This is a genomic window from Cryobacterium sp. CG_9.6 (assembly GCF_029893365.1).
GTDB lineage: Bacteria > Actinomycetota > Actinomycetes > Actinomycetales > Microbacteriaceae > Cryobacterium.
Genome location: NZ_JARXUZ010000001.1, coordinates 2012913 through 2935658, shown reverse-complemented (window position 1 = coordinate 2935658; position 922746 = coordinate 2012913). Strand labels below are relative to the sequence as shown.

Below are 922746 nucleotides of genomic sequence, written 5' to 3'. Positions count from 1 at the left end.
GTAGCCGGTGGTGGCCATGGAGCGTTTGAGAGCCCCAATAAGGTTGGCCGTTCCGTCGGCTGCCGGAGCCGGTCCGTAGAGGATCTCTTCGAGCGGCGCTACGGTGCCCACCTCGACGCGCTTGCCGCGCGGAAGCTGGGGGTGGTGCGCCTCGGCGCCCCAGTGGAATCCGCCACCGGGGGCATCCGTTGCGCGCGCCAGAGCGGTACCGAGCATGACGGCGTCGGCGCCGCACGCGATGGCCTTGACGATGTCGCCGGAAGTACCCAGACCACCGTCGGCGATGACGTGCACATAGCGGCCACCGGACTCGTCCATGTAGTCGCGGCGGGCACCGGCCACGTCGGCAACAGCGGTGGCCATGGGGGCGTGGATGCCGAGGGTCGCGCGGGTGGTGGAGGCTGCGCCGCCACCGAAGCCCACGAGTACACCGGCCGCGCCGGTGCGCATGAGGTGCAGCGCGGCGGTGTAGGTGGCAGCGCCACCCACGATCACCGGAACGTCGAGTTCGTAGATGAATTTCTTGAGGTTGAGCGGTTCCTGGTTCTGAGACACGTGTTCGGCGGAGACCGTGGTGCCACGAATCACAAAGAGGTCGACACCGGCGGCGACAACGGTTTCGTAGAGTTCCTGGGTGCGCTGCGGCGACAGGGCGCCGGCCACGGTGACCCCACCGGCGCGAATTTCGGCCAGGCGTGCGGTCACGAGCTCGGGCTTGATCGGGGCGGAGTACATCTCCTGCAGGCGGGCGGTGGCCTTGGCCTCCGGGAGCTTGCGGATCTCAGCCAGTAGCGGCTCGGGGTCGTCGTGACGGGTCCAGAGGCCTTCGAGGTCGAGAACACCCACGCCACCGAGCTGACCCATCATGATGGCCGTCGTGGGGGATACCACGGAGTCCATTGGTGCGGCCAGCACGGGAATAGCAAACTGGTACGCATCGATCGACCAGGAGACGGAGACGTCTTCCGGGTCTCGGGTGCGCCGACTAGGCACCACCGCAATGTCGTCGAAGGCGTACACGCGGCGGGCGCGCTTGGAACGGCCGATCTCGATTTCCATACTCACACAATCAGTTTAGGTGCAGCCACCGACACGTGGTGCCCCGCCCGAGCTATTGATACGACTCGGGCGGGGCACCAGCGAAACCGGCTTAGCGTCGGTAGTTCGGGGCTTCCACCACGATTTGCACGTCGTGCGGGTGAGACTCCTTGAGCCCGGCAGACGTGATGCGCACAAACTTGCCCTGCTGCTTCAATTCGGCAATCGTGCGGGCACCCACGTAGAACATCGACTGGCGCAGGCCACCGATGAGCTGGTATGCCACCGCCGACAGGGATCCGCGATACGGAACCTGCCCCTCAATACCCTCAGGAATGAGCTTGTCGTCGGTGGGAACGTCGGACTGAAAGTAGCGGTCCTTCGAGTACGAGGTCTTCGACCCGCGAGTCTGCAGGGCACCGAGGGACCCCATGCCGCGGTAGGCCTTGAACTGTTTGCCGTTGACAAACACGAGGTCGCCCGGGCTTTCGTCACAGCCGGCCAGGAGGGAACCGAGCATGACGGTGTCGGCGCCGGCCACCAGAGCCTTGGCAATGTCACCCGAGTACTGCAGTCCACCGTCAGCGATCACCGGCACGCCGGTCTCCCGGGCGGCGAGGGACGCCTGGTAAACGGCCGTGATCTGCGGCACGCCCACGCCGGCCACGATGCGGGTGGTGCAAATCGAGCCGGGGCCCACGCCCACCTTGATCGCGTCGGCACCAGCGTCGATGAGTGCCTGAGCGCCCGAACGTGTGGCCACGTTTCCGCCGATCACGTCGACATCGGCAAAGGCCTTGTCACTCTTCAGGCGGCGGATGATCTCCAGCACGCCGGCACTATCGCCGTTAGCGGTATCGACAACGAGAACATCGACACCCGCCTCGAGCAGTGCGGTTGCCCGCTGCCACGCGTCACCGAAGAATCCAATGGCCGCACCCACGCGCAGACGCCCGGTGTCGTCCTTGGTGGCGAGGGGGTATTCCTCGCTCTTGTCAAAGTCTTTCACCGTGATGAGCCCGGTGAGCTTGCCCGCGGCATCCACGAGGGGAAGTTTTTCGATCTTGTGCTTGGCGAAGATGGCCAATGCGTCTTCGGGCGGCATGCCCACTTTGCCGGTGATGAGTGTGGAGGTGGTCATGACGTCGCGCACCCGTGTGGTGTGCTTGTCGGCCTTGGGCACAAACCGCATGTCGCGGTTGGTGATGATGCCTACCAGCACGCCCTCGTCGTTGATGACCGGCAGTCCACTCACGCGGAACTGCCCGCAGAGGGCGTCAACCTCGGCAACGGTGGCATCGGGCGAAGTTGTTACCGGATTGGTAATCATGCCGGATTCGCTGCGCTTGACGAGGTCAACCTGTTCGGCCTGGTCTGCAATGGACAGGTTGCGGTGCAGAATACCGAGCCCACCCTCCCGGGCCATGGCGATGGCCATGCGGGTCTCGGTGACGGTGTCCATGGCGCTTGACAGCAGGGGAGTGGCAACGTTGATTCGCTTCGTGAGACGCGACATTGTCACTGCCTCACTGGGAATCACGTCGGTATGGCCCGGCAGGAGCAGAACGTCGTCGTAGGTAAGCCCGATGAATCCGAACGGATCTGGCTGATCCATAAAACCCCTTACTCGTGTGTACACGTATTACTCGTAGCGAAAATGACCCCGCCGGCACGCGGCACTGGGCTTAAAGCGGTCCTTCAATGTTAAGCGAGATTGGGCGTCGCGCATTCCGTTTGGGGCGGTCTCGAAATAAACTTGGTGTGCCGGTGATTAGTTACGAAACATATAGGACATAATCGGCAAGTACTGTCAACAACGGTGTTGGCCGTTAGGCCCGGCGCCCGCCCCTCATAACGCAGCGGGTGTCACCATGGAGGTCCAGTGAAGCCCATAGCTACGGCTCGCCAACGCATACCCAGAATGATCATCATTCTGTTCAGTTTGCTTTTCGCAGCCCTCAGTCTGTCCACACTCTCAGCGAGTCCCGCACATGCAGATGAGGTGGGAACAGAGTACGACTACAAGATCTCCGGCAACGTGAAATACAACGGTGATCCGCTCGACGGCGTGAGTATCAGCGTCAAGGGTGGTGGATACACCGCCGATGTGGAAACGGGTGCCGACGGCAAGTGGTCGATCGGCGTTCCCGAAGCGGACACGTACGAGGTCACCCTCGACGAATCCACCCTCCCCGACGGTGTCATCGTCGCCGAGGGCGGTAACGTGCTCGAGACCACATTCGGCGCCACCAAGGTGAAGTCGGTCAACTTCTTCCTCGGTCAGGGGGAACGCGTCACAGTGAGCTTCCTCGACCAGTTCATCAACCGGTTCGTGAATGGGCTCAACTTCGGTCTGCTGCTTGCCCTCGCGGCGATCGGGCTGTCGCTCATCTTCGGAACCACGGGCCTGAGCAACTTCGCCCACGCGGAAATGATCACCTTTGGTGCCTTGATGACCCTCGTGTTCGGAGTCAACTTCGGGCTTCCCATTTGGCTGGCCATCCTCATCGCCATCGCGTTGAGTGCTGGCCTGGGGTACAGCCTCGATGCGGTCATCTGGAAACCGCTGCGCCGCAAGGGTGTGGCGCTGGTTCCACTGATGATTGTGAGCATCGGGCTCTCGCTGGCGTTGCGCTACCTGTACCAATTCTTCTTTGGTGGCAGCACGATGCAGCTTCCCGGAGCTGGCATGGCGAAGATGCGCTTCGGTCCGATCGCGCTGTCGCCCATCGACCTCGCGAGCATGGGCATCAGCATCGTTGTTCTCCTCGCTGTGGCCTACTTCCTGTTGCGCACCCGCATCGGTAAGGCCACCCGAGCGGTGTCTGACAACCCGAGCCTGGCATCGGCGAGTGGTATCGATGTGGACAACGTCATCCGCATCGTTTGGGTCGCCGGTGGCGCATTGGCCGGACTGAGCGGGATCCTCTGGGCCTACTTCCGCCCCGGCGTGAGCTGGGACATGGGGTTCCAGATGCTGCTCCTCGTTTTCGCAGCCGTCACCCTCGGTGGCCTCGGTACCGCGTTCGGCGCTCTGATCGGTTCGATCATCGTTGGCCTCTTCGTTGAACTGTCAACGCTGTGGCTTCCTTCCGACATGAAATATGTCGGTGCACTTGTCGTTTTGATCCTGGTACTGCTGCTTCGGCCGCAGGGCATCATGGGTCGCAAAGAGAGAATTGGCTAGGGGCGACCATGATCGACTGGGGAGCAATCTTTAGTAACGCAGCCGTCGAGCTCATTAGCCCGACCACCGCGGCCTATGCCCTTGCGGCACTGGGCCTCGCGGTTCACTTCGGTTACACCGGACTTTTGAACTTCGGCCAAGCCGGATTCATGGCGCTCGGCGCCTACGGGTACGCCATCTCCATCCTCACGTTTGGGTTCCCCGTGTGGGGCGCCTTCCTCGTGGGTGTCGGGGCATCCGTTGTCTTCGCTCTGATCCTGGGCATTCCTACCCTGCGCTTGCGGGCGGATTACCTGGCCATTGTGACGATCGCGGCGGCCGAAATTGTGCGACTGCTGTTCACAACGAACACCTTTGCCGCGGTCACCGGATCGGCCAACGGGCTGAGCGGCTACAAGAACGAGTTCGCGGCGCTCAACCCGATTCCGCCGGGAACCTACGGCTTCGGTCCGTTCACCAACAATGAGTACGACTGGTGGCTGCGCATTGTGGCCTGGTCGATCGTGATTCTCGCTTGCCTGCTCATATGGAGCATCATGCGCAGCCCCTGGGGCCGCGTCATCAAGGGAATCCGTGAAGACGAGGATGCCGTGCGTGCGCTCGGCAAGAACGTGTACGCGTACAAGATGCAGTCACTTATTCTCGGTGGCGTGTTCGGCACGATTGCCGGAATGATTTTCGCGCTTCCGCGGGCCGTGGTGCCGTCGAACTACATGACGACACTCACCTTCTTCATCTACGCCATTCTGTTGCTCGGTGGCGCCGCGACGATTCTTGGACCGGTCATCGGTTCGATGATCTTCTGGGTGCTGCTGTCGTTCTTCAGTGGATTCATTGCCCGTGCGGTGGAAGCGGGATGGTTCCCGTTTATGACCAGCATTCAAGCTGGCCAGGTGCGTTTCATCCTGGTAGGAGTCGCGATTATGCTCATAGTCATATTTAGACCGCAGGGCATCTTCGGAAACAAGAAGGAGTTGGCCTTTGTCCAGTAGCGAAAGCCTCAACATTCCGGCCGGATCCGCCGCACCAGCTGCACCGGTCGTTCCGACTGGGAAGCCGATCAAGAGCGTTGATCTGCATATCGGAGCTGCAGAACCCGGTTGCAAGAAGCGCGACCCGATTCTGGTTGTCGACAAGGTGAGTCGCACCTTCGGCGGTCTCACCGCCGTTGACGTGGATCACATCGAGATTCCCCGCGGCGCAATCACGGCTCTGATCGGGCCCAACGGTGCCGGCAAGACGACGCTGTTCAACCTGCTCACCGGCTTCGATAAGCCCGACACGGGCAAGTGGACCTTTGACGGTCGTCCCGTGGCCGGGGTTCCGGCCTACCGGGTGGCACGGATGGGACAGATTCGCACGTTCCAGCTCACGAAGGCTCTCGGGCTGCTCACGGTGATGGACAACATGCTGCTCGGTGCCAAGGGTCAGATCGGCGAGAACATGCTTCGCGCCATGGTTCCCTTCCTCTGGCGTAAGCAGGAGATCGAGAACGAGGCAAAGGCTCTCGATCTCCTCACCCGGTTCAAACTCGACGCCAAGAAAGACGACTACGCCGCCAGCCTGTCCGGCGGACAGCGCAAGCTGCTCGAAATGGCACGGGCGCTGATGAGTGACCCCACGCTCGTGATGCTTGACGAGCCGATGGCCGGGGTCAACCCCGCTCTGACACAGTCGCTTCTCGATCACGTGCTGGGCCTCAAGGAGCAGGGCATGACCGTGCTGTTCGTGGAGCACGATATGCACATGGTGCGTCACATCGCCGACTGGGTGATCGTGATGGCCGAGGGTCGTGTGGTCGCCGAGGGTGACCCGCACGAGGTCATGCGCAACCCCGCTGTGATCGACGCCTATCTGGGCCAGCACCACGATGAAGACCTCGGCGAGGACCTCTCGGCCGAGACAGAGCATGTTTCAGCGATCAAGGAGTTGCTCGATGACGAACGCTAGCCCCCTCGCCGAGCCGGTGGCGGTTCCCACCCGGGAGGCCGTCGTCGAGGTGAAGAACGTCACCGCCGGGTACGTCCCCGGGGTGAACATTCTGAACTCCTGCTCCCTCACCGCCTATGATGGCGAACTGATCGGAATTATCGGTCCGAACGGCGCCGGCAAGTCGACGCTGCTGAAGTCGATCTTCGGGCAGGTCAAGGTTCGCGACGGTGAGATTCTGCTCCGTGGCGCCAACATCACGAACCTCAAGGCCAACAAGCTGGTCTCACAGGGCGTCGGTTTTGTTCCGCAGAACAACAACGTGTTCCCCACGCTGACTATTCGGGAGAACCTCGAAATGGGGATCTTCCAGAAGCCCAAGGGGCTTGTGGAGCGGCTCGAGTTCGTCACGGAGATCTTCCCGGAGTTGGCCAAGCGGATGTCTCAGCGTGCCGGTTCGCTCTCCGGTGGGGAACGCCAGATGGTGGCCATGAGCCGGGCCCTGATGATGGGCCCGCACGTGCTCCTGCTCGATGAGCCGTCTGCAGGACTGTCCCCGGTGCGGCAGGACGAAGCGTTCCTGCGCGTGAAGGAGATCAACAAGGCGGGTGTGACCACGATCATGGTGGAGCAGAACGCCCGTCGCTGCCTGCAGATTTGTGACCGCGGATATGTGCTCGACCAGGGACGGGACGCCTACACGGGTACCGGCCGCGAGCTGCTGAATGACCCCAAGGTCATCGGCCTGTACCTGGGAACGCTCGGTCAGGACTAACGACCGTTGGCCTGTCGAGGCCTGCACAGAAGCGGCGTCCGGCCTCAAGCCGGGCGCCGCTTCTGCGTCCCTGCTCCGCCGCGCCCGCGCCCGAAACGGGCCGGGGCTACGGTACCCGGCCGCCGCCGCCACTCAAATGGGAGCGCGCTAAGGTAACCGGCGTAGCGGTCACCGAAACCGGGTGCGCCCACGCCGTCAGCGGGCCCGGGGGACACCCTCGGCGTGCAGGAAGGCCCCGAAAGCGGTCAGATCTCGGGCCAGCGGCCAGTCCCAGCGGCTGAAGGTTGGACCGCACGCTCGGATTCGGTCCTCGCGGCGCTTCTCGTTCATCACGATTTCTGCGATCGACAGCCCCTGGGTGAACTCCTCTTTCAGGTACTTGCCCAGTCCATCGAACTCACCCGCCCGGTTGATGCGCCGCCAAAAGAAGTCCACGAACCCGATCAGCCCGTGCGCGTCGTCGAACCGCACCTGTAGTTCCGGGGCCATGAAGCCCAGAAGAAAAATGTGCGCACGGCTCACAGATTCTCCACCTGAATCGGACTGTGTGCAGGCGAACTCAGCGGCTCGCTGGGCTTTTGTGCGGCCCACAAGGCGCCGCGGACCCCGGAGAGCGTCGAGCGCGCACTCGAGGTCGTCGCGTGTCGTGAGGGCTGGCCCGCGACGCGGTACGTGAATGGATTTATCCATCATGGCCACAGCATCGGGGAAGGAGAGGATTCTGGCCATGGCGACAGCGGTGTGTGCCACCGGCGTCACCTGGAGTCCCTCGTGGGTCACGATGGTGCCCGGCGTGGCGGAAGGGTGACGCACGATGCCGTGGCGAGAACGACCGCCGGGTGCTGCCGGAGTCTGCACGTGGACATCTGCTGGCCAGGTGGACGGTCGAGGCAGGCCCCAAATGGCTGCCGCCGAGTAGTGGGAGAAGACAGGAGGCGCGGCGCTCACCGCGGCGAAGGCGCGAATTCGGCAGAGGTAACGGGCGTCAAGGTCGAGGTCCGCCCACTCGCGCGCATTCATGTACACGCCGTGACGCAGCCGGATGATGCGCTTCTGGTCGAAGGCTGTGCGCAGCTCCTGCTCGAGGCCCAGAGCGGCGGCTTCCGATCGTAGGAGGAGGCCGTCGGGGCGCCGGAGCGCCTGGACGAAGGTGTTATCGGGTGCCGGTGGTGAGATCATGCAGTGAGGATGTCACCGCCCGGCCTTCAGAAACGTCCCGGGGAACGATCGGTGGATAACTTTTCGGGCAGCAGGCGCTGAGCGCGCCCCATATTGGTGGGCGCTACGGGAAACGCGCGCCGCCGCCACTCAAATGGGAGCGCGCCACGGTAACCGGCGTAGCGGTCACCGAAAGCGGGCGCGGCGACAGGCGCGCACCAGCAGAGGTGGCCGTGCCGCGCAGCAGGCCCGATCGCGGGCGGCGTTCAGGCGCGCGCCGATAGAATAGCAACACCATCTTTTAGCCTCAGGAGTCGTGACAATGGTTGATGTTCGACGGGTCAAACTTCCCGGCGTCGGTGTGCTGCACACCTTCATCACGGATGACGGCGGCAAGGTGGGCGTCATTGCCCACCGCTCCGGTCACAGTGATCTCATCACCTTCGCGGACGATGAGGGCGGCCCCGATGCCGACAAGGTCTCGCTGCGCCTCAGTGAAGACGAAGCGCACACCCTGGCCGAACTGCTCGGTGGCACGCAGATCACTGAATCACTCAGTGCGCTCGACCAGATTCCCGGCCTGAGCATCGACTGGTTCTCGGTCGACTACGAAGACCATATCGCCGGGCAGCCCCTCGGGAACCCCGCCGATCGCGGTATCGCCGGACTCACCGTCGTGGCCGTCGTGCGCGGAGAATCAGCCAATCCGGCACCCGCTGCCGACTTCAAGGTCTTCCCCGGCGACACCCTCGTCGTGGCCGGTTCACCGGAGAAGGTTGCGAAGGCCTTCGCCTTTTTCCGTACCGGAGAGGTCGCATCCAGGACCGTCACCGCCCCGCCCGGAGGCTAGCCAATGCACCTGGGCGAAGACCTCATCACTCTCGGCATTCTGCTCGTCGTTGCATACATCTTTGGTCGGCTGGGCAAACTCATTGGCCTGCCTTCGATCCCGATTTACATGATCGTCGGGCTGCTCGCGAGCCCCTACAGTAACTTCTTCCCGCTTGACTTTGAATCCGGCGACATTGAGCTCATCGCCGTCTTTGGACTGATCCTGCTCCTGTTCAGCCTAGGCCTCGAGTTCGACCAGGAGGAGTTCTTCGGCAACGCCAAGACCCTGCTGATTTCGGGTGGTTCGTGGGTGCTCATCAACATGGGAGCCGGGTACGTCTTCGGCCTGCTCGTGGGGTGGGGGCCACGGGAGGCCCTAGTGATTGCCGGCATGACCGGCACGTCCTCCAGCGCAATCATTACGAAGCTCTTGATTGAGCTGCGCCGCCTGGCCAACAAGGAAACGCCGATGATCCTCGGCGTGACCGTGGTGGGTGACATCTTCATCGCCGTGTACCTCTCTATCGTCTCGGTAGTACTCAGCGGCAAGACCGAGGTCTGGCCCATCGTGCTCCAGTTGTCGATCGCCTTCCTCTTTCTCGTGGTCATGTTCTCGCTGGCGCGCTGGGGTGGACGGGTCGTGTCCCGGCTGGTGCGAACCAAAGACGACGAACTGTTCACAATTTTGTTCTTCGGCCTCGTTATTCTCTTCGCCGGCATTGGTGAGATTATCGGGGTAACGGATGCCATCGGTGCGTTCCTCATCGGCGTCGTGCTCGGTGCCAGCAGTTACCGCTCCAAGATTGAGCGTGTTGCCGTCCCGCTCCGGGATATCTTCGCCGCCTTCTTTTTTCTCAACTTCGGACTTGCGCTCAACGTGGCCGAGTTCGGCTCGGTCCTGCAGATCGTGGTCATCGCGGTGATCATGACCTTCGTGCTGAGTCTCGGTTCCGGAGCCCTGCTGGCCTGGCTGCACAAGATGGGCGTGCGGGAAGGAGTGAACACGGCGGCGATCTTCGTGAACCGCGGTGAGTTCACGCTGATTCTGGCGACCCTCAGCGTGAGCGCCGGACTCGATCCGCGCCTCCAGCCCTTCGCCGGGCTGTACGTACTCACCATGGCTATTTTGGGTCCGTTGTTTGCGGCCAACTCGGAGAAGATCGGCGCACTGCTGAGCCGGAAACTGCCGGGGAGGCCCAAACGGCCGCACGATGCCATGCTGAATGAGGAGATTGCGCTCGTTGAGGCGGCGACCAAAGAACAGGCCGCGGAAGCGCACGAGCGTGGACGTCGGCGTGCGTCCGACGACACCGCGACTACGGTGGCCAAGTACGCAGGTGCCACGGGCCGCACCGCCAAGCCGGGTGCGCGCGACGACGACACCGCGGGAGGCACGGGCACTCAAGCCGGCTCAGCGGGTGAGCAGGCGAAGACGCGCGGTGCCGACGAGGCCGAGGCCGAGGCATCCGCCCCCAACGCCGTGGACGCGGCAATGATCGCCATGCTCGAGTTCGCGAAGGACCGGCCGGACCCTCGTCGATCGCCGCCAAAACGGCCTGCGCCCGACCCGGATTCAGACAAACCTGCACCAAAACCACGAACGGGTGACTACACGTGATTGAGATGATGAGACGCCCACGGTGGGTGCTCGCGCTACTGCTCGCACTGGCGATTGCCGCGGCCTTCGCCGTGTTGGGGCATTGGCAGCTGGCGCGGGCCATTGAATCCGGCGTCGTCGTGGAGCGCTCGACCGAGGTGGTGCTGCCCCTCACCGACATTGCCCAGCCCGACGTTCCGTCGACCCAGATCGCGACCGGGCAGATGGTGAGCTTCGCGGCCACGGTTGTGCCCGGCGACGAGCAGATGATCAGCCAGCGGTTCAACGGGGGAATCCTCGGGTTCTGGGTGGTGAGTCACTACATCACGGATGAGGGTGCACACATTGCGGTGGCGCGCGGCTGGTCGGCCGACGAGGCCGGGGCGCGTGCCGTGATGGACGATCTCGCACAGGATGCCGCCGCGCCCGTGACCATAACCGGTCGCTTTCTGCCGGGTGAGGCCCCGGAGCTGCCCGATGAGGACGGCCCCTCCACCGTGCAGACGACGGTCGCGCCGTCCGCGCTCATCAACCTGTGGGCTAATTTCACCGACCAGTCCGTGTTCACCGGCTACATTGTCGATGGCGTGGCTCCGGCCGGCCTCGATGTCATTGACTCCCCGATTCCCGAGATCGGTGCCTCGCTCAACTGGCTCAATATCTTCTACGCCATCGAGTGGGTCGTTTTCGCGGGATTCGCCGTGTTCCTCTGGTATCGCCTCGTGCGCGACGCCGTGGAGCGTGAGGCGGAAGACGCCGAGCAGGCCGAGAAAGCGGCTGCGGACGCTCTCACCTCCGGCAGTTAGAATTAGCGCATGACCCGTTTACCCAAGCCCGCCGATATTCCCAAAATTCCCGGTGCGCTCCGGCTTTACCAGGTGTCGTCCATCATTACGGGTGTGTTCCTGCTCCTCCTGTGCGCCGAGGTGGTGGCCAAGTTCATCTACGGCTACGAGGTCGAGATGAACGGCACGAACGGTTTTCTCGCGCTCGTTCCCACCGGAACGGTGGCCGCGATCAACGTGAGCACCGCCATCCTCATCATGCACGGCTGGTTCTACGTGCTTTACCTGTTCGCTGACTTCCGCCTGTGGAGCATGATGCGCTGGCCCATCCCGCATTTCGCCCTCATCGCCCTCGGCGGAATCATCCCCACTCTGTCGTTCTTCCTGGAAGGCCCGTACACCCGCAAGGTTCGCCGCTTCCTCGCCGAGAATGACGCAAAGACCGCGGCCGCAGCTGCCGAGAAGGCCGAGGCTGCTTCGTGAGCACCCAGAAGAACGTGACAGCGGATGCCGCGGTGCCGGTCAACCCGTCGGGCATCGACCGTCCCGTGCTCGTGGTGGACTTCGGTGCGCAGTACGCGCAGCTGATCGCTCGTCGCGTGCGTGAGGCATCCGTTTACTCGGAGATCGTGGCACACACCATCACGGCGGCCGAGATCAAGGCAAAGAACCCGCTGGGCATTGTGCTGAGCGGTGGCCCGTCCAGTGTGTACGCCGAGGGTGCTCCCGCCTTCGATGCCGAGATCTTCGACCTCGGCATTCCCGTGCTCGGAATTTGCTACGGCTTCCAGGTGATGGCAACCGCTCTCGGCGGCACCGTGGCTCACACCGGTGCCCGGGAATACGGCTCCACCCCGGTGAGCGTAAGCGACCCCGACAACGTGCTGCTCGCTAACCAGCCCTTCGACCAGACGGTGTGGATGAGCCACGGCGACTCGGTCGCCACGGCCCCCGCCGGCTTCACGGTGCTCGCGTCGTCAAGCTCGACACCCGTGGCCGCGTTCGCAAATGACGAACGCCGGCTGTACGGGGTGCAGTGGCACCCCGAGGTGAAGCACTCCGAAAATGGCCAGCACGTGCTCGAGAATTTCCTGCATCGTGCCGCCGGAATTCCCGCCGACTGGAACAGTGGCAACGTCATTGCCGAGCAGGTGGCCAAGATCCGCGCCCAGGTGGGTACCGGAAAGGTGATCTGCGGCCTCTCCGGCGGAGTCGACTCCGCTGTGGCCGCGGCGCTCGTGCACAAGGCCATCGGCGACCAGCTCGTGTGCGTGTTCGTTGACCACGGTCTGCTGCGCGAAGATGAGCGTCGCCAAGTGGAGGAAGACTACGTCAAGGCCACCGGCATCCGCCTGGTCACCGTCGACGTGCGCGAGCAGTTCCTCACCGCGCTCGAGGGCGTGAGTGACCCGGAAACGAAGCGCAAGATCATTGGCCGCGAATTCATTCGCACCTTCGAGCAGGCTCAGGCCGAGCTCATCAAGGAATCCGCCGAGATCGATGGCGACCCGATTCGTTTCCTCGTGCAGGGCACCCTCTACCCCGACGTCGTCGAGTCGGGTGGCGGCAGCGGTACGGCCAACATTAAGAGCCACCACAACGTGGGCGGGCTGCCGGACGACCTGCAGTTCGAGCTCGTGGAACCGCTGCGTACCCTGTTCAAGGACGAGGTCCGCGCCATTGGTGCGGAGCTGGGTTTGCCGCCGGAAATCGTGCAGCGTCAGCCGTTCCCAGGACCCGGCCTCGGCATCCGCATTGTGGGTTCGATCAACCAGGAGCGTCTCGACCTGCTTCGCCAAGCGGATGCGATCGTGCGCTTCGAGCTCACGGCCGCCGGTCTTGACCGCGAGATTTGGCAGTGCCCGGTGGTTCTGCTGGCCGACGTGCGCTCGGTGGGCGTGCAGGGTGACGGACGCACCTACGGTCACCCGATCGTGCTGCGACCGGTATCGAGCGAGGACGCCATGACGGCCGACTGGACTCGCCTGCCGTACGATCTGCTCGCCAAGATCTCGAACCGCATCACTAACGAAGTGGATGGTGTGAACCGCGTCGTTCTCGACGTCACGTCGAAGCCGCCGGGCACGATCGAGTGGGAGTAGCACCGCGCTGACGCGCCCCTGGGCGCGACCACTTGCTGGTCGCGCCCGAGTGACGGTCGTGGCACGTGTTTGCGCGGCTGGCACTCCTTTTCCCGAGTGCCGTGCGCTCAAACGAGTGCCGCGCAGCCGGGAATGGGCGAGCTGGCCTCGCGGTCGTGCCGACTCACGGGTGCGCCTCAGTCGCTGGTTGAGCCCCTGTGACGGGCGTGGCACGTGTTTGCTCGGGTGGCACGTGTCGCAACGAGTGCCGTGCGCTCAAACGAGTGCCGCGAGCCGCAGCAGAGGCAGCGCGCGAGGGCGAGGGCGCGAGAGCGAGCTAGTCCTTGGGCGCCTTGAAGTAGCGACGCAGGGCAATGAAGACGATGCCGGCGAGAGCCGCCAGGGTGACAACGGCGCTGACGACATAACCGACGGTGCCCGTGCTGGGCCCCTCGGCGAGGAGAAGTGCGGGGAGTTCCATGAAGCTCATACCTCTATTTCACCACCGTTCGTCGTCGGCGCGACACCACGGGCGCATCCGGCGCACACAAAAGGCCGGCCCCGAAGGACCGGCCGATGCGTCAACGCCGAGGTTTAGTCGCCGCGCAGGATAGAGAAGATGCGCAGGAGCTCGATGTAGAGCCAGACAACGGTGAGGATGATGCCGAACGCGGCGCTCCAGCCATACTTGCTCGGGATGCCATTGTTGACGCCCTTCTGCACGAAGTCGAAGTCGAGCACCAGCGAGTAGGCGGCCATCACGACGGCGAGCAGGCCGATCGCGACACCGACCCAGCCGCTGCGCATCGTGTCGGCGCCGGTGAAGACCACCAGACCGAGGTTAATCAGCTGGAAGACGCCGTAGCCCACCATGGCGATGATGAAGATCTTGGTGGCTTTCTTGGAGGCCCGAATCTTGCCGCTGCGGAACAGGGCCAGGGTGACGCCGACAACCACAAGCGTGGCCAGCACGGCCTGCACGACAATACCTTCGGACTGGGTGTTGAAGATGTTCGAGATGCCACCGACGAAGAGTCCCTGGGCGGCCGCGAACAGCAGAATGAGCGGAGCGGACGGCTCCTTCTTGAACGTGTTGACCAGGCCCAGAACGAGGCCGGCAACGACACCTGGAATTATAAGGATGGGGAACATCCAGCCGATGGCGGCCGTCACGAGCAGCACGGCGAAGCCGATGCCGGTCTTGGTGATGGTGTCTTCGTAGGTCATGCGATCGGTGTTCTTCGAGCCGGCCGAAGGCTGGTCGTACATCGCCTGAAGTTCGGTGTTGGAAAGAGCCTTCGACGACGCTACTGCGCCCGGAGCGCCGAAAGCGGCGTTGCGGGAGAAAGCGGGGTTGGAGGTTGCCATGGGGTGAGCACTCGCAATCAGCTGTTGTGTGTAAGCGGCCCCGGAAGGGGATGTGCATTAAAGCTATCCGAAAGCAGCATGGAATGTGCTGAGGATCAGCGGCTTTACGCTGTGACCACCCGCGCCGTGGCGCGATCGTGCAGCAAGAGCTGACCCCACGCCGCCAGCCACGCTCCGGCAACGGTGGCGATCGTGCCGATGACGAGCGCCAGCAGGTTTTGCTCATAGTTTCCGAGCAGGATCTTCACGCCCACACTGGCCGCGATGGGCAGCAGCAGAACGACATACGTCAGGGTGGGTCGGCCCCGCACCAGCAGCCATCCGGCGAGCAGCACGGCGAAGGCACCTACAAACTCCACGCCACTCAGCAGGACCACTCCGGCTAACAGGCAGGGAAGAAGCACCACCAGACGACGCCACAACGCGCTGGGCAGCATCAGCCAGCCAATTCCCTGCAGCAGAGGGCCGATTGCCAGAAACCACAGGCTGTAGGTGCTGGACAGGCTTGTTGCGCCCACGCCCACGCACACCACGAGCAGCCCGATCGACAGCCGTTCCGGCGCGCGACGCCAGCCGTACCGCGGCGGTATGAGGGTATCGGTGGCTAGGTTCACGCACTGAGTCTGACAGGTGCGGTTAGCCTTGAGTCATGCAGACGTTGGTCATCGGGCATCGCGGGGCCAGTGGCTACCGTCCCGAACACACTCGGGCGGCGTACGACCTCGCGTTTCGGCTTGGTGCCGACGCCGTGGAACCTGACATCGTCGCCACCCGGGATGGGGTGCTGGTGGTGCGCCACGAGAATGAGATCTCGGGCACAACGGATGTCGCCTCCCGGCCCGAATTTACCGGTCGCCGCACCACAAAACTCATCGACGGCGCCCACCTCACCGGCTGGTTCACCGAAGACTTCACGTGGGAGGAACTGCGCACCCTGCGCACGCGGGAGCGGATGCCGAAGACGCGGCAGGCCAACACCACTTTCGATGGTGCGCAGCCGATGCTCCGTCTGCGTGATGTGTTTGCGCTGGTGGATGACGCCGCCGACGCCGCGCCGGGCACACGCGCCGGACGTCCGCTCGGGGTCGTCGCGGAGATTAAACATGCCACCTACTTCGCCTCGATCGGGCTGCCCCTCGACGAACTGTTCGCCGCCGAGGTACAGGCCGCCGGGTGGAATGACGGCCGGCTCGTGACGGAGAGTTTCGAGCTCGGGGTGCTGAGCCAGCTGGCCGCGCGCGGCATCCGCGGTGACCGTGTCTTTCTGCTCGAGAACGAGGGCCAGCCGCACGATGAAATTGCCCGCCACGGCACGGCGGCCGCCCATTTCACGCAGTACCTCACGCCCGCGGGGCTGGCCGCGCTCGCCGGGGTGGTGCAGGGAGTCAGCGTGCACAAGTCACGCATTGTGAAAACGGATGCCTCCGGTACCGTCGTGGGGTCCACGACCCTGGTTGACGAGGTTCATGCGGCGGGGCTGACCGCTTTCTGCTGGACCCTGCGGCCCGAGAACCGTTTTCTGGAGCCAAGCCTGCGGCGTGGTCGGCACGCGCCGCACTGGGGCCACTGGCAAAAGGAGTTCCGCACGATTCTCGCGAGCGGCATCGACGGTGTGTTCGCCGATCATCCGGACCTCGCCGTGCACCTCCGAGACACGCCCCTCGCGGCACAGGGCTGAGCGCGGGTCGTCACGCATCAGGCGCCCATTCCGGCGTCGCGTCGGGGGCATCGCCTAGAATTACAACTGATATGACGACGCCTTCCCCGATCCCCACGCCTTCGTCCACGCCGATCATCGTGGGCGGCCCCGGCCACCCCGCGCTGCGCGACGGTGACGGTGCGGAACGCACCAGCCCCCTGCTCGATGGGCTCAACCCCGAGCAGCGCGAGGCCGTGGAATTCCGGGGGCAGGCCCTGCTCATCATTGCCGGTGCCGGTTCCGGCAAAACGAGCGTGCTCACCCGCCGCGTGGCGAGCCTGCTCGAAACCCGCGACGCGTGGCCGAGCCAGATTCTGGCCATCACCTTCACGAACAAGGCTGCCGCCGAAATGCGCGAACGGGTGCAGGCCATTCTGGGTCAGGGCTCCGAGGGCATGTGGATCTCCACGTTCCACTCCTCCTGCGTGCGCATTCTGCGCCGCGAAGCCGAGAGCGTAGGCCTGTCGAAGACCTTCAGCATCTACGACTCCGCCGACACCAAGGTGACGCTCAAGCGCATCATCAAGTCGCTGAACGCCGACACCCTCGGCTTCACCCCCGGCAACGCCTCCGCCAAGATCTCCAAGTATAAAAACGAGTTAGCGGATGCCGACTCCTACGCCCGCAACGCCAACATGAGCGACCCGCAAGAGGTCATGTTCGTGGAGATCTTTCGGCAGTACACCAGCCGGCTGCGGGCCGCGAGCGCGCTGGACTTCGATGATCTCATCGGCGAGACCGTGTTTTTGTTCCGGGCCTTCCCTAAGGTTGCCGCGCTCTACCGGCGCCGGTTTCGGCATCTGCTCGTGGACGAGTACCAGGACACGAACCACGCCCAGTACGCGCTTATTCGCGAGCTCACCCGCCCGGTGAACTCCGAGCTGGCCGAGGAAATGGACCGCGACGGCGTGCACGTGCGTGGTCTGCGCGACGCGACCGGCGGCATCCCGGGGGCATCGCTTACCGTCGTGGGTGACTCCGACCAGTCCATCTACGCCTTCCGCGGCGCGGACACCCGCAACATCAGCGGCTTCGAACAGGACTTTCCCGGCGCCAAGGTGATTTTGCTGGAGCAGAACTACCGCTCCACGCAGAACATTCTGAGCGCGGCGAACGCCGTCATTGGCCACAACTTCGACCGCAAGGAGAAGAAACTGTGGAGCGCCGGCGGTGACGGCGAGAAGATCACCGGCTACACCGCGTATTCCGGGCACGACGAAGCCCAGTTTGTGTCGGATGAGATCGAGGCGCTGCACTCGGCCGGCATGGCGTACCGTGACATGGCCGTGTTCTACCGCACCAATGCGCAGACCCGCGCGCTGGAAGAAATTCTCGTGCGCTCGGCCACCCCGTACCGGGTGGTGGGTGGAACCAAGTTCTACGAACGAGCCGAGATTAAAGACGCCCTCGCGTACCTCATCTCGGTGGCGAACCCGGTGGACGAGCTGGCCCTGCGCCGCATTCTCAACACTCCCAAGCGCGGGATTGGCCCGGCCACCGAAACGGCCATCGCCAGCTTTGCCGAGGACAACAGCCTCACCTTCCGTCAGGCCATGCGCAACTGCAGCGCGCTGGGCCTGGGCCCCAAGGTGACGAACGCCATTCTGCAGCTGTCGGAACTGCTCGACTCCGCCGCGCTCACCCTCGATCCCGAGAACCCCGCCGGTCAGTCGAACGTGTCCGAGGTGCTGGAGTTTCTGCTCGAGGGCAGCGGGCTGCTGTCGGTGCTGCGCCAGAGCCGGGATCCCCAAGACGAAGCGCGCGCCGAAAACGTGGAGGAGCTCGTGGCCCAGACCAAGGACTTCAACAAGGAGAACCCCGACGGCGGACTCGTGGACTTTCTCACCCAGGTGTCGCTGGTGGCGGCCGCCGATGACCTCGACGACGTGTCGGGAACCGTGTCCCTGATGACCCTGCACACGGCGAAGGGCCTCGAATACGACGCGGTGTTCCTCACCGGCGTCGAGGAGGGGCTGCTGCCGCACCAGATGTCCGCCAACGAGCCGGGAGGCCCGGCCGAAGAACGCCGGCTCTTCTACGTGGGCATCACCCGTGCCCGTAAACGCCTCTACCTGTCCCTCGCCATGACGCGCGCGCAGTTCGGTGACATCAACGTGGCGATGCCGAGTCGGTACCTGCAGGAGATCCCGGCCGAACTCATCGACTGGAAGCAGTCCCCGGGCATGGCCAACAGCCGCGGCGGTACCCAGCCCCGCGCGCTCAACGCCCGCCGCGACGGCTACGGCGGAGGCTTCGGGGGTCGAAGCAAGGAACAGGCCGGTCTTCCGCCGGCCCCTCCCAAGCCGAAGACCGCCTGGCCCAATGGGATCGCGACCGTGCGCGACAACGGTGGCCTGGAGCTGGCCGCGGGCGACCGCATCCGTCACCATGACTTTGGTGAGGGGCGCGTGAATCAGGTCACCGGCGAGGGTACCAAGCGCATCGCCCACGTACAGTTCGACACCGCAGGGGCAAAGAAGCTGCTGATCAAGATCGCGCCCATCGAGAAGATCTAGGCGTGCACCCGGTTGCGCCTCCGGACGGCGACAGCGCGCAGCGCTCGGCCCCGGAGACCCTCGCCCAGTGGGCCCGGTCGCTGCGCGCGTTTCACTTTGAGGTGGCATCGCGTGCGGCGCTCGCCGTGGCACTGCCGCTGATCATCCTGTTGCTCACGGACCATCTTGACTGGGCCGCCTACGCCGCGTTCGGTGCGATGACCTCCCTTTTTGGTCGCAACGAACCCTACCGAGTGCGGATGCGCACGGTCACGGTGGCCGCCCTGCTGATGCTGGCCTTCATCATGTGCGGTCTCGTGCTGGCGGTCGTTCAGGCGTCGCTCGTGGGGCTCACGGTGGGCCTCGTCATCGTGCTCGCGGTCAGCATGGTCATGGCGTCAACGGCCGGCCTGTTTCCGGCGACGCCGGTGTTCTTCGTCTTTGGCTACGCCGTGGTGGCGCAGCTGCCCACTCCGGAGGCGGAGCTCTGGCCGCGTTTTTTCGTGGCGGTGGCCGCGGCGGGTTTCGCGTGGGCGCTGACAATGTCGGGCTGGCTGCTCCGTCGCCTCGCGGGGGAGCGGTCCGACGCGCTGTTCAAGAACCTGTTGCGCGGGGCTCTCGTGCGGCCCACCGCCTACCGGGACCGGCAGGTGTGGTTTTCTGTGCTGCAGAACGTGCTGGGTGCCCTCGTGGCCGGCGGCCTGGCCATGGTGGCCGGCATCGGGCATCCGTATTGGGCCGTGGTGAGTGTCGTGGCCGTGTTGCCGCCGCCGGGAGCCGCGCACTCCGTATCGCGAGCGTTCCATCGCATCATCGGCACCGCGGTGGGTGTGGTGATCGCCGCTGTCGTGCTCCTGCCCGGGCCGCCGGTGGTCGTGCTCATTCTGGTGATCGCCATCTGTCAGTTTGGAGCCGAAATGCTCATTGGGCGCCACTACGGTGCTGCGCTCCTGTTCGTCACCCCGCTGGCACTCACCGTGGTGCATCTCACGAGTCCGGTAGCGGTGAACACGCTGCTCGTCGATCGCGTGATTGAGACCACCCTCGGCGCCGGAATCGCCTTGGTCATTGTTCTTCTCGTGCAGGCTGGGGCCCGCCGCCGAGAGCTGCGCGCGCTGCAATTCTGAGTTTTTCGGTCGTCGACACCACACTGTTCTGCACATCCGAAAAGCCCCTTGTCTACGGGCAACGGCCGGGGTAGCGTAGCCCGCGCGAGGGTGGCTCGCGGCGGAGGAGGTACGACGGTGAGTGATCACGACGCATTCTGGAGTGACGACGATCGCGTTGTCGATGACATGGGAGCGGCGGTGGATGATCTCGAGTTCACCGTTGTCGACCTCGATGAGGAGGGCTTCGACGCCGACGAACGTGAAGTGGGCCTCGAGCCCGACGCTGACGAGTACTAGCGTTCTCGCGACGACGACGACGACGTACGTGCGTCAGTCGAGGCCGAGCAGGTGGTGATCAGGGTCGAGGGTGCTCAGCATGCGAGAGCAGATGTCGCTGAGTTGCACAACCTGGTCGGCCGTGAGCGGGTCGAATACCACCGATCGCACCTCCTCGACGTGACCGGGCGCACTGGCAACCACTTTGGCCCACCCGGTCTCGGTGAGGGTGGCCACGGAGGCACGGGCATCCGTCGCTGACGCCGAACGGGCGAGAAAGCCCTGGTGTTCGAGGCGGGCCAATACGTGGGAGAGGCGGGATAGCGACGCGTTCGTGCGTGCGGCCAGTGCGGTGAGGGGGAGCGATCGGGCGACGTTCTCGGAGATCATGGCCAGCACGTAGTACTCAAAGTGGCTGAGGCCCGCATCACGCTTGAGTTCTGATTCCAACCGGTTCGGCAAGAGCATGGTCACGGCGATCAGACGCAACCAGGCGGTGCGCTCATCGTCGGTCAACCAGCGGGGTTCGGCGGCAGAAGCGTCGGGCATGACTGCAATCTACCATTTAACTTGACGATTCAAGTAAGACGCTGGAAGTGGCTCAGACCGTCTGCGCGCGTGACCGCGAGCGCTGCACGAGGGCAGCGACGGCTCGCCAGCCGAGCAGGAACACCCCGAGCACAATCGTCGTCACGATCATAAAGCTCAGCTGCACTCCCTGACCGCTCGCCACCCGAAGCAGCAGGCCGATCACGACCGTTGACACCCAAATGCCGAGGCCGGTGAAGCGGATGCGTTGCGGGCTGCGCCACGCGCGCAGCCCCAGCCAACCGAGAACGAGTCCGGCGAGGAACGGCCAGTAGGTGATGAGGGTGCCGAGCACGCCCTCGTTGTGGCTGGCCCGCCCAATGATGACAAAGAGCAGGACAAGGAGGGCGTCGACGAGGAAGGTCAGGGTGGAGCGACGTGTCAGCATCCGCTTAGCCTAAACGGTGCCGCCGATGAGGGCGCCGATGACGTACGTTACCGCGAGGGCGAGAATGCCACCGATAACGATGCGTGCAATGGCGCGGGGCTTCGGGCTATTGCCGAGATAGGCGCTGAGCCAGCCCGTGATGACGAGGGCCACGAAGACGGCGAAGAAGGTGGCCGCGATCCGCATGCTCGACGGGGTCAACAGCACCGCTAACAGGGGAAGTGCCGCACCGACAGTGAACGCGATCGCGGAGGCGTAGGCCGCATGCCACGGGTTCGACACGTCTTCGGCGGTGATGTGCAGTTCAACTTCGAGGTGCGCCGCGAGGGCGTCGTGCTGCGTGAGCTCAATGGCCACGCGCTCCGCGGTTGCCGCGGACAAACCCTTGGCCTGGTAAAATCCGGCGAGTTCGGCGAGCTCCTCCTCGGGCTGGTTCTCAAGCTCCCACGTTTCCTTGGCGATCAGGGCACGCTCGGAGTCGCGCTGGCTGCTGACCGACACGTACTCACCCAGTGCCATTGAGATGGCGCCGGCAAGAAGGCTGGCGACACCGGCAATCAGGATCACGTGCGCATCGGTGGTGGCGGCGGCGACACCGACCACGAGGGCGGCGACCGAGACGATGCCGTCATTGGCGCCCAAAACACCGGCGCGCAGCCAGTTGAGTCGGGAGGCCAGTCCGGCCGCGTGGGGCTCCACCCCTTGATGCAGATTAGTCATAGGAATAGATAAGCACGCACGGGCGTCGCTAGCCAGCAAGGTGTGGCTAGCCTTTCACCGATTCTTCTCCCGGACCAACGTATGCAGGGGAGGGGGTGGGAGTCGTCGCCGAGACGCGATAGAGTTTCAGATGGTCAGTATGTCTTGATGTCGAGCTACTTTGCGACGGACTGCTGTCACCATCACCCTCAACACCAGCGTGATTGCTGAGACGCGGATTGGAAGAGCAGCGTGGATCTTTACGAATACCAAGCCAGAGACCTCTTTGAGGAATATGGTGTGCCGGTTCTGCCGGGCATCATTGCGGACACCCCCGCAGAAGTCCGCGCAGCGGCCGAGAAGCTGGGCGGCGTTGTTGTCGTCAAGGCTCAGGTAAAGGTAGGTGGCCGCGGTAAGGCCGGCGGCGTCAAGGTTGCCAAGACCCCCGATGACGCTGAGGCTGCTGGCCGCGACATCCTGGGCCTCGACATCAAGGGCCACACCGTGGGGCGCGTCATGGTCGCCGGTGGCGCCCGCATCAAGCAGGAGTTCTACTTCTCCGTGCTGCTCGACCGCTCGAACCGGTCGTACCTCTCCCTCGCCAGCTACGAGGGCGGCGTGGAGATCGAAGTTCTCGCCGTAGAAAAGCCCGAAGCGCTCGCCTACACGGCCGTTGACCCCGCCGTCGGAATCACCCTCGCGGTCGCGACGCAGATCGCCATCGACGCTAAGTTCCCCGCCGAGCTCGTCGACAAGGTGGCCCCGGTCTTCGTCAAGCTTTACAACGTCTTTACGGGTGAGGACGCCACCCTCGTGGAGGTCAACCCACTCGTGCTCACCGAAGAGGGCGACATTATCGCCCTGGACGGCAAGGTCACGATCGACGAGAACGCCGACTTCCGTCACCCCAACCACGCGCTGCTCGAAGATGCCGCCGCGGCCGACCCGCTCGAGGCCAAGGCCAAGCTGGCCGGCCTCAACTACGTGAAGCTCGACGGCGAAGTGGGCATCATCGGAAACGGTGCCGGCCTGGTCATGTCGACGCTCGATGTTGTCGCCTACGCCGGCGAAAACTTCGGCAATGTGAAGCCGGCCAACTTCCTCGACATTGGAGGCGGAGCATCCGCTGAGGTTATGGCCGCCGGGCTCGACGTCATTCTGGGCGACCCTCAGGTGAAATCGGTGTTCGTCAACGTGTTCGGTGGCATCACCGCGTGTGACGCCGTCGCCACCGGCATCGTGGGTGCGCTCGACGCACTCGGCGCCTCCGCCAACAAGCCTCTCGTCGTTCGCCTCGATGGCAACAACGTTGACGAGGGCCGTCGCATTCTGGCTGAGGCCAACCACCCGCTCGTCACCCTGGCCGCCACGATGGACGAGGGTGCCGCCAAGGCTGCCGAACTCGCCCACGCCGCCGTCTAATCGCGGTCGAGAAGAAGGACTAGAACACAATGTCAATTTTCCTCAACAAGGACTCCAAGGTCATCGTTCAGGGCATCACCGGAGGTGAGGGCACCAAGCACACCGCCCTCATGCTCAAGGCCGGTACCCAGGTTGTCGGTGGCGTCAACGCACGCAAGGCCGGAACCACGGTCGTGCACGGCGATGTCGAGCTGCCCGTTTTTGGAACGGTCGCCGAGGCCGTCGCCCAGACCGGCGCCGACGTATCGATCATCTTCGTGCCGCCGGTGTTCACCAAGGACGCCGTCATCGAAGCGATCGACGCCGAGATTCCCCTCCTCGTCATCATCACCGAGGGCGTTCCCGTGCAGGACTCGGCTGAGTTCTGGGCCTACGCCAAGGCCAAGGGCAACAAGACCCGCATCATCGGTCCGAACTGCCCCGGCATCATCACGCCCGGCGAAGCACTCGTGGGCATCACCCCCGCGAACATCACGGTGAAGGGACCGGTCGGCCTCGTATCGAAGTCGGGCACCCTCACGTACCAGATGATGTACGAGCTGCGCGACCTGGGCTTCTCCACCGCGATCGGCATTGGTGGCGACCCCATCATCGGGACCACGCACATCGACGCCCTGGCCGCGTTCGAGGCTGACCCCGAAACCCTCGCGATCGTCATGATCGGCGAGATCGGTGGCGACGCCGAGGAGAAGGCCGCCGAGTACATCAAGGCGCACGTCACGAAGCCGGTCATCGGTTACGTGGCCGGCTTCACGGCCCCCGAGGGTAAGACCATGGGCCACGCCGGCGCCATCGTCTCCGACGGAGCCGGAACCGCCCAGGGCAAGAAGGAGGCCCTCGAGGCCGCCGGAGTGCAGGTTGGCAAGACGCCCAGCGAGGCGGCAACCCTGTTGCGCAAGGCGCTCGCCGAGCTCACCGTCTCCGCCTAGGACACCGTTTCGCAGGGAGGACCCGTCGCAGTCGCGGCGGGTCCTCCCGTGTAAGCGGATGCCCGCCGCTCTTCGCGCCCCGGATCGGTGGGCGCTACGGTAACCGGCGTAGCGGCCACCGATCTGGGGTGCGCCCACAGCGCGGGGGCGGTTTTTCACCCGGGGGTGAGGCGCGGCCATGATGCGGGGGCGTGGGAAGGTAGGCTCGAAAACCGGATGAACCGTTCAACTACTGCCCTGCTCGCGGCCCTTGAGGCTCTACTGGTCGTGGCCATCGGCGTGAGCATTGCCCTCGTGCCCCTGACCGTGCTGTGGGCTGCCCATTTCGGGTTGTCCATTGAATGGTTCGTGTTCTGGCGCGCCGCCGTCGACATCTGGTTGCTCGGCAATGGTGTGAATCTCAGCGTGCAGCTCAGCCCCGAGATGGTTGCCACGCTGGGTCTTCCCGGAGCGGATGTCCCGTTCCTCCTCACCCTGGCACCCCTCGGATTCGCGGTGGTCACCGTGCTCTTCGGAATCCTCACCGGGCGGCGCGCCGCCGAGACCCCGCACCGCTGGACCGGCGTGATCTCGGCCGTGCTGGTCTACGGGCTGATGGCCACCATTGTGACTCTCTCTGCCGCCAACGACACGGTGCTGCCCTCCACTATTCAGGGGATGCTGTTTCCCACCCTCGTGTACGCCGCCGGTGTGGTTTTCGGCGCGGAGGGCGCGCGCCTCCGCAGTAGCCGGGTGGCCAAGACCGCGGCACGAGTGGATGCCGGCGCGCTCACGGCGCGGGGTGCCGGCTCGACCACGGGGGCGACGAAAGACCGCCTCGATCCGGTGAGCCGGGGCATCCGTGATCGATATCGACGGTTGCATCAGACCGAGCGTGCCGTGATCTCGGGTGCCCTGCGCGGGGGAGCGGCTGCGAGCGCCGCTGTCATCATGGTGTCGGCCCTCACGTTTTTCGTGCTCATCGTCGTGAACTACGCCACCATCATTGGCCTCTATGAGGCGATTCAGGCCGGGATCGTGGGCGGTGCCACCATCACCCTCGCGCAAATTGCGTTCATTCCGAACCTTGTGATCTGGACCATGGCCTGGTTTGTGGGGCCGGGAATTGCGGTCGGTGTGGGCAGCAACATTTCGCCCGCCGGAACCCTCCTGGGCCCCGTTCCCGGCCTGCCCATTCTGGGGGTGCTCCCGCAGGGATCGCTCGCCTGGGGTTTTCTGGGGCTGCTCGTGCCCATCCTGATCGGGTTCGTCTGCGCGGTCATTGTGCGCCAGCGCCTCGACGGCGAGAAAGTGCCCGAGCGCACCGTCTGGCAGCACGTGCTCAGCGGACTGGGCATGGGCGTCATTGCCGGCCTCATTTTGGGGCTGCTGGCCTGGTGGTCGTCAGGGTCGATCGGCCCGGGCCGGCTGTCGGAGGTGGGCCCGAATCCGCTGCTCGTGGGTGCGCTCGCGGCCGCCGAGATTGGCGTCGCGGCGGTGCTCGGCCTGCTGGTGGGTGCCCGCGTGCGAATCCCGCGCGTGCGGGTTCCGCGGGTGCGAGTACCCCGCGTTGCGCTACCACGCCTTCGTCGCAAGCCCGGTGTCTGAGCCTTCGGAGAACGGAGGCCCGCAGCTCGTGGCCCACAGCAGCGCGCCCGGCGCGCCCAAACGGTAGGATCGAGCCTGTGCTGTCATTGGTCGTATTGATCTCCGGCGGGGGATCCAACCTGCGTTCCCTGCTCGAGGTGTCAAAGGACGCTGAATATCCGGCGAGGATCGTGGCCATTGGTGCCGATCGCGACGCCGATGGGCTTGACCTCGGCGAGGAATTCGGCATTCCCACCTTCTCCGTTCCGTTCACCTCCTTCCCTGATCGCGCGGCCTGGGGTGATGAGCTGCTGGCTCAGATTCAGCAGTGGAACCCCGACCTCGTGGTGCTCAGCGGCCTGATGCGCCTGCTGCCACCACGTGTGGTCGCCGCGCTGTCCCCGAATCTGATCAACACGCATCCGGCTTACCTCCCCGAGTTTCCCGGAGCCCATGGCGTGCGTGACGCACTTGCCGCCGGGGTCACGCAAACCGGTGCGAGCATCATTGTGGTTGACAACGGTGTCGACGACGGACCGATCATTGCGCAGGAACGGGTCGCGGTTCACCCCGGCGACACGGAAGGTGCCCTGCACGATCGCATCAAAATCGTCGAGCGGCGCCTGCTGGTGCAAGCGGTGCTCGATATCGCTAATGGACACGTCAACCTCAAGGAGCACCCCACAGCATGAGCGGCCACACCGATAAGAGCAACCACGCGGCATCCGCTGAGAGCCTGTACCGCGAACGTGATCAGATCACCGTTCAGCGTGCGCTCATCTCCGTGAGTGACAAGACCGGCCTGCTGGAATTGGCGGCCACCCTCGTCGCCTCCGGCGTGGAGATTGTCTCCACCGGCTCCACCGCCGCCACCATTCGCGAGGCCGGCCACGCCGTCACCGACGTCTCCACTGTCACCGGGTTCCCCGAGTCCCTCGACGGCCGCGTGAAGACCCTGCACCCGGGCGTGCACGCCGGCATCCTCGCCGACCTGCGTCTCGAATCACACGAGGCGCAGCTGAACGACCTGGGCATTGCCGCGTTCCAGCTTGTGGTTGTGAACCTCTACCCGTTCGTGGAGACGGTGGAATCGGGCGCCAAGCCGGCCGACGTCATTGAGCAGATCGACATTGGCGGCCCCGCACTCGTGCGTGCCGCGGCGAAGAACCACGCCAACGTGGCCATTGTGGTGGACCCTACCAACTACGCCGAACTCATCGCTGCGGTGGAAGCCGGCGGCACCACCCTCACCCTGCGGCAGAAGTTCGCCTCGCTCGCCTTCGAGCACACGGCCGACTATGACCTCAGCGTCTCCGCTTGGTTCACCGACAACGTGTACGACCAGTGGCAGGACGACACCGAGTTCCTCGATGGCGACCCGCTTGACGACGACGCCAGCGACGAGCCCGAGGACGACGAAATCCTCGACTCGCCCTTCCCCGATGGGGTCTTCATCGAGGCCGAGCGCAACGCCATCCTCCGCTACGGCGAGAACTCGCACCAGGCTGCCGCGCTCTACGTGGGCGAGGGCGGTCAGGGTATTGCCCAGGCCCTGCAGTTGCACGGCAAAGAGATGTCGTACAACAACTACGTCGACGCGGATGCCGCGGTGCGCGCCGCGTATGACTTCACCGAGCCGGCCGTGGCCATCGTCAAACACTCCAACCCCTGTGGCATTGCCATCGCCGGAGCGAAGACGCCCGATTCCATCGCCTCGGCGCACCGCCGCGCGCACGACTGCGACCCCATGAGTGCATTCGGCGGCGTCATTGCCGCGAACCGCACGGTGACCCTGGCCATGGCCGAAACGGTCAGCCACATCTTCACCGAGGTGCTCGTTGCCCCCGGATTTGAGCCCGAGGCTCTGGCCGTACTCACGGCCAAGAAAAACATCCGATTGCTTGAGCTTCCGGCCGATTACGAACGGTCGTCGCTGGAGTTGAGGCAGATCTCGGGCGGCCTGCTCGTGCAGGAGACCGACACCTTCGAGGAGTTCAGCTCCGAGGGGTGGACGCTCGTGGCCGGCCCCGAAGCGGATGCCGCCACCCGCGCCGACCTCGAATTCGCGTGGAAAGCCTGCCGTTCCGTGAAATCGAACGCAATTCTGCTGGCGCACGCCGGGGCATCCGTGGGCGTGGGAATGGGACAGGTGAACCGCGTGGACTCGTGCCACCTCGCCGTCAACCGGGCTGGCGAGCGTGCCGCGGGTTCGGTGGCCGCCTCGGACGCGTTCTTCCCGTTCGCGGATGGACTGCAGGTTCTGCTCGACGCCGGGGTAACTGCCGTGGTGCAGCCCGGTGGATCGGTTCGTGACGAAGAGGTCATCGCCGCGGCGGCCGCGGCTGGCGTCTCGATGTACTTCACCGGCGAGCGTCACTTCTTCCACTAGGTCTGGGTCTCCAGACGCCGGGTGACTGGCGTCAATCGCACCTTCCCCCGCGCGGGGAGGGTGCGATTGGCGCCACCCCGGGTTCGTGAACGGATGCCGCCAGCGGCATAGCCGGACCCGCCTGTGGAACGTGCTACCTCTTCGCCGCACCCGGCGTTAGTCTTGTCGTTGCGCGCAACACACCTGCGTGCACCGCAACCGGCTCACAAGGCCCGGTCTCAAGGAGAACCACAGATGACACTCACGCACCCATCATCGTCGCTGGAAGCGCTTGCCAGTATTCCGTTTACCCATGAGCGAGTGCTCATCACCACCGGACAACGCTCCGGCCTCGTGATCACGGTTGCCGTGCACTCCACCAAGCTGGGCCAGGCTCTCGGTGGCGCGCGCATGTGGCAGTACCCCGACTGGACCGACGCTGTCGCCGATGCGCTGCGCCTCTCCTCGGCCATGACGCTGAAGAACGCGGCCGCCGGCCTGAACCGCGGAGGCGGCAAGGCCGTCATTCAGCTGCCACTCGGAGTCGTGTTGACCGACGCGGAGAAGCGCGATGCCATGCTCGACCTGGGTGACGCCGTCGAAAGCCTCAACGGCGCGTACATGACCGCCGAAGACGTGGGCACGAGCGCCGACCTCATGGCCATCGTCAACGAGCGCACCAACCATGTTTGTGGGCTCCCGGCCTCGAGCGGCGGCGTGGGCGAACCCGCCGATGCCACGGCGGCCGGCGTCTACGCGAGCATCCTCGCCACCCTCGACGCCCTGTACGGCAGCCGCGACGTCACCGGCCGTCACCTCGTCATCTCCGGCCTCGGCCAGGTGGGGGGTCGCCTCGCAATCGCCCTCGCTGCCGCCGGTGCCACCCTCACGGTCACCGACATCAACCCGGCCAAGCGTGAACTCGCCGACGAGCTCGGTGCCGAGTGGGTTCCGGTGGCTGGTGCCCACCGCATTCAGGCCGACCTGTTCGTACCCTGTGGCCTCGGCGGCGTGCTCACCTCCACCGTAATCGGCGAGCTCAACGTGCTCGGTGTAGTGGGTGCCGCCAATAACCAGCTCGAAAATCCGGCCGGAGCCGCCGAACTCGACGCTCGCGGTATTTTGTGGGCCCCCGATTTCGTCGTGAACGCCGGCGGTGTGGTCTACCTGTCCATGGCCAGCGAGCCCGACGCCGATCTGGCAAGCATCACCACTCGCGTCGATGCCATCTCCGATGTGGTGACAAAGATCTTCGCGGATGCCCATGAGCAGTCGATCACCACCCTCGCCGCTGCCGAAATGCTGGCCGCGGCCCGCCTCAACGCCGCCCGCTAACCCCGTCTCCGCGCCGCGTGCGTGCCACCTGCTGTGTGGTCTCGTGCGGGTGGTGTCGCTAGTTCAGGAGATCCGGCCGGATGCCGCTGCTCGCCCGCGTGTTTCCGGGGTGGCCGGGTGCTGCGGTGACGGATCTCCTGAAGTAGCAACGGCGAGCCGGCGTGGCGAGGCTTGGTCGGTGCCGCTTCGTCGCAACGCAGCCCGGTAGCCAGCCGGCCTGCCGTGTGGCGTGGTCTCGTGCGGGTGGTGTCGCTAGTTCAGGAGATCCGGCCGGATGTCGCTGCTCGCCCGCGTGTTTCCGGGGCTGCCGGGTGCTGCGGTGACGGATCTCCTGAAGTAGCAACGGCCAGGGGTGTAGACCGCTCGTGCGGGCCTCGGATCCGGTCGCCCGGCAGCCGACCCCGTAGGCTGGGCGCGACGAGGAGGTCGTATGCACAATCGTGAACACCTGGTGCGCGCACTGTGGACGCTGTTCGAGCCCATCCATGCCGTTACCTATTTCGCCCCGCAGGCCCGCGAACACTTCGCGGCCGTGGGCTTCCCGCGCTACTGGGACGGCTACTTCGCCGGCCGCGCGGCTCCGCTTGGGGCCGTTACGGCGGCTCCCGTGACTGCCCTGTTCAGCGGCTTCGCCCCGGCCCTCGTTGAGCGAGCGCTGCCAGCCGCGTGGTCGGTCGCGTCGCCCGAGCGTGTGCTGGAGGCGCGCTCACTCGGTGCATCCCAGACCCTGCGAGACCTGATGCCCGACGAGCTGGTCGTAGCGGATGCCGCGGCCGCCCTCACCCCCATCGCCAACGCTGTTGATACCACCGGTCGTCCGCTCGCTGCGGCTAACCGCGCGCTTCCCGACGAAGCCGACCCTTATCGTCAGCTGTGGCAGGCCGCCGCAACCCTGCGCGAACACCGTGGGGACGGCCATGTGCTGGCACTCGTGGCAGAGAATATTGCGGGACTGTCCACCATCGTGCTGCGCAGTGCCCTCGACCTTGACCCGGTTGCTATGAAGCGCGGCCGCGGCTGGACCGAGGAACAGTGGGGTGCCGAGGAGGAACGGCTGCGGGAGCGTGGACTGTTGACTGCCGACGGGGCGCTGAGCCTCTTGGGTGCTGCGGCGCTGAACCGCGCCGAGGATCTCACCAACAGGTTGGCCCTTCAGCCGTGGAGCCACCTCGATGAGACTGCCGTGTGCGACGTGGCCCGGCTACTCGCGCCTGTTGCGGTCGCCTGCGGTGCCGTCTTCCCCTTCCCGAACCCGATTGGTATGCCACAGCCGTGGGATCCGACGGCGGATCCACGGGCATCCGCGATACCCGTGGCACTGGTCTGAGCGCATGTGGCGCCGACTCGCCCAGTACGGCCGGAATGACGCGGCGGCCCGGTGCTGGGCCAATGTGGCGCGCTCTTGTGCGGGTGGTGTCGCTAGTTCAGGAGATGCGGCAGAAAGTGGCCGGGAGCCCGCGTGTTTCCGGGGCGGGCCGGTGCTGCGGGGACGGATCTCCTGAACTAGCAACGGCGGGGCCGGGCGGCGCGGGGCAGCTCGAGGCCGGAGCGCGGCGCGGGGTGTCACGCCGATGTTGTGTGGTGTCGCGCCCAGATTGCGCGCTCTCGTGCGGGTGGTGTCGCTAGTTCAGGAGATGCGGCAGGAAGCGGCCGGGAGCCCGCGTGTTTACGGGGCGTGCCGGTGCTGCGGGCGCGGATCTCCTGAAGTAGCAACAGAGGACGGCGGAGAACGCCCCGAGTGCGGGCCTGCGCGCGGGCGGTGCCTACTCGCGCAGTTCGGCCGGGATGACAGCGGCGGGCACGGGAGCCTGGCCACGTGACTTGCGGCTGGCCAGTGCGGCCTTCGCGAGCTCGGTGAGGATGGGGAGGCCCGACAGCAGGATGATCCCGATGATGAAGTACTCGGAGTAAGCGGCAACGAACGCGATCTGCCCGAGGAAGAAGCCCACGAGCGTGAGGCCAACGCCCCACGCGAACGCGCCGATCACGTTGAAGGTGACGAACGTGGTGTATTTCATCTTGCCCACACCGGCTGCAACCGGAACGAAGGCGCGGAATACCGGAAGGAAGCGGGCCATGATGATGGCCTTGCCGCCGTGCTTCTCGAAGAACGCGTTGGTGCGCGCCACATTTTTGGGGTTGAAGAACCGGTTCTGCTCGCGGGAAAACACGGCTGGGCCGGCCTTGCGCCCGATGTAATAGGCGAGCTGGTCGCCGGCAAACGCCGCGATGAACACCACGAGGCACGTGATCCAGATGGGGAACGGCACCGCCCCCGTTGCCGTGAGCAGGCCCACGGTGAACAGCAGGGAGTCACCCGGCAGGAACGACAACACGATGAAACCGGTTTCGACGAAGACTACGGTGGCCACACCGATCAGCACGAACGACCCAAACCAGCCAATCAGCCACTCGGAGTCGAGAAAGCTGATGCCAAAAAGCATGGGATGCATGACGGTCCTTCCGTTGAGCCGGCAGACGCGCCAGAACCCGCCTCCCAGAGTAGTTCACGCGCCTTAACGGTTCGTGCAGGGCTCACTCACACAGCGGATGCCCCGCCTCGCACCTTCCACCGGCCCGCCTCAAAGAAATGCTTGCGTTCTGCCCAGAGCCTCCCGTATTCTGGAAGGCTGCCTGATCAGGGGGGCACCACGTAGTACCACGCGCTCAGGAGGCCGACATGACCACGACAGCCCAATTCACGCTCGCACGCGTTGCGACCTGGGGCACCCTGGCCGTCTTCACCCCTGATGCCGGCCGTGCGCAGCCGGTGCGGTAGCGCCCGGGCACATCGACCAGAGCTGTTCGACCCAGAGCTGTTCGACCAGAGCTGTTCGACCCAGAGCTGTTCGACCCAGATCGTTCGGCCCCGAGCCGCTCGATCCCGACCGGTGGCGCACCTCAGCCGTCGCCTCGCCGCCGAGACGGACGCCACCACGCCTCGTCCCCACCGTTCACAGCCGGCGCGTCGTTCCCTAACGTCAGCGCCGACACCCACGAGAAGTGACTCGACTTCCCGCATCCGTCGACCTCGGTCGATCAGTATTCGCAGCACCGCGGCACAGCAGTCGCGATAACCAGGACTCACGATGACCACAACTTCTTCTCCGCCCCCATCACCTCTTCAGCACACGACCCGCACGAGTACGTTCGGCTCGCTGCGCCGGCTCTACCCCTATGCCAAGCCCGCGCTGCCGCGCATCGGGCTCGGCATGGTTGCCGCCCTGCTGGCCGGCCTCGTTGCGCTGGCGATCCCGCAGGTTCTGCAACGGCTCGTCGACGGCCCGCTGTCGAACCGTGACCCCAGCCAAATCTGGCCGGCGGTCTCCATTGTGCTCGCACTCGGCGTTCTTGAAGCCATCATGATTGCGCTGCGTCGCTGGTTCGTGCTCACCCCGGGCACGCACATTGAGGCGCGGATGCGTAACGGCCTCTACGCCCGGTTGCAGGATCTGCCGGTCACCTTCCATGACCGTTGGCCGAGCGGGCAGCTTTTGTCGCGCGCGGTGAGTGACCTGAACCTCATTCGACGCTGGGTGTCGTTCGGGCTCGTGCTGATCGTGGTCAACCTGCTCACCATTGTTATCGGTGTGGTCATTCTCGTGTCGATGAGCTGGATCCTCGGCGTGATCTTCGTGGTGTGCTCGATTCCGCTGTTCATCTACGGCTACGTGTTCGAGAACAAGTACTCCTCCATCGCCCGGCGCAGCCAGGACCAAGCCGGAGACCTCGCCACCGCGGTTGAGGAATCCGTGCACGGTATTCGCGTGCTCAAGGCTTTCGGCCGCGGCAGCTTCGCGCTCAAAAACTTCACCACCCAGGCGGAAACGCTGCGCGGCACCGAGATCGCGAAGGCCCGGGCCATTGCGGGCATCTGGCTGTGGTTGCTCCTCATTCCCGATGTAGCCTTTGCGCTTGGCCTCGTGGCCGGCGTCTGGCTCACCAGCCAGGGGCAGCTGAGCGCCGGGGAACTCGTGGCGTTCTTCGCTACGGCAACCGTGCTGCGGTTCCCGGTGGAATCGATCGGCTTCCTGCTTTCCATGACCTTCGATGCCCGCACCGCCACCGATCGGTTCTTCGACGTGATGGACTCCCCGAACTCCATCACCGACCCGGACGAACCGGTGTCTCTCGAGGCACCCCAGGGCCGTCTGGTCTTCGACGACGTGCACTTTCGCTACCCCGATTCGCCCGAGCGGTTCCCCGACCTGCTCAACGGTGTCAATCTCACGTTGGAGCCGGGGGAGACCATGGCTCTGGTGGGTCTCACCGGCTCGGGCAAGTCCACACTGACGGCGCTCACCACGCGCCTCTATGACGTCACCGGCGGTCGGGTCACCCTCGACGGTGTCGACGTGCGCGATCTGTCCCGGCAGGGCTTGCGCCGCCACCTCGCGATGGCCTTCGAAGATGCCACGCTGTTTTCGGCATCCGTTCGAGACAACGTTTTGCTGGGTCGAAACGACGGTGACGAGTCGCCCGAAAGAGCGGATGCCGCCCTCGAGCAAGCCCTGCAAATCGCGCAGGCCGGTTTTGTGCACGACCTGCCCGAGGGTGTGGACACGCTCGTGGGCGAGGAGGGGATGAGCCTGTCCGGTGGCCAGCGCCAGCGGGTGGCGCTGGCGCGGGCCGTCGCGGCCAAACCCGCCGTGCTCATTCTCGACGACCCGCTCTCCGCGCTCGACGTGAACACGGAGTCTCTCGTGGAGACGGCGCTGCGGGAGGTGCTGGTGTCAACAACCGCGCTGATCGTGGCGCACCGGCCGTCCACGGTGATGCTCGCCGACCGCGTGGCGCTGCTCGAAGACGGGCGTATCACGGCCGTGGGAACACACGCTGAGCTGCTGCGGACCAGCCCGCACTACACCTTCGTCATCTCCAGCCTGGAAGACGAAGAACGACGAGAGACTAAGAGAGCGGAAGCACTACTGTGAGCGTAAGCGGTGTGGCGGGAGAAGAACGCCACGATTTCACCAAGGCCGAAAGCACACGTTTGCGGCGGCGTTCGCTGCGGCTGCTCGGCTCTTTGCTGTTTCCGGTCCGCGGCCAGGTGGTGCTCGCGATGCTCGTGGTCGTCATCTCCACGGCGTCCCAGGTGGCCGGTCCGGCGCTCATCGCCTACGGCATCGATAAGGGCCTCCCGGCGGTTCTCGACGAGAACTGGGTGCCGCTGGGTGTGACCGGAGCCATTTACCTGATCACAGGCATTCTGGGCGCGGTCCTTATCGCCTGGTACACCATTCTGTCGGCGCGGGTGAGTCAGGCCGTGCTCATCGACCTGCGCAAGCGGGTGTTCCTGCACACGCAGAAGCTCAGCCTCGAGTTTCATGAGTCCTACACCTCGGGTCGCATTATTTCGAGGCAGACGAGCGACCTGGATGCCATTCGGGAGCTGCTCGATTCGGGCATCAACCAGCTCGTGCAGGGTCTGCTCTACATGACCTTCACGGCGGTGGCACTGTTTCTGCTCGACGGCACGAGCGGCCTCGTGCTCTTTGGCGCCCTGGTGCCGCTGGCCCTGCTCACACGCTGGTTCCAGGTGCGCTCGCAGACTCTGTTCCGCCAGTCACGCACCGCGTCGGCGACCCTCATCGTGCAGTTTGTGGAGACGATGACCGGCATTCGCGCCGTGAAGGCGTTCCGCAAGGAGAAGCGCAACGAGGAGCAGTTTGGTGGCCTCGTGGAGCAGTATCGCTCCGTGAACGCGCGCGTCATTCAGCTCTTCGGTGTGTTCGACCCGGGGCTCGTGCTCATCGGTAACGTCACGGTGGCCGCCGTTCTTCTGGTCGGCGGCTTTCGGGTGGTCGACGGCAGCCTGGCCATCGGTGCGCTCCTCGCGACGCTGCTCTACACGCGGCGCTTCTTCGACCCGATGGAGGAGATGGCGATGTTCTACAACTCCTATCAGTCGGCCGCCGCGGCCCTGGAGAAGATCTCCGGCGTGCTCGAGGAACGCCCGGGTGTGCCCGACCCCATCTCGCCGATCGATCTGCGCGAGGCATCCGGTCAGGTGCACTTCGATGGGGTGACGTTTGCGTACAAGAGCGACCGGGTGATTCTGCCGCGGTTCGACCTGCAGATTCCGGCGGGACAGACCATCGCGCTCGTGGGCTCCACGGGCGCCGGCAAATCCACGCTCGCCAAGCTGATGAGTCGCTTTTACGACCCGAGCGAGGGTCGGGTGCTGCTCGACGGCATCGACCTGCGCAACCTGCATCCGAAAGATCTGCGCCGGGCCATTGTCATGGTCACTCAGGAGGCCTATCTCTTCAGCGGTTCGGTCGCCGACAACATCGCCATTGGCAAACCGGATGCGTCCCCCAGCGAAATCGCCGCCGCGGCGCAGGCCGTGGGCGCTCACGACTTCATCGAGTCGCTGCCCAACGGCTACGACACCGATGTGAATAAGCGTGGCGGGCGGGTATCGGCGGGGCAGCGGCAGCTCATCTCCTTCGCGCGCGCGTTTTTGGCCAACCCGGCCGTGCTCATTCTGGACGAGGCCACCTCGAGCCTGGATATCCCCAGCGAACGCCTGGTGCAGGAGGCGCTGCAGACGCTGCTGAGTGACCGCACGGCCGTGATCATTGCGCACCGCCTGTCGACGGTGGCTATCGCCGATCGGGTGCTCGTGATGGAGCACGGAATCATCGTGGAGGACGGCACTCCCGCTGACCTCATTTCGGGCACAGGCCGTTTCGCCCGGCTGCACGCGGCCTGGCGCGAGTCGCTCGTGTAGAGCTGCCCGCCGGCCGCGCTCGCCGCGCCCCATATCGGTGGCCGCTACGGTAACCGCTCGTGGCCGCGCCCCAGCTCGGTGGCCGCTACGGTAATCGGCGTAGCGGCCACCGATTTACGTGGCGCGAACACCTCAGGCCCAGCGGATGTCGGGGGGCCGGGTCGCGCTCTAGGCGGGCGACCACCGGGCGGCCGCGTAGTCAACCCGGTAGGTCTGCACGCCGGCCCGGGACACCAGGGGCGTGCCCTCGGCGAGGTAGTGCTCCCGCGCCTCGTCTTCGTGCGCGGTGGGTGGATGCCCGCCGGCGCGAATCACCCGCCACCACGGTAGGTCTGAGCCGTAGTGCGCCATGATCTGGCCCACCCCGCGGGCGGCTCGAGACCCGAGCACGGCCGCGACATCGCCGTAGGTCATGACCCGGCCCGGCGGAATGGCCTCGACGATGCTGAGCACGTGGGACACAAAGTCGTCACTGTCCGCAAAGCCGGAGGACACGGGAATCTGACCGCGATAATTACAGCTTGAGCGCGCCGATAACCTCGCCGTACTGGGTCTGGCCAATGTCGGTGAAGCCGAGGCGGTGGAAGAACGCCTCGGGGCCCTCTTGGCCGGACTCCCAGATCACCGTGATGTGCTCGAAGCCGCGGCCGCGAGCCTCCTCGGCCAGTGCGTCGGCGGCGAACTTGCCTACCCCCTGACCCTGCGCGTTGGCGTCAACGTTGATGCGCCAGATGCAGGCCCGAAACTCTTCGTGCTCCGACTCCGGGTCGAAATTGCCGTGAATAAACCCGGCAACCTGGCCGTCGAGCAGAACAACGCGCTGCCACGATGTGGCCGGATTGATAACGGATGCCCCCGCGGAGTACGACACGGGCGCAATGAATTGCTCCTGGCCGGGCTTCAGGCTCAGATTATTAGCCGCAACGATATTGCGTGCGGACAGTTCTTCCAGTCTTAACTCACCCATGTGATCAGGCTAACGTCTGTGCGACACCTCTGGTAGACGCCCGATGAAATGTGGGGGTATTCCAGACGTGTGCGCGGCGCCAATATATCTCGATGTCAAGATAATTGCTGGAATCTACTAAGCTGGTCGATGGCCATCATGGCCACCGATTTTTCAAGGGAGAGTTAATTGTCGAAGATCAAGGTTGAGGGAACTGTTGTCGAGCTTGACGGCGACGAGATGACCCGCATCATCTGGCACGCCATCAAGGACACGCTCATTCACCCGTACCTCGATATTGACCTCGAGTACTACGACCTGTCGATCCAGAAGCGCGACGAGACGAACGACCAGATCACGATTGACGCGGCCCACGCCATCCAGAAGCACGGTGTTGGTGTCAAGTGCGCCACCATCACGCCCGACGAGGCACGCGTTGAGGAATTTGGCCTCAAGAAGATGTGGCTCTCGCCCAACGGAACCATCCGCAACATTCTGGGCGGCACGATCTTCCGCGAGCCGATCGTCATCTCCAACATCCCGCGCCTCGTGCCGGGCTGGAACAAGCCGATCATCATCAGCCGCCACGCCTACGGCGACCAGTACAAGGCCACCAACTTCCGCTTCAAGGGCAAGGGCACGCTCAGCATGACCTTCACCCCGGAAGATGGCAGTGAGCCGTCAACGTTCGAGGTGTTCGAGGCTCCCGGCGACGGTGTTGCCATGGGTATGTACAACCTCGACTCGTCGATCACCGACTTTGCCCGTGCCACGCTGGCCTACGGCCTCGAGCGCAACGTGCCGGTCTACCTGTCGACCAAGAACACCATCCTGAAGGCCTACGACGGTCGCTTCAAGGACATCTTCCAGGACATCTTTGACACCGAGTTCAAGACCGCGTACGAAGCGGCCGGACTCACCTACGAGCACCGCCTGATTGACGACATGGTCGCATCCGCTATGAAGTGGGAGGGCGGCTACCTCTGGGCCTGCAAGAACTACGACGGTGACGTTCAGTCCGACACAGTGGCCCAGGGCTTCGGCTCGCTCGGCCTGATGACCAGCGTGCTCTCCACCCCCGATGGCAAGATCGTCGAGGCGGAAGCTGCTCACGGTACCGTGACCCGTCACTACCGCCAGCACCAGCTGGGTAAGCCCACCTCCACCAACCCGATCGCGTCGATCTACGCGTGGACCCGTGGCCTGTCACACCGTGCCAAGCTCGACAACAACCCGGCCCTGGCCGAGTTCGCGTTGACCCTCGAAGACGTGGTCATCAAGACCGTTGAGAGCGGCAAGATGACCAAGGACCTCGCCCTGCTCGTGGGCCCGGACCAGGGTTACCAGACCACCGAAGAGTTCCTGGCGTCGCTGGCCGAGAACCTCCAGACCCGCCTGGCGTAACTCACACACCGAACGGCCCCGACCTGCTGGTCGGGGCCGTTTGTGCATCAGGCAGAAGGTGACGCCGCGCTGGCGCTCAGGGCCGTTCAGCGCCAGAATCTGAGCATGAAGAGCATCCTGGCGTCGTCTCGCCGCTACCCCCTCGTGATCGCGACGGTTGTGGTCGGCGTGCTGGGCGCGGCCCTGTGGTGGGGCGGGGCCGCTCAGTCCGTGCAGTGGCTTTTCAGCGCATTCGGTCTCGTCGTTGCCGGAATCTCCCTCGCGGGAATGATTCGCAAACTCCGCCACGGGGCCGTGGGTCTCGATCTTCTCGCCATCATGGCCATCCTCGCCACAATTGCGGTGGGGGAGTACGTGGCCACGCTCATCATTGTGCTCATGCTCAGCGGCGGCGCGGCCCTCGAAGATTATGCGGCCGGGCGCGCCACCCGCGAACTCAACGCTCTGCTCGAGCGTGCCCCGCAAATCGCGCACCGCCTGAGCAGTATCGAAGCGGATGTCGCAGACATTCCGGCCACCGAGGTGGTGGTGAACGACCTGCTGCTCGTGCGACCGGCCGAGATCGTGCCCGTTGATGGCGTGTTGCAATCGGCGGAGGCCTCCTTTGACGAGTCGTCCCTCACCGGTGAGAGCCTCCCGGTTGAGCGGCACGCCGGCGAGAGTGTGCTGAGCGGTTCGGTCAATGGACAGGAGGCCATCACGCTGCGGGCCACTGCGAATGCCGCAGACAGTCAATACCAACGCATCATCGCGCTCGTGGAGGAGGCTGCAGGCAGCAAGGCCCCGGTGGTCAGGCTCGCCGACCGCTACGCCGTGCCGTTCACCGTGCTGTCACTGGGTCTTGCCGGTGTCGCCTGGGCGCTCTCCGGTGACCCGGTGCGATTCGCCGAGGTGCTCGTGGTGGCCACACCGTGCCCGCTGCTCCTGGCGGCACCGGTTGCCTTTCTGGGGGGCATGAGCCGGGCTGCCCGCAACGGGATCATCGTGAAGGGAGCGGGGGTGCTCGAGACCCTGGCGCGGGCCCGCACGGTGGTCTTCGACAAGACCGGAACTCTCACTCAGGGCACCCCCGTGATTGCCGAGGTTCGGCCCCAGCCCGGTGTCGATGAGGGCGAGTTGCTGGCCCTCGCGGCGTCGGCTGAGCAATACTCGTCCCACGTGCTCGCGGCATCCGTTGTCAGTGCGGCGCACAGCCGCCAGTTAGCGCTCACCGTGGCCGACTCGGCACGCGAGGTGGCCACCCACGGCGTGACCGCGCAGTTTGGTACCCGCGAGGTGATCGTGGGCAAGCTCTCCTTCGTGCGCGACCATGCACGAGATGCCGTGCCCGCAAGGCTGCGCGGCGGCGAGCTGGCCATGTACGTGTCGATCGGTGGGCGTTTTGCGGGCACGCTCGTGGCGCGCGACGTTGTGCGGGACAACGCCCGACACACCATTGAACGGCTGGCGCAGCTGGGCGTGAGCGAGACGCTCATGCTCACGGGTGATGCGCCGGAGACCGCCGACCACATCGCCTCGCAGGTAGGGATCACGCGGGTGCAGGCCGACTGTCTGCCCAGCGACAAGGTACAGGCGGTGCGCACCCTCACGGCGCGGCCGGTGATCATGGTGGGCGACGGCGTCAACGACGCACCGGTTCTAGCGGCGGCCGACGTGGGCATCGCCATGGGGGCGCGCGGTTCCACGGCCGCGAGCGAGTCCGCCGACGTGGTCATTCTGCTCGATGACATATCGCGCACCGCTCGCGCCGTCGCCATCGGTCAGTACACGGTACGGGTGGCCCTGCAGAGCATTTGGCTGGGAATGGGGCTGAGCATCATCCTGATGGTGATCGCCGCGTTCGGCGTGATCCCGGCCACGGTCGGGGCGCTCAGCCAGGAAGTTGTGGACCTCGTCACGATCCTCAACGCACTGCGTGCCATCGGTGGGCGAGCGGATGCGGCGGTGCGCGGCCCCGCGCGAACGGCGGCGGTTACGCAGTTTTCTCCCTCCTGAACCTCCGTTAGCGCCACCCCTCGAAGACGGGGCGACAGGAATGTTCAGTGCATCCCCGATATGCGGACACCAGCCGGTCTGTCCCCCCTTTCACATTAAAATGTCTGGTCAGATGCCAAATCTTGCGATACGTTCGAAGAACGTTGTGTCCCGTGTCGGGACGTGACCGTCCGCGCAAGCTATTGATTGGACACCCTCGTGAGCTCTCGTTTTTGGCCACCCACGTCTCACCCCACCCCGGGCAGACGTCTTCGCGGCATCACCGCGGTCGGCCTCACTGCCGTACTCGTTTCTGCGGCATCGCTGGTCGCCGCCGGCGGCGCCGTCGCCGTTCCCCTGCAATCCGCACTCGGGGCGAAAGTGGGCGCCGGGCTTTCCCAGCCCATCACCGACCTCACCGCCGGTCGCTACATTGTTACTCTGGCCGACGACGCGGTGGCCACGTATGACGGTGGCGTCGATGGGTTCTCGGCAACGAAGCCGGACACCGGAAAGAAGTTGAACACGCAAAGTCGCGCGTCACAGTCGTATGCGCAATACCTCGGGGGTAAGCAGAAGGATGCCGCGGCATCCGTTGACGCCGATATCGCGTACTCCTACACGCTGGCCCTCAACGGTTTTGCGGCTGATCTGAGTGCGGAGCAGGCGGTGAAGCTGTCGGCCGAGAAAAACGTGGTGTCGATGACTCGTGACGAGCTACGTCAGATCACGGCCACCTCCTCCACTGATTTTCTGGGGTTGAGCGGCGACAACGGCGTCTGGAACAGCATCGGCGGTGCCGACCAGGCCGGACAGGGTGTTGTGGTGGGTATCCTCGACACTGGTATTGCACCGGAAAACCCCTCGTTCGCCGGTTCCGCCCTCGGAACCACAGCAGGCACCGACCCCTACCTTGACGGCAGCACCATTCGCTTCGACAAGGCCGATGGCGGCGTCTTCACAGGCTCCTGTATCACCGGCATTCAGTTCACCGCCACAGACTGCAACACCAAGGTTGTGAGCGCGCGCTATTTCGTGGACGGTTTCGGTGCCTCCCGCATCGGCAGCACCTCCGTGGGCGAATATCTCTCTCCCCGTGACGGCGATGGTCACGGTTCGCACACCGCGAGCACGGCGGCCGGTAACTACAACGTTCCCGTTGCGATCAACGGACTCGACTACGGAGTCATCTCCGGAGTGGCACCGGCGGCCAAAGTTGCCGCCTACAAGGTGTGCTGGTCCGGCCCCGATGCCGTGGGCTCGGGTGACGACGGATGTGCGACCTCCGACATGATCGCCGCCATCGATCAGTCGGTAGCCGACGGCGTTGACGTGCTGAACTTCTCGATCGGTGGCGGCGCAGCCACCACCACGGTCTCACCCACCGACGTGGCGTTCCTCGGAGCGGCCTCGGCCGGTATCTTCGTGGCCGCCTCGGCGGGTAACTCCGGCCCCGGTTCCTCCACACTCGACAACGCATCACCGTGGATCACTACTGTTGCCGCGAGCACCATCCCCGGTTACGAGGCCACGGCCACGTTCGGTGATGGACAGGCTTACGCCGGAGCATCCATCAGCGTCGACCGCACCGTGGGGGCAACGCCGGTGAGCGGACCCCTCGTGCGCGCCGACCTCGTGGCGGCTGCCGGCCAGCCGGCCGCCGATGCGCTCCTGTGTGCACCGAACTCGCTCGATCCCGCCAAGGTGGCGGGCACGATCGTGTTCTGCCAGCGTGGGGTGTACGACCGTGTCGCCAAGTCGGCCGAGGTTCTGCGCGCCGGTGGTATCGGCATGCTCCTCGTGAACCGCACGTCAAGTTCCATTGACTCCGACGCACACTCCGTTCCCACCGTGCACCTCGATGGACCGTACTGGGATGCCAGCTACGCCTATGCGGCCACCGCCGGTGCCACGGTCACGTTCACGCCGGATAACTCCACCAGCTACACCCCGCCCACCCCGGTGGTTGCCGGATTCTCCTCACGGGGACCGGTTCTCGCCGACGGCAGTGACATTCTGAAGCCCGACATCAGCGCACCCGGCGTTGCCATTCTCGCCGACGGTGCGAACCCGGCTGGGGGAGCGCCCACCTGGCAGTTCCTCTCGGGAACCTCCATGTCCTCGCCGCACATTGCCGGCCTTGCCGCTCTGTACCTAGGGGAACGCCCTCTCGCCTCTCCGGCCGAGATCAAGTCCGCCATGATGACGAGTGCCTACAACACGGTCGATTCCGCGGGTAACCCCGTGACCGACCCGTTCACGCAGGGTGCAGGACACGTGGATCCCACGAAGTTCTTCGACCCGGGGCTGCTCTACCTCAGCGGAACTGCCGATTGGTACGGTTTCATTCAGGGCATCGGCTATGACGTGGGTGTGCCCGCGATTGATCCGAGCAACCTCAACCTCCCCTCGATTGCCATCGGTGCCCTCACCGCACCGGAGACCATCACCCGCACGGTCACGTCCACGCGCGGTGGCGAGTTCACGGCTCAGCCCGTGTCACTCCCCGGTATGGACGCGGTTGTCTCACCCTCGACGCTGTCCTTCGGCGCAGCCGGAGAGACGCAGAGCTACACGGTGACCTTCAGCCGAACGGATGCCCCGCTCGACCAGTTCTCCACCGGCTCGCTTGATTGGGTCACGGGTTCGGGAACCGACCGCGTTGTGGTTCACACCCCGATCGCCGTTCAGCCCATCACACTGAGTGCTCCGGCCACCGCCGAGGGCACCGGAATCGACGGGTCCACCGACGTGACGATCACGCCCGGGTCCACCGGCGATCTCGCGTTGAACCTCAGCGGACTCGCTGCCGGCCTTCGTCAGCCGAATGTGACCGACCCCACGAGTGCCAACACGGGCTCGGGAGCGGCGGGCGACGAGTTCAGCTACGAAGTTCAGGTACCGGAAGGCACCCAGCTGGCTCGGTTTGACCTCGATGCGATCGACAACACGAGCGACCTAGATCTCGTGGTCTACCGCCTCGATGGCCCCGGCGGCGTGCCGGTGGCTGGCTGGCAGTCGGCAACCGGTGCGGCCGATGAGCGAGTGGATCTGGCTAACCCCAGCGCCGGCTCTTATCAGGTGCTCGCCATCGTTTATTCCGGAACCACTGCGTTTGACGTCACCACGTTCTCGGTGCTCGCCGGTGCCGGAGACGGTGGCTTCGCGGCTGCGCCCCCGGTTGTTCCTGGTGAGCAGGGCGTTCCGGTGAGCTACACGCTTTCCTGGGCCGGCCTGACGCCTGACACGAGCTACCTCGGCCTCGTGGGCTACGGCGACACGGCGGTCACCACCGCCCTGTCGGTGAAGTCCGGTGCGGCCCCGGTGGCGAACAGTCCTGTGAACACGGTGTTGCCCTCCATTACGGGTAACCCCACTGCGGGTTCCACGCTGAGCGCCGAGCACGGTGACTGGACCCCGGACGGCCTGACGTACACCTACCAGTGGCAGGCCGACGGAGCCGACATTCGCAAGGCCACCTCGGCCGAGTACAAGGTTGGCAAGAAGGACGTAGGCAAGACGCTCACCGTGGTGGTGACGGCAGCTGCGACGGGACTCGACTCTGCTTCGGCCACCTCGGCCGGAGTTGTTGTGAAGGGCACGTCATCGACGAAACTCTCACTTGAGAAGTCCAGCATCCGCTCCTCGCAGAGCGTGGGATTGTCCGTTGAAGTGACGACCGACGGTGCCGCTGCTGACATGGTGACGGTGACAGTGGGTACCACCACGTACCCGGTGACGCTTGATCAGAAGGGCAAGGGGCAGCTCACGCTGTCCGGCCTGAAGCCGGGTAGCTATGAGATCTCGGCGGCGTATGCCGGCACCGATCTTGTGGCCGGGTCAACGAGTAAGACGGCGTCCCTGCGGGTAACCCGCTAGGCCCCGCTCTCTGCGCCCCGCGCCCCAATCTCGCGGGGTCTCGCTCGGTTGTCGAGCCTGCCGAGACACGACCAGCGGGATGGGGCCGTACCCGAGTTCAGGTCACGACCACCCCTTCCGCTGGTCGAGCAGTGCCCGCTAGGGCGCGTGTCGAGACCTCGTGAGACGACCTGCGGAGCTCACCTCGGTGGATTGTCTCGCGGGGTCTCGACAGGCTCGACCAGCGGAGGGGGGCACGACCAGCGGAATGGGGGCGTACCCGAGATCAAGTCACGACCACCCCCCAATCTCGCTGGTCGAGCAGTGCCCGCTAGGGCGCGTGTCGAGACCTCGTGAGACGACCTGTGGAGCTCACCTCGGTGGATTGTCTCGCGGGGTCTCGACAGGCTCGACCAGCGGAAGGGGGCTGGACCAGCGGGATGGGGGCGTACCCGAGATCAGGTCCGACCACCCCCTTCCGCTGGTCGAGCAGTGCCCGCTAGGGCGCGTGTCGAGACCCGGTGAGACGACCTGTGGAGCTCACCTCGGTGGATTGTCTCGCGGGGTCTCGACAGGCACGACCAGCGGAGAGGGGCACGACCAGCGGAGAGGGGCTCGACCAGCGGAGGGGGGCTCGACCAGCGGAGGGAGAGGCCCGAGGAGCGGGCGGGGGCGTTTGCGGACGTCACCGGTATTACGCTTGAAGGATGCGACCGGGCCGTTTGACACGTGGCGCCCAGGATGCTGGTGCGCTGCCTCGCCCTCGACTCTCCCGCGATGTGATTGTGCTCGGCGTCATCGCCTTCTTCGTGATGGTGGGCTTCGGTGTTGTCGTCCCCGTGCTCCCCGTCTACGTGCGCAGCTTCGGCGTGAACTACGTGGCTGTGGGTGCCGTCGTCTCCGCGTTCGCGCTGATGCGTCTCGTCACGAGCCCGTTCTGCGGTCGGCTTATCGACTGGGCGGGTGAACGCACCATCCTTTCCGTGGGCATCGGCATCGTGGCCGTGTCGAGCGGCCTCGTGGGTATCGCCGACAGCTATCCCCAACTCCTCCTGCTTCGCGGCCTGGGCGGTGTCGGATCCGCTCTCTTCTCCGTCTCGGCCATGACGCTGCTGCTCGGCTCCACCCCCGCGCCTATCCGCGCGCGAGCCATCGGCTTCTACCAGGGTGGTTTTCTCATCGGCGGCATGGCGGGACCCGCCATCGGTGGCCTCCTCTCCACCATCTCCCTCACGGCGCCGTTCTTCTTCTACGCCGGCACCCTCGGCGTGGCCGGTGTCATCGGTATCGTGCTGCTTCGCTCCACGACACCCAACGCAGCGGATGCCGCAGCCGAGACCGCCCAGCGCACCCCGTTTCGCGTCGTGCTGCGTGACACCCGGTTTCGGGCCGCCTGCCTCGCGAACTTTGCGCAGGGCTGGACCTCGCTGGGTATTCGCGGAGCTCTCGTGCCCGTCCTCGTCGTCGAGGTGTTGCGCGGACCCACGAGCTGGACCGGCATTGCGTTTGCCTGCGCGGCCGTGGCCCAGACGCTCACTCTCGCCCCGGCCGCCCGCTTCATCGACACGGTCGGGCGTCGGCCAGCGATCATCGGGGCGTTCGCGCTCGCCGCGGTAACCATCATGGCCGTGCCGTTCGCGCCGAACATCTGGGTGCTCGGCGCCCTACTGTGCCTCTACGGTGTGGCTGCGGCGTTCATGGGAACTGCCCCGGCGGCCGCTCTCGGCGATGCGGCGGGCGCCAAGGGTGGGCGACCCGTGGCCGTGTTCTCCATGTTCTCCGACGCCGGCGCTATTGCGGGTCCACTCGTGGCCGGACTGCTCGTGGACTTGGTGTCGCTCCCGGTCGCGTTCCTGGTGGGTGCCCTGTTCCTGCTGGCGACATCCGCTTACGCGTTCCGGATGCCGCGCACCAGCATCACCGCGTAGGTCGCGCGATACGCGGCTCGCGGCATCCGCTGGCTGGGGCGATCTAGTCGGCGAGTTCCTTGCGACCCGAAATGACGCCACTGATGGTGGCGAGAATGGCGAAGACCACCGTGATGATGGGCTGGCCAAGGTCCCACCAGGTGATCGCGGCCGCGCCGAAGACGCAAATCTCGATAAAGGCCTTACCGAACGGGTCAAGCTTGAAGACGGCCTTGGGGGAGCGGAAGAGCGCCCACAGCAAGATGGCGAAGGCGGGTGCGCCGATGCCGATCAGGACGCCCGGCCACGGGAGGGGCCAGGCGACAAAACCCCAGATTCCGAGGGTGACGAAGGCGAAGAGTTCGAGTACGAGGCGGAGAATATCGTTGGGGCCAGCCGTGGGCTGGGCGGGAGAATCTGACACTCCTCAAGTGTACCGGCGGCCCCTGTGCGCGGTGCCGCCGCCGTTACCGGAAGATGATGGTTCGAGCGCCGTCGAGCAGCACGCGATTCTCGGCAAACCACTTCACCGCCTGGGTGAGGGTGCGGCTCTCCTCGTCCTGGCCGATCGCCACGAGTTCGGCAGGGGTGCGCGAATGGTCCACGCGCACCACGTTCTGTTCAATGATCGGACCCTCATCGAGGTCGCCGGTCACGAAGTGAGCGGTGGCTCCGATCAGCTTCACGCCGCGTGCGTGCGCCTGACGGTAGGGATTCGCCCCCTTGAAGCCGGGCAGGAACGAGTGGTGAATGTTGATCATGCGCCCGGCCAACCGCTCACAGAGCTCGGGGGAGAGAATCTGCATGTAGCGGGCGAGCACGACCAGCTCGATGTCGAGTTCGTCGACCGCCTCGATCACCCGGGCCTCAAAGGCGGCTTTGCTGGCGGCATCCGTAATGGGTCGGGACTCGAACGGCACACCGTAAAAACCCACGAGGTCCCGCAGCGTGCCGTGATTGCTGAGCACGAGGGGGATCTCCACCGGAACCTGGCCACCACGCTGTCGAAAGAGCAGGTCATTCACGCAGTGCGCGGCCGACGACGCCAGCACGAGCGTGCGCAGCGGGCGACCGACCACATCAATAACGGATGCCATGGCGTAGCGTGCAATCACCGGTGCCAGTGCCGCATCAAAATCTGCGCGTTCGGCGTTCGACTCCACCTGCAGGCGCATGAAGAAGCGGCCGGTGTCATCGCTCGTGAACTGCTGGCTCTCCACAATGTTGCCGTGGGCCTCCACGATGGCCCCGCTGACCGCGTGCACAATGCCGGGCTGGTCGGCGCAGACGAGGGTGATCACCCAGTGGTTGGCGGGGGCGCGGTGCGGAGCGTGCTCCGGCACGAGTGAAGAGGTCATTCGACCAGATTACCGGCGCGACTGGCCATGCACCGACGCGTCGGCTAGCCTTACGGTGGTCGCGTTCACACTCGCGGCCCCGGGCGCGCACGTCGGCGCGCAGCCGTTCTGCTCTGTCATGCTCATCTCTTCACCGCGGTTTCCCCGCCCATGACCGGTAGTTCCGCCGCTTGTCGATTGCAGACTCATGTCACTTACCGCGCCCATTCCCATCCAACGTGCCGAAGATCCGCCCACCGGCGTGATTCCCCTGAGCCAACCGTTCCCCTGGGTCGGGCTCATCGTTCTCGGCGCCGCAGTGTTCCTGTCGATCACCTCGGAGATGATGCCCGTGGGGCTGCTTCCCGGGATGAGCGCCTCACTCGGAGTCGAACAGTCGCAGATCGGCCTGCTCGTGAGCTGGTTTGCCTTCACGGTGGTGCTCACCAGCACGAGCCTGGCGCACCTCACCCGCCGCATCTCTCGGCACACCCTCGTTGTGGCCGTTCTCGTGATCTTTGCCATCAGCAACGTGCTCACCGCAATCGCGCCAACCTACGAATTTGTGATTGCTTCTCGTGTGCTGGGCGGGATGGCGCACGGAATCTTCTGGTCCGTGGTGGGGGCCTATGCCGGGCACCTTGTTCCCAAGGAGCAGATCGGTCGAGCCGTCTCCATCACGGTTGCGGGCGGAACGCTGGCGTTCATCTTTGGTGTTCCGGTGGCCACCATGGCGGGCCTGCTTATCGGCTGGCGTCCCACGTTCCTCCTTTTGGCGGCTCTCATGCTCGTGGGCGCGGTTTTGGTGTGGCGCTTCGTGCCGCGGGTGACGCACCACGCCGGCCGCCACCCGCGCGTTCCGAAGGGAGCCGCGGCATCCTCTGCCGTGAAGAAGGGTCGCGATCCCACGACGGCCGCCGTCGCCCTCATCTGTGCCATCACCGCCCTCACCATGGTGGGGCACTACACGTTCTATACCTATGTCACACCGTTCCTCATCGGGGGGCTCGGCGTGACCGTAGCCGATGTCCCCGCTCTGCTCTTCGCGTTCGGCATCGCGGGGGCTGTGGGTCTGCTGCTCGTGGGAACCGTCTTCGGCCCCCGTCCGCAGCTGGGCCTTCTGGTGGGACTGACCACGAGTGCCGTCTCGGTGACGGTGCTCGCCGTTACGCTGCTACCCGGCAGCGTCGTGACTCTGCCGGTTGCCATCGGCGCGTTCATGCTGTGGGGCCTCGCGTTCGGCACGTTGCCTCCGCTGCTTCAGACGCGGATGCTGCACACCGCGTCCGCGCGCATCCGCGACACCGCGAGTGCTTTTTACACCACCGCGTTCAATGCCGGAATCGGTGGCGGAGCTCTCCTTGGCGCGCTGCTGCTGGAGACCGTGGGCATGAACTCCATCCCGTGGATTTACCTGGGCCTGCTCGCGCTGGCTCTTCTCCTCGTGATCGTCACCGACCGCCTGTCCCGCCGCCGCGCCTGACCCTGCTGGCGCGCTCGGTGTGGCGGCTCTTTCCTTCGCATGAAAGTCGCATAATTCACCGGTAATGTCGGCTACTCAGCCACCCAAGGAGAGACACATTATGAAGTGCCCCACCGACTCAGCAACCCTCGTCATGAGCGAACGCGGCGGCGTTGAAATTGACTACTGCCCGGAATGCCGCGGCATTTGGCTTGATCGCGGAGAGCTCGACAAGATCATCACTCGGGCCGAGGCAGAATTCTCTGCCTCGACGCCCGCCGCACCGGCCGCACCCGTTGTCACGAACACGCCGCCGCAGCAGTATCAGGACCCGCGCTCACGTGCACCGCAGTATGGCAACCGCGACGACGATCGCAATCGCGGCTACGGCGATCGTGACGACGACCGTCGCTACGACGGCCGCGGCAAGAAGCGGGAAAGCTGGCTCGGAGCCCTCTTCGACTGAGTCCGCAGCGCGCGGGCATCCTGACCGACACCGGTCGCATCTCGAGAGCGGATGCCGCCGCGGCGCCCCGTTTCGGTGGCCGCTACGCCCGTTACCGTAGCGGTCACCGCTTCGAGGCGCGCCGAGGCGATTTCGGAACGCGCGAGCCTCCGGGTGGCGGCGTCCGCAGGCATCTGCTCCGGCCGCTGCCAACCGGAGGGTACACCCCTACGGACTGTTAGACTGAGACCCTCAGCCCCCGCATGATGAGACTGGAGGCCGCGTGGCGACTTTCCTGCTCGCATTCAGTGTTCTGTCAGTGCTGACTCCCTGGCTCACTCGCCGTCTCGGTACCCGAGTGTTCTACCTGATCGCGCTGCTGCCGGCCGGTGCCTTCGCGTACACGCTCACGCAGACGGCCACGGTCACCGCCGGTGGCGCCGTCACCCAAAACATCCCCTGGATTCCCGCCCTCGGCATCAGCCTCTCCTTTCGCGTGGACACTCTGGCGTGGCTCCTCGCCCTGGTCGTCACGGGCATCGGTGCCCTCGTGCTCATCTACTGCGCGCGGTACTTCACCCCGGAGGAGCCGGGCCTCGGCCGCTTCGCCGCCCTGCTCCTTGCGTTCGCGGGCACCATGTATGGGCTCGTCACGGCCGACGACCTCATTGTGATGTTCATGTTCTGGGAGATCACGAGTGTGCTCTCCTACCTGCTGATCGGCCACTACACGAGCAAGCGCGAGAGTCGTGGTGCAGCGCTGCAGGCGCTCCTTGTGACCACATTCGGCGGGCTCGTGATGCTCGTGGGTGTCATCATGATCTCGGTGGGTGCCGGAACCACCTCGCTCGCGGTCATCGTTGCCGACCCGGTCACCGGGCCGCTCGGCACCTGGGGTGTGCTCCTGATTCTGGTGGGGGCGCTGTCCAAGTCCGCCCTGGTGCCCTTCCACTTCTGGCTCCCCGCGGCCATGGCGGCGCCCACCCCGGTGAGCGCGTACCTGCACGCTGCCGCCATGGTGAAGGCCGGAATCTACATTGTCGCCCGACTCGCTCCCGGCTACGCCGACAGCGAGGGCTGGCTGCCCGTGCTCGTGACTCTGGGCGTGTGGACCATGCTCGTGGGTGCCTGGCGCTCGCTGCGCCAGTACGACCTCAAGCTGCTGCTCGCCTACGGCACGGTGAGTCAGCTCGGATTTCTGATGATCGCGGTGGGCTTCAACACCCGCGACACGGCGCTCGCCGGTGCCGCACTGCTGCTGGCCCACGCGCTCTACAAGGCGACGCTGTTTCTTGTGGTCGGTGTCATCGACCATCGGGCCGGCACCCGAGACTGGCGCGGGCTCTCCGGCGTGGGCCGGCAGAGTCCCGCGCTCGCCGTGATTGCGCTCATTGCGGTGGCGTCCATGGCCGGTATCCCCCCGCTCTTCGGCTTCGTGGCGAAGGAAGCGGTGTTCACCTCGCTCATCGACGCGGGGGCGAGCGGCAACCCCTGGGGCTGGATCGCCCTGGTGGGAACGGCAATCGGGTCCGTGCTCACGGTGGCCTACAGCATCCGCTTCTTCTGGGGTGCGTTCGCCACCCGCCCGGCCGTGCCCACCACCACGCTGAAGGCGAGCCCGTGGGACACGCTGCTGGCGCCGGCGGTTCTCACCGTGGGCACCGTGGCGTTCGGACTCTTCGCCTCGGCGCTCGATCCGCTGCTCGCACCGTATGCCGACACCGTTCCGGGCGATGGCACAGCGAGAGACCCGTACTACCTCGCTCTGTGGCACGGGTTCGAGCCCGCTCTGTTCCTCAGCGCTTTCGTGATCATCCTGGGAGCGCTGCTCTTTCGCTGGCGCCGGCGGGTGGCCAAGCTGCAGGCCACCGTGCCGCCATGGATCGACGCCGGTCTCGGTTACGGACTTACCGTGCGTGCCGTCGACCGCATCGCAGCCCGCCTCACCCACTTCGGGCAGCGTGGCGGCCTGCCGCAATACCTCGGCACCATTCTCACCGTTTTCGTGCTGGCCCTCGGTTTCGCCGCCGCCATCAACCGCAGTTGGCCCGAAAACATTGTGCTCTGGGACTACCCGGGGCAGGTTTTCATCGCGCTCATCATGGGGATTGCCGCCGTGATGGCTGCACGCGTGGGGCAGCGGATAACGGCGGTGCTGTTGGCGGGTGTCACCGGCTTTGGTCTCGTGACCCTGTTCGCCTTCCACGGCGCCCCGGACCTTGCGCTCACCCAGGCCCTGGTGGAAACGATCACGCTCGTGGTCTTCGTGCTCGTGCTGCGCCGACTTCCCACCACGATCGGTCAGCACAATCGATCGAAAAACCGCAAACGCCGCGCCCTCATCGGTGGCCTCGTGGGTATCGTCATGGGCACCATCGGGGTGATCGCCCTCGGCGCACGTCAGGACCCGAGCATCGCCACCGAGTTGCCGCGCCTTGCCGTTGTGGAAGGCCACGGCAAGAACATCGTGAACGTGATGCTCGTGGACATCCGCGCCTGGGACACCATGGGCGAACTTGCCGTGCTCATTGTGGTTGCCACCGGTGTGGCGAGCCTGCTCTTCGTCTCCGGGCGGAACGCCGTCGTGCCTCGCGTCAAGGATTCCCGCCAGCTGCGCCTTGGCCGCAATCGTCGCCGCGTCATCGCGGACCCGGCGGTCTCCAGCGAGGGCCACGCTGTCACCCGTCAAGCCTTCCTGCTCGCCGGGCGCAAGATTCCCGCGCAGCACCGCTCCATCCTCATTGAGGTTCTCGTGCGGCTGCTCTTCCATCCCGCGATCATCGTCTCCCTTTACCTGCTCTTCGCCGGCCACAACGAGCCCGGCGGCGGATTCGCCGGGGGCCTCATTGCGGGCCTCGCGCTCGTGATGCGCTACCTCGCGGGTGGGCGCTACGAACTGGGTGAAGCCGCCCCGATCGACCCGGGCAAGATCCTGGGTCTGGGCATCATCCTCGCCGTGGGTATGAGCATCGTCTCGCTCTTCTTCGGTGGCATTCCGCTTGAATCGGCCTACGTCACCGCCGAGGTGCCGGTGCTGGGCTCCCTGTCGTTTGGAACATCCACACTCTTCGACATTGGGGTGTACCTCGTGGTGATTGGGCTCGTCTACGACATTCTGCGCAGTCTCGGCAGCGAGATCGACCGGCAAAGCGAGGCCGATGAGCGTGGGTCGCAGCCAGAGTCAGCCATTGCCGGCTCGATTCTCGTTGACACGTTGTTGCCAGCGGATGCCGCCCCCGCGTCCACCGAGGGAGGCCGACCGTGAGCGCGTCCCTCACCCTCGTGGTGCTGATGGCCGTGATGTACGCCTGCGGCGTGTACGTGATGCTCGAGCGCAGCCTCACCCGGGTGCTGATCGGATTTCTGCTGGTGGGTAACGCCACCAACCTGCTCATTTTCATCATGAGTGGCCGGCCGGGCAGCTCGCCGATTGTCACCGGAACGAGCGCCGACGAGTCGATGGTCGACCCGGTTCCGCAGGTGCTCATGCTCACGGCCATCGTCATCAACTTTGGGATCACCGCCTTGCTCCTCGCCCTCATCTACCGATCGTGGTGGCTGGCTCGTCTCGGCGACGAGGGTGACAATGTGGGCGACGAGCACGGCGACGGAACCGCTGATGAGCGCGAGGCGGCTCTTCTGTCGGCTTCCGAGGACGAGGATGCCGTGCAGGACTCGCTCGACGAACTCGAACGCGGTACCGATGACTCCGGCGCGCGCGTCTCCTCCGCCGAGGCATCCGATTCCCAGGGGGACGTCCGATGAACGTGCTCGTACCGCTGATCGTCACGTTGCCGCTGCTCGGGGCTGCTCTTGCTCTTGTTCTTGGCAAGCGGCGCCGCCCGCAGATTCTGGTGAGCGTCGTCTCGCTCACCGCGGTCGCCGTGATCAGCGCCGTTCTCCTTGTGCAGGTCGACAGCGTCGGCCCGGCCGTGGTGCATGTGGGCGACTGGCAGGCACCCTGGGGCATCGTTCTGGTGGTCGACCGGCTGAGCGCCATCATGCTGATCGTCTCGGCCCTCATGCTGCTCGGCGTGCTGCTCTTCGCCGTGGGGCAGGGACTGCTCGACGGAAACGCGGAGGCTCCCGTTTCCATCTTCCACCCCACCTACCTCGTGTTGTCGGCCGGCCTCTTCAACGCGTTTATTGCCGGCGACCTGTTCAACATGTATGTGGGATTCGAGATGTTGCTCTCGGCAAGTTACGTCTTGCTGACCCTCGGGGGCACGGGAGCGCGCATCCGCGTGGGTATCACCTACATTGTGGTGAGCCTCATGTCGTCGCTGCTGTTCCTGAGCGCGATCGCTCTGATTTACGGTGCCACCGGCACGGTGACACTCGCGCTCGTCGCCGAGAGGCTGCCCAACCTGCCGGGGGATGTGCAGCTCATCCTGGGTCTGCTGCTGTTACTGGCATTCAGCGTGAAGGCAGCCGTTTTTCCGCTCTCGTTCTGGCTTCCCGACTCGTACCCCACGGCCCCGGCTCCCGTCACGGCGGTCTTCGCCGGGCTGCTCACCAAGGTGGGTGTCTACGCCATTCTGCGCACCCAGACGCTGCTCTTTCCTGATCACCAATTCTCAGTACCCCTCATGGTGGTGGCTGGGCTCACCATGCTGGTGGGAATTCTGGGCGCGCTCGCCCAGGCCGACATCAAGCGTCTACTCTCGTTCACGCTGGTGAGCCATATTGGGTACATGCTCTTCGGTATTGCGATCGGCACGCCGCTGGCCATCGCCGCGACCATCTTCTACGTGGTGCATCACATCACCGTGCAGACCACGCTGTTTCTCTGTGCCGGCCTGATTGAGCGGGTCGGTGGCACCACCTCGCTTTCTCGGCTCGGCGGGCTGTTGAAGGCCTCACCGTTCGTGGCCATCCTGTTTTTCCTGGGTGCGCTGAACCTGGGGGGAATCCCGCCCTTCTCCGGGTTCCTCGGCAAGGTGGCACTATTCCAGGCTGGCGCCCGTGAGGGTGATCCGCTCATCTGGGTGCTCATCGCCGCCGGTGCGGCCACGTCGCTACTCACCCTCTACGCCCTTACGCGAACCTGGAACATGGCTTTTTGGCGACCCAAGAAAGACGTGCGCAACTACGATTCGGCCACCCTGGCAGCCCTTCAGGAAGACCCGGAAGACGAGGGGATCGTGCTCAAAAAAACCGTGTCACCCCTCATGGTCGGCACGACCACGACCATGCTTCTGCTCACCCTCAGCCTCACCGTCTTCGCCGGACCGATCTTCGACCTGAGTATTCGCGCGGCCGCGAACATCACCGACCCGTCCACCTACATTGACGCCGTCTTTCCGAACGGCACACCATGACAACCGGTAAAGAGCGCCTGGTCAGCGTCGCCAACCAGCTGCCGCCCATCGGCGGGCTGGCCGTGCTGTGGATGCTGCTGTGGGGATCCGCCTCGTGGCTCAACTTCGTCACCGGCATCGGCTTCGCCATTCTGGTGAGCGTTGCGTTCTATCTCGTTCCGGTGCAGCTGAGCGACCGGGCCAATGTCTGGTTCATCCTGTCGTTCTTCGTGCGGTTGATCGTGGACATTGTGCGGGCATCCGTGAGCGTGGCCGCGCTGGCGCTCTCGCCACGACTCGTCACGAGTAACGCCATTGTGGCCGTGCACCTGCGCACCCGGAGCGACCTCATCCTCACCTGGACTGCGGTGGCCACCTCGATTGTGCCGGGGTCAATCGTGGTGGAGATTGACCGGGAGCACTCCACCCTCTACCTCCACGTGCTCAACATCCGCAGCGCCGGTGACCTGGAACGGTTCCGGCGGAGCGTGCTCGACACCGAACGGCGCATCATTCGCGCGGTGGGGTCGCGGCAAGACGTGGAGCGGTTGCGCGGTATTGTGCCGCCCACAGCGGATGCCTCCACCACACCGAAAGGACCCGCCTCATGATGGCAATTGTGGCGATCATCGCCGGAATATTGTTTGCGCTCAGCGGTCTGTTCTCGGTGTATCGCATCGTGCGCGGCCCGTCGGTTCTTGACCGCGTGATCGCCTCCGACGTGCTCGTGGCTACGGTTATCTGTGCGCTCGGAGCCGAGATGGCACTCAATAGACACACCGACAACCTGCCGGTTCTCCTCGTGCTGGCACTCTTTGCTGTCCTCGGCTCCCTCAGCGTGGCCCGGTTTCTCCCAGCGAGGGACAGCGCATGAGCGACACGCTGCACGACGTTCTCACGGCTGTTCTGGTGCTCGCCGGCGCGCTGATGTGCTTCGCGGCCGGGGTTGGACTCCTGCGCTTCCCCGACGTGTTCAGTCGCATTCACGCAGCGACGAAGCCGCAGATCTTTGGTCTCATGGCGATCACAGCCGATGTCGCCGTCAACAACTTCACGGTGGGTACGGTCACGCTGATCGTGGCCATTGTTGCCTTCCAGGCGTTGACGGCGCCCATGGCTGCCCACCTCGTGGCCCGAGCGGCCTATGGCACCGCGCACCTTCATCCCGATCTGCTTATTGTGGACGAGCTGGCCTACCGGGGTACCCGGGACACCCCCGAGCGAAGCGCCGGGCCCCACACGCCACCAGTCTGAGTGACACCCATCCGATTCCCGCCCGGTGCTGATATGCTCACCTTGTCGCAACTGGCGTAGCACGAAGATGGGTCACCATCGGGGAGCGACTGACACGGTTAGTGGCCGCACGCCTGGGCCACCCATCCACTGATTAAGGAGAACTCCGTGCCTGATTCCGCTTCTTCCGCCGTGATGACGTCCACTTTCAACGCACCGCTTGAGGTCGTTGACCCGGAGATTGCTGCCGTACTCGAGCAGGAGCTCGGCCGCCAGCGCGACTACCTTGAGATGATCGCGAGCGAGAACTTCGTTCCCCGGTCCATTCTGCAGTCGCAGGGATCTGTTCTCACCAACAAGTACGCCGAGGGTTACCCGGGACGCCGCTACTACGGCGGCTGCGAGTACGTCGACGTTGCGGAGCAGCTGGCGATCGATCGTGCCAAGAGCCTCTTCGGAGCTGCCTACGCCAACGTTCAGCCGCACTCCGGTGCCACCGCGAACGCCGCCGTACTTTCGGCCATCGTCACGCCGGGCGACACCATCCTCGGACTCGAACTCGCGCATGGTGGACACCTCACTCACGGCATGAAGCTCAACTTCTCGGGCAAGCTGTACAACCCGGTTGCCTACGGCGTTGACAAGGACACGTTCCTCATTGACATGGACTCGGTGCGCGACGCCGCCATCGTACACAAGCCCAAGGTGATCATCGCCGGCTGGTCTGCGTACCCCCGCCACCTTGACTTTGCCGCCTTCCGCGCCATCGCCGACGAGGTCGGCGCACTGCTCTGGGTCGACATGGCGCACTTCGCTGGTCTCGTTGCCGCTGGCGTGCACCCCTCACCCATTCCGTTCGCCGACGTGGTGTCGACGACCGTCCACAAGACCCTTGCCGGTCCGCGTTCGGGCCTCATCCTGTCGCGCGACATGGCGCTGGCGAAGAAGCTCAACTCCAACGTGTTCCCCGGCCAACAGGGCGGACCGCTCATGCACGTGATCGCCGGAAAGGCCACCGCGTTCAAGCTGGCCGCCGAGCCCGAGTTCAAGGAGCGCCAGGAGCGCACCTTGCGTGGAGCCAGCATCCTCGCGGCTCGCCTGATGGCCGATGACACCCGCGCCGACGGCATCGACGTGCTCACCGGTGGCACCGATGTGCACCTCGTACTGGCCGACCTGCGCAAGTCGGAGATCAACGGCCAGCAGGCCGAAGACGCGCTGCACGAGGTGGGCATCACCGTGAACCGTAACTCGGTTCCGTTCGACCCACGTCCGCCCATGGTTACCAGCGGACTGCGCATCGGCACTCCCGCTCTGGCCACCCGTGGCTTTGACGACGTGGAGTTCACCGAGGTTGCCGACATCATTGCCGAGGCACTCAAGCCCGGCGCCGACACCGCCAGCCTGCGTGCACGCGTTCGCGTACTCACGGAGGCGTTCCCGCTGTACTCCGGCCTGCAGCAGTAAGACCGCTGTAGAGAACGACGGAGATTTTGGTGTACCTGGTCTGACGGCATCCGTTTGCCACGGTGAAGCCAAGATCTTCGTCGTGTCCGTAGCGACACAAAATGCACGTGAACAGAGGAACCAAGATGGTCGCCATCACTCTTGACGGGGTTAAAACCGCGTCGCAGATTAAGTCCGAGCTTGTGGAACGCATCGCCGTGCTGCGCTCACACGGCGTTGTTCCGGGGCTCGCCACCCTGCTGGTGGGCAACGACCCCGGCTCGGAGACGTACGTGGCGGGCAAGCATCGCGACTGTGCCGAGGTGGGCATCGAGTCGTTGCGCATCGACCTGCCCGGTTCGGCGACATCAGCGGATGTGCGCGCGGCGATCAAGGACCTCAACGCGAGCCGCGAGGTCACCGGGTACATCATTCAGTTGCCGCTGCCCGTGGGGCACAACGAGAACGCCATGCTCGAACTGATCGACCCTGCCAAGGATGCCGACGGGCTGCATCCCACTAACCTCGGACGTCTCGTGCTCGGCATCGAGGGCACGCTGCGGTCCCCACTTCCGTGCACCCCGGCCGGAATCGTGGAGCTCCTGCGTCGCTATGACGTGCCGATCGTGGGTAAGAAGGTTGTTGTCGTGGGACGCGGTCTCACAGTGGGGCGGCCGCTCGGCCTGCTCTTCACCCGCAAGGGACTTGACGCCACCGTGACGCTCACGCACTCCCGCACCGTTGACCTGGCCGGCGAGGTTCGCCGCGCAGACATCGTGGTGGCCGCCGTGGGCGTGCCGCACCTGATTCAGGCCGACTGGATCAAGCCCGGCGCAGCCGTGCTCGATGTGGGAATCACCCGCGTGCAGGACGAGGTCACCGGCAAGGGGCGTCTCACCGGAGACGTGCACCCCGACGTGGCGAACGTGGCCGGGCACCTGTCGCCGAACCCGCGCGGTGTGGGTCCGATGACGCGTGCCATGCTCCTCAGCAACGTGGTCAAGGCCGCCGAGGAGTCCCTGCTCCCGTAGCCCCCGGGCGCCCGTCCCGCTGGTCGCTCCCGCCCGCTGGTCGCGCCCCTCACTCGCTGGTCGTGCCCCTTCCCGCTGGTCGCGCCCCTCACTCGCTGGTCGTGCCCCTTCCCGCTGGTCGAGCCTGTCGAGACCCCGCGAGCCGATCTGTCGTCGCCCCATCCCGCTGGTCGAGCCTGTCGAGACCTCGTGGGTCGATCTCGGGTCCGCCCCCCTCGCTGGTCGTGTCTCTGCAGGCTCGACAACCGAGCGAGACCCCATGGGCGATCTCGGGTGGCTCCCATAGGTTGTCTCGCGGGGTCTCGACACGCGCCCTGGCGGGCACTGCTCGACCAGCGGAAGGGGGATGGTCGTGCCCTAACCTCGGGTGCGTCCCATCTCGCTGGTCGAGCCTGTCGAGACCTCGTGAGGTGATCTCGGGTGCGGGCCCATCTTGTTGGTCGTGTCTCGGCAGGCTCGACAATCGAGCGAGACCCCGTGAGGCGATCTCTGGGTCGCGTCCATGGGTTGTCTCGCGGGGTCTCGACACGCGCCCTGGCGGGCACTGCTCGACCAGCGAAATTGGGGGAGGTCGTGTTCCAATCTCGGCTCGCGCCCATCCCGCTGGTCGAGCCTGTCGAGACCCCGTGAGGCGATCTCGGGTGCGGGCCCATCTTGTTGGTCGTGTCTCGGCAGGCTCGACAATCGAGCGAGACCCCGTGAGGCGATCTCTGGGTCGCGTCCATGGGTTGTCTCGCGGGGTCTCGACACGCGCCCTGGCGGGCACTGCTCGACCAGCGAAAGGGGAGGTCGTGTTCCAATCTCGGGTGCGCCCCCATCCCGCTGGTCGAGCCTGTCGAGACCTCGTGAGTCGATTTCGGGTGCGCGCCCCGTCCCGCTGGTCGAGCCTGTCGAGACCCCGTGAGGCGATCTCGGGTGCGGGCCCATCTTGTTGGTTGTGTCTCGGCAGGCTCGACAATCGAGCGAGACCCCATGGGTGATCTCGGGTCGCTCCCATAGGTCGACTCGCGGGGTCTCGACACGCGCCCTGGCGGGCACTGCTCGACCAGCGGAAGGGGGTGGTCATGCCTCAACCTCGGGTGCGCCCCCATCCCGCTGGTCGAGCCTGTCGAGACCCCGTGAGGCGATCTCGGGTGCGGGCCCCGTCCCGTTGGTTGTGTCTCGGCAAGCTCGACAATCGAGCGAGACCCATGGGTGATCTCGGGTCGCTCCCATAGGTCGACTCGCGGGGTCTCGACACGCGCCCTGGCGGGCACTGCTCGACCAGAGGAAGGGGCTGGCGGGCACGGCTCGACCAGCGGAAGGGGCTGGCGGGCACTGCTCGACCAGCGGAAGGGGAGGGGGGATCGCAGCGCCGCGCGGCGCGCGAGGGCGGGCTAGAGGGCGAGGGCTGCGCGGTGCAGAGCTACGTGTTCCAGGTAGTTTTCGGCGTTGTGGAGTAGGCCGGCAATCTCCTCGTCGCTGAGAGCACGACGAACCTTCGCCGGAACACCGGCCACCAGTGACCCTGGCGGAATGATCGCGCCTTCCAGCACCACCGCGCCCCCGGCAACCAGAGAGCCTGCACCGATAACGGCGCCGTTCAGGACCGTGGCCGACATACCCACCAGAACACCATCTTCCAGGGTGCAACCGTGCAGCACGGCGCCGTGCCCGACCGACACGTTGCGACCGACGGTCAGCGGAAAGCCGGTGTCCACGTGACAGGACACGTTGTCCTGCAGGTTTGACCCCACGCCGATGGTGATGGGCTCCAACTCAGCGCGCAACACCGCGTTGTACCAAACGCTCGCGTTGTCTTCGAGGGTGACATTGCCCACGAGCACGGCTCCGGGCGCTACGAAGGCGGTGTCGGCCACCCGGGGTGCGGGCGCGTGAGGAAGGGTGATGAAGCGTGCGGCGGGATCGGCAGTCATAGGCGCCAGCCTATCGGTGCGTTCTCCCGGCGCAACGGGTGATTCGGGCCGGAGCAGCCTCCGGGACGCCCGCGCTCTCAGGTATCGCTGTCGCGCTCTGCCCATGCGCGCCCACGTTCTCCAGCGCCGGTGTCGCGCCACGGCGGGCCCACGGTGTTAGGCGGCGGTGTCGCGCCTCGCCCCGTCGGAGGCGCGAACGACGAACATGTCGGGAGCGACATATCCAGCACTGGCGAAGGCCTCGGAGACGGCGGACCGCACCGCGGGGATCAGCTCGCGGGGCGTGAGGGCGATGGCCGCCCCGCCAAAGCCGCCCCCGGTCATCCGCGCCCCAATCGCTCCGGCTTCGCGGGAGGTGACCACGGCGAGGTCGAGCTGCGGCACGGAGATCTCAAAGTCGTCCCGCATCGACACGTGAGAGGTGTCGAGTAGCGCACCGATAGCGGTGGGCCCGAGGTCGCGCAGCGTGCGCACGGTGTCAAGCACGCGCTGGTTCTCGGTGACGATGTGCCGCACGCGGCGGAAGGTCTCGTCGTCGAGAAGGGTGGCGGCCCGCGGCAGATCTGCTTCCGACAGATCGCGCAGTGAGCCCACACCGAGCGCGGCGGCGCCCGCCTCGCAGGAGGCCCGGCGGTCGGCGTACCCGCCGGTGGCATGGTCGTGGCTCACATTCGTGTCGATGATGAGCAGGTCCAGTCCGGCAGCGTCAAAGCCCAGTGGAATGATCTCGGCGTCGAGGGTGCGGCAATCGAGGAACACGGCGGCATCCGCTTCACCGAGCAACGACGCGGACTGGTCCATGATGCCCGTGGGAGCGCCGACGGCACGGTTCTCGGCGAGCTGACCCACCCGGGCCAGCGTGGGGCGGTCGAGATCAAGGCCCCACACCTCGTTGAGCGCCACGGCGACAGCGCTTTCAATGGCGGCCGAGGAGGAGAGTCCCGCGCCGATCGGAACGTCGGAATCGATGAAGACCTCAAAACCCGGCACGTGGGTGAGGTCGGCACCGAATTCGCCGAGCGCCCACGCCACACCGAGCGGGTAGGCCGACCAGCCGTGCAGGTTCTCGGGCACAAGGTGATCAAGCGAGAGCTCAACGGCGTCCTCGGCAAACGAGCTGGCCACGCGAATGAGCCGGTCGCTGCGGAGGCGCAGTGCCACAACGGTGCGCCGATCAATGGCGAACGGAAACACGAAGCCGTCGTTGTAGTCGGTGTGTTCGCCAATGAGGTTCACCCGGCCGGGAGCGGACCAGAGACCATCCGGTGCGTGCGCGAATCGACTCTTAAAGCCGGCGGCCGTGGCCTGCTGCAGATCGGTCATGTCAGGCCTCCAGAGCGTCGGCGCGGTCAATGGCGGCGCGGATGGTCTGGGCGGCGTTCTCGGGGGTGACGTCGCCGATCCACGCACCCATGGCGGCTTCGGAGCCAGCCAGATACTTGAGCTTGTCCGCGGCGCGGCGCGGGCTGGTCACCTGCAGCATGAGGCGAATCTCGTCTCGGTGGGTGCTAATCGGGGCCTGATGCCAGGCCGCGATATAGGGCGTGGGGGTGTCGTAAATGGCATCGATCCCGCGCAGCAGTCGGCGGTACAACACCGCAAGTTCGTCTCGCTCCGCCAGCGTGGTGGCGGCGAAATCGGGGAGCTGGCGATTCGGGAGCATGTGCACCTCGATGGGCCAGCGCGCCGCGAACGGAACGAAGGCGGTCCAGTGTTCGCCCTGCAAAATAACGCGGTCCGAGGCCTGTTCGCTGGCCAAAATGTCGGCGAACAGCGTGGGTCCGTAGCGTTCGAGGGAGTCGATCACGCGCAGCGTGCGGGGCGTGACATAGGGGTAACTATAAATCTGACCGTGCGGATGCCGCAGGGTGACGCCAATGGCCTCCCCGCGGTTTTCAAACGGGAAGACCTGCTCAATGCCGGGCATGCTCGAAAGTGCATACGTTCGTTCTGCCCAGGCTTCGATCACCGTGCGCGCCCGTGTGACCGACAGGCTCGCGAACGACCCCTCATTTTCAGGGCTGAAACACACCACCTCACACCGGCCGACGGACGTGCGGCTGCGACCCAGCCCGATGGAGGCGAGGTCGTCAAGGCCAGCGGGAGCGTCGGCATCCGTCAGAAGAGGGCCGAACGAGGGCGACTTGTTCTCGAACACCGCCACGTCATAGTTGCTCGGAATTTCGGAGGGGTTCTCGGGGGTCGCGGGGGCGAGCGGGTCGAGGTGGGCCGGCGGAAGGAACACGCGGTTCTGTCGGTTCGAGGCAATGGAGACCCACTCTCCGGTGAGCGGGTCCTGGCGCATGCGCGCGGTCTGCGGGCGAGATTCCGGGGCGCGCGTGTCGATCGATCGCTCGGGCGACAGGGTGGTGTCGGGATCATCGAAGTAGATCAGGTCGCGGCCGTCGGCGAGGGAATGCGGGTGACGGGCGATGGTCTCGTCGGCAACGAACGGTGTTGCGGGTATGGGGTTTGTCATGGCCCTGCCACGTTATCAAATTTGCTCAAACGAAACCAGTGGTTTCGTATTGAAAAGCAATGACAAGTGAGTGAAGATAGGTGCATGACCACTCGCGAGCCCATTCCCGCCCACCGGCGCCGCGAGCAGATTGTCACGATGCTCGCGGAGCGCGGCTTCGTGCGGGTGAGTGAACTGCGGGCAGCTTTTGCTGTGTCCGGGGTGACGGCACGAGCCGACCTCGACGCGCTCGTGGTCACGGGGTTGGCGCGGCGGGTGCACGGCGGCGCGGTGCCAGCGCACGCGGCGGGCGCCGGAGCGGTGGGACGGCCCGAGCGTGAGTTTTCTTTTGAGGAGGCGCTTGCGGCATCCGTGGTGCCCAAGCACGAGATTGGTCGACTGGCCGCGGCGCTCGTGCAGAACGGCCAGAGCGTGATTCTCGACGTGGGCACGACCACCCTTGCCATCGCGAAAGCACTGCGGGAGCGCGTCGACCTGCGCGACGTCGTGGTCATCACCAACGGACTCAGCATCGCCTTGGAGCTGGAGCCGGCCATTCCCCGGTTCACGGTGATCGTCACGGGCGGGTCGCTGCGGCCGCTGCAACACTCGCTCGTGGAGCCGCTCGCCGGAACAGTGCTCAGCCAAATGCACGCGGATCTTGCCTTCATCGGCTGTAACGGGGTGGATGTGCAGCGCGGCGTGACGAACATTAACCTGCCCGAGGCTGGCGTGAAGGCCCTCATGCTCGCCGCAGCCGAGCGCTCCATCGTTGTGGCTGACGGATCTAAGCTCGGCCAGGTACATCTGGGCCTTGTGGGAGAGCTCGGCGCCTTCGATACCCTCATCACCGACGCTGCCGCAGACCCGGCCGCGCTCCACGAGCTTCGGGAGACCGGCCTCACGGTGCTGCAGCCGGAATAGGCTAGGAGTATGCGAGCAGCAACAGGAACCCAATTCGAACTCATGGCCGACGGCCCCGGCGGGCGGGCGCGGGCCACCATCACCGAGGTTGCCGCCGGCATCCGTTCGTATGCCCTCAACGGCATAGATCTGGTGGAACACTTTCCGGCGGATGTGCAGCCGCCGATGGGCGCGGGAATTGTGCTCATGCCCTGGCCCAATCGCATCAGGGACGGCGTCTGGACGCAAAATGGTGTGCGTCACCAGCTCGCCCTCACAGAGCCCGCCCGGTCCAACGCGATCCACGGCCTGCTGCGTTTCGCTCCGTATCGTCTGGTGTCGCGCACGAGTTCGTCGGTCACGCTCGGGGCCCCGGTTTTTGCGCAGTCCGGTTACCCCTTCCAGCTGCAGACCGAGGTCACCTATGCCCTCGTCGATGACGGGCTTGACGTGACGCACACGGTGCAGAACACCGGTGCAGCGGATGCCCCGGTGGCGGTCGGTGCGCACCCCTACCTCAAGATCGGTGACGTTCCTACCGAAGACCTCGTGCTGCGCGTCTCTGCCGAGACTCATCTGGACGTGGATGATCGCCTGAATCCCGTGGGGGAGTCGCCCGTGCACGCTACGCCGTTCGACCTGCGGACGGGCGTTCGAGTCGGTGACCTGGATCTCGATGACGGCTTCGGTGCCGTGCCCAGTCCGGATGGTCGCGGTGAGCACTCGCTTACGGCCCCCGACGGCCGCGCGCTCACCCTCTGGGGCGACGAGAGCATGCGCTACGTGCAGGTGTTCACCCCGCGAATCTTCCCCACCCGCAGCGGCAGCCACACCGACGGCAGCGACGCCCCCGTTCCGGGTCAGGCCGTGGCCATCGAACCGATGACCGCACCCGCCGATGCCTTCAACTCCGGTGCGGGCCTGCGCTGGCTCGTGCCGGGGGAAACGTTCACCGTGCGCTGGGGCATCCGTCACTCGGGTTTCACGGCCTGAGTCGGTTGATGACCACCACGCACACGCGGGCAGCGGATGCCGCGGCCCTCTCACCCCAAGACGCCGAACGCGGCCGTGCGCTCACCGGTATGAAGCGGCTCGCGGCCGGACTGCTCGTGCTAATGGCCGTCATTTTCACGGTGTCGTTCGCCCTGCAGGACCGATACCCGTGGCTCGCCTTCGTGCGGGCGGCGGCCGAGGGCGGCATGGTGGGTGCCCTGGCCGACTGGTTCGCCGTCACGGCCCTGTTTCGGTATCCGTTGGGGCTGCGCATTCCGCACACGAACATCATCGCCACGCGCAAGAACGAGATTGGTGCGAGCCTCGGTGAGTTTGTGGAAGCTAATTTTCTCGCCGAGTCTGTGGTGCGCGGCAAACTGGAGTCCGTGGGAATTTCCCGCCGTGTGGGCCACTGGCTGGCCGTGCCCCACAACGCCGAGCGTCTCAGCACCGAACTATCGAGTGGCGCTCGCGGAGTGGTGGAGCTGCTGGATGACGACGCGATTAGGAGTTTGATTGAGTCGCTGGCACGGGAACACCTCGTGGCGCCGGAGTGGGGCCCGAGCATCGGCCGGGTGGGGGAGCGTCTCGTGTCCAACGGTCAGCAGCATGCAGGTGTCGACCTGCTTCTAGACCGTGCCGACGGGTGGCTGCGTGCTCACCCGGAGGCCTTCGGCCGAGCGGTGTCGGCCCGATTGCCCAGCTGGATGCCCGGATTTGTCGACAAACTGGTGGACGACAGGGCCTACCGGGAGGTGATTGCCTTCGTGGAGGGTGTTCGCGCCCAGCCGACGCATCCCGTGCGACAGGCGATTGACCGCTACCTCGGTGAGGTCATGGACGACCTGCAACACGAGCCCATCATGATTCAACGTGTGGAATCTCTCAAAGCGGGGCTGCTCGACAGTCCGCGGCTGCGCGAGTTCGCGGGGGAAACCTGGGAGTCCGTGAAGGCATCGTTCGTTACGGCTCTCGACGACCCGCAGAGTGCGGTGCGCCGTGGCATCCGCGACACCCTGACGGACTTCGGCACGCGGTTGGAGCAGGACACTGCCCTGGGCGCTCGCCTCGACCGGTGGCTCGTGGATTCGGTGACGACGCTCGTGCAGAACTACGGGCACGAAATTGCCGGAGTGATCACCGAGACGGTGGAGCGTTGGGACTCGGCGGAGACATCGGCCAAAATCGAGCTCCAGGTGGGGAGGGACCTCCAGTTCATCCGCATCAACGGCACCATCGTGGGTTCGCTGGCCGGTCTCACCATTTACGCCGTGGCCCAGGGCGTCTCCAGCCTGTTCTAAACGATCGTCTGCTCGGATTCCACGCTGGCGCTGGCGAAGCGGGCGATAGCTTCGTTCCGCATGTCGATCTTGCGAATCTTGCCCGATACGGTGAGCGGAAACGCCTCTCGAACGTCGGTGTACCGCGGCACCTTGAAGTGCGCCAGGCGCCCGTGGCAGAACGCGGCGAGGTCTTCGGCGGTTACCGTGTCGACGCCCGGCTTCAGGATGATGCAGGCCATCAGCTCCTCGCCGTACTTCTCGTCGGGCACACCAATCACCTGCACGTCGTGGATTGACGGGTGGCGGTAAAGGAATTCCTCAATCTCGCGGGGATAGATGTTTTCGCCCCCGCGAATCACCATGTCCTTGATGCGTCCTTCCACGGTGATGTACCCCTCGGCATCCATGCTGGCGAGGTCACCCGTGTGAATCCAACTCTCCTCGTCAATGGCTTCCCGGGTCTTGTCTGGCTCGTTCCAGTAGCCCGAGATCACGCTGTACCCCCGGGTGCACAGCTCACCGATTTCGTCCCGCTCCACGGTGTCGCCGGTCAGGGGATTAACAATCTTGTTCTCCAGATGCGGCATCGTGCGCCCCACGGTCGAGGTGCGGCGTGCAACCGTATCGTCGCTGCGCGTCATCGTCGACACCGGCGAGGTCTCGGTCATCCCATAACAGATGGCCACATCCACCATATTCATCTCCTTGATCACACGCGTCATGACGGCGACCGGGCAGGTTGATCCTGCCATCACACCCGTGCGCAGTGTCGACAGGTCGTAGTCGGCAAAGTCGGGCAGTGCCAGCTCGGCCATGAACATGGTGGGGACCCCATACAGCGAGGTTCCACCGTGATCCTGAACCGCTTGCAGCGCAGCGGATGCCGTGAAGCCGCGCCCCGGAATGATCGCGGCAGCCCCATGCGAATACACATTGAGGTTACCGATGACCATTCCAAAGCAGTGATAAAACGGCACCGGAAGGACGACCCGGTCTTTTTCGGTGTACTGGAGAAGCTCGCCAATAAAGTAGCCGTTGTTCAGAATGTTGCGGTGGGTGAGTGTGGCGCCCTTCGGAAACCCGGTCGTTCCCGATGTGTACTGCAGATTGATCGGGTCACTCGAACTCAGCTCGTCCATGCGGTCTCGCAGGTCGAGTGGTGAAATAGCCTGTCCGGCGGTCACCACTGCGTCATAGCTGAACTCGCCCGGCTGGCCGGCTCCGCCATCATCGGACAGGAAAACGAGTTCCCGCAGTTCGCTGCAGCTGGCGAGTGCGTCGCGGGCCATGCTCGGGTAGTCACTGTTTTTGTCGGACGGTGCGGAGATGAGCATGCGCATGCCGCACTGCCGAATGACATATTCCAGCTCTGTCAGGCGGAAGGCGGGGTTCACGTTCACCAGGATCGCGCCGATCTTGGCAGTCGCATACTGAACGATTGTCCACTCGGCGCAGTTGGGTGACCAGATCCCCACCCGATCGCCGCGCTTCAGCCCCAATGCCAGGAGGCCACGGGCGCACTCATCGACGGCGGCGTTCAACTCCGTGTAGGTCCACTGCCTGTCGGTGGCAACCTCAATCAGGGCATCCCGATGCGGAAACCGCGCCACGGTCTGTTCAAAGTGATCGCCGATGGTCGATTCGAGAAGTGGCTGGCTTGACAGGGTCTGCGAGTACGACAGCATGTGCGGGATCTCCCTTGATCACCGTGGACAGCCGTGCCGCCGCCACACGTGCACCGTACCAACTTCTGCTGCGCCACATGCGCATATTTCATTTGTGGGCCCCGTCGGGCTCGAACCGACGACCCAAGGATTAAAAGAACGTGCGGGAACATTACCCAGACAAACCACCGTGGCCCGAGGTCGACCGAGATAAACCGAATTCCCCAGTGATTTCGCGCGCTAATGGTGGTTGAGGAGCCATTCCGTGGGGGGCTTCGGAGTAAGGCGGAACCCCGCGGCGGAGCGCGGTCGGAGGGGTTATCGGAGGGGTTGCCTTCGACTGCGATTACCAGCGGCGAGGCTCGGGATCGTGGATCACATACGGCCGCACGACGTGCGCCACACGGCGGCCAGTTTGTGGCTGGCAGCCGGGTTCAAGCCTTACGAGGTGAGCCGCTGGCTCGGGCACGCGAACCTCGTCACGACCGACACCGTCCATGGATACCTCTCTCCGCCTGACTACTCCAGCGCGATCGAGCGCTTCGAGTTGTTCGTGTCAGAGGGCGCTGCCACTATGTAGGCGTAGACCAAGGAGACATCATGCCGTTCCACTTAGGACCGATGGACGAGACGTTCGCCCCGGCACGTTGGTCTGCGCCCGACTACGCGCGGGAGGGCGAAGTCTCGCGCGCTTGGCTCCCGCCGGAGATAATCGTTGGGCATCTCGTCATCCAGGACGAGTCAGCCCTCGTCTGGTTGTCCGCAGCCGGTCCGGACAAACCAGAGGCGTATGCGGCTCGCATCATTGTCCAGGACATCCTCCGAGAGGCGTTGGCGGAAGGTTTGTCGGCTCGTGAAACGGTGGAGATGGCACGAGCCGCGATCCTCTTCGAGGCTCCAGACATCGTCAAGCTTCCGGAGCTGATGGCCGATCTTCGGAAGCAATGGGGGCGGTAGTTCGATGTTGCCCACCGGGACCGACCATTACTGCAGCATCGCGAAGGCTCGTCTACGACCGAAGACGCGGGGTTTTTCGCGGGGATCGCAAGGGCGTTAGAGCAGTTGTCCCGCGTCCACGCCCAGCGCGTCAGCAAAGCGATAAATGTTGTCGAGGCTGACGTTACGTTCGCCGCGTTCAACGCTGCCCATGTAGGTGCGGTGAACTCCGGCCAACTCTGCCAGCGCTTCTTGGCTGAGCCCGAGTTGCAGCCGTAGCTCTCTGATGCGGTGCCCAAACGCGACGCGGCGGTCGTTTTGTATCGGGGCTACGGCAGGCACTATCCAAGCGTCGGCGTGTGCACACTATGGGTCTACAGACTATGAGTAGCATTTGACTATGCATCTCGACGCGCCACGCGGCTTCCGTAATCCTGACCGCGTTGCGGACCGACTAGCGATGCTCGAAACCGCGCCGAGCGCTCAACCCTTGCGCGATTGGGCTGACGACCTCGCTGCGCGGCGGAAAGTCGTAGTTCCGCACTTTGACCCCGCAGAGGCCGGTGTGGATGCTCGCGTCCTGATGCTGCTTGAAGCGCCGGGGCCGATGGCCAACGAGCACGGTGGGCGGCCTGGCTCAGGCTTCATTTCAGTTGACAATGACGACCCGACGGCCCAGAACATCTGGACTACGCGTAACGATGTTGGCCTGCATGACGGAGTGCTCGTTTGGAATATCGTGCCGTGGTACCTCGGACCCGCGAGCATCCATCCCACTGTGAGTGTGATGGCGCAAGGCGCTATGGAGCTTAGACGGCTCTTGCCGCTATTGCAGAACGTTTCCGCAATTGTCCTTTCGGGGCGCTACGCACAAAGCGGCTGGAAAAAGCACGTTGCACCCTTCGTCGGAAGTGCGCTGACCGTGTTCGAGACGTGGCATCCGTCCGCATTGTCGTTCAATCAGCCGGGACATAGCGACGATTTCAAGCGCGCTCTTGAACGGGCTGTCCGTTACGCCTAGATTCGCGCGTAAAGCCACAAGAGCTTGGCCATGCGCTGACGAACCGCCACGATAGCTCCCCGGCGTAGGGGTCGGATCGTTATCAAGCCGTGACATCACCGCCGGTGACCGCGATGCACCGTCGCGCGCCGTCGCAACGGACAGCTGCGGTCTCCATCCTGCCGGGGCTGTAGGTTGACGGTGCCTCGCGGTCAATTCCGGCTGTTTGCCTTGCCACCCGCTCGACGTACAACCTTGGGTAAACCGCGCCAACGCGGCCCAACCGAGAGGCAACGAAATGAGTAAATTTACTGGCGTCCCTATGAGCGAGATAGTCGCCGACAGCGAGATAGTCTCCGACCATGTCGCGATGGTAGGGGGCGAACTGTACACGATGATTGTGCAGTACTGGAGGGCGATGGACGGGCGTCCACCCCTCTATGAGTTCGCGCTGGACGTTTCCGAGCACTTCGCGATGCTGATGGGCGACGAGGTTATGCTGCGGGAACTGGGTAGCGACAGTGCGCCATTCGCATAGGAGCTTGCGTTCTAATCGCTATGCGCCAATCTCATGGCAGGACGGGGCGGAATGGTCCGAGTGCCCGTCTCCGCCCCGTTCGTCATCTCCTGCCACACACAGCCACGACTAGGTGCGATGCGCGTGGCTAGTCCCGACGGAAGCCGGGTGTGAGCTGAGTCGAGCCGGGGTTTGGGTTGGTGGCGGGGTCGTAGTTCCCGGACTGCGGGATGAACGGCGAGCCGGGGCGCATTCCCTCCCGACGCAGCAACCTTGCGCGCTCGCTCACTGACAGGCCGCGCGGAGTGCCGTCGGGTCTGGGGTACTGCGGACCGGCCTGGCCTTGGAACTCGCTGCGGTCGGTGAACTTGGGCATGGTTTCCTCCTTGTTTACCTTCAAGTCTCCCTCGCGGTGAACCCTCTCCGCTTTACCGTGCGCAATCAGAAAGTGCACTTCATCAGCTATTTAATTCTGGAGACGAGTTGCCATTTGGCCTGCCGGTGGAGTTAAGTTACTCCCGTCACAAACCGGCAAGCAACGGAGGAATCGATGGCCAGACCATCCCAAGGCATCGCTCAAGGGGTGCGAATCGAGACGATGGTGCCCGCCGAAGTCAGCGCGGCGATCGACTCGCTCGTGGCTCTGTCAGGCGGCACCAGCAAGGCGACCTTCGTCCGGCAGGCGCTACTCGCCGGGTTGCAGCCGTACGGTCTCGTGTATCCCGAGGTCGCCGCAGCGCTCGCCACCACCAAACAAGCAGGACCGACCAACCGAGAGAGGAAATGAACAAGGCCCGGACCCCACCACCAGAGGACCTGGAGCCCTACACCGAGCTTCATCGGCAAACTCGACCCGCGAACAGGGCTGCCTGAGTATCCGCGCGACGGACGCAGCCAGTTTCTGGAGAAGGCCCTCACGCAGACGGCAGGGGACTTCCAGTCAGCGACCAACACGCTCGCTGATCGGCTGGACACCGTAGCCGATGAGTTTGCCGAGGTCTTCGAGGCCGAGGACAAACGCCGTGCGACCGTCGCCCGCATCCAGAACACCGCCAACCCCGAGGCAGTCCGCCTCGACCGCGCTCGCAAGAACCGAATCGGCTAAGGAGACCACATCATGAGCAACATTCCTGGAGTGAAGAAAGTTGAAAGCCCCGAAGGCGGCGAGCTCGACCAGACGCCCTCTGTTCAGCCGAGCGGCTACTTCCCGACATACGTTTCCGACGAAGCCCTCGACCAGCCACGTATCGCTGCGCGCAATGCGACGTACCCGAATTCCGAGGTCGAACGTCGGACCGTGGCCGCAGTCGATGAGGAGGTGTTCGACCGGGTCCGGCCCATGGAGCAGATAATCACGGCGCAGGCAGAGAGCCACGTAGCCCGAGGCAAGGCTTCCGTCGAAGCCGCATTCTCGCTCCTGCAAGAGTTGGAGGCCGTCCGGGACGATCTGCGGCGTGGCAAGGACACCTCCGAACTCACTCGCCGATACACCAAGCTCTGCCGGGAGGTCGAGAGGGTGCGCGGCCTCCAACAGAGCTACAGCCGGAGCGCAGATAGCCTGCGCGCCAAGGTGGCCGACCCAATTGCGGCAACGCAGCGGACACTGTCGATGATGCCGCGCGACAACTTCCGGCCCATCAACACGCAGCAGCGCCTGCAGTAACAAAACAATCCCGGCAGTCGCGCCTGAGGTCCGGAGCGCAACCGCCGGGGTCGATCATCCCGAACAGAAATCAGGAGGAAACCAAATGTCTGTATCAACTATTGTACCGTCTGCGGCGTTCGTGCCGCTTGTCAGCCCGTTCGAGACTTACCATTCCGTATTTTGGGAGGTGGAGGATGAGCCCGACCTGGCGCTTACATCGAAGACGCGCATGCTGGCGCTCCCGGCAATTGCGTTGGCCACGCTTCGGTACGTCGCAGCTCCCGCCGAGTGCATGCACCCGCAGACGCGGGGCATCGTGACCGAGGCGAGCATGCGGCTCGCGGTCTGGAAGGATCGCGGCGCGCGCATGTCCGCCTGGACCGTCGCGCGGAGCTTTCAGGGTCTGTTCTTCGGGGGCGACTTGGCATGGAGCAGACGCGTCCCGCTGAAGGGTCTCGACCTCATCCGCGCGACCGACGAACTCGGCTGCGAAGCGCTTGAGTGGTACTGCGATGTGCCGAGCGATATTGACCCGTACGCCTTCCAGACGGTGCGCCTCCACAAGGCTCTGGAACGCTACGCACCAACTGTCGAACCGCTGAGAAAATCAGGGCCGTCCGACGCTCACCAGCGGCGACCGACCCGTTTCAGGTAAACTCGGAACTAGACCGGCGCAGACCGGAATACGAAACCAAGACATAGCCCAGCAGGGCATCAACATCGAGCAGTACCTCTATGCAGGATCGCTCTTGCGAGGCACGTCGTCTTCCGCACTACGGAGAAAGCGGACGACTGGACGACGAAAGCTTCAACAGTAGCGAGTAGGCAGAACGGCATTCACCCGGTCCAAGGGACTTAGGGCGTACGAGACGAGAGGCTTCCAACTCATCACCGATGGGTTGCAGCCCCGTACGTGCGCCTTTACGCATTTAAGGCGCGAACTCCCCGGAGGAATTCGCAATGTCCGTTCAGAACCCCCGCGCTCGCCGCTGGTTAGACACAGCAGAAGCTGCCCAGTACCTTGGCCTGTCCGAGCGACAGGTCGTCCGCGCTCGCCAGTCCGGCAGGCTCGGCTACACGAGGCTCGGCGGCCTCCACGCTCGCTACACGCAGGAGCAACTCGACACCTACATCGAAGCCTGCACCGTCACGCCGCGCAGCGACGCGAAGTAGACCACCGTGGCAACGAATCGGGCGAATGCGTCCGAGATACCCCCACCCTTGCAACGGGTTATCGGTCTTCTGGATGGAGTGAGAAACTCCGGAGACACCCAGTATCAGGCGCTCTGCCCGCAACACGACGATCGTGAGGCCTCGCTGTCTATCTCTTGGGGCGATAGAGGCAAAGTGCTCCTCGACTGCAAAGCAGGATGCGACACGGCAGACGTCATCGCAATTCTCGGGTTGAAGTGGTCTGAACTCTCGGAAGCGAGCGTCGAGGAAGCGGTTTACTCATACTGCGACGAGGACAACAACCTCCGATACGAGGTCGTGCGCAAGTCAGGTAAGCAGTTCCGCCAGCGCCGACCAGACCCCGCGCGCAAGGGCAAGTGGGTCTACAACCTAGACGGTGTCGAGCTGCTGCCGTACCGGTTGCCGGAACTGGCCGAGGCGCTGAACACCGGTGTTGATGTCATCGTTGTAGAGGGCGAGGCGGATGCCGAGGCCGCGCGACAGGCATACGACATTGTCGCGACTTGCAACTCTGGCGGCGCGAATAAATGGACGGCTGTGCACGCCAGGCACTTCCGCGATACCGCGAGCTTCATCAGCATCGTTGCCGACCGCGACGCACCGGGCTACAGACACGCGCTTTCGGTCTACCAGTCGTTGCTGAAGGAAGGGGTCAAAGCCGAGCAGATGGAGATCGTGCATGCAGCGGTGGGAAAGGACCTCCGCGATCACTGTTCCGACTATGGCCTCGAGGAGCTAATTCGCATTGAACCGGAGGACATCCCGGCGCTGGTTGGAGAGGCTGCAAAGTCGACGCCCGACGCGCCACCCCAGAGTCGCGTTGTCGTGCAGGCCGCTTCGCTGATCCGGTCCCGGCGACAACGCTTCCTCTGGGAGAACCGCCTGCCCATTGGCACCCTCACGCTATTTGCGGGACGCGGTGGAGTCGGCAAATCCACCTTCGCAATCTGGGCTGCGGTGGAAGCGCAATTCGGGCGACTCCCGGGCGACTTCCAAGACGAGCGCAGCACGGTTCTGTATGTCAGCGTGGAGGACGACTGGGAGACTCAGATGAAGCCTCGGCTTACCGCTGCCGGAGCCGACATGGACAGCTTCTACAGACTCGGCATTGAACACACCGAAGACGCACAAACCGGTGAGCGAATTCCAAATTTTCCTGAGGACATCCCGCTAATTGCGCAGGCCATCAGGGATACCAAGGCGCGGCTCGTCATTCTTGACCCGATCACGTCTACGATCCAGGGCGACGACCACAAGGTGCAAGACGTGAGAGCAGTGTTGGACCCGCTCGCACGTCTCGCGTCCGAAACCGACACCGTCATTCTCGGGATTATGCACTTCAACAAGGGTGCCGGGCACGTTTCGGACAAGCTCTCCGGTAGTCACGCGTACCGGGATGCAGCCCGCTCGGTCATCTTGTTCGCCCACGACGAGGACAACGATTCTGTCGTGCTGTCTCAGGACAAGGGCAACTACTCGCGGATGGAAGCGGGGTCTCTGGCCTACCGCCTGGTGGACACCTTGGTCGAGCTAGACGACGGCGAGAGCGCTCACGTCGCTCAGGTGGAGATGCTTGGTGCCACGTCCGTTTCTGTCTCAGAAATCATCAACCGCCCATCCGACGTGGACGAAGTCGTGCGCTGGTTGCAGACGTTCATGGCTGAAAGCAACGGGCGCGTCGATGCCTCCGAGGGGTTGACGGTGGGCCTGGGCGAGGGTTTCAGCAAAAGCCAAATCGGGCGCGCCAGGAATCGGTGCCGGCCAAAGGTCATCTCTAAGAAGGGCGGCATGGACGGCGGGTGGGAGTGGGTGTCCGAAGAATCCGGCCAAGAACCTGTTAGCGGGCAGAGCGGGTTCTTCCGCAAATACAAGCTCTCGGAGCGGGTTCTTCACGAGCCGGATTCGGTCGCACAAGACGACGCGTTCTTCAGCGCCGACGAAGAACCCGCATCACCTGAAGAACCCGCTAAAGACCTCAGTAAATCAAGAAGAACCCGCTCTAGGAGCACACAGAGCACTTCGGCGGGTTCTTCGGGAACCAACCCCAAGAAGAAGATCAACCGAGAACCAACTACAGAGATGGAGAGATGAAATGAGCGGCAAGAGCTTGAACCCTATACAAAGCGTGACCCTATGCAAGGCACGGAGGCGCAACGGACAGCCGTGTGGAAATCGACCGATCAACGGGGCGACGGTCTGTCGCATGCACGGAGGCGCGGCTCCGCAGGTGCGCGCTGCGGCGCAGGTGCGATTGCTTATGCGTGCAGACGACCTAATGTCCGCGCTGCTGAGGATCGCCCTGGACGACAAGCTGCCTCTGCAGCACCGCCTAGTCGCCATCCGCGACGGCCTCGACCGGGCGAACCTCGCAGGCAAGCAGGAGATCGAGATCGGTGTCACAACGAACAGCACATTCGACGACGTGCTGGAAGGCGTGTTGATTGACGTTGCCGAGGAGGACCTCAACGTGATCGATGCAGTTGTGGTGGACGAGGAGGATGCGGTGCAGAGCCGTCGAGATGTCTCGGTGTTCCGAGAGGTCGAACGCCAAAAGCGTCAGCGGCGAGCGGCGACCAACGCAGAGCGCGCAGAGCAGGAGCGGGAGCTATTCGCGCAGGCTCCGCCCGAACCGGAGACTCGAGCGTCCAAGCTCACCCGAGCGCAGTACCTGTTGGCAAGGGAGGGCGGCGCGAACTTCTCCAGCCGGGGTCTCGGCGTGGACGCAGCCGAAGCCGGGGACGGACGGCGCAAGGCGCGCTCAAGCCGGGCGGACCTCGGCTGAGATGCAGCAGAGGCCCACGAGGATGGGCGGTCCCACACGCACTGAGCAAGAGCGCACACCGGGCTGAGTTGCCTCATTCCGACCACGTAAATGGCCAGCAAAAAGAGTTGTTGCCTTATGCAACAAAAGCAAGTTTAACTTCCTCGGAGCGGTGACGAGGATCACCGCTCGGAAATGAACAAGGAGAAACCACGATGTCGAACACCAAGAAAACCCCGGCCCTCGCTGTCTACGCAGACAAGGAAGTAACCCCGGTCATCGCCGCCTACGCCGCATGGCTGGAGGAGCAGACCGGCTACAAGGTAGACCCGCTGTCCGTCTACCTCAGCTCGGCCCTCCGCGGCACGTTCCAGAAGAGCGAGGGCAACCAGACACGCATCGCGACCCGAGCCGCCGAGCTTGAAGCGGAGGCCAGGGCCAAGGCCGCACGCAGGCTCGCCGCCGAGGCCGCCTACGCCAAGGCCACCGCTCCCAAAGCCGAGCCGAAGGCCAAGGCTCAGACCACCGAGCCTGCGACCAAGACCGCGATTCGCCATCGTCCAGTGAAGGCCGCTCCGGCCACGACCACCGAGCCGGTTCAGGCATGACCAAGCGCATGCTCGGCTATCTGCGCATCAGCCGCGCCGACAGGAGCCGCGACACCTCGCTCGGCATCGAGGCGCAGCGTGAAGCGATCCTGTCCACGGCGACTGTCAAGGGCTGGGAGATCGTCGGGTGGAACGTGGACGACGGCGTATCCGGCAAGGACACCGACCGTCCCGGCCTGCAGGCCGCGCTCGCCGTTTTGCGGAATCGGAAGCGTCGCACTGCCGACGGCCTCGTCGCAGCCAAGCTCGACCGCCTATCTCGGTCGGTCATCGACTTCGGCGACCTGCTTGCCACCTCACACCGGCAGCGTTGGGCCATCGCCGTGCTGGACTTTGACCTCGACACCGGCAACGCAACAGGCCGCTTCATCGCCGGGGTACTGATGCAGGTGGCGCAGTTCGAGCGGGAGCTGATCGGCGAGCGCACGTCAGCCGCCTTGGCAGCGCTGAAGGCGGAGGGCGTTCAACTCGGTAAGCCCTCGCAGGTCACGCCGGAGGTGCAAGCTGCCATCCTGCAGCACCGCGCGGCAGGGTTGAGTCTTTCCGCCATCGCCCGGCGGCTCAACATCGACGGTATACCCACACAGAGCGGTGCCGGCCAATGGTCACACACCGTCGTCGGCGGCGTCGTCCGTCGTTCTGCAGAAAAGGTCGCAGCATGAGTTTCGAGCCGCACACAGTCGAGGACGGCGGATACTGATGGCCCATGTGCGCGAGGTGCAACGCAAGACCGGAATCGCCTATGAGGTCCGCTGGCGATCCGGCTCCTCCTTCAAGCAGCGTTCATTCAAGGTCAAGCGCGAGGCCGAGAGGTTCGCACTCCGGGTGGAGAACGACCTTGCGGAGGGCACCAGCACTGAACCGTTGGTGAAGAATTCCAAGACCCTCGGCGACGTTGTGACAGCGTCTCTGGCGGCTAGCAAACCGGCGCTCAAGCCGCTGTCCTACAGAAGCTCAGAATCGGTCTATCGGAACCATGTCCTGCCTGCGTTCGGCAGTCGGCGCATCTCCACGATCACGCGGGCGGAGGTCCAAACCTGGATTGTCGCGCTCACTGGCAAGGGGTTAGCTCCGGCGACGGTGCACCACTGCTTCGTTGGGCTGAGCAAGGCGTTCAAATTCGCTGCGGCCGACAGGCTCATTACCTACAATCCATGTGACGGCGTGCGCCTTCCGAAGCCACAGACTGCCGACGCGTTCGCTCCAGCCTTCCTCACAGCGGCAGACGTAGAGCGCGTCGGTGCAGCACTGGACGGCTCTGCACCGGGCGGGCTTCTGGTCCGGTTCGCTGCATTTACTGGCCTACGGGCAGGCGAGCTGATGGGGCTCCGGGTCGGTGACGTGGACCTCGCAGCGGGACATATTCGAGTGCGCCAGACCCTGCACAAGATCGCGGGGGAGTGGGTCATCGGCACGCCGAAGTCCAAGCGTTCAACCCGCGACGTTCCGCTCATGCACAGCGGACTCATTGCCGAGCTACGCAGATACAAGATGCTGCACCCGCACTCTGGCGATCCGGGAGCGTTGTTCTGGCCGGGCCGCGCTGTCGGCACTCACGCGGTGGACTTCGAGCGCGTTCTCGATGTTGGCAGTTTCCGGCGGAACTACTTCCGGTACGCGCTCCGCGCAGTCGGCCTCCCAGAGATGCGCGTGCATGACCTACGCCACACGGCGGCCAGTTTGTGGCTGGCAGCCGGGTTCAAGCCCTACGAGGTGAGCCGCTGGCTCGGGCACGCCAGTGTCACCACGACCGACAGCATTTACGCGCACCTGTACCCCAGCGACTACACCGAGCATGTGGCTCGATTCGACGCATTTGTTGATTCCGCGCGTTCCACTGTCTAGCGTCGCCCTTGAGTGCCAATAGGCTGGGGTGAATTTCGACACTGGGGTGATATGTGACGGTTCCCGTCTTAGACAGCCGAACTGGGTTTCTTCCGCTCGGTCGGTTCAATGCAAATCTTGACGAAGTCAAGGCTACGTACGTTGATGGAGCGGGGTATTCAACTTCGAGCACACGAAGCAAGATCTGGTCCGACTTCGAATCAGCGACGAATGAACTTAGGCGAATCGTGCCTGTTGCATGGGTGTGGATCGGCGGTAGCTTTATCAGCAACAAGTCCGACCCTGATGATCTAGATGTTGTCTACTGGTGCGAGGACCGTCTTGTCGACCAGGTGTCAGACCCTAATGACAAACTGGTTCTACAGCTTTTCGCAACAAACCAGGTGCGGGAGGTGACGGGGCTGAGAGTGGATACCCGATATTGCCGATGGCATGTTCGTCCTGAAGCCGGTGTTCAAAACACAATTGAGCACCATCAATACACAATGGAACGAGGGTTCTGGGATGACTTCTGGCTTCGGAAGCGTACTGGTGAAAAAAATGCTCCAGCGGTGCGCGAGGATGCGCTCCCGCGTCGTGGGTACCTAGAAGTAATGTTGGATGGACCCGATGTCATTTGATTGGATGGGCTATCGCGCACGGTTGGATCTGGAGCGACCAGAGTTGCTTTGGGAAGATGCTGCGGACCTCAGCAGGCTTAGCCTGAGCTCTTTCTTCGCCGAACTGAGTCCTGTGCGGCGCGATGTTTCGCTCGGGTTTCTCAGACTTACTGGTGACGGGGTGGATGGTCATTCGGCGGCCGTCGACGACGTCGCCGAAGTCATGCGCCACTTCCAGCGCCTTGTTCTCGCGTCCGGACTCTCGCTGACGGGACGAACCTCCTTGAGAGGCCAGTTGCCTGGCGATATCGTCTCGAAGACCAGGCTCAATCTGGATGGGTCCGCGATTCCGGGCAGCCTCGTTCTCCAGCTCGTGCCCGCGATGCTACCGCGCGACGAAGTGCTGCCAAGCGGCCAGGCCGAGTTCCTAAATGATGGCGAAGAGCAACTGGTGGATGCTGCGCTAGCTCGATCCATTGACCTGTTGAACATGAGTAAGGATTCAGGGCCAAACGCTGACGACTCCGAGTTTGTAGCGTCTTTGCGTGAAGCTGGTCCACGGGTGGCAACGACTCTTCGAGATTTCGCGGGGGCACTAGTCGATGCCAATTTTGAAACGGAAGTCGCATGGATGCAACCGCGGCGCAAGCGGTTGGGCTCGCGCATGAGCACTGCGGAGCTGACGCACCTTGGAAAATTGGTTGAGTCGCGAGAGCTGGCGAGGGAACCGGTGCTTCTCAAAGGCACATTGCGTACCGTGAGTGATATTGGCCCGCTGAAGATCGACATTGGTGACGGAGAAATTGAGACGGTGGATGCAAAACACCTCCCAGAGTCGGACATCAAACAGCTTCTTGTCGGTATGTCGGTCGAAATTCACGCGTCGGCGACAGAAGAAGTCGGGGCCGCTGGAGATTCCAAGACAAAGTACTCCGCCACAGCCATAAGGCTTATTCGCTAAAGCGACGGTTTTGGAGGGGTTTTGGAGGGGTTGATGCGCTTCCGCTAGGGAAGGCGACAACCCCTCTCCCAAACAAACACTTGTGGGCCCCGTCGGGCTCGAACCGACGACCCAAGGATTAAAAGTCCTTTGCTCTACCAACTGAGCTAGAGGCCCGCACACACCAATGTACCGTGGATTTGTGGCGCGCTTTTCTGGGTAGCGTTGAGAGCAACCGAAATCGACTGATTTCGTCCCGTTTTCGCGGGGCAGCCAACGCACTGAGATATCGCCATAATACGAGTTCAGAGAGACGGGAGAACCCCCTTGTCCGACAACTTTCATAAACCCACCCAGTTCTCCAGCAACAAGTTTGAGGCGTTCAAGGGTGGGGAAGATCCCGAGGCGATCAGCCGTGTCGCCCACGAGACCGCCCTGGCGCTGCTCAGTCGGGTGCGGGCGGACCCGGACCCGGCAACGGTCGAACGGTTGGTGGCCTACACCGATGAGAACGGCATCGATGCGGTTGCTGAACTGTGGTCGCGTGCCACGCCGCGGAGCCTCCCCGGGGCGCTGTGGCGCATTTACCTCATTCGACTGCTGATTCGTCAGGACCCGGAAGGCACCGCGTATCTGTACCAGCGCGGAATCGAGCTGGAGCGAACGATTGACCATGTGGTTGCGGGCGCTGCGGTGCCCACCGGTCCGATCGAGATTATTGCGCTCGCCGACGAAATTCTTCGCGGCCTCTTCACCGGTGATTTTGCGGTTGCTCTCGAACGTGCCGCCGCGTACTGTCGTGTCACCGCCACCGGTTGCACCAGTGTTGCCGACGATCTTGAGCAGACCGAACCGGCACGATCCTCCGAGCTCACCACGCGTGCCCTGCGCTTTTCGACGACGGCGGCCGAGTTTACGTCCTGTGCCAGGCTGTGGCGGAGCGAGTCGCTCGAGTAGTTCGCGCGACCGACCTGCAACCTGAACGGGAGCTGTCGGTGCCCGCCTGAGCACGTGCGGCGGGGAGCATTTCGCGTAGACTGAGAGCTGGTCGGGCCGCAGTAATCCCGGGTTCCATTATTTGCCGCTTCGAGCGGCCTCGCGCCGAGAGGTGCTCTGCGGCCCGGCCTCACCTATTTTTTTTGCAACATTTTGCAGTCAGAACCAATCCATCTGGGACTTCGCACCGAACCCTCTCCATGGAAAGGGATTGAACCTGACATGCTTGGTCTTATGACTACTGATTTAAACCTCGACGACTCGTCGGTGGAACCTCTCTCCAAAGAGGAACTGCTGGCACGGGTAGCCCGTGGCGACGAATTGGCATTCGGAGAGCTGTATGACGCGATCGCCCCTCGGGTGCTTGGCCTGGTCAAGCGGCTCCTGGTAGACCATGCGCAGTCCGAAGAAGTGTCCCAGGAGATTTTTCTGGAGATTTGGCAAACGGCGTCGCGGTACGAGGCAACGCGTGGCGGCGCATCCACGTGGATTATGACCATGGCGCACCGACGTGCGGTCGACCGAATTCGGTCCTCGCAGGCCGGCCGCGACAGAGATTCAAAGATTGGTATCCGCGACCTCGCGGTAGCCTACGATCACGTTGCCGAAACCGTTGAGGTTCGGATGGAACACGAAAGGGTGGAGAAGGCAATGCTGAGACTGACGCAACTGCAACGACAGGCGGTCAGTCTGGCGTACTACGGCGGTTACACCCACAGCGAAGTTGCTGGCATGCTCAAGATCCCCCTCGGCACAGTGAAGACACGACTCCGCGATGGCTTGATTCGTCTGCGCGACGAACTGGGCGTGGCCTCATGACCGATAAGCGCGACAAGCGTGACGGTGAGAGCGTCGCAGAACTTGCCGGTGCCTACGCACTGGATGCGCTCAGCGACGCCGAACGAGCCGACTTTCAGGCCTACCTCTCTACGTCGGGGGCAGCGCGTGCGGAGGCAGCCGAGTTGAGTGACACCGCCGTGGCCCTGGGCCTCGCTGCCGCACCGGTGACGCCGTCGGCAGCGCTCCGCAGCAACCTTATGGCCATGATCGCGTCGACACCACAGCTGGCCCCGCTGAGTGCGACGCCGGTCATCCCCACCGCTGTGAACACCCACGCCTCAGCTCCGACCGCTCCGGTCGACGATCTCGTGGTGCCCGTGACCACTGCGGGGTCGGGCGCCGCGTCGGTGCGCGCCCAGCAACGCTGGTTTCAGCGTCCGGCTCAACTGCTGTTGGCGGCCGCGGCCGCTGTCGTGCTGTTCGTGGGTGGCACCTTCGCGGGTCAGGCCGTGAACAACAACCAGTTTGTCGAGCAACAGGCAGCCGGTATGGTTCAGATCACGGCAGCGTCAGACTCCGAGCGTGCGGTGACGACAACCGCCGACGGCCACGACGCCACGCTCGTGTGGTCCAACGCGCTCGGACTGTCAGCGGTTCTTCTCGATGACCTTCCGAGCCTCGGCAGTGACAGGGATTACCAGCTCTGGTACATCAACGCTGCGGGAGCGGCCTCGGCCGGAACGTTCGACTCCACCGGCTCGGGAACGTCGTGGCGCGTGCTTGACGGCGCCATGCACACGGGCGACACGGTAGGGATCACCGTTGAACCGCGCGGTGGCTCGGAACAGCCCACAACCGCCCCCATCGTGGCCTTTCAAAGTACCTAGGCAACGGCCGATTACCTCGGAAGATCAGCAGGCGGATTAGGCTCACAGCATGAGTCTTCCCTTCACCCTGCTGATCGATCCGGTTTCCGTGGACTCGGAGCGCATTTCCTTCGATGACACGTTCCACGAGATGGATTCGGCGGCCCCCGCCCTGCGGGTGGGGGAGCTCAGTGCCCAGCGTGGCGACGGCATCTTTGAAACGCTCAGCGTGGTGAACGGGCATCCGCAGGAGGTTGAGCCGCACATTGCCCGGCTGCGCGACTCCGCGGAGATCTGCGACCTGCCGGTGCCCAATCCGGCCCAGTGGCGTGCAGCGATCGCCTACGCCGTGGCCCGGCTTCCTCAGCAGGGGGAACTGGCCCTCAAATTTGTGCTGAGTCGCGGTGTGGAGTCCGGCCCGGCACCCACGGCGTGGCTGCATGCCACTCGGGCTGCAGATTTTGGTGCCGTGCGGGCCACGGGCGTGCGTGTGGTCACTCTGGACCGCGGGTACCCGCGCGGGGTGGCTGAGCGAGCACCGTGGCTGCTGATGGGTGCTAAAACACTCAGCTACGCCATCAACATGGCGGCCCTGCGGGAGGCGACACGTCGCGGTGCCGACGACACGATCTTTGTCACCACCGACGGCTATGTCATGGAGGGCCCCACGTCGAGCGTCATTGTGCGTATCGACGGTGTGTACGTGACGCCCGCGCCGAACGGCGCCATTCTGCACGGCACCACGCAGCAGAGCCTGTTCGAATACCTTCGTGCGCAGGGTGTGCCGGTGGAGTATCGCGATGTGACGCTCAGCGAACTACGTGAAGCGGATGCCTCCTGGCTCGTCTCCAGCGTACGTCTCGCCGTGTCCGTCACAACGCTGGACGGCGCGCCGATGCGCACGGACTTCGCCGTGTCGAATGAGTTCAACAGCTACCTGCTGGGTCGCACGGACAACTAAGGGCCCCGGCGGCGCCCCCTCGCTCGCTGGTCGGCGTCTCGAGATCGTCTCACGGGGTCTCGACTGCTCGTGACCTCGCGCTCGACCAGCGGAGGGGGGCGCGACCCTCCCGCTGGTCGAGGAGCGCGCATGCTCTTCGCGCGCGTCTCGAGACCTCGCAACCGAGTCTCGGGATCGTCTCGCGGGGTCTCGACTGCTCGTGCCCTCGCGCTCGACCAGCGGAGGGGGGTCGCGACGGTCTCGCTGGTCGAGGAGCGCGCATGCTTTTCGCGCGCGTCTCGACGCTTCTATGGGAGTTGTCAAGCTGTTGAGGTCTTTTTTGATGATGTTTCGTGAGTCGTGTGGCGTGTTTTTGGGCGCGTGAGGGTGGCGGGCGGGCCGTCGAAGATGGCCTGTCCGCTGGGCGGTGGTGTCGTTTTAGGTGGTGTGGTTATCGAGGACGCGGAACAGGTGCCGGGCGATGTAGCGTTTCAGGACGCGTTGGATCTCTTTGGGTGTCTTGCCTTCCTTCGTCCGTTTCTCGACGTAGGCGGCGGTCGCCGGGTCGTGGTGGTAGCGGTAGAACGTGGTGACCCAGATGGCGGTGTTGAGCGCCCGGTCGCCACCGCGGTGCAGACGGTAGCGGATGGTGTTGCCCGATGACGCGGGGATGGGCGCGATGCCCGCGAAGCGGGCGAACGCGGCCTCGGAGCGGATGCGTCCCTGGTGCGACCACGACACGATCAGCTGCGCGGCGACGATCGCGCCGACGCCGTGCTCAAGCAGCAGGTAGGGGGCGAGGGCTTTCACGTGCTTGAGGAGGCCCTTCTCGTTCGCCGTGAGCTCGGCTTGACGGCTGAGGATCTCTCGCGCTTCGCGGGCAGCCTCGGCGCGGATGGTGACCATGCCGACGTCATCGTTTCGATGGGCGCGCCAGGCTGCGACGACTTTGATTTGCTCGGCTGTGAGGGCCAGGCGAACGTCCAGGCCGAAGCCGTACCCGCGCAGCAGCGCTGTGAGGCGGTTGTTGGAGGCGCTGTGGGCCTTCTTGAGGGCGGCGCGCGCGGTCAGTAGCACCGTCAAGGCTGCGTGGTGCCCAGCGTGGTTGCGGGGCGTGATGAGGTGCTCCATTGGCAGGGTGAGGGCGTAGCGGGCGGCGTGCTCTGCGTCGATGGGGTCGGTTTTGCCGGCCCGGCGAACGCCGCGCTTGGGCGGCCTGGTTTCGGTGACGCGCACGCCGGCGGCCGTCAGGAGGTCGCAGAACTGGGCTCCGTAGGACCCGGTGCCCTCCATGGCCACCAAAACCGGCCCTGTTGTTTCGCGTTCGATCCACGCCTGAGCCCGTTTGAGTCCGGGCGGAGTTGTCGGGAATGTTTGCGCGGTGCCGTGTTTCCCGCCCAGATGGTCGAGGGCGACCAGCGTGTGTGTCTTGGCATGGGTATCCACCCCGATGACATAACTGAACTGCTGTGAGACCATGGTCACGATAACTCCTTCGATGGGTGTTATGTCGTGCCGGTCTGGGGTTCCTCGGAGAACATCTCTGTAATGAGTCACGACCCTGTTGGGGGTACGGACAGGCTTCTAATCAAGTCACTCTGAGGGTCACAGGCCGGCCTGATTCGATGCGTGGAGCGGACATGTCGAGACGAAGACACCTCCGTGAAGAGAGTCAGAGACCAAAAGAGTCACGCAACCCACACGAATCAAGACCAGCCTGCCAGCTGATAACCAGACCAGCTATAACCATTACAGAGACCTCGTGACCGAGTCTCGAGTTCGTCTCGCGGGGTCTCGACTCGGTTGTCGAGCTTGTCGAGACACGACCAGCGGAGGGGGCGCGACCGGCGGAGCGCGACCAGCGGAGGGGGCTCGACCGGCGGAGCGGAGCGGAGGGGGCGCGACCGGCGGAGCGGAGCGAAGGGCGAGCGCAGGGGGACGGCGGGCGGGCGGTTTAGCCGAAGCGACCGGAGACGTAGTCTTCGGTCGACTGCTCCGTGGGGTTGGAGAAGATCGTCGTGGTGTCGTTGTACTCGATGAGCTTGCCCGGCTTGCCGGTGCCAGCGATGTTGAAGAACGCCGTGCGGTCAGACACGCGGGAGGCCTGCTGCATGTTGTGTGTGACGATGACGATCGTGTACTGCGCCTTCATCTCCTCGATCAGGTCCTCAATGGCGAGGGTGGATATCGGGTCGAGAGCCGAGCAGGGCTCGTCCATCAAGATCACGTCGGGGGCCACGGCAATGGCGCGTGCGATGCACAGACGCTGCTGCTGGCCGCCGGAGAGACCCGAACCGGGACGGTCCAGGCGGTCCTTGACCTCGTTCCAGAGGTTGGCGCCGCGCAGTGACTGCTCGGTGAGCGCGTCGGCATCGCTCTTGCTCATGCGACGGTTATTGAGCTTCACGCCGGCCAGAACGTTGTCCTGAATCGACATGGTGGGGAACGGGTTGGGGCGCTGAAACACCATCCCGACCTGGCGGCGCACAAGCACCGGGTCGACGCCCGGACCGTACAGGTTGTTTCCGTCGATCAGAACCTCACCCTCCACGCGCGCGCCGGGAATAACCTCGTGCATGCGGTTGAGGGTGCGAATGAACGTGGACTTACCGCAACCGCTGGGACCGATCAGGGCCGTCACCGTGCGCGGCTCAATGACGAGAGAGACTCCCTCGACCGCCAAAAACTTGCTGTAATAAACGTTTAGGTCGTTGACCTCAATGCGCTTGGACATCAGTCCCTTTCACGGGTTGGTACAGAAAAAAGTTAGCGGCTGAATTTGGGGGAGAAGATTTTGGCAATCAGACGCGCGAGGCCGTTCAGCACCATCACAATGGCAATCAGCGTCAGTGCGCCGGCCCACGCGCGGTCAACGTAAGCCTGAAAATCGGCTCCCTGGTTCATGTATTGCGTGTACACGAACACCGGCAGGGTCATCATCCGTTCGCTGAAAAGATCGTAGTTCATGCTCGAGGTGAACCCCGCAATAATCAACAGCGGGGCGGTTTCACCAATCACGCGAGCAATGGACAGCATGATTCCGGTGACGATTCCCGCAATAGATGTGGGCAGCACCACCTTGAGAACGGTTAGCCACTTCGGCACCCCGAGCGCATACGCGGCCTCACGCAGCTCGTTGGGCACCAGCTTGAGCATTTCCTCGCTCGAGCGCACGACCACCGGAAGCATCAGCACGGTGAGCGCAATGGCACCACCGAAGCCAAAACGGATGCCGGGGTCGTCGAAGAGCAGAGCAAACAGTGCAAAGGCGAAAAGACCCGCAACGATCGACGGGATGCCTGTCATCACGTCGACGAAGAATGTGATGCCCTTGGCGAGTCGGCCGCGACCGTACTCAACCAGGTAGATGGCGGCGAGCAGCCCGATGGGTACCGAAATCAAAGTGGCTGTGCCCGTGATGAGGAGCGTTCCCATGACGGCGTGCAGGGCACCGCCACCCTCGCCGACAACGTTGCGCTGTGACGACGTGAAGAAGGTGGGTGTCAGTGCGCCGGGGAGGCCGTTGATCACCGTGGTACCCACGAGGGATATCAGCGGGATCAGGGCAATGATGAACGCGCCGGTGACGAGTGCCGTCACGAGGCGGTCGGTGGCCTTACGGCTGCCCTCAACCGCCCTTGAGAAGATGTACACGGCGATGCAGAAGAGCACGGCACCGAAGATGAGGGTGCCCACAAAATTGAAACCGTCGGTGGCGCCCGACACGTTGAGCACCACGAAGAATGACCCGGTCACAGCCCAACTGGCAAGCAACAGCCACAGCGGGGAATTCTTGGGCAGCTTGCCCGCTGTGAGCGAGTTGCTGAGGGGGCGGGCAGTGGTGGTGCTCATCAGTTCGCTCCGGAGAAGGCCTTGCGGCGGTTGATGACGACGCGAGCCGCCATGTTCACGATGAGGGTGACCACAAAAAGTACGAGGCCGGTGGCGAGCAGAATATTCACACCGATGCCGTTCGATTCGGGAAAGTTCAGCGCAATGTTCGCGGCGATGGTGGTGGGGTTCTGGGAAGTGAGCAGCTGAAAAATCACTTGAGGGCTCGGGGAGAGCACCATGGCCACGGCCATTGTCTCTCCGAGGGCCCGGCCAAGACCGAGCATGGCAGCCGAGATGATGCCGGCGCGACCGAACGGGAGCACAGCCATCCTGATCATTTCCCAGCGCGTGGCGCCGAGGGCCAGTGCGGCCTCCTCGTGCAGGAGCGGTGTTTGCAGAAAGATTTCGCGGCAGATGGCGGTGATGATGGGCAGAATCATCACGGCGAGCACGATGGCCACGGTGAAAATGGTGCGTCCGGTTCCGGAGACCGGACCCTCAAAGAACACCATCCAGCCAAACCAGTCCACAAGAGTGCCGTAGAAGGGCTGGAGGAGGGGGGCCAGGACACCGATACCCCAGAGGCCAAACACCACCGACGGCACGGCGGCGAGCAGGTCAATGATGTACCCGAGGCCCTGAGCGAGCCGGCGCGGGGCATAGTGCGAGATGAAAAGGGCGATTCCAATCGCGATCGGAATGGCCATCAGTAGGGCCAGTGCGGCCGACCAAAGCGTTCCGAAGACGAAGGGGCCCACATACGACCAGAAGTTGGTGATGTCCCCGCCGAATTCGTCCGCCGGAGCGGTAAAGGCGGGGATGCTTTCCGCCAGCAGAAAGATGGCGACCAGGGCCAGCACGGCGAGAATGAGGCTTCCCGCCACGACGGTGGCTCCGGAGAAGATTCGATCGCCCGGCCGCTGTCTGGCCTTGATTGTTGTTGCGGCAACTTCGGTCGTCATGCCGGGCATCTCCCTGAATCTGTGGTGGAACCTGTCGAAGAGGTGCGGCTGAGAAAATGGCCGATAACCTCAGTTTGCCCGGTCGACCCTCGCATACAAAATGCGAAGTCCGACCGGGCAGCTGTGTGGAATGTATTTTTACTTGATGGTTTCGATAACGGCGGTGACCTTGTCCTGGAGTTCGGTGGACAGCGGCGCGGCACCAGCATTGTCGGCGGCCTCGGCCTGTCCTTCAGCACTGGCCATGAAGCCAACGTAGGCCTTCACGAGTTCGGCCGAGGCAGCGTCAGCATACTCGGTGCACACAACGGCGTAGCTCACGAGCACGAGGGGGTACTCTGCCGGGTTGGTGGTGGTGCGGTTGAGGTCCAGCGCGAGGTCGTTGGCTTCGCGGCCTTCAACGGCCGGTGAACCGGCAACGACCTCGGCGGCGGCTTCGGCGGTGTACTGCACGAACTCGTCACCGACCTTGAGCTTGGCGACTCCGAGATCGCCGGCCTGCGACGCGTCGGCGTAACCGATGGTGCCCACGCCGTTGGTGACAGCGGCAACAACACCGGAGGTGCCCTGAGCGCCCTCACCGGACTGGTACGGGAACGGGTCGGCGGCCTTTTCGGTCCACACATCGGGGGCGTTCTGGTTGAGGTAGTCCGTGAAGTTCTTCGTGGTACCCGAGTCATCTGAGCGGTGCACAGCCGCGATCGCCGTGGACGGCAGGGTGGCGTCGGGGTTCAGCGCCACGATTGCGGCGTCGTCCCACGTGGTGATGTCGCCCTTGAAGATCTGCGCAAGAGTGGTGGCATCCACGTTAAGGTCGGTGACACCCTCAACGTTGAAGATCACGGCGATCGGCGAGATGTAGACGGGAAGGTTGACTCCCTTGGTGCCCGTGGCACAGGAGCCGAAGTCTCCGGCGAGTTCTTCCTCGCTGAGGTAGGAGTCAGAACCGGCGAATGCGGAGCCGCCGGCAATGAAGGCTTCGCGACCGGCGCCGGAGCCGGAGGGGTCATAGTTGATCGTGACGCCGGAGTTGGCCGTCTGGAACGAGGCGATCCAGGCTTCCTGCGCGGCCTGCTGCGACGAGGCGCCACCGGCATTCAGTGTGCCGGTCAGTCCGCTGTCGGAGGCGGTGTCGGATGAACCGGTTCCGCCTTCGTTTGCTGCGCAGGATGACAGGGCGAGTGCTGCAACGATGGCGATGACCGCGGGCCGGCCAAGACGCTTAAAATTCACGATGTTCCCTTTCAGGGCAGTTCGGGTGCAAAACAGAACAGTGCTGGGTGCGGGTCGGTGACGACCCACAGCCGAATATAGGCACGTAGATTAACGGGACACCCTCGCGAAGATGAACGGCAGGTGAACGGGTGACACCTACAAGTGGGGTATGTGGTGCTCGATGGCAATGATGCCGGCGCTCGGATTCTCGCTGGAGAGATGCACGATCGAGAACGCCCCCGTCTCCAGGGCCGCCGCATCCGCCAGTTCCGCGTTCATTGTGCTGCCGGTGGCGAGCCCAATTTCGCGCAGAATTTCGGGTAGCACGGGGCCGTGACTGCAGAGGACGGCGGTCTTGCGGGAGCGCACCCGCTTACCGATCACGGCACGCACATCCGCTTCACCGCATTCGAGGGCGTCCTGGCTAATGAGATCGGTCTGTTTGATGGTGATGCCGGTGGCCGCGGCCAGCGGCGCGACCGTGGTGACACAGCGTGTAGCCGTGCTGGAGATGATGCGGAGCGGGTTCCAGGCCGTGATGATGTCGACGACGCTGGCGGCCTGGCGCACTCCACGTTCCGTAAGCGGACGCTTGCTGTCGGGACCCAGGCCGGTGCGGGGGACCGCTTTGCCGTGCCGAAGAGCGATGAGTGCGAAGGTACGGGTGATGCCGGCGTCCACGAGCGCGGAAAATGTCTCGAGAATATCCACGTCGGCCGGGTAGCTCAGATAGGTGCGGGCCTTCTTGATGGTGACCCACTCAATGGCGGCCACCTCGCCGTTAGGAACAAAGGTGGATCGCTGAATTGCTTCGGGGGTGATCTCGGCGGCCCAATAGTGCACAATCTTGGTGCGGCCGTCAGGCATGTCGTAGTTGGAGATGCCGAGCGGAACTCCGAGCGCCACGTCGAGCCCCGTCTCCTCCTGCACCTCACGCACCGCCGTGCGTGGCAGTGACTCGCCGGGATCAACCTTGCCCTTGGGGATGGTGACATCCCCGTGCACCGTGCGATGAATGAGCAGCACGTGCATGCGTCCGTCGATGAGACGCCAGCACACGGCGCCGGCAGCATAGATTGCCGTTCCGCTCATCGACGCGTGCCCGGACGCTTGCGCTGGCTGATCTGCTGCATGAGGCGGTTTTGCATGTCGTCGAGGGGGGCGCCGGCAGCGTCCCGGTCGTGCCTTGTCCAGTGACCTGTTTCATCCAGCCACCACGATGAGGTTCGTTCGTTCAGTGCCCGTTCGAACAGCCCCTCGATCTCCTGAAGGTGTTCCGGGTCCACGAGACGCACCAGCGCTTCCACCCGTCGGTCGAGGTTGCGATGCATCATGTCGGCGCTGCCGATATATACCTGCGTGTCGCCGAGGTTGTGGAAGGAGAAAATGCGCGAGTGTTCAAGGTAGCGACCCAGAATGGAGCGCACGCGAATGTTCTCGCTCATGCCGGGAACGTTGGGCTTCAGGCTGCAAATACCGCGCACCCACACGTCCACATGCACACCGGCCTGGCTCGCACGGTAAAGAGCATCGATGATGTCCTCGTCAACCATGGAGTTCACCTTGATGCGGATGCCGCTGGTTGCGCCGGCCAGAGCGTTCGCGGTCTCGGTGGCGATGTGCTTGAGCAGCCCGCGGCGCAGGTGCAGCGGAGCCACGAGGAGCCGCTTAAACTTCTTCTCGATGGCATAGCCTGACAGCTCGTTGAAGAGCCGGGTGAGGTCTTTGCCCACCTGAGGGTCGGCCGTGAGCAGACCGAGGTCTTCGTAGATGCGGCTGGTCTTCGGGTTGTAATTACCGGTACCAATGTGGCTGTAGTGACGCAGAACACCCTTTTCGTAGCGCACTACGAGGGCAAGCTTGCAGTGCGTCTTGAGTCCCACGAGACCGTACACCACGTGCACGCCGGCCTTTTCGAGCTTGCGCGCCCAGGTGATGTTGGCCTGTTCGTCAAAGCGGGCCTTGATCTCGACTAGAGCGAGGACCTGCTTGCCCGCATCCGCAGCGGCAATGAGGGCCTCCACGATGGGGCTGTCGCCCGAGGTGCGATACAGGGTCTGTTTGATGGCCAGTACGTTCGGGTCGGCCGCGGCCTGCTCCAGGAACGCCTGCACGCTCGTGGCGAAAGACTCGTACGGGTGGTGCAGCAGCACATCGGCATGAGCGATCGCGCTGAAGATGTCGGGATCGGCGCTGGACTCGGCGGGCAGCAGTGCGGCCGCTGTCGTGGGCACATGCTTGGCGAAGTGCAGGTCCGGACGGTCGATGCGCAGGTCAAAGAGGCCGCCCAGGTCGAGCGGTGCCGGGAGGTGGTACACCTCCTGCTCGGTGACATCGAGTTCACGCACGAGCAACCCGAGGGTGACGTCGTCCATGTCTTCGGTGACCTCAAGACGAATGGGCGGGCCAAAGCGGCGTCGCAGCAGTTCCTTCTCGAGCGCCTTGATGAGGTTCTCGGTTTCGTCCTCGTCGATCTCCACGTCCTCATTGCGGGTGACCCGAAAGACGTGGTGCTCGAGAATTTCCATGCCGGGGAACAGATCGCCGAGCTGGTTGGCGATCAGATCTTCCAGGGCGATGAAACGCAGACTATTCACGGACTCGCTGCGGTCGACGCGCACAAAACGCGGCAGCATGGGCGGTACTTTCAGCCGGGCAAATTCCTGCTTGCCGGTCTTCGAGTTGCGCACCCGCACGGCGAGATTGAGAGAGAGCCCGGAGATGTAGGGGAACGGATGCGCCGGGTCGACCGCCAGGGGCATCAAGACCGGGAAGATCTGGTTGGAGAAATACGTGCGCAGGGAGCGTCGATCGTCGTCGCCGAGACTCTGCCAGTCCACCACGTCGATGCCGGACTCGGCGAGAGCAGGACGCACCAGCTCCTGAAAAGCGAGGGCGTGCCGAGCCTGTAGAGCATGCGCCTGGGTGGAAATGTCACTCAGCACGTCGGTGGCCGCGCGACCCACATTGGTGGGCACGGCGAGGCCGGTGAGAATGCGACGTTTGAGGCCGGCGACGCGCACCATGAAAAACTCGTCGAGGTTGCTGGCAAAAATGGCGAGAAAGTTGGCCCGTTCCAGAACCGGAAGGGACGGATCCTCCGCCAGCTCGAGCACCCGCTGGTTGAAGGCCAGCCAACTGAGCTCCCGATCAAGGTAGCGGTCGCTGGGGAGCGCCGGATCTGTCTTGCCAAAGAGCGGGTCGAAGTCGTCGTCAAAATCATTGCCGAGACCGGAATCCGCCTGAGTTATTTCGCCGTCCATTTGACTATCCTTCCAGCTTCCACCCCGACCGGTCGACGATCTGAGTGAACATCTTCTTAAACAGGCAGGCGGCGGTATTGCACGTCCACGGTGTGATCGCTGAAGCCCAGCGATCGATACAGGTGAACGGGCCCCGCGCTATCGGCTTCAACGTAGAGCGACGCGGTGATGCAGCCTCGGTGAGCGAGGCGTGCGAGACCGGCCTGCATCAGTGTTCGGCCTAGGCCCGCACCCGCTGTGGCGGGGTGAACGCCCAGAACATAGATCTCGCCCACATCGCCCTCCACCTTGAGCCAGTTATACCCCACCATCTGAGAATGCAGGTCGCGGGCGATCAGAAAGTCGTCGGCCACAAACCAGTCCTCCGCCTGCCGGTCGCGCAGGTCGGCCTCGGTGACCCCGCCCTGTTCCGGGTGCCCGGCAAACACAAGGGCGTTCAGTCTTACCCACTCGGCCGCGTCACGCTGGGGCTGAAACGCGTCGATCACAAAGCCGTCAGGCAGCGGATGCGCCGACTGCGGCCCCAGGGGCATGCGAAGTTCGAGGAGCGTACGAACAGCCTCGAACCCGCTGTGTGCGGCAAGCGCGCGTGCTCCCGGGTGGTCTCCGTGCGACCACGCGGTCAGATCGCCCTCAAGATCCCCCAGCAGCGTGTCGAGGGCGGCTCGTCCGTAACCGTTTTGCCGGGCGTCCGGCGCCACCACGAGGTCGATCTCGCCGCCGCCGCCCACTGCCGCGCCAACCGGAGTGTCGGCGTTCAGCAGGAGATACCCGGTGCGCTTCTTCGCCCGCAGGTCGAACAGGGTCTGTTCATTGAACGGTTCATAACCGTCGAAGACATGAGCGGCGGCCGCAATCGCCTGGAACGCCGCGAGAGCCGCGGCATCCGCTGGATCAAATTTTTGAAGGTGCATTCACCTATGCTCGCACCGAGTTGGGCACACGTTCGTCATCGGTCTCGTGCACATTAAAGCGATACCCCACGTTGCGCACGGTGCCAATGAGGGATTCCTGATCGCCGAGCTTCGCACGCAGCCGGCGCACGTGCACGTCTACGGTGCGCGTGCCACCGAAGTAGTCGTAGCCCCACACCTCACTGAGCAGCTGTTCGCGGGTGAAAACACGCGACGGGTGAGCTGCGAGAAAGCGCAGCAGCTCGAACTCCTTATAGGTAAGGTCGAGCGGTTTGCCGTGTACCTTGGCCGAATAACTCGCCTCATCAATGACGACCCCGGCCGCGCGGATTGTGGGGGAGGGTTCGTTGCGAGACACGCGCCCGGCATTCAGTCGAATGCGCGCGTCAACTTCGGCCGGACCGGCTGTCTCGAGCACCACGTCATCGACACCCCAGTCGGGACTCACCGCGGCGAGTCCCCCTTCCGTGATGACAAGAAGCAGCGGAACGGTCAGTCCCATGGTGCGCAGAATCTGGCAGAGCGACTTGGCACCAGCCAGGTTGGTGCGGGCGTCGACAACAAGAACGTCCGAATCCGGGGCGCTGATGAGTTGGTCAGCGGACGCAGGAATGACACGCGTGCTGTGGGAAAGTAGCGCCAGGGCAGGGAGAACATCCGTGTTGACCGCCGAGGTCAGGATCAACAACTGCAATCGGGGCCTCCAGGTATCTTGAGCGTTATCCTACAGTGCGCCGCAATTGCTCGGCGGCAGGGCACAATAGAACGGTGAGTGGGCACTGGAGATCTATTGCGGCAGTCTGGGTACTGGCCGTTATCGGCGCTACCCTCACCGGGTTGACGGCACCAGCGGGCGAAACGCTCGCCTGGGTGGGGCTCACCATGGTGGGTTGCACCCTCATCACACTCTTCCTGCAACTGGCTACCGGTCAGAAAGAGGGCTACGTGGTTCGCGTCACCGCGAGCATCGTGGGCGCCGTCATCGTGCTGAGTGTTGCGACCCTGGTGTTTGCGCTCCTTCACCTCTCGTAGACCGCTGTCCTGGGGGTACCCGCTCGCACGGTGGGCGGTGAGATCGACCGCTAGACTGTGGGCATGTCGCTGCTCGCAATTGAAATCTTCTTTCTGGGTCTTCTCGGCCTGGCCAGCTTGGCTATCTTCTGGGTCTCTGGCCTGGTTGTCTTCAAACTCTTCCGGGGGCAGCGGTAGCCTTCGTGCGTGAGCTTCCGGTTGGCTTGCCCTCCGAACTCGTTCCCCTGTCGTGGCTCTTGGGCGTCTGGGAAGGTTCCGGCGTGCTGGAATACCAGATCGGTGATCAGTCCGTGAGCCGTACCTTCGGCCATCGCATCAGTTTCAGCCACGACGGGCTTCCGTACCTGAACTACAACTCGTATACCTGGCTCGAACCGGAACCCGGCGCCGAGAGCACGGAGAAGACGCCGCTCGCCACCGAAACCGGCTACTGGCGACTCAGCCGCCCTCAGCTCGCGGCCGATCCCGGCCCCGGGCTTCTGCCGGGCCTCGATGATCGGCCATACTCCACGACGAATGCCGTCGAATCTCTGCGGAACGCCGCCGGTGGCTTCGATATTGAGGTTGTTCTCGTGCACCCGGGTGGTGTGGCAGAGCTGTATCTCGGCCAGGTAAAGGGTCCACGTATCGACCTGGCAACGGATGCCGTTGTACGCACCGCGGGTGCCAAGGCCTATTCGGCTGCCACGCGCATGTACGGCCTTGTTGACAATCACCTGCTCTGGGCTTGGGATATCGCTGCTCTTGGGCAGAAACTGCGCACCCATGCCTCCGGACGCCTCGGCCGGGCTGAATAACCACGCACTCGTGCACCCGTCGGTGCACTCGAATTCATCAGCTGCATGCACCGGGTCGACGGGACCCGGGCAGAATTGAGTCTCATGACCAGCCCAGTGCTTTCCCCCCTGCTCAGCCTTGACGGAGCCGTTCAGGCCGAAGGTATCGACGCCGGCGTTGCAGCCCACTATGGCAACCCCATGATTGAACAGCGCTCGCTTCTGGCCGGGCGAGCACTCGTCGATTTGTCCCATCACGGTGTCTTGGCGGTGTCGGGACCGGACCGCCTCACCTGGCTGAACTCCATCGCGAGTCAGGAACTGCGCAGCCTCGCCCCGGGGGAGTCCACCGAGACACTGCTGCTCGATCCGAGCGGTCGGCTCGAGTACGCCATTCGGGTTCTGGATGACGGCGTGCAGGCGTGGCTTCTGGTCGAAGCCGACGAACTCCCGGGGCTCCAGGCCTTCCTCGACAAGATGAAGTTCACCCTGCGCGTGCAGATTGTGGACTTCACCCTCAGCTACGCCGCGATCGGTACCATGGCAACCGACCCGGCTGAGGTGCTAGGCGCCTTGGGAGCGCCGGTCACCGCTCCAAACGGGTCCCCACTGCTCTGGACCGACCCCTGGGTGAGCGTGGCCCGGGGCGGGTACCAATACGCCGAAACCCCTGAGCACCCCGGAGCATCGTGGCACTGGGCGGAGGCCCTGGTGCCGCGGTCGTCTCTGCCCGCGCTCGCCGTAAGCCTGGCGGCGCAGCCCGCCACCGGAACCGTACCCGCCGGTTTGATTGCGCTCGAAGCCCTGCGCATCGCCGCCTGGCGCCCGCGTCGCGCCATGGAGGTTGACGATAAGACCCTCCCGCACGAGCTGGATTGGCTGCGCACGGCCGTTCACCTCAACAAGGGGTGCTACCGCGGGCAGGAAACCGTTGCCAAGGTGCACAACCTCGGTCATCCGCCACGCCGCCTGGTGATGCTGCACCTGGACGGGTCGGAGGGCGTGCTGCCCGTGCACGGTGATCCGGTGCAGGCCGACCGCCGTCGACCGACCGCGCTCACGAGTACGCCGTCGGTCTCCGACGACGCCGGCGTCCCCGCGCCTTCTGCCGAGCCGGCCGGCGACACCGAGCGCGTCACCGTGGGCACCATTACCTCGAGCGCCATCCACTATGAACTCGGCCCGATCGCGCTCGCCGTGGTGAAGCGAACGATACCGGCAGCATCCACTCTGTATGTATCGTCGCAGGATGTGTCTATTTCGGCGGCGCAGGAGATTATTGTGCCGCAATCGGCGGGATCCGTCGCGGAGATTCCGCGGTTGCCTCGCCTCGGCGTGCGCACACCCCGGCCCTGATTCGGGTTGCTGCCCCTACTCGGTAGAGTGGGGGCATGAGCGCCCCCTATACCCTCGTCCTTCTCCGTCACGGTCAAAGCACCTGGAATCAGCAGAACCTGTTCACCGGTTGGGTCGACGTTCGACTCAGCGAGCAGGGTGTCACGGAAGCCAAGCGCGCCGGTCAGCTGCTGGCCCAGGCCAACCTGCTCCCCGATGTGCAGCACACCAGTCTGCTCAGCCGCGCGATTCAGACCGCTAACCTCGCTCTGGAAGAGGCCGACCGTCTCTGGATTCCGGTGAAGCGGTCGTGGCGCCTGAACGAGCGCCACTATGGTGCGCTGCAGGGCCTCGACAAGGCCGAGACGCTCACCAAGTATGGTCAGGAGCAGTTCATGCTCTGGCGCCGCTCTTTCGACACCCCGCCGCCGGTTCTCGCCGACGATAACGAGTGGTCTCAGGCTGGCGACCCGCGCTATGCCGGCATCACCGACGAGTTGCCGCGCACCGAATGCCTGAAAGACGTTGTTGAGCGGATGCTTCCCTACTGGGAATCCGACATCTCCAACGACCTGCGCACCGGCCAGACCGTGCTCGTGACCGCGCACGGAAACTCCCTGCGCGCCCTCGTGAAGCACCTGGATGGAATCAGCGACGCCGATATTGCCGAACTCAACATCCCGACGGGCATTCCGCTGGTGTACCGACTCGGCGAAGACCTGATGCCGCTCGGCCCGGGCGAGTACCTCGACCCGGCCGCAGCCGCAGCCGGTGCCGCCGCCGTCGCCGCGCAAGGAAAGAAGTAGGGTCCGCTGCACAGACATAACGAAGGCCCCGTCACCAGGTGACGGGGCCTTCGTTATGTATCGCTGTTAGGACGCGTGGATGTCCTCGTGCCAGGCACCGGTGCCGAGGTACTGCACCTTTTTGGCGATAGACACGGCGTGGTCTGCAAAACGCTCGTGATACCGGCTGGCGAGAGTCGCGTCGACGGTGTCGGCGGCGAGACCCTTCCAGCTGTCGCTGAGTACGGCCTCGAAAACGCTCAGGTGCAGAGCGTCAACCTTGTCGTCTTCATTGCGGATCGCTTCGGCGAGCTTCAGGTCCTCCGTGGTGAGGAGTTCCGCCAGCATCTTGGAGATGATGACGTCGTGTGCGCCCATGGCCGCGAACGTGCTCCGCAGCCCCTTGGGAATGACCTTGTCTGGAAAGCGGTACCGGGCGAGCTGCGCGATGTGGGTGGACAGGTCGCCCATGCGCTCCAGAGAGGCGCTGATGCGCAGGGCGCTCACCACGATGCGCAGGTCACGGGCTACCGGCTGCTGGCGGGCAAGAATGGTGATGGCGAGCTCATCGAGCTCAGCAGTGAGCTCATCGATCTTCTCGTCCTCGGTAATGGCCTCTTCGGCCAGGCTCACGTCGGACTCGTTGAACGAGCGGGTGGCTTTGTCGATGGAGATGACGACAAGCCGAGCGATCTCCACGAGGCGCGACTGCACCTCGGCAAGTTCCGATTGAAATACTTCACGCATAGATTTGGTCCTTTCTCAGGCGCCGGGCGCCGTGGGCATCAGACCTGTACTGGACCCCGACGTAGTGTGCCTCACTCAAGTGAACAACAGGTGCCGGGCACTTGAACTTCTCCTAAAGTACAGGGTCTAGGCACGGAGTGCTGCGTTTATGACGCCGGAGACCCCGGTAATCTGGCTATATGCAATCGACATGGCTGGTGCTGGTGTCACTGGCGCTCGGGCTCGGAGTCGGTGCCGGGTTCATGGCCCTTCTGCAGGTGGCCGAACATCACGGTCGCCGCGCGGCCGATGTGGTGAACGCCGTGGTTCCCGACGGAATAGACCAGATGCTCGACGCACTCGAATCAGCCGGCATTGTGCTCGACCCGTCAAATAACGTGATCAAGACATCTGCTGCGGCCCTCACCATGGGCCTCGTGTTCAAGTCGCAGCTCGTGCACGCGGAGCTCGTGGAGTTGGCTCAGCTCGTGCGCCGAACTGGTGAACCCATCTCCAAGGACCTGGTGCTCTCGCGCGGTCCTTTCAGCGATGGGAGCCTGCGGTATCGCGTGCGCCTGGCCCGCCTCGGCACCCGCTATGTTTTGATCCTGGCCGAGGATCGCACCGAGTCCTTCCGGCTGGATGAAGTACGCCGGGACTTTGTGGCCAACATCAGCCACGAACTCAAGACCCCCATTGCCTCGGTCGGCCTTCTCGCGGAGGCGCTCAATCAGGCAGCCGATGAACCGGCTCAGGTGCGCCGATTTGCGAACCGGCTCACGACCGAATCGGCGCGGCTCGGCCGGCTCACTCAGGAGATTATTGAGCTCTCCCGGCTTCAGGCGAAGGACGCCCTGGCAACGCCGGAGTACCTCAACGTTGACGAGATTGTCGCCGCAGCCGTAGACCAGAGCCGGGTGGTGGCCGAGGCCGAGCACATCACTATTGCCGTGGGCAAAAAGTCCGGCGCACACGTGTACGGAGACGAGAAGCTGCTGATCGTTGCGGTGCACAACCTCGTCTCCAATGCGGTCAACTACTCGCAACCGGGGTCTCGGGTGGGAGTGGGCGTGCGCAAACACAAGCATGTCATCGAGATCGTCGTGACCGATCAGGGCATCGGCATCGCCCCGAACGATATTGATCGGGTCTTCGAACGGTTCTTCCGAGTTGACCAAGCACGCTCGCGGCACACCGGTGGCACCGGTCTGGGCCTATCCATCGTGAAGCACGTGGTGCAAAACCACGGCGGCGACATTCGCCTCTGGTCCCAGCCGGGGCAGGGCTCCACGTTCACCATCCGACTTCCCGAGGCCGCGAAACCGAGCGCCGTTTCGGGCGCCCCTGCGGCGAACACCCAGCGTTAGAACCCACCCAGCGTTAGAACCCACCCAGTGATAGGACAGACCCAGTGATACGCATCCTTTTGGTCGAAGACGAGAGCGCGCTCAGTGAGCCGCTGAGCTTCCTGCTGGAACGCGAGGGCTACGAGATCACCGTGGCTGAAGATGGGCCCAGTGCGATCGCGGAATTTGATCGCAACGGAACTGACCTCATTCTGCTTGACCTCATGTTGCCCGGGATTCCGGGCACGGAGGTGTGCCGTGAGATTCGCGTTCGCTCCGCGGTTCCCATCATTATGGTGACGGCCAAAGACTCCGAAGTCGACGTCGTGGTGGGCCTCGAACTGGGTGCCGACGACTACGTGACCAAGCCGTACTCCAGCCGTGAGCTGCTGGCGCGCATCCGTGCCGTCCTGCGCCGGCACACGGAGCAGGACGACGAGAGCGATGACTCTGTGCTCGAAGCGGGCACGGTGCGAATGGACCTCGAGCGCCACAGCGTCTCCGTATCGGGCGATGTCGTGAACATGCCCCTCAAGGAATTTGAACTATTGGAGTTCCTGCTGCGTAACGCTGGGCGCGTACTCACCCGCGGTCAGCTCATCGACCGGGTCTGGGGCACCGACTACTTTGGTGACACGAAAACGCTCGACGTGCATATCAAGCGCATCCGGTCTCGCATCGAGGTGATTCCCTCGAACCCCACGATGTTGGTGACCGTGCGCGGCCTGGGCTACCGCTTTGAGGCCTGACCAGCGCACCTATCTGGGCAGGAGCGCAATCCAGTTCTGACCGTAGTCGGCGCTGGCCATCACGCCTCGGTCATCGCTGACCAGAATCCACGGGGACTGCCCGCCAACGACGGTAAGCGCTTCCACGATGCCCTGCGTTGTTCCGCCGGAGATCCACGGGCCCTCCGCTGTGGAATGCCAGACGTTGCCCTGGGTGTCCACCCCGACGATGTCGGTTTCGGTTGATGCTGTCGCCGCGTCGACGAGGTAGAGGGCGGGCGCTCCGATAGCCGGAGCGAACGTCTGTGCGGCGTCGTCGCTCACCATGAGTCCCGCAGCCGTTGTCGCGAACACCCGTGCGGGATTGCCGGGATCGGTCGTGAGGTCCCGCATCTGCAGCGCCGCACCGTCGATCCAGGTCGTGCCTGACGTATCGCTCACCCGAATGGTGCCACGCTCGGCGTCGTAACCGTAGATCCGCAGTTCCCCCGACGGCAGGGGGGCGGCGGCGAGGTCATGGAAGTCCGTCTCGCCGCGCAGCGACACGGTATCCCATGTTTCAGCGCCGTCGGTGCTGCTGATCAAACCAAGGTTGGCGGGGCTCAGGCTCGGTTCCTCGGCGGGATCGGGATGGCCTGAGCCCAGTAGCAGGCCTGTCTCTGTCACGAGGAAACCCATGGTGTCCTGGGCACGGCCCGCAATGGGCTGTGTCTCCTCCCCGCCGCTCGTGTCGGGCGTACCGTTTCCATAGGTGTCGGGGAGTTCTTCTGTCGACAGGAGCCAGACACCATGGTGAGTTGCCGCGTAGGTGCGGCCGGTGGTCGGATCATAACCCAGCCCGTGCACGTGCTCAAAGGTAGCTCCAGCGTTGGTGGCGGGCGATGTGGCCGCCGCCGAGCATCCGCTCAGGAGAAGCGCAAGACTCGCAGCACCCGCGGCCAGGCGCCAGCGCGGTCGAAACGCGGGCGAGCTAACCAAGGAGAACCCCCCGCAGAGTCATGAATGACACCGGATCGACCTGCGTGTCGTTGATCCGAGTTTCGAAGTGCACGTGGCAGCCGCTCGAGGCTCCCGTACTACCGACCACGGCGATTTTCTCGCCCGCCGTGACGGTTTGCCCCTTACTCACCAGGACTCTGCTGTTGTGGGCATATCCGGTCTGGATTCCGTCTCCATGGTCGATGAGAACCCAGTTGCCATAGGAACCCAAGTACCCGGCCTGCACGACGGTGCCGGACGTCACGGCGGACACCGGCTTTCCGCACGTGGCCGCGATGTCGGTGCCGTTGTGGAAATCACCCACCCCCGAAACCGGCTTGTTCGGCCGGGCGCCATAGGGCGACGAGATGCCACCGACCACGGGAAATGTCCAGCCTTGGCTGCTGAGTCGATTTGTCGTCACGCTGGTGGGCGCGACGAATTGTGGCGTTTCGGTCACCGTATAGCCATCGCGCTGCGGTGACTTCGTTGCGCTCGCGCTGATCGTGACCGACTGAGTCGCCAGCGATTCGTCAGCGGATGTTGGTGGCGTGGCAAATGAGGACGTCGATGTAGCCGCCATGGCCGAATTTGCAGCTACCGCCGGCAGGGCCGTTGCCACCGTGAGAAACCCCACTGCGGTCATGGCCGTGACAGCAAAGATTCGCCGACCCACGGGCGGCCGGCCACGTCGCGGGGAAACTGTACGTTCCGCCCGCGCCGGGCGAACTGAAGGCCGAGCTGCCGAAGCGCTCTGCCGTTCCGATTCACGAACGGCCCGTCTCGTGAGTGGCGCCGTCTGGGGTTGTGTGTCGTTGTTCGTCACCGGGTCACGCACGAGTCTCTGGCCGAGAGCGAAACGTGGGGATGAGGGAGGTGTGGGGCATTGAACTTTCCAAGATGGTTGCAGGCGCACGGGCCGGTCTCACCCGCAGGGGGGTGAGACCCGGCAGGTGCGCGGGATGCGTTTGAGTCAGATGGTGTGGTTAGAGGGACGCCAGGAGTTCCTTCATGACCGCGATCTCGTCGGTCTGCGTCTTGATGATGGCGGTGGCCATCTCTTTCGCATCCACGTTTGTGCCGTCGTCGAGTTCGAGCTGAGCCATCTGGATCGCGCCCTCGTGGTGCATCGTCATCTGCTCCAGGAAGAGCGTTCCCGCCTCGGTGCCGGTAGCGGAGTCGAGGGCATCCATATCGTCCTGCGACATCATGCCGCTCATTCCCTCATCCATGCCGCTCATTCCCGACATGTCCGATGATGAGCTTGTGCTCTCGGCTCCCCACGTGCTCAGCCACTCGGTCAACTGGGCAATTTCCGGCTCCTGTGCAGCCTTGATCTGGGTGGCCAGATCGAGCACCTGCTGATCGATGCCGTCCTTGGCAAGGAGGACGTCACTCATCTCGACGGCCTGTTCGTGGTGGGGGAGCATTCCCTGCGCAAACGACACGTCCGCATCGTTGAAGGAAGCGGATGCGCTGGTGCTTGGTGCGTCCGCGCCCGAGGGCGATGCGGTGGAGCAGGCGCTGAGCGTTGCGGCGGCGGCAATAGCGACGCCGATAAGCAGGTATTTACGTGATGCGAACATGATTCTTCCATTCATTGTCAAAGTGCACTTCTGGACCGGGCGCCACGACTGTGGCGCGCGCGCGAACGGGCCGCGCGGTGCGGTCGGTTTAGGTGCGACTGACGCAGAGAACCGTGAGAGACGGCAGGTAGATGTGATGACGCAGTTCCGCAAGCCGCTGCACAACACGTTGGCCCCGGTGCAGAACGCGAGAACGTCGTGTCGGAGACCGCGCCACAAGGGTGAGCGTGATGACCACGGCGAGAATCAGGCAGGTGAGCGCCATCAGGCAGTGCTCGGCTGCACACTGGGCACCACACTGCAGCAGGGGAGCCGCGTGGCTGCCGGCAATCGTGGCTATCCCGACGCCCGTGGCTGTGGCGGCGCTCGCGACACTGTCATGCAGATGGTGACCAGACACCATGGTGGAGGTCAGCGAAGCATCGGGGGAGTCTGACATGGAATGAATAGCCAGCAGACCCATCAGCACGGCGCCGACGGCGACAATCACGATCAGCAATCGCCGCAGTGGCAATGTTCGTGGGGAGGGTGTGGTGTTCTGAAGCGCATTCACGACCGACTCATCCTCCACTCCCTCGACATACTTTTTAACAGTACAACTCTCATCTTGTGTGTTCCATGGAGGGCGGCGCGGGACGCTACCGGCCGGACACCGGGTTTCGGTGTGCGTGGGGCACGGTGTGAGCCGTGTCGACGGCAATGACACACCCGAGAACAACCAGGGAGAGAGCAACGGATGCCGCAGCATCCGTTGTCCAGTGGTAGCCCAGGTAGAGGCGGCTGATGGCCGCCGCGACGATGCCGAGTCCAGCAACGGAGAACGAGATCCCGGCGCCACGGAAGGCGCTGCGACGGGAGATTACGAGATAGGTGGTGATCAGGAGAAAATCTGAAGCGCCGAGCACGTGGCCGGAGGGGAAGGAGAACGACGGATCGGCGCCGAAGAGCATGAGGGCTTGCGGGGGACGATCGCGGTGCACGAGACGCAAAATGATTTGGGAAACGATGACGCCACTCAGCATGCCGCCGGCTAGGAGCAGCGGGCGCCACGCCTGTTTTGTCACAACACCCCATGTCGCCGCCACGATGAGGACGATCGCCGGCAGAACGATTGGGCCGAAAAGAATGGCGAAGGTGATCATGACCACGGTGAGCTCGGGGGTGCGCACGCTCAGCAACCACGCTCGGATCGGCTCATCGACGGCAGTGATCCCGGTGTGCTGGAGCACTGCGACCACCAGAATCGTGACGGAACCGCTGCCAACAATAATGAGCGCACGAGCAATACCGTTTAGTTTTCGGCGCATGGCCGGCTCGACAACATCCGCTTTTCCGATGCTCACCATGGGGCAATAATAAATCGATGACGACAGAAATGTCTTCCTGAGGTGGGCCAGCCGGGCTGTAAATGTCACCATGGTTTTCCGCCGGGGTGAGCGAGAGAATTACTTGGGGACGAGAAATTGAGGTGGGAGTATGACGGCCAACCAAGCGCGCGGACTGGCCCGTGAGGCGAAGAACAGCACCGTCCTGCACGTCCTGGCCCGAGTGGGTTTTGCCGTGAATGGCGTCGTGCATGCTCTCATTGGCCTGATTGCACTGGGTATCGCGCGCGGTGGCGGTGGGACGGCCGACCAATCGGGGGCATTTGCTCAACTGGCGGCGACGCCCGGGGGCGTCTTCATCTTGTGGGCCATCGTCGTGGGAATGGCGGCCCTGGCTCTCTGGCTCTTTCTGAGCTCCGTGCTTGTTTCCAGACGGGAACCCGCGAAGCGGCTCGCTCACTTTGCTCAGGAATTCGGCAAGGCCCTTGCCTACTCCGTTTTGGCCGGAACGGCGCTCATATTTGCGCTGGGCGGATCCACCGATTCAGCCAGCAGCACGAGCGAGGCCAGTTCAAACCTGCTCGCGACCCCAGGTGGAACCGTCGCCGCCGTAGCGGTGGCAGTCCTGATCGTTGGAATTGGTGTGTATTTCATCGTGAAGGGCGCCAGACAGGGCTTCACGAACGACATCGTTGTTCCAGCCGGACCGGCAGGAAAAGCCACCGTTGCTCTTGGCGTTTTCGGCTATATCGCAAAGGGCGTGGTGCTCTTTGTGGTGGGTGTTCTCTTTGCCGTAGCCGCCTTCACCGTTGACCCGGCGAAAGCGACCGGTCTGGATGGCGCCCTGAAGTCGCTGGCCACGCTGCCGTTTGGCGTCGTTATCTTGTCGCTCATCGGGGTAGGCCTGATCGCCTACGGCGCCTACTGCCTGGTCAGGGCTTTTGTCGCGCGACTATAAAAATGCTCGCTACGCGGCGGGCGTTTCCGTGGGGGTGGGGGTTGCCGTCGGTTCCGGAATTGCCGTGGGTGTGGGGGTTGCTGTGGGCAACAGGCCGGCGTACTCGGGCTGCTGACCGGTGAGGATGGGGAGCAGCAGTTCCACACCGGTGTTCTCACCGTATTGGAAGTACACGGGCAGGAGAGCGCCTGGAGGGGTTCCGATGTTCTCCAGCGTCACACTGGGCTCGCCCTCGGCGCCGATGGTGGTGCTGGAGTTGGCGCGCAGTGTCACGAGCTCGGTGACCTTCTCACCGTTTGCCTGGTACTGCACGGTGAGGCTCTGCGCGGTGTCACCCACGTTGACGGCGGTTACGAGCAGGCTGCCGAGTTCGCCGTCTGCGGAGAGCACCATCGCATTGCGAAGGGCCACGTCTCCGACGTCGCCGCTGACTCCGTCGCTGGGGTCGTACTTGATGAGCGTTGCTTGTGGGGCGCCAAAGCCGCACGCACTGGTTCCGATCAGGATCCCGGCCGCTAGAACAATGGATGCAACGATGCGTGCACTCACAAGACCTCCACACTGGGGCAACGACCGCGCGCGAGGGCGTGGTGTTGCGCATTTCTCTGTACCACCAGCTTAGCGGCGTGGGCGTCCAGGTCGGTACGAGCACGGCAGTAGTTCGAGAAAAGGATCGCACCCTACCACTATCTCGTGTGGTAACCTAGACGTCGCTGAAGGGATGCACATCGATGCTTTTTGAAGTTGGCGAAACCGTTGTATATCCCCACCACGGCGCGGCAACTATCACCGAGCTCAAGACGCGCATCATCAAAGGTGAGGAAAAGCTGTACCTCAAGCTCAACGTGACTCAAGGCAATCTCACCATCGAGGTTCCGGCAGAAAATGTTGATTTGGTCGGGGTTCGTGATGTGATCGGTCGTGAAGGCCTCGACAAGGTGTTCGAGGTGCTGCGTGCTCCGTTCACCGAAGAGCCCACGAACTGGTCCCGCCGTTACAAGGCCAACCTTGAAAAGCTCGCTTCTGGCGATGTGATCAAGGTGTCCGAGGTGGTGCGAGACCTGTGGCGCCGCGATCAGGATCGCGGTCTCTCGGCCGGTGAGAAGCGCATGCTCGCCAAGGCCCGTCAGATTCTGATCAGCGAGCTGGCCCTGGCCGAGAAAACCGATGAAGAGAAAGCCTCCATCGTTCTCGATGAGGTTCTCGCGTCGTAACGAAAGTCCCCATAGTTTTTCCTGTGAAAGGCGGTGCCGCCAGGTGCCGCCTTTCGCCTGTGCTCCCGCATTCCCAAACCTGTAGCGTCACCGTCCACCCCAACAGATAGCCTCCAGACATGACTGAAACATCCGCTCCCGTGGTCGCGGTTATTGTCGTCGCTGCTGGCAGCGGCGCGAGGCTGGGCCATTCGGAGCCGAAGGCTTTTGTGCACCTGCAGGGTCGAACGCTGCTGGAGCACGCCCTGCACGGGATCTTCGGTATGGCTGAGCCTGCTCAGGTGATTGTGGTGGTACCCGAGGATCGCATCGGTGCGGCGAATGCCATTGTGCGTGCATCATCTGCCAGCCCTGCTGCGCGTGGTTCCGTTACCGTTGTGGCCGGTGGAAGCACTCGTCAGCAGTCGGTGAGCCGCGGTCTCGCCGTTCTCGGCTCCCAGATCGAGATCGTCCTCGTGCACGACGCCGCACGCGCTCTCACGCCCTCCGACCTCTGCGACCGCGTCGTGACAGCGGTGCGTGCCACCGGGGACGGGGTTATTCCCGGGCTCGCGGTGGTCGACACGATTAAGCGCGTGGACGCATCCGCTGTCATTCTGGGCACCGTGGACCGGGCTGAACTCTCGGCCGTGCAAACCCCCCAGGGCTTTGTGCGGGCGATTCTGGTGGCTGCCCACGACACGAGTGTGCACGAGGCAACCGATGACGCGGCGCTCGTGGCCGCAACCGGCCACCCGGTGCGCGTCATTGAAGGATCACCGCTCGCCTTCAAAATCACGACACCGGTCGACCTCGAGCGCGCCGAGTCCGTGCTGAACCCGGCACCCGGAAATGTCGTGCTGCCGCGGATCGGAACCGGTCTCGACGTGCACGCCTTCAGTGACAGTGCCGAACTTTGGCTTGCGGGCCTGCACTGGCCGGGGGAGCGCGGACTCTCCGGCCACAGTGATGGTGACGTGGCCGTGCACGCGGTGTGCGATGCGCTGCTCGGTGCCGCCGGTCTCGGCGACATTGGTGGCATATTCGGCACGAGCGACGCCCGGTTCGCGGGTGCCCACGGCGACGTGTTTCTCACCGAAACCCTGCGCCTGGTAACCGAAGCCGGGTTCGCCGTGAGCAATGTATCGCTACAGATCATTGGTAATCGCCCCCGATTCGCGCCGCGCCGCGCCGAGGCGGAAGCCCTGCTCGGCCGTCTGATACACGCCCCGGTGAACATTGCCGCCACCACCACGGACACCCTGGGCTTCACCGGTCGCGGCGAGGGCATTGCTGCCACGGCCACAGCCCTGCTTGTGCCGGCCGCTCGGCCAGCCGCCCAGCACCCTGTTCTAAGCTTGGACGTGTGACCATGCGACTCTACGATTCCCAGGCCCAGGCCTTCCGCGATTTTGTTCCCCTTCAGCCGGGCAAGGTCGGAATCTACGTGTGTGGACCCACCGTGCAGTCGAGCCCGCACATTGGGCACCTCCGCAGCGCTCTCGTCTACGACCAGTTGCGCCGCTGGCTCACCTATCGCGGTCTTGACGTCACCTTCATTCGCAACGTGACCGACATCGACGACAAGATTCTGGTGAATGCTCAGGGGTCGAGCGAGCAATGGTGGGCACTCGCGTACCGCTACGAGCTGGAGTTCACCGCCGGCTACCAGCGCCTCGGCATTTTGGCGCCCACGTACGAGCCGCGCGCCACGGCCAGTATCCAGGAGATGCAGACCCTCATTGCCCGGCTCATTGAGCGCGGCCACGCCTACCCGGCGCCCGATGAGTCCGGTGACGTGTACTTTGACACCTCCAGCTGGCCTTCCTATGGTGCCCTCACCCGTCAGGGCAACGGCGATATGGAAGCGGCAGCGGATGCTGACGCTCGCGCCAAGCGCGACCCTCGTGACTTTGCGCTGTGGAAGGGCCGCAAGGCCGACGAGCCCGACTCCGCCTCGTGGGACTCCCCCTGGGGAGTCGGCCGGCCCGGTTGGCACATTGAGTGCTCGGCCATGGCCGTTCGTTACCTCGGTGCCGCATTCGATATTCACGGTGGAGGCCTTGATCTGCGGTTTCCGCACCACGAGAATGAGCTGGCCCAGTCCACCGCGGCCGGTGACCCGTTTGCCAGTCACTGGATGCACAACGGTCTCGTGCACGTGAACGGGCAGAAGATGAGCAAGTCGCTCGGCAACTCCATTTACGCCGCAGAACTTCTCGATCAGGCGCGCGCCATTGTTGTGCGTTACTACCTCGGTGCTGCTCACTATCGCTCCACGATCGATTATCACGACGGTGCCCTGCTTGAGGCCGAGGCCGCGCTCGAACGCGTGGAGAGCTTTCTGGATCGGGCCGACCGCCGCCTCGCCGAGACGCGTTTCGAAGGTTCCGGTGCGCTCGTGGTTCCTGCCGAATTCGCGGTGGCCATGGATGACGACCTCGCCGTTCCCCAGGCGTTGGGGGTGCTGCACGACACCGTGCGCGCCGGCAATGCGGCGCTCGACGCCGAAGACCTGCACGCGGCGGCTTCCGCCCGTGGTGAAGTGCTCGCCATGAGCGAAGTTCTTGGAATCAACCCGCTGTCGACCGGATGGTCGGTAGCAACGGATGAGCCCGCCATGGTTGCTCTCACCGCCCTCGTTGAGCGTTTGCTCAAGGATCGTGAAACCGCCAGGGAAACCCGCGACTATAACGCCGCAGACCGTATCCGGGACGAACTCGTCGCCGCCGGAATAACCATCGAAGACACACCCTCGGGTGCCCATTGGAGTTTTGACTGATGAAGAACACAGACCGCAAGGCACGCACCGGGTCCGTGCGCAAGGGCAGCCGCGGCGGCCAGGTTGGTTCCGGCGGCCAGGGCCGTCAGGCCCTCGAGGGCAAGAAGCCCACGCCCAAGGCCGAAGACCGTCCGTACCACCCCGCCGGGAAGAAGAAAGCCGCCAAAGAGCGTTTCGTCGCGGCCGGTGGCTTCGCCTCGCGCCCGAGCAAGGATGCCGCGGGCGATGCTCCCCGCGGTGGTGCCCGTGGTGGGAGCCGCGGCGCGTCACAGGGTGCACGCGGGGCATCGCAGCCCGGTCAGCGCAGCACCGGAAACTCCGGCGGTGGCGGTGCGTCCACTCGTCGTGCCAAGCAGGTGGACGAGCACGAAATCGTCACCGGGCGCAACTCGGTCGTTGAAGCGCTCCGCGCCAAGATTCCAGCCACCACGCTCTACATTGCATCACGCATCGAAATGGATGAGCGGGTTAAAGAGGTTCTCCTCATGGCTACGAGCCGCAACATCCCCATTCTTGAGGTCATGCGTCCCGAGCTTGACCGCCTCGCGGGGCGCGACTCGGTGCACCAGGGCCTCGCCCTCAAGGTTCCCGCGTACGAGTACGCGCACCCGATGGAACTGCTGCAGCTCACGATCAGCCGCGGCCATAAGCCGTTGTTCGTGGCCCTCGACGGCATCACCGACCCGCGCAACCTGGGTGCCATCATCCGTTCGACGGCTGCATTCGGTGGACACGGCGTGATCGTGCCGCAGCGTCGTTCGGTGGGCGTCACCGCCTCGGCCTGGAAGACCTCGGCTGGTGCCGCGGCCCGCACCCCGGTGGCCATGGCCAGCAACCTCACCCAGACGCTGAAAGCCCTCAAGGAGCAGGGCGTGTTCGTGCTGGGCCTGGACGGCGACGGAGACGTTCAGCTGCCCGAGCTGGGCCAGGGCTTTGCCGAGCGCCCGATCGTGATCGTTGTCGGGAGCGAGGGCAAGGGCCTGTCCCGCCTCGTCACCGAAACCTGCGATGCCATCGTGTCCATCCCGATCAGCGCGTCGACAGAGTCGCTCAACGCGGGTATCGCTGTGGGCGTCACGCTCTACGAGGTCTCGCGCCTCCGCGCCGCGATCAAGGCGGCCAAGAAGGCGTAAGCGCCTTTCGTTCGTGAGAGTAGGGGGTAACGGATGCCGCGGCATCCGTTACCCCCTCCTCTCATGTGAGGCACGACGCGTCTGGCCGGAAAGGGCCGACGGAGGGCTAAACCTTCAGGGTCCAGTCGACCGCATCGTCGGGGTCGGTGCCGGCGTTTTCGCCGCCGTCGTCCGAGCGAACCGTGTTCACCGGCAGGGTAATCGACCCCGTGGGCGGGTCCATCATGGTGGCCTCGTCGCGGCGGTGCCGCAGCACGTCTTGCACATAGGAACTCACCGCCTCGGCGAGCGGAATGTCGCGGGACTGATTCTGGGCCATGAACCAGCGGTGGTCGAGCATCTGGTGAAAGACTTCGGCGCGTTCTAGCTTGCCGCGCAGCTCAATCGGGATGGCTCGAACTACGGGTTCAAACACGCGCACAAGCCACTCGTGCGCAACCATGTCTTCATCGGCGTCAACCTTGCCGTAGGCGGCGCGATACGAATCCAGGTCGTTGAGGAGGCGGCGTGCCTGGTTCTCCTCGGCGTCAAGCCCGGTGAGACGCAGCAGTCGACGCTGATGATGACCGGCGTCGACAACCTTGGGCTGGATGCGCACCTTGGTGCCATCGCTGTCGGTTTTTATCGTGAGTTCTTCAATATCGAAACCGAGGTCGTTGAGGCGCTCCACGCGCTGGATGATGCGCCAGCGCTCGGAGCTGGCAAAGGATTCCGATCCCGTGAGCTCCGTCCAGAGCGAACGGTAGGCCGCCACGATCCCATTGCTCACCCGGATGGGGTCGAGTTCGTCGGCGACGCGCCCGCCGGCTTCCAGGTCCATCAACTCGCCGGCGATATTGACGCGGGCGATCTCGAGGTCATTCTCACGTTGACCGTTGGACAGGCCACCGGAGTAGAGCTGACCGGTTTCGGCATCCACGAGGTACGCGGCGAAAGCGCCGGCATCACGGCGAAAAAGGGTATTAGAAAGGGACACATCGCCCCAGAAGAACCCCACCATGTGCACACGAACCAGCAGCACGGCCAGAGCGTCGACGAGGCGGGTGGCCGTATCGGGGCGCAGTGTGTGTGAGTACAGAGCACGGTAAGGAAGAGAAAACTTGAGATGCCGGGTCACGAGCACCGAATTCAGCGGTTGGCCGTCCTCATCCGTTCGATTGGTAATCACCGCGACCGGCTCGACACAGGGGATTTCGAGGTTCTGCAGGTTGCGGAGCATGTCATACTCGCCGCGAGCCATGTCGCTCGTGGTCTCTTTGATAGCCACAACGCGCCCACTGAGGTGGGCAAAGCGCACGAGGTGTCGGGACAGCCCCTTCGGGAGCGACGCGATGGCGTCGTTGGGCCAGGCATCCAGCGGCAGCTGCCAGGGCAGATCGAGAAGGGCCGGATCGGCGATGGCTGAGGTGATGTTGAGGGAACCGCTCATGAAACGAGCCTAACGTTGAGGGGATAAAAATGGCCTCGGCAGGATGGGCCGCGCAGTTTCGCGCGCTCATCCTGCCGAGACCGACGTACTGGTCGAGCGTGGTGGAACCCTAGTCGGTGACGGCGCCACCGAGGCGAAGCCCGGTCTCGGCGTCGAACACGTGCAGGTGGTTCGGCGTGGCCGTGAGGTACACGGTTTCGCCGGCCGAGGGGTGCGAGCGTCCGTCAACGCGGGCAACGATGTCGGTGCGCTTGCCCTCGATGGTGGAGTGTCCGTAGAGGTAACCGTCGGCACCGAGTTCTTCCACGAGGTCAACATCGATCTTCAAGCCGTCGCCCGCGGTGGTGGACATTTGGATGTCCTCGGGGCGAACTCCCACGGTGACCTTCTTGCCGGCCACGCTGGCCAGCGTGTCGCGCTGAACCGGAATCGTTGACGTGCCGAACTTGATGCCGCCGTCGACGGTATCGGCGAGAAACAGGTTCATGGCCGGGCTGCCGATGAAGCCGGCAACGAACACGTTTTGCGGCTTGGCGTAAAGGTCGCGCGGCGTACCCACCTGCTGCAGGATGCCGTCCTTCAGCACGGCGATGCGGTCGCCCATGGTGAGCGCCTCGGTCTGGTCGTGCGTGACGTAGACCGTGGTGACGCCGAGTCGACGCTGCAGGCTCGCGATCTGCGTGCGGGTCTGAACGCGCAGCTTGGCGTCGAGGTTGGAGAGCGGCTCGTCCATGAGGAAGACCTGAGGCTGACGCACAATGGCACGGCCCATGGCCACGCGCTGACGCTGGCCACCCGAGAGTGCCTTCGGCTTACGGCTCAGGTACGGCTCCAGGTCGAGAAGCTTCGCGGCTTCGAGAACGCGGGCGGCACGCTCGTCCTTGTTAATGCCGGCGATCTTGAGTGCAAAGCCCATGTTCTCGGCCACGGTCATGTGCGGGTAGAGAGCGTAGTTCTGAAAAACCATGGCGATGTCGCGGTCTTTCGGCGGGACATCTGTTACGTTGCGCTCGCCGATGAAGATGTTGCCATCGTTGACCTCTTCGAGGCCGGCGAGCATGCGCAGGGACGTGGACTTTCCGCAACCGGAGGGACCCACGAGAACAAGAAACTCACCGTCAGCGACCTGAAGGTCAAGCTGATCAACAGCGGGGCGAGTGGAACCCGGGTAGAGGCGGGTTGCCTTATCAAACGTGACTGAAGCCATGGTTTTAATCTCCTTCACCGGCAGGAACGTGCCGGACGATCCGTTGTGAATAGGATTTTGTCCGTATGGCGGCATTCAAAAAAGGACCGCCGAACCTTTTTAGTATGGCATAGGCGGGCTGGAGGCTGGCCGTACCGTCATTTTCAGGGGGCATAGGGACCGCCCCGGTGTGGGTATTCCCAGTGCGGGGACGTATTCTGAAAGAGCACCAGTTCTGAAACTGTGCCTACGTTGACCCTGCGGAGCGAATATTCATGACAACTGGCGGACCGAGCAACGACCGTCCCTCTAAAAACCGACGACGCGACGCGGCCAGAGATAAGGCTAAGCAGCTGCGCGTCGAGCAGAAGAAGAAGGACCGTCGCAACAAGATTTTCCTGCAGGGTGGCGTGGGCATCGTGGCCCTCGGAATCGTGGTGGTGGTGGCTCTGGTCATCATGAACTCCATTCGACCGGCCGTACCGGGCCCGGCAAACATGGCCAGTGATGGAATCCTGCTGGGCGAAGGCCTGACCGCCGTGACGACAAGCGCGTTGCAGCCCGACGCGACACCGGTGGCATCGAAGCCGGATGCGACGGGCACGGTGGCTAACATTCGAGTGTACGTCGACTACCTCTGCCCGTTCTGTGGCGAGTTTGAAACGACCAACAGCGAACAGATCGCCAAGTGGGTGACATCCGGTGCTGCCACGGTAGAAATTCACCCGATCGCCATTCTCACCGGTCGTTCGGCGGGTAGCCAGTACTCTCTGCGAGCGGCAAACGCGGCCGCGTGTGTGGCGAACTATTCTCCCGATGACTTCTACGCCTTTAACGCGGCGCTTTTTGTTGACCAGCCGGAAGAGAACACCGTGGGACGGAGCGACGCCGAGCTGCAAGACGTTGTGAAGGCATCCGGTGTCACGACCTCGCTGTCGCAGATCAACACGTGCATCACCGATGAAACCTATAAGTCCTGGGTGATTGCGGCAACCGACCGGGCGACGGCCGGACCGATCCCGAACTCCACGCTCCCGGCCATTGAATCCACTCCCACGGTTCTTGTTGACGGCAAGAAGTATCAGGGCAGTATTCAGGACCCGAAGGAATTCGCGGCTTTTGTACTTCAGTCCGTTGGTGCCAGCTACTCCACGTCGACGCCCACGCCCACGACGCCCGCCGGCTAACTTGCGGTAGCTGGTGGGACCCCACTGACGGTGAGGCTAGGATGGAATCTTGAGGCAGAGATGCCTCATGCCGGCCTGGCGCAATTGGTAGCGCACCACTCTTGTAAAGTGGGGGTTACGGGTTCAAGTCCCGTGGCCGGCCCCATATGTTTGCTTTAAAGGGCACGCACGTTCGTAACCCACGCCACCGCTGTGGTGAGGTTGTGGCTTGACGGCAGGTATTTTACGTCAAACTCGTATCATTCGCTCCCGGCCTGCCGATAGTGATGGATGCGACCGATGGGTCTGTACAGACCACATGCGCGATCATTGAGGGCGAGAAACCAGAGTGACTGAACCGCGGGAGACCTCGAGCGCCACCACAGCGCTGCTCCTCGGCTACGTTCGACAGCACGGCGGCGATGAGGCTGTGCGTGAGGTGTGGGAGCGCGGGCAGGTTGGCCTGACAATCGAGCAGATGCAGGCGCACCCCACCTGGATCGGCTACGACAGCCGCATTCGTCTTTTTGAGGCCACAACAGCGGTGCTGAATGATCCACATGCCATGTTTGAACTGGGCGCGACAGCATCCACGGGCGAGGCGCCACCCGTTCTCGTGGAGTTGCTCACGGCATTCGCCACTCCGGGTGCGGTGTATCGCCGCCTGCCGCGGATGGTTCCTAAATTCACCACGACGTCCACCATGCAGATTCTCGAGTCCGACGTATCGGCCATGAGCTTTCGGTACCGGTTGCACGAGGGTTACGAACACTCCCGGCTGGACTGCGATTATGCCCGCGGTCTGCTCGCCGCGGTTCCAACGCTTTTCGGGCTTGGCCGGGCCACGGTCGCTCATCATCAGTGCCAGTCGGATGGCTACGACGCGTGTACGTATGAGGTGACCTGGTCGCCGCGGATTCGTTGGTGGCGCAAGCCGGGCCAGCACAAACTCACACCGCAGCAGTCGGTGGCCGCGCTGCGCCAAAAGGTGAAAGAAGTGCAACTCGCGGCGGCAGACCTCGTGAGTAGCGAGGACCTCGATGAGATGCTCAACCGCATCGTGGACCGCGCGGACTCCGTGCTCTACGCTCCCGCGCATCTTCTCGTGATTCAGACGGCGGCCGGGCAGTCTCTCATCCGTTCGACCGGGTTGGAACCCGAGGAGGCTGAGCGGGTTGCCGGTCAAATTCAGCGGGGTGAGAACCTTGGCGACGCCGTGGTGGTCGTGCCCATCGAATCGACGCGCTCCCTGCATGGGTACCTGGCTGCTCTGTTCGTGCCGGGCCATGGAGCGATGGAGGGGGAGCAGGAGCTGTTGGAGGCCTACGCCGGACATGCCGCCGCCGCTCTCGACCTGTTCACTGCGCTCGATGACAGTAAGCGCGAGTCACGTCGAACATCTGCTCTGTTGGGCCTCGCCCACAAACTTGCCGTCGTGGACAGCGCTCAAGACGTGTCGGAAGCGATCGCGACGGCCCTTCCTGAGATTGCAGGCTGCGATTTCTCGGCGGTGCTGATGTGGGATCCGACCCTCGGCGTCCTGGAAACCGTGGCGACTGCGCACTTTGGTGAACAGGCACGGGAGATTCTTCTCACCACCACGATCCGCGCATCGGAAACCCCGGAACTCGTGCACCTTCTCGCCCACCACGAACCGATGCTGCTCGGCATCGACGATGCGAGCCCTCAGCTCACGATGCTGATGGTGGGCATCGGCGTGCCGAGCATGATTGCCGTGCCGCTCCTTGCGGGCGACAAGCTCATGGGCGTTGCCGTAGCAGCGTGGTGTAACCCTGTTGCCCTAGACCGTGAGGGTGGCTTGCTGGCCCGGATCGAGGGCGTTAGTCAACAGGGGGCAAAGGCACTGGAGAACGCGCACCTACTTGCGACCGTTCGGGAGCAATCCCTGCACGATTCCTTAACCGGACTACCAAACCGCACCATGTTCACCGGCGCGCTCGACACCGCGCTCGCGGAATGCGGGGTGGCGTCCACCACGGCGGTACTTTTTTGTGACCTCGACAACTTCAAGCGGGTGAACGATGAATTCGGCCACGGTAGTGGGGATGAACTCCTGCGGCAATTGGCTGAGCGCCTTCGGGCTGAGGTCGGAGACAGCGGAACAATCGGCCGGTTGAGCGGTGACGAGTTCGCCATCGTTCTCCCCGATGGTCAGGGTCAAGCACAGGCAGTGGACCAGGCACGGCGCATTGTGGATAGCCTCAACGTGCCCTTCCCCGTGGATGGTCGAGGTCTCCGAATTACCGCGAGCGTGGGTGTCGCCTTGCACACCGGAACAAACGGTCGGGGTGGGCCACTTCTGGCTGCCGCCGACGCCGCCATGTACGACGCCAAGCGCCTCGGTCGTAACCAGGTGTGTGTATCGAATGAGCTCTCCGCTCAAGGTCCCCTTCCACTGCTGCAGCAGGAGCTCGCTGGCGCCCTGAAACGCGACGAACTGCGACTTCACTTTCAGCCGATTGTCGACATGTCGATGTCGGACGTAGGCGAGGTTGTGGGAGTCGAGGCGCTCATGCGCTGGGCCCATCCGCGTCTCGGGCTCCTTGCTCCCGCCGCATTCTTGCCGCTGGCGGAAGAGACGGGCCTGATCGCCGAACTCGACCTCTGGGCAATTGGAATCGCCTGTGAGGCGGTGGCGAACTGGCCGGAGAATGGAAGCCGCCCCAAGCACGTAGCGGTGAATCTTTCCAGCACCACCCTCGTCGATGAGCGCCTTCTTCCCACTGTGCGTGCGGCACTTCGCCGGTATGCTCTGTCACCCGAACGGTTGATTCTCGAGGTGATCGAGAGCCGTGCCCTGGTCGACGTTCCCAGCACCATTGAACGACTCACCGAACTCAGGCAGTTCGGCGTGCGCATTTCTCTGGACGACTTTGGAACGGGATTTTCCACCTTGGCCTGGCTCAAGGCGCTTCCGGTTGACCAGATCAAGATTGACCGCTCCTTTATTAAGGACCTGCCGGATGAGGCATCTGTCGCTCTCGTTCAGGCGCTGCTGGCGCTGGCCCAGAAACTGAATATCGGTGTCATCGCTGAGGGGGTGGAGACGCTGGACCAGCTCCACGTGCTGCGTGATGCCGGGTGTTCCCTCGTTCAGGGCTACCTGCTCGGCCGACCGGCGCCAGCGCTCACCATCGTGCCCGCGCTCGCCGCACAGAGTCTGTAGGTCGGCTACACCAGAACGGAGCTGAGAAGCAGGCTGGTCTCGCTGTTCACGATGCCTTCCACCGAGCGGATGCGCCCCAGCAAGCTATCAAAATTGCCCAGCGTGTCGGTGCGCAGCTCGGCCACGAGGTCCCAGCCGCCATTGGTGGTGTGCAGCGCGTGCACTTCAGAGAAACCTCGAAGCTTTCGAATGACGGCATCGGTGCTTCGACCCTCGACCTCGAGCAGCATGATCGCGCGGATGGATGACGGGTCCCGGTCCTCGCGAACGCGCACGGAGAACCCGATGACCGTTCCGGTGTGCTGAAGTCGTTCGAGGCGTGCGGTCACCGTGGACCGCGTGACATCGAGGTGACGCGCCAAGCTCGCCACGGATTCCCGGGCGTTGACGCGAAGGAGGGCCAGAAGACGGCGATCGAGATCATCGAGGGGGGACACAAGGCTAAGTGTATAAGACAACTATGCATACTGCTTAGTGAGCTGGACAGAATAATGCTGATTCGGCATGGTGGCTGCACATCGCCCACTTGTAGCCTTGGTTCAACGATGAAAGGAGGCGCAGATGGTGCGCTTCGTAGATGTGGCAAACATGACCAAGTGGATCGCTCAAGAGGGTGTTGAGTCGATCATTACCGGAATGGTCGACTACCTCGAGCAGGACTTTCTTCGGTGGGAACTCTTCGACAAGACCTCGCGGATTCCCAGCCACTCCGAGAGTGGCGTGATCGAGCTCATGCCCGCGAGCGACGGTGACACCTACGCCTTCAAGTACGTCAATGGTCACCCGCTCAACCCCACCCGCGGATTCCAAACCGTGACCGCGTTCGGTGTTCTGGCCAATGTCTCCAACGGCTACCCCACCTTCTGGTCCGAGATGACGCTGCTCACCGCCCTCCGCACCGGTGCCACGAGTGCCATGGTGGCCAAGCTCCTCGCACGTGCCGATTCCACGACGATGGCGCTGATTGGTGCCGGCACGCAGTCCGAATTTCAGGCCCTGGCTTTTCGGGCCATTCTGGGTATTACGCAGATTCGGGTGTGGGACACCGATGCCGCAGCGATGACGAAGTTTGTGCGCAACATGGAGCCGCTCGGCTTCGATATTGTCGTCGCCACGAGCGCCCGTGATGCGGTTCGCGGAGCCGATATCGTCACCACCTGCACGGCCGACAAGGCCAATGCCACCATTGTGACCAACGACATGATCGAACCCGGCATGCACCTGAATGCCATTGGGGGCGACTGCCCCGGCAAGACCGAGCTGGACGCCGAGATTCTGCGCCGGGCGAGCGTGTTCGTCGAATATCCGCCGCAGACCCGCGTGGAGGGTGAAATTCAGCAGCTGGAGGCTGATTCGCCGATCACAGAACTGTGGCAGGTGCTCGCCGGACGGACTGCAGGCCGCACGTCTGCCGAGCAGGTGACCGTCTTTGATTCCGTCGGGTTTGCAATCGAAGATTTCTCGGCACTCCGCTATGTGCGTGATGCTGTCGACGGAACCCGGTTCTACGAGGAGGTTGACCTCATCGCCAACCCGGCGAACCCCAAGGACCTCTTCGGCCTCGTGGCCGCCGCTGTTCCCGCTCTCGTCTAGGTAGCCCACAATGTCAGCGCAGGCACCGAGCGCAGCCGTTCTCGTTCGTCCGCACCATTTTCACCCGAACCCGCAGACCCAAGCCGATAATTCGTTTCAAAGTGCCGCCGTGCCGGGGACAGACGTGTCCCTGGCGGGGCGGGCCTACGACGAGGTGTCGCTTGTGGCCACGACGCTTCAGAACCATGGCGTCACCGTGCACCTCTTCGACGACGCTCACGACGCCTCGCCCGATAGCGTGTTTCCCAACAACTGGTTCTCCACCCACGCGGGTGGGCACGTGGCGCTGTACCCCATGTACGCACCGAACCGTCGGAGTGAACGACGGTCCGACATCATCGAAATGCTCAAAGAGCGCTACCGGGTGCAAGATGTGATCGACTATTCCGGGCTCGAGCAGGATGATATCTACCTGGAAGGCACCGGAGCAATGGTGCTTGACCACGTAAGCCGCGTTGCCTATGTGGCCCGATCGCATCGTGCAGACCCCATCGCGCTCGAGCGATTCTGCACAAACTTCGGCTACGAACCGCTGGTCTTCGACGCCGTCGATGAGGCGGGGGTTGCCTGTTATCACACCAACGTCATGATGTGCATCGGCACTGATTTCGCGCTGATCGGTCTGGATATGATCACCTCCCCACGGCGGCGTCAGGAGATTGAGGAGCGCCTTGCGGCACACGGACGCACGGTTATCGGTCTCAGCCACGCTCAGATTCGCGAGTTCGTGGGCAACGCCATCGAGCTCCGTGGTTCGGAGGGACGTGTACTCGCCCTGTCGAGTCGAGCCCTTCGCTCGTTGACCACAGGGCAGATCGCCACCATCGAACAGTCGGCTCAGATCGTGGCGCTCGATGTGCCCACCATCGAGCTCGCGGGCGGATCGGTGCGCTGCATGATTGCCGGCATTCATTTAGAGCCGCGCTCGGTCACTCCCGCGGTCTTTGGCGCTCCGGCAGCGCGCATCCTCAGCGTCTGACACCATACGCACTGCCTGCGGCCGGGCGGCATCCGTGGGGCGCTTAGGCTTATCCTGTGACAGAACTTAGGGCCCAGCCCGTACCCGGAGATCCTGTTTCGGCGACCCGATCGGTGCTGCCCGTGTGGCTGGCTGTTATCTTCTCGGTGCTCATTGGTTCGCTCTATGCGCTGCAGTCCCGAGTGAACGGGGAACTCGGGGTACAGATTGGTGACGGGTTCGCCGCCGCAGTGATCTCCTTCGGTTCCGGACTCGTGATTCTCTGTGTGGGTCTGCTGCTCTGGCCCACTGGGCGGCGTGGGCTCACGCGGGTGCGCGAGGCCGTACGGTCGGGGAGCCTCTCGTGGTGGCACCTGTGTGGCGGGGTATCGGGAGCGTTCTTCGTGCTCTCGCAGGGCCTCGCAGCATCGATGCTCGGGATCGCCCTGTTCACGGTGGCGGTCGTGGCCGGTCAGACCGTGAGCGGGCTGCTCATGGATCGTTTCGGCATTGGTCCCGGCGGGCGGCGCCCACTCACAGCCACCAAGATTGTTGGAGTTGTGGTGGCGCTGGTGGCCGTGCTCTGGACCGTCTCCGGCCAGCTGACCAGCGATGTGCCGCTGTGGTTACTGTGGCTGCCCCTGGTCGCGGGTGTTGGTCAGGGCTGGCAGCAGGCCGTGAATGGGCGAGTGCGTATCCTCGCCAACAGTGCTCTCACCGCCACGTTCCTGAATTTCGCGACCGGCACCATCGCCCTCGTGATTGCAGCCGTTGTGCACGGTCTCAGCGCCGGTTTTCCCACGTCACTGCCCACGGCGCCGTGGCTGTACCTGGGCGGCGTGATCGGCTGCATCTTCATTGCGGGTGCGGCCGTGGTGGTGAGAACCACGGGCGTACTGCTGCTCGGACTCTCCATTGTGGCGGGTCAGCTGCTCTGCGCGCTGGCGATTGATGTGATCGCGCCAACGTCGGGGCATCCGCTTACCCTGACCACCGTGGGTGGATCGGCGCTCGCGCTCGCCGCCGTAGTGATTGTGGGCTTTCGCTGGCGGCTCTTGGGGCGGCGACGCCGCGGCTGACCTAGATGGTACGTGCTGTTAGAGCACGCTCAGGTACGTGGTTGCGTCCACCACGGTGCGAGGAACCGGCCGGCAATCTGCGGGGATGGCACCCACGTAGAGCCAGCCGAGCAACTGCTCATGGTCAGCGAGGTGGTGCATCCGCCGCACGGCCGCGGATCGAGTCTGCGGGCCGCTGCGCCACATCACGCCCCACCCGGCCTCACTGAGCAGCAGGGTGAGCAGATGTGCCACGCCTGCGGCCGCCGCATCCTGCTCCCACTCGTCGACCTTGTCGCTCGGCTGGCGGCAGGCCACGATCGCAATGAGGAGTGCTGCCCGCAGGGGCTTGGCGGCCTGCTTGAGCGCCGCCTCACCCGTGAGCCCTGCCGCCTCCACGCACGCGTCGCCGAGACGGTTGCGAGCCTCGCCCCGAAGCTCGATCAGGCGCCACGGTCGGAGGGACGCATGGTCCGCAGCGCGGGCAGCCGCGGACACCAGAGGCAGCAGGTCGTCGTGGCTGGGTGCGCTCTGGGTGACCCGCGAGTGTGACCGCCGGTTATGCACGGCGTCGAGCACGGGGAGAGTGATGTCCCCGTGGGTCACCAGAGTGGGCTCGACGGCGGGCACGATTAGTCGGCGGGAGTGAAGTTGAGCGAGATGGAATTCATGCAGTATCGGTCACCGGTGGGAGTGCCGAAACCATCGTCAAACACGTGTCCCAGGTGCGACCCGCACGCAGCGCAGCGAACCTCGGTGCGAACGGTACCCAGCGAACGATCTTCCAGGAGCTCAACCGCCTCGGGGCGCACAGACTCGTAGAAGCTCGGCCAACCGCATCCGGAGTCGAACTTGGTACCGCTCTTGAAGAGCTCGGCGTTGCAGGCGCCACAGGTATAGACGCCTGACCGGCCCTCGTCGAGCAGCTCACCGGTCCAGGCGCGCTCGGTTCCGGCTTCGCGAAGCACGGCGTACTTCTCGGGGGTGAGTTCTTCGCGCCACTGGGCGTCGGACTTCGTGACCTTGGGGTCCATGGTGATTCCCTTCGTTGCCTGAGGCGCCTGCCGGCGTCCCGTGCCTAAAAACTAAGCTGTCTCAAGACTAAACTCAGCGACCTCTGCCAGCATTCCGCATTCAGGCAGGTTACGGCGAATTTTCAGCCGAATTACCAACCTGCCGCGCCACCTCGGGTAACAGCCAGAGGGGGTGAATAGGATGACACGTGTCGCACGCAACAGTGCTACACAGCTAGGCGCGGAGGTGACACGTGGAGGGTGCGCTCGATTCGACCCCCAACGCCGGTGGACTCACCGAACGCGACCATGCGATCCTCGCTCATGAGAAGCGCTGGTGGAGAAGCCCCGGAGCTAAAGAAGAAGCCATCCGCACGGAATTTGCCATCTCAGCTGCCCGGTACTATCAACTTTTGGCCGCATTGATCGATTCACCCCTGGCGCTTGCCTATGATCCACTCTTGGTGAAGCGACTACAGCGGATGCGAGAGGCTCGCGCTCGTGCGCGAGCGGGCCGCGGCCTCAACACCTACTATCAGTAATCAGCACCCCAACCAAGGACCGAACCAGACCCCAATGCCCACTCATCACGCACACGACCGCTTTGACCACGTTCCGCACGACCTTGCGCGAGTGGGCGCTCATCGGGCTCCGGGCCGGTCGGGGCGGGGTTGGGTGGCGTTCTGGTGGGCGCTGGCCGTCACCATCGTGCTGATTGGTGCTGGGGTTGTCGGAATTCTCTCGCTGAATAACCGCCTGGATATCGCTATTCCCGGCATCTCTCCGTCGGCGACACCCGCCGAGACAGCCGCTCCGTCTGCGGTGCCGACTCCGACGGCCACGGTGGCCCCCGACCTCTCGGTGACCGTGCTCAATGGTTCGTCGTCGAACGGGGTGGCGGCATCCGCTGGCCAGACACTCACGGATGCAGGGTGGACCGTGGGTGCCACGAGTAACGCCAGCTCTCAAGATCAGCCCACGACCATTGTGTATTACGCGGATGCAGCGCTCGAAGGAGCGGCTCTGGGACTCGCGCAATCGCTCCCCGGCGCGGAGATTCTACTTGCCACGGATTTCGTCGATTCAGGTGCCGACTTGACCGTGGTTATTGGTAATGATTACGTCGTTCCGTAGGGTGCAGAACGATCGTTCTACTAGCGGCCGTATTTCGTCGCGTCAACCCCCTTTTCTTCCAGCGCTGCTTCGCTAAAGTCTGAGTTGGTCAAACGTTTTGCTTGAATACACGGCGTGGGAACGTGCATGTGTGCGGGCAAAATGATCGCAGGTTCTGCGGCAGGCCCGGTACGGCCAATGGGCAGTTGCCGACGCAATTACAGCACCAAGGAGTAACACATGGCGAACGGAACCGTGAAGTGGTTCAACGCTGAAAAGGGCTTCGGCTTCATCACTGTCGACGGTGGAGGACAAGACGTTTTCGTCCACTACTCTGCCATCGACATGAGCGGATACAAGGTACTCGAAGAGGGCCAGCAGGTTATCTTCGAGGTCGGCGCCGGGGCAAAAGGGCCTCAAGCCGAGTCGGTTCGTCCGGCCTGAAGATCCAATTTTAAGGCACACCCCCTTCTAACGCCGCCCGCTGCAACGGGCGGCGTTAGTGTGTCGAGGTGAACACAACAAAAACTTGGGTTGCCCATCCGCGTCGATTCGTGCACATTGTTGCGGTGATTGTTCCGGCACTGCTCCTGACTGCCTGCACGGGCGCAGCCCCAGTGGCCACTTCCAGCCCCACGGCGGGGGGCTGGGAGTCAACGTATGCAGAGCCAGCCCCGGTTGTGCTTGCTCCCCTGCGAGGAACAGAGGTGGCGGCTGGAGCGCTGACGAACCCGTCCTTGGCCGCCAAGATCGATAACCACGAAGCGGCGCGACCCCAGATCGGTCTCGACCGAACCGACATCGTGTTTGAAGAACTGGTTGAGGGTGGCCTCACCCGGTACGTGGCCGTGTGGCACTCTGACGTTCCAGAAGAGATTGGCCCGGTGCGATCCATCCGTCCAATGGACCCCGACATCATGTCGCCGTTCGGGGGGATTGCCGCCTATTCGGGTGGAGCGCAGAGCTTTCTCGATCTGATCCGGGCCGCACCTGTTTTTAACGTGAGCTTCGACGAGGACACGACAGGCCTTTTTTCGCGCATCAGCAGCAAGTCTGCACCGCACAACGTTGTGCTGAAGGCGAGTGAACTCGTCAGTCGTCACATGGATCTGCCGGCACCCGCCCAACAATTTGCTTATGCGCCATCCATGGCGGCGTCATCGGCAATGGTGGACGGCACCCCTATCAGCGCCATCAACACGCGCTTTTCCACTGTGCGGTGGCCGAGCTGGAGTTGGGACGCGACCGCTCAGTCGTACCTTCGGTCCCAAGAGGGCGGTGCCGACCTCGACAGCAACGGTGCACAGCTGAAATCCACCAACGTGGTCACAATGCGCGTGGCGATTGACACGAAGTACGGCGCTGTGCCCAAAACCACCATGATCGGCTCAGGGGAGGCCTCCGTGTCAACGGGGGGCCAGACGATCAGTGCCACGTGGGTGAAAGACTCGCAGACCGATCCGATTCGCCTCGTGGACGCCAACGGTGCCACCATTCGCCTAGCGCCGGGAAACACCTGGATCGAGCTTGTGCCCACTGGCCAAGGGTCCGTCGAGCTTGTGCCGTGAGCTGAGCCCACGTCACCGGGTGTTCGCTTGCACTCTCGACCCTAGAGTGCCAGAATCGACTTAGCACTCTGCGGTTTTGAGTGCTAACCCATCATCGTTTTTGGAACGTCCGGGAGGGACGAGTTACACATATGGCAAAAATCATTGCATTCAATGAAGAGGCCCGTCGTGGGCTTGAGCGCGGCCTGAACATTCTCGCCGACACCGTCAAGGTCACCCTCGGCCCGCGCGGCCGTAACGTTGTTCTGGAGAAGAAGTGGGGCGCACCCACGATCACCAACGACGGTGTCTCCATCGCCAAGGAGATCGAGCTCGACGACCCGTACGAGAAGATCGGTGCGGAGCTCGTCAAAGAGGTCGCCAAGAAGACTGACGACGTAGCCGGCGACGGTACCACCACGGCAACCGTGCTCGCTCAGGCACTCGTCCGCGAAGGCCTGCGTAACGTCGCAGCCGGCGCCGACCCGATCAGCCTCAAGCGCGGTATCGAGAAGGCTACCGCCGCCGTTATCGCCGAGCTCATCGCCAACGCAAAAGAGGTCGAGACCAAGGAAGAGATCGCGGCAACCGCTTCCATCTCTGCTGGCGACGCCGAGATCGGCGCCATCATCGCCGAGGCGATCGACAAGGTCGGTAAGGAAGGTGTTGTCACCGTTGAGGAGTCGAACACGTTCGGCACCGAGCTCGAGCTCACCGAGGGCATGCGTTTTGACAAGGGCTTCCTGTCCGCGTACTTCGTGACCGATCCCGACCGTCAGGAAGCGGTCTTCGAAGACCCCTACATCCTGATCGTCAACTCCAAGGTCTCGAACATCAAGGACCTGCTCCCCATCGTGGACAAGGTCATCCAGACCGGCAAGCAGCTCCTCATCATTGCCGAGGACGTCGACGGCGAGGCTCTGGCCACGCTCGTTGTGAACAAGATCCGTGGCATCTTCAAGTCGGTCGCCGTCAAGGCCCCCGGCTTCGGAGACCGTCGCAAGGCCCAGCTTCAGGACATCGCCATCCTCACCGGTGGACAGGTCATCTCTGAAGAGGTCGGCCTCAAGCTCGAGAACGTTACGCTCGACCTGCTTGGTAACGCCCGTAAGGTCGTCATCACCAAGGACGAGACCACGATCGTTGAGGGTGCCGGAGACGTCGAGGCAATTGCCGGACGCGTTCAGCAGATCCGCAACGAGATCGAGAACACCGACAGCGACTACGACCGCGAGAAGCTCCAGGAGCGCCTGGCGAAGCTTGCTGGTGGAGTTGCTGTCATCAAGGCCGGCGCCGCAACGGAGGTTGAGCTCAAGGAGCGCAAGCACCGCATCGAGGACGCCGTTCGTAACGCGAAGGCAGCCGTCGAAGAGGGCATCGTCGCCGGTGGTGGCGTTGCGCTCATCCAGGCCGGCAAGACCGCCTTCGAGAGCAAGGCCGTTCTTGACCTCCTCGGCGACGAGGCAACGGGTGCGAACATCGTGCGCGTCGCCATCGACGCACCGCTCAAGCAGATTGCCCTCAACGCCGGCATGGAGCCTGGCGTTGTCGCCGACAAGGTACGCAACCTGCCTGTTGGATGGGGCCTCAACGCCGCCACCGGCGAATACGTTGACATGCTTGCTGCCGGAATCAATGACCCGGTGAAGGTCACCCGCTCCGCGCTGCTCAACGCAGCGTCGATCGCGGGCCTGTTCCTCACCACCGAGGCCGTTGTCGCCGACAAGCCCGAGAAGAACTCGGCTCCGGCCGGCGACCCCTCAGGTGGCATGGACTTCTAAGTCCGCCGCAACAGCACTCTAAATGGGCGCCTCCCTTCCGGAGGCGCCCATTTTTTTGTGCCTGCCCGCATGCCCCGTGCAGCCCTGCCCGCCGAGCGTTTAGTGAGCTGGAGCGCCTGAAGTGATCGCGCGGTAGCGAGCCGAGGGGCGACCGGCGGTCGTGTAGTCAAGGGATCGAACTGCTCGCTGAGTGAGCACGAGATGTTCGAGGTAGCGCCGGGTGCTCACCCGCGAGATCCCGGCAATCCCACCCAGATCACTCGCCGTGGAGTCGGGAGCGGTGTTCAGCGCGGCTGCCACAGCGTCGAGGGTCTCCAGGCTCAGCCCCTTCGGCAACGACGCTGTACGACGGATGCTGCCGGTCATGATCGAATCAATCGAGCTTTGTTCAAGCCCCGCGCCCGGAGCCGTGACAGCCAGAAGGCTGCGGTCGGTGACGATCTCGTCGAGTCGCACACGCAGGTCGGCGGCGCTGAACGGCTTCACGAGGTAATGCCTTACCCCGGCGACCCGCGCTCGGCGCACGCTGTCGGCATCCCGAGCCGCGGTGACGGCAATGAACTCGGGCTGCTGGTGGGACCGTGAGCGGATGTCGCGGAGCACGTCCAGCCCGGAGAGCCCCGGCAGGTAAAAGTCGAGAAGGACGAGATCTGGGGTGTGATCGAGAATCGCCCGCACGGCGCCCGGCCCGCTGTGGGCTGTCGCGACGACCTGAAAGGCCGGGTGCGACTCGACGAACTTGACGTGCAAATCCACGACCGCAGTATCGTCGTCCACGATCACGGTGCGGAGGCGCCGGGCGCCACCCCCGGATTGCACCACACCTGTGGGCGGAGGCTCGGTCATCACCGTGATCCCTTCGCACAGGAGTCGATGCTAGCCAGGGGCAGGCGCACGGTAAAGACGGCCCCGCCGAGACTGCCACGGCCGGCCGAGACTTCACCATTATGACGATGGGCTACGCGGCGAACCAGGGCCAAGCCGATGCCCCGACGGTGAAGTCGTTGACTCGCGTCGTCTGGTCCCGGTGCCGTTTTCGAGCTGACCCCCTCGATAAAGAGTGTTGGCAACAGGTGGGGTGCAATGCCGGGGCCGTTATCCTCCACCGCCACCACCAGCTCCTCGTTGTTTGTGGCCAGAGTGAGCACGATGCGATCGCCGGCAGAACAAGCTTCCAGGGCGTTATCCACGAGGTTGCCGATGACCGTGACGAGGTCCCCCGAGAAGGAGGCGGCATCCACCGTACTGAAATTGCTCAGTTCAGCCGTTTCCAACCGAATACCCAGTTCGCGGGCTTGACTGGATTTGACCATCAGGAGTGCGCCGAGTTCTGGGTTGTTCATGACGGTGTCGGTGCCACGCAGGCCGAGCGGTCCGCCTCGGCCGACCCGCTCGATGAATGAGCGTGCCTCCACGACACTGCCCAACTCCAGCAGGCCCGAGACCACGTGCAGGGTGTTGGCAAACTCGTGCGCCTGCGCGCGGAGGCCATCGGTGAGCGACTGGGCGCCATCCATTTGACGCAGCAGCGAGTGCAACTCCGTGTGGTCGCGAATGAGAAGCGCAGCGCCCACGGTGTGGCCGTCAAGTTCGAGGCTGGCACTGCGCGCCACCAGAATCCGCTCACCCGCCAGCACCAGCTGCCCCTCGGGCTCGCCGCGCTCGAGAACGGCGAGGAGGGAGGGGCTCAACGCTTCTCGTGCGGGCAACCCGGCGAGCAGGACGCCGTCGAGGCCGAGGAGGGACACCGCCGCATCGTTGGCCAGGGTGATCTTGCCCGCCGCATCGACGTTGATGATGCCCTCGCTCAGCCCATGCAGCATGGTGTCGCGCGATTCAACAAGCGAGGCGATGTCGCGCGGCTCCAGTCGATAAATGCGGCGGCGGATGATCGACGTGACCCAGGCCGAACCGAACAGTCCCAGTATTACCGAGCCGCCGAGGGCCATGAGCAGCCAATTAAGCTCGCCCACAAACTCGTCGTGCAGGGCCGATTCGAGGATACCCACCGAAACTGTGCCCATGACGGCACCGTCAGCGCTGAAAACGGGTACCTTCACCCGCCAGGACTCACCGAGTGTGCCGGTCTGGGTGCCCACCCACATCTCACCCGACAATGGAACGGAGGGGTCCGTGGAGACGAGAGCCCCCACCAAACGTGCGTTGGGATGGGAATAGCGGATGCCGTTCACATCCGTCACCACCACGTAGGTCACATTCGACGCCACCCGGATGACCTCGGCAATCGGCTGGATCTCCTCGGCGGGATTCGTCAGCTCAAAGGCCGCGAGTATGGTCGGCAGCCGAGCCACGGACTGGGCTACACCCACCATGCGATCAAGGTAGGAATCGCGCAGGTGACGTTCCTGCAGTGCGCCCGCCACTAGTCCGGTCCCCACGACGATGGCGCAGATGATCAACGCTTGCAGCAGTAACAGCTGAAGACGCAGCGACATTGACTGGATCACCTCACCATTGTGCCCGATTGCGCTGCAGGCAAGCGACAGGTGAAGCCCGCTGCTGCGGCCAATACTTACTAAAGCCTGCCCGGGTGCGGCGCCGACCCTAACGTGAAGACACAGCATGTTCGTCTGCAACGCGGCAGACGCTCAAAGAGGAGTAGATATGCGTTCCCCCCTTGGTTTCATCGTTCTCGCCGCCACAGTGGCCCTGACCCTCAGTTCGTGCAGTGCCACCACTGAAACGGATGCCGTCCCCGATGCGGGTACCGCCGCTGCTGTTTCCGAAGTGCAGATTGTCGTTCCCGCCGAGCCGGGGGGTGGCTGGGACCAGACCGGTCGCGCCGTTTCTCAGATTCTGACCGCAGATGGCATCGTGAACACCGCACCGGTCGTCAATATTGGCGGAGCCGGTGGGACCGTCGGCCTCGCCTCTCTGGCGAACGAAACCAACCCAAACACCCTGCTGGTTACCGGACTGGTCATGGTTGGTGCGGTTGAAACCAATGCAGCAGCGAACCGCATGGAGGACACCACCCCCATCGCCCGGTTGACCGAGGAAGCCCTCGTCGTTGTTGTTCCGGCCGAAAGCAAATACGTCACGCTCGAGGACCTCGTGGCGGACATCGTCGAAAACGGCCAAGACGTTACCCTGACCGGTGGTTCAGCGGGCGGTGCCGACCATATTCTGGCCGGCTTACTGCTTGAAGAAGCTGGTGTTGACGGGGCTGAAATTCCGATGCTGCTCAACTACATCCCGAACTCGGGTGGTGGCGAAGCGGTGTCGCTTATTCTCGGCAACAACGTCTCGGCTGGGATCTCGGGAGTGGGTGAGTTTGTCGAACACATTGAGGCTGGCACGATGCGCGCCCTCGCCGTTTCGTCCGATGTGCCTGTCAAGTTGCTCCCGGACACCCCCACCATTACCGACGCCGGCTATGACATCGTGCTGACCAACTGGCGCGGGCTCCTTGCCCCGGGCGACATCAGCGACGCTGAACGCGCCGCCCTTGTGGAGGTGGCCACCGCGCTGCACGCATCGGAAGCCTGGATCAGCGAATTGGACACCAGGGGCTGGACTGATGCCTTCCTGCCCGGTGACGAGTTCAGCGATTACCTCGGGCAGAACATAACCGAGGTAACCGGAACCCTGCGCAACATCGGGCTGGTTGACTGACCTTGCCTGACACCGATGGATCCGAGCGATCCGGGCGCGTGCTGCCCGGGTCGCTCGGGGTGACTGAGGCGGCCGGCGTCGACGCCGGTGTTGCCGCATCCGCTGTTGAAGCGAACCCGGCCGACCGAGTCCGTGCGCTTCGAACGCAACGCATGGCCGAATTCGTGTTCGCCGGGTTCGCCCTGGCGATCGGAATCTTTGTGCTGATCGGTGCGAACTCTATTCGCGCCACCGGTGCGGGCGTGCAGGTTGGACCGAAGGTATTTCCCTACCTGGTCAGCGGAATCCTGATCGTTTCGGCGTTCATGGTACTCATCGATATCTGGCGAGGCCGCCTCGGGCCCCAGGAAGAAGCCGAAGATGCCGATTCCACCGCAAAAACAGATTGGCTGACCCTTGCCAAGCTCACCGCCTTCGTGGTTGCCCACCTCGCCCTGATCAACGTTATCGGCTGGCCTCTGGCTGCCGCCCTGTTGTTCGGCGGCGTTGCGTGGACGCTCGGGGCGAAGAAATGGTGGATGGGTGTGCTCATCGGCCTGGGCCTGGGTCTCACCGTGCAGGTCGTCTTCGGCGGCCTCCTCGGGCTGTCGCTTCCACTCGGGCCCCTGCTGGGCTGGCTCGAACCACTCTTCTTAGTGCTCAAGGGCTGACATGGACAACATTCAACTGCTACTGGAGGGCTTCTCCACGGCGCTGAGGTGGGAATACCTCATTTATGCTTTTCTCGGCGTTCTCGTCGGTACCGCTGTGGGTGTGCTGCCGGGCATTGGCCCGGCTATGACGGTGGCACTTCTGCTACCACTGACCTATACCCTCGACCCGACCGCAGCCCTGATCACCTTCGCCGGCATCTACTACGGCGGTATGTACGGCGGTTCGACCACCAGCATTCTGCTCAACACCCCCGGTGAGTCGGCCTCGATCGTCACGGCGATCGAGGGCAACAAGATGGCTAAACTGGGCCGCGGAGCTGCCGCGTTGGCCACGGCTGCAATCGGCTCGTTCATCGCTGGCACGGTCGCCACCATTGGTCTCACACTGCTCGCGCCGACAATCGCCGCCCTCGCCGTGAATCTCGCCCCGGCCGACTATGTCGCCCTCATGGTGATCGCGTTCATCACCGTCGGCGCACTGTTGGGTTCCTCGGTGTGGCGCGGTCTCACCTCGCTGGGGATTGGATTGTTTTTGGGTCTGATTGGCACCGAGGTGTTGTCGGGCCAGCAGCGCTACACGTTTGGCCTGCTGCCCCTGGCTGACGGTATCGATGTGGTGCTTGTCGCGGTTGGGTTGTTCGCGGTCGGCGAGACCTTCTACGTTGCCTCCAAGCTGCGTCATGGCAAGGTGCAACTGATTCCGATTACCAAGGGCTGGCGGCACTGGATGACTAGGGAGGATTGGCGTCGTTCGTGGAAGCCGTGGCTGCGCGGAACGGCGATCGGTTTCCCCATCGGAACGATTCCCGCCGGCGGAGCGGATGTGGCAACCTTTCTCTCCTACGCGGCTGAGAAGAAGCTCAGCAAGCATAAAAATGAGTTCGGTCGCGGAGCGATCGAAGGCGTTGCGGGCCCCGAGTCTGCCAACAACGCGGCGGCGGCCGGTGTGCTCGTGCCGTTGCTGACTCTGGGACTGCCGACCACGGCAACGGCCGCGATCATTCTCTCCGCGTTTCAGTCCTACGGCATTCAGCCGGGACCACAGCTGTTTACCAATCAGCCGGGGCTCGTGTGGGCGCTGATTGCGAGCCTGTATATCGGCAACGTGATGCTGCTCGTGCTGAACCTGCCGTTGGTGGGTATTTGGGTGAAGCTCCTGCAGATTCCCCGACCGTACCTCTACGCCGGTATTCTCACCTTTGCCGCGCTCGGCGCTTTTGCGGTGAATTTCTCGACCATTGACATCATCATTTTGCTGGTCATCGGCGTGCTCGGCTATTTCCTGCGTCGGTTTGGTTACCCCATTGCGCCGCTCGTGATCGGCATGATTCTCGGGCCGATGGCCGAAGCCCAGTTGCGTCGTGCCCTCCAGCTGAGTCAGGGCGACCTGACCGCGCTGGTTACGCGGCCATTCGCGCTCGTGTGTTACATCGCGCTCGCCGTGATCATTGTGGCCGGGCTGTGGCTGCGCCGCCGCCAGAGCAGCTTCGAGCGTGCGATGGAGTCGGCGCTGCAGGTGGAGACCTCGGTCGCTGCTGCGGTAGATCACATGTGGAAACCCGGTGATCGCCCCACCGACGTTCTCACCCGTGACATCAAGCTGCCCGATCGCCCGGCAGATGCCGCCGCGCGCTCTCGTCGTAACCAGAAACCCCGGTAGCGGCCCGACCAGGTGCCGAGACGCCCCGTTTGTGTCGAGAGCCCGGATCAAAAAGGGGCATCTACGTGCAGACGGGGCACCTCGGTGCCAGTCGCGGCGTTAGCGGGTGAAGAGCGCCATGTTGGCCTGCTCAATCTCACCGTATTGCTGACCCGCCATACCGAGGGCCGCCGTGATGTCGGCCAGGGACTGTTCGACCTGCAGTTGTACGGCCTTCCAATGGGCGACGGCAACTTGAAATGCCGATGATGCGGAGCCGGACCACACGGCCTCCACACCCACGAGCTGGCCGTGGAGGCCCACGACATCCGCTTCAATGCGCGAGATCGTGCCGCGGGTCGCGCTCGCGAGGGTGATGAGCGCGTCGCTGTCTACCTGGTAGCTGGTCATGAGAGGCCCTTCCGTCGAGGTGTTTGCCTCGAGAGTACGAGCACACGCCGCCCGGTGCCAAAGCGCCTGCCCTTCTGTGAAGAGTCGATGGCCGCACCAGATGGGGGAGGGCGCGGCGTCAGGCCGACCCGCCACCGTCACCGCGCCCGTATTCGGTGGGCGCTACGCCGGTTACCGTAGCGGCCAGCGATTTCTGTGGCGGCGGTGGTGTTGGCAGCGGCAGTCGGGCCTAGGGGATGACCGTCTCGGCGCGTTGCGGGGCGCTGGGGCTCCCGGCGAGGGGGAGGGACACGCGGAACGTGGCGCCACCGCCCGGAGTCTCGACGACGTCGACCGTGCCGTTGTGCGAGGCCACGATGGCCGCCACGATAGCGAGGCCGAGGCCGCTTCCGCCGGTTTCCCGCGCGCGTGAGGAGTCCGCACGCCAAAAACGCTGGAAAATCTTCTCGCGGATCTGCGGGGGGATCCCCTCACCGTGGTCGATGACCGCAATGGACGCCCGCTGCTGCGAGGGATCGACGCACACCTCCAGCTCGATCGGGCTGTCGGCAGCGGTGAAGCGCAGTGCGTTGCCCATCAGGTTGGTGATCACCTGACGGATCTTGTTCTCCTCGGCCATGACGGTGGCCGGAAGATTCGTCGGTACCGTCTGAATGGGTTCCTCGGGGGCTGGGACCGCGGCATCAGATCGGCGCGGTATACGTGTGCGTAGTCGGGCCAACGTGGAGGCGAAGGAGAGCGTTCCCGTCGGAGTGTGGCCGTCAGTCTCTGTCTCGGACGCGTCGCTATCTGTGCCGTCAGCGGATGCCGGAGGCGCGAACACGATCGGCGCCGGTGTCAGAACGGTCACCTGTCGTGCCGGTGAGGAGGCCATGGTGTCCAGAGCCGCATCGCGCGCGAGGGGGACAAGGTCTACTTCGGTGAGGGCGAGCGGCTTGGTCTCGTCGAGCCGCGCGAGTTCGAGGAGGTCTTCGACCAGTCCGCCCATGCGGATGGCTTCCTTTTCGATCCGCTGCATGGCCTGGGCCACGTCGTCGGGTGTTTGGAGCGCACCCATGCGGTAGAGCTCGGCGTATCCGCGCACGGACACGAGGGGAGTGCGCAGTTCATGGCTGGCGTCGCCAACGAAGCGGCGCATCTGGTCGATCGTGCGGGCGCGGTCTTTGAACGCCCGGTCGATGCGGTTCAACATGGTGTTGAGGGAGCGATTGAGACGGCCCACCTCGGTGTTGGGCGTGGCTCCGCCAAGCCGCTGGCTGAAGTCACCCTCGGCGATTTCGGCGGCCGTGCGTTCCACTTGCCGCAGCGGCGCGAAGGTGGTTGTCACGAGCAATCGGGTGAGCATGGCCCCAATCAGCACCACGCCGGCACCGAAGCCGAGAAAGATGGTGAGGTAGGTGGCCATCGTGTTCTCGGTGGGTCGCAGGGACACCGCCATGAGCAGCGTGCCGTAGGTTCCGCTGGGGGAGATCACCACGGGCACGGCTACGGCAAGAAAGGCCGTGTCGTGAGCCGCGTCGTACAGGGTCTGCGTGCGCCCATCGAGCTGGGCGGCTTGGGCCAAGTCCAGAGGCATGCCCACGATCGGCAGTTCGGCGTGGTCGTGATCGCGCCAAGTGCGGGTGATCAAACCACCATCGGCGTCATACAGGGCGGCGTAGTAGTTGGACGGCACACCCTCGGCGCCGCCCGTAGAGAGCGCCGCCGAGGTTGATGCGCTGAGCGTGGTCTGAATTTCGGCACGTAACTGCGTGTCCACCTGAGCGACCACATACTGCTTGAGCATGGCCATGGTTCCGATGCCCGATACGAGCAGACCCAGCGTGAGCATAAGAACGGTCACGCCAGTGATCTTGGAACGCAGAGAAATGCTGCTCCACCATTGAGTCAGGGACTGATGCATGAGAGCTCCAGTCTAGGCACCTAAGTCTGGGACTACGCCTTAGCTGCCTTGAGCATGTACCCAAAACCACGCTTGGTCTGAATCAGCGGCTCACTGGAGTGCACGTCCACCTTGCGGCGGAGGTACGAAATGTAGGACTCCACAATCCCCGCGTCGCCGTTGAAGTCGTATTCCCACACGTGGTCGAGAATTTGCGCCTTGGACAGAACCCGGTTGGGGTTGAGCATGAGGTAGCGCAGCAGCTTGAACTCCGTGGGGCTCAGCTCGATGGGCTCGCTGCCCACGAGAACTTCGTGGGTGTCTTGGTCCATGGTGAGCTCACCGGCACGAATGACGGCGTCTTCATCGGCGTGCATGGTGCGGCGCAGAATCGCCTTGATGCGTGCCACGATCTCATCGAGGCTGAACGGCTTTGTCACGTAGTCGTCGCCACCCACCGTGAGGCCTGTGATCTTGTCTTCGGTGTCGTCCTTGGCGGTGAGGAAAAGGATGGGAGCGGTGTACCCCGCGCTACGCAAACGCTTCGTCACGCCGAACCCGTTCATGTCGGGCAGCATGACATCGAGAATGATGAGGTCGGGTTCTTCCTCAAGTACGGCAGAAATCGCCTGGGCGCCGTTACCGACGGCCCGCACGGCGAAGCCGGCGAAACGCAGGCTGGTCGTGAGCAGGTCGCGGATGTTCGGTTCGTCGTCAACAATAAGAATACGAGGGCCATCAGTCATGACTCCATTCTCTGCGCGTTAGCTGAAAGATTCCTGAAAGGAGGCGGTGTACGGGTCGCCTCGGTACAGTGAGACCCGGCGCACGACCACGTGCGATCGACACTGGAGGTCATCCCATGAGCAACGATGTCACCGCAAGCGGAATACACCTGCCGACGATCGATCAGCCCCAGCGGCTCCTGAACGGGCGTCTCTTCGACTTTTCGCGTGAGGTGGCGGTGATGGCGGTCATCAATCGCACTCCCGATTCGTTCTACGACCGGGGGGCAACGTTCGCACTGGATGCATCCGTGTCGGCGGCGCAGCAAGCGATTGCTGACGGGGCCGACTGGGTGGACATTGGCGGAGCCAAGTTTGCGCCCGGCCCCGCAGTGCCTGTGGCCGAGGAGATCAATCGGGTGATTCCCGTTGTGGAGGCGTTGCAGGGTTCTGGAGCGGTCATTTCCGTCGACACGTTCCATCCTGAGGTCGCTTTCGCGGCGATCCGGGCCGGCGCGCACGTGATCAACGACACCACCGGCGTGCATGATCCGGAGATGGCCCGCGTCGTGGCGGAGAGCGACGCAACCCTCGTGATCACCCACAGCCTGGCAGCACCGCGGATGCCCTACCCGTCACCCACGTACGGTGATGTGGTGCGTGAGGTGGTGGACTTTTTGAACGAGCGGGTTGAACGGGCGGTGCAGCACGGGGTTCCGCGAGAACGACTCGTGATCGACCCGGGGCACGACCTCAATAAGAACACCCTGCACTCGCTGGAAATGACGCGGCGGTTGTCGGAAATCACGTCGCTCGGGCTGCCCACGCTCGTGGCCGTATCCAACAAGGACTTTGTCGGCGAAACCCTCAACCGTGAACGCGGCGAGCGGGTTGAGGGATCCCTCGCCGCGATGGTGGCCTGCATCCTGCAGGGTGCACGCATCGTGCGCATGCACAACGTCGTCCAGGCAGTGGATGCCGCGCACATGACCGAGGCCATCCTCGGGTTTCGCCAGCCCGCCTATCTGAAGCACAACCAGTGATGCTCTCCCGCCCGGAGCTCATTCAACGCCACCGGGTTGCCGATCGTACCGTGCCTCTGGTGCGCATGAACTTCATCTCCAGCGTCGATGGCGCATCCACTCACGACGGCCTGAGCGGCGGCCTCAACAACGCCGACGACAAACTCGTTTTCGATACCCTGCGCATGCTCACCGACGTGATCCTGGTGGGTGCGGGCACCATTCGAGCCGAGGGCTACGGTGGCGTGCGTGTGTCGGCAGCGGATGCCCAGTGGCGCGTTGAGCATGGAATCCCGCCGCAACCTCCGCTCGCGATTGTGTCGGGGCGGCTCGATCTGGACCCAGGGCATCCGGTGTTCACCGACGCCGTCGTTCGCCCGCTGATCGTGACGCACGCACAGTCGCCCACCGCCAAGCGCGACGCGCTCAGCCTCGTTGCCGACGTGATTGTGTGCGGTGAGGACGCCGTGGACCCGGTGGCTATGGTGCTCGCCCTCGCGCTGCGTGGCTACCCCCAGATTTTGTGCGAGGGCGGACCGAGCCTGTTCGGCGCGCTGCTCGAGGCCAACTGCGTGGATGAGGTGTGTCTGAGCGTCAGCCCCGTGTTGGAGGGCGGTTCGGCCGGCCGCATCTCACAGGGCCACGCGCAGGCCACGTGTGCGATGACCCTCTGGCATGTGTTCACCGGCGGCGACATGGTGTTTTTGCGCTACGTGCGCCGCCACCGACCGGTTCCGCCGCCCCAGTAAGCGCCGCGTGGCGCCGACTGAGAAAGCGGATGCCTCGGTCGGGTTTACGCGGCGGCTTCGAGGCTCTGCGAGTCGAGAATCGTGTAGCTGTAACCCTGCTCGGCGAGGAATCGCTGACGGTTCTGCGCAAAGTCCTGGTCCACGGTGTCGCGGGCCACAAGGGTGTAGAAGTTAGCCGACAGGCCCGATTCCTTGGGGCGCAGCAGACGCCCGAGGCGCTGAGCCTCCTCCTGACGGGACCCGTAGGACCCCGACACCTGAATGGCCACCGTGGCCTCCGGCAGGTCCACGGAGAAGTTGGCCACCTTCGATACCACGAGAACCTTCACCTCACCCACTCGGAACGCCTGGTAAAGCCGTTCGCGCTCGTCGATCGGGGTGGCCCCGGTGAGCTGCGGGGCATTCAAGACCTCAGCGAGCTCATCGATCTGGTCCAGGTACTGCCCAATCACCAGGATGCGCTCGCCCTCGTGCTTCTTGATGAGCGACTGCACCACTCCGAGCTTGGCGGGCGCGGTCGCGGCCAGGCGGTAACGCTCATCGTCCGCTGCCGCGGCGTAGGTGAGCCGCTCGGACTGCGGGAGGTCGATCCGCACCTCGTAGCAGGAGGCGGGGGAGATGAAGCCCTGAGCCTCGATCTCCTTCCACGGAGCGTCGAACCGCTTGGGCCCGATGAGGGAGAACACATCGCCCTCGCGGCCGTCCTCGCGCACCAGGGTGGCGGTGAGGCCGAGTCGGCGGCGAGCCTGCAGCTCAGCGGTGAGCTTGAACACGGGTGCCGGCAGCAGGTGCACCTCGTCGTAGATCACGAGGCCCCAATCCATGGCATCGAGCAGTTCGAGGTGGGCGTACTCGCCCTTCCGCTTGGCGGTCAGAATCTGGTACGTGGCAATGGTGACCGGTTTGACTTCTTTCACCTGCCCCGAGTACTCGCCAATCTCATCCGCTGTCAGGGTGGTGCGCTTGAGGAGCTCGTCACGCCACTGGCGGGCCGAGACCGTGTTGGTCACGAGGATGAGCGTGTTGGTCTTGGCGGTTGCCATCGCCCCGGCGCCCACGAGGGTTTTGCCAGCGCCGCAGGGGAGAACGACCACACCGGAGCCACCGTCGAAGAAACTGGAGACGGCTTTGTTCTGATAGTCGCGCAGCGCCCAGCCGTCTTCACGGAGGGCGATCTCGTGCGGCGTGCCCGGCGTGTACCCGGCCAGGTCCTCGGCCGGCCAGCCGAGTTTTACGAGTTCCTGCTTGAGCTGTCCGCGAGCCCACGGTTCCACCAGATACGAGTCGGGTGACGGACGCCCGATCAGCAGCGGAGCGATGCGCTTGGCGCCGGCAATCTCGGTGAGCACGGCCTGGTCGCTACTACGCAGCACCAGGCTGCCCTCGGCATCGCGTTCAATGACGAGGCGTCCGTAGCGTCCGACCGTTTCGGTGATGTCCACCGACACGGTCTGCGGGATGGCGAACTTGGAATATTTCTCGAGCGTGGCCAGCATGTCCGACGCCGCGTGTCCGGCGGCGCGAGCATTCCACAGGCCCAGCCTGGTGATGCGGTAGGTGTGAATGTGCTCGGGAGCGCGTTCAAGCTCGGCGAACACAGCCAGATCGTGCCGCGCATCCTCGGCGAGAGGGTGCGCAACTTCGAGTAAAACAGTGCGGTCACTTTGGACAATCAGCGGGCCATCAGACATAGCCAGCAAGCCTACGCCCGTTGGGTAGACAACAGGTACAGCTACGGCGCCGGGGTGATGCTGAGGATGCTCGAAATCGGCAACGTTCGCTCAATGTCGGCACGGCGGTCGCGCGCCCGAAAGCGTCCGCCACCCACGCTGGCCGGTTCGAGCAGGTAATCCACCACCACACCTCCGGGCATGCTAATACTCACCATGACCGTTGCTTTTGAGCGGATGGCGCTGTCCAGCTGGCGGGCCAGCCAGGCATCCGCTGCCATCACTTCGCTCCCGTCGCTCGCACGCAGCTTGTCGACCAGGGTCTGCGCCGGGTCAACCGGCGTGGGGGGGATCACCCGCGCCACCTGATGGCGGCGCAGGTGCACGATCTCGTGGGCGGAGTCTTCGGCCGCTACGGGATAGCGGGCGTCGCTGAGCGCCCAGAACACGAGATCAGAGGCGAAACGAGTGATCAGTTGGTGATCATGGCGTTCAAGACCCAGCGCGGACAGGGTCTGATCGACGGCAATGGTGCCGAGCAACTCGGCGTCGTCAGATCGCACGTAACTCTGATTGGGGGCTGAGCCAGCCGGCAGGCTGCCAACCCGGATGCGCCCATAGCGCGACGCTGATTCCTCGATGAGGTACTGCACGGGCTGAGGAATGCCGGTGAGGGAGATCGCACCGAGGAACGCCAGCATGGTGTCCGCGTTCTCGCCCGCAGCGAGCGCACGATTCACGGATGCCGCAGTGATGCGATAACTCGAGGCCAGCTCGCGGCCTTCGACGTCGGCCAGGCTGCGCAGTCGCGCATCAATGGAGGGAGCCAGCGGACCCGGCGCCACGATCGACAGATCGTGCTGCAGGTATACCGCGCCCACCTCCGTGGGCAGAGAATCGGTCATGGTGGCTTGGGCTGCCTCGGGGTCGCCGCTCAGCAACTGAGCACCCGCCACGCTCGTGGTCTCCTGCGCGGTGATGCCCAGAATCTCGGCGCTGCGGGCGAATTCGGCCACCTGAGCGGCCATCCACTCTCCGCCCGCGGGGTACATCCAGTCCACAAAGCCCTGCAGACCGGAACCCCAGACGATGCCGGGCTCCTGCGGAAGAATGTCGCGCACCGATCTCGGCACGTCTGCGTGCCAGGCCTCAGCCAGCGTGGCCCAGCGCTCGGGGGTGGGGTGGAGTAGCCAGGCTTCGCCCGTCTCGGTTTCCATCCAATAGCCCTCGGAGTGCGCGATCAGCTCGGCGCGGGCGGCAATGGCCACCAGCACGGCCACGCTGTCGACCTCCACCCCCATGACGAGTGCGAGGCGCTTCGTGTCGGGCAAACCGAGGCCGCCGCGGCTGAGTTCTCGGGCGGGATCGCGGGCAAGTTCACTCACCAGTTCGGCGATGGACGACACGCTCGCGAAGGCACGCTCTGCGGCGAGTCGGTTCGTGAAGGTGATGTCGAACTCGGATGCCGGTGCGAGGGCGTCGGGGGCGGCCAGGGTGGCCAGCTCGGTGGTACTTGGGAGACCCTGGGCCGGCCAGGTGGCGAGTTGGGCGGAGACGGCGTCGTAGGGGCTGAGCTGGCCGTCGGCGAGCAGACACAGCAGAACCGAATCCAGCTCGGCAGCGTGCGCCGCAACGTGCTCGGTGGTGACCTCCACGCCACTGACCGAGCTCAGGTGCTCGGCGATATCGGTGAGCGTGGGCACGGCGGGGGCGAGCGGGGTGGACGCTGCCGGGTCGAGAGCGTTCAGTCGAGCAGCCTCGGCTGCCACGCTGCGAATGAGCTCGCCGGCAGTGGCGAGAACGGAGAGCGACGCTCGGTCCAGATGGGTGAGTGTCTTCTGAACCGCGCTCGGCTCGAGCAGAGCGTCGGCCAGGTCAAAAAAATCCTTGATGCCGGTGGGCGCAACCATGCGCGCTTCGAGGGCAGCGCGGAGGGTGGCGTCATCGAGAGCGCGCAGTCGCGTGGCGAGGGACAGCATCCGGTTACTCGTTTGCCTTGGTCTCGCGGCGACGGCGGATGCCGACGTAGACGATGAGACCGATCGTGAGGGCAAAGGCCAACGGCAGACCATAGAGCGGGAGCACGAAGACGAGCGGCCAGAGGCCCTTGCTGAAGCCGTCGTTGGCCGCAGCACCCAGGGCGGTGCCCGCGATGACAGCAATGAACGAGAGCACAGAGAGTCCCACCACGCCCGCAACCATGTACGCCAGGATGCGCTCGAGCCGGCCAGTGGAGGGTGAATTTTGATTGGTCACAGGTCAAGGATACGGGGCGGGACCAGCTCGAACGGAATATGCTGTACCCGCACGTAACGCTCTGTCGTGCGCCCCACACACCCCTAACCCCAGCGAGGTCGAGATGCCCACCGGCAAGGTCAAGTTCTATGACGAGGGCAAGGGTTTTGGTTTTATCACCTCCGACGACGGCCACGAAGTCTTTCTGCATGCGTCCGCGCTGCCCGCGGGCGTGACCGTAAAAGCCGGCTCGAAACTAGAATTCGGTATCGCCGACGGAAAGCGTGGCGCGCAGGCCCTCTCCGTTCGCGTGATTGAAGCGCCCCCGAGCCTGTCCAAAATTAATCGCAAGACGGCTGATGACATGGCCATCATTGTGGAAGATCTCGTGAAGCTGCTCGATGGGATCGGCGCGAACCTGCGTCGTGGTCGCTATCCGGAAAGCTCGCACAGTCACAAAATTGCAGCAATGCTGCGGAAAGTCGCAGAAGAACTGGATGCCTGACGCCGACACCACCCCGCCCACAGTGAGTGAACTCGATGAATCCGAGACGGTGAGCGTTCTCGCCGACGTGGTTGTTCTGGCCGCGGTCGATCTGGCGCGCACGGCGCTTGAAGAGATCACTCCGGCCGAGTCCATTGGCGACCTGCTGGGGCATGAGGTTGAGGGGGAGCGTGTTGTTTCGCTGCTTTTCGACTGCCTGCTGAGCGGCTATCCGGGCTGGCACTGGACCGTGACGCTCGCGCGCACCGACGAGAATGCGGTCCCCACCGTTTTGGAGACCGAGTTGATGCCCGGGGAATATGCCTTGACCGCCCCCGATTGGGTGCCGTGGTCTGACCGGCTGATGGACGGCGAAGGCGACTCGGACGACGAGCACGACGATGAGCATGATGACGACGATGAGCATGATGACGACGAGCAGGACTCGGATGATGATCACCACGATGGTGACGAGTACGACGAGTCAGATCACCGTTAGCGTCGTCTGAGCTGCACCCACAGCAGCCCCACGACCCCGAGGCCCACACCGATCAGGGCGCACCAGATCCACCAGCCCACGCCGGTCGCCGCCGCTTCGTCGCGCCAAATCACAGCGGCCACGAGAGCAATTGTCCACGCGATGGTGCCCGCCAGTAGTGCGGCGCGGGCATCCGCTCGAACGGGTGCGGGATCAGGCCGACGCTCGCTGTCTTTCAACCACAATCGCATCGGCCCGTCCTGTTTCGCTAGTTGGCGCCGAGGTGACCGACGACGTGTTCAATCGACTGCACGAGGCGGCGCACGTCGTTGGGGTCGATTGCCGTAAAGGTGGCGACACGAAGCTGATTGCGACCGAGCTTGCGGTACGGCTCCGTGTCAAGGATTCCGTTGGCGCGCAGAATGCGGCTGATCGCTGCGGCATCCACTGAGTCCACAAAGTCGATCGTGGATACGACCTGAGAGCGGTGTGCCGGGTTGGTCACGAACGGTGTGGCGTAGTCCACGCTGTCGGCCCAGTCGTAGAGAACGGATGAGGATTCCTGGGTTCGCGCGGAGGCCCACGACAGGCCGCCGCTCGTGTTGATCCAGTCAATCTGGCTCTCGAGCAGCAGGAGCGTCGTGAGCGCCGGCGTGTTGAGTGTCTGGTTGAGCCGCGAGTTGTCGATGGCGTTCTTGAGGCTCAGGAACTCGGGGATGTAGCGTCCACTTGCGTGGATGCGCTCAACCCGCTCAATGGCCGCGGGAGAGAAGAGGGCCAGCCAGAGGCCACCGTCGGAGGCGAGGTTCTTTTGCGGGGCAAAGTAGTAGACATCTGCTTGGTCGGCAGCAAAGTCGATGCCGGCGGCCGCGCTCGTGGCGTCGATCACGGTGAGCGCACCCTCGTCGCCCACGACGCGGGTGACGGGTGCCATGACTCCGGTGGATGTCTCGTTCTGGGGCCACGCGTACACGTCGATGCCCTCGCGAGCAACAAATTCGCTGCGCGAACCCGTGGGGGCGCTCACCACGTCGGGAGCCTCGAGGAACGGGGCAGCGGCGGCCTTGGCGAACTTTCCACCGAATTCGCCGAATACTAGGTGCTGACTGCGCTTCTCAATCAGCGAGAAGACCGCGGCATCCCAGAACGCCGTGGAGCCGCCGTTTCCGAGCACAACCTCGTAACCGTCGGGAATGTCAAAGAGGTCAGCAAGACCGGCACGCACGCGGCCCACCAGGTCTTTCACGGGCGGCTGACGGTGGCTGGTACCGAGAATTCCGGTGGCGAATCCGATCAGGTGATCGAGTTGTTCGCGGCGAATTTTCGATGGGCCGCAGCCGAATCGTCCGTCAATGGGCAGCAGTTCGGTAGGAATCATCAGGTCCGGCATACGCCGATTCTAGTTGCCACTCCGGCGGCGAGTAGTCTTATTACGTCGAATGCAAGGCCGTGCAGCGGCCCAGAGAGAGGCTGCGGATGACTGATTTGATTGATACCACCGAGATGTACCTCCGCACCATTCTGGACTTGGAGGAGGAGCAGATCGTGCCTCTTCGCGCCCGCATCTCTGAGCGCCTTGGTCATTCCGGACCCACCGTCTCCCAGACTGTTGCCCGAATGGAACGTGACGGACTCGTCGTCGTTTCTGGTGATCGCCACCTTGAACTCACCGTCGAGGGCCGGAGCAAAGCGGTGCACGTGATGCGCAAGCACCGCCTCGCCGAGCGTTTGTTAAGCGACGTGATCGGCCTCGAATGGGAGTTCGTGCACGACGAAGCCTGTCGCTGGGAACACGTGATGAGCGAGCAGGTGGAACGGAAGATCCTCGAAATACTCGGTCACCCGACCGAATCCCCGTATGGCAATCCGATCCCTGGGCTCGACGAGTTCGGTGATTCACCGGCCGTGGCCTTCATGGCCGGGGTCACCAACCTGCTGACCCTCGTGGCGGGTTCGCCGGAGCCCGTGAGTGCCGTCATCCGTCGTCTGGGTGAGCCCGTGCAGTTTGACCCCGAACTCCTTCTTCAGCTGAAGCAGTCGGGTGTTATTCCGGGATCAACAGGCCTGTTTTCGGCCGTTGGATCTTACGTTCTGGTTAAGGTTGAGGGTTTTGGGAATGGCCTCGAATTGCCCAACGATGTTGCCAGTCACATCTTCGTCGCCACCCCGGGTACTTCCGCGTAATTACGGCGATTTGCGACGTATCTGCACAGCGCGAATGTGGCGCGTCGCGCGTCTCCGTCGCCTGTTCGTACCGCATGACCCGTTACCAATTCGTTAGAAAAGTGCCTTTCAGGGTGACAAACCGACCGCTGTCACGTAGCCTCTAACCTGTCCCACCGACCAGACAAAGGTCGAAGGACCCTCGGCAAGACGCCAGATTTACCCGTCTCTTGCTGCGGTACACACCCGCGACTAGCGAAGTGGACGGGGCAACTACCTAGTGTTGTCAGGGCGTCGGAGGATAACTTTGGCCGCATTAGGAATGAGAAGGTCCCGTCGTGGGACGACACCCGAATCCGTGCAGAAAACTGAATTAGCGGTCAGTCGTCACTCAACCGGCCGTCGTGCCACACCGACGCCCAAGCGACGCAGCGGGATCAGCAACATCGTCATCATGACGCTCGCTACCGGTTTGGTGGCCACCATGGCCCTTCCGGCCTATGCCTTCGCTCCCGGTTCACGGGATGCCACCTTCGAGTCGACTGCGTCAACGCAGGCCACGAAGTCCGGCGCACAGGCCGTCGAGGTCGATGCTGCGGCCAACACCGTCACCGTTGCCCGCGAAAGCTTCTCAGCCACCACGCCCGAGGAGATTGCGGCAGCCGCAGCAGCCGTCGCGGCGGAGGCTCGTCGGGTGCAGGTTGCCTCGCAGCGCTCCAGCTATGCCAGCGCCTATACCGGTCCGTCAGCTGCTGATTACCTGGCCAACCCGAGTCACCCGGCATTCGATCTGCAGGCCGTGTTCAACAAGGCCGCGGAGTATCAGGGTGTTCCCTACGTTTATGGCGGAGCCACTCCGGCCGGCTTCGACTGCTCGGGCTTCATCATGTACGTGTACGCCCAGTTCGGTGTGAGCCTGCCCCACTCGTCTACGGGTCAGGGTGCCAGTGGAACACGTATTTCCATTGAGGACGCTGTTCCTGGCGATCTCGTGATCATGCCGGGCCACGACGGCTTCTATGCTGGCAACGGCAACATCCTGCACGCCCCGTACACCGGCCAGAACGTGCGCATTCAGCCCATCTGGACCAGCGATTACTACATCGTTAGGATCGGGATCTAAATTCCGCACATCGTCGCCGAAGTTTGCTCGATGAACATTGTGTAACAGCTAGCACAAAGTGGCGTCTCGTCTTTCGCGAGGTGCCACTTGTGGGTTAACCTAGGAATCTGTCGTTTACGGGTTAGGGAGAGCCGAATGCACCGAGTACGCACAATCCACACCATGGATGAGCGTGTACATGCTGTGCGTCGTCATAGTTGTCAAACAGTAGTGAGCCACTTCGTGGCGTGATGGGCGTTGTCATTCGTGACAGCGTCCTTTTTTGTTTGATCGCTCGTTTCCTCCTGCGTTCGTCAGAAAAGCAGTTCGAATGGCTGGAAGCCGTCCAGTCTCCTTCGAAAGGGAGCGCATGCGAACATTGGTCCTCAACGCGGGGTACGAGCCCCTCGCCGTGGTTACGTACAAACGAGCGATGATTCTGGTGATGAACCAGAAGGCCACCATCGTGCAGTCAGATCAGGGGCATCCCGTTTTTGCCGCCTCTGGAGTGTGGGAGCGGCCGAGCGTCATTCTGCTCTCGCGTTACGTACGGTTGCCGCGGGGGAGGATTGTTCCCGTGAGCCGGCGAGGTGTGTTGCGGCGTGATGACCACCGCTGCTGCTACTGCGGCAAGTCGGCGGCCACCATCGACCACGTGCTACCACGGTCACGCGGCGGGCGCGATACCTGGGACAACCTGGCTGCGTGCTGTCTCAAGTGCAACAACTCAAAGAGCGACCACACGCCGGCCGAGATGGGCTGGAGTTTGCGCTTCATCCCGCGCATGCCCTCTGGCGCCACATGGGTCGTGCGTGGGGTGGAGCATCCGCTCTCCCAATGGGACGCCTACCTGGCGCCTGCGGCCGCCGCCTGACCCTCGCGGTGGCACGGGCGGCCATGTGTCGGGTCGCGACCGGGTAAACTTGCGGAACCAGCCTCTGTAGCTCAACGGAAGAGCAGTTCCGTCCTAAGGAAACGGTTGGGGGTTCGAATCCCTCCAGGGGCACATAAAACAAGGGGATCGGCCGGGAGATTCCTTACGAAATCCCGGCACGTCCCTTGTTTACTCCTTGCATTGCTCGCTATGAGGCCTTCTCAACCGCGCGACGTTCCCCTTGCGGATTTGAATTCAGCGTTTGGTCCAGCGCTGAGTCGACGGGTCCCACGTGTCAACGTCGCCCACGGTACCGATGAAAACCGGATCTATGAATTGGATCACGTTGGCCAGTTGGCTGTCGAATGATTCGAGGCAGATGTCGGTGAGGGCGAGTTTGCGACGCCAGGCTGCCCATTTTGTTTGAGCGACCACTGGCCAGCTTGTCGTGGCGACAGAGGCTGAGGTCAGCGGCACTTGGCGGAAATCGGCCACGCGCTGAGCCGCACCGCGAAGCTCACTCGCGCTGAAGTCGTGGGTCAGCGAGAAATTTCGCAGGTCGACGATGTCGCGCCATCGTGTGCTTGTCGTTCCACGGGTCAGCATCGTGACCGCCTTTTCTGCAACAACCATCACCAGCGGATAGCCGAGCATCTCAATTTCGCCACCGAGGATACGCGGGACAGCCACCGAACGCGGGGCCGGCCAGATCGGGTCACCGGTGCTGATGTCCAGATGGAACGACAGCGCGCTCGTGTATACGTGTGCAAATATCTTGACTCGGAGCCCGGAGTAGTCGTCACCCTCGCGGATGGCGCGGACCTCGGTGCGTGCCGGGTCAATTGCCAGGGCTTCGTCGACGGATACGGCCGCAACTGCCTCCACTACAGCGAGCAAATGGGCGGCATCCACCTGAAAGTTGACTGCTTCCATATCGATGTCGCTCGTCGGACGGCGGAGGCGATACGCAGCAAGAAGCACTCCGCCTTTCAGTACGAAGTCATCCTTGTAGATTGTCTGAGCGAGTCTGCTCAGGAAAGCCTCCATGGCGTAGAGGGTGACCGTCTCTGAGACTGCCCGGCCCGACGTTCGGGCATACCGTGAGAGCGCGGCATAGAGTTGCGACGGCTGACTCACGAGAGCAACTCCAGGGCATGACGCAACGGACCGCTCGCTCGGGGCAGCTGCCGGGCGATGTTCATCAGTGCGGAAGGGTGAGACCCACGTCGGCGCAGCCAGTTCTTCAGCGCTTCCGGGGCGATCTCGTACCCCTCCGACCCGCGCAATCGATAGGCATCGACGATGGAACGTTCCGGCGAATACAGGCCGATCGTCGCGTCGGATCCGTCGATGGCCAGCTCGGTGCGCTCGAGCACGAACGTTGCGACGTCGAAATGATGCCAGGAAACCGGAGTATCAGTGCGAGGGATTCGAGCACCCCGCGGAAGGGCAATATCGATTCGGGCGGGGATGACGTCAACGAGGCCGTGGTGCGCCAAAGCACTCGACAGGCACATTGTTGCGTCGGGCTTCCGCGCCACGATCTCAATTAGGTCCAGGTTGGCTGGCGGCAGATCGGCACGGCGGTAAAGCCCTCGGGCGATTCGGTCGATGGTTCCGTTATCGCTGAGCCGACGCAGGTCTCGTGCCCCCACCCCAGCATCGGTGGCCATGGCGGTGGTGAAGGCGGCAGCAGGCAGGCTGTCAATCGAATGCATCCCAACCCCCTTCTACGTGTATTGAAGTGTACACACGTAACTTTAGCTGCAAACACTTTCGTACACCAAGGAATCAAAGCTGCCCTGACCCCCCCCTGCGTGCCCACATTTTGCCCACACGTGAAAAAATCTGGGTGAATCTGGACGCCTCACTGTGACCCAAAAACGTTGAAATCACGCGGTTTTTGACCACGTCGGCGACGCTGGCCGGTCGATTATTGGGGTTCGAATCCCTCCAGGGGCACATAAAACAAGTGGATCAGCCGGGAGATTCTTTACGAAATCCCGGCCGATCCATTGTTTACTCATCGTTTTGCTCGCTCTGAGGCCTTCTCAACCGCTCGAAGCTCGCCAAACGATCCCAGTTCGTTAGGTGCGGAGCGGACGTCAGGGCCCGCGACTTCGAGTACTCCTACAAAGTGCGTGCGTGTGACCTCGGCGCTGTTGGGATCGACGATCACCGACGCAACCTCGTGACCAAAAACGGAGTTGACCTTCGTGAGAGCAGAGTGTCATTGCGGCTCTGGAAAAGCAGACCACTCTCTCGTCCTTAACACGCCCGGTCATCGGGCAGTTTCTCGGGACACCTAAACGGCGTTCCGCCGACCAGCAGTGAGCTTCGAGGGCCGCAGTGGCAGGACCTCACACGCTGGCGGGCGCGACTGCAGTTCGTGTGGGATTGATCTGCACCAGGAGGCGAAGCACCAGGAAGTACCCGTACCCCGTAACCAGGCCACCGATCGCACCCAAAAGAGCTCCAAGGAGAATCCAGGCTGGGTGCCCCAGGCCGCTCACCACCGGGTATCCGGAACGATCGAGACCAACCACCGCCATAGTGGCCAGCAGCAGGAGACTAATTCCAATGCTTTGGGCGCACACCCCTCCGCCGATGAGGAGCGGTCCGACTCGGCGTTGTCTACCAGTGACCGTTGCTTCCTGCATCATGCTTATTTCCCCCTCGTTGCGGCAGTGCGTGTTCCGACGCCTTGGGTGATGAACACCCACGCCCGTGTTCAAGAACTTCTTATAACTTCTCAGTGAATCCAACATGTGTCAATAAGTGACTCTGTGGTCGACCGGACACATATCCCGCAGTCCGTTCCGCTTGCGCGCCGGTGCTCTGCCGAAATCGGTCTCTCTTGCGCTCGACAGTGCTATATTTGTATAGCATCCGGAGGAGAATTTCATGCCGCAAATCAATATCCGCGTTGACGATGAAACGGAGCGTCGTTTGCAGTACCTGTCTGCGCGTACTGGCCGGTCGAAAACTTTTTATGCGACCGAGGCATTGACGCAGTATCTGGACGAGAACGAAGATTACCTTCTGGCAAAAGATGCGCTGGAGGAATTCACTCAGTCCAACGACGATGCGATCGATCTTGCTGACGTGGTCTGGCCTGCGTGAGCTACGCGATCAGATTCACGCCGAAGGCAGCGAAGCAGGTTACACAACTTGATCCCACAGCAGCGAAACGCATCCGAGGATTTCTTGAGCAAAAACTCGCTCGCCTCGACAATCCGCGCATGCTCGGCAAGAAGCTCGTGAACGAGGAGTTCTGGCGTTATCGAGTTGGTGATTACCGCATCCTCACAACTATCGACGACGATCAGATTCTCATCCTCATCGTTGAGGATGCACACCGTCGCGAGGTTTACAACAGGCTCTGAACACAGCAGCACTTTAGGAAGGCGCCAAGACAAGCAGTTCTGTCGCGCAAGCCGTTCCCCGTGCAGGACAGTCCGTCCTGCAACGCGATCTCGGCGGCTAGGTATTGCCTCGGTCTTGGCGCTGGATGGTTCGGTAGATTGTGGAGCGGGCGACATTGAACAGTTCAGCAAGCTCGGCCGTTGTGTGAGTGCCAGCGTTGTAGACCTCCATCAGGTGCTTCTGCTGCGCCGGGGACAGCTTCGGTGAATTGCCGCGCAACCGTCCCTTCGCTTTCGCCACTTGCATGCCCTCTTTCGTTCGAGGGCGGATGAGATCGGACTCGAATTCCGCGACCATGGCGAGGACGTTGAAGAGGAGCCAGCCAACTGGATCATTCGGGTCATGCACGGAGCCGCCGATGCTGAGCTTCATTCCCTTGGCGGTCAGCTCATCGACGATGTCTTGCGCATCGCGGAGCGACCTGGCCAGACGATCGAGTTTGGCCACCACGAGCGTGTCACCGCTCCTGCAGGCAGCAAGCGCTTCGCGCAATCCTGGCCTCGCACGGTTGGTTCCCGTGAGGCCATGATCGGTGTAGATCAGGTTCGATCTAACGCCCAGTCGTTCCAAGGCGTTTTGTTGGACGGTGAGGTCTTGCTCATTTGTGGATACGTGCGCGTACCCGATCAGTAGTTCATCCATGACGGCACAATTCACCTCGACTTGCAGGGCCGTCAACATTCTCCAGCCCTTCATTGGATCGGGATTGGTATGCTTTTACTACTTAGTAAAAAGTGGTGATTGAGATGACAGCAGGTGTTCTTGCTCGTTCCGCCAGGGCTGCGAGCGGACTCACGCAAAGCCAGCTCGCACTTCGCTCAGGGATCGCCGGCTCATCGCTCTCCCTGATTGAACACGGCAAGCGCGAACCGACAGTCGCCACACTCGAGGCACTGTTGCGAGCGACCCGCCACACGATTGTGACAGTCCCGACGGTACGCAGCGATGCCGCCCGCATCGCATCCGAGATCGGCGAAGCAATCACCAGATCGGATGAAGTCGCGGCATTCCGGCGATTCCTCCAACTCGCCGACAACCTCGCTTCAGAACGCGGAGCCACCCGAGTCGGCCTCGCGTTGAGCGAGCCGTCCTCCACCGGGTCCGACCGATGGGACGCCGCCATCGCCGCTCTTTGCGAATACCGGCTCAAAGCAGAGGCCCTGCCCGTTCCGGACTGGGTCACCAAACAAGTAGGACTCCCTGACAGCCCGTGGGCACCCCGCACAAGTGACTACGACATCCCGGCAGACCCGGCGCGAGTACCCGTCGAGTTCCTCCGCCGCGGCATCCTGATTGAAGCCGAAACCCTAGAAAGTGTCTAATGCCCGGAGATCAACTCGACCGCGATGACCTCATCCGAGGCATCAACGCGGTCATCGCCAAACTCCGCGTGGCCGGCCAGCCTGCAGTCATCCGAATCGTTGGAGGCGCTGCACTCGCTCTTCGGTACTTCGACCGCCGAACAACCGCAGATGTCGATGCGCACCTGCAGCCCGAGCAACCAATCCTGAAGGCTGCAGTTGAAGTAGCCGACGAGAACGGCTGGCCACAGGACTGGCTCAACAGCAACGCCACGATGTTTCTACCGTCCTATGGGGCTGACCCTGGCTGGGAGGTCCTCTACGCGAACGAGGACATCACAGTGGAAGTTGCCTCACCCCGGGCGCTGCTAGCCATGAAGCTCAACGCATCGCGCCCGGGACGCGACGTGCAGGACATCGCCAACCTGCTCGCGATCTGCGATGTTCGTGAACTCAGTGCGGCCGAGGAATTGCTGAATGACTTTTTCCCGGGAGACGGGCTCCCCGACAAAGCACTGCGCCTCCTCGAACCCATCTTCAAACAGGGAATCCCCGCAGTCCCAGCATCGCCGCCCCCTCCCTTCCTGGGTGCCCGCACATAACACCGAGCACCTCAACAACAGTCCGGCCCCGCAGGATAGGGAAGCTCCACGGTTCCCAAATGGCGTCCAGCTTCCCAACGCCGGCTCGAAGCCATAGCGACCAATTCTGGGCCCCATGAGGGTCCGACTCACGGGACTGCGGATGAGCCCCGCGTTTTTTGAAATACTCTATGTTGCAATGCCCTTCAAGTGCGCCGGTGAAGCGATCCGCAAGATGGTCTCAATGGCGCCCCGCCAGCGATCCGGTTCGGTGCCCTCTTGGTGACGAAAGGTCGCCCTGCCAGCCGGAGAACAGCGAGGTCTGGGCGTTGGTCGGCCGGGGTGGTGTGACTCATCACCCGCGGGGATGCCGCGGTCGTGCTCGCTCGCTGCCCGGGGCCGGGGCCCATTTGCTGGCGTGCCGAACTCGCTGGTCGAGGCCACGTGGCGCTCGCGGCATGTGTTTGCGCGGGTCGCACTTGTTTTCCCGAGTGCCGCGCGCTCAAACGAGTGCCGCGAACCGGCGGATGTGCGAGCTGGCCTCGCGGTCGTGCCCGCTCGCTTGCTGAGCCCTCCCGCTGGGTGAGGCCCCGTGACGCTCGCGGCACGTGTTTGCGCGGCGAGCACTCCTTTTCCCGAGTGCCGTCCACTCAAACGAGTGCCGCGAACCTGGGGATGCGAGAACTCGCCCCGCGGTCGTGCCCGTTTGTGGGTGCGCCCCAGTCGCTGATTGAGGCCGAACGACGCGCTGACAGCCAAGGCCAGTACATCGGCGGAAAGTTGAATCCCGAACACCGGGTGCACCAGACGCCCTGCCGACAGCAGGAGAACGACGAGAGCCCCAAGGGCTAAAGCCAGAGACGTCATCCCGACGTTGATTCTCACCGAGCCTGCCGACCTGTAAGAACCAAAGAGGCCGCTCGCCCCGACCCGCCAGCAGATGACCACGAAGAACAGCAGCTCGTCGCTCCACGTGAGCAATACCTCTCCGCGTTGAACCCACGCTGGTATCGCCGTCGCGTCGGATGGCACGCTAGGCAAGAACGTCAGGAGGAGGAGGAGGAGGAGGAGGAGGAGGAGGAGGAGGAGGAGGAGGAGGAGGAGGAGGAGGAGGAGGAGGAGGAGAGAGATTGGGGTGAGAATCGCTCCGACTGCCATCAACCAGCGGGAGAGCCGCGCTGAAGCCACGGCGCGTGTCCTCGTTGCCTCTATATGCATTTGCGCCGCTTTTCAGAATTCTGAAGCATTGGTCATCCCCTGAGCGGGATCCGCACACCGCTCAGTCACCGATCGTTGAGTTTCAGGTGCGATCTCCGACCAAAACGCTGATTGCTTGACGGGAATATGACCATAGGATTGCTTGACGGTGATAAGACCGTCAGGTAACATGAAGGCAATAAGACCGTCAGGAGGGAACTGTCATGGCAGCACGCGGAGAAGTGAGAAGCGCCGAGGCTCTTGGTCGGATGCTGCAGCAGGGTCGCCTTGTCAGCGGACTGACGCAGCGCGGCCTCGCCGACAGGCTCGAGACTGACCAGAAATACATCTGGGCTGTGGAGTCCGGCAAGAACACGATCATCCTCGAACGCATTTTCGCGATTATGCGGGAGACCGGCGTAAGGATGTACATGGAGATCGCTGACTCATCGGATGAGACCGGTCACGACATCGTGGAAGAATCCAATGGCTGACTTGCGCGTGGAGCTCTACGGCGAGCTGGTGGGGCACTTGGTCGGCGCCGACCGTCGCACTTTCGATTTCATCGCGACTAAGAATGCCATCGAGAGATTTGGGCTCGGGAGCACGATTCTCTCCGAGTCGGTTCCATTCGACCTCATGGCCAACCGCAGCAGGGCCGCGCGCGCCGCAACTTCTTCGCCGAGCTGCTTCCCGAGGGCGCCGCTCTCGACAATCTCGCCGCCGAGATCAGAGTCTCCACCGATGACGTGATCCCGCTGCTCGCCCAGTTTGGCCGAGACGTCGCTGGTGCCGTTCAGATCTATGACCCGGAGGCGCCGGGCGAGCCACGCAAGCCTGACTTGGCCCCGGTCGACGCGGCCGAGGTCGGCCGAATGCTCGGCAACACTCAGGCCGCCCCTCTCGGAAACCGGCCGAAGTCCGGCCGGACCTCGCTGGCCGGAGTGCAGGACAAGATCGTTCTAGCGCACAAGGAGAATAACTGGTTTCAGGTTCTCGAGGGCTATCCGTCCACCCACATTATCAAGCCGCCGTCCGTCCGCTACCCGACCATCACGTTTGACGAGGAGTACGGCTTTCGTGTGGCCAGAGCTGCTGGCCTCACCACATTGGAGGCATGGATCGAAGACTTCGGCGGGGCTCGCGGCCTCGTCATCGAGCGGTACGACAGGTCGCCGGACGCGCCGCAGGGACGCATCCACCAGGAAGACATGAACCAAGCCCTGGGCGCATCGAAGAACGAGAAATACCAGGAGTTCGGCGGGAAAGTCTCACTCAAGCGAGTAGCAGAGGTCCTGGGGCGCAACGGCGACCGGACCTCAGTCGACCAACTCCTCAGACTCCTCACCGTCTCGCAGGCTGTGGGCAACCTCGACATGCACGGCAAGAACATCAGCATGCTCCATCTGCATGACGGGAGCACAAGAATTACACCGGCCTACGATGTTGTGCCACAAACTCACCTCGATAGCGATGGAAAAATGGCGTTGGCCATTAACCGGAAGTATGCGCACGCCGCAATCACCATCGACGACCTCATCGAGGAAGGCCTGTCATGGAAAGTGCGCGCACCTCGCGCGATCATCACCTCAGCGCTCGAGGCGGTGGACATGTTTGTCCGGTCGGAGAGCCTCGTCGAGAACGCCTACGCCGGGCTTCAGGACGACATTGCTATGTTCACCAGAAACCTGCTTGACGGGCGCCCCACCAGCACGAATTAGGTGTGCTCCGCCAGGACGGCAGGGCCCCGGCTTCAGTACTGCCCCACGCGCTGACGCGGAGGGAACCGGCACCAATTGTGCCGTGACGCCCCGTTGGGGCCCGCGGGCTGCCAGCATGGGAGTATCCACGCACGTGCGTGCACTCTGAGGAGCAAACATGTTCACCCTGGCAGGCCTGCGAATTCCCGTGATAGCGGCGCCGATGGCTGGGGGCGCATCCACCCCGCATCTTGTTGTCGCGGTGGGCGAACAGGGCGGCCTCGGCTTTCTCGCTGCGGGTTACAAGACGCCGGAGGTGCTCGAACGCCAAATATCAGCGGTACGCGGCACCACCACGCATCCGTTTGGTGTCAACGTGTTCCTGCCGCAGGCTCCGGCCAGCGACTTGGCTGGCGTGGAGCGGTACCGCCGTGCGCTCGAACCCCAGGCGTTGGCCCGCGGCGTGACACTGCCGCCCAGCCGGAGTGATGACGACTGGTTTGCGGAGAAGATTGACCTGCTGGTCGCCCTGCGGGTGGCCGTGGTGTCGTTCACGTTCGGCTTGCCCTCAGTGGATGTTGTCGCCCGGCTGCACCAGGTGGGCACCAGTGTGGTCGCCACGGTCACCTCGGTGGAGGAGGCCCGGCAGGCCGAGAGCCGCGGCGTCGACGCGCTCTGTGTGCAGGGACCCGACGCCGGCGGACACCGCGGCACGTTTCACACGGCGGACCGTCCGCAGAACATTCCGCTGCCGGAGCTCCTGGCTGCGGTTCTTAGCAGCGTGGGGCTACCCGTGGTTGCGGCCGGGGGCATCCGTTCGGGATCGCAGATCTCGGCGCTGCTCGACGGCGGAGCGACCGCCGTGCAGCTCGGCACGGCATTTTTGCGTACCGATGAGTCCGGTGCGCCGCAGGCCCATAAGAATGCGCTCGCCGACCCGAGGTTTACCCAGACCGTGATTACCCGGGCGTTCTCCGGCCGTGCCGCCCGCGGGCTACTCAACGCGTTCATCACCGAGCACGACGCGGGCGCGCCGTGGGCGTACCCCCAGGCGCACCAGCTCACGGCTGCTCTGCGAGCGGATGCCGGCCGTCGCGGTGACGCCGACGGCCTCGCTCTCTGGGCCGGTACCGGTTACCGCGACGCTACCGCCGAGCCGGCAGCAGATGTGTTCACCCGCCTCTGGCAGGACGCGTGCGTCCGAGTCGCCACGTGACCCTGATGCTCTAGCGCACACGCCGAGCGCGTGGAAGTACGCACCGGTCACGCGGTCACGCTTCGGGCGCAGCGGAAGCCGATGTGGGTCGTCGCCGTGTCCTCGGCCTGGGGAGACCGAGCAGCGGGGCGGTAACGCAAACAGTATTCGGGCGCACACAGGTGCGAGCCGCCTTTCAGTACCCGGCGGGGAATCGATGATCCCGATTCAGCGCTGGCCAGGAGGCTGTGTCGGCCGCCCGCGTCGACCGGACTCGTGGTGCTCGGCGGAACGTGTTGGAACGAGTAATAGTCGCTTGTCCACTCCCACACGTTGCCGATCATGTCCACGAGTCCGAAGGGATTCGGGGCAAAAGTGCCGACTGGCGACGTGCCGAACCAGCCTGAAGCACCCGTGTTGCGATACGGGAAATCGCCCTGCCAGTGATTGCCGCGGAGCGTGTCGGTGTCTGGGTGATCACCCCAGGCAAACCGCGCACCGTCGAGTCCGCCTCGTGCCGCGAACTCCCATTCGGCCTCGGTCGGCAGACGCTTGCCGACCCACGCTGCGTAGTTGGTCGCATCCTCGAACGCGATCTGAACAACAGGATGCTGCGGCCGATCGTTGACGCTCGAGCCCGGTCCGGCGGGTGCCTTCCAGCAGGCGTCGGGGACCCAGTCCCACCATTGCCGCCAATCACGTAAATCCACGGGGCCGTTCGTTGGTCGAAAGACGAGGGCGCCGGGGACGAGATCTGCGATGTCGGCGTGCGGGTAGTCAGCAGGATCGAGGAGGCGTTCAGCGATGGTCACGTACCCGGTCGTATTCACGAATGCTGCGAACTCGAGGTTGGTGACCGGTGCGACATCGATTTCAAACGCGGCAACATGACGGGAATGAACAGGGCGCTCGTCTGGGTAGTACTTATTACTGCCCATCAGAAAATCTCCGCTGGCGATGCGTTGCATGTCGGCAGTCCCTTCCAAGAAAAATAGCCCGTCACCGAATCAGTATGGCCAGCTCTGTACTTGTTCTGGCAGTCGGTTTTGCGATTCTGCAGGTCCTTGTCGCGCCTCTGCACTCGGGCTAATGTCGCACCAGCTGGTGAACGACGCGAGCCACGGACTTCTTGCATGGTTCGGGGTTACGCATTGCACGGTATCCACCGGATGCCGGGCTTCGTCGAGTCAGGGGTCGCGCAGGCCAACCTTGTGAGGCGAGATGGGGAAAACGAAGGAGACCCACATGAACGCTGCACCCCGCACCGTCATCGGCAGCCCGTTGCCGCCAACACGAACGTTGCCGTTCCCGCCGAAGCCGTCGGGAAGCACCGCCGGCCGAACATTGGCCGATTCGACGTATTCGCCGTTGCCACCCGAGCACCACCTGCCACAGGATGCACCAAACGTGCTGATTATTCTCATCGACGACGCCGGGCCGGCCCTCCCGTCTACATTCGGTGGTGCGATCACGACAACGACACTCGACCGCGTGCGCGCGGAGGGAATCGGGTATAACCGTTTCCACACCACAGCGATGTGCTCTCCCACTCGAGCGTCCTTGCTGACTGGTCGCAATCACCATCGGGTGGGTGCGGGCCAAATCGCTGAACTCGCGAACGACTGGGACGGATACTCCGGCCACATCCCCAAAAGCAGCGCCACGATAGCGGAGGTGCTTCGCAACTACGGGTACTCAACGGGCGCGTGGGGTAAGTGGCACAACACTCCCGCCGAGGAGACGACGAAAGCGGGCCCGTTCGATCGGTGGCCCACCGGCTGCGGGTTTGAGTACTTCTACGGTTTCCTGGCGGGTGAGGCCTCCCAGTACGAGCCCAACCTCGTGCGCAACACCACGTCAGTGCTGCCGCCCAAGTCACCCGAGGAGGGTTACCACCTCAGTGCGGACATCGCCGACGACGCCGTCGGATGGCTGCGTGACCATAAGGCGATCAGCCCCGACAAGCCGTTCTTCATGTACTGGGCGACGGGGTGTCTGCACGGACCGCACCACATCATGAAGGAGTGGGCGGACAAATACGCGGGCGCTTTCGACGACGGGTGGGACGCTTATCGCGTGAAGGCGCTCGAAGGGGCGAAGTCGGCAGGCTGGGTTCCGCAGGATGCCGAGTTGACTCCGCGACCGGACTCGCTGGCGGCGTGGGATGACATTCCCGACGACCAGAAGCCGTTTCAGGCTCGGTTGATGGAGATTGCGGCGGGATTCGGTGAGCACGCCGATGTGCAGGCGGGTCGGCTACTCGACGAGGTGGAACGTCTCGGCTACAAGGACAACACGATCGTCATGTATATCTGGGGAGATAACGGATCTTCTGGTGAGGGGCAAAACGGCACAATCAGCGAGCTCCTCGCGCAGAACGGTATCCCCTCCACAATTGAACAGCACCTCAACGCGCTCGACGAATTGGGTGGGCTGGACGCGTTGGGCACACCGGCAACCGACAATCAGTATCATGCCGCGTGGGCCTGGGCGGGTTCGTCGCCCTACCAAGGAATGAAGCTGATGGCTTCTCACCTCGGCGGCACCCGTAACCCGATGGTCGTGAGCTGGCCCAAACGCATTGAGCCTGATCCAGTTCCACGAACTCAGTTCCATCACGTGATCGACATTGTGCCAACCATTTATGACATCCTCGGAATCTCTCATCCCGACACGGTTAACGGCATCCCGCAGGACCCGATTGACGGGATCAGTCTGGCGTATTCGATCGACAAGCCTGCCGCCGCAGGCCGCCGCCGCACGCAGTATTTCGAGATCATGGCCAGCCGTAGCATTTATTGTGATGGCTGGATGGCCTCCACGGCGGGACCACGCCTCCCCTGGCTGCAAGGGCTACCGCCGGGCATCAAGAAGTGGACGCCCGATAATGACCGCTGGGAGCTTTACGATCTCGACCGAGACTGGAGCCAGGCGCACGACCTCGCTGCTGACAACCCAGCGAAGCTAGCCGCCATGAAGGAGATCTTCGCGATCGAAGCGGCGCGCAACGATGTTCTGCCCATTGGTGCGGGGCTCTGGGTTCCGGTGATGCACCCGGAAGACCGTATCCTCCCTCCGTACACAGAGTGGGAGATGACCGGAGATACTGTGCGAGTGCCCGAGTTCTGCGCGCCAGCTCTCGGTAACCGGCCCAATACGGTGAAGATCCAACTCGACGCCCCCGAGCGAGCGAACGGCGTGCTCTACAAGCTCGGCGGCGCCGGCGGGGGCCTCACCTGCTTTTTCATGGAGGGGGTGCTTGTCTACGAGTACAACCTGTTCCTGATCCAGCGGACGAAGATCTCATCGGCTTCCCCCGTTGAGGCTGGCGTCCACACCGTCGAGATCGAGACCGATTACGTGGAGCGGCGACCCGGCGGTCCGCTGCACGTGACCCTGCGGGTCGATGGCGTGGAGGTCGGATCCGGTCAGGTTCCGGTGAGCGCTCCACTGCTGTTCTCAGGTAATGACTGCCTCGACATTGGGCGCGCCTACGGTGGAGCAGTCTCGAGAGCATACGTTGACCGGATGCCCTTTGCCTTCGACGGACAGATCGACACCGTGGGTGTCGCATATACCGTGCCACAGCGCGCTCGAGCTGATGCCCGACCCAAGAGCCAAACGATCGACACAAACTAGCGAGGAGTAGCATTCCTGTACCCTCCGGTCGCCCTCGGAATGAGGGCGACCGGGGGTTATCTCTGTGTTCGCCCCCAGAACACCCGCAACGCTGTCTCAGGTGCATGCCAGTAGTAGCATCGAAACCATCCAGATCCCAACACCTCAGTGGGTCACAGTCTGAGAAATCATCTGTTCCGCCTCCGTGGATGTTGTGTGTTAGATGCTTTTCCGTTGGGCCGGCCTCGGTGCCGTCCCCTCCCCACATTGGACAAAGATGTCACTCCGAATCAAACCGGGCACCACCTGGGCCGAGGTCTCCGCCCGCAGCCAAGCCGTCGCGCCCGAGGCGTTCCAAGCCACTGGACTGCGTAACCTCATCGGTGGTGAGTGGGTGAATCTCGGCGATCAGGGCATCCACCAGTCGCCGATCGATGGGACCGTCATCGCCGGACCGCCGCGCGTCGACCATTCCGTAGCGATGGACGCGGTGCGCCTGGCAGCCGAAGAGCATATTCGCTGGTTCATTGTTCCTCTGGCCGAGCGAATTGAGCGCGTGCGGGCCGCTGTTGACCTCATTGAAATGGAGCGAGAGCTGCTCGCCCTGATGCTGGTGTGGGAGATCGGCAAGCCGTGGCGGATCGCGCTGGCCGACGTGGACCGGTGCGTTGACGGAGTGCGCTGGTATCTCGAGAACATCAGTCGTCAGCTTCTTGCGGGCACGCCCGACGAGAGAACGGCGCTGTCCGGCCCGGTGTCGAACATTGCGTCCTGGAACTACCCCCTGAGCGTGCAGGTGCACGCCGAGCTCGTGCAAGCGCTTGCAGGTAATGCCGTGATCGCCAAGACACCCTCGCAGGGCGGCTTCCATGCGCTCACGCTCGCGCATGCACTCATGCGCCGCGCGGGAGTACCCGTCACCCTCATCTCTGGAGTGGGGTCGCATCTGGGCGAGATCTTGATTCAGTCACCCGAGATCGGTGCCCTCGCCTTCGTCGGAGGACGCTCGAACGGTCGCAAGGCCGCGGTCAGTCTGGCCGACACGGGTCGGCGGCACATTCTGGAGCAGGAAGGGCTGAATGCGTGGGGTATCTGGGACTTCTCCCAGTGGGATCAGCTGGCGCCACAGCTGCAGAAAGGGTTTGAGTACGCCAAGCAACGATGCACCGCCTACCCGCGCTATGTTGTGCAGCGCCGCCTGCTCCCGCAGTTTCTCGACTGCTATCTGCCGGTTGTGCGCGGACTTCGGTTCGGGCACCCGTTGGCGGTGGCCGCAGACGATGATCCGCTGCCCGAACTCGACTTTGGTCCCGTTATTCACGCTACGAAGGCCGTGGCGCTGTATGAGCAGTTCGAGGAGGCCCTGGATAAGGGCGCCGCGCCCCTGTACCGCGGTGACCTCACCGCGGGAACATTCCTTGACGGGCAGGACCGAAGCGCCTACATTGCCCCGGCAACGGTGCTGGACCCCTCACGGTCCTGGTCTCTGCACCACGCGGAACCGTTTGGGCCGTTGGACTCGATCGTGTTGGTCGACACCGAGGCCGAACTTTTGGCGGCGATGAATGTCAGCAACGGTAACCTCGTGGCATCCATTGCCACCGACGACCTCGACCTCGCCGCCCGGATGTCCGAAGAGTTGCGGGCATTCAAGGTGGGCATCAATAAGACACGGAGTCGAGGCGACCGGGAGGAGGTTTTTGGGGGGCTTGGCGCCTCGTGGAAGGGAGCATTTGTAGGCGGCGATCTGCTCGTGCGCGCCGTCACTCAGGGGCTCACCGGATCAGAGGAACGCCTCTTCGGCAACTTTCCCGACTACTCACACCTGCCGGCCCGACGATGACCGGGTGCGGCGCCTGAGGAGGTCAGCTCACCAGTGCGGCGCTCGGGACGACGGTGGCAAAGCTGCCGTGCAGGGCGGCCATGAAGGACGCATGCACCGTGGCGCCCGGAATGACCGTGTGCCCGAAGGTCAGATCCGGCGCGGCGCACGCATCGTGCACGACGGTCACAGTGAAACCGTGTTCGGCGGCGGCGCGGACGGTTGAATCCACGCACATGCTGCTCATCATGCCGACGACGACCAGTTCGTCGGCACCGGTGTTGGCCAGCACGTTCGCGAGGTCGGTACCGATGAAACTGTTGGGTTGGTGCTTCTCCAGGACGATCTCACCGTCGAGGGGTGTGACGAGAGGGTGGATTTCGATACCGGGAGTTCCGGGCAGGAAGAACGTAGCTGCCGGGTCCGTGGCCACGTGAAAGATATGCACCACCGGTTCGCCAGAGGCGCGGAATGATTCAAGAACAGCATGCGCAGCTGTGGCCGCGGCATCCGGTTCGACCAGCGGTAACGCACCGCCGGCAAAATAGTCACGCTGAATATCAATGATGATGAGTGCACGAGTCATGTGGTCAGTATGACAAGTGCAGCTGAAAAGTGGGCTGCCTGCCACGAGCGGTGCTGGCTGAGGCGACCGGTCACACCAGTGCGGCCGATTCGTCCCACAGCTGTTCGGCAAGGCGCGCGTCGTTCTGCGCTGCATTTACCCGTGTGGCCAGCTTTCGGGACTCGTAGTAACCTCCGGGTTCGAAGGTGACTCCCGGGGTGCCCTCAGCCAGCCACACCAGCTGGTCGGCTCCGGCTGTTGGGGTGAGGGTGAGCAGCCGCTTCAGCGGGCCGTGGTACAGCCGGCGCATAATGTGGGTCGTGTCGCTGGCAAAGTTGGTGCCCACCACGCCGGGATGGAATGCGACCGCCGCGATTCCCCGCCCGGAGTACCGGCGCTGCAGTTCTTTCGTGAAAAGAATGTTCGCGAGCTTGGCATTTCCGTAGGCTGTCTGCGGTGCGTAACCGTGCGCGTTCTGGAGATCGTGGATGTCAAACTTTCCATACAAACGCGCAGCCCTGCTGGACGTCTGAATAACGGTGGCTCCGCCCGCCTCAAGACTGGGCAGCAGCAGGGTCGTAAGCAGAAACGTCGCCAGGTGGTTGACCTGGAACGTCTTTTCGTAGCCGTCGACGGTGAGGGTGCGTTCGCCCATGATGCCGCCGGCGTTGTCTGCGAGCACATCAATTGACGGATAGGCCGCCAGAAGTTGATCCGCGAGTCGTCGAACCTGAGACAGCTCGGCGAAGTCGGCAACAAAGTATTCCGCCCCGATCTCCGTTGCAACCGCAGCCGTTTTGGCTGCGGAGCGACCCACAACCACGACGCGATGGCCGTTGGCCGAGAGCTGCCGGGCGGCTGCGGCGCCAATACCGTCGCTGGCACCGGTAATGATGATGGTCTTCGTCATAGTCAGTCTTCCTGCGCTGCTCGGTTCTGGCCTAAGCCCACGGCTTCGCTGTCCTATTCTGCACGACGCCAGTGTGAGGAGACCCGATCGAGACGTTTCAGCGACAGAGTTTTCGCACGACCGGCCGCACCTCCCCGTTCGTTCTGCAAGCGGTTGACGTGGCGGGTCGAGGGCACTACTCTCATGCTGAGAGCGCTCTCACGCGCGGAATCCTTCTTCAGAAAGCAGGCCAGCAATGTCGCTGACACATGTCACGTCTTCCGCTCCTCCTGAACGACGCCGGTTGTTTGCCCTGGTGGCGGCCAGCGCACTGGTCGCAGCACTCGCGTTCACCAGCGCATCGCCCGCCCTGGCGGTTCCGGCCAATGCACCGAGCGCCGGTCAACCGAGCGCCGGTCAACCGGATTTTGGGCCCAACGTACGAATCTTCGACCCGAGCATGTCCACCAGCCAGATTCAGGCCGAAGTCGATGCGATCAAAGATCAGCAGATCAATGACGAAATGGGCACGAATCGGTACGCGCTGCTCTTCAAGCCCGGAAGTTACGGCAGCGCTGAGCAACCGCTGTTGATCCAGGTCGGGTACTACACCGAGGTGGCGGGCCTAGGTCAAAACCCCACCGATGTCACCATCAACGGCCATGTGGATGTCTATAACCGGTGCCGTCCCGAATCCGGATGCATCGCGTTGGATAACTTCTGGCGCTCGATGTCGAACCTCACCATCAACGTCATGGGCGGTGAGGGGTGCCGGTCGTCAGCAAACTTCTGGGCCGCATCGCAGGCATCGCCGATGCGCCGGGTGAACATCACCGGCGGCAACCTCTCGCTGATGGACTACTGCAGCGACGGTCCGCAGTATGCCAGTGGCGGTTTCATTGCCGATTCGAAGACCGGCTTTGTCATTAACGGGTCCCAGCAGCAGTACATCGTGCGCAACAGCAGTATCGGTGGCTGGTCGAACGGGGTGTGGAACCAGGTGTTCTCCGGCGTCACCGGCGCGCCGGCGGAGTGTTTTCCGGCCGTCACCGACGTGTGTGGTCCGTACACGACGCTCGACCAGACCCCGGCGAGCAAAGAAAAGCCCTACCTCTATATCGATGCTGATGGCACCTATAACGTGTTCGTTCCGGCTGCCGGCATCAACACCACCGGGACAACGTGGGAGAACGGGCCCACGCCGGGCCGCAGTATTCCGCTGTCCCAGTTCTACGTGGCACAGCCCACCGATTCGGTTCAGACCATCAACAAGCAGCTGAGAAAAGGTCAGAACCTGCTCTTCACACCGGGTGTGTATCCCATCGACAAGACGATCGAGGTAAAAACGGCCGACACCGTTGTGCTGGGTATGGGTATTGCCACACTGACCGCGATGAAGGGTGCAGTCGTCATGACGGTCCCGGATGTCCCGGGTGTGGACATCGCCGGAATAACGTTTGATGCGGGTACAAAGAATTCCCCGGTGCTGCTGCAGATCGGCAGCAGCAAGACGTCGAAGGAGAAGAAGTCGACCACCAGTGCGGCCAACCCGACCGCCCTGCAGGATGTGTTCTTCCGGATCGGCGGACCGAATGTTGGTAAGGCCGACGTCAGTTTGCAGGTCAATAGTGACCACGTCATCCTCGATGACATCTGGGCCTGGCGCGCAGACCACGGCATTGCCGGCACGGTGGGCTGGACCATCAATACCGCCAAGAACGGCGTGATCGTCAACGGCGACAATGTGACCGCTACCGGACTCTTCGTGGAGCATTACCAGGAGCACAACGTGATCTGGAAAGGCAACGGCGGCGAGATTGTCTTCTTCCAGAACGAGTTGGCCTATGACCCGCCGAGCCAGGAATCGTGGATGCAGGCGCCAGACGTTCTTGGCTGGTCCGCGTTGAAGGTTGCAGACTCTGTCACCACGTTCACGGCATCCGCGCTTGGCAGTTACAGCTTCTTCAACCAGGGCGTCGACATCTTCGCGGCAAATGCGTTCGAGGTGCCGGAGACCCTGGCCCCCGGGAGCCTCCACAATATGACCACGATCTTCCTCGATCCCAACCGGGGTGCGGGCGGCATCTCCAACGTCGTCAACGGTGTGGGAGGCTCATCGAATATCGGCAACACCAGCACTCCGGTGACCGTCTCGGATTATCCGGCGCTGCCAGCCGTGGGGTAACCGAAGCGGTCTCACATTGCAGCAGATCAACAGAATCGCCCGCGCCACTGGCGCGGGCGATTTGGCCGTGGGGTCAGCGATCGCCGTCGTGTGCTGTCCAGCGGATGGCGAGCAGGCCGGACCGCGTGGCGTGGGTGTCGGTGTGGCCGGTTTGCCGCCGACACTCCACGAGGTCTTCGGACGGGGTGATGTGCGGGTCGCGGCAGGAGTCGTGGTAGCTCGTGTAATCGGCTTCACGGAGAAGATCATCGTCGGTCATGAGTGCGCATTTTCTCGCTCTCCCGGCTGTGTTGCCCCCGCCGGTGTGCCGGCGAGCAACGGGGTGAACGTTCAGGTGCTGGTTCAGTGTCTGACGGGCTGCTTTCAACGGGCAGCTGGTCACTCCGCTCAAGCCTGGGGACCACCTCTGAACCGGAGCGGCTGTTCAGCTGATTTTCGAGACTACCTGATATTTGCTCACTTCTCACCCATTTGGGGTACATTCCCGCACGGCGCCGGCCGACACCGGGTGGCAGCGGCGGGGTCAGTCGCGGTGGCGCGACACGAGCGCATCCACCAGCGCCGCCGCGAGCAGCACGATCGAAGTCGACCCGAGAGCGACCCCGGCGCTCGCCGTACTGATCAAGCCCACCGAAGCGGATGCCTGCAGTGGCGCGGTCAGATACCCGAGTGCCAGGATTCCGCTCACGAGACCCACCACGCCGACCCCGATCTGCCGGATGAAGCCGGCCAGCAACCGGCGGTCGTCCGGATGGGCGAGGAGCCGAACATTGACACCGAGCTTGCCTGTTTCCAGCGCGAGCCCGATTTGATCGAAGCGACGCGGCAATCGGCGGATGCTTGGCAGCAGAGCAAGCAGCTCGGTGGTTCCCACTTCCCGCAGGTTGGCGGGGGCCATTTGGTCGCGAATCTGGCCCGCGGCCAGCCCGCGCGCTTCTTCCAACAGATCAAAGTCGGGCAACGTGGAACGCAGGGTTCCCTCGAGAATGACGAGGGCGCGCGCGGCCGCGATGAATTCCGTGGGGATGGCCATCGAATACTGCACCAGGATCGCGACCATCGAGTCGACGGTGGTCACATCAATCCGCGCTCCCGGTCCGAGCTCAAGCGTGATGAAGGCACTCAGGTCCCGGCGAAATCCGCGCTCATCGGAGCCCGCGGTGAGCGGTGCCAGCTGGAGGAGACCATCCGCAATCAGCTGGGTGTCGGATTGCAGAAAGGCGATGAGCAGTTCCTGAACCGATTCGCGCAGCTGGAGGTCCAGTCGGCCCACCGACCCGAAGTCCACGAGAGCCGGCTGGCCGTTGGCGAGCAGCATGATGTTTCCGGGGTGCAGGTCTGCGTGATACACCCCGTCAAAAACGATCTGCCGCACAAAAGCGCTCAGGATCACCCGCATCGCCGCGGTCAGGGCGGCTGGCGCCGCATCCGCTCTCTCGTTCAGGGCAGCAAAGGTGTCACCCTCTAGAAACTCCATCAGAATGACGCGATCGGTTGACAGCGATTCGATGAGTTCCGGCAGGCGAATCTCTTCGGCGTGGGGGCCACGAGCCTGCAGCGCCCGAAGCGCCAGCAGGTTGCGGGCCTCGAGGCGAAAGTCGAGTTGGCGAATGAGATCGGCGCCGTACTGGGCGGCGGCGGGTCTGATGCCCAGCGCCCGCGCCTGAGGCGACGACAGGCTGAGCACATTCACCATGCGCAGGGCGATGTCCACGTCGCGCTTCACCTCGGGAACAATTCCGGGTCGCTGCACCTTCACGGCCACCACTTGGCCCGATTTCAATGTGGCACGGTGAACCTGGCCAATGGATGCCGCGGCCACGGGTTCGCGGTCAAACGAGGAGAACAGACTCTCCAGTGGGGCTCCGAACTCCGTCACGAGGAGCGGTTCAACATCGTCCCACGGTGCCGGTTCGACGGAATGTTGCAGTTGGGAGAGAGCCGACACGAACTCCTCGGGGAGCACATCCGTTCGGGTGGACATGAGTTGGCCGATTTTCACGAAGGCTCCGCCGGCCTCCTCCAGTGCACGGCGCAGTCCCTCGGCCTGCACCAGGCGCGTGGCTGCCCCGCTCGGCGCCGAGCCAAAGTCGAGTTTGCGCAGGGGAAAGAGGCCATTTTTTTTGGCGATCCCCATGAGTTGGGCGAATCGTCGACCTCGACCCAGCACGGACACGGTGCGGTCCGCGGAGCCCTGATTGGTAAACGACGACAGTCGAGGGACGGAGATACCGAGTGTCTCATTCGCCATAACAGCTCTTTTCCTGCCCGGCGTAACGGGCGCATATTGTTCCATGAAACCACGATTGTCTGGGCGTGAACCGGGATGGGCGGGCGGGACGACCACACCGGTCGTGTGTTCCTGGTGAGGCCCCCAGTGCCCCGTTCGAGGGTAAATCAGGCACTCTTTTCGGCTCTGTCCGAAGCCGGACCGTGGTTTTCTTCTCAATCGCAGAAGAAACGGCAAAGTTCTGTGAAGAAGTCTGATCGCAACCCCGCTCGCAGGGAGGAGTCTGTAACCAGCAGCCGATACCGGGTCGCCACATTTTTCGTCCAGGCTCCACAACTCTCCCGTCGAAGGAATGACAATGACTCTCTACGAAGACGACATCACGTCCGTTCAAGCGCTGAAGAAGCAGGTTGGCAGCAGCTGGGATGCGATCAACCCCGAGTCGGTGGCCCGCATGCGTGCGCAGAATCGCTTCAAGACCGGCCTCGAGATCGCCCAGTACACCGCCGATATCATGCGCAAGGACATGCTCGAGTACGACGGAGACTCCTCTATTTACACGCAGTCACTCGGGGTGTGGCACGGCTTCATCGGCCAGCAGAAAATGATCTCCATCAAGAAGCACCTCAAGACCACGAACAAGCGCTACCTCTACCTGTCCGGCTGGATGGTAGCCGCGCTTCGCAGCGAGTTCGGTCCGCTCCCCGACCAGTCCATGCACGAGAAAACGGCAGTCCCCGCGCTGGTCGAAGAGCTGTACACCTTCCTTCGGCAAGCGGATGCCCGCGAACTCGACCTGCTCTTCACCGGCCTCGACAACGCCCGGATCGTGGGCGACGACGCCACGATCGCGGCGCTTCAGACGCAGATCAACAACTTCGAGACCCACGTGGTGCCGATCATCGCCGACATCGATGCTGGATTCGGAAACCCCGAGGCCACGTACCTCCTCGCCAAGAAGATGATTGAGGCGGGTGCCTGCGCCATCCAGATTGAGAATCAGGTGTCGGACGAGAAGCAGTGTGGCCACCAGGACGGCAAGGTCACGGTTCCGCACGAGGACTTCATTGCCAAGATCAACGCCGTGCGATACGCGTTCCTGGAGCTCGGCATCGAGAACGGCATCATCGTCTCCCGCACCGACTCGCTCGGGGCCGGCCTCACCCAGAAGCTCGCCGTGACAACGGCACCTGGTGACCTCGGTGACCAGTACAACTCCTTCCTCGACGTGGACGAGATCACCGAAGCTGACCTGGGCAACGGCGATGTTGTCATCAAGCGCGACGGCAAGCTGCTGCGACCGAAGCGTCTGGCCAGCAATCTGTTCCAGTTCCGTGCCGGAACCGGTGAGGCACGCTGCGTGCTCGACAGCATCACCTCGCTGCGCAATGGCGCCGACCTGCTCTGGATTGAAACCGAAAAGCCGCACATCGGCCAGATCGCCGCGATGATGAACGAAGTGCGCAAGGAGATCCCGAACGCCAAGCTTGTTTACAACAACAGCCCATCGTTCAACTGGACCCTCAACTTCCGTCAGCAGGCCTACGACGCGCTGCTCGCCGAGGGCAAGGACGTGTCGTCGTACGACCGCGCCAAGCTCATGAGCGTGGACTACGACGAGACCGAGCTGGCTCAAAACGCCGACGAAAAGATTCGTACGTTCCAGCGCGACAGCTCGGCCGAAGCCGGTATCTTCCACCACCTCATCACCCTGCCTACGTACCACACGGCAGCCCTCTCTACCGATGATCTGGCCAAGGGCTACTTCGCCGGTCAGGGCATGCTCGCCTATGTGAAGGGCGTGCAGCGCCGCGAGATCCGCGAGGGAATCGCCACGGTCAAGCACCAGAACATGTCGGGCTCCGACCTGGGCGATAACCACAAGGAGTACTTCGCCGGCGACGCCGCCCTCAAGGCCGGCGGCGTGAACAACACCAGCAACCAGTTCGACGAGCCGGTGCTCACCACCCACTAAAACGGCTGCAGCCGCTCGAGGCACACAGAAGCCCCCGCCTCATGGCGGGGGCTTCTGTGTGCCTCCCGTTTGCGCACCGTGGAAGAATGAGGCATGACCACGCGGGGTTCCATTGTGCTGATCGTGATCGCCGCGGTGTGTTTTGGCACCACGGGCACGGCCCAGGCGCTGGGCGGCAGCGAGGCGTCGGCAACCTCCCTCGGCGCGGCCCGCATCGTGGGCGGCGGCGTGTTACTCGCCCTGGTCGCCGCATTCGCGGAACGGGCACGGCGCAGGCCAGGAGTGCAACGGGTGCGGTGGCCGGCAGGGCGGAGCAGCATGAGCGCCGGTGTTCTCGTTCTTCTGGGAGCGTGCGGTGTGGCCGGGTATCAGCCCACGTTCTTCACCGGCACGGCGCAGAACGGTGTGGCCGTGGGTACTCTGGTGGCGCTGGGCTGTGCGCCGGTGCTCACCGGCCTGCTCGAGTGGGCGGTGCGCGGACGCGCTCCCGGCATCCGCTGGGCCATCGCCACGTCCGTGGCTGCGCTCGGCATTGCGGTTCTGTCGGGGCTCGGCACCGGGGGAGCAATGACGCTCACCCTGCCGGGACTCGCCGCCTCGCTTGGCGCCGCCGGTTGCTACGCCGTGTACACGGTCACCACGAAGCTACTCCTTGACCGTGGCTGGTCGCCGGCGCTTGCCATGGGAACCACCTTCGGGGTGGCCGCCGCCCTCTCGCTTCCCGTGCTGCTCAGCACCAATCTCGAGTGGATGTCTCGGCCCGCCGGCCTGGTCACAGTAGCGTGGCTCGCCGTGGTCACCACGGCTCTGGCCTACACGCTCTTTGGCCGGGGCCTCCGCGCGCTCCCCGCCGCCCAGGTGGCTACGCTCACACTTCTGGAACCCGTCACGGCCACTCTGCTGGGCGTGCTGGTGCTGCAGGAGGTGTTCACCCTCTCCACGGCTGCCGGAGTGCTGCTCCTGGTGGCGGGCCTTGTCATTCTGACCGCCCGCGTTCCGCGTGTCGGCCGACCGGCCATGACCTGACGACCCGACTGTTACGAATAGATTTCCGCGCCCACGTGGGGTGTACCACGTGTCTAGGGTAGAGAGATGACCTCTTCGACCGAGCCGAATCCTATTTATCTGCAGAAGCTTCAGGAGGAGACCACCCGGCGCATGAGCGCCTTCGTGGCGGTGCCGTCGCCATTCGCGGGAGCGCCGGAACAGCTCGTGGCCACCGTGGACGCTCATGTTGACGCGCTCGCCGGGGAGCTCAACGGCATTGTGCACACCCTGCACGCCGACCCCGAAACTGCCTTCGCCGAGCATCGCAGCGCCGCCTACCTCGTGGAGGTACTGACCCGACACGGGATCGACGCCCAGCTGGGTGTTCATGGCGTGGCCACCGGCATCCGCGCTGAAATCGGGTCGGGGGACGGACCGGCAATCGCGATTTTGAGTGAGTACGATGCCCTGCCGGACGTGGGTCACGGCTGTGGGCACAATGTTATTGCCGCCACCGGGGTAGGGGCGTTCCTCGCTCTGGCCGCGACGCTTATGGAGGACCCCGAGGCTTTCCCCGGGCGGGTTGTCTTTCTGGGAACGCCGGCGGAGGAAGGGTTCTCCGGCAAGGAGGTGATGGCTCGGCAGGGTGCCTTCGACGGCCTCGACGCCGCCATCATGGTGCACCCCTACGGTTACGACCTCGCCGACCAGGTGTGGCTCGGCCGCCGCGTGCTCACCGTCACCTATACCGGTGTGGCGGCCCACGCGTCCGCGCAGCCCTTCATGGGCCGCAATGCCCTCGACGCTGCCACGCTGGCCTATCAGGCGATCGGTCTGTTGCGCCAGCAGCTTCCCCCCGTTGACCGCGTGCACGCCATCATCTCCGAGGGGGGAACACGGCCGAGCATCATCCCCGAACGGACTGTGCTCAAACTGTACGCTCGCTCCAAGTTCGCCGACACGCTGAAGGATCTGAGCGATCGCCTCGAGGGAATCGCCGAGGGCGCCGCCCTGATGACCGGAACGACGGTGCAGATTGACTGGGACGAACACGCTCCCTCCCTTCCCGTGCGCACAAACGAGGTGCTCACCGGGCGCTGGGTCACCGCGCAGCAGCGCCGCGGCCGCCACCCGCTGCCGCTCGGCGTGGTCTCCGAAACCATTGCCGCCTCCACCGACTTCGGCAATGTGAGTTTTCGCATTCCGGGTATTCATCCCCTCATCAAAATCGCTGCGCCGCACGTGGCGCTGCACACGCGCGAGTTCGCCCATGCCGCCCAAACGGATGCCGCCGAGCTCGGCGCGCTCGACGGCGCCAGTGGCCTGGCTCTCACCGCCCTTGATTTTCTCTGTGACCCGGCCCTACGGGCGAGCGTGGCCGCGGAGTTTGCCGCCCAGGGCGGGGCGATCGACGTGCCGCACTTCTTTGACTGACGCTTCCGCTCCGCATCCACACCTTCCGCACCGCTTCCTGGGGGATTTATGACCACCGCACCGCCTCTCACCGGCCGTCGAACCGTCATCATCGATCGCGTGCTCACCGGCATCGAACGGGTGGGCAACAAACTGCCCGACCCCTTCATGCTTTTTCTCATTCTGTTCGGCATCACGGCCGTGGCCTCCACCCTGATGGCCTGGGGTAACGTCTCGGTGCAGGTGCCCGGCAGCGACGAGGTCACCGTCATCCAGGGCTTCTTCACTGCAGAGGGACTCACCTGGTTCACGCAGAACATTGGCGCCAACTATCTCGGTTTCCCGCCACTGGCGACCGTGCTGCCCATCCTGCTCGCGGTCGGTGTGGCCGAGAAGTCGGGCCTGCTCTCCGCCCTCATTCGCAAGGCATTTGGCTCCGCACCCCGCTGGTCGTTGCCCTACGCCGTGGCATTTGTCGGCGTGCTCGGCTCCATCATGTCCGATGCGGCTTTTGTCGTGATTCCCCCGCTGGCGGCGCTGGTGTTCAAGGCCGCGGGACGGCATCCGGTTGCGGGGCTGCTCGGAGGTTTCGCCGCGGTGGGAGCCGGGTACTCCACCTCAATGCTCGTCACGAGCCTTGATGCTCTTTTCGCCGGTATCACCACGGCCGTCACCGTCAACCTGCCCAACGCCGGTTCGGTCGTGACGCCCATCTCCAACTACTTCTTCAATGTGGTCTCGTCGGTGGTGCTCATCGCGATTGCCGGCTTCATCATTGACAAGGTGCTGGAGCCCCGGCTTGGACGCCAGAGCGTCTCGCGCACCGAGCTGGTCGACGACGATTTGACGACCCCGGTGACCCTGAGCTCCACGCTCACCGCCACGGAAAACCGCGGGCTGCGCTGGTCGTTCATTGTGGGGCTGTTCGTGACGGCGCTCATCGTGGTTGCAGCGGTGCTGCCCGATTCCCCCTGGCGCAACGAGGACGGCGGGTTCTTGCCGCGGTCGCCGCTACTGAGCTCCATCGTCTTCATCGTGTTCGCGCTCTTCGTTGTGCCCGGTCTCGTGTACGGCAAAATCACCGGAACCATCTCCACGGGAAGTGACGTTCCACGCGTGATGGGGCAGGCCATCAAAGACATGAGCGGCTTCCTCGTGCTGGCTTTCATCCTCGGTCAGTTCGTGGCCCTGTTCAACTACTCGGGGATTGGCAGCTGGATTGCCGTTGCCGGTGCCGGCGGGCTCCAGGCCATTGGCCTCACCGGGTTCCCGGCCATTCTCGCGTTCGTGCTGCTGGCATCCATTCTGAATCTGTTCATCATCTCGGGATCGGCAATGTGGACGCTGATGGCCGCCGTGTTCGTGCCGCTGTTCGTGCTGCTCGGGTACGAACCCGCCTTCATTCAGGGCGCATTTCGGGTGGGAGACTCGGCCACCCAGGTACTCACCCCCCTGAATCCGTACCTGATCGTGCTGCTCACCATGCTGCGCAAATATGAGCCGCAGGCCGGCCTCGGCACCATCATTGCGCGCATGCTGCCTTTCGCGGTGACGTTCTGGGTGGGCTGGGTGGCCGTACTCAGCGTGTTCTTCTTCTTCGACCTGCCGATGGGTCCGGGCAACGGCATCATGATCCCGCAGTAAAGCGCCCCGGAATACTGCCCCGCTCACCCGCCTTGTGTCTGAGGCACCCCCGTTTTCGAAAGGATCTGCCATGAGTTCCAGCCAGCCCACGATCTATGCCCTGCACGAAAACCCGGAATGGTTCCCGCCCTTTGCTCGCGCCTTTGAAGCCGAAGGAATGCATGTAAAGGAGTGGCTGCTCACCGACGGGGTCCTCGACCTGGATTCGGTACCGCCGGAAGGTATTTTCTGGTCGCGCATCAGCGCATCCGCTCACACTCGCGATCACGGAATGTCGAAGGACTACGCCCGCGCGGTTCTGGCCTGGCTGGAAGCGCACGGTCGTCGCACCGTGAACGGTCGCCGGGTGCTTGAACTCGAAATGAGCAAGGTTGAGCAGCTCGTGGCGCTGAAGGCCTCCGGAATCGATACTCCGCGCACCGTTGCCGCCGTGGGTCGGTCACAGATTCTCGACGCGGCTCGCGGCTTCACGGCACCGTTCATCATCAAGCACAACCAGGGCGGCAAGGGCCTCGGGGTGCGTAAGATCGACAGCCATGAGGAGCTCGCCGAGTACGTGAACGGCCCCGACTTTGAACAGTCGCAAGACGGCATCACGCTCGTGCAGGAATACATCCGGGCGGCAGAGCCCTTCATCACGCGGGCCGAAATTGTGGGCGGTGAATTCATCTACGCGGTGAAGGCCGATACCGCGCGCGGCGGTTTTCAGCTGTGCCCCGCGGATGCCTGTGCCATCGACCCGATCACCCGCGAACTGATCATGCCGCACGGAGCCACGATTGCCCCCGTGGCCGGGCAACAGCTGTTCAGCGTGCGCGACGACTTCGATCATTCCATCATCGAGAAGTATCTGGAGTTCGGTCGCCGGGCCGGGCTCGAAGTGTTCGGCATCGAGTTCATCGAGGCGGAGGACGGCCGCGTGCTCACCTACGACGTGAACACGAACACCAACTACAACGCGGTGGTCGAAGCGGAAGCGCCTCGCTCCGCACCGCAGGCTCTCGCGCGGTACCTCAAGGGTCTCGCCGCGTAGCCGTGCGCGGAGCAGTCACTCCGGGGGGAGTGCAGTCGATTCTAGGCGATGGCGGACGACTCACTCAACTGGTGCCACGTGCGGTTGTGGTACACCAGTGCGTCGGAACCAGCGCCGTCGTTGGACACGTGCGATTCCAGGGCGTGCACGGCAATCACGGTGGAGCTTCCGGCCGCCATCTGATTGATCACCCGCCCACGAATCCACGCGTGGGCCGAGGGAAAATAGGGTTCTCCCGAGGCGAGGCGGTCCCAGATTTCCGTGTCCGCGAAGCGGTCGATGCCGCTCGTGGCGCAGAGCTGGGCGATGGACAGCTGGTCGGCACCGAGGAGGTGCACCACCACGGTGTCGGCCCGCCCGATGGTGGGTGCGCTGGACGATTGGTCGGAGAGCGAGAACACCAGCAGCGGCGGCTCCGCACTGACCGAAAACACCGAGGTTGCGGTGAGCCCCACTGGGCCGTCGCCCGCATCCGCGGTGATCACGGCGACACCGGCCGGGTGATTGCGAAACGCCAGTTTGAAATCTTCGGGGCTGAGCCCGCCGAACGGCTGGGGGGTGGGCATCTCGCCCAGGTCTCCAGTTTCGATCCGTCGCGCGTTGTTGTGAGTGCTCATCGGTCTCCCCTCGAGAATCATGTGGTGAACCTCATCATCGACCGGTGTACCCCGAAGATCCAAGTAGGGTTACGCCGCGTTGCAGAAGCGGATGCCGACCGTGCCGTCAGCGCGACACCTCCGACCTCTAAACTAAGCCCGTGCACGGCCGAAAAGGCCGCGTAATAAAGGGAGCGCCGTGAACGTCAGCACACTAGATGAGAACCAGCGGCACGTGCATCCGCAGCGCGTGCTCGAGGCCGGATCACGCGTCACCCCGGCGCGCACCCTCGCCGACATTCTGGCCGCGACGGCGCAGCTGCACCCGGAGGCGCTCGCCCTGGAAGACGCGGCCGGCGCCATCAGCTACCGTGGCCTGCTGCGGCTGGTGAACGACCAGGCCACGAGGCTCAGCCGCAGCGGAGTGCGGCGCGGGGACAACGTGGGGATTCGCATCCCCTCGGGAACCCGCGACCTCTACGTGTCCATTCTCGCCACCCTGCTGGTTGGCGCGGCCTACGTGCCCGTCGACGCCGACGACCCCGAGGAACGCGCCCGGCTCGTTTTCACCGAGGCGCAGGTTGTGGGCATCATCGGCACGGGGGCCGTCTTTGCCGTGCGTGACAGCGTTGACGGTGCCGCGCTCGCCGCGCGTGGCTTGCCCGCGAACGAAGACCCGGGCCTGGTCTTTCCCACCGGCGTCATTCCCACGCCCGAGGACGACGCCTGGGTGATCTTCACCTCGGGATCTACCGGGGTGCCCAAAGGCGTGGCTGTCACGCACCGCTCCGCCGCAGCCTTCGTTGATGCCGAGGCCGGCCTCTTTCTGCGCGATGAACCGATTGGCACGGGCGACCGCGTGCTCGCCGGCCTCTCCGTTGCCTTCGACGCCAGCTGCGAAGAGATGTGGTTAGCCTGGCGCAACGGCGCCTGCCTGGTTCCCGCCCCCCGGTCACTCGTGCGCTCCGGGGCAGACCTCGGCCCCTGGCTCATTGCGCACGGCATCACCGTGGTCTCCACCGTGCCCACGCTCGCGGCGCTCTGGCCGCAGGACGCCCTCGAACGGGTGCGCCTCGTGATCTTCGGCGGCGAGGCCTGTCCGCCCGACCTCGTGGCCCGCATCACCGACCGCGATCGTGAGGTGTGGAACACCTACGGACCCACCGAGGCCACCGTAGTGTCGTGCGGCGCGTTGCTTGGTACCGAGAGCCTCGTGCGCATCGGCTTGCCCCTCGACGGCTGGAACCTGGCCGTGGTCGACGCGGCCGGCCAGCGCGTGGCCGAGGGCGAGACGGGGGAGCTCATCATTGGTGGCGTGGGGCTCGCCCGCTACCTGGATCCCGCCAAAGACGCCGAAAAGTATGCCCCGCATGCCGAACTCGGCTGGGACCGTGCCTACCGGAGCGGCGACCTCGTGCGCTTCGAAGCCGCCGGCCTCGTGTTCGTGGGCCGCGCCGACGACCAGGTGAAACTCGGCGGACGCCGTATCGAACTCGGGGAGGTCGACGCCGCCCTGCAGTCCCTCGCCGGGGTTGCCGGCGGCGCTGCCGTGGTGCAGACCACTCCGGCTGGTAACCACGTGCTCGTCGGCTACATTGCGCTCACCACCGCCGGGCAAGCGGATGCCCCCCACGGCTTCGACCGCGCCGTCGCCATGGACCGGCTCCGCGAAGAACTGCCCGCCGCACTCGTTCCGCTGCTTGCCGTTGTTGCCGAACTTCCCACCCGTACCTCCGGCAAGGTGGACCGCGCGGCACTGCCGTGGCCCCTGCCGGCCACCGGCGAGGAGGGTGCCGCCACCGAGCTGAGCCCCACAGCCACGTGGCTGGCCGAAAAGTGGGCCGCGATCCTCGGCGTTCCCGTGTCCGGCCCGGATGATGATTTCTTCGCCCATGGCGGTGGGTCGCTCTCCGCCGCACAGTTTGTCTCCGCCGTGCGGGAGCGCTTCGCCGAAACCACCGTGGCCGACATCTACGATTACCCGCGCATCGGCTCCCTCGCCGACGAGCTCGACGCCCGCACTCCCGACATCCCCGTGGTCACCCGTCGTGTTCTGCCCACACCGCGCGGCAGCCAGTTCGCCCAGACGCTGCTCGGCATTCCGCTCCACGTTCTGGTCGGCGCCCGCTGGCTGGTGTATCTGGCGGTGGCGAACAACCTGCTCGCGGCCTGGGGCGCATCCACTTTTGTCCCCACACTCTCGTGGTGGGCCGTGGTGACGGGCTTCCTGCTCTTCGTCACCCCGGTGGGCAAAATGACGATCTCCGTTGTAGCCGCACGGCTGCTGCTGCGCGGCCTGAAACCCGGCAACTATCCCCGCGGCGGTTCCGTTCATCTGCGACTCTGGCTCGCGGAACAGGTTGCCCTTCTGGTTGACGCGCACAGTCTGGCCGGTGCACCGTGGATCAGCTACTACGCCCGCGCACTGGGTGCCCAGATCGGCCGCGACGTTGACCTGCACACCCTGCCCCCGGTCACGGGGATGCTCTCGATCGGCTCGCAGGCGGCCATTGAACCGGAGTGCGACCTTGCCGGGTTCTGGGTGGACGGAGATATTCTGCGCATCGGTCACGTGCACATCGGTGCCGACGCGAAGATCGGCTCCCGCAGTACCCTGCTCGGCGGCGCCCACATTGGAAACGGCGCCCAGATTGAACCGGGAGCCGCAGTGAGTGATGCGGTGCCGGCCGGTGAACGCTGGGCCGGGTCCCCGGCCCGCCGCGTCGGCTCGGCCAAGTCGTCGTGGCCCGCCGATCGCCCGCCCGCCGGTCGCCGCTGGCTCGCCCTCTTTGCGGCCGGATCGATTGCGCTCACCGGAATTCCGGCACTCGCGATCGCTCTGGGAGCCCTGCTGCTCGGCCTTGCTATCGGCGACGCCGACTCGCTCGGCTCCGCCCTGCTGCGCGCCGCAGCGATGATGCCGCTCGCCGTTCTTGTGGGCGGAGTGTTCTACGCCCTGCTCGTGATCGGGGCGGTGCGGGTCCTCAGCATGGGACTGCGGGAGGGCTACTACCCGGTGCGGAGCCGCATCGGCTGGCAAGCGTGGATGACCGAACGCTTGCTCGATGGCACCCGCGACGTTTTGTTTCCCCTCTTCGCGAGCCTGTTCACGCCCGTGTGGCTGCGGCTGCTCGGGGCCAAGGTGGGCTCCGGCGTGGAGGCCAGCACGGTTCTACTCATCCCGTCTCTCACCACCATCGCGCCGGACGCCTTCCTCGCCGATGACACCATGGTGGCCTGTTACGAACTGGGTGGAGGCTGGCTGCACATTGGCCCGGCCAAGGTGGGGCGTCGCGCGTTCCTCGGCAACAGCGGCATGGCGGGGCCCGGCCGAACCGTGCCCCGCAATGGTCTCGTGGCCGTGCTCTCGTCCACCCCGCGCAAAGCTAAGCGGGGTTCCAGCTGGCTGGGCAACCCGGCAGCGCGGCTGCGTCGAACCATAACGGATGCCGACGAGGCGCGAACATTCGACCCGCCCACGCAGCTGAAGGTGGCCCGGGCACTGTGGGAGATTCTGCGCCTGGTGCCCGCGATCGTGAGTGCGCTGGTGGCCCTCGGCGTGCTGGGCGGCCTCGAATGGCTCTGGCTCACCGTGGGTCTCGGCTTTGCGATTGCCCTCTCCGGCGTGGTGCTGCTGGCGGCGGGAGCGCTCGCCGCAGTGGTGACCAGTGCGGCCAAGTGGCTGCTGGTGGGGCGCATCGCGGCCACGGAGCATCCGCTCTGGTCATCGTTCATCTGGCGCAACGACGTGTCGGATAGCTTTGTGGAGATTGTGGCGCGGCCGTGGTTCGCGGCGAAGGCGGCCGGAACACCCGCCCTGGCCGTGTGGCTGCGTAGCCTGGGTGCCACGGTGGGCCGGGGAGTGTGGTGCGAGTCGTACTGGCTACCCGAAGCCGACCTCGTGAACCTCGGTGACGGCGTTACCGTGAACCGCGGCTGCGTTGTGCAAACGCACCTTTTTCACGACCGTATTATGCAGCTCGACACGGTGGTGATGGCCGCCGGATCGACGCTGGGCCCGCACAGCGTGATCCTGCCCGCGGCGTCGGTCGATGAGGGATCGACCGTGGGACCGGCCTCGCTCGTGATGCGCGGCGAACGGGTTCCTACCGGATCGATCTGGTCGGGAAACCCCATCTCGCCGTGGCACGCCCCGCCATGGCCGGTTCCGGTGGCTGATGTGCAGCCGGTCATGAAATAGTGGGAGGTCTGATGCCCTCTCTTCCCACTCTCCACTCCGGCTCCGCAACCGCTGGTGATCCCTACATTCCCACCAGCGGAAATGGCGGGTATCTCGCGGAGCACTACGACCTCGCCCTTGACTACCGCGTGGCCACGAACCGGCTGAACGCCACGGCGATCATCACCGCACGGGCCACCGGCCGGCTTGATCGTTTCAGTCTTGACTGCGCCGGTTTGTCCGTGGACAAGGTGACCGTGAACGGGGTGGCGGCGCGCAAATTCACCCACACGGCGCGCAAACTCGTGGTGACCGCGGCCACGACGCTGCAGGCGGGGGTGTCGTTCGAGATTCTGGTGCGCTACCGCGGTGCGCCGCATCCGGTGCGCAGCGCCTGGGGCGAGGTGGGGTGGGAAGAGCTCGACGACGGTGTGCTGGTGTCGGGGCAACCTATTGGCGCACAAACCTGGTTTCCGTGTAACGACCATCCGAGCAACAAGGCCACCTATCGCATCAGCGTGAGCTGCGAATCGGGCTACACCGTTATTTCCAATGGCACGCTCGTGTCGCAGTCGGCACGGTCGGGCCGCACGAGCTGGACATTTTATGTGCGCGAGCCCGTGGCCACGTATCTCGCCACCGTGGCGATCGGCCGCTACCGCAGGCGGGATCTGGCGGCGTCCCCGGTGGCGCAGAGCCTGTTCTTCCCCGCCGACCACTCGAGCGAGGTGGCGACGGACTTCGGGCGGCTGGGCGAAATGATCACGTTCTTTTCCGACCGGTTTGGGCCCTACCCGTTCTCGTCGTACTCAGTCGTGGTGACCGACGACGAGCTGGAGATTCCGCTGGAGGCGCACGGTCTGGCGGTGTTCGGGCGCAATCACGCCGACGGAGTGCATGGCAGCGACCGGCTGATCGCCCACGAACTGGCCCACCAGTGGTACGGAAACAGCCTCACGGTCTCAAGGTGGCAAGACATCTGGTTACACGAGGGCTTTGCCTGCTACGCCGAGTGGTTATGGGAGGAACAGAGCGGCGGGCGGAGCGCAGATCAGAGTGCCCGCGCGTTTCGTAACGAGCTCAACAAGCTACCCAAAGACCTCGTTGTGGGCGACCCGGGGCCGCGCGACATGTTTGACGATCGCGTCTACAAGCGCGGCGCGCTGACCCTGCACGCCATTCGGGTGTCCCTCGGGGACGAGGCGTTCTTCTCCGCGCTGAGCGCCTACACGCAAGCGTTTCGCCACGGCCACGTGACAACGGATGCCTTCATCACCTTCTTTGCCCAGCACACCGGAAGCCGCGTCATCGGCACCTTCATCGATCGCTGGATTTTCTCGGCCAGTCTTCCGAGCCTCTAACCTGCTGCACGAGGGTTCCGACGAGGGTGGCGTCGCCCACACGTACCGGGTCGATGTGTACCGGGCTGATTTGCACCGTGGTCATGTCCAGTGGTGCACGGGGCCAGAGGAGCGGGGCACTCTCCCAGAGTGAGGCGGTGAGCTCTCGCGGGTCAACCCGCAGGCCGTCTCCGGTGAGTTTCAGCAGGGCTTCTTTGCGGGTCCAGAACACGGCACGCGCGTGATCGGCGGCGGCGGTATCGAGCAGGGCCAGTTCGGCCCTTTCAGTGGGGTTGAAGGCCACATCATCAAATCCGGCACGGCGCACGGCAGAGATCTCCTCCAGATCGATTCCCACAGGCCCGGTGCGCGACACGGCCAGTGCCAGCCAGGTGCCGGCGCGACTCAGGCTCACGTGCACCGTTCCGGCGAGGTGGAGGGGAGCGGCCACATACGGCTGGCCGTGCCGGGACGACCCGCAGTGGGAGCAGCGGTGGGCGATTTCGATCTCGGACACGTGCACAACGTGCCCCCGGCGGAAGCCGGTCGACGGCTCGCTCGCGAGTCGAGCAGCCACGAGGGCAGCCAGCGCGGCGTGATCAGTGGCGGTGGTGGTGGCGCGGGCGCGAACTCGCACCGAGACATCCGCTGACCGAGTACCGTGCACAGCGATGAGCCTAGGCGAGTGGAGGAGGCCTGTCGCGTGATATCGGGGCATAAACCCACGAAACCCCGGCCGCTTCACCACGATTATCATGTTGGGCAATTAGGGTGGCCCTGTGTGGCACTTGGATAGAAAACAAGATGACGACGACGATGTGCTCTCGAAGTACGCGGACGTCTCTTCACCTGACCCGCAAAACTCCACCAGCCCGCATGCGTTGAGCCTGGGCGACCCCTCGCTGGTGGCCGGCAACATTGCTGAGCCCGAGTGGAAGCGGTGGCGCGACGAAATCGGGCAGCTGGGTGGTCGCTCTCCGCTGCTGCACTTCAGCGACAGCCCGCGCACGCGCATTGAGCTGAGCGCCACCCATCCCGGTGGTCTGCCGCAGTTCATTTCCGGAAAAACCACGCTGCTGTCCAATTTGATTCGCGATGAACTGGCGCTGCGCAATGCCCGCCTGGCCGCGAACGAGATCACCCAGAAGGGCATCGAGCTTCGATCGATGCGCGGCATTGAGTCCGTCAACCTGGGTATCGGTCTGGCGGAATGGCGCTTCAACGACGTGGACTTTCTCGCGCCGGTGCTGCTGCGACCGCTTGCCATTCGTCGTTACGGTCGCGATTACGAGCTCAAGCTCAAGGGGCAACCGTTTCTCAACCCCGAACTCGCTCGGGCCCTGCACGACCAGTTTCAGATCACCCTCGACGCCGACGCGTTCGTGGCCCTCGCCGTCACGAACGGGGCCTTCAAGCCGCAGCCGGTGATTGACCGACTGCGTGGCCTCACCTCGCACCTTCCCTGGTTTCAGGTTGTTCCCCGACTGGTGGTGTCGTCGTTCGCCGATGTGGGCCGTGCGCTGGCCGCCGATGCCCACAAGTTGGAGCATCCGCTTCTCGACGCGATTGCCGGCAACCGTCATGCCCGGCAGAACATTGAAACGGCCTACAACCCGGTGGTGCCCATCGGGCAAGACGCCCGCCCGCCGGCCACGGACGTGCTGCTGCTTGACGCGGACCCCGAGCAGGAGAACGTGGTGGCGCAAATTGCCGCGGGCAACTCGCTTGTGGTGAAGACGCTCCCGGGCACCGGCGGCACGCAAACCATCGTGAACGCCATCGGTTCCCTCATCGCACAGCACAAGCGGGTGCTCGTGGTGAGTGCGCGCCGCTCGAGCCTCGACGGCATTGCGCATCGCCTCGTGCAGGTGGGTCTGCCGGGCGTGGCCGTCACCCCGCGCAGCCTCAAGCGCGACCTGATTCAGTCGATCACGCGCAACGAGAAGGCCACCCAGCCGCGCGTGGGGGACGTGGATGACGCCCTCGTGCGCCTGCGCAAGGTGCTGCTCGACTACCGCTCCGCGCTGACGCGACGCGACTCGGCTCTTGGCGTATCGGTGCTCGACGCCCTCGGTGAACTCGCCCGTCTGGCCCAGCTGTCGCCGCCGCCATCCACCACCGCGCGCCTCGACCGCCATGCGCTTGAGCTGCTCGCCTACTCGCGGCCCGCCGCTGCCGCGACGCTCATCAAGGCCGCAGCGCTCGGCGAATTCCGCTACGGACCCGGTGACTCGCCCTGGTATGGCGCCTCGTTCACCTCCACAGCGGATGCCTCCAACACGCATCAGCTAGCCAAGCGTATTAACAAGACCGAACTTCCGCGCCTCTTGGAGCGTGCCGCCGGACTGGTCGGTCAGACGCGGTTGCGTCCGTTCGAAACCGTGTCGGAGCTCGGCGTGTACCTGCGGTTGCTGCTCGATATTCGGGAGACCCTCGACAAGTTTCAGCCGGCCGTTTACGACCGATCCCTCACCGAGCTGATTGCGGCCACGTCATCGCGCCGAGAATCGACGGAGATGACATCGGCCAACCGTCGCCGACTGCGCAAGTTGGCCGACGAGTATTTGCGTCCCGGAGTTCGGGTCACCGACATGAACGAGAGCCTGCGGCGCATTCAGCAGCAGCGCACCCTGTGGCAGCGCTACGCCGCGGCGGGCGTCACTCCGGAGGTTCCGGTGGGCATCAACGACGTGCATGTCGCCTATCAGCGGGTTTCCGAAGACCTGAGCCTCCTCGATGTTCCGCTCGGCGCAGCCGGCACAACACGTGCCCTGGTGTCCCGTCCGATCAAGGAACTGATTTACACGATTGCCGGCCTTGCCGCCGAGAGCGAGGTGCTGGCCAACCTGCACGAGCGTACGGCGCTGCTCGCCACCCTGCGCGAGAACAACCTCGACCCACTGATGATGGACCTGTCTCAGCGACACGTGTCGGAGCAGAACGTGGCCGCCGAGCTGGAACTCGCGTGGTGGCAGTCGGTGCTCGAAACCATGCTCTCGGGAGACCGCGCGCTGCTGAACGCGAACACCGGCGTTCTGGACCGCCTCGAAGCCGATTTCAAACTCGTGGACGAGGCGCACGCATCCGCTACCGGCCAGCTTCTGGCGTGGCTGCTGGCCGAGACGTGGAAGATCGGCGTGGTGGACTGGCCCGACGAGGCCGATCAGCTGCGGCGACTGCTGCGCGCCGATCGCGCGACCCCGGCACGGTTGAACGACGTGGCGCCGCACCTCGGCCGCGTGCTCGCGCCCGTGTGGCTCGCGTCGCCCTATGAGATGGCCGGCATCTCGGATCGCATCAGCTTCGATACCGTGCTGCTCGTGGATGCCGGGGCCACCACCCTCGCCGAAAACGTGGGGGCCATTCGCCGCGGTCGGCAGATTGTGGCCTTCGGCGACCCCGTCACCCAGACACCGTCGTCATTTGAAACCGGCATTCGGGACGCTGCGGAACCGGGCACCGAACCCACCGTCACCGTCGACGCGATGCACGCCGACTCCGCGCTCGCTCGGCTGGGCGAGTTGCTGCCCACGCTCACCCTCACCCGCAGCTACCGGGCCGGGGGAGAAGACCTCGCGGAGCTCGTGAATCACCGCTTCTACGGCGGACGCATCGACTCGCTGCCGTGGGCGGGAAGTTATTTGGGGCACGGGAGCCTCAGCATCAACTACGTGGCCGGCGGACGCGGAATGCCCGACGCCGACAGCGGCGCCATTGAGAGCGTCGACGCCGAAGTTGTCAAGGTCGTGGAACTGGTGATCGACCACGCGATGAAGCGTCCCCGCGAATCGCTCATGGTCATCACCGCCAGTGCCCGGCACTCGGTGCGCGTGCACCAGGCCGTGCTTGCCGCGTTCGCCAAACGCACCGACCTCTCCGACTTCATTTTGAAGGATCGCGCCGAGCCGTTCACCGTTCTCACCCTGGAGCAGGCCGTGGCACAGAGCCGCGACCGGGTCATCTTCTCCATCGGTTACGGGCGCACGCCCCACGGACGCCTGCTGTCCAACTTCGGGTCGCTGGGCGAACCGGGCGGCGAACGCCTGCTCGCAATCGGAATGACGCGCGCCCGTCGGTCAATGGACATCGTGTCGTGCTTCCGCCCCTCCGACATCGAGGTGGACCGCCAGCGCCACGGCATACTTGCCCTCGCGCAGGTGCTCAGCGAAACCGAGGCCCGCAGCGTTGAGGTTCAGGTGCCCGATGCGAGCGAGGCCATGCTCGTTGATCTGGCGGGTCGCCTGGAACGCCTTGGGCTCACGGTGACCCTCGGGCATCGCGGCAAGCTGGCTCTCGCGGCATCGCACCTGGGTCGTGCCATCGTGGTGGAAACGGATGCCGTGGTGGGCCGGGCGAGCCTGCGCGAGTCCCTCAGGCTTCGCCCCGAGGTGCTTCGTCGTCTGGGCTGGCACTACCTGCGCGTGCACAGCTTCGAATTGTTCAGCAACCCCGACGCCGTCGCCGCTCGCGTGGCGTCAATCGTTGGTGTCGAACGCCCGGGCATCGGCTCTGCCGGTCAGGGTGACCCGGTACGGCCGCTGTCCTGATGGACCCGGTTTCGAAGCGGGGCACCGAGCGCCAGCCGATTGTGCGGGCGGCGGGCACCGCACGCCGCGCCAAACTGCTCCCGGCCCCCGGGACTGATCCCAACCCGCATCCGCCCGTATTGCGCGAAGAGGGGGGTGTTGCCCACGGTGGCGCGACCCCGAGCGCGAACGACGCGCGGCTGCGTCAGGACCGGCCGCCGCACTGGTAACCACCATTGTGGGTCTGCCGGGGCGTATTCTGGGGGAATCGGTCCAAAAGACCGGCGAAGGCGCGAAGCGAGCGCACCGGCCTTCCGCGCTCGTCCTCCCCACCATCCGCGCCCGTGCCCAGGAGCCCAGTTCACCATGTCACGACTCACCGCTGCCCCCATGTTGCCCAGAACCCGTCGCGGCCTGATCGGCCTGCTTGTCGCCGCCGCCACGGTTCCCCTCCTGCTGAGCGGATGCACCCCCACGGCGGCACCCACGTCCGCGGCTGAGTCGAGCGAGCGTACGTTCGCTCTGGTGGTGCACTCCGTGCCGGGGGACCCCTTCTGGGACGTGGTGAAGTCGGGGGCAGAAGCCGCTGCCGAGGTCTACGGGGCCACGATCACGTACCAGGGTGACCCGGACCCGCAGAAGCAGAGTCAGCTCATTGAGACCGCCATCGCCGCTGACGTCGACGGCATTATTGTGTCCATGGCCAACCCTGATGGTGTCAAGGGCGCCATTGCCGATGCCGTGGCCGCCAAGATTCCGGTCATCACCATTAACTCGGGTGCCGAAGAGTCGGCGGCGTTCGGTGCGATGACCCACGTGGGTCAGAGCGAATTCCCCGCAGGGCAGGGTGCGGGTCAGCAGTTCACCGACGCCGGGGCCACCAATGTGATCTGCATTGTTCATGAGGCCGGCAACAAGGGCCTCGAGGATCGGTGCGCCGGTGCCGCGGACACCTTCGGCGGTGCGATCAAAAACGTGCAGGTTGACGTGGCCAATATCGCCGATGCGCAGAACACCATCACGAGCGCGTTGCTGGCTGACCCGAGCATTGACGCCGTACTCACTCTCAACCCCGCCATTGCGGTGGCGGCGGCGCAGGCCGTTGAGGAGGCTGCGAGTTCGGCTCAGGTGGGCACATTTGATGTGTCCAGCGATGTCACGAAGCTCATCCAGGACGACAAGATTCTTTTTGCGATCGATCAGCAGCCGTATCTGCAGGGCTATCTCCCGGTGACGTTCTTTGAGCTGTACTGGAGCAACGGAAACATCGTGGGCGGTGGCGCGCCCGTGTACTCCGGTCCGGGCTACATCACCAAGGAGAATGCGTCGCAGGTGGCGGAATACGCCGGAAACGGCACCCGCTAACTCGACCGATGCTCTCACCCACCCGAACGGACGCTCATGAGTAGGACCCCCGCTGCATCGGTCAGGGAGGTGACGGAAGAACGTGTGGTTTCCACCCGGCCGGTCGTGCTGCTCCTGCGGCGTCCCGAGATTGGCGCCCTCGTGGCCGCGCTCGGGATCTTTGTGTTCTTCTCCCTGATCACGGACGCGTTTTTGTCGCCGGCTGGCGTGGCAACCTGGCTGTTCTCCGCGTCATTGTTTGGAATCATGGCCGTGGCGGTGGCCATGCTGATGATCGGCGGCGAATTCGATCTGTCGGCGGGCGCCATGACGGGAACAACCGGGCTTCTGGTGGGTGCGTTCACCACGCAATATGGCATGAATATTTGGGTTGCCATGCTTGTGGCGCTGGGGGTCGCGCTGTCGGTAGGCGCGTTCAACGGTTTTGTTGTCATGAAAACCGGGCTGCCCAGCTTCATCGTCACGCTGGGAACATTCTTCATCTTGCAGGGTGTCAACCTCGCCGGAACCAAGCTGGTGACCGGGCAGGTTGCCATTCAGGGCATGGCCGCCGTTCCCGGGTTCGATGTCGTCGCGGGCTTTTTCGGATCGACGCTCCCCATCCTCGGTCTCAACCTGAAGATCTCTGTGGTGTGGTGGTTGGTGATCACGGTCGTGGCCACCTGGATACTGTTGCGCACCACCTACGGAAACTGGATCTTTGCCGTGGGCGGGCAGCAGCAAAGCGCCCGCCAGACCGGGGTTCCGGTGGTCAAAACGAAGATTGGCCTGTTCATGGGAACAGCGGGGGCAGGCTGGCTGGTGGGAATGCTCTCCCTCTTTGACGTGTCCACGGTGCAGGCCACCACCGGAATCGGCCAGGAGTTTATCTACATCATCTGTGCCGTGGTGGGCGGATGCCTCCTCACCGGAGGCTTCGGCTCGGCTATTGGTGCCGCCATCGGCGCACTCATCTACGGTATGACCCTGCAGGGGATCGTCTTCGCCCAGTGGGACAACAACTGGCTGAAAGCATTTCTGGGCGGCATGCTTCTGCTGGCCGTGCTGGTCAACCTGTATGTGCGTCGACAGGCCGGAGTCCGAGAATGAACACCGACACAGGCACACCACCGATTCTCGAGGTGCGGCACCTCGGCAAAAGCTACGGCTCGATCATTGCCCTCACCGACATTTCCACTGCGGTGGATGCGGGTCAGGTTTTGTGTGTACTGGGTGACAACGGCGCCGGCAAGTCCACGTTCATCAAGATTCTCGCCGGTGCCCACGCCCACGACTCCGGTTCTCTGCTTCTGAACGGAACCGAAAAGCGATTCACGGGGCCGCGAGACGCCCTCGACTCCGGGATCGCCACGGTCTACCAGGACCTTGCCGTCGTCCCCCTGATGCCCGTGTGGCGCAACTTCTTTTTGGGTGCGGAGCTGTCGACCGGTGTCGGGCCGTTCAGCAGTCTCAAGGTGCGAGAGATGAAGGCCATCACGAAGCACGAGCTGGCGCGCATGGGCATCGACCTGCGCGACGTGACCCAGCCCATCGGCACACTGTCCGGGGGCGAGCGCCAATCCGTGGCCATTGCCCGCGCTGTGCACTTCGGGGCCAAGGTGGTCATCCTCGATGAACCCACGTCCGCGCTGGGAGTGAAGCAGGCCGGAATCGTGCTGCGCTACATCGCACAGGCACGCGACAGCGGCCTCGGCCTCGTGTTCATCACCCACAACCCGCACCACGCCTACCCGGTGGGGGACCGGTTCCTGCTGCTCAATCGCGGGGCGAGCCTCGGCGAGTTCGCCAAGGCAGACATCGAGATTGCCGAGCTCACCCGGCTCATGGCCGGCGGTGCCGAGCTTGATGCGCTCGCGCACGAGATCGCCCGCGACTAGAGCCGCCAACGCCCCCTGGACGGCCCTTCTGGTTGCTACTTCAGGAGATACTCGCCTGGGCCGCGGGGCCGCCGCGGAATGACGGGGGCGCGCGCGTGCCGCGGTGCGGATCTCCTGAACTAGCGACACCGGGAGCGGTAGCCGCGGCGGTGCTGCGCGCGGTGCGGATAGCCGGACCTCGCCGCCGTGCGGTGCCCCTGCTTGGCCTGCTGGGCGGGCCGTGTGGTTGCTAGTTCAGGAGATAGTCGCCTGGGCCGCGGGGTCGCCGCGGAATGACGGGGGCGAGCGGGTGCCGCGGTGCGGATCTCCTGAAGTAGCGACACCGGGAGCGGTAGCCGCGGTGCTGCGCGCGGTGCGGATAGCCGGACCTCGCCGCCGTGCGGTGCCCCTGCTTGGCCAGCTGGACGGGCCTTGTGGTTGCTACTTCAGGAGATAGTCGCCTGGGCCGCGGGGTCGCCGCGGAATGACGGGGGCGAGCGGATGCCGCGGTGCGGATCTCCTGAACTAGCGACACCGGGAGCGGTAGCCGCGGTGCTGCGCGCGGTGCGGGGACGCTAGTGCTTCGGTGGCTCAACTGCGGACGAAGCCGCGTTCTTGGCGAGCAGGTCGCGGATCTCGGTGAGCAGGTCGAGTTCGGTGGTGGGCTGCGCAACAACGGCGACGGGAACACCCGCGTTCCGACGGCGGTCCTGAGACTCCTTGAGCTTGTTCAGCGGCAGCACGAAGACAAAATAGACCACCGCGGCGATCAGCACAAAGTTGATCAGCGCGGCGAGCACGGCGCCGAGAGCCAGCTCGGGCGGGTTATTGCCGGCACGCAGCGGGATCCGCAGCGCCTCGCTGAGGGTCTCCGAGTTGAAGATCGCGGCGATCAACGGATTGAAGACGCTGGTCACAATCGCGGTGACAACGGCCGTGAACGCCGTGCCTATGACCACGGCCACGGCAAGATCGATCACGTTTCCGCGCATGATGAACTCTTTGAATCCACTTAGCAAAGGGTGCTCCAGACGAAGTACTTGGGTGACAACGCCACGTGACATGCCTCAGGAGGCCTTGGCTGCGGACGTGGATGAACTGGAAGACGACGACGATGACGACGACGACGCGGGAGCACTGTCCTTCTTGGCCGGCGTGCTGGGCGGTGCAGACGGCGTAGACGATGACGTCGAGTCTGATTTACTGTCGGACTTCTCGCTCGGCTTGCGGTCGAGGTTGGGGTTAGAGCGTTTGGAATCGCTCTTCGAGTCGTTGCTGTAGAAGCCCGATCCGCTGAAGGTCACGCCGATGGACGAGAAGACCTTGCGGAGCTTTCCCTGGCAGGTGGGACACACCGTGAGCGAGTGGTCGGTGAAGGCCTGCTGGATGTCGAAGGCGGTGTCACACTCGGTGCAACGGTAAGAATAGGTAGGCACTGAATCTCCAGCTGGTAAGGCGCGGTACGCGTTTGCGTGCCGGGTAAAACTAGAACGCGATAATTCGCGTGGGGGTGACGAGGCCGTTGACGGGCTGGTCGTGAACCTCGCGGGGCACATCGTCCACGTACTCACTGTCAAAAACGAGGGCATACACCGGAGGACATTTTTCCATGGAACCCAGTGTTTTGTCGAAATACCCGCGGCCCCAGCCCATCCGCAACCCCGTCGCATCCACTGCTGCGGCCGGCACGATGATGAGATCAACGTTGTTGATGGCAATGGGGCCGAGGAGTTCACCCACCGCCTCCGGCACACCGGCGATACCCTCGAATTCTGACTCGTTGTCGCCCACGGTCCAGTCGAGCAAACCGTCCTCCCTCGAAATGGGGAGGAGGACGGTGAGACCCTGGTCGTGCGCCCAGTTAAGAAAGGGCCGAGTGTTGGGTTCATTCGTCGCTGACAGGTAACACGACAGTGAACGAGCGGAAAGATCGATAACGAGGCTCTGCAAGTTGGCGGTGAAACCGGCCGTCGCGGCCTCGCGCTCGCGCGAAGTGAGGTTGCGGCGGCGTTCCCGTAACTCAGCGCGGAGCGCTCGCTTGCGGTGAGCGATGTCTGAGTCCATACGTCACATTCTAGATGCCGCTAACGTAGGGGCCATGGGAACCCAAATTACAAAGGCCGTCATTCCGGCAGCAGGACTCGGCACGCGCTTTCTGCCTGCCACCAAGGCAATGCCGAAGGAAATGCTGCCGGTCGTTGACAAGCCGGCCATTCAGTACGTCGTCGAAGAGGCCGTGGCCTCGGGTCTGAGTGACATTCTCATGGTCACGGGCCGCAACAAAAACGCACTCGAAAACCACTTCGACCGCATGACGGAGCTCGAGGCCATGCTGGAGCGCAAGGGCGACCACGCCCGTCTCGCCCGGGTGCGCGAGTCGAACGAGCTGGCCGACATTCACTACGTGCGTCAGGGTGACCCGCGCGGCCTCGGTCACGCCGTGCTCCGCGCCCGCATGCACATCAACCACGAGCCCTTCGCCGTACTGCTCGGTGACGACATCATCGATGCCCGCGACCCGTTGCTCACACAGATGATCGACGAGCAGATGAAGCGCAACACCAGCATTGTTGCCCTCATGGAGGTCGACCCCTCGCAGATCCACATGTACGGTGCCGCCGCGATCGAGCCCACCGACGACCCGGACGTGGTGCGCATCACCGGTCTGGTCGAAAAGCCGAGCGCGGAGGAAGCTCCCTCCAACCTGGCCATCATCGGTCGCTACGTGCTGCGCCCCGAGGTCTTCGACATTCTGGAGCACACCGCACCGGGCAAGGGTAATGAGATCCAGCTCACCGACGCGCTGCAGGAGATGGCCGCCAACCCCGATGAGACCGGCGGCGTGTACGGCGTCATCTTCCGCGGCCGGCGTTATGACACCGGCGACCGCCTCGACTACATCAAGGCCATTGTGCAGCTCGCCGTCGACAGGGAAGACCTTGGTGTTGACCTCAAGCCGTGGCTGCACGAATTCGTGAAGCAGATGGACTAAGGCAGACTAGAACCAGAAAGTTCCACCACGCAGTTGCGATCGCTGGGCCTTGTGGCCCGCCCGCGCCCCCGAACAGACAGGTCACCCGTGCCACTCGCCATTCCCACCCTCAGGGAGGGCCTTGTTACGTTGCGCCCGGTGCGCCTGCGGGACTCCAAGGTGCTCGAGGGCGAACTTCTGGACAATCGGTCGTGGCTGCGCAAGTGGGAGGCGACCAATCCCTACGCGCCCATGTCTTTTGACTCGCGGGCCAGCATTCGCGGGTTGCTGTCACATTCTCGTGCCGGGAGTGGCCTCCCGTTCATCGTGGAGTATGACGGCCAGCTTGCCGGTCAGTTGAACGTGTCGTCCATCACGTGGGGTTCACTCTCGTCGGCAACCGTGGGGTACTGGGTTGGCGAGCGTTTTGCCGGAAAATCTGTGACGCCCACCGCGGTGGCCCTCGCCACGGACTACTGCTTTTACCAGCTGGGGCTGCACCGCATGGAGATCTGCATTCGCCCGGAGAACGCTCCCTCCCTTCGCGTCGTGCAGAAGCTCGGATTTCGCTATGAGGGACTTCGGCGCCGATTCATTCATATCAACGGTGACTGGCGTGATCATTTCTGTTTCGGACTGGTGGCGGAAGAACTCGACCAGGGCGTCTTGCGCCGCTGGAAGGACGGCCGCGTGCCGGAGGATGCCGCACAGGTGACGGCCGCCGATCGTGAGGCGGCAGCGCATCCGCTGCCCACGAAGACTCGATAACCGCTGCCGGATTACAAAATAGTGACAATTTTGATGAACACACCTTCCGTAATCATGCGCGGACGCGCCGCAGACTCTTACCGTAGACAACATGACTGGTGACGCACTGGGTGGGGGAGTGATGGTAGCGGTGGCTGCTGTGCTCTGGGTCGCGTACTTGATGCCCACCTGGTCGCGTCGCCGCCAGTACCTGGCCACCGAACGTAACGCCGTTCGATTGCAGCAGACGCTGCGTATTCTTGCCGAAACCGCCGAGATCCCCGCGCAGGTGCGCCTCGAGGCCAACGCGCGCACGGTGGCAGAACAACAAAAGATTCTTGCTCAGAGTGAAAAGACGGCTCGGGCGGCCGCGAGCGCCGCAGCGAAGGAGCAGGCAAAAATGAAGGTTGCAGCAGACCAGGCCGAGGCAGATGCCGCCGCGGCGGCCCGCGGGGTGACAGCCGCTATCGAGGCGGCCAACCGGGTTCCCATTCCGGTGTCTCCGGCCCAGACGCTGCGCCGCCTGCGCCGCGGGCGCGCCCTCAGCTCCGTTGTGCTCCTCACCGGTCTCCTGTGCCTTCTGGGCGGGATTGCGCCCATCGTGGTGGCAGGCTCCTGGGGACTGTTCGTCATGGGTATCGTCACCATCGCTGCCGCCTTCTTCACCCTCACCCGACTGGCCCGGGTGGCTCGCACGGCTCGTGTCGTGCACGTCGTCACACCCGAACGCGCCCGGCTCACCGGGCAGCCGTTCGAGCCCGTTCAGCTGGAGACCACCCCCGTGGTCGCTCCCACGTGGACGCCGCAGCCGCTGCCACGCCCCCTGCACCTCTCCCGCGGCTCGATCGCCCAGACAGCCATGGCCTCAGTGGATGCCGCGGCTCAGCTTCGCCGCGCCGCTCAGGAAGCGGAGATCGAGCGTCGTGCGTCGCAGATCACCCCGTCCGTTCCGGCTCCGCGATCGCTCCCCGTGGCCACCCCTGTGCCTATCCCCGCAGCCATCCCCGTGGCCGCCCCCGCCGCCGACAATCGCTTCGCCGCGATGGGGATCTTGGGCGATACTGAACCGGGCATGACCGACCTCGACGCCGTGCTGCGACTGCGTCGCGCGGTGGGCTAAACCCCGAAATGGGCGTGCCCGTGCACTCGGGCCTCTCCCGCGCGTGATATTCTGCATAAGCAGTAAGGGGCTATGGCGCAGTTGGTAGCGCGTCTCGTTCGCAATGAGAAGGTCAGGAGTTCGAATCTCCTTAGCTCCACTGAGGCGGTTTCAGGACATCTCACGAGATGTTCTGGGAAATCGCAACGAAGCAGCCGGCTTCAGGGTTCAACCTGAAAGCCGGCTGCTTTTTTCTTGCCCTGGCAGCGCCCGGGCGGGTGCGCGGAACTGGTCGCCGGAATAATCAACTGAGAGTGAGGCTATGCGACGACGGTTGGCTCAGCGGCTCTGCACTGTGGTTATTTGACCTGCCCGCGAATCTCACCGCCGGGGAAAGCCGGGGTGTGTACGTTGACGTAATAGTCGCGGGGGTTGGCCGCGATGTTTGCGAGCAGCGCCTCGCTTGCGGCCACGCAGGTCTGGACGGTCCAATCCGTCCCTGCGCCGATCGTCAGTGGGATGACGACGGGCCCCGCCGCATTTCGTGCTCCCACGTGGATGTGCCCGGCGACAGCCGGCTGGGAGAGATTGCGTACCTCGAGCGTGTAGCAAAATTCCGTGCCCGACACGTCGTAACTCAGAAAACCACTCGCCCCCGTGTCGACCATTCCGGTTTCCTGCTCGTTGTTGAGGGGAATTGCGGGCACACCACCCGGTTTGGCGTTCGCAATTCCACCGCCCGCAAGAGTGAGCGCGGCAACGGTCATGGCAACCGCGAGTAGTCGGGAAGTAGAGCGGGTGATCATGTTCACAGCAGCCTCAATTGGCGTCATTGACAGACCATCAGGCCAGGGCGCAGCAGCGCGGGTCGAAAGCCCCCGTTCTTGCTGAAGCGGTCGTGCGTACCTTGTCAACTCCAGAGCGCCACGTGCACGCGTGATCCCCTGCGGGCCAGGCCTCGTGACCCGCCGGGTGCGAGCATGGCTGCTGTCGCTTCGGCCGTGGTGACGAAGCGTTGCAGGGTGCGCGCTGCCGGGCTGGCCCGCTCCCCATCCAGCGTCGTGGCCCACCACAGCCCGGGCACGGGCAGGCCGGGCACCGGCAGGCTCGCCAATGAGTGGTCCGCCACCTCTTGCCGCACGATATGCGCGAGCGCGAGCATGATGCCCTCGCCGGCGCGAACGGCGGCGAGGGCATCCGTCTCACTGCTGAGCGCAACCAGGTCCGGTAGTTCGGGGAGCGCTGCAAGCCAGTCGCCCTCGGAGGTGAACTCCTCCACCCCGATCGGGCCGGTAAACCACGGGGCCGCGGGCAGCCGGCTGAGCGGAACAGGCCCGTTGAGCTGAGCAAGCGGATGCCCGGGCGCTGCCACCAGCACGCGGTGGTAGCGCAGAAAAGGAACCGAACTGAGGTTCATGCCGCCGCCCCGAATCGGTATCCGACTCCCGAGCGCCACGTCGTAGGCGTGCTCCTGCAGAAGCGCCGAGACGTCGTGGGCGGACTCAACCACCATCTCCACATCGACGGACAGCCCGGGCGCGCGCCGGGAGAAGGCATCCAGCAGACGCCCGGCCGCATGCTCGCCGAAAGCCCCCGTGACAAGCACCCGCAGACCCGGTGCCGATGTCTCGGCATGGCTGACCTCCCAGCGAATCTGGTCGGCCAGTCCTACGATTTCCTGCGCATGACCGGCCAGCGCCCGACCTCCCGGGGTGAGCGCGATACCGGCGCCCGAGCGCAAAAAAAGCTGGTCACCAAGGTCGAGGCGGAGCGACGCGATGGCCGATGACACGGCCGGTTCGCTGATGCCCAGGGACTCCGCAGCGGCGCGCAGCGAGCCCAGTTTGGCCACCAGCGCGAATGCCCGCAGCTGCTTCATCGTCATCGACACGGCTCATAACCTTTCGCTTAGGACGATATTGACAGCCTTGGAGCCGGGGAGCAAGCTATCGAACACAACAGCGTCCGGCACCGTGGCCGGCCACTCTCAGTGAGGAGAGACCTGTGCAGATTCCCGCTCCATTCGACTATGTGCGTGCCAGTTCGGTCGAGAATGCCCTGGCCCTGCTTGATCGCCACGGCCCGGAATCCCGGGTTGTCGCGGGTGGCCACAGCCTCCTGCCCATGATGAAACTGCGCCTGGCGCGACCCGAATGGCTCGTTGACATCAACGACCTGTTTGAGCTGGACTTCATGTTGGTGGACAAGGGTTTTCTGCGCATCGGTGCCATGACCCGGCACACCGCCCTGTTTGAATCCGCGGACGTGGCCCGCCTGTTCCCGATCATCGTCGATGCCGAGAAGGTCATCGCCGACCCGATCGTGCGTAACCGAGGAACCATCGGTGGCTCCCTCTGCCAGGCCGACCCGGCCGAAGACCTGTCCACCGTGTGTCACGTGCTCGGTGCGATCGCCGTCGTTCGAGGGCCGTCCGGGGAGCGGATGTTGTCGATGACCGACTTCCATCGCGGTCCGTATGAGACCGCCGTGGCCCAGAACGAACTGCTCTGCGAGGTGCGCTTGCCTATTCGCGCGCACTCCGGCAGCGCCTACGAGAAAGTCGAGCGCCGGGTAGGCGACTGGGCTGTGGCAGCCGCCGGTGCCTCGGTCACCCTGGCGACCAACGGCACCATCGAGTCCGTCGCCGTGGGACTCACCGCGGTGGGGCTCGAGCGCAACGTCACAGAGGTGGAAGCGGTGCTCATCGGCCAGGTACCCACCGAAGCCCTGTTCGAGGAGTCTGGCCGACTGGCCGCGTTGGCCTCTGACCCCCTCGCCGACCAGCGCGGCCCGGTGGACTACAAACGACACCTCGCCGACGAACTCACTCGCCGCGTGCTGCGGAAAGCCTCCGCCCGCGCAGCCTCCACCCTCACCATCGACAGTACGGAAGGTTGAAGACGATGCAGATCAGCATGACCATCAACGGCAATGACGTCACCCGCGAGATCGAACCTCGGGTTCTGCTCGTGCACTTCATCCGTGACGACCTGCGCCTCACGGGAACGCACTGGGGCTGCGACACCTCGAACTGCGGCACCTGCGTGGTGCTCATGGACGGTCAACCGGTCAAATCCTGCACGGTGCTCGCCGCTATGGCCGACGGGCATGCCATCACCACGGTGGAAGGCCTGGCCAACGGGGCCACGCTCGACCCCGTCCAGCAGGGCTTCATGGAGGAACACGGCCTGCAGTGCGGTTTCTGCACCCCCGGCATGATGCTCACCGCCCGCGCCCTGCTCGACGCCAACCCCCACCCGGAGGAGCTGGAGATTCGCGAAGCCATTTCGGGACAGATCTGCCGGTGCACCGGTTATGCCACGATCGTGCGGTCGGTGCAGTGGGCCGCCGAGCATCCGAACGGCCGAGAGGCGGCATCCGTTGACTCGGGCACCACCGGTGCGAGTACCGAGGAGGTGCGCGCATGACCATTCTCGATGAGCGCGGGCCCAACCCGGCAGCCGGCGACGCCAACCGTCCAGTGGGGCATGGCCGCATGCAGCGCAAGGAAGACCCCCGCTTCGTGCGGGGCAAGGGACGCTACGTCGACGACATCGTGCTGCCCGGTATGCTCCACGGCGCCATTTTGCGGGCACCGGTCGCGCACGCCCGCCTGGTCTCCATCGACACCACCGAGGCGCTGGCACACCCCAAAGTTGTAGCCGTCATCACCGGCGCCGACCTGCAGGAGCTCGGCCTGGCCTGGGCGCCCACCCTGTCCATGGACGTGCAGGCGGTTTTGGTCACCGACAAGGTGCGCTTTCAGGGGCAGGAGGTTGCCTTTGTGGTGGCCGAAGACCGCTACGCCGCCCGCGATGCACTCGAGCTGATTCAGGTTGAGTACGACGTGTTGACCCCCGTCGTTGATGCCCGGAAGGCGCTCGACCCCGGTGCGCCGGTCATCCGCGACGATCTTGAGGGTCGAACCGACAACCATATCTTCGACTGGGAGGCGGGCAACAAGGCCGAAACGGATGCCGTCTTCGCGGCCGCAGACGTGGTCGTGTCGCAGGAGCTCATTTACCCCCGCGTGCACCCGGCTCCGATGGAGACCTGCGGGGCGGTTGCCGACTTCGACGCCGTCGACGGCCGGTTGACCCTGTACGAGACCACGCAGGCTCCGCACGCTCACCGCACACTCTTCGCCATGGTTTCCGGCATTCCCGAGCACAAGATTCGGGTCATCTCGCCCGACATCGGCGGCGGTTTCGGCAACAAGGTGGGCATCTACCCCGGCTACATTCTGGCTGTCGTCGGGTCCATGGTCACCGGCAAGCCGGTGAAATGGGTGGAGGACCGCTCGGAAAACCTGATGAGCACCTCGTTTGCCCGCGACTACATCATGCAGGGCGAGATTGCAGCGACCAAGGACGGCAAGATCCTGGGCCTTCGCACCAACGTTCTCGCCGACCATGGGGCGTTCAACGCCACTGCGCAGCCCACCAAGTACCCGGCCGGCTTCTTCCATATCTTCACCGGAAGCTACGACCTGGCCGCGGCACACTGCTCCGTCACCGGTGTCTATACCAACAAGGCGCCGGGAGGAGTGGCGTACGCCTGCTCGTTCCGCGTCACCGAGGCGGTGTACCTGGTGGAACGCATGGTGGACATTCTCGCCCAAAAACTCGAAATGGACCCGGCGGAACTGCGACTGAAAAACTTCATCAAGCCGGAGCAGTTTCCCTACTTCAACAAGACCGGCTGGGAATACGACTCGGGCGACTACGAGCCCACCATGAGGCTGTCCATGGAGATGGCCGGCTACGACGAACTGCGCCGCGAGCAGAAGGAGAAGCGTGAGCGCGGGGAGCTGATGGGAATCGGTATCTCCTTCTTCACCGAGACCGTCGGCGCGGGGCCGCGCAAGGACATGGACATTCTCGGCCTGGGTATGGCAGACGGTGCCGAACTGCGCATTCACCCCACCGGCAAAGCCGTGGTGCGAATCTCGGTGCAGAGTCAGGGTCAGGGTCACGAGACCACGTTTGCGCAGATCGTGGCTGAAGAGATCGGTATCCCGCCGGAAGACATCGACGTCGTGCACGGGGACACCGACCAGACCCCGTTCGGGCTCGGCACCTACGGCAGCCGTTCCACTCCGGTGAGTGGTGCCGCGGTGGTGCTTGTTGCCCGCAAGGTGAAGGAGAAGGCCAAGTTCATTGCCGCGGCGATGCTGGAGACGCGACCTGAAGACCTGGAATGGGAGAAGGGGCGCTGGTTTGTGAAGGGTGACCCGAGCATGGGCAAAACCATGGCCGAGATCGCCATGGGAGCCCACGGAACCGTCGCACTGCCGGAAGGAATCGACGGTAATCTCGACGCCGAGGTGAACTATGACCCGCCGAACCTCACCTTCCCCTTTGGCGCCTACATCTGCGTTGTCGACATCGACCCGGGTACCGGGCACGTAAAGGTGCGCCGCTTCATCGCCGTGGACGATTGCGGCACGCGGATCAACCCGATGATCATCGAGGGTCAGGTGCACGGCGGGCTCACCGACGGCGTGGGAATGGCCCTGATGGAGTTCATCGAGTTCGACGAGGAGGGTAACTGCCTCGGCGGGTCGTTCATGGACTACCTCATTCCCACTGCCATGGAGGTGCCGGACTGGGAGACCGGATTCACCGTGACGCCCTCACCGCACCACCCCATTGGTGCCAAGGGCATCGGAGAATCGGCCACGGTCGGGTCCCCGCCGGCGGTCGTGAACGCGGTGGTGGATGCCCTGGCTCCGTTCGGCGTGACCCACATGGACATGCCCTGCACTCCCGCTCGAGTCTGGGAAGCAATGCAGGGCCGGACCCGGTCACCGATTTAATGAGTGACGTACTGCACACCTGGGGTGGGGATGGCTCGACCTCACCGGCAGCGACGCAGCAGACCCGTCCCGTCGGCACGCTACAAGAGCGTGCCGACGGGCTGTCCGCCCGGCGCGAACCCTACGTGCGGGCCACCGTGGTTCGCGCGCAGAGACCAACCAGTGCCCATGCGGGCGACACCGCCCTGGTGCTTTCCGATGGGGCGATCGACGGATTCGTCGGCGGCACGTGCGTGGAGGCATCCGTTCGCCGCTTTGGCTTGAAAGTTCTCGGGGACCGCCGGCCGTTGTTGTTACGGGTGGTGCCCGGCGTGCCGTCGAGCGCGTTCGAGGAGGGGGCCGTGGAGGTGGCCAACCCCTGTCTGAGCAATGGGGCTATAGAAATATTTTTAGAGCCGGTGCTGCCGTTGCCCCGGGTGCTGGTGGTGGGCGGCACGCCCGTTGCGTTGGCGCTCGCCGATCTCGGACCCCACCTCGACCTGCAGATTGTGCTCTCGGACGGTGCTGCTGCGCGGCCGAGCGAGAGTGACGACGCACTGATTGTGGCCTCGCATGGCCGCGACGAAGAACCCGCACTCACCGCCGCGCTCCAGGCGGGCGTGCCGTATGTGGCGCTGGTGGCCAGCTTCTCCCGGGGAGCCGCGGTGCTCCGCTCGTTGGATGTGACCCCCGAGCAGCGGGCGAGCGTCTTCAGCCCGGCCGGACTCGACCTGGGGGCGCGCACACCCGGTGAGATTGCCCTGTCGATCCTGGCGCAACTCGTGCAGCAGCGTGCCACCCGGGCGGCTCCGGTGATCGACGACGCCGTGCCCGACACGGCAGAGCTCGACAAGGCAGAGAGCGATACGGTCGGGCTCGATGCTGTCGACCCGGTGTGTGGCATGTCCGTGCCGGCGGTGGCCGAGTCGCTCCACGTTGTGCACGAGGGCCAGCCCGTCTATTTTTGCGCGCCGGGCTGTCGCCGCGCCTTCATTGCCGACCCGGCAGCATATGCTTTCGCGAGCTGAGCGACCCGGCGTCGCCGCGGGTTTGCCCGCCGCTGACGAGGCTCCCCGTGCCCACGCCGGGGCTGCTCGCGCGGGCGCGGAACCGGGGATCGTTGACCTCGTTCCCAGTGTGGAGGCGCTCCGTCGGTCGCTTGATTCCGGCGATTACCTCGCCGACGAGGGGCTCGTGACCGCACTGTTCCTCGCGATGCGCATGCCGCAGCCGTTGCTTCTTGAAGGTGAACCCGGGGTGGGGAAGACCGAGATCGCCAAGGTACTGGCGACCCTGCTCGACACCCCTCTCTACCGGCTGCAGTGCTACGAAGGGATCTCCTCCGGTGAGGCCCTGTATGAGTGGAACTACCCGCGTCAGCTGCTGGGTATTCGCTTGGCCGAGGCGCAGGGCCTGGACCTGACCGAAAGCGGTCTGTACGGACCGGACTACCTGCTGCGTCGCCCGCTGCTGCAGGCGATCCAACATCCCGGACCCAGGCCGGCCATTCTTCTCCTCGACGAGATCGACCGGGCCGACGCGGAGTTTGAGGCGCTCACGTTCGAGTTGCTCGCCGAGGCCAGTGTCACGGTGCCAGAGCTGGGAACGGTACGTGCCTCGCATCCGCCCATCGTCATCCTCACCAGTAACCGCACGCGCGATCTGCACGACGCCCTCACCCGGCGCTGCCTCTACCACTGGATCGACTATCCGGGTGCGGAGCGGATTGCCGAGATTGTGCGGCGGCGGGTGCCGACCAGCTTGGAGCCGATCGCCCGGGACGCCGCAACCGCCATCGGTCGGCTGCGTTCTCTCGATCTGGTGAAGCCGCCCGGTATCGCGGAAGCCATCGACTGGGTGAGCGCCCTCACCGTGCTGGGTGTTCCGCGGTTGACGCAGCGCGCAGTGGAACAGACCTGGGGGTCCGTGCTGAAGAACCGCGATGACCAGCAGACCGCTCTGGCGCGCGGAACTGAGTGGCTGCTGGAGGATGTCCATGGCTGAGACGGCCTGGCCCGTCGCCGTTGAGGGCGCTGCTTTCGCCGCCGGCTTCGGGACCGCACTGCACCGGGCAGGGTTGAGCGTATCGCCCGACAGGGCCATGCGGTTCGCCGAGGCGCTGCGGCTGGTTCCGCCCACCGACCGGCCGGCGTTGTACTGGACCGCCCGCGTTGTCTTCGTGTCTTCACTCACTCAGCTGCCGCGCTTCGACGCGGTGTTCAGCGCCGTCTTCGACGGACAACTTGACCCGGCAGACCGGCGCGGTGAGCAAAACGCCCCGCCAGCGGTGGGCTCCGAGCCGCAGGAGCGGCCCGCGCCGCCGGCGAACCGGCCAGCCGATGGCGGCGACCCCCCGTCCGCGCCCCGCGCGCCCGCGCCGCTCCCCGGTGCCGACTCCGATTCAGCTGCCTCCAACGCCCCGGAACGTGAGTCCGTTCTGCTGCTGACCTCGGCCGAGGAACACCTGCACAACATGGCTTTTGCCGACCTGGGTCCTGACGAACGGGAGCGAGTGCGCCTGCTGGTGCGCAGCATCCGGTTACAAACTCCCACCCGGCTCAGCCGGCGCACCGTGGCGTCTCGACACCGCCGCGACCGCCTCGACCTGGCCCGCACCGTTCGCGCCGCGCAGCGAACCGGCGGCGACCCGACCCGGCTGGTGCATCAACGCCGCCGCTCGACGGCCCGTCGGCTCGTGCTGCTCTGCGACGTTTCCGGGTCGATGGAGCCCTACACTCGCGTGTTCCTGTCCCTGTTACAGGGAGCGGCGAGCGGGGCACGCGCGGAAGCGTTCGTTTTCTCCACCCACCTGACCCGGCTCACCCGTCAGCTCGCCCTGCATGACCCCGACCTCGCGCTTGCACGAGCAGCGGCCACGGCCACGGACTGGGCCGGGGGGACGAGGCTCGCCGCGGGCATCCGCTGTTTCATCGACGCGTACGGCCGGCGCGGACTGGCCCGCGGCGCTGTGGTGGTGGTGTTATCGGATGGCTGGTCGCAGGACGCTCCGGAGGACGTGGCTGCGCAAATGGAGCGGCTGCGTCGCCTCGCTCACCGCATCATCTGGGTAAATCCCCGCAAGGTTGCCCGCGACTACCAGCCGCTTGTGGGCGGCATGGCGGCGGCGCTGCCCTTCTGTGACGCGTTTCTGAGCGGGCATAGCTATGCAGCTCTCACCGACTTGGCGGCCGTGATCGGCGCCGACCAACCATCCCGGGCACCGACGCCCAGGACGCCGACTCTTAACGAGCAGAGGACAACCTAATGCAACTCGACAGCACCTTCTCCGTCACCGCCCCGGTGCAGACCGTGTGGGATACCCTGATGGATTTCGAGCGGGTGGCGGGGTGTGTGCCCGGCGCCCAAATTTTGAACAGGCTCTCCGACGATGCCTACCAGGTGGGAATGAAGGTAAAACTGGGGCCGGTGACCATGCAATACCGCGGTCAGATGAACGTGGACGAGCGCGATGAACCCGCCCACCGCGCCGTCTTCTCCGGCAAAGCGCAGGAGACCCGCGGACAGGGAACCGCCCAGGCCACCGTGACGCTTATTCTCACCGAGAGCGGTGGAATCACCAGTGGCACGGTCAGCGCGGACATGGCCCTCTCCGGGAAGGCCGCGGCCATGGGCAAGGGCGTCATCAGCAGTGTCACCGACCAGATGATGCGCTTATTCGCCGACAACCTTCAGGAACTGGTCGAGGAGGGTCCCGGGTCGGCCCCGGCACCGGTTAGTGACACGGCACCGCAACCAGTCGTTGCGGCCTCCTCTGCCGGGCCGGAGGTCATTCTGGCCCGGAGTGACGCGGTTTCTCCGCCCGTAGCGAGCGCCCCGGTCGCGCGGCCGACGACGCAGTCTGCGCGCAGCACCGCCCCGGCCGAGACCAGCCTGAACGCCATGACCCTCGCCCGCGGTATGGTCACGGACCAGCTCAGCAAGCCCTGCACGGTTGTGGGTCTGCTGGCGGCGGTAGCGTTAATCGCATACCAGATTGGCCGTCGCGTGGCTGGACGATAGTCAGCCACGCGAGGGGCATACGACGACACGGCGACACGACCGAAAGGAACAGGATGCGCGAGATCCTCGCCGACATTATGACGGGGTGGTGCGGCGGAACGACGGCCGGGCTGGCAACAGTCGTGCGCACGTTCAAATCAGCGCCCCGCCCGCCTGGTGCGACCATGCTCGTGGGCGCCGACGGCACCGTCGTCGGGTCGGTCTCGGGAGGGTGCGTCGAGGGCGCGGTCTACGATCTCGCCACTCAGGTGGTGGAGGACGGTCAGGCGCAGCTGGTGCGGTATGGCATCAGCGATGATGACGCTTTTTCTGTGGGGCTGACCTGCGGCGGGATTCTCGACATCTTCGTCGAACCGCTTTCCCGGGACACGTTTGCGCTTCTCGAGGGGGTACAGCAGGATATCGATGCCGGTCGCGCCGTGGGAGTGGTGACCGTGATCGAGCATCCCGACCCGGCGTGGCTCGGCCGTCACCTGGTGGTGCGCTCGACCGGCGTGGAAGGGGATCTGGGGTCCGAGCGTGCCAACCATGCCGTCGGTGACGACGTACTCGGTCTCCTCGCGGCCGGCCGCACCACCACACTCGGCTACGGGCCGGACGGCGAACGCCGCGGTGAGGGGCTTCGCGTGTTCGTGAGCAGCTACGCGCCAAGGCCACGGATGCTGGTCTTCGGCGCTATTGACTTTGCGGCAGCTCTGGCCCAGGCCGGGTCCTTCCTCGGCTATCGCGTGACCGTGTGCGACGCGCGCGCCCTGTTCGCCACGTCGTCCCGGTTTCCGGGAGCCGACGAGGTGGTGGTGGACTGGCCGCACCGGTATCTCGCCGCCGAAGTGGCAGCAGGTCGCATCGACGGCCGCACCGTGATCTGCGTGCTCACCCACGATCCCAAATTCGACGTCCCCGTGCTGGAGGTGGCCCTGGCCGGCCCGACCGTCGCCTATATCGGGGCGATGGGGTCCCGGCGCACCCACCTCGACCGCATGGCCCGGTTGCGGGAAGCCGGCGTCGACGAAACGGCCCTGGCCACGCTGCACAGCCCGATCGGGCTGGACCTTGGCTCCCGCACCCCCGAGGAGACCGCCATCTCGATCGTGGCCGAAATTATCAGCACCCAGTGGGGTGGCAGCGGTCTGCCGCTCGGTCGACTCGCCGACCCCATTCACCACGACAAGCAGCCGTCCCTGGAGGCGCTCCCGAACGACTCCCGGGTGGGCGTGAACGGGTAGCGTGGGAGCAGCCGCACCCACCAAGGAGACCCATGAACTCGACGGACCTGCTTATCGAAGCCTATGGACGCATTCAGTTTGCTGTTCATGGGGCCGTTGACGGGGCATCCGTTGACACTCTCACGTTCCGAGCGGATGCCGATGCCAACACGGTGGCTTGGCTCGTCTGGCATCTCGCCCGCGTGCAAGACGACCATGTAGCCGAGCTGGCCGGCCGAGAGCAGACCTGGACCGAAGGCGGCTGGGAGCAGAAGTTTGGTCTGCCCTTCGAAGCGTCGGCCACTGGTTACGGGCACTCAAGCGATGAGGTTGCCGCGGTGCGCGTGGATGCCGAGTTGCTCCGTGGTTACTACGACGCCGTGCATGCCACGACGCTTGCCTACCTGTCGACTCTGACCGAAGCCGACCTCGACGACGTGATTGATCGCCGGTGGACCCCGGCCGTGACTCGCGGTGTTCGGCTGGTGAGCGTGATCGGAGACGACTTGGAGCACGCCGGACAGGCCGCGCTTCTGCGTGGGATCGCCGAGCGTCTGGGCTAGCGGCACGGATAAGACCGATCCCGGCGCTGCCGCAGCCCACCACGATCACGACCTGAGTGCCTCCGGTTCCTCGGCACCCTGATCGAGACGAAAGGGCGGGTATTCGTCGCGGAACAGAGCCGTGTAGGTGAGTACGCGCAGCACCCAGCGGTCAAGGCCCAGGATCAGATCGAAGAGCGGTTGCTGATACCGACCGCTGAAGAGCAGGATCACGGCCGCAATGATCACCAACGCTCCGATCAGGGAGAATCCAGCCGCAGCACCCGAGGGTACGCTCCCGGTCGTAGGCCAGTCGCCTCCCCAGGTTCCACTCGTGGCGGCGCCCGTGAAGACGGCCACGATGAGCAGGTGCGGGAGGGCGAGCAGCCAAGATTTCACGAAGATGAGCCCGCGAGAGAGACGGTCGGGGTAGTCCACATCGAAGTCGGCCGGATAGTCCGTCCTCTCCAGCGTGAAGGGCGGATACCTGTCGGTGCCGAGGGCGGAGTACGAGTAATACGCCACTCGCCACCCCCACCGGATGACCCCCACGTTGAAGGTGAACAGTGCCCGCGGGTAGCGAGCCGTGAAGAGGATGGCGAAAAACGCGACAACAGTGACCACCGCGAAGGCGAAATACAGAAAAACAAGAATGATCAGGTGCGGAATGATGAGAACCCACTTCACCAGCCACAGTCCGCGGGACACCTGCGGGTCAAGTTCCCCGCGCACCCTCGACGGGTAGAGCGATGTGGGCGGCGTATCCACAGCGGATGCCCCGGCTAGCGCCTGGCCGCGCCCGAGCGAAATCGCCCCCACCAGAACAAGGGCGCTCCCCACGAGCAGGGCGAGCAGTCCCGCAACGATGAGAACGGCTCCCAGCGGCCCGAGCAGGGTCAGACGCGCACCGGCGGACACCTGAGCGCTCACACCGGGGCTGGCGTCCACGTTCATCATGACGACGGTCCACTGGCCCCGCGGTATCTCCGTGCCATCCCGCACGGCGAAGACCAGCTCCTGCGTGCCGGTACCCGAGGTTGAGGCGGCCCAGAAGTCCTGCGTGCCGGGCGGTGCGGGCTGCTCGGTGCCGGGCAGTTCGCGAAACCTGGCCGTGAAGGGTGAGTTGTCCATCCCGGTTATTTCGGAGTGTGCCGAGGAGGCGAGGTAGCGTTCCACGTCGGCTGTGGGAGCGACACCGAGAAACAGCGGTCGTCGGGACGTGGCCTGCAGCCGAATACTGCCCACGTTTGTGGTCATCACGGTGGTTCCCGACGGGGTGCCCAGATCGATGGCCGGGGAGGTGACCGCGTAGGTGTCCACAGCCAGTGTTCGCGTGGGGGTGCTGAAGAACCCGGCTGACCCCTGCTGGGCACCGGCCCAGGCCACCACCGATCCGCCCACAATGGACCCGATTCCGGAGGAGGCGATGAGGGCGCCAAGAATGACGAGAATGAGAAAGACCGCCCGCAGGCCGCCGCCGGGACGGGCCGGTGGAGTTGCAGATGTGGCTGCCGCTGTGCTCATGCAGTACCTCAGGCATTCTCGAAGAGTGATCAGCAGATGATTCCAACGATGATGCACCGAAATGGGCTGGAGCAGGGCCACAAGTCCCGAATTAGCGACCGCGCTGTAACTTCTGCGTGATCTTGTGCGCCTCGTCGAGCAGCATCTGCCCCAGATAGGGTTGCCGTCCGGCGCGAAAGCGCGGCTCTATCCCGGTGAGCGAGAGGGCCCAGGTGGGCCGGCCCACGTGATCGAAAATGGCCGCGCCCATGCCCCAGCTCCCCTCCAGAATCAGCTCGGGATTCAGTGCGTAACCCGTGGCCCGCGTCTGCTCGAGGTGAACGCGAATGGCGGCGGGGGAGTGCTGCTCTCCCCACCGCTCCCGGAAGGCATCGTCCTGCACGAGTAACCGGTCCACCTCGTCGGTGGGCAGATATGCCAGTATCGCCAGGCCAGCGGATGCGACGCCCAGCGGAAACCGCACCCCCTCATGCAACACAAATGAGCGAATGGGGAAACTACCCTCCTCGCGGAGGAGGCACACGGTTTCACCGCCGCGCCGAATGGAGAGAAAGGCGCTCTCCCCGGTTTCCTCGGCAAGACGATGCAAACTCGGGCGGGCCAGATCTTCGATGCGATACGACTGCGCCGCAATGGCGCCCATGACAAAGATTTCCGGCCCCAATCGCCACGTGCCGGTGGCCGGGTCGTGATCGAGTAGCCCCTCGCTGAGGAGGGAACTCAGCAGTCGGTGCACGGTGGGCCGGGTCAGCCTGCTCTGCCGCACAATCTGGCCGAAGGGGAGACCCCCGGGGTCCTGCCCCACGAGCCGCAGCAGGAGGGCCACCCGGCTCACCACCTGCGTGCCCGGCACGGGTGTCGGTGCGCGGCTCGTGCCGTTCTCTGGCATGACGACTCGATTCTCCTCAGGGCCGAATGATGTCCATTATATGGACATGATGGCAGCACCTGACCACGGCGTGGAGGATTGTCGGGATTGTCGGGGCCGACTGTTGACATCTGCTGGACAAACGCGATTGGCTAAGGGGAGACGATCTGTCCACAACGTGGACATGGTGAATCGGCAGTCCACTCAACGAGGAGATTCAGTGACCAAGGTGCAGACAAGTGCGGCCGATGCTCTCGGCGACGTGCTCAGGGACGGCATGACCCTCGCCGTCGGAGGCTTCGGTCTCAGCGGTATTCCCGCCGACCTCATTGACGCGGTTCGGGCATCCGGTGTAAAAAACCTCACCGTGGTGTCCAACAACATGGGCATCGATGGCAAGGGCCTGGGTGTTCTGCTGGAGGCCGGGCAGGTGGGCAAGGTGATTGCCTCCTATGTGGGTGAGAACAAGCTGTTCGCCGAGCAGTTTCTGGCCGGCGCCCTCGAGGTGGAGTTCAGCCCGCAGGGAACCCTCGCGGAACGCCTGCGTGCTGGGGGAGCGGGAATCCCCGCGTTCTACACGAAGACCGGCGTGGGCACGCTCATTGCCGAGGGCAAGCCGCTCGCCGACTTCGACGGGGTCACCTACCTGCAGGAGCGCGGGATTGTGGCGGATGTGTCGTTGGTGAAGGCGCACATTGCCGATACCGGGGGAAACCTCGTGTATCGCTACACGGCGCGAAACTTCAACCCCGTGGTGGCCACGGCGGGCCTCGTGACGATCGTCGAGGCCGAGCACATTGTGCAGCCGGGCGAGATCGAGCCCGATCACGTGGTGACCCCCGGGGTCTACGTGCAGCGGATTGTGCAGTCGCGCAACCGTCCCCAAGACATTGAACAGCGAACCGTGCGCCCCCGCACCGTCGCCGCCTGATTTCGAGACTTTGAAGGAGAAGACACATGACCTGGACACGCGATGAAATGGCCGCGATCGCGGCCGAAGAGCTGGCTGACGGTGATTACGTGAACCTTGGCATCGGAATCCCGACGCTGGTGGCCAACAACCTACCGGCGGGAATCTCGGTAACCCTGCAGAGCGAAAATGGCCTGCTCGGGATGGGGCCCTTCCCCTACGAGGGTGAAGAGGATGGTGACCTGATCAACGCGGGTAAGCAAACCGTGACCGTGCTGCCGGGCGGTTCCATCTTCGACTCCGCCACGTCGTTCGGCATGATTCGGGGCGGGCACGTGAAGGTGGCCATCCTCGGCGCCATGCAGGTGGCTGGCAACGGCGACCTCGCCAACTGGACCATCCCGGGAAAAATGGTGAAGGGCATGGGCGGGGCGATGGACCTCGTGGCGGGCACCCCGCGCGTGGTCGTGCTCACCGAGCACGTGGCCCGCGACGGTTCGGCCAAAATCGTGACGGAGTGCACGTTGCCGCTCACCGGACTGGCGGTGGTGGACCGCATTATTTCCGACCTCGCCGTCTTCGACGTGACCCCCGACGGCCTCCTGCTGCAGCGTCTGGCACCGGGGGTGACGGTGGCCGAAATTCGTGAGAAGACCGAGGCCACCTTCCAGGTAGCTCCCGAGCTTGCGGAGGAACTCGTATGAGCCTCCAGGAACAGTTTGGCCGGGACGTGCTCCTCACCGGTTGGGGCCACAGTCGCTTCGGAAAACTCGTCGACGACACGCTGGAAACCCTCATCGTGCAGGTGGCGACCGAGGCGCTGGCCCACGCCGGCATCGATGCGAGCCAGGTTGACGAGATCTTCGTCGGTCAGTTCAATTCGGGCCTCACGCCGCTCGCTTTTCCCTCGTCACTGGCATTGCAAACGGATGCCGGCCTGCTGCACGTTCCCTCCACCCGCGTGGAGAACGCCTGCGCGTCCGGCTCCGCCGCGGTGCAACAGGGCGTGAAATCGATCCTCGCCGGGACCGCGCGCACTGTGCTCGTGATCGGTGCCGAGAAGATGACGCATGCCCCGGCCGAGCTCGTGGGGTCGGCTCTGCTCGGCGCCGACTACGACATGGCCGGAAAGGTATCGACGACGGGATTCACCGGACTCTTCGCCACCGTGGCGCAGGCCTACGCGGCCCGCTACGGCGCCATCGATGACGTGCTCGGTTCCATCGCCGCGAAGAATCACCGCAATGGTGTGGCAAACCCCTACGCGCAGTTGCGGAAGGATCTCGGTGAGGAGTTCTGCCGCACCGTCTCCGACCGGAATCCGATCGTGGCCGCGCCCCTGCGCCGCACGGACTGCTCACCCGTGTCCGACGGTGCCGCGGCTCTGATTCTCACCACCGAGCCCTATCGCTCCGCCACCGCGGCAACCCCGCCGGTGCGGCTTGCCGGGTTCGGCCAGGCCAATGACTTTCTGCCGGCGGCGCGTCGCGACCCCACCGAGTTCGCCTCCGCCCGCGTGTCGTTTCAGCGCGCGATGTCGATGGCGGGGGTGGCACTCGATGACCTGGACTTCGTGGAGGTGCACGACTGCTTCACGATTGCCGAACTGATCATGTATGAGGTGATTGGGCTCACCGAGCGCGGCGAGGGACGCCGTGCCATTGAGGAGGGCTGGGCCTACGTGGGCGGTAAACTCCCCATCAACGTGTCGGGCGGACTCAAGGCCAAGGGCCACCCGGTGGGGGCCACCGGGGTGTCGCAGCACGTGATCTCGGCGATGCAGCTCACCGGAACGGCGGGCGACATGCAACTGCCTCGCGCCTGTCGCGCCGCGGTGCAGAACATGGGCGGCGTGGGAGTGGCCAACTACGTGAGCGTGCTCGAGGCCGTGTAGCCACGGCGCCGATCACGACTGATATTCGGCTGATTGTTGAACAATTCAGGCAAGTAGGGCAGTCTAGAGGGAACAAATTTCTCGAGACGGGACACCGATGCCCAGCATTGATCTGAACAGCGACGTCGGGGAATCCTTCGGCATCTACTCCTTCGGTGACGACGCGGCCATCATCGCGTCGGTGTCGAGCATCAACGTGGCCTGCGGGTTTCATGCGGGTGACCCGAGCACCATCCGGGCCACCTGCACGTCCGCGGCGGCAGCCGGCGTGACCGTGGGGGCTCACCCGGGCTACCGGGATCTGGCCGGGTTCGGTCGACGCTTTATCGACATGAATCCCACCGAGCTCAGCAACGACGTGGTGTACCAGATCGGTGCCGTGCAAGCGCTTGCTCGCGTGTCCGGCACCGCGGTGCGCTACGTGAAGCCGCACGGGGCGCTGTACAACTCGATCGTGCATCACCCCGCCCAGGCTCGCGCGGTCGTCGAGGCTGTGCTCGCCGTTGACGCGACGCTGCCGATCATGGTGCTCCCGCATTCCGAGATCGAGCGGGCAGCCCGCGCGGCCGGCCTGCGCACCGTCGCTGAGGGTTTTGCCGACCGCGCCTATAACCCCGACGGCACTCTGGTGTCACGGGCGCTTCCCGGAGCCGTGCTGCACTCGGTGGCAGCCGTCACCGAACAGGTGCTGCGCCTGGCCGGCGACCATCAGGTGCTCGCCATCGACGGCAAGCTTATTGACGTGGAGGTTGAGAGCATCTGCTTGCACGGCGATACCCCCGATTCCGTGGTCTTGGCTGCAGCCGTGCGCGCCGCACTGGTGGGCTCCGGCATCACGATCGACAGCTTTATCTAGCGGATGCCGTCCATCATCAGATCCATCCGGCCCGTGGGTGACCGCTCTGTTCTGGTGCAACTCGCCACGCTCAGCGAGGTGCTGAGTCTGTACGAGACCCTTGCGGAGCATCCGCTCGAGGGTCAGGTGGATCTGGTGGCCGCCGCCGAGACCGTGCTCGTGAGCGCGAACACCGCCGCAGCCGCCCAGCGGATGCCCGCCGTGCTGCGGGCTCTCGACGCCAGCGTGACCTCGGCCGCGGATGACACGCTCGTGACGATCGACGTGGTCTACGACGGCGAGGACCTCGACGAGGTGGCCGAGCTCACCGGGCTCGGCCGGGAGGGCGTAATTGCCGCCCATACCGCGGGGCCATGGACCGCAGCCTTCGGCGGCTTCGCCCCGGGGTTTGCCTACCTGGTGGGCGACAACCAGCTGCTCGTGCCACGGCGCACGACGCCGCGGCACATCGTTCCCGCCGGATCCGTTGCGCTCGCCGACTCCTACTCCGCCGTGTATCCGCGAGTCTCGCCGGGCGGGTGGCAACTGATCGGTCGCACGGATTCCGTGATGTGGAGTCTCGACCGCGACCAGCCCGCCCTCGTGCAGCCGGGAAATCGGGTGCAGTTTCGAGCCGTGCGTGAGTTCGTGAGCGCCGCCGGAAGAGTGCGTTCGGAGGCTGTCACGGAGCCCGTCGGCGTGGCAGATGTTCGCGTCGTGCAGCCCGGGTTGCAGACCACCGTGCAGGACCTCGGCCGTGCTGGCCTCGCCAACATGGGCGTGGCCGGTGCGGGAGCGCTCGATCGTGGCGCTCTGCGCCGGGCCAATCGACTCGCCGGTAACCCCGCGTCAGCGGCGGTGCTGGAGAATACCCTCGGCGGCCTTGTGCTGGAGGCCCGCAGCGACCACGTGTTTGCGGTCACCGGCGCCGGCGTGCCGGTCGAGATCTCGGGCATCGCACCGGTCCCGCGCCGGGTACCCACCGATGCTCCCTTTGCCCTGAAGACGGGCGAACGACTGACTCTGGGTGCACCGGAGTGGGGAGTGCGTAGCTATGTTGCGGTACGCGGCGGCTTTGACGTGCCGCCGGTTCTGGGGAGTAGGTCCACCGACTCCATGTCCGGGCTCGGACCGGCGCCCCTGCAGGTCGACACGGAACTTCGGGTTGCATTCGCACCCCCCACTAGCGTTGTCGGGGCCCCGGAACCCACACCGGCGCCACCGAGCGAGGTGACGGAGCTGCGCTTTGTGTTCGGGCCGCGTGACGACTGGTTCAGCCCGCGCACGCTCGCCGACTTCACCGACGGCACCTACACCGTGACGGCGCAATCCAACCGCATCGGACTGCGCCTCGACGGAGCGGCCCTCACCCGGTCTCGAGACGGGGAGCTACCCAGCGAGGGCACCGTATCCGGCGCCATCCAGCTTCCCGTATCCGGCCTTCCGGTGCTTTTTCTCGCCGACCATCCGGTGACCGGCGGTTACCCCGTGCTCGGTGTTGTGCTGCACGCCGATCTTGATCTCGCCGCCCAGCTGGGCACCGGAGCACGGATTCGCTTCGTGCCCGTTATGCTTCCCGCCACCGCGGAATCCGCTACCCCAACCCCGAACGAGAGCTGACCCGTGCAGAAAGTTTTGATCGCAAACCGGGGCGAGATCGCCGTGCGTATTATTCGGGCCTGTGACGACGCCGGCCTCACCTCCGTGGCCGTCTACGCCGACGTTGACGCTGATGCCCTGCACGTGGGCCTGGCCACGGAGGCCTACTCCCTGGGCGGCAACAGCCCCGCCGACACGTACCTCAATGTGGAGAAACTGCTCGCCATCGCCGTGCGTGCCGGGGCCGATGCCCTGCACCCGGGGTATGGCTTCCTCTCGGAAAACGCCGACTTCGCGCAGGCCGTAGTGGATGCCGGGCTGATCTGGATCGGACCGACCCCCGAGAGCATCCGCGTGCTGGGCAACAAGGTGTCGGCACGCGAGATTGCCGTGCGGGTGGGCGCACCGCTGGTGGCCGGGTCGGAAGGTCATCTGGAGACCGCCGCCGAGGTGCGCGCTTTTGCCGAGGAGCACGGACTGCCCGTCGCCATCAAGGCGGCGTTTGGCGGTGGCGGACGCGGCATGAAGGTCGTGTGGGAAATGGATGCGATCGAGGAGGCCTTCGACGCGGCGGTGCGCGAGAGCGTGGCCGCGTTCGGCCGCGGCGAATGTTACGTGGAGCGTTTTCTGCACCGGCCCCGGCACGTGGAGGCGCAGATCCTCGCCGACGGACACGGCACCGTTATCGTCGTGGGCACCCGCGACTGCTCGCTGCAGCGCCGCAATCAGAAACTTGTCGAGGAGGCACCGGCCCCGTTCCTCACGTCTGCGCAGCGGGAGCAGATCTACGCCTCGGCGAAAGCCATCTGCATCGAGGCTCAGTACGTGGGCGCCGGCACGGTGGAATATCTGCTGGCCGACGACGGCACCATTTCCTTCCTCGAGGTGAACACCCGCCTGCAGGTGGAGCATCCCATTACGGAAGAGACCTCCGGTGTTGACCTCGTGCTCGCGCAGTTGCAGATTGCCGTGGGCGGTCCGCTGCCCGTGCTCGAAGACCCGGTGCCCACGGGCCACGCCTTCGAGTTCCGTATCAATGCCGAAGACCCGGGGCGCGGTTTTTTGCCCGCGCCCGGATCTGTGGCGACGTTCGTGGTGCCGAGCGGACCGGGCATCCGCGTGGATGCCGGTGTTCGGGCCGGAGACGCGGTGCCGCCGCAGTTCGACTCCCTGCTGGCCAAGCTCATCGTGACCGGTGCCGACCGGCCGCAGGCCCTTCGCCGGGCCCGCCGGGCCCTGGCCGAATTCGAGATCACGGGGCTGCCCACTGTGCTGCCCTTTCACCGCGCCGTCGTGAGTACACCCGCGTTCACTGGCGTGGAGGCGCTGGGCGTGCACACCAACTGGATCGAAACCGAGTTCGCCGAGCAGCTGGCCATCGACCCCGGCTTCATGCCGCACGAGGAGTCCGCTGCCCGTCGCACCGTCACCATCGAGATCGACGGCAAGCGCGTGGCTCTGGGGCTGCCCGAGAACCTCCTGGCCGGAATCGGTGGCGCTGCTGCGGCATCCGCTGTCTCGGACCCCGAGGTCAACCCCGGTGATGTGCGGTCCACAATGGCGGGAACGGTCGTGAAATGGCTGGCCGACGACGGGGCGAGCGTGACCGAGGGCGACCCGCTCCTCATTCTGGAGGCCATGAAAATGGAGTCGTCGGTTCTCGCCCACCGCACCGGAACGCTCTCCGGACGCCGCGTCACACCGGGCGACACCGTGGCGCTTCACTCCATCGTCGCCGCCATCGACGACTGAGTGGATACTGTGGGGCTATGACTCTCGACGAGATCCTTCCTCACCTGCGCCGGGAGACCGCGGACAGTAGACATGCCGAAACGGGAATATGGGCCGCGTCGGTGCTCCGCGAGCGCATTTCGGCGGGGCAGCTGGCCCCCGGTGCCAAGCTCGCGGAGCACATCCTGTGCGATGTGCTCGGGGTCTCCCGCAACACGCTCCGCGAGGCCTTTGCCACCCTCGCCGGCGAACACGTGGTCACCCGCATTCCCAACCGTGGTGTGTTCGTCACCCTGCCCACGGCCGACGACATTCGAGAGATCTACCGGGTGCGTCGTTTTCTCGAGTCGGCCGCCCTCACGTGGTCAACCGATGTCACAACGGATGCCCTCCACGCGGCGATCGCCCGCGGTCGCGCCGCACGCACCCAGGGTTCGGTGCTCGAGATGGCAAGTGCGAATCAGGCCTTCCACGCGGGCGTCGTCGCCCTGGCGGGGAGCGACCGGCTCAACCTGCAGATGAGTCAGGTGCTCGCGGAGATGCGGCTCGTGTTTCACTCCATGGTTGCCGATCCGTCTTTCCACGCTCCGTATATCGAAGAGAACGCTCGTATCCTCGAACGTTTCGACGCGGGGGACCGCGCAGAGTCGGCGGCGCTGATGGGCGTGTACCTGGTGCGCGCCGAAGCCGAGTTGCTGGCCGCCCGCGCGCGGTCCTGAGGCCGCGGGCGAGGCGCCGCGCTGCGCGGTGGTGGCGTTCGCGCCTTCCGGCCGCCCGGGAACGTGCAAAGGCCGCTGTCCTGAGGCCCGGGCCGAGGCATCCGCCCGTCATCGGTGGCGTTCGCGCCTTCCGGGCGCCTGGGAACGTGCGAAGGCTGCTACCCGGGGGCCGGACTTCGGTGCCGGGCGGCGCGGTGGTGGCGTTCGCACCTTCCGGCCGCCCGGCAACGTGTGAATGGCGCAACCCGGGGCCGTGGCGACTCGGCACCCATCGCTCCTCCCGGCCGGCCGGGAACGAGTGGTGGCTGTTCCCCGCGTGCCGCTTCGCGGCGTCCCCTGGCTCGATGGAAGTGTTCGCATCTTCCGGGTGCCTGGGAACGTGCGACTACCGTAACCCGAGGCCCGGGCCGAGGCATCCACTCGGCGCTTGATCGGCATCGGCGGCATCCGCACCTTCGGGGCGGCTGGGAAGGTGTGATTGGCGTCATCCCAAGGCCGGGTCGAGGCTACGTGGCGGTGTTTGCACCCTCGGGACGGCCGGGAAGGTGTGATTGGCGCCACCCGGGAGTCGGGCCGCGGTGCCGCGCGGCTCGGTGGTGGCGTTTGCACCTTCGGGGCGGCTGGGAAGGTGTGATTGGCGCTAAGGGAGAGCCGCGCCGCGGTGCCGCGCGGAGAGGTGGTGGCGTTCGCACCTTCGGGGCGGCCGGAAGGGTGTGATTGGCGCTAAGGGAGGACCGGACCGCGGTGCCGCGCGGGGAGGTGGCGGTGTTTGCACCTTCGGGGCGGCCGGAAGGGTGTGATTGGCGCTACCCGGGCGGCGGGCTAGGCCACGAGGTAGTCGGAGTCGCGCGCGTCGGTGATCAGCATGTGACCGGGGGCGTGGCCGATCGCCAGGGGAGGACGGGACTCCATCACCGCAGCCTGCGGTGTGACACCGCACGCCCAGAACACCGGCACGTACCCTGGGGGTACCGTCACGGCCTCCCCAAAGTCGGGGGTGCACAGGTCGCGAATTCCCAGAGCGCCCGGGTCGCCCACGTGCACGGGAGCACCGTGAACCGCGGGGTACTGCGCGGTGATGCGCACGGCATCCGCTACCCGATCTGCCGCGATGGGCCGCATGGAGACGACAAGCGGACCCGCCATGTCACCGGCCGGAGCGCACCGCACGTTGGTGCGATACATGGGCACGTTCCGACCCTGCTCGATATGGGCGATGGGGATGCCGGCGCGCTGCAGAGCCGCCTCGAACGTGAAACTGCAGCCCACGATGAACGTGACCAGGTCGGGGCGCCACCACTCGCGCAGGTCGGTCGGTTCGGCAACCAAGACGCCGTTCTCGTACACCGTGTATCGACCCACATCGGTGCGGATGTCCCCACCCACCAGCAGGGGACCGCTCGTGACGCCCGCCTCCAGTACCCCGAGGATGGGGCAGGGCTTGGGATTGCGCTGGGCGAACAGGAGCACATCGAAGGCCTGTTCGCGCGGCACGATGATGAGGTTTGCCTGAGTGAATCCACTCGACCACCCGGCGGTGGGCGTGGCCAGTCCGGTGCGGAAGAGCGCTCGCGCCGCGGCCGGGGAGAGCGCGGCGCGCTCGGCCGGGGTGAGGACCCCGGCGTGCGCGGGGCTGGTGGCCGGGGTGATCACGGTGGCTACACCCAGAGCTTCGCGATGCCGCCGAGAGACTGGTAGCCAAGGAAGAGCGTGAGCAGCCAGGCCAGAACGCCGATGAGGAGGAGCCATTTCGGGTAGACGTAGCCACCGAGAAGATCCCGCCGACGCCAGGCCACCCAGAGGATGACCGCGAAGCCCACGGGCAGGATCAGGCCGTTGATCGCACCGGCCATGATGAGCAGGGTTGCGGGTGCCTGACCGATGAAGGAGAAGACAATGGTGGAGACGGCAATAAACACGCAGGTGGCAATGCTGCGTATTCGCGGTGATGTTTTCGGTGTGGTGACGAAGGAGATCGACGTATACGCGGCACCGATAACCGAGGTGATTGATGCTGCCCACAGGATGATGCCAAAGAGCCGGAAGCCGAACTCACCCGCGGCGGACTGGAACGCCTCGGCCGCGAGGTTGTCGCTCGTGAGTGCCACACCGCCGGCGACAACGCCCAGGATGGCGAGAAAGAGGAGAACGCGAATGATGCCCGTGATGATGATGCCCAGAACGGAACTGCGCGTAATTTCGCGAACATTCCCCTTTCCGGATACGCCGGCGTCGATCATGCGGTGCGCGCCGGCGTAGGTGATGTACCCGCCGATCGTGCCACCGATGAGGGTGGTGATGATGAGAAAGTCGATGTTCTCGGGAATGACCGCGTTGCGGATGGCATCACCGAGCGGCGGCTCCGACACAATGGCCACGTAGCCGATCAGAATAATCATGATGGCGCCGAGCACCACGACGATCTTGTCGAGGGCAAGGCCGGCGCGCTTGCTGAGGAAGATAGCGATGGCCACCACGGCCGAGAGGATGCCGCCGAGGCGCGCGTCAATGCCGAACAGCACGTTGAGGCCGAGTCCCGTACCGGCGATATTGCCCACGTTGAAGACAAGTCCGCCCAGAAAGATGAGTGCGGCAAGGAACCAGCCGGCACCCGGCAGTACCGTGTTGGCCAACTCCTGCGCGCGTTTGCCACTGACACCAATGACGCGCCACACATTCAGCTGCACCGCAATGTCCACAAGGATCGACACCAGGATGGCGAAGGCGAAGGCTGCGCCCAGCTGAACCGTGAAGTTTGTGGTTTGCACAATGAAACCGGGCCCCACGGCGCTCGTGGCCATGAGGAACATTGCTCCCAGGAGAGCGCCGCGATGTTGACTGCGGGGCTTGCGTCGCTTCTTCTGAACAGGGGAAACCGTGGTGACCATGTGCTGCGCTCGCTTCGTTGGGGCTTGCCGCAGCGCCGGAGGTCACTGGGTTTGTGAAAGCCTACGATTGTTGAACAATCATCGCAAGGACAAAGGTGCGATTGGGGTGAATCAGCCGAAAACGTAACGTGCCCGTCACATAGCGGTCGCTGCGGGGGCAGTTAACGGGCGGGACGGCCGTCTGGGTGAGGGAGAAGACGCGCCTCGGTGCCGGGAACGACGCCCTCCTCCGTGGCCGTGGGAGCGGCATCCGCTGGAAAACCCTCAGTCATCGACAGTGGCATACGCGCGTTCACGTAGACATTTGCGGGCCCCGGGGAGGGCCGCCAGAACGCGGGCGCGCGATCGGGTACCGCGGGGAGAAAGGCGCCGGTTATGACTTCCACGCGCAGGCCGCCAGGGTCTCGAACGTAGAGAAAATTCTGCTCACCGAGCACGTGGATGCTGGGGCCGTATTCGAGATGCGTCGTCGGGCCGTGCTCGACGCGCACGCCGGCGGCCGCGAGCCGGGGAGCGGCGGCGAGAAGCTCGCTCCGATCGTCGATGCGGAACGCCACATGGTTCAGCCGACCGGTTCGGAGCGAGCTGTCGAGAACGACACCCAACTCGGGTGACGTGGCGTTGGCCCCGAGAACGGCGTACACGGTGGTGCCGGATTGCTCCAGAAGGGTCTGGGGCACCACCTGAAGACCGAGCACATCGCCGTGCCAGGTGAGGAAAGCTGCCACATCGCTGGTTGCGAGTGTTACGTGGTCGAGAGCCTGCGCCTGCGTGGTTGTTGCCGCGTCTTCGTCATCGTCGGGTTGGTGAAACTTGTCGGTCTGGGCAACGAGTTCCATGGTGTGTCCCCAGGGCCCCGTGAACAGGAAAGACCGGGTTCGCCCGAATGACCGCGCCCGCCACTGGCCAGCAATTCCCGCCGCGGCCACCCGCTCGGCCGCTTCGCGCAGCGCCGCCTCAGACACCGCCTGCCACGCCAGACTCACCAACGCCGCTTCCGGCCCCTGCTCCAGTGCCAGGCTGAAGAGATGGTAGTCGTCGGGTGTGCGGAGGTAGACGGAGGTGTCGTCGCGATGCACCTCGCGCAGCCCGAGATGCTCCGTGTAAAAGCGGGCAGACGCCTCACGATCCGGCGCCGCCAGCCTCACGTGCGACAGATGGGACAGCAGCTTGATCATGAGCGAGACAGCCAAACGTTGAGAGAGCGCGATGCGGTGCTTCCAGCCGAACGCCCACACTGCCCGGGCCGGCCCTCCTAGGACCGTATCAGCCACAGGTCGGAGAGGAGCGGATGCTGATCTAGGGTTAATAAATGAATGATGTGGGTTTTCGATCCAAGCGTGGTCCCATCCTGATTTCCCTCATGGTGACAACCGGTCTCGTGGCCATCGACTCCACAATTCTTGCCACGGCGGTGCCCACGATCGTGAATGATCTGGGTGGGTTTGCCCAGTTCCCCTGGCTCTTCTCGATCTACCTCTTGGCGCAGGCGGTGTCGGTGCCGGTGTACGCCAAACTCTCCGACACCGTGGGCCGCAAGCCGATCATTCTCATTGGCATCGGGCTGTTCCTGCTCGGATCGATTCTGTGTGCCTTCGCCTGGAGCATGCCCGCACTCATCGCTTTTCGTGCGGTGCAGGGGCTCGGTGCTGGAGCGGTGCAGCCGATGGCGGTTACCATCGCCGGCGACATCTACTCGGTGGCCGAACGTGCCCGGGTTCAGGGGTATCTCGCAAGCGTCTGGGCGATCTCCGCCGTGGTCGGACCCACCCTCGGCGGCGTATTCTCGGAGTTCCTCTCCTGGCGGTGGATCTTTCTGGTGAACATCCCGCTGTGCGTGCTCGCTGGCTGGCTGATCACGCGCACGTTCCACGAAACCGTCGTGCGCCGCCGCCACCGGGTGGACTATCTGGGTGCCAGCCTGCTCACGGCCTCTCTCACGCTTCTCATTCTCGCCGTGCTCGAGGGCGGGCAGTCCTGGGCCTGGAACTCGCCGCAGAGCATCGGAGCATTCGTTCTGGGTGGCATCCTTTTGGCCGGCTTCGTGTGGGCCGAATCGCGGGCATCCGAACCCGTGCTGCCGCTCTGGGTGGTCTCGCGACGCCTGCTCCTCTCCACCTCGTTGATCGGACTGGGCGTCGGCGCCATCCTGATCGGCCTCACCTCCTACGTGCCCACGTATCTGCAGGGCGCGCTCAGCATCTCGCCGCTCGTGGCCGGGCTTGCCCTCGCCACCCTCACCATCGGCTGGCCCATCTCCGCCACGATTTCCGGCCGGGTCTACCTGCGTTTCGGTTTTCGCACCACCGTGCTCTGCGGCATGGTCCTCGTGATCGGGGGCACGAGTCTGCTGGCCGCCTTTGGAGGCCGCCCCAGCCTGGTGATCGTTGCTCTCAGCTGCTTCACGGTGGGACTTGGACTTGGCTTCGTCGCCACCCCGAGCCTCGTTGCGGCGCAGGCGAGTGTGCCGTGGAACGAGCGCGGCGTGGTGACCGGTACGAGCCTGTTTGCCCGGTCGATCGGCAGTGCGGTGGGGGTGGCCATCTTCGGTGCTGTTGCCAACGCCATTCTCGCCGCCGAGGCATCCGGTCGCATGGGACCGGCAACACCGGCCGCCATCGAGGCCGCCTCCACGAGCGTTTTTATCGCCATCGTGATTGCAGCTTTCGCGGTGCTCGGTGCGACCCTCTGGATGCCCGATGTGCGTGCACCAATCCAAAAACCCGTGCCGTCGCCCGCCAGTCCCGACGCGGCCACCCAGCCCTAGACCGTCACAGCGGATGCCTCCGGCACGTTCGCGAGGCTGGCGCTGGCACACGGTGGTCGCCGGCCGCGGCGCCTACTAACCGACGGTCGTCACCATGGTGAGAACATCCGTGCCGGCAACGTCGGTGACGGAGAGCGCCACCCGCAGCGCGCCGAGCTGGCCGAGCGCGGTCACATGCGTGCCCCCGCAGGGGATGCGGGCCGGCTGACCGGGCAGGTCGCAGGCCCAGTAGCGACGGTCGGTGAGACGGTCGCCATCGCGGTCGATGTGCACCGCGGCATCCGTTGTCACCCAGCCGGCCAGGGTCGCGGTGATGGCACTCTCGAGTGCGGGCAGGGCCTCGTGGATGCCCTCGGTGATGAAACCCTTTTTGCGTAGGGACTTGCCGAGCCGGTAGGTGTCGGTCGACGCATTCTCGGTGATGAGGGACGCGTCAATGGCAGTGCCGTCGAAGTCGGGTGTGCCGAGCGCGTCGGCGCGAGGCTGCTTCTTCCAGCGGTCGGCAACGGCGAGGTTGAGAGCGAGGGACGCGAGGTGGCAGGCGGTATGCCCGGCCGAAGTTCGAGAGCGGATGCCGGCATCGACGCGGGTAATGACCTGGTCACCGCTTGCCAGAGTGGAATCACCGGCGATAACGTGCACCACCACGAAGGCCCAGCCGACGGTTCCCTTGCTCACTGGGATGTCGCGTCCGAGAAAGAGGGCCGTACCGTCGGTGGCGGCCACGATGCAGTCCAGGACGGGAAGCTCCGTGTCCCCGCTCACGAGCACCGCGTTGTCGGCGGCCTGGTCCGGCCAGCCGGCATCCACGGGGTGCACGCTGGTGACGTCAAGAAGCACTGCGCGGCGTCCGTCCGCCAGTTCGTGCACGTGCAGTACCGTTGCGGTGGTCTGCAGGGCACCCAAGGGATAGGTGACGAGCGTGTCTTCAGCGGGGAGCATGAGGGCCTTTCGCGGGCGTAACGACAAAAAAGTGCCGCCACACGAGTGGCGACACCTTCGATGCTATGTCAGGGAGAAGAAACCTAGCTCTTGCGAGCGCGCGACGCCGTCTCTTCAGACTTGGCCTTCTTGTCGGCCCTCTTCTCCTTCAACGACTTGTCGGCGACCTTTTTGGTCGCATCCTTCTTCGGTGATTTGTCAGCCATGTGTACTCCTTCGCCGTGAGCCTTGCGGCCCCATCAGTTGAAGAATACGCGGAAAAGGGTGATCAAGCACCACCCCACCCCACAGAAAGTACTGATGAAAGGCCCGCAAGTTCAGATTGACGGCACAGGACCCCTGTGCTTCTGGGCGGTGCCGCCGTATGCTAGCGGTGCACGCGGCGCCCCCTGAACGGCAGGGGGTGCATGACCGGGATGAGGGATCATGACGTCCACCTACAAAGCTGTTCTCTACGGTCCGAACCCCATGGCGGGTGGGATGGAACTCGACCTCGAATACGTCGAGGGTAACTACCAAGACATGGTTGTGCTCGAAGCCGTTGAAGAAGACACCGTGATCGTGCGCAGCTACCGGCGCGGACCAGAAACCGAGGAGCCTGTTCCGTACCGGTTTTATGAGGAGGTTGATGACGAGGTGGGTGGAGAGCCCGATGTGCAGAACTGAGCAGATGCGCAGTCTCACACGCACGCAGTCACACACACTCTGAGTTTTGCTAGATGCGCTTGTCGCCCGTGCGGCCCAAGCGCACAGGCAGCGCCATGAGTGGTCCAACGAAGCGGCGCTGGAGGCGACGAGCGGGGCCCCACACGTACTGAACGACGTACTGGGCCAAGATAGCCCCGGCAGCGAGGGCAAGGGCAACCGCGGTGGCGGTCAGGAGACTCAACAGTCCATTAATGTCACCGTTTGAGAGCTGCAGGAGGCCCCGAAAAAGAGTCAGCCCCGGCACGAGCGGAACCAGCGCGGTGACAACGATCACCAACGGCGGGGTGCGCACCACCCGAGCGGCGACCGACGCCGCGAGACCCACACCGATGGCGCTTGCTCCGGAGGCCCACACCAATCCGAAACCCGCAAAAATACCCAGCATGTAGAGCAGCTCACCGAGCGCCCCGAACAGGCACACCACCCAGAGAGCCCGCCACGGAACCTGAACGGCCAGCGAAAAACCGATCACAATGACAACGGCGGCCGCGAGCAGCAACGGGAGATCGAGAAAGGTTGGCGCCCACCGTGTTTCCGCGCTGAGGTCCAGCCCAAATCGACTTACCAGGAGTGATGCCCCGGCCACACCGGTCACGAGCCCCCCGGTAATGAGCACGGCCTCCACCATTCGTGCGGTCCCCGTGAGGTAGAAACCCGAGAGTGTGTCATGCACGGCACCGAACGTTGTGACACCGGCAAGAAGCATGATGATGGTGGCCACCACCACCAGTGACGAATTGGCGGTGGGGTCAAAGGTGTGCACCACGGCCGCTGACAGCGGACCGATAGCACCGCCCACCACGGTTTGATAAAACAGCGGCACCTGACGGTGAGCGAGCGCGGAGGTGATGTAATCAATAAGGTACGTCGCAATGAAGGCCGCGATCATCACAACCGGACCACCTCCGATGAGCACGGCAGCGCCGGCTCCCACGAGGCTCCAGCCCAGGCGACGAAAACGCACGGTGACCTGTGGCTTCGAACTCACGATGATGGCGAGACGCTTGCGAGCCTCGGCAATGTCAACGGGATGCTCAATCAGTTCGGCGATCAGCTCAGACGTGCGGGTGAGCTTCGTGTAGTCAAGCGTGCGGTACTTCACGTTTCGGCTTCGCGTGATGGACTCGTGAGTGGACTGGTCCTCCATCGTGAGCGTGATGATGGTGTGCGTGATATTCGCGTCGGTGCCTTTGAGGCCGTAGGCACGGGTCAACGCTTCCATCGCTGCGGTCGCGTCTTCCGCTCCCGCACCGGCCGTGAAGATCACCTCGGCCAGGCGCATCGTGATATCGAGAACGGCTCGGGTATACGCGGCGTGGTCGAGCGGAATTGCTCCGGTGAGGTCGTTCATCGGCCGTAACCAATACTGCTCACAGCGGCAGCAGACTTCGCAAAATTAGTGTGCCAGCGACTCGCCGCAGACAGGGGGATAACAAAGAAAAACTCGAACACTAGTCAAGCCTATGCAGCCTTGCGCCTCCGCGTGAACAACCGCACGATCAACACCACAATCAGGGCCAGAAAAGCGAGTGTGACAATCCACGGCAGCGCCACACCAACGGCCACCACAACGGCCCCGACGGTGGCCATCAGGGCCGTCCACCCCACAACGACACCACCCCAAAAGTCGCCGGGGGCGCTGGGAGCCACGGTTCCATCCTCGAGGAGATCGAGTGTGATGGTGGCGTAATCAATCTGGTCGGACAAGAGGTTACGCTGCGACACGAGGCTTTCCAGCTCCGCCTGACGACTCGACAGCGCCCCCTCGATTGAGATGAGGTCTGCCGTGTCGCTCGCGGTGCTCATCAGGGTCAGCAACCGGTCCACGGAGGTTTGCAGGGCTGTGATCCGCGCGTCGAGGTCAGTGCTCTGCTGCGTCACATCCGTGCCGTTGATGGACACGAAGTTCACTGTGCCCAGCGCCTTCAGTTCGGTGAGCGTGCGCTCGAGCTCATCCGAGGGAATGCGCAGGGTCAGGCTGGCGCTGGCGGCTTGATTATCGGTGGCGGGGTTTTCGCTGCGGGAATCCACGCGGCCCCCGGCCCGCTCGGTGAGTGTCACGGCAGATTGCGCTGTCGTGATGGGGTCGGCCACCGTGACGGACATCGATCCGCTGGTGACGACATCCCGACTGGCGGTATTGACCTCACTCGTGGTGCCGCCATCAGCAAGACCCGTGTCACCCACACCAGGTTCCGGCGCGCCCTGCACCGGCACGGTCCCGGACGTACTGGACGACTCGTTCCCCGCCGTGCAGCCTGCGAGCAGCAGCGCACACAGGATCGCCGCGGTGACCGCGGGAGCGAGTGCGAACGAACGTCTCATGGTCACAGTATTGTCCGCGCCCGCTTCAATGTCTGCCTGTTTTCTGTGAGACGCATCACAATTCAGACTCAATTGACTGACTCGACGTATTGTCGTGTCGTTGGGATGCTCACGCTCCGACACACGCACAAGAATCCACTGCAACTCGTATATCTGGAGGAAGACATGGGAATCGTAGACGATGCCAAGGACGCGCTCGATGCGACCGGCAAGAAGATCAGCCGCGCGGTCGACGATGCACGCGACAAGGTTGCGGACAAGACCGACGAGGCCAAGGCCGATGCCAAGGTGAAGCACGCAGAAGCCGAGCGGGATGCCACGAAGGCCAAGAATGACTACAAAGAAGGTCTTCGCGACGATACTTGATGCATGAAACGGTGGACGGCGGGACCTCGCACGCGAGACCCCGCCGTCTCTTCTTACCCGCGTGCCGCGGCATCTGTTGCATTATCCGCGTCTGCGGGGCCTACGTCTGAGTCAGGCGGCAACAGGGCTGGGGAAGGTCACGCCCGTGAGGTGCTCGGAGGCCCGCCACAGGCGCTCCGCATCGGCATCGCTGAGCGCACGCGACGGAAAACGGGCCGGAGCCGAGCCGCCTGTCAGCTCACCAAAGCCGGCCGGCCCGTAGAAACCGCCACCAGCCGCGTTCGCGTTGGTTGCGGCGTAGAGGGCGGGCAGGATGCCCTCGGGAATCTGCTGCCAGAGCCAGCTGATACCGCTGGTGGCCTTGATGAGACTCTGAGCTACGCGCGCTGATTGGCCCCCGTGGGTTGGTCCGGTGACCTGCAGGTTGGTGAGCGTGGCTCCGGGGTGGGCGGCAATGCTGCGGATGCCCCAGCCTGCGGCGACACTGCGGCGGTTGAGTTCGCGTGCAAACATGAGGGTGGCGAGTTTGGACAGCCCGTAGGCGCGCGTCGGGGAATATTTGATTCCCTGCAGATCATCGAAGTTGAGGCGGCCGGCGCGGGCAGCGAGGCTCGAGAGGCTCACGACTCGGCTTGTTCCCGCGGCGCGAAGCAGCGGCATCAGCTCGGCGGTCAACGCAAAATGGCCGAGATGATTGGTGCCAAACTGCAGCTCAAAGCCGTCTGCTGTCGTATCGCGCTTCGGTGTCATCATGATGCCGGCGTTGTTGATAAGCACGTTGACCGCGCGGCCCTCCCTGTTTAACCGAGCGCTGAAATCCGTGACGCTCGAGAGGCTGGCCAGGTCCAGGTGACGTACGCTGAGTGCCGCTGTCGGCGTCTGCGCTCGAATGCGAGCGGCAGCAGCGTCGCCCTTCTCGAGGTTACGAACCGCGAGAATCACCTCACTGCCGGCCGCCGCAAATCGTGAGGTAAGTCCGAAGCCCAGCCCGCTATTTGCTCCGGTGATCACGGTGAGGGTGCCGCCCAGATCGGGCACCGTCACCGTGGGTTCGACGTGTGCCATGGATGCTCCTTCAATAATTGTTGTTCCCATCTAACCCGCTTGTCTTCCTGAAATCTCCGAGGCGAGCCAAGCCGGAGCAGATTGGGGGTTGAGGGAGGCAGTCATCAGACAAAGGCGGGCGGTGCCCGTGCGTCCGCCTCTTGTGGCATTACACCGGTGCCACCGTAAACTGGGGCGATGGACACACGAATTCTGGGACGAACTGGCCGCGACGTATCTGTCATGGGCCTCGGTACATGGCAGCTGGGCGGGGACTGGGGTTCGGTAACGGATGCCGATGCTCTCGGTGTGCTCTCGGCATCCGCTGACGCTGGCGTCACCTTTTTCGACACCGCCGATGTGTATGGTGACGGTCGCAGTGAACGCCTTATCGGGCAGTTTCTGGCCACCGCGCCCTCGGACCACGGGATTACCGTCGCCACCAAGATGGGCCGCCGTGTTGATCAGGTGCCCGAGAACTATGTGCTTTCCCACTTTCGGGAGTGGACGGATCGCTCGAGGCGCAACCTGGGCACCGAAACGCTCGACCTCGTGCAGCTGCACTGCCCGCCGTCGGCCGTGGTGGAATCCGATGAGGTCTATCACGCTCTCGACACGCTCGTGGCCGAACAGGTTATTGCGGCCTATGGCCTGAGCGTCGAGACCTGCGAGCAAGCGCTTGCAGCCATCGCTCGGCCCGGTGAGGCCACCGTTCAGATCATCTTCAACGCGTTTCGCCTCAAGCCTCTCGACGCCGTGATACCGGCCGCGCGGGCTGCTGGTGTGGGCGTCATTGCGCGGGTGCCGCTGGCCAGCGGACTCCTCACCGGCAAGTACACGCGGGACACGGTGTTCCCCGAGTCTGACCACCGCAACTTCAACCGTGACGGCAGCCACTTCGACGTGGGGGAGACCTTCTCGGGCGTGGACTTTGAGGTGGGACTGCAGGCGGCAACGGAGTTCGCGGCGCTGGTCCCGGCCGGCGTAAGCACGGCGCAGGCCGCCCTCGCGTGGGTTGCCCAGGTGGACGGCGTGAGCGCCGTCATCCCGGGTGCGCGTTCGGTCGCACAGGCCCAGGGAAATGCCGCAGCCGGTTCCCTCGACGAGCTGTCCTACGAGTTCAACGTGGGCGTGCAGGACATTTACGACCGCCTGCTGCGGGACGCCATTCACCCCCGCTGGTAGCCTTTGGGCGACATGGCGCGTGCCGGCTAGTCCAGCAGGTCGGGATCCTTGCCGGTGCGTTCACCCGAATCGAAGGCGGCGATTGCACTGAGGTCGTCGGCGTCAAGGGCGAAGTCGAACACATTGAGGTTGTCGCGAATGCGGTGAGGCGTCACCGACTTGGGAATCACCACGTTGCCGAGCTCCAGGTGCCACCGAATCACGACCTGCGCAGCCGACTTGCCGTATTTCGCGCCGATGTCGTCGAGGGTGTCGTTGCCGATGGCGCGTCCGCGGGCAAGCGGTGACCACGCCTCCGTGAGGATGCCGTGGGCTGCGTCGTACGCCCGCACGCCACTCTGCGGGAGCCACGGGTGCAGTTCCACCTGATTCAGCACCGGAACGACGTCGGTTTCGGCGAGCAAGCGGTCGAGGTGGTGGGTGTGGAAGTTGGAGACGCCAATGGAGCGGGCGCGACCGTCGGCGCGGATCTTCTCGAGGGCGCGGTAGGTGTCAATGTAGCGGTCCTGCGTGGGTGCCGGCCAGTGAATCAGGTAGAGGTCGACGTAGTCGAGGCCGAGCTTGGTCAGGCTCTCGTCGAAGGCGCGCAGGGTCGCGTCGTAGCCGTGGTGATCATTCCAGACCTTGGTGGTGACGAACACGTCCTCCCGGCCCACACCGGAACGTGCCAGGCCCTGCCCCACACCCACCTCGTTCTCGTACAGGGCGGCCGTGTCCACGTGGCGGTATCCGGCTTCGAGGGCAACCTGAACGGTATCGGCCGCGATGTCGTCAGCGACTTTGTACACCCCGAGTCCCAGCTGGGGGATGGTGTGGCCGTCATTGAGGAGCAGGAGCGGGGAGGAGGTCATGCTCTATCGTCGCAGGTCGCCGAAGAAGAAGGGCTACGAGACCTGCACGTTGATGGGTTCGGTATCGGGAATCGGACTCGGGTCTTTGCCGCGCAGATCGGGGTGCCAGCGGCGTCCGAGCGTGGGGATGATGCATCCGAGCCCGGCGAAACCCGCGGCCAGGAAGATGGCCGAGGCTGCTCCCGAGTGATCAATCGCGAAGCCGGCAAACGCCGATCCCATGGCCGCACCGATCAGCTGGCCGGTGCCGATCCAGCCGTAGGCTTCTGCGGTGTCGCTGAATTTGACGCTGGCTGAGACGATTCCAAACAGCACCGCGAAGGCGGGCGCCACGCCGATTCCGGCCAGAAGAAGGGTGCCCGCGAGCCAGCCGAAGTTCAGCCACAGGCCGGCCAGGCCGATGCCGATGGTCACGATGAGCATGCGGCTGGCCAGTGCCCACGGGCCGATGGGCAGGTGCCCGAGGGCAAGACCGCCAATGAGGGAACCCACAGCGAAGATACCCAGGATCCACCCGGAGTTGGCGCTGCCGTGTCCGAACGCGGCCACGACACCGGCTTCGAGTGCAGCGCAGGCGGCAACGAGCATGAATCCCACAACGGTGCTCAGCAAAACGGCCGGTCGCTTCAGAACAACACCGAGCTTGCGGCGGCTGAGGGGGATGCGCACCCGTCCGACCTCGGGTAGAACAACGAACCAGATTCCCCCACCAATGAGAAAGGCGGCCGCGAGCAGAATGCCGGCAACGGTACTTACCTGAATGGCCACGAAGGTGGCGATCACCGGACCGAGCACCCAGATGATTTCCTGCGCTGAGGCGTCGAGGGAGAACAGCGGGGTGAGTTGGCGGGAGTTGACGATTTTGGGATAAATGGTGCGCACGGCCGGTTGAATGGGTGGCGTCGCCAGCCCGGCCACGAGGCCCACGATCATGAGGGCGGGGATTCCCATCGGAACCAGTGCCATGGAAATGATCGAGATGGCGCACACGATGAGCGTGACGATGATCACCGGGCGAATACCCCAACGGCCCATGAGGCGGCTCGTCAACGGGCCGGCAACGGCCTGGCCGATGCTCATCGCTCCCAGCACGAGGCCAGCAGCCGCATAGGAGTCAAATAAACGCTCAATATGAATGAGAAACGCGAGGGACAGCATGCCGAAGGGGAACCGTGCGGTCAACTGTGCGCCGATCAGACGGGCCACACCCGGCGTTTTCAGAAGACTTATGTAGCTGCTCACTACCTGAGTCTAGGCGCGTGAGGTTCTGGTCGGGGAGTTCAGTGGGGACCTAGCTCCCAGCGCTCAAGTAAGGCATGCCATACTTAGGCAATGCTAACCTCACTTGCGAGCACGACGGTGGTTGAACGGATGCCCGACGACCGGCCCGCCTACCGTCCGTATGCCGCGTCAGTGGCTGGCATTCGACGCCTCGGCGAACACTCCGTGCGCGTCACGTTTGCGGGTGCCGACTTCGACACCTTCGGCACGGCGGGGCTCGACCAGCGCATCAAGATCGTTTTTCCACTGCCCGGAATCGGTGTGAGCGAAATTGGGGCAACCGATCAGGCCACCATCGACGAGGGCACCTGGTACAGCCGCTGGCGCGCCCTCCCCGACGCCGTCCGCAACCCCTTTCGCACCTACACGATTCGAGCGGCACGACCCGAGGTTCGGGAAATCGATGTCGATTTCGTTGCGCACGACAACACCACCGGCCATGCTGGCCCGGCCGCCCGTTGGCTCAGTGGGGTCGCTCTCGGCGACACACTCGTCATTGTTGGCCCAGACGCCCGCAGCGCGCAGGCAGCCACCGGTTTCGACTGGCACCCCGGGTGCGCAACGGTCTTGCTCCTCGCCGGTGATGAGACCGCAGCCCCGGCCATCTGCGCCATTCTCGAGAGCCTGCCGGCAACCAGCCGCGCACATGCGTTTCTCGAGGTCGTTGGTACGCCTGACGCCACGGATGCCGCTACTCGCAGCCTGTCGCCGGGGTGCCAGATCACCTGGCTGCCGCGTGGCACCGCGCCGCAGGGAGTGCTCTTGGATGCGGCCGTCCGAGCGTGGGTCGCCGGTAACCGGGACAGTATCACGGTGTTGCCCACCGCGCAGGTGCTCGAGGATATTGATGTTGACCGCGACCTGCTCTGGGAATCACCGGCCGCTGCGCCCGACAGCGACTTTTACGCCTGGCTGGCTGGTGAGGCGAGCGTTATTAAAAAGCTTCGGCGCTTTCTGGTGAGCGAGACCGGCATCGACCGTACACGTGTGGCTTTCATGGGCTATTGGCGGCACGGTCGGGCCGAAGCCCAGTGAGCCTCACCGCGTCGGTGACACCACAACGCGCCAGCGTTCGCCGGCGTAGCGGGACGGGTTCTTCTCGACTCGTCGCCGGGTTCGGTGTGGCGATTGCACTCCTCGTGCTTGCAGTCGCGGCCTCTTTCATGATCGGTACCCGGGACGTTCAGATCGGCACGGTGATCGAGGCGCTTCTGCGCCCCGATCGCACGCTCACCGATCATGTCGTGGTTCTCGACCTGCGCGTTCCTCGCACCGTTGTGGGGCTACTCGCCGGGCTCGCTCTCGGCCTGGCCGGTGGACTCATGCAGGGAGTCACCCGCAACCCGCTCGCCGATCCAGGGCTGCTCGGCGTCAACGCGGGTGCGTCTCTTTTCGTCGTGGCCGGGATCGCGTGGTTTGGGGTCACGTCTGCCCTTGGCTATGTGTGGTTCGCCTTTGCCGGGGCAGCGGTGGCCTCGACCGTCGTCTACCTGATTGGGTCTCTCGGACGCGACGGTGCCACCCCGGTGAAGCTGGCCCTGGCCGGTACGGCCCTCACCGCCGCGCTTACCTCGCTCATCACCATTATTCTGCTGAGCGACGGTGATGCCTTCGACCGCTTTCGGTTCTGGGCGGCTGGTTCTCTCGTTGCGCGCGGACTTGACTCCAGCCTGCCGCTGGTGCCCTTCATCATCGTTGGTACCGTGTTGGCCGTGGTGGCCGCTCGCATGCTCAACGCCCTTGCCCTCGGCGATGATCTTGCCCGTGGCCTCGGCCAGAACCTCGTGGTGGCGCGCATCGTGTGCGCCGTGGCCATTGTGTTGTTGTGCGGTTCGGCCACGGCGATAGCGGGGCCCATCGTGTTCGTGGGACTCGCAGTACCGCACATTGCCCGCTGGTTCACGGGGCCCGACTATCGGCTCATCCTGGCATTCTCCGCTCTTCTGGGCCCGGCGCTCCTCCTCGGAGCGGATGTGCTCGGTCGCGTGATCGCGCAGCCGGGGGAGATCGAGGCGGGCCTCGTAGTGGCCTTTCTCGGCGCCCCCGTGCTCATCGCGCTCGTGCGTCGCGTCAAGTTGGCCGGGCTATGACTCGCCTCGCCTCGGTGCACCGAGAGGCGCCCGTCCTCGCAGTGGTCGACAGCCGGGCGGCCGGTCGGCAACGAGAGCGCCGGGTGGTGACGGCGCTCTCCCTGGGAGTGCTCGTGGTTGCGGCCGCGAGTCTCACACTGGGCGCCTACCACCTGAGCATTCCTGATCTTGTCGGGACGCTCGTGGGCGCAGGTTCTCCGAGCGAAAAGTTCATCGTTCTCACGCTCCGATTGCCGCGGCTTGTGCTGGCCCTGCTGGTGGGCGTGGCCTTTGCGCTGTCGGGCGCAGTGTTCCAAACCGTGCTGCGAAACCCTCTGGCGAGCCCCGACGTTATTGGTGTCACCGGTGGGGCGAGCGCCGCGGCCGTTGGTGGAATGCTCCTTTTGGGCTTCGGGTCGCTGGCTACATCTCTCGCAGCCTTCGGTGGTGCCGTGCTTGTCGCCGCAGCAATCTACCTGCTCGCGTGGCGTGGGGGAGTCGTGGGGTACCGATTCGTGCTGATCGGTGTGGGCGTGGCCTTCATGGTTCAGGGGCTCCTCAGCTATCTACTGTCTCGGGCCGATCTGCGTGCCGCCCAAGACGCCCTGGTCTGGTTGGTGGGTAGTGTGAGCGGCGCGCGCTGGAGTGATATCGGCGTAGTCACTGCTCTTCTCGCCCTGCTGGTGCCCGCGCTCGGGGTGCTGTCCGGCCGGATGCGTGCTCTGCAATTGGGAGACGATACGGCCACAAGCCTTGGAGTGCGAACGGAACGCTCTCGCCTGGTGCTCCTCGCTGTGGGTGTGGCTTTCGCCGCCGTCGGCACGGCTGCCGTGGGGCCGCTGGCATTCGTGGCGTTCGTGTCGGCGCCGATCGCGCGTCGACTCTGCCACGCCGGAGGGCTTCACCTCGTTCCTGCGGCCTTGGTGGGGGCGCTCATCACCGCGGTGGCTGATCTGACCGCGCAGCACCTTCTGCCGGGTGACCTGCAACTCCCGGCCGGAATTATTACCGGCGTGATCGGGGCGCCGTACCTGCTCTGGCTGCTCGCTAGCTCGAACAAATCTGGAAAGGGAGCCTGATGCCTCGCTCTGCCGTTCTGTCTGCCGCCGACCCCCAGCTGGCGGGTGCTCACGACTTTCGTGCGGAGGGGCTGACCCTCGGCTACGAGAAGACGACCATCGTGCCCAACCTTTCTCTGGAGATCATTGCGGGGGCCATGACTGTCATTGTGGGTGCAAACGCGTCGGGTAAGTCCACCGTGCTGCGCGACATGGCGCGCCTCCTCCGGCCCGAAGCCGGGCACGTGCTGCTCGATGGGCGCGACATTAGACACCGGCGCAGCGTGGAGGTGGCAACCGTGGTGGGACTTCTGCCCCAGCAGCCGGTGGCCCCTGAGGGCATTACGGTGGCGGACCTCGTGGGGCGCGGTCGCTACCCGCACCAAGGGTGGTTTCGCACCTGGACAAGTACCGACGACGAGATTGTGGCCGAGGCGTTGTCGACCACGGGAACCCTCGAACTCGCGGCCCGACGGTTGGAAGACCTCTCCGGCGGTCAGCGTCAGCGCGTGTGGATCGCGATGGCGTTGGCGCAGAACACCGACATCCTGTTGCTCGACGAACCCACGACCTTTCTTGACATTGCCCACCAGATTGATGTGCTCGATCTCCTCCTCGAACTCAACCGCACCTGCGGCACAACCGTGGTCATGGTGCTACACGATCTCAACCTGGCCGCCCGGTACGCGGATCACCTTGTCGTGTTGAAGGGAGGCCGCATTCACGCCATGGGCTCGCCCGCCGAGACGCTCACGAGCGCCACCATTGCGGAAGCGTTCGATCTCTCGGCGACGATCAGCACCGACCCGGTCAGTGGCTCACCCATGGTGATACCACGGGGGCGTTTCCATAGCCCCGAGGCATCCGGTATATTAGGCAAGGCTAACCTAACTAATTAGTTAGCAACTCGACCTACGAAAGCGACAAAACCGTGCATCGACGCCTCATTCTTTCCCTTGCCGCCACTGCGGCCGCGCTGGCCCTCGCCCTGAGCGGCTGCACGGCGTCTGCCGTTGACGAAGCGGATGCCCCGGTGTCCGGTAGTTTCCCCGTGACCATGGAGCACGCCTTTGGCGAAACAACCATTGAGGCCCAGCCCGAACGTGTGGTGACCTGGGGCTGGGGGAGTGCCGACGACGCGATTGCTCTCGGAGTGGTCCCGGTGGCAATCCCCTTCCAGGCTTACGGTGGCGACGACGATGGTGTGCTGCCCTGGATTGCCGAGGCGCTTGCAGCCTCCGGCGACGAGACGCCCACCATTCTTCCGGATTCGGAAGAACCGCCGTATGAAGACATTGCCGCTGCTGCCCCCGATGTCATTCTCGCCGCCTATTCGGGCATCACCGAGGAGCAGTACGATCTGCTCAGCGAGATCGCCCCCGTCGTGGCCTACCCCGGCGAGCCATGGGCAACAGACTGGCGTGATCTGATTACGATAACCGGCACGGCACTCGGCAAGGACGCGGAAGCCACCGCGCTGCTCGGTGACATTGACGGCGAGATTGCGGAACAGGCGGCGGCGCATCCCGAATTCGCAGGTAAGAGCATCGCACTCACCAGCGACAGCGCCGGTACGTTCTACGTGTATAAGAAGGAAGACCCTCGTGCGGCGTTCACTCTTGACCTCGGCTTCGTCAGCGCGCCGAGTGTTGACGAGCTCGCCACCGACGAGTCGAGTTTCTACTACACGCTGAGTTACGAGCAGCTGGACAAGCTATCGAGCGACGTTCTTGTTAACTTCGGATCGACCAGGGAGCAGTCTGATGGGTTTCTCCAAGCCGGTTACTCGCAGGTGATGCCGCAGGTTCAAGACGGCAGCGTTGCCTCTCCGGTGGGTGAGGCGTTCATCGCCTCGGTCTCACCGCCCACGGGCCTGTCGCTCTCGTGGGGGCTTCAGGACTACGTTAATCTGCTGGCGGCGGCTGCCGCGCGTTAGATGGTGACGGGGCTCTCGGACGGTGGCGGAAAACGCCACGTTACCGTCATATTCGGCTGGTCGAGGCCCGTTTCATCACAACCTCTGTCGTTATCGGAGGGGTAAGTGAGAACAGGTGTAGAAAAGGTGCAAAAATAGTGCGTCGTGGTGTGTAACTGTTACGTGGGTCCATTCGCCGCTTTTCAATGGGTGCTGAGATTCGCCACCACACCATTTCGCGCTCAAAGTTGCGCACTGCATTCGTCATGACGCTCAAAAGTGGGTGTAAATCCGCTCTCGACGCATGAAATTGCCGTACGGCGGTGATATAGGCTCATGCCTGTCGCATCTCGTTTACGGCTTCAATGACGAACCCACCTCCAGATCACAACGAAGGACCCCTCATGCGCGCCAGATATGTTCTCCCGGCTTTTGCGGCCGTGGCCGCCCTCCTGCTCACCGGTTGTGTCGACAACTCCACGCCCGATGCCGGCGGCGCAACGGAGGCCGCAACCATCGCCCCCGATTCCGCAGCCGTGGCACTGCTGCCGGCCGACATCAAGTCAACCGGAACACTTCTGATCGGAACCGACGCGGCGTACCCGCCGAACGAGTTCAAGGACGACGCCGGGGCGCCGATCGGCTGGGGTATCGAGCTCGCCAACGGTATAGCCGCAAAGCTGGGCCTGACGCCCACGTACCAGATCGCCGACTTCGATAACATCATCCCGAACATCACGGGGGGCACCGTCGACATCGGTGAGTCGTCGTTCACCGACAACATCGAGCGTCAGAAGCAGGTTGATTTCGTCAACTACTTCAACGCCGGAATCCTCTGGGCTGCCCAGGCGGGCAGCTCCATCGATCCGAATAATGCCTGCGGCCTCACCGTAGCCGTGCAGTCCAACACTGTTCAGGACACCGACGAGCTCCCGGCCAAGAACGCGGCCTGCGCCGCGGCTGGTCAGTCGGCCATCGAGGTCTTGAAGTACACCTCTCAGGACGAAGCAACCAACGCTGTTGTGCTCGGTAAAGCGGATGCGCTCAGCGCCGACTCCCCGGTCGCTCTTTACGCCATCTCAAAGACCGAGGGCAAGCTGGAAGCAGCCGGAGAGAGCTTCGATGTTGCCCCTTATGGCATCGTGGTCAACAAGGGTTCGGACCTGACCAAGGCCGTGCAGGCCGCACTGCAGTCCATGGTGGACGATGGCTCCTACGCCGCGATCCTCGACACCTGGGGTGTCACCGACGGCGGCATCGACACCATCACGATCAATGCCGGCGCAAACGGCTAACGGATGGCTGACACAGTTGTAAACCGTTCGGCGGGCGCAAGCCCGCCGAACGGTTCGGATCGCGCTCCCGGAATCAAGGCGATTCGCCTCCGTCACCCGTGGCGGAATGTTTTTGCCGTGGTGCTCGTGCTCGTCCTCACACTCTTTGTGCTGGATGCGGCTCAGCGCCCCGCCTATGACTGGCCGTCGGTAGGCAAGTTTCTCTTTGACCAGCGCATCTCACAGGCCGCTTTCGTCACCCTTCAGCTCACCGTATATAGCATGGTGATCGCCATTATTTTGGGCGTGGTCCTCGCCGTGATGCGGCTCTCCCCGAACCCCGTGGTGAACAGCATCGCCTGGGTGTACCTGTGGATCTTCCGCGGGACGCCGGTCTATGTGCAGTTGGCCTTCTGGGGCCTGGTGGCAGTGATCTACCAGACCATCGACATCGGTCTTCCCTTCACGGAGCCCTGGGTATCCGTTCCTACCAAGGTGGCACTGAGCGCCTTCGTGCTTGCTGTCATCGGGTTGGCTCTGAACGAAGCCGCCTACATGGCGGAGATTGTGCGAGCCGGACTGCTCTCGGTGGACAGCGGTCAGGAAGAGGCAGCGACCGCGCTCGGCATGAGCTGGTCCCAAACCATGATGCGCGTCATCATTCCCCAGTCGATGCGCGTAATCATTCCGCCAGCCGGCAACGAGGTGATCTCGATGCTGAAGACCACCTCGCTGGTGACAGCGATTCCCTTCACCCTCGAGCTTTACACCCGGTCGAGAGACATCTCGGCCGTCATTTTCAACCCGGTTCCCCTGCTTCTGGTTGCGTCTATCTGGTATCTCTTCTTCACGTCGATTCTGATGGTGGGGCAGTATTTTCTGGAGAAGCGCTTTGCGCGGGGGATCGGTGATCGGCGGCCCAACCGTAAGGCCGACGACGCCACCGGTGCCTTCACCGGAATCGTGCCGGTAGCTGGTGACGGACAGAGCCCGCCCCCCACAACCAACGGAGAACCCCGATGACCGCCACGGTAGGTTCACGCGCAACCGCAGATGTTCCCATGGTGTCTGCCGAGGCTGTCTCGAAGAGCTTTGGCTCCAACGAGGTGCTGAAGAGCATCTCGCTCGAGGTGAAGCGCGGCGAGGTGATGTGCCTGGTGGGGCCCAGTGGGTCGGGCAAATCCACGTTCCTCCGCTGCATTAACCACCTCGAGGTGGTCTCAGCGGGCCGACTGAGTGTCGACGGTGAACTGATCGGCTACACCGAGCGCAAGGGCAAGCTCTACGAGATGAATCCCAAGGCTGCGGCGCTCCAGCGACGCAACATTGGCATGGTTTTTCAGCGCTTCAACCTGTTTCCGCACATGACCGCCCTGCAAAACGTGATGGAAGCCCCGATTCGAGTAAAGGGTCTGAACAAGGCCGCCGTTGAAACCAATGCGCGTGCCCTGCTGGCCCGGGTGGGTCTCGCCAACCGTGCCGACTACTACCCGGCTCACCTGTCGGGTGGGCAGCAGCAGCGGGTGGCTATTGCGCGGGCACTCGCCATGGAGCCCAAGCTGATGTTGTTCGACGAGCCCACGAGTGCGCTCGATCCCGAACTGGTGGGTGAGGTGCTCGACGTGATGCAGAACCTCGCGCGCGAGGGTATGACGATGATCGTGGTGACCCACGAGATGGGTTTTGCCAAGGAGGTCGCCGATTCGCTCGTCTTCATGGACGGCGGAGTGGTGGTGGAATCCGGGGACCCCACCGAGGTGCTCAAGAACCCCCAGCACGCCCGCACGCAGGCGTTCCTCTCCAAGGTTCTCTGACCCCTCCTCCCGGGGCGCTGAACCTAGGGCTGAGGCTGCTGGATAGACGCGTTGCTCTGTCGGCGACGTGCCGCCAGCAGGGTGACGGCGAACCCGAGCAGTAAGAGACCACCTGCGAGGGGCGCTGCGGTCAGTGTTGGTGTTCCCGTTTCGGCGAGGGCAGGGGCCGTGCTGGATACCTGGATCAATTGGCCGGCGGTACCGATCAGGAACCACGTGGCGGATTCCACGGGTGTGTTCGCCGCGCTGGTTCCTGCAAGGGTGAGAGAGTGCCACCCGGCTGTCAGCCCGGCGGGGATAACGGCGGAACCGGCCAAGCGTCCGCCGGGGGCAACGATGCCCGATGCAATGATCTGGGATGTTGGGCGCTCGGTGAGGGTCCAGGGTGACCCCGGCAGCAGGCCGGTGGCGGTGTAGTCAACGGTCGTGCCGGCCACCACATCACCGATGCGGGCGTTAAGCAGGATGCTCAGAACGGTCGCCTCGGTGACCGCGGGTGGCTCCGTGGGAACCGGAACCTCGGTGGGCTCAGGAGTGGGGACGGGCTTGTCCCACAGTTCAAGGGTGGCGGCACCGTCGTCGGCGATGGTGAGCACGTATTCGCCCTTGAGAATCCGTGGCGTCACCTGGTCAAGAACAACGAAGGCAACGGCGTAGCGGCCGGCAGGAGTCGTGATCGGATCGAAGGCAGGCGTACTGGCCACAGTGCCGTCCGCGTCAGACGTCAGGCTGAAGATATTCAGGAGGCCGGCCTGTTCCTGCACAGCTGACCACACGGCGGTCCCCGGGTCCGGGTAACCGCCCAAATTCGCGAGAATACCGGTTATAGCGAGGTTGGCGGGAAGCCCGAAACCGGTGATGGAGCCCGGAGTTTCCGGGTCCAGAGCGAGCGTCCCGGTGAGGGAAGCCCGTGCCCCGCGCATTGTTGCGAAGGAATAGCCGGCTTCGCACGTGGCCACCCACACCAGGGGAATCAACGTGTAAGCCAGGTCAGTCTGGGAGTTGGGATCGTCGCTCAGGAGCTGGCTCACGGTGCCGGACAGCGACACGTTTCCGTCCGCATCCACGGTGGTGTCGAGAGGGGTCGCGATCACCGGGAGAGTCTGCCCGATGAGACCATCGGCGGGATCGGCATCCTGGCCCAGAATGGAATACCAGCGGTTATCGATGAGGAGGCCCGGGGCGGCGCCCAGGGAAATGATCTCGGTCGGCTGTGCACCGGTTAAGGACAGCGTCAGATTCTGCCCAATCAGGGGCGTGTTTGGGTCCACCGTGAGCACACCGCAGTCGGTTCCCGACGAGGTGAGTGGTTCCCCTGAACCATTCACAGCACCAGCGGGACCGGCGACCGCCAGAATCAGACCGATCGAGACCAGAAGGGAGCCTGCGGCTCGAAAAGGAAGATTCACGTGCACAGCATAGCCGAGCGTGAGTAATTGTCACCAGCACTTTTGTTTGCCCCCGAATGGGGGTGCTAGCTCAGGTTAACTGGCGAGAACCTTCTGAATGCGCTGGAGCGATACTGACTCCGCGGCCTTGAGTTCCTGGGCGAACAGGCTGATGCGCAGCTCCTCGATCATCCACCGGGCGCGCACAAGGCGCGCCGCGGCATCCGCTGTGAGGGGCATGGTGCCGCCCGCATTCTCGAATCGGGTGGTGGCGGCCTGGGCCTCGTTCATCCACACCCGGTCACGCCCGGGGTTGTCCACGAGCTTGGGGATGCGTGCGCTGATACCACCGAGGTAGCGGGGCAGATGACGCAGTTGCGCAAGCCCGGTCGTGCTCACGAAACCCGGGTAGACGAGCGCAGCGAGCTGCCCACGGGCGTCGCTGATCCCCGGCAGGAGCGCCATGCTCGTTGCGGCCTTGAGGGCTTTGTCGGCAGTGCGACTGGCGGCAAGTACACGGGCCACGAGGCCCACGGTCTCAAACATCGAATCCATCACAACTCCGGACACACGGTCACGAATGTTTGTGAACTCGGCCTTCATGAAGACCTGGCCATCGGGTCGAACCCGATAGAGCACATCATCGATTGCGGCGGCAAGGCAGTCCTCGAACAGTGCCGGCGTGTTCTTGTACGGACTGGTGGCGAGGCTGAGTTTTTCAGCGGATGTGAGGTGCTGTTGCACATAGGCGGACGGTGACGGTGTCGCGAGCAGGAGCAGGCGCCGCACTCCCCGGGGAAGGGCTCTGGCCTGCTCGATCTCGGTGCTCATCATCTGAATCGACACGGAATCGCCATCGTCGATGAGCGTCGGGTAGCCACGAATGGTGTTGTCACCCTGCTTCGTGTCGAGGAATCGGGGGAGTTCCGCAAAGTCCCAGGTGGTGAGGCCTCGGCGTTCTATGGCATTCGCTGGTGTGGCCGCACTCGTTGCCTTGGCAACGCTCTCGCGAACGCGGGTGACGAGTCGGCGCTGGAGATCGAGGAGATCCTTGTCCGCCGCAACGGTCTTGCCGCGCTCGTCAACGACCGAAAAGGTGACGCGCAGGTGTGAGGGAAGACGGGAGAGATCGAAGTCCGGTGCACTGACGGGCACATACGTGAGCTTCTGAATCAGGGCCGCGAGCGTGGCGGCAAAGGTGGTGTCGGGAACGGTCGTGGGGAGCGTCTGCACGATTCCGGGCTCGGGCGGCAGCTCGGCGAGCAGACGGGCCGCCCAGTCCGCCGCGGGAACCACATTGCGACGGATGTTTTTGGGCAGCGATTTGATCAAAGCCGTCACCAACTCGGCGCGTAGGCCCGGCACCTGCCAGTCGAAGCCGTTCGGTGACAGACGCGCCAGCAGTGCCAGCGGAACACGCACGGTGACGCCGTCGTCTTCGGCACCGGGTTCAAAGCGATAGCCGAGCGAGAGGCGTTGGTCGCCCTGTTGCCAGCTCGGCGGAAAGACGGCCTCGTCAATGTCGGGGGAGTCGTCGGCCACGAGTGCATCCGCAGTCATGGTCAAGAGACTGGGGGTGTCGAAGCGCGCTTTGCGCCACCAGCCCTCAAAACTGCGCGTGGAGAAGACATCCGCTGGAATTCGGCGCTGGTAAAACTCGAACACGGCCTCGTCATCGAACAGAATGTCGCGTCGCCGCGTGCGCTCTTCGAGCTCGGCAAGTTCAGCGCGCAACTGTGCGTTGGCGCGCTCGAAGGCCCACATTCCCGGGTCTCCGGTCTGCCCGGGGCGTCCTCCCCGACTGGCTGCCGTGCCCGGCCCGCTCGAGCCTCCTCGTCCGCCAGAGGCAGCCCCGCCGTCAACGGCAATGCCCACCCGCTCGTTGCGCGACCCGTTGCCCCCGGCCTGCGCGGTGGACACAGAACCGGGTCCGGATGATCGGTCCCACTCGCCCTCCACCAGCGCATGCCGAATGAACAGCTCCCGCGCGTAGGCCGGGTCGATCCGGGAGAACTGCACGCGCCGCCGTGCCACGATCGGAACGCCATACAGGGTCACCCGCTCGTACACCACAGCGGCACCCTGCTTCTGCTCCCAGTGCGGCTCGGAATAGCTGCGCTTGCAGAGGGCACCCGCCAGCGGCTCCGCCCACGCGGGATCAACGACGGCGTTCATGCGCGCAAACAAACGGCTCGTCTCCACAAGCTCGGCGCTCATCACGGCCTCCGGCTGCTTCTTCGCGAGCGTTGAACCCGGGAACAGCACGAAGCGCTGCTGCCTCGCGCCCACGTAGTCGCGCTTTGCCGTGTCTTTGAGTCCGATGTGCGAGAGCAGTCCGGCCAGGAGGGACCGGTGCACGCCATCGGGATTCACGGCCGGTTCGCCGAGGTGCAGTCCCAGCGGCTTGGCGAGTTGGCGCAGCTGTCGCAGCACGTCCTGCCACTCGCGCACCCGCAAATAGTTGAGGTACTCGTTCTTGCACAGGCGGCGGAATGCGCTGGAGCCCAGCTCGTTCTGCTGCTTCTCGAGGTAGTTCCAGAGGTTGAGCAGGGTCAAGAAGTCGCTCGTGGGGTCGGCGAAACGCGCATGCAGCGAGTCTGCCTGGGCCCGGCGTTCCAGCGGGCGCTCCCGCGGGTCCTGAATGGTGAGGCCGGCCACGATCGCCATCACCTCGCGGCTTGTGCCCTGCGCCTTCGACTCGATCACCATCCGTCCAAAACGTGGGTCAATGGGCAACTGGGCCAGCTGCTGTCCCACGCGCGTGAGCCTCGGACCAGCGCCCGCTGCGGGGCGGCCATTCCGGGCGCGGGACGGGTCTTCCGTGGGGGTGGACTCCGCTGGCTCGTCGGTCGGGGTCGTTTGCGCGCCGCGGCCCTTTCCCTTGGTCGACCCGGCGGGCTCGAGGGCGCCCAGTTCGGCCAGCAGATCGAGGCCGTCCTTAATATTGCGGGAGTCCGGCGGTGTCAGAAAGGGGAACGAGGCGATGTCACCCAGGCCGAGCGAGATCATCTGCAAAATAACGGCCGCGAGGTTGGTACGCAGAATCTCCGGTTCGGTATATTCCGGGCGGCGGGAGAAGTCTTCCTCGGAGTACAACCGAATGGCAATACCGTCACTCGTGCGCCCACTGCGCCCGGACCGCTGGTTCCCCGACGCCTGGGAGATCGCTTCAATCGGCAGTCGTTGCACCTTGGAGCGCACGCTGTACCGGCTGATGCGGGCGGTTCCGGCATCGATCACGTAGCGGATGCCGGGAACCGTGAGGCTCGTCTCCGCCACGTTCGTGGCGAGCACGATGCGGCGCCGTACGCCGGCCACCGTGGAGGGCTGAAACACTTTGTGCTGGTCCGCGGAGGACAGGCGGCCGTAGAGCGGCAAAATCTCGGTGGGGTTGCTGCTCGCCGTCGACGCATATTTGCCCTGCAGAGCATCGGCAGCGTCGCGAATCTCGGTTTCTCCGCTGAGGAAGACGAGCACGTCACCGTTCGACTCACGCTCCAGCTCATCGAGGGCCGCGGTGATGCCCTCGATGTAGTCGCGGTCCACGCTGGGGGACGCATCCGTTGTGTCGTCATCGTCGTCAATGCCAGGCTCGGCCACGAGGGGTCGGTAGCGAATCTCCACCGGGTAGGTACGCCCGGAGACCTCGACGACGGGCGCCGGCGTGCCATCGGCGGCGGCAAAGTGCTTCGCAAAGCTGGCCGGGTCGATGGTGGCCGAGGTGATGATGAGCTTGAGATCGGGGCGCTTGGGTAACAGCTGGCGCAGGTAACCCAGCAGAAAGTCGATGTTGAGGCTGCGCTCGTGCGCCTCATCGATGATGATCGTGTCGTACTTACGCAGTAGGCGGTCCCGGTGAATCTCGTTGAGGAGAATTCCATCGGTCATGAGCTTGATCCGCGTGTCGGGGCCCACTCGATCGGTGAAGCGCACCTGGTAACCCACGATGCCGCCCACCTCCTGACCGAGTTCCTTGGCGATACGCTCGGCAATGGTGCGTGCAGCGAGGCGGCGCGGTTGGGTGTGACCGATGTTCGTGCGGCCGAGTTCGAGGCAAATCTTCGGCAGCTGGGTGGTCTTGCCCGAGCCCGTGGCACCGGCCACAATCACCACCTGGTTGTCGCGAATGGCGGCGGCGATGTCATCGCGGCGCTGGCTGACCGGCAGTTCGGGTGGGAAGGTGATCTGAACGTTGTCCATGGATCTTCTATCGTACGTCGCGTAGGTGTGGCCTTCGGATGTACTGCCGGACGAGCCCGGGTGTGTTCGGGTACAGAGAGTGAACAGCCCTCGCCCCTAGGGTGGGGGGATGACGAAGCCTGTACCCACCCTGACTCTTAATGACGGCCACACCATTCCCCAGCTCGGATTTGGTGTGTTCAAGGTTGATCCGGACGAGACCACACGCATCGTGCGGGACGCCCTCGACGTGGGTTACCGCCACATCGACACGGCCGCCATCTACGGCAACGAAGCGGGCGTGGGCACGGCGCTCGCCGAGTCCGGTATCGCCCGCGATGAGCTCTTCATCACCACCAAGCTCTGGAACGATCGCCAGGGCACCGAAACGGCCTTTGCCGCATTCGATGAGAGCCTCGACAAGCTGGGCCTCGACTACGTGGATCTCTACCTGATTCACTGGCCCACCCCGGCGAAAGACACCTATGTCGAGAGCTGGAAGGCGTTGGAAAAGATTCGGGAGAGTGGCCGGGCCCGTTCCATTGGCGTCTCCAACTTTTTGGTTCCGCACCTTCAGCGTTTGCTGCAGGAAACAGACATCGTGCCGGCTGTCAACCAGATTGAGTTGCACCCTGCTCACCAGCAGCTCGACGTGACCGCACTGGCGCGTGAAAACGGCGTGCAGATTGAGGCCTGGGGACCCCTCGGCCAGGGCAAGTACCCGCTCTTTGAGACGCAGGTGATCGTGGCCGCCGCCGAGCAGCACGGGAAGACGCCCGCCCAGGTTGTCATTCGCTGGCACCTGCAGACGGGCAACATTGTGTTCCCCAAGTCGAACCGGCGTGAGCGCATGATCGAGAATTTTGACGTGCTGGACTTCGAGCTCACACCCACCGAGGTCACCATGATCTCGGCACTGGAGCGTGCCGGTCGCGTCGGCGGACACCCGAACGACATCAACTAACCCACGGCGGCAGCGGGAGGGCATATCTCCACACTCGGCGGCCTGACGTAGCCCGAACTTCCCGAGGCGAGCACAATGGAGTATGCCCAACCGCCTCGTGGATGCCATCAGCCCGTACCTACGCTCGCACGCCGATAACCCGGTGGACTGGCAGGGGTGGGGGGCGCAGGCCTTCGAGGAGGCCCGCGCCCGGGACGTTCCGGTGCTGGTGTCGATCGGTTACTCCACCTGCCACTGGTGTCACGTCATGGCCCGGGAGAGTTTCAGTGACCCTCGTCTCGCCGCCTACCTGAACGACAACTTCGTCAGCATCAAGGTGGACCGTGAAGAGCACCCCGACGTAGATGCGAGCTATCTCGCTGCCGCAAGCGCGTTCGTACAGGGACTCGGCTGGCCGCTCAACGTGTTCGTCACACCCGACGGCCGGGCTTTTCACGCCGGAACGTACTTCCCGCCGCGGCCCACCCAGGGTGCCCCCTCGTTCCGTCAGGTGCTGGAAGCCGTGACGGATGCCTGGACTACCCGCCGCCCTGAGGTGGAGGCCGGCGCTGCTCGGGTGGCTGATGCCCTCGCCGAGTCGTCCCTCCAACTGCGCACGCAGGACGCGCTGCCGGACACCGACACCCTGGAGTTGACGGTTGCCGAGTTGGTTGCGCAGGAGGACACCCTCTTCGGCGGATTTGGCGGTGCACCGAAGTTTCCGGTGGCACCGGTGCTCGGTTTTCTTCTGGGCCGCACCGACGGCCAGCAACTGGCCCTGCGTACCCTCAAACGCATGGGAGCTTCGCCGCTGCGCGACCCGATCGAAGGCGGATTCTTTCGGTACGCCGTGAACCGGGACTGGAGTGAGCCGCACTACGAGCGCATGCTCTACGACAACGCGCAGCTGCTCGAGCACTACACGCAGGCGTGGAAGCTCACGGGCGAGTCGTGGACACGGGTGGTGGCCGAGGGGATCGGCAACTTTCTCGTGGAGGTTATGCAACTGCCCGGGGGCGGCTTCGCCAGCGCCCAGGATTCCGAGAGCACCGTCGGTGGCGAGCGGGTTGAGGGTGGTTACTATGCACTGGATGACCAGGCACGCCGCAGCGAGACCCCACCGGCTCTGGACGAGAAGGTGCTCACGGGGTGGAACGGTCTGGCGATCGGTGCCCTGGCGCGCGCCGGGTTTGCCTGGGGTCACAGCGGCCGACCGTTGCTCGAGGCCGCGCGCCGCGGTGCCGACTATCTGCTTCGCCGGCACGTTCGCGAGGACGGAACCCTCCTGCGGGCTTCGATTGGTGAACGCACCTCGTCGGCCGAGGCCACCCTGGAGGATTACGGGATGTTCGCGCTCGGTCTTCTGGAACTCGCGCTGGCCACTGGTGAGGTGACCTACGCTGTGGCTGCCCGCGCACTCATTGACGGCACACTGCAGGGCCCCGTCGATGCGCCTGTCGACGGGGCCAGCGACTCGGGGGGCAGGCTCCACACCGAGGTGTTCCGTGCTCCGAACGGAGCAGATCCAGTGCTCACCGCTCAGGGCCTCGCCATCGCCCTCGACCCCGCGGAAGGTGCGTATCCCTCCGGGCTCACCGCCACGGCAACGGCCGCGAATATGCTGTACCTCCTCACCGGGGACTCGGTGTACCGCGCCGGTGCGGAAGCAGCCCTGAGCCCGGTTGCGGCCCCCGCTCGTGACCGGCCGCTCGCTTTTGGTGCCACCCTGCGCCTGTTTACGGCGTTGTCCGAGGCCGCAGAACAGCTCGTCGTGGTTTCACCCACGGAGACGACGGCCACGACACCCGCCGAATTGGTGGAGGTGGCCCGGCGCCACCCGGCCGCACTGGTGGCATGCGTCACGGAACAGCAAGCAGCGGCCTTCGCGGCTGCCGGGTTCGAGCTGTTTGCGGGTCGCTCGGCACTCGGGCCGCTGCCGCGAGCCTACCTGTGCCTCGACTTCGTGTGTCTGCTCCCGGTCACGGCCGCCGCAGATCTGGGTGGTGCGGTGGCGCTCTGACCCCACCGGGCTGGTCGCGGTCAACCCAGTAGAATCAAGGTAACGCCACCGCGTTCGACCCGCCGCTTCACACTCGACGCCTGTTACCAGGTTGCCGAGCGGGCCACTATTTCGGACGTACTCTTCGAGGCCACCGTCGCTCGCCTCGCTGGAGTTGTCCACCCCAAGGAGGACCCATGCCGACATTTGATATTCCGGGCTCAGAGCCGCGGGGCACCCTTCTGAACAACGACCACATCGGCACCGAAACCAGCTTGATCCCGGCCCCCCTGCTCAGCACGGAGCCGGAACTCGTGCTCGTCACGCCGGATGCCCGCACGCGCCGTTTCGACCGCGACGACCTGGTTGTGCGCAAGGGCGAAATAGCGCTCATCAACGGACACTTCACTCCGCATGAGTCCATGGTGAAAGACCTCGTGGCGGTGTATGACGCGCTCAAAGCAGCCGACATCGACTTTCTTCTCGTTCGCGGTGATCATGAACGCCCGGTCATCGCGGTTGACCGCAAGCGTCGCAAGGAAATCACGCGAGTGCTGGCGGCGGCCTTCGCCAACGAACCCTTCTATGCAAAGCCGCTCAACGGCAACCAGACGATGCCCCTGTTGCTCGCCGACGGTGTGCTGTCCACGATGCGCAAGTCCTCCGTTTTTCGGGTTTATCGGCCGCGGATCGAGCCGATCGGTCGACTGAGGTACGGAGCCGAAACAGCCTTTCAGCTGGAACTCTGGCGGTTCGGCGATGAGGAAATCATCGCACCGGTGGAGAACGCGCTCATGCGCACCCGGTTACTCCGTTCGGAGGCCCGCGAGACCACGATCGAACTCTACGGACGCACCTGGCTCACCCTGCAGAACATGTTCGATGACCTCGCCAGTGATGTGAGTTTCGATATTGACCTCGTCTTCTCCTGGGTGGACGGCTCCTCCGATGAATTTCAGCGCGAGCGCGCTAAGCGGATGCAGTCCTACGTGGTCGGGGAGGGGGACGACTCCGACGCCCGTTTTCGGCAGATTGACGAACTGAAGTACGCGCTGCGCAGCGTGTACATGTTCGCGCCGTGGATCCGCCGCATCTTCATCGCCACGGACTCCCCGGCACCCGTGTGGCTCGCCGACCACCCCCGCGTGACGATCATGCGCAGCGAAGACTTCTTCGTGGACACCAGTGTGTTGCCGGTCCACAACTCGCACGCCGTTGAAAGCCAGTTGCATCACATTCCAGGCCTGGCCGAGCACTTTTTGTATTCCAACGACGACATGTTCTTTGGCCGGCCCGTTGGTCCGGAGATGTTCTTCTCTCCGGGTGGCATCACGAAGTTTGTGGAGGCCGCCACCCGGATTGGGCTGGGCGAGAATGACCCCACGCGCAGCGGCTTTGAGAACGCGGCACGAGTGAACCGGGCGCTGCTGCACGAGCGCTTCGGCAAGGTGACCACGCGACACCTGGAGCACACCCCAGCGCCGATGCGGAAGAGCGTTCTGTTCGAGCTGGAGAAAGAGTTTCCGGAGGACTTCGCGCGCACCGCGGCCAGCCGCTTCCGCTCGGCAACGGATATCTCCGTCACCAACTCGCTCTACCACTACTACTCGCTGATGACCGGGCGTGCCGTCGAGCAGACGCAGGCCCGTTCGCTGTACATCGAGACGACACTGCGGGTTGCGCTGCGGCAGATGAACCGCCTGCGCAAGCGCCGCGACCAGGACATGTTCTGTCTCAATGACGGCAGCAATCCCGAGATCACCCCCGACGTGCGCCGGGCTGCAGTCACGGTCTTTCTCGACCGCTACTTTCCCATTGTGGCTCCGTGGGAGCGGTCGTCGTCGCTTACGAGCGCAGAACCGGGATCGGAGTGGTCATTGGCGGCTCGGGCCATGCAGGCAAAGTTCCCGACGGGCTAATTTCGATCTCAGACGCCTCGAGTCGACGGGTGGTCTCGGCCGCATCAATATGGTCGAGCGTGGGGAAAGTGCCGAGCGGCACAACCGAGTGCAGCACCGTGTCCGGGAACACATGAATCAGATTGAATGCCCGTGCACCGTCACGACCCAGGGTGCCACCCACAGGAACATTCAGATCTTGGGTATAGCAGGTAGCGGATGCCACGGATACGGGAATTCCGGCGAAGGTTGCGGTTGACGAGTAGTGCAGGTGACCGGCAATGATGCTGCGCACGTCGGTGCCTCGAAGTACCTGGGCCAGTGGCTGCTGGTCACGCAACTCGACGGCTACGGCGAGGTCCAGCACGCTCGGTATGGGCGGATGATGCATGGCCAAGATGGTGCCATCGGGAGCGGGCACGCTCAGCTCATGGGCCAGCCAGTCCAGCTGTTCCGGTGACACCTCGCCGTAGTGATGACCGGGGACAGTACTGTCGAGGGTGATCAGCCGTAAACCGTTCAGCTCGTAGACCCGATCAACGGGAGCTTCAAAGTCACTTCCATTGGGCGCCGTGTTGAACAGGCCGTGACGAAAAGCTCTCCGGTCGTCGTGATTGCCCATGACCCAGATGACGCGGGCCCCCAGACGTTCCGCGACAGGTTCCACGATTTCTCGAAGACGCGCGTAGGCGCCAGGTTCACCCTTGTCGGCGAGATCGCCGGTGAAGACGATGGCCTCGGGCCGTGCACCGGAGGCTTCCACCTCGCGGAACAATTCGGTGAGATGTGCTTCTACGTCCACACTGCCGTAGAGGCGACGACCCCCGGCAAGCAGGTGGGTATCGCTCAGGTGTAACAGGAAATGGTCCGGCCGAGGGTATTCAGCCGTTCGAATGCTCACGGAGCTTCCATTCGTTCTGAGGTACGCACTCTGCACGCGCGAACATCGGTACTGTGCCTATTCGATCAGACTCAGGTGACTGTCGAGTGTACGCCACGCAACTCGTCAACATCTGCGGGGCGTTCTCCACGCTCATTCTTGCGACGCCTGCAGCTGACTGTGGCATGCTTAACCGTGCGTTCCACCCTCCCTCTCGCTTCCGCGCGATATGTGGGCGGCGCAGCGCTCGTGACAGTGGCCTTTATCGGTCTCTACCTGTTCTTTGTCGCCTCGCTTACTGGTCAGAGTGCCGACCAGCTCTCCTACGACGGCGCGGAGTTCGGGCGCCGGAGTGTGACGCCCTTCACCCGTGGACTACTTGATCTGGTGCCCACTGTGAGCGTGATTGTGGCACTGGTCGTGACGGGTGTGATCTCCTTAATCAGGCGCAACTGGCGCACCCTCCTTATTGCCCTCGGTGCGGCCGCTGCCGCAGTGATTTCCGCGCAACTGCTCAAGTACGGCATTCTGAATCGGCCGGACCTGGGAGTGCTGGGATACGCGGGCAACTCATTCCCGTCAGGGCATACGACCGTCGCTGCGGCGGCTGCTCTGGTGGTTTTTCTCGTGGCAGGTCCGCGACTGCGGCCCCTGATGGCGGTGGCGGGAACGGCCTTCGCCGTGCTCGCTGGTGTGGCCACGCTCGCCAATCAGTGGCACCGGCCAAGCGATGTGATCGCTTCCCTGCTCGTGGTGGCTTTCTGGGGCTGCGTGGGTGGCGCCATCCTCACCTGGCCGAGGCGCGATGGATCGACGGGAGCAGCTGCGGTTGTCGAGACGACGCGGGTGCGGCTGCCCGAGGCATCCACTGTTGTTCGCCTTCTCCGGGTGCTGCTGGTGCCCTTTGCGGCCCTCGCCGTGCTGGCCTTTGCCGCCACGTTCCTCGGAGAATTCGGGGCATCCGTCGACCTCCTCGTGGCCTATCTGGGTGGAGTCACCGCAATTGTCACCACGGGGCTCATCCTGGCGCTGACGGGAATTCGGATGTTCTCCCGGCTGCCGTGATAGCGCGCGCCGGTCGACGTGCAGAAAAAAACGGGTTCGCGTGCCACACTGTCGTATGGCCGTCACGCTGAGATCTCTCCAGACTGCAGTTCCTCCCACCGTTTTGTACCAGGAACAGGTTCGCGATGTCTTCGCGTCCCAACCCGGACTCAGTCGGTTGGGTCAACGCCTCGTGAACACGTCGTTCAACGTGTCAGGAATCGACACGCGGCACACGGTCATTGAAGAGCTCACCCTTGATGCCGCCGGAGAGACGCCGCAGTTCTTCGACCCGGTTGAGCAGCGCCTGCTCATTCCGGGAACACGCGTGCGCAACGAGCTGTACATCGTTGAGGCCACCAAGCTGTTCGTTGAAGCCGGGCGTCGTGCCCTCGAGGCGTGCCCGGGAATCGAGGCCGCCGACATCACCCATGTGATCACCGTCTCCTGCACCGGGTTCTTCGCTCCCGGACCGGACTACATGCTCGTGCGTGAACTCGGCCTGAGCCCGGCCACCCAGCGTTACCACCTCGGTTTCATGGGGTGCTACGCCGCAATGCCGGCGCTGCGCACCGCCAAACAGTTCGTGGAGGCCGACCCGAATGCGGTGGTGCTGGTGGTGAGCGCAGAGCTGTGCTCGTTGCACCTGCGCACCTCCAACGACCCCGACACCATCGTGGCCTCGTCACTGTTCTCCGACGGTGCTGCCGCGGGCATCGTCAGCTCCCGTGCGCCGCTTCCCGGGGAGAAAGCCCTCAACCTCGACCTGTTTGAGACCGTGATCACTCCAGTGGGTGAGGGGGACATGGCCTGGAAGATTGGCGACGAGGGCTTCGAAATGGTGCTCAGCACCTACGTGCCCCACATCATTGACCAGCACATTGCGGGGGCGCTCGCACCACTCATGGCCCGCGATGCCGAGCTCAGCTCGCTGCTCACCGACGACGGCCTGGGTTTCGCCGCGCTCACCCCGATCGAGTCGGCAGACGGTGCCGACTGGCAAACCGCGCCCGCCGGCTCGGTGGCCACCCTCGTGGCACCAGCTCCCAGCACCGCCATCGCGCACTGGGCTATTCACCCGGGCGGACGCAGCATCCTCGACAAGACCGAGGCCAAGCTGGGCCTCAGCGAAGCGCAGCTGCATGCGTCTCGCGAGACGCTGCGCGAGCACGGAAACATGAGCAGTGCCACCATCCTGTTCGTGATGAAGGCCATTCTCGAGGCCCCCACGAGCGCAGACGGCGAGCGCCTGTGCGCCATGGCGTTTGGGCCCGGTCTCACCGTGGAGTCTGGGCTCATGACCGTCAGCATCGGCTGAGGGTTGATTCCGTCGCTGCGCGAGCGAGCGGATGACGCCGTCGAGATCATGGACGGCGACTGCGACCCCGCGATGCTCACCAGAACCTATGCAAACTTTCGCCTGATCAATGCCGTCGTCTCGGGCTGGGGCACCGTATACCGCCGCGATATTCGCCCGGCCCTGTCTACCACGCGGCTCACGACCCTGCTGGACATCGGCTCCGGTGGTGGAGACGTGTCCCGTGCGCTCGCGCGCTGGGCGGTGCGGGACGGCCTGCGCCTGAACGTCACCGGTATTGACCCGGATGCGCGGGCACACGCGTTCTGCCTCGCGCAGCCGGAGCAGCGAGGGCTCACCTTTCGGCGTGCATTCAGTTCCGAGCTGGTGGCAGAGGGCGCGCGGTTCGACTTCGTGGTCTCCAACCACATGCTGCACCACCTCGGGGCGGCTGAGCTGGGAGCGTTGCTCGTGGACTCCGAACAGCTCGCCACCCGCCGTGTTCTGCACGCCGACATTGAGCGCAGTCGCTTCGGGTACCTGGGGTTCGCCCTCGGAACCTGGCCGTTCTTTCGGCGTTCCTACATTCGCCCCGATGGCCTGACCTCCATTCGCCGCAGTTTCACCGGCCCCGAGCTAGCCGGAGTCACCCCACCGGGCTGGCGGGTGGTGCGAGCGCTTCCGTCGCGCCTTGTGCTCGAATGGAATGCCCGGGGTGGCGCCCATGCGTGATGTTGTGATCGTGGGAGGCGGACCGGTGGGCATGATGCTCGCCTGCGTTCTCGCGGTGCGTGGACTGGACGTGCAGGTGCTGGAACAGCGCACGGAGCCGTCCCTGCGGTCACGCGCCATTGGCATTCACCCTCCGCTGCTCAACGTGCTGGATGAGATTGGCGTGGGCCGGGATATTGTGAGCCGGGCCACGCACGTTCAGGACGGCAGCGTGCGCTGTGACGGCCGAGACCTCGGCACCATGTCGTTTGCGGAGCTGCCCACTCGTTACCCCTTCGTCGCCACGCTTCCGCAGTATGACACCGAGTCCCTGCTGCGCAATCGGTTTGAACAGGTGCGCCCCGACGGCGTTTGCGGAGGCGTCACGGTCACCGGAGTGCGGGAGCGAACCGATCACCTGGAGGTGCTCACCGACACCGGTGACAGCATCCAGGCGAGGTTCGTGGTGGGTGCCGACGGCGCACGCAGCCGGGTTCGGGAAGCCATGCGCATCGGGTGGACGTCACTCGGCCGAAGCGGAACCTACGTCATGGGCGACTACGCCGACACCGGCACCCTCGGCGACACGGCCATGCTCTACTTCGAACGGGGCGGAGTCGTGGAGTCGTTCCCGCTGCCCGGCGAACACCGCCGGTGGGTGGCCATGACCGACTATCTGGCCACCGAGGCCACCAGCAGTGACCTGGCCGACATCATCCGTCACCGCACCGGTGCCGAGGTGGGGGAAGCTCGCGGGGAGGCGAGCGCCTTCGGGGTGCAGCAGCATCTCGCCGCGCGCATGTCGTCCGGGCGAGTGGCACTCGTGGGCGACGCTGCGCACCAGATCAGCCCCATTGGCGGGCAGGGCATGAACCTGGGCTGGCTCGACGCCGTGGCGCTCGCACCGGCGATCGAGCAGGGTCTTAGTTCTCCCCAGCACGCGGTAGCAGCACTGTCGGCCTACGGTAGGCGGCGACGGCGCACCGCCGTCATCGCCGCGCAGCAGGCCGGATTCAATATGAACATGGGTCGTCCCGCCACCGGGCTGCGGCTCAGTGCGCGCAACGCGCTGGTACGAACCCTGGCGCAGCCGCCGGCCAACGCCCTCGTGGCTCGGGCCTTCACCATGCGCTGGCTCTAGGCGGTTACCGTCGTCGGGTTTAATAGACCAGTGACTTCCGCTCTGATTGACCAGCTCCGCGCCGACCTGACCGCCGCCCACTACTCGGTGAGCGCACTGACGGGACTGTGGGGTATCCAAGCGGATGCCGCGCTGCGCCGCAACCAGCGGGTGCCGGCCCGCCGCGCCCTCGTGGCGCTGCGCGAACGTCTGTCCCGGCCGGAACCGACCGCCACCCTCGCGCAACTGTTCGTACTGGGGCTGCCCGTCCCGACCGGCGACCTGCGCGCCGCCTTGCCGGCGCTCGGCATCGAGGGCGCGACTGCCCTCGGGCTGGTCGCGGAGCACGGCACGGACATGCGCCCGCTCGTTGATCTTCGCCCATATTCCTTCATTGATGCGGCCGGAGCCGGCAGCTGGTGGATCATCTCCGACCTCGGTGAACTCGCGCTGGGGCATCCGCTGGGGGAGAACCATGTTCTGGGCGTGGGTGGGGCATCGCGCACGCTCAGCTCGCTCATCATGCCGATTCAGGTGGAGTCGGTGCTTGACCTCGGCACGGGGTGCGGCATTCAGGCGCTGCACGCGGCCCGCCATGCGTCGCGGGTCGTCGCAACCGACATCTCCGAGCGAGCCCTTGACCTTGCCGCGCTGAACGCGCGCCTCAATGGCATCGACAACATCGAGTTTCGACTCGGAAGTCTCTTTGATCCCGTGGCCGGGGAACAGTTCGACCACATTATTTCCAACCCCCCGTTCGTGATCACGCCCCGGGTTCCGGGGGTGCCGAGCTACGAATACCGCGACGGTGGCATGGTGGGCGATGCACTGGTGGAGGCCGTGGTGCGGGGTGCTGCTGCCCACCTCACACCGAACGGGGTGGCGCAGCTCCTCGGCAATTGGGAGTATCGGGGCGATACCGACGCCTTTGACCGCCTCGGCGACTGGCTCGAATCCGGAGACCAGCCGCGCCTCGATGCCTGGATCATCGAGCGTGAGGTACAGCAGCCCACGGAGTACGCCGAAACGTGGATCCGTGACGGCGGGACCCGGCCCGACACACCGGATTTCGACCGGCTCTACGCGGCCTGGCTCGATGATTTTGAGGCGCGCGATGTTCGTCAGGTGGGTTTTGGCTACCTCATGCTGCGACGCCCGGCCCGCGGAGAACCCACCCTGCGCCGGCTTGAGCGGTTGCCGGAAGCACTCGGCCACAACGCCGCGGGCATCGGGGCCCACCTCGCCGATTGTCTGCTGGCCCACGACTGGCAGGCGAGCACGAGCGATGCGGATTTGCTCCGGGCAACGCTCACGGTGGCGCCCGACGTCACCGAGGAACGCCACTACTGGCCCGGTCAGGACGACCCCACCCTGCTCACCCTCCACCAGGGCAGCGGATTCGGGCGGTCCGTACCCCTGAGCACGGCGCTCGCCGGGCTCGTGGGTGCGTGTGACGGCGAGCTGAACATTGGCGCCATCGTAGGTGCTCTCGCCCAGCTGCTCAGCGCCGATGAGAACGAGCTGAGTGAGGAACTGCTGGGGCAGGTGCGCCAGCTGCTCGCCGACGGTTTTCTGCAGATTCCTGGTCGCTGACGCGTTACCTATCCCGCGTCTCCGCGGTGAAGTCGGCCCGCTGCGGTAGTTTGGTTCTATGAGCTGCGCCGGATTGGATACGTGCACATCGTCCACGACTGAGACGTTCGCACGGTGATGAAGCGCCGTCAGTTTTTGATCGGAACGGCATCGGGGCTGTCGGTCCTGGTGCTCGCGGCCTGTGGTGCGCCGTCGCCCCAGCCCACGGCATCCGTTGTTCCCACCGCACTGCCCTCGGTGGTGCCGAACCCCCAGGGCATGGCGCGTACCTCGTGGTCGACCGACCCCTTTGCTCGTGGTTCGTTCAGTTTTTCCGCTGTGGGCGCGGCGCCGGAAGACCGACTGGCTCTCGCCCAGCCCCTCCTGAACCGGGTGTTCTTTGCCGGTGAAGCAACCGCGGCCACGGAACCGGGAACGGTGCAGGGCGCCCGCGAGTCGGGTCTGCGGGCAGCGACGCAGGTGCAGGCCAGTGGCCAGGTCAGCGACCGCGTCACCGTCATTGGCGCCGGCATCGCGGGCTTGGCGGCAGCCACTCAGCTGCGCGAAGCCGGATATGCGGTGAGCGTTGTCGAGGCCCGCGAGCGGGTGGGCGGTCGCATTGACACGGTCACGCAGGGATGGCCGACCCCGATCGAGCTCGGGGCGTCTTTTGTGCGCAACGCCGCGTCGAACACTCTGAACGATGAGTTCGCGGCGTTGGGCGTGAGCACCCTGCCGTTCTCGCGCGAGCCGGAGGTGCGCACCCGGACGGGCGAGGTTGTGCCGCTTTCGCCGCTCGGCGCCGATGCCGTGGCTGCGGCGCTGGTCTGGGCCGCGTCACAGCTGCAGGACGTCTCCGTGGAACGCGCCATCGTGGACTCGGGAGAATCCGATCAGTCTGCGTCCCTCGACGCCGCGGGGCTCTCAGATGCCGACTGGTTGCACTATGAGATCACCACCCAGCTCAAAATGGACTCCGGCGCCCTCCCCAGCGACCAATCCGCGTGGTACACCGCCGCCGCACCCACGAGCGATGACGACTATATCGTCGTGGGCGGTTATGCCAACCTGCTCAGCAGCGACGCTGCCGCTCTTGATGTCACCCTGGCCAGTGTGGTGACGCTCATTGCGTACACCGAGGAGGGTGTGAGTCTGCGACTCGGTGCCGGCGAGGCGCTCTCCGTGGACCGCGTGATTGTCACCGTTCCACTCGGTGTTCTCAAAGACGGGGCCGTGGAGTTCTCACCGGAGTTACCGTTCGCGCACCGGAGTGCGATTGCCGCGATGGGCGTGGGTGTGGTCGACAAGGTGTGGCTGCGCTATGACGTACCCTTCTGGGATACCGCTGCGCCAGTGTGGACCACCGTTGGATTGGATGCCGACTTCCCGGTGTGGGTCAACATGATGCCGATCACGGGAGAACCGGTGTTGATGGGCATGGTGGCTGCGGAGAACGCGCTGCGCCTAGCGGAGTCGAGCGACGCAGATTTTCTGGCTGCGGCGCTGAAATCACTGGAGCCGTTCCTCGCCGAGGCCTAAGCTCACGCGCTTGTTCGCTGCAGCCGACCCCTGTCGGGCCGAGTCGGCTCGGGCTTGGGCTCGTGCTTGGATTCGTTGAGGGGCGGGCTGCCGATCACCTGCATGCGCGGGGCCTGCGGGAACACGGCGAGCTGCGGCATCCGCGTGATTCTGGTGAGAGCTACGAGGAGGGCGGCGATGCCGGTGATGATCCCCACGATGATGGCACAGTAGAACACCGTTTCGGTCGGGCCACTCACCTGCCGCGCATCGAGGAAGAAGTAGGGATACCAGCCCATCCGGTCACCACGAATGAGGGTGAACACGAGCCAGGTAATGGGAAAAACGATCACCCAGGGCAGATACCGCCACGGAACGCGCGCCTTGAACGGGTCCACGATCCAGTCCAGGAGCGCCAGGGCGGGGATCCAGAAGTGCAACACCTGACTGGACCAGGGCACCGCGATGGCGTAGTTAGCACCCGAGGCCTGCAGGACGATGAGCGCGTAGACCACACCGGACACCAAAATATAGGTCGTAATCATGGCCCGAGCCATATCAAGCCAGGCCGGGTCCCGGGGACGCCGCAGAGCGATGAGGGCCGCCAGACCCAGCACCAGGATGGCGGCTATAGCGCTCTGAACGGTGAAATAACTAAAAAAGTTGCTCAGTGCAAAACTGGCGACGCCCAGCGTATAAATGAAATAGCCGGTCAGAGCGATGAATCCGAGGGTCGCCAACAGAAGTCGGGCAATGCCAAACCTTCTGCGCATCGCGTCTCCTGTCGAAAAAAACCGTGTGCGTGCACACAGCAATGCACCAACGCTACGCCTGCTTGCACCCTGCGGCGTCGACTATTCCATTTCTTCCCGCATTCGACGGCGCTGCACCACGAGAGGCTCTGCCCTACTCTGGAGGAATTGAGCACGTGACAATACTTTCGTGGAAGGATTCCCATGACACTGGTGACCGCTGATTTGTACGACGAGCACGAAGAAGCACTGCAGTCCGTTTCGCTGCAGTTTCAAAATCTGGGCGGTCGCGCCCGTTTCAGCGGTGCGATCCGCACCGTGACCTGCTTCGAAGACAATGCCTTGATCAAGTCGATTCTGGCCGCCCCGGGCGAGGGATCAGTGCTCGTTGTCGATGGGGCGGGCTCGCTCAATTCCGCGCTCATGGGTGACATGATTGCCGAATCAGCGGTAGCCAATGGCTGGGCGGGTGTTGTCATCAACGGGGCCATTCGCGACCGTGTTGCTCTCTCGCACCTCGACCTGGGAGTGAAGGCGCTGGGCAGCAACCCGCGCAAGAGTTCAAAAACGGGCAGCGGTGAAGCAGATACGGTGGTCGCTTTTGCCGGGGTGACGTTCACTCCGGGACGCACCATCTACTGCGACGAGGACGGAATTCTCGTCGAGCGCTGACGCAGGGGCGCTACTGAACCGCGTCGTCGATGGTGGTGACGGTGAAGGCTGCGTCGAGTTCAACGTCAACGTCGCGGCCGTCCGGGAGGGTGATCTCAACCTCATAGCGGTGGTCGGAGTCGTCACTGCGGTCGAACTCGGTGACCGTTCCGCTGCCCACGGCGGCGAGGGCAGCAGCCTCAGCGTTGGCCTGATCGTCGGCCTGATCGTCGGCGGGTCCGGCCGTTGCGGTCGGCGCAACAGACGTGCTGGGCTCGGAAGTACCACCCGAAGTTGATTCGTTTCGGTCGAGGTTACCGGTCCACACCACCTGGAACGCGCTGTCCAACTCCACATCGATCTCGTCGCCATTGTCGAGACGAACCTCGAGGTCGTATTCCGGCCCGCCGTCGTCCGTGCGCTCGGCGCTCGTTACCGTACCCGGGCCCACCTCGGCCAGAGCGGCATTGCTGGCACGCTCGAGCGTCTCTCCGCTCAGGGTGTCGTCTCCCATCTCGCTCACGGCGACGGCAACGCCAGCTCCGGCGAGTCCCACGACGATGGCCGCACCAGCGGCGATCAGGACGAATTTCTTCTTCATGTGTGGTGCATCCTCAATGTGGGGTCCCCGAACTGTCCCTCAGACAGGGTACAGATTGTCATCAACTTTATCCCGCGGATGTGTGGTGACCCGGCGGCCGCAGGTTTCCCACAAGTGGGGCTTGAGGGCATCGCCCCCCGTGGTTAACGTCAAGTGAGGGTTGAGGAGACCAGTGTGCCTAACGCCCCGACAATGCGAGAACGCCGTGCCGCTCACTCGGTCATCGAAGTCCTGCTCCTCGAGCAGAGTCTCGTCCCGCGGCGGTCTCGGATCAGTCGATTGTTCGGGCGTTCCCCGCTTGGACCGGCGAGCCTGGTCTGGTACCGCGGAGCGAAAGCCGAAATTGCTGTGGGCAGGATTCTGGCCGAACTCCCCGCCGGATGGATCATATTTCATGCGTTGCCGGCCGGCAACGAGGGAACAGACATCGACCACCTGGTTGTGGGGCCCGCTGGTGTCTTCACGATCCACACCACCCGGCATCGCCATAAAAAGGTCCGGGTGGCTGGCCGCACCGTTATTGTCGACGGCGAACGCCTGCCCTACATTCGAAAGGCCGAGGTTGAGTCGGCTCGTGTGACGGCGCTCCTCCAAAAGCGGATGCTGTTGCGCGCGGCGGTGAGCCCCGTCGTTGCCATCGTTGACGCGAGGCAAATTACCGTGTACCAGCCGCCCGCGCGGGTGAAGGTGATCGATGCGGACGAGCTCAGGCCCTGGCTCCTCACTCGCCCGCACATCTTCACTCTGCCTGAACGTGTGGCGGCCTCCGACATTATTGACAGCCCGGAAACCTGGGACGCGGTCCTCGGGGTTGAACCCTCCAGCCTGACCGAGCAGTTCACGCAACTTGAACGATCTGTGCACTCCGCTCGCATCCGGCGTTTCGTCTGGGTGCCCGGCATTTCTGCAGCCGTCATTCTCTTCGCGGCGGTCATTCACCGCATCGTCCCCGCGCTGATGGGATTCTGAGCGGCACACTGATCGTTCCACTGCCCCTACTGGGGCTCTCGGACAACCTGGCATCCTCGCTAACTTTGAACCACTCGAGGAGGAATTCCCGTGACCGTCGACATACCCGCTATGCGCACTCGACTCGCGGCCCACACGGTCATTGAAGATCTGGTGGATCAGCGTGGCGCAACCATCCGTTCACCCTTCGATCGTTTGCTGGGACGTTCCCCGTTGCAGGGGGAGTGCCTCGTCTGGTATCACGGAGCCCAGGGGGATATCGGGCTGGGCGCAGCCCTAGCCAAGCTGCCGGCTGGCTGGACCGTCTTTCATTCCCTCCCGGTGGGCGCGGTGCGGTCAGAGATTGCACACTTCGTGGTGGGTCCGGGGGGAGTCTTCAGCATCACGACACAGACCCCGCACGGTAAGAGCATTTGGGTTTTCAAGCGTCTGCTGCTCGTTGCGGGGTACCCCACCTCGTACCTCCACGACGCCGAATATGAAGCGGAACGAGCAACTCGAGTACTTCGAAAGCGGATGCCGCATCACGGTGTCGTGCGACCGGTTATCGCGCTCGTCGATCCGGGCGAGGTCGTGATCCGGGAGAAGCCCGGTGAGGTGAAGGTGCTGAACGCCCGTCACCTGAATAGCTGGCTGCTGCGGTTGCCACACATTCTGAACCCGCGTGAGCTCATGCAAATTGTGACGCTCGTGGATGATCCAGGCACCTGGGGAGCGATGCCGCAGCTGAACTCTCGTGACGTGATGGCTCGCTTTGCCGCGCTGGAGGCGGCCATGACCGTGTCGCGCCGCCGGCGGGTGTCGTGGATATCTGCTGGGGCCGCCATTGTGCTTGCCACGGTTGGTGTGGAAACGCTCATCGTGGTGCACCTGGTGTCCGCCATGCTCGCAACTGTTCCCCGACCCTTTTGATCGGAGCCGGCACCTGATCGGAGCCGGCACACAGCGGCGGCCCCGCTGACGCGGGACCGCCGTGACGAGGCGTGTGATTACGAGCTTGTCCCACCCTGCTCGGAGGGGGCATCGGTGGGCGAGACATCGGGAGCGTCCGTGGGTGGGGTCGGGCGGTCTCCCCGGTCTCCTCTGTCTCCCTTGGAACCAGGGCCGGCGCCGTCCATGGGGCCTGCCGGCGCCGTCGTGATCGTGGTGGCGTCGAGGCTCGTGCCGTTGGAATTGACGGTGCCGGCGGCATGAATCTCGGTGCCGGTGGCCAGGTCGGCGCTCAGCCCGTCGGCATACTCGGTGTCACCCGAGGTGAGGATGGTGCGGGTGAAGCCGTCCCTGTCCGTCACCGTAATGGTGCTGCCGTTCACCGACACCACCGTTCCGTGAATGTGGGGTTCGTGAACCGGTCGCGAGAGGGGAGCAGATGACGAGGCGTCCGTGGAATCCGACGTCGAATCCGCGGCAAATGCGGCGCCCGCTCCGCCCAGGACGAGTGCGGCGGCCGCCACAGCACCAATGATGAGGGGTGCACGGCGACGTGTCACTGGTTTGCTGCTCAGCGAGGTGATGCTTTGTGCTTCGGTGAGGCGTTTCATGATGCTCCTGACGAGTTGGTGTTCGATTGCGTTCTTTTTTCATCGTCAGCGGTGAATCTGAAGACCCCCTGAATCTTTCGAGCGGTCGATCTTCGCTCAGAAAATCGTCAGTATTTGTTCAGGTTCACGCAGGAGTCTGGGGTCATGCCTTCCGCTTCTGCCCGCATCCTCGTTGTTGAAGACGAGGAACCGCTTCGTGATGCCATCGGTCAGGCTCTCTCCCACGCGGGTTTCGTGGTGGAGACCGCCGCAGACGGCACCGACTTCGTGGCGCGCATCACCCTCTTTCGACCGGATGCCGCGGTGCTCGACATCTCGTTGCCGGGGGAGAACGGACTGCACCTCGCGCAGCGGCTGCGCACCATGGGCAACACACCCGTGCTTTTTGTTACCGCCCGCGACGGTGTCGATGATCGTCTGGCAGCCTTCGGCGCCGGAGCTGATGACTACATCATCAAACCGTTCATCCTCGCGGAACTTGTCGCTCGCGTGACGGCCGTGCTCCGACGAACCGGCACGCTCGTGTCGCCCACCGTGCAGGTCGGCGATCTCGTGCTCGATGAGGTCGCGGCAACCGCTACTCGCGGGGGACACATGATTGACCTCACCGCCACCGAGCGACGGCTGCTGACCTACCTGGTTCATAACCGCGGCCGAACCATGTCTAAGACGCAGATTCTCACGCAGGTGTGGGGATACGATGACTACGATCCCAACCTCGTGGAGGCCTATGTGAGCGCACTGCGCCGCAAACTCGAGGTGCACGGTCCGCGGCTGATCGAGACCGTGCGCGGCATCGGCTACCGGTTGCAGGGCTGATGCGCACGACGTCCCTGCGCCTCCGAGTGGTTGCTGCCGTGCTCGCTGTCCTCGCCGTGGTGCTCCTTGTCGTTGGCGTTCTGACCCATGTTGTGCTCGGGGAACAGCTGCGGGCGAACCTGCAGGAGCGACTCCTGGATCGGGCCGGGTACGCCCAGATTCTCGCGGATCAGGGGTTGGCGGCGCAGAGCTTGGCGGACCAACTCACCGGCGACAACATCAGCGTGGCCTTTTCGCGTGAGGGCGACACTGTTTATGGTCGGGCAGACCCGGCCCCGCGCTCCGGCAAACGACCCGGGCCACCGGGATCGCCGCCACCCGATGCGCTGATCACTCAGAGCGGTACCGAGGTCACAGTGACGCAAACCGTGGCCGGGGGGACCCTCTCCCTGAGCGCGAGTGAGGCCGGAATCGATGAAACGCTGGCCCAGCTCCGCACGATCGAGATCATTGCGGCAACGATTGCGCTCGTCGTGACCGGACTGTTGCTCACCGGGGTGGTGGGCGTCGCCCTCCGCCCGCTCACCCGCATGACCGAGGTCTTCACGGGAATCACAAACGGTGACCGCGGGGGGCGACTGCGCCCGAGTAATCCCGGCACCGACATCGGTCAGACCGCTCGTGCCATTGACGACATGCTGCAGACGCTCGAGACGGCCGAAACCACCGCTCGATGCGCTGAACAGGCCGCAACTCGTGCCGAAGAACGGATGCGACACCTGCTGGCCGATGTGTCGCACGAGCTGCGCACCCCGATTGCCGGGCTGCAGGCCAGCGCCGAAACACTCCTCCGCGCGAACCCGGCACGGGCCGAACGGGAGCGCCTCACGGTGGGAATGATTCAGCAGACCCAGCGCGCTGCTCGACTCGTGGGTGACCTTGTGCTCATGACGCGACTAGACCAGGGCGGGGATGGGGACGCGCGCCTGCCCGAGGCGGTCAACCCTGCAGCCCTTCTGACGCGGGTGGTCGCAGATCAACGACTGCTCGCGGCCGATCGAACGATCGAACTGCGCATCGACACCGAGCTGTGGGTGCGCGGCGATGTCGAACGATTGCGCCAGATCGTGACGAACCTTCTGGACAACGCACGTCATGCAACGGCGCCGGGCGGACTCATTGTGGTGACCCTCTGCAGCACCGTGGACGAGACGGGGGTTCAGGTTCGAGTCAGCGACTCCGGACCAGGAGTCGCACCGGCAGACCGGCAGCGAATCTTCGACCGGTTCGTGCGTCTTGACGAATCGCGGAAGAATCACCAGGAGGGGTCAGGGCTCGGCCTACCGATTGCGCGCGCCCTCGCGCACGCCCACGGAGGAACCCTCGACTACGTGTCGACGAGCACGGGTGAGGCCCACGCAGCGGATGCGTTCGTGCTCACTCTGCCCGCAGTGGCCCCGAACGCGGCGGTCACCACAGCAGTAGGGCCGGCACCGCGTCCGTGATCACAGCGAACGCAGCGAACAGCACCCCGTAGACCACGTACAGAGTGACTGGAATCAGCAGCACCCACTCTCGCGCCGAACCGGCATTGCCCAGAACAGGAAGGGCAAGGTAGCCGCCGGAGGTCCATAGGTGGCGGAGTGGGGTTTTCCGCCAGAGCCGTGGCGGCTTCGGAACCCACGGCCAGTAGAGCGGAAGCCCACCCACGGTGAGAAAATCGCCGAGCAGGTGAACCGCGTAGCCGAGCGCGACGCAGATGACAAACCATGCTTGCTGCTCGGGAGCGTAGAGGGCGATGAATGCGGCCACGGCGAGGCCGATGAGCCACGCACAGGGCCACCGCCGGGCAAGACGCAGCGCCTTTGCCGCGAAGGCCACGGTTGCCGCCGTCATGATGGCCGGACCCACACTGATCGGCTCGGTCCAGCCAGCCGGTTGCCACACGACAAGCCCCAGACCCGTGGCCAGAATCCAGACGCAGGCAATCGCGAGCAGGCTGTGGAGCCCGTGGCGATGCCCCCCGGATGCGCGCGAGATCGTGGATGTGACGAACTTTCCGAGGACCGGAACCGACTGGGCGATCGTGGCCGACCCGTGGTCGGCATCGGGTAGCAATGCCGCGCCAGCGCAGAGGAGGACGCCCGCCAGCGTACCGGTGGGGGTCACGGGAAAAAGGCCCAGGCCGTGTCCGGCCGTTGCTGTGACGGCGATCCAGGCGGCGGCGCCCGACATCGCGTGATGTGCACCCATCATGAGGTGGCCTCCTGTTGTGTGCGGGCGAATGAATCTCCACCGCTCACCACTGTAAAGGCCACCTCCGACACTGCAGGTACGCAGACTCCCGCTCGTGCTGCGGGACGTGCTCGCTTAGGTGCGGGGACGCACCACGAGCACCGGGCACGACGCGTGGCGTACACACTGGTCACTCACCGAGCCCAGAAGCATGCCCGCGAAGCCGCCGTGTCCGCGAGAGCCGACCACAAGCATCCGTGCTGCGTGTGACAGCTCGATCAGACCCTTCGCTGCGCCCGAGTGGACGACCCGGTAGTCCACCGTGACATCCAAGAACTTGTTCACCTGCGCCTCGATGTCGCGCACGAGGTTGTCGTGCACGGCGGCGGCATACTGGGCGAACGACGACACGTAGCCGAATTCCCAGTCGGCGGGGCGCGGGGCGGTGTCGATGGTCCAGGTGCGCACCACGACGACGGGGGCTGCGAGCTGCACCGCGAGCTCGAGTGCCTCGGTGAGTGCGCGGTCGGCATAATCCGAACCGTCGTGACCCACGACGATACTTCCGGCGGGAACAGCTGCCGGTGTGGCTGACGTATCAGTGTTGCCGAGAGTGCCGTCGGTGTTCATGGTTTGTGCTCCTCGATTGATCGGGTTGAGCGACTCTTCTGTCTCACTACCTATTGTGGGGCTTCTCGGCCCCGGGCGCATCCGCGTCGCTGGTCGAGGAGCCGGCGTGCTGCTCGCTGGCATCTCGCGGGGGTCGCCACTTTCGCTGGTCGAGGAGCCGGCATGCTTTTGGCCGGCGTCTCGAGACCTCGTGAGCGGTTCTGCGGATTGTCTCACCAGGTTTCGACTGCTCGCAAGCTCGCGCTCAACCAGCGAGGGGGGTTGGCTCGCGGCCTTCGCTGGTCGAGGAGCCGGCATGTTCTTCGCCGGCGTCTCGAGACCTGGTGACTGGTTCTGCGGGTCGTCTCGCCGGGTTTGGGCTGCGCGGCGAGGGTCGCGGCCTTCGCTGGTCGAGGAGCCGGCGTGTTTTTGGCCGGCGTCTCGAGACCTGGTGACTCGGTCTGCAGGCTGTCTTACAGGGTTTCGACTGCTCGCAAGCTCGCGCTCAACCAGCGAGGACCTCGAGACCTGGTGACTCGGTCTGCAGGCTGTCTTACGGGGTTTCGACTGCTCGCAAGCTCGCGCTCAACCAGCGAGGGGGGTTGGCTCCGCGGCCCTCGCTGGTCGAGGAGCCGGCATGTTCTTCGCCGGCGTCTCGAGACCTGGTGACCGGTTCTGCAGGTCGGCTCACGGGGTTTCGACTGCTCGCAAGCTCGCGCTCAACCAGCGAGGAGGGAACCTGTCGCAAGCTCGCGCTCAACCAGCGAGGAGGGAACCTGTCGCACGCCGGCGCCCAACCAGCGGGCGGACGGCGCGACATCCTCCGTCGGGGGGTATTGCTTTTTACCGCCGAAATGGCAAGATGTGTACTCCGGCGAGGAGTACACCATGAACCAAGCACCCTCAGGACGGCGTCACACTGAGACGTTGACCCCCACCGACCCGCGCCCAGCGCGCTACCTCACCGCCCTCGGGGAGCAGGCGCTCGAGGCGCTGCTGCACGAGCCGCCCACCGGCTGGGCCGTCTTTGACGCGGAGTCTGCCCGTTCTGTCTCCGAGCACCTGATTGTGGGTCCAGGCGGTATTTTCACCGTTCATACCCGGCACTCCGACGGTGAATGGGTGTGGGTTGACAAGGACACCATCCGGGTTTCCGGTCGTCGCATGTCCTACAGTCGAGACGCCATCGTGGAAGCGAATCTGGTGACAAGCCGACTGCGCGCGCGTATTCCACTGCGTACCCCGGTTCGGCCCGTCGTTGCGCTCTTCGGTGCGCGATTTATACTTCTGCGCGGTAAGCCGGGCGATATCACGGTCGTCGACGCCCGTGACCTGCGGGCCTGGCTGGAGAAGCTCCCCCCGGTGCTGCGCCCGATTGAACGTATGGAGCTCGCTGCTGTGATCGACAACCCGGTGACCTGGGGGTCTCGTTCATCGATGCAGGGTTTCGCTGACCCCACAGCAGCCTGAGATAACGCCCGAACTCTTTGGCCGTTATCTCAGGCGGATCAGATCAGACGAGGGCGAGCTCGATCGCGACGACGAGATCCGTCCAGCTGGCCTGTTCGAGGCCGAGGGCCACGCTCACCGAACGGTTTGCCACCTTGCCGGCCGCAATGTTGAGGCCGCCGGCAAGGGCCGCATCGCGCTCGAAAGCGGCGCGCACGCCGCGGTCAGCGATGGAGAGGGCGTACGGCAGAGTGACGTTGGTCAGCGCGTTGGTGGACGTGCGCGGCACCGCGCCGGGCATGTTGGCGACGCAGTAGAAGATCGAGCCGTGCACGGCGAAGGTGGGGTCCTCGTGCGTGGTGGCGTGTGAGTCAGCGAAGCAACCACCCTGGTCAACGGCAATGTCCACCAGCACGCTGCCCGGCTTCATGCGAGAGACGAGCTCGTTGGTGACAAGCTTGGGGGCCTTGGCGCCGGGGATCAACACGGAACCGATCACCAGGTCGGCCTCGACAACGGCGCGGTCGATCTCGAACGCGTTGGAGGCAACGGTTTTGAGACGGCCAGCGTACTGGGCATCGAGTTCACGCAGACGGTCGATGTTGATGTCGAGAATGGTGACGTCCGCGCCGAGGCCGAGGGCCATGGCCGCGGCGTTGGTTCCGGCCACGCCGGCACCAATGACGGTGACCTTGGCGGCACGAACTCCGGGAACGCCGCCCATCAGAATGCCGGGACCACCGGCCGGGCGGGTCATCGACTGCGCGCCCACCTGAACGGCGAGGCGTCCCGCAACCTCGCTCATGGGGGCGAGCAGGGGGAGGGAACGGTCCGCCTTCTGCACGGTCTCATAGGCGATGGCGGTGACGCCGGATTCCAGCAGGGCGGTGGCGAGCTCGGGCTCGGCGGCCAGGTGCAGGTAGGTGAAGAGGATCAGGCCGGTACGGAAGTACACGTACTCGGCGGTGACGGGCTCCTTAACCTTCAGAACCATGTCGGCGCTGGACCAGACCTCGAAAGCGCTCTCCACGATGGTGGCGCCGGCCGCCTCGTAGTCAGCGTCGGTGTAGCCGGAGGCGATTCCCGCTCCGGCCTGCACGAGCACGGTGTGGCCGTGCAATTTGGCTTCGTGCACTCCGGCGGCGGTAATGGCCACGCGGAATTCGTTGTTCTTGACTTCTGTGGGAACACCAATAATCACGGGACACTCCAGCTCGTTGTCGTGCGGCGCCGATCATGGGGCCAGCAGGAAAACGATATGTCAGGGTTTGCGCCTCTCCTCGGGTGCACGGCGATGAGGAGCGGATGCCGCGGATCGGCATCCGCTGTGGCCGTGGGGTTCGAATGGGTTGTGATACCCGTGTTTACCCGGATGTGTGGCTGGTACGGCAGTGACGGCGGTGCGGCCCCGGTGGGCCCGGCCCGAGCGCGGCCTCGACATTTGTAGCATGAAACCGCGTCGATTGTCGCCTGACGTTCACTCGCTTCTCTAGACTGGAGGCTATGAAAGCGGCCGATATTGACCAGGCGGTGGCGATTATTGCCGCGAAACTTGGCCGCGCACTCTCGCTGGAAGACCTTGACGGGCTGCTGCTGGCGTACAGCGCGCATCAGGCCACGGCAGACCGGGTGCGGACGAACTTTCTGCTGAGCAAGGTCGTTCCCCCCGACGTGAGTTCCTGGCAGCTGAGCCACGGCATTGCCAGCTCGGTGAAACCGGTGGCCATTCCGGCAAATGCCGACCTCGGCATGCTGGGCCGAGTGTGTGTGCCGTTGCTCGCCCGTGGGTTCCGGGTGGGGTACCTGTGGGTGCTGCAGTTGGATGACGAGCGCTCACCCGACGCGATTTTGCAGGAGTTGCGGGTGATCCGCCCCGAAATGGATGTGCTTGCCGAGATGCTGCTGAGTCGCACGAGCGCGGATTCCGATGGGCGCCGTGTGCGGGAGGCCCAGTTTCTCGCGGCTTGTCTCGGTGACCGCGAGGCATTGGTGGCGGTGGGGGGCTGGCCTGGAGTGCATGGGCGCGGGCCGTGGCGGCTCGCGACGCTGCTGGAGCGTGGTGAAAGCCCCGCCGACCCGGTGGAAAGTAGTCTGCTGCAGCGGCTGTCAGCCCTGCATGCCACGCTCGGCATCAATACCGTGCTGTTTTCTGCTGGGACCGAGACCCACGCCGTGCTGCTGCTGCAGGATGCCATTGATGGCATCGATGAGGCGGAAATTCTGCGTCGCTTCGGACTCGAAGTCTCTCGCCGAGGTGGGCAGCCGGCATCTCCCGCGCTGCTCGGGTTGAGCGAACCCTTTGCCGACCTGCGTCGCCTGCCGGGTGCGTATGCCCAGGCACGCAGTGCGGTACAGGCGGCGTGGGTGGATGCTCAGCTGGGAGCACTCGTGTCGTTTCGCACCATCGGCGTGTACCAATTTCTGGCCGTCGATGGCCGCGACGTGTCGTCCGGTGAATCCACTCTCTTCTCGGAGCTTCGGGAGCTTGATCGGAATGGTGAGTTATTGCCCGTGCTCGAACTGCTCTACGACACCGACGGCTCTGTTGCCGAGGTGGCGGCGCAACTGCATTTGCACCGCACCAGTATTTACAACCGGCTGGGACGCATCCGCTCCCTCATCGGTGTGGATCCCCTGGGCGGGAAGGCGCGTCTCGAACTGCACCTCGCCCTCAAGGCGGAACGCTGGGCGGGCCGGCCCCGGCTCTGAGCGGATGCGTGTGACCCGGTGCGTCAGTCGGGGGTGGTGTTGCGGTACACGCGGGGCACGCGGGGGCTGATGCGGGTGACAACCTCATAATTGATGGTTCCGGCAGCGGCAGCCCACTCGTCAACGGATGCCTCCCCATCGTCGCCCGGGCCGAAGAGAAGAGCCTCCGTGCCGATGACGCTCCCGTCGGTGGCCGCACCCTCGGCATAGCCGAGGTCGATAACCATCTGGTCCATGGCAATGCGTCCGACCACGGGATACGTGACCCCGTTGACGCGCACCGGGCCGCCAGTCGCGATGCGGGGAATACCATCTGCGTAGCCGAGGGGAACGAGGCCGAGTGTCGACGCCGATGCGGTCCGATAGTCGAGCCCATACGAGACTCCCTGGCCGGCCGGCACGTCTTTGCAGAGTGAGATCACGGTGCGCAGCGTCATCACCGGACGCAGGCCCAAGCTCTCTGATGTGCGGCCGGCGAACGGTGACAGTCCGTACAGGGCCAGCCCGGGTCGCACGAGGTTGAAGTGGGTATCGGCGCGGGAGAGTACCCCGGCACTGTTAGCGATGTGTCGCAGGCTGGGACGCAGTCCCGCCGCCTCGGCCTGAGCATTGGCCGTGGCGAACGCAGCAAGTTGCTCAGCGGTTTCGGGACGGTCAGGCTCGTCGGCCACCGCAAGGTGCGAGAAAATACCCACCACTGTGACCGTCCCCGCTAACTCGGCCTGTCGCGCCCGGCGCACGAACTCGTCCCAGTCCGCCGGAGTGCAGCCGTTGCGCCCCAGACCGGTGTCGATCTTCAGGTGAATGCGGGCGGTCGTCCTCAGCGCCTCCGCGGCAGCGACGATGTACGGGAGTTCCCAGCCGGAGCATCCCAGATCGATATTGGCAGCCACTGCGGCGGCAAAATCACTGTCAATCGTGTGGAGCCACGCCAGCATGGGGGAGTCGATGCCCGCTGCGCGAAGCGGGAGAGCCTCGCAGATGTGTGCCAGGCCCAGCCAGCTCGCTCCGGCTTCGAGGGCGGCTCGGGCCACCGGGAGAGCGCCGTGACCGTAGGCATCGGCCTTGACCACGGCCATGACGTCGGCGCCAGCGGCGAGTGCGACCAGGTGTCGAACGTTGTGCCGCACGGCGGCGAGATCGATGATCGCCGCGCGCTCGGGAAGGCGCTCAGCAAGGGTGGCGGGGACGGCAGATTTCACACCGTGTAGCCTAGCGTCGCTGGCTGGAATGTGATGAGCGGATGCCGGGCTGAGCACGAAACTGGCGCCTCTGTGGCTGGACGATGTCACAAGATGACACCTAAGTCGGCAATGACCCGTTCTGTCGCTCCCGCATGATTATGATGTCACTGGGTCAAATGTGGACCAAGCGGAGACCAGAGGCGGTTCGCCAGCGGGTTCACGGGGAATTTCAGAGAGCTGGGGGGCTGCATCATGATGGACACCGAGATCTGTCCGCCGGAGTGTCTCGGTGCCGGCATTGACAACCTTCTGGCCGACAGCGAACGATCGAGCACGAAGGGTGAACATCGCCTCGGTGCCGAACAGGCGGAAGCTGCCTTGACTGCCGACGGCGCGAACCCGGCGCAGCAGGCGAAAGCGCGTCAGCTTCTCACCCTGCACCGGCTGCGGCTCGGCGATTATCAGGCGTCGGTGAAGCACGGTCTCCTTGCGCTGGAGTATTTCGAGGCGACGGGGGACCTCCTCGCCCAATCCACGGTGCACTGCACTCTGGCGCTGGCCTTCACCGATACGGCGCTGAATGAAACAGCCGTGCGGCACGTGTTGGGGGCGCTTGAGGCGGCGCGCGCCTGCGGTAACCCGACGGCAGAATTCTGGGCACTGAGCCGGTTCTCACTCGTGCACGGGGCGATGGGAGATGGTCAGCGATCTATTGATTTAGGCCGGCAGGCCCTCGCCGTTGCGCAACGGTTGGAGGACGCGGAAACGAGTTTTGTTGCGGTGAACAATCTGGGTGATACCTACCTGGTGATCGCACGGGAGCTCCTGGCGGGCGGCGAGGACGCCACGCCGGCTTTCACGACTGGATTAGCTCTGATGAGAGAGGCTGTTGCGCTCGCCGAGGCGCAGGGTAATCCCTTCAACGAGACGCTGGCAAGAACCAATCTGGTGAGCTTCTTGGTGGGGTTAAGGCAGCACGATGAGGCCCGTGAACAGGGCCGGCGCGGCAAAGCGCTGAGCCGGACGCACGGCTACCGAAGCCTGGAGATTGACATTGACGCCCAGCTGGCTGAGCTGGCGCGCGAGGCGGGCCATGTTGACGTGGCTGCCGCCATGATGGAAGACCAACTCGCGAATCCCGATGTGTGCGGTGAGCCGAAGCTGCTTGCCAAACTCCACCGCGCATTGTTTGAGATCTACAAAGCGGATGGGCGCTTTGATCTGGCTCTGGCCCACTATGAGAAGCTGCACGCCGTCACGCTGCTGATGACGGTGCAGACGGCCGGGCTGCAGTCTCAAATGCTCATCAACACAATTGAGATCGAGCAGGCTCGCCATGAAATGGAAAAGTCACGGCTGCAGCTGCGTGTCGAAAAGATTCGCGCGGAAGAGCTCAACGATCAGGCGCACACCGACCCACTCACCCAACTTTCCAACCGCCGTGCGCTGGACCGGGAACTGCCGTGGATGATTGCGCGTGCGCAACGCCGAAATAGACCCCTCTGCGCGGCCATGATCGATCTGGACAACTTCAAGCTCGTCAACGACGACCATGGACACACCACCGGTGATGAGGTGCTCACCGTGGTGGCTGGAATGCTCCGCACGATCACGCGTGGCACCGACCTCGCGGTTCGTGTGGGCGGTGAAGAGTTCTTACTGATCTTCGCCGAAACCAGTGAGCGCGAGGCGGCAATCGCGTGCGAGCGGCTGCTCGCATCGGTGCGCGGCTACGACTGGGAGGCCGTGGCGCCGGGTCTTCGCTGTACCGTGAGCGCGGGTCTTGCGCAGCTGGAACGAGACGGCAGTATTCCAGACTGGCTGGCGCGAGCGGATCGCGCCCTGTACGACGCAAAACGTGCCGGTCGGGACCAGATTGTGATCGCGCGGGCCATGGGTGGCACCGAGAAGCCCTGACCCGATCTGCTCTGACCCCACCAGCGACTTTTTCCTCGTCGTCAGCCGAGCAATTCCAGAAGACCGCGTCCCACGGTGAGGACGGAACCCACGTAGGCCACGATCACGAGCAGACGACGTGCCGCCGGGGCTTCGACGACTCGGGCGAGGCCCTCACCAAGACCCAATCCGGCCAGACAAGCGACACCCACGGCAACCCACGCCCAGATTGGCAGATCTGGGAGTCCCGCCGACCCGGTGGCCAGCTTCGCCGCGACGGATGCCAGGGCGAGGGTCAGAAAATACGGTTGCATGGTCGCCGCGAACGAGCGATGGGGCCACAGGGTGGCAATGGCGTAAACGCTCACCGCCGGCCCGCCCACGCCGGCGGTCGCATTCATAAACCCACTGGCAAGCCCGGCGACGGCCCGATTCCTCCGGCTGTCGCGCAGCGTCGCGCGTTTGAGGTTGATGGACACGGTGAGCGCCGCCGCCACCAGGACACCAATACAAATCTCCAGCCACGCCACGGACACAAATTGCAAAACAAACGCGCCCGGAAGAATACCCAGCAGCGCAAAGCCCACGAGGCCGCGGTACCGATGCCAGTCAATGTGCGTGCGCACCCGCAGCAAAATAGCGGATGCCGTGACAGCCGCACAGATGTTCACCAGCATGACGCCCTCAACCGGTCCGAGAAGGAGCACCATGAAGGGGGCGGCCACGAGGCCAAAGCCCATTCCCGTAATGCGCTGCAGGCTGGAGCCGATAAACACAGCCGCCAAGACCAGACCCGTCGTCAGCACGGGTCGCACCCGAAACGGGGGAGCGGCAGCGCAGGCATCATTGCTCCAGCCTACGACCGTCGACCGGCTCTGCCTCCCGAGGTGCGCTCCGTGCCACACGGGCGTTCGCGCGACAGTCAGTTGAGGCTGAACCACTCCGGCCGAACGATGACGGTCATGGTCGATGAGGTCGCACCGAGTATTCCGCGAATGCGAGTGGCGGCTGGCTCGTCAGGCACCGCGATCGAGGTAATCCGCCGAAGAGGAAAGAAGCCCTGCACGAGAAACTCGGCTTCTCGTGACTCCGCAACGTGCTCGTGCGCCGTGGCCGGGCTGAACAGCACCCGCACGAGCGATGCCAGCTGGTCCCGTGTGCGGCCGAACTGGGTGTTCGGTGCAGCAGCATCGGCGTTGGTGAACAGCATTTTGGGCACGTGGGCCCGGTGCGCGGTCGCCTGCCAGTCGAGCACGGTCGCTATCGTGCTCATCAGCAGGATAAGGCCGGAGCGGTCGGACAGGCTGCACAGCTGGTGTGAATCCGGGCGCAGGGAGAAGGGAACGAAGTCCGCCACCACGGAGTCACCGTGATGGCCCGTATGTCGGTCGCGACGAGTGATCCGAGTGTGTGCGGACGACAGGTCCACGACCGGACGCTCGTCCCAGTCGGGGCTGGCATCGGCCAAGAGCTGCTTCTCGGCCAGGATCGACGCCAGATTGTGCTCGTGGGTCAGGTGGAAGATCTGCTGTTCGTCCACCCGCACCCACGGTTCCACCGCAACGCTCACCTTTGCCGAACCACGCGACAACACCTCGCGCTGACCGATGCGGGAGCGACGGATCGGAGCCGAGCGTCGCACCGGGGCAGGGTTCTCCTCCAGCGGGTCGATGAAGTGAACCACGGGAATCCTCCTTTTCTCACCTTCGGTGCGTTGAACTTTTCCTCGTGACGGGAAGAAAAGATCTAGCTAAACCCTTCCTGGGCGTGGGGCGTGTAGTGCTCCTCCAGCTGGGTGATCTCGCTTGCGGACAGTGACAGATCCAACGCAGCGACAGCGTCATCCAGGTGATGGCGCTTTGTGGCACCAACAATGGGGGAGGACACCACGCCGCGCTGCATCACCCAGGCCAATGCCACCTGAGCGCGAGAAACCCCGCGCGCTGCGGCGATGCTCGTCACGGCCTCCACGATCTTGCGATCCTCCGCTTCCGCCTGCCGGTACAGGATCTGGCTGAATTTGTCGGTCGCCACACGAGCGGTGGTGCTGTCCCAGTCGCGGGTCAACTTGCCGCGGGCAAGGGGGCTCCAGGGCAGCAGACCAACACCCTGGTCCACGCTGAGTGGGTGCAGCTCACGTTCGTCCTCACGAGTGAGGAGGTTGTACTGGCTCTGCATCGAGATGAAGGGAGTCCAGCCATTCCTCTCAGCCACATACTGTGCTTTCGAGAACTGCCACGCGTGCATGGATGACGCGCCGATGTAGCGAGCCTTACCGGCCTTCACGATGTCGTGCAGCGCTTCCAGGGTCTCTTCGATGGGAACAGTGGGGTCCCAGCGATGAATCTGGTATAGGTCGACGTAGTCGGTGCCCAGGCGGCGCAGACTGGCATCAATTTCATGCATGATGTGCGCCCGAGATAATCCGCCACCGTTGGGTCCTGGACGCATGACACCGTGCACCTTTGTTGCCAGGGTGATTTCGTCCCGACGTGCGAAGTCTGCCAGCGCCCGGCCCACGATCTCCTCGCTGTGACCGAGCGAGTAGATGTTTGCCGTGTCGAACATGGTGATGCCCAGTTCAAGAGCGTCCCGAATGAACGGACGGCTCTGCTCTTCGGGCATGGTCCACCCGTGCGCGCCCCGTCCCGGATCGCCGTAGCTCATGCATCCCAGAGAAACTGCCGAGATTTCTAAACCGCTCGTTCCAAGTTTTACGTACTTCATGGTTTCTCGCTTCCGACGCTGACTGACCTTCCACCTTACGGTCGCCAGCGGCTACCTCACCGCAACAAAAAAGGACCGCGGGTTGGTTTACTGAGGTTTTATCCAGAAACCTGTGGCACGTTAGACGTTTCGCCTGCGTCGCATTGGAGTGCGCGGGCCCGATGCTCAGTGAGCTGACGCTCTCCGAGCGATCAGGCCCATGCAATTTGGTAGGTTATGCACCCCTCAATACCCGGTACCACCCCAGACACATCCAGCACCACAGCCCGTTCCCACCCGAAACACCTCAAACGTTTCATCATCGGCTCTGTAGCCGTTCTCTCCATCACCGGACTCGTGGCCGGTGGTGCGTTCGCCGTTCAGTCAGCGGCCGACAGCCGCGAGAGGGTAGCCGCCACGAGGGCGCTGACCGACAGCACCGGTTTGCAGCGTGACCAGCTCGGTGCCTATGCGGGCATCGCCGAGGCACACACCGACAAGACCGCGTCCTCCACGCTCGCCGAAGCCAACCAGGTCCTCGCCAGCACGGAGGGCAAAGCGGATGCGTCCGCCCTCACCGCTGTGTCCAGCTCACTCGCAAGCTTCGAGAGTATGCCGATCGACCTTGTCGTTGAGTTGACCATCGAGACCCAGACGGAAACGGCCGCGTTGAGCGCTGCCGCCGCCGAGGCTGATCGCGTTGCCGCCGAGGCCGCAGCCGAGGCCGCCGCTGCCGCCGAGGCCGCGCGCCAGGCGACGCTCGCCACCACAAACACGCCCGCGGGCGCGAAGGCCTTTGCGCAGTCGCTTGCGTCCTCGAACTATGGCTGGGGTAGTGACCAGTTTTCGTGCCTGAACCAGCTGTGGCAGAAAGAATCCAACTGGAACTATCAGGCGTACAACTCAAGCGGTGCCACCGGCATCCCGCAGGCTCTGCCCGGGAGCAAAATGGCCTCCGCTGGAAACGACTGGGCCACCAACGCCGCAACCCAGGTGACCTGGGGTCTGGGATACATCAAGGAATCCCGTTATGGAACGCCGTGTGCGGCGTGGGCTCACTCTCAGGCCAACAACTGGTACTAACTCGAGTCGGTCAGGTGCCGGTGGTGAGTGCGAGAAAGACCATCACGTTCACCGCCACGGTTCCCCAGAAGGCGCGCCGAAAGCTGACCTTCTGGGTTTTGTGGCGCAGGAGCTGCTGAGCCATGATTGCGCCCGGCCAGCCGCCGAGCATACCGAGCAGTAAGAGGTTTCGTTCCGATACCCGCCGACGGTGCACCCGTGCCGCGGACTTGTCCACGGCGTAGGTGATGAAGGCCGTGACGCTGGCCACCAGATAGACCGCGGGCACCCAAACGGGGACCGGCCAGAACAGGTTGATGCTGAGAGCGAGGCCGGCAAAGACGGCAATAGCGAGGTAGCTCAACGTTCGGGGCCGGTCGGTCCGAGCGGATGCGACCTTCGTGATGCGTCGTGGTGCAGAAGCCATGGTGTGAGCGTAGCGGCCCGAGAGGCACCAATCTTCGCAGACCCGGCACATTCCCCTCGGTTTTCACGGCGGAAGTTGGCTAACCTGTAAGGGCAGTGCAATTTTCTTGCACGGTCTGATCGGTGCCTGCCGGGAATCTCCGTGGAGTGAGTGGCATCGATGCGCGAATGTGATGGAGGAGTTTCTACAATGACGTCTGAGCCCACTGCAACCGATGACTCTCCGGTAGAGCGGTCGTTCATAGCCGACTATTACGAGCATTTGATCGACGACGATGCTCAGAACTACACGGATGAGCTGCTGAGAGACCGTGCGTTGGCACACTGGCAGGTGGCGCTGCATCGCACTCCAAAAACCGCCAACGTGGGTATTCGCACCGAGGCTGGCCGCAGCGTTGTCTTCATCGTCACCGATGACATGCCGTTCCTCGTGGACTCGGTTATCGCCGAGCTCGTGCGGCAACAGTCCGCCATTCACCTCGTGGTGCATCCGCTTCTGATTGTGGCTCGCAGCCGCGAAACCAACGAGCTCGTGAGTATTGCGCGGATGCCGGCCAGCGTGGGGGTATCCAGTGGTGACACATCAGCGATGCCGAACATTTCGCACTTGATCGCCACCGGTGGTAACGCGTCGCACCTTGAATCCTGGATCGCCATCGAAATTGAGAGTGCGAGCGATCAGACGCAGCAGAACCTTATCGACGGGCTGTCGTCTGTTTTGGCCGATGTGCGTTCTGCCGTTGACGACTGGCCGCTGATGCGCAGCAAGGCGGTGCAGATCGCAGACGACCTTGATCGGGTGGTGCACGGCGAACAGATCCACGACCTGAGGCAGACCCAGGACCTGCTTCGCTGGCTGAACAGCGACAACTTCACGTTCTTGGGTTACCGCGAGTACGACCTCGAAACTCTGGGCGGCGAAGACGTGCTGTCCATTCGGGATGGCAGCGGGCTCGGACTGCTCCGCTCCGCTGAGGACCGGCACCAGATTCAACACCTCACCGAGGCGGGTCGTACCAAGGCGCGGGAGCGCACCGCCCTGGTGATCACGAAGGCGAACTCTCGGTCAACCGTGCACCGCCCCGCCTACTTCGACTACATCGGCATCAAGAGTTTCGACGAGAACGGGTTGGTGCGCGGTGAGCAGCGTTTCATCGGACTGTTCGCGGCGAGCGCGTACACGAGTTCCGTGGAGGTCGTGCCCATCCTGCGAGAAAAAGTCGCCACGGTCATGACCGAGATCGGGTTTCCGCCCGGATCGCACAGTGGCAAAGACCTGCTCGGCATCCTGGAGACCTACCCGCGCGACGAGCTCTTCCAGATCGAGATTCCCGCGCTCGTCACTGCCGCCCTCGCCATCCAACGGTTGCAGGAACGCCGCCGCACGCGACTCTTCCTGCGTCCGGATGTGTACGGACGCTTCATGTCTGCGCTCGTCTATCTTCCCCGGGACCGGTACAACACTGCTGTACGGTTGCGCATTGAAAAGGAGCTGCGCGACACGTTCCAGGCGGAGTCTCTCGATTTTGAGGCCCGCATGACCGAGTCGGCACTGGCGCGTCTGTTCTACCGCATCCGCTTGCCTCAGCCCAATGCCGTGGCGGATGTCGACGGCCTTGCTCTCGAGCGGCGGCTCACCATGGCCGTGCGGTCCTGGCCCGAGGGCATCACCGATGAGCTGCGCGAGACGCACACGCTCGAGGAAGCGAACCGTCTGTCCGGATTCTGGGCCGAGGCCTTTCCTGACAGCTACCGGGTGGACTACGAGGTGGACGATGCCCTGGCGGACATCGCCCGGTTCGAGACCTGTGCCACGGATGCCGCCCGCGCGGAAGCAACGGGAACGGCACCAGCGCGCCCGGGCCTCTACGTGTACATTCCGAAGGACAGCGATTCCGCTCCGGTTCGCGTGAAGCTCTACATGATGGAGTCCCAGAGCCTCAGCCAGATTCTGCCATACTTTCAGAACCTGGGCATCGAGGTGCTCGATGAGGTGCCGTTCGCCATTCAGACCTCCGACGGCCGGGACTTCTTCCTCTACGATCTGGGGCTGGTCTACCCGGAGGGTGTGGACCCGCTCGCCACCGGCGACCTGCTGGCCGATTCCTTCGGTGCCGCGGTCACCGGTGCCATTGAGTCCGATGGCCTCGACCGCCTGGTGCTGCGCGAGGGCATGGCGTGGCAGCGTGTCGTCATTCTCCGCAGCTACGCCAAATACCTGCGCCAGATCGGCAACACCAACTCCTATGAGTTCGTCGCAGATACCCTGCTGGAGAACCCGGTGGTCACGAGCCGCCTCGTGGCGCTCTTCGAGGCACGTTTTGACCCTGACCTGAGCGCTGACGAGCGGATGCCGCGGGTTGATCAGGTACGCGCCGACCTCACCGCAGCCATGGAACAGGTTGCCACTCTCGACGCCGACCGCGTGTTGCGCACGCTCATCAACCTGATCGAAGCGTCGCTGCGCACCAACTTCTTTCAGAACAAGCCGTATTTGAGCATTAAGCTCGAGCCGACCGAGATTGCCCTGCTGCCGTTTCCACGACCGAAGTATGAGATCTGGGTGTACTCTCCGAGCGTCGAGGGTGTACACCTGCGTTTTGGCAAGGTCGCTCGTGGCGGACTGCGTTGGTCGGACCGCCGGGAGGACTTCCGCACCGAGGTGCTCGGCCTCGTGAAGGCACAAACGGTGAAGAACGCCGTGATCGTGCCCACGGGTGCGAAGGGCGGGTTCTTCGCTAAGAAGCTACCGAACCCCGCCGTGGACCGCGCTGCGTGGATGGCGGAGGGAATCGAAAGCTACAAGACCTTTATTCGTGGACTGCTCGACCTGACTGACAACCTGGTGACGACGCCCGATGAGGGTGAGCGGATGGTGCCCCCTGCCCGCGTGGTGAGCCACGATGACGCAGATACCTATCTCGTTGTTGCCGCCGACAAGGGAACGGCATCGTTCTCCGACATCGCTAACAGCCTCGCTGCCGAGTACGGCTTCTGGCTGGGTGATGCGTTCGCGTCGGGCGGATCGGTGGGTTACGACCACAAGAAAATGGGCATCACGGCCCGCGGTGCGTGGGAATCGGTGAAGCGACACTTCAGCGAGCTGGGAGTGGACGCGCAGAGCGAGGATTTCACTGTTGTGGGCATCGGCGATATGTCGGGCGACGTCTTCGGTAACGGCATGCTGCTCTCCGAGCACACCAAACTTGTGGCAGCCTTCGACCATCGGCACATTTTTCTGGACCCCAATCCCGACCCGGCCGTCTCCTTCGTCGAACGCGCACGTCTCTTCGAACTGCCGCGCTCTTCGTGGGCGGATTATTCCACCGACCTCATCAGTGCGGGCGGTGGGGTGTTCCCCCGGCAGGCCAAGTCCGTGCCCATTTCGGCCGAGGTGCAACGAGTGCTCGGTCTCGCTGAGACCACAACACGGTTAAGCCCACCAGAGCTGCTGCGAGCCATTTTGATGGCCCCAGCTGATCTGCTCTACAACGGCGGCATCGGAACGTACGTGAAGGCGAGCAGCGAATCGGCCGCGCAGGTGGGCGATAAGGCGAACGACGGCATCCGCGTGGACGGCAAGGATCTGCGGGTCAAGGTGGTGGGAGAGGGCGGAAATCTCGGACTCACCCAGCTGGGCCGCATTGAGGCGGCGCTGAATGGCGTCATTTTGAACACCGACGCGATTGACAACTCGGCCGGTGTGGACTGCTCCGATCACGAGGTGAACATCAAGATATTTGTTGACCGCATGGTCGCCGCCGGCAAGCTTGACCCGGCCGAGCGTGCTGAATTCCTGGCCGAGATGACCGACGAGGTGGGTCGGTTGGTCTTGCAAGACAATGTCGATCAGAATATTCTCCTACTCAACGATCGAGTACTCGTCAACAACTGGAGCCCGAGCTACGAGCGGCTGATGAACTGGCTGGAATCGTCGGGGGATCTGCAGCGCGATCTGGAGGCCTTGCCGACCACGGCCACGTTGCGAGAGCGGCTCGATCAGGGGCAGGGTCTCACCTCGCCCGAACTGTCGGTTCTGGCCGCCTATGCCAAGATCGAACTCGCCAACGCCCTGCGCGACAGCGACCTCGCCGACGATCCGTGGTTCGGTCGTACCCTGCGCCGGTACTTCCCGAGCCACCTCGCCGATCGATTCGACGCCGAGCTGGACACGCATCCGCTTCGCCGAGAAATCATCGCCACGGTGGTGGCCAACGACATGATCAACCTCGGCGGCATCACCTCGGCATTCCGCACCATCGAAGAGACGTCGGCGAGTCAAGCCACGGTGGCACGGGCGTTCGTGGCGCTCCGCGAGGTGTTCGACCTCGACAGCATGATGGACGCACTCAACGCGCTGCCCTCGTCGTTCCCCACTGAGCACTGGACGGAGATGCACCTCGACATTCGGCGTCTGCTCGACCGCGCGGTGCGGTGGCAGGTGAACCAGGGTGACACTCGCACCGTCGCCCAGGTGGTGGATAAGTACAAGCCGCAGGTGCAGCGGCTGCGCTCGCATCTGAGCCAGTACCTGCAGGGTTCGGACCTCACGCGTTTACAGACGCAGCTGCAGAAGGCCGGGGACTGGGGTGTCCCGGTCGCCCTCGGGCGTCAGTGGGCCGAACTTTTTGAGGCATTCGCCCTGCTCGATGTTGCTCGTGTGTCAGCGCGTACGGGGGAGCCGGTGGAAGATGTGGCGGCCGTGTATTACATGGTGTACGACCGTTTTCGTGTTGACGACATTCTTGTGCGCATCACGGGACTCCCGCGCAAGGATCGCTGGCAGGCGCTTGCTCGTGCGGCCCTGCGTGACGACCTGTATTCCACCGTTGCCGACATGGCAAGGGCAGTGCTTGAAGCAACGGATGTTGGTGAGGCCAAGGCCCGCCTTGCCGCCTGGGAAGCCCTCAACGTGGAACAACTCGAACGTGCACGGAGTGTGTTTGAAGAGGTCAACGCACTCGGCCAAGACGATATGGCCTCCCTCTCGGTTGCCCTGCGCTTGCTGCGTTCGATCGTTCGCCGTTAGCAGGCCGTCAATACGCGTACCGCGACATACCGGGCTAAGAAGAGGAAATTCCTTTCTGGGGGGCAGAACTGAGGTTTACCAGGCGCTCCGACCCGCCATTTCAACGGATTTCACCGCTGGGGACAACTCCTCGTCTGTCCACCCAGTGAACTCAGTGAGTTTCGGCCACCCAAATAATTAGTGCCGACGTGAATCCGCTGCTAGGTTCAGGATTAGCGGAGGTAATCTGGTGGTGAGCAAGTGACCGAAAACGATGTGATGACGGAGACGACGCAGTACGACGACGGTTCGACGGGGGCCGTACGACCGTCGTGGGGCGCGGGTTCTGTTCAGGTTGAGGCGGTGCACGCTCAGCTGCCGAACGCGATGACAATCGACGCCAAACTGGCCGAGTGTGAACGCCTCGGAACCGCGGGACAACACCGCGCGGGGGCCGAACTGGCCGAGAGTGTGTTGGCTTCCCCCGGCGTGACCCGTGACCAGCAGGCGCACGCCCGGGAAATGCTGTCCCTGCACTACTTGCGGCTGGGCGATTGCGGAGCCTCCGTTCGGCACGGGCTGCTCGCGATGGAATTCCTCACGGTGAGTGGCGATTTGCTTCGTCAGTCCAAGCTGCACTGCACCCTCGCTCTGGCCTACCACGAGACGGCGCTGAAAGAACCGGCTCTGCGCCACGTGCTGGCTGCGCTGGAGGCAGCCCGCGCCTGTGGAAGTCACACCGCCGAATTCTGGGCCGTCAGCCGCTCGGCAATGGTGCACGAGGCCATGGGCGACGCGCAGCGCGGGGTGGAGCTGGGTCGTCAGGCTCTGGAGATCGCGGCGACTCTGGATGATCCGGAGGCAGCCTTCGCTGCCAGTAACAACCTCTGCGACACCTTTCTCGAAGTGGCCAAAGCCAACCGGCTCGCCGGGCTTGATGCGGTCGCGCCACTCACCGAAGGTCTCTCACACGCCCGGCAGGCCGTGGCGCTGTCGGAAGCCCAGGGGCACTCTTTCTACGAATCCATCGCCCGGACAAACCTGGTGAGTACCCTGATTGAGCTGGGCCAGAATGTTGAAGCTCGAGAGCAGGTTGGTCGAGCAAAAGCCATTGCCCACGCCAACGGTTTTCGCAATCTTGAGATCAACAATGACGCGCAGCTGGCTACAATTTTTCGCGCCGAGGGTAACCTCGACGAGGCAACCGCCATGATGGATGCTCAGCTGCAGGACCCGTCGTCGGGAGAGGATTTGGTGCTTCTCACCGCACTGCACCGTGGGCTCTTCGAAATGCACAAGGCGAGTGGTCGGTACCAGGAGGCCCTGCACCACTTTGAACAACTGCACGACCTCACCTTTCGCATGGCGGCACAGACCGCCGGCCTGCAATCCAAAATGCTGATCAACACCATCGAGATCGAACAGGCGCGGCACGAAGCAGAGCGTGCTCGGTTGGAAGCGCAGGTGGAGCGCATCCGCGCCGAGGAATTCAACACCGCAGCGCAGACCGATCCGCTGACCCAGCTCCCCAATCGCCGGGCTCTGGACCGCGCACTGCCGATCATGGTCGCCCACGCCCGTGAGGCTGACGAGTCCCTCTGCGCCGCAATGATCGATTTTGACCACTTCAAACGCGTCAACGATACCTTTGGTCACGCGGTGGGCGATCAGGTTCTCGTCGTCATGTCGGCGCTGCTTCGCGAGGTTACTCGGGAGACCGATCTTGCGGTTCGGATGGGCGGCGAAGAATTCCTACTGGTTTTTGCTGATACCCGGCGGGATCAGGCCGAGCAGGCCTGTCAGCGCCTGTTGGCGGCGGTGCGCGGATACCCGTGGAACACGCTGAAGCAGGGACTTTCCTGCTCGGTCAGCGCCGGTGTTGCAAAGTGGCAGCCGGGCGAGACGAGCGCCCACTGGCTCGCCCGGGCCGACTCGGTGTTGTTTGCCGCGAAGCGCGCCGGGCGAGACCAGGTGATCGCGGACGCAGCCTAGATTCGTGCCGGCTGCGGACCGCAGGGTTCAGTGGCCGCGAGTAATCCATTTCTCACGGTCGCCCGCTTCGGCTCCAATCGTGGTGGAGTCACCGTGTCCGGGGAGCACCACCGTTTCGGCCGGCAGGAGCAATAGTCGGTTGGTGATCGATTCGATGATGGTCGGGAAGTCGCTGTAGGAGCGACCGGTGGCTCCGGGGCCGCCATGAAACAGGGTGTCCCCGCTGAAGACGGTGCCGAGCGCGGCAGCGTACACGCAGACGGCACCGGGCGAATGACCGGGGGTGTGGATAACCTCAAGTTCAATGCCCGCCACCGATAGACGTTGGCCGTCTTTCAGGGTCTCATACGGGGCATCCGGGTAGACCGTGCGCCACAGCATGTCCTCGTCGGGGTGCAGGAAGACGGGTGCGCCCGTAACAGCCTGAACGCCGGCTACCGCGCCGATGTGATCGTTGTGGGCATGGGTGCAGTAGATGCCGCGCAGGGTGCGCTCCCAATCGCCTTTAGAATCGCGTCGGCGTCGTGTGCGGCGTCGAAAACGATGCACTCCGTGTCGTCGCCGATGATCCACACGTTGTTTTCCACGTCCCAGGTGCCGCCATCCAGGCTGAAGGTGCCGGCGGTGATGAGCTGGTCAATGCGCGCAACCATCAGAGCACCACAACCGAGCGCAGCACGTCGCCGCGGGCCATCTTGTCGAATGCCGCATCGATCTCGGTGATGCCAATCTTTTCACTGACAAAGTCGTCGAGGGGGAGGCGACCCTGCAGGTACAGGTCGGTGAGCATGGGGAAATCCCGTTCGGGGAGGCAGTCGCCGTACCAGGACGATTTGAGTGAGCCGCCGCGGCCGAACACATCCAGCAGCGGAATTTCGAGCATCATCTCCGGTGTGGGTACGCCCACGAGCACCACGGTGCCGGCGAGGTCGCGAGCGTAGAACGCCTGGCGCCAGGTTTCGGGGCGCCCAACGGCGTCAATGACTACGTCTGCTCCGAAGCCGCCGGTTAGCGCCTGCACGACGGCAACCACCCCGGCCTCGTCGAGGTCCGACGAGTCAATCCGGTGGGTGGCACCGAGGTCTAGGGCCTTGGCGAGCTTTTTCGGGTCGCGATCGATGGCGATGATGACGGATGCCCCGGCGAGCTTCGATCCGACAACCGCCGCATTACCTACCCCGCCGCACCCGATCACGGCGACCGAGTCACCGTGTGTCACGTTGCCGGTGTTCATGGCGGCGCCGATGCCAGCCATGATGCCGCAGCCGAGCAGTCCGACCGCCGCGGGGTCGGCATCCGCATTCACCTTGGTGCACTGTTTCTCGTGCACGAGGGTTTTATCGGCGAAGGCGCCGATTCCGAGCGCGGGGCTGAGCGGTGTGCCATCGGTGAGGGTCATCTTCTGCGTGGCGTTGAAGGTGTTGAAGCAGTACCAGGGCTCGGCGCGCTTGCACGCGCGGCAGTCGCCGCACACCGCACGCCAATTGAGCACAACAAAGTCACCGACCGCCACATGGGTGACGCCGGCGCCAATGACGCTCACCCGCCCAGCGGCCTCATGTCCCAGCAGAAAGGGGAAGTCATCACTGATGCCGCCCTCCTTGTAGTGGAAGTCGGTGTGGCACACGCCGCAGGTTTCGATGTCAACGATCACCTCGCCGGGACCGGGATCAGGGATGACGATCTCGGTGAGCTCCACCGGGGCGCCCTTCGAACGAACGATGACGCCGTGAACGGTGATGGGCATGGAACTCCTCAAAGCAGGGTGGACGGGCCGTTTACCCTAGCAAGTGGAACCCCGCGAGTCAGGCGGTGGGAGCAAACTCCGCCAGCTTGGCGCGCAGATCAGCATCTGTGGGTTCGACGACGTGCGTGTTGTCGGGGAACACGATGACCGGGATCTTGGAGAGCCCGCTGATGGCCTTGGCCCGGTCGGCACCGTCTTCGACGCTCTCCAGATCGACGTAGTCGTAGTCCACGCCCAGGCCATCGAGTACCTTCTTCGACCGGCGGCAATCGCCGCACCATTCAGCGCCGAACATGGTGATGCGCGACGCGGTGGACTCCGTGGACGTTGCTGTGTCAGTCATGCAATAAGTCTAAACGCGGCACATCCATTGACCCTGAATGCGGATTTTATAGTGGTCTGTCGTCCGCGTCATCTGTTGTTTACCTGGGAACGCCCTCTGCAACATGGTGGAAATAATACGTCGCCGAACGCGTAACACAGTCCTGTCAGAGTCTGAATACCCGACGCGAACCGCTGCGTCACTGCAGAGAGGTTTTTCACATGGATCAAGGCAATACCGCGTTCTTGCTCATCTGCGCAGCATTCGTGCTGTTGATGACACCCGGACTCGCATTCTTCTACGGCGGACTGGTCAAGGCCAAGAGCGTCATCAGCATGATGATGATGAGCTTCGGCGCATTAGGACTCATCGGCGTGCTCTGGGTGGTCTACGGCTATGCGATCGCCTTCCCCGGATCCGAGGGCACGGTGGCACCCTGGTCGATTGACTGGTCCAACATCGGGCTCACGGCAGCCCTGGAAACGCCGGAGGGTGCGGCCTACCCACCGCTTGCCTTCGTTGCCTTCCAGGCTACGTTCGCCATTCTCACCGTCGCGCTCATCTCGGGCGCAATCGCAGACCGCGCTAAGTTCGGCTCCTGGATGATCTTCGCTGGAATCTGGGCGACCGTCGTGTACTTCCCCGTGGCCAGCTGGGTCTTCAACTTTGGTCTGGCCGAAGACGGTAGCTTCGCCTACGGCGGCTGGATTACCTACGGCCTGCAGTCGGTCTTCGGCCTCGGAACCATCGACTTCGCGGGTGGTACGGCCGTGCACATCTGTGCCGGAGCCGCTGCTCTCGCACTCGCTCTGGTGCTGGGCAAGCGTGTCGGCTTCCAGAAGGGCGTCGACGTGGCCCACAACCCTCCCTTCGTGCTCCTCGGAGCTGGACTGCTGTGGTTCGGCTGGTTTGGATTCAATGCGGGCTCGGAATTGGCCGCAGACGCAACGGCAGCACTGGCCTTCGTGAACACGATTGCGGCACCCTCGGCCGCACTGCTGGCCTGGCTTGTGGTGGAAAAGATCCGTGACGGTAAGCCCACGTCGATTGGTGCCGCATCCGGTGCTGTTGCCGGACTGGTTGCCATCACCCCGGCGTGTGCGTCGCTGCACCCGATCTGGGCCATCGTGCTCGGTGTCCTGGCGGGCGCGGTTTGCTCCATGGCTGTCAACTTGAAATTCAAGCTCGGATTCGATGACTCGCTTGACGTTGTGGGAATCCACCTCGTGGGTGGCCTCATCGGTACCCTCTACCTGGGCTTCTTCGCCAACGGAACCGGCCTCTTCATGGGCGGCGACGGCACGCAGCTTCTCGTTCAGGCGATTGCCGCATTCTCTGTCCTCATCTACTCCTTCGTCCTTGCCTTCGTCATCGCCTTCATCATCGAGAAGACGATTGGCTTCCGCGTGAAGAACGAAGACGAAATCGCCGGCATCGACTCTGTGATGCACGGCGAGGAAGGCTACGTTCTCGCCGACATCAAGGCCTAACTGAGCACACCCCGCCCGTGACTCGAGATGTGCTGGATGGTTGATTTGCGAACCATCCAGCACATCGCTGTGTCGTGTAACGCCAGTAGGGACAGAGCATGAGCACGATCGCAGGAGACACTGGCGGTGTCAATGCTCACCGTGTTCCTCCGCGCACGATCCGTTTCTCCGACATTCCTCGCCAGGCTCTCGATGAGGGCCGGGGCACAGCCCGAGAGATTTGGGCAGACCTTGACGACGATTTGTCTTTGCGCTGGCAGCTTCGCGTGGTGGAGCTGCAGGATTCTCTCGGCCTCCTGGTGGGGCCTGCCGGGACCCACCACTTCGTCATCGGGCTTGCCGGACCGCAGGTTGCGGTTCGCACTGCCGGCTCGAGCCGTGTGCTCCGGCGTGATGAGGTTCTGGCCGTGATGAACTCCACCGTGTACTTCGAACGATCCAAACTGCGACCTCCCGGGGCGAGCACTGTTATCGTGCTCACGTTCTCGGGTACCTCCGCCGCGCCCGCCTGCATTGCAGGTCCGGTGAATCCAAGTGGTGATCTTCCTGGGGGCGCACAGCTCCTCGTTGCCCTCCGAGGCAGCGTCACTGTGAACGGGGCCGAGTTAGGCCAGGGAGCAGCGCTCCTGCTGGACCCTCGTCAGACCTATCGTGCGGGCAGGTCGACCGCGCACGTGCTGACGATACAGGGCCCCACGTTGAGAGAGGCGCGGGACGGTTATCACTGAGACAAGAAAGGCGGTGGTGTCAACGAGAGGGCTCTCGTCGACACCACCGCCTGGTGGATCAGCAGCGTCGAATCAGCGGGCGGCAGCCGCAACCAGCGCGGTGCTCACGAGCAACTCGTAGGCGGGCTGGGTGAGAAAGTCCGTGAACTCCTCGCTCAAGCAGATCTCCGCGACGAGATCACCGGCCGGGGCGTAGAAGCTGGTGAACAGCTCGTCGTCGACCTCCGTGCGCAGGCGGGCCGTCTCCTCCGCGAGGATGCGTGTCACCAGCTCGCGTGTCACGGTGGCACCGGTGTCGCTCAGCGTTACCCCGTTCCGAATCTGCTGCCACACCTGTGAGCGGGAGATCTCGGCCGTTGCCGCGTCCTCCATCAGGTTGTGAATAGCGACGGCGCCGTTACCCGAGAGCCACACGGCAATGTAGGCGACGGCCACATACAGGTTCGAGCGCAGGCCCACCTCGGTGGCTCGGCCGGGAGCGCTCGTGACGTCGAGAAGATCGGCTGCCGTCACCTCGACCTCGGGGCGCTGACGATCGATCTGGTTTGCACGCTCGCCGAGCACGGAGTCAAAGACCTCACGGCACACGGGCACCAGGTCGGGGTGGGCGACCCATGAACCGTCGAAGCCGTCGCCCGCCTCACGGGTTTTGTCGGCACGAACCTTGTCGAACGCCTGCGCGGTGATGAGAGGTTCACGACGGTTGGGGATGACGGCTGCCATTCCGCCCATGGCGAAGGCGCCACGTCGGTGGCAGGTTTTGACGAGCAGTTCGGTGTACGCGCGCATAAACGGCGCGGTCATCGAAATGTCGGCCCGGTCGGGCAAAGAGAAGGCCACGCCCGCGTCGCGGAAATACTTGATCATGCTGAACAGGTAATCCCAGCGCCCCGCGTTCAGGCCGGAGGCGTGGTCCCGAAGTTCGTAGAGAATCTCGTCCATCTCGAACGCGGCGGGAATCGTTTCAATCAGCACGGTGGCGCGGATCGAGCCCTGGGCGATGCCGAGCTCGTTCTGCGCGAACACGAAGATGTCGTTCCACAGCCGGGCCTCCAGGTGGCTCTCGAGCTTGGGCAGATAGTAATAGGGACCACTTCCGCTGTGCAGAAGCGTTGCGGCGTTGTGAAAGAAGTGCAAACCGAAGTCCACGAGGGCGCCGATGCCCGGGGCGCCGTCAACAGTGATGTTGGACTCATTCAGGTGCCAACCACGAGGGCGCATCACGACGACCGAGAGAGGCGCATCCGTTCGAAGCGAATATTCCTTGCCCTCGGGAGAGGTGTACGAGAGGGTGCCCCGAGTGGCATCGAGGAGCGAGAGCTGGGAATCCACCACGTTGTGCCACGTGGGCGTGCTCGCGTCTTCGAAGTCGGCGAGCCAGACCTTGGCACCGGAGTTGAGCGCATTGATTGCCATTTTGGCCGGTGAGGCCGGGCCAGTCATCTCCACACGACGATCCTGGAGCGGCAACGGTGCAGGAGCGACCTGCCAGTCACCGGAGCGGATGTGCGCCGTTTCGGTCAGAAAATCCAGAGTGCCCGTGCGTGCTACCGCGGCGCGTCGCGTTGCCCTGGCAGTGAGGCGCTCGCTGCGGGTGGCGGCGAACTTCTGGTGCAACTTCTCCAGGAACGCGAGTGCCTCCGGCGTGAGAATTTCGTCGGCTCGTTCTACGGGGTGGGGCGGTGTGACTGTTATCGACATCTGTCAATCCTCTGCTTCACGTGCGCGGTGTTTCCGTATAATGGACTTTACATTCTGAATCGTGACAAATAATTTCTTTCTGACCCCTGTTGGAGGGTAAACATGGCTGAACCTGCAGCCTCCGGCGGTGTGCAGTCCGTTGAGCGCGTCTTCGAACTCCTCGAAATTCTCGCGGCCACGGGGGGAGACGTGATGCTCAGCGAACTCGCCACGTCCACGTCGCTGCCTCTGCCCACGGTGCACCGACTGTTGCGCACGCTGGTGGCCAAGGGTTACGTTCGCCAACTCGCGAATCGGCGCTATGTGCTCGGTCCCGGGCTTATTCGGCTCGGTGAGGGTGCCAGCCAGCAGCTGGGAGTTCTCGTTCGCCCGCGGCTGAAATCGCTCGTGGACCAGCTGGGAGAGACCGCGAACATGGCGGTGCGCGAGTCCGACATGGTGCTCTACATTGCGCAGGTGCCGTCCCAGCACTCGATGCGGATGTTCACCGAGGTGGGGCGTCGGGCACACCTGCACGACACGGGAGTGGGAAAAGCTATCCTGGCTCAGATGAAGGACGACGTGGTGCGCGCTCTCGTCGCCAGAACCGGACTGCCGATGGCCACGGCTTCGAGCATCAGCAGCGTGGAGGACCTCTTGGCCGATCTGGCGCTCATTCGCGAGCGCGGGTACGCCATCGACGATGGTGAGCAGGAAACCGGCGTGCGCTGCTTCGCCATTGGTGTTCCCAACTCTCCAACGCTCACCGCGATCTCCGTCTCGGGGCCGCTGTCGCGCGTCGATGACTCGTTTGCGGAACGAGCAGTCCCGCTCCTGCGAGCCGCTGCCGAGGCGCTATCCGCCGACCTGAACCTGCAGGCGGTTGAGAGCTAAACCCTAAAGTACCGGGTCCATGGAGCTGAGGTGGCAGGCATCATTCCAGCCCTGCAGCACGCGGTTCTCGCGCTCCCAGCCCAGTGTCGACACCGTGGCGGTCCCGAGGCCGAGGCTCTGGCCCGAGAGGGCCGGGAGTCCGATCCACCGAGCCGCCATCACGCGCAGAAAGTGGCCGTGGGCGAAGACCGCCACGCGGCCCTCGGCCGAGAGGCACTGCTCGATGGCGAGGTCGGCCCGGGCGCCCACCGCATCGACGGTCTCACCACCGGGGATCGGGTCGGTCCAGACCGACCAACCGGGGATGGTCGTGCGGATATCGTCGGTGCGTCGCCCCTCATAGACCCCGTAATCCCACTCGAGAACGTTCGTGTTGACCTCGCCCTGAGCGCCGTAACCGGCTCGTTCCATCGTCTCCCAGGCTCGAACCAGTGGGCTCGAGAGCACGCGATCGAAGTGCTCGCCGTCGAGCATGCCGCCCAAAGCATCCGCTTGCTGGCGACCGAAATCGGTGAGTGGTACATCCGTACGGCCCGTGTGCTGGCCGGTAATGCTCCATTCGGTCTGTCCGTGTCGGATCAAGACGATTTCGTTCTGTGTCATGGTGTTACGTTCCTCACGGCTTCTGGCCTTGGCCTCCCTCAGTCTAGGAGCGCGGTAACCTGCGGCAAAAAGACGCCTGATACGTTTATGACGTCAGTGCAGACAGCCTGAAGCAATGCCAGCTCGGCACATCAAGAGGATCATCAATGTCGATAGTGAGCGAAAAGCGCGCCAACGGGCCGGTTGCGGCCTTCATGAGGCCGATCAATTCGCTCGTGGAGCGCTACATTCCGAGTGCCCTCGTCTTTGTGATCGTGCTCACCATTGTGGTGGCGATCCTTGCGCTTGCCCTCACCGATGTCGGCCCGGTCGACGTGATCCGCAGTTGGGGCGATGGCCTCGCTGGCCTGCTCGCCTTCATGACCCAGATGGCACTGGTCCTGCTGCTCGGACATGCGCTCGCCAACACCAGCCCCGTTCACCGGCTGCTCACGAAGCTGGGCGCTATTCCTCGAACGCCCCTCCAGGCCTATGTGTTTGTCTTCGTCGTTGCCGCCCTCGCCTGCCTCATCACGTGGGGCCTTGGGCTGGTGGTGGGAGGCCTGTTGGCCAAGGAAGTTGCCGCGCAACTGCGCGCTCGGGGAGTGAAGCTGCACTTTCCTCTGCTGGTGGCTGCCGGATATTCCGGATTCGTGGTGTGGCATATGGGCTACTCGGGATCGGGACCGCTCACCGCTGCCACCGAAGGTTCATTCCTCGCGGAGCAGCTGGGGCGCACCATCCCTCTCAGCGACACAACGTTCTCGCCCTGGAACATCGCCGCTGCTGGCGCCACCATCGTGGTCGTGGCTCTTGCGCTGGCCATCGTGGCGCCGAAACGCAACGCACCGATCTTTGAACTCGAATTCGATGCCCGCGAGAAGCAGGTCGAGGAGGAGAAGGTCGTGACGCCCGCGGACCGGCTCGACGCCAGCCGAATTCTCACTCTGCTCGTGGGGCTCGCCCTCGTGGCCTACCTCGCTGTGCACTTCGTTGAGGGCGGTACGCTCACCCTTGATATTGTGAACTGGTCTTTTCTGGCACTGATCTTTCTGCTGGTGCGCAATCCGTTCGAACTGGTGCGTCTCGTGCGTAATGCGGCGGCCAACGTGGGAGATATTCTGCTGCAGTTTCCGCTGTATGCGGGAATTCTGGGCATGATGGTGGGTTCCGGACTGATCGGCGTCTTCTCGGACTTTTTTGTCAATATCTCGACGCCGCAGACCTTCGGGCTGATGGCGCTGCTCTCTGCCGGGCTGGTGAACTTCTTCGTTCCGTCCGGTGGTGGTCAGTTCGCCGTGCAGGGTCCGATCATGCTCGATGCCGCCAATCGACTGGGCGTCGACCCGTCGGTGGCCATCATGGCGGTCTCCTACGGTGACCAGTGGACGAACATGATCCAGCCGTTTTGGGCGCTGCCGCTGCTCGCCATTGCGGGACTCAAGATGCGAGACATTTTGGGTTACACCACCATCACCTTCCTTGCAGCAGGTCTGGTCTTCGCTGCCACGCTCCTCATCGTGGGCGCCGGCTAAAGCGCATTACGGTGCAAACTCACGGGTGAGGGATCGTAGGCTGGGGTAATTCAACTTGAGTTTGAGGCAGGTCTTCCATGAAGGTCATTAGTTACAATCTCCGAAAGAATCGGGCCAGCGGTGAACTCGTCGCGCTGGTGGAGCGCTACGATCCCGACATTCTCTGTCTGCAGGAGTGCGACACCGAAGAGCTACCCGCCGAGGTGGGTTTGCTGCACCTGGCGGATTCGACGGTGCGTAACCGGCTCGGTCTGGCGATCTATTATCGACGCGACCGGTTTCGTGCGCTGGAAACAAAAACGTTCGCGCTCAAAAAGTCCCTGCATGACCGCGTGCTCACGCCGGCACACGAAAGACTGATCGGTACACGCCTGGTTGATCTGGCCGAGCAGCGCGAGATTGTGGTGGCCTCGTTCCATGCCGCACCACTGACCGCGCTGAATTCCCTGCGCCGCAACCAGATTCGTTCGGCACACGACGAGCTGCACGAGCTCGGCCCCGGACTGCCCACGCTCATGGTGGGCGATTACAACTACCCCATCTTCAAGCAGAAACTGAGTGCCCGGGTGAACGAGTCCGGGTATGACCTGACCCTGAGCGACACGGTCACCTACACCCGTTACAAGTTCTTCCACGGGCACTTCGACTTGGCCACCTCGGTGGGTCTCAGCATCGACAACGTAGAAACCTTGCCGAGTGGCACGTCGGATCACATGCCCATCTTGGTGACGTCCTCGTACAGTGCGTCTAAGCCGATGCGCCCGCTCACGGACGCGGTCGCATCCCGCGGGGCAGACTTCGAGATCTGAGCCTGACCTCGACCGGTGGGCGTCCCCTCATCGTGAAGCACCGCTCGAAAGGAACCAGATGCCCGTCGCCGCTACCACCCCCGTTACCGCGACAATAGTGCTCGGGCGAACATTTCACGGCGTTCTGTTCGATATGGATGGCACACTGATCGACTCCACCCCCGCCGTGAACCGATCCTGGCTGCGCTGGGCTGCCGAGCGCGGCATCGATGAGGCTTTCCGCTCGGGTAACCACGGTATGCCCGCACGGCAGATCGTGGAATCGCTCGTGCCGGCCGCCGAGGTGGAGGAGGCCCTCGCTCACGTCCTTGCTTTGGAAACCGCGGACACCCATGACATCACGGTTTTGCCCGGGGCAGCAGACCTGCTGGGCAGCATCCCCGAAGCCCGCCGTGCCATCGTCACCTCGTGCGCGCGCACCCTTGCCTCAGCCAGAATTGCGGCGTCCGGGCTCGTTGCGCCGAGCGTGATCGTGACGATCGACGACACGCCGCGCGGCAAACCCAACCCGGAACCGTTCCTGGTCGGGGCAGAGCGACTCGGGCTTGATCCGGCGCAGTGCATCGTCGTGGAAGACGCGCCCGCCGGCCTGGCTGCAGCCCGCGCCGCGGGGTGCACGACCATTGGCGTGGTGGGAACCCACACCGCCGAGGAGCTGGTGGCGGACCTGGTGGTGCCGGGCCTGGACCGTCTCCGGGTGACGGTCACCGAAACGGGTGTGGTCTTCAGCCTGCGTCCCTAGTCGGCACGACGCGAGCCGTGCTTACGTCGGGAAGAATCAGGGCGAATGGCAGCAGGCTCGGCAAAATAAACGTAACGTTGGTTGGTGGTGTTCTTTCCCACGCCCACGAAAGGTTTTGACTTGAGCGACGAATGCATTCACGGACTCGATGGCGGGCTGTGCGCCATCTGCTTTCCCAAGGCTGCACCGGAGGTCGTTCCCGTAGCCACCGTCCGGAAGCGGTCGAGCAGCGCTAAACCCCCGTCTCTCACCGGGCCGCGGCGCGTCACGCCGGTCGCTGCCCCCCGGAAGACGGCCGCCGCCAAGCGGGCCGTTGACAACGTGGGCGAACAGCGTCTGTACCACGTGACCCACATCAGCAACCTCGCAGCCATTCTGGCCGACGGGGGACTGCTGGCCGATGCGAGCGAGTCGATGGAGGTGCGACCAACCGTTGACGTGTCCGCGCCCGCTGTGCGTGACGCCCGCCGCACGGTTCTTCTTCCCGGTGATGACGACCTCACCGTGGCCAACTATGTGCCCTTCTTTCTCTCCCCGGACGCGAGTGTGTGGGATGCCATCCGCGCCCGCACCGGGGATCCGCGTCTCGTGCTCAACGCGCACGGGTCTGACGCCTACGACTTCGTGATTATCGTGAGCACGGTCAAGACCGTCGTTGACGCGCACGTGGCCACCAACGAAGATTTCCCCGCGGGTGTGGCGCTCGCCGACGGTGATGCCGGGGCTGCCGGTACCCGCATTGTTGCGACGAGCGACGGTGTCGAGCGGATGCTGGTTCGCCTGCGTTCCGATCCCGAGTCAGATGTGCTGCGGCACGCGGAACTGCTGGTCATGGACTCGTTCCCGCTCGAGCTGGTCACCCTCTTGGGCGTGGCGAACGACCGCGTTCGAGACGTGGTGCGCGCGATCCTGAAGCAGTCCGGTTATAGCCCCAAGGTTGCCGTGTACCCGCCGTGGTTCCAGCCCAGCGAAGAGATTGACGTCGAGGAGTAGAGGCCGCGTCCGGCAGGTGACGCGGGATCAGACGACGACGAGCGGGCGCTGTTCGCCCACGGGCAGCTGCACGCGAATCGTGTCGCCGGGCCGAACCGTGCCGCTCCGGGTGACCAATCCCATGACGCCGGCCCGGCGCATGGGGTGACCCTGTGCATCCGGTGGCATGAGGGTTTTCATCAGCGAGCGTTGAAAACCGTTGATGCTGGAGCACGGGCTACGCATGCCGGTGAGGCGCACGACCGCGTCGTCGCCGAGAGAGAGCAGGGTGCCCTCCGGCAGGGTCATCAGGTCAATGCCCGCTGTCGTCACGTTTTCACCGAGGTCGCCGGGCGCCACGCTGAAACCGGCGGGTGCGAGGTCGCTGAAGAGTTCTGAACCAATGAGGTGCACCTGCGTGAGGTTGGGCCGGGTGGGGTCTTTCTTCAGCAGGTAGCGATGCTGGGTGGTGGCGCCCGCGTGCGCGTCACCCTCAATGCCGAATCCCTCGCGCAGCACAATCTCGGTGACGGGCGGTTTGCTGAATCGGTGTCGATCGTCACGGCTCACCGAGACGACCGTGGATGGGGGCGCAAAGTTCATGCGGCCATTCTCGCATCCTGCCGGTATCAACTGCCTTCCGAGCGGATGCCGTGGCAGTATCAAGAGGGTGACCTACATTCCCGCAGAAGACCGCTACGAATCCATGCCGTACCGACGCGCGGGACGGAGCGGCCTGAAGCTGCCCTCGATCTCGCTCGGGCTCTGGCAGAATTTTGGCGATGACAAGCCCATTGAGACCCAGCGCGCCATCCTGCGCCGAGCCTTCGATCTCGGCATCACGCACTTTGACCTCGCGAACAACTATGGGCCGCCGGCCGGAAGTGCCGAAACGAACTTTGGCAAGATCTTTGCGGAAGACTTCGCGGCACACCGTGACGAGATGGTCATCTCCAGCAAGGCCGGCTACGACATGTGGCCGGGGCCGTATGGTAACTTCGGTTCGCGCAAGTACCTGCTGGCGAGCCTGGACCAGTCCCTCGGCCGAATGGGCGTGGACTATGTCGACATCTTCTACTCCCACCGCGCCGACCCGGATACCCCGCTGGAAGAGACCATGGGAGCCCTGCACACGGCCGTGACGAGCGGTCGGGCCCTCTACGCCGGGATCTCGTCGTATTCGCCGGCCCGCACGCGTGAGGCCGCCGCAATTCTCGCCGAGATGGGCACCCCGCTGCTCATTCACCAGCCGTCGTACTCGCTGTTCAACCGATGGGTGGAGGACGACCTGCTCGACACCCTCGACGACATCGGCGCCGGCTGCATCGCGTTTTCCCCCCTCGCCCAGGGGCTCCTCACCGACCGCTACCTCGCGGGTATCCCAGCGGATTCCCGCGTGGCACGGGACGGTTCGGCGAATAAGTCCATGGTGAACCAGGCGACGCTTGCGAGCATCCGCTCACTGACCGACATTGCGCAGTCTCGCGGCCAGTCACTCGCGCAGATGGCGCTCGCCTGGGTGCTGCGCAATACCGCCGTCACCTCGGCGCTCATCGGCGCGTCGTCGGTGGCTCAGCTCGAGACCAACGTTGCCGCACTTGATGCCCTGTCCTTCAGCGTTGATGAGCTTGCTGCAATCGATGAGCACGCCACCGACCAGGGCATCAACCTGTGGGCGGGGTCCAGCGCGGTGTAGTTGTCGCGGAGGGCGCCGCTGTTACAGGGCGACCGTGGTGCTGAACTTGGTCAGCGTGGGTGCGTCGGCCAGGATCGTCCCGAGGTCGCTCTGCCCCTCCTCCGTGGCACGCCACTCGCGGTAGGCCACGTCGCTCTCGAGCGAATCCCACAGTTCGACGACCACAACATGTGTCTCGTCGTCGGTGTCCACCAGCACGTCGACGCCGGCGTTTCCGGCGAACGCGCGGGTCTGGGTCAGAACCCGGCTGATCAGTGCGGCAGAAATGGCGAGAGATTCGGGCTTGATACGGAGGTCGAGCATTGCGGTGATCATAGATCGAGTCTGACGTACCTTCGGCTCGGTGGCAAACGCACAGCCGGAGGTGTCACTTCACGTGACGTCCCTTGTGCCCGCCGGAAGTTCGAACAGTGAGCGGATGTCGTCGGCGGTGAGTGATTCGCTGAAATCCGCATCGTCCCCCAGTACGGCGTCGAAGAGTGCGGCCTTCCGCTGCTTCAGCGCCATCACCTTCTCTTCGATCGTGCCGGTGGCCACCATGCGATAAACCATCACGTTGCGGGTCTGGCCGATGCGATGGGTGCGGTCGATCGCCTGCGCTTCACTCGCCGGGTTCCACCACGGGTCCAGGAGAAAAACGTAGTCCGCTTCCGTGAGGTTGAGCCCAAACCCGCCGGCCTTCAGACTAATCAGGAAGACCGGTGCGAGGCCGGTCTTGAACCGATCAATGACCTCCGAACGCGCGAGCGTCGACCCGTCCAGGTAGCAGTACGGCGTGCCGAGTGCGTCGAGCCGCGCTGCGGCCAACCGCAAGAACGACGTGAACTGACTGAAGATCAGCGCGCGATGCCCCTCGGCCACCACGTCTTCCAGTTGTTCCAGGAGCACGTCCAGTTTGCTCGACGAAACGTCGCGGTAGGCCTCGTCCACGAGCGTTGCGTCGAGGCTGAGCAGGCGCAGCAGCGTGATCGAGCGAAAGATGATGAACCTGTTCTTGTCCATGTCGTCGATGAGGCCCAGCAGCTTCTGTCGCTCGCGCTGGAGGAACGTGTCGTAGATCACGCGGTGCTCGGGGTTCAGCTCGATTGCCAGCACCTGCTCCTGCTTGGGCGGTAGCTCCGGTGCCACCACCTCCTTGGTGCGCCGTAGCAACACCGGGCGGATGCGTCGGCGCAGCTGTGCAAAGAGTGCGGCGTTTGTCTGGAGCTCCAGCGGACGAACATAGGTTTCCGTGAATAACCGTGCCGACGCGAAGAGTCCGGGAGCCACAATGCTGAGCAGTGACCAGAGGTCGAGCAGCGTGTTTTCCATCGGGGTGCCGGTAATGGCCAGCTTGAACGGTGTGCGTAGGTCGCGTGCGCAGAGGTACGCCTGCGAGGTACGATTCTTCACGAACTGCGCCTCGTCGAGCACGAGTCCGGCCCAGCCGTGGGCCTGGTAGGCGTCAAAGTCGAGCCGGAAGAGGGCGTACGACGTGACGATCACATCGGCGTCTGCCGCGGCATCCGCTATGGAGGTTCGGCTTGCGCCCTCGGTGGCGGTGATCGCGCGTACCCGGAGCCCCGGGGTGAAGCGAGCGGCCTCGGTCACCCAGTTCGACACAACGGATGTGGGTGCCACCACCACAAACGGACGGCGGTGCTCTGCGGTGCCAACGGTGCCAACGGTGCTAACGGTGCCAACGGCGGCGACTCGGGTCGCGTGTTCCATCAGCGCCAGGGCCTGCAGGGTCTTGCCAAGGCCCATGTCGTCCGCCAGGATCCCGCCGAGGCGGTGCGTGTAGAGGAACGCGAGCCACTGGAAGCCCTGTAACTGGTACGGGCGGAGGGTTGCGGTCACTCCCGGTGGGAGGGGTGTGGGCTCGATTGCGGTCACGTTGAGCAGCCCGCCCACGGCGGCCCGCCAGGACACCGCCTGCTCGGTCTCGTCGGCGAGGTCTTCGAAGTCGGCCCAGAGGCTGGCCTGGTGGCGGCTGATGCGGAGGCCCGTTTCCCACTCGGAGAGCTCGCGGGCCTCCTCGATGAGTTCGCGCAGCCGGTCAAACACGGGCTGCCGCAGCGACAGGTAGCTGTTGTCCACCAGCAGCAGGCGTGCCTGCCCCTTCGACAATGCCGTGAAGAGTGGTGCGAACGGCACGCTGCGGCCGTCGACCCGCACGAGCACGCCGAGGTCAAACCAGTCGCGCTGCGTGCTCTCCACCGTGGTGAAGGTGAGCTCGGGAGTGGCGGTGAGTTCCCGGTAGTTTGGCTCGTCGCCGACCACATCCACGCGCACGCCGGGCAGGGCGCGAAGCTGGTTGAGAACCGTGGCGGTGAACCGTGCCGCGTCGATGCCGCGCAGCGTGTCGCCCAGCGCTGCGGGTGGGGGACCCTCGTCGTCGGTCCGGGCATCCGACGGGTTCAGCACGTCAGCCACCCGGCCCCGCAGCTCGGCTTCCGCATCCCCATCGCGAGGATCGGTGTCGTCGGCACGTGGTTCCAACGCAAGGTGGGTGACCAGCGTGCCTTCCCGGTACTCGAATTCACCGTCCAGCCGGAGGGTCTGCTGGGCCTCGAACCGGGCGGTGACCACGAGCACGGGGGGAGGGGGCGCGTCGAAGATCACCGAGGCATCCGTGCTGGTGGTGGGCAGCGTGCGGCGAAGTGCTGGGTAGTATTCGGTCAGAAACTCGGTGACATCTGACTCCGGAACGACCGCGGCGGAGGCCTTTCCCATCAGCGCACGCTGGGCTGTCGTCAGCGTCTGGCTGGTGGGAGCGAGGGTGAAGGTGGCGTGCGGGGTGAACGCATACGTGTAGACGCCGTGGGTGCCGATCGCCCCGGCCTGTTCGGCGGGGTAGGGCCGGTCATCGAGGGTGAGCACGGCTGCAAGGTTCAGGGCGCCCTGGGCCTGCGTCACATCAAGACTCACGGACGCAGTGTCGGCAACGCTGACGCTCACGTTCTTCTGCGTGCCCACAAACGCGATCCCGAGCACGGTTGCCTGCTCGAAAAAATGCCACAGGAGCGGGCTGCTGAACTCATCGAGATAGATCCAATCGGCCTCTTGGCTCGAATACACCAGACGCACGGCCCGGTACAGGGCGATCAGCTCCGAAAACCACCGATGCTGCGTAGGGTCAAGGTTCAGCTCCCGCACCTGAAACGTGAGGTTGTTCCACGCCAGGCTGGCCCGAACCCAGTTTCCGTTGTCGTTGTGCACAACGGGCCGCACACCGAGACGAAAGTCGCCGTGGCCGGGCGTCAGCTTCTTCACCGGTTGGGCTGTTGGCCCGCGCCAGCGATCGCTCGTGCGCGGCGTCTGTTCGCGCAGCTCGAACTGCAGACCCATCCGGGTGGCGGGGCGGTCGTGTGCCGCGACCGGTTGGCTGCCCACGCGCCCGGAATGGCGCAGAACGGATGCGTCGGCTGCGGCAATCGGAGCGGCCAGTAGCGCCTTCCACGCCGGGATCCCACCCGGTGCGACCGACGGAGGTCGTGGCGCCCGTGGAGTCATGACCTAATATTCTCACGTTCACACCCAAGAGCACTGCTGGTCGGTTCGGCTAGCGGCCGCTGAGGCTACACGCGCACTTCGTTGCTGATGACCTTTTCGGCGCTCTCGTGCATGGACTCGTTGTGCGCACGGGCGTAGGTGCGCAGGCGGTTGAAGGCATCGTTCATATTCAGTTGGCTGCGCTGGGCAATGACCCCCTTGGCCTGCTCGATCAGAACCCGACTGTTGAGAGCCCGCTGCAGTTGTTCGGTGACGGCGGCATTTTCGCGCACGGTGCGCTCCTGCAAAATGCTGATGGTGGCGACATCCGCCAGAGCCTGGCCAATTGCGGCGTCTTCCTCGCTCAACGCTCCGGTTTGGATTCGGAAGAGATTCAGTGCCCCGATGGTGTTGGGGCGTAATCGCATGGGAATGGCGTGCACCGAACGAAAGCCCTGGGACAGAGCGGCTGCTTGAAAGTCGGGGTAGCGGTCACCCTCGACAGAGGCGATGTCATCGATCGTCACCACGACTCCGGTGCGGAAAGCATCGACGCACGGACCCACACCAGCTTCGCTTTGCAGGATCTCCACCAGCTGGCTCTCTTCGCTGGTGGACGCAAGAACCTGCAGGATGCCGTCTTGGTCTGCAATCAGTAGCCCGGCCGCCTCAGCGTCAAGAAGCTCAACCGACTGCTCCACCAGAGTATGCAAGACGTCAACAACGTCGTACTCGCCCACCAGGGCATCAGCCAATTTTACGAACGCCCCGCTCACCAGCGATGCGCGACTTACCGTGCTCATAGTGACATCATAAAACCAAAATTGCTGGGAAGGAACTCCTAATCTTGGGCGAAAACCAGAGTGCGGGCCACGACTTCCTGGGCGACGTTCCGCACGGACATGCCGTGGAGAAAAGCGTGCGCACGCAGACGAAGCAACGCCTCGGTGGCGGTTGACCCCAACTGCACGAGAACCATTCCGGTGGCCTGATGGATTTCCCGGCGACCGACAGGCGATAGCGCCTGGGGGGTCTTCTGATCCTGCTCATTCCAGGTGAGCACAACGTTCAAGAGGGACCACGCCGCCTGATCAACCAGCGCGGTGGCGGTGGTGATGTCCTTCGCGCTCAGCATGCTGGGTTCTGTGCTGTGAAGCTCCACCACCCCCACGTCAATGGCACCGATGATGAGAGGAAAAACGAAGAGGGCCTGAACATCGAGGAGCATAATGGCTTTGCCGTAGACCGGCCACAGCGTGTGGGGGTGGCTTCGGAGGGAGGGAACAAAAACGGGCCGTCTGGTGCGCACGGCTTCCCAGCGCGGACCCTCGCCCAGATCAAACTGGAGTTCCTCAAGCTCAGCCGCTCGTGAATTGCTGGAACAGATAGAGGTTTCCGGGAGCGCTGTACCAAATACGGAAACGCCAGCACCGGAGATTGGGAGCGCCTTCACGAATTGGGCGCACACAGAGCCGTCGTAGCCAGGGTTTGAGAAAAACCCATGATGTGGCATGCTCGACCGGCCTCTCTGGCCCTCGTAGTCTGTGCCACTACAGGATACGACCCTCGGTGCTCCCGCGTGAAGGGGCCAGCAGTAATCCGACCGAGAATCGTGGGGAGCACGCCGATCAGTCGACGGCGGTGAGTCCTTCTCCGGTCGGATGCGCGCCGGCCACGTCGATGACCCAGGCATAGTTGAAGGCCCGCTCCCGCCACGCGCTGTACCGGCCCGACACGCCGCCGTGGCCGGCTGACATTTCGGTCTTAAGGAGGGCATCCGCTCCCACCTCGCGAAGACGGGCCACCCACTTAGCCGGCTCAACATACAAGACCCTCGTGTCGTTGAGGCTGGTGACCGCGAGAATGCGTGGATAGTGCGTCTGGCGCACATTCTCCACGGGTGAGTACGACTTCATGTAGGCGTAGACCTCGGGGTTGTGCAGGGGGTCTCCCCACTCGTCCCACTCGATTACCGTGAGCGGCAGCGACGGGTCGAGAATCGAGGTGAGGGCATCGACGAAAGGCACCACAGCGAGAATTCCCGCAAAGAGCTCCGGTGCCATGTTGGCCACCGCACCCACGAGGAGGCCGCCGGCACTTCCCCCCTCGGCCACGAGGCGATCGGGCGTGGTGTAACCCTCGTCGATCAGGTGCTCGGCGCAGGCGATGAAATCGGTGAAGGTGTTGCGCTTCTGGTGTGTCTTTCCCTGCTCGTACCAGGTGCGGCCCAGCTCGCCACCCCCACGAACGTGCGCAATAGCGAAGATCATGCCCCGATCAAGGAGGCTGAGACGAGGAATACCGAAGCCCGGATCGATACTGTGCTCGTAGGAACCATAGCCGTAGAGCAGGGTGGGCGCGGGGGTCCCGGGAGTCACGAGGTCGCGCCGAAAAACGAGGGAGAGGGGGATGCGGGTGCCGTCGGCGGCAGTGGCCCACTCCCGGCGCTGCTCGAACAGGGACGGATCGTACCCACCCAGCACCGGCTGTTGCTTGAGCATGCGGAGCTCACCCGTATCGACGACGTAGTCATAGACCGTTCCCGGGGTGACAAAGCTCGTATAACCCAGACGCACGGTGGGCTGGGTCCATTCCGGGTTGCCGGAACTCCCCACGGTGAACAGGGCTTCGTCGAAGGTGATCTCGGTGAGCACTCCGCCGGGGCGGTCGACCGCCACCCGTGTCAGGCCGTCTCGGCGGTACTCCACCACGATGAAGTCGCGAAACGCGTCAACGCTTTCGAGACGAATGTCTGGGTTGTGGGCCAGAAGCATGCGCTTGTCACCGAGCGGGTCGGCGGCCAGAACGCTCACGAGTTCGAAATTGATCGCCTGATGGTTATGCACAATAAGAAGGCGGTCTTCTCCGTCGATCACGGCGTGTTCCACGTCATACTCGACGCCCTCGTGTCGGGGCCACACCACGGTGAACTCGCCGGTGGGGTCGGCGCTATCCAGCAGGTGTGTCTCCGTGGTCACGCTGGACCCGGCCTCAATCATGAGGTACTTACGGCTCCGTGTGAGTCCAACGCCCACCCAGAAGCGTTCGTCGGGTTCGGTGAACACCTGCACGTCAGCGGATGCCGCGGCACCGATTTCGTGACGCCACACGGTGTCCGGCCGCCACGCCTCGTCGACCGTTGTGTAGAACAGGTACTGGCCACTCGGGTCGAACAGGGCGCCCGCGCTGGTGTTGGAAATCTCATCGGGCAGGTTGTCACCCGTGGCGATGGTGCGCACGCGGATCGTGTACCGCTCGTCGCCCTCCACATCGATGGCGTACAGCAGCATGCTGCCGTCGGCGCTCAGGTCGAAGCTACCCAGAGAGTAGAAGTCGTGGTCGGCCGCCTCCAGATTGTCGTCGAGCAGAACCTGCTCACCGGGCAGCGTGCCGCCAACACCCGGGTGCAGAACGGGTGGAACCCAGTCGCCCGGCGCGGTGATCGGTGCGCGGCAGTGAATGCCGTACTCGTGGCCCTCGACGGTGCGGGTGTAGTACCACCAGTCGCCGCGGCGCACTGGAACACTCAGGTCAGTCTCCTGGGTGCGACCCTTGATCTCTTCGAAAAGTTGTTCCTGCAGAAGCTCAAGATGATTCGTGCGCACGGCGGTGTAGGCGTTTTCAGCCTCGAGATGACCGATCACCTCGGGGTTTTCCTTGTTCCGCAACCACTCGTAGTTATCGACAACGACATCGTCGTGATGGATACGCTGCTGCGGTTTTTGCGCCGCCAGGGGAGGAGTGCTCATGCTCAAGAGTACGTCCGCAGACCGGCCTAACGTGTCGTGCTGACGCTCTTTCGTCGTGCGGAAATCTTCGGAGGCACGGGAATGATGGTGCGTGAACCGGGGCAGTCCTCGGTGGAGCTCTCTCTCGAGTGATAAGTGGCGAAGCGCGTATCCGACGTGATCCAGACCAGTTGGTTGCACTCTGGGCATTCAATCTGTAGCATCTTCACGAGAATCCTTCCCATCGCCGAATCGTGGTGATTCATCCGACACTTCCACCATACGTCGGTCTGGGCCACGCGGTCTTCTCCCGCTTGGGGGATAGCGGTAGAGCATCTGACGACACTAGACTGCCGGTTTTATGCCTGGCCGAATCTGCTCAGATAACCCACGCGGGCACGACACACGTGCGTGGCCATGAGCTGCTTGGCCCGGTCCGAATCTCCGGCGTCGATGGCGGCCATGATCGGTCGATGATCGTCCCACAGTCGCTTGCCCCGAGAGTGGATGTCGGCCGCGTAGAGCCATTCAATCTTGCGTGAGATCTGACGAAGCAACAGGGTCAACGATGCACTCGCGCTGAGTTCAGCCAGTCCCAGATGAAACTGTCCGTTCAGCTCCGGCAGCGTTTCGAGAGAATCGGTGGCTACCGCCCTGTCGCCGGCATCGAGAATGCCAGCAAGGCGGCGGCGGGTCGGCGCCCAGTCCGAAAACGGTGCTGCGGCGGAGAACTGCGCGCGCGACCGTTCTGCCGCCCGCCGAGAGATGGCGGATTCGAGGACCTCGCGAATGGCAAAGAGGTCGTCGGCGTCGGCCACCGGAATCTCGCAGACTCGCGAGCCCACGTAGGGCGTGGACTCGACGAACCCTTCCGCCTCGAGGGCGTGCAGGGCTTCACGCACCGGAACCCGCGAGGTGCCGTAGGCCGTGGCCAGTGCGGTCTCCGTGATGCGACTTCCCGGTGCAAGGGTACCGAGAACAATGTCGGCGCGAATGGCGTCCTGCACGCGAAACGGCGGGAGGGAAATGGGGTCAGTGGGCGAAGGCAGCACCGGGTATTGCTCCTAGGAGTTCGTGGGTATAGGCGTCGTCGGGTGCCAGGAAGATCTGGTTCACGTCACCGTTCTCCACCACTTTGCCCGACTTCATCACCACCACATTATGCGCAATCTGCCGCACCACGGCGAGATCGTGTGTGATGAAGAGATAGCTGAGGCCGAGGCGCTGCTGCAGGTCCTGGAGCAGGGACAGAATCTGCTCCTGCACCAGAACGTCCAGGGCCGAGACGGCCTCATCGCAAATGAGCACCTGCGGTTCGAGCGCGAGAGCGCGCGCAATGGCGACCCGCTGTCGCTGCCCGCCGGAGAGTTCGTTCGGTCGACGCTGCGCCACCGCACGCGAGAGAGCCACCTGATCAAGCAGCTCGGCCACCCGCGCACGCCTGCTGGCCCGGTCGCCCACGTGAAAAATGCGCAGGGGCTCATCGATCAACCGCTCGATACTGTACGTGGGATCAAGCGACGCGTAGGGGTCCTGGAACACGGGCTGCACCATGCGGCGGAGCGCCTTGCGGTCCCGGGCATGACTGGCCGAGATGCCGCGGCCAGCCACGAGGGCTGTACCGCTGGTGGCGCTTTCCAGGCCGAGGATGATGCGGGCAATGGTCGTTTTCCCTGACCCCGATTCGCCCACGATCGCCGTGGTGGTTCCCCGCTGCACCGAGAAGGACACATCATCGACGGCGCGCACCAGGGAACCGCGCTGTCCGCGCAAAGCGAACTCCTTCACCAGGTTCGCCACGGCAAGAATGGGCGGTGAGTCAGCCACCGGAGGCGCGGCGAACTGGTCGCGCGCCACCACGGATGCGACGCTCAGCGGCCCGGAGTCGGGCGGCGTTCCGAGCGTCGGTGCCGCGGCGACGAGGCGCTTCGTATAGTCCTGCTGGGGGGAGAGCAGGATTTCCCGGGGTGTGCCCACCTCAACGATCCGTCCCTCCGACATAACGATGATGCGGTCCGTTCTGTCGGCGGCCAAACCCAGGTCGTGGGTCACAAACAGCAGCGTCGTGCCCCGCGCATCAACCAGGGTCTGCAAATGATTGAGAATCTGTCGTTGCACGGTCACATCAAGAGCCGAGGTGGGTTCGTCAGCGATGAGCAGCTCGGGTTCGCCGGCCAGCGCGATAGCAATCAGCATGCGTTGGCGCATTCCGCCAGAAAACTCATGCGGGTACTGTTTGGCCCGTCGCGCGGCGTCGGGAATACCGGCCTCGGTCATCAGCTCGATCACCCGTTCCGTGCGAGCAGCGCGGGTGCGTAGCCCGTTACGTTCACCGTTGCTCGCGAGAGCATCGCTGATCTGAGCCCCCACCTTCATGGACGGATTCAGATTTGCGGCCGGGTCTTGCGGCACGAGAGCCACTCGACGCCCACGGATGCCGCGCATCCGCTTCTCGGTCGCCGACGAAATTTCAATCCCCTCAACGTGGGAACCGAGGTGAATGTGCCCGTGGGTGATCTGGCCGTCCCCGGGCAACAGACGCAGGAGGGCGCCCACGATCGTGGACTTGCCGCTACCGGACTGGCCCACAATGGCCACGCGCTCGCCGCGACGCAGCTGGAAGCTGACGCGGTGCACCACGGGTCGAGGGTCGGCGCCGAAGGACACTTCGAGGTCCTGAACGTCCAGCAGCACCGTTCCGGGGCCGGTCGTGGTCTCGTCGGTGGTCGCGGTCGAAGTGCTGGCGGTGGTTCTAGCGTCCTGCGGCATAGCCCTGTGCTCCTCGGGGGTTCGCGGCGGCCTGAAGCAGGCCGGTCTCGGGGTCACTCGTCACCGACGAGAGCCGACCGAGTGACCAGTCACCCGCTCGGGTAATCAGGTGGCCGTGCTGTTCAAGGTTGGCAATCACGGCCTCGCCGAGGCGGTCCTCCACCACGGCGCCACCCGGTGTCCAGGTGCGGGGCCAGAACGAGCCGGGAAACGATGTCGTGTGGAAGGCCGGCGCATCGATCGCCTGCTGTGGGGTGTAGCCCCCCACAATGGTGCGCAGTAGATAAAGCAGTTGCCACTGGTCCTGCTGGTCGCCGCCGGGGGAGCCGAGGGCCGCCACGGGGACGCCGTCCTTGAGCACGAGCGTGGGCGTCAGCGTGGTGCGCGGGCGCTTCCCGGGTGTGAGCGTGGAGGGTGATCCCGATTCGAGCCAGGTCATCTGCAGCCGTGAACCCAGGCAGAATCCCAGTTCTGACATGGTGGGGGAGGACTGGAGCCAGCCGCCGGACGGTGTCACCGAGACCATGTTGCCCCACTGGTCCACCACATCAATGTGGCACGTGTCGCCGCGCATCTCTCCGGTGGGCATGGTGATGGCTTCGCCAGCGGATGCCGCGGCCGGCGCTGCGACCGTGGGCTCGCCCACTCCGGCAAAGGTCACGTCTCCGCCGAGGTGAACGAGCGCGGGGGGAAGATACTCGGTGCGCATCGGCGGAGTGAAGGAAGTATGCCCCGCCAGCACCCCGGGGCGCCACTCGTGGGAGGCCTGATCGGTGATGAGCGCTCGTCGAACGGTGGCATAGCTGCTCGAGAGCAGTACGTCGAGGGGAACATCGCCGTCACCGTAGTACGCATCGCGATCCGCGAGTGCGAGCTTTTCGGCCTCGATGATCGTGTGCACGCCGAGCGCCGTGGAGGGGTCAAGATGGTCGTCATCGAAGCCCTCCAAAATGGTGAGCATCTGCAACAAAACCGGTCCCTGGCCCCAGGCTCCGGTCTTGGCGATCGTGTGGCCGCGGAAGGTGACGGTGGTGGCGGGTTCAACGGATGCCTGAAAGGCTGCGATGTCTGCAGCGGTCATCACCCCGGCGTGGTCTGTGCCGGTGGAGTGGCGGTGCGGAGTCTGGTTGAACTCGGCGATGGCCGTGGCAACGAAGCCGTCACGCCACTGCTCGCGGGCCGCATCGATGCGATCCTCGCGGCGGGGTCCGGCCGCCTGGGCGGTTTCGATCAACCGGCTCAGGGTTCTGGCCCACGGCTCATTGGTCACGAGCTCGCCGGCGAGGGGAACGCGACCGTTCGGCATCCACTGCGCCGCCGAGGTGGGCCAGTGCTCGGTGAACAGCTCGGAGACCGTGGCGATGGTGTCGCAGACCCGGCCGAGGATCGGGTGGCCGGCGCGGGCATAGCCGAGGGCGAAGGCGAGCACGGCGTCGAGTTCCCAAGTGCCGTAGTCGCGCAGGAGCAGCAGCCAGGCATCGACTGCTCCGGGAACGGCCGCCGCGAGGGCCCCGGATCCGGGGACCAGCTCAAGTCCCTCGTTGCGGTAGTGGGCCACGGTGGCGGCGAGCGGCGCCGGTCCCTGACCCATGAGCACGAGGGGAACGCTCGGCTCGGCTGCGGTGGCGAAGACTCCCGTGAGATCGCCGCCCGGTCCGTTGAGGTGCGGCTCGACCACCTGCAGAACGAACCCGCCCGCGACGGCAGCGTCAAAGGCATTCCCGCCGCGTTCGAGCACGGCCTGCGCCGTGGCCGTCGCAATCCAGTGGGTGGATGCGCTCATGCCGAAGGTGCCCTGCAGTGTGGGACGCGTGGTGAAGGTGGTGGGGGTGGTGAAGGTCACGGCGGCTACTTTCGGCTTGCGTTGGTGGGGTCGAGGGCGTCGCGCAGAGCGTCGCCCACAAGATTGAAACCGAGGCAGATCACGGCGATGGCGACACCGGGAAAAATTGCGGCGGTGGGCGATCGAAAGATGTACTGCTGGGCATCGGACAGCATAATGCCGAGGCTGGCCGTTGGCGGCTGGATTCCGAGCCCGAGGAACGACAGCAGCGCCTCACCGATCACGGCGACGGGCATAATGACGGAGGCCTGCACGATGATGGCCGAGGCGCAGTTGGGCAGTACATGCTGGAAGATGACCCGCAGCCCCGAGGCGTTCATGGTGCGGGCACCGAGAACAAAATCGGTCTCCTTGATGCGCAGCGTTTCGCCACGCACCACTCGGATCATGGTGGGAACCTGGGCAACGCCGAGGGCGATTGCTGCATTGGTGAGGCTCGGGCCGCTGATAGCGGAGAGGCCAACAGCAATGATCAGAAAGGGGAAGGCGAGCGTCACGTCGGTGAGGCGGGAGATGATGCCGTCGAGCCAGTTCCAATACCCGGCGAGGAGCCCGAGGGGGGTTCCGATCACCACGGCGAGGGCTACGGAGAGCACGCCCACCTGGAGCGACACGCGAATCCCGAACAGCATGCGGGAGAAGATGTCGCGGCCCAGGTCATCCGTTCCCATCAGGTAGCCCACGGTGCCCGGCTGCTGGAAGGGTGCGTTGAAGTTCACCTCACTGGGTCCGTGGGGCGCGATGAGTGGGGCGAGAAGGGCGGCGAGCACCACGACGGCGAGCATGATTCCGCCGGCCATTCCGAGCGGGTTTCGTCGCAGCGAGCGCCAGAGTCGACCACGATCGCTGCCCAGGTCGTGGGTTGCGAGGGTGATGGTGTTTGTGCTGGTCACGAGGTTCTTCCTCCCACTCGGATGCGTGGATTGACCACGGAATACAGGATGTCGACGGCGAGGTTGATGAGGATGTATCCAACGGTGATGATGAGCACAACCGCCTGGATCACCGGGTAGTCCCGTGTGAACACGGCGTCGAGGGTGAGCTTGCCGAACCCGGGGAGCGCGAAGATGCGCTCGGTCACGACCGCGCCGGAAATCAGGCCGCCGAGCTGCAGCCCCACAATCGTCACCACCACGATGAGCGAATTGCGGAGGCCGTATCTCACCAGTACGCGACTGCCGCTCAGTCCCTTTGCCTTGGCCGTGCGCACGTAGTCGGTCTTCATCGTTTCGATCATGGAGGCTCGGGTCTGCCGCATGATTACAGCCGCAAGCCCGGTGCCCAGAATGATGGCCGGCAGTGTGAGGTGATAGATGGCGGTGAGCGGATTCTCGGTCATAGGGACATATCCCGAGGCCGGGAACCAGCCGAGCGTCACCGACAGGTAGAGGATGGCGAGAATCCCCAGCCAGAAATTGGGTACCGACAGTCCCACGAGGGCTAAACCGTTGGCGATCCATTCGGGCCATCGTCCGCGATACCGCTCGGCGATGACGCCGAGGATGACGCCCACGATCACGGCCACGATAATGGCATACGTGGCCAGCCACAGCGTCACCGGCAACGTCGTGGCGATGAGATCGGCCACCGGTGCACCGGTGCGGGTGGAGTTGCCGAGTTCACCGCGAGCCATGTTGCCGAGAAAGGTGAGGTACTGCGTGATGAGAGGTTCGTTGAGGCCGAGTTGAACCCGGATGGCCTCGACGCGTTCCGGAGTCGCTTCTTCTCCCGCCATGGCGAGGGCCGGATCACCCGGCAGCTGGCGCACCCCCACGAAGACCACGAGCGACGCCAGAATGAGCGTGATCGCGGACTGCCAGAGCCGAGTGATCAGGTAGTGGATCATTCTGCGCTACTGGCCTTCCACGAACGCGACGTCGCTCAGGTGCACCACGCCGTCGGCGAAGGTTTCAATTCCGGCAATGCTGGTGGAGTACGCGGTGAGACTGCGCTGGCGGTAGAGGTACACCACGGGGTTGTCGTCCTGAACCTGGGCCACCGCCTCGCCGTAAAGCGCGGCGCGATCCGAGACGTCGGTGGTGGCGGAGGCATCCGTGAGAAGGGTATCCACGTTGGCGTTGCTGTAGCCGGAATAGTTGTTGCTGCCGCCGGTGGAGAGAAAGTTGAACATGTTGCCGTGCGGGTCAACCCGGCCCGACCAGCCCAGCTGCAGGGCGTCAAAGTCTCCCCGGGTCTGAACGTCAAGAAGAGTGGAGTACTCCACGGGGGAGATGGTCAGTTCAAAGCCGCCATCGGCAACGGATGCCTGCAGCGCCTGAGCGAATCGCAGGGTATCGGGGTTGTTGCTCACGAGCATGTCGATCGCGTAGGGCTGTTCGACTCCGGCGGCAGCTAGGAGTGCCTTGGCGCCCTCCGGGTCGTAGGCGGGGCAGGCCTCGCTTGCGTTTGAGGTGAACGGGCTTGCCGGGGAGACCGGGGAGCAGGCGGGCTCGTACCAGTCGTTGAAGACGCTACTGACGAGGGCCTCACGGTCCACCGACATGGAGAGTGCCTCGCGGATGGTGGCGTCCTGCGCCAGGGGTGTGTCAATCGTGCCGGGCGTGGTGCCGATGCCGTCGGTGTTACCGATGTTGACGGTGATGCCCTGGTAGCCAAGCGAACCAACCTGGAGGATTCCCACTCCCGGTTCGGTCATCAGCGCATCGACGTCTTGGGGTGAGATGGAGTCGGCAGCCTGCACGTCACCGGAACGCAGGTTTGCGGCACGAATATTCGAGTCGGTCATGATGCGGTAGGTGATCGTGTCGAGGTGAACGTTGCCGGCGTCGTAGTACAGGGGATCGCGTTCAACGGTGATCGAGGTCTGCGGCACCCGCTCCACGAACTTGAACGGCCCGACGCACACGGGGCTGTCACCGAAGGCGTCGCCGGTGGTGGCGAGTGCCTGCGGGGACATGATCATGCCGGCTCGGTCGGCCAGGGCGGCCGTGATCGGGGCAAACGGTTCGGAGTAGGTGATCTGCACGCTGTCGTCGTCGATGGCGGCGACGTTGGTGATGGGGCCAAGTTCGCTCCGGCGGGAGGAGGCGGGCAGCGCGAGGTTGCGTTCGAGGGTGGTGGCCACGGCCTCCGCGTTGAAGGCGGTGCCGTCAGCGAAGACCGCGTCACTGCGCACGGGGATGGTGACCGTGAGACCGTCGGCGGAGAACTCCGGCAGCTCGGTGGCGAGCTGCGGCACAATATCGCCGGTGGCATCGATGTCGTAGAGCTTCTGGCACACGGTCTGCATCACATACCGGGTGTACAGCGACGACGACGTTGTGGGGTCGAGACGGTCGGGTTCGGCAGACAGGGCCATGACGAAATCGCCGCCCTCAATGATGGTCTGGTCGCCGATTGGGGCGCTGGTGACGTCCTGGCGTGATGACGAATCGGGTGCTGCCTGCAACTGCTGGGCCTGGCACGCCGTTGTGGCGAGCACGAGACCCGCTGCGAGCGCGGGGAGCCAGAGGCGACGCGCGGAACGGGGGAGGGAGGGAGACATGAACATCCAATGATCGGCGAATCACAGCTTTGTTAGATTGAATACAATCATTCACATATTTCATCGTTTGTATACCTTTGTTACGATCTTGTTAACCGATCGTGGGAATCGATCCGGTGTGTGGAGCGGTGGTGTCGGTGGTGTTCGGTAGCCTCGCAAGCGCGGGGTAATTCGTCCGCGCCCGACGCAAGGAGACCGCGTGTACCTGCTCGACCCCACGACCGTTGTGTACTCGGCCAGTGACCTGAGCGCGGCGGCGCAGTGCGAATGGGCGCTTATGCGCAGCCTTGACGCTCGTCTGGGGCGTATCGATGCAGTGGTCGGAACCGAGGACGCCATGCTGCGCCGTACGGCCGAGCTTGGCGACGAGCATGAGCTGCGCATGCTCGCGCGGTTGCGTGCCACGCACCGGGTTGTGGACATTTCTCGGCCCGCACGCGGTGACGATCCCCTGCACGCCGTGCACGAGAGCGACGCGGCACTGCAGAGCGGTGCCGAGGTGGTCTACCAGGCCGCCTTCTTCGATGGGCGCTTTCTCGGCTACGCCGACTTCATCATTCGCGGCGACGACGGCACGTATGAGGTCTATGACACCAAGCTGGCCCGAACGGCGAAGGTCACCGCCCTGCTGCAGCTGGCGGCGTACAGCGACCAGTTGCTGAGGCGGGGACTGGCCGTGGGAGACCGGGTGCACGTTGTGCTCGGCGATGGTCGCACGAGTTCGCACCGCCTGCAGGACATCCTGCCCGTCTACCGACAGCGCCGAGAGCGCCTGGAACGTCTGATCGACGAGCGCGTCGCCGCGAACGGACCCACCGAGTGGAACGACCCCCGCTACAGTGCGTGCGGTCGCTGCCAGGCCTGTGACGAGCAGGTCACGCTGCAGCGCGATGTCTTACTCGTGGCCAACCTGCGGTTAGGTCAGCGTGCGCACCTGCGGGCCGCCGGCATCACCACCATCGAGCAGCTGGCCGGGCGCACCGCGTCCGTGGATGGAATGTCCGACAGCGCCCTCACTGCTCTGCGAGAACAGGCCCGAGTGCAGATCGAGAAGCCCACGGGTGGGCAACCCATCGTCTGGGAGGTGGTGAATCCCGCGGCGCTCGCAGGGCTCCCCGAACCCGATGCCGGTGATATCTTCTTCGATTTCGAGGGCGACCCGCTCTACTCAGAGATCGCCCTCGGTGATTCGGCTGCCACGGAAAACATCGACAACGCGGGGAGTGCGTGGGGCTTGGACTACCTGTTCGGACTCGTTGAGCCCGACGACTCGTTCCATGCGTTCTGGGCGCACTCCTATGCCCAGGAGCGGATGGCGCTCCTCCAGTTTCTCGAGTGGGTCGAGGCGCGCCGCGCTCGGCACCCCGGCATGCATATCTACCACTACGCGCCCTATGAACGCACCCACCTCCTCACGCTCGCGGCGCGCCATGGGGTTGGCGAGCAGATCGTGGACGATCTGCTGCGCAATCGGGTTCTGATCGACCTTTATCCGGTGGTGCGTCAGGGACTCCGTGTGGGCAGCCGTAGCTACTCGCTGAAAAAACTTGAGCCCCTGTATATGGGTGTTGATGAGCGCGAGGGCGTGGCTAACGCGGCCGACTCCATTGCCGAATACGTTCGCTTTCGGGCGCTAACGGCGGCGGGAGACACGGCTGCCGCGGCCGTCGTTCTCGCGGACATTGCGCGGTACAACGCCTACGATTGCCGCTCCACACTGCGCCTGCGTGATTGGCTGCTTGCTCGGGCTCGCGAGAACAACGTGCCGCTGGCAACCGCCCGCGACCTCACCCTGGACGTGGTGTTGCGCGAGCCTGACCCGGTGTACCTCGAACTGACGGCTCTGCTCGGGGATGTGTCACCGCGGGAGCGCACGCCCCACCAGACCGCGTTGGCGCTGGCCTCAGCGGCCATTGATTACCACCGCCGGGAGCAGAAATCGTTCTGGTGGGATCACTATTTTCGCCTCAGTTCACCGGCCGACGAGTGGGCCGACACGCGTGACGTTCTCATCATCGAGTCGGCCAGCGTTGCCGTGGGGTGGCATCGAGAGGGTCGCCAGAAGCTCGATCGGCGGTTGCTGCGCGTGTCGGGAACCCTCGCTCCGGGCAGCTCGCTCAAACCGGGGGACCAGCCATTTCTCCTCTACGACGCGCCGTACCCGAACATCCCTCGCGGCAGTGACCCGCGCGCGCGCGCGGCGCACAACAAAGCAACGATCGTGGAGGTTACCGACGCGTTCGACTACCTCATCGAAGAGGTCCTGCACGCGGATGCCCCGCAGCACGACGAGCTGCCCGTCGCGCTGACGCCGGGAACGCCACCGCCGGCTGGCACTCAGGTTGACGCGATCTCCCACTGGGGCCGCACCGTGCTTGAGGCACACCCGGAGCCCCTGGCCGATGCCGCATTCGACATACTGCGTCGCTCGGCACCGCGCACGGGCGCACTTGCGCCGGTTATCGACGGTGATGTGCAGACCGCTATTCGCACCAGTCTGCTTCGAATCGACCGCTCCTACCTCGCCGTGCAGGGTCCGCCCGGAACCGGGAAGACCTACGTGGGCTCGCGGGTCATTGCCGATCTCGTGCTGAATCACGGCTGGACAGTGGGTGTTGTTGCTCAGTCACATGCCACGGTGGAAAACATGCTCAAGGCGGTATTGGCAGCTGGCGTTGACGCGGATCGGGTGGGGAAGAAACCGAGAAAGGGCGAGGAAAAGCTGCCCGTGCCGTGGACCGCTCTTGACGCCGCCGGCTTCGTGCGGTTCACCGGGCAACAGGGTGGTTATGTCGTGGGTGGCACGGCCTGGGATTTCAGCAACGCCACCCGAATCCCGCGGGGATCTCTCGACCTGCTCGTCATTGATGAAGCCGGTCAGTATTCCCTCGCGAGCACCATCGCGGCGGCGGTGTCGGCCCAGCGCCTGTTGCTGCTGGGCGATCCGCAACAGCTCCCTCAGGTGAGCCAGGGCACGCACCCCGAACCGGTGGATACGTCGGCCCTCGGCTGGCTCTCCGACGGCCACAACGTGCTGCCGAGCGAGTTCGGTTATTTTCTGGCCACCAGTTGGCGCATGCACCCGGCCGTCTGCGCGCCGGTTTCCGTGCTCTCCTACGAGGGCAAGCTGCGCTCGCATGACTCGGACCGGTCGCTCGCGGGAGTGGCTGCGGGCCTCCATCCGGTGCCCATCGAGCACCGCTCCAATTCAACGTCGTCTCCGCAGGAAGCGGCGGCCGTGGTGACCCTCGTTGGCGACCTTGTGGGCCGAGCCTGGACATCCGCTGGTCGCACCGCGCCGCTGGAACAGCGCAACGTCATCGTTGTTGCGCCCTATAACGCGCAGGTGGAACTGCTGCGGGCAGCGCTCGGCGTGGCCGGCTTTGCCGGTGTTGCCGTGGGCACGGTCGATAAGTTTCAGGGGCGGGAGGCGGCCGTGGCCATCGTGTCGCTCGCGGCGTCCTCAGCCGAGGAGGTGCCACGCGGTCTGGAGTTTCTCCTCCTGGCCAACCGGCTGAACGTCGCCATCTCGCGGGCGCAGTGGGCGGCGTACGTCGTCTACTCGCCCGCGCTCACGGACTACCTACCGCGAACCCCGGCGGCCCTGGCTCAGCTGAGCGCATTCATTACGCTGGTGAGCCCGAACGCAGAATGAGTGAAGCGGATGCCCGCCATGGGCATCCGCTTCACTCAGCACCTACTTGCCGCGAGGGCGCGGGGCCTGAGTCTTCTGTACGGCAAATTCTCCGCCCACGCGTCCGCCAAAGGGGCGGCCGTGGTCGGCGAATTCTTCCCGGAAGTAGCCCATGCGCCACGGGCCCATTTCGATCCGTGAGCCGGTGCGCAGAACCTGACCATCGCTTCCACCGCGGCCATCTTCTTTCGGCCGTGAGCTGCCGGAGACGTCACCGACGGCAAACAGTCGGTACTCGTCGTGCTCGTCATGACGGATTTCGGCGTGGATTGCCTTCAATCCGGGCAGCTGCAAGTCGGCCTGGGGAGAGGAACCGATGGTGGTCACTCCCGGGAGCAGGTCGAACTCCCGAGGCATCTGTCCGTTCCAGTTTTCTGATCCCACGACGAAAATCAGTCGAGGACGACCGCTTCCGTGCGAGTAGTGGGTGGTGGTGACCCCACGCCGGCGGTGCCGATCGAAGGTAGGCGCGATCGGGAGCACCGTTGCCGGCGGAAGCGGGATCGCCACGGACATGCGTGACTTTCCGCGCATTCGCGCCTGCACCAGTGGCGCGAGGGCGTTGGGTGCACCGAGAACAATGTTGGGGGACCGGGTCACCAAACGCTGTGTCACGGATGCCTGAACGTCGCCGAGGCGAGCAATGACGCCCACGGGGCCCGTGATCGATACCGTCAGACCGCGGGACGCCAGTTCGGCGGCCACGGTGCGGAGCGGTTCTAAGCTGAGGGCCCGACCCTGAACAAACAATTCGGGGTTGCTCGTGAAGACCGTGATTTCCGATCCATTGGCGGTCACCGTACCGCTCATCACGTCGGCGGCACCGAAGGAGTCGCCGAACTCTGCACCGGTCGATTCACTGCTCTCCACCGGCGTGGGCGTGGGCTCAGCGAGGGAAAAGGCGAGATCAATATGCAGCTTGATGCCGGATTTCGTCGCCTTTGAACTTTTCGGTGCTGAGCCCGCTGAGGAGCTCATGATCAGTTCCGGTAAGGGTCAGCGCCAGCGGACTGTTCGTCACTCGTGGTGACCCGCAACGTGCCGTTGAGCTTCCACACCGCGCGCGGGGCATCGGGGCCAATGTCACGGGGAACTTCAACCATCATGTCGATGAAGCTGTAGTTGATGGCTGCGCCCTTGCCCGTCAGGTACGACCACATTTCCTGACCCAGATCGGTCCAGTCCTTGATGGTGCGTTCTTCTGGCTCCGGGGTGCTTTCCACATTGCCCAGGTATGTCTGTCGTTCAGTCACGGTAGGTCCTTTTCGCTCGCAATAAGGTAGTGCCCGTTCCGGCAATTGCACCGGCCTCCCCGCACACAGTCATGCCGGGGAGTTTTATCTAGCTTAGCTACCTAGTTAGGTGTGTTCAAGACAGCTCAGGAGATGACGAGGCTACTAGTCGGCGTCGAGATCCGTCTCAAGAATGGTGACGAGCGAGGCGAGCGCCTCATCGGCGCCGTCACCCTCCGCACGAAGTACAACAGTGTCGCCGTTGCTGGCACCGAGACTCATGATTGACAGGATGCTTGAGGCATCCATGGCGTCATCGGCGGGCTCCCCTTGCAGGGAAATGGTGACCTCCAGTTCAAGCGCGCTCACGGCGGCGACGAAGATTCCGGCTGGACGGGCATGGAGGCCTACGCGGCTGGCAATGACGGCGGTGCGTTCAGACATGGTTTTCTCCTGAAATGTTTGATGTGAATGTGGTGGCAGAAAAGCGGGGCTCTAGAGGCCCAAATCGTGCAGAATCGGCAGGTGGGCGCGCACAGCCGCACGAGCCTCCGTTGCGCTCGACGCCGCCAGGGCGAGCGCGGCCAGGCTCTGCGCCTCAGCCAGCGTGACCGAGGCCAGCACGGCGGCTACGGCCGAGAGCGCACGTGCCGTCATCGAGAGGGTCGAGACCCCCAGGCCCACGAGCACCACGGCGAGGGCCGGATCTGCGGCGGCCTCACCACATACCCCGACGGGCTTGTTCTCCCCTTCGGCCACGGCGCCGGCGACGGTGAGTCGAACAAGCTGCAAGACGGCGGGTTGCCAGGGGGTGTTGAGCGCAGCGAGGGGGCCGAGCTGGCGGTCGGCGGCCATGGCGTACTGCGTGAGGTCGTTGGTTCCGAGGCTCACGAACTCCACGTGCCGAAGGATCGCCTCGGTGGTCAGGGCCGCGGACGGCACCTCCACCATCACTCCCGGAGTCGTCAAGCCAGCAGCCGTGCAGAGCGCCGCAAAGTCTCCGGCCTCCTCAGCGGTGGAAATCATGGGTGCCATGACCCACACGTCGGCGGCCGAGTCCTCGGCAGCCAGCGCGACGGCGCTGAGCTGGCGCTGGAGCACGCCGGGTGAGGTGAGGTCTGTGCGGTAACCACGCACACCGAGGGCGGGGTTCGGCTCCGAGGCATCCGTCAAAAAGGGGAGCGGTTTGTCCGCGCCGGCATCGAGGGTGCGCAGAACAACTTTTTTACCGGGGAAGGCGTCAAAGACGCCGCGGTAGGCGGCAACCTGTTCGTCCACGCTCGGTTCGGTGTCGCGGTCGAGAAAACAGAACTCGGTGCGGAGCAGCCCCACGCCCTGAGCGCCGGCCGCGGCTGCTTTGACCGCGTCGTCCGCGCCACCCACGTTGGACAGCAGGGGAACGAGGTGGCCGTCTCGTGTGCGGCCGTTACCATCGAATTCAGCGAGGGAGGCGGCCGTCGTTGCCCAGGCCGCGGCGGCGGCATGTTCATCGGCACCGGGGTTCAGGGTAACGGTTCCAGCGGCGCCGTCCACGTAAACGAGGGCATCGTGGGCCAGCTCGGTGACACCCAGTGCCGCAACGACGGCGGGCAAACCCAGAGCCCGCGCAATGATGGCCGTGTGTGACTGGGGTCCGCCGCTCGACGTGATGAGGGCAATCACGACTGCGGGATCCAGCGTGGCCGTATCGGCCGGAGCAAGGTCTTCGGCCACAAGCACGAACGGCACGTCGCTGAGGGGGATCCCGGGTGCCGGCACACCGCGCAACTCAGCGACGATTCGAGAGCGCACGTCAAAGACATCCGTTACCCGTTCCGCCATGTAGCCGCCGAGGTTGTGCAGCATTTCGGCAACGGATGCCGCGGCGTCCCAGATGGCGCGCTCGGCCGATGACCCAGCGGTGATGAGCTTGACCGCAGCCTTGATCAGCATCGGGTCTGCCGCCATCAGTGCGGTGGCCTCGAGAACCTGACGACCGGCCCCGGCGGCACCGGCAGCGCGATCGTTGAGTACTGCCTGCACCGACTTCGCTGCTGCTCGGAGCGCGTCCGTGGCCGCCTCCGGGGATTCGTGCGTCAAACGCTCCCCGGCCGGGGGCTCGGACACGGCCCTGGGCATCTGCCGAACGGAACCGATGATCCGTCCCGGGCTGACACCCACTCCGGTGTACGTGTTGTCTGACAGCGTCTGCACGAGACTCCCTTAGATGTGGTGGTGTTACGACCCGCACCCGGAGAACCGGGTGCGGGCGAGGGTACTGCTGGTGACTCAGACGGTCGCGTAGGCCGTCTCGTTGACGGCTTCGGTAACCGCGGCCTTGGGCTTCCGCACCGCGTACCGCTTCAGGCCCACGACGGCGAATGCCGACACAAGTGTACCGATCACGATGGAGAGCACGAAGAGCAGGAAGTTGTCGATAGCGAAGAAGACGAAAATTCCGCCGTGCGGCGCCTTGCTCGTCACTTCCCAGGCCATGGAGAGGGCGCCCGTCACGGCAGCTCCCAGCATGCTGGCCGGAATCACGCGGAAGACGTCGGCAGCAGCGAACGGGATGGCGCCCTCGGAGATGAAGGAGGCGCCCAGCAGCCAGGCTGCCTTGCCGTTTTCGCGCTCGGCGAGGCTGAACAGCCTGCGGTCGAGAACGGTGGCCAGTGCCATTGCCAACGGCGGAACCATGCCAGCAGCCATGACCGCGGCCATGATCTGCCACGGTGCCTGGTTGGTCAGGCTTGCAGCGCCGAGGCCGGCAACGGCGAATGCGTAGGCCACCTTGTTGACGGGGCCACCCAGGTCGAAGGCCATCATGAGGCCGAGGATCATGCCCAGAATCACGGCGGAGGCACCGGTCATGCCATTGAGCCAGGAGTTCAAGGCCACCGTGAGGGAGGCGATCGGGCCGCCGAGGGCAATGAACATCAACCCGGAGGCAACGATGGAGGCCACGAGCGGGATGATCACAACCGGCATGAGGCTGCGGAGCCAGCGCGGCACACTGATACGGCCGATGCCTGCGGCAACGACGCCGGCCAGCAGGCCACCCACGATGCCACCGAGGAAGCCGGCACCCATGAATCCGGCAACAGCACCGGCCACGAAGCCCGGCGCGATGCCGGGTCGGTCGGCGATGGCGAAGGAGATGTAACCGGCGAGGGCAGGAACCAGGAAGCCCATCGACAGGGCACCGATCTTGAAGAACACGGCGCCGAGGTAAATGGCGATGCCACCCTCGGGCAGGTTGGTGAGGCTGTTCTGCAACACCACCGTGTCGGCAATCTGGGTGATCTCATAGCCGCCGAGCAGAAAACCGAGGGCGATCAGCAGTCCTCCACCGGCCACGAACGGGATCATGTAGCTCACGCCGGTGAGCAGTGCGCGCTTGACCTTCTGGCCCAGGTGCTCGTTCTTCTCGGTTGCGTCGGACGTGGTGGTACCGCCGCTCACGCGGCGGGCATCCGGGTTGGCGGCGGCGGCGAGGGCTTCCGCAATGAGCCGTTCGGGATCATCGATTCCACGCTTGACGGGAGCGTTGATGACCGGGAGGCCAGCAAAGCGCTCGCGTCCACGCACATCCACATCCACGGCAAAAATGACGGCCGAGGCTGCGGCAATCACGGCCGGATCAAGTGGTGTGAGACCGGCCGAACCCTGAGTTTCAACCTGCAGGTCGATTCCGGCAGCCTTGGCGGCGGCAACGAGGGCGTCGGCTGCCATGTAGGTGTGCGCGATTCCCGTGGGGCATGCGGTCACGGCCACGAGGCGCTGTGCGCCCGCAACGGGAGCAACCGAGGCACCGGTTCCGGCGTTGGTAGTGTCGGCACCGACCGTAGCAGGGGCCGGAGCGACGACGTTCGAGACCAGGTCCACGATCTCGGCCGACGTTGCGGCGCTACGCAGAGCGGCGGTGAAGTCTTTTTTCATGAGCGAGCGGGCGAGCTTTGCAAGAATCTTGAGGTGCTCCTGGTCGGCTCCGTCCGGGGCGGCGATGAAGAAGATCAGGTCGGCCGGGCCGTCCTTCGATCCAAAGTCCACGGGCGTGGACAGGCGGGCGAGGGCCAGGGTGGGCTCCAGCACTGCCGTTGATCGGCAATGGGGAATTGCCAGACCACCGGGAATACCGGTTGCCGTCTTGGCCTCGCGGGCCAGGGCATCCGCATAGAGTCCGTCCACGCCCGTGGCGCGACCTGCTGCCACGATGAGTTCGGCCAGGTGCCGGATGACGGTCGCGGGCTCGGTGCCGAGCTCGGTGTCCAGAGCAACGAGCTCCGGGGTAATCAGTGCACTCACTGGTCATTCTCCTTTGGATGTAGGGCCATGCTGTGTTGTTGTACTGCCGTCACGGAGACGAGATCAGGGTGGGTCTGGTGAAGAGCGGGAACGGTCGAACCGGGAAGTGCCACGGCGGCGGCACCGTGTGCAGCGGCCTGGCGGAGGCACTCGCTCGGGCTCGCTCCGGCGTTGCTGCGAAGCAGAAAGCCGGCCAGAGCCGAATCTCCGGCGCCGACGGTGCTGACAGCAACCATCGGGGGAGTCTGGGCCAGCCAGCTACCCGCTGCGGTCACGAGTACGGCGCCTCGGGACCCGAGGGTTGCCAGAACAGCTCCGACACCGCCCGCGATGAGGCTTCGCGCGGCTTCGACGGTGAGAAGCGGGTTGGACTCCAGGGTGTCGGCATCCGAGACGCCGGTGAGTTCGGCGAGTTCTTCGGCGTTGGGCTTGAGCAGATCGGGAGCGGCAGCGGCGGCGAAGGCGAGGGGCGCGCCGGATGAATCCACGGCTACGCGCGGTGCGTTGTCGCCGAACCGGGCACGAAGCGTGTGAATGACAACGGCATAGAAATCGTCGGGCACTCCGGGGGGCAGCGAACCCGCCAGCACCAGCCAGCTGGCGCCCTGAGCGTGATCGAGAACAAGATCCACAAGGGCGGCCTGCTGGGCCAGGCTCAGGATCGGGCCGGGTTCGTTGACCTTGGTGGTGGTGCCGTCGGGTTCGGTGATGGCCACGTTGCTGCGCAGAGCGGCGCCGATCGGCAGACCGAGGTGGGGGATTCCCTGACTGCGGAGGGCAACCAGAACCGGGTCGTCTGTGTCGCCGGGAAGGATCGCGAGACTCCGGACTCCGGATGCCTCCAGGGCGCGGCAGATGTTGACGCCCTTGCCGCCGGGTTCGTGGTGAGCGGCGACGGCTCGCTGCACCTCCCCACGCGCGAGTGGCCACGCCAGCTCGATCGTGCGATCCAGGCTCGGATTCGGTGTCAGCGTCAGAATCATGCGATCACTACCTCTACGTCGGCGGCGACCAGTGCAGCCGCGAGTTCAGCTGACGGCGGGGCATCCGTTATCAGGGTGTCGATTTCAGTGAGCTCCGCGAAGCACACGAGAGTCTCCTCATCGAGCTTGGAGGAATCGGCCAGCGCAACGACGCGGCGGGCGGACCTCACGATGGCCGACTTCACTGCCGCCTCGACGGAGTCTGGCGTGCTCAGCCCAAAGTTGGCGCTCACGCCGTTGGCACCAATGAAGGCAATATCTGGGCGCAGGGCGCTGAGCTGTTCGATTGTGTCGCTTCCCACAATGGCGCTGGTAAGACCGCGGACGCGGCCTCCCAGAACGTGCAGATGAATTGCAAGATTGTTGGAGAGCTTCCAGGCGATGGGGAGGGCATTGGTGATGACGAGAAGTTGGTCCCCGGGCGCTGGTGGTGACCACTCGGCGAGTAGATCGCCGAGGTGCTCCGTGGTGGACCCGGCATCGAGGATGATGGACCCGGTACGGCTGGTCGGGATCATGGCCAGAGCAGCCTGTGCAATGCGTGATTTCTCATCGAGGCGCTGGGTCTGGCGTTCCTGAATGCTCGGCTCCGACAGGCTCATTCGCTCGATGGCCACGGCGCCGCCATGAACACGTCGAAGTTGACGGGCCTTCTCGAGCACGTCCAGGTCACGACGCACCGTTTCGGAGGTGATGTTGAAGCGGCTGGCGAGGTCATTGACCGTGACTCGACCGCGTTCGTTGACCAGGTCGGCGATCAGAAGTTGACGCTCTTCGGCGAACATGATGCCTCCTCGACGCTGAGTGACGGATGTCACGGGAAGTTGGTTTCATTAACTTTAGCTGTGTTTCATTTCCGATGTCAAGATAAACAAAGAGAAATAAAGAAAAAGTAAGGGTGGACGCTCTGGCTGGTGGGACATCCGCTGTCGGTGGCCGCCGGTAGCGTGGGAATCATGAAGATTCTGCATACGTCGGACTGGCACATCGGCCGAACTTTTCATACCCATTCGACCCTCGAGAACCTGAGCAGCGTGCTGTCGGCGCTGGTGGATGTGGTGCGGGAGCGCGGCGTGCAGGTTGTGGCGGTGGCCGGGGACATTTTTGACAATGCCATGCCCTCGAAGGAGAGCTACGCAGTGCTCACCGGGGCTCTGCGGGACATCAAGGCCGCCGGAGCTGCGGTTGTGATGACCAGCGGCAATCACGATTCGGCCGCACGGCTGGGTTTTCAGGCCGAATGGGCGGGTTTGGCTGGCATTCACGTGCTCACGCGTCATGACGGGTATCTCACGCCCGTCACCATCACGGACGTCGATGGGCCCGTGCACTTCTACGGCATTCCCTACCTTGAACCGGCGCTGATTCGGCATGTGTACCCCCACGTTGAGATGAGAACGCACGAGCAGGCTCTGCGTCATGCCATGGACGGTATCCGGCAGGATGTACTGGTCAGGGGCGGACGCAGTGTTGTGCTCTCGCACTGCTTTGTGGCCGGCGTGGCGGCTGCCACCGAGGCCAGCGAGGTGGAACGGGACATTACTGCTGGCGGGCTGGACGTTGTGCCGCTCGGTGTCTTTGACGGACCGGACTATGTTGCGCTGGGCCACATCCACGGCCGGGCTCAACTCAGTAATCGGGTGCGGTACTCCGGTGCTCCGCTGCACTATTCCTTTTCGGAGGCGGGAAAACCGCGTGGTGCGTGGCTCGTCGAGTTGCCGGACCCGGCAGCGCAACCGGAAGTACCCGATAAGTCCTTGCTGGTCGAATGGATCGATCTCCCCGTCCCTCGCCGGCTCACGGTTCTTACGGGCACACTTGCCGAGCTCGTGACCGATGAGCGCTATGCAGACCGAGAACACGATTGGGTGAAGGCAATTCTTACCGATCAGGTGCGACCGCTCGATGGTATGCGAACCCTGCAACAACGTTTTTCGCACTGTGTCGCGCTGGAGCACCATCCTGCCCGCGTGGTGACCCCCGAGAACGCGACCTACGCCGAACGTTTGCGCGCGGCTCGAACGGACCCAGACATCGTGGCGGGCTTTTTATCGTTCGTGCGTAACGGTGAGGGACCCACGGCATTTGAGACTGCCCTCATCTCAGAGCTGTTTGCGGAGCAGGGAACGAGAGAGGCCAACTCGTGAAGATCAAGAGACTGCGGCTTGCCGGCTTCGGACCATTCAAGACCGAACAAACCGTGAACTTCGAGGCCTTCGACGCCGACGGCATCTTCTTGATTACGGGCAAGACCGGTGCCGGTAAGTCGAGCATTCTCGACGCCATCTGCTTTGCCCTCTATGGGCAGGTGCCGCGCTTCACCGGCAGTGAGCAGCAGTTGCGCAGCGATCACTGTGCTGCATCCGATCCCACCTATGTGGAGCTGGACTTCAGCATCAGCGACACGGACTATCGATTGCTGCGCAGTCCGCAGTACGAACGAGCAAAAAAGAGCGGCATCGGCATGACCACCGCCGCGCCCACGGCAGTTTTACAGGTGAGGGATGCTGACGGCTGGCGAGGGGTGGCAGCAAAGCCGGGCACCGTCGGACACGAACTTGCCACGATCCTCCCGCTCAAGCAGGACCAGTTTCTGCAGGTGATTCTGCTGGCTCAAAACCGGTTCCAGCGTTTTCTTCTCGCCAAGACCGACGAGCGCCGGGAGGTGCTGCGCACTCTGTGTGGGTCCAGCCGCTTCGATCAACTGGAGACGGCGCTCATTCTGCGGCGCAAGGCGCTCGATGATGAACTTGGCACTGTGCAGCGGGCGATCGAGGACCAGGCCACCGCTGCGGCGCATCAGCTTCGGCTGGTCGATACTGTTCCGACTCCCGACCTGGCCTGGTTCACAGCGGCTCTTGCCGGTATTCAGCGTGACCTTGGTCAGGCGGTCAGCGACCTCGCCGACAGCACGACGGCCCTGAGCGCGGCCGCCGCACAGGACGAGGCCGTGGCCGAGACCGAGCGGCGTCAGGCGCGTCGTGCGGGAGCGGCAGCGAAGCTTCTCGTCCTCGCCGGGCAGCGCTCTGCCACCACGGAGCTGCGGGCGGTCGTGACCCGCGCAAACCGTGCCGCGCGTGTGTGGCCGCAGATCCGCGGACTCCGGGCCGCGACAACGGGCGTAACGATCGCTCAGGCGAACGAGGTGGAGGCGCGGACCGCGTGGCGCGAGCTACGCGCGGCACGGGGGCAGGCCGGAGCTATCGCTGGCATCAAGGTGGAGCCCGATGACGAACGGACCCTGACGACCACCATCGACGAGCTTCTCGGCCGGATGGGTGCTCTGGGCGCCGCACTCACCGACGAGAAGCAGCTGCCCGCCCTCACCAGCGAGGTAATGGCACTTGGCCGCGCTCTCGCCACGAGCACGGCCGCTCTGAATGCGGCACAGGAGCGCCTTGATGCTCTTCCCGCCGAGATCGATGAGCTGGTGGCACAGCATTCGTCGCTCGCCGTGCTGGCTGCGGGGGAGAAGGAGGCTGAGGCGAAGCGCGCTCGTCTGTCAGTGGCGCTCGCGGCTGCCGAAGACGTTGTCTTGTGCGAGCGTGAGTCCACCGAGGCTCAGAACGCCCTGCGCGAGTCCAGCCGCGAGAATATGGCGGCTGCCGCGGCCTACGACGTTCTTCTGGCCCGACGTTTCGCTGGCCACGCCCAGGAACTGGCCGGTCAGCTCAGTGATGGAATACCGTGTCTGGTGTGTGGGTCGCCGGTTCACCCGGCTCCGGCATCCGCTGACGCTCAGCCCGTGAATGAGCTTGACCTCGACGAGGCCCGCATGATCATGCTCGATCGGCAGGCGAGCCTGGCCGCAGCTCAGGGTGTTGTGAACGAGGCGTTGGCACGACTTTTTGAGGTGCGGGCCATCTCCTCTCACCGCGGTGTGGATGACCTCCAGCTGGCGCTCGCGCAGGCCGATGAGCAGGTGCACATCATTCGGGAAGCGGTGAAAACCGATGAACGCGTGGCACAGGAGCTTGCGGAGCGCCGGGAGCAACTCGTGCACGCCCACAGCGGGTTGGTCGCCGTCAGATCTGAGCGAGACGCGGTCGCGACGACACACGGGGACCGCAGCGCCAACCTTGATGTGCTCCGGACCCGTGTTGCCGAGCACCATGACGGTTTTGACAGCATCAGCGCTCAGATGTCACATCTGCAGCAGGAGCTCGATGCTGCTCGAGCCCTGAGCGATGCCCGAGCAGTGAGTCGCGAACGGCAGACCGCCTGTGCTGATGCTGCGGCAACTCTTCAGGCCGAGATTATTCGCGAAGACTTCACGGATGAGTCTGATGTGGTGGGCGCGCACCTTGATGATGCCCAGATCCAGGCGGCTGAACGGAACGTGCGTGACTACGATGATGCGCTCGCTGCGGCTCAGGCCGCCGCCGATGACCCTGAGCTCGTGGGCGTGCCCAGTGAGGCCGTGGATCGGCTCTTTTCTGCGCGGGCACGCGAAGAGGCGGGGATCGTGCGTGACGACGCCGTCATGGTGCACAGTTCCTTGGTCGAGCGGTGCGGGCAGCTCGCCCGGATCGTGGCCGAGGTGACGACGCGATTCGCGGCATCTGCTGATCTGCTCGAGAGGCACAGTCAGGTGCGCCAACTCGCGGCGGTGGTGCACGGTGATGAGCCCAACACCAAACGCATGCGACTGGAGACCTATGTGCTCGCAGCTGAGCTTGAACAGATCGTGGAGGCGGCGAACACGCGACTGCGCACGATGACGAGCGGTCGTTACACGCTTGAACACGACGATTCCGCAGAGTATCGCGGCGGGCAATCGGGACTCGGCCTTGCCATTCGCGATGAACACACCGGGCGTGCGCGGGCAACGCATTCGCTGTCCGGAGGTGAAACCTTTCTTGCGTCACTCGCGTTGGCTCTCGGTCTGGCAGAGGTTGTCACCGGCCAAGCGGGCGGGGTGACGCTCGACACACTCTTTGTGGACGAGGGTTTTGGATCTCTGGATGCTGAGACGCTGGAGACCGCGATGGGGGCTCTCGATGCGCTGCGGGCGGGTGGACGCACGGTTGGACTGATCAGTCATGTTGAGTCAATGAAGGAACAAATTCCCGCTACGCTCAACGTCATTGTGAGCGATTCGGGGCCCAGTATGATTCGGCAAATCGACTAATTTTCGCGCGGTTTGTGTGAAATTTTTCATATAAATGGCTGTCTAGGAACCTTTTACGCACGGTGGTTTTTTTTTGAGAAAAAATCAAAATTTTTTCTCGGAAGGGGTTGATCCTGATTCGGGGGCGCAGTAAATTTTTATTGTTTAGATCAGTTCGGGTCGCCCTACCGACACGAACTGATCTACTTTAGATCAGCCCGTTGCCGCCCTACCGGCCGGGCTAATCTAACACTTTAACCCCCCTCTTCCCGCTGCGCTGGCTCTCGCCACCCGCGTGCCGTCCCTCGACCTGGTCGAGCGCGAGCCCCTCGCCACCCGGGTGCCCGCCTTCTCGCTGGTCGAGCGCGAGCTTGCGAGTGGTCGAGACCTAGTGAGCTGGCCTGCGAGACTGGCTCACGGGGTCTCGAGACGCCGGCGAAATGCGTGCCGGCTCCTCGACCAGCGGGGAGGGTCGCGCCTCTCTCATGGCCGCCACCCGTATCGGTGGTCGCTACGGTAATCGGCGTAGCGCCCACCGATGTGGGGCGCGGCCACCAGTCATATAGGCAGCGCCCAGCGAAAACAGGCGCGCCCACCCTTTCGCTGGTCGAGCGCGAGCTTGCGAGCAGTCGAGACCAGGTGAGCTGGCCTGCAAGGCCGGCTTACGGGGTCTCGAGACGCCGGCGAAAAGCGTGCCGGCTCCTCGACCAGCGGGGAGGGCCCCGCTTCTCTCATGGCCGCCACCTGTATCGGTGGTCGCTACGGTAATCGGCGTAGCGCCCACCGATGTGGGGCGCGGCCATCCGTCATACTAGGCGCGCCCACCGAAAATAGGCGCGGCCACCCTCTCGCTGGTCGAGCGCGAGCTTGCGAGCAGTCGAGACCAGGTGAGCTGGTCTGCAAGGCCGGCTTACGGGGTCTCGAGACGCCGGCGAAAAGCGTGCCGGCTCCTCGACCAGCGAGAGGGAGCGCTGCCCGGACGGAACGGATGGCTGTGCTCCGCGACCAGCGACGGGGCGGTGCGGGCGTTAGCGGCAGCGTGTGGACCCTGATTATGGCGGTAGGCGGGGCCTGTAGGCGGTGAGAACAGGCGTCAGCTGGGCGCGTGGGGACGCTCATGGGCGCTGTCGGAGCCGATGCTGTGCGTGGAAATATTTACTAAGGTCACGAGTTTAAAAACGTGAGCAAGCCTCGCTTTCTTGTTCTATTCAGGGTAAAATGGGGACATGTTCACGACGATGAAGTCCGGTCCCGAAGTGGTCGCTCTGCTACAGCAGGCCAGCGACCTGATCGGTGACGCTCTTGACGGAGTGCACTTCACCCTCCTCGACGACGACGCGGCCCTGAGCGTGATGGGAGCATTGGAGGCGGTGGGGCGCCGGGTGGATGGGGGCCGGATCTGGTCCGCCGCCGACGTGGGCATGCGTGCCGAGGCCAGTCGTGGCCATGACTCCCTCGCGTGGAAGAGCGGATGCCGCACCAAGTACGAGCTGATCACCGGCATCACTCGGGTGTCCGCCTCCGAAGCCAAGAGGCGGATGCGCCTTGGCGGTATCGTCACCGGTACTGCCGCGGCAACGAGTGGTCTGCTTGGCCAGTCGGTCACGGTGCGACACCCCGCCGTCGCCGAGGCACTCACGGCAGGTAATCTCGGCGTGGACGCCGCGGACGTGATTGTGGCGGCGTTGGAGCAGATGTCCTCCCGGGTCGCCCCCGATGACCTTGACCGGGCCGAACGTGCCCTCGTCGCCTCAGCGACCGGTGCGATCACCCCCGAGACCGAGGGACTCCCCGGAGCGGGGATCGCGTTCCCGGCGGATTTGATTCGCGCGCAGGCACATGAGTGGGGAGCGATCCTGGACCCCGACGGTGCCGCGCCGAGTGATGAGCGGACCGCGGCGACCAGCACTGTGGGGTTCGGACTGCTGAAGAACGGCCTGTATCCGCTGAGAGGCGGGGTGACACCGGAGCTGCGCGGAGTGATGAATGGCGTGTTTGCCACCTTCATTAGCGCGCACGCGACACCGGCGTTCCCGTCGGCCGAGGATCAGGCCCGCATGGAGGCGGGGGAGCTGATCCCGGGTGCGGAAGAGATCTGTGATGACCGTACTGGCGGGGAGAAGTGCGCCGACATCCTCCGGGCCGTGTTTGACAAGACCGCGCGGGACCCGAAAACACCGCGGATGGGCGGTGCGGCCCCGACGGTGATGGTGCACGTGAATGCCCGCGACCTGAAAAACGGGCGCGGCGTCGGCTGGATCGACGGCGTCGACGCCCCGATCAGTCTGAAGGTGGTGCAGGAGCGGCTGTGTGCTGGTGGGTATCAGCAGGTGATCATTGGCGACAACGGACAAGTCCTCCATCTTGGGGAGAAGGAGCGGTTCTTCAGCCCGGCGCAGCGCCGGGCGATTGCCGCCCGCGATGGGGGCTGTGTCATCCCCGGCTGCACCATCGCGGCCGCGTGGTGCGAGGTGCATCACGTCTTCCCGTGGAAGTTCAACGGCCCCACCAATATCGATAACGGGTGTTTGCTGTGCTGGTACCACCACCACACCATTGACACGTCCGGGTGGCAGATCAAGATGGTGGGTGGCAGACCCTGGATCCGCGGGCCCGTGCTCTTTGACCCCGGTCAGACGTGGCGACCGGCCGCTACCCACCGCGCCAATACCCCCAGCACCGACCCGCCCTGGGGAACAGCGAAGCACTAGAGGTCTCGAGACGCCGGCGAAGTACATGCCGGCTCCTCGACCAGCGACGTGGGCGAAGCGGGTGCGAGGCTACGAGCCCCATTTCGCTGGTTGAGCGCGAGCTTGCGAGTGGTCGAAACCTGGTGAGTCGATTTTCAGAGTCGGCTCACGGGGGCTCGAGACGCCGGCGAAGTACATGCCGGCTCCTCGACCAGCGGGGCCCGCTGGTTGAGCGCGAGCTTGCGAGTGGTCGAAACCTGGTGCGTCGATTTTCAGAGTCGGCTCACGGGGTCTCGAGACGCCGGCGAAGTACATGCCGGCTCCTCGACCAGCGGGGCCCGCTGGTTGAGCGCGAGCTTGCGAGTGGTCGAAACCTGGTGAGCCGACCTCGAGACAAGGTTGCGGGGTCTCGAGACGCCGGCGAAGTACATGCCGGCTCCTCGACCAGCGACAGGGGGCGAAGCGGGAGGCTGGCTCAGAACAAGGCCCGGCTAAAAGGGGTTCAGCAGACGGTGCAGAAACTGCTGGGTTCTCTCGTTCTTGGGGTTACGTAGCAGTTCCTTGGGGTCGCCCCGTTCCACAATGTGTCCGCCGTCAACGAAGGCCACCTCGTGGGCTACCTCACGAGCGAATTCAAGTTCGTGGGTGACAATGACCATGGTCCAGCCTTCACTGGCGAGCTCCTTTATCAGGCGCAGCACGTCACCAACGAGTTCGGGGTCGAGCGCAGACGTTGGCTCATCAAAGAGCAGAAGCTGCGGCCGCAGCGCGAGCGCGCGCACGATCCCCACGCGCTGCTGCTGTCCACCGGACAACTCAAACGGGTAGCTGTCACACTTGTCCGTCAGCCCCACTCGGGCAAGCAGCGCGAGAGCCTCGTCACGTGCCTCAGCGCGGGGGCGCTTCTGCACGACGACGGGTCCTTCCATCACGTTTTCCAGCACTGTCTTGTGCGGAAACAGGTTGTAGTGCTGGAACACCATGGCAGAGCGGTCCCGGAGAGCCGTCAGTGCTTTCTTCGACGGCACCGTGTCGAAAGACAGCGTCAGTTCTGCGGCAACATCAATGCTGCCGCCATCAGCGAGTTCGAGTCCATTGAGGCAACGCAAAATCGTGGTCTTGCCCGAGCCCGACGGACCGATGAGAGCCAGCACACGACCGGCAGCAACGTCGAGGTCGATCGATGACAGCACCTGATTAGTACCGAAGCTCTTCTGAAGACCGCGCACGGTCAGCACAGCGGATGCCGAAGCGGATGCCGAATCAGAAGCCGGCGAATCAGAAGCCGGCGAATCAGCAGCCGGCGAATCAGCGGGCAACATAACGGTCCAATCGCTTTTCAAGAAAACCCTGGCCCGTGGAGAGCACGAGGCAAATGACCCAGTAAATCAGGGCAGCTTCAAGATAGAGAAGCATGAATTCCTGGCTGAATGCCGCAACCTGTTGCGCCTCGCGGAACAACTCCGTGACCAGAATTGTGGATGCGAGCGAGGTGTCCTTCACGAGGCTGATGAACGTGTTGGAAAGTGGCGGAACCGACACGCGCGCGGCCTGCGGGAGGATGATCCGGGTGAGAGCCCGCGACCGAGACATGCCGATCATGTAGGCGGCTTCCCACTGCCCCTTGGGCACCGACAGAATCGCCGCCCTGATCACCTCTGCAGCGTAGCCGCCCACATTGATCGAGAAAGCGGCGACAGCACTGGGCCAGGGATCAATGAGCACCCCTACCGAGGGAAGCCCGTAGAAAATGATGAAGAGCTGCACGAGCAGTGGAGTGCCGCGCACGATCGAAATGTAAACCCGCGCGATCCCGGAAATCCACCGGCGAGCAGACAGCCGCATCAGGGCCAGCACGAGCGCCAGCACGAGCCCGATTGCAAAGGACATCACAGCGAGTGGGATCGTGCCGCGAATGGCCCCGTCCAACAGGGGTAAGAAGGAGCTGAAGAACAGCTCCCAGTCGGGCTGGATCATGGTCGTCGCTTATCTATCCACAGGAATTATCGAGTGCGGTGCGGTGCAGAACCTAGCTAACGTCGGCGCCGAAGTACTTGTCGCTGATCGTGGCCAGGGTGCCATTTTCCTTGAGAGTGGCGAGGGCGGCATCCACGGCTTCGGCGAGGGCGGTCCCACCCTGTGCGAACGCAAACGCGCTCTCGGACTGCTCGGACGTCTCGGCGGCAATCTTCAGGCCGTCGGCGCCCGTCTGCTTCTGGTAGTCAAGGAAGGTAAGCTTGTCGTTCACCGTGGCATCCACGCGTCCCTGCTCAACGAGAGCAACGGACTGGGCCCACCCCTCAACGGCTTCGACCGTGGCACCGCTTTCCGTTGCCAGAGCGTTCCAGTTGCTGGTGAGTGACTGAGCCGTGGTCTTGCCGGACAGGCTGGCGAAGGAGGTGATGTCCGTGTTGTCGGTGGGAACCACGATGACACCGGTCGAGTACGTGTAGGGCGTGGAGAACGTGTATGCGGCCTCGCGCTCGGGGGTGATGGACACCTGGTTGGCGATCATGTCGAACCGGCCGGCGGTGAGGCCAGCAAAGATGGCGTCCCACTGTGTTTCTTCGAACGTGACACTTACGCCCAGTTCCTTGGCGACGGCAGTGGCAACCTCAACGTCATATCCGGTGAGGTCGCCCGAACCATCCTCGTGAAACGAGAAGGGGCGGTACGTGCCCTCGGTACCCACGGTCAACGTTCCCGCCTCTTCCACGGCGCTGAGAGACGTGTCGGCACCGGCCGTGGCGCTCGAACCGGTGTCCGAAGCAGCACAGCCGGTGAGCGTCAGTGCGATCGCCGTGAAGAGTGCTGCCGTGGGGAGGGTGAGCTTCATGAGTGCGTGCCTTAAGGGTCAAAGGGTGTGGCTGGGCCGCAGTGGCGGCATCCGTAGAGTAACAAGCGGCCGGACGGATGAAATATTCCTGTTATCCGGTGTTGCGGTGCTGGGGCAGTGCGGCGGCACCGGTCAGCTACGACCGCAGCGCGAGAGTGAAGGGCAACACCGCTGAGGCGCCTGCCCGGCGGAGAACCCTGCCGGCCACCGTCAGTGTCCAGCGGCTGTCGGCCACATCGTCAATGAGCAGAATGGGTCGACCGGCAAACGGTTCGAGCGCCGCCTCGAGATCGGCCCCCACCTGAAATCGGTCCCACACGTTGGAGAGTCGATAGGCGCTGTTGCCGCCGGGTGTTCCGGCGGGACCACCGTTCGCAGTGTCGAGCTCACCGAGCCAGGGGAGTCGTCCCACTTCGGACAGGGCGCGAGCAATCGACCCAATGAGAAGCGGATGCGTCCGCGATGGCATGCTCACCACCGCGGCCGGTCTCTCCTGCCAGTTCCACTCGGCGAGCACGCGAATGCAGGCGGCCGTCATGGCCGCCGTAGCCTGGGCATCCGCTGCGGTGCCCTCAAACACCTCGCGAAGTGCACCGCCCCAGCCGAGGTCGGTGAGTCGGGCCAGAGCCCGACCTTCGGAGAGCCGATCGCCGAGGGCGATTTTTCCCGACGCGCTCACGCCCAGGTTGGCGACACCGGTGGGCCACTGCGCGCGAGCATCGAGAGTGACACCCACGCGGTCAAGTGATGCTGCCGCGGCACTCGCAGCCTCTTCCCGCACGTCGAGCGGATACCACGGCGTGGTGCAGTTATCGCAGCGACCACAGGGTACGGCCGTCTCATCATCGAGGGCTCGCTGCAGAAATTCCATCCGACAGCCCGTGGTGGTTTCGAATTCGAGCATGGCGCGCTGCTCGGTGAGTCGAGCTGCTGCGATGCGTTCATAGCGGTCTCGGTCATAAACCCAGGGTTCTCCGGTGACGACCCAGCCGCCTTTCACCCGGCGCACGGCGCCATCCACGTCGAGCACCTTAAGCAGAAGCTCCAGGGGAGTGCGACGCAGGTCGACGCGCGCCTCCAACGCTGGTGTTGACAGCGGAGACTGCCCGTTCTCGGCGAGTGCACCCAGCACGGCTTCGGCCTTAGCCTGGTTGGGCATCGAGGCGGTGGCAAAGTACTGCCAAATGGCCTCATCTTCGGTGCCGGGCAAAAGCAGCACGTCGGCGCTTTCCGTGGCTCGCCCGGCACGACCCACCTGCTGGTAGTAGGCGACGGGCGAGGAGGGTGCCCCCAGGTGCAGCACAAAACCGAGGTCGGGCTTGTCGAATCCCATGCCGAGGGCGCTCGTGGCGACGAGAGCTTTCACCGCATTGTTCTTCAGGAGCCCCTCCGATTCCTCCCGCTCGGTGGTGTCGGTCTGGCCGGTGTAGGACCTGACCGCGTGACCCGCTTCGCGCAGCAGTCGCGCGGTGTCTTCGGCCGCAGACACGGTGAGGGTGTAGATGATGCCGCTCCCGGGAAGGTCCCCCAGGTGGCTGAGCAGCCACGCGAGCCGAGCACGCGAATCCGGCAGCCGCAACACCCCGAGGCGCAGCGAGGTGCGTGCCAGGGGTCCGCGGATCGTCTTCACGTTCTGCTCCGCACCACCGCGTGCCTGCGCGATTTGCTCGGCGACATCGGTCACCACCCGGCTGTTGGCGGTGGCCGTTGTGGCGAGCACGGGAACTCCGTCGGGCATTTCGGCGATCAGATCGCGCAGCCGACGGTAGTCCGGACGAAAGTCGTGACCCCAGTCCGAGATGCAGTGCGCCTCGTCCACCACGAGCAGTCCCACCCGCGCGATGAGGGCCGGCAGCTGCTCGTCGCGGAACGCGGGATTGTTGAGTCGCTCGGGAGACACGAGCAGCACGTCGACCTCGTCGCGCTGGAGTTTCTGCAGCACCTCGCCCCATTCATGAGCGTTTGATGAGTTGATCGAGACCGCGCGCACACCGGCGCGGGCTGCGGCCGCCACCTGATCGCGCATCAGCGCGAGCAGCGGGGACACCAAAATGGTGGGTCCCGCTCCCTGTCGACGCAGCAGCAGAGTGGCCACGAAGTACACCGCAGATTTACCCCACCCGGTGCGCTGCACCACGAGGGCCCGCCGACGCTCATCAACCAGCGTTTCGATGGCCTCGAACTGCCCATCATGAAAATCTGCATCGGGTCGTCCCACGAGCGTGCGAAGAATGGCGAGAGCGGATGCCCGGGTATCAGTCATGAGTCAAGGGTCGCAGAGTCCTGTGACATCGGCTGCATGGCGGCTGCCCACTGGTCGCGGCTCCGCGACATTCTTTCGTTGGGAGTGGCGAACAGACCTGCGGTATCGGTGGGCGTGGCTAGGCTCGAAGGATGAACGTCATCCAGCAATTTGAGCCGCGAATGCATGCCGACTCCGTGCCCGGTTTTCGCCGGCTCATTGCCCAGGCGCGGGTGCGCGACTCGATTCTGCTCAACGAACGAGCGATGACGCGCATGGTGACACAGATCAACTGGATGCTGCGGCGAGTGGGGGACGGCGGCATCCGCTTGACAAAGGCCGGCCATCTGCCGCCCTCGGTCGTCGTCGAAGCCACAACCGAGCTGGACTGGGGCTGGCCCGTGAGCGTGAATCGGGAGAGCCACATCAGTCCGCTGCTGGAGATGCGACTGCACATGCGCGATATTGGTCTGCTTCGCCTGAGCAAGGGTGTGCTTGTGCGCACAGTCAAGGGGAAGGGGCTCACGGATTCTCCGCGTGCGCTGTGGTGGTTTCTGGCAAAGACCGTGCACCAGAGCCGCATTCCTGAGGTCAGTGATGCCACACAGCTGCTGCTGCTCTTCATCGCGACGCGCACCCTCGACCAGTCCCAGGAATACCTCGTTGCCGTGGCTCGCGGTCTGGACACGATCGGCTGGGCCGAACCGAACGGAGACCCCGTCACGGAAATGCGCGTGCAGCGTCTCATTATCGAGAAATGGCGCCTCCTCAACCGCCTCGGCGTCTTCGAACCCACCAAGGATTGGTACGGCAACACCTGGACGCCGAGCGTGGGTGGTGCCGCTTTCGCGCGCGCGGCGCTGCAGACCGAGATCGCCCCGAGTTAGCTGGGAATGCTCGGTCCGAGTTCCGAGATGGCAGATACTGCCTTGCTCAGAGCAATGATCATGGCCAATACGCTCAGAACGGCCCAGGTCCAGATGGGAGCCAGGGAGCCACCCACCCGGCGGCGCACAATGATCGTGCGGCCGATCACGTAGATGGCACCCGACAGAAATGTCCAGGCCCAGGGAAACGGTCGATCCATTCCGAGCCGCACCAAGCGGCGGCGATCGAAGAAGGCGAGCACAATCGTGACGCCCCACAGGATGTACCCAAGAAACTGCATGGCAACGTAACCGGGATCGACGGGAGCAGCGGTGCCCGAAAGCGATGCACCCAGATAAGCCGTGGCGTCAAACTGCAGGGTGGAAATCAGCGTGATCACCGGCAGAAGAACGATGGTCCACAGCAATCCGTTGCGCACCGATGTTCCGGACGAATCCGGGTACCAGCCGGCGTCGAACGTGGTGTTGTCAGTCGAATCCACTACGGAGCCCCTCTGCGTCAAGCCGTGCACGTGCGTTAAGTCTAGGACGCTCGGAAGGGGTGGTTGGATGGAGGGATGGATGCCACCCTCGACTACATCGATGACTTCGCCCACTTCATCACCGCCTCGCCGTCGTCCTATCACGCGGCCGCCGAAGCTGCGAGGCGTCTCACAGCGGCGGGATTCACTCGTCTGAGCGAATCCGATGCATGGTCCGGTGCAGCCGGCGGCAGTTTTGTCGTGCGTGACGGCGCCGTCATCGCCTGGGTGCAGCCGCCCGAAGCCGGCCCCACGACCCCGTTCCGAGTGCTCGGTGCACACACGGACTCACCGGGTTTCAAGCTCAAGCCCAAACCCACGATCGGTGCACAGGGCTGGCTTCAGGCCGGCGTCGAGGTGTACGGCGGCCCGCTCCTCAACTCCTGGCTTGATCGTGAACTGGAACTCGCCGGTCGTTTGGTTACGAAGGACGGCACGGAACACCTCGTGCGCACCGGACCCTTTCTGCGCATTCCCCAACTCGCCGTGCACCTGGACCGTGAGGTGAACAACGGGCTCGTGCTCGACCGGCAGCGCCACCTCACCCCGGTCTTCGGTGTGGGGGACCTCGCGGACGCCGACGTGGTGGCACATCTTGCCGGGCTCGCGGGCGTTCGCGCAGCGGATGTTGCGGGCTTCGACATTCTCACCGCCGACACTCAGCCGCCCGCCGCGTTTGGCCTGGACAATATGCTCTTCGCTGCCGGGCGCATGGATAACCTGTCGTCGGTGCATGCCGGCCTCTGCGCCCTGATTGCCGCGTCGGTGGATCCGTCCGCCGGGTCGATCAGCGTGCTCGCCGCGTTTGATCACGAGGAGCTGGGTTCACAGTCCCGCTCCGGTGCCAGTGGCCCCCTCCTCGATGACGTGCTTACCCGTCTTGCCGCCGGCCTCGGGGCATCCGTTTCCGAACGTCTCCAGGCGTATGCGGAGTCGTGGTGCCTATCTTCCGACGCCGGCCACGCCGTTCATCCCAATTACTCCGAGCGCCACGACCCGAGTAATCGGCCCATCCTGGGTGGCGGGCCGCTGCTGAAGATCAATGGGAACCAGCGCTACGCCACGGATGCTGTGGGGGCGGCCCTCTGGGCACGCACCTGTGATCAGGTTGGTGTGGAGTATCAGGAATTTGTCTCCAGCAACAACGTGCCCTGCGGCTCCACAATCGGGCCGCTCACGGCCACTCGCCTCGGCATTCGCACCGTAGACGTGGGGCTGGCGCTGCTCTCGATGCACTCGGCTAGGGAGCTGTGCCATGTGAATGATCCCGCCATGCTGTCGCGGGCGATCGGTGGCTTCTTCGCTCCCGAGTTCTAGTCCTTGAGCGCAGCCGCAGCCGCAGCTTCGGCATCAATGCGGGCAATGCGGGCCCGGGCGGCGTCTTCCGAGGACGACGACGCGCCCAGGAGGGAACGCACGAGCCCGAGCACGACGCCGGTTGCCCAGATCACGGGGAGCCGTGACCGCTTGAGCCCGAGCATGGTGCGGTATTCCGCGGGCAGTGACGCCACGGCCCCTGCGAACATGATGCGGTAGAACGGCAACATGGAGGGTCGCAGCGGAGGATTGCGAATGAAGCGCACCGCCTCGGCCACCCGCTCATCGCTCTTGAGCGTTCCGGAGGCACGGAAGGCTTCGAGCTGGCCGCGCAGGTCGGCTTCCGACATCGGCGGGTTTTGCACGCCCACGAGTTCGCCGGCCTTGGACCACTCGCGCACGTACTGGTCGGCACCGCCCGGGATCGGATCTCCCCACAGCGTTTCGGCTGCGAGAAAGGCATCCGTGAACACCACGTGAACCCACGACAGGAGTTCCGGGTCGCCTGCCCGGTAGTCACGTTCATTACCCTGCGCATCGAGGTAGGTTCCCACGACGCGGTCGTGAAAGTGAGCCACCCGGCCCGACTCGTGGGTGGCCTGCTCGGTTCCGGCGAAGGTCACGGTTATCAACCATTGGATGGTTCCCGAGAGTCTGCCGAGAGGATCCTCTTTATAGCGAGACCAGTCGTGAACTCCCGCCATTGCACCCGGGTGCAGGGTCTGCATGAGGAGAGCGCGAATGCCGGCCACCATCGTGCCCATGCCGCCGTGAACAGCCCAGGAGGCCGAACCTGGGCCGAAAAAGCCGATGTCGTCGCCCAGTTCCATCTTCTGGACCCACTTCGGGCGTCCCTGGTCGTTGCCCGAGAGTGTGGTCAACAATCGTGCACGCCATGTATCCGCAAACCTGCTCATGACCTGACACTAGTCCCGGTCGGCTGGATGGCAGCCGACCGGGAGGTTTGCATTGGGGGCAGTGTCCCGTCAAGGGGTACACGAGGCGTAGTCTCGGGAGGTTGAAGAAATACTCGATGCGGTCTGAACACATCGTTGATTCATGAACGCAGGGGAGCGGTACTGTGACCAACACAAGCACGCCAAGCACGCCAAGCACGCCAAGCACGCTCGGCACACCAGGTACTAACCGAAAAGTCATCATTCTGGCTATTGCTGGTGCGATCGGTGGTTTTCTCTTCGGTTTCGACTCCTCGGTCATTAACGGTGCCGTCAATGCCGTTCAGAAGGAGTTCGCCCTCAGCGGCGCACTCACCGGCTTCGCCGTGGCCTGCGCACTCCTCGGAGCCGCGGCCGGCGCGTTCTTCGGCGGACGTTTCGCTGATCGCTACGGTCGTATCCCCATGATGGTTGTGGGTGGCGTTGTGTTTCTGGCCAGCTCCATCGGGTCCGGCTTCGCATTTGGCGTCGTTGACCTCATCGTCTGGCGGGTCATTGGTGGCTTGGGTATCGGGCTCGCGTCGGTTGTGGCGCCCGCCTACATTGCGGAGATCTCCCCACGTCACATGCGCGGCCGGTTGGGCTCGCTGCAACAGCTCGCCATCACCCTCGGTATCTTCACCGCGCTCCTCTCGGATGCCGTGTTTGCCAATGCCGCCGGCGGTGCCAGTGGAATGTACTGGTTTGGTCTCGAGGCTTGGCGATGGATGTTCCTCGCCGGGGCGGTACCGGCCATCGTCTACGGTGCTATCGCGTTCGCACTGCCCGAATCGCCGCGTTTTCTGGTGCTCAAGGGACGCGAGAGGGACGCCCGTGCCGTGTTCCTGAAGATCTGGCCCGCGGGTGATGTCGACCGCGAACTTCGCGACATGAAGTCGTCGATCACCGACGACCAGCGTTCCCAGCGGTCGGGGTCGCTTCGTGGCGCGACCTTCGGCCTCAAGCCCATCGTCTGGGTGGGAATCATCCTCTCGGTGTTCCAGCAGTTCGTGGGAATCAACGTGATCTTCTACTACTCCACGACCCTGTGGGAGGCCGTGGGCTTCGCTGAGAGTGACTCCCTCACGATCTCGGTCATCACCTCCATCACCAACATTGTCGTGACGCTGGTGGCTATCGCTCTGGTTGACCGGATTGGTCGACGCCCCATCCTGCTCGCTGGTTCGGTCGGCATGACGGTGTCCCTCGCCACCATGGCCCTCGCCTTCAGCCAGTCCGAAACCATCAACGGTGCGCTGAGTCTGCCGGGTGCCTGGGCACCCGTGGCCCTCGTTGCCGCCAACCTCTTTGTCATCTCGTTCGGCGCCTCGTGGGGCCCGGTCGTCTGGGTACTTCTCGGAGAAATCTTCCCCAACTCCATTCGCGCGAAAGCACTCGGTCTGGCTGCCGCCGCGCAGTGGATCGCAAACTTTCTGATCACCGTGAGCTTTCCCCCCATGGCGGATCTTTCTTTGCCCATCACCTACGGAATGTACGCGCTCTTTGCGGGGCTCTCGTTCTGGTTCGTCCTCGTGAAGGTGCCCGAGACCAATGGGATGTCGCTGGAGCAGGCGGATACGCTGCTTCCGCCCAAAAACGCGGCACGCAAAGCACGTGGCGGTAACAGCTCAGATCACCGGACAGCCGAGAAGAGCGCCCGCTAGCCGAACGCGTCCGACAGCCGCCCCCAAACGAAGGGCACCCGAAGTGGAACTCGCGCGTCGCTGAGCCCGGCGCGTACTTTTGCCTGATAACAGGTAAAGGAAGAGTATGCCCAAACGTGGTTTTGCCGTGGTGCACGTCGAAACAACGGGACTCTTTCCGTATCGCAACGATCGAATCCTCGAAATTGCCGTGGTTCTCACCGACGCGGCTGGACGAATCACCGGTCGCTGGCACACCATCGTCGATCCGGGGCCGGGCTCGGACAAGGAACCAGCCGAGCGGGAAGACGCTCCACTGGCGCCCACCTTCGACCGGGTCGCACCACTACTCGTCGAGCTGGTGTCAGGTCGCGTCCTTGTCTTCCACGACGCGCAGTTTGGCACCAGCTTCCTGATGAGCGAATTCGAGCGGATGTCGTATCGGCCTCGTCGGGGTATGGAGGCCATTTGCACGATGCAGCTGGCGCGCGAATTCTTGCCGGGGGCCGGCCGCTCCCTGTCGGATTGCTGCGCCGCCTTCGACATCGAGATCGAGCAGGACGCCGATGCTCTCGCGCAGGCCACCGCGACCGCGCAGCTCTTCGCCGCCTACGTTCAGAGTGATCCTGATCTGCCCGTGTGGACCCTAGCGCTCGATCGTGCCGCACACACTCCGTGGGCACCGCTCGAGTCCCCGCGGGCAGCCTGGGTGCCCCGGGCCGTCGCGCCCGACTCGCCCACACTGAGCTCACCAGCCCGTAGCTTTCTCGGCCGTATGGTGTCACGGATGCCTGACTATTCGGGTCCGGACGCACACCTTGACTTTCTTGCCCTGCTTGATCGGTGTCTGCTCAATCGCCGCATCGACGCCGATAACCTGCGCATGCTCGTGCAGCTGGCTGCCTTCAGTGGAATCAGTGTCGCTGTGTGTACCGAACTCACCACCAGCTACGTTGCAGACCTAGCGAGGGTCGCACGAAAGTCGGGCGCACTCTGCCAAGCAGATCGAGGTGACCTTCTCGGTGTTGCAGCATCGCTCGGCGTTTCCGCGTCGGTGGTGAACAGCGTCATCGACCCGCCGCCTGGTGACGTGGGCGCGGGTACCGTCCAGCTGTGCGAGCCGGTGCCTTTGGTGCGGGGCGATATTGTCGTCCTGTCGGGTGACCTGGCCCGGTCACGAGCCGACTGGCATCGTGAGCTGAACGCTCGAGGATTCCGCGTGGCATCCGCTGTCACGATGCGCACGCGCCTTCTGGTGGTGGCGAACCCGCGAGCCAGCACGGGAAAGTCGGGAAAGGCCGTTGACTACGGAATCCCCATGGTGTCGGAGTTCCGTCTGCGGTCCCTGATTGGGGTGAGGTAGAGGTGCTGCGTTAGCGACGCCTCTCCGCCTCACGTTCGCGCGCGCAGTCGATGCAGAATTCCGTTGCCGGCTGGGCTTCTAGTCGTTCGCGGCCAATCGCTTCGCCGCGGCGCGTGCAGAAGCCGTAGGTTCCGATGTCGACACGCTCCAACGCCTGGTCAACACGGGCGAGCTTGTCAGCGAATTCCTGCTGCACACCCGAGAGGCGTGACCACTCCATGGTGAGGGTGGGCCCTTCCGGATCGTGCTCATCGTCCTGCGTTCCATCGCGGGCCACTCTCACCTCGTCGAGCGACCCGGTCAGGCGGGCAAGCTCGGTGGCGAGCTCCGTACGCAGCTGCCGCAGGCTCTTCTGAAAGCGCCGCAGTTCCGCAGAGGTAAGCGCTGTCATGACCATGATTGCTCCATTCGTCGGTGAGGAGAGAGGCAACTGTTACCCGGGCTGGATGGGTACGTGTCACAACCGTCCGCGGAATACCCGGAAGTATACGCCTGGGTTTACGTCCGCAATAGGAGTGGTGCACGTGATGGAGCGTGTCAGATCAGGTCGCGGAGACAGTCCTCAACGCTCACCCCACGCACGCGGGCGCGCTGGGTGAGTCGGCTGAAATGATCCGCGCTGAGCGTCACCGTGATGCTGTGTGCGTCACTCAGGTTGGTGGTGTCGTCATCGAAGGAGAAAAGTTCCGTGTGGGCAAATGTCACCGGGCGAACATCGGTGCTGGTGGGCGTTCGTGCTGAGCCAGCTGAGTCTGCTGAGTCTGCCGACGCTGCCGACGCTGCCGACGCTGCCGACGCTGCCGACGCTGCCGACGCTGCAGCGATCCCTGATGCGGTGTAACCGGGGCCACTGCGCACGGGGGTGCCACGCTGAAACGATTCGGAGGCCCCGCGGGCCCGCGTGTCGGCCGCTTCGTTCAGCGGATGATTCGCATGACCCTTCACCCATTCGAAGCGGTACCGGCGCCCCACGATCTCCGCGTCGATCTCCTTGAGCAGATCCACATTGAGCACCGGCTTACCGTCAGCCTTGCGCCAGCCCTTGGCCTTCCAGCCGCGCATCCACTTGGTGATGCAATTGATCACGTATTGGCTGTCACACAGCACCAGAAGGTCGTCGTCGATGTGCGCGGTGGCTCGGAAAAGCTCCAACACCGCCTTGAGCTCACCCTGATTATTGGTGGCGTGCTTCCATCCTCCTGCGGCCCAATTAGAATCATCGACGTACCAGGCCCACCCTGCCGGACCCGGATTGCCGAGGGCTGACCCATCGGCGGCAGCAGTTATTGTCATTGCCCCATTTAACCACCCGTGCGGGGACGAACCCATGTGTCCAACGTGTAACACGGTGCCCTCATCGAACGGGTGCGGCTGTGACCATCTGGTGACCGAACGTTAACGGTGCCCATGATTGGGCGAAACACGCTGCGGATAACGTCACATCTAGGTACAGATCACCAGAACCCAGGGAGCCCTCTTGACATCTACGTCCGCCCCGGCCGCCAGGCCCGGCATCTCGCCCGACGCGCTGCAGACTGCTGTTCTTGTTCACCGCCCCGGGCGCTGGATCGACAACTGGAACCCCGAGAACACGGCCCAGTGGGAGAACGGTGGAAAGTTCATTGCATCCCGCAACCTCAAGTGGTCTATCTTCGCCGAATTTCTGGGCTTCGTGGTGTGGCAGCTCTGGAGCATCGTGGTCGTGTCGCTGCCAGCGGCGGGCTTCACCTTCTCCACCGCCGAAATCTTCTGGCTCATCTCGATGCCGAGCCTGGTTGGTGCCACCCTGCGTTTTCCGTATACCTTTCTCGTTCCGAGGTTCGGTGGTCGAAACTGGACCATCATCTCTGCCGGGCTGCTTCTTATTCCCTCCATTGCACTGGGATTCTGCGTCGGAAACCCCGACACTCCTTTTGGTGTGATGCTGTTCGTCGCCGCACTTGCGGGCTTTGGTGGCGGTAACTTTGCCAGCTCCATGTCGAATATCACCTACTTCTATCCGCAGAGCCAAAAGGGATATGCCCTCGGATTGAACGCCGCTGGCGGCAACCTCGGTGCCTCGATGGCCCAGCTGATTGTTCCCATCGTCATCACCCTCGGCGCGGTGGGCACGCTCAACATCAGCCTCGCCGGCTGGTTCTGGGTGCCGTTCATCCTCGTCGCCATGTGGGGTGCCTGGAAGTACATGGACAATCTCAGCAGTGCGAAGGCAGACTTCGCCGGCTCGGTAGCCGCGCTCAGGGAACCGCACCTCTGGATTCTCGCGATGCTCTACATCGGAACGTTCGGCTCGTTCATCGGCTTCGCGAGCGTGTTCCCCAAGCTCATTGCCGATCAGTTTCCCACGTACTCCACCTTTCAGGTGGCCTCGGCGTCCCTGTCCCTCGCCTTCATCGGAGCCCTCGTTGGTTCGCTGGCTCGGCCGGCCGGGGGACGCCTCGCTGACCGCTTTGGCGGGGCATCCGTCACCGTGGTGGCTTTTGGGGTGATGGCGGTGGGCGCCCTCACCGTGACCGTGGTGCTGCCGCTCGGGAACTTCTGGGCCTTCCTCGCGAGCTTCGTACTCATCTTCGTGGCCACCGGAATCGGGAACGGTTCCACGTACCGCATGATTCCGAGCGTGTTTTCCGCTCGAAGCGGTGTCGCTGACGCTCACGTCAACTCGGGTGACGTCACAACCCAGCGCAAGACCGCCGCTGCCCTCGGCCTTATTTCCGCAATTGGCGCCTACGGCGGATTCATCATTCCGCAGGTGCTCGGTTTCTCCAAGACCACGACCGGCGACTACACGAGCGCCATCTACGGCTTTGCTATCGCCTACGTTGTGTTGATGGCGGTCACCGCATTCGTCTACCTGCGCCGCGGGTCGTCCGTCGCCGGTCAGCGTATTTAGGCCTCAGTTGTCTGGCCGTTCGAACGAAATGAGACCCACCGTGACCGCTCCTGGCGCTTCCACCTCCACCGGCCTGGCCACGCACTGCCCCTACTGCGCGCTGCAGTGCGCGATGACCCTCACCCCAACGGATGCCCCTACTCGCGTCGTCATCACCGGTCGTGAGTTCCCCACAAATCGCGGTGGTCTCTGCAAAAAGGGCTGGAGTGCAGCCGAGCTCATCGCGGCACCCGATCGGCTCCTGCAGCCCATGGTGCGCCAGACCGACGGCACTTTCGCCGGTTCCTCCTGGTCGGACGCCCTCGACCTCGTGGCCGAGCGGCTGCGTGAGACGCGCAGCCGGCATGGCGCGGACGCCGTGGGGGTCTTCGGTGGTGGGGGACTCACCAACGAGAAGGCGTACCAGCTCGGTAAGTTCACCCGGGTAGCGCTCGGATCAAGCCGCATCGACTACAACGGTCGCTTCTGCATGTCGAGCGCGGCGGCCGCGGGAAACCGGGCCTTTGGCCTCGACCGTGGGCTGCCGTTCCGAGTGGATGATCTTGACCGTGCCGACACGATTCTCATTCTGGGTTCCAACGTGGCCCAGACCATGCCGCCCTTCATCGGGCATCTCGAGGGAGCGCGCGCCGCTGGCGGCCTGATCGTTGTTGACCCGCGGCGCACGGCTACCGCGCGGCTCACCGATGATGGTGCCGGCATGCACGTGCAGCCCACACCGGGAAGTGACCTGGTGCTGCTCCTTGGCCTCACGCATATTGTGATCACCGAAAAACTCACCGACACCGCCTATGTGGCGGAACGCACCACGGGGTTCGATGCCCTGCGTCGGAGTGTGAGCCAGTGGTGGCCAGAACGGGTTCAGCAGCAAACCGGTGTTCCGGTCTGGCAACTACGCGAGCTGGCGCGGCGCCTTGCAGCGAGTGCGGCAGCCCGCACCGGCACCTACATTCTCACCGGGCGCGGCGTCGAGCAGCACGTCGACGGCACCGACACGGCAACGGCGGCAATCAACCTCAGCCTCGTGCTGGGTCTGCCGGGAACCCTGCACTCCGGGTACGGAACCCTCACCGGTCAGGGCAATGGTCAGGGCGGGCGGGAGCACGGTCAGAAGTGCGACCAGCTACCCGGTTACCGCAAGATCAGTGATCCGCAGGCCCGCGCCCACGTGGCCGGGGTGTGGGGCATTGATCCCGACACCCTCCCCGGCGTGGGGCTCCCTGCTGTCGAGTTGCTCACCACTCTGGGACAGCCGGGCGGGGTGCGCAGCCTGCTCGTGCACGGCTCTAACGTGGTCGTGTCTGCCCCGAACGCCGACCGGGTGCGCACTGCTCTGGCGGCACTGGATTTTCTGGTGGTGGCCGATTTCTTTTTCTCCGAAACCGCAGCGCTCGCCGACGTCGTGCTGCCGGTGACGCAGTGGGCGGAGGAGAACGGCACCATGACCTCCCTGGAAGGCCGTGTCCTCCGTCGCCGACAGGCCGTTGTGCCGCCCGCTGGCGTGCGCAGCGAACTCTGGGTATGGCACGAACTTGCTCGCCGCCTGGAGGCGCCGTCAACATTCAGCGCCGATCCCTCGGAGGTTTTCGACGAGCTGTGCCGAGCCAGCCAGGGTGGCCCGGCCGACTACTCCGGACTGAGCTATGCACTACTCGACGCCGAACTCGATGCTGAATTTCACGTTGAATCTCAGCCGGGTGGCGCAGCCGGTGCGTATTGGCCCTACCCCGTTGGCTCCACCGGCACCCCGCGGCTTTTTCTCGACCGATTCGCCCACCCCGACGGCCGCGCTCACCTGGTAGCAGTGCGCGCCCCGAACCGGCCGGAGGTCGAGCAGCGGGGCGGCGCCCTCACGCTTATTACGGGACGCCTGCTGGAGCATTACCAGTCGGGAGCCCAGACTCGCCGGGTGCCCGAACTGCAACAGGCTCAGCCGAACGCTCGAGTGCAGATTCACCCAGCCACTGCGCACGGCCTCGGTATCGTGGACGACGACTGGGTGGAACTCAGTAATAACCGCGGAACCGTGCGTGCTCAGGCCACCGTAACCGTCGACATCCGCTCGGATACCATTTTTCTGCCCTTTCACTTTGCCGGCGATCAGCGGGCGAACCTGCTCACTGACGACGCGACCGACCCGATTTCCGGCATGCCGGAGTTCAAGAAAACGGCGGTGCACGTGCGCGCTCTCGTGGAGGCGGCGGCCCATGTCTGAGCGAACGGGCGGCGGCCCCGAACGCATCGTTCTCGTTGGGTACGGCCCGGTAGGCGCCCGATTTGTGGAGGAACTCCTCCCCGCGGTGCGTGCCGGCCACCTGACGCTCACTGTCGTGGGCGCAGAGAGCGCCGATGCCTATAACCGTGTGCTCATTGCGGAATACGCCGTGGGGCACGCCGATCGCGAGAGCCTGGAGATCACCGACACCGACGCGGCACGCACCGCGGGCGTGCAGTTTCACACCGGCATGACCGTTACCGCCATTAACCGAAGCCGCCGCACCGTGACCGTCGGCGACAGCACTCAGCTGCCCTACGACCGTCTCGTGCTGGCCACGGGGGCCCGTGCCAACATCCCCACCCTCGACGGCGTCACGCGCGTGCGGCATGACAAGACCAGGCCGGCAGCGGATGCCACGCGCCTCGACGCCAACGGCGCCTCACTCCCGCGCGGAGTGACGGTGCTGCGTGACCTCGACGATGCCCAGCGCGTGCTCGCGGCCGTGCGGAATGAGCAGCGCATTGTGGTTCTCGGGGCCGGGGTTCTCGGCATGGAGATCGCGCTCGCCGCAGCCCGCGCGGGGAGTCAAGCCTGCGTGGTGTACCACGGGGAGATTCCCATGGCGAGAAATCTGGACCGTGGTGGCGGCACCGTGCTCGCCCGCAGTGCGCGGCGAGCGGGAGTCACCATGGTGAACCATTCTCGGGCCGAGAGCTTGCTCTTTCACATCGACGACGACGGTGTCGAGCGGTTTGACGCCCTGATTTGCGCCGATGGGAAGCAGATTCATGGTGACCTGCTGCTGCTCTCCTGTGGCGTGGGTGCACGAACGGAGCTCGCCGGTCTCGCCGGTCTCGACGTGTCCACCGGAATTCTCGTGGATGATCAGCTGCGCAGCTGGGCTGACCCGCACATTTACGCGCTGGGGGACTGTGCGCACGTGGCCCCGCGGCCCGGTCTCGGCGCGTCCCGGGCACTTCCGGCAGGCGGTCCGTCGGGGTTGATCGGACCCGGGTGGCGTCAGGCCGACTGGCTCGCGGGACGCTTCACGGCCGAGCTTGCGGCCGAGATTGCTGCCGAGTTCGGCGCAAGGGGCGAGCTTTATCTGGGTGCCGGGCTTGCCGCGGGCACTGCCGCGGTCGTCATGCTGAAGGCCGAGGGCGTCGACGTAGTTGCGGTGGGAAATACCATGGCCGACCCCTGGGACGAGAAGCTGAGCGATCATGCGGCGGGCTGCGGGGATGCCCGACTCAGTGTCTCGCAATGGTCAGACCCCGAGCACCTTCGGTATGTGAAAATGGTGACTCGCGGGGGTATCCTCGAGGGTTTTGTGTGCGTGGGGATGCCGCGCACCGCCGCCGAACTCACCCTGCTCTTCGAGCGCGGCAGTGAGCTTCCCGCCGACCGTTCCGTGCTGCTGCGCTATGACGGGCCGGACTACGAACCGACGGCCGGGAGTGCGTTCGCAGCTGATGCCACGGTGTGCTGGTGCAACGGCGTGAGTGTGGGTGCCATCATGGCCGCGGCAAGCGGTGGTGAGACCACGGTGGCGTGCATCGGGGCGGCAACTCGGGCCGGTACCGGGTGTGGCGGCTGCCGGGGCCGTATCGGCGAGGTTCTCGAGCGGTTCACCGAGGCCGGAGGGCCGCAGGAAGTTACTGCCTGAGTGGGAAGAACGTCTAGGTCACGTTCACAGAGACCTCGTGCAGTCCGGTTGCGCCGTCCGGAGCCACCGCGCGCGTGACCGAGGTCTGAACGAGACCCTCCGCATCCGTTGCCCGCACGGTAATCGAGTGGGCACCGGCGGCAGCCGGCCAGGTGAACATCCACTGGCGCCAGGTGTCGGCAGAGATGGCATCGGCGAGCGTGGCATCGTTCCACTCGCCGCCGTCGATCTGCACCTGCACTCTGCTCACTCCCACATACTGCGACCACGCAACGCCCGCGACAACGACCTGCCCGGCTTCCACCTGCACGCCGGCGCGCGGCACATCAATACGCGACGAGAGTTTCACCGGGCCGAGTTCCGACCAGCCTCTCGGAGTCCAGTAACCCTGCTCCTGATCGAAGCGGGTGACCGTGAGTTCAACCACCCACTTGGTGGCCGAGACGTAACCGTAGAGACCGGGAACAACCATGCGCACCGGGTAACCGTGCTCGAGCGGAAGCGGGTCACCGTTCATCCCCACGGCGAGAATGGCGTTGCGGTCGTCGGTGAGGGCTTCGAGTGGCGTTCCGGCGGTGAAGCCATCGGAGCTGCGCGAGAGCACCATGTCCGCATCGCCCGTAGGTACGGCCCGGGCGAGCAGAGCACGAATCGGGTAGCCGAGCCACACGGCGTTCCCGATCAGGTCACCGCCCACATAGTTGGACACGCAGGCAAGCGTCGTGGTGCTCTCCTCCAGCGGCAGGGCGAGCAGCTCGGCGAAGGAAATCTCGATTTCGTTCTCCACCATGCCGGTAATGCGGAGGGTCCAGGTGCTCGGGTCGATCCGGGGCACCTGCAGGGCGGTATCAATGCGATAAAAATCGGCGTTGGGCGTGATGATCGGCGAGAGTCCCGCAACGTCAAACGATGCCCCGGCCGCAATCGGAACGCCGGGAACGGATGCCGGAGGCAGCGTGAAGAGCGCGCGCGCGGCATCCGTTGCCCGAGTTCCGGCCAGAAGGAGCTGGCCACCGATGAGCGCGAGGATTCCGACGCCGGCGCTGGCACCGGTGAGGGCGAGGAAGCCACGGCGATCGAGGGTGCCCTCTCCGACCGGCCGGTTGCTGAGCCGACGCGTGAGAACGGCGAGCACGAAGGCGCCCACGCCGGCGGCCGCGATCGAGGGGACGGCGTCGAAGACCGCGGACTCGGAGCGGGTGAGGGCAGCGACGAGTGCGAGGCCGGCGGCGGCAACCACGATCAGTCGCCCCCACGGGGGTCGGCGGTATTCAACAATTCCGGCTACGGCGGCCAGCACGACCACGACGAGACCGATGCTGATGATGAGCACAATCTTGTCGGCCGTGCCAAAGAGGGAAATCACGAGGTCTTTGACAGCCGCCGGCACGAGGTCGATGATGAGGGCGCCAACGGAGAGCACCGGACTTGCCGTGGGAGCCAGAACAGCGGCCACCAGCTCGGCGACTCCGAGGGCCGCGATCGCCGCGGCCACGCCGGCAACCGCCGGACGCCAGAGAGCGGCCAGGCTGTTCGGGCGCTGAGCCACGGTGGTGGGCGCGGCGGTGGGCACGGCGTACGTTGACTCATCACTGCTGGACATGACTCCAGCCTAGAACCGTTCCCTGAACCCAGGCCCGTCCCGTTCCCCGTCCCGTTCCCCGTCCCGTTCCCCGTCCCGTTCCCCGCACCGTTCACCAGGGCACAGCGAAGTAGTGCAGTCTTAAGGGAACATGTCACTTCTCACGAGTCTCCCCAACGTAACCGACCCCGACGTTCTCTTCGAGGCGTTCGAAAACTGGGCGACCGAGCAGGGGCTCTCGCTCTACCCGGCTCAGGAAGAGGCGGTCATCGAGATCGTGTCGGGTGCCAACCTCATCCTCAGTACCCCCACGGGCACTGGCAAGTCGCTCGTGGCGGTCGGAGCGCACTTCGCCGCGCTGTCCGCGGGTAAGCGCAGCTTCTACACGGCCCCGATCAAGGCGCTGGTGAGCGAGAAGTTCTTCTCGCTGGTGGAGACCTTCGGTGCCGAAAACGTGGGCATGATGACGGGCGACTCGTCCGTGAATGCGGATGCCCCCATCATCTGCTGTACCGCTGAAATTCTGGCGAACCTCGCGCTGCGTCACGGCGAGGACACCGAGGTCGATCAGGTGGTGATGGATGAGTTCCACTTCTATGGCGACCCGGAACGTGGCTGGGCGTGGCAGGTGCCGCTGCTCCTGCTGCCGCGCGTGCAGTTCATCCTCATGTCGGCCACGCTCGGTGACGTGCGGTTCATTGCCGAAGACCTGTCGAAGCGCACCGGGCGGGACACCGCGATCGTCACCGGTGTGGAGCGCCCGGTACCGCTCAACTTCTACTACGAGACCACTCCCGTGCATGAGACGGTCGAAGACCTGCTGCACACGCAGAAGGCGCCGGTCTACATTGTGCACTTCTCGCAGGCTGCCGCGCTGGAGCGAGCGCAGGCGCTCGCAAGCGCCAAGGTGGCCACCCGGGAGCAGCGCGACGAGATAGCCGAACTCATTGGTGAGTTCCGCTTCACGACCAGTTTCGGCAAAACCCTGTCGCGCCTCATTCGCATGGGGATCGGCGTGCACCACGCCGGAATGCTGCCCAAGTATCGGCGCCTCGTGGAACAGCTCGCACAGCGCGGCATGCTGCGGGTCATTTGTGGAACCGACACCCTCGGCGTGGGCATCAACGTGCCTATTCGCACGGTGCTGTTCACGGCGCTCACGAAGTATGACGGCGTGAAGATGCGCCAGGTGCTCGTGCGGGAATTCCACCAGATCGCCGGGCGTGCCGGACGCGCGGGCTATGACACCGCCGGCACCGTGGTGATTCAGGCACCCGACCACGAGTCGGAGAACCTGAAGGCCATCGAGAAGGCGGGGGACGACCCGAAGAAGAAGCGCAAGATCGTGCGCAAGAAGGCGCCGGACGGCTTCGTCTCCTGGGGCGAACCGTCATTCCGCCGCTTGGTGGACGCCGAGCCGGAGACCTTGAGCTCGAGCATGCAGATGACCGCCGCAATGCTCATCAATGTGATCGGGCGTGGCGGGGACGCCTTCGCCCACGTGCACTCCCTCGTCTTTGATAATCACGAGCCGTGGAAGCGCCAGCTGGTGCTCGCCAAGCGTGCCCTCGGCATCTACAAGACGCTGCGGGAAGCCGGGATTGTGGAGCAAACCGCGCGAGGTCTCGACGGGCTCGAGCCAAGCATCCGCCTCATGATCGATCTACAGGCCAACTTCGCTCTCAACCAACCGCTGTCCCCGTTTGCGCTCGCCGCCTTCGAGCTGCTCGACCCGGATCCGGCCGTGGGTCCCGGCCCCGGAACCGGCAACTATGCCCTTGACATGATCTCCATTCTGGAGGCGACGCTCGACGACCCGCGGCCCGTGCTCATGGGCCAGCAATTCGCCGCGCGGGGCGAGGCCGTGAACGCCATGAAGCGCGAGGGGATTGAATATGACGAGCGGATGGCGCTGCTCGAGGAAATCACCTGGCCCAAGCCGCTCGAAGAGCTGTTGAACTACACGTTTGAGACCTACAAGGCGTCGCAGCCCTGGATCGCCGACTTCGAGTTGCGGCCCAAATCCGTGGTGCGCGACATGTACGAGCGGGCAATGTCGTTTGGGGAGTTCATCGCCTTCTACAAGCTCGCGCGGAGCGAGGGTGTGGTGCTGCGATACCTGTCGGACGCGTACCGCGCGGCCCGGCAGACCATCCCCGACGAGGCCAAGAATGAAGACCTGCTTGATCTGATCGAATGGCTGGGCGAACTGGTGCGCCAGGTGGATTCGAGCCTGCTCGACGAGTGGGAAGAACTGCTGCACCCGGACCCGGTGGAGCATGAGTCTGAGGCGCATGCACTCATGCCGCCCACGCCCAAGCGGCTCACGATGAACGTGCGGGCCTTCCGCATTCTCGTGCGCAACGAACTCTTTCGCCGCGTGCAGTTGGCTGCCCTCGAGCACTACGACGAGCTCGGCGACCTTGACAAGGAGCACGGGTTCACGGCCGACGTGTGGGGTGACTCGCTGGACGCGTACTTCGACGAGCACGATGAGATTCTCACCGGTGCCCCGGCGCGCAGCTCCGACCTGCTCATGATCGAGACCACGGCAACGAGCTGGACCGTGCGCCAGATTCTCGACGATCCGGCCGGTGACCACGACTGGGGAATCAGCGCGGAGATTGATCTGGAAGCATCAGACGAGCTGGGAGAAGCCGTCGTGCGCGTGACCGGCGTCAATCGCCTGTAACCCTCCCGGGTGGGGGCCGCCGATTCGGCCGATTAGGCCGAATCGCGCCAGACGATTTCGGTCTCCAGCAGAATCCCACCAAGCTCGGGGGCCTCACCGCGCAGCTGGCTGAGCACCGATTCTGCGGCGCGCTCACCCAGCTTGTTGGCGGGCTGGCGCACGGTGGAGAGCAGGGGCTGGCAGCGCACAGCCCAGGCGCTGTCGTCAAAGCCCACAATTCCCACGTCACCGGGCACGCTGCGGCCGGCCTCGCGCAGCGCGTTCAGCGCGCCCGCGGCAATAGCGTCGGACGCCGCAAAGACACCGTCGATGAGGGGGTCCCGTTCGAGCAGCATTCGCATCCCGGCCTGCCCGTCGGCGTAGGTGTACAGGGGGACCGAAGCCACCAGTGCCGGGTCGAAGCGGTCACCGAGCGCCGCCGTGAACCCCGCCAGACGGTCGATACCCGAGTCGCGATCCAGTGCGGCAACGATCATGCCGATGCGCCGTCGTCCCGTCTTCATGAGGCGTTCAGTGATCGCGCGGGCAGCCAGGGTGTTGTTGATGCTCACGTAGGGGAGGTCCACCAGGTCCAGCGGATGCCCCACGAAGGCCGCGGGCAGATCCAACCGTTCGATGACGCGGGTGATCGGGTCCTGCTCCCGAGCGGAGATGACGACAATGCCGTCCACAAATCCGCCACTGAGGTATCGGGCCACCCGTTCGGTGTCCCGATCGGACTCAATCACCAGGCTCACCATCTGGTAGTCCGCACGGGAGAGTGCGGTGTTGGCGCCGAGAAGGATCTCACCGATATTCGGGTCCTCGAGAAAAAGCGAGTGTGGCTCGTGCACGAGCAGGCCCACGGCCTGTGAGCGCTGCATCACCAGGTTGCGTGCCGCGGTGTTGGGAACGTAGCCAACCTTTTCGATAGCGGCCTCAATGGCGCTGCGGGCTTCGGCCGACACATAGCGCTCGTTGTTCACGACCCGACTGACCGTGCCGCGGGAGACGCCGGCTTCAGCAGCGACATCGTGGATCGTCGCGCGTTTGCGTCGCCTCGGAACGGTAACCATTTGATAACTGTACCGGCTTGTCACCTTGACACTCTGGTGCCAATCTATTTAGTGTGTGTACGTTCACAGAAATCTCAACGGGGAGTTATTCACTCCCATCTGTGCACGTTCACAGAAGAGCACGCAGAAGCGGGAGCAGATGTACACGCCAGCAGCCACCCAGGTCCACCTCGATGAGGCCGTGCGGGCGACCCCCTTCGTGCAGACCGGTATCGCCTACGGCTGTGATTACAACCCCGAGCAGTGGGGACCAGAGGTCTGGGCCGAAGACGTGCTGCTGATGCAGCAGGCTGGCGTCGACCTCGTGGCCATCAACATTTTCGGCTGGTCCGCTCTCGAACCCCGCGCGGGTGAGTACGACTTCACTCTGCTCGACACCATCATTGACCTGCTTCACTCGCACGGGATTCGCGTCAACCTGGGCACGGGAACCTCGTCGCCGCCGCCGTGGCTCACCACCGCACACCCCGAGATTCTGCCTCAGGTCGAAGACGGCACCACGCGCTACTCCGGTGGACGCCAGGCCTGGTGCCCCAGTTCGCCGGTGTTTCGTGCGCACGCTTTGCGCCTGGTCGAGCGAGTCGCCGAGCGCTATGGCGCTCATCCCGCCGTTGTGCTCTGGCACGTATCGAACGAACTGGGGTGCCACAACGCGCTCTGCTACTGCGACGACACTGCCGGTGCATTCCGGCGCTGGCTCGAAGCCCGCTACGGAACCATTGCTGCCCTGAACACGGCGTGGGGAACGTCCTTCTGGAGCCAGCGCTACGGCGCTTGGGAAGAAATTCACACGCCACGCCTCACCCTGTCCAGCCGTAATCCGGGGCAGGCCCTGGATTTCCACCGGTTCAGCTCCGACGAACTGCTCGGTTACTACCGGGCCGAGGAAGCCGTCATCCGCCGGCACAGTCGCGTGCCGGTCACCACAAACTTCATGGTCACCGCACACATTCGCAACCTTGACTACTGGTCCTGGGCATCCGACGTTGATGTTGTGGCCAACGATCACTACCTGGATCACCGACTCGACGACCCCACAACGGAGCTTGCCTTCTCCGCAGACCTCAGCCGAGGGCTCGCCGATGGCGGTGGCTGGCTCCTCATGGAGCAGGCCACAAGCGCCGTGAACTGGCAACCGCTCAACCGGGCAAAGGCCCCGGGGGAGATGACCCGCAACTCGCTCTCCCATGTGGCTCGCGGTGCCGAAGCCATCTGCTTCTTTCAGTGGCGCGCATCCCAGCAGGGGTCGGAAAAATTCCACTCCGCGCTGGTGCCGCACGCCGGAACCGACACCGTCCTCTGGAAAGAGGTCGTCGAACTGGGCGCCACGCTCACCCGCCTCCGTGAGGTGGTGGGCACCCGAGTGGTTGCCGACACGGCGATCCTGTTCAGCTGGGAAGCCTGGTGGGCCGCAGACAACGAGTCCCGTCCATCGAAGGCGGTCACCTACCTCGAACAGGTGCACGCTGCGTACACCGCGCTGCATCGGCTCGGAGTCACCGTTGACATCGTCTCTCCGGACGCCGATCTCACGGGTTATCGCCTCGTCGTGGTGCCGGCCCTCTACCTCACCACCGATGAGCAGGCAGACAACCTGGCGGCCTTCGTGGCTGCGGGTGGCCACACGCTGGTTACCTTCTACAGCGGCATTGTTGACGAGGACGACCGAGTTCGTCTCGGGGGCTACCCCGGTGCATTCCGTGACCTCCTCGGCATCTCCGTGGAGGAGTTTGTACCGCTGTCGCCCGACCAGGCTGTGCGGCTCGATGCGTTCGGTGCTGATGCCTTCGGTGCTGATGCCTTCGGTGCTGATGCGTTCGGTGCTGATGCCACGGGCACACTGTGGACCGAGCGCCTGCGCCTCGCCAGTGCCGAGGCGATCGCGTCCTACGCCGACGGGACGCTCGTCGGCGTGCCGGCGATCACGCGCAACCGCCACGGATCCGGGGCGGCGTGGTACCTGGCCACCGCGCCGGACCACACCACCTACCGTGACCTCTTGCGGGTGATTGCTCGCGAGGCCCGTGTCACCGCGACCGGCCCGGAGAACGACGGGCTGCTCGAGGTCATTCGACGCGTGGGCGACGACCGTAGTTTTGTGTTCATCATCAACCACGGCGTCTCCGACACCGTGGTTGCCACCGCAGACGGAATCGACATTGTCACCGGTGACGCCGTGACCGGCACCGTGCTGGTGCCGGCCGGAGCCGTCCGCGTCATCAGAGAGGAGACCGCATCATGAGCGCTTCGGCTACGTCCGCAGTAGGCACCCGCATCGGCTCGGTTCCGCAGCCCCCACGGCGACCGCGCAAGGTTCGGGTGGCGCACCCCCAGGCCATCGCCTTCTTTATCGTGCCGTTCGCCGTTCTCTTCACGCTGTTTTACCTCATCCCCATTGCCTATGCGGTCTACCAGTCACTGCTCGTCATCGAGCGGGAGGGTACCTTCGGCAAGGCGACCGAGGTTTTTGGTGGCCTCACCCAGTACATTCTGGTGTTCCAGAATGGTCCGTTCTGGGAATCCATTGCCCGCGTGCTGGCCTTCGGTGTCGTGCAGGTGCCGGTCATGCTCGGCCTCGCCCTCATCTTTGCCCTCCTGTTGGACAGCCCGCTCCTGCGCGGCAAACGTTTCTTCCGGCTGGCGTTCTTTGTTCCCTACGCCGTGCCGGGAGTGATCGCAGCGATTATGTGGGGTTTCCTGTACTCACCGAACCTCTCACCGTTCACCGCCCTCACCAGCAACGTCAGTTTTCTTTCCGCCGACCTGGTGCTGTGGGCCATCGCAAACGTGGTCACGTGGGTGTACGTGGGCTACAACATGCTCATCATCTACTCCGCACTTCTCGCCATCCCCACTGAAATCTATGAGGCCGCCCGGCTCGACGGTGCCGGTCAGTTACGCATCGCCTGGTCCATCAAGATTCCGCTGATCATGCCGGCCATCGTGCTCACCGGCATCTTCTCCATCATCGGTACCCTCCAGCTGCTCGCTGAGCCCCAGGTGTTCCGCTCCTTCAGCTCCGCGGTCACCAGTACGTTCACACCCAACCTGATGGTCTACTCCACCTCGTCGATTCCGAACGTCAACCTCGCCGCGGCATTCAGCGTGGTGTTGGCGCTGGCCACCTTCGTGCTGTCCTTCTCATTCCTCAAATTCACCCAGCGGAAGGAAGCCAAATGAGCGCCCTCACCGAGCCGGCCGTCGCTCCCGGCGCGCCCACGCGTGTGCCCACGTCCCGTCGAGTCGCGAAGGGTCCCAGGGAGAGCCCGCTATCGCAGATCGGGGCCATGACCGTGATGCTCGTCTTCACGCTCTACTTCCTCATCCCGATCTGGTGGCTGTTCATTGCTGGAACGAAATCCAGCAGCCAGTTCACAAACACCAACCCACTCTGGTTCGCCGACTTTAATCTGTTTGAGAACATCGGTGACCTTGTGGTCTACCGTGACGGTGTTTTTCTTAAGTGGATGCTCAACAGTGCGGTCTACGCCGGAGCGGGTGCGCTGCTTGCCACCCTCTTTGCTGCAATGTGCGGCTACGCGCTGGCCAAGTATCGGTTCCCGGGCCGCGAGTTCCTCTTCAACATTGTGCTTGGCGGGGTACTCGTACCGGCCACCGCGCTCGCGCTCCCACTCTTTCTGCTCTTCAGCCAGGTGAGCCTCACCAACACCTTCTGGGCGGTCTTCCTGCCCAGCCTGGTCAGCCCCTTCGGCGTCTACCTCACCCGTATCTTCGCCGCGGCCAGCGTGCCCGACGAACTGATCGAAGCGGCTCGCCTCGATGGCGCCGGGGAAGTGCGCACGTTCTTCACGGTGTCCGTCAAGCTGATGTTCCCCGCCCTGGTCACGGTCTTCCTCTTTCAGTTTGTGGCCATTTGGAACAACTTCTTCCTTCCCCTGATCATGCTGCGCGATGAGACCCTCTTCCCGGTGACTCTCGGGCTCTACGCCTGGAACTCCCAGGTGAACCAGATCCCCGAGCTGCGCGGTTACGTGCTGATCGGAGCCCTCTTGTCGATCATTCCGCTGATCATTCTTTTCCTGCTCCTGCAGCGCTTTTGGCGCAGCGGCCTCGGCGCCGGCAGCGTCAAATAACCCCTTCTACTTTTCCGACCGTCCCATCCGCACCACCCCGTACCGCCCCGCACCACTCCACTCCAGCGAAAAACCATCAAAGGAAAATAATGCGAATCACGAAACGAGCGGCCACCGTTGCCCTGCTCACCGCAGCGACGGTAGCCCTCAGCGGCTGTTCAACGGCCGCGTCCACGAGCGACACTGCCGCAGACTGCGCCCCCGCTGACGGAAAGGTCAACCTCACCTTCACGTCCTGGATCCCCGGCATCGAAGACGTTGTCGACGTCTGGAACGAGGCCAACCCCGACATTCAGGTGGCCGTGCAGACCGGACCGAACGGAAACGGCGGCACCTACGCCAACTTCTTCAACCAGCTCGAGGCCGGCAACGCGCCTGACCTCGGTCAGATCGAATACGACGCGCTGCCCAACTTCCGCGTGCAGGATGGCCTGGTCAACCTGGCTTCCTGCGCTGGTGTGCTGGATGCGCAGGCTGACTTCGTGGACTGGACCTGGGGCCAGGTGAACTTCAACGAGGAGGACGCCGTGTACGCCATTCCGCAGGACTCGGGCCCCATGGCCATGTTCTACCGGGCTGACCTCTTCGAGGCCAACAACATCGCTATTCCCACCACCTGGGCCGAGTTCGCGACCGCGGCCGAGCAGGTGCGCGCCACCGGTAACTACATCACCAACTTCTCGCAGAGCGACATCAACCAGTTTGCCGGGCTCGTCTGGCAGGCCGGCGGTACCTGGTTCGGAAATGACGGCACCGACTGGAGCGTCAACCTCACCGACGACACCTCCATCAAGGTTGCCGATTACTGGCAGGACCTGATTGACCGGGACCTCGTCTCCACCCAGCCGCCGTGGACCACCGAGTGGGATAACGCCTACAACACGGGCGCGGCCTGGACCTGGAACTCTGCCGCTTGGGGTGCCAACTCCATCGCCAGTGGCGCGCCGGACACCGCGGGCAAGTGGGCCGTGGCTCCGTCACCGCAGTGGGCCGCCGGCGACGCCGCGAGCGGAAACTGGGGTGGCTCGTCCACCGCAGTCTTCACCGGTTCTGAGCACCCGTACGAAGCAGCGCAGTTTGCACTCTGGCTCAACAGCTCGAGCGAGTCGCTGACCATGCTCAACGAATCGGCCAACCTGTACCCGGCCGCCAAGGCTGGTCTTGACCTCCCCGTGCTCAAGGAGGGCGTGGCGTTCTACGGCGACCAGCCCATCTACGACGTCTTTGCTGCAGCATCCAGTGAGGTGTCGGCAGACTTCGTGTGGGGCCCCACCATGACGCAGACCTACAACGATGTGTCTGATGGTTTCAAGGCGGCTGTGAGCGGCAACGGCACCCTCGCCGAGGCGCTCACCACCGGCCAGACTGCCACGATTGAAGCCCTGAAGGCACAGTCAATCCCGGTCAAGGAATAACAGCGCACTGATCAATTGACCTGATCGATTGAAGTGATCGTTTGAACTGACAATACTGTCCGGTGCACCTGCACCGGGCAGTATTGTCGTGTAGCCCCAACCCGTCGTGCTTCGATTGGAAACACCCTCATGATTCGCCATCTTCGTGCCGCCGGCACCTCCCTTGTGCTGGACGCCTCCGGTCCGGGTGTTCCCGTGATCGTGTACTGGGGTGCCGATCTCGGCGCACAGGACGCGGTCGATCTGTCCTCCCTCGCACGCGCGAGCATGCCGCCGGTCGGCCCCAGCTCCCTCGACGTGCCGGTGCGACTGTCACTGCTTCCGACGCTCGCGGAGGGCTGGAGCGGTCGCCCCGGCCTGGGTGGTTTTCGGCCCAGTGTCGGGCAGATAGACCTGGCCTTCGAATGTGTGGCCGTGCGGGAGGAGGCTGCGAACACGGTGGCCATTGACCTGGTTGATCGACACGCATCCGTTTCGGTGCGCATTGATCTGGAACTCACCGTGCAGGGCGTGTTGCGGCTGCAGCACGCCCTGACCAACACGGGGGAGACCCCCTTTGAGCTGTCGGCTCTCGACGTCATTCTGCCGATACCGGATCGTGCCCAGGAGCTCCTGGACTTCACCGGTCTCTGGAGCCATGAACGCCGTCCGCAGCGAAGCGTCCTTGGCCACGGTGTGTGGAGTCGGGAATCCCGCCACGGTCGTCCCGGTCACGACGACTCCTTCCTCACCGTGGTGGGAACCCCCGGGTTCGGCTTTCGGCAGGGTGAGGTGTGGGCCGTACACGAGGCCTGGAGCGGTGACAAACGTGTGTGGGTGGAGCGGAGCGCGCTCGGCCACGCGGCTGTTGGAGCCGGGGAGCTGCTGGCACCGGGCGAGGTCAGTCTGGCTGGTGGAGAAAGCTACCGCAGCCCCTGGACCATTGCCGTGTACTCCGGCGCCGGCCTCGACGGCCTGAGTGCCCGGCTGCACCCGTGGATCAGGTCGTGGTCTACGGTCACCGGTCCGCGTCCGGTCGTGTTGAACACGTGGGAAGCCGTGTACTTTGATCACGACCTCGAGACGCTGTCGCGGCTGGTCACTGCAGCTGCGTCGGTGGGTGTGGAGCGCTTCGTGCTCGACGACGGCTGGTTTTCGGGGCGCACCGACGATCAGCGTGCCCTCGGAGACTGGTTCGTTGATGCCACCTCCTGGCCCAACGGGCTGCATCCGCTTATTGAGAGGGTGCAGTCGGCGGGGCTTGATTTTGGCTTGTGGGTCGAACCCGAGATGGTGAATCCCGACTCCAACCTCGCGCGGGCGCACCCCGACTGGCTGCTCGGCTCGGCGGCCGCGCCCACCTGGCGCGGCCAACGCGTACTGGACCTCGGCAACCCCGAGGCGTTCGCCTGGCTGTTCGAACGCCTCACCGCGCTGCTGAGTGACTATCCCATCGCCTATCTCAAATGGGATCACAACCGTGATCTGCTCGGCGGCTCGTCCCACCGGCAGACCATCGCCCTCTACAAGCTTCTTGATGCTCTGCGTGCTGCACAGCCGGGGCTGGAGATTGAGTCCTGCGCGTCCGGTGGGGGCCGCATTGACCTCGGTATTTTGGGGCGGGTTGACCGGGTGTGGACGAGCGACACCAACGATCCTCTGGAGCGCCAGCAGATCCAGCGCTACACGGGTGTGTTGGTTCCGCCGGAGTATCTGGGCAGTCACCTGGGTGCGGCCACCGCCCACACCACCGGGCGCGCCTCCGCCCTCGGCTTTCGCCTGGCCACGGCTTTGTTTGGCAGCGCGGGTATTGAGTGGGACCTCACTCAGGCGTCCGAAGCCGAACGCGACCAGATTCGCGCGTGGATCACGATCTACAAGCAGCAGCGGGCGCTCCTGCACAGCGGCACGGTCGTGCACGCTGACGGTTCCGATCCCGCGATTGAGCTGCACGGTGTGGTGGCGGCAGACCAATCCTCGGCGGTCTTTGCGCACGTAGCTCTTGCTGCGCCGCGCACCGCGCTTCCCGCCCAGATCCGGTTTCCCGGCCTCGACCCGGCTCGCCGCTACCAGGTGCGACCGCTGGTGGTGGGTCCGCTGCCTCGCACGCTCCAGACCGTGGCACCGCTGTGGCTGGCTGACGGTGTGGTGCTTTCCGGAGCGATCCTCGCCCGGGTGGGGTTAGCTGCGCCGCTCCTGACGCCCGAACAGGCCATTCTCTTCACCGTTGACGCGGTCTGACCCGAGGTTTCGAGACCATCCGGCCTCGAAACCTCGGTAGCTCGAAACCTCGGTAGCTCGAAACCTCGGTACCGTTAAGCCATGAATCTCACCCCCACCCGTTCCCCCCTCCGCACGGCCGTGATCGGGTTCGGTCTGGCAGGGCGCACCTTTCACAGCCCGTTTATCGCGGCGAATCCCGAATTCTCCCTCGATGTGATCGTGACGGGCGCTCCCGACCGCCAAGCGGATGCCCGTGAGCTCTATCCCGAGGCGCGCATTGTGGCCTCCACCACGGAGCTGTTCGCCACGTGCGCCGACCTTGATCTGGTGGTCATCGCCTCCCCACCCGCGACACACGCGGTGCTCGCCCATGCGGCACTGGATGCCGGGCTCGCGGTCGTCGTTGACAAGCCGTTCGCCGTGACCGCGGCCGAGGGGCGTGAGCTGGTGGAGAAGGCCGAACGGCTCGGCCTGGCTCTCACCGTGTTTCAGAACCGGCGGTGGGACGGTGATTTTCTCACCCTGCGAGCGCTCCTTGCCGATGGAGCCCTTGGTGAGGTGCGCCGGTTCGAGTCGCGATTTGAGTTTTGGAAGCCCACCGTGCGGGCATCGTGGAAGCGTGACGCTGCTCCGAACGACGGGGGTGGTCTGCTCTACGATCTCGGTCCGCACCTCATTGATCAGGCGATCGTGCTGTTCGGTGCGGTCGAGAGCGTGTACGCCGAGACGCTCACGCAGCGGGCCGGGGGAGTTGCCGACGACGACTCCTTCGTGGCGCTCACCCACGCATCCGGTGTGGTGTCGCACCTGTGGATGAACGGTCTGGCGGCTCAGCGCGGGGCCCGTTTTCGGGTGCTGGGGTCCCGGGCCGGCTACACGAGCTGGGGACTGGATGCGCAGGAGGCCGCACTCAAGAACGGGGCCCGGCCCACCGATGCCGCATTTGGGGTCGCGGCAGAAAGCACGTGGGGCATGCTCGGCATCGACGGTGCCATGGCGCCGCACCCCACCGAACGGGGTCGATATGACCTGTTTTACGCGGGCCTGGCCGACGCGCTCCTGCGGGGAGCTATGGTTCCCGTCGATCCGAGCGACGCCGTGCGCGTTACCTCGATCATCGAGGCCATTCACGCGGCCCGGAACTAGCCCGCGGCACGTGTTTGGCCGGGCGGCACTCGTTTGAACGGGTGCCGCCCGGCCAAACGAGTGCCGCGGGCGTCGCGGGCACGTGTGCGGCGCAGTTAGCGCAGTTAGCGGGTGGTCGTCCAGTCGAGGTTGATGATCTGCTGCAGGTAGATGCGCTCACCGAGGCCGGGAACCGACGGATTCATGGTAAGCATCAGCTGCACCGGAATGTTGAATCGCTGAGCGATGTCGAAGAAGGCATCACCCTCGACGACCGTGTACGTGACCAGTGCTCCCGCGCTGTTGGCGACGGCGGGACCGCGCGCGCCGGGCGTGGAACCAAGGTCAACCGCTGGTCCCTGGGGCAACGGAATCGGCTCCGCATTCGGGATGACGTTGGGCACCTCGGGATTGGGAATCAGGGGGGCCTCCGCCACGGGTTCGGGCGTGGCGGTTGGTGTTGGTGTTGGTGTGGGCGATGGGCTGGGGGTGGCGGCAGGCGTGGGAGTGTAGGTCACCGTCACGGCCGGAACGGGAGTGCCTGCGCACCCCGCCAAACCGAGCGTCAGGGCCAGCAGCAGCGTGCCGGTCGAAACCGCAATGCGCAGCGGATGCGTTGACGTGTGCAAAATAATGTTCCCCCATTAGTGCCTCGTGATGCCCCTACTCTAGTGCTCACCGCCCCGCCGGCGTCGAACCCGGCGGGAGGTGCGTCAGCACTCGATGACGTTCACGGCGAGGCCACCCTCACTCGTTTCCTTGTACTTCGTCATCATGTCGAGGCCGGTCTGGCGCATGGTCTCGATCACCGTATCGAGGGAAACGAGGTGGGTTCCGTCGCCGTGGAGGGCCAATCGTGCGGCCGACACGGCCGTGGAGGAGGCGATGGCATTTCGCTCGATGCAGGGCACCTGCACGAGTCCGCCCACGGGATCGCACGTGAGGCCTAGGTGGTGCTCCATCGCAATTTCGGCTGCGTTCTCCACCTGCCGGGGTGTCCCGCCCAGCACGGCACAGAGTGCGCCAGCGGCCATGGCGCACGCCGATCCCACCTCGGCTTGACAGCCGCCCTCGGCACCGGAAATCGAGGCGTTCGCCTTTACCAGCGACCCGATGGCCACGGCGGTGAGCAGATAGCGGCGGATGCCCGCGGCATCCGCTCCCGGAACGAAGCGCAGGTAATAGTGGCCCACGGCCGGAATGATGCCGGCTGCGCCATTGGTGGGTGCCGTCACGACGCGTCCACCCGAGGCATTCTCCTCGTTTACGGCCAGGGCAAAAGCATGCAGCCACTCGGTCGAGGTGTCACGGTCACGCTGCGGCTGACATTCATATTCCTCAAGTCGCATACGAACGGATGCCGCACGCCGCTTGACCTTGAGTCCGCCGGGTAGCGTGCCGGTGGCTCCGAGTCCGGCCTCAACGCACTCGTGCATCGCGCCCCAGATGGCATCGAGCCCGGCCGTCAAACCCTCGGGTCCGTGGATGGCTTCTTCGTTCTGGCGAGCCACCTCGCAAATACCAATGTCGTGTTCGTCGCACAGGGCGAGAAGCTCAGCGCTCGACGTGTAGGGGAGGGGATGAACCGCGCACGGCTTGGTGCCCACCTGATCGTGGTCCTGGCGGAGGAAGCCGCCACCGATCGAATAGAAGGTCTGCTCGAACAGGGGCGCTGTATCCGCTTCGCCCCACGCCGAAATCGTGAGTGCATTGGGATGGCCCGGCAGCCGAGTGCGGGGTTCGAAGGTGATGTCATTCTGGCGGACGGGAATGGTGCGTCCGCCAAGCAGTGTGAGCGTTGCACCGTCCGTGAGCTGTGACCAGGCCCCACGCACGTCGTCGGGATCACACACCTCCGGCCGTAGTCCGGCCAGGCCGGCAAGGACCGCGTCGGGGGTGCCGTGGCCGAGTCCGGTGGAGCCGAGGGACCCAAAGAGCGAGCAACGAATGCGCTGCACGTTGTTCAGGAGCCCGGAATCCCGGAGGCGCTCGGCAAAGATGCGGGCGGCCCGCATCGGGCCAACCGTGTGGGAACTGGATGGACCGATCCCAATGGAGAAGAGGTCCAGAGCCGAGACGTACGCTGTCACGATCCCATGTTACGTCGTGTTACAACATTCAGGGACGGCGGCGCTCCCGTGATCGTGTGCCAGTTCGACCTGCTCGACCAGTTCGACCCGTCTCTGAAAAGAGCTCGGGCCCCGCGACTGAATCAGCGGAGGCCCGAGAGCGAGGGACGATGTGCCGATTAAGCGATCGTGAAGGTGATGGTGGAGATGTAGGGGTTTATGGGGCTGCTTCCGACAACGCCCGAGAAGTTAGACCGGAACGAGTTTGCGGGAACGCTGAGGCCGAAGGTGGGAGTGAGAGTGTAGCTGCCCTTGCCGAGGGTGGCTGAGGTGACGAGTGCCTGCGCCGTGGTGCTCATGGTCACCGGGGCAGTTGTCGGTGCGTCGTCCGAACCGGTACCGGCAGTGACTGTTCCCGGCGTGATGATGAGGTTGCCGATGTCCAGCACGCGGGCGGTGGTGTCGATGCTTCCGGCCGCGCTCGTGAAGTCCGTGGCACTGGCCGAGAGGCTCCACGCCGCGTCGCTACCGCGTGCGTTGGTGACGGTCCACTCGGGTGCGGTTCCGGTGGATGTGTTGGTGTTCGTGCCGTCGAGCACGACGTCGGTCATGGCGTCGGGTGCGAAAGCGCTAGCCGAGAGGAGCCCGGCAGTGACTGACACCGTGATGGTGTCATCAGGAATGTCCGCAGAGGCGGGCGAAACCACCAGACCGAGCATGATGCCCGTCGCTGCGATGATTCCAAGACTTGTGACGATGATGCGGATGGTGTGTCCTCTTGCGTGGGGGGAGAGCGCAGAAAAGCGCAGTGAATCAAATTGAGGGGCGGGCTGGGAAGTCCGCAGTGCAGGCCGTGGGCTGCATGTGTCAGCGACGAGTGCTGCTGATGTGACGATAACTCAATACTCGCACGCTGCGTGCCCTCGAAACGGTTCTGCGCCACAGGGTTGCCGCAGGGTTCGCGCAGGGTTCGCGCAGCGCTTGCGACGCGATCACCCGATGGTGATCGTGAGGATGGAGACATAGGGATTCAGCGGCGAGTTGTCGACCTCACCAGAAAAATTGGATCGGTACGCATTCGCGGGAATGGTGACACTGAAGGACGGAGTGAACGAGTAGGTTCCCCGATGCGGGCCCGGAGCCGCGATGAGAGTCTGGCCCACGGACGTGAGGGCCAGCGTGGTCGTGATAATCCCCAGAGCCGGGTCAGCGCCCGATTTGGCGGTGATCCCGCCGGGTGCAAGGACGAGACTCCCACTCGGCAACATGCGCGCAACGGTCTCCACCGTTCCCGGCGCGCTGATGGGGGAGGACGCACTCACCGTCATGCCCCACTCGGCACCTGTCCCACGGGCATCGGCCACGACCCACGGGGTCGCTGTGGCGCTGACAAACTGGGTGTTGACGCCGGTGAGAGCGATATCAGACAGGGCAAAGCCGCTCGTCACCGCGCTGAGGGAACCAGACAGTGGCGGGGGAACCGTGGCCTCAGTGCCGTTGAGGGCGATGGCCCCGCCTGCGGTGAGCGCCGCCCCGGTTAGGACAGCCCCGGCTCCAATCGAGATGGCCGCGTCGCCGAGGATCGTGCCCTGGAAGGTGGCACCCGCGCCGATGGTGGCCGCGCCGAGGACCTGCCAGAAGACCCGAGACGCCTGTGCGCCGTTTGTCAGCACCATGCTGCTCGCTGCCGCCGCACTCAGGGCGGCCTCGATCTGAAAGATGAAGACCCCGTTCGGATTCCCCTGTCCGTCCAGCGTGAACGCGCCGCTGTTGCTGACCGCGGCGTCGGACCGATAAACGCCGGCCCGGATGGTCTGCCCCGCCAGATCTCCCGCCAGAGGAGCATCCGGTGCGCGCGTGAGGGCGTCCTGGTAGGCGAGTCGCGTGTCGGCCACGGCCTGGGCAGCCGCCGCATCGCCAACATGAATGGTTCCATTCACTACTCCGGGTGGGAAACCGGTGACGGCCACGCCTGGGCTGGTGCCCACATCACCGGTGACGACGGAAACTCCCGTGTTGGCGACGGAGGTGTTGGAGAGGAGGGCGTAAGTGCTCGCGGTGCCGAGATCAAGTGTGGGAGTCACACCGACGCTGCTGGTATTCAGGGTGACCGAGCCAGAAAGGGTGAGCGCACGGCCCAGAAGCTGGGCGGACCGTCCAATGGTGATTGATTCTGTGCTCAGAATGGAACCGGTGAAGCGTGACAGACCCCCGAGAGTGACCGGCCCGCTGACACGCCAAAAAATCTGGGACGCCTGGGCGAAATTGATCAGGCGTATCTCGCTGGCCGGCGCAGTCGTTATGCCGGCGGCGAGTTGAAAGATGAAGACACCGTTGGGATTGTTCTGACCGTCGATGATGAGGGTGTCTGTGAGCGTCAGCGCGGCATCAGCCCGGTAGACACCCGCGGTGAGTGTGCGTCCGGAGAGATCGCCGGCCAGCCGGTGAGTGACGTCGCGGCTACCCGCATCGTCGTACGCCCTCTGCAGGTCGACGCGTGCCTGAGCGGCGGTGGCGTCTCCAGCATGCACCACACCGGTCAGCAGTCCAGGCGGGAATCCGGTGACGCTGTTCGTGGGGCTCGTCCCCACGTTTCCGCTGATCACCGTGGCGCCCGTATTGGTGACAAACGTCCCCGCCAAGACCGAGCAGCTGGCGGCCGACCGGAGCAGGACAACTGGTTCGAAGATAAAGGTGTTGTTGTTCAGAGCGACGGCATCCGTCAGTGCTATAGCGCGCCCGGTGACGCGGGTATTTGCCCCGACGCTGACAGCCCCCTGCCCCAGAATCGTGCCGGAAAACGAGGAGGCGGCTCCGAGAGACACTGCGCCGACGACCTGCCAGAACACGTTGGCTGCACGGGCGCCATTGATGAGCGTGACCGTACTGGCCGCAGCGGTTCCCATGGCTGCGCCGATCTGAAAAATAAAAACGGCCTGTGGATCGCCCTGCCCATCGAGGGTGAGGGTTGTGCTGAGACTCAAGGCTGCAACGGATCGGTGGACACCAGGAAACAGTGTTGCTCCGCCGATGTCGCCGGCTATAGTCCCTGTTGGCACCCGGTTAGCGGCATCAATGCTGGCGAACACGGCATCATTACGAGCCACGGCGGCGACGGCGTCACCGGGATGGATGTCGCCGCTGACGACTCCAGGGGGAAACCCGGTGATGCTGACGCCCGGGCTTGTGCCAATACTGCCGGTCATGGTGCTGATTGCCGTGCTGGCAATGGAGGCTCCGGCCAGAACGGAGAACCCTGCTGCCGTGCGCAGGTTGATGGGATCGTTGGCTGCCCGTGCCGAGAACGGGGATGCCGTAACGGTGAGAATCAGGACAAGAACGGTTGCGAGTCCGACAGCGCGCGCGGGTCGTCGTGCCGAAAAGCGTCTCCCGTGGGCGGCGTGGCGTCTCGCCTCGCGGAGAGTCATCCGGATGCGAACGGACGATCTGGGCCCGGCGCCACAGCAGATGCAACGGACACGTCTTCAGGCTGCACCGAGGGGGATCGAGTTCCACCCGGTGGGCTGACCCCGGGCAGAGTCCGGCGGGTTCGTCGGACAGAAGCGATCGTGCGCCAGATGCCCAGGATGCCGGCCAGCAGGGCCAGCACGGCGAGGACGATGACCCACCAGGGAGCGTAGACGAGGCTGGTTCGAACTGTTTGGGAACCCACTTCGGACACCAGGGTTGCTTCGGCGTTCCCGATGTGCAGGATTGAGGCGTCCGTCAGTGTTGCCACCAGGTCGAGACGCGCCCCGGGCAGGAGGATCTCCGGCGTGGTGAAGGACAGTGTGGTGTCTTTTCCCATCCAACTACTGAGTGCGAGCGTGGCTGTCGGGTGCAGTGTGATGTTGCCGGTGTTCTCGATGGGCAGCGTAAAGGTGATCGTTGAGCCTGACCGTTGCCACGTCAGAAGGCCATCGCCGAGAGCCGGGGTGGCGGTCCCATCCACGCTGAGATAGATGCGCACCCCCTGGCGCTGAATGACCTGAAATTGGAACGGGACATCGCCCCCGGATGTGGTGCTCGCGACCGGTGGGCTCTCGATGATGATTCCACCGGCATAGTCCCCGGGCGTGACACCGATCGGCACGCTGAGCCGGAAGGGGACGGCCAACTCCGAACGTGGCTGGACCGTTATTTCTTCGGCTGGAAGGGTGACCCAGGCTCCCACTCCCGTGCGCTCGTCGGTACGTTCCGCAAGGGCGAAGCTGCCCTGGGGCGTGCTGATGGCATCCGCGGGGTAGTTCAGCAGTGTCACGGGGACGTCGGATTTGTTAGACACGAGTGCTGTTGCCGCAACATCGGAGCCCGGAGCGAGCGTGACGCGGAAGAAATCCGATTCAAACTGAGGACGGATGCCGATGGTGCCGTTATCGACGGCGCGCGCGCCCGCGATGGGGGTGATCGGCAAAAGGCTCACAGCGGCGGCAACGAGCGCGACGGCGGTGTACCGGGCCACGGATCGGAGCCGCGAGGGACGCGGCACCACGGCAGCTGTCCTGTTGGTCGTGAGGAGAGCGCGCATGATCTTCCAGAGGAGCGGTGGCCACAGACGCGTGTTTGCGGCCACGGGGGACTGTGACTAGAAAAGAATCATACGTCTTCAATCTGCGGAATCCTCACTTTTGCGCGCAAACAACAACGCCACCGGATCGTCGTCCGGTGGCGTTGTCGAGCGGGTGCGGCAGATTCCTTACCGGATTGTCTTGCGTGCCGTGATCTGGCCGGTGTCGAAGCCCAGCAGATGCAGGCCGCCGTGGAACCGGGCATGCTCAATCTTCATGCAGCGATCCATCACCACGGTGAGTCCCTGAGACTCGCCGTACTCGGCGGCCTCCTGGTTCCAGATACCCAGCTGCACCCAGACGGTCTTCGCACCAATGGCGAGAACCTCCTCGATGACCGCGGGGATATCACTGGCCCGGCGAAACACGTCCACAATGTCGGGAACCTCAGGGAGCGACGCGAGGCTGGGGTAGGCCTTCTCGCCCAGAATGGTGTCGGCGTTCGGGTTCACGAAATACACCCGGTAGCCCGTGGACTGCTTGAGGTACGTGCCCACGAAATAGCTGGAGCGGGCCGGGTTCGCCGACGCACCGACGATGGCGACGGACTTGGCGCCGCGCAGAATTTTGAGGCGCTCCTTGGCGTCCGGGCCCTCCCAGGTGCGCTGCGACTTCAAGAGCTTCGCAAGCGGCGAGTCCGTGGGCACGGAGCAGCTGAGCCCGTTTACCCGGCGAACCGTCTCGGTGCCCGTTGACGTGCTGGTGTCCGTGGTGATGGTGTCGGTCACAGAATTCCTCCTACGGCCTTGGTCAGGGCCTGGTCGAGATCGTAGATGATGTCCTCCACGTCTTCAATGCCCACGCTGATGCGAACGAGGCCCGGCAGCGCGCCGGCGGACACGAGCTGTTCTTCGGTGAGCTGCGCGTGTGTGGTTGACGCGGGGTGAATCACCAGCGTCTTTGCGTCACCAATGTTCGCCAGATGACTGGCGAGGTCAACCGCTTCAATGAAGGTTCGACCGTTGTCCCGGCCACCCTTCACTCCGAAGCTGAACACCGAACCCGGGTCCTTCGGGAGATACTTCTTGGCCCGTTCATGGTGTGGGTGGCCCGGGAGTCCGGCCCAGTTCACGTAGTCGATGCGCGGGTCGGCATCGAGCCACTCGGCCACGACGCGCGCATTGTTGATGTGCGCCTGCATGCGGTACGGCAGGGTTTCAACGCCCTGTGCGAGCAGGAAGGCCGAATGCGGAGCAAGCGTGGGACCGATGTCTCGAAGCTGTTCCGAACGCAGGCGGGTGAGAAACGCGTACTCCCCAAAGTTCCCCGACCATTCCAGCCCGCCATAGCTCGGCACGGGTTCGTTGAACAGCGGAAACTTGTCGCTGTCCCAGTTGAAGCGCCCGCTCTCCACGACGACGCCACCGAGCGTGGTGCCGTGCCCACCCAAAAACTTCGTTGCCGAGTGGATGACGATGTCGGCGCCCCATTCGATGGGGCGGCATAGATACGGCGTCGCAATGGTGGAATCGATGATGAGCGGAATTCCGGCGGCGTGAGCCACGGCAGCCAGTCCCTCGATGTCGGCGACCTCGCCGGAGGGGTTTGCCACGGTCTCGGAAAAGATGAACTTGGTCTTGTCGGTGATCGCAGCCGCATAGTCGGCCGGATCGGCACTCTGCACGAAGGTCGTGTCTACACCGAAACGGCGCAGTGTCACGTCAAGTTGCGTGATGGAGCCACCGTAGAGGTTGGCGCTGGAGACGATGTGGTCGCCCGAACCCACGAGGCTCGCGAACGTGATGTACTGCGCGGCGAGTCCACTGGCCGTCGCCACGGCGCCGAGTCCACCCTCGAGGCTTGCAACCCGCTCTTCGAACGCGGCCACCGTGGGGTTTGCGACGCGGGAGTAGATGTTGCCGTACTTTTGCAGCGCAAAGCGGGCCGCGGCATCCGCTGTGTCATCAAAGACGAATGCACTGGTTTGGTAAATGGGGAGCGCACGCGCACCCGTTACCGCGTCGGGGATGTTGCCCGCGTGAATTGCACGCGTTGAGAAGCCATACTCGCGATCTGCCATGCCTTCACGCTACCGGGCCGTACGCTCTGACGGCGACGTGCACGTAACCTTGCGCAACCCGTTCGGTGTCGTGGCATGAGAGGCGCGTGCGGTTGTCGGGCGTCTGGGGGTGTGAGAACCTGAGAGGAAGGTCTTTTCAGACCTCCGGACGAGGGACCAGTACCCGGCACGCGACAAGACTGGCCAGTGGAGTCGTTGATGTCCTGGATTATTCTGATCATCTCCGGAATTCTGGAGGCCGTGTGGGCAACAGCCCTCGGCAGGTCCGAAGGGTTCACCCGCCTGTGGCCGTCAGTGGTCTTTGGGGGTGCCATTCTGCTCAGCATGGGTGGACTTGCGTTTGCCATGCGGGATATTCCCATTGGCACGGCCTACGCGGTGTGGGTGGGAATCGGAGCTGCGTTGACGGTCACCTGGGCGATGGTCTTTGGCGGTGAGCCCACGTCGATCCTGAAGATTTTGCTGATTCTGGGGCTGATCGGCTGCGTGATCGGTCTCAAGCTCGTCGACGACAGTCACTAGCAAGCGCTCGTCACGAGCACGTCACGGCCACGAGATCAGGCGAGCTGCACCGCACCCAGCGCCAGAATGGCGATGAGGGTCCACGACAGCAGGCCTACGAGCAGGGCGCGCCAGCCGGTGCGTAGCAGCGGGACAAGACGCACCGCGGCGCCCAGAGCAAATAGCGCCATGGCCAGGAGTGCATTCTGCACGCTGTCTGCTGCGCTGAGCAGCCCCACGGGGAGCGCAACGGCACTGTTCAGAAGAACGGCTGCGAGAAACCCCGCGACGAAAAGCGGCATGATCGGCGGTCGGCTGCGAAGGCCGATCGTGGCGATGCCGCCCGGCACCGGACGTCGCCGCTCCACAACCGACGCGACCGCCACAATCGGGGCGAGCATGAGCACGCGGGTGACCTTGATCACCACGGCGAGGGACAGCGCGGCCGATCCGGCGATTTGAGCAGTGGCCACGACCTGACCCACATCATGTACTCCGGCACCAACCCACTGGCCAAACTGCAGGGCACTCAGCCCCAGCGGATGCCACAGTGCCGGCAGCACGGCGATGGCCAACGTTCCGCAAAGGGTCACGAGCGCTATCGAGGTGGCGGTGTCGTCATCCTTCGCTTTGACGACGCCGCTCATCGCTCCGATGGCGGAGGCACCACAGATGGAAAATCCGGTGGCGATGAGCAGGGGCTGATCCCCGGGAAGTCTGAAGAGGCGGCCGAGCCAGAGAGTGCCCGCAAAAGTCAGCAGCACGATTGCCACGGTGGAGCCCACCGTGAGCCAGCCGAGATCAGCAATGTCACCGAGGCTGAGCTTGAGTCCCAGCAGCACAATGCCGAGGCGCATAAAGCGGGTTCTGGCCAGTGACAGTCCCGGTGCCAGCGTTCCGGTGAGCCAGACGCGGAATGCGGGAACTTGGCCCACTGCAATGCCGAGGACCACGGCCACCGTGAGGAGCGGGAGAGCGGGGACGAGGGCATGCACGCCCCAGGCCAGAAGAGCGGCGGCGGCCGCGACGAGCACGCCAGGCAGCCACATGAACCCCAGCCTACGTGTGCCGAGCAGTACCCCTCGGTGTGGAGACCAAAAAACCTCCCGGCCGCGTCACGCCGAGGCGATGTGCAACCGGGAGGCCGGGTGTGTTACGAAAGCAGAATTCGCTAGGACTTGTAGCGGAAACTGGCGATCATCGGGCAATCGAACGGATCCCGGGCAGCCAGACCCACGCGGTTCAGGTACTCGATGACGATGCCGTAGGACTCGAATACACCGGTTTCGGTGTACTTGATGTTGTGCGAGGTGCAGTATTCCTTGGTGATTTCCTGCGCCTTGCGGAGGTGCGGACGGGCCATGTTCGGGAACAGGTGGTGCTCAACCTGATAGTTGAGGCCGCCCATGTAGGTGTCGATGAACGTGCCACCACGAATGTTGCGTGACGTGAGCACCTGACGGCGCAGGAAGTCCACGCGGCTCTCGGCGGGCAGCTGCGGCATGCCCTTGTGGTTGGGAGCGAACGACGCGCCCATGTAGACACCAAAGACAGCGAGCTGCACGCCAATGAACGCGAACGCCAAGCCGAGCGGTAGGAAGAAGAAGATCACGGCAACGTAGAGCGTGATGCGAGTGACGAGCATGGAGATTTCGACCCAGCGCTTGTCGACCTTGTGGCGACCGAAGACGGTCTTGAAGCCCTGCACGTGAAGATTGAAGCCTTCGAACATTAGGAGTGGGAAGAACAGGTAGCCCTGCTTGCGCGTGACGAAGGAACCGAGCCAGCTCACCTTGGCGGCGTCCTCTTCACGGAACACGATGAAGTCCGGCTCGATGTCGGGGTCTTTCCCGATCACGTTCGGGTTAGCGTGGTGCCGGCTGTGCTTGGTCATCCACCAGGCGTAGCTGATGCCGACAAAAAGGTTTGCCAGAATGCGTCCGGCACGATCGTTGGCCTTACCGGACTGGAAGACCGCACGGTGAGACGCCTCATGGGCGAGGAAGGCAAACTGCGTGAAAATAATGCCCAGGGCCGCAGCGATCAGCAGCTGGTACCAGGTATCGCCGAGCAGTACAAAGCCGGTGACCGCGCCACCTGTTGCCACCACAAGGATCGAAAAAACCATCCAGTAGAAACCGGTACGTCGTCCGAGCAGACCCAGATTACGCACCGTATGAAGCAGAGACGAGTACTCACTCGTGGGGTTTTTGTTATCTCCACCCGGACGGGTCCGAATGATGCGGACCGCGGGTGCGGCAGTTGCTTCCGACATGAGGCCTTTGTTGGACGTAAGACTTCCCAGCCAGATGTGAGCAATTACTCGCGATTCAGATACTGGTCAGTCTAGGGTCGGGACCCCTCCCAATGCCAAGTTTTCACACAGTATTCTCAGTCAGTATATACCATTTCTGGAATATATCAAGCGAATTCATCGCCAACTGGACATCCACGTGTGAAGCTGCCAGAACGCGAACGACGTTTGCGTTCCCGTCCACAGCGGGTAAAAGAAAGCACTGATCAACAGCGCTAAAACGAGAAAAACAGTGACAAGACGGATGCCTGTTCGTCGGTCCGCTGCCTCCGGCGGCAGCCCGTGAGACACCGGCGAGAGTCCGAGAATCAGGCCAATCACGAACGTGAGACCCAAAATAAGGTAGGGCTCGAAGCTGATGGTGTAAAACTGGAAGACGGTTCGGTTGAGGTACATGAGCCAGGGAACGTAGCCGGCCACGATGCCCATCATGATGAGACCCACCTGCCATTCCCGGTACCGAGCCAGACGGTAGAGAAGGTAGAACAGGGCGGCCGTGGCGGCCCACCAGATGAGCGGATTGCCGAGGGATGTGATCGCCGCGGAGCAGGTGTCGCTCGCACACCCGTTCTCACCACGGCTGGTCCCGGCGTAGTACATGCTCGTGGGCCGGATCATAAAGAGCCAGGTGAGCGGGTTGGCCTGGTAGGGATGTGGCGTCACCAGACCCACATGGTACGTATAGGCGGAAACCTGGTAGTGCCAGAAACTCTGGACGGCATGCGGGATGAAGGCCAGCGGTCCGGTCCACGCTGCTCCAGCGGTATCTGCCCAGTCGCGATAGAAACCACCCCGGGTGACGAACCAGCCGGTCCACGACACCAGAAACGTGGCGATGGCGAGGGGAACCAGGAGTACGAAATTGGCGGGTGCCTGTTTCAGCACCGCCGCGCTGGCCCAGAACGCTACGCCGGCTCGGCGGCGAGCGAGGGCGTCAACAACCACGGTGTACACACCGAAGGCGGCCAGAAAGTAGATGCCAGACCATTTGACGCTGCTTGCCAGCCCGAACGCGAGTCCGGCGGCCAGAAGCCACGGGCGCCACCACAGGGTTGGCCCCCACTGCGGATCCAGCCCAGCCCGGCGCCGGCTATCAAGCCAGGCGCCTAATCGATGAGCGTGCCACTCTCGGTCGAGCAGGATTGCTCCGAATCCGAGGAGGGCAAAGAACATGATGTAGTTGTCGAGGAGGGCGACCCGGGACATCACGATCGCATGGCCGTCGATGGCGAGCAGAAACCCGGCGATGACGGCCAGGGTGAGAGACCGAAAAAGGGTGCGGGCGATCAGCATGAGGAGAATAACCGCGAGAACACCGACGATCACGGTGGAAATCCGCCAGCCCCAGCTGCTCGCGGGCCCCACGGCGGCCATACCGAGGCCGATGAGCCACTTACCGAGCGGGGGATGGACTACGAATGACGGATCGGTTGAGTAGATGTCGGTCTGGCCGCCGGCAAACAGCTCATCGGCACCGCTGGGCCACGTGGACTCATAACCGTTGTTGAACAGCGACCAGGCATCCTTCACGTAGAAAGTCTCATCAAAGACGAGCGAATGCGGGGTGCCGAGGTTCCAGAGTCGAAGAGTGGCCGCGAGCACGATGACAAGAATGGGGGCGGCCCACCGGACCCATCGAGAAGTTGCAAGCACGATGCCATCGTACCGAGCAGGTGCCAGACCCGGGAGATTGCGTCGCCCGGGAGATTGCGTGACCAGAGCGAAAGTGCCTGAGACAATAGAGGCATGATCATCCTCGCTGCCACACCGATCGGAAACCTCGGGGATGCCTCCAAGCGCCTGGTTGAGGCGCTCACCACAGCAACCGTCATCGCTTCCGAAGACACCCGAGTCACCATTCACCTGCTCAAGGCCCTCGGAATCGAAAACCGGCCGCGGCTCATCAGCCTGCACGACCACAACGAACGCGGCAAGGCGGCCGAACTGGTGGAGCTCGCTCGCGACACCGACCTGCTCGTGCTGAGCGATGCCGGCATGCCCACCGTTTCTGACCCCGGCTTTCACCTGGTGGATGCCGCTGTTGCTGCCGGAGTCGTGGTTTCTGCCCTGCCGGGGCCGTCGGCAGTGCTGACCGCCCTGGCGGTTTCTGGACTTCCCACGGACCGCTTCACATTCGAGGGATTTCTTCCGCGCAAGCACGGTGAACGAACCACGCTCTTTCGTGAGCTTGCCGCCGAGCGGCGCACCATGGTCTTCTTCGAGTCGCCTAACCGGCTAGCCGCGAGCCTCCTCGACCTGGCGGCAGTCTTCGGAGCCGAGCGACGGGTGGTGGTGTGCCGGGAGCTGACCAAGTTCTACGAAGAAGTGAAGCGCGGCACGGCCACGGAGCTCGCCGAGTGGGCCGCCGGCGGGGTCCGCGGCGAGATTTGCCTGGTCGTGGCCGGGGCCGAGGTGCGGGTGCTCAACCTGAGTGACGGCGTGGCCGAGGTCATCGCACTGGTGGCCAGCGGCATCCGTTTGAAGGACGCGACGGCCGACGTCTCAGCGGCCAGTGGCCTGAGCAAACGCGACCTGTACGAGGCCGCCCTGCAGCAGAAGGCACCCAAAACGGTGCGCTCTGAGCACTGAATTTCGCGTATTGCTTCACCGTAGTGTCGTCACACGGCGGGGGAGAGGGCCGCGCGCGCATAAGATGTGAGCATGTCCGACGGCTCTTCTTTCTACATCACCACGCCCATTTTCTACGTGAATGATGTCCCGCACATCGGGCACGCCTACACCGAGGTGGCGGCAGATGTCCTTGCTCGCTGGCACCGCCAGTCGGGCGACAACGCCTGGCTCCTCACCGGAACCGACGAGCACGGGCAAAAGATTCTGCGCACCGCCACGGCCAACGGCGTCACGCCCAAGCAGTGGGCCGACCGCCTGGTGGAGACGGCCTGGAAGCCACTGTTGGCCACCGTGAACATTGCCAATGACGACTTCATTCGCACGACCGACGAGCGCCACGAGGTGAACGCGCAGAAGTTTCTGCAGCATCTCCAGACCGAGGGCCACATCTACACCGGCGAGTACGAGGGCTACTACTGCGTGGGTTGTGAGGAATACAAGGCCACGGGCGATCTCGTGGATGGAACCGGCGAGGACGCCGGTGTTCTCGTGTGTGCCATCCACTCCAAGCCGGTCGAGCTCCTGCACGAGAAGAACTACTTCTTCAAGATGAGCGCCTTTGCCGATCGGCTCCTGGCCCTTTACGAGGAAAACCCCAACTTCGTTCAGCCGGAGTCAGCTCGGAACGAGGTCATCTCCTTCGTGAAGCGTGGGCTGAGCGACCTGTCAATTTCCCGTTCGAGCTTCGACTGGGGAATCAAGGTTCCCTGGGACGAGAGTCATGTCGTGTACGTGTGGTTTGACGCGCTGCTCAACTACATCACGGCCGCCGGGTACGGTCAGGACGACGAGGCGTTTGCCAGCCGCTGGCCGGCCACGCACATTGTGGGTAAAGACATTCTGCGTTTCCACGCGGTTATCTGGCCTGCAATGCTCATGGCCGCCGGCATCGAGGTGCCCAAGCAGGTCTTCGGCCACGGCTGGTTGCTTGTGGGCGGCGAGAAGATGAGCAAGTCCAAGCTCACCGGGATCGCGCCCAGCCAGATCACCGACACGTTCGGCTCCGACGCCTTCCGTTACTACTTCATGCGCGCCATCAGCTTTGGTCAGGATGGGTCCTTCTCGTGGGAGGACCTCTCGGCCAGGTACCAGTCCGAACTGGCGAACGGTTTTGGCAACCTGGCCTCCCGCGTCATTGCGATGGTGGTGCGGTACTGCGAGGGAACCGTGCCTGTGGGGGGTTCTCCGAGCGCGGCCGACCTCGCCATTCGGGCCACGGAACAGCGGGTGACGGATGCCGCGGCCGCGGCCGTCGATCGCCTGGCGATTCACGAGGCGGTCGCATCCGTCTGGGAGCTCGTCGACGAGCTGAACGGGTACATCACCCTGCAGGAGCCGTGGGCTCTGGCCAAGGACCCGGCCAGCCGTGAGCGCCTCGAAAACGTTCTGCACACGGCAGTGCGCGGTCTCGGCACGCTGGCCGTGCTGCTGTCCCCGGTCATCCCCATCGCTACCGGCACGCTCTGGACGGCGCTGGGTGGCACCGGCGCGCTCGCGGATCAGCGCATCGATCGTGCCTGGGAGTGGACCGGTGGCCAGCAGGTTTCTGCGCTCGAACCGCTTTTCCCGCGGATCGAGTCGACGGTTGGCTAGCGACACCGCAGCAGCGTCTGCGGGTAAAAAGCGACGCGATCTGAGCTACCCGCCGCTGCCCGAACCGCTCACGGTTCCCATTTACGACAACCACACCCACCTCGACCCCACCGTCAGCACGAGTGGCCGCATCACCGACGAGGAGACCCCGCTCAGCTACACCGAGCACCTGGACCGTGCGTCGAGTGTGGGTGTGCGCGGCGTTGTGCAGGTGGGTGGTGATCGGGTGACATCACGGTGGTCGGCCGAGACGGCACAGATCGAGCCGCGCATGCTGGCCGCGGTGGCCATTCACCCAAACGAGGCCCCGCGCTACGAGAGTGAAGGTACCCTCGACGACGCCATCGCCGAGATGAGCGATCTGGCCGGCTGGCCGCGTGTGGTGGCCGTCGGCGAAACGGGGCTGGACTTCTTTCGCACCGAGGAACCGGGTCATGCCACCCAGGTGCGGTCGTTCGAGGCGCACATCGAGATCGCCAAGGCGAACAACCTTGCTGTGCAGATCCATGACCGCAACGCCCACGCCGAGGTCATTGCCACGCTGCTGCGGGTGGGCGCCCCCGAACGCACGGTGTTTCACTGCTTCTCCGGTGACGCCGAGATGGCGCGCGTCTGCGCCGAAAATGGCTGGTACATGTCGTTCGCCGGAAACGTGACCTTCGGTAACGCACACGACCTCCGCGCCGCCCTCTCCGTCGCGCCCCGCAGCCTGCTGCTCGTCGAAACGGATGCCCCCTTCCTCACGCCCATGCCTCACCGCGGGCGTCCCAATGCCCCCTACCTCCTGCCCAACACGCTGCGGATGATGGCCCGCCACCTTGAAACGGATGTCTCGCTCCTGTCTGCCCAGATCACCTCTAACACCGAACTCGTCTACGGCCGCTGGGACGCGGAGCCGGTCACGGCCGCTTCCGATGCTGTTCTTCCCTCTGCCGCCCCGCTGGGCGGTCTGGCATGAGCCCCGAGCGCGCGGCGAACGTGGGCGACGAGACGCCTCGCGTTCCGCAGAAGCTTCTCGGGCCCGCCGAGATCCGCGACCTGGCGGAGATGCTGGGTGTGAACCCCACCAAGAAGCTGGGCCAGAACTTTGTTATTGATGGCAACACGGTGAGGCGCATTGTGCGGGTGGCCAGCGTCGCCAGCGGCGATGTCGTCGTGGAGGTGGGCCCGGGCCTCGGCTCACTCACCCTCGGTATTCTCGAGACCGGCGCGAGCGTCGTGGCCGTGGAGATTGACGATCGACTCGCCGAGCAACTGCCACTCACCGTGGAACTCATGCAGCCCGGTGCCCCGCTCACGGTGATCCGAGCGGATGCCCTGAAGATCACCGAACTTCCCGGCGACCCGACCCGGCTCGTGGCGAACCTGCCGTACAACGTGTCCGTTCCGGTGCTGCTCTACCTGCTCGAAAACTTCGCATCCGTTCGTGCGGGCGTGGTCATGGTGCAGGCCGAGGTGGGCGAGCGGCTCGCCGCGGCTCCCGGTAGCAAGATTTATGGCAGCCCGAGCGTCAAGGCCGCCTGGTACGGTGATTTTCGGACTGCGGGCAAGGTGAGCCGCCAGGTGTTCTGGCCGGTGCCCAATGTCGATTCCATCCTGATTGCGTTTGAACGCCGCGCCACCCCGCTCGAAAGCGAGGAGTTGCGCCTGGCAACCTTCGCTCTCGTGGACGCTGCTTTTCAACAGCGGCGCAAAATGATGCGCCAATCGCTGTCGGTTGTTTTGGGTGATTCCGCCGCGGCATCCGCTCTGCTGGAAAGTGCGGGGATCGACCCCACGACCCGTGGTGAGCAGCTGACGGTGCATGATTTTCTTGCCGTTGCGCGCGTCTGGGTCGACTCCCGTTCTGCCTGAACGGGCAGCGCCGCGTCGAACCCATGGTGCTCGCTGGGCTAGGTTAAGACCATGACGACGATCGCCGGCACCCAGGTTGTGCATGCACGAGCGCCGGGCAAGATCAACGTCTTTCTCAAGGTTGGTGCCGTGCGGGACGACGGCTATCACGAGCTCGCCACCGCCTTTCAGGCCGTGTCACTGACCGAAGAGGTGCGCGCCTATCCGGCGACGGATTTTTCCGTGACGTTTACCGGTTCCATTGACACCTCCGGGCTGGCGACAGACGGCACGAACCTGGCCATCAAGGCCGCACGGGCTCTGGCCCGCAAGGCCGGTTACCGCGGCGGAGTGCACCTCGAGATCGAGAAAAATGTGCCCATTGCGGGCGGTATGGGTGGCGGTTCAGCGGATGCCGCGGCCACCCTGCTCGCCTGCGACACCCTGTGGAATACGGCCGCCAGCAAAGACGAGCTGCTCGCCATCGGCGCCACACTCGGAGCCGATGTTCCGTTCGCGTTCACCGGCGGCACCGCGATCGGTACCGGTCGCGGCGATCAGCTGAGCCCGGCCCTGGCCAAGGGAAAATTCCAGTGGGTGCTGGCGCTGGCTGAGTTTGGTATGTCGACCCCGGCGGTGTACAGAGAACTCGATCGGCACCGGGACCGTCACGCCCAGGACATCTTCCCGGCCGAGGTCCAACCCACCGTGGACTCGAGTGTGCTGCTGGCTCTGCGTGCCGGAGATCCGCACATGCTGGCTGACGCGCTGCACAACGACCTGCAGGCGCCGGCCCTGCACCTCGCGCCCGGCCTCGGTAGTGTCATTCAGCTGGGTGAGGAAAACGGTGCTCTCGCCGGCATCATCTCTGGATCCGGGCCCACGGTGGCGTTTTTGGTAGCGGATGCCGACAGCGCGCTCGAGTTGCAGGTTGCCCTCTCCGCCTCCCGGCTCCGCGTCGTGCGTGCCACCGGACCGGTGCACGGAGCGCGCCTCATCAACGACTAGGCGGAGTGGGCCCAAACGTGCCGTAAACTCGGAACCTATGGCACATTTGCTCGGGGCTGAGTCCCTGCACCTCGAATTTCCCACCCGCGTCATCTTTGACAACGTCACCGCCGGCCTTAACGAGGGCGACCGTATCGGCGTTGTCGGACGCAACGGCGACGGTAAGTCCACCCTGATGCGGCTTTTGGCTGGTCGGATGGAGCCCGATGAGGGACGCGTGACCCGTCGTCGCGGCGTCACCATCGGCATGCTCGACCAGTCTGACGATCTCGCCTCGGGCCAGACCGTGGGCCACACCATCGTCGGTGGCATCGAGGAGCACGTCTGGGCGGGCGATTCCAAGGTGCGCGACGTTATTGGTGGCCTGGTGCGGGATATTCCCTGGGACGCCCTCGTCGATGACCTGTCCGGTGGCCAGCGCCGTCGAGTCGCCCTCGCCGCCGTGCTGATCGGCGACTATGACGTGATTTTTCTGGATGAGCCCACTAACCACCTCGATGTGGAGGGTATCTCCTGGCTTGCCGGACACCTGAAGACCCGGTGGGCCGCGCAGAGCGGTGGACTCGTGGTCGTCACCCACGACCGGTGGTTCCTCGACGAGGTGTGCAACATCACCTGGGAGGTGCACGACCGCGTCATCGAACCCTTCGAGGGCGGTTACGCCGCCTACATTCTTCAGCGCGTCGAGCGCGACCGTTCCAGCGCCGTCTCAGAGGCCAAGCGCCAGAACCTCATGAAGAAGGAACTGGCCTGGCTGCGCCGCGGTGCTCCGGCCCGCACCGCCAAGCCCAAGTTCCGTATTGAGGCCGCAAACGAACTGATCGAGAACGAGCCGCCGCCCCGCGATACCGTCTCGATGCAGTCGATGGCCATGCAACGCCTCGGCAAGGACGTCGTTGACCTCATCGATATCTCGGTGACCTTCCCGGTGAAGGGCGATGCTCACGCGGTCAAGACCGTGCTGAATGACATCACCTGGCGCATCGCTCCGGGGGAGCGCACCGGCATTATGGGTGTCAATGGTGCCGGCAAGAGCACCCTCCTCGGCCTCGTGGCCGGAACGCTTCAGCCCACAAGCGGTACGGTCAAGCGCGGCAAGACCATCAAGGTTGCCGTGCTCACCCAGCAGCTCTTCGAACTCGACGACATCGCGAACGACAAGGTGAGCGAGGTGATTGGGCGCCAGAAGTCCAGCTACATGGCTGCGGGCAAGGAAATCACGCCCGGCCAGATGCTGGAGCGCATGGGCTTCATGAGTGCGCAGCTGTCGACGCGGGTGAAAGACCTCTCCGGTGGTCAGAAGCGTCGCTTGCAGCTGCTCCTGATCGTGCTCGATGAGCCCAACGTTCTCATCCTCGACGAGCCCACTAACGACCTCGACACCGACATGCTCGCCGCCATGGAAGACCTGCTGGACTCCTTCCCGGGCACCCTGCTCGTTGTCTCGCACGACCGATACCTCATCGAGCGTGTGACGGACAACCAGTACGCCGTCATGGATGGGGCCTTCCGCCATCTTCCCGGTGGAGTGGACCAGTACCTCGAGGTGCGCCGCAAGGCCGTCGCGGGGCCGGCGTCGGGTTCTCCAGCGGATGCCGGCACTCCGGCCAAGAAGAAGTCCAACCTGGGCGGCGCCGAGCTGCGCAACGCGCAGAAGGAACTCGGTTCCATCGACCGCAAGGTCGTGAAACTGCAGGAGCGTATCGCACTCAAGCACGAGAAACTTGCTGCCCACGATCAGTCGGACTTCGCCGGTCTCACCGAGCTCGGAGTGAAGCTCACCGATTTGGAAAGCACCATCGCCACGCTGGAAACGCGCTGGGTCGAACTTACTGAGCTCATTGAGGGCTAATTCGCAGGTTCTGTGACGAAGTATGCCGCAGCGACCTGCGGAGCGTAGCTTCAGCGGATAACGTTGAAGTGTGCCTCGCAGAGCAGCGGCACAGATTCCCGAACATGACACCGGGTTGCTCTGTGCCCACATGTCGGATTCGCGAATCCGATCCTGTCGATACCGGCCCACGACGGCTGTATCGCTCCCTGCGGCGTGCGCGCATACACCCACAGCGATTAAGGATCTGCATCGTGACCACGAACCCCCGTTTCAAGAAGTCTCTTCTCGCCGCCCTCGCGGTGATTCCCCTCGCGGCCCTGCTGGCCGGATGCGCCGGTGCGGCTGGCGGTGATGATGTCGTCAAGATCGGCGTCGTCGGCGCGAGCGACCCGTACTGGGAGGTCTACACCGAGGCGGCTGCCGCCGAGGGCATCACGGTGGAGATCATCGACTTCTCGCAGTACCCCCAGCCCAACCCCGCACTGACCGCGGGCGAGCTCGACCTCAACCAGTTCCAGACCATCGCGTACCTCGCCGACTACAACGTATCCAGTAGCGAGGATCTCGCTGTCGTGGGTGCCACGGCCATCTACCCGCTCGCGCTGTACTCCAGCGAGTACGGCAGTGTCGAGGAGATCCAGCAGGGGGACACCGTTGCGGTTCCCAACGACCCGGCCAATATGGCCCGCGGGTTGCTGGTGCTGCAGTCGGCTGGCCTCATTACCCTCACCGACGGTGGATCGATCGCTTCCAGCCTTGACGACATCGATGCGTCCGCATCACGCGTGAAGGTCACTGCTCTGGAGGCTTCCCTCACGGCTAACTCCTTGCCCGATCTGGCCGGCGCCATCATCAACAACGACTTTGCCGAGAAAGCCGGGCTCAAGTTCTCGGATGCGATTGCTCAGGATGACCCCGCGGATCCCGCGTCCCTTCCGTACGTGAACGTCTTCGCCGCGCGCGCCGAGGACAAGGACAACGCCACGTTCACGAAGCTTGTCGAGATCTACCAGAACACGAAGTCCGTTCAGGATGGCGTGCTCGAGGTATCGGGTCAGACCGCCGTCATGCTCACCACTTCCGTCACCGACCTCGAGGAATCTCTCGCAACGGTCGAGGCCGAAACCAGGGCACAGAAGTAAGCATCCGCCTGGTCTGCCCACCGATCGAGAAACAGAGCACGAGGAACAGCGGATGGCTTTAGTCAGCCTCAAAAATGTCAGCAAGGTGTATCCACCCACGGCAAAAGGCGCACTCCCGGTCACAGCCATTGATTCGGTGAGCCTTGACGTGGAGGCCGGTGACATCTACGGAATCATCGGCTACTCCGGGGCGGGTAAGAGCACTCTGGTGCGCCTCGTGAATGCGCTGGAGCGGTCCACGAGCGGCGAGATTTTCGTCGACGGTCGGGACATCGCCCTGCTGTCCGAGCGCGAACTTCGCACGGTGCGGCTCGGGATTGGGATGATCTTTCAGCAGTTCAACCTGCTGGGCTCCCGCACGGTCGCCCGAAATGTGGCGTATCCGCTGGAGGTCGCGGGCAGCCCCAAGGAGCTGCGGGCCGCACGGGTGGCCGAGCTGCTCGAGTTTGTGGGGCTCACCGATAAGGCGGGGGCCTACCCCGATCAGCTGTCGGGAGGCCAGAAGCAGCGGGTGGGTATTGCTCGTGCCCTGGCGACGCAGCCGAGCATCCTCCTGGCCGACGAGTCGACGAGTGCGCTGGATCCGGAGACCACTCATGAGGTACTTGCTCTCCTGAAGCGGGTCAACGAGGAATTCGGGGTGACCATCATTGTGATCACCCACGAGATGGATGTTATCCAGACGATTGCCACGAAGGTGGCCGTCATGGACCAGGGCCGCATCATTGAACGCGGCCCGGTCTTTGACGTGTTCTCGAACCCGCAGCAGGCGGCATCCGCTCGTTTCGTTTCCACCGTGGTGAAGGGCGTCCCGTCAGCTGTCGAACTGACAGTTCTGCGGGAACGCCACTCCGGTCGGATCGTGACGATGGCTTTTCGGGACAGCGCCGTTGATCAGGCCGCTGTTTTCGGTGAACTCGCTCGGGCCGGTGTCGGCTTTGAGGTTGTCTACGGTGGCATCAATGAGATTCAGGGGCGGCCTTTTGGGCACCTCACGCTGGCGCTGACGGCCTCCGATTCCGCGATCGACACGGTACTGACCCACATTCGAACGCTGACCACCGTGACGGAGGTGCGCTGACCATGGACGCACTCACAGACCTGCTGCCCGAGCTCTGGCAGGCATCATATGAAACGCTCTATATCGTGGCGTTGACCCTGTTTTTTGGTGGCCTCGGCGGACTCATTATCGGGTTGGGGCTCTACCTCACCCGGGCCGGCAGTATTCTGCAAAACCGGGCCGTCTTCTTTGTCCTCAACCTTCTGGTGAACTTCATTCGCCCGATTCCGTTCATCATCTTTCTCGCGGCGGCACAACCTCTTGCTCGTGCGGTGACCGGGAGCGGCATCGGCAACAACGCGATCATCTTCACGATTGCGTTGGCGGCCTCGTTCGCTATGGCTCGTATTGTTGAGCAGAACCTGTTGACCGTCACTCCCGGCGTGATTGATGCCGCACGGAGCGTCGGTGCTGGACCCCTGCGGATTATCACCACCGTGCTGCTGCCCGAGGCGCTCGGCCCGCTGATCCTCGGCTACACATTCATTTTTGTAGCTCTCGTGGACATGTCCGCGGTTGCCGGTTATGTGGGCGGTGGCGGTCTCGGAAACTTCGCGCTCCTGTACGGTTATCGCCAGTTCAACCCCGTCGTCACGTGGGCGGCGGTGCTGCTGATCATCATTCTGGTGCAGTGCGTGCAATTCTTCGGCAACTGGCTGGCGCGGAAGGCCTTCCGCCGGTAACTGCCTCGAGCACGACCATGGGGATGGTCGTGCGTCGTCGACGTCAGCGGCCCGTTGTCGCCACGATCGTGACCGTGCCGCACGAGGATGTTTGGGCTTCGGTCACGGCCGGATCGTCGGCGGCAAGGTCTGATCGGGTGCGAGTACCGTTGGTGGCCGTGGTGCCATCGATAGAGACGAGAATTTCGGTCGTCGTGACGTCAAAACGCCCGTCGGACTGCTCGTCGGTCTGAAAACCCACGAGTTCCCGGCCGGTTGTTCCCATGCGGCAGCCGACCCCGGTGCCGTTACCCAGTCGGTTCTGCAGGTCGAATCGGTAGGGTTCACCCAGTACATCGAGCGGGGTCACAAACGCGCAATCGACGATGGCGTGCAGTGTGGCCCCGCGGCCGTCGTCAAGGACGGTGACGACCACTCCGTTGGCGAGCCGGGCCGACCAGCCGCGATGCGTGCCCGGGCCAGCCAACCCGTCGTTTACCGAAAACGTGGCCCCCGATGCCGTGGTCACTCCGTAGCGGAAGGGCGAGGTCTCGGCATACCACTCGCTGTCCGCTTCGCCATCGCCATCGAGATCGTCAATTGCGGCGGCATAGGTGTCGGAGGGGCGTGGTTCTCCGCCCGACGGGCACCCCGCACCGGATGCCGCACCGGGCGTCTCGGGAGCAGCTGCTGTGGGTGTTGCTGTTGGTACAGCTGACGAGCTGGGCGTTGCGGAGGTTGTGGGCGTTGCAGCGGGCGCGGAACAGCCGACAAGCAGGAGTACGCCGGCGCAGACGATCAGAAGGGGCAGAGGCGAATAGCGAGTGAGCACACCAGAAACCTAACGTACCGATGCCGTTGACTTTTAACGTGATCGGGGGGTACGCGATTAGTGTGAACACATGCCCCTCCTTACTGACGGGTCGACTCCGCTGTCGTCGACCCGAATTCGTCTTGCCCTTCTTGCGCTTGCCCTGGGCGGTTTCGGTATTGGGTCGACCGAATTTGTAGCCATGGGATTGCTGCCCAATCTGGCCCAGGACCTGCTTCCAGCGCTTTACGCCAGCTCACCGGAGACAGCAAATGCTCAGGCGGGGTGGCTCATCTCCGCCTACGCTCTGGGGGTGGTTGTCGGCGCCCCCACCATTGCGGCGGCGGCGGCGCGGTGGCCGCGTAAACAGTTGCTTCTGGCACTCCTCACGGCCTTCACGCTCGGAACCATCGCCTCTGCCCTGTTGCCGAGTTTTGAAACGGTGCTGATCGCTCGTTTTATCGCTGCCTTGCCCCACGGTGCATACTTTGGCATTGCCTCGCTGGTGGCAGCCGACCTCATGGGGCCGGGCAAGCGTGCCCGAGGTATAGCACTGGTTCTCTCCGGACTCACTATCGCCAACGTCATCGGTGTTCCCATCATCACCTTCATTGGGCAGACGAACGGTTGGCGTGTTGCGTACCTGGTGGTGGCTGGTATTTTTGCGGTCACGTTCGCGGCTGTGGCACTCGTTGTCCCCTTCCAGCCGGGCAACCCTCGGGCCACAATGCGTTCGGAACTCCGGGCGTTCCGTCGACTTCAGGTCTGGATCACCCTGGGAATCGGCGCCATTGGCTTCGGAGGGCTGTTCGCGGTGTACACCTATGTTGCTCCGCTGGTCATTGAGATCACCGGACTCACGGCCGGTGCAGTTCCACTGGTTCTGGTTGTCGTTGGCCTCGGTATGACCGTGGGAAACTTCGGTGGCGGGGCGCTGGCCGATTGGAGCGTGCGCCGCACCATGTATATTTCGTTCGCGGTTCTCATCGCGGCCCTGGTGCTGCTGGCCGTCTCTGCGCAGTCGCTACCGGGCCTGTTGGTGGGGATGTTCTTCATTGGTGCCGCGGCATCCGCTTTGTCGCCCACGATTCAGGCGCGACTCATGGATGTTGCGCACGATAGTCAGTCACTCGCTGCGGCTCTGAACCACTCGTCCCTCAACGTGGGTAACGCACTGGGGGCGGCACTGGGGGGTGTGGCCATTGCTGGTGGCCTCGGCTACCTGGCTCCGGTCTGGATCGGAGTGGGTCTCAGCCTCATCGGTGTGGCTCTCACGCTGGTGACCTTCGGTATCGACCATCGGTGGCGCCGACGCGGGGATGACGTTCCGTATGGCACTGCACTCATCACGACGGTACGGGTGAAGTAGGTCAGCGGAAACACCATCACTGCACACACACGCACACAACAGGCCGACCCACCGAAGTGGGCCGGCCTGGTAGACCTGGGAATCTCGGGACTGTCAGTCGGTCTGGAGCAAGATTCCATCGCGAATAGCGCGCTTACGCAGTGCAACCTTGGTTCCCACGTCGTGGCCCGCGAGGCGGTACTTCTCCCGGATGCGCTTGAGGTAGCTCTTCGCGGTCTCCTCGGAGATGCCGAGCTGGTAGGCGACCGCCTTCACCGGCTCGCCAGCCCCGTAGAGGGCCATCACTCGACGCTCCTGAGCGCTCAGGCGGGGACCTTCGGTGGGCTGACTGGAGTTGAGGGCGTAATCGAGCTCCGCGGAGATATACGACTTGCCCACGGCTGCGGCGCGAATTGCATCCACGATCATGCTGGCTTCCTCGCTCTTCACGAGATAACCGAGAGCACCGGCAGCCAGAGCCGCCCGCACCAGCGCGGGTTCGGAATACGTGCTCATGAGCACGGTCTTCACCCCGGTGGTCTTAAGGGTGGCTATCTTGAGCGAAACCGGGATGTTGTCCTTCAGGTCAAGGTCGAGCAGCACGACGTCCACCGGGAACTCGGGGTGTGTCAGCAACTCGGGCCAGGTGGTCACCGCCGCCACCATATCGATGTCATCCGCGGCGCTCCGGATCCATTCGGTGAGTGCTCCCAAGAGCATGCGGTGATCATCGACGAGGGCTAAACGAATCGGCCTACCGTTTATCGGTGGTGTTACTGGTGCGGTTGTCACTGTTGCCTCCTGCTGAATTGCGCTGTCTTTAAAGGTGCTGTGTTTACTGGTGCTGGGTGTAAAAAGTGCTGGGCATGAAAATTGTGCGGCCTAGACATCGGCAGGATTCTCGGCACTGCACTCGATGTCTACCTGCAGAGTACCGTTTCTGTTGGAGTCAATGTAAGGCCCAACGGCCCTAATTGCCTGCCAGATTTCGGGGTCCACGCGACGCCGGGGTACGGCCGTTGTCGTCAGCTCAAGGTCGAAATGTAGGTAGTGGGTTCGAGAGCTCGCCGGGGTGGGTGCTATTGGTCCAAATCGCAGTGACACGGATGCCCCTGGCCCGCTCGTGTCGCCCACCAGTAACCAGATCGTGAGAAGAAGACCCTCGCGTTGAACGGGTGACAGGAGTCCGGCGAGGCCGGTGGGATCGATGAGCGTCACCGCCGGGCTGAGGAACTCAGACTCGCTGATGGCATGGTGTAACCAGGTTTCGGTGCGGCCCTCGATGAGATGAAGTCGCAGCGCTGTCGCGAGGGCTGCGGCGGTCATCGCCGTTGTGGGGGCGAGCGGCAGCGCCGTGCGCCCCTGGGCCACATCGTTCAGCAGCGTCTCTGCATCGAGGTCAAGCCGGGCCAGCTGTTCCGAGGCGAGCATGCCCACCGTGAAACGTGGTTGGGAGATTGTGCTCTGTACCAGCACCAGGTCAAGTTCGCGTTGCACCATACGTCGAAACCCTCGAGCGATCCCTGCGCCCACGAGCGGGGGAATGATCGCAATCGCGATCGTGAGCACTTCCGGCCCGAAGGTGAGCATGTCCTCGCGGTCCTCGGCCAGCGCGCCGATCAGCAGGAGCACCGTCAGCCCTGCGATGGCGCTGAGGATGCTCGTGGTGTCTCGGAGCGTGATCATCGACATGAGCAGTGCACCGACGGCTGCGGCGGCGGTGGGATAAATGCCCGCTCCCGTCAGTCCCCAGCATCCGGCCAAGTCGAGGACCACCACAACGGTCCCCAGACCGAGCGCCGTCAGAAACAGCCAGAGCGGCATGTGGGTGGCGAGTCGGCGAGCGATCTGGTTGATGATGAGAGCAGACGAGATCAACAGGATCCAGGCCATCATGCTGAGCGTGAGAAAAGGCCATCCCTGCCACTCCACTATAAAGTGTCCGAGGAGAAAAACCGCGATCAGCGCACCGCCCAATGTTAGACCAATGCCCAGGTGCTGACCGCCCAGACCGGTGGCTGTGGTGCTCGATGGATCGTCCGGGACCAGGGTGCGGCGCACTCTGGCAGACAGGCGAGACGGGTTGTGATCGCGACCGGTCTGCAGTGCGGTGGTGGCTTCGATGCCGGCCAGCATCACCGGGGCACCTCGAGAACAACGGTGGTCCCCGCTCCGGGGGAGGAGAACAAGCGCGCGTTCCCACCCACCGCGCGAAGCCGCCCGACTACGGATTCGGCCACGCCAAGCCGCTCAGTTCCCACGCCCGCGAGATCGAAGCCGACGCCGGTATCCGTCACCATCGCGCGTATGGTCGTGGCGTCTTCCGTTATGGTCACGTCGGCGTGCAGCACTCCGGAGTGGCGCCGAACATTCTCCAGGCATTCGCCCAGAGCAAGCAGAAAGGAGTCGAGAACATCGCTGGGAAGCCGAACCTGACCGCTGCCGTGCCAGTTCACCTCCAGGCCCATTCGGCCAAAACGTTGGCGCACAGATTCCAGTGTGGTTCCGAGGCTTGAGGCGTTGGCCGCTTCGAGCGTGTACACGCCAGAGCGCCGGGGGCTGGGAAGTCCGCCGAGTCGCAACTGGCGGAGCAACCGCGCGTCATCACCGGACTGCTGTCGAAGCGCGAGGGGACTCACGCCCACTCCGGAATGCGCGAGCAGGGTGAGGGTGGCGAGCACGGTGTCGTGCAAAAGGCGGGCATCGGTGCGCCGCTGGGCCTCAAGCTCACTCGCGTGGCGCTCCGCGCGGTGGGCGCGGCCGATGGCGGCAATCCGGTGCATCACGCGGGGAATGCTCTGCGCGATCCACCACCCGGTCATGATGCAGGAGAGCCATCCCGTGATCCCCAGAGCAAGGGGGAGCGGGGTTGCTTCCTCGAGGGACTCCACAAAGAGAAGTGCCGCAATCGTTGCGGTGAAAGAGCACAGCAGAATGAGAATTCGTTTTCGGGTAACCACGAGCACCATGGCGATGGAGCTCATCGGTACTGCCGCCACGATGCCGAGCGTGGCCTCCTCCACGAGGTTCAGGGGAACTGACGGACGGCTGTCGAGCCCAACGAGGAAAATGATGCCGAGACCACTCGTCAGCGTGAGCATGGCCCAGCGGATGGCGCCGGTGCGGCCGAGAAGGTACTGGCCTCCGGACATAAGCAGCACCAGCACTATTGATCCCTGACGTGCGCCGGAACCTACGCCATCGGGGATCAGTAGGCAGAGCAGTACGGCGACAGATCCGGCCAACCCATATGCTTGAGCAGACCTGCGCAGCAGTCGATCGCGCTCCTTCAAGATGCGTTGCATAGGTGCCTGTTCGGGTGAGGTAGACAATGCGTACGAATGTTTGTATCACTGCACCATATCGGGCACCGCACCCGTTTTTCGACCCTTCTAGCGCAGGAGGCGTCTTATTTGTGATCCGACGGCAATCTCTTCAATCAGGAAACCATCGTGTCCGAATGGAGACCGCAAAATCACCGGTTTTTGATCATCCATACCGTATTTGAGGTGCTCTGCGATGATTTCTTGCCCTTGTACCGGAAAGAGCCGGTCGCTGTCAATCCCTACGACAAGAGTTTGTGCGGTGATGCTGGCGAGGGCGGCTTGGACGCCGCCCCGTCCACGACCAATGTCATGAGAGTTCATGGCTTCGACGAGAGTGATGTAGCTGTTCGCATCGAATCGGCGGGTGAATTTGTTGCCGTGGAAATCCAGATAGGACTCCACGGCAAAGCGTCCCGCTTCGCCGAGGGGGCTGATGGGACTCTGCCACTGCCGATCGAAGCGCAGATTGAGTTCAGCCGGGCTCCGGTAGTTCAGGAGGGCCATGCGGCGGGCCAGCGCCAGGCCTCGAGTTGGACCGTCGCCGTCCTCGGCGTCATAGTAATTGCCGCCGGAGAAGAGCGGGTCGGTGCGCACAGCTTCAATCTGGACGGAGTTGAGGGCAATTTGATCGGCGGTTGTCACGGGAGGTGCGGCCAGCACGGCCAGACGTTCGACTCGGTCGGGGATCTGAATGGCCCATTCGAGGGCGTGCATTCCTCCCATGGATCCGCCCACAACCCCCGCCCAGCGCTGGATGCCGAGCTGGTCGGTGAGGGCTATTTGGGCGGCTACCTGATCGCGAATGGTGATGTAGGGAAACCGCGAACCCCATTCTGTTCCATCGGGTGCCACCGACGACGGCCCCGTGCTGCCCTGACATCCCCCGAGCATGTTGGGGGCAACCACGAAGTAGCGGTCCGTGTCGATGGGGAGACCGGGGCCCACAATGCCACCCCACCAGCCGGCGGTCTTCTGGCCAGGCCCATCAGGCCCGCGCAGATGGCTGTCTCCCGTCAGGGCATGAAGGACGAGTACAGCGTTGTCGCCGGTGGGGGAGAGCTCACCCCACGTTTCGTAGGCTATCCGCACCGAGGGAAGGTGTCCGCCGGCCTCTAAGTGCAGGGGTCCGACGTTCTGAAAAAGACGTTCCCCAACCGGGTCACCGTCGCGCCAGGCGCCCGTGGCCGGAGGCTTGCCCAGCAGCGACCCCGCCTGGGCTTCGGTAATGAAGCTGGAGGGGACCGTGTCTGAGGGTGATTGCCATTCCATACACCTCTATTCTGTCGCGCTGGGGGCAGGGCGGGCGCTATGTTACGTCCCGCCCCGCTTGTCTCGCCGGGCGTGACACGGCGTGGGGTCAGCTAGGCGTTGGCGCGCGCGGCGGCTACCACGGCGCGTGCCGCGGCCAATCCCCTCTCAAGATCGGCTTTCAGATCTGCCACATTTTCGATGCCCACCGAGAGGCGAACGAGACCGGGCGTTACGCCGGCCGTGAGCTGCTGTTCGGGGCTGAGTTGGGCGTGTGTTGTCGACGCCGGGTGAATCACCAGCGACCGAACATCACCGATATTGGCGAGGTGACTGAACAGTTCGAGATTGTCGACGAGGGCCCGGCCGGCATCGACGCCACCCTTGAGTTCGAAGGACAGCACCGCCCCCACGCCCTTCGGTGCGTACCTGTTGGCGGTGGCATACCAGGGGCTGGAGGGCAACCCGGCGTAGTTGACCGACGCGATGTCTGCGTGGGCGTCGAGCCACTCGGCAATCTCCTGAGCGTTCTGCACGTGGCGTTCAATGCGCAGACTGAGTGTTTCTATACCCTGAATGAGCTGCCACGCGCTTGCCGGGGCGATCGACGAACCCAGGTCACGCAGCAGTTGAACACGGGCTTTGATGATGTAAGCGATGGCGTCCCCAAGAATGGTCGTGTAGCTCGCACCATGGTAGGACGGGTCAGGCTCGGTGAGACCGGGAAACTTGTCGACGTTCTTCGACCACTCGAATGTGCCACCATCCACGATGACGCCACCGATGATGGTGCCGTGACCACCGAGGAACTTTGTGGCGGAGTGCACAATGATGTCGGCACCGTGCTCGAACGGACGAATCAGGTAGGGCGTGGCAATGGTGTTGTCCACAATAAGGGGAACTCCGGCGGCATGCGCTATGTCCGCGACGAGCGTGATGTCGAGCACATTGATCCGGGGGTTTCCGATCGTCTCCGCGAAGAACAGCTTTGTGTTCGGCCGAACAGCGCGGCGCCATTCCTCGGCATCGTCCTGATCCTCCACGAAGGTGGTCTCAATACCGAGTTTGGCCAGCGTGTACTTGAAGAGATTGTAGGTTCCGCCGTAGATGGAACTTGAGGACACGATGTGGTCACCGGCTTGCGCAATGTTAAGCACCGAAAACGTGGATGCCGACTGACCGGAGGCGACCAGGAGCGCTCCGGTGCCACCCTCGAGGGCGGCGACGCGTTCTTCAACGACGGCCTGGGTGGGATTTTGAATGCGGGTGTAGATGTTGCCGAATTCGGCCAGGGCGAACAGGTTTTGAGCGTGCTCCGCGCTGTTGAAAACGTACGAGGTGGTCTGATAAATGGGGGTGGCCCGGGCATTGGTCACCGGGTCAGGGCGAGCTCCCGAGTGCACCTGCTTGGTCTCAAACTGCCACTGTGCAGCATTGTCGCTCATGAGATGGCCTTTCCCTGATTGTCGCTTCGAACGCGGGCCGCTCGAGCTCTGACTGAGCATAGGCAGCGGGTCTGGTGGGGCGCAAGCATTCTCGAAATACGACGTCACACGCTGTGCTATGTGCGGTCCGTTCGCGGCAGGACAACCGTTTCGGAGGGACTCGGGCTGGAGATTGTGGTCGTGCGTTGGAACAGCCAGCTGGCGCGCGGTTCCACGAGTGGTTGGAAGATCCGGCGAATGGGCGGCAGTGATAACACAACGGAGATCAGCACGCTCAGCACGATCAGTGCCGGCAGCACCCACGCCGGTTGCGGACCGTCGAGAATCCCCGTTTCCCGCAGTGGAAAGAGCACAAAGGTGTGCAGCAGGTAGATGTACATCGTTGCGGCACCGAGAGACGTGAACCACGTTTCTCGCCGCGGAATCAGCATGAGGAACGCCAGAATGAGCGCAAAGGTGAGCAGCACAAAGCCCAAGCGCACTCCGCCGGCCCAGAACTGTGGGTAGCCAAAGAGCGAGTAGCCGTCGTCATAGAGCAGAAAAAAGCGAATCTTGAGAGTGCGCAGGAGCTCGATATTGATCGCGATGAGCAGGTACAGGCTCGTGAACAGGGCCAGTGCGCCTGTTCGCCACTTCCAGACATCCAGGGTGCGAAGCCGGAGCCACCGGTCGGTGAGTTGCCATTGGCGCAGCTTCCAGCCGAAGACAAAGAAGGGCAGCAGTCCAATTGTTCGGGAGAGGGCAAACGTGCTGTCAATGCTGTCACTGTAGCCGGCGCCCAGCGAGAGCACGATGCTGATCAGCAGGGGGTACCGCAGGAGCACGAGGTAGGGAAGAATAATCCTCCACAGCACAAGCGCGAGCAGAAACCACAGCGTCCAGCTGGCCGTCGAATAATCCAGTCGGAATGTGCCGCCGAGCACCCAGCGAATACAGGTCCACACGGTCTCAAAGATGACATAGGGAAAGATGATGTCCGTGAGCAGCCGCTTCAGCTGGCGTGTTCCGGGTGGGTCCGACTTGGCAAAGTAGCCGCTGACCGCCACGAAAACGGGCACATGAAAGGCGTAAATAAAGAGGTACATGGCGTACGCCGTATCGGACTCGCCAATCAACTTGAGGATTGCGTGTCCCACGACCACCAGGGTCACGGTGATCCACCGAGCATTATCCCAGAGGGGGACTCGTCGTTTGGCCGGTTGAGTGGTGGCAGGGTGCGGTGCGCTCATTCCGTCCATTCTGCCGCGAGAATAGAGAAATGAGTACACGAAGAGTAGTTGTGACCGGTGCGAGTTCGGGAATTGGAGCCGCCACCGTGCGCGCTTTCCGTGACAAGGGATGGAATGTCGTGGGTGTAGCGCGGCGCGCGGATCGCTTGGCGGCGCTCGCCGCGGAGACCGGGGCCGAGGTCTTCACCGCAGATCTGACGAAGCAGACCGACGTGGATGCGTTGCGGGACTACCTCGCGGCATCCGGGCCTGTGCACGCCCTCGTAAACAACGCTGGTGGAGCCAAGGGGCTCGACTCCGTGGAGAACTCGAGCGTGGAGGACTGGGCCTGGATGTTCGAGATCAATGTGCTGGCCGTCAAGCGGGTCACGACCGTCGTGCTGCCGCTGTTGCGGGCAGCCATAGCGGATGCCGGGGGCTCCGCTGACATTGTCAATATCACCTCAATTGCCGGCCACGTGGCCTATCTGGGCGGTGGCGGGTATAACGCGGCGAAGTTCGCGGCCCACGCCATGACTGAGGTCCTCCGTCTCGAGTTGAATGGCGAACCGATTCGTGTCATTGAGGTTGCACCGGGAATGGTGAAGACCGATGAATTCGGTCTTGTTCGTTTTGGTGGCGATGCTACGAAGGCAGTCGAAGCCTACGAGAATGTCCCGAATCCGCTCGTTGCTGAGGACATTGCCGAGACGATCGTGGCGAGCGTGCTGCGCCCCGCTCATGTGAACCTCGACCTGATCGTGATCAAGCCCGTGGCTCAGGCGTCGCCGACGCGCCTCACGCGCGGACCGCTAACGGTTCGGTAGTTCATGTAGCTCGTCAACAACGAAGCGGCACCCGAGAGAGTTCCTCTCGGGTGCCGCTTCGTTGGGGCGGGGCGGTGTGTTGCGGTGTGCGCCTAGTGCTCGACCGCCTTTTCCGCACCGTGGCCGGTGAGGGAACGAACGGACATCTCGGCGGCAAGCGATGGGCTCTCCTTGACGGTGCTCGTAACCGATCCGAGCCAGCCGAGGAAGAAGCCGAGTGGAATGGAAATGATTCCCGGGTTGCTCAGGGGGAAGATGGCGAAGTTGACGCCGTCACCGAACATGGACGTGGGCGTGCCCGAGAACACCGGTGAGAGCACAATCAGCACAATCGCCGAGGTGAGTCCGCCATACATGCTCCACACCGCGCCGCGGGTGGTGAAACCACGCCAGAAGAGCGAGAACAAAATGGTGGGCAGGTTAGCGCTCGCCGCAACGGCGAAGGCCAGGGCCACCAGGAAGGCGATGTTCTGCCCCTGAACGCCGATACCACCGGCAATGGCCAGGACACCGATCACGACAACGGTTCGACGGGCTACCTTGACCTCATCATCGGGGTTTCCCTTGCCCTTCTTGATGACGCTTCCGTAGATGTCATGTGCAAAGGACGTAGCGGCTGTGATCGTGATGCCGGCCACCACCGCCAGAATCGTGGCGAAGGCGATGGCGGAGATGAAGCCGAGTAGCAGCGGACCACCGAGGGCGAGCGACAGCAGGGGAGCTGCCGAGTTCACTCCACCGGGAGCAGCGAGGATGGCTTCGCCACCCACGAGAGCCGCGGCGCCGAAACCGAGGACGAGCGTGAAGATGTAGAAACCACCGATGAGCCAGATAGCCCAGACCACCGAGCGGCGGGCTTCCTTGGCGGTGGGCACCGTGTAAAAGCGCATCAGAACGTGGGGCAGGCCGGCTGTTCCGAGCACCAGAGCGATGGCGAGGGAGATGAAGTCCAGCGGGTTGGCGCCGTACTTCAGACCGGGAGCCAGAATGGCGTCGGCCGGAACGGATGTTGAGGTGGCTACGGCGCTTTCCAGCAGTGCAGACAGGTTGAAGCCGTTGATCGCCAATACCCAGATGCTCATGGCGAGCGCACCAAGGATCAGCAGGAAGGCCTTGATGATCTGCACCCAGGTGGTGCCCTTCATGCCGCCAACGAGGACGTAGACGATCATCAGCGCGCCGACGACCACAACCACGATGGACTGGCCGAGTTTGTCGTTGATGCCGAGGAGAAGCGACACGAGGCCGCCGGCTCCGGCCATCTGCGCGAGCAGGTAGAAGAAGCACACGGCCAGTGTCGTCGTGGCGGCTGCCACGCGAACCGGGCCCTGCTTGAGGCGGAAGGAGAGCACATCGGCCATGGTGAACTTGCCGGTGTTGCGCATCAGCTCGGCGACCAGAAGCAGGGCAACGAGCCACGCTACGAGGAAGCCGATGGAATACATGAAGCCGTCGTATCCGGTGACGGCGATGGCGCCAACGATTCCGAGGAATGATGCAGCTGAGAGGTAGTCGCCGGCAATGGCGAAACCATTCTGTGGTCCGGTGAAGGACCGGCCACCGGTGTAGTAGTCGGCCGCACTCTTGTTGTTGCGGCCGGCGCGAATCACCACAATGAGGGTGACGGCCACAAACGCCAGGAAGATGGAGATATTGAGAACGGGGTTGTTCTCTGTGGGTTCGACCGCGGTCGCAAATGCGTGCAGGGTACTGGCGATCATGCCTTTTCCATCCGTTCCAGCTCAGAGCGCAGTTCTTCGGTGAGGGGGTCGATCTTGCGGTTGGCGAATGAGACATAGGCCATGGTGATTGCGAAGGTCGTGACGAACTGGCCGAGGCCCAGGATGAGGCCAAGGTTGATGCGGCCGAAGACCGGGGTGGCCATGAACTCGGGGAAATACCCGGCGGCGATCACATATGCGAAATACCAGACGAGAAAGAAGATGGCGAGCGGAACGACGAATCCGTTTCGGGTCTTCTTCAGTGCCAGAAATCTGGGTGTCTTCTCGAATGCTATGTAATCAATTTTTGATCGGGGGGACGCATCTTTCAACTGTTCACTCATTGGAGCCTCCTTGCTTCAGTGGGGTGGATCAGGGGTGGATCAGCGGTGGATAAGTAGGGGGTGTCAGGTCTGCGTGAGCAGTGTGGCCGGTGCCTTGTGGGCGGAGGCGTCGAGTGCACGCTTGAGGTCATCGAGAACGGTGGGGTCCTCGATGGTGGGAGGAACCGTGTACGGCTCCCCATCCACGATCTGGCGAATGGTCTTGCGCAGAATCTTGCCCGATCGGGTCTTGGGTAGTCGGTCCAGAATGGTCACATCGCGGAATGCGGCGACGGGACCCACATGATCACGCACCAGGGCGATGAGTTCGGTGGCCAGAGTGTCATGGTCGATCGTGGCTCCGGCCTTGAGGGTGACGAAACCGGCTGCGCGCTGGCCCTTGAGAGCGTCATGAACGCCCAGCACGGCACACTCGGCGACGGCGGAGTGCAGGGTGAGAACCTCTTCGAGGGATCCCGTCGACAGGCGGTGACCGGCCACATTGATCACGTCGTCGGTGCGTCCCATGATGTAGAGGTAGCCGTCCTCGTCGAAGTGACCCGAATCCCCCGTGGCGTAGTAGCCCGGGAATGCCGAGAGGTATGCGCTCTGAAAGCGCTCTGCGCTGCCCCAGATTCCCTGCAGGGTGCCGGGTGGCAGAGGAAGTCGGAGAACGATGTTGCCGTCCTTGCCCACGCGTTTGACCCTGTGCCCCTTGGAATCAAGGATGTCAATTTTGTAGCCCGGAACCGGAACGGTGGCCGAACCGGGACGCGTCTCCAGTTCCTCGATGCCGAGGGGGTTGGCACAGATCGCCCATCCCGTTTCCGTCTGCCACCAGTGATCGACCACGGGGCAGTGCAAACCGTCATTGGCCCAGTGGAAGGTCTCCGGGTCCAGGCGCTCCCCGGCCAGAAACAGGCTGGCGAGACATGACACGTCATATTTTGTGAGTTCTGTGAGCTCGGGGTCCACTCGTCGAATGGCCCGAACCGCGGTGGGTGCGGTAAAAAGCACCTTCACCTGATATTCCTCGATGACCCGCCAGAAGGCGCCGGCATCGGGGGTACCGATGGGCTTGCCCTCGTAAATAATCGTGGTTGCACCCGCCAGGAGGGGGGCATACACAATGTAGGAGTGGCCCACCACCCAGCCCACGTCCGACGCAGCCCAGTAGACATCTCCCGGTTCGATGTTGTAAATGTTGCGCATGGACCAGGCCAGCGCCACGGCGTGCCCGCCATTGTCGCGCACGATGCCCTTGGGATTGCCCGTGGTGCCCGAGGTGTAGAGGATGTAGAGCGGGTCCTCAGAGGCCAGACTCACCGGATCGGCGGGCGCGGCCTTGTCCTCCTCATCGGCCCAGTCGAGCCACGACACCGGTTCGTGGGCATAGTCGGCGGCCGAGCCGGGGATTGTGTCGCGATTCCGCACAATCACGGTATGGACCGAGCCGGCGCTCAGTGCCAGTGCGCGCTGCACCAGAGGAAGGTATTCCACCGTCCGGCCGGGTTCGAGGCCACCCGATGCCGTGACGATGACCGAGGGGCGGGCGTCATCAATGCGCACGGCCAGTTCGTTGGCGGCAAAACCGCCAAAGACTACGGAGTGGATGGCGCCGATACGAGCGCACGCGAGCATCGCCACGACAGCCTCGGGAATCATGGGGAGGTAGATGATGACCCGGTCACCGCGGCCCACGCCGTTAGCGCGCAGGGCACCGGCAAATTTGGCGACCCGGCCGAGCAGCTCCAGGTAGGTGAGGGAGATCTTCGTCCCGGTCATCGCCGAGTCGTAAATGAGTGCGGTCTGCGAGCCGCGGCCGGCGATCACGTGCCGGTCGAGAGCGTTGAAGCTCGTGTTCAGCGTTCCGCCCGGAAACCAGGTCCAGTCGGTGGCGGAGCGCTGCTCGAGCGCCGCGCGCGGGGGAGTGCTCCAGTCGATGCCGGTCGCGGCTTCCAGCCAGAACTCTTCGGGAGAGTCGATGCTTCGTTGCCACGTCTGCTGATAAAGCCCAAGTGGTGCGCCAGTCATTGTGAACCTCTCCATTGAAGCGCCTCTGTATACAAAGAGTCGTTGAAGTATTGCATAAAACCCGGTCTGGTGGAATAGAATCTGGTTTGTGTATACAGAAACCGCAAAGTTGGGGTCGAAAGCACCTCTGAGCGCCACCGAGCGCGCTTACCGGCAGTTGCGCAGCGAGATTCTGGACGGTGACTTGGCACCCGGGAGTGGCCTGCTTGAGGTTGAGCAGGCGGAACGCCTGGGCGTGTCTCGCACGCCGCTGCGGGCGGCCGTGGCCCGTTTGATTGCAGACGGTCTGGTCGTTGGACGAAGTGGGCGCGGATTCGAAGTGACCGAGCTGTCCATCGAGGGCATCACGGAACTGTACGAATTGCGCGAAGGCCTTGAGGTGCATGCCGTGCGTCTGGCCGCCGAACGACGTGACCCGGTGATCTTCGAACACTTGCGTGCCCAGTTCCACGATGCTCCGGAACTCCTCCAACACGGTGATGACGGAATTCGACAGTATTACGCTCTCATCGACGAGTTCGAAGCGGCCCTCGATGCCGCCGTGGCGAACCCCTTTCTGCTCAGCGCCCTCGACGTCGTGCGTACACACCTCGCGCGCATTCGTCGTGTGGCCAAGGGCAATGAGAAGCGGTTGCGATCAGCGGCTGCAGAACATCTGCTCATCATCGATGCCATCATCGCCGGCGATGCTTCTCTCGCCGCTCACGCCACCCATGTCCACCTCTACCAGAGCCTCACCAACGTTCTCGCAACGCTCGGTGAGGATGCGGCCACCCCGGTCACGTAATCGAAGGGATCCATCGTGCAGCTCCACCACGTCCGAGTACACCGAAGTGAAGAAAACCTTGCTCGGGAAGACCAGCTTGCCTGGAAGATTGCCGCATGCGCGGCAGACCCGGTTGCCGTCACAGACGACGTCACCGACATGATCATCAACCGTGTCATCGACAATGCCTCCGTTGCTGCCGCGTCCCTCACCCGCAAGCCCGTGACGGCGGCCCGGTCGCAGGCGCTGGCCCACCCGCGCTCCAACGGGGGTGAGGGGTCCACCGTGTTCGGACTGCTGCCCGGACGCCGAGTCTCCCCGGAGTGGGCGGCGTGGGCGAACGGCGTGGCCGTGCGTGAGCTGGATTACCACGACACGTTCCTGGCCGCCGAGTACTCGCACCCGGGTGACAACATTCCCCCGATTCTCGCTGTCGCTCAGCACCTGGCGACCGCACGGGGACTCACCGGCCGTGACCTTGTTCGCGGCATTGCCACGGGCTATGAGATCCAGATCGACCTCGTGAAGTCGATCAGCCTGCACGCGCACAAGATAGACCACGTCGCCCACCTAGGCCCGTCGGCGGCGGCCGGCATCGGTTCGCTTCTCGGACTCGAGAAGGAGATCATCTTTCAAGCTGTGGGTCAGGCCCTGCACACAACGACGGCCACCCGCCAGTCGCGTAAGGGTGAAATCAGCAGCTGGAAGTCACATGCTCCGGCGTTCGCCGGAAAGATGGCGGTTGAAGCTGTGGACCGCGCCCTTCGCGGTGAGACCAGCCCGACCCCGATCTATGAGGGTGAGGACGGTGTCATCGCCTGGCTGCTTGACGGGCCGGAAGGTTCGTATGATGTGTCTCTGCCGAAGCTCGGCAGTGCCAAGCGGGCCATCCTCGACAGCTATACCAAGGAACACTCGGCCGAGTATCAGGCACAGGCGTGGATCGACCTCGCTCGTCGTCTGCACCGGAGCTATCCCGAGCTCGCGACGGGTGAGAACATTGCTTCCGTCGTGATTCACACGAGCCACCACACGCACTATGTGATCGGCTCCGGCGCAAACGACCCGCAGAAGTACGACCCAACGGCGTCTCGCGAGACTCTCGACCACTCAATTCCGTACATTTTCACCGTGGCGTTGCAGGATGGCAGCTGGCACCACGTGGATTCCTACTCGCCGGAGCGTGCCGGGCGCGCCGACACGGTGGCGCTCTGGCACAGGGTCACCACGACCGAAGATACAGAGTGGACGCGTCGATACCACTCCCTCGATGTCACCGAGAAGGCCTTCGGTGGTCGCGTGGTCATCACGCTCACCGACGGACGCACGATCACCGATGAGATTGCGGTGGCCGACGCGCATCCGCTGGGTGCCAAGCCCTTCGGACGCCCGGAATACGTGAATAAATTCCGGATGCTTGCCGCGGATGTTCTGGAGGAATCAGAAATTGAACGTTTTCTCGCACTTGCGGAACGCCTGCCGGAACTGACTGCGGTGGACCTCGGTGACCTCACCATCACCGCCCGTCCCGGTCTGCTTCCGACCACGAGCGTGATGGGGATCTTCTAATGCTGTATTCGCGTATCACCGCGGCCGACAAACGACTGGCCCTCCGCGCTTCACTTGCGTCCGGTGTGGTGCAGCGCTTTCCCGGCGCTTTCAATCCGTTATCGGCCAAGCTCATTCAGAGCAAGGGCTTCGAGGGTGTGTACATTTCCGGGGCCGTGCTCTCGGCCGATCTGGGGCTGCCCGACATCGGCTTGACCACCCTCACCGAGGTTGCCGCGCGGAGTCAGCAAATTTCGAGGATGACCGATCTTCCGGCCATCGTCGACGCGGACACCGGTTTTGGCGAGCCGATGAACGTGGCTCGCACAATTCAGACCCTCGAAGACGCCGGCCTCGCGGGAATGCACATCGAGGACCAGGTGAACCCGAAACGGTGTGGTCACCTTGACGGCAAACAGGTCGTGGATGATGACACGGCGATCAAACGCATTCGTGCTGCCGTGGACGCGCGGCGGGACCCGAACTTTCTGATCATGGCGCGCACCGATATGCGAGCCGTTGATGGCCTGGACGCGGCTCTGGACCGAGCCAAAAAGCTCGCCGATGCCGGTGCCGATGCGATCTTCCCCGAGGCAATGGGCAGTCTGGCAGAGTTCGAAGCCATGCGCGCCGCTGTGGACGTGCCACTGCTGGCGAACATGACTGAGTTCGGTAAGGGTGAGCTCTACACGGTGGATCAGCTCGCCAACGTGGGCATGAACATGGTCATTTTTCCGGTATCGCTGCTGCGCCTGGCCATGGGCGCGGCCGATCGGGGGCTCGACTCCATTCTGCAGCAGGGTACTCTCGAGCCGATGCTCGGCGAGATGCAGCACCGCGCCGACCTCTACGAACTTCTCGACTACTCGGAGTACAGCCACTTCGACTCGGGCATCTTTGACTTCACGCTCAATCCGCACATTACGTCCAAGGTCTGAAGGAGCGACATGACGATGACACAGCCGAACACAACCGGTGCTTCGGGCGCCGGACCCACGATCTTCAAAGGACTTGCCGGGGTCGTTGTTGACACCACCGCAATCTCCAAGGTCAACCCCGACACCAACTCTCTGCTCTACCGTGGCTACCCGGTGCAGGAGCTCGCGGCGCGCTGTAACTTTGAAGAGGTTGCGTACCTCCTGTGGCACGGAGAGCTTCCCACGGAGACTCAACTGGCCGACTTCGAAACCGCCGAACGTGCTCTCCGTGCGTTGGACCCCGCGGTTCGACGGGTGATCGATGAGCTGCCCCTCACCGCGCACCCGATGGATGTCGTGCGCACAGCGGTCAGCGTCATCGGTGCGAGCGATCCGCACACCGGTGACGATTCGCCCGACGCTGATCTTGCTAAGGCGCTGCGCCTCTTCGCTCAGTTGCCCGCTATCGTTTCCTACGACCAGCGCCGGCGTCACGGACTCGACCTGGTGGAGCCGAGGAACGATCTCGGTTACTCAGCTAATTTTTTGCACATGACTTTCGGCTCGGTGCCGGAGCTCGTGGTCGTCGACGCTTTCGACGTGTCGATGATCCTGTATGCGGAGCACTCGTTCAACGCGTCGACCTTCACAGCGCGGGTCATCACGTCCACGCTCGCGGACTACTACTCGGCCGTCACGGGCGCCATTGGTGCACTCAAGGGTGCCCTGCACGGCGGAGCGAACGAGGCTGTGATGCACACGTTCACCGAGATCGGGCTGGGTGCTGGTGCCGGTGACCGGGCCACAGCCTGGCTGGACCAGGCTCTTGTCGACAAGCGCAAGATCATGGGCTTCGGCCACCGGGTCTACAAGAGCGGTGACTCACGGGTGCCCACCATGCGCGCGGCCCTGCTGACGCTCATTGAGCACTACGACGCGCCCGAGATGCTGGAGATGTACGAGTCTCTGGAGGCAGCCATGACGTCCAAGAAGGCGATTCTCCCGAACCTGGACTATCCATCCGGGCCGGCCTATCACCTGATGGGCTTCGATACCCTGAGCTTCACACCCCTGTTTGTCGCGGCCCGGGTCACCGGCTGGAGTGCGCACATCATCGAGCAGCGCGGGGCAAACGCGCTTATTCGTCCGTTGTCGCTATACAACGGTCCCGAGGAGCGCCACGTGCCGGGAGCCGCGCACTCGGCCTGATCGGGCCGGTCGTTCTGGCGGGGTGGGGCTGCGGGGCATGAACTAAAATCAGGGCATGACTTCTGATGCCGTGACGTGCCTCGTCGGCCCGTACCCTGCCCGCTCACACCCTGTCCGCTCATACCCTGCCCGCGCTGCCGAAGCTCAGACCGCCGGGGTGCCCGCATGAGCGTGCACCTCGTGGGTGGTGGTCGTGCCGCGGAGCACGACGTGAGCGTTTACGGACCATTTTTTCTTGAAGCAACGGCACGCGCCGCAGCAGCCGGTCGCACCGAACCGCGCATTGCCATCGTCACCGTGGGCGCCGGCGATGCCGCCGAGCACGCGGCGTCGCTGACGGCAGCGCTCGTGGCATCGGGACCGTTCGAGCCCCACATCACGGCACTGGAGCCGAACGGTCTCACCACCAACATGTCGGTAGCGGATGTCGACGGTATCGTCATCGGTGGCGGTGCCACTCCCGCATACCTCCGGGCCGTTCTGCCCATTGCGGGGGAGATCCGACGCCAGGTTTCGGCTGGCATCCCCTACCTCGGCTTCTCGGCCGGTGCCATGATCGCCGCGGAACGGGCCATTGTGGGCGGTTGGCGCATCGGCGGAGTCGAGGTGAGTCCGCAGAGTGCGGCAGAGAACCTCGACGAGATCACGATCGACCAGGGCATCGGGCTGCTCGACGTGAGTGTCGATGTGCATGCCGCCCAGTGGGGCACGCTGTCGCGATTGATCGCAGCGACCGAGGCCGGCCTCATTGAGGGTGGGCTGGCGATTGACGAGAACACCGCCCTCAGCGTGGGGGAGGGCGCGCTCAGTGTGGCCGGTGCGGGCAGCGTCTGGCGAGTGAGCCAGGCCGACGGCGGCGTGCTCGTGAGCACGTTCGGTGCCTGAGCTCGGAAATGCCTGAACAGACCGAGCCCGGTTCTTCCTCCTTTCTGGGGCTCACAACCATCGATTCGGGGTGGGCGCACGCCCTTGCCCCTGTGGCCCCGGAGCTTCTGCACATAGAAAGCTTTCTCAACGCCGAAACCGCCTCGGGTCGACCATGGTTACCCGACGCGCAGAACGTTTTGCGAGCATTTCGCGAGCCCTTCGATTCCGTGCGCGTTCTCATCGTGGGTCAGGATCCGTATCCCACTCCGGGGCACGCGATTGGGCTTGCTTTTGCTGTTGACCCCGAGGTTCGCCCGGTGCCCCGCAGCCTCGGCAACGTGTATCAGGAGTTGCGCAGCGACCTCGGCGTGGTGCCGCCGGCGCACGGGGATCTGAGTGCCTGGTCGCGTTCCGGCGTGCTGCTGCTCAACCGAGTGCTCACGGTGCAGGCCTCCCAGGCCGGTTCCCACCGGCGTCACGGCTGGGAAGCCGTGACGGAGCAGGCCATTCGAGCACTCGTTGCCCGCAAGCGTCCTCTCGTCGCGATTCTGTGGGGCAAAGACGCGGCGTCGCTGCGGCCTCTTCTGGGTGAGACCCCCGTTATCGAGTCACCGCACCCGAGTCCGCTCTCGGCGCGGCGAGGTTTCTTCGGTTCTCGACCCTTCACCCGGGCCAATGAGCTGCTTCGCAGCCAGGGTGCGGTGCCGGTGGATTGGACGCTCGGGTAATCTGGATGAGAACGTGAAAGGACGTGCGCGGTGCTGGAGGAAGAATATGAGCAGCGGAGACGGCTGCCCCGGCATCTGAGACCCGAGGCTCCGACCGAGAATCCGTTCTCGTACACAATGCGTGAGGCTCGCGTCACTGACCTGCCCAATATTCGCGAGATCTACAACTACTACGTGGCCAACAGCACGGTGACCTTCGACGAAGATGCCATGACGCTGCCGGAGTGGCGAGACAAGTTCTACTATCTGAGCAAGCTCGGTTTGCCCTTCATCGTGGCAGAAGCACCGGCTGGTCAGATCCTTGGCTACGCCCTGGTGGCACCGTGGAAGCAAAAACGGGCCTACCGGTTTACCGTGGAGAACTCCATCTACCTCGGTGCGGCATCCACCGGCAAGGGCTTGGGGCGCCAGCTGCTTGCCGAACTGATTGCTCGGTCGAAGGCGGCGGGTCTCAAAGAGATCATCGCGGTGATTGCTGATCAGGGAGCGGATGCGTCGATCAAGTTGCACACGGACTTTGGCTTCGAAGAAATTGGGCGCATGGGCAAGGTGGGCTTCAAATTCGAGCGCTGGCTCGGAACCGTGCTGCTCCAAAAAAGCCTGAAGTAGTCCGTTCAGTGGCGGCGACTCGCCGCCGTGAGCACAACCCTGATCGGTGCGATCACCGCGGCACCGGCGAGCACGGTGTTGCGCGAGCCCACGATCAGCTTCGGAGGAGTTCGCGGGCGGTCCAGTGCCGCGCTCGTACTCGAAATAACGCGCTCCACGGTGAGGGCGCGCTTGGGTACGGTACTCCCGGCCACCGCCGCGAATTCCGTGTGAACGAACCCGGGGCACACGGCCAGCACCTTGAGTCCGGTGGGACGCGTCTCGAACCACACTGATTCTGTGAAGCTCAAAACATAGGCTTTGCTCGCGGCATAGACCGACATGTGTGGAACGGGCTGAAAAGCCGCCGTGCTCGCCAGATTCACGAGGGCTGCCGCGCCAGACTGCCGCGTAGCCGTGGCGATGAGGCCGGGGAGCAGGGCGTGCGTCAGCTCCGTGAGAGCGAGCACGTTGAGTCGGAGCTGTGCCACCTGACGTTCCGGGTCTGTGTCGACAAAGTCGCCGATGGTCCCGAAGCCCGCGTTGTTGATCAGAGTCCCCACCGGAATACTGCGACTCGTGAGGTCGGCAACAAGTTCGGCGACGGCGTCCGGTGCCGTGAGGTCCAGCGGAATGACGGTGGAGACCGTGCCGAACCTCTCCGCCAGGTCGACAGCGAGGGCTTCGAGGCGTTCCTGACGCCGTGCCACGAGCACCAGGTCTGCGCCGCGCCGGGCAAGTTCGTGAGCGTAGCCCACTCCGAGGCCGCTGGAGGCGCCGGTGATCACTGCTGTGGTTCCTCTGGGATTATACAGTGCGCGTGACATGCACCAAAGCTACTCGCAAAGCTAGGCTCAGAGCATGGCTGAACCGCATGAATTGACCGCACTCGAGCAGTGGCAGGCGCTGCAGAGTGACGAACTGAGCCCGTCTGAACTCACGGAACACTACCTGGGCAGAATCGAGACGCGCAATGCCGCTCTCGGTGCGTTCGTCACCGTCACGGCGGAACGCGCCCGGCTGAGGGCGCGTTTCGTGGAACAGAGTGTGCCGCGGACGGCGCCGCTGTGGGGCCTGCCCTTCGCTGATAAGGATCTGCAGCTGCGTGCGGGTGTGCCGGCCAAGTTCGGTTCGAGGCTGATGCGAGACTTTGTGCCGGAGGAATCCGATGATCTCGTCATCGCACTCGATGAAGCCGGCGGGGTCAGTCTCGGCAAAACGAGTACCCCCGAGTTCGGACTTCCGTCCTACACCGAGGGGCTCGCCGGTCCGCCGGCCCGGAACCCGTGGAATCTCCAGCGGGGTGCCGGCGGTTCCAGTGGTGGCGCAGCGGCGGCCGTATCCGCACGTCTGCTGCCGTTCGCTCCCGGTTCTGACGGCGGAGGTTCGGTCCGCATCCCGGCCGCAGCGTGCGGTCTCGTGGGTGTCAAGCCGTCCCGCGGACTCGTGCCGGCGGCATCCGGTATCGATAAGCTGGCCGGGCTTCCGGTTGCCGGGCCGCTCGCTCGCACGGTAGCGGATGCCGCGCTGCTCTTGGACGCGATGGTCAGGCCCACCGGAAATCGCCCTGACCACCATTTTGCGCTTCGTGCCCCGGGCAATGATGGTCCGCTACTCACCCACGCGATTCACGGTGAGGGCCGTTTTCAGCTGGGCGTGATGACCACGTCGGCGTGGGACAACGACTATGACATTGAGCTCGCCCCGGAGGCCCTCATGGCGCTGGATGCAGCGCGGCGTGAACTGGATCTGCTCGGTCACGGCATGGACAGCCTGGCGCTTGATCCAGACCCCAGCTACGTGCCAGCCTTTCGCACCATTTGGCAGGCGGGGGCGGCGAGTATTCCGGCCGAAGGCGCGGAGCAGGAAGAGCTACTCGATCCGCTCACGCGCTGGCTCATGCACCGTGGGCGCGCACTGTCGGCGCGCGACCTGGCGGAGGCGCTGGCGGCGCTCAGTGCTTTCGAGCGCTCCTTCAATCGGCAGCTGTCGCTCTTCGACGCGGTACTCACCCCGGCCATGGCCCTCACGCCGCGCCCCGTGGGCTGGTACGACGCCGAGGACGGCGAAAAAAACTTTGCCCAGCAGGTGCAGTACACGCCGTTCACGTCGATGGTTAATGTGAGTGGGCTGCCGGCGATTGTGTTGCCCGTGGCGGAGACCGTCGACGGCCTGCCGATGGGCGTGCAACTCATTGGTCGTCCCGGTGGCGAGGCCACGCTCTTCGCTCTGGGTGCGCAGTTGGAACGACGATTCCGCTGGCAGGATCGTGTGCCGCCCGAACCTGGTTTCGCGGTGAACGACACCGAGTGATGAACGACACCGAGTAAAGACTTGGCGGCGGTCACGGCGTGCTTACGCGGCGACCGCGAACGAAGACACCGATTATCGCTGGTTCGCGGAGCGCCATCAGAAGAGCGAAGAGTGTCTGGTCGGTTGCTGTCGCCGCATCGTCGGCGCGGATGCCGTGGGCCAGTACCGAGGCGAGCGGCTCCCACTTGTCGGGATCAATGAGCAGAAAATCGGCGTCCTTGCCCACGTCGAGGTTACCGTAGCGCTCTTCCATATCGAGTGCTCGCGCACCGGCGAGGGTGGCGGTGAACAGCAGTGCTGCCGGGCTGAGGGACAGGCCCTGGTCGCCGGGTTCTGACCGGTGAACCTTGAACGCGTCGTTGAGTACCCGGCTCATCAGCCATTCGTCACCGGCACCAACATCGGAGCCGAGCGCCACGTTCACCCCGAAGTTGGTGGTGCGCGTCCACGGCATCGTTCCGGAACCGAGGAACTGCTGCGAGGTGGGGCAGTGCGCAATCGAACTTCCGGTCTCGGCGAGGCGCATCAGCTCGTCATCGGCGCAGTGCACCGCGTGGGCGAGGATGCTGCGGCGGCCCAGCAGACTCGACCCGCCCATGGCAGACCCCGGCAGAAAACGGCCATCATAGGTGTCGAGGTAGTGCTCAACCTGATACATCGACTTGACCACATCGATCTCGCCTGTCCCGGCCCTGTTGTCCTCATTCAGATGGCTGTGAAAGTACACGCCGTCTCCGCGAACCTCGTCGTAGAGCTCACCCAATGCCGTGAGCGTCTTCGTCGTGACCGAGAGGCTAAACCGCGGCACGATGGCAACCTGCAGCAGCGCCGTTCGGGAATCACCGGTGTCGTGGGCATGCCACCGGGAGATCTCCTCCTGCACCAGATCGATGGCCGTGCCCTCCGACGTGAGCAGAGCGCGGGCCGAGTCGGGGCCGACGGTCTGAATGCCACGGCCGCTGACGAGACGCAGGCCAGCGCGTTCCGACTCGGCAAAGAGGGCATCCTGGGCTCCGGGAAAGGCGGATCCGAAAACGAGGGCGCTCGTGGTTCCCGCCATCACTCGGCGCCGGGTGAATTCTCGCGCGATTGCTATCGCAAATTCCTCGTTCTGCAGCCGGGTCTCGGCCGGAAAAACGCAATTGTCGAGCCACTCGAGCAACTGGCCGCCGCCGGAGGCATCCGTGGAGTAGGTCTGTGGAAAATGAATGTGGGTGTCGACGAACCCGGGAAGGATAAACCCGCCCCGAGTGTCGGTCACGGGAAGGGACACAAAATCGGTGGGCAGATCCGCGGCCCGGCCGACCCACGCTATGGTTCCCTGAGCGGTGGTGACGAGCGCTCCCTGGGGCAGCGACACGAGGTGGGCCGGTGCTTCGGCCAGACTAGGGGCGCCGCTCACGTGGAAAACGTGGCCGAGGTAGACATGACCGAGGTCCTGCATGGGGTTCTCCTTGCTGATCGTCGCGGCTCGGTGCACGTGCCACTACGTGGCCAGATGCGTGCCGAAATGGCCGGACCATCGGAAGATTAGCATGCGCTAACGTCGTAATCGGTGGAGGCACAATCGCGCGGTTTCGAGCCGGACGCGCCCTGTAACGTGCCGGAAACATTTCGGTCATCGACACGTCACACCCTGCACTTATCGTTCGGATTATCCGAACCCTTTTTGTCACAGCGGATGCCCCGAGCACCACCGAGAGGAACAGCGTCATGACGCCATCCCCACTGTCTCCGTTTTCCCGTCGCTCCCTGAAGCGCCTGACTACCGGGGTCGCCACCGCTGCCGCCCTCACTGTGCTTTTGACAGCCTGTGCCGGCACCACCGAATCGGTCACAACGGATTCCGCCGGGGGCGCGTCCTTCGGTGATGCCAGTATTCAGCTGTCCTGGATCAAGAACGCCGAGTTCATGGGCGAGTTCGTCGCCGACGATGCCGGCTACTTCACCGCAGCGGGCTTCGACTCCGTTGACCTCATTCCCGGTCCCGCTTCTGCCGAAGCGGGCGTCGTCTCCGGCAACGTGGACATGGGTATCGGAAACGCGATTTCCACGGGAACCGCCATTGCCCAGGAGGGCGCCCCGCTGAAGATTATCGGCGCCACCTATCAGAAGAACCCGTTCACGATTCTGTCGCTGAAGGCAGTGGGCAACATTGCCACGCTCGACGACCTCGCCGGGAAAACGATTGGCGTGCAGGCGAGCAATCAGAGCCTGTGGGATGCCTTCCTTGCGGTGAACAAAATCGACCCCTCGACGATCACCGTGGTTCCGGTCGAATACGACCCGACACCGCTTTTCAACGGCGAAGTCGATGGCTGGTTCGCGTACCTCACCAATGAGAGCATCGACGCGGAGCTGGCTGGCCTCGACCCGGTCAACCTGCCCCTGGCCGATAACGGGCTGCCGTTCGTTGCTGAGACGCTCACCGTGTCCGATGATGCCATCGCGAATGATCGTGAAAAGCTCAAGGCTCTGCTCGTTGCGGAGATCAGGGGCTGGACCGATGCAATCAACGACCCCACAGCCGCAGCAACCCTCACCGTCAACTCCTACGGCAAGGATCTGGGCTTGAATATTGAGAAGGAAACACGTCAGGCGGAAATCCAGTCCGCCGATCTGATCGTGAGCGCCGACACGCTGGCGAATGGTCTCTTCAGCATTAGTGCTGACCTCCAGAAGCAGTCCATCGCCACCCTGAAGGCCGCCGGCATCGACATTGATGCCGCAGCTCTCTTTGACATGACGCTGCTGGACGAGGTCTATCAGGAAAATCCCGACCTGATTGCGTACACCAAGTAAGTACCCGCACCACCTCGCACGTCACTCCATCGTTCGGTGTGACCGCCGCAGTCGCCACCTCGAGGCGTGCGGCGGGCACACCGAATCCGCGGTTGTCGACGACGCCCATTAAGGAATGCACAACGTGAGCACGATCGAATCCGGTCTTCCCGGCCTTATTTCCGGCACCGGACTGCACATTTCCGAGCTGCACAAGACTTTCACGGTGGGACGCCGGGAGATCGTGGCGCTCGAGAACGCGAACCTGCACACCGAGAAGGGAAGTTTTCTTTCCCTCCTGGGTCCATCCGGTTGCGGTAAATCCACCATCCTCCGCATTCTGGCGGGGTTGGAGACAGCCACCAGCGGGGCCACTCGGGTGGATGGCAAGAGTCCAGCCCAACTGCGTGCCGGTCACGAACTCGGAATCGCGTTTCAGGACGCTGCTCTGCTGCCGTGGCGCAGTGTGCGGAGCAACATCAAGCTGCCCTTCGAAGTGGCGCGTCTGCCGGTGGACGAGGACTATGTCACGGAGCTGATTGCGCTCGTTGGTCTCGAGGGCTTCGAGAAAGCCAAACCGGCAGAGCTGTCGGGTGGCATGCGCCAGCGCGTGTCCATTGCCCGTTCGCTCGTGCTCAAGCCCTCGGTGCTGCTCCTCGACGAACCGTTCGGCGCCCTCGACGACATGACCCGCCAACGCCTTAATATCGAGCTGCTGCGTATCTGGACCCAGAAGCCCGCGACGACCCTCATGGTGACGCACGGCATCTCCGAAGCCATCTTTCTCTCCGATCAGGTGGCCGTGATGAGTCCTCGGCCCGGTCGAGTGAAGGAAGTCATTGACATTGATTTGCCCCGTCCGCGCCTGCCCGAAATGATGCGCACCCCGGAGTTTCATGCGCTCCATGACCGCGCGTCGGAGCTGCTCTTCGGTGCGGATACCCCCGCCATCGCCGGGGCGGAGTGATGCCGCTTCGTCGGCGGCTTCCGGGTTGGGCCACCGGCATCCTCGGCGTTGTCGCGGTCATCACCCTCTGGTGGATCGGTGCGCTGACAATCTTTCAGAACGCCGGCTCCGTGCCAGGTGGCGCTATCCCCACGCCGGCGGATGTGATCGTGCAGTTCGTCGTCGACGGCCCAGGCTTCTACTGGACCCATATCACCATGACAATCACGGAAGCTGCCATCGGCTTTCTCTGGGGTAACGGACTGGCCCTCGTGCTGGCCGGGCTGGTATTGGTGGTGCCGAGAATCGAGAAGATCGCGCTACAAATCGCGGTCATTACCTACTGTGTGCCGATCGTGGCCATAGGGCCGATCGCGTACATTGTCATTGGCCCACCCCGCGGTGATCCGTCCGGCACCGCCATTTTTCTTGCTGCCCTGTCGGTGTTCTTCACCACAGTTGTTGGTTCGCTGGTTGGCCTCAAAGCCGCTGACCAGTCGAGCCTTGACCTGGTGCGGGTCTACGGCGGCAACCGGTTCACGCAGTTACGCAAGGTTCGGCTCATTGCCGGACTGCCGAGCGTGCTGAACGCGCTGCAGATTGCAGCCCCGGCCGCGCTGCTGGGTGCCATCCTCGGAGAATACCTCGGTGGAGCCGAGCGAGGTCTCGGGGTGGCCATGCTGGCTGCCGGGAGCGCCGCCAACGTTGAGCGGGTGTGGAGTCTGGCGCTTGTTGCTGGGCTGCTCGCCGGCATCGGCTATCTGATGTTTGCCCTGCTTTCTCACCTGTCCACACCGTGGGCCACCGGACGGACTCGCTCATGAGTACACCCACCCTCTCGGGCAACCAGCCGGCTTCGGTCACCGTCAGCGCCGGCGACACGGCTCGCGGTATTGGTGCCTACATTGCCCGTGCGCTCGGTACCGGTGCTCTCACCCTGGTGATCGTGCTCGTGGCCTGGCAGGGCCTTATTCTTCTGCTGGGGGTCTCGCCGTTCATTGCCAAAGGACCGCTGGATGTCGTCAACTGGTTGTTCACGGTTCCGGCGGCGGCCGAGAACCGGGCCCTGATTCTCACCAACCTCGGAATCACTCTGACGGATGCCTTCCTCGGGTTTGTGGCCGGAATGCTCCTTGCTCTGGTTCTCGCCACACTCTTCACGCTGTCGCGTGGCATTGAGCACGCCCTCATGCCGATTGCCCTTCTGCTGCGCAGCGTTCCACTGGTGGCCTTCGTTCCGGTTCTGATTCTCATCACGGGTCGTGGTCCGAGCATTGCCGTGGTTACCGGAGCCATCGTGGTGCTCTTCCCCGCGCTGGTCAATATCGCCTTCGGTCTGCGGTCGGCTGCTCCTCAGATCAGCGACGTCATTGCGGTTTACGGTGGAACTCCCTTCACCGCTCTGCGCAAGGTAGCGCTGCCCAGTTCGCTCCCGTCGTTCTTTGCGGCCATCAAGATATCCATTCCGGGCGCGATCACCGGGGCGCTGCTCGCCGAGTGGCTTGCCACTGGTGAGGGTCTGGGCCACGGTATCGTCGTGGCGGTCGCGCAGGTGAAGAATTTCGAGGTGTGGTCGTCGGTGGTTGTGATCACCATGGTGTCGATCATTCTCTACGGTCTGGCGCAATTTGCCGAGAGTCTCGTCCTCCGACGAATGGGTATGGGGCAGAGCGCAGGCGGCTGATCCGCGGGTCGACACCCGACGGTCACGTGACCGTATTTTGATCTTGTCAAAACAACTGCTACTATCTAGATATGACATACGCAGAGTTCCCGGAAGCAGAGACGGCCACATCAATGGCCGGCAGCATCCGTTCTGTGGGTCTCAAGGTGACTGAACCCAGACTCGCGGTCATGCGCGCGCTGACGGTGGCCCCGCACTCCAGTGCGGACCACCTCTTCGCCGCAGTGAGTATCGAACTGCCGCTCACCAGTCGTCAAGCCGTGTACGGTGTGCTCTCCGCGTTCACGGACTCCGGTCTGGTGCGCAAGATCGAGCCGGCTGGCTCTGCTGCCCTGTTCGAGCGTCGCGTTGGTGATAATCACCACCACATTGTGTGCACGCGGTGCAGCGCGGTGCACGACGTGGACTGTGCGGTCGGGTCGGCACCCTGTCTCCTGCCAACCGATAATGCCGGATTCACCGTGCAGGCGGCCGAGGTTACGTATTGGGGACTATGTCCCTCCTGCCAGGCGCACATCGCTGCGCTGGCCTAAGACTTTCACTACTCAACAATCCCCCCAGAACGCGTCCAATGAAGCTCAGCGTCTAAGTAGCATCACCTGACAGGAGCTCCATGTATTCCGAAATCACCCCCACCCGCAGCACCGCTCGCATCACCCGCTCACTGGAGTCCAGTGGCTACGTCACCACGGGTTCCGGTGCACCGACACCCACCGGCTTCGTCAGCGGTGTCGCCAATCGCGGCATCGGTGGCTACGTCAGTGGCGTCGCACGCCACAGTGTTGGCAGCTACGTCAGCCGGTAACACCACACCAGTCATCGACGCAGACCATGTGCGGCGAGCAAGACTGAAGCCCCGATTCAGCGCGTTACTGCGCTGGGCCGGGGCCTTTCGCTGCGCCGACCGTGTTGGTCAGCGGAGGTAGCCGCCCTTGTCGAGACCGGCTTCGATCTCAAACCGGTTCTTCAATGGGTTACGACCGGCGATAGCGTACAGCAGGGGAAAAACCATGCCGTAACGCTGCCACTGGCGCTTGTGAACAGCCTCATGCTCGAGCACATTTGTTGACACGTTCTGGTTGGTGAGATAGCAACCACCTACGCAGGAGCCGCCGCGACCGAAGGTCCAGTTAGGCATGCCGCGAAAAACGAGCAGTCCGCCTCGACGCTCAACTCGGCCCGTGCTCCACAGGGAACCCCACACCGTGCCCACAAGAGTGGCGTATAAATAGCCGGCACGGCTGAGTACGGAGTCGAACAGTATGCTGCGCATGCCTACTAACGTATCCCGTTCCCCTGGTGTTCTTACCTAGGTGTTATTCCTAGGACTCATGACCGGGACGCCCGTAGGCCTCCAGAAGTCGCAGCCACACCTCGCTGAGCGTGGGGTAGCTCGGCACGGCATGCCAGAGCCGCCTGATCGGTACTTCCCCGACGAGAGCGATTGTGGCAGAGTGCAACAGTTCAGCGACATCCTGTCCCACGAACGTGGCGCCAATGATCACCTCGCGATCGAGGTCAACGATGATTCGAGCCTTGCCCACGTAACTGTCGGAGAGGGTGCTCGCGCCGCCCAGTGCTGCCAGATTATGGTCAAGAATTCGTACCCGGTACCCGGCCTTCACAGCTGCAGCGGCAGTCAGTCCGACCGAGGCAACTTCGGGGTCGGTGAATGTCACCTGAGGCACAGCGGCATGGTCGGCGGTGGCCACGTGGGTGCCCCAGGGAGCGTCGTCGATACTCTCTCCGGCGGCTCGTGCCACAATGACGTCTCCGGCGGCTCGCGCCTGATACTTTCCCTGATGGGTGAGGAGGGCGCGGCGGTTGACGTCACCCGTGGCGTAGAGCCAGTCGCCGGCAAGGGCCGGTGAATCGCCCTGCACGAGCATGGTGTCGTCCACCCGCAACCAGTCACCCGGCTCCAACCCCACCAGCGGCAGACCAAGGTCGGCGGTCACGGGCGTTCGGCCGGCGGCAACAAGCACCTCGGTTGCCGTGACGGTGTCGCCACTGTCGAGGGTGAGCTCCACGTCACCGGCGTCGGTACGGCGAACCGACGTTGTCGTGACGCCCATCAGCACCGTGGCTCCGCTGTGTTCCAGAGCACTGGCCACGAGGGTGCCAGCGAAGGGCTCCTGGCCACCCAGCAGCGTGCTGCGCGCGATCACGGTGACCTCGGACCCGAGGGCGAGGAATGCCGTTGCCATCTCAGCCCCCACCGTGCCGCCGCCAAGGATCGCGAGGCGCTGTGGCACGGTCTGAACGGATGTCGCTTCCCGGCTGGTCCACGGTGCCACGTCGATCAGTCCGGGAACGTCGGGTAGCAGCGCGGCAGATCCCGTGCTGAGCACGACGGCATGCGTGGCGGTCAGCACGGTTTCGGAACCATCCGCGGCTGTGACGGTGACCTCTCGAACTCCACTGAGTCGCCCATGACCGCGCACGAGGGCGATACCCGCACTGTCGAGCCATCTCGCTTGACCCGCGTCGGACCAGTTGCTCGCGATCCTGTCACGGCGGCTCAAAGTCGCTGCCACGTCAACGGTGGCGGTGGAACCCGGGGTGGGTGCGCTCACCCGTTCCGCGGCTCCGGCTACGCGTCGGGCAGCGGCGACGGCCGCTGCACTGCGAAGAAGTGATTTTGACGGCATGCAGGCCCAGTAGGAGCATTCCCCGCCCACGAGGGCGCTTTCCACGATGACGGTGCGGAGCCCACCCTGACTCGTGCGGTCAGCGACATTTTCTCCGACCGCACCGCCACCGATCACAATGACGTCGTACGTGGCTGAGGTGGATGAGGGCACCATGCGTCTCCAAAGTCCTGGCGGAACCGGCATAACCTACCGATATATACGAGTCTACGTGTCAGCGAGTGGGTCACCGCAGGGAATCAACGCCCCTGAAACACCGCCGGCACGCGCGAGAGAAAGGACTCCATCCCTACTCGCGCATCCGTTGTGGCTGCCAGTCGGGCGAGTTCGGGCTGCAGATCGGCTTCTGCGGCGGCATCTCCGTCACGCACTGCGGTGCGCGCGTTGGCGAGGGTAGCCTGCACGGCCAGCGGTGCTTGGGCTGCGATGCGTTCGGCCAGGGCGAGAGCTCGCTCGAACTGGGTGCCGTCGGGAACAATTTCTTGTACCAGTCCAATCCGCAGGGCTTCCGCGGCGTTGAACATGTCGCCGGTGAGTAGCCAGCGCATGGCATTGCCCCATCCCACCGTTCGGGGGAGGCGAAGGGTGGCCCCACCAAATGGCAGGATTCCCCTGGAGACTTCGATCTGACCGAACACGGTTGACTCGGCAGCGATGGCGATGTCGCTTGCCAGGATGAGTTCGATTCCGAGGGTAAGGCAGGTGCCCTGCACGGCCATCACAACCGGTTTGGAGACAGACTGGCCGTCAACCTGCCAGGGATTCAGTCCGCCCTCGGGAACCATGTCGAGTCCGTGCGCGCCGAGGCGGGGTCCCACATCGGCCAGGTCAAGTCCGGCGGTGAAGTGATCACCCAGGGCGTGCACCAGTCCTACCCGAAGGTCAGGGTCACGATCTAGCTCGCCATAGGCGAGCGACAGCTGCTGCAGAAGGGCGAAGTCAGCGGCATTCCTTTTCTCTGGCCGGTTGAACCCGATCAGCAAAACATGACCACGCCTCTCGGTCACGACGCGGGTCGGGGTTGTCTCGGTCACGAAGCCTCCATTGGCTGATTTGATGTGCGTTGGGTAGTGCTGCGGAGCAGACCTCATCGCGTTAGCGCGTCAACGCTCCGATGACACGCAGGATGCTCGGGAGGTCGTCGCTGGCTTCAGCCGGAGAGGCGGGGGAGAATCCCACGATGCTCGCACCCACCACCGGGAAGGCGGCTCGAACCGCGGTAATGGCGCTGGTGAGTGCGGGCACGCTGAGTCCGAAGGGAACCAGATCGGCCAGGCCCAGGAGCGCTGAGGGATCTAAGACGTCGAGAGAGATGTGCACGTAAATTGTGCTCGCACCGGTGGCCTGGATGGCCGCCAGAAGGGCGTCGGGTGTGTCGAGCTCTTCCACGTCGACCTGGGTGATGTTTCGTTCGGCGATGAGGTCGGACTCGGCGATATCAGCATCGCGTGCACCCACCAGCACAATGTGGTCGAAGGGAATACGCGTCGAGTCATCGAGACTGAGGTCCGGGTGGCCCTCGCCTGCGATTGCCCGCAGCACCATGCCACAGAAGCCTCCCGAAGGTGATGTGTCCGGGGTGTGCAACTCGGGATGTGCGCTGAACCAAAGGAGTGCGACGTCATGAGGATGTTGATGACTGGCGTGTTCCACGGCAGCGAGCGACACCCCGCAGTCGCCACCGATGGTGAGTGCCCAGTCCGAGGTGGCACGGAGTGCCAAGGACTGTCGCTCGCGCACAATTTGTACCGAAGAGAAACGGTGGATGCCGGTGTCTTGCCCATCACCGGCTTCGACGGGAACATCAACCTCGCGTGTGGCGGATGCGGGCAGGTCACCCTGAATCGCCGCAGCGCCGTCAACGAGGCGCATTGCGCGTGGGGAAACCGAACCCTGCCATTGTGGAACTACAACGAATGTGGGAGCCATACCTCAGTATGGCGCGGATGCTCACCCGGTGCGAAATGATCGGGCCAGATGCCCGAAGTGGTGACGTGTGTCCCGTGCATGTTGCACGTGCATGTCGTGCCTACATGTCGCGGTAACGAATGGCTGTGACGAGGGCGTTTCGCAGATCGAACAGATCCATGAGAGCCCCATGGCCCGGCGTGTCTCTCTGAATCCGCCACCCCTCTTCGAGCGGACCGATGTCGATGCTGTCGTAACCAAAAACATCAACGAGAGAGGCCACAACCTCCCGCGATGCCGGATCGTGTCCGGCCACAATGATCGCTTTGCGCTCGGGGGATCCCACGGGGCGAGTAGCCGTGGTCAGATCAGCCGCCGGCACATGATTGAAGGCCTTCACGACGCGAGATTCCGAGAGGTGTGATTGCAGGAGCTCCGAGACCGTGGTCGTCTCGGTGTCAAGGGGAGCAATGTGGCCATCCCGCTCCGGTTCATAATCATTGGTGTCAATCACGATCTTTCCGGCGAGTTCGTCGACGGGAAGCGACGCGATTGCGCTCAGCGGAACCGAGACCACCACGATGTCGCTCGCGGTTCCGGTTTCGGCGGGTGTCGCGGCACGGGCGTTTGAGCCGAGTTCGGCGACAAGGTCAGCGAGGCTATCGGGGCCATGTGAGTTGCTCACGATAACTTTATATCCGTTAAAAACGGCAAGGCGAGCTAGCTGGCTCCCCATCTGCCCGGCCCCGATGAATCCCACAGTTGTCATGGTGGAATCCAACCACGATTCAGGCCGGGCTGGTGGGCTAACTTGTGATGGCGGTGTTCGATCCGGATTTGAGTGCGGCCAGACGGGCATCCACTTCGGAAAGCTCACCGAGGTCTTCGAGACTCTCAAACTGGGCATCCAGGCTTGATGCGGCGAGTTCGCTCGCGCCGCGAACACGGGCCTCTTCGCGCCGGATCTTGTCTTCGAACCGGCTGACCTCGCTGGTCGGATCGAGCAGATCAATGCTCTTCACGGCGTCCATGACCTGCTTCTGGGCGGCAGCAGTCTTGGACCTCGCCACCAGCTCGTCACGCTTGGAGGCCAGCTGCTTGAGCTTCTCCTTCATGGCGTTGAGGCCGTTTTTCAGCTGTTCGACAACGGCGGTCTGGGCTTCGATCTGCGGTTCGGCCTGCTTCGCCTCTTTCTCGGCTGAGAGCTGGCGGCCGAGAGCCACTTTGGCGAGGTTATCGAATTTGTCGCCACCCACCGGGTCGCCCGCGGTGCGCAGCTGGTCGGCCTTACGGCTCGCGGCGAGAGCTTTGTTACCCCACTCACGCGCGGCTTCAACATCTTCGCGGTAGTCGTCTTCGAGGAGGCGGAGGTTGCCGATGGTTTCGGCGATCGCACTTTCGGCCTCGGTGATGCTGCTCGTGAAGTCTCGAACCATCTGGTCCAGCATGAGCTTTGGGTCCTCGGCCGAGTCCAGAAGGGAATTGATATTGGCCTTGGCGAGCTGAGAAATGCGGCCAAAGATGGACTGTTTCACCACGTCGTGGTCCTTTCGAAAGCAGGTAGAGGTCGAATTGTGTGGGCAGCTGTCGTGGCGAGCATACGACGTGCCTACCGGTCAGTCTAGGAAGTGGGTCTGAACGGGTGCTGGAACTCTTCTTGGCACCTGCGCGTCAGGTTGCCCTGTGTTACGCGGGCATTCGCGACGGTTCCGGTCCGCATCCAGAATGGAAACACAGCAGGAAACCCAATTGGATGCGGAGGCCACCATGACGAAACAGTTCACGACACACATGCGGTCCGACGCACACCGGTCGGAGAGAAATGACGCTGCGCCGCGACTGTTTGTGATCGAGGTCACGGCCAACCGTCCCGACCGTCCCGACTATCACGCCAAGGTGCAGGTGCTAAATGGACGTGTTGTTGATGATGGTTTCTCGGCCGGTTGGCACGTGACCCGCATTGCTGCCGCGGACACCACACCGGCGCAGCTGCTTCACGCCACCCGGGACGCTGATGCGATCGTGATCCTGGGCGGCGAAGACATCACCCCCAGCTTCTATGGCGCGGCGGCTGGTTACGAGGGGGAAACCCGCCACTTTTCTGCGGCTGACGAGGGCCAGATCGCACTTGTTCGACGCGCGCTTGAGGAAAACACTCCGCTTCTGGGTATTTGCCGTGGCCTGCAGATCATCAATGTGGCTCTCGGCGGCACCATCGTGCAGCACATTGAAGATGGAATCCACAAGAACGTCAATGTGCCGGTCGATCAGATCCTTTCGACCCACGGCGTGACACTCACGGCAGCGAGCGGTCTCGCGCGCGGACTTGGCGACACACAGATTCTCGTGCAGAGTGCACACCACCAGAGCGTGGGCGAGCTTGGAGCCGGTCTTGTACCCGTGGCTGTAGCTCCCGACGGGCTCATTGAGGCGCTCGAACACGAGAGCGCCCCCATCACCGGAGTGCAGTGGCACCCGGAGGCACCCGACTCTCCAGTCGAGCAGCTGCCGCTTTTGCTTGCCTCACTTCGCAGCCGCATCGCAGTTGTTCTTCCGAACCGCGAGCTCGTCGCCGCCTAAAGAGCGTGGGCCGCGGTGCTCTTCCGACCGTGCTCTTCCTACCGTCCTCCTCAACCGGTGGTGAACACCACATCAACCCAGTAGTTGCTGTTTTGGTAGCTTGAGGTGGGGAATCCGCCGGTGCCGTAGCGGTAGAGGCCGTTGGGTCCGTCGGTTCCGGATGCGAGTCCGTGTAGCGGGGGGCTGTCGGCGGCGGAGGTGAAGTAGTTGCTGTCTGCGGAGTAGAACCCGTTGGGTGCGTAGTAGGAGACGACGTAGGTGGTGTTGGCGTTGATGGCTACGGGCGTGGCGAGGGTGGCTTGTTGCCAGCCTGAGGCGGTTTCTCCGGTGAAGGTGACGGTGGAGAGTTGTGTTCCGGTGGCGGACCAGAGGGTTCCGGTGTGGGTTCCGGTGTTCTTGCTTCCCTTGTAGAAGCGGATGCCGGTGACGGTGCCGGCCACGTCGGAGCGGAATTTCATGCCGAGCACCACGGCGGAGGAGTCGTTGGCGGTGATGGTGGTGGGGGTGCTGGTGGAGGCGAAGACGGTGCAGGGACAGGTTGGTGGAACGGTGGCGGCGGCGGTGGTGAATGTCCAGGAGTATGGGGACATGGCCTGTCCGGCAGTGTTGGTGGCGCCACTGACCGTGGCTGTGTAGCTGGTGGCGTTGGTCAGTGCCGCTGACGGGGTGAACGTTGTCGTGTTGGTGCCGGCGGTGTACGTGGTGGTTCCGGTGACGGCGCTTCCGCCGGTTCTGGTGAGGGCGAATGCCACCGTGGACGCGGTTACCGATTGGTTCAGGGTCGCAGTGAGTGCTGCGGTCGGTGATACGGCGGTGGCCCCGGATGTGGGTGTTGTCGACACGACGGTGGGCGGTGTTGGTGTCGAAACGCCGGTGGTGAACACCACATCAACCCAGTAGTTCTGGGCACGGAATGTACTGGTGGGAAAGCTGCTCGTGGACCCGTAGGAGTACATTCCATTCGGCGCACCCGGCAGGCTCCGCGGCGCTTGCAGGGGAGGACTATCAACCCACCCACCCGCGGGAATCGGTGCAGGGTTCGGGTAGAGATACCCGTTTGTTTGGGAATAGCGACCCGAAGGCGCGAAGTACGACACCACGTACACGGTGTTGGCGAGTATCGCTACGGGGCTTGCAAACGTGACCGTTTGCCAGCCAGACGCGCTTTCCCCGGAGAAGATCGCCGTGGCTAGTCGAGTTCCGCTCGCCGACCACAGGCTTCCCGAATGTGTTCCGGTGTTGGCGGCAGCCTTGTAGAAGCGCACACCCGTCACCTGGCCCGCCGTCGTGGAGGTGAATTTGAGGCCCAGCTCCACGCTTCCCGGGTCTCCCGAGTCCACGGTACTCGGCACAACATTGGTTCCCCAGATTGAACAGGGGCAGGGTACGCTCACGCTGGCCCCGGCAGCGGGGGTTTCCTTGTTTCCGCTGTCGTCAACGGCGCGTGTCTGCACCGTGGTGGTCGGGCTCCCGTGCACGATCCACGTGTAGGACCAATTTGCTGTGCCTGTCGTCGGGTGCCAAGTGGTTCCTGAGTCGGTCGAGATCTCGACGCCGGCAACGACGCCTCCGCCGGTATCGCTCGCGGTACCAGAAATGGTGAGCGAGGTTCCGTCCGCAATGGTTTGCCCGTTCAGTCCCGAGGTGATCCTGGACGTGGGCGCTGTCTTGTCCGTTGACGGGGTTGCGGCGGTGAGCCCAGACTGAAGGCTGGCGGGTTGTGCACCCATATCGGCGAAGATATTGATCGTTGCCTGCTGCATGTTGACGTCGGCGGGCCTGCGGGTCGTATAGCCATCCAGTCCGTAGGACCACTGAATGGTGCCGGCACCGAACACGAGCGCGCCGCTATCTGCGCGGTACATGGTGAGGTTGTGGGTCAGCGTCGCTGGCGCAACGGTCGAACCATAGTCCGAGAATGCTTCCGGCACCGAAACGGTGGTGGAGGAGAGCTTGAACAGGCCAGCCGGTCGGAATCCGTTATCGGAGTCGACGTCCCACTCGTAGCCGAGGGTATTGAGACCAGAACCCAGCGTCAGCGACTGTGTGCCGGTGAGAGTCGCTGCCGCTGTGTTTCGCCATATTCTCATCGAGGCATATGCCGCGGGTACCCGGATGTCCGCCGAACCACTATTGACACGAAAATACTGACCAGTCAGTGCGTTCTCCGGGTTACCTCCCCCTGTCGCGGTGCCAAAACGTGGGTCACGCCACGTACCAGTCCAAGTCACGGGGTCGGTGGGAGCGTCGAATTGGGTGTCCTCGTAGCTCACGAGCGTGCGGTTGGCCGTGGAGGTCCCCGCATAGCTGGGTTCCCACCTCGTCTTCCAGAAGATCTCATTTCCGCTGAAGAAGGCAAGGTTCACTCCCGCATTGCGTGCTGCCTCCACGTTGCTGCGCTGTGGGCCCGACCAGTATTCGTCATGGCCGGTCGAGACAAACACGCGGTGGTTGCGCAGGAGATCGCCCCGGATCGACGTGTCAAGGCCGCTTTGGTAGGTGAGGTCGTACCCATTCGCCTCCAGGAAGCGGATCATCGGGTATTCGGCGTCCATCAGCTGGTTTGGCCCTTGGCTACCGGGACTGAACGGCCGGTTGTATGACACTGCGAACGCGGCCTTGTAGGAGCGGGGCTCCCCGGGAGGGCAGGCCACGCTGCACGTGTAGAGACTATTGCCGCCGTAGCTGTTGTAGGCCTGCCAGGTGGTGTCGGACGTCTGAAATACCACCGCGTTTGTGCTCGCGTCATTGCGCACGACGAACGGAATGTTGCTTGCACCGCCCGTGTCCGTGCGCACCAGGTGAGCGATGTACACCCCCGACACGGCATCGGCTGGCACGGCCCATGACGCTGACGCACTCCAGTTACCGCAATCGATCAGCCCGGTGGCGGAGAACGTGAGGCAAGCCGGTTGGGACTGCGGAAGGGTCGCGGTGGGGAGCATCCCTGAAACGATCGTGCGGGCTCCGTTGCCCTGGTAGTAGCCCAGTCGCAGGATATCGATGCGGTACGATCGAGCCGGTGTGAGTATTTTGAAGGTCTGGGTCTGACCGACGTTGACGCTCATGGACGTGGCGTAACCCTGAATACTCGCGTCACCATTTCCTGACACATCCCAGTTGCCGGCGGGTGTTCCCGGGAGTTCGTTCTCGCATGCCGTGGCATTCCCACACGCTGCCGTGGCAGCAAGTGCTGTCTCCATTTGCGCAGGCGCGATGGCAATTGCAAGGAGGGCGGCGACGGTGAAGAGTCCGAGCGCTTTGTACCTGAGGGATTGACGACTGATAAAGCGACGGCGCTTGAAGGGTGGGCTGGTGGTTGCGGCTCCGAGCATTGGTTCTCCAACGACACAGGGGTGGCAGCCTTCCGATGTGGCCCGATCCGCAGCGTAAGGAGTTATCTGAGTTCTCACCCACAGTAGAGCGACTCGGTCCCGGTGACTAGTCCCCAGCTGTATCGTCGATGCCCCGTTTGCTTCCGCTCAGGCCGCCCGGGGCATCCGCTACTTGTCCACCATGGCGAATTCCCCGGTCTGGACCCTCTGGCGGTAACCGAAGATCTCTTTTCTAATCACTCGTGCCATGAAGTAGAGGCCGATGACATTGGGGATGGCCATAGCGAAGATCATTGCATCGGAGAAGGCGATGACCGGGCCGAGCGACAGAGACGCTCCGATCACCGTGAAGACACAGAACGCGATCTTGAAGCCGAGCTCGGCGCGGCGGCTGTCCTTAAACAGATACCCCGTGGCCTTCATGCCGTAGTAGGACCACGAGATCATGGTGGAGAACGCGAAGAGCACCACGGCAACGGCCAGCAGAATGGGGAACCAGGGTGCCACCGTTTCGAAGGCGGCCGAGGTGGTTTCGACGCCGGCTGCGCTGTCCGGGTCACGCCACGTGCCGGTGATGACAATGGCAAGCGCGGTCATGGTGCAAATGACAACGGTGTCGATGAAGGGTTCCAGCAGGGCCACAAAACCCTCCGTGGCCGGTTCCTTGGTCTTGACCGCGGAGTGTGCGATGGAGGCTGAGCCGACGCCGGCTTCATTCGAGAATGCAGCACGCTGAAACCCCTGGATGAGGACTCCGACGAATCCGCCGGTAATGCCTTCGGGGTTGAAGGCTCCGGCGAAGATCTGACTGATTGCATCGGGGATGGCCGTGAAGTTGGTGAAGATCACCGCGAGGCAGCCGATGATGTACAGCGCCGCCATGACGGGCACGATCTTCTCGGTGACCTTGGCGATGGACTTGATGCCGCCAATGATGACTGCGGCCACGGCGAGGGCGAAGACAAGACCAATCACGAAGCGCCAGTTGCCGAGCGGGCCGTCAGCGCCACCCGTGACGTTGATGATCTGGCTCGTGGCCTGGTTGGCCTGGAACATGTTTCCGCCGCCGATGGCACCACCGATGCAGAACAGTGCGAAGAGTACGGCGAGAAAACGACCCAGCTTACGGCGGCCGAGGGCGGCCATGCCATCGCGGAGGTAGTACATGGGGCCACCAGAGACGGAACCGTCGGGGCGCTCGATGCGATACTTCACGCCCAGGGTGCACTCGGCCATCTTGGTGCTCATGCTGAGGAATCCAACGAGGATCATCCAGAAGGTGGCACCGGGACCACCGATGGAGACCGCAACGGCCACTCCGGCAATGTTGCCGAGGCCGACCGTGCCGGAGATTGCCGTGGTGAGTGCCTGAAAGTGTGACACTTCGCCGGCATCCGCTGGTTCGGAATAGCGTCCGCGCACCAGATCAATGGCGTGCTTCACACCCCGAACGTTTTGGAACTTGAGGTAGATGGTGAAGAAGAGAGCCGCGAGGACGAGCCACATCACAATGATGGGAATCTCCATGTAGGCGAGGGACTCGGGGTCACCGATTTTGATCGAGTAAAAGATGATGCCGCTGATGAAGTCGGCAATGGGCGTGAAGGCAGCGCTAATTGCGCTGTCAATGCTCGTGCGCATCACGGGACCACCGTCACCGGGGTAGTGGAGACCTGAATGAGGCGCACCGGGGTGCTCCCGAAGAGAACCTGCTTGAGTCGGGAGTCTCCGGTGCGGCCTACAATAATCTGGGACGCCAGCGCCCGCGCGGCGATCTTCACGAGCTGGTCAGCAGGACTTCCGTGCACCACGGTTGAGGTGGGGGTGATCGAAAACTCCTGAGCCACGGCGAGGGCCGGCTGAATGATCTGCAGTTCGGCGGCGGCAATCTCCTGCGCCTTGTTGGCGGAGCGATGCTCATTCTCGGACGGGCTACTGAATGAGTACGGCGACCAGGGAATCACGTGCACAATATGCACCGTTGCTCCCGATTCGTCGGCCAGCTGACAGGCAAATGCCACGGCTCGCTTGCTTGATTCGCTGCGATCGATACCTACGAGTAAAGACGTCATCGTTTCCCCTTCGGCGGTTGTGTCGTCGGGCCGACAGAACCTCGTGTGACGTAACCCTAAGCGCAGTGAGGCCCAGACCCCAATTAGGGGTCTGCTGCTGTCGTCGGTGAGGTGGCTTGTTGCTCCACGAGTGAGAGACCAACCGACGTGATGATCGCCTCTCGCTGCCCACCCGAATGCACGATGTGGGAACCGTGCACGGTGAGCTGGCTGGCGTGGCAGCGAAGTGCGGCGGCGACCGTGGCGTGGTGCTGGTCAAGGTCAAACCACTCCGCTGCTCGGGTGCGGTCGGGCACAATCTCGGCAAACGGAACGTCTGTGGCGCGCGCTGCGGTGCGGGTGACCCGGTGCATGCGCACATGATCGGGATGCCCGTAGCCGCCGCCATCGTCGTAGCTGATCACAAGCGACGGGCGCAGGTGGATCAGAAGGGCCGACAGGTCGGCCGTTACCTCGGAAAGGGGAGCCCGAACCAGGGCAGTATCGTCACTGTCGAGGGCAGGTCCGGCGAGGCCCGGCCGAATCCACGTCATGCCCGAGTCTTGGTAGCGTCTGGGTGCCAGTCCCGTGGCTCGGGCCGGCGCTTCGCCGAGCCAGAACCTCTCATTGAGACCGAGGGCTCGTGTCGCGCCGTCCAGTTCATGTTCGCGTTCGCGGCTTAGGGCATCTGTTCCTTCCAGTGCAGAGAGTGGTCCCGCAACGACCTCGCCACGCTCGCCGCGGGTGGCGGTGAGGAGGAACACTCGAATGCCGCGTGCCACGAGTTCGGCTATCAGTGCCCCGGTGGTAATGGTCTCGTCATCCGGGTGTGCGTGCACGAGCAAAACCGACGTGACGGTGTCGAGAATGCTCATGCGATGGCGAGCTCGTGTCGACATCCGGAGCCGGGAACGACGAGGGAGCGGTAGACGGCGAGCAGTTTCTGAGCCGATCGGGGCCAGTTCAGGTGTTCGGCGCGCTCGCGTGCGGCCACGGACAGCTGCTGGGCAAATTCGTGGTCGGAGAGCACCTGGCTCAGGTACGTGGCCCACACCAGTGGATCCCTCGATTCGAGAACGACGCCGGTTGTGCCGTGAATCACGGCTTCACGCAGTCCACCGGATGCCGCGGCCACGACGGGAACGCCGCTCGCGGCTGCTTCAAGGGCTACGAGTCCGTAGGTCTCGGAGTGCGAGGGTACGAGTACGACTCGGGCCTCGCGAAACAGCACGGCGAGCTTCGCGCGGTTCTGGGGGCCGACAAAGCGCACGATGTTTTCGATGCCGTGCCGCGCGGCCAGTGCGCGTAGTTCGTCGACATATCCGTCAAAGTCACTTGAGGCGTCGCCGGCGATGATCAGGTCGGGGCGAATCGGCTCGGGAATGGCAGCTATGGCTTCAATCGCGAGGTCGAGTCCTTTGAGAGGCTGCAGGCGTGCAGCAACGAGGGCATAGCCGCGGCCAGAGCGGGTGAGGTGTTTCGCCGGGCGGAAGAGAGCGCTGTCAACGCCGGGTGGCACGATCTCAATGCGTGCTGCCGAGCCGCCGAGCCGTCGCAGGACGGTTTCGGCTTCGGCTTCGCTGATGGCGACGATGGCATCAGATTCTCGTGCTAACCAGGCTTCCCCGGCCATCCTTCCGGGTGATTCCGGTCGTTCGCCGGCCGAGAGCGGGGTCGACTCCTCGGCGGCAATGCTGTGGAAGCTCTGCACATGGGGTGTTGACAGTTCGCGGGCGAGGGGAAGGGCTGCCATACCGGAGAACCAGTGATGGGAGTGGATGACGTCGTAGGGACCCAGGGTCGACATGCGTTGACGAAAGGCGTCGATGAAGTCTTCGTGGTCACCTTTAGGTACCGGGGCTGCGGGGCCGGCGTCGAGAAAGCGAAGCGTCACTCGGGGGTGCAGCTGAACCTTGCGGGCTATTTCGGGGGAGGAACGCCGGGTGAGGATCTCCACGGTGTGTCCGGCGGCAGCCAGCGCCTCCGCCTGGTTGCGCACCACCACGTTCATGCCGCCAGCGTCACCGGATCCTGGCTCGGCGCCCGGAGAGGTGTGCAGGGACACGAGCGCAATGTGGAGGGATGTCGATACGGAGGGCACCATGAAATCTTAACGCAAGCAGGCTCGCATCCGCCCGGGATAGCAGCCGGCTGGCCAGCCGACCACGTTCTGTCGGAAACCACAGAATATTTCGGGGGAATCACAGACTGGGGTAGACAGAGCGTTTTTAAGGCCATGATCGATCTACTACTACCGGCAAATTGGGCCCGGTAGACGCTATTGATACTGGAGTGAAAACCATGATCACAGGTACGTCAGTCAATACAGGTAAGTCAACAAAGCTTGGCCGGATCAGATCCGGTGCGCTCGCCGCGCTGGCGGTCGGGGCTCTATGTCTGACCGGGGGGCTCGTTTCGGCCGGGGCGGCGAACGCGGCAACCGGTGCAGACTCAGCGGATGTGACGCGCTGGGTTGTTCCCCAGTTCCAGGAGGGTGGTGCAAGCTACTGGACACCCGAACGGATGAGGGCGGCAATTCCGGGTGATGTCCTCGTGTCCGACAACGTCGCATCCGCTCGTGCAACGGACGTGCGGGTTGGTCCACAGAAGTCCGTCGCCAAGCAGAAGGCAGTTCCGCAGGCTGCACCCACGGCTGCGCAGGCCACGACGATTTCCAACATCGGCAAGGTCTTCTTCACTCTGGGCGGCGCCAACTACGTGTGTTCCGGTAACGCCATTGCGGCGGCCAATGAGTCCACGGTCGTGACAGCCGGTCACTGCGTGAATGAGGGACCCGGCGCGTTCGCCACCAAGTTCACCTTCGTTCCGGCGTACGACAATGGTGCGGCACCGTTTGGTCAGTGGAGCGCCACAGAGCTCTATGCTCCGACGCAGTGGGCGTCGGGCGGCGACATCACCTACGACACCGGTTTTGCCGTTGTTGCGTCTCCCACCGGAACGAGCCTGAGTGACACCGTCGGGGCATCGGGTGCGTCGTTCAACAACAGTCGTGGACTCACCTACTCGGCCTACGGTTACCCGGCTGCAGCGCCGTTCAACGGCGAGACGCTGGAATCCTGCTATGGCACGGCGACCGATGACCCGTACGCCCAGTCTGAGTCGCAGGGCATTCCCTGCAACATGACGGGTGGTTCGTCAGGTGGACCCTGGTTTATTGGAAGTGGTTCGACCGGTCTGCAGAACTCCGTGAACAGCTTTGGCTACAGCAACATTCAGAACACCATGTTCGGGCCATACTGGGGTTCAGTGATAGCGAACACCTATGCAGCAGCCGCCGCCTAAGCCAGATCCGCAGGACGCACCAGACGGTGTGGCTCGGCAGCGCCTGAGCAGTGATTCTCCAGACTGGACCGAGGAGCAGATGCGTGCGGCTCGGCCGCGCGAGATTCGCCTCAATCCTGATGGCACTCGTGCCGCGGACACCCCTTTAGAGGACGAATAGCGTGAGGCGGGATCGGTGGACATCTTGTGTCCCCGGTCCCGCTTGGTGTCGTTCTGGTGGGTATCGTGGAGGACATGATGTATTCGGTTCGCGCTCTTGGCGCTCTCGACTTGCCACAGGTGCTCACGCTCAACAACGAGGCGGTGCCGGCCGTCAATGAGCTTGATGCCGATGCGCTGGCTGCACTGGTGGCATCCGCTGCCCATTCGGTTGTTGTCACATCCACTGCTGACCCGGCCACCGTGCTGGGTTTTGTGATTGGTTTTGCTCCCCGTGCCGAGTATGCCAGCGAGAACTACCGTTGGTTCGGGGCCAGGTCGAACGATTTTCTCTACGTGGACCGTATTGTGGTGGCACCGACGGCGCGAAGCGGCGGCCTTGGTCAGGTGTTGTACGGCTCGGTGTTCGAGGCGGCGCGGAAAGCTCAGGCAGCCGAGGTGTTCTGTGAGGTCAATACCTTTCCGCCCAACCCGCGGTCGCTCGCTTTTCACTCCCGTCTCGGGTTCACGACCATTGGCGAGCAGTCGACAAAGGGCGACACGGTTGTTGTTGCCCTTCTCGCGGCGCCCGTGTGACAGCGACCGGTTCAGGCGCGGGTTGACTCGCGCACGATGAGCGAGAACGGCACCATAAAGTCGCGTGGTGCGATGGGTTCATCGCGTGCCTCGATGCGCTCGAGGAGCATCTCGACGGCGCGGGCCGCAATTTGTTCCCGTCCGGGACTGATGGTGGTGAGTGCCGGTAAGGAGTAGCGCGACTCGTCGAGATCATCGAAGCCTACGACGCAGACGTCGTCGGGAATGCGGATTCCGGCCTGGCCGAGCACGCGAATGGCTCCGAGGGCGAGCGAATCGTTGAACGCAACGATGCCGTCAAACATGACGCCTTCGTCGAGCATCGTCCGGGTGGCGGCCGCTCCATGAAACCGGGTCCACGTCTCGGCCGTACGCAGCAGAGTGTCGTCGAGCGGAATCCCGGCGTCCACCAACGCCTGCTGGTAGCCGAGTAATCGCAGACTCGCGGTGCCAGACACATCCCCTGGCCGCGTACCGAGGGCTGCGATTCGGGTGCACCCGCGCTCGATAAGGTGCGTGGTGGCTGCACGCACGGCGTCGGTGTTGCGCATGGTCACATGGTCGGCAGGCTGGTTGGCATCGCGTCGTCCCGTGGCGGAGGCGACCTGGGCGTAGAGACCGGCATCTTCGCGGCCGGGTCCCAGTGAGCTGAAGAGCACACCGTCCACGAGCTGCGTCTTGGCTGCACGCTCGGGATGGTCACCGTCTCGGGGGTTGGACTGTTCGATCAGCACGGAGATTCCATGATGGTCCGCCACGTCGATCACGGCCTCGGCCAGTTCAGCGAAGTAGGGGTTTCGCAGGGTGGGAATGATGAGGCCAATGACGCCCGTGCGTCCGGTTCGGAGATTGCGGGCGTTGAGGTTGGGTCGGTAATTGACTTTGGCGATTGCTTCCAGCACGCGCCGCTTGGTTTCGGGTCGAACGTGCGGATAGTCGTGGATCACATTGGACACAGTCTTGATGGAGACGTCGGCGATTTTGGCCACGTCAGACAGTGTTGCGGCCATGGGATCCTCACGGGTTGGTAACGAATGGACGCTCTAGCGTTCTACAGCGTTGTAATAATCCGAATTCTAGCTCTGAATCCAAGAAATGTGAGTGGGATGTGTGGATTAACTCGACAGCGAGTGCTAGTTTTCTACAACGTTGTAAAACAGCAGTCCGGCATGAGGATCGCAGCACGAGCACCACCCTGACGAAGGAGTCTTCACAGTGAGCAGCACCCACGGTTTGCCGCAGTCAGCAGCCGCCTCTGAGCGTGACGTGGCCGAGCGCTCCGTGGCTGAACGATACGTAATCGGCGTTGACTACGGCACGCTTTCCGGTCGGGCTGTTGTGGTGCGGGTGTCGGACGGTGTTGAACTCGGGTCGGCATCGCTGGACTATGCGCATGCCGTGATGGATACCCGGCTCACGAGCGGTCCGTTGGCAGAGGCGGGTACCCCCATTTCCTTGGCTCCCGACTGGGCCCTTCAGGTTCCGTCCGACTATGTCGATGTGCTGAAGAGTGCCGTACCCGCTGCGGTGGCGAATGCCGGCATCGATCCGGCCCAGGTCATTGGCATCGGCACCGACTTCACGGCCTGCACCATGGTTCCCACGATCGGTGATGGCACACCGCTGAACGAGCTGCCCGCGTACGCCGATGAACCGCACGCCTACGTGAAGCTCTGGCGTCACCACTCGGCCCAGCCGCACGCCGACCGCATCAACGACCTGGCGTTCGAGCGCAACGAGTCCTGGCTTCCGCGTTACGGCGGCCTCATCTCGAGCGAGTGGGAATTCGCGAAGGGTCTTCAGCTGCTGGAAGAGGCACCGGCTGTGTACCACCGCATGGAGAACTGGGTGGAAGCTGCCGACTGGATCGTCTGGCAGCTCACCGGTCGCTATGCGCGCAATGCCTGCACAGCGGGATACAAGGGCATCTGGCAGGACGGTGAATACCCGAGCAGTGACTTCCTCGGTGCCCTGAACCCCGACTTCGCTTCGTTTGTGACCGAGAAGCTGGAGCACGAGATTGGTCAGCTCGGCGCATCCGCTGGCACGCTCAGCGCCGAGGCTGCCGCCTGGACCGGTTTACCCGAGGGAATTGCGGTAGCTGTGGGCAATGTGGACGCCCACGTAACAGCGCCGGCTGCGCAGGCCACCGAGCCCGGTCAAATGGTGGCAATCATGGGTACGAGTACCTGTCACGTCATGAACTCTGACCACCTCGCCGAGGTGCCGGGCATGTGTGGTGTTGTCGACGGTGGCATTGTTTCTGGTCTGTATGGCTATGAGGCTGGCCAGTCGGGTGTGGGCGATATCTTTGCCTGGTACGTGAAGAACCAGGTTCCGGCTGCCTACTCTGAGAAAGCGGATGCCCTCGGCCTCAGTGTTCACCAGTACCTCACCAATCTGGCCTACGAGCGTCCGGTGGGCGATCACGGGCTGGTGGCTCTCGACTGGCACAGTGGCAACCGCTCCGTGCTTGTTGACCATGAACTCTCCGGGCTGGTTCTGGGCATGACGCTCACGACGCGCACCGAAGAGGTGTATCGCGCGCTGCTCGAAGCCACGGCTTTTGGCACGCGCACGATCGTGGAGACGTTCAACGACAGCGGTGTTCCGGTGACCGAATTCATCGTGGCCGGTGGCCTGCTGAAAAACCGGCATCTGATGCAGACCTACTCCGACATTCTGCGTTTGCCGATCTCCACCATTGCCAGTGAGCAGGGTCCGGCTCTCGGGTCGGCCATTCACGCTGCCGTCGCTGCGGGGGCCTACGACACCATTCGTGATGCTGCGGCGAGCATGGGCAAGGTGAACCGTGCCGTGTATACGCCGAACACCGAGGCAGCGGATGCCTACGATGCGCTCTATGCGGAGTATCAGGAACTGCACGACTACTTCGGTCAGGGCGTCAACGAAGTAATGCACCGTCTGCGTGCGATCAAGCGTGCCGCCACTCGCGCGGCAGAACCCACGGGGGTATTGTCTTGACCACGTTTGACCGCCTCACCGAAGAGGCCATTGCTGCGGTTCGCGTCGAGGTTGCGAGCCTGCATGCCGAGCTCAGTCGTAATGAACTCGTGGTGTGGACCGGAGGAAACGTCTCCGGTCGTGTTCCGGGAACCGAGCTCTTCGTGATCAAGCCATCCGGTGTGGACTATGACAATCTTGCTCCCGAGAACATGATCCTGTGCCACCTCGATGGCACGGTTGTTCCCGGAACGGCGGGCAGTGATCGTTCACCCTCCAGCGACACGGCAGCTCACGCGTACGTGTATCGCAACATGGTGGATATCGGGGGAGTGGTGCACACGCACTCCACCTATGCCACGGCGTGGGCGGCGCGTGGCGAAGAGATTCCCTGTGTCATCACGGCCATGGCCGATGAGTTCGGTGGGCCGATTCCGGTGGGTCCGTTTGCGATCATCGGTGACGAGTCGATTGGGCGCGGCATCGTGGAGACGCTTCGCGGACACCGCAGTCGTGCGGTTCTCATGCAGAATCACGGTCCGTTCACCATCGGAAAGAACGCTCGCGACGCGGTCAAGGCGGCCGTGATGGTCGAAGATGTGGCGCGAACCGTTCACCTCGCTCGTCAGGGTGGTGCGCTCATCAGCATTCCGCAGGTGGCGATTGACGCGCTCTTCGACCGATACCAGAACGTCTACGGACAAGCACCCCAAGGAGCGCTCTAAATCATGTCTGCCCTCACCACCACGCTCGACCACCTCGAGGTCTGGTTTCTCACCGGAAGCCAGAACCTCTACGGCGAGGAGACGCTGCGCCAGGTTGCGGAGCAATCACAGGAGATCGCGAAGACTCTCGACGCATCCGCTCACCTCCCCGTGCGGGTGGTGTGGAAGGACGTTCTGAAGGACTCCGAGTCCATTCGTCGCATGGCGCTTGAGGTGAATGCCGCCGATCACGTCATTGGCGTCGTGGCGTGGATGCACACGTTCTCTCCGGCCAAGATGTGGATCACCGGTCTGGACACCCTACGCAAGCCGTTGCTGCACCTGCACACGCAGGCCAATGTTGAGCTGCCCTGGGCCGAGATCGACTTTGACTTCATGAACCTCAATCAGGCTGCTCACGGTGACCGTGAGTTCGGCTACATTCAGACCCGCCTCGGTGTGGTGCGCAAGACCGTGGTGGGTCACGCCTCCCACCCCAGTGTCACGACGCAGGTGGGTACGTGGCAGCGTGCTGCCGCGGGCTGGGCCGCCAGTCACAGCCTCAAGCTCGCGCGTTTTGGCGACAATATGCGCTATGTGGCAGTGACCGAGGGTGACAAGACCGAGGCCGAACTGCGTTTTGGTGTGCAGGTGAACACCTGGGGAGTCAACGAGCTGGCGGATGCCGTGCACGCGGCCTCCGACGACGCCATCGATGCGCTCGTGGCCGAGTATGAGCGGCTCTACGACGTTGTTCCGGAACTCCGTGTGGGTGGCGCTCGCCACGAGTCACTTCGTTACGGTGCCGCCATCGAAATCGGGCTGCGCTCGTTTCTTGAAGAGGGCGGCTTTGGGGCGTTCACCACGAGCTTCGAAGATCTTGGTGAGCTTCGCCAGCTTCCCGGCCTTGCGGTGCAGCGGCTGATGGCCGAGGGCTACGGTTTCGGTGCCGAGGGTGACTGGAAAACAGCCATCCTCGTGCGCGTCGCGAACGTGATGGGATCCGGCCTTCCCGGTGGTGCAAGCCTCATGGAGGACTACACCTACGACCTCATTCCGGGCGAGGAACTCATCCTCGGTGCGCACATGCTCGAGGTCAGTCCGAGCCTCACCACGGCCAGGCCCACCCTCGAAATTCATCCGATGGGCATTGGTGGCAAGGAGGACCCGGTACGTCTGGTGTTCACAGCGGATGCCGGTCCCGCCGTGGTCGTGGCCATGTCCGATATGCGCGACCGCTTTCGTCTGGTTGCGAACGTTATCGAGGTTGTCGAGCCACCAGAGCCGCTTCCCAACCTGCCTGTCGGGCGCGCGGTGTGGAAGCCCGCTCCCGACCTCGCCACGTCGGCTGCCGCGTGGCTCACTGCCGGGGCTGCCCACCACACCGTGATGTCGACTGCTGTCGGCATCGAGGTATTCCAGGATTTCGCCGAGATTGCTCGTACCGAGCTTCTCGTGATCGATAAGACCACCACCCTGCGTGATTTCACACGCGAGGTGCGTTGGAACCAGGCCTATTACCGACTCGCTCAAGGCCTGTAGCAACATGCACGAGCACCTTTCCCTTTCTCCATCCCCACAACATCTGCGTCACAGCCGACGCAGAATCACGAAAGGCATCACAGTGAAAACACGTAAGATCCTTCTCGGCATTGCCGCCGTTGGACTGGCCTTCTCCCTCGCGGCCTGCTCCGGTGGCACGTCGACTCGTGGCGGAGCGTCGACTGACGCAGCCGCTGCGGGCAGCAACGCCGGTGCGCTGGTGGGTGTGGCCATGCCCACCAAGACCAGCGAGCGCTGGATCAAGGACGGCGACGCCGTCAAGGCCTCTCTGGAGGAGCTCGGCTACAAGGTTGACCTTGAGTACGCCGATGACGACATCCCCACCCAGGTTCAGCAGATCAGCGGCATGCTCACCAAGGGTGCCAAGATTCTCATCATTGCGTCCATTGACGGTACGGCTCTCAGCGATCAGCTGGACCAGGCCGCGGCATCCGGTGTCAAGGTCATTGCGTATGACCGACTGATCAACGGAAGCGCCAACGTGGACTACTACACCACCTTCGACAACAATGAGGTTGGTGTGCAGCAGGCAACCAGCCTGCTCACCGGGCTCGGCATTCTCGACGCAGACGGTACTGAGACGGGTGCCACTGGTCCGTTCAACGTTGAGCTTTTCGCCGGTAGCCCCGATGACAACAACGCGACGTTCTTCTTCAATGGTGCGCTGGAGACCCTTCAGCCGTTCATTGACAGCGGTGTCGTCGTTGTGAAGAGTGGCCAGGTTGGCTTCTCGCAGGTGGCAACCCTTCGTTGGGACCCGGCAACGGCGCAGAAGCGCATGCAGGACCTCATTGCCAGCACGTACTCAGATGGCAGCAAGGTCGACGGCGTTCTCTCGCCCTATGACGGCATCTCGATCGGTATCATTTCCGCGCTCGAGGGTTCGGGTTACTCCACCGATGCTCTGCCAATCATCACCGGTCAGGACGCGGAAGCGGCCTCGGTGAAGTCGATCATTGCCGGCCAGCAGTACTCCACCATCTACAAGGACACGCGCCAGCTTGGTGACGAGGCCGTGAAGATGGCTGATGACCTGCTGAACGGTCGCACTCCGGAGGTCAACGACACCACGAGCTACGACAACAAGGTCAAGGTTGTTCCGACCTTCCTGTTCGCGCCTCAGGTTGTCACGATCGACAACTACCAGTCCCTGCTCGTCGACACCGGCTACTTCACCGAAGACGACCTCAAGTAGGTACGACACCGGCAGTGGCGGCGCCCCCGCCGCCACTGCCTTTCACCCCTCTGAACCGGAAAGAAGACGTAACGGTGACAACGACAATTCTCGAGATGCGTGGCATCACGAAAACGTTCCCCGGGGTGAAGGCACTCCAGGACGTTTCCCTCGCGGTGAAACGGGGGCATATTCACGCAATCTGCGGGGAAAACGGTGCGGGCAAGTCCACGCTCATGAAGGTGCTTTCCGGTGTCTACCCGGCTGGCACCTACGAGGGTGAGATTGCTTTCGAAAATGAGATCGTCGCCTTCAAATCAATCAACGATTCTGAGGCGTCCGGTGTCGTCATCATTCATCAGGAGCTCGCACTCAGTCCGTTCCTGTCTATTGCCGAAAACATCTTTCTGGGCAACGAGCAGCAGACCCGTGGCTGGATTGATTGGCACAAGACCAACCTGGAGGCCACGAAACTGCTCGCGCGGGTGGGGCTCAAGGACAACCCCGTCACTCTGATCAAAGATATCGGTGTCGGCAAGCAACAGCTCGTCGAGATTGCCAAGGCACTCTCGAAGCAGGTAAAACTCCTCATTCTCGATGAGCCCACGGCGGCCCTCAATGACGAGGATTCGGCTCATCTGCTCGATCTACTCAAGCATTTGCGTGGCCAGGGCGTCACGTGCATCATCATCAGTCACAAGCTCAATGAGATTAAGGCGATTGCCGACGCCGTCACGATCATTCGTGACGGGAAACTTATTGAGACGCTCGATATGCGCACCGATGAGATTTCGGAAGAGCGCATCATCAAGGGCATGGTGGGCCGCGATCTGGGCAGCCGCTACCCGGAGCACACCTCCAACATTGGTGAGGAGCTCCTGCGGGTGGAGGACTGGAATGTTTATCACCCCCTCGACCACAGTCGGCGAGTGGTGAAAGACGCCAATATCACCGTGCACGCGGGCGAGATTGTGGGAATTGCCGGTCTGATGGGTGCGGGGCGAACCGAGCTGGCCATGAGTGTCTTCGGGCACAGCTACGGCCACAACATCTCTGGTCGTGTCTACAAGAGCGGGACTCTGGTGAAGACGAACACCGTTGCGGCCGCAGTGGAGCACGGACTTGCGTACGCCACCGAGGACCGCAAGAAGTATGGCCTCAATTTGATTGATGACATCAAGCGAAATATTTCGGGAGTCGCTCTCGAGAAGCTCGCTCGGTTCGGCTGGGTGGATTCCAACAGGGAGGCTGCTGTAGCCGAGGGCTATCGCAAGAGCATGAACATCAAGGCACCGAACGTTGATGCGGTGACGGGAAAGCTTTCTGGGGGAAACCAGCAGAAGGTGGTGCTGTCGAAGTGGATGTTCTCTAACCCGGACGTGCTCATGCTCGATGAGCCAACCCGAGGGATCGACGTGGGTGCCAAGTACGAGATTTACGGAATCATCAACAAACTCGCTGACGACGGCAAGGGCGTTCTGGTCATCTCCTCGGAGTTGCCTGAGCTCATCGGAATCTGTGACCGGATTTACACCATCTTTGAGGGTCGCATCACCGCCAATGTGGTTCGTGGGCAGGCCACGGCGGAATATCTCATGCAACACATGACTCAGGAAAAGGAGAAGGGCGACTCATGATCTCCTTCAGATCTGCACTGCATTACTTCAACAGCCAGCTGCGCCAGATCGGTCTGTTCATCGCATTGATTGCGATCGTGATCTTCTTCCAGGCTGCCACCGGCGGTATCACTCTCAAGCCGATCAACGTATCGAACATGATCGTGCAGAACAGCTACATCCTCATTTTGGCTGTGGGTATGGTGATGGTCATTATTGCGGGCCATATCGACCTGTCGGTGGGTTCTGTGGTCGCATTCGTTGGTGCCATGGCCGGTGTGATGATCACTCAGTGGGGTCTTCCCTGGTGGGCAGCCATCGTCCTCTGCCTCGTGCTGGGTGCCCTCGTGGGAATGTGGCAGGGCTTCTGGATCGCTTACTTTGGCATACCGGCGTTCATCGTGACGCTGGCGGGCATGCTCACCTTCCGTGGTTTGACCCAGATTGCTCTGCAGAATCGGCAGATCTCACCGTTTCCGGACGAGTTTCGTGCCCTCGGCAGTGGATTTCTTCCTGACCTCGGCGGTGGAACCAGCTTTCTGGAGCCACTCACAATCATCATCGGCATCATTGCAACCCTTGCGCTCGTTGCGTCGAGCGTGCGCGCCAGAATTGTGGCCAAGAAGTTTGAGGTGACCGAGGAACCCCTGGCCTGGTTCCTGGTGCGGCTGGCGTTCACATCCGCTCTCATCCTGTTCATCACCTACCTGCTCGCGAGTTATCGGGGCACGCCGATCGTGTTGATCGTGCTGGGTGTACTCACGGTTGTGTATGCGGCCATCATGTCCAACAGTGTTTTTGGTCGTCACATCTACGCGATCGGAGGCAACCTTCACGCTGCCGCCCTGTCGGGTATCAAGACCAAGCGCGTCACATTCCTGCTCTTCGTGAACATGGGAGTCATTGCGGCCCTGGCCGGGCTGGTTTTCACTGCACAGCTCAACCTTGCCAATCCCAAAGCCGGTGAGGGCTTCGAGCTGGATGCCATCGCTGCGGTGTTCATTGGTGGTGCTGCTGTTACGGGTGGAATCGGAACGGTGCAGGGCGCGATCATTGGTGGTCTCATCATTGGTCTTCTGAACAATGGGATGTCGATTCTGGGTGTGGGAACCGAGTTCCAGCAGCTGATCAAGGGTCTCGTGCTTCTGGCGGCCGTTGCCTTCGATGTCTACAACAAGCGTCGCTCCGGCGGTCGGTAACGGCTGTTCCGGCGCACGGCGTCCCGTGTCGACTTTTATGGCTACGCGGAGGCAGTCTCAAAAAGTGCGCCGGTGCCGTCGAGCTCGAAGGTGGTTGTGAGATCAAGACGCGAGAGGAACGTGTCGTCGTGACTCACCACGATGAGGGAGCCGCTGTAGCTGCGTAATGCATCGACCAGTTGGTCAACGCTCTGCAGGTCGAGGTTGTTCGTGGGTTCGTCGAGCACGAGTAGCTGATGCGGGGGGTCGGCTAGGAGCAATCGCGCGAGGGCGACACGAAAGCGTTCTCCTCCAGAGAGGGTGCCTACAAGGCGCTCCACCGCTGCTCCGCGAAAGAGAAAACGGGCCAGTTGGCTACGCACTGCGCCGGCGGACAGGGTCGGTGCGGCATCGCGCACTGTGCCCAGCACCGTGGCCGCGTCATCGAGCCCATCGACGCGTTGCGGCAGGTAGCCTTCGCGATCAATCAACAGTTGGGCACTCGCAGCTCCAGCTTGTGCTGCTCCGATTGGCGCGGCGTCGATTGGCTCGGCGTGAGAACGCACCAGGGCTTCCAACAGTGTCGTCTTACCGACTCCGTTCGCGCCGATGATGGCGATGCGTTCCGGTCCCTGCACCACGAAGGTGCGATTTCTGCCGTGTATCTCCGCGATGCGGCAGCTGCCAGGAACGTGTGGATCGGGAAGGTCCACGTGGATGTGGGCGTCGTCGCGCACTCGGGCATCCGCTGTGTCGGAGGCCTTTTGGGCTAGCTGGAGCTTGTCGTCGAGTTCGGTACGCAGTTTTCCCGCCGAGACTTCGGCGTCGGAGGCTCGCTGATTCATCAGAATCTTGGACCCACGTTTGTTCTCGTTGCTGTTCTGGGCGGTTCGGGATCGGTGGTCGAGCTTGGTATGGGCCTCGATGCGCTGGCGTCGCTCCACCTTCACAACCTGTTTGGCGCTGCGGGCTGCCTGCACGGCAGCCCCCTGCTCCTGTTCACGGTGCGCACGCCAGGCGCTGTAGGCGCCGCCGAACACGGTCAGATGGCCGGCATGCAGTTCGGCGGTGTCATGCATGAGCTCCAGGATGGCGGTGTCGTGGCTGACCACGACGAGGGTGCCGGGCCAGGAGCGCACCATGTCGGCGATGCGAGCCCGGGCGTTGCGATCGAGGTTGTTCGTGGGCTCGTCGAGCAGAGTGATGGGTGCGCGGCGCAACCGAAGGTCGGCGATGGCCACGAGTATCGCTTCGCCGCCCTCAATGGCATGCAGGGCCACGAGGTGGTCGGTGATTCCGAGAAGGTCAGACACGGTGGCGTTGACGCCGAGAGTGAGGGACTGCGGAAGGTAGTCCACGTCTCCAGACGTGGTGATATGGCCCGTCGTGGGAGTGAGGCGCCCGGCAATGAGTCGCAGCAGAGTGGATTTTCCGGAACCGTTGGTGCCCACGAGGCCGGTGCGCCCTGTGTCGAAGGAGCCGGAGATGCTGCTGAGGGTTATCGACGAGTTCTAACGCGCGGGGAGTGGCGCGTGCACGTCGAAGAACTTCACCGGACAACCTTTCTTCAGCCTGTCACTGCATCGACCACGTGGCAAATTTGCTGGGTCCCGATCACCCAGCACTCACCGTGCGGTACCGATCCTTGTGGCGCGGCTGGCTGTGCGATGCGTCTGGTTGCGTTGCTGATAGCGCCGAACCGGGCCACACTGTCAGGGATTTGGAGGCAGTCATGATTTGTTGTGTGATGTTTTCCAGTGGCACTCAGCGAAAAATGAGATGGGCGCCACTGGCGCTCGCGTTCACACTTCTGGTTGGGCCTGCAGCCAGCGCGAACGCAGTCCCGCTCCCACGGACAGCACCTGCGGTGGCAGTCTCTGCTGCACACCCCGGTTGGCCTCAGGTCGGACCTCGGGCACAGTCATCGGCAGAGGTGAAATCCGCCACATACAACGTCTGCGCCGCGGTCACCAAACTAACGCTGAGCAAGGATCCGGCCGGAGCTCTGGAACTCATCCGACAGATCCGTGACACAACAGTGTTAGCAAACACCAAGGTCTGCGAACAAGAACGCCTCGCAGCGGTAACAGAGCTCAACACGACCCGGCCTGCGCTGCCCCCATCGTGGGATGCGGGGTTGAGTACGTGGCTGCAGCCTCTCGCGGCCCCCGGCCTGGCAGCAGTGGGGATCGGAATTCTGTTGCTGATCGCAGCGCGCGGACTGATGTTTCTGCCTTTTCGCCTCCCACCGAACGCATCGATGCGCTTCCGCAAGCCGTCTCGCACCCTGCGAAATGTCGCGGTCACCGCCAGTGCTGTTCTCATTCCCCTCGCCGCCTGCGGAATTGTCGTTGAGATCGCAACCGCTCCCACCGACACAGGCACTCAGATCTGGTTGCCGCTGAGTGGCTTTGTTCTTCTCGGGCTCTTAGGCGCAGCTTCTTTGTCGGTGTTCCTCGCGACGAGGTTGGCACTGACCCTCACTGTTCGCGACGAAACCGGTAAAGAGGATAAGCGGCACGCTGCTGAGATCACGGCTCGTCTCCACGTTTTGGGTGGAGGTTCTCCGAAGGGAATCGAGGTTCCTCTTGGTTCCGATGTGACGGCGTTGTCCGAGAACGTGCTCAGCGGTCTGCAATGGGGCACTGTCGTCAGTGCGCTGCAGACCGTGCTGCAGCAACTCGTGGGAACCAACCCGTGGAATATTCAGGTTGATCCACTCGGTAACGAGCACTATGCGGTCGTCATGAGACGCAATGGCCGGACGGTCTCCAGCGACAATATCGATACGCGTGCCTTGAACGTGAAGGTCGAAGACGAACACCGGGGTGAGCTCGTTGCTGCGTTCGTGATGGCCACACTGGCTCGGCATCACCGAGGGTTTGACGCCCTTTCTGGTGCAAGCCAGTGGCAAGGAATCGGGCTGCACTTTATCGCGACAACACGATTCGATAGCGAGCCGCAGGTTGCAAGAGAGTTGCTCATCTCTGCACTCGACTTCGACCCGCAAAATCTTCCGGCCAAGGTCGCGTATATGTACTACACCTATCGGCACGCAACTGAAATAGACAAATTACAGCTGTATTGCGATTGGCTCGGGGATCAGTCCGATGCGCTCTTCGGCCTGCCTCAGTTCTCCACTCCACGCACGCAAGAATCCACGGGCCCGATTGACACCACGCTGCGGATGTCAGGAGAGAACCCTGAACTTCACATTCGCATTTTGATTTCGTACCTTTTGACGGTGCTCAACCTTCGGTCTCGACGTGGCGCGGATGCTCACGAAACAGGTGTCGTGCGTCGTCGCGCTGTTGAGCTCGTGAGGCTGCTCCGAACGCGTGATGGGGATGACCTGGTTGCGACCATGCAGATGCAGGCGGCATGTCATCTCACGAGCCTCTTTAGGGGGAACGAAATTGAGTTTCCTCCGAGATGGAGAGAACGCGCCGAACACGAAGCCCTCTCGCCGTACATTGCCTACTATGTGGCCTGTGGGCGGGTGAGACAGGCTTCTGTTTTCGTTGACCAGACCCTGATCATCGACACCGTGACTCTCGAAAAATTCGGCATCGCCTTCACCGTTCCGGAAATAAAAGAGTGGGCACAAGACGACCCATGCCTCGCTGGGGCTCGGAACAATCGCGAGTTTCGAAAAATCCTGGGAGTAGCGAAGGAGCCGCGAACCGATTTCTTGCTTCTGGATAACTTTGCGCCGCATCGTGAGGCATTCAGGAAACTCGGCTTTGTGCGCGCGGAACAGCTCGTTCGTGAGGCTGGAACCACAGAGTTGGCCGCTTATCTCCGCGTATCCGGTCCCGAGCTTGACCACATGACGCGTGTGGCGCAGCTTGTCGCTCGGGCCGAATCCATTGTTGCCGTAGGGCCGAGCCTTGAGGCGGACCGGATGTCGCTTGAGATCGTGGCGGCGCTGGCCAATCTTGGCGTCGAGTACGTCGGTGACATCGAAGCTGTCTTGATACAGCTCGGACGTACACATCGAATTGAGACGGTTCCCATTTCTTCTCGACGTCAGACCTTCGCAGTGCTTTCAGCTGCGGCCGCCATCCAGCAGATTGCCCGCATTGAGCCTCCACGGGGTAGAGAAGGATCGGCGGCTCACGAGCTCGTGGCCAGTGCCGAGTTTCTGGCTGGCATTGCAGTCCTCGCCGTGATCATTCGCAGAGAGACCGGGGAGTCACAGCTGAGCATCAGCAGCTTAACTGTGTGGCTGACCGAGTTCGTGGCGGCGTAAGTGGTTCCACAGAATAAGCCTCAAGGCCTGGAGCGATTCCGGCAGGCGCAGTACTGGACAGTTCTGGCGATGATCGTGGTGTCGTACGTGTTGTGTGCGCGGCAGACCACGCCAGAACCCAGCCCTGTGGCCTTGTTGGTTCAGCTGTTCACCGTTGCCGTCGTCTTGTGGGTGACTCATGTGCGAGTCCGACTGCTGCGGGTGGCACTGGTCGTTTTGGGCATTGCCGTTGCCGGCGTGGCGGCCGTGGCGATTCTGGGGTTGTCGGGGCAGGGACTCGCCCTCTCTCTGTCGGTCATGTCTATGGGCGCGTACCTCATTGCACCGGTCGCCATTGTGTGGCATGTGCTGCACCGACCGTTGATTGATCAGCAGACGCTGTTGGCGGCAATCAGCGCATATTTGCTCGTGGGGATGTTCTTTACGTTTGTCTACAATGCGATCTCGCTCGTGACATCCGTTCCCACTTTTGGTGACGGCCAGCCGAACTCGCTCACGAGTCAACTTTTCTTCTCCTTCTCCACACTGACGACCACGGGGTATGGCAACCTCGTTCCGGTTGGCTCAGGCTTACAGACCATCGCTGTTTTCGAGGCGATCACCGGTCAACTGTTCCTCGTGATTGCGGTGGCCCGGGTCGTGAGCGCGTGGGTACCGCATCGGCCCGGGCAAGCAGATCGAAAAGAAGCGGACTGACGACGAACCGACGGCTATGTCGGGTGAGCAGTCCGCTCTGATCAGAACGGGGCGGGTCAGAAGGGGGCGGGGTCGTTGGTGGTGGGGTTTTGGTTGGTGTCGTAGGGGTTGGGGGTGTTGAAGGGGTTGGTGTAGGTGGTTTTTCGGGGTGTTTTTCGGGGTGTGGTGCCGGGGTGGGTGAGTGGGGGTTGAGCTGCCGCGGATATCTCGGACAGCGGGCCCTCTTAAAATGAGAGTTCACTGAAAGTAGAGATCAGCATGGCCGCAGCACGTAGGCGTTTCACCCAAGAGTTCAAAGACGAGCTGTGCCGCGAGGTGATCAATATCTCCAAACCGATCAAGGACGTCGCCACCGCATACGGCGTCGGGCCCGAGACGCTCCGGAACTGGCTCAACAAATACCGCGAGGCCAACGGCGGCACCGAAGCGGACCTGACAGTGTCGGAACGGGCCCGTCTGAAGGAACTCGAGCGGGAAGTTCAAGAGCTGCGGGCGGAGACCGCTTTCTTGAAAAAAGCCAGCGCTTACTTCGCGCGGGAGCAGCGGTAGTGAGCAAGTACGAGTACATCGACTCCCAAAATTCTGAGCCCACCAACCGGAATTCGGTGGTGAAAATGTGCCTCTGGCTGGCCGTGTCAACGTCCGGTTTCTACCACTGGGCGATCCGGCCGCAGTCCGCGACCGCGGCCCGGCGAGAGGCCCTGATCGCGCGGATTCAACACTTCTTCGAGGAGTCCGACGGCACCTACGGATACCGCCGAATCCACGCCGACCTCGCCGCAGAGCAGACCGAGTGCTCGCCCGAACTGGTGCGGCAGCTTATGCGCCAGATTGGCCTCGTAGCCTGCCAACCACGGCCTTTCCGCATCACTACCGAAGCCGATGCCGAAGCGGCCGCCAACATGCCCGACCTCGTCAAACGCGACTTCACCGCCGACCGCCCCGGGGTGAAGTTCGTCGGCGATATTACCTACATCCATACCTGGCAAGGATTCATCTATCTGGCCACCGTCATCGACTGCTATTCCAAGAAGGTTGTCGGCTGGTCCATCGCCGATCACATGCGCACCGAGCTCGTCGCCGACGCCCTCCGCAACGCCGCTGCGACGACCGTGATCGAGGCCGACGCGATCTGGCATTCCGACCGCGGCAGCGTCTATACCTCGGCCGAATTTCGGGCTCTCGTGTCCGGCCTGGGGATGCGTTCCTCCATGGGCCGCACCGGCGTGTGTTGGGACAACAGCATGGCGGAAAGTTTCTTCTCGATGCTCAAGAATGAGCGTGTTTATCGCACCGCGTATGCCACGAAATCACAAGCTCGCAGCGACGTCATTCGCTATATCGAAGGCTTTTACAACAGCCGACGCCGGCACTCAGCGCTTGGTTACCGCAGGCCTAATGAAGTCCACTATGGTTATCAGCAGCCAGCATTGGCAGCGTAGAAGAATCCACTAATTCCGCTGTCCGAAATGCCCGCGGCAGCTCAGGTGGCATTCGGGTGGCGGGGTTGGTGGCGTGTGTGTGATCAACTCTTTGTAGGCCGTTTCGGCGCTGGAATCCGGCCAAGTTAGCGGCTGGTTTCCTGCCAAAAGAGCGCTAAAAATCAGGCCAGCAGATCCCGCCCAAGAAATGGGGTTGGGATGCGCAGAGATTGAGATCACCGGTGGCCGTGGCCCTCTTCAGCGAGCTGGAGACATGGGCCCGCCACCCCCAGATAGGTTCCTAAAGGCGTGTCTACTGCCAAGCGGTCGCGCCGGAAGGAACCAGGAAGCAGATGACGGTACCCATGTCCGTGCAAGAAAATATCAGAACTCTCGACTCCCACGGAATCGCGGGCCGTGAAATCGCCCGCCGATTGGGAGTCAGCCGGGACGCGGTGACGAAATACACCGGGCAACAGAACTTTTCACCCAAGCCACCGACGCCCGTTCCGAGGCCAGCCGGATCAGCCGTGGGCGGGCTTGAAGACACCATCGAGACGTGGTTGACCGAGGACCAGCGCCGACCGCGCAAGCAACGCCACACTGCCAAGCGGGTCTTTGATCGCTTGGTCAACGAGGAGAATTACAGCGGCAGCTACTCCCCGGTGCAACGCTTTGTGCGGAAGTGGAACGACCAGCACCGCCAGGCCGGGGAGGGCTTCACGGAGCTGGTCTGGCCGGCCGGAACTGCGCAGGTCGACTTCGGCCAGGCCGAGGCCATCATCGGCGGGATCCGCCAGATCCTGCACATCTTCGTCGTGACGTTCCCGTTTTCGAACATGCGCTTCGTGCAGGCCTACCGCGGCGAGACCGCCGAGTGCGTCTGCCACGGCCTGCGCACCGTGTTCGATCACATCGGCGCTGCACCCCGGCACCTGGTCTTTGACAACGCCACCGGCATCGGACGCCGCGTCGGCACCAAAGTCATCGAGGCCAAACTGTTCGGCGCATTCAAACTGCACTACCGATCCGAGTCCAGGTTTTGCAATCCATACTCCGGCAACGAGAAAGGCAACGTCGAAAACGCCGTCGGGTTCCTCCGCCGCAACCTGATGGTCCCCGAGCCAGAAGCAGCCACCCTGCAGGGCCTGAACAACATATTGCTGACGCGGTGCATGGCGTTGGCTGAGGCCACGCATTACCGGAAAGGCTTGCCCGTGAGCGAGCTCTTCGCGCAGGACGTTGCCGCCAGTCTGGCGCTGCCCGGCGTGGGGTTTGACCCGGTGCGTTATGAGTCCCGAACGGCTGACAAAAAGGGGAACATGCTCATCGACGGCAACACCTACGCGGCCGGGTCTTCCTTCCATAGCCGCACCCTCACCGTTGGGCTCCGCCACGACGTGGTCGAGATCCTCGATGAGTATTCCGCGCCGGTGCGGTCCTTTCCCCGCGCTTTCGGAGTGCAAGCCGAGACGATCTTCGAGCCCGCGGCGCTGCTGCCATTGCTGGCGACCAAGCCCGGCGCCTGGAGCCATTCCCAGCTGCGGCCGTTGGTCCCGGGGCCAGTGCGCGACTGGCTCGACAACGCCACCGCCACCAACCGGCGCCGCCTGCTCAGCGCTGTCGATGCCGCATCAGGATCAGCCGGGTTCGATGCCGCCATCACTGCTGCTGACCTACTCATCCAACGAGGCGACACCCCCGAGATCGCCGCGTTGGGCATGCTCGCCCGGCGCCTGGCCGACAGAACCAGCCCGGCAGTGGAGAACGTGGACCTGAGCGTCTATGACATCTTTACCACCGGCAGCTTCACCACCCTCAACACTCTGACGGGAGAGATCGCATGACCCTCGTCACTGCGCAGGACATCGTCGAGACCGGCCGGCAGGCGTCGCTGACCCACAGCGTGTTGGTCGAATGGGCCGAGAAGGGCACCCCGAAACAACGCGAGTACCTCCACGGAGTGCTCCTGGCCGAGCACGAATCCCGGCAAGCATCACGACGCCAACGACTGCTGAGCGCCGCCCGGCTGCCGGCGTTGAAATCGCTCACGGGTTTTGACTACTCGAGCGTCAAGTTCCCTGAGGATTACGGCCGGGAGGAGCTGACGTCGTTGGATTTCATCAACCGAGCCGAAGACCTGGTTCTTTACGGCGATGTCGGCACCGGCAAAACCCACCTCGCCAGTGCGCTGATCGCCGCCGCCTGCCGCGAAGGAATCCCCGCGCGCTTTTACACGACGTCGTCGCTGGTGATGCAGCTGCGCCGCGCCAAGGACGAAGGCCGCCTCGATCGGGAGCTGGCTAACATAGCGAAAAACCGGCTCGTCGCAATTGATGAATTTGGCTACCTCCCGATTGACACCGAAGGCGCCCGACTGCTGTTCCAAGTCATCGCCGACGGCTATGAAAAAAGAAGCCTGATCATCACGACAAACTTAGAATTTTCGCGCTGGGGAACGGTGTTCGGTGACGACAACATGGCCGCGGCCGTCATCGACCGGCTCGTCCACCACGGCCGACTCCTCCAGTTTCGCGGCGAGTCCTACCGCGTGAAGCACGCCCTCATGAAATAGCCCTGAACCGGATCGGCCGACCTCGATCCTGAAGCCGACCGAGCCACTAGAAGGCCACTTTGCCGCCGGTCAGCACGACGAAACAACCCCCAAAACCGAGCGCTGCAACGACCGTGATCAAATGGCCGGAAACGGTGCTGAAGTGGCCGGTTAATTAGCGATCAAATGGCCGGGTTCAAGTTGACAAAACACAGATCGATGACTGGAATCGGATTCGATAGCCGTCCGGGTCGGTCATGAGAAACTGGCTTACGCCGGCGTCATCGTCGGCCAGTTGGTACCACCTGATTTCTGGCTCCATGAAGAGTCCCACCCCGGCAAGCTCCAGTGACTTCACAATTGCATCAGTGTCGGGAACGGCGATCTGAAAGTTGATACCGCGACCGAGAGGTGTTTCAAGTTCAGAAGTGACCCAGTTCCGGCCCACTCCGACCTGTTCGAGCATCACGTGGGCAGCGCCGAGGGCGATGTAGGCGAATCGCTCGTCTGGTCGTGAATAGCGGAGTTCGAATCCGCAGATTCCACACCAGAACTCGATGCTCCGATCAATATCAGTCACCAGCAGCTCGGGCACGAGCGCAGGTTCGAATTCCTCAGTCACTGCCTCATCGTGACACAAGGAGACCGCAACACGTTCGGCATACGGGCCAAACTGTGGTCGCTACTCCAGGCAGGGGCCCCTGTCCGGCTTATACGCTCATGGCATGAGCCAAGTGCACCTGAGTGGGCAACTCGTCTGCCGTGATCAGGGTCAGGTGGCAGTTCTGATCACGTCGCTCGGACGCGTGCGGAGCATAGATGCTTCTCGTTCCGTGTTACGTCGACCGACGATCCCATGGTGTGGCAGGTCGATGAGTGTTTTCAGGACAGTTCTGCGCTCAAAGCACACCAGGACCGCATTTCAGGAAGGGCCTTGGGACGGACCACAGCCGGGATCGAACGTCGCTACGCGATCGACGGGCTCTAATCCCTGCCTAATTGCTGGGCCTCAGTGCCGTCAATTGCAATCCGTGCCGTGGGGATAAAGTGGGATTCACCGATGACCGTTTGGCTCCACGCCCACGTGAACGGTCGAGGGCGTGGGAGGCAACCGATGGGAACCTTCCTCAGCACGTTCCTTTCCGATTCTGCGGAACTTCCGGAGCTAACGAATCGCGTTCGTTTAGCCGGACCCGTGCCGCTTTCGTCACCACTACCAGTTGCGGATCTTGCCGCAGACAGCATCGCGGCGACCAAGCTCATGGCCTCGTTGCTGCACCTTGTCCACACGGGAGTGCGTAATCCCAAAGCGAGCGAAGTTCCGCAGGTGAGCCTTCTGCCGCAGCTCGTCGCCGGCGCCTACCGGAGCGACCAACTGTTCCGCTGGACCGGGAACCCCGCTCCAGCGTGGGCACCCCTGTCCGGATTCTTCGCCTCGAGCGACGGCTGGGTTCGCACTCACGCCAACTATCCCCATCACGAAGCAGCTTTACGCTCACTTCTGAGATTGAACGGTCCCGCCTCCGCCGAGGCCGTAGCGCACGCGATTTCGCACCGCAGCGCTCTCGATCTGGAGGATGAAGCCGCAGACTCTGGTGCGATCATCAGCGCGGTTCGCAGCCCGAGTAGCTGGAGAGGACATCCTCAAGCCCAAACCCTGGCAGCGGAGCCCTTTATTCGCCTGGTACAGCAGGGCGGAGACTCGGGCCTCCAAAGACTGGGGTCGGCTGACAGTTGCGCGCCGCTGGAGGGCGTTCGGGTGCTCGACTTGACCCGGGTCATAGCCGGGCCGGTGGCCACTCGCAGTCTCGCGTTCTTCGGGGCAGATGTCCTGCGCATCGACAGCCCTGGCATGCCGGAACTCCCTTGGCAGTACCTCGATACCGGGCAAGGGAAGCGCTCCGCGCTCCTTGACCTCGGCTACAAACCAGATCGAGACTGCCTCGAACAGCTACTGACAGACGCCGACGTTGTTGTCACGGGATACAGGCCGAACAGCCTCCACCGGTTCGGCCTCTCGCCGGTCGAACTCCACAACCGCCATCCGGGGCTCGTTATCGGCCGGGTGAGCGCGTGGGGACTGAGCGGCCCCTGGGCTGAGCGTCGTGGATTCGACAGTATCGTTCAAGCAGCCAGCGGCATCGCCCAGATCCACGCAAACGGCACCGGCAGACCAGGTGCTTTGCCCGCCCAAGCTTTGGATCATTCCGCCGGGTATCTACTTGCCGCCGGGATCATGTCAGCACTTCGCCGTCGACACCTCGACGGGTACGGGTGGACCGTCGACATTTCACTGGCCCGGGTCGCTCAAGAGTTACTCGTCCAGCCTTATTCCGCGCCAACCGAAGCCGGCCTCTACGAGATCCAAACCGTGAACACGGAAACGCCAGGAGGAACCGTCACCTGTGCCGCACCCGCGATCAGCATCAGCGGCGGTCCGAATCGCTACAGATGGATCGGTCGCCCGTGGGGAGCAGACCAGCCGGAATGGGCCGAAGCACGATCCGCCAGCGTCCAGCGATAAGTCCCACCCGGAAGGTGCGCCATCGGCCGCTCCAGCATTGCGAAAGCAGCCCGCAGGGGGTTCACGTGCGGGCACCCCTCGAAGTCGAAAAGCACCCTCGTTTCGAGCTCTGAAAGTGGTCTCGAATCCGACCCGCTGATGGTCCGGCTTGTGGGCAGCCACTGCAACGATTAAAGCCAACTGATCATTCGCGGGGTGCCTCGTCGTTCCGCTCATTGTCCTAGCGTGAATTCGTCTGCAGGGTCGAATCTCTCCCGGCTAAAGCATTACTCGCTTGTCCAACTTGCGTCGACGTCTGTGGCGTAGCTACTCTTCGCCGAGTCGGTGTCGTACTTCGCATCTTGGTATTCGAGGACGATCCAGTCGGATTGGTAACCGTTATCGCCGAGAGCGGCTGTGAACCCTTCGGCATCATCTCGGTCCTCGAACTGGTAGACAGTGATTTGGTCCGCTCGGACGGCTTGGGAGCATCTGAACTCGTCGGAACACGCCTCGGCTGTGATGTCCTGGAGATTGGTGACGGGAAGGCCCGGTTGCCCTTCGAAGCCGTTGAACACGTCTTCCACCGTCATAGTCGATCGTGGCGCGACGAGTTCCTGAATCCCACGAAGCGGGTCGCCGCCTGTGACCCAGAGACCGGCCACAATGACGGTGGCAGCGAGGGTGATTGTCGTGGTCGTGATTACGATTGAGCGTTTCGACATCCCTGCTCTTTCTGCATGTGGCGGTCGAGCCTTGCGCGGTTGCGCACGAGATCGGATCATTCCGGTGGTGGCTTCAATTTAGCGGGCTGGGTGGATATCCGGTCTCCAAGTTGCCGGAAACGCTATCGGAGCAGTCGGTGCGACTCCCAACGCAAAGGCGTCCTAGCGACCCGCGACCTTGACGCAACAAACCTCGACTTCCTCGAAGGCCCGGTGGAGGTTCGCGTTGCGGGATTATCTATCGGGATTCGTATATCTCGCGACGATGTCCGAGTCGGAGGATGAGCACAACTAACATGTCGTCGTGAATGTCGTAAATGATGCGGTAGTCACCCGTTCGGACCCGCCATTCGCCAGAGCCGCCGACGAGTTGGATTGCCTTGGGTGGCCGCGGATCGTCTGCCAAGAGGTCGATCGCTGCTTGAACTCTCCGGCGGACCTGTGGATCGAACTTGCGCAGTTGCCGTTCGGCGGCCGGTGCGACCTTCACCGAGTAAGTCATACGAGGCCGAGGTCCGCCTTCACCTGATCCCAAGGAGTCGGTTCGCTTTTCGTGCGACGCATCTCTTCACGCGATTCCTCAGCGGCGCGTATATCGGCCATGTCTTCGGCCAGTTCAATGAGGCGCTCTAAATCGTCGACGTCAATAACCGCCGCGACTCGCCGCCCGCGGCGAGATAAGAAAACCGGCTCGTGCTCGGTGCGAGCGCGGTCGATGATCGATGCGAGCTGGTTGCGCGCATCAGAAACGCTGACGGGGACTGTGGTCGACATATTTTAATTGTACATTTAGCGTTCTGTGTGTACAAGAGATCTTCAAATGTACAACTAACTTCCCGCTCAGGGTTCGTGATGGGGCGTGCAGACTCCCCGTATCCCCCCTGTGCGCGCTCTTCTGTTGCGCGTCGTCGGCGCATGCCCAAGCCGGGTAGGCCTGACCGTAGACTCACACTGTACGAGCTGGCGATTGGCAGAGTCGCCAAGCACAGCCGTGAACGAAGGAGGGGGTGCTCTTGCGTCGATTTGGTCGCTTTCCTAGGGCGTGGACATTTGCCGTGGCTGCATCTATGGCGTCCGTCTGCGTATCTCTCACTGGATGCGCATCGACGATGGGCGCGGATGCGGCGAGCCTAGATTCGATCGGCGAGCTCGCGAGAGCTGTTGGTATCACTCCTGAACTCGTGTACACGACTGATGTGGACGGCTACGATCTCGCACCGCAGTCGGTCGGGCCGGGTGCTGCAGACGGGATGTCGGCTACCTGGTTCAACAGCAGCACGGGTGCGATGCTGACCATCCGTAGCGATTCCGGGGAACTCACGGAAGCGTCGTGTGCTGCGACACCCCTTTGGGATGCGCCCGGCGGAGCGGTGACGTGTGCCAATGAGGATGGCGTCTGGCATCGGTCGGCTGGAGGCATCCACGAGTACGTCGCGGTGCGAGACGGTGCGCTGATCTGGGTATCCGGAATGAACGACGCGTCGCCAGCGGATCTTCTGACAGCCGCGAAGAAGGTGCACGTGCCATCGGATGCGGAACTCGAACTGCTCTTCTCCGACGTTCCCAAGACTCCGGGCGAACCGGTGGAGCGCGGAGACCTACCTGAGGGTGGCGACGGTGCGCCGATCGATCCGACCGGGCCGGGTGGTTAGTTCCACTCTGCCGAATGCGGCCGCTTGCCGTGCCGCTCCTCATATCTCTAGCCCTAATCCTCGTGGCCGGCGAGGCGCCGTGCTCGTGAACCCAACGAGCAAGCGTTGCATTGACCAAATGTGCCGCGTTAGGGGTTCCCCTGTCGGGAGCGGAGCACTTCCCTCACCGCATCCTTCAGTGGTACGCTATCAAGTACCACTCAGGGAGGCAATCATGTCGGCGATCACCGCGACGGAAGCACGCAAGAGCCTATTTGGGCTTATCCAACAGGTCAATGACGACCACATCGCTGTCGAGGTCGTATCCCGGCACGGAAACGCGGTCATCCTGTCGAAAGAGGACTACGACGCGATGACCGAGACGGCCTACCTCCTACGGAGCCCCGCCAGTGCCGAGCGATTGCTCACGGCGATCGAGCGGGCTCGACGCGGCGAGTTCGAGCAACACGACCTCCTCGACGCGTGACGCGAAAGATCGCCTTCGACCCAAATGGGTGGGAGGACTGCATCGACTGGCAAACTCAGGACCGTAAAACTCTCAAGCGAATCAACCAGCTGATTACCGACGCACTGCGCGATCCGTTCGCCGGTATCGGCAAACCCGAAGCCCTCAAGCACATCCTCTCCGGCGCCTGGTCCCGCCGCATCGACGATACGAACCGCCTGGTCTATTACGTCACGGACGATCACATCGTCATCCTGCAAGCCCGCGAACACTACTAACCCGACGTCCAGCTCAGTTGCCGCAGGCCGTTCCCTGTGCGGGTGTGGAACTCGACCGGCAGCGTCGCAAGAATCCTCGAGCGAGGAAGTAGAAGCAATCGTCGCCAACCGAGTTCTCACCGGGTGGGCCGTGCGCGAGCTCGCGGCTATTGAGCGGGCCAGCGGCAAGTGACACGCGACGAACTCCAAGAGGCGATCCGGCAGGCAACGAGGGTAACCCAGCAGCGCGAAGTCCTGATCATCGGCAGCCAAGCCATCCTTGGCTCGTTTGACGAGGCGCAGCTGCCTGAACGGGCGACCCTGTCGGAGGAAGTCAACATCGCCCTGATCACGAACGACGAGGACTATGCGCTGGCCACCCTCATCGATCCCGCCTCCTTGGTGCGCATCTGCAAGAAGCTCCCGGTCGGCGAAGCCCGCCGTAACATCACGATCAAGCGCGCGCAGGCCTTCTCGCCGAAGCGCGGCGAAGCCGACTTCAGATTCAGGTAGCAAAGTGGCGGCTGGCGAATTTCGACAACCGCCACTTTGGGTGCCAGAAACCTCCAAAAGTGCCAGAAATAGTCGGCAATAACCCGTTTCTCCCCGTAGAAAGTTGAGCTACGTTTATCAACTTCCGCGCAGTCACACGGAACTTGGGGATGGCGCTGCTGAATCAGGCATCCCGGTTCGGTTCATTTGTTCTTGGTTCGAGTCCAGGTACCCCAGCTTTATCGCTGATGTGAAGATAGCAAGCAAAGAACAGCCCGGTCAAACGGGCTTTTTCTTTGCCCACTATCGGGGAATGCGCTCAGACCAGAATGTTGCTGGCGGCGTTTGTGGCGAGCCGGATGAGCTCGTCGCGCAGCTCACTGGGCGTGACCGAATCCTGCTGCGGAGCCGAGAACTGCACCCAGTTTTCGCCGATGACGGTGTCAAGCGTGCACATTCCGAATTCCACCTGGCAGCCGAACGTGGCACGGTTAATCCCGGTGAGAGGCGTCGTCACGGTTTCCGCGTCACCAGTACCCACCATGAGCGCGCTGGACTCGTCGTACGCCCAAGCGCCACCGGGAAGAGCGTAGACCAGCGTCACGATGATGGGTCCGTCCTCGCCGGGGAAGCTGGCCATGCACCGGTCAAGCCCGGTATCCACGTAATCGGCTCCCTCCAAGCCCCACCCGCCGCCCTCGACCGGTCCTACGGTGATGTTCTCGGTGCGTCCGAGAGCCGTGGCCACATCGTCCGCGGTCACATACCCGGTGCACTCGGCAGGGAGTGCCGCGGTATCGGCTGGCGGGATCCACAGCGGAGCGGGGGACGGGGCATCCGCTACCGTTGCAACGATCGACTCGAGCAGCGGCGACACGTGTGCGGCAACGTCAGCATTGCTGAGCGAGCTGTCGACATCGATACCCTCCAGGTTGTAGCTGATCCAAATGTTGCCAACCAGAATGTTTCCCGAACAGCTCGACTCAGGCCCGCGACCGAAACACGTCTGGTCTGAGGCATCCCCATACGGCGAGGCGGGAGCGGTCTGAACGGTGCCGTAGAGCCCCGCGTAGGTTGCGAAGTGTTCGGCACTGTCCGGCAATACGAGCAGGGTCGCCCGTTGCAGATCCGGACTCGTGGCACCACCCGTGGGGGACGCGACACCGTTCCACGTGACACACGAATTGCCACAGAGCACCGCCGCCACAACCGTCAGAGTGAGGGGGATGATCCGTGAGCTCAGCGCACGCATGCTGCATGCTAACCCGGAACAGAGAACAGCAATAGGCCAGTTCTCGGGCTTCGCGTTGGCTCCACAACGGGCCTAGCGCCACTGCTTTAGGTGGAGTACAACGCTACAAAGCAGTCACCGTGCAGGTGTAAGGGAGCTCCTGATGGCTATCCACCGTACCGAATCACACCATACTGACCCGCAACGCCGACGACACGCGCTCCGGTTCACGGCGGGCACAATTGTGGCTGCCGCGGTGCTCTATTCACTAGTCGGGTGCACTCCGTCACCCAATGCTTCCACCCCCACAGCCACCCCCACACCGGGCTCCTCCAGCACGCCAACGGCCACCACTCCCAGCACCGAACCGCCGGATGATCAGACAGCCGCCCCGCTGGATGGCGATAAGGTCATCGCAGTGCGACTCACCCAGAACTGGGCTGCGATCGGTGCGGGAGCACCGGTCACCATCACGCACGACAACGCGATCCCGATTGCACCACCGCCGGCCGCCCCGCTGCCCTCCCTTTACACGATTGGTGCTGGTCGGCATCCGGCAATGTCGCCGCCCTACAACCAACTCAGCTTTCGCTTTCAGGGTGGGTTTCCCAGTTACGACCTGCAAACCCTTTCGGAACTGGTGGGCGATCCCAGCGGGCTACCCATTGCAATGACGGGAACCGCCGGCATTCTGCGAGTCACCTTTTACTCGGCTCAGGCCCACACCGAGGCCGGTCCCACGAGTATTGTCTCCGCCCCGCCCCTGGCACTCGGCTTTCCCGCGATCACCCGGTACTCTCCAGCCGGAGATTTTGAGGGGTACGTCACCTACGGGATCGGTATTGGCCGCCCCGACACTGCCACAAGCACCACGCCGATTCGTGTCTATGAAGTCGAGAAGATCGAGCAGGGACAGCACCTCTATGTTGTGGCCATTCAGGTCGACGCCACCGACTGGCGCTTAGCCGCGAAGACGGATAATTCTGCCCCCAAAGCAGGGGGCATTCTGAGCCAAATCGTGCTATAAAAATAGCAGGAGACTCAGCCCACGCTCCTACGGCTCGGTAGTCCACGAGCCGGGTTCAGACTGTGACACGTTCCGTTCTCAGGCGGAGGTCTGGATCTGTCTACTGGGCAGAGAAGGTCGAACCGATGAATGCTCATTCAACATCGAACTCAACCCAGCGTGATCCGTTGAGTGTCGCACTGAGGGGTGCGGCGTCCCCGGTTACCAAACGCCAGTCGAGGGATGTCATTCAGGTTGGCGCATTACAGAATGCAATATTCAATAGCGAAAACTTTTCAAGCATTGCCACGGATGAGCGTGGTGTGATCCAGATCTTCAATGTGGGGGCCGAACGTATGCTCGGCTATAGCGCCGACGAGGTACTGAATAAGATTACGCCCGCGGATATATCGGACCCGAAAGAACTCATCAAGCGCGCCGGCGAACTCAGCGCTGAACTCGACACGCGGATCACACCTGGCTTCGAGGCGCTCGTCTTCAAAGCCATTCGAGGTATTGAAGACATCTATGAACTGACCTACGTGCGCAAAGATGGCACGCGCTTTCCTGCCATCGTGTCGGTCACAGCTCTGCGCGAAGAAGATGGGGCGATCATCGGGTATCTTCTCATCGGCACCGACGACACCGCGCGCAAGTTGGCCGAACAAGAACTTCTCACCGCCGCGGCACTGCAGAACGCAATCTTTAACAGTGCAAATTTCTCGATCATTGCGACGGATGATCAGGGCGTGATCCAGATCTTCAACGTGGGTGCAGAGCGGATGCTGGGATACTCAGCTTCGGATGTCGTCAACGGCATCACTCCGGCCGACATTTCAGACCCGCAAGAGCTCATCATGCGTGCATTTGAGTTGAGCCGCGAGCTGGGCACTCAGATCACACCTGGTTTTGAAGCCCTTGTGTTCAAGGCGTCACGCGGGATTGAGAACATCTATGAACTCACGTACGTGCGCCAGGACGGGAGTCGGTTTCCGGCTATCGTCTCGGTTACCGCGCTCCGTGCCCCAGGCGGGCGCATCATCGGCTACCTGCTTATTGGCACAGACAACACGGCCCGTAGTCACGTGGAAGAGAGGCAGGCTCTCCTGGATCAGCGACTGCGGGACCAACAGTTCTATACTCGATCACTGATTGAATCCAATGTGGATGCCCTGATGGCCCTCGACCCGCAGGGGATCATCTCCGACGTCAACCAGCAGATGGTGTCGCTCACCGGTCGAACCCGGGACGAGCTCATTGGCGCACCGTGCCGCAACTTCTTCACCGATCCGACTCGAGTTGACCTCGGAATTCGACAAGTGCTCGCCGAAAATAAGGTGAGCGACTATGAACTAACCGTGCGTTCACTCAATGGTGACGAGACGGTCGTGTCGTATAACGCTGCCACTTTTCATGATCGAGATCGCAAACTACAGGGCATCATTGCCGCCGCCCGGGACATTACGGAACGTAAACGATTCGAGCGCGCACTGCAGGGACAAAATATCGAACTCGAACATGCCAGCCGAATGAAGTCTGAGTTCCTCGCCACCATGTCGCACGAGCTGCGCACACCACTGAATGCCATCATCGGTTTCTCGGAAGCGCTCAGCGACGGACTCCTGGGTGACATGACCGAAGCGCAGCACGAGTACATCGGCGATATTTTTACCAGTGGGCAGCACCTCCTGGCCCTGATCAACGACATTCTTGACCTGTCGAAGGTGGAGGCGGGAATGATGCGACTCGACCTTGAACCTGTGGACGTGAAGAGTCTGCTGATGAACAGCCTGTCGATCGTGCGGGAAAAAGCTGCCGCACACCGTATTCAGCTCGACATCGAGGTCGGGGACGACCTGGGAATGCCCAACCTTGATGCGCGCAAGACCAAGCAGATCGTGTACAACCTGCTGTCGAACGCGGTCAAGTTCAGTTCGCCCGGATCGCGTGTCATGCTTCGCGCCCGTCGGGTGACCCGAGGCGCAGTGGGAACGCTGGCGGGAAACTGGCCGGTGCATGGTTTTCCCCTCGGCCAACACAACTTCCATCATTTTCTCGAGATCTGCGTTGAAGACACCGGAATCGGTATCTCCGAAGCAGATATGAGCAAACTTTTCCAAGCCTTCAGCCAGATTGACAGCGGGTTGGCGCGAAAATTTGAGGGTACGGGTCTGGGCCTGGCCATGGTGAAGAAACTCGCCGAACTTTTTGGAGGCACGGTTGCGGTGTCGAGCGCTGAGGGGCAGGGAGCGCTCTTCGCCGTGTGGATTCCCCTTCGTGAATCGTTTGTCGGATCCGATCGGCAGAGCGCTGACCCGCAGGTGCGGTCCGCCCTCGCTACGCGATCGATAACCACACCGGAGAGTAGGCAGCGCACGGCACTCGTCATCGAAGACGACGAGCAGTCCGCCAGCCTCGTGCGACTCCTGCTCGAAGCGGAAGGGTTCACGGTCCGCAATGCACGGAGCGCCGAAGAGGCCATTTTGCTGGCGCCGCAACAACGTCTGAGTCTCATCACCCTCGACATCGGGCTACCGGGAATAGACGGCTGGGCCGGCCTGCAACGCCTCCGAGACGATCCTTTGGTCGCGGACGTGCCCGTTATTGTGATTGCCGGACTCGCGGATGCTCAGATCGCCCTCACCCGAGGCATCGCCTCGGTGCTCGAAAAGCCACTCAGCCGCAGCGAGTTCAGGAACACCCTGAACGTTCTGGGACTCCAGACCCACGAGAAACAGAAGCCCACTGTTCTCATCGTTGACGACGATCCGCGTGCTGTCGATCTGATTTCGACCTACCTTCCCACGACGGACTATGTCGTAGTTCGTGCGTATGGTGGCCGTGAGGGAATCGCTCTGGCCCAACGGGTGCGACCCGATCTCATTCTGCTCGATCTTGTGATGCCCGACCTGAGTGGAACCGACGTCGTGGAGGAACTCGCACGCACCCCCGGGACCGCGTCGATTCCGATTGTGGTCATCACCGCGCGCGACCTCACCCGAGCGGAACACCTCATTCTCACCGGAGAACGTGCGCAGCCTATTCGGGTCATCGACAAGACCGGCTTCAACCAGGTGACCCTGATCGAGGAGGTTCAGAATGCGCTCGCGTAAGGCTGTGTTTCTCCTCGGGGGCGGGAGTCGTTCATGGCTCGCATTTTGATCGTTGAGGACAACCCCGCAAACCTGAAGCTCGCAACACTGCTTCTTGGCCGTGCCGGCCACATCGTCCTCCCGGCGGTAGATGCCGAAGCGGGACTGGCCGTGGCCGCTGCCGAGACACCTGACCTCATTTTGATGGATATCCAGCTACCCGGCATGGACGGACTCACGGCCACGTCGGTTCTGAAAGCGAGCCCCGCGACCAGCGCTATTCCTGTCATCGCCCTGACGGCAATGGCCATGAAATCGGACGAAGAAAAGTCACGGTTAGCTGGCTGTGACGGGTACATCACGAAACCACTGCGATATCAGGAGCTGTACGCCACGATTGATGCGCTCCTCAGCCGGGGAGATGCAGGTCTTTCCTCAGCAGAGTTTGTGGCCGCTCGTGATCCTGAGTTGGCCGCGGGGAGGAGAGTTCCTGCAGGGGGGCTGTCAGCGCCTGCACCGGCCGCCCTCGACATCCGTGTCTTGCAGAACGCGGTTGGACTGGACCCGTACGTCATTCTGGATTTCCTGGATATTTTTCAGACCAGTACTGCCGCCATTGCACTCGCGCTCACCTGTGCGTGTGACGAGAGGGACGCCGCGAGGGCTGGTGCACAGGCTCACAAGCTCATGTCCTCTGCGCGCGCAGTTGGAGCCATCGGCCTCGGTGCACTCTGTTCGCTGATGGAAGCAGCAGGACGTGCGAATCACATTGACCGGGTCATCGCGTTCATCCCACGTTTTGAGAGGGAGATTGATGCGGTGAACGCGGCCATCCTGGCGATACAGGACTCGTGGGGGCCATCGCTCGGCAGGGTGGGGCACGCACCCATGGGTGGTCGCTCCCGGTTTGTGGGCACGAATGAGTAATTCCGGGATTCGAATCCTCGTTGTGGATGACGAGACGTTCATGCACAAACTGCTTGCTCACATGCTGGTCAAGCTTGGCTACACCGCGGTCAGCGCCTGCGAGAGCGGCGCATTGGTTCTGGATATCGTTGATGGCCCGAAGCCACCGGAGCTGATCCTTCTCGCCCTCAACATGCCCGACATGGACGGAATTGAACTTGTGCGAAAGCTGGTGGATCACGGGTATACCGGAAGCGTGATTCTGGTCAGTGGGGCAGAAGAGCGCGTGCTGCAAACCGCCGTCTACCTTGTGCAAGCCCATCACATCACCGTGCTCGGACACCTGCGCAAGCCGGTATCCATCGCTGACCTGGAGGAGATGACCGGTCGCTGGCGTCCGGCTGATGAGGCGGAACGAGAGGCCACGTCGTATACCGCCCATGACGTGCGGTGGGCCATCGACAACGGCGAGCTCGTGAACTACTACCAGCCCAAGGTGAACGTGGCTACGGGGGCCGTGTCGGGAGTGGAGACTCTCGTTCGCTGGCAGCATCAGGAAGATGGGTTGGTGTTCCCCGACCGCTTCATTTCCCTCGCCGAGGAAACCGGACTGATTGACGATCTCACCCGAGTGGTGTTGAGCTCAGCGATGAAGCAGACCCGCGAATGGAATGACGCAGGCCTGCGGTTGAAGGTGGCCGTCAACCTGTCCATGAGTAGCTGCTCCTCGGTGACATTCGCAGATTTTGTGACCGACGTCATTGCACTCGAGGGGGTGGAACCCGAAGATGTTGTCCTCGAAGTGACGGAGAGCCGCCTGATGCTGGACCAGCGGGCACCACTTGAGATCCTCACCCGACTTCGTCTCAAGCACTTTCGGCTCTCCATCGACGACTTTGGTACGGGCAACTCGTCACTCACCCAGCTCCTCAAGATTCCGTTCGATGAACTGAAGATTGACCGGAGCTTCGTGCACGGCGCCACCCATGACAGCACGGCGCTGGCCATGTATAGCGCAAGCCTGAACCTCGGCCGCGAGCTTGGCATGGAAGTCGTTGCGGAAGGGGTGGAGGACCTCGAGGACTGGGACCTGCTGCGCCGGACTCACTGCGATGTTGCCCAGGGCTACTTCATTGCTCGCCCGATGCCGGCGGAGGACCTGATCGGCTGGATCACGCAGTGGGAGGAACGACTGCCGCAACTTCTGACCTGAGGCGCCGGTCCCTGGGGGAGGTCGGAGCGGGACACGGTCAGATCACGCGCAGCGTGCGCCCCAGCAGCGTCACCGTGGCAGCCAACGTTCGCACCTGATCCACACCCTCGTCACGAATCCACCGCATTGCCATGTAGCGCAACACACCAAGGACCGCATGGGTGAGCAGATCCGCCTGCTCGCGTAAATCCGCCTCATCCGCCCCCAGCCCGGCCTCACGACGACGCCGCAGGTACACCAACTCAGCGATCTCAGCCGTGATGCGGTTCATTCTGTCCATTTGCCGCAGCAGCAGCTGCGGGTTCTTTTCAAACAGGCGCAGACGATCGGTCAGAAGCTTCTCATCGGTGCCCAGCATCATCGAGCTTGCGGCCACCAGTTGCAGTGCCTCCGCCAAGAGATCAGGCCCGTCCGTAGCAATAAATGCCCGAGCCTTGCCCTCGTCAATGGTGGGTGGTTCTGCACCCACGACCGCAGCTTCCTTGGTCTTGAAATAGTTGAAGAAGGTGCGCTGCGAAATTCCACTGGCGTTGCAAATCATGTCCACGGTGACGGCGTCGAAGCCGTGCTCCAGGACGAGGCTGACGGCGTTTCGTTCCAGCCGCTGACTGGTCGCCTGATGTTTGTCCTCGCGGAGGGTGGTCTTCATTGTCCTGCCTGGTCCTGTGTGCAAGTGGATGTCTCGGTGTGCTGGGCGGGAGCGATCACGCTACTCGTAGCGGAGCGACTCGATCGGATTCGCCTTCGCTGCACGCTGGGCCGGCAGGGTGCCCGACAGGAACGCGATCGCCATCACGAGCAAAATGATGAGCGCAATGGACATCGGCTCAAAGAGCAGAATATTGAGGCCGGGAAGGTCGGCGAGCAGACCCGTGGACAGCACATTGCTGAGGATTGACCCCACCCCGACGGCCACACCGGCGCCCAGGGCACTGCCGAGGAAGCCGATCACAATTGCCTCAAGGCTGAACAGAAGGTAGACCTTGCCGCCACCCATTCCCATGGCCTTCATCAGACCAATTTCCCGGGTGCGTTCCTGCACGCTCATGAGCAGAGTGTTGATAATGCCGAAGGCAGCGGCGACGAGCGCGATCACGGCGAAGGCGTTGAGAACACCCACGATGCCGTTAATGACCGTCTGTACGGTTCCGAGCTGGTCGGCGATAGTGCTGGCCGTGTAGCCATCGTCGGCCAGTGTTGTCTGCAGGGCGCTGACGGCATCGGCGGAGAGAGCGGTGTCGAAACGTGCTGTTGCCCCGGCATAGCGGGCGGCACCAGTGTCGATGCCTGCCGACTGCACGGTGGCGAGTTCGGTGGTGAGCGCCGCGTTGGCACCGGCGCCGGAGGCGAGAATGCTTTCGAGGGACACTCCCACAACGGTGGCGCTCACGGTTTGACGTTCACCCAGCACATCGGTGATGCCGATCTGCACGGTGGAACCCACGGCAGCGGAGTCCGACGAGAACCCGAGCGGGCTCACATAGCTGTCGGGGAGAATGATCTGCAGTTCGCTGGCACCCTGGTCGAGCTGGGCGCCGGTAGTGAGGTCGGACGTGGTCACGGCCGAGGCCGGGTTGATGGTCAGCTCGTACTTGGTGCCGTCGCCATTCACCACATAGTCCGGAGAGAGCGCCCGGATCGGGTCAACAGCCTCGATGCCTGTCGTTCCGGCGATCGTGGCGAGGTCGGTGTCGGTGAGAGCGGTCGTGGGGCCCGCACCGGGAGGACCGCCAAAACCACCCGCCGCAACACCAGAGGTGGCCGGGTCGTATTCCACCGGCCCGGAGTCGGCGGGGGCGGCATCCGCTTTCGGAGTCACGATGAACACGTCGGCGGCGCCCAGTGAGCCCACCTGAGTGTCGACGTAGTCCGACACACCGGCACCGACGGCCGTGGTGAGAGTGAGGGTGAAGGCGCCCACGAAGATGGCGAGAACAGTGAGTGTGGTGCGGAGCTTGCTGCGGAACGTGTTTGAGATCGCGGTGGCGACGAGATCGGTGACTCTCATGCCGCACCTCCTGTGGTGTGGGGAGCAGTGACAGGGGGAGAAGTGACGGGGGGAGCAGTGGCAGCGTGTGCCCCTGCGTGGGCGGGAGCGGAGCGCATTGCCGACGTGGTTTCATTCACGATCAGGCCGTCGCGAATGTAAATCTGGCGATCACAACGCGCGGCCAGGTCCTCGTCGTGAGTGACAATCACCAGCGTGATGCCCTGGTCACGGTTGAGTGCGAAGAGAATATCTTCCACCACGCGGCCGGTCGTGGAGTCCAGGTTGCCGGTGGGCTCGTCGGCAAAGATCACCCGCGGGTTGTTCACCAGAGCGCGGCCAATAACCACGCGCTGCTTCTGTCCGCCCGAAAGCGTGGTGGCCTTCTTGCTCGCCTTGTCGTCGAGTTCGAGCTGCTGCAGAACTTCATGGCCGCGCTGACGGCGAGCCTTGGAACGAATACCGGCAATCTTCAGTGGCAGAGTGACGTTGTCGAGAACGCTCACATTGGGCGTCAAAAAGAACTGCTGAAAAACGAAACCGAACTCCTTGTTGCGAAGCTCATTCACCGCGCGCTTGGACAGGCCGCGGGCGTCCTGGTCGGCCACCCGGAGCGTGCCCTTGTCTGGTGCGTCGAGGAGGGCAAGCAGGTGCATCAGAGTGGACTTACCCGAACCGCTCTTACCGACAATGGCAACCGTTTCTCCCGGCGCCACCTGGAGGGAGACTCCTTTGAGCGCATCAAAGCGACTCGAGCCTGAACCGTAGGATTTCTCCAGATCCGTTGCGTCGATTACCCATTCGGCTGGCATGGTGCCCCGTTCGTCATCAACTGCTGCCGTGGAATGGCAACTTACAGTAACTGCACTCTAAATTGCAGATGCTGCAAATACGCTGGGATGAGGGGGGAAAAAGCCGCTGAGTTTACAGGTCCAGCACATCACCCGGTTCAAGCGCAAAGAATTCACCATTGCCCTGCTCGGTCGCGGCCGCAATGCGGGCGTTGGAGAGGTCTTTTCCCGCGCGAGAAAGCAACATCTCGTGAGTGGGAAAGCTCCGGCGTGGCCGGAGTTCCAGAACGTAATCGATGACCTCGCTGATTTTCATCCACGGCGCCGCGGCCGGAACGGCGAGGGTGTGTACTTGCACTCCGACCGGAATCGTAAAGGAATCGCCCGCGTAATAGAGCTCGTCATTCACCAGCACGCCCACGTTGTCAACGACCGGTAGCGACTCGTGAATCACGGCATGGGTCTGTCCAAAAAACCTCAGCGTGAAGGGGCCGGCCTGAACCGTGTCGCCGTCATGCACTTCGGTGATGGCGGGTAGCGGGTCGTGGGGCGATGCGTCACGAGCGGATGCCGCGGCAACGGCCGCCGCAACGCCGGCCGGGGCGAAGATCGGCACGCCCTCGTTCATCTCCGCAACGCGCCGAAGCTGCTCCGGAGTCCAGTGATCGGCGTGTTCGTGAGTGATGACGATAGCGGCAGCCCCCGCCGTGTCGGTGAGGGCCGTTGTGAACGACCCCGGATCGATGTAGAGCTTCTGGCCGGCCAGTTCAATCACCAGGGCGGCGTGCTCGAGCTTCGTCAGTTTCATGCCCCGAGCTAATACCTCTTCGAGTTGGTGCGCAACATGAATCGCCGTGACCGACCATTGGCAGACAGCCGAGGGTGGCCTCGGTTTGGTTGCGCCCGATTCATGTGGCATACTCATAAAGTTGCAAAAACGGCCCCATCGTTTAGCGGCCTAGGACATCGCCCTCTCACGGCGGTAACGCGGGTTCGAATCCCGCTGGGGTCACCACTGCCCGGCTCCCGTGTTTCGACAGGGATCCTGGATCATTTTTTTTGTCGTGGTTGAAGCCGACATGTGCCGCAGCTTACACACACAGGTCCGGCCCGCCGTATCGAATACGGTGGGCCGGACCTGTCTGTGTAACCAGCCTGACTAGAGAACGGCGGGCACCAGAACCCGGTTGACGGTGTGGATGATGCCGTTGGTGGCCGGAATGTTGAGTGCGGACGGCACGAGGCGCGGGTTAGCAAATGCAGAGTTCTCGTCGACGAGGTTCACGCCGCGCGGCTGAACAATTCCGCCGTTGGCCATCGTGAGTGTGCGTGACAGGAGCACGGAGCGAGAGCTCAGCGCGCTGTCCGGCACCACGTGGTACAGAAGCACGTTCGTGATCTGCTCCACCGAGAGAGCGGTCGTGATGGTGTTCAGCGCATCGGCCTCGCTCGTGGGTGCCTCGCCAGTGAGGTCCTTCACCAAAAGCGCGAAGGCCCGATCAGTGGGTGCGAAGACGGTGAATTCGCTGTTCTCGTCGGCCAGAACCGGTGCCAATCCCGTAGCGATCACGGCCTGCACCAAGATGTCGTAGTCGCCCGGGTTGTTATCCGGCGTGCCACCGCCTGAAGCGGCGACGGCCACATCCACGATCGACCCCGTGGGGGGAGAGTCTGGACCGTTCTGACCGGCACCGTTAGCGGATGCCGGGGCTGCGGATGCGAGAACGAGTGCTCCCGCAGCGAGCAGGGAGACGATGAGTTGCTTCTTCATAGTGGAACTCCTCTTTGTGGCCCTCAGTGGGCGATAGGTAGTCGTAGTTACCCTTCCCGTTCTGAGGCACGATTGGATACACTCTGGTTAAAGAATTTTTGGACGTGCCCGACGCGCACGGATCGCAGCAACGGTAATCACACTCATATGCGGCACGGTCAGGGCGGCGAGTCCGATAAAGACGAGGCGAATGATCCAGTCGCTCGACAGTGACCCTCCTGGCGCAAAATCGCCGGCGAAAAGTGCCGTCAAAATTGCCACGGCAATGATCGGGACCACGGTATAAATCACCATGATGGTCACTGCGATCCTCCCGCTGCCGCGTTCCTCGGCGAATCCATGGCGCAGATGCCGCGCACTGTGCAGGGCGCAAAAGTACAGCGCAAAAAATACGAGCGGGGGAGCCACCAGCGCAAGAGCACCGGCGAGCACAATCTCAAGGGAATCCGTGGGTCGGCGTCGGAGCGCCAGTAGTGCGCCGAGCAGCATGGCACCCAGTGCGATCGGCCCGAGCCACGCCTGCACATCGGCCACGACAATGCCCCCGTCGCCGGCCAGGGTTTGATAGATACCCGCGACCATGTCGTAGTGCGAAAAGGCCGGCAGTGTCAGCAGGCCGATTCCGGTGAGAGAGCGCACCACGACGCTGCGTCCCACATTCCAATCGGCACCGAAGTGGATGCCGGAGATTACCAGAAACCCAATCAGGCTCGCGACCGGCGCGACGAGCCAGACGCCCACCACGAGGGCAACAATTCCGATGTAACCGAGGTTGAAACCCGCAAAGCCCAGCGGACTGCGCCACAGCCCGGTTCGACGAGCGATGAGCGGATCCAGCGCGCCGTGAGGCACACCGAGGGTGGCGACCAGCACGCCGAGCACCGCGGCCTGAACCGGCAGCGGCGGGGAAGGGAGCTGCAGAGCAAAGCTGAGCAGAGCCACGATCGCAACTGCCGAGAACAGGATCGTCTCGAAGGAGGGGCGCACCCGCACGGCCGGGCCCTCGATGAGGCGGCTCATGCCGGCACCGCAACGGGCTGTACCGAGGGCGGCTGCGGAACCACCTGGCGCAGGAAGGGTATTTTCGGCAGGCTGATAATGAGGCGCGCGTAGTCGGTAAGTCGAGCGGCGTCGCTCAGAAAGCGCACGAGACCGGCGGGCGGAACCCCGGTGGCGAGTGCCAGAAAGTATTCCGGAGTTCGTTCGGGGTTCGCTCGCACCGCTTGCAAAAATATGCGGTCAAGCGACCGCCTCAGCCAGGGTTCGGTCGGATGGCCGATAGCCGGTCCGCCTTCATCGAGAGCGGCAGCACAGGCACGCGCCCAGGCCTGGATTCGGAGGAAGGCATAGCCGGATGCCGGTCGTAAAGCTCCTCCCGAATTACCGGCGAAGACAACGCCCGGCGGCGAGACAGGCAATGCCCCAATCGCACCCATGGGAAGAATGCCTCCCTCGCGACGAATCACCCGAGCATCGCCAAGGCCCAGCCGGTTGAGTTCGGCCTCTAGTTCGGCGGTGAGGATAGCGGCCGGCACGGGCGTGGTGCTGAAGCGCGTCCACTCCACAAGGGCGCGGGTGGGGCTGAGCGGAAGCGTGTAGCGAAAGTGCATACCGCCTTCATCCGTTGCCATGGAGTCCATCAGTCCCACCTCGTTCACGTCAAAGGGGAGCGCCCGAGCGCTTTCGATCTCCACCCCGGTGAAGCTTTGATACAGCATTGCCGGCAGGGCGCGGGGGCGAGTATCAATCACGTGTCGAGCCCGAATGGTTCCGCGCTCGGTCTCCACGCTCACGAGCGCATCGGTCCCGGTTCCGAGTGGGGTGAGTTCGGTGGCCTGAAGACCGCTGTGCAAGCGGATGTTGTCGGCCCCGTCGATGCGCTCAAGCGCACGGGTATAGAAATCGATGCCGCGCACATACTGGTAGCGCAGGCCCGCCACCCGGTGGTGGCGCGCCGGACCGGTTTCGCCCGAGAAACGCCAGCCATCCCAGCTGTGCGCAACCAGATCGGACAGATCATGGTGCGGTGGCCGCCAGAAGCACCAGCTGCGATCGTCGGTGTACGTCAGACGCGGCTCAATCACGTCGACCTGCAGGTGTGAGTGGGAGCGTGCGAGTCGAGCCGCAAGGGAAAGTCCGGCAGCTCCGGCCCCGATAATTACGAGGTCGGCGTCAGGCAGGGAAGAAAGCCTCGTCATACCTTAAACGCTAGGCCATCCCACCTGCTCGGGGTACCAGTTCGGCCCCGCCCGTGCAGTCAGTCGTCGGGGGTGTTCCTCGCCGCCGGCCGTTGGCTGGCACGCTTGTCCACCCGCGTCTGCTTGGTGATGGCATCGTTGGCCTTGAGCAGTTGCCGCGTCACGGATGTGTCGCCGAGCGCGGGGCGCCACCACCAGGTGTCCGGATCGGCATCGATCAGAATTGCCCGCGCCAGAAGGGTGAGCGGAATGGCGATGATGGCACCGATGGGTCCAATGATGACGGCCCAGAACAGTACCGAGAAGAAGGTGAGCGTTTGGCTGAGGGCCACGGTATTCCCGACCACTCGGGGCTGAACAACGGACTGGACGACCGCATTGATCACGCTATAGACGACGATCACGGCAATGGCCGTGGGCCACCCGCCAACGAGAAAGCCGAAGACCACGGGTGGAATAATCGCAAAGAAGTAGCCGATGTTGGGGATGAAGCTGCAAAGAAACGCGAGCAGGCCCCAGAGTAGCGCAGCCGGTACCTGCAGGATGAGCAGAGCAATCGTGTTGAGCACACCCTGAGCGATGCCGAGCACGGTGGTGACCACCATGTACCGGCGCACCTGACGCGCAAAATTACTCAGCGCGGACACAACGTTGGGGACTCGCGGTTCCAGTTGTCGCAAAATGGTGGGCACGTAAAGGCCGTCGGCCGACATCAGAATGAGCATGGTGAGCACGATCACCAGGGATCCGGTGATGCCGGCCACGCTGCCGAGCACTCCCGAGAAGAAACTGAGGATGCTGCCGGGTGTGAAGCTGGCTGTGAGTGCCTGAATCTGGGCCTGATCGATTCCGAGTTTGCTCAGCGCATCCGCTATGTTCGCTCCGATGTCGGCGAGCTGGGTCGAAAACTGCGGCAGCATGGAGGCGAACTGGGCGAAGGCGATGATCACCGTGTACGTGAATCCGGCGAGCAGGAGAAACACGACCAGAATCACCGACCCGGTGGCAAGGCCGTGGGGGACACCGCGCGCTTCGAGCATCGTGCGCACGGGATGTGCGCAGATGGCTAAGACGAGAGTGAAAAGTACCGGCGCCAAAATGCCTCGGATGCCGCTGATTCCGACGGCTGTCACCGTCGCGGCTGCGAGGCTGACGAGAATGATGGTTCCTCGCGGAAACCGTCTCAGTGCAGGACTGAGGTCATCGGGTATGGCAGCCGTCATGGTGGATCCTCTCGTTGATCCCTTACGCCCGATTCATCTCGGTGCCATACTCACCTCAAACAGCGGCCTTGCATAGCTCCCCATCAACGTGCCACCGAGTGGCGTTTGCGCCAGATTGCGTGCAGTCATGAAGAAATGGACCGCCGTCACCATCCTCGGCTCCGCCCAGTTCGTGATGGTGCTCGATAGCACCGTGATGAATGTGTCAATCTCGACGGTCGTCCGTGACCTTGATACGACGGTTGCCGCCATGCAGGGTGCCATCACGTTTTACACCCTCACCATGGCGGCCGTGATGCTTCTCGGTGCCAAACTCGGCGATGTCTGGGGTCGGCGTCGTGCCTTCATGATCGGCGCGATCGTCTACGCGTGTGGCTCGCTGCTCACCGCGTTCAGCCCCAATTTTGCGACGTTGTTCCTCGGCTGGTCGGTGATTGAGGGGCTGGGAGCCGTGCTCGTCATCCCCGCAATCGCGGCCCTCGTTGCCGAGAACTATCTGGGAAAGGACAGAGTCATCGCCTACGCGATCATTGGCGCAATCTCCGGTGCGGCTGTCGCCGCCGGCCCCCTCATCGGTGGGTACGTCACAACCTATCTCAGCTGGCGACCGGTCTTTGCCGGTGAGGTCGTCATTATGCTCGTCGTGATCCTGCTCGCCAGACTCATCAGTGATTCCAGCACCCCGCAGAAAATTCGCATCGATGTGTTCAGCGTCGTGCTCTCAGCCGCTGGGCTGGTGCTGGTGGTCTTGGGGATGCTGCAGAGCAAAACCTGGGGCTGGATTCTGCCGTATCAGTCACCCGAGATCAATGGTCGACCGATCGAGCCCCTCGGATTGTCGCTTGTGCCCTACTTGATCCTGTCGGGTGCTGCGCTGATCTGGTGGTTCATGGTTCGGCAAAACGCGCTCGTTTCCGCCGGTCGCGCACCACTTCTCCGCACCGATCTCTTCGCCATTCCGCAGCTGCGCGCGGGACTGCTGGTGCTCGGGGCACAGTACGCATTTACGGCCGGCGTCTTTTTCATGATTCCGATCTATTTGCAGATGACCCTCGGGTTCAACGCGCTCGAAACGGGCCTCAGGATCTTTCCGCTCTCAATTGCGCTCATCCTTTTCTCCGTGGTGGGAACCCGGTTGTCGGCCATCTGGTCACCTCGTCGGATCGTGCGGGTGGGGCAGCTCATTCTCGTTGCGAGCGCAGTGTGCCTGTTGGGGTCGGTGTCCGTCGATCTGAAAAGCACAGTTTTTGCCGTGGGGATGTTCACGGCCGGCGCTGCCCTCGGGCTTCTGGCCTCTCAACTCGGCAACGTGAACATGTCCAGCGTGGACGAGAAGGAAACGAGCGAAGCCGGCGGTTTACAGGGCGTGTTTCAGAACTTGGGATCCTCTCTCGGTACCGCACTCATCGGCTCGGTACTGATCGCATCCCTCGCGACATCATTTGTGGGAGCCGTTAACGCCAGCTCCCTCTCAGCCTCCACGAAATCCGCGGTCACGACCGCCACAGAGTCCGGCGTCGCCATCGTGCCACTGTCGAGCATCGAGGGCATCGCAACGGATGCGGGACTCTCGAGCACCGAGAGCGCTCAACTGGCCTCGATTTACGGCGAATCTCAGGTTAATTCCCTGCGCCTGTCGTTCTTTGCCCTCATCATATTCTCGGTGATTGCCCTGCTGTTTTCGAAGAACATCCCCACGGAGAAGGTCGGCAGTCGGCGCAAGAAAACGGTGAACTCCGCCTCCGACGACCTGCAGTGATGCTCGGAGCAGTAAGAGATGCTCAGAGCAGGAGGAGACCGTTCACGAGAATGACGACGCCGATCAGGAACATCATGCCGTTGGTGACCAGGTGGTTGTAGCGGCTGATCCATGCTTCGGTTTTGCCCAACCATTTATTGGCACGGTCGGGAGCAGCCAGCGCCACGATGATGGGCACCGACACTGTCGCCGAGGCGAGAAGAGCAAAGCAGACGAGCAGAATGACGGTCGACTCGACCGTGAGCGACCCGAGCCGAATCGACAGCCCGGCGGCGGCGCTGAGCAGCAGGGCCTTGGGCCGCAGGTTCAGTCCCATACCGAGTCCGAACGAGGACCACGGTCCAAAGGATCCAACGGCCCGCAACCACCGAGGCATCCCCGTTGTCGGGTGCTGGGTGGTTCGACTCCAGCCGATGATTGCCAGCACCACCAGCGCTAAGCCCACAACGATCTGACCCAGACTGATGGCCCACGGGAACCGATCATCACCGACCTGGGGAAGGGCGAGCGCGCTCGCCGCAAAAACCCCGGCCATGACTCCGATCCCCACAACCCAGCCGATGAGGAACGGCACCGATGAGCGGTTGCGGTTGGGAGAGAGCAGGATGAGGACCGTGGCCATGATGGGCACGGAGCTGAGTGCCACCGCGAGCGCAATCGGGACCAGCTGTCCCACTGTCTGCAACATGTGGCGCAACCCTCCCTGAGATGCCGGTCACCGGTCAGGCCATGGTGGTTGGACCCGTGCGGAGACCGAGACCGGTGCCATTCTGCCCCGGTTTCCCATTCACGGTTTCGATTGCTCACGGGGAATAGCTGGCCATTGACACCTGGCCGATGTGGGGCGAACGTAGCAGCACACAGAGAAAAGGATGCCCCGAATGGCTGAAGAGAAGTCCTTGGTTCACCTGAGTGTCCCGGAGCGCACGGCCAACGGCCAGCGGGCGCGCGAGTCGGCACCACGTTCCAGCCACACGGGCTGGTCACCTGCCGTCGACCGCCCCGACCCCGTGACGCTGCTCGAAGAGCAGAACCTCACGAGGGATGCCGATCTCGTGCCGGTTCGTCACGGTCGAATGCTCGTGTCGCCGTTCACCTTTTATCGCGGCGCTGCCAAAATAATGGCCGCCGACCTGAAAGACACGCCACGAGCCGGACTCACGGTGCAGCTGTGCGGGGATGCTCACCTGTCGAATTTTGGCCTTTTTGCGTCTCCCGAGCGCACCCTCCTGTTCGACCTCAACGACTTTGACAAGACGCTACCCGGCCCGTTCGAATACGACGTGAAACGCCTGGCTACGAGTTTTACCATTGCCGCACGCAACAACCGATTCACCACAAGCGAGGCTCGGGACGTCACCACCGCGTCAGTGCGTGCCTATCGTGAAGCCATGACAACCTTCGCCGCAATGAGCACAATGGACGTGTGGTACGCGCACCTCACCGAGGACGCGATCATGTCCACCCTCAAGAACCTGGCGGGCAGCAAAGACACCGACAAGGTGGAGCGGAAGGCGGCGCGCACTGCAGAGAAGAATGCCCAGGCCCTGGTGAGCAAGGCTCGCACCCGAGACAGCCTGCAGGCCCTGTCGAAACTCGGAGAGCTCGTTGATGGGGAATACCGCATCCGCAGCCAACCGCCCATCGTCATCCCGGCCAGAGACTTGATCGGTGCCTTCAACCTGTCTGCCGAAGAATTACAGGAATCTATTCGCGGGCAGTGGCGTGCCTACCTGGCAACCCTGCAGCACGACCGACGTGTTCTGCTGGAGCGCTTCCGGGTGGTGGATGTGGCCCGCAAGGTCGTGGGCGTGGGGAGTGTGGGCGCGAGAGCTTTCATAGTGCTGTTGGAGGGTCGTGATCAGCAGGACCCGCTCTTCCTGCAGGTGAAGGAGGCGCGGGCATCCGTTCTGGAAGATCATCTCCCGAAGAGTCGGTATGACCAACCGGGGGAGCGCGTCGTTCAGGGACAACGCATGATGCAGGCCGCGAGCGACATTTTTCTGGGCTGGGCACCGGGCCAGCAAGAAAATCGGTTTATGTATTGGCGACAACTTCGTGACATGAAGGGCTCGGTGGTTGTCGAAAATATGAAGCCACCCGGAATGATGATGTACGCGGGTGTGTGCGGCTGGACGCTGGCGCGGGCTCACGCGCGGTCCGGTGACCCGGTTGCTCTGGCTGCGTACCTCGGCACGGGCGACACATTCGATGAATCGGTGACTGATTTCTGCTCACGATATGCCGATCAGAATGAGACGGACTACGAGAACTTTGCCGCAGCTGTGCGCTCCGGCAGACTTCAGGCAACCCTGGGTGTCTGACCGTCGAGGTGGGGCGGCGCACGGCGTCGGCCGGAACACTGAGTCGGTCGGAACACAGAGTCGGTCGAAATAGCGCAGCGCTGGTATGATTTTCCGAGCGAAGGGGAGTATCCCTAGGGACTCTCTGAGTTCTACGTCGCGGTCGTCAACACGGGCTCCGAAGTCGCAGCCCCGGTCGCGGTGGTGTTGGCCTCCCCGGAGACCAACGCGGGAGAGACTTTCGGGTTCCATGCTGCCTGCAGCCCCCCGTCATACTGAAAGGCCCTCTGTTGGAACTCGCTCTGCCTCTGTGGTTCGAAATCGGATCGATCATCGTGCTCACGCTTATTATCGTGGCCGACCTGCTCATCGTGTACAAGCGGCCGCACGTGCCGTCTATGAAGGAAGCGTCTCTCTGGGTGGCGTTCTACGTGGGTCTCGCCCTCGTCTTCGCCCTGCTCATGCTGATTCTCGGCGACGCCGAACATGCCGGCCAGTTCCTGGCGGGCTGGCTCACCGAGTACAGCCTCAGTATTGACAACCTCTTTGTGTTCGTCATCATCATGGCGCGGTTCTCAGTGCCGCGAAAGTACCAGCAGGAAGTGCTGATGGTGGGCATTATCATTGCCCTCGTGCTGCGCGGTATCTTCATTTTGCTCGGGGCCCAGCTCATCGAGAACTTCAGCTGGATCTTCTACATTTTCGGTGCCTTCCTGCTCTACACCGCTATCAGGCAGGCCATAAACTCGGAAGACGAGGACGAAGACCAGGAAAACGGCTTCATTCGTCTGCTTCGTCGCCGAATCAATATCTCCTCCGAATACGACGGTTCCAAGGTGCGCACGCTCATCGACGGCAAGAAGGTCTTCACGCCGATGCTCATCGTCTTTCTGGCGATCGGCACCACAGATCTGATCTTCGCGCTCGACTCCATCCCCGCGATCTTCGGCATCACGACAAGTCCGTTTATTGTGTTCACCGCGAACGTCTTTGCGCTCATGGGCTTGCGACAGCTGTACTTCCTGCTCGGTGGTCTGCTCGAACGTCTCGAATATCTCAAGTACGGCATCGCGGTCATCCTCGCCTTCATCGGTGTGAAGCTCGTCCTACATGCTCTGCACACCAACGAGGTGCCGTTCATCAATGGCGGAAACGGCGTGGAATGGGCACCGGAGATCGGCACCTGGACCTCGCTCGGAGTGATCATCGGCTCCATGGCCGTGGCAACGGTGGCGAGCCTCATCAAGGCTCGCTCCGACGCTCGCAGGCGAGGACACACCCTCAAGGAAGAGATTTCCGAGAGCGTAGACCACTAGAAATCGTTGCCGCCTTGGTACGGTTAGCTCCGGTGCTTCAGCAGGACGCGAAAATGGCGTCGTGGTGCTCCGGCGAGAAGGATGCGAGTTAGTGTGGCAATTTTGCGGTGCACCTCCCCGTGACCGGTGTGAGCGAAATCGCCCTCGTGGGTGGAATCGCACGTTGCCGTTTTAGTGCGCGTACCGACGTGGGTCATGTTCGAAAGATCAACGAGGACAGCGTCATGGCGCAGTCCCCGATCTTCCTGGTGGCCGACGGTATGGGCGGACACGCGCAGGGGGACGTGGCCAGTCAAACCGTTGTTCGGGTGTTCGATGAGCACATTGAACGTGATGTGCCCTCCACGCCGGAGCGAATTCTCGACGCCATCCACTCATCGAACGATGCCGTGCGCGATCTCAGCTCCGTCGACGACTACGGCGCTGCCGTGTCCGGAACGACCCTCGCCGGCGTCGCACTCGTTGATGCGGGCAACGATGTGGGCTATCACTGGATGGCCTTCAACGTGGGGGACTCTCGCATTTACACGTGGAACGGCGACGTGCTCACGCAGCTGAGCGTGGACCACTCCGCTGTTCAGGAGATGTTCGACGCCGGCCTCATCACGCTGGAGGAGGCCGAAAAACACCCGGAACGCAATGTCATCACCCGCGCCATCGGTGCGGATGAATTTGTCGATGCCGATGTGTGGCTGCTGCCGGCATCCGGTCGTCACACCTTCATCGTGTGCTCGGACGGCCTCACGAAAGAACTCGCACCGATTGACATTGCGCGTGTGCTGAAGACGCATGTGACAACCGAAACGGATGCCCGCAGTCTCGCGGATGTGCTCGTGGAAGAAGCCCTCGAACACGGCGGTCACGACAACGTGAGCGTTGTCGTTCTCGAGGCCAGCTACGGTCTCTGACGCCGGCCACGATGACGGGTGGGCATGCGGCCTCCCGCGCCGAAGTGTTAGCCTCTAGGAATGCTGGCCGCTCGACTTCTTCTTCTGTGCCGCGACGAGACCCAACTCTGAGGCCTTTCTCGTCGCGGCGTTCAGCGTCGGCTGCTACCTATTCGTGAGGAAGACGCACAGACATGATGAAAGACTCCACCACCACCAACGCCTCTCCGGCGCCACTGCGCACTCTGGCGCAAAAGGTCTGGGACAAGCACCTCGTCTCCAAGGGCGAAGACGGCACACCGGACCTCATTTACATTGATCTCCACCTGCTGCATGAGGTCACCAGCCCGCAGGCCTTCGACGGTCTCCGGCTCGCCGGTCGCCCTCTGCGCCGCCCGGACCTCACCATCGCCACGGAGGACCACAACACTCCCACGCTGGCGATCGACAAGCCGATCGTGGATCTGACGAGCCGCACCCAGATCGAGACGCTGCGTCGCAACTGTGAGGAGTTCGGTGTTCGGCTGCACTCCCTCGGAGATATTGAGCAGGGCATCGTTCACGTTGTCGGGCCCCAGCTCGGACTGACCCAGCCCGGCATCACCGTCGTCTGCGGCGACTCGCACACCTCCACCCACGGTGCGTTCGGGGCCATGGCCCTGGGCATTGGTACCAGTGAGGTGGAGCATGTGATGGCCACCCAGACCCTGCCGCTCAACCCGTTCAAGACCATGGCGATCACGGTCAACGGTCAGCTGCGGGAGGGCGTGACGGCCAAAGACATCATCCTCGCTGTCATCGCCCGCATCGGTACCGGTGGCGGCGCCGGGTATGTTCTCGAATACCGTGGGGAGGCCATCCGCTCGCTGTCTATGGAGGGACGCATGACCATCTGCAACATGTCGATTGAGGCCGGTGCTCGCGCCGGAATGGTGGCACCCGACCAGATCACCTACGACTACCTGCAGGGTCGAGCACACGCTCCGCAGGGCGCCGACTGGGACGCCGCCGTGGCGTACTGGGACACCCTGGCCACCGACGCCGGTGCGCCCTTTGACGCGGAGGTCATCGTGGATGCCTCCGAGCTTGAGCCGTTTGTCACCTGGGGGACCAACCCCGGCCAGGGCGTGTCGCTCAGCGGCTCCGTGCCGGACCCGGCCACGATCAGTGACGCCAACGAGCGTTCCGCCGCCGAGCGTGCGCTGGAGTACATGGACCTCGCCGCCGGAACGGCAATGAAAGATATCCACGTCGACACCGTGTTCCTCGGTTCCTGCACCAACAGCCGGGTCGAAGACCTGCGCGCCGCCGCCGCGGTGATTCGCGGTCAGCGCATCGCCGAGGGTGTGCGCATGCTCGTGGTGCCGGGCTCTGCACGCGTGCGCATCGAGGCCGAAGCCGAGGGCCTCGACAAGATCTTCCTCGATTTTGGTGCCGAGTGGCGCTTTGCAGGCTGCTCGATGTGCCTCGGCATGAACCCCGACCAGTTGGCTCCGGGTGAACGCTGTGCGTCCACAAGCAACCGAAACTTCGAGGGTCGTCAGGGTAAGGGTGGGCGCACGCACCTCGTGTCACCTCTCGTGGCCGCAGCAACCGCCATCCGTGGAACGCTCTCGGGTCCGTGGGACCTCCCGCAGGGCGTCACCAGAGCCTCAGAGGTCACCGAGCACGCCACAGCGACTGGAGACAAGTAATCATGGAAAAGTTCACCAGCGTCACCGGCATTGCCGTTCCGCTTCGCCGTTCCAATGTCGATACCGACCAGATTATTCCAGCCGTCTATCTCAAGCGCGTCACGCGCACCGGATTTGAGGACGCTCTGTTCGCCGCGTGGCGCAGCGACCCCGAATTTGTGCTCAATCAGAAGCCGTATCAGGGTGGCCGGGTGCTCGTTGCCGGAGCCGACTTTGGAACAGGGTCCTCACGGGAGCACGCCGTCTGGGCGCTTCGCGACTTTGGGTTTGACGTGGTTCTCAGCCCCCGCTTCGGCGACATCTTTCGTGGAAATGCCGGTAAGCAGGGACTTCTGGCCGGCCAGATCACCGAAGCCGACGCGGAAACCCTCTGGCGCGTGATCGAGTCGGATCCCGGACTGGAACTCACGGTCGATCTGGTGACCAAGACCGTGCGTGTCGGTGATCTCACAGTCTCGTTTGTGATCGATGATTACACTAGATGGCGGCTGCTCGAAGGTCTTGATGACATCGGGCTGACCCTGCGCGACGAAGCGCGAATTGCAGATTTCGAATCGACGCGGGAATCGTGGTTGCCACGCACCCTCCCCGCACTCTCTCCACAAGGCAGGTAATTCTTGAGCACCCTCACCAACGACGCGCAGCCGGGCGGCACGCTGGCCGACTCGGCACAGAACCGCGGTAGCGCGGCCAACCATGGCGCGGCCGTGGGCCTCACCGCGGACAAGGTCACCATTCGCGGTGGCATCCCCCTCGTGGGACGCATCGAAGTGAAGGGTGCCAAGAACCTTGTCACCAAGGCCATGGTGGCCGCACTCCTCGGAGAGTCGCCCAGCCTACTCAAAGACGTACCTAACATCAGTGACGTGCGCATTGTGCGCGGCCTCCTGGAGGTGCACGGCGTCAAGGTGACCGAGGGTCCCGAAACCGGTGACCTCATCCTCGACCCGGCCAACGTGGAAAGCGCGCACTTCGCCGCAATCGACGCGCACGCGGGCTCCTCGCGCATTCCGATTCTGTTCTGTGGACCGTTGCTGCACCGACTGGGCGAGGCCTTCATTCCCGACCTGGGTGGCTGCCGCATTGGTGACCGCCCGATCGACTTCCACCTGGATGTGCTGCGCAAGTTCGGAGCCGTTGTGGAGAAGCAGCCCAACGGAATCCGCATGTCGGCTCCGAACGGTCTCAAGGGTGCCAAGCTCGAGCTGCCCTACCCGAGCGTGGGAGCCACCGAGCAGGTGCTGCTGACCGCCGTTCGCGCCGAGGGGATCACGGAGCTCAAGGGCGCCGCCATCGAGCCCGAGATCATGGACCTCATCAACATCTTGCAGAAGATGGGTGCGATCATTACCGTCGACACCGACCGCGTGATTCGCATTGAGGGCGTCGAACGTCTCGACGGTTTCTCTCACCGCGCCCTCTTCGACCGTAACGAGGCCGCCAGCTGGGCAGCCGCAGCCTTGGCCACCGACGGTGACATTTTTGTGGGGGGCGCACGCCAGCCCGAGATGCTCACGTTCCTCAACGTGTTCCGCAAGGTGGGTGGCGCCTTCGATATTCACGATGACGGCATCCGCTTCTATCACCCGGGTGGCGACCTCAAGCCCGTCATCATCGAAACGGATGTCCACCCCGGCTTCATGACGGACTGGCAGCAGCCGCTCGTCATCGCGCTCACCAAGGCGCACGGCACGTCGATCGTGCACGAAACCGTCTACGAGCAGCGCTTCGGCTTCGTGGACGCCCTGGTGGAGATGGGTGCCACCATTCAGATTCACAGCGAGTGCCTCGGCGCACACCCCTGCCGGTTCGGTCAGCGCAACTTCAAGCACTCGGCCGTCATCACCGGACCCAGCAAACTGCACGGCGCCGACATCGTGGTGCCCGACCTGCGCGGCGGCTTCAGCCACCTCATTGCAGCCCTGTCGGCAGAGGGAACCTCCACCGTGAGCAACGTGGGAATCATTAGCCGCGGCTATGAGAATTTCATCACCAAGCTGCGGCTTTTGGGAGCAGACTTCGATCTCGAAGGATAATGGGGCTGTGTCAGACCATAATTCCGCCGAAGCGGCAGCCACAGCGTTGCCGTCACCCCGCCGATTTCGATCGGAGAAAAGCCGCCCATCCGCGTTCTGGATCCTGGCCGGTCTTCTTCTTCCGTTCATGAATGCGGCGGCTCGTTTTCGAATCGTTGACGGTGACAAATTTCCGCGCAGCGGAGCGTTTGTGCTGGCACCCAATCACTACAGCGAGATCGACCCCATCGTGATGGGGGTGGTGTCGTGGAAGCTGGGGCGTCAGCCTCGGTTCCTGGCGAAGGCATCCGTTTTTGAGATTCCCATCGTGGGCCTCATCCTGCGCAGCTCGGGGCAGATTCCCGTGCAGCGTGGCGGATCGGTGCGCGGAAGCGAACCGGTGAAGGCGGCGCAACGGCTCGCAGCACGGGGCCAGATGGTGGTCGTTTACCCGGAGGGTACCCTCACGCGCGATCCCGATCTCTGGCCCATGCGCGGCAAGACCGGCGCGGTCCGCATTGCCCTCGAGCAGGGCATCCCGATCGTTCCGGCAGCCCACTGGGGAACGCAGCACGTTCTGGAGCGTTACTCCAAGAAGATCTCGTTCTTTCCCCGCAAGACCATCGCGGTGAAGATCGGTGACCCGGTGGACCTGAGCGCCTTCCGTGGTCGCAGCCTCGACACGGCCACCCTCAACGAGGCCACGGCCGTGGTGATGCAGGCCATCACCGGGCTGCTCGAAGACCTCCGAGATGAGAAGGCCCCAGTCAAGCGCTGGAACCCGGCCGAACACAATCAGAAAGAGACCGGCCGTTTTGAAGCCTAAGATCCTGCCCGGCGCCCGCGTTGCTGTTCTTGGCGCCGGCAGCTGGGGCACCACCTTTGCAAAGATTCTTGTCGATGGTGGAGCCGATGTTGTGCTCTGGGCCCGTCGACCCGAACTGGCCAAGGAAATCTCTGAAGCGCGACGCAACAGCGATTATCTGCAGGGGATCAACCTGCCGCTGGGGTTGCGCGCCACCACGCGCCTCGATCTGGCTCTGGCCGGAGCCGAGTATGTGTTCGTGTCGGTGCCGAGTCAGTCGCTGCGGGAAAACCTGATTCTTGCCGAACCGTTCCTGGCACCGAATGCCGTGATCGTGTCCCTCATGAAGGGCGTTGAACGCACAACGGGTATGCGCATGAGCTCGGTGATCGAAGAGGTGCTGCCCATTGCACCCGAGCGTATTGCCGTCATTTCGGGACCCAACCTGGCCCTCGAAATCGCCAAGGAGCAGCCGACCGGCGCCGTGGTGTCCTCGGTGAGCCTCGAAACCGCGCAGGCCGTGGCCAAGCTCGCCACCACGAACTATTTTCGGTCGTACGTGAACACCGATGTGATCGGAACCGAGTTCGGCGGTGTCTTGAAGAACCTCATTGCCGTGGCGATCGGCATCGTGGACGGTGTGGGTTTTGGCGAGAACACCAAGGCCTCCATCATCACGCGTGGCCTTGTGGAGATGACCGATTTCGCCGTGGCCTACGGCGCGCATCCCGAGACGCTCTCCGGACTGGCGGGACTGGGTGACCTCATTGCCACCTGTCAGTCACCCCTGTCGCGAAACAATACGGCCGGACGCCTCCTCGGGCAGGGCTACAGCATTCACGATGTGGTCAAGCAGATGCAACAAACCACCGAAGGGCTCGCGTCCGTGAAGCCCGTTCTCGAACTGGCCGCCGCCAAGGGGGTCGCCATGCCCATCGTTGAACAGGTTCGCCAGGTGCTTGATGGCACGCTGAACCCGCGGGACATTGCCCCGCACCTCACCACCGATTCCAGCGAACCGCAGGGCGAAAGGACAAATGATGGACAAGCTCACGGTAGTGCTGCTCTTTGGGGGGCGTTCAAGCGAACATTCGATCAGTTGCGCAACGGCGGGCGGAGTTCTCGCAGCGATTGACCGTGATCGGTATCGCGTCATCCCGGTGGGCATCACCCGGGAGGGTGCCTTCGTGCTCGAAGACGACGACCCGGCCAAGTTCGGTCTGAACGCCGCCGCCCTGCCGGAGGTGGCCGATAACGGTACCCGCGTGCAGTGGCCCGACAGCACCAGCAATCGCGAGCTGACCGTCACGGATGCCGCCGGCATCCGTTCGCTCGGCACCATCGACCTGGTCTTTCCGATCATGCACGGCCCGTACGGCGAAGACGGAACCATTCAGGGAATGCTGGAACTGCTCGGCCTTCCCTACGTCGGGTCTGGTGTGCTGGCCTCCGCGCTGGGCATGGACAAGCACTTCACGAAGATTGTCTTTCAGCAGGCGTCCCTGCCGGTGGCTCCGTGGCGCACCATCACGGCCGACGACTGGGCCGAAGCGCCGGGAATGGCCTATGCGGCTCTCGAAGAGTTTGGCGCGCCCGTTTTCGTGAAGCCGGCCCGAGCAGGGTCCAGTGTGGGCGTCAGCCGCGTCTCCTCGGCTGACGATATGGCGCAGGCCATGGCCGTTGCCCTCGCCGAAGACAGCAAGGTACTCATCGAGGCTGGCCTGAGCGGACGCGAACTGGAGGTGGCCGTGCTGCAGGGTCGCCCGGGGGAGCCGACGCGGGCATCCGTGGCTGGCGAGGTGGTGGTGACCGGCCGCGACTTTTACGACTTTGAGGCCAAATACCTCGGTGGCGCGGGCATCGACCTGCTGTGTCCGGCCGAGCTGGGACCGGACGACCTCGCCGAGATGCAGCGGATGGCCATTCGTGCGTTCGACGCCATTGACGGAGCCGGTCTGGCCCGGGTGGACTTCTTTCTCACCGCCACGGGCTGGGTGATCAACGAGATCAACACCATGCCCGGGTTCACACCCATCTCGATGTTCCCGAGTTGCTGGCTGGCGAGCGGTTACACCTACCCCCAGCTCATTGATGAGCTTATTGCCGTGGCGCTGGCACACGCCCGCCACGGCTCCTAGTCGGGCGGGTTAGGGAGCGTCGCTCGGAAACTCCACGTCTTCGGCACCCACACAGGCTGCCGTGGCGGGAATGCCCGAGACGGCGCTGGCCAGGTCGACGAGCGTATTCGTGCCGCTGACCTTGCCCGAGTCGATGACGAGTTCAACAGCCGGGTCGCGGCCGTAGGTCGTGTACCGGTACAGCGGGGCGTCCGAATCGTCTTCAATCCAGTCGATGCCGTTGACGGTGAGGCACGGTAGCGTCGTCGGGCCGGGAACGGTGACGCCACAGTGCAGCAGAATCGCCGACGGGTCACCCCAGGCGCCGGTGGCCTGGGCGTTCGTCTCGCGAATGGGCTCGTCGGACACCAACTCGGGGAGTTGCACCACCACGTCGGCGCAGGCAGGGTTGGTGGCATCAGCGGCGGGCTGCAGCGGGACAGCGGCGGCGCACCCGGTGAGCAAAATAGTGCCGAGGAGGACTGTTGCGGCGGCGCTGACGCGCAGAGCCGTGAATCGGGGAATCATCACATTCAGGCTACCGTTTGAACCATGATGTTTGCTGCCGATGAGAGTGCACGTTCACCCGAGACGCTGAACGACGTGAGTGAGATTGCCGTGTTGGAGCGTCTCTTTCCTCGGCTTCCCGTTGCGACCGGTCAGCTTCTGGGCCCCGGCGATGACGCGGCCGTGGTCGCCGCTCCCGATGGCCGGTTCGTGGTGACGACGGACATGATGATTCAGGGTCCCGATTTTCGGCTCGCCTGGTCGACACCGCACGACCTCGGGTGGAAGGTTGCCGCCACGAACCTGTCGGATGTGGCAGCAATGGGTGCACGGGCCACAGCACTGGTCGTTGCGATCGCAGCACCGTCGTCGACGCCCGTGTGGGTGCTGGAAGGGATTGCCGACGGCCTGCGGGAGTGCTGTGAAGCACTGGCACCCGGGTGCGGTGTGGTGGGCGGAGACCTGTCCGCATCGGACGCTCTCACCCTGGCGGTCACAGCCTTCGGAGATCTGGAGGGTCGGGAGCCGGTAAAACGGTCGGGCGCACGTGTGGGTGACGTTGTGGCACTGGCCGGTCGGCTGGGGGAGGCCGCACGGGGGCTCGAGATTCTGTTCCGGTTCGGTGTTGACGATGACGGGATTCCCGATGCCGCTCGCGCGGCAGAGGCCAAGGCGCAGTACCCAGGGCAGATTGCGGCCCAGCTCACACCGGTTCCCCCGCTCGACTGCGGCCCTGCGGCGGCTGTGGCCGGTGCCACGGCGATGCTTGACGTGTCGGATGGTCTCGCGTTGGACGCGGGGCGCATCGCGCGGGCCAGCGGGGTGGGAATCGATTTCGCCTCCAGCGCCCTCGGCGATCGCCTCGAGGTTGCACTCGGAGGTGGTGAGGACCACGGACTGCTGGCGACCTTCCCGCCCGGAGTCCCACTGCCGGACGGTTTTCGGGCGCTTGGTGTTGTGACCGCGGCCGCTGGGCAAGTGTGTGTGGATGGTCAGCCCCACACGCAGGGCGGCTGGGATCCCTACCGTGGCTGGGACGGACTCGCGGGTTAGGTGCCGCTTAGTCGCTGGCGGTTAGTCGCTGGTGGGAGCGACCGGGCCGGCGTACCAGACCGTCGTGTCGCCGTAGTTCTTGCTGCGCTCGCGCTCAAGCCCTTGACCCCAGGTGGGTTCGGGGGAGCGGGAGCTGCGCTCCACAATGACGAGGGCATCGTCAGAGAGCAGCGGCACCAGCGCGGCCAGGTTGTGCGTGAGTTCGGTTTCACCCAGTTCGTAGGGCGGATCAATGAACACCACGTCAAAGCCGTCGGGCGTGGCCGCAAGGAAGGTCTGCACGGCCTGAGCCGCCACCTTGATGGTGAGATCGGACCCCTGAGGTGCCGCGCGCTTCACGGCGTCGGCGTTCTTCCGACACGACTGTGCGGCACCGAAACCGTTTTCAACCAGCGTCACCACGCGGGCACCGCGGCTGGCCGCCTCCAGGCCAAGAGCACCGGACCCGGCGTACAGATCCACGACCCGAGTGCCGGTCACAGCATCCCGAGCGTCGAGGGCGGAGAAAATGGCTTCCCGAACCCGGTCACTCGTGGGACGAGTGCCGCTCCTGGGAACCGACAGGGTGAGAGAGCCGGCAAACCCGGAGATGATTCGCGTCATGGTTCGATAAGCCTACGGTGCGCTGAGCCTAGGGTGCGCTGGGCTTCGGAGGCACGGGCCTTCGGAGGCGCTGTCGGTGCCGCCGCCTACGATTGAACTATGACCGGTTCGAGTGATTCCACCTTCACCCTCGACACCCCTCTTGTTCTTGCCGTGGGCAAGCCCACAGCAACCGCGCTGGGTAAGGCGTTTGGCATGCTCACCGTGTCCGATCTTCTCGGGCACTACCCGCGTCGTTACGTGATGCGCGGTGTGCTCGACCCCACCAGCGGACTCCTTCCGCTCAATGAATACGTCAGCATCACCGCCGAAGTCGTGTCGTCCACTCAGAGTGAAATGAAGAATCGCAAGGGCTATATCGTGGCGGTCAAGATTCGCCACGGTCAGGGAATGCTCACCCTCACGTTCTTCGGCAAGACCCGCATGGACTGGCGTACCCGGGAGCTGGCCCCGGGTGTCACGGGTATCTTCTCGGGTCGAGTGTCGGAATATAACGGCGCTCGCCAGCTCGCTCACCCCACCTATCGCACCTTCCAGGGTGAGCGTGACGAGGCGGAGAAGGACCCGAGCAACGAGTGGCTGCAGCGCCCCCTCATTCCCATTTACGCCGCCACCGCCGCGGTGACCAGCCTCATTCTGGAGCGGTCTATCGACCTCGTTCTTCCGCACCTCGGCGATATCGACGATCCGGTACCCGAAGCGCTGCGCATCGAACGTGGTCTGCTCGGTCACAAACAGGCCCTTCAGCTCATCCACCGCCCGGAGCTTTCCGCGGAGTGGCAGGCTGCTCGTGACACTCTGCGCTTTACCGAGGCGTGGGTGTTGCAGGCAGCCCTGGCGCAAAAACACACGAAATCCCGGGAAGAGCACACCACCCCCCGCGTGCCTGCGCCGGGCGGATTCCTCGAACGCTTCGACGCCATGCTGCCCTTTGTGCTCACCGTGGATCAGGAGATTGCGGCGGCCGAGATTGCTGTGGAACTCTCCGCGACATCACCCATGAACCGTCTGTTGCAGGGAGAGGTGGGCTCGGGCAAGACCATTGTGGCTCTTCGAGCCATGCTCGCCGTGGCGGAAAGCGGTGGTCAGGCGGCGCTGCTCGCGCCCACCGAGGTGCTGGCCGGACAGCACCTGCGATCGATTACCGCAATGCTCGGCCCCGCACTGGCGGCCGAGCTCATGCCCACCCTGCTCACCGGAAAGCTGCCCGTTGCCGAGAAACGCAAGGCGCTGCTCCGGGTCGTCTCCGGGCAATCCCGCATCGTGATTGGTACCCACGCGCTGCTGAGTGACAACGTCACGTTCTTCGACCTGGGGCTCATCATCATCGATGAGCAGCACCGTTTTGGTGTCGACCAGAGGGAGACTCTCCGGCTCAAGGGCACCGTCCCGCCGCACGTGCTCGTGCTCACCGCCACGCCCATTCCGAGAACCATCGCCATGACCGTTTTCGGCGACCTCGATGTGAGCACCATTCGTATGCTGCCGAGTGGGCGGCAGGGCATTACCACCGTCGTGGTTCCGCTGGCGGAGCATCCCGACTGGTTCTGGAATATTTGGCGGCGCATCCGTGACGAGCTGGCGCTCGGGCGTCAGGCCTTCGTGGTCTGCCCGGCCATCGCTCCCAAGGAGGTGGAAGACGGTGCGGAAGCCCTCCCGCTGCCCCCGGAGGACACGCCGAAGGCGCTGACAAACGTGGAGACCACACTCGCCGGGCTGCGGAGCACGTCTCTTCTCCAGGGGTACCGACTGGAGGCCCTGCATGGCCGCATGACGAGCGACGAGAAGGATCAGACCATGCGTGCTTTTGCTGCGGGCGAGATTGATGTGCTGGTGGCGACGACGGTCATCGAAGTGGGTGTCGACGTGCCGAACGCGTCGGCCATGGTGGTGATGGACGCCGATCGCTTCGGTGTGTCGCAACTACACCAGTTGCGCGGGCGAGTGGGTCGCGGGTCGGTGCCGGGTCTCTGTCTGCTCGTCACCGATGCGGAACTCGGCGGCGTGGCACGCGAACGCGTGGACGCCGTTCAGAGCACCCTCGACGGCTTTGAGCTGGCCGACCTTGACCTCAGACTCCGTCGAGAGGGCGATGTGCTCGGCGATACACAGTCCGGGGCTAACTCGTCACTGCGGTTTCTGCGGGTGGCTGTGGACGGTGCCATTATCGAATCGGCGCGTGCCGCTGCCTTCTCGCTCGTGAGCGGTGACCCGGAGCTGCGCACCATGCCAGCGCTCCGCGACGCGGTGAACCGCCGTCTTGACGAGTCCGAACGCACGTGGCTGAGCAAAAGCTGAGGCTCCAGCCTCAGACGCCGACTCCGCCTACCGGGGTCACCGCGGGGGGATAGGGTGTTGGTATGCGCAGGATCGCCGTCGTACCCGGTTCATTTGACCCCGTCACCCTTGGTCACCTGGATGTGATTGATCGCGCCGCCGGCCTCTTCGATGAACTTCACGTTCTTGTCGTGCATAACCCCGACAAATCGGCCCTGCTTCCCATCAGCCAGCGCGTCTCCTTGCTGGAGCAGGCGATTAGGGAAGCCGGCTTACCCACGAACATTGTGGTGTCCTCGTGGAGCGTGGGCCTTCTCGTCGATTACTGCATGGACGTTGGAGCCAGCGTACTGGTGAAGGGCGTGCGATCTCAGATCGACGTGACCTACGAAACACCCATGGCGATTGTGAATCGCAACCTGGCCTCGGTGGAAACCATCTTTCTTCTGCCCAATCCGGCCAACGGCCACGTGTCGAGTTCCCTGGTGCGGCAGGTTGCCGCGCTCGGCGGAGATGTCTCGCCCTACGTGCCTCGGGTTGTCGCGGAGTATCTGCAGAAAGCCACCGTATGAGTCCGTCCTCATCGAAAGTGCCCACCCCCATCGTCGCCGGTTCGCGCGTCGAGGTGAAGCACGGTCATGAGGACGACACAGTATCCACTGCGGCGGACACGCCCACGCACCCAGCAGTCTCCGTGACCGACGTGCACAAGGCTGGCTCCGCCATCATGCAGAACGTGGAGCGCGTCATCGACGGCAAACATGCCGCCGTTTTCACCGCCCTGACCGTTCTGCTGGCGGAGGGGCATCTGCTCATCGAGGATGTCCCGGGTGTGGGCAAGACCATGCTCGCCAAGGCGCTTGCACGCTCGGTGGACTGTTCGGTCAGCCGCATTCAGTTCACGCCCGACCTGCTGCCGTCCGATGTGACGGGTGTCTCCGTCTACAACCAAGCAGACCGACAATTTGAGTTCAAGCCGGGTCCGGTCTTTGCCAACATTGTGATTGGCGACGAGATCAACAGGGCCAGTCCGAAGACCCAGTCGGCGCTTCTGGAATGCATGGAGGAACGTCAGGTCACCGTGGACGGCACGACCTACCCACTAGCATTACCGTTCACCGTCATGGCCACCCAGAACCCCATTGAGATGGAGGGCACCTACGCCCTCCCCGAGGCACAGCGGGACCGCTTCATGGCCCGAATTTCGATGGGGTATCCTGACACCGATTCCGAACTCGCCATGCTCGATTCCCGCGACACCAGCAGTCCTCTGGCACAAATCGGTGCCGTCGTCTCGGGCGCCCAGCTGCGCGGCATGATGGAGGCGGCCCGCGGCGTCTTCGCGTCGGGTGCCGTGAAGGAATACGCCGTGAGCATTGTTCGGGCCACGAGAGACGACCGCGACCTGCGCCTCGGGGCCAGCCCGCGGGCCACCCTGCAGCTCATTCGCGCGGCAAAGGCTCAGGCAGCGCTCCGTGGGCGAGGATACGTGCTGCCCGACGACATCGACTCCCTCGCCGTGGCTGTACTCGGACACCGCCTCGTGCCCACCAGTCGTGCTCTTGGTCACCACCATCACGACAGTGGGCCCCTCATCGAGGAGGTCGTGCACCGCATTCTGGCGGCGACCGTGGTTCCGGTCGGCACTGCAGAGCGCCCCTGATCGGTCTCATGCGCCGCCTCTCGCTCCCGCCCTGGTCTCCCCGGCTCACCCGCCGCGGGTGGATGTTTCTGGGTGTGGGCGTGGCTTTCGGTGTGTTCGCGATCCCGAGCGGTCAGCACGATCTGCTGTTCATCGCCGGCCTGCTGGTGAGTATCCCCGTTGTTGCACTCGGTTATGTCACGATCCGCCCCGGACAAGTTGAACTCACCCGAACGTTTCGGCCACCCATCGTCTCTGCTGGAGAAGAAACCGTGGTCTCCCTCCACCTGCGGAACCTCTCCTTCCGGCCCCTGGACGGTGCGAGCTGGAGTGACCCGTTACCGCCGGGAATGGGAGTGCCGGGCCTGGCAGCCTCGACCCCGTCGTTGTTGCCCGGCCTCGAACGGTATCAGCCGGGTCCGGCTACGTTGCCGGACAGCGTGCGGCTGGAGTATTCGGTGACTCCACGCATCCGCGGAGTGTATGCGTTCGGTCCGCTTCTCCTCGGACGTACCGACCCTTTCGGACTCGCCGTCCGTGAGCATCCGGTGGGCCAGCCGCACGATCTTGTTGTGACCCCACGGGTGACGCCGCTGGCAGCCACGGGTGTCTCGGTCACGCGCAGTGACGGCTCGGTGCGTGACCTGCTGCGCTCGTTGAATCCCATGTCCGACGAACTCATCGCGCGGGAGTACCGCCCTGGTGATCCGTTTCGGCGCGTCAATTGGCCAGCCACCGCGCGGCATGGCCAGATCATGGTGCGTCAGGAGGAGCAACGCAGCAACCCCGAGGCACGCATCATTTTAGACACCACCCTCAATTCGCACAGCGCCATCGAACGCGCTCGTCGCCTGGACCTGGCGTTCGAACTCGCAATCGAAATCGTGGCATCGATTGGTGTCTACCTCCTCGATTCCGGTCTCAAGGTGCAACTCGTGGAGACCGGTCCGAGCCAGCTGGTGCCGGGCTCCGACCAGAACCTCGGCGGACTCGGAGGTGATGCCCCGCTCGTATGCAGCGCGCCGGGCGGTGATCGCGAACTCCTCGAAGGGCTCGCAAACCTCCTGCCCGTTGCTGCACCCACCGATGCGGGGGGCAGCCCCGGCTCGTCGGGTGGCGCGCTGCCGACTTTTGCCGTGATCGTCGCCCTGTCCGAAGCGGATGCCGCACTGTTCGCTCTGCTCCGTGCCGGATGCGAGCCGGCAATCGCGTTTGTGCTGGAACCGGTGAGTGCCGTTGCGCGGTCCATTCTTCGGGACGCCGGCTGGCGGTGCATTGATGTGCACAGCACCCGTGACATTCCCCAGGCGTGGACGAGTGCGCTCAGCGGGCGCGAACCTGAGCCTCGGAGCGTTGATGCGTGGGAGGCACTGGGGTTCGATAATGACTGACCCGCAACGATCCCGGTTCCGCCGGCACTCGCGTGCCGGGCGACCGGACACAGCACCATCCGATTGGCCGCTCGTGCTGACCGTGCTCGCACTGCTTCTGGTGGCGTGCGGCGCTCTCGGACCACTGCTGCGCGGTACGTCGTGGTGGTGGGTGATGGCGGTCGTGGCGACCGTCGTGCTTGCGGTGAGTGTTCTCCTGCCTCGGCTGAGGGTGGCGCGATCCTTCGTTCCGCTTGTCATGCTCGGGGTTCTCCTGCTCACGCTCACGGTGCTCTTCGGCGCGGGTACCGGGCTGCTCTGGATAGTACCCACCACCGGCACTCTGGACATCTTCGGTGGCCTCATCACCAGCGGTACGGACTCGATCGTGCAGCAGAGCGTGCCTGCGGAGGTGACACCGGGCATCCTCTTTCTGCTCGCAGCGGGAGCCGGATTGATTGCCATGCTCATGTTCACCCTCGCCGTCACGCTGCGAGCTCCCACGCTGGCCGGCCTGCCGGTGCTGGTGCCGCTGCTCGTACCGGGTGCCGTCGAGGCGGGTCCGCCCAACGTGGTGGCCCTCGTGCTCACCTCCGCCGTGTACCTCGGTCTGCTGCGGGTCGACCTGCGTCGATCCAGAGTCGCATCGGCGGCGCTGCCCGCAGCGGGTGGTCCGGCCGCTCGGGTTTTTGTCTCCGCACACCAGCGCCGAGTGGTTCCGGTGTGGGGCACTCTCACCGTGGGTGCGATAGCGATCGTCGGAGCACTCGTTCTCGGAGCAGCGCTACCCTCGGGGCTCGGTGACACCACGCGGTCTGGTTCGAACGCGCTGCTGTTTGGCAGCGGAGTGAGCCCCATGATCAACCTGGGTCAAGATCTCCGCCGGCCGGAACCCGGACCGGTGCTGCACTACACGAGCACGGCCGAGCAGCAGTCGTACTTCACACTCCTCACGCTGGACTCTCTGGTGGGCGACACGTGGACCGCGAGCATCGATGGCGCGCAGTTGCAGAACAGCGTGGAGCGCATTGACGGTCCACCCGGGTTGTCCGAGGCGATCGAGACGACGCCCGCCGAGACATCCGTTGTCATCGATGGCGTCAACACGCGCTGGCTACCGGTTCCGGCGCGAACGGTGAAGGTCACGGGTCTTCGCGGGGACTGGTACTGGGACACCCGTACCCGTGCCGTCGCGAGCAGCGACACGAGCACGATCGGTCAGAAGTACACCGCTGAGGCGCTCGAGCTGGCTCCGACGGCCGAGCAGATGCGCCTGGCGAGCACCGAGTACCCCCGGGCACTGGCGCGTAACCTCGACCTGCCCGCGGTGATACCCGCCATCATCGAACAAACTGCGCGGGAGGTGACCGCTGGCACCACCTCCACGTACGATGCGGCGGTTGCCCTGCAGGATTACCTCAACGGCAGTGATTTTACCTACGACACGCAATCGCCGGTGGAGGAGGATTACGACGGTGGCGGGCTCGATGTGGTGGGCGTCTTCCTGGAACGACAGCGTGGGTACTGCGTACATTTCGCCTCGGCAATGGCGAGCATGGCCCGCACCCTCGATATCCCGTCCCGAATCTCTCTCGGTTACCTGCCGGGCGTCAAGTCCCAGGACCTGGAACAGGGGCTGGGTCGTTACGACGTGGATTCTTACGACCTGCATGCCTGGCCTGAACTGTACTTCACCGACGTGGGGTGGGTTCCATTCGAGCCCACGCCGGGTCGCGGAACCGTGCCGGACTATGAACAGGCAGCTGAGAGCGACACCCCCACCGGAGCGCCAGCCGACGCAGCGCCCACGGTTGCGCCGCGTGCACCTGTTGATCCAGGGTCTATTGACCCCGCGCTGCCGGAAGCGTCGGCGACGGCCACGCAGCAGGCGAGCAATCTGCTCGGCCAGCTGGCCGGCATCGCGTTCGGGCTCCTGGTGATCCTGCTCGTTCCCGCCGGTGTGCGTGGGTTGGTGCATCGGGCGCGACGCCGACGCATCCGTTCGGGAATGCTGACGCCACAGCAAGCGGTGGCGATGGCCTGGGCCGAACTCTGCGACACCGCGGTGGACCACGGTATTCCCGTGAGCGGTGTGGACACACCTCGCGTCGTGACGGACCGCCTGCGCCGTCTGGTGGGGGAGGCCTCGCCCGCATCGCTCATACTGGCTCGCCTGTGTGAGCTGGTGGAGCGCACTCGCTATGACCGCACACCCGATGACGGAAGCTGGAACGGAGTGGGCCCCGACATCCAACCCTCGGACCTGAGTGGCGACGTGGCCGAGGCGTGCGCACAGATTCGGGCGTCGGTGGGGCGGGTGGCACGATGGCGTGCGGTTCTGCTGCCGCGATCACTCTTTCTCGCCCTGTGGGATCGGCTGAACGGACGCTCCCCGCGACACGCGTAGAATGGGGCTGGTGACCAAGTTCAAAAAAACGCCGTACACGGTAGATGTGCGAGACCTGATCAACCGCCCGGGCACCATGCACGAGCGCCACCTCGACATCGTCGTACCCGATGAACTCGGCGCTGGCCTTGTTTCGGTGAAGGAAGGCTCGAGTCTCGGTGCAGATCTTCGACTCGAAGCCATGCACGAGGGCATTCTCGCAACCATCTCGGTGGTCGCTCCGGCGTCCGGCGAGTGCGGACGATGCCTGAAAGAGATCGAATTCCGCGTCCGAGTCGAGTTTACTGAGCTTTTCGGTTATCCTCAGGAAGAAGCTTTTGAGTTTGAGATTGTCGACGACCATATCGACATTGAATCTCTCGTCAGGGACGCAGTGGTTATGTCACTGCCGTTCCAGCCATTATGTCGGCGCGATTGCGCGGGTCTTGATCCTGAGACCGGTGAGCGCCTGACTGAACCACCGGAACTCGAACCGATAGAGGCGCGTGATCCCCGGTGGTCTGCGCTTGCGGGATTCCAAGCTTCCACAGACATCAGCACGGATGACGACATTCAGGCTGAAACGCATAGAGAAGAGAAGTAGTCATGGCAGTTCCGAAGCGCAAGCAGTCGCGATCCAACACCCACTCACGTCGTTCACAGTGGAAGGCCACCGCGCCCACCCTGGTGAAGACCATGGAAAACGGCAAGGTCACCTACAGCCTTCCCCACCGCGCCAAGGTCGTCACCGACTCCGCCGGTACCCCGCTGTTCATGGAGTACAAGGGTCGCAAGGTCGCCGACGTTTAGATCTCTTCCCTCGGACAACGTCAGACCATGACGAATCCAGGTGCCGAGCGGTCGTCCCTCGTGGCGACCCTCGGTGTAGCAGTTTCCGCGGATCTCCTTGAGCTCGCGCTCACGCACCGCTCTTTTGCGTACGAAAACGGTGCCATCCCCACCAACGAACGTCTGGAATTTCTCGGCGATTCGATTCTGGGGCAGGCCGTCACCGTCATGCTTTACCGTACCTACCCGCACCTCGATGAGGGTCACCTGGCCAAGCGCCGGGCGAGCCTCGTATCGACCGTTGCCCTCGCAGAGATTGCCCGGGGCCTCGGACTCGGAGAGTACGTGCGGTTAGGTAAGGGCGAGATTCTCACCGGGGGACACGACAAGTCATCGATTCTGGCTGACACGGTTGAAGCCCTCATCGGAGCCGTCTACCTCGACCGCGGTGGGGACGTTGCGACGGCATTTGTGCTGAGGCTCATGGAGCCGCTGCTCGCGGACCCCAACCACTTTGGTACCTTGATGGACCCCAAAACGAGTCTGCAAGAGCTTGCTGCTGCTCGTGGAGTGAGTGCCCCGGTGTACACGGTGACCCAGAGCGGCCCGGATCACGCAAAGGAATTCATCGCCCGCGTCGACCTGGGCGACGTGATTTCCGCAGCGGGTAACGGCACCAGCAAGAAATTCGCCGAAGTGGCCGCCGCTCGCGACGCCTTCGCGCAGCTCAGCGCCCTGTAGTGCTGCGCTCTTCTACCCCGCTGCCACGCTAATGCCCGAACTTCCCGAAGTTGAGGTCGTGCGGGCCGGAGTCGAACCCGCCGTTACGGGCGCGGTCGTGGCCGGAGTCGAGGTCTTTGACGAGCGCTCTCTGCGCCGCCATGACGCGCGGGCCGGATCCTTCAGCGAACAGCTCACCGGTCGACGTATTCTCGGCGCCGTGCGCCGCGGCAAGTTTCTCTGGCTCCCGCTCGACAGCGGACGAGCCCTGGTGGTTCACCTGGGAATGAGCGGACAGGTGCTGCTGCGAACCCCCGGGTCGCAGGTTGACCGCCATCTGCGCATCCGTCTCGCGCTGGAAGCCGTGGAACCCACCGTATTGCCGCCCGAGATGTCGTCTGCGCGTCGGAACGCCGGAGAATCGGGCGAGCTGTGGTTCGATTTCGTTGACCAGCGCGTGTTCGGCAGCCTCGGCATTGACACCATGGCGCCAACCGTCGACGGAGCTCCGGGCGGTTTCGCTGGCCGCGGTTTCGGACCCTGGTCCGGGCTGATTCCCTCCCAGGTGGCGCACATTGGCCGGGATCCCATCGATCCTGCTTTTTCCGAGTCGGAGTTCTTTGCTCGCCTGTCGCGCAAGAAGACGGGTCTCAAGCGGGCGTTGCTCGACCAGACGCTGATCAGCGGAATCGGGAACATTTATGCCGATGAAGCGCTCTTTGCCGCCCGGCTGCACTACGAGACACCAACCGCGTCGTTATCCCCGGCGCAGGGCGCGGAACTCCTGGCCGCACTGCGGTCCATTCTGCAGCGTGCACTGGGCGAGGGCGGAACGAGTTTTGACGCGCAGTATGTCAATGTGAACGGGCAATCGGGATACTTTTCGCACAGTCTTGAGGTCTACGGCCGACAGGGAACTCCGTGCTCGCGCTGCGGCACCACGATCGTGCGGGAATCGTTCATGAACCGTGGTTCGCACCTGTGTCCGGTGTGCCAGGTTCTCGCCTGATCCGCAGCCCTTACTCTTCGAGAGGCGCTGGACAGTCGTTGCTACTGCGTGAGCACAACGTGTCCTGAGGTGCCCGTCGAGCCTCCCCGCCAGTGTCTGTGGTGTCGAGTACCGTTTCTAGAGCGCAGGCAGCTCGTTTAAGGCACAGCGAACAGAAGGGTGGGATCGGTGTATCTGAAAAGTCTCACCCTGAAGGGCTTCAAGTCCTTTGCTCAGTCCACCACCTTCGCCTTCGAGCCGGGTGTCACCTGTGTTGTCGGGCCCAACGGATCCGGTAAGTCCAACGTCGTTGATGCTCTCGCCTGGGTTATGGGGGAGCAGGGGGTAAAAACACTGCGCGGCGGAAAAATGGAGGACGTCATCTTCGCGGGCACGTCCACCCGGGGTCCCCTGGGTCGCGCCGCCGTCATTCTCACCATCGACAACTCCGACGGCGCCCTGCCGATCGACTATTCCGAAGTCACCATCTCGCGCACGCTCTTTCGCAACGGGGCGAGCGAATACGCGATCAATGGCCGCAACTGTCGTCTGCTCGATGTGCAGGAACTGCTGAGCGACTCCGGCTTGGGTCGCGAAATGCACGTCATTGTGGGACAGGGCCAGCTCGACGCCGTGCTTCGGGCAAGCCCCGAGGAACGCCGTGGCTTCATTGAAGAGGCCGCCGGAATTCTGAAGCACCGTCGGCGCAAGGAAAAGACGCTGCGGAAGCTCGACGGAATGCAGACCAACCTCACTCGGCTGAGCGACCTCGCCGGTGAAATTCGACGACAGCTCAAGCCGCTCGGACGCCAAGCCGAAATCGCCCGCCAGGCGCAAACCATCGCCGCGATCGTGCGTGATGCGCGGGCACGGCTTCTCGCTGACGAGGTTGTCACCCTGCGCAGCGCCCTCGATCAGCACGGGCGCGCGGAAAGCGAGCGCCACTCCGAGCGCATCGTGTTGCAGGAGCAGCTGGCCCAGACCGGGCAGCGGGTGCAGCGCCTCGAAGCCGAGCAGGTGAGTGACGCCGTGGATCTTGCACGACGCACGAGCTTCGCCCTCGAGTCTGCCCAGGAACGACTTCGCGGCCTGTTCACCCTCGCCAACCAGCGTCTGGCGCTCCTCGGTTCGCAGGCGCCGACCAGCAGCGCGGGTGCGAACGTGACGACGCGCGACCTGGAAGCCGCCACCGCCGACACCGTGCGCCTGCGCGCCCGAATTGAGACAGCGGATGCCGCGTGGCGTGGCGCCAAAGCGTCCAGCGCCGCCGCCCGCGCCCGGCTGGACGCTGTTGACGAAGAGATTGCGGCTGCGGCACTGCTGGTCTCCAGTCACGACCTTGGTCTGTCCCGCCTTGCGGGACGGAGCGAGACGGCTGCTTCCCGACTCGCCGCGGTGCGCGGGGAGGTACGTCGGCAGAGCAACGCGGTCGACGCCGCGCGCGAGCGTCTCACGCAGGCGGAGTCTCTGCTCAGCCAACGTGAGAATGACCGTGAACGTGAGGGCGCATCGGAGAGGGCACCGGGTGCACGGACCGGTGCGGATTCTGGAAGCGCCGAGGCCAGCGCCCAGACCAGCCCCGAGACTCTTGAACTGGCGCAGGCCGCTGTGCAGACCACTCGCGTGGAGGTCGAACGGCTGCGTGACGAGTTACACGTGCTCGAGCGAGAACGTGATGCCCACGAGGCTCGTCGAGACGCCTTGTCGCTGGCCCTTGATCAGACAGACGGCTCCTCGGCTCTGCTCGAGGCGGGCATTGTCGGCATCCGTGGTGCTCTGGCCGAGCACGTGCGCGTGCAACCCGGTTATGAAGCAGCGATTGCCGCGGCGCTCGGCTCGCTCACGGACGCGGTCCTCGCCGATACCCGGGAGGTGGCGCATCAGGCTATCGAGCTCGCGTCCGCCAGCGAGCTGGGGCGGGTAGAACTGGTGGTGTCCGGTGCCGACAGTGACCCTGCTCGTAGCGTGCCCGCAGATGACATGGCCGATACCGGCGGCTGGCCAGGGTTGGTGCCCGCGGCATCCGTTGTTGATGCCCCCGTCGGTGTGCTTCGCCTGCTGGCCAGAACCGTGATTGCTGACACCCTGGAGGCGGCACGCGCGGCCACTCGAGAATTCGGTGATCGGGATCTCACGGTGATCACCCGTGCGGGAGAGGCGCTGTCGCCCTGGGTTGTGCGCGGCGGAAGTGGCGCGGGCCACAGCACCCTCGAGCTGGTGTCGGAACGTGACGCCGCCGCCCACAAACTTGATGACGTGACAGCGCTCATTCCGAGCAGGCGCTTCGACCTCGGAGAGCAGCGGTCCCTCCTCGCGCACCTGCAAGACCAGGTTGCCCGCCAACGCACCGCTCTGCGTGCGCAGGAGGCAGCGGAGTCACGGCATGCCGAGGCTGTAAACCGGGCCGCGGTGCAGGTTGAAGCATCTCGGGCGGATCTTGACCGCCTGCAGGGTGCTCTCGACCTCGCGTCGGGCACCGTCACCCACGTGGAATCGGCCGCGGCTGAGGCGGCGTCGGAGCTCACTGCCGCGCAGGCACAGCCGCGCCCCGTGCTGGATGTTTCCGCACGTGATGCTCTCTACCGCGAACTCGAATCCGTGCGAGAAACCGAGGTGGAAGCCCGCCTGACCGTTGACACCGCCCGCGAACGCGTGCGCTCCAGCGAGGCGCGCGCCACCTCGCTCGCTCGCCAGTTTGCCGCTGACCAGCAAGCCGCCGAGGCCGCAGCGAGGCGCGCCGTCATTCGTCGAAGGCAAGTGGATGCCGCATCCGCGGTGGCCGCAGAGCTGCCAGCCGTTCTGGGAGCCATCGACCGGTCGGTGAACGAGGCCCGGCAGCGCCTGACCGTAGCGGAGAGCCAGCGCACCAGCCAGAGCGCGGAACTGGCCGGCCTGCGGAAGAATGAGAACGATCTGCGCGCGCGTTTGCAGGCCGTCACCGAGAACGTGCACGGCCTCGAACTTCAGATTTACGAGAAGAAGCTTCAGCTCACCAGCCTGCTCGAACGGGCCGGCAGCGAGCTGGGGCTTGTGGAATCCGTGCTCGTGGCGGAATACGGCCCCGCAGAGCTGATTCCGGTTGATGTCGGCGGCACTGATGGTGGCGACACTGCCGGTGGCGACGCCGAACCCGTGCCGTTTGACCGGGCCGAGCAGCAGCGCAGGTTCGCGGCCGCCGAAAAGAAGCTGGGCCAGCTTGGCCGGGTCAATCCGCTCGCTCTGGAGGAATTCGCCGCGCTCGAGCAGCGTCACCGTTTTCTCACCGAGCAGCTCACTGACCTCACCAACACCCGCACCGACCTGCTCACGATCATCGCGGAGATCGACGGAAAGATGCAGCGCATCTTTGCCGATGCCTTCGAAGACACCCGTACGGCCTTTGCCGAGGTGTTTCCGGTGCTCTTTCCCGGCGGAAGTGGCAGCATCTGGTTGACCGACCCGGACGCACTGCTCACGACCGGCATCGAAGTATCGGTGAAGCCCGCTGGCAAGAAGATTGAGCGACTGTCGCTCCTGTCCGGTGGTGAGCGTTCGCTTGCCGCGGTGGCGCTGTTGATCGCTATTTTCAAGGCTCGGCCCAGCCCGTTCTACATCATGGACGAGGTGGAGGCAGCGCTCGACGACGCCAACCTCGGTCGACTGCTGACCATCTTTGAGGACCTCCGCGAGAGCAGCCAGCTCATCGTGATCACGCACCAGAAACGAACCATGGAGATCGCCGATGCCCTCTACGGCGTCTCGATGCGTCAGGACGGCGTGTCAGCCGTTGTGGGTCAGCGGGTGTCGCGCGAGCGGGAACCCGTGACCGTCACGGGTGCGGGGTAGACCACGTTACGCCAGACGTCCAGTTAGGCGTCAGGCACAACCAAAGCGTCGAAGTATCGGCTAGCTACCACGTTGACGAGCTGCTCAGGCGCCGGACCGGTGGCCAGCAGAAGCGGCTGGGTCACGGCATCCGCTCCCGCCGCCTCGACGAGGGACTGAAAGTAGCCCGGCGCCAGCAAATAGCTGCTCACCATGATTCTGCTGCCCGGGTGCGCCTCACGAGCAGCGGCGACGGCTTCCGGCAGCCGCGGATGCGCGGCTGACAGAAAACCCACCGACACCTCCCGACCGAGCAACTGGGCCAGCTGCGATCCCACAACGTGGCAGTCGGCCACGGCGCGGTCATCGCTTGAGCCGGCCACGGCGAGCACAATGGTGTCGTCGTCGGTGAGGCCGGCCGCGAGCAGTCGGAGTTTCAAGAGATCGGTGAGGCGATCATCGGGGCCAAGCGCGCCGGTCAGGATCGTGTGCCGGTCTGTCTCGGCCTGCACGGCCTCGGTAAGGTCCACATACACGTGATACCCGGCCGACAGCAACAGAGGCACGACAACAACGGGTCGACCCGGCTCCACGGCACCGAGAACGGCCGGGGCGTCGGGCTGCTGCACGTCCACGTAGCCTAGACGAACGTCGAGAGCCGGGTGAGCGTCGGCGACGGCCCGCATCAGCTCGACCGTGGCGGCCCGACCCTCGTCCGACGACGTGCCGTGCGCAAAACCGGCCAGAACGGGCGCATTCGAAGTGGTCACCCACCCATTCTGGTGGTTGACCGGCCCGTTTTACGCGTCATCGGCATTCGCGGTGTCACCGCGCTCTAGGCTAGAGACATGGCAGAACGCACCCCTTGGTCACTTTCCGGCGCTCTGCGTGGCATGTTCACGAAGAAGACGATCGATGCCGAGACCTGGGACGACCTTGAAGACGCCCTGATCCAGGCCGATTTCGGCCCGACCGTCACAGAGGTGGTGGTGGCCGAGCTGCGCGCGAAGGTGGCCAAATACAACACCACCGACCCGAAAGACCTGCAGCGGATGCTCCGCGAAGGCATCGAGGAACGTCTCTCCCTGCTGGACTCCACGCTCACACTCAGCGAACGACCCGCCGTCATTTTGGTTGTCGGTGTGAATGGTGTGGGTAAAACCACGACCATCGGCAAGTTAGCCAAGTTTCTGAACACCTATGGCCGCACCGTCGTTGTCGGAGCGGCCGACACCTTCCGTGCCGGCGCCGTAGACCAGCTGGCCACCTGGGCCGACCGGGCGGGAGCACAAATCGTGCGGCCGCAATCGGTGGGCCAGGATCCGGCATCCGTCGCCTTTCAGACCGTGGAGAAGGCGAAGAACGAGGGGATCGAGATCGTCATCATCGATACCGCCGGTCGACTGCACACCAAGGGTGGTCTCATGGATGAGCTCACCAAGATTCGTCGTGTGGTGGAGAAGCAGGCGCCGATTGCCGAGGTTTTGCTGGTGCTCGACGCGACCACCGGCCAGAATGGGCTGGCGCAGGCCGAGGCGTTCATTCAACATGCCGGTGTGACCGGACTCGTGCTTACTAAACTCGACGGCTCGGCCCGGGGCGGCTTCGTGCTGGCCGTTCAGGAACGCACCGGGATTCCGATCAAACTCGTCGGGCAGGGGGAGGGCATCAACGACCTCACCGGTTTCACGCCTCACGTTTTCGCGCAGAAGCTCATCGGTTAGCACGATGCGCATGCCCCAGACCCCGACGACACTCTAGAAAGCAGACGACATGACCATTGAGCATGATTTTTTCGGAATCTTGGGTAGCGACGACGCCGGTGAGGTGTACTGGTCGGAGACTGCCGAGCTGGGCGACCAGGACATTGAGGTCGACCTCAGTTCACCGAACGAGGACGATGTTCAGGCCGAGGCGCTCGATCTTGCCGCTGCCATGATCAACAACATCGAGGACCTGGATTCCGCTGCGCGCGAGTCCCTGGTGGCTGAGCTTACGACCAAGGCCACGCCCACCTCCACCTATATCGACCAACATGTTGAGGAGATGGACCCGGAGGCACTCGCGGACGCCATCATCTGGGATTCCGGTGATCAGCAGATTGACTTCCTGCGCTCGCTTCGCCTGCAGCGGGTGGGATTCCACCCGCATCACACCGGGTCGGAAGAGCACTTCGCTCTGCTGGAGTACTCGATCAGTCCCGATGACACTGACTCGCTTCTCATCGTGGCCATCGACGTCAACGGCGATACGGTGCAGATCTCGATCGAGAACTAGCCCCGCGCGCCCCCTCCCCCCGCTGGACCCTCCTCGCTGGTCGAGGAGCCGGCATGTTCTTCGCCGGCGTCTCGAGACCCCCTCTCGCTGGTCGAGGAGCCGGCACGTTTTTCGCCGGCGTCTCGAGACCTCGTGGGCCGGCCCCGAAAGTCAACTCACGGGGTCTCGACTGCTCGCAAGCTCGCGCTCGACCAGCGAGGCCCACTTCGCTGGTCGAGGAGCTGGCATGCTTTTCGCCGGCGTCTCGAGACCTGGTGAGGCTCACAGGGTCTCGACTGCTCGCAAGCTCGCGCTCGACCAGCGGGATGGTCGCGCTCGACCAGAGAGGGGGAGGGGCTTACTGAAGCGTTCCCTTGGACGGCACGCCGAGGGGAACGTTGGCCATAATCGCCACCGCGGGTGGGCCGGAGAGCGCATCTCCCATGAGTCGGTTGAGCTCTGCCATGGCCGCGCCGGTGGAGTGCGCGGCGAGATCGTCGGCGCTCGCCCAGCGTTCCACCATCACCAGAGTGCTCTGGTCGGTGTGTAGCGCGTACAGCTCGCAGCCGACCTCCTCGTGCACCAGAGGTGACGCGCCAGCAAAGGCGTCCAGGGCATCCTGCACGCGGCCGGGCTTCGGAGTAAGGGTGGCAATAACGACAATCGACATGAAATTTCCTGACTTTAGTCTGAACCGACAGCATGCCACGCTGACTCGCGAGTCTGCTCAACCCCGTAAACTGAATCAATCATGGCTACTTTTGGAACCCTCTCAGATCGCTTGGCCAAAACGTTCAAGAATCTCCGCACCAAGGGCAAGCTCAGTGCAGCGGATGTTGACGGCACAGTTCGCGAAATTCGTCGTGCCCTCCTCGAGGCCGACGTCGCCCTCGAGGTCGTTAAGGACTTCACCAGCAAGGTACGCGAGCGAGCCCTCGGCGACGAGGTCAGCAAGGCACTGAACCCCGCCCAGCAGGTTGTGCAGATCGTCAACGACGAGCTGGTCACAATCCTCGGCGGCCAGCAGCGTCGCCTGGAATTCGCGAAGAAGCCCCCGACCATCATCATGCTGGCCGGTCTGCAGGGTGCCGGTAAAACCACTCTGGCCGGAAAACTGGCCAAGTGGCTTGCCAAAGACGGTCACACTCCCGTGCTCGTGGCCGCCGACCTCCAGCGCCCCAACGCGGTCACGCAGCTCGAAGTCGTCGCCAAGCAGGCCGGCGTTGCCGTCTACGCGCCGCAGCCCGGAAACGGCGTGGGAGACCCGGTCAAGGTCGCCCGCGACGGCGTGAAGTTCGCGCAGCAGAAGCAGCACGACGTGGTAATTATTGACACCGCCGGACGCCTGGGTGTCGACGCCGACATGATGAAGCAGGCCGCCGACCTCCGCCGGGCGACCGACCCCGACGAGGTGCTCTTCGTCATTGATGCCATGATCGGCCAGGACGCCGTAGCAACAGCGAAGGCCTTCCAGGAGGGCGTGGACTTCACCGGTGTCGTGCTCACCAAGCTCGACGGAGACGCCCGTGGTGGTGCCGCACTGTCGGTCGCCTCCCTCACGAGCCGACCCATCATGTTCGCCTCCACCGGTGAGGGCCTCGACGACTTCGAGCCGTTCCACCCCGACCGCATGGCTGGACGCATCCTTGATCTGGGTGACATCCTCACGCTTATCGAGCAGGCGCAGGGTGCCTTCGACGAGGACGAGGCTCGCAAGGTAGCCGAAAAGTTCGCCACGGACACCTTCACCCTCGACGACTTCCTCGGCCAGATGCAGCAGCTGCGCAACATGGGCTCGATCAAGAAGATGATGAGCATGCTTCCCGGCGCCGGTGCCATGAAGCAGCAGCTCGAAAACTTCGATGAGCGCGAGATCGTGCGCACCGAGGCCATCATCCAGTCCATGACCAAGGTGGAACGCACCACCCCCAAACTCCTGAACGGTTCTCGTCGCCTGCGCATCGCCAAGGGCTCCGGCACGACCGTCACCGAGGTGAACCAGCTGGTCACGCGCTTCGAGCAGGCGGCCAAGATGATGAAGACCGTGGCCAAGGGTGGAATGCCGAACATTCCCGGAATGGCTCCGATTCCCGGTGCCGGTTACGGCGGCAAGCCCAAGGCTCAGCAGAAGAAGAAGGGCTCGAAGTCGGGCAACCCGGCCAAGCGGGCGGCAGAGAACGCTGCCCTGGCCGCCGGCGAAAAGCCCGCCCTCGAGGCATCGACCGCGGGCGGATCCGGATTCGGACTCGGCGGCGGCGCCCAGGCCGGCAAGGGCAAAGCGGGCGGTCCCACCGAAGAAGAAATGGCCGCCCTGCAAAAGATGTTGGGGCGCTAAGCTCGGGCACAGCCAGCTCTGGAACACAACGGAGGTCAGCACATGCCCACACACCGTTCGTCTGCCATCGCCCCTGCACCGCACTCCCGTCGCGGGGTGATCGGCGTGGTCTTGCTCGGACTGAGCCTGCTCGCTGTCCTTGCCGCCTGCGCATCGCCGGCTCCGCCCGGTGATACCGGGTCGCCGAGCGAGTCCGCGACGACCATCGTGGGTACCTGGTTGGTCGGTCCTGATGAGGTCATGGACACCACCCCGTTTCTCACGATCGCCAGTGACGGCTCCTGGACGGCATCAGACGGATGCAACGTGGTGCGCGGCACCTGGGAGCAAGCGTCCGACGGTACCCTCACCACCACCTCCGGGCCCAGCACTCTGATTGCTTGCGAGGGCAAGCCGCTGCCCTCGCTCTTTGCGAATGCCACATCGGCCACCGTGGATGCCGGTACTCTCGTTCTGCAGGACGAGACGGGTGAGGTGGTGATTCTCGTGGCCGGACAGGAACCGCGGAAGCAGATCACCACTCCGTCCACAGCACCCACAAACTGAAGGCGGACCATGACAGTGCCAATCGACCGTAACGTGCGTCTTGGAGTGCAGATTGCTCCGCAGCATGCCGCCTATTCAAAGATTCGCGAGACGGTCGAAACGGTTGAAGGCCTGGGTGTGGACGTGGCCTTCAACTGGGACCACTTCTTCCCACTGACCGGGGAGCCGGACGGACTGCACTTCGAATCCTGGACCATCCTCTCGGCCTGGGCGGAGCAGACCTCGCGCATCGAGATCGGCGCTCTGGTGAACTGCAACAGCTATCGGAATGCCGATCTGCAGGCTGACATGGCTCGCACCATCGACCACATCAGCGACGGCCGATTCATTTTTGGCACCGGAGCCGGTTGGTTCGAGCGTGACTACGACGAGTACGGCTACGAATTTGGCACGCCGGGCACCCGACTGAACGCGCTCGACGACAGCCTCATCCGGATCGAGGCGCGGTGGGCCAAGATCAACCCGCCGCCCACCCGCAAGATCCCCGTGCTGATCGGTGGTGGCGGGGAAAAGAAAACTCTGCGTATTGTGGCCCAGCACGCCGACATCTGGCATTCCTTTGCCGACCCCACCGTTCTCGAGCACAAACTCGGTGTTCTCGGCGAGTGGTGCGAGAAGGTTGGTCGCGACATGTCGCAGATCGAGATCTCCACCGAGCTGCGGGGCCGCACGGTGGCGGAGGCCGAGGAGCTGTACGACCTCGGGACCCGCCTGTTCACGCTGGGTGTATCGGGCCCGGACTACGACCTCGCTCCGGCCGTGGACTGGCTCGCGTGGCGCGACGCCAAGAACGCCGGCTAGCTCCGTAGCCTCTCGGCCTCCCCACCGTCACGCTGCGCGCTACGCTCCGAGGCCGCTCTCCAGCTCTGTGCTGAGAGCGGCCACAACGGCCGGGAGGCTGCCATCGGCAGCGTCGGCCACGCGCAGCTGGCGCTGGTAGCTCCCGCCCGCGTCGATAATGTGGTGCAGATTCAGAAGCTCCGGCAGACATCCCAGCCGCTCGGCCACGGGGGAGAGCACGCCGATGAGGCGACGCACATCGTCGGTTACGAGGCGCTCGGCCCCCGCCTGGTCCAGAATGATCTCCGCCTCCAGGCCGTACCGAGCAGCGCGCCACTTGTTCTCGCGCACAAACCACGGCTGCATCGTGGGCACGTTCTCACCGGCATCGAGCCGAGTAGACATCCACTCCACCAGACACTGAATAAACGCAGCAATGGCGCCGAGCTCCTGCGTGGTGGACACGCCATCGCAGACGCGGATCTCAATCGTGCCCCAGCGCGGCGCCGGGCGAATGTCCCAGCGCACCTCGGTGACATCGTCGATGACGCCGGTCGTGGTCATATCGTCGACGTAGTTCTCCCAGGCCTCCCAGTCCGCCAACCCCCAGGGCAGACCGGCCGTGGGGAGCTGCTGAAACATGAGTGCGCGGTTGGAGGCATATCCGGTGTCCACACCCGCCCAGTAGGGGCTCGAGGCCGACAATGCTTGCAGGTGAGGAATGTACGTGAGCAGGCCATTCATGATCGGAATGACCTTGGCCTTGTCCTCGATACCCACGTGCACGTGAATGCCCCAAATCATCATGTTGCGCCCCCACCACTGGGTACGGTCAATCAGACGGTCGTAGCGGGGCTTGTCGGTGATCTGCTGGTTAAACCATTGTCCAAACGGATGCGAGCCGCTACAGATGAGATCAACGCCGCGCGGTGCGACAACCGCACGTACTTCGGCAACCTGGCCGGCAACATCCGCTACCGCCCCGGCCACCGTGTTGTGCACCCCGGACACGACCTCGACGGTGTTCAGGAGCAACTCGCCCGTAATGGTGGGGTGTGCGGAACCGTCGGGGGAGCGGAGGTCGTTGAGCACCTCGTTAGCGATCGACACGAGATCACCGGTGGCGCGGTCGACGAGTGCGATCTCCCACTCGATACCCACCGTGGAGCGGGCCGATCGGGCGAATTCCAATGTCACACATGCTCCCTTAAGCGGTTAGAGAAAAACTGTTCTTCGACGATTATCACAAATGGGTCAATGTCTGGCAGAATGATCAGTCGAGATCACTATGCCCCGCCCTCTATCCCGGTGTAGGAAGATCCCTTAGAAGCTTATGCCGAGTGTGCCCCCACGCTCACGGCCTCAGGTTCGCCAAACATCGAAATAACACTGGAGAATTGTGGCTGTCAAAATCCGTCTGAAGCGCATGGGCAAGATCCGTGCACCGTACTACCGCATCGTCGTTGCCGACTCGCGCACCAAGCGCGACGGTCGTGTCATCGAAGAGATCGGCATCTATCACCCCACGCAGGAGCCCTCGGTCATCGAGGTCAAGTCTGAGCGTGCACAGTACTGGCTGAGCGTCGGCGCACAGCCGACCGAGCAGGTTGCTGCACTGCTGCGCCTCACCGGCGACTGGGGCATCTTCAAGGGCGACAAGAACGCCAAGAACACCGTCAAGATCAAGGAGCCCAAGGCTGCTTTCATCGCTGACGAGAAGAAGAAGCCTGTCCTTCGTCCCAAGGCCGAGAAGCCTGTTGTCAAGGCCGAAGAGTCCACCGAGGCTGCCGCAGAGGCAACCGACGAGACCAAGGCGTAAATCTTGCTCGCTCCCGCACTTGAGCACCTCGTCAAGGGAATCGTAGATCACCCGGACGATGTGCACGTTGCTGAGAAGAATTCCCCCCGTGGTGAGGTTCTTGAGGTTCGTGTGAACCCCGAAGACCTCGGCCGGGTCATTGGCCGTGCCGGTCGCACGGCTAAGGCCCTGCGCACCCTCGTGGCTGCACTGGCCGATGGCCGACGTGTTCGCGTTGACGTCGTCGACACCGATTTCTAGGGTCTCCCATGAGTTCGGTCGACGACAGCACACAAACACGTAACCAGCTTCGGGTGGGACGACTCACAAAAGCCCACGGGCTTAAAGGAGCGGTCAAGCTTGAACTGTTCACGGACGACCCGGGACGACGTTTTGTCCCGGGTGCCGTGTTCACCCTCCAGGTACCCACCGGTACCCCGTGGCACGGGAAAAGCCTCGAACTCGTCGAACTGCGCTGGTACAACCAGCAGGCCGTCGCCTTCTTCAAGGACGTTCCCGACCGCACCACCGCGGAGACCCTCGCCAAGGCGATTCTCTGGATTGAATCCGACGCGGCCGAACAGCCTGACGAGGAAGATGCCTGGTATGATCACCAGCTCATCGGTCTTGCGGTCATGCGCGACGACGTAAAGATCGGTACGATCTCCCGTCTCGAGCACATGCCCGCTCAGGATCTGCTCATCGTGAAGACTCCCGCCGGCGACGTGATGATCCCGTTCGTGAAGGCGATCGTTCCTGCCGTCGACGTGAAGGCCGGAACCGTCACCATCACCCCGCCGCTGGGACTGCTCGAAGAGCTCCCCGACGACGAACCGTCCGACGGCGATGCGGCTCCTGAAGCGGATGCCGAGGCATCCGCCCCTGACGCTGTCTCCGACACACCTGACGCCACTAAGGCGTAGTTCTTGTTCTGATCGCCCATCCCGGTTTGGGATGGGCGATTTGTGCGTTCGGGCGGCGACGCTACACGTTCAGGCGGTAGCCGCGCTTCACTACGGTGGCGACGAGGCCCGGCGTGGCGAGGGTCTGGCGCAGACGACTGAGCGATACCTCCATGGCGTGATCGTCAACGAGGCCCGGAAGCGCGAGTGTCAACTCCTCGCGGGACACAACGGCGCCACGCGCACGCACGAGTGCGCGCATGATGGCCAGTGCCGTCGGTGGCAGGGGAATACGCGTGTCGCCAATCTCAATCACGCACCCGCGCAGAGCCACGGGGCCCTGCAGCGTGGCCACGCGTACGATCTGGTTCTGCTCCAGGTGCTCACACACCAGGCGGATGAGAGCGCCCATGCGAAATCGGGTTGGCTGAATCGGAACGATTCCCGCTGCTTCGAGTGGCGCAGCGGTGACGGGACCCACGGCAGCGGCCACGACCTCAGTCTGCAGAGCCGCAACGAGGGCCAGGTAGACGCCCATGCCCTCGGCGGCACCGAAGAGAGCGTGAACGGCCGGTGCGCTCGTAAAAGTGACGCAATCGAGCTGACCCGCACAGATCGCTTCCACCAGCTTGTAGACGCGTTCATCGGTGTCGTCGACCGCGATCCAGCGGTACGGAGCAACGACAAGTACTTGCTTGTGCACGGCACGGAGCCGATCGAGCTGCTCCTCGTCGGTGAAACCGTGCACCTGAATCCCAATGGTGAGCCCGGTGGGGTACTCGCTCAACACCTTCGTGACGAGGGAGGCCGTGGTTTCCGAGTCGCTCATCCCTGAGTCGTTCAGCCCAGCCGCCCGAATTCCTCCGCGTGCCTTAGGCCCGCGAACGAGAATTTTTGTCTCCGCAAGAGAATCAGTGAGGGCGTCGCCCAAACCATCCGCTTCGGCCACCTCAAACCAGCGACGCACACCGTAGGCGGTCGTTGCGAGGAGTACGTCTGGCCTGGCCGCGATCATGGCACGGGTGTCAGCCAGGAGCGGGCCATCCTCCTGTGAGTGCGCCATACGCAGGGTCGGTGCGTGCACCACACGCGCCCCCCGTCGCTCAAAGGCGTCGATCAGATCACTTGACCGCCGGTCGCTGGTGACACCAATTCGAAAGCCCTCGAGCTGGTTCGGTTGAAAGACCGGGCTGAGAAGCTCGGCAGGCTCGGCGGGGCCCGCCTTGAACGCGTGGCTCGGCCGGTCGACGACGGCCTCAGGGTTCGCCGGCCCAATGCGTGCGGGTTCGGACGGGGTTGGGGCGGGGATACGGGAGGTCATGGTCCTTGCAGATCAGCGGGAGTGGGGATCGTTGTTCCTCAGGATACGTGGCACACACATCACGACCTAGCGTGAAACTCGCCTGCCCGCACGATCAGCTCTTCGGCACTCTCGTCTCCGGTGTAGGCGAGTCGCACCACGTCACCGAGCACAAGTACGGCCGGGGACGACACGCTGGCCCGGGCAGCGACGCCCAGGACGGTTGCCAGGGTGGCGATAGTGGTTCGTTGCGTGTCGCTGAAGCCACGCTCAATGATGGCGACTGGAAGGTCTCCCGTCATTCCGTGACGCAGTAATCCCTGCGTCAGCGTGGGAAGTGTACCGACACCCATGAGCACCACGATGGTGCTGCCGAGCAGCACGAGACCTTCGAGTTCACGCTCGGTGAGGGGAGCGTGCCCGGAGATCACCGTGAACGCGTGGCTCAGCCCCCTGTGCGTGAGGGGAATTCCGGCGGCAGCGGGAACAGAGATTGCGCTCGTGACGCCCGAGATCACGGTAACGGGGATGCCGCGCGCGTGGCAGGCGAGCACTTCTTCGCTGCCGCGACCGAAGACGAAGGGATCGCCACCCTTCAGCCGCACCACTGTTGACCCGCGCAGCGCGTGGGCCACGATGAGATCATTGATGTCGTTCTGGGAGAGAGCGTGATTGCCCGGACGCTTGCCCACATCAACGAGCTGAGCATGGGGCGCGAGTACGGCCAGGTGTGCCGCCGGCCCGAGCCGGTCGTAGAGCACAACCTCGGCCTCGAGCAACGCGGCTGTGCCGGCGACGGTGAGTAGGCCGAGTGTTCCCGGACCGCCGCCCACGAGCGTGACCTGGCCGGGCGTTACGGGGGACGGAATGGTCATCGCTACTCTCCTCGAACCGGGATACGGCTGCCGCTGAGAATAACCGTAGGTGAATTGGTTCTCTCTGCGGGGGTTGCCGGACGTATTTGGTCACGTTCGCTGACCAGGGCCAGGCTCGGGTCCGGCGTGGTCGGTGCGTTCACGAAGGAACGGAAACGCCGAAGCCGCTCCGGGTCGGCGAGGGTCGCCGCCCACTCGTCCTCATAGTTGTCAACATGAGCGGCCATGGCCTCCTCGAGTTCGGCGGCGAGGCCGAGCGAATCATTGATGACCACATCGCGCACGTGCTCGAGTCCGCCCTCGAGGTCTTCCATCCACCGAGCGGTGCGCTGCATCCGATCGGCCGTGCGAATGTAATACATCATGTAGCGATCAATATAGGCAATGAGTGTTGCCTCATCCAGGTCGGTGGCCAGCAGCTGCCCGTGAGCGGGCTGAAACCCGCCATTCCCGCCCACGTACATGTTCCAGCCGTTGTCGGAGGCAATGATTCCCACGTCCTTCGCGCGGGCCTCAGCGCACTCCCGGGCGCACCCCGACACGCCAAACTTGAACTTGTGTGGTGCCCGAAGGCCTCGGTAACGCAGCTCGAGACGGATGGCAAGACCCACGGCATCCTGTACGCCAAAGCGACACCACGTGGAGCCGACGCACGACTTCACGTTCCGCAGAGCCTTGCCGTAGGCCTGACCAGATTCGAACCCGGCATCGACGAGGATTCGCCAGATGTCCGGCAGCTGCTCAAGGCGGGCACCGAAGAGGTCGATGCGCTGACCACCGGTGATCTTCGTGTACAGGTCGAAATCGAGCGCAACCTGGGCGATGACAGCCAGTTTTGTGGGGGTGATCTCGCCCCCCGGGATGCGCGGGACCACCGAGTAGGTGCCATCTTTTTGCATATTGGCCATGGCACGATCGTTCGTGTCCTGAAGAGTCCCGCGCCCGGCATCGAGGATGTACGCCGTGTTCTGACTGGCCAGAATGGAGCCCACGGCCGGCTTGCACACGTCACAGCCGCGGCCGGTACCGAACCGGGCAAAGATCTCCTCACTGGACGTGAGCCCCAACACCCGCACCGACTCGAACAGCTCCTGGCGGCTGAACTCGAAGTGCTCACAGAGCGCATGGGAGACGGTTTGGCCCGAGGCAATCAGCTCACCCTCGAGCAGCTTCTTCACGAGGGGAACGCACGAGCCGCACTGCGTGCCGGCGCGCGTGCAGGTCTTCAGCGCACCGAGCTCCGTGCACGCCTCGGTGTGGCCACCCTCGGCAATGTCCCCGCGCACAGCACTTCGGACTGTCTGTGCGATCACCATGTTGCAGGAGCACACAAGGGCATCGTCGGGAAGCTCATCACCCGCCGGAGCTTCGGCGCCGGCCGCAGACAGGTAGGCGGCGGGTTCGCTGCTGAGCTGACGGCCCACCATGGGGCGGAGCAGAGAATACGGGCTGGCGTCCCCGACGAATATGCCGCCCAGGAGGGTCTTGGCATCGTCGGTCACCACGAGCTTCTGGTATAGGCCGCGAGCAGGGTCGGCGTAGACGATTTCGAGGGCACCTGCGGTGGTGCCGAGGGCGTCACCGAAACTGGCCACATCGACGCCGGACAGTTTGAGTTTGGTGGCGTCGTCAACGCTGGTGAACAGCGCCTCGCCGCCAAGCAGACGGTCGGCCACCACCTCGGCCATGGCATTGGCCGGGGCGACGAGTCCCACGCAGCGATCGCTCCAGCTGGCGACCTCACCGATGGCCCAGATCGTCGGGTCGCTCGTGCGGCAGTCGTCACCGATCGTGACGCCACCGCGGGTGCCGATCGCGAGGCCAGCCTCCCGGGCCAGTTCGTCGCGGGGCGAGATGCCGATCGCGTAGATGACCATGTCGGCCAGAATGGTGGTGCCGTTTCCGAGCTGAAGGCCGGTGACCTGCGAGTCGGTGTCGTCGGTGAGGATTGTACGGGCACGAGTCCCGAGGTGCAGTGTGATGCCCTGAGCCACGATCAGGCGCCCCAGAGCCTGCCCGCCGCCCTCGTCGAGCTGGGCCGACATGAGCCATCCACCCGAGTGTACGATGGCCGATTCTGCCCCCAGCTTGTGCAGCCCGCCAGCCGCCTCAAGCCCGAGCAGACCGCCACCGGCCACGACGACGCGGGGCGGGCGGCCGAGAGACGCGGTGAGGGAAGCGAGCTCAGTAACGAGAGCATCCACATCGTCGAGGGTGCGATACACCCGAATGTGGTGTGCACCCGGCATCGCGGGAACGGGGGCACTCGATCCCGTCGCTAGCACCAGGTCGTCATATTCCAGCACGTGACCGGCGGCCGTGGTCACGGTCTGAGCGACTCGGTCGATGGACTGAGCGCGCTCGCCGATGCGGAGCATGATTCGCTCGGAATCCCACACGGATGTTGGTAGGAGGGTGAGGTCGATGGCTCCGGCCAGACGCTGGCTGAGAGCCACACGGTCATAGGGACGGTGCTGCTCTTCGGCCAGGACCGTCACGGAGAGCGTGTGCTCGGTGTCACGAGAGTGCAGGGCGTCCGTGAGACGGTGGGCGGCCGGCCCGCCGCCAATCACGATCACGCGTCGGGGCGCGGAGGGGGTGGCAGGGAGAGAAGAGGGAGTCATCAGCGTCCTTTCAGTGCTAAGACCGATCGTACGGACAGGCAGTTTCTTCGTCGTGTCGCTCATGTATCCCTGAGACAACAAAACCCCCACACCGGTGTTGGGTCAGTGTGAGGTGGGTTTCACGCCCGCGAAACACGCCGCGGCGCTCGCGGAAATGTATGCCGCCTAGCGTGAGGCAACAGCACAGCATCTGCTTGACAGACCACCGACAGTCGGGAGCACGACATGACCGTGACACTCAGCCCCACCGCCCGCTCCGCCACCACCACCTGGGAACGTGCGTGCGCGGTATCCGACCTCGAGCCTTCGTGGGGAGAGGCCGCTCTCATTCGCATGAAGCAGATCGCCCTGTTTCTGCTCTCTCCGAGCGAGGTCTACGCCGTCTGCCACCGCGACCCGCATGCGGATGCCTATGTCATGGCGCGAGGAATCGTCGGTTCCAAAGGAGATCGCCCCACCATCGCCTCGCCACTCCACAAGCAGGTCTACGACCTGGGAACAGGGGAGTGCTTCACCGATCCGACGCTGTATCTGCGCACCTTTGAGACCCGCATCGTCGGTGGATTCATCGAGGTCGCGGTGTAGGGGGCGCGGGGATTGCTTAGAATTTGACCTATGCGCATTGATATCGTCACCATTTTTCCCGAGTTCTTCGATGTGCTCGATCTTTCTCTCCTCGGTAAGGCGCGCCAGTCTGGCTTGATCGAACTCGGGGTGCATAATCTGCGTGACCACACACATGACCGGCACCGCACCGTGGACGACACTCCCTACGGTGGGGGTGCGGGCATGGTGATGAAGCCCGAGCCGTGGGGAGACGCTCTCGATGCAATTCTGGGCGATGAGGTCGGCGACGCGGTTGGTGAAGCGGTCGGCGACGATCTGGGCGATGCCGGGAGCGGTCCCACCATCATCTTCCCGTCACCCGCCGGGGAGCAGTTCACTCAGGCAACCGCGCGAGAGTTGGCCGAGGAATCCCACCTCATCTTTGGGTGCGGGCGTTACGAAGGCATTGATCAGCGCGTTGTCGATCACTACGCCACTCGCGGGCGCGTGCGCCTCATCAGCCTCGGAGACTATGTGCTCAACGGGGGCGAGGTGGCCGTGATGGCCATGATTGAAGCCGTGGGTCGCCTGATTCCCGGCGTTGTCGGCAACCCGCAGAGTCTCGTGGAAGAGTCGCACGAGGACGGGCTGCTGGAGTATCCGAGTTACACGAAGCCCGCCGAGTGGCGGGGGTTAGCGGTGCCACCGGTGCTGCTCAGCGGAAATCACGGGGCGATTGCCACCTGGCGGCGTGAGCAGCAGCTTGAACGCACGCGGCTCGTGCGCCCGGACCTGATTGCCGCTGCGCGTGAGTCCCCGGCTCCCTAGCTGTACTGAGCCGAGAGGTTGGTGACAGTTCGGGGTTGAAAAAAGGAGAACCTCCGGTTTCAGTGGTGATGTCAAAGTCGCCACGAAAACGGAGGTTCTCATGCCCCACATTAATACCCGTTTGACCCTTCATGGGAGGGCCTTACTGATTGACAGAGTGATCAATGACGGGCGCCCTGTCTCACACGTCGCTAAAGAGCTCGGCATCTCGCGTCAATGCGCTCACCGCTGGATTAACCGGCACCACGCTGAGGGCACCGCGGGGCTCCTGAACCGCTCGTCCCGGCCACACCATTGCCCGACGAAGACCAGTGCTCCGCAAGAAGCGAAAGTTGTTGTTGCCCGTCTCCTGGGGCGGAATGGGCCCCTGCGCATCGCGGCGGTGACGGGAGTGCCAGCACGGACCGTGTCGCGAATACTGACTCGCTACGACCTCCCACCCCTGTCGTGGCTGGACCCCGTCACCGGCGCGGTCATCCGATCTTCACGCGCCACCGCAGAACGCTACGAACGCGACCGGCCAGGCGAACTGGTACACATCGACGTGAAGAAACTCGGCTGCATCCCGAACGGTGGCGGGTGGCGCGCTGACCCCACCCAAAGTCCCCGCAATCATCGAAAGGGGTCTCGGCGCGTGGGATTTGACTACGTCCACGCGGTCATCGACGATCACTCCCGCCTCGCCTACGCCGAAATCCAGCCCGACGAGAAGGGCATCACCGCTGCTGGTGTCCTCGAACGTGCCGCAGCCTTCTTCGCGGCAAACGGCATCCCCCAGATTGAACGCGTCATCTCTGACAATGCCTTCGCTTACCGAAACTCGACCGCATTCAAAGAAGCCGTCGCGAAGATCGGGGCCGTGCAACGCTTCATCAAACCGCACTGCCCCTGGACGAACGGGAAAGTCGAACGACTGAACCGCACCCTCGCCACCGAATGGGCCTACGCCCGCAAATACACCAGCAACCACGAACGCGCCCAAGCCCTTGCGCCCTGGCTCAACTTCTACAACACTGAACGCATCCACACTGGAATCGGACAGACACCGCTCAGCCGAGTGTCACCAACCTCATGACTCAGTACACCTAGCGCTCAGCACTCACGCCGGCCGCCTGGGGTAAGAAGGTCTCGTTAGCCCACAGCGAACGTCTAGGTATCGCGCAGTGTGCGCGGATAGTCTGATGTCGTGTTTATACGCCGCACCTTCTTCCGCTGGCAGTTTCCCGCCGTCATCGTGCTTCCGCTGTGGCTCCTGATCGGCTCGTCCATTTTTGGAACGGGCGGTTGGGCTGTGCTGGGAATCTTCTTCGGTGCCGTGCTGCTCGGCGTGGGAATGCTCCTGGTAAGCCTGCTGATTTTTGCCCGACGCGAGGTTCGTGAGGCGCGAGCGCTGTCGTGGGCGGATGTGGGCGTACTGGCATTCTGGCATCTGCTGATCATTGTGCTCGGCTTCTCGGCCGATGTCTCCGGTTGGCTGTCCGTGGCCGTGGTGGTCGCGGGAATCGGGGCCTTCTGGTACGCCGTCTGGGCGCTCTTCACCGCCGCCCGTAAGCGCGTCCAGAGCATGGTTGACCTCATCGAGCAAACTGCTGCCGGGACCATTCCCGGTACCGTTCCCCGCGCCGCTCCCCGCAACCCGCTCGACCCCCAGCCCACACGGCCACGAGGTAATCCAGCATCCCCTCCGTTCACTCGCACGAACGACCCTGAGGTCATTGTCATCAGGGAAAAGCCACACGACTCCGTCTGATCCAAGGGCGCCTAACCGTGGGCAGCCGGCAGGAGACACGCTCGGGTTTTTTGCGGCTCGGCCTGGAATGTGACAGAATAGGCGATTGTGCCGCGGCAAGCCTCTGCCACAGGGGAGCTGTCATGAATCGGCACACACTACCTATACCGGTTGCCGAACATCGCCTACGCGTTTCGGCACAAACCGTGTTCGACCTGTGGCGGATACAGAGAGCGATAAATTATGCATATTCTCGACTTCGTGGATGCACCTTCCCTCCGGAAGGACATCCCCGCGTTCCGTGCCGGCGACACCGTCAAGGTTCACGTAAACATCATTGAAGGTACCCGCTCTCGTATCCAGGTCTTCCAGGGCATTGTCATCGGCCGTTCCGGCGAAGGCATCCGCGAGACCTTCTGCGTGCGTAAGGTCAGCTTCCAGATCGGCGTCGAGCGTACCTTCCCGGTGCACTCCCCGGTCATCGACCACATCGAGGTCGTCACGCGCGGAGATGTTCGTCGCGCGAAGCTGTACTTCCTGCGCGACCTGCGCGGCAAGAAGGCCAAGATCAAGGAAAAGCGCTAGTCATCACCGATTAGTCCCGGTTCACCGGATTCTTACCTGAGCTCCCGACCACGTACACTGGTCGGGAGCTCAGGCGGTTTAATGACAGAAGAAGCGGTACCCATGCGGAGGATTCGCGTGGGATCAAGGCCCAGTGCACATCCCGGTCAGAAGAAAACAAAAAAGCAGAGTGTTCTGCTGTTTATTCGAGACCTCATCATCATTTTTATCGTTGCACTCCTCATTTCGTTCCTCATCAAAACCTTTCTGGTTCGATCGTTTTACATTCCGTCCGGGTCCATGAAAAACACGCTGCAGGAGTACGACCGCATCATCGTGAATCAGCTTGAACCGCGCTTCATGCCCATTGAACACGGCGATGTCATTGTCTTTCGCGATCCCGGCGGATGGCTCCCGCCTCAGCAGGCGGTAGAGCAGAACCCTCTTGTTGCCAGCATTGACTGGGTCATGTCGATCGTGGGACTGTCCGCTTCTGACAGCAATGACCACCTGATCAAGCGCGTCATCGGCCTGCCCGGAGACCACGTTGTCTGCTGCAATGCCCTGGGCCAGATGAGCGTCAACGATGTGCCCCTCGCCGAGCCCTACGTTCTGCTTCCTGAGGGGGAGACCGCGGTATCCAAAGACTCCTTTGACGTGGTCATCCCGGCAGATTCGCTCTGGATGATGGGGGACAACCGCTACAACTCCAAGGACTCCCGCTACAACGGTGAGACACCCGGACAAGGGTTCGTCCCCGTCGACAACGTGGTGGGTCGCGCCATCGTGATCAGCTGGCCGCTCGCCCGCTGGTCCTGGCTCGACGACTACCCCGAGGTGTTCCGCGGCGTGGAAGACGCGGCCCGGTAGGTGGCGGTTTCCGATCCCGATCTCACGGTGGAACGGGCGCTCTTGGCCGATGGAGCCCGATTCGTCATTGGCTGTGACGAAGTGGGCCGGGGCGCTTTGGCCGGCCCGGTAGGTGTCGGCTTCGTGGCCATCGACGCGAGTGGCACCCCCATTCCGGCCGGCCTGCGGGACTCCAAAATGCTCAGTGAGCCCAAACGTGAGCTGCTCGCGCCCCTCGCCGCAGCGTGGGCGACGCACCACGCGGTGGGCCTCGCATCAGCTCAAGAAATCGACGAGCTCGGCATCATTGCCTGTCTGGGCCTAGCCGGTAAACGTGCGCTGGCTCAACTGCACGCTGCCGGCGTGGACATCACCGGCAGCGTCGTGCTGCTCGATGGCAGCGATGACTGGCTCAACAAGGCGCTCAAGACCCCGCTGACGGTGGTGACCCGCATCAAGGCCGACCGAGACTGTGGGTCGGTGGCCGCGGCATCCGTGATTGCCAAGGTGCACCGGGACCGACTGATGATCGAAGCGGATGCCATTTCTCCCGGATACGGCTGGTCGGGCAACAAGGGCTATGGCAGCGCGGAGCACATGCGCGCCATCGGGCTGCTCGGCGCCACGGAGCTGCACCGCAAATCGTGGTTGAAGATCTCGGCGTAGGATTGGCTCACCATGGAAGAAGACGAATTTGAGGACTACGACCGCGAGGTCGAGCTGGCCCTGTACCGTGAATATCGAGACGTGGTGGGCCAGTTCCAGTACGTTGTCGAGACCGAACGGCGTTTCTACCTGGCGAACGAGGTTGATCTGGTCCGTAAAGACACGGAGCACGATTTCTACTTCGAGCTGAACATGAAGGATGTGTGGGTGTGGGACGTCTACCGCTCCGATCGCTTTGTGAAATCCGTTCGAGTGCTCACCTTTAAAGACGTCAACGTGGAAGAACTCGCGTCGAAGGAGTTCGAGCTGCCGAAGGAACTGGCGCTCGACGAATAACACCGTACTCAAATCCGTCGCGGCGACCCGCGGCGAAACCAACGATGGTTTAGGAAAGCAGCCTGTGAATCAGCCAACAGATCGCGCACGTCACATGTGGATCGATCGGGAGGCTCTCGCCGAGGCGATGATTCCCCTTATCGGCAGTCTTTACCGCGACAACAACGTTGTGACGAGCGTCTTTGGTCGTGGCCTGAACAACAAATCGGTCATCGGTTTGCTCAAGGCGCACCGCTTCGCCCGCCACATAGCGGATGTCGAACTACCCCTTGAAGAGACCCTGCCCATTTTGCAGACACTGCGGCGGCTCAATCTCGGAGCTGCCTCGATCGACCTTGCCCGCCTCGCAATCGCCTATCGGCAGGACGCGGACGAGCGCTCCCTTGAGGAATTCCTGAGAGCTCAGCTGGCCGACATTGTGGATCAGCATGGGCTGGATGAGCGCACGAGTACCGATGTTGTGCTCTACGGTTTTGGCCGGATCGGACGCCTCCTTGCTCGCATCCTCATCGAGCACGCGGGTGGCGGTCAGGGACTGCGCCTGCGCGCCATCGTGGTGCGCAAGGGCTCGGCCAACGACATCGTCAAGCGTGCAAGTCTGCTGCGCCGTGACTCCGTGCACGGTCCGTTCGAGGGCACGATCACGGTCGACGAAGAGAACAACACCATCCTCGCTAACGGAACACTTATTCAGGTGATCTACTCGAGTGACCCGTCCACAGTGGACTACGAGTCCTACGACATTCACAACGCCGTCGTGGTGGACAACACCGGGCGCTGGCGCGACGCCGAGGGCCTCTCACAGCACCTGAAGTGCTCCGGAGTATCCCGTGTTCTGCTCACCGCCCCCGGTAAAGGTGCGCTGAAAAATATCGTGCACGGTATCAACCACCAGACGATCACTGCCGATGACACGATCGTCACCGCGGCATCCTGCACCACGAACGCCATCACGCCGGTGCTCAAAGCAATCAACGATCGTTTCGGCATCATCGACGGTCACGTGGAAACCGTGCACTCCTTCACCAACGATCAGAACCTGATCGACAATTTCCATTCCGGAGATCGTCGTGGACGCTCCGCCGCCCTCAACATGGTGATCACGGAGACCGGCGCGGCAAAGGCCGTAGCGAAGGCTCTGCCGGAGTTGGCAGGAAAACTCACCGGTAACGCTATCCGTGTGCCCACGCCCGATGTGTCAATGGCCATCCTCAACCTCACGCTGGAGAACGGCACCAGCAAGGAGGAGGTCAACACCTATCTGCGCACCATGTCGTTGCATTCCAACCTGCATCGCCAGATTGATTACATTGACTCACCAGAGGTTGTGTCGAGCGACTTTCTCGGTTCACGCCGGGCTGGCATCGTCGATGGTCTGGCCACGATTGCCAACGGCACCAAGGTCATTCTGTATGTCTGGTACGACAACGAGTTCGGCTACAGCTGTCAGGTCATTCGCGTTCTCGAGGAGATGGCGGGTGTGAACGCGCCGTCCTATCCGAGCGCGTCCGTAGAGGAACTCGAAGCCGTTCTCTGATCATCGCGGGAGTGCTGCTCACGGTCAGTCCTCGAGATACTGTTTCAGGCACGGCACATGCATGCCAGCAAGGGCTCTCTTTTCGAGTTGGCGGATTCTTGCCTTGGTCACGCCTTCGACGTGAGAAATCTGTTCAAGAGTGGCGGATTCCTGGCCTTCCAGACCGAAATGAGCAACGAGTACCGACCGCTCTTGGGACGGCAGTGCGTCGAGATAAAAGGTGATGTCCGTCTTCTGTCGTTTTGCGTTGGCGTAGTCGTCCGGTTCTAGTCGGTCCTCGTCGATAATCATCTCTGAAATCTCCCCGTCGCCAATCGGCGTTGCAAGGGATAGCGGCTCACGGTCATAGTTGAACAGGCGGGCCACATCACGTTTCTTCATGAGCATCGCGTCCGCGAGTTCCTCAAGGGTGGCTTGTCGCTGGAGTTCGGTCTCAAGGTCCCTGGCGACGCGGATGAGAGTCGTGATTTGTTCCGCGGTATGCGTTGGAACGCGGATCATTCGCGACCGATCGCATATTCCGCGGTGTACGGCTTGACGAATCCACCAGACCGCGTAGGTGGAGAACTTAAACCCGGTGGCGAAATCAAACTTTTCAACCGCACGAACGAGGCCTATGTTGCCATCCTGAACCAGGTCCATAATCGAGAGTCCAAAGCTGTGATAATGCTTGGCGACGCTGACCACGAGACGAAGGTTGGCCTCAATGAACTCGTTTTTTGCTTGCACCCCGTCCTGGTGCAGCCATTCCAATTCGCGTGTCAGCACCTGGTCGGTGCTCACCTGTGTGAGTTTGTCGGCGGCACAAAGGCCAACCTCAATCCGCTGGGCCAGCTCAACCTCCTCCGCGGCTGTGAGGAGCGGTGTCCTGCCAATCTTGCGCAGGTAGTCGCCGAAACCGTCGACTGTGCATCGTCCGCTGGAGATGCGTAGGTGGGGAGTGGCGGATTCGGTGAGTGTCATGAGTACACCAGCGCGAGCGCCCGAGGCGCCCGTCCGTCCAGCCCAAACCGAGATTCAAGAACCGTCCGGTCAGTCGGACCAAGCGCGTCGAGGAAAGCGTCGAGGTTCATGATCGTGATGTCGGAGGCCTGCGCATGGGCAGCGACGGGAATGCGATGGTGGCTGGTCATTGGTGGGTCCAGACTGGCTGCTGATTTCCGGGCGCTGGGTACCGGGGCTCAGATCGGACGCTCGTCCGGGGGCAACCCGTGCAGGACAACACATAAATCGGCCGAGCATCGAATTGAGTATGAGCCGGATTGGGGGCCAGCCTGGCCCGCGCGTGGCAGTAAGGGCAGGTGATGATCACGATGCAGTTCCTCCTTCGAGGCTGAAATAACCTCATATTTAAAAGTAGGCGTGAGAACCCTAGGGCGACAGTGACGTTCTAACCCTCCTGACGGCGATTTGGTCCCGTCTGGGCACGAGAAACTGTGACTTTGGTCCCTTATGACACTGTTCGGCGCGAACGAAGAGGCGTGCAGAGGTGCACGCCTCACGGAGCTGTCAGTGCAGTCGGAGCCGACCACACCAAGCGAGTACCGCGACCCGGTGAGCTCGTGACAGTGAATCGGCCGTGACAACTGCGGGCTCGTTGTCTGAGGTTGTCCAAACCGCTGTGCCGTACAACATTGTCGAATCCGTGCCCATCGTCGGCGATGACCACAATGATGCGACCGCGGGCGACCTTGACAGACACCTCGACCGAGGTGGCGCCGGAATGGCGTGCCACATTGCTGAGTCCTTCGGACAGAACCGCGAGGACATGGACCACAAGGTTTTCTTTGATGCATCGGTCGACCAGGCCGGTGAGACGGATGCTCGAGGCCATATCGAGTGGATCGGTCGCCTGTTGGATTGCGCTCAGCAGGCGGCCGTTGACGCTCTCGGACCCGGCCGACAGGCTTTCGAGTTGGTAGACGGTGTCGCGTAGCTCGTGGATGGTGGCATCCAGTTCGTGGGTCACCGATGAAATTAGCTCCAGCGCCGGCGCTTCCATCGTGAATCGTCGGAGGCTCTGAACGCTGATTCCCATGGCGAAGATTCTCTGGATGATCAGGTCGTGAAGGTTCAGTGCTATCCGTTCGCGATCGCCCAGCACAGCCTCGCGCTGCCGCTTCCGGTGAATGCCCGCAAGCTCGAGGGCGAATGCAACATACGTTGCGTAGACCTCCACCATTTCCACGTCGGTCGAGTTAAAGGTGCCATTTTCGGCCTTACGGGCCAAAACCAGCATGCCCCGGTTTTCTGCAGCGGATTGTAGAGGTGCCACCAAGGTGGTGCCGTACAGCGCTCGGCGCAACGCATTCCTGGGTTCTGGTGTCAGGAAGACATCATTCAGAGAACCCAGCAGTATGGCCTGGCGGTTATCGCTGAAGGTCTCGATCAGCTCGGGCTGGATTGCGATCTTCCGCAGCAGGATGGCTCCGGCACCGTCACCCGACGCGGCCGCGCAGTACACCATCCCGGACTCCGGTGTCGGTAAGCCGATTGCCACAAGATCCGCCCCCGACTCCCGCATCGCCCGTTCAGCCACGGTGTGGAGGGAGTCCCCTCCTCCCTCCGTGGAGGGTTTGATAAGGTCCTGAGCCAGGTCTGCGCACGCAATGAGCCAGCGCGCGCGTCGGTGAGAATCCTCGGACACGAGGGCGTTCTCCACGGTGATTCCAATGTCCCTCGAGAATCCAACGACGAGCTCCTCGTCCGCCTGAGTGAAGTCTGCACCGCCCTCTTTATTGGTCAGATACAGGTTGCCGAAGTGCACGTTGTCCACCAAAATGGGAACGCTCATTAGCGTTGTCATAACGGGGTGGTGGGGAGGGAATCCCGTAAATTCTGGCGAATCCTTACAGTCATGCAGGCGAAGTGCTGCGGCATGCCGGTTGAGCATGCCCAGGATCCCGATACCCGAGGGCGGAGACCCTATCTCGCGCTCGGTCTCGGCATCCACTCCAACTTGGACGAACTGAATCAGAGAATTCTTATCGTCGACGACCCCGATCGCGCCATACCTGGCGTTCGTCATGCGACATGCAAACGCGATTATTCGTCTCAGGACAGCATCGAGACTCTCGTGTTGCGCTCGGGTCACCAAGGATTCAAGCTGAGCGTTGGACCGCCACTGACCGTAGGGTGTCTGGCCGTGGTGACCAGCCACGGAGGGGGGCGCGAGGGCTCCGGATTCGGGGTCGCTACTCATCGAACAACCTCCACGTGGCTGGGGGAGCTCCTCATGTGCGTCGTTCACCTCTTTTGCGTCGTTTACGCTCGACACATCGGTGGCTGCAGCTAGCATGCCACGGATACCGTGGCCCGACAAGGCGTGAAACGCACGGTGCCTGCTCCCACGAAGCCAGACGCTGACGGCCGCGAGCGGGCCGGGAGCGGTCAGCGCGGCTCGCAGATGACAACCGGAATATCCCGGCTCGTCTTCTGCTGATATGCGCGATAGCCCGGGTAAGCGGCCGTGATTCGTGGCCACAATTCGGCCTTCTCTTGCGGGGTGGCCGTGCGTGCCCGCATCAGAAGCGTGTCGTCCTTGATGGTGAGCTCAACGTTGGGCTCTGCCACGAGGTTGAGGTACCAGTTGGGCTGCCGGTCGTCCCCGCCCTTGGACGCCACGAGCACGTACCGGCCCTCTCCGTGAACGGGAGCGGTCAGCATCGTCGAACGGCGCTCGCCGCTTGTGCGGCCCGTGGTGTGTAGCTCCACAGCAGGCATCGTCCCAATGGTCCAGCCCAGACGCCCACCGGACAGCCGCAGAATGCTGCGGTGGATGCCGTTCATCGCGCGCATACCGAGGTCTGTGAGCTCCGTGCGAATCGTCATGCACCGATCGTACGGGAGTAGTGCGGAGATTGTTCGACCCCGCCACCGAGTGATACGGTACCTCGGCGACTGACCCCACTGTAGGGCGCGTGGTCAGACGTCGAGGTACTGCGTCACTCGGTGTGGTTTCGGGCCTCCGAGCTCATGTATTAAAAGTAGGCGGGGCAACCCGAGGGCACTAGGGACTTAGCCTCGATCCACCGGTCTGCCTTGACTGATCGGCGTCACTGAATTCAGATCGTGGTTTTTGGTGGCGGGCAGGGCGAGGCTGCCGACCTTGCTGCCGGTGGTGTTCCAAGTCTTCGTTCGCCGGGTGGCTGGTGGTTAGGTGGTGGCGGTTTGCGGCGGGCCGCAGGCCGCCGCGAACGCGGTCGTCCATCCGGGTTTCCATGGCCAGTTGGCGGGGAGGTGCAGGGTGATCCTGCGTGCCGAGGTGGAGATGCGGGCGGGGATGCTGATGAGTTTGCGACGAATGGTGCCGCTGCGTGCCTTGCCGAGATCGCTGCCGGCCAGCGAACCAACGGCGCGCGAAAGGTTGAAGGCGATCGTGGCCAGCACGAGCCAGGCCGCGTTGGCCGTGAACACACCTGATGGCAGGTGCGCCAGCGCGCTGTCCTTAAGGTCGGCGTTAATCTGCTCGATGATGGCGTGCTGCCGGTGGGTCTGGTCCGCGGTGACAGTGTCCAGGTCGCTGGTGGTGAAGAACGCATGAAACCGATGCGTGTCAAACAGGGTCGGCTGCCCTTCGGTCGCCTTCTGATTCAGTTCCGGGATCCGGCGCACGACCAGGCGCCCCACGATGCGTTCGGCCTTCTTGCGCGAGCTGAACGCGGTGAACACGACTTCCGCGACCTCGGCGGACGATATCCACGCGCCGGTGGCCTCGTCCCGGATCGCATCGGTGTAGTTGATGGTCGTCCATTGGTCATCGGTGATCGTGCCGATGGCGCGCTTAACGGCCGGGTCCATGCGTGCCGTGATGGACACTTTTGCGCCAGCCCGGTGCGCGGCGGCGACGACCGCGTGCCCATAGAACGCGCTGTCCGCGCGCAGCAGCACGAGGCCGGTGGCCGTCTGGCTGCGGAGGCGTTTCACGGTGGCGAGGACATCCCCGACGAACTTTCCCGCGCCGCGCGGGGAACCTGCCGCGCCTTTCCGCAGCCGGGAGCCGACGATGATCGGTGCCGCCTGGGGTGTGGAGACGATGCCGATCAGAGCGTTCAAGCCGCGCACTCCGGAGTAGCCGTAACCGGAGCCTTGCTTCTGATATCCGTGGACTTCCTTGATCGTGTCGTCGATGTCCACAAGGGCATAGTCGTCGATGCCCGCCACGATCGGGGTGTGTGCGGCGACGTTGACCAGCCACCGCCAGGCGACGGCGTCCAGCTGCCGGACGTGACCAAACGTGAACGACCGCAGGAACGACCCCAACGTCGACGGGGCATACGTCCCGACGAAGAGTTTCTTCATACCGCCGTGCCGCAGCAACGCCATGTCATCGATCGAATCGGCACCAGCGAGCATCCCCGCGACCAACGCGGTGACTTTCAACCCCGAGTTCGCGCCGAAGTACCCCGGCAAGGTCAGCCATGCATCGGCGAGGTCGCTGAGCCCGGTTTTCACCGCCAACGCCATCGCGGGGACAAGCCCCGCGGCCGACACGAGATTCGTGTCATCGAAGGTGGCTGACAAGCGGCTGGAACTGTGGAAAAGTTGCATCTACGAGATGCCTCTCGAATCGGTTGAAATGAACCCTAAGTAAGTTCTATTTTTCCTGATCCGAGTGGCATTCTCTGTTTAACGCGCCGCTACGACCCTAACTCGACCGGTGGATCGAGGCTTAGTTCCCCTACTCGGAAGGCCTTTGGTCTCGGCCATGCAGGACTATGCGCGGCGGTAGCGGCGGAATCTACGAAACTCCTGCCGCCGAGCCCTAGCGTGGCCGGCTACCTGGAGACAAAATAGGACGCAACAGAGAATTGGCGCCGTGTCGGCGAGGCGCTGAGGGCCTACTCACCTTTCGGAGCTATGAGCTGGAGAACGCGATGAACACTCCCGACGAGTCACTGACCCCACATACCCGTGTCTTTATTCTGGATGACCACGAGCTGGTGAGACGGGGCCTCCGGGATCTCCTGGAACGTGAGGGATTTGAGGTCGTCGGTGCGAGCGGTTCCGCCGTGGAAGCCACGAGCCGCATCATTGACCTTCATCCCGATGTGTCGATTCTCGACGGCCGCCTTCCCGACGGGACGGGCATCGAGGTGTGCCGCGATGTGCGCAGCATCGATCCCACGCTTCAGTGCCTCATCCTGACAAGCTACGACGACGAAAAAGCAGTCCGTGGCGCCGTCCTGGCCGGAGCAGCGGGGTACCTGCTGAAAGAAATCGGCAGCACCGATCTGCTCGAAGACATACGCCGAGCGGCCGCGGGGGAGTCGCTTTTTTCCGACCGCGATCGGTCGAAGATTCTTGAGGGCCTCGTGGATCCTGTCGCCCGAGACAACCGAATGGTGCCGTTGACGGGTCAGGAAGAGCGGTGTCTTGCCCTGATCGGAGAGGGGTATTCGAATCGGCAGATCGCCGAGGCCATGTTCCTGTCCGAGAAAACGGTGAAGAACTACGTGTCGTCCCTCCTGGGCAAGCTGGGCTTCCAGCGTCGCACTCAAGCCGCCGTCTTCGTTACGTCGCAGGCATATCCTGATCCGGAATCCCCGGGGAAGGCACCGAGACCGGCGAGGAGACCGGCGACGTGACCGGCGACGTAATCGGAGCCGACCAAAGCAAACGCGTCCCACGATCTGGTTTGCTCGTTACGCTGAATCGTCCGTGATAGTTCTGGGCCCGTTTTCGCAGGTTGTCCAGCCCGCTGTGTCGCACGGTGTCGGTGATTCCATGACCATTATCTGCGATGAGCACCGTAATTCGACCGCGTTCGATCTTAACCGAGGCCTCTACTGATGTGGCGCCCGAATGACGCGCCACGTTGCTCACACCTTCGGAAATAACCGCCAGAATGTCATCCAAGAGTGCCTCGTCGATGGACTCATCGGTGAGACCAACCAAGTGGATGCTGGACGTGATGGGAATTGCGTTTGTGGACTTCCGAATCGCGGCCAAGATTCGGCTGTGGACGCTTGACTGTTCGGCGGACAGGTTTTGTAGTTCGTAAATCGTGTCTCGAAGTTCGTGGAGGGTTGCATCGAGTTCCTTCGTGATCGCGGAGATGAGCTCGAGAGCAGCCGGATTTTCGGTGAACCGTCTGAGACTCTGAAGGCTCAGGCCGGTGGCGAAGATCCGTTGCATGATCCGGTCGTGCAGGTTCATGGCGATTCTGTCTCGGTCGCCCAGCACTGCCCGACGCTGACGCAGACGATGAATTCCGGCAAGTTCGAGAGCAAGCGTCACATACGAGCCGAAGACGTCCACCATTTCCATGTCGGTCGGGTTGAAAGCGCCGCGTCCCGCGGTGCGGGAGAGGATGAGGAGACCTCGTGCGTCTGCCGGGGGTCCGAGCGGCGTAATCAGGGTCGTTCCGAAAATCGACAGTTGGGTTGAATCGACCATTGTGGACGGCACCAGCACGTCGGTCAGTGAGGGCAGGGCCAGATGCTCACCAGAGGACCGAAGATGGGCGAGAACCTGGGGGTGGAGCTCGACGAGCTGTCGCAGCATGGTGTCCGCACCCGCACCCGATGCTGCGGCAAAGTAGACGTGGCTGAGGTCAGGCGTCGGTAAGCCGATCGACGCAAAGTCGGCCCCTGACTCCCGTCGGGCTCGTTCGGCCACAGCCTGCAAAGCGACACCGCCACCGGCCCCGCTGGAGGAGGGCTCGAGCAGATCTCGCGCCAACTCCGCACAGGCTCTCAACCAGTGCGTTCGACGCTGGGCGTCATCAAACAGGAGGGCGTTTTCGACTGACACTCCTGTTTCTCTCGCCAGAGCGCCCACGAGGTCCTCGTCCTCGGCGCTGAAATCGTCTCCACCGAGCTTCTCCGCCACGAACAGAGTTCCGAAGGGCACGTCTCGAATGGCGACGGGAAAGCTCATCAGCGTTGAGATAGGTGGGTGGTGAGGCGGAAACCCTTCAAATTCGGGGGATGCGGCAACATTGTTGATGCGTCGTGTTTGTGGATTCCGCACGAGCATGCCGATTACTCCTCGCCCGTGGGGACGCACACCGATCGCTTCCTCCGTTTCAGCATCCATCCCAACGGAGATGAAGCGAATGAGGGATCCGTCGCTGTCAGCGACGGCCAGCGCGCCATATTTCGCTTTGGCGAGGCGACAGGCAAACGAGACCATTCGGCTGAGGACCTTGTCGAGATTCTCGTGGTGCTCGAGGGAAGCGACGGAATTAGCGTAATTTGTGTTCTGTTCCTGATTGAGGAAGAGCTGAACGACACGTGAGTCAAACTTCACAAGCGTGGGTGGCGTGGGTGGCGTCGGTGGCTGGGGCTCGTGATCGCTGGCTGAGTTCACTGGATTACCTCAAAAAACAATGAATGGTGCCCCGGATTCGTTGCGGTGAGTCAGGTATCAGTCGCAAACTGCGCCCAGCATGGCACGGAATCTCTGCCCCTTCAAGGTCTCCGCCAGCTCAGGCGCGACCCTGGTTGCCACGCCTGTACGTTGGAGGTATGACGACAGCAACGATGCTCAGCACCATCCTTCGTGACGCCGGTTCGACCAGGCCGTACGCCCAGAGCGCTCCGCTTACCTTCGAACAGATACCGGTCCCCGCGCCCCGGGCCGGGGAACTACTCGTGAAGATTGAACGCGCGAGTCTCTGCCATTCCGACCTCTCGGTCATCGATGGGTCTCGCATCCGCCCGTTGCCGATGGCTCTTGGGCATGAGGCGGCCGGGATTGTGACCGGCATTGGCGCCGGAGTCACGGACGTTGCGGTGGGCGACCACGTTGTGCTCGTGTTTGTTCCGAGCTGCGGCGACTGTCGTTCCTGCCGCGCGGGACGCCCTGCACTCTGTCATCGTGGCGCTCTGGTCAACGGCACCGGTGACCTGCTGCACGGTGACGCGGTGCTGCGCTCCGGTTCGGGGGACAGAGTGAGCCACCACCTGGGCGTCTCCGCTTTTTCGCAGTACGCAGTGGTCGCGCGGGAATCGGCGGTCGTGATTGCCGCCGATGTGCCGTTCGACGTGGCGGCCATGTTCGGGTGCGCGGCGCTCACCGGCATTGGCGCGGTTCTCAACACCGGCGCGCTCACGGAAGGGCAGTCGGTGATCGTCTTTGGCCTCGGTGCTGTTGGTCTGATGGCCGTCATGGCCGCGGCTCAGGTAGCCGGCACCACCGTGATTGCCATCGACCCGCTGCCCGAGAAGCAGGCGCTGGCGCTTCGGTGCGGCGCCACCTGGGCCGGAGCTCCGGAGCACGCGGTGAGTCTGGTCGCCGAGCATGCCGGGGACGGCGTGGACCTTGCTATTGAGGCGGTCGGAAACTCCCGAGTCACGGAGGCCTGCCTCGGACTGCTCACCCGTGGCGGTGCTCTCGTGTCGGTGGGCCTGCCCCACCCCGATCAGACCATCACGACCTCTGCCCTGCAGTTTGCCGGCACGGGGCGACGTCTTCTGGGCTGCTACATGGGTGACTCGGTTCCCAGCCGCGATATTCCGCTGTACCTGGACCTCTGGCGGGCGGGAACCCTGCCGGTGGAACTGTTGCATACCGACACCCGTCCCCTGACCGACCTCAATGAGAGCCTCGACGCTCTGGCCGAGGGGCGCGTCGTGCGGCGTCTGTTCACCATGGAGTAGCACCACCCGGGCCGGAACCGCATCGGTCCTCCACAGCCGGCCTATCCACAGACGTGTGCACGGATGGCGTCCCGCGTGCACGGGCGTCTTGCGGTTCGGCCACTGTGGTGGCCGGAGGTACTCGTGGCACGCAAAGACCAACTCGGCAGGTACGGAGAAGACTGCGCTGCCGCCTACCTCGTTGCTGAGGGATATTCGGTGATCGACCGCAACTGGCGGTGCCCCGACGGCGAGGTTGACCTCATCGTGGAGCGCGGTGCAGAGGTGGTATTCGTTGAGGTGAAAACGCGCAGCAGCGTGAGCTTTGGGCATCCGTTTGAGGCGATCACCGCGGAAAAGCTCGCCCGAATGCGTCGCCTGGCGGGCCTCTGGTGCTCCCAGGCGCAGGTGTGGCCGGCACACATTCGGGTGGATGCGATCGCGGTGATCGCCGCACGGGGACGAGAACCCGTCATTGAACATCTGCAGGGCGTGTTCTGATGCCGCTGGCGCGAACCCACGCCGTGGCCCTGCTCGGTCTGTCCGGTGCGCTGGTGGAGGTTGAGGCCGACATCTCCGCCCAGCTTCCGGCCATGATCATCATTGGGCTTCCCGATGCCGCGCTGTCGCAGGCCACGCAGCGCGTGCGCGCGGCGGCAGCCAACTCCGGGTGCCCGCTCACCACCCACCGCCTCACGGTGGCTCTCTCCCCGGCCGCGCTGCCCAAGCACGGCGCCGGCTTCGACCTCGCCATTGCGCTCGCCTGCCTCGCCGCCGACCGGGTGGTGTCCGCCGAGTCGGTGGGATCGGTCGTGCACTTTGGCGAACTTGCCCTCGATGGCCGGCTGCGTCCCACTCCGGGTATTTTGCCGGGCGTCGTGGCCGCTGCGCGCTTGGGGAACACAACCGTCATGGTTCCCGCCGGAAACGCCGACGAGGCGGCGCTGGTCCCCGGGGTGAACGTGGTGGGTGTCGCCTCGCTGCGAGACGCAGCCATCTGGCACGGGGCAACACTGCCGACGCGTCCGGTGGAGGCGATTCAGCAGCCGAACGACCCGTCGGCCCTCGGCCCTGAACTCGACCTTGTCGACGTGATCGGCAACGACGACGCCATCCTGGCCCTGCAGGTGGCGGCCGCCGGCCGACACCATGTCTTTCTGCTCGGCCCGCCCGGCGCGGGCAAGACGATGCTTGCCGCCCGGCTCCCCGGCCTTCTCCCTGACCTGGGTGCGGTCGCATCGCTGGAGGTGAGCTCGCTCCGCTCCCTCGGCGAACGGGGCCTGGGTTCTGCGCTGATCACCCGGCCACCGTTCGAAGCGCCGCACCACACGATCACGGCGGCGGCGATGGTGGGCGGTGGAACGGGGCAGATTCGACCCGGAGCCGCCTCGCGGGCCTCCCACGGGGTGTTGTTTCTGGATGAAGCTCCCGAGTTCGCGAGTGCCGTGCTCGATGCCCTGCGTCAGCCGCTCGAATCGGGCACCATCAGCATCCACCGTGCCAACGCGATCGCGCACTTCCCGGCCCGATTCCAACTCGTTCTGGCCGCCAACCCCTGCCCGTGTGGCCAGTATGGCGCCGGTGATCTGGAATGCGCCTGCCCACCCAACTCGAGGCGACGCTATTTGGCTCGACTGTCGGGACCGCTCCTTGACCGCATTGATATTCAGCTCGGTGTGCAGCGCATCACCGCGGCCCAGTTGCGGCTCTCCACCGACAGCGTGCGCATTGACAGTGCCCAGGCGCGTAGCCGGGTGGTGGACGCCCGCGCGGCAGCAGCGGAACGCCTCCGCCACACCCCGTGGGAGTTCAACTCACAGGTACCGGGTCCCTGGCTGCGCGGCGCCGACGCCCGACTGGACCTTAAGACCACGGCCCCGCTTGATCGTGCGCTCGAACGCGGTGGTATCACCATGCGGGGATATGACCGGGTGCTTCGTGTTGCCTGGTCGGTTGCAGATTTGGAGGGCGCCGACCGACCCGGTGCCGAACACGTGGGACTCGCACTCTACCTACGAAAGGGAATGACACCGTGAGCATCTTTGGACTACCCGACCAGCAGGTGCGGGCGCTCGCCACGCCGGTGCGCAGCGACGAGACGACGGATGCCGGTGTGCCGGCCCCGTGGGCCGAGATCTTCGCCCGTGCGGCCTGGACCGGCATCGCCGAACCCGGAGATGGCCTGGCCGGACTCGTGGTCAACAGTCTCGGCGCCACCACGGGCCTGACGGCGGTTCTTGAGGGGTGGGCACCGGCGCGGGTCGCAGCGGTACTGATCGACGCTGGTTACGACGACTCCGAGGATGAGCTCGGCACCAGACTGGACCAGGGGCTGCTCCGCTGGCGGCCACGACTCAATTCGGTGGAGGTGGAGCGCTCACTGGCACAGGCCGCACGCGTCGGCGCCCGACTTTTGTTGCCCACCGATGCCCTCTGGCCCCGGTCGCTCAACGATCTGCTGGCCCACACGCCGCTGGCCCTCTGGTGGCGGGGTACCGAAGCGGCGCTGGCGAGCATCCCGCAGTCGATCGCCCTGGTGGGTGCCCGCGCCGCTACCGGCTACGGCGAGCACGTGGCCATGGAAGCGGCCGCGGGGCTGGTTGACCGCGGCTTCACCATTGTGTCCGGTGCGGCCTACGGGATCGACGGCACAGCGCATCGCACCGCCCTCGCCAGCCACGGAAGCACCGTGGCTTTTCTCGCCGGGGGAGTCGACCGCTTCTATCCCGCCGGACATGACGGCCTTCTCGCTAAAATCGCCACCGACGGCGCTGTGCTGTCTGAACTGGCCTGTGGCTCAGCACCAACGAAGTGGAGATTTTTGCAACGCAATCGGTTGATCGCGGCGGCGAGCCTCGCCACGGTGGTGCTTGAAGCGGGCTGGCGATCAGGGTCGCTCAACACGGCCAGCCACGCCGCCACACTCGGCCGTCCGCTGGGAGCGGTTCCGGGGCCCGTAACCTCGCCAACCTCGGCCGGCTGCCACCGACTTATTCGAGAATTCGATGCCGTCTGCGTCACCACGGCCGCCGAAATGGCCGAGCTCGTGGGGGAGCGCTCGGTTCAGGTTCCACTGGATTATGCCGAAGCGGATGGCTCCACCAGTGACCCAGAAGCACGAACCAGCGACCAGGTTCGGGTATTCGACGCCCTGAGCGGCCGACTGCCGCGGCCGTTGCCGGACATCGCGCGCCGGGCCGGCCTGTCGACATCGGCAGTGCGCGCCGCGTTAGGAGCACTCGACGTGGATGGTGTCGTCGGTGAGCGCGGGGCCGGCTGGGTGCGACTGCACTAGCCACCGCATTGAATTGCTCCCGCGCGCTGTAAACCGGCTGTCGGTGGCAGGCCGTAGTCTGGGGGCATCGACGAGAGGCGGCGCATGGCAGACATCCAACTGGGGCAATATCCGGCAGCGAGCCACCTGATTGTTCACCTCAGCGACACCCATTTTCTCGACGATGAGGCTCTGCTTTACGGTGCCGTCAACACCGACAGTGCGCTGCATCGCGCCCTCGCTCAGCTCGACCGCTCCGGGCGGCACCCCGACGCTATCGTCATCACCGGCGACGTCGCCGACCGCGGCGAAGCGGGTGCCTACCGACGCGTGCGCGGCGTCGTCGAGCAGGCTGCTACCCGGTGGGGCGCCGAGGTGCTGTGGGTAATGGGGAACCACGATAAGCGCGAGACGTTTCGAACCGAGCTGCTGCGCGAAGAGGCCGGTGACGGCCCGATAGACCGTGTTGCCTTCGTGAACGGCCTGCGCATCATCTCCCTCGATACCAGCGTGCCCGGCTACCATCACGGCGAACTCTCTACTGCGCAGTTGGATTGGCTGGCCGCCGAACTGAGCGAAGAGGCACCCCACGGCACCCTGCTCGCCCTGCATCATCCGCCTATCCCCACACCGCTGGCGCTCATGACCGTGCTCGAGCTTCGCGAGCAGTCGAAGCTCGCCCACGTGATCCGCGGCACCGACGTGCGAGCAATTCTGGGCGGACACCTGCACTACTCCACGCACGGAATATTCGCCGGAATTCCCGTGTCAGTGGCCGCAGCACTCTGTTACACCATGGATCTGAGCGCCCCCCAGCGTGAACTCCTCGGTGTGAACGGCGGCCAGTCACTGGGCCTCGTGCACGTTTACGACGATCAGATTGTGCACTCGATCCTGCCGGTAGGCACCTTCGACACGGTCACGCATTTTCCCAGCTCCTATCTCGACACCATCGAGGCGCTCACTCCCACGGAGCGCACCGAATCTTTTTCACGGCAGGTCTGAGTGAGCACGGCACACTTCACACCGGCGGGCCTCACCGCGGCCGTCGATGACTTTCTCTTCGTCCTCACGGCGGAGCGGGGGTATTCCGCGCACACCGTGCGGGCGTACCGCACCGACCTCACCCAGCTCGCCGCCTTTGCAACGGCCCGCCAGAGCGACGGCACGGTCGACATCACCCTCGAACTGCTGCGGGAGTGGCTGTGGGTGGCGACCCAGGCTGGACTGGCACGCGCAACGGTGGCGCGCCGGTCGGCATCCGCCCGCAGCTTCACGGCCTGGCTCTCCCGAACCGTCACCGACACCGCCGATGAGGGAGCGAGGCTCCGGTCACCCAAACCCGCACGCACTCTGCCCCGCGTCATCAATCGCGGCCAGATGCAGGAACTGCTCGCCGCACTCGAAGCGCGTGCGGCAGACGGGAACGCCATTGCCCTCCGAGACCTGGCGATCGTGGAGATTCTTTATGCCTCCGGCCTCCGCGTGTCTGAACTCGTGGGCCTTAATGTGTCCGCGGTGGATCTTGATCGCCTCACCGTGCGTGTCACCGGTAAGGGGGCGAAGGAACGCGTGGTGCCCTTCGGCGTGCCGGCTCACCGGGCAATTGTGAGCTACCTCCGAGACGGTCGTCCGCATCTGGTGGCAGGCGTGCCCGTGTCACCCCACAACGTCATGACGGTACCGGAATACCCTGGAGCGGATGCGCTGCTGCTGGGTACCCGAGGCCAACGTCTGGGCGTGCGCGGCGTCTATCGCCTCGTCGCCGCACTGCTGGGCGACATTCCCGGAAACGGACCGGCAGGACCGCACGCACTCCGGCACACGGCGGCAACGCACCTCCTCGACGGTGGCGCGGACCTGCGTGCAGTGCAGGAACTGCTCGGACATGTCAGTCTGGGCACCACCCAGATCTACACGCACGTCTCCGCCGAGCGCCTCAAGCAGAGCTACCGGCTGGCTCACCCGCGCGCCTAGCCTGCGCCTGCCCGCGGTTCACCCGAGTGGCAACAGGACCGCCCGCGGCACCCCACCCAGAAATCGCAGCGGTGACACGTAGCGGCCATGTTCGCGAACGCCGAAGTGGAGACACCGCTGACCACAGTGGCCTCCCACGGCCACCGTGCCCACGCGTTGTCCCGCAACGACACGGTCACCCACAGCCACGAGCGGGTCGACCGGTTCTACGGTGGAAACGATGTCGTGGGCGTGGACGATGGACACCACCGGGCGATCAACAACAAATCCCACGAAAGACACCTGACCGTCACTCGGAGCGAACACGGGATCAGACGGCGCGGCTGCAAGGTCGATCCCACGGTGACCTGCCGAATACGGTGTGAGCGGCGCGACGAAACCAGCCAGAACCTGGTGCGGCGGCTGGAGTGGCCAGCCCCAGGCATCCGCTGGGCTCGAGGAGACGACGAGAGCAAGCAGGGGCGCGAAGACAACCAACCGCAGGCTGCGACGAGTCGACATCAGAGTGAGCATCCCTCCACTCTGGCCCCGCTGTTCTCCCGAGACGGGGTGCCGGCGCAATCCGTGTGGTGGCAGCGAACACGTGGGCGGGGGAGGACAGGTGAGCGTCAGGAGAAAAGCGTGCACAGCCTCGCAACCGAGTGATAAGCTACTCCAAGCAGCGCCTCGTGCGCTGACTACGCGTGCCCATCAGGCCGCCATGTCTATCGGTCCCCGTCCTCTCGAAATCACCATCTTCGAGAAACAGGGGCGGACGTGTGCCGGGCACCAGGAGTGAAGATCATCCGATCCTCGCACAAACCGATTGGCGTACCGTGCCTTCGCGCACACACGCCGGACAAGGAGAACGGCTCATGGCCGTCGTAACCATTCGCCAGCTGCTCGACAGCGGCGTGCACTTCGGGCACCAGACCCGCCGTTGGAACCCGAAGATGAAGCGATTCATCTTCACCGAGCGTTCCGGCATCTACATCATCGACCTGCAGCAGTCGCTCGGGTTCGTTGACAAGGCCTACGACTTCGTCAAGGAGACGGTTGCCCACGGTGGCACCATCCTCTTCGTCGGAACGAAGAAGCAGGCACAGGAATCCATCTCTGAGCAGGCAACCCGCGTAGGCCAGCCCTACGTGAACCAGCGCTGGCTCGGTGGACTTCTCACCAACTTCCAGACGGTTTCCAAGCGTCTTGCTCGCATGAAAGAGCTCGAAGAGCTCGACTTCGAAGACACCGCCAAGAGCGGTTTCACGAAGAAGGAAATGCTCATCAAGAAGCGCGAGCTCGTCAAGCTGCACAAGAGCCTCGGCGGAATCCGCAACCTCACCAAGACGCCGTCCGCGCTGTGGGTTGTTGACACCAACAAGGAGCACCTTGCCATTGACGAGGCGCGCAAGCTCGGCATCCCCGTCATCGCAATCCTCGACACCAACTGCGACCCCGATGACGTGCAGTACCCGATCCCGGGCAACGACGACGCCATCCGCTCCGTCGGCCTGCTCACCCGCATCATTGCGGATGCCGCAGCCGAGGGCCTCATTCAGCGCCACGCCAAGCCGGAGGCCGAAGTTGAGCCCCTCGCCGCTTGGGAAGCTGAACTCCTCAAGGGTTCCGACGACGCGGCTGCAGAGCCTGTTGCTGAGACCGTTGTAGCTGAGCCTGTCGTAGCTGAGACCGTTGTAGCTGAGCCCGCCGTCACGATCGCTGATGTTGTTGGCGACGCCGACGTTGCCGCTGCTGTTGCAGTTGCCGTTGACGCCCCGGCCGCAGAAGAAACCAAGTAGGGAACCCCGTATGGCAAACTTCACACTCGAAGACGTCAAGGCTCTCCGCGAGAACCTTGGCACCGGCATGGTCGACACCAAGAACGCGCTCGTTGAAGCTGACGGCGACATGGACAAGGCAATCGAGATCCTGCGTCTCAAGGGTGCCAAGGGCAACGCCAAGCGCGCTGACCGTTCCACCTCTGAAGGCCTCGTTGCGGCCAAGGAACTCGGCACCACCGCGTACATGATCGAGCTCGCCTGCGAGACCGACTTCGTCGCCAAGGGTGGCAAGTTCGTCGCCCTCGCCGACAAGGTCCTCGACGCCATCGCAGCAGCCGGAGCGACCACGGTCGAAGCCGGACTCGCCGCGACGAGTGGCACGCAGACCGTTGCAGACCTGATCGACGGTGAGGCAGCAATCATCGGCGAGAAGTTCGAGCTTCGCCGCGTTGCCGCCGTCACCGGTGAACTGTTCTCGATTTACCTGCACAAGACCAGCAAGGACCTGCCCCCGCAGGTCGGCGTGGTCCTGGGCTACTCCGGAGCCGACGCCGAGACCGCTCGCAGCATTGCGCAGCACATCTCGTTCGCCAACCCCGAGTACCTCGCGAGCGAGGACGTCCCCGCGGATGCCGTCGAGGCCGAGCGCAAGATCGTCACCGAGATCTCGAAGAACGAGGGCAAGCCCGAAGCGGCTCTGCCCAAGATCGTCGAAGGACGCGTCAAGGCCTACCTCAAGCAGGTCGCCCTGCTCGAGCAGGACTACGCAAAGGACAACAAGGTGTCGGTGAGTAAGGTTCTCACCGATGCCGGACTGACCGTAGCCGGCTTCGCCCGGTTCAAGGTCGGCGCGTAACAACAACTGATGGAGATCGGATTGCATAAGCGATCCGATCTCCATTTGTGTGTGTGCCCCAAGGCACCCGGTAGTTTTGACCCACATCGTACGAAAGGTCCTCCAGCACATGATTGATACGGGCAAGAAGCGCAGAGTTCTTTTGAAACTTTCCGGCGAGGCCTTCGGTGGAGGCGCCGTCGGTGTCAACCCCGATGTCGTGAGCTCACTTGCCCGGGAAATCGCCGAGGGCGCGAAGCAGGTTGAAGTTGCGATCGTTGTCGGAGGCGGCAACTTCTTCCGAGGTGCGGAGCTGTCCCAGCGCGGAATGGACCGGGAACGTGCCGATTACATGGGCATGCTCGGTACCGTCATGAATGCGCTCGCCCTGCAGGACTTCCTCGAGCAGGCCGGAGCCGAAACTCGCGTTCAGTCCGCGATCGCGATGACCCAGGTCGCTGAACCGTACATTCCGCGCCGTGCCGAGCGCCACCTGCAAAAGGGCCGTGTTGTCATCTTCGGTGCGGGTGCCGGACTGCCGTACTTCTCGACCGACACCGTTGCTGCCCAGCGCGCCCTGGAGATCACCGCTGATCTCGTGCTCGTCGCCAAGAATGGCGTCGACGGGGTGTATTCCGATGACCCACGCACCAATCCCGACGCACGCAAGATCGACCAGATCACCTACCAGGAGGCGTTGCAGCGCGGCCTCAAGGTTGTTGACTCAACGGCTTTCAGTCTGTGCATGGACAACAACATGCCCATGCAGGTCTTCGGTATGGCGCCGGAGGGCAATGTGACGGCCGCCATCCTCGGCGCCGATCTCGGCACCCGCGTCTCCAACTAGAATTCTCATACCCACCGAAAAAGGAGTCACCGTGATCGCGGATGTTCTGTCCGATGCCACTGCACGCATGCAGAAGGCGCTTGAAGCCGCCAGAGATGACTTTGGGACCGTGCGTACCGGGCGCGCGAACCCGCAAATGTTTGCCAAAATTCTGGTGAACTATTACGGCACGGCCACCCCGCTCGAGCAACTTGCCTCCCTGCAAAACCAGGAGGCACGCACTCTTCTCATCGGGCCGTACGACAAGAGCGCTTTGCGCGACATTGAAATTGCCATTCGCGACACCCCGAACCTGGGAGCCAATGTGGGCAATGATGGTGTCACCATCCGCGCCACCCTGCCCGAGCTCACCACCGAGCGCCGCAAAGAGTTCGTCAAAATCGTCAAGGCCAAGGCGGAGGACGCTCGGATCTCGGTGCGCAATATTCGGCGCAAGGCGAAGGACGAGCTGGATGCGCTCAAGAGCGACGTGGGAGAAGACGAGGTGGGTCGAGCCGAGAAAGAGCTGGAGTTGATCACCAAGAATCACGTTGATAGCATCGACGATGCCTTCAAGCGCAAGGAAGCCGAACTGCTCGAGATCTAGGAAGAGTTCTCAGATGACGGATCAGCCGCAGGGCCCGAGGCCGCCCAAGCGCGGGCACGGTGTGAGCCGCGCCGAGTTCAAAGCACAGGTCCGGGCAACCCGAACCGACTTTGAACGACAGGTGCAGGTCACCCGAGCCGACTTTGAACGGCAAGTTCAGGCGACCCGCGCGCACTTGGATGCGACATCGGAACGCATTGAGGCGCGCACGGGACGTAACCTCATACTGGCCATCCTCATCGGTCTGGTGCTCGGTGGAGCGATGGTGGTGAGCCTGATCTTCATCAAAGAACTCTTCATGATCTTTGCCAGCGTCATCATTGGGTTCACCTCGTTTGAGCTGGCACAGGCCCTGCGACGTGCGGGGCGGAATGTTCCTCGTATTCCTGTGGTGATTGCTGCCGTTGGGGTTGTTCCCGCCGCCTTCTTCCTGGGTTCGGCGGGGCAGTGGCTGGCCACGCTCGCAGGCATTGTGTTCATCGCCTTGTGGCGCGTGGCCCTGGCCATACTGCCCGATCACCGAGCCCCCACCCGAGCTGTGCTCGGTGACATGGGGGCCGCGGTCCTCATCCAGATCTACGTTGTCTTCCTCGCATCCTTTGCCGTGCTCCTGGCCGCACAGCCGGGTGGGCAGTGGTGGACCGTCGCCTTCCTGCTCCTCGTGATCACCGCTGATACGGGCGCGTATGTGAGTGGTCTCAACTTCGGTAAGCACCCCATGGCCCCGAGTATCAGCCCCAAAAAGACGTGGGAAGGGTTCATCGGCGCTGCGCTGTCCTGCATCATCGCGGGCGTGCTGCTCGGCCTGTTCATGCTGGATCAGCCCTGGTGGTTCGGTCTCATCTTCGGCATCGTCATCGTTGTGACTGCAACCTTTGGCGATCTGGCCGAGTCGCTGGTGAAGCGAGACCTGGGCATCAAGGACATGAGTTCCTGGCTCCCCGGACACGGAGGATTTTTGGATCGCCTTGATTCGATCCTGCCCTCCGCTGGCGCGGCCTACGCCCTATACCTGATATTTGCATGAGGGACAGATTGTCGGCCTACCCCTTGAGTAAGGCAGAATGACGTCGTGAGCACAATTTTTCCGCGATCAGCCAAGAAGACCCTGGGCTACAGTCTTGTGCAGGTTGACGACTTTCTGGCCTCTGCCCGAGCAGCGTATGACGTCAACGATGGTGATGCCCTGCTCACGGCGGAGGCAATTCGTCACACCGCCTTTGCCATGCAAAAGGGCGGCTACTCCCCGCACCATGTGGATGCGGCCCTGGAGAGACTGGAGGACGCCTTCGCTTCCCGGGAGCGCGAGCGCCTGACCGGAAGCGACGACGAGCGAACTCGGAGCGAGGAAGCTCGTGAGCTCTCGTCTGCGGTCCTGAACCGGCTTAGTCGTTCGCCGGGACATCGTTTCTCCCGCACGAGTGTGCTCAGCGTGGGGTACAAACGTTCCGATGTGGACCGGTTTGCCAACAAAATCGTGAAGTACCTGCGGGATGGCCGTGCCCTCTCGGCCGATGAGGTTCGGACCGCGGTATTCCGGCCCGAACGTGGGGGATATCGCGAAGCCCAGGTAGATATTGTTCTCGATGGTGTCGTCGACGTGATGCTCTTCGTTCGATGATGCCAACCCGGCAGAACTGGCTCGGTTAGGTCTCTCCCGGCTTCGTGGGCTATGGTCGAAAACATATGGGTAGGCATCTGAGAGTTATCGAACGCGTCACAGTTACGACTGGGGCCCCCGTCCGCAGACCTCGCAAGCGAGTGAAACCCTCCCATTTCCTGTTCGGATTCGTTGCGGCTTTCGCCTTTCTTTTGGTGAGTGTCGTAGACCCATACTCGGGTGCCACCGCATCGCCGTACTTTCAGGTCGTGGGGGACCGTTACGAGGGCGCCGCCACGCAGACGCTGCGCGCAACCGGCACGTACACCAACACCGTCGCTCGCGACGGCTACACCGTGGAAGAGATCGTCAAGCCTGAGCCGATCCCCGAACCGGTCGCCGTTACCGCAACGAAGCGATTCACAGCGCCGGCCGCTGCCGTGCCCGATCCGGGAACGGCGAAGGCCTACGCCTACGACGCCGTTGCCGCACGGGGATGGGGAGAAGACCAGTACAGCTGCCTCGTTTCGCTGTGGCAAAAAGAATCAGGCTGGCGAGTGAACGCCATGAACTCGTCCAGCGGAGCCTACGGTATTCCCCAGTCTCTTCCCGGATCCAAAATGGGTTCCGCCGGCGCCGATTGGGAGACCAATGCAGGGACCCAGATCGAGTGGGGCCTCGGCTATATCGTGGCCCGGTACGGGAGCCCGTGCGGTGCCTGGGCGAAGTCTCAGGCGTCCGGCTGGTACTAAGACTGCAACCGGCCTGAAGAATACGGCCGCGCAATCGACTGACATTATGGCGCGTAGTAACCGACCTCGTGGCCGCAAACCGGCCTCACGGGATGACGACGAGAACGGTCTGGGGCATTTGCTGGACGGTTGGCGCCGCAGCGAGGTGCGCCGGGACGGCCTGTGGCACGTGCAGCCGATCAAGGGCAAGCAGGCGGTCAAGGCCTACGTGTGTCCTGGTTGCTCGCTCTCCGTTGAACCTGGCGTCGCTCACATCGTGGCGTGGCGCGCCGACGGGGTGCTCGGTGATGCCGCAGACATCTCCAACCGACGGCACTGGCATTCCCACTGCTGGAAGATCACATAGGCCATCACCGGCAGAGGAGCCACGCAGATGAATTCGTCCCCGAGTACGACCACGATTGACGTGCGTGGTGGCGTCGAACTGCCCGCTCGGCGTGAACCGATCGAGCTCACCACTCGTGACGGCCTCACCCTCGTTGGGGAACTCGCAACACCGCTGAGTCGACCACCCGTCGCAACCCTGGTGACGCTGCATCCGCTTCCGACGGCAGGCGGCTTTATGGACTCACATATTCTGCGCAAGGCGGCGGGTAGGCTGCCCGCCCTCGCGGACCTTGCCGTGCTGCGCTTCAACACCCGCGGAACGACCTCGCCGCGCGGCACCAGCGACGGCACTTTTGATGAGGGCATCGGAGAACGCGCCGACGTGGCGGCAGCCATGGATTTCGTGACCGCACGAGGGCTTCCGCGCCCGTGGCTCGTGGGATGGTCCTTCGGCACCGAGCTGGCCCTGAAATATGGCCTTGAGCACCCGATTGAGGGTGCGATATTGCTCTCGCCTCCCCTTCATCGCGCCACGCCGAACGACCTCGCGGCCTGGACGGACCAAAACCGCGCACTGGTCGCCCTGATTCCGGAGTTTGACGATTACCTGCGGCCGACGGAGGCACGAGAGCGGTTCGCCGCCGTGCCCAGGGCCCGTGTCATTGGTGTTGACGGAGGCAAACACCTGTGGGTAGGGGAGAACCTGACCCGCCGCGTGTTGGAGGAGATCGTGGCCACGGTGAACCCGGCAGCCCTCCCGCTTCCCACCGTGTGGCCGCCAGAAGAGACGACCGAGAGCTAGCGTCGCTACAGCTCGTTCTGACGCGGAACCACGACCTGCTTCACGATCAGGATGGCGGCTGCGGCCACGGGAATGGCGATCAGGGCCCCGAGGATGCCGAGCAGGTTTCCGCCGGCAAGCGCGGCAATCACCACCACGGCACCCGGCACAGACACCGCACGGTTCATGATGTTCGGACTCAGGACATACGCCTCCACCTGCATGTACACGAGGTAGTAGATCGCCGCCACCAAGGCGGTCAGCGGTGAGCTGCCGATACCGGGAATCAGACACGTGGCCACAATGATGATGGATCCGGTGAGGGTTCCCACCAGGGGTACGAGTGAGAACAGAAATGCGATAAAAGCGAGCAGAGCCGGAAACGGTGCTCCAATGATGGACAGAAAGATGAAGCTGAGAACACCGTTGCAGGCCGCGAGACCGGCCTGGCCGACAACGTACTTACCGACCGATTGCGAGATTTGCTCGCCCAGATCAGTGAAGCGGTCACGCTTTGAGGCCGGAACCAGTTGATACATGGCCCGCTTGATGCTGTTGAGCGACGCCGTGAAGTACAGCGTGAGAATCAGGATGATCAAGCCACCGAACAGACCACTCACCAGGGCCAACCCGGACTGCACGATCGTGTTCGTGATCTCTCGTAAATTGCTGCTGAGAAAATCCGTGATCGACGTCACAATCACTGGGACATCGAGCGTGGGATAGTTTTTTTGCACATCGTCGATGAACGACGAGGAGTTCACGGCGCTGACGAGGTCGGGAATGATCTTCGAGAGTTTGGCCACCTGGTCCACGATGATGGGAACGATGGCGAACACAACGGCAGTGATGACGCCGACCACTCCCACCATCACGGTCAAAATGGCGGCCCAGCGCGGGAACCGCTTCTTTTCCAGCCACGACACGGCGGGATCGAGGCCCAGAGAGAGAAACAGGGCTGCTCCGATATACGTGAAGATCGTTTGCAGGGTGATCACCGACGTGATAATCAGCAGGCCCAGGCCTACCCCCAGCGTTCCGACCAGCCCAAAGCGAAATGCATTCTGAATCTTCACGCTGGGGCTCCCGCACGGTTCTTGATGGTCAGGTCGTGATCACGACGTAAAGATTCGACCTACTTGTCGTCTGTGGTCACACGTTCGGCCTCGCTCAGCACGCTACGCAGACTCTCAAAGTATCCTGCAACGGAGTCTCGCTCAATTCTGATCTGGGCGAGTCGGTCTTCTGCATCGGACAAAAGACGTTTCGCGCGCGCATCGGCCTCGGCACGGATAGCGGTTGCCTTATCCGTGGCGGTTCGGATGATGAGGGCCGCCGCGTCTTCGGATTCGGTGTGCAGCAGCCGTGCCGTCGCACGAGCACCGGTGTCGAGTTCGTCGTTCAGCGCACGCAACTCGGCCACTCGTGCGGTGACCTCGGCCAGTTGGCTTTCAGCAGCGCCCTGGAAGGTATCCGCCTGTGCCACGGCAGCCTCGTGCCTGGCGAGGAGCTGTTGTTCGGCTTCATCGCGCGCCTGCGTCAGTTCAACCTGAAGGTCGGCGCGCGCCTGCGCGATCTCGCGGGCAAGCTGGACCGACTCGGCGACCCCGGTTTGCCGGGTGAGGGCAAGTTCACTCTCGAGAAGTCGTCGAGCTTCCGCAATTTCGCTGTCGAGGGCGGTGCGATCCTCAGCCTCCTGCCTGGTGAAATCCGCCGTCAACTGGTCGATCTCGGTGGTCAACGCGGCGCGAGCCTGGCTGCTTTCTTCGGCAAGGTTGATGCGGGCGCGTTCCGTTTCATCGGCGAGGTCGATGCGAGCCTGTTCGGTTTCCCGAGCCACCGTTGCCCGCTGCTCGGCAATCTCGTTCGCCACAGCGGAACGGGCCGTGTCGCTCTCCCTCGTCAGTCCGGCAGCGATTTCCTGCGCCGCGCTGGTCTCACGCTGGGTTGTGGCACGAAGCTCAGCCGCCTCACGTTCCGCGTCGGCACGGAGAGCTGCCACTTCACGCTTGAGAGTGGATCGGGCCTCGGCACCCTCCGTAGCCGCATCGCCACGAAGCAGCGCCGCGTGGCTGGACGCTTCCTCGGTCAGCTGAGCCGACTCGTCCTGCGCTCGCACGATGATGTCATCCGCTCGGACACGCACATCGTCAAGCACCCGGCGGGCCCGCACGTCGGCGTCGGAGAGGGTACGTGCCACCTGTTCGGCCGCGCTGTTCTTCATCGCATCAATTTCGATGGCGGTTGCGGTGCGAAGGCGCGCGGCATCATTGTCTGCCTGAGCGATCACACGCGTGGACTGTTCCTCCGCGACGCGCAGCGTGTTCTCCAGTTTTGCTCCCAGACCGGAGAATGTGGGGCTACCCACTTCTTCGATCACGGCGTTGAGCTCGTCGATCTGCGCCGACAAACGGCGTACCTCTTTGCTCGACTCCGCGCTGTGCGTGTTGGCCTTGATCAGGTCCCGGCGGAGCCCCTGAATGGCTTTCGCGACCTCGTCCTTGTCGTAGCCACGGAAGACCTGGGTGAAGTCAGATTCGTCGTTGGGCACGGTTCTCCTCAAAATTATGTTTCGACGTGACTCAAGTCGGGCGCGACGGGAGTCCACGAAACCGATGCAACTTTAGTCTGCCCGTACCGGGTGTCGGCTGCACGTTCCGTGTCGGCGCGGTAAAAACATCATTAGGCAGCGCTCAGGAGAACCAAGTATCGTAGAAAGCCGTGTCTATTGTCGTCGGACTCGAAATAGGTGTGGGCAGAGCCGGCACTGACCGTTCGGCAACAGAAGAAGGGTGATACGTGCGTTTTGTTCTTGCCATCGTGGCCTTCGTTCTTGCAGCCGTTTTAATCGTTTTCGGTATCGCACAGCGAACAATTTTTCTTGAACCCGCAACCACATCGTTGAACGCGAGCGTTTCGGGCACAGCCGCATACACGGTCATCGATCCGTCGGCGCTGTCGGCGCTCCCGGGTAACCAATCTTTCCGAATCACGGGTTCCGACACCACCTTCCTCGCCTACGGCCGCACAGCGGATGTTGTGGCGTGGGTCGGCGGTGATGCGCACAACATGGTGAGCCTCGATGACACGACCGGGGAACTGCGAGTGTCTCAGGTCGATGCTGTTGCTCCCGAGAGTGGGGCCGGGGCCGCCGAGGGTGGCGAAACCGAGGCGACCGCTGTCACGAACCCCACCGGTTCAGATCTCTGGCTCGAGGAATTCACGGGTGCCTCATCGTTGAGACAGAATCTCAACCTGCCAGCCGGCATTTCGGTGATCGTGGCCTCCGACGGCACCGCCCCCGCACCATCCGACATCACGCTGTCGTGGGTGGCCGATAATTCCACACCGTGGGCCGGACCGCTGCTCGTGGGTGGCGCGGTCATGCTGGGTCTTGGACTCATCCTCTACGTCCTTGCTTTGCTGCACCTGCGTCGTTCGCGTCGCCCCCGACGCAACCTGCCGCGCGGGCCACGGATGCCGCGCCTTCCCCGCGTTCCGCTTCCTAAGGCTCTGAAAGCGGGCGACATCACCGGTTCAGGGCGCCCGAACACGCGATCGATGATCGCGGTCATCCCCATGCTGCTCGTCTCTGGGCTGGTCCTCAGCGGATGCTCCGCCGAGTTCTGGCCGCAGCCCGCTCCGGCCGCAACAGGTGAGGCGAGTGAGACGCCCACACCGACACCGACCCCCGGGTCCACAGACGCCGCCGAGACGGCGACCGAGGTACCGGAAGCGGTCGCAACCGTGTCTCAGATTGAGCGCATCGTGACGAAAATCGCGGCGTTGGCTGCGGATGCGGATGCCACGTTGAACTCGGAGGCACTTGCCACTCGGTTCACGGGCACGGCTTTGCAGCTGCGCCAGATCAACTACAAGATCCGCGCGGTTGACCCCGCGATCCCGGCACCGGCCGCCATCGCCACTCCGCCGCTGTCCGTGACTCTTCCCCAGCAGTCCGAGTCCTGGCCTCGAGTGGTGATGACCGTTGTTCAGCAGGAGGACAAGACCATCCCCCCGACGACACTCATTCTGCGGCAGGAAACACCGCGATCGAACTACCTCGTGGAGTACGCGATCAGTCTTGAGGCCACTGCACAGGTGCCGCCTGTGGCACCGGCCACCATTGGTGCCCCGGCTATTGCTCCGGACAACAAACTGCTGCTGTTGCCACCAGATCAGGTGGCCGCGGCATACGCCGACGTGCTGCTTCAGGGTGAGGCCAGCCCGTCGTGGGCTCTCTTCCAGACCGAAGGGGACGAGTTCCTGGCCAACTTCGTGCAGGGCCACGCGGCCAGCCGAGAAAAGTTGGCCGTGACCGCAACTCTGGCGTTTGGCACCGCTGTGGGCAACGGTCGAACCGTGGCGCTGGCCACGAATGATTCCGGGGCGATCGTGGCCGTCAATGTGAACGAGAGCGAAACGGCCACGATTGTGGACGGTCAGGCGACGGTTGAATTCGATGGTGCCGTGAGCAAGGCGCTGTCGGGCGTATCGTCCTCGGCCAAGGGAATCCAGCGTGTTCTCAGTGACCAGCTGCTGTTCTATGTACCCGCTGTCGGGTCAACCGACAAAATCACTCTCCTGGGGAGCACCCAGGCACTTATCGAAGCGTCGGAGCTCCCATGACCAACATGCCCCCCACCGGATCCAACCTTCGTGGCGCCGTCGACCTGTCGTCGCTCGTGAACCGGCCGGCAGCTGCCGCCCCGCAGCCCGCGGGTGCCGGTGCGAGTGCCGGAGCGCCGACATCTGCTGCCACCATCGCGGTTCCAAGCTTGGTACTTGACGGTACCGATGCCAACTTTGGTGAGATTCTTGAACTGTCCAACACGGTTCCCGTGCTCGTGGACCTCTGGGCCGAGTGGTGCGAGCCCTGCAAGCAGCTCACCCCCGTGATCGAGAAGCTCGTCTTGGAGTACGCCGGTCGCTTCGTTCTCGCCAAGGTTGACGTCGACTCGAACCCGCAGCTGTCGCAGGCCTTCCAGGCCCAGTCGATTCCGACCGTCGCCGCCGTGATCAACGGTCAGCCCGTTCAGCTGTTCAACGGCGCGTTGCCGGAGGCGCAGATTCGCGAGGTGCTGGAGCGGGTGCTCGAACTCGCGACGCAGCAGGGCGTCACCGGCACCGCACAGGCCAACACCGGTGCACCGGTTGCGGCGGAGGCCGTAGAAGTACCCCTGCCCCCGCACCACCAAGAGGCCTACGACGCGATTGAAAGCGGCGACTTCGAGACAGCCCGCGCCGAGTACCGCATGGCACTCGCCCAGAACCCGAACGACACCATGGCCGTTGCCGGTCTCGCCCAGGCGAGCCTGCTCTTTCGCCTGCAGGGAAAGACTCTCGACCAGATTCGTGGTGGAGCGGCGGCCGCCCCGCAGGACCTTGAGGCTCAGCTGCTCGTTGCCGACCTCGATCTGTCGGGCGGGCACGTGGAGGACGCCTTTGACCGTCTGCTGACCCTCTTTCCGGCTCAGGAACCGGCCGGACGCAATGCGATCCGCGAACGTCTCCTCGAGCTGTTCGAGGTCATTGGAACGGAAGACCCCCGAGTCGCTCCGACCCGCAAGCGCCTCACCGCCCTGCTCTACTGATTTCCTACAACGAACCGGCCGTCACCTCAGGGTGACGGCCGGTTCGTTGTTTTTGTGGGACTACCGGCGAAGCTTGAGCCAGAGTCCGGCGAGCGGGGGCAGGGTGACGACAGCGGATGCCGGTCGGCCGCCCCACGGCTGCATGGTCGCCTCGACTCCGCCAAAGTTACCCACTCCGGACCCACCGAAGTCGGAGGCATCCGTGTTGAGGATTTCGTCCCACTGCCCGGCCATGGGCAGACCAACGCGGTAGTTCGTGTGCGGCTGGCCGGCAAAGTTGAACAGGCACGCAATGGGCGCTCCGTCGTTGTCCCAGCGCAGGAACGTGACCACGTTCTGCTCGGCGGCACCAGCGTCGATCACCTCGAACCCACCTGGCTCGTTGTCACGGGCCCACAGGCTCGCATTGTTGCGATACACCCGGTTGAGGGAACCAACAAGGTTGAACAGGCCGCGGTGAGCCGGCTGGTCGAGCATCCACCAGTCGAGACCGCGCTCTTCGCTCCACTCGGAACGCTGGCCAAACTCCTGGCCCATGAACAAAAGCTGCTTGCCCGGGTGGGCCCACATGAACGACAGATACACCCGAACGTTCGCGAGTTGCTGCCACGGGTCACCCGGCATACGGCTGATCAGCGAGCCCTTGCCGTGCACGACCTCATCGTGACTGATCGGCAGCAGAAAGTTCTCACTAAACGCGTACACGAATGAGAACGTGATGTCGCTGTGGTGGTGCGAACGGTACATCGGGTCAATGCTCATGTACTCGAGCGAGTCGTGCATCCAGCCCATGTTCCACTTGAAACCGAAACCGAGCCCGCCCGCCGAGGTTGGTGCCGTCACCCCGCCCCAGTTCGTCGACTCCTCGGCAATGACGATGGCACCGGGATTGCGCTTGTAGGCCGTCGCCGTGATTTCCTGCAGCATGCCGATCGCTTCGAGATTTTCGTTGCCACCGAACTTGTTCGGCTCCCACCCACCCTCTTCACGTGAATAGTCGAGGTAGAGCATGGAGGCCACGGCATCGACACGCAGCGCGTCAATGTGAAATTCCTCCAGCCAGTAGAGGGCGTTGGCCACGAGAAAGTTACGAACCTGGGGACGCCCGAAGTCGAAGACGTACGTGCCCCAGTCCATCTGCTCCCCGCGCCGCGGGTCCGCGTGCTCGTAGAGGGCCTCTCCGTCGAAACGCCCGAGTGCAAAGTCGTCCTTGGGAAAATGTCCGGGAACCCAGTCCATAATCACGCCGATGTCGGCCTGGTGCAGTCGGTCGATCAGGTAACGCAGGTCGTCGGGCGTGCCGTAACGACTCGTGGGCGCGTAATAACCGGTGACCTGATAACCCCACGACCCACCAAACGGATGCTCCGCGAGGGGCATGAACTCAACGTGCGTGTAGGCGAGTTCATTCAGGTACGCGACAAGTTCGTCGGCCAGGTCTCGATAGCTAAGGCCCGGTCGCCAGGATCCCACATGCATCTCGTAGATGCTCATGGGGCGATCATGAGGATCGGTGGCCGCGCGCGCGGTCATCCATGCGGCGTCGGTCCAGTCATAGCTGGATTGGGTGATGACCGATGCCGTCATCGGGGGAACCTGCGCCCGGCGCGCCATCGGGTCGGCTTTCTGCACCCAGTCGCCGGAGTGGGTGAGCAACTCGAACTTGTAGGTGGTGCCCACACTCAGCCCGGGAATGAAGAGTTCCCAGACGCCGGTGCTGCCCATGTTGCGCATCGTGTACGTTGCGCCGCCCCAACCGTTGAAGTCGCCAATCACCCGAGCGGCGCGGGCGTTGGGCGCCCAGACAGCGAATGCGGTTCCCGGCACCACCTCGGTCACGCCCCGCAGTTCACGCTGGTGTGCCCCCAGCACGTCCCAGAGGCGCTCGTGGCGCCCTTCACCGATCAGATGGAGGTCCAGCTCGCCAATGGTCGGCAGAAAGCGGTACGGGTCTTCGGTCACCCACGGTGCCGCCGACTCGTAGCGTGCTTCCAGCGTGTAGTCCTGAAACCCGACGGTGCTGATGCCCTGCCAGATACCGAAGCCGATGTGGCCGAGCTCGACGTGGGCTCCCGTGGACAGAATCGCGATGACCTCCGTGGCGAGGGGGCGAAGCGCGCGAATGACCACGAGTGGGTCGGTGACGCCGGGCTGCCCCACGGAATGCTGTCCGAGCACCTCGTGCGGGTTGTAGTACGTTCCGGCCGCGATCGCTTCGAGCACGTGCGGTGCCACGACGGTGGGGTCCACCTTCGTGGCGGCCTTCTTGCCCTTCTTCACGGACGGCACGGTCGTGGCGGCCTTCGGGGTCTTCTTCGTGGAGTGCTCGGTCATGCGCTGGCCTTTCCTGACTTCTGTTCTTGCACCCGCAGAATGTGCACGGGCTCAGTGAATGCGTCGAGTCGAACAAAATTATCAGCCGACCAGGTGTAAATCGCTCCGGTGATGAGGTCGCACACATCGAAGGTCGCCCCCGCGTCCAGGCCAAAACGGGTGACGTCGAGGTGGACGGTGGTTTGCCGCACCGAGTGCGGATCCACGTTCGCCACCACGATGATGGCGTCGTCGTGTCCCGTACCCGTTTCCGCAGCGGCCAGATACTTGCTGAAGACGAGAATCGAGTCATCGTCACTGGCGTGAATGTCGAGGTTGCGTAGCTGAGCCAACGCCGGGTGCTGTGAGCGGATGCGGTTGAGCTGGGTGATGTACGGAGCCAGGGACACGCCGTCCCGCTCCGCCTTCGCCCAGTCCCTCGGCCGGTACTCGTACTTTTCGCTGTCGATGCTCTCCTCGGCGCCCATTCGGGCTACATTCTCGAAGAGCTCAAAGCCGGCATAAACGCCCCAGGTGGGAGCCGCCATGGCGGCCAGGGCAGCACGAATCTTGAACGCTGCGGGACCGCCGAATTGCAGGTATTCCGTGAGAATGTCGGGGGTGTTTACGAAGAGGTTGGGGCGGAGAAAATCTGGCGTCTCGGTGGCGAGGCCGTGGAAGAATTCCGCGAGCTCAGTCTTGGTGTTCCGCCAGGTGAAGTAGGTATAGGACTGCTGAAAGCCCACCTTGCCGAGCGCCTGCATGAGCGCCGGGCGGGTGAAAGCCTCCGCCAGAAACACGACATCCGGGTGCTCGGCGTTGACCTCGCGAATGAGCCACTCCCAGAAGTCGAGGGGTTTCGTGTGGGGATTATCCACTCGAAAGATCTTCACCCCCAGATCGATCCAGTGCCGCAGAATTCTCAGTGCTTCGAAGCGGATGCCGTCGGGGTCGTTGTCGAAGTTGATCGGGTAGATGTCCTGATACTTCTTGGGTGGGTTCTCCGCATAGGCAATGGTGCCGTCGGGAAGGGTGGTGAACCACTCGGGGTGCTCGGTGACCCAGGGGTGATCGGGAGATGCCTGCAGAGCAAAGTCGAGAGCCACCTCGAGTCCGGCCTTGCGTGCCCGCCCCAGAAAGTAGGTGAAGTCCTGGGCCGTACCCAGATCGGGGTGGATCGCATCGTGTCCGCCGTCGGCCGAACCAATTGCCCACGGTGAACCGGGGTCGTGTGGACCCACGGTGAGCGAGTTGTTAGGTCCCTTGCGAAACGCGGTGCCGATGGGGTGGATCGGCGGGAGGTAGAGCACATCGAACCCCATGGCGGCCACTGCCGGAAGGCGCTTCGCCGCCGTCCGGAATGTTCCGCTCGTCCAGGAGCCGGTGGCGGACTGAATGGCACCCTCGGAGCGGGGGAAGAATTCGTACCAGGAACCAACTCCGGCCCGTCGGCGTTCCACGATGATGGTGCGCTCGGCGGAGTGCGACTCCAGGCTGGAGAGAGGGTGAGCGTGCAGGAATGCGGCCAGCTGGGGGGTGTCGACGGCGGCTAGGCGAAGGGCGAGAGGCTGCGTTTGATCGGACAGAGTTTCTGCCGCGGCCCGGAACGCCCGGCGTTCCGCGCCGGTTCTGGTGGTGTCGGTTCCGGCTGCACCCATCAGCTGGGCACCGATCGTGAACATGAGTTCCACGTCGATTCCGGCGGGAATCTTGATGCCGGCGTTGTGCTGCCAGGTGGCGAAATCGTCGGCGTACGCCCGAACCCGATAGGTCCAGGTGCCCGCAGTGGGCAGGGCAACACGCACGGCAAAGCGGTCGGTGCCGGCTGTCGTCATGCTCATCGCGTGCACCGTCACGGTGCCCGCGGGATCGGTCAGGAGAAGAGAGACTCCAATGCTGTCGTGCCCTTCCCGGAAGGCCGTGGCCCCGAAGGGAACAATCTCACCCGCGAAGGCCCGCGCCGGCCACAGGTTGTCGGCGAGCTGCGGTGCCAGATCGAGCACGGGAATTCGGCCGATGACGGTTGGAGTGCTGTGCGCACCCGGTGTCGTCTGCGGAAGGTCTTTGCGTCCTGCTGTCTTAGCCACATCACGACCGTAGCGTGAAAAAATGCTCGATGTGCTCCATCGGTTACACAACCGACACACTGCGCACCTAGGGTGTAACTCGTGAAGGCGATACGTAAATTTACCGTCCGTGCCGTGCTGCCCGAGGCGTTGGTTGCTCTGGAAGAGTTGGCCAGCAATCTGCGGTGGTCGTGGCATGAGCCCACCCGTCAACTATTCGAACACATTGCTCCGGAACTGTGGCGCGAGATCGGCACCGATCCCGTGGCTCTCCTGGGGGCTGTGGACCCGCGCCGGCTGGCAGAACTCGCCGATACCCCCGAGTATGTGGCCCGGGTCTCGGCGCTATGCAGCGACCTGCGCGACTATCTCGAGAAGCCGCGCTGGTATCAGGGCCTGAAAGGCGAGAAGCCGGCGGCCATCGCCTACTTCTCCCCGGAGTTCGGTATTGCCGCTGCCCTTCCGCAGTATTCCGGTGGGCTCGGAATCCTCGCCGGCGACCACCTCAAGAGCGCATCCGATCTGGGTGTTCCCCTAGTGGGAGTGGGACTGTTCTACCGGGCGGGTTACTTCAGCCAGGCCATCTCAGCCGACGGGTGGCAGATGGAAAGCTACCCGCTCCTTGACCCCGACGGGCTTCCGCTCTCCGTGCTGCGCCGGGCCGACGGCTCGGCCGTTCAGGTGTCCCTTGCCCTGCCCGACGATCGCACCCTGCACGCGCGGGTCTGGCAGGCCCAGGTGGGACGCATCCGCTTGCTGCTGCTGGACACCGACATACCGCCGAACCCGGACGATCTGCGCTTGGTGACCGACCGCCTCTATGGCGGCGGGGGAGAGCATCGCCTGTTGCAGGAGCTGCTGCTCGGCATCGGTGGGGCACGTGCCGTCAAGCTCTGGAGCACGCTGAGCGGCCTCCCGGAGCCCGAGGTCTTTCACACGAATGAGGGGCACGCCGGCTTCCTCGGCCTGGAGCGTATTTCCAGCCTCATTGGTGAGGGGCTGAGCTTTCAGGAGGCGCTGCAGGTGGCGCGAGCCGGAACGGTGTTCACCACGCACACGCCGGTGGCTGCCGGAATCGATCGATTCGAGCGGCAGCTCGTGCGTCGGTACTTCGAAACCGATCTTCTTCCCGGAGTGGCGGTCGATGACCTGCTGAGCCTCGGGGCCGAAAGTTATGACGGCGGATCGCCCGACGTTTTCAATATGGCCATCATGGGCCTTCGCCTGGGTCAGCATGCCAACGGAGTCTCGACCCTGCACGGCGGAGTGAGCCGGCGCATGTTCAACGGTCTGTGGCCGGGTTTTGATGCTGCGGAAGTACCGATCGGATCGATCACCAATGGCGTGCACGCACCCAGCTGGACCGACCCCACCCTGCTTGCCCTGGCCGAAAATCGGCTCGGGACCAGTGACACCACCACGGCCGACTGGGCTTCACCCGAGGTCACCGATCAAGACCTCTGGTCTGCCCGTGGTCAGATGCGTCTGCACTTCGTGGAGGACGCTCGACGCCGGTTGACGAACGCCTGGCGGGACCAGAATCCGGGAGGTATTCCGCCGGCCTGGATTGGCCGAGTCTTCGACCCCAACGTGCTCACGATCGGGTTTGCTCGCCGAGTTCCCACGTATAAGCGTCTCACCCTCATGCTGCACGACCCGGCGCGCCTCCGGGCGCTGCTGCTCAACCCGGAACGACCGATCCAAATTGTCATCGCCGGCAAGTCTCACCCGGCCGATGAAGAGGGCAAGAGGTTGATTCAGAAGATCGTGCAGTTTGCAGCCGACCCGGAGCTGCGCACCCGCATCGCCTTTCTGCCGGACTACAACATTGCCATGGCCCAGCTGATGTACCCGGGAACCGATGTGTGGCTGAATAACCCGTTGCGACCGCTCGAAGCCTGTGGCACATCGGGCATGAAAGCGGCACTCAATGGGGCACTCAACCTGTCGATCCTCGACGGCTGGTGGCCCGAGTACTACGACGGAAAGAACGGCTGGGCCATTCCCTCAGCGGATGCCGCGGGCGATTCGGCCGAGCGGGACCGGATCGAAGCGGAAGCACTCTACGACCTGATGGAGCACCAGGTTGCCCCCATGTTTTACGAACGAAGCAGCGACGATGTTCCCGAACGCTGGGTCAGCAACATTCGTCACACACTGGCCACGCTCTCTCCCGAACTGAGCGCGGACCGCATGGTGCGTCAGTATGTGGAACGGCTGTACCGTCCGGCGGGCCACTACGAGCGACTCCTCTCCTCGAACAACTACCGCGCCGCCCGTGAGCTCGCCGCTTGGAAGAGCAAGATCGTTTCGCAGTGGCCGGCTGTGGCGGTCACCCACGTGGAATCCGGTGGAGTCAGCGCCGTGCCGCAGGTCGGAGACGACCTGCACCTTCGGGCTCACGTGCAGCTGAACGGGCTGCTTCCCTCGGACGTCACGGTCGAGGTGGTCTACGGCCGGAGTTCCGGAACTGATGACCTGAAGGACACCGCCAGTCAGGCGCTCGTGGCCTCCGCGAAACGCGAGAGCGACGACGACACGGCGTCATACGGTGTCGCCACCCTTTTCACCGGAACGGTCGAGCTAGACCGCGCCGGCGCCTTCGGGTACACCGTTCGCGTGGTGCCGCGCAACGCCCTGCTCCTCGGCCCCGCGGAAATGGGTCTCGTAGCGGTGGCGAACTAGCGTGACCGGAGCCTCCGGCACTACGCGGAGGCGGACTTCTTTTTGCTCTTCTTTTTTCCCACGGCCCGGGGCACCGCGCCGTGGGCTCGGAGGAGCTGCATGGACGCGCCGGTCATTAGCAGTGTCGCGCCGGGTTTGTGCTCGATCACCGCATCGTGCAGGTCATCGTGGCTCGAATCCCAGAGCAGGGTGTACGACGTCACCCCCGGATGCTGGGGGAGTATGACCGTGGCATTCTGCTCACGCGCATGCACAACGAGCAGAATGCGGTTGAACTCCTCGTGTTCGGGCGTGCTCGCTGCCATGTACTGCAGGGTGCGTGCCTCCGGGGCGTTCCAGTCGTCGTGTGACATCGACTGGCCAGCCATGTTGTACCAATCCAATTGGCTCGCGCTCGGCGTGGTCTCCCCGAAACGACCGAACCGCACCGGCCGCAGGGCCGGGTTTTCCCGTCGCAGCTGAAGCAGGCGACGACTTACGCGGTGCAGATCCTGCTGCCAGTCGTCAAAGTCCCAGTTCAGCCAGGTGAGTTCGCTGTCTTGGCAGTACGCGTTGTTGTTACCCCGCTGACTGCGACCAAACTCATCCCCGGCCGTGATCATCGGTATCCCAGCAGAGAGCAGCAGAGTGCCGAGCAGGTTTCGCATGGCCTTGCGCCGGGTGGCCAGAATCGTCACGTCCCGGGTGGGTCCCTCCACACCGTGGTTGAACGAGTTGTTATTCCCGGTGCCATCTCGATTGGACTCGCCGTTGCCTAGGTTGTGCTTCGTGTCGTAGGCAGTGAGGTCAGCGAGGGTGAATCCGTCGTGCGCGGTGATGAAGTTGAGCGAGGCCAGTGGTCCGCGATCGGTCGAAAAGGTGTTGCTTGACCCGGCCACCCGGGTAGCGAATCGACCGATTCCACTTCCGGCACTCCCCGAGTAGCGCATGCTGCGCATATCGCTGAGCCAGAAGTCACGCATCCGGTCACGGTAGCGGTCGTTCCACTCCGTCCAGCCGGGCGCGAAGTTTCCCGTCTGCCAGCCGCCCTGCCCCACATCCCACGGTTCGGCAATGAGCTTGACGCCGGCGAGCGCCGGGTCGTCGCGAATGCCGGTGAGAAGCGGATGCTCCGGATCATAGACCACGCCGTCGTCACGCCCGAGGGTGGCCGCCAGGTCGAACCGAAAGCCGTCCACCTGCACCTCATTGGCCCAGTACCGCAGGGAGTCCATGACGAGGCGCCGCGGAACCTCGCGAGCAAAGTTGACGGTGTTGCCGCATCCGGTCACATCGATGTACTGGCCGGCCTCGGTCTGGCGGTAATACTCGGCATTGTCGATGCCGCGCAGGCTCGTTACCGGACCGTTGGGTCCTTCTTCGGCCGTGTGGTTGTACACGACGTCCATGATGACTTCGAGGCCGGCCTCATGCAACACCTTGACCATGCCCTTGAACTCCCGCAAGACGGCATCCGGTCCGTCGGATTGCGCGGCCTGGGTGGCGTAGTCGGCGTGCGGTGAGAAGAAGTTAAGGGTGTTGTAGCCCCAGTAGTTGATGAGGCCCTGCTTGATGAGTCGCTGCTCAGACACAAAAGCCTGCACGGGAAGAAGCTCCACCGAGGTGACACCGAGATTGGTGAGGTAGTCGATGGTTGACGCGTGACCGAGGCCCGCATAGGTGCCCCGGAGCGCCGGGGGAATCTTCTTGTTGAGGCGGCTGATGCCGCGCACATGCGCCTCGTACACCACCGTGTGGTCGAGCGGAATGGCAGGCTTTGCCACGTTGTTCCAGTCGAACCGGTCGTCAATGACCGAGGATTGCCAGCGGTCGGCTCCCACCCGAACCAGGCCTCGGGAGTAGGGCTCGAGCAGAGTCGTTTCGGGGTGGAAGGAATTGCGGGGCCCGGCTGGACCCGACACGCGGATGCCGTAGCGCCGTCCGGGCGAGAGAGTGCGTGACTGCGCCGACCACACGTTGTTCTCGTCCCGGGTCATCGGAATGGTCTTGATGATCCAGTTGGGGTCGGTCTCGTCGAAGATGCACAGCTCGATGGCATCCGCTCCAGCGGACCACACGCGCAACTCGCCACCACTGGAGGTAATTCGTACGCCGAGGTTGCGCAGGGGATCGGCGTGGGTCATGAAATAAGAGTAATCAGTGTGAGGGAACGTTCCGACCACGGCCGGAACTAGAGTTGAAACGCTTGAATTACTTGGAGAAAAGAAGGACCAGATGGTTGTCTACCTCGATCACGCGGCCACCACACCCCTGCTTCCCGCGGCGATCACCGCCTACGCCGAGGCGATGACCGTGGTCGGAAACCCCGCCTCCGTGCACAGCCAGGGCCAAAATGCCAAACGCATGCTCGAAGAGGCCCGAGAACACGTGGCTGCCAGTGTGAACAGCGACCCCATCGAAGTGGTCTTCACCGGCAGTGGCACCGAAGCCATCAACCTCGCCATCAAGGGACTGTTCTGGGCTCGCGCTCCGCGCCGACGCATTCTTGTGGCCGAAGGTGAGCACCACGCCACGCTGGACAGCGTGGACTGGCTCGCCGCCCATGACGACGCTCTGCTGGAATGGATTCCTCTCGATCGCCTCGGGCGCATCAACCTCACGGCCCTTGCCGCCGCCATCACCGCACACCCCGACGACATTGCCCTGATCACCGTGATCGCGGCCAACAACGAGGTCGGCACGATCCAGCCTCTCGCCGAGATCGCCGCGCTCGCCGCCGCCCACGACATTCCCGTGCACGTGGATGCCGTGGCGGCCTACGGGCACCTGCCCATCGACTTCGCTGTGCTGAGCGCCGCCGGGGTGAGCGCGGTGAGCCTGTCGGCCCACAAGATTGGTGGCCCGGTAGGAATTGGGGCGCTCATTCTGGGTCGACGTACCGCGGTGGTGCCGCTGCTGCACGGTGGCGGGCAACAGCGCCAGGTGCGCAGCGGTACCCAGGACGTTGCGGCGGCCGTGTCTTTCGCCGTGGCGGCATCCGCTTTCGGGGCGGGTCAGCGTGCGGAGCATGCCCGGCTGGAGGGGCTCCGGGACCTGGTGATTGCCGGGGTTCGGCGCATTGCCCCGGCCGCGATCCTCAACGGTGACCCGGACTCTGCCGGGCGCCTGCCAGGGAATGCCCACTTCAGCTTTCCGGGCTGCGAGGGGGATTCGCTGCTCTTTCTGCTCGACGTAGCCGGCGTGTCGGTGTCAACTGGGTCGGCCTGCCAGGCCGGCATTCCCGAACCCTCCCATGTGCTCCGGGCCATGGGACGCACCGCCGTTGAATCTCGGGGCGCGTTGCGAATTACCCTGGGGCGCACGACGACCGAGGACGACGTGGCGGCCCTGCTGAGGGCATTGCCCGCTGCCCACGCTCAGGCCGAGCGGGCCGGAATGGCTGATCGGGTACCGAGGGCCTAGTTCCTCGGAGCCGCCGCAGCGATTACACTTGCCCGGTGAAGGTTTTAGCAGCAATGAGTGGCGGTGTAGATTCCGCCGTGGCCGCAGCACGAGCGGTCGAGGCAGGACACGAGGTGGTGGGCGTGCATCTTGCGCTCAGCAGGATGCCGGGAACACTGCGCACCGGCAGTCGTGGGTGCTGCACGGTTGAGGACTCGATGGATGCCCAGCGAGCCGCCAACATCATCGGGATTCCCTACTACGTGTGGGACTTCTCCGAGCGTTTCAAGCTCGATGTCGTTGACGACTTCATTGCCGAGTATGCCGCCGGGCGAACCCCGAACCCCTGCATGCGCTGCAACGAAAAGATCAAGTTCGCCGCTCTGCTCGAGAAGGCGATTGACCTGGGCTTTGATGCCGTCGTGACCGGCCACTACGCGAGCATTGTGACGGATGCCGACGGTAACAATGAGTTGCACCGCGCCGCCGCCTGGGCCAAGGACCAGTCCTATGTGCTCGGAGTGCTCACCGCCGATCAGCTCAACCACTCCATGTTTCCGCTCGGTGCCACGCCGTCCAAGGCCGAAGTCCGCGCCGAAGCCGCAGCCCGTGGTTTCTCGGTGGCGAACAAGCCCGACTCCTACGACATCTGCTTCATCCCCGACGGAGACACCCGTGGGTGGCTCGGCGAACGGGTTGCTCCGGCCACGGGCGACATTCTGGACCGCGAGGGTAACAAACTCGGCGAACATGCGGGTGCGGTGGCCTTCACGGTGGGTCAACGTAAGGGCCTGTCAATCGGCACCCCGGCCTCCGACGGCAAGCCGCGGTTTGTGCTTGAGGTGCGCCCGATTTCCAATACCGTCGTCGTGGGGCCCAAGGAGGCGCTCGCCGTCAAGGAGATCGCCGGTGATTTCTTCACCTGGGCCGGCCTCGCCCCCGCCACACCGGAGATCGCGTTTGAGTGTCACGTGCAGATTCGTGCTCACGCCGACCCGGTGCCCGCTGTTGCGCAGGTTGTACGCAATGCCGACCGTGTGGAGCTGAAAATCCTCCCGAACGAGCCGCTCACCGGTGTGTCTCCGGGTCAGACCGCCGTCGTCTACCTGGGAACCCGGGTGCTTGGCCAGTGCACCATTGACCGCACGGTCAGTGCTGTTCCGATCGGTGCTGTCCCAATCAGTGCTGTCCCGGTCGGTGCTGTTCCGGTTTCCGCCACCAGCGGCGCGTGACGGCAGGCCCAACCATGGTTCAGTCAACTCGTGCCTGACGCCGCTGCGGGGAAACCCGTGCCGGCCGACTCGCTGTCGGCTGCCGGTGCGGAGGCCCACACGCTGACCGAGCGAATTCTTGCCGCACGTGACGCGTACTACGACCGCAGCGAACCGGTCATCGCTGATGTCGACTACGACTCGCTCGTGCAGCGGCTCGAAGAACTGGAGCGGCTCTTTCCGGAGTTGCAGAGCCAGGACAGCCCTACCCAAACGGTGGGTGGCCGCGCGGAAACCACCCTCTTCGACCCGGTTCAGCACGCGGAACGCATGCTGAGTCTTGATAACGTCTTCTCCATCGAGGAATTTCTCGGCTGGTCCGAGAAGGTGGAACGAGATTCCGGTCGCCCGGTGCACTACCTGTGTGAACTCAAGATCGACGGCCTGGCCATCAACCTGCGCTACGAGAATGGCGTGCTCGTGACGGCAGCCACGCGTGGCGATGGCGTGGTCGGGGAGGACGTCTCCGAAAACATCGACTTCGTTTCCGGCATTCCGCGCCGTCTTGCGGGAAGCAATCATCCACCGCTCATGGAAGTGCGGGGTGAGGTCTTCTTCCCCGCTGCCTCGTTCGCCGAGCTGAACGCCGCGCAGGTTGAATCGGGTGAACGCCCCTTCGCGAACGCGCGAAACGCGGCGAGTGGGTCGCTGCGTCAGAAGGCGTCGTCAAAAACACCGGCGCAACTGCTGCTCATGAAGGCACGCCTCGGGCGCCTGCGCATGCTCGTGCACGGGATTGGCGCGTGGGAGCGGCCCGCAGCCCTGTCCCAGTCCGAGGTCTATGGGGTACTGGCGAACTGGGGCCTGCCCACCAGCGAGTATTTTCGGGTTGTCCCGAGCGCGCCCGAGGCCGCCGAATTCATTGAGTACTACGGCGAGCACCGATCGAGCGTGTCCCACGAAATCGACGGCATCGTGATCAAGATCGACGAGCTGGAACTTCACGCCGAACTGGGTGCCACCAACCGTGCTCCTCGCTGGGCGATTGCCTACAAGTACCCGCCGGAACAGGTGAACACCAAGCTTGTGGACATCGTGGTGAGTGTGGGGCGCACGGGTCGAGCCACACCGTTTGCGGTGATGGAAAAGGTTCGCGTGGCCGGCTCCGAGGTTCGTCAGGCCACCCTGCACAACCAGGACGTGGTTCGGGCTAAGGGCGTTTTGATCGGTGACACGATTGTTCTCCGCAAGGCCGGAGACGTGATTCCCGAAGTGCTCGGCCCCGTGGTGGAACTTCGTGATGGCACGGAACGCGAGTTCGTCATGCCCACGAACTGCCCGGAGTGCGGCACGCTGCTGGCACCGGCAAAAGACGGTGACATCGACCTGCGCTGTCCCAACGCCCGCAGTTGTCCGGCACAGGTGCGCGGACGTGTGGAACATATTGGATCGCGAGGCGCGCTCGACATCGAGGTGCTGGGTGAGGTAGCCGCGGCCGCACTCACGCAGCCCACCGTTCCCGACACACCCCCGTTGCCCACCGAGGCGGGACTGTTCACCCTGACCCTGGCGGATGTGCTGCCCATTCAGGTGACGGTGCGCGACGCCGAGACGGGACTGGCCAAGGAAGACCAGGACGGCACCGAGAAGCTACGGATGCCCTTCAGTCGCAATCCCACAGCAAGTGAAAAGAAGACGGGCGCGACCGGCCTGCAACCGTCCGCGAGCGCGATCAAGCTCCTCGCCGAGATTGACCGAGCAAAGACGAAACCCCTCTGGCGCATCCTCGTTTCGCTCAATATTCGCCATGTGGGCCCCGTCGCCGCACGGGCACTGGCTAACCATTTCGGTTCCCTCGACGCCATTCGCAACAGTGCGGCCGCGGATTTGGCACTGGTCGACGGGGTGGGCGGCATCATTGCCGACGCCGTGGTCGACTGGTTCCAGGTGGACTGGCACCGTGACATCGTGGAGGCCTGGACCAAGGCGGGAGTTCAGTTCTCCACACCCGGACACCCCGGCCCCGGCGCGGCAGAAGCAGCCGGCGGAGTGTTGTCGGGGCTCACGGTCGTGGCAACAGGTTCCCTCGAGGGCTTTACCCGAGAGGGCGCGCAGGAGGCCATCATTGCGGCCGGCGGCAAGTCGGCCTCGAGCGTGTCGAAAAACACCGACTTCGTGGCAGCGGGTCCGGGCGCCGGTTCCAAGCTGGCCAAGGCGGAAACCCTTGGAATTCGAATTCTCGACGCCGATGAGTTTCGCATTCTCCTGCGCGAGGGACCGGGTGGGCTGTCGGTGGCGGTCACAGACGCCTGAATTTCCTCGCATACTAAGGGCAGACTCTTCGTCGAAGTAGGATCTGGACTTCTTTTTTTGCCCGTGTCGCCATATGCTGATATCGACATATATGTGCGCCGGGTGGGCGTACCACACGCAGCGGTATGCGCGAGGGGATGTAACGCTGTTCGACATGGTGGCAGTCTTGGTATCACTGGCTCTGGGGGGCCCCAACGAGTCATTCTCGATGCCGGAATCCAATCGGGTCAGCGTGGTGCACTCCGCCATTGGGCTCGCCCCCAGTCCGGTTTTGGATTCGCTGGGGGCCAGGATCTCGGTCAGCTCGTCGGTGGATGCCGATGGCGCCGAGCGTGCGGGGCGCAGCTCCACCGGCATCGCGGCACTGGAGGCGCTCACTCAGCTCAGCCCCACCGAACTGGCCACCTTCGCCACCACTAACCCCGCCGGCATTGGCAGCATTCTTGCCACCCCACCGGCCGCCAGCGCCGTCACCGGTTGGTGGCTGGCGCTGGATACGGCCGAACGCACGGTTCTGGAGACCGATGTTCCCCAGCTCGTGGGTAATTTGGACGGTGTTCCGCTGCTTGCCCGCAGTGCCGCCAATGCCCGCTATCTTGGCGAGGCAATGTCCACTGCAGCCGAGCGGCTCACCGCGCATCCCGAGCGGTCCGAGCGCCAGAGTGCGACCCGCCAATTGTCGGTCATGTCCGAGATCACGAAGGCGTTGCTGTCCGCGTGTACCTCTCCGCCTCGCAGCCTCGTGCTGCTGGACCTGGCCGACGGGGGACGAGCCGCCATTGCTCTCGGGGACCCGGACACGGCCGATTTTGTGAGCTACCTCGTTCCGGGCATGAATTACGGTGTGCGGGAGCAGCTCGTCAACTGGTCGACGACGGCCGATGACCTCTACGCCGAACAGGTGCAGGTACTGCGCGACCGGGCCGAGGTCACCCGGTCCTCGGTACCGAGCGTGGCGACGATCGCCTGGATTGGCTACGAGACGCCGAGCCTCTTCACCGTGGGCGGGCTCACCCGAGCCGATGCTGGCGCCGATTTTCTGGTGGACTCGTGGGATGGCATCCGCTCCACCCGAACCGACCGGCAGCCGTTCCTGTCGGTATTCGCGCATTCCTACGGCTCGCTCGTGGCGCTCGAGGCACTGGGGCGAAATTCCGTGCAGGTTGACGCACTCGTGATGGTGGGTTCGCCGGGGAGCGCCATCCAATCGATCGATCGACTCGACGTGGCCGACGGGAACGTCTACGTGGGGGAAGCCGACTGGGACCCAGCGGTCAACAGCGGCTTCTTCGGAAGCGATCCCGGAGCTGACTCCTATGGAGCACACACACTCGGCGTGGATGGCGAGAGTGATCCAGTGACCGGGCGATCACTCAGCAAATCGTGGGGCCATAACGACTATTTCACTCCCGGAAGTGAATCGCTGCGCAACATGGCGCTGATCGGAACGGACCAAGCGGCGCTCGTCACCGGCGCCTCCGAATAGAATTAGACATCCACGTCTATAAAAAATCGGAGTTCCATGTCTGAAATCACGGCCGAGCAGGTTGCCCACTTGGCAAGCCTTGCCCGGATCGACCTCAGCCCCGAGGAGATCACGAGTCTCACCCATGACCTGGGCCAGATCGTTGACTCGGTTGCCAAGGTGTCACAGGTTGCTACGGCTGATATCCCCGCCACGAGCCACCCCCTGCCACTGACTAACGTCTTTCGCGCAGACGTTGTCGTTCCCTCGCTCACGGTTGAGCAGGCGCTGTCCGGCGCCCCCGACCGTGCCGGCGACAAATTCCGCGTGCCCGCAATTTTGGACGGAGAGTAAACGTGACAGATCTCATCAGGCTCTCGGCCGCTGACCTCAGCACACTGCTCACTGACGGTTCCGTCAGCGCCGTCGAAGCCACCCAGGCACACCTTGACCGGATCAGCGAGGTGGACACCGACCTGCACGCCTTCCTGCACGTGTCCGGGCCGGCGGCACTTGCCACCGCTGCCCGCATTGATGCACAGCGTGCAGCGGGCGAGGAGCTGGGCCCGCTAGCCGGGGTGCCCATTGCCATCAAGGACGTGCTCGCCACCCACGACATGCCCACAACGGCCGGGTCCAGAATTCTCGAGGGCTGGGTTCCGCCCTACGATGCCACCGTCGTGGCGCGTCTGCGCGCCGCCGGCCTCGTGCCGCTCGGTAAGACCAACATGGATGAATTCGCCATGGGTTCCTCCACCGAGCACTCCGCGTATGGTCCCACGCGCAACCCGTGGGACCGCGATCGCATTCCCGGTGGATCCGGCGGTGGCTCTGCCGCTGCGGTGAGCGCGTTCGAAGCGCCGCTCGCTCTCGGAAGCGACACCGGTGGGTCGATTCGTCAGCCTGCAGCCGTCACCGGGTCGGTGGGCGTCAAGCCCACCTACGGTGGAGTGTCCCGTTACGGTGCCATTGCGCTTGCCTCCTCCCTGGACCAGGTTGGCCCGGTCTCACGCACCGTCTACGACGCGGCACTGCTGCACGATGTGATCGGCGGGCACGACCCGCTCGACTCCACATCACTCACCGATGCGTGGCCTTCGATGGCGGATGCCGCCCGCGCGGGACTCGCCGACGGTGCCCTCAAAGGACTCCGCGTCGGAGTGATCACGCAGCTGTCCGGCTCCGGTTTCCAGGCCGGCGTCACGCAACGCTTCACCGAGACGCTCGCGCTGCTGGCCGCAGCCGGCGCCGAGATCGTGGAGGTGTCTGCTCCGAACTTCGAGTACGCCGTCGCCGCCTACTATCTGATTCTGCCGGCCGAGGCGTCGAGCAACCTGGCACGGTTTGACTCCGTGCGTTTCGGCATCCGCGTGAACCCGAACGAGGGATCGCTCACCAGCGAAAAGGTCATGGCCGCCACGCGTGAGGCCGGCTTCGGCCCCGAGGTCAAGCGCCGCATCATTCTCGGCACCTACGCGCTCAGCACCGGCTACTACGACGCTTACTACGGGAGTGCCCAGAAGGTGCGCACCCTGATTCAGCGTGACTTTGACGCTGCCTTCGCCCAGGTTGACGTGCTCGTGTCCCCGAGCGCTCCCACCACGGCGTTCAAATTTGGCGAGAAGCTCGAAGACCCCATGGCCATGTACCTCAACGACATCACCACCATCCCGGCGAACCTCGCGGGCGTGCCCGGCATGAGCCTGCCCATCGGTCTCGCACCGGAAGACGGTTTGCCCGTTGGCCTGCAGATCATGGCTCCCGCCAAGGCGGATGCTCGCCTCTACACGGTGGGAGCAGCCATCGAACAGCTGCTCGAAGCCCGCTGGGGTCACACCATGCTCGATCAGGCACCGGCGCTCACTCTCGCCACCAGCACCAAGGGAGCTCTCTAATGGCGAAAGCCGAACTGATGGACTACGACAAGGCCCTCGAACTGTACGAGCCGGTACTCGGCTTCGAAGTACACGTGGAGCTCAACACCAAGACCAAGATGTTCTGCGGCTGCGCCAACGAATTCGGCTCGGGCGCCAACACGAACACCTGCCCCACCTGCCTCGGCCTGCCGGGCGGCTTGCCGCAGGTGAACCAGAAGGCGATCGAGTCCAGCATCCGCCTGGGTCTTGCCCTGGGTTGCGAGATTGCCGAGCACTCGCGGTTTGCCCGCAAGAACTATTTCTACCCCGACACCGCAAAGAACTTTCAGACCAGCCAGTATGACGACCCGATCTGCCACGACGGTGCAATCACGATTGAGCTCGAAAGCGGTCGCCAGGTCACGGTGCAGATCGAGCGCGCTCACATGGAGGATGACGCCGGAAAGCTCACCCACGTGGGTGGCTCGACCGGTCGCATTCAGGGCGCCGACTATTCCCTCGTGGACTACAACCGCGGTGGCGTACCCCTGGTGGAGATCGTGACGCAGATGATCGAGGGTGCCGAACACGACGCCCCCGAGATCGGCAAGACCTACGTTGCCGCCATTCGCGAGATCGTCAAGGCCCTCGGCGTGTCCAACGCACGCATGGAGGAGGGCAACGTGCGCTGTGACGCGAACGTGTCCCTGCGCCTGCGCGGCTCCGGAATACTCGGCACCCGCACGGAGACCAAGAACGTGAACTCCCTGCGTTCAGTCGAGCGCGCGGTGCGCTACGAAATTCAGCGCCATGCCGCCGTGCTGAACGGCGGTGGAAGCATCACGCAGGAGACCCGCCACTGGCACGAAGACACCGGTGTCACCTCGGCCGGTCGCCCCAAGAGTGACGCCGACGACTACCGCTACTTTCCGGAACCAGATCTGGTGCCGATGGCACCGTCCCGGGAATGGGTCGAAGAGCTGCGACTGACGCTGCCCGAGCCCCCCGCAGCCCGACGCAAGCGTTTGCAGGCCGACTGGGGCTTTGCGAACCTCGAATTTCAGGATGTCGTCAACTCCGACCTGCTCGACGCCGTCGAGTCGACCGTGGCCGCCGGCGCATCCGCTCAGGCCGCCCGCAAGTGGTGGACCGGTGAGGTGGCGCGACTCGCAAACGTTGCCGGTGTAGCCGCCGAATCGCTCGTGCAGCCCGCGTCCCTGGCGGCGCTGATCGCTCTCGTTGAGGCGGGAACGCTTACCGATCGTCTCGCCCGCCAGGTTCTTGAAGGCATGATTGCCGGGGAAGGTACGCCCGAAGAGGTCGTGGCTTCCCGCGGACTGGCCGTTGTCTCCGATGATGGTGCGCTCATTGCGGCCATTGACTCGGCGCTGCTGAGCCAGCCGGACGTGCTCGCGAAGATTCGCGATGGCAAGGTTCAGGCTGCCGGGGCCGTGATTGGCGCCGTCATGAAAATGATGCGTGGTCAGGCCGATGCGGCTCGAGTGCGCGAGCTGGTGCTCGAGCGCGCCACGACGGTGGAAGCGTAACGGGGCAGTAGGACACACCATGTGGAAAAAGCGCGATTCAGCAGCCAAGAGCAGCGTCTTCGGAGTGGGAGTGCAGGTCATTGTGCGGCTGGATCGCGCCCGCTTTCCGTACTCCCTCATCGATGACCCGATTGGCGTGATCGTGGCACCGGGGGAGCTGACCGGGTCGTCGTTCTATGTGCCGACAACCGTGCGCGAAGCGGTCTGGGAGGTACAGTTCGACGAACCGTTCGCTGGACTCGACGGTTCCGGACCACACGCGTCGGCCAAGGTCCCGGAGAGCCATCTGGAAGCGGCACCCGAAGCATGAGTGGTACCGCACCGAAACCGGCAGACATCCGTCGTTGGCGTCAGTATCTGGCCGACGAGCTGGCCGAAGCTGCGGTCTACCGGGATCTTGCCGCACGCCGAAGCGGCGAGGAGCGTGCCATCCTGCTGAGCCTCGCCGAGGCAGAGGGCCGGCACGAAGAGCATTGGCGTGGGCTGCTGGGGGACCAGGTTGGAGCCACCAAACGCGGTGCCCTGCGCACACGACTGTTGGGCTTCCTCGCCCGACGGTTCGGGTCGGTCTTCGTGCTGGCACTCGCGCAGCGGGCTGAATCACGTTCCCCGTATGACACCGACCACGATGCCACCAGTGCCATGGCCGCGGATGAGCGCATTCACGAGGAGGTTGTGCGCGCACTGGCCGCGCGCGGCCGCAAGCGTCTGTCCGGCAGCTTCCGCGCCGCAGTCTTCGGCATTAACGACGGACTGGTGAGCAACCTCGCTCTGGTTCTCGGCATTGGCGCCACGGGAGTGCCGGCCGCGACGATTCTCTTTACCGGGCTGGCCGGGCTGCTCGCCGGCGCCCTGTCAATGGGCGCGGGCGAGTACGTGTCGGTGCGTTCCCAGCGTGAGCTGCTCGAAGCATCAAGTCCGGCGCTCACGTCTAAAACTGTGCTCACCCACCTCGACGCCGCGGCCAATGAACTGACCCTGGTGTACCGGGCCAGGGGGATGTCTCCCGAGAAGGCCGAGTTGCACGCGCGCCAGGTGCTGCGCACCGCCGACGTGGCAACGAATCCCTTCGAAGCCATCGATACGCGCGCGGTGATGCCCACCGTCGATGAGCACGAGGCAGTGGGAACCGGCTGGGGTGCCGCGTCGTCCAGCTTCTGTTTCTTTGCCTCCGGAGCGCTGCTCCCGGTGCTGCCGTACCTCTTCGGTATGAGCGGGCTGTCGGCTATTGTTCTGGCCACCGTGCTCGTGGGTATTGCCCTGCTCGGAACGGGCGCCGTCGTGGGGTTGCTGTCGGGCGGACCGCCCCTGCGCCGTGCCCTGCGTCAGCTGGTCATCGGCCTCGCGGCGGCCGGTGTGACGTATGCGCTGGGTTTGGCCTTCGGCACCACGGTTGGCTAACGATGCACCCCGATGCGGAGACGCTGTGGTGACGGCGTGCTGACGCTCGTGTGGGCACAGAGCCGCAACGGCATCATCGGGCGCGATGGGGTGTTGCCGTGGCACCTCCCCGAAGACCTGGCGCACTTTGCCGCTCTCACGCGCGGCGGGGCTGTTCTGATGGGACGCCGAACCTGGGACTCTCTACCGGCACGATTTCGTCCCCTGCCCGACAGACTCAACATCGTGCTCACGCGCACAGCCGGGTGGCGCGCGGAGGGGGCATCCGTTGCTCACTCGGCGCAGGCGGCGCTGGAGTTAGCCTCGGGCCACACGCTCTGGGTAATTGGTGGGCGCGAGGTGTTCAACCTGGTTCTACCGCAGGTCACCCGGCTCGAGGTGACCGAGATCAATGCGGACATTGCCGGAGACACCGAGGCGCCGCCACTCGACTCGATGTGGAGCACCGAGAGCGCAGATCCGGCCACGGGATGGCACACGTCGAGCACCGGACTCGAATATCGCTTTGTGCGTTACACCCGGGCATCGACCGAGAGTTAGAGTTTCTGCATGGGCAAGCAGGACGGCAGTGAACGGCAGGTCTCGACCGCTGACGTCGACGATTCCACGGCCACGATTTTGCATGTTGACCTCGACGCTTTCTTTGTTTCCGTGGAGCTACTTGACCACCCGGAGTTTGCCCACCAACCGGTGATCGTGGGACACCGCGGTGGTCGTTCCGTCGTGACGGCGGCAAACTACATTGCGCGGCGGTTCGGCGTGAACTCCGCGATGCCCATGCTGCTGGCGCTGCGCAAATGCCCGCAGGCCGTGGTGCTCGAGCCGCACATGGCCGCGTACCAGCACTACTCCGAACGGGTCATGAGCATCTTCGACGACGTGACACCGCTCGTGGAACGCCTCGGCATCGACGAGGCATTTCTGGACGTGGCCGGCGCGCGCCGCCTGCACGGTTCTCCCGCTGTGATTGCGGAGCTGATACGTGCCCGCGTCTTCGCCGAGACCGGCCTGGTCTGTTCGGTGGGCGCGGCATCCACAAAATTTATCGCCAAGCTCGCCTCCGGGCTGGCCAAACCCAACGGTCTGCTCGTTGTGCCGGCTGAGCAGACGCTCAACTTTCTGCATCCGCTTCCGGTGAAATTCATGTGGGGCGTGGGGGCCACAACCGAGGAAGCCCTCGTTCGGCTGGGGCTCCGTACCATCGGCGATATTGCCCGCCTGCCCCTGCCCGCGCTGCAGCGGGCCGTGGGGGAGGCCTCCGGACACAAGCTGCACGAGCTGTCATGGGGGAGGGATGGCCGTGGTGTCACGCTGGTACGCGAGGAGAAGAGCGTGGGACACGAGACTACATTCGAGTACGACATGACGGATGCCGCGGCGCTGCGCAGCGAGCTGCTGCGGCTCTCCGATGCGGTCGCCGTGCGTCTGCGACGAGGGGGCCTGGTGGGGAGGCGCGTGGTGCTGAAACTGCGCTACCCGGACTTCACCACCGTGACGCGCTCCCGCACTCTGGCGGATCCGAGCAACGTAGGTCGCCGCATCTACGAGGAGGTGAGTGCGGCTTTTGAGCTGCTCGCGGCACCGGGAATTCGGGTGCGCCTGATTGGCGTGCGCATGGAACAGCTCTCACCGGAGGACAGCGCGGGCCTGGCCCTGTGGGATCCCGACGAAGACTGGCGCGAGGCCGAGCGCGCTGTCGACACCGTGACGGCGAAGTTCGGCCGTGGAGCCGTTCGCCCCGCCTCGCACATTGCGCCCACCTCACGCACCGCGCCCACTTCTCACACCGCGCCGGGAGCCGAGCCCAACCCGGGGTAGCCTGTTGTCATGACTAGCCTTCCGGAAAAGCTCGCAGAAATGTCCCGTTCAGCCGGCGTGAAGTCCGCCTACGGTGATCCGATTCAGATCGACGGGGTCACGCTGGTGCCCGTGGCGATCGTGAACTACGGTTTCGGCGGCGGAGACTCCGGCGACCAGGGTTCGGGCGGCGGCGGAGGTGGCGCTGCGATACCGATCGGCGCCTACGTGAAGTCGGCGGGCACCGTGCGGTTTGAACCGAACGTCATTTCACTGCTGGCCGTCGGCATCCCCTTCATCTAGGTGACGGGCCGTGTGCTGATCCGCATCATCCGCGCCCTGAAGAAGTAGGTCACCGAGAGCAGAAACTACGGGTTGCGCCGTCGACGCGAGCGGGGCCAGCGCGGCCGCAGCAGACGGCGCAGCCAGAGCGGCCAGTGCCAGGTGTCGTGCACGGGCAAACCCCTGGCAATGCGGCGCCGGCGACGAAGCGACGCCCGCAACAGCACCAGCATGATCGTCGCGGCGACGACCACAACCAGCATGCTCATGTACCCAAACCCATTCCGTGAGTCTAAGCGGGCAGCTAGACTGATGCTGAACACGGGAGTCCGGTTAACCGGGCTGAGAGGAAGCTAGCAGCTTCGACCGTCGAACCTGATCCGGATCATGCCGGCGCAGGGAGACTTCTCGTACCCGTGCCCCATCTGGGTCATCTTCCGATGATCCATCTTCGGAAAGGGCACGACAATGAACACAACCTCTACCCCCCTCGCAACACATCCGACGGCGACCAAGACCCGCACCTATCGCTGGCGCGTCGTGGACATCGTGGTCGCCAGTGTCATCGGCGTCGCGAGCGGCGTCATCTTCTGGGCCTGGGGCCTGGCCTGGACGCCGTTGAGCAGCCTCCTGGCCTTCACGCCGGGTCTCGGCGGTCTGCTGGCCGGCGGCTGGCTCTTCGCCGGAGTGCTCGGCGGACTTATCATTCGTAAGCCCGGCGCGGCCCTCTATACCGAGGTCATTGCCGCCGTCGTATCCATGCTCATCGGCACCCAGTGGGGCTTTGCCACTCTGATCTGGGGTGTGCTGCAGGGCCTCGGCGCCGAGCTGGTCTTCGCCCTGTTCTTCTACGCCAACTATCGGCTGGGAGTCGCCCTCCTCGCCGGCGCCGGCGCCGGGCTGGCTGTTGCGCTCTTGGACACCACCATCAGCTACGCGGCGCTCGACATGGGCTTCAAGACCGTGTACTTCGTGACGGCCATCATCTCGGGCACGGTGTTCGCCGGGCTGCTGTCCTGGCTTGCGGTGCGAGGACTGGCCCGAACGGGTGCGCTCAGCCGGTTTGCCAGCGGACGCGAGGTCACCCGCACCGTGGGCGCGGCGCCGACCGCGCTGTAGGGGATGACCACGATCATCTCCGATACCCGGGTCACCCCCGCCCGCATCACGGCCCGCGGCTGGGGCTGGCGGCACGCCGGCCGTTCCCGACCGGCCGTGTCGGCCCTCGACCTCGATATTGCACCGGGGGAGCGCGTGCTCCTTCTCGGGCCCAGCGGGGCCGGAAAGAGCACTCTGATGCACGCGCTTGCCGGCGTGCTCGGTGATGACGAGGACGGTGACTCCGCAGGCGACCTGCTGGTCGACGGTCGACGCGCTGCGGATGCCCGTGGCCGGGTTGGGTTGGTTCTGCAAGACCCCGATTCCCAGGTGGTTCTGGCACGAATCGGCGATGACGTGGCGTTTGGCTGTGAGAACCTTGCGGTTCCCCGTGCCGAGATCTGGCCGCGAGTGCGGGCCGCCCTGGCGGCCGTGGGGCTGGACCTGCCCCTGGACCACCCCACGTCTGCGCTGAGCGGGGGTCAGAAGCAGCGTTTGGCCCTCGCCGGGGTTCTCGCCATGTCGCCGGGGCTTCTACTGCTCGATGAGCCCACCGCCAACCTCGACCCGGCCGGTGTGGTTGAGGTTCGGGATGCGGTGGTGCGGGGACTCGACCGCTCCGGCGCAACGCTCATTGTCATTGAGCATCGCGTAGCGGTGTGGCAAGACGGGGTGGACCGGGTGATTGTGCTGGACCCCGCCGGTGGGGTGATGGCCGACGGCCCCACCGCGCAGGTGCTGGCCAACGAGGGGGAACGCCTGTCACGGGCCGGTGTCTGGGTACCCAACGTGGCACTGCAATTGCCGGTTCGACGGGCCCGCCCGGCGGAGACGGGAGACCTCCTGCTCCACGCGGAGGAGCTGATGGTGGGCCGGGTGCCGTTCGCGCGTCGGCGGGCCGAGGTCGTGGCTCGGGACATTACCCTCGACATCCGCTCGGGGCTTGCCACCGCCGTGACCGGTCCCAACGGTGCGGGCAAGTCGACCCTCGCGCTCACCCTCGCCGGGCTCCTCGCGCCAGCCGGGGGAACGCTTGCGGCCGGGTCAGCTCTGGCTAACGGTGTCGGTTCGCACCCCGTGCGCTGGCGCTCCACGCAGCTGCTCACCCGGATTGGCACCGTCTTTCAAGACCCCGAACACCAGTTTTTAGCCGCCACGGTGCGCGATGATCTGGCCATCGGACCGCGCGCGCTGCACCTGAGCGTGGCCGAACAGACCACTCGCGTGGATGAGCTTCTGCAACGGCTGCGGCTGGACCACCTGGCTGAGGCGAACCCGTTCACCCTCTCGGGCGGGGAAAAGCGGCGACTCTCCGTGGCAACGGTGTTGGCCACCCGGCCTCGCCTGCTCGTGTTGGACGAGCCCACTTTTGGGCAGGATTCCCGCACCTGGCAGGAGCTCGTGCTGCTCCTCGCCGAGCTGCTCGACGATGGAACCGCACTCGTTGCTGTCACCCACGATGAGCAGTTCGTGCGGACCCTCGCCGACGTGAACTGTGTGTTGCCCGCCCGGCTGGCGAACGATTCACTGCCGAACGACTCGCTGGTGGACGCCCCGTGAGCCTGCTGACACCCACCATTCGCCCGAGCGCGGTGGCTCGACTGAACCCGGTGGCCAAACTCGCGGTGGCCCTGATCGTGAGCTGCGCCCTACTACTGTCGATTGACTGGGTCTCCGCCGGCGTAGCGCTGCTGCTTGAGGGTGTACTTCTCCTCTGGTGCGGCCTCAGCGCCCGGCAATTCTGGCTGCGCACGGCACCGGTCTGGATCGCTGCACCCCTCGCCGCCCTGACCACGGTGCTGTACGGTCAGGATTCCGGAACCACCCTGTGGCAGGCGGGATTCGTCACGGTAACGGAGGGTTCCGTGGCGCTCGGACTCGCAATCGGCCTCCGCGTTCTGGCGATCGGACTGCCGGGCATCGTCTTGCTGGCCACCACGGACCCCACCGACCTCGCCGACGGCCTCGCCCAGGTGCTGCGGTTGCCGGCCCGCTTCGTTTTGGGTGGCCTAGCCGGGTTGCGGCTCGTGGGAATGTTCATTGAGGACTGGCGATCCCTGGCCCTCGCCCGGCGCGCACGCGGTGTGGGAGATGGTGGGGGAGTGTCCGGTGCCGTGAAGCGTTTTCTGGGGCCGGCCTTCGCCCTGCTCGTGATCTCCGTGCGGCGTGGGAGCAAGCTCGCCACCGCCATGGAGGCACGCGGCTTCGGCTCCGACGACCCTCGAACCTGGGCACGGGAATCCGTTGTGGGCGTGGGGGACGCGATTCTTGTGGGTATCGGGTGTGCCATTGCCGGAATCGCCATCGGGGTTGCCGTCTGGGCAGGAACGTGGAGCTTTGTCCTCGCCTGAAGCGGCGGCACTATGCCTGCTCACACCGGTGCTCAGGGCGCTGCAGACCGCGCCGCCGCAGACGGTCGTGCTGATCGACGGACCAAGTGGTGCGGGCAAGAGCACGTTAGCGGATGCCCTCCAGCGCGCCTGGCCGACGGACACGGTCCCGACCGTCGTGCGCCTCGACGATATCTACCCCGGCTGGGGTGGTCTCGACGCAGCGAGTGGGCATCTCGGCCGGTACGTTCTGCGTCCACGCCGCGAGGGAAACCCGGCTACCTGGCAACGCTACGACTGGACCACCCGGCAGCAGGCTGAGTGGACGCCGGTTGCTGCGGACCGTCCGCTGATCGTGGAGGGCTGTGGCACCCTGGCGGCGGCGCACGTGCCCCTCAGTGACATTCGGGTGTGGATCGGCGCCGACGACGCGCTGCGCAAGGCCCGTGCGCTCAGCCGGGACGGCGAGATGTTTCGGGAGCACTGGGACCAGTGGCAGCAGCAGTGGGTGGCATACTGCGCACGGGAATCCCCGGAACGCTCGGCGAGCATCCGCTTAGCCGCCCGTTAGGCGCTACCGAAAAAGTCAGCGCGACTCGAGCAGCGCCGTAATCAGCGGCACGGGGTGCAGCAGACGCCAGCCCGGACCCGGGTCGGGAATGGTGCGATCCAACTTGAGCGTGGAAGAGGTCTCGCCGGCGGTGCCGTCCACGGTGATACGGCCCACGACCGTTCCACCGCGTGCCGTGGTCACCGGTTCCACCTCGATGGTGGGTTGCACGGGTTCGGCGGCCTGCCAGGCGAACGTGGTCTTGGAGAGCCCCACCGTTCCCGAGGAGGACGCGCCCCACGCCGTGTCAAACCGCACGTAGGCATCACCCTTGTGCAGAATGGGCTGCTCGGACACACCGTTCGTGGCGCTGGTCATGAGTGCCGCCAGATCGGCGTCGAGGGTGGTGTAGTCGGGTTCGCCCACGAATGCACCGGCGAAGGCAAAGGTCTTGTCGCCGTCCACGACCTGGGCGGTAAAGAGAAAGCACACCCCGGCGGCATCGGTGTAGCTGCGCGAAATACCGGTGATTCCGAGCTCAGGCAGGTACGCCGTGGTGTTGTCAATACCGCGCCGGTCGGCCAAAGCGGATGCCGGACTGGCCAGAATCGACGAGATCACCGGGTGGGCAGCGGCCAGGCCGGCCAAGCCCGCGAGGTCTGTGCCGGTGCCCACGCTGCGCTCCTGCAAGCCGGTCGCGTCGACCACGGTCGTGTCGTCAAAACCCTGCGCGGCGAGCCAGAGCGTGGCTGCCTCCACGTAGGCATCAACAGACCCAAATGCCCACCGGGCAATGGTGTCGGCGTGGTTGTTGCTGGAGCCCAGGAGCATGGCCTGGAGGAGTTCCTGCTCGCTCCAGACCTCGCCCTGAAAGACGGTGACGGACCGCGCCCCGCGGGCGGTGTAGTCCAGATAGCTCTGATAGTCCGCGGTGGTGAGGGTGACGCCGGGACCGGCTTCACCGGCCTCCAGCGGCTTGGCATCCAAAACCACCAGGGCCGTGATGACCTTGGCAATGGAGGCGAGGGGGAGCGGAGTCGTGCTGCCGGCTGCCGCAATGGGCGTGGCAGGCACGGCCAGAGGGGTAATGGCACCGGTCTCGTCTACGCTCAGCGCGGTCACCGCACTGGTACCGGCCGCAGGAAGCGCCGGAGGGCTCACGTTTGCGTCCGCCGCGGGCGGCGAAAGAAGTGTCGTCTCGGCCTCCGGAAGCGGGCCAAGGAGGGTGGCGGGGCCGTAGACGCCAACAGCAAGAATGGCTGCGGTTCCCACCAGCATGGCCACGAATCGACCGGGGCGGAATCTACTCATGCGTCAAGGCTAACCCCGCGCCCGCTAACCCCAGCCGAGCTCGTGCAGCCTGTCGTCGTCAATGCCATAAAAGTGTGCGATCTCGTGCACGAGGGTGATGTGGATCTGGTCGCGCAGTTCGTCGAGGTCGGCGCACATCGAGAGGAGCGGTTCGCGGTAGAGCACGATCCGGTCCGGCATCTCGCCAAACCCGTACTGGCCGCGCTCGGTGAGGGCGACCCCGTCGTATAGTCCCAGCAGATCAAGGGAGCCGTCTTCGGGTCGCGTCTCCACGACAAAGATGATGTTGTCGAGTCCGTCAACCATGTCGTCGGGCAGCAGATCGAGCTCGTCCACAACAAGACGCTCGAATTCGGACTCGTCGAGGCTCAGCATCCGTTCAACGTTCGGTGAGCGCGTGAGCGAACCGGAACTACATGGGGTGAGTAACGGGGATTGAACCCGCGACCTCCTGGACCACAACCAGGCGCTCTGCCAACTGAGCTATACCCACCATGAGTCTTCCACTCCGAGGAGCAAAGGCAACTCATGAAGTCTATTACACCGACGGACCGAAGTTCGACACAACATTCTCGGATTGTGCCTTTGCCTCGTCGCTCGAGGGTCCAGGATCGGTGACAAACACGGTCTGGCGGTAGTACGCCAGCTCGCGAATCGACTCGAGAATGTCCGCCAGGGCGCGGTGCCCACCATCCTTCGTGGGCGCATTGAAGTACACCCGCGGATACCAGCGACGGGCGAGCTCCTTGATCGAGGAGACGTCCACGTTGCGGTAGTGCAGGTGTTTGTCGAGCCGCGGCATGTAGCGCGTCAAAAAGGCACGGTCGGTGCCGATGGAGTTTCCGGCCAGAGGGGCCTTCTGGTCCTCGGGGATGAACTTGAGGATGTACTCAATCACCTGGAACTCGGCCTCGGCCGCACTGACACCGTTGGGGATCTCGTCGATCAACCCCGAGGTGGTGTGCATGTTGCGCACAAAATCGCCCATGTTTTCCAGCGCCGAGGGGTCGGGCTTAATGATGATGTCGAGTCCCGGGTCGATCACGTTGAGGTCGTAGTCGGTGATGACCACCGCAATCTCCACGAGTTCGTCTCTATCCAGATCGAGTCCGGTCATTTCACAGTCGATCCAGACGAGCCGGTCCTTGCTTTTTATCATGGCCCAAGTCTAACCGGGACCGGTTGGGGCCTGACAATAGCCCGGTCGACACGCTCCCGAATACTAAACTGGAACGGATGCCGACCGCTCACGAAAGAGACTCGATGCACTTCACCCTGTATACCTCCGCGTTTTGTGAGCCCTGCGCTCAGACCAGAGCCGTGCTCGCCGAGGCACACCGCCTGATACCGCGAGCAACCTTCGTGGAACTCGATGTCGCCGCGCACGGTGAGGAGGCCGAGGCGAATGTTGTTCGCAATACCCCCACGGTGATCATCACCAGGGACGACGGCACGGAGGTCTACCGTGCACACGGTGTCCCCACCCTCGATCAGGTGCTGGTGGCGGCCGCCAAGGCACTGTAATAACACCCCGCGTAACCATCACCCCCGCTTACTGGGGTAACCTTGTACAGCTTTCTCGCCCCCGTAGCTCAGTGGATAGAGCAGCGGCCTTCTAATCCGCTTGTCGTTGGTTCGATTCCAACCGGGGGCACACGAGACACCAGCGCTACCGCCGAGTATTCAGCAGGTGGATGGCGATACCGACAAAGAGTTGAAACCCGATCCCGGTCAGCATGCGCGACTTGGCCTTCTTGCCGGCGCCGCTCACCTGGGGAACAACCTTGCCGGACAGCTTCTTCAGCCAGTTCGGAAGCTCGGGGAGCATGTGCCGTTCCATGCCGGGCGGGTCGTCGTCGCGGTCATTCATCGGTGCACGTCCATTCTGTCGAGAAGGCCTACAAATACGCTACCGCGCCCGAGCGCCGAGCGTGAAGATCACGTGCGAACACCCAGCTAAGAAACATGAAAGTCCTAGTAATTAGTTGCACTTCCTAGTACATTGACGTCAGGCGGTCACCACGGCGGTGACACGAAGGGCAGTGACTCAATGGTTCGCGAATTGACGCATTTCATCGGTGGCCAACATGTGGCCGGCACGTCGGGACGCTTCAGTGATGTCTTTGATCCGAATACCGGCCTCGTTCAGGCCAGAGTTCCACTGGCGAGCACCGCCGAGGTTGAGGCGGCCATCGCCAATGCCGCAGAGGCCCAGCTCGTGTGGGGTGCGTGGAACCCGCAACGTCGCGCCCGCGTCCTGCTGAAATTCCTGGACCTCATCGCTAAAGACATGGATTCCCTGGCCCGACTGCTCTCCTCCGAGCATGGCAAGACCGTGGCCGACGCGCGGGGGGACATTCAACGCGGCGTCGAGGTTATCGAGTTCGCCGTGGGTGCCCCACATCTGCTGAAAGGCGAATACTCGGTGGGCGCCGGTACCGGAATCGACGTGTATTCCATGCGCCAGCCGCTGGGCGTTGTCGCCGGCATCACCCCCTTCAACTTTCCGGCCATGATTCCACTCTGGAAAATGGGCCCGGCCCTGGCTGCGGGCAACTCCTTCATTCTGAAACCCTCCGAACGTGACCCCTCCGTTCCCCTGCGCATCGCCGAGTTATTTCTGGAGGCAGGGCTTCCCGCCGGTGTTCTGAACGTTGTCAACGGTGACAAGGCGGCAGTGGATGCCCTCCTCACCGACGAGCGGGTCATGGCCATCGGTTTCGTGGGTTCAACGCCCATCGCCCAATACATTTACCAGACCGCAGCCGCCCACGGAAAGCGCGCGCAGTGCTTCGGCGGTGCCAAGAATCACATGATTGTGATGCCCGACGCCGACCTCGACCAGGTTGCGGACGCCCTGATGGGTGCCGGCTACGGCTCCGCCGGGGAACGCTGCATGGCCATCTCCGTTGCGGTCCCGGTGGGTGCCGAGACGGGCGATGCGCTCGCCGCCAAGCTCGCCGAACGCGTGGCGCACCTCACCGTGGGGCACTCCCTCGATGATGCCGCCGACTACGGACCGCTCATCAACCGGGACGCCGTCACCCGTGTCTCCGCGGCTATCCAGGCCGGCATCGACGCGGGCGCCACACTTCTGGCCGACGGTCGCGGCCACACCGTGGCCGGCTACGAGAATGGTTTCTTCCTCGGCCCGACGCTCTTTGACCATGTGCGCACCGACATGGAGCTGTACCGGGAAGAGATCTTCGGGCCGGTGCTGATCATCACCCGTGCCGACACCTACGAAGATGCCCTGGCGCTGGCTTCGGACCACAAGTACGGCAACGGAGTCTCGATTTTCACCCGTGACGGTGACACGGCTCGCGATTTTGCCGCCCGCGTCAACGTGGGAATGGTGGGCGTGAATGTGCCCATCCCGGTACCGATCGCGTACCACACCTTCGGCGGCTGGAAGAAGTCGGGATTCGGTGACCTGAACCAGCACGGCCCCGACTCCTTCCGGTTTTACACCAAGACCAAGACTGTCACCTCGCGCTGGCCGTCCGGCATCAAAGAGGGGGCGAGCTTCGTGATGCCGCTGATGCTCGAATGATGACCGCGCTCACCGAGGAGCAGCAGGCCATCGTCGAAGCGGTGCGCGACTTCTCCCAGTCCGCCCTGGCCCCGCACGCGGTCGAGTGGGACCAGACCAAGCATTTCCCGGTGGATGTGCTGCTGCAGGCCGGTGAAATCGGCCTCGGCGGCATCTATGCCCAGGAAGACGTGGGCGGGTCTGGCCTTAGCCGCAGCGATGCCGTGCTCATCTTTGAGGAGCTGGCCAAGGGTGACACCACCATTGCCGCCTACATCTCCATTCACAACATGGTGGTGTGGATGATCGACAGTTTCGGTACCGACGAACAGCGGCACCAGTGGGTTCCCCAGCTCGCCACCATGGAGCACCTCGGCAGCTATTGCCTCACCGAGCCTGACGCGGGCTCCGATGCCGCGGCGCTGTCGACATCCGCTGTCAGAGACGCCGACGAGTTCGTGCTCAACGGGGTGAAGCAGTTCATCTCCGGTGCCGGCACCTCCGCCGTGTACGTGGTCATGGCCCGTACCGGTGGCCCCGGACCCAAAGGCATCAGCGCCATCATTGTGCCGGCGGATGCCCCGGGCCTGTCGTTCGGCCCCAACGAGAAGAAGATGGGGTGGAACGCCCAGCCCACGCGGCAGGTCATTTTTGACAACGTGCGCGTGCCGGTGGCCAATCTGCTCGGCCGGGAGGGCGGCGGTTTTACGATCGCCATGAAGGGACTGAACGGTGGTCGCGTCAATATGGGCGCCTGCTCGCTCGGCGGTGCCCAGTGGGCGCTGGACAAAACCGTGCGCTATCTCACCGAGCGCAAGGCGTTCGGCAAGGCGCTCGCCGAGCAACAGTCTCTCGTGTTCACGATTGCCGACATGGAAACCGAGCTGCAGGCCGCTCGCGGGCTGCTGCACCGGGCGGCGCTCGCCATCGACAACGATGAACCCGACGCCGCAACCCTCTGCGCCATGGCCAAGCGCTTTGCAACGGATGCCGCCTTCACCGCCGCGAATTCGGCGCTACAGCTCCACGGCGGTTACGGATATCTGGCCGACTACGGCATTGAGAAGGTGGTGCGTGACCTCCGCGTGCACCAGATTTTGGAGGGGACGAACGAGATCATGCGACTGATCGTGGGTCGCGCCCTCCTCGAGGGCAGTGCGCCCACGAAGGGACAGTCATGAGCGAGCAGGACGACATTCTGATCACCCGCATGGGACACGCCGGGCACCTCACCCTCAATCGGCCGCGGGCCATCAACGCGCTCACGCACCCGATGGTGAAGCGGATGCAGTCCGCTCTCGACACCTGGGTCGACGACGAGTCGGTGCAGACAATTGTGCTCACCGGCAGCGGTGACCGTGGCCTGTGTGCCGGCGGTGACATTGTGACCCTCTACCGCGACGCCCAGTCCGGAGACGGCACGGCGTCGGCCCACTTCTGGGCCGATGAGTACCGGATGAACGCCGGCATCAAGCGTTACCCCAAGCCCTACGTTGCCCTGATGGATGGCGTTGTGCTGGGCGGCGGTGTGGGCGTCTCGGCGCACGGATCGCACCGAATCGTGACCGAGCGATCGAAGATCGGTATGCCCGAGACCGGGATCGGCTTCATCCCCGACGTGGGCGGTACCTGGCTGCTGGCACACGCCCCGGGTGAGCTCGGCACCTACCTGGCACTGACCGCCGTCACGGTGGGGGCGTCAGACGCCATCGCGCTGGGTCTGGCCGACACCTTCGTTCGGTCGGAGCGCATCCCCGAACTGCTCGGGCTGCTCGCCACGCTCTCGGCCGACGACGCCATTGCTGCCGTTTCTGAACCCGCCCCCGAATCGGAGCTGATGGCGGACCGGGACTGGATCGATGCGGCCTTCGCCGGGGACAGTGTGCCGGCGATCCTGGAGCGACTCGCGGTGCTGGCCCGACCGGTGCCGCGGGGCGCGGCGCAGGAGACGCTCGATCGAGTCACCTCGAAATCACCGATGGCACTGGCCGTCACGCTGGAGTCGCTCCGTCGGGCCGCGCGCCTCGAGTCACTGGAGGCCGCCGTGCAGCAGGAATACCGCGTGTCCCTCCGCGCCTTCAGCGCCCCGGACTTCGCCGAGGGTGTGCGCGCCCAGGTGATCGACAAGGATCGCTCGCCCCGCTGGAACCCGGCCACCAGCGCCGACGTGGACCCGGCAGCCGTGGCGGCGTATTTCGACCCGCTGGGAGATGCCGAGCTGCGCATTCTCGCCCACCAGACCGCGTCTCACGCGGCCCCGACACCGTCCTAGAAAAGAGACATCCATGACCACCTCGATCGCCTTTCTCGGACTCGGCCACATGGGCGGCCCCATGGCCGTCAACCTCATTGCGGCGGGCTACTCGGTCACCGGTTTTGATCTGCTTCCCGCGGCGGTGAGTTCGGCGCGCGCGGCCGGCATCACGGTGGCCCAGAGCGCAGCGGATGCCGTCGCATCCGCTGACATCGTCATCACCATGCTGCCCGCTGGTCGCCACGTCATCGCGGCGTACACGGGCACCGACGAGCAGCCCGGACTGCTGAGCATCGCGCGGCCCGGAACACTCTTCATCGATTCATCAACCATTGCCGTCGATGACGCCCGGGCCGCGCACGACCTGGCGGTTGCCGCCGGTCATCGCGGCATGGATGCGCCCGTATCGGGTGGCGTCGTGGGCGCCGAAGCCGGCACGCTCGCGTTCATGGTGGGCGGCTCGGACGAGGACTTTGCCACCGCTTTGCCGATACTCGAGGTCATGGGTAAGCGCATCGTGCACTGCGGAGAATCAGGGTTGGGGCAGGCCGCCAAGGTGTGTAACAACATGATTCTGGGGATCTCGATGATTGCCGTGAGTGAAGCATTTGTTCTGGGTGAAAAGCTTGGGCTGAGCCACCAGGCCCTGTTCGACGTGGCCTCGAATGCCTCCGGACAGTGCTGGGCGCTCACGACCAACTGCCCCGTGCCCGGACCGGTCGAAACGAGTCCGGCCAACCGTGATTACGCCCCTGGTTTCGCCGGCGCGCTGATGGCCAAGGATCTGGGTCTCGCCGAGCAGGCACTGGCCTCAACGGGCGTGCAGGCCGAGCTGGGATCACTGGCGAGCGCGATCTACCGGCGCTTCGCCGAGGGCAGCGGAGCCACAAGTGACTTCTCCGGAATCATCACGGATATTCGGGAACGCAGCTCGGCTCCTGGCGCCAGCTGACTTCCGCCGATCCCTCGTAATTAGTTGCACTTCCTAGTATATTGAGCACGGCAGAGACAAGGAGCAGCACGTGAAAATCGTTGTACTGGTGAAACAGGTTCCCGATACGTGGGGCGACCGAAAGTTGAACACCCAGACAGGTCTCGTGGATCGTGACGCCGTGGATCGCGTCATCGACGAGATCGGTGAACGCGCCCTCGAACTGGCTCTCAGCTATCGGGATTCCCATAAGGGGACCGAGGTGGTGGTGCTCTCCATGGGTCCGGCTTCCGTGACGACGGCGCTGCGCAAGGCGCTCTCGATGGGAGCCGACTCTGCCATTCACGTGCTCGATGATTCCCTCATTGGCGCCGACGTGGGTTGGACCGCTCAGGTTCTTGCTGCGGCCATCGCCCGCGCGGACTGCGACCTTGTCGTGGGGGGAAACGAATCCACCGACGGTCGCGGCGGCGTCATTCCGGCCATGATCGCCGAGCACCTCGGCCGCCCATACCTGGGCTGCGTGACTGCGGTCGACGTGACCGACTCCCAGGTGTCCGCAGAACGCAGCACCGAGAGCGGGCTGCTCCGGGCACACTGCGCTCTTCCGGCGGTCATCTCCGTGACCGAGTCGATGCCGGAGGCGCGATTCCCGAATTTCAAGGGCATCCTCACCGCCAAAAAGAAGCCCCTCGAGGTGCTGACCCTGGGGAACCTGGGCCTTGATCCGGCATCATCGTTTGCCCCCGCACGGTCGGTGGTCGTCACCACGAGTGCTCGTCCGGCGCGCAGCGCCGGAACCATCACGGTTGACACGGGCAATGCCGGCGTCGAACTGGCCGATTTTCTTGCTGCCGAACGTCTGATCTAGGGAAGCGCTCATGCCCACTATTGTGACCTTGATTGATCTCTCCGACGCGGGAGCGGTGGAGAACACCGCGGCCGGGCTGCTCGCTGCCGCCAGTCTGCTGGGTTCCCCCGTGGCCGTCGTCACCGTGGCCGCGGGGGCCGGCGCAGACATTGCGGCGGAACTCGGAAAAATCGGCGCTGACACGGTGTACCTGGTCGAGAGCGCCGGGGTGAACGGGGTGTTCGCACCGCAGACCGAAGCCCTTGCGGCTGCCGCCGCCACCTATTCGCCCGCGGCCATTCTGGTGTCTGGCACCGCAGCGGGCCGAGAAATTGCGGGGCGCACGGCCGTACGCCTGGGTGCTGGCCTGATCGTTGACGCTGTCGGAGTGCGGTTGGACGACGGCGTGATCGTCGCCGAACACTCCATCTTTGGCGGCGCCTACAACGTGGACTCCACGGTGCAGGGCGGGCTGGCCGTCGTCACCGTCCGTCCGGGAGCCATTGACGCCCGCGCGAGCGCGGTCACGCCCACCGTCACTCGCGCCACGGTGACCGCAGACGCATCTCGCTACGCGACCATCGACAGTGTCGAGGTGACCGAGGCAACGTCGACCCGTCCGGAACTTCGTGACGCCACCACGGTGGTATCCGGTGGTCGTGGCCTGGGTTCCAAGGAGAACTTCGCGCTCGTCGAACAGCTTGCCGATGCTCTCGGCGCTGCCGTGGGTGCCTCGCGGGCGGCCGTAGACGCGGGCTACGTTGTGCAGACCGCACAGGTGGGGCAGACCGGTGTGACGGTCTCGCCTCAGCTGTATATTGCCCTCGGTATTTCCGGGGCGATCCAACACCGGGCCGGCATGCAAACCGCCAAGACCATTGTTGCGATTAACAAGGACGCTGATGCGCCTATCTTCGAAGTAGCGGACTTTGGTATCGTCGGCGACGTCTTCACGGTTGTTCCTCAGCTCATCACGGCGCTGCGAGAGCGCACGACCTAGCGTCACCGGGTCGGCCTGCCGCGATTGACTCTGAACTGCATAAATTGGAAAGGCCCTCTGTCTCGTGACCCGCCCGGCAGCATCCGCTGCGCCCCCGTCAAAGCCGTCTACCCGTCGCTGGTTCAAGCTGGTGTGGATCATTCCCGTTTCACTGGCTGTACTCGTGGCCAGTGTGCTGGCTGCACAGTGGCTGCGAGAACTGGCACCGGTACGTGCTTTTATGGACCAATATCCGGGGGAGTCCACGCTCCCCGCGGATGCCCCGGTGGGGTTTCCGGCCTGGCTGGCCTGGCAGCACTTTCTGAGTTCGTTCTTTCTGCTTCTCATCATTCGCACCGGGTGGAATGTGCGCACCAACCGGCGCCCGGCGGCGTACTGGACGCGTCGTAACACCGGTCTGCTGCGCACGAAGAACCCTCCGCTGCGGATCAGTCTTGATTTGTGGCTGCACCTCAGTCTCGATGCGCTCTGGGTGCTCAACGGCCTGGTGTTTTACGTTTTGATCTTCAGCACGGGGCAGTGGACTCGCATTGTGCCCGTGCACTGGGATGTCTTCCCGAACGCGCTCTCGGCAGCGCTGCAGTACGCGTCGCTGAATTGGCCCACCGAGAACGGCTGGGTCAACTACAACGCCCTGCAATTGCTGGCCTACTTCTCGGTTGTCTTCATCGCATCGCCGCTGGCGCTTATCACCGGCTTGCGCCTCTCGGGCGCGTGGCCGCGGAACACGACGCGACTGAATGCCCTCTACCCCCTCCGGGTTGCACGGGCTGTGCACCTACCCGTCATGTACTTCTTCGTGGCCTTCATCGTGGTGCACGTGACCCTCGTGTTGTCGACGGGAGCGCTGCGCAATCTCAACCACATGTACGCGGTGCGCAACGACGAGTCCTGGGTGGGGTTCTGGTTCTTTGCCGCCTCTGTCGTTGTCATGGTGGTGGCGTGGGTGCTGATGCGTCCGGTGGTCCTACGTCCAATTGCCGCACTGACCGGCTCCGTCAGCCGGCGTTAGTGCGCAGGCAGGGTAGCGTTTAGCGAAAATGAAAGGACTGCCGGTGACACCGCTACCGATGGATCCCATCGCGGAGGCCAAGCGTCAGTGGCTGGCGCATGGCTGGGATGATGCTGCGGACGGCATGGCGGCCGTCACGAGCATCATGCGCGCGCAGCAGCTCATGCTCGCGCGGGTGCAGTTGAGCCTCAAGCCTTTTGGACTTTCCTTTGCCCGCTTCGAGATGCTCGCGCTCCTGAGTTTCACCCGAGGTGGTTCGCTGCCCATGGCCAGTGCGAGCGCTCGGTTGCAGGTTCACCCCACCAGCGTCACGAACACCGTCGATCGGCTGGAGCGTGACGGCCTCGTGCGCCGGGAACCCCACCCCACCGATGGTCGGGCAACCCTGGTGGTGATCACCGAGGCCGGGCGGATCCTCGTGGGGGAGACATCCGTTCGGTTGAATGCCGACGTCTTCTCGAAACCGGGACTGTCCTCGGGGGATGTCACCGGCCTCGTGCGTATTCTGGCGCGGTTGCGGCGAGACTCGGGGGATTTTAGCGACCCGGCACCCGCGCCGGTGCCGCTTTCCGACTGACGCACCAATTAGTAGGAAGCCCTCGTTTTTTCTCGTCCGCGCCCACTAGATTGAGCACTGCGGCACTGCTGCCGTGGAATTCTGCACGAGTTTCCAGGAGATGACAACGATGACCCACCTCACGACCGGCACAGCGAGCACGAGCACCACCAACTATCGGGTGGCCAGAGACCAACTGCTCGGACTGCGCCAGGACCACGATCGGGCGGCCGAGGAATTTGTCTGGCCCGATGTTGGCCAGGCCTTCAACTGGGCCACGGACTGGTTTGACGTCATCGCCCAGGGCAACGACAAGATCGCCCTGTGGATCGTCGAGGAAGACGGCAGCGAACAGAAGATCAGCTTTGCCGACATGTCCCGGCGCTCCGATCAGGTTGCCACCTGGTTGCGAACGCAGGGTGTTCAGCACGGAGACCACGTGATGCTCATGCTCGGAAATCAGGTGGAGCTCTGGGAGGCGATGCTCGCAATCATGAAGCTCGGGGCCGTGATCCTGCCCACCTCCACCGTTCTGGGCACGGCTGACCTGGCTGATCGTGTGAGTCGAGCGCGGGTGCATCACGTTCTTGCCAATGTGGATGATGCGCCGAAGTTCGATGAGGTTGCCGGCGACTACACCCGTATCTGCATCGGTGGCGCGATACCCGGGTGGATCGCCTACTCCGACGCGGACGAGGTGACCCCCGAGAAGCTGTCCGCGGTCGTGGCGTCGAATGATCCCTCGCTCATCTACTTCACCTCCGGAACCACGAACAAGCCCAAAATGGTGTTGCACACGCAGACGTCCTATCCCGTGGGTCACCTCACCACGATGTACTGGCTGGGACTGCGGCCCGACGACGTGCACCTCGCCATCAGCTCACCCGGGTGGGGCAAGCACGCCTGGAGCAGCTTCTTTTCGCCGTGGATCGCCGAGGCCACGGTCTTCGTCTACAACTACGTCAAGTTTGATCCGAAGGCGCTCCTCGGCCAGCTGGATCGCGCCCGGGCAACGTCCTTCTGTGCCCCGCCCACGGTGTGGCGCATGCTGATTCAGTCCGACCTGGGCGCTAAGCCACAGAGCCTGCGTGAACTGCTGTCTGCCGGTGAACCCCTCAACCCCGAGGTCATCAAGCAGGTGCAGCGTTCGTGGGGACTCACGATTCGAGATGGCTACGGTCAGACGGAGACCACCGCCATTGTGGGGCACGGCCCCGGGTCAACCATGAAGCACGGCTCCATGGGACTGCCCTTGCCGGGAGTCGTGCTGGTGCTGCTTGACCCCATCACCGGTGCGCTGGCCGACGAGGGCGAGATCTGCCTCGACCTCGCGCACACGCCGGTCAACCTGATGGCCAGATATCACGACGACATCGAGCGCAGTGCCGACGCGATTCGCGACGGGTTCTTTCACACGGGTGATGTGGCACGGCGGGATGCCGACGGGTGCCTCACGTTCATTGGCCGCACCGATGACGTGTTCAAGTCATCGGACTTCAAGGTTTCACCGTTTGAGGTGGAGAGCGTGCTTCTGGAGCACCCGGCTGTGGCCGAAGCCGCCGTCGTTCCGGCCCCCGACGCCACGCGCCTGAACATACCGAAGGCCTACATCGCGCTCGCCGCCGGGTGGGACGACAATGCGGACACCGCACTCGCCGTGCTGCGCCACGCCCGGCTGAGCCTGCCGCCGTACATGCGCGTGCGCCGGGTGGAATTTTTCGACCTCCCCAAAACCAGCTCCGGCAAGATTCGCCGGGTGGAACTGCGGCTCCGTGAGGAATCGGCAGCCGCCGAGGGGACGACACTCCGCGACGAATGGCGTGACGACCAGTTTCCGGAACTCAAACGCTAGGCGGGTTCCAAGCTGGCGGCCCACGAAGAGCAGACCGTGGTTGGTAGATTGAAACATGCGAGAACTTCAGGCGCGAATCATCGCGGACCTCAACGTTTCATCCACCATTGATCCGGCCGCCGAAGTACGGCGCCGTGTCACCTTTCTCAAGGACTACCTGCGCAGCACCGGTGCGACAGGGTTCGTGCTCGGTATCAGCGGGGGCCAAGACTCCTCCCTCGCCGGGCGACTCTGTTCTCTGGCCGTCGCGGAACTCAGGAGCGAGGGGCTGGATGCCACCTTCCTCGCCGTCCGGCTACCGTATGCGGTGCAGCGGGATGAGGCGGATGCCCAACTCGCCCTCGATTTCATCGCACCCACCGAGGCGGTCACCGTCAATATCGAACAATCCGTCGTGGGATTCGAAGAACAGTACCTGGTGAGTACGGGAACGCCCATGTCGGACTTCACGAAGGGCAACGTGAAGGCCAGGGCACGCATGATTGCGCAGTTTGCCCTTGCGGGCCAGCGCGGATTCCTCGTTGTGGGTACCGATCACGCCGCGGAGGCCGTCACGGGATTCTTCACCAAATACGGCGACGGAGGCACCGATGTGCTGCCGCTGACCGGGCTCAACAAGCGGCAAGGACTGGCCCTGCTGAAGGAACTCGGTGCACCCGAACAGCTTTACCTCAAGCTGCCCACAGCAGACCTCCTCGATCACAACCCCGGCCAGACGGACGAGGCCAATCTTGGTCTCACCTACGCAAGCATCGACGACTACCTGGAGGGTAAGTCGGTAACCGAGGAGGTCGCCGAAGCCATTGAGGTGCGCTACCTGGCGACCGAGCACAAACGCCGGGTTCCGCCGTCACTCTTCGACGACTGGTGGCGGTAGCTCGGTAGCTCGGTACCGCCGTAGTTCGGTACCGCTGTAGTTCGGTACCGCTGTAGTTCAGAAGCGCCGCAGTTCAGAAGAGCTAGGAGGCCGTGGGGCCCTGCCGAACGTCAAGGGCTTCAACGTCATCGAGCAGACGCTGAGTGTCGGTTGACGCGGCGGAGCGCGTGTAGGCCTGAGTGGGAGCCGCGTATCCACCGTTGTTGACGGGAGCTACGGTGATCGGCGCGTACTGTGCGGTGGTCGCCGAGGCGCCGGTTGAATCCACGGTCTGTGCGCTGGCGCTGCTGCCGCCCGTACCCTTGCTCCCCGCACTGAACTGGTCGTGATGCTGTTGCGCCACCCACGCGTCCTGCTCGGCCAGAAGACTCTTATCGGAGTGCGAATTCTGCAACACCCAGCGGTCCAGGTCCCCCTGGAAAATCTTGCGAGCGCGCGCGGGTCGCTTCTGCCAATCGATCAGACGGTCGCGAAACTCCAGCAGAGCCGGCTCAAGCTGATAGCCGAACGTGGCCGAGGTGCGCTTCAGCTCGGCAAGCTGGTGGGCGGCCCAGTTTGCAGCAACACCGGAGCCCTTCACCGGGAGCAGTCGCACCTGAATGTCGGCCTGACCAACGGCCCGGTCGCTCATCACCTGTTCCTGCGGGGTCAGTGAATTCCACACGGATGCCTCGGTTGCGGCGTCGACGAGGGTTGCGATTGCTGCGGTGCGAATCTCGCGATCGCGCTGATCGAGCAGTCGACGAAGCGTGGCTCGGAAGATGAGCGCGGTGATAACGCTTGCCACGACAATCGCGATCACGAACACGAGTGCGCTGAAAACAACGGGCTCGGTGCTGACGGCCGTCAGCCAGGATACGAACTTATTCCACAATTCCATGAGCCGCACTTTACCTGCGTGTGACGACGAATCTCGGCAACCGGTCGGCGTGCCTTCTCGATTTGCGACAAATCATCGAAAGCAGTCTGCGGCGTCGTCGAGACGGCAGAACAGGCCCACCGGAACCAAGCGCGAGGCGAAGACCAGGCGACGCGCCTCGAATCGGTCACCCCCGGGTTCGGCCTGGCGCTCAATGTGGCCAAGAACAGCACTGGAGCGACTTACCACCCGCCAGAGGTCGCTTCGCACCGGCAGGAGCATCACGGGTGCGGCTGACGCAGGGCCGGTATGCGGGGATCGTTCATTGATCATGTCTGCCTCCGAAATGGTGTCCGTGGGTCTTTGTTCGACAGTAAGAGGGACCACCGACACTGGCGCGAGACTGCCTCAGTCCTCCACAATCGACAGCTGCCCGTGGTTGTGCACCAGAGCCCCATCGCCTCGGCATGGGCGGTGGATTGGTTACACACTCGTTCTGTGCGACCCGGGCAGGCAATTACGGCACGAGTGGCCTTCCCGGGTCGCACTCCACAATTCAGCGAAAAAGGGAGCTCGCATGTACGACACCATTACCCTGCTCGGCGTTATCGCCACCGAACCCCAACATCAGGTGAAGTCGGGGCTTCCCATCACGTCGTTCCGGCTGGCGTCCGGGCAGAGCCGATTCGATCGGGCCACACAATCCTGGGTGCAGTCGGAGACCAACTGGTATTCGGTCTCCACCTATCGCCAGCTCGCTCTCAATACCCGATTGTCCCTGTATAAAGGAGAACACATCGTTATCGTGGGGCGGTTGAAGGTGCACGAGTGGTCGAAAGGTGACCGCAGTGGCACCTCCATCGATGTGGACGCCGATGCGCTGGGTCCTGACCTCACCTGGTGCACCACAAATTCCGTGCGCACAGCAGTGCAGCGCACACCAGTCGAACGCACCACCGTGTCGACGCCGCCACGTGAGGCTCTGGGTCCGGGTCAGCAGCCAGGTCAGCAGCAGTCGGAGCACCTCGTCACCGCACCAAACGGTGTCGGCGACGGCTTTCTGCCGTCCGACGAGGCCGGATCCTTCGATCGGCTCGCCGCCCTAGACTCATAGCACGCCCACGAATGTGGCTGTGAAAGGACGCGAATGCTCACTGCACAACACGCGCACCGTTCACGGCTTCTGGTGGGGTCAGCGCTTCTCCTCATGGCGCTGCCCCTGTCTGCATGCAGCGCAGCATCCCCGTCACCGAGTTCGTCGCCCAGCGCGACGGCAACCGCAGGTTCTGATGTACCGGCCAGCACACCCCCAACAGAGACACCCGCTCCCGCATTGAGCCTTCAGCCGGAGCAGTCCGCAGCGGCCAATCTGGAGTTCTTTGACTCCATCGCGAGTGCGGTGGCCGCAACCAACCCTGCAGACGGTCGAGCCTATATTGATGCGCTCGTGGGGGCTGGCTTTGACAAGACAGCGATGCAGCTCACCTTTGACCGCACACCCACAGACCTGGCTGCGGACTCCGTGCAATTCTCGGTGTTGTTCAATGACGAGTGCCTGATCGGGCAGTTCGGTCCGGCTTCCGGGGGGTACCAGAGCCTTGTGGCACCCGTCCTCGCATCCGGAACGTGTCTTTTTGGGGTCACGCGCCAAATAGACTGGTAAACACTATGGCCGAATTTATTTACTCAATGGTCCGCGCTCGAAAGGCGATCGGCGAGAAGCTCATTCTCGACGACGTCACCATGTCGTTCTTCCCCGGTGCCAAGATTGGCGTCGTGGGTCCGAACGGTGCCGGAAAATCCACCATCCTCAAGATCATGGCGGGCCTCGACACCCCCAGCAACGGTGAGGCGCGTCTCTCACCCGGTTACAGCGTGGGAATCCTCATGCAGGAACCTCAGCTGGACGAGTCGAAGACCGTGCTGCAGAACGTGCAGGAGGGTGTCGGTCCAATCAAGGAGAAGATCGACCGCTTCAACGAGATCAGCCTCGCGCTCGGCGAGCCCGACGCCGACTTTGACACCCTGCTGGAAGAGATGGGTCACCTGCAGGAGGCCATTGACGCAGCCGACGCGTGGGACCTGGACTCTCAGCTGGAGCAGGCGATGGACGCCCTGCGCACTCCGCCGGGGGACGCATCCGTTGCCAACCTCTCCGGTGGTGAAAAGCGTCGCGTTGCACTCTGCAAGCTCCTGCTGCAAAAGCCTGACCTGCTGCTTCTTGACGAACCCACTAACCACCTCGACGCCGAGAGCGTGCTGTGGCTCGAGCAGCACCTCGCCAAGTACCCGGGCGCCGTTCTGGCCGTCACACACGACCGGTACTTCCTCGACCACGTAGCCGAGTGGATCGCCGAGATCGACCGCGGCCACCTCTACCCGTATGAGGGCAACTACTCGACCTACCTTGAGAAGAAGCAGGAACGTCTGCTCGTGCAGGGCAAGAAAGACGCCAAGCTTTCCCGTCGCCTCGCCGACGAACTCGAGTGGGTCCGCTCCAACGCCAAGGGCCGTCAGGTTAAGTCGAAGGCGCGTCTGGCCCGCTACGAAGAAATGGCAGCCGCGGCCGAAAGCACCCGCAAGCTCGACTTCGAAGAGATTCAGATTCCCGTGGGACCGCGCCTTGGCGCTCAGGTGATCGATGCCCAGAAGCTGCAAAAGGGCTTCGATGGTCGCCTCCTCATTGACAACCTGAGCTTCACCCTGCCGCGTAACGGCATCGTGGGAATCATCGGTCCGAACGGTGTGGGTAAGACCACGCTGTTCAAGACCATCGTAGGCAAGGAACCGCTCGACAGTGGAGACCTGAAGATCGGTGAAACGGTCAACATCTCCTACGTGGACCAGGACCGTGGCGGAATCGATCCGAATAAAACGCTGTGGGAGGTTGTCTCCGACGGCCAGGACTACATTCAGGTCGGCAAGACCGAGATCCCGTCCCGCGCCTATGTGTCCACCTTCGGTTTCAAGGGCCCCGATCAGCAGAAGAAGGCCGGTGTGCTCTCCGGTGGAGAGCGTAACCGCCTGAACCTTGCGCTCACCCTGAAGCAGGGCGGTAACCTTCTGCTCCTCGACGAGCCCACTAACGACCTCGACGTGGAAACCCTGGGTTCACTCGAGAACGCGCTGCTGGAGTTCCCGGGCTGCGCCGTGGTGATCACACACGACCGGTGGTTCCTCGACCGGGTGGCCACCCACATCCTCTCCTATGAGGGCACCGAGGACGACCCGGCCAACTGGTACTGGTTTGAAGGTAACTTCGAGTCCTACGAGCAGAACAAAATCGAACGCCTCGGAGCGGATGCTGCGAAGCCTCATCGCTCCGCGTACCGCAAGCTCACGCGGGACTAGGTTTCCAGATGAAGCTGCACGTGCCCATTCGACTGCGCTGGTCGGACCTGGATGCCTACGGTCACGTCAACAATGCAGAGATGCTGCGCCTCCTGGAGGAGGCCCGCATCATTGCATTTTGGGTGAACGATGACACCGGTTCGACCGCGGTCGGCCAGAGCACGGCGGTGCTCGATGGACGCCCGGGTGCGGCGACCCTCACGCTGATTGCACGCCAGGAGATCGAGTATCTGGCGCCGATCCCGTATCTGCGTGATCCTATCGATGTGCGCTTGTGGATTGGCAAGCTCGGCGGAGCCAGCCTCGACGTGTGTTATGAGGTGTGGGGTCCGGCGGGCCTCGGCGAGGCGACACTGTACGCGCGGGCGAACACCACCATCGTGCTGGTGGATTCCGCGACTGAACGGCCGCGACGTATCAACGATGTTGAGCGTGCGGCCTGGCAGCCTTACCTCGACGAGCCGATTGTCTTCACCCGCCGCTGAATCCAGCGTGCCGGTTGGCACCTGAATCGGGACGGCGTGTTCTAGGCCGTGCTGATGGTGGTGCCGTCTACGGTGATGTCGACCGCCGACAGAGCGCGGGTGGCGGGGCCCTGCAGCACGTCTCCGGTGGATGTATCGAACCGTGACCGGTGGCAGGGACACACCAGCTCACCCTGCCTGCCGGCTACAAGGCACCCCTGGTGCGGGCACACAGCGCTGAACGCCGTCACCGTACCCGCTTCGGGCTGGGACAGTACGATCTGCTGGCCGTTTGCCATGACCACGATCGAACCTCCCACCGGAATATCGGACAGCTGAGCAATTTCGGTCGGCGGACCCGTGGTGGCCGAGTCGTCACCGCTGCCGGTACTGCACCCGACGAGCGCCACGGTAGCGGCCGCAGCAACGCCGGCACCGCCCCAAACGATCACGTTACGACGGCTCAGGCCAGACGGATTCAGATTTTTTGCGGGACTCATGATGACGTGTTACTCCTCATTGCTGGGAACTCGAACCATACCCTCTTGCGCGACGGTGGCCAGCAGCACACCCGCCCGCGAAAAGATGCTGCCCGTGCTGAGGCCGCGTCCGCCCTGGGCCGAGGGAGAATCCTGCACATAGAGCAGCCACTCATCAACCCGACCAAATCGGTGCCACCACATGGCATGGTCGAGACTCGCCACCTTGAGGCCACGCGTCGACCACGGTGTGCCGTGGCGACGCAGCACCGGCTCCATGATCGAGTAGTCGCTCGCGTAGGCGAGCGCTGCTCGGTGCAGGTCAGGATCGTCGGGGAGACGACCCAGAGATTTCATCCACACCGCCTGCTTCGCCGTGTGTTCCCCGTTGACGGACAGATAGATGGGTGACGGGACGTGCCGCATGTCGAAGGGGCGCTCGCTCGCCCAGTACCGCGCCACCGAGTGGTCCACCTGCGCCAAACTGTCGGCTGCCGTGGGGAGCGACTCGGGGTCAGGCAGGTCGGTCGGCATCTCGATGTGATGTTCCAGACCCTCGTCCTCATCCTGGAACGACGCGATCATCGACAGGATCGGCAGGCCGTTCTGATAGCACTGTGTGCGCCGGGTCGAGAACGAGCGCCCGTCATGAACGCGCTCCACCGAGAAGGTGATGGGGTGATTCACGTCGCCGGGACGCAGAAAATAGCCGTGCATCGAGTGCACATGCCGATCGTCTGGAACGGTACGCATTGCCGCCACGAGCGACTGAGCCAGCACCTGCCCGCCGAAAACGCGCCCAAGCGGCATCCACTGCGAGGGTCCGGTGAAGATGTCTTCGTTGGTGCGAGCGCCGGTGTCCGTGAGGTCGAGGGCGGCCAGCAGGCCTTCCATGGGCTTCGACAAGGGGCCTCCTCAGGCATGCGCCGTGCGGCGGTGGGAAGTGATTGGTTACCTTGGTAGTTTAGAAGCAGATGAGCCAGTCATTTTCTCTCACAGATCCCCAGTCCGTCAGCGACCTTCAGGTGTACCTCGCCCGAGCCGCTCGAGTTCTCGATGGCAGCGTGCGCCTCACGGCCGTTGGCGGGGTGCTTGCTGTATACACCGGAATCCTGTACCCGCGGGGTCTGCTGGACGCCAGCCCCACGGTGCTGGGGCTTCGCACCTTCGCCCTCACCGAGCCCGGTGACATCGACCGCGTGGTGCCGGTGCGCGGAGTGCTCGAACGAATCGCACGCCTGCAGACCGAGCCCATGACACCGGAAACCCCGGTCGTTGTTCCGCTGCCGCTTGAAGCGGGAACAGCAAGCTGGGCCGGTATCTCACCGCCCACCGGCGGCTGGCTCCCCATCGGACAAGCGGATGCCGCGCTGTTGATCACGGCAGCCCACGCCGGAATCGAGGAGGTCGCCTCCGTCATCCCCACGGGCACCGGTGAACAAATTGTTGAGCGCGTTCGAGCCGAGATCTGGGGACGGCCCGTCGAGGGCCTACCGGGGATTCCGGCCGGAGCGGCCTTCGCCGCACTCAGCCTCGGATTCTTCAGCGACGATGACCCTGTTCTGGTGTTCGAGACGGGTCCGTGGACGCGCCTGACCACGACCCGAGGCCACGTGCTGGTGCGTCGCCGGCTGTAGCTGCGACGTTACTTGCAAGGAGCGCCGCCCACGCGTCCGCGCGCGCGTGGAAACCACTCAGGTCGCGTGCGAGCAACACTTCCACCTGACCGATCCGGTTGCGCACGGTGTGCCGGTGAACCCCGAGTGCGGCAGCGGCGGGAGTGAATTGGCCGTTCGCTTCGAGCCAGACCCGGAGGGTGTGCACGAGCGTGCTGCCCGTCGCTGCATCGTGATCGGTGAGGGGCGCGAGGGCCGCGCGACCGACGGCGGAAGCATCCGTTCTGGCGAGAAAGGCGAGAACGCCCTGCCGGGAGATCGCATCAAACGGGGTGATCCCCGGTTCGCCCTCGCGTGAGCGGTCCCACGCCTGGCGAGCCTGGGTGAGGGCCCCGGATAGTGAGCTGAAGACGGTCGGGTCGGAGAGGCCCACGTGCAGACCGAAACCGACCAGTTCGCGAAGGACGCTGTGGGAATGGGAGTCGATGCACAGGACAATGCTGGTGCCCAGTCGAGCGTAAAACAGGTGCCCGTTGCGCTCCGCCGCTCTTAGTTCGAGAAAGTCGGTGACCGCGTCCAGTCGTTCGGGGGAAGTGGCGCTGACCGCGACGCGCACGGGTTCCTCGGGGAACGCACCCCAGAGCTCGGTCGACACCGTGGTGGCCAGTTCAACCTGGCCGCCGAGAAGTGTCTGCAGCAGACCCGAACGCAGGTGACCGCGGGCGTGCCCGAGGGCGGTGTTCTGCTCCAGGGCGAGGCCGGCGAGGGCAATCACACTCGTGACGACTTCCTGACTGGCCGGGTCGAGCGTGGTCTGGCCGCCCAGAGCGAGCACGCCCCGCAGATGGTCGCGGCGTCCGAGCGTCTGCAGATTGAGCGTCTCGCCGTGATCGGTCACGGTGAGGCTGGCGCGTTGGCCGCGGCGCAGTATTCGCTCGGCCTCCTGCTGCGCCCGGTCACGGGAACCACGAGCGGCCGACGCCCCGCTAAACGTGTCGCGGGGGAATACCTGATTGAGGACTCCATTCGAGTCGAACAGGGCTACCCAGTGGCCGAGCTGGCGCGACAGTTCGCTGAGGGTGGCGCTGAGGCCGTCGGGCCGGAGTGCAGCGAGAGAGATGGCCCGTTGGGCGCCGAGCGTCCAGGTATCCCGGGCGAACCGGAGTTCAGCGACGAGGTCACCACCGGCACGGGCCACGGCGATGAAAGGAGTGTCGTAGGGAACCTCGATGAGAGGCATGCCTCCGGCCAGGCACGCGGCAATCAGGGCATCGGGTGTTCCATCCCGGATCACCTCCGTCCCAAAACCGAGGCAGGAGATACCGTGAGCGGTCAAGCGCTGCACGTAGTCGGTATAAACGGCATCCGTCATCGTGTCGAACGCAAATTGGCGGCCTGTGGTGAGCAGCATCTGGTGGGGGGAGAGAAACGGAGTCGGATCCGGGAGATCGGAACTGTGCACCCAGTCAACCGGCCGGTCGAGCGCCCCGGGTGGAAGGGCAGTTTCCGCCGTGAGAAGTCGCACGTTCAGGTTCGGCTGGGCCAGGAGACGGCGCAGCGACGGCAGCAGCGGCGGGGCTATGGATGGAGACATGAGCCGAGTGTACAGTGTGAATAATTGCGGTTCTCACGTTGTACATACCGGCACCGATGCGTGCATCGTCACCCGCCTACTATAACTCAACTGGCATCGAGGGCCGCAGTGCGTTGATGTCCCTGTGTCGCAGAAATGGAGCCGTCATGACCGTCGTCGAGACCAGCACATCCACCGTTCCGCTTGGCGGCCCCAGCCTCCCGCAGGAGCGCCGCCTGGTGACCCGCATCCCCGGCCCGAAGTCGCAGGCACTGCAGGCGCGGAAGGCACAGGCGGTCTCCGCCGGAGTGGGAATCACCCTGCCGGTCTATGTCGTGGCCGCCGGCGGCGGCGTGCTCGTTGACGTGGACGGTAACTCCCTCATCGACCTCGGATCAGGCATCGCGGTCACCGGCGTCGGCAACAGTGCACCGCGTGTTGTGGCGGCCGTCACGGCCCAGCTCGAGCAGTTCACGCACACCTGCTTCAGCGTGGCACCCTACGACTCCTACATTGAGGTTGCCGAGACCCTGAACCGGCTCACCCCGGGCGATCACGAGAAGCGCAGCGTGCTCTTCAACTCCGGCGCCGAAGCCGTGGAGAATGCCGTGAAGATTGCACGCAGCTTCACCCACAAGCAGGCTGTTGTCGCCTTTGACCACGCCTATCATGGGCGCACCAACCTCACGATGGGCCTCACGGCGAAGAACCTGCCGTACAAGAACGGCTTTGGTCCGTTCGCACCCGAGGTGTACCGCGCGCCGATGTCGTATCCGCTCCGCGACGGCGGCCTCGACGGCGCCGTGGCAGCACGACGTGCCATTCTGCAGATGGAGAAGCAGATCGGCGCAGACAACCTCGCAGCCGTCATTATTGAGCCCATTCAGGGTGAGGGCGGTTTCATCGTGCCCGCCGCGGGGTTCCTTCCCACGCTGCTCACCTGGTGCCGCGCCAACAACGTGGTGTTCATTGCCGATGAGATTCAGACCGGGTTCGCCCGCACCGGCCACATGTTCGCCAGCGAGCACGAGGGCATCGTTCCCGACCTGATCTGCACCGCGAAGGGTATCGCCGGGGGACTCCCGCTCTCGGCCGTCACCGGTCGAGCAGACATCATGGATGCACCGCAGGCCGGTGGCCTCGGCGGCACCTACGGTGGCAACCCGCTCGCCTGCGCCGCAGCGCTCGCCACGATCGAAACCTACGAAGCAGACCATCTCGTTGAGCGTGCCGCCGCGATCGGTCGCGTCATGTCCGACGTCCTCGGTGCCTTCGCCGCCGCCGACCCACGTATTGCCGAAGTTCGCGGGCGTGGTGCCATGATGGCAATCGAGCTGGTTGACCCCGACACGAATGAGCCGGATGCCGCGCTCACCGCCCGCGTCATCGCTGCCACCCACGCGGAGGGCGTTATTCTGCTCGGCTGCGGTACCTACGGCAACGTGATCCGCTTCCTGCCGCCACTGAGCATTTCCGACGATCTGCTGCGTGAGGGTCTGCACATCGTGGGGGATGCGCTGGCCCTGAGCTGAGCATTTTGTGGCCTGCCACAAACGTAGAATTATGAGGGTGTTCAGCACCCCGTCTTCGAGCAGCACGAACACCTTTTTTCTTGCACCGTGAATTTTCTAGGAGTAACCATGCACGAGATCACCCGTGACGTCGTCATCATTGGAGCCGGGGCATCCGGTCTCACGGCCGCCACCGAACTACGGAAGGCCGGCCTCACCGTTGCCGTGCTCGAAGCCCGAGACCGCGTGGGCGGCCGCCTCTTAACAGACACCATCGAGGGCGCGATGCTCGAGGTCGGCGGCCAGTGGGTATCGCCCGACCAGCTCGCGCTCAAGCGCACCCTCACCGAGCTGGGCCTCGACACCTACCCGCGGTACCGCGCCGGCAAGAATGTATACATCAACAAAGCCGGCACGGTCAGCCGTTTTGAGGGTGAGATTTTTCCGGTACCCGCGGCCACCGAGCAGCAGATTCTTACCCTGATCGAGAAGCTCGACGTGCTCGTGTCGCAGATGAACCCCGACCGGCCGTGGGAGCACCCGCAGGCTGCGGAACTCGACGCTATCTCCTTCAGCCGGTGGCTGGAGACGCAGACCGATGATGTCGAGGCACACGACAACATCAGCATGTTCATTGCCGGAGCCATGCTGACGAAGCCGGCACACGCCTTCTCGGCGTTGCAGGCGCTGCTCATGGCTGCCAGCGCGGGATCGTTCAGCAATCTTGTCGACGCCGATTTTATTCTTGACGAGCGCGTGGTGGGTGGTTTGCAGCAGGTTCCTCTGCTGCTGGCTGCGAACCTGGGCGACGACGTGCACCTCGGCCAGCCCGTGCGGAGCCTGCGTTGGAGCGAGACCAGCGTTACCGCCATCTCCGACGATCTCACGGTCACGGCCCGCCACGCCATCATTGCCGTGCCGCCGCCCCTGATCAGCCGCATCAGCTTCGACCCGCCCCTGCCGCGCCGCCAGCAGCAGTTGCACCAGCACCTGTCGATGGGTTTCGTGATCAAGGTTCACGCGGTCTACGAGACCCCGTTCTGGCGCACCGACGACCTGTCCGGAACCGCGTTCAGCCCCTACGAGCTCGTGCATGAGGCCTATGACAACACCAACTTCGAGGACCCGCGCGGCACCCTCGTGGGCTTTGTCTCCGACGAGCAAGCGGATGCCCTCTTCGGCCTGAGCGCAGCGGATCGCAAGACCGCAATCCTCACGTCGCTCTCGCACTACTACGGCCCGGAAGCGCTGAACCCGGTGGTGTACTACGAGAGCGATTGGGGAACCGAAGAGTGGACCCGCGGCGCCTATGCCGCGAGTTTCGACCTCGGTGGTCTCGCCCGGTACGGCGCCGACCTGCGCACTCCGGTGGGCCCGCTGTCATTCTCCTGCAGTGACCTCGCCGGACACGGCTACCAGCATGTGGACGGTGCCATCCGGATGGGCATCGAAAGCGCAGGGGCCATCATTGCAGCCAGCGCCCTCTCCGAGGTCAGCGTCTAGCGCCACCGGCGCGGTGCGCGGCGTACCCTCCACACGGGTCGGCGACAGCGTTCGGTAACGCTAGTCGTCGAACGTGTTGACCATGGCGTGCGCCGCGCGGTCGAGGTAGTCCCAGAGTGTCTCGCGCTGCAGCGGCGGCAGGTCGCAGGAGTCGACGGCAACCTTCATGTGACCGAGCCAGCGGTCCCGCGCATCGGGATTGACCTTGAAGCCCTGGTGTCGCAGCCGCAACCGCGGGTGTCCGCGCTGCTGGCTGTACGTGCCCGGGCCGCCCCAGAACTGCTCGAGAAACATCACCAGACGCTCTTCGGCCGGTCCCAGGTCATCTTCGGGGTACATCGGCTTGAGCACCGGGTCCGCCGCAATTCCTCGGTAAAACTCGTGCACGAGTTTTTCGAAGAAGGCTCGCCCTCCCACCTCGTCATAGAACGTGGGAATCACGGCTGCGCCGTTCTCTTCACTACGAAGGTGCACTCCGGCTGGTTCATTTGTCATCGCGGGTCTCCGGGTCTGGTGCGGTGTGGATGATGGGTATCTCGGATGCTTTCGGCTCGACGCCATCAAGCGGGCTCTCGGCGGCCTTGACTCGGGGCTTTCGTGGCGCCCGTGTGGTGCGCTTCACCGGAACAGGGGCGGTGCGAGCATCCACAACAGCATCGGGCACGGCGGCGGCGGCTTCCGCAGCGGCATCCACTGTCGAAGCCTCATACAACTCCGTGCCACCGAGAGTTCCGTCCGGGCCGGTCATGACCACACTGTTGAGGGGGGTGAGTGACACGCCCACGCCATCCAGAGCCTTCTTCAGGTGCAGTCGCAGGTCACGGGCGAAGTCCCACTTGACGGCCACCCGAGTCTTGACGGCGAGCCGCGTCACCAGGGCCTCGGCGGTGATGGATTCAAGCCCCCAGATCTCGGGTTTCTCGAGGATGTAGGCTCTCCATTTGCGGCTTGAGGCGAGTGCAGTAGCCACCCGCAGCAGTTCGGACTGCACGGCCTCCACATTGGAACTGTAGGGAATTGCGAGGTCGATGATGACACGGGCCCAGCCCTGTGACATGTTTCCCACCCGCAGAATCTCGCCGTTTCGCACGAACCAGAGTGTGCCGTCAAGATCACGAATCTGGGTGATTCGAATTCCCACGGATTCCACGATGCCGGTGGCGAATCCCACGTCGACAATGTCGCCTACCCCGATTTGGTCCTCGACAACCATGAAGAGGCCGTTCAAGATGTCTTTGACAATGTTCTGCGCACCGAAACCAAGGCCGGCACCGATCGCGGCTGTCAGCAGGGCGAACGACCCGAGAATGTTCTCGTTCAGGGTCTGCACGATCATCAGGATGGCCGTGATGAGAATGAAGACGTTCACGATGTTGGCCAGCACGGAGCCCAGAGTTCGTGACCGTTGAACGACCCGCACGGCGGCCAGTGGAGAAACACTGAGCGCCTGGGTGTCATCAACCTTCTGGGTCTTTTTCACACCGGACACGATCTGCTGAACGACACGACGGATCACGAACTGGAGCACCCAGCGCACCGCAAAGGCGATCAGGACGATGAAGAGGATTTGTAAGAGGTTTTGCCACGTCTCCATCCAGATATCGCTGGAAAGGAAGGTGGCCACGGCGGCCCAGAATGTATCCATAGTGATCCGAGTCTACGCAGACGCTCTCAGGTGAACCCTGAGTGTGCGTGCCGGCTGAGAAAACAGATACGCCCCGGCGTGAACCGGGGCGTATCTTTTCAGCTACGTCGTTCGTCGACGGAGCTACAGTGCGATGGAACTACAGTGCGATGGAACTACAGTGCGATGGTGCTACTGCGCGTCGCGGGCCTGCACGGCGAGTGAACGCTCCACTCCGGCCAGGTTCTCCACGACGAGGCGGCGCAGTGCGGCCGGCTCGGCGTTCGCGGCCAGCCACGCGTGCGTGGCATCGGCGAGAGCCTGGTTGTTAAGCGGTGACGGGTAGAGACCGATCACGAGCTTCTCACCGATCGAGAAGCTGCGTGCCTCCCAAACCGACTGCAGCATGTCGAAGTACTTCTCCTGGAACGGCGCCAGAAGCGACGGATCGTTCACCCGCAGGAATCCAGCGGCCGTTGTGCGCACGATTGTCGTCGCTGCGGTATCCACATCAATGAGCGAGGACCAGGCGGCGAGCTTGGCTTCCGCGGTGGGAACCGCTGCTCGGGCCAGAGCGGCCGACTGGGCACCCGTTGCGGTGTTATCGCTCGCGAGGGCCGCATCGATCTCCGCCGCCACGGCCTTGCCTCCGGCGACCAGAGCAATGAGGAGTTCCCACGCCAGATCGGTGTCGATCGTGAGGCCAGCCAGCGTCTCGGCGCCGGAGCGCAGACCGGCAATGTGTGCCAGCTGTTCCTCGGTCTCGGCAACAGACGCAAAGAACTTCACGAACTGGAACTGGGCGTCGCTTCCGGCAGCGGCTCCCGCGGCCAGGGCCCACAGGCCGTCGGCCACCTCGGTGGTGACCTGGGCGCGGTGCTCTTCGGCCACATAGGACGACGCCGTGAGCACCAGCTGCCCCACAACGGTGCGCAGTGTCGTCGACTCGGTCTCTGTCTCCACGTTGTTCAGAACCAGACGCACGAAGTCACGCGCCGAGGTCTCGGCATCGCGGGTAGCGTCCCAGACGGAACCCCACACGATCGCACGAGCCAGCGGGCTCTCGATTGCGGCCAGGTGCTGCAGTGCAACGGCCTGCGAGGCCTCGTCCAGACGCACCTTGGCGTAGGTGAGGTCGTCGTCGTTGAGCAACACGAGGTCGGGACGGGCCTGACCAACGAGCTCGGCGACATCCGTTCGCGCACCATCGACGTCGAGCTCAACACGATGTGTGCGCACGAGCTTGGCCGCGGCATCACGGTTGTAGAACCCAATGGCGAGGCGGTGCGGGCGAATGGTGGGGTAGTCGGCGGTTGCGGTCTGCAGCACGGCGAAGCCCGTGATGGTTCCCTCGGCGTCGACCGTGATCTCGGGGCGCAGGGTGTTGACGCCGGCGGTCTCGAGCCAGAGCTGGGCCCACTCGGTGAGGTCACGGCCGCTGGCGGCTTCGAGCTCAACGAGCAGATCGCGGAGCTCGGTGTTGCCCCACTGGTGCTTCTGAAAATAGGAGCCGACGCCGGTGAAGAAGGCCTCGATGCCCACCCAGGCGGCGAGCTGCTTCAAAACGGAGCCACCCTTGGCGTAGGTGATGCCGTCGAAGTTCACCAGCACGTCGTCAAGGTCGCGAATGGTGGCGACCACGGGGTGCGTGGAGGGCAGCTGGTCCTGCTTGTAGGCCCAGCTCTTCTCCATGACGGCGAAGGTGGTCCACGCCTCGTGCCACTCGGTGGCTTCGGCGGTGGCGATGGTGGATGCCCACTCGGCAAAGCTCTCGTTGAGCCACAGGTCGTTCCACCAGGTCATGGTGACGAGGTCGCCGAACCACATATGAGCGAGCTCGTGCAGAATGGTGACGACCCGGCGTTCCTTGATGGCGTCGGTGACCTTGGAACGGAAGATGTACGTCTCGGTGAACGTCACGGCGCCCGCATTTTCCATCGCGCCCGCATTGAACTCCGGAACGAACATCTGGTCGTACTTGTCGAAGGGGTACGGAAAACCGAACTTCTCTTCAAAGTAGGCGAAGCCCTGAGTGGTCTTCTCGATGATGTAATCGGCGTCCAGGTACTCCGAGAGGCTCTTGCGGCTGAACACGCCGAGGGGAATGATGCGTCCGTCACTCGACGTGAGCTCGCTGCGTACCACGGCGTACGGGCCGGCCACGAGGGCCGTGATGTAGCTCGAAATGGTGTGCGTGGGAGCGAAAGCCCAGGTGGCCTTGCCGTCGCCGGCCGGTGTCGGCTCGGGCGTGGTGGAGTTGGAGATGACCTGCCAGGCCTCGGGGGCCGTCACGGTGAACGTGAACGTGGCCTTCAGGTTCGGCTGCTCGAAGACGGCGAATACGCGGCGCGAGTCGGGAACCTCGAACTGGCTGTAGAGGTAGACCTCGTTATCGACGGGGTCGACGAAGCGGTGCAGGCCCTCGCCGGTGTTGGTGTAAATAGCGTCGGCAACAACGGTCAACTCGTTCTCTGCGGCGAGATCGTCAAGCTGAATGCGGATGCCGTCGCTGACGACGGCGGGATCAAGGGCCACACCGTTGAGGGTGACGCTGTGCACTGTGCGGGTGATCGCATCAATGAAGGTGGACGCCCCCGGCGTTGCTGCGAACGTGACGGTGGTGGTGGCGGCAAAAAGTTCCGGGCCGGTCGTGAGATCGAGCGTTACGTCGTAGTTGTGCACGCTGACGATCGCGGCGCGCTCCTGAGCTTCGACGCGGGTGAGGTTTTCTCCTGGCAACAGGTTCTCCATTTCAATTCACGAATAATAAGTACACGTTGGCGTTACGGGCACCGTTGCATAGATATCAAGCCTAACCGTCATTGCTGTTCGGCCGTCGCTACTGTGTTGTCGTGACAACGAGCAGTGATCCTCGGGCGTCGACGCCCGATCGGTACCGTCAGTTCGCGCAGGTCGAAGCACGGGGGATTAGTGCCTGTTATGTGGAGTGGGCCAGCGGGGTCGCTGACGATCCTCGGATCCTTGCGCTCATCGATCGCTTGCCCGCGTCGAAACGGCACCCCACTCTGGTCTTCAGTGCGGCGCGGTTCTGCGGTGCCGCACCCGCATCGTATGTCGAGTTCGCGGGGTTCCTTTCCGCTCACTGGCTCGAGGTGGAGGCTGTCTGCCTCACCCATGACACGCAGACCAATGAGGCGGGGCGGTGCGCCACACTGCTGCCGGCGCTCGCTGCCCTGTCCGGGCCGCTCGCGCTCATCGAGGTGGGCGCATCCGCTGGTCTCTGCCTGCACCCCGACCGATACAGCTACCGGTACCGCTCTGACGACGGCAGCGAGCGCCTTCTGCACCCCGCACGCGGACCAAGTTCGGTGGTGCTCGAGTGTTCGGTCTCCGGCGCGGTCCCGATTCCGCCGCGCCTACCCGAGGTCGTGTGGCGGGCCGGCATAGATCTGAACCCCCTCGACGTTCATTCGGCCGAGGATGTGGAGTGGCTCGAGGCACTGATCTGGCCGGAGCACGAGGACCGTCGACTGCGACTGCGGGCGGCGATCGAGCTGGCGCGCCGAGAAACGGTGGAGATCGTGCGCGGAGACCTCAACGAACAGCTTGCCGCGCTGGTGGCGCGGGCCCCGGCCCACGCCACAATCGTCGTATTCCATACGGCCGTGCTGCTCTACCTCGACGATGAGGCGAAGCGACGCTTCAGGGAGCAACTCGCGGCACTGCCCGTTCACTGGCTCTCAAATGAAAGTCAGGGCGTGGTTCCGGGAATAGCGGAACTACTGTCCGCGATGGCCGGCGCCCTGCCCACCGCGGCATCCGACTTTGTGCTCGCCCTCGACGGCGAACCCCTCGACTTCACCCAGCCTCACGGCCGTTCACTGCACTGGCTCGAAACCTAGACGTGTGGAGGTGCGCCGCTACCAGGCGCCGGGCTGGTAGTCCTTCAAGAAGACACCGCACAGGTCTTCGCCGGCCTCGCCGCGCACGATCGGGTCGTAGACCCGCGCCGCGCCGTCCACCAGGTCAAGGGGAGCGTGAAAGCCCTCCTCAGCGAGGCGAATCTTGGTGGGGTGCGGCCGCTCGTCGGTGATCCAGCCGGTGTCCACGCTCGTCATGAGAATGCCATCGTCAAGCATCTCCTTGGCGCTTGTGCGGGTGAGCATGTTGAGGGCAGCCTTGGCCATATTTGTGTGCGGATGCCCGGGACCCTTGTAACCCCGGCCAAACACGCCCTCCATCGCCGACACGTTCACGATGTACGTGCGCCGGGCAGTGGATGCCGCGAGCGAGGCACGCAGGCGGCTCACGAGCAAGAATGGTGCGGTCGTGTTGCACAGCTGCACTTCCAGCATCTCGAGCGGATCCACGTCTTGAACGTTGGCCGTCCAGCTGTTCACCTCATGCAGATCGGGCACGAGCCCGCCGGCGTCGATGGCTGTTCCCGCAGCAAGTCGCTCGAGGGACGATGACCCGGGGGCCAGCGCGAGTCGGGTGAGATCGTCGGCAGTGAGCGCGCCCGTGCCCGCGGCTGCGGCGAGTAGGGGGTGACCCGACACCGATGCGGCAAGGGCCAGCGGATGCGCGTCGTTTGTATGCCCGAAGGAGACGATCTCGGGCAGAGGACCGTCGGGCAGGGGAGAGTCCTCGGCTTCGACGAGCGGCGAATATGACCCGCGCGAGCGGCGCACGGTTTGCGCCGCGTTGTTGATCAGAATGTCGAGGGGGCCGCTCGCAGCCACCGAGTCGGCCAAGGCAATCACCTGGGCCGGGTCGCGCAGATCGATCCCCACGATGCGGAGGCGATGCAACCAGTCACTCGCATCGGGCATGGCCGCGAAGCGACGCACGGCATCACGGGGAAAACGCGTGGTGACCGTGGTGTGGGCACCATCACGCAGCAGGCGCAGGGCAATGTACATGCCGATCTTGGCGCGGCCACCGGTGAGCAGGGCGCGCTTGCCGGTGAGATCGGTGCGGGCATCACGCTTGGCGTGGCTCATCAGCGCGCAGCTCGGGCAGAGCTGGTGATAAAAGGCATCCACGAGGGTGTACTTCTGCTTGCAGATGTAGCAGGCACGGGGCACGAGAAGCTCTCCGGCCGTGGCAGCGGTCGTGCCGAGAGAGAGCTGAGCGCCCCGGGTCTCGTCGTCGATGCGGGTGGGTGCACCCGTGGCGGTCGCCGCAATCACCTCGCGGTCGGCGTCTTTGATTGCCGCCCGCTTTTCTCCGCGCCGGGCTATTTTCACCGATTTGAACATTTTGGCGGTGGCCTGACGCACCGTGACGAAGTCCGGGTCCTCCGGGTCGATGTTGCTCAGCGACGCCAAAACCCGCAGGGTGGTGGCCATCTCCGCGGGATCGATGCCGGCAAAGCCCGCGTCGTCATCGACAGCACTGTCGATAGCACCGTCACCAGAGATGTCGGGGGAGCCTGCTGGGGCAGTTAGGGTATCGGCTGCGGTGTCAGGCTCGGTGATCATCAGACAATTCTACATCCGCGGGGTGCGACCCCGCACAGACAGTGGATGCCGCGGGCCCCGTCGGGCTCGCGGCATCCGCTGTCTCATTCCATTGGTCAGACCTTGGCTGGCTCCTGGACGGGAATTGCTGAGGTCGGCGGCTCAAAGGTGGCGTCGAACGGCATCTCGTCGGTGTCGAGGAGAGGATTGTCATCCTGACCCTTGACGAGTTCATGGGCCTCTTCGTCGGTGTTCACGCTGGGCATCGAACCCGGGAGCGGCCGGTTGGCCGATTCCTTGAGGAAGAAGATCGCGATTCCACCGATGACCGAGGTGCCCATGAGGTAATACGCGGGCATCATGTCGTTATCGGTCGACACGATCAGTGCGGCGATGATGAACGGCGTAGTGCCGCCGAAGATGGCCACCGCAAAGTTGTACGAGATGCCCATGGCCCCGTAGCGGCTTGCGGTGGGGAAGAGCGCTGGAAGCGCGCTCGCCAGATTGGACACATAGAACGTCACCGGGAAGGCGATGAGCGCGAGTCCAAGCAGCGTGGACCAGACTTCACCGACTCCGATCAGAAGGAAGGCCGGGGTCGAGAGCACGACGGTGCTCGCGGCGCCGATCCACAGCACCGGACGGCGCCCGATGCGGTCGCTGAGTCTTCCGGCGAGCGGAATACAGAGCGACATCGCAATCAGAATTGGAATCGTCAGTGCCGTACCGTGCAGTTCGTCGTAGCCCTTATTTTCGGTGAGATACGTGGGCATGTAGGAGGTGAGTGCGTAACCCACCGTGTTGGCGGCAGCGACAAGAATCATGGCGACGATGATGTTGCGCCAGTACGCCTTGAAGATGGCCAGCGGGCCCTTGGGAGTGTCCGCGTTGGCGCCCGCCGGATTCTTCTGCGCTTCGTGCTGAGCGTCGAGTGTCGCCTGGAAGGCGGGGGACTCGTCGATCTTCATCCGGAAGTAGATGGCGATAAGGCCGAGCGGTCCGGCAATGAGGAACGGCAGACGCCAGCCCCATTCCTCCATGGCCGACTGGCCGAGGACGATTTGCAGCACGGACACGAGGGAGGCGCCCAACGCGAAACCGATGTAGCTGCCCATATCCAGGAAACTGGCGAAGTACCCGCGCTGGCTGTCAGGGGCGTGCTCGCTGACAAAGGTCGTGGCCCCGGCGTACTCGCCACCGGTGGAGAAACCCTGAATGAGCTTGACGAAGACCAGCAGGGCCGCAGCCCACACTCCGATCTGGGCGTAGCTCGGCAGAATACCTACGGCAAAGGTAGAGCCGGCCATGAGCATCAGAGTGGTGGCGAGCACCTTCTGGCGACCAATACGGTCACCGAGCCAGCCAAAGAAAACGCCACCGAGGGGGCGGGCGAAGAAGGTTGCGGCGAAGGTTCCGAGCAGAAAGAGCGTTTGAACGGATGTGTCGGCTTCGGGCAGAAAGACCGGACCCATGGTGGTGATGAGGTAGCCGAAAACACCCACGTCATACCACTCCATGGTGTTTCCGACGATGGTGCCACCCAGGGCACGTTTCATGATGGGTTTGTCGACGACGTTGACGTCGGAGACCTTCAACCGGCGCTTCAACAGCGGCTTTTTTGTGCGGTTGTTCGAACCGGCTGAACCGGATGTTTGTGCTAACGAACTATGGTCATTGGGCATTTGGATTGCTCCCGTGGAGATCAATTGCTTGCGACATGAAGCTGTTCTGCACTCGACAGATTTTTTCAACCCATCGACGCTACCGCTTAAAAACAGGCCCCCCTAATCGAGAAACCTCAAGCGGAGACGTTCAGGGAGCGTGGCTAGGGTGGACATATGTCTGATTCTGTGAAGTTCTGGTTTGATCCCTCCTGCCCCTGGGCCTGGATGACCTCCCGTTGGGTCGATGAGGTCGCTAGGCTTCGCGAATTCGACGTGGAGTGGAGGGTGATGAGTCTTGCCGTCCTCAACGAGAACAACGATGTGAGCGATGAGTATCGCGCTTTCCTGCCTCGGGCACTGCGCTACACGCGCCTCGTTCAGGCGGCCCAGGAGCTGCATGGAGCGGCAATCGTGAAGCCCCTCTATGACGCTCTCGGTACCGAGATCCACCTGGGTTCCAACACCGACTCCGACGAGGTCATCTCTCTGGCGCTGGCCGCCGTGGGGCTGCCCGCCGAGTTTGCTGCCCACGCCGACAGCGATGAGTTTGATGCTCAAATGCGTGCCAGCCACTTCGATGGCATCAATCGTGTGGGCCAGGACGTGGGAACCCCCGTCATCGCCATCAACGACGTGGCCTTCTTCGGTCCCGTCATCTCTCCCGCACCCATGGGGGATCAGGCCCTCGCCCTGTGGGACGGTGTAGTTGCCTTGGCCAGTTATGACGGCTTCTTCGAGCTGAAGCGCAGCCGCACGCGGGACCCCATCTTCGACGTGTCGGACACCATGATCGCCACCGCTTAATAGACTGCACCTATGCGCATTCACATCGCCACGGACCACGCCGGTCTCGACCTCAGCCATCACCTCATCCGGCACCTGCGTGGCCTCGGCCACGAGGTCATCGATCACGGACCCACGTCGTACGACTCGCTCGACGACTACCCTGCCTTCTGTATCAACGCGGCTGCGGCCGTCGTCGCCGATCGTAACGCGGGAATCGAGGCGCTGGGCGTGGTCTTTGGTGGTTCCGGTAACGGGGAGCAGATGGCCGCCAACAAGGTGACGGGTGCGCGCGCGGCCCTCGTCTGGAACCTCAGTACCGCCAAGGTTGCCCGCGAGCACAACGATGCCAACGTCATCTCCATCGGTGCGCGCGAGCACACCATCGAGGAAGCCACGGGCTTCATTGACGCATTTATTGCCGAACCCTTTTCCGACGAGGAGCGCCACGCCCGGCGTATCGCTCAGCTGGGGGAGTACGAGACCACCGGTGACATTGCCGGTAAGGAGATTGTTCACTAACCGTGCCCGAGGGTCATTCCGTTCATCGCATCACGCGACAGTTTTATCGTAATTTTCTGGGCCAGACTGTGCGGTTCTCGTCGCCGCAGGGTCGCTTTGCGGAGGGTGCCGCCGTGCTGGACGGGCGAACCTTGACGGATGCCCGTGCCATTGGCAAGCAGATGTTCCTCGAGTTTGATCACGAGCTGTGGCTCCGCGTCCACCTCGGTCTGTACGGCGCGTGGGACTTCACGGGCGACCTGCTCCTGGATGCCACCATCGCGTCGGCCAATGGGCGCATGGGGCAGACAAACCAGCGCGGCACAAAGCTTGCTGCGGACGCCGCGACGCTCGAGGGTGTGGTCCTCGACAGTGCGGGAGAAAATTCCCTCAGCAGCATTGGAGCGCCGCGTCGCACCCGCATGCGCATGTCCGAGGAGGAGAAGGAACTCAACCACCTGCAGACATTCCCCCTCGAGCCGGTAGGGCAGGTTCGCGTGCGCATGCTCACCGATACCGTGTGCGCCGACCTGCGCGGCCCCACTGCTTGTGAAGTTCTGGATGCTGCGCAGGTGGCGGTGTCTATGGCGAGACTCGGTCCGGACCCGGAACTCGAAAACACCCCGGAGGCCGAGGAACGCTTCCGAAGCGTCGTTCGCAAGAAGCCGACCAGCATTGGCAAGTTGCTCATGGACCAGTCTGTGGTGAGCGGTATCGGCAACGTCTACCGGGCAGAGATCCTCTTTCGTGCGGGTATCAACCCGCACACCCCGGGCAAAGAGCTGAGCGACGAGGCGGTGCGGGCGCTTTGGCAGGATTGGGCTTACCTCCTGCACATTGGTGTGAAGACCGGCCAGATGATGACCAGGGACGACCTCACCGGCGCCGACTACGCTCGTGCGATGCGGCGCCGGGTCGACCGGCACTGGGTGTACAAGCGTGAAGGCCTGCCCTGCCGCGTCTGCGGATTTCACATCGTGATCGAAGAAATGAGCGCTCGCAAGCTGTACTGGTGCCCACAGTGTCAAGCATGAACCAGCCAGGCATGAACGTGCCAATCGTAAACCAGCCCGATCCCTCTCAAGCAGGCCCCTCGCTGCTGCTGCGCAATGCCCGACTGCCGGGCGGTGACGACGTGGTCGATGTGGAGATTGTGGACGGCGGCATCCGTCGTATCGGCCCACGCCAGCCAGGACATGGAGCCGAGACCGCAGTTGACCTCGGCGGACGCTGGCTCATTCCCGGCCTGTGGGACAACCATGTGCACTTCAGTCAGTGGACCCAGACCACTCGTCGCCTCGACGTGTCGGCAGCGGGCAGTGCGACCGACGCAGCCGCACTCGTGGCCGCGCGGGCGCAGCACACCCAACCGGGTGAGGTGATCGTGGGCTTTGGGTTTCGCGATGGCCTGTGGCCCGATGCGCCCACCCGCCACGTGCTTGACGCGGCTTCCGCCGGGTTCTCGGTGGTTCTGGTCAGCGGTGACCTGCACAGCTGTTGGCTGAACTCGGCCGCGCTCGCCGCGCACGGTTTTGCCGCCCACCCCACGGGACTCCTGAGCGAAACGGATGCCTTCACGGTTGTGGGTGGCCTCAACACCGTTGCCGATAGCGTGCTCGATGGCTGGGCCCTCGACGCCGCTCACCAGGCGGCCCGCCGCGGAGTCGTGGGGATCGTCGACATGGAGATGACCTGGAATCTCGACGTGTGGCAGCGTCGCATGCGCTCCGGCGCCAACCTGCTTCGCGTGGAATTCTCGCTGTATAGCGAGCACCTCGATCGTGCCCTCGAACTCGGGCTGCGTTCCGGAGACTCAATCACCGACACCGGGGGACTGCTCACGGTGGGCCCATTCAAAGTGATCACGGACGGCTCCCTCAACACCCGCACCGCGCTCTGCTTCGATGAATATCCGGGGATGGAGAGCGAGCCGCTCTCCCACGGTGTACAGAACGTGCCGGCCCACGAGCTGCAGACACGCCTGCGCCGGGCCGTAACGGCGGGCATCCGACCGGCCGTCCACGCCATCGGCGACCGCGCCAACCGTCTCGCCCTCGACGCCTTCGAACAGCTCGCTGCCGAGGGCCTTCCCTCCCACGGCAGCATCGAGCACGCCCAGCTACTCACTCCCACCGACGTGGCCCGGTTCGCCCGACTCGGCGTTGTGGCCAGCGTCCAGCCCGAGCATGCCCTCGACGATCGCGATGTTACCGACCGGTACTGGGTCGGCCGCACCGACCGCGCCTTTGTGCTCGGCGACCTGCTCGCTGCGGGTGCCACGCTCGCCTTCGGTTCCGACGCCCCCGTCGCTCCGCTGGACCCCTGGGTCACCATGGCGGCTGCCGTGGGACGCACCAAAGATGGCCGTGAACCGTGGAACCCCGAGCAGGCGGTGTCCAGACAGGCCGCGCTCGCCGCATCCGCTCGAGGACGCCACCGCATCACCGTGGGCGAGGTCGCCGACCTGGCTGTGTGCGAGATCGACCCACTCGTGGCTTCCCTGTCCGACCTGAGACGGATGCCGGTGGCCGCCACTCTCATCGCCGGCCGCTTCACGCACAACACTCTTTCAACGGCAGGCCAGCTCCCTTCCTAACCCCGCACCATTCAGCATGACCAAGACAAGAACGCCCGTGATTACATGACCGTGCTCTCCTCATCCACGCGACACACCTCGACCATGCGTAGACCCCGCGCCACGCGCCTCACGGTGGGTGTTGCGGCCCTGGCGGCCCTCGCCCTCGGGCTCGCCGGTTGCTCCGGTGATCAGGGTGCCGGTGTGATCAACACGGTCGACAGCGTGGATTTCGCCACTCCTCTGCTGATTCCACCACTGGCTACCTCCACCGTGGACGCGGAGGGAACACGGTCCTTTGATCTCACAGCGCAGAGCGGGACAACCGAGTTCACGCCCGGCGTCGAGACCGAGACGTGGGGCTACAACCAGAACAACCTCGGCCCAACCCTCGTGATGGAGCGCGGCGAGCACGTGCAGGTGAACGTGACCAACGACCTACCGGAAGCTACCACCGTGCACTGGCACGGAATGCACCTTCCCGCACGAATGGACGGCGGCCCGCATCAGCTCGTGGACCCCGGCGCGAGCTGGAGTCCCGACTGGACCATCACGCAGCCGGCCTCGACCCTCTGGTATCACCCGCATGCGAGCGGGCAGACCGAACATCAGGTGGAAAAGGGCCTCGCGGGCATGATCATCCTGCACGACGATGCCGAGCGGGCTCTGGCGCTACCCAGCACATATGGGGTGGACGATATCCCGGTGATGGTGCAGGACCGCCGATTCGACAAGAACGGTGAAATGGTCACCGACGTGCGCGGCTACATCGGGCCCATCGGCGACCAGGTTCTGGTGAACGGAACCGTGGGTCCGTTCCTCGACGTGACAACGGATGTGGTGCGCCTCCGTCTGCTCAATGCCTCCTCCTCCCGGGTCTACAACTTCGGGTTCAGCGACGATCGTTCCTTTGACCTGATCGGTACCGACGGGGGCCTGTTGCAAGCTCCCGCACCGATGACCGGCATCCGTTTGTCGCCGGGTGAACGCGCAGAAGTGCTGGTCAGCATGGTGGCGGGCGAAACAGTGACCCTGCGCTCCACGCCGCCGGAGCTGGGTCTGTCGAGCTCGGTCAACGAGCAGAATGCCGGGGCGGACACCCTCGACGTGCTGGAGTTGCGAGCCGCCGACACGCTCGCGACAGAGGGAACCCAGCCGGAGTCGCTGGTGCCCATGGAGGCGCTCCTGGCCACGGACGCGAGCCAGAAACGATCCTTTGTTCTCAACGGCTACAACATCAACAACAAGCTCATGGACATGGGGCGCATCGACGAAACCGTGGAGGCGGGCGCCACCGAGGTGTGGACCGTGGAGAACACCATGCCCATGCCGCACAATTTTCACGTGCACGGCGTGCAGTTCCAGGTGCTCCGCGTCGGCCGTACGTCGCCGCCGCCGGAGCTGGCAGGTTGGAAAGACACCATTTATCTCGAGCCCGGTACGCGGTATGAACTCATCATGGAGTTCGGCCCCGACACCGATCCCGATTTCCCCTATATGTATCACTGCCACCTGCTGGCCCACGAAGATGCCGGAATGATGGGGCAGTTCGTTGTGGTGAAGCCGGGTGAATCGGCGGGCACGCCTCCGGCCGACCCGAGTGTGCAAGCCCGCACCGGGAGTGGCCCCCGAACCCTGGCGGGCGAGCACTCGCACTGACCGCTGGTCCCGCCGCACGCTGGAAGAAGCCTGGGAGAAACAGAAAAACCCCGGCGGACCGGGGCTGCTGCTGTGGAGGGGATGACGGGAATCGAACCCGCGCCATCAGTTTGGAAAACTGAGGCTCTACCATTGAGCTACATCCCCAAGCCCGTTTGTTGGGCACTCGAATATCGTAGTACAGGAAACAGGGCAGCGCGTGCCAGTTCGGGCACCTGATGCCGAAACGCGTGCATTAGACTGACGGAGGTCAATCCACCGGTCGTTGCTGCTGCACACGTCTCGGTGCTTGTCCCACACGGGTTGCCTACACAATCCGGGGCGTAGCTCAGTTTGGTCAGAGTGTCCGGTTTGGGGCCGGAAAGTCGCAGGTTCGAATCCTGTCGCCCCGACATTATCCGCAGCACACCGTTTCAATACACAGGAGAGTCCCGAGTGAAGTCCACGGTCGAAAAACTGAGCCCCACGCGCGCGAAGCTCACCATCTCGGTGAGCCCCGACGAGCTGAAGCCAGCCATCACCCACGCCTACGGGCACATTGCCGAGGACATCAACATCCCCGGTTTCCGCAAGGGCAAGGTTCCGCCGCCCATCATCGACCAGCGTGTCGGTAAGTCGGCCGTGCTGGAGCACGCCGTCAACGAGGGTCTCGACGGTTTCTACCGCGCGGCTGTCGAGGAGCACAAGCTTCGCCCGCTCGGTCGCCCCGAAGCAGACATCGTCGAATGGCCGAGCGACAAGGACTTCTCCGGAGATCTGCTCCTCGCCATTGAGGTTGACGTTCGTCCCGAAATCGAGATCCCCTCGTACAAGGGCCTGAAGCTCACCGTCGACGCCGTTGAGGTTAACGACGACGAGGTCGTCGAAGAACTCGACAAGCTCCGCAGCCGCTTTGGCACCCTCATCACCGTTGAGCGCCCGGCCAAGATCGGCGACTTCGCGCAGATCGACCTGGTTGCCGCCATTGACGGTGTCGAGGTCGACACCGCAGCCGGCATCTCCTACGAGGTTGGCTCCGGAGACCTCATCGACGGCATCGACGAGGCACTTGACTCGCTCAGCGCCGGCGAGACCACCACCTTCAACTCCGACCTGATGGGTGGAGACCACGAGGGCGAGACCGCCGAGATTACCATCACGGTCATCGCCGTCAAGGAGCGCGAGCTTCCGGCCGCTGACGACGACTTCGCGCAGATCGCCAGCGAGTTCGACACCATCGCCGAGCTCACCGAGAGCCTCAAGACCCAGGTCGAACGCTCCAAGGTGTTCGGCCAGGGCGGCCAGGCGCGCGAGCGTCTGATCGAGACCCTCCTCGCGTCCGTTGAGGTTCCCCTGCCGGCCGCGATCATCGAGGACGAGGTGCACCGTCACCTCGAGGGCGAGAGCCGCCTCGAAGACGCAACCCACCGCGCCGAGGTCACCGAAGCCAGCGAGAAGACGTTCCGTCAGCAGATCCTGCTCGACACGATCGCCGAGGCCGAGCAGGTCAAGGTGAGCCAGGACGAGCTCACGCAGTACCTCATCCAGGGCGCCAGCCAGTACGGCATGGACCCGAGTGAGTTCGTGCAGACGCTCAACACCAACGGTCAGATCCCGTCGATGGTGGCCGAGGTTGCCCGCAACAAGGCGCTCGCCATTGCTCTGGGTCAGGCCGAGGTTGTTGACTCCAACGGCAAGCCCGTTGACCTCGCCGAGTTCACCGCGCCGGTTATCGGTGGCACCGATGAGGCCGAGACAGCGGATGCCGACGCCGAGGCCGTAGACGCCCCCGCCGAGGACGCCGCCAAGTAACACGCACCTCCCGCAGTATGAGGGCCGGATGTCTCACGACATCCGGCCCTTTTGTGCGCGAAGCGGGCGGGGGAGGAACATGTGCAATCTGCCGAGGGCGAACACGGCCATTTTGACGTTCCTGCTCCGATACATTTATGAGGAAGCGACAACGAAACGGAGCACGATATGGCCGACCCGACACCCAACACCGGTGTTTTTGACCGCCTGCTGAAGGACCGCATCATCTGGCTCGGATCAGAGGTTCGGGACGAGAATGCCAACGAGATCTGTGCCAAGATCTTGCTGCTGGCAGCTGAGGACTCGAAGCGCGACATCTTCCTCTACATCAACTCTCCCGGTGGTTCCATCACCGCCGGTATGGCAATCTACGACACCATGCAGTTCGTCCCGAACGACATCGTGACCGTGGGTATCGGAATGGCCGCCTCCATGGGACAGTTCCTGCTGACCAGCGGTACCAAGGGCAAGCGCTACATCACCCCGAACGCTCGCGTGCTTTTGCACCAGCCGTCCGGTGGATTCGGTGGAACCGCAGCCGACATCCAGACTCAGGCCCGGCTGATCCTCGACATGAAGCAGCGTTTGTCGGAGATCACGGCCGCCCAGACCGGTAAGACCCCCGAGCAGATCAATGCCGATGGTGACCGCGACAACTGGTTCAGTGCTCAGGAAGCCGTTGACTACGGTTTCGTCGACCACCTCCGCGCATCCGCTTCGGATGTCACCGGCGGCGGCGGCACGGACCCTCTCGTAACCGCGTAGCCCACCGAAGGAACAGGAAAGTAATCATGAGTATCCCCACATTCGGTGGAACGGCCTACAGCTCGATGGGTGGTTCGACCAAGCACATGGCAAACAACGGCGCGCCCGAGTCCCGCTACATCCTTCCCACGTTCGAGGAGCGCACGGCCTACGGCTACAAGCGCCAGGACCCGTACGCCAAGCTCTTCGAGGACCGCATCATCTTCCTCGGCGTTCAGGTTGACGACGCATCGGCCGACGACGTCATGGCCCAGCTCCTCGTTCTGGAGAGCCAGGACCCTGACCGCGACATCACCATGTACATCAACTCTCCCGGTGGCTCGTTCACCGCTATGACGGCGATTTACGACACCATGCAGTACATCCGTCCGCACGTGATGACGGTGTGCCTGGGTCAGGCGGCGTCCGCCGCTGCCGTGCTGCTCGCTGGTGGAACCGCCGGCAAGCGTCTGGCACTGCCCAACGCTCGAATCCTCATTCACCAGCCCTCGGTTGGTGGCCAGGGTGGCGGCCAGGCGTCGGACATCGAGATTCAGGCCGCAGAGATCCTGCGCATGCGCGTGTGGCTCGAAGAGACCCTGTCTCACCACTCGAACCGCTCCGTTGAGCAGGTCAACAAGGACATCGACCGCGACAAAATCATGAGCGCAGCGGATGCCCTGGAGTACGGTCTGATCGACCAGGTACTCACCAGCCGCAAGAACCTTCCCATGCTGGTGAAGTAACTCCACCACATCAAAATGGGCACTCTGTGCCGACGGCGCGTCACCTGTAGAGGTGACGCGCCGTTTCGTATGACGCCACTGTGCGCAAGTGTCGCAGGCACCGACTAGGCTCGTTTTAGTGATACCAATGGAGGAGGCTGACCGATGGCCCGAATAGGCGAAAGTGCCGACCTGCTCAAGTGTTCCTTCTGCGGAAAGAGCCAAAAGCAGGTTCAGCAGCTCATAGCGGGCCCCGGCGTGTACATTTGCGACGAGTGTGTCGAACTGTGCAACGAAATTATTGAGGAACGCCTCGCCGAAGCGGGTGCCGAAGAGGGCACCAGTGAATTCGACCTTCCCAAGCCCAAAGAGATCTTCGGTTTCCTTGAGGAGTACGTTATTGGTCAGGAGCCCGCCAAGCGTGCCCTCGCCGTTGCGGTGTATAACCACTACAAGCGGGTTCGTGCGCGCGCCACACTCACCGCAGCTGACGCCATTCACGATGACGTGGAAATAGCCAAGTCAAACATTCTGCTCATCGGGCCCACCGGGTGCGGCAAAACCTACCTGGCGCAGACCCTTGCCAAAAAGCTCAACGTTCCCTTCGCCGTGGCCGACGCCACCGCCCTCACCGAGGCCGGGTATGTCGGTGAAGACGTGGAAAACATTTTGTTGAAGCTAATCCAGGCCGCAGACTACGACGTTAAGCGTGCCGAGACCGGCATCATCTATATCGACGAGATCGACAAGATTGCCCGGAAGGCCGAAAATCCGTCCATCACCCGCGACGTGTCGGGCGAGGGAGTGCAACAGGCTCTCCTCAAGATTCTCGAAGGAACAGTGGCGTCTGTGCCCCCGCAGGGTGGTCGTAAGCACCCGCACCAGGAGTTCATTCAGGTGGACACCACGAACGTGCTGTTCATCGTGGCCGGCGCCTTTGCCGGGCTTGAAGACATCATCTCGTCACGAGCGGGAAAGAAGGGCATTGGTTTCGGTGCCCCCCTGCACATCAAGGGTGACGACATCAACCTCTTCAGCGAGGTGCTGCCCGAAGACCTGCACAAGTTCGGCCTGATCCCGGAGTTCATCGGGCGTCTTCCCGTGGTCACGACCGTCACCCAGCTCGATCAGGTGGCACTCATGCAGATTCTCACCGTGCCCAAGAACGCGCTTGTGCGTCAGTACCAGCGCATGTTCCAACTGGACGGCGTTGAACTGGAATTCGAACAGCCGGCACTCGAGGCCATTGCGGACCTCGCCGTGCTCCGCAAGACCGGTGCTCGTGGCCTGCGCGCCATCATGGAAGAAGTGCTCGGCCCGATCATGTTCGAGGTGCCGTCCAGCGAAGACGTGGCGCGGGTCATTGTCACCCGCGACGCGGTGCTCAACAACGCGGCACCCATCATGGTGCTGCACTCGGCACTCCGTGAGGACAAGTCCGCCTAGGCTCCCGAGTCCACAGCCGGTGCACATGATGCGAGGCCTACTGCAGCCGGTATCGACCGGCATCGTTGCGGCGGTCACCGGGTTCGCAAGTTCGTTCGTGCTCGTGATCGCTGGCCTGCGCGCGGTCGGGGCGAGTGAGGCGCAAGCGGCTTCCGGCCTGCTGATGCTCTGCCTGCTGGTGGGGCTCACCTGCATCGTGTTGCCCTGGTACTTCCGCATGCCCATCTCGTTTGCCTGGTCAACGCCGGGTGCAGCTCTCCTCGTAGCCGCCGGTGCCAGCACCGATGACTTCGGGGCTACCGCCGGCGCGTTCATGGTGTGCGGGGCGCTGATCGTGCTGTGTGGTCTCTGGCCGGCACTCGGACGGGCGATCACGAGCATCCCCAAGCCGCTGGCCGGGGCGATGCTGGCCGGAATCCTGTTTCCGATCTGTCTTGCCCCGATCACCGCATCGATCGAACAACCCCTGCTGGCGATCCCGGTCATTCTGGTGTGGCTGGTGCTGTTTCGGCTCGCCCCACGCTGGGCTGTTCCGGCAGCAATGGTGACGGCAGCCATCGGTCTGGGCCTGACATCGGGTACCGACTGGCTCACGACTCCGGTCGCATCCCCGGCCCTCATTTTCACCGGTCCCGTGTTCGATCCGCTGGTGATCGTGAGTCTGGGACTGCCACTGTTCATCGTGACCATGGCCGGGCAGAACGTTCCGGGTTTTGCGGTGCTGTCAACGTTCGGCTATCACCCGCCGCCGCGCCCCATTCTCGTGGGCTCCGGCATCGCCACTGTGCTCGGAGCGGTCTTCGGAGCTCACAGCATCAACCTCGCGGCCATCACGGCCGCGCTCATGGCCAGCCCGGATGCCCACCCGGACACGGCAAAACGGTGGATTGCCACGGTCTCCTCCGGGTTCACCTATCTTGTCTTGGGCCTTGCCGCCGGACTCGCGACCGCGCTGGTGGCAGCGTCCCCACCGGTGGTGATCATTGCGGTCGCCGGTCTGGCATTCCTCGGTGCGCTGGTGACCAGCATCACCAGCGCACTCGAGGATCCCCAGCACCGCATCAGCGCCATCGTCACGCTGCTCGTGACCGTCTCTGGTGTGAGTATCGGAGGAATAGGCTCCGCGTTCTGGGGCCTGGTAATTGGCGGAGCCATGATGCTCTGGTTAGGCGAAGGCCGCACCAAAGCCCGCCGCACCAAAGCCCGCCGGGTTAGTTGAGCCCGCGACGCTCGAGGAGCGGCTCGATCCGCGCCGGCCGGCCACGCCAGTTCACGTATGCCTCCAGAGGATCCATGCTGCCGCCGACGCCGAGAAGACGGCTGCGGAAGCGGTCACCGTTGTCGCGCGTGAGCCCGCCATTCTGCGTGAACCATTCCACCGTGTCCGCATCGAGCACCTCGCTCCAAATGTAGGAGTAGTACCCGGCATCGTAACCGCCGGAAAAGGTGTGGGCAAAGTAGGTGCTGGCATACCGCGTGGGCACCACCGGGTTGTCCAAACCCACCGCGGCCAGGGCCGACGCTTCGAACTCCGCAACGTCTGTGACAGCAGCATCAGCGTCGATGAGGTGCCAGGCCTGGTCAAGAAGCGCTGCTGCCAGGTACTCGCTGGTTGCGAATCCCTCATTGAACGTGGCGGAAGCCTGAATGCGGTCAACAAGTTGCTGCGGCATGGCCTCCCCGGTCTCGTAGTGACGGGCGAAGTTCGCGAGAACCTCCGGCCACAGCATCCACATCTCGTTCACCTGACTGGGGAACTCCACAAAGTCCCGGTATACGTTGGTGCCGGCAAATTTGGGGTACGTGACCTGCGCGAAAAGCCCGTGCAGAGCGTGCCCGAATTCGTGGAACAGCGTGACAACCTGGTCGAAGCTCAACAGGGTGGCCTGACCTACGGCGGGCTTAGCCACATTCAGGTTGTTACACACCACCGTGGGGGTACCGAGCAGGCTCGACTGCGACACGAGCGGGTTCATCCACGCTCCGCCGCGCTTCGAATCGCGCGTATAGAAGTCGCCAATGTAGAGGCCAACGGGAGAACCGTCCTCATTCGCTACCTCGAAAACTCGCGACTCCGCATGCCAGCCGCTGAGATCTGGCCGTTCGGTGAACGTGATGCCGTAGAGCTTTTCGGCGGCAAAGAACACCCCGTCCCGCAGCACCGTCTCCAGCTCGAAGTACGGCCGCATCGCGGCCGTATCCACGTCGAACTTCTGCTGGCGCACCTTTTCGGTGTAGAAGGCCCAGTCGTGAGCCGCGATGGTGAAGGGGGCAGCACCGTCATTCACGAGCGTCTGCAGGTCGGCCTGCTCCAGGCGAGCGTTGCGCGCGGCGGCCGGTGCCAGGCGACCGAGCATGTCGGCAATGGCGTCGGGCGTCTTTGCCGTCTCGTCGGCCGTAACATAGGCGGCATGGCTGGCAAAGCCCAGGAGGCGGGCTCGCTCGGCCCGGACGTGCGTGATCTCGATCACCAGGGCACGGTTGTCATGGGGGCCACCGCGGATGCCTCTGGCCCGCGAGGCGGTCAGCAGACGCTCGCGCAGGTGCCGGTTGGTGAGGTCCGCCAGGTAGGGGTGCGACGTGGGCAGCACGAGCGTGAGCAGATACTTTCCCTCCAGACCCCGTTCGGCCGCGGCCGCCGCCGCGGCAGAAATCTCTCCGGCGGCGAGACCATCCAACTCCTCGAGGGTGTCCACGACAACGGCAAGATCGTTCGTGTCGGCCAGGAGATTCTTCTCGAACCGGGTGGTGAGCGTCGAGAGTCGTTTGTTGTACTCGCGCAGCACCTCCTTATCCGTTTCGGAGAGTCCGGCACCAGCCAGCGTGAATTCGGTGAAGTACCGCTCCACGAGGTACTGGGCTTCAGCACTGAGCCCCTGATCTCCATCACGTCCCTGCTCGTGCAGGGTGGTGATGCGCGCGTAGAGCGCGGGGTTCAGCCGGATGGCATCCCCGTGCGCGGCAAGCAGCGGCGCCAGTTCCTCTTCGAGAGCGTTGGTAAAGTCAGTCGAATCCGACGAACTCTTGTTGAAGAACACCGTGGCGACTCGGTTCAACACTGCTCCGCTGCGCTCCAGCGGAATCATCGTGTTCTCAAACGTCACCGGATCCCGATCGGCAGTGATCGCGTCAATTTCACCGAGCTGCTGGGTGATGCCGCGGTCAAAAGCGGGGCGGTAGTGTGCGTCGGTGATATCCCGGAACGGGGGCAGCTGGTAGGGGAGCGTGGACACGGTGAAGAAGGGATTTACTGAATCAACCATGATTCCACCCTAGTTGGGTCGTTCCGCTCTAGGCTCTGCGTATGGCCCACCCTGACTTTGCTGCCGGTCCGGAGTTTGACGACCCGGAGGTGGCACCCCGAGACCTGACCAATCCAGACTGCCTGTCGCGGGAGTCCTATACGCACGGGCATCACGAGAGCGTGCTGCGCTCCCACACCTGGCGCACGGTAAACAACTCGGCGGCCTACCTCGCACCCGAGCTGAGGCCCGCACTCAGCCTGCTCGACGTGGGATGCGGCCCGGGAACCATCACCGTTGACCTGGCCCGGCGGGTTGCCCCCGGTCTGGTCGTGGGAATCGACACGGCCACTGAGATTATCGTGCAGGCCGACGGACTGGCCCGCGACGAGGGCGTGCACAACGTGAGATTTTTGGTGGGGAACGCGTATGAGCTGGACTTTGCCGACGCGTCTTTCGACGTCGTGCACGCTCATCAGGTGATGCAGCATCTGGCCGACCCGGTCGCCGCCATGCGGGAAATTCGCCGCGTACTCAAACCCGGTGGTGTGTTTGCCGCTCGCGATGTTGATTATGGCGGGGTCACGCTCTATCCCGAGTTACCGGGCTTGGACGCCTGGCGACAAACCTACCGAGACGTGCATTTCTGGAACGGCGGCAACCCCGATGCCGGCCGGCGCCTCAAAGCCTGGGTGCGGGCGGCAGGCTTCAGTAACGTGACCGCAAGCGCATCCATATGGTGCTTCACCACGGATGCCGAACGGGAGTGGTGGGGAGAATCCTGGGCTGTTCGCGCCACCGAATCGGCGTTCGCTGCCCACGCCATCGAGTCTGGTGTTGCCGACCTGGAGCAGCTGCGCACCATCGCGGCGGCATGGCGCGACTGGGTACAGGACCCCGACGGCTGGTGTGCCATGCCGCACGGCGAAGTACTGGCCAGGGCCTGAAAGAGAGACTGGGCCGAAAGGGAGATCGTGAGAGCTAGATCCAGTCCTCGTCGTCTTCTGATTCCGTTGCCGGCTGGGTGATGGTGGCGCTGTCCTCGACGGCGTTGTACCGAATGATCGTGCCGTCATCCAACTCGATCACCGGCTTGCCTTCGAGCCACGTGAGCGTCCAGCGCCACGAGGACGTGTCGGTGTCAAGCCCAGCAAGGTCACCCTCCACAGCCTGCACGGCGATCTCCACAACTTCGGGCAGCCTGGAGGGCAGAGGCGCTCCGAGCGCCCAACGGGTTCCGAGCTGCATCACCTAGACCTCGATCTCGTAGGTGACCCACTCCGTGCGAGTACCCACCTGGTCGTAGAGAATCTGAGCGGTGGCGTTGTCTGCCGCCGTGATCAAGCGGATGCGGGTGAGGTGGTTGTTCGCGGCGTACTGCTTCACGAAGTCCATGATGGCCCGGCCGGTGCCGGCACCGCGGGCATCCGCTGCGACAAAGAGGTCGTCAAGGTACAGACCCATGGTGGCGCTCAGGGTCTGGGGCACGGCCCGGTAGTGCGCAAAACCCACAAAGGTGCCCTCGTCGTCGACCGCGACGGCTCCGGTGAGGGGATGGTTCTTGTCGATGATCCAGCTCCACACCTGCAGGGCCTTCTCGTCGGTGAGTTCGTTCTCGTAAAACTCGCTGTAGCCCTCTAACAGGCCCAACCACGAAAAGAAATCCTTATCGCCCAGCGGGCGTACCTGTACTGACATCCGGTGCTCCTAACTCTCCGACACAGTGGCAAACACAATGTCGGTCACAGCCAATTCGTTGCCTTCGACAAAAAGAAGTTCATCGATCCGACCCACTGCTTTGAGATCAGCGGCGGCCAGCGCCAACAGACCCACCTCTGGTGCCGTTCCTCTAATTACAGCAGATGAGACGACTGTTTTTGGGGAGGCCTTGGCATCGGTCTTCCCGCGCCGGATACCCGTGAGTGCGCGGCTGGCCAGATCGAGAAGGGCAATGTTGCCGCGTGGGGCGCTCGCGTCCGAAGAAACAAGCTCAGACACGATCGGCCACGGGGCACGGTGGATGGACTCGTCGTTCGACCACGACCAGGCTTCCTCGGTGGCGAAGGGTACAAAGGGGGCGAACAGGCGCAGCAGCGTCGAGAGGGCCGTGTTCAGGGCAGCCACGGATGAGTCCTTGGCCGCTCCGGGCTCGCCGTAGGCGCGTTCCTTGACCAGCTCCAGGTAGTCGTCGCAGAACGTCCAGAAGAAGCTCTCGGTGAGCTCGAGGGCACGGGCATGGTCATAGTTTTCAAAGGCCTTGGTGGCCTGGCCCACCACGAGGGCAAGGCCGGCGAGCATGCTCTGATCGAGCGGCTCAGTCACCGGCGCGTCCGTTGCACCCTCGAAGCCGAGAATGAACTTGCTTGCGTTCAGAATCTTGATCGCCAGACGGCGACCGATCTTAATCTGCGTGGGGTTCTGCGGGTCAAAGGCCGCATCGGTCCCGAGCCGTGAGGATGCCGCCCAGTAGCGCACGGCGTCTGAACCGTGCTTGACGAGCATGTCGGCGGGCGTGACAACGTTGCCCTTGGACTTGGACATCTTCTTGCGGTCGGGGTCCACGATGAATCCGGACAGCGCGGCGTGCTGCCAGGGCGACGAACCGTGCTGCTGCTCGGCGCGCAGCAGCGTGCTGAACAGCCAGGTGCGAATGATGTCCTGGCCCTGGGGGCGAAGCGAGTACGGGTACACGAGATCAAACAGTTCGGGGTCGCGCTCCCAGCCGCCAGCGAGTTGCGGGGTGAGCGAGGAGGTGGCCCAGGTGTCCATCACGTCGACCTCGCCGACAAAGCCATTGGCCTGTCCGCGCTGATCTTCCGTGTACCCGGGAGCGGTGTCCGATGTGGGGTCAACGGGGAGCATGTCGCGCGTGGCGATGACGGGGGAGTCAAACACCGGATTCGCGTCGGCATCGAGGGGGTACCAGACCGGGAGGGGAACACCAAAGAAGCGCTGGCGAGAAATGAGCCAGTCGCCGGTGAGACCATTCACCCAATTCTCGTAACGCACCTTCATGAACTCGGGGTGCCACTGCAGGTCGGAGCCGTGCTTCAACAGGCGAGCACGCAGCGCCTGGTCGCGGGCACCATTGCGGATGTACCACTGGCGCGTGGACACGATCTCGAGGGGCTTGTCGCCCTTTTCGAAGAACTTGACGGCGTGCACGATGGGCTTGGGCTCACCCACGAGCTCACCGCTCTCACGCAGCAGCGTGACGATCGCGGCCTTAGCGCCAAAGACAGTCTTGCCGGCGAGCTGGCCATAGGCGGCCACACCGGTCTCCGACGTGATCACGTCGGGGGCCTCGGCAATGATGCGTCCATCGAAGCCCATGATCGCGCGGTTGGGGAGGTCGAGTTCGCGCCACCAGACCACGTCGGTGAGGTCACCAAACGTGCAGATCATGGCGATTCCGCTGCCCTTGTCCTTCTGAGCGAGGTGGTGCGCGAGGATGGGCACCTCCACGTCGAAGAGGGGAGTGCGTACCGTGGTGCCGAAGAGGTGCTTGTAGCGCTCATCGTCGGGGTGAGCGACGAGGGCCACGCAGGCGGGCAGCAGCTCGGGGCGGGTGGTCTCAATGTCGATGACCTCGCCGCCCGGCTGGTGGAACGAGACACGGTGGTAGGCGGCCGGCTGGTCTTTGTCTTCAAGCTCGGCCTGAGCTACCGCGGTACGAAAGGTGACGTCCCACAGAGTGGGTGCCATGGCTTGGTAGGCCTCGCCGCGTTCCACGTTGCCGAGGAAGGACAGCTGAGAGGTGAACAGCGCTTCCTGGCCGATGGTGCGGTAGGTCTGGGTCCAGTCGACGCTGAGTCCCAGAGTGCGCCACAGCTCTTCAAACTGTTTCTCATCCTCTTTCGTGAGCACCTCACACAGTTCAATGAAGTTGCGTCGGCCGATCGGCAGCTGATCGGCGGCCTTGCTGCTCTTGCCGTCTCCACCTTCGAAGGGCGGCACGAAGTTTTCCACATAGGGGAGCGAGGGGTCGCAGCGCACGCCGTAGTAGTTCTGAACCCGACGTTCGGTCGGGAGGCCGTTGTCGTCCCAGCCGATCGGATAGAACACGTTCTTGCCGCGCATGCGCTGAAAACGGGCGACAACATCGGTGTGCGTGTAGGAGAAGACGTGGCCAATGTGCAGGGAGCCGGAGGCCGTGGGCGGCGGGGTGTCGATCGAGTAGATCGAGTCGCGGGTGGCGATCTCGCGGTCGAAACGGTAGGTACCTGAGGCGTCCCACCTGGTCTCCCATTTCGCTTCCAGCCCTTCGAGGGCGGGCTTTTCGGGGACGCGGTCAGCGTGGGTCATGACTCTCCGGTTCGGTATCTGCGGCACCGTGTCTTTGGTGAGATGCCTAACTGCTCTGTCTAATCTACCGGATGCTCAAAAGAAATAGCCCCGGCACCTCTCGCCTGGGGGGAGGCGGTCAAGGGGCCGGGGCCATCGATTGGAGTGGGGGACTCCGAGAGCAACGCTACGGTGCTTCTCCTGAGAAGGGGCTGCATACCTGAGGCGAATATCAACCCAAAGCGAGTGCCACCCTTACGTGCCGCGGGGATTCTCGCGTGTGGGCAAGAGTGGGACGGCGGCGAGGAGCTGGCGCGTATAGGCGTGAGCGGGTGTCGTAAAGATGTGTCGGGCGGTATTCGCCTCCACAATGTGCCCGTGTTGCATCACGGCCACCCGGTCACTGACATGCTGCACGACGCCCAGATCGTGCGAAATGAAGATCATGCTCAGGCGCAGGTCCCGTTGCAGATCATCGAGCAGGTCGAGAACCTGCGCCTGCACACTGACATCGAGGGATGACACGGGCTCGTCGCAGATGAGGATCTGCGGCCGGCTGGCCAGCGCGCGGGCGATCCCCACGCGCTGACGCTGACCGCCGGACAGTTGCAGCGGGCGCCGCTCGAGCACGGCGCGTTCGAGTCCGACGCTGTCCAGCAGCGCGAGGACCCGCCCAGTCGGGCCGGTGTGTCGTCTGCGCGCCTCACCGGTGGCAGCGGTCAAAATTTGGCCCACGGAGTGCCGGGGATCAAAGGAGCCGAGCGCGTCCTGGTAGATCGCGCCAACGGATGCCCGCAGTGGCCGCCGCGCGGACTCCGTGAGGCTGCTCCAGGCCTGGCCCAGCACGCGAACGTCGCCGTGTTCGGCCGTGGTGAGCGCGAGCAAAAGACGGGCGAGTGTGGTCTTTCCCGAACCGGACTCCCCAACGATTCCGAGAGTGCTGCCCTCGACAAGGTGGAACGAGACATCATTGACTGCTTGTAGCCGGGTTCCGTCTGGCCGGGTGAAGCTCTTAGAGAGGTTGCGTGCCTCGAGCACCACCCGGGGTTCGGCGGGGCGCTCGGTGGGGGAGGTGCCCTGGTCGCGAGTCTCGACCCGGATCGGTGCTGGCTCCGGGGAGAGTCGCACGCCCCGCGGCTTGTCACCGGGGACGGCGGCAATCATGCGGCGGGTATCCGGATGCTGCGGGTGAAGCAAAACCTCGCGAGTGCTGCCGCTCTCAATCAGCTCACCGTCCCGCATCACCGCTACGCGGTCCGCGATGCGGCTGACGACCGCGAGATCATGGCTGATGAGCAGCACGGCCGTTCCGCTGCGCTTAATGGACTCCAGCAGATCGAGAACCTGCGCCTGCACGGTTACGTCGAGCGCGGTCGTGGGTTCATCGGCAATCAGAAGCGGCGGGTTCAGGGCGATTGCCGCGGCGATGAGTGCGCGCTGACGCTCTCCTCCGGAGAGTTCCCCCGACCGCTGGCGCGCCCGAAGGTGCGGTTCCGGCAGCCCCACGGCCTCTAGGAGCTCAATGACCCGAGCCGCTCGGGCCGTGGCTCCCATGTTTGTGTGGAGTCGCAGGGAGTCACCGATCTCGCGGCCTAGTGGCCGCAGCGGATCCAGGGACACCAGGGCATCCTGCAGCACGAGTCCCACGTCCCGGCCACGCCGTTGCCGCCACGCGGCCGGTGAAATCCCGAGCACCGATCGCCCGCCGAGGGAGAGCTTGTCGGCACTGACCGTGGCGTTCGTTCCCGCCAGGCCCAGAAGGGTGCGTGCCGACACCGATTTTCCCGAGCCTGATTCCCCCACAATCGCCAGGCACTCGCCGGCCGCGATCTCAAACGAGATCCCGCGCACCACCCTGGTCGCTCCGAAGGACACGCTCAGGTTGCGCACACTGAGCGGAAGAGCAGATGTCCGCTCCGACCCATTCGCGCCCATCACGCGTGCCGCAACGCTCGCTCGACGCTGCGCCCCAGCACCGTGGCGGTGACCGCCGTGAGCACGATGAAGAGCCCCGGGAAGAAGCTCATCCACCACGCCGACGTGATGTACGTTCGGCCAGCGGACAGCATCGCCCCCCACTCCGCCGTCGGTGGTTTCGCACCCAGACCCAGATAACTGAGCGTCGCCGCCCACACGATGGCCTGACCCACCCCGAGGGTTCCCAGAACGAGCAGAGGCATCAACGTATTCGGCAGAATGTGGCGGGTGAGAATTCTGGCCCGGCTGAGCCCCTGCACGGTCGCCGCCTCCACAAATGCCGACGAGCGAACGGTCACGATCTGGGCGCGAATGATGCGTGCATAGCCCGGGGCCGTTGACAGACCGACCGCAATCGTGGCCGTGGCCACTCCCGGACCGAAGATGAGGATGAAAACGAGCGCGAGCAGCAGGCCGGGAAAGGCAAAGAGCACCTCGAGCAGGCGGTTGACGGTGAAATCCACCACGCGACCGAGCATCCCGGCACACACACCGAGGACCAGGCCGAGGCCGAGGCCGATGGCGGTGGCGGCAACACCAATGAGCAGGGAACTGCCGGTTCCATGCACCACCCGGGTGTAGATATCCCGGCCGGATTCGTCGGTGCCGAACACGTGCCCGAAGGACGGGGGTGTGAAAGCCGAGAGCGGGTCGATGGCGAGCGGATCCCCGGGAGCAACGAGGCCAGGTGCAATCGCGGCGGTGACCAGAAAGAGCGCGAGCAGTCCGGTGGTCACCTCTGGTACACCAAAACGTCGAGCGCGCACCCCGGGCCGGCGCCGATCAGCGGCTGATACGTGCGCGCGGATCTCCAGTTCGCTCACGAGGTGCGCACCCGAGGATCGGCAATACGAGCGGCCAGATCTGTGAGAATCGTCATTGCAATGTAGGCGAGGGCCACGATCATGACCACCCCCACGACCACCGGCACATCGCGAATGGTCACCGCGTTCAGCAGCGTGCGTCCCAGCCCCGGCCGGGCGAAGATCGTCTCCACCACAACGGCCCCGCTGATCAGGGAGCCGAAGGCCCAGCCCGAAAGGTTGATGGCCGGCAGTGCGGCGTGCCGCAGGGCGTGCACCCAGCGCACGCCGCGTTCGCTCTCGCCGCGGGCCCTCGCCGAGAGCACGAACGGAGATTCCAGCGCCGTCAGAAGAGACTCCCGCATCAGCTGGCCCAGAAAGCCGGCGAGCGGTATGGCCAACGTGAGCACGGGAAGAATAAGCCCGACCGCCCCGGAGGTACTGATGGGTGGCAGCACTCCCCACCAGATGCTGAACACCACAATGAGTGATGTCGCAAGCCAGAAGTGTGGCAACGCGGCAGCCACAATCTCCAGGCCCGAGCCGATCCGCAGAGCGATGACGCCACCGCGCGTTGACCACATGGCCAACGAGAGGGCAATCAGCCAGGCGAGAGCAAGGGCGAGAAACGCGAGAAGTAGTGTGCCGCCCAGCTGGCTGAGAACCAGCGGAGCGACATCCATATTGAGGGCGTAGGAGCGGCCAAGATCGCCGGTGGCCAGTCGACCAAGCTGAGCGAGGTACTGCATAAACAGAGGTTGATCGAGCCCGTATTCCGCCCGGGCAGCAGCGAGGGCAGCAGCGGATGCCTGTGAGCCCGGCCCGCCCAGGATCGCCTGGGCGGGATCCCCGGGGATCAAACGAACGGCAAAAAACGTCAGTGTTGCGACGAGCCACAGTACGCCCAGCGCACCGAGCACACGAGCACCGATCAGACGAGCACCGAGCACACGAGCACCGAGCACACGAGCACCGATCAGACGAGCACCGAGCACACGAGCACCGATCAGGCGCACGGGTGCCCAGCGACTACCCGAGCGCACGCCGCCGCGCCCGCCGCCGCGCGCTCTATCGGAGCGAACGGGGCGAACGTCGTCGTGCACGGGGCTGTCCCGGGTCGTGCGCTCGGGCATCCGCTACCGATTCAGCCAGGCGTCATAGAACGTGGGAGTGGAGACGGTCGGAAGAGAACGCGCCCCCTGCACGTCGGAGCTGAGCAGGAAATGATTCTGCTGGTCGTAAAGCGGAAGGATGTAGAAGCCGCTGAGAATACGGTCCTGAGCGTCCTCGTAGAGCGCTGCCCGCTGGTCGGCATCGGACACCTCTGCCGCTTCGGTGAGCAGCGCGTCAATCTCGGGGTCATTCACCTGAGCGAGGTTCGCGAAGTATCCGCTCGGCGCCGGGACGATTCCCGCGGAGTCGTACAGGATGCGCAGAACGTCGGGGCCAACCTTGGTGTACGGAGCGCTCACCGCGTCGTAGTCGTTGGCGGCCAGAGCGGTGTACCAGCTGGAGAGGTCCATGGGGCTGAGAACAACCTCGAACCCGGTGTCCTTGGCGGTGGCCTGGATTTGTTCGAAGACAGACTGCTCGGCGGGAATCGACTGGTTCGTGCTCACCGGGAACTCGACCGAGAGGCGAACGCCGTCCTTGATGCGGTACCCGTCTGCGTCCTTCTGCGTCCATCCCGCTGCGTCAAGAAGCTGGTTTGCGGCGGTGGGACTGTATTCAAACAGGTCCGGTCGGGCCAGTGCGAGCGGTTCACGGCTCGAGAGTGCGGATGTGGACCGCTCCGCCGTGCCCTGGAACAGGCTGGAGACGGCGTCATCCACGTTGGCGGAGCGCACAAAGGCCTCGCGCACGAGTGGGTCATTGAAGGGAGCCTTGCCGGAGTTCAGCTCGATCCGGTTTGATGCGCCAGGGCGCGGTGCGTCGAGGTGGCGAATCGAGTCGCTGGCCTCTGCCTGCACGATCGTGTCGGGCTGGGCGTTGTCGATCACGTCGACCTCGCCGGCCTGCAGTGCGGCGTAACGGGACGCCGAGTCGGGGATGAAGCGCCACACGATGGAGTCGAGATACGCCGGGCCCTCGTGGCCAGCGTCCTGAGGCGGTGACGTGTAGTCCTCATTGCGCACCATGGTGATGGCGTTCTGCTTCACCCAGCTCTCGACCTTGAACGGGCCGGTGCCCACCGGAGCGGCGCAGTTCTCGTCCTGAGTACGTTCGAGCGCGGTGGGAGATTCGATGGCCAACCACGGCTGAGAGAGGGATTCGAGCAACGCGCTATCGGGCGTGCTGAGCACAAAGCGCACGACGTTCGTCGAGACCGCTTCGGTTGAGGCGACCTTGCCGAGCGCCAGATACCCGACGGATGATCCTGTCTCCGGGTTTTGCAGGTGTGCCACATTGGCCTGCACGGCCGCAGCGTCGAGGGGAGTCCCGTCGGTGAACGACACGCCCTGCTTAAGGGTGAAGTCCCACGACAGCCCGTCATCACTCTGTTCCCACGAGTCCGCCAGCCACGGGATGATCGTGCCGTCGGAATTGCGTGACACGAGGGCCTCAAGATACTGACTGCTCACGAGGCCCTGCGGGTAGTTTCCGCCCACGTGCGGGTCCAGACAGGTGGGTTCGGCGTCGCCCGAGGCGTAGGTGAGGGTGCCGCCGCTGATTGGCTCGCCAGCGGGTGCCGCGTCGGGTGTGCCGGTACAGGCGGTGAGGAGCAGCGCGATGGCGGCCACCGGGGCCACCAGCCAACGACTACCGAAGAGGGGACTCCGAGTGGGCATGTTGTCTCTTTCATCGGCCTGTCCGGCCGAGACAGGCGGTTTACTGCCGCGCACTGTGCTGCGCAGGGCCTACATAATATTAGATGACGGTGAAGTCCGGCACTCTGAGGTGACGCCGATGGCGGCACCGTCGGTTAGAATCGTTACAGAATGACTGTGATCCGGCCATCACCGGTGAGTCTTCGGCAGAACAGTGGCCGCCCTTGGGTGCTGCTCAGTAGAGCCGAACGGGTCGGGCCCGTCACCGCCTAAGAAGAAGCGGTCACTTTCGCAGCGTTATCTGCAACACGAAAGTGGCAAGCGAGGTGGTACCGCGGCGATTTCCGACAGAATCGTTCGTCCTCGTGGCAAAGGCTCAGCGCCCGTCCCACCAGGAGAAGTATTTTGTATCCCAAGGTTCACCGTTCCGGCCCGCAGGACCCTGCCACGCCCGGTTCTGCCGTCATCCCAGCCGCTTTCACTGCCGGCGTGGTTCCTTCTCCAAACTTTCCGGCACTCGAGACCGAGGTGCTGGCGTTCTGGAAGGAAGACGGCACCTTCCAGGCCTCCATTGACAACCGGGCAGATGCCCCGGAGTGGGTCTTCTATGACGGTCCACCGTTCGCCAATGGTCTCCCGCACTACGGGCATCTGCTCACGGGGTACGCCAAGGACCTGTTTCCCCGTTTTCAAACGATGCGCGGTAAGCAGGTGCACCGTCGCTTCGGTTGGGACACTCACGGACTTCCCGCGGAACTCGAGGCCGAGCGCAAGCTGGGAATCACCGACAAGAGCGAGATCGAGAAGATGGGCCTCGCGGCGTTCAACGCCGTCGCCCGGGACTCGGTGCTGGAGTACACCAAGGACTGGGAAGAGTACGTCACTCGCCAGGCCCGCTGGGTGGACTTCGAGAACGACTACAAGACCCTTGACATCACCTTCATGGAGTCGGTGATCTGGGCGTTCAAGCAGCTGCACACCAAGGGACTCGCCTACGAAGGCTATCGGGTGTTGCCCTACTGCTGGCGTGACCAGACCCCGCTCTCCAACCACGAACTGCGCATGGACGATGACGTCTACAAGATGCGTCAGGACCAGACCGTGACGGTCACCTTCCCCATGGTGGGAGCCAAAGCAGAAAGCCTCGGTCTCACGGCGGTCCGGGCGCTCGCCTGGACCACCACACCGTGGACGCTTCCGACGAACCTCGCGCTCGCCGTGGGTCCCGACATCGTGTACGCGGTCGTTCCGGCCGGCCCGAACGGCACTCCGGATGCCACCGTGCTGCGAGAAAACGACGACGCGGCGACAACGCCCACCACCGTTCTTGGTGCGGAGTACCTCCTGGCGATCGACCTGGTGGGCAACTACGCGAAGGACCTCGGCTACGAGAGCGCCCAGGACGCGGTCGCTGCCATTTCACGCACCGTGGGCGGACGTGAACTCGAGGGGGTTTCCTACGACCGCCTCTTTGACTACTACGCCGACGAGAGCGTCTGGGGTACCCAGAACGCCTGGCGTTTCGTCGTCGCCGATTACGTCACCACCTCCGACGGCACGGGAATCGTGCACCAGGCTCCCGCCTACGGTGAGGAGGACCAGACGGTGTGTCAGGCCTACGGGATTCCGGTCATCCTCTCGCTCGATGACGGCGGAAAGTTCCTGCCCGAGATCACCGAGGTTGCCGGTCAGCTCTGGAGCGACGCCAACAAGCCGCTCACCCAGCTGATCAAGACGCAGGGCCGGTTGTTGCGTCAGGCCAGCTACGAGCACTCCTACCCGCACTGCTGGCGCTGCCGCAACCCGCTCATCTACAAGGCGGTGTCGAGCTGGTTTGTGCGCGTCACCGACTTTCGCGACCGCATGGTCGACCTCAACCAGGACGTCAACTGGGTGCCGGAAAATGTAAAGGACGGCCAGTTCGGTAAGTGGATCGGTAACGCCCGCGACTGGTCCATCAGCCGCAACCGGTACTGGGGCTCACCCATCCCGGTGTGGAAGAGCGACAACCCGGAATACCCACGCACCGACGTTTACGGCTCGCTCGATGAACTCGCGGCCGACTTCGGCGTGCGCCCCACCGATCTGCACCGGCCCTACATCGACGCCCTCACCCGGCCCAACCCCGACGACCCCACCGGGCAGTCCACCATGCGTCGTATAACGGATGTCCTCGACGTGTGGTTTGACTCCGGGTCGATGCCCTTCGCGCAGGTGCACTATCCGTTTGAGAACCGTGAGTGGTTCGACTCCCATAACCCGGCCGATTTCATCGTCGAGTACATCGGACAGACCCGCGGCTGGTTCTACCTGCTGCACGTGCTCTCCACCGCCCTCTTTGATCGTCCAGCCTTCAAGAACGTGGTCAGTCACGGCATCGTGCTCGGTAACGATGGCCAAAAGATGTCCAAGTCCCTGCGTAACTACCCCGACGTGAACGAGGTCTTTGACCGCGACGGCTCCGACGCGATGCGCTGGTTCCTCATGAGCTCCCCGGTGCTGCGTGGTGGAAACCTGATCGTCACCGAGGAGGGAATTCGCGAAGGCGCTCGTCAGGTGATGCTGCCGCTGTGGAGCACCTGGTACTTCTTCTCGCTCTACGCCAACGCCGCGAGTGAGGACGGCTATGACGCTCAGTGGCGCACCGACTCCACCGACGTACTGGACCGGTATCTTCTGGCCAAGACGCGCGACCTGATCACGAACGTCGCCGCCGATCTGGAGAACTTCGACAGCACCGTAGCGACCTCACGGGTGCGTGACTTCATGGACGTGCTCACCAACTGGTACGTGCGCCGCTCCCGCGACCGTTTCTGGGGTGGAACCGAGAGCACGGAAAGTACCGAGGCTTTCGACACGCTCTACACCGTTCTTGAGACCGTGTGCCGCGTTGCCGCTCCGCTGCTCCCGCTCGTTACGGAGCGCATCTGGCAGGGCCTCACCGGCGGCCGCAGTGTGCATCTCACGGACTGGCCGGATGCCGACCTGTTCCCGTCCGATGACGGACTCGTCGTCGCCATGGACCAGGTGCGACTCATCAGCTCCACCGTGTTGTCGCTGCGTAAGCAGGCCGCACTTCGGGTGCGCCTGCCGCTCGCCGACCTCACCGTGGTGACCGCACACACCGGTGCACTCACCGATTTCGCGGGCATCCTGCGCAGCGAACTCAACGTGAAGACCGTCAACCTGGTGGAGCTCGAAGATGACAGTGCCGCCGCCTACGGCGTGACCTCTCGCCTGGTTGTCAACGCCCGCGCTGCGGGACCGCGACTGGGCAAGCGTGTTCAGCAGGTCATTCAGGCCGCGCGCGCTGGCGACTGGAGTGAGTCTGACGGTGTTGTCACCGCGGGGGGCATCGAGCTCGCCGCCGGCGAGTACGAACTCACACTGCAGGCGGGGGAGAGTGGCGATTCCCACACGGCGCTGGCGCTCTTGCCTGCCGGTGGATTTGTGCTCCTCAACACGAACACGACCGCTGAGCTCGAGGCCGAGGGTTTTGCCCGCGATCTGATTCGTGCCGTTCAGGACACCCGCAAGTCCGCCGGATTCGACGTGAGTGATCGCATCCGCCTCAACCTGGTGTTTCTGGCCGAGGAGGACGCCGAGGTCTTTGATCTCGCGCCCACCGTGGATGTTGCGGGGGACACCCTGGCGACGGTCTTCGTCACCCATCGTCCGTCGCAGGGCGAGGTGCCCACGGCGCTGCCGTCCGAATGGCTGGAGGGGTTCGTTGGTGCTCCGGTCGAGCACTACGTGCGGTTCGAAACCGCACACTATGTCAACCGCGGACCACTTGTCGTGGCCGTATCCCGCGTGAACGGAGTCGACAATGTCTGACCATAATGAGCCCTCTGACCTGAACGAGCCGTCTGATGTCAACGAGCCCCACGATGTTGTCCCGCTGGCCGCGCTGGGATTCCCCGGTGATGAGCTGGAGAACGACGACGACGACGACGACGTGGACGACGAGGATGCGGAGCCCACGGAGCAGAGCGCGGTGAATGAACCCGCCGAACCGAGCGATGCCTCGCGAGCGGCCGGTGACGCGGTCTTTGCCGCTCTGTTGGAGCGCGTGGGCGAGGCAGCGCCTCGTCCGCGGCTTGAGCCCACTCGCCGGGTCATGGATCTGCTCGGTGACCCTCAGCGCACCTATCCGATCATTCACATTGCCGGCACGAACGGCAAGACGAGCACGAGCCGCATTGCGGAGAGCATTCTGCGTGCCTATGGCCTGCGCACGGGGCTGATGACAAGCCCGCACCTCGTGCGACTGAACGAGCGAATCATGATCGATGGTGAACCGATCAGCGATGAACTGCTCGCCACCAACTGGGATGACATCGCGCCCTACCTGGCGATGGTCGATTCCGAGTTGGAGAAAGAGGGCGAGGTGGCTCTCACCTTCTTTGAAGCCCTGACCGTTCTCGCCTTCGCCTGCTTTGCGGACGCCCCGGTGGACGTGGCCGTGATTGAGGTCGGGATGGGGGGCGAGTGGGATTCCACGAACGTTGCCGACGGACAGGTTGCCGTCTTCACCCCCATCGCGCTGGACCACATGGAGCGACTCGGCCGTACGATTGCCGAGATCGCTCGGACAAAGTCCGGTGTGATCAAGCCGGCCGCGGCTGTTGTTTCTGCCGCGCAGACTGCGGAGGCACGATCGGAGATCGATCGAGCCGTTGGTCTCAGCGAATCGACGCTTGCCGTTGAGGGTGAGACCTTTGAACTGCTCGAGAGCAGAGTTGCCGTGGGTGGCCAGCTCATCTCCGTGCGCGGCATTGCGGGAACCTACAGTGAACTCTTCCTTCCGCTCTACGGTTCCCACCAGGCGCAGAACGCGGCCGTCGCCATTGCCGCCGTGGAATCCTTCCTCGGCTCCGGCACGCAGGCCCTCGTCGGCGATCTACTCGCCGAAGGGCTGGGTACCGTAACCTCACCGGGTCGGCTTCAGCTCGTGGGCGTCGAACCCACCGTGTTCATCGACGCCGCTCACAATCCACACGGTGCAGCTGCTTTGGCGACCGCGCTGGATGAGTACTTTGACTTCGACGAGATCGTCGCGGTGGTGGGGATTCTCGCCGACAAGGATGCACTGGGAATTATTGATGCCCTAGCCCCGCGGGTGAGTCGGTTTCATGTGACGCAGTCACACTCGGAACGCTCACGTGACGTTGATACTCTGGCCGACATGATCGCCGAACGCACCAGCGAAGCAACCACCTTCCGTTTCGAGAACCCGTCGGATGCCCTGGACGACGCGCGAGCCTGGGCGGCCAGCGAGCCCAAGCGCGCAGTTATTGTTACGGGGTCGATCACCCTGGTCGGGGAAGCTCTCACACTCGCCGATTCCGGGGAGTGGATGACGCCGTGACCAACACCACCGACCCGACCGACCCAAATGACCCGGCCGACTCCGGCGAAAACCCGGCCGCCCGCCGTCGCCGTGGGTTCAACTCGGGCCCGAGGTCCGTCAAACGTTCCCTCGCCTCCATTGTGCTGGGCTTCGAGACCATCGTGGTGTTTCTTGCCGCGCTCGTGACCTACGGTCTCGACACGCTCCCGCCCGTTGTTGCGCTGGGCGGCGGAGCGGTTCTCTGCCTCCTGATGGTGGCGCTCATCGGACTCCTACGTTTCAGCTGGTCCTACCCGGTGGGTTGGGCTCTTCAGGCCCTCATCATCGCCACGGGATTCATTACTCCGGCCATGTTTTTTGTGGGCGCACTCTTCGCCGCCATGTGGACGTACTGCATGATCAACGGCAACCGAATCGACAATCAGAAGGAACCCTCATGAACACCGCAATCGAAGAAACCCTTGTCCTTGTGAAGCCGGACGGCGTCGCCCGCAACCTGACGGGGGAGATCCTGCGCCGCATTGAGGCCAAGGGCTACTCCCTCGTTGACGTGAAGCTGGTTCAGGCGGACCGCACCCTGCTCGCGGCTCACTACGCCGAGCACGAGGGCAAGCCGTTCTACCAGCCCCTCGTTGAATTCATGGAGAGCGGCCCCATCGTGGCGTTCCGTATTGCAGGCAACCGGGCCATCGAGGGTTTCCGCGCCCTCGCCGGCACCACCGATCCCACCACGGCTGCGCCCGGCACCATCCGCGGAGACCTCGGGCGCGACTGGGGCCAGAAGGTTCAGCAGAACCTCGTGCACGGCTCTGACTCGCCCGAGTCGGCCGCCCGCGAACTTGCTCTCTGGTTCGACTAGACCCCAGCGTCACTCGCCGCCCCGACACCGCCCACTGGGCCGGTGCCGGGGCGGCGCTGCGTTACGGGCAGCTCAGCATTACAGGCGACTCAGCACGTCCATGTTGACCTGAACAACGATCGCAAAGGCGATGTAGCAGGCAATCGTGATGACGAAGAGCCAGGAATACAGGGCGGCGGCAACCCGGCGAACGGATGCCGAGGCGGGGATATGCCCACTCTTCAGGTTGTAGAGGGTGACGGCGAGAAAGACCGGAATGGTCACCGACCAGGTCACCATGCACCACGGGCACAGCACGTCGAGCACGAAAATACTCTGGGCGATGAGCCAGATCACGAAAGCGATCGCGCCGGTTACCCCCACGTTCAGTGCGAGCCAGAACCACCGCGCAAACCGCGCTCCCGCCAGAATTGCCGCACCGATCGTGATCACGACACTCCAGGCGGCAAGGCCGATCAACGGATTCGGAAAGCCAAACAGCGAGCCCTGCCAGGACGCGAGATTAGTGCTGCACCCAATGAGCACACTGAAATTACAGGACAGCTGAGCGTCGGGATTCTCCAACATGCGCACTTTGTCGAGCGTGAGAGCGAAGGCTGCGGCAAAACCGATGGCTCCGGCAATGATGAGAAAAATGGCCAGCCCGGTGGGGCGCTGATAACGCTGGGTCAGTGACACTCTGGGATTATGTCACGGCGCTCGCACTCTCCTGCTGCGAATACATGCGATAATCAGTCCTAGTCGTTGAGCCGCGCTCAAGCAGACGCCAGATTAAGCTTTTTGGGGACAGTACTTCCCCCATGCACAACCCCCACACGCACTATTCGGACACACGCAGTAGTCGGTCACACGCAGTAGTCGGTCACACGCACAGTTCGAACGCCCACAGATCTAAGCAACCAGAGCCAAGAGCCGGTTGCGCAGTATAAAATTCGCGGGAAATTCGCGCAGGCGAACTTCTCGCACGAGAGAGTAACCGAATGGGTGGCGCGGTCGCCTACATCGGTCAAGGAGCACACCAGTAATGGTGGAAGACAACGAAAACAAAAAACGCCGAGGCCTTTTTGGTTCCCGTCGCGCCCAGCGAAAATCGCCGACCATTCGGAAGGCCCCCGTGGAGCCGTCGTTGACCGCGACTAAGTCTGTGCTCGACAACGCGGAGCTCGACAACGCGGCGCTCGACAACGCGGCGCTCGACACTGCGGCGTCCACCCCAACACGTCAAACTGTGGCGGAGCGCGAGCTCGTCACCGACCCCGCCACCGAGCAGGCACTGGCACCGGTGCCGAACCAGCTTTCGGTGCAGAATCAGGACACGATTGTGACCACCCCGACGAATTCCTCACCCCCCACGGACGACGCCGACGCGGCCGCCTCGAACCTGACAACGGATGCGTCCCCCGAGGTGATCGACACCGTGGCTTCCGTCGTCGCGGTGCGTCGCCCGTCTACGTCGCTCCTCTTTCAGGCGCCAGAGATTTTGCCGTTTGTGCCTCGTGTCACCAGTGCGCGCGACGACCGCTACGACCGCAGCGGAACCACCGCGGACCGGGCGACCAACAGCCACGACGATGATGACTACGAGGAGACCACCACAGTTCGTCGTCGTGCTCGTCGCCGCACGGGGGATGAGGGCCGCTCCGGCTCTGATGACCCGGCCAACACCGTGGTCAAGGTTCGTGCACCGCGCGAACCTGAGCTCATTACCGAGCCCCAGCGCATCAAGGGTTCAACCCGCCTCGAAGCCAAGAAGCAGCGTCGTCGTGACGGTCGCGATGCCGGGCGACGTCGCCCGGTCATCACGGAGGCCGAGTTCCTCGCCCGTCGCGAGTCCGTGGACCGCCTCATGGTGGTGCGCGCCAAGCACAACAAGATTCAGATCGGTGTCCTCGAAGACGGCGTGCTCGTGGAGCACTACGTGGCCAAGAACCAGGACGCGTCGCTGATCGGAAACGTGTACCTCGGTCGCGTGCAAAACGTTCTCCCGAGCATGGAAGCCGCCTTCGTCGACATTGGACGCGGACGGAACGCCGTGCTGTACTCCGGCGAGGTCGACTGGGACGCCGCAGCCGAGAACTCCGGCACTGCGAACCAGCCGCGCCGCATCGAGGTAGCACTCAAGCCCGGTGACAAGGTGCTCGTGCAGGTCACCAAGGATCCGATCGGCCACAAGGGTGCCCGGTTGACCAGCCAGATTTCGCTGCCCGGCCGCTACCTCGTGTACGTGCCCAACGGCTCCATGAACGGCATCAGCCGCAAACTTCCCGACACCGAGCGTGCTCGCCTCAAGAAGATCCTCAAGGAGGTTCTGCCGGAGAACGTGGGCGTCATCGTGCGCACCGCCGCTGAGGGTGCCACCGATGAGCAGCTGACCGTGGACGTCAACCGCCTCACCGCGCAGTGGGCATCCATCTCGGCACTGGTGGAGACCGCCGCGGCACCGGCCGAGCTGCACAGCGAGCCAGACCTCCTGATCAAGATTGTTCGCGATGTCTTCAACGAGGACTTCGCCCGCATGGTCGTGTCCGGTGACGATTCTCGCCAGACGATTGAGACCTACCTCGGGCAGGTTGCACCTGATCTCGTGGCGCGCATCGAGAAGCACACCAGCGAAACGGATGCCTTCGACGAGTACCGCATCTCGGAGCAAATTGAGAAGGCCCTCGACCGCAAGGTGTGGTTGCCGTCCGGCGGTTCCCTGGTGATCGACCGCACCGAGGCCATGACGGTCGTTGACGTCAACACGGGCAAGTTCGTCGGCTCCGGCGGAAACCTCGAAGAGACCGTCACGAAGAATAATCTCGAAGCAGCGGAAGAAATCGTGCGCCAACTTCGGCTGCGCGACATTGGCGGCATCATTGTGGTGGACTTCATCGACATGGTGCTGGAATCCAACCGGGACCTCGTGTCGCGTCGCCTCATCGAATGCCTCAGCCGCGACCGCACCAAGCACCAGGTTGCGGAGGTCACCTCACTCGGTCTCGTGCAGATGACCCGGAAGAAGTTGGGCCTCGGTCTCCTCGAGTCCTTCTCCGAGAACTGTGAGTCCTGCGCTGGCCGTGGCATCATCGTTCATCACGATCCCGTGACCAAGCACCGCCAGACGGCGCAGCCACCCCAGGAACGCCGCCCGCGCGCACGCGCCGGCACGGGAACCGGTTCTGCAACCGGCAACGGTACGTCTCCGAGCAACGGTTCCAGCCAGCACGGTTCCAGCCAGCACGGCTCGGGCAGCAACGGCGGCTCCCGGGAACTCGTGCCGGTCCTGGACGGTCACAAGGTGAGTAACGGTACGCATGGCATCACCGAGGACGCGAAGACCGCCCTCGCGATGATCGCGGCGCGCACCATCACCCGCACGGGGTCAATTCCCATCATCACCGAAGCGATGAAGGCGGAAGCACTGCAAGCGCAGCAGGCAGAACTCCTTCCCGTTGTTGCTGACGCAGCTGCTATCGCCGAGCCGGTATCGGCAACGGATTCTTCGTCACAGCCCGTCGCCGTGAGCGATGCCACTGCTGCGCCGACCGCCGATGTAGAGCCCGAAAGCACCGGAGGCACTGAACGCACTGAACGCACTGAACGCACTGAACGTTCCGAACGCACTGCTCCGTCGCGCAGTCGACGTAGCCGGTCGTCGCGTGCCCAGTCGGCGCCCACGGAAGGCACCCGCACCGAGGCGCCGCGCACCGAGGCAGCTCGGGTCGATGTCGTTCGAATCCTGGCGCCGCGCGTCGAGGCGGTCGCCCCGGCGGATGCCGGTGGAGCCGACGCTTCGTTGGAGCCGTTCGCTATTCTCGATATTCCAGTGACGACATCGTCTCGCGGTAACCGTCGGGCCAGCAAACAGGTCACCGACCAGCTGCTCGACTCCGTTTTGGATTCCCTCCCGGAGCCGAAACTGCCGGGTCAGGGGCGCTCACGCAGCCGTCGAGTGACGACGGCTGGCGGCTCAACGTCGCAGCCGGTGATCGTATCGACGCCTGACACGCAACAATAGGAAAAGCCAGAAAATACTCGTCACTCACCGTGCGGGTGCCAGGGCTCAGTTCAGTTCAGCCCAGGCACCTGCACGCGTACCAGATCCTCTAAGGGAGCCACCCCGTGTTAGTAGCCGGTGACTGACCGTACGCCCGGAGTGGTACGCCCGTGGCCGACCGGCCTCATGATTGGGCTGCTGCTCGTTCTCGGCGTGTTTGGCGTGCGGGTGCTCAGCGCAGGCTTTGAGGCCTGGGTATTGCCCGACCGGGTACAGGACACCCTCACGCTTGCCCTCAGCGTCATTATTGAGTCGGTTCCGTTCGTGATACTGGGAATCCTGCTGTCCTCGGTCGTGCAGGTCTGGCTCCCGCATGGCGTGCTGGCCCGGTACCTGCCGCGTCAACCGGTCTTGCGCCGAGCCTGTATCTCGCTTCTCGGCATGTTCTTTCCCGTCTGTGAGTGCGGCAACGTTCCCCTCGCCCGAGGCTTCATGCGGGGTGGATTCACCGTCTCGGAGTCGATCACCTTTCTGTTGGCCGCTCCGATTCTCAACCCGATCACGATCATCACCACGCATCAGGCCTTCGGGTTCGACAACGGCATTCTGGTGGCCCGGTTGGTCGGTGGGTTTGTTATCGCGAATGTTGTGGGCTGGGTCTTCAGTAAGCACCCCAACCCGCAGAGCCTGCTGACACCCTCCTTCGCCGCAGCGTGTGCCCTGCCCGTGGGTGGATCGCATTCACACGACCATGGCACCAAAGTGAGCCGGACAACGGAGATCTTCATTCGGGAGACCTCCGTGATCATGCCGGCCCTGTTCATCGGCTCCTTCATTGCGGCGCTCACCCAGGTCTTCGTTCCCCGCTCGGTGCTCCTCGCCCTCGGCAGCAACCCGGTGTGGTCTGTTCTGGCGATGATGGCACTCGCCTTCATTGTTGCCGTCTGCTCCAACGTGGACGCGTTCTTCGTCCTGAGTTTTGGCAGCACGTTCATGCCCGGTGGCATTGTGGCCTTTCTCACCTTCGGCGCCATGATCGACGTCAAGATGCTCGCGCTGATGCGCACAACCTTCACGACTCGCACCCTCGCGCAGATCACGGCCCTTGTGGGCCTGATGAGTGCGGCCATTGGATTGCTGGTGAACTATATTGCCTGAGCCCGTCACAGTAAAGCCCGCTCCAGCCCGCGACACGTCGCCCGGATTCATTCACTATTGGGCGGAGCGCTGGCAGGGTGTTCTCCTCAGCCTCGTAGCGGTCACGGCCACACTGTGGCTGGGGCTGAGCGGCCAGTTGGGCCTCTATATTCACCCGCGCTACTTTGTCTTCACCCTCGTGATGGCGGCAATTGGTCTCGTGCTCGTGGTGGCCGCATTCGTGAAGCGCAGAGGGTTTGATGTGGTGCGAACCAGCCGTGCCGAGACCGGTCTTACCCTCACCGGTGTCGTGCTGTTGTCCGTCATTATGGTTGCCACGATTCTGGTGCCCCCCACGACCCTCACAGCCGCCACGGCCACACAGCGTGAGGTGAATTCCGGCGGTTTGCTCGGCATCGACGAGGAGGACACGGCCGCACTCATTGGTACCGGCGACTTCGAAGACCTGTCCGTGCGTGAATGGGTGTCTTTGCTGGGTCAATCTTCGGATCCGGCGTTCTACGCCGACAAGACCACCCAGGTGGTGGGTTTCATCACGCCCGACGAGGGGGACCCCGACAACGTCTTCTACGTTGCGCGATTTGTCGTGACCTGCTGCGCGGTTGATGCTCAACCCATCGGGGTTCCCGTGTACCTGCCCGGTTGGCAGGGCACCTACGACGTTGACGACTGGGTGCAGGTGACCGGCACGCTTCGGCTGAGCCCGGCCGCTCAGGGGAGCGACCCGCTGGCCATCGACCCCGCGGACATCACGCCCGTGGAGCAGCCCAGCGATCCCTATGTCTACTAGCCTCACCACCTCGCCAGGTGAGCGCGGTGCCGGAGAACAGAGCTCCCGGAGCTTTCGGCGCACCCTGGGGCTACTTCTGGGTAGCCTGGTCGTCATGTGTCTGGTGCTGGTGGGCATCAATATTTTGAACGGTCCGCGACTGACCGGATTCGAGATTGACACCACCGCTGCCGTGTCACAAACGAATGCACGATTGGTGCTGTCGGCAAACCAACAGCTTCTCAACGTGGCACCCGAACAGATCACCCTCAGCCCCGCGCATCCGTTTTCGCTCCAGACGAGCGCCGACTCCATCGTGATCTCGTTTACCAACCCCCTCGCGTACGACACCGACTACACGGTGACGGTGCGTGATGTGACCGGGTCGTCAACGAACCGGTCCTCCACATTCGAAGTGGATTTTCGCACTCAGGAACCACCGCTGTTCTATCTGCTGCGCGACGACGTGGGCCCGGACCGCATTCTGCGCACCAGGATTGGTAGCCCCACGGCCGACGTGGCCTTCGAAGCCCCACGCATTACCGAATTCACCACCTTCGGAGAGCGTCTGGTGGTGGTGACCCTCGACGACACGGGCGCGAGCGTTCTCAGCCTGATCGACGAGGAGGGCGTCTTATCGAACGTCAACGTGCCGGGGATCGGCCAGATCGAGGACCTCGGCGGTGTTCCCGCCGAGAACCTCGTGGGTTTTCGATTCACGAGTGCCGCGGATGCGCCCGGCCCCCTCTTTGAGAATGTGCTGTTCATGCTGGACCTCGGCCTCGGAATCACCGACCCCATCCTCGGGCTCGATGGTGAGCCGGTTCAGGCCGTGCAGTGGTCCTTCATGGCCGGTCGGGCCGATCTGGTGGCCCAGCTGTACGACGGCACAATTCTGCTCCTCAATCCCCGAACAAACGCGGATGCCTCGGCCGAGCCGATTCCGCTCGGCCAGTATTCGGGACTCACCACGGTGGCACCGGACGGACTGCGTATTGCCGTTGCCGACCAGGGCTCCCAGTTCGTGCTCGACCTGTCTACGGGGACGGAAGACCAAATCATGCCGGCTGAAGTTCTGGGCACCACACCGTATACGGATGAGCTGCGCTTTCTGGCGGGCGGCGGCTTCGTGCAGCGCATGGCCCAGTTCGATCCGGTCACGGGCCAGCCGAAACAACGGCTGACCCTGGTGCAGGGTGAGGAGCGCCGGGTGGTCTACGAACCCGCGTCGGCGGGAGAAACCATTGTGGGCTTCACCCTCTCACCCAACGACCAGTACGCTGCGGTTCAGATCATTCCGAACCGCGACGACCAGATGGCTGACGACTACCCGGTGAATGGGCAGGTCACCGCGGCGACAACACTGTTCGTTGACCTCGCCACCGGTGAGATTAGGCGCAGTGTGGTGGGCTTCGACGCAACCTGGCGCTGACGCACTCCGGCGGTTTCACGCGCGCTGTGCCCGGGGCGCATTCGGTCAGAGCCCCCGACGCTCCCGCATACTCACACGAAGGCCACTCGAGCGCAGCTGCGTCACGAGTTCTCGGTAGGTGACCGGCTGCGCACCGGCAGCAACCAGAGCGTCGTAGCTCGAGGCCGGGACGTCGTAGTGATCACGGTCAAAGCCGCGCCGGGGTACATTGTGCGCTGCGGCAAAAGCGTGCAATTCGGCAAGGGACACAGAACTCACCAGGTGAGACCACACAGTTCCATGCGCGGGCCAGCTAGGCTGGTCTATAAGTACGGCCATGGTGTCAGTTTACGAGGCGTTCCTGAAACGACTCGCCGTGGGCGCAGTTTGACCGCGGGTGACGGATCAGGTAAAGTCATCCCTTGGTGTGCGATGAATATTTAGCGCGATCACCAAGGTTTTCTGCTGTGACGCGCCACGTAGCGGCTGTCACGCCAGCAAATTTGCAAGCCTGATTCTTCAGGCAGTATTTTTTTGATGTATTTTCCAGTAATTGCCCTTTCCGGTAATTAGGAACCGGGGCCCTCGGGCCTCCCAGAGATTGGTACGTAAAGTGGTTTACGCAGTTGTGCGCGCCGGAGGGCGGCAGGAGAAGGTAGAGGTCGGTACCATCGTCACGATGGACCGAATCAAGGCGAACAAGGACGGCAACGTCGAGCTGGCCGCCGTGCTCCTCGTCGACGGCGACAAGATCACCTCTGACGGTGCGTCGCTGGCCAAGGTCACGGTAACCGCCGAGGTTCTCAACGACCTCCGCGGCCCGAAGATCGTCATCCAGAAGTTCAAGAACAAGACCGGGTACAAGAAGCGTCAGGGGCACCGTCAGGAGCTCACTCGCGTTCAGGTTACCGGCATCGTCTAAGGCCAGGAGAAGAACAGATGGCACACAAAAAAGGTGCGAGTTCCACTCGCAACGGTCGTGACTCAAACGCTCAGCGCCTCGGCGTGAAGCGCTTCGGTGGTCAGGTTGTCGGAGCGGGCGAGATCATCGTTCGCCAGCGCGGCACCCACTTCCACCCCGGCGTCAACGTGGGACGTGGCGGCGACGACACGCTCTTCGCCCTGGCTGCAGGCTCGGTTGAGTTCGGCGCTAAGGGTGGCCGCAAGGTCATCAACATCGTGGTGGCTGCCGCGTAGGCAGTCAGCTTGGAACGTAAAGGCGGGCCTCGGTCCGCCTTTACGTGTTTCTAGACATAAATATTTCGCCTGAAAGGGGCACTCCATGGCCACATTCGTTGACCACGTGACGCTGCATTTGCGAGCGGGTAACGGAGGAAACGGCTGTGTTTCTGTCAAGCGCGAAAAGTTCAAGCCGCTTGCCGGCCCTGACGGCGGCAACGGCGGCAGCGGTGGAGACCTCGTTCTCGTCGCTGACCCGGGCACCACAACGCTTCTCGGTTACCACCGTTCACCCCACCGCAGTTCCGACAATGGCGGACCCGGTATGGGTGACCACCGTAACGGTCACAACGGCGAGATTCGCGAGCTTCTCGTTCCCCTCGGCACGGTCGTCAAGGACGCGGAGGGTAACGAGCTCCTCGACATGAACGAGCCCGGCCTGCGCCTCGTCGTTGGTCCTGGCGGTCAGGGTGGACTCGGCAACGCCGCACTCGCCTCGACCAAGCGCAAAGCGCCCGGTTTTGCACTTCTCGGCACCCTCGGCTTCGAAGGTAGCGTCTACCTCGAGCTCAAGACCGTTGCCGACGTTGCCCTCGTGGGCTACCCCTCGGCCGGTAAGTCAAGCCTGATTGCGGCCATGTCGGCCGCACGGCCAAAGATTGCCGACTACCCCTTCACAACGCTGCACCCGAACCTCGGTGTCGTCGAGTCCGGTGAGTCCCGCTACACGATCGCGGACGTTCCCGGTCTGATTGAGGGCGCCAGTGAGGGCAAGGGCCTCGGCCTGGAGTTCCTCCGGCACGTGGAGCGCTGCACCGCGCTCCTGCACGTGCTCGACTGCGCCACGCTGGAGCCCGGACGCGACCCGCTGAGCGACCTTGATGTCATTCTGGGTGAGCTCGCCGCCTACCCGGTACCCGAGGGTCAGAAGCCGCTGCTCGAGCGCTCCCAGCTCATCGCACTGAACAAGATCGACGTCCCGGAGGGCCGCGAGCTCGCCGGCTTCGTGAAGGCTGATCTGGAAGCACGCGGTTACCGTGTCTTCGAGATCTCCAGCGTCACCCACGAGGGCCTGCGCCAGCTCAGCTTCGCACTGGCGGAAACGGTGGAGCAGGGGCGGATTGAAGCCGCCGCTGCCGAGGCCAAGAAGCCACGCATCATCATTCGCCCCAAGGCCGTGGACGACGGTGGCTTTGTGGTTCGGGTTGAGGGTGGATCCTTCGGCAACATTTATCGCATTCTCGGAGCCAAGCCGGAACGCTGGATTCAGCAGACCGACTTCACCAACGACGAGGCCATCGGCTTCCTCGCCGACCGGCTGGCGAAGCTCGGCGTGGAGAACGAACTGTACAAGGCCGGCGCCATTGCCGGCTCAACGGTGATCATCGGACCCGGTCACGGTGTTGTGTTCGACTGGGAGCCCACGCTCACCTCGACCGCCGAACTCATCACCGCCCCCCGCGGTACCGACACGCGCATCGACGAGCCGAAGCGACGCACGAGCAACCAGCGTCGTGAAGAGTACTTCGGTCGAATGGATGCCAAGGCATCCGCTCGCGCCGAAATGGTGCGTGAGCGTGAAGCCGGCATGTGGCAGACCGGTGAAGAAGAACAGAACGAAGACGTGCGCTCCGGAAGCACACCTGCAGAAAACGACGGCACAACGAAAGAGGATTAGCAGTGATTGGCTTAAAGCGCGACCAGGTCGCATCCGCGAAGAGAATCGTGGTCAAGGTGGGCTCCTCATCAATTAGTGGTGAGAATTCCGACCAGATCACTCCCCTCGTGGATGCCCTGGCAGAGGCCTACGGCCGAGGTACTGAAGTTGTTCTGATTTCATCGGGTGCGGTGGCCACCGGCATGCCGTTCCTGCAGCTAGACGAGCGTCCAGTGGACGTGGCAACGCAGCAAGCGGCGGCATCCGTTGGTCAGAATGTGCTGATTTTTCGCTACCAGGAGAGCCTGGACCGGTACGAGATCGCTGCCGGAACCGTGCTGCTCACCGAGGGCGACCTGCTCAACGAGCCGCACCGCAGTAACGCACGGCGGGCGCTCAACCGCCTGCTGGACCTGCGCATCCTTCCCGTGGTGAACGAAAACGACACGGTGGCGGTATTAGGACTGCGCTTCGGCAGCAACGACCGTCTCGCCGCTCTCGTATCGACGCTGATCAGCGCAGACCTGCTCGTGATGCTCAGCGACGTGGATGCCCTCTACACGAAGCCGCCGCACCTGCCCGGGGCCGAGAAGCTGGACGTTATCGCGGCAGATGATCCGCTCACCAACTTTGAGTTCTCCTCGAGCGGAGCCACCGGGGTGGGAACCGGCGGTGCAAGCACCAAGGTGATTGCTGCCCGGCTGGCCACGAACGCCGGTACCGCTGTGCTCGTGACCTCGACCGAGTTGGCTGCTGCCGCTCTGCGTGGTGAGCACGTGGGTACCTGGTTTGAACCCGTTGAGGGTGAAGACGAGCGGACTCTGCTCTAACTTTTCGTCAACAGTCGGAAGCGCTCACCCGAAATTGGGTGGGCGCTTCCGTTGTAAACTGCCCGAGGCAGCCCACAGCAGGTGTCTTGGCGCCGGGGAGGGCCGCACGCCGTGAATTCGCTGTCGCGCGAGAAGATCGCATCCGCTGGCCGCATTGTGGTGAAGGTGGGTTCGTCGTCAATCAGCGGCGAGAACGCCACACAAATCGGCCCCCTCGTTGACGCACTGGCCGCCGCACACGCCGGCGGCACGGAGGTCATTCTCGTCTCATCCGGCGCGATTGCCACCGGCATGCCGTACCTTCGGCTGAACGATCACCCCACCGACCTGGCCACGCAGCAGGCGGCGGCCTCCGTGGGTCAGAGTCTGCTGATCGCGCACTATCAGAACAGCCTGGATCGCTACGACATCGTGGCCGGTCAGGTGCTGCTCACCGCGGGTGACCTGGAAAATGCCACTCCGCGCAGCAACGCCCAGCGGGCCATGGATCGCCTGCTGGATTTGCGGATTCTGCCCATTGTGAACGAGAACGACACCGTGGCCACGCACGAGATCCGGTTTGGGGACAACGATCGTCTCGCAGCGCTCGTGGCCACGCTGTGCGGAGCCGACCTGCTGCTGCTGCTCAGCGACGTGGATGCGCTCTACACCCAGCCGCCGGAGGTGCCGGGTGCCGAACCCATTTCGCTAGTGGCCTACGGCGATCTGCTCCCTGGAATGACGTTCGGGTCCACGTCGGTCAATGGTGTGGGTACCGGGGGAGCGAGCACCAAGGTGATGGCGGCCCGGCTGGCCGCTGCCAGTGGCACTGCCGTGCTGGTGACGGCCACAACTCTGGCGGCCGAGGCCCTGCGCGGTGAACCGGTGGGCACCTGGTTCGAGCCCGCTGCGCCGCCGTTTCGCCGACTTTGGTAAACTAGACAGATGTTGCACCCCGTACTTCCCGATGTCCAGCTCACGCCCACCCTCGAAGACTCCCGTGCGGCGTCCATTGTTCTCGCGTCGGCTCCGACCGCGCTGAAGAACAAGGCGCTCGGTGCTATCGCCGAACGGCTGCGGGGAAGTGTCGATTCCATCCTCACCGCCAACCGCGCCGACCTCGCCGCCGGGGAGGCAAACGGCCTCACGGCTGGCCTGCTGGACCGGTTGTCGCTCGATGAATCCCGCGTCGCGTCACTCGCTGACGCCGTTACGCAGGTGGCTCTGCTTACCGATCCGGTGGGCGAGGTGGTGCGCGGCAGCACCATGCCCAACGCGATCAAGCTCAGTCAGGTACGCGTGCCGTTCGGCGTGATCGGCGTCATTTACGAAGCTCGCCCCAATGTGACCGTGGATCTGGCCGCACTGGCCCTCAAGAGCGGCAACGCCGTGGTGCTTCGTGGTGGCTCGGCCGCCGAGAACACAAACCGCGTTCTCGTGGCCCTCGTGCAGGACGCAATCGAGTCGGTGGGGCTTCCGCGGGAAGCCGTGCAAACCATTGATGCCTTCGGCCGCGCCGGGGCCACCGAGCTGATGAAGGCCCGTGGTTACGTGGACGTGCTGATTCCTCGGGGTAGCGCCAACCTGATCAAAACGGTCGTGACCGAGGCCAAGGTGCCCGTGATTGAGACCGGTTCCGGCGTTGTGCACATCTTCCTCGACGACTCGGCCAACGAGGCATGGGCCATCGATATTGTGCACAACTCCAAGGTGCAGCGCCCGAGCGTGTGTAACGCTCTGGAGACGCTGCTGGTGCATCGCACAGCGGCTGCCCGGGTGCTCCCCGGTGTGCTCGACAAGCTCACCGCCTCGGGTGTGACCATCCACGCTGACGCTCGCGTGCGTGCGCTGTACCCCGCGGCGGTGCCGGCCACCGAGGAAGACTGGAGCACCGAGTACATGAGCCTCGATGTATCGGTCGCGATCGTCGATTCCCTCGATGAGGCCATTGCTCACATTCGTCGCTACTCCACCGGGCACACCGAGTCGATCATCACCAACGACGTTGTCAATGCCGAACGATTCCTCAACGAGGTGGATTCGGCATCCGTTATGGTGAACGCCTCAACGCGCTTCACCGATGGTGCTGAGTTCGGATTTGGCGCCGAGGTGGGAATTTCCACCCAGAAGCTGCACGCTCGTGGCCCGATGGGGCTCACAGAGCTGACGAGTACCAAGTGGATCGTGCGCGGTTCAGGACAGGTGCGGGCCTAGGCCGCACTAGACTGATTCTGGTGGCGAAAGCCCTATTTTTTGTGCGTGTGAATTGGAGAACCCATGTCGTTTGTGACCGCTGTGCTGGCTAGCCCCCTAGTGACGTCCGCTTTTTCTGCTGAGGTGGAACACGTGGAACTGCCCTTTCCCCTGCTGGTGTACCCGGCCATCGCAGCCGTGCTGTTCCTGGGCCTGGGACTCGTGCTCTGGAGCTTCCGCGACGTGGCCAACCGCCACAGCGCCAAAGCAGCCGCGTACGCTCGGGCTAGTGGCGGCGCCATCGGTAGCGGCGAGCACTAGCCAGTTCGTTAGCCCGTGATGGAAGCAACGACGGAGCGTCGTCCGCGCATTGGCGTCATGGGCGGCACGTTCGACCCGATTCATCACGGGCACTTGGTGGCTGCAAGTGAGGTGGCACAGAGTTTCGACCTCGACGAGGTGATCTTCGTGCCCACCGGCGAACCCTGGCAGAAATCCGGGGTGACGCCGAGTGAGCACCGCTACCTCATGACCGTCATTGCCACGGCATCCAACCCGCGCTTTACGGTGAGCCGCGTGGACATCAACCGTCACGGACCCACGTATACGATCGACACCCTGCGCGATCTGCACACCGAGCGTCCCGATGCCGAGCTGTTCTTCATCACCGGTGCCGACGCGATCAGCCAGATTTTGGGCTGGAAAGACGTTCGAGAGCTGTGGGAACTGGCTCACTTTGTGGCTGTGAGTCGTCCGGGACATGAACTGAGTGTTTCGGGTTTGCCCAACCAAGACGTAAGCTTACTGGAGGTCCCGGCTCTGGCCATCTCGTCCACTGACTGCCGGGCACGGGTCAATCGGGGATTCCCGGTCTGGTATCTGGTCCCGGATGGGGTCGTCCAGTACATTTCTAAGCACCACCTGTATCGGAGCGTGGTATGACGTTGGGCAACAGCCAACCGCCACTGACCCGCCGGCAGGCCCGCGAGGCCGCCCTGGCACTCGAACAGCACTCCGGTGCCGCGCAGCCCCTGTCCAACGACATCGCGGCCGAGCCTGATGTCGTGCCGAACACAACGGCAACAAGCTCGGATGCTGTCGTCCCGTCTTCTGAATCGTCCGCACGCAAGCCGCGGCTCGGCCACAAGCGCCGTACTGACGCCGCGAAGGCGGATCAGTCGAAAGACTCCACTGCCCCAGCCGTTGTTGACCTCCCGGATACCGCGCGGCCCGACACGGCTCCCCCCATGACGTCATTCGCACCGCGTTCGGGCGGGTCGGGTGCGGCATCCGCTGTTCCACAACCGTCTCTGGATCTCACCGGTCGAACTCTGACGCGTCGGGAACTGCGGGCCCTCAATGCCGCGGAAGCCGCAGACGTCCTCGACTTTGAGTCGGAGGCGGCCAAGGACAAGATTGTTCCGCGCGACCGCGCGGTGAAGGCTCCCACCCCGTCGGTTTCGCCGTCGGCGGTCCGTGCGACCACCGCGGTGGCTGCAGCGGCGACTGCTGTGGCGACTGATGTGGTTGACGCTGAGGAAACCGTTTCTACCGACACCAACACCCTCAACCCCCCGGTGGGCCACTGGTCCATCGATAAGGGTGAGGATGAGGCGCCAGCAGCACTGCCTCTGCAATCTCTCGATGATCTGATGTCTCTGGGCGTGGGCGCGGGCGGAATTCCCACCACGACGAACGCGTTGATCCTGCCCTCGATTCCGAATCAGGGCACGAGCAGTGGACCATTTTCGAATACCGGTGAGATTCTCATCACGGGTTCCTTCGATTTGCCACGCAGCCTCGGCGAGACTGGACAGCACCCCAATCACTTCGATTCGTCCGACGTCGATCAGATGAATGAGCCACTTGACGACATCGGACTCACCGACAATGCGCCGGTGAGCGCCAGTCGGGCCATCAGCACACACGCATCAACGCGTAACGTGATGACGCCTCCCAAGAAGGGCGGCGTGACGCTACCGGTTGTTTTGGTCGTGTCGACTGCAGCTCTTGCCGTGAGTGTGTCGGCGCTATTATTCGTTGGACATCTGCTTCAAATCTTTTAGATCTTTTCCTACCTTTTCCGTTCATATCGATTTCTGTTTCATCAAGACGTCTCAAATTCAAGGATTTATTCAATGACCGCAACTGCCCACTCTCGCGAACTGCTCAAGATAGCTGTCGCCGCTGCCGAGTCGAAGGCCGGTGAAAACCTGATCGCGTTGGACGTGTCCAACCCGCTTCCGCTCGCCGACATCTTCTTCATCGTCACGGGGCGTTCAGAGCGCAACGTGGTTGCGATTGCCGGTGAGATTGAAGATCAGCTCATTGAGGCCGGACACAAGCCGCTGCGTCGCGAAGGACGCGTTGCTGGGCGTTGGGTGCTCGTTGACTTCGGCGACCTTGTTGTGCATGTTTTCCACGAGGAAGAGCGCGAGTACTACGCACTCGAGCGCCTGTGGAAGGACTGCCCGGTGATTCCGCTTGAGTTGACGTCTGGTTCATCCGCTGCAGCTGTTGCGGCCACCGATAATGCTGAGGCACCTGAGGTCGGCGAAGATTCTGAAGTTAGTGAGAAGTCAGAGATAAACGACTAGTTCGGTTTCGCGTCTGCTGTTTTATGCAGTAGTCTAAACAAGTTGTTTCGGGGCAAACCGAAACAGCGAAATGGGTCCGTGGCGCAGCCTGGTAGCGCACCTGCATGGCATGCAGGGGGTCAGGGGTTCGAATCCCCTCGGATCCACAATTGAAAGAAAACCCCGACCTGGTCGGGGTTTTCTTTGTTTAACGTCTCGGGAAATAAGGGGTGGTTCACGATGTCGTCTCCGTCTGTATCCGATCGGTGTCCCTGCAACAGCGGGTTGACCTATCCGGAGTGCTGCAACCGGTATCACCGCGGTGATGTGGGCGCGCCCACGGCGGAGCAGCTCATGGGTTCGCGATACTCGGCCTTTGCGGTGGGTGACGCTGCGTACCTGCTGGCCACGTGGCATCCGCTCACCGCACCCGCCACTCTCACCCTCGAGGCGGGGATGGTCTGGACACGCCTCGTAATTGACGCAACGAGTGGCGGCGGTCCCTTCGAGCGGGAAGGTGTCGTGGAATTCACGGCTCACTATCGGTTACACGGCGAACGCGGTAGCCAGCACGAGACGAGCCGTTTTGTGCGGGATGCTCGGGTGTGGTTATACGTGGATGGCGTTGAGTAGCACCGGAGCCCGGTCAATTTCCCAGCTGCGCCTCCTAGGTTAAGCACATGACTGACATTCTCGCGAGGGAAATCGAGACCGGTAGCGACCCCAACCACCCGGTTCGGGCCATACTGCGGCGCTGTCGGGCGTGGGTGGAACGTCACCCCCGCGTGCGCTGGGCCTACCGTCTCGCCCTCGGAGTTCTCGGAGTGGTGGTCGTGCTCATCGGTGTGTTGCTGATACCGCTTCCCGGACCCGGCTGGCTGATTGTGTTTCTCGGAATCGCCATCCTCGGCACCGAATTTCCTGCCGCACACCGGCTGGGTCTCTTTCTGAGGCGTGTTCTCGAACGTGCCCTGTCCTGGTGGCGGGCCCGGCGTGCGGCTCGAAAGCAGTCCGCACAGCAGAGTTAGCCCTGGTTCTGACACAGAAGTCAGGGACAGGTTTCACAGTGACGGAGTGATCTTCTGCGACCCATTTGGGTGTCATGGGCCAGCGATCGGGCACGGTATGGGCTAGCGTACTGAGAGGGCATCTGGCATGCCCCTCGTCCGATTCCATTTCGAGGAGCCTCATGGATACCTGGCCCGGAACTCCCTATCCGCTCGGTGCAACATTCGACGGTAGTGGTACAAACTTTGCCCTCTTCAGTGAGGCAGCCACCCGCGTCGAGCTGTGCCTCTTTGATGAGGATGGCGAACAGGTGCGCGTGGAGACACGGGTGGAAATTCGCGAGTCCTCCGCCTACATCTGGCACTGTTACCTTCCCCTGGTGCAGCCAGGTCAGCTGTATGGGTATCGCGTGTACGGGGATGGTGACTCCTCCGCGGGCAACCGGGCCAATCCCAACAAGCTTCTTCTTGATCCCTACGCCAAGGCAACCTGTGGGGCCATCGACTGGGATCAGTCGCTGTACTCGTACAACTTCGGTGACCCCGAGTCGCGCAATGATGAAGACTCCGCCCCGCACATGATGCTCGGAGTTGTCGTCAACCCGTTCTTCGACTGGGCGGGGGATCGGCCCCTTCGCACTCCGTACAGCGAGTCCCTCATCTACGAGGCACACGTGAAGGGTCTCACCCAGCTGCAGGAAGCCGTGCCGGAATCGCAGCGCGGAACCTATGCGGGCGTCGCGCATCCGTCCGTCGTGGACCACCTGCAGAAGCTGGGTGTCACCGCGGTGGAACTCATGCCGGTGCACCAGTTTGTGAACGACAGCACCCTGATGGAGAAGGGCCTCAACAACTATTGGGGTTACAACACCATCGGTTTCTTCGCCCCGCACAATACGTACTCCTCCACCGGGGATCTGGGACAGCAGGTACAGGAATTCAAGGGCATGGTGCGGAGCCTGCACGCCGCCGGCATCGAGGTGATTCTCGATGTTGTGTACAACCACACGGCGGAGGGGAACCATCTCGGCCCGACACTCTCGTTCAAGGGCATCGACAACGAGGCCTATTACCGGGTGATGGATGACGACAAGCGCTATTACATGGATTACACCGGCACCGGAAACACCCTCAATGTGCGGCACCCGCACGTGCTGCAGCTCATTATGGACTCGTTGCGGTACTGGGTGCTTGAGATGCATGTCGACGGATTTCGGTTCGACCTCGCCTCGGCGCTGGCCCGCGACCTGTACGACGTGGACAAACTGTCCACCTTCTTTGAGCTCGTGCAGCAGGACCCGATTGTGTCTCAGGTGAAGCTCATCGCCGAGCCCTGGGACGTTGGCCCCGGCGGCTACCAGGTGGGTAACTTTCCGTCGCAGTGGTCGGAGTGGAACGGTAAGTATCGGGACACGGTGCGCGACTTCTGGCGCGGAGAGCCCTCGACCCTGGGCGAATTTGCCAGCCGGATTGCCGGCTCCTCCGACCTCTACGAGCACTCGGGGCGTCGCCCGGTGGCCTCGGTGAACTTCGTCACAGCCCACGACGGATTCACGCTGGCCGACCTGGTGTCGTACAACGAGAAGCACAACGACGCAAACGGTGAAGACAACAACGACGGTGAGTCGCACAACCGGTCCTGGAACTCGGGGGAGGAGGGGCCCACGAGCGACCCCGACATCCTCGCCCTCCGAGCGAAACAACACCGCAACTTTCTGGCCACCCTCCTGCTCTCGCAGGGCGTTCCCATGCTGTTGCACGGCGATGAACTGGGCCGCACGCAGAGTGGAAATAACAATTCGTATGCGCAGGACTCGGAGCTGTCCTGGATTCACTGGGACGAAGCGGACCAGCCACTCATTGAATTCACGGCCGCGATTTCGCGCCTGCGGCGAGACCATCCCACGTTTCGCCGGAGCCGCTTCTTCAGCGGTCGCCCGGGCAAACGCGGCGTGGGCGATTCCCTCCCCGACATCGTCTGGCTGGGCGCCGACGGCACCGAGATGGCGGAAGAGGACTGGGACAAGACGGGCACCCGATTGGTGGCCAAATTCCTCAATGGAAGCGGAATTCGAGAGCGCGATTCTCGCGGCCACGAGATCTCTGATGTGAACTTCATCCTCTGCTTCAACGCAGATTCCGACGAGGTGGATTTCACCCTTCCCCCCGAGGAATTTGGGGCCGAGTGGGAGATCGTCGTCGACACCGCCGGCGAGGGCGCCGACGACGTGCCACGCCCGGCGGGGGCGGTCCAAACGATTGCATCCCGTTCTCTGGTGGTCTTTCGGGCCTACACGGCGCCCGTCGCTGCCCCCGACCATTCCGTGGCCGCCTCTCTCGCCGGTCTCACCGGCACCATTACGCTTCCGGCGCAGGCCACCAGGTCCGGTGGTCTGCGGTGATCGTGCCGGTTTCGACCTACCGGCTGCAGATTCGTGAAGCGTTCGACCTGACTGCTGCTGCGGAGACCGCCGATTACATTTGGCGTCTCGGCGCCGATTGGCTCTATCTCTCGCCCCTGCTCAAGGCGGAGGCCGGATCTGACCACGGTTACGACGTGGTGGATCATTCTCAGATTGACCCGGCACGCGGCGGCGCGGACGGACTCGACCGGCTCGCCGCCGTCGTGGCCGGGGCCGGTCGCGGACTGCTCGTTGACATTGTGCCCAACCACATGGGAGTGGCCACGCCGGCACAGAACGCCTGGTGGTGGGACCTGCTCGGCAAGGGGAAGACGTCACGGTACGCTGACGCCTTTGATGTGGAGTGGCAGAGCGCCAACGGAAAGATTCGGTTGCCGGTGCTCGGCGATGCGGCCGATGAACTGGATCACCTCGAAATCGTGGGTGATGAGTTGGTGTACTCTGATCATCGCTTTCCACTGGCCGAGGGAAGTGCGGCGGATGGCGCATCCGTTTCAACCGTTTACGGGCGGCAGCACTATGAACTCGTGAACTGGCGCCGAGCCGATGCCGAGCTGAACTACCGTCGATTCTTTGCGGTGAACAGCCTGGCCGGGCTGCGGGTGGAGGTGCCGTGGGTGTTTGATGAGTCCCACGCCGAGATTGTGCGCTGGGTGCGCGCGGGCCTCGTGCAGGGTTTGCGAGTGGACCACCCCGATGGTCTCGCTCACCCCGGCGAATACCTTGACCGCCTTCGCGAGGCCACCGGCGAGGCGTACGTGCTGGTGGAGAAGATTCTCGAAGGTCCGGAACAACTCCCCGCGAACTGGGCCACGAGCGGAACGTCCGGGTATGACGGGCTCGCAGATGTCGACCGGGTCCTCGTGGATCCCCGGAGTCAGGCACCCCTGGACGCACTTGAGGCCCGGCTTCAGGGCCGTCATGATGTGTCCTGGACCGATCTCGTGCACGAGAATAAGCGGGCAATTGCCGATGGGATTCTGCGCTCGGAGGTGTTGCGGCTGACGCGACTGGTGAGCGTTTCGGAGGTTGCCGGGGACGTCACAGCGGATGCCATCGCCGAGCTGCTCTCCTGCTTTCCGGTGTACCGCTCCTACCTGCCGCTCCGCGGCGCGCACGTGGCCGAGGCCGCGCAGCTCGCGGCCGGGCGCCGCCCCGACCTGTCGGTGGAGATCAACCGATTGGTGAGCGTGTTCGGTGAGGCGGGGCATCCGTTCACGGTGCGGTTTCAGCAAACGTCGGGCATGGTGATGGCCAAGGGTGTGGAGGACACGGCCTATTACCGTTTCACCCGCCTGACGTCCCTTAATGAGGTGGGCGCTGACCCGAGCGAATTCTCGATCTCGGCCGAGGAGTTTCATCACCGGCAGCAGGCGCGACAGGCGGCGTTCCCGGCTTCGATGACCACCCTCTCCACCCACGACACGAAACGCGGCGAGGATGTTCGGGCGCGCATCAGCGTGCTTGCCGAGGTTCCGGGGGAGTGGGAGCGTGCGCTGGGCGAATTCCGAGCCGCTGCGCCCCTCGGTGATGCCCCGTTCGAGAATCTGCTCTGGCAGGCGATTGTGGGTGCCTGGCCGCTCTCGCCCGAGCGCCTCGGTGCCTACGCCGAGAAGGCGGCGCGGGAGGCCGGCACGTCCACAACGTGGACCGCCCCCAACCCACAGTTTGAGGCGGCACTGCACCGGCTGGTCGCCGCCACCGCTGACGCGCCGCTCGGCGACCTCATCACGGCGTTTGTCGCGCGGGTGCGTGCGGCGGGGTGGAGCAACTCCCTCTCGGCCAAGCTGGTGCAGCTGATGGCGCCCGGGGTGCCCGACGTGTATCAGGGCAGCGAACTGTGGGAGATGTCGCTGGTTGACCCCGACAACCGGCGCGCGGTTGATTTTGACCTCCGCCGCGGATACCTTGACCGCATTGAGAGCGGATGGCTGCCGCCGGTTGACGAGACGGGCGCGGCCAAGCTCCTGGTCACCACCCGGGCCCTGCGTCTTCGTCGGGACCGCCCCGAGCTGTTCCGCCGATACGTTCCCGTCGTGGCACTCGGCGCCGCTGCCGAGCACGCCATCGCCTTCGACCGGGGCGGGGCGGTCACGGTCGCCACCCGGCTCCCCGTGGCCCTCGCGGCTACGAATGGGTGGGGTGACAGTACCGTCATTCTGGAAGCGCGACCGTATGTGAACGTTCTGACCGGCGAACGCGTCTCTGGCGGCGCGGTGCGCCTGGCTGACCTCCTTGCCCGCTATCCGGTTGCGCTGCTCGCGGCCGAAAGGATCCACTGATGATCGACCACAGATTCACCGTCTGGGCGCCCACCGCAACGCAGGTGCACCTCGTCTTGAGCGACGCCACCGGGCAGACCGAGCACGAGATGCGCCGCGGAGACGACGACTGGTGGCGACCTGCAGCCGGCCTGACGACATCCGCTGTGGATTATGGCTTTCGAGTGGATGGCCGTGGTCCCTTTCCCGACCCGCGGTCCCGGCAGCAGCCCTCCGGCGTGCACGGTCTGTCGCGACTCGTTGACACCGGCGACCACGTGTGGGCCGACACGGCCTGGACCGGTCGACAGCTGGCGGGCAGCACCATTTACGAGCTGCATATCGGTACTTTCACGCCCGAGGGAACCCTGGATTCCGCCATTGCCCGGCTGCCGCACCTCGCGTCGATTGGCGTGGACTTCGTGGAGGTGCTGCCGGTGAACGCGTTCAATGGCACGCATAACTGGGGCTATGACGGTGTTCTCTGGTACGCGGTGCACGAGGGCTACGGTGGCCCGGCCGCATACCAGCGCTTCGTCGATGCCTGCCACGACGCCAACATGGGTGTCATTCAAGATGTCGTGTACAACCATCTCGGCCCCAGCGGCAACTACCTGCCGCAGTTTGCACCGTACCTGAGCGAGGCCGCGGGCAACACCTGGGGAGCTTCGCTCAACCTTGATGGGCACAATTCTGAGCCTGTGCGCCGCTACATCATCGACAACGCCCTCATGTGGTTGCAGGACTATCACGTGGATGGCCTGCGACTGGATGCCGTGCACGCGCTGCGCGACAGCCGTGCCACTCACGTCCTCGAGGAGCTTGCGCTGGAGGTCTCCGTCTTGAGCGCCGCGGTGGGGCGTCCGCTCACCCTCATTGCCGAGTCCGACCTCAATGACCCGCGTCTCATCACGTCGCGGGAGGCCGGTGGGTACGGTCTCGATGCGCAGTGGAGTGACGACTTTCACCATGCCGTGCATGTGGCTCTCACCGTCGAGACCACGGGGTATTACGCCGACTTCGAACCGCTCGGCGCGCTCGCCAAGGTGCTCACGGTGGGCTTTATGCATGACGGGACCTTTTCGAGCTTTCGCGACCGACACCACGGACGGCGCATCGACACCGAGCGCATGCCCACGTCACGGCTCGTTGTTGCCTCCCAGAATCATGACCAGATTGGCAACCGTGCCATCGGTGATCGACTCACCGCTCACCTTGATACCGGGCAATTGGCCATTGCTGCGGCGCTCACGCTGCTGGGGCCGTACACACCCATGCTGTTCATGGGTGAGGAGTGGGCCGCCGGTACGCCCTGGCAGTTCTTCACATCCCACCCGGCGCCGGAACTCGGAATGGCCACCGCCACTGGCCGAATCGCGGAATTTGCCCGCATGGGCTGGGACCCGAGCGTTGTGCCGGACCCGCAAGATCCGGCCACCTTTGAGCGGTCCAAACTGGACTGGTCCGAGATCGATCAGCCGCAGCACGCCTGCATGCTGAGGTTCTACAGAGAGCTTGCCGCCCTGCGTCATTCCAACGCCGACGTGACCGACCCACGTTTTAGCAGCACCACCGTGGACTATGACGAGACGGATGCCTGGCTGCGGCTCCGACGCGGCCGGACGCAAATCCTGATCAACTTCGCACCCGTTGCGCAGCTGTTGCCGGCGACAGCGGGCGAGGTTCTGCTGTCCTTCGCCACCGATGGTCATCCCGTGGTGCGCACGCAGGCGGATTCCATCCTGCTGGCGCCCCACGCCGTCGTGGTGGTGCGCTAGCCTCGCCTCACTGGTCGAGGAGCCGGCACGCTTTTCGCCGGCGTCTCGAGACCTCGTCAGCCAGCTTCGCCTCGAAAATAGGTGGCCGCTACGGTAACGGGCGTAGCGCCCACCGATCTCGGGTGCGCCCACCGAAACAGGGCGCTTTCACGGAGGCACGGCGCCCGTGCGGGGAGTCCACGAGCTGCGATTTAAGCCGCTGCAACGGTAACTGAAACGCGGTCACACGCGGACGGAAAATTACCCGGTAGCTCCGGATGCAATGACGCCCACTCCGAGAACGGCCATGATTGCGCTGCTGGAGTTTTCCACGGCCGCGTTGACCTTGGGTCGACGTAGCCACGACATGGCCTTGGCTGCGATAACCGCGATGATGGCGAGGTAGGCAAAGGCAATGACGGATTCGATGACCCCCAGAATCAGAGCCGTTGCCATGGTGTCCCCGCCCGGCGGGATGAACTGCGGCACGATCGCCAGGTAAAACAGACCCACCTTGGGATTGAGCATCGTAGACAGGGCGCCAGCGCTCAGCCCGGCGGGTAGGGAATAGCGCACGCGCAATTCCTGGCCAGGAGTTTCACGTGCACGTTTTGTGGACGTGCGGCTTTTCATGAACGAAGAAATGCCAAGGTAGAGCAAGTACAAGCCGCCCGCAATCTTCAGCCAGCGGAAAACCTCAGCGGACTGCTCCATGATGGCTGCCAGGCCGAGGCCCACGAGCACTGCCCACAGCAGCGATGCGCCTGCGGAACCCACGGCGGCTGCGATGCCAGCGCCCGCGCGGTTCAGCGCGATTCGCAGCACCAGGAATGTGTCGGGCCCCGGGGTTACCGACAGCAGGAGGCACAAGCCAGCAAACGCGGCGAGCGAAGCAAAGGTCATGTCCTTGAGTATCCCGCATTCACTGCGGTTCTGAGCAGTGTTTGAGTGTGGGGCTGTCCGTGTGAGGCTGGCCGTGTGTACCGAGGTGGAGGTGTGAGCTGCCGCGGATATCTCGGACAGCGGGCCCTCTTAAAATGAGAGTTCACTGAAAGTAGAGATCAGCATGGCCGCAGCACGTAGGCGTTTCACCCAAGAGTTCAAAGACGAGCTGTGCCGCGAGGTGATCAATACCTCCAAACCGATCAAGGACGTCGCCACCGCATACGGCGTCGGGCCCGAGACGCTCCGGAACTGGCTCAACAAATACCGCGAGGCCAACGGCGGCACCGAAGCGGACCTGACAGTGTCGGAACGGGCCCGTCTGAAGGAACTCGAGCGGGAAGTTCAAGAGCTGCGGGCGGAGACCGCTTTCTTGAAAAAAGCCAGCGCTTACTTCGCGCGGGAGCAGCGGTAGTGAGCAAGTACGAGTACATCGACTCCCAAAATTCTGAGCCCACCAACCGGAATTCGGTGGTGAAAATGTGCCTCTGGCTGGCCGTGTCAACGTCCGGTTTCTACCACTGGGCGATCCGGCCGCAGTCCGCGACCGCGGCCCGGCGAGAGGCCCTGATCGCGCGGATTCAACACTTCTTCGAGGAGTCCGACGGCACCTACGGATACCGCCGAATCCACGCCGACCTCGCCGCGGAGCAGACCGAGTGCTCGCCCGAACTGGTGCGGCAGCTTATGCGCCAGATTGGCCTCGTAGCCTGCCAACCACGGCCTTTCCGCATCACTACCGAAGCCGATGCCGAAGCGGCCGCCAACATGCCCGACCTCGTCAAACGCGACTTCACCGCCGACCGCCCCGGGGTGAAGTTCGTCGGCGATATTACCTACATCCATACCTGGCAAGGATTCATCTATCTGGCCACCGTCATCGACTGCTATTCCAAGAAGGTTGTCGGCTGGTCCATCGCCGATCACATGCGCACCGAGCTCGTCGCCGACGCCCTCCGCAACGCCGCTGCGACGACCGTGATCGAGGCCGACGCGATCTGGCATTCCGACCGCGGCAGCGTCTATACCTCGGCCGAATTTCGGGCTCTCGTGTCCGGCCTGGGGATGCGTTCCTCCATGGGCCGCACCGGCGTGTGTTGGGACAACAGCATGGCGGAAAGTTTCTTCTCGATGCTCAAGAATGAGCGTGTTTATCGCACCGCTTACGCCACGAAATCACAAGCTCGCAGCGACGTCATTCGCTACATCGAAGGGTTTTACAACAGCCGACGCCGGCACTCAGCTCTTGGTTACCGCAGGCCTAATGAAGTCCACTATGGTTATCAGCAGCCAGCATTGGCAGCGTAGAAGAATCCACTAATTCCGCTGTCCGAAATGCCCGCGGCAGCTCAGTGCGGGGTAAAAGTCTCTCCGGGCGTTAACGCCCGGAGCTGCTCAGTCTTCTAGAAGGTTCTGCTGGCCTTGAGTTCTCCTTGGGTCTCCCGTCTTTAGAAGGGGGCGTTGGTGGGGAAGGTGATGGGTTGGGTCCAGGGGTTGAGGTAGGGCGCCTTTTCTGGGGGTGGGGTGAGTTCTGGCGGGAGGACCGGGGGGCGGAGCCTGCTGGCGGGGTGGGTGGCGTAGTGTTTGCCGGCGGGGCTGGTCCAGGTGAGGGTGCCGGTGGTGTCTTGGGTGACGTTCCACCCGGTTTCGTGTTTGATTTTGTGGCTTCGTCGGCAGAGGGCGGCGAGGTTGGTGAAGGTGGTATCGCCGCCGTGTTGCCAGGCGAGGGTGTGGTCCATGTCGCAGTGCCGGGCGCTTTTGTTGCAGCCCACGAAGCGGCATGTTTCGTCGCGTACTTCGAGGTAGCGGCGCAGGGCTGCCGGAACACGGTAGGTGTCTTTGCCGAAGGAGAGCACGGCACCGGTTTCGGGGTGGATGAGGAGGCGGTGAAACCCGGTGGCGGTGCCGGCGATGCGGCGGGCCGTGTCGGGGTCGATGGGTCCGAACCCTTCGAGCATCGCCGGTTCGTTTCCTTTGCCCATGAGGGTGAGTACGGGCACGGTGACGTAAACGTTGCCGGTGATGCCAGCACCGAGACCGGTTTCGGTGACGCCTTTCAGGAGCAGGTCAACGGCCACGTCGCAGCGTAACTGGGTGAGGGTGCGGTCTTCGTCGGTGGTTTGCAGGCTGCGGGCGAGGGTGTCGATGCGGTCGTTGATGGCGGCCGCATCGTCGTTGGAGAGGGTGAGGTCAAGGTAGGCCATGGCGTCCCGGGCGGGTTGCACGTGCAGGCACCGATCGGTCAGGGCTGTTCGGTGCCGGGCGCGGATACTGTCGGGGTGGGTGAGTTCGCGCACGGTGATGGCTTTTTTCTTTAGTTGCGGGACGGTGAGCGTGGCGGCGTTGGTGAGGACCTCCGTTTCGTAGTCGCCGTGCGACGCATCGGGCAAGGAGAGAGCGTTGTCGATGATTACCTGCGCGTGACGGTAGCTGATGTCTCCCGCCTGCAGGGCCCGGCGGGTACCGGGCAGAGTGTTTTGTAACACCTCACTTTCGGTAAGGAGGTTGCGGGCGGAACCTTCCGAGATGGTCAGTAACGCCGCCAGTTCCGCCACGAACCCCTCATGCGCTGCGGTGGCATCAGACCACTGAAATTCGCTGAGGTCGTGCGAGCCGTTCGGGCGACCGGTCTGCGCGGTACTGGTGGTCCACAGGTGCGCGCCAGCAATGACAGTGGCACGGGCGGCATGAGCGGAGTTGATGAGGCGGTCAAAGGCCGTGATGCTCTCCAGCAGAATGTTCTGACCCTTATCAATCACCCGCCTCACCCGCGGCACGTCACAGGGCCGAATGTCACCGGTGGTGATCGCCAACTGACCAGGGATCGGCAAACTGGGGATGGTTGGTGCTGGTGGGTCGGGCGGGACAAGTCCCGCGGCATCCTCCTCTGGAGGCACTTCGTCGTTGTTCTCCATAACCCAAGTCAAGCAGGCACCACCGACATTCATGAGAACACCTCATGTACCGATCAGCGGATGCGACGGGAGCGTATCGAGGTCGGCTCGCGGGGTCTCGACAGGCTCGACCAGCGAAAATGGGGGCGTTCCTGAGGTCGGCTCGCGAGGTGTCGACCAGCGAAAAGGGGTGCGCGTCTCGAGGTTGAGTTGCGGGGTCTCGACAAGCTCGACCAGCGAAAATGGGAGTGTTCCTGAGGTTGGCTCGCGGGGTCTTGACCAGCGAAAAAGGGGGGCGCGTCTCGAGGTTGAGTTGCGGGGTCTCGACAGGCTCGACCAGCGAAAAAGGGGGGGCGTCTCGAGGTTGGCTCGCGGGGTCTGGACAGGCTCGACCAGCGAAAAGGGGGGCGTCTCGAGGTCGGCTCGCGGGGGTCGCTTGGTGCTAAGCGGGCAGGGGCACGACCAGCGGGACGGAAGGTGCGGACTGCGGAAGGGGAGCAGCCGTAAGATCGGCCAGAAGTTCCAGCACGTGACGATACGGTTCCTGGGTGGCCCGAGTCATCCCGAGCTCGCAGGTGCGGTTGCAGGAGGCGTGGGCGACGGAGCCAAACTCCGCCACTTCCGCGGCCTGCGTGCGCGTGGCCGACTCGGTGAGCTCGGGATGCAGCATGCCGCGATCGCCAGCGAACCCGCAACAGCCCCAGTTCTCCGGCACATCCACTCGGACTGCAACCCCCTCGGCGACGACGCGCAGAGAATCGTTGATTCCGAGCCGCGTGGACGAGCACGTGGGGTGCAGCGCGAGAGATTCGAGCTTCTCGTACGCGGGCAGATTCGGGAGGATGCGTGTGGCCGCGAACTCCACCGCGTCCATCACGCGCATCGAGGGTTCGTTCTCATCGCTCTCGATCGTGGAACGAAGACCCTCCGTGCACGATGACGCGTCACAGATGATGGGGAGAGCCCCGTTCCGGGTGGCGAGGCGGAGCGCGGTCAGGGTGTTCGCCCGCATGGTGGCCTGCCCCGTGATGAGCCCCTTCGAGGCCCATGGAGTTCCGCAGCACAGACCGTCAATCTCGGGCGGGACAACGAGGGTGACGCCAACGCGAGCGCAGAGCTGCTCGAAGCTCACCTGCACGCCGGGGGATGCGGCATCCGCTGGACCGAACATGGTGCTCACACAGGCCGGAAAATACACGGCTTCCACCATCCCGAGGGCCGGAACCGCGGGGGCCGGACGCTGCCGGGTGGGACCGCCGGCCGGAAGTTCGGGTGAATACAGGGGAACGGTGTCGGTACCCAGAACCACGCGGGCGAGACGATTGGGACCCAGCACCAGCGGCGTGGGCACGTGAGCAACCACGGAGAGCGCGAGGCCCGCTCCGCGCGTAACCGTTCCCCAGTTCTTCGCGGCCGCGTTCCACACCTTTTCCTGCACGGGTTTTGGTTGCGCCCGGCGCAGCCGCTTCACGAGACTGCCCGTGTCGATGTTCACCGGGCAGGCGGTCTGACACATGCCGTCGACGGCACAGGTCTCCACCGCGCTGTAGGTGTAGTCCTTCGACAGCTCGGCGGCCAGCTCAGTGTCACCGTCAATCTTCGCCTGTTCGATAGCGCGCAGCGTGACGATGCGCTGCCGAGGCGTGAGGGTGAGCTCCCGACTCGGGCAGACCGGTTCGCAATAGCCGCAGGAGACGCAGCGGTCAACCTCCTCGGCAACGAGCGGGGTGGTCTTAATGTCGCGCAGGTGCACGTCGGGGTCGTCGTTCATGATCACGCCGGGGTTGAGCATACCGGTGGGGTCACAGAGCACCTTGAGCGAGCGCATCACGTCATAGAGCTCATCGCCATACTGGCGGCGCACATAGGGAGCCATGACGCGACCCGTGCCGTGCTCGGCTTTGAGGGACCCGCCCTCGCCGAGCACGAGATCCACCATGTCTTCGGTGAACGCCCGGTACCGTTCGATCGACTCGGTGCCGGTGAACCCGTCGGTCAGCATGAAGTGAATGTTGCCATCCTTGGCGTGGCCAAAGATCACGGTGTCCTCGTACCCATACTGATCGAACAGGTCAATCAGCTCAATGCAGGTGGGACCGAGGGCGGGCACGGGAACCACCACGTCTTCCAGCAGCGCGGTCGTGCCGGCCGGACGAGCGCCAGCCACGGCCGCATACAGCCCCTTGCGCAGGTGCCACAGTTCTTTTCGAACGGATGCGTCGGTGCTGAAAAGTGCAGGCGTGCTCAGTCCCAGAGTGGGCATCAGCTCGAGACCGGCCGCACTGGTGTCGGCGAGGCCGTCGGCGGTATCGGCATGAAACTCCACCAGCAGTGCGGCGTGCTCTTTCACGGCAAGGTCGCGAATGACGGCAGGGGTCTCGTCGAGACCCTGGCCCACGCGCAGCGAGCGGGCATCCATGAGCTCGAGCGTGGCGGCGCCCGCCTGCACGAGAGCCGAGAGAGAAGCGTTGGCGGCCTCCAGATCGGGAAACACCAGCAGGCCGGTGGTGACGTGCGACTGGATGGGGATCGTGCGGAAGACGGCTTCGGCGACAAACCCGAGGGTGCCCTCGCTGCCCACGATGAGGTGAGCGAGAATGTCGACCGGGCGTTCGAAGTCGAGGAAGGAATTGACGCCGTAGCCCATGGTGTTCTTCATGGAGAACTGGTGCCGGATGGTGGCGACCGAGGCCGGATTCGAGCGCACACGGCGGGAGAGGCGCACGAGGCCCTCGTGGAGTTCGGGCTCGAGGGCGCGGAGGCGCGCGTCGGCATCCGCTTCGCCCGTGTCAATCACCGTGCCGCTCGGCAACACCACGGTGAGGGACTCGAGCGTCTGGTAGGTGTTGTCGACCGTGCCACAGGCCATGCCCGAGGAATTGTTGGCAACGACCCCACCAATGGTGCAGGCGGCCTCGCTGGCCGGGTCCGGACCGAACTTGCGTCCGAAGCGCGCCAGACGTGCATTGAGCGCGCGAACCGTGACTCCGGGCTGCACCCGCACCCGCATGCCGCCGTCCAGCACGTCGACACGCTTGAAATTACGACGAACATCCACGAGCACGCCGTCGGTGAGTGCCTGACCGCTGAGGCTTGTCCCGCCGGAGCGAAACGTGAGCGGCACGCCCTGAGCGGCACTCGCTCGTAACAACCGGCCCACCTCGGCGGCATCGGCCGCCACCACCACGGCCTGGGGAATCAGCAGGAAGTGCGACGCGTCGTGCGCATTCGCGTGCCGATCGATTGCCCGGGTGAGCACCCGGTCGGAGTCGGTGACCGCCCCGCGCAGAGCATCGAGGGTGGCGACAGCAGCTGTGGCGGAAACTGTGGAGTGAGAGATTAGGGCACCATCCATCCGAGTACGGGGGTTGACTGCAGCAGGATCAGAATCGTGATGAGCACGAGTAGGCCGAGGCTCCAGCCGATGAGTTTGCGAAACAGGAGGCTCTCGGACCCGGCCATACCCACGGCAGCGGCGGCCACGGCCAGGTTTTGCAGGGACAGCATCTTGCCGAGCACGCCGGCCGAGGAGTTGGCAGCCGCCATGAGCAGCGGCGAGAGTCCGGTCTGGGTTGCCGCGGTTACCTGCAGCTGCCCGAAGAGCGAGTTGGACGAGGTGTCAGAACCCGTGAGGGCCACGCCAATCCACCCGATCAGCGGCGAGAGTACCGCGAAGAATCCACCGGTGGTGGCCAGCGCCACACCGAGGGTGTTGGTCTGGCCGGAGAGGTTCATCACGAACGACAGGGCAAGAACGGCGGTGACGGTCACGATCGTCCAACGCAACTGCACGAGGGTGTCCCAGTAAATGGTGAGTCCGCGGCGCGGGGAGACGCGATAGAGCGCCATGGTGAGCAGGCCAGAGAAGAAGAGCAGCGTACCGGTGGCCTTGAAATGGTCGAGCTTGAACATCTGTGCCGGCACGGGATCGCCGGCCGAGTTGGCAACGTTCAGGCCGGGCCACTGGAATGTCACGCTGCCGACCACGGACAGCCACGCCTTGATCGCCGGAATCTGCGCAATCGAGAAGATCGTCATGATGATCAGGTACGGCGCAATGGACAGCATCACCTGGCTGGTGCGAGGTCGAGCAACCCGAGCGATGCTCGCAATCGCCCCCGTGGCTGTAGCAGCGGATGTCGCGGGCTGTGTTGTGGCGGGCTGTGTTGTCGAAGGCTGTGTTGTCGAAGGCTGTGTCATGGACGACCGTGACGACGCAGCACCCCGAACGGTTGCGGTGTTCGAGCTGGGCACCGTCTCGGATCCTACGAGAACGGCAGCCTCATCGGGGGAGAGGCCAATTGTTTCGGTGGGCTGCCAGAAACGCAGCATCAGCAGCACGGCACCGACGGTAGCCACGGCGGCAACGACGTCTGTGAGCTCCACGGCAAAGAAGTTGGAGGTGACGAACTGGGCGAGACCAAAAACGAGTCCGGCCACCAGCGCCACCGGCCAGGTCTGCTTCAGCCCACGCTTGCCATCCACGATGAACACGAGAATGAGCGGAACGAGCACGGCAATGAACGGTGTCTGGCGTCCGGTCATCTGCGACAGTTCGTGAATGGGAAGGCCCGTGACACCGTTGAGCGCAATGATCGGCGCGGCCATGGCGCCAAAAGCGACGGGGGCGGTATTGGCCAGCAGCGAGACAATGGCCGACTTCAGCGGTTTCATGCCCGCCGCCATGAGCATGGCCGCCGAGATGGCAACCGGGGCACCGAAGCCGGCGAGCGACTCGAGCAGAGCACCGAAGCAGAACGCGATGAGGATGGCCAGGATGCGCAGGTCATTGGAGATCGACCGAATGGTGCGGCCCAGCACCTCAAACCAGGGTGTGGCCACGGTGAGCTTGTAGATCCAGAGCGCATTCACGAGGATCCACAGAATGGGGACCAGCCCGTAGAACGCTCCGGCGCCGGCCGCGCTCAGAGCCTGACCGATCGGCATCTGCCAGCCGACAATGGCCAGCACGATGGAGAGCAGCAAGCCGGCGAGTGCGGCTTTGTGCGCTTTCATTCGAAAGACGCCGAGCAGAACGAAAAGCAGGATGAGGGGCAGGGCGGCGCAGAGTGCCGACAGTGCCAGATTGCCGAAAAGCGGATCGGTGATCTGCAGGAAGGGGTCTGTAGTCGCTGCGAGGAAAGAGGTTGTGAGCGGCGGCGCCGCGAGGGCGAGAGCGAGGCTGGTCTGAATGATGAGGTCTCCACACTGAGGTTGCGCCACATTCAGGTGGCGATGGCTAAATTGTCTTACAAGTGTGCATGTCTGTCAATGCCATCCTCGATCTTGTCTGGCAAGATTGAATAAATACGTTGGGAAAGGTGGACCCGTGGTCATTTCCGTTGCGGCCACATCGATTGTTGATGCCATCGCCGCCGATCTGCGCACGCGCCTGTTCGCGGGTGAGCTCACCGCGCAGGTAGCGCTCACCGAAACCGATCTTGCCGCCTCCTACGACGTGGCCAGACCCACGGCCAAGGCCGCCATTGAGCGCCTCGTGAGTGAAGGGCTGCTCGTGCGCGGCGCGCACAAGACCGCACGCGTGGCGGAGCTTGGCCCCGACGCGGTGCGCGACATCTACCTGGCCCGGGCTTACCTCGAGTGCGAGGTTCTTCGCCGGCTCGCCGCCACGCAAACGGTGCCACCGGATGCCGTGCTCGCGAACCAGCAAATAGCCGCGCTGACCGATGCCTCGCCGCTGGATCTCGTGGAACCGGACATGCGGTTTCACCTCAGCCTCATCGACGCCATGGGGAACGAGCGCATGAGCAAGATGTATCGATCCCTGGTGAGCGAGGTGCGCCTGTGTATGACCCGGGTGCAGAGCCTCAACCTGCTCTCCCCGGGCCTCATCCACTCGGAGCACGACATGATCCTTGATCATATTCGGCACGGCCAGAGCGAAGCAGCGGCTCACCTCCTGGATGACCATCTGGGGCGCGCCCGTGAGCGCCTCGCGCAGGCGCTCGGCGGCGAAGCCGGACCCGAGGCGCACGTTCCCGACCTGCCTGCCCGCTGAGGAGACCTGCCTATCGTGACTGACTTTCTGGCCCCCGGCACGCGAGCGGCCCTCAACGCCGTGCACTCCCTGTCCGGCGAATCCGCACGGGGAGACGGCGCACCTCTTGAGCGCCTCCGTGCCGTCCGCGCTCTCCTGCACGAACTCGAAGCCGACCCGGTGATGCTCACCAGTGTGCGCGCGGCCGTTGAGGGCGGGTCCACCTGGGACGAGATTGCGGAAGCCGCCGGTCTCAAGCCGGCAGCCGCCCGCTGGCGGTGGGCCGGGACCGATGAGGAGATCTCAGCACGGCTGCTCGCTGGCCGCAAACGCTCCGTGCGCCCGAGCAGCGTGCCCACCGACCTGCCGGGACTCTCGGTTGCCGAAGCCGCCGCGCAGCTGGGTGTGAGTGCCCAGGCCGTGTATCTGCAGGTATCACGCGGCAAGCTCACGAGCCAGACCGTGCAACTCGACGATGGCCGAAGCTACAAGCGAGTGTTTCTGAACTCTGCACCCACCATTCTTGACCCCACTGCGTAGTCGCACCACAATGAAGCGACCCCCACTATACGGATGACGGAGTAAACCATGACTGATTTGCCCACAGCCAAGCCCCCGCGCACGTCTACGTCAGCACTCGCTGCCGAGTCGGGTCTGCGGAACGAGGCGGAGACCAAGGTTCTGAATCTGGGGCAGTCAGGCTCAGTAACGCAGGGCACAGACGTGCCACAGGCCCCGTCGACTCCGCAGCCGGCGGCATCCGTTCCTGGCGTCAAGGCACCGGCAAACGTAGCCCTCGTGGTTCTCGTGGGCATGGTGTCGTTGGCTGTTGCCTTTATTGTGATGATCATCGTGAGTGTCACGAGTGAGAGCATCAACGCCCTCGCGGTCATTGCCACTCCGATCGCCTCCATGGTGGCCGCGTATTATGGTATTACGCTCAGCATTCAGCAGGTGAAGAACGAGCGCGAGGAGAAGGAAAAGGCATTAGCGAGAGCGGATGCCGCCGATGCCGCCCGTCGTGAGATCGAGGTGTGGTCCGCGCAGATGGAATCCGGGCTGCGCGTGGCCATGGCCAAGCTCACCGCCGCGCGAATCGGCACCGATGAGGTGACGAAGGCAGCCGGCACCCCCGATGACTTCTTCTGAACCGGTGTCTGAGCCGACTACACCCGGAGTGACTGCGGAACCAACGACGCTGCTGGTTGACCGTGCCCCGGACCGGATCCATGTGCAACTGCACCGGCCCGAGGTGCGAAACGCGATCGACCAGACCATGATCGATGAGCTGCACGCCGTGTGTGCGGAACTCGAACGCGAGCCGCGCATCCTTATTCTGTCGGGAAGCAACGGCGTCTTTGCGTCCGGCGCCGATATTGCGCAGCTGCGAGAGCGGCGCGAAGCCGATGCTCTGCGGGGCATCAACTCCGGGCTCTTTTCCCGCATTGCACGACTGCCCATGCCGGTTATCGCCGCTCTGGACGGTTGGGCGCTGGGCGGCGGAGCCGAACTCGCGTATGCGGCCGACTTTCGCATTGCCTCCACAACCGTCAGGCTCGGCAACCCCGAGACGGCGCTGGGTATTCTGCCGGCCGCCGGGGCACTCTGGCGGCTCGCGCAACTTGTGGGCGAACCGGTGGCAAAGGAAATCATTCTGGCCGGACGTATCCTGACCGCCGACGAGGCGCTCGCCGTGCACCTCGTGACCGAGGTACACGAGTCGGTCGATCTTCTCGCCGCCGCGCACGCCCTAGCCGATCGCATCGGAGCTCAGGATCCGCTCGCCACCCAGCTGGCCAAGAAGGTGTTCCACGCTCCGCTCGACGCGCATCCGCTCGTTGACAATGAGTCCCAGGCCATTCTGTTTGAATCGCCGGAGAAGTTTCGACGAATGGACGCTTTTTTGGAGCGGCGGAAGCATAGCTGATGTGAGTCCCCGAGCGATCCGGCTGGTTGTCGGGCCCAATACCTGCCAGAGTGAGCCTCGACACATTCCGGCATCGAAAGTGGGGCTGCGCTATGGAAGACCAGCTGGCTGATCTGCCTGCGGGAGCGGTGCCTCACGGCAGCGTGCCACTGGATGAAACCGTGCTCGTGGCTGAAACCGTGCCGCACGCCGGGAGTACGCGAATCGAAGACCTCCTGCAGCAACTGGTGGGGCGTGCGGATGAGCTGATGGCGACGCAGGAGCGTATTCGCGGTCTGGTGAGCGCGGTCGTGTCGATTGCCGAGGACCTCAGCCTCGATGCGGTTCTTAAACGTGTGGTTGAGTCTGCCTGCCAGCTTCTGAACGCGCAGTATGGGGCACTCGGTGTCATTGGGGAGAACCAGAGTCTCTCGCACTTCATCACCGTGGGTTTTGACGAGGAGACGGTGCGGAAGGTCGGTCCGTTACCGGTAGGCAAGGGTGTGCTGGGACTCCTCATTCGCGAACCCCAACCCATCCGCCTGCATGATCTGGGCCAGCATCCCGCGGCGGCCGGGTTTCCGGAACATCACCCACCGATGGTCTCGTTTCTTGGGGTTCCCGTTCGGGTGCGTGATGTGGTGTTTGGCAACCTTTATCTCACCGAGAAGGAGGGGGGTGGTGATTTCACCCCGGAGGACCAGGAACTCGCCGTGGCGCTCGCCGCAGCGGCGGGAGTCGCCATTGAGAACGCGCGCCTCTTCGACGAGGCGCGCCGCCGAGCGGCGTGGCTCGAGGCCTGTGCGGACATGGCGCGAGACCTGCTGCGATCTTTCGATAATGATGATGACGACGGCGGGAGCGGCCTCGTCACTGTGGCCCAGCGCGCGATGTTCGAGTCAGATTCCGTGCTTGCCCTCGTGGGATTGCCGACCGATGAAACTGACACGGTGTTCTGCGCGGCGGGTGCCGGCGCCGGGGCATCCGCTGTGATCGGCCGGAGCGTTGCCATGGGCGTGACAGCACTGGCCCAGGTGCGGGCTACGGGGGTGTCGACCGTGCTGACAGCGTTGTCGCAGGTCATTGACCCGTCGGTCGCGGCCGATCTTCGGGGCTGTCCGAACCTCGGGCACACGCTGCTCGTTGCTCTTGGCCCGCCCGGTGAGGGGCAGGGCGTGTTGTTGCTCGCTCGCGCGCCCGGATCCAGCCCCTTCAGTGCAACCGATGTTGAGATGAGTGCGGTCTTCGGTTCCTACGTGGCACTCGGACTGGAACTCGCGAACGTGCACCGCATGCGCGAGCAGCAGGCGGTCTTCGGGGATCGGGACCGCATTGCCCGCGACCTGCACGACCTCGTGATTCAGTGCCTCTTTGCGGCTGGGCTGAGCATGCAGAGTCTCCGGCGATTCACCGACGACCCGGTGGCGCTGGAGCGCATTGCCGCCGTGACCGTGGAGCTGGACAGCACGATCCACGAGCTGCGGGACACCATCTACTCGCTTCGGGGGGCGTCGAAGGACTCGGCAAGCATGAGCAGCAAGATTCTTGCGGTGATCTCGGCGGGCACCCGATCATTGACGTTTGCACCGAACATTCGGCTGTCGGGCCCCATCGATGCCGATCTGGGGGAGTCTCTTACGGAGAATCTGCTGGCCGTCATCACCGAGGCGCTCAGTAATGTCACCCGGCACGCCGCGGCGACGAGCGTACGAATCTCTGTCACCGCCGATCATGGCCGTATTCGACTGTTGATCGTCGATAACGGGCAGGGGTTCACCCAGCCGGTGCGGTCCAGCGGCCTCGACAACCTGCGGCAGCGGGCTCGAATCTGTGGCGGCCGGTTTGAGGTGAAGAGCGAACCGGGGGAGGGCGTGCGGTTGTCCTGGTCGGCACCGACCGTTCCGAATGCCTTGCGGCCTGGGCCGTCGCCCACAGCCCAAGCCCGCGTCCGAGCGCGGGGCTTCGGCGACCACAACCCCGGCTAGGCAGTGCGCCCTGCGCAGGGGGAGGGAACCGCTCACCTAGTGTGGAATGCATGGACGCACTGTGGGCACTCGGGGACAGCCTGACCCAGCCGCATGCTCCACTGAACCTCATTGCGGCGTGGTCCAGCGTGGTGGCGGCCACACTTCTCGTCCTCGTTCCCGCGATGTGGCGGGTGACCCGTCACGGCATCACCATTGTGCACGAGGGTGGGCATGGGGTGGCGGCCACCCTGAGCAGACGAAGGCTCAGCGGCATCCGCTTGCACAGCGATACCTCGGGTCTCACCGTGAGTCGGGGTCGACCGCGAGGACCCGGTATGGCGTTCACCCTGCTAGCCGGGTACCCGGCCCCGGCGCTGCTCGGGGTGGGTGCCGCGTGGCTCCTCGGCCGCGGTTACGATGTGGCGCTGCTGTGGCTACTACTGGCGGCACTGTTGCTGCTTCTGGTTCAGATCCGCAACTGGTTCGGACTGTGGTCGGTTCTCGTAGCCGGTGGGGTGATCTTTGCCGTGACCTGGTTCGGCACGTCCCAGGTGCAGAGCATTTTTGCGCTGATCCTCACCGTGTTTCTGCTGGTCGGGGCGCTGCGTACCGTGCTGGAACTGCAACGGTCGAGGTCGCTCGGGTCGGCCGGAGCCTCGGACGCCGACCAGCTGGCACGGCTCACCCACGTGCCGGGCCTCTTCTGGGTCGGAGTCTTTCTCGCCATTGACCTCTGCTGTGTCGTTATCGCCGCCCGTTTTCTTGGTCTGCTCTAGCGAAGCGCCGCCGACCAACGCCTCACAGTTCGGCCAGCAACGACACGGGATTCTCGATGCACCCCGCCACGAAGGTGAGGAACCCCGCGGCGGTTCCGCCATCACACACCCGGTGGTCGAACACCATGGAGAGTTCCACGACGGTTCGTACCGCGAGTTCGTGATTGACCACCCACGGGCGCTCGATCATGCGCCCAATGCCGAGCATCGCGGCTTCGGGATGGTTGATGATTGCAGCGGAGCCGTCAACACCGAGTGAGCCAAAGTTGTTGAGCGTGAACGTTCCTCCGGTGAGCGCGGCCGGCGGGAAGGTGCCGTCGGCCGCGCTCACCACGAGTCCGGCAATGGCGTCCCGCAGTTGTCGCGTGGTCATGGCGTGGGCACCATGAACGACCGGAACCATGAGTCCGCGGGGTGTCTGGGCGGCGAGACCCAGGTTGATGGCTCCATGCTGCAGAATCTCCTGGCTCGCGGTATCCACCGAGGAGTTCAAGAGCGGGTAGCGGCGGAGACCAGCCACCACGAAGCGGGCGATGAGGGCGGTCACGCTGAAGCGTTCACCGGTTGCCGCGAGGAGTCGATCGCGGGCCACGAAGAGTTCGGTGGCGTCAACGTCGAGCCAGATGGTGGCCTCGGGAATCTCGCGGCGCGACGTGGTGAGTCGTTGCGCCACGACCTTGCGCAGGCCGGTGATGGGAATGCGCACGCTCTCGCTCGCGAGCGGGGTGTTCACAGCGGATGCCGCGGGCAGGGGATCCGGAACGGTCACGACCGGAGCGCTCGCCGGGACCGCGTGGAGAAAGGCCTGCACGTCGGTGCGAACGACGAGTCCGTTGCGTCCGGTGCCCAGGAGCTGGCTCGCATCGAATCCGTTCTCCCGGGCCAGACGGCGCACCAGAGGCGACACGACGGGAGAGCGCCGGGACGGGTCGAGATGCTGGATCACTGCTTGGGGAGAGGGTTCCGGTGTCGTGGTGACGGTTACCGGCACGGGGACAGCAGGGGCAGTGGCAGTGGCAGTGGCAGTGGCCGTTGGTGCCCGCGTGCCGAATCTGCCCTGCACGACGCGTCGAGCAGGCCGGGTGCTCACGGTCGTTCCGTACCCGATGAGAACCGCACCGCTCACCCCGGGTGCCGTGTCGGGCACAGCGGCGGGCACAGCGGCTGGCACGGAGTCATCCGCAGGGTCAGGCGCAGCGTCAAGGACAGCGTGGGCCGGATCGACAACCGTGATCAGAACCTGGCCCGCGTGAATGGTCTCTCCGGGAGTACCGAAGATCTTCTCGACAATGCCCCCGAACGGTGAGGGTAACTCCACCACGGACTTGGCCGACTCCACCTCCACCACAGGCTGGTCAATGGTGATGGTGTCGCCCGGCGCCACCAGCCACGAGACGATCTCCGCCTCGGTGAGGCCCTCACCGAGGTCGGGGAGGAGAAAATCGTTGCGCATCAGCTCCACTCCCAACGCGAAATCGCGGCCAGAATACGGTCGGGCGTGGGCAAAAAATACTCTTCAAGTTTGGGGGAGGGGTAGGGAATGTCGAAGCCGGTGATGCGCAGAATGGGAGCGGCGAGGTAGAAGAAGTTGCGTTCGGTGAGACGGGCAGCCACCTCGGCGCCGTAGCCGCCAAACTGTGCGGCCTCATGAATCACGGCCACGCGGCTGGTTTTGCGCAGCGAAGCGCTCACCGTGGCATCGTCAAAAGGAGAGAGGCTGCGCAGGTCAATGACCTCAATGGAGAGTCCCTCGGCGGTGGCAAGCTCCGCTGTGGCCAGGGCGGTCTTCACCGTGGGTCCGTAGGCGAGCAGGGTGACATCGGTGCCTTCCCGAAGAATGACGGCGCTCGCCATGGGCGCGGTCGTCACGGGGAGGGTGAGCTCGGCTTTGGTCCAGTAACGGCTCTTGGGTTCCATGAAGATCACCGGATCATCGCTCGCGATCGCCTCGCGCAGCATGGAATAGGCATCGGCCGGGTTTGAGGGGGACACAACGGTGAGTCCGGGCGTGGAGGTCCAGTACGCCTCCGAGGAATCCGAGTGGTGCTCGACACCACCAATATCGCCGGCATAGGGAATGCGAATAACGATCGGAAGGGCAATCTTGCCGCGAGTGCGGTTACGCATTTTGGCAACGTGCGACACGATCTGCTGAAATGCCGGGTAGCTGAAGGCGTCGAACTGCATCTCGACAACCGGGCGCATGCCGTACATAGCCATGCCGATGGCCGTGCCCACGATTCCTGATTCCGCCAGGGGAGAATCGCTCACCCGGGTCTCGCCGAACTCGGCGTACAGGCCGTCGGTCACGCGGAACACCCCGCCAAGCGGCCCCACGTCTTCGCCAAAAAGCACCACGGTGGGGTCGTCGGTCATGGCGTCACGAATAGCGGCGTTGAGAGCGGATGCCATGGTGAGGGTTTCGGGGGAGCGCGTCGCGACGCCGGCAATCGTGTGGCTCATGCGCGGGCATCCGTCTCGGTGTTGGCTGTAGTGGCGGTGCTATCTGTAGTAACTGTGCTGGCTGCAGTGGTGGCGCTGTCCTCAGCGAGTTCGGCGGCAAGGGCAGCGCGCTGTTCGGCCAGAGCCGGTCGGGGGTTGGCATACACGTGCTCAAAGAGTTCCAGTGGATCCACCACCGCCTGCACCGTCATGCACTCGCGAGTAGCAGCAGCCGTATCTTCGGCCTCCTGTGCAATTGACGCACGTTCGGCCTCCGACAGGGCGCCTTCGGACAGCAGGAATTTTTCCAGCCGCTCGATCGGGTCCCGACCCCGCCACACATCCACGTCGGCGGCATTGCGATACCGGCTCGGGTCATCCGAATTGGTGTGTGCCTCGATGCGATAGGTGAGGCCTTCAATGAGCGTGGGTCCCTTGCCGGCCCGTGCGGCGTCAACGGCGGCGGAGGTGACCGCAAACATGGCAGCGACGTCGTTGCCGTCCACGAAGTAGCCGGGCATGCCGTAGCCGATGGCCTTGTCGGCGATCGTGCGGCACGCCATCTGCTTATCGAGGGGCACACTGATAGCGAACTGGTTATTCTGCACCAGAAAGACCACCGGGGCCTGCCACACGGCGGCGAAGTTGAAGGCCTCGTGGGCATCACCCTCGCTCGTGGCACCGTCACCGAGAAGCGTCAACGCCACCGTGCTGTCGCGCTTGAGCTTGGCTGCGGTTGCCAGGCCAACGGCATGAAGCGCCTGCGTGGCCAGCGGGGTGGCCTGCGGGGCAATGCGGTGCTCGTAGTAGTCGTAGCCGCTGTGCCAATCGCCTCGAAACGAGGCGAGAATATCGGCGGGTTTCACACCGCGAGTGAGGAGCGCAATGCTGTCGCGATAGGTGGGAAACAACCAGTCACCGGAATCGAGAGCCGATACCGCGGCAATTTCGCAGGCCTCCTGGCCGAGAGCCGAGGGATAGGTGGCGAGGCGTCCCTGACGCGTGAGGGCCGTCACCTGAACGTCGAATCGGCGGGCAATCACCATGCGCCGGTACAGGCTGAGCAGGGTGGCGGTGTCTGGCAGAGTGAACCCGCCGGTCTGACTCTCATCAACCGGATGCCCGGCATCATCAATCAACCGCAGGGGTGGTGGGGCCAGCACGGTGGGGATGCGCGTGCTCTCGACATTGAGGCTCATGAGGTAATGGTGCGCCCTCAATGACCCAGTGTGGCATCGAAAAATAAGTTGTGAACGATTGGCTACATACGGCTCGGAGTGCGCCCATTCTGCCTGGAAAAAAGTGAATTTAGCGCCAAACGTCCGGCGTTATCCCCGGCTTCTGTCCCATGATTTCTTCCAGAATCAGGTGTGACCGGGTGGACACAACACCCGGCATGCTGTGGATGTCACGCAAAATCGCCTGACTCAGCAGCTCATGAGACGGAGCATTCACCGTGAGGATGATGTCGATGTCGCCGCTCACGGCCTGCGCTTTTTCCACGTAGGGCAGGGCGGCCAGCCGCCCGGCGATATCGCTCCAGGAGACATCGGCAATCTTCACGATCACGAGCGCGGAGACGTGCAGGCCCAGAGACTTGCGATCGGTCTGGGCGCCGAAGCCCGTAATGACGCCCCGACTAACCAGGCGCTGCACGCGTGTGTGGGCGGCCGTGCGCGAGATGTGCACCTTCAGAGCGAGGGCGCGCATCGAGAGTCGGGCGTCCCGGCTGAGCTCGGCCACGATTTGCCGGTCGATGTTATCGAGATCGGTGGGGGCGTCGGATGCCGAATGCTGCGTCATTGAAAACCTCGGAGGTCAGAGGACTTCAGTCTACCGAGACTCGCTCACACTGGGCGGTGGCAGTGTTGTTGCCGACAGGGCACGCAGGTAGTGATTCTTCGGAAAATGCCGGATGCGTCGGGGAAGTGGCGGGTAGATCACCCGAATGACGCCAATCACGCGGTCGAATCGGCGCTGCCTCGCCTCGGACCACGGCAGGTCGAACATGTCTCGAACCGGTGGTGGCAGCAGGCCCGCCGTGACCAGGCGAGCGAGCGGAAGGCCGGCTCGCATCCAGAACGGCCCGGTGCGCGAGTGGAGGAGGTCGTGGGCGACAGCGCGGGTGGTGGCATCCGTTCGGAGGCTCGTGAGGCGCTTCGCCCAGTAGACGCGAAAGTCAGCACGAGTGGACGGCCACAGTCCTTCCGGTACCTGGAGGGCGGCGCCGATCTTGCGATAGTCCTGATAGAACGCATCGGATTCCGCGTCGCCGAGCGGACCGTAGACCAGCTCATGCATGGTGAGGGCCGAGTCGTAGAGCGTTGCAGCCACCCAGAGCTGAAGGTGAGGAGAGAAGGCGCTGTAGGCCGGAGACTCACCCGAACCGGCCGATTCCACGGGCACATGCGCATGGTTCACGCGCCTCGTGGCCGCGGCCGCTTCGTCGGGACTACCGAACGAGATCGCATAAACGAAGCTCAGCGTGTTGTTCAACCGGTCCAGTGGGCGGGCGACAAAATCGCTGTGGTCCGCAACGCCGTGACCAATTGCGGGGTCGGCGAGTTGCAGCAAAATGCTCCGTCCCCCGGCAGCGATGAGCACCGCGTTACCGCCAATGTCGTTCATCGTCATTGGCCGAGTGTACGGCCCGGGGATGGGGCAGTCATGGGTAGGAGTTGAGAAAGTTTTGCTATCGTCGGAATAACCGGCGTATCTATGCGCTTTCATGTACTTAGGGCGACACTTCATGCGCCCGCAATCTAAGGAGACCGCATGAGCGACACCACGATTTCATCCATTCCCGGCTACAAGGCCGGCACCTGGACCATTGACAAGTCACACAGTGCCGTCACATTCAGCATTCGTCACATCATGATCAGCAAGGTGAAGGGCACGTTTGACGACTTCGACGCCACCTTCGTCACCGGCGAGAACCCCCTTGACAGCGCCGTAACGGCCACCGCCAAGGTTGTCTCCATCAACACCAACGAGGCCGCTCGCGACGGCCACCTGCGCACCGGTGACTTCTTTGATGCCGAAACATACCCCACGATCGACTTCGCCTCGACCGGCATGCGTGAGGTCAAGGGCGACTACCTCATCGACGGCAACCTCACCATCAAGGGCGTCAGCAAGCCCGTCACCTTCGAATTCGAGTTCGGTGGCTTCGGTGGAGACCCCTACGGCAACTACAAGTTCGGCGCCACGGCAACCACCGAGGTGAACCGCGAAGACTTCGGCCTCACCTACAACGCTGCCCTCGAAACCGGCGGCGTGCTGCTCGGCGACAAGGTCAAGATCACCCTTGAGCTTCAGGCCGCGCTCAACGTGTAATCACGCTTCTGTCTGAGAGGGGTCCCGCTTCGGCGGGGCCCCTTTTTTTCGTGTGCACGGGATTCGCCACACGAGAGCGCCCGTTCAGTGCACCAGCGCCCGACGGTCATATTTCGCGAGAACCACACGAATAACGAGGGCAGTGAGGGCCAAAGCGCTGACAAGGTAGAGCGCAACGCCCCACGGGGCGTGATCCCCACCAGAAATCATGAACGTGTCGGCAAGAGACATGCCGGGTCCGAATGCCACAAACAGATGCGCTGGAGCGGCCAACACGAGAAGTAGGAGGTCCGCCGCCACGACGAAGCTGACCGGGCGCGTTCGACCCACCGCGCTGACGAGAAGCACGGCCCCGGCCAGAACGACTCCAATCACACCCCAGGTGACCACCCAGCTGGTGGCGAGTGACTCGTTGGCGAGATCCAGTTGTGCGTAGATCTGCTCGAGAGTGGCGCCCGGAACGGCTGCCAGAGGGTTCCAGACCAGGATCTGCAGGATGCCGACGGCAGCATAACCGACGATAACAATCAAGCCCACCAGCCCCGCTATGACGGCCCCAGACTGCCGGCGCTCACGCATGTCATTCATCCTCTCAGCGTAGTGATGCCGCCTGATATATCGCTGCTCGTCTGCGTGCGTGCACCGACTGCTCCGTCGTCGCATCCGCTGAAATCTGGCCGAAGGCTAGCCCGGGGTAGGCTTTTCGGGGTTCTGAAAGCCCGAAGACAGCGCGGCACGTGCCGCATGACAGAACGGGTTGACAGTTTTGCGCAATAAATTCAGGTCCAGGGCGGGCATATTCGCCGCCGCGGTTACCGCCCTCGTTGGCCTCCTCGGTGGGGTTGCCGGCGTCGGTGCCGCAGCGGCCAACACCCAGGCAGCACCCCGCAGCGCCGTTACCGGCGAAACGTATGTAATTGCCACCGACACCACGTTTGCCCCCTTTGAATACCGCCAGGATGGCGACCTCGTGGGTATCGACATGGATCTGATCCGTGCCGTGGCCGAGGACCAGGGCTTCACCGTTGAGATCCAGTCCCTGGGATTTGACGCCGCGCTGCAGGCGCTGCAATCCAATCAGGTGGCCGGTGTGATTGCCGGCATGTCGATCACGGACGAGCGCAAGCAGATCTTTGATTTCTCCGACCCCTACTTCGACTCCGGCGTGCAGATGGCTGTGGCCGAGGGCGACGCTGCCATCAGCGGGTACGAAGACCTGCGCGGTGAGACCGTCGTGGCCAAGCGTGGCAGCGAGGGCGAGACCTTCGCCAACTCCATCAAGGACGAGTACGGTTTTACGGTCAAGGCCCTCGCCGACTCCGCCACCATGTACGACGATGTCAAAGCCGGTAACTCGGTGGCCGTGTTTGATGACTACCCCGTGCTGGCATACGGAATCAACCAGAACAATGGTCTGAAGTCGGTCACCGAAAAGGAACAGGGAAGTTCCTACGGCTTCGCCGTCAACAAGGGCCAAAACCCTGAGCTTCTCGCAGCCTTCAACACGGGGCTCGCCGAGTTGAACTCGAACGGTGACTATCAGGCCATCCTCGATCGTTACCTCGAGGATCCCGCAGCGGCCACAGACACGGGTTTCTTTGGGCTCCTCGCTGACAGCATGCCGGCGCTCCTGAAGGGCCTCGGGCTGACCCTGCTCGCCACCGGGCTGTCGATTCTCATTGCTCTGGTGCTGGGCGTCATGTTCGGATTCTTCAAGGTGTCGCCGTTTATTGTTCTGCGGGCAATCGCCACCACCTACGTCAGCATCTTCCGGGGCACGCCGCTCCTCGTTCAGGCATTCTTCTTCTACTTCGGACTGCCGCAGCTCACCGGGCAGTCCATTGATGTGCTCACCGCGGGTGTGCTCACGCTGAGCCTCAACGCCGGTGCCTACATGACGGAGATCGTACGCGGTGGAATTCAGTCGGTAGACCCAGGACAGACCGAAGCCGGGCGTAGCCTCGGGCTTGGCTACATCACCACGATGCGCCGCGTTGTGCTGCCCCAGGCCGTGAAGATCATGACACCTTCGTTCATCAACCAGTTCGTGATGACCCTGAAAGATACCTCGCTCTTAGCCGTCATTGGCTTTGCAGAACTCACCTATCAGGGACAGCAGATCTATGCTGCCAACTTCCGTACCGGCGAGACGCTGCTCATTGTGGCGGCGCTGTACTTCGTGGTCATTACCCTGCTCACCACTCTTTCCAACAAGCTCGACAAGAGGTTCAACAAATGAGCAACGCCAGCAAAATCAGTGTCCGCGGGCTCCGCAAATCCTTCGGTTCCAACGAGGTGCTCAAGGGCCTTGACGTGGAGATTGCCGAGGGTGAGGTTGTCTGCGTGATCGGTCCCTCCGGTTCGGGAAAATCCACATTCTTGCGCTGCCTGAACAAACTCGACGAGATCACGGCGGGAACCGTTGTCGTTGATGGGTTTGACCTCACGGACACGACGGTGAATCTGAACGAGGTTCGCCAGCACATCGGCATGGTTTTTCAGCACTTCAATCTGTTTCCGCACATGACCGTTCTGCAGAACATCATGCTGGCTCCGGTGGAGCTGAAGAAGTCGACGCGTGCGGAAGCCCGCATAACGGCTGAGAAGCTGCTCGAACGCGTGGGCCTCACCGACAAGGCTGAGGCACGCCCGGGTCAGCTCTCTGGCGGACAGAAGCAGCGCGTTGCCATCGCGCGTTCGCTCGCGGTGAATCCCGACATCATGCTCTTCGACGAGGCCACGAGCGCCCTCGACCCCGAAATGGTGGGCGAGGTGCTGCAGGTCATTCGCGATCTTGCCACGGAGGGGATGACGATGGTTGTCGTCACCCACGAGATGGGCTTCGCCCGGGAGGTAGCTGATCGGGTGATCTTCATGGCTGACGGTGTCATTGTGGAGGAGGGAACTCCCGAGCAGATTTTCGGCGCCCCCCAGCACGCGCGCACTCAGGACTTTCTCTCGAAGGTGCTCTAGATAAGGGAAAGGTGCAGTGGGGCGGGTCGGCCGAGCAGATAGCCCTGACCCCAGGGCACGCCGAGGTCTTGAAGCGTTTTCAGTTCCTCGGGCTCTTCAATGCCTTCGGCGATCACCTGGGCACCCACTTCGCTCGCGAAGGCGAGAAGGGCGCGGGTGAGAGCCTGCTGTTCATGGCTGCGGTTGATCCCGGCGATCAGGGAAATGTCGAGTTTGATCACGTCGGGCTGGAGCAGGAGCAAATGCCGGAATCCGGCGTACCCGGCGCCAAGATCATCAGCCGATAGCCGGGTACCGCGTGAACGCATGGGGGCCAGTGCGCGGTGCAGCGCGAAGTAGTCTTCCACGGGAACACGCTCGGTGAGCTCGATGACAATCCGAGGCCACAGGTCTGGCGAACAAGGCTCCTGGTCCATGAGGTGCATCATCGTGGCAGGGGACATATTGAGGGAGAGAAACTGGTCGGGGGGTGCGGAGTGGAGGTAGCTCAGCATGGTGGTGATGGCCATCCACTCCAGGTCAACTCCGAGCCCCACGCTGAAGGCTTCCGTGAACCACCGGTCCGGAGCCCGAAGAGTGGAATCAGGGAAGCGTGACAGGCCCTCGTGCCCCACGGTGGCTCCGGTCGTCAAATCCTGGATCGGTTGAAAGACGGGGGTCAGGGTCTTATTCTGCAGGACATCCTGAATGCGGGTGAGTACTTCTGTGCGGTCGTCTGCGATCTCGTGTTGTGGAAGAACCTTGAGGTGCCGCAGGGTTGAGTAGAGCTCCCGCGTGCGGAGGAGATTTGCAATCCGGAGGATAGCCTCGGTGGCGTCGATTGGCTTGGTCAGAAAGTCCTGCGCGCCCTGGGCCAGAGCCTGATCGCGGGCGGCTGTCGTCGCATCTGCGGTGAGAACCATGACCGGCAAAAAGTCTCCCGCCGCAAACTTCTGAATCTGGGCCAGGACTTCGAAGCCGTCGACATGGGGCATGCGTAGGTCGAGCAGCACGAGGTCGGGGTTATGTTCGGTGAGAAGTCGTGGGACGGCGCGCGGGTCGGTTTCGGTGTGCACTCGGCTCAGACCCTGAAGCAGCAGGAGCTGGTGGAGAAAGGCCACATTGGCTGGGTTGTCATCGACCACCAGCACACTCATTCCTGAAAATTGTGCGAGCTGCCGTTTCATGCGGGTCCCTTCCTGGGTGCAGACGTCTGGTCGAGAAGTGCCAGCACTTCTTCCACGTCGAGCGGCTTGGTCATGCACTGTTCAGCGCCGCCGGCCAGGAGCTGCCGGGATGTGATCGCCGAGATGTCGGCGGTCAGGATCACCACCGGTAGTTCCGCAGTGTCTGGCGTGGTGGTGAGGTTACGGAGCACGTCTGCGCCGGAGATATCGGGCAAATGCAGATCGAGAAGCACCAAATTGGGCTGGTGCAGGCGCGCCAGGTCGATACCGAGTTGGCCGTTCCCGGCCGTGAGGAGCCGCCAGGCGGGCCGCAGCTTGAGCACCTGCTCAACCAGGTGCACGTTGGATTCGTTGTCTTCGATGTAGAGCAGGGTGCACGAACCCAGCGGCACCTCGACATCCCTCTCCATCAGGCTGACGAGGCGCTCGTCACTGATGTTGAGGTTCGGCTCCTCGGTTCGAGGCAGCGTCACGGTGAAGAGCGAGCCCCGCCCGGGAACAGAATCCACGCCCAGCGAGCCGCCCATGAGCTCAACCAGTGCCCGGGTGAGTGCCAGCCCGATCCCGGTCCCCTCGATGCCTCGGCTCTCCGCTCCGAGCCGGTCGAAGGGAGTGAACAACCTGCTCTGCAATTCCGGAGCAATTGCGGGGCCGTTATCGCGAACCATAATGGCCACATCGGACTCGTTCAGCAGATGCTCAACCCAGACTGTTCCCCCCACCCGGTTGTATTTCACCGCATTTGACAACAGGTTGAGCAGTACCTGACGGAGTCGTTGCTTATCGGCGAGAACCCAGCCCTCATCTCTTCCCGGCAACCCGATGAGGGTGATCCCCGCCGACTGGGCTAGTGGCTCCATCAGAGCCCGTGCCTCGTTCATGACGCTGGTCACGGGTACCGGCTCCCAGCTGATCGAGGTATTTCCCGCCTCGATTCGTGAGATGTCCAGCACATCGTTGATCAGGTTCAGCAGATGCCGGCCACCCTGTTGAATATGGTCGATCGATTCGGCGTAATCGGTGTCGTCCAGTTGCATCCGCAGGAGCTGGCTGAATCCCAGAACGGCATTCAACGGGGTACGCAACTCATGGCTCACCCGGGACAAGAATTGGTTCTTTGCCTCGTTGGCGGTGCGCGCAGCGGCCTCCGCGGCCTGCAGGGCTTCTGCGACCTCCATTCGCACAGTGGTGTTCTCTACGGTCACCACGCTTCGCTCGGTTGGCCCGTTGAGGCTGGGAACGGGCCGAGCGACCCAGCGTACCCAGCGTGCTTGCCCGTCTTCGGTCACGATCCGGTGTTCAGACTCCGCCGGGAGACCGGAAAGCATTGTTCGTCGAAACTCCTGCTCGACCTCGGGTAGGTCGCGTGAATCTTCCTGCCAAGGTGCCCAGCCCGTCACGGGATCCTCGGAATCGACGCCCAGAATACTGCGCACGGCAGGACTGACATACAGACAGGTCGGCGGCTGTAACTGGTACAGGATGAACCCAATGTCGACGCTTTCGGCCAGCTGCCGCAGTTCTGTCTCGTGCTCTGCCGATTCTCGTTCCAGCTCACGCTGAGCTGTCAGGTCGCGTACCAAAACGATCACCATGGCTTCGGGCCCAGACCCGGTGGGAGCCATGCTGGTGGAGATCGGGAACAGAGAGCCGTTTCGGCGGTGACCGAACAGGGACTGCCCTAGTCCCATGGGTCTGGCCGTTGCCTCGTGCATGTACGTTGCGCGCAAGCCGGTGTGTCGGTGACGTGAACTCTCGGGGAGCAGAATCTCCACCGGGGAACCCAGCAACTCGTGACGTTCGTATCCGAACAGGGCCGTGACCTGAGCGTTGGCCGTAATAATAAGTCCGCGCGCATCGACGCAGACAATCGCATCCCGGGCGGCCTCGAGCAGGGTCTCGAAGCGAAGATTGTCCCGTTCGGTCATGCTCGCCGGGCGTGAGATGGACGCCACGCCGGTGATGACACCGCTTTTGTCAACGATGGGCGACATGGACATGACCACTTCCAGAAATTGCCCGTCGCGCCGATACCGCATGGCGTGGAAGCCGCTTTCGGCCCGGCCCCCGGCGACCCGTGCGTGGCGGGCTCGCTCCTCCACCAGCGCATCGGGTGGAACCAACCTCTCGAAGCTGTGGCCCACCATCTCCGAGCGCTGATAGCCGTACACGTGAGTGGCGCCATCATTCCAGGATGTGATGAGGCCGTGCAAATCCTTGGCGATCACCGCGTCCTGAGACGAGTTGATGATGGCAGCAAGAGCCTGTGCCTCGTTGAGGGTCTACTCACTGACCCCACTCTCTGCACCGACACGAGCGGTGTCACCTGTGACTGCACCTGTCGCGTCTGCGGAGCCCATGCCGATCCTTCCCCAACGCTGCTGTGGAACCTCTTCTGCGCGACGCGTAGATCCACCGATGTGCTGCTCAATTCCACAGCATCCGACACCATGTCTTCCCCAAGAATTATTCAATATATCATATCGACCATTCCTCATTTGTCACCTATTAAGGGGGTGTCGGTGACAGCTGGGCCTAGGGAAGATCGCTCACAATTTCCTCGCGCACGCGCCGAAGATCCTCCATTAGAGAGCCAATGAGAATCCAATGCTCCGGGTGTGGTGTGGCAATGATGAGGGGGGATGTCAACAGTGGTTCCTCCTCGCGCGCAATTTCTGTGGCGTGGTCATCAGGTCGCTGCAGGAGGAGCCGAAGATCGTGGGCGGCTCGGTCCAACTCGGTGGAGAATGCATGCACCGTGGGTTCCAGGTGGAGGGAGTCGTCGTAGTGGTCACGAACGGCCCGTGTCATGCCCAGAGCCCGCGTGACCAGTGCCTTCAGCCGCTCGTACAGATCGATGTCGGCTTGCAGACTGGTCCGGTGCTTGGCGCCCCGAGGATTGAGCGTGAGGCTCTCCTGGGCCCCGGTGATTGCGCGCTCCGCTGACGCCAGCATTGGGCGCAGCAGGCGCGCCTTGAGCAGGAGTTCTTCGAGCTGAAAGTTGGTCTGGGGTTCGCGAAGAGCATCGGCGGCGCGATCCAGGGTGTCGGCCACCTCCCGTCCGAGCCGGATGACGGCATCGTGGGCCGGCGTGAGCAGTACCGGCGGTACGACGAGAATGTTGATGATGAGCGCGATTGACGCACCGATGATGGTTTCCAAGATTCGGTCAATCGAGTATTCGGCTGTGGTCGAGCCGATCGAGAGTACGAGCATGGCGCTGATTGGAATCTGGTTAGCCGATCCAGGGGAGAGTCGCAGGGCCCAAGCGAGAAGAATGCACAGCACGATCGTGAGGAGAACGATCCACGTGGATGACCCAAAGATCAGGCCAATGACGTACGCGATGACCACGCCGCCGATGACCCCCAGGCTACGCTCAATGGCCTTGCCGACCGATTGGTTAACGCTGGGCTGCACCACAAAAATGGCAGCTATTGCGGCAAAGATAGGCAACTCGTTGGGGAGCAGAAGTTGTGAAATCACCCACGCGAGCGCAACCGCCACGGACGTTTTGACGACCTGCAGAACAGGTAACCGTCGGGGTGTTCGTAGACCAGCCGTAATTCGCACCTATGTAGGGTAACCCGAGCGCGGTGCAGGAATGGCAGCGTCAGCGAAGCTGCGTGCCCTGCTCAGTCGAAGATGCGTAGCAGCTGCCAACGCGGCTCGGAGTCAGATTTGGGATCGGTGTCCGGCTTCACGTCAAAAACATGCGTCTCGCCGTCCTCGGCCGTGGCCTGAAAGCGCCAGCCAGCGATGTCGAGAGGCACATGCCCAATCCCGTAACCGAAGGGCTCGAAGGGTCTCCACCACTCCGCGGTTCCCACCAGCGCGGTTGGCGTATCGGTCACCCGAAAACGCCGAGACCGCCACATTAAGCGCTCGGGCGATCCCGATGTACCCAGCCACACCACGACCGATTCATTTCCGACGGATGCCGGCATGAGTTACCACCTAGATTCACACGTAATCGAACAAGTATTCGAAAACAACTATAACTCGAGGCGTGCGGTGTGACTAGGGCGGACCAGATATTTATTAGGCCAGATCGTCGTCCGTGCGAGCACCGAAGACAATTTCGTCCCAGCTGGGCATGGAAGCCCGGCCACGCTTACCGTGATTACCGGTTGTGCGGTTTTGGGCTCTGGCGGCCTGTGTGGCCCACACGTTCGGTGCCGCGGTGGGCGTTACGTCGGTGGTTTGCGCCTCGGAAGGAGCGTCCCTGGGCTGGTCCGGGACCCCGTCGGCGAGAAACTCGCTACGCCGACGTCCGCTTGCCGACGTGCTGCCATTCGCGGGCGTGCTGCCGTTCACCGGCGGCGTCAGGTTCGACGCCGGGGTGACGTCCGCAACCGACGGCTGCGGGGAGCCGCTATCGGCAAATGATGCGGCTTCGCGCTCGCCGCGGCGGCGGCGCAGAGAGTCCAGAAGATCTGCGGTTTCGCTCATGCTCACTGACGGCTCCACGGCGCGCTTGATGGCGGCGCGCGAGACGGCATCGGAGCTGCTGGCGCTCCGAGAATACGGAATGGGCTCAACGGGAGCGGTGTCATTGAGGATTTCGTCGGCCAGAGACTCTTTAAAGGTGAATGCGCCGCTGTCAAAACGAGACACATCGGAGTTGCTGGTGTCCGCCCCAACCGCTCGCAAGCGCGGAATGAGGGATCCTTTGAGTTCACCCTGTTGTGACAGGGCAATGGCCTCGTTGCCCACGGGGGAGAGGGCGTTCTTTTTGGGTTCAAAACCCCAGCGCGCATCGTGATCAATTTCATCTGCCGTGAAAGACAGCTTGATGATCCAGCCGGCACCGGGCTCTTTCCAGCTGGCCCAGCGCTCATTTGAGGCACCCAGCGACGCAAGACGCTCGCGAATGACGCCGCCAAAGTTGGCGTCCTCGCCCACCGGGTCAGGGTCGATAGCCGTGTGAACAGGCACACTCAGCGCGCACGAGATCATGTATTCGCGCTCGGCCACCACAGGGCCCTCGAAACGACGAACATAGTCGAGGGGGGCGCCGGTCACGGCCGCCACGTCTTCCGCCGACATTCCGGAGCGAATGTGCGCCTGCACCTCGCGCGGTGACAGCTTGGGTGCGGTGGATGTCTCCGTCTGGGTTTGACGAAGCTTGGACTGGAGAACCTCGTCGATGGCGATCCTAAATCGGTCGCCATCTTCCGACGCTGCGAGCAGCGCACCGTTCTCTACCCCGATGACTTTCAATTCCTGCATGGCGCAAGCCCTCTCGCGAATACCGTTAGCTGCAAGAATCGCATGTCTTTACGTCTTTTAATGGGAATACACCGGGCGTGCCGCAAGTTGATGCCAGTGCCGACCGAGAAGTACTGCGGGCGAGTTGCTATTTTCCCCGGATTGTTGCAAACTGTGCCCGCTGATTTCGTTTATCGGCGTTACTGAAATGGATGGGCATGGCAACCGATTACGACGCACCGCGGAAGACCGAAGACGACTCAGACTCGATCGAGGCCCTCAAAGAACGCGTGCCCGACAAGATGTCGGGAAGCGTTGACAATGACGATTCCGACAATCCGGGTGGGTTCGACCTTCCCGGCGCAGATCTGTCCGACCTTGACCTTGATGTAGTCGTTCTGCCCGCGCAGGCCGACGAATTCACCTGTGTCGAGTGCTTCCTCGTGAAGCACCGCTCGCAGGCCGGTCACGAGACAAAGCTGGGCACCGTCTGCCTGGAGTGCGACTCCTAAAAATCCGTAGCCGGTCGTCGTGATTCATTGATCGCGGCGACCAGCTTCTCTGGGTGACGACTGGACACCAACCAATACGGTGCTGGGTCTGTTTCGTCAGTGATCGGAATCTTCACGACGGGTCCAACCCAGCCGCGAATCAGCATCCATGACCGAACATCAAGGCGCGGACCGCGTTCCTGGCTCGCCTCGGTGCCGCTGAAGGGCATGGCCTCTCCAACCAGGTCCACTGATATCGTCGCGGGCCCCGCAGTGATGAGTCCGTTTTCCACCCGAATAACGGGCGATGCGATCACGAGCAGAGTGACGCATCCGCCGTAGAGAACTGCAGCGGTGACGTATCCCGCCTGCATGTTGATCGGGGCAAGCACGAGAATGCTCGCGGGGATCACGAGAGCAGTGACGATGAAGGACCACGCAGAGGCCCAGAGTTTTTCGCGGTAGTGAGGCATGTCTCTATTCGATCACGTTCTGGACTACCCTCAACACGTGACACAAAGCGTCGAAGTACTGATTACCGCGTCCGTTCTCCCCGAATATGCGCATGCCGGTGATGCCGGTGCCGACCTGCACTCGGCTGAGGCACTCACGCTGGCACCGGGTGAGCGCCACCTCGTTGCGACCGGCGTCAGCATCGCGCTGCCGGATGGCTTCGCGGCCTTCGTGGTGCCCCGCAGCGGCCTAGCGTCAAAGCACGGCATTACGATCGTGAATTCCCCCGGGACCGTTGATGCCGGGTACCGCGGTGAAATCAAGGTGGCTTTGCTCAACACCGACCTGACCCGTGCGTTCTCCATCGCCGTCGGCGATCGGATCGCGCAGCTCATCATCATGCCAGTGGCGCGTGCCACATTCATCCCCGTTGATCGGCTGCCCGGCAGCCAGCGGGGCGAGAGCGGGTTCGGTTCCACGGGTGTCACCGTGGCCGACTCAGCCCTCACCACACCTAAGACAGGAGAATCTCGATGACGGACATCGCGACCCCGGACGAGTTTCCGGACACCCAGGCCAAGTCAGCACCCGACGATCGGGAGACCGAGGGTCCGTTTGATGAGGCGGAGGCCAACCCGGTTCGTCCGTATGTCGATCTGGGCGGGATCAAGATTCTTCCGCGTGAGGGACTGCACCTGCGTCTGGAAATTGAAGAGGGTAGCAAGCGCGTCGTGGCGATTGGGCTGGACTTTGCCGGTTCCACCCTTCAGGTTCAGCCCTTTGCGGCTCCCCGCTCCAGCGGTCTCTGGCACGAGATTCGCGACCAGATTGCCGACCAGATTAGCAAGCAGGGCGGCACGACCACCGGGCGTGAAGGCCCGTTCGGACCAGAACTCGTGGCCGAGATTCCCGTTGCCGCCGGCGCGGATCTGGCCGCACCGAATGCCCTAGGAAGCACCAGGCTCGCTCGTTTTATTGGCGTCGACGGCCCGCGTTGGTTTCTGCGCGGCGTCATTGCCGGCGAGGGTGCCATCAACCCGGAGGCTGCTGCCCAGGTTGAAGAGCTGTTTCGCAGCATCGTGGTGGTGCGCGGTTCGAGTCCCATGCCTCCCCGCGATCTGATTCCCCTGCGCATGCCCGCGACACCGTCCGGTGCCCAGACCCCCACGAACGTTTAGCTCTGAGACCTCCCGTGACACACCACCCCGACCCCACCGACCCCGCTGACCAGCCCGACTCCGATCCGGCGAGGGCCGCAGCCGGCGACGCCTCTTCGGACCAACCGACGGTGTCCGGGGTTGTGGCCGAGGGGATGGCAGCCGCCGCCCGCCGTGCCGGTTTCAGCTCGGCGGCGGAGGGGGAGTCCATCAACGGTCAGGCTCTTTTGGCCGCAATGGGCGGCATCCGTGGTCTGTTCGAGGCCATTCTGCCTGGCCTGGTGTTCCTCGTGACCTACACGCTCACCATCGACCCCGAGGCGGATGCCGCAGCCGAGCCGATCGTGGCCCTGCTACCCGCCCTCATTGCCCCGCTCGTGCTGGGCCTGATCTTTGTGGTTCTGCGCGTGGCAACAAAGCAGACGACGACACCGGCTGTCGGTGGTCTCGTGGGGACGGCGCTGAGTGTGGCGCTCGCCCTGTTCTCCGGCAAAGCGTCAGACTTCTTTCTTGTGGGCCTCTACACGAACGCGGGGTACGGCGCTGCGCTGCTTATTTCCGTTCTTGTGGGCTGGCCGCTCGTGGGGCTGGCCGTGGGCTTTCTCATGGGCGATGGAATCGCGTGGCGGAGCGATCCGTCCAAAAGACGTGTTTTGACAATTCTGACCCTGTGCTGGACCGGCCTATTCCTCGCGCGACTGGCCGTGCAGCTGCCGCTCTACCTAGCCGACAACGTGGAGTTGCTCGCGACGACGAAACTTCTGATGGGGCTTCCGCTCTATGCGCCCTTACTGATTGTGTCGTGGCTCATGGTTCGTTCGATTTACCGCAAGCCTGCGCCCACCGCGTGACCCGCAAACCCTGCTAGAGTTATCTCTACGTCAAGATACTTTCTTGATGGAACGGGTTGGCTCCGGCACCTGCTGGTTAGGCTTACCTTGCTGGCACGAAGGTGTGTCCGGCCACAAGGATTGAGGATTGCCGCCGGTACCCCGTCGGCTCCCCACGAAGGAGAGGGCATCGTGTCTGCGGTAAATAGTTTTGGAGCAAAGGACACCCTACGAGTTGGTTCGACTGACTATGAAGTCTTTCGGGTCGATAAGGTCGCTGGCTACGAGAAGCTGCCATACAGCCTGAAGGTGCTTCTGGAGAATCTTCTCCGCACCGAGGATGGCGCCAACATCACCGAGGAGCACATTCGTGCCCTTGGCGAGTGGGTACCCACCAGCGAGCCCGACACCGAGATTCAGTACACGCCGGCGCGCGTGGTGATGCAGGACTTCACCGGCGTTCCCTGCATCGTTGACCTCGCCACCATGCGGGAGGCACTTGTCGATCTGGGCGGGGACGCCAAGAAGATCAACCCCCTGGCACCGACCGAGATGGTTATTGACCACTCCGTCGTTGCTGACCTGTTCGGAACACCCGATTCCTTCGAAAAGAACGTCGAAATCGAGTACGAGCGCAATGGTGAGCGCTACCAGTTCCTGCGCTGGGGTCAGACCGCCTTCGACGATTTCAAGGTTGTTCCCCCGGGAACCGGAATCGTGCACCAGGTGAACATTGAGTACCTGGCCCGGGTCACCATGACCCGCACCGTTGACGGCGTGCTCCAGGCCTACCCTGACACCTGTGTCGGGACGGACTCGCACACCACCATGGTGAACGGACTGGGCGTACTGGGCTGGGGCGTGGGCGGAATCGAAGCCGAAGCAGCGATGCTCGGCCAGTCGGTCTCCATGCTGATCCCGAAGGTCGTGGGCTTCAAGCTGTCCGGCATTATTCCGGCCGGGGTCACCGCCACCGACGTTGTGCTCACCATCACGCAGATGCTGCGCGCTCACGGTGTCGTGGGTAAGTTTGTCGAATTCTACGGTGCGGGTGTGGCATCGGTACCGCTCGCCAACCGCGCCACCATCGGAAATATGAGCCCCGAGTTCGGCTCCACTGCCGCCATGTTCCCCGTGGACGACGTGACGCTCGGCTACCTGCGACTCACCGGACGCAGCGAGGAGCAGGTCGCTCTGGTGGAGGCCTACTCCAAGCTTCAGGGACTCTGGCACAACCCCGATCAGGAGCCGGTCTTCAGCGAGTACCTCGAACTGGACCTGTCGACGGTTGTCCCGTCGATCGCCGGACCGAAACGCCCGCAGGACCGCATTGTTCTGAGCGAGGCCAAGACCCAGTTCGAACGCGACCTGGATAACTACGCCAATGCCCCCGTCTCCCTCGTGGATGCGGCAATAGAGGGTACTTTCCCGGCCTCCGACCCGCTGGGTTTCACCCCGCAGGACTCCGAAACAGCCCATGCCAAGGCCTTCCACAGCAGTGTGGATCGTCACACCAGCCACCCGTCGAAGTCGCACCCGCAGCCGACCGACGTGACGCTGGCCGACGGTCGCGAGTTCACCATTGACAACGGTTCGGTGGCGATCGCCGCGATCACCTCGTGCACCAACACGTCGAACCCGTCCGTGATGCTTGCGGCTGGGCTTCTGGCACGTAACGCCAGCCTCAAGGGTCTCAAGAGCAAGCCGTGGGTGAAGACCACCCTGGCTCCGGGTTCCAAGGTTGTCACCGATTACTACGCCAAGGCTGGCCTCAACGGTTACCTCGAAGATCTCGGCTTCTACCTCGTGGGTTACGGCTGCACGACCTGCATCGGTAACTCCGGCCCGCTCGAGGACGAAATCTCCTCGGCCGTGCAGGAGAACGACCTCGCCGTCACCGCCGTGCTCTCGGGTAACCGCAACTTTGAGGGACGCATCAACCCCGACGTGAAGATGAACTACCTCGCGAGCCCGCCGCTCGTGATCGCGTACGCTCTTGCCGGCACGATGAACTTCAACTTCGACACGGATTCCCTCGGTCAGGACACCGATGGTCATGATGTCTTCCTGAAGGACATCTGGCCCGACGCCGACGAGGTGCAGAAGACCATCGACGAGTCCATTGACTCGAACATGTTCGTGACGCAGTACGCCGGAGTCTTCGAAGGCGACGACCGCTGGAAGGCGCTGGAGACCCCCGCCGGAGACATCTTCGCCTGGGACGCCGAGTCGACCTATGTGCGGAAGCCCCCGTACTTCGACGGCATGACCATCGAGACCAGCCCGGTCGTCGATATCAGTGGTGCACGTGTGCTCGCCAAGCTCGGCGACTCGGTCACAACCGACCACATCAGCCCTGCCGGGTCGATCAAGGCGGACGGTCCCGCTGGACGTTACCTTGCCGACAACGGTGTGGCACGTGGGGACTACAACTCCTACGGTTCACGCCGCGGTAACCACGAGGTGATGATTCGCGGAACCTTCGCGAACATTCGTCTGCGCAACCAGCTCCTCGACAATGTGGAGGGCGGCTTCACGCGCGACTTCACCGTTGACGGTGGCCCGAAGGCCGACATCTACGATGCCAGCCAGAACTACCAGGCCGCCGGTACCCCGCTCGTTGTCCTCGGTGGCAAGGAGTACGGGTCGGGTTCCAGCCGTGACTGGGCAGCCAAGGGGACCAGCCTGCTGGGCGTCAAGGCCGTCATCGTGGAAAGCTTCGAGCGAATTCACCGCTCAAACCTCATCGGGATGGGCGTTGTGCCGCTGCAGTACCCGGTCGGGCAGAATGCGGAGTCTCTGGGCCTTGACGGCACCGAGATTGTGTCGATCTCCGGAATCACGGCGCTGAATGATGGCGCCACACCGAAGACCGTGCATGTCACCTGTGCGCCGAGCGAGTTCTCGGCCGTGGGCAAGGCCACCATCGAGTTCGATGCCGTTGTGCGCATTGACACGCCGGGTGAGGCCGACTACTACCGCAATGGTGGAATTCTGCAGTACGTCCTGCGCTCCCTGGTTGCCTAACACGCCACCACAGAGCACCTCATCATCACCCCGCGCGCGGCGCGTAGACTCAGGTAACTTGGGTCTACGTGCCGCGTGTTTTTTGTGGTCCCGGCACTTCGTGAGAAGCCTCACGTCAATGAAAGGTGAAGCGGATGACTCTGCTTGAGACGATTTCCGGCCCCCGAGACCTCGACGGGCTCACGCGGGACCAGCTGGTGCAGCTGGCCGCGGAAATTCGGGACTTCCTCGTGCGCGAGGTGTCCAAGACCGGCGGGCACCTGGGACCCAACCTGGGCGTTGTCGAGCTCACCATCGCCATCCACCGGGTCTTTGACTCCCCGAAGGATTCCATCGTCTTCGACACGGGGCACCAGTCCTATGTGCACAAGCTCCTGACGGGCCGCCAGGACTTCAGCAGGCTTCGGGATTCCGGTGGGCTCGCCGGGTATCCCCAACGCTCTGAATCGGTGCACGACATCGTGGAGAGCTCCCACGCGTCGAGCTCACTCTCCTGGGCAGACGGGATTTCCCGTGCATTCGAGATGTCAGGCCAGACCGACCGCCACGTGGTGGCCGTGGTGGGTGATGGAGCTTTGACCGGGGGAATGACCTGGGAGGCCCTCAACAACATCAGTGACGACAACACGCGCAAGCTCATCATCGTGGTCAACGACAACGGCCGTTCGTATGCTCCTACCATTGGCGGCATGGCCCGGTTCCTCAACACGGTGCGCACCCGGGCAAGCTATCGGGATGCCTACATCACGAGCCGGCAGATGTTTGACAAGCTCGGTGCCCCCGGCCGTGCCGTGTACCGGGGCGTGCGCGGTGGGTTGCGCGGCTTCCTCAGTCGCGTCGCCAATAACGAGGCCCTGTACTCCAACCTCGATATCAAATACCTGGGTCCGATCGACGGTCACGACGTGGAGGCCATGCGTGAAGCGCTGACGCAGGCCAAAAACTACGGCGCGCCGGTGATTGTGCATGCCATCACCCAGAAGGGCAAGGGCTACAGTCCTGCCGTGCTGGATGAAGCCGACCAGTTCCACGCGGTGGGACAGATCGACCCCGAGACTGGTGAGTCCCTCGCGGCCCCGGGAGCGGCCTCGTGGACGTCCGTTTTCGCGGATGAACTACTTGAGCTGGCCACCAAGAATCCTCGCCTGGTGGGAATCACCGCAGCGATGCTGCGCCCCACGGGCCTGCACAAAATGGCGGAGCGTTTTCCTGACCGCGTGCACGACGTGGGTATTGCTGAGCAGCACGCCGTCACATCCGCTGCGGGCATGGCCTTTGGCGGTCTGCATCCCGTCGTGGCTCTGTATGCCACGTTTATCAACCGTGCCTTCGACCAGGTTCTGATGGACGTGGCCCTGCACCACGCGGGTGTCACGTTTGTGCTTGACCGTGCGGGAGTGACGGGGCCCGACGGACCGAGCCACCACGGCATGTGGGACCTCGCGATTCTGCAGGTTGTTCCCAACATTCGCCTCGCCGCACCGCGCGACTCCGTGCGCCTGCGGGAAGAACTGCGCGAGGCCGTTCAGATTGATGACGGCCCGACCGTGCTGCGTTACCCCAAGGGGAGCGTTGGCGTGGAGTTTGACCCGATCCGACGCCTTGCCGACGGTGTTGATGTTTTGCAGGAATCGACGCAGGCTGATGTGCTGATCGTTACCGTTGGTCCGATGGCTGCGACAGGGCTCGACGTTGCCGAGCGGCTGGCCGCGCAGGGAATCGGTGCCACGGTCATTGACCCACGCTGGGTTGTACCGGTGGCGCAGAGCGTGATTGACCTCGCTGCCGGTCACCGTCTCGTGGTGACCATCGAGGACGGAGTGCGAGTGGGGGGCATCGGAACCCGGATTCGACAGGAACTTCGCGCCGCCGGCGTGGACACGGCGGTTACCGAGCTGGGGCTTCCGGACCAGTTCCTCGACCACGCGAGTCGGGCCGAGATTCTTGAGGCTGCCGGTCTCAGCGCCCAGCAGATTGCCCGCGACGTGGTAGACATGGTGCTCGGAAGCAAGCTTCCGCACGCACGGCCCCTAGCGGCCGATCACACGGACACCGGATCGGTTTCGGTGACGCGGCGCGACTAGAGGAGGGAGGGGGCGACCCGAGCGGCCGCCCCGAGCCCCCGGGCTAGTCGGTGACGACCGTGACGGCGACTGCTGAGCCCACTCCGCGGATCTTCGGTGTGTGGAATGAACCACCAAAGACTCGCTCGCTGGCACCCACGCGGTCGAGGTAGGGAGTGACCCCGCCCATCTGGAACGGATAACCCGCGCCCAGAATCATGCACAGGTCGATGTCCTCGGCCGCGTGAACGACGTCGTCATCCAGCATCCGCTTGATTTCGTCGGCGAGGCCGTTCTCGAAACGCAGCTGCAGCTCTTCCGCCGTCATCGGAGCGGTGCCGCCGGCCACGATCTTGAGTGCCACCTTGTCGTAGCCCTTGATCTTTCCCTTGGCATCGCGCTCGAGGAGCGTGCCGTGCTCGGCCAACCGGTGCAGGTTCGTGCTCTCAAAGAACCGGTCCGGGAACGCCGCGTGGTGGGTGTCCAGAACGTGCGCGCCCACCTTCAGGCCCACCAGCTCCAGAAGCTCGAACGGTGTCATCGGCAGCCCGAACGGGGCGATGGCTGCGGAGACGGTATCGAACGGAGTACCCGTATCCACCGCGTGCATTGCCTCGCCAAGCACCTTGGCCAGAATGCGGTTCACCACGAAACCGGGGGTGTCCGTGGTGATCACGGCGTTCTTGCGCAGCTTTCCGGCGATGACCATGGCGGTGGACAGCGTGACCTCGTTGGTCTGCGGCGTGTTGACGACCTCAATGAGTGGCATGACCGCCACCGGGTTGAAGAAGTGGAAGCCCACGAGCCGCTCCGGGTTGAGCAGCTTGGCACCGATCTGCTCCACCGACAGCGAGGAGGTGTTGGTGGCCAGAATGGCTTCCGGCGAGATGTGCTTCTCGATCTCGGCGAAGACGTCCTGCTTCACACTGAGTTCCTCGAAGACGGCCTCAATCACCCAGTCGGCGTCAGCGAAGTCCGCCTTGTTGGTTGTTCCGGTGACCAGATGGCGCAGCCGGTTGCCCTCATCGGCTGACATGCGGCCCTTGGCTTCGAGCGCAGCAATTTCGCTGTGAATGTATGCCACGCCTTTGTCGACGCGAGCCTGGTCGAGGTCGGTGATGACCACGGGAACCTGCAGGCGACGCACGAAGAGCAGAGCAAACTGGCTGGCCATCAGGCCGGCACCAATCACGCCCACCTTGGTGATGGGGCGAGCGAGCTTCTTGTCCGGAGCACCGGCCGGGCGCTTGGCGCGCTTCTGCACGAGGTTGAAGGCATAGATGCTCGCCTGCAGCTGGTCGCCGGAGATGAGCTCGGCCAGAGCGTCATCCTCACGTTCGAAGCCCTCGGCCTTCGTGCCCGACTTGGCGGCGCGCAGCAGCTCGAGAGCCACATACGGTGAGCGAGCCACGGTGCCGATTCGGCCCTCGAGCATCTTGCGGGCAATGCCGACGGCAACATCCCACTTGACCAGTCGCTCGATCTTGCCGGGCTCGTTCGGACGCGACACCGTGATGGTGCCGGCAATGACGCCGTCGGCCCACTCGATGGACTGCTCCAGGAAGCGAGCGGAGGCGAACATGACGTCCGCGATTCCGAGCGAGAGCGCATCCGCTCCCTTGAGGGTGCGGTTGTTCTTGAGCGGGTTCTCGATGATCACCTTGAGGGCGTTCTCGATGCCGATGAGGTTGGGCAGCAGGTAGGAGCCGCCCCAGCCCGGGATGAGGCCGAGGAAGACCTCGGGCAGTGCGATGGCCGGTACGGTAGCGTCCACGGTGCGGTACTGCGCGTTGAGGCCAACCTCCAGCCCGCCGCCGAGTGCCAGGCCGTTGATGAACACGAACGAGGGCACCCCGAGGGTGGCCTGCTTGCCGAAGGCGTGGTGACCCAACTGGGAGAGCAGCTTGCCCACCTCGCGGGACGGAATCTCCGCGACCTTGCTCAGGTCGGCGCCGGCCGCGAGGATGAACGGCTTGCCGGTCACGGCCACGCCGTGAATCTCGCCGCGGGAGGCGCGAGCCGTGAGGGCGTCCATGGTGGTGGCGAACTCCATCAGGGACACCGCGCCGAGTGTGTTCGGGCGGGTGTGGTCGCGACCGTTGTCGAGGGTGACGAGCGCGAGCACGCGTCCACCGCTGAGGGGAATATCACGAACGAGCGAGTGCGTCACGACCTCATCGGCCGACAGCTCAAGCAGGGGGGAGAAATCGAGAGAATCGTAGTTGGTCATCGCTTCGCTGCCTTCTTGTTGAAGTGCGGGTTTTCCCAAATGACGGTGCCGCCCTGGCCGAGTCCAATGCACATTGCCGTGAGTCCGTAGCGCACCTCGGGGTGCGACTCGAACTGGTGCGCGAGCTGGTTCATCAGACGCACGCCAGAACTGGCCAGCGGATGCCCGATGGCAATCGCGCCGCCATACTCATTGACGCGCGGGTCCTCATCGTCGATGCCGAAGTGGTCTAGGAACGAGATGACCTGCACGGCGAAGGCTTCGTTCAGTTCGAACAGGCCAATGTCGGTGATGCTGAGGCCGGCCTTGCGCAGCGCCTTTTCGGTGGAGGGTACGGGCCCGAGGCCCATGACCTCCGGTTCCACGCCGGCAAAGGCGAAGCTCACCATTCTCATTTTGATACCGAGCCCCAGTTCCTTGGCTGTGTCGGCGCTGGCCAGCAGGCAGGCAGATGCGCCGTCGTTGAGTCCAGAGGCGTTTCCGGCGGTGACGCGGCCGTGGGAGCGGAAGGGGGTGCGCAGCGTGGCGAGGCCCTCCATGGTGGTTTCGGGGCGCGGCGCCTCGTCCACGGTGGCCAGCCCCCAGCCGGATTCGCCGCGCGTGGCAACCGGGATGAGGTCGGGCTGGATCTTGCCGGCTGCGTACGCGGCCGCCACCTTCTGCTGGCTGCGCAGAGCGAAGCGGTCGGAGCGGTGCTTCGTGTAGGCGGGGAACCGGTCGTGAATACGCTCGGCGGTGGCGCCCATGTTCAGCGCATCCTCACTCACCAGACGCTCGGACAGGAACCGGGGGTTCGGGTCAACGCCCGATCCCATGGGGTGACGACCCATGTGCTCCACGCCGCCGGCAATCGCCAGGTCGTAGGCGCCGAAGCCAATGGATGCGCCCATCATGGTGACGGCCGTCATGGCGCCGGCACACATGCGGTCGATCGCAAATCCGGGAACCGATTTCGGCAGCCCGGCGAGGAGTGCGGCCGTGCGGCCGAGGGTCAGACCCTGGTCGCCGGTCTGTGTCGTAGCCGCAATAGCCACATCATCGATTCGCTCACTCGGGACACCGGGGTTGCGCTCCATCAGGCCGATGATGGCCTTGACCACCAGATCATCTGCCCGGGTGTTCCAGTACATTCCTTTTTCGCCAGCGCGTCCGAACGGGGTGCGAACCCCGTCCACAAATACGACTTCTGCTCTCTCGGCCACAATGCCTCCATCAGTCAATCAGGTCTCCACCGATCCTAGGGGGGCAGTATTTGGGCGGCGGAATCGTTTGACTGTTTCTACGACTCAGGTTCGGTGGGTTCGTCCGCAGCTTGTGGGATTTCTACAAAAGCATCCGCTATTAATTGTGCGGTCGCGTCAATTTGCCACGGTCGCGCACCCAGGGCGCTGAGGGCGTCGCGAATGGATGCCTCGTTGGCGTTAGCGGGTGGAGCCCAGCACACCCGGCGCAGATACTCCGGGGTGAGCAGGTTCTCCAGGGGAATCGCCCGCTCCTCGGTGAGTAGTGTGAGTGCAGCCCGGGCGGCACGAAGACGGGTGTCGGCCTCCGGGTTGCGCTCCGCCCACGCCCGGGGTGGGGGCAGAGTGTCGGTGTGTGGCTTGGCCTGCGGCATATCGGTGCTCACCAGAGCCGCTTCGATCGCTGCCCACCAGCGGTCGAGCTCGTTCCGGCTGGCGCGCCCGGTGAATTCACGCAGTGTGGCCAGTGCCTGCCGTGTGGTGGGGAGCACCCGTGCGGCGGCGATGATCGAGGCGTCGGGCACGAGGCGACCGGGCGACACATCACTGTCGCGCGCCAGATCGTCGCGGGCGATCCACAGTTCACGGGCGGCCGTCAGGTTGCGCTGGCCGCGGAGGGAGTGGATGCCCGACAGCCGCCGCCAGGGGTCAACACGTGCCTCCGGAGCGGGCTTGTCGAGTACAGCGAGGAATTCCTGGTCGGCGAGCTCGGTCTTGTCCGACTCCAGAAGCAGGCCCACCATGATGTCGCGCAGGTCCGGGAGCAGTTCCACGTCGAGGGCGGCGTACACCAACCACGATTCGGGGAGGGGCCTGGTGGACCAGTTTGCTGCAGAGTGTTCCTTGGCCAGATGAATTCCGAGGAGTTCCTCCACCACGGTTCCGAGGCCCACACGCGGGAGTCCCAGCAGCCTGGCCGCAAGTTCGGTGTCGAAGATCGTCTGCGGGTTCAGGCCCACTTCGCGCAGGCAGGCCAGGTCTTGGCTGGCGGCGTGCAGAATCCAGACCTCGTCGGCGAGGGCCTCGTTGAGTTCGCTGAAGTCGCCGATCATGGGTGGATCGAACAGGAATGTGCCGGCTCCACGCCGGAAGATCTGAATCAGATACGCGCGCTGCGAGTAGGTGAAACCAGATGCTCGCTCGGCGTCGACACCGATCGGGCCGGTGCCAGCCGCCAAGGCAGCGGTTGCGGCCAGGTAGGCCTCTCGAGTGTCAATAACGCTGTGTGTCGAGTTCATACCCTGCTTTTCGGTGTGCTGTTGTCGTGCTCGTTTCTTCTACCGCATCAATTCTCTCGCTCGCGGGACGTATCAGCCACCACCGCGGGCTGCGCGACGGGCCGAGAGCCGACTGATGCCCTCCCCGACGGGGGGAAGCCCGGCAATCATGCAGAGCAACTCACCCCACCCCTCGACATGCGCGGTGAGGTTGTGATCGAGTGGGGTCCACGACGCGCGGAGCTCAATCTGGGCGCCGTCGCCCTGCTGAGCGAGCGCACCGAAGCCGGAGGAAATGATTTTGGTGGCCGTTCCCGACGCCGCGGTATACCGCGCGCCCCGCGCGGTGAGGGCATCCACCAGCCACGTCCACGTCACCTCGGCCAGGAAGGGATCCAGGCCGATTTCCACCTCGAGGGGCGCCTGGGCGAAACAGACCACTCGAAAACGTCCGCCCCAGCTTTCAGGCTCATCGGGGTCATACAGCAGGATGAAGCGCCCGGTTCCCTGTTCGGAGTCGCTCCCCGGGCGCACCGGTTTCACGTCCGCGGACAGTGCCACCGAATACGGGGCCAGTCTGCCGGGCGCCGGTATTTCGGTCACCACCAGTTCAGCCCGAGTGGCGGCACGGCGAAGGGCATCGAGAGCTGCTGCAAACTCCGGTGGGAGCGATTCCTCAGTTTCGGACACGTCTGCAGACTAGAGTTTTTTCTGGGTGTTGTCTGCGAGGCACGCCGGGCGAGCTGGAGGTGTGCGTGAGCGGCAATCAGAGTCGTGGCCGGGGCTTGCAGCGGGCAGTGGGCGTAACCGGGATTGTCGTGGTCGCACTGGGCGCGGCCGTGGCGACCACCGGGGGCGTGCTTGCGGCGGTCATGGCTCGCACCGTTGTCACCCCACCGGTCGCAAGGCCTGACGATACCCGGGTCATCGCTGTGGATCAGGCCGGTGGAACCGTCACCCTGCAGTCCACGCCCGATTCGGTGCTTCCTGGCGACTACAGCTTCTTTTTCAGCGCCGGAGCAGGCCACGCGCAACTGGGTGAGGTGGTCACGGCCACCGCACGCACCGTTACCCGACGCATTCTCTCTGTCGATCAGGGTGATCTGAACACGGCCCAACAGGGGCGCTTCAGCGGATGGCTGTACCGGGGGCCGGAAGATCTGCCATACGCCTTCTCGAACGTCATTGTTCCCCTCGAATTCGGGCAGGGAGCACCGGCCTGGCTCATTCCCGCCGAGAAGCCAGCTGACCACTGGGTTATTCAGGTGCACGGTCGGGCCGTGACCCGGGCCGAGGGACTGCGGGCCGTTCCGGTCTTTCGGTCGGCCGGTTACACGTCGCTACTCATCTCCTACCGCAACGACGGGGACGCCCCGCCGAGCGGTGACGGTCGATATTCGCTCGGTGACACGGAGTGGCACGATGTCGATGCGGCGATCGAGTTCGCCGCACGCCACGGTGCACGGAGCATCGTTTTGATGGGGTGGTCGATGGGCGGGGCAATCGTGCTTCAAACAGCCACCCGCACGTCGCACTCACAGCTCCTGGCGGGGATCGTGCTTGAATCTCCCGTGATCGACTGGGCCGATGTCGTGGCCTACCAGGGCGTGGAACTGCGGCTGCCCACGTTCATCGCTCGCGCCGCGATGGAGGTGATGGGACGTCGGTGGGGCGGCCTCATCACGGGCCAGAGCGTCCCCATCGACTTTCGCCGTCTGGACTTCGTGGATCGGGCCGACGAGCTCGAACATCCCATGCTGCTGCTGCACAGCAACGACGATGGCTTCGTGCCGGTGACCGGATCCCGTCAGCTGGCCACGCTACGCAGTGACATCGTGACCTTTGTTCCCTTCGGTGTGGCCCGGCACACGAAGCTGTGGAACTACGACCGCGAGCGCTGGAACTCCACCATCACCACCTGGCTGGCCGAGCTACCGCACGCCGCCCCGCCCCCGGCCGAACTGTCCTGAGCAGTTTGGCCGGGTGCGTGCCTAGAGGCCCGTGCGCTCGCGCAACTGACGCTTTGACCGGGCCAGCAGTGCGGACATGCCGCGAATACGCAGTGGTGACACCGCCTCGGTGAGTCCGATCGACTGCGGGTAGTCGTCGGGGACGGCGAGCACCTGCTCGGGAGTGAGGCCGTCGAGCCCCTGTACCAGAATCGACGCGAACCCGCGGGTTGTCGGCGACTCCCGCGGAGCCGTTGCGAACAGGTGAAACGTGTTCTCGGCATCCACTTCGACAAAGATGAAAACGGGGGACTGGCACTCGATTACCCGTTCAAACAGGTCGGGGTGGTCCGCGTACCGTTCCGGTAGCTCGGGGAGTTCGTTGGAGAACTCCAGGAGTAACTGGAGGCGGTCGCGCTGCTCAAGGGCGAGAAAATCCTCGCGAATGTCGGCGAGTTGCTCCGGCAGTGCCGTTTCGGTCATCGACGTGCCGGCGGGGTGGCGCCGGGTTCGGTTCCGAGGGCGATGGGCACGCCCACGGAGTTGCCCCACTCGGTCCATGAGCCGTCGTAGTTGCGAACGCCCTCAAAGCCCAGCAGGTGCGTGAGCACAAACCAGGTGTGGCTGGACCGCTCGCCAATGCGGCAGTAGGCAATCACGTTGTCGCCCTCGGTGAGGCCGGCCTCACCCTGATAAATGGCGTCGAGTTCGGCTCGTGCCTTGAAGGTGGAGTCGGCGGCGGCGGCTCGAGCCCACGGAACAGATGCGGCAGAGGGAATGTGACCACCACGAAGGGCACCCTCCTCGGGGTACGCCGGCATCGTGGTGCGGGCGCCGCTGTATTCCTCGGGGGACCGCACGTCGATCAGCGGGTTGCCGAAGTGGGCGAGCACGTCGCTGCGGAACGCGCGGATGGGGGCGTCGTTGCGCTCCACAATCGGGTACTCAACCGCGGTGACCGCGGACGCATCCGTGGTGAGTGCTCGGCCCTCGGCAACCCAATTGTCGCGACCGCCGTCGAGCAGGCGAACGTCGGAGTGGCCGAAGAGGGTGAAGACCCAGAGGGCGTAGGCAGCCCACCAGTTGCTCTTGTCGCCGTAGATGACCACGGTGGTGTCGCGCGCGATGCCCTTGCCACCCAGCACCTTCGCAAAGGCGGTGGAGTCAATGAAATCGCGGGTGACCGGATCGTTCAGGTCGGTGTGCCAGTCGATCTTGACGGAGCCGGTAATGTGGCCGGTCTCGTAGAGAAGTACGTCCTCGTCAGATTCGACAACGACCAGCCCGGCCGTACCGAGGTGTGCGTGCAACCATTCGGCGGAGACGAGGCGTTCGGGGTGGGCATATTCGGCGAATTTCGGTGCCGGATCGAGCTCGATGGACATGAAACCTCCAGAAGGGGGACTGTTCTGACGCTTCGTCACCGCTGAGCGCGGTTTAGGCTGGTCATAGCCCCACCCTTAAACCTACGCGGTGCGGGCGCCGTTCACATTCCCGCGGCCTTTCGTTGCAGAAGACTACGACCTACGCAGAAGACGAGTAATTCGCGAATGACGCCACAGAATCAGTTTCAGCCCCACCTGCACACGCACACCCGGGTGCCTCGCCTCGGGGAACGTTCACCCGAGATTACGGGTGCAGAAATCGTCGCCGAACTTGTTCCCCCACCTCAGTTTGAGCACGCGTCTTTCGAGTCCTACCGACCCGACCACGACTATCCGTCGCAGATGGGGGCCGTGGAGCGGCTGCACACCTTCAGTGGCGCGGCGAATGGTCAGCGACCGGGTGGTTTCTTCTCGCGCAGCCGCAAGGTGAAGGCGGAACTCCCCGGGATTTATCTGGACGGCGGCTTCGGTGTGGGAAAGACGCACCTTCTGGCCGCACTCTGGCATGAGGCGAAGGGGCCCAAGTACTTTGGAACCTTCATCGAATACACCGCTCTCGTGGGCGCGCTCGGCTATCAGGAGACCATCACACAGCTGCGCAGTGCCAAGCTCATCTGCATCGATGAGTTTGAACTCGACGACCCGGGGGACACCATGGTGATGACCCGCCTGCTCGGCGAATTGGTTGCCACCGGCACGCGTGTTGCCGCCACGTCAAACACGCCGCCAAATTCCCTCGGCGAGGGGCGGTTCGCCGCCCAGGACTTTCTCCGTGAAATTCAGGCCATGTCCTCGAACTTTGAGACCGTGCGTATCGACGGCCTCGACTATCGACGCCGTAACGCTTCCGGTCAGGCCACCGCGGTCGACACCGACGACCTTGAGCACATGGTGACCACCCTGCAGCAGCGCGGTGCCCGCTTCACCGAAGATAACTTCGGTGCCCTCATGCGGCACCTCGGCACCGTGCACCCGTCCAAGTACGTCAAAATCATCCGCGAACTCGACATCATTGCCCTCACCGACGTGTACCTACTCACCGACCAAACGGATGCCCTGCGCCTCGTGGCTTTCATCGACCGCGTGTACGACGCCGAGATTCCCATCATTGCCAGTGGCCTGCCGCTTAACGAGGTCTTCGACGCCGAGATGATGGCGGGGGGCTACCGCAAGAAATACCAGCGCTCCCAGTCTCGAATGGTGGCGCTCACCACGGGGGAGCTGCCACCGCACGCCGAATAACAGCCGTTGGAGCACCAAGCGCCCGAAACACGGTCTTAATCTGCGAGGCCATGGCGTAACGTTCTCGAAACACATGAAGACGTTTCTGGAAACGTCGTCGCCGGATACTGAAAAAGTACCGGAGCGGCACCTGAGCGTATTGTCCTCGTGGTACACCCCGCAAATCGAGAGGTGTGAGGACAATTTATGGACACGGGAAGCATTTCATGGGGAATCATGGCCACGGCCCTGGTTCTCTTTATGACACCGGGCGTTGCCTTCTTCTACGGCGGACTCGTCAAGGCCAAGAGCGTCATCAGCATGATGATGATGAGCTTCGGTGCACTGGGTCTGATCAGTGTGCTCTGGATTCTTTACGGCTTCAACATGAGCGCCGTTGACGGTCCGCTGCAGTTCGCCGGGAACCCGTTCTCCGACTTCGGTCTCAGTGCCCTCGCCACCGGTGAGACAGCCAACGTTGACCTGCTCGGCGCCACGTATGGGGCGACCTTCGCCATCATCACGGTCGCGCTGATCAGCGGCGCCGTCGCCGACCGGGCCAAGTTCGGCTCCTGGATGATCTTCGCCGGCGTCTGGGCCACACTCGTCTACTTCCCCGTTGCCGCCTGGGTGTGGGGTGGTGGCTGGATTATGGAACTCGGCACCACTCTCAACCTCCCGAGTGTCATTGACTATGCCGGTGGTACTGCCGTGCACATTAACGCCGGCGCGGCAGCTCTGGCTCTGGCTCTGGTTCTCGGCAAGCGCGTGGGCTTCCAGAAGGGCATTACCAAGCCGCACAACGTGCCGCTCGTGCTCATCGGCGCCGCCGTGCTCTGGTTCGGCTGGTTTGGCTTCAATGCCGGCGCCGAATGGCTCAACGGCCTGGCCAACGTGGGAATCATCGTGGTGAACACCCTCGGAGCCACCGCCGCCGCCATTCTCGGCTGGATGCTCGTGGAAAAGTTCAAGGATGGCAAGGCCACCTCGGTCGGCGCCGCCTCCGGTGCCGTTGCCGGTCTTGTGGCCATCACGCCGGCCTGCGCCAACCTTGCACCCGGTTGGGCACTCATCCTCGGCCTCCTCGCCGGCTCGGTGTGCGCGCTGTCCATTGAGATGAAGTTCAAGTTCGGCTTCGACGACTCGCTCGACGTGGTGGGAATCCACCTCGTCGGTGGCATTATCGGCACTCTCTACCTCGGCTTCTTCGCCATCGACACGGGCCTGTTCACGGGCGGTGGGAACCTCGGTCAGCTGACCGTTCAGGCCATTGCTGCCTTCGGAGTGCTCATTTACTCGTTCGTTATCGCCTACGTTCTGGGCCTGGCGATCGAGAAGACCATGGGCTTCCGCATCAAGAACGAAGACGAACTCGCTGGCATCGACACCAGCGTGCACGGCGAAGACGGTTACGCCCTCGACCGCGTCTAACACCCTCTCCACAACGGCCCGGGCCATCCGATAACGGATGCCCCGGGCCGTTTGTCATGCGCTAGCCGCGAATGCAGGTGCCCGACGATACTTCGGCGGTGAGGCTGGTGGCCTGTGAAACCACCGGGGTGATCTCCGTGAGTGCCAGAGCGTAACCCACGTTGGCGGTGTCGGCGGCCTTGGCAAAAATCACGCCGGCCACAAGGCCGGACTCGCTCAGCAACGGGCCACCCGACTCGCCCTGCTGCACGTCAGAGGCGAGAGTGTAGACCTCACGAGCGGTGGGGTCCTGACCGTAGATATCGGCGACGCTCAGGGTGCCGAGGGCCAGAACCTGTGCGGGATCGGACACGAACGGGCCGCCAAAGGGGTGACCCTGCGCCACGGCGCCGCTGCCAACGGCAAGATCGTCGCCGAGCTGCAGAGCGGGAGCAGAAAGGCCGTTGACGGCGATGATGGCGAGGTCGTCAACCGAGTCGAAGTACACAACCGTTCCGGAGAGCGCTTCACCGGAGGGCGCTTGGACGACGGGTTCGGTGACACCGGCGACGACGTGAGCGTTGGTGAGAATTCGGTCGGGAGCAACGACGAACCCGGTGCCGGACTGGCTCTGGCCGCAGGAGTACGCCGTTCCGGTGATGAGCATCACGGACTGGGCGGCGACGGTGAGGGCTGGGCTGCTCGTGTCGGCATCCGCTTTATCGGGCACAGGACCGGAGAACGCATCGACAATGCGGGGGAGTCCCTCTTGAACGGCGAGGGATCGCAGCTGCGCCAGAGTGCTCTTGACCGAATTGGGTGTGAGGTCATCAATTCCGCTGATGACCGTGGACGAGGCAATGGCGGGGGACAGGTAGGGAACTCCGAGGGCACCCACGCTGAAGGCCACCATCGACGCGATGAGCGCCGAAGCAACCCCACTGAAAACGGCCCCGAAGAGGCGATCGATAATTCCGAGTGGGCTGCGGTGGGCGAGACGACCAATGCTGTTGCCCACGGACGCGCCGAGAGGGAATCCGATGGCGACGAGAAGAAGAGCCGCGCCGATGGCAGCCGGTGTGCGCCATTCGGGAGCGGGAATCCATGCACCCACGAGGGGAACGACGAAAAATGCCGCCACGCCGCCGAGGGCAGCACCGATGATTCCGCTGAGGCTGCGCACCAGTCCGCTGCGGTAACCGTTCACGAGAGCGCCAAACAAAATGACGATGAGGAACAGGTCGAGAATGAGTGAACCCGTCATGTTGCCCCTTCGGTAGGCGGTGATGTCGCACTGGTTTTTCCGTCTGAACGGTTGGTTTGCCTATCTAGGCTTACATAGCCCTCCTGCGCAACAGCTGGAAGGGCCCGCTCTGCTCGCCGAGCGGGCACGGCTACGCCGCATCGTGAATCAGCGTGGCGACCGGCACGACCCGCGGCATCCGCTGTGTAAGACCTGACTAGCCGATCTTGGTGAGCGCCGTGAAAGACATGGTGGCACCCTGCCCGTTCTGGCAGGTCTGATACAGCAGGTCGTGACCGCCCGGGAGATCTGCCACGGAATCGCGTGAGCTGTTGAGCATGGCCACGATGCCGTCAACCCGATACAGGCCGGAGTGCACCCCGGTGAGCGTGATGATGGTGCCGGCGTCATCGGGAAAGTTCTTACCGCCGCACGACCAGTGTTCGGCGATGGACGGAATTCCAGCGTAGTAGGCGGTGACGTCCACCGAGCCGACGCACTGGTCGAGCTCGGGAAGCCAACCCACGGCCTGCACGTGGTTGGTGTAGAGCGCAGCCTCCCAGGCCGCGACCGCGTCGCGCACAGCCTGCTGAGGTGCCACGAGGGAATCAGCGATGCTGGGTGTGCTGTCGGTGGCGGGAAGATCAACGGATGCCACGGTGCGCGTTGCCGCGTCCAGCCCGGACCCGGGGCTGAGGAACGACGTGTCGGCCGCGGGGGCCGTTCTGGCGACTGCTGTGGCCCGCTCAATCACTGTCGTGTCGGCAGCCAGTCGCGCCCTCGCGTCGGTAATGGCCGCGGCAAGAGCCGTGCGGGAGTCCTCGGTGGCCACCTTGCCCGCGCTGAAATCGAGGGTCTCCTGGGCCGCGGCGATAGCGTCAGCACCGGCCGCTACGGACGCGGATGCCTGCTTCTGAGCCGAGGTATACCCGGTGAGGGCGGCGTCATAGTCCACTTGCGCAGCGGTGAGCACCTGAGTGCGCTGTGCGACTCCGACGACGGCGGTGGCAGCAATAATGGCTCCGGCCAGCGCCAGAGCGAGCACAAGACGGAGTCGTTTGCGCGCTCGAACCGGGGAGGGCGTTGATGCGGCGTCAGTCTCGGTGCCGGCCATCTCATCCCTCCCTCGGTTGTGGAACATGCAGAAGAATACTCGCCCCATATCCTACGGTTTGCGGGAAAGTCAGGGCAAGGGAGGCCAGGTCAGGACCCGGCCTCGTTCCTAGTCGCCTGCGGTGATTGCCGTGTCGATCGGAGTCGTCCCGTCGGTGAACTCGATGAAGCGACCAACCGTGGCGGGCTGCTTCAGCACTGCCGCTGCAACCAGCGCGACATTCTCGCGGGAGGTCTGCTCGGTAGAAGGCGAACTGCTCACACTGATCAGGCCTGTTGCGGCATCAAGGTTGAGGCCGCTCGGGCCGAGGATCGTCCAGGCAAGGTCCGTACCCCGCAAATAGTCATCCGCTGCAGCCTTGGCTTCGTAGTAGGAAAACATTCCGTCGTCGGGGCTTGCTCCGTGGTCGGAGCGTGACCCTTTATAGGAGACCATCACGTAGCGGTGCACTCCGGCCGTGTGGGCCGCGTCCATTGACCGAATGGCCGCGTCACGATCCACCGCGTAAGTGCGCTCCGTGCTCCCGCCGCCAGCGCCAGCAGACCAGACGAGGGAGTCGAAACCGGCCAGGCGGGTGGCGAGCTCGTCCGCGGACAGGGTTTCAACATCCGCAACGACCGCGGTGGCACCGGTGGCGGTGACGTCGTCGGCGTGCTCGGGGTTGCGAATGAAGGACGTGACCTCGTCGCCTGCCACAGAGAGGTTGTGGGCCAGGTGGAGGGCTACTTTTCCGTGTCCACCAATGATTGCGATGCGTGCCATGTGTGTCTCCTTCACGTGAGTGTGTTCTGACAACGGTATGGGTGGCACCTGAATGTTGCGTTCAGGTTGGCCGGATCCGCTCTACGACGGTTCGGACTACGGCCCGATTGTCGCCCAGTGGATCGAAGACAACCAGGACTACGTGGACGGGCTCACCAGCTAGCCTCACGCACCTGCAACGAAAGCCCGCGTCAGACGACGCGGGCTTTCGTAAGTTGACAGGGTGGATCGGTGGCGGGGTCACAGACGGACCGGGCGCCGGCTACTGGCGAATGGTGCGGTGAGCCCGTGTCGGCGCGTCAGGCCGGGTCGAGCGCGTTGATCTGACGCAGCCAGTCGTCGAAGAGTTCGGCGTCGACGTCTTCAGCCACGCGCAGTTTTACGGAGCCCATTTCTTTGGCTCCGCTGGCGTCGAGCTTGCCGGAGGCATCCGTCACCCGCTGCCCGCGCCAGAACAACACCGTCACGAACGAGGCATAAGCCTTGAACCCCGCAACCGGGATGCCGTCCTGCAGCCAGACCGGATGCCCGTGCCACAGCTGCGCGCTCGTCTGTGGCAACCCGGCGTCGAACTTGGCGCGCAGTGTCGCCGCGATCGCTCCGATCGGGTCGGCGTGGCCGGCAAGGTACTCGTCGATGCTGGTGGGCGCGGGAACCGCGGGGCGCAGCGTCGGCACGGCGGAAGGGACCGTGCTCTCGGCGCTGGATACGGTGGCAGTCGTGGCGGACGGTGTTAGGGGGGCGTTGGAGTTCAGGTGAATAGCCTCATTCGGATCGGGTCTAGGGCCGGCCTCGAACAAGGCCATGGAGCCGGGGACCCGTCCACACTGTCATGCTTCACGCTCGCACCTCAAGCCGACGAGCGTTACCGGGCTACTGCTGGCGGGTGGTGGGAATTACGGCCAGCACCTGAGAGCCCACATTGACGCTATAGAACAGCGTTTGGGCAATAAAAAACCCCCGGTTGCCGGGGGTTTCTATCTGTGGGCGATGCGGGACTTGAACCCACGACCTCTTCCGTGTGAAGGAAGCGCGCTACCAGCTGCGCCAATCGCCCAAACCACTGTGTATTCGTGTAAATCTCGTTCCGAATAACTGCGACTTTTGATACTAACCCAGACCGGAGGTCCCGCGCACATCGAGGCGTCGAGGACGCCCATTTGGGGTGGGCAACACGCCGTAAGCGCGTCAGTTTGAATTCCGCATGAACTATCCGCTACAGTCATCAAGTAGGCAAAAACGCTTACAGAAGTGCGGACGTGGCGCAGTGGTAGCGCATCACCTTGCCAAGGTGAGGGTCGCGAGTTCGAATCTCGTCGTCCGCTCAAATGACATGGAATCGGCCGAAAGGCCGGTTCCACTTCATTTGGAGTGAACCCACACGGTGGATTGGCCGAGAGGCGAGGCAGCGGCCTGCAAAGCCGTATACATGGGTTCGAATCCCATATCCACCTCCATTCTTTGGTTGTAACATCCCAAATTGTGTCTAGCAACAGAATTTGGGCGATTGGCGCAGCGGTAGCGCGCTTCCCTGACACGGAAGAGGTCACTGGTTCGATCCCAGTATCGCCCACAGTAAAGACTAAAAACCCCGGCTTACCGGGGTTTTTTTATGCCCAAAAACGGGCCGTGCGATATCCTGAAGGCATGGAAACTCTTTTCACTGTCCTTCATGTTGTTGCCGCCGTTTTCATTATTGGCCCGATGGCAATTCTTCCCATGACGGGAATGCGTGCCGTACGAGCGCGGGAGGCGGGACAGGTGGCAGTTCTTGCCAAGTCCGTGTCCGTCTTCACTCTGCTCTCTCTTCTGGTGACCCTGCTGGGCTTCGGGCTGTTGGGCATGACCGGCCACAGCTTCTCCACCACTTGGGTCTGGCTGTCCACTCTGGTGTACGCGATTGCACTGGTCCTCAACCTGTTCCTGGTGGTTCCTGCGCTGCAGTCCGCCGCGGAGGAGATCACAGCCACGGCTGGCACAGCGACGGCCGGCACAGCGACGGCCGGCACCGTGGCAGTTGCCAAGGTGGCCTCCTACAGCCGAATCGCCGCCGGCTCCGGCATCGTGTCTCTCCTGCTTGTGACCGTCACGGTATTGATGGTCTGGCGTCCCTAGCTTCCGCTGCCTGAACCGTCACCCACGTGCGCGCAGCTAAAGTTGAGAGGTCCGCAATAAATAGGGAGTTACACACGTGGTTGACGGCTTCGCGCTATTCACCGACCGATCCGTTGTCGCCATGCGCGTCAATGGCGAGCTGAAAGATCTGGCCGCCACGGTCGAGACGACAGATGTCGTCGAGCCAGTGACGATCGGGTCAGCCGATGGTCTCAATATTCTTCGTCACTCGGCGGCCCACGTGCTCGCCCAGGCCGTTCAAACGGTGAACCCGGCAGCACGCTTGGGTATCGGTCCGCCCGTCACCGACGGGTTCTACTATGACTTCGACGTGGAGGTGCCGTTCACCCCCGAAGACATCAAGTCCCTCGAAAAGGCCATGGACCGCATCATTCGACAGGGCCAGCGTTTCGTTCGCCGTGTTGTGACGGATGCCGAGGCGCGCGCCGAGCTTGCGGCCGAACCCTACAAGCTTGAACTCATCGGACTCAAGGGTGGCAGCACACCTGAGGCGGAGTCCACCGACGCGGGGGAGTCGGTTGAGGTTGGCGGTGCCGAACTCACCATTTACGACAATGTGGACCCGAAGACCGGGGAAACGGTGTGGAAAGACCTCTGCCGCGGCCCCCACCTGCCCAACACGCGCATGATCGGAAACGGCTACTCGCTCACCCGTCTTGCCGCGGCGTACTGGCGCGGTTCCGAGAAGAACCCGCAGCTGCAGCGCATCTACGGAACTGCCTGGCCTACCAAGGACGAACTCCGCGCGCACCAGACGCGTCTCGAGGAAGCTGCGAAGCGCGATCACCGCAAGCTCGGCGCCGAACTGGATCTCTTCAGCTTTCCGGAGGAAATCGGTTCCGGCCTGGCCGTCTTCCACCCCAAGGGCGGAATCATTCGCCAGGAGATGGAAAACTACTCGCGTCAGCGTCACACCGAGGCCGGCTATGACTTTGTCTACTCACCGCACATCACCAAATCCACCCTGTTCGAAACCTCAGGGCACCTGGACTGGTACCGCGAGGGAATGTTCCCGCCCATGCACCTGGACGAGGAACGCGACGAAACCGGCCACGTAACCCGGCAGGGCGTTGACTACTACCTCAAGCCCATGAACTGCCCCTTCCACAACCTCATCTTCAAGTCGAGCGGTCGCAGCTACCGCGAGCTGCCGATGCGGCTGTTCGAGTTCGGATCGGTCTATCGCTACGAGAAGTCGGGTGTGCTCAACGGTCTCACCCGCGTGCGCGGAATGACGCAGGATGATGCACACATCTACACGACGCGCGACGGAATGAAGGCGGAGCTCACGAGCACGCTGAACTTTGTGCTGCAGCTGCTGGCCGACTACGGTCTGAACGACTACTACCTCGAACTCTCCACCAAGGACCCGAAAAAGTTCGTCGGCAGCGACGATGCCTGGGAGGAAGCCACCGAAACCCTGCGTGAGGTTGCCGAGGCATCCGGTCTCGACCTTGTTGCAGACCCCGGTGGAGCCGCGTTCTATGGCCCCAAGATTTCGGTGCAGGCCAAGGACGCCATTGGTCGCACCTGGCAGATGTCCACCATTCAGTTGGACTTCAACCTGCCGGAGCGCTTCGACCTCGAATACACGGCAAATGACGGCACCCGTCAGCGCCCCGTGATGATTCACCGCGCACTGTTTGGCTCCATCGAGCGATTCTTTGCGGTTTTGACCGAGCACTATGCCGGCGCTTTCCCGGTGTGGCTCTCTCCGGTGCAGGTGGTGGGTATTCCCGTCTCCGAGCAGTATGGCGAGTTTTTGGATGGCATCATCGGTCAGCTGCGTCAGGCCGGCGTTCGCGCCGAGGTTGATCACTCCGATGACCGCATGCAGAAGAAGATCCGCACCCACACCAAGTCCAAGGTTCCCTTCCAGCTCATCGTGGGTGAGGAAGATCAGGCCAACAACGCGGTCAGCTTCCGGTTCCGTGACGGCACGCAGCTGAACGGGGTTCCCGTGGCGGATGCGATTTCTCGCATTCTCACCGCCATCGAGACCCGCGCACAGGTCATGACGGCTCCGGAGTCCGCTGTTGTCGACGAGAGTGCCGTCGAAGCCGGACAGGCCTGACATGACAGAGGCTGATGGCGCGGAGCACAACAACCCGCTCGAGAATTCCTCCGATTTTGCCGCCGTGCCCGACGCCTTCCAGCGGCTGTGGACACCGCACCGCATGGTGTACATCCAGGATGGACAGCAGCCGCACCCCGACGATTGCCCGTTCTGCCTGGCACCGGCCATGGACGACGAGAAGGCGCTCATCGTGGCGCGGGGAAAGTATGCCTACGTGCTGCTGAACCTGTTTCCGTACAACAGTGGTCATTTGCTGGTGTGCCCCTACCGACACATCGCCACCTACGACCACGCGTCGGCCGAGGAGATCGCCGAAATTGGCAGCCTCACGCAAACGGCGATGCGCGTGCTCACGCAGGTGTCCAACTGCGATGGTTTCAATATCGGCATGAACCAGGGGCGCATCGCAGGAGCCGGAATCGCCGAGCACCTGCACCAGCACATCGTGCCGCGCAGGGCTCTCGACTCCAACTTCTTCCCCATCATTGCCGGCACCAAAGCCATCCCCAAACTCCTCGGTGACACTCGCCGCGAGGTAGCGGATGCCTGGCCCAGCGACGAGAGTCCAACCCCCGTTTCGGGGGCCGAAATTTTCGACCCAGCGCAAGGATTATGATTACTAAATGACACAAAACACCTCCTCCGAGCAGTTCGGTTCGAGCCGCGTCAAGCGTGGTCTGGCCGAGATGCTTAAGGGCGGCGTCATCATGGACGTCGTCAACGCAGCACAGGCTCGCATCGCCGAAGATTCAGGCGCCGTAGCCGTTATGGCCCTCGAGCGCGTACCCGCCGACATCCGTTCACAGGGTGGAGTTGCTCGCATGAGCGACCCCGACCTGATCGACAGCATCATTGCCGAAGTCAACATTCCGGTGATGGCCAAGGCCCGCATTGGTCACTTCGTGGAGGCTCAGATTCTTGAGGCTCTGAACGTGGACTACATCGACGAGTCAGAGGTGCTGAGCCCCGCTGACTACAAGAACCACATCGACAAGTGGAACTTCACCACCCCGTTCGTGTGTGGCGCAACCAACCTCGGTGAGGCGCTTCGTCGCATCAACGAGGGCGCGGCCATGATCCGTTCCAAGGGTGAGGCCGGCACCGGCGATGTCTCCGAGGCAACCAAGCACATTCGCACCATCAAGGCGGAGATTGCGCACCTGTCGTCGCTGAGCCGGGACGAACTGTATGTTGCCGCCAAGGAGCTGCAGGCACCGTATGAGCTCGTGGCCGAGATTGCATCGACCGGCAAGCTCCCCGTGGTGCTGTTCACCGCTGGCGGCGTTGCAACGCCCGCCGACGCGGCCATGATGATGCAGCTGGGTGCAGACGGCGTGTTCGTCGGCTCCGGCGTGTTCAAGTCGGGTAACCCCGAGGAGCGCGCTGCCGCCATCGTGAAGGCCGTTGCCTTCTACGACGACGCCAAGGTTATTGCTCAGGCCTCCCGTGGACTGGGCGAGGCCATGGTGGGCATCAACGTGTCCGACCTGCCGGCACCGCACCGCCTGTCTGAGCGCGGCTGGTAACCCAAGCTCAATGACAGTAGCAACACCCGTCGGCGTGCTCGCGCTCCAAGGAGACTTTCGCGAACACGCCGACGTCCTTCGCACGATCGGTGCCACGGTTGTTCTCGTGCGTCGCCCGGAGGAACTCGACCGTGTGAGCGGACTGGTTATTCCGGGCGGCGAATCGAGCGTGATGGACAAGCTCTCCCGCCTCTTCGGTCTTTTTGATCCGCTCCAGGCCGCCGTTCGTGCCGGCATGCCGGTGTACGGAACCTGTGCCGGGCTGATTATGCTCGCCGACACGGTGCTCGATGGCATGGTGGGGCAGCAGAGCATTGGTGGTCTCGACATCGAGGTGCGCCGCAATGCTTTCGGCTCGCAGAACGCCTCCTTTGAGACGGACCTTGTGGTGGAGAGTCTCGGAGACCCGCCCGTGCACGCGGTCTTCATTCGTGCACCGGTGGTCGAGCGCGTGGGGCCACTGGCCACCTCGCTTGCCACCCTGGCCGATGGCCGCTGCGTGGCGGTGGAGCAGGGCAACCTGCTGGGCACGTCGTTTCACCCGGAGATGACCGGCGAACACCGCTTTCATGAATACTTTCTGCAGAAGGTGTACGCCACCGCATTTCGCCGATAGGCCTGTGGGTCGATAGGGTCTATCCACGATCTCTTTCGGAAATATGCTGTGGGAATGAGTCAACGATGACGAAGTATGTGGCCCTGCTGAGGGGCATCAATGTAAATGGCATCACGATTGCCATGTCTGATCTTGCGGATCTGTTTCGGGAACTGGGATTCTCGGACGTGCACACCGTACTGGCCAGTGGAAACGTGCTGTTTCGAACCGGAACCGGTCCCGTTGAGGCCGACGACGAGATCGACCCGAAGGTGGCCGCGGCCGATGTGGCCGCGCGGAAGGCCGTGATCGAGACGGCGCTGCGTGAGCGTTTCGACTATGACGCCCACATTGTTCTGGTCGAGGCGGAGAGCCTCGACCGCATCATTCGTGCGTACCCCTTCGACGCGGATCGCGACGGCTGGTACCCCTACGTGATGTTTGCCTCCGACCCGTCGGCGCTCACTGAACTGGCCGGACATTCTCGCGAACTCGACGCCACCGACGAGCGAATCGAGCTGGGGCACGGCGTGCTGTATTGGGAGGTGCGCAAGGCCGTGGGGATCAAAAGCACCTTCAGCAAGAAGAGCGGCAAGCCGAAGTACCGTGAAACCACGACAAACCGCAACCTGCACACGCTGAGCAAGCTCATCCACGCCGACAGTGATGCCTAAAGACTAGAGACAGCGACCCGGGGCCCGCTTCCACGCGGTTTCGGTAGCCCCGGGCTAGAATGAACAGCGCACCGCGGTGCCACAGTCAACGTCATTCAGTCGCGCAGCACTGACGAACAACGAGCGAGCAACACTACGGGAGATTCATGTCCGGGCATTCCAAATGGGCCACAACAAAGCACCAAAAGGCCGTCACCGACTCGCGCCGGGCCAAGGCCTTCGCGAAGCTCATCAAGAACATTGAGGTCGCTGCCCGGATGGGCGGGGCCGACCTCTCCGGTAACCCCACCCTGGTCGACGCGATTCAGAAGGCAAAGAAGACCTCTGTTCCGAACGACAACATTGACCGCGCCGTCAAGCGCGGTGCGGGGCTGTCGGGCGAGCAGGTTGACTACACGACCATCATGTACGAGGGCTACGCCGCACACGGTGTCGCCATCATGATCGAGTGCCTCACCGACAACAAGAACCGCGCGGCAGCCGAAGTGCGAACCACCATGGCTCGCAATGGCGGCGCCATGGCCGACCCGGGCAGCGTTGCGTACAACTTTCACCGCAAGGGCGTCGTGGTTGTCAAGCACACCGCAACTATCACCGAAGACGACATCATGCTCGCCGTTCTCGATGCCGGAGCCGAAGAGGTCATCGATGAGGGTGACACCTTCGACGTGATCTCCGAGGCTCACGATCTGGTGGCCACGCGTACCGCGCTACAGAGTGCGGGGATCGACTACGAATCCGCCGACATCGCGTTCATCCCGTCGCTGAAGATCGAGGTCGACGTGGAGACCGCCCGCAAGGTGTTCCGTCTCATCGACGCGATGGAAGACCTCGACGACGTGCAGAACATCTACAGCAACTACGACATCTCGCCCGAAGTTCAGGCCGAGCTTCAAGCCGACTCCGAGTAACGCGGATGGCGGTGCGGGTGCTCGGCATCGACCCGGGCCTCACCCGATGTGGCGTGGGCGTCGTGGACGTTGCCGGCAACCGGTCGGCCCGTCTCGTAGACGTGACGGTGCTTCGCAGCGGGCTTGACCTGCCGCTCGAGCAGCGGCTCCTCATGCTGGCGGAGGGGCTGGAAGAAATGCTCGATCGTCATCAACCGCAGTTTGTGGCGATCGAGCGTGTCTTCGCGCAAAACAACGTGCGCACGGTGATGGGAACGGCGCAGATCAGCGGCGTTGCGCTGTTGCTGGCCGCGAAGCGCGGCCTTCCGGTGACCCTGCACACTCCGAGCGAGGTCAAGGCAGCGATCACGGGTTACGGTTCCGCCGACAAAAAACAGGTGGGCACAATGGTGGCGCGAATTCTGGGCCTCACCGAGATCCCCAAGCCGGCTGACGCGGCGGATGCCCTCGCCCTCGCCATCTGTCATGCCTGGCGCACAGGAATCGCGGGTGGAACGCTCCCCACGACCGGCTCCACGCCGGGCGGTAGCCCCGTTCAGCAGACTCCAGCGCAGCAGACTCCCGCGCAAAAAGCGTGGCGCGCCGCCGAGCGCAGCGCTTCGGTGTCCGTGGTGCCCCGTAGTCTTAAGCGGTGATCTCTTCCGTACGTGGCCTTGTCCTCTCCGCCGTAGGTTCCACGGTCGTTATTGAAGTCGGGGGAGTGGGTCTGAGCGTGCAGGTCACACCCGCCACAGCGCTGTCCCTGCGCGTCGATCACGAGGCACGTCTGCTGACGACACTCATTGTGCGGGAAGACTCGCTGACGCTCTATGGATTTCCGAGCGGTGACGAACTCGCTGTCTTCGAACTGCTCGTGGGCGTCACGGGTGTGGGACCCAAGTCGGCGCTCGGTGTGCTGGCCGTGCTGACCCCCCAGCAAATTGCGCAGGCAATCGCCGACGACGCAGACACCGTGTTTCGGAAGGTGAGCGGAATCGGCCCCAAGACGGCCAAGCTTATTGTGCTGAGCCTGGTCGGAAAGCTGGCCGTCACGGCGGTCGCACCCGCATCGACACGACCCACCGGCTCGGCCACGGTGGCGTCGAGCGTTCAGGCGGCGCTGATCGGGCTGGGGTGGACGGAACGTGTGGCCGCGGAGGCCGTGGACGAGACGCTCCGTTCGCTCGAAGACAGCGCCGACCACGGTGCTCCAGTAGACGGTGCTTCAGACAACGGTGCCCCCGAGCCCGTACCACCCACGGTTGCCGTGGTCCTCCGGCTGGCACTGGGTCGGCTTGGGCCGGCACAGAACCCGGGACACCGGTCATGAGCACCGATCCGGGCGTCGAACTCACCAACCCCACACTGGAGAGCGAAACTGAGCTGGCATTTGAGGGCGCCCTGCGCCCCACCAGCCTGGGTGAATTCGTGGGACAGCAGAAGGTTCGCGGTCAGCTTCAACTGATGCTCACCGCCGCCACCATGCAAAACCGCACCCCCGACCACATTCTGCTCGCCGGGCCCCCCGGCCTCGGTAAGACCACCCTGGCCATGATCATCGCCTATGAGGGCAACCGACCGCTGCGCATGTCCAGCGGTCCGGCCATCCAGCACGCCGGAGACCTCGCCGCGGTGCTCTCGTCCCTCGTGCCCGGCGAAGTGCTTTTCATCGACGAAATTCACCGAATGGCCCGTTCGGCCGAGGAAATGCTGTACCTCGCCATGGAAGACTTTCGAATCGACATCATGGTGGGAAAGGGCGCGGGGGCCACCTCGGTCCCGCTCGAACTTGCCCCGTTCACCCTGGTGGGAGCGACAACGCGCTCCGGGCTTCTCCCCAACCCGCTGCGTGACCGCTTCGGCTTCACGGCTCACCTCGAGTTTTATGCCGAGAGTGAACTGGAACAGGTACTGGGTCGGGCTGCCGCGCTCATCAACCTGCCCATTGGCCAACGTGCTCTCGCTGAGATCGCGGGGCGATGCCGCGGTACACCCCGGATTGCCAACCGCCTGCTCCGGCGTGTTCGCGACTACGCCCTCGTACATGGTGGCGAAGCCGACCTAGCCGCCGTGCACGCCGCCCTTGAGCTCTATGATGTGGATGAAATTGGGCTCGACCGCCTCGACCGAGAGGTGATGAAGATCATTCTCACCCGATTCGGCGGCGGACCGGTGGGCCTCAATACCCTCTCGGTTTCGGTGGGTGAAGAGTCCGAAACCATCGAAGCGGTCGTCGAGCCCTTCCTTGTGCGGATAGGCTTCCTCACGCGCACCCCTCGCGGGCGTGTGGCAACTGGCGCCGCGTGGCGACACTTCGGCCTGAGCGATCCTCAGGTTGGTCTTACACTTGATGACCTATAATTCAAGCTGGCTCGTCACGAGTCACACACATAATCTTCGGCCCTGGGGCCGCTACCGGAAGGTCACTTAGTTCTATGGATCCGTTGACACTCGTCATGCTTGCCGTTCTGGCAATGCTCGTCTTTTTCATGTTCCGCAACGGTCGCAAGCGCAAGCGCGACCAGGAAGCGCTGCAGGCCACCATGGTTGCCGGTGCTGACGTCATGACCAACTTCGGCATGTACGGAACGATCGTCTCCATCGATGAGGAAGCCAACAAGGTGGCACTGCTCATCGCCCCCGGCACCATCGTCGACATCCACCGTCAGACCATCGCACGCGTGGTTGAGCCGGTCGTTGCCGAGGCAGACGACGAGGCGCTCGCGCAGAGCCCCGTTATCGAATCCCTTGGCGAGCCCGAGTTCGGGCAGCGCGTCGACGGCGACGACTCCGACAACCAGCCCAAAAAGGGCGACGCGTAACACACCCCTCACCGTGCCCACGCCCTCCGGCGTGGGCACGAGCACAGAAAGCTGAGTTTCAAGGTGGCTAAGTCGTCCCCGGCCAAGAAGGCCTGGCGTTCCCTCACATGGCTTGGCGTGATCATCGTCGGCCTCATTGCCTTCAACGCCGTTGGCGTTCTGAACGGGAGTGGTTCGTGGGCGCCCAAGCTCGCCCTCGACCTCGAGGGTGGCACGCAGATCATTCTCGAGCCCCAGGTGGCCGCCGGTGAAACGGTGTCCCAGGAACAGCTGAATCAGGCCGTGTCGATCATCCGGCAACGCATCGACTCTGCTGGTGTCTCCGAGTCGGAGATCAACACCCAGGGTGGCCAGAACATCGTGGTGTCGATCCCCGGAACACCGGATGACGCCACGATCAACCGCATCGAGTCCTCGGCCAAGCTGGAGTTCCGGCCTGTCCTCGTTGCAGGGGCGCCGTCCACTGCCGCCATCGGTGCCGATGGAACCGCCACGCCCACGCCGGCGGCCACGGTGGATCCGAGCTTGTCGACCACCCCATCCGTCGAACCCACCAATGGCAGCGACCTCAACTGGGTCACGCCTGCGCTGCAGGCTCAGTACGAGGCCTTCGACTGCGCCAACATCGATACCAACAACGTTGCTCCGGCCGACCAGCCGCTCATCACCTGTGAGGCGGACGGCTCCGCGAAGTACATTCTGGGTCCGGTCGAGGTTGATGGCGCAAACATTACCGATGCCACCAACGGCCAGCAAGTCGGCCAGAGCGGAACACCCACCGGTCAGTGGATCGTCAACATCTCCTTCAACGGTCAGGGCGCCGATGAGTTCCTGGGAGTCTCCAGCCGCCTCATCGCTCTCCAGCCTCCGCAGAACCAGTTCGCCGCCGTGCTCGATGGCCAGGTGATCACCGCCCCGCGCGTTCAGGGAGTAACCGACACACCCCAAATCTCCGGTAACTTCACGCAGGATTCCTCCAAGGCACTCGCCGACCAGCTGAAATTCGGCGCGCTGCCCATCAGCTTCACGGTGCAGAGCCAGGACACCATCAGCGCGACACTCGGGTCCACGCAGCTGATCAACGGCTTGATCGCCGGCCTGATCGGGCTCATCCTCGTGGTGATGTACTCGCTTGCGCAATACCGCCTGCTGGGCCTCGTGACAGTGGCTTCACTGTCCGTTGCGGCCGTCATTACCTATCTGCTCATCACGATTCTGTCGTGGCGCGAAGGGTACCGACTGTCGCTGGCCGGAGTGGCCGGTCTGATCGTGGCCATTGGTATCACGGCCGACTCCTTCATCGTGTACTTCGAACGAGTGCGTGACGAGCTCCGCGATGGTCGTGGACTCGAGTCCGCCGTCGAAGCCGGCTGGAAACGGGCGTTCCGCACCATCGTCGCCTCCGACGTCGTCAACTTTCTTGCGGCTGCCGTGCTCTTCGTGCTCGCTGTCGGTAACGTTCGAGGCTTTGCGCTCACCCTGGGTCTCACCACGGTGGTCGACCTTCTTGTGGTGAGCCTGTTCACCCACCCCATGCTTCAGCTCATCGCTCAGACCCGATTCTTCAACGAGGGCCATAAGCTCAGCGGGCTGGACCCCCGAGCACTTGGCGCCGTCTACCGAGGTCGCGCACGCTTTGTGCCGTCCGTGGCCGTACCCGGAACCAAATCCGCTTCGTCCAGCCGTGAGGCAGCGAAACGACAAACCATCGCCGAGCGCAAAGCGTCCGAGCTTGTCGGCTCCGCACGGGATTCGTCGACCGACGGGAAGGATTCCTAATGGCCAGCTTTTCCAAGTTTGGAAATGATCTCTACACGGGCGAGCGGTCGTTCAATATCGTGGGGCGCCGCAAGCTCTGGTACTCGATTGCCGCCGTTATGATTTTCATCGCAATTGTGGGGCCATTTGCCCGCGGTGGGTTCGTGTTCGGTATCGAGTTCACCGGTGGCAGCGAGTTCGTGGTCTCCAACGTGTCCAGCCAAGACCAGGTCATCGCAACGGATGCCGTGGCGAGCGTTGTACCGGAAGCGGTTCCGAAGGTATCGACCGTGGGCGAAACAGAGGTCCGGATTCAGACCGACCAGCTCACCAGCGATGACAACCGCGCCGTGCGCAATGCTCTCGCAACGGCCTATGACGTTCCCGCCACCGACGTGACGGCGTCGTTCATCGGCCCGTCGTGGGGTGCAGACATCACCGGTCAGGCGCTCCGCGCACTCGTCGTCTTCCTCGTGCTGGCCGGTGCGATCATGGCCATCTACTTCCGCACCTGGAAGATGTCCGCTGCCGCCATGGTGGCTCTCCTGCACGACCTCGTGATCACTGCCGGTATCTATGGCATCACCGGCTTTGAAATCACCCCGGCCGCCGTGATCGGGTTCCTCACGATTCTCGGCTACTCGCTCTATGACACCGTGGTGGTGTTTGACAAGATCCGGGAGAATACCAGCGAGGACGGACCCGGTTCCCGGCGCACGTTTGCAGACTCGGTCAACCTCGCCGTCAACCAGACGCTGGTGCGGTCGATCAACACCTCTGTTGTGGCCGCGCTCCCGGTGGCCTCGATTCTGTTCATCGGTGCGTTTGTGCTGGGTGCCGGAACGCTTCGGGACATTTCCCTGGCCCTGCTGATCGGGATTCTCGTGGGAACATACTCCACGATCTTCATCGCTGCCCCGCTGTATGCCCAGCTGCGCACCCGCGAGCCGGCAACCAAGAAGCGCGACAAGAAAGCGTTGGCGGCCAAGGCGAGCGCCGTGACTGCGGATGCTCCGGTGTCGGGCGAAGTAAACGCCTGACCCTAGTCCGAGTGAAAAAGTGAGAAGAAACGGGACCGTTCGCGGTCCCGTTTCTTGTATGGTGCGTGGCCAGCCATAATTGGTACATACCGTAATGCTTTCGCGGTCCACGATCTCTATGGCCAGGATTAAGGTGAAGCGATGACTGACACCACCACACCATCCCCGGCTTCGTTGCGGCGGCTGGTGCCCCGCATTTTCTCGCGTGCGCAGCCCGCGGGCGCCGTAGACACGCTCATCAAGACCGTGCGTCTGCACCACCCCAAGGTGGACCTGTCGATCATCGAACGGGCGTACACCACGGCAGAACGCGCTCATGTGGGTCAGGTGCGGCGGAGCGGCGAACCGTACATCACGCATCCGGTGGCCGTGGCCCAAATTCTTGCCGACCTCGGGATCGGCACGAAGACGATTGCTGCTGCTTTGCTGCACGACACCGTCGAGGACACCTCGTACACCCTGGATCAGTTGCGCGCCGACTTCGGCGACGAAATCACCATGCTGGTGGATGGCGTCACCAAGCTCGACAAGGTGAAGTACGGCGACTCCACGCAGGCCGAGACCGTGCGCAAAATGATCGTGGCCATGTCAAAAGACATCCGCGTGCTGATCATCAAGCTTGCCGACCGCCTGCACAATGCTCGCACCTGGGGCTTCGTTCCGGCCGCGTCAGCCGTACGCAAGGCCACCGAAACCCTGGAGATCTACGCACCCCTCGCACACCGCCTGGGCATCCAGACGGTCAAGTGGGAACTTGAGGACCTGTCCTTTGGGGTGCTCTACCCCAAGCTCTATGCCGAAATCGAGAGCCTTGTTCGCCAGCGAACGCCGCAACGCGAAGAGTTCGTGCAAAACATTATTGACACGATTAATGACGATCTGAAAGCAGCGCGGATACGCGGCAAGGTCGCGGGGCGGCCCAAGCAGTATTACTCCATTTACCAGAAGATGGTGGTTCGAGGTCGCGACTTCGATGAGATCTATGACCTCGTGGGTATCCGGGTTCTCGTCAACTCGGTGCGGGACTGCTACGCGGTTCTGGGTTCTATTCACGCCCGCTGGACGCCACTACCGGGGCGATTCAAGGACTACATCGCAACCCCCAAATTTAACCTATACCAGTCCCTGCACACGACCGTCATGGGTCCGAGCGGTCGCCCGGTAGAGATACAAATTCGCACTCAGGAGATGCACCAGCGTGCCGAATTCGGTGTCGCCGCGCACTGGAAGTACAAGGACCAGGTCAACGGCAACAATTCGGGGATGGGCCCCAAGAGCGACACCGACATGGCGTGGCTTGCCCACATCTCGGACTGGCAGGCCGAGACGGCGGACCCCGGAGAATTCCTGGACTCCCTGCGCTATGAAATCGGCGCGAAGGAAGTGTATGTCTTCACGCCCAAGGGGCGTGTGATTGGTCTTCCGTCCGGAGCGACACCCGTGGACTTCGCCTACGCCGTGCACACCGAGGTAGGGCACCGCACCATGGGGTCCAAGGTCAACGGGAGGCTCGTTCCGCTCGAGAGCACCCTGAACACCGGTGATGTCGTGGAGGTCTTCACCTCGAAGAACCCCGACTCCGGTCCGAGCAAGGACTGGCTCAACTTCGTCAAGAGCCCACGCGCGCGGAACAAGATTCGCCAGTGGTTCACGAAAGAACGCCGTGACGAGGCCATTGAACAGGGCCGCGATGCCATTGCCCGCGCGATGCGCAAGCAGAACCTGCCGCTGCAGAAGCTCATGAACCAGGATTCCTTTGCTGAGGTTGCGGCGGTCCTCAAGTACGAAGATGTCTCCGCGCTCTACGCCGCTGTTGGTGAAGGCCATGTGTCGACGCAGTCCGTGCTCGAAAAAGTGGTCTCGTCGGTGCAGAGCATCGAGGAGAGCGATGTCAGCGACTTCCCCGTGGCACCGCGCGGTCATACTCAGGCGCCACGCACGAGTGATTCGGGCGTACTTGTTCGCGGAGCGCCGGACATTTTGGTGAAACTTGCCCGCTGCTGTACCCCCGTACCCGGGGACAAGATCGTGGGCTTTGTCACCAGGGGCGCGGGAGTTTCGGTGCACCAAGCGTCATGCCACAACGTGCAGTCGCTGCTCAAAGAGCCTGAGCGCATGATTGACGTTGAGTGGGCGCCCACCTCGAAGAGCCTGTTCCTCGTGCACATTCAGATCGAGGCGCTGGACCGCTCGGGCCTGCTCTCCGATGTGACGCGGGTGCTTTCGGAGCACCACGTGAACATTCTGTCGGCCACGGTGAACACCTCCAGCGACCGCCTAGCGCTCAGTCGCTTTGTGTTCGAGATGGGGGATATCACGCACTTGGATCGTGTCCTCAACGCCGTGCGTCGCATTGATGCGGTCTACGACGTGTACCGGGTGAGTGACGGCTAAAGCGCCCCGGAACGGTGCCGAGCGGCCACCAGATCGAACCGGGCGAGTGCCCGTGCTCGGTGTGGGGTTGCTCGGCATGCACAGGCTAGCCTCGCCTCCGTTTCATCGCTGAAGCCGCCATAGGTGAGAAGTTGCCCGAGGACCTGCGTGAGCGCTGACTCGTCGGTCTCGACGCTCCACCGTGCCAGATCCACAGCCGTGCGCAGGGGACTGGTGACCCGGATGCCGGCCAGCAGGCGGGTGTCTGCTGCCGGGCAGGTCACCTCCCGGATGTGCACGTGTGCCGAGGGCGGAAGGTGAGCCCTGGCGTGCACGTCAACGCACAGTTCGTGCACAGCGGGCTCGGGAAGCACGCCGTAGACCCACGCGGCACTGGCTCGCTCAACGATGCCGCGGGGAGGTACCAGGGGGCCGAGTGAAGCCGCACGGAGTGCCGGGCTCTCCACCTCATCGATCGGGCACCAGCAGGCGCCCAGCGGATAGACCTCGCCGTCCAGGCGGGCACACATGAGTTCGGGCAACGGAATGTGCCCGGGATCCGAACCCGGATGCACTGCGGCAAGAAATTGATGCGTCATAACGCACAGAATGCCGCCCCTCCGCCGTTCCTGCCGCAGTGCGGCAGGAATCTGTGGAGAAACGGCATTCGGTGTGCCTGTGGTGAGGCGGTGAATCGGTGTCGCTCGGGCCGAGTGGTTACTGGCCGATGGCCTTGAGCCACGCCTTGCGTGCCTCCAGAGCTTCGGTGGCCTCGGCGATGGTGGCCGCATCCTTGCTCGCCTGCGCCTTGACCAGTGCGGCTTCGAGCTTGGCGATGGCATCGTTCAGCTGGCCGGCAAGACCCTCGGTGCGAGCCTTGGTCTCGGGGTTGTTGCGCTGCCAGTGGTCTTCGTCGAGCTTGCGCACAACGGCCTCCACCTTGCGAAGACGGTCTTCAATCGGCTTCACCTGGTCGCGGGGAACCTTACCGATGTCGTCCCACTTGCGCTGAATGACGCTGAGCGTGTCGCGGGCCTTGGTGCGGTCGGTCACGGTGAGAAGAGTTTCTGCCTCGGTGACGAGCGCCAGCTTCAACACCAGGTTGGCGTCGTACTCCTCGTTGTCGATGGCTTCAACCTCCGACTTTGCGGAATACAGCACATCGCCGGCAGCCTTGAACTTCGCCCACATGGCGTCGTCCTGCTTCTTGCCGCTGCGACCAGCCTTCTTCCACTCTTCGAGCAGGTTCCGGTAGGTTGACACGCCATCGGCACCCTTGTCGGCCAGTCCCTCGGCCTGTTCGATCAGGGCCTGCTTGCGGGTGCGGACATCCTTGTGGGCGCTGTCCAGTTCGGCGAAGAATGCCTTGCGGTTCTGCTCAATCGTGGTGCGGGCCGCCCGGAATCGCTTCCACAGGTCGTTCGCCTCACCCTTGGGAATGCGGGGAGCGTCGTGCTGGTGTGCCTGCCACTTGGCGAAGAGCGCATCGAGAGCGGCACTGGTCTGCTTCCACTGCGTCTTGGCAGGATCCTCGGCGGCGAGGCGCTCGGCCTCATCAACGATGGCAGCGCGCTCGGCGACGGCAGCGGCAGAAGCCGCCTTGGTCTCCACGCTCTGCTGCTCGGTGAGTTCCGTGACGGCACCACCCAGAGCCGCGAGGCGCTCGGCGAGTGCGGCAAGGTTGCCCACGGCGTTGGCGGTCGCCACGGCCGTGGTGAGGTTGGCGACAGACTTGGCAACGTCTGCGGCCGGAGCCCCGCCCTTGGCTCGCTGCTCAAGCAGTGTCACCTGACCGTTGAGTTCCACGTATTTGCGCTCGAAATAGGCCAACGCTTCGGCGGCCGTGGCGTCGGGGTACTGACCCACGGCACGCTCGCCCGATGCTTCACGGACGTAAACCGTGCCGGTTTCGTCTACGCGACCCCATGGTTGCTGATCTGTCGTAGTCAAGAGGCTCACCCTGCTGCTTTCGTTGTGGGTCCCGGAGGGGACTAGTACATACTTCTCTAAGCCTATTGCAAGCCAGGGTGCAGTTTGCGTGTTCCTACTGAACCGTTATGCCGGTAATTGTCGTGGGAACCGCGGGGGCGCCGTCGGTGGAACCGTCGCTCGTGCCGGCATCCGTGATCGTGGCCTTGAGTTCGTCCAGCCCGCTGGTGACCCGGCCAATGACCGAGTACCCGCCGGCCGTGTCGGCGCCGATGGTGGTGTCGTCATACACAATGAAAAACTGGCTGCCCTGGCTGAAGGCGCTATCGCCCTGACGAGCCATCGCGAGCGTGCCGGCCGGGTAGACGTTATCAACCGGGGCGTTCTCGACCGGGCCGTAGCGGTAGTCCGGGCCGCCGGTGCCGTCGCCGTTCGGGTCGCCGCACTGCAGCACGAAGAAGCCGTCGGTCGTGAGTCGGTGACAGGCTGTTCCGGCGTAGAAACCACTCTGGGCCAACGAAATGCTGGAGGACACGGCCTGGGGAGCGGCAGCGCCGTCGAGCTCAATGCCGAGCGGCACGTCATTGAGTGTGAGGGTGCCGGTCCAGGTGCGGTCCTCGGCGATGGTGCCCGAGGGCACGTCGCCGCTGTTCTCCACCGTGGCCGGGGTGGGCGTGGCCGAAGCGGATGCCTCGGCGCTATCGGTGGGAGCCGGTGTGCCGGGGCCGCCGTTGAAGTAGGCCACCTGGGCGACAACGAGCAGGGTCAGCACCACGACGAGGCCGGCACCGGCCACAATGTTGTCGCGTACCCGACGCTTCTGCTGGTTCTCATGAACATCGCGCCGGGCCTGATATGCCCGGGTGCGGGCTCGAGACTCGCGTGCTTCGCGATCGTGCTTATAGTTCTGTGCCACTTGCGAGCCTCCAGGAAGCTGGGAACGTCGGTCCAACGGCTCCACGCGAGCCTCGTTGAACTCTACGCACAAACTACGCTGGAGGAATGTCGGATGCTCAACCGGGTCTGCGCACGGGCGCAACCCCCCTTGCTGTACGAATGCGCCCGAAAACCCTCGACGAGGTGGCCGGTCAGCGCCACCTGCTCACTCCCGGTTCGCCGCTCGTGAGTCTGGCGAGTGACAAAACCGGTGAGCAGGGCTCGGTGTCCGTAATTCTGTGGGGCCCGCCCGGCACCGGTAAAACAACCCTGGCCCAGGCCATTGCCCACAGCTCCGGGCGCCGGTTCGTGGAACTGTCGGCGGTGACCGCCGGGGTGCGCGATGTTCGTCAGGTAATGGAGGAAGCCCGCACCAGCCGCGACCTGTACGGGCTCTCGACCGTGCTCTTTCTCGACGAAATCCACCGTTTCTCGAAGGCGCAACAGGACGCGCTCCTGCCCGGTGTCGAAAACGGCGTCATTATTCTTGTTGCCGCCACCACCGAGAACCCCTCGTTCTCCATCATCTCTCCTCTGCTGTCGCGGTCCCTTCTGTTGACACTCGAAACCCTGGGTGATGACGACCTCGGTATTGTGGTCGACCGCGCGGTGAGTGACCCGCGCGGCCTCGCCGGCCGCTTTGAGCTGGAGCCGGAGGCCCGCGCTGCCATTATTCGGCTCGCCTCGGGCGACGCGCGCCGTGCCCTCACGGCGCTGGAGGCGGCATCCGTCTCTGCGGCCAGCACGGTGGCCGATGGCGACGTGTCGGTGCCGGTCATTACGACCGAGATCGTGTCGCTGGCCGTTGACCGGGCCCTCTTGCGCTACGACCGCAACGGCGACGAGCACTACGACGTGATCAGCGCCTTCATCAAATCCGTGCGGGGGAGCGACGTGGATGCCGCGCTGCACTACCTGGCGCGCATGATCGAGGCGGGGGAGGATCCCCGCTACATTGCGCGGCGAATCATCATTCTTGCCTCCGAAGACATTGGGATGGCCGACCCGCAGGCGCTCGTGATCGCCGTGGCCGCCGCCGACGCCGTGCAGCTCATCGGCATGCCGGAGGGGCGCATTCCCCTGGCACAGGCCGTGGTGCACCTGGCCACGGCCCCCAAATCAAATGCGTCCTACATGGCCCTGGACGCGGCGATCGCCGACATCCGCTCGGGCAAGATGGGCCGAGTACCCAAGGGAATGCGCGATGCGCACTACCCGGGCGCCAAGCGGCTCGGCCACGGCAAGGGCTACCTGTACCCGCACAATGATGCCCTCGGCGTGGTGACGCAGCAATACCCGCCCACGGAGCTGACAAACGTGCGCTACTACGAGCCTACGGAACACGGCAACGAGCGGGAAATATCGGCGCGACTGGCGAAACTTCGACGCATTGTGCGCGGCCAGTAGTGGCTGCCACCCGCGCCCGCTCTGTGGTAACCTGAACTCTGCCTACAACTGGTTTTGGCATGCGGCTGCGTCCGATTCCAGTTTGGATGGGTTTGCCCTGTAGCCGGGCTCCCCGTGGCAACCATCCCTCTGATCTCCCATGACGCCCCACTTCGCTGTGTGCGGCGCCCTGGTATCCCTTGTTGGTTCGATTGAAAGGAAACCGTGTCTACCAAGTCACGTACCCGCAGTAAGACCCGCCTCTCGCGCGCGCTGGGCATTGCCCTCACGCCGAAGGCAGCCCGCTTCCTTGAGAAGCGCCCCTATGCACCGGGTGAGCACGGCCGTACCAAGCGCAAGACCGACTCGGACTACGCCGTTCGCCTGCGCGAGAAGCAGCGCTTACGCGCCCAGTACGGCATCCGCGAAGCCCAGCTCAAGATTGCCTTCGAGCAGGCTCGTCGTCGTCAGGGCCTGACCGGTGAGAACCTCGTCGAGATCCTCGAGACCCGTCTCGACGCCCTCCTCGTTCGTTCCGCCATTGCCCGCACCACGGCACAGGCTCGTCAGATGGTTGTGCACCGTCACATCCTCGTTGACGGAGAGCTCGTTGACCGGCCCTCCTTCCGCGTGAAGCCGGGCCAGCTCATTCACGTCAAGGCTCGCAGCGAGGGCATGGAGCCGTTCCAGGTTGCCGCCGCCGGCGGACACGTGGACCTGCTCCCCAAGCTTCCCCCGTACCTCGAGGTTGAGCTCGACAAGCTGCAGGCGCGTCTCGTGCGCGCACCGCTGCGCGTCGAGATCCCCGTGACGTGTGAAGTTCAGCTCGTCGTTGAGTACTACGCAGCTCGCTAGCATCAACTGAAGTACGCTGAAGGGCGGATCACCTCCGGGTGGTCCGCCCTTCTTTGTGTCATCCCGTCGTGACGTCTAATGGAAATGGTTGGTGTTTCGTGTCAGGTGGAGATATTGCCGGGCTGATCGGTGCCGGCGTGTTCGCAATTCTGGTCGCCATCATTGCTCTGCCGCTTATCAAGCTGGGTCGCGTCTTTGATGAGACCACGGTGGCCATTCGTGAACTCAGCGCGAGTGTGACGCCGCTGCTCGCCGAAACCACCGAGACCCTCGCGCAGACCAACGCCCAGTTGGCCAGGGTCGACACCATTACGAGCAATGTTGCGGATGCCACGGGCAATATCTCCGCGCTCGTGGCCCTTTTCGCTGCCACGGTGGGCGGGCCGCTTATCAAGCTGGCCGGGTTCACTGCCGGCCTTCGGGCCGCCTTTCGCGTCGGTAGGCCCTCCGCCTCCCGGCGAGAGCGAGCATAGACCAGTACTCTGAAGTGAGCGCCGTTTGCTATCGGTGCTGCATACCAAAAATAAGGGAGCTCCTGTGAAAAACTTTATCTGGCTGGTTGTGGGTGTCGCCGCCGGTTTCGTTGTCGCCCACGAGGTGAACAAGTCCCAGCAGGGCAAGCAATTCTTCACCGATCTTGATGCCAAAGCGCGTGAGTTCGGTGAGGCCATCTCAGACGGCTACCGCCAGCGCGAAGCCGAGCTTCACGCGGCCCTCGGCGACGCCGACGAGATCGCTCCCCGCTAGCTTCTCGCGCACCACGCACTCTTTTTACGCTCCTCGTTATTCACGCACCACCAAGGCTACGGACACCATGCAGACTGCCGACATTCGCGGGCGCTGGCTCGACTTCTTCGCCGATCGCGGACACACCGTCGTGCCCTCCGCCTCCCTGGTGAGCGATGACCCCACCCTTCTTTTCACCGTTGCCGGCATGGTACCTTTTGTGCCCTACCTCACCGGACTCGTCCCGGCGCCGTACAAGCGCGCCACGAGCGTGCAGAAGTGTATTCGCACCAACGACATTGAAGAGGTGGGCAAGACCCCGCGTCACGGCACCTTCTTCCAAATGAACGGCAACTTCTCGTTCGGTGATTACTTCAGGGAAGAAGCCATCGGTTTCGCTTGGGAGCTGTTGACCACACCGGAAAACCAGGGCGGTTACGGCTTTCGGGAACAAGACCTGTGGGTGACGATCTACCTCGACGACGACGAGGCCTTCCGCTACTGGCGCGCCATTGGCGTGCCGGAAAACCGCATTCAGCGTCTGGGTATGGAATCCAACTACTGGTCCACCGGCCAGCCCGGACCGGCCGGCCCCTGCTCGGAGATCTTCTTCGACCGTGGCCCGGCCTACGGCGCTGACGGCGGCCCAGCCACCGACGATGACCGGTACGTGGAGATCTGGAACCTCGTCTTCATGCAGTACCTGCGCGGCGATAGCACCGGCAAGAGCGACTTCACGATTCTGGGCGACCTGCCCAGCAAGAACATTGACACCGGCATGGGGCTTGAGCGCGTGGCGTTCCTCAAGCAGGGCGTCGAGAACATGTACGAGATCGACCAGGTTCGCCCCGTCCTGGACCGGGCGGCCGCGCTGTCCGGTCGTCGCTACGGAGCCGATCACGACGACGACGTGCGCATGCGCATCGTTGCCGACCACGTGCGCTCCTCCCTCATGCTGATGAGCGACGGTGTGATGCCGTCCAATGAGGGTCGCGGCTACATTCTGCGCCGTCTGCTCCGGCGCAGCATTCGGGCCATGCGCCTGCTGGGCGTCGATTCCACGAGCCTGCCCGAGCTGCTGCCCGCCTCCCGCGACGCCATGAAGTCGTCCTACCCCGAGGTCTTCACCGACTTCAGCCGCATCAGCCAGGCCGCGTACTCCGAAGAGGAGACGTTCCTGCGCACCCTGGCCAGTGGCAGCGCCGTGCTCGACTTGGCCGTGGCCAAGACCAAGACGGCCAACAAGACCGAACTGGCCGGGCCCACCGCCTTCCTGCTGCACGACACGTACGGCTTCCCGATCGAGATCACCCTCGAGATCGCGGAAGAGGCCGGACTCACCGTGAACCGCGACGCCTTCGACACGCTCATGACGAAGCAGCGCACCATGGCCAAGGCCGACGCCAAGTCCAAGAAGACCCAGCTTGCCGACCTGGGCGTGTACAGCGCGTTCCGTGCAGCGGGGGAGACCCTGTTCACCGGCTACGACGAGATGCAGCACGAGTCAACCGTGCTGGGACTCATCGTTGACGGCATCTCGGTGACGAGCGCCGTGGCCGGCGAAACGGTGGAAGTTATTCTTGCCGAAACAGCCCTGTGGGCCGAGTCCGGTGGACAGGACGCGGATGCCGGCCTCATTGTGGGCGCTGGGTACGAGCTTGAGGTACGTGACATTCAAAAGCCCGTCAAGGGACTGATCAGCCACACCGTGATGGTTCGTTCCGGCGAGGTGGGGGTGGGCGACGTGGCCACCAGCATCGTCGACGCCGACTGGCGTCGCGGAGCGCGTCAGGCCCACTCCGGTACGCACGTGCTGCACGCGGCTCTGCGTCAGGTGCTCGGCCCGAACGCGCACCAGTCCGGTTCCTACAACAAGGCCGGATTCTTTCGGCTGGACTTCTCCTGGAACCAGGCGCTCTCACCCGCGACCCGCAGCGAGATCGAAGAAATCTCCAACAACGCCATCCGGGACGACCTGCCCGTGACCACGCGGGAACTGCCACTCGCGGAGGCCAAGTCGCTCGGTGCCATGGCTCTGTTCGGCGAAAAGTACGGCGACCGCGTGCGCGTGGTTGACATTGGCGGACCCTGGTCGCGCGAACTCTGCGCCGGAACCCACGTGTCGAGCAGTGCCGAGATCGGCATGATCAACCTCACCAGCGAAGCCTCGGTGGGTTCAACCAACCGCCGCGTCGAAGCCCTGGTGGGCCTCGAAGCCTTCCGCGACCTGGCCACCGAGCGCGCGCTCGTCTCCCAGCTCACGGCCAGCCTCAAGACACCCCGCGAGCTTCTTCCCGAGCGCATCAGCGACCTCGTGCAGAACCTCAAGGCCGCCGAGAAGAAGATTGCCGCCTTCGAGTCCCGCGCCCTCACCGAGCGTGTTCCCGCACTCCTGGCAAGCCAGACGCGGGCCGGCTCGATCACCCTCGTGGCGAAAGACCTGGGCGTGCTCAACTCGGCCGACGACGTGCGCATGCTCGTGACGGCAACCCGCGAACGCCTGGGTGCAGACCCTGCAGTCGTGGCTCTCGCCGCCACCGTGAGCGACAAGCCGGTCGTGATCGTCGCCACCAACCAGGCGGCCCGTGATGCCGGACACAAGGCCGGTGCACTGGCCAAGCAGGTGGCAGGAATTCTCGGCGGTGGCGGTGGCGGCAAGGACGACCTCGCGCAGGGCGGCGGCGTCAACGCCGAAGCCATCCCGGTGGCCCTCGCCGCGGTTCTGACCACCGTCTCCCGCTAAGTCATGCGGTCGGGTGTACGCGTCGGAGTTGACGTAGGCAAGGTGCGCATCGGGGTGTCCCGAAGCGACAACCACGGAATGCTCGCCATGCCGGTTGAGACCGTCAGTCGCGACGCCGCCGGGGTGAGCGACATTGCTCGGCTGCTGGCGATCGTGAGCGAATACGATGCCGTCGAGGTTATTGTGGGGCTCCCGCTGGCGCTGTCGGGTAACCACACGGCGTCGACAGCGGATGCCGTGGGTTTCGCCGAGACGCTGGCTCTCGCTCTCACCGTTCCCGTGCGACTGGTCGACGAGCGACTCTCCACGGTGTCGGCTCAGTCGGCGCTGCGGGCATCGGGTCGCTCGGCCAAGACTCAGCGCCCGGTCGTCGATCAGGTGGCCGCGACTATAATTTTGCAGCATGCGCTCGACAGCGAGCGTTCATCGGGCAAGCCTGCCGGCTCACCCGTTGATCTGAGCGGAAGGCCCTAACCGTGCCCAGCACTCCCGGCGAGCAGCCGATACCCTCTCGTCGTTCGCTGCGCCTCGCGCAGCAGGCCCAGGAAGAGGCTGAGCGGTCGGCGAACGAAGCGGCCGAACCGGTAGCGGCCGCCGAGTCCGAACCCGTGCCGGAACCCGCGTCGGCCACAGTGCCAGAAGAGGCTCCGGAGCCAGAGCCCGAGCCGGCGGCAGAGTCCGACGAGGTGCAGCAACTCTTCGCAGCGGATGCCACCGAGCCAAGCCGCGCCGACCAGCGTGCTGCCAGCCGTGCCCGCCGTCGTGCCGAGATCGCCGGCGAGCCACCACGCGAAAAGAAGAGTCACAAGGGGGCCTGGGGCTGCCTCATCGCCCTCGTCGTGATTCTGGCGCTCCTGGCCGCCGGTGGCTTTGCGCTCCGGGACCCCATCACGCAGCTGATCGCATCCGTGCAGGGGCCGGCCGACTACACCGCCGAGGAAGCGGCAGCCGGCACCGAGACCATGATCATGATTCACTCGGGTGATTCCGGCTCCGATATCGCGGACACCCTGGTGGGTGAGGACGTGGTCAAGGGCTACACCGCCTTCTACAAACTGCTGTTGGCCACCTCGCCGGAACCCGTTTTTCAGCCGGGTGCCTATCAGCTGAAGACCAAGATGACCGCGGCATCCGCTCTGGAGACGCTGCTGGACCCCGCGAGCAAACTCGACCAGACGGTGGTTATCCCCGAGGGGACCGCCGAAAAGGTGGTGCTCGAGTCACTGTCCGAGGGTACCGAGATTCCCCTCGCCGACCTGCAGGCGGCTGCGGCCAACGTGGGAGACTACGGCCTGCCGGCCGAAGCAACCACGCTGGAAGGGTTCCTGTTTCCGGCCACCTACACGTTCACACCCGGCATAACCGCGTCAGAAGCCATCAAGACGCTCGTGGATCGGCAATTTGAGGCGCTCGACAGCGCCGGCGTGGCACCGGAGAACCGGTGGTCCACCATCGTGCTCGCCTCACTCATTCAGCGTGAAGCCGGGCTCCGCGACGACTACTACCGGGTGTCGCGGGTGTTTCTGAACCGGCTCGACCCGGCCCAGTGGGAGAGCGGACTGCTGCAGAGCGACGCAACCGTGGCTTACGGAACCGGCAACACTCACCTCGTGACCACAACGGATGCCGAACGCAACGATGCGGGTAACCTCTACAACACCTACGCTCGCAAGGGACTGCCGGTGGGACCCATCTCCAACCCTGGCGACCTGGCCATCGATGCCGCACTGAACCCAGACGACGGACCCTGGCTGTTCTTCGTGACCTGGAACCTCGACTCGGGCGAAACCATCTTCTCCACCACGGTGCAGGAGCATGATGCAGCCGTGGTGAAGTGGCAGGACTGGATGAGGGAGAACCGCTAGCCATGCCTCACGCCCCTCGGTTTGCTGTACTCGGCTCACCCATTGCGCACTCACGCTCACCCGCGTTGCACCAGGCCGCGTATCGGGCGCTGGGACTGAACTGGCGCTATGAGGCGCACGAGGTGCGGGCTGGTGAGCTCGAGTCCTTCATTGACGTGCTCGGTCCCGAGTGGCGAGGCCTCTCGCTCACGATGCCGCTCAAGCACGAGGTGCTACCGCTCATTGACGACCTCGATCTGGTGGCCCAGCTGACCGGGTCTGTCAACACCGTGCTGATCACGCCGCCGGGCGGTCCCGGCGGTCCACGTCGGCTCAGTGGTTTCAACACGGATGTGGCCGGTCTCGTGCGTGCCCTGGCCGAGAATGGGGTCACCCGGGCCCGGCATGTGACGCTCCTGGGCGCCGGGGCAACGGCAAGTTCGGCGGTCGTGGCGGCGGCGGAACTGGGTGCGGCCGATCTCGCCGTGATTGTGCGGGACCCCACGCGCGCGCTCGCCCTCGTAGAACTCGGTACAAGAGTGGGCCTCACCGTGACGGTGTCGCCCCTGACCGAGCTTGCTCAGGCCCAGTCCACGAGTGATCTGGTCATTAGCACGCTGCCGGGCGGCAGCACCATTTCGGGAGAATTCCCCACCGCGCTCCGCCGGCATGTTCCGCTCTTTGACGTGGCGTATTCGCCCTGGCCAAGCGCGCTGGCCATGTCGTGGCAGGCCAGCGGCGGCACCGTATTGTCGGGCCTCGGCATGCTGTTACACCAAGCTCTCATTCAAGACCGCATCTTCGTGGGCGGTGACCCCCTCGTGCCCCTCGACGGCGAAGACGAGGTGCTCGCGGCCATGCGCGGCGTCTTGACCCGTGACCCTGTGGAAGGATAGGAACCATGCTTCGTTGGCTCACTGCCGGAGAATCTCACGGCCCCGAACTCATCGCTATTATCGAGGGTTTGCCCGCTGGAATCCCGGTTACTCTAGATGCGATCCGCCTCGACCTTGCGCGCCGAAAACTCGGCTACGGGCGGGGGGCGCGCATGAAATTCGAGCAGGATGAGCTCACGCTCAGCACGGGAGTACGTTACGGTCTCACCCTCGGTGGCCCGGTGGCCGTGCGCATCGGCAACTCCGAATGGCCCAAGTGGGTGGATGTGATGAGCGCCGACCCGATCGGTGCCGAGGCCGAGGCTGCGCTCGCCCTGCGCGGTCGTGGTGCCCCGCTCACCCGCCCCCGACCCGGCCACGCCGACCTCGTGGGGATGCAGAAGTACGACTTTGACGAGGCCCGTCCGGTGTTGGAGCGTGCCAGCGCCCGAGAGACCGCCGCTCGGGTTGCTCTTGGCGCCGTGGCGCGCTCGTTCCTGGCCGAACTGGGGATCACTCTCGTGAGTCACACCCTGGCCATCGGTCCGGTCCGCGTGCCCGAAAACGCGCCGTTACCTCAGCCGAGCGACGTGGACACCCTCGATGCCGATCTGATGCGCTGTTTCGATCCTGAGACATCCGCTCTGATGGTGGCCGAGGTTGATGCGGCTCACCGTGACGGTGACACCCTCGGTGGAGTCGTCGAGGTGCTCGCCTACAACCTTCCCCCCGGGCTCGGTTCCTTCGTGCACTGGGACCGCCGACTCGACTCGCAGCTTGCCGCCGCCCTGATGGGTATTCAGGCGATCAAGGGCGTGGAGGTGGGCGAGGGCTTTCTCACCACCACCCGACGCGGCTCGGTGGCACACGACGAACTGGTGATGTCGGACGGCGCCATTCAGCGTGCCAGCGACAAGGCCGGCGGCACCGAGGGTGGCATGAGCACCGGAACCGTGCTGCGGGTTCGTGCGGGCATGAAGCCGATCGCCACCATTCCGCGGGCGCTTCGCACCGTGGATGTGGCCACGAGCGAGGCCGCCCCGGCTCACCACCAGCGGTCCGACGTGTGTGCGGTGCCGGCGGCCGGTGTGGTGGCCGAAGCCATGGTGGCGCTCGTGCTCGCCAACTCGGTACTCGAGAAGTTTGGTGGGGACTCGATTGGGGAGACTCGTCGCAACCTGGAGTCCTACCTCGCGCACATGCCCGAGAACCTCAAGACGGGCGCGTCGAGCGACGCTTCGCTGTAGTGACACACGATACGAGTGGGCGCGATACGGCCGCGCTGCGGCCGTATCCACTCGTGTTCATTGGGCCGATGGCGGCCGGCAAGAGCAAGATCGGCAAGCGCGTGGCTCGCGGCCTCGGCGTGCCGTTTGTCGACACCGACAAGATCATCGTGGCCCGGTACGGCCCGATCAGCGAGATCTTTGCCCGCGAGGGTGAAGACTACTTTCGCGTGATTGAACGCACCGTGGTTGCCGAGGCTCTCCTGGCCCCGAGCGTTGTTTCGCTCGGCGGCGGGGCGATCCTCGACCTCGACACACAGGCTGAGCTGGCCGACCACACCGTGGTGTACCTCAGCGTGAACGCCGCCGCCGTTGCCAAACGTATCGGTGGCACCAAACGACCGCTTCTGGCCAACGGCACGGCCGATTGGCAACGCATATTTGACCAACGGCGCCCGCTCTATGAGGCGCTGGCAAGCATCCACTTCGATACGTCACACCGTCCCATCGGCCGTATCGCCGACGAGATCGTGGACTGGGTTAGAAAGAGATCATGACTGAAACAGAACGCTCCGCATCCGAACCGCTCGCCTCCGCACCGCTCGCCTCCGCACCGCTCGCCTCCGTGCCCGGAACGACCGTTATCACCGTGAGTGGCGAGGACAGCTACCCCGTGTACGTGGGTAACGGCCTCGTGGGTTCCGTGGCACAGGAGCTCGGAACCGAGGTGCGCAAGGTTCTTATCGTGCACACGTCCACGCTCGGAGCGCGCGCCGTGGCCCTGCGGGAGAGCCTGATGGACTCCTACGAGGTGATGATTGCCGAGGTTCCCGACGCCGAGCCCGCCAAGCGGGTGGAGGTGGCCGCGTTCTGCTGGCAGGTGATGGGTCAGGCCGACTTCAGTCGTACCGACGCCGTGATCGGTCTCGGCGGCGGCGCGGTCACCGACCTGGCCGGCTTTGTGGCGGCCACCTGGCTGCGCGGCGTGAAGCTCGTTCAGATTCCCACGAGCGTGCTGGGCATGGTGGACGCCGCCGTGGGCGGCAAGAACGGCATTAACACGGCCGAGGGCAAGAACCTCGTGGGCACCTTCCGGGCACCCGCGGCCGTGATCTGCGACCTCGACCTGCTCGAGCAGCTGCCACGCAACGAGATTCTTGCGGGCTTTGCCGAAATCGTGAAGGCCGGGTTCATTCAGGTTCCCGAGATTCTCGACATTCTCGAAGCGGATGTCGCCGTGGCGACCGATCCCACCACCCCCGAATTCCGTCGCCTGATCGAACTCTCCATCGAGATGAAGGCCCGCATCGTGGGGGCCGACTTCAAGGAGGATGGCCTGCGCGAGATTCTCAACTATGGACACACCCTCGGACACGCCGTGGAGCACGCCGAGCGCTACGGCTGGCGCCACGGTGCGGCCGTGGGGGTGGGCATGATGTTCGCCGCCGAGCTCGCCGCGCTGAGCGGCCGACTCTCGGTGGACGCGGTTGACCGCCATCGTCGTATCCTCGAGTCGCTGACGCTGCCGACGACCTACCCGGTGGGTCGCTGGAGCACGCTGCTGGCCACCATGCAGCGGGACAAGAAGACCCGCAGCGGAATGCTGCGCTTCGTGGTGCTCGACGACATTGGAAAGCCCACCATTCTGGAAGGCCCCGACGCGTCGCTGCTGTTCTCGGCGTACCAGGCAATCGGCTCTTAAGACCCACCTAGCTACGCGAAGGGGACGGCGGTCTCCATCAGGCGTGAGCGGATGAGAAAACGCACGCCGCGTGGAGCTTCGGCCGAGAAGCCGCTGCCGCGACCGGGAACCACATCCACCGTGAGGAAGGTGTGACTCCAGTAGGCAAACTGTTCGGCCGACATCCAAAAATCAATGCTCTGGGCGGGCTCACCCGTGGGGGCAATGTTAAGTCGGCCGAGCAGTACGTCCTGGTCGGAGGTGATGAACTCACCCGCCATGAAGCACATGGGCGAGCTGCCGTCGCAGCAGCCGCCGGACTGGTGAAACATGAGGGGACCGTGCTCGGCCCACAGGCTTCGCAGCAGGTCAACAGCCACCGGTGACAGTTCAACCCGGGGGAGCGTCTCCCCGGCGATGGTGACGTCGGCCATCACGGTTTCGGTAGCGAGTACTTCTGGCATTGCAGGCCCTTTCCGATAGAGAAAATGGGGGCTGTCAACGACACGTCGTCGTTGACAGCCCCCACAGTAGTCCTGTCGGCTTAGAAGAAGCCGAGCGCATTCTCCGAGTAGGAGACGAGCAGGTTCTTCGTCTGCTGGTAGTGATCGAGAGCGAGCTTGTTGTTCTCGCGGCCGATGCCGGAGCTCTTGTAACCACCGAAGGCCGCGCCGGCGGGATAGGCGTGGTAGTTGTTGACCCACACGCGCCCGGCCTGAATGTCACGGCCCGCGCGGTAGGCCACGTTTCCGTTACGCGACCACACGCCGGCACCCAGACCGTAAATGGTGTCGTTGGCGATGGAGATAGCGTCGTCGTAGTCGGTGAAGCTCGTGACGGCGAGGACCGGTCCGAAGATCTCCTCCTGGAACAGACGCATCTTGTTGTGGCCTTCGAAGATGGTGGGCTGCACGTAGTAGCCGCCGGTGAGGTCTCCGCCGAGGTCGGCGCGTTCGCCACCGAGGGCCAGCTTTGCGCCCTCCTTCTTACCGATGTCGATGTAGGACAGAATCTTCTCGAGCTGGTCGTTGCTGGCCTGAGCACCTACCTGCGTCGACGTGTCGAGCGGGTTGCCCTGAATTGCAAGGCTGGTGCGCTTCACGGCGTCGCCGAGGAAGCTGTCGTAAATCGACTTCTGAATAAGCGCACGGCTCGGCGCGGTGCACACCTCGCCCTGGTTGAAGGCAAAGAGGGCGAAGCCTTCCTGTGCCTTGTCGTAGAAGGCGTCGTTTTCCTGTGCCACGTCGCTGAAGAAGATGTTCGGGCTCTTGCCGCCGAGCTCCACGGTGGAAGGAATGATGTTGGCGCTGGCGTACTGCAAAATGAGGCGGCCCGTGGTGGTCTCACCCGTGAACGCGATCTTGCGAATGCGGTTCGAGGAGGCGAGCGGCTTGCCGGCTTCGAGGCCGAAACCGTTCACGATGTTCACCACTCCCGGGGGGAGGATGTCGCCAATGAGCTCGATCAGAACGAGGATCGACGCGGGGGTCTGCTCGGCGGGCTTCAGCACCACAGTGTTGCCGGCAGCCAGCGCCGGGGCGAGCTTCCAGACGGCCATGAGGATGGGGAAGTTCCAGGGGATGATCTGGCCCACGACGCCGAGCGGCTCGTGGAACTGGTACGCCACGGTGTCGTTGTCGATCTGGGCGTGGTCGCCGTCCTGGGCGCGGATTGCGGCCGCAAAGTAGCGGAAGTGGTCGGCGGCCAGCGGAATGTCGGCGTTGAGGGTCTCGCGAATGGCCTTGCCGTTGTCCCAGGTCTCGGCCACGGACAGCATTTCAAGGTTGGCGTCGATCTTGTCGGCAATGCGGTTCAGAACGGCGGCGCGCTCGGTGGCGCTGGTCTTGCCCCAGGCCGGTGCGGCCTTGTGCGCGGCATCGAGTGCGAGTTCAATATCTTCGGCGGTTCCACGGGCGACCTCGGTGAACGGGCGGCCTGTGACGGGTGTGATGTCTTCGAAGTACTCGCCTTTGACGGGGGCGACCCACTCGCCACCGATCCAGTTCTCGTAGCGGGGCTTGAAGTTCACCAGTGCGTCCGGGGTACCGGGCGCTGCGTATACGGTCATGACACTCCTATTTCGACGACGATGTCGGGACGGCCGCATTCCGCGGCCTTGAGGAAGAGTTTAGAAAAGCCAACGTTGCGAAAGGTTGCAACGCACAGCCAGAAGTCAGGCTAGCGAAACCGCGACTGGGCCACGGGTTTCAGCTCGGCGTCGATGCGTTGCAGGCGCGCCACCACGGTGGCACGTTTGGGGGAACGCGCCGGTAACCGCTCCAGGCACGCACGCCACACCTCGGTGTCCCACGTGGATTCCTCGGAGCGAGCGTAGTCCAGGAGTACCTCCACCGAGGCATCCGTGAGCATCGCTTCGCGCAGTCGAGCGCTGACTTCGGAGCGGATGTCGGCGATGCCGGGGGCGCTCGAATTGGGCAGCACCGGCCCGCGGTAGGCGCCCAGAGCCACGCGGTGTGCGCCGCGTTCCAGAAAGGCGAGCACGCGCTGGGCGTCGATTTCGAGCGGTGTTTCCAGGCGGTACGGGCGGGAACTGATGACGACGCGGGGTGCGAAGAGCTGCAGCACCTTGCGCACGCGCACCATTTCGGCGCGCAGGGTGTCCACGGCGTAGCCGCTGTCGCTGAGCAGCAGGGCGAGGCGATCGGCCGAAAGACCCTCACGATGCCAGGCCAGCAGCGCCAGAATTTCGGCGTGGCGGGGGCTGAGGTCAACGGACAGGCTGCCGCTTTCGAGGTGTCCGTTGTCACTGCCGAGCACGTTGAGGCTCACCGGGGCGGGGGCGCGGTAGGGGGCCGCACTGATGCGGGGTTCGGGGCGGGGCGCCGTGAATTCACGTGGGGCAATTCCGAGGCGCTGAATGCGCAGCTCGGCTTCCATGGCGGCCACGGCGGCCTCCACGAGCGGAAGGGTGTGCGGCGCCACGGCCTCGTCGCCGCCCGTGATGTCGATCACACCGAGGATCTTGCCCGTGTCGGGGTCGTGAATGGGAACGGCGGTGCAGCTCCACGGGTGCGCCAGCGTGTTGAAGTGCTCGGCGCGACGAATTTGAATGCCGCGATTGAGCGCGAGTGCGGTGCCCGGAGCGCTCGTGCCCACCCGCCGCTCGGACCAGTCGGCGCCCTCCACAAAGAGCATTTCCTCCACCTTGCCGCGCAGCACGCGGTCGCCGTCGACCCAGAGCAGACGGCCGGACTCATCACCGATGGCCACAATCAGCTGGGAATCGAATGCGTGGCGAATCAACAGATTGTGCACCACGGGCAGCACGGAGGCCAGCGGATGCTGGTTGCGCAACTCGCGGAGTTCGGCGTCGGTGAGTGCACGCTCCGGGGCAACACTGGTGGGGTCAAGGCTGAGGGACAGGGAACGTTGCCAGGAGTCCTGCACCAGCTTGCGCACACCGGCGCTCTGTCTGAGGTCGGAGACGGCGGATTCGTGGGCCTTCTCCACAACCCGTTCGGCTGCGTTCGCCTTTGACGCGGTAGACAGCCAGGGGCCGGTCACTGAATCCTCCGATCTGCACTGGTACGGCGGAGTGCCAGTCTAGGGCCACAGCCCGTCAAAACCTCGTACTCTCGCTGGTTGAGCCCCGTCAGGCTCGCTGGTTGAGCCCCGTCGAAACCCAGCCCCCGCAGCCCGAGCTCCGTCAGGCCCGCTGGTTGAGCCCCGTCGAAACCAAGCCCCCGCTGGTTGAGCCCCGTCGAAACCTCGCGACCCATCCCTGCAACCGGCTGCTTACGCAGCACTCAGCTCGGCGCGCAGCGGCCAGTCCTGACCCTCAAGAATGAGCTGGGCGCACACGCCCGTCGTTGCGTTCACCACGATCGGCGCCATCAGGTTCACCGTGGTGGTGCCCTCGCCGGGGTTCACGACCACGAGCACGAGGGCATCCGTGGGCTCGGTGATCGAGAGCGACCCGGACTGCTCGGCAGAAATATACGGCGTGTACTCCGGCAGATACACCGCGGCGTCGAGCACATACAGCCGCGTGCTCGGGTTCGGAACCGCCTGCAGGGAGTACAGTCCGTTTGCGCCCTCCACCATGTTGAGCGTGAAGTCGGTGAGGGGAGCCAGCCCGGGCGGGGGTGTGACGAACGTGAGGGTGGCGGTCATCGCAGAAAGTCCATCAGTGTGGGCTGCAACACCCGGGCGGTGACGGCGAGAGCCGACTGGTAGGTGACCTCCTGAAGCTTGAGGTCCACGATCACCTGGGCCAGGTCGATGTCTTCGATGCCGGATCGCTGCGCCTCGAGCGTGCCGGACTGCCCGAGCAGCGTGCCCTGCGCGCGCTCCATGCGGGCCTGACGCGCACCCACCTCGGAGCGTTCACCAATGATGGTGCTGAGCCGCCCATCGATACTCGTGAGCTGGTTCGGCTGGCTTCCCCCACGCAGTGTGCTGGCAATGTCATCGATCAGGGCGAAGACCGACAACTCTCTGTCTCCGAAGATGGCGCTGCCATCGGCATCCACTCGAATGGTCGTGTCGGCACCGATGCGGCGAGTGACGGCGCTGTCCGTAGCCCCTGCAAACGCGTACGTGTCGCTCGTGAAGGCGGAGCCCTTGTCGGAACTGCCGGCAAAGACCGTGCGGCCGAGGTAGGAGGTGTTGGCGACGCCCAGCAGGTCGTCTTTCAGGCCGTCGAGTTCTACCGCAATGGCCTCCCTCGCAGCGGGGGCGAGGGCGCCGTTGCCGCCCTGCACCGTGAGGTCGCGCACGCGGTTCATGATGTTGGTCGCGGCCGAGAGTGCCGAGTCCACCGTGGTGAGCCAGTCGTTGCCGTTGTCGGCGTTGCGGCTGTACTGGGCGTTGGCACGAATCTCGGCGCGAACCGACATGGCCGCGGCGGCGGCGGTGGGGTCGTCGGAGGGGCGATTGATCGCCTTGAGCGAGCTCGCCTGCTCTTGCAACTTCGACATGTTGGCCATGTTGTCCTGCAGGTTGCGCTGGGCGGAGCGCATCTGGGTCTGGCTGGTGACGCGATCGAGCATGGGTTACCTTCCCACCAATCCGGTGCGGTTGATCAGGGTGTCGAGCATTTCGTCCACGGCGGTGAGAACGCGCGCGGCACCCTGGTAGGCGTGCTGAAACATGAGGAGGTTGACGTTTTCTTCGTCCAGATCCACGGAGGCGTTGGAGAGTTGGCGTCCCACAGCAGATGTCGCACTCGTGCTGGCCGCGCTCGCCTGCTGCAGCTCCGCCTTGGCCGCAACGCCGATGCCGGTGACGAACGCGGACCACGCGGAGTTGGGGGATTCGATGGGCGTGCCGGAGGCATCCACTGCCTTGCCGGCGCCGAGTTGCGCAATGGCGTCGGCAATGGAGCCGTCGTACATGCCCAGGGTGGTGTCACCGGCTCGCACGGCTGAACCGACTTTGGGAACAACGCTCAGGGTCGCGGCGGAGTTGCCGGAGAAGAATCCGTCACCGCCATAGATGGCGTTCACCGTGCTGGCGAGGTCGGCGGCGAACGTGTCATACGACGCGCCTGCTGTCACCAGCGGGCCGCCAGAGGACAGCATCGACAGTGCGCCGGCGATCTCGCCGCCCTCAACAACAACCGGTGTGTCGGCGCGGCTGGGCTCGGCCCACGTGAGCTTGACCGGGTCCGTGGCCCCCGCCATGGTGGTTGCGCCGGCCGACGCCAGGGCGTGTGCCCGGCCGCCGGACACCAGTGCATTGCCGCCGATGAGCACGTCAACCGTGCCGTCGGCTAGTTCGCGCACGGTGGCACCGGTGAGCGCGGCGATCGTGGTGGTGAGTGCCCCGCGCTGATCGAGCAGCTCATTCGCCGAGCCGCCCGAGGCGACCGTTGAGCGGATGCGTTCGTTCAGGTCGGCAACCTGCGTGGCGGCGGAGTTGAGCTCGTTCACCATTCCCCGCAGGTCGGTGTGCACGCTCGTCCACTCGGACGTCACCGCCGCGCGGCCCTGGGCCAGCTGGGTCACGAGTTCGTCGGCTGTGCCGAGCAGCAGTGCGGCGGGTGCGGAGGTGTCGGCACCGTTTGCGAGCACCTGCCAGCCGGCCCAGAACTCACTGAGCTTGGCGGAGAGTCCGTTTTCACCCGGTTCGTTGAGCGAACCTTCGAGGGCGCTCAGTGAGTTGGCGCGCACCGCGGTGTACCCGGCGGTTCCGGCGGAGAAGCGCACCTGCGAGTCGAGTTGGCTGCTGCCGAGGCGAGCGATGCCGTCTACCGAAACGCCCTGGCCAATGCGCACGCCGTTCGTGAACATGCCCGTGGACGCCGTGGCGCCAATCGCGGAGGTCTCGACGCGCTGCCTCGTGTACCCGGCCGTGTTCGCATTGGCGATGTTCTGCCCCACCACGTCGAGGCCCTTGCGCGCAGCCACGAGGCCGCTATACGCAGTATTTAGACCGCCGAAGGTGCTCATCGCGCGGGTCCTACAGGTTCCGGTCGAACAGACGGGCGTCGGGGGCAGATGCCCCGGTGGCGCCGCGGGAGTCGTAGGTGTTCACGGCGGGAGCAAGACCCGCCATGGTTTCCTGCATCGACCGACTGGCGGCCCTAATGAACTGTTCGTTCACGTCGCGCAGGGTTTTGATCTGGGTGGTGAGGTCGGCCATGGCCTTCAGGTGGGCGGACAAAATGTCGCCCCACGGGCCGGAGGGAGCGTTTGCGGCAAGCTCGCGCAGTGTGGCGTCCTGACTCGTGCCCCACTCGGCGGCGAGGGCAGCTACCTCCACGGAGCGGCCGAGGCCGGCTTCACGAACGAGGGTGAGCACCTGCTCCACCTCACGGGTGGCGTGCTGCAGCCAGCGGTTTTTACCGCCCTGCAGCAGAAGCTGCTCCTCTTCGAGCTTGAAGACGAGAAGCTCCAAGAGTTCACGTTCCCGCCAGAGTAACGCGGACAGTTCATTGGCACCCATGTGCGTCAACCACCATCTCAGATTCGTGCCGTGCCGCCCGCAAGTGCAAGGGATTCAACGCATTCGTAGGCACTATCGGCAGGCCTTACCCCCACGTTAGTCAATCGATACTGAAAAAGACCAGAAGACGACGAGTTTTCTGTCCTCATAAGAGAGGACACATTCGACCCACATTGAGGGGTCATTTGGTAGATAAGCGTTGCTACATGCCAATAAGCTGTGAAACACGCGAAAGGGAAATATTTACAGGTTTCTCTCACGCGTGTATGGCCAGTGCAGGTGGCTCGCGACTTCGCGAAAAGCTGCTCGATAAATCGGGGGATAAGCGTGAACCGTTCAGAGCGCAACGCCCTCGTCGTGGAGAACCTTCCGCTCGTGGGTTACCTCGTGTCCGAGGTGTGGGCCAAGGCCCGGCACCTCTCCCGTGACGACCTCGCTTCGGCCGGCGCCGTGGCACTCATCACCTCAGCGGATGCCTTCAATCCCGACCTCGGCGTTCCCTTCGGAGCCTTCGCCCGCCGTCGCATCGTGGGTGCCTTCGCCGATGAGATGCGCTCGAATGACTGGGCCACCCGTGGCGCTCGTCGTCGCATCAAAGAGACTCTCGCCGTGCAGGAAACCCTGTCGGCCGCCCTCGGACGCACCCCGAATGTGGACGAGATTGCCGCCTCCCTCGGAGTAGACCGTGCCGAAGCCCTGGCCGGCATTTCGGATGCCGCCCGCACCGTGACGACCATTGACGAAACCACCACCGAATTTCTCATTGCCGACACGATTCTTCCCGAGGAGTCGCTGCTCGCGGCCGAGCGCCTCGACTACCTGCGCGCCTCGATCACGGCCCTGCCCGAGAAGTACCGCTATGTGGTGGAGCAGATCTACTTCGAAGACCGCGCCGTGAAAGATATTGCTGCGGAGCTTGGCACTACGCACTCCGCCGTGTCCCAGACGCGCGCCGAGGCCATTCGTCTCATGCGTGACGGGCTCGGCACTCACTACTCCGACGACGCCGAGACCGAGTACGTGCCCGAGTCCCGCATCGCTCCGGCCCGCCGGAGCGCCTACCTAGCGCGCCTGGCCGACCACTCCGCGGTCGCCATGACGCGTGCGGCTGCTGCTCGCCTCCCCACCCCCGGCATCCCGGTAGCCTCCTAGCCCAAATTCGTTGGTCGAGCTTGTCGAGACCCCCCTCCTGCCGGACATCCCTCCAGCTCGTCGCGCCCCACTACGTTGGTCGAGCTTGTCGAGACCCCCCTCCTCCCCGGAAACCCCTCTCCCAGCCTCGCATCAATCCCCATGGTTTCGCCGGACCTCAACCGGCGAGAGGGTCGCCCCATCCTGCGACTCGGGTTGTCGAAGCCCCACCCCAAACTCCCCACCCGAACTCCTAACCCACCCCGCACCCCGGCCGATAGCTCTAGGTGTCAGGCCATGGATGGCCAGACGAACTCAGACCCAATCACGGAGGATTCATCATGGGCATGCAGGTAAACACCAACATTGCGGCAAATAACGCGTACCGCAACCTCGCAACAACGCAGAACGACCTGTCCAAGTCGCTGGAGAAGCTGTCCAGCGGCCTGCGCATCAACCGCGCCGCGGATGACGCTGCAGGCCTGGCAATTTCCGAAGGCCTGAAGTCGCAGGTCGGTGGCCTCACGGTCGCCAGCCGCAACGCCCAGGACGCCATTAGCGTTATCCAGACCGCTGAAGGCTCGCTCAACGAGGTCACCTCGATCTTGCAGCGCATGCGTGACCTCGCCGTTCAGGCCGGTAACGACTCGAACAGCGATGATTCTCGTGCTGCGATCACTACTGAAGTTGGTGCCCTTCGGGATGAGCTGACGCGAATCAGCGAATCGACGAACTTCAACGGTCGCCAGCTTCTTGACGGCTCAGAACCGACGCTGAGCTTCCAGATCGGCGCGAACGACGAAGCCAGCAGCAGGATCTCGGTCGACATGTCCAAGGCTGACCTCACGAGTGTCGTGGACAACCTTGACTTCACGGCATCTGCTGGCAAGAACACGGCAACCGCTTTGATTGATTATGGCCAGAAGCTTCAGTTCTCCCAGGATGGTGCGACAGTTACAGTTGATGCGACTGTGGCCACGAATGACGTAGAGCTGGCAACGCTGTTGAACCAAGATGCTTCATTCGCACAGAACTTCTCAGCGTCGACGAATGACGCCGGGAGCCTCGTCGTGTCGTCCAACACAAACAGCACTGCAGCAATCACCGTTATGCAGAACACCTCGACCACGCCCCTTGTATTCGATGCTGACGTATCGGGGACACCTGGAACGATCACGATGGGTTTTGGTTCCGCGAGCGCCGCTAAGGAGTCGATTGAGGCGATCGACCTGGAGATCAAGTACATCTCCACCGCTCGGGCTGAGCTTGGTGCAAACCAGAACCGGTTCGAGAGTGTTATCAAGAACCTGGCCGTCTCCCGGGAAAACCTCACCGCTGCCGGATCGCGAATTCGCGACACCGACATGGCCGAGGAAATGGTCAAGTACACGCGTGCAAACATCCTCTCGCAGGCCGGCACGGCCATGCTCGCTCAGGCGAACCAGTCCAACCAGGGCGTGCTGCAGCTCCTTCGCTAAATCGAAGGCGTGACCGCATCATCTGATTGAACGAGAAGTGTGACAGTGGCGGGGCGAACTGGACCTCGCCCCGTCGCTGGCGCACTCCGCACCGGCATGACCCCACAGCAGGAGAGGAATCGCCATGTCGATGGCTATCGATGGCCTCGTCAGCGGCCTGGACACCACGGGCCTGATCAACTCGCTCATGACGCTCGAGGCTGGTCCGCAGACCATCCTGAAGAGCAAAGTCTCCGAGTCCACATCCTTCATCTCGGCCCTCCAGGGGCTGAACTCCAGTGTCGCCAGCCTGGCAACGCTCGCCACCAAGACCGCCAAAGACGGCGCCTTCGACCTGTACTCAGCTACGAGTAGCTCCAGTGCCGCAACGGTTATCGCGTCGTCGGGCGCGAGCGCCGGCCAGATTGACCTCGTAATTGACCAGCTGGCCCAGCGCCAGGTGTCGGTCTCCAACGCCGTTGTGGCCTGGCCCGGCAAGAACTTCAGTATCACCAGCGCCGCGGGCGTGCGCACCGACATCTCGGCCACCACCAGCAACCTCGATGATGTTGTCATGGCAGTGAACAACGCCAACGCCGGCGTCACCGCCGTCAAGGTTGCGGCCGGTATGGATGCGGATGGCAATCCCGTTTATCGGGTGCAGTTCACCTCCACGCAAACCGGGGCGGCGGGCGGCTTCACCGTGGCCAATGGCGACGGCTCTGCTGATCCCGCCAATGACGCTCCTGCAGAGCTCACCCAGGTGCGCGCCGCTCAAGACGCAAAGGTCACACTCTGGGCCGGCACCTCGGCGGCTCAGAGCATCAGCTCAGCGACCAATACGTTCGCCGACCTGCTACCTGGCCTCTCGGTTACGGCAACGAAGGCATCCGCCGACTCCGTGAGCGTCACGGTTGCCCGCAACGATGCTGCGATCAGCACCCTGGCGAGCGACCTCGTGAGCGGACTGAACGGTGTGCTCGCGCTCATCGCCACGAAGTCGGCCGTGGTCAACAGCACCACGTCCTCCGGCGCGCCCATTCTCTCCAGCGGTCCGTTCACCGGGGACAGCACGGTACGCGATATTAGCCAGCGAATTCTGGCTGCGGCATCCGCTCCGGTAAACGGTCGGTCGCCGAGCGAGTTCGGCATCAGCATCACCAAGAGCGGCACCATGGAGTTTGACGCCACCAAGTTTGCGGCGGCACTGAAGGCCGATCCGGTCGGCACCGAGGCCACCGTGCAGGAGATTGCGTCCCGCATTGCCACGGCGGCCACGGATGCGTCCGACAAGTACGACGGCCAGATCACCTCGAGAATTACCGGTCAACAATCCATGGTGAAAGACCTCGGAAACCAGATCACCGATTGGGACCGGCGCCTCGCCTCCCGTCGGGACACGCTCGAACGCACATATTCGGGGCTGGAGGTACAGCTGAGCGCGATGAACTCGCAGTCAGCCTGGCTCACCTCTCAGCTGTCCGCACTACCCACCTCGATGAGTAACTAATGACACTCCTTATGATGCCCAACGCCGACGCCCGCCGCGCCCGTTACAACCGTGAAGCTGTGCTCAGCGCCACCCCGGTGCGCCTGCTCACCATGCTCTACGACCGCCTGCTGCTCGACCTCAACCGGGCCGAAGCGGCGCAGATCGAGCAGAACTGGCCGGTGGCGAGCGAGAACTTGCTGCACGCGCAGGCCATTATCTCCGAGCTCACCACCTCCCTGCGGGTCGATGCGTGGAACGGTGGCGAGGGTCTCTTCGCCCTCTACACCTATGTGTCCACCGCGCTCATGAGTGCCAACACTCACCGCGATGTGGCGCGCACGCAGGAGAGCATCACCCTGTTGGAGCCGCTGCGCGTCACCTGGCACGAGGCAGCCGCATCGTTGCCGGCCCAGCCGGTGATGAGTTCCACGGGGAACGCCCTCGGCTTTGGCTAATACCGTGGCCTGGCGTCGGGTTCTCGACGAGCTTGAGCATCAGCTCGATGCGGCCAACCAGGCGGCCACGTTAGCGGATGCCCCCAGCCTCGTCCCGGCACCGCGGTGGCGGCCCCCGACGAACCTGGGGCCGCTGCCGGTGAAGCTCGAAGAGCGGGCCCGCGACCTGCTGCTCTGCCAGCAGAAGCTCATTCGCGAACTTGATGATGCCCGTCGGGTAGCCGGCCTGCACCTCGCTGCAATTCGCCAGATTCCGCCGAGCCGCGACCTTGACCGCTCGGTCTACCTAGACATCTCGGGCTGACGCGCAGGGGTCGTGCAGCAGTACGGCAGCGTTACCTCAGGTTTTGCGCAGAATCAGATCAAGTTCTTTTGACTTACTACTAACCAACCGACCCGCGCGGTCGATAGCTCTTGATGAGCACGGATCGCTCATCAACCGGCCACGGATTGGCCCTCGTTACTTGTCGACGAAACGGGTCTCCGTGCTGCTTCAATCCGTGACCGCCAGCGCTCTCACCAGCGCCCTCGACGGTCTTGCGCTGCGTCAGCGCACCATCGCGAACAACATCGCGAACGTCAACACCCCCAACTACCAGGCCCAGCGGGTCTCGTTTGAAGACGCCCTGGCCCAGTCGGTGAAGTCGAGTGATGGTGTTGTCACGGCCAACACCGAACGGTCCATGGATGCCACCAACGTCAACGGCAACAACGTGAACCTCGACACGGAGACGCTCTCCAACATCGACACCGTGCTGCGCTATCAGTTCGCCGCCCGGGCCGTTGAAGGACCGTTCACGTCGCTGCGCACCGCGATGCGGACCTCCTAATGACGTTCGATGCCATCGGCATCGCCGGCAGCGGCCTCACCGTGCACCGCCAGTGGCTCGATGCCCTGGCCGACAACATGGCCAACGTGAACACCGCCACCAGCACCGACGGCAGCGCATTCCAGGCCCGGTATATTGCCGCGCAGGAGGGCGACGGCGTCTCCGGTGTGTACGCCACCGGCGTCACGCTCGGCTCGGCCGAAGGCCGCATGGTGTTCGAACCGAACAATCCGCTCGCCGACCCCGCCGGTTACGTGCGCTACCCCGAGATCGATCTTGCCGAGCAGATGGGCCAGCTCATCATGGCCCAGCGCGGGTACCAGGCCAACGCCGCCGTGGTGGACCGCGCCAAAACAACCTACGAAGCCGCACTCCAGATCGGACGTTCCTAATGCCCCTGAGCTCGATTCAGATGATGTCGGGCATGTCGGGTGTGCTGGGAACAACCGCCACGACCGCGTCGGCACCCACCGGCGGCGCCGTCTTCGCAACCGCACTCACCGGCGCGGTCGACAACCTGCAGCAGCTGCAGTCCACCTCCAACGAACTGGCGATCAAGGCCGTGACCGGTGACCTGACAGACATCCACTCGGCCACTATTGCGTCCACCCGCGCAGCCGTCACCCTGGAACTCGTTGCCGCCATCCGTAATAAGGGTGTCGACGCGTTCAACGAGATCATGAGGATGCAGGCCTGATGCCCACCCAGGTCACCTCGGCGTTCCGCCGCTTCGCCGACGCACTGCGCGCCTTCACCGTTGCCCAGCGCACCGTTGCCATCATTGGCGTTGCCGTGCTCGTTCTCGGCAGCGCCGCCCTCAGCATGTACGTAACTAAACCCGCCTACACCCCGCTGTTCTCCGGTCTCAGCGGCGCCGACGCCAACTCCATCGTGGAGCAGCTTCGAGCGGATGGCGTTGCCTACGAGCTCACCGACGGTGGCGCCACCATTATGGTCCCCGAAAGTACCGTCTATGACGAGCGCCTGAAGGCCGCGGCGGCCGGGCTTCCCACCTCAAGCACCGGGGGATACTCCCTGCTCGACACGATGGGCGTCACGTCGAGCGAGTTTCAGCAGTCGGTCACCTATAAGCGGGCGCTCGAGGGCGAACTGGCGGCCACGATCGGGGCCCTCGACGGCGTGCAGACCGCGTCGGTGAAGCTCGCGATTCCCGAAGATACTGTGTTCGTGTCGACGAAGAACGACCCCACGGCATCCGTTTTCGTGCAAACCAAGAACGGTGTCACCCTGAGCAACAGCCAGGTGCAGGCGATTGTGCACCTCACGAGCGCTTCGATTGACGGCATGGCTCCCGAAGACGTGTCGGTTGTGGATGCGAAGGGCACCGTGCTCTCGGCGGTGGGTGTGGGTGCTACCGGTTCCGCCGGTCAGCAGGCCTCCGATTATGAGACCCGCGTGCGCGACTCCGTGCAGAACATGCTCGACCGCGTCGTGGGCCCGGGCAACGCCACCGTGGTGGTGGCCGCCGACATGAGCTCCGAGACAGCCGAGCGCATCGAGGAATCGTTCACCACCCCCATTGACGCTCCCGCGATGAGCGAGTCGGTGGACACCGAGACGTATTCGGGTACCGGCGGCGGCGCGGCCGGAGTGCTCGGAGCCGACAACATTGCGGTGGCTGCCAACGGCGGTCAGGACGGCACCTTCAGCTCGGAGTCGACCACGAAGAACAACGCGATGAACAAGGTCACCGAGTCGCGCACCATTCCGGCCGGCGCCATCAACCGGCAGACCATCTCCGTGGCCGTGAACAAGGACGCCGCGGCGGGCATCAACGTGGCCGATGTGGCGAGCCTCGTGTCCTCCGCTGCCGGTATTGACACCGCCCGCGGGGACGCCGTCACTGTTGAGATCATGTCGTTCAACCAGACGGGAGCCGAGGATGCGGCGGCAGCTCTCGCCGCAGCCGAGAAGGCCGCAGCGGATGCCCGCCTCGCCAGCGTGCTGCAGATCGGAATTATCACGGCCGGCATTGTGATCAGCCTCGTGGCCGGTCTCATTCTTTACGCCCGTCGCTCGCGCCGACAGAGTCGTGAGCCGGTGGACATCGGTGATCTTGGCGAAATGCAGGGCATTCTCGACCCGATGGCCGAGCCCCTCACCCTCGTGAACCCGGTGATTCCCAAGCGACTGTCCTCGCCTCCAACGCCGCACACGATGACCGAGGCCGATATCCGGCGCGCCGACATCGATGACCTTGCCGAGCGCGATCCCAAGCGCACGGCCGAGTTTTTGCGCCACCTCATGGATGACCGGCAAAACGCATGACCGAGGTCGTCACCGTCTTGACCGGCACACAGAAGGTGGCCGTGGTGCTGATGAACATGGACTCCGCTCTCGCCTCCGTCGTGATGAAGCAGTTTTCCGACGCGGAGGCCGAGGTGATTGCGTCGGAGATCATTCAGCTGCGCAAGGTGGATGCGGACGTGGCCGAGAGCGCACTCAGTGAATTTCGGGAAATTACCCAGAGCAACTCTCGCCCCGGCCGCGGCGGACATGAATTCGCTCAGGGTCTGCTTGAGGCGTCGTTTGGTGCGGAGCGCGCTGCCGGCGTGCTGAACCGAGTAGCGACATCCATGGCTGGTAAAGCCTTTGAATTTTTAGACACCGCCGATTCGAGCGATGTTCTGAACCTGCTCGAGGGGGAAATGCCGCAAACCATTGCTCTCGTTCTCGCTCACCTACGCCGCGAACAGGCGTCGGCGCTGCTGTCGGGCATGGAAGCCTCCCTGCGCACCGATGTGGCTCAGTGCATCGCCACCATGGGCAGTGCGGCGCCCGATGCCATTCGAATCGTCACCGAGACGCTGAAGATGGGCGCGCGCACGGTGGTGGCGCGCGAGGTAGTGGAGGTCATGGGTGGCGTACAGCCGCTCGTGGAGATTATTAACCGTGCCGATGCCGCAACCGAGCGTGCCCTGCTCGAAGCGCTCGAGGCACGTGACCCAATTTTGGCGGAAGAGGTGCGCTCCCGCATGCTCACCTTCGCCGACATCGTGAAGCTCGAGAGCCGCGATGTTCAGCAGGTGCTCCGCGGAATCGACACCAGCGTGCTGGCGATTGCCATGAAGGGAACGTCCGGTGCGGTGCTCACCGTCATTCGCACCAACCTCTCAGAACGTAACCGCGACCTGCTCGATGACGAGACCAAGAGCCTCGGCCCGGTGCGTCTGAGCCAGGTGGAGGATGCCCGCGCCGAGGTTGTGCGTGCCATCCGCGACATGGAAGCCCAGGGCACGATCACTGTGCAGCGCGGCGTGGAGGAGGAGTATGTCAACTAACGCTGCCTTCTCCAGTAATGCTGACTTCTCCAGCCTTGCGTTTCCGCGCCTGCAGGCCGGTGTCGCTCCGATCAACGAGCAGGATCGGGCCGCCGGACACGCTGCCGGTTACGCCGCCGGGCTGCGCGCGGCTGCAATCGCGGCGGCTGCGACGGCCGTGGAACAGGCCGCTGAGCACGCAGCCGTGCTGCGCCACACCGAGGCGCGGTCTGACCGCGCCCTGCGCCTGCTGGGTGCCGCAGCAACCGCGCTCGATGAGCGCACGGTTCCCCTTCTCAGAGAGGCCGAGGGCACGCTCGTGCGCACGGCCCTTGACCTTGCCGAGGCCGTGCTCGGTGTTGAGCTGAGCCAAGGTGAGATCTCGGCGCGGCGTGCGCTGGAACGCGCTCTCGGACAGGGGGAGCTCACCGAAACCCACACCGTTCACATGCACCCCGACGACCTTGCTGTGCTCGGTCTCTCCACCCAGAACATTCCCGGTGTGCTTTTTGTGGCCGATGCCGCGCTCAGTCGCGGCGACGCGGTGACCAAATTTGCCGACGGCTTTCTTGACGCACGCATCGGCACCGCCTTCACCCGTGTGAAGACCGCTATTTTGGAGACCCTGCCATGAGCAGCCTGACGCTGCTCGATGCCGCGCTGGGCACCGCCCGGCGCGCTGCTCTGCCCGAACGCGTGGGTACGGTGAGCTCGATCGTGGGACTCGGCGTTGAGGTGCGCGGACTCAGCGCCGCCATTGGCGACCTCGTGAGCCTCGGCGACTACCCCGGGATCGACGCGGAGGTTGTGGCCACCGGGGCCACGGGCATCCGCTGCATGCCCCTCGGACGCCTCACCGGACTTCGTGCGGGAGCGCCCGCCCGCGCGGCAAGCACGCCGCTTCTGGTGCCCACCGGCAACGGACTTTTTGGGCGCGTGCTCGACGGCCTCGGCCGACCGATCGACGGCAAGGGGCCGCTGCGCTCCGCCGGGTCGGTGTCGCTTGATCACGAGAGTCCCTCGGCCATGCACCGCGCGCGCATCAGCGAACAGCTGCAACTGGGCGTTCGAGCCCTCGACACCCTCACCACCGTGGGGAAGGGCCAGCGCATGGGCCTGTTTGCCGGTTCGGGTGTGGGCAAGTCGTCGCTGCTGTCGATGATCGCTCGAGGAACGGATGCCGAGGTGTCGGTGATCGCCCTGGTAGGGGAGCGCGGACGTGAGGTGCGCGAGTTTCTCGAGGACGACCTGGGTGCCGAGGGTCTCGCGCGCTCGATCGTGGTCGTGTCGACCAGCGATGAACCGGCCATGATGCGCCTGCGCGCCGCGTTTACGGCCACGCGCATTGCCGAGTCGTTTCGTGACCAGGGTTCAGACGTGATGCTCATGATGGACTCGCTCACCCGCGTGGCCATGGCGCAGCGCGAAATTGGGCTGTCGGTGGGGGAGCCGCCGGCGACTCGTGGGTATCCGCCATCGACGTTCTCGGTGCTCGCGCAGCTGCTCGAGCGCGCCGGCACCGGCGAGACCGGCTCCATCACGGGCATGTACACCGTGCTCGTGGAGGGCGACGACCACAACGAGCCCATAGCGGATGCCGCGCGCTCTATTCTGGACGGACACGTTGTTCTCGACCGCAAGCTGGCCGTGGCCGGGCACTTTCCGTCGATTGACGTGCTGTCGTCGATTTCGCGTGTGGCCTCGCGCGTGAATACGCCGCTGCATAACCAGGTGGCCACCACGCTGCGCAAGGTTTTGGCCGCCCGCGAGGGTGCGCAGGACCTGCTCGACGTGGGGGCGTACCGGGTGGGCACGAACCCCTTGGTCGATGCCGCGGTGAACAATGCCGGCGCCATCACTGCTTTTCTGCAGCAGCGCATGGATGATCAGACGCCCGGCGCGCTGTCGTGGGAGCGCCTGACAGCTCTTGTTCGGCAGCTGGGGGTAGCGGCATGATTCGCCTGTTCCCACTTGCCGGGCTGCTGCGCCTGCGTCACCTCGAGCAGGACGAGGCTGCCGGTCACCTGGCCGCGGCCAATTCCCGCGTGCAGGACAACGACTCTCGGCGCGATCGTGCTCGGGCGCTCCTGCACGGCACTGCCGACTCGCCCACCACAGCGGCAGCACTGCAGGCCATGGCCGCGGCCCGATCGTCGTCGAGGAGCATGCTCGCCGATCTTGATGCCCTCGGACAGGGGCATCGGGAGAGCCTACGCTCGGCGCAGAGCGCATTTGACGCGGCACGCGCCGAGTCGAAGGCCCTCGAAAAGCTGGAAGCGCGACACGCACAGGCCGTGGCCGCGGCCGATCTGCACGCCGAGCAAATTGTGCTCGACGAGATAGCATCCACACGCTGGCATCGGAACCGCACGGAGGACGAGCAATGAGCGTCACCATGACGGATGCCCTGAGCCGCATGAGTCAGATCCAGTCGATGATTCAGAACATTGGCGGCACGCAGAGCGCCGCAAAGAACGCTTCAGTGGCGGCTGCTAATGCCGGTGCCTTTGCGGCCACGCTCGCCGCCCAGCTGGAAACCACCGGCACGAGCGCCACGGGGGCTGCGGCTCTGGCCGGAACGGCTGGAGCCACCGGAACCGAGGTGAGCACTGCCGCCCAAAAATACCTCGGTGTGCCCTATGTGTTTGGCGGGGAGGACGCGAGCGGTATGGATTGCTCCGGCCTCGTGCAGAGAGTTTATGCCGATGTGGGCATAGAAGTTCCACGCCTGGTGTCTGGTCAGATGAAGCTCGGCACCGAGGTTGCTTCGCTGGCCGAGGCGCAGCCGGGTGACCTCATCGTTACGGGTGGCGGCGACCACATTCTCATCTACGCCGGTAACAACAAGGTCATTCATGCGCCGTATCCCGGCCGCACGGTGTGTCTCGTCGATGCCTACATGACGGATGCCGACATCACCACCATCCGCCGGGTCATCCCCACTCCGGCGGTGGCTCCAGCCGGTGCCGGTAGTCCCGCCGACATGTTCAGTGCCGCGCTGGCCTCGTTCGGTACGGGCGGTGCCCGATGACGCTCACCGTATCCACCTCACCGGTTCGGCCCGCATCGGCATTGGGAACTCGCTCGGCGAACCCGCAGGCCGCCGCTGACTTTGCTGCCCGGCTCGATCAGGCTGCTGTTCCGCGCACGGGTTCGGACCGTTCCGCAGACGCCCGCTCCGGCGACTCTGACTCTTCGGTGGCTGACTCGGCGGTGCCCGAAGTGATCTCTGACAAGAGGTCTGAAGTTGGCGTAACCGCCTCTGAGCAGATGTCGCCGGTCCCAGCAGCGGTCTCTCCGGCCACCAGCTCGTTCGCCTGGCCGTCGCTTGCGTCTGGGCTGTCACCGGTCCAAGGCGTTGCGACGGCGACGGCAGCCGGGACCCTCGGACAGTTGGAAACCGTCGATCTCTCCGTCGCATCCGTCGCTGCCAGTACGGCCGCGTACGGTGCCGTCGATGCGGTGCCCGGCAGTGCCGGCTCCTCCACTGCAGGTGTCTCGACCGATGCTCCCGCGAGTACACGTTCCGCTCAGCCGCTTCCGAGCGAGTCGGCGGCTAACCTCGCTGCCGCGGGTACGGTGACGGCGGCGACCGCGTCGGGAGATGCAAGCGTTGACACCTCGGTAATCGCCGCCGGAACCGTGTCGGCCCGCGGCCAAACGTCAACCACCGGTGCGGCAGCGGGTGCGGCGGCAACTGCGGCGCAACCTCAATCAGCAGTTGCGTCGGCTATCGTCGCCACCAATTCACAGGCCGCCGCTCCGACTGACCTTTTGGTGCGTCCCACCGGATCGGCACAGGTCGAGGCCGTGCGCATCCTGCGGATCGACGACGCGGTGCCCACAGCATCCGCTTCGGCTGTGGTGGCTGGTGTTGCCACTGGTACGCCGGCCGCGGCGCCGCTCACGGGGGCGGGGCCGGCGGCATCTGCTGTGCCAAACGTTCCGGTGCCGCTGGCGACTCAGGTTGCCAAGCCGCTTTTCACCCTGAGTGGAGTGAAGCCGGGGGAGCACGTGCTCACGATCAATGTGACGCCGGAAAACCTGGGGCCGCTCACGGTACGTGCGCACGTGACCGGCGACAACATTCGGGTGGAGTTGTTCGCGCCCACCGATGTTGCGCGTGAGGCGCTGCGGGCGATTCTGCCCGACCTGCGTCGCGACCTTTCCGGTTCCGGTCTGAATGCCCAGCTTGATCTGTCGTCGCAGAACTCGGCGGGTGATGCGCGAGCGCAGGCGGACCGTGACCAGCGACCACCGCCGGGTCTTCGGGACGGCCCGGGCGACGAGCCTCCGCCGCGCCTACCCCGCAGTTTTCTCTCCAACTCTTCATCGACCATCGACGTGATGGCTTAGGCAGAAAGGTCGCTCGTGACTATTGACGCAGTTACCGCCCCCGCAACGAGCGGAATGTATTCCTCCTCGGTCGCTCGCGCGCCGAAGCAGACCATGGACTCGGAGGTGTTCATGTCGCTGCTGGTGACTCAGCTGCGCAACCAAGATCCCTCGTCGCCCATGGACACCAACCAGATGATCGCGCAGACCACGCAGCTGGCCATGATGGAGAAACTCAACTCCTTGGCCACCACTAACGAGGAGAATTTCTCGTTGCAAATGCGCATGGCTGCCGCCTCCCTCGTGGGTCAGGACGTCACCTACACGGATGCCGATGGCGTGGCCGCCACGGGGCAAGCGACTGCCGTGTCTTACGCCGGTGCCGTGCCTCAGGTCACCGTGAATGGGCAGACCATTGCCCTTGATGCCATTTCGGGAATATCCGCTCGCGCGGTTACACCAGTAGCGGATGCCGCGTCCTCCTAATCGTTTTGCACTCTCTTTTTCGTTCCTACTGAAAGGCAGCAACCATGCTTCGCTCTCTCTACTCCGGCATCTCGGGTCTTCGTGCTCACCAGGCCATGCTTGATGTCACCGGTAACAACATCGCCAACGTCAACACCACCGCGTTCAAGGCATCCGCTGCCCAGTTTCAGGACACGCTGTCCCAGATGACGCAGGCCGCCGGCGGCCCGCAGGCCACCGTGGGTGGGACCAACCCGGCGCAGGTGGGGCTCGGCGTGCAGGTTGCCGGAATTTCCACGAACTTCGCTCAGGGTTCGGCACAGTCCACCGGGCGTGCAACCGACATCATGATCTCGGGCGATGGTTTCTTCGTCACGCAGCTCGGCAACGAGACGCTGTACACGCGCGCTGGTGCCTTTGACTTCGACGCGCAGGGGCGGCTCGTCTCGCCCGATGGTGCGATTGTGCAGGGGTGGAACGCGGTCAACGGTGTGATTGGTACCGGGGGAGCGACGGGCAACATCCAGCTACCGGTTGCGGCCACGAGCCCCGCGCAGGCAACGGCGAATGCGTCGGTGACCGGCAACCTGCCCTCTGACGCTGCGGTGGGCACGTCCTTGATCCGTGACATCGAGGTTTTCGATGGTTCGGGTACGGCGAGCACCATCTCGCTCAAGTTCGTCAAGGAGGCTACCGGATCGTGGACGGCTAGCGATGCGAACGGAGCCGCCGGTGCGGCCACAGCAAGCCTGACCTTTGAGGACGGTGTGATGACTCCGGCTGGGGGGGCACTGACGGTTGGTGGAATCAATGTTTCCCTAGCGGCGATTCAGGGCTTTGCCGGGCTTACCACCGTGGCGTTCTCCGCCCAGGATGGCAAGGCTGCCGGCACGCTGGAATCCTTCACTCTCGGTGCCGATGGAACCCTCAGTGGTCTCTTCAGCAACGGGGAGCAGGAGGCCATTGGTCGTATCTCGCTGGCTACCTTCGTGAACCCTGGCGGGCTGGAGAAGGCCGGTGGCTCGGGCTACCGTGCCACGTTCAACTCCGGTGTTGCGGCTCTCGGAACGGCTGGAACCGGTGGTCTCGGCTCGCTTCAGGCCGGATCGCTCGAGATGTCGAACGTCGATCTGTCGCAGGAGTTCACCAATTTGATCGTGGCCCAGCGTGGCTTCCAGGCCAACGCGCGAATCATCACCACGTCCGACGAGGTGCTGCAGGAGCTCACGAACCTCAAGCGCTAACGCTGGCCCTGACTGCTCACCTGCGCGTGTCTTCCGCCTTCTCGCTGGTCGAGCGCGGTGACCCTTTCGCTGGTCGAGCGCGAGCTTGCGAGCAGTCGAGACCGCGTGAGCCGGCCTGCGGGACTGGCTCGCGGGGTCTCTGTAATGGTTGTAGCTGGTCTGGTTATCAGCTGGCAGGCTGGTCTTGATTCGTGTGGGTTGCGTGACTCTTTTGGTCTCTGACTCTCTTCACGGAGGTGTCTTCGTCTCGACATGTCCGCTCCACGCATCGAATCAGGCCGGCCTGTGACCCTCAGAGTGACTTGATTAGAAGCCTGTCCGTACCCCCAACAGGGTCGTGACTCATTACAGAGATGTTCTCCGAGGAACCCCAGACCGGCACGACATAACACCCATCGAAGGAGTTATCGTGACCATGGTCTCACAGCAGTTCAGTTATGTCATCGGGGTGGATACCCATGCCAAGACACACACGCTGGTCGCCCTCGACCATCTGGGCGGGAAACACGGCACCGCGCAAACATTCCCGACAACTCCGCCCGGACTCAAACGGGCTCAGGCGTGGATCGAACGCGAAACAACAGGGCCGGTTTTGGTGGCCATGGAGGGCACCGGGTCCTACGGAGCCCAGTTCTGCGACCTCCTGACGGCCGCCGGCGTGCGCGTCACCGAAACCAGGCCGCCCAAGCGCGGCGTTCGCCGGGCCGGCAAAACCGACCCCATCGACGCAGAGCACGCCGCCCGCTACGCCCTCGCCCTGCCAATGGAGCACCTCATCACGCCCCGCAACCACGCTGGGCACCACGCAGCCTTGACGGTGCTACTGACCGCGCGCGCCGCCCTCAAGAAGGCCCACAGCGCCTCCAACAACCGCCTCACAGCGCTGCTGCGCGGGTACGGCTTCGGCCTGGACGTTCGCCTGGCCCTCACAGCCGAGCAAATCAAAGTCGTCGCAGCCTGGCGCGCCCATCGAAACGATGACGTCGGCATGGTCACCATCCGCGCCGAGGCTGCCCGCGAAGCGCGAGAGATCCTCAGCCGTCAAGCCGAGCTCACGGCGAACGAGAAGGGCCTCCTCAAGCACGTGAAAGCCCTCGCCCCCTACCTGCTGCTTGAGCACGGCGTCGGCGCGATCGTCGCCGCGCAGCTGATCGTGTCGTGGTCGCACCAGGGACGCATCCGCTCCGAGGCCGCGTTCGCCCGCTTCGCGGGCATCGCGCCCATCCCCGCGTCATCGGGCAACACCATCCGCTACCGTCTGCACCGCGGTGGCGACCGGGCGCTCAACACCGCCATCTGGGTCACCACGTTCTACCGCTACCACCACGACTTGGCGACCGCCGCCTACGTCGAGAAACGGACGAAGGAAGGCAAGACACCCAAAGAGATCCAACGCGTCCTGAAACGCTACATCGCCCGGCACCTGTTCCGCGTCCTCGATAACCACACCACCTAAAACGACACCACCGCCCAGCGGACAGTGACCTGCCGCGGATATCTCGGACAGTGGGCCCTCTTAAAATGAGAGTTCACTGAAAGTAGAGATCAGCATGGCCGCAGCACGTAGGCGTTTCACCCAAGAGTTCAAAGACGAGCTGTGCCGCGAGGTGATCAATACCTCCAAACCGATCAAGGACGTCGCCACCGCATACGGCGTCGGGCCCGAGACGCTCCGGAACTGGCTCAACAAATACCGCGAGGCCAACGGCGGCACCGAAGCGGACCTGACAGTGTCGGAACGGGCCCGTCTGAAGGAACTCGAGCGGGAAGTTCAAGAGCTGCGGGCGGAGACCGCTTTCTTGAAAAAAGCCAGCGCTTACTTCGCGCGGGAGCAGCGGTAGTGAGCAAGTACGAGTACATCGACTCCCAAAATTCTGAGCCCACCAACCGGAATTCGGTGGTGAAAATGTGCCTCTGGCTGGCCGTGTCAACGTCCGGTTTCTACCACTGGGCGATCCGGCCGCAGTCCGCGACCGCGGCCCGGCGAGAGGCCCTGATCGCGCGGATTCAACACTTCTTCGAGGAGTCCGACGGCACCTACGGATACCGCCGAATCCACGCCGACCTCGCCGCGGAGCAGACCGAGTGCTCGCCCGAGCTGGTGCGGCAGCTTATGCGCCAGATTGGCCTCGTAGCCTGCCAACCACGGCCTTTCCGCATCACTACCGAAGCCGATGCCGAAGCGGCCGCCAACATGCCCGACCTCGTCAAACGCGACTTCACCGCCGACCGCCCCGGGGTGAAGTTCGTCGGCGATATTACCTACATCCATACCTGGCAAGGATTCATCTATCTGGCCACCGTCATCGACTGCTATTCCAAGAAGGTTGTCGGCTGGTCCATCGCCGATCACATGCGCACCGAGCTCGTCGCCGACGCCCTCCGCAACGCCGCTGCGACGACCGTGATCGAGGCCGACGCGATCTGGCATTCCGACCGCGGCAGCGTCTATACCTCGGCCGAATTTCGGGCTCTCGTGTCCGGCCTGGGGATGCGTTCCTCCATGGGCCGCACCGGCGTGTGTTGGGACAACAGCATGGCGGAAAGTTTCTTCTCGATGCTCAAGAATGAGCGTGTTTATCGCACCGCTTACGCCACGAAATCACAAGCTCGCAGCGACGTCATTCGCTACATCGAAGGGTTTTACAACAGCCGACGCCGGCACTCCGCTCTCGGTTACCGACGGCCCAATGAAGTCCACTATGGTTATCAGCAGCCAGCATTGGCAGCGTAGAAGAATCCACTAATTCCGCTGTCCGAAATGCCCGCGGCAGCTCACAGGCCATCTTCGACGGCCCGCCCGCCACCCTCACGCGCCCAAAAACACGCCACACGACTCACGAAACATCATCAAAAAAGACCTCAACAGCTTGACAACTCCCATAGAAGCGTCGAGACGCCGGCGAAGTGCGTGCCGGCTCCTCGACCAGCGGGAGGGGGAGCGCAGCCCGCGCATGCCCACCTTTTCGCTGGTCGAGCGCGAGCTTGCGAGTGGTCGAGATCGCGCACGGCTCACGGGGCCTCGAGACGCCGGCGAAGAGCGTGCCGGCTCCTCGACCAGCGAGAGGGGGAGCGAGGTGGCTGGGCGGGCCGCAGCGGCAGCGTGTGGGACGGGATTGTGGCGGTAGGCCGGGTCCGTGGGCGGCGAGAACAGGCGTCAGCTGGGCGCCTGGGAGCGCTGAAGAGGCCTGTCGGAGCCGATGCTGTGCGTGGAAATATTTACTAAGGTCACGAGTTTTAAACGTGAGTAAGTCTCGCTTTCTTGTTCTATTCAGGGTAAAATGGGGACATGTTCACGACGATGAAGTCCGGTCCCGAAGTGGTCGCTCTGCTGCAGCAGGCCAGTGACCTGATCGGTGACGCTCTTGATGGAGTGCACTTCACCCTCCTCGACGATGACGCCGCCCTCAACGTGATGGGAGCCCTCGAAGCGGTGGGCCGCCGGGTGGATGGTGGCCGCATCTGGTCCGCCGCCGACGTGGGCATGCGCGCCGAAACCAGTAGAGGCCATGACTCGTTGGCGTGGAAAAGCGGATGCCGCACCAAGTACGAACTCATCACCGGCATCACCCGGGTGTCCGCTTCCGAGGCGAAGAGGCGGATGCGTCTTGGTGGCATTGTCACCGGCACTGCGGCCGCCACGAGCGGCCTGCTTGGCCAGTCGGTTCCGGTGCGACACCCGGCCGTGGCCGAGGGACTCACGTCAGGGAACCTCGGCGTGGACGCCGCGGACGTGATTGTGGCGGCGTTGGAGCAGATCTCCTCCCGTGTTGCCCCGGACGATCTTGACCGGGCCGAGCGCGCCCTGGTCGCCTCAGCAACCGGAGCGATCACCCCGGAGACCGGGGGACTCCCCGGGGCAGGGATCGCGTTCTCGGCCGATTTGATTCGGGCGCAAGCACACGAGTGGGGCGCGATCCTCGACCCCGACGGCGTTGCACCGAGCGATGAGCAGACCGCCGCCACCAGCACTGTGGGGTTCGGACTCTTGAAGAACGGGTTGTATCCGTTACGGGGTGGGGTGACACCGGAACTGCGCGGCGTGATGAACGGTGTGTTCGCGACCTTCATTAGCGCCCACGCGGCACCGGCGTTCCCGTCGGCCGCGGATCAGGCCCGGATGGCGGCCGGGGAACTAATCCCGGGTGCCGAAGAGATCTGTGATGACCGCACCGGCGGGGAAAAGTGCGCCGACATCCTCCGGGCCGTGTTTGAAAAGACCGCACGAGATCCGAAAACACCCCGGATGGGCGGCGCGGCCCCGACGGTGATGGTGCACGTGAATGCTCGGGACCTGAAGAACGGGCGCGGCGTCGGGTGGATTGACGGCGTGGATGCCCCGATCAGTCTCAAGGCCGTGCAGGAGCGACTGTGCGCGGGCGGGTATCAGCAGGTGATCATTGGTGAGAACGGTCAGGTGCTGCACCTTGGGGAGAAGGAGCGGTTCTTCAGCCCAGCGCAACGCCGGGCGATTGCCGCCCGCGATGGGGGCTGCGTTATTCCCGGGTGCACCATTGCGGCCGCGTGGTGCGAGGTGCATCACGTCTTCCCGTGGCAGTTCAACGGACCCACAAATATTGATAACGGGTGTTTGCTCTGTTGGTACCACCACCACACCATTGATGCGTCCGGGTGGCAGATCAAGATGGTGAGCGGCAGACCCTGGATTCGAGGGCCCGTGCTCTTTGACCCCGGTCAAACGTGGCGACCAGCCGCTAGCCATCGGGCCAACACCCCCAGCACCGACCCGCCCTGGGCATCCGATAGCTAATGGCGAGACGGCTCACGGGGTCTCGAGACGCCGGCGAAAAGCGTGCCGGCTCCTCGACCAGCGAAGTGGGTGAGGCGAGCGAGCGCGAGGGTGCGAGCCCCATTTCGCTGGTTGAGCGCGAGCTTGCGAGCAGTCGAAACCTGGTGAGCCGATCTCGAGACAAGGTTGCGAGGTCTCGAGACGCCGGCGAAAAGCGTGCCGGCTCCTCGACCAGCGAAGTGGGTGAGGCGAGCGAGCGCGAGGGTGCGAGCCCCATTTCGCTGGTTGAGCGCGAGCTTGCGAGCAGTCGAAACCTGGTGAGCCGATCTCGAGACAAGGTTGCGAGGTCTCGAGACGCCGGCGAAAAGCGTGCCGGCTCCTCGACCAGCGAAGTGGGCGAGGCGAGCGAGCGCGAGGGTGCGAGCCCCATTTCGCTGGTTGAGCGCGAGCTTGCGAGCAGTCGAAACCTGGTGAGCCGATTTTCAGAGTCGGCTCACGGGGTCTCGAGACGCCGGCGAAAAGCGTGCCGGCTCCTCGACCAGCGAAGCGGGCGAGGCGGGTGAGGCGGGTGAGGCGAGGTGGGGCGAGGTGGGGCGAGCGAAGCGAAGCGGGCGAGGTGGGGCGAGCGAAGCGAAGCGAAGCGGGCGAGGTGAGGCGAGGCGAGACGAGGCGAGGCGACGAGGGCGGGAGGCGGGGAGGCGCCTCAAGCGGAACCCTCGGGCCGACCTTACGACCGGTTGGGACCCAAGACCGCTACGGAACCTGACGTTGTCTTGGCGAGGTACAGGGCGTCGTCGGCCTCATGAAGCAACGCGGACCCCTCTGCGTCGGCAGAGTCCGTCACGGTGAAGCCGATGCTGACGTGCACAGGAATGATCTGGCCACGGATCTCCCACGGTTGGCCGGCAGCAGCAACCACCCGAGCGGCCATCTCCTCGGCCTCCACAACACTTCCGATGTCCTCGCAGAGAATAACGAACTCATCTCCACCGAAACGTGCCACCGTATCGGTCGTGCGCAAAACGCCAGAAACACGCTTTCCAAGCTCGACAAGAATGTCATCGCCTCGCCCGTGACCATAGGTGTCATTAATGATTTTGAAGTCATCAATGTCGAGGTACATCACGCAAACCATTCCGTCGTTGCGCTCAAGTCTCGTCAGTGCCCCGGACAGGCGGTCACCGTACAGAACACGGTTAGGCAGTCCCGTGAGCGCATCCATCCGAGCAGACCTGCGGAGCGCAAGCACGGAACCCGCGAGTTTGCCCTGATGGCGCAAAATTTCGAGTTCGTCAGCGGAGAACGTTCGCGCACGATCGTCAAAGAGGGCTACGGTACCCAGCACCACACCATTATCGATCAGTGGTACCCCCGCGTATGATCCGATCGCGCCACTCAAGACCAACGGATTTAGCGAGTAGAGCGGATGCGAGGCAGCATCGGAAACCGTCAAGGCGCGACCCGTGTTAACCACCTCAGCACAGAAGGAGACCTCGTCCGCGAACAGCGTGCAGGCGGCGCCGACGCCGACTTCCGCAACATAGGTCTGCCTGTCCGCAGTCACAATATTTACCACGACAACCGGCACCGCGCATGCTAAGCGCAGGGTGGCGATCACGGCATCCAGGTCCGTCTCAGCAGTGCGTTCCAAATCGGCCTCGACGACGGCCTTCATGCGGCGCGGATCTCGGACTCCGGTGATGACAGCATCCGGCAGGACCGCCTCCTGAGCCGAGAGATCTACTGCTGCGGCCATGGAGAAATCCTTCGCTTAATCGAAGATGTACGGGAGAGTGGAATCCATCTTCGCTGGAGTAATTGTACTCGACCCCGCTTGACTCGCTCAGTTTCTCGGCGATGTCCCGTCGCGAACTCTCTATTGGGAAGCGGGTACTAGGCGCTAACGCGGGGGGACAGACGGTCGATAGTGGGCATTAACGCTTCGCTGGATGCGTTCGCTACCAGGGATGAGTTTTCATGATCGTAGTCACGCGGCTAAACGACAGCCAATTTGCGATCAATCCCGACCTGATCGAGCGTATTCATGCCAATCCAGACACCACGCTGGTCATGGTTGACGGCGCGAATTTTATTGTCACCGAGACGATCGACGAAGTGATCGAACGCATCGCGCACTACCGGGCACACGTCATTTCACTGGCCTATGATCCCGACCCCGATGAAGCCCCTCGCGGCCCGCGGAGGATCTGATGGATCCCGCAACCCTGGTTGGCATTGTCATCGCCTTTGGCGCCCTCTTTGCCATGATTACCCTCGAGGGATCGTACGTCAGCAGCATCCTGCTGCCGGCACCGATGATTCTCGTCTTTGTCGCGACCATCGCCGTGGGTATTGCGGGGGGAACAATTCAGGATGCCCTCCTCGCCTTCAAATCCCTGCCGCGCGCTTTCAAGGGCAAGACCACACCCCCTACGCAAATCATTGACCAGGTTGTGCAGCTTGCCGAAACCGCGCGAACCTCGGGACTGCTCTCGCTCGAGCAGGAAGCCGACAACGTCAACGACCCCTTCCTGCGTGGTGCCCTGCAGAACATCGCCGACGGTACGGACGGCGACGAACTGCGCATGCTGCTTGAAGACGAGATCTCCACTCGAGCCCGCAGTGATCGCACGGCTGCCAAATTCTTCACCAGCCTCGGCGGTTACGCACCTACCATCGGCATCGTGGGGACCGTGGTGTCGCTCACCCACGTTCTCGAAAACCTCGACACCCCCGACACTCTCGGCCCCATGATCGCCGCAGCCTTCGTGGCCACACTCTGGGGTCTGCTGTCGGCCAACTTTCTCTGGTTACCCATCGGTTCCAGGCTCAAGCGGCTCTCGGACCTTGAGGTGGACCGCATGACCCTGCTCATGGAGGGTGCACTCGCCGTGCAATCCGGAAGCCAGCCCCGACTTCTGGGTGAACGCCTTCGAGCCATGGTGTCGGCCGAGGCCCTGAATAAGTCCGGCAAGTCCGGCAAGTCTGGCAAGCCCGCTAAGTCCGGCAAAACCACCAAAGCCGGCAAAGCCGCACAGACCTCCGACGAAAACGACGACACCGATATCTTCCAAGCCGCATGAGCGTGCGCAGAAAACGTCGCGATTTTGGAGGTGACGACGACGAACATCCCGATGAGCGCTGGATGGCCTCTTACATGGACATGGTCACGGTGCTCATGTGCATGTTCATCGTTCTTTTCGCCATGTCGAGCGTGGACGCTGACAAGTTCGCTCAGCTACGCAATTCCCTCGCCACTGGCTTCGGCAGCGTGAACGTGGGCTCCATCGACACCGCTACGGGCGTCGTGGTGCCCGCCAACCAGGTGGATTCGGAAGAGGAAGCCTTTGCGGGCGCAGCACCCACTCCGTCACCCACCGATGTTGCACTGACCGATGTTGCACTGACCGATGCGACACTCACTGATGCACAACGTGCAACAGCCGAAGTAGACGACCTCACACGGATTGAAGCGCAAATCCATACCAACCTCCAATCGGCGGGCATGGACGAGCTCGTACAGTTCAACGTGGATGAGCGCGGACTCACCGTGGGCCTCGTGGGCTCCGAGACCTTCTTCGCACCGGACCAGGCCGACCTGAGCGCGGCCGCCATCGCGATCCTCGATGCCATGGCCCCGGTGCTGGTGGCCAGCGAGCGGGAGATCTCCGTGGAGGGCCACGCCGACAAGCACGGCCAAACAGTGAACTATGCCACCGACTGGGAGCTCTCGGCCGGGCGCTCCACCCGGGTGCTTCGGCGCCTTGTGGAACAGGGTGGCGTGCAGCAGGAGCGGATAGCCGCGATCGGCTATGGAGCGGCGCGGCCGGCATCCACTGGCTCGGCCTTGGCTGACATGGCCATGAACCGCCGAGTTGATGTCGTGCTGCTGTCCAACCTCCCGGACACCGTTCGCTCGCTGATACCCGGTGTGCTTGCCGGTGTAGTTCCGGCTGATAGCGCTGTAGCGGGGTAAGTACACACCACGAATACTCGCCGCAACTGCTCCTAACATGCCACCAGATGCTGCCGATAGTGCCAAACGTGACGGTCCAGGAACACGTACCGAGTGGTATGCCTGCAGCGACCCCGAAAACGGTGGAACTCTACGACTTTCGCCGCCCCACCACCCTCGCGCGTGAGCACGCGCGCGTTCTGGAACTCGCCTTTGAGACCTTCGCCCGGCAGTGGGGCACCCAACTAACTGCCCGCGTGCGCCTGCTCTGCCAGGTCACGTGCGACCAGGTGCTCATGCAGACCTACGACGAGTATGCGTCCGGACTGCCGTCGACGACCGCGATGGTGCTGTGCAGTATCGAGGGGATTGCGGCCAAAACCGTGATGCAGTTCCCCACGCGCGCAGCCCTCAGCTGGGTCGACCACATGCTCGGCGGTAATGGCACCAAAGCTGCCACAGCGGAACGCAAGTTCACTCCGATCGAACAGGCCCTCATTCGCCACCTGATCGAGGAGGGACTGGAAGACCTTCGTTATTCGCTCGGTGACCTGCTGCTCACCGATGTGGTGATGGACGGAATCCAGTACAACTCCCAGTTCGCGCAGGCAGCCGCCACGAGTGATCTCATGATTGTGGCCACGTTCGCCATTCGGGCCGGCGGTGACGCCCCCATTCGGGCCACCATCGCAATTCCCGAGAACGCACTCATGCCCCAACTCGGTGAAGCCAACCCCACAAGCTCTATCGAGAATGCCCGGGCGCTCCTCGAACACCAACTCACGTTCGTACCCGTCGACGTGTCTCTTCGACTGAACCCGATCCAGGTGCTGCCGAACCGCATTCTGAGCCTCGCGGTGGGGGACCTGCTCACCATTCCTCATCCCCAGCATCGACCGCTTGACCTGGTGGTGAACGGTCAGGTTCTGGCCACCGCCGCCGTGGGAGTCAACGGTTCAAGACTTGCCTGCATCGTGATCGACACCGAGGAGAAACCATAATGACTGACACCGGAGTGTTGTCCACCACCGCCGTTGATGCCCTGATCCGGGTGCTTCCCACTGGCGTGCCCCTGCGAGCCGTCGAGACGCACGGAAGCTCCGCACTGAGCGCCCGGGTGGGCTCGGCCGCCGTGGCCTCGTTCGTGGGGAGCACATCCGCTGATCTGGCCATTGTGCTCATGGACCCCACGGCTTTTGATGCTGCCGGTGGGTCACCATCCGGTCTCGTCGCGAGCCACGATGTGCTCCGTCCGTCCCTCGACAGCGCGGCCAGCGTGCTCGGAGTCGGCGTGCTCGGCGACACCCGCGTCGAAGACGCCTCGAGCCTTTTTACGGATGCCGAAACGCACGTTTTCGAACTCATCGGCGGCGGCGAGACGGTGGGCTGGTTTGCGCTTCGACTGCGCCGCACCGGAGCAACCCCCGGGGGAACCGCCAGCACCAAGGGAACCACTGCCTCAGCGGTGAGTAACCTCGGCCGCATCAATAACGTCTGGATGTCACTGACCGTCGAAATCGGCCACACGCGCATGCCCGTGCGCGAGGTGCTCTCCCTTGAACCCGGTGCCGTCATCGAACTCGACCGTTCGGCCGGAGCCCCGGCCGACGTCATGCTCAACGGGCGCCTCATCGCGCACGGTGAGATCGTGGTCGTCGATCAGGACTACGCCATTCGCATCACGCAGATTCTTGACGTGGTTGAGGCTAACTCCTGACATGGAAACCGTGATCGTGGCGCTGCGGGTGGTGCTGTCCCTCTCCGTGGTTTTGGCATTGCTCTGGTACATGCAGCGTCGCTTCACCAAGGGAGTTCGCGCGCGCGGCGGAGCCAACCTTGTTACCGTCGTGGGCCGACAGGGGCTCGGCCAGAAGGCATCCGTCGTGGTTGTCGACATTGACGGCCAGCGCCTGGTTCTGGGTGTGACCGAGCAGTCCGTGACCGTGTTGCACGGCAGTGAGACGCCGGTTCCGGCCGAGGGCCACGCCGCCTTTGCGCGTTCTCTGACCGTGGCCAGCACCGTCGGGAATGCCCACGAGAGCACCGACATAGCGCCACCGCTCGAATTCCGCCCACGCCGCAAGCCCGCACCCGCCGGGGCGCTCGGCGGATCGATTCTCTCTGCCTCCACCTGGCAGCAGGCCGCAGCCGTGCTTCGGCAGGGTCGGTGAGCACCCGGGCCACGACGCCGGCTCCGCCGCACGTCCCCGCCCCGCCGAAGCCAGCAGGCCTGTCCTTTACTCTCCGGCTCTGGCTGCTGATTGCCGCGGTTGTCGTGATCACCGTAGCCCTGCTCTGGTTCACCGCTTCCACCGGCCAGGCACTCCCGGTCGATCCGAAAATGCCCAACGACCCGACGACCCCCACCGACCCCACCGCACCCGTAGATCCCAGCGTGGGCGGCGGCGGGCTGACGATCGACATCAACGGGCCGAATGGAGCCCCATCCTCGGCCATTGTGACCATCGTGGGGATCACGCTGCTCTCGGTGGCCCCGGCTCTGCTGCTCATGATGACGAGCTTTACCAAGATCTTCGTCGTGCTGGCCATGACACGCAACGCGCTGGCCCTGCCGTCGATTCCTCCCAACCAGGTTCTCGCCGGACTTGCCCTGTTTCTGTCGCTGTTCATCATGGCGCCGGTGCTCACGGAGATCAACACGCTCGCGGTTGCACCGTATCTCGACGGAACGACAACGTTCGCGGATGCCCTCGCGGCGGCATCCGCTCCACTTCAACAGTTCATGATGGGCAACACGCGTGAGGAAGACCTTGCCCTGATGACCCGCGCCGCGGATCAGGAGAACCCGGCCAGCCCCGACGACGTGCCGCTGCTCACGCTCATTCCCGCCTTCATGATCTCCGAGCTGCGCGCCGCGTTCATCATCGGTTTTGTCATCTTCATTCCGTTCCTCGTGATCGACATCGTCGTCTCCGCGGCGCTGATGTCGATGGGCATGATGATGCTCCCGCCCGTGATGATCTCGCTGCCCTTCAAGATTCTCCTATTCATCCTGGTGGACGGCTGGGGCCTCATCATCACGTCGCTTGTCGGCAGTTATCGGCTCTGATGGATACCAACGCCGTCCTCGACATTGGCCTGCAGGCCCTCATGCTCGCCGCCAAGCTCTCCGCCCCGGTGCTCGTGACCGCCCTCGTAGTGGGTTTCGCCATCTCGCTGCTGCAGTCAATCACTCAAATTCAGGAGGTAACACTCTCCTTCGTGCCCAAAGCCGTTGCGGTCTCGATCGCCTTGATCGTCACCGGTCACTGGATGATCTCCGAATCTGTTGCCTTCACCTACGCAATGTTCGACAAAATTCCCGGCCTGATCGGCGGCGGGTAGGTGGAATTCACCCTGAACTTCGCCTGGATTGAAGCGGTGATGCTGGCCAGCGTGCGCATGGTCGCGTTTCTCGTGATCGCACCCCCGTTCTCGTACAAGGCGTTCCCGGTGCGCATCAAAGCCATGCTCGCGATCGGTCTTGGCCTGGCCGTGTCCCCGCGCGTCGCGGCCACCTACCAGTCGCTCAATACCTCGGGCTTCTTCGGAGCACTTGTGCTCGAGCTCCTCGTGGGCGCTTTACTGGGGTTCCTCGTGTACGTGATCTTCGCCGCCGTGCAGTCCGCCGGCGGCCTGATCGACCTCTTCAGCGGCTTTCAAATGGCTCAGGGTTACGACCCGCAAGCCATGGTGAATGGTGCGCAGTTCACCCGCCTGTTTCAGATGACGGCCCTCGTTCTGCTCTTCACCTCGGGTGGGTATCAGCTCATCATCGGCGGACTGGTGCGCTCCTTCAATGCCCTCCCGCTGGGCGGCGGCATCGACATGGCCACCCCCGTTCAGATGCTCATCTCCTCGGTCAGCCAAATGTTTCTCGCCGCCGTGCAGATTGCCGGCCCTCTCCTCGTGGTGCTTTTTTTGGCGGATGCCGGCCTCGGCCTCATCACCCGGGTCGCCCCCGCCCTCAACGCGTTCGCCCTCGGGTTTCCGCTCAAGATTCTGATCACGCTCATTTTGGCCGCCACCGTCTATGTGGCGCTGCCACGCATCGTCTCGTCACTGACCGGTCAGGCCGTTGACGCACTCATGGGGGTGGGGTAGATGCCCGAGCCCGATTCCGGCGAAAAGACCGAACCGGCAACACAGAAGCGCATGAAGGAGGTGCGTGGCAAGGGCCAGCTCTCCAAGTCTCAGGACGTGACCGCGTGGCTCGGTGTTGGCGCGGCTGCACTCATGATTCCGGTCACCATCCGGTTGGGTGCCGAGGCCGGTACGGACCAGATGATCACAGTTGAGAACCTGATTCGGAATCCCGATCCACGTGAAGCAGTCACCGCCCTTGGTGACGGGATGGCCTCGATGGCTGGTGTGCTCACCCCCATGCTGGTGGCCGTTGTTTTTGCGGTGCTCGCGGGCGCGGCACTCCAGGGCGGCATCCACTTCAAAAAGTTTGAGGGCAAATTCGAACAGTTCAACCTGGTCACGGGCCTGAAGCGCGTCTTCGGTGGTCAGGCGCTCTGGGAGGGCGTGAAATCGCTCCTCAAGACCGCGGTGGTGGGAATTGTGCTCGTGGTGGTGATTCAGGGGCTGATGCCCGTGCTCATGACGGCTGGCGGGCTGCCGGTCATGGAACTCATTGGTGCGGCCGGCGACGGTGCCGGAGCGCTCCTACGCACCGCCGTCGCAGCAGGCCTCATTCTGGCGGTGGCTGACGTGTTCGTCGTGATGCGACGCAACCGAAAGAAAACAATGATGACCAAGAAGGAGGTGACCGATGAAAACAAGGCCTCCGAAGGAGATCCACTCATCAAATCGCAGCGCCGCGCACGCCAGCTGGCCATGAGTCGCAACCGCATGATCGCCTCGGTGACGGATGCCAATGTCGTGCTCGTGAACCCCACCCACGTGGCCGTAGCCCTCAGCTATGAGCCCGGCAAATCTGCCCCCCGCGTCGTGGCGAAGGGTGTGGGGCACATCGCCACCCGCATCCGCGAACAGGCGGAAACCGATCATGTGCCCATCGTTCAGGACATTCCGCTCGCCCGGGCCCTGCATGCGGCGTGTGAAATCGGAGAAGAAATTCCGGTGGACATGTACAACTCGGTGGCCCGAGTGCTCGCCTTCGTGATGGCTCTGAAGACCCGCGGTGCCGGTGGTGGCGTGCACACCATGACGAACCCGGCAGCACCTCATCAGCCCACACCCCGCCAGCCCACACCCCCAATTCCCACCAGACAACCCCTTGTCGCAACCGGAGGCAACTGACGTGAATCGCAATCTCATCAAGCTTGCCGTGCCCATCGGAGTGGTGGGCATCATCCTGCTGCTCGTGGTGCCGGTGCCGGCACCCCTGCTCGACATTCTGATCATCGTGAACATCATGCTCGGCCTCGTGACGCTGCTCACGACCATGTTCGTGAAGAAGCCCCTCGACTTCTCGGTGTTTCCCTCGCTTCTTCTCGTGGCCACCCTGTTTCGGCTGGGCCTCAACGTGGCATCCACTCGCCTTGTTCTCGGTGATGGATACGCGGGCCAGGTGATTGAAGCCTTCGGTCATGTGGCCGTGGGCGGATCGATCATTATCGGTGCGGTCATCTTTCTGATTCTCGTGGTGATCCAGTTCGTGGTGGTCACCAAGGGTGCCGAGCGGGTAGCCGAGGTGGGCGCCCGCTTCACCCTCGATGCCATGCCGGGTAAGCAGATGGCGATCGACGCCGACCTGAACGCCGGCCAGATTACCGATGCCCAGGCCCGGGACCGTCGAGCGGAGGTGTCAGCCGAAGCCGACTTCTACGGCGCCATGGATGGAGCATCGAAGTTCGTCAAGGGTGACGCGATTGCCGGAATCATCATCATCATCATCAACCTCGTTGGTGGGATCGCCATCGGCATGCTGTCCAAGGGACTGTCGATCAGCGAGGCACTGAACACCTACGCGCTGCTCACCATCGGTGATGGCCTCGTAACGCAGATTCCCGCACTGCTCATGGCGGTCTCCACCGGCATGATCGTCACCCGGTCCAATGCCGAAACCGACATCGGCTCCACGGCATCGGCTCAGCTCGGCCAGTCCCGCTACGCGCTCACCATTGCCGGCTCGGCAGCCATTCTCATGGCTCTCATTCCCGGTATGCCCGTGTTGCCGTTCATCGCGGTGGGCGGAGTACTCATCGTGATCGGGCAACGCATCAAAGCGGGGGAGGCAACTAAAAAGTTGGCAGCGGATGCCTCCGTGGCAGCCGAGAAGACCGCCCCGCGCTCGGACACCCCCGAGGACCTGATCGAGCAGATGCGCGTTCATGCCCTCGAGATCATGCTCGCCCCCGACCTCGTGGACATGGTGTCGGGAGCCTCGGACGACCTGCTCGCCCGAGTGCGCGGCCTCCGGCGCAAAATCGCCATGGACCTGGGCGTCGTGGTCCCGCCGGTACGCACCCGCGACAGCGTGGATCTCCCGGCCTCGACCTACTCCATTCGGATAGCCGGAGTGGAATATGGGCGCGGCTTGGCACCGTCGGGCAAGGTTCTGGCTCTCGGTGAGGCGCTCGACTCCCTCCCCGGTGTGGTCACCGTGGAACCTGTATTCGGTCTGGCCGGCAAGTGGGTTCCGAGCGAGCTGCGGCACAGCGCTGAGATGACCGGTGCCACCGTTATCGACCGGGTCTCCGTGCTCATTACCCACCTGTCCTCGATCATCTCCCTGAACGCGGCCCGGCTCCTTACTCGGGAAGACGTGCGGGTACTCACCGATGGTGTGAAGCAGGTGAATCCCTCGGCTGTGGACGACCTGATCCCCGGGCTGCTCTCCCTCGCCGAGGTGCAGCGCGTGCTGCAGGGACTGCTCCTGGAGGGTATTCCGATCAACGACCTGCCCCGCATTTATGAGGCACTTTCGCTGCGCGCAAAGGTGAGCAACGACCCTGAAGGACTCATCGAGGCGGCACGCCAAGCGCTCGGCCCGGCGCTGACGGTGCAGTACCTCGACGGAAACCTGCTGCGCGTCATCATGATCGAACCCACTCTGGAGCAGTCGATGCTGGAGGGTATGCGACCGTCCGAGCACGGCACCCAAATTCTGATGGACGCAGCCAAGGTGGAGACGGTACTCTCAAGCGTTCGGGCATCCGTTGCCACCGTCGAATCCCATGGGCTGAGCGCGGTTCTGGTGTGTGCCCCTGCACTGCGCCCAGCCATTCGCCGACTTGTGTCGACACAATCCGGTGGGCTTCCCGTTTTGAGCTACCAGGAAGTGACGTCAGCGAACGTGACCATCGAGACGGTTGGAGTGGTTCGTGGAACCGAGTCGCTTTCTGCTTAGGGGAGACACTCTGAAGGAGCTCCAGGACCAGGTTCGCCGCGAACACGGACCAAACGCGCGCATCATTCAGGCCGAGCGGGTTACGGTGGGCGGAATCCGCGGATTCTTCGCCCGCGAGCACTATGAGGCCACCGTGGAAGTGCTCCCGCCGCGACAGCGATCGGCGCACGGCTTTCTCGACACCCCCGCGCGCCTGGGGATTGCCGCTCTGCTGGACGATGCCGATAAGGCCGAGTTGTTCGGTAACGGCATTCTCGGTGAACCGGCCGTGTCGACGGAGTCGGTCGACTTTGCCGCCCTCATGGACGACCTCACGTTTGCCACCGCCAAAGCGCCCATTCCCATGCCGGGTCAGGACCATTCGCCTGCCCAGGTCCGGGCCCGGCCCCGCACGCAGCCAGGCGAGGCCCCCGCCTATCTCACGGGCTCGGGTGACCTGGTGATCGTCATCGGCCTGACCGATGAGGCGGTGGCAGTGGCGCGTTCCCTGGCGCGCCGAACACCCGGCGGGGAGTTTCGGGTTGGCGGAGCGCTAGCCGAGGCCGGCGTGCAACGGGTCGATGATCGTCGCGATGCCCTGGGTGCTCGGGCTCGGGGAGTGGAGCTGGACCAGGCCGTGTTCGTTGCGTTCGGCCTCAGCAAACCGGGTCTGCCGGTGGCCGTGGATCTCGCGATGCGTGCGGCAAGCCTGGCCAGCGTGGCGGCCGAACAGGTGTGGGTTGTTGTGGACGCTGGACGCAAGCCCGAGGATACGGCGCTGTGGGTGAATGCCGTCGCGGAATCCGTTCCGATCGACGGCATCCTGGCCACGGGACGATTCTCTACGGCAACTCCTGAGAGCGTCACCGAGCTGCAGCTGCCGGTGCGCTGGCTGGATCCGGCGACATCGGCGTCCCCGTCAGGGCGACGCGCTGCGACCCCTGAACGGGGTCTGGCCGACCGGTCGCGATAGGCTGATGAGATGCTGGTTCTGACACGCAAACCGGGGGAGAAGATCCTCATCGGTGACGACATCGTCATCACCGTTCTCGACGCGCGTGGAGACAGCGTACGCATTGGTATTGATGCCCCCAAGGGCGTCAAAATTCAGCGCGACGAGGTGCTGCGCGCCGTCATTGAGGCCAACCTGGCGGCCACCCAAGCGGATGCTGACGCCGAGGACCGCATTAAGCGCAACCTCGGCCTGCTGGGGTTGCGTCTGACCCCGACACCCGTGAGCCCGACGCCGACCCCGGCGTCGGCGGTGTCGGAGGAGACCGTTCCCGCGGTAACCTCTATGGAGCGCAACCCATTGAAGTAGGCCCCCGCAGCGCCTAGATTGGCGCAGCATGGACTGGTTCGCAGCAGGAGATTATGAAATCTCGCGCCAGATTCTGGAACGTGGAGTCGCTGCGTGCTTCTTGATCGCCTTTATTTCGGCCATCAACCAGTTCCCGGCTCTGCTCGGCGAACGCGGCCTACTTCCCGTGCCCCGATTCGTTGCCAGCGTGCCGTTTCGCCGCGCCCCCAGCATCTTTCACTGGCATTACACCGATTTCATGCTACTCACCGTGTGCTGGCTGGGCGTCGTGTTCTCCTCAGCCCTCATCATCGGCATTCCCCAGCAGGCACCCCTGTGGGCGTCCATGGCCGTCTTCCTTTTTCTCTGGGTGTGTTACCTGTCGATCGTGAACGTGGGACAGGTGTTTTACTCCTTCGGTTGGGAAAGCCTGCTACTTGAGGTGGGTTTTGTCGTTGCCTTCCTCGGATCGTCCAGCGTTGCACCGCCCATCACCATCATCATCTTCCTGCGCTGGGTGCTCTTCCGCGTTGAATTCGGAGCGGGATTGATCAAGATTCGCGGCGGGGTGGAGTGGCGCAACCTCACCGCGCTCGACTATCACCACGAAACCCAGCCACTGCCCAATCGCCTCAGCTGGCGAGCACACCATTTGCCGCGCTGGTTCCACCGCATGGAGGTTCTCGGTAACCACGGCGCGCAGCTCGTGATTCCGTTCTTTCTCTTCGCGCCGCAACCGATCGCATCCATTGCGGCGGCAATCATCATCTTCACTCAGCTCTGGCTCGCGCTCACCGGTAACTTTGCCTGGCTCAATTTCCTCACCATCGTGCTGGCATTCTCTGCCATCAACGATGCCACCTATGCGGCGCTTCTGGGAATCTATCCGGTGTCCACCCCGCGCGAGGCACCGGTCTGGTTCGTGTCCATCGTGCTGCTGGCAACCGTGCTGCTCGTCGTTCTCAGCTGGCCACCGCTGCGTAACCTTTTCTCCCGCGGTCAGCTGATGAATGCCAACTTCAATCCGTTCCATCTCGTGAATGCCTACGGCGCTTTCGGTACCGTCACCCGGGTGCGCTACGAGGTGATCGTGGAGGGCAACAACGACTTCGCGCCGGGTCCGCAGGCACTCTGGCTTGAGTACGGTTTTCGCGGCAAACCGGGCGATCCTCGTCGACGGCCCCGCCAAGTGGCGCCGTACCATCTGCGCCTCGACTGGCTGATGTGGTTCCTTGCTCTCGGCGCTCGGGACATCCGCTGGTTTGAAGTGTTTCTGGTGCGTTTGCTCCAAGGGGATCGCCCCACCCTGCGGCTTCTTAGCCACAACCCGTTTGCTGAGCATCCACCTCGCTGGGTGCGCGCGCGGCTCTGCACCTATCGCTACTCCACACCCGCTGAGAAGCGCGCCACCGGCGCGTGGTGGGTGCGCACAGACATAGCCGTCCTCGTGCAGCCCGTGGCGTACCAGGGACAGACGCACGCCACCTGACGCACGCCCCGCACACTAGTAGCCGCGAAGCTCCTCGATGTCTCGACGCTCCCGCTTGGTGGGACGACCGGCCCCGCGGTCGCGCATGGGCACGAGGGCAACTTCTTCCCGTGGCGGCGGGGGTGGTGTCTGGTCCACATAACAGTCAGCAGCCACCGTGGCACCCACCCTCTTCACAATGAGGCGCGACACCATGAGAATTCGATCAAAGCCATCGCTGCGCACCCGCACCTCATCGCCAATGTGCAGCGATTGAGCGGCCTTGGCCTTCTCCCCATTCACCCGCACATGGCCGGCGCGGCAGGCCGCTGTGGCCATGGAGCGGGTCTTGAAGAGACGCACCCCCCAGGCCCAGCTGTCGACGCGGGCGGTGAGTAGGGGCTCCATGACCTCAGTGTACCGGGGCTGGTATTCACGGTGCCGGTTTGCACAGTGCCGGGTGAAGCCGCCTAGGGTTAAGCAGTGAATACACCCGCTGCCACCCACGTGCACACCCTTTTAGCGTCCTATCCCGATTTTCCCCAGCCCGGGATTCTGTTTCAGGACCTCAACCCGGTTTTCGCGAACGCAGCAGCGTTCCGCTCCATCATCGACGAACTCACGGGCCAGTATCTGGGGCACTTTGATGCGGTGGCTGGAATCGAAGCACGCGGCTTTCTGCTCGCCGCTGCCGTGGGCTACGCCGCCAACGTTCCCGTGCTCGCCGTGCGCAAGGGCGGCAAGCTCCCCGGCAGCGTGCTCGCCGAGGAATATGACCTGGAGTACGGCTCCGCGCGACTTGAGCTGGAGATCGGGCAGCTGCAACCGGGCGCCCGGGTTCTCGTTGTGGACGACGTGCTTGCTACCGGTGGAACCATTGCGGCCACGGCCCGCCTGATCGAACGCGCGGGGTATTCCCTCTCCGGCGTGGGTGTTGTTCTGGAGCTCACCGACCTTGCGGGTCGGAGCCGTCTGGGTGAGTCCGCGGTGCACGCCATCATCTCCCTCTAGACGAGTGCAGACCGGCACAGACCGGCACGCACCAAATCTCCCAAGCTCAAAGGTTGCTGATTGCGACGCCTCTGGTTGAGAAGCACCTCGTGAAGGGTCCATGCTGGAGTAATGACAAGTGGAAGCGGCGATGCCTGGGTCTATGGACCCGATGGTGGAAGATTTTGGGGACGTTTTGGCGCCGCCGGTCTCCTCGTGCATCACCCGGAGCGTGGCGTTCTCCTGCAGCATCGGGCGCTGTGGAGCCACTTCGGCGATACGTGGGGGCTCCCCGGCGGTGCCCGCCACGAGGGCGAGACCGCCGTCGAGGCTGCCTTCCGTGAAGCACGTGAGGAGGCCGGCGTGCCCGCCGACCTGCTGCGCATCAGCTTCACCTCGGTGCTGGATCTCGGATTCTGGTCCTACACGACGGTGGTGGCCGAGGCGGTTGAAGCCTTTGAGCCCGTTATCAGCGATTCCGAGAGCATTGCGCTGCGCTGGGTGCTGCCTGGCGACATTGCTGACTTCCCCCTGCACCCCGCCTTTGCCAGCAGCTGGCCAGATCTACACCTGCGGATCAAGAATCCCAGTGCGGCCTAACACCAGTGCCGCCTAACACCAGTGCGGCCTAACACCAGTGTGGCCTAACACCAGTGCGGCCTAACGCCCGTGGCTCATTGGTTGGATGAGGGTGTGCCGAGTCGGTTTTTCTTGCTGATCGGAGCCTCAATTATCGCGTAACTCGTTATGCTGGTTGCGTGACGAGAGCAGAGAACGGCGAGGTCGGAACTCAGATTTTCACCGTGCCCAACGCTCTGAGTGCCGTTCGCCTCGTGCTCGTTCCTGTTTTCCTGGTGTTGCTGGCCCGGGGCGATGATGCGTTCGCGCTACTGGTGCTGGCGTTCTCGAGCCTCACCGATCTTCTGGACGGCTTCATTGCCCGGCGCTTTCACTCGGTGACCCGCCTCGGTCAGCTTCTCGACCCGGCAGCGGACCGGCTATACATCTTCGCGGCCCTGATCGGACTGGCCTGGCGCGATCTCGTTCCGTGGTGGATCGTACTGATTGTCGTGGGGCGCGACTTCTTCATGCTCGTGCTCGGCGTCGTGCTCGCCAACGCCGGATTCGGTCCGCTTCCCGTTCACCAGCTGGGCAAAATCGCCACATTCTGTCTCTTCTATGCCCTTCCCATGATCATGCTGGGGCAGGCCTTCCCCGACGTCGCCTGGTGGTCCCTGCCGGTCGGGTGGGCCTTCGGGTTGTGGGGTGTCGTGCTGTACTGGTGGGCTGGAATTATCTATGCCGGTGAAACCATTCGTGTGATTCGAATTCCACGGGGTGTTGTACCGGTTCAATCAGATACGCTGGGAACATAGGAGGTGCAACGTGGCCGATTTTGAGAATTCGAACAGGGAGCAGAACGTGCCCGTGCGCAAGGAAACACCAGAACCCGTCGGTACCGACACGACGATGAACTTTAGCCAGGAGTTCGCGGCGCAGATGGCATCGATCGATGCCAACGTGACGACCGAAGAACAAGAGGCTATTGGCGCACTGCCCTCGGGATCAGCGCTGCTGATTGTGCGTCGTGGTCCGAACGCAGGTGCGCGCTTCTTGCTGGACGCAGACCTGACAACCGTAGGACGTCATCCGAACGCCGATATTTTTCTTGATGACGTCACCGTCTCCCGTCGACACGCTCAGTTCCTGCGTCACGAGCGGTCTTTCGAAGTGAAGGACCTGGGTTCGCTCAACGGTACCTACTTTGACGGTGAACGCATCGAGACCTCACTTTTGAGCGATGGCGCAGAGGTTCAGGTGGGCAAGTTCCGCCTCACCTTCTACGCTTCGCGACTCGACCTCGCCCGCGCGGCGAGCGAATAATGGCGGCGTCCTCCGCCCAGGTGAGAACCGCGGGCGCAGCGCCGCTATTGAGTATCGGTCAGGTGTTAGCTCGGCTCACGCCGGATTTCCCCGACCTGACCCCGTCCAAGCTTCGTTTTCTCGAAGAACAGGGACTGGTGTCCCCGGCGAGAACCGAGTCCGGTTACCGCAAATTTTGCACCGCAGACCTGGACCGCTTACGCCTCATCCTCTCGATGCAGCGCGAGCACTATCTGCCGTTGAAAGTCATCCGCTCCTACCTTGACGATCTTGACGCAGGTCTCTCACCCACGCTGCCGGGCGGTGCGACGCCCGGGTTGTCAATGCTGTCCACGGCACGCCGCCTCAGCCGGGACGAACTTCTCCGGGACGCCGGGGCGTCGGCAACCCTGCTCCACGACGCGGTATCCGCATCAATTATTCTTCCCGCCGATTACTACGGGGAGAACGCTCTGAACGTGCTCCGTGCCCTCGTTGAACTTCAACGCAGCGGCATTGAGCCGAGGCACCTGCGCGGTTTTCGCGGAGCTGCCGAACGCGAGCTGGGCCTCATCGAGAGCGCACTTGTTCCACTTGCTCGCAGGAAAGACGCGTCGAGTCGAGCCAAGGCCGCCGAGATGGCCGGGGAAATCGCCGGACAGCTTGAAGTTATCCGCAGCAGTCTGATCCGATCCGCCCTAGGACGGCTAGGCTAACCTGCGTTGCGTCCGAAAAGCTACGGTGCAGATCGTTATCTCGACACGGTAAGTCGGGAGACGAATGTCAGCGGTCTCGGGTGCAAGCATCGGTAGCGTTATGACAGCGGTCAGTACGGTACCGCGACCATATTCCGGGAGGCAGTCGTATGAGTGAGCTCAAATCCGATGACGACGCTTCCCGATATTCGCAGGGGCTGCTCTTCACCGATGGTCTGCCTGAGCTCGACGAGAACTCCGGCTACCGGGGCGCGGTAGCGGCACGTGCTGCGGGCATCAGCTACCGCCAACTCGACTACTGGGCGCGAACCGAGCTGGTGGAGCCCACCGTTCGCGGTGCGGCCGGGTCGGGTACTCAGCGTCTCTACGGTTTTCGAGACATTCTTGTTCTTAAGCTCGTCAAGCGCCTTCTCGACACCGGAATTTCGCTCCAACAAATCCGCACGGCGGTCAATCAGCTCCGCGAGTCGGGGGTAAGCGATCTGGCCCAGACTACGCTGATGAGCGATGGCGCGAGCGTGTATCTGTGCACGTCCAATGACGAGGTCATCGATCTTGTCAGCCGTGGCCAGGGAGTCTTCGGCATTGCCGTGGGCAAGGTTCTGCGTGAGGTGGAAACGAGCTTGGTGGAACTGAACCGGCAGGCCATTGATCCGGCCGATGAACTCGCCGCACGCCGCACGACCCGCAAAATTTCCTAGGGAAATCCTGCCAGCCGGCTGGCCTGCCCACCGGCCGACCGGCCGACTAGCGCGGTGCGGGAGTCTCGGCGTACTCGCCAATCCGTGCGGTGCGAAGCACACGCTCCAGAAGCTGGTCAAAGTAGTGCGCCATTTCCTGGGCGCTATCTCCCGGCCAGATGTGCAGTGGTTTCGCTGCACCCTGCGCCTGCTGCAGCGAGGTACGCTCCGGCAGTTGGGGGCTGAGGACGAGCGGACCAAACATGTCGCGGAGTTCCTTGATGCGGAACTGGTGCTCCAGAGAAGCCATCCGGGCACGGTTCACAATGATTCCGAGCGGCTGCAGGCGGGGGCTGAGACCGCGCCGAATCTCTTCGATGGCGCGCAGCGCCCGGTCGGCAGCAGCGACGGAAAACAGGCCGGGTTCGGTGACCACGGCCACGCGGTCGCTGGCGGCCCAGGCGGTGCGGGTCAGCGCGTTGAGTGAGGGTGCACAGTCGATGAGCACTAGGTCGTACTCTTTCTCCACCGTGGAGAGGGCTTCCTCAAGTTTCCAGATCTCCCGAATACTCGGGTGCGGACCGTCGAAATTGATGGCGGACGGGCTGCCGATCATGACATCAATCGTGCCCTGACGTCCACGGGTCCAGCCACTCGGCGCAATTGCGGCACGAACGATCTTTTCTTTTGGAGAGGCGAGCACGTCGGCCACGTTGAGATGACCCGTGACGTCGATGTCCATCCCGGTGGACACGTCCGACTGGGGATCAAGATCGACAACCAGTGTTCGCACACCGCGGGCGAAGGCAGCAGAAGCCAGACCAAGGGTCACCGTGGTCTTTCCTACGCCTCCCTTGAGGGAACTAACGCTGAGTACATGCACAAGTAGACACGTTACCTTCAGTAGTCTGGGAGAACCTAACCGTTAGCTGTGTGCCGGTATACGTTCGAAAGGTCTGCATGTTCCAGAAGATCCTTGTTGCCAACCGCGGTGAGATCGCGATTCGTGCTTTTCGCGCGGCCGTCGAGCTCGGAGCAAAAACCGTTGCTGTGTTTCCTTTTGAGGATCGCAACTCCCTCCACCGCCTGAAAGCTGATGAGGCCTATCAGATCGGTGAGGTCGGCCACCCGGTGCGCGCCTACCTCGACGTGGCGGAAATTATTCGGGTCGCCCGAGAGTCGGGCGCCGATGCGATCTACCCCGGTTACGGCTTCCTGTCCGAGAATCCCGAGTTGGCCGAGGCCGCTCGCGCCGTCGGCATCACGTTTATCGGCCCCGGTGCCGACGTGCTGGAGATGGCCGGCAACAAGGTCACCGCCAAGGAACACGCCATTGCCGCGGGCGTTCCCGTGCTCAAGTCCACGCAGCCGTCGCAAGACGTGGAGCTGCTCATCAGCCAGGCCGATGAGATCGGGTTCCCGATCTTCGCCAAGGCAGTCGCCGGCGGTGGTGGGCGCGGAATGCGCCGTGTCGAGACCAAGTCTCAGCTGCGCGGCGCCCTCGAAGAGGCCATGCGTGAGGCGAACAGTGCCTTCGGTGACCCGACAATGTTCCTCGAAGCCGCGGTTCTGCGTCCACGTCACATCGAGGTTCAGATTCTCGCTGATGCCACGGGTGAGACCGTGCACCTCTTCGAGCGCGACTGCTCCGTGCAGCGTCGCCACCAGAAGGTCATCGAAATTGCGCCGGCCCCGAACCTGAGCGACGAAATTCGCGTCAAGCTTTACGCCGACGCCATTAAGTTCGCTCGTTCTATTGGGTACGTCAACGCGGGAACCGTGGAATTCCTGCTCGACACCGTGGGCGAACGCGCCGGCCAGCACGTGTTCATTGAGATGAACCCACGCATTCAGGTGGAGCACACCGTCACCGAAGAGGTCACCGACATTGACCTGGTTCAGTCCCAGATCCGCATTGCGGCGGGGGAGACCCTCGAAGAACTTGGCCTCACCCAGGACAAGATCAAGCTTCGCGGCGCCGCGCTGCAGTGCCGCATCACCACCGAAGACCCCACGGCCGGTTTCCGACCCGACACGGGAAAGATCACCACCTATCGCTCGCCCGGTGGCGCCGGCATCCGCCTGGATGGTGGAACGATCAACCCCGGCACCCAGATCAGCCCGCACTTCGACTCAATGCTCGCCAAGCTCACCTGCCGTGGCCGCGATTACGCCAGTGCGGTGATGCGTTCCAAGCGTGCCCTCGCCGAATTCCGTATTCGCGGAGTGTCGACGAACATCTCGTTCCTGCAGGCCGTGCTCGACGATGCCGATTTCGCGGCGGGCGACGTGAGCACCTCCTTCATTGATGAGCGACCGGAGCTGCTGCGTATTGCAGCCTCGAAGGACCGTGGAACGAAGATCGTCAACTGGCTCGCCGACGTCACGGTGAACCAGCCGAACGGAGCGGCGACCACCACCGTCAGCCCGGCAGCAAAACTTCCCGCCCTCGACCTGAGCGTGGCAGCCCCGAGCGGATCGCGTCAGCAGCTTCAGCTGCTGGGCCCCACCAAGTTCGCCGCCGCCCTGCGCGCCCAGACAGCTCTGGCCGTCACGGACACGACGTTCCGAGACGCCCACCAGTCCCTCCTGGCCACGCGAGTGCGCACCAAGGATTTGGTGGCTGTGGCGCCCTACGTGGCACGGCTCACCCCGCAGCTTTTGTCGGTGGAAGCCTGGGGAGGAGCCACCTATGACGTTGCTCTCCGTTTTCTCGGTGAAGACCCGTGGGAGCGCCTTGCCGCGCTCCGCGAGGCCCTCCCCAACATCAACATTCAGATGCTCCTGCGCGGTCGCAACACGGTGGGCTACACCCCGTACCCCACCGAGGTGACGGATGCCTTCGTGCGCGAAGCCGCAGATACCGGCGTTGACATCTTCCGCATCTTTGATGCGCTTAACGACGTGTCGCAGATGCGCCCGGCCATCGACGCCGTTCTTGCCACGGGAACCTCCATTGCCGAAGTGGCCGTGTGCTACACCGGTGACCTGCTGAACCCGGCGGAGGACCTCTACACCCTCGATTACTACCTGCGCCTCGCCGACCAGATTGTGGAGTCGGGCGCTCACGTGCTCGCCATCAAGGACATGGCCGGACTGTTGCGTCCGAGCGCCGCTGAAAAGCTTGTCGCGGCCTTCCGGGAGCGTTTTGACCTTCCGGTTCACGTGCACACTCACGACACGCCTGGTGGCCAGCTGGCGACGCTTCTCGCCGCCGCTCGCGCCGGGGCAGACGCCGTGGACGTGGCCAGCGCACCGATGGCCGGCACGACCAGCCAGCCGTCGGCATCCTCACTCGTTGCGGCCCTTGCCCACACTGAGCGTGACACGGGGATTTCCCTCACGAGCGTCACCGACCTCGAACCGTACTGGGAGGCCGTGCGCAACGTGTACCGGCCCTTCGAGTCCGGACTGTCGGCGCCCACCGGCCGCGTATACACGCACGAGATCCCCGGTGGCCAGCTGTCGAACCTGCGCACGCAGGCCGTCGCGCTGGGGCTCTCCGACCACTTCGAACTGATCGAGGACATGTATGCCGCGGCAAACAAGATCCTCGGGCGTGTTCCCAAGGTCACGCCGTCGTCCAAGGTTGTCGGTGACCTCGCGCTGTACCTCGCCGCGGTGAAGGCCGATCCGGCCGATTTTGAAGCCAACCCCGACAAGTACGATGTTCCCGACTCCGTCGTGGGCTTCATGGCCGGTGAACTGGGCGACCTGCCCGGTGGCTGGCCAGAACCCTTCCGCACCAAGGTGCTTGCCGGCCGCACGATTCGTGTGGGCGTCACTGAGATCTCCGAGGCGGAGCGCACCGCGCTGAACATGGAGAGCACCACCCGTCGCACCATGCTCAACCAGTTGCTCTTCCCGGCACCGACCCGCCAGTTCGAGCAGATCCGCGAGCTTTTCGGGGATCTCTCGGTGATCGACACGGTCGACTACCTCTATGGCCTGCAGCAGGGTCAGGAGCACGCCGTGGACATCGCTCAGGGTGTGCGCCTCTATGTGGGCCTGGAAGCCATTGGTGAAGCCGATGACAAGGGCATGCGCACCGTCATGATCATGCTCAATGGTCAGCTGCGCCCGGTGTTCGTGCGCGACCGCAGCATCACGGTCGAAGCACGTGTTGCAGAGAAAGCGGATGCCAACCAGCCCGGCCAGATTGCGGCACCGTTCTCCGGTGTGGTCACCCTGAAGGTGGAGGAGGGTGCCGAGGTCACGGCCGGCCAAGCGGTGGCGAGCATCGAGGCCATGAAGATGGAGGCGGCGATCACGTCCCCGATCGCCGGGTACATCGAGCGTGTCGCCATTCCGGCAACCCAGCAGGTTGATGCCGGCGATCTGCTCGTCGTGGTTCGTCCGCGCTAGGCTCCAACCCGCTGATCAAGGAAGACACGACTGTGGCAGAAAAAAATGAAGGTGCGGACGACACGACGGTGGTGCCGTCCGCGTCGGGTACTCCCGGAACGCAGGACAGCGCTGCCGATCAGTATCACAGCGACCTTCCGCCACACACCGTGGACGACTTAGCGAGTGTCGTGCCGACCAGTCTGACAGCTCCGATCAGTGCGCCGATCAGCGCTCCAGTCAGTGCTCCGCACGGCGCTGGCCAGCTGTCCACCCACACGATTGAAATCAGCACGTCGGCAACACCGCAACCTGTTCGTGCCAGTTCCGCCACCAGCGCGGCGAGCGTCGCGTCGGTGACACCGGTGCGAGGCAAGGCGGATGCCGCCGTGTCGGTGCGCCGAGACCGCTCCCGCCTCGCCTCCGGTGACGGCCAGAGCGGTGACGCCGACTTTGCCGTGCAGCCGGAGTCGGCCGCCATGCTCACACCCGAACGACTTCTGGCCGTCAATCCCAATACCAGGCGCGCACCTCGTGGCGGGTGGAACCAGTTCCTCTATGCGGCCACCCTGCACCTGGTGAATCTCGGCGATTCGGCCGCCGTTCGAGCCACGACCGCTCTCGATGACCGCATTCGCCGGCAGTTTGAGGGCGGGACGCGTTTCGTGCCCATTCTCACCCGCAAGGGTGGTGTGGGTAAGACGACGGTCACGACTCTCCTCGGCATGGCTCTCGCCGACGCGCGTGATGATCGCATCATCGCCATTGATGCCAACCCAGACCGGGGGACCCTCTCCGAACGCGTCACCCAGCAGACCACGTCGACCGTGCGGGATGTGGTGCGGCGTGCCGCATCCATTGGAAATTTCACCGACTTCTCGACCCTCGTGTCTCGCGATGAGACGAGACTCGACATTCTCGCGTCGGACACCGACCCGATGCTCTCCGAGGCCTTCGACGAGAACGATTACAACGTGGTGGCAGATCTTGCGGCGCGCTACTACTCAGTGGCGCTGACCGATTGCGGTACCGGAATCGTGCACTCCGTGATGCGCGCCACGCTCCGTCGCGCGGATTCGATTGTCATCGTGTCCGGTGGCAGCGTCGACGAGGCTCGACTGGCTTCCGAAACCCTCACCTGGCTCGATGCCAACGGGTACAGGGACCTCGTGAAGAATGCCGTCGTTGCTCTCAATACGGCCACTCAGGGCACGAACCTGGTGCGACTCGAGGAGATCGAAGCGCACTTTCGATCTCGTGTTCGAGAAATCGTGCGCATTCCCTACGACCCGCAACTCGCTGCGGGGAGCGCCGTGTCCTACGCTGACCTCAAACCGATCACCCGGCTTGCGGCTCGAACTCTGGCTGCTCTCGTGGTCGAGGGGCTTCCGGCTCGGCGCACCCTCTAAATCACCAGCAGGATTTTTCACCAACAGGATTCTTCACCAGCAGAATTCTTCACAATCAGAATTGGAAGTCCTACTGTGCCTGAGCGCCAGATTCGTCTCTTCGGAGATCCCGTGCTAAAGACCGTGTCCGACCCGATCGTCGTTATTGACGACCGGGTCCGCAGTCTGGTGCAGGACCTCGTGGACAGCGTTCGTCTGCCAGGGCGTGCCGGTGTCGCGGCCTCACAGATCGGTGTCAACCTGCGTGCCTTCAGTTACAACGTGGACGGGGACGTGGGATACCTACTCAACCCCACCATTGTGGAGCTGTCCGGAGAGCCGGAGCTGATCGACGAGGGCTGTCTCTCAGTTCCGGGACTCTGGTACCCCACTAAGCGCTATCCGTTCGCGCGGGCGACCGGCATCAACCTCGATGGCGAAGCACAAGAACTATCTGGCACCGGCATCATGGCCCAGGCACTCCAGCACGAGACGGATCACCTGGATGGCCTGCTGTACCTCGACCGGCTCGACAAGGAGAACCGCCGCGCGGCCATGAAGGAGATTCGCGAGTCCACCTGGTTCTAGCTAACCACGCGCACTAGCCACGCAGTGAGAAGCCCTCCGTGATCGGTGCCCCGGCATAGAGCCGATCGATCTCATCGGCGAAGTCCCGCACAATGATGTTGCGCTTGATGCTCATCTTGGGGGTGAGGTGTCCGCTCTCTTCCGTGAGCTCGATCGGGAGCACCACGAATTTGCGGATGGACTCTGCACGAGACACGGTTTCGTTGGCCCGGTCAATGGCGCGTTGCACCTCAGCCAAAACCAGAACGCTCACGGCAGCTTCAGCGAGGGTCATTCCGGCGTCGCCCTTGTTGTTGTTGAGCCATACGGGCAGCATGTCCGGATCGAGGGTGATGATGGCGGCGATAAACGGCTTCTGGTCTCCGACCACGATCACCTGGCCCACGAGAGGGTTGGAGCGGATGGGATCTTCGAGCGCGGCTGGTGCCACGTTCTTGCCGCCGGCCGTCACGAGGATCTCTTTCTTACGACCCGTGATGGTGAGGAACCCGTCATCGTCGAACTGACCAATGTCTCCGGTCTTCAGCCACCCGTCATCGAACGTGTCTGCAGTGGCCTGCGGGTTCTTCCAGTACTCCTTGAAGACGTTCACACCCTTCACCTGGATTTCACCGTCGTCCATCACACGTACGGAGACCCCGGGGAGAGGCGGACCAACCGTGCCGATCTTCGACCGGGTAGCGAGGCTGACCGTGGCCGGCGCTGTGGTTTCGGTGAGTCCATAGCCTTCGAGAATGACGATTCCGAGGCTGTGGAAGAAGTGTCCGAGGTGCGCGCCGAGCGGGGCTGATCCAGAGACGGCGTAACGAACGTTGCCGCCCATGGCCTCGCGGAGCTTGCTGTAGACGAGCCGGTCAAAGAGGGCAAACTTAATCTTCATTCCGAGGGGAATCGATTCGCCGGCTTGAACTGCCTTGGAATGGGCCACGGCCACCGCAACGGCTGCCTTGAAGATCTTGCCCTTGCCACCGGCTTCGGCCTTCTGGCCGGCGGAGTTGTATACCTTCTCAAAGACGCGCGGCACGGCCAGCAGGAAGGTGGGCTTGAAGCTGCCCAGGGAGGGAAGGAGCTGGCGGGTGTCGGGCTGATGTCCCACCCGCACGCCGGCATGGACGCAGAGCACGGCAATGAACCGGGCAAAGATATGCGCTGTGGTGATGAACAGCAGAGTGGATGCGCCGTTCGGGTCGGTCAGAACTTCCTTGAGCGCGATTGCGGCATTGCGACTGGTCTCCACGAAGTTTGCGTGCGTGAGCACGCACCCCTTGGGCCGCCCCGTTGAACCGGAGGTGTAGATGAGGGTAGCCATGTCATCAGCAACGGCGATGTTGCGACGACGCTCGATTTCGGCGTCGGGCACGTCCACTCCACCGGCCACGAGTTTGTCGAGGTCGCCGAGATCGATCTGCCAGACCTTGGTGACCTCGGGAAGGTCAGGGTGCACCTCATCGAACCGCGCGAAGTGATCGGCGGTTTCGAGAATGACGGATGTTGCCCCCGAGTCGCTGAGGTTCCACTGAACCTGGCTCGGTGAGCTCGTGTCATAGACGGGCACGAGGACTGCTCCGGCGAACCACGTGGCGAAATCGATGAGGGTCCACTCGTAGCGGGTCTTGCAGACCAGACCGATCTTGTCGCCGGGCTCAATCCCCGCGGCGACGAGTCCTTTGGCGAGGGCGATGACCTGGGCGTGGAATTCCTTCACGGTAACCGGCAGCCATCCGCTCGCGCTCGGCAGCGAAAAGAGCACAAGGTTGGGCGTAGCTGCGAGGCGATCGACGAGGAGGTCTGTCGCGTTGGCTTGTGGATCGGCAACGACAACGGCTGGCATGTCGAACTGTTTCACGGTAACTCCTTCGGTACCGGCGGGGAGCTTCGGTTCCCGCTCAGATGTTGGCGGTGATCTGGTGCTTCACTGCACGGTGTGCTGTTTAAGTACACTCTATGTGGTGCGGCGATTGCTAGCTAGGTCGCCACGCCCTCTTCCACGTGAACCTCCCCTCCACCGAAAGTTGTCACCGTGCACGCCATTGGAATCGATATTGGGGGCACCAAAATTGCCGGTGCTCTCGTAGACGACAACGGAACCATTCTTCGTTCCGATCGTCAACCCACGAATCCGCACGATCCGCGCGAAATTGAAGACGTTGTCGTGGCGATGATCGAGAATCTGGCCGCGGGGGAAAACGTGGTCGCCGCGGGGGTTGCCGCCGCCGGGTTTATCGACGCCGCACAGTCCACGGTCTACTACGCCCCGAACATCAACTGGCGTAACGAGCCCTTCCGCGCCAAACTCGAGGCCAGAATCGATCTTCCGATCCTCATTGAGAACGATGCCAATGCGGCTGGGTGGGCGGAATTCCGCTATGGCGCCGGGCGTGAGTACACGGACATGGTGACCCTCACCATTGGTACGGGGGTTGGTGGCGCCATTGTTGCCAACGGCAGCCTGCTGCGCGGTGGGTTTGGTGCCGGCGCGGAACTGGGTCACTTGCGCCTTGTTCCGGGCGGTTTGCCGTGCGGTTGTGGTGCCAGCGGATGCATCGAACAGTACGGTTCGGGCCGGGCGCTGTTGCGTATCGCCGGGGAGATCGCCGATGAGGGTCCGCTGGGGAGTGGCCTGAGGGCGGCACAGGAGCGTAAGGGAAAACTGACGGGAAAAGACGTTGGTCACCTCATCGAGGTGGGGGATCCGGGTGCGGTTGCTGCGCTGGCGCGGCTGGGGGCTTCTCTGGGAGAGGCGTGCGCGAGTCTCGGCGCTGTTCTTGACCCTCAGGTCTTCGTCTTTGGTGGGGGAGTGTCGATTGCCGGCGATCTGCTTCTTGACCCGATCCGCGCGGCGTACCTCGAACACCTCCCTGCGCGGGGGTATCATCCCGAAGCAACCTTCGCAATTGCGCAGCTCGTCAACGACGCGGGCGTGGTGGGTGCGGCAGACCTCGCGCGCAGTGCGGCGTCGCGCTGAGCACGATGATTAAGTCCACCATGACGGAGCCGAGCGGAGAGCACACACAATGTTTTACTGGTTTATGAAGAACATTGTGGTCGGACCCCTTTTGCTGGGCGTTTTCCGGCCCTGGGTTGTGGGACTGGAGAACGTTCCCAAAACCGGCGGGGTCATCCTGGCGAGTAATCACCTGTCTTTCATCGACTCGGTCTTTCTTCCACTCGTGGTCTCACGCCGTGTGGTGTTCCTCGCCAAGAGCGAGTACTTCACGGGAACGGGACTGAAGGGTTGGGCAACACGGCAGTTTTTCAAGGCCACGGGTCAGCTCCCCATCGATCGTTCCGGCGGCAAGGCCTCGGAGGACTCGCTGAATACCGGACTCCGCGTGCTCGGAGCCGGCGGGGTGCTTGGAATCTACCCCGAAGGAACCCGCAGCCCCGACGCCCGCATGTATCGCGGTCGCACCGGCGTAGCCCGGATGGTGCTGGAGTCCGGAGTTCCCGTCATTCCGGTGGCCATGATTGACACCGAGAAAGCCATGCCCACCGGAACCCGCATACCCAAGGTTCGGCGCATCGGAATTGTGCTGGGTACTCCGCTGGATTTCACCCGCTTTGCGGGCATGGAGGGCGACCGCTTCGTGCTGCGGTCCGTGACGGATGAGCTGATGTACGAGTTGCAGCGACTGAGTACCCAGGAGTACGTGGACGTGTATGCCACGAGCGTCAAGGAGAAGCGCGCCAGCCTTTCGCGATAAGCTGCCAGCACTGCGCTTCGCCCACTCTGGGTTGTGCCCGCGCGGGCACCGCACCACTTAGGCGCTCACTCGTGTGCGCCGCAGACAGAAAACAGGAATTATCTCGTGGTAGACCCCACCGAACCGGTCGTGTTGGCAGAAGCATCTGTGGTCGCCGGGCTGGATCACTGGCGTACGCTCCCCATCAAGCAACAGCCCAGTTGGCCGGACGCCGACCTTGTTGCCGCGGCCTCCGCAGAGCTCGCCACCCAGCCGCCCCTCGTCTTTGCCGGTGAGGTCGACATTCTGCGCGACCGGCTCGCGGCCGCCGCCTCCGGACACGCCTTCCTCTTGCAGGGGGGAGACTGCGCCGAAACGTTTAGTGGCGCCACCGCAGACCAGATTCGCAACCGCGTGAAGACCGTGTTGCAGATGGCCGTTGTGCTCACCTATGGTGCATCGATGCCCGTCATCAAGATGGGTCGCATGGCCGGCCAGTTCGCCAAGCCGCGTTCGAGCGACTTCGAAACGCGCGGTGACGTCACATTGCCCGCTTACCGCGGTGACATCGTCAATGGTTATGACTTCACCCCAGAGTCTCGGGAGGCCGACCCGGCCCGGTTGGTGAAGGGCTACCACACGGCGGCCTCGACGCTGAATCTGATTCGCGCCTTCACCCAGGGCGGTTTTGCTGACCTCCGGCAGGTGCACAGCTGGAACCAGGGTTTTGCTGCCAACCCGGCAAACCAGCAGTACGAGAAGGTCGCCAAAGAGATTGACCGGGCGATTAAGTTCATGATCGCGTGCGGTGCCGATTTCGAGGCTATGCGGCGCACCGAGTTCTACACCAGCCACGAGGGCCTCCTCATGGACTACGAACGCCCCATGACGCGCATCGACTCGCGCACGGGAACGCCGTTCAACACGTCTGCGCACTTCATCTGGATCGGTGAGCGCACGCGCGACCTCGACGGCGCCCACGTGGACTTTCTGTCCCGGGTGCGAAACCCCATCGGCGTCAAGCTGGGCCCGAGCACGTCAGCCGACGACATGCTGCGCCTCGTGGACAAGCTCGACCCGAACCGGGAGCCCGGCAGGCTCACCTTCATCACCCGCATGGGTGCGGGCAAGATCCGGGATGCCCTGCCGCCCCTCCTCGAGGCAATCAAGGCGAGTGACGCCACGCCACTGTGGGTCACCGACCCCATGCACGGCAACGGTGTCACCACGCCCACCGGCTACAAGACACGTCGCTTTGATGATGTGGTGGACGAGGTGAAGGGCTTCTTTGAAGCTCACCGTGCGGTGGGAACCCACCCGGGCGGAATCCACGTTGAACTCACCGGTGACGATGTGACCGAATGCCTTGGTGGCTCGGAGCACATTGACGAGGCCGCACTGGCGACCCGCTACGAGTCACTCTGCGACCCGCGCCTGAACCACATGCAGTCTCTCGAACTGGCCTTCCTCGTGTCTGAGGAGCTGGCTGCTCGCTAGTTCGCACGCAGAAGCTGCACGCAGACGCCGCACGCTGAAACCGCCCATTCGACCCGGATAACCGGGGAGAGTGGGCGGTTTCTGCGTAAGCCGCTGCTAGCCGAAGGGATTGGTGGGCTTGAGCGTGATCGTGCTGCCCCGCGGTGCCGACGTGCCGGCTTCCGGGTCGGTCGACGCCACACTGAGCAGGGCAGAGATGGCATCCGCACCGGGGTTGTAGCTGAGTTCGAAACCGAGGTCGGTAAGCGTCTGCTTGCCCTCGTTCCACGGCATTCCCACGACGTTCGGGATACGCACAGGCTCGGGGCCCCGAGAGGTGGTGAGGGTAATCGTCGCCCCCGTGCGCACCGGCGCATCGGGCGCCGTGGCCGACACCACATTGCCTTCGGGAACCGAGTCGCTGAAGGTCTGCTCGCCGCTTTCGGCCAGCAGTCCCTTTTCCTCGAGCAGCGCGGTCGCGCGCGCCACCGTGGACCCGGCCACGTTGGGAATAGCGCCAAGAGATACAACGAGGTTGACCGTGAGACCCTGAAAGTAATCGCCGCCGGCGGACACGTCGCTGTCGTCACTCGCCCGACTGGCGGAGATCACGGTGTCGACAGCTACGGAGTCGCTGAAGATCGGGTCTATGGAACCGACTTCGGCCAGCAGGGTCGTGATCGCAGCGGATGCATCGGCCTGCGTCAGGCCTGCCAGCGGCGGGAGCGTGATGGGTTGCAGTCCGAGGGACACCACAATGGTCACCGTGCTGTCCTTGGATACCCGGCTGCCATCCTCGGGCGTCGTACCGATCACCAGTCCCTCGGGGACATCGGCGCTGTACACCGCGCTCTCGTCGGATGCGAGCCCCACGCTCTCAATGCGAGCTGCGGCATCCGCTGGCGAGAGGGACGCCACCGTGGGTACCGCGATGTCCGAACCGGGACCGGACCCGAAGTACCATCCCGCGCTCGCGAGACCGGTGGCGAGCAGAAGGACGAGGGCGAAGAGCCAAAAACCGCGCCCCTTACGACGGCGGGCCTTGGTGGTGAGAGTGCTGCTGTTGTCGGGGGCTTGTGGGCCGACTCCGGCCGCCGTCAGCGGTCCGAGAACGCTGGTTGCGGGAGTGGCGCCGCGCGCGGCATCCATCAGAATCTGGGTGTCGGCATTGGCGGCCAGGGTGGACAGACCAGGGAGCATCATGGTGGGCTGGAGGGCCGTGGGCTGTTGCCCGGTGGCTCCGGCCCCGGGGTGGCCGCGGCCGGCGAGAAGCTGGTCGAGCATGACACGTGCGTCCCGCGGGCGTTGTTCCGGATCCCTGGCGGTGGCCCACTGCACGAGCTCATCGAGTTCCCGCGGGGTGGATGGCACCTTGCTGCTGGGCATGGGGACCGTGTCATTGGCATGCTGGTAGGCAATTTGCATCGGTGCTTCGCCCACATAGGGCTGCTCGCCGGTCAGCATCTCAAAGGTCATGATGCCGAGGGCGTAGATGTCGCTTCGAGCGTCGGCAATGCCGCGGGTCACGAGCTCGGGGGAGAGATAGGCGATCGTTCCCAGCAGAGCCTGGCCGGTCGCCGTGTTGTTGTTGACCGCGCGGGCCAGACCAAAGTCGCTGATTTTAATGCGACCGTCGTCCGCAAGCAGCACGTTCTCGGGTTTGACGTCGCGGTGCACGATGCCGGCCTTATGCGCGGCGGCCAAGCCGCTCAGCACCGCTTCAAGGATGTCCACGGTCTGCTCCGGGGTGAGCTTGCCGTAGTCCTTGAGCAGGTCGCGCAGGGTGATTCCCGGAAGGTACTCCATGACGAGGTATGCCGTGTCGGCATCCTGACCCTGGTCAAAGACGTTGACGACATTCGGGTGGGCCAGTCGAGCCGCGGATCGAGCTTCCTGAATGAACCTGCTCTTGAACGCGTTGTCATCGGCCAAGTGGCCGTGCATGATCTTGATCGCGACCATGCGCTCGAGGCGAAGGTCCGTGGCGAGGTAAACCGTGGCCATGCCACCGCGAGCGATTCTGGATCGCACCTGATATCGACCGTCTATCAGACGGCCGATCATCTGGTCGGTCGGGGTTTCACTCACCCGTTGAGTCTAGAGAAACTCCGGGCTGAGAACCTGCTAGAACGCCGCGCGCCGCTAGCCCAGTTGTGTGAGCCAGGCCCGAGCAGATGTTTCCCACTTGGCGTAGTGGTCCGGAAAAGCCGAAATCTGAACGGACTGTGCGGCCTCGGTGACCGTGAGCGACTCCCAGTTACCGATCTCCAGAAGCCCCCGAGTGACGCCAGTATTTGGATTGCTGCTGCCGCCGAAGAACGCCAGCGTTGCACGTGTGGGGTCCATCACCTGGTCGGGCGTGCCCCAGCCCGCGCTGGGACGCTGCTGAAACAGTCCGAGAGAGTCCCGGTCGCCGTAGTCAACATTGCGCAGTCCCGATTCCTGGGCTGCTGCAGCCAGGGCCACAACGAGGCCGTAGTCGGACACCCCGATCGATCGACCAACCGCCACAATTGTCTGCGCGTTGGCGCGCATCTCATCGGTCAGGGGCGTCACGTGCGTGGCGTCGGGAACAGCAGAGGCGGGCGAGGGAATTGCCAGCACCTGCCCGGGGTAGATCATGCTGGACCAGCCGAGACCGTTGGCGTCCAGAACGGCCTGCACGCTCACGCCTGCCGTCGCAGCGACAGCACTGATCGTGTCGCCGGTTTGGATCGTGTGCTGCGTTCCTGCGGCCAGGGGTGCCGTGACCGGTCCGAGAGCAGTGATGAAGGCAGCCGGCACAATCTGGGCCACAGGGTCGACGGTCACGAGGATGGTCTGACCGGGGTAGATGATGCTGCTGCGGTCCAGACCGTTAGCGCGCAGCACCGCGTCGGTGGAGAGGCCGTGTGCGCCCGCGATGGCGCCGATGGTGTCTCCGCTGAGGACCGTGTAGGACTGGGCGTCCTGTACGTTCTGTGCAGCGGGGGTGGCTGATGCCGTGGCCGCACCGCCCGAGAGCATCAGCACCTGCCCGGGAAAGATCAGCGCCGAGGAGTCGAGACCGTTCAAGGACAAAACCGTAGGAGTAGAGAGGCCAAACCGAGTGGCGATGCCACTGACCGTGTCGCCCTCCACCACAGAATACTGAGCGGGCGGGGCCTCGACGGCGGCGGCGATCACCGTTGCCACTCGCACCGGGTTCTCAATCAGCTTGGGGTTGAGCGGCTTCTTGGCCACAACAGCATGTGCAGGCGCGGCCAGGTTGAGGCTGATGGCCAGCGTGCCCACAATCACGATGGGAACAGTGAGAAGCGCACTGCGGCCTCTGCGCTCACCGGTTTTCGTGCGGCGGTCGCGCTGCTCTTCTTTGGGTGCACCGTGTGCGTTCACGATTGCATTCACCTCGGTCGACATCGAACTCCTCCTTGCAACTACCCCCAAACCCCGGACTGAGGCTGACACACATAACGTGTTGAGTCAATCAGGGATATCGGAGGGTCGCGTACCAAACTCACCGTATGCGCGCAACTCATTTTGCGAGATCCCGGAATCATGGCAAGGTTAAGGGGTGATTGTAGAGCCTTCAGAGAACCAAACTTCCGAGCCCGCATGGCTCACCATCCCTGCACTCGTTGAAATGTTGGGGATAACCCAGAGCCGGGTTCGCCAGCTCATTGACGACAACCATCTACTCGCCATCCGCCGCAATGGAGTGCTGCAGGTTCCTGCGGAGTTCTTGCGCGATCGCGCGCCGCTGCCCGAGCTGCGTGGAACAATCTTCGTTCTGAACGACGATGGCTTCACCAACGAACAGGCGATGAGCTGGCTACTCGACGTTGACGACAGCCTCGGCGTCGCTCCGATCGCGGCGCTGCGTGCCGGTCGCAAGGCCGAGGTGCGCCGGGTGGCTCAGGCACTGGCCTAAGCCCCCCGCCGGGCGCATCAGAACACGCGGCGCGCCACCCTGTTGGCAAGACCGCGCAGCTGTGTCTTCGCATGTTCGCTGATGGCTGCGGACTCCAGGACCTCGAGTGCCGCCGCCAGTCGTTCCGTGATGATTGCTTCCACTCGATCAACGGCTCCGCTCTGCGTGATGGCCGCCTGCAGCGCTTCGATGTGCTCAGCAGCCAGGTGAGGGTCACCGAGTTGTTCATCGAGCACACGTCGTGAGTCTGACGAGAGTCCCTGTCGTGCGAGGGCGATGAGTACTGTTCTCTTACCCTCGCGCAGGTCATCTCCGCTTGGCTTGCCGGTCACCGAGGCGTCCCCAAACACGCCGAGCAGGTCATCACGCAATTGGTAAGCGATACCGAGCGGTAGTCCAAAGTCACGAAGGGACTGCAGCTGCTCGGCAGTGCCGCCTGCCAGCGCAGCGCCAATGACGAGGGGAGCGAGCACGCTATACCGGGCTGACTTGAATTCAATCACCCGCATGGCTCGGTCGTAGAGGTCTTCCTCAGCAGCCGACTTCCACGCACGTTCCTCGAGGATGTCTAAATACTGTCCGGCCGTTACCTCGGTGCGCATGAGGTTGAATTCCAACCGAGCCGCTCGGGCAGCGGTGCGGTCGGGCAGCGCCGCGAGCCCTTCGTCAAGCAGCTCATCACTCCAGCCCAGTAAGAGGTCACCGAGAAGAATTGCCGACGCGCGCCCGAATTCCGTGGAGTTACCCACCCAGCCTTCGGCCCCATGCATGTGCTCGAAAAGTTTGTGAGCGGATGCCGCACCGCGGCGAGTGTCGGAATTATCGATGATGTCATCGTGCACCAGTGCTGCCGCATGGAAGAGTTCGAGTGCCGATGCGGCACCCACAATGGGAGAGATATCGCCCAGACCATCGGTGCCCCCGGGGAGCACAATTGGCGCCGTGTCACCGGCGCGAACACTCTGCCAACCCCAGTAGCAAAAAAGCGCCCTGAAGCGCTTGCCACCGCTGAGAAACTGCCGAGAAAAGGCCACGAGGGGCGTTACCTCGGAGCTGATCAGGGACACAATTGGTTCACGGGTAATAAGGAATTCGTCGATGCGGGATTGAACCAGCTCGACCAGATGAGTGCTTTCGACCACCCGCCTAGCCTAGTCATCCCGACAGGGCTAGAATTGAGATTCAACCCGCTCGATCCCGAAATTGGAGGGAATGAGATGCCGCTTTCTGAACAAGAGCAGCGACTCCTTGAAGAGATGGAGCGCAGCCTCTATCACAACGATGCAGATTTTGTCGCAAGTGTAGGAGTGTCACGCCTTCGTCCCAACTACCGGTCGATTGCAATTGGTGTGCTTCTAGCCGTTTTGGGGATCGTTGCCCTGATCGCTGGCGTCGCTCTCCAAATGCTGTGGATCGGCATCGTGGGATTTGTCGTGATGTTCACCGGAGTGCTGCTGGCACTGTCTCCCGGCAAAGCCATGAAGGGGATGTCGGGCATGCCCCCAGCCCCCGAGCCCGGCCGTCGTCCTGCACCCGGGCGCACGGACCAGGGATTTATGGACCGACTTAATGAGCGCTGGGACCGTCGTCAGGACGGTCAGTAGCAACGCCGACGAATCACACCTCGCCGCCACGCGTCGAGTCAGGGTCCCTCCACAGTGAGCCCGTTGTGAATCCAGTATGAACCTGAAAGGGACCGATCACCAGATCGGTCCTTTTTTTGTGCCCAAAATTGCGGCAAGAAGTACTTTTAAGCTCCATTCTCCTCCACTCCTTTATCCGCGTAATTACGGCGCAAGAAATCGAAAAATCTCAAATACTCGGGAATAAAACCGAATAAGTGGGGGACAGTGGAGTAAAGTGGAGCAAAACCTGAATCCGGCCGGAAGAGAAGGGGTGATGCATGTTCCTTGGGACCTACGCCCCCAAGTTGGACGAGAAGGGGCGCATCATCCTTCCAGCGAAGTTCCGCGAGGAGCTCTCTACGGGGGTTGTGATGACCCGCGGACAGGAACACTGCATCTACGTCTTCAGCTCCCGGGAGTTCGAAGAACTACACGACAAGATTCGTCAGGCACCGGTTACGAGCAAGCAGGCTCGCGACTACCTGCGCGTCTTCCTTTCCGGAGCCAGCTCCGAAACACCCGATAAGCAGAATCGGGTCACCATTCCAGCCAATCTCCGCGCGTATGCCGGGCTCGACCGTGAACTCACCGTTATCGGTGCCGGCAGTCGAGTAGAGATTTGGGACAGCGAGGCCTGGGCCAGCTATCTGGCCGAGCAGGAAACCTCATACGCCAATACGACGGAGGAGGTGATTCCGGGACTCTTCTAGCCCCTGGCGCCTGACTCCCAGCCGTTCGCCCTGACACACTTCCCCGGTGCCAGGACGCAATGGAGGGGAATCAGACATCAGGGACCAGCCCGGCATTATGGCCCTAAATGACATCCACACCCCGGTTCTTCTCGAACGGTGTATCGAGCTGCTCGCTCCTGCGCTCACCGCACCCGGGGCCGTACTCGTTGACGCCACCCTGGGAATGGCCGGACACGCCGAGGCGTTCCTGCAGCGTTTCCCCGATCTCACCCTGGTGGGACTTGATCGTGATCTCGACGCTCTCGCCATTGCGCGGGAACGGCTCGCTCCCTTTGGCGACCGCGTTCACCTCGTGCACACCGTGTATGACGGAATCATCGAGGCTCTCGCTGACCTCGAGATCACCGAGGTGCAGGGAGTGCTCTTTGACCTCGGTGTCTCGTCGTTGCAAATCGACCGGGTGGAGCGTGGTTTTTCGTACTCCAAGGACGCGCCACTCGACATGCGCATGGACAATACCTCAGAGCTGACCGCCGAGGTGATCTTGGCGACCTACTCTGAGCCGGACCTGCGGCGAATCTTCCAGGATTATGGTGAGGAAAAGCTCGCTGCTCGCTATGCGAAGGCGATTGTTGCCGCCCGTGACGCGACTCCGTTTGTGCGCTCGGCCCAACTGGTCGATGTGATCACCGCCGCCACACCGGTTGTCGTGCAGAGGATGGGACACCCAGCCAAACGGGTCTTTCAGGCCCTTCGCATCGAGGTCAATCAGGAGCTGTCCGTTTTGGAACGAGCGATTCCCGCAGCAATGGACGCCATTGCCATTGGCGGTCGAATTGTGGTCATGGCCTATCAGTCGTTGGAAGACCGCATCGTGAAGCGTGCCCTCGCGGCCGCATCCGGATCTACCGCGCCCGCTGGCCTTCCAGTCGAGCTTCCGGAACATCGGCCCGTCTTCACTCTGCTTGTGCGCGGTGCCGAACTCGTGTCCGACGATGAGAAAGCAGAAAACCCGCGAGCAACACCCGTGCGGCTTCGTGCCGCTGAGCGATTGAGGAGGGCCTGATGAGCGACAATCTTGCACGAGTAGCAGAGGCAGGTTTCCCGGCCGAGTCCTCGGAATTCGCGCGCGAGCAGCGCAGATTTCACATCGTGGCCCCGAGCGCACGTCGTCGTTCCCGCCCGCGCATCTTTTATGCCCTCACGGCCATTGCCGGTGTCAGCGCCATTATTGTGGCCCAGCTGCTTTTGAGCGTCGGGATCTCTCAGGGGGCCTACGAAATCTCCTCCCTGCAAAACAGTCAAGCGGAATTAGGGCGCACCGAGGCCAGCGTAAATGAAGACCTCGTTCGGGTCTCATCGCCACAGAGCCTCGCTGCCAATGCCGAAGCTCTCGGCATGGTCAGCAACTCCAACCCCGTCTACCTGCAGCTGTCCGATGGAGCTGTTCTTGGGGCTCCCAGTTCCGCATCGGGTTCGCAGTCGGGTTCGGCGAGCCTCGTTCCCAACGCCCTGCTCGCCGATAACATCGTGCTCAACAAGCCGATCGCAGGAGCGGCTGGAACGGGGATTGGTGGTGCCGCATCGGCTCCTCCTGTTGCCGTGTCAAGCGCACCGGTGGTTCCTGCGGGTTTGCCATCTCCCACGACCCGCTAGGGCCAACGCCGAAGAAGGATAAACCGTGTCACAAAAAGCCGTCCCGACCAGGCCGCACACCAGTCGGTCAGCTCGGCGACGAGTCGCCGGCACGGTCGTGGTGCTTTTCCTCGTCATGAGCGTCTTCGTCGTGAAGCTTGTCGATATTCAAGTGGTTCGAGCCGAGGCCCTCACCGCAGACTCGGTGGGAAACCGTTCGGTCGACCAGGTCGTCTACGGCACCCGCGGTGGGATTGTGACGGAGGGCGGTGTCGTGCTCGCTGAATCCGTGATGCGCTACGACATCACGGTGTCGCCCAAAAATGTCGGAGAGTTCACGCGGGCCGTTCCGGGCAGCGACGAACGCACCCCGGTCACCGTCGCTCAGGCTGCCGCCGAACTCGGCACGATCACCGGGCAGAGCGGTGACGCGATTCAGCTCATCATCTCCGATGCCCTCGCCGCCAACTCCGAATCCGACTTTGCCTACATCGTGAAGCAGGTTGATGTCGACGCGCTGCGTGCCATCAATGAACTCGACATCCCCTGGCTCTATCCGCGCACCAACCCCAGTCGGGTCTACCCGAATGGTGCCGTGGCCGGTAACCTCGTCGGGTTCGTCTCCGGGGAAGGTGAGCCCCAGGCGGGGCTCGAGAGTGGACAGGATGCCTGCCTCGCGAGTCAAAACGGTACCGAGACCTATCAGAAGGGTGCCGACGGGGTTCGAATCCCGGGCAGTAGCGTGACGACCGCGCAGTCGGTAGACGGCGGAGATGTTGTCACCACCATCGACTCGGACCTGCAGTTCTTCGTGCAGCAGACTCTTGCTGCTCGCGCGCAGGAAACCGGCGCAGCGTGGGGGACTGCTGTGGTGCAAGACGCCAAGACCGGTAAGCTCCTGGCCGTTGCCGATTACCCGTCCGTTGATCCCAACAATGTGGGGGGCACCGCCGACCCCGATGACCGCGGTTCCCGTGCTTTCACGGCCTCCTTCGAACCGGGGTCAACCTTCAAGGCCCTCACCGCGGCATCCGTTCTCGACGCCGGTGTAGCCGACCTCAACACCGACGTTCTCGCCCCGTATCGGTACCTGCCCTCCAACGGCGCGAACATTAATGACAGCCACCAGCACCCTGACCAGCAGATGACGATGTCTGACGTGCTGATCGACTCCTCCAACACCGGCATGTCCAAGTTTGGTGAAATGCTGACGGATCAGCAGCGCTACGACTACATGACGAAGTTCGGCGTGGGAACGTCCACCGGCTCCGGGTTTCCGCGCGAGGATGGCGGAATCTTGCACCCCTATGAGGAGTGGGACGCGCAGACCGAGTACGCCACCATGTTTGGTCAGGGGCTCACCACAACCGCGCTGCAGATCGCGAGCATTTACCAGACCATCGCCAACGACGGAGTGCGGATGCCTGTTCAGCTGGTGGAGGGCTGCCGGCACGCCGACGGTTCGATGACGGGCCAGCCGAACGCTGAGGGAACGCGGGTGCTGTCGGAGACTGCTGCCAACGAAACCTCGGATGTGCTGGAGATGGTGTACAACAACAGCTGGGTGCACAGCATGTGGAATATCCCCGGCTACCGCGTGGCCTCGAAGACGGGAACCGCGCAGATGCCGGATGGCAACGGCGGGTATACCAAGGGCTACCTCGTGTCGGTTTCGGGGTTCGCTCCGGCCGACGATCCGCGATATGTCGTTTCGGTCAGTCTGGCCGACCCTGTTAAACTGAACACGTCCGCCGCACCCGCTCCGATCTTTCAAGAGGTTATGAGCCAGGTGTTGAAAAAGTATCGGGCGGTGCCCTCGGGAGATCCAGCCCCTGTCCTCCCCACCTCCCGGTAAGAAAGTGAGCCTCGTGACCGAATTGGCACCCTCGGCTCTCCGTCCCCAGCATCCCGTTCCGCGGTCGTTGTCGGACCTGGTCGATGCATTTAATCTTGATGCCCAAGGCGATATCGCCCATCTCCTCGTGACCGGAGTGAGCCTCAGCTCCCGCACGGTGCAACCTGGCGACCTCTACGTGGGGGTTGCCGGGCAACACAGCCACGGCGCGTCCTACGCATCCGCGGCACGGGAAGCCGGTGCCGTGGCTCTCCTCACGGACGAAGCCGGGGCCCGGTTAGCCGCCGACAGTGGTCTGCCGATCATCGTGACAGAAAGCGCTCGCGCTGCCCTGGGTACCGTCGCCGCGTGGATCTATCGCACCGAAGAAAATCCTGCCACGCTGTTCTCTGTCACGGGAACCAACGGCAAGACCAGCGTGGTCTATCTCCTGTTCGGCATTCTGAATCAGTTGGGTGTCACCTCCGGGCTCACCTCCACAGCTGAGCGCCGCATTGGTGATCTGGCCGTCACAAGCTCGCTGACAACGCCCGAGGCCAGCGAGCTGCACGCGCTTCTTGCTCGCATGCGTGAAGCCGACGTTCGCGCCGTTGGAATTGAGGTCTCGGCCCAGGCGTTGAGTCGTCACCGCGTGGATGGCATTGTCTTTGACGTGGCGGGGTTCACCAATCTCAGCCACGACCACCTCGACGACTACACGGCCATGGAGGACTACTTTCAGGCCAAGCAAGAACTCTTCACCCCGGACCGTGCCCGGCGCGCCGTTGTCACCGTGGACTCGGAGTGGGGTCAGCGCATCGTTGACGAGTGTCGCATTCCGGTTACGACCATCAGCAACCATGCGGATATCCCCGCCGACTGGCGCATGAGTGTCGTTGGTGAAAATGCGTCGTACACCGAATTTGTTCTGGAAGGACCGGCCGGACGCCGACTGCAGACGCGTGTACCCCTGATGGGTTGGTACATGGCGGCTAACGCCGCACTGGCGATCGTCATGCTCGTGGAATCCGGTTTTGATCTCGATCACATCGCCCACGTGCTCGAACGGGACGGCGGTATCACTGCGTACATTCCGGGGCGCGCCGAGCTTATTTCCGGACCCACCGGGCCGCTCGTTTATGTTGACTACGGTCACAGCCCCGACGCCTTCCTCAACACCCTCGCGGCCATCCGCAAGTTCACTCCGGGCCGCCTCATCATGCTGTTTGGTGCTGATGGCGACCGGGATCCCACAAAGCGCGACGATATGGGTGCCATCGCGGCTCGAGGCGCGGACGTCGTCATCGTGACCGACTTTCACCCTCGCTACGAAGACCCGGCACGCATCCGTGCCACTCTTTTGGCGGCCGCCCGAGCTGCTGTGCCCGACGGCGAGTTTTACGAGGTTGCCAATCCTCAGGCGGCGTTCCGTAAGGCGCTGTCCCTTGCCGGGGAGGGCGATGCAATCCTGTACGCTGGCCCGGGCCACGAAAACTACCATGAGGTTGCCGGTGTTAAAATTCCCTATTCAGCTCGTGACGATTCTCGAGAAGCCCTCCGCGACGCGGGGTGGTTGTAAATGATTGCCCTGTCGCTCCGTGACATTGCGGACAGTGTTGACGGTGTGCTTCACCTGGCCTCGACCGACGATGACCCTGAGCGGATGCTGTCGGGAAGCGTGCAGACGGACTCTCGTGAGGTGACGCCGGGGTCGATTTTTGTCGCCAAGCCCGGCGACGTGACCGATGGTCATCTCTTTGCTCCCAGTGCAGTAGAGCAGGGTGCCGAGCTGCTTGTGGTTGAACGCGTGCTCGACCTTCCCGTGGCGCAAATCGTTGTTCCCGACGTGATCGTGGCTCTGGGAGCCCTCGCATCGACCGTCGTGGCGCGTGTTCGCGCCGAGGGTCGTCTGAAAGTTGTGGGTGTCACCGGGTCTAACGGCAAGACCACGACCAAGAACCTGCTCCGCGAGATCCTGGGTCGTGTCGGTCCCACCGTCGCCCCGCGCGGATCCTTCAACAACCAGGTGGGCGCGCCCATGACCATGCTCGAGGTCACCACCGACACGCGCTTTCTCGTCGTCGAGATGGGTGCTAGCTCGGTCGGCGCCATTGCCCGTCTGGTGGCGCTCGTTCGTCCCGACATCGGCATCGTGCTCTGCGTCGGCCTTGCCCACGTGGGCGAATTCGGTGACCTGGACGCCACGGTTCGCGCCAAGTCCGAAATGGTGACCGAGCTGTTGCCAACGGACGTCACCGTGCTGAACGCCGACGACCCGCGGGTGTCCCAGATGAGCGAGCGCACCAGGGCCCGCGTGGTGTACTTCGGCGAGTACGGTCAGGCGATGGTTCGCGCCAGCAACGTGCGCGCCACCCGCTCCGGCACCACGTTTGTGCTGCACCTGACATCGGGTGAATCGAGCCCTGTTACCTTCCGCGTACTCGGCGAACACCACGTTATGAACGCCCTTGCCGCTGCTTCCGCCGCCGAGGTGCTCGGGGTAGACCTCGCCACCATCGTTGCCGGGCTCGAATCTGTTCAGCGGGCCGAGAGATGGCGGATGGAGGTGCTTGGTGGTCGCGACAATGTCACCGTCATCAATGACGCGTACAACGCAAGCCCCGACTCCATGACGGCAGCGCTGAAAACCTTGGCCCAGATCGCCGAACCGGGTGGCCGCACCATAGCGGTCCTCGGTGAGATGGCCGAACTCGGTGACCTGGCCGGGGAGGAGCATGACCGGGTGGGTCTGCTGGCTGTTCGCCTCAATATTTCGCAGGTCATCGTTGTGGGTCGCGCCGCGAGGCGCATGCACATCAGCACCATCAATGAGGGTTCCTGGGACGGCGAGTCCGCCTACGTTGACACAGCGGATGAAGCGTTCGATCTGCTCCGCACCCTGGTGCAATCCGGCGACACCGTACTGGTGAAGTCATCAAATTCCGCGGGACTGCGTTTCCTGGGTGACCGATTGGGAGATCTTTTCTCGTGAGAGCGCTACTGCTGGCCGGTGCGCTGTCGCTCGCCTTCACCCTGTTTCTGACACCACTGTTCATCCGGCTGTTCCACAAGCTCGGCTGGGGACAGTTCATCCGTGACGATGGACCGAAGAGCCACCACGCCAAGCGGGGAACGGCCACCATGGGTGGCATCATCCTGATTCTTGGCGTGGTCATCAGCTTCTTCACCGCCAAGCTCAGCCAGGGTGAACCGATCACGGCGTCTCCGCTTCTGGTGCTGTTCATGATGGTGGGCCTCGGTCTCGTCGGCTTCGTCGACGATTTTCTGAAGACCCGAAATCAGCGCAGCCTCGGACTGGGCGGGTGGTCGAAGATTGCCGGCCAGGTGCTGGTTGCCGGTGTTTTTGCGTGGTTGTCACTGCAGTTCCCGAACCAGAACGGACTGACTCCCGCGTCGACGCACATCTCCTTCGTGCGCGATACTCCGCTGGACTTCATGGAGCTTGGCGCGGTTCTCGGCCTCATCCTCTTCATCGTCTGGATCTGCCTCATTGTCGCGGCAACCTCCAACAGCGTCAACGTTACGGACGGCCTGGACGGCCTGGCGACCGGATCATCTATCCTCGCAATCGGGTCGTTCATCGTGATCGGGTTCTGGCAGTTCAACCAGTCGTGCTTCAGCGGTGGCGCAGACTTCTCCGACCTCTATCGGTGCTATGAGATTCGTGACCCGCTCGACCTCGCCGTCGTGTCGGCCGCCATCGCGGGTGGATTGATCGGTTTCCTTTGGTGGAATACCTCACCCGCCAAGATCTTCCTGGGTGATACCGGCTCGCTCGCAATTGGTGGTGCCCTGGCGGCGCTGGCGATCCTCAGCCGAACGGAACTGCTTCTGATTCTGATCGGTGGGCTCTTTGTGATCGAGTCCGGTTCCGTCATCGTGCAGCGGGCGTACTTCAAAGTCACGCACGGTAAGCGCATCTTCCTGATGAGCCCCATTCACCACCACTTCGAGCTCAAGGGCTGGGCCGAAGTCACCGTCGTTGTGCGATTCTGGATCATCGGTGGCCTGCTGGTGGCCGCCGGCGTTGGCACGTTCTACCTTGAGTGGCTGTCGGCGGTTCCCACACGATGAGTGACACCGACCTTCCCGGCACCCCCGTGAGTCGGCTCGATGGCCTAACCAGCTGGCACGCCGACTGGTCCCATCTGCGTGTGGCCGTGCTCGGACTGGGCGTGACCGGATTTGCCGCGGCAGACACCCTTATCGAACTGGGAGCAGATGTACTCGTTGTGGCGTCCGGCGCCGCGAATGAGCGCGCCCAGCTTCTCAACGTGATCGGCGCTACCCTCGTGCAATCCGATCTCAGCATCGTTCCCCCTGAGCTTCAGGCACACCAGCCAGATCTGATGATCGTCTCACCGGGATTTCACCCGGACCACCTGCTGCTCACCTGGGCCCGGGCTCAGGGGATTGCCGTGTGGGGCGATATTGAGCTTGCGTGGCGTTTGCGCGACAAGGTGGGCACTCCCGCCGAGTGGTTGCTCGTAACCGGCACGAACGGCAAGACCACGACCGTGCAACTCACCGCCACAATGCTTGCTGCTGCGGGACACCGAGTGGCTCCGTGTGGCAACATCGGTGTGCCCGTGCTCGATGCCATTCGGGACCCGCAGGGGTGGGACGTGCTCGTCGTTGAGCTCTCGAGCTACCAGCTTCACCACCTGCCACGTACCGGTCCCGGCGCCCTGGCACCCTGGTCCAGTCTCTGTCTCAACATCGCTGACGACCACCTGGACTGGCACGGCTCGGCCGAGGCCTACCGTGAAGCCAAGGCAACCGTGTATTTCAACACCGGTGTCGCCTGCGTGTATAACAAAGCGGATGCCGCAACCCTCCGCATGGTGGAGAACGCCGACGTTCAGGAGGGCGCACGCGCCATCGGCTTCGGTCTCGGCGTGCCCGGTCCCAGCGAGCTCGGCATCGTGGAGGGAATCCTCTGCGATCGGGCGTTCCTCGACGATCGCTTCGAACGGGCGCTCGAGTTGACGACCATCACCGAACTGGCCGATGCTGGGCTCGGCGCGCCGCACGTGGTTGCCGATGTACTGGCCGCGAGTGCCCTGGCGCGCTCGTTCGGGGTCGAACCCGAAACGGTGCGAGCTGCCCTGGCTTCGTTCCGACTGGATGCCCACCGCATCGAGGTGGTGGCCGTTCGCGACGGGATCTCCTGGGTCGACGATTCCAAGGCCACAAACCCGCATGCGGCCGACGCGTCCCTCGCCTCGTTTGACTCCGTCGTCTGGCTCGTCGGCGGTCTGCTCAAAGGCGTGACCGTTGACGAGCTCGTGCAGAAGCACGCCCCCCGTCTGCGGGGAGCCGTGATTCTTGGAATTGATCGTCGAGCGGTGCGCGAGGCTTTTGCGCGACACGCGCCGCTGGTCCCCGTTTTCGAGGTGGACACAGACGACACTGAACAGGTCATGCCGAGTGCGGTCCGGCTCGCTGCGACCGTTGCCCAGCACGGTGACGTGGTTCTGCTCGCTCCGGCAGCCGCATCCATGGATCAATTCGACAGCTACGCCGAGCGCGGCGCCCAATTCAACCAGGCCGTACAGCAATTTCTTGAGAGGTGAGCATGGCTGCCATCCCACGCACGCGAGCGCCGCGTCCCGCGGAGGCAACGCCACCTTCGGCTGAACCCCACAGCATCCACGCCATGGGTGCGTCGGCCCGCATCAGTCTGGGCCGGGTCTTCAGGGCTGAATCAGCAAACTATTTCCTTCTGCTGGGTACCACCATGTTTCTGGTGGCCTTCGGTCTGGTCATGGTACTGTCCTCGTCCTCCGTTGATTCGTATCTGGCCGACGCCGGTTTCTTTGGTGGACTCATTCGCCAGGGCGGGTTCGCCCTCATCGGCGTGCCACTCATGCTCGTGGCGAGCCGTCTGCCGATCAGGTTCTGGAAACGTGTGGCCTGGCCCGCGCTTCTGGGAGCATCATTCCTGCAGGGTCTCGTGGTGTTCACGCCCCTCGGCTACACGATCGCCGGCAACACCAACTGGTTGTCGATCGGTGGAGTTCAATTCCAGCCGTCCGAGGGCATCAAGATGGCCCTGGTCGTCTGGCTCGGCATGATTCTCGAGCAGAAGAAGGATCATCTCGACGACTGGCGGCACGTGTTCATCCCGGTCTTCGGCGTGGGTGGCGGCGCTGTGCTGCTCGTCATGATCGGCGGTGACCTCGGTACCGTCATGATCATGGCCGCGATCTTGTTCGGCGCTCTCTTCTTCGCCGGCGTCAGACTGCGACTGCTGGCGATTCCGTTGGTGGTTGGCGCTGCCGGAGCCGTGGTTCTCGCGCTCACGAGCAGCAACCGTCTGACACGCATCATGAGCTTCGTGAACGAGGGGTGTGATCAGCTGAGCGGACCCATCTCTGCCAGCTGCTGGCAGCCGCTGCACGGAACATGGGCTCTCGCCAACGGCGGAATCCTCGGCGTGGGGCTCGGAAATTCCAAGGCCAAATGGTCCTGGCTGCCCGCAGCAGACAACGACTACATCTTCGCCATTGTGGGCGAAGAACTCGGACTCATCGGAGCCGTCGTTGTACTGTGCATGTTCATCCTCTTGGCGTTTGCCTTTCTCCGAATCATGCGCTCCAGTACCAGCGTCATGTCGCGCATCACCACGGCATCCGTTTTGGTATGGGTGATCGGCCAGGCGTTCGTGAACATTGGCGTCGTGCTCGGGGTCTTCCCCGTGCTTGGAGTCCCGCTACCACTCATCTCGGCTGGAGGCACCGCCCTCCTCACCACCCTCGTAGCGATCGGCGTCGTTCTGTCCTTCGCGCGGGGTCAGCACTCAGGGAGTACCGCACCGTGACCACCTATCTTCTGGCCGGCGGAGGAACCGCCGGCCACGTTAATCCGCTGCTCGCCATTGCGGATTCCCTGCGTTCCCAGGACCCTGATGCCGTCATCATTGCGCTCGGAACGAGTGAGGGGCTGGAAGCCAGACTCGTCCCGGCGCGCGGATACGAACTGGCCCTGGTGCCTCGTGTGCCTTTTCCGCGCCGTCCCAACCGGCAGGCTCTGAGCTTTCCGGGCCGATTCCACCGTGCCGTTTCGGGTGTTGCGGATCTGATCCGTTCCCGAGGTGTCGACGTCGTGGTGGGCTTCGGAGGTTTTGTCTCGACCCCGGCCTACCTGGCTGCCCGGCGGATGCGTGTGCCGATCGTCATTCATGAGGCCAACGCCAAACCGGGGCTGGCCAACAAACTCGGTGCTCGGTTCACGAAGCAGGTGGGCGTTGCCTTCGCGGGTACGCCCATTCGGCACGCCCAGTTTGTGGGTATGCCGCTGCGACCCGAAATTGAACGGCTTGACCGGGCCGCCGTGAAACCGACCGCAGAAGATTACTTCGGCCTGGACCACGCCCGCAAGACTCTGGTGGTGACCGGGGGATCTCTTGGAGCCCGCCGTCTCAACAACACGATTGCCGAGAGCGCACCCGTACTGATCGCAGCCGGTTGGCAGGTGCTGCACATTCAGGGCGAACGCGGTGAGGTGACCGACCCACAGCTGGAGCATTATCGACTGATCGACTACTGCGACCGCATGGACCTCGCTTTGGCGATCGCGGATTTCGCCGTGACCCGGGCCGGGGCGGCGACCCTCAGTGAGCTCTGCGCCCTCGGCATTCCTGCCGTTTACGTGCCCTACCCGGTGGGCAACGGCGAGCAACGCTTCAACGCGGCCGACGCGGTGGCGGCCGGGGGCGGGGTGCTCGTCGATGACGCCGATTTTCTCCCGGACTGGGTGCGTACCCGGTTAGTGCCGCTGCTGGCCGACACGGCGCGGGTGAACGCTATGGGCGCTGCCGCGGCATCCGTGGGAATACGTGATGGGTCCGCGCGCATGCTCAAACTCATTGCCGCGGCCCTCTGAGAAGTGCACGGCCGGGCGCTGCGCGGCATCTCCCGCCCGATCAGCGCGTAACGTTGAGCACGCGCTGTCAGCCGCAGATCAAAATGACAGATCCACCAACTCGAAAAGAGCGTACCCACCCGTGATCAAGCCCGACCTCACCCTGACCATCGGAGACGACCTCGGCGCCGTGCATTTTGTGGGCATCGGCGGTTCCGGAATGAGCGGAATCGCGCGGCTGTTCCTGGGCAAGGGGTACACGGTCACGGGCTCTGACGTGCGCGAGTCCGATAACATCACCGCTCTCCGTGAGCTGGGCGCCCACATCATGATTGGACACGACGCGGCCAACGTGGGGGATGCCGACACGCTCGTGGTGACCGGCGCGCTGTGGCAGGACAACCCGGAGTACGTGCTCGCAAACGAACGGGGTATTCCCGTCCTGCACCGCGCTCAGGCGCTGGCCTGGCTTATTCAGCATCAGCGTCTTGTCGCGGTAGCAGGCGCGCACGGCAAGACAACGTCCACCGGCATGATCGTTACCGGACTACTCGGTTTGGGGCACGACCCCAGCTTCGTCAACGGCGGAGTCATTGAATCTCTCGGTGTCAGCTCGGCTGGTGGCACCGAAGACCTCTTTGTCGTCGAGGCGGATGAATCCGATGGGTCGTTCCTGCTCTACAACACCAACATTGCCCTGATCACCAACGTGGACCCCGATCATCTTGACCATTACGGCTCGCTCGAGGCCTTCGAGGCCGCGTTCGTGACGTTCGCCCACACCGCGAGCGAACTCGTTGTGATCTCGTCCGACGATGCGGGCGCCGTGCGGGTCACTGCCAGCCTGACGGCCGAGCGCGTGATCACTTTTGGTGAGGCACCCGAGGCCGACGTGCGGGTGCACTCCATCGTGACCGACGGTCCGGTACGCTTCAGCGTCAGTTGGAAGGGTGCCGACTACGACGCCACCCTGCGTATCCCCGGCAAGCACAACGCAATCAACGCGGCCGGAGCGTTTGCTGTTCTCGTGGGTCTCGGTTTGGATCCGGCCGCCTCGCTGGCCGCCATTTCCGACTTTGGGGGAACGCAGCGCCGATTCGAACTGCACGGCACGGTTGGCGGCGTCAGCGTGTATGACGATTACGCGCACCATCCCACCGAGGTTGCCGCCGCGCTGTCTGCGGCTCGCACGGTGGTGGGATCCGGACGCATCATCGCGGTGCATCAGCCGCACCTGTATAGCCGCACTCGTATCTTCGCTCAGGAATTCGCGGACGCTCTCGAGAACAACGCGGATCAGACCATTGTTCTGGGCGTCTACGGTGCCCGCGAAGATCCCGAACCCGGCGTGACGGGTGCCATCGTGGCCGACCGTTTCGTGGACCCGTCCCATGTGGCGTACGTGCCGGACTGGCAGGAAGCCGCTGACTACGTGGCCGGCATCGCCCGGGACGGCGACTTTGTGGTCACCCTGGGCTGCGGGGACGTGTATCGCATTGTTCCCCAGCTCCTCGCTTCCCTTCAGGTGACCCGCCCATGACCCCTGGCCCGGTATGAAACGACCCGGCGGCTTTGATCGACCGTCCACGCCGTCCACGCCGTCCTCGAAGAAAGCGACCGGTCCCGCCGGCCGCACAGTTGGCACCTCCGCGCCTCAGGATGCGCGGACGGAACCCATCACGGTACCGGCGGATGCGCTCGCTCCCGTGTCACGCATCCGCTCACTCACCGGCTCCTCGGTGGAAAAATCGGGGGTGGCCGTGGCAGGGGCCGTCCTTCGAGGTGCTCGTCGCGCCAGAAAGCGCTTCGAGCGCGCCGAGGTGCGCCGCTTCACCTGGCGGTCTCGGCGGCGGCGCACGGCGTGGCTCGTGGCGCTCGGTTCGATTGTGCTGCTGCTTGGCGGTGTGATTGCCGCCGCGTACTCTCCGCTCATGGCCCTTCGAACGATTGACGTGGTGGGAGCGAACCGGGTTGCGGCCGATCGGGTTGTCGACGCGCTGGGGGAGCAGCTGGGAACACCACTGCCGCTCATCGACTTCACGAGGGTGAAGTCAGAACTTGCCACGTTCACGTTGATCGAGAGTTACGTCACCGAGAGTCGCCCGCCGGGGACCCTCGTGGTGCGCATTGTGGAACGGGAACCGATCGGGGTCATCCCGAGTAGCAGTGGTTTCGATCTGGTGGATGCCGCCGGCGTGCGCATCGAATCGTCGGCGGAGCGTCCGGCGGGATTCCCACAAATCGACGCACCGGACGGTGTGGGGAGTGCGGGATTTCTGGCCGCCGGCGAGGTGATCCATGCCCTGCCGGACAGCATCCGGGGCGAACTGGACTCCGTTGCCGCCGTGACGACCGACGATGTCACGCTCACGCTCACGGGGGGAGCACGGGTGGCGTGGGGGAGCGCGGAGCAATCTGAGCTCAAGGCTGTTGTCCTGGGAGCACTCATGGTGGGTCATCCCGTCGGAAGCGTGAACGAGTACGACGTCTCATCACCCAACAGCGCCGTGATTCGATGAAGCGACGGAATTCCCGACACGCTTCGCGACACGCGGGCGCGCCTCCCCAAGCAGCGCCCCGTCACTAATAACTTCGTAATCAGTAATTGCATACTCAGCATAACTTTAAACTTCGAGTAAAGGTTTAAGGTTCCACCGGAGGCCGGACGTGTCAAACAACCAGAATTATCTAGCGGTCATCAAGGTCGTCGGAATCGGCGGTGGCGGAGTGAACGCCGTCAACCGCATGATCGAGCTCGGTCTCCGCGGAGTCGAGTTCATCGCGATCAATACGGATGCCCAGGCGCTTCTGATGAGTGACGCCGACGTGAAACTGGACGTCGGTCGTGACCTCACCCGCGGCCTCGGTGCCGGTGCGGATCCCGAGGTAGGCCGTCGTGCCGCCGAGGACCACGCCGAAGAGATCGAAGAGGCGTTGGCTGGTGCCGACATGGTCTTCGTCACCGCCGGTGAAGGTGGTGGAACCGGTACGGGTGGTGCACCCGTTGTTGCCCGCATCGCCAAGTCCATCGGTGCGCTCACCATCGGTGTGGTCACCAAGCCGTTCGGATTTGAAGGTAAGCGCCGTCAGGCGCAGGCCGAGACCGGCGTCGCCTCGCTCAAGAACGAGGTCGACACCCTCATCGTTGTGCCGAACGACCGGCTGCTGGAGATCAGCGACCGCGGAATCAGCATGCTCGAGGCCTTCGCCACGGCTGATCAGGTTCTGCTGGCCGGTGTGCAGGGCATCACCGATCTCATTACGACCCCGGGTCTGATCAACCTCGACTTCGCCGACGTGAAGTCGGTCATGCAGGGCGCCGGCTCAGCTCTCATGGGTATCGGTTCCGCCCGCGGGGCCGACCGCGCCATCAAGGCCGCGGAACTCGCTGTCGCCTCCCCGCTTCTCGAGGCCAGCATCGATGGTGCCCACGGCGTGCTGCTCTCGATTCAGGGTGGTTCTAACCTCGGAATCTTCGAGATCAACGACGCTGCACGTCTCGTGCAGGAGGCCGTGCACCCGGAGGCCAACATCATCTTCGGTGCGGTCATCGATGACACCCTCGGCGACGAGGTGCGCGTTACCGTGATCGCCGCTGGCTTCGATGGTGGAGAGCCGGGTGCCAAGGCCGTCGAGGTTCGCCGAGCTGACCTGGTGGCAGCGGGAGTCGCTGCCGGCGCCGGAACGGCCAGCACCGGAAAAGCGGATACGGCTTCAGTGGCTGCGCCAGACGCGACCTCGTCTCTCTGGTCTGCTGACTCGTCAACCGGTGCTGCAGCGGCAGCCGACCCGGCATTCGAAGAAGAATCTGATGATCTGGACATCCCCGATTTCCTCAAGTAACGAACCGTACCCCGAGCGGGACGAACTCGCTGAACGTCTCGGGGTAGTGCAGGGTGGCATCGCTGATGCCGCCCGCACTGCTGGGCGCCCGGTCGAAGACATCACGACTATTGTGGTGACAAAGTTTCAGCCCTCGTCGCTCATTCGGGCGCTGGCCGCACTCGGCGTGCGCGACATGGGGGAGAACCGACACCAGGAGGTGCAGCTGAAGGCCGCGGAGCTCGCAGAGCTGCAGCTGACGTGGCATTTTGTCGGTCAGATTCAGGGCAAGAAAGCCCGCCAGATTCGTGCGTATGCCAATGTGATCCACTCGGTGGATCGTGACTCGCTTGTGGATTCACTGGCCTCTGCAGAATCAACGGTGGACTGTTTCATTCAGGTGAATCTCACCGACGATGCGGGTCGTGGTGGCGTCGATCCGGGACAGCTGTCTGCGCTCGTCGACCGGGTCCAGGCCACCGAGGGACTGCGGTTGCAGGGTCTCATGGCCGTGGCACCGCTGGGTGCCGAACCGCGACGGTCGTTTGCCTACATTCGAGAATTGAGTGAGGGCATCCGCTCTCAGGCACCGGATGCAAAGCAACTGTCCATGGGAATGAGCCAAGATTATGTCGAGGCCATTCTCGAAGGCGCGACACACCTAAGAATTGGCACTGCAATCACCGGGAAACGCCCGGAACCAGTTAATCTCGACAGAGACGCACAACAACACGGAGGTCGACATGTCTAACCCGCTCAAGAAAACCATGGTCTACCTGGGTCTGGCAGACGAAGAGCTTGAGTATGAGGCGCCTGCCGGTCGTGTTGCCGCCGTGTCGCCCGGCACCGAGCACGGTGCAGCCCACGCGCCCGCAGAACGTTCGACCCGGGGCAGTGCTTCGTCCAGCAACGCCCAGAACAGCGGTGCTCAGACCAGCAGTGCTCACAACAGCGGTGCTCACAACAGCAGCGCTCAGAACAACAGCGCCCACAACAACAGCGCCCACAACAACAGTGGACGCGCTCCCGTCACACCTTTGCGTAAGACTTCGACCCCCCAGAATGTGGCTGCGTCCGAAATGAATGAGATCCTCACCGTTCACCCGCGTCAGTACCGCGACGCGCAGATCATCGCCGAGTCCTTCCGTGAGGGTATCCCGGTGATCATCAACCTGTCACAGATGAGTGACGCTGATGCGCGTCGTCTCATCGACTTCGCCAGTGGGCTCTCACAGGGGCTGTACGGCAAGATCGAGCGGGTGACCGCCAAGGTCTTCCTGCTCTCCCCGTCCCATGTTGTCGTGTCCGGCGACAACGCAACTGAAGATTCCGCCGAAGAGGCGTCTTTCTTCGCTCAGGCCTAGTACGCCGTGGGTGTAATCGGCGGGCTCCTGTATTTCGTTTTCCTCCTGTACTTCTTTGTGCTCTGGGGCCGCTTCATCGTAGACCTCGTGCGCGGGGTGAATCGTGGGTGGCGGCCGCAGAATTTCACCCTCGTTCTGGTCGACCTTGTTTACCGGCTCACAGATCCTCCTATTCTCTTTTTCCGCAAACTGATTCCCCCGCTTCGCATTGGCCCGATCGCACTCGACTTCGGGTTCACGCTCACCATGCTGGGCACGATCGTGGGCATGTCCCTCGCCGGTGCTCTGCAGCGGCTCTGAGTCGGTATTTTTTCGTGCTCAGAGGCGCAGTTACACCGGGCCGGGATTTGAAGCATGTATCCTTGACCGGTGTGGGCCGCCCCCGCGCGAACCACACCAGCGGCTGGATTGTTCAGCCGCACACAAACCAACTGTTCGCATAAGTATCAAGTTCTAAGGGTGGAAAGCCATGGCGCTAACTCCGGAAGATGTAGTCAATAAGCGGTTCCAGTCAACCAAGTTCCGTGAGGGATATGACCAGGACGAGGTTGATGACTTTCTCGATGAGGTCGTCGTTGAGTTGCGTCGTCTCACGTCGGAAAATGAAGAGCTTCGCGGGCGGATCACCGCCGATGGCGGAGTCATTGCCGCATCCGTCGGTTCCGAGAACGCCACCGCTTCCGCGGCTGTTGCAGCTCCGGAAGCCGTTGTCGAGGCCGTCAAGCCCGCCGAGGTCGTCCCGGTCGCCGTCGTTGTGCCCGAGCCGATTGACGAGACCGCGGGAACGACAAACCTGCTTCAGCTCGCTCGTCGCCTGCACGAAGAGCACGTGAAGGAAGGCGCTGAGAAGCGTGACGCCCTCATTGCCGAAGGTCACGCCACTGCTGCACGCGTCATTGCCGAGGCCGAGGCCAAGCAGCGCGCGCAGATGAAGGTCCTCGATCAGGAACGCTCCGTTCTCGAGACGAAGATCGAGGGACTGCGCACCTTCGAGCGCGAGTACCGTCTCAAGCTCAAGAGCTACATTGAGGGTCAGCTTCAGGACCTCGACGCCGCGTCCTCCGTTGGTGCCGGCGTATCGAGTGACTCGAAGTCCAGCTTCCAGGGCTTTGGCGCCTAAGACTCGCACGAAGCGTGGCACTCGCGCGCTGATCGTTCTCGCGCTCGTGGCGCTGGGAATCTATGCGCTCGATCAGGTGAGTAAGTACCTCGTCGTGGCCAACATGGCTGAGGGCGAAATCGTCCGGGTTCTGAATGACGTGCTGCAATTGCACTTCGTTCGGAACCCGGGCGCTGCGTTTTCCCTCGCCAGTGGGTCTACATGGATTTTTTCCATCATTGCCGCGGCCGTCGTCGTGTTCATCATCTGGTTTGCTCGGCGCATCCGCTCGCTCACCTGGGGTCTGGTCTTCGGGCTACTCCTCGGCGGGGTCCTCGGAAACCTCACCGACCGGTTGGTGCGTCAGCCCAGCTTCGGCGAGGGTCATGTTGTCGATTTCCTGTCGACGCCGTGGCTGATCCCGGCAATTTACAACGTGGCCGACATGGCCATTGTCACGAGCATGGTGATCTTCATGATCCTCACCATTCGTGGAATAGGCCTCGACGGTGAAAAGGTCGTCGAGGTGAAGAAAGTACCGAAAACGGATGCCGCCGTGGAGCCGGACGCTCACTCGGCGTTACCAACGCACGACGACACAAAGCCTCACAGCGGAATTGCCCCATGACCTCCCAGTCTCGATCCCTGCACCTTCCCGATGGACTTGAGGGGGTGCGGGTAGACGCGGGTCTGGCCAAACTGTTCGGGTTCTCCCGCAGCTTCGCCGCCGAGATTTGCGAGCTCGACGGGGTGAGCGTTGATGGTTCCCTGGCTGGCAAGTCGGATCGGCTCCATGCCGGAAGCTGGATCGAGGTGACCTGGCACACCAAGGAGCCCGTGCGGATCGTGCCGATTGCGGTACCCGACCTCACGGTTGTGTATGACGATGACAGCATCATTGTCATCAACAAGCCAGCGGGCGTCGCCGCTCACCCGAGTGTGGGTTGGACCGGTCCCACGGTACCGGGGGCGCTTGCTGCCGCTGGCTATCGTATTTCAACATCCGGTGCGGCGGAACGGGCCGGAATCGTGCACCGACTCGACGTGGGAACCAGCGGCCTGATGGTCGTTGCCAAGTCGGAGTTGGCCTACACGGCTCTCAAGCGTGCTTTCCACGACCGTGAAGTGGAGAAGATTTACCATGCCGTCGTTCAGGGTCATCCCGACCCGCTGGCGGGGACCATTGAGGCGCCGATCGGGCGTCACCCCAGCTCCGCGTGGAAATTTGCCGTGATGAGTGATGGCAAGCATGCTGTGACGCACTACGAAACGCTGGAGGCCTTCCCCTCCGCCTCGCTGCTGGAAATTCACCTCGAAACCGGTCGTACGCATCAGATTCGCGTGCACATGGCGGCCCAGCGTCACCCCTGCGTGGGCGACGCCATGTACGGCGCCGATCCGAGCATCACGACCCGACTGGGTCTGGGGCGCCAGTGGCTGCACGCCAAGCAGCTCGCGTTCCACCACCCGGAGTCCAACGACTGGGTCACCTTCAATGCCCCGTACGCGCCAGACCTCGCGCACGGACTGTCCGTACTACGCGGCGACTAATCCGCAGATTGAGCACAGTGAGTACTTCTTCGACCTCGACGGATTCGTTCGTACACCTTCACGTACACAGCGAGTACTCGATGCTCGACGGGGCGGCGAGAGTCAAGCCCCTGATCAACGCCGCCATCGAACAAAAGATGCCCGCGGTCGCGATCACCGATCACGGAAACGTGTTCGGGGCTTTCGACTTCTGGCGCACCGCCCGTGATGCCGGCATCAAGCCCATCATCGGCACCGAGGCGTACATCACCCCCGGCACTGACCGGCGGGACAAGACGCGTGTGCGCTGGGGTACCGGCGCCCAGAACCGCGACGACGTTGGTGGTAGCGGCTCGTATACGCACATGACGCTCCTCTCCGAGACCACGGAGGGAATGCATAACCTTTTCCGGCTGTCGTCGAAGGCGAGCCTCGAGGGTTACTACTTCAAGCCCCGTATGGACCGTGAACTGCTCAGTCAGTACTCGACGGGTCTGATCGGGACCACCGGTTGCGTGGGTGGCGAGGTGCAGACCAGGCTCCGGCTCGGGCAGTACGCCGAGGCCAAGAAAGCGGCCGGCGACTTTCAGGACATTTTCGGCAAGGAGAACTTCTTCTGCGAGATCATGGACCACGGCATCGACATCGAGCGCCGCACCATGACCGATCTGCTCAAGCTCGCCAAGGAACTTGACCTGCCCCTGCTCGCCACGAACGACCTGCACTACACGCACGCGCACGACGCCACGGCGCACGCCGCCCTGCTCTGCGTGCAATCGGCATCCACTTTGGACGACCCGAACCGGTTCAAATTTGATTCCAACGAGTTCTACCTCAAGACCGCGGCGCAGATGCGTCACATGTTTCGGGATCACCCGGAATCGTGCGACAACACCCTGCTCATTGCCGAGCGGTGCGACGTGGAATTCAACACCAAAGCCAACTACATGCCCCGTTTCCCGTGCCCCGAGGGGGAGAACGAGGAGAGTTGGTTCGTCAAGGAGAACGAGATTGGGCTGGCCAAGCGCTACCCCCTGGGTATCCCGGACGACGTGCGGAAGCGCGCGGACTACGAAATCGGCATCATCATTCAGATGGGGTTCCCCGGCTATTTCCTCGTCGTGGCCGACTTCATCATGTGGTCGAAGCAGCAGGGCATTCGCGTGGGGCCGGGCCGTGGTTCGGGAGCCGGATCCATGGTGGCCTACGCGATGGGCATCACCGACCTTGACCCGCTCGTGCACGGGCTCATCTTCGAGCGGTTCCTGAACCCGGACCGCGTCTCCATGCCCGACTTCGACGTGGACTTCGACGAGCGTCGTCGCGGCGAGGTGATTCGCTACGTCACTGACAAGTATGGCGAGGAGCGCGTCGCGCAGATCGTCACCTACGGCACCATCAAGGCCAAGCAAGCCCTCAAGGACGCCAGCCGCGTTCTCGGTTTCCCCTTTGGAATGGGTGACAAGCTCACCAAGGCCATGCCGCCGGCCATCATGGGCAAGGACGTGCCCCTCACGGGTATGTTCGACAAGGACCACCCCCGCTATCGTGAAGCGGCTGATTTTCGTGCCGTGATCGAATCCGACCCCGAGGCCAGAACGGTGTTCGATACCGCACTGGGACTCGAAAACCTCAAGCGTCAGTGGGGTGTGCACGCGGCCGGTGTCATCATGTCATCCGACCCGCTCATCGACATCATCCCCATCATGAAGCGTGAGGCCGACGGCCAGGTCGTCACCCAGTTCGACTATCCGGCCTCGGAGTCACTGGGCCTGATCAAGATGGACTTCCTCGGGCTTCGCAACCTGACGATCATTGACGATACCCTCGACAACATCGAGGTCAACCGCGGGCATCGCCCCGTGCTCGAAGAACTGGGTCTCGAGGACCCGGCCGCCTACGAACTGCTCGCGCGCGGCGACACGCTCGGAGTCTTTCAGCTCGACGGCGGACCCATGCGCTCGTTGTTGCGACTGATGAAGCCGGACAACTTCGAAGACATCTCGGCCGTCATCGCCCTCTACCGTCCGGGCCCCATGGGTGCTAACTCCCACACGAACTACGCGCTGCGCAAAACCGGGCAGCAGGAGATCATTCCGATCCACCCGGAACTCGAAGAGGCGTTGGCCGACGTGATCGGCAACACCTATGGGCTCATCGTGTATCAGGAGCAGGTGATGTCGATTGCCCAGAAACTTGCCGGGTTTTCGCTCGGTGAGGCCGACCTGTTGCGGCGTGCCATGGGTAAAAAGAAGAAGTCTGAGCTGGACAAACAGTTCGAGGGCTTCTCCAGCGGTATGAAGGCCAACGGTTATTCCATGGATGCCGTCACCACGGTGTGGAACATCCTGCTGCCCTTCTCCGACTATGCCTTCAACAAGGCCCACTCGGCGGCCTACGGCGTGCTGTCGTACTGGACCGCTTACCTCAAGGCGGAGTACCCGGCAGAGTACATGGCCGCTCTGCTCACGAGCGTGGGTGATTCCCGCGACAAGCTGGCGCTGTATCTGAACGAGTGCCGCCGAATGGGCATTCAGGTTCTTGCACCCGATGTGAATGAGTCGATCGGGTTCTTTGCGGCCGTGGGCACAGACATCCGCTTCGGACTCGGTGCTGTTCGAAACGTGGGCTTCAACGTTGTCGACGCCATTCGTGCCACTCGCGAGTCCAAGGGACGCTTCGAGTCGTTCCACGATTTTCTTCGCAAGGTGCCGCTTCCGGTGGCTAACAAGCGCACGATCGAATCCCTCGTGAAGGCGGGCGCGTTTGACTCGCTCGGGGCGACCCGACGCGGAATGGTGGAGATTCACGAGTCTGCGGTCGAGTCGGCCGTGAAGATCAAGCGCGAAGAGGTGAACGGCAACATTGGTTTCGACTTCGACAGTCTCTTTGATGAGCCGCAGGACACCGATCAGGTGCCCGAGCGACCCGAGTGGAGCAAGAAGGAGAAGCTCGCGTTCGAGCGCGACATGCTGGGGCTGTACGTGTCGGATCACCCGCTCGCGGGGTTGGAGATTCCGCTGGCCAAGCACGCCAGCACGACGATTGCGGATCTGATTGCGTCGGAGACCGCCGAAGACGGCGATACCGTCACGGTTGCTGGCCTCATCACCAGTGTGCAGCACCGCACGGCGAAGAAGTCGGGAAATCAGTACGGCATGATTCAGGTCGAAGACTTCGGCGGTGAGATCACAGCCATGTTCATGGGCAAGGCCTATGTGGAATTCGCGCCGGACTTGGTGAACGACTCGGTTGTGGTGGTTCGCGGACGCGTGAGCATGCGCGATGACGGCATGAATCTGCACGCGTTCAGCGTCTTCCAGCCCGAGCTGGGTCAGGCTTCTGACCAGAGCACCCTGTCGGTGACCCTGGCCGAAGCCCGCGCCACGACCGAAACGGTGCAGGCACTGGGCGAGATTCTCACCCGGCACGCCGGTGACGCGGAGGTGCGCATCAAGCTGGTGAAGGGCGAGACCGCGCGAGTGTTCGAGCTGCCGCATCGAGTGAAGGTGAGCGCGGACCTGTTCGGTGAGCTGAAGAGCATTCTCGGACCCAACTGCCTGAGCTAGGGCCCGCCTGCCGCTCGGCCAGGTCGCTGGTCGGGCGCGGCCTTTGCACCCGTCTCGCTGGTCGAGTGCGAGCTTTGCAGCCGTCTCGCTGGTCGAGCGCAAGCTTGCGAGCAGTCGAGACCTCGCACGGCTCACGGGGTCTCGAGACGCCGGCGAGGTGCATGCCGGCTCCTCGACCAGCGAGGGGCGCCCGCTTCTCTCCTGGCAGCTACGAATGTCGGGGAGCGCTACGGTAACCGGCGTGGCCCCCACCGAAATCGGGCGCGGCCATCCGCCATATTGGGCGCGGCCAGCCTCTCGCTGGTTGAGCGCGAGCCTGCGAGCAGTCGAAACCTGGTGAGCCGATCTCGAGACCGTCTCACGGGGTCTCGAGACGCGCGCGAAAAGCGTGCGCGCTCCTCAACCAGCGAGAGGGGGGTGCGCAGCCGTGCGGCCAGCCTCTCGCTGGTTGAGCGCGAGCCTGCGAGCAGTCGAAACCTCGTGAGCCGATCTCGAGACCGTCTCACGGGGTCTCGAGACGCTGGCGAAGTGCGTGCCGGCTCCTCGACCAGCGAGGTGGCGCCCGCTTCTCTCCTGGCAGCTACGAATGTCGGGGAGCGCTACGGTAACCGGCGTAGCCCCCACCGAAATCGGGCGCGGCCATCCGCCATATTGGACGCGGCCACCCATAACAGGCGCGGCCGCCCTCTAGCTGGTTGAGCGCGAGCTTGCGAGCAGTCGAAACCTGGTGAGCGGGTTTGCGAGACTGTCTCACGGGGTCTCGAGACGCGCGCGAAAAGCGTGCGCGCTCCTCGACCAGCGAGAGGGGGTGCGCAGCCGTGCGGCCACCCTCTCGCTGGTCGGGCGCGAGCTTGCGAGCAGTCGAAACCTCGTGAGCCGATTTTCAGAGTCGGCTCACGGGGTCTCGAGACGCCGGCCAAAAGCATGCCGGCTCCTCGACCAACGAAGACGGGGGCGAAGGGGCGGGGCGGGCGTTAGCGGCAGCGTGAGGACCCTGATTGTGGCGGTAGGCGGGGCCTGTGGGCGGCGAGAACAGGCGTCAGCTGGGCGCGTGGAGACGCTCATGGGCGCTGTCGGAGCCGATGCTGTGCATGGAAATATTTACTAAGGTCACGAGTTTTAAACGTGAGTAAGTCTCGCTGTCTTGTTCGATTCAGGGTAAAATGAGGACATGTTCACGACGATGAAGTCCGGTCCCGAAGTGGTCGCCCTGCTGCAGCAGGCCAGCGATCTGATCGGTGACGCTCTCGACGGAGTACACTTCACCCTCCTCGACGATGACGCCGCCCTGAGTGTGATGGGAGCGTTGGAGGCGGTGGGGCGCCGGGTGGATGGTGGCCGGATCTGGTCCGCCGCCGACGTGGGCATGCGCGCCGAAACTAGTCGTGGCCACGACTCCCTCGCGTGGAAAAGCGGATGCCGCACCAAGTACGAACTCATCACCGGCATCACCCGGGTGTCCGCCTCCGAAGCCAAGCGGCGGATGCGCCTCGGAGGCATCGTCACCGGTACTGCCGCGGCCACGAGTGGCCTGCTTGGCCAGTCGGTCACGGTGCGACACCCGGCCGTCGCCGAGGCGCTCACGTCAGGGAACCTCGGCGTGGACGCCGCCGACGTGATTGTGGCGGCGTTGGAGCAGATCTCTTCCCGGGTTGCCCCGGACGATCTCGACCGGGCCGAGCGCGCTCTCGTCGCCTCGGCAACCGGAGCGATCACCCCCGAGACCGAGGGACTTCCCGGGGCAGGGATTGCGTTCTCGGCCGATTTGATTCGGGCGCAAGCGCACGAGTGGGGCGCGATCCTGGACCCCGATGGCGCCGCGCCGAGTGATGAGCAGACCGCCGCGACCAGCACTGTTGGGTTCGGACTCCTGAAGAACGGGTTGTATCCGCTGCGAGGCGGAGTGACACCCGAACTGCGCGGCGTGATGAACGGTGTCTTCGCCACCTTCATTAGCGCCCATGCGACACCCGCATTCCCGTCGGCCGAGGATCAGGCCCGCATGGAGGCCGGGGAACTGATCCCGGGAGCGGAAGAGATGTGTGATGACCGCACCGGCGGGGAGAAATGCGCCGACATCCTCCGGGCCGTGTTTGACAAGACAGCACGGGACCCGAAAACACCCCGGATGGGCGGCGCTGCCCCGACGGTGATGGTGCACGTGAATTCCCGAGACCTGAAAAACGGGCGCGGAGTGGGCTGGATTGACGGCGTGGATGCCCCGATCAGTCTCAAGGCCGTGCAGGAGCGGCTGTGCGCGGGCGGGTATCAGCAAGTGATCATCGGCGACAACGGCCAGGTACTGCACCTCGGGGAGAAGGAACGGTTCTTCAGCCCGGCGCAGCGCCGGGCGATTGCCGCCCGCGATGGGGGCTGCGTTATTCCCGGGTGCACCATTGCGGCCGCGTGGTGTGAGGTGCATCACGTGTTCCCGTGGCAGTTCAATGGACCCACGAATATTGATAACGGGTGTTTGCTGTGCTGGTACCACCACCACAGCATCGACACGTCCGGGTGGCAGATCAAGATGGTGGGTGGCAGACCCTGGATTCTTGGGCCCGTGCTCTTTGACCCCGGTCAGACGTGGCGACCGGCCGCTAGTCACCGGGCCAACACCCCCAGCACCGACCCGCCCTGGGCATCCGATCGCTAACGGTAAGGCTGAGCGAGTAGCGGCACATACTGAAACTCTTCAGTGAACCGCCGTATTCTGGGGTAATGAGACCGATAGAGCCGATCTACAACACCGCCATCACGGTTGGCCGAGCACTCTTTGGTTCCCTCCGCCTACGGGCATCCGTTGAGGGGGCCGAGAACCTGCCACATGAGGGCGGCGCCGTGCTCGCAATCACCCATTTCGGTTATCTGGACTTTGCCCTCGTGGAGTGGCGGATGTGGAAGCGGAACCGCCGACACATCCGCTTCATGGCTAAGAAGGGTGCCTTCGACCAGCCTCTGGTGGGACGGCTCCTCCGCGGTATGCACCATATTTCCGTGGACATGACAGCGGGTGCCGCCGCCTATGGCGAGGCCGTGACCGCCTTGCGCTCGGGAGAGGTGCTGGGTGTTTTCCCCGAGGGTGGAGTGAACGCATCGTTCACGGTGCGTAACCTGAAGACGGGAACGGTTCGGATGGCCGCAGAGGCCGGTGTTCCGATCATTCCCGTTGCCGTCTGGGGAGGGCACCGGTTGCTAACGAAGAATCACAAGCCCGTGCTGCGTGAACTCTTCGGTGTGCCGGTTCAGTTTGCAGTGGGGGAGGCGTTCACGGTGTCGGCTGATGATGACACCGCCGTCGTGACGGAAAAACTTCACGCCACAATGCAGAGTCTTGTGGATGGCTTGCAAGCGAGATATCCGGTGGCCGGAACCGCTCAGTGGTGGCAGCCCGCTCACCTGGGTGGCAGCGCTCCCACGCCCGAAGCAGCCGCCGCGGTGGAGGCGGAGCGACAGCGTCGCAAAGCCGCCAACCGGGCCACGTAGGCGCCCTCAGCAGGTCTCAAGCAGCGCTGAGCGGATGAGGGCTACACGAGACGCTAGACGGCCTCCCCAGGGATGCGGTACGCACGCTCGTGGTATAGGAGCGCGTCGTCGTCGGCTCCGATTCCACCGTCTTCGATCTGCACGACCACGATGGCGCTGTTATGCACGGATACGCGCTCAACGATGCGGCCAAGCATCCACGACGTGACGTCATTAAGAACAGGCAGACCATACGGACCCACATGCCAGTGGTCACCGACAAAGCGCTGCTCGTTGGGCCCAGCGAGTTTTTCCGCGACGGCCCGGGACCGGGCACCGAGCATGTGGATGATGACGTGGTCGTTCTCGACAATCGCCGGCCAGGTGCTCGCAGACCGCGCCATGTTGAACGTCGCGAGGGGCGGCACCGCCGAGAGCGACGCGAGACTGGTAGCGGTGAAACCGACAGGTTTTCCCTCGGCGGTGAGCGTGGTCACGGCCGCCACCCCCGCTGCATGCCGACGGAACGCGTGTTTAAAGGCCGCAAGATCGAGCGGGGCATTTGGGTCGGACGCAAGTGGAGGCGTGGAGGCGTCGGTAATTCGGGACGCGGTCGTGTCATTCATGTATAACCAACAATCTGTTCAGTACCCACACTATTACCGGCATCAATTGTTCGCCGATAAGCTGGTAGTGATGATCCAGACTATTGACCTCCGCGGAACCTCCCACACGCCGGCTGATTTGCTTGCTGCAGTGCCTCGTTCACTGACCAGCGTCACCTCCGCCAGCGACATCGCCGCCGAACTAATCGCAGACGTGCGCGCACGCGGCGGAGCGGCACTTCTTGACCAGGCCGAACTGCTCGACCACGTACGCCCTCTGCAGGTGCGCGTCCCAGCCTCCGACCTGGCTGAGGCCCTTGCCGAGCTTGATCCGGCTGTGCGTTCGGCTGTCGAGGAAACGATTCGCCGAGTGCGCCTCGCCAGTGCGGCTCAGGTTCCTCCCGCCGTGACGACCACCATCGATGCCGGCGCAACCATCACGCAGCGCTGGCAGCCCGTGAACCGGGTGGGCCTGTACGTCCCCGCGGGCAAGGCCGTGTATCCGTCGAGTGTCGTCATGAACGTCGTGCCCGCGCAGATTGCGGGTGTCGCCTCAATCGCCCTCACGTCACCGCCACAGAGCCGCTTCGGCGGACGAGTTCACCCCACCATCCTGGCCGTTGCCGCCCTGCTCGGAGTTGATGAGGTCTACGCCATGGGCGGTGCCGGTGCCATTGGGGCGCTCGCCTACGGAGTCCCCGACATTGGACTTGAGCCCGTGCAGATCGTCACCGGTCCTGGGAACGTCTACGTTGCGGCCGCGAAGCGCCTCGTGCGTGGCCAGGCCGGCATCGATTCGGAGGCCGGTCCCACCGATATCCTCGTGATTGCCGATGACGCGGCGGACCCGCTGCTCGTGGCGGCAGACCTCGTCAGTCAGGCAGAGCACGACGAGCTGGCTGCAGCCGTTCTCGTGACCGATTCTGCCGCTCTCGCCGAGGCGGTCGCTGCTCGGCTCGTCACACTCGCGCAGACAACGACCCACAGCGAACGCGTTACCGCTGCCCTCACCGGAACCCAGTCGGCCATCGTTCTCGTTGATGACATCGAGACGGCGGCGGCCTTCAGCAACGCCTTCGGTCCCGAGCACCTGGAGATTCAAACCCGGGATCCGGAAGCCGTGCTCACCTTCATTGAAAATGCCGGTGCCATTTTTCTCGGACCGCACTCTCCGGTGAGCCTGGGCGACTACTCGGCCGGATCCAACCACGTGCTGCCCACAGGCGGCCAGGCACGCTTCTCGTCCGCGCTCGGGGCCTACACGTTCCTGCGCCCCCAGCAGGTTGTCACCTACAGCCGAGAAGCGCTGCGCACCGTTGCGGCAAACATTGCCGCTTTCTCGAGCGCAGAGAACCTTCCGGCCCACGGGGATGCGGTTACCGCCCGGTTCGACCAGGAGTAGTTTCCCACGGTGAAGACCGTCCGTGCCGGAGCAGTCCGTGCCGGAACATTCCATGTCCGAGCAGTCCGTGTCCGAGCAAAGGGTCGGCGCGGTAGGCTGAGCACACCATGTTTTGTCCGTTCTGCCGCCACCCAGATTCTCGAGTCATCGACTCGCGCACGAGCGACGACGGGCTCTCTATTCGTCGGCGTCGCCAGTGCCCCGAGTGTGGACGTCGTTTCAGCACTGCAGAAACGGCCAGCCTGAACATCGTCAAGCGCAGCGGTGTGGTGGAGCCGTTCAGCCGCGAGAAGATCGTTACCGGGGTGCGTAAGGCCTGCCAGGGGCGCCCCGTAACGGACTCGGACCTGGCCATGTTGGCCCAAAAGGTGGAAGAAACTATCCGCCAGACCGGAGCATCGCAGATCAACGCGAATGACATTGGTCTGGCCATTCTTCCGCCGCTTCGTGATCTCGATGAGGTCGCCTACCTGCGGTTCGCGAGTGTGTACCAGGGCTTCAACTCGCTCGAAGACTTTGAGGGCGCGATTGCCCAGCTGCGCCGCGAACACGCGAGTGCCCTCGACAGCGCGGCCGCGGCATCCGCTGCCGAGCCGTCCTAACCCGAAACGGCGCATGTACCCACTCTTCTTCTCCCTCGTGCTCCGGCGCCTCGATCCGGAACAGGCACACCACCTCGCCTTCACGGTGATCAAGCGGCTACCGCTTCTGGGAATCGGCAAAGTGGTTCGCCGTTTCACCGCGCCGCGCACGGACCTCGGAGTCGATGCGTTGGGCCTGCACTTCGACTCACCGTTCGGCGTCGCCGCCGGGTTTGATAAAGACGGCGAGGCCGTGCTCGGCCTGGGTCACCTGGGGTTCGGCCACGTTGAGGTAGGAACGCTGACGGCAATCGCTCAGCCCGGTAACCCGCGGCCACGCCTGTTCCGACTGGTCGCCGACCGTGCGGTGATCAATCGCATGGGCTTCAACAACGGGGGAGCGCTGGCCGCCGTGCCGCGGCTGACCCGTATTCGTCAAGCCGCGGGCAGACCCGTTCTCGGCATCAATATTGGCAAAAGCCGAGTCACCTCGGTCGATGACGCCACGGATGACTACCTCGTGAGCACGCGCCTCCTGGCCCCACTGGCCGATTATCTGGTGGTCAACGTGAGTTCGCCCAACACACCGGGCCTGCGTGGCCTGCAGGAACTCGACCGGCTTGCCCCGCTCCTCACCGCCGTCAAGGCCAGCGCTGGCACGACCCCGCTCCTGGTGAAGATTGCCCCTGACCTCAGCGATGAGGAGGTGACGCGCATTTCCGAACTGGCCGTGACCCTCGGCCTCGACGGAATCATCGCCACCAACACCACGCTGTCGCGTGAAAACCTGAAAACGGATGCCGCCACCGTCTTGGCGGCCGGAGCCGGCGGACTCTCCGGAGCACCCCTGGCGGATCGCTCGCTGGCCGTTTTGCGGATCATTCGCGCCGTTGTTCCCCGCGCGTTCTGTGTGATCTCCGTCGGTGGCGTTGACACGGCAGAGCAGGTGGCAGAGCGACTGTCGGCCGGAGCCACACTCGTGCAGGGCTACACCGCCTTCCTCTACCGGGGACCGCTGTGGGCACGGCAGATCAACCGCGGCCTGGACCGAATTCTGGCCTAGCCAGGTCAGGTCAAGCTAGATCAGAGCAGCCCGAACTCGGCCAACTGGTTCGCCAGACTGGAACCATCCGGTCCGTACACCCAGGGAGTCTCCTCGGTGCCCTCGATCGCATCCCTGGACCGGCTCCCGGCCAGAACGGCCTCGCTCGGTGAGAGCTGACGAATAGCCACGGCGGCCACGCTCCCCGGAAAATCGTGCAGAAACTCGCTGTAGATGTCCTCGTCATGCTGACCATCATCACCAATGAGAATCCACTGAATGTGCGGAAACTCCTGCGCGAGGCGGCGCAGATTCTCACGCTTGTGCTCACGTCCGCTGCGGAAGAGCCGGTCGTGCGTGGGACCCCAATCGGTGAGCAGCAGAGCACCGGCCGGGTACAGATTGCGGGAGAGAAAACGTGTGAGAGTGGGGGCCACATTCCAGGCACCGGTTGAGAGATAGATAACCGGTGCGCCAGTGGATGCGAAGGCCAAGCGTTCCAGAAACACCGCCATTCCCGGCGTGGGAACGCGGGCATGCTCATCAAGCACAAACGTGTTCCAGGCCGCCAGAAGCGGTCGAGGAAGCGTCGTAACCATGACCGTGTCGTCGACATCCGAGACAATTCCTCGAGCGGTGTCGGGAGCCACAATGAACAGCGGAGCCTCCTGCACGGCGGAATCCTCGGTGTGCAGCCGCGCCACATGCCAACCCGGAGTGAGGGATACCTGCACGACGGTGTCGACCACACCGCCGCGATCCGCCTCCACCTCGTGGAGCTGTCCGTCGATCTCGATCACCACGGTGACAGCCTTCACGGGCACGCTGGTAAAACTTCGCCAGCCGCGGATGCCGGCGTCGCGACCATCGCTGCGCGGCTTCTTCTTGCGCGGAGTGACACCGACCCTGTCCGGTTTAGCAAGGAGAACCCGACAGAGAATGCGTACCCAACCGGTGGATCCATACCCCGTGAACGGAATCACCGTCGGGCGATACCCTCGACCGCGCGCAAAAATTTCCCGGCGGTCATGCAGCCAGTCTTCGATTCGGGCTGCCCGGTGCATCATATGAGCGGGAGTGAGCGCGATTGGCGTCTTGTCTCGGGACTCTGGCACTTCATAAGTGTCTCATGTGCGAGGCTCTCGGGCGGCGCGCGTACTCTCTTTGACCCCCCAAATAGGGAAGAACGGTTCGGGCAAGTAGTATGTGGAATCATGTAGAAGGGGGTTTATGTCGCACGTCGACTTTTTTGGTGAGGCCAGCATCGCCCCGGGTCTCCAAGGGCGCGCCGAACCCATACAGCAGCGCAGTGCCGCGCGCCTGTCGGGTTTGCTTGACGCGGCGGCATCCGTTGTGGATGAGGTGGGTTTTGATCGCATCACAACCGCGATGATCGCTGAGCGGGCGGGGGCGTCCATCGGCACTGTTTATCGCTACTACCCGGACCGGGTTGCGGTTCTGAATGCGCTGCACGAGCGCACCGTGCAGCGGCTGCGCCAACGAGTAGCGGAAGAACTGGCGGCGAACAAGCCAGCAACCTGGTGGGATGCTGTCGACGGGGCTATCACAGCATTTGTCGGGTTGTACCGTTCTGAGCCGGGCTTTCGGATTCTGAATTTTGCTGATCGTGACGTACCGAGCATCGGCGAGGAAGCAGACCTCGAGTCAGCCTCTTTTGCCCGTCAGCTCGCCACCGCCTTCGCCGACGAATTCGACCTTCCTCGCGAACCCGAGCTCACGTTTCGTCTCGAAGTTGCCGTGGAACTAGCCGATGCCCTGCTGTCGCGGGCGTTCCAGGTGGATCCGCTGGGCGACGAACGTTTCATTGCGGAGTGCCGACGGGTGCTACATGCCTACCTGGTGAGCTTCTACGGACCGAGCGTACCGCTGAGCTTTGAGGCCGTCGGCTAACAGGACCTGTAGCCAGACCTGCAGCGCGACGTGCGGCTCGTACGCGGCCAGCGTAAAAATATTAGCGGTATCCTGCGCCGGTAATTTTGCCGTCTGCCCGGATAGTGATTGGCTTAGGTATCCGGTGTGTGTCGCTCCGACGTGACGCAAGGAATGAGCCACCTGCATGATCGAATTTAGTGCGGTATCGAAGCGTTTTCCGGACGGCACCGTGGCTGTCAACGACTTCAGTCTGGTCATCCCGTCCCACAAGATTACGGTCTTGGTGGGTTCGTCAGGATCAGGCAAGACAACGTTGCTGCGCATGATCAATCGCATGGTTGACCCTACGAGTGGATCGATCACCATCGACGGTGACAGCATCGCCACGCTGGCCCCGGTCAAACTTCGGCGAAGCATCGGGTACGTCATGCAGAATTCCGGTCTGCTTCCACACCGCAAGGTGATCGATAACGTGGCAACGGTCCCGCTTCTGCGCGGTGTGTCGCGGCGCCAGGCGCGGGCCGACGCTCTTGAACTGCTCGACACGGTCGGGCTCGACCGCTCCCTGGCTGATCGGTACCCGAGTCAGCTCTCTGGCGGACAGCAGCAGCGGGTGGGCGTAGCGCGTGGACTCGCCGTGAACCCCAATATTCTCCTCATGGACGAGCCCTTCGGTGCCGTCGACCCGATTGTGCGCGCGGAGTTGCAGCAGGAACTCCTGCGTCTGCAGCACGAACTGGGTAAGACCGTTGTGTTTGTGACGCACGACATCGATGAAGCGTTCCTGCTCGGTGACCAGGTCGTGATCCTCCGCACCGGGGGTCTGATCGCGCAGGTGGGTTCTCCGGCCGAGATTCTCGCCAATCCCGCGGACGATTTTGTTGCCAGCTTTGTGGGTGCCGACCGCGGCAAACGCGTGCTCCACGTAGAGACGCGCGCCACCGGTGACGTGCTCGTGGATGACGATGGACGGCTGGCCGGTGTACTTGCCGATCGGCCACGGGATCCGCGGTGAACTGGATCTGGTCCAACCTCGACCTCATTTGGGATCGAACGCTCGAACACATGGTGTTGACCGTCCCACCCATCATTCTCAGCTTTTTTTTCGCCTTACCCCTGGGCTGGCTGGCGCATCGCTACCGCGTCAGTCGGGGAATCATTCTCACCAGCGTGGGGCTGCTCTATGCCGTCCCCTCCCTCCCGCTGTTCATCATGCTTCCCTTCATCGTGGGAACAAGCATCCGTTCCCCCCTCAACCTCATCATTGCCCTCACGCTCTACGGTGTGGCGCTCATGGTGCGGGTGGTAGCAGATGGCCTCGCCGCCGTTGACCGTGACGTTCGCCAGTCCGCGACCGCGGTGGGCTTTTCGGAGTGGACGCAATTCTGGCGTGTGGAGATTCCCCTGGCCGGACCGGTACTCCTCGCCGGGCTGCGTGTCGTGGCCGTGAGTACCGTGAGCCTTGCCACGGTGGGTGCTGTCATTGGTGCCCAGAGCCTCGGCAGCCTCTTCACCGACGGTTTTCAGCGCGGTATTCAGGCGGAGATCATTGCGGGAATCATCGCCACGGTAGCCCTCGCGCTCGCGCTCGATGGCGCACTCGTGCTCATCGGCCGTCTGCTCATGCCGTGGACGAGACCCACGGTGTCTCGGGCAGTCCGCACCCCGGTCCGCCCGGCAGCGGAGGCACGAGCATGAACTTCTTTGTGGACGCACTCGCCTGGCTGTTCGACCCCGCCAACTATGTGGGGTCCAACGCCATCGGCATCCGGTTGCTGGAGCACCTGTGGTTCACCTTCGTGACCCTCGTTTTTGCGTCGGCCATTGCGATTCCCCTCGGATTCCTGATTGGGCACACCGGGCGGGGACGCGGCCTGGCCGTGGGCACGTCGGGCGCCTTTCGTGCCATCCCCACACTCGGGCTTCTCACTCTCGTGGCCCTGTCAGTGGGGATCGGTTTAACAGCTCCGTATGTGGCGCTCACCGTGTTGGCGATACCGCCCATTCTTGCCGGGGCATATACCGGATTTCAAGCGATTGACCGCGCCACCATCGATGCTGCCCGAGCAGTGGGCATGTCGGAGTGGCAGATTGTGCGCAAGGTCGAGCTGCCGCTCGGTCTGCCACTGCTGATCGGGGGGCTGCGTTCTGCCGCGCTGCAAATTGTGGCTACCGCCACCCTGGCGGCCTATGTTGCCAACTTCGGCCTCGGCCGTTTCCTCTTCACAGGGTTGAAGAATCTCGATTATGCGCAGATGCTGGGTGGATCCATTCTGGTCATTCTGCTGGCGCTCGCGCTTGAGGGTTTCTTCACCGTGCTTCAAAAATTGGTTGTTCCCCGCGGCGTTGCGGCCGGACGCCCCACAAACATCCGGGCCGGCTTCACCAAGCTGGTCCGGTGATGGAATTCGCCATCATGGAAGGAAAAAGCATGTTCATAGCAAAAAAAGGCCGACTCGCGCTCATTAGTGCGGTCGCGGTTGGGGCCGTCGTAGCCCTCGCAGGGTGTGCGTCCAGTGATCCCCTGGGCAGTGGAAGTGACGCCACGAGCGCCACCGACACGATTGTCGTGGGTTCGCAGGACTACTACTCGAACGAGATTATTGCCGAAATCTACGCGCAGGCTTTGGAAGCCAACGGCTTCACCGTTGAGCGCACGTTCCGAATCGGTCAGCGCGAGGTCTACCTGCCCGAGCTCGAAGCGGGTGGCGTCGATGTATTCCCCGAATACACCGGCAGCCTGCTCCAGGCACTCGAGCCGGACGCCGCCGGTGGCACCAGCGACGAGATCTACGCCCAGCTCGAGGCTGCGCTTCCCGACACCCTCCGCGTCCTGGACCGGGCGGATGCCTCCGACCAGAACTCCTGGACCGTCACCCAGGCCTTCGCCGCCAAGTACAACCTGACCGACATTGAGTCTCTGAAGAACGTCACTGAGCCACTCATCGTCGGCGGCACGTCGGTGCTCGAGACGCGTCCGTATGGACCGGCCGCACTGAAGGAGAAGTACGGCATCGAGACCGCCGGCTTCACACCCATCGAGGATGGTGGTGGCCCACTCACCGTCAAGGCTCTCGTGGACAACGCCATTCAGTTGACCAACATCTACACGGCCAGCCCCAACATCAAGTCGGACAAGCTTGTGGCGTTGAGTGACCCCGACGGACTGTTCTTTGCAGACAACGTTGTGCCGCTCGTGTCTCAGAAGATTGATGACAAGGCCGCGGGCGTTCTGAACGCGGTCAGCGCCGCACTCAGCGCCGACAACCTCGTGAGCCTCAACTCGGAGAGTGTCAACGACCAGAAGTCGGCTGTTGACATCGCGACCGGTTGGCTCGAGCAGGCTGACCTCTTCTAAAGCACTCGTGGTCTAGCAGGCTTTATCAAGCCCAGCCCCTCACCCGACATCGTCGCGTGGGGGGCTGTCTTGTTGCAGGCCGCGTCGCTACGCCGCGAGCAGCACCGCTGCCGGAGTGATCACGAGTGCGATCGCCGTCATAAGGGCGGCCACCGTTGCGGACCGCGAAAGCGCAACCCGTGCCGTCATCAGCCGCTGCACGCGCGGTGCAACGAGGGTCTGTTCACGTGAGCTGAACAGCGGTTCAGCGGATGCCGGACCAAACTCCAGGCCGGATGCCGCGCCGGATGCCATGCCCGCGACAGCCCGAGAGGCGACGGCCACTCCCGCCTCTGTCGCCATCACGTCGGCCTGCTGCCCCAGGCCCACGAGGGCGATGGCGGTCGCGAGCGTACGGTCATCCACCACACGCCGAGCACGATCATCTGCCAGCATCTCCACGAGCAGAGCCACGGCATTTTCGGCTCGATTGGCGATGGGGAACCACGGCAGTGCACTGTGCCACGACTTGAAGGCGAGCAGCACCAGGTGGTGGCGCTGACGCAGATGTGCCTGCTCATGCTCGATCACCCCGCGAAGCTGATCGGCACTCAGCAGTCGCAGGAGACCATTCGAGAGCACCGTGGCCGATCGGGCGGACCCGGGAAGGCAGTACGCCACGGGTGCCTCGTAGTCGATGACCCGCATGCCGGGACGGTCGGGGAGTGGATCACTCAGCAGGGTAATCAGGTGCAGATGACGACGCCGTTGCCGCTCGGCACGAAAAAACGTGGCGCAGAGGTTCAGAAGCAGGTGGGTACCGAGTAGCAGGGCGCCGCACAGGGCGAGTACGTGCGGAAAATCCATGCCGGGCCCCAGTGTGCCGGCGCGCAGGGAAGTCTGGAGCATGGCGAGGCCTGCGGCAATATCACGTCCGAGGGGACTGAGGCCATAGCAGAGGAGAGAACCGATCATGGAGACGCCACCGGCGAGTGCAATGGCATGCCAGAGCACCAGCGCTACGCCGGGAGAGCGGGAAGGCCACGCCGCACGAGCAAGGACCACCGGAACCGGCCACGCCAGAGCCACGGCGAGCGCACCCAGAACTAGGGCCGATACGAGCACGAGCCGCCAAACATTCGATGGAGGGTGATCACGGGGTTGTCAGGGGAGCAACGCCCAGCAACTCGCGCAGGGTATTAGCCTCCTCGGGCGTGACGTTACCGATGAAGCGTGCGAGCGCCTCGGTGCGGTCGGGCACAGATCCGAGAACCTGATGCATGAGCTCAGCGGTGTGCTCCGCGCGCGTCGTCACGCTCGTATAGAGGTGAGGACGAATACTACGATCACGCGTCACGAAGCCCTTGGTTTCCAGGCGTGAGAGCACCGTGAGAATGGTGGTGGCAGCGAGCGGCTTGGTGCCAACGGAAGCCCGATCGGAGCCGGCGAGCAGGTCACGCAACTCGGTGGCCGCCGGTGGTCGGTCGGCGTCCCAGAGTGCATCCATGATCAGTCTCTCGAGTGCTCCCAAACTTGCCATAACGACAGTCTACGCGATCCCTGACGATTTTCTACAGGACGTAGAAAGTGTTATTCTACAGAGCGTAGAAACAATGCTGGAGGGCATATGAACGAGTGGTTGGATCCCTTACTCCTATCGCGGTGGCAGTTTGGTCTGACGACCATTTACCATTTCCTTTTTGTGCCGCTCACCATCGGCATGGCGCTCACCGTTGCCATCTTCCAGACGGCGTGGGTGCGCACCAATAAGGCCAAGTACCTGCAGCTCACACACTTCTTCGGCAAGATCTTCCTGATCAACTTCGCCATGGGCGTCGTGACCGGAATTGTGCAGGAGTTCCAGTTCGGTATGAACTGGTCCGACTACTCGCGTTTCGTTGGCGACGTTTTCGGTGCCCCCCTCGCTTTCGAGGGTATTCTCGCGTTCTTCCTCGAGGCCACGTTCATTGGTCTCTGGATCTTCGGCTGGGACAAGCTGCCCAAAAAGGTGCACCTCGCCACCATCTGGCTCACCGTGCTCGGCAGCATCAGCTCGGCCTACTTCATTCTGGCCGCGAACGCCTTCATGCAGAACCCGGTCGCGTACCGAATCAACCCGGAGAAGGGGCGCGCCGAGCTCACCAGTATTGGCGAACTCCTCACCAACCCCATCGCGTTAGCCGCTTTTCCGCACACCATTTTTGCGTGCTTCATGGTGTCAGCAGGCCTGATCATTTCGGTCGCTGCCTGGCACCTCGCGCGCAACCAGCACTTTGAGACCATGCGTCCAGCCCTCAAATTCGGTATGTGGATGATGATCATCGCCGGCATCGGCACAACGCTCGCGGGCGACCAGCTGAGTCTCATCATGGGCGAGGTGCAGCCGATGAAGATGGCCGCAGCCGAGGCGCTATACCACACGGCCACCGGCGCCAATGCGTCGTTCTCGGTCTTCACTCTCGGTACCCCCGACGGCGTGCACGAGCTCTTCTCCATCCGCATCCCGTACCTGCTGTCCTTCCTCTCGACACACACCTTCGACGGCACCGTGCAGGGCATCAACAACCTGCAGGCACAGTACGTGTCCACCTACGGCCCCGGCGACTACACACCCACCATCTGGATCACCTACTGGGCATTCCGGTGGATGATCGCCCTCGGCCTCGTCCACATGCTCGTCGCTGTCGTTGGTCTTTTCCTCACCCGCAAGGGACGGATGCCCGCACAAAAGTGGGTCTGGAAGCTCGCCATCTGGAGCTTCCCGGCATCGCTTCTCGCCATGACCGTGGGATGGGTCTTCACCGAGATGGGCCGGCAGCCGTGGCTCGTATTCGGTCTGCTGAAGACAGCGGACGGCGTCTCACCCGGCGTGACCGGTGTGGAGATCTTGATTTCCCTGATCGCCTTCACGGTGCTCTACGGAATTCTCGCGGTCGTTGAATTCAAGCTCATCATCCGGGCCGTGCAAAAGGGCCCCGACGATGCGCCGGAGTTGGACGAAGAGTCCGACATCGTCAAGCGCGCGGTCACGGTTTACTAGGCGACGGATAGCAGGAGCACGTAATGGATCTCAATATTCTCTGGTTCTGGATCATCGCCGTCATGTTCATCGGGTACTTCGTACTCGACGGGTTCGACTTCGGCGTGGGTATGTCCCTCCCTTTCCTCAGCCGGGACGACACCGACCGACGGGTGCTGATCAACACGATCGGCCCCGTCTGGGACCTCAACGAAACCTGGGTCATCGTGGCCGGCGCCTCGCTGTTTGCCGCGTTCCCCGAGTGGTACGCCACCATGTTCAGCGGTTTTTACCTGCCGCTGCTGCTGATTCTGCTGGCACTGATCGTGCGCGGTGTGTCGTTCGAATACCGCCACCAGCGTCCGGAATCGGAGTGGAAGCGGTGGTTTGACGGCATGATCATTGTCGGCTCGGCCGTGCCGGCCTTCCTGTGGGGCGTGGCGTTCGCGAACGTGGTGCGTGGTGTGCCGCTGGACGCCAACTTCAACTACATTGGCTCGTTCTTCGACCTGCTGAATCCCTATGCCCTGCTCGGCGGAAGTGCGACGCTGCTTTTGTTCTTCACCCACGGCGTAATTTTCGTGACGCTCAAGACCGAGGGGGACATCCGCTCACGAGCGCAAAAACTGGCCGTTCAGGCCGGGATCGTCACGATCATCGTCGGGGCCACCTTCCTCGTCTGGACCACGCTTGAATTCGGTACGCTGGCGTCCGCTGTTCTGGCCGCGGTGGCGGCCCTGACCCTGATCGCCTCGTTCGCGGCCAACCTGCGGGGAGCCGAGCGGTCGGCATTCGGTCTGATGGCTCTCACCATCGGTCTGGTCGTGCTCACCCTCTTTGCCTCACTGTTCCCGTTCGTGATGCCCGCGAGCAATGACGCGGCCAACAGCCTGACCATCGCCAATGCCTCGTCGTCGCAGTACACCCTCGAGGTGATGAGCTGGACCGCACTGATTGGCATGCCCGTTATTCTCGGCTACCAGGCCTTCACCTACTGGGTGTTCCGTAAGCGGATTGGGCGAGCTCACATCGAGTCCGCCGTACACTGACGCACGTGCGACCACTCGACCCCAGACTGCTGCGCTACGCCACTGCCGTGCGCTGGTTTCTGTCGATTGGCGCCGCACTGGGCCTCGCTCAAACCGTGCTGATCGTGGCCTTCGCGTGGCTGTTGAGCCACGCAATCACCGGCGCCATCGACGGCCGAACTCTCACGGATCTTGTGCCCACGATTGCCGCTCTGGCGGGCGTCATTGCGGCACGAGCCGTGGTGATTTGGCTGCTCGACGTGGCTGCGAGCCGGGGCGCGGCGCAGGTGAAGGCACAACTACGCCAGAAGGTGCTGGCCACGCTGGCGGAACGGGGTCCCGAATGGGTCGCCGATCGTCAGGGCGCACGTCTAGCAACCACGGTGACCACGGGGCTTGATTCACTCGACAATTACTTTTCCCGGTACCTGCCGCAGCTGCTGCTGACTGTGATCGCCACACCTCTTCTCGTGCTTGTGATGCTCGTGAATGACATTCCGAGTGGAGTCACCGTCATCATTGTGCTGCCACTCATCCCCATCTTCATGGTGCTCATTGGCAAAGCGACAGCGGGCGTGCAGAAGCAGCAGTGGGATGCGCTGCAGCGCCTCGGCACCGGGTTTCTCGACGTGGTGGGGGGACTTGGCACGCTCAAGATCTTTGGGCGCGAGTCGCGTCAGTTCACCCGCATTCGGGAGATCACGGAAGACTACCGAGCGAGAACCATGAAGGTGCTGCGGGTGTCTTTCCTCAGCGGTTTCGTGCTCGAGCTCGCCGCCAGCCTGTCCGTGGCCCTCATTGCCGTCTCCATCGGCCTGCGGCTCGTCGATGGGTCGCTGGCGCTGTCGGTGGGCCTGTTTGTGCTGCTCCTCGCGCCGGAAGCATTCTTGCCCGTGCAACGCGTCGGCGCGCAGTTTCATGCCGCTGCCGACGGGCTGGCGGCAGCGGAAGAGGTGTTTGCTCTTCTCGATGGCAACCTCCCCGCAACGTTGGCAGCGGAGTCGGCAGCGGGGTCTGCTGCACGCCCAGCGGATGCCGGGTCGCTCCGCCTCGATTCCCTCACCGTTCGGCGTGGTGACAACGTGGTGATCGATCGGCTCGATGCAGAATTTATGGCCGGAGAACTCACCGTCATCAGTGGCCCGAGTGGTGTGGGTAAGTCAACCCTGGTGGCTGCTCTCCTCGGGTTTGTGGCGTTTGAGGGCCAGGTGTTCGTGGGCACGGTGCCGGTGTCGCCCCGAGGCGATCGATCCTGGCTCGCCTGGTGTGGGCAGCGTCCCGGTCTGCTTCAGGGCACGATTCGCCAGAACGTGGCCCTCGGGGAAGAGATCGTGGACACGGCACTCGTTACCCGGTCGCTGGTGGCTGCGGGCGCAGCCCACCTCGACCCAGACACCATTCTGGGCGCCGGTGGCAGCGGGCTTTCGGGTGGGCAGGCGCAGCGGGTGGCGGTAGCGCGGGCCATCTACCGCGCACAGGCGCACAACTGCACCGTGGTGGTCTTTGACGAGCCCACCTCGGCCCTGGACGCCGCAACGGAAAACGATCTCCTGCAGGGGCTCCGCAGCCTCGCCGCACAGGGGCGGGCTGTGATTGTGGTCAGCCACCGTCCCGCTGTCACCGCCGCGGCCGATCGAACCGTGCTGCTGCGAGAGGCAGTCAGGTCTAGGTCCGAGAGCAGCCATGTCTAGGTCCGAAAGCAGCGTACAGGCATCCGCTCGCCCAGCGACACGCGCTGTGCTCCGTTTGGCGCAGCCGCGTCTTCGACGCTTTCTCCCGGGTCTCGCTGCCGGCGTGCTCAGTGCGGCGCTCGCCGTGTCGCTTCTGGCCGTCTCGGCCTGGCTCATCACGCGGGCAGCTGAGATGCCGCCGATCCTATTCCTGTCGCTCGGTGTCGTTGGTGTTCGTGCCTTCGCGCTGGGTCGATCGGTGTTTCGTTACCTGGAGCGTGTGGCCAGCCACGATGCCGCATTCGGGCAGCTCGCCGACCTGCGCGTGGGGATCTTCGCGCGGTTGGTGCCACTCGCACCGGCCGGGCTGGGCCAGACGCGGCGCGGGGATCTTCTGAGCCGGCTGGTGCGTGATGTGGATGCTCTTCAGGACCTGCCACTGCGGGTCGTTCAGCCACTGCTCGTTTCCGGGATCACAGCGGCACTCAGCGTCGTGGGAGTGTGGATGATCCTCCCCGCGGCAGGTCTGGGGCTTCTGGTGTCCCTCGTGCTGGCGGGCCTAATCGGTACCCTGATGTCCAGCGTGTTGGCGGCTCGGGCAGAACGCACCCTTGCACCCCTGCACGGAGCACTGTCTACCGAGGTTCTGGAGATTCTCGACAACCTAGACGTGCTCACGGCCTTTGGTGCGCTCGACGCACGGCTGGAAAAGTTCGGTCGGGTTGACGACCGGCTGCGACGCGCGAGCCTGCAGAGTGCACTCGGTGCCGGCCTGCAATCCGCGGTGGTGTCCCTGTGTGCGGGGGCGGCCACCATTGCCGCGCTCATCTGGGGCATCCCGGCTCTTGGCACGGACGGTGCACTGACCGCGCCCGCGTTCGTGGTGATCGTGCTCGTTCCGCTCGCCGTCTTCGAAGTGTTCGGCATGATTCCGCTGGCGGTCGGAGCTTTTCGCCAGGTGCACTCCAGTGCCGAGCGCGTGGCCACGGTGGTCCCCAGCGAGGTTCCGCGTGAAATTCCGCGAGAGCATCCGGTGGAGCATCCGGTCGACCGCACAGACGGGTCTACCTCTCCTCACCTGGACCGGTCGCTCCCGGTCGTTCTCGAGCTGACCAACGTTGGTGTGCGCTGGCCGGGTGGCGTGTCACCAGCGGTGAGCGGGGTCACACTCCGGCTCGCTCCCGGGGATCGCGTGCACCTCGGCGGGGCCAGCGGTGCGGGCAAGACCACACTGGCCAACGCTCTGGTGCGCTTTCTGGACTACACCGGGTCCTATCGCCTCGGCGGTATCGAGGCCAGCGACCTCCCGCAGTCGGAGGTGAGAGGTGTGGTGGGACTGTGTGAGCAGCGCCCGTGGTTGTTCGACGACAGCATCCGTCAGAATCTCTTGTTTGCCAAGGACACCGCCACGGACGCCGAGTTGGAGTCGATGCTGGCCCGGGTGGGGCTGCTCGACTGGGCACGTGCGCGCGGCGGTCTCGACGCGCGGGTGGGGGAGCGCGGGGCGCTCGTCTCCGGCGGGCAGGCGCAGCGCATTGCCCTCGCCCGAGCTCTGCTGGCCGACTTTCCCATTCTCATCATCGACGAGCCCACCGCCAACGTAGATGCCGAGCAGGGTGAGCGCCTGATTCATGATATTCTCACGGTGGCGGCCGATGCTCACCGTGCGGTCTTGCTCATCTCGCACACGCCGGTACCGGCTGAGCTCATCACCTCTCGGGTGATGCTGCACTGAGCTGGTGATGCTGAACTGAGTGTCACTGCATGTGGTGTAACTCGCGCCGGTGCAGCCATTTTTTCACCAGCACCACAGCCACGATGAAGAGCGAGATAATACCGACAAAGATGTAACCGGCGGCGTGTAATCCGCCGCTCAGTTCGCGGTAGGTACCCGCAGCGGCCGAGCCCACCGAGACATACGCCACCGTCCACAGGATGCAGGCGGGAACCGTCCAGGCCATGAAGGTGCGGTAGCGCATGGCACTCATTCCCACCGTGACCGGAATGAGGGAATGCAGAACGGGTAGGAAGCGTGAGATGAAGACGGCCACTCCGCCGCGGCGCTGCAGATAGTTTTCGGCCCGGATCCAATTGGCCTCTCCGATGCGGCACCCGAGGCGACTGCGTCGAATGCGGGGCCCGAAATACCGGCCCAGAGCGAAACCGATGCTCTCACCGATCAGGGCACCGCAGATCACCGTGACCACGAGGGCGACATACTCCACCGGGTTCGTCACGGCCGTGCTGGCAACAATGACAATCGTGTCGCCCGGCACCACAAGGCCGACGAGTACGGAGGTCTCGAGCATGATGGCGATACCCGCTAGCGCCGTACGCAGCACCGGATCTACACTCGACACGGTCTCGAGGATCCAGCTGAGAAGATCATTCATCTTTCCCAGCCTAAGCGGATGACGTGGGCGTTTACCCCCGTTTGGCCTCCGCAGACCCGGGTTGGCAGCTTAGGCTTACAGGGTGAGTGGACACGTGCAACATATTCCCCTGAAGGAATGGTGGGATCCGTCGTGCGTCTTTCAGGCGCTATATGCACAAGATTCCCATTCGTTTTGGCTGGATGCCGGTGCGGGTGCGCAGACGGGACGCAGCTATCTGGGGTCCGCCGGCCCGCGGTCCCGATTCGTGACCGCCTGCGTTGCCGACACGAGTATTAGCGTGGTGCGACCGGCCACCATGGATGCCCCTGCAGTGGTGTCTCGTCGAACCATTTTCGACTTTCTGCGCGACGAGCTTCCCGCGACCGTCTCACCCGCTGCGGAACCTACAGCGGATGCGGGGTTTGATACCCAGTTTGAGTTGGGCTGGGTGGGCTTTCTCGGTTATGAACTGGGGGCGCAGACCGTGGGTGTCCCGGTGCACCCGTCGCGGTACCCGGATGCGGCGTTCCTCGAGGTTGATCGAGCGATCATGTTTGACCACGCCGCCCGAACGGTGACACTGATTGCTCAGAGTCACCCGGACGACCCGGCAAGGACGATAGACGACTGGGTGCTGCATGTTGAGACGCAACTGCAGGCGAGCACCGACGTGGAGCAGATGTCTCCGAGCGAGGCATCCCCGACCGTGGCATCCCCGACCGTGGCATCCCCGACCGTGGTGTCCCCGACTGCGCAGTGGCGCCACACTCCAACACGGTATGCGGCGCTCATCGACGAGTGCCTAGCTTCGATCCGCGCCGGTGACGCCTACCAGGTGTGTCTCACCAATGAGATCGAAGTGGCCGGACACGTTGATCCGGTGGAGGCCTATCTGCGCCTCCGCGCCGGGAGCCCCAGCCACCACGGTGGCCTGCTCCGGTTCGGCGAGACAGCACTTCTGAGCGCGTCACCCGAACAGTTTCTGAACGTGACGGCGTCGGGTCGTGTGCGCACCAAGCCGATCAAGGGAACACGGGCGCGTTCGACTGACCCGCTGCGTGATCAGGAGCTTGCGCGTGAACTTCGCGCTAGTGAGAAGGAGTGCGCCGAGAACCTCATGATCGTTGACCTCATGCGCAATGACCTCGGCCGAGTGGCTGAACTTGGTTCTGTGGCCGTGACGTCACTGCTCGCCGTGGAGAGCTACCCCCACGTGCATCAGCTCGTGAGCACCATCGAGGCCACCTTGGCCCCCGGTGTGACGGGTATCGATGCCGTCGTGGCCTGCTTCCCCGCGGGATCGATGACCGGAGCACCCAAGCAGAGCGCCATGGGCATCATCAACCGAATCGAAGACGGACCACGTGGTGTCTACGCCGGCGCATTTGGTTACTTTGGCCGGGACGGATCCATCGACCTGGCCATCGTCATCCGCAGCATTGTGCTGGGTAAGACGACAGCGATCATTGGAACGGGTGGAGGTATCACCGCTCTCTCCGCTGCCACCGAAGAGATTGAGGAAACGCGCATCAAAGCGGCCGCACTCCTCGCCGTTCTCGGCATTCCTGACGAGTCGTGTCGCGCGGCACTCAGCGGGAGCGAGTCAGCGGCTAGCACGAGCGGTGGGTAACCTAGAGGAGTGATCGTCTTATTTGGGCGCACTCGCGCGAGCCTTGGCTCGTTTCCCTCGCAATGAATGAGAGTCCCGTGGCACACGAGCACGACACCGTCCCCTCCCACGACACCGTCCCCTCCCATGACACCGTGTACACGCGCCTAGACAGTGACGAAGAGATGTACGACTTCGCCGCCATTCAGGCCAAATGGCAGCCGATCTGGGAAGAGCTCAAGCCCTTCAGCACGAGTGACCCGGACGACACCCGCCCGCGCAAGTACGTTCTGGACATGTTCCCCTATCCCTCCGGTGACCTGCACATGGGCCACGCCGAGGTGTACGCCCTCGGCGACATCGTTGCTCGCTACTGGCGTCACCAGGGTTTCAACGTGCTGCACCCGATCGGGTGGGACTCATTCGGCCTGCCGGCGGAGAACGCCGCCATCAAGCGCGGCATCGACCCTCGCGGGTGGACCTACGACAACATTGCGCAGCAGAAGCGCAGCATGCGTCTCTACGCCACGAGCTTTGACTGGGACCGCGAACTGCACACGAGCGACCCGGAGTACTACCAGTGGACCCAGTGGCTCTTTCTGCAGCTGCACAAAAAGGGTCTCGCCTATCGCAAGGACAGCTGGGTCAACTGGGACCCGATTGACCAGACCGTGCTCGCCAATGAGCAGGTGCTCGCGGACGGTACATCGGAGCGCAGCGGTGCGGTCGTCGTCAAGAAGAAGCTGACTCAGTGGTACTTCAAGATCACCGACTATGCCGATCGACTGCTCGATGACCTCAACCAGTTGGAGGGCAGCTGGCCCACCAAGGTGCTCAACATGCAGCGCAACTGGATCGGCCGCTCCATTGGTGCCGATGTGGAATTCGAGATTGAAGGACGCGACGAGCGCGTCACCGTGTTCACGACCCGCCCGGACACCCTGTTTGGAACGACCTTCATGGTCGTCGCACCGGACTCCGACCTGGCGGCAGAGCTGGTGGCTGGCGCCTCGACTGAGGTGCAGACCGCGTTCCAGGACTACCTGGTGCAGGTTCAGCGCAGCACCGAGATGGAACGCCAGGCTACGGATCGTCCCAAGACCGGCGTCTTCCTTGGTCGGTATGCGGTGAACCCGGTGAACGGTGAGCGTCTCCCCATCTGGACGGCCGACTACGTTCTCGCCGACTACGGCACCGGAGCCGTCATGGCCGTGCCCGCTCACGACCAGCGAGACCTCGACTTCGCTCGCGCCTTCAACCTTCCCGTGCGGGTCGTTGTCGACACGAACGCCCCCATCACCGGCATGATCCCGGTGATCACCCAGGAAATGATCGACGGCACCGAAGAGCTTCCGCAGCTCGATCCCACCGCCACCGGCATCGCCCTCACCGGAGATGGACGCCTGATGAATTCCGGTGCCCTCAACGGCATGAGCAAGACCACCGCGATCAAGCGCATCATCGAGCAGTTGAGTGCCGACGGCACCGGCCGCGCCGCCAAGAACTACCGGCTGCGGGACTGGCTCATCTCCCGTCAACGCTACTGGGGTACTCCCATCCCGATCATCCACGGTGCCGATGGCGCCGAGATCCCGGTTCCCGAGGACCAGCTGCCCGTTCTGCTGCCGTCGTCAGACGGTCTCGATCTCAAGCCCAAGGGAACATCACCTCTTGGCGGGGCCGAAGACTGGGTCAACGTTGCCAATCCGATCGACGGAACACCGGCTCGCCGCGACGCGGACACGATGGATACCTTCGTGGACAGCTCCTGGTACTTTCTGCGGTTCCTCAATCCCACCGATCCCACCCGCGCCTTCGACCCGAAGGAAGCCGAAAAGTGGGCACCGGTTGACCAGTATGTGGGCGGCGTCGAGCACGCCATTTTGCATCTGCTCTACGCCCGCTTCATCACCAAATTCTTGTTCGACGAGGGCTACGTGTCCTTCACCGAACCGTTCACCGCACTGCTCAACCAGGGCATGGTGATTCTCGACGGCACCAAGATGTCCAAGAGCCGGGGCAACCTGGTGTACTTCACCGAAGAGGTGGAGCGCCATGGCGTGGACGCCGTGCGGTTGACCATGGCCTTTGCCGGCCCGCCCGAGGACGACATCGACTGGGCCGATGTGTCCCCCGTGGGATCGTCGAAGTTCCTCGCCCGAGCCTGGCGGGTGGCGCGCGACGTGACCAGTTCACCCGATGTGGATTGGAAGTCGGGCGATGGCGCTCTGCGCCGGGTGACCCACCGATTCTTGGCGGATGCGCCGGGTCTCGTTGAATCCTTCAAGTTCAACGTGGTTGTCGCTCGCCTGATGGAACTCGTGAATGCCACCCGCAAGGTGATCGACACCGGTGCCGGTGCAGCGGATGGCGCGGTGCGCGAGGCTGCAGAAGTCACCGCCATGGCTCTGAACCTGTTCGCGCCCTACGCGGCCGAGGACATGTGGCAGCACCTGGGCTACGAACCGTGTATCGCTCTGGTGCAGTGGCGCAAGGCCGACCTGACGCTCCTCGTTGAGGAGTCCGTCACGGCCGTTGTGCAGGTGGACGGCAAGATGCGCACCCTGCTGGAGGTGTCGCCGAAGATTTCGAGCGAAGACCTCGAGAAGATGGCTCGCGAAGCGATCCCCGTCGTTCGATCGATCGGGGATCGGGAGATTGTGCGCGTGATTGTGCGCGTGCCGAAGCTCGTGTCGATCGTCACGCGTCCCGCCGTCGTCACGGAGTAGGTTCCGCTCCTCCACACCCGTGGCGGGGATCCTTCGCGCACACATTCCCACGCTGGGCAACACCGTCACCACGGTCGCGCCTAGCGTGCGGAGATGACGATTGATCCCCGTGACGACCATGGCCGGCTGACCTCTGCTGTGCGGCCGCGCGCGCGGCTGCGCCTGGGAGTGGGCGCAGCCATCGTTCTGCTGATCGCGGCTCTCGTGACTGCGGTTCTGGTTTCTGCGCTCACCCAGCCGCCAGGGGAGGCCGTGGTCAGGCCGGTCGACGGCGCTAACATCGGCTCCGCGCCACCGACCACCGGAGAATTGTTCGCTGACGCCCCGCCCTCGGCGGCACCCGCCATATTTGTTCACCTGCTGGGCGCGGTTCAGGCCCCGGGGCTCTTCGAATTACCCGCCGGCTCACGCATGATGGACGTGGTGGCCCAGGCGGGGGGACTCACCGGGACTGCTGATCCGACGGGCGTGAACCTTGCCCGTGTGCTTGTCGACGGGGAACAGATCTACGTTCCGCAGGTGGGGGAAGTGCCTCCTGCACCGCCTGTCGGAGTCCCGGCTGGCGGGGCGGCTGGAGCGGCGACCGGCCCCTCCGCACCGGTCAACATCAACACCGCCACCGTGACCGAGCTAGACACCCTTCCAAACGTTGGCCCGATGATGTCCCAGCGAATCGTGGATTACCGCACCGTCAACGGTCCTTTCACCAGCATCGACGACCTGCGCAATGTCACCGGGATTGGCGATAAGAGGTTCGAGGCGCTCAAGGATCTGGTCACAGTATGATTCCAGATCTTCGCCTGGTGGTTCCCGCGGCGGTGTGCTGGCTGAGCGCAGGGCTGCTCGTCACTGTTCCGAGCAGTGTGGGGCTGGTGGGTGTGATCTCGTCGGTCTTTGCAGTGATCTGTCTGTGCCTCCTCTTCTGGCGCACACGGCCCACGCACCGGACGCGGGTCGGCGCAGCGGCACGTCCGGTCTGGGGCACGCTACTGGTGTGCGGCGCCATCGTCGGCCTCACGTCCGTCGTGGTGGGTGTTCATGCACCCCTGCGCGTGCCAGCGGTGCTGGAGGTGGCCGCCAGAAAGCATCAAACGCTGAGCGTCACGGCAACCGTCTGGTCTCTTCCCATGTCGGCTCCGGGCGGTGTGGGTGCCGGAGCCGGCTCACTGGAACGGGTGCGTTTTCGCGCAACCGCGTCGGATCTCACCGTGCCCGGGTCGAAGACTGCCGGGGTCGCCAATGTGCGGGTGCCGCTGCTCGTCTTTGCTTCGGCTCAGCCGGCGGAGGGCATGCAGCTGCGCATTGGCGAGGTCGTTCGCCTGGAGGGTACGCTCACACTCACGCCCGCCGGTGACACCACCGCGGCACTGTTTTTTGCAGCGGAGCGACCTCGGTCTCTGGAGCCACCGGGGTGGATGCTGGCGTGGGCCAATGACCTGCGGTGGGAATTTTCCCAGAACGCGGGCCGGTTGCCGGGCGATGGTGGAGATCTGCTGCCCGGCTTGGCCATCGGCGACACATCGTCGGTCAACCTCAGCCTTGATGCCGCCATGAAGTCCAGCTCGCTCAGCCACCTGACGGCGGTTTCTGGCGCAAACTGTGCCATTGTGATTGCCGGGATCATGCTCCTGGGAGGCCGTGTGGGGCTGCGTCGTGGCGTACGCATTGGGCTGGCCCTGGTGGCCCTGGCGGGCTTCGTGGTGCTGGTCACGCCGGAACCCAGCGTTCTTCGTTCTGCCGTGATGGCGTGCGTGGCCCTCGTTTCTCTCGGCATGGGGCGTCCGGGACGTGGTCTTCCCACCCTTGCCCTGTCTGTGCTGGTGTTGCTCCTCATTGAGCCGTGGCTCTCCCACAGTTATGGTTTTGCGCTGTCTGTCCTCGCGACCGCCGGACTGCTGGTGCTGGCCGGTCCGCTGGCCCGGGCGCTGGGGCGGTGGATGCCGAGCGGGCTCGCCCTGGTGATCTCCATTCCCCTCGCCGCACAGCTTGCCTGCCAACCCGTGCTGCTCCTGCTGAACCCCACGGTCGCCCTGTATGGGGTGCCGGCGAATCTGCTCGCCGAACCGGCCGCCCCGATCGCCACGGTTATTGGTCTTCTCAGTTGCCTCGCGCAGCCGGTGCTCCCGGGATTGGCCACCGCTCTGGCACACCTGGCGTGGCTTCCGTCGGCGTGGATTGCCGCCGTTGCCCGCACCACGGCCGCCTTGCCCGGGAACAGCCTGCCGTGGCTGGGGGGAGTGGCGGGAGCTCTCGCCCTCGCCGCTCTGACCGGGCTGGCTCTCACCCTCCTCCTCGCTCGTCGGGAGAGTCGATCACGGCGATGGTCAGCGGCGGCTCTGGCCGTTCTGCTCACTTGCACAGGCGCCTACGCCGGAACCCTGTTGGGGTCCCAGATCGGCCGTGCTGCACGGTTCCCGGCCGACTGGCAGATCGCCGCCTGTGACATCGGTCAGGGAGACGCGGTGGTCGTGCGGGATGCCAGTCGGGATGCTAGTCGGGGTGACAGTCGATATGCGCTCGTGGACGTTGGCCCCGATCCGGCACTGCTCGAGGACTGTTTGTCGACGCTGGGCATCACGCGGATCAACCTTCTCGTTCTCACCCACTACGACCTTGACCATGTGGGCGGGCTCCGCGCAGTGCTGGGCCGGGTGGATACCGCCCTGGTGGGGATCCCCGAAAATGCGGAGGATGAGGGTCTGCACCAGCAGCTTGCTCAGGGTGGTGCGACGGTGCGACAGACGGCTGCAGGGGACCAGGGAACGCTCGGTGTACTGGACTGGCGCATTCTCTGGCCCGTCAGCGGCTCCACCCGGATGCAAACCGGGAACCCGGGAAGCGTCACGATCGAGTTCGCGGGGCGCGGCATCCGGTCGGTGTTCCTGGGCGACCTCGGCGAAGACGCGCAGAACGCACTACTGAGGGCGTCGCCGCTCGGCCGGGTTGACGTCGTGAAGGTGGCCCATCACGGATCCTCCGACCAGAGTGCGGCGCTCTACGAGGCGCTGGGCGCCCGCGTGGGCCTGGTCTCCGTGGGAGCCGACAACACCTACGGGCATCCCACCCGACATCTGCTCGACATGCTGAGTTCGAAGGCTATTCACGTTGAGCGCACCGATCTGCAGGGCATGGTGGTGGTGTCAGCGGCCGACGATGGGACGCTCCTGGTCTGGAGTGAACGGCCGGTGACGCCGGGCTGAACCAGGCGGCAGGAGCGAATTAGGCACATGATCAAAAACGGCGCCTTGTGCGACGCGGGTTAAGCTTGAGGCTGCAATCGAAGGGAACCGCATGGTCGGGAAAGCACAGGGAGCAGGCCGGGCCGCACCAGCACAGCGAAAACCAGCACAGCGAGCAGCAGCACCCAAGACCACGATCCCTCAGGTGGGCTGGCACCAGGTTCGCCCGGCACCGATTGTGCTCGTGTCGGGTACCGAGACTTTTCTGGCGGAACGAGCCATCCGCCAGCTCCGTGATTTTTTGAAACTCGAAGACCCGAGTCTGGAAATCAGTGACGTTCAGGCCGACAGCTATGCGCCAGGCGAGCTCCTGACGCTCGCCAGCCCGTCTCTTTTCGGGGAACCCCGGCTCATTCGAGTGAGCTCGGTCGAGAAGTGCAGTGACACCTTTCTCGCCGAAGCCCTCGACTACCTCACGAACCCGGCAGAGGACACCTACGTGGTGCTGCGCCACGGTGGGGGAGTGCGGGGCAAGAAGCTGCTCGATACCATTCGTGGTGGTGCCGGCGGCGGAATCGAGGTCGTCTGCACCGAACTGAAGAAGGACACCGAGAAGTACGAGTTCGCCTCGGCCGAGTTCAAGGCCGCCGGCAAGCGGGTCACGGCGAGTGCCCTGCGCTCCCTCGTTGCCGCTTTCTCGGACGACCTCGCCGAGCTGTCGGCGGCCTGTCACCAACTCATCTCCGATGCCACGTCAGAGATCACCGAGACCACCGTGGATCGCTATTACGGCGGACGAGTGGAAACGAACGCCTTCAAGGTTGCGGATGCCGCAATTGCCGGTCGCAACGGGGAGGCGCTGTTGACCCTGCGCCATGCGCTCGCGTCCGGAGCCGACCCTGTTCCCATCGTTGCCGCGTTCGCCAGCAAAATTCGAACCATGGCCAAGGTCTTCGGGGCCCGCGGGTCGGCGAGTCAGCTCGCATCGACCCTGGGCCTGGCGCCGTGGCAGGTGGAGCGGGCGCAACGAGACCTCCGCGGCTGGACCGACGAGGGGCTGGCACGCTGCATTGAGTTGCTGGCCGAAACGGATGCCGGGGTCAAGGGTGGCGGACGGGACCCGGTCTTCGTGCTCGAGCGCCTGATTGGCGTTATTGCGCGGCGAGGAAGCGTTTAGTGACCGGCTAGTGCCCGGCTAATCCCCGGCTACGACGCAGCCATGGCGATGGTGACACCGGATCGTTGCAGGTACAGCCAGATGCCGTCGTTGAACTCCGGGTTACCGCAGATATCGGCGGTCACCCGCACCGGAATGGTCGACGCCGTTCCCGCCACGTCGGCCGGGCGTGCCTGCGCTTCGAAGGAACTCGGCAGCGTGGGGCAGTATTCGATCACGACCCGTCCCGAGGGATCAGAGAATTGCACGAGCACGGTCTGATCCGAGGCCGGAACGAAAAGTCGCACGGCAATCATGGCCACGACGGCACTGAGTCCCGCGACCCCGGCCAGTGCGGCGAGGCTGCGGCGCCTCTTGGTGGGTGGGTGGTCGGCGTCGATGGTCAGGCACAGCGCAGTTACCCCGAGAAGGCAGACAACGCCGATAAGGCCGACGAACGGCCAGATCGAACCGCTGTTGGTGGTGAGAAACAGAATGCACACCGTGAGCACGGCTGCGCCGCCCGCAGCGAGAGCGGCCGCGAGTCTGGCGGGGCGTAAGCCCGGTTCGCGCGGGGTTGCTTCGCGCGGGTTGGCGTCGTTTCTTGAGGTGTCAGAGCTCATCACGGCGTCAGTCTAGCGCCGCATCACAGATCACCGAGGTGCCCCAAGAGGGGTGGCAGGCCCCCGTCAGCCGGGAGGTACACGAATGGCCCCCGCCTAAGGCGAGGGCCAGGAGTGCTGCGAGTCCGACGAGACACCCGTCAGAATCGCACAGAGGGCATCAGACGAGGGCGGAAACAGCCTTCGCGATGGCCGACTTCTTGTTTGCTGCCTGGTTCTGGTGAATAACACCCTTGCTGACGGCCTTGTCGAGCTTCTTGGAAGCAAAGGCGAGGCTGACGGCTGCCTTGTCCTTGTCGCCGGCGGCAATGGCGGTACGCGTCGCGCGGATGGCCGACTTGAACTCGCTCTTGACCGACTTGTTGCGCTCCTGCGCCTTCTTGTTGGTGCCGATTCGCTTGATCTGCGACTTGATATTTGCCACGTTTTTACGCTTTCGTTAGATTTTTGTGTGGGACAGCCTGAGTGCTGCGTGGTTCAGACTGCCCGATTCGGTGTGCCGCTGAGCGATAGAGGGCGCTACTACGGCGAAAATCGTGTGGGGTGGGACCCAACACGCAAGTCAACGGCCAACGATACCAGTAGAAGGCGTTACCCCACAATCGTCGGTGCAGCGACGGCCGGAAAGAGCGCCACCGCCCTAGACGAGCGCGGCCCCGCGCACGGCCCGGACATGAAAGAATGGAAAAACTATGTCACCGAGAGCCCTTCAGGCGCTTGAACCGGCCGCCACTCCGCCCGAGTTCATCCGTAACTTCTGCATCATTGCCCACATTGACCACGGGAAGTCCACGCTGGCCGACCGGATGCTGCAGATCACGGGAGTGGTCGACGAGCGTTCCATGCGAGCCCAGTACCTGGACCGCATGGATATTGAGCGCGAGCGCGGCATCACCATCAAGAGCCAGGCTGTGCGCATGCCGTGGGAACTTGGCGGTGTCACCTACGCCCTCAATATGATCGACACCCCCGGGCACGTGGACTTCACCTACGAGGTGTCCCGAAGCCTGGCCGCGTGTGAGGGTGCCATTCTTCTCGTTGACGCGGCTCAGGGCATCGAAGCCCAGACGTTGGCCAACCTGTACCTCGCGCTCGAGAACGACCTCACCATCATTCCGGTGCTCAACAAGATCGACCTGCCGGCGGCAGATCCCGACAAGTACGCCCGCGAACTCGCGAGCCTCATCGGCGGCAAGCCCGAAGACGTGCTGCGAGTATCAGGCAAGACGGGAATGGGCGTTTCCGAACTCCTCGACCTCGCCACCCGCTCCATCCCCGCCCCGGTCGGAGACCCGAACGCTCCCACCCGCGCCATGATCTTCGACTCGGTCTACGACAGCTACCGCGGCGTTGTCACCTACGTGCGCATGATCGACGGTAATCTCGGCCCGCGCGAGAAGATCCAGATGATGTCCACCCGTGCCACGCACGAGATCCTCGAGATCGGTGTCATTTCTCCCGAACCCACGATCAGCAAGAAGGGCCTCGGCGTCGGCGAGGTCGGTTACCTCATCACCGGCGTGAAGGACGTGCGCCAGTCCAAGGTGGGCGACACCGTCACGACCGCGGCCCGGCCCGCCACGCAGGCTCTCCCCGGTTACACGGAGCCGCAGCCCATGGTGTTCTCCGGTCTTTACCCCATTGACGGCAGCGACTTCCCGGCGCTTCGTGAGGCCCTCGACAAGCTCAAGCTGTCGGATGCCTCCCTCGGGTACGAGCCCGAGACATCCGTTGCGCTCGGCTTCGGCTTTCGCTGTGGTTTCCTCGGACTGCTGCACCTGGAGATCATTACGGAGCGCCTCGACCGGGAGTTTGGCCTCGACCTGATCACCACGGCCCCCAGCGTGCCGTATGAGGTCACGACCGATGACAAGAAGACCGTCACCGTCACGAACCCGAGCGAGTTCCCGAACGGCAAGATCGCCAAGGTAGAGGAACCCATCGTCAAGGCGGCGATTCTGGCACCCAAGGACTATGTGGGCGTCATCATGGAACTCTGCCAGAGCCGCCGCGGCACGCTTCTCGGCATGGACTACCTCGGTGAGGATCGGGTGGAGATTCGCTACACCATGCCCCTCGGTGAGATCGTGTTCGACTTCTTCGACAATCTGAAGAGTCGCACCGCCGGTTACGGTTCCCTGGACTACGAGCCCACCGGCTCGCAGGAAGCCGACCTGGTGAAGGTTGACATTCTGCTGCAGGGCGAGCAGGTTGACGCGTTCAGCGCCATTGTGCACCGCGACAAGGCCTACGACTACGGCGTGCTCATGACCGGTCGCCTGCGTAAGCTCATTCCGCGCCAGCAGTTCGACGTGCCCATTCAGGCCGCGATCGGTGCTCGCATCATTGCGCGCGAGTCGATCAGCGCCATTCGCAAGGATGTGCTCGCCAAGTGCTACGGCGGTGACATCTCCCGTAAGCGCAAGCTGCTCGAAAAGCAGAAAGAGGGCAAGAAGCGCATGAAGATGGTGGGTCGCGTCGAGGTGCCCCAGGAAGCCTTTATCGCCGCTCTGTCGGGCGACGAACCCCCCAAGAAAGAGAAGAAGTAGCCGGATGCGACGTTCCACGTTCACCGATGCCGCCGTGACCTATGGGGCCATCGGTGGTACGCTCGCGCCCGATCTCATGCAGTACCCACCCAAAGGGCACCGCCCACTGGAACGCAGTGTGCGGCTCGGCAGCGGTGACGAGCGCTTCCACGTGGCATCGAAGCTCCTCATGACCTGGGGCGTGCAGCGCGGTAGTGGCATGAGGGTCACCGACCTCGAGAACGGCACGGGAGTGCAGTATGTCCCGGTGGAGTTCGAAGCCGACGGGACGCCAATTCCCGCACGACCGGTGACCGGCGAAGCCGTTTTTGCTGAGGACGGCACGCCGTACATCATGAACGGCATGACCGCGCAACTTGAGGTCCACGTAGGTCCGCTGCGGGTGAAGGCACCCGTACGAGTGGTTTACGTCATTGACGAGGCAAACCGGGTGGGCTTCGCCTACGGAACGATGAAGGGGCATCCGGCCAGCGGTGAAGAGTCCTTCGTGGTGGAAAAGCGGGACGACGATTCCGTCTGGTTCATTTTGCGTGCCTTCTCCCGCCCCAGCACCTGGTACTTCCGTCTCGCGTCGCCGTTCCTCCGTCTCCAGCAAAAACGGTTCACTCGCCGTTATCTCACTTCGCTTCACCCGGTTGGGGCGCTGTAAGCGTATGGCTGGTCCACTTCCGCTCGGCGATCCGGCCCCGGCCGACGGCCTCCTTCCGGCGTCGGCATCCGTTGGCGCGTCAGAGCGCGACTTCGGCGTCTACCTGCACGTGCCCTTCTGCCGCGTGCGCTGCGGCTACTGCGATTTCAACACCTACACGGCAACCGAACTGCGCGGCGTCAAGCAGAGCGACTACGCGAGTCAGGCCGTGCTGGAGGTCGAGTCTGCGGGGCGAATCCTGCGGGAATCTGGTCTGCCGGAGCGAGCCGCGTCCACCGTGTTCTTCGGCGGCGGAACGCCCACCCTGCTGCCTGTCACCGACCTCGCGAAGATGCTTCAGGCCGTGCGCTCCGAGTGGGGTATCGCACCGGGAGCCGAGGTAACCACCGAGGCCAACCCGGACTCCGTCGACGCCGCCTATTTGGAGTCCCTCGCGGCGGCAGGTTTCACCCGAGTGTCGTTTGGCATGCAATCGGCCGTACCGAGTGTGCTCGCCACGCTCGAGCGCACCCATGACCCGGAACGCGTTCCGCTGGTCGTGCGCTGGGCGCGCGACGTGGGCCTTGATGTGAGCCTCGACCTCATCTATGGAACCCCGGGGGAGACCATTGACGATTGGCGCGCGAGCCTCGAACACGCCATTCTTCAGGCTCCCGACCACCTGAGTGCGTACTCGCTCATCGTCGAAGAGGGTACCAAGCTGGCGCGGCAAATTCGTCGCGGTGACATCGTGCCCACCAACGACGACCAGCAGGCCGAGTTCTATGAACTGGCTGACGAGCTTCTGGCCGCAGCCGGCTATCACTGGTACGAGGTGAGCAACTGGGCAACGGATGCCTCCCACGAGTCTCGCCATAATCTGTCGTATTGGCGCAGCCAGGACTGGTGGGGAGTGGGTCCCGGCGCACACAGTCATGTGGGCGGGGTGCGGTGGTGGAATGTGAAGCACCCGGCCGCCTACGCCGAGCGCGTCTTGGGCGGGGTCTCTCCCGCTGTGGGGCGCGAGACGCTCGACGACGCCACGCGGGAACTCGAACGTGTACTTTTGCTCAGTCGCATCCGCACCGGAATTCCGATCGCATCGCTATCCGCAGCGGGACGCCACGAAATCGCCGGCCTCATCGCGGATGAGCTGGTGGACGCCCGGGCTGCTCTGTCGGGGACCCTCGAGCTCACGCTCACCGGCAGACTGTTGGCCGACGCGGTGGTGCGTCGCATCACCGACTGACGGTGGCGGCTAGCTCACAAACTTGAAGGACAGAGGATAGGTGTAGGCCTCACCGCGGTTGGCGGCGAGCCCCGCAATGATGCTGAAGACCACCGAGAGTACCCAGATGGCAACGGCCGTCACGTAACCGATCAGGATGGCCGTGAGAACGAACGACACCAGATAACCGATAGCAGCGGTGATCTGAAAGTTCAGTGCTGCGGCGCTCTGAGCGCGAATGAACGGGCCACGCTCCCGCAAGAGAAGGTATCCCACAAGAGACGGGATCACGTAGAGAAAAATCCCACCCACGTGGATCAGCGTCGCCCACAGCTTTTCGTCTGCCGGGCTGAGCGGTGCGGCGGGGGCTTTGTAGGGGTCAGCGGATGGCGTGGCATCAGACATTCGGTCTCCTGGATCGAGTACCGCGGTGTGGCGCTCTGCCACCGGCACACACAGCGTACCGGCAGTGTCTGGATTCTTACGGTTACTTGATCACTCTCAGGGAAACCGGGTAGCGGTAGCTGCCTCCCTCCTTGACCGCCATATAGCCCATGATCGAAAACACCACGTTCACGATCCAGAGGGCAAACCCGAGGAACGAGATGAGGAAGCCGATGCCGAAGGTGACGAGGGCCAGGAAGGTTCCGACAAAGAACACCGCGAACCAGGCAATCAGGAAGGTGATCTGAAAGTTCAGTGCTTCCTTCGCTTCTACGTTGGTACGTGGACCACGGTCTCGAAAGGTGAGCCAGATGACGAGTGAGGGAAGAATCCACAGGATTCCTCCGAGGTGGGCAAGAGACGCCCATTGAGTATCCGAGGCTTCCGTGAGCGGGACGACGGGGCTGGACGACGGATACGGGGGCTGTGGTTGGGACTGACCCTGACCCTGAGGTGGTTCTGGAGGGGGCTGGGAACTTGAATCGGTCATGATCATGCCTTTCAGAATGAACGGGTGGGGACCGGGTTATACGCATACGGTACTGCGACCCCAGTGTGGGGGCAATGGGCGATGTTGTCCGCAGCGCGTTATGATTAGCACTCAGGCGCTACGAGTGCCAGCAGATGGGTAGACGCGACGAGTTGGGAGGCGTGACGATGGTTTCTGATCGTGGTCTCGATGTCTTGCGCGTCATCGTTCAGGACTATGTGGCCTCTCGCGAGCCCGTGGGGTCGAAGTCCATCGTCGATCGTCACGCCTTCGGTGTGTCGGCCGCAACGATCCGCAATGACATGGCCCTCCTTGAGGAGGAGGAACTCATTGCCGCCCCCCATACGTCGTCGGGGAGAATTCCTACCGACAAGGGATACCGCGTTTTTGTCGACCACCTCGCCGACCTGCGTCCGCTCTCACCCGCTCAACGGCAAGCCATTGAAACGTTCCTCGGCCACTCGGCCGACCTCGATGAGGTTCTTGTTCGCAGTGTTCGGCTGCTGTCGCAGCTGACGCATCAGGTTGCTCTCGTGCAGTACCCCTCGCTGTCCCGCGCGCGGGTGCGGCACATTGAGCTCGTATCCCTCACCGAGACCCGCGTTCTCTCCGTGCTCATCACGGATTCCGGCGCTGTGGAGCAACGGGTGATTGATCTGCCCCGCCCCGTGGACGAGGCTACGCTCGTGCGAGTGCGGTCGCGCGTCATGGCCACCATTGTGGGACTCACCATGACGGAGGCCGCAGCCGCCCTGACCGCCCAGCCCCCCTTGCAGCCGCCGGAGGATCAAGAGTTCTCCGTCATCGTCGATCTGATCACGCTCACGCTCAGTCAGCAGGTGGCCGCAAACGGCCAGACCAAACTGGTCATGGCCGGAACCGCCAATCTGGTGCGCACCGAGGAAGACTTCTCGGGGAGCATCTACCCCGTGCTCGAAGCGATCGAGGAGCAGGTTGTTCTGCTCCGACTCTTTAGCGAGATGGCTACAGATCAGCACGGGGTATCGGTGAGCATCGGGCGGGAGAACGCCCCCTTTGGGCTCGCCGAAACCTCCGTGCTCACGAGTGGGTACTCCTCGAATGGCAACCTGGCCAGATTGGGTGTGCTCGGGCCCACCCGCATGGATTACTCCAACAACATGGCTGCTGTTCGAGCCGTGGCCCGCTATCTTTCCCGCCTCCTCGGCGAGAACTAGTTTCAGACTTCTCCATCATTCACCAGACAAACAGACCAATAGACAACAGATCAACAAGGAGAGCCACCTTTGGCTGACCACTACGAAGTCCTCGGTGTGAGCCGCGATGCGACCACCGACGAAATCAAGAAGGCGTATCGACGCCTCGCACGACAGTTGCACCCGGACGTGAACCCCGGCGCTGAGGCGTCGGAAACATTCAAGAGCGTGACGCACGCCTACGATGTTTTGAGCGATTCCGCCCAGCGGCAAAAGTATGATCGCGGCGGACAGGGGGGTGGCGCTGAAGGCCAGAACTTCGGTAACTTCGGCGATATCTTTGAAACCTTCTTTGGGGGAGGTGGCGGGTCAACGCGCGGCCCGCGGTCTCGTCGTGAACGTGGCCAGGATGCTCTCATTCGCGTGGAACTCGACCTTGCCGAGGTGATCTTTGGAACGCATCGCGATCTCGAGGTTGACACGGCTATTCTCTGCGATACGTGTAAGGGATCGTGCTGCCAGCCTGGCACCGCCCCGGTCACGTGCGACATCTGTCGCGGCACCGGCAGCATTCAGCGCGCCGTGCGTTCGCTGCTCGGCAATGTCATGACCAGCAGCCCCTGCGGATCCTGCCGTGGCTACGGCACGATCATCGCCACGCCGTGCACCACCTGCTCCGGTCAGGGCCGTGTTCGTGCTCGGCGCACCGTGCCGGTCGATGTTCCGGCCGGTGTCGACACGGGCCTGCGCCTGCAGATGCCCGGCAGCGGTGAGATCGGCCCGGCCGGCGGCCCCAACGGCGACCTGTACCTGGAAATGAAGGTGCGCCACCATGACGTCTTCAGCCGCGACGGTGACGACCTGCTGTGCTCCCTCGAGGTCGCCATGACGGGGGCCATTCTCGGCACGACCGTCAAGCTGAAAGCGCTCGACGGGGACGTGGACGTTGAGCTTCGGCCCGGCGTGCAGAGCTCCGAGATTCTCACGATTAAAGACCGTGGTGTGACGAAGCTTCGTGGCAGCGGCCGTGGAGACCTGAAAATTGGTATCCAGGTTGTGACTCCGACTCGGCTTGATCACAAGGAGCGCGACCTGATTGAACAGTTCGCCGCTCGTCATTCCGCACCGGCACCGTCGCTGAGCCAGTACCAGCAGGGTTTGTTCGCCAAACTCCGCGATCGTTTTCTGGGCTAGGCGCGGACCCTCATCGTGGCCAATTTCTATCTGGAACCACAGCTTCGTGCCGAGGACTGTCACAACGGGGCTGTGGTGAGCGTGACGGGAGCCGAAGCGCGCCACGCCGTAACGGTCAGTCGTATCCGGCCCGGTGAGAATCTTCTGATCGGAAACGGAGCCGGCCTGATGCTGGCTGGCGTGGTGGTCACGGCCGATCCGGCAGAGTTCACGCTGCGTGTGGAGACGGCAACAGAGGTGCCGGTGGTGACGCCACGCATCCGCTTAGTTCAGGCTCTGGCCAAGGGAGATCGTGACGAAATGGCCGTGCAGGCGGCCACGGAACTGGGGATCGACGGCGTTATACCGTGGGCGGCGGCGCGCTCCGTCACCCGATGGGAAGGCCCCAAGATCGCCAAGGGTCACGAGCGGTGGTCGAGCATCGTGCGCGAAGCGAGCAAACAGTCCATTCGGGCCTGGCTCCCCGAGGTGGGGCCCCTGTGCACCACCAAGCAGCTCGCCGTGCTTGCTGGGACCAGTCGCATGCTGCTTCTGGAGCCCACGGCCGCACGTCGGCTCACCGAGATTTCTGCCCTCGGGGACCGAAACCAGCCTGAGGACCGGGAGATCCTGCTCGTTGTGGGACCCGAAGGCGGCATTGCGCCGGGGGAGCTGAGCCTGCTCGAACAGGCCGGTGCCACCCCGGTGCGTCTGGGCGACACGGTGCTGCGCACATCAACGGCCGGACCGGCCGCCCTGGCAATCCTCAATGCGACCCTCGGACGCTGGTAGTCGCGCTTAAGATAGAGATATGTCTTCTCCCGGCGCAGAACCGTCCATCTTCAGTCGCATTGTCGCTCGCGAGATTCCGGCGACGATCGTGGCAGAGAACGATCACCTCATCGCTTTTGAGGACATTGCGCCGCAGGCGCCGGTGCACATCGTGATCACCACGAAGACCGCCGAGTACGCCAACGTTGTTGAGCTCGCCGCGGGGGATCCCACACTCCTGGCTGAACTCGTGCGGATGGCGTCCACCATCGCGGATGAGCGCACTCAGGGTGAGTTTCGGCTCGTCTTCAACAGCGGAGCGGCCGCCGGGCAAACCGTTTTTCATGTGCATGCCCACGTGATGGGAGTGCGCGACGACAGCGCCACGCTCGGTGAGGGGTCCCTTGGCTCCCTCTGAGACCTCTGAAACGCCCGGGACGCCCGAGACGTCACGGCGCGAGATTCGGCTCACGGTCGATGGAATTGCCATGGTGCGGCTGCTCGGACCGGAAGATCGCTACCTCGCCACCATCGAAAAGCAGTACCCCGGCGTGAACGTGCATGTGCGCGGCAACGACATCACCCTGATCGGGCGTGCCGATGAGGTTGAATCTGTGCGTCGCCTTATTGATGAGCTTCAGGTCATGATCCGAGACGGGCAGGATCTGGCCGAGGCTCAGGTGGCAACATCGGCTCGAATGCTGAGCGCTGACAGCCGGACGAGTCCGTCTCAGCTGCTCGGGGCACCGATCCTCACCGCGCGGGGCAAGAGCGTGCGCGCGAAGTCGCTCGGCCAAAAAGAGTACATCGACGCCATTGACGACAACACCATCGTGTTTGGTATCGGACCGGCCGGAACGGGTAAAACCTACCTGGCGATGGCGAAAGCCATCCGTGCTCTGCAAAACAAAGAGGTTGAACGCATCATCCTCACGCGTCCGGCCGTCGAAGCCGGTGAACGCCTGGGCTTTCTGCCCGGAACACTCACCGACAAGATCGATCCGTACCTGCGCCCGCTCTACGATGCCCTCGGCGAAATGCTTGACCCGGAGCTGATTCCCAAACTTCTCGCCGCCGGAACAATTGAGGTGGCACCGCTCGCGTACATGCGCGGTCGAACGCTCAACTCGGCCTTCGTCGTTCTCGATGAGGCACAGAACACCACCCCCGAACAGATGAAGATGTTTCTCACCCGTCTCGGCTTCGGCTCGAAGATGGTCATCACCGGAGACATTACGCAGATTGACCTTCCCGTGGGCACCAGCGGTCTGAAGCTCGTCACCCGAGTGCTCGACGGGATCGATGACATCCACTTCTCCTACCTGTCCAGTGCGGATGTGGTGCGCCACAGCCTGGTCGGCCGTATTGTCGATGCCTACACCGAATACGATGCGCAGCGCCAAGCCCTGCGTCAAGAAACCGCCGAGGCCCGCGACTTCGCGGCCCGCGGCCCCCAACGCTCGGGCGGTCCGCAGGGTCGCCTTCCGAAACGGAGTCAAAGTTGAGTATTGAAATAAACAACGAGTCAGCGATCGAGGTGGATGAAGCTACCATTCTTCGGCTGTCCGCGTTCGCGCTCGACACGATGCACGTGCACGCCGACGCCGAGCTGGCTATCGTGCTGGTGGACGAGGGAGCGATGGAGCAGCTCCACGTGCAGTGGATGGACGAACCCGGACCCACCGACGTGCTCAGCTTTCCCATGGATGAACTGCGACCGGGAACCGAAGACGCCGAAACGCCCCCCGGGCTTCTGGGCGATATCGTGCTCTGCCCGCAGGTGGCTCAGGCTCAGGCGGAAACGGCTGGACACTCAACTCTGGGTGAGCTTCTGCTGCTGACCACGCACGGAATACTGCACCTGCTCGGCTTCGACCATGCCGAGCCGGAAGAAGAAAAGGAAATGTTCGGGATCCAGCGGGACATCCTCGTGGGCTTCACGATGCAGGAACGGCAACGCGGCTGATGATCATCGGGTGGTTTCTTGCGGCTGCGGTCGGCATGATCGCCTTTGCTGGTTTGATGGCCGCTGTTGACGCCGCCATCACGGCCCAGTCCCGGGCCGACATTGCCGGGCTCGCCGAGACCGCGCGCGCCAAGCGGTCCCTGCGGGCCATTGCATCCGATATCGGCGCTCATCTGAATGCCATCAACTTCATGCGCATCATCGCGGAAACCACCGCCGCGGTCCTCGTGACCCTGGTTTTCGCCACCACTATCGACCAGCTGTGGCTCGCCCTCCTGCTGTCCGCGTTCATCATGACAGCAGTGTCCTTCGTGCTCGTCGGCGCCAGTCCCCGGAGCGTGGGGCGGGCGAACCCCATCACCCTGCTGCGATCGAGCGCCCTCCTCGTGCACTTTGTGCGCGTGCTTCTTGGTCCCATCGCAAACGCCCTCGTAGCGCTCGGAAACCGAGTGACGCCCGGGCGGACGCGGCTTGCCACCTTCACGTCGGAGGACCAGCTCCTGAGCATGGTCGATGAGGCCACCGAACTGGACGTGATCGAGGAGGCCCACCGGGAACTCATCCACTCCATCTTTGAGTTCAACGAAACGGTGGTGCGCGAGGTCATGATTCCGCGTACGGACATGATCACCATCGAGGCCAGCGCCACGATTGACGCGGCCATGGGTCTCTTTCTCAGCACGGGAACGTCACGGGTACCGGTTCTCGACGGTGAGGTGGACGATGTCACCGGAATTGTGTACCTGCGGGATGTGGCCCGGGTCATGTACGAGCGGGCACTGGATGCCGAGTCGGTGACCGTAGCCGAGCTCGTGCGCCCGGCAGTCTACGTTCCGGAATCCAAGCCAGCCGATGCCACGCTGCGCCAGATGCAGACCGAGTCCAATCACCTCGCGATGGTGGTTGACGAGTACGGCGGTATCGCCGGACTCGTCACCCTGGAAGACCTGATTGAGGAACTGGTCGGTGACATTTCCGATGAGTACGATCGTGAATCCATTGAGGTCGAAGATCTCGGGGACGGTCACTTCCGTGTCAGTGCACGACTCCCGGTCGACGAACTGGGAGAATTGTTTGACCTCGAACTTGACGACGATGACGTGGATTCGGTTGGCGGTCTCTTGGCGAAAGCACTCGGCCGGCTTCCGGTCGCTGGTTCCGTCGCCGGGGCCAGCGGTTTGATCCTCACCGCAGAACGAACAGAGGGTCGGCGAAAGCGCATCAGCACCGTGCTGGTGGAACGAGATGAAGCATTGATTGATGCGCAAGCGGCATTCCTCGGGATGCCGGACGATGAAGGAGCAAGTGGTCATGACCAGAACAAATGAAAACCCGGCCGGTGATTATCGTGCGGGGTTTGTCTCGTTCGTGGGACGTCCCAACGTGGGCAAGTCCACTCTGACCAACGCCCTCGTAGGCGAAAAGGTCGCCATCACATCGTCGAAGCCGCAGACCACGCGGCGCGCCATTCGCGGAATTGTGCACCAAAAAAACGGCCAGCTGATTCTGGTCGACACCCCCGGCATCCACAAGCCCCGCACCCTTCTCGGTGAGCGGCTGAACAGTCTTGTCACCGCCACCCTCGCCGGCGTCGACGTGATCGGTCTCTGCATTCCGGCCAACGAGCCCATCGGCCCGGGTGACAAATTCATTAACGAGCAACTGGATGCCTTCCCGCGGGCCCGCAAGGTGGCCATCGTCACGAAGATCGACGCATCGTCGAAAACGAACGTGGCCAATCAGCTTCTTGCGGTGTCACAGCTGCGGGACTGGGAAGCAATCGTGCCCATTTCCGCAACCAGTCGCATCCAGTTGGACACCCTGGCCGTGGAGCTGCTGCGCCTGCTGCCCACCGCCGAGGCACCGCTCTACCCGGCCGATACAGTGACCGATGAGACGCTGGAATCCCGAATTTCCGAGTACATTCGCGAGGCTGCGCTGGAGGGAGTGACGGACGAGCTTCCACACTCCATCGCCGTCACCATCGACGACATCATTGAGCGTGATGATCAGGAGCTCGTGGAAATCTACGCGAACCTCTTCGTGGAGCGCGACAGCCAAAAGGGCATCATCATCGGCAAGTCCGGCAGCCGGCTGAAGGATGTGGGCATGCGAGCGCGCAAGGAAATCGAGCCCCTCGTGGGTAAGCGTGTCTTTCTGTCGCTGCGGGTCAAGATTGCCAAGGAGTGGCAGCGCGACCCCAAGCAGCTCGGACGACTGGGCTTTTAGTCCCGAGACTCACAGGCTTGGCAGGAATTGGGCGGTGCAAACGGTGCTAGCCTAAATCCGTGCTGTTCGGTCTGCTCCTTCTTAGCTGCCGCGACGAGTCCTAATCTAAAGGCCTCCCTCGTCGCGGCGTTTGTCGTTGGCTGCTGACACTCTTGAGGGGATCACAGATCATGAAGAACAATCAGACCGCATCCAACATGCCGGTTCACCGCTACCGCCCGTACCACGAGCAGTTCGGCATCGACCTTGCCGACCGCACCTGGCCGTCGAAGCGGATCGAGGTGGCGCCGCGCTGGTGCGCTGTCGACCTGCGAGACGGCAACCAGGCTCTCATCGACCCGATGAGTCCCGAGCGCAAGCGCATCATGTTTGACCTGCTCGTACGCATGGGCTACAAGGAGATCGAGGTGGGCTTTCCGTCCGCCAGCCAGACAGACTTCGACTTTGTGCGCAGCCTGATCGACGGAAACGCCATTCCGGACGACGTCACCATCCAGGTGCTCACTCAGGCACGAGAAGCGCTCATTACGCGCACCTACGAGTCGATCAAGGGTGCCAAGCAGGCCATCGTGCACCTGTACAACTCCACCAGCGTGTTGCAGCGCGAGGTGGTCTTCCGTGAAGACAAGCAGGGCATCATTGACCTTGCTCTTTTCGGCGCCCGCACCTGCCGTGCCCTCGAGGCGACAGTGCCCGGCACCACGGTGTACTACGAGTACTCACCGGAGAGTTTCACCGGCACCGAGCTCGAGTTCGCGGTGGACGTCTCCAACCAGGTCATCGAGATCTTTGAACCCACGGCCGACCGCAAGGTCATCATCAACCTGCCCGCCACCGTGGAAATGGCCACGCCAAACGTGTATGCGGACTCCATTGAGTGGATGTCGCGCCACCTCGCCCACCGCGAGAACGTGATTCTGTCCCTACACCCGCACAACGACCGCGGCACCGCAATCGCCGCCGCGGAGCTCGGTTACCTGGCCGGGGCAGACCGCATTGAGGGGTGCCTGTTCGGCAACGGGGAGCGCACCGGCAACGTGGACCTCGTGGCGCTGGGTGTCAACATGTTCACGCAGGGCGTTGACCCGCAGATCGACTTCAGCAACATCGACGAGATCAAGCGCACGGCAGAGTATTGCAACCAGCTGCCTGTTCCGGAGCGCAGCCCCTGGGCCGGCGACCTGGTATTCACGGCCTTCAGCGGGTCACACCAGGACGCCATCAAAAAGGGCTTCGAGGCCATGGATGCCGAGGCGGCCGAGCGCGACTGCTCCACCAGCGATCTCGTGTGGGCCGTGCCGTACCTGCCGGTTGATCCCAAGGACCTGGGGCGCAGCTACGAAGCCGTGATTCGAGTGAATTCTCAGTCGGGCAAGGGCGGAGTGGCTTACCTGCTCAAGACGGACCATTCCCTGGATCTCCCTCGCAAGCTGCAGATCGAATTCTCCGGCGTGGTGCAGGCGAAGACGGACAGTGAGGGCGGAGAGGTCACCAGCGCTCAGATCTGGGATATCTTCAACGACGAGTACCTACCGGCCAGCGTGAAGACCCCCGACGCCAAGTGGGGCCGCTTCGAGATCTTCTCCACGCGCACGTCCAGCGACCTGGCCGGACATGTGGACCTCGCCGTCGACCTGCGCGATGGTGACACCGTGTCCAATGTGACGGGTCACGGGAACGGCCCGATCAATGCCTTCCTCACCGTGTTGGACGAGCGCGGTATTCAGGTCACCCTCTACGACTATGTGGAGCACGCCCTGTCAGCCGGAGGCGATGCACTCGCAGCCGCCTACGTGGAACTGGACGTGAACGGCAAGCGGTTCTGGGGCGTGGGCATCGACGAGGACATCTCCACGGCCTCTCTCAAAGCCGTGGTGTCCGCCGTGAACCGCGGCGTTCGCTCCGAAGTCGGGCGTCGCCAGCTCAGCACGGTCTGAGCCGTTTAGGGTCTGAGTTGCTCGGTCTGAGTTGCTCGGCCTGAGTTGCTCGGCCTGAGCAGCTCAGGCCGGCGTCCTGACTACGGTTGGAGTTAGGCGCGACTCCGACGTGATCCGATGGTGGTGAGACCGCGCACATCGATGGGAGTGGCGGCCGGCAGGGGAGTCGCGGGAGTCAGAACCCGGCGGCAGTCATCGACGGCCAGAGCGAGCAAGTCGTGCAGCCGCTCGTCAGGGTCGGGTAGACACGCCTCGGCAATTCCCTGCACGGACACCCGCAGAATGGAATCTGCGGTGCGTGCCGTGAACTTGGCATGCGACCACGATCGGACAGACACGATGAAGTCTCGAGCCCACTTTTCAGCGTCGGGTGCGGTGGCCAGGGCCCGGCGAATCTGCGCACCGGTGGCCGGAGTTTCGACGCCCAAGCGTGCCAGGCTGCGTTCACAGGACAGAATCCCCACGGCCAGAGCACGTTGTCGATCGCGGCTCACGAGGGGCAGTGCGGCAGAGGCGGCACGGAGTGACACGAGGATCTCGATCTGCGGTGCGTCTCCGCGCAGCCCAATGACCGAGGGGATGAGAACAGCCAGTCGTGAGCGACCCTCATCGTTGGTGCAGTCATTCACCATGCGCGCGAGGGACGCCAGCACAGGATGCGTGCACTGCGGGTGATCACTCCACGATTCGCCCGCCAAATACGACGCGAATTCCATGAAGCACCCGCCACTGCGAGGGGTGCGATGCTTGCCGCGGGACAGTACGGGCATTCCGTCGGGCAATGAGCTCTGAACAGGTTTCATTAGTAACCTCCACACCACGAAATAATATGGTTTCAGTCTCCCCCCGACTCACGCGAAATACCAGTGCCAGAAGTGGGAGAATCAGGTGTGCCTGTCTATCGAGATGAAGCGGTTGTGCTGCGAACCCACAAGCTGGGTGAAGCCGACCGGATCGTCACCCTGCTTACCCGTGCCCACGGTAAGGTGCGGGCCGTTGCCAAGGGTGTGCGACGGACGGGCTCCAAATTCGGGGCTCGCCTCGAACCCTTCATGGTGGCTGATGTGCAGCTCTATGAGGGACGAAATCTCGATATTGTCACCCAGGCCGAGTCTCTCGGCTCCTATGGCGCCCTCATTACCGCCGATTATGACTGTTACACCGCGGCGAGTGTCATGGTGGAAACAGCCGACAAGCTCACGGAATCGGAGGGATCCCTGCAGCAGTACCTGCTTCTGGTGGGCGCCCTGCGGTCCCTGTCACGGCGTGAACACGGAGCAAGTCTCACGCTGGATTCGTACCTTCTTCGCGCTGTCTCCATGGCCGGTTGGGCACCCAGTTTTCAGGACTGCGCCCGGTGCGGGGCCGTGGGTGAGCACTCAGCGATCGTGGTGCAGCTGGGTGGTGTGGTGTGCGACACCTGCGCCTCGCCCGGGTCTCCCCGCGTCGACAGGCTCACCATTGCCCTCCTCAGCGCCCTGCTCACCGGTGACTGGGAGCACGCGGCCGCCACGAGCACACGCACGCAGGGCCAGGCGGGTGGCATCGTTGCCGCCTACACCCAGTGGCATCTGGGCCGCGGCCTGCGTTCGTTGGAACACGTCGCCCGATGACATCTCCTGAGCCGGCGCGTCGCGGATTCCTGCGCAAAACGCGAACGCCCACGCCCATCACGCACAAGGACTCGGTGCCGTTCCGTGCCCTCGATTGGACCGGGCTCTATCCGCCCGACATCGACCCGCGCGCGGTTCCCGAGCACATTGCCATCGTCATGGACGGGAACGGTCGCTGGGCGAACGCGCGCGGCCTGAACCGCGTCGAGGGACACAAGATGGGGGAAGCCGCACTGCTCGATGTCGTGGCCGGCGCCATCCAGCTCGGCGTGAAGCATCTGAGCGTGTACGCGTTTTCTACCGAAAACTGGAAGCGTTCTCCCGAGGAGGTTCGCTTCCTGATGGGCTTCAACCGTGACGTGATCCATCGCCGCCGCGACCAGCTCAACGAGTGGGGAGTGCGGGTGAGGTGGGCCGGCCGAAAGCCGCGACTCTGGGCATCCGTCATTAACGAATTGCAGTTTGCCGAGAAACTCACCGCGTCCAATGATGTGCTTACGCTCACCATGTGCGTGAACTACGGCGGTCGCACCGAGATCACGGATGCCGTGCGCGAGTTGGCCGAAGAGGTTGCCGCGGGCAGGCTGAAGCCGTCGGGCATCACCGAGAAGGCCATTCAGCGCCACCTGTACACGAGCGAGCTGCCAGATGTGGACCTGTTCGTGCGCAGCTCGGGGGAGCAACGAACCAGCAACTTTCTGCTGTGGCAGAGCGCCTATGCCGAGATGGTGTTTCTCGACACGCTCTGGCCCGACTTCACCCGCGTTGACCTTTGGCATGCCATAGAGCTTTATGCGTCTCGCAATCGCCGTTACGGCGGCGCGGTCGACACGCCCACAGCCGAAGAGGCACTTCAGTAGAAGTGGATTCCACCCAGTTGAAGCGCATTCTTTCGCTGCAGAGGGAATAGTGCGCTGGGTTCTGATGGTTACGTCGGAGTGACCGATACAACGAATGTGACCGAAGCGGCAACCGCAGCCGACACCATCAAGGTCGATATCTGGTCCGATGTGCAGTGCCCCTGGTGCTACATCGGCAAGCGAAAATTTGAGGCCGGTGCAGCCCTGTACGGCGGGCCCATCGAGGTGGAATACCACAGCTTCGAACTTTCGCCCGATACCCCCGTGGAATATGCCGGCACCCCCACGCAGTACCTGAGCGAGAAGAAGGGGATGTCGCTACCGGAGGTGGAGCAGATGCTTGAGCGCGTGACCGGTATTGCCGAGAGCGTGGGACTGCACTACGACTACGACTCCATTCACCAGACCAACACGGTGATCTCCCACGAGCTGCTGCACTACGCCAAGTCTCAGGGTCGTCAACTGGACATGAAGGAGCGCCTTCTGAAGGCCTACTTCGTTGAGGGGCGCCATGTGGGGCGCATTGAGGACCTCGCTGACCTCGCCGCCGAGATCGGCCTCGACCGCGTCGACGTTGTTCGCGCTCTGACCGCACACGAGTTTCTTGCCGATGTGAAAGCGGATGTCGCCCAGGCCGGCGAATACGGCATTCAGGGAGTTCCCTTCTTCGTCATTGACGGAAAATACGGAGTGTCCGGAGCGCAGGATGCTGATACATTTGCCGAAGTCTTGAATAAGGTTCGAACCGAAAAGTCTGAGGAGAACATCGCATGAGCGACGCAACCATCACGAGCACCACAACCGACACAACACCGCGCCCCACGATCCAGCTCCTCGGCCAGCCCGAAGACGCCGCTGGCTCCTGTGGCTGCGGCTCCTGCGGCTGCGGAGCGTAACGCTCTCACCCGCACCAACACAGGTGTGGCGCTCACAATTGTGGGCGCCACACCTGTTGTATTTGTTGGGGAATTGTTCTGGAAGAATTGAACGTACATGACTCTCACACACGCAACTCCCGCACCGCTCAAGATTGGGCCGTTGACTCTCGACGTGCCTGTGGTTCTTGCGCCCATGGCCGGCATCACCAACACCGCATTTCGCCGGCTCTGTCGCGAATTCGGTGCCGGGCTCTACGTGAGTGAAATGATCACCTCGCGTGCCCTGGTGGAGCGCACACGTGAGTCCATGCGACTGATCGCCCATCATCCCAGCGAGACCACCCGGTCGATTCAGCTGTACGGCGTTGATCCCAAGACCGTGTCCGAGGCAGTCACCATGCTCGTGGCCGAGGATCGCGCCGACCATATCGACCTCAACTTCGGCTGCCCGGTACCCAAGGTCACCCGCAAGGGCGGCGGGGCGGCGCTGCCCTGGAAGCTGGGACTCTTTCGCCAGATTGTGGAAGCAGCCGTAGGTGCCGCCGGTGACGTTCCCGTCACCGTGAAGATGCGCAAGGGCATCGACTCCGATCACCTCACCTATCTCGAAGCGGGCAAGGCTGCGGCCGGCGCCGGCGTGGCATCAATCGCCCTGCACGCGCGCACCGCCGCGGAGTTCTACTCCGGCCAGGCCGACTGGTCCGCCATCGCGCAGCTCAAGAACACCATCACCGACACTCCGATTCTCGGCAACGGCGACATTTGGTCCGCCGACGATGCACTGCGCATGGTGGCGGAGACCGGATGCGACGGTGTCGTTGTCGGGCGCGGCTGCCTCGGGCGTCCGTGGCTGTTCGGTGACCTCGCCGCGGCTTTTCGCGGTGAGACGCTGAAGGCGGAACCCTCCCTCGGTGAGGTGTGTAACGCCTTTCGTCGGCACGCGGAGCTGCTCACGGAATTTTTCGAGAGCGAAGAGCGAGCTTGCCGCGACGTGCGCAAGCACGTGGCCTGGTACTTCAAGGGGTATCCGGTGGGCGGCGACCTGCGGGCCCGACTGGCCGCCGTCGAGTCCCTGGCCATGCTCGACGATCTGCTCGGAACCCTCGACGGCGACCAGCCCTACCCCGGCGCGGGCGCTGAGGGACCGCGCGGACGTGCCGGCACTCCGAAGAAGCCGTCGCTGCCGGAACGCTGGTTGGAGTCTCAGGAGTTGGCCGGTGCGGAACGACTGCACCTGACCGAGGGCGAAGGGGACACAAGCGGTGGTTAACGCACCCGAACACGTCACGCCAATCTATGGCGAGCACGACGAGGAACGCTGGTTCCCGGAGGAGCACTATTCACGGCGCAGCGATTTCGCGCGCGACCGGGCGCGACTGCTGCACTCCAGCGCCCTGCGACGGCTGGCCGCCAAGACGCAGGTGCTCTCCCCGACAGCCGGTCTTGACTTCGCCCGCAACCGCCTCACTCACTCGCTCGAGGTGGCCCAGGTAGGCCGCGAACTCGCAAACCGCTTGAACGTGAATCCCGACATCGTGGATACCGCGTGCCTCGCGCACGACATTGGGCATCCGCCCTTTGGCCACAACGGGGAAAAGGCACTCAACACCTGGTCCCTGGACATTGGGGGTTTTGAAGGCAACGCGCAGACGCTGCGGTTGCTCACCCGACTCGAGCCCAAGGTCTTCGGCCCGGATGGCGAGAGCTACGGCTTGAACCTCACCCGGGCGAGCCTGGATGCGAGTTGCAAGTATCCGTGGCCGGAGAGTTCCTCCGTGCGCGATCCGAGTGGCCGAGCCAAGTATGGCTTTTACGAGCACGACATCGCAGCTTTTGAGTGGCTGCGCCGCGGCGCACCGGACCGGCAGCTGTGCATCGAGGCGCAGATCATGGACCTCTCCGACGACATCGCCTACTCCGTGCACGACTTCGAAGACGCCGTGGTGAACGGTTACGTGGACGTTGCCCTGCTCGGACGACGCACAAATCATGATGACCTGCTGGCCACCATGTCGGAGTGGATCGGCACCGAGCTCTCCGAGGAGGATCTCTCGAAGGCCTTCAACCGCCTTGACTCCCTCGATTATTGGATGTCGGAGTGGTCCGGCGGTCGCCGCGATCAGGGACGGCTGAAAAATCTCAGCAGCCAGCTCATCGGGCGGTTCAGCGGCGCGGCCGTGCGCGCCACGCGACAGGCCTACCCGGGCGAGAACTTCATCCGCTTCGGCGCTCACGTGGTGGTTCCGCGCGAGACGCAGGCGGAGATTGCCGTGCTGAAGGGGATCGTGGCAGCGTTCGTCATGACCCGCAACACCCGCAAGCCCATCTACGTGCAGCAGCGTCAGGTGCTCACCCTGCTGGCCGACACGCTCCTGGCCAGTGGCGACGAGCATCTCGACCCGGGCTTCACCGAGGATTGGGCCGCGGCCGCTGACGATGGCGCCCGCAAACGCGTGGTTGTCGATCAGGTCGCCAGTCTCACGGATCAGTCGGCACTGGCCTGGTACGAACGGCTCGTGCAGGGTTAGCTCGTGGGTGTGACAGCTAGAATTACGTCATGGCTGGACTGATTCGACAAGGTGACATCGAAGAGGTCAAGGCCCGTACCAATATTGCCGACATTGTGGGCGACTATGTGCAGCTGAAATCGGCCGGCATCGGTTCGATGAAGGGCTTATGTCCCTTCCACGATGAGCGCACCCCGAGTTTTCACGTGCGCCCCCAGGTGGGTTTCTACCACTGCTTCGGTTGCGGCGAGAGCGGGGACGTGTACTCGTTCCTGCAAAAAATGGACCACGTCACCTTCAGCGAGGCCGTCGAACGCCTGGCCGGTCGTGCCGGGCTGGAGCTGCACTACGAAGACGGCGGGGGAGCCGCGCCCGACCACGGCAATCGGGCACGCCTGCTCGCCGCTAACCAGGCTGCCGCGGAGTTCTTTGTGGAACGCCTCGGAAGCCACGACGCTCAGATCGGCCGTGACTTTCTGGGTGGACGCGGGTTCGACGCCGAGGCCGCCGCGCACTTCGGAGTGGGCTTCGCCCCAAAGAGCTGGGATGAACTCACCAAGCACCTCCGGGGCAAGGGTTTCACCACCGATGAGCTCACGCTGTCTGGTCTGGTGTCGAGCGGTGACCGTGGTGTGTACGATCGCTTCCGCGGCCGCTTGGTCTGGCCCATCCGTGACATCACGGGGCAGACAATCGGATTTGGTGCGCGAAAACTCCTCGACGACGACAAGGGACCGAAGTACCTGAACACCCCCGAGTCACCCGTGTATCACAAGGCACAGGTGCTCTACGGGCTCGACCTGGCTAAGCGTGACATTTCCCGCAGTCACCAGGTTGTGGTCGTGGAAGGCTACACCGACGTGATGGCGTGTCACCTGGCCGGCGTCACCACCGCTGTTGCCACCTGCGGCACGTCCTTCGGTGTCGATCACATCAAGGTGCTGCGCCGCGTCATGGGCGATGACAGTGGGGTGGGTGAGGTGGTCTTCACCTTCGACCCGGATGCCGCGGGCCAGAAGGCCGCCATGCGCGCCTTCAGCGAGGAGCAGCGTTTCAGTGCCCAAACGTTCGTGGCCGTGGCTCCCGAAGGCTTTGACCCGTGCGACCTGCGGCTTCACCGTGGGGACGACGCCGTTCGTCGCCTCGTGGATTCAAAAAAGCCCATGTTTGAGTTCATGATTCGCCAGCTACTGGGCCAGTACAACCTCGAGACCGTTGAGGGGCGCATCGGTGCCCTGCGCGCGGCGGCACCCATCGTGGGCGACATTCGCGACCCGTCCCTTCGGCCGGGCTACACGCGGGAACTCGCCCGCATGCTTGGCGTGGACCTGGGGGAGGTGCGCAAGGCGGTATCGACCGCACAGGGCCGCTCGCGCACGCCCGAGGCTCCCCCACGATACTCCGCCGTCGCCGTCGAGGTTCCGCCGGAGAAACCCTTCTCGCTGCTGGAGCTGCCGACCGACCCCGTGACTCGAATGGAGCGTGACGGCCTCATGGCGATGCTGCAGAATCCGACGCTCGTCGGCTCCGACATCCTGGCGCGCGCGGTACAGACGAGCTTCTCCAACGCCAGCCTGGCCATTGTGCGCGACGCCATGGCGTCCAGCCTCGACCATGCGGAGAATGCTGATTGGCTCGATCAGGTCGTGTCGGCTGTTCCCGAGGCTCTCGCCAACCTGGTGAAGCAGTTGGCCATGGCCCCGCTGCCCGAGCGTCCGGGTCGAGAGATCACCCGGTACGTGCGCGATGTCAGTGTGGCCCTCATCGAAAAGGACCTGCTGCGCCAGAATGCGGAGCTTCGTGGACGCCTGCAGAGAGCCGACCCCACCAACCGTGATGTCTACGTGACGCTGCAGCGAGAGATCATGCGGGTTGAGGCGGAACGGCGCAGTCTCCGCGACGAATAAGTCGCGGGATTGTTGCAGCTGTGTAAAGAAGCTGCGATGAGCTAGGGCTGCACGCGAATTCTGTGCTAACCCTATTCCTATAGCTGAACTGCGGCGGAGCCTTCTGGTGCCTTCGTGGCGGTTCTCCCAACAGGAAGAGGACGACGGATATGACATCCGCATTCACTAACGGCAAGCGCGCTCTCGCTGCCACCGCTGGCTTTGCAGTCGCGGCGCTCGTTCTCGCTGGTTGCTCGGCCGGCGGCGGCGGCGATACCGCGGCAACTGGCGGCACCATCACGATCGGCACCACCGACAAGATCACCACCCTCGACCCCGCGGGTTCCTACGATGCGGGTTCCTTCGCCGTGCAGACTCAGGTCTTTCCGTTCCTGATGAACACGCCGTACGGCAGCCCCGATGTCGAACCGGATATCGCGGCGTCGGCTGAGTTCACCTCGCCGACGGAGTACACCGTGACCCTGAAGCCCGATTTGAAGTGGGCAAACGGTAACGATCTCACCGCATCCGACGTGAAGTTCAGCTTCGACCGCCAGCTGGCGATTGCAGCGGACAACGGCCCCTCCTCTCTGCTGTATAACCTGGACAGCACCGATGCTGTTGATGACACCACGGTTGTCTTCAACCTGAAGGCGGCGGACGATCAGGTCTTCGCTCAGATTCTCTCGAGCCCGGCCGGCCCCATCGTTGATGAAGAGTCCTTCTCCGCCGACGCCCTGACACCGGACAACGACATCGTCGCGGCCAAGGCGTTCGCCGGCCAGTACGAGCTGGTGAGCTACGACTTCAACAACCTGCTCTCCTACAAGGCGTATGAGGGCTATGAGGGCCTCCTCGGCCCGGCAAAGACCGACGTCGTGAACGTGAAGTACTACACGGATTCCTCCAACCTGAAGCTTGACGTGCAGGAAGGAAACATTGACGTCGCGTGGCGCAGCCTGTCGGCCACCGACATCGATGACCTTCGGGGCAACTCGAACGTCTCGGTCGTTGATGGGCCCGGTGGCGAGATTCGCTACATCACCTTCAACTTCAACACTCAGCCCTTCGGCACCACGACGGCAGACGCAGATCCCGCGAAGGCCCTGGCCGTGCGTGCCGCAGTCGCCGACCTTGTCGACCGCGAGGAAATCGCCACCCAGGTGTACAAGGGCACGTACACGCCCCTCTACTCCTACGTTCCGGCCGGACTGACCGGAGCCAATGAAGCGCTCAAGGGTCTCTACGGCGACGGCGCGGGAGCCCCCGACGTTGAGAAGGCACAGGCAACCCTCGCGGCTGCCGGCGTGACCGGTGTGGTTGAGCTGAACCTCCAGTACAGCAATGACCACTACGGCCCATCGTCAGCTGACGAGTACGCCCTGGTCAAGGACCAGCTGGAAGCGTCGGGACTCTTCACGGTCAACCTGCAGACCACCGAGTGGGTTCAGTACGCGAAGGACCGTACGACGGATGTCTACCCCGCGTACCAGCTCGGCTGGTTCCCGGACTACTCGGACGCCGACAACTACCTGACGCCGTTCTTCCTCGAGGGTGGCTTCCTGAAGAACCACTACAGCGACACCGCTGTTGACGCACTGATCCTCGAGCAGGCCGTCACCGCCGACCCCGAACAGCGCACCGCGCTGATCGAGGAGATCCAGGACAAGGTCGCCACACAGCTGTCGACCGTGCCGCTGCTTCAGGGTGCGCAGGTTGCGGTGACGGGAACGGACATCACGGGTACGCAAGACACCCTTGATCCCTCGTTCAAGTTCCGCTACGGCGCGCTTGTCAAGGGCTAGTCGAACAGAGACTAGAGTCTTCTCCAGTTAGATCGCCGGGGGTGTTCAGCGCAATTATGCTGAACACCCCCGATTCTTGTGCAATTGTGAGGTAGTAATGACCAGTGTGGCGATGAAGCCCTCGGCCCCGGTGGCTGGGCGTGCGTCTAAGAAGAAGAAAACTACGCCGGGGGGAGGTATCGGCCGCTACTTGCTGGTGCGGTTCGTGCTCATCTTTCCCACCATCTTCATCCTGGTCTCCATGGTGTTCTGGCTGATGCGCACGACCGGTGACCCGATCACCGCCGCGCTCGGCGGGCGCCTCGGCCCGGAGCAGTTGGCCGAGCGCATTCAGGCCGCCGGCTACGACCGCCCCATCTTCGTGCAGTATGTGGAGTACCTGGGGCAGGTGTTCACCGGTAATTTCGGCACCACGATCAGCACGAACCGACCGGTCGCTGAGGTGCTCTTCACCTACGGCTCCGCCACGCTGGAACTGGTGACGTATTCTCTCGTCGTCGCGTTCATCGTGGGAATTCCCCTCGGTATGGTGGCCGCTTATTGGCGAGACCGGGCACCAGATGCCTTCCTCCGCGTTTTCGCTATCCTCTGCTACGCCACCCCCGTCTTCTTCGCCGGTCTGTTGCTCAAGCTCGTCTTCGCTGTCTGGCTGAAGGTGCTCCCGGTGGCTGGTCGGGCCACCACGGGGTCCGAGCTGCAGATGCAGCTCCTCCCGAACAAAACCGGTTTGTACACTATTGACGCCCTCCAGACCGGTGACCCCGCTGTTCTCGCTGACGTTCTCGCGCACGCCGTTCTTCCGTCCCTCGCTCTCGGGCTCCTGACCGCCGGCATCTTCCTTCGGCTCGTGCGCACAAACGTGATTGGGACCCTGGGCACCGACTACGTTGATGCGGCACGCTCCCGCGGTGTCAACGAGTTCCGACTGGTACGCAAGCACGCCTACCGGCCCGCGCTGATCCCCATCATCACCGTTATCGGGCTGCAGGTGGCCCTCCTCCTCGGTGGCGCCGTTCTCACCGAAACGACCTTCGAATGGAAGGGTCTCGGCTTTATGCTCATCGAATTCATCAAGGCCCGCGACTTCGTGGCGGTGCAGGGCATTGTGGCGCTGCTGGCCGTCATCGTGGCGCTGTCTAACTTCATCGTGGACGTCATTGCCGCGCTCATCGACCCGAGAGTGCGGTACTGATCATGACAACGGAAACCACACCCACGCCTGCCAGCGACACCCACGCTCCCAAGTCTCCGGCCTGGACCCGCCTTCCCATCGTGCACCAGCTGCGGCAAAGCATTGGGCTGCAACGGGGGATGCTCGTGGTCGGACTGGTGATCACCGCCGTCTTCATCCTCACCGCCATCTTTGCGCCCGTCCTCGCGCCGTACGGCTTCAGCCAGCTGCGCGATGCCGATGGCGCATTCGGCTCCCAGCAGCCACCCAGCGGTATCCACCCACTGGGCACGACCGTGGGCGGATACGATGTGCTCTCCCGTGTCATTTGGGGATCACAGACCGCCATCATCGTGATCATCGTGGCCGTCACCCTGTCACTGTTTGCCGGTGTTGCTCTTGGCCTCGTTTCCGGATACTTCGGTGGCTGGCTCGACCGGGTGCTCGTGGTCATCTGCGATGCCGTCTACGCCTTCCCGACCCTCCTGCTCGCCATCGTGATGGCTATTGTCATCTCGGGCGGACGCTCCGATCTGATCGGCGGTATTCTTGCCGCCGCGATCTCCATCACGGTGGTGTTCATTCCCCAGTACTTTCGGGTGATTCGTGCCGAGACCGTGCGGATCAAGGCCGAAGCCTACGTGGAATCGGCCCGCGTTCTGGGCGCCAGTAACGGACGCATCATGTTCCGTCACGTGCTGCGAAACGCCACCCGTACCCTGCCCCTCATCTTCACCCTGAACGCCTCGGAAGCCGTTCTCACCCTTGCCGGCCTCGGGTTCATCGGTTTCGGTATTGAACCCTCTGCAGCCGCCGAGTGGGGTTATGACCTCAACAAGAGCCTGTCCGACGTGACTAGCGGCATCTGGTGGACAAGTCTGTTCCCGGGCCTGGCCATTGTGCTGGTCGTTCTGGGCGTCACTCTCGTGGGCGAGAGCCTGAATGACCTCGCCGACCCGCGGCTGCGCAGCCGGCGCCGACCCGGCAAGAACGCCGGACTCGTGGCCGAAACCTCGGTCGTTCCCGGGGGAACGCTCACAGCGGGACCCGGCGGACTCGCTGGGCTCGAAACATCCGCACCGATGACTGACGACGGCTTTGAGGTCAAATCATGAGCAGCAATTCGACAGACGTTGTCACCATCAGCAACCTCAATGTGACCTTCGCAACGGACGGCGGAGCCGTGAAGGCCGTCGATGGCGTGAGTCTGCGCGTTGCCCCGGGCGAGGTTCTCGCCATTGTGGGGGAAAGCGGCAGCGGCAAAACAGTCACCGCGAAAACTATTCTGGGCCTGCTCCCGGAAACGGCCGTCGCCCATGGCGCCGTCATCCTGAGCAGCAAGGACGGGTCCAGCTCCAACGACATCCTGTCCGTGACACCTCAGAAGCTCCGTCAGCTGCGGGGAACCGATGTCTCCATGGTCTTTCAGGAACCGTCAACCGCGCTAAATCCCGTCTACACGGTGGGGTGGCAAATTGCCGAGGGGATTCGAGCCCACGGCCAGTTCACCCGCAAAGAAGCGCGGGCGAAGGCCATCGAAATTCTTGGCCGTGTGGGGATTCCCGATCCGGAGTCCCGCATCGACTACTACCCACACCAATTTTCGGGCGGTCAGAAGCAGCGGGTGGTCATTGCCATGGCGCTCGTCCTGGACCCGGGCCTCATCGTTGCCGACGAGCCGACCACGGCTCTCGACGTGACCGTGCAGGCCGAGATCCTCGACCTGCTGCGGCGGTGCCGTGACGAATTCGGCACCGCAATCGTGCTGATCACCCACAACATGGGCGTGGTGGCCGACCTGGCTGATCGGGTGGCGGTCATGTATGAGGGCAAGGTCGTGGAAGAAGCCAACGCCCAGGACCTGTTCAGCAACCCCCAGCACGACTACACCAAGCGTTTGCTGGGAGCGGTGCCGCACGTGGGTCAGGGAACGGAACGGGCATCTGCCCGCGCGCTGGCTCGTGACTCCAGCTGGGCGTCGAGCGTCCCCGTTGTGGTGGCCGATAATCTCAAGATTCAGTATCCGGGACGTTTGGGACGACCGGGTTTCACCGCTGTGGATGGCGTGAGCTTCGTCATCCGCTCCGGAGAAGTGCTGGGCCTCGTGGGCGAGAGCGGCTCCGGTAAGACCACGATCGGCCGGGCCATGGCGGGACTGACCCGGGTGACCGATGGCTCGCTCACGGTGCTGGGGCACGAGATGAACGGGTTCAAGGAACGACAGTTCAAGAGTGCCCGCAGTGACATTGGGTTTGTCTTTCAGGACCCGGCGTCGAGCTTCAATCCGCTGCTCACCATTGCGGAGTGCGTTGCCGAGCCGCTCATTGTGCATGGCCGGGCCAAGAATGCCGTTGCAGCTCGCAAGCGGGTGAACGAACTCCTGGAAGCCGTGCAGCTGCCACGCGGGTTCGGCGACCGTTTTCCCCACGAGCTGAGTGGCGGGCAGCGACAGCGCGCCAGTCTGGCACGGGCGCTAGCCCTCGAACCCACTCTGCTGATCGCCGATGAGCCCACGAGTGCGCTCGACGTGTCGGTGCAGGCGAAGGTTCTGGAGCTCTTCGCGGAGCTGCAACGCGAGTTTGGGTTCGCGGCGCTGTTCATCAGTCACGACCTGGCCGTGGTTGACATTCTCGCCGACCGGATTGCCGTTTTGTACAAAGGCAAGCTCGTGGAGGAGGGAACCGGCGCGGAGGTGCTCGGCGCGCCTCAGGATCCGTACACACAGCGACTGTTGGCCTCCCTGCCGGTGCCGGACCCGCGCGAGCAGGCCGAGCGCAGGGAGAGACTTCGCAGCCTGCGTGCGGCAGGATAGAGCGCATGACACCTGGCGCGGCATCCGTTCTGCCCATTGTGACGAGCGATCTCACCATCGAGTATGCGCCGCATGGTGCCAGCCCGGCCTTCGTGGCCGTGCACGGGCTCAACCTGCGCATCGCGCACGGGGAGGTCGTGGGCTTGCTGGGGGAGAGCGGGTCGGGCAAGAGCACACTCGCGCGCGTGCTCTCGGGCACGGCGTCGTCGTCTGATGTCGGCGGGCTTCGACCCCAAATCACCGGGGGTGAGGCGACCGTGCTCGGTTTTCCGCTGCGCCGCATCAGTCGGCGCCAGTTGCGCCGTCTCACGTTCGGTGTGGGGATGCTGGCTCAGGATGCCGCCGAGACGCTGCCCTCCACCCTGACGGTTGCCGAGATCGTTGCTGAGCCCGTGCTGGAGCGCGATCGGCGGTATAACCGGCGTGCGCTGGACACCCGCGTGGCCACCATGGTTGACGCCGTGCGGTTGCCGCTGGCGGCGCTCGCGAAGTACCCGTACGAGTTGTCGAGCGGTCAGCGTCAGCGGACGGCTCTGGCCCGTGCCCTGATTTTCGGTCCGAGCCTCCTGATTGCCGATGAGCCCACGGCCGGTGTTGACGTTCTGGTGCGAAACGCCGTGGTGGACCTCATTGGGGAGCTGCAGCGGGAGCGCGCCTTCTCGGCACTGGTCATTAGCCACGACCTCGCCGTTCTTCGTCGGGTTGCGAACCGAATCGGCGTGATGCATCAAGGCGTTCTCGTGGGTCTCGGCACGATCGACGAGGTGTTTCACGACCCGTGGCATCCGTATGTGGCCGAGCTGGCTGCGGCGCTTGCAGCGGATAACCCCGCGGCGGCCTCCGATCCCAGTGGTGATGTCGATTCGGTGTAGCGGCGACACGCCCGAGGTGGGCATACCCGGTGCACCGAGGCGCGGGCGAAAAGCTGGTGTTTTGGGGGCAGCCGGGCCGATCGGGGGGGCACCGGGCACGCGATTGGCGTTGCGGAGGTCCACCCACTTGGTAGAGTAGTAAAGCTGCGCCGGTTGGTAAGGCGCAGGTAGTCCTCGATAGCTCAATTGGCAGAGCAGCGCACTGTTAATGCGCAGGTTCTTGGTTCGAGTCCAAGTCGGGGAGCGAAAGGTCACTCAGGGCTCCACCCCGGGTGGCCTTTTTTGTTTAAGGGTTTCGTGAAAGCGGGAAGTATGACCTCGACCGATGATGGCCCTGGTGAGATCGTGGAGCGCCAGAATCGCCGGATTGCCGTGCGGAGCGGTATCGCGGTGGGGCTCGCCACCGCGGCGTACGGGATTTCCTTTGGTGCCCTCTCGGTCGCGGCCGGCCTGTCGATCCTCCAGACCAGTTTTATCAGCCTGGTGATGTTTTCTGGCGGATCGCAATTTGCCCTCGTGGGCGTGCTGGCGGCGGGCGGCGCGGCGGCGGGTCCGGCGGCCATTGCCGGTGCCGCGCTCCTTGGCGTGCGGAACGGAATTTACGGCATCCGCACCTCCCCGATCGTTGGCCGGGGCTGGTGGAAAAGAACGGCGGCGGCGTGGCTCACGATTGACGAGTCCACGGCCGTGGGCCTGGCCCAACCGACGCCACGAAGCCGGCGGACCGGTTTCTGGGTCACGGGCCTGGCTGTGTTCATCGGGTGGAACCTCACCACCCTGCTGGGTGCGCTGATCGGTGATGCGATGGGGGACACCCGCGCCTTCGGACTGGACGCTGCCGCAGCCGCTGCGTTTGTGGGGCTGTTGTGGCCGCGACTGAAGCATCTGCAGCCGATCCTCGTAGCCGTGCTGGCCTTTTTGGTCGCGACGATCAGCACGCCCTGGCTGACACCGGGACTTCCCGTGCTCGTGGCGGCGCTCGTGGCCGTGATCGTGGGCTGGTTCAACTGGTTTGCACGACCCGCGGACGTGGCGCCGGCCGTGGAGATGCACTCGTGACGATCTGGCAGATCGTGATCGCCGCCTCCATCGCTGTTTTGGCGATCAAGTTCGCCGGCTATCTCGTGCCGGTGCGGGTGCTCAGTCGTCCGGCGCCGGCCCGCATCGCGGATCTACTCACGGTGGCGCTACTCGCGGCACTGATTGCCGTGCAGACCCTCGGAACGGGTCAGGCGATTGTCCTTGATGCCCGGGTGCCGGCCGTGCTCGTGGCCGCACTCCTGTTCTGGCTCAAGGTGCCTTTCATTGTTGTGGTGCTTGCCGCAGCCGTGGTGGCTGCGGCAATCCGCGCTTTCCTCTAGGGCTGGTTAGCCCTCAAGGTTGTCAATGCCGGGCAGCCAGCTGAGTCCGGGTTGACCCCAGCTGCGCTTGCGGCTGACCTTGCGTGCCATTTTGAGATAGATGTGTTCGAGACGGTCGACGTACAGGGTGCCGTCGAGGTGGTCGAATTCGTGCTGGAAGATGCGCGCCAGCCACCCATCGGCACGGATTTCAAAGGGCTTCTGATCGAGGTCGATGGCCCGCAAGATGGCGGACTCGGCGCGTCGTAGGGGAAAACGTTCACCGGGGAAGGACAAACAGCCCTCCTCGTCGTCAAGGTCTTCCTCGTCCTCGTCATCGGTCTGTGTCACGCCGGCGGGCACGGGGGTGATCCAGAGTTCCGGGTTGATCGCCACGCCACGCCAGGTGACGTCATCATCGTCCTGAAAGTTATACGTGAAGATGCGAAGGCCTACGCCCACCTGCGTGGCGGCGAGGCCGACGCCGGGGGCGGCATCCATTGTTTCGAACATGTCGTGCACCAACAGACGCAGCTCGTCGTCGAATTCGACAACGGGAGCTGCGGGGGAATGCAGAACGGGGTCACCTGAAATTACTATTGCGCGTACGGCCATTCCTCAAGAATATCGGCAAAGATCTGGGTAAGGTCATGTGGTGACCACGGACCTGACAGATCTGGCGGCGGAAATCACAATTGATCCGCGGCAGGCCATCGGAATACCGTTGGCCCTGATAGGCGCGATCTTTCTTTCGTTGGGGGCGCAGTTTCAGCACCGCGGGGTCAACAAGGTTGAAGCAACAACCGTGGAAGCTACGAGTGGGCTGAATCCTCGACAGCTGATGCTGCTCCTCAGTCGGCCGTCGTGGGTGTTCGGTACCCTCATGCTCGGCCTGGCTATCGTGTTTCAGCTGACCAGTCTGGGGTTTGCGCCCATCATTGTGGTGCAGCCGCTGGGTGCGGTTGCTTTGGTGATCACGGCCATTCTCAACTCCCGCCTCACGCGCATACCGCTCAACCATGGGTCGAAGGTGGCCATCGCCATGTGTGTCGGGGGTGTGGGCCTGTTCGTCACCGTGGCCGCATTCACAGCCGTGGACAAGCCGGTGACCGATGCGAATCTGATCACGATTCTCACCGTGCTCGCCATTGTCTTGGTGATCTTCGGAGTCGCCTTCGCGCTCTTGCGATCTCGCTTTCAGGCCATTTTCTACATCATCGGCGCGGGCGTGCTGTACGGCTTCGTGGCAACGCTCGCCAAGGTGGTGATCAACCGGGTCAGGTTTGGTGATTTTGAATGGTTGACGGTGCTGTGCGTGTTGGGACTCGGGCTCGCCGCCGCCCTCGGCGGTTATTTTGTGCAAAATGCCTACTCTTCCGGGCCCCCGGACCTGGTGATTGCCGGACTGACCGTGATCGACCCGTTGGTGGCCGTGGGAATTGGAATCGTGGTGTTGGGGGAGACATCGCAGGCTCCAGCCTGGGCGGCGATCCCCTTTGCGATCGCCGGCGTGGTCGCCATTTGGGGCGTGTTTTTGCTGGCCAGATACCATCCGCAGCTCGATCGCTGATGGTGGAAAGAATCGGGGCGCGCCCGTAACGCAAACCCCCAGATTGACCAATCGGTTTAGAATAAAGCGCTAAGACATCTCATCACAGCCGACAGATAACTTTTCTCGCCGGACGAAGATCCCCGGCACACAACGTAGGGACCTCGCCTCTTGTCAGATTCAACCGACGTGCAGAGCAACTCGGCATCGGAAGTTGCACCGCAGGCACAGAAGCCGATCCGCGTGCTGATTGCCGCTGATACTTTCGCACCCGATGTGAATGGCGCTGCCAAGTTCGCGGAGCGACTGGCGGCCGGACTCGTGTCCCGCGGCCACGAGGTGCAGATCATGGCTCCGTCCCCGACCCGTAAATTCGGTACATGGACCGAAATGCATGAGGGTCAACCCATGACGGTGCATCGCCTGCACAGTTGGCGCTGGTATCCGCATGAGTGGCTGCGATTCGCCCTGCCCTGGATTGTGCGGCGTGAGAGCCGGCAGATTCTAGACAGTTTCCGTCCGGATGTGGTGCACTTTCAGTCGCACATCAACATGGGTCGCGGTGTCACCATCGAGGCGAAGAAGCGCGGAATCCGAATTATCGGCACGAATCACGTCATGCCCGAGAACATGGTGAAGTTCTCGCTAATACCGGTCGGCTTCCAAGACCGGGTGATTAAGGCCGCCTGGCGGGCTGCCCATCGAACATTCGGTCGGGCTGCGGCTGTCACCACGCCAACCCGGCGTGCTGCACAGTTTCTCGAGAAGTACACCGGGCTCACCGGTGTGCTTGCCATTTCCTGTGGCATCGATGCGGATAACTACTCTCCCAACTTCGAACCGCGCACGGAGAATCGAATTCTTTTCGTGGGACGCGTCACGAGTGAGAAGCAGATTGACGTGCTCCTGCAGGCCGCGGCTCTTCTAGACCCGACCCTGCGTGCGCAGATCGAAATCGTGGGCGGTGGCGATCAGAGACGCACCCTTGAGCACCTGGCGGCAACACTGGGCATCAGCGCCAACGTCACGTTCACCGGATACGTCACCGACGAGGAGCTTCGGGCCACGTACTCCCGCGCCACTCTGTTTGCGATGCCGTCCATCGCTGAGCTGCAGAGCATTGCCACGATGGAGGCCATGGCCTCGGGTTTGCCCGTGGTGGCCGCTGATGCCATGGCACTCCCACATCTCGTGCACGATCAGGAGAACGGCTATCTTTTCCGGCCGGGTGATGCGCAGGACCTCGCAGATAAGATCACACGTCTGCTCAGTCTCTCCCCGGACAAGCTGGAGGCCTTCAAACGCGAGTCGCTGCGGTTAATCGAGGCACACGACATCCGCCGCACCTTGAACACCTTCGAATGCCTGTATCGTGGTGAACCGGTGACCGACACGGTCACCAACGGCGCTTCGACTCGTGCCACGGACTGAAATCTGTGGAATGGCCGAACGTCCGGGGCGGTAGCTCAGCTGGTTAGAGCACCGGGCTCATAACCCGTCGGTCCTGGGTTCAAGTCCCAGTCGCCCTACTGTTAATTACATGTGATCAGGTTTCTTGTCCCAACCAAAAGGGCAAGACTTGATGCACTCACCGTTTATTCACCGTTTGATGTGGTGCGGAGCAAACTGAACCCTCGACATCAAGAGGGAGCACTGCAGTTGACATCGCCGGCGGTGAGCGGATGCCGCCTCCATCGTGTGCGACATCTGTAGCGACAGTAATGCCCAACGGAAACCACCTAAGTTCAAAGCCATTCAGTACCAAGTAAAAGGGAACACATCCATGCACCCCCTCACCAAGAACGAAGCAGGAGCAATCGTGCGTGCCGCGCGCATCCGAGCGGGCCTGACCTGGGCCGAGCTGGCAACCGAACTGGATGCTGCGCCGGTCTGGACTACCGCAGCGCTTCTGGGCCAGCACCCGTTGAGCACTAAGCAGGCACGGCGCGCCGCTGAACTGCTCGAGCTCGACGAGAACGTCGTGACAGCCCTGCAGGATCAGCCCTATCGCGGGAGCGACCCTGCAACCGCCGCCGACCCCACGATCTATCGCTTCCACGAAGCCATCTCCGTGTACGGGCCGGCGCTCAAGGAGCTGATCCACGAGGAGTTCGGAGACGGAATCATGAGCGCGATCAATTTCTCGATCGACGTTGCCCGCCGCCCCGATCCCGACGGCGATCGGGTGGTGGTGACCTTTGACGGAAAGTTCCTCGACTACCGCTGGTAAGAAGCCTGCCCTCGCGGGAGCAGGCAGTACTCAAATAATCACTCAGCAATGCAGCGACCACTGAACTCACCGGGTGTCTGGGTGTGCACGTGTACGCCACGCTGATCGTGCTCACGGTCGGAACCGGCGCGTCCGGCAGCTGTGCCAACTGGTGGACCGGCAACTGCTTCTTCGAGGCTGTCCAATGGTTGGACATGGACGCAACCACGATCCGCGCGTGATCCGGTCTCACTCGTCCCCTGTGCAACCCGTCGGTCCTTGGTTCACGTCCCAGTTGCCCGACTGTAAATTGATCTGATCAAGGTTTCTTGTCCGAGCCACCCCCTCGCTGATCGCACCGCCCCCTCGCTGATCGAGCTTGTCGAGATCACTACGATCCGATTCGAGTCGCCTGGGGTGGCCTCGAATACCTACGGGTTCTGGATAAACAACGACTTCTGAGGCTCGAACTTGAGCCCGTCCTCACCACAAGTGAGCTCGCCGACTATCTCGGCGTGCATGTACTGGCCATTTACGATCTGCGCACCGATGGGCGAGGTCCCTTCGGCATTCGGGTTGGACGGGAGATCCGCTACCGCGTCTCCGATGTTCCTTATTGGCTTGAGCGGCTGCATGAGCTGGTGGCACTAGCGACTCGATGAATGCGAGTTCGCCATTCACGGATCTCGTTACGGCGTGGTTGGAGGACGTGATGCTCGATGTGGACCGCACGCAGGGGACCAAAGAGGCCTATCAACGCGAAATACGTGGGTTGGAGTTGCCTGGCGCCGCCCGAGCGCTAGACGTCACATCGCAATTCCTCCGCGTGGACGGGGCTGTGAATTCTGGCGATGTCGCAAAATCTTGTCGGCACGGTGGGCCGTAGGCTCGAGGCATGGTTTCACCGCGAGAGATTGATCTGGATACGTGGCCCCGGCGTGAGCACTTTGAGCATTACCTCACACGCGTGGAATGCACGTATTCGATCACGATCGATCTGGACGTCACGGAGCTCACTGCTGAACTTCGTCGGTCGCCGCGGCAAACCTATCTTGCTCAGATTTGGGCCATCGCCTCAGTCGTGAATCGTCATCCGGAGTTTCGGATGACCCTGGTCCACGACACCGCGCCAGGAACGTGGGACGTGGTGCATCCCGCCTTCACGGTCTTCAACCGCGACCGTGAAACGTTCGCCAGTGTCTGGTCTCCGTTTCACGCGGACTTCTCCACGTTTCACGAGCAGGCTTCAGACGTTATAGCGACGCACCGAAATGCCACCGCGTTCCAGCCACAGTCGGACATGCCCCCGAATGCTTTCGACGTATCCAGCATCCCGTGGACGTCATTCACCGGTTTTAGTTTGCAGATCCGTGATGGTTGGAAGCATCTTCTCCCGATTTTCACCGTGGGCCGGTACAAACAAGTCAACGGGAGAACGCTCATGCCTCTCGCTGTTCAGGTGCACCACGCGGCGGCTGATGGTTTCCACACGGCACGCCTCGTTCAGGAGTTGCAAGATCTCTTCTCCCAGCCTTCTTGGCTGTCCGCGTAGGGAGCGCTTCAGATGCTCGCCCACACACCATTACGCATCCGTCCCGCGGGGCCGCTCGATTTCGATTCCATCGAGTCGATGGAAAACCGCGCCGACAGGCGGTTCATCGAACGATTGGAGCCGAAAGGCTGGGAGGCTGCGCCGACCGGGGCTTCGCGGGCATCCGGTCAGGGCTATCTCCTCGTGGGCGAGGTCACCTCAGCGACGCTCGTGGGCTTTGTGCACGTGATCGAGGCGGCTGGCCACGTTCACCTGGAGCAGCTGTCCGTGTTGCCCGAATACGGTTGCCGTGGTTATGGCCGAGCTCTCCTCGATGCGGCCATGAACGAGGCAAGGCGGCGAGGCTACCGGCTGTTGACCCTCCGCACCTATGCCGACATTCCGTGGAATGCGCCGTTTTATACCCGTGCTGGTTTTATTGAAGTTGACGCTACGACGGCGTTTCATTCGAAGCTGATCGAATCGGAACTTCGGCTTGGCCTGACAAAGTATGGCCGCCGAATTCAGATGGTGGCCGAGCTGAACTGAAGGAACCTGTCGTGAGTGTTGTCTCTTGAGACGTCGCGAACGCGTTCCAGTTGAGAGACGCGGAACCAACCCCCGCCGCGGAGATATTAATCGTGGACCTGCTCGGTCTCTTTCACCCCGAAGCGCTCTGCGCCATCGACACAACGATATGGTGCGACGTCGGTCTGGCAGCGTTAGCTCAGCAAGGCATGCCCAGAGACGCGCTGCTCGGCAGAACTCATGGCGCGCTTTGGCGAGATGTATGGATACCCAATGAGCGAGATTTCACCGCAAACTTTGCTCCTCGTGATCGAGCGGATTTGATGTACTCGGGCGCATCGTGAAACGGTGGGCGGTGTGCAGCAAGCTGATCCTTCAATGTGGCACCTACGGCGGAGACATCGCTGCGCTCACCGGCTGATCCTGGCAATGTGGTTGGATCGGACTATGAGCCCGATCCTGAGCAGTCGGCTGGCGATCGTTCTCCTCGCGCTCGCCGCTGTATGTGGGCTCCCTGTCGTGGCGGCTGTGTATGCGGCGCGCAGTCCGGATTACCAATGTGTCATGGCACAGATTTTGCCCAACGGTGCCGTACGTGAACGAGGAGCCACCGGGAATTTCCAGTTGTGGCCTCTGGGGCTGGAATGTCGTTACGAAAATTCGTCCGGTGAGCGCTTGGCCGTCTCACCAGGATGGTTCGTGACCGGGCTGGCGACTGCCAGCCTGACGGCGTTGCTTGCCGCCGTCGCTGTGCGGACATCTGCTTTGGTGCGTGCGGCGAAAACCTGACCGCCGTCGCAGACGAGGCGATGAAACGGGGTCAGCTAACTGCCCGATAATAAATTCCTCCTTCCTTGCTGACCGGTTGGTTCCCAGACGTTCCCCGTAGCGGCCGCAGCGGCGGAGCTCATAAGACGTCGGCCGCGAGAAGAACTCATCGGTGACGACTCAGATCGGTTTTGAGAAGGCAAGCAGATGTCGCGCCGCGCGCCGACTCTTCAAGTGGCAGGCAGGCTTTTCGGTAACAACTGGCAGAACTATCGCCACCAGTCATTCGCAGGGAGACCCCCTGTGTTGATACGTTGCACCCATGGGGAAAAACAGTGTTGTTCCATTTGTGGTCTCAGGGGTCGTTCTACTTCTTGCGTTGACGGGATGCGTCGCTCCGTCACCGCCACCGTCGAATTCCGTCGCCCCATCGCCTGCCTCACCAACGGCGGAACTCTCGTCGGCGCCGGCATCGCGGTTTGACGTGGTGTGCGCCGACCTGGTCACAGCCGGCGAACTCGAGGCAGTTTTTGGTCCCACCAACTATCAGCCACGGACGAATTGGTTGCCGTCGCTGTCTCCGGTGAAGTACGCCGTGCAGAATACGGGCGGTGTGAGTTGTACGTGGGGAAATGATGACGTGCCCGTTGGCGGTGTTGCCAATCGGGCGTATCAGGAACTGACCGTGCAGGTGCTTCCGGATGCCAACGCTGCGCAGCTAGAACGGCATACGGGGGATGATCCGCTCGACGACTCTCCGGCCTTCGGAGACACCTCTAGTACGAGGTGTGTGGGGAGCATCCGCCTCTGCACGTCCAACATTGTTGTGGGTGACGCGTGGATCGATGTGTTCGTCGACGGTGTGGCCGTCGCCGAACCGGCCGCAGACGCCGACGTCACGGCCATCGTCGCGCCGGTCCTGACGGCGATAACCTCACGGATGTCCGTGGCCGCAAATAACGTGGCCCCGACGGCTGCGATCGATGCGCGCACCGATTGTGACGTCATTCTTCCCGCTGAGACGGTGCAGTCCGTGTTCGAGGCGGCCGAACTGCCCGGGTATTCCATCTATAACGGCGGCGGTTGGAGCGTCATGACCGGAGCGGCGACGCTCGCTGGCGTGACGCGGTGCATGGTGGGGCCGTCGGGTTCTGACGCGATGCTGGCCAACCTGGAAATGCTGCCCCACGGAGCGTGGGCGCTGAGTGCGGCTGAGGTAGAGCGCGGCGTGTGGGACAACCACGAAGCGGTCAGTGTTGCCGGCGTGACTGAGCAGTCCTACCTTGTGTGCCCTGTCGGCGCGATCTCGGCGTGTTCGGTCGACTTCGTCGTCGGTGACGCCTGGGTGAGGCTGGGCACGTTCATCGACGGGCAAAACCCGGTCAGCGCTCCTGATCCGGGCAAGGTCCTTGAGCTTGCCGGTTATGTGGCCTCCACTCTGAAGTAATCGGGCCGCAAGATCTCAGACGTTTGAAACGCGGTTCACAACGCTCGGGTTCCTGCTCTCAGTGGCGGCCGGAGCCGATAGCGATTGGTCGTTGAGCAGGAGGGCTGGAAAGTGCTCAACTCGTCTCATCCGCTCGATTGATAATTGTTCGGAGTGCGTTGATCTCAATCTGGAGAGCGGTGGATCCTTGAGTGGTCAGTCGCACCCAGCTGCGGCTTCGTCGTCCGTCGTACCCGCGCCGAGTTGAGATAAAACCGGCTCTGGCAAGGACTTCGAGATGCCGGCCGAGGTTGCCGTCGGTGAGGTCGAGGCTGTCTTTGAGGAATGTGAAGTCAGCCTCTCCCGCCTCGCTTAGCACAGTCATGATCCCAAGCCGTGATCGCTGATGAATTGTCTCGTTGAGGTCAAAGGGATTGTCCTCGTTGGGTGGGCTCACTAGGAGCGCTGCCGAAGAAGCGCGTTTTCGCGGCGAGCTTCACGAATCCCCAACGCTGCAAGGGCGAGGCCTATGACCGCGAGGACGACGTGATCGACGGTCATATCCGTAAACCAATACCATCCAGTAACGGCGCGCTCAAGGACGTAGACCTGATTCTGGATGAAGGAATATCCCAGCAGAGGGGAGGCCGCTGCGACCAGTAAACCGCTACCCCACTGCCGCCGGTCTTCCGCTCGCCAACCGACGGTAAGGAGGAGGATCCCAATGAGAAATGCTGGCCCAAGAAGCCATGAAATCACGGGAAGGAGCGAGGCGGCCGCGATTATCAGGGCGATCAAACCGTAACGTTCGCGCCCCATTCCCAGACCCGCGCGCGTTGCGGTCGCCTTCATCACGGCCCAGAGAACGAACGCGGTGCCGGGGGCGATCACGAAGCCCAGGGCAAAATCGAGGTCTCCCAGCAGGGAAGCGGATGCTGCGACGATTGTCCCGACGCCACTGACGATGAGCGGAATCGAAGACACCCGTCGAGTCGCGCGCACTTTCGTTTCTAATGCTTCAAGTGTTGTCATGCTGAGCTCCAATCCAGAACTTACTCTGCGTTACAGAGCAACTTACTCTGCACTGCAGAGCAAGTCAACGTTCCAGGCGGGGGTACCAAATCACCTCCTGGGGCCTCCTCTTGGCGTGCTCCGTCAACCACGACTAGGTACACAGGATTTAATGAGTAAGGAGGTGCCGCCTCGACGCCGAGGTGCACCACGCGGTGGTCTGTGCAGTTCAACTGCGAACTTCGGATGCTCAGTGACGGTGAACATATGAAATGCGAGGCGGTGGGGTTATGTGACGAGTGGCGCGTCGATGAGAATTTCACAAGAAAGTCGTTGCTCGCCTCGCCCGTTACCTTCTGCGCAGGTGAGTGCTCACCTGCCCGTCAGTCAACGCTGATGAAACGGTTCAGGCTCGCAATCCACTGATCGAAAGCGTCGAGGTGCGCGTCGTGCGATGCGCTGGTGAGGTCCACTCGCCAGACGTTTGCACCGTGATGGATGAACGTTGCCTTCTGCTCTTCGGTGAACATGCCGTGATCGGCGTACACGACGAGTGTTGGGGCGGTGACTAGTCCCCATTCTTTCCATCGCGGGACGGAAACAGCATCGATTGTCGCGACCATCACATCCGGATCAAACTTCGGGTAGAAACCGTCCGTGCGCTCGTCTAGATCTGCTGCCCACGCGTGGGCCAGCGGTCCGTCCCCGAGGGTATCGCTGGCCATCTTCCGGCTAGGGAAAGGAATCTCCCACGAGCGAAAGTAGTCACCCAAAGCAGCGTGGTCTTCTTTTGACCCGCTGCCCTCGTTCGCCTCGAGGAGAACAAGCCGACGCACGAGATCAGGATGTTCAGCCGCGACGAGCATGACAGTGTGTGCACCCATGGAATGGCCCACGAGGTCGACTGCTCCGAGAGCTTCCACCGCAAGGATACGAACGATGTCGTCGACGAAGGCCGCACGGGACGTGTCCTCCGGTAACTGCGTGCTGAAGCCGTGGCCACGCTGATCGATAAGAAGGACCTTGCGTCCGCTCAACGCGCGCGCAGTGGGTAAAAACTCGCGTCCGCTTCCGGCCAGGCCATGGACGATCACGACGGCTGGCTCCCTCCCGTCGAGGACCATATAAGAAATCAGTACGCCGTCTGCGGTGGCGAGCGTCTTCCTTACACAATCCATGCTGTAACACTAGTGAAGGACCAAGCTGCTGGGTCCTGAATATGCTGAGGGCATGCCTCTTGCCGTTACCCTCATTCGCTCCCATGAACTTTCCGATGTCGTGCAGTATGCCTACGCCGCAACGGCTCCGGCGGAGGCTCGCTTAATCTTCCTGGCAGGAGCCTGCCCCTTGAACCGTGATGGCAGCACAGCTGGAGTGGGGGATTACCCAGCGCAGGCACGCAAAGCGATGGAGAATCTCCGGATAGCCCTAATGGCTGCAGGAGCTCAACTGGACGATGTCGTGAGTACTCGAGTTCTGGTGGCCTCTTCCAAGCAAAGTGACTTGGTTGACGTTTGGGATGTCGTTCGTGCGGCCTTCGGTGCACACGATGCACCGAGCACGCTCATGGGAGTGACCGTACTCGGATACACGGATCAGCTCGTCGAGATCGAAGCTGTCGCTGCCGTCATCGACTGATTACGGAATCCTGCAGCAACCCTCGGCACATAAGGCGTCAGATCGTTGCGGTGGCAGCCCGCCCTTTTATCATCGGAAGAGGGGTGGGCCACGGTTCTCGCACCTCGTCGCGGATCCCATTCGCTGAATCGGAGTATCCAGCCATTTGTGCGCGACACCTATGACCACACTGACGAATCAAATCGCCAGTACGTTCGCGTCCCTGCGATCTGCGGACCGGTGAGTGGTCAAGGCGGATGTCTTGGCCAACGACATCCGCTGGAGTGGAGCTCCCCGCTGCCGTATCTATATCGCTTCTGCTGACCTTGAAGTACGCCTCGAAACGGTGCCTGGGTGGGAATCCGCGAGCGGAACGTCTAACGCACACTTTTCGAGCCGGCTCTCGTCGGCCTGCGAAACTTCCGGAGCCACGTGGCCATAAACCGAACCCGGCAGCTTGCGGGAACATCGCCCGGGGTGGTGGCAGGATCCTCAGATGATTGCATTGCGGTGCAATACATGTGTGTCTCTGGACAATACAAGCGAATCGTCTTGCAATATAACCTAGCGAAGTAGGTCTTCCGTGGACTTATCTGCTCCACTCGCCTCGTTTATGACTGGCCTAGACGCCGTGACGCTCCGCGTCGTCGCCAAGGCCGGCGCCGAGCTCACTGGTCGACAGATCGCCCGTCTTGCGGGGACTGGGACGCCCGCTAACGTGCGATTGTCTCTTCTCCGGCTCCTCGACATCGGTCTGGTTATTTCGGTTCCAGCGCCCCATGCGACTATGTACTCTGCCAACAGGTCGCACCTACTCTGGCCAGCTGTTGAGATCGCGATGAACGCGCGCCAGGAGCTGAACAGGCGTGTTGCAGCATTCGCCGACTCGAGCGCACCTGAGGGTGTCACGGTTGTTCTCTACGGATCCGTGGCACGAGGTGACTCCACCAAGATGAGCGACGTCGACCTGCTCGTCGTCTTTTCCGATGAGGTCGCACTCGATGACCGGGACGAATTTGTCACTGGGCTCCGAGACAACGTGCAACTGTGGACTGGCAATGAGGCCCAGATCTATGACCTAACCGAATCGTCTCTGACTAGGCAGAAGGACGACGGAGACCCGATCGTCGGGAGCTTGGCTTCGGAGGGGATCGTTGTCTTTGGGAACAGCATGCTGGGAATGAGAAAGGCACCGTGAATATGCGGATCAAGCAGATGACGGCGGCGGAGGTGCGAATCCGTGCCGAACACGCCCGCGATTCTCTTCTGACTCCTCAAGCTCGATTTGAGCCCGGGGGACCGATGGCGTCGAACAATATGACTGGGCTGAATGCCGTCAACGCCGGCATCGCCGCGGCCGATGCTATTTGCGGCTCCAAGCTCGGATACCGCTCCAGCGGTCAGGATCACAAACAGGTCATCGCACTCCTCACCCAAGCGCTCCCCGAAAAGAGAACCGCGTCACGGGACCTGGGTCGACTCTTGGAAGCAAAGACGCTCACCTCCTATGGGACGAGCCACATCACCGAGGCCAGGGCAGGCGAGCTCCTAAAATACGCATGCCGGCTGGTAGACGAGATGGAGGCCACCCTCGTCTCCTAATTTCAGGCATCCCCGAGGATTCCTGCACGGCGCCTGACTTCCCAGCGTCGTGCGGCTCCGGTCGCAGAAGGACGCGGAACGCTGGCTGGACGGCCCATTGGTCGACGCGTGTAATTGACGCACTCGGGGAACGTCTGCGGGGAATCGCTGCCCGGCGGCATGATCCTGTGCGGGGCTGTCACGCATGTGAACCTCAACCGCGCGATTCAGGAGCCAGCTCATGCGGGCAACATTAGTCGTCCAGGGTGTCCTGGCCTTGATCGACGTCGCATTCGTGGTCGCAAGTGGTGCGTATGTGTCGACGAGCGTGCCGCTTGGCCTACTGGGCGCGGGCGGTGGCCTGCTCGTCATCGTGGGAGCGATTGTCGTTGTGCTGCGTCGGAAGCGAACAATGAGCGCTCATTTGCAGAAGTAACACTGATCGGCACGTATCGTGACGCCTTGGCAGCTCGGGGCAGCTAGGGCGTGTCTCTTAATGCTGCCGGGCCTGTCTGACAGACTTAATCCATGTCTCGTGCTGCCGTGTTGTCTGACAGTGAGTGGGCTCGCCTCGAGCCGTTGATGCCGTCGTCGAAGAATTGCCCGGGTCGTCCATTCCAAGACCACCGCCGCATTCTGGAAGGCATCATCTATCGGTATCGGGCGGGAATTCCCTGGCGAGATCTGCCGGAATCGTTCGGTCCGTGGCAGACCGTCTGGAAACGCCACCGACGTTTCAGTGGCGACGGTACGTGGGACGCCATTATGACCCGGCTACTCTCGCAGGCTGACGCTGCTGGACTGATTGATTGGGAGGTGTCCGTGGACTCCACGGTCAACCGCGCCCACCAGCACGGCACCAATCTCCCGCGCACCACAGGGGGAACTTCAGAACTACACGAATCTGCTCACCGAGCCTGCTGACCACGCAATTGGCCGGTCACGCGGCGGATTGACGACGAAGATTCACGCGTTGTGCGACGCGAATCTTCGACCGTTGGTAATTCTGCTGGGACCGGGGCAGGGCGGTGACTCACCGATGTTCCCCGAAGTCTTAGGGAGCCTGCGAGTGCCTCGGCTCGCCGGGGGTCGGCCCCGCACGACGCCGGATCGAGCGATGGGTGACAAAGCGTATTCGTCCAAAGCCAATCGGAAGATGCTCCGGGACCGCGGCATTCAAGCCGTGATCCCGGAACGATCGAACCAGGTCGCCAACCGGAAACGACGTGGCCAAGCCGGCGGCCGCCCTCCCACTTTTGACAAGGTGTCCTACAAACGCCGCAACGTCATCGAGCGGTGTTTCGAGGCACTCAAGCAGTGGCGTGGCATCGCCACCCGCTACGACAAGCTCGCCCTCACCTACCGCGGCGGGGTTGTCCTTAGAGCCATAATCATCTGGGCCAAGGCGTTGGGAGACACGCCCTAGGGTTTGCTCGTGTCGTTAGGTAGAGGGTTCAGGCAGCTTTGGGCGGGAAACGCTGCCGGTAACCTGAGCGACGGCTTGATTTTCGTGGCGATACCGCTGCTGGCAACATCATTGACAACGGATCCCATTCTCATCGCCGGCCTCGCCGCCATGTATTCGGCGGTGCGGTTGCTCGTGGTGGTCCCGGTCGGGGTCTATGTCGACCGTTTCGATCGTCGCACGATCCTGTGGATCACGAATTTCAGCCGGGCGTCGCTCTTGATCATCATGGCGGTCGTGTTCGCAATCGGTTGTGGCTCCGTTCCGCTCCTGTATGTAGTCCTCGCGGGCGTCGGAATCTTGGAGACCGCCGCGGACAACGCGTCGCTATCGATCCTGCCGTCGGTCGTTCCGGCTAGCAAACTGGACCAGGCGAACAGCCGTATCTCTGCGGCTCAACTCCTCGCCGATGAATTCGTAGGTCCGCCGCTGGGCGGATTCCTGTTTGCCCTCGGGGTGGCGGTTCCAGTCCTGGCCGCTGGCGGCCTCTATGCAGCAGCCGGGTTCTTCTTCCTCGCGCTCCCGCGTCCGGGTGTCGTCACCGGCCTTGCCTCGCCTCGCCGATCCGTGTTTAGTGAAGCCGTGGACGGTGCCCGCTGGCTTCACGGACACCGGTTGTTGAGCGGGCTGGCGGTAGTTGGCGGGCTCGCGAGTGTCGCGTACATGATGCCGTTTTCCGTTCTGGTGCTGTTCGCTCAGCAAACCCTGGGTCTTGGTCCGCTCGGGTATGGCCTGATTCTGGCCGTATCAGCTCTTGGTGGTCTTGTCGGCTCGATCATCACGGCTCCACTTCGTTTACGTGTGGGGTATGGACGGACGATCGTGGGGAGTCTGTGCCTCGGCGCTGCGTCTATGTTCTCGCTCGCCTTTGTTCGGATTCCGTGGCTGGCTGCGGCTCTCCTGGCCGCGTACATCCTGCACTCCGTTGTGTGGGCAATCTGCGTGAGTTCGCTTCGGCAGCGTCTCGTCCCTGAGCACCTCCGAGGGCGGGTCAACGCATCGTCCAAGGTGTTTGGCCTCATCGGTCTCACCGTGGGAGCAGCCCTCGGTGGGGTCCTCGCGTCGTCGCTGTCCTTGTCCATGCCGTTCCTGGCGAGCGGCGCCCTTTTCATCTGCTGTGGCGCAATCGTTTGGTGGCTGTTTCGATCTGAACTGCAATCAGGATCTGACCGGGACGTGGCACTGGAAACTGCGCGCAACGAGTAGGCCTTTCGACCGCGATGAGTGGAGGAGTCCTCGCGTTGCAGCACGTCGCCGTCACCGTCCTGACGGATTGTCTAGGTTCGTTGGCCCGGTTTCACACCGAAGAACGGCAGGCAGGGCGCGAGTCCAGCCATCGTCACCTTGAGACGCGGCCTCGTGTCCCACGCCTCACGCGTCAGACGCAGTCGGTCGGAGGTGACTGGTCGGCCATTGAGGCGAGGTGCAAGAGAGCGGTCCGAGCTTTTGTCCCCAGTCCTTTCCCGTGATGGTCAAAGCCGAGCCAGGATTCTGTCTTGACTTCGCGAAGAATTGGGAACTCACGCCCTCTGAGAGCAACCATGCCGATGGGTCGCTGCTTGAGGAATACAGCGAGTTCCTGATTGTTCGCGGCCTGCGCCAGCCAGGGCGCGGCGGCGCGAGCAGCTGAGACTCCGAGTATGGATCGTGTGGGCTCAATGTCGTGGGCGCAGCACACCAATCTGGTCGATGGCTGGCCCCGGCGGTCCCAGTCGGGGCTTACCGCGGCCGGTGTCACCTACTCCGACGCGGTTGCTGCGTTCGGTCAAGCTCACGAGGGCGAGGTGGCGGTCAGCGCTCCAGCAGATCAGTCGTCCCTTCTGGTCCTTGTTGCGCCCCAGGATGCCCGCGTCGGCGAGCTGCACCAGCGCGCGATACGCAGCTGCTTTGGACACTCTGTGCCGTGCAGCGACAGTATCGATGGTCAGTACAGGCTCGCTGGCCAGCGTGTCCAGAATGCGCAGAATCACGGCGTCACTGCGCGGAATGGCCGGTGAGATTTGGTGCTGCTTACGGTAGTGGCTGAGGTCCTCACGGACGGCCTGATCAAGTTCCTCGATATCGCTAGACAATTGCACAGCGTTGGCAGCAGCCAGCGCAGCAGCGTGGGCGAAGCCAATGATCCATTCGTCCAGACGAGAGGGTTCGGCTCGGAAGGCCGTCAATCCCTCGAGGTACGCATCCTTGTTGCCGGCAAACACGGTACTGATCGGGATCAGCGTGTTCCGCAGCGCATCCGTTCGGCGGAGCACGGTGTGGATGAGTGCACGTCCGGTGCGACCGTTTCCGTCGATGAACGGGTGGATTGTCTCGAACTGGGCATGAGCGATAGCCGCCCGCGCTATGGGATTCCCCGCTGTTGCGCTCACGAATCGGCACAGATCATCGACCAGGCGCGGCACCTCAGTCTCCGGCGGAGGGACGAAGTCTGCACGGAGCGGGCTCCAGCCCGGCCCGCCCACCCAGTTCTGCTCAGTTCTCAGCCCGAGCTTGAGCGCGGGTTCGATGATGTGCTGCACGCGCTCGATGTCGGCCGTGGTGACGGCACGATCGCGATCAGCAAGCTCAGCGATCGCCTCTTCAGTAGCGCGCACGTTCGCAACGACGTCCACTACAACGCGCGTGCCCTGCTGAAGGAGCTCGGCGATGGCAAGCTTCTTCGGGGTGACGCTGTTCCCCTCGATCCACGACGACGAGATGCTCTCGGAGCGAATCAGTAGGTGGTTGAGATACCCCCCGCGGGCGCCGATGCGCTCATCTGCGCGCGCGAGTGTCGCCAGCGCATCCTCTGCCGCCTGCTGTGCTTCCCGGCCGAGTTCTGGCACCTGGGTTCCGAGCGCGTCGGGAACGTAAGCTCGATAGTGGCCCGGCGCCCGGTCCTTGCGACCCAGGTGCGCAGCGTCTTCCGGGTTCCAGAGCAGGTCAACGTAGTGGGGCATGAGTCGCTCCTAACGTCAGTGACTGAGTGAGTATATTTACTTTAGTAATTATAAAGGTGATTTGGCCTGCTGGCGCTTCCGTTTGTGGCGACACCATTCGTTGCGGCACGCACGCGGGCATGAAGGGACAGCTCCGGAACGGAAGACTTGACGATCCTGACACGGAAGGCTTCAGTAGGTTCCGCTACTGTCATCGTGAGTCCTGTTGCGTCACTGCCTACTAGGATTGCGGGATGAATCTCCCCACTGCTGTGGAGCTGGCTGCTGCCGTTCGCTCTGGAAACCTCACCGCCGTTGAGGCTACGACAGCTGCCCTGCACCGAATAAAGCTCCATGACCCCCGGCTCGGCGCCTTTCAGGTCGTTCGAGCAGAGAAGGCGCTCGCAGAGGCTGCGGCCTTGGATGCCGGCGGCGATCTGGCATCGCTGGCGCTCGCCGGGGTGCCCATCGCCATTAAAGACAACATCCCCGTGGCGGGGGAGCCGCAGCGCGACGGCTCTGCGGCAACCAGTGGTGAAACACAGAATACCGACCACGAGGTCGTCGCGCGGCTTCGGGCCGCCGGGGCGATCATCATCGGCCTGACAAGGGTGCCGGAGCTCTGCGTTTTCGGAACGACCGACTCTGTCTTCGGCATTAGCCGCAACCCGTGGAACACCGATCGCACGCCCGGCGGATCCTCCGGCGGGTCGGCGGCCGCCGTCGCGGCGGGTATCGTTCCCCTCGCACACGGAAATGACGGCATGGGCTCCATCCGCGGTCCGGCGGGCAACTGCGGGCTCTTCGGGCTGAAGCCTGGGGGTGGCGTCGTGCCCCAGAACATCGGCTTTGATTCGTGGGGTGGCCTGAGCGAGAACGGACCTCTGGCAACGACCGTCGCAGACGCCGCCCTTCTGCTCTCGGTCATGTCGGACAGGCCGGAGCTTGCCAACCCGGTGGAGCCACTGCATCCGCTCCGCATTGCTATCGCCGCGGGGGAGCCCTCAGCGCTGGTGAAGCTCGACCCCGAGTGGCGGCGAGGCCTCGAGGAGACAGCAGAAGCGCTCCGCGCAGCCGGCCACATTGTGACCGAGACCACGTTTCCGTACGACCCGAACCCGCTTCCGCTGCTCGCCCGCTGGTTCGCGGGGACCGCGGCTGGCCTTGACCCCGGAGAGTGGACACGGGTTAGGCGGCGAGTTGGATCTCAGCGGCCTGTGACGAGTATTGCATCTCGAAGTCCACTGGCGTGACGTGCCCGATCGAGGAGTGCCGGCGGCGGCGGTTGTAGCGGTCCTCGATCCAGTCCGCGACGCCGCGGATCGCGCGGGCTCGGGTGGGCCAGACTCGGCGGTAGTAGAACTCGGTTTTCAGGGTCGCGAAGAAGCTCTCGGCCATGGCATTGTCCCAGCAAATCCCGGTGTATCCCATCGACCGGGTGATGCCATTCTTGGCGGCGAAGAGAGTGATCTGCTCTGACGCGTACTGGGTGCCGCGGTCCGAGTGGAAGATCACCGTCGCCGGGCGCTCTCCGCGGAGCACTATGGCCATCGTGAGGGCGTCCTGGATGAGGTCGGTGCGCATGTGGTCCGCGATGGCCCACCCGATGACGCGGCGGCTGTGGGCGTCGATGACGGTCGCCAAATACACCCACCCCTCCCAGGTCCTCAGGTAGGTGACATCGCCGACCCAGACCTGGTTCAGCGCCCCGGTGTCCCACTGGCGTTTCACGGCGTCGACTGGGTAGGCGTCAGCGTGATCGATGATGGTCGTCGTCTTCCATTTCTTCGGACAGATCCCCACCAATCCCAGTCGACGCATGGTCGCCGCGACGGTCTTGCGGGAGATGATCTCCCCGTCCGCGCGGAGATCGGCGAGGATCCTGGGTGCGCCGTAGACCTCGTCGGAATCGCCGTGGAAGAACGCGACTTTCTGCTCAATGTGCACCCGCCGAAGCGACGCTGGCGACGGTGCCCGGCCAGCCCAGGCGTAGTAGCCGGACCGGGACACCTCGAGGAGGCGGACCATGCGGGTGATGGTGAAGTTGGTCTTCTCCGCCAGCATCAGTTCGAACGCTTGCCGTTCGTATCCGATGCTTCCTGGGCGAAGAAGATGGACGCTTTTTTCAAGAACGCCCTGTCCATCTTCAGGTCCGCGTTTTCCTTGCGTAGCCGCAGCAGCTCGGCCCGTTCAGACTCGGTCACCTCGGTTTGCCCGGTCTCGTTGCGGGCCTTGAACGCGCTCACCCAGCGGCCCAGCGTGGCCTCGTTGATTCCGAGTTCGCGCGCGACAGTTGCGACAGCCCTGCCGGTGGTGAGAACCAGCTTCACGGCCTCGTCTTTGTACTCAGGGGTGAAGTCCCGACGTGATCTTGCCATAGCGAACATTCTCTCTTGTGAGGTGTCCACTCAACGGGGTCAGGGCCAGGCCGATGCCCGAGGCCTGGACACGGCCCTGCTGAACCCGCGCACCCGCACCCATGCCCGCCTCGGCCGGTTCGCCAGCCGTCTGGGCCTTCTGCGTTCGGGACCGGTAGACCGCTCCCGGACCACGATCACGCGCTTCTTCGATGACTATGACGTGCTCCTCACCCCGACCCTCGCCCAGTCCGGGCCGGAGGCTGGCTTATGGTCCAAGCGCAGCTGGTTTGCGAACCTTGCGTCGAACATCCGCTATGCGCCGTACCAGTCCACCTGGAACCTGCTTGACTGGCCCGCGGCAAGCGTTCCTGCGGGCTGGCACACGGTCGACGGCGTGCCGCTCGGCGTGCAGATCGTAGCCCCGCGGCATCCGAACGCCGCAGGCGAGGCATTGATCCTCAGCCTCGCCCTGCAGCTTGAACGAATCCGGCCGTGGCCGCGGGTTGCTCCCGGTTTCGCGAGTGAGCCAGCAGAGCCCGAATTGCAGGCCTAGGCTCCCCAGCCGCATGACTCAGTACGCGTAGCCCTCAGGTGACGGTCAGCGGCCGTAATGCATCTATCTAAGGCCAGTTGTCCCGCTACATCGCCGACGTGACCGTCATCTTTCACGACGACCCTCCTGGCCGCTTTCCGTTTTCGAGATAACAGCTATCACCTTCCTGGGTGCGGGCGCTTGGACGAGGCTGCGGCGTTTTGGGTGGAAGTGCAACCGGATGCCACGGGAACAGATCTTTCGGCGGAAGTTGCGGAGCGCGAGGCGACGGTGTCTTCACGAGCCGGCAACGCGGAACCCGTGGTCGATGTCATCGACCCGGCCACAGGCGAAATCGTTCAGGTGACACCCTCTTAGCTTCGTCTGCGCGCTCTACGAGAGAGGCAGGCGGCTGGGAACGATGCCCAGACTGGCGTGTTCGAGAGCATTGCGGATCACCTCAGGACGACATAGGAATGTCATTCCATTGCGCTCGGCCTCAGCGAAAACGCTTCTCGTCGAACTGCTGAGTGCCGCCCTCTATGGTCCACTCTGCGGCAAACGGCATCAGGGTCTCAATGGTGGCGACGCGAACGCCCTCCATAGTCGGAAGAAGCACCCTGATGCCCGGATAGTAGTCGAAAAGCACCTGCCTGTCACGCCCGCACGGGCCGATAACACCGCGCCCGTGATTGCCAACAGCGACGATTGTCGTGATTTCGCGCGCGCCCTGTGCGCGCGCCACACCAAGTGCAATTAATTCGGCGCACGGACCGCCGGTGAAGTGGAACAGATTTACCCCGGCGAACATGCGGCCGTCTGCGTCTCGAACTGCCGCGCCCATCGTGTGTGCGCCATCTTCATCGGGCCCGGCATCCGTGTTCGCGTCGATGACCTCTTTTGCGAGCTCAAAGAGTTCAATGTCTTCGGCTGTCGGCACTGCGAGTTCAGTGTTTGGGAGCATGAGGGTAATCCTACGGATCGAAACGGATCCAACCGCTGCCCACTGTGGCCGCAAGCCGGACGGTCAGTGACGCAGGTCGAGCGCGAAAGTCGCCGTCCACTGGTGGGGCTCGTCGAGTGTTACATGGGAACGCTGACCCGGACGAGCGTAAGGCGCGGTGCAGGTTAAGGGTTGAGACGGGCGAGTGGCTACCGTCCGGTCACAGAGTAGCGGCGTTCGATTCCTGAGGTGGCGAGACCCCAAGCGCTACTGGCGGCCCGTTCCTGGTGAGCGTCGAAGGCGGTGGCGTTCTCGAAGCACTCGTCGACCTGCCAGATCAGCAGATGGTTCGTTGTGGTGACGCTAAAGGAATGGCATCCCGATTCAGCGCGGGTCAGGGAAAGATGCAGTAACAGGTTATTCCGCACAGTGGCCGCCTGGTCCTCGGTGCGGCAAACGAGCTGTCCGCTGAGGCGCACCTCAGGGCCGAGTAGGTTCCTTTTCATCTTGTAGTTGGTCAGCTGCACGCCAGCTTTCACCGGGTGTTGTTCTGCCTCGACGGTAAACCCGTAACGCTCGAAGAACGGGCGGGCTGTGATGCTGACGTCGGCTGTTAGCTCTGCCAGCTGTGCCTGACGCGCGTGCGCCTCTGCGTAGCCGATCAGCTGTCGCGCTACCCCTTGTCGCTGGTGTTGCGGGGCGACGAACATCATGTCGATGTACCCCGCAGGGTTGACGTCGGAGAAGCCTACGGGTGCGCCATCGACAGTCGCCACGAAACTGTTCCGTTTCTGCATCGCCGCATGCCAGGTGGACAGATCTCGCTCCTCTGGCCGAGCCCACGCCTGAATCTGCTCCGGTGAGAAGTCAGCGGCAGCGGTTTCCGTCACCGCAGCAAGGAATATTGTCAGAGTGGCTGCGGCATCCGCATCACCGTAGGGACGGATGACAACGGCTTGCCTATCGGTGCTCTTGTTCGATTCCACAGAACCAGCATCTCACCGTGACTGGCCAGGCCTCGCAGCCCTTACAGTGGTTCGCTAGTCGACCCCTGCGGGACGTCTGTGGGCCGCGGCAGTCCGCACATTTGATTTCACCCGATCGCGGGCTTTGAGCACCTTCGTGCTAACGTACCTATGTCTCGATACATAGGTACGGAGGGTTTTATGCCGATACTCGTCTTTCTCGCTGCGGTAACGGTGCTCCTCGCAGCGGTCCCCCTGATCGTCAGGCCGCCCATGGGGCGGGTAGCGTCGTGGCTTCGAGCTCGGCAGCCGGCCGCGCCCGAGTCGGCAGTGATCGCCGCGCGAGCCGCCCTGCAACACATCAATTCCGCCAGCAGCGCCGTGATCGTCTTGTTCGCCATCGCATTTGTGATCAGCGATCTCGACTTCTACCTGTCGATGGTCGGTTACGCGGTCGCAGTCATCGTCGGGGCAGCCACGCGCCTGGGGGGAAGCGAACAACGCCGCGCCGGTCTCACCCCGGCAAGTAGCACCCCAGGACTCGGAACAAAACGAGTCTTACGGCTGTCCCTCGGTCTGGCGGCAATCACCACGGTCTTGTCCCTAGTGATGCTCGCTGTGTTCACGGCTCGTGCCGGGAACACAGCAACTTATCTCAATCTCATGAACCCCTTCGGGCTCCCCGACATCACTACCCGTGCTCTCATCATCACGGCAAGTGTGTCCGCCTTTCTTGTCCTCCTCGCGGTGGTCGGCTGGGGGATGATCGGGCGGAGGCAGTCCGCAGCGGGTACCTCGCCGGAGGTTGACGGCATGATCCGTGCTCTCTGCTTCCGGCGCATCGCCTTTGCATCAATCGGCGGCCAAGCAGTGCTCCTTGGCGCCATCCTGCCCGCCGTACAGATCGCAACCCTCGAGGTGGCGCGGCGCTCCTCCGCAGTCAACGAAAACCTCGTCACAATCACGTCTGTCGTGGGGCTCGCACTCATCGTCATCGGGATCGCAGCATGCGCTTACGCCGTACTGCAGCCCGTGTGGCTACAGCCGAAGCGATCAACCAGATATCGTCGGACTGAGCACTCAGACGCCGGAACCTCTCACCCAGAGGCCCCGCTTCCCGCCGGAACGTGGAACGGCTCCAACCAATGATCGAGGTCAAGGTTGATACGCGAAGCCCCACTCCGCAGTACGAACAGATCAGAAGCCAGATCACCGGCTTCGTTCTCACCGGTTCTTTGCCTCCAGGAACGCAACTGCCACCCATCCGGCAACTCGCCGGCCACTTGGGACTTTCCAATGGGGCCGTCGCCCGCGCCTATAAAGAACTCGAACGCGAAGGCACCGTCACAACCAACGGCAAAAAAGGCACCACCATCGCCCCGCAGAACGAGCAAAGCGCTCAAGGCCTTGCCAGCCCGGACCGCCCCGCTGTCTTGAACGATGCTGCGAAAAAGTATGCAGCCCTCGCCCACTCACTGGGCTACGACCTCACCGCCGCATCCGCAGCGCTGCACAGCGTCATGACTTCGCCTCTCACCAAGACCAACTGACGAGCATGACCGCGCAGTTCCCAGACGTCATGACGATTAACCCTCTGACGTTGGCCATGACCACTATCGTCGGTGCACTCGCGGTCGTCGTCGGACGGCACTGGCCGATCGTGGGCATGGCTACTCGACATCGCTTTGGTGCCTGATTTCGTCAAGGATCCTCCGCAGGCGGTGCCCAAAGTTCACAGGCACGTTGTCGGGCAATTCCGTGACTGGCCACCACGCGACATCCTCGCTCTCAACGCTGATGGATGGGGCTAGGTCTGTCCTCGCGATTGCGCCGAAGCCGATGTCCCAGTGAACGCTGCACCGTGTAAAGCCGACACCCAGGGTGTGCCGGTCGACATCGAGGATGGCGCCGACTGGGCGGATGTCGTTGATGCCACCTTCCTCACGGGCTTCGCGGAGTGCCGCCGACGCAACCGATATGTCCGTTGCCTCAACGTGGCCGCCAAGCTGAACCCAGAATTGACCCTTCTTATGGAAGCAGAGCAGGACCTGGGCCAGATCGGGGGTGAAGACGAAACAGCTCGCCGTCACATGCTCCGCACCGCCGTCGCGATCCAGCGCAGATCCCGAAGAGGCACCGACGAAGGAGACGTACTTATCACGAAGCGCGCTCTGATCGTGCCCAAGGGGTGTCCATGCGTTGAGAGTGTCTATCAAATCTGCAGGGATGACCCGGAAGACATGTGCAGCGTTGACCATGATCCCACCCTACTGAGACACCTGCATGTGGGCTCATTCACCCAAGGGATACCGGGCGGCGGACCGGGTGCAACGTGCGTCCGCTGCTCTCAGATGCGATTGGCCCGTTCCGTGGTGCCGGCCGGTCGGTCGGTCAGCGGGATGCTGCAGTACCAGTGGCGGAACGCTTACGACGACACTGGGGGCTTTATTCCAGCAATTCGCGACGTGCTCATCAACGCTGTTTGCCGCGCTCGTCTCGGCTTAGATTGAGGGTCTCTTCCGCTTGCGCTTCTTTATCTTCGCCACCTCGGCGTGGACTCAGCCAGACGAGGTCGGCGATATTGACCCCGAAACGCGCGGCTATCGACGACAAGGAATCATTCGGGGCGACCTGATATGTGGAAGGTGAGCCGTCAGAAGCGAGAGTAACGTCCCCGTTGACTCCCGATCTCGGTCCTGCGTCCTTGACAATCAGGCCCGGACACATGTCGGGCAGTGTCCACTCCAGAGTTGCAACGCCGAGGGGGCGGTCCCACGGGTTTAGGCTGCTGGACTGCCAGATGATGACAGTTCTGAGCCAGCTCGGATCGGATGTGTACTGATCGCCTATGTTCGGTAGAGGAACGACCAAATCACCGGGGGACACGGTGACATAGCCGGAGTAGCCCAACGCAGACTGCAGGGAATAGGTCGACGCGTCGGAATCCAGCGGGCTGATGCTGAGAGTCGTTTCGGCGACTGGATCGAAGTCAATATTGCTGAGGTGGAGCGTCGTCCCAGTGAATCCTGTGGTGCGTACCTCGACCAGCCCCGAGACGCGCGCGTCGCGCTGCACAAAAGAACCGCTGGCGATCACGGTGTCGGCTGGGAGATCTGACAGGCTCGGCAGAATTACCTCCGGAGTTGGTGCGGGCGAGCCAGGCGCCGATGGTGAAGCACTCGGTGGGGGACTGCTCGGTGCCAACTTCGCCGAAATGTCATTACCTGTGCAGCCCGTGAGGGCCACACCTAGCACCAGCAGCACTGCCGTGCCCATTCCCCAACGTCTCACTGTAAAAAGTGTCCCCATGCCTGAGAACCTAACAGCGATGCGCCCGGCTTCGCCACTTGGCCTGGCCGGCACCGTGGTTGTCCAGGCCGGCGACCCATGCACGGACCGGCGGACGGCCGGAGGTGATGTCTTGGCCGGCGATATCCGCGCGTCCGCAGCCGAGAACGAGAACGCAGAACGAGGATCAGCTGCTGACCGTCAATAGATCGTTAGCCAGAGACTTGACTCCGATTAGCCGGAACCTGCGGGGATGATGCCATCGCCGAGAGGCTCTTCGCAACATTAGAAACCGAGTTCTTCTTCCGCCGAGTCTCGCGTAACAAGACGCGTGCAGCCCTCGAGGTCATCGCTGGATCGAGGGCCCCTGCAATCGGCGCTCGGTCCTCTGATTGACCGAGAGACAACACTCAGCACACCAGGCAGAAGTTCACTGTGCCGCTGACCCGTGTCCACAAACGAGAGCAAGGCCGCAGTGTGCGGTCAGGCAGTGAGATGCACTGCGTAGAGCGCCAGAGTGGCCACGCCAAATAGACCAGCGACAGCGATAGCAACTCGAATGAGCGTCTGGTGACGACGGATAAATTCAGTTGCAATCCCGACCGCGAGAACCGCAGCCACTAAAAACGGCCCGGCAACGAGCACGGCATACACGGCTTGGCCCCCAGCGTCACAAACCTCGAATCAGGTCAGCGAATTAAGACCGGTTTACGAGTGCGAGCACTCTCGTCGGGCTGCCGGTGCCGCCGACAATCGGAAGTGGGCTGACGATGATCATGCTTCCGACGGGGGGAAGCGCTGCGAGGTTTTGCAGTGAGGTGAGGCCGTATTTATTCTTACCAAGAAGAAAATAGTGCATGGGGAAGGCCGGGTCCATGCCGCCGGCACCGCCAGCATCAATTCCCACGGTTTCCACGCCGAATCCGGAGATCTTCGTTTCATCAGCTAGCCACTGGGCGCATTCGACCGATACTCCCGGTGTGTGCGAACCCGACTCATCGGTGTTCAAGAATTTTGCTTCGTCCGAGGAATACTGATCCCAGCCGGTGCGGAATAGAAGCCATGAATTCTCGGCAAGTTTTCCGTGTAACGCTTCCCAAGCCTGCACATGGGCTATCTCCAGCAAGAAATCTGGGTTGTGTGCCGCTTCCTCACTGAGGTCAATAACCGACGCTGACCCGATGAGTTTCTTCAGTGGAATTTCGGAGACGTCGTGATTGTCCCTACCGGAGATCCAGTGGATCGGGGCATCGATGTGGGTGCCGACATGCTCCCCGGTATGGATGTTGTTGTGGCGCCAATACGGACCGGGTTCGTTGTAGGCGCTGACCTCCTCAAGGCTGAAGTCGATGAGATTGACGAACGGGGCCGGTAAACGAAGCGAGGGCGTTGCCGAGCTCAGCGGAGTCGTGAGGTCGATAATCTCGATCGCATCATTCTGAATTGCCCGGGCCAAATCGGACAGAGTGGACGTTTCCGCCAGAGCGTTCATATGCCGGGGCTCCTCATCGTTGAGCGTAAGTCTTCACAAGAAGACCGCAGGATTGAGCGGCCGAACCTGATCGTCTCAGCCGCCCGTCTCGGTGTCAAATTGTCGGAAGACCCGTCGACTGCGTCGCTCACAGCAGAGAGATTGCGCTGAAAACACACGCCTGTGCGCCTACTCTCGGGCGAGTGTCGGTCGATATGAGAAACTAAAAAGGTTCCGAGTGAACGTTGAAGGACTGGGTCGGCATCCACTCGCTCAGGTCCTCAGAATTACCACCGTTTCGAGAGGAATTCAGTGAACATTGCAGAACTGGTCGGCCAAACGCTCGCACAGCTGGGTGTTGGACAGGCATTCGGGGTCGTCGGCAGTGGAAATTTCGAGGTCACCAACGCCCTGCGGAAGAACGGGGTGCCGTTCGTCTCGGCGCGCCACGAAGCAGGTGCAGCAACTATGGCGGATGCCTACTCCCGCATGTCGGGTACGGTCGCCGTGGTCACCCTGCATCAAGGATGTGGTTTGACGAATGCCGTCACCGGAATTACCGAGGCCGTGAAAAGTCGCACCCCGCTCATCGTGGTCGCTGCTGACACGGCTGAAGGAGACCTGCGATCGAACTTCAACATCGACCAGGATGCGCTCGCCCGAAGCGTGGGTGCTCTGGCAGCGCGCGTGCACTCCGCCGAGACGGCGATTGCCGACACAGTGCGCGCCTACCGCACAGCCGTGGACGAACGCCGCACTGTTGTTCTCAACCTTTCCCTGGATGTGCAGACGGCCGAGGCGCCACACGGATCCTCAGAAGTGGTTGTGCCGTTTGTCGGAGCACTAGCGCCGCCCTCTCCGGTGCTGCCGTCCGAGGCGGCCGTGCGGGACCTCCTTGCGCTACTAGTCGCCGCAAAACGTCCGGTCTTTGTGGCTGGTCGCGGAGCGCGTCTGGCACGAGACGAGATTCTGCTGCTTGCCCAGCACGCCGGTGCGCTGGTGGCGACCTCCGCGGTGGCCAATGGTCTGTTTGTCGGGGAACCGTTTTCGCTGGGAATCTCCGGGGGCTTTTCCTCACCGCTCACGGCAGAACTGATCCAAGGAGCTGACCTGATTGTTGGTTGGGGCTGCGCCCTGAATCAGTGGACCATGCGTCATGGAGCGCTGATCTCTGAACATACCGACGTCGTTCAAGTCGATGTCGACATCGCTGCCCTCGGCGCGAACCGTCCGATCAGTCTGGGTGTGGTGGGTGACAGTGCCGCCACAGCGCGGGAGGTCTTGAAGCAGCTCCAGTCCTATCCAGCCGCGGAGAAGTACCGAACCGAGTTGAACGCGGCCCTCATCGCAGAGCGTTCCCGTTGGCAGGATGTGCCCGTCGACGATATTTCCAGCACCGACCGAATTGACCCTCGCTTGTTGAGCATCACGCTCGATGACCTGCTGCCAGCGGAGCGAATAGTCTCGGTGGACTCGGGCAACTTTATGGGGTATCCCAGCACCCACCTCAGCGTGCCGGACGAATTCGGTTTCTGTTTCACTCAAGCATTCCAATCGATTGGTCTTGGTTTGTTCACAGCGATCGGTTCAGCCCTCGCCCGGCCCGATAGGCTGCCCGTTCTGGGGACCGGTGACGGCGGGTTTCTGATGGGGATCGCCGAACTCGAAACGGCTGTGCGGCTCCGTCTTCCCCTGGTGGTCATCGTCTACAACGACGCGGCTTATGGTGCCGAGGTGCATCATTTCGGCTCCGAAAAAGATCTGACCACCGTCACTTTCCCCGACACGGATTTCGCCGCACTCGCGCGTGGTTTCGGCGCCGAGGGGCTCACTGTCCGAGGTGTTGCCGATCTGTCCGCAGTGCGGTATTGGCTGAGCGGGCCTCGTGATCGGCCGCTCGTTATCGATGCGAAGATCGCCGATGACGGTGGGTCGTGGTGGCTCTCCGAGGCATTCGCCGCGCACTCAGCCCGGGTGGCCTGACCGGCCCGCGCTGGGCATCGCTCGATAGGTACGTCGTGCCGGGACCTGTCGTACTGCAGCAGGTGAAAATGTTGTGGTCTGCGCGATGGGTAACCGTGCTGACGGTGGCAGCGTTAGTCGTACCCACGAGGGCAATCTAAGTGGGACCCACCGCGCGCAGCCTGAAAACCGGCGAGACGGTGACGACCGATTCTGTTTAGCTCCGTCAACACCTGGCAGCCGTATCAGTCAAGAACCGTGTCAGTCGAAGATCGGGCGGCTGGCCGAGGATGCGCGCCAAGCCCACGTCGAGCCTGCTACACGTCGTAGACGTCGCTGCGGTGGCCGAGCGTTACGACGACAACGAGGAGCACACCCTCGTCGAGGGTGTAGATGATGCGGTAGTTGCCGACGCGCACCCGGAATCCGGGGCGTCCTTGCAGGGCTTTCGCACCTGGCGGGCGGGGATCCTCGCCGAGGAGGGCGATCGCCCCTCGGATGCGCGCCTGCTCTGTGGGGTGGATGCTGCGCAGTGCCTTGAGCGCAGCCGGCCGGACCTCGATCCGGTACGTGCTCACTCAGCTCCAGCCGAGATCGGCTTTGACCTGCGCCCAGGGAATGTTCTCGCCCTCTTCAGCCATGGCCTCGTCGAAAGCTGCTACGTCCTGAGCATCTTCCAGCGCATCCATCATCCGCTCGTATTGTGCCGGACTGACGACGACTGCTTCTACGGTGCCTCGTCGCTCGAGGAAGATAGCTTCCTTCCGCGCACGCACGATGAGCTCTGGGAGGATACTCCGGGCAGCGGTAACGGTGACGGTAGACATAGTTCGAGCGTACATTCTGATCATTTAGATGTACAGGTGCTCAGACGTCACGGCTTGCCTACGAGCAGTGGACGAACCTTGCCGAGGCAGTTGGAGGGACCCCGAGCGAGATGCGGTTGTGTCAGATCAGACTCTTGCCCTCGGCCCGCACGGTCTGCACCTGCCAGGCCTGGTCGAAGGTCACGAGATCAGCTTCGTACCCCGGGGTGAGTCGGCCGAGGCGGCGATCGAGTCTGAGGGCGCGGGCAGGAGAGAGGGTAAGGGCGCCGACCACGGCCTGTGGTTCGATACCAGCGGCAATGCCGGCTCGGAGGGCGCTGTCGAGCGTGAGCGTCGATCCGGCGAGCACGGATGAACCGGTGAGAACGGCCCGTCGATGGTCGACGGTGACGTCGAGATCTCCCAGCCGGTATTGACCGTCAGGGACCCCAGCGGCGGCCATCGCGTCAGTGATTAGCACGACTCGACCGGGAGCTGCCGTAAACAGCAGTGCGGCCATGCTCGGATGCACGTGCTCACCGTCGAGGATCAGCTCAAGGAACACCCCGTCCGAGTCGATCGCGGCGACGACCGGACCGGGTTCTCGGTGATGGATGCCGCGCATCGCGTTGAAGCTATGGGTGAGGATGCTGGCCCCGGAATCAAAAGCGCGCCGCGATTCGGCGTAACCAATATCGGTGTGACCGACCGCGACAACCACCTCCGCCTCGCAGAACGCACGGATTGCCCCTGGTGATTCGGGGCGGGCGGGGTCCAGTGTGATCTGGCTCAGCGTGCCTGCCGCAGCCGTGAGCAGTCGTTGCACCGCCTCCGGCTGAGGGTCACGAAAATGGTCGGAGTTATGGGCACCCTTTCGTTCCGGGGCGAGGAATGGTCCCTCGAGATGGCTTCCGAGCAGCAGTGGGTTTTGAGTGGTCAGCGTGGCGACCGAATCCAGGGCGCTCTCCAAAGCTTCGAGTGGAGCTGCCACGAGGCTGGTCACTGCTCGAGTGGTGCCGTGGCGATGATGGGCCGCGAGGGCAGCGAGAATCGCCGTCGGGCCATCCTCATTGCTGTGCCCGCCCCCACCATGCATGTGGATATCGATGAACCCGGGGGTGAGATACCCGCCACCACCGTCGTGCACCTCAGCAGACCGTGGCCAGCCGATGCCGACCCCGCGCGCGGCAATCTTTCCGTCGACAACCTGCACCCAGGCGCCGGGTGTCACCCCGTCGGCATCGACTGCGGTGACGTTATGAATGACGAGATCGTGAGCTGGCACTAGGACCGCTGCCAGTCTGGCCGATTATTGACGACAAATTGGGAGTAGTAAGTGAGGTTCAGCGCAGATGCTGCAGCGCGGTCGCGCGCCCCGGCTTGCTCTGGGTCGGCGACGGCCAGGCGCGGGTACTTCTCGTGACCACCTGTTGTTGCATCCACAATTGTGTACTCTCTCTACCGTCGTCATTGGTAGTGCCAGATTAGCCACTTCTGAAGAGACAGCGCCGTCGGGTCAGGCGTTGGGAGCTCAGTTCAGCAGCGTTGCCGAACTGAGCGGTTCGAGGCGAATCTCTGTCCCTAACGTGGCAGATTCATAGATCGCCGCGAGGATTCGCGCCATGTGCAGTCCGTGCATGGCTGGTGCAACAGGTACACCCGCACCCTGCGCCGTGCGCACGAAGGTGTCAATCTCCTTCTGAAAGCCCTCGTCAACGTCGAAGCTCAGCGAGTCGATGGTCGGAGTGAGTTCCACGATGGTGTCGTGCAGCTCGGTCGTAATATGCAGCGCGGGTTCTAGCGTCGCCCCGCCCTTTTCCCCGTAGATCTCGAAGAACTGGGTGTCGCGCCCGTGCATCGAGTAGGAGGTGTCGATGAGTAGCACCGCACCCGAGGTGAACCGCACGAGCGCACCGGCAAGATCCTCCACAGAGTTCTGAGCGATGTCGTAGTCCGCGGTCATATACCGGGTGAGTCCGCGGATGTTTCCCCGGTTTCCGAGACCGGCGAAGGTGTATCCGCTCACTGACTGCACCTCGGGAAAGTCCATGAGAAAGAGGCACATGTCGATGAAGTGCACACCGAGGTCGATGAGTGGTCCTCCGCCGGCGATCGACCGATCGGAGAACCAACCGCCCGGGTTTCCTGCCTGGCGCAGAAAAGTGGCTTTGGTGTAGTAGATCGGCCCGAGGTCTCCGGCATCAATGAACGTTTTGAGGGTGACGGCGTTGGAGGAAAATCGGCGCACATAGCCGATCTGGACGAAACCAGGGTTGGCTGCCTCCGCCCGGACGATCGCCTCGGCTTGGGCGACAGACACGGTCATGGGTTTTTCGATGAGTACACTTTTGCCCGCTTCGAGCGCGGCGATCGCGACATCCGCATGGGTGTCGTTGGGGGTGCACACACTCACTACGTCTATGTCTGGTGAAGCGACCATCTCGCGATAGTCCGAGAAAACTGCCGTTGCCCCGAATTCACGGGCACGTTCGCTGGCCCGTTCGGTGTTGGTGTCGCACATAGCCACGATGGTGACATCGGGATTCTTGGAATAGGCGGCCAAGTGGAACCCGGCGATTGTTCCCGCACCAACCACGCCCACTCTCACGGTGCTCATGGTCACGACACCTCTTCCCAGATTCGCTGCGCGTTCGCGAGACCGGTACCGACCCCAACGAGGGAATCTTCGAGACCTTCGAACTCGATAGAAATGGGTCCGTCGAAGCCCGATGACTTGATCGCCCCGATGAGCTGGCGCATGGGCAAGTCACCGAAGCCAACGATGGCCCCGAGAATACTGCGCCCTGCAACAGTTGTGAGCCAGCCCTCGCCCGGGGAAAAGTCGCGGATATAGAAATCCTTCAGGTGAACTGCAGATGCGTAGGGCAGTGTCTGCGGCACCGCCGACTGAGGCAGCTCGTCAACACAGAGAAAATTTCCAACGTCGAGCGTGACCCGAAAGTTTGGCAGGCCCACGGCCTCGACAAAGCGCCGAACACGCTCACTGTTATTCATGCTCATTCCGTGATTTTCGATACTCGTGGTGATCCCGAGCGTCGCTGCATAGTTGGCGATCTCGCGGCACACGGGCACGAGCGCTTCGAAGGTTCGCTCGAACTCGGCTTGATCTTTCTCCCGCCAGTCCCAGTCCACGACGTCGTGGCGGAAGAGAGGAATACCCAGGATGTGAGCGACAGTCAGGTGTGCTTTGAGCCGGTCGATTTGCGCGGTCAGATCAGGGTCGAGAAAGTTCGCGGCAACGACGTAGTTGACGAGTGGAACGCTGCGTTCTTCTGCCCTGAGACGGATGTTTTCCACCAGTTCGGGGTCATCGATGAGCTGGCTTCCGAGGCCCGCGATGGAGATCTCGAGGTGGCTGGCTGAAGAGTCGGCGACCCAGTCGATCGCTCCCAGGATGTCCATCGTTCCCTTGTGGAACGCCGAGGCAAAACTGTATGAACTGACTCCGATTCTCATTCGGATCACCTTCCTTGTGTGCAACCTGGAGCAGGTGCGCAAGGCCAAACGAGCGGTCTCAGTGCGAATGCGAACCCGGCTCTGATTAGTATGGTCCTGAATTCACGTGGCGGTAACGGCGTGCTGCGCACAGGGGTCACCCAGTTCCTGTCGGAGGGACGACTCCTCCGGTGTGCAGGCTCCGAACATCGCCTTTCGTTCCCAACGACAGGACCTGAATCGTGCTTCATCGCCCCAGGATCATCTCTCTCGGGATGTCACTTGAAGCCAGCGTGTACTCGCCTGCCGTCACTCGAATTGACCAGTTCGAGCGCACCGAGGGGGAGAGCTATTTCGCTTACTACCCGTTTTTCGGGGCCGATTCACCGCTGCGCACGCGTGCGGACTGGACGGCGCTCGTTCACTACCGTTCGATTCCGGGAGGGCCGGTTCCCGCAGACGACTATCGAACGATGACTGAGACGCTCCTCGCCGCGGTAAAGAACTCCCTCCGCAACGAGGGCCCGGTAGACGGGGTTCTCTACGATATCCACGGAGCGATGAGCGTCATCGGTACTGACGACCCCGAGGGTGAGCTGATAGCTCGGATCCGGCAGCTCGTCGGCCCCGACGCACTGATCTCGGCCAGCATGGATTTGCACGGTAATGTCTCGCATCAGCTCGCCTCGACCGTCAATCTCATTACCTGTCATCGGCTTGCACCGCATGAGGACGCACTGGATACCGTGGAGCGCGCCGCGACGAATCTCGTCGACCGGCTCCTCGGCCCACGGCGGTCAGACCCTGTGATCACGGCGTGGATCCCCGTGCCCATCCTGCTCCCCGGTGAGAAAACCAGCACGAGGGTAGAGCCGGCGAAGAGCCTCTACGCTCTCGTGGGGCAGGTAGAGAATCGTCCCGGCGTGCTGGACGCCGGCATCTGGACGGGCTACGCCTGGGCCGACGAGCCGCGCAACCATGCCGTGGTCGTGGTGACAGGAGACGACCGCGAAGCTGTGGCCGAGTCCGCGGAACTGCTCGCGAGCAGCTTCTGGCGTGTGCGGAACGACTTCACGTTCGTGGCCCCCACCGGGACGTTTGACGACTGCCTTAATGCCGCCATCCACAGCTCGGCCAGACCATTCTTCATCAGCGATTCTGGAGACAACCCAACGGCTGGCGGAGCAGGCGACGTGACCGGCACCCTGCGCGATTTGCTTCGGAATCCCGAGGTCAGTGAGGCATCCGTCGAGGTGGTTTACGCCTCGATCCCCGACCATGCCGCCGTTGACGCCTGCATTGCGGCTGGAGTTGGCGGGCCGGTGACGCTCTCGGTGGGCGCGATCGTGGATGACACCGTTGCGCCCGCCGCCAAAATCACCGGCACCGTCGAGCACATCGTGCACGGGGACCCGGCAGCCGACACCGAGGTGGTCGTGCGGTCTGGCGGGCTCAGGGTCATCCTGACCCGGAGGCGCAAGCCCTATCATCTCGAATCGGACTTTACCCGGAACGGGATTGATGCACGGACGGCCGATATTGTGGTGGTGAAGATCGGCTACCTCGAGCCGGAACTGTTCGACATGGCCGCAGACTGGCTGATGGCGCTCACGCCGGGCGGCGTGGACCAGGATCTGTCGCGTCTGGCGCACAACCGGATCATCCGGCCCCTGGTCCCGTTCGACGAGGTGACGACGATACCCGATCTGTCCGCACGTATTCTCTGAGCGGGCTGACCTGAGCCGACCTGCGCGGCTCCCAGGGGAGGGCGGTTGCTGGATGTGATAATTGAGTATGCACATAGAAATCCTTCATATTAATGAGTGCCCGAATTGGGTTGAAGCCGGGACGCGAGTCGAAGCTGCCTTGGCCGAGGTGGGGCACGGTGACGACGCTGTGACGTATCGTCTCTTGACGACGAGCTCCGAAGCTGCCGACGTTCTTTTCGCCGGCTCGCCAACCATTCTTCTGGACGGCGTTGACGCGGTGCCCACCGACGGACGGACATCAGACCTTGCGTGCCGTATTTACCGCACGACTGAAGGCTTTGCTGGTGTTCCGACCGTGGCTGAGCTGGTCGAGGCGATGCAGCGACACATCTGATCGGGACTCCGGGAGCGGCATCCATTTGATGTAGTTTGTCGCCGCGCTGTGGTTGGGTAAAGGTCTGGCGGGGGAATCTGAACGCCCGATTCAGCGCTCGCTCAAGGAGAAATTCCTGAAGCATCGGGACGGCGAAATCCACACCTAGACTCAGTGACGTGGATGATGAGGTGGGCGAGGCATACGCACGCCGGGCAGTGGAGTACACTGAACTCTTCGGGTCGATGGATGCAGTTCACCCCTTGGACCGACAGCTGGTGGCAACGTGGGCTGGCAGTTTGCACGGGGCCATACTTGACGCTGGTTGCGGTCCCGGGCACTGGACCAATTTCCTCACGGAACTCGGTTACTCGGCGCACGGGATGGACCTGGTACCCGCGTTTATCGAGCGTGCCCGCACCGCCTATCCCGGCATTTCGTTTCGGGTTGGCAACCTCAATGCCATTTACCTGGAGAGCCGGACGGTTGCAGGGGTGCTCGCGTGGTACTCACTCATCCACCATAAGCCCGACGCTCTGCGCGTTCCCTTGTTGGAATTGAGCCGCATACTCAGCCCCGGCGGAGAACTTGTAATCGGCTTTTTCGTGGGTCACGTGGTGGAGAAGTTCGATCATGGCGTTGTCGAGGCCTGGCGGTGGCCCGTGAGTGACCTGTGCGCCGAACTGGTGGCGGCCGGGTTTGATGTGGTCGAAACGCACGTGCGGACGACCGCCGGTAAGCGACCTCACGGCGCAATTATCGCTCGGCTGAGTAATAGGGGTGGCGGCACGCACCGGCTGTAGTTTGTCGCCGCACTGTGGTTGGGTAAGCGGATGACAGTCGACAGTGGTTTTCGAAACCTCAACGTGGATGGCCTGGTCAACGCCCGTGATCTGGGAGGCCTTCGACGACAAAATGGCAGCCTCACGCCGCGCGGAGTCTTCTTTCGGGCCGAGAATGTTGATTGGGCGACATCTCTCGGGTGGAAGCAGATGTTTGATGCCGGCATCCGCACCGTCGTTGATCTTCGTCAACCCGCGGAACGTGACCGGGACACGGGGCGTCGACCCAGTTGGCTCGAGACGATTCACGTGGACCTGGACGGTCTTGAGAATGTCGAGTTCTGGAAGGATTATTGGGACAACGGGTTGGTTGGTACCGCCCTCTACTTCTTGCCACACCTGACGTCCATGCCGGAACGAACGGGCGCGGCACTGTCTGCAGCGGTCAACGCTCCACGTGGCGGTGTGCTCTTTCACTGCATGGCCGGGAGAGATCGCACGGGGATGATTGCTCTCCTGTTGCTCCTCGCAGTTGGCACGGACCCGGACGAGATTGTCGACGATTACTTGGAGACCGTGCGTTTAGGAGACCAGAGGGCGGTGATTACGAAGCGGAACAATGAGGAGAGCGTTTTGGAGGAGTTCTGCCAACGCCATGGCACTACGACCGAAGGTGCGTTCCGTTCGGTGATCGAAGCCTTGGATCTGCCGGCGACGCTGACCGCGGCCAACCTGAGCGAGCATGATCGAGGCGCCCTCCGCACCTGGCGGGGGAGCATTGCATCGACCTCCGCCCGTTGACTGTCGACCTCGAAAACGCACCGCAGGCTGTCGTTGGATGTGGGAGTTGCGACACGGGCGCAACGACTACTGCCGACAGCTCAGCGTCTACTCCTAGTGTGGGGTCATGACAGAACGCTATTTCTTCTCCGCGGACGTGAGTAGGGTTGACCGATCTCGTGTTCACCAGTGGCTCAGCGAGCAGTCGTATTGGGCGCAGGGGCGATCGCGTGAAATGCAGGATGCAGCCATCGATGCGTCGCGAAACTATGGCGTATACGACAGCGGAACCGGCGAGCAAGTGGCCTACGGTCGTGTCGTCACCGACGGAATCACATTCGCATGGTTTTGTGACGTGTTTGTCTGCACCGAGG

The 922746-nt window shown here is 63.6% G+C and carries 833 protein-coding genes, 16 tRNA genes, 6 pseudogenes and 3 riboswitches (2 of these 858 running past the window's edge); of the genes and pseudogenes, 558 read left to right on the top strand and 297 right to left on the bottom strand.

Annotated elements, in window-relative coordinates:
• Positions 1 to 1059, bottom strand: the 5' portion of a protein-coding gene (locus H4V99_RS13475; protein ID WP_280680136.1) for a GuaB3 family IMP dehydrogenase-related protein. Its footprint begins 60 nt before the window's first position; 1059 of the gene's 1119 nt are visible here — the first part of the coding sequence; it begins with the start codon at positions 1057 to 1059; the stop codon falls past the left edge of the window.
• Positions 1060 to 1150: 91 nt separating this feature from the next.
• Positions 1151 to 2653 (bottom strand): IMP dehydrogenase, encoded by a 1503-nt coding sequence (gene guaB / locus H4V99_RS13470; RefSeq protein ID WP_280679112.1) that lies wholly within the window; start codon positions 2651 to 2653, stop codon positions 1151 to 1153.
• 306 nt (positions 2654 to 2959) lie between these two features.
• Between guaB and H4V99_RS13465 the strand changes: the two genes are divergently transcribed.
• From H4V99_RS13465 to H4V99_RS13450, 4 genes are all read left to right on the top strand, one after another.
• A complete protein-coding gene (locus tag H4V99_RS13465) occupies positions 2960 to 4225 on the top strand; it encodes a branched-chain amino acid ABC transporter permease (protein WP_280680135.1) in 1266 nt (421 codons plus the stop codon).
• 11 nt (positions 4226 to 4236) lie between these two features.
• Positions 4237 to 5217, top strand: a complete 981-nt coding sequence (locus H4V99_RS13460) for a branched-chain amino acid ABC transporter permease (protein ID WP_280680133.1) — start codon at positions 4237 to 4239, stop codon at positions 5215 to 5217.
• 67 nt (positions 5218 to 5284) lie between these two features.
• Positions 5285 to 6175: an ABC transporter ATP-binding protein gene (locus H4V99_RS13455; protein WP_280680131.1), complete on the top strand. Its 891-nt coding sequence runs from the start codon at positions 5285 to 5287 to the stop codon at positions 6173 to 6175.
• Positions 6162 to 6929 (top strand): ABC transporter ATP-binding protein, encoded by a 768-nt coding sequence (locus H4V99_RS13450; RefSeq protein WP_280679110.1) that lies wholly within the window; start codon positions 6162 to 6164, stop codon positions 6927 to 6929. Before H4V99_RS13455 ends, H4V99_RS13450 begins: the two co-directional genes overlap by 14 nt.
• 195 nt (positions 6930 to 7124) lie before the next feature.
• Here the strand turns inward: H4V99_RS13450 and H4V99_RS13445 are convergent, their stop codons facing one another.
• A complete protein-coding gene (locus H4V99_RS13445) occupies positions 7125 to 8108 on the bottom strand; it encodes a hypothetical protein (protein WP_280679108.1) in 984 nt (327 codons plus the stop codon).
• 301 nt (positions 8109 to 8409) lie between these two features.
• Between H4V99_RS13445 and H4V99_RS13440 the strand changes: the two genes are divergently transcribed.
• The 5 genes from H4V99_RS13440 (at position 8410) to guaA (ending at position 13402) form a co-directional block, all read left to right on the top strand.
• Positions 8410 to 8937 (top strand): TrkA C-terminal domain-containing protein, encoded by a 528-nt coding sequence (locus tag H4V99_RS13440; protein ID WP_280679106.1) that lies wholly within the window; start codon positions 8410 to 8412, stop codon positions 8935 to 8937.
• Between the two features lie 3 nt (positions 8938 to 8940).
• Complete coding sequence (locus H4V99_RS13435; RefSeq protein WP_280679105.1) at positions 8941 to 10536, top strand: cation:proton antiporter; 1596 nt, start codon at positions 8941 to 8943, stop codon at positions 10534 to 10536.
• Between the two features lie 5 nt (positions 10537 to 10541).
• The gene (locus tag H4V99_RS13430) at positions 10542 to 11321 is read left to right on the top strand and encodes an SURF1 family cytochrome oxidase biogenesis protein (protein WP_280680129.1); all 780 of its coding nucleotides are present in this window, start codon (positions 10542 to 10544) and stop codon (positions 11319 to 11321) included.
• 9 nt (positions 11322 to 11330) lie between these two features.
• Positions 11331 to 11783, top strand: a complete 453-nt coding sequence (locus tag H4V99_RS13425) for a DUF3817 domain-containing protein (RefSeq protein WP_280679104.1) — start codon at positions 11331 to 11333, stop codon at positions 11781 to 11783.
• A 65-nt stretch (positions 11784 to 11848) separates the two neighbouring features.
• Positions 11849 to 13402, top strand: a complete 1554-nt coding sequence (gene guaA / locus H4V99_RS13420; protein ID WP_280680127.1) for a glutamine-hydrolyzing GMP synthase — start codon at positions 11849 to 11851, stop codon at positions 13400 to 13402.
• 316 nt (positions 13403 to 13718) lie between these two features.
• On the opposite strand, the gene H4V99_RS13415 is transcribed toward guaA, so the two are convergent.
• The 3 genes from H4V99_RS13415 to H4V99_RS13405 all read right to left on the bottom strand — a co-directional run bounded on the left by H4V99_RS13415 (position 13719) and on the right by H4V99_RS13405 (position 15363).
• Positions 13719 to 13862, bottom strand: a complete 144-nt coding sequence (locus H4V99_RS13415; protein ID WP_280679103.1) for a hypothetical protein — start codon at positions 13860 to 13862, stop codon at positions 13719 to 13721.
• A gap of 113 nt (positions 13863 to 13975) precedes the next feature.
• The gene (locus H4V99_RS13410; RefSeq protein ID WP_280679102.1) at positions 13976 to 14749 is read right to left on the bottom strand and encodes a Bax inhibitor-1/YccA family protein; all 774 of its coding nucleotides are present in this window, start codon (positions 14747 to 14749) and stop codon (positions 13976 to 13978) included.
• A 104-nt stretch (positions 14750 to 14853) separates the two neighbouring features.
• Entirely contained in the window at positions 14854 to 15363 is a 510-nt protein-coding gene (locus H4V99_RS13405) for a hypothetical protein (RefSeq protein ID WP_280679100.1), read from the bottom strand.
• Between the two features lie 35 nt (positions 15364 to 15398).
• On the opposite strand from H4V99_RS13405, the gene H4V99_RS13400 reads away from it, so the two are divergent.
• The 4 genes from H4V99_RS13400 (at position 15399) to H4V99_RS13385 (ending at position 20349) form a co-directional block, all read left to right on the top strand.
• Positions 15399 to 16427 carry a glycerophosphodiester phosphodiesterase family protein gene (locus tag H4V99_RS13400; RefSeq protein ID WP_280679098.1) on the top strand — a complete coding sequence of 343 codons (1029 nt, stop codon included), beginning with the start codon at positions 15399 to 15401 and terminating at the stop codon, positions 16425 to 16427.
• 71 nt (positions 16428 to 16498) lie between these two features.
• On the top strand, positions 16499 to 18964 hold the full coding sequence (locus H4V99_RS13395) for a UvrD-helicase domain-containing protein (protein WP_280679096.1): 2466 nt from the start codon (positions 16499 to 16501) through the stop codon (positions 18962 to 18964).
• A gap of 2 nt (positions 18965 to 18966) precedes the next feature.
• Positions 18967 to 20070: an FUSC family protein gene (locus tag H4V99_RS13390; protein WP_280679094.1), complete on the top strand. Its 1104-nt coding sequence runs from the start codon at positions 18967 to 18969 to the stop codon at positions 20068 to 20070.
• Positions 20071 to 20187: 117 nt separating this feature from the next.
• On the top strand, positions 20188 to 20349 hold the full coding sequence (locus H4V99_RS13385) for a hypothetical protein (RefSeq protein WP_280679092.1): 162 nt from the start codon (positions 20188 to 20190) through the stop codon (positions 20347 to 20349).
• Between the two features lie 33 nt (positions 20350 to 20382).
• Here the strand turns inward: H4V99_RS13385 and H4V99_RS13380 are convergent, their stop codons facing one another.
• The 3 genes from H4V99_RS13380 to H4V99_RS13370 are packed head-to-tail and all read right to left on the bottom strand — an operon-like array spanning position 20383 to position 22024.
• Positions 20383 to 20877 (bottom strand): MarR family transcriptional regulator, encoded by a 495-nt coding sequence (locus tag H4V99_RS13380; RefSeq protein ID WP_280679090.1) that lies wholly within the window; start codon positions 20875 to 20877, stop codon positions 20383 to 20385.
• Between the two features lie 52 nt (positions 20878 to 20929).
• Positions 20930 to 21304, bottom strand: a complete 375-nt coding sequence (locus tag H4V99_RS13375; protein ID WP_280679088.1) for a DUF3054 domain-containing protein — start codon at positions 21302 to 21304, stop codon at positions 20930 to 20932.
• Between the two features lie 9 nt (positions 21305 to 21313).
• Positions 21314 to 22024: a VIT family protein gene (locus tag H4V99_RS13370; RefSeq protein WP_280679086.1), complete on the bottom strand. Its 711-nt coding sequence runs from the start codon at positions 22022 to 22024 to the stop codon at positions 21314 to 21316.
• A 231-nt stretch (positions 22025 to 22255) separates the two neighbouring features.
• Here H4V99_RS13370 and sucC point away from each other — a divergent pair, with 231 nt between their 5' ends.
• The 7 genes from sucC (at position 22256) to H4V99_RS13335 (ending at position 30950) form a co-directional block, all read left to right on the top strand.
• Entirely contained in the window at positions 22256 to 23425 is a 1170-nt protein-coding gene (gene sucC / locus H4V99_RS13365) for an ADP-forming succinate--CoA ligase subunit beta (RefSeq protein WP_280679084.1), read from the top strand.
• 29 nt (positions 23426 to 23454) lie between these two features.
• Entirely contained in the window at positions 23455 to 24354 is a 900-nt protein-coding gene (gene sucD / locus H4V99_RS13360) for a succinate--CoA ligase subunit alpha (protein WP_280679083.1), read from the top strand.
• Between the two features lie 216 nt (positions 24355 to 24570).
• Positions 24571 to 25941, top strand: coding sequence for a DUF6350 family protein (locus H4V99_RS13355; protein ID WP_280679082.1), 1371 nt, complete (start codon positions 24571 to 24573; stop codon positions 25939 to 25941).
• Between the two features lie 77 nt (positions 25942 to 26018).
• Positions 26019 to 26612, top strand: coding sequence for a phosphoribosylglycinamide formyltransferase (purN, locus tag H4V99_RS13350; protein WP_280679081.1), 594 nt, complete (start codon positions 26019 to 26021; stop codon positions 26610 to 26612).
• Positions 26609 to 28309, top strand: a complete 1701-nt coding sequence (gene purH / locus H4V99_RS13345; RefSeq protein WP_280679079.1) for a bifunctional phosphoribosylaminoimidazolecarboxamide formyltransferase/IMP cyclohydrolase — start codon at positions 26609 to 26611, stop codon at positions 28307 to 28309. The genes purN and purH overlap by 4 nt, the downstream gene beginning before the upstream one ends.
• Positions 28310 to 28543: 234 nt before the next feature.
• The gene (locus H4V99_RS13340) at positions 28544 to 29623 is read left to right on the top strand and encodes a Glu/Leu/Phe/Val dehydrogenase dimerization domain-containing protein (protein ID WP_280679077.1); all 1080 of its coding nucleotides are present in this window, start codon (positions 28544 to 28546) and stop codon (positions 29621 to 29623) included.
• A gap of 430 nt (positions 29624 to 30053) precedes the next feature.
• Positions 30054 to 30950 carry a hypothetical protein gene (locus H4V99_RS13335; protein WP_280679075.1) on the top strand — a complete coding sequence of 299 codons (897 nt, stop codon included), beginning with the start codon at positions 30054 to 30056 and terminating at the stop codon, positions 30948 to 30950.
• A 436-nt stretch (positions 30951 to 31386) separates the two neighbouring features.
• On the opposite strand, the gene H4V99_RS13330 is transcribed toward H4V99_RS13335, so the two are convergent.
• Positions 31387 to 32076, bottom strand: coding sequence for a VTT domain-containing protein (locus H4V99_RS13330; RefSeq protein ID WP_280679073.1), 690 nt, complete (start codon positions 32074 to 32076; stop codon positions 31387 to 31389).
• Positions 32077 to 32712: 636 nt separating this feature from the next.
• Between H4V99_RS13330 and H4V99_RS13325 the strand changes: the two genes are divergently transcribed.
• Both H4V99_RS13325 and H4V99_RS13320 read left to right on the top strand, forming a co-directional pair.
• Positions 32713 to 34557: an ABC transporter ATP-binding protein gene (locus H4V99_RS13325; RefSeq protein WP_280679071.1), complete on the top strand. Its 1845-nt coding sequence runs from the start codon at positions 32713 to 32715 to the stop codon at positions 34555 to 34557.
• A complete protein-coding gene (locus H4V99_RS13320; RefSeq protein WP_280679070.1) occupies positions 34554 to 36359 on the top strand; it encodes an ABC transporter ATP-binding protein in 1806 nt (601 codons plus the stop codon). Before H4V99_RS13325 ends, H4V99_RS13320 begins: the two co-directional genes overlap by 4 nt.
• Before the next feature lie 168 nt (positions 36360 to 36527).
• Here the strand turns inward: H4V99_RS13320 and H4V99_RS13315 are convergent, their stop codons facing one another.
• The gene (locus H4V99_RS13315) at positions 36528 to 36854 is read right to left on the bottom strand and encodes an MGMT family protein (protein WP_280679068.1); all 327 of its coding nucleotides are present in this window, start codon (positions 36852 to 36854) and stop codon (positions 36528 to 36530) included.
• A 19-nt stretch (positions 36855 to 36873) separates the two neighbouring features.
• Entirely contained in the window at positions 36874 to 37326 is a 453-nt protein-coding gene (locus tag H4V99_RS13310; RefSeq protein WP_280679066.1) for a GNAT family N-acetyltransferase, read from the bottom strand.
• A 168-nt stretch (positions 37327 to 37494) separates the two neighbouring features.
• Between H4V99_RS13310 and H4V99_RS13305 the strand changes: the two genes are divergently transcribed.
• From H4V99_RS13305 to H4V99_RS13290, 4 genes are all read left to right on the top strand, one after another.
• Complete coding sequence (locus tag H4V99_RS13305) at positions 37495 to 38709, top strand: NADP-dependent isocitrate dehydrogenase (RefSeq protein WP_280679064.1); 1215 nt, start codon at positions 37495 to 37497, stop codon at positions 38707 to 38709.
• A 105-nt stretch (positions 38710 to 38814) separates the two neighbouring features.
• Positions 38815 to 40704, top strand: coding sequence for a heavy metal translocating P-type ATPase (locus H4V99_RS13300; protein WP_280679062.1), 1890 nt, complete (start codon positions 38815 to 38817; stop codon positions 40702 to 40704).
• A gap of 198 nt (positions 40705 to 40902) precedes the next feature.
• Complete coding sequence (locus H4V99_RS13295) at positions 40903 to 44562, top strand: S8 family serine peptidase (protein WP_280679060.1); 3660 nt, start codon at positions 40903 to 40905, stop codon at positions 44560 to 44562.
• A 701-nt stretch (positions 44563 to 45263) separates the two neighbouring features.
• The gene (locus H4V99_RS13290) at positions 45264 to 46469 is read left to right on the top strand and encodes an MFS transporter (protein WP_280679058.1); all 1206 of its coding nucleotides are present in this window, start codon (positions 45264 to 45266) and stop codon (positions 46467 to 46469) included.
• A 43-nt stretch (positions 46470 to 46512) separates the two neighbouring features.
• Here H4V99_RS13290 and H4V99_RS13285 read toward each other — a convergent pair whose 3' ends face one another.
• Positions 46513 to 46872, bottom strand: coding sequence for a YrdB family protein (locus tag H4V99_RS13285; protein WP_280679056.1), 360 nt, complete (start codon positions 46870 to 46872; stop codon positions 46513 to 46515).
• A gap of 43 nt (positions 46873 to 46915) precedes the next feature.
• Positions 46916 to 47806, bottom strand: coding sequence for a formyltetrahydrofolate deformylase (purU, locus tag H4V99_RS13280; protein WP_280679054.1), 891 nt, complete (start codon positions 47804 to 47806; stop codon positions 46916 to 46918).
• 187 nt (positions 47807 to 47993) lie between these two features.
• Between purU and H4V99_RS13275 the strand changes: the two genes are divergently transcribed.
• From H4V99_RS13275 to H4V99_RS13230, 10 genes are all read left to right on the top strand, one after another.
• On the top strand, positions 47994 to 49268 hold the full coding sequence (locus H4V99_RS13275; RefSeq protein WP_280679052.1) for an MFS transporter: 1275 nt from the start codon (positions 47994 to 47996) through the stop codon (positions 49266 to 49268).
• Positions 49269 to 49368: 100 nt separating this feature from the next.
• Positions 49369 to 49713, top strand: coding sequence for a zf-TFIIB domain-containing protein (locus H4V99_RS13270; RefSeq protein ID WP_280679050.1), 345 nt, complete (start codon positions 49369 to 49371; stop codon positions 49711 to 49713).
• Positions 49714 to 49975: 262 nt separating this feature from the next.
• Entirely contained in the window at positions 49976 to 52957 is a 2982-nt protein-coding gene (locus H4V99_RS13265; protein ID WP_280679048.1) for a Na+/H+ antiporter subunit A, read from the top strand.
• On the top strand, positions 52954 to 53457 hold the full coding sequence (locus H4V99_RS13260) for an NADH-quinone oxidoreductase subunit K (protein WP_280679046.1): 504 nt from the start codon (positions 52954 to 52956) through the stop codon (positions 53455 to 53457). Before H4V99_RS13265 ends, H4V99_RS13260 begins: the two co-directional genes overlap by 4 nt.
• Positions 53454 to 55013 (top strand): Na+/H+ antiporter subunit D, encoded by a 1560-nt coding sequence (locus H4V99_RS13255; protein WP_280679044.1) that lies wholly within the window; start codon positions 53454 to 53456, stop codon positions 55011 to 55013. The genes H4V99_RS13260 and H4V99_RS13255 overlap by 4 nt, the downstream gene beginning before the upstream one ends.
• Positions 55010 to 55603, top strand: coding sequence for a Na+/H+ antiporter subunit E (locus H4V99_RS13250; protein ID WP_280679042.1), 594 nt, complete (start codon positions 55010 to 55012; stop codon positions 55601 to 55603). Before H4V99_RS13255 ends, H4V99_RS13250 begins: the two co-directional genes overlap by 4 nt.
• Positions 55600 to 55866 carry a monovalent cation/H+ antiporter complex subunit F gene (locus H4V99_RS13245; RefSeq protein WP_280679040.1) on the top strand — a complete coding sequence of 89 codons (267 nt, stop codon included), beginning with the start codon at positions 55600 to 55602 and terminating at the stop codon, positions 55864 to 55866. The genes H4V99_RS13250 and H4V99_RS13245 overlap by 4 nt, the downstream gene beginning before the upstream one ends.
• On the top strand, positions 55863 to 56246 hold the full coding sequence (gene mnhG / locus H4V99_RS13240) for a monovalent cation/H(+) antiporter subunit G (protein WP_280679038.1): 384 nt from the start codon (positions 55863 to 55865) through the stop codon (positions 56244 to 56246). The genes H4V99_RS13245 and mnhG overlap by 4 nt, the downstream gene beginning before the upstream one ends.
• Positions 56247 to 56283: 37 nt before the next feature.
• Positions 56284 to 56372: riboswitch (ZMP/ZTP riboswitch) on the top strand.
• Between the two features lie 48 nt (positions 56373 to 56420).
• Positions 56421 to 57692, top strand: a complete 1272-nt coding sequence (gene glyA, locus H4V99_RS13235) for a serine hydroxymethyltransferase (protein WP_280680125.1) — start codon at positions 56421 to 56423, stop codon at positions 57690 to 57692.
• Positions 57693 to 57817: 125 nt separating this feature from the next.
• Positions 57818 to 58702 (top strand): bifunctional methylenetetrahydrofolate dehydrogenase/methenyltetrahydrofolate cyclohydrolase, encoded by an 885-nt coding sequence (locus H4V99_RS13230; RefSeq protein WP_280680123.1) that lies wholly within the window; start codon positions 57818 to 57820, stop codon positions 58700 to 58702.
• A 1376-nt stretch (positions 58703 to 60078) separates the two neighbouring features.
• On the opposite strand, the gene H4V99_RS13225 is transcribed toward H4V99_RS13230, so the two are convergent.
• The 3 genes from H4V99_RS13225 to galT form a co-directional block, all read right to left on the bottom strand.
• A complete protein-coding gene (locus H4V99_RS13225; RefSeq protein ID WP_280679036.1) occupies positions 60079 to 60618 on the bottom strand; it encodes a gamma carbonic anhydrase family protein in 540 nt (179 codons plus the stop codon).
• 156 nt (positions 60619 to 60774) lie between these two features.
• Entirely contained in the window at positions 60775 to 61941 is a 1167-nt protein-coding gene (gene galK, locus H4V99_RS13220; RefSeq protein WP_280679033.1) for a galactokinase, read from the bottom strand.
• 1 nt (position 61942) lies between these two features.
• Positions 61943 to 63097, bottom strand: a complete 1155-nt coding sequence (gene galT / locus H4V99_RS13215; protein WP_280679031.1) for a galactose-1-phosphate uridylyltransferase — start codon at positions 63095 to 63097, stop codon at positions 61943 to 61945.
• A gap of 84 nt (positions 63098 to 63181) precedes the next feature.
• Between galT and H4V99_RS13210 the strand changes: the two genes are divergently transcribed.
• From H4V99_RS13210 to H4V99_RS13200, 3 genes are read left to right on the top strand one after another with little or no spacing between them, the layout of a single operon-like run.
• Entirely contained in the window at positions 63182 to 64000 is an 819-nt protein-coding gene (locus tag H4V99_RS13210; RefSeq protein WP_280679029.1) for a DeoR/GlpR family DNA-binding transcription regulator, read from the top strand.
• 9 nt (positions 64001 to 64009) lie between these two features.
• Positions 64010 to 64972: an aldose 1-epimerase family protein gene (locus H4V99_RS13205; RefSeq protein ID WP_280679027.1), complete on the top strand. Its 963-nt coding sequence runs from the start codon at positions 64010 to 64012 to the stop codon at positions 64970 to 64972.
• A gap of 8 nt (positions 64973 to 64980) precedes the next feature.
• Positions 64981 to 66273: a DUF445 domain-containing protein gene (locus H4V99_RS13200; protein ID WP_280679025.1), complete on the top strand. Its 1293-nt coding sequence runs from the start codon at positions 64981 to 64983 to the stop codon at positions 66271 to 66273.
• On the opposite strand, the gene H4V99_RS13195 is transcribed toward H4V99_RS13200, so the two are convergent.
• Positions 66270 to 67940 (bottom strand): AMP-binding protein, encoded by a 1671-nt coding sequence (locus tag H4V99_RS13195; RefSeq protein ID WP_280679023.1) that lies wholly within the window; start codon positions 67938 to 67940, stop codon positions 66270 to 66272. The genes H4V99_RS13200 and H4V99_RS13195 overlap by 4 nt on opposite strands.
• Positions 67941 to 68184: 244 nt before the next feature.
• Between H4V99_RS13195 and H4V99_RS13190 the strand changes: the two genes are divergently transcribed.
• Together H4V99_RS13190 and H4V99_RS13185 are read left to right on the top strand one after the other, a co-directional pair.
• The gene (locus H4V99_RS13190) at positions 68185 to 68499 is read left to right on the top strand and encodes a tyrosine-type recombinase/integrase (protein ID WP_280679021.1); all 315 of its coding nucleotides are present in this window, start codon (positions 68185 to 68187) and stop codon (positions 68497 to 68499) included.
• Positions 68500 to 68519: 20 nt separating this feature from the next.
• The gene (locus H4V99_RS13185; RefSeq protein WP_280679019.1) at positions 68520 to 68876 is read left to right on the top strand and encodes a hypothetical protein; all 357 of its coding nucleotides are present in this window, start codon (positions 68520 to 68522) and stop codon (positions 68874 to 68876) included.
• A 96-nt stretch (positions 68877 to 68972) separates the two neighbouring features.
• Here the strand turns inward: H4V99_RS13185 and H4V99_RS13180 are convergent, their stop codons facing one another.
• A complete protein-coding gene (locus H4V99_RS13180) occupies positions 68973 to 69197 on the bottom strand; it encodes a helix-turn-helix transcriptional regulator (RefSeq protein ID WP_280679017.1) in 225 nt (74 codons plus the stop codon).
• 58 nt (positions 69198 to 69255) lie between these two features.
• Here H4V99_RS13180 and H4V99_RS13175 point away from each other — a divergent pair, with 58 nt between their 5' ends.
• Both H4V99_RS13175 and H4V99_RS13170 read left to right on the top strand, forming a co-directional pair.
• Positions 69256 to 69876: a uracil-DNA glycosylase gene (locus H4V99_RS13175; RefSeq protein ID WP_280679016.1), complete on the top strand. Its 621-nt coding sequence runs from the start codon at positions 69256 to 69258 to the stop codon at positions 69874 to 69876.
• A 301-nt stretch (positions 69877 to 70177) separates the two neighbouring features.
• Positions 70178 to 70393 (top strand): hypothetical protein, encoded by a 216-nt coding sequence (locus tag H4V99_RS13170; protein ID WP_280679014.1) that lies wholly within the window; start codon positions 70178 to 70180, stop codon positions 70391 to 70393.
• A 127-nt stretch (positions 70394 to 70520) separates the two neighbouring features.
• Here the strand turns inward: H4V99_RS13170 and H4V99_RS13165 are convergent, their stop codons facing one another.
• Positions 70521 to 70748 carry a hypothetical protein gene (locus tag H4V99_RS13165; protein ID WP_280679012.1) on the bottom strand — a complete coding sequence of 76 codons (228 nt, stop codon included), beginning with the start codon at positions 70746 to 70748 and terminating at the stop codon, positions 70521 to 70523.
• 174 nt (positions 70749 to 70922) lie between these two features.
• Between H4V99_RS13165 and H4V99_RS13160 the strand changes: the two genes are divergently transcribed.
• On the top strand, positions 70923 to 71159 hold the full coding sequence (locus H4V99_RS13160) for a hypothetical protein (RefSeq protein ID WP_280679010.1): 237 nt from the start codon (positions 70923 to 70925) through the stop codon (positions 71157 to 71159).
• Positions 71160 to 71312: 153 nt separating this feature from the next.
• Here the strand turns inward: H4V99_RS13160 and H4V99_RS13155 are convergent, their stop codons facing one another.
• Entirely contained in the window at positions 71313 to 71486 is a 174-nt protein-coding gene (locus H4V99_RS13155; RefSeq protein ID WP_280679008.1) for a hypothetical protein, read from the bottom strand.
• 3 nt (positions 71487 to 71489) lie between these two features.
• Between H4V99_RS13155 and H4V99_RS13150 the strand changes: the two genes are divergently transcribed.
• The 10 genes from H4V99_RS13150 (at position 71490) to H4V99_RS13105 (ending at position 79985) form a co-directional block, all read left to right on the top strand.
• Positions 71490 to 72035 (top strand): hypothetical protein, encoded by a 546-nt coding sequence (locus H4V99_RS13150; protein WP_280679006.1) that lies wholly within the window; start codon positions 71490 to 71492, stop codon positions 72033 to 72035.
• Positions 72036 to 72120: 85 nt separating this feature from the next.
• Positions 72121 to 72672, top strand: coding sequence for a hypothetical protein (locus H4V99_RS13145; protein WP_280679004.1), 552 nt, complete (start codon positions 72121 to 72123; stop codon positions 72670 to 72672).
• 305 nt (positions 72673 to 72977) lie between these two features.
• A complete protein-coding gene (locus H4V99_RS13140; RefSeq protein WP_280679002.1) occupies positions 72978 to 73190 on the top strand; it encodes a helix-turn-helix domain-containing protein in 213 nt (70 codons plus the stop codon).
• Between the two features lie 6 nt (positions 73191 to 73196).
• Positions 73197 to 75302 carry an AAA family ATPase gene (locus tag H4V99_RS13135; RefSeq protein ID WP_280679000.1) on the top strand — a complete coding sequence of 702 codons (2106 nt, stop codon included), beginning with the start codon at positions 73197 to 73199 and terminating at the stop codon, positions 75300 to 75302.
• Position 75303: 1 nt separating this feature from the next.
• Complete coding sequence (locus tag H4V99_RS13130; RefSeq protein WP_280678998.1) at positions 75304 to 75993, top strand: HGGxSTG domain-containing protein; 690 nt, start codon at positions 75304 to 75306, stop codon at positions 75991 to 75993.
• A 194-nt stretch (positions 75994 to 76187) separates the two neighbouring features.
• Positions 76188 to 76580: a hypothetical protein gene (locus H4V99_RS13125; protein ID WP_280678996.1), complete on the top strand. Its 393-nt coding sequence runs from the start codon at positions 76188 to 76190 to the stop codon at positions 76578 to 76580.
• A complete protein-coding gene (locus tag H4V99_RS13120) occupies positions 76577 to 77242 on the top strand; it encodes a recombinase family protein (RefSeq protein ID WP_280678994.1) in 666 nt (221 codons plus the stop codon). The genes H4V99_RS13125 and H4V99_RS13120 overlap by 4 nt, the downstream gene beginning before the upstream one ends.
• Positions 77243 to 77279: 37 nt before the next feature.
• Complete coding sequence (locus H4V99_RS13115; RefSeq protein WP_280678992.1) at positions 77280 to 78425, top strand: tyrosine-type recombinase/integrase; 1146 nt, start codon at positions 77280 to 77282, stop codon at positions 78423 to 78425.
• A gap of 227 nt (positions 78426 to 78652) precedes the next feature.
• Positions 78653 to 79045 carry a hypothetical protein gene (locus tag H4V99_RS13110; protein ID WP_280678990.1) on the top strand — a complete coding sequence of 131 codons (393 nt, stop codon included), beginning with the start codon at positions 78653 to 78655 and terminating at the stop codon, positions 79043 to 79045.
• The gene (locus H4V99_RS13105; RefSeq protein WP_280678988.1) at positions 79026 to 79985 is read left to right on the top strand and encodes a hypothetical protein; all 960 of its coding nucleotides are present in this window, start codon (positions 79026 to 79028) and stop codon (positions 79983 to 79985) included. Before H4V99_RS13110 ends, H4V99_RS13105 begins: the two co-directional genes overlap by 20 nt.
• Before the next feature lie 83 nt (positions 79986 to 80068).
• On the opposite strand, the gene H4V99_RS13100 is transcribed toward H4V99_RS13105, so the two are convergent.
• Positions 80069 to 80141, bottom strand: a tRNA-Lys gene (locus H4V99_RS13100).
• 150 nt (positions 80142 to 80291) lie between these two features.
• Here H4V99_RS13100 and H4V99_RS13095 point away from each other — a divergent pair.
• The 4 genes from H4V99_RS13095 to H4V99_RS13080 all read left to right on the top strand — a co-directional run bounded on the left by H4V99_RS13095 (position 80292) and on the right by H4V99_RS13080 (position 83567).
• Positions 80292 to 80921: a DNA-directed RNA polymerase subunit beta gene (locus H4V99_RS13095; RefSeq protein ID WP_280678986.1), complete on the top strand. Its 630-nt coding sequence runs from the start codon at positions 80292 to 80294 to the stop codon at positions 80919 to 80921.
• A 273-nt stretch (positions 80922 to 81194) separates the two neighbouring features.
• The gene (sigK, locus tag H4V99_RS13090; RefSeq protein ID WP_280678984.1) at positions 81195 to 81779 is read left to right on the top strand and encodes an ECF RNA polymerase sigma factor SigK; all 585 of its coding nucleotides are present in this window, start codon (positions 81195 to 81197) and stop codon (positions 81777 to 81779) included.
• A complete protein-coding gene (locus H4V99_RS13085; protein WP_280678982.1) occupies positions 81776 to 82627 on the top strand; it encodes an anti-sigma factor in 852 nt (283 codons plus the stop codon). The genes sigK and H4V99_RS13085 overlap by 4 nt, the downstream gene beginning before the upstream one ends.
• 49 nt (positions 82628 to 82676) lie before the next feature.
• Positions 82677 to 83567, top strand: coding sequence for an aminodeoxychorismate lyase (locus tag H4V99_RS13080; RefSeq protein WP_280678980.1), 891 nt, complete (start codon positions 82677 to 82679; stop codon positions 83565 to 83567).
• Positions 83568 to 83984: 417 nt separating this feature from the next.
• Here H4V99_RS13080 and H4V99_RS13075 read toward each other — a convergent pair whose 3' ends face one another.
• The 9 genes from H4V99_RS13075 to H4V99_RS13035 form a co-directional block, all read right to left on the bottom strand.
• Positions 83985 to 85025, bottom strand: a complete 1041-nt coding sequence (locus H4V99_RS13075; RefSeq protein WP_280680121.1) for an IS110 family transposase — start codon at positions 85023 to 85025, stop codon at positions 83985 to 83987.
• A 475-nt stretch (positions 85026 to 85500) separates the two neighbouring features.
• A complete protein-coding gene (gene pstB / locus H4V99_RS13070) occupies positions 85501 to 86280 on the bottom strand; it encodes a phosphate ABC transporter ATP-binding protein PstB (protein WP_280678978.1) in 780 nt (259 codons plus the stop codon).
• 32 nt (positions 86281 to 86312) lie between these two features.
• A complete protein-coding gene (gene pstA / locus H4V99_RS13065) occupies positions 86313 to 87398 on the bottom strand; it encodes a phosphate ABC transporter permease PstA (protein ID WP_280678976.1) in 1086 nt (361 codons plus the stop codon).
• Positions 87398 to 88342, bottom strand: a complete 945-nt coding sequence (gene pstC, locus H4V99_RS13060) for a phosphate ABC transporter permease subunit PstC (protein WP_280678973.1) — start codon at positions 88340 to 88342, stop codon at positions 87398 to 87400. Before pstC ends, pstA begins: the two co-directional genes overlap by 1 nt.
• A 138-nt stretch (positions 88343 to 88480) precedes the next feature.
• Entirely contained in the window at positions 88481 to 89575 is a 1095-nt protein-coding gene (pstS, locus tag H4V99_RS13055; RefSeq protein ID WP_280678971.1) for a phosphate ABC transporter substrate-binding protein PstS, read from the bottom strand.
• 138 nt (positions 89576 to 89713) lie between these two features.
• On the bottom strand, positions 89714 to 90649 hold the full coding sequence (locus tag H4V99_RS13050) for an NUDIX hydrolase (RefSeq protein ID WP_280678969.1): 936 nt from the start codon (positions 90647 to 90649) through the stop codon (positions 89714 to 89716).
• On the bottom strand, positions 90646 to 92820 hold the full coding sequence (locus H4V99_RS13045; protein WP_280678967.1) for an RNA degradosome polyphosphate kinase: 2175 nt from the start codon (positions 92818 to 92820) through the stop codon (positions 90646 to 90648). Before H4V99_RS13045 ends, H4V99_RS13050 begins: the two co-directional genes overlap by 4 nt.
• A gap of 56 nt (positions 92821 to 92876) precedes the next feature.
• Positions 92877 to 93734 carry a mycothiol synthase gene (mshD, locus tag H4V99_RS13040; RefSeq protein ID WP_280678964.1) on the bottom strand — a complete coding sequence of 286 codons (858 nt, stop codon included), beginning with the start codon at positions 93732 to 93734 and terminating at the stop codon, positions 92877 to 92879.
• A gap of 4 nt (positions 93735 to 93738) precedes the next feature.
• Entirely contained in the window at positions 93739 to 94428 is a 690-nt protein-coding gene (locus H4V99_RS13035; RefSeq protein ID WP_280678962.1) for a response regulator transcription factor, read from the bottom strand.
• Between the two features lie 74 nt (positions 94429 to 94502).
• On the opposite strand from H4V99_RS13035, the gene H4V99_RS13030 reads away from it, so the two are divergent.
• The 4 genes from H4V99_RS13030 to H4V99_RS13015 all read left to right on the top strand — a co-directional run bounded on the left by H4V99_RS13030 (position 94503) and on the right by H4V99_RS13015 (position 97683).
• Complete coding sequence (locus H4V99_RS13030; RefSeq protein WP_280678960.1) at positions 94503 to 94766, top strand: hypothetical protein; 264 nt, start codon at positions 94503 to 94505, stop codon at positions 94764 to 94766.
• A gap of 182 nt (positions 94767 to 94948) precedes the next feature.
• The gene (locus H4V99_RS13025) at positions 94949 to 95563 is read left to right on the top strand and encodes an FABP family protein (protein WP_280678959.1); all 615 of its coding nucleotides are present in this window, start codon (positions 94949 to 94951) and stop codon (positions 95561 to 95563) included.
• Positions 95564 to 95647: 84 nt separating this feature from the next.
• Positions 95648 to 96898, top strand: coding sequence for a folate-binding protein (locus H4V99_RS13020; RefSeq protein ID WP_280678957.1), 1251 nt, complete (start codon positions 95648 to 95650; stop codon positions 96896 to 96898).
• 35 nt (positions 96899 to 96933) lie between these two features.
• A complete protein-coding gene (locus tag H4V99_RS13015; RefSeq protein ID WP_280678955.1) occupies positions 96934 to 97683 on the top strand; it encodes a phosphoglyceromutase in 750 nt (249 codons plus the stop codon).
• A gap of 66 nt (positions 97684 to 97749) precedes the next feature.
• On the opposite strand, the gene phoU is transcribed toward H4V99_RS13015, so the two are convergent.
• Positions 97750 to 98409, bottom strand: a complete 660-nt coding sequence (gene phoU / locus H4V99_RS13010) for a phosphate signaling complex protein PhoU (RefSeq protein WP_280678953.1) — start codon at positions 98407 to 98409, stop codon at positions 97750 to 97752.
• Between the two features lie 179 nt (positions 98410 to 98588).
• Here phoU and H4V99_RS13005 point away from each other — a divergent pair, with 179 nt between their 5' ends.
• Entirely contained in the window at positions 98589 to 99755 is a 1167-nt protein-coding gene (locus tag H4V99_RS13005) for an ATP-binding protein (protein ID WP_280678951.1), read from the top strand.
• A 44-nt stretch (positions 99756 to 99799) separates the two neighbouring features.
• Complete coding sequence (locus H4V99_RS13000) at positions 99800 to 100483, top strand: response regulator transcription factor (protein ID WP_280678949.1); 684 nt, start codon at positions 99800 to 99802, stop codon at positions 100481 to 100483.
• A 9-nt stretch (positions 100484 to 100492) separates the two neighbouring features.
• Here the strand turns inward: H4V99_RS13000 and H4V99_RS12995 are convergent, their stop codons facing one another.
• From H4V99_RS12995 to H4V99_RS12975, 5 genes are all read right to left on the bottom strand, one after another.
• Positions 100493 to 101440, bottom strand: coding sequence for a hypothetical protein (locus H4V99_RS12995; protein ID WP_280678947.1), 948 nt, complete (start codon positions 101438 to 101440; stop codon positions 100493 to 100495).
• Entirely contained in the window at positions 101433 to 102086 is a 654-nt protein-coding gene (locus H4V99_RS12990) for a M23 family metallopeptidase (RefSeq protein ID WP_280678945.1), read from the bottom strand. The genes H4V99_RS12995 and H4V99_RS12990 overlap by 8 nt, the downstream gene beginning before the upstream one ends.
• A gap of 340 nt (positions 102087 to 102426) precedes the next feature.
• Positions 102427 to 103026, bottom strand: a complete 600-nt coding sequence (locus H4V99_RS12985) for a DUF305 domain-containing protein (RefSeq protein ID WP_280678943.1) — start codon at positions 103024 to 103026, stop codon at positions 102427 to 102429.
• An 88-nt stretch (positions 103027 to 103114) separates the two neighbouring features.
• A complete protein-coding gene (locus H4V99_RS12980) occupies positions 103115 to 103579 on the bottom strand; it encodes a hypothetical protein (protein WP_280678941.1) in 465 nt (154 codons plus the stop codon).
• An 85-nt stretch (positions 103580 to 103664) separates the two neighbouring features.
• Positions 103665 to 104372, bottom strand: coding sequence for a phosphatase PAP2 family protein (locus H4V99_RS12975; RefSeq protein WP_280678939.1), 708 nt, complete (start codon positions 104370 to 104372; stop codon positions 103665 to 103667).
• A 130-nt stretch (positions 104373 to 104502) separates the two neighbouring features.
• On the opposite strand from H4V99_RS12975, the gene H4V99_RS12970 reads away from it, so the two are divergent.
• Complete coding sequence (locus H4V99_RS12970) at positions 104503 to 105309, top strand: DUF1206 domain-containing protein (RefSeq protein WP_280678937.1); 807 nt, start codon at positions 104503 to 104505, stop codon at positions 105307 to 105309.
• Positions 105310 to 105318: 9 nt separating this feature from the next.
• On the opposite strand, the gene H4V99_RS12965 is transcribed toward H4V99_RS12970, so the two are convergent.
• Entirely contained in the window at positions 105319 to 105858 is a 540-nt protein-coding gene (locus tag H4V99_RS12965) for a hypothetical protein (RefSeq protein ID WP_280678935.1), read from the bottom strand.
• A 182-nt stretch (positions 105859 to 106040) separates the two neighbouring features.
• On the opposite strand from H4V99_RS12965, the gene H4V99_RS12960 reads away from it, so the two are divergent.
• From H4V99_RS12960 to rlmB, 4 genes are all read left to right on the top strand, one after another.
• The gene (locus H4V99_RS12960) at positions 106041 to 106523 is read left to right on the top strand and encodes a CarD family transcriptional regulator (protein WP_280678933.1); all 483 of its coding nucleotides are present in this window, start codon (positions 106041 to 106043) and stop codon (positions 106521 to 106523) included.
• Positions 106524 to 106642: 119 nt separating this feature from the next.
• Complete coding sequence (ispD, locus tag H4V99_RS12955; protein ID WP_280678931.1) at positions 106643 to 107872, top strand: 2-C-methyl-D-erythritol 4-phosphate cytidylyltransferase; 1230 nt, start codon at positions 106643 to 106645, stop codon at positions 107870 to 107872.
• On the top strand, positions 107869 to 109284 hold the full coding sequence (cysS, locus tag H4V99_RS12950; RefSeq protein WP_280678929.1) for a cysteine--tRNA ligase: 1416 nt from the start codon (positions 107869 to 107871) through the stop codon (positions 109282 to 109284). Before ispD ends, cysS begins: the two co-directional genes overlap by 4 nt.
• Entirely contained in the window at positions 109284 to 110417 is a 1134-nt protein-coding gene (rlmB, locus tag H4V99_RS12945; protein WP_280678927.1) for a 23S rRNA (guanosine(2251)-2'-O)-methyltransferase RlmB, read from the top strand. Before cysS ends, rlmB begins: the two co-directional genes overlap by 1 nt.
• Positions 110418 to 110523: 106 nt before the next feature.
• Here rlmB and H4V99_RS12940 read toward each other — a convergent pair whose 3' ends face one another.
• Together H4V99_RS12940 and ugpC are read right to left on the bottom strand one after the other, a co-directional pair.
• Positions 110524 to 111846, bottom strand: coding sequence for a DUF4032 domain-containing protein (locus tag H4V99_RS12940; protein ID WP_280678925.1), 1323 nt, complete (start codon positions 111844 to 111846; stop codon positions 110524 to 110526).
• A 109-nt stretch (positions 111847 to 111955) separates the two neighbouring features.
• Positions 111956 to 113053: a sn-glycerol-3-phosphate ABC transporter ATP-binding protein UgpC gene (ugpC, locus tag H4V99_RS12935; RefSeq protein WP_280678923.1), complete on the bottom strand. Its 1098-nt coding sequence runs from the start codon at positions 113051 to 113053 to the stop codon at positions 111956 to 111958.
• Positions 113054 to 113307: 254 nt separating this feature from the next.
• Between ugpC and H4V99_RS12930 the strand changes: the two genes are divergently transcribed.
• The 3 genes from H4V99_RS12930 to H4V99_RS12920 all read left to right on the top strand — a co-directional run bounded on the left by H4V99_RS12930 (position 113308) and on the right by H4V99_RS12920 (position 117385).
• Positions 113308 to 114219, top strand: coding sequence for a thioredoxin domain-containing protein (locus H4V99_RS12930; RefSeq protein ID WP_280678921.1), 912 nt, complete (start codon positions 113308 to 113310; stop codon positions 114217 to 114219).
• Positions 114220 to 114288: 69 nt separating this feature from the next.
• Positions 114289 to 114364 (top strand) — tRNA-Thr (locus H4V99_RS12925).
• A 183-nt stretch (positions 114365 to 114547) separates the two neighbouring features.
• Positions 114548 to 117385, top strand: coding sequence for a sensor domain-containing phosphodiesterase (locus H4V99_RS12920; protein WP_280678919.1), 2838 nt, complete (start codon positions 114548 to 114550; stop codon positions 117383 to 117385).
• 5 nt (positions 117386 to 117390) lie between these two features.
• Here the strand turns inward: H4V99_RS12920 and H4V99_RS12915 are convergent, their stop codons facing one another.
• Entirely contained in the window at positions 117391 to 117822 is a 432-nt protein-coding gene (locus H4V99_RS12915) for an Lrp/AsnC family transcriptional regulator (RefSeq protein ID WP_280678917.1), read from the bottom strand.
• Positions 117823 to 117946: 124 nt separating this feature from the next.
• On the opposite strand from H4V99_RS12915, the gene H4V99_RS12910 reads away from it, so the two are divergent.
• From H4V99_RS12910 to H4V99_RS12900, 3 genes are read left to right on the top strand one after another with little or no spacing between them, the layout of a single operon-like run.
• Positions 117947 to 118978 carry an ornithine cyclodeaminase gene (locus H4V99_RS12910; protein WP_280678915.1) on the top strand — a complete coding sequence of 344 codons (1032 nt, stop codon included), beginning with the start codon at positions 117947 to 117949 and terminating at the stop codon, positions 118976 to 118978.
• Between the two features lie 10 nt (positions 118979 to 118988).
• On the top strand, positions 118989 to 119957 hold the full coding sequence (locus H4V99_RS12905; protein ID WP_280678913.1) for an arginine deiminase-related protein: 969 nt from the start codon (positions 118989 to 118991) through the stop codon (positions 119955 to 119957).
• A 56-nt stretch (positions 119958 to 120013) separates the two neighbouring features.
• A complete protein-coding gene (locus tag H4V99_RS12900; RefSeq protein ID WP_280678911.1) occupies positions 120014 to 121015 on the top strand; it encodes a DMT family transporter in 1002 nt (333 codons plus the stop codon).
• An 18-nt stretch (positions 121016 to 121033) separates the two neighbouring features.
• Here H4V99_RS12900 and H4V99_RS12895 read toward each other — a convergent pair whose 3' ends face one another.
• Together H4V99_RS12895 and msrB are read right to left on the bottom strand one after the other, a co-directional pair.
• A complete protein-coding gene (locus H4V99_RS12895) occupies positions 121034 to 121624 on the bottom strand; it encodes a nitroreductase family protein (RefSeq protein WP_280678909.1) in 591 nt (196 codons plus the stop codon).
• 2 nt (positions 121625 to 121626) lie between these two features.
• Positions 121627 to 122028: a peptide-methionine (R)-S-oxide reductase MsrB gene (gene msrB / locus H4V99_RS12890; RefSeq protein WP_280678907.1), complete on the bottom strand. Its 402-nt coding sequence runs from the start codon at positions 122026 to 122028 to the stop codon at positions 121627 to 121629.
• A gap of 233 nt (positions 122029 to 122261) precedes the next feature.
• Here msrB and H4V99_RS12885 point away from each other — a divergent pair, with 233 nt between their 5' ends.
• From H4V99_RS12885 to groL, 5 genes are all read left to right on the top strand, one after another.
• Complete coding sequence (locus tag H4V99_RS12885; RefSeq protein WP_280678905.1) at positions 122262 to 122549, top strand: DUF3263 domain-containing protein; 288 nt, start codon at positions 122262 to 122264, stop codon at positions 122547 to 122549.
• Positions 122550 to 122583: 34 nt separating this feature from the next.
• Complete coding sequence (locus H4V99_RS12880) at positions 122584 to 123141, top strand: LytR C-terminal domain-containing protein (RefSeq protein ID WP_280678903.1); 558 nt, start codon at positions 122584 to 122586, stop codon at positions 123139 to 123141.
• A gap of 219 nt (positions 123142 to 123360) precedes the next feature.
• On the top strand, positions 123361 to 123564 hold the full coding sequence (locus tag H4V99_RS12875; RefSeq protein ID WP_092112465.1) for a cold-shock protein: 204 nt from the start codon (positions 123361 to 123363) through the stop codon (positions 123562 to 123564).
• A 68-nt stretch (positions 123565 to 123632) separates the two neighbouring features.
• Positions 123633 to 124688 (top strand): DUF3048 domain-containing protein, encoded by a 1056-nt coding sequence (locus tag H4V99_RS12870; RefSeq protein ID WP_280678901.1) that lies wholly within the window; start codon positions 123633 to 123635, stop codon positions 124686 to 124688.
• Between the two features lie 131 nt (positions 124689 to 124819).
• The gene (gene groL / locus H4V99_RS12865) at positions 124820 to 126448 is read left to right on the top strand and encodes a chaperonin GroEL (protein ID WP_280678899.1); all 1629 of its coding nucleotides are present in this window, start codon (positions 124820 to 124822) and stop codon (positions 126446 to 126448) included.
• Positions 126449 to 126547: 99 nt separating this feature from the next.
• On the opposite strand, the gene H4V99_RS12860 is transcribed toward groL, so the two are convergent.
• Together H4V99_RS12860 and H4V99_RS12855 are read right to left on the bottom strand one after the other, a co-directional pair.
• Entirely contained in the window at positions 126548 to 127294 is a 747-nt protein-coding gene (locus H4V99_RS12860) for a response regulator (RefSeq protein WP_280678897.1), read from the bottom strand.
• A complete protein-coding gene (locus H4V99_RS12855; RefSeq protein WP_280678895.1) occupies positions 127294 to 128916 on the bottom strand; it encodes a sensor histidine kinase in 1623 nt (540 codons plus the stop codon). Before H4V99_RS12855 ends, H4V99_RS12860 begins: the two co-directional genes overlap by 1 nt.
• Positions 128917 to 129073: 157 nt before the next feature.
• Here H4V99_RS12855 and H4V99_RS12850 point away from each other — a divergent pair, with 157 nt between their 5' ends.
• From H4V99_RS12850 to H4V99_RS12840, 3 genes are read left to right on the top strand one after another with little or no spacing between them, the layout of a single operon-like run.
• Entirely contained in the window at positions 129074 to 130084 is a 1011-nt protein-coding gene (locus H4V99_RS12850; RefSeq protein ID WP_280678893.1) for a tripartite tricarboxylate transporter substrate-binding protein, read from the top strand.
• Positions 130085 to 130086: 2 nt separating this feature from the next.
• The gene (locus H4V99_RS12845) at positions 130087 to 130734 is read left to right on the top strand and encodes a tripartite tricarboxylate transporter TctB family protein (RefSeq protein WP_280678891.1); all 648 of its coding nucleotides are present in this window, start codon (positions 130087 to 130089) and stop codon (positions 130732 to 130734) included.
• Between the two features lies 1 nt (position 130735).
• Positions 130736 to 132397, top strand: a complete 1662-nt coding sequence (locus tag H4V99_RS12840; protein WP_280678889.1) for a tripartite tricarboxylate transporter permease — start codon at positions 130736 to 130738, stop codon at positions 132395 to 132397.
• A gap of 99 nt (positions 132398 to 132496) precedes the next feature.
• Here H4V99_RS12840 and H4V99_RS12835 read toward each other — a convergent pair whose 3' ends face one another.
• From H4V99_RS12835 to H4V99_RS12825, 3 genes are all read right to left on the bottom strand, one after another.
• Complete coding sequence (locus H4V99_RS12835; protein WP_280678887.1) at positions 132497 to 132787, bottom strand: WXG100 family type VII secretion target; 291 nt, start codon at positions 132785 to 132787, stop codon at positions 132497 to 132499.
• Positions 132788 to 133016: 229 nt separating this feature from the next.
• Positions 133017 to 134690 carry a HAMP domain-containing sensor histidine kinase gene (locus tag H4V99_RS12830; RefSeq protein WP_280678885.1) on the bottom strand — a complete coding sequence of 558 codons (1674 nt, stop codon included), beginning with the start codon at positions 134688 to 134690 and terminating at the stop codon, positions 133017 to 133019.
• A 32-nt stretch (positions 134691 to 134722) separates the two neighbouring features.
• Complete coding sequence (locus tag H4V99_RS12825) at positions 134723 to 135415, bottom strand: response regulator transcription factor (protein WP_035834948.1); 693 nt, start codon at positions 135413 to 135415, stop codon at positions 134723 to 134725.
• Between the two features lie 116 nt (positions 135416 to 135531).
• Between H4V99_RS12825 and folP the strand changes: the two genes are divergently transcribed.
• Both folP and H4V99_RS12815 read left to right on the top strand, forming a co-directional pair.
• The gene (gene folP, locus H4V99_RS12820; protein WP_280678882.1) at positions 135532 to 136437 is read left to right on the top strand and encodes a dihydropteroate synthase; all 906 of its coding nucleotides are present in this window, start codon (positions 135532 to 135534) and stop codon (positions 136435 to 136437) included.
• A complete protein-coding gene (locus H4V99_RS12815) occupies positions 136437 to 137165 on the top strand; it encodes a pyrimidine reductase family protein (protein ID WP_280680119.1) in 729 nt (242 codons plus the stop codon). The genes folP and H4V99_RS12815 overlap by 1 nt, the downstream gene beginning before the upstream one ends.
• Positions 137166 to 137209: 44 nt before the next feature.
• Here the strand turns inward: H4V99_RS12815 and H4V99_RS12810 are convergent, their stop codons facing one another.
• Genes H4V99_RS12810 through H4V99_RS12800 form a run of 3 tightly spaced genes read right to left on the bottom strand, consistent with a single transcriptional unit; the run spans position 137210 to position 141091 of the window.
• Entirely contained in the window at positions 137210 to 138856 is a 1647-nt protein-coding gene (locus H4V99_RS12810; protein ID WP_280678880.1) for a DNA repair helicase XPB, read from the bottom strand.
• 41 nt (positions 138857 to 138897) lie between these two features.
• A complete protein-coding gene (locus H4V99_RS12805; protein WP_280678878.1) occupies positions 138898 to 140814 on the bottom strand; it encodes a helicase-associated domain-containing protein in 1917 nt (638 codons plus the stop codon).
• A 4-nt stretch (positions 140815 to 140818) separates the two neighbouring features.
• Positions 140819 to 141091, bottom strand: a complete 273-nt coding sequence (locus tag H4V99_RS12800) for a hypothetical protein (RefSeq protein ID WP_280678876.1) — start codon at positions 141089 to 141091, stop codon at positions 140819 to 140821.
• Positions 141092 to 141194: 103 nt separating this feature from the next.
• On the opposite strand from H4V99_RS12800, the gene H4V99_RS12795 reads away from it, so the two are divergent.
• Both H4V99_RS12795 and H4V99_RS12790 read left to right on the top strand, forming a co-directional pair.
• On the top strand, positions 141195 to 141575 hold the full coding sequence (locus H4V99_RS12795) for a cold shock domain-containing protein (protein ID WP_280678874.1): 381 nt from the start codon (positions 141195 to 141197) through the stop codon (positions 141573 to 141575).
• Entirely contained in the window at positions 141568 to 142053 is a 486-nt protein-coding gene (locus H4V99_RS12790; protein ID WP_280678872.1) for a DUF3027 domain-containing protein, read from the top strand. Before H4V99_RS12795 ends, H4V99_RS12790 begins: the two co-directional genes overlap by 8 nt.
• Here H4V99_RS12790 and H4V99_RS12785 read toward each other — a convergent pair.
• Positions 142050 to 142283 carry a DUF2530 domain-containing protein gene (locus H4V99_RS12785; protein WP_280678870.1) on the bottom strand — a complete coding sequence of 78 codons (234 nt, stop codon included), beginning with the start codon at positions 142281 to 142283 and terminating at the stop codon, positions 142050 to 142052. The two genes, H4V99_RS12790 and H4V99_RS12785, sit on opposite strands and share 4 nt — an antisense overlap.
• A gap of 17 nt (positions 142284 to 142300) precedes the next feature.
• Positions 142301 to 143422: a phosphoserine transaminase gene (serC, locus tag H4V99_RS12780; RefSeq protein WP_280678868.1), complete on the bottom strand. Its 1122-nt coding sequence runs from the start codon at positions 143420 to 143422 to the stop codon at positions 142301 to 142303.
• An 86-nt stretch (positions 143423 to 143508) separates the two neighbouring features.
• Between serC and H4V99_RS12775 the strand changes: the two genes are divergently transcribed.
• From H4V99_RS12775 to H4V99_RS12760, 4 genes are all read left to right on the top strand, one after another.
• On the top strand, positions 143509 to 144216 hold the full coding sequence (locus H4V99_RS12775) for a metal-dependent transcriptional regulator (protein ID WP_280678866.1): 708 nt from the start codon (positions 143509 to 143511) through the stop codon (positions 144214 to 144216).
• 433 nt (positions 144217 to 144649) lie between these two features.
• The gene (locus H4V99_RS12770) at positions 144650 to 145318 is read left to right on the top strand and encodes a C40 family peptidase (protein WP_280678864.1); all 669 of its coding nucleotides are present in this window, start codon (positions 144650 to 144652) and stop codon (positions 145316 to 145318) included.
• A 349-nt stretch (positions 145319 to 145667) separates the two neighbouring features.
• Positions 145668 to 146171, top strand: coding sequence for an HNH endonuclease (locus tag H4V99_RS12765; protein WP_280678863.1), 504 nt, complete (start codon positions 145668 to 145670; stop codon positions 146169 to 146171).
• A 60-nt stretch (positions 146172 to 146231) separates the two neighbouring features.
• Positions 146232 to 146303: transfer RNA gene (locus H4V99_RS12760), tRNA-Arg, on the top strand.
• 123 nt (positions 146304 to 146426) lie between these two features.
• On the opposite strand, the gene H4V99_RS12755 is transcribed toward H4V99_RS12760, so the two are convergent.
• The 3 genes from H4V99_RS12755 to H4V99_RS12745 form a co-directional block, all read right to left on the bottom strand.
• Positions 146427 to 147308, bottom strand: a complete 882-nt coding sequence (locus H4V99_RS12755) for a nucleotidyl transferase AbiEii/AbiGii toxin family protein (protein ID WP_280678862.1) — start codon at positions 147306 to 147308, stop codon at positions 146427 to 146429.
• A complete protein-coding gene (locus H4V99_RS12750; protein WP_280678861.1) occupies positions 147305 to 147889 on the bottom strand; it encodes a type IV toxin-antitoxin system AbiEi family antitoxin domain-containing protein in 585 nt (194 codons plus the stop codon). The genes H4V99_RS12755 and H4V99_RS12750 overlap by 4 nt, the downstream gene beginning before the upstream one ends.
• Before the next feature lie 642 nt (positions 147890 to 148531).
• Positions 148532 to 148834 carry a hypothetical protein gene (locus H4V99_RS12745; protein WP_280678859.1) on the bottom strand — a complete coding sequence of 101 codons (303 nt, stop codon included), beginning with the start codon at positions 148832 to 148834 and terminating at the stop codon, positions 148532 to 148534.
• 241 nt (positions 148835 to 149075) lie between these two features.
• Here H4V99_RS12745 and H4V99_RS12740 point away from each other — a divergent pair, with 241 nt between their 5' ends.
• Positions 149076 to 149294, top strand: coding sequence for a TraY domain-containing protein (locus H4V99_RS12740; RefSeq protein ID WP_280678857.1), 219 nt, complete (start codon positions 149076 to 149078; stop codon positions 149292 to 149294).
• The gene (locus tag H4V99_RS12735) at positions 149291 to 149557 is read left to right on the top strand and encodes a type II toxin-antitoxin system RelE/ParE family toxin (protein WP_280678856.1); all 267 of its coding nucleotides are present in this window, start codon (positions 149291 to 149293) and stop codon (positions 149555 to 149557) included. The genes H4V99_RS12740 and H4V99_RS12735 overlap by 4 nt, the downstream gene beginning before the upstream one ends.
• Before the next feature lie 97 nt (positions 149558 to 149654).
• On the opposite strand, the gene H4V99_RS12730 is transcribed toward H4V99_RS12735, so the two are convergent.
• Positions 149655 to 150239 (bottom strand): recombinase family protein, encoded by a 585-nt coding sequence (locus H4V99_RS12730; protein WP_280678854.1) that lies wholly within the window; start codon positions 150237 to 150239, stop codon positions 149655 to 149657.
• Positions 150240 to 150343: 104 nt separating this feature from the next.
• Here H4V99_RS12730 and H4V99_RS12725 point away from each other — a divergent pair, with 104 nt between their 5' ends.
• From H4V99_RS12725 to H4V99_RS12700, 6 genes are all read left to right on the top strand, one after another.
• On the top strand, positions 150344 to 150919 hold the full coding sequence (locus H4V99_RS12725; protein WP_280678852.1) for a helix-turn-helix transcriptional regulator: 576 nt from the start codon (positions 150344 to 150346) through the stop codon (positions 150917 to 150919).
• Positions 150919 to 151500: a DUF6036 family nucleotidyltransferase gene (locus H4V99_RS12720; protein WP_280678850.1), complete on the top strand. Its 582-nt coding sequence runs from the start codon at positions 150919 to 150921 to the stop codon at positions 151498 to 151500. The genes H4V99_RS12725 and H4V99_RS12720 overlap by 1 nt, the downstream gene beginning before the upstream one ends.
• 618 nt (positions 151501 to 152118) lie before the next feature.
• On the top strand, positions 152119 to 152331 hold the full coding sequence (locus H4V99_RS12715) for a hypothetical protein (protein WP_280678848.1): 213 nt from the start codon (positions 152119 to 152121) through the stop codon (positions 152329 to 152331).
• Between the two features lie 569 nt (positions 152332 to 152900).
• Positions 152901 to 153170, top strand: a complete 270-nt coding sequence (locus H4V99_RS12710) for a helix-turn-helix transcriptional regulator (RefSeq protein ID WP_280678846.1) — start codon at positions 152901 to 152903, stop codon at positions 153168 to 153170.
• Between the two features lie 255 nt (positions 153171 to 153425).
• The gene (locus tag H4V99_RS12705; protein WP_280678844.1) at positions 153426 to 154397 is read left to right on the top strand and encodes a HipA domain-containing protein; all 972 of its coding nucleotides are present in this window, start codon (positions 153426 to 153428) and stop codon (positions 154395 to 154397) included.
• A 157-nt stretch (positions 154398 to 154554) separates the two neighbouring features.
• A complete protein-coding gene (locus H4V99_RS12700) occupies positions 154555 to 155592 on the top strand; it encodes a nitronate monooxygenase (protein WP_280678842.1) in 1038 nt (345 codons plus the stop codon).
• A gap of 47 nt (positions 155593 to 155639) precedes the next feature.
• Here the strand turns inward: H4V99_RS12700 and H4V99_RS12695 are convergent, their stop codons facing one another.
• On the bottom strand, positions 155640 to 156539 hold the full coding sequence (locus H4V99_RS12695) for a formylglycine-generating enzyme family protein (RefSeq protein ID WP_280678840.1): 900 nt from the start codon (positions 156537 to 156539) through the stop codon (positions 155640 to 155642).
• Between the two features lie 277 nt (positions 156540 to 156816).
• On the opposite strand from H4V99_RS12695, the gene H4V99_RS12690 reads away from it, so the two are divergent.
• Both H4V99_RS12690 and H4V99_RS12685 read left to right on the top strand, forming a co-directional pair.
• Positions 156817 to 159210 (top strand): arylsulfatase, encoded by a 2394-nt coding sequence (locus H4V99_RS12690; protein ID WP_280678837.1) that lies wholly within the window; start codon positions 156817 to 156819, stop codon positions 159208 to 159210.
• Positions 159211 to 159466: 256 nt separating this feature from the next.
• Positions 159467 to 161032 carry an aldehyde dehydrogenase family protein gene (locus tag H4V99_RS12685; protein WP_280678835.1) on the top strand — a complete coding sequence of 522 codons (1566 nt, stop codon included), beginning with the start codon at positions 159467 to 159469 and terminating at the stop codon, positions 161030 to 161032.
• A 22-nt stretch (positions 161033 to 161054) separates the two neighbouring features.
• Here H4V99_RS12685 and H4V99_RS12680 read toward each other — a convergent pair whose 3' ends face one another.
• Positions 161055 to 161597: a cysteine hydrolase family protein gene (locus H4V99_RS12680; RefSeq protein ID WP_280678833.1), complete on the bottom strand. Its 543-nt coding sequence runs from the start codon at positions 161595 to 161597 to the stop codon at positions 161055 to 161057.
• Positions 161598 to 161667: 70 nt separating this feature from the next.
• Positions 161668 to 162486 (bottom strand): SDR family NAD(P)-dependent oxidoreductase, encoded by an 819-nt coding sequence (locus tag H4V99_RS12675; protein ID WP_280678831.1) that lies wholly within the window; start codon positions 162484 to 162486, stop codon positions 161668 to 161670.
• 235 nt (positions 162487 to 162721) lie between these two features.
• On the opposite strand from H4V99_RS12675, the gene H4V99_RS12670 reads away from it, so the two are divergent.
• Positions 162722 to 164650: an adenylyl cyclase gene (locus H4V99_RS12670; RefSeq protein WP_280678829.1), complete on the top strand. Its 1929-nt coding sequence runs from the start codon at positions 162722 to 162724 to the stop codon at positions 164648 to 164650.
• A 73-nt stretch (positions 164651 to 164723) separates the two neighbouring features.
• Here H4V99_RS12670 and H4V99_RS12665 read toward each other — a convergent pair whose 3' ends face one another.
• Both H4V99_RS12665 and H4V99_RS12660 read right to left on the bottom strand, forming a co-directional pair.
• Positions 164724 to 164909 carry a hypothetical protein gene (locus H4V99_RS12665; protein WP_280678827.1) on the bottom strand — a complete coding sequence of 62 codons (186 nt, stop codon included), beginning with the start codon at positions 164907 to 164909 and terminating at the stop codon, positions 164724 to 164726.
• A 264-nt stretch (positions 164910 to 165173) separates the two neighbouring features.
• The gene (locus H4V99_RS12660) at positions 165174 to 166901 is read right to left on the bottom strand and encodes an AarF/UbiB family protein (RefSeq protein WP_280678825.1); all 1728 of its coding nucleotides are present in this window, start codon (positions 166899 to 166901) and stop codon (positions 165174 to 165176) included.
• 337 nt (positions 166902 to 167238) lie between these two features.
• Here H4V99_RS12660 and H4V99_RS12655 point away from each other — a divergent pair, with 337 nt between their 5' ends.
• From H4V99_RS12655 to H4V99_RS12635, 5 genes are all read left to right on the top strand, one after another.
• Entirely contained in the window at positions 167239 to 168855 is a 1617-nt protein-coding gene (locus tag H4V99_RS12655) for an isocitrate lyase (protein WP_280678823.1), read from the top strand.
• Between the two features lie 93 nt (positions 168856 to 168948).
• The gene (locus H4V99_RS12650; protein ID WP_280678821.1) at positions 168949 to 169881 is read left to right on the top strand and encodes an EamA family transporter; all 933 of its coding nucleotides are present in this window, start codon (positions 168949 to 168951) and stop codon (positions 169879 to 169881) included.
• A 66-nt stretch (positions 169882 to 169947) separates the two neighbouring features.
• The gene (locus H4V99_RS12645) at positions 169948 to 171276 is read left to right on the top strand and encodes a M20 family metallopeptidase (RefSeq protein WP_280678818.1); all 1329 of its coding nucleotides are present in this window, start codon (positions 169948 to 169950) and stop codon (positions 171274 to 171276) included.
• 48 nt (positions 171277 to 171324) lie between these two features.
• Positions 171325 to 172899 (top strand): AbgT family transporter, encoded by a 1575-nt coding sequence (locus H4V99_RS12640; protein ID WP_280678816.1) that lies wholly within the window; start codon positions 171325 to 171327, stop codon positions 172897 to 172899.
• A gap of 70 nt (positions 172900 to 172969) precedes the next feature.
• Positions 172970 to 173932 carry an alpha-L-glutamate ligase gene (locus H4V99_RS12635; RefSeq protein ID WP_280678814.1) on the top strand — a complete coding sequence of 321 codons (963 nt, stop codon included), beginning with the start codon at positions 172970 to 172972 and terminating at the stop codon, positions 173930 to 173932.
• 41 nt (positions 173933 to 173973) lie between these two features.
• Here H4V99_RS12635 and H4V99_RS12630 read toward each other — a convergent pair whose 3' ends face one another.
• Positions 173974 to 174549, bottom strand: coding sequence for a flavin reductase family protein (locus H4V99_RS12630; protein ID WP_280678812.1), 576 nt, complete (start codon positions 174547 to 174549; stop codon positions 173974 to 173976).
• Between the two features lie 214 nt (positions 174550 to 174763).
• Between H4V99_RS12630 and H4V99_RS12625 the strand changes: the two genes are divergently transcribed.
• Together H4V99_RS12625 and H4V99_RS12620 are read left to right on the top strand one after the other, a co-directional pair.
• On the top strand, positions 174764 to 178729 hold the full coding sequence (locus H4V99_RS12625) for a Pls/PosA family non-ribosomal peptide synthetase (RefSeq protein WP_280680117.1): 3966 nt from the start codon (positions 174764 to 174766) through the stop codon (positions 178727 to 178729).
• Positions 178730 to 178740: 11 nt separating this feature from the next.
• Entirely contained in the window at positions 178741 to 180069 is a 1329-nt protein-coding gene (locus tag H4V99_RS12620; RefSeq protein WP_280678810.1) for a M1 family metallopeptidase, read from the top strand.
• Here H4V99_RS12620 and H4V99_RS12615 read toward each other — a convergent pair.
• The gene (locus H4V99_RS12615) at positions 180026 to 180715 is read right to left on the bottom strand and encodes a 4'-phosphopantetheinyl transferase superfamily protein (protein ID WP_280678809.1); all 690 of its coding nucleotides are present in this window, start codon (positions 180713 to 180715) and stop codon (positions 180026 to 180028) included. The genes H4V99_RS12620 and H4V99_RS12615 overlap by 44 nt on opposite strands.
• 112 nt (positions 180716 to 180827) lie before the next feature.
• Between H4V99_RS12615 and H4V99_RS12610 the strand changes: the two genes are divergently transcribed.
• The 4 genes from H4V99_RS12610 (at position 180828) to H4V99_RS12595 (ending at position 187816) form a co-directional block, all read left to right on the top strand.
• Entirely contained in the window at positions 180828 to 184595 is a 3768-nt protein-coding gene (locus H4V99_RS12610) for an AAA family ATPase (RefSeq protein WP_280678808.1), read from the top strand.
• 345 nt (positions 184596 to 184940) lie between these two features.
• Positions 184941 to 185939 (top strand): substrate-binding domain-containing protein, encoded by a 999-nt coding sequence (locus H4V99_RS12605; RefSeq protein WP_280678807.1) that lies wholly within the window; start codon positions 184941 to 184943, stop codon positions 185937 to 185939.
• Between the two features lie 36 nt (positions 185940 to 185975).
• The gene (locus H4V99_RS12600; RefSeq protein ID WP_280678806.1) at positions 185976 to 187028 is read left to right on the top strand and encodes an ABC transporter permease; all 1053 of its coding nucleotides are present in this window, start codon (positions 185976 to 185978) and stop codon (positions 187026 to 187028) included.
• A complete protein-coding gene (locus H4V99_RS12595; RefSeq protein ID WP_280678805.1) occupies positions 187025 to 187816 on the top strand; it encodes an ATP-binding cassette domain-containing protein in 792 nt (263 codons plus the stop codon). Before H4V99_RS12600 ends, H4V99_RS12595 begins: the two co-directional genes overlap by 4 nt.
• A gap of 554 nt (positions 187817 to 188370) precedes the next feature.
• Here the strand turns inward: H4V99_RS12595 and mscL are convergent.
• From mscL to H4V99_RS12580, 3 genes are read right to left on the bottom strand one after another with little or no spacing between them, the layout of a single operon-like run.
• Positions 188371 to 188859, bottom strand: a complete 489-nt coding sequence (gene mscL, locus H4V99_RS12590) for a large conductance mechanosensitive channel protein MscL (protein ID WP_348522367.1) — start codon at positions 188857 to 188859, stop codon at positions 188371 to 188373.
• Positions 188860 to 188862: 3 nt separating this feature from the next.
• Positions 188863 to 189231: an FmdB family zinc ribbon protein gene (locus tag H4V99_RS12585; RefSeq protein ID WP_280678803.1), complete on the bottom strand. Its 369-nt coding sequence runs from the start codon at positions 189229 to 189231 to the stop codon at positions 188863 to 188865.
• Between the two features lie 49 nt (positions 189232 to 189280).
• On the bottom strand, positions 189281 to 189859 hold the full coding sequence (locus tag H4V99_RS12580) for a 5-formyltetrahydrofolate cyclo-ligase (protein WP_280678801.1): 579 nt from the start codon (positions 189857 to 189859) through the stop codon (positions 189281 to 189283).
• 34 nt (positions 189860 to 189893) lie between these two features.
• On the opposite strand from H4V99_RS12580, the gene galU reads away from it, so the two are divergent.
• The 4 genes from galU (at position 189894) to H4V99_RS12560 (ending at position 192772) form a co-directional block, all read left to right on the top strand.
• Positions 189894 to 190787 carry a UTP--glucose-1-phosphate uridylyltransferase GalU gene (gene galU / locus H4V99_RS12575; RefSeq protein WP_280678799.1) on the top strand — a complete coding sequence of 298 codons (894 nt, stop codon included), beginning with the start codon at positions 189894 to 189896 and terminating at the stop codon, positions 190785 to 190787.
• An 87-nt stretch (positions 190788 to 190874) separates the two neighbouring features.
• Positions 190875 to 191534, top strand: a complete 660-nt coding sequence (locus H4V99_RS12570; protein WP_280678797.1) for a GNAT family protein — start codon at positions 190875 to 190877, stop codon at positions 191532 to 191534.
• 91 nt (positions 191535 to 191625) lie between these two features.
• Positions 191626 to 192633, top strand: coding sequence for a hypothetical protein (locus tag H4V99_RS12565; protein ID WP_280678795.1), 1008 nt, complete (start codon positions 191626 to 191628; stop codon positions 192631 to 192633).
• A 66-nt stretch (positions 192634 to 192699) separates the two neighbouring features.
• Positions 192700 to 192772, top strand: a tRNA-Ala gene (locus H4V99_RS12560).
• A 199-nt stretch (positions 192773 to 192971) separates the two neighbouring features.
• Here the strand turns inward: H4V99_RS12560 and H4V99_RS12555 are convergent.
• Positions 192972 to 193445 carry a CHRD domain-containing protein gene (locus H4V99_RS12555; protein WP_280678793.1) on the bottom strand — a complete coding sequence of 158 codons (474 nt, stop codon included), beginning with the start codon at positions 193443 to 193445 and terminating at the stop codon, positions 192972 to 192974.
• Positions 193446 to 193522: 77 nt separating this feature from the next.
• Positions 193523 to 194497 carry a LysR family transcriptional regulator gene (locus H4V99_RS12550; RefSeq protein WP_280680113.1) on the bottom strand — a complete coding sequence of 325 codons (975 nt, stop codon included), beginning with the start codon at positions 194495 to 194497 and terminating at the stop codon, positions 193523 to 193525.
• Between the two features lie 119 nt (positions 194498 to 194616).
• On the opposite strand from H4V99_RS12550, the gene H4V99_RS12545 reads away from it, so the two are divergent.
• From H4V99_RS12545 to H4V99_RS12505, 9 genes are read left to right on the top strand one after another with little or no spacing between them, the layout of a single operon-like run.
• Complete coding sequence (locus H4V99_RS12545) at positions 194617 to 195510, top strand: xanthine dehydrogenase family protein subunit M (RefSeq protein ID WP_280678791.1); 894 nt, start codon at positions 194617 to 194619, stop codon at positions 195508 to 195510.
• Between the two features lie 5 nt (positions 195511 to 195515).
• Positions 195516 to 196040: a 2Fe-2S iron-sulfur cluster-binding protein gene (locus tag H4V99_RS12540; RefSeq protein ID WP_280678789.1), complete on the top strand. Its 525-nt coding sequence runs from the start codon at positions 195516 to 195518 to the stop codon at positions 196038 to 196040.
• Positions 196037 to 198430, top strand: a complete 2394-nt coding sequence (locus H4V99_RS12535) for an aerobic carbon-monoxide dehydrogenase large subunit (RefSeq protein WP_280678787.1) — start codon at positions 196037 to 196039, stop codon at positions 198428 to 198430. The genes H4V99_RS12540 and H4V99_RS12535 overlap by 4 nt, the downstream gene beginning before the upstream one ends.
• Positions 198430 to 199437 (top strand): XdhC family protein, encoded by a 1008-nt coding sequence (locus H4V99_RS12530; RefSeq protein WP_280678785.1) that lies wholly within the window; start codon positions 198430 to 198432, stop codon positions 199435 to 199437. Before H4V99_RS12535 ends, H4V99_RS12530 begins: the two co-directional genes overlap by 1 nt.
• The gene (locus H4V99_RS12525; protein WP_280678783.1) at positions 199421 to 200413 is read left to right on the top strand and encodes a MoxR family ATPase; all 993 of its coding nucleotides are present in this window, start codon (positions 199421 to 199423) and stop codon (positions 200411 to 200413) included. Before H4V99_RS12530 ends, H4V99_RS12525 begins: the two co-directional genes overlap by 17 nt.
• Positions 200406 to 201674: a VWA domain-containing protein gene (locus H4V99_RS12520; protein WP_280678781.1), complete on the top strand. Its 1269-nt coding sequence runs from the start codon at positions 200406 to 200408 to the stop codon at positions 201672 to 201674. Before H4V99_RS12525 ends, H4V99_RS12520 begins: the two co-directional genes overlap by 8 nt.
• Positions 201674 to 202429 (top strand): SRPBCC family protein, encoded by a 756-nt coding sequence (locus H4V99_RS12515; protein WP_280678779.1) that lies wholly within the window; start codon positions 201674 to 201676, stop codon positions 202427 to 202429. The genes H4V99_RS12520 and H4V99_RS12515 overlap by 1 nt, the downstream gene beginning before the upstream one ends.
• Before the next feature lie 53 nt (positions 202430 to 202482).
• A complete protein-coding gene (locus tag H4V99_RS12510) occupies positions 202483 to 203655 on the top strand; it encodes an XdhC family protein (protein ID WP_280678777.1) in 1173 nt (390 codons plus the stop codon).
• A 32-nt stretch (positions 203656 to 203687) separates the two neighbouring features.
• Complete coding sequence (locus H4V99_RS12505) at positions 203688 to 204197, top strand: DinB family protein (RefSeq protein ID WP_280678775.1); 510 nt, start codon at positions 203688 to 203690, stop codon at positions 204195 to 204197.
• Between the two features lie 45 nt (positions 204198 to 204242).
• On the opposite strand, the gene H4V99_RS12500 is transcribed toward H4V99_RS12505, so the two are convergent.
• A complete protein-coding gene (locus H4V99_RS12500) occupies positions 204243 to 205700 on the bottom strand; it encodes a DUF4389 domain-containing protein (RefSeq protein ID WP_280678773.1) in 1458 nt (485 codons plus the stop codon).
• Between the two features lie 91 nt (positions 205701 to 205791).
• The gene (locus H4V99_RS12495) at positions 205792 to 206589 is read right to left on the bottom strand and encodes an IclR family transcriptional regulator (RefSeq protein WP_280678771.1); all 798 of its coding nucleotides are present in this window, start codon (positions 206587 to 206589) and stop codon (positions 205792 to 205794) included.
• 199 nt (positions 206590 to 206788) lie between these two features.
• On the opposite strand from H4V99_RS12495, the gene H4V99_RS12490 reads away from it, so the two are divergent.
• The 7 genes from H4V99_RS12490 to H4V99_RS12460 all read left to right on the top strand — a co-directional run bounded on the left by H4V99_RS12490 (position 206789) and on the right by H4V99_RS12460 (position 214256).
• Positions 206789 to 207499, top strand: a complete 711-nt coding sequence (locus H4V99_RS12490; protein ID WP_280678769.1) for a CoA transferase subunit A — start codon at positions 206789 to 206791, stop codon at positions 207497 to 207499.
• 26 nt (positions 207500 to 207525) lie between these two features.
• Positions 207526 to 208182 carry a CoA transferase subunit B gene (locus tag H4V99_RS12485; protein WP_280678767.1) on the top strand — a complete coding sequence of 219 codons (657 nt, stop codon included), beginning with the start codon at positions 207526 to 207528 and terminating at the stop codon, positions 208180 to 208182.
• Positions 208179 to 209372, top strand: coding sequence for an acetyl-CoA acetyltransferase (locus tag H4V99_RS12480; RefSeq protein WP_280678765.1), 1194 nt, complete (start codon positions 208179 to 208181; stop codon positions 209370 to 209372). The genes H4V99_RS12485 and H4V99_RS12480 overlap by 4 nt, the downstream gene beginning before the upstream one ends.
• Before the next feature lie 97 nt (positions 209373 to 209469).
• The gene (locus H4V99_RS12475; RefSeq protein ID WP_280678763.1) at positions 209470 to 210228 is read left to right on the top strand and encodes a 5-oxoprolinase subunit PxpA; all 759 of its coding nucleotides are present in this window, start codon (positions 209470 to 209472) and stop codon (positions 210226 to 210228) included.
• Between the two features lie 3 nt (positions 210229 to 210231).
• The gene (locus H4V99_RS12470) at positions 210232 to 211827 is read left to right on the top strand and encodes a 5-oxoprolinase/urea amidolyase family protein (RefSeq protein ID WP_280678761.1); all 1596 of its coding nucleotides are present in this window, start codon (positions 210232 to 210234) and stop codon (positions 211825 to 211827) included.
• Between the two features lie 3 nt (positions 211828 to 211830).
• Positions 211831 to 213558 (top strand): biotin carboxylase N-terminal domain-containing protein, encoded by a 1728-nt coding sequence (locus H4V99_RS12465; RefSeq protein WP_280678759.1) that lies wholly within the window; start codon positions 211831 to 211833, stop codon positions 213556 to 213558.
• Between the two features lie 17 nt (positions 213559 to 213575).
• Entirely contained in the window at positions 213576 to 214256 is a 681-nt protein-coding gene (locus H4V99_RS12460) for a GntR family transcriptional regulator (protein ID WP_280678757.1), read from the top strand.
• A gap of 822 nt (positions 214257 to 215078) precedes the next feature.
• Here the strand turns inward: H4V99_RS12460 and H4V99_RS12455 are convergent.
• The 3 genes from H4V99_RS12455 to H4V99_RS12445 form a co-directional block, all read right to left on the bottom strand.
• Entirely contained in the window at positions 215079 to 215909 is an 831-nt protein-coding gene (locus tag H4V99_RS12455) for a putative hydro-lyase (protein ID WP_280678755.1), read from the bottom strand.
• A 5-nt stretch (positions 215910 to 215914) separates the two neighbouring features.
• A complete protein-coding gene (locus H4V99_RS12450) occupies positions 215915 to 217144 on the bottom strand; it encodes a divalent metal cation transporter (RefSeq protein WP_280678753.1) in 1230 nt (409 codons plus the stop codon).
• A gap of 161 nt (positions 217145 to 217305) precedes the next feature.
• A complete protein-coding gene (locus H4V99_RS12445; protein ID WP_280678751.1) occupies positions 217306 to 218418 on the bottom strand; it encodes a VOC family protein in 1113 nt (370 codons plus the stop codon).
• A gap of 38 nt (positions 218419 to 218456) precedes the next feature.
• Here H4V99_RS12445 and H4V99_RS12440 point away from each other — a divergent pair, with 38 nt between their 5' ends.
• Positions 218457 to 219911, top strand: coding sequence for an MDR family MFS transporter (locus tag H4V99_RS12440; RefSeq protein ID WP_280678749.1), 1455 nt, complete (start codon positions 218457 to 218459; stop codon positions 219909 to 219911).
• Positions 219912 to 219986: 75 nt separating this feature from the next.
• On the opposite strand, the gene H4V99_RS12435 is transcribed toward H4V99_RS12440, so the two are convergent.
• Together H4V99_RS12435 and H4V99_RS12430 are read right to left on the bottom strand one after the other, a co-directional pair.
• The gene (locus tag H4V99_RS12435; RefSeq protein ID WP_280678747.1) at positions 219987 to 220853 is read right to left on the bottom strand and encodes a metal-dependent hydrolase; all 867 of its coding nucleotides are present in this window, start codon (positions 220851 to 220853) and stop codon (positions 219987 to 219989) included.
• Between the two features lie 83 nt (positions 220854 to 220936).
• The gene (locus H4V99_RS12430; RefSeq protein ID WP_255408738.1) at positions 220937 to 221059 is read right to left on the bottom strand and encodes a hypothetical protein; all 123 of its coding nucleotides are present in this window, start codon (positions 221057 to 221059) and stop codon (positions 220937 to 220939) included.
• A 220-nt stretch (positions 221060 to 221279) separates the two neighbouring features.
• On the opposite strand from H4V99_RS12430, the gene H4V99_RS12425 reads away from it, so the two are divergent.
• Positions 221280 to 221519 carry a hypothetical protein gene (locus tag H4V99_RS12425; RefSeq protein WP_280678744.1) on the top strand — a complete coding sequence of 80 codons (240 nt, stop codon included), beginning with the start codon at positions 221280 to 221282 and terminating at the stop codon, positions 221517 to 221519.
• A 49-nt stretch (positions 221520 to 221568) separates the two neighbouring features.
• Here H4V99_RS12425 and H4V99_RS12420 read toward each other — a convergent pair whose 3' ends face one another.
• Positions 221569 to 222912 carry a threonine/serine exporter family protein gene (locus tag H4V99_RS12420; protein ID WP_280678742.1) on the bottom strand — a complete coding sequence of 448 codons (1344 nt, stop codon included), beginning with the start codon at positions 222910 to 222912 and terminating at the stop codon, positions 221569 to 221571.
• A gap of 110 nt (positions 222913 to 223022) precedes the next feature.
• On the bottom strand, positions 223023 to 223886 hold the full coding sequence (locus tag H4V99_RS12415; RefSeq protein WP_280678740.1) for a DUF4349 domain-containing protein: 864 nt from the start codon (positions 223884 to 223886) through the stop codon (positions 223023 to 223025).
• A 165-nt stretch (positions 223887 to 224051) separates the two neighbouring features.
• Here H4V99_RS12415 and H4V99_RS12410 point away from each other — a divergent pair, with 165 nt between their 5' ends.
• Positions 224052 to 224252: a hypothetical protein gene (locus H4V99_RS12410; RefSeq protein ID WP_280678738.1), complete on the top strand. Its 201-nt coding sequence runs from the start codon at positions 224052 to 224054 to the stop codon at positions 224250 to 224252.
• A gap of 111 nt (positions 224253 to 224363) precedes the next feature.
• On the opposite strand, the gene H4V99_RS12405 is transcribed toward H4V99_RS12410, so the two are convergent.
• On the bottom strand, positions 224364 to 225317 hold the full coding sequence (locus H4V99_RS12405; RefSeq protein WP_280678736.1) for an SDR family oxidoreductase: 954 nt from the start codon (positions 225315 to 225317) through the stop codon (positions 224364 to 224366).
• A gap of 177 nt (positions 225318 to 225494) precedes the next feature.
• On the opposite strand from H4V99_RS12405, the gene H4V99_RS12400 reads away from it, so the two are divergent.
• A complete protein-coding gene (locus H4V99_RS12400; RefSeq protein ID WP_280678734.1) occupies positions 225495 to 226481 on the top strand; it encodes an aldo/keto reductase in 987 nt (328 codons plus the stop codon).
• Positions 226482 to 226507: 26 nt separating this feature from the next.
• Here H4V99_RS12400 and H4V99_RS12395 read toward each other — a convergent pair whose 3' ends face one another.
• Both H4V99_RS12395 and H4V99_RS12390 read right to left on the bottom strand, forming a co-directional pair.
• Positions 226508 to 227332, bottom strand: a complete 825-nt coding sequence (locus tag H4V99_RS12395; protein ID WP_280678732.1) for an aldo/keto reductase — start codon at positions 227330 to 227332, stop codon at positions 226508 to 226510.
• A gap of 33 nt (positions 227333 to 227365) precedes the next feature.
• The gene (locus H4V99_RS12390) at positions 227366 to 228574 is read right to left on the bottom strand and encodes an MFS transporter (protein WP_280678730.1); all 1209 of its coding nucleotides are present in this window, start codon (positions 228572 to 228574) and stop codon (positions 227366 to 227368) included.
• Between the two features lie 90 nt (positions 228575 to 228664).
• Between H4V99_RS12390 and H4V99_RS12385 the strand changes: the two genes are divergently transcribed.
• The 8 genes from H4V99_RS12385 to H4V99_RS12350 all read left to right on the top strand — a co-directional run bounded on the left by H4V99_RS12385 (position 228665) and on the right by H4V99_RS12350 (position 236743).
• On the top strand, positions 228665 to 229648 hold the full coding sequence (locus tag H4V99_RS12385; protein ID WP_280678728.1) for a siderophore-interacting protein: 984 nt from the start codon (positions 228665 to 228667) through the stop codon (positions 229646 to 229648).
• An 86-nt stretch (positions 229649 to 229734) separates the two neighbouring features.
• Positions 229735 to 230703, top strand: coding sequence for an iron chelate uptake ABC transporter family permease subunit (locus H4V99_RS12380; protein WP_280678726.1), 969 nt, complete (start codon positions 229735 to 229737; stop codon positions 230701 to 230703).
• Positions 230700 to 231761 (top strand): iron chelate uptake ABC transporter family permease subunit, encoded by a 1062-nt coding sequence (locus H4V99_RS12375; RefSeq protein WP_280678724.1) that lies wholly within the window; start codon positions 230700 to 230702, stop codon positions 231759 to 231761. The genes H4V99_RS12380 and H4V99_RS12375 overlap by 4 nt, the downstream gene beginning before the upstream one ends.
• The gene (locus tag H4V99_RS12370) at positions 231761 to 232639 is read left to right on the top strand and encodes an ABC transporter ATP-binding protein (protein ID WP_280678722.1); all 879 of its coding nucleotides are present in this window, start codon (positions 231761 to 231763) and stop codon (positions 232637 to 232639) included. Before H4V99_RS12375 ends, H4V99_RS12370 begins: the two co-directional genes overlap by 1 nt.
• 32 nt (positions 232640 to 232671) lie before the next feature.
• On the top strand, positions 232672 to 233676 hold the full coding sequence (locus H4V99_RS12365; RefSeq protein WP_280678720.1) for an iron-siderophore ABC transporter substrate-binding protein: 1005 nt from the start codon (positions 232672 to 232674) through the stop codon (positions 233674 to 233676).
• Positions 233677 to 234059: 383 nt separating this feature from the next.
• Positions 234060 to 234950 (top strand): ABC transporter substrate-binding protein, encoded by an 891-nt coding sequence (locus H4V99_RS12360; RefSeq protein ID WP_280678718.1) that lies wholly within the window; start codon positions 234060 to 234062, stop codon positions 234948 to 234950.
• A 3-nt stretch (positions 234951 to 234953) separates the two neighbouring features.
• A complete protein-coding gene (locus H4V99_RS12355; protein WP_280678716.1) occupies positions 234954 to 235952 on the top strand; it encodes an amino acid ABC transporter permease in 999 nt (332 codons plus the stop codon).
• Positions 235953 to 235990: 38 nt separating this feature from the next.
• Positions 235991 to 236743, top strand: a complete 753-nt coding sequence (locus tag H4V99_RS12350) for an amino acid ABC transporter ATP-binding protein (RefSeq protein ID WP_348522379.1) — start codon at positions 235991 to 235993, stop codon at positions 236741 to 236743.
• A gap of 23 nt (positions 236744 to 236766) precedes the next feature.
• Here the strand turns inward: H4V99_RS12350 and H4V99_RS12345 are convergent, their stop codons facing one another.
• Both H4V99_RS12345 and H4V99_RS12340 read right to left on the bottom strand, forming a co-directional pair.
• Complete coding sequence (locus tag H4V99_RS12345; protein ID WP_280678712.1) at positions 236767 to 238152, bottom strand: hypothetical protein; 1386 nt, start codon at positions 238150 to 238152, stop codon at positions 236767 to 236769.
• Positions 238153 to 238227: 75 nt separating this feature from the next.
• Positions 238228 to 242331 carry a DUF3418 domain-containing protein gene (locus H4V99_RS12340; protein WP_280678709.1) on the bottom strand — a complete coding sequence of 1368 codons (4104 nt, stop codon included), beginning with the start codon at positions 242329 to 242331 and terminating at the stop codon, positions 238228 to 238230.
• A 109-nt stretch (positions 242332 to 242440) separates the two neighbouring features.
• Here H4V99_RS12340 and H4V99_RS12335 point away from each other — a divergent pair, with 109 nt between their 5' ends.
• The 3 genes from H4V99_RS12335 to H4V99_RS12325 all read left to right on the top strand — a co-directional run bounded on the left by H4V99_RS12335 (position 242441) and on the right by H4V99_RS12325 (position 247171).
• Complete coding sequence (locus tag H4V99_RS12335; protein ID WP_280678707.1) at positions 242441 to 243274, top strand: aldo/keto reductase; 834 nt, start codon at positions 242441 to 242443, stop codon at positions 243272 to 243274.
• A gap of 82 nt (positions 243275 to 243356) precedes the next feature.
• Positions 243357 to 245273 carry a DUF255 domain-containing protein gene (locus H4V99_RS12330; protein WP_280678705.1) on the top strand — a complete coding sequence of 639 codons (1917 nt, stop codon included), beginning with the start codon at positions 243357 to 243359 and terminating at the stop codon, positions 245271 to 245273.
• 176 nt (positions 245274 to 245449) lie between these two features.
• The gene (locus H4V99_RS12325) at positions 245450 to 247171 is read left to right on the top strand and encodes a stealth family protein (RefSeq protein WP_280678703.1); all 1722 of its coding nucleotides are present in this window, start codon (positions 245450 to 245452) and stop codon (positions 247169 to 247171) included.
• Here H4V99_RS12325 and H4V99_RS12320 read toward each other — a convergent pair.
• Positions 247098 to 248051 carry a phosphodiesterase gene (locus H4V99_RS12320; RefSeq protein WP_280678701.1) on the bottom strand — a complete coding sequence of 318 codons (954 nt, stop codon included), beginning with the start codon at positions 248049 to 248051 and terminating at the stop codon, positions 247098 to 247100. The genes H4V99_RS12325 and H4V99_RS12320 overlap by 74 nt on opposite strands.
• A 174-nt stretch (positions 248052 to 248225) precedes the next feature.
• Between H4V99_RS12320 and H4V99_RS12315 the strand changes: the two genes are divergently transcribed.
• The 6 genes from H4V99_RS12315 to H4V99_RS12290 all read left to right on the top strand — a co-directional run bounded on the left by H4V99_RS12315 (position 248226) and on the right by H4V99_RS12290 (position 255313).
• Positions 248226 to 249095, top strand: a complete 870-nt coding sequence (locus H4V99_RS12315) for a phosphatase PAP2 family protein (RefSeq protein WP_280678699.1) — start codon at positions 248226 to 248228, stop codon at positions 249093 to 249095.
• Positions 249096 to 249150: 55 nt separating this feature from the next.
• Positions 249151 to 250392, top strand: coding sequence for a type III polyketide synthase (locus H4V99_RS12310; RefSeq protein ID WP_280678697.1), 1242 nt, complete (start codon positions 249151 to 249153; stop codon positions 250390 to 250392).
• Positions 250393 to 250395: 3 nt separating this feature from the next.
• The gene (locus tag H4V99_RS12305) at positions 250396 to 251103 is read left to right on the top strand and encodes a class I SAM-dependent methyltransferase (protein ID WP_280678695.1); all 708 of its coding nucleotides are present in this window, start codon (positions 250396 to 250398) and stop codon (positions 251101 to 251103) included.
• Positions 251096 to 252223, top strand: coding sequence for an NAD(P)/FAD-dependent oxidoreductase (locus tag H4V99_RS12300; RefSeq protein WP_280678693.1), 1128 nt, complete (start codon positions 251096 to 251098; stop codon positions 252221 to 252223). The genes H4V99_RS12305 and H4V99_RS12300 overlap by 8 nt, the downstream gene beginning before the upstream one ends.
• Before the next feature lie 30 nt (positions 252224 to 252253).
• The gene (locus H4V99_RS12295) at positions 252254 to 253795 is read left to right on the top strand and encodes a methyltransferase (RefSeq protein WP_280678691.1); all 1542 of its coding nucleotides are present in this window, start codon (positions 252254 to 252256) and stop codon (positions 253793 to 253795) included.
• Between the two features lie 117 nt (positions 253796 to 253912).
• Entirely contained in the window at positions 253913 to 255313 is a 1401-nt protein-coding gene (locus tag H4V99_RS12290; protein ID WP_280680111.1) for an NAD(P)/FAD-dependent oxidoreductase, read from the top strand.
• A gap of 2 nt (positions 255314 to 255315) precedes the next feature.
• On the opposite strand, the gene H4V99_RS12285 is transcribed toward H4V99_RS12290, so the two are convergent.
• Positions 255316 to 256065 (bottom strand): Pr6Pr family membrane protein, encoded by a 750-nt coding sequence (locus H4V99_RS12285; RefSeq protein WP_280678689.1) that lies wholly within the window; start codon positions 256063 to 256065, stop codon positions 255316 to 255318.
• Between the two features lie 183 nt (positions 256066 to 256248).
• On the opposite strand from H4V99_RS12285, the gene rraA reads away from it, so the two are divergent.
• The gene (gene rraA / locus H4V99_RS12280) at positions 256249 to 256716 is read left to right on the top strand and encodes a ribonuclease E activity regulator RraA (RefSeq protein WP_280678687.1); all 468 of its coding nucleotides are present in this window, start codon (positions 256249 to 256251) and stop codon (positions 256714 to 256716) included.
• A 10-nt stretch (positions 256717 to 256726) separates the two neighbouring features.
• Here the strand turns inward: rraA and H4V99_RS12275 are convergent, their stop codons facing one another.
• Positions 256727 to 257296, bottom strand: coding sequence for a PepSY domain-containing protein (locus H4V99_RS12275; protein ID WP_280678685.1), 570 nt, complete (start codon positions 257294 to 257296; stop codon positions 256727 to 256729).
• A 174-nt stretch (positions 257297 to 257470) separates the two neighbouring features.
• Between H4V99_RS12275 and H4V99_RS12270 the strand changes: the two genes are divergently transcribed.
• Positions 257471 to 258265, top strand: coding sequence for a nuclease-related domain-containing protein (locus H4V99_RS12270; protein WP_280678683.1), 795 nt, complete (start codon positions 257471 to 257473; stop codon positions 258263 to 258265).
• Positions 258266 to 258355: 90 nt separating this feature from the next.
• Positions 258356 to 259177 carry a nuclease-related domain-containing protein gene (locus tag H4V99_RS12265; protein ID WP_280678681.1) on the top strand — a complete coding sequence of 274 codons (822 nt, stop codon included), beginning with the start codon at positions 258356 to 258358 and terminating at the stop codon, positions 259175 to 259177.
• Positions 259178 to 259254: 77 nt separating this feature from the next.
• Here H4V99_RS12265 and H4V99_RS12260 read toward each other — a convergent pair whose 3' ends face one another.
• Positions 259255 to 259806, bottom strand: a complete 552-nt coding sequence (locus H4V99_RS12260) for a DUF5666 domain-containing protein (protein WP_280678679.1) — start codon at positions 259804 to 259806, stop codon at positions 259255 to 259257.
• Positions 259807 to 259950: 144 nt separating this feature from the next.
• Here H4V99_RS12260 and H4V99_RS12255 point away from each other — a divergent pair, with 144 nt between their 5' ends.
• Positions 259951 to 260625, top strand: coding sequence for a response regulator transcription factor (locus H4V99_RS12255; protein ID WP_280678677.1), 675 nt, complete (start codon positions 259951 to 259953; stop codon positions 260623 to 260625).
• Positions 260625 to 262070, top strand: coding sequence for a HAMP domain-containing sensor histidine kinase (locus H4V99_RS12250; protein WP_280678675.1), 1446 nt, complete (start codon positions 260625 to 260627; stop codon positions 262068 to 262070). The genes H4V99_RS12255 and H4V99_RS12250 overlap by 1 nt, the downstream gene beginning before the upstream one ends.
• On the opposite strand, the gene H4V99_RS12245 is transcribed toward H4V99_RS12250, so the two are convergent.
• Both H4V99_RS12245 and H4V99_RS12240 read right to left on the bottom strand, forming a co-directional pair.
• Complete coding sequence (locus H4V99_RS12245; RefSeq protein ID WP_280678673.1) at positions 262036 to 262821, bottom strand: metal-dependent hydrolase; 786 nt, start codon at positions 262819 to 262821, stop codon at positions 262036 to 262038. The two genes, H4V99_RS12250 and H4V99_RS12245, sit on opposite strands and share 35 nt — an antisense overlap.
• Before the next feature lie 114 nt (positions 262822 to 262935).
• A complete protein-coding gene (locus tag H4V99_RS12240) occupies positions 262936 to 263430 on the bottom strand; it encodes a universal stress protein (RefSeq protein WP_280678671.1) in 495 nt (164 codons plus the stop codon).
• Between the two features lie 867 nt (positions 263431 to 264297).
• Here H4V99_RS12240 and H4V99_RS12235 point away from each other — a divergent pair.
• A complete protein-coding gene (locus H4V99_RS12235; protein WP_280678669.1) occupies positions 264298 to 264879 on the top strand; it encodes an NERD domain-containing protein in 582 nt (193 codons plus the stop codon).
• A gap of 43 nt (positions 264880 to 264922) precedes the next feature.
• Here the strand turns inward: H4V99_RS12235 and ald are convergent, their stop codons facing one another.
• Positions 264923 to 266059 carry an alanine dehydrogenase gene (ald, locus tag H4V99_RS12230; protein ID WP_280678668.1) on the bottom strand — a complete coding sequence of 379 codons (1137 nt, stop codon included), beginning with the start codon at positions 266057 to 266059 and terminating at the stop codon, positions 264923 to 264925.
• 302 nt (positions 266060 to 266361) lie between these two features.
• Here ald and H4V99_RS12225 point away from each other — a divergent pair, with 302 nt between their 5' ends.
• On the top strand, positions 266362 to 267567 hold the full coding sequence (locus H4V99_RS12225; RefSeq protein WP_280678667.1) for a helix-turn-helix domain-containing protein: 1206 nt from the start codon (positions 266362 to 266364) through the stop codon (positions 267565 to 267567).
• Between the two features lie 23 nt (positions 267568 to 267590).
• On the opposite strand, the gene alr is transcribed toward H4V99_RS12225, so the two are convergent.
• The gene (gene alr, locus H4V99_RS12220) at positions 267591 to 268769 is read right to left on the bottom strand and encodes an alanine racemase (RefSeq protein ID WP_280678666.1); all 1179 of its coding nucleotides are present in this window, start codon (positions 268767 to 268769) and stop codon (positions 267591 to 267593) included.
• Between the two features lie 234 nt (positions 268770 to 269003).
• On the opposite strand from alr, the gene H4V99_RS12215 reads away from it, so the two are divergent.
• The gene (locus H4V99_RS12215; protein WP_280678664.1) at positions 269004 to 270668 is read left to right on the top strand and encodes a GGDEF domain-containing protein; all 1665 of its coding nucleotides are present in this window, start codon (positions 269004 to 269006) and stop codon (positions 270666 to 270668) included.
• Between the two features lie 41 nt (positions 270669 to 270709).
• Here the strand turns inward: H4V99_RS12215 and H4V99_RS12210 are convergent, their stop codons facing one another.
• The 3 genes from H4V99_RS12210 to H4V99_RS12200 form a co-directional block, all read right to left on the bottom strand.
• A complete protein-coding gene (locus H4V99_RS12210; RefSeq protein WP_280678662.1) occupies positions 270710 to 271453 on the bottom strand; it encodes a sulfite exporter TauE/SafE family protein in 744 nt (247 codons plus the stop codon).
• A 116-nt stretch (positions 271454 to 271569) separates the two neighbouring features.
• The gene (locus H4V99_RS12205; RefSeq protein WP_280678659.1) at positions 271570 to 272331 is read right to left on the bottom strand and encodes a DarT ssDNA thymidine ADP-ribosyltransferase family protein; all 762 of its coding nucleotides are present in this window, start codon (positions 272329 to 272331) and stop codon (positions 271570 to 271572) included.
• A 62-nt stretch (positions 272332 to 272393) separates the two neighbouring features.
• Positions 272394 to 273374 (bottom strand): aldo/keto reductase, encoded by a 981-nt coding sequence (locus tag H4V99_RS12200; protein WP_280678657.1) that lies wholly within the window; start codon positions 273372 to 273374, stop codon positions 272394 to 272396.
• Between the two features lie 216 nt (positions 273375 to 273590).
• On the opposite strand from H4V99_RS12200, the gene H4V99_RS12195 reads away from it, so the two are divergent.
• Complete coding sequence (locus H4V99_RS12195; RefSeq protein WP_280678655.1) at positions 273591 to 274436, top strand: hypothetical protein; 846 nt, start codon at positions 273591 to 273593, stop codon at positions 274434 to 274436.
• 10 nt (positions 274437 to 274446) lie between these two features.
• Here the strand turns inward: H4V99_RS12195 and H4V99_RS12190 are convergent, their stop codons facing one another.
• Positions 274447 to 274842, bottom strand: coding sequence for a DUF1294 domain-containing protein (locus H4V99_RS12190; RefSeq protein ID WP_280678653.1), 396 nt, complete (start codon positions 274840 to 274842; stop codon positions 274447 to 274449).
• A gap of 189 nt (positions 274843 to 275031) precedes the next feature.
• Here H4V99_RS12190 and H4V99_RS12185 point away from each other — a divergent pair, with 189 nt between their 5' ends.
• Together H4V99_RS12185 and H4V99_RS12180 are read left to right on the top strand one after the other, a co-directional pair.
• The gene (locus H4V99_RS12185; RefSeq protein WP_280678651.1) at positions 275032 to 279870 is read left to right on the top strand and encodes an NAD-glutamate dehydrogenase; all 4839 of its coding nucleotides are present in this window, start codon (positions 275032 to 275034) and stop codon (positions 279868 to 279870) included.
• A 240-nt stretch (positions 279871 to 280110) separates the two neighbouring features.
• Complete coding sequence (locus H4V99_RS12180; protein WP_280678648.1) at positions 280111 to 281841, top strand: diguanylate cyclase; 1731 nt, start codon at positions 280111 to 280113, stop codon at positions 281839 to 281841.
• Between the two features lie 27 nt (positions 281842 to 281868).
• Here H4V99_RS12180 and H4V99_RS12175 read toward each other — a convergent pair.
• The 3 genes and pseudogenes from H4V99_RS12175 to H4V99_RS12165 all read right to left on the bottom strand — a co-directional run bounded on the left by H4V99_RS12175 (position 281869) and on the right by H4V99_RS12165 (position 283931).
• Positions 281869 to 282494 (bottom strand): annotated as a pseudogene (locus H4V99_RS12175) (MBL fold metallo-hydrolase).
• Positions 282494 to 283588 (bottom strand): S-(hydroxymethyl)mycothiol dehydrogenase, encoded by a 1095-nt coding sequence (locus tag H4V99_RS12170; RefSeq protein WP_280678646.1) that lies wholly within the window; start codon positions 283586 to 283588, stop codon positions 282494 to 282496. Before H4V99_RS12170 ends, H4V99_RS12175 begins: the two are co-directional and overlap by 1 nt.
• A 58-nt stretch (positions 283589 to 283646) precedes the next feature.
• Positions 283647 to 283931 (bottom strand): glutaredoxin domain-containing protein, encoded by a 285-nt coding sequence (locus H4V99_RS12165; protein ID WP_280678644.1) that lies wholly within the window; start codon positions 283929 to 283931, stop codon positions 283647 to 283649.
• Positions 283932 to 284131: 200 nt separating this feature from the next.
• Between H4V99_RS12165 and H4V99_RS12160 the strand changes: the two genes are divergently transcribed.
• Positions 284132 to 285400 carry an ammonium transporter gene (locus H4V99_RS12160; protein WP_280678641.1) on the top strand — a complete coding sequence of 423 codons (1269 nt, stop codon included), beginning with the start codon at positions 284132 to 284134 and terminating at the stop codon, positions 285398 to 285400.
• A gap of 98 nt (positions 285401 to 285498) precedes the next feature.
• On the top strand, positions 285499 to 286128 hold the full coding sequence (locus H4V99_RS12155) for a hypothetical protein (protein WP_280678639.1): 630 nt from the start codon (positions 285499 to 285501) through the stop codon (positions 286126 to 286128).
• Between the two features lie 72 nt (positions 286129 to 286200).
• Here H4V99_RS12155 and aceB read toward each other — a convergent pair whose 3' ends face one another.
• On the bottom strand, positions 286201 to 287829 hold the full coding sequence (gene aceB / locus H4V99_RS12150; RefSeq protein ID WP_280678638.1) for a malate synthase A: 1629 nt from the start codon (positions 287827 to 287829) through the stop codon (positions 286201 to 286203).
• Between the two features lie 102 nt (positions 287830 to 287931).
• Between aceB and H4V99_RS12145 the strand changes: the two genes are divergently transcribed.
• Positions 287932 to 288702 carry an IclR family transcriptional regulator gene (locus tag H4V99_RS12145; RefSeq protein WP_280678637.1) on the top strand — a complete coding sequence of 257 codons (771 nt, stop codon included), beginning with the start codon at positions 287932 to 287934 and terminating at the stop codon, positions 288700 to 288702.
• Between the two features lie 3 nt (positions 288703 to 288705).
• Here H4V99_RS12145 and H4V99_RS12140 read toward each other — a convergent pair whose 3' ends face one another.
• The gene (locus tag H4V99_RS12140) at positions 288706 to 289305 is read right to left on the bottom strand and encodes a histidine phosphatase family protein (protein WP_280678634.1); all 600 of its coding nucleotides are present in this window, start codon (positions 289303 to 289305) and stop codon (positions 288706 to 288708) included.
• 146 nt (positions 289306 to 289451) lie between these two features.
• Between H4V99_RS12140 and H4V99_RS12135 the strand changes: the two genes are divergently transcribed.
• From H4V99_RS12135 to H4V99_RS12120, 4 genes are all read left to right on the top strand, one after another.
• Complete coding sequence (locus H4V99_RS12135) at positions 289452 to 290819, top strand: TIGR00366 family protein (RefSeq protein WP_280678633.1); 1368 nt, start codon at positions 289452 to 289454, stop codon at positions 290817 to 290819.
• Between the two features lie 77 nt (positions 290820 to 290896).
• Positions 290897 to 291628, top strand: coding sequence for an endonuclease/exonuclease/phosphatase family protein (locus tag H4V99_RS12130; protein ID WP_280678631.1), 732 nt, complete (start codon positions 290897 to 290899; stop codon positions 291626 to 291628).
• Positions 291629 to 291686: 58 nt separating this feature from the next.
• The gene (locus H4V99_RS12125; RefSeq protein ID WP_280678629.1) at positions 291687 to 292370 is read left to right on the top strand and encodes an HAD-IA family hydrolase; all 684 of its coding nucleotides are present in this window, start codon (positions 291687 to 291689) and stop codon (positions 292368 to 292370) included.
• A gap of 120 nt (positions 292371 to 292490) precedes the next feature.
• A complete protein-coding gene (locus H4V99_RS12120) occupies positions 292491 to 293363 on the top strand; it encodes a DarT ssDNA thymidine ADP-ribosyltransferase family protein (protein ID WP_280678627.1) in 873 nt (290 codons plus the stop codon).
• A gap of 27 nt (positions 293364 to 293390) precedes the next feature.
• Here H4V99_RS12120 and H4V99_RS12115 read toward each other — a convergent pair whose 3' ends face one another.
• Entirely contained in the window at positions 293391 to 293945 is a 555-nt protein-coding gene (locus H4V99_RS12115; protein ID WP_280678625.1) for an MOSC domain-containing protein, read from the bottom strand.
• Between the two features lie 67 nt (positions 293946 to 294012).
• Between H4V99_RS12115 and mgrA the strand changes: the two genes are divergently transcribed.
• Positions 294013 to 295038 carry an L-glyceraldehyde 3-phosphate reductase gene (gene mgrA, locus H4V99_RS12110; protein ID WP_280678623.1) on the top strand — a complete coding sequence of 342 codons (1026 nt, stop codon included), beginning with the start codon at positions 294013 to 294015 and terminating at the stop codon, positions 295036 to 295038.
• Positions 295039 to 295059: 21 nt separating this feature from the next.
• Here mgrA and H4V99_RS12105 read toward each other — a convergent pair whose 3' ends face one another.
• The 11 genes from H4V99_RS12105 to H4V99_RS12055 all read right to left on the bottom strand — a co-directional run bounded on the left by H4V99_RS12105 (position 295060) and on the right by H4V99_RS12055 (position 310357).
• Complete coding sequence (locus H4V99_RS12105; RefSeq protein ID WP_280678621.1) at positions 295060 to 295353, bottom strand: antibiotic biosynthesis monooxygenase; 294 nt, start codon at positions 295351 to 295353, stop codon at positions 295060 to 295062.
• Positions 295354 to 295410: 57 nt separating this feature from the next.
• On the bottom strand, positions 295411 to 298533 hold the full coding sequence (locus H4V99_RS12100; RefSeq protein ID WP_280678619.1) for a DEAD/DEAH box helicase: 3123 nt from the start codon (positions 298531 to 298533) through the stop codon (positions 295411 to 295413).
• Positions 298534 to 298598: 65 nt separating this feature from the next.
• Complete coding sequence (locus H4V99_RS12095) at positions 298599 to 299315, bottom strand: GAF and ANTAR domain-containing protein (protein WP_280678617.1); 717 nt, start codon at positions 299313 to 299315, stop codon at positions 298599 to 298601.
• 38 nt (positions 299316 to 299353) lie between these two features.
• Positions 299354 to 299965, bottom strand: coding sequence for a GAF and ANTAR domain-containing protein (locus tag H4V99_RS12090; RefSeq protein ID WP_280678615.1), 612 nt, complete (start codon positions 299963 to 299965; stop codon positions 299354 to 299356).
• A gap of 175 nt (positions 299966 to 300140) precedes the next feature.
• Positions 300141 to 302261 (bottom strand): S9 family peptidase, encoded by a 2121-nt coding sequence (locus tag H4V99_RS12085; RefSeq protein WP_280678613.1) that lies wholly within the window; start codon positions 302259 to 302261, stop codon positions 300141 to 300143.
• A gap of 338 nt (positions 302262 to 302599) precedes the next feature.
• Positions 302600 to 303292 (bottom strand): GntR family transcriptional regulator, encoded by a 693-nt coding sequence (locus tag H4V99_RS12080; RefSeq protein WP_280678611.1) that lies wholly within the window; start codon positions 303290 to 303292, stop codon positions 302600 to 302602.
• Positions 303273 to 305009 carry an ABC transporter ATP-binding protein gene (locus tag H4V99_RS12075; RefSeq protein WP_280678609.1) on the bottom strand — a complete coding sequence of 579 codons (1737 nt, stop codon included), beginning with the start codon at positions 305007 to 305009 and terminating at the stop codon, positions 303273 to 303275. Before H4V99_RS12075 ends, H4V99_RS12080 begins: the two co-directional genes overlap by 20 nt.
• On the bottom strand, positions 304993 to 306852 hold the full coding sequence (locus H4V99_RS12070; RefSeq protein WP_280678607.1) for a gamma-glutamyltransferase: 1860 nt from the start codon (positions 306850 to 306852) through the stop codon (positions 304993 to 304995). Before H4V99_RS12070 ends, H4V99_RS12075 begins: the two co-directional genes overlap by 17 nt.
• 5 nt (positions 306853 to 306857) lie before the next feature.
• Positions 306858 to 307745, bottom strand: coding sequence for an ABC transporter permease (locus H4V99_RS12065; RefSeq protein ID WP_280678605.1), 888 nt, complete (start codon positions 307743 to 307745; stop codon positions 306858 to 306860).
• Complete coding sequence (locus H4V99_RS12060; protein WP_280678603.1) at positions 307742 to 308698, bottom strand: ABC transporter permease; 957 nt, start codon at positions 308696 to 308698, stop codon at positions 307742 to 307744. Before H4V99_RS12060 ends, H4V99_RS12065 begins: the two co-directional genes overlap by 4 nt.
• 6 nt (positions 308699 to 308704) lie before the next feature.
• On the bottom strand, positions 308705 to 310357 hold the full coding sequence (locus tag H4V99_RS12055) for an ABC transporter substrate-binding protein (RefSeq protein WP_280678601.1): 1653 nt from the start codon (positions 310355 to 310357) through the stop codon (positions 308705 to 308707).
• Between the two features lie 199 nt (positions 310358 to 310556).
• Here H4V99_RS12055 and H4V99_RS12050 point away from each other — a divergent pair, with 199 nt between their 5' ends.
• Positions 310557 to 314012: a TM0106 family RecB-like putative nuclease gene (locus H4V99_RS12050; RefSeq protein WP_280678599.1), complete on the top strand. Its 3456-nt coding sequence runs from the start codon at positions 310557 to 310559 to the stop codon at positions 314010 to 314012.
• A gap of 42 nt (positions 314013 to 314054) precedes the next feature.
• Here H4V99_RS12050 and H4V99_RS12045 read toward each other — a convergent pair whose 3' ends face one another.
• The 7 genes from H4V99_RS12045 to H4V99_RS12015 form a co-directional block, all read right to left on the bottom strand.
• Positions 314055 to 315029 carry an FHA domain-containing protein gene (locus tag H4V99_RS12045; RefSeq protein WP_280678597.1) on the bottom strand — a complete coding sequence of 325 codons (975 nt, stop codon included), beginning with the start codon at positions 315027 to 315029 and terminating at the stop codon, positions 314055 to 314057.
• A gap of 2 nt (positions 315030 to 315031) precedes the next feature.
• Positions 315032 to 315283 (bottom strand): hypothetical protein, encoded by a 252-nt coding sequence (locus H4V99_RS12040; RefSeq protein WP_280680109.1) that lies wholly within the window; start codon positions 315281 to 315283, stop codon positions 315032 to 315034.
• Between the two features lie 165 nt (positions 315284 to 315448).
• Positions 315449 to 315727: an HPr family phosphocarrier protein gene (locus tag H4V99_RS12035; RefSeq protein ID WP_280678595.1), complete on the bottom strand. Its 279-nt coding sequence runs from the start codon at positions 315725 to 315727 to the stop codon at positions 315449 to 315451.
• A 51-nt stretch (positions 315728 to 315778) separates the two neighbouring features.
• Positions 315779 to 317476 carry a phosphoenolpyruvate--protein phosphotransferase gene (ptsP, locus tag H4V99_RS12030; protein ID WP_280678594.1) on the bottom strand — a complete coding sequence of 566 codons (1698 nt, stop codon included), beginning with the start codon at positions 317474 to 317476 and terminating at the stop codon, positions 315779 to 315781.
• A 75-nt stretch (positions 317477 to 317551) separates the two neighbouring features.
• Positions 317552 to 319567 carry a fructose-specific PTS transporter subunit EIIC gene (locus H4V99_RS12025; RefSeq protein ID WP_280678592.1) on the bottom strand — a complete coding sequence of 672 codons (2016 nt, stop codon included), beginning with the start codon at positions 319565 to 319567 and terminating at the stop codon, positions 317552 to 317554.
• A complete protein-coding gene (locus H4V99_RS12020; RefSeq protein ID WP_280678590.1) occupies positions 319564 to 320550 on the bottom strand; it encodes a hexose kinase in 987 nt (328 codons plus the stop codon). Before H4V99_RS12020 ends, H4V99_RS12025 begins: the two co-directional genes overlap by 4 nt.
• Complete coding sequence (locus H4V99_RS12015; RefSeq protein WP_280680107.1) at positions 320547 to 321335, bottom strand: DeoR/GlpR family DNA-binding transcription regulator; 789 nt, start codon at positions 321333 to 321335, stop codon at positions 320547 to 320549. The genes H4V99_RS12020 and H4V99_RS12015 overlap by 4 nt, the downstream gene beginning before the upstream one ends.
• 171 nt (positions 321336 to 321506) lie before the next feature.
• On the opposite strand from H4V99_RS12015, the gene H4V99_RS12010 reads away from it, so the two are divergent.
• From H4V99_RS12010 to H4V99_RS12000, 3 genes are all read left to right on the top strand, one after another.
• Complete coding sequence (locus tag H4V99_RS12010) at positions 321507 to 322697, top strand: exonuclease SbcCD subunit D (protein WP_280678588.1); 1191 nt, start codon at positions 321507 to 321509, stop codon at positions 322695 to 322697.
• Positions 322694 to 325681, top strand: coding sequence for an SMC family ATPase (locus tag H4V99_RS12005; RefSeq protein ID WP_280678582.1), 2988 nt, complete (start codon positions 322694 to 322696; stop codon positions 325679 to 325681). Before H4V99_RS12010 ends, H4V99_RS12005 begins: the two co-directional genes overlap by 4 nt.
• Before the next feature lie 1205 nt (positions 325682 to 326886).
• Entirely contained in the window at positions 326887 to 328371 is a 1485-nt protein-coding gene (locus H4V99_RS12000) for an HNH endonuclease signature motif containing protein (RefSeq protein WP_280678580.1), read from the top strand.
• A 470-nt stretch (positions 328372 to 328841) separates the two neighbouring features.
• Here H4V99_RS12000 and H4V99_RS11995 read toward each other — a convergent pair whose 3' ends face one another.
• The 4 genes from H4V99_RS11995 to H4V99_RS11980 form a co-directional block, all read right to left on the bottom strand.
• Positions 328842 to 329672: an amino acid ABC transporter ATP-binding protein gene (locus H4V99_RS11995; protein ID WP_280678577.1), complete on the bottom strand. Its 831-nt coding sequence runs from the start codon at positions 329670 to 329672 to the stop codon at positions 328842 to 328844.
• On the bottom strand, positions 329659 to 330327 hold the full coding sequence (locus H4V99_RS11990) for an amino acid ABC transporter permease (RefSeq protein WP_280678575.1): 669 nt from the start codon (positions 330325 to 330327) through the stop codon (positions 329659 to 329661). The genes H4V99_RS11995 and H4V99_RS11990 overlap by 14 nt, the downstream gene beginning before the upstream one ends.
• 52 nt (positions 330328 to 330379) lie before the next feature.
• Entirely contained in the window at positions 330380 to 331186 is an 807-nt protein-coding gene (locus H4V99_RS11985; protein WP_280678572.1) for an amino acid ABC transporter substrate-binding protein, read from the bottom strand.
• Between the two features lie 136 nt (positions 331187 to 331322).
• Positions 331323 to 333449 carry a DEAD/DEAH box helicase gene (locus H4V99_RS11980; protein ID WP_280678570.1) on the bottom strand — a complete coding sequence of 709 codons (2127 nt, stop codon included), beginning with the start codon at positions 333447 to 333449 and terminating at the stop codon, positions 331323 to 331325.
• Between the two features lie 131 nt (positions 333450 to 333580).
• On the opposite strand from H4V99_RS11980, the gene H4V99_RS11975 reads away from it, so the two are divergent.
• A complete protein-coding gene (locus H4V99_RS11975) occupies positions 333581 to 334315 on the top strand; it encodes a hypothetical protein (RefSeq protein WP_280678568.1) in 735 nt (244 codons plus the stop codon).
• Here H4V99_RS11975 and H4V99_RS11970 read toward each other — a convergent pair.
• Positions 334312 to 334797, bottom strand: a complete 486-nt coding sequence (locus H4V99_RS11970; protein WP_280678566.1) for a hypothetical protein — start codon at positions 334795 to 334797, stop codon at positions 334312 to 334314. The two genes, H4V99_RS11975 and H4V99_RS11970, sit on opposite strands and share 4 nt — an antisense overlap.
• Before the next feature lie 75 nt (positions 334798 to 334872).
• On the opposite strand from H4V99_RS11970, the gene H4V99_RS11965 reads away from it, so the two are divergent.
• Positions 334873 to 336153 carry a M18 family aminopeptidase gene (locus H4V99_RS11965; RefSeq protein WP_280678564.1) on the top strand — a complete coding sequence of 427 codons (1281 nt, stop codon included), beginning with the start codon at positions 334873 to 334875 and terminating at the stop codon, positions 336151 to 336153.
• On the opposite strand, the gene H4V99_RS11960 is transcribed toward H4V99_RS11965, so the two are convergent.
• Positions 336150 to 337070, bottom strand: coding sequence for an oxygenase MpaB family protein (locus H4V99_RS11960; protein ID WP_280678562.1), 921 nt, complete (start codon positions 337068 to 337070; stop codon positions 336150 to 336152). The genes H4V99_RS11965 and H4V99_RS11960 overlap by 4 nt on opposite strands.
• A 164-nt stretch (positions 337071 to 337234) precedes the next feature.
• On the opposite strand from H4V99_RS11960, the gene H4V99_RS11955 reads away from it, so the two are divergent.
• Positions 337235 to 338752 (top strand): sugar porter family MFS transporter, encoded by a 1518-nt coding sequence (locus H4V99_RS11955; RefSeq protein ID WP_280678560.1) that lies wholly within the window; start codon positions 337235 to 337237, stop codon positions 338750 to 338752.
• 106 nt (positions 338753 to 338858) lie between these two features.
• Positions 338859 to 340094, top strand: coding sequence for an exonuclease domain-containing protein (locus H4V99_RS11950; protein WP_280678558.1), 1236 nt, complete (start codon positions 338859 to 338861; stop codon positions 340092 to 340094).
• A 10-nt stretch (positions 340095 to 340104) separates the two neighbouring features.
• Here the strand turns inward: H4V99_RS11950 and H4V99_RS11945 are convergent, their stop codons facing one another.
• Complete coding sequence (locus H4V99_RS11945) at positions 340105 to 340485, bottom strand: TraR/DksA C4-type zinc finger protein (protein WP_280678556.1); 381 nt, start codon at positions 340483 to 340485, stop codon at positions 340105 to 340107.
• 146 nt (positions 340486 to 340631) lie between these two features.
• Positions 340632 to 341387 (bottom strand): RNase H family protein, encoded by a 756-nt coding sequence (locus tag H4V99_RS11940; protein ID WP_280678554.1) that lies wholly within the window; start codon positions 341385 to 341387, stop codon positions 340632 to 340634.
• Positions 341388 to 341607: 220 nt separating this feature from the next.
• Here H4V99_RS11940 and H4V99_RS11935 point away from each other — a divergent pair, with 220 nt between their 5' ends.
• Genes H4V99_RS11935 through H4V99_RS11925 form a run of 3 tightly spaced genes read left to right on the top strand, consistent with a single transcriptional unit; the run spans position 341608 to position 346871 of the window.
• Positions 341608 to 342987: an MFS transporter gene (locus tag H4V99_RS11935; RefSeq protein WP_280680105.1), complete on the top strand. Its 1380-nt coding sequence runs from the start codon at positions 341608 to 341610 to the stop codon at positions 342985 to 342987.
• Positions 342988 to 343027: 40 nt separating this feature from the next.
• A complete protein-coding gene (locus H4V99_RS11930) occupies positions 343028 to 345202 on the top strand; it encodes a molybdopterin oxidoreductase family protein (RefSeq protein ID WP_280678552.1) in 2175 nt (724 codons plus the stop codon).
• Entirely contained in the window at positions 345195 to 346871 is a 1677-nt protein-coding gene (locus H4V99_RS11925) for an FAD-dependent oxidoreductase (protein ID WP_280678550.1), read from the top strand. Before H4V99_RS11930 ends, H4V99_RS11925 begins: the two co-directional genes overlap by 8 nt.
• 13 nt (positions 346872 to 346884) lie before the next feature.
• On the opposite strand, the gene H4V99_RS11920 is transcribed toward H4V99_RS11925, so the two are convergent.
• The gene (locus tag H4V99_RS11920) at positions 346885 to 348474 is read right to left on the bottom strand and encodes a molybdopterin-dependent oxidoreductase (protein WP_280678548.1); all 1590 of its coding nucleotides are present in this window, start codon (positions 348472 to 348474) and stop codon (positions 346885 to 346887) included.
• Positions 348475 to 348604: 130 nt separating this feature from the next.
• On the opposite strand from H4V99_RS11920, the gene H4V99_RS11915 reads away from it, so the two are divergent.
• Positions 348605 to 351145: a DEAD/DEAH box helicase gene (locus H4V99_RS11915; RefSeq protein WP_280678546.1), complete on the top strand. Its 2541-nt coding sequence runs from the start codon at positions 348605 to 348607 to the stop codon at positions 351143 to 351145.
• A gap of 32 nt (positions 351146 to 351177) precedes the next feature.
• Here the strand turns inward: H4V99_RS11915 and H4V99_RS11910 are convergent, their stop codons facing one another.
• On the bottom strand, positions 351178 to 352200 hold the full coding sequence (locus tag H4V99_RS11910) for a LacI family DNA-binding transcriptional regulator (protein ID WP_280678544.1): 1023 nt from the start codon (positions 352198 to 352200) through the stop codon (positions 351178 to 351180).
• Positions 352201 to 352339: 139 nt separating this feature from the next.
• Here H4V99_RS11910 and H4V99_RS11905 point away from each other — a divergent pair, with 139 nt between their 5' ends.
• From H4V99_RS11905 to H4V99_RS11880, 6 genes are all read left to right on the top strand, one after another.
• Positions 352340 to 354442, top strand: a complete 2103-nt coding sequence (locus H4V99_RS11905; protein WP_280678542.1) for a beta-galactosidase — start codon at positions 352340 to 352342, stop codon at positions 354440 to 354442.
• On the top strand, positions 354439 to 355380 hold the full coding sequence (locus tag H4V99_RS11900) for a sugar ABC transporter permease (protein ID WP_280678540.1): 942 nt from the start codon (positions 354439 to 354441) through the stop codon (positions 355378 to 355380). Before H4V99_RS11905 ends, H4V99_RS11900 begins: the two co-directional genes overlap by 4 nt.
• The gene (locus tag H4V99_RS11895) at positions 355377 to 356294 is read left to right on the top strand and encodes a carbohydrate ABC transporter permease (RefSeq protein ID WP_280678538.1); all 918 of its coding nucleotides are present in this window, start codon (positions 355377 to 355379) and stop codon (positions 356292 to 356294) included. Before H4V99_RS11900 ends, H4V99_RS11895 begins: the two co-directional genes overlap by 4 nt.
• 89 nt (positions 356295 to 356383) lie before the next feature.
• On the top strand, positions 356384 to 357709 hold the full coding sequence (locus tag H4V99_RS11890) for an extracellular solute-binding protein (protein WP_280678536.1): 1326 nt from the start codon (positions 356384 to 356386) through the stop codon (positions 357707 to 357709).
• A gap of 129 nt (positions 357710 to 357838) precedes the next feature.
• Positions 357839 to 359929 (top strand): alpha-galactosidase, encoded by a 2091-nt coding sequence (locus tag H4V99_RS11885; RefSeq protein WP_280678534.1) that lies wholly within the window; start codon positions 357839 to 357841, stop codon positions 359927 to 359929.
• A gap of 81 nt (positions 359930 to 360010) precedes the next feature.
• On the top strand, positions 360011 to 361057 hold the full coding sequence (locus H4V99_RS11880) for a Gfo/Idh/MocA family oxidoreductase (protein WP_280678532.1): 1047 nt from the start codon (positions 360011 to 360013) through the stop codon (positions 361055 to 361057).
• A gap of 104 nt (positions 361058 to 361161) precedes the next feature.
• On the opposite strand, the gene H4V99_RS11875 is transcribed toward H4V99_RS11880, so the two are convergent.
• From H4V99_RS11875 to H4V99_RS11845, 7 genes are all read right to left on the bottom strand, one after another.
• Entirely contained in the window at positions 361162 to 361665 is a 504-nt protein-coding gene (locus H4V99_RS11875; protein WP_280678530.1) for a LysM domain-containing protein, read from the bottom strand.
• An 84-nt stretch (positions 361666 to 361749) separates the two neighbouring features.
• Positions 361750 to 363126, bottom strand: coding sequence for an L-serine ammonia-lyase (locus H4V99_RS11870; protein ID WP_280678528.1), 1377 nt, complete (start codon positions 363124 to 363126; stop codon positions 361750 to 361752).
• A gap of 158 nt (positions 363127 to 363284) precedes the next feature.
• Positions 363285 to 363824, bottom strand: coding sequence for a WxL domain-containing protein (locus H4V99_RS11865; protein WP_280678526.1), 540 nt, complete (start codon positions 363822 to 363824; stop codon positions 363285 to 363287).
• A gap of 273 nt (positions 363825 to 364097) precedes the next feature.
• A complete protein-coding gene (locus H4V99_RS11860; RefSeq protein ID WP_280678525.1) occupies positions 364098 to 366533 on the bottom strand; it encodes an ice-binding family protein in 2436 nt (811 codons plus the stop codon).
• On the bottom strand, positions 366530 to 367678 hold the full coding sequence (locus H4V99_RS11855; protein WP_280678524.1) for a DUF916 domain-containing protein: 1149 nt from the start codon (positions 367676 to 367678) through the stop codon (positions 366530 to 366532). The genes H4V99_RS11860 and H4V99_RS11855 overlap by 4 nt, the downstream gene beginning before the upstream one ends.
• 123 nt (positions 367679 to 367801) lie before the next feature.
• Positions 367802 to 368320 carry a CoA-binding protein gene (locus H4V99_RS11850; RefSeq protein WP_280680102.1) on the bottom strand — a complete coding sequence of 173 codons (519 nt, stop codon included), beginning with the start codon at positions 368318 to 368320 and terminating at the stop codon, positions 367802 to 367804.
• Positions 368321 to 368397: 77 nt separating this feature from the next.
• The gene (locus tag H4V99_RS11845; protein ID WP_280678523.1) at positions 368398 to 369693 is read right to left on the bottom strand and encodes an O-acetylhomoserine aminocarboxypropyltransferase/cysteine synthase; all 1296 of its coding nucleotides are present in this window, start codon (positions 369691 to 369693) and stop codon (positions 368398 to 368400) included.
• A 124-nt stretch (positions 369694 to 369817) separates the two neighbouring features.
• A riboswitch (guanidine-III (ykkC-III) riboswitch) is annotated at positions 369818 to 369881 on the top strand.
• A 10-nt stretch (positions 369882 to 369891) separates the two neighbouring features.
• Between H4V99_RS11845 and H4V99_RS11840 the strand changes: the two genes are divergently transcribed.
• Positions 369892 to 370215, top strand: coding sequence for a multidrug efflux SMR transporter (locus H4V99_RS11840; protein WP_280678522.1), 324 nt, complete (start codon positions 369892 to 369894; stop codon positions 370213 to 370215).
• Between the two features lie 35 nt (positions 370216 to 370250).
• Here H4V99_RS11840 and H4V99_RS11835 read toward each other — a convergent pair whose 3' ends face one another.
• From H4V99_RS11835 to H4V99_RS11825, 3 genes are all read right to left on the bottom strand, one after another.
• The gene (locus H4V99_RS11835) at positions 370251 to 371243 is read right to left on the bottom strand and encodes a putative sulfate exporter family transporter (RefSeq protein ID WP_280678520.1); all 993 of its coding nucleotides are present in this window, start codon (positions 371241 to 371243) and stop codon (positions 370251 to 370253) included.
• 122 nt (positions 371244 to 371365) lie between these two features.
• On the bottom strand, positions 371366 to 372469 hold the full coding sequence (locus tag H4V99_RS11830) for an acyl-CoA desaturase (protein WP_280678518.1): 1104 nt from the start codon (positions 372467 to 372469) through the stop codon (positions 371366 to 371368).
• Between the two features lie 156 nt (positions 372470 to 372625).
• Entirely contained in the window at positions 372626 to 374161 is a 1536-nt protein-coding gene (locus H4V99_RS11825; RefSeq protein ID WP_280678516.1) for a phospholipid carrier-dependent glycosyltransferase, read from the bottom strand.
• Positions 374162 to 374254: 93 nt separating this feature from the next.
• Here H4V99_RS11825 and rsmI point away from each other — a divergent pair, with 93 nt between their 5' ends.
• The 9 genes from rsmI to H4V99_RS11780 all read left to right on the top strand — a co-directional run bounded on the left by rsmI (position 374255) and on the right by H4V99_RS11780 (position 384292).
• Positions 374255 to 375097 carry a 16S rRNA (cytidine(1402)-2'-O)-methyltransferase gene (gene rsmI / locus H4V99_RS11820; RefSeq protein WP_280678514.1) on the top strand — a complete coding sequence of 281 codons (843 nt, stop codon included), beginning with the start codon at positions 374255 to 374257 and terminating at the stop codon, positions 375095 to 375097.
• A 72-nt stretch (positions 375098 to 375169) separates the two neighbouring features.
• A complete protein-coding gene (metG, locus tag H4V99_RS11815; RefSeq protein ID WP_280678512.1) occupies positions 375170 to 376732 on the top strand; it encodes a methionine--tRNA ligase in 1563 nt (520 codons plus the stop codon).
• Positions 376725 to 377690, top strand: a complete 966-nt coding sequence (locus tag H4V99_RS11810; RefSeq protein ID WP_280678509.1) for a TatD family hydrolase — start codon at positions 376725 to 376727, stop codon at positions 377688 to 377690. The genes metG and H4V99_RS11810 overlap by 8 nt, the downstream gene beginning before the upstream one ends.
• Positions 377687 to 378586 (top strand): 16S rRNA (adenine(1518)-N(6)/adenine(1519)-N(6))-dimethyltransferase RsmA, encoded by a 900-nt coding sequence (rsmA, locus tag H4V99_RS11805; protein WP_280678507.1) that lies wholly within the window; start codon positions 377687 to 377689, stop codon positions 378584 to 378586. The genes H4V99_RS11810 and rsmA overlap by 4 nt, the downstream gene beginning before the upstream one ends.
• A gap of 51 nt (positions 378587 to 378637) precedes the next feature.
• Entirely contained in the window at positions 378638 to 379573 is a 936-nt protein-coding gene (locus H4V99_RS11800; RefSeq protein WP_280678505.1) for a 4-(cytidine 5'-diphospho)-2-C-methyl-D-erythritol kinase, read from the top strand.
• Between the two features lie 37 nt (positions 379574 to 379610).
• Positions 379611 to 381425, top strand: a complete 1815-nt coding sequence (locus H4V99_RS11795; RefSeq protein ID WP_280678503.1) for an ABC-F family ATP-binding cassette domain-containing protein — start codon at positions 379611 to 379613, stop codon at positions 381423 to 381425.
• A 233-nt stretch (positions 381426 to 381658) separates the two neighbouring features.
• Positions 381659 to 382549, top strand: a complete 891-nt coding sequence (locus H4V99_RS11790; RefSeq protein WP_280678501.1) for a MetQ/NlpA family ABC transporter substrate-binding protein — start codon at positions 381659 to 381661, stop codon at positions 382547 to 382549.
• A gap of 52 nt (positions 382550 to 382601) precedes the next feature.
• Positions 382602 to 383630 carry a methionine ABC transporter ATP-binding protein gene (locus H4V99_RS11785; RefSeq protein WP_280678499.1) on the top strand — a complete coding sequence of 343 codons (1029 nt, stop codon included), beginning with the start codon at positions 382602 to 382604 and terminating at the stop codon, positions 383628 to 383630.
• Positions 383631 to 383632: 2 nt separating this feature from the next.
• Positions 383633 to 384292, top strand: a complete 660-nt coding sequence (locus H4V99_RS11780; RefSeq protein ID WP_280678497.1) for a methionine ABC transporter permease — start codon at positions 383633 to 383635, stop codon at positions 384290 to 384292.
• A gap of 43 nt (positions 384293 to 384335) precedes the next feature.
• Here H4V99_RS11780 and H4V99_RS11775 read toward each other — a convergent pair whose 3' ends face one another.
• Positions 384336 to 385103: a hypothetical protein gene (locus H4V99_RS11775; protein ID WP_280678495.1), complete on the bottom strand. Its 768-nt coding sequence runs from the start codon at positions 385101 to 385103 to the stop codon at positions 384336 to 384338.
• A gap of 70 nt (positions 385104 to 385173) precedes the next feature.
• On the opposite strand from H4V99_RS11775, the gene H4V99_RS11770 reads away from it, so the two are divergent.
• Positions 385174 to 386451, top strand: a complete 1278-nt coding sequence (locus H4V99_RS11770; protein WP_280678493.1) for an MFS transporter — start codon at positions 385174 to 385176, stop codon at positions 386449 to 386451.
• Positions 386452 to 386544: 93 nt separating this feature from the next.
• Here the strand turns inward: H4V99_RS11770 and H4V99_RS11765 are convergent, their stop codons facing one another.
• From H4V99_RS11765 to H4V99_RS11740, 6 genes are all read right to left on the bottom strand, one after another.
• Positions 386545 to 387195, bottom strand: coding sequence for a response regulator (locus tag H4V99_RS11765; RefSeq protein WP_280680101.1), 651 nt, complete (start codon positions 387193 to 387195; stop codon positions 386545 to 386547).
• Positions 387196 to 387312: 117 nt separating this feature from the next.
• The gene (locus H4V99_RS11760) at positions 387313 to 388566 is read right to left on the bottom strand and encodes a hypothetical protein (RefSeq protein ID WP_280678491.1); all 1254 of its coding nucleotides are present in this window, start codon (positions 388564 to 388566) and stop codon (positions 387313 to 387315) included.
• Positions 388566 to 389735 (bottom strand): histidine kinase, encoded by a 1170-nt coding sequence (locus H4V99_RS11755; protein ID WP_280678490.1) that lies wholly within the window; start codon positions 389733 to 389735, stop codon positions 388566 to 388568. Before H4V99_RS11755 ends, H4V99_RS11760 begins: the two co-directional genes overlap by 1 nt.
• A gap of 87 nt (positions 389736 to 389822) precedes the next feature.
• Complete coding sequence (locus tag H4V99_RS11750; RefSeq protein ID WP_280678488.1) at positions 389823 to 391025, bottom strand: homoserine O-acetyltransferase; 1203 nt, start codon at positions 391023 to 391025, stop codon at positions 389823 to 389825.
• A 92-nt stretch (positions 391026 to 391117) separates the two neighbouring features.
• Positions 391118 to 392449 carry a bifunctional o-acetylhomoserine/o-acetylserine sulfhydrylase gene (locus H4V99_RS11745; protein ID WP_280678486.1) on the bottom strand — a complete coding sequence of 444 codons (1332 nt, stop codon included), beginning with the start codon at positions 392447 to 392449 and terminating at the stop codon, positions 391118 to 391120.
• Positions 392450 to 392565: 116 nt separating this feature from the next.
• Positions 392566 to 393678, bottom strand: coding sequence for an acyltransferase family protein (locus tag H4V99_RS11740; RefSeq protein ID WP_280678484.1), 1113 nt, complete (start codon positions 393676 to 393678; stop codon positions 392566 to 392568).
• A gap of 29 nt (positions 393679 to 393707) precedes the next feature.
• Between H4V99_RS11740 and H4V99_RS11735 the strand changes: the two genes are divergently transcribed.
• A complete protein-coding gene (locus tag H4V99_RS11735) occupies positions 393708 to 394484 on the top strand; it encodes an SDR family NAD(P)-dependent oxidoreductase (RefSeq protein WP_280678482.1) in 777 nt (258 codons plus the stop codon).
• Positions 394485 to 394576: 92 nt separating this feature from the next.
• On the opposite strand, the gene H4V99_RS11730 is transcribed toward H4V99_RS11735, so the two are convergent.
• From H4V99_RS11730 to H4V99_RS11720, 3 genes are all read right to left on the bottom strand, one after another.
• Positions 394577 to 396205: a cation acetate symporter gene (locus tag H4V99_RS11730; RefSeq protein WP_280678480.1), complete on the bottom strand. Its 1629-nt coding sequence runs from the start codon at positions 396203 to 396205 to the stop codon at positions 394577 to 394579.
• Positions 396202 to 396549 carry a DUF485 domain-containing protein gene (locus tag H4V99_RS11725; protein WP_280678478.1) on the bottom strand — a complete coding sequence of 116 codons (348 nt, stop codon included), beginning with the start codon at positions 396547 to 396549 and terminating at the stop codon, positions 396202 to 396204. The genes H4V99_RS11730 and H4V99_RS11725 overlap by 4 nt, the downstream gene beginning before the upstream one ends.
• Before the next feature lie 63 nt (positions 396550 to 396612).
• Positions 396613 to 398562 (bottom strand): AMP-binding protein, encoded by a 1950-nt coding sequence (locus tag H4V99_RS11720; protein WP_280678476.1) that lies wholly within the window; start codon positions 398560 to 398562, stop codon positions 396613 to 396615.
• 88 nt (positions 398563 to 398650) lie between these two features.
• On the opposite strand from H4V99_RS11720, the gene H4V99_RS11715 reads away from it, so the two are divergent.
• From H4V99_RS11715 to H4V99_RS11685, 7 genes are all read left to right on the top strand, one after another.
• Positions 398651 to 399349, top strand: coding sequence for a GntR family transcriptional regulator (locus tag H4V99_RS11715; RefSeq protein WP_280678474.1), 699 nt, complete (start codon positions 398651 to 398653; stop codon positions 399347 to 399349).
• A 12-nt stretch (positions 399350 to 399361) separates the two neighbouring features.
• The gene (locus H4V99_RS11710) at positions 399362 to 400897 is read left to right on the top strand and encodes an MmgE/PrpD family protein (protein WP_280680099.1); all 1536 of its coding nucleotides are present in this window, start codon (positions 399362 to 399364) and stop codon (positions 400895 to 400897) included.
• Positions 400897 to 401814: a methylisocitrate lyase gene (prpB, locus tag H4V99_RS11705; protein WP_280678472.1), complete on the top strand. Its 918-nt coding sequence runs from the start codon at positions 400897 to 400899 to the stop codon at positions 401812 to 401814. Before H4V99_RS11710 ends, prpB begins: the two co-directional genes overlap by 1 nt.
• Positions 401815 to 401823: 9 nt before the next feature.
• On the top strand, positions 401824 to 403002 hold the full coding sequence (locus tag H4V99_RS11700) for a bifunctional 2-methylcitrate synthase/citrate synthase (RefSeq protein WP_280678470.1): 1179 nt from the start codon (positions 401824 to 401826) through the stop codon (positions 403000 to 403002).
• Positions 403003 to 403167: 165 nt separating this feature from the next.
• A complete protein-coding gene (locus tag H4V99_RS11695) occupies positions 403168 to 403887 on the top strand; it encodes a Type 1 glutamine amidotransferase-like domain-containing protein (RefSeq protein WP_280678468.1) in 720 nt (239 codons plus the stop codon).
• Positions 403888 to 403895: 8 nt separating this feature from the next.
• Positions 403896 to 404597 carry a uracil-DNA glycosylase gene (locus H4V99_RS11690; protein WP_280678466.1) on the top strand — a complete coding sequence of 234 codons (702 nt, stop codon included), beginning with the start codon at positions 403896 to 403898 and terminating at the stop codon, positions 404595 to 404597.
• 30 nt (positions 404598 to 404627) lie between these two features.
• Positions 404628 to 405206: an N-acetyltransferase family protein gene (locus H4V99_RS11685; protein WP_280678464.1), complete on the top strand. Its 579-nt coding sequence runs from the start codon at positions 404628 to 404630 to the stop codon at positions 405204 to 405206.
• A gap of 5 nt (positions 405207 to 405211) precedes the next feature.
• Here H4V99_RS11685 and H4V99_RS11680 read toward each other — a convergent pair whose 3' ends face one another.
• Positions 405212 to 406012, bottom strand: coding sequence for an SDR family oxidoreductase (locus tag H4V99_RS11680; protein ID WP_280678462.1), 801 nt, complete (start codon positions 406010 to 406012; stop codon positions 405212 to 405214).
• A gap of 34 nt (positions 406013 to 406046) precedes the next feature.
• Here H4V99_RS11680 and H4V99_RS11675 point away from each other — a divergent pair, with 34 nt between their 5' ends.
• Positions 406047 to 407498: an amidase gene (locus tag H4V99_RS11675; protein ID WP_280678460.1), complete on the top strand. Its 1452-nt coding sequence runs from the start codon at positions 406047 to 406049 to the stop codon at positions 407496 to 407498.
• A gap of 31 nt (positions 407499 to 407529) precedes the next feature.
• On the opposite strand, the gene H4V99_RS11670 is transcribed toward H4V99_RS11675, so the two are convergent.
• The gene (locus H4V99_RS11670) at positions 407530 to 408942 is read right to left on the bottom strand and encodes an amidohydrolase family protein (protein WP_280678458.1); all 1413 of its coding nucleotides are present in this window, start codon (positions 408940 to 408942) and stop codon (positions 407530 to 407532) included.
• 269 nt (positions 408943 to 409211) lie between these two features.
• Between H4V99_RS11670 and H4V99_RS11665 the strand changes: the two genes are divergently transcribed.
• The 6 genes from H4V99_RS11665 (at position 409212) to H4V99_RS11640 (ending at position 413714) form a co-directional block, all read left to right on the top strand.
• On the top strand, positions 409212 to 410300 hold the full coding sequence (locus H4V99_RS11665; RefSeq protein ID WP_280678456.1) for an ABC transporter substrate-binding protein: 1089 nt from the start codon (positions 409212 to 409214) through the stop codon (positions 410298 to 410300).
• A 124-nt stretch (positions 410301 to 410424) separates the two neighbouring features.
• Positions 410425 to 411246: an ABC transporter ATP-binding protein gene (locus H4V99_RS11660; RefSeq protein WP_280678454.1), complete on the top strand. Its 822-nt coding sequence runs from the start codon at positions 410425 to 410427 to the stop codon at positions 411244 to 411246.
• Complete coding sequence (locus H4V99_RS11655; protein ID WP_280678452.1) at positions 411246 to 412049, top strand: ABC transporter permease subunit; 804 nt, start codon at positions 411246 to 411248, stop codon at positions 412047 to 412049. Before H4V99_RS11660 ends, H4V99_RS11655 begins: the two co-directional genes overlap by 1 nt.
• The gene (locus H4V99_RS11650; protein WP_280678450.1) at positions 412046 to 412909 is read left to right on the top strand and encodes an ABC transporter permease subunit; all 864 of its coding nucleotides are present in this window, start codon (positions 412046 to 412048) and stop codon (positions 412907 to 412909) included. Before H4V99_RS11655 ends, H4V99_RS11650 begins: the two co-directional genes overlap by 4 nt.
• Positions 412910 to 412980: 71 nt before the next feature.
• Positions 412981 to 413442 (top strand): Fur family transcriptional regulator, encoded by a 462-nt coding sequence (locus H4V99_RS11645; RefSeq protein ID WP_280678448.1) that lies wholly within the window; start codon positions 412981 to 412983, stop codon positions 413440 to 413442.
• Positions 413443 to 413522: 80 nt separating this feature from the next.
• Positions 413523 to 413714, top strand: coding sequence for a hypothetical protein (locus H4V99_RS11640; protein ID WP_280678446.1), 192 nt, complete (start codon positions 413523 to 413525; stop codon positions 413712 to 413714).
• 108 nt (positions 413715 to 413822) lie between these two features.
• Here H4V99_RS11640 and H4V99_RS11635 read toward each other — a convergent pair whose 3' ends face one another.
• The 6 genes from H4V99_RS11635 to H4V99_RS11610 form a co-directional block, all read right to left on the bottom strand.
• Positions 413823 to 414182: a Fe-S oxidoreductase gene (locus tag H4V99_RS11635; RefSeq protein ID WP_280678444.1), complete on the bottom strand. Its 360-nt coding sequence runs from the start codon at positions 414180 to 414182 to the stop codon at positions 413823 to 413825.
• A 49-nt stretch (positions 414183 to 414231) separates the two neighbouring features.
• Positions 414232 to 415716: an NAD(P)/FAD-dependent oxidoreductase gene (locus H4V99_RS11630; RefSeq protein ID WP_280678443.1), complete on the bottom strand. Its 1485-nt coding sequence runs from the start codon at positions 415714 to 415716 to the stop codon at positions 414232 to 414234.
• An 83-nt stretch (positions 415717 to 415799) separates the two neighbouring features.
• The gene (locus tag H4V99_RS11625; RefSeq protein ID WP_280678441.1) at positions 415800 to 416594 is read right to left on the bottom strand and encodes a crotonase/enoyl-CoA hydratase family protein; all 795 of its coding nucleotides are present in this window, start codon (positions 416592 to 416594) and stop codon (positions 415800 to 415802) included.
• Between the two features lie 61 nt (positions 416595 to 416655).
• On the bottom strand, positions 416656 to 417432 hold the full coding sequence (locus H4V99_RS11620) for an arginase family protein (RefSeq protein WP_280678439.1): 777 nt from the start codon (positions 417430 to 417432) through the stop codon (positions 416656 to 416658).
• A 157-nt stretch (positions 417433 to 417589) separates the two neighbouring features.
• Positions 417590 to 418237: an NADPH-dependent F420 reductase gene (locus H4V99_RS11615; protein WP_280678437.1), complete on the bottom strand. Its 648-nt coding sequence runs from the start codon at positions 418235 to 418237 to the stop codon at positions 417590 to 417592.
• 37 nt (positions 418238 to 418274) lie between these two features.
• The gene (locus tag H4V99_RS11610) at positions 418275 to 419006 is read right to left on the bottom strand and encodes a PspA/IM30 family protein (protein ID WP_280678435.1); all 732 of its coding nucleotides are present in this window, start codon (positions 419004 to 419006) and stop codon (positions 418275 to 418277) included.
• A 229-nt stretch (positions 419007 to 419235) separates the two neighbouring features.
• On the opposite strand from H4V99_RS11610, the gene H4V99_RS11605 reads away from it, so the two are divergent.
• The gene (locus tag H4V99_RS11605; protein WP_280678433.1) at positions 419236 to 420048 is read left to right on the top strand and encodes a gamma-glutamyl-gamma-aminobutyrate hydrolase family protein; all 813 of its coding nucleotides are present in this window, start codon (positions 419236 to 419238) and stop codon (positions 420046 to 420048) included.
• 50 nt (positions 420049 to 420098) lie between these two features.
• Here H4V99_RS11605 and H4V99_RS11600 read toward each other — a convergent pair whose 3' ends face one another.
• From H4V99_RS11600 to H4V99_RS11580, 5 genes are all read right to left on the bottom strand, one after another.
• On the bottom strand, positions 420099 to 423383 hold the full coding sequence (locus tag H4V99_RS11600; RefSeq protein WP_280678431.1) for a DUF4082 domain-containing protein: 3285 nt from the start codon (positions 423381 to 423383) through the stop codon (positions 420099 to 420101).
• Positions 423384 to 423551: 168 nt separating this feature from the next.
• Complete coding sequence (locus H4V99_RS11595; protein WP_280678428.1) at positions 423552 to 425024, bottom strand: alanine/glycine:cation symporter family protein; 1473 nt, start codon at positions 425022 to 425024, stop codon at positions 423552 to 423554.
• Positions 425024 to 425455 carry a universal stress protein gene (locus H4V99_RS11590; RefSeq protein ID WP_280678426.1) on the bottom strand — a complete coding sequence of 144 codons (432 nt, stop codon included), beginning with the start codon at positions 425453 to 425455 and terminating at the stop codon, positions 425024 to 425026. The genes H4V99_RS11595 and H4V99_RS11590 overlap by 1 nt, the downstream gene beginning before the upstream one ends.
• Before the next feature lie 83 nt (positions 425456 to 425538).
• Positions 425539 to 426309 (bottom strand): PIG-L family deacetylase, encoded by a 771-nt coding sequence (locus tag H4V99_RS11585; protein WP_280678424.1) that lies wholly within the window; start codon positions 426307 to 426309, stop codon positions 425539 to 425541.
• Positions 426306 to 427538, bottom strand: coding sequence for a glycosyltransferase (locus H4V99_RS11580; protein WP_280678422.1), 1233 nt, complete (start codon positions 427536 to 427538; stop codon positions 426306 to 426308). The genes H4V99_RS11585 and H4V99_RS11580 overlap by 4 nt, the downstream gene beginning before the upstream one ends.
• A 197-nt stretch (positions 427539 to 427735) precedes the next feature.
• Between H4V99_RS11580 and H4V99_RS11575 the strand changes: the two genes are divergently transcribed.
• Both H4V99_RS11575 and H4V99_RS11570 read left to right on the top strand, forming a co-directional pair.
• Positions 427736 to 428737 (top strand): hypothetical protein, encoded by a 1002-nt coding sequence (locus H4V99_RS11575; RefSeq protein ID WP_280678420.1) that lies wholly within the window; start codon positions 427736 to 427738, stop codon positions 428735 to 428737.
• 186 nt (positions 428738 to 428923) lie between these two features.
• Positions 428924 to 429472: a GNAT family N-acetyltransferase gene (locus H4V99_RS11570; RefSeq protein WP_280678418.1), complete on the top strand. Its 549-nt coding sequence runs from the start codon at positions 428924 to 428926 to the stop codon at positions 429470 to 429472.
• 11 nt (positions 429473 to 429483) lie between these two features.
• On the opposite strand, the gene H4V99_RS11565 is transcribed toward H4V99_RS11570, so the two are convergent.
• Positions 429484 to 430482 carry a LacI family DNA-binding transcriptional regulator gene (locus H4V99_RS11565; RefSeq protein WP_280678416.1) on the bottom strand — a complete coding sequence of 333 codons (999 nt, stop codon included), beginning with the start codon at positions 430480 to 430482 and terminating at the stop codon, positions 429484 to 429486.
• Positions 430483 to 430738: 256 nt separating this feature from the next.
• Here H4V99_RS11565 and araB point away from each other — a divergent pair, with 256 nt between their 5' ends.
• The 6 genes from araB (at position 430739) to mmsB (H4V99_RS11535) (ending at position 438692) form a co-directional block, all read left to right on the top strand.
• Positions 430739 to 432457: a ribulokinase gene (gene araB, locus H4V99_RS11560; RefSeq protein WP_280680097.1), complete on the top strand. Its 1719-nt coding sequence runs from the start codon at positions 430739 to 430741 to the stop codon at positions 432455 to 432457.
• Positions 432454 to 433161: an L-ribulose-5-phosphate 4-epimerase gene (locus tag H4V99_RS11555; protein ID WP_280678414.1), complete on the top strand. Its 708-nt coding sequence runs from the start codon at positions 432454 to 432456 to the stop codon at positions 433159 to 433161. The genes araB and H4V99_RS11555 overlap by 4 nt, the downstream gene beginning before the upstream one ends.
• 3 nt (positions 433162 to 433164) lie before the next feature.
• Positions 433165 to 434682 carry an L-arabinose isomerase gene (gene araA, locus H4V99_RS11550; protein WP_280678412.1) on the top strand — a complete coding sequence of 506 codons (1518 nt, stop codon included), beginning with the start codon at positions 433165 to 433167 and terminating at the stop codon, positions 434680 to 434682.
• A gap of 82 nt (positions 434683 to 434764) precedes the next feature.
• Positions 434765 to 435898, top strand: coding sequence for a multiple monosaccharide ABC transporter substrate-binding protein (gene chvE, locus H4V99_RS11545; protein WP_280678410.1), 1134 nt, complete (start codon positions 434765 to 434767; stop codon positions 435896 to 435898).
• Positions 435899 to 435972: 74 nt separating this feature from the next.
• Complete coding sequence (mmsA, locus tag H4V99_RS11540) at positions 435973 to 437514, top strand: multiple monosaccharide ABC transporter ATP-binding protein (RefSeq protein WP_280678408.1); 1542 nt, start codon at positions 435973 to 435975, stop codon at positions 437512 to 437514.
• Positions 437511 to 438692 carry a multiple monosaccharide ABC transporter permease gene (gene mmsB / locus H4V99_RS11535; RefSeq protein ID WP_280678406.1) on the top strand — a complete coding sequence of 394 codons (1182 nt, stop codon included), beginning with the start codon at positions 437511 to 437513 and terminating at the stop codon, positions 438690 to 438692. The genes mmsA and mmsB (H4V99_RS11535) overlap by 4 nt, the downstream gene beginning before the upstream one ends.
• 41 nt (positions 438693 to 438733) lie before the next feature.
• Here the strand turns inward: mmsB (H4V99_RS11535) and H4V99_RS11530 are convergent, their stop codons facing one another.
• Positions 438734 to 440173 carry an ATP-binding cassette domain-containing protein gene (locus H4V99_RS11530; RefSeq protein ID WP_280680094.1) on the bottom strand — a complete coding sequence of 480 codons (1440 nt, stop codon included), beginning with the start codon at positions 440171 to 440173 and terminating at the stop codon, positions 438734 to 438736.
• 431 nt (positions 440174 to 440604) lie between these two features.
• Between H4V99_RS11530 and H4V99_RS11525 the strand changes: the two genes are divergently transcribed.
• From H4V99_RS11525 to istB, 5 genes are all read left to right on the top strand, one after another.
• On the top strand, positions 440605 to 442923 hold the full coding sequence (locus tag H4V99_RS11525) for a hypothetical protein (protein ID WP_280678404.1): 2319 nt from the start codon (positions 440605 to 440607) through the stop codon (positions 442921 to 442923).
• Positions 442924 to 443619 (top strand): potassium channel family protein, encoded by a 696-nt coding sequence (locus H4V99_RS11520; RefSeq protein ID WP_280678402.1) that lies wholly within the window; start codon positions 442924 to 442926, stop codon positions 443617 to 443619.
• 258 nt (positions 443620 to 443877) lie between these two features.
• Positions 443878 to 445061 (top strand): IS3 family transposase gene (locus H4V99_RS11515; protein ID WP_280678400.1). Its coding sequence is split into 2 segments (ribosomal slippage): positions 443878 to 444139 and positions 444139 to 445061, totalling 1185 coding nucleotides; the frame shifts between segments, so codons are not numbered across the junction.
• A 344-nt stretch (positions 445062 to 445405) separates the two neighbouring features.
• Positions 445406 to 446887 carry an IS21 family transposase gene (gene istA, locus H4V99_RS11510; RefSeq protein ID WP_280680044.1) on the top strand — a complete coding sequence of 494 codons (1482 nt, stop codon included), beginning with the start codon at positions 445406 to 445408 and terminating at the stop codon, positions 446885 to 446887.
• Positions 446884 to 447615 carry an IS21-like element helper ATPase IstB gene (istB, locus tag H4V99_RS11505; RefSeq protein WP_280676332.1) on the top strand — a complete coding sequence of 244 codons (732 nt, stop codon included), beginning with the start codon at positions 446884 to 446886 and terminating at the stop codon, positions 447613 to 447615. Before istA ends, istB begins: the two co-directional genes overlap by 4 nt.
• 175 nt (positions 447616 to 447790) lie before the next feature.
• On the opposite strand, the gene H4V99_RS11500 is transcribed toward istB, so the two are convergent.
• Positions 447791 to 448216 (bottom strand): VOC family protein, encoded by a 426-nt coding sequence (locus H4V99_RS11500; protein ID WP_280678397.1) that lies wholly within the window; start codon positions 448214 to 448216, stop codon positions 447791 to 447793.
• A gap of 573 nt (positions 448217 to 448789) precedes the next feature.
• Here H4V99_RS11500 and H4V99_RS11495 point away from each other — a divergent pair.
• Positions 448790 to 450118 carry a CoA transferase gene (locus tag H4V99_RS11495; protein WP_280678395.1) on the top strand — a complete coding sequence of 443 codons (1329 nt, stop codon included), beginning with the start codon at positions 448790 to 448792 and terminating at the stop codon, positions 450116 to 450118.
• Between the two features lie 266 nt (positions 450119 to 450384).
• Here H4V99_RS11495 and H4V99_RS11490 read toward each other — a convergent pair whose 3' ends face one another.
• The 3 genes from H4V99_RS11490 to H4V99_RS11480 all read right to left on the bottom strand — a co-directional run bounded on the left by H4V99_RS11490 (position 450385) and on the right by H4V99_RS11480 (position 451596).
• A complete protein-coding gene (locus H4V99_RS11490; RefSeq protein WP_280678393.1) occupies positions 450385 to 450822 on the bottom strand; it encodes a hypothetical protein in 438 nt (145 codons plus the stop codon).
• A gap of 238 nt (positions 450823 to 451060) precedes the next feature.
• Entirely contained in the window at positions 451061 to 451324 is a 264-nt protein-coding gene (locus H4V99_RS11485; RefSeq protein WP_280678391.1) for a type II toxin-antitoxin system RelE/ParE family toxin, read from the bottom strand.
• Positions 451321 to 451596, bottom strand: a complete 276-nt coding sequence (locus H4V99_RS11480; RefSeq protein ID WP_280678389.1) for a type II toxin-antitoxin system Phd/YefM family antitoxin — start codon at positions 451594 to 451596, stop codon at positions 451321 to 451323. The genes H4V99_RS11485 and H4V99_RS11480 overlap by 4 nt, the downstream gene beginning before the upstream one ends.
• A gap of 407 nt (positions 451597 to 452003) precedes the next feature.
• Between H4V99_RS11480 and H4V99_RS11475 the strand changes: the two genes are divergently transcribed.
• The 4 genes from H4V99_RS11475 (at position 452004) to H4V99_RS11460 (ending at position 453689) form a co-directional block, all read left to right on the top strand.
• Entirely contained in the window at positions 452004 to 452474 is a 471-nt protein-coding gene (locus H4V99_RS11475) for a hypothetical protein (RefSeq protein ID WP_280678387.1), read from the top strand.
• 214 nt (positions 452475 to 452688) lie between these two features.
• Complete coding sequence (locus tag H4V99_RS11470) at positions 452689 to 452940, top strand: type II toxin-antitoxin system prevent-host-death family antitoxin (RefSeq protein WP_280678385.1); 252 nt, start codon at positions 452689 to 452691, stop codon at positions 452938 to 452940.
• On the top strand, positions 452937 to 453197 hold the full coding sequence (locus tag H4V99_RS11465) for a Txe/YoeB family addiction module toxin (RefSeq protein WP_280678384.1): 261 nt from the start codon (positions 452937 to 452939) through the stop codon (positions 453195 to 453197). The genes H4V99_RS11470 and H4V99_RS11465 overlap by 4 nt, the downstream gene beginning before the upstream one ends.
• Positions 453198 to 453365: 168 nt before the next feature.
• Positions 453366 to 453689 (top strand): hypothetical protein, encoded by a 324-nt coding sequence (locus tag H4V99_RS11460; protein WP_280678383.1) that lies wholly within the window; start codon positions 453366 to 453368, stop codon positions 453687 to 453689.
• Between the two features lie 298 nt (positions 453690 to 453987).
• Here the strand turns inward: H4V99_RS11460 and H4V99_RS11455 are convergent, their stop codons facing one another.
• Positions 453988 to 454920 (bottom strand): hypothetical protein, encoded by a 933-nt coding sequence (locus H4V99_RS11455; RefSeq protein WP_280678382.1) that lies wholly within the window; start codon positions 454918 to 454920, stop codon positions 453988 to 453990.
• Between the two features lie 142 nt (positions 454921 to 455062).
• Here H4V99_RS11455 and H4V99_RS11450 point away from each other — a divergent pair, with 142 nt between their 5' ends.
• The 4 genes from H4V99_RS11450 to H4V99_RS11435 all read left to right on the top strand — a co-directional run bounded on the left by H4V99_RS11450 (position 455063) and on the right by H4V99_RS11435 (position 461116).
• Positions 455063 to 455926, top strand: a complete 864-nt coding sequence (locus H4V99_RS11450) for a hypothetical protein (RefSeq protein WP_280678381.1) — start codon at positions 455063 to 455065, stop codon at positions 455924 to 455926.
• Positions 455927 to 456051: 125 nt separating this feature from the next.
• Complete coding sequence (locus H4V99_RS11445) at positions 456052 to 459018, top strand: PAS domain S-box protein (RefSeq protein WP_280678379.1); 2967 nt, start codon at positions 456052 to 456054, stop codon at positions 459016 to 459018.
• A gap of 33 nt (positions 459019 to 459051) precedes the next feature.
• Positions 459052 to 459924 carry a response regulator gene (locus H4V99_RS11440; protein ID WP_280678377.1) on the top strand — a complete coding sequence of 291 codons (873 nt, stop codon included), beginning with the start codon at positions 459052 to 459054 and terminating at the stop codon, positions 459922 to 459924.
• Positions 459917 to 461116 (top strand): EAL domain-containing response regulator, encoded by a 1200-nt coding sequence (locus tag H4V99_RS11435; protein WP_280678375.1) that lies wholly within the window; start codon positions 459917 to 459919, stop codon positions 461114 to 461116. Before H4V99_RS11440 ends, H4V99_RS11435 begins: the two co-directional genes overlap by 8 nt.
• Positions 461117 to 461153: 37 nt before the next feature.
• On the opposite strand, the gene H4V99_RS11430 is transcribed toward H4V99_RS11435, so the two are convergent.
• From H4V99_RS11430 to H4V99_RS11415, 4 genes are all read right to left on the bottom strand, one after another.
• On the bottom strand, positions 461154 to 461765 hold the full coding sequence (locus H4V99_RS11430) for a TetR family transcriptional regulator (protein ID WP_280678373.1): 612 nt from the start codon (positions 461763 to 461765) through the stop codon (positions 461154 to 461156).
• Between the two features lie 60 nt (positions 461766 to 461825).
• Entirely contained in the window at positions 461826 to 463124 is a 1299-nt protein-coding gene (locus H4V99_RS11425; RefSeq protein ID WP_280678371.1) for an ABC transporter permease, read from the bottom strand.
• On the bottom strand, positions 463121 to 463915 hold the full coding sequence (locus H4V99_RS11420) for an ABC transporter ATP-binding protein (RefSeq protein ID WP_280678365.1): 795 nt from the start codon (positions 463913 to 463915) through the stop codon (positions 463121 to 463123). Before H4V99_RS11420 ends, H4V99_RS11425 begins: the two co-directional genes overlap by 4 nt.
• 112 nt (positions 463916 to 464027) lie before the next feature.
• Positions 464028 to 464702 carry an MBL fold metallo-hydrolase gene (locus tag H4V99_RS11415; RefSeq protein ID WP_280678363.1) on the bottom strand — a complete coding sequence of 225 codons (675 nt, stop codon included), beginning with the start codon at positions 464700 to 464702 and terminating at the stop codon, positions 464028 to 464030.
• Between the two features lie 131 nt (positions 464703 to 464833).
• On the opposite strand from H4V99_RS11415, the gene H4V99_RS11410 reads away from it, so the two are divergent.
• Positions 464834 to 464909: transfer RNA gene (locus H4V99_RS11410), tRNA-Glu, on the top strand.
• Between the two features lie 144 nt (positions 464910 to 465053).
• Here the strand turns inward: H4V99_RS11410 and H4V99_RS11405 are convergent.
• From H4V99_RS11405 to H4V99_RS11390, 4 genes are all read right to left on the bottom strand, one after another.
• On the bottom strand, positions 465054 to 465665 hold the full coding sequence (locus H4V99_RS11405) for a fasciclin domain-containing protein (RefSeq protein ID WP_280678361.1): 612 nt from the start codon (positions 465663 to 465665) through the stop codon (positions 465054 to 465056).
• Between the two features lie 87 nt (positions 465666 to 465752).
• The gene (locus H4V99_RS11400; protein WP_280678359.1) at positions 465753 to 466685 is read right to left on the bottom strand and encodes a Brp/Blh family beta-carotene 15,15'-dioxygenase; all 933 of its coding nucleotides are present in this window, start codon (positions 466683 to 466685) and stop codon (positions 465753 to 465755) included.
• Positions 466682 to 467863: an FAD-dependent oxidoreductase gene (locus H4V99_RS11395; protein ID WP_280678358.1), complete on the bottom strand. Its 1182-nt coding sequence runs from the start codon at positions 467861 to 467863 to the stop codon at positions 466682 to 466684. The genes H4V99_RS11400 and H4V99_RS11395 overlap by 4 nt, the downstream gene beginning before the upstream one ends.
• Positions 467864 to 467922: 59 nt before the next feature.
• Positions 467923 to 469086, bottom strand: coding sequence for an AI-2E family transporter (locus H4V99_RS11390; protein WP_280678357.1), 1164 nt, complete (start codon positions 469084 to 469086; stop codon positions 467923 to 467925).
• A 127-nt stretch (positions 469087 to 469213) separates the two neighbouring features.
• Here H4V99_RS11390 and H4V99_RS11385 point away from each other — a divergent pair, with 127 nt between their 5' ends.
• Positions 469214 to 470845: an MFS transporter gene (locus tag H4V99_RS11385; protein ID WP_280678356.1), complete on the top strand. Its 1632-nt coding sequence runs from the start codon at positions 469214 to 469216 to the stop codon at positions 470843 to 470845.
• A gap of 22 nt (positions 470846 to 470867) precedes the next feature.
• Here H4V99_RS11385 and H4V99_RS11380 read toward each other — a convergent pair whose 3' ends face one another.
• Entirely contained in the window at positions 470868 to 471533 is a 666-nt protein-coding gene (locus H4V99_RS11380) for a GAP family protein (RefSeq protein ID WP_280678355.1), read from the bottom strand.
• Between the two features lie 193 nt (positions 471534 to 471726).
• Here H4V99_RS11380 and H4V99_RS11375 point away from each other — a divergent pair, with 193 nt between their 5' ends.
• The 9 genes from H4V99_RS11375 (at position 471727) to H4V99_RS11335 (ending at position 482003) form a co-directional block, all read left to right on the top strand.
• Positions 471727 to 473169 carry a DUF2252 domain-containing protein gene (locus H4V99_RS11375; RefSeq protein WP_280678353.1) on the top strand — a complete coding sequence of 481 codons (1443 nt, stop codon included), beginning with the start codon at positions 471727 to 471729 and terminating at the stop codon, positions 473167 to 473169.
• Positions 473170 to 473438: 269 nt separating this feature from the next.
• Positions 473439 to 474464 (top strand): TerC family protein, encoded by a 1026-nt coding sequence (locus tag H4V99_RS11370; RefSeq protein ID WP_280678351.1) that lies wholly within the window; start codon positions 473439 to 473441, stop codon positions 474462 to 474464.
• Positions 474465 to 474688: 224 nt separating this feature from the next.
• Complete coding sequence (locus tag H4V99_RS11365) at positions 474689 to 475372, top strand: protein phosphatase 2C domain-containing protein (RefSeq protein ID WP_348522365.1); 684 nt, start codon at positions 474689 to 474691, stop codon at positions 475370 to 475372.
• Positions 475373 to 475545: 173 nt separating this feature from the next.
• Positions 475546 to 477045 carry a 3-isopropylmalate dehydratase large subunit gene (gene leuC / locus H4V99_RS11360; protein ID WP_280678349.1) on the top strand — a complete coding sequence of 500 codons (1500 nt, stop codon included), beginning with the start codon at positions 475546 to 475548 and terminating at the stop codon, positions 477043 to 477045.
• A gap of 2 nt (positions 477046 to 477047) precedes the next feature.
• On the top strand, positions 477048 to 477659 hold the full coding sequence (gene leuD, locus H4V99_RS11355; RefSeq protein WP_280678347.1) for a 3-isopropylmalate dehydratase small subunit: 612 nt from the start codon (positions 477048 to 477050) through the stop codon (positions 477657 to 477659).
• A 93-nt stretch (positions 477660 to 477752) separates the two neighbouring features.
• Positions 477753 to 479081, top strand: a complete 1329-nt coding sequence (gene murA / locus H4V99_RS11350) for a UDP-N-acetylglucosamine 1-carboxyvinyltransferase (protein ID WP_280680090.1) — start codon at positions 477753 to 477755, stop codon at positions 479079 to 479081.
• A gap of 46 nt (positions 479082 to 479127) precedes the next feature.
• Entirely contained in the window at positions 479128 to 479886 is a 759-nt protein-coding gene (locus H4V99_RS11345) for a lysophospholipid acyltransferase family protein (RefSeq protein WP_280680088.1), read from the top strand.
• Complete coding sequence (locus H4V99_RS11340) at positions 479876 to 481000, top strand: NAD(P)H-dependent glycerol-3-phosphate dehydrogenase (RefSeq protein ID WP_280678345.1); 1125 nt, start codon at positions 479876 to 479878, stop codon at positions 480998 to 481000. The genes H4V99_RS11345 and H4V99_RS11340 overlap by 11 nt, the downstream gene beginning before the upstream one ends.
• Positions 480903 to 482003 carry a D-alanine--D-alanine ligase family protein gene (locus H4V99_RS11335; RefSeq protein WP_280678343.1) on the top strand — a complete coding sequence of 367 codons (1101 nt, stop codon included), beginning with the start codon at positions 480903 to 480905 and terminating at the stop codon, positions 482001 to 482003. The genes H4V99_RS11340 and H4V99_RS11335 overlap by 98 nt, the downstream gene beginning before the upstream one ends.
• Before the next feature lie 9 nt (positions 482004 to 482012).
• Here the strand turns inward: H4V99_RS11335 and H4V99_RS11330 are convergent, their stop codons facing one another.
• On the bottom strand, positions 482013 to 482510 hold the full coding sequence (locus H4V99_RS11330; protein ID WP_280678341.1) for a DUF3515 domain-containing protein: 498 nt from the start codon (positions 482508 to 482510) through the stop codon (positions 482013 to 482015).
• A gap of 27 nt (positions 482511 to 482537) precedes the next feature.
• On the opposite strand from H4V99_RS11330, the gene thiL reads away from it, so the two are divergent.
• Positions 482538 to 483542: a thiamine-phosphate kinase gene (gene thiL, locus H4V99_RS11325; RefSeq protein ID WP_280680086.1), complete on the top strand. Its 1005-nt coding sequence runs from the start codon at positions 482538 to 482540 to the stop codon at positions 483540 to 483542.
• A gap of 21 nt (positions 483543 to 483563) precedes the next feature.
• Here the strand turns inward: thiL and rsmD are convergent, their stop codons facing one another.
• Entirely contained in the window at positions 483564 to 484145 is a 582-nt protein-coding gene (rsmD, locus tag H4V99_RS11320) for a 16S rRNA (guanine(966)-N(2))-methyltransferase RsmD (RefSeq protein ID WP_280678339.1), read from the bottom strand.
• 99 nt (positions 484146 to 484244) lie between these two features.
• Here rsmD and H4V99_RS11315 point away from each other — a divergent pair, with 99 nt between their 5' ends.
• The 10 genes from H4V99_RS11315 to smc all read left to right on the top strand — a co-directional run bounded on the left by H4V99_RS11315 (position 484245) and on the right by smc (position 498142).
• Entirely contained in the window at positions 484245 to 486443 is a 2199-nt protein-coding gene (locus tag H4V99_RS11315; RefSeq protein ID WP_280678336.1) for an ATP-dependent DNA helicase RecG, read from the top strand.
• A gap of 62 nt (positions 486444 to 486505) precedes the next feature.
• On the top strand, positions 486506 to 486994 hold the full coding sequence (gene coaD / locus H4V99_RS11310) for a pantetheine-phosphate adenylyltransferase (protein WP_280678334.1): 489 nt from the start codon (positions 486506 to 486508) through the stop codon (positions 486992 to 486994).
• Positions 486995 to 487149: 155 nt separating this feature from the next.
• The gene (locus H4V99_RS11305; protein WP_280680084.1) at positions 487150 to 488085 is read left to right on the top strand and encodes a MoxR family ATPase; all 936 of its coding nucleotides are present in this window, start codon (positions 487150 to 487152) and stop codon (positions 488083 to 488085) included.
• Positions 488086 to 488093: 8 nt separating this feature from the next.
• Entirely contained in the window at positions 488094 to 489455 is a 1362-nt protein-coding gene (locus H4V99_RS11300) for a DUF58 domain-containing protein (RefSeq protein WP_280678332.1), read from the top strand.
• On the top strand, positions 489448 to 491841 hold the full coding sequence (locus H4V99_RS11295; RefSeq protein WP_280678330.1) for a DUF3488 and transglutaminase-like domain-containing protein: 2394 nt from the start codon (positions 489448 to 489450) through the stop codon (positions 491839 to 491841). Before H4V99_RS11300 ends, H4V99_RS11295 begins: the two co-directional genes overlap by 8 nt.
• A 10-nt stretch (positions 491842 to 491851) precedes the next feature.
• Complete coding sequence (locus H4V99_RS11290) at positions 491852 to 492424, top strand: DUF177 domain-containing protein (RefSeq protein WP_280678328.1); 573 nt, start codon at positions 491852 to 491854, stop codon at positions 492422 to 492424.
• Positions 492425 to 492426: 2 nt separating this feature from the next.
• Positions 492427 to 492630, top strand: coding sequence for a 50S ribosomal protein L32 (gene rpmF / locus H4V99_RS11285; protein ID WP_280678326.1), 204 nt, complete (start codon positions 492427 to 492429; stop codon positions 492628 to 492630).
• A gap of 27 nt (positions 492631 to 492657) precedes the next feature.
• Complete coding sequence (rnc, locus tag H4V99_RS11280; protein WP_280678324.1) at positions 492658 to 493350, top strand: ribonuclease III; 693 nt, start codon at positions 492658 to 492660, stop codon at positions 493348 to 493350.
• A gap of 31 nt (positions 493351 to 493381) precedes the next feature.
• Complete coding sequence (mutM, locus tag H4V99_RS11275) at positions 493382 to 494338, top strand: bifunctional DNA-formamidopyrimidine glycosylase/DNA-(apurinic or apyrimidinic site) lyase (RefSeq protein ID WP_280678322.1); 957 nt, start codon at positions 493382 to 493384, stop codon at positions 494336 to 494338.
• Positions 494339 to 494506: 168 nt separating this feature from the next.
• Positions 494507 to 498142 carry a chromosome segregation protein SMC gene (gene smc, locus H4V99_RS11270; protein ID WP_280678320.1) on the top strand — a complete coding sequence of 1212 codons (3636 nt, stop codon included), beginning with the start codon at positions 494507 to 494509 and terminating at the stop codon, positions 498140 to 498142.
• A 23-nt stretch (positions 498143 to 498165) separates the two neighbouring features.
• Here smc and H4V99_RS11265 read toward each other — a convergent pair whose 3' ends face one another.
• Complete coding sequence (locus H4V99_RS11265) at positions 498166 to 498891, bottom strand: CbiX/SirB N-terminal domain-containing protein (protein ID WP_280678318.1); 726 nt, start codon at positions 498889 to 498891, stop codon at positions 498166 to 498168.
• A gap of 78 nt (positions 498892 to 498969) precedes the next feature.
• On the opposite strand from H4V99_RS11265, the gene ftsY reads away from it, so the two are divergent.
• Positions 498970 to 499845, top strand: a complete 876-nt coding sequence (ftsY, locus tag H4V99_RS11260; protein WP_280678316.1) for a signal recognition particle-docking protein FtsY — start codon at positions 498970 to 498972, stop codon at positions 499843 to 499845.
• Between the two features lie 49 nt (positions 499846 to 499894).
• Complete coding sequence (locus H4V99_RS11255) at positions 499895 to 500398, top strand: DUF2004 domain-containing protein (protein ID WP_280678314.1); 504 nt, start codon at positions 499895 to 499897, stop codon at positions 500396 to 500398.
• Between the two features lie 337 nt (positions 500399 to 500735).
• Here the strand turns inward: H4V99_RS11255 and H4V99_RS11250 are convergent, their stop codons facing one another.
• Positions 500736 to 501047, bottom strand: a complete 312-nt coding sequence (locus tag H4V99_RS11250) for a putative quinol monooxygenase (protein ID WP_280678312.1) — start codon at positions 501045 to 501047, stop codon at positions 500736 to 500738.
• A gap of 81 nt (positions 501048 to 501128) precedes the next feature.
• Here H4V99_RS11250 and ffh point away from each other — a divergent pair, with 81 nt between their 5' ends.
• Genes ffh through H4V99_RS11235 form a run of 3 tightly spaced genes read left to right on the top strand, consistent with a single transcriptional unit; the run spans position 501129 to position 504059 of the window.
• The gene (ffh, locus tag H4V99_RS11245) at positions 501129 to 502712 is read left to right on the top strand and encodes a signal recognition particle protein (RefSeq protein ID WP_280678310.1); all 1584 of its coding nucleotides are present in this window, start codon (positions 501129 to 501131) and stop codon (positions 502710 to 502712) included.
• A gap of 42 nt (positions 502713 to 502754) precedes the next feature.
• Entirely contained in the window at positions 502755 to 503258 is a 504-nt protein-coding gene (locus H4V99_RS11240) for an META domain-containing protein (RefSeq protein WP_280678308.1), read from the top strand.
• Between the two features lie 9 nt (positions 503259 to 503267).
• On the top strand, positions 503268 to 504059 hold the full coding sequence (locus H4V99_RS11235) for an LLM class F420-dependent oxidoreductase (RefSeq protein ID WP_280678306.1): 792 nt from the start codon (positions 503268 to 503270) through the stop codon (positions 504057 to 504059).
• A gap of 39 nt (positions 504060 to 504098) precedes the next feature.
• On the opposite strand, the gene H4V99_RS11230 is transcribed toward H4V99_RS11235, so the two are convergent.
• On the bottom strand, positions 504099 to 505235 hold the full coding sequence (locus H4V99_RS11230) for a glutamate--cysteine ligase (RefSeq protein ID WP_280678304.1): 1137 nt from the start codon (positions 505233 to 505235) through the stop codon (positions 504099 to 504101).
• A gap of 202 nt (positions 505236 to 505437) precedes the next feature.
• On the opposite strand from H4V99_RS11230, the gene rpsP reads away from it, so the two are divergent.
• The 3 genes from rpsP to rimM are packed head-to-tail and all read left to right on the top strand — an operon-like array spanning position 505438 to position 506759.
• On the top strand, positions 505438 to 505857 hold the full coding sequence (gene rpsP, locus H4V99_RS11225; RefSeq protein ID WP_280678302.1) for a 30S ribosomal protein S16: 420 nt from the start codon (positions 505438 to 505440) through the stop codon (positions 505855 to 505857).
• Between the two features lie 3 nt (positions 505858 to 505860).
• The gene (locus tag H4V99_RS11220) at positions 505861 to 506097 is read left to right on the top strand and encodes an RNA-binding protein (RefSeq protein WP_035879344.1); all 237 of its coding nucleotides are present in this window, start codon (positions 505861 to 505863) and stop codon (positions 506095 to 506097) included.
• 8 nt (positions 506098 to 506105) lie between these two features.
• Positions 506106 to 506759: a ribosome maturation factor RimM gene (gene rimM, locus H4V99_RS11215; RefSeq protein ID WP_280678300.1), complete on the top strand. Its 654-nt coding sequence runs from the start codon at positions 506106 to 506108 to the stop codon at positions 506757 to 506759.
• A gap of 61 nt (positions 506760 to 506820) precedes the next feature.
• On the opposite strand, the gene H4V99_RS11210 is transcribed toward rimM, so the two are convergent.
• Genes H4V99_RS11210 through nirB form a run of 3 tightly spaced genes read right to left on the bottom strand, consistent with a single transcriptional unit; the run spans position 506821 to position 511537 of the window.
• Positions 506821 to 508059 (bottom strand): uroporphyrinogen-III synthase, encoded by a 1239-nt coding sequence (locus H4V99_RS11210; protein ID WP_280678298.1) that lies wholly within the window; start codon positions 508057 to 508059, stop codon positions 506821 to 506823.
• A 59-nt stretch (positions 508060 to 508118) separates the two neighbouring features.
• Positions 508119 to 508913 carry a uroporphyrinogen-III C-methyltransferase gene (gene cobA / locus H4V99_RS11205; RefSeq protein ID WP_280678296.1) on the bottom strand — a complete coding sequence of 265 codons (795 nt, stop codon included), beginning with the start codon at positions 508911 to 508913 and terminating at the stop codon, positions 508119 to 508121.
• A gap of 2 nt (positions 508914 to 508915) precedes the next feature.
• Entirely contained in the window at positions 508916 to 511537 is a 2622-nt protein-coding gene (gene nirB / locus H4V99_RS11200; RefSeq protein ID WP_280678294.1) for a nitrite reductase large subunit NirB, read from the bottom strand.
• Between the two features lie 225 nt (positions 511538 to 511762).
• Here nirB and nirD point away from each other — a divergent pair, with 225 nt between their 5' ends.
• The 9 genes from nirD (at position 511763) to H4V99_RS11155 (ending at position 518592) form a co-directional block, all read left to right on the top strand.
• Entirely contained in the window at positions 511763 to 512122 is a 360-nt protein-coding gene (nirD, locus tag H4V99_RS11195; RefSeq protein WP_280678292.1) for a nitrite reductase small subunit NirD, read from the top strand.
• 30 nt (positions 512123 to 512152) lie between these two features.
• Positions 512153 to 512911 carry a tRNA (guanosine(37)-N1)-methyltransferase TrmD gene (trmD, locus tag H4V99_RS11190; RefSeq protein ID WP_280678290.1) on the top strand — a complete coding sequence of 253 codons (759 nt, stop codon included), beginning with the start codon at positions 512153 to 512155 and terminating at the stop codon, positions 512909 to 512911.
• 100 nt (positions 512912 to 513011) lie between these two features.
• The gene (locus H4V99_RS11185) at positions 513012 to 513986 is read left to right on the top strand and encodes an IS481 family transposase (protein ID WP_280675630.1); all 975 of its coding nucleotides are present in this window, start codon (positions 513012 to 513014) and stop codon (positions 513984 to 513986) included.
• Positions 513987 to 514097: 111 nt separating this feature from the next.
• Positions 514098 to 514661, top strand: a complete 564-nt coding sequence (locus H4V99_RS11180) for a hypothetical protein (RefSeq protein ID WP_280678288.1) — start codon at positions 514098 to 514100, stop codon at positions 514659 to 514661.
• Positions 514662 to 514883: 222 nt separating this feature from the next.
• On the top strand, positions 514884 to 515225 hold the full coding sequence (rplS, locus tag H4V99_RS11175; protein WP_280678286.1) for a 50S ribosomal protein L19: 342 nt from the start codon (positions 514884 to 514886) through the stop codon (positions 515223 to 515225).
• 81 nt (positions 515226 to 515306) lie between these two features.
• Positions 515307 to 516074, top strand: coding sequence for a signal peptidase I (lepB, locus tag H4V99_RS11170; RefSeq protein ID WP_280678284.1), 768 nt, complete (start codon positions 515307 to 515309; stop codon positions 516072 to 516074).
• Positions 516075 to 516719 (top strand): ribonuclease HII, encoded by a 645-nt coding sequence (locus H4V99_RS11165; protein WP_280678283.1) that lies wholly within the window; start codon positions 516075 to 516077, stop codon positions 516717 to 516719. It abuts the gene before it with no gap.
• A 12-nt stretch (positions 516720 to 516731) separates the two neighbouring features.
• Positions 516732 to 517055, top strand: a complete 324-nt coding sequence (locus tag H4V99_RS11160) for a DUF2469 family protein (protein WP_280678281.1) — start codon at positions 516732 to 516734, stop codon at positions 517053 to 517055.
• Between the two features lie 64 nt (positions 517056 to 517119).
• Positions 517120 to 518592 carry a glyceraldehyde-3-phosphate dehydrogenase gene (locus tag H4V99_RS11155; RefSeq protein ID WP_280678279.1) on the top strand — a complete coding sequence of 491 codons (1473 nt, stop codon included), beginning with the start codon at positions 517120 to 517122 and terminating at the stop codon, positions 518590 to 518592.
• A gap of 24 nt (positions 518593 to 518616) precedes the next feature.
• Here H4V99_RS11155 and H4V99_RS11150 read toward each other — a convergent pair whose 3' ends face one another.
• The 5 genes from H4V99_RS11150 to H4V99_RS11130 form a co-directional block, all read right to left on the bottom strand.
• Entirely contained in the window at positions 518617 to 519555 is a 939-nt protein-coding gene (locus H4V99_RS11150) for a sigma-70 family RNA polymerase sigma factor (RefSeq protein WP_280678277.1), read from the bottom strand.
• Entirely contained in the window at positions 519552 to 519725 is a 174-nt protein-coding gene (locus H4V99_RS11145) for a hypothetical protein (protein ID WP_280678274.1), read from the bottom strand. Before H4V99_RS11145 ends, H4V99_RS11150 begins: the two co-directional genes overlap by 4 nt.
• Before the next feature lie 365 nt (positions 519726 to 520090).
• On the bottom strand, positions 520091 to 521794 hold the full coding sequence (locus H4V99_RS11140) for a GAF domain-containing protein (RefSeq protein ID WP_280678272.1): 1704 nt from the start codon (positions 521792 to 521794) through the stop codon (positions 520091 to 520093).
• A 188-nt stretch (positions 521795 to 521982) separates the two neighbouring features.
• Positions 521983 to 522423, bottom strand: a complete 441-nt coding sequence (locus H4V99_RS11135; protein WP_280678270.1) for a nitroreductase family deazaflavin-dependent oxidoreductase — start codon at positions 522421 to 522423, stop codon at positions 521983 to 521985.
• Positions 522424 to 522747: 324 nt separating this feature from the next.
• Positions 522748 to 524142, bottom strand: a complete 1395-nt coding sequence (locus H4V99_RS11130) for an IS1380 family transposase (RefSeq protein ID WP_280678268.1) — start codon at positions 524140 to 524142, stop codon at positions 522748 to 522750.
• 326 nt (positions 524143 to 524468) lie between these two features.
• On the opposite strand from H4V99_RS11130, the gene H4V99_RS11125 reads away from it, so the two are divergent.
• Positions 524469 to 525179, top strand: a complete 711-nt coding sequence (locus H4V99_RS11125; RefSeq protein ID WP_280678266.1) for a response regulator transcription factor — start codon at positions 524469 to 524471, stop codon at positions 525177 to 525179.
• Here the strand turns inward: H4V99_RS11125 and H4V99_RS11120 are convergent.
• On the bottom strand, positions 525106 to 526845 hold the full coding sequence (locus tag H4V99_RS11120) for a GAF domain-containing protein (protein ID WP_280678263.1): 1740 nt from the start codon (positions 526843 to 526845) through the stop codon (positions 525106 to 525108). The two genes, H4V99_RS11125 and H4V99_RS11120, sit on opposite strands and share 74 nt — an antisense overlap.
• A gap of 218 nt (positions 526846 to 527063) precedes the next feature.
• On the opposite strand from H4V99_RS11120, the gene H4V99_RS11115 reads away from it, so the two are divergent.
• From H4V99_RS11115 to H4V99_RS11090, 6 genes are all read left to right on the top strand, one after another.
• Complete coding sequence (locus H4V99_RS11115) at positions 527064 to 528197, top strand: alcohol dehydrogenase catalytic domain-containing protein (protein ID WP_280678261.1); 1134 nt, start codon at positions 527064 to 527066, stop codon at positions 528195 to 528197.
• A 123-nt stretch (positions 528198 to 528320) separates the two neighbouring features.
• Positions 528321 to 528677, top strand: coding sequence for a YraN family protein (locus H4V99_RS11110; protein ID WP_280678259.1), 357 nt, complete (start codon positions 528321 to 528323; stop codon positions 528675 to 528677).
• The gene (locus H4V99_RS11105; protein WP_280678256.1) at positions 528677 to 530212 is read left to right on the top strand and encodes a YifB family Mg chelatase-like AAA ATPase; all 1536 of its coding nucleotides are present in this window, start codon (positions 528677 to 528679) and stop codon (positions 530210 to 530212) included. Before H4V99_RS11110 ends, H4V99_RS11105 begins: the two co-directional genes overlap by 1 nt.
• On the top strand, positions 530209 to 531471 hold the full coding sequence (gene dprA, locus H4V99_RS11100) for a DNA-processing protein DprA (protein ID WP_280678254.1): 1263 nt from the start codon (positions 530209 to 530211) through the stop codon (positions 531469 to 531471). The genes H4V99_RS11105 and dprA overlap by 4 nt, the downstream gene beginning before the upstream one ends.
• 84 nt (positions 531472 to 531555) lie before the next feature.
• On the top strand, positions 531556 to 532455 hold the full coding sequence (locus tag H4V99_RS11095; RefSeq protein ID WP_280678252.1) for a metallophosphoesterase: 900 nt from the start codon (positions 531556 to 531558) through the stop codon (positions 532453 to 532455).
• Positions 532456 to 533427 (top strand): tyrosine recombinase XerC, encoded by a 972-nt coding sequence (locus H4V99_RS11090; RefSeq protein WP_280678250.1) that lies wholly within the window; start codon positions 532456 to 532458, stop codon positions 533425 to 533427.
• Between the two features lie 18 nt (positions 533428 to 533445).
• On the opposite strand, the gene H4V99_RS11085 is transcribed toward H4V99_RS11090, so the two are convergent.
• Complete coding sequence (locus H4V99_RS11085; protein WP_280678248.1) at positions 533446 to 533940, bottom strand: M23 family metallopeptidase; 495 nt, start codon at positions 533938 to 533940, stop codon at positions 533446 to 533448.
• A 341-nt stretch (positions 533941 to 534281) separates the two neighbouring features.
• On the opposite strand from H4V99_RS11085, the pseudogene rpsB reads away from it, so the two are divergent.
• From rpsB to H4V99_RS11040, 9 genes and pseudogenes are all read left to right on the top strand, one after another.
• Positions 534282 to 535064: pseudogene (gene rpsB, locus H4V99_RS11080) on the top strand (30S ribosomal protein S2); the annotation flags it as partial.
• A gap of 151 nt (positions 535065 to 535215) precedes the next feature.
• Entirely contained in the window at positions 535216 to 536043 is an 828-nt protein-coding gene (tsf, locus tag H4V99_RS11075) for a translation elongation factor Ts (RefSeq protein ID WP_280678246.1), read from the top strand.
• Positions 536044 to 536152: 109 nt separating this feature from the next.
• Complete coding sequence (gene pyrH / locus H4V99_RS11070; RefSeq protein WP_280678244.1) at positions 536153 to 536869, top strand: UMP kinase; 717 nt, start codon at positions 536153 to 536155, stop codon at positions 536867 to 536869.
• 31 nt (positions 536870 to 536900) lie between these two features.
• Positions 536901 to 537455, top strand: coding sequence for a ribosome recycling factor (gene frr / locus H4V99_RS11065; protein ID WP_280678242.1), 555 nt, complete (start codon positions 536901 to 536903; stop codon positions 537453 to 537455).
• A 13-nt stretch (positions 537456 to 537468) separates the two neighbouring features.
• A complete protein-coding gene (locus H4V99_RS11060) occupies positions 537469 to 538482 on the top strand; it encodes a phosphatidate cytidylyltransferase (RefSeq protein ID WP_280678241.1) in 1014 nt (337 codons plus the stop codon).
• A 45-nt stretch (positions 538483 to 538527) separates the two neighbouring features.
• Entirely contained in the window at positions 538528 to 539076 is a 549-nt protein-coding gene (locus H4V99_RS11055; RefSeq protein ID WP_280678240.1) for a DivIVA domain-containing protein, read from the top strand.
• Between the two features lie 194 nt (positions 539077 to 539270).
• Complete coding sequence (locus tag H4V99_RS11050) at positions 539271 to 539807, top strand: lytic transglycosylase domain-containing protein (RefSeq protein ID WP_280678238.1); 537 nt, start codon at positions 539271 to 539273, stop codon at positions 539805 to 539807.
• Between the two features lie 46 nt (positions 539808 to 539853).
• Complete coding sequence (locus H4V99_RS11045; protein ID WP_280678236.1) at positions 539854 to 540153, top strand: hypothetical protein; 300 nt, start codon at positions 539854 to 539856, stop codon at positions 540151 to 540153.
• A 27-nt stretch (positions 540154 to 540180) separates the two neighbouring features.
• Positions 540181 to 540936 carry an alpha/beta fold hydrolase gene (locus H4V99_RS11040; RefSeq protein ID WP_280678234.1) on the top strand — a complete coding sequence of 252 codons (756 nt, stop codon included), beginning with the start codon at positions 540181 to 540183 and terminating at the stop codon, positions 540934 to 540936.
• A 5-nt stretch (positions 540937 to 540941) separates the two neighbouring features.
• Here the strand turns inward: H4V99_RS11040 and H4V99_RS11035 are convergent, their stop codons facing one another.
• On the bottom strand, positions 540942 to 541991 hold the full coding sequence (locus H4V99_RS11035; RefSeq protein WP_280678232.1) for an AI-2E family transporter: 1050 nt from the start codon (positions 541989 to 541991) through the stop codon (positions 540942 to 540944).
• Between the two features lie 59 nt (positions 541992 to 542050).
• The gene (locus H4V99_RS11030; RefSeq protein ID WP_280678230.1) at positions 542051 to 543466 is read right to left on the bottom strand and encodes a hypothetical protein; all 1416 of its coding nucleotides are present in this window, start codon (positions 543464 to 543466) and stop codon (positions 542051 to 542053) included.
• Between the two features lie 248 nt (positions 543467 to 543714).
• Here H4V99_RS11030 and H4V99_RS11025 point away from each other — a divergent pair, with 248 nt between their 5' ends.
• Together H4V99_RS11025 and H4V99_RS11020 are read left to right on the top strand one after the other, a co-directional pair.
• Positions 543715 to 545544: a hypothetical protein gene (locus H4V99_RS11025; RefSeq protein ID WP_280678228.1), complete on the top strand. Its 1830-nt coding sequence runs from the start codon at positions 543715 to 543717 to the stop codon at positions 545542 to 545544.
• A complete protein-coding gene (locus H4V99_RS11020; RefSeq protein WP_280678226.1) occupies positions 545541 to 546509 on the top strand; it encodes a tetratricopeptide repeat protein in 969 nt (322 codons plus the stop codon). Before H4V99_RS11025 ends, H4V99_RS11020 begins: the two co-directional genes overlap by 4 nt.
• 60 nt (positions 546510 to 546569) lie before the next feature.
• Here the strand turns inward: H4V99_RS11020 and glgB are convergent, their stop codons facing one another.
• Entirely contained in the window at positions 546570 to 548843 is a 2274-nt protein-coding gene (gene glgB, locus H4V99_RS11015; protein ID WP_280678224.1) for a 1,4-alpha-glucan branching protein GlgB, read from the bottom strand.
• The gene (locus H4V99_RS11010) at positions 548840 to 550825 is read right to left on the bottom strand and encodes an alpha-1,4-glucan--maltose-1-phosphate maltosyltransferase (protein WP_280680082.1); all 1986 of its coding nucleotides are present in this window, start codon (positions 550823 to 550825) and stop codon (positions 548840 to 548842) included. Before H4V99_RS11010 ends, glgB begins: the two co-directional genes overlap by 4 nt.
• A gap of 165 nt (positions 550826 to 550990) precedes the next feature.
• Between H4V99_RS11010 and glgP the strand changes: the two genes are divergently transcribed.
• Positions 550991 to 553573, top strand: coding sequence for an alpha-glucan family phosphorylase (gene glgP / locus H4V99_RS11005; RefSeq protein ID WP_280678222.1), 2583 nt, complete (start codon positions 550991 to 550993; stop codon positions 553571 to 553573).
• A 20-nt stretch (positions 553574 to 553593) separates the two neighbouring features.
• Here glgP and glgX (H4V99_RS11000) read toward each other — a convergent pair whose 3' ends face one another.
• Positions 553594 to 555696 (bottom strand): glycogen debranching protein GlgX, encoded by a 2103-nt coding sequence (gene glgX / locus H4V99_RS11000; protein ID WP_280678220.1) that lies wholly within the window; start codon positions 555694 to 555696, stop codon positions 553594 to 553596.
• 91 nt (positions 555697 to 555787) lie between these two features.
• Here glgX (H4V99_RS11000) and H4V99_RS10995 point away from each other — a divergent pair, with 91 nt between their 5' ends.
• The 12 genes from H4V99_RS10995 to H4V99_RS10940 all read left to right on the top strand — a co-directional run bounded on the left by H4V99_RS10995 (position 555788) and on the right by H4V99_RS10940 (position 568847).
• Complete coding sequence (locus H4V99_RS10995; RefSeq protein WP_280678218.1) at positions 555788 to 556975, top strand: cysteine desulfurase family protein; 1188 nt, start codon at positions 555788 to 555790, stop codon at positions 556973 to 556975.
• 35 nt (positions 556976 to 557010) lie between these two features.
• Positions 557011 to 558186 (top strand): tRNA 2-thiouridine(34) synthase MnmA, encoded by a 1176-nt coding sequence (gene mnmA, locus H4V99_RS10990; protein WP_280678216.1) that lies wholly within the window; start codon positions 557011 to 557013, stop codon positions 558184 to 558186.
• A gap of 30 nt (positions 558187 to 558216) precedes the next feature.
• Positions 558217 to 560478 (top strand): NAD-dependent DNA ligase LigA, encoded by a 2262-nt coding sequence (gene ligA, locus H4V99_RS10985; RefSeq protein WP_280678214.1) that lies wholly within the window; start codon positions 558217 to 558219, stop codon positions 560476 to 560478.
• Between the two features lie 208 nt (positions 560479 to 560686).
• Entirely contained in the window at positions 560687 to 561964 is a 1278-nt protein-coding gene (locus H4V99_RS10980; RefSeq protein ID WP_280678212.1) for an alpha/beta hydrolase, read from the top strand.
• A gap of 36 nt (positions 561965 to 562000) precedes the next feature.
• The gene (gene gatC, locus H4V99_RS10975) at positions 562001 to 562297 is read left to right on the top strand and encodes an Asp-tRNA(Asn)/Glu-tRNA(Gln) amidotransferase subunit GatC (protein WP_280678210.1); all 297 of its coding nucleotides are present in this window, start codon (positions 562001 to 562003) and stop codon (positions 562295 to 562297) included.
• Positions 562298 to 562299: 2 nt separating this feature from the next.
• Positions 562300 to 563838, top strand: a complete 1539-nt coding sequence (gatA, locus tag H4V99_RS10970) for an Asp-tRNA(Asn)/Glu-tRNA(Gln) amidotransferase subunit GatA (protein ID WP_280678208.1) — start codon at positions 562300 to 562302, stop codon at positions 563836 to 563838.
• The gene (gatB, locus tag H4V99_RS10965; RefSeq protein WP_280678206.1) at positions 563838 to 565346 is read left to right on the top strand and encodes an Asp-tRNA(Asn)/Glu-tRNA(Gln) amidotransferase subunit GatB; all 1509 of its coding nucleotides are present in this window, start codon (positions 563838 to 563840) and stop codon (positions 565344 to 565346) included. Before gatA ends, gatB begins: the two co-directional genes overlap by 1 nt.
• A 19-nt stretch (positions 565347 to 565365) precedes the next feature.
• Positions 565366 to 565656 (top strand): hypothetical protein, encoded by a 291-nt coding sequence (locus H4V99_RS10960; protein WP_280678204.1) that lies wholly within the window; start codon positions 565366 to 565368, stop codon positions 565654 to 565656.
• A complete protein-coding gene (locus H4V99_RS10955) occupies positions 565653 to 566747 on the top strand; it encodes a VIT1/CCC1 transporter family protein (RefSeq protein WP_280678202.1) in 1095 nt (364 codons plus the stop codon). The genes H4V99_RS10960 and H4V99_RS10955 overlap by 4 nt, the downstream gene beginning before the upstream one ends.
• A gap of 36 nt (positions 566748 to 566783) precedes the next feature.
• A complete protein-coding gene (locus H4V99_RS10950; RefSeq protein ID WP_280678200.1) occupies positions 566784 to 567287 on the top strand; it encodes a dihydrofolate reductase in 504 nt (167 codons plus the stop codon).
• A 9-nt stretch (positions 567288 to 567296) separates the two neighbouring features.
• Complete coding sequence (locus H4V99_RS10945) at positions 567297 to 568565, top strand: DNA polymerase IV (RefSeq protein ID WP_280678198.1); 1269 nt, start codon at positions 567297 to 567299, stop codon at positions 568563 to 568565.
• A gap of 9 nt (positions 568566 to 568574) precedes the next feature.
• On the top strand, positions 568575 to 568847 hold the full coding sequence (locus H4V99_RS10940) for a hypothetical protein (RefSeq protein WP_280678196.1): 273 nt from the start codon (positions 568575 to 568577) through the stop codon (positions 568845 to 568847).
• Between the two features lie 65 nt (positions 568848 to 568912).
• Here H4V99_RS10940 and H4V99_RS10935 read toward each other — a convergent pair whose 3' ends face one another.
• The gene (locus H4V99_RS10935; RefSeq protein WP_280678194.1) at positions 568913 to 569095 is read right to left on the bottom strand and encodes a hypothetical protein; all 183 of its coding nucleotides are present in this window, start codon (positions 569093 to 569095) and stop codon (positions 568913 to 568915) included.
• A 43-nt stretch (positions 569096 to 569138) separates the two neighbouring features.
• Positions 569139 to 569246: riboswitch (TPP riboswitch) on the top strand.
• A gap of 48 nt (positions 569247 to 569294) precedes the next feature.
• Here H4V99_RS10935 and H4V99_RS10930 point away from each other — a divergent pair.
• From H4V99_RS10930 to H4V99_RS10915, 4 genes are read left to right on the top strand one after another with little or no spacing between them, the layout of a single operon-like run.
• Positions 569295 to 569945: an ECF transporter S component gene (locus tag H4V99_RS10930; protein WP_280678192.1), complete on the top strand. Its 651-nt coding sequence runs from the start codon at positions 569295 to 569297 to the stop codon at positions 569943 to 569945.
• A 3-nt stretch (positions 569946 to 569948) separates the two neighbouring features.
• The gene (locus H4V99_RS10925) at positions 569949 to 571484 is read left to right on the top strand and encodes an ATP-binding cassette domain-containing protein (RefSeq protein ID WP_280678190.1); all 1536 of its coding nucleotides are present in this window, start codon (positions 569949 to 569951) and stop codon (positions 571482 to 571484) included.
• Entirely contained in the window at positions 571481 to 572275 is a 795-nt protein-coding gene (locus H4V99_RS10920; protein ID WP_280678188.1) for an energy-coupling factor transporter transmembrane component T, read from the top strand. The genes H4V99_RS10925 and H4V99_RS10920 overlap by 4 nt, the downstream gene beginning before the upstream one ends.
• Complete coding sequence (locus H4V99_RS10915) at positions 572262 to 572825, top strand: ATP-binding protein (RefSeq protein ID WP_280678186.1); 564 nt, start codon at positions 572262 to 572264, stop codon at positions 572823 to 572825. Before H4V99_RS10920 ends, H4V99_RS10915 begins: the two co-directional genes overlap by 14 nt.
• A gap of 15 nt (positions 572826 to 572840) precedes the next feature.
• Here the strand turns inward: H4V99_RS10915 and H4V99_RS10910 are convergent, their stop codons facing one another.
• The 4 genes from H4V99_RS10910 to orn form a co-directional block, all read right to left on the bottom strand.
• Positions 572841 to 574115 carry a hypothetical protein gene (locus tag H4V99_RS10910; RefSeq protein ID WP_280678184.1) on the bottom strand — a complete coding sequence of 425 codons (1275 nt, stop codon included), beginning with the start codon at positions 574113 to 574115 and terminating at the stop codon, positions 572841 to 572843.
• 24 nt (positions 574116 to 574139) lie between these two features.
• Positions 574140 to 574490: a metallopeptidase family protein gene (locus H4V99_RS10905; RefSeq protein ID WP_280678183.1), complete on the bottom strand. Its 351-nt coding sequence runs from the start codon at positions 574488 to 574490 to the stop codon at positions 574140 to 574142.
• A gap of 42 nt (positions 574491 to 574532) precedes the next feature.
• Positions 574533 to 574608 (bottom strand) — tRNA-His (locus H4V99_RS10900).
• A gap of 45 nt (positions 574609 to 574653) precedes the next feature.
• Positions 574654 to 575274 (bottom strand): oligoribonuclease, encoded by a 621-nt coding sequence (gene orn / locus H4V99_RS10895; RefSeq protein WP_280678181.1) that lies wholly within the window; start codon positions 575272 to 575274, stop codon positions 574654 to 574656.
• Positions 575275 to 575378: 104 nt separating this feature from the next.
• Between orn and H4V99_RS10890 the strand changes: the two genes are divergently transcribed.
• The gene (locus tag H4V99_RS10890; protein WP_280678179.1) at positions 575379 to 575639 is read left to right on the top strand and encodes a thioredoxin family protein; all 261 of its coding nucleotides are present in this window, start codon (positions 575379 to 575381) and stop codon (positions 575637 to 575639) included.
• A 57-nt stretch (positions 575640 to 575696) separates the two neighbouring features.
• Positions 575697 to 575769 (top strand) — tRNA-Arg (locus H4V99_RS10885).
• A 15-nt stretch (positions 575770 to 575784) separates the two neighbouring features.
• On the opposite strand, the gene H4V99_RS10880 is transcribed toward H4V99_RS10885, so the two are convergent.
• The gene (locus H4V99_RS10880; RefSeq protein ID WP_280678177.1) at positions 575785 to 575985 is read right to left on the bottom strand and encodes a hypothetical protein; all 201 of its coding nucleotides are present in this window, start codon (positions 575983 to 575985) and stop codon (positions 575785 to 575787) included.
• A gap of 180 nt (positions 575986 to 576165) precedes the next feature.
• Here H4V99_RS10880 and H4V99_RS10875 point away from each other — a divergent pair, with 180 nt between their 5' ends.
• The 10 genes from H4V99_RS10875 (at position 576166) to nadE (ending at position 586979) form a co-directional block, all read left to right on the top strand.
• Entirely contained in the window at positions 576166 to 577668 is a 1503-nt protein-coding gene (locus tag H4V99_RS10875) for a CoA-acylating methylmalonate-semialdehyde dehydrogenase (protein ID WP_280678175.1), read from the top strand.
• Positions 577668 to 578828, top strand: a complete 1161-nt coding sequence (locus H4V99_RS10870) for an acyl-CoA dehydrogenase family protein (RefSeq protein WP_280678173.1) — start codon at positions 577668 to 577670, stop codon at positions 578826 to 578828. The genes H4V99_RS10875 and H4V99_RS10870 overlap by 1 nt, the downstream gene beginning before the upstream one ends.
• Positions 578825 to 579919, top strand: coding sequence for an enoyl-CoA hydratase/isomerase family protein (locus tag H4V99_RS10865; RefSeq protein ID WP_280678171.1), 1095 nt, complete (start codon positions 578825 to 578827; stop codon positions 579917 to 579919). The genes H4V99_RS10870 and H4V99_RS10865 overlap by 4 nt, the downstream gene beginning before the upstream one ends.
• A gap of 13 nt (positions 579920 to 579932) precedes the next feature.
• Positions 579933 to 580853, top strand: a complete 921-nt coding sequence (mmsB, locus tag H4V99_RS10860) for a 3-hydroxyisobutyrate dehydrogenase (protein ID WP_280678169.1) — start codon at positions 579933 to 579935, stop codon at positions 580851 to 580853.
• A 70-nt stretch (positions 580854 to 580923) separates the two neighbouring features.
• Positions 580924 to 581703: an electron transfer flavoprotein subunit beta/FixA family protein gene (locus H4V99_RS10855; protein WP_280678167.1), complete on the top strand. Its 780-nt coding sequence runs from the start codon at positions 580924 to 580926 to the stop codon at positions 581701 to 581703.
• 10 nt (positions 581704 to 581713) lie between these two features.
• A complete protein-coding gene (locus H4V99_RS10850) occupies positions 581714 to 582682 on the top strand; it encodes an electron transfer flavoprotein subunit alpha/FixB family protein (RefSeq protein ID WP_280678165.1) in 969 nt (322 codons plus the stop codon).
• A gap of 64 nt (positions 582683 to 582746) precedes the next feature.
• Positions 582747 to 583694 (top strand): cytochrome b/b6 domain-containing protein, encoded by a 948-nt coding sequence (locus H4V99_RS10845; RefSeq protein WP_280678163.1) that lies wholly within the window; start codon positions 582747 to 582749, stop codon positions 583692 to 583694.
• Between the two features lie 58 nt (positions 583695 to 583752).
• Complete coding sequence (locus H4V99_RS10840) at positions 583753 to 584271, top strand: MarR family transcriptional regulator (protein WP_280680081.1); 519 nt, start codon at positions 583753 to 583755, stop codon at positions 584269 to 584271.
• Between the two features lie 109 nt (positions 584272 to 584380).
• Entirely contained in the window at positions 584381 to 586102 is a 1722-nt protein-coding gene (locus H4V99_RS10835) for an AMP-binding protein (RefSeq protein ID WP_280678160.1), read from the top strand.
• Between the two features lie 55 nt (positions 586103 to 586157).
• Positions 586158 to 586979, top strand: a complete 822-nt coding sequence (gene nadE, locus H4V99_RS10830; protein ID WP_280678158.1) for an ammonia-dependent NAD(+) synthetase — start codon at positions 586158 to 586160, stop codon at positions 586977 to 586979.
• 82 nt (positions 586980 to 587061) lie between these two features.
• Here nadE and H4V99_RS10825 read toward each other — a convergent pair whose 3' ends face one another.
• Positions 587062 to 587859, bottom strand: a complete 798-nt coding sequence (locus tag H4V99_RS10825; protein ID WP_280678156.1) for a hypothetical protein — start codon at positions 587857 to 587859, stop codon at positions 587062 to 587064.
• A gap of 72 nt (positions 587860 to 587931) precedes the next feature.
• A complete protein-coding gene (locus H4V99_RS10820; protein WP_280678154.1) occupies positions 587932 to 588171 on the bottom strand; it encodes a DNA mismatch repair protein in 240 nt (79 codons plus the stop codon).
• Between the two features lie 244 nt (positions 588172 to 588415).
• On the opposite strand from H4V99_RS10820, the gene H4V99_RS10815 reads away from it, so the two are divergent.
• From H4V99_RS10815 to H4V99_RS10800, 4 genes are read left to right on the top strand one after another with little or no spacing between them, the layout of a single operon-like run.
• Positions 588416 to 588952, top strand: coding sequence for a single-stranded DNA-binding protein (locus H4V99_RS10815; protein ID WP_280678152.1), 537 nt, complete (start codon positions 588416 to 588418; stop codon positions 588950 to 588952).
• A 33-nt stretch (positions 588953 to 588985) separates the two neighbouring features.
• Positions 588986 to 589501 (top strand): hypothetical protein, encoded by a 516-nt coding sequence (locus H4V99_RS10810; protein ID WP_280678150.1) that lies wholly within the window; start codon positions 588986 to 588988, stop codon positions 589499 to 589501.
• Positions 589502 to 589506: 5 nt separating this feature from the next.
• A complete protein-coding gene (gene ettA, locus H4V99_RS10805; RefSeq protein WP_280678148.1) occupies positions 589507 to 591189 on the top strand; it encodes an energy-dependent translational throttle protein EttA in 1683 nt (560 codons plus the stop codon).
• An 8-nt stretch (positions 591190 to 591197) separates the two neighbouring features.
• On the top strand, positions 591198 to 591674 hold the full coding sequence (locus H4V99_RS10800; RefSeq protein ID WP_280678146.1) for a thioesterase family protein: 477 nt from the start codon (positions 591198 to 591200) through the stop codon (positions 591672 to 591674).
• Positions 591675 to 591715: 41 nt separating this feature from the next.
• Here the strand turns inward: H4V99_RS10800 and H4V99_RS10795 are convergent, their stop codons facing one another.
• Positions 591716 to 592153: a Rieske (2Fe-2S) protein gene (locus H4V99_RS10795; RefSeq protein WP_280678144.1), complete on the bottom strand. Its 438-nt coding sequence runs from the start codon at positions 592151 to 592153 to the stop codon at positions 591716 to 591718.
• 9 nt (positions 592154 to 592162) lie between these two features.
• Positions 592163 to 593026 carry an acyl-CoA thioesterase II gene (locus H4V99_RS10790; protein WP_280680080.1) on the bottom strand — a complete coding sequence of 288 codons (864 nt, stop codon included), beginning with the start codon at positions 593024 to 593026 and terminating at the stop codon, positions 592163 to 592165.
• A gap of 80 nt (positions 593027 to 593106) precedes the next feature.
• Here H4V99_RS10790 and H4V99_RS10785 point away from each other — a divergent pair, with 80 nt between their 5' ends.
• Entirely contained in the window at positions 593107 to 593769 is a 663-nt protein-coding gene (locus tag H4V99_RS10785) for a hypothetical protein (protein ID WP_280678142.1), read from the top strand.
• On the opposite strand, the gene H4V99_RS10780 is transcribed toward H4V99_RS10785, so the two are convergent.
• Positions 593675 to 595342, bottom strand: a complete 1668-nt coding sequence (locus tag H4V99_RS10780; protein WP_280678140.1) for a PucR family transcriptional regulator — start codon at positions 595340 to 595342, stop codon at positions 593675 to 593677. The genes H4V99_RS10785 and H4V99_RS10780 overlap by 95 nt on opposite strands.
• A 146-nt stretch (positions 595343 to 595488) precedes the next feature.
• Here H4V99_RS10780 and gabT point away from each other — a divergent pair, with 146 nt between their 5' ends.
• The gene (gene gabT / locus H4V99_RS10775) at positions 595489 to 596853 is read left to right on the top strand and encodes a 4-aminobutyrate--2-oxoglutarate transaminase (RefSeq protein ID WP_280678138.1); all 1365 of its coding nucleotides are present in this window, start codon (positions 595489 to 595491) and stop codon (positions 596851 to 596853) included.
• 108 nt (positions 596854 to 596961) lie between these two features.
• Positions 596962 to 598335, top strand: a complete 1374-nt coding sequence (locus H4V99_RS10770) for an NAD(P)/FAD-dependent oxidoreductase (RefSeq protein WP_280678136.1) — start codon at positions 596962 to 596964, stop codon at positions 598333 to 598335.
• 60 nt (positions 598336 to 598395) lie between these two features.
• Here H4V99_RS10770 and H4V99_RS10765 read toward each other — a convergent pair whose 3' ends face one another.
• From H4V99_RS10765 to pepN, 3 genes are all read right to left on the bottom strand, one after another.
• Positions 598396 to 598830 carry a globin gene (locus H4V99_RS10765; protein WP_280678134.1) on the bottom strand — a complete coding sequence of 145 codons (435 nt, stop codon included), beginning with the start codon at positions 598828 to 598830 and terminating at the stop codon, positions 598396 to 598398.
• Positions 598820 to 599929: a mechanosensitive ion channel domain-containing protein gene (locus H4V99_RS10760; protein ID WP_280680079.1), complete on the bottom strand. Its 1110-nt coding sequence runs from the start codon at positions 599927 to 599929 to the stop codon at positions 598820 to 598822. Before H4V99_RS10760 ends, H4V99_RS10765 begins: the two co-directional genes overlap by 11 nt.
• Positions 599930 to 600151: 222 nt before the next feature.
• Positions 600152 to 602698: an aminopeptidase N gene (gene pepN, locus H4V99_RS10755; protein ID WP_280678132.1), complete on the bottom strand. Its 2547-nt coding sequence runs from the start codon at positions 602696 to 602698 to the stop codon at positions 600152 to 600154.
• A gap of 113 nt (positions 602699 to 602811) precedes the next feature.
• Between pepN and H4V99_RS10750 the strand changes: the two genes are divergently transcribed.
• A complete protein-coding gene (locus H4V99_RS10750) occupies positions 602812 to 603822 on the top strand; it encodes a DUF2332 domain-containing protein (protein ID WP_280678130.1) in 1011 nt (336 codons plus the stop codon).
• 18 nt (positions 603823 to 603840) lie between these two features.
• Here H4V99_RS10750 and H4V99_RS10745 read toward each other — a convergent pair whose 3' ends face one another.
• Both H4V99_RS10745 and H4V99_RS10740 read right to left on the bottom strand, forming a co-directional pair.
• Positions 603841 to 605271 (bottom strand): SDR family oxidoreductase, encoded by a 1431-nt coding sequence (locus H4V99_RS10745; protein WP_280680078.1) that lies wholly within the window; start codon positions 605269 to 605271, stop codon positions 603841 to 603843.
• Between the two features lie 227 nt (positions 605272 to 605498).
• The gene (locus H4V99_RS10740; protein ID WP_280678128.1) at positions 605499 to 607064 is read right to left on the bottom strand and encodes an MFS transporter; all 1566 of its coding nucleotides are present in this window, start codon (positions 607062 to 607064) and stop codon (positions 605499 to 605501) included.
• 156 nt (positions 607065 to 607220) lie between these two features.
• Here H4V99_RS10740 and H4V99_RS10735 point away from each other — a divergent pair, with 156 nt between their 5' ends.
• From H4V99_RS10735 to H4V99_RS10715, 5 genes are all read left to right on the top strand, one after another.
• Positions 607221 to 607850, top strand: coding sequence for a DsbA family protein (locus H4V99_RS10735; RefSeq protein WP_280678126.1), 630 nt, complete (start codon positions 607221 to 607223; stop codon positions 607848 to 607850).
• A 12-nt stretch (positions 607851 to 607862) separates the two neighbouring features.
• The gene (locus H4V99_RS10730; protein ID WP_280678123.1) at positions 607863 to 608351 is read left to right on the top strand and encodes a ribose-5-phosphate isomerase; all 489 of its coding nucleotides are present in this window, start codon (positions 607863 to 607865) and stop codon (positions 608349 to 608351) included.
• Between the two features lie 2 nt (positions 608352 to 608353).
• Positions 608354 to 609364, top strand: a complete 1011-nt coding sequence (locus H4V99_RS10725; protein WP_280678121.1) for a DNA-formamidopyrimidine glycosylase family protein — start codon at positions 608354 to 608356, stop codon at positions 609362 to 609364.
• Positions 609365 to 609375: 11 nt separating this feature from the next.
• The gene (locus tag H4V99_RS10720; RefSeq protein WP_280678118.1) at positions 609376 to 610926 is read left to right on the top strand and encodes an amidohydrolase family protein; all 1551 of its coding nucleotides are present in this window, start codon (positions 609376 to 609378) and stop codon (positions 610924 to 610926) included.
• Between the two features lie 84 nt (positions 610927 to 611010).
• Positions 611011 to 612564, top strand: a complete 1554-nt coding sequence (locus H4V99_RS10715; RefSeq protein ID WP_280678116.1) for a multicopper oxidase domain-containing protein — start codon at positions 611011 to 611013, stop codon at positions 612562 to 612564.
• 73 nt (positions 612565 to 612637) lie between these two features.
• Here the strand turns inward: H4V99_RS10715 and H4V99_RS10710 are convergent.
• A tRNA-Gly gene (locus H4V99_RS10710) sits at positions 612638 to 612711 on the bottom strand.
• Between the two features lie 170 nt (positions 612712 to 612881).
• On the opposite strand from H4V99_RS10710, the gene H4V99_RS10705 reads away from it, so the two are divergent.
• From H4V99_RS10705 to H4V99_RS10680, 6 genes are all read left to right on the top strand, one after another.
• Positions 612882 to 612956, top strand: a tRNA-Pro gene (locus tag H4V99_RS10705).
• Between the two features lie 43 nt (positions 612957 to 612999).
• Positions 613000 to 614355 carry a trigger factor gene (gene tig / locus H4V99_RS10700; RefSeq protein ID WP_280678114.1) on the top strand — a complete coding sequence of 452 codons (1356 nt, stop codon included), beginning with the start codon at positions 613000 to 613002 and terminating at the stop codon, positions 614353 to 614355.
• A gap of 168 nt (positions 614356 to 614523) precedes the next feature.
• Positions 614524 to 615120, top strand: coding sequence for an ATP-dependent Clp protease proteolytic subunit (locus H4V99_RS10695; protein ID WP_280678112.1), 597 nt, complete (start codon positions 614524 to 614526; stop codon positions 615118 to 615120).
• Between the two features lie 26 nt (positions 615121 to 615146).
• Positions 615147 to 615845 (top strand): ATP-dependent Clp protease proteolytic subunit, encoded by a 699-nt coding sequence (locus H4V99_RS10690; protein ID WP_280678110.1) that lies wholly within the window; start codon positions 615147 to 615149, stop codon positions 615843 to 615845.
• Positions 615846 to 615989: 144 nt separating this feature from the next.
• Entirely contained in the window at positions 615990 to 617270 is a 1281-nt protein-coding gene (gene clpX, locus H4V99_RS10685) for an ATP-dependent Clp protease ATP-binding subunit ClpX (protein WP_280678108.1), read from the top strand.
• 25 nt (positions 617271 to 617295) lie between these two features.
• A complete protein-coding gene (locus tag H4V99_RS10680) occupies positions 617296 to 618489 on the top strand; it encodes a benzoate/H(+) symporter BenE family transporter (RefSeq protein WP_280678105.1) in 1194 nt (397 codons plus the stop codon).
• On the opposite strand, the gene H4V99_RS10675 is transcribed toward H4V99_RS10680, so the two are convergent.
• Complete coding sequence (locus H4V99_RS10675) at positions 618482 to 620533, bottom strand: M3 family metallopeptidase (protein WP_280678103.1); 2052 nt, start codon at positions 620531 to 620533, stop codon at positions 618482 to 618484. The two genes, H4V99_RS10680 and H4V99_RS10675, sit on opposite strands and share 8 nt — an antisense overlap.
• 122 nt (positions 620534 to 620655) lie before the next feature.
• Here H4V99_RS10675 and H4V99_RS10670 point away from each other — a divergent pair, with 122 nt between their 5' ends.
• The gene (locus H4V99_RS10670; protein WP_280680077.1) at positions 620656 to 621459 is read left to right on the top strand and encodes a methyltransferase domain-containing protein; all 804 of its coding nucleotides are present in this window, start codon (positions 620656 to 620658) and stop codon (positions 621457 to 621459) included.
• Positions 621460 to 621493: 34 nt separating this feature from the next.
• Here H4V99_RS10670 and H4V99_RS10665 read toward each other — a convergent pair whose 3' ends face one another.
• The 7 genes from H4V99_RS10665 to H4V99_RS10635 form a co-directional block, all read right to left on the bottom strand.
• Entirely contained in the window at positions 621494 to 621760 is a 267-nt protein-coding gene (locus tag H4V99_RS10665; RefSeq protein WP_280678101.1) for a hypothetical protein, read from the bottom strand.
• Between the two features lie 3 nt (positions 621761 to 621763).
• Positions 621764 to 622210, bottom strand: a complete 447-nt coding sequence (locus tag H4V99_RS10660; protein ID WP_280678099.1) for a GNAT family N-acetyltransferase — start codon at positions 622208 to 622210, stop codon at positions 621764 to 621766.
• A gap of 9 nt (positions 622211 to 622219) precedes the next feature.
• Positions 622220 to 624817, bottom strand: coding sequence for a valine--tRNA ligase (valS, locus tag H4V99_RS10655; protein WP_280678097.1), 2598 nt, complete (start codon positions 624815 to 624817; stop codon positions 622220 to 622222).
• 234 nt (positions 624818 to 625051) lie between these two features.
• Positions 625052 to 626731 (bottom strand): ABC transporter ATP-binding protein, encoded by a 1680-nt coding sequence (locus tag H4V99_RS10650; protein WP_280680076.1) that lies wholly within the window; start codon positions 626729 to 626731, stop codon positions 625052 to 625054.
• On the bottom strand, positions 626731 to 627510 hold the full coding sequence (locus H4V99_RS10645; RefSeq protein WP_280680074.1) for an ABC transporter permease: 780 nt from the start codon (positions 627508 to 627510) through the stop codon (positions 626731 to 626733). The genes H4V99_RS10650 and H4V99_RS10645 overlap by 1 nt, the downstream gene beginning before the upstream one ends.
• A gap of 83 nt (positions 627511 to 627593) precedes the next feature.
• The gene (locus tag H4V99_RS10640; protein WP_280678095.1) at positions 627594 to 628709 is read right to left on the bottom strand and encodes an ABC transporter permease; all 1116 of its coding nucleotides are present in this window, start codon (positions 628707 to 628709) and stop codon (positions 627594 to 627596) included.
• Between the two features lie 3 nt (positions 628710 to 628712).
• Entirely contained in the window at positions 628713 to 630365 is a 1653-nt protein-coding gene (locus H4V99_RS10635; RefSeq protein WP_280678093.1) for an ABC transporter substrate-binding protein, read from the bottom strand.
• A 468-nt stretch (positions 630366 to 630833) separates the two neighbouring features.
• Between H4V99_RS10635 and ileS the strand changes: the two genes are divergently transcribed.
• Genes ileS through ndk form a run of 4 tightly spaced genes read left to right on the top strand, consistent with a single transcriptional unit; the run spans position 630834 to position 636556 of the window.
• Entirely contained in the window at positions 630834 to 634181 is a 3348-nt protein-coding gene (ileS, locus tag H4V99_RS10630; protein WP_280678090.1) for an isoleucine--tRNA ligase, read from the top strand.
• Positions 634174 to 635715 (top strand): folylpolyglutamate synthase/dihydrofolate synthase family protein, encoded by a 1542-nt coding sequence (locus H4V99_RS10625; RefSeq protein ID WP_280678088.1) that lies wholly within the window; start codon positions 634174 to 634176, stop codon positions 635713 to 635715. The genes ileS and H4V99_RS10625 overlap by 8 nt, the downstream gene beginning before the upstream one ends.
• Positions 635712 to 636137 (top strand): DUF4233 domain-containing protein, encoded by a 426-nt coding sequence (locus H4V99_RS10620; RefSeq protein WP_280678086.1) that lies wholly within the window; start codon positions 635712 to 635714, stop codon positions 636135 to 636137. Before H4V99_RS10625 ends, H4V99_RS10620 begins: the two co-directional genes overlap by 4 nt.
• Entirely contained in the window at positions 636134 to 636556 is a 423-nt protein-coding gene (gene ndk / locus H4V99_RS10615) for a nucleoside-diphosphate kinase (protein WP_280678084.1), read from the top strand. Before H4V99_RS10620 ends, ndk begins: the two co-directional genes overlap by 4 nt.
• A 78-nt stretch (positions 636557 to 636634) precedes the next feature.
• Here the strand turns inward: ndk and H4V99_RS10610 are convergent, their stop codons facing one another.
• Positions 636635 to 637234 carry a vitamin K epoxide reductase family protein gene (locus H4V99_RS10610; RefSeq protein ID WP_348522363.1) on the bottom strand — a complete coding sequence of 200 codons (600 nt, stop codon included), beginning with the start codon at positions 637232 to 637234 and terminating at the stop codon, positions 636635 to 636637.
• Between the two features lie 448 nt (positions 637235 to 637682).
• On the opposite strand from H4V99_RS10610, the gene H4V99_RS10605 reads away from it, so the two are divergent.
• The 4 genes from H4V99_RS10605 (at position 637683) to H4V99_RS10590 (ending at position 643894) form a co-directional block, all read left to right on the top strand.
• On the top strand, positions 637683 to 640556 hold the full coding sequence (locus H4V99_RS10605; RefSeq protein WP_348522362.1) for an Rne/Rng family ribonuclease: 2874 nt from the start codon (positions 637683 to 637685) through the stop codon (positions 640554 to 640556).
• Positions 640557 to 640673: 117 nt separating this feature from the next.
• Positions 640674 to 641693 carry a permease gene (locus tag H4V99_RS10600; protein WP_280678080.1) on the top strand — a complete coding sequence of 340 codons (1020 nt, stop codon included), beginning with the start codon at positions 640674 to 640676 and terminating at the stop codon, positions 641691 to 641693.
• Positions 641686 to 642483 carry a TIGR03943 family protein gene (locus H4V99_RS10595; RefSeq protein WP_280678078.1) on the top strand — a complete coding sequence of 266 codons (798 nt, stop codon included), beginning with the start codon at positions 641686 to 641688 and terminating at the stop codon, positions 642481 to 642483. The genes H4V99_RS10600 and H4V99_RS10595 overlap by 8 nt, the downstream gene beginning before the upstream one ends.
• Entirely contained in the window at positions 642473 to 643894 is a 1422-nt protein-coding gene (locus H4V99_RS10590) for a hypothetical protein (protein ID WP_280678076.1), read from the top strand. Before H4V99_RS10595 ends, H4V99_RS10590 begins: the two co-directional genes overlap by 11 nt.
• 45 nt (positions 643895 to 643939) lie before the next feature.
• Here H4V99_RS10590 and H4V99_RS10585 read toward each other — a convergent pair whose 3' ends face one another.
• Positions 643940 to 644212, bottom strand: a complete 273-nt coding sequence (locus H4V99_RS10585) for a DUF4031 domain-containing protein (RefSeq protein ID WP_280678074.1) — start codon at positions 644210 to 644212, stop codon at positions 643940 to 643942.
• Between the two features lie 274 nt (positions 644213 to 644486).
• On the opposite strand from H4V99_RS10585, the gene rplU reads away from it, so the two are divergent.
• From rplU to treZ, 16 genes are all read left to right on the top strand, one after another.
• The gene (gene rplU / locus H4V99_RS10580) at positions 644487 to 644795 is read left to right on the top strand and encodes a 50S ribosomal protein L21 (RefSeq protein ID WP_280678072.1); all 309 of its coding nucleotides are present in this window, start codon (positions 644487 to 644489) and stop codon (positions 644793 to 644795) included.
• Between the two features lie 17 nt (positions 644796 to 644812).
• A complete protein-coding gene (gene rpmA, locus H4V99_RS10575) occupies positions 644813 to 645070 on the top strand; it encodes a 50S ribosomal protein L27 (RefSeq protein ID WP_280678070.1) in 258 nt (85 codons plus the stop codon).
• Between the two features lie 85 nt (positions 645071 to 645155).
• A complete protein-coding gene (gene obgE / locus H4V99_RS10570; RefSeq protein ID WP_280678068.1) occupies positions 645156 to 646730 on the top strand; it encodes a GTPase ObgE in 1575 nt (524 codons plus the stop codon).
• A 2-nt stretch (positions 646731 to 646732) separates the two neighbouring features.
• On the top strand, positions 646733 to 647539 hold the full coding sequence (gene proB, locus H4V99_RS10565) for a glutamate 5-kinase (RefSeq protein ID WP_280678066.1): 807 nt from the start codon (positions 646733 to 646735) through the stop codon (positions 647537 to 647539).
• Between the two features lie 111 nt (positions 647540 to 647650).
• Entirely contained in the window at positions 647651 to 648454 is an 804-nt protein-coding gene (gene proB / locus H4V99_RS10560) for a glutamate 5-kinase (RefSeq protein WP_280678064.1), read from the top strand.
• A gap of 9 nt (positions 648455 to 648463) precedes the next feature.
• Positions 648464 to 649732, top strand: a complete 1269-nt coding sequence (locus H4V99_RS10555; protein ID WP_280678062.1) for a glutamate-5-semialdehyde dehydrogenase — start codon at positions 648464 to 648466, stop codon at positions 649730 to 649732.
• Positions 649733 to 649795: 63 nt separating this feature from the next.
• A complete protein-coding gene (locus H4V99_RS10550) occupies positions 649796 to 650032 on the top strand; it encodes a hypothetical protein (protein WP_280678060.1) in 237 nt (78 codons plus the stop codon).
• A gap of 18 nt (positions 650033 to 650050) precedes the next feature.
• On the top strand, positions 650051 to 650653 hold the full coding sequence (gene nadD, locus H4V99_RS10545; protein ID WP_280680072.1) for a nicotinate-nucleotide adenylyltransferase: 603 nt from the start codon (positions 650051 to 650053) through the stop codon (positions 650651 to 650653).
• Positions 650650 to 651777 carry a hypothetical protein gene (locus tag H4V99_RS10540; protein WP_280678058.1) on the top strand — a complete coding sequence of 376 codons (1128 nt, stop codon included), beginning with the start codon at positions 650650 to 650652 and terminating at the stop codon, positions 651775 to 651777. The genes nadD and H4V99_RS10540 overlap by 4 nt, the downstream gene beginning before the upstream one ends.
• Before the next feature lie 72 nt (positions 651778 to 651849).
• On the top strand, positions 651850 to 652308 hold the full coding sequence (gene rsfS, locus H4V99_RS10535) for a ribosome silencing factor (RefSeq protein WP_280678056.1): 459 nt from the start codon (positions 651850 to 651852) through the stop codon (positions 652306 to 652308).
• 72 nt (positions 652309 to 652380) lie between these two features.
• Positions 652381 to 652454: transfer RNA gene (locus tag H4V99_RS10530), tRNA-Ala, on the top strand.
• Positions 652455 to 652527: 73 nt separating this feature from the next.
• Positions 652528 to 652920: a YchJ family metal-binding protein gene (locus H4V99_RS10525; protein WP_280678053.1), complete on the top strand. Its 393-nt coding sequence runs from the start codon at positions 652528 to 652530 to the stop codon at positions 652918 to 652920.
• A 47-nt stretch (positions 652921 to 652967) separates the two neighbouring features.
• The gene (locus H4V99_RS10520; RefSeq protein WP_280678051.1) at positions 652968 to 653315 is read left to right on the top strand and encodes a TIGR02611 family protein; all 348 of its coding nucleotides are present in this window, start codon (positions 652968 to 652970) and stop codon (positions 653313 to 653315) included.
• A 161-nt stretch (positions 653316 to 653476) separates the two neighbouring features.
• Positions 653477 to 655696 (top strand): glycogen debranching protein GlgX, encoded by a 2220-nt coding sequence (glgX, locus tag H4V99_RS10515; protein ID WP_280678049.1) that lies wholly within the window; start codon positions 653477 to 653479, stop codon positions 655694 to 655696.
• On the top strand, positions 655693 to 657999 hold the full coding sequence (treY, locus tag H4V99_RS10510) for a malto-oligosyltrehalose synthase (RefSeq protein WP_280678047.1): 2307 nt from the start codon (positions 655693 to 655695) through the stop codon (positions 657997 to 657999). The genes glgX (H4V99_RS10515) and treY overlap by 4 nt, the downstream gene beginning before the upstream one ends.
• The gene (gene treZ / locus H4V99_RS10505) at positions 657999 to 659756 is read left to right on the top strand and encodes a malto-oligosyltrehalose trehalohydrolase (RefSeq protein ID WP_280678045.1); all 1758 of its coding nucleotides are present in this window, start codon (positions 657999 to 658001) and stop codon (positions 659754 to 659756) included. Before treY ends, treZ begins: the two co-directional genes overlap by 1 nt.
• Before the next feature lie 240 nt (positions 659757 to 659996).
• Here treZ and H4V99_RS10500 read toward each other — a convergent pair whose 3' ends face one another.
• Positions 659997 to 660638: a LysE family translocator gene (locus H4V99_RS10500; RefSeq protein ID WP_280678043.1), complete on the bottom strand. Its 642-nt coding sequence runs from the start codon at positions 660636 to 660638 to the stop codon at positions 659997 to 659999.
• Between the two features lie 163 nt (positions 660639 to 660801).
• Between H4V99_RS10500 and H4V99_RS10495 the strand changes: the two genes are divergently transcribed.
• Positions 660802 to 661985 (top strand): IS3 family transposase gene (locus H4V99_RS10495; RefSeq protein ID WP_280676597.1). Its coding sequence is split into 2 segments (ribosomal slippage): positions 660802 to 661063 and positions 661063 to 661985, totalling 1185 coding nucleotides; the frame shifts between segments, so codons are not numbered across the junction.
• 140 nt (positions 661986 to 662125) lie between these two features.
• On the opposite strand, the gene H4V99_RS10490 is transcribed toward H4V99_RS10495, so the two are convergent.
• The 3 genes from H4V99_RS10490 to H4V99_RS10480 form a co-directional block, all read right to left on the bottom strand.
• On the bottom strand, positions 662126 to 663592 hold the full coding sequence (locus H4V99_RS10490) for an HNH endonuclease signature motif containing protein (RefSeq protein WP_280678041.1): 1467 nt from the start codon (positions 663590 to 663592) through the stop codon (positions 662126 to 662128).
• 421 nt (positions 663593 to 664013) lie between these two features.
• Entirely contained in the window at positions 664014 to 666926 is a 2913-nt protein-coding gene (locus H4V99_RS10485; RefSeq protein WP_280678039.1) for an FAD-binding and (Fe-S)-binding domain-containing protein, read from the bottom strand.
• Positions 666911 to 668686: an L-lactate permease gene (locus H4V99_RS10480; RefSeq protein ID WP_280680070.1), complete on the bottom strand. Its 1776-nt coding sequence runs from the start codon at positions 668684 to 668686 to the stop codon at positions 666911 to 666913. Before H4V99_RS10480 ends, H4V99_RS10485 begins: the two co-directional genes overlap by 16 nt.
• A 214-nt stretch (positions 668687 to 668900) precedes the next feature.
• Here H4V99_RS10480 and H4V99_RS10475 point away from each other — a divergent pair, with 214 nt between their 5' ends.
• The 6 genes from H4V99_RS10475 (at position 668901) to H4V99_RS10450 (ending at position 674218) form a co-directional block, all read left to right on the top strand.
• Positions 668901 to 669590, top strand: coding sequence for a GntR family transcriptional regulator (locus tag H4V99_RS10475; protein WP_280678037.1), 690 nt, complete (start codon positions 668901 to 668903; stop codon positions 669588 to 669590).
• Between the two features lie 15 nt (positions 669591 to 669605).
• Entirely contained in the window at positions 669606 to 670109 is a 504-nt protein-coding gene (locus H4V99_RS10470; RefSeq protein ID WP_280678035.1) for a hypothetical protein, read from the top strand.
• Between the two features lie 48 nt (positions 670110 to 670157).
• Positions 670158 to 670718, top strand: coding sequence for a hypothetical protein (locus tag H4V99_RS10465; RefSeq protein WP_280678033.1), 561 nt, complete (start codon positions 670158 to 670160; stop codon positions 670716 to 670718).
• A 28-nt stretch (positions 670719 to 670746) separates the two neighbouring features.
• On the top strand, positions 670747 to 671496 hold the full coding sequence (locus H4V99_RS10460; RefSeq protein ID WP_280678031.1) for an enoyl-CoA hydratase/isomerase family protein: 750 nt from the start codon (positions 670747 to 670749) through the stop codon (positions 671494 to 671496).
• Positions 671497 to 671588: 92 nt separating this feature from the next.
• Positions 671589 to 673460 carry a GAF domain-containing sensor histidine kinase gene (locus H4V99_RS10455; RefSeq protein ID WP_280678029.1) on the top strand — a complete coding sequence of 624 codons (1872 nt, stop codon included), beginning with the start codon at positions 671589 to 671591 and terminating at the stop codon, positions 673458 to 673460.
• A gap of 50 nt (positions 673461 to 673510) precedes the next feature.
• Positions 673511 to 674218, top strand: a complete 708-nt coding sequence (locus tag H4V99_RS10450; RefSeq protein ID WP_280678027.1) for a M50 family metallopeptidase — start codon at positions 673511 to 673513, stop codon at positions 674216 to 674218.
• Between the two features lie 22 nt (positions 674219 to 674240).
• Here H4V99_RS10450 and H4V99_RS10445 read toward each other — a convergent pair whose 3' ends face one another.
• From H4V99_RS10445 to H4V99_RS10425, 5 genes are all read right to left on the bottom strand, one after another.
• Complete coding sequence (locus tag H4V99_RS10445; RefSeq protein ID WP_280678025.1) at positions 674241 to 675671, bottom strand: dihydrolipoamide acetyltransferase family protein; 1431 nt, start codon at positions 675669 to 675671, stop codon at positions 674241 to 674243.
• Positions 675671 to 676681, bottom strand: a complete 1011-nt coding sequence (locus H4V99_RS10440) for an alpha-ketoacid dehydrogenase subunit beta (protein WP_280678024.1) — start codon at positions 676679 to 676681, stop codon at positions 675671 to 675673. Before H4V99_RS10440 ends, H4V99_RS10445 begins: the two co-directional genes overlap by 1 nt.
• Positions 676678 to 677859 carry a pyruvate dehydrogenase (acetyl-transferring) E1 component subunit alpha gene (gene pdhA / locus H4V99_RS10435; RefSeq protein WP_280678023.1) on the bottom strand — a complete coding sequence of 394 codons (1182 nt, stop codon included), beginning with the start codon at positions 677857 to 677859 and terminating at the stop codon, positions 676678 to 676680. Before pdhA ends, H4V99_RS10440 begins: the two co-directional genes overlap by 4 nt.
• A gap of 109 nt (positions 677860 to 677968) precedes the next feature.
• Positions 677969 to 678463 carry an Lrp/AsnC family transcriptional regulator gene (locus H4V99_RS10430; protein WP_280678021.1) on the bottom strand — a complete coding sequence of 165 codons (495 nt, stop codon included), beginning with the start codon at positions 678461 to 678463 and terminating at the stop codon, positions 677969 to 677971.
• Positions 678464 to 678493: 30 nt separating this feature from the next.
• A complete protein-coding gene (locus tag H4V99_RS10425) occupies positions 678494 to 679294 on the bottom strand; it encodes an oxygenase MpaB family protein (protein ID WP_280678019.1) in 801 nt (266 codons plus the stop codon).
• A 141-nt stretch (positions 679295 to 679435) separates the two neighbouring features.
• Here H4V99_RS10425 and H4V99_RS10420 point away from each other — a divergent pair, with 141 nt between their 5' ends.
• Positions 679436 to 679996 carry a YceI family protein gene (locus H4V99_RS10420; RefSeq protein ID WP_280678017.1) on the top strand — a complete coding sequence of 187 codons (561 nt, stop codon included), beginning with the start codon at positions 679436 to 679438 and terminating at the stop codon, positions 679994 to 679996.
• Positions 679997 to 680080: 84 nt separating this feature from the next.
• Here the strand turns inward: H4V99_RS10420 and H4V99_RS10415 are convergent, their stop codons facing one another.
• Positions 680081 to 680584, bottom strand: a complete 504-nt coding sequence (locus H4V99_RS10415; RefSeq protein WP_280678015.1) for a hypothetical protein — start codon at positions 680582 to 680584, stop codon at positions 680081 to 680083.
• A 178-nt stretch (positions 680585 to 680762) separates the two neighbouring features.
• On the opposite strand from H4V99_RS10415, the gene H4V99_RS10410 reads away from it, so the two are divergent.
• Both H4V99_RS10410 and H4V99_RS10405 read left to right on the top strand, forming a co-directional pair.
• Entirely contained in the window at positions 680763 to 682235 is a 1473-nt protein-coding gene (locus tag H4V99_RS10410; protein ID WP_280678013.1) for an amino acid ABC transporter substrate-binding protein/permease, read from the top strand.
• A complete protein-coding gene (locus tag H4V99_RS10405; protein ID WP_280678012.1) occupies positions 682232 to 682969 on the top strand; it encodes an amino acid ABC transporter ATP-binding protein in 738 nt (245 codons plus the stop codon). The genes H4V99_RS10410 and H4V99_RS10405 overlap by 4 nt, the downstream gene beginning before the upstream one ends.
• Here the strand turns inward: H4V99_RS10405 and H4V99_RS10400 are convergent.
• The 6 genes and pseudogenes from H4V99_RS10400 to sepH form a co-directional block, all read right to left on the bottom strand.
• Entirely contained in the window at positions 682966 to 684105 is a 1140-nt protein-coding gene (locus H4V99_RS10400; protein WP_280678010.1) for an EAL domain-containing response regulator, read from the bottom strand. The two genes, H4V99_RS10405 and H4V99_RS10400, sit on opposite strands and share 4 nt — an antisense overlap.
• 26 nt (positions 684106 to 684131) lie before the next feature.
• Positions 684132 to 686063, bottom strand: coding sequence for an ATP-binding protein (locus tag H4V99_RS10390; protein ID WP_348522378.1), 1932 nt, complete (start codon positions 686061 to 686063; stop codon positions 684132 to 684134).
• Positions 686064 to 686072: 9 nt separating this feature from the next.
• A pseudogene (locus tag H4V99_RS16550) lies at positions 686073 to 686390 on the bottom strand (PAS domain-containing protein); the annotation flags it as partial.
• Between the two features lie 280 nt (positions 686391 to 686670).
• Complete coding sequence (locus H4V99_RS10385; RefSeq protein ID WP_280678009.1) at positions 686671 to 687708, bottom strand: aromatic acid exporter family protein; 1038 nt, start codon at positions 687706 to 687708, stop codon at positions 686671 to 686673.
• Positions 687709 to 687770: 62 nt separating this feature from the next.
• A complete protein-coding gene (locus H4V99_RS10380) occupies positions 687771 to 688082 on the bottom strand; it encodes a DUF6504 family protein (RefSeq protein WP_280678008.1) in 312 nt (103 codons plus the stop codon).
• A gap of 94 nt (positions 688083 to 688176) precedes the next feature.
• Positions 688177 to 689367 carry a septation protein SepH gene (gene sepH / locus H4V99_RS10375; protein WP_280678007.1) on the bottom strand — a complete coding sequence of 397 codons (1191 nt, stop codon included), beginning with the start codon at positions 689365 to 689367 and terminating at the stop codon, positions 688177 to 688179.
• A 197-nt stretch (positions 689368 to 689564) separates the two neighbouring features.
• Between sepH and H4V99_RS10370 the strand changes: the two genes are divergently transcribed.
• Positions 689565 to 689858, top strand: a complete 294-nt coding sequence (locus H4V99_RS10370) for a DUF4193 domain-containing protein (protein WP_280678006.1) — start codon at positions 689565 to 689567, stop codon at positions 689856 to 689858.
• On the opposite strand, the gene H4V99_RS10365 is transcribed toward H4V99_RS10370, so the two are convergent.
• Entirely contained in the window at positions 689855 to 690310 is a 456-nt protein-coding gene (locus H4V99_RS10365) for a DUF3093 domain-containing protein (protein ID WP_280678004.1), read from the bottom strand. The two genes, H4V99_RS10370 and H4V99_RS10365, sit on opposite strands and share 4 nt — an antisense overlap.
• Positions 690311 to 690347: 37 nt before the next feature.
• Between H4V99_RS10365 and dut the strand changes: the two genes are divergently transcribed.
• The 5 genes from dut to dxs all read left to right on the top strand — a co-directional run bounded on the left by dut (position 690348) and on the right by dxs (position 697388).
• Complete coding sequence (gene dut, locus H4V99_RS10360; protein ID WP_280678003.1) at positions 690348 to 690827, top strand: dUTP diphosphatase; 480 nt, start codon at positions 690348 to 690350, stop codon at positions 690825 to 690827.
• Positions 690824 to 691468: a DUF3710 domain-containing protein gene (locus H4V99_RS10355; RefSeq protein ID WP_280678001.1), complete on the top strand. Its 645-nt coding sequence runs from the start codon at positions 690824 to 690826 to the stop codon at positions 691466 to 691468. The genes dut and H4V99_RS10355 overlap by 4 nt, the downstream gene beginning before the upstream one ends.
• A gap of 14 nt (positions 691469 to 691482) precedes the next feature.
• Entirely contained in the window at positions 691483 to 692298 is an 816-nt protein-coding gene (locus H4V99_RS10350; RefSeq protein ID WP_280677999.1) for a DUF3159 domain-containing protein, read from the top strand.
• 171 nt (positions 692299 to 692469) lie between these two features.
• Positions 692470 to 695304 (top strand): aconitate hydratase, encoded by a 2835-nt coding sequence (locus tag H4V99_RS10345; protein WP_280677997.1) that lies wholly within the window; start codon positions 692470 to 692472, stop codon positions 695302 to 695304.
• A gap of 134 nt (positions 695305 to 695438) precedes the next feature.
• Entirely contained in the window at positions 695439 to 697388 is a 1950-nt protein-coding gene (gene dxs, locus H4V99_RS10340) for a 1-deoxy-D-xylulose-5-phosphate synthase (protein ID WP_280677995.1), read from the top strand.
• Between the two features lie 43 nt (positions 697389 to 697431).
• On the opposite strand, the gene H4V99_RS10335 is transcribed toward dxs, so the two are convergent.
• The 4 genes from H4V99_RS10335 to H4V99_RS10320 form a co-directional block, all read right to left on the bottom strand.
• On the bottom strand, positions 697432 to 699597 hold the full coding sequence (locus tag H4V99_RS10335) for a 3-hydroxyacyl-CoA dehydrogenase NAD-binding domain-containing protein (protein WP_280677993.1): 2166 nt from the start codon (positions 699595 to 699597) through the stop codon (positions 697432 to 697434).
• A complete protein-coding gene (locus H4V99_RS10330; RefSeq protein WP_280680067.1) occupies positions 699594 to 700799 on the bottom strand; it encodes a thiolase family protein in 1206 nt (401 codons plus the stop codon). Before H4V99_RS10330 ends, H4V99_RS10335 begins: the two co-directional genes overlap by 4 nt.
• Before the next feature lie 77 nt (positions 700800 to 700876).
• Positions 700877 to 702076: an HRDC domain-containing protein gene (locus H4V99_RS10325; RefSeq protein ID WP_280677991.1), complete on the bottom strand. Its 1200-nt coding sequence runs from the start codon at positions 702074 to 702076 to the stop codon at positions 700877 to 700879.
• A 72-nt stretch (positions 702077 to 702148) separates the two neighbouring features.
• Entirely contained in the window at positions 702149 to 702745 is a 597-nt protein-coding gene (locus tag H4V99_RS10320) for a DUF3000 domain-containing protein (protein ID WP_280677990.1), read from the bottom strand.
• 65 nt (positions 702746 to 702810) lie between these two features.
• Between H4V99_RS10320 and H4V99_RS10315 the strand changes: the two genes are divergently transcribed.
• Entirely contained in the window at positions 702811 to 704025 is a 1215-nt protein-coding gene (locus H4V99_RS10315) for an alpha/beta fold hydrolase (protein WP_280677988.1), read from the top strand.
• A gap of 21 nt (positions 704026 to 704046) precedes the next feature.
• Here H4V99_RS10315 and H4V99_RS10310 read toward each other — a convergent pair whose 3' ends face one another.
• Complete coding sequence (locus H4V99_RS10310; RefSeq protein ID WP_280677986.1) at positions 704047 to 704487, bottom strand: SufE family protein; 441 nt, start codon at positions 704485 to 704487, stop codon at positions 704047 to 704049.
• Positions 704484 to 705389 carry a sulfurtransferase gene (locus H4V99_RS10305; RefSeq protein WP_280677984.1) on the bottom strand — a complete coding sequence of 302 codons (906 nt, stop codon included), beginning with the start codon at positions 705387 to 705389 and terminating at the stop codon, positions 704484 to 704486. The genes H4V99_RS10310 and H4V99_RS10305 overlap by 4 nt, the downstream gene beginning before the upstream one ends.
• A 165-nt stretch (positions 705390 to 705554) precedes the next feature.
• On the opposite strand from H4V99_RS10305, the gene zapE reads away from it, so the two are divergent.
• Positions 705555 to 706631, top strand: coding sequence for a cell division protein ZapE (gene zapE / locus H4V99_RS10300; RefSeq protein ID WP_280677982.1), 1077 nt, complete (start codon positions 705555 to 705557; stop codon positions 706629 to 706631).
• Positions 706632 to 706817: 186 nt separating this feature from the next.
• Positions 706818 to 708041 carry an ammonium transporter gene (locus H4V99_RS10295; RefSeq protein ID WP_280677980.1) on the top strand — a complete coding sequence of 408 codons (1224 nt, stop codon included), beginning with the start codon at positions 706818 to 706820 and terminating at the stop codon, positions 708039 to 708041.
• Between the two features lie 61 nt (positions 708042 to 708102).
• Here the strand turns inward: H4V99_RS10295 and H4V99_RS10290 are convergent, their stop codons facing one another.
• The 5 genes from H4V99_RS10290 to H4V99_RS10270 form a co-directional block, all read right to left on the bottom strand.
• On the bottom strand, positions 708103 to 709284 hold the full coding sequence (locus tag H4V99_RS10290; protein ID WP_280677978.1) for a MarP family serine protease: 1182 nt from the start codon (positions 709282 to 709284) through the stop codon (positions 708103 to 708105).
• A gap of 196 nt (positions 709285 to 709480) precedes the next feature.
• The gene (locus tag H4V99_RS10285) at positions 709481 to 710377 is read right to left on the bottom strand and encodes a hypothetical protein (protein ID WP_280677976.1); all 897 of its coding nucleotides are present in this window, start codon (positions 710375 to 710377) and stop codon (positions 709481 to 709483) included.
• Positions 710378 to 710485: 108 nt separating this feature from the next.
• On the bottom strand, positions 710486 to 711139 hold the full coding sequence (locus H4V99_RS10280) for an SDR family oxidoreductase (protein WP_280677974.1): 654 nt from the start codon (positions 711137 to 711139) through the stop codon (positions 710486 to 710488).
• Between the two features lie 299 nt (positions 711140 to 711438).
• Positions 711439 to 711945: a DUF1801 domain-containing protein gene (locus H4V99_RS10275; RefSeq protein ID WP_280677972.1), complete on the bottom strand. Its 507-nt coding sequence runs from the start codon at positions 711943 to 711945 to the stop codon at positions 711439 to 711441.
• 178 nt (positions 711946 to 712123) lie between these two features.
• Positions 712124 to 712196 (bottom strand) — tRNA-Val (locus H4V99_RS10270).
• 196 nt (positions 712197 to 712392) lie between these two features.
• Between H4V99_RS10270 and H4V99_RS10265 the strand changes: the two genes are divergently transcribed.
• From H4V99_RS10265 to H4V99_RS10185, 17 genes are all read left to right on the top strand, one after another.
• Positions 712393 to 712464: transfer RNA gene (locus H4V99_RS10265), tRNA-Gly, on the top strand.
• Positions 712465 to 712522: 58 nt separating this feature from the next.
• Positions 712523 to 712596: transfer RNA gene (locus H4V99_RS10260), tRNA-Cys, on the top strand.
• A gap of 44 nt (positions 712597 to 712640) precedes the next feature.
• Positions 712641 to 712712: transfer RNA gene (locus H4V99_RS10255), tRNA-Val, on the top strand.
• Between the two features lie 74 nt (positions 712713 to 712786).
• Entirely contained in the window at positions 712787 to 713254 is a 468-nt protein-coding gene (locus H4V99_RS10250) for a DUF2269 family protein (protein WP_280677970.1), read from the top strand.
• Positions 713255 to 713330: 76 nt separating this feature from the next.
• A complete protein-coding gene (thrS, locus tag H4V99_RS10245) occupies positions 713331 to 715349 on the top strand; it encodes a threonine--tRNA ligase (protein ID WP_280677968.1) in 2019 nt (672 codons plus the stop codon).
• A 1-nt stretch (position 715350) separates the two neighbouring features.
• Positions 715351 to 715968, top strand: coding sequence for an HIT domain-containing protein (locus H4V99_RS10240; protein ID WP_280677966.1), 618 nt, complete (start codon positions 715351 to 715353; stop codon positions 715966 to 715968).
• A 7-nt stretch (positions 715969 to 715975) separates the two neighbouring features.
• Entirely contained in the window at positions 715976 to 716878 is a 903-nt protein-coding gene (gene pdxS, locus H4V99_RS10235) for a pyridoxal 5'-phosphate synthase lyase subunit PdxS (protein WP_280677964.1), read from the top strand.
• Between the two features lie 10 nt (positions 716879 to 716888).
• The gene (gene pdxT, locus H4V99_RS10230) at positions 716889 to 717494 is read left to right on the top strand and encodes a pyridoxal 5'-phosphate synthase glutaminase subunit PdxT (protein WP_280677962.1); all 606 of its coding nucleotides are present in this window, start codon (positions 716889 to 716891) and stop codon (positions 717492 to 717494) included.
• A gap of 65 nt (positions 717495 to 717559) precedes the next feature.
• Positions 717560 to 718147: a DUF1697 domain-containing protein gene (locus H4V99_RS10225; RefSeq protein ID WP_280677960.1), complete on the top strand. Its 588-nt coding sequence runs from the start codon at positions 717560 to 717562 to the stop codon at positions 718145 to 718147.
• A gap of 146 nt (positions 718148 to 718293) precedes the next feature.
• The gene (locus tag H4V99_RS10220; protein WP_280677958.1) at positions 718294 to 719058 is read left to right on the top strand and encodes a YebC/PmpR family DNA-binding transcriptional regulator; all 765 of its coding nucleotides are present in this window, start codon (positions 718294 to 718296) and stop codon (positions 719056 to 719058) included.
• A gap of 11 nt (positions 719059 to 719069) precedes the next feature.
• Entirely contained in the window at positions 719070 to 719693 is a 624-nt protein-coding gene (gene ruvC, locus H4V99_RS10215; RefSeq protein WP_280680065.1) for a crossover junction endodeoxyribonuclease RuvC, read from the top strand.
• Positions 719690 to 720367, top strand: coding sequence for a Holliday junction branch migration protein RuvA (ruvA, locus tag H4V99_RS10210; protein ID WP_280677956.1), 678 nt, complete (start codon positions 719690 to 719692; stop codon positions 720365 to 720367). The genes ruvC and ruvA overlap by 4 nt, the downstream gene beginning before the upstream one ends.
• Positions 720364 to 721398: a Holliday junction branch migration DNA helicase RuvB gene (ruvB, locus tag H4V99_RS10205; RefSeq protein WP_280677954.1), complete on the top strand. Its 1035-nt coding sequence runs from the start codon at positions 720364 to 720366 to the stop codon at positions 721396 to 721398. The genes ruvA and ruvB overlap by 4 nt, the downstream gene beginning before the upstream one ends.
• A gap of 74 nt (positions 721399 to 721472) precedes the next feature.
• On the top strand, positions 721473 to 721859 hold the full coding sequence (yajC, locus tag H4V99_RS10200; RefSeq protein WP_280677952.1) for a preprotein translocase subunit YajC: 387 nt from the start codon (positions 721473 to 721475) through the stop codon (positions 721857 to 721859).
• Between the two features lie 63 nt (positions 721860 to 721922).
• On the top strand, positions 721923 to 723638 hold the full coding sequence (gene secD, locus H4V99_RS10195) for a protein translocase subunit SecD (RefSeq protein ID WP_280677950.1): 1716 nt from the start codon (positions 721923 to 721925) through the stop codon (positions 723636 to 723638).
• Complete coding sequence (gene secF / locus H4V99_RS10190) at positions 723638 to 724657, top strand: protein translocase subunit SecF (protein WP_280677948.1); 1020 nt, start codon at positions 723638 to 723640, stop codon at positions 724655 to 724657. The genes secD and secF overlap by 1 nt, the downstream gene beginning before the upstream one ends.
• Positions 724658 to 724798: 141 nt before the next feature.
• Positions 724799 to 727051, top strand: coding sequence for a bifunctional (p)ppGpp synthetase/guanosine-3',5'-bis(diphosphate) 3'-pyrophosphohydrolase (locus H4V99_RS10185; RefSeq protein WP_280677946.1), 2253 nt, complete (start codon positions 724799 to 724801; stop codon positions 727049 to 727051).
• Here the strand turns inward: H4V99_RS10185 and H4V99_RS10180 are convergent.
• The 3 genes from H4V99_RS10180 to H4V99_RS10170 form a co-directional block, all read right to left on the bottom strand.
• Complete coding sequence (locus H4V99_RS10180) at positions 727048 to 727629, bottom strand: type IV toxin-antitoxin system AbiEi family antitoxin (protein ID WP_280677944.1); 582 nt, start codon at positions 727627 to 727629, stop codon at positions 727048 to 727050. The two genes, H4V99_RS10185 and H4V99_RS10180, sit on opposite strands and share 4 nt — an antisense overlap.
• Positions 727630 to 727747: 118 nt before the next feature.
• Entirely contained in the window at positions 727748 to 728980 is a 1233-nt protein-coding gene (locus H4V99_RS10175) for a DUF349 domain-containing protein (RefSeq protein ID WP_280677942.1), read from the bottom strand.
• A gap of 94 nt (positions 728981 to 729074) precedes the next feature.
• Positions 729075 to 729875 (bottom strand): peptidylprolyl isomerase, encoded by an 801-nt coding sequence (locus H4V99_RS10170; RefSeq protein WP_280677940.1) that lies wholly within the window; start codon positions 729873 to 729875, stop codon positions 729075 to 729077.
• 86 nt (positions 729876 to 729961) lie between these two features.
• Here H4V99_RS10170 and H4V99_RS10165 point away from each other — a divergent pair, with 86 nt between their 5' ends.
• From H4V99_RS10165 to aroB, 11 genes are all read left to right on the top strand, one after another.
• A complete protein-coding gene (locus H4V99_RS10165) occupies positions 729962 to 731302 on the top strand; it encodes a replication-associated recombination protein A (protein WP_280677937.1) in 1341 nt (446 codons plus the stop codon).
• Positions 731303 to 731506: 204 nt separating this feature from the next.
• Entirely contained in the window at positions 731507 to 732136 is a 630-nt protein-coding gene (gene rpsD / locus H4V99_RS10160) for a 30S ribosomal protein S4 (RefSeq protein WP_280677935.1), read from the top strand.
• Between the two features lie 98 nt (positions 732137 to 732234).
• A complete protein-coding gene (locus H4V99_RS10155) occupies positions 732235 to 732609 on the top strand; it encodes a DUF948 domain-containing protein (RefSeq protein ID WP_280677934.1) in 375 nt (124 codons plus the stop codon).
• Between the two features lie 64 nt (positions 732610 to 732673).
• Positions 732674 to 732883 (top strand): hypothetical protein, encoded by a 210-nt coding sequence (locus H4V99_RS10150; RefSeq protein WP_280677932.1) that lies wholly within the window; start codon positions 732674 to 732676, stop codon positions 732881 to 732883.
• 67 nt (positions 732884 to 732950) lie between these two features.
• The gene (alaS, locus tag H4V99_RS10145) at positions 732951 to 735605 is read left to right on the top strand and encodes an alanine--tRNA ligase (protein WP_280677930.1); all 2655 of its coding nucleotides are present in this window, start codon (positions 732951 to 732953) and stop codon (positions 735603 to 735605) included.
• A 3-nt stretch (positions 735606 to 735608) separates the two neighbouring features.
• Positions 735609 to 736079, top strand: coding sequence for a Holliday junction resolvase RuvX (ruvX, locus tag H4V99_RS10140; protein ID WP_280677928.1), 471 nt, complete (start codon positions 735609 to 735611; stop codon positions 736077 to 736079).
• Between the two features lie 2 nt (positions 736080 to 736081).
• A complete protein-coding gene (gene mltG, locus H4V99_RS10135) occupies positions 736082 to 737470 on the top strand; it encodes an endolytic transglycosylase MltG (RefSeq protein ID WP_280677926.1) in 1389 nt (462 codons plus the stop codon).
• A 2-nt stretch (positions 737471 to 737472) separates the two neighbouring features.
• A complete protein-coding gene (locus H4V99_RS10130; protein ID WP_280677924.1) occupies positions 737473 to 738345 on the top strand; it encodes a shikimate dehydrogenase in 873 nt (290 codons plus the stop codon).
• Between the two features lie 5 nt (positions 738346 to 738350).
• Positions 738351 to 739571 carry a chorismate synthase gene (gene aroC, locus H4V99_RS10125; protein ID WP_280677922.1) on the top strand — a complete coding sequence of 407 codons (1221 nt, stop codon included), beginning with the start codon at positions 738351 to 738353 and terminating at the stop codon, positions 739569 to 739571.
• Complete coding sequence (locus H4V99_RS10120; protein WP_280677920.1) at positions 739571 to 740107, top strand: shikimate kinase; 537 nt, start codon at positions 739571 to 739573, stop codon at positions 740105 to 740107. The genes aroC and H4V99_RS10120 overlap by 1 nt, the downstream gene beginning before the upstream one ends.
• Positions 740104 to 741252, top strand: coding sequence for a 3-dehydroquinate synthase (aroB, locus tag H4V99_RS10115; RefSeq protein ID WP_280677918.1), 1149 nt, complete (start codon positions 740104 to 740106; stop codon positions 741250 to 741252). The genes H4V99_RS10120 and aroB overlap by 4 nt, the downstream gene beginning before the upstream one ends.
• 11 nt (positions 741253 to 741263) lie before the next feature.
• On the opposite strand, the gene H4V99_RS10110 is transcribed toward aroB, so the two are convergent.
• The 7 genes from H4V99_RS10110 to H4V99_RS10080 all read right to left on the bottom strand — a co-directional run bounded on the left by H4V99_RS10110 (position 741264) and on the right by H4V99_RS10080 (position 748140).
• Positions 741264 to 741695: a DUF779 domain-containing protein gene (locus tag H4V99_RS10110; protein ID WP_280677916.1), complete on the bottom strand. Its 432-nt coding sequence runs from the start codon at positions 741693 to 741695 to the stop codon at positions 741264 to 741266.
• A gap of 80 nt (positions 741696 to 741775) precedes the next feature.
• The gene (locus H4V99_RS10105; protein WP_280677914.1) at positions 741776 to 743299 is read right to left on the bottom strand and encodes an aldehyde dehydrogenase family protein; all 1524 of its coding nucleotides are present in this window, start codon (positions 743297 to 743299) and stop codon (positions 741776 to 741778) included.
• Positions 743300 to 743409: 110 nt separating this feature from the next.
• Positions 743410 to 744756, bottom strand: a complete 1347-nt coding sequence (locus H4V99_RS10100) for a helix-turn-helix domain-containing protein (protein WP_280677912.1) — start codon at positions 744754 to 744756, stop codon at positions 743410 to 743412.
• 231 nt (positions 744757 to 744987) lie between these two features.
• On the bottom strand, positions 744988 to 745365 hold the full coding sequence (locus tag H4V99_RS10095; RefSeq protein WP_280677909.1) for a flagellar assembly protein FliW: 378 nt from the start codon (positions 745363 to 745365) through the stop codon (positions 744988 to 744990).
• Entirely contained in the window at positions 745362 to 746243 is an 882-nt protein-coding gene (flgL, locus tag H4V99_RS10090; protein ID WP_280677907.1) for a flagellar hook-associated protein FlgL, read from the bottom strand. The genes H4V99_RS10095 and flgL overlap by 4 nt, the downstream gene beginning before the upstream one ends.
• 3 nt (positions 746244 to 746246) lie before the next feature.
• Entirely contained in the window at positions 746247 to 747644 is a 1398-nt protein-coding gene (gene flgK, locus H4V99_RS10085; RefSeq protein ID WP_280677905.1) for a flagellar hook-associated protein FlgK, read from the bottom strand.
• Positions 747645 to 747654: 10 nt separating this feature from the next.
• Entirely contained in the window at positions 747655 to 748140 is a 486-nt protein-coding gene (locus H4V99_RS10080) for a flagellar protein FlgN (RefSeq protein WP_280677903.1), read from the bottom strand.
• A gap of 327 nt (positions 748141 to 748467) precedes the next feature.
• On the opposite strand from H4V99_RS10080, the gene H4V99_RS10075 reads away from it, so the two are divergent.
• The 21 genes from H4V99_RS10075 (at position 748468) to H4V99_RS09975 (ending at position 768143) form a co-directional block, all read left to right on the top strand.
• Positions 748468 to 749292: a sigma-70 family RNA polymerase sigma factor gene (locus H4V99_RS10075; RefSeq protein WP_280677901.1), complete on the top strand. Its 825-nt coding sequence runs from the start codon at positions 748468 to 748470 to the stop codon at positions 749290 to 749292.
• A 320-nt stretch (positions 749293 to 749612) separates the two neighbouring features.
• A complete protein-coding gene (locus H4V99_RS10070) occupies positions 749613 to 750749 on the top strand; it encodes a flagellin (RefSeq protein WP_280677899.1) in 1137 nt (378 codons plus the stop codon).
• A 124-nt stretch (positions 750750 to 750873) separates the two neighbouring features.
• Entirely contained in the window at positions 750874 to 752238 is a 1365-nt protein-coding gene (gene fliD, locus H4V99_RS10065) for a flagellar filament capping protein FliD (protein WP_280677897.1), read from the top strand.
• Complete coding sequence (locus H4V99_RS10060; protein ID WP_280677895.1) at positions 752238 to 752675, top strand: flagellar protein FliS; 438 nt, start codon at positions 752238 to 752240, stop codon at positions 752673 to 752675. Before fliD ends, H4V99_RS10060 begins: the two co-directional genes overlap by 1 nt.
• A 4-nt stretch (positions 752676 to 752679) precedes the next feature.
• Positions 752680 to 752979 carry a hypothetical protein gene (locus H4V99_RS10055; protein WP_280677893.1) on the top strand — a complete coding sequence of 100 codons (300 nt, stop codon included), beginning with the start codon at positions 752680 to 752682 and terminating at the stop codon, positions 752977 to 752979.
• A gap of 184 nt (positions 752980 to 753163) precedes the next feature.
• A complete protein-coding gene (gene flgB / locus H4V99_RS10050; protein ID WP_280680063.1) occupies positions 753164 to 753505 on the top strand; it encodes a flagellar basal body rod protein FlgB in 342 nt (113 codons plus the stop codon).
• Complete coding sequence (locus tag H4V99_RS10045; protein ID WP_280677891.1) at positions 753505 to 753897, top strand: flagellar basal body rod C-terminal domain-containing protein; 393 nt, start codon at positions 753505 to 753507, stop codon at positions 753895 to 753897. Before flgB ends, H4V99_RS10045 begins: the two co-directional genes overlap by 1 nt.
• A 32-nt stretch (positions 753898 to 753929) precedes the next feature.
• The gene (gene fliE, locus H4V99_RS10040) at positions 753930 to 754202 is read left to right on the top strand and encodes a flagellar hook-basal body complex protein FliE (RefSeq protein ID WP_280680061.1); all 273 of its coding nucleotides are present in this window, start codon (positions 753930 to 753932) and stop codon (positions 754200 to 754202) included.
• Positions 754202 to 755794 (top strand): flagellar basal-body MS-ring/collar protein FliF, encoded by a 1593-nt coding sequence (fliF, locus tag H4V99_RS10035; RefSeq protein WP_280677889.1) that lies wholly within the window; start codon positions 754202 to 754204, stop codon positions 755792 to 755794. The genes fliE and fliF overlap by 1 nt, the downstream gene beginning before the upstream one ends.
• Entirely contained in the window at positions 755791 to 756807 is a 1017-nt protein-coding gene (gene fliG / locus H4V99_RS10030; RefSeq protein ID WP_280677887.1) for a flagellar motor switch protein FliG, read from the top strand. Before fliF ends, fliG begins: the two co-directional genes overlap by 4 nt.
• Positions 756797 to 757420, top strand: a complete 624-nt coding sequence (locus H4V99_RS10025; protein ID WP_280677885.1) for a FliH/SctL family protein — start codon at positions 756797 to 756799, stop codon at positions 757418 to 757420. The genes fliG and H4V99_RS10025 overlap by 11 nt, the downstream gene beginning before the upstream one ends.
• Positions 757417 to 758742 (top strand): FliI/YscN family ATPase, encoded by a 1326-nt coding sequence (locus H4V99_RS10020; RefSeq protein WP_280677883.1) that lies wholly within the window; start codon positions 757417 to 757419, stop codon positions 758740 to 758742. Before H4V99_RS10025 ends, H4V99_RS10020 begins: the two co-directional genes overlap by 4 nt.
• Positions 758739 to 759173 (top strand): flagellar FliJ family protein, encoded by a 435-nt coding sequence (locus H4V99_RS10015; RefSeq protein ID WP_280677881.1) that lies wholly within the window; start codon positions 758739 to 758741, stop codon positions 759171 to 759173. Before H4V99_RS10020 ends, H4V99_RS10015 begins: the two co-directional genes overlap by 4 nt.
• Positions 759170 to 759817, top strand: a complete 648-nt coding sequence (locus H4V99_RS10010; RefSeq protein ID WP_280677879.1) for a C40 family peptidase — start codon at positions 759170 to 759172, stop codon at positions 759815 to 759817. Before H4V99_RS10015 ends, H4V99_RS10010 begins: the two co-directional genes overlap by 4 nt.
• Positions 759814 to 761142 (top strand): flagellar hook-length control protein FliK, encoded by a 1329-nt coding sequence (locus H4V99_RS10005; RefSeq protein WP_280677877.1) that lies wholly within the window; start codon positions 759814 to 759816, stop codon positions 761140 to 761142. Before H4V99_RS10010 ends, H4V99_RS10005 begins: the two co-directional genes overlap by 4 nt.
• Positions 761143 to 761196: 54 nt before the next feature.
• A complete protein-coding gene (locus H4V99_RS10000; RefSeq protein WP_280680059.1) occupies positions 761197 to 761607 on the top strand; it encodes a flagellar hook capping FlgD N-terminal domain-containing protein in 411 nt (136 codons plus the stop codon).
• Positions 761608 to 761651: 44 nt separating this feature from the next.
• Positions 761652 to 762830 (top strand): flagellar hook protein FlgE, encoded by a 1179-nt coding sequence (locus H4V99_RS09995; protein ID WP_280677875.1) that lies wholly within the window; start codon positions 761652 to 761654, stop codon positions 762828 to 762830.
• Between the two features lie 415 nt (positions 762831 to 763245).
• A complete protein-coding gene (locus tag H4V99_RS09990) occupies positions 763246 to 764286 on the top strand; it encodes an IS110 family transposase (RefSeq protein WP_280680058.1) in 1041 nt (346 codons plus the stop codon).
• Between the two features lie 94 nt (positions 764287 to 764380).
• Positions 764381 to 765564, top strand: a protein-coding gene (locus tag H4V99_RS09985) for an IS3 family transposase (protein WP_280676597.1) whose coding sequence is annotated in 2 segments (ribosomal slippage) — positions 764381 to 764642 and positions 764642 to 765564 — 1185 coding nt in all. Because the reading frame shifts where the segments join, the coding sequence is not laid out codon by codon here.
• 555 nt (positions 765565 to 766119) lie between these two features.
• On the top strand, positions 766120 to 767601 hold the full coding sequence (locus tag H4V99_RS09980; protein WP_280677873.1) for an HNH endonuclease signature motif containing protein: 1482 nt from the start codon (positions 766120 to 766122) through the stop codon (positions 767599 to 767601).
• On the top strand, positions 767601 to 768143 hold the full coding sequence (locus H4V99_RS09975) for a hypothetical protein (RefSeq protein ID WP_280677871.1): 543 nt from the start codon (positions 767601 to 767603) through the stop codon (positions 768141 to 768143). The genes H4V99_RS09980 and H4V99_RS09975 overlap by 1 nt, the downstream gene beginning before the upstream one ends.
• Positions 768144 to 768307: 164 nt before the next feature.
• Here the strand turns inward: H4V99_RS09975 and H4V99_RS09970 are convergent, their stop codons facing one another.
• Positions 768308 to 769336, bottom strand: coding sequence for a sensor domain-containing diguanylate cyclase (locus H4V99_RS09970; RefSeq protein WP_280677869.1), 1029 nt, complete (start codon positions 769334 to 769336; stop codon positions 768308 to 768310).
• 221 nt (positions 769337 to 769557) lie between these two features.
• Here H4V99_RS09970 and H4V99_RS09965 point away from each other — a divergent pair, with 221 nt between their 5' ends.
• From H4V99_RS09965 to H4V99_RS09900, 14 genes are all read left to right on the top strand, one after another.
• Positions 769558 to 769791, top strand: a complete 234-nt coding sequence (locus H4V99_RS09965; protein WP_280677867.1) for a flagellar FlbD family protein — start codon at positions 769558 to 769560, stop codon at positions 769789 to 769791.
• On the top strand, positions 769791 to 770663 hold the full coding sequence (locus H4V99_RS09960) for a MotA/TolQ/ExbB proton channel family protein (protein ID WP_280677865.1): 873 nt from the start codon (positions 769791 to 769793) through the stop codon (positions 770661 to 770663). Before H4V99_RS09965 ends, H4V99_RS09960 begins: the two co-directional genes overlap by 1 nt.
• Complete coding sequence (locus H4V99_RS09955) at positions 770660 to 771556, top strand: flagellar motor protein MotB (protein WP_280677863.1); 897 nt, start codon at positions 770660 to 770662, stop codon at positions 771554 to 771556. Before H4V99_RS09960 ends, H4V99_RS09955 begins: the two co-directional genes overlap by 4 nt.
• Before the next feature lie 98 nt (positions 771557 to 771654).
• The gene (locus H4V99_RS09950) at positions 771655 to 772536 is read left to right on the top strand and encodes a flagellar motor switch protein FliM (protein WP_280677861.1); all 882 of its coding nucleotides are present in this window, start codon (positions 771655 to 771657) and stop codon (positions 772534 to 772536) included.
• Positions 772536 to 773252, top strand: a complete 717-nt coding sequence (fliN, locus tag H4V99_RS09945) for a flagellar motor switch protein FliN (protein WP_280677859.1) — start codon at positions 772536 to 772538, stop codon at positions 773250 to 773252. Before H4V99_RS09950 ends, fliN begins: the two co-directional genes overlap by 1 nt.
• Before the next feature lies 1 nt (position 773253).
• Positions 773254 to 773706, top strand: coding sequence for a flagellar biosynthetic protein FliO (locus tag H4V99_RS09940; RefSeq protein WP_280677857.1), 453 nt, complete (start codon positions 773254 to 773256; stop codon positions 773704 to 773706).
• Positions 773703 to 774605 (top strand): flagellar type III secretion system pore protein FliP, encoded by a 903-nt coding sequence (fliP, locus tag H4V99_RS09935; protein ID WP_280677854.1) that lies wholly within the window; start codon positions 773703 to 773705, stop codon positions 774603 to 774605. The genes H4V99_RS09940 and fliP overlap by 4 nt, the downstream gene beginning before the upstream one ends.
• Complete coding sequence (gene fliQ / locus H4V99_RS09930; protein WP_280677852.1) at positions 774605 to 774880, top strand: flagellar biosynthesis protein FliQ; 276 nt, start codon at positions 774605 to 774607, stop codon at positions 774878 to 774880. The genes fliP and fliQ overlap by 1 nt, the downstream gene beginning before the upstream one ends.
• A complete protein-coding gene (locus H4V99_RS09925; protein ID WP_280677850.1) occupies positions 774881 to 775639 on the top strand; it encodes a flagellar biosynthetic protein FliR in 759 nt (252 codons plus the stop codon). It abuts the gene before it with no gap.
• Complete coding sequence (locus tag H4V99_RS09920) at positions 775640 to 776803, top strand: EscU/YscU/HrcU family type III secretion system export apparatus switch protein (RefSeq protein WP_280677848.1); 1164 nt, start codon at positions 775640 to 775642, stop codon at positions 776801 to 776803.
• 1 nt (position 776804) lies between these two features.
• On the top strand, positions 776805 to 778856 hold the full coding sequence (locus H4V99_RS09915; protein WP_280677846.1) for a flagellar biosynthesis protein FlhA: 2052 nt from the start codon (positions 776805 to 776807) through the stop codon (positions 778854 to 778856).
• Positions 778831 to 779808, top strand: coding sequence for a hypothetical protein (locus tag H4V99_RS09910; RefSeq protein ID WP_280677845.1), 978 nt, complete (start codon positions 778831 to 778833; stop codon positions 779806 to 779808). Before H4V99_RS09915 ends, H4V99_RS09910 begins: the two co-directional genes overlap by 26 nt.
• A gap of 9 nt (positions 779809 to 779817) precedes the next feature.
• Positions 779818 to 780156 (top strand): carbon storage regulator CsrA, encoded by a 339-nt coding sequence (gene csrA / locus H4V99_RS09905; RefSeq protein ID WP_280677844.1) that lies wholly within the window; start codon positions 779818 to 779820, stop codon positions 780154 to 780156.
• Positions 780157 to 780184: 28 nt separating this feature from the next.
• On the top strand, positions 780185 to 781624 hold the full coding sequence (locus tag H4V99_RS09900) for a lipase maturation factor family protein (protein WP_280677843.1): 1440 nt from the start codon (positions 780185 to 780187) through the stop codon (positions 781622 to 781624).
• 15 nt (positions 781625 to 781639) lie between these two features.
• Here the strand turns inward: H4V99_RS09900 and H4V99_RS09895 are convergent, their stop codons facing one another.
• On the bottom strand, positions 781640 to 782011 hold the full coding sequence (locus H4V99_RS09895; protein ID WP_280677842.1) for an RNA-binding S4 domain-containing protein: 372 nt from the start codon (positions 782009 to 782011) through the stop codon (positions 781640 to 781642).
• A gap of 75 nt (positions 782012 to 782086) precedes the next feature.
• Here H4V99_RS09895 and H4V99_RS09890 point away from each other — a divergent pair, with 75 nt between their 5' ends.
• The 6 genes from H4V99_RS09890 (at position 782087) to H4V99_RS09865 (ending at position 785873) form a co-directional block, all read left to right on the top strand.
• Positions 782087 to 782614 carry an adenine phosphoribosyltransferase gene (locus H4V99_RS09890; RefSeq protein ID WP_280677840.1) on the top strand — a complete coding sequence of 176 codons (528 nt, stop codon included), beginning with the start codon at positions 782087 to 782089 and terminating at the stop codon, positions 782612 to 782614.
• Positions 782615 to 782725: 111 nt separating this feature from the next.
• A complete protein-coding gene (locus H4V99_RS09885) occupies positions 782726 to 783193 on the top strand; it encodes an NUDIX hydrolase (protein WP_280677838.1) in 468 nt (155 codons plus the stop codon).
• 158 nt (positions 783194 to 783351) lie between these two features.
• On the top strand, positions 783352 to 783969 hold the full coding sequence (locus H4V99_RS09880) for a CDP-alcohol phosphatidyltransferase family protein (RefSeq protein ID WP_280677836.1): 618 nt from the start codon (positions 783352 to 783354) through the stop codon (positions 783967 to 783969).
• Positions 783970 to 784063: 94 nt separating this feature from the next.
• Positions 784064 to 784477, top strand: coding sequence for an FHA domain-containing protein (locus tag H4V99_RS09875; protein ID WP_280680057.1), 414 nt, complete (start codon positions 784064 to 784066; stop codon positions 784475 to 784477).
• On the top strand, positions 784477 to 785172 hold the full coding sequence (locus tag H4V99_RS09870) for a MerR family transcriptional regulator (protein ID WP_280677835.1): 696 nt from the start codon (positions 784477 to 784479) through the stop codon (positions 785170 to 785172). The genes H4V99_RS09875 and H4V99_RS09870 overlap by 1 nt, the downstream gene beginning before the upstream one ends.
• Positions 785173 to 785321: 149 nt before the next feature.
• Positions 785322 to 785873, top strand: a complete 552-nt coding sequence (locus tag H4V99_RS09865; RefSeq protein ID WP_280677833.1) for a MerR family transcriptional regulator — start codon at positions 785322 to 785324, stop codon at positions 785871 to 785873.
• Positions 785874 to 785919: 46 nt separating this feature from the next.
• Here H4V99_RS09865 and H4V99_RS09860 read toward each other — a convergent pair whose 3' ends face one another.
• Positions 785920 to 786735: a ParA family protein gene (locus tag H4V99_RS09860; RefSeq protein ID WP_280677831.1), complete on the bottom strand. Its 816-nt coding sequence runs from the start codon at positions 786733 to 786735 to the stop codon at positions 785920 to 785922.
• Positions 786736 to 786812: 77 nt separating this feature from the next.
• Here H4V99_RS09860 and H4V99_RS09855 point away from each other — a divergent pair, with 77 nt between their 5' ends.
• The 3 genes from H4V99_RS09855 (at position 786813) to def (H4V99_RS09845) (ending at position 792172) form a co-directional block, all read left to right on the top strand.
• A complete protein-coding gene (locus H4V99_RS09855; RefSeq protein WP_280677829.1) occupies positions 786813 to 790217 on the top strand; it encodes a pyruvate carboxylase in 3405 nt (1134 codons plus the stop codon).
• Between the two features lie 32 nt (positions 790218 to 790249).
• Positions 790250 to 791605, top strand: coding sequence for a MinD/ParA family protein (locus H4V99_RS09850; RefSeq protein WP_280677827.1), 1356 nt, complete (start codon positions 790250 to 790252; stop codon positions 791603 to 791605).
• Positions 791606 to 791680: 75 nt separating this feature from the next.
• Positions 791681 to 792172 carry a peptide deformylase gene (gene def / locus H4V99_RS09845; protein WP_280677825.1) on the top strand — a complete coding sequence of 164 codons (492 nt, stop codon included), beginning with the start codon at positions 791681 to 791683 and terminating at the stop codon, positions 792170 to 792172.
• Positions 792173 to 792185: 13 nt separating this feature from the next.
• On the opposite strand, the gene H4V99_RS09840 is transcribed toward def (H4V99_RS09845), so the two are convergent.
• Positions 792186 to 794018 (bottom strand): AMP-dependent synthetase/ligase, encoded by a 1833-nt coding sequence (locus H4V99_RS09840; protein ID WP_280677823.1) that lies wholly within the window; start codon positions 794016 to 794018, stop codon positions 792186 to 792188.
• A gap of 174 nt (positions 794019 to 794192) precedes the next feature.
• Here H4V99_RS09840 and H4V99_RS09835 point away from each other — a divergent pair, with 174 nt between their 5' ends.
• The 3 genes from H4V99_RS09835 (at position 794193) to H4V99_RS09825 (ending at position 797352) form a co-directional block, all read left to right on the top strand.
• Positions 794193 to 795137 (top strand): ROK family glucokinase, encoded by a 945-nt coding sequence (locus tag H4V99_RS09835; RefSeq protein WP_280677821.1) that lies wholly within the window; start codon positions 794193 to 794195, stop codon positions 795135 to 795137.
• A gap of 49 nt (positions 795138 to 795186) precedes the next feature.
• A complete protein-coding gene (locus tag H4V99_RS09830) occupies positions 795187 to 795876 on the top strand; it encodes a lysophospholipid acyltransferase family protein (protein ID WP_280677819.1) in 690 nt (229 codons plus the stop codon).
• 147 nt (positions 795877 to 796023) lie between these two features.
• Entirely contained in the window at positions 796024 to 797352 is a 1329-nt protein-coding gene (locus H4V99_RS09825) for a 3-deoxy-7-phosphoheptulonate synthase class II (RefSeq protein WP_280680056.1), read from the top strand.
• 96 nt (positions 797353 to 797448) lie between these two features.
• On the opposite strand, the gene pknB is transcribed toward H4V99_RS09825, so the two are convergent.
• Together pknB and H4V99_RS09815 are read right to left on the bottom strand one after the other, a co-directional pair.
• Complete coding sequence (gene pknB, locus H4V99_RS09820) at positions 797449 to 799419, bottom strand: Stk1 family PASTA domain-containing Ser/Thr kinase (protein WP_280677817.1); 1971 nt, start codon at positions 799417 to 799419, stop codon at positions 797449 to 797451.
• A gap of 54 nt (positions 799420 to 799473) precedes the next feature.
• Positions 799474 to 800730 carry a LysM peptidoglycan-binding domain-containing protein gene (locus H4V99_RS09815; RefSeq protein WP_280677815.1) on the bottom strand — a complete coding sequence of 419 codons (1257 nt, stop codon included), beginning with the start codon at positions 800728 to 800730 and terminating at the stop codon, positions 799474 to 799476.
• 154 nt (positions 800731 to 800884) lie between these two features.
• Here H4V99_RS09815 and H4V99_RS09810 point away from each other — a divergent pair, with 154 nt between their 5' ends.
• Positions 800885 to 801241, top strand: a complete 357-nt coding sequence (locus H4V99_RS09810; RefSeq protein WP_348522361.1) for an Rv2175c family DNA-binding protein — start codon at positions 800885 to 800887, stop codon at positions 801239 to 801241.
• Between the two features lie 17 nt (positions 801242 to 801258).
• Here the strand turns inward: H4V99_RS09810 and H4V99_RS09805 are convergent, their stop codons facing one another.
• On the bottom strand, positions 801259 to 802383 hold the full coding sequence (locus H4V99_RS09805; RefSeq protein ID WP_280677811.1) for a polyprenyl synthetase family protein: 1125 nt from the start codon (positions 802381 to 802383) through the stop codon (positions 801259 to 801261).
• Positions 802384 to 802458: 75 nt separating this feature from the next.
• Here H4V99_RS09805 and H4V99_RS09800 point away from each other — a divergent pair, with 75 nt between their 5' ends.
• The 23 genes and pseudogenes from H4V99_RS09800 to H4V99_RS09690 all read left to right on the top strand — a co-directional run bounded on the left by H4V99_RS09800 (position 802459) and on the right by H4V99_RS09690 (position 829781).
• The gene (locus H4V99_RS09800) at positions 802459 to 802845 is read left to right on the top strand and encodes a DUF3040 domain-containing protein (RefSeq protein WP_280677809.1); all 387 of its coding nucleotides are present in this window, start codon (positions 802459 to 802461) and stop codon (positions 802843 to 802845) included.
• 299 nt (positions 802846 to 803144) lie between these two features.
• Entirely contained in the window at positions 803145 to 803576 is a 432-nt protein-coding gene (gene mraZ, locus H4V99_RS09795) for a division/cell wall cluster transcriptional repressor MraZ (RefSeq protein WP_280677807.1), read from the top strand.
• 97 nt (positions 803577 to 803673) lie between these two features.
• On the top strand, positions 803674 to 804624 hold the full coding sequence (rsmH, locus tag H4V99_RS09790; RefSeq protein ID WP_280677805.1) for a 16S rRNA (cytosine(1402)-N(4))-methyltransferase RsmH: 951 nt from the start codon (positions 803674 to 803676) through the stop codon (positions 804622 to 804624).
• The gene (locus H4V99_RS09785; RefSeq protein ID WP_280677802.1) at positions 804624 to 805214 is read left to right on the top strand and encodes a hypothetical protein; all 591 of its coding nucleotides are present in this window, start codon (positions 804624 to 804626) and stop codon (positions 805212 to 805214) included. Before rsmH ends, H4V99_RS09785 begins: the two co-directional genes overlap by 1 nt.
• 25 nt (positions 805215 to 805239) lie before the next feature.
• Positions 805240 to 807048, top strand: coding sequence for a penicillin-binding protein 2 (locus H4V99_RS09780; protein WP_280677800.1), 1809 nt, complete (start codon positions 805240 to 805242; stop codon positions 807046 to 807048).
• A gap of 13 nt (positions 807049 to 807061) precedes the next feature.
• Positions 807062 to 808606 carry a UDP-N-acetylmuramoyl-L-alanyl-D-glutamate--2,6-diaminopimelate ligase gene (locus tag H4V99_RS09775; RefSeq protein ID WP_280677798.1) on the top strand — a complete coding sequence of 515 codons (1545 nt, stop codon included), beginning with the start codon at positions 807062 to 807064 and terminating at the stop codon, positions 808604 to 808606.
• Positions 808607 to 810019, top strand: a complete 1413-nt coding sequence (gene murF / locus H4V99_RS09770; protein WP_280677796.1) for a UDP-N-acetylmuramoyl-tripeptide--D-alanyl-D-alanine ligase — start codon at positions 808607 to 808609, stop codon at positions 810017 to 810019.
• Positions 810016 to 811122, top strand: a complete 1107-nt coding sequence (gene mraY / locus H4V99_RS09765) for a phospho-N-acetylmuramoyl-pentapeptide-transferase (protein ID WP_280677793.1) — start codon at positions 810016 to 810018, stop codon at positions 811120 to 811122. Before murF ends, mraY begins: the two co-directional genes overlap by 4 nt.
• Positions 811119 to 812624 (top strand): UDP-N-acetylmuramoyl-L-alanine--D-glutamate ligase, encoded by a 1506-nt coding sequence (gene murD / locus H4V99_RS09760; RefSeq protein WP_280677791.1) that lies wholly within the window; start codon positions 811119 to 811121, stop codon positions 812622 to 812624. The genes mraY and murD overlap by 4 nt, the downstream gene beginning before the upstream one ends.
• 2 nt (positions 812625 to 812626) lie before the next feature.
• The gene (gene ftsW, locus H4V99_RS09755; RefSeq protein ID WP_280677789.1) at positions 812627 to 813871 is read left to right on the top strand and encodes a putative lipid II flippase FtsW; all 1245 of its coding nucleotides are present in this window, start codon (positions 812627 to 812629) and stop codon (positions 813869 to 813871) included.
• Positions 813868 to 814935 carry a UDP-N-acetylglucosamine--N-acetylmuramyl-(pentapeptide) pyrophosphoryl-undecaprenol N-acetylglucosamine transferase gene (locus H4V99_RS09750; protein WP_280677787.1) on the top strand — a complete coding sequence of 356 codons (1068 nt, stop codon included), beginning with the start codon at positions 813868 to 813870 and terminating at the stop codon, positions 814933 to 814935. The genes ftsW and H4V99_RS09750 overlap by 4 nt, the downstream gene beginning before the upstream one ends.
• 121 nt (positions 814936 to 815056) lie before the next feature.
• On the top strand, positions 815057 to 816454 hold the full coding sequence (gene murC / locus H4V99_RS09745; RefSeq protein WP_280677785.1) for a UDP-N-acetylmuramate--L-alanine ligase: 1398 nt from the start codon (positions 815057 to 815059) through the stop codon (positions 816452 to 816454).
• A gap of 13 nt (positions 816455 to 816467) precedes the next feature.
• Positions 816468 to 817433 (top strand): FtsQ-type POTRA domain-containing protein, encoded by a 966-nt coding sequence (locus H4V99_RS09740; RefSeq protein WP_280677783.1) that lies wholly within the window; start codon positions 816468 to 816470, stop codon positions 817431 to 817433.
• Positions 817434 to 817581: 148 nt separating this feature from the next.
• On the top strand, positions 817582 to 818757 hold the full coding sequence (gene ftsZ / locus H4V99_RS09735; protein WP_280677781.1) for a cell division protein FtsZ: 1176 nt from the start codon (positions 817582 to 817584) through the stop codon (positions 818755 to 818757).
• Positions 818726 to 819487 (top strand): YggS family pyridoxal phosphate-dependent enzyme, encoded by a 762-nt coding sequence (locus H4V99_RS09730; RefSeq protein ID WP_280677779.1) that lies wholly within the window; start codon positions 818726 to 818728, stop codon positions 819485 to 819487. Before ftsZ ends, H4V99_RS09730 begins: the two co-directional genes overlap by 32 nt.
• 252 nt (positions 819488 to 819739) lie before the next feature.
• Positions 819740 to 820100, top strand: a pseudogene (gene sepF / locus H4V99_RS16545) (cell division protein SepF); the annotation flags it as partial.
• Between the two features lie 6 nt (positions 820101 to 820106).
• On the top strand, positions 820107 to 820400 hold the full coding sequence (locus tag H4V99_RS09720; protein WP_280677775.1) for a YggT family protein: 294 nt from the start codon (positions 820107 to 820109) through the stop codon (positions 820398 to 820400).
• Between the two features lie 169 nt (positions 820401 to 820569).
• The gene (locus H4V99_RS09715) at positions 820570 to 821220 is read left to right on the top strand and encodes a DivIVA domain-containing protein (protein ID WP_280677773.1); all 651 of its coding nucleotides are present in this window, start codon (positions 820570 to 820572) and stop codon (positions 821218 to 821220) included.
• On the top strand, positions 821210 to 821827 hold the full coding sequence (gene lspA / locus H4V99_RS09710; RefSeq protein WP_280677770.1) for a signal peptidase II: 618 nt from the start codon (positions 821210 to 821212) through the stop codon (positions 821825 to 821827). The genes H4V99_RS09715 and lspA overlap by 11 nt, the downstream gene beginning before the upstream one ends.
• Complete coding sequence (locus tag H4V99_RS09705; protein WP_280677768.1) at positions 821824 to 822750, top strand: RluA family pseudouridine synthase; 927 nt, start codon at positions 821824 to 821826, stop codon at positions 822748 to 822750. The genes lspA and H4V99_RS09705 overlap by 4 nt, the downstream gene beginning before the upstream one ends.
• 17 nt (positions 822751 to 822767) lie before the next feature.
• Complete coding sequence (dnaE, locus tag H4V99_RS09700) at positions 822768 to 826298, top strand: DNA polymerase III subunit alpha (protein WP_280677766.1); 3531 nt, start codon at positions 822768 to 822770, stop codon at positions 826296 to 826298.
• 1171 nt (positions 826299 to 827469) lie between these two features.
• Positions 827470 to 828951 (top strand): HNH endonuclease signature motif containing protein, encoded by a 1482-nt coding sequence (locus H4V99_RS09695; RefSeq protein ID WP_280677764.1) that lies wholly within the window; start codon positions 827470 to 827472, stop codon positions 828949 to 828951.
• 65 nt (positions 828952 to 829016) lie between these two features.
• Positions 829017 to 829781 (top strand): lysophospholipid acyltransferase family protein, encoded by a 765-nt coding sequence (locus H4V99_RS09690; protein ID WP_280677762.1) that lies wholly within the window; start codon positions 829017 to 829019, stop codon positions 829779 to 829781.
• 53 nt (positions 829782 to 829834) lie between these two features.
• Here H4V99_RS09690 and H4V99_RS09685 read toward each other — a convergent pair whose 3' ends face one another.
• On the bottom strand, positions 829835 to 830386 hold the full coding sequence (locus H4V99_RS09685) for a flavin reductase family protein (protein WP_280677760.1): 552 nt from the start codon (positions 830384 to 830386) through the stop codon (positions 829835 to 829837).
• Positions 830387 to 830456: 70 nt separating this feature from the next.
• On the opposite strand from H4V99_RS09685, the gene hisD reads away from it, so the two are divergent.
• The 3 genes from hisD (at position 830457) to H4V99_RS09670 (ending at position 833411) form a co-directional block, all read left to right on the top strand.
• Complete coding sequence (hisD, locus tag H4V99_RS09680; protein WP_280677758.1) at positions 830457 to 831767, top strand: histidinol dehydrogenase; 1311 nt, start codon at positions 830457 to 830459, stop codon at positions 831765 to 831767.
• A gap of 107 nt (positions 831768 to 831874) precedes the next feature.
• Positions 831875 to 832369, top strand: a complete 495-nt coding sequence (gene nrdR / locus H4V99_RS09675) for a transcriptional regulator NrdR (RefSeq protein ID WP_280677756.1) — start codon at positions 831875 to 831877, stop codon at positions 832367 to 832369.
• Positions 832370 to 832382: 13 nt separating this feature from the next.
• Complete coding sequence (locus H4V99_RS09670; protein ID WP_280677753.1) at positions 832383 to 833411, top strand: quinone-dependent dihydroorotate dehydrogenase; 1029 nt, start codon at positions 832383 to 832385, stop codon at positions 833409 to 833411.
• A 20-nt stretch (positions 833412 to 833431) separates the two neighbouring features.
• Here the strand turns inward: H4V99_RS09670 and H4V99_RS09665 are convergent, their stop codons facing one another.
• On the bottom strand, positions 833432 to 834457 hold the full coding sequence (locus H4V99_RS09665) for a phosphatase domain-containing protein (RefSeq protein WP_280680054.1): 1026 nt from the start codon (positions 834455 to 834457) through the stop codon (positions 833432 to 833434).
• Positions 834458 to 834620: 163 nt separating this feature from the next.
• On the opposite strand from H4V99_RS09665, the gene H4V99_RS09660 reads away from it, so the two are divergent.
• From H4V99_RS09660 to H4V99_RS09640, 5 genes are all read left to right on the top strand, one after another.
• Positions 834621 to 835301, top strand: a complete 681-nt coding sequence (locus H4V99_RS09660; RefSeq protein WP_280677751.1) for a TetR/AcrR family transcriptional regulator — start codon at positions 834621 to 834623, stop codon at positions 835299 to 835301.
• Positions 835302 to 835467: 166 nt separating this feature from the next.
• A complete protein-coding gene (locus tag H4V99_RS09655) occupies positions 835468 to 836298 on the top strand; it encodes an ATP-binding cassette domain-containing protein (protein WP_280677748.1) in 831 nt (276 codons plus the stop codon).
• Positions 836295 to 836981 carry an ABC transporter permease gene (locus H4V99_RS09650; protein ID WP_280677746.1) on the top strand — a complete coding sequence of 229 codons (687 nt, stop codon included), beginning with the start codon at positions 836295 to 836297 and terminating at the stop codon, positions 836979 to 836981. Before H4V99_RS09655 ends, H4V99_RS09650 begins: the two co-directional genes overlap by 4 nt.
• Positions 836978 to 837685, top strand: coding sequence for an ABC transporter permease subunit (locus tag H4V99_RS09645; protein ID WP_280677744.1), 708 nt, complete (start codon positions 836978 to 836980; stop codon positions 837683 to 837685). The genes H4V99_RS09650 and H4V99_RS09645 overlap by 4 nt, the downstream gene beginning before the upstream one ends.
• A 29-nt stretch (positions 837686 to 837714) precedes the next feature.
• On the top strand, positions 837715 to 838641 hold the full coding sequence (locus H4V99_RS09640; protein ID WP_280677742.1) for an ABC transporter substrate-binding protein: 927 nt from the start codon (positions 837715 to 837717) through the stop codon (positions 838639 to 838641).
• A gap of 87 nt (positions 838642 to 838728) precedes the next feature.
• Here the strand turns inward: H4V99_RS09640 and H4V99_RS09635 are convergent, their stop codons facing one another.
• Positions 838729 to 839745: a M56 family metallopeptidase gene (locus H4V99_RS09635; RefSeq protein ID WP_280677740.1), complete on the bottom strand. Its 1017-nt coding sequence runs from the start codon at positions 839743 to 839745 to the stop codon at positions 838729 to 838731.
• A 28-nt stretch (positions 839746 to 839773) separates the two neighbouring features.
• Positions 839774 to 840160 (bottom strand): BlaI/MecI/CopY family transcriptional regulator, encoded by a 387-nt coding sequence (locus H4V99_RS09630; protein ID WP_280677737.1) that lies wholly within the window; start codon positions 840158 to 840160, stop codon positions 839774 to 839776.
• Between the two features lie 87 nt (positions 840161 to 840247).
• Between H4V99_RS09630 and H4V99_RS09625 the strand changes: the two genes are divergently transcribed.
• From H4V99_RS09625 to cydC, 4 genes are read left to right on the top strand one after another with little or no spacing between them, the layout of a single operon-like run.
• The gene (locus H4V99_RS09625; RefSeq protein ID WP_280677735.1) at positions 840248 to 841660 is read left to right on the top strand and encodes a cytochrome ubiquinol oxidase subunit I; all 1413 of its coding nucleotides are present in this window, start codon (positions 840248 to 840250) and stop codon (positions 841658 to 841660) included.
• Between the two features lie 23 nt (positions 841661 to 841683).
• Positions 841684 to 842688 (top strand): cytochrome d ubiquinol oxidase subunit II, encoded by a 1005-nt coding sequence (cydB, locus tag H4V99_RS09620; RefSeq protein ID WP_280677733.1) that lies wholly within the window; start codon positions 841684 to 841686, stop codon positions 842686 to 842688.
• A gap of 5 nt (positions 842689 to 842693) precedes the next feature.
• Positions 842694 to 844358 (top strand): thiol reductant ABC exporter subunit CydD, encoded by a 1665-nt coding sequence (cydD, locus tag H4V99_RS09615; RefSeq protein ID WP_280677731.1) that lies wholly within the window; start codon positions 842694 to 842696, stop codon positions 844356 to 844358.
• Positions 844351 to 846072, top strand: coding sequence for a thiol reductant ABC exporter subunit CydC (cydC, locus tag H4V99_RS09610; RefSeq protein ID WP_280677730.1), 1722 nt, complete (start codon positions 844351 to 844353; stop codon positions 846070 to 846072). Before cydD ends, cydC begins: the two co-directional genes overlap by 8 nt.
• A 22-nt stretch (positions 846073 to 846094) precedes the next feature.
• Here the strand turns inward: cydC and H4V99_RS09605 are convergent, their stop codons facing one another.
• A complete protein-coding gene (locus tag H4V99_RS09605) occupies positions 846095 to 846730 on the bottom strand; it encodes a DedA family protein (RefSeq protein WP_280677729.1) in 636 nt (211 codons plus the stop codon).
• An 82-nt stretch (positions 846731 to 846812) separates the two neighbouring features.
• Here H4V99_RS09605 and H4V99_RS09600 point away from each other — a divergent pair, with 82 nt between their 5' ends.
• The 5 genes from H4V99_RS09600 to holA all read left to right on the top strand — a co-directional run bounded on the left by H4V99_RS09600 (position 846813) and on the right by holA (position 855406).
• Positions 846813 to 848342, top strand: a complete 1530-nt coding sequence (locus H4V99_RS09600; RefSeq protein WP_280677727.1) for an anthranilate synthase component I family protein — start codon at positions 846813 to 846815, stop codon at positions 848340 to 848342.
• A 164-nt stretch (positions 848343 to 848506) separates the two neighbouring features.
• Positions 848507 to 851050 carry a leucine--tRNA ligase gene (leuS, locus tag H4V99_RS09595; RefSeq protein ID WP_280680052.1) on the top strand — a complete coding sequence of 848 codons (2544 nt, stop codon included), beginning with the start codon at positions 848507 to 848509 and terminating at the stop codon, positions 851048 to 851050.
• A 93-nt stretch (positions 851051 to 851143) separates the two neighbouring features.
• A complete protein-coding gene (locus H4V99_RS09590) occupies positions 851144 to 851836 on the top strand; it encodes a helix-hairpin-helix domain-containing protein (protein ID WP_280677725.1) in 693 nt (230 codons plus the stop codon).
• Complete coding sequence (locus H4V99_RS09585) at positions 851833 to 854250, top strand: ComEC/Rec2 family competence protein (protein WP_280677723.1); 2418 nt, start codon at positions 851833 to 851835, stop codon at positions 854248 to 854250. Before H4V99_RS09590 ends, H4V99_RS09585 begins: the two co-directional genes overlap by 4 nt.
• A 91-nt stretch (positions 854251 to 854341) precedes the next feature.
• Complete coding sequence (holA, locus tag H4V99_RS09580; RefSeq protein ID WP_280677721.1) at positions 854342 to 855406, top strand: DNA polymerase III subunit delta; 1065 nt, start codon at positions 854342 to 854344, stop codon at positions 855404 to 855406.
• 29 nt (positions 855407 to 855435) lie between these two features.
• Here the strand turns inward: holA and H4V99_RS09575 are convergent, their stop codons facing one another.
• Positions 855436 to 856011, bottom strand: coding sequence for a hypothetical protein (locus H4V99_RS09575; RefSeq protein ID WP_280677719.1), 576 nt, complete (start codon positions 856009 to 856011; stop codon positions 855436 to 855438).
• Positions 856012 to 856168: 157 nt separating this feature from the next.
• Complete coding sequence (gene rpsT / locus H4V99_RS09570; protein WP_280677717.1) at positions 856169 to 856432, bottom strand: 30S ribosomal protein S20; 264 nt, start codon at positions 856430 to 856432, stop codon at positions 856169 to 856171.
• 268 nt (positions 856433 to 856700) lie between these two features.
• Here rpsT and lepA point away from each other — a divergent pair, with 268 nt between their 5' ends.
• The 3 genes from lepA to hemW are packed head-to-tail and all read left to right on the top strand — an operon-like array spanning position 856701 to position 860434.
• Positions 856701 to 858557 carry a translation elongation factor 4 gene (gene lepA, locus H4V99_RS09565; RefSeq protein WP_280677714.1) on the top strand — a complete coding sequence of 619 codons (1857 nt, stop codon included), beginning with the start codon at positions 856701 to 856703 and terminating at the stop codon, positions 858555 to 858557.
• A 4-nt stretch (positions 858558 to 858561) separates the two neighbouring features.
• The gene (locus H4V99_RS09560; RefSeq protein WP_280677712.1) at positions 858562 to 859206 is read left to right on the top strand and encodes a DUF1990 domain-containing protein; all 645 of its coding nucleotides are present in this window, start codon (positions 858562 to 858564) and stop codon (positions 859204 to 859206) included.
• Between the two features lie 4 nt (positions 859207 to 859210).
• Positions 859211 to 860434 (top strand): radical SAM family heme chaperone HemW, encoded by a 1224-nt coding sequence (hemW, locus tag H4V99_RS09555; RefSeq protein ID WP_280677709.1) that lies wholly within the window; start codon positions 859211 to 859213, stop codon positions 860432 to 860434.
• A 9-nt stretch (positions 860435 to 860443) separates the two neighbouring features.
• Here the strand turns inward: hemW and H4V99_RS09550 are convergent, their stop codons facing one another.
• Positions 860444 to 860818, bottom strand: coding sequence for a DUF4870 domain-containing protein (locus tag H4V99_RS09550; protein ID WP_280677707.1), 375 nt, complete (start codon positions 860816 to 860818; stop codon positions 860444 to 860446).
• Between the two features lie 82 nt (positions 860819 to 860900).
• On the bottom strand, positions 860901 to 861347 hold the full coding sequence (locus H4V99_RS09545) for a DUF4870 domain-containing protein (protein ID WP_280677705.1): 447 nt from the start codon (positions 861345 to 861347) through the stop codon (positions 860901 to 860903).
• A 167-nt stretch (positions 861348 to 861514) separates the two neighbouring features.
• On the opposite strand from H4V99_RS09545, the gene hrcA reads away from it, so the two are divergent.
• The 9 genes from hrcA to leuA all read left to right on the top strand — a co-directional run bounded on the left by hrcA (position 861515) and on the right by leuA (position 870598).
• Positions 861515 to 862543, top strand: coding sequence for a heat-inducible transcriptional repressor HrcA (hrcA, locus tag H4V99_RS09540; protein ID WP_280677704.1), 1029 nt, complete (start codon positions 861515 to 861517; stop codon positions 862541 to 862543).
• Positions 862544 to 862612: 69 nt separating this feature from the next.
• The gene (gene dnaJ / locus H4V99_RS09535) at positions 862613 to 863716 is read left to right on the top strand and encodes a molecular chaperone DnaJ (protein WP_280677702.1); all 1104 of its coding nucleotides are present in this window, start codon (positions 862613 to 862615) and stop codon (positions 863714 to 863716) included.
• 15 nt (positions 863717 to 863731) lie between these two features.
• Positions 863732 to 864487: a 16S rRNA (uracil(1498)-N(3))-methyltransferase gene (locus H4V99_RS09530; RefSeq protein WP_280677700.1), complete on the top strand. Its 756-nt coding sequence runs from the start codon at positions 863732 to 863734 to the stop codon at positions 864485 to 864487.
• A gap of 19 nt (positions 864488 to 864506) precedes the next feature.
• A complete protein-coding gene (locus H4V99_RS09525; protein ID WP_280677698.1) occupies positions 864507 to 864884 on the top strand; it encodes an HIT domain-containing protein in 378 nt (125 codons plus the stop codon).
• Positions 864885 to 864954: 70 nt separating this feature from the next.
• Complete coding sequence (locus tag H4V99_RS09520; RefSeq protein ID WP_280680050.1) at positions 864955 to 865971, top strand: PhoH family protein; 1017 nt, start codon at positions 864955 to 864957, stop codon at positions 865969 to 865971.
• On the top strand, positions 865968 to 866432 hold the full coding sequence (gene ybeY, locus H4V99_RS09515; RefSeq protein WP_280677695.1) for an rRNA maturation RNase YbeY: 465 nt from the start codon (positions 865968 to 865970) through the stop codon (positions 866430 to 866432). Before H4V99_RS09520 ends, ybeY begins: the two co-directional genes overlap by 4 nt.
• Positions 866432 to 867760, top strand: coding sequence for a hemolysin family protein (locus H4V99_RS09510; protein WP_280677693.1), 1329 nt, complete (start codon positions 866432 to 866434; stop codon positions 867758 to 867760). The genes ybeY and H4V99_RS09510 overlap by 1 nt, the downstream gene beginning before the upstream one ends.
• Complete coding sequence (gene era / locus H4V99_RS09505; RefSeq protein ID WP_280677691.1) at positions 867744 to 868661, top strand: GTPase Era; 918 nt, start codon at positions 867744 to 867746, stop codon at positions 868659 to 868661. The genes H4V99_RS09510 and era overlap by 17 nt, the downstream gene beginning before the upstream one ends.
• 170 nt (positions 868662 to 868831) lie before the next feature.
• Positions 868832 to 870598 carry a 2-isopropylmalate synthase gene (gene leuA, locus H4V99_RS09500; RefSeq protein WP_280677689.1) on the top strand — a complete coding sequence of 589 codons (1767 nt, stop codon included), beginning with the start codon at positions 868832 to 868834 and terminating at the stop codon, positions 870596 to 870598.
• Between the two features lie 92 nt (positions 870599 to 870690).
• Here the strand turns inward: leuA and H4V99_RS09495 are convergent, their stop codons facing one another.
• The gene (locus H4V99_RS09495) at positions 870691 to 871401 is read right to left on the bottom strand and encodes a hypothetical protein (RefSeq protein WP_280677687.1); all 711 of its coding nucleotides are present in this window, start codon (positions 871399 to 871401) and stop codon (positions 870691 to 870693) included.
• Between the two features lie 87 nt (positions 871402 to 871488).
• On the opposite strand from H4V99_RS09495, the gene recO reads away from it, so the two are divergent.
• The 15 genes from recO to H4V99_RS09420 all read left to right on the top strand — a co-directional run bounded on the left by recO (position 871489) and on the right by H4V99_RS09420 (position 886363).
• On the top strand, positions 871489 to 872211 hold the full coding sequence (gene recO / locus H4V99_RS09490; RefSeq protein ID WP_280677685.1) for a DNA repair protein RecO: 723 nt from the start codon (positions 871489 to 871491) through the stop codon (positions 872209 to 872211).
• Positions 872208 to 873071: an isoprenyl transferase gene (locus H4V99_RS09485; protein WP_280677682.1), complete on the top strand. Its 864-nt coding sequence runs from the start codon at positions 872208 to 872210 to the stop codon at positions 873069 to 873071. Before recO ends, H4V99_RS09485 begins: the two co-directional genes overlap by 4 nt.
• Positions 873072 to 873149: 78 nt before the next feature.
• On the top strand, positions 873150 to 873845 hold the full coding sequence (locus H4V99_RS09480; protein WP_280677680.1) for a DsbA family oxidoreductase: 696 nt from the start codon (positions 873150 to 873152) through the stop codon (positions 873843 to 873845).
• Positions 873842 to 873967, top strand: a complete 126-nt coding sequence (locus H4V99_RS09475; protein WP_280677678.1) for a hypothetical protein — start codon at positions 873842 to 873844, stop codon at positions 873965 to 873967. Before H4V99_RS09480 ends, H4V99_RS09475 begins: the two co-directional genes overlap by 4 nt.
• Positions 873968 to 874064: 97 nt before the next feature.
• On the top strand, positions 874065 to 875219 hold the full coding sequence (gene dusB / locus H4V99_RS09470) for a tRNA dihydrouridine synthase DusB (protein ID WP_280677676.1): 1155 nt from the start codon (positions 874065 to 874067) through the stop codon (positions 875217 to 875219).
• Positions 875212 to 876477 (top strand): deoxyguanosinetriphosphate triphosphohydrolase, encoded by a 1266-nt coding sequence (locus H4V99_RS09465; protein WP_280677674.1) that lies wholly within the window; start codon positions 875212 to 875214, stop codon positions 876475 to 876477. Before dusB ends, H4V99_RS09465 begins: the two co-directional genes overlap by 8 nt.
• Before the next feature lie 29 nt (positions 876478 to 876506).
• On the top strand, positions 876507 to 878363 hold the full coding sequence (dnaG, locus tag H4V99_RS09460) for a DNA primase (RefSeq protein ID WP_280677672.1): 1857 nt from the start codon (positions 876507 to 876509) through the stop codon (positions 878361 to 878363).
• 149 nt (positions 878364 to 878512) lie between these two features.
• Positions 878513 to 880147, top strand: coding sequence for an ABC transporter substrate-binding protein (locus tag H4V99_RS09455; RefSeq protein ID WP_280677670.1), 1635 nt, complete (start codon positions 878513 to 878515; stop codon positions 880145 to 880147).
• Between the two features lie 97 nt (positions 880148 to 880244).
• Complete coding sequence (locus H4V99_RS09450) at positions 880245 to 881339, top strand: ABC transporter permease (RefSeq protein ID WP_280677668.1); 1095 nt, start codon at positions 880245 to 880247, stop codon at positions 881337 to 881339.
• A gap of 2 nt (positions 881340 to 881341) precedes the next feature.
• Entirely contained in the window at positions 881342 to 882433 is a 1092-nt protein-coding gene (locus H4V99_RS09445) for an ABC transporter permease (RefSeq protein WP_280677666.1), read from the top strand.
• Positions 882430 to 884130: an ABC transporter ATP-binding protein gene (locus H4V99_RS09440; protein WP_280677663.1), complete on the top strand. Its 1701-nt coding sequence runs from the start codon at positions 882430 to 882432 to the stop codon at positions 884128 to 884130. The genes H4V99_RS09445 and H4V99_RS09440 overlap by 4 nt, the downstream gene beginning before the upstream one ends.
• 5 nt (positions 884131 to 884135) lie before the next feature.
• Positions 884136 to 885002 (top strand): dipeptide/oligopeptide/nickel ABC transporter ATP-binding protein, encoded by an 867-nt coding sequence (locus H4V99_RS09435; RefSeq protein WP_280677661.1) that lies wholly within the window; start codon positions 884136 to 884138, stop codon positions 885000 to 885002.
• A gap of 171 nt (positions 885003 to 885173) precedes the next feature.
• Positions 885174 to 885246 (top strand) — tRNA-Asn (locus H4V99_RS09430).
• 68 nt (positions 885247 to 885314) lie between these two features.
• Positions 885315 to 886061: an AzlC family ABC transporter permease gene (locus H4V99_RS09425; protein ID WP_280677659.1), complete on the top strand. Its 747-nt coding sequence runs from the start codon at positions 885315 to 885317 to the stop codon at positions 886059 to 886061.
• The gene (locus H4V99_RS09420; RefSeq protein WP_280677657.1) at positions 886058 to 886363 is read left to right on the top strand and encodes an AzlD domain-containing protein; all 306 of its coding nucleotides are present in this window, start codon (positions 886058 to 886060) and stop codon (positions 886361 to 886363) included. The genes H4V99_RS09425 and H4V99_RS09420 overlap by 4 nt, the downstream gene beginning before the upstream one ends.
• A gap of 6 nt (positions 886364 to 886369) precedes the next feature.
• On the opposite strand, the gene def (H4V99_RS09415) is transcribed toward H4V99_RS09420, so the two are convergent.
• Positions 886370 to 886957, bottom strand: a complete 588-nt coding sequence (gene def / locus H4V99_RS09415) for a peptide deformylase (RefSeq protein WP_280677655.1) — start codon at positions 886955 to 886957, stop codon at positions 886370 to 886372.
• Positions 886958 to 886997: 40 nt separating this feature from the next.
• On the opposite strand from def (H4V99_RS09415), the gene H4V99_RS09410 reads away from it, so the two are divergent.
• The 10 genes from H4V99_RS09410 (at position 886998) to H4V99_RS09365 (ending at position 894374) form a co-directional block, all read left to right on the top strand.
• Positions 886998 to 887912 (top strand): DMT family transporter, encoded by a 915-nt coding sequence (locus H4V99_RS09410; protein WP_280677653.1) that lies wholly within the window; start codon positions 886998 to 887000, stop codon positions 887910 to 887912.
• 150 nt (positions 887913 to 888062) lie between these two features.
• Positions 888063 to 889322 carry a glycosyltransferase gene (locus H4V99_RS09405; RefSeq protein WP_280677650.1) on the top strand — a complete coding sequence of 420 codons (1260 nt, stop codon included), beginning with the start codon at positions 888063 to 888065 and terminating at the stop codon, positions 889320 to 889322.
• Positions 889323 to 889346: 24 nt separating this feature from the next.
• Positions 889347 to 889420 (top strand) — tRNA-Ile (locus H4V99_RS09400).
• A 254-nt stretch (positions 889421 to 889674) separates the two neighbouring features.
• Entirely contained in the window at positions 889675 to 890121 is a 447-nt protein-coding gene (gene cynS / locus H4V99_RS09395; protein ID WP_280677648.1) for a cyanase, read from the top strand.
• Positions 890122 to 890204: 83 nt separating this feature from the next.
• Positions 890205 to 890342 (top strand): hypothetical protein, encoded by a 138-nt coding sequence (locus H4V99_RS09390; RefSeq protein ID WP_280677646.1) that lies wholly within the window; start codon positions 890205 to 890207, stop codon positions 890340 to 890342.
• Between the two features lie 159 nt (positions 890343 to 890501).
• Positions 890502 to 890762 (top strand): helix-turn-helix domain-containing protein, encoded by a 261-nt coding sequence (locus H4V99_RS09385; protein ID WP_348522377.1) that lies wholly within the window; start codon positions 890502 to 890504, stop codon positions 890760 to 890762.
• Positions 890763 to 890995: 233 nt separating this feature from the next.
• Positions 890996 to 891652, top strand: a complete 657-nt coding sequence (gene catA / locus H4V99_RS09380) for a type A chloramphenicol O-acetyltransferase (protein WP_280677644.1) — start codon at positions 890996 to 890998, stop codon at positions 891650 to 891652.
• Positions 891653 to 891664: 12 nt separating this feature from the next.
• Positions 891665 to 892180, top strand: a complete 516-nt coding sequence (locus H4V99_RS09375; RefSeq protein ID WP_280677642.1) for a GNAT family N-acetyltransferase — start codon at positions 891665 to 891667, stop codon at positions 892178 to 892180.
• Positions 892181 to 892606: 426 nt separating this feature from the next.
• On the top strand, positions 892607 to 892948 hold the full coding sequence (locus H4V99_RS09370; RefSeq protein ID WP_280677640.1) for a hypothetical protein: 342 nt from the start codon (positions 892607 to 892609) through the stop codon (positions 892946 to 892948).
• A gap of 301 nt (positions 892949 to 893249) precedes the next feature.
• Entirely contained in the window at positions 893250 to 894374 is a 1125-nt protein-coding gene (locus tag H4V99_RS09365; protein ID WP_280677638.1) for a hypothetical protein, read from the top strand.
• Positions 894375 to 894489: 115 nt separating this feature from the next.
• Here H4V99_RS09365 and H4V99_RS09360 read toward each other — a convergent pair whose 3' ends face one another.
• The 3 genes from H4V99_RS09360 to H4V99_RS09350 all read right to left on the bottom strand — a co-directional run bounded on the left by H4V99_RS09360 (position 894490) and on the right by H4V99_RS09350 (position 896542).
• A complete protein-coding gene (locus H4V99_RS09360) occupies positions 894490 to 894810 on the bottom strand; it encodes a transcriptional regulator (RefSeq protein WP_280677636.1) in 321 nt (106 codons plus the stop codon).
• Positions 894810 to 895385, bottom strand: a complete 576-nt coding sequence (locus tag H4V99_RS09355) for a hypothetical protein (RefSeq protein ID WP_280677634.1) — start codon at positions 895383 to 895385, stop codon at positions 894810 to 894812. The genes H4V99_RS09360 and H4V99_RS09355 overlap by 1 nt, the downstream gene beginning before the upstream one ends.
• Positions 895386 to 895747: 362 nt before the next feature.
• Positions 895748 to 896542 carry an alpha/beta fold hydrolase gene (locus tag H4V99_RS09350; RefSeq protein WP_280677632.1) on the bottom strand — a complete coding sequence of 265 codons (795 nt, stop codon included), beginning with the start codon at positions 896540 to 896542 and terminating at the stop codon, positions 895748 to 895750.
• A gap of 52 nt (positions 896543 to 896594) precedes the next feature.
• On the opposite strand from H4V99_RS09350, the gene H4V99_RS09345 reads away from it, so the two are divergent.
• From H4V99_RS09345 to H4V99_RS09320, 6 genes and pseudogenes are all read left to right on the top strand, one after another.
• A complete protein-coding gene (locus tag H4V99_RS09345) occupies positions 896595 to 897002 on the top strand; it encodes a RidA family protein (protein ID WP_280677630.1) in 408 nt (135 codons plus the stop codon).
• Between the two features lie 592 nt (positions 897003 to 897594).
• Positions 897595 to 898179 (top strand): nucleotidyltransferase domain-containing protein, encoded by a 585-nt coding sequence (locus H4V99_RS09340; protein ID WP_280677628.1) that lies wholly within the window; start codon positions 897595 to 897597, stop codon positions 898177 to 898179.
• Complete coding sequence (locus H4V99_RS09335; RefSeq protein ID WP_280677626.1) at positions 898176 to 898583, top strand: hypothetical protein; 408 nt, start codon at positions 898176 to 898178, stop codon at positions 898581 to 898583. Before H4V99_RS09340 ends, H4V99_RS09335 begins: the two co-directional genes overlap by 4 nt.
• Positions 898584 to 898803: 220 nt before the next feature.
• Positions 898804 to 898998 (top strand): hypothetical protein, encoded by a 195-nt coding sequence (locus H4V99_RS09330; protein ID WP_280677623.1) that lies wholly within the window; start codon positions 898804 to 898806, stop codon positions 898996 to 898998.
• A 92-nt stretch (positions 898999 to 899090) separates the two neighbouring features.
• A pseudogene (locus H4V99_RS09325) lies at positions 899091 to 899988 on the top strand (IS5 family transposase).
• A 9-nt stretch (positions 899989 to 899997) separates the two neighbouring features.
• On the top strand, positions 899998 to 901233 hold the full coding sequence (locus H4V99_RS09320; RefSeq protein WP_280677621.1) for an MFS transporter: 1236 nt from the start codon (positions 899998 to 900000) through the stop codon (positions 901231 to 901233).
• Between the two features lie 449 nt (positions 901234 to 901682).
• Here H4V99_RS09320 and H4V99_RS09315 read toward each other — a convergent pair whose 3' ends face one another.
• Positions 901683 to 902966 carry a Fic family protein gene (locus tag H4V99_RS09315; RefSeq protein ID WP_280677619.1) on the bottom strand — a complete coding sequence of 428 codons (1284 nt, stop codon included), beginning with the start codon at positions 902964 to 902966 and terminating at the stop codon, positions 901683 to 901685.
• Positions 902967 to 903199: 233 nt separating this feature from the next.
• Between H4V99_RS09315 and H4V99_RS09310 the strand changes: the two genes are divergently transcribed.
• Positions 903200 to 904198, top strand: a complete 999-nt coding sequence (locus tag H4V99_RS09310; RefSeq protein ID WP_280677617.1) for an amidase — start codon at positions 903200 to 903202, stop codon at positions 904196 to 904198.
• On the opposite strand, the pseudogene H4V99_RS09305 reads toward H4V99_RS09310, so the two are convergent.
• Positions 904134 to 905332: pseudogene (locus tag H4V99_RS09305) on the bottom strand (IS3 family transposase). The gene H4V99_RS09310 and the pseudogene H4V99_RS09305 sit on opposite strands and share 65 nt — an antisense overlap.
• Before the next feature lie 13 nt (positions 905333 to 905345).
• Here H4V99_RS09305 and H4V99_RS09300 point away from each other — a divergent pair.
• On the top strand, positions 905346 to 905858 hold the full coding sequence (locus H4V99_RS09300; RefSeq protein WP_280677615.1) for an amidase family protein: 513 nt from the start codon (positions 905346 to 905348) through the stop codon (positions 905856 to 905858).
• Between the two features lie 478 nt (positions 905859 to 906336).
• Here H4V99_RS09300 and H4V99_RS09295 read toward each other — a convergent pair whose 3' ends face one another.
• Together H4V99_RS09295 and H4V99_RS09290 are read right to left on the bottom strand one after the other, a co-directional pair.
• On the bottom strand, positions 906337 to 906801 hold the full coding sequence (locus H4V99_RS09295) for a cytidine deaminase (protein WP_280677613.1): 465 nt from the start codon (positions 906799 to 906801) through the stop codon (positions 906337 to 906339).
• A 188-nt stretch (positions 906802 to 906989) separates the two neighbouring features.
• Positions 906990 to 907766, bottom strand: a complete 777-nt coding sequence (locus H4V99_RS09290) for a GNAT family N-acetyltransferase (protein ID WP_280677611.1) — start codon at positions 907764 to 907766, stop codon at positions 906990 to 906992.
• A gap of 180 nt (positions 907767 to 907946) precedes the next feature.
• Between H4V99_RS09290 and H4V99_RS09285 the strand changes: the two genes are divergently transcribed.
• Entirely contained in the window at positions 907947 to 908894 is a 948-nt protein-coding gene (locus H4V99_RS09285) for a hypothetical protein (protein WP_280677608.1), read from the top strand.
• Positions 908891 to 909295 (top strand): GntR family transcriptional regulator, encoded by a 405-nt coding sequence (locus tag H4V99_RS09280; RefSeq protein ID WP_280677606.1) that lies wholly within the window; start codon positions 908891 to 908893, stop codon positions 909293 to 909295. The genes H4V99_RS09285 and H4V99_RS09280 overlap by 4 nt, the downstream gene beginning before the upstream one ends.
• A gap of 120 nt (positions 909296 to 909415) precedes the next feature.
• Here the strand turns inward: H4V99_RS09280 and H4V99_RS09275 are convergent, their stop codons facing one another.
• From H4V99_RS09275 to H4V99_RS09265, 3 genes are all read right to left on the bottom strand, one after another.
• Positions 909416 to 910003 (bottom strand): NUDIX domain-containing protein, encoded by a 588-nt coding sequence (locus tag H4V99_RS09275; protein ID WP_280677604.1) that lies wholly within the window; start codon positions 910001 to 910003, stop codon positions 909416 to 909418.
• Positions 910004 to 910217: 214 nt separating this feature from the next.
• The gene (locus H4V99_RS09270; protein WP_280677602.1) at positions 910218 to 910841 is read right to left on the bottom strand and encodes a LysM peptidoglycan-binding domain-containing protein; all 624 of its coding nucleotides are present in this window, start codon (positions 910839 to 910841) and stop codon (positions 910218 to 910220) included.
• Between the two features lie 889 nt (positions 910842 to 911730).
• Positions 911731 to 912525 (bottom strand): cyclase family protein, encoded by a 795-nt coding sequence (locus H4V99_RS09265; RefSeq protein WP_280677600.1) that lies wholly within the window; start codon positions 912523 to 912525, stop codon positions 911731 to 911733.
• Positions 912526 to 912816: 291 nt separating this feature from the next.
• On the opposite strand from H4V99_RS09265, the gene H4V99_RS09260 reads away from it, so the two are divergent.
• On the top strand, positions 912817 to 914487 hold the full coding sequence (locus H4V99_RS09260) for a thiamine pyrophosphate-binding protein (RefSeq protein WP_280677598.1): 1671 nt from the start codon (positions 912817 to 912819) through the stop codon (positions 914485 to 914487).
• A gap of 296 nt (positions 914488 to 914783) precedes the next feature.
• Here the strand turns inward: H4V99_RS09260 and H4V99_RS09255 are convergent, their stop codons facing one another.
• The 6 genes from H4V99_RS09255 to H4V99_RS09230 form a co-directional block, all read right to left on the bottom strand.
• Entirely contained in the window at positions 914784 to 915044 is a 261-nt protein-coding gene (locus H4V99_RS09255; RefSeq protein ID WP_280677596.1) for a type II toxin-antitoxin system RelE/ParE family toxin, read from the bottom strand.
• Entirely contained in the window at positions 915045 to 915293 is a 249-nt protein-coding gene (locus H4V99_RS09250; RefSeq protein ID WP_280677593.1) for a type II toxin-antitoxin system Phd/YefM family antitoxin, read from the bottom strand. It lies immediately after the preceding gene.
• Positions 915294 to 915414: 121 nt separating this feature from the next.
• The gene (gene nagA / locus H4V99_RS09245; RefSeq protein ID WP_280677591.1) at positions 915415 to 916557 is read right to left on the bottom strand and encodes an N-acetylglucosamine-6-phosphate deacetylase; all 1143 of its coding nucleotides are present in this window, start codon (positions 916555 to 916557) and stop codon (positions 915415 to 915417) included.
• Positions 916557 to 916715: a hypothetical protein gene (locus tag H4V99_RS09240; protein WP_280677589.1), complete on the bottom strand. Its 159-nt coding sequence runs from the start codon at positions 916713 to 916715 to the stop codon at positions 916557 to 916559. The genes nagA and H4V99_RS09240 overlap by 1 nt, the downstream gene beginning before the upstream one ends.
• A gap of 88 nt (positions 916716 to 916803) precedes the next feature.
• Positions 916804 to 917889: a Gfo/Idh/MocA family oxidoreductase gene (locus H4V99_RS09235; protein WP_280677587.1), complete on the bottom strand. Its 1086-nt coding sequence runs from the start codon at positions 917887 to 917889 to the stop codon at positions 916804 to 916806.
• A gap of 2 nt (positions 917890 to 917891) precedes the next feature.
• Positions 917892 to 918749, bottom strand: coding sequence for a sugar phosphate isomerase/epimerase family protein (locus H4V99_RS09230; protein ID WP_280677585.1), 858 nt, complete (start codon positions 918747 to 918749; stop codon positions 917892 to 917894).
• 221 nt (positions 918750 to 918970) lie between these two features.
• On the opposite strand from H4V99_RS09230, the gene H4V99_RS09225 reads away from it, so the two are divergent.
• The 5 genes from H4V99_RS09225 to H4V99_RS09205 form a co-directional block, all read left to right on the top strand.
• Entirely contained in the window at positions 918971 to 920455 is a 1485-nt protein-coding gene (locus H4V99_RS09225) for a M81 family metallopeptidase (RefSeq protein ID WP_280677583.1), read from the top strand.
• A gap of 67 nt (positions 920456 to 920522) precedes the next feature.
• Positions 920523 to 920831 carry a thioredoxin family protein gene (locus tag H4V99_RS09220; RefSeq protein ID WP_280677581.1) on the top strand — a complete coding sequence of 103 codons (309 nt, stop codon included), beginning with the start codon at positions 920523 to 920525 and terminating at the stop codon, positions 920829 to 920831.
• Between the two features lie 158 nt (positions 920832 to 920989).
• Positions 920990 to 921613, top strand: a complete 624-nt coding sequence (locus tag H4V99_RS09215) for a class I SAM-dependent methyltransferase (protein ID WP_280677576.1) — start codon at positions 920990 to 920992, stop codon at positions 921611 to 921613.
• 30 nt (positions 921614 to 921643) lie between these two features.
• On the top strand, positions 921644 to 922393 hold the full coding sequence (locus H4V99_RS09210; protein ID WP_280677572.1) for a tyrosine-protein phosphatase: 750 nt from the start codon (positions 921644 to 921646) through the stop codon (positions 922391 to 922393).
• 106 nt (positions 922394 to 922499) lie between these two features.
• Positions 922500 to 922746: the 5' portion of a GNAT family N-acetyltransferase gene (locus H4V99_RS09205; protein WP_280677570.1), read on the top strand. 170 nt of this gene lie beyond the right edge of the window; the window shows 247 of its 417 coding nt (coding positions 1-247); the start codon lies at positions 922500 to 922502; the stop codon falls past the right edge of the window.

Coding starts and splice junctions, on each gene's coding strand:
- guaB (WP_280679112.1), bottom strand. CDS start 2,653: ATGGATCAGCCAGATCCGTTCGGATTCATCGGGCTTACCTACGACGAC.
- H4V99_RS13465 (WP_280680135.1), top strand. CDS start 2,960: ATGATCATCATTCTGTTCAGTTTGCTTTTCGCAGCCCTCAGTCTGTCC.
- H4V99_RS13450 (WP_280679110.1), top strand. CDS start 6,162: ATGACGAACGCTAGCCCCCTCGCCGAGCCGGTGGCGGTTCCCACCCGG.
- H4V99_RS13445 (WP_280679108.1), bottom strand. CDS start 8,108: ATGATCTCACCACCGGCACCCGATAACACCTTCGTCCAGGCGCTCCGG.
- H4V99_RS13440 (WP_280679106.1), top strand. CDS start 8,410: ATGGTTGATGTTCGACGGGTCAAACTTCCCGGCGTCGGTGTGCTGCAC.
- H4V99_RS13435 (WP_280679105.1), top strand. CDS start 8,941: ATGCACCTGGGCGAAGACCTCATCACTCTCGGCATTCTGCTCGTCGTT.
- H4V99_RS13430 (WP_280680129.1), top strand. CDS start 10,542: ATGATGAGACGCCCACGGTGGGTGCTCGCGCTACTGCTCGCACTGGCG.
- H4V99_RS13425 (WP_280679104.1), top strand. CDS start 11,331: ATGACCCGTTTACCCAAGCCCGCCGATATTCCCAAAATTCCCGGTGCG.
- H4V99_RS13415 (WP_280679103.1), bottom strand. CDS start 13,862: ATGGAACTCCCCGCACTTCTCCTCGCCGAGGGGCCCAGCACGGGCACC.
- H4V99_RS13410 (WP_280679102.1), bottom strand. CDS start 14,749: ATGGCAACCTCCAACCCCGCTTTCTCCCGCAACGCCGCTTTCGGCGCT.
- H4V99_RS13400 (WP_280679098.1), top strand. CDS start 15,399: ATGCAGACGTTGGTCATCGGGCATCGCGGGGCCAGTGGCTACCGTCCC.
- H4V99_RS13395 (WP_280679096.1), top strand. CDS start 16,499: ATGACGACGCCTTCCCCGATCCCCACGCCTTCGTCCACGCCGATCATC.
- H4V99_RS13380 (WP_280679090.1), bottom strand. CDS start 20,877: ATGCCCGACGCTTCTGCCGCCGAACCCCGCTGGTTGACCGACGATGAG.
- H4V99_RS13375 (WP_280679088.1), bottom strand. CDS start 21,304: ATGCTGACACGTCGCTCCACCCTGACCTTCCTCGTCGACGCCCTCCTT.
- H4V99_RS13370 (WP_280679086.1), bottom strand. CDS start 22,024: ATGACTAATCTGCATCAAGGGGTGGAGCCCCACGCGGCCGGACTGGCC.
- sucD (WP_280679083.1), top strand. CDS start 23,455: ATGTCAATTTTCCTCAACAAGGACTCCAAGGTCATCGTTCAGGGCATC.
- H4V99_RS13355 (WP_280679082.1), top strand. CDS start 24,571: ATGAACCGTTCAACTACTGCCCTGCTCGCGGCCCTTGAGGCTCTACTG.
- purH (WP_280679079.1), top strand. CDS start 26,609: ATGAGCGGCCACACCGATAAGAGCAACCACGCGGCATCCGCTGAGAGC.
- H4V99_RS13340 (WP_280679077.1), top strand. CDS start 28,544: ATGACACTCACGCACCCATCATCGTCGCTGGAAGCGCTTGCCAGTATT.
- H4V99_RS13335 (WP_280679075.1), top strand. CDS start 30,054: ATGCACAATCGTGAACACCTGGTGCGCGCACTGTGGACGCTGTTCGAG.
- H4V99_RS13330 (WP_280679073.1), bottom strand. CDS start 32,076: ATGCATCCCATGCTTTTTGGCATCAGCTTTCTCGACTCCGAGTGGCTG.
- H4V99_RS13325 (WP_280679071.1), top strand. CDS start 32,713: ATGACCACAACTTCTTCTCCGCCCCCATCACCTCTTCAGCACACGACC.
- H4V99_RS13310 (WP_280679066.1), bottom strand. CDS start 37,326: ATGGGTGAGTTAAGACTGGAAGAACTGTCCGCACGCAATATCGTTGCG.
- H4V99_RS13300 (WP_280679062.1), top strand. CDS start 38,815: ATGAAGAGCATCCTGGCGTCGTCTCGCCGCTACCCCCTCGTGATCGCG.
- purU (WP_280679054.1), bottom strand. CDS start 47,806: ATGACCTCTTCACTCGTGCCGGAGCACGCTCCGCACCGCGCCCCCGCC.
- H4V99_RS13275 (WP_280679052.1), top strand. CDS start 47,994: ATGTCACTTACCGCGCCCATTCCCATCCAACGTGCCGAAGATCCGCCC.
- H4V99_RS13270 (WP_280679050.1), top strand. CDS start 49,369: ATGAAGTGCCCCACCGACTCAGCAACCCTCGTCATGAGCGAACGCGGC.
- H4V99_RS13255 (WP_280679044.1), top strand. CDS start 53,454: ATGAACGTGCTCGTACCGCTGATCGTCACGTTGCCGCTGCTCGGGGCT.
- H4V99_RS13250 (WP_280679042.1), top strand. CDS start 55,010: ATGACAACCGGTAAAGAGCGCCTGGTCAGCGTCGCCAACCAGCTGCCG.
- H4V99_RS13245 (WP_280679040.1), top strand. CDS start 55,600: ATGATGGCAATTGTGGCGATCATCGCCGGAATATTGTTTGCGCTCAGC.
- mnhG (WP_280679038.1), top strand. CDS start 55,863: ATGAGCGACACGCTGCACGACGTTCTCACGGCTGTTCTGGTGCTCGCC.
- glyA (WP_280680125.1), top strand. CDS start 56,421: ATGACGTCCACTTTCAACGCACCGCTTGAGGTCGTTGACCCGGAGATT.
- H4V99_RS13230 (WP_280680123.1), top strand. CDS start 57,818: ATGGTCGCCATCACTCTTGACGGGGTTAAAACCGCGTCGCAGATTAAG.
- H4V99_RS13225 (WP_280679036.1), bottom strand. CDS start 60,618: ATGACTGCCGATCCCGCCGCACGCTTCATCACCCTTCCTCACGCGCCC.
- galK (WP_280679033.1), bottom strand. CDS start 61,941: ATGACCGATCTGCAGCAGGCCACGGCCGCCGGCTTTAAGAGTCGATTC.
- galT (WP_280679031.1), bottom strand. CDS start 63,097: ATGACAAACCCCATACCCGCAACACCGTTCGTTGCCGACGAGACCATC.
- H4V99_RS13210 (WP_280679029.1), top strand. CDS start 63,182: ATGACCACTCGCGAGCCCATTCCCGCCCACCGGCGCCGCGAGCAGATT.
- H4V99_RS13205 (WP_280679027.1), top strand. CDS start 64,010: ATGCGAGCAGCAACAGGAACCCAATTCGAACTCATGGCCGACGGCCCC.
- H4V99_RS13200 (WP_280679025.1), top strand. CDS start 64,981: ATGACCACCACGCACACGCGGGCAGCGGATGCCGCGGCCCTCTCACCC.
- H4V99_RS13195 (WP_280679023.1), bottom strand. CDS start 67,940: ATGCTGTCGTACTCGCAGACCCTGTCAAGCCAGCCACTTCTCGAATCG.
- H4V99_RS13185 (WP_280679019.1), top strand. CDS start 68,520: ATGCCGTTCCACTTAGGACCGATGGACGAGACGTTCGCCCCGGCACGT.
- H4V99_RS13175 (WP_280679016.1), top strand. CDS start 69,256: ATGCATCTCGACGCGCCACGCGGCTTCCGTAATCCTGACCGCGTTGCG.
- H4V99_RS13170 (WP_280679014.1), top strand. CDS start 70,178: ATGAGCGAGATAGTCGCCGACAGCGAGATAGTCTCCGACCATGTCGCG.
- H4V99_RS13165 (WP_280679012.1), bottom strand. CDS start 70,748: ATGCCCAAGTTCACCGACCGCAGCGAGTTCCAAGGCCAGGCCGGTCCG.
- H4V99_RS13160 (WP_280679010.1), top strand. CDS start 70,923: ATGGCCAGACCATCCCAAGGCATCGCTCAAGGGGTGCGAATCGAGACG.
- H4V99_RS13150 (WP_280679006.1), top strand. CDS start 71,490: ATGAGCAACATTCCTGGAGTGAAGAAAGTTGAAAGCCCCGAAGGCGGC.
- H4V99_RS13145 (WP_280679004.1), top strand. CDS start 72,121: ATGTCTGTATCAACTATTGTACCGTCTGCGGCGTTCGTGCCGCTTGTC.
- H4V99_RS13140 (WP_280679002.1), top strand. CDS start 72,978: ATGTCCGTTCAGAACCCCCGCGCTCGCCGCTGGTTAGACACAGCAGAA.
- H4V99_RS13130 (WP_280678998.1), top strand. CDS start 75,304: ATGAGCGGCAAGAGCTTGAACCCTATACAAAGCGTGACCCTATGCAAG.
- H4V99_RS13125 (WP_280678996.1), top strand. CDS start 76,188: ATGTCGAACACCAAGAAAACCCCGGCCCTCGCTGTCTACGCAGACAAG.
- H4V99_RS13120 (WP_280678994.1), top strand. CDS start 76,577: ATGACCAAGCGCATGCTCGGCTATCTGCGCATCAGCCGCGCCGACAGG.
- H4V99_RS13115 (WP_280678992.1), top strand. CDS start 77,280: ATGGCCCATGTGCGCGAGGTGCAACGCAAGACCGGAATCGCCTATGAG.
- H4V99_RS13105 (WP_280678988.1), top strand. CDS start 79,026: ATGGACCCGATGTCATTTGATTGGATGGGCTATCGCGCACGGTTGGAT.
- sigK (WP_280678984.1), top strand. CDS start 81,195: ATGACTACTGATTTAAACCTCGACGACTCGTCGGTGGAACCTCTCTCC.
- H4V99_RS13085 (WP_280678982.1), top strand. CDS start 81,776: ATGACCGATAAGCGCGACAAGCGTGACGGTGAGAGCGTCGCAGAACTT.
- H4V99_RS13080 (WP_280678980.1), top strand. CDS start 82,677: ATGAGTCTTCCCTTCACCCTGCTGATCGATCCGGTTTCCGTGGACTCG.
- H4V99_RS13075 (WP_280680121.1), bottom strand. CDS start 85,025: ATGGTCTCACAGCAGTTCAGTTATGTCATCGGGGTGGATACCCATGCC.
- pstB (WP_280678978.1), bottom strand. CDS start 86,280: ATGTCCAAGCGCATTGAGGTCAACGACCTAAACGTTTATTACAGCAAG.
- pstA (WP_280678976.1), bottom strand. CDS start 87,398: ATGAGCACCACCACTGCCCGCCCCCTCAGCAACTCGCTCACAGCGGGC.
- pstC (WP_280678973.1), bottom strand. CDS start 88,342: ATGACGACCGAAGTTGCCGCAACAACAATCAAGGCCAGACAGCGGCCG.
- H4V99_RS13050 (WP_280678969.1), bottom strand. CDS start 90,649: ATGAGCGGAACGGCAATCTATGCTGCCGGCGCCGTGTGCTGGCGTCTC.
- H4V99_RS13045 (WP_280678967.1), bottom strand. CDS start 92,820: ATGGACGGCGAAATAACTCAGGCGGATTCCGGTCTCGGCAATGATTTT.
- mshD (WP_280678964.1), bottom strand. CDS start 93,734: ATGCACCTTCAAAAATTTGATCCAGCGGATGCCGCGGCTCTCGCGGCG.
- H4V99_RS13020 (WP_280678957.1), top strand. CDS start 95,648: ATGACCAGCCCAGTGCTTTCCCCCCTGCTCAGCCTTGACGGAGCCGTT.
- H4V99_RS13015 (WP_280678955.1), top strand. CDS start 96,934: ATGAGCGCCCCCTATACCCTCGTCCTTCTCCGTCACGGTCAAAGCACC.
- phoU (WP_280678953.1), bottom strand. CDS start 98,409: ATGCGTGAAGTATTTCAATCGGAACTTGCCGAGGTGCAGTCGCGCCTC.
- H4V99_RS13005 (WP_280678951.1), top strand. CDS start 98,589: ATGCAATCGACATGGCTGGTGCTGGTGTCACTGGCGCTCGGGCTCGGA.
- H4V99_RS12990 (WP_280678945.1), bottom strand. CDS start 102,086: ATGACCGCAGTGGGGTTTCTCACGGTGGCAACGGCCCTGCCGGCGGTA.
- H4V99_RS12985 (WP_280678943.1), bottom strand. CDS start 103,026: ATGTTCGCATCACGTAAATACCTGCTTATCGGCGTCGCTATTGCCGCC.
- H4V99_RS12975 (WP_280678939.1), bottom strand. CDS start 104,372: ATGGTGAGCATCGGAAAAGCGGATGTTGTCGAGCCGGCCATGCGCCGA.
- H4V99_RS12970 (WP_280678937.1), top strand. CDS start 104,503: ATGACGGCCAACCAAGCGCGCGGACTGGCCCGTGAGGCGAAGAACAGC.
- H4V99_RS12960 (WP_280678933.1), top strand. CDS start 106,041: ATGCTTTTTGAAGTTGGCGAAACCGTTGTATATCCCCACCACGGCGCG.
- ispD (WP_280678931.1), top strand. CDS start 106,643: ATGACTGAAACATCCGCTCCCGTGGTCGCGGTTATTGTCGTCGCTGCT.
- rlmB (WP_280678927.1), top strand. CDS start 109,284: ATGAAGAACACAGACCGCAAGGCACGCACCGGGTCCGTGCGCAAGGGC.
- H4V99_RS12940 (WP_280678925.1), bottom strand. CDS start 111,846: ATGAGCGGTTCCCTCAACATCACCTCAGCCATCGCCGATCCGGCCCTT.
- ugpC (WP_280678923.1), bottom strand. CDS start 113,053: ATGGCTTCAGTCACGTTTGATAAGGCAACCCGCCTCTACCCGGGTTCC.
- H4V99_RS12930 (WP_280678921.1), top strand. CDS start 113,308: ATGACAACTGGCGGACCGAGCAACGACCGTCCCTCTAAAAACCGACGA.
- H4V99_RS12910 (WP_280678915.1), top strand. CDS start 117,947: ATGGTGCGCTTCGTAGATGTGGCAAACATGACCAAGTGGATCGCTCAA.
- H4V99_RS12905 (WP_280678913.1), top strand. CDS start 118,989: ATGTCAGCGCAGGCACCGAGCGCAGCCGTTCTCGTTCGTCCGCACCAT.
- msrB (WP_280678907.1), bottom strand. CDS start 122,028: ATGGACCCCAAGGTCACGAAGTCCGACGCCCAGTGGCGCGAAGAACTC.
- H4V99_RS12880 (WP_280678903.1), top strand. CDS start 122,584: ATGCCCACTCATCACGCACACGACCGCTTTGACCACGTTCCGCACGAC.
- H4V99_RS12875 (WP_092112465.1), top strand. CDS start 123,361: ATGGCGAACGGAACCGTGAAGTGGTTCAACGCTGAAAAGGGCTTCGGC.
- groL (WP_280678899.1), top strand. CDS start 124,820: ATGGCAAAAATCATTGCATTCAATGAAGAGGCCCGTCGTGGGCTTGAG.
- H4V99_RS12860 (WP_280678897.1), bottom strand. CDS start 127,294: ATGACCGAGCCTCCGCCCACAGGTGTGGTGCAATCCGGGGGTGGCGCC.
- H4V99_RS12850 (WP_280678893.1), top strand. CDS start 129,074: ATGCGTTCCCCCCTTGGTTTCATCGTTCTCGCCGCCACAGTGGCCCTG.
- H4V99_RS12840 (WP_280678889.1), top strand. CDS start 130,736: ATGGACAACATTCAACTGCTACTGGAGGGCTTCTCCACGGCGCTGAGG.
- H4V99_RS12835 (WP_280678887.1), bottom strand. CDS start 132,787: ATGACCAGCTACCAGGTAGACAGCGACGCGCTCATCACCCTCGCGAGC.
- H4V99_RS12830 (WP_280678885.1), bottom strand. CDS start 134,690: ATGCATCAGTCCCTGACTCAATGGTGGAGCAGCATTTCTCTGCGTTCC.
- H4V99_RS12825 (WP_035834948.1), bottom strand. CDS start 135,415: ATGACTGATGGCCCTCGTATTCTTATTGTTGACGACGAACCGAACATC.
- folP (WP_280678882.1), top strand. CDS start 135,532: ATGAGCAACGATGTCACCGCAAGCGGAATACACCTGCCGACGATCGAT.
- H4V99_RS12815 (WP_280680119.1), top strand. CDS start 136,437: ATGCTCTCCCGCCCGGAGCTCATTCAACGCCACCGGGTTGCCGATCGT.
- H4V99_RS12810 (WP_280678880.1), bottom strand. CDS start 138,856: ATGTCTGATGGCCCGCTGATTGTCCAAAGTGACCGCACTGTTTTACTC.
- H4V99_RS12805 (WP_280678878.1), bottom strand. CDS start 140,814: ATGCTGTCCCTCGCCACGCGACTGCGCGCTCTCGATGACGCCACCCTC.
- H4V99_RS12795 (WP_280678874.1), top strand. CDS start 141,195: ATGCCCACCGGCAAGGTCAAGTTCTATGACGAGGGCAAGGGTTTTGGT.
- H4V99_RS12790 (WP_280678872.1), top strand. CDS start 141,568: ATGCCTGACGCCGACACCACCCCGCCCACAGTGAGTGAACTCGATGAA.
- H4V99_RS12785 (WP_280678870.1), bottom strand. CDS start 142,283: ATGCGATTGTGGTTGAAAGACAGCGAGCGTCGGCCTGATCCCGCACCC.
- serC (WP_280678868.1), bottom strand. CDS start 143,422: ATGCCGGACCTGATGATTCCTACCGAACTGCTGCCCATTGACGGACGA.
- H4V99_RS12775 (WP_280678866.1), top strand. CDS start 143,509: ATGACTGATTTGATTGATACCACCGAGATGTACCTCCGCACCATTCTG.
- H4V99_RS12770 (WP_280678864.1), top strand. CDS start 144,650: ATGACGCTCGCTACCGGTTTGGTGGCCACCATGGCCCTTCCGGCCTAT.
- H4V99_RS12765 (WP_280678863.1), top strand. CDS start 145,668: ATGCGAACATTGGTCCTCAACGCGGGGTACGAGCCCCTCGCCGTGGTT.
- H4V99_RS12750 (WP_280678861.1), bottom strand. CDS start 147,889: ATGCATTCGATTGACAGCCTGCCTGCTGCCGCCTTCACCACCGCCATG.
- H4V99_RS12745 (WP_280678859.1), bottom strand. CDS start 148,834: ATGATGCAGGAAGCAACGGTCACTGGTAGACAACGCCGAGTCGGACCG.
- H4V99_RS12740 (WP_280678857.1), top strand. CDS start 149,076: ATGCCGCAAATCAATATCCGCGTTGACGATGAAACGGAGCGTCGTTTG.
- H4V99_RS12730 (WP_280678854.1), bottom strand. CDS start 150,239: ATGGATGAACTACTGATCGGGTACGCGCACGTATCCACAAATGAGCAA.
- H4V99_RS12725 (WP_280678852.1), top strand. CDS start 150,344: ATGACAGCAGGTGTTCTTGCTCGTTCCGCCAGGGCTGCGAGCGGACTC.
- H4V99_RS12720 (WP_280678850.1), top strand. CDS start 150,919: ATGCCCGGAGATCAACTCGACCGCGATGACCTCATCCGAGGCATCAAC.
- H4V99_RS12710 (WP_280678846.1), top strand. CDS start 152,901: ATGGCAGCACGCGGAGAAGTGAGAAGCGCCGAGGCTCTTGGTCGGATG.
- H4V99_RS12700 (WP_280678842.1), top strand. CDS start 154,555: ATGTTCACCCTGGCAGGCCTGCGAATTCCCGTGATAGCGGCGCCGATG.
- H4V99_RS12695 (WP_280678840.1), bottom strand. CDS start 156,539: ATGCAACGCATCGCCAGCGGAGATTTTCTGATGGGCAGTAATAAGTAC.
- H4V99_RS12690 (WP_280678837.1), top strand. CDS start 156,817: ATGAACGCTGCACCCCGCACCGTCATCGGCAGCCCGTTGCCGCCAACA.
- H4V99_RS12685 (WP_280678835.1), top strand. CDS start 159,467: ATGTCACTCCGAATCAAACCGGGCACCACCTGGGCCGAGGTCTCCGCC.
- H4V99_RS12680 (WP_280678833.1), bottom strand. CDS start 161,597: ATGACTCGTGCACTCATCATCATTGATATTCAGCGTGACTATTTTGCC.
- H4V99_RS12675 (WP_280678831.1), bottom strand. CDS start 162,486: ATGACGAAGACCATCATCATTACCGGTGCCAGCGACGGTATTGGCGCC.
- H4V99_RS12670 (WP_280678829.1), top strand. CDS start 162,722: ATGTCGCTGACACATGTCACGTCTTCCGCTCCTCCTGAACGACGCCGG.
- H4V99_RS12665 (WP_280678827.1), bottom strand. CDS start 164,909: ATGACCGACGATGATCTTCTCCGTGAAGCCGATTACACGAGCTACCAC.
- H4V99_RS12660 (WP_280678825.1), bottom strand. CDS start 166,901: ATGGCGAATGAGACACTCGGTATCTCCGTCCCTCGACTGTCGTCGTTT.
- H4V99_RS12655 (WP_280678823.1), top strand. CDS start 167,239: ATGACTCTCTACGAAGACGACATCACGTCCGTTCAAGCGCTGAAGAAG.
- H4V99_RS12650 (WP_280678821.1), top strand. CDS start 168,949: ATGACCACGCGGGGTTCCATTGTGCTGATCGTGATCGCCGCGGTGTGT.
- H4V99_RS12645 (WP_280678818.1), top strand. CDS start 169,948: ATGACCTCTTCGACCGAGCCGAATCCTATTTATCTGCAGAAGCTTCAG.
- H4V99_RS12640 (WP_280678816.1), top strand. CDS start 171,325: ATGACCACCGCACCGCCTCTCACCGGCCGTCGAACCGTCATCATCGAT.
- H4V99_RS12635 (WP_280678814.1), top strand. CDS start 172,970: ATGAGTTCCAGCCAGCCCACGATCTATGCCCTGCACGAAAACCCGGAA.
- H4V99_RS12630 (WP_280678812.1), bottom strand. CDS start 174,549: ATGAGCACTCACAACAACGCGCGACGGATCGAAACTGGAGACCTGGGC.
- H4V99_RS12620 (WP_280678810.1), top strand. CDS start 178,741: ATGCCCTCTCTTCCCACTCTCCACTCCGGCTCCGCAACCGCTGGTGAT.
- H4V99_RS12605 (WP_280678807.1), top strand. CDS start 184,941: ATGTCACGACTCACCGCTGCCCCCATGTTGCCCAGAACCCGTCGCGGC.
- H4V99_RS12600 (WP_280678806.1), top strand. CDS start 185,976: ATGAGTAGGACCCCCGCTGCATCGGTCAGGGAGGTGACGGAAGAACGT.
- H4V99_RS12595 (WP_280678805.1), top strand. CDS start 187,025: ATGAACACCGACACAGGCACACCACCGATTCTCGAGGTGCGGCACCTC.
- mscL (WP_348522367.1), bottom strand. CDS start 188,859: ATGTCACGTGGCGTTGTCACCCAAGTACTTCGTCTGGAGCACCCTTTG.
- H4V99_RS12580 (WP_280678801.1), bottom strand. CDS start 189,859: ATGGACTCAGACATCGCTCACCGCAAGCGAGCGCTCCGCGCTGAGTTA.
- galU (WP_280678799.1), top strand. CDS start 189,894: ATGGGAACCCAAATTACAAAGGCCGTCATTCCGGCAGCAGGACTCGGC.
- H4V99_RS12565 (WP_280678795.1), top strand. CDS start 191,626: ATGACTGGTGACGCACTGGGTGGGGGAGTGATGGTAGCGGTGGCTGCT.
- H4V99_RS12555 (WP_280678793.1), bottom strand. CDS start 193,445: ATGACGCCAATTGAGGCTGCTGTGAACATGATCACCCGCTCTACTTCC.
- H4V99_RS12550 (WP_280680113.1), bottom strand. CDS start 194,497: ATGACGATGAAGCAGCTGCGGGCATTCGCGCTGGTGGCCAAACTGGGC.
- H4V99_RS12540 (WP_280678789.1), top strand. CDS start 195,516: ATGCAGATCAGCATGACCATCAACGGCAATGACGTCACCCGCGAGATC.
- H4V99_RS12535 (WP_280678787.1), top strand. CDS start 196,037: ATGACCATTCTCGATGAGCGCGGGCCCAACCCGGCAGCCGGCGACGCC.
- H4V99_RS12530 (WP_280678785.1), top strand. CDS start 198,430: ATGAGTGACGTACTGCACACCTGGGGTGGGGATGGCTCGACCTCACCG.
- H4V99_RS12525 (WP_280678783.1), top strand. CDS start 199,421: ATGCTTTCGCGAGCTGAGCGACCCGGCGTCGCCGCGGGTTTGCCCGCC.
- H4V99_RS12520 (WP_280678781.1), top strand. CDS start 200,406: ATGGCTGAGACGGCCTGGCCCGTCGCCGTTGAGGGCGCTGCTTTCGCC.
- H4V99_RS12515 (WP_280678779.1), top strand. CDS start 201,674: ATGCAACTCGACAGCACCTTCTCCGTCACCGCCCCGGTGCAGACCGTG.
- H4V99_RS12510 (WP_280678777.1), top strand. CDS start 202,483: ATGCGCGAGATCCTCGCCGACATTATGACGGGGTGGTGCGGCGGAACG.
- H4V99_RS12505 (WP_280678775.1), top strand. CDS start 203,688: ATGAACTCGACGGACCTGCTTATCGAAGCCTATGGACGCATTCAGTTT.
- H4V99_RS12500 (WP_280678773.1), bottom strand. CDS start 205,700: ATGAGCACAGCGGCAGCCACATCTGCAACTCCACCGGCCCGTCCCGGC.
- H4V99_RS12495 (WP_280678771.1), bottom strand. CDS start 206,589: ATGCCAGAGAACGGCACGAGCCGCGCACCGACACCCGTGCCGGGCACG.
- H4V99_RS12485 (WP_280678767.1), top strand. CDS start 207,526: ATGACCTGGACACGCGATGAAATGGCCGCGATCGCGGCCGAAGAGCTG.
- H4V99_RS12480 (WP_280678765.1), top strand. CDS start 208,179: ATGAGCCTCCAGGAACAGTTTGGCCGGGACGTGCTCCTCACCGGTTGG.
- H4V99_RS12475 (WP_280678763.1), top strand. CDS start 209,470: ATGCCCAGCATTGATCTGAACAGCGACGTCGGGGAATCCTTCGGCATC.
- H4V99_RS12470 (WP_280678761.1), top strand. CDS start 210,232: ATGCCGTCCATCATCAGATCCATCCGGCCCGTGGGTGACCGCTCTGTT.
- H4V99_RS12460 (WP_280678757.1), top strand. CDS start 213,576: ATGACTCTCGACGAGATCCTTCCTCACCTGCGCCGGGAGACCGCGGAC.
- H4V99_RS12450 (WP_280678753.1), bottom strand. CDS start 217,144: ATGGTCACCACGGTTTCCCCTGTTCAGAAGAAGCGACGCAAGCCCCGC.
- H4V99_RS12440 (WP_280678749.1), top strand. CDS start 218,457: ATGAATGATGTGGGTTTTCGATCCAAGCGTGGTCCCATCCTGATTTCC.
- H4V99_RS12435 (WP_280678747.1), bottom strand. CDS start 220,853: ATGCTCCCCGCTGAAGACACGCTCGTCACCTATCCCTTGGGTGCCCTG.
- H4V99_RS12430 (WP_255408738.1), bottom strand. CDS start 221,059: ATGGCTGACAAATCACCGAAGAAGGATGCGACCAAAAAGGTCGCCGAC.
- H4V99_RS12425 (WP_280678744.1), top strand. CDS start 221,280: ATGACGTCCACCTACAAAGCTGTTCTCTACGGTCCGAACCCCATGGCG.
- H4V99_RS12420 (WP_280678742.1), bottom strand. CDS start 222,912: ATGAACGACCTCACCGGAGCAATTCCGCTCGACCACGCCGCGTATACC.
- H4V99_RS12415 (WP_280678740.1), bottom strand. CDS start 223,886: ATGAGACGTTCGTTCGCACTCGCTCCCGCGGTCACCGCGGCGATCCTG.
- H4V99_RS12410 (WP_280678738.1), top strand. CDS start 224,052: ATGGGAATCGTAGACGATGCCAAGGACGCGCTCGATGCGACCGGCAAG.
- H4V99_RS12405 (WP_280678736.1), bottom strand. CDS start 225,317: ATGGCACACGTCGAACCCACGGTGACGGTGCCCGATCTGGGCGGCACC.
- H4V99_RS12400 (WP_280678734.1), top strand. CDS start 225,495: ATGGACACACGAATTCTGGGACGAACTGGCCGCGACGTATCTGTCATG.
- H4V99_RS12395 (WP_280678732.1), bottom strand. CDS start 227,332: ATGACCTCCTCCCCGCTCCTGCTCCTCAATGACGGCCACACCATCCCC.
- H4V99_RS12385 (WP_280678728.1), top strand. CDS start 228,665: ATGCTAACCTCACTTGCGAGCACGACGGTGGTTGAACGGATGCCCGAC.
- H4V99_RS12375 (WP_280678724.1), top strand. CDS start 230,700: ATGACTCGCCTCGCCTCGGTGCACCGAGAGGCGCCCGTCCTCGCAGTG.
- H4V99_RS12370 (WP_280678722.1), top strand. CDS start 231,761: ATGCCTCGCTCTGCCGTTCTGTCTGCCGCCGACCCCCAGCTGGCGGGT.
- H4V99_RS12360 (WP_280678718.1), top strand. CDS start 234,060: ATGCGCGCCAGATATGTTCTCCCGGCTTTTGCGGCCGTGGCCGCCCTC.
- H4V99_RS12355 (WP_280678716.1), top strand. CDS start 234,954: ATGGCTGACACAGTTGTAAACCGTTCGGCGGGCGCAAGCCCGCCGAAC.
- H4V99_RS12350 (WP_348522379.1), top strand. CDS start 235,991: ATGGTGTCTGCCGAGGCTGTCTCGAAGAGCTTTGGCTCCAACGAGGTG.
- H4V99_RS12340 (WP_280678709.1), bottom strand. CDS start 242,331: ATGGACAACGTTCAGATCACCTTCCCACCCGAACTGCCGGTCAGCCAG.
- H4V99_RS12335 (WP_280678707.1), top strand. CDS start 242,441: ATGACGAAGCCTGTACCCACCCTGACTCTTAATGACGGCCACACCATT.
- H4V99_RS12330 (WP_280678705.1), top strand. CDS start 243,357: ATGCCCAACCGCCTCGTGGATGCCATCAGCCCGTACCTACGCTCGCAC.
- H4V99_RS12325 (WP_280678703.1), top strand. CDS start 245,450: ATGCCGACATTTGATATTCCGGGCTCAGAGCCGCGGGGCACCCTTCTG.
- H4V99_RS12310 (WP_280678697.1), top strand. CDS start 249,151: ATGGCCGTCACGCTGAGATCTCTCCAGACTGCAGTTCCTCCCACCGTT.
- H4V99_RS12300 (WP_280678693.1), top strand. CDS start 251,096: ATGCGTGATGTTGTGATCGTGGGAGGCGGACCGGTGGGCATGATGCTC.
- H4V99_RS12290 (WP_280680111.1), top strand. CDS start 253,913: ATGAAGCGCCGTCAGTTTTTGATCGGAACGGCATCGGGGCTGTCGGTC.
- H4V99_RS12285 (WP_280678689.1), bottom strand. CDS start 256,065: ATGCGCAGAAGGTTTGGCATTGCCCGACTTCTGTTGGCGACCCTCGGA.
- rraA (WP_280678687.1), top strand. CDS start 256,249: ATGACACTGGTGACCGCTGATTTGTACGACGAGCACGAAGAAGCACTG.
- H4V99_RS12275 (WP_280678685.1), bottom strand. CDS start 257,296: ATGAAGAAGAAATTCGTCCTGATCGCCGCTGGTGCGGCCATCGTCGTG.
- H4V99_RS12260 (WP_280678679.1), bottom strand. CDS start 259,806: ATGAAACGCCTCACCGAAGCACAAAGCATCACCTCGCTGAGCAGCAAA.
- H4V99_RS12255 (WP_280678677.1), top strand. CDS start 259,951: ATGCCTTCCGCTTCTGCCCGCATCCTCGTTGTTGAAGACGAGGAACCG.
- H4V99_RS12250 (WP_280678675.1), top strand. CDS start 260,625: ATGCGCACGACGTCCCTGCGCCTCCGAGTGGTTGCTGCCGTGCTCGCT.
- H4V99_RS12245 (WP_280678673.1), bottom strand. CDS start 262,821: ATGATGGGTGCACATCACGCGATGTCGGGCGCCGCCGCCTGGATCGCC.
- H4V99_RS12240 (WP_280678671.1), bottom strand. CDS start 263,430: ATGAACACCGACGGCACTCTCGGCAACACTGATACGTCAGCCACACCG.
- H4V99_RS12235 (WP_280678669.1), top strand. CDS start 264,298: ATGAACCAAGCACCCTCAGGACGGCGTCACACTGAGACGTTGACCCCC.
- H4V99_RS12225 (WP_280678667.1), top strand. CDS start 266,362: ATGAAAGCGGCCGATATTGACCAGGCGGTGGCGATTATTGCCGCGAAA.
- H4V99_RS12215 (WP_280678664.1), top strand. CDS start 269,004: ATGATGGACACCGAGATCTGTCCGCCGGAGTGTCTCGGTGCCGGCATT.
- H4V99_RS12200 (WP_280678657.1), bottom strand. CDS start 273,374: ATGAAGTACGTAAAACTTGGAACGAGCGGTTTAGAAATCTCGGCAGTT.
- H4V99_RS12195 (WP_280678655.1), top strand. CDS start 273,591: ATGCACCCCTCAATACCCGGTACCACCCCAGACACATCCAGCACCACA.
- H4V99_RS12190 (WP_280678653.1), bottom strand. CDS start 274,842: ATGGCTTCTGCACCACGACGCATCACGAAGGTCGCATCCGCTCGGACC.
- H4V99_RS12185 (WP_280678651.1), top strand. CDS start 275,032: ATGACGTCTGAGCCCACTGCAACCGATGACTCTCCGGTAGAGCGGTCG.
- H4V99_RS12170 (WP_280678646.1), bottom strand. CDS start 283,588: ATGCCCATCACCGTTCACGGCGTCATCGTTCGTTCGAAGGGCGCCCCG.
- H4V99_RS12165 (WP_280678644.1), bottom strand. CDS start 283,931: ATGACTGACACAGCAACGTCCACGGAGTCCACCGCGTCGCGCATCACC.
- H4V99_RS12160 (WP_280678641.1), top strand. CDS start 284,132: ATGGATCAAGGCAATACCGCGTTCTTGCTCATCTGCGCAGCATTCGTG.
- H4V99_RS12155 (WP_280678639.1), top strand. CDS start 285,499: ATGAGCACGATCGCAGGAGACACTGGCGGTGTCAATGCTCACCGTGTT.
- aceB (WP_280678638.1), bottom strand. CDS start 287,829: ATGTCGATAACAGTCACACCGCCCCACCCCGTAGAACGAGCCGACGAA.
- H4V99_RS12145 (WP_280678637.1), top strand. CDS start 287,932: ATGGCTGAACCTGCAGCCTCCGGCGGTGTGCAGTCCGTTGAGCGCGTC.
- H4V99_RS12140 (WP_280678634.1), bottom strand. CDS start 289,305: ATGACACAGAACGAAATCGTCTTGATCCGACACGGACAGACCGAATGG.
- H4V99_RS12135 (WP_280678633.1), top strand. CDS start 289,452: ATGTCGATAGTGAGCGAAAAGCGCGCCAACGGGCCGGTTGCGGCCTTC.
- H4V99_RS12130 (WP_280678631.1), top strand. CDS start 290,897: ATGAAGGTCATTAGTTACAATCTCCGAAAGAATCGGGCCAGCGGTGAA.
- H4V99_RS12125 (WP_280678629.1), top strand. CDS start 291,687: ATGCCCGTCGCCGCTACCACCCCCGTTACCGCGACAATAGTGCTCGGG.
- H4V99_RS12115 (WP_280678625.1), bottom strand. CDS start 293,945: ATGAACTTTGCGCCCCCATCCACGGTCGTCTCGGTGAGCCGTGACGAT.
- H4V99_RS12105 (WP_280678621.1), bottom strand. CDS start 295,353: ATGATCACCGCAATGCTCGACCTCCGTATCAAGCCCGAATCTCTCGCC.
- H4V99_RS12100 (WP_280678619.1), bottom strand. CDS start 298,533: ATGACTCCACGGGCGCCACGACCTCCGTCGGTCGCACCGGGTGGGATC.
- H4V99_RS12095 (WP_280678617.1), bottom strand. CDS start 299,315: ATGAGCACGGTAAGTCGCGCATCGCTGGTGAGCGGGGCGTTCGTAAAA.
- H4V99_RS12085 (WP_280678613.1), bottom strand. CDS start 302,261: ATGAGCACTCCTCCCCTGGCGGCGCAAAAACCGCAGCAGCGTATCCAT.
- H4V99_RS12075 (WP_280678609.1), bottom strand. CDS start 305,009: ATGCCGCAGGACGCTAGAACCACCGCCAGCACTTCGACCGCGACCACC.
- H4V99_RS12060 (WP_280678603.1), bottom strand. CDS start 308,698: ATGATCCACTACCTGATCACTCGGCTCTGGCAGTCCGCGATCACGCTC.
- H4V99_RS12055 (WP_280678601.1), bottom strand. CDS start 310,357: ATGTCTCCCTCCCTCCCCCGTTCCGCGCGTCGCCTCTGGCTCCCCGCG.
- H4V99_RS12045 (WP_280678597.1), bottom strand. CDS start 315,029: ATGAGCTCCTCAGCGGGCTCAGCACCGAAAAGTTCAAAGGCGACGAAA.
- H4V99_RS12035 (WP_280678595.1), bottom strand. CDS start 315,727: ATGTCTGAACGCACCGCCGTCATTGCCAGCCGCGTAGGCCTCCATGCC.
- H4V99_RS12020 (WP_280678590.1), bottom strand. CDS start 320,550: ATGATTCTGACGCTGACACCGAATCCGAGCCTGGATCGCACGATCGAG.
- H4V99_RS12015 (WP_280680107.1), bottom strand. CDS start 321,335: ATGTTCGCCGAAGAGCGTCAACTTCTGATCGCCGACCTGGTCAACGAA.
- H4V99_RS12010 (WP_280678588.1), top strand. CDS start 321,507: ATGAAGATTCTGCATACGTCGGACTGGCACATCGGCCGAACTTTTCAT.
- H4V99_RS12000 (WP_280678580.1), top strand. CDS start 326,887: ATGTTCACGACGATGAAGTCCGGTCCCGAAGTGGTCGCTCTGCTACAG.
- H4V99_RS11995 (WP_280678577.1), bottom strand. CDS start 329,672: ATGTTGCCCGCTGATTCGCCGGCTGCTGATTCGCCGGCTTCTGATTCG.
- H4V99_RS11990 (WP_280678575.1), bottom strand. CDS start 330,327: ATGATCCAGCCCGACTGGGAGCTGTTCTTCAGCTCCTTCTTACCCCTG.
- H4V99_RS11985 (WP_280678572.1), bottom strand. CDS start 331,186: ATGAAGCTCACCCTCCCCACGGCAGCACTCTTCACGGCGATCGCACTG.
- H4V99_RS11980 (WP_280678570.1), bottom strand. CDS start 333,449: ATGACTGATACCCGGGCATCCGCTCTCGCCATTCTTCGCACGCTCGTG.
- H4V99_RS11975 (WP_280678568.1), top strand. CDS start 333,581: ATGAACGTCATCCAGCAATTTGAGCCGCGAATGCATGCCGACTCCGTG.
- H4V99_RS11965 (WP_280678564.1), top strand. CDS start 334,873: ATGGATGCCACCCTCGACTACATCGATGACTTCGCCCACTTCATCACC.
- H4V99_RS11960 (WP_280678562.1), bottom strand. CDS start 337,070: ATGAGCAGGTTTGCGGATACATGGCGTGCACGATTGTTGACCACACTC.
- H4V99_RS11950 (WP_280678558.1), top strand. CDS start 338,859: ATGCCCAAACGTGGTTTTGCCGTGGTGCACGTCGAAACAACGGGACTC.
- H4V99_RS11945 (WP_280678556.1), bottom strand. CDS start 340,485: ATGACAGCGCTTACCTCTGCGGAACTGCGGCGCTTTCAGAAGAGCCTG.
- H4V99_RS11940 (WP_280678554.1), bottom strand. CDS start 341,387: ATGACAATAACTGCTGCCGCCGATGGGTCAGCCCTCGGCAATCCGGGT.
- H4V99_RS11925 (WP_280678550.1), top strand. CDS start 345,195: ATGTCTGAGCGAACGGGCGGCGGCCCCGAACGCATCGTTCTCGTTGGG.
- H4V99_RS11920 (WP_280678548.1), bottom strand. CDS start 348,474: ATGTCCAGCAGTGATGAGTCAACGTACGCCGTGCCCACCGCCGCGCCC.
- H4V99_RS11915 (WP_280678546.1), top strand. CDS start 348,605: ATGTCACTTCTCACGAGTCTCCCCAACGTAACCGACCCCGACGTTCTC.
- H4V99_RS11910 (WP_280678544.1), bottom strand. CDS start 352,200: ATGGTTACCGTTCCGAGGCGACGCAAACGCGCGACGATCCACGATGTC.
- H4V99_RS11905 (WP_280678542.1), top strand. CDS start 352,340: ATGTACACGCCAGCAGCCACCCAGGTCCACCTCGATGAGGCCGTGCGG.
- H4V99_RS11900 (WP_280678540.1), top strand. CDS start 354,439: ATGAGCGCTTCGGCTACGTCCGCAGTAGGCACCCGCATCGGCTCGGTT.
- H4V99_RS11895 (WP_280678538.1), top strand. CDS start 355,377: ATGAGCGCCCTCACCGAGCCGGCCGTCGCTCCCGGCGCGCCCACGCGT.
- H4V99_RS11890 (WP_280678536.1), top strand. CDS start 356,384: ATGCGAATCACGAAACGAGCGGCCACCGTTGCCCTGCTCACCGCAGCG.
- H4V99_RS11885 (WP_280678534.1), top strand. CDS start 357,839: ATGATTCGCCATCTTCGTGCCGCCGGCACCTCCCTTGTGCTGGACGCC.
- H4V99_RS11880 (WP_280678532.1), top strand. CDS start 360,011: ATGAATCTCACCCCCACCCGTTCCCCCCTCCGCACGGCCGTGATCGGG.
- H4V99_RS11865 (WP_280678526.1), bottom strand. CDS start 363,824: ATGCTCGGTCTGGTGGTTTCGCCCGCCTCTGCGGACATTCCTGATGAC.
- H4V99_RS11860 (WP_280678525.1), bottom strand. CDS start 366,533: ATGACTCTCCGCGAGGCGAGACGCCACGCCGCCCACGGGAGACGCTTT.
- H4V99_RS11845 (WP_280678523.1), bottom strand. CDS start 369,693: ATGGCAGATCGCGAGTATGGCTTCTCAACGCGTGCAATTCACGCGGGC.
- H4V99_RS11840 (WP_280678522.1), top strand. CDS start 369,892: ATGTCCTGGATTATTCTGATCATCTCCGGAATTCTGGAGGCCGTGTGG.
- H4V99_RS11835 (WP_280678520.1), bottom strand. CDS start 371,243: ATGTGGCTGCCTGGCGTGCTCGTCGCGGCCGCCGCCGCTCTTCTGGCC.
- H4V99_RS11830 (WP_280678518.1), bottom strand. CDS start 372,469: ATGTCGGAAGCAACTGCCGCACCCGCGGTCCGCATCATTCGGACCCGT.
- rsmI (WP_280678514.1), top strand. CDS start 374,255: ATGATCATCCTCGCTGCCACACCGATCGGAAACCTCGGGGATGCCTCC.
- metG (WP_280678512.1), top strand. CDS start 375,170: ATGTCCGACGGCTCTTCTTTCTACATCACCACGCCCATTTTCTACGTG.
- rsmA (WP_280678507.1), top strand. CDS start 377,687: ATGAGCCCCGAGCGCGCGGCGAACGTGGGCGACGAGACGCCTCGCGTT.
- H4V99_RS11800 (WP_280678505.1), top strand. CDS start 378,638: ATGACGACGATCGCCGGCACCCAGGTTGTGCATGCACGAGCGCCGGGC.
- H4V99_RS11795 (WP_280678503.1), top strand. CDS start 379,611: ATGGCACATTTGCTCGGGGCTGAGTCCCTGCACCTCGAATTTCCCACC.
- H4V99_RS11785 (WP_280678499.1), top strand. CDS start 382,602: ATGGCTTTAGTCAGCCTCAAAAATGTCAGCAAGGTGTATCCACCCACG.
- H4V99_RS11780 (WP_280678497.1), top strand. CDS start 383,633: ATGGACGCACTCACAGACCTGCTGCCCGAGCTCTGGCAGGCATCATAT.
- H4V99_RS11770 (WP_280678493.1), top strand. CDS start 385,174: ATGCCCCTCCTTACTGACGGGTCGACTCCGCTGTCGTCGACCCGAATT.
- H4V99_RS11760 (WP_280678491.1), bottom strand. CDS start 388,566: ATGCTGGCCGGCATCGAAGCCACCACCGCACTGCAGACCGGTCGCGAT.
- H4V99_RS11755 (WP_280678490.1), bottom strand. CDS start 389,735: ATGCAACGCATCTTGAAGGAGCGCGATCGACTGCTGCGCAGGTCTGCT.
- H4V99_RS11750 (WP_280678488.1), bottom strand. CDS start 391,025: ATGGAATGGCAATCACCCTCAGACACGGTCCCCTCCAGCTTCATTACC.
- H4V99_RS11745 (WP_280678486.1), bottom strand. CDS start 392,449: ATGAGCGACAATGCTGCACAGTGGCAGTTTGAGACCAAGCAGGTGCAC.
- H4V99_RS11740 (WP_280678484.1), bottom strand. CDS start 393,678: ATGAGCGCACCGCACCCTGCCACCACTCAACCGGCCAAACGACGAGTC.
- H4V99_RS11735 (WP_280678482.1), top strand. CDS start 393,708: ATGAGTACACGAAGAGTAGTTGTGACCGGTGCGAGTTCGGGAATTGGA.
- H4V99_RS11730 (WP_280678480.1), bottom strand. CDS start 396,205: ATGATCGCCAGTACCCTGCACGCATTTGCGACCGCGGTCGAACCCACA.
- H4V99_RS11725 (WP_280678478.1), bottom strand. CDS start 396,549: ATGAGTGAACAGTTGAAAGATGCGTCCCCCCGATCAAAAATTGATTAC.
- H4V99_RS11720 (WP_280678476.1), bottom strand. CDS start 398,562: ATGACTGGCGCACCACTTGGGCTTTATCAGCAGACGTGGCAACGAAGC.
- prpB (WP_280678472.1), top strand. CDS start 400,897: ATGCTGTATTCGCGTATCACCGCGGCCGACAAACGACTGGCCCTCCGC.
- H4V99_RS11700 (WP_280678470.1), top strand. CDS start 401,824: ATGACGATGACACAGCCGAACACAACCGGTGCTTCGGGCGCCGGACCC.
- H4V99_RS11695 (WP_280678468.1), top strand. CDS start 403,168: ATGAGCGTGCACCTCGTGGGTGGTGGTCGTGCCGCGGAGCACGACGTG.
- H4V99_RS11690 (WP_280678466.1), top strand. CDS start 403,896: ATGCCTGAACAGACCGAGCCCGGTTCTTCCTCCTTTCTGGGGCTCACA.
- H4V99_RS11680 (WP_280678462.1), bottom strand. CDS start 406,012: ATGTCACGCGCACTGTATAATCCCAGAGGAACCACAGCAGTGATCACC.
- H4V99_RS11675 (WP_280678460.1), top strand. CDS start 406,047: ATGGCTGAACCGCATGAATTGACCGCACTCGAGCAGTGGCAGGCGCTG.
- H4V99_RS11670 (WP_280678458.1), bottom strand. CDS start 408,942: ATGCAGGACCTCGGTCATGTCTACCTCGGCCACGTTTTCCACGTGAGC.
- H4V99_RS11665 (WP_280678456.1), top strand. CDS start 409,212: ATGACGCCATCCCCACTGTCTCCGTTTTCCCGTCGCTCCCTGAAGCGC.
- H4V99_RS11655 (WP_280678452.1), top strand. CDS start 411,246: ATGCCGCTTCGTCGGCGGCTTCCGGGTTGGGCCACCGGCATCCTCGGC.
- H4V99_RS11650 (WP_280678450.1), top strand. CDS start 412,046: ATGAGTACACCCACCCTCTCGGGCAACCAGCCGGCTTCGGTCACCGTC.
- H4V99_RS11645 (WP_280678448.1), top strand. CDS start 412,981: ATGACATACGCAGAGTTCCCGGAAGCAGAGACGGCCACATCAATGGCC.
- H4V99_RS11640 (WP_280678446.1), top strand. CDS start 413,523: ATGTATTCCGAAATCACCCCCACCCGCAGCACCGCTCGCATCACCCGC.
- H4V99_RS11635 (WP_280678444.1), bottom strand. CDS start 414,182: ATGCGCAGCATACTGTTCGACTCCGTACTCAGCCGTGCCGGCTATTTA.
- H4V99_RS11630 (WP_280678443.1), bottom strand. CDS start 415,716: ATGGTGCCCTCATCCACCTCAGCCACGTACGACGTCATTGTGATCGGT.
- H4V99_RS11620 (WP_280678439.1), bottom strand. CDS start 417,432: ATGCGCCTCGTTGACGGCGCTGCGGCGATTCAGGGTGACCTGCCCGCA.
- H4V99_RS11615 (WP_280678437.1), bottom strand. CDS start 418,237: ATGACAACTGTGGGATTCATCGGGGCCGGGCAGATGGGGAGCCAGCTA.
- H4V99_RS11605 (WP_280678433.1), top strand. CDS start 419,236: ATGACGAAACAGTTCACGACACACATGCGGTCCGACGCACACCGGTCG.
- H4V99_RS11600 (WP_280678431.1), bottom strand. CDS start 423,383: ATGCTCGGAGCCGCAACCACCAGCCCACCCTTCAAGCGCCGTCGCTTT.
- H4V99_RS11595 (WP_280678428.1), bottom strand. CDS start 425,024: ATGCGCACGAGCATTGACAGCGCAATTAGCGCTGCCTTCACGCCCATT.
- H4V99_RS11590 (WP_280678426.1), bottom strand. CDS start 425,455: ATGACGTCTTTACTCGTAGGTATCGATCGCAGCGAATCAAGCAAGCGA.
- H4V99_RS11585 (WP_280678424.1), bottom strand. CDS start 426,309: ATGAGCATTCTCGACACCGTCACGTCGGTTTTGCTCGTGCACGCACAC.
- H4V99_RS11580 (WP_280678422.1), bottom strand. CDS start 427,538: ATGGTGCCCTCCGTATCGACATCCCTCCACATTGCGCTCGTGTCCCTG.
- H4V99_RS11575 (WP_280678420.1), top strand. CDS start 427,736: ATGATCACAGGTACGTCAGTCAATACAGGTAAGTCAACAAAGCTTGGC.
- H4V99_RS11565 (WP_280678416.1), bottom strand. CDS start 430,482: ATGGCCGCAACACTGTCTGACGTGGCCAAAATCGCCGACGTCTCCATC.
- araA (WP_280678412.1), top strand. CDS start 433,165: ATGTCTGCCCTCACCACCACGCTCGACCACCTCGAGGTCTGGTTTCTC.
- mmsB (WP_280678406.1), top strand. CDS start 437,511: ATGATCTCCTTCAGATCTGCACTGCATTACTTCAACAGCCAGCTGCGC.
- istA (WP_280680044.1), top strand. CDS start 445,406: ATGTCCGTGCAAGAAAATATCAGAACTCTCGACTCCCACGGAATCGCG.
- istB (WP_280676332.1), top strand. CDS start 446,884: ATGACCCTCGTCACTGCGCAGGACATCGTCGAGACCGGCCGGCAGGCG.
- H4V99_RS11490 (WP_280678393.1), bottom strand. CDS start 450,822: ATGTCGAAACGCTCAATCGTAATCACGACCACGACAATCACCCTCGCT.
- H4V99_RS11485 (WP_280678391.1), bottom strand. CDS start 451,324: ATGACTTACTCGGTGAAGGTCGCACCGGCCGCCGAACGGCAACTGCGC.
- H4V99_RS11480 (WP_280678389.1), bottom strand. CDS start 451,596: ATGTCGACCACAGTCCCCGTCAGCGTTTCTGATGCGCGCAACCAGCTC.
- H4V99_RS11470 (WP_280678385.1), top strand. CDS start 452,689: ATGTCGGCGATCACCGCGACGGAAGCACGCAAGAGCCTATTTGGGCTT.
- H4V99_RS11455 (WP_280678382.1), bottom strand. CDS start 454,920: ATGCGTGCGCTGAGCTCACGGATCATCCCCCTCACTCTGACGGTTGTG.
- H4V99_RS11450 (WP_280678381.1), top strand. CDS start 455,063: ATGGCTATCCACCGTACCGAATCACACCATACTGACCCGCAACGCCGA.
- H4V99_RS11445 (WP_280678379.1), top strand. CDS start 456,052: ATGAATGCTCATTCAACATCGAACTCAACCCAGCGTGATCCGTTGAGT.
- H4V99_RS11440 (WP_280678377.1), top strand. CDS start 459,052: ATGGCTCGCATTTTGATCGTTGAGGACAACCCCGCAAACCTGAAGCTC.
- H4V99_RS11435 (WP_280678375.1), top strand. CDS start 459,917: ATGAGTAATTCCGGGATTCGAATCCTCGTTGTGGATGACGAGACGTTC.
- H4V99_RS11430 (WP_280678373.1), bottom strand. CDS start 461,765: ATGAAGACCACCCTCCGCGAGGACAAACATCAGGCGACCAGTCAGCGG.
- H4V99_RS11425 (WP_280678371.1), bottom strand. CDS start 463,124: ATGAGAGTCACCGATCTCGTCGCCACCGCGATCTCAAACACGTTCCGC.
- H4V99_RS11420 (WP_280678365.1), bottom strand. CDS start 463,915: ATGCCAGCCGAATGGGTAATCGACGCAACGGATCTGGAGAAATCCTAC.
- H4V99_RS11415 (WP_280678363.1), bottom strand. CDS start 464,702: ATGAAACTGACGAAGCTCGAGCACGCCGCCCTGGTGATTGAACTGGCC.
- H4V99_RS11405 (WP_280678361.1), bottom strand. CDS start 465,665: ATGAAGAAGCAACTCATCGTCTCCCTGCTCGCTGCGGGAGCACTCGTT.
- H4V99_RS11400 (WP_280678359.1), bottom strand. CDS start 466,685: ATGAGCCGCCTCATCGAGGGCCCGGCCGTGCGGGTGCGCCCCTCCTTC.
- H4V99_RS11395 (WP_280678358.1), bottom strand. CDS start 467,863: ATGACGAGGCTTTCTTCCCTGCCTGACGCCGACCTCGTAATTATCGGG.
- H4V99_RS11390 (WP_280678357.1), bottom strand. CDS start 469,086: ATGACGGCTGCCATACCCGATGACCTCAGTCCTGCACTGAGACGGTTT.
- H4V99_RS11385 (WP_280678356.1), top strand. CDS start 469,214: ATGAAGAAATGGACCGCCGTCACCATCCTCGGCTCCGCCCAGTTCGTG.
- H4V99_RS11380 (WP_280678355.1), bottom strand. CDS start 471,533: ATGTTGCAGACAGTGGGACAGCTGGTCCCGATTGCGCTCGCGGTGGCA.
- H4V99_RS11375 (WP_280678353.1), top strand. CDS start 471,727: ATGGCTGAAGAGAAGTCCTTGGTTCACCTGAGTGTCCCGGAGCGCACG.
- H4V99_RS11365 (WP_348522365.1), top strand. CDS start 474,689: ATGGCGCAGTCCCCGATCTTCCTGGTGGCCGACGGTATGGGCGGACAC.
- leuC (WP_280678349.1), top strand. CDS start 475,546: ATGATGAAAGACTCCACCACCACCAACGCCTCTCCGGCGCCACTGCGC.
- leuD (WP_280678347.1), top strand. CDS start 477,048: ATGGAAAAGTTCACCAGCGTCACCGGCATTGCCGTTCCGCTTCGCCGT.
- H4V99_RS11335 (WP_280678343.1), top strand. CDS start 480,903: ATGATGGACAAGCTCACGGTAGTGCTGCTCTTTGGGGGGCGTTCAAGC.
- H4V99_RS11330 (WP_280678341.1), bottom strand. CDS start 482,510: ATGATTCCCCGATTCACGGCTCTGCGCGTCAGCGCCGCCGCAACAGTC.
- thiL (WP_280680086.1), top strand. CDS start 482,538: ATGTTTGCTGCCGATGAGAGTGCACGTTCACCCGAGACGCTGAACGAC.
- rsmD (WP_280678339.1), bottom strand. CDS start 484,145: ATGACGCGAATCATCTCCGGGTTTGCCGGCTCTCTCACCCTGTCGGTT.
- H4V99_RS11315 (WP_280678336.1), top strand. CDS start 484,245: ATGACCGGTTCGAGTGATTCCACCTTCACCCTCGACACCCCTCTTGTT.
- coaD (WP_280678334.1), top strand. CDS start 486,506: ATGCGCAGGATCGCCGTCGTACCCGGTTCATTTGACCCCGTCACCCTT.
- H4V99_RS11305 (WP_280680084.1), top strand. CDS start 487,150: ATGCAGAACGTGGAGCGCGTCATCGACGGCAAACATGCCGCCGTTTTC.
- H4V99_RS11300 (WP_280678332.1), top strand. CDS start 488,094: ATGCGCCGCCTCTCGCTCCCGCCCTGGTCTCCCCGGCTCACCCGCCGC.
- H4V99_RS11295 (WP_280678330.1), top strand. CDS start 489,448: ATGACTGACCCGCAACGATCCCGGTTCCGCCGGCACTCGCGTGCCGGG.
- rpmF (WP_280678326.1), top strand. CDS start 492,427: ATGGCAGTTCCGAAGCGCAAGCAGTCGCGATCCAACACCCACTCACGT.
- rnc (WP_280678324.1), top strand. CDS start 492,658: ATGACGAATCCAGGTGCCGAGCGGTCGTCCCTCGTGGCGACCCTCGGT.
- mutM (WP_280678322.1), top strand. CDS start 493,382: ATGCCCGAACTTCCCGAAGTTGAGGTCGTGCGGGCCGGAGTCGAACCC.
- ftsY (WP_280678316.1), top strand. CDS start 498,970: ATGGCAGAACGCACCCCTTGGTCACTTTCCGGCGCTCTGCGTGGCATG.
- H4V99_RS11255 (WP_280678314.1), top strand. CDS start 499,895: ATGACCATTGAGCATGATTTTTTCGGAATCTTGGGTAGCGACGACGCC.
- H4V99_RS11250 (WP_280678312.1), bottom strand. CDS start 501,047: ATGTCGATTGTCGTTATTGCCACCCTTACTCCGAAGCCCGGCCGCGTG.
- ffh (WP_280678310.1), top strand. CDS start 501,129: ATGGCTACTTTTGGAACCCTCTCAGATCGCTTGGCCAAAACGTTCAAG.
- H4V99_RS11240 (WP_280678308.1), top strand. CDS start 502,755: ATGCCCACACACCGTTCGTCTGCCATCGCCCCTGCACCGCACTCCCGT.
- H4V99_RS11235 (WP_280678306.1), top strand. CDS start 503,268: ATGACAGTGCCAATCGACCGTAACGTGCGTCTTGGAGTGCAGATTGCT.
- rimM (WP_280678300.1), top strand. CDS start 506,106: ATGAGTTCGGTCGACGACAGCACACAAACACGTAACCAGCTTCGGGTG.
- H4V99_RS11210 (WP_280678298.1), bottom strand. CDS start 508,059: ATGACCTCCCGTATCCCCGCCCCAACCCCGTCCGAACCCGCACGCATT.
- cobA (WP_280678296.1), bottom strand. CDS start 508,913: ATGACCATTCCGTCCCCCGTAACGCCCGGCCAGGTCACGCTCGTGGGC.
- nirB (WP_280678294.1), bottom strand. CDS start 511,537: ATGACTCCCTCTTCTCTCCCTGCCACCCCCTCCGCGCCCCGACGCGTG.
- nirD (WP_280678292.1), top strand. CDS start 511,763: ATGACCGTGACACTCAGCCCCACCGCCCGCTCCGCCACCACCACCTGG.
- trmD (WP_280678290.1), top strand. CDS start 512,153: ATGCGCATTGATATCGTCACCATTTTTCCCGAGTTCTTCGATGTGCTC.
- H4V99_RS11185 (WP_280675630.1), top strand. CDS start 513,012: ATGCCCCACATTAATACCCGTTTGACCCTTCATGGGAGGGCCTTACTG.
- rplS (WP_280678286.1), top strand. CDS start 514,884: ATGCATATTCTCGACTTCGTGGATGCACCTTCCCTCCGGAAGGACATC.
- lepB (WP_280678284.1), top strand. CDS start 515,307: ATGACAGAAGAAGCGGTACCCATGCGGAGGATTCGCGTGGGATCAAGG.
- H4V99_RS11160 (WP_280678281.1), top strand. CDS start 516,732: ATGGAAGAAGACGAATTTGAGGACTACGACCGCGAGGTCGAGCTGGCC.
- H4V99_RS11150 (WP_280678277.1), bottom strand. CDS start 519,555: ATGACACTCACCGAATCCGCCACTCCCCACCTACGCATCTCCAGCGGA.
- H4V99_RS11145 (WP_280678274.1), bottom strand. CDS start 519,725: ATGACCAGCCACCATCGCATTCCCGTCGCTGCCCATGCGCAGGCCTCC.
- H4V99_RS11140 (WP_280678272.1), bottom strand. CDS start 521,794: ATGAGTAGCGACCCCGAATCCGGAGCCCTCGCGCCCCCCTCCGTGGCT.
- H4V99_RS11135 (WP_280678270.1), bottom strand. CDS start 522,423: ATGACGATTCGCACGGAGCTCACAGACCTCGGTATGCGCGCGATGAAC.
- H4V99_RS11130 (WP_280678268.1), bottom strand. CDS start 524,142: ATGCAACTTTTCCACAGTTCCAGCCGCTTGTCAGCCACCTTCGATGAC.
- H4V99_RS11125 (WP_280678266.1), top strand. CDS start 524,469: ATGAACACTCCCGACGAGTCACTGACCCCACATACCCGTGTCTTTATT.
- H4V99_RS11115 (WP_280678261.1), top strand. CDS start 527,064: ATGACGACAGCAACGATGCTCAGCACCATCCTTCGTGACGCCGGTTCG.
- H4V99_RS11105 (WP_280678256.1), top strand. CDS start 528,677: ATGCCGCTGGCGCGAACCCACGCCGTGGCCCTGCTCGGTCTGTCCGGT.
- H4V99_RS11095 (WP_280678252.1), top strand. CDS start 531,556: ATGGCAGACATCCAACTGGGGCAATATCCGGCAGCGAGCCACCTGATT.
- H4V99_RS11085 (WP_280678248.1), bottom strand. CDS start 533,940: ATGCTCACTCTGATGTCGACTCGTCGCAGCCTGCGGTTGGTTGTCTTC.
- tsf (WP_280678246.1), top strand. CDS start 535,216: ATGGCAAACTTCACACTCGAAGACGTCAAGGCTCTCCGCGAGAACCTT.
- pyrH (WP_280678244.1), top strand. CDS start 536,153: ATGATTGATACGGGCAAGAAGCGCAGAGTTCTTTTGAAACTTTCCGGC.
- H4V99_RS11060 (WP_280678241.1), top strand. CDS start 537,469: ATGACGGATCAGCCGCAGGGCCCGAGGCCGCCCAAGCGCGGGCACGGT.
- H4V99_RS11045 (WP_280678236.1), top strand. CDS start 539,854: ATGGCGCGTAGTAACCGACCTCGTGGCCGCAAACCGGCCTCACGGGAT.
- H4V99_RS11040 (WP_280678234.1), top strand. CDS start 540,181: ATGAATTCGTCCCCGAGTACGACCACGATTGACGTGCGTGGTGGCGTC.
- H4V99_RS11020 (WP_280678226.1), top strand. CDS start 545,541: ATGACCAACATGCCCCCCACCGGATCCAACCTTCGTGGCGCCGTCGAC.
- glgB (WP_280678224.1), bottom strand. CDS start 548,843: ATGACCGAGCACTCCACGAAGAAGACCCCGAAGGCCGCCACGACCGTG.
- glgX (WP_280678220.1), bottom strand. CDS start 555,696: ATGACCCACGCCGATCCCCTGCGCAACCTCGGCGTACGAATTACCTCC.
- H4V99_RS10995 (WP_280678218.1), top strand. CDS start 555,788: ATGGTTGTCTACCTCGATCACGCGGCCACCACACCCCTGCTTCCCGCG.
- H4V99_RS10980 (WP_280678212.1), top strand. CDS start 560,687: ATGCCGGAATCCAATCGGGTCAGCGTGGTGCACTCCGCCATTGGGCTC.
- gatC (WP_280678210.1), top strand. CDS start 562,001: ATGTCTGAAATCACGGCCGAGCAGGTTGCCCACTTGGCAAGCCTTGCC.
- gatB (WP_280678206.1), top strand. CDS start 563,838: ATGGCGAAAGCCGAACTGATGGACTACGACAAGGCCCTCGAACTGTAC.
- H4V99_RS10960 (WP_280678204.1), top strand. CDS start 565,366: ATGTGGAAAAAGCGCGATTCAGCAGCCAAGAGCAGCGTCTTCGGAGTG.
- H4V99_RS10955 (WP_280678202.1), top strand. CDS start 565,653: ATGAGTGGTACCGCACCGAAACCGGCAGACATCCGTCGTTGGCGTCAG.
- H4V99_RS10945 (WP_280678198.1), top strand. CDS start 567,297: ATGGGCAAGCAGGACGGCAGTGAACGGCAGGTCTCGACCGCTGACGTC.
- H4V99_RS10940 (WP_280678196.1), top strand. CDS start 568,575: ATGACTAGCCTTCCGGAAAAGCTCGCAGAAATGTCCCGTTCAGCCGGC.
- H4V99_RS10935 (WP_280678194.1), bottom strand. CDS start 569,095: ATGAGCATGCTGGTTGTGGTCGTCGCCGCGACGATCATGCTGGTGCTG.
- H4V99_RS10930 (WP_280678192.1), top strand. CDS start 569,295: ATGAACACAACCTCTACCCCCCTCGCAACACATCCGACGGCGACCAAG.
- H4V99_RS10925 (WP_280678190.1), top strand. CDS start 569,949: ATGACCACGATCATCTCCGATACCCGGGTCACCCCCGCCCGCATCACG.
- H4V99_RS10910 (WP_280678184.1), bottom strand. CDS start 574,115: ATGAGTAGATTCCGCCCCGGTCGATTCGTGGCCATGCTGGTGGGAACC.
- H4V99_RS10905 (WP_280678183.1), bottom strand. CDS start 574,490: ATGCTGAGCCTCGACGAGTCCGAATTCGAGCGTCTTGTTGTGGACGAG.
- orn (WP_280678181.1), bottom strand. CDS start 575,274: ATGATAAAAAGCAAGGACCGGCTCGTCTGGATCGACTGTGAAATGACC.
- H4V99_RS10890 (WP_280678179.1), top strand. CDS start 575,379: ATGCACTTCACCCTGTATACCTCCGCGTTTTGTGAGCCCTGCGCTCAG.
- H4V99_RS10880 (WP_280678177.1), bottom strand. CDS start 575,985: ATGAATGACCGCGACGACGACCCGCCCGGCATGGAACGGCACATGCTC.
- H4V99_RS10875 (WP_280678175.1), top strand. CDS start 576,166: ATGGTTCGCGAATTGACGCATTTCATCGGTGGCCAACATGTGGCCGGC.
- H4V99_RS10870 (WP_280678173.1), top strand. CDS start 577,668: ATGACCGCGCTCACCGAGGAGCAGCAGGCCATCGTCGAAGCGGTGCGC.
- H4V99_RS10865 (WP_280678171.1), top strand. CDS start 578,825: ATGAGCGAGCAGGACGACATTCTGATCACCCGCATGGGACACGCCGGG.
- mmsB (WP_280678169.1), top strand. CDS start 579,933: ATGACCACCTCGATCGCCTTTCTCGGACTCGGCCACATGGGCGGCCCC.
- H4V99_RS10850 (WP_280678165.1), top strand. CDS start 581,714: ATGCCCACTATTGTGACCTTGATTGATCTCTCCGACGCGGGAGCGGTG.
- H4V99_RS10840 (WP_280680081.1), top strand. CDS start 583,753: ATGGATCCCATCGCGGAGGCCAAGCGTCAGTGGCTGGCGCATGGCTGG.
- H4V99_RS10835 (WP_280678160.1), top strand. CDS start 584,381: ATGACCCACCTCACGACCGGCACAGCGAGCACGAGCACCACCAACTAT.
- nadE (WP_280678158.1), top strand. CDS start 586,158: ATGCGAGAACTTCAGGCGCGAATCATCGCGGACCTCAACGTTTCATCC.
- H4V99_RS10825 (WP_280678156.1), bottom strand. CDS start 587,859: ATGGAATTGTGGAATAAGTTCGTATCCTGGCTGACGGCCGTCAGCACC.
- H4V99_RS10820 (WP_280678154.1), bottom strand. CDS start 588,171: ATGATCAATGAACGATCCCCGCATACCGGCCCTGCGTCAGCCGCACCC.
- H4V99_RS10815 (WP_280678152.1), top strand. CDS start 588,416: ATGTACGACACCATTACCCTGCTCGGCGTTATCGCCACCGAACCCCAA.
- H4V99_RS10810 (WP_280678150.1), top strand. CDS start 588,986: ATGCTCACTGCACAACACGCGCACCGTTCACGGCTTCTGGTGGGGTCA.
- ettA (WP_280678148.1), top strand. CDS start 589,507: ATGGCCGAATTTATTTACTCAATGGTCCGCGCTCGAAAGGCGATCGGC.
- H4V99_RS10800 (WP_280678146.1), top strand. CDS start 591,198: ATGAAGCTGCACGTGCCCATTCGACTGCGCTGGTCGGACCTGGATGCC.
- H4V99_RS10795 (WP_280678144.1), bottom strand. CDS start 592,153: ATGAGTCCCGCAAAAAATCTGAATCCGTCTGGCCTGAGCCGTCGTAAC.
- H4V99_RS10790 (WP_280680080.1), bottom strand. CDS start 593,026: ATGGAAGGCCTGCTGGCCGCCCTCGACCTCACGGACACCGGCGCTCGC.
- H4V99_RS10785 (WP_280678142.1), top strand. CDS start 593,107: ATGAGCCAGTCATTTTCTCTCACAGATCCCCAGTCCGTCAGCGACCTT.
- H4V99_RS10780 (WP_280678140.1), bottom strand. CDS start 595,342: ATGTCTCCATCCATAGCCCCGCCGCTGCTGCCGTCGCTGCGCCGTCTC.
- gabT (WP_280678138.1), top strand. CDS start 595,489: ATGACCGTCGTCGAGACCAGCACATCCACCGTTCCGCTTGGCGGCCCC.
- H4V99_RS10770 (WP_280678136.1), top strand. CDS start 596,962: ATGCACGAGATCACCCGTGACGTCGTCATCATTGGAGCCGGGGCATCC.
- H4V99_RS10765 (WP_280678134.1), bottom strand. CDS start 598,830: ATGACAAATGAACCAGCCGGAGTGCACCTTCGTAGTGAAGAGAACGGC.
- H4V99_RS10760 (WP_280680079.1), bottom strand. CDS start 599,929: ATGGAGACGTGGCAAAACCTCTTACAAATCCTCTTCATCGTCCTGATC.
- H4V99_RS10745 (WP_280680078.1), bottom strand. CDS start 605,271: ATGGCCACCACCCTGCGGGTTTTGGCGTCGCTGAGCAACATCGACCCG.
- H4V99_RS10740 (WP_280678128.1), bottom strand. CDS start 607,064: ATGCCCAATGACCATAGTTCGTTAGCACAAACATCCGGTTCAGCCGGT.
- H4V99_RS10735 (WP_280678126.1), top strand. CDS start 607,221: ATGTCTGATTCTGTGAAGTTCTGGTTTGATCCCTCCTGCCCCTGGGCC.
- H4V99_RS10730 (WP_280678123.1), top strand. CDS start 607,863: ATGCGCATTCACATCGCCACGGACCACGCCGGTCTCGACCTCAGCCAT.
- H4V99_RS10720 (WP_280678118.1), top strand. CDS start 609,376: ATGAACGTGCCAATCGTAAACCAGCCCGATCCCTCTCAAGCAGGCCCC.
- H4V99_RS10715 (WP_280678116.1), top strand. CDS start 611,011: ATGCGTAGACCCCGCGCCACGCGCCTCACGGTGGGTGTTGCGGCCCTG.
- H4V99_RS10695 (WP_280678112.1), top strand. CDS start 614,524: ATGGCCGACCCGACACCCAACACCGGTGTTTTTGACCGCCTGCTGAAG.
- H4V99_RS10690 (WP_280678110.1), top strand. CDS start 615,147: ATGAGTATCCCCACATTCGGTGGAACGGCCTACAGCTCGATGGGTGGT.
- clpX (WP_280678108.1), top strand. CDS start 615,990: ATGGCCCGAATAGGCGAAAGTGCCGACCTGCTCAAGTGTTCCTTCTGC.
- H4V99_RS10680 (WP_280678105.1), top strand. CDS start 617,296: ATGATGCGAGGCCTACTGCAGCCGGTATCGACCGGCATCGTTGCGGCG.
- H4V99_RS10675 (WP_280678103.1), bottom strand. CDS start 620,533: ATGGTTGATTCAGTAAATCCCTTCTTCACCGTGTCCACGCTCCCCTAC.
- H4V99_RS10665 (WP_280678101.1), bottom strand. CDS start 621,760: ATGCAGCTCGGAACCCGTTGGGCGCTCGGAGCGCCTCTGCCCTCCAGG.
- H4V99_RS10660 (WP_280678099.1), bottom strand. CDS start 622,210: ATGTCAGTACAGGTACGCCCGCTGGGCGATAAGGATTTCTTTTCGTGG.
- valS (WP_280678097.1), bottom strand. CDS start 624,817: ATGACCCACGCTGACCGCGTCCCCGAAAAGCCCGCCCTCGAAGGGCTG.
- H4V99_RS10650 (WP_280680076.1), bottom strand. CDS start 626,731: ATGGGCGCGAATGGGTCGGAGCGGACATCTGCTCTTCCGCTCAGTGTG.
- H4V99_RS10640 (WP_280678095.1), bottom strand. CDS start 628,709: ATGCCCGAGCGCACGACCCGGGACAGCCCCGTGCACGACGACGTTCGC.
- H4V99_RS10635 (WP_280678093.1), bottom strand. CDS start 630,365: ATGCCCACTCGGAGTCCCCTCTTCGGTAGTCGTTGGCTGGTGGCCCCG.
- H4V99_RS10625 (WP_280678088.1), top strand. CDS start 634,174: ATGTCTGACCATAATGAGCCCTCTGACCTGAACGAGCCGTCTGATGTC.
- ndk (WP_280678084.1), top strand. CDS start 636,134: ATGAACACCGCAATCGAAGAAACCCTTGTCCTTGTGAAGCCGGACGGC.
- H4V99_RS10590 (WP_280678076.1), top strand. CDS start 642,473: ATGTCTACTAGCCTCACCACCTCGCCAGGTGAGCGCGGTGCCGGAGAA.
- H4V99_RS10585 (WP_280678074.1), bottom strand. CDS start 644,212: ATGGCCGTACTTATAGACCAGCCTAGCTGGCCCGCGCATGGAACTGTG.
- rpmA (WP_280678070.1), top strand. CDS start 644,813: ATGGCACACAAAAAAGGTGCGAGTTCCACTCGCAACGGTCGTGACTCA.
- obgE (WP_280678068.1), top strand. CDS start 645,156: ATGGCCACATTCGTTGACCACGTGACGCTGCATTTGCGAGCGGGTAAC.
- H4V99_RS10555 (WP_280678062.1), top strand. CDS start 648,464: ATGTTGCACCCCGTACTTCCCGATGTCCAGCTCACGCCCACCCTCGAA.
- H4V99_RS10550 (WP_280678060.1), top strand. CDS start 649,796: ATGTCGTTTGTGACCGCTGTGCTGGCTAGCCCCCTAGTGACGTCCGCT.
- nadD (WP_280680072.1), top strand. CDS start 650,051: ATGGAAGCAACGACGGAGCGTCGTCCGCGCATTGGCGTCATGGGCGGC.
- H4V99_RS10540 (WP_280678058.1), top strand. CDS start 650,650: ATGACGTTGGGCAACAGCCAACCGCCACTGACCCGCCGGCAGGCCCGC.
- rsfS (WP_280678056.1), top strand. CDS start 651,850: ATGACCGCAACTGCCCACTCTCGCGAACTGCTCAAGATAGCTGTCGCC.
- H4V99_RS10525 (WP_280678053.1), top strand. CDS start 652,528: ATGTCGTCTCCGTCTGTATCCGATCGGTGTCCCTGCAACAGCGGGTTG.
- H4V99_RS10520 (WP_280678051.1), top strand. CDS start 652,968: ATGACTGACATTCTCGCGAGGGAAATCGAGACCGGTAGCGACCCCAAC.
- glgX (WP_280678049.1), top strand. CDS start 653,477: ATGGATACCTGGCCCGGAACTCCCTATCCGCTCGGTGCAACATTCGAC.
- treZ (WP_280678045.1), top strand. CDS start 657,999: ATGATCGACCACAGATTCACCGTCTGGGCGCCCACCGCAACGCAGGTG.
- H4V99_RS10500 (WP_280678043.1), bottom strand. CDS start 660,638: ATGACCTTTGCTTCGCTCGCCGCGTTTGCTGGCTTGTGCCTCCTGCTG.
- H4V99_RS10490 (WP_280678041.1), bottom strand. CDS start 663,592: ATGGAGAACAACGACGAAGTGCCTCCAGAGGAGGATGCCGCGGGACTT.
- H4V99_RS10485 (WP_280678039.1), bottom strand. CDS start 666,926: ATGGATGGTGCCCTAATCTCTCACTCCACAGTTTCCGCCACAGCTGCT.
- H4V99_RS10465 (WP_280678033.1), top strand. CDS start 670,158: ATGACTGATTTGCCCACAGCCAAGCCCCCGCGCACGTCTACGTCAGCA.
- H4V99_RS10455 (WP_280678029.1), top strand. CDS start 671,589: ATGGAAGACCAGCTGGCTGATCTGCCTGCGGGAGCGGTGCCTCACGGC.
- H4V99_RS10450 (WP_280678027.1), top strand. CDS start 673,511: ATGGACGCACTGTGGGCACTCGGGGACAGCCTGACCCAGCCGCATGCT.
- H4V99_RS10445 (WP_280678025.1), bottom strand. CDS start 675,671: ATGCGCAACGATTTTCTCCTCCCCGACCTCGGTGAGGGCCTCACCGAG.
- H4V99_RS10440 (WP_280678024.1), bottom strand. CDS start 676,681: ATGAGCCACACGATTGCCGGCGTCGCGACGCGCTCCCCCGAAACCCTC.
- pdhA (WP_280678023.1), bottom strand. CDS start 677,859: ATGAGCCTCAATGTCGAGAGCACGCGCATCCCCACCGTGCTGGCCCCA.
- H4V99_RS10430 (WP_280678021.1), bottom strand. CDS start 678,463: ATGACGCAGCATTCGGCATCCGACGCCCCCACCGATCTCGATAACATC.
- H4V99_RS10425 (WP_280678019.1), bottom strand. CDS start 679,294: ATGACGATGAACGACATTGGCGGTAACGCGGTGCTCATCGCTGCCGGG.
- H4V99_RS10420 (WP_280678017.1), top strand. CDS start 679,436: ATGAGCGACACCACGATTTCATCCATTCCCGGCTACAAGGCCGGCACC.
- H4V99_RS10415 (WP_280678015.1), bottom strand. CDS start 680,584: ATGAATGACATGCGTGAGCGCCGGCAGTCTGGGGCCGTCATAGCGGGG.
- H4V99_RS10405 (WP_280678012.1), top strand. CDS start 682,232: ATGAGCAACGCCAGCAAAATCAGTGTCCGCGGGCTCCGCAAATCCTTC.
- H4V99_RS10400 (WP_280678010.1), bottom strand. CDS start 684,105: ATGAGTGTGCTGGTGGTCGATGACAACCCAGCCAATGTGGCCTTTCTC.
- H4V99_RS10390 (WP_348522378.1), bottom strand. CDS start 686,063: ATGACCGAACGGGACAATCTTCGCTTCGAGACCCTGCTCGAGGCCGCC.
- H4V99_RS10380 (WP_280678008.1), bottom strand. CDS start 688,082: ATGCCGGCATCCGTCGGAAATGAATCGGTCGTGGTGTGGCTGGGTACA.
- sepH (WP_280678007.1), bottom strand. CDS start 689,367: ATGCAGGAATTGAAAGTCATCGGGGTAGAGAACGGTGCGCTGCTCGCA.
- H4V99_RS10370 (WP_280678006.1), top strand. CDS start 689,565: ATGGCAACCGATTACGACGCACCGCGGAAGACCGAAGACGACTCAGAC.
- H4V99_RS10365 (WP_280678004.1), bottom strand. CDS start 690,310: ATGCCTCACTACCGCGAAAAACTCTGGGCCTCTGCGTGGTCCTTCATC.
- H4V99_RS10355 (WP_280678001.1), top strand. CDS start 690,824: ATGACGGACATCGCGACCCCGGACGAGTTTCCGGACACCCAGGCCAAG.
- dxs (WP_280677995.1), top strand. CDS start 695,439: ATGACTCTGCTTGAGACGATTTCCGGCCCCCGAGACCTCGACGGGCTC.
- H4V99_RS10335 (WP_280677993.1), bottom strand. CDS start 699,597: ATGACCAACTACGATTCTCTCGATTTCTCCCCCCTGCTTGAGCTGTCG.
- H4V99_RS10325 (WP_280677991.1), bottom strand. CDS start 702,076: ATGAACTCGACACACAGCGTTATTGACACTCGAGAGGCCTACCTGGCC.
- H4V99_RS10310 (WP_280677986.1), bottom strand. CDS start 704,487: ATGACCGAAACGGCACTGCCGGAGCAACTCGCCGACATTCGCGAGGAT.
- H4V99_RS10305 (WP_280677984.1), bottom strand. CDS start 705,389: ATGTCCATCGAGCTCGATCCGGCACCGAAATTCGCCGAATATGCCCAC.
- zapE (WP_280677982.1), top strand. CDS start 705,555: ATGACGCCACAGAATCAGTTTCAGCCCCACCTGCACACGCACACCCGG.
- H4V99_RS10295 (WP_280677980.1), top strand. CDS start 706,818: ATGGACACGGGAAGCATTTCATGGGGAATCATGGCCACGGCCCTGGTT.
- H4V99_RS10290 (WP_280677978.1), bottom strand. CDS start 709,284: ATGACGGGTTCACTCATTCTCGACCTGTTCCTCATCGTCATTTTGTTT.
- H4V99_RS10285 (WP_280677976.1), bottom strand. CDS start 710,377: ATGGCCGGCACCGAGACTGACGCCGCATCAACGCCCTCCCCGGTTCGA.
- H4V99_RS10280 (WP_280677974.1), bottom strand. CDS start 711,139: ATGGCACGCATCGCAATCATTGGTGGACACGGAAAAGTAGCCCTCCAC.
- H4V99_RS10275 (WP_280677972.1), bottom strand. CDS start 711,945: ATGGCCTTGTTCGAGGCCGGCCCTAGACCCGATCCGAATGAGGCTATT.
- H4V99_RS10250 (WP_280677970.1), top strand. CDS start 712,787: ATGGAAACTCTTTTCACTGTCCTTCATGTTGTTGCCGCCGTTTTCATT.
- H4V99_RS10240 (WP_280677966.1), top strand. CDS start 715,351: ATGACAGAGGCTGATGGCGCGGAGCACAACAACCCGCTCGAGAATTCC.
- pdxS (WP_280677964.1), top strand. CDS start 715,976: ATGACACAAAACACCTCCTCCGAGCAGTTCGGTTCGAGCCGCGTCAAG.
- pdxT (WP_280677962.1), top strand. CDS start 716,889: ATGACAGTAGCAACACCCGTCGGCGTGCTCGCGCTCCAAGGAGACTTT.
- H4V99_RS10225 (WP_280677960.1), top strand. CDS start 717,560: ATGACGAAGTATGTGGCCCTGCTGAGGGGCATCAATGTAAATGGCATC.
- H4V99_RS10220 (WP_280677958.1), top strand. CDS start 718,294: ATGTCCGGGCATTCCAAATGGGCCACAACAAAGCACCAAAAGGCCGTC.
- ruvB (WP_280677954.1), top strand. CDS start 720,364: ATGAGCACCGATCCGGGCGTCGAACTCACCAACCCCACACTGGAGAGC.
- yajC (WP_280677952.1), top strand. CDS start 721,473: ATGGATCCGTTGACACTCGTCATGCTTGCCGTTCTGGCAATGCTCGTC.
- secF (WP_280677948.1), top strand. CDS start 723,638: ATGGCCAGCTTTTCCAAGTTTGGAAATGATCTCTACACGGGCGAGCGG.
- H4V99_RS10185 (WP_280677946.1), top strand. CDS start 724,799: ATGACTGACACCACCACACCATCCCCGGCTTCGTTGCGGCGGCTGGTG.
- H4V99_RS10180 (WP_280677944.1), bottom strand. CDS start 727,629: ATGACGCATCAATTTCTTGCCGCAGTGCATCCGGGTTCGGATCCCGGG.
- H4V99_RS10165 (WP_280677937.1), top strand. CDS start 729,962: ATGTCGGATGCTCAACCGGGTCTGCGCACGGGCGCAACCCCCCTTGCT.
- alaS (WP_280677930.1), top strand. CDS start 732,951: ATGCAGACTGCCGACATTCGCGGGCGCTGGCTCGACTTCTTCGCCGAT.
- ruvX (WP_280677928.1), top strand. CDS start 735,609: ATGCGGTCGGGTGTACGCGTCGGAGTTGACGTAGGCAAGGTGCGCATC.
- H4V99_RS10130 (WP_280677924.1), top strand. CDS start 737,473: ATGCCTCACGCCCCTCGGTTTGCTGTACTCGGCTCACCCATTGCGCAC.
- aroC (WP_280677922.1), top strand. CDS start 738,351: ATGCTTCGTTGGCTCACTGCCGGAGAATCTCACGGCCCCGAACTCATC.
- aroB (WP_280677918.1), top strand. CDS start 740,104: ATGACTGAAACAGAACGCTCCGCATCCGAACCGCTCGCCTCCGCACCG.
- H4V99_RS10110 (WP_280677916.1), bottom strand. CDS start 741,695: ATGCCAGAAGTACTCGCTACCGAAACCGTGATGGCCGACGTCACCATC.
- H4V99_RS10105 (WP_280677914.1), bottom strand. CDS start 743,299: ATGACCGTATACGCAGCGCCCGGTACCCCGGACGCACTGGTGAACTTC.
- H4V99_RS10095 (WP_280677909.1), bottom strand. CDS start 745,365: ATGACCGCCACCCTCACGTTCGTCACACCCCCGCCCGGGCTGGCTCCC.
- flgL (WP_280677907.1), bottom strand. CDS start 746,243: ATGCTCGATCGCGTCACCAGCCAGACCCAGATGCGCTCCGCCCAGCGC.
- flgK (WP_280677905.1), bottom strand. CDS start 747,644: ATGAGCACCTTCGGCGGTCTAAATACTGCGTATAGCGGCCTCGTGGCT.
- H4V99_RS10080 (WP_280677903.1), bottom strand. CDS start 748,140: ATGGGTGCCAATGAACTGTCCGCGTTACTCTGGCGGGAACGTGAACTC.
- H4V99_RS10070 (WP_280677899.1), top strand. CDS start 749,613: ATGGGCATGCAGGTAAACACCAACATTGCGGCAAATAACGCGTACCGC.
- fliD (WP_280677897.1), top strand. CDS start 750,874: ATGTCGATGGCTATCGATGGCCTCGTCAGCGGCCTGGACACCACGGGC.
- H4V99_RS10060 (WP_280677895.1), top strand. CDS start 752,238: ATGACACTCCTTATGATGCCCAACGCCGACGCCCGCCGCGCCCGTTAC.
- H4V99_RS10045 (WP_280677891.1), top strand. CDS start 753,505: ATGACGTTCGATGCCATCGGCATCGCCGGCAGCGGCCTCACCGTGCAC.
- fliE (WP_280680061.1), top strand. CDS start 753,930: ATGTCGGGTGTGCTGGGAACAACCGCCACGACCGCGTCGGCACCCACC.
- fliF (WP_280677889.1), top strand. CDS start 754,202: ATGCCCACCCAGGTCACCTCGGCGTTCCGCCGCTTCGCCGACGCACTG.
- fliG (WP_280677887.1), top strand. CDS start 755,791: ATGACCGAGGTCGTCACCGTCTTGACCGGCACACAGAAGGTGGCCGTG.
- H4V99_RS10025 (WP_280677885.1), top strand. CDS start 756,797: ATGTCAACTAACGCTGCCTTCTCCAGTAATGCTGACTTCTCCAGCCTT.
- H4V99_RS10020 (WP_280677883.1), top strand. CDS start 757,417: ATGAGCAGCCTGACGCTGCTCGATGCCGCGCTGGGCACCGCCCGGCGC.
- H4V99_RS10015 (WP_280677881.1), top strand. CDS start 758,739: ATGATTCGCCTGTTCCCACTTGCCGGGCTGCTGCGCCTGCGTCACCTC.
- H4V99_RS10010 (WP_280677879.1), top strand. CDS start 759,170: ATGAGCGTCACCATGACGGATGCCCTGAGCCGCATGAGTCAGATCCAG.
- H4V99_RS10005 (WP_280677877.1), top strand. CDS start 759,814: ATGACGCTCACCGTATCCACCTCACCGGTTCGGCCCGCATCGGCATTG.
- H4V99_RS10000 (WP_280680059.1), top strand. CDS start 761,197: ATGTATTCCTCCTCGGTCGCTCGCGCGCCGAAGCAGACCATGGACTCG.
- H4V99_RS09995 (WP_280677875.1), top strand. CDS start 761,652: ATGCTTCGCTCTCTCTACTCCGGCATCTCGGGTCTTCGTGCTCACCAG.
- H4V99_RS09990 (WP_280680058.1), top strand. CDS start 763,246: ATGGTCTCACAGCAGTTCAGTTATGTCATCGGGGTGGATACCCATGCC.
- H4V99_RS09980 (WP_280677873.1), top strand. CDS start 766,120: ATGTTCACGACGATGAAGTCCGGTCCCGAAGTGGTCGCTCTGCTGCAG.
- H4V99_RS09975 (WP_280677871.1), top strand. CDS start 767,601: ATGGCGAGACGGCTCACGGGGTCTCGAGACGCCGGCGAAAAGCGTGCC.
- H4V99_RS09970 (WP_280677869.1), bottom strand. CDS start 769,336: ATGGCCGCAGCAGTAGATCTCTCGGCTCAGGAGGCGGTCCTGCCGGAT.
- H4V99_RS09965 (WP_280677867.1), top strand. CDS start 769,558: ATGATCGTAGTCACGCGGCTAAACGACAGCCAATTTGCGATCAATCCC.
- H4V99_RS09960 (WP_280677865.1), top strand. CDS start 769,791: ATGGATCCCGCAACCCTGGTTGGCATTGTCATCGCCTTTGGCGCCCTC.
- H4V99_RS09955 (WP_280677863.1), top strand. CDS start 770,660: ATGAGCGTGCGCAGAAAACGTCGCGATTTTGGAGGTGACGACGACGAA.
- H4V99_RS09950 (WP_280677861.1), top strand. CDS start 771,655: ATGCCTGCAGCGACCCCGAAAACGGTGGAACTCTACGACTTTCGCCGC.
- fliN (WP_280677859.1), top strand. CDS start 772,536: ATGACTGACACCGGAGTGTTGTCCACCACCGCCGTTGATGCCCTGATC.
- H4V99_RS09940 (WP_280677857.1), top strand. CDS start 773,254: ATGGAAACCGTGATCGTGGCGCTGCGGGTGGTGCTGTCCCTCTCCGTG.
- fliQ (WP_280677852.1), top strand. CDS start 774,605: ATGGATACCAACGCCGTCCTCGACATTGGCCTGCAGGCCCTCATGCTC.
- H4V99_RS09920 (WP_280677848.1), top strand. CDS start 775,640: ATGCCCGAGCCCGATTCCGGCGAAAAGACCGAACCGGCAACACAGAAG.
- csrA (WP_280677844.1), top strand. CDS start 779,818: ATGCTGGTTCTGACACGCAAACCGGGGGAGAAGATCCTCATCGGTGAC.
- H4V99_RS09900 (WP_280677843.1), top strand. CDS start 780,185: ATGGACTGGTTCGCAGCAGGAGATTATGAAATCTCGCGCCAGATTCTG.
- H4V99_RS09895 (WP_280677842.1), bottom strand. CDS start 782,011: ATGGAGCCCCTACTCACCGCCCGCGTCGACAGCTGGGCCTGGGGGGTG.
- H4V99_RS09885 (WP_280677838.1), top strand. CDS start 782,726: ATGACAAGTGGAAGCGGCGATGCCTGGGTCTATGGACCCGATGGTGGA.
- H4V99_RS09875 (WP_280680057.1), top strand. CDS start 784,064: ATGAACTTTAGCCAGGAGTTCGCGGCGCAGATGGCATCGATCGATGCC.
- H4V99_RS09870 (WP_280677835.1), top strand. CDS start 784,477: ATGGCGGCGTCCTCCGCCCAGGTGAGAACCGCGGGCGCAGCGCCGCTA.
- H4V99_RS09865 (WP_280677833.1), top strand. CDS start 785,322: ATGAGTGAGCTCAAATCCGATGACGACGCTTCCCGATATTCGCAGGGG.
- H4V99_RS09855 (WP_280677829.1), top strand. CDS start 786,813: ATGTTCCAGAAGATCCTTGTTGCCAACCGCGGTGAGATCGCGATTCGT.
- H4V99_RS09830 (WP_280677819.1), top strand. CDS start 795,187: ATGTTTTACTGGTTTATGAAGAACATTGTGGTCGGACCCCTTTTGCTG.
- H4V99_RS09815 (WP_280677815.1), bottom strand. CDS start 800,730: ATGTCGACCGAGGTGAATGCAATCGTGAACGCACACGGTGCACCCAAA.
- H4V99_RS09800 (WP_280677809.1), top strand. CDS start 802,459: ATGCCGCTTTCTGAACAAGAGCAGCGACTCCTTGAAGAGATGGAGCGC.
- mraZ (WP_280677807.1), top strand. CDS start 803,145: ATGTTCCTTGGGACCTACGCCCCCAAGTTGGACGAGAAGGGGCGCATC.
- rsmH (WP_280677805.1), top strand. CDS start 803,674: ATGGCCCTAAATGACATCCACACCCCGGTTCTTCTCGAACGGTGTATC.
- H4V99_RS09785 (WP_280677802.1), top strand. CDS start 804,624: ATGAGCGACAATCTTGCACGAGTAGCAGAGGCAGGTTTCCCGGCCGAG.
- murF (WP_280677796.1), top strand. CDS start 808,607: ATGATTGCCCTGTCGCTCCGTGACATTGCGGACAGTGTTGACGGTGTG.
- murD (WP_280677791.1), top strand. CDS start 811,119: ATGAGTGACACCGACCTTCCCGGCACCCCCGTGAGTCGGCTCGATGGC.
- ftsW (WP_280677789.1), top strand. CDS start 812,627: ATGGCTGCCATCCCACGCACGCGAGCGCCGCGTCCCGCGGAGGCAACG.
- H4V99_RS09740 (WP_280677783.1), top strand. CDS start 816,468: ATGAAACGACCCGGCGGCTTTGATCGACCGTCCACGCCGTCCACGCCG.
- H4V99_RS09730 (WP_280677779.1), top strand. CDS start 818,726: ATGATCTGGACATCCCCGATTTCCTCAAGTAACGAACCGTACCCCGAG.
- H4V99_RS09715 (WP_280677773.1), top strand. CDS start 820,570: ATGGCGCTAACTCCGGAAGATGTAGTCAATAAGCGGTTCCAGTCAACC.
- H4V99_RS09705 (WP_280677768.1), top strand. CDS start 821,824: ATGACCTCCCAGTCTCGATCCCTGCACCTTCCCGATGGACTTGAGGGG.
- H4V99_RS09695 (WP_280677764.1), top strand. CDS start 827,470: ATGTTCACGACGATGAAGTCCGGTCCCGAAGTGGTCGCCCTGCTGCAG.
- H4V99_RS09690 (WP_280677762.1), top strand. CDS start 829,017: ATGAGACCGATAGAGCCGATCTACAACACCGCCATCACGGTTGGCCGA.
- H4V99_RS09685 (WP_280677760.1), bottom strand. CDS start 830,386: ATGAATGACACGACCGCGTCCCGAATTACCGACGCCTCCACGCCTCCA.
- hisD (WP_280677758.1), top strand. CDS start 830,457: ATGATCCAGACTATTGACCTCCGCGGAACCTCCCACACGCCGGCTGAT.
- nrdR (WP_280677756.1), top strand. CDS start 831,875: ATGTTTTGTCCGTTCTGCCGCCACCCAGATTCTCGAGTCATCGACTCG.
- H4V99_RS09670 (WP_280677753.1), top strand. CDS start 832,383: ATGTACCCACTCTTCTTCTCCCTCGTGCTCCGGCGCCTCGATCCGGAA.
- H4V99_RS09665 (WP_280680054.1), bottom strand. CDS start 834,457: ATGATGCACCGGGCAGCCCGAATCGAAGACTGGCTGCATGACCGCCGG.
- H4V99_RS09660 (WP_280677751.1), top strand. CDS start 834,621: ATGTCGCACGTCGACTTTTTTGGTGAGGCCAGCATCGCCCCGGGTCTC.
- H4V99_RS09655 (WP_280677748.1), top strand. CDS start 835,468: ATGATCGAATTTAGTGCGGTATCGAAGCGTTTTCCGGACGGCACCGTG.
- H4V99_RS09645 (WP_280677744.1), top strand. CDS start 836,978: ATGAACTTCTTTGTGGACGCACTCGCCTGGCTGTTCGACCCCGCCAAC.
- H4V99_RS09640 (WP_280677742.1), top strand. CDS start 837,715: ATGTTCATAGCAAAAAAAGGCCGACTCGCGCTCATTAGTGCGGTCGCG.
- H4V99_RS09630 (WP_280677737.1), bottom strand. CDS start 840,160: ATGGCAAGTTTGGGAGCACTCGAGAGACTGATCATGGATGCACTCTGG.
- H4V99_RS09625 (WP_280677735.1), top strand. CDS start 840,248: ATGAACGAGTGGTTGGATCCCTTACTCCTATCGCGGTGGCAGTTTGGT.
- cydB (WP_280677733.1), top strand. CDS start 841,684: ATGGATCTCAATATTCTCTGGTTCTGGATCATCGCCGTCATGTTCATC.
- cydC (WP_280677730.1), top strand. CDS start 844,351: ATGTCTAGGTCCGAAAGCAGCGTACAGGCATCCGCTCGCCCAGCGACA.
- H4V99_RS09605 (WP_280677729.1), bottom strand. CDS start 846,730: ATGAATGATCTTCTCAGCTGGATCCTCGAGACCGTGTCGAGTGTAGAT.
- leuS (WP_280680052.1), top strand. CDS start 848,507: ATGTACGACTTCGCCGCCATTCAGGCCAAATGGCAGCCGATCTGGGAA.
- H4V99_RS09590 (WP_280677725.1), top strand. CDS start 851,144: ATGACGATTGATCCCCGTGACGACCATGGCCGGCTGACCTCTGCTGTG.
- H4V99_RS09585 (WP_280677723.1), top strand. CDS start 851,833: ATGATTCCAGATCTTCGCCTGGTGGTTCCCGCGGCGGTGTGCTGGCTG.
- holA (WP_280677721.1), top strand. CDS start 854,342: ATGGTCGGGAAAGCACAGGGAGCAGGCCGGGCCGCACCAGCACAGCGA.
- lepA (WP_280677714.1), top strand. CDS start 856,701: ATGTCACCGAGAGCCCTTCAGGCGCTTGAACCGGCCGCCACTCCGCCC.
- H4V99_RS09560 (WP_280677712.1), top strand. CDS start 858,562: ATGCGACGTTCCACGTTCACCGATGCCGCCGTGACCTATGGGGCCATC.
- hemW (WP_280677709.1), top strand. CDS start 859,211: ATGGCTGGTCCACTTCCGCTCGGCGATCCGGCCCCGGCCGACGGCCTC.
- H4V99_RS09550 (WP_280677707.1), bottom strand. CDS start 860,818: ATGTCTGATGCCACGCCATCCGCTGACCCCTACAAAGCCCCCGCCGCA.
- H4V99_RS09545 (WP_280677705.1), bottom strand. CDS start 861,347: ATGACCGATTCAAGTTCCCAGCCCCCTCCAGAACCACCTCAGGGTCAG.
- hrcA (WP_280677704.1), top strand. CDS start 861,515: ATGGTTTCTGATCGTGGTCTCGATGTCTTGCGCGTCATCGTTCAGGAC.
- H4V99_RS09525 (WP_280677698.1), top strand. CDS start 864,507: ATGTCTTCTCCCGGCGCAGAACCGTCCATCTTCAGTCGCATTGTCGCT.
- H4V99_RS09520 (WP_280680050.1), top strand. CDS start 864,955: ATGGTGCGGCTGCTCGGACCGGAAGATCGCTACCTCGCCACCATCGAA.
- H4V99_RS09510 (WP_280677693.1), top strand. CDS start 866,432: ATGATCATCGGGTGGTTTCTTGCGGCTGCGGTCGGCATGATCGCCTTT.
- era (WP_280677691.1), top strand. CDS start 867,744: ATGACCAGAACAAATGAAAACCCGGCCGGTGATTATCGTGCGGGGTTT.
- leuA (WP_280677689.1), top strand. CDS start 868,832: ATGAAGAACAATCAGACCGCATCCAACATGCCGGTTCACCGCTACCGC.
- H4V99_RS09495 (WP_280677687.1), bottom strand. CDS start 871,401: ATGAAACCTGTTCAGAGCTCATTGCCCGACGGAATGCCCGTACTGTCC.
- H4V99_RS09485 (WP_280677682.1), top strand. CDS start 872,208: ATGACATCTCCTGAGCCGGCGCGTCGCGGATTCCTGCGCAAAACGCGA.
- H4V99_RS09475 (WP_280677678.1), top strand. CDS start 873,842: ATGAGCGACGCAACCATCACGAGCACCACAACCGACACAACACCGCGC.
- dusB (WP_280677676.1), top strand. CDS start 874,065: ATGACTCTCACACACGCAACTCCCGCACCGCTCAAGATTGGGCCGTTG.
- dnaG (WP_280677672.1), top strand. CDS start 876,507: ATGGCTGGACTGATTCGACAAGGTGACATCGAAGAGGTCAAGGCCCGT.
- H4V99_RS09455 (WP_280677670.1), top strand. CDS start 878,513: ATGACATCCGCATTCACTAACGGCAAGCGCGCTCTCGCTGCCACCGCT.
- H4V99_RS09450 (WP_280677668.1), top strand. CDS start 880,245: ATGACCAGTGTGGCGATGAAGCCCTCGGCCCCGGTGGCTGGGCGTGCG.
- H4V99_RS09445 (WP_280677666.1), top strand. CDS start 881,342: ATGACAACGGAAACCACACCCACGCCTGCCAGCGACACCCACGCTCCC.
- H4V99_RS09440 (WP_280677663.1), top strand. CDS start 882,430: ATGAGCAGCAATTCGACAGACGTTGTCACCATCAGCAACCTCAATGTG.
- H4V99_RS09435 (WP_280677661.1), top strand. CDS start 884,136: ATGACACCTGGCGCGGCATCCGTTCTGCCCATTGTGACGAGCGATCTC.
- H4V99_RS09425 (WP_280677659.1), top strand. CDS start 885,315: ATGACCTCGACCGATGATGGCCCTGGTGAGATCGTGGAGCGCCAGAAT.
- def (WP_280677655.1), bottom strand. CDS start 886,957: ATGGCCGTACGCGCAATAGTAATTTCAGGTGACCCCGTTCTGCATTCC.
- cynS (WP_280677648.1), top strand. CDS start 889,675: ATGCACCCCCTCACCAAGAACGAAGCAGGAGCAATCGTGCGTGCCGCG.
- catA (WP_280677644.1), top strand. CDS start 890,996: ATGGTTTCACCGCGAGAGATTGATCTGGATACGTGGCCCCGGCGTGAG.
- H4V99_RS09375 (WP_280677642.1), top strand. CDS start 891,665: ATGCTCGCCCACACACCATTACGCATCCGTCCCGCGGGGCCGCTCGAT.
- H4V99_RS09370 (WP_280677640.1), top strand. CDS start 892,607: ATGAGCCCGATCCTGAGCAGTCGGCTGGCGATCGTTCTCCTCGCGCTC.
- H4V99_RS09365 (WP_280677638.1), top strand. CDS start 893,250: ATGGGGAAAAACAGTGTTGTTCCATTTGTGGTCTCAGGGGTCGTTCTA.
- H4V99_RS09355 (WP_280677634.1), bottom strand. CDS start 895,385: ATGACAACACTTGAAGCATTAGAAACGAAAGTGCGCGCGACTCGACGG.
- H4V99_RS09350 (WP_280677632.1), bottom strand. CDS start 896,542: ATGGATTGTGTAAGGAAGACGCTCGCCACCGCAGACGGCGTACTGATT.
- H4V99_RS09345 (WP_280677630.1), top strand. CDS start 896,595: ATGCCTCTTGCCGTTACCCTCATTCGCTCCCATGAACTTTCCGATGTC.
- H4V99_RS09340 (WP_280677628.1), top strand. CDS start 897,595: ATGACTGGCCTAGACGCCGTGACGCTCCGCGTCGTCGCCAAGGCCGGC.
- H4V99_RS09330 (WP_280677623.1), top strand. CDS start 898,804: ATGCGGGCAACATTAGTCGTCCAGGGTGTCCTGGCCTTGATCGACGTC.
- H4V99_RS09315 (WP_280677619.1), bottom strand. CDS start 902,966: ATGCCCCACTACGTTGACCTGCTCTGGAACCCGGAAGACGCTGCGCAC.
- H4V99_RS09310 (WP_280677617.1), top strand. CDS start 903,200: ATGAATCTCCCCACTGCTGTGGAGCTGGCTGCTGCCGTTCGCTCTGGA.
- H4V99_RS09295 (WP_280677613.1), bottom strand. CDS start 906,801: ATGCTCCCAAACACTGAACTCGCAGTGCCGACAGCCGAAGACATTGAA.
- H4V99_RS09285 (WP_280677608.1), top strand. CDS start 907,947: ATGCCGATACTCGTCTTTCTCGCTGCGGTAACGGTGCTCCTCGCAGCG.
- H4V99_RS09280 (WP_280677606.1), top strand. CDS start 908,891: ATGATCGAGGTCAAGGTTGATACGCGAAGCCCCACTCCGCAGTACGAA.
- H4V99_RS09275 (WP_280677604.1), bottom strand. CDS start 910,003: ATGGTCAACGCTGCACATGTCTTCCGGGTCATCCCTGCAGATTTGATA.
- H4V99_RS09265 (WP_280677600.1), bottom strand. CDS start 912,525: ATGAACGCTCTGGCGGAAACGTCCACTCTGTCCGATTTGGCCCGGGCA.
- H4V99_RS09250 (WP_280677593.1), bottom strand. CDS start 915,293: ATGTCTACCGTCACCGTTACCGCTGCCCGGAGTATCCTCCCAGAGCTC.
- H4V99_RS09235 (WP_280677587.1), bottom strand. CDS start 917,889: ATGAGCACCGTGAGAGTGGGCGTGGTTGGTGCGGGAACAATCGCCGGG.
- H4V99_RS09230 (WP_280677585.1), bottom strand. CDS start 918,749: ATGAGAATCGGAGTCAGTTCATACAGTTTTGCCTCGGCGTTCCACAAG.
- H4V99_RS09220 (WP_280677581.1), top strand. CDS start 920,523: ATGCACATAGAAATCCTTCATATTAATGAGTGCCCGAATTGGGTTGAA.
- H4V99_RS09210 (WP_280677572.1), top strand. CDS start 921,644: ATGACAGTCGACAGTGGTTTTCGAAACCTCAACGTGGATGGCCTGGTC.